Raw genomic sequence first — 922,746 nt, 5'->3', positions numbered from 1 at the left:
CATTAAACCATTCTAAATTATACCATTGCGGAGGTTTGGGCCCTTGCTTAGTATGAATAGACCAAAGGCCTAATGGCATAAATTCGACGACTACGTATTTATTCGAGAACATCTTGAGTCGCTCAAATATTACTTCTATTGAATACTCCTGTGTCAATATTAGATGATGAGTCACAGCTAAAGCCAGAACTATATCTGACCTATATCTTTTAGCGGTATCTTCTATATTCAGAGTGAATATAAAATTCAACAATGCGATTGATACTCTTCCTTCAGTATTTAATTCTTTAAAATTACTATACGCACTATCTATTGCAAGTGCGTCATAATCAATTAAGACAATATTTTTAATTGATGTTTTTAAATAAATTAATTTCGACATAATACCTTCATTACCAGCTATATCAATAATTGAATCAATCTCATCTTTACTACACAAATCGTTTATTAAATTAATAATTTGCTCAAACCTTGATGGAATAACTGTATTTTCTTTAAGACCATAGTTTTGTTCGTGATAACCTGACCACTCAGTATTTTTACATTTTATGGTTGAGTTTAATATTGTGTTTTTTATCCATTCTTTTGAGTGTAATTCACAAGACAATTTGACTAGTTTTAATTTTCCACCAAAGATTATATTCTCGATCTTATTTATTGCCCTACATATAATTCCTAATGTATGCAAATTTATAGACACATTTTTAAATACTACACTGCCAATCCTTAAATTATATTTGTATGGTTTTTTTTTGATTAATTTACATAAACTAGAAGAATAATATGTTTGGAATGGTGCAGTTTGTAATCTATAAAAATTACTTTCAACAAGCTTCCTGAAAATATAAAATTCATTTTGTAAATAAAATTGTATTGGAAGATAAAATACTCCAATAAACTCATCTAACGCAACCCAATTGCCATCTTGTATTTGCGTAATACTACCAATATCAACATAAACAGGCTCAAGTCCCCTAAATAGTATATTAAAAGTATGTGCATCTTTTAATTCATATCCATGCTTATTACATATATCATTGATATCTAATACTAATATTGCAGCAGCTTTAAATATCTCGAAAGACCATTCATGTTGAGGTATTTCTCTTAATTTTTCATGTTCAAGTATAAGATTAAAATCATCTAATTCAAAGTTTGAAATTTTTGTTTTAGGTATTAATCCTTTTTCTGTTAATACAGTAAATAAATCAGACTTAAGTAAATCAATACAATATTTTTCTCTTTTTGGATTTATAGCTCTGTAAACTTTGTTTTTAAAAAAGAAAACACGACCAAAATCATCAACCATTGATTTAGTAGAATAATTTACGGCTTCCATATATTTAATTTATTTTCCACTGTTGTTTTGTAAGGAAAGCGCCCTTTCCTCTTGGTAATCTACCAAATAAGAAAAACTGGCCCTCACTCACATTAAATATTAATGCATGTTGCACATGATCTGCAATTTCACCGTTCACATAGGCAGCAATATTCAAATAATATGTACCTGGTGGTAAAGAGATATCTCCTGTTAAAGACACTCTAATTTTTGCCTCCTTTTCAAATTTTGTGGTAAACCCTTCAATAATTTCAGATTCCAAAAATGTTAGACATTCTTGTCTATCAGAATTAATACTTATAAGAAAATTTCCAACAAAGCTATTATGCATCGATATATAATGTATTTCAAAAATTATAGGCGTACCGACATATATATCTGATCCATTATGTGTATTACAAATCTTTAATCCTACAAATTTCAATTCTCTTGTACCAGCTCTATCTTGCCTCTCTACTATTGGAATATTTAAGGGTTTATTTGTAGAGTAATTCATATATTCATCTACAACTTCATTTATTCCTTTCTTAATCCCTTCTATTTTTCCATTTCTTATTGTTAATCCGCTTGTGCATAAATTCCTCAAAGCCGCCATATTGTGACTCACAAATAATACAGTCCTTCCTTGGTTACGACTTACATCCTGCATCTTTCTGATTGCTTTCTTTTGAAACTCTATATCGCCTACCGCCAACACTTCATCAACAATTAGAATTTCAGGATTAAGATGGGCGGCAACTGCAAATCCTAATCGTACAGTCATTCCGCTTGAATAGCGTTTTACAGGTGTATCAATATAGCGTTCGCATCCTGAGAAGTTTATAATTTCATCAAGCTTTGAATTAATTTCTCGCTTGGTCATTCCTAAAATGGCGCCATTCAAGAAGATATTTTCTCGTCCTGTCAAATCAGGGTGAAACCCAGTGCCTACCTCCAATAGACTCCCGATTCGTCCATTGAAGTCTATTCGCCCGGTGGTTGGCCCCGTTACTTTAGACAGGATTTTGAGTAATGTCGATTTACCAGCTCCGTTATTACCAATAATACCTAAAACTTCACCTGGCATTACTTCGAAATTGATGTCTTTAAGTGCCCAAACGTATTCGCTACTGCCTTTACTACTCCGGTCGTTGGTTTCGCCAATTTTTTGGTAAGGATCTTCCTTCCCCCTGACGCGATGCCACCATCGCTGAACATCCTCCCGCATGGTTCCGGTACCTATTGTACCAAGACGGTATTGCTTGGACAGATTCTCAACTTTTATGATCGGTTTCATGCGTTCAATTCAGCGACCGGCTCAAACCGTATCCATAAAGTTTTTCTCCGTTCTGTTGAAGATCATCAATCCAACCAAAAACACGATGATTGTAAATCCGGCTGAATAGCCAAGCAATCCCCAGGAAAACGTACCTATGCCTAAAAATCCATATTTAAAAGTCTCGATAACGCCCGTCATGGGATTGATCAACATGATGAACTTGTATTTCTCCGGAACCGCCGACAATGGGAGAATAACCGGTGTCGCATACATTAACAGTTGTACCCCAAACTCGACTAAATATTGCAGATCGCGGTAACGGGTGGTCATGGCAGAAACGAGCATCCCAAGCCCAAGCCCCATAAAGCCCATGATGACGATCAGCAGCGGCAATAAGAGTAGTGTGCTGTTTGGGTGCAAATCATAACCTGTAAAGGCAAAAAAGATGAACATCACCAGGAACAAGAGCATCCCGATTCCGAACTGAATCAGATTGCTGATGACGACTGATAAGGGCGTAACTGCTCGCGGAAAATAGACTTTTCCGAACAAGCCGGCATTCGCTGTAAAGGTGTTTGAAGTGGCTCGCAAACAGTTGGCAAAGTAGTTCCAGGCTGTGACGCCCGCCAGATAAAACAAAATGGGTGGTGCCCCATCGGTCGATAATCCGGCCATTCCGCCAAAGACGATAGCCATAACCGCCGTCTGGAAAATGGGTTGAATAAAAAACCAGATTGGCCCCAGAATCGTCTGTTTGTATTTCGCCACAAAATCACGGCGGACAAACAGCATCAGCAGGTCGCGATACCGCCAGATTTCGGCTAACCGCAAGTCGAACAAGCTGTTCTGCGGGGTAATCGAGTGGGCGTACGTCTCTTTTTCCTGATCGACGATCGCTTCGTCTTCTACTTCAATCATTGCAATGCCTGCTGCTGTCTGTATACATTGGCTGTTTGGTAACTATACCGCAATCTTATTCTGTCGGTTATTGGCCAACGGATGATAATCCCCGCTAAGTGGGCTCAGGCTGGCATTCCGGATATAATGAACAATTTCTATGGATGGCGAAGCCTCACTGAGCGAAAATCCGTTTCCCGCCAGAATTTGTTCGTAGCTCTTCGTGTGCAGATCCGTAAAACCGTCGCTAAATTCGATTTCTTCCCCTTCGATTTGCAGCGAGCGGTAGGTCCGTTTGGACGTAAGTCTGATCGCTTCCGGGAGTGATTCATCATCCGTACTCAAGAACCACCGTACGCGAGCGCGTTCCAGTTCCAGGTAACCGGCGGCTTTGTTATCCTCGTGGACGTGTACGGTATTTTGTTTTACTTTCCCGAAGATCCAGGTAAGCATATCAAAAAAATGAACGCCAATATTGGTGGCAATCCCCCCGGATTTACTCTTATCCCCTTTCCAACTGGTGTTGTACCATTTCCCCCGGCAGGTAATATACGCTAAATCAAGATCGTAGATTTTACCCGATGTGTCCTTATCCATCCGGTTTTTTAAGGCAATAATGGTGGGATGTAGCCGGAGTTGGAGAATATTATATACTTTCTTTCCGGTTTCTTTTTCCATTTCAGCGATGGCGCCGATGTTCCATGGATTCAACACGAGCGGTTTTTCGCAAATGACATCGGCACCGCTTCGTAGCCCAAACCGAATGTGGGCGTCATGGAGGTAATTGGGGCTGCAAATACTGACGTAGTCGATGGGTGTCTTGCCTCCGCGCCGTAATTTGTCGACATGTCGATCGAAGCGCTCGAATTCCGTGAAGAAATCAGCCTGGGGAAAGAAACTGTCGATGATGCCTACGGAATCGAATTTATCGAAAGCGGTGACGACGGCATGACCGGTTTCTTTGATGGCTTTGAAGTGGCGTGGTGCGATAAATCCGGCAGCACCAATCAGGGCAAATCGTTTCATGGGAGACAGAAATACACGTTTTTCATTCGGTAATCGACAGGGCACCATTTTTCAGTTGATAAAACACCCCACTTTCCGGACAGGTTGCGATCCCATCTGCATCGAAAACCAGTCGATGCCCGTATTCACTGATCCAGCCCAACTGTTTTGCCGGGTTACCAATGACCAGGGCGTAAGGCGGTACGGATTTGGTGACCACGGCACCGGCGCCAATAAAGGCATATTCACCAATGTCATTTCCGCACACAATCGTCGCGTTGGCCCCGATACTGGCTCCTTTGCCAACGTGCGTCTTTTCGTACTGTGCACGTCGGTTAATGGCACTCCGCGGGTTGGAGACATTCGTAAACACCATGGAAGGACCCAGAAACACATCGTCGGCGCAGGTAACGCCCGTATAAATCGACACGTTGTTTTGTACTTTTACGTTATTGCCCAATACCACCTTTGGTGAAACCACCACGTTTTGGCCGATATTACAGCTTTTGCCGATGATGCAGCCGGGCATAATATGAGAGAAATGCCAGATGGTAGTCCCCTCGCCAATTTCACAACCTTCGTCGACAACGGCGGTCGGATGGATAAAAACGGATTCCACGGTTTAAGCGAAATAGTCGATCACCGATTCAGCAATGTAGGCCACCTGCACATCCGACAACTCCGTATGCATCGGCAACGAAATAACCCGCTGACACAGATCCTGCGTCACTTTCAAATTACCGACTACCCTTCCGATTCCCTGATAAGCCTTCTGGTTGTTCAGTGGCATCGGATAATAGATCATACTGGGTATTTTTTTCTGACTCAGGTAGGCTTTCAAATCGTCCCGGCGGTCGGCCGGGACTTTCAACGTATACTGGTGAAAAACATGCGTCGATTGGCTGGCCCGGTACGGAATTTCAATAGCATCGCAAGTTTCCAACACTTCATCATATAAGTCTGCCACGCGCTGACGGTTACGTGTATACGTCGTCAACTGTTTTAGTTTCTCGATTAAAATGGCTGCCTGAATAGAATCTAATCTGGAATTCACCCCAATCGTCTCATGAGAATACTTCCGGGACTGACCATGGTTGGCAATCATTTTTACTTTCTCGGCTAATCGCTCGGAATTAGTGAAAACCGCCCCGCCGTCACCAAAGCAACCCAGGTTCTTGGAAGGGAAGAACGAGGTTGTCCCCAAATCGCCCAGCGCACCGGCGGTTTTTACGCGTCCATCCCGAAAAGTGTAGGTCGCTCCAATGGCCTGGGCAGCATCCTCGATAACGGCAATATCCTGATCGTTGCACAATTGCAGAATCCCCTCCATATCAGCGCACTGGCCAAATAAATGCACCGGAACCACCAGTCGGGTCTTGGGGGTAATTGCTTCAGCCACCAGGTTCTGATCGATGGTAAACGTCCGCGGGTCGACATCAATGATGACCGGTTTTAGACCGAGCAAGGCAACTACTTCGGCAGTGGCCACGTAGGTAAACGCCGGCACGATCACTTCATCGTTTGGTTTTAAGTCCAGCGCCATCATGGCCAGTTGCAGTGCATCGGTTCCGTTCGCGCAGGAAACCACATACGGGATGTTCAGATTCTTGGCCAGTTGTTGTTCAAACGATGCTACCTGGGGTCCTTTGATGAAAGCAGTTGAATCGATACAATCCTGAATTGCAGTATCGATCGCAGCTTTACTTTTCAGGTATTGATTTCGTAAATCAACCATTTGAATAGTCCCCAGATCGTCGGTTTGCATGGCGAAGGCGTCAGGTATTCCGGTTAAAAAAGCTATTTGCTACGTACTTTTTTAACAATAATGTTGGTCAGTATCCGCCTGAGATATAGCAGATCCGTCTGAAATGGGGCTTTTGCATACGCCTGCAAATAATTTACTTCCGACTGAACGATCTCCGTGAAAGTAACCGGCATATCGGCGTAAAAAGGCGGTAATAAACCGGGTTTATATTTTTTCCTGATGACTTGGGCGTGTTCGGGATACAAGCTAAAATAATGCTCACTAATGGGGCGGACACCAATTAATTTAATATCGCCTTTTAACAAATTATATAGCATTGGCAATTCGTCGATCCAGTATTTGCGGAGTACTCGCCCGCCCGTACTGACCCTGAAATCGTTTTTGAATTTCCCCCCCGCTTCCAGCCCATTTTTTCGGTGTAAATAGTCCTGTACGTATTCAGCGTAGGGATGCATTGAACGAAATTTATAAACGGTGATTCCTTTCCCGTTTTCACCCAGACGTTTCATCTTAAAAAGAAACCCTTCATTGGGTTCAGGATTTGAAATACTGGGATTAGAAACGCTACTAGGCTGCGTAATAATGACCGTTTCGTAGTCGGTCTCTACCAAATCGATGATATTGAAACCTTTATAAATAAGCCTACCCATTATCTCGGCTTTAGAAACGTCGATAGGTATTGTCAGTAACCGGCAAATTTTTCGACATCCTTTGAGCTTAGGCAGAACCCTTCTGGATAAAAAGTGAAATGGGTAATAAATATTGAATATGCTGGAAGAAAACCGCTCCTGAATTTTGAACTTAATATTTTCCGCCGTGACTATTCTAAAAGCGAAGTAACCATCGGGCGATAAGGATTGGCGAATTCTTTCGAAAATCAGATTAGGATTATCCGATTTTAAGAGGATCTCATCAAGGTACAAATTATCAACTTTCCGATGAGATGTATTTTTTATGATCTCTTCTAGTTGTACACAGGTCCAGTTAGGCTTATTGGCAAAATTCAATAAATAATCAGGTATTTTCTTTTGTAAAAATCCGTTACCGGATGAGATCGAATTTATTGGATCGAATTTCTCTTTCGGAAAATCCGACTCTAGTGAGCGCTCACCCTTTAAGGTAAACAGACTGTAAAACATTTTATAGGTAGGACAGGGAAACTGTAGGTAAACAGAAATGCACTTGTAATATTAAAACTTCCACTTGGCACCCTGAATTCCCATTAAGGGAGGACGACTAGTGTCAATAGTTATGGATCTTATGGATCACATTAATCCTTCGTTATAAATCGATTGAACCAGCTTTTCTGGGTTGTTTTTTCAGCATAATATCCCCCTTTTCCATAGCCATAGCCATACCCGTATCCGTATCCATAGCCATAATCAGAGGAGTTTTTGTAATTGACTGCATTAAAAATCACATTGAGGGATTTAAATACTTTCTTCTTATTCAGGTCATTTATCGTATTCAGATAGAGCTTGGGTGTTTTCTCATGACGTACTAAATAAAAACAAACGTCCGTATAAGCTGACAGGAGCGTAGCATCAGTTACTAGACCAACTGGGGGAGTATCGATTAAAATATAGTCAAAAGATTGTCTCAGAATTTCGATCAGTTTTATAATCCGGCCATTGGCTATCAACTCGGAGGGATTAGGAGGTATGGGTCCACTAGGGATCAAATAAACGTTTTCAATTAAGGTACTATGAATTACCTCTTCAATCTCGGCTTTCCCGATCAGGTAATTCGACATACCCACCTTGTTACTAATATGTAGATATTCTTGTATTTTGGGTTTCCGCAAATCCAGACCAATAATAACTACTTTTTTGTCCAGAAAAGCCAAAGAAGCCGCGAAGTTAAGTGCGATGAAACTCTTCCCTTCTCCGCTTGTAGATGATGTTATCAGAATCGTATTCCCGACGCCCTCCTTGGTATCTAAAAATAGATATTGCATGTTAGAACGAAGCATCCGAATCTGTTCACTAACAAAACTACGGCTTTTTATATCAATGATTTCTCCTTTTTCTTCTTTTGGTTTAATGCCTACTTCGCCAAAAACTTCCAAGCCGGTTCTCTTTTCAATTTCTTTTTTGGACTGAACCGTATTGGTCAGCATTTCTTTGATGGCAATAAGCCCAATCGGTATCGAGAGACCTAATAAAAAAGCAATTAAGTAAATATTATTTTTAACGGGCCTGATGGCTTCACCTGTTGCAAAGGGAGCATCGACCAGTCGGCTGTCAGTAACCGTAGACGCATATGATAAAGCCGTTTCTTCGCGCGTTCTTAACAACAATAAGTATAAATCTTCTTTGATATTTGCCTGTCTTTTAATACCTACAAATTCTCGTTCTTTCCGTGGAATGGTTGAAATTGCACCTTCAAACCGGTTATTTAATTCAATTAAACTGCGTTTCGTCACATTTAAACTAGCCCGTTGGTTATTTAGATTTTCACGAATCGCTTGTTTCACATTCCGCATCTGGCTATTAATAGTTTCCAGGTAGGGGTTGCCAGGCTGAACGGTTTGGGCCAGTTTACTCCGATCTATTTCCAATTGTGATAATTGCGCAATATAAGAAGTCAGGACTGGATCACTAACCCCCATCATCGTAGCCGGTGCCACAATACCTACCTGGGAGCTATTCAAATACTCGTCGATCCCATCCAGAACTTTTAACTGAATATCGAGTTCATTCAGTTTTGAATCATTTTCTTCGACTTTTCCCAAAAACAAATTTGCTTCCGAGCTTAAATCGCCGACACCCTTCGTTTTTCTAAATTGTTCTACATTTTGTTCAACCCCACCCAATTCTGCCGTAACCAGCTTCAGCCGTTCTTCAATAAAACGAAGCGTATTGGTAGCTTCCCGGTTTTTATCTTCTAAGGACGTAAAGGCATATTCGTCCAGTAATTTCATCAGGATATCTTTGCCTTTACCCGGCACCGCAGTTTCGAGGCCCAGAGAAATGAGTGTGCTCTTGGGGTTGAGAAGTGCGATCTGCAATCCACTGATTAAACCGTTTACCAACCCGTCGCGATCCTGAAAAACAACCTTTATCGGTGTAGTATATACGGTGTTGAGACTGTCCCGATCAGATACCCGAAATTTACCGTATTTGGATTTTACCAACTGATTATATTCAAACGTTCCTATTTTATTCTGCTCGTTGTCCAGCAGTTGGTATTTATTGCCGGACTCTACTTTAATGTATAGAGGATTGCCGTAGGCAAAAGCCGTTAATTCTGTCGTATTCAACACAATTGGGCTATCCGTATACAATTCATTATCCCGTGCTTTTGCTTCTTTCCAATAGGTTACAATCAGATTTAGGTCGTCTACGACTCGTCTAATCAATGCCCTTGATTTCAACACTTCGATTTCATTCTCTACGAGTTTACTCCGACCGCCCATGTCCAGTTTTTCGAGCACTTCGGCGTTCATTTTTTTCTCGTCCTTGATCAAAAGTGTGGCATTTACCTGATAAATCGGCGTGTATTGTTTCAGGTATACATAAGCAAAGGTAAAACTTAAGCCCAGAGCCAAAACAATCCAATACCAGTAACGCAGATATTTAAAGACGTAACCAAGAATATCAGTATCATCATCTTCTTCAAAAATCTGTTCAGCGCTGCTCATAGTCAAATTTTCAATAACCGAACGCAGGTAGACAATGTAACCGTTCCTGAAAGATTACCTTGTGCGATGGTCTCAAAATCGCGATATCAAATAAAATACCGATAGAAATGTCGTAAATAAACTCAAATAAATGGGTGCTCGCTGAACAAATAAACTGGTTGGTTGCGGTTGGGGTGGAAGCGTCTTATCCTTCGTAGGCTCCACATAAATAATGTCATCATGCTTGACGTAGAAATACGGAGAGGTGAAAACTTCGCGGTTGCGCAGGCTTACTTTCCCGATTTCCCGTTTCCCTTTCACCGACCGGATAACGGTAATGCTATCTCTTTTTCCATATACCGTCAAATCCCCGGCTGCTGTTATGGCTTCAATCAGGGTGGTCTGATCATTCAGTAAATTAAATGTACCGACGTTCCCTACTTCACCCAGAACCGTAAATTTGTGATTCATAAACCGAATGTTGACCGCCGGATCCTTGAGCGTTTTTTCAACTTCAAGCCTGATTCTTTCCTCAGCCTGTTGCAAGGTCAACCCTTCCAGCTTTTGCTTGCCAATGAGCGGCATGGACACATTTCCCAACGAATCTACGGGATAACCCAGCGGCTGATTGCCGGCTCCCGCAGCGCCCGGCGAAAAGGTGGCAAGTGGCAATGAGCTTACATTGTAGAAGTTGAGTATCTCATTGGATTCCTTATTTAAGCTACTCACGATAATGCCGAGAATATCCCCTTTCTGGATTTTAGATATCTGGGGAACAGCGGTTTCGATAGAAGCCGGGAAGGTTAAATCTTTACTCTGAAAATACTCGAATTGGGGCGGGGGCGGTTTAACACTTTTGCAGGATGATAATTGAAAGACAAGGAAACATCCAATGAGAATGACTTTTTCTATTTCTTTAATTGTGTTTAGAATACCTATACCCATTTAGTGTTAATTTTCAGAAAGTTACATTTAAGATGGGATGCAGGTCATAAAATTCGTTAATTTCCAAGGCTTCGCCCGTTCAGTCCCATTATAATAATTGGACGTAGAAAAAAAATGGAATACGACTGATACAAAGTCCTTTAAACTTCTTTAATGTGCGTTAAAAACCCGATATTTTAAATTTTTGAATTTACAATGTTGAACTTAGGAACTGGCATTCCAAGAATCATACTTAAGTATTTTTAACTAGCAAGCTTTAAATAATTTCACTAATTTAATGTATAACTTGCATCAACAGATTACTTCTAATCTAAAAATAAAAATGTTCTTTTTCACAAAACTAAAAAGATGGCTATTCTTTAGTTTTTAAAAAGTAAAAACCAAGTACTTTTTAATTCTATCATTCTAATCTACCAGCGAATTTAATGATAAAATTGGATAGTTTACAAAAACGTTCAATTTTTTTTTTAAAAAAACCCTACTTATGGACACCATCCGTCTTAATTGACCGCCTTGCTTTCAAGTATTATATGGAAAACTTTTTATCTACTTTCTAATTGAAAATAAATAAAAATGAATATATTATATGAAATTTTTATCTATTTTAACACATACAAGAATCTGTAACGCTTAATTGTTCAGCAGTTGAAATCCTTTTTTTTGAAAATCTACTCATTTTTTATGAAAAAAAATACTGTTATCAGACCATAATTTTTGAAAATGATTGTAGACTATTTTGTTGATCGAATTGTAGCGAAACGGCCAAATACAAGATTCCCTAAAGGAAAGGCGGATAGCTGATTATCTTAGTTAAGATGAAATTGCAAGACCATCACTGACCTACCTTTACTAAAGTATCATGAGATCTTCTATCTACTTTTCTCAAGATTCTTTTCCATATATTTACTTGTACAATATACACAAAATTTGATTTCCAACTTACTTGGATTCCTGAAGCACTCGCATCTATTTCCAGAAAATATACTAATTGGCTGACTGAAGGCTCTTATTCAACATGATGCAACTTGAAACCAAGAAATAGTTTGGAAATTTGTGGCAACCAAGAAACAAAAGCCAGCCCCGTAATGATTGCGCATGCGGCCAACTCGTTAAATTTCAACGCCGGAAATAAAACTCGTCGCCCGTCAGCGAAGTCGACTCCCAGGGAATCTGTTCGTTGTTTGTTTTCTGCATCACATCCGTGCGCACCAGCCGGAAAACGGACTCGATCGAGACATTGGGCTTCTGGATGTGCTGCAGTAAACTTTCGGTGTAGGTACCGTTTTTACCCGTTCCATCGGCGGCCGTACTGCCGGGCGCGGTGGCAAAGGCAATGAGCGTGCCGGTGGGGGCTTTGATCGACGCCGGTCCGCCCGAATTGCCGGCATCCCGTTGCTGGGCCGGTTTGACGAACGGATCGTTTCGGCAGGCATCCATCACCAGAATGTTGACGCGGGTGTTGGCAACTTCCATTTTATTCAGAATATGCTGCAAGCCAACGCATTCCGATTCGACATCACTCTGCTTCGTCACCTCCACCGGAACCAGGTAATTCAATCCGTTGCGCTGAACACCATGACCGGCATAATAGACCATCCCAACCGTGTAATTTTCCTTACTCAGCACCTCGCCAAACGTATTGATGGCACTGATGAGGGCAATCCGGTCGACATTTGTACATTTGATCACCCTGAATCCCAGGCTGGTCAACGAGCTGGCCATCGCGTCGGCATCGTTGACCGGATTGCCCAGCGCTGGCACGCCCGTGTAACCGCCGTTCCCGATCACCAAAGCCAGCCGTTTATCGACCGCCGACTTCGCAGCCGCAATCCGCTGGGCCATCTGGGGCGTCAGCGTAAATTCCAGTCGGCTCATGTTGCCCACCGCATCATACGCTTCCAGCAGAATGGGGTAGTCGCCCCGGTCGGTCAGTTGCACCACCGGCTGAAACGTCCCTTTTTCGTCGAGCGCAACCGACTGGCCGTTGAGTGTAAGCCGGTCTACTTTTGCGGGATCGGTGACCCGCCCGATGATGGTGACCTCGCCCGTTTTAGCCCTTGCCAACCGGGCCATGCCCCGGGCCGCTTCCGGCAGCGAAGGGCTAATCACATCAATTTGCGGGCCAACGGTATCCCGCACGGCCAGCACCGGTGCCGCCTGTTTTCCGGAAAAATGAAAGCCAATCTGCCGAAAAAACGCTTCGCGGTCGCGTTCATACGCCCCCCGGCCTTTGAAAAGAATCGTAACCGCCTGGGAAGCCGCCTGATCAATCGATTGAACACTGCAATGGGGAGCCCTGACAACGGCGACCGGCTCCGGCTGCCCGGGGTCGAAGGCTTCCAGTTTGACGATCACCCGCGGCACCGACGCATCCAGCGGGCATTTATCCGTCAGACAGCTCAACTCGATCCGCCACCCGGCCTCGCCAGCCTGCGAACCCGCCACCACCGAAAATTTTCGCTCGCGGAGCAATCCCTGCAAAACCGGCAGGACAGACGTCAGGTCGTGGGCACTTCCCGTCTTCACCACGACCGCTACCGGCGGTTCGGCCACGGCCCCAAAAACCGTGGCACACGCCAGCCAACTCCCCATCAGAACCGACAGCACACTCAATCGGAATCTCATCATCATCTCTTCTTAATTGGTGGTTTTAAGCATCAGCCGGGCCTGTTTATCCCACAATTCCTGCAGCCTCTTTCCGCCTTCGGTCACCGTGCACAACGCCGTGCCGCCATCTTCGACCTTTTTTATTTTAGCGAAAGCAACTTCTTCATTCACAATCCGTTTGGTTCCATCGGGCCGGGCTACTTCGCGCTGGTTGGTGATGATGATGCGCGTGCGCATGCCCGGCAGTGGAAACGGAAAGGGAAGCTCGTCTCCGTCCGACGCCGATGCTTTCGAAGTCAGCCCCTCGCCTTCGACCCGAAAGCTGATGATGCCTTTTTTCTCGCTTTTTTCGAGCACTTCCAGAATTTGCATGCTGGCCGGAAATTTTCGGCGGGCAAAACTTTCTGCTTTGGACATCAGTGAACTCATGGCGATGTTGACCAGGTAATCCCGATCCGAATTGCTGCTGGAACTGGACGAACTCTGAAGCGTTTCGAACTCACTAACGCCGGTTTCGAGGTCAGTCACCTGCACTTTGGCTTCCACATTGCAGTTATTATAGGTTACATTCCCGATCCGCTGGTTACTGAAATTCACCGCCGTTACTTCGCCGTTGATCATGAACTGGGCTCCTGCCAACTGCCCGGCCTGAATGGCGTTGGTCTGATCGTATTTGTCGTCCAGCGACTTTTTCTGCTGCTGAACAATCTCATCCAGGGTGGACGAATCGACGGTTTTGACCCGTCTTGAACTCGTGAGACCCGAAAAAACGGCCGAGGTGACCCGGTCGCTGTAGTTTCCTTTGAACGGAAACACGCTCACAACCGGCTGCGACGAAACCTGAGCCATCGTCAGGGGAACCACAAAAAGCCATGCAGCTAACGTAAAGAGAACTTTCATAGTAAACGTGATTTGTTTTTAACGAGAGAAAATTGGTGTTGGGTGCGCGATTATTTATCCAGTTTTTCGAGAATTTCCTCCAGCCGACGGATGAGCGAGGGCAATTCGCTCCGGGCCTGGGCCACGAGCTGCTGGGGTTGTTTACTCATTTTGACCACGATCTGATACCGCCGGATGATTTCCGTCGTTTTGGGTTTTACCCAGCGCGTATCCTGTTGAAAGCCCGCCCGACAGCGTTCCGGCATATCGGCCTGATCGTAGAAAAGCATCTGGTTCAGGGAATCATAAAAATTCTTCTGGTTGCGGTAAAACGTGTCGAATTTTTCGGCAAACTGCTCGGCATTATCCGTACTGATTTCCTCATCCATCCGCTTCAACAGCGGCAAATCTTCCCGAATACCGGCTAGGGCCGTCTCGTTCACATAGCTGTCTAAAGGCGGGCAGGGCGCCTGATCTGTTAGTACGGGCGAAACCGGCGGTTTTGGCGGAACACCGCCCCCTCCTCCCTGGATGGGGCGAATAGTCATCTGTAGCTGCGGATTCTGGTTCTGGTTGTTCTTCGCAGCCGCACTTTCGGTCAGTTTGACGACGGTTTTTACAAACTGATCCCAGCTTGGTTTTTCCTTTGTTTTCGACGACAGCAGCCGGTTGGTCGCCACCTGCCAGGAAACCCCCAGCCACCCGCCTTTCGGATCACTGAAGGAATACTGGTTGCGTTTGCAACTGCTCAGAATCAGACTCCCGGCATAATTCCGAAACAACGCGTTGTATTTGGCGGCATCGGCACTTTCCGGTGCATCCATCGGAATGGCCTCGCGTTTGCTGGTGACGGGCGGCTCATCGCTCCGTTCTTTGTTACAGGCTTCGCCAATCACCAGCGCCAGACGCGGTTTTTTGGCCAGAATCCGTTCATAAATCGTTTGCAGATTTCGGGAACTGGTTTCCAGCGTAGCGCGGTCGGCGTTGGCTTTTCCAAAAATCAGGGAGGGGTATTCGTTCTGGCGGTTGTTCCAGCCGTGTCCGATAAAGTAAAACAGCACCACATCGTCGGCGTCCACTTTTAGTGCGTCCAGCTTCTGATCCAGTTCGGTGGCCAGGCATTTGGCTCCGCTATAAGCCGCCATTTCGAGTGACAAACCGGCATATCGGGCAACGTTGGGTCCGTAATTGCCGGTCAGGTAATTGTACGTTTTACGGTTGGCATCGCCGAGGGTTGGATCATCCGTGTCCGCAAAAACGATAAAATGCAGTTTCGCCTGTCCCAGAGACGGTGAAGTCCCCGGGCCGGCGAAACAGAGTAGAAAGAGAAGGGCTACGATGCGCATAGGGCTACTGCGGTTTTACGAATGTTTTCCCCCGGTTGTTCGCGGGTTTCTTCCCCGGTGCTTTAGGGTTCTTCTTTTTGTCACCGGGCTTGTCCGGTGTTTTCACCCCCGCTGCGGGCTGAACGACGATCTTCTTAAGCTGAGCCTGGACCTTTTTAAAGTCAGACTCGTTGGTTTCCAGCGTATTAAAATCCGTATAGGCGAAGGCGGTCGAAAGCAGAAAGTTAACGTGGTTGAACCGGTCGAGGGAGCGCGGGTGTGACGAATATACCGACTCGCCTTTTTTGGCGGCCACATTCCGGAACGCGAGCATGGCGTAGTTCTGGTTTCTCAACGCATAACCGGTGGCCGCCAGGTCGGAGGCTCGCTGGCTGTTGTCCTGCCGTTGTTCGCCGGTCTCCGAAGCGTTCATGACGTATTGCAGGGCCGCAGCTTCCTCCGGCGATTCACCGGCTTCTTTTTCATCCCGCGCCAGTTTACTCCAGACTTTGGCCGCCTGCCGGGGGTCATAGCCAGCCATGAACATGTATTGCAGCCCGATGCGGTCGGCCTGGGTTTCCTGTTCGCGGTTATAACTGCTGTGGTACATGTCTTTGGCCGTCTGAATCAACTTGGCCGGCACATCGCTACCGGTTTGGTAGCCGGTCACGGTGCTGCCGAAATCGGCCAGCGCCTGCCAGTCTTTGCTCGTTCGGTAGCTTTTGGTGTGGTGGCGCTGGGTAACGTGGGCAATTTCGTGGCCCAGAATGGCCGCCAACTGGGCCTCGTTTTCCAGTTGTTTGATCAGCCCGGTATGCACGATGACCGTTCCGTTGGGATAGGCCGACGCATTGAACGTATCGTCGTGAACCAGATAAAACTTGAAGTTGATAAAATCAGGGTGGTTGGGGTCCAGTGATTTCAGGTATTCGGGAATCAGTTTCTGCCCCACATCATTGACATACGCAAACAGGTTTCGTTCGGTCACGAAGCGATACGATGTCTCTTTTCCGATCTGTAAAACATCTTTGTTCATGAACAAAGCCTTGTTGATGGCCCGGCGCATCAACAGATCATCCTTACTGATTTCAACCGGGCGCATGGTGCCGGATTTGACAAAAATAACCCCGCTCGTATCGCGCCGACCCGTTACGGTCAGTTCGGCTCCCAACTGCATTTGGTTGAAGGAGTTGAATGTTTTGTTTTTCCATTCGTCCTGGCCCTTTACCTCGGCTTTGGGGTCCATCCGCACCTCCTGTCCGTCGATAATCGCCCGGTTTCCATCCCGAAATTCGAGAATACCGCTGACTTTGGCCTTTCCGAAATACTCATCATCCAGGTAAATTTCTTTGGCCGTGTTCTGCAACGTCCGCTGGCGATGGTCGAAATGGAAGGTGATTTCCATACCGGCCCGGAACGAGGAAGGGGTCAGCAAATCCTGGGGTTTTACTTTCCGCCGGATCCCTTTCGAATAGCCCACCCTGCGCTTCGGAAACAGGGTTGAATCGGTCATGAACACGTGACTATACCGCCCTTCTTCATCGTTTTCGGCCAGCACCAGCATGTATTTATAAGGCGGTTTAAACTCGATGATAATCCCTCTTCCGGTTTTATCGAGGGGCACTTCGTCCACCGGCGTGTCCGGCACCACCGGAGCTACGGGCTTTGGAGCCGTGGTTTCCGGCTTCGATTCCTCCTTTTTCTTCTTGCCCTTCTGGGCCACCAGGGTCAGCGGCAGAAAGAGCAGCATCCCCATCAACAGGTTAATACGCATGGTTTTCATGAGACCAGGGTTAGATAAAAGGTATGGCCGGGTCAACGGCGAATTCAAAACGTCATTTCGTGCGTTGGGCCACCGCGCTGCGGGTCGTCAGAACCAGCCGCGTCTCGGCCAGTTGGGGCAACCGGGCCATGCCCCGATCCACACACCGGGCGTTCTTCAGCGCGTCTTTCAGCGTTCCCACGATGATGTCCGCGCCGTGTTCGTTCGGTTTGGTTTCGACCGTACAAAACCGGGTGGTCGATGCCGCAGCAATCAGGGTTTCCTGACCAAAAGGCGGAATACACTCAAACTGATCCGGGAACACGATGTCCTTGTTTTCCTGACCCGGTTTAATCTCGAAGTCATTCCAGAGCAGGGCGACCTCGCCGTTGGTCTGCACATAGAGGAGCCGAACGTGGCCGGGCTTATTAACCCGGATTTGCACCGTCATGGTGTCTTTTTCCCAGAATTCCAGGTTTTTCCGGGCCGTCCCGGAAGCCTTCATCGTGATCTGAAAGGGTTCGGTTTTGGCCTCCACGGGCGGAGCCGAAGCCGGTGGCGCTCCGGTTGTAATGGTCTGCTGGGTGGCAATCACCTCATCGTTCTGTTCCGGTTTCAGTTGAAGCCCCTTCTCCTGCACCCAGGTAACGGGCAGATCCAGATTCGGCGTGAGTTTGGCGAAACTGTTGTCCGTAGCCGGGTCAAAGAGTTCGGTCATGATTTCAACCTGACCGCCCCTTTGCCGGTAGCTTCCGCGAATCCCCAGCCCCTGGGCCGGATCGTCGGCCACCACAGTCAGGCCTTCGTCGGTTTTTAGCCGTTGACGAAGCTCGTTCACCAACTGGTCGGAAAACGCATTGGTGAGTTGGCTGTTGTCATACGAAAATTTTCTTACCACCACCGGTTTCTTCTTGTCCGGCAGTTTTTCCGTGATGCTTTTGGCCAGGCGATACACCGCCCAGCTCAGGCTGCGTTCACGCTGGCGAATTTCGGGCAGGTTCACATCAACCGGAAAAGAAACAGCCTGGGGAGGAATGACGGCGGCTTTTTCGATCTTGACAATCCGGTAGTTCTGTGGTTCAAAACCGCTCGATTCGGTGAGGATATCGAAAGAAAAATGGATCGCCAGCGGGGTCGTCCGTTTGGTTCGGGGCGTCCCCGGTTTGTTAAACTCCGTCGTTTGGGTTACATAAGTGACCATCACCAGTTTCCCTTCCTTGTTGCGGCTGAGCAGGTATTTCTCCCGGTCCAGGTTGGTTTCCGCATCGCCCTTGAACAGGCGAAATTGCTGCGAATACTGCTCGACGGGATACGACTCGCCCATCAGATCGCTGAACACAAACGTCTCTTTGCCGGCAAACGACTGGGCAATCAAAATCTGTTGTTTGCTGTTGAACTCCCCCTGCGACTGGCAGTAAAAACCGGCTGCGTTCAGGGCGCTGGTATAGTCTTCCAGGGCCGTACGGCAATTGACAATGAACGCAGTGCTATCTCCCCGGGTGAAGCGTTGCTGAGCCCAGACCGCCGAAGAACCACCCCATAGCGACAGGAAAAGCAGACATGCAGTAGCCGTATATTTTTTCATAAGTTTCATCAGCATTAGGGTTACAGAACAAGGGGCTCGACGGTTCGGTCGATGTATTCCGGTTGTTGGGAAAATCCATTTTTCTGGGTTTGGGCAATCACCTCACTGCGTACATCCTGAAAAACATCCCCGATCCGTCGTCCCCGCCGAAGGTGCGTGAGCAGGGCCGCCGTATAGTATCCATTCTCTTTCGGGCCATTCCGGGCGGTGGAGCCGGGTGCGGTGGCCAGGGCTACGTAGCAGTTATTGATGCTGTTTTCGACATGAATCCGCTTGAATCCGCGGCTCAGTCCACCCTGGGAAACGGGGCGGGGCAGCTCGCCCGCAACTCCCGAAAGCCGAACCGACCGGGGGCTGTCTTTTTGGGCCGGAGCGGTCGTTCCGGCAGGTTTACCAAACGGGTCGTCGCGGCAGGCATCGATGATAATGATGCAATACCGGGGCTCCTGTTTTTGAATGGCGTCGATCAGATTCGTCACCGAAATGGCCTGCAAATCCATGTCTTCCGGGTTTTTAAGCTGCGCATCGACGGGCAGCAGGTAGTTTTCACCCCGGTGCTGCACGCCATGACCGGCATAAAATACCAGCGCAACGTCGGCTTTACTGGCTTTTTTATAAAATTCCAGCAGCGTTTTATCGATGCCTTCCCGCGTCACATCGGTAACGAGTATGGTTTCGAAGCCCAGGTCGGTCAGCCGCTTTTGCATGGCTTTGGCGTCGTTTCGGGGTTGCCCCTCCAGGCTGTTCACGTTCTTGTAGTCGGAGTTGCCAACCACCAGGGCCACCCGCCGACCGTTGAAATTGGAAGCTGGCAGCGCACCGGTTTTGCCGCCAATTTTCAATTTCTGCTCTAGTTGTGCCTTGCCCACCAGCGCATCCGGAAAATCCGGATCGATGTCCAGCGATTGCTGGTAGTATTTGAGCGCCTGCTGCGGTTCACCTTTCTGTTCGTAGGCTTCACCCAGATCACAATACACCCGAAAAAGCTGGCCGTGTTTCAATTTCAGGCTGGTCTGAAAATCGGCGATGGCCACATCGACCTGGCCTTTCCGCAACCGCGCCCGGCCCCGGTTTCGATACGCATAGGGCGAATTGGCGTTGAGATCGATGCCTTTCTGGGCCGTGGTTTCGGCTTCGTCGAACCGGCCGTGTTTGGTTTGGCAGTAGCTCAACCCGCTGTAGTAATCCGCTTTGGAGGGCGCGCGGTTGATGGCCTGCTGGTAATCGCGGGCGGCCCGTTCATACTCGCTCAACTGAATGTAGATATACGCACGCTGGGCGTAGTATTTGGCCGGTCCCTCGTCCCGGCGGATGGCCTGATTGACGTCCTCCAGAGCCTCCCGGTACGCTTTCACGGCGGGCAACGAGCGAACCACCGCACTCCCGTGATAGGCTTCGGCGGCTGTCAGGCCATCGGGCTGGATTTTCAGGACCTCCCGGTAGTAGCCAATGGCCTTCTGCGGATCGGTTTCCCGGTCGGCCAGTTCCATCCACTGCAGCGCCGTCCGGACCGATTGGGCCTGAATCGAGGGGCCGAAAAAAACAGCCAGACCCAGCAGCAGCACGAAAATTGACAGGTGTTTCATCGCAGTTGATCCGGTTGATTCCAGTGAACGATCAGGTTGGATGCCTGAACCCAGGGTTCCCGGCGACCGGCCGGAAACGGCACGGCATCCGTTCGTTTACGCCGGTAAATCTGCGAGCTTTCGACCGAAACCGTAACGCCTTCCAGCACAATGAGCTGTCCAACCACCACCTTATCCGGGTTCTCGATAAAGTCATCACAATATTCCAGGTCGAACGATTGAATCTGAAACCGGGCGATGGCTTCGGGGCGCAGCCGGAGGGCCAGAAGCTGGGCCAGCGTCAGCGTATCGGCTTTTTCACCGGTGATCACCACCACGGTATCCGAGCGCATCAGTTGTTTCAGTTTACCAAGGGCCTGGGTTTGCCGGGTTGGGTCGGCCAGAAACCGAACAAACCAATGCTGCATCTGCTCGTGGTAGTCGGCCACTTTCGCAATGGTCAATCCCGGCAGCTCGACCGAGCCGGTTTTCCGCCGGATGCTGTGAATGACCAAATCCTGGTAGGTCCCCTTTCGCTCCGTCGCATCCAGTTCAAGCACCCACTCGTCGCGTTGCCGCAGCGGCTGCCGGCCTTCTCTCAGGATGCCCGTCAACGCTACCGACGCGGTCACTTCAAGGCGGGTGCGGTTCTTCTTTTTGGCCACTTGCCGCATCCGGGTCGGATGAAGCTGGAAATGAAAGACATCTTCCCAGAACAGTTGCGAAAAACCGTTGACCCAGTTCCGGGCGGTCGTTTGGGGCGAAACGTGCTGGTAAATAACCGCTGGCTGGCGCAAATCCGGAATCTTCACCGTATCGGCCACAAAAAAGTCTTGCAAAGAAGCCAGTTTCCGGGTGTCAGTCTCGGCCGAATCGACCCGGCTGCTGAGTCGATTGACTCGGTTTTCCCACTTCGCCAGCCAGTTTGCCACGGCCGGATTCACCAGATTGAATCCGGCGGGTTTAACGGGGGCGGCCCAACCGGTCGTACTGGAGATCCAGCCACCAATCAGAATCCCTACCAGTATGTTTTTCATGCTATTCATGTCAGTCAGGCTTTTTAGACGATGCGGACCATTTCATGTACCGGCTCAGGGCGGCAGGCAGGGGCGTTCGGTACTCGACGCTGTAGAGGTCGGTAATCAGCCAGCCCGCATTCTCTTTTTCCCGGTGAAAATCTTCCAGTTTGAGCAGCCAGCCCCGGCGAATATCCAGATACAGATGCACTTTCTGGGTTTGTTGTAACGTCAGGCTACCGTCCTGAACAGCCTTCGACAGCCGGATCAGCGTTTTACTAACCGGATAGGCCGAAAGCGTAAAGGCCAGCAGGTTTTCGCGGTTGCGCAGAAAATTAAACAGATTCAAAAACCGGGTTTCGTGCGTTTCAGAACTGATAAACAGCGAACGATCGTTGCGTCGGGACGTATCCAGTCGCATGGTATCCGTCCGCGAAGCCTTCAGAAACGGAGCCTCCGCATCGATAATTTTCCAGTCCGAATAGGAATCCGTCCGGTTTCTTTTCAGAAAAAAGGTAACCTTCTGGGGTGTATTTTTATACAAAACCGTGTATTCCACTTCGCCAAATAACTGCTCCGTGTCCTTCGGCAGCAAAACGGCGGCCGTGTCGTTTGCAATCGTTGACACAAACTCATCCACCAGGGTTTGATAGGCCGGGCTGTGTCGGCCCGAGCGCGCATTCAGCCGCGGGTCGTCTTCGTTGAAAAGCATCCGAAGGTAACGTTCCCGCGGGTAGGTCAGCCGACTCAGGGAGTCGAAAGCCTGCTGCGTCGGCGTTTGCTGGTAATTGAGCCGGTGCAGAAAATCACTCACAAAAGCCACGCGCTGAATCATGAACGGTTCGGCGGGCCGGCTCACCACGGACAGATAGGCCGGCCTGGTCACCGAATCCGCAGAGAGTCTCGTGAGCGAATCCGTCGCCGGTTTTTTGAGCGTGTCCGTCACCCCGGCTTGCCGGATCGTATCGGTCGCCCCCATCGTTCGTGGCCCCTCGATAACCGCCGGCGTCTGGCCCAAAACCGCCAGCAGCGGAATGGCTCCCATTACTACTTGCCAAATTGTCATTCGCGTTGTGTGCAATTAGTTATCGTCCCGAACAGTGGCATCCACCGTGATATTCCCCAACAAAACCATCCAGTTTTTCTCTTTGTAGAAGGGGTCTTCCCGCACCCGCAGGTCTGCTTCTATCTTCTTGGTGGTTTTATCCTGATAAACCGGGACGCCATTTCGCCAGGCTTTAAAGGCCTGAAAATACTGCCCGGCCGCCTGGTAGGACCCATCGGGCTGCTTTTTCCAATCACTCAACCGGACCGATTCGAAGTTGGTAATCTGCACTTTATCGTACTTGAGTGCCTTGATCTTTTCCAGGTATTGCCGCAACGGCAAGGTGATATGCCCCCCCGTATTGATATTGGAAACCTCCACGCTGACATCTTTCTTGAACATCAGCAGAGCCTGCCGGATGGCACCATTGCGTTCATCGAAGGGACGGTCTTTGTCCGCGATGATTCCCAGGTAATCCACGAAGGCCTTGATCCGGATTTTAGCTTCTTCGCCAAAGTCCTGAAGTTGCTGCTGGGTCAGCGTATCCGGATTAATTATAGTGGTGGCGTTGGCCCCCGATACCGATTGGACTCCGGTCAGCATCAGACTCAGTAAAACGGGCAGAAAAAGGAATTTCATAGGGATGGGGTTATTCTGTAAAGTTTTATCAATCAGCACTGTATCATTTATTGATTCCAAATTTCCTGGACGGCGACTTCGGTGTAAAACCGGCCCGATGGATCGAGTTTGGAAAGCCGCTCCACGATGTTGACCTGCCGGATGCTTTTTGCCAGCGTCGAATAGCGGCTCATCAACTGATCCAGCGGTATCAGCGCCACCTGGGTCGCGTTGACGTATACTTTTACCCGGGCGTTGTGAACAAAATACTGCCCGGCCTGCGTCTGCTTCGAGGTGCGGACGGCATACGTGAGCGACTCATCCGCCAGCGTATTCAGAAAACCGTTGACGTCGCTGAAATCCGGTCGTTGAGCCGGAGCCGCGGGCTGCGGGGCTCCGGCGACCACCGGTGTCTGGACGGGAGCAGCCGCATTGGAATCGACCGAAGCTGACGCTGGTGTGGCTGTCGGATTGGCCGGAGCCACTGCCACCTGGCTGTCCGGCGCCGTCGCGGTGGAATCACCGGCCAATCCAACCGTGAAGATCGACTCCTGTTTAGCCAAACGGGCGGCCTGAATGCTCCACATCCGGGTTTGGGTATCGTCGAGCAATTGCTCCCAGGTCACCCGTTCGTTGTAATGGCAGGCATAATCGATCGATTGCAGGAGCGACCAGGTATAAAAACTCCCGCCCGGAGCGGCTCCCGAAACCTGCCCCCGTTTGCTACTGGCGGCAATGACCCCCCCCCGCTGCTGTAGGAATAACTGGCGAAAAATGGCCGGATTACAGGCCGTCCCTTTCACCATAGAGCGGTCCTGGGGGACGTTCTCATCGATCACTTTGTTGCAGCAATCGCCGATGGTGAGGCAAAAACGGGCCTTCTTTTTCATCAATTCCTCATGAATGAGCATGAGGGGAAAGTTTCCGTCGCCGGTCGTATCGATTGCCATAATCGGGAAGTTTCCCGCATATTTAGTCAGGTTGAAACCGTGTCCGGTGTAATAAAAAACGACAATATCCTCCGCACCACAGGTCAATCCCAGTATCGATTTCCGAATCGCAGCGTTGCTGAACTGGTCCTTCACCAACACGTCCGATTTATACGCATAGCCGATGCTTTCGGCAATTTTACTAAACTGCTCGTCGAAGTGAAACAAATCCAGTTGGCAGGCCCGAGCCAGGGTTTTATCCTCGGTAGCCCCCACCATGATGACGTGGAAAGTGGGTTGGGATTGAGCCTGAAGCGTAGTCAGGCTGACAAGGCAAATGCAAAACAAGACGATCGATCGCATAAAGAATTTGTTTTTGTACTCATCAATGCCGGTAACCGGACGCAGGTTATCACCCTTTTTGAAAAAAAATGAGAATAAAAACCGCCCGCGACCAAAGGCCGCTTCTGGACAGGCCATACCTCTATATTACCTAATTCGCGTTTTGGTAAACAAGGTAAAATTAGCCATACCATACAGGCTAACAATACCTACTTTCGGGTATTTCTACTAAGGAAAACAGGACATAATCGCTGGTATCGGCAGGATGTAGATGGACACGCGGATTTGATGGATGCCTGTTTTCTCCGGCTCACTTCTCCCGTTCTGATTCTGAGGATTATATCTCGTTTAGCATGACTAAAAACTACACCATATATCATTACAGGAAGGCCATCGGCTTACGCCTGAACCAACCTGCGCGCTTCTTTCATTGTCTGTTAGAGATGGAAGTGTTACAGGAATTCTGACTGGAAGTGTGTGGAATGAAACTACGAGTGAAGAGCAAAAATACGTGGTATTCTTACAAATAAATACGGTTTTTGATTAAAATTAATCAGGAATTTTTATTCTCTTTCCGGTTAGGTTATAAAGCCCGGGTGGTCAGAATTGCCGTGGAATTAGCGAAACAATACCAACTGATAATCAAACCCTTCGTGAATAATTTCATAAAATTACCTGACCGATCACTACAACTCTATTAGGCAGGTCTATGGTTTTTAAGACTTCACCAGCGACAGAATAAACAACACCAGCCCGCCAATGAAGAGGATGGCTGAAAATAAAACCGCAAAAATCATCAGAAATCCCTGACTACCGGTTTTGGGCATCACCATCAGGGAATCTCTCTCTTTAAACCGACCAGTTTGCGGATTTATCAACTTAAAACGCCCTTCCTGCTCGATGGTAAATTCAGCAATGGGAACAATCCGACTGCCCGACCCATCTTTCCGCTGCCCGAGCACGTTGACAAACGAATGCACAGCCACGGTTTTTCCCGTCATTAAATCGGACACTTCAAACGGAATATCCGTCGGAATGATACCGGTTAACGAAGGGCGTTTGACCGCGATTTCGTATGCGCCGGGCTCTTTTAACGAAAATTCAAAATCCGGCACCAGCGCCGAGTCTTCAATTTTCGTTCCGGCTGTATAAACGCGGATCAATTTGCCAATGCTTTTGAAGAGCAGCAGGAAACCAGCTACCATCAGCAAGGCGAATAAAACCGTTGACCAGAATGGAAACATGGGTGAAGAGAAATGTTAAAATTCGAGAAGCAATCCCTGCCCGGGAAAGATCAGTTTTAATTTCAGCGTGTTATTTTCCTGAAGTTGTTTTTTAATCACGGCTTCGTTGTTTCCCGCCGGTTTGATGTGTGTAATGACAACCGGCAATCCGTCCAGGGCTGCTGCACCGGTCAATTTACTCAAAGCCGTCAGTTCGTGCATCAGCCAGTTGGGGGTTAAATGTCCATACAACTGATTATCCGGTTGCTCGTTTGGATACGAAACTTCGATCAATATTCCCTTCAGCTTTTTCGATTGAACCAGTGGGGAAACCGCCTGCCAGAGTTGCGACAGATAGCTCGATTTCTCGATTAAATCCGGTCCTGTATCACCCAGGTACAGCATATAATGCTCACCATTTCGGATCAGAAATGCCGCGCTCTGGTACGAATTTCCGTGGCTCAACGGAAAAGTTCGCACACTCATGCCCGTCGCTTCAATGGGAATTTCCTTCTCCGGCGAAAGAACCGTATACCGGTATTTGCTCAACGCTGGCTGATCGCCCTCGTTGGCCAGATTGGGCCAGCTTTTCCAGTTGAAGTAGTTTTTTTTGAGCACCTCCAGGCAAGCCGCCATCGCGTAAATCGGCTTCCGGGCGTCTTCCGTCGAGTTGATGATCAGACCCGACAAATGATCCAGGTGGGCGTGGCTGATCAGGTAGGCTTTGATATACTCTTTCAGAACGGCTTCGGCACTGACTTTAAATACCTGATTCTGAACCGCTTTCTCAATCCCGGCATGGAGCGTTCCGGCATCCAGGCAGATGTACGCATCCGTTCCCTGCGGTGCCAGCAGATAAGCCGAAAGATTACTTTCGTCGATACCGCCTTTCACCCCCAACGGAACCACCTTGAAGGTTGACCCGGACGGTTTTTGCGCAACGGCACCGAAGAATACAAAGAGAAAAAAGAAGACAGGTAGAAATCGGACAGCCATGGAGCAAACGGGTTAGCCGTTTAAAACTACACGATTTCTGCCACCAATTCAAGGCTTCACCCGATCCCACCACTTCCAGACCGGCCCCATCCAGTCGGGAGCGTTCAGCAAAGCCGGGTGATGCAGGGCCTCCAGCACCTGCCGGGCGGTCATCCGGCGGTCAGGCGACACCGTCAACAACCGGTCGATGAGCCGCTCACTCGCTTTCGACAGCCCGGGATTCAGCTTGTGGGGAGCGAGGTAATCGCCTTTCTGAATCCGGCGACCAATTTCGCTCTGCGTGTTTCCGCCAAACGGGGGCTGCCCCGTCAGCATTTCATACAGCAAAACCCCCAGCGCCCAGCAGTCGGACGCGGAACTACTCCGGCCGAAAAACTGCTCGGGGGCCATCGAAGACGCCGTCCCGATCAGGTGGCCCTCGTGCGTCAGCTTCGGTGAAGTAGCCGCCCGCGCCAGTCCAAAATCCAGCAATTTGGCTTTTCCGGGTCGGGCAATTTTGATATTTCCCGCTTTCAGATCCCGGTGAACGATGTCGCGGCTGTGCATATACTCCAGCGCCGAGGCAATCTGGGCCAGTAGTTTCCAGGCGGTCTCTTCAGAAAAAGGCCCATTTTTTCGGATGTACTGCTCGATGGTTGGCCCTTCGATGTATTCCAGCACCAGACAGGAAAGGCCATTTTCCACAAAAAACTCGTACACGAGCGCAATGTGCGGATGCCGTAGCGAGGCCTGTACGGCGGCTTCGTTCCGAAACCGTTCTGCCTGCTCCATCCGGCTCAACAGCTTGATGGCCACCGTTCGCTGCGTCGCGGTGTGGTAGGCCTGGTACACCTCGCCCATGCCGCCCGACCCCACCCACTGGGTCAGCGTGTATCCTCGTATTGGTTGGTTCATGGCTCACATGCGGTTTTTCTTATCCCAGAACCGTGGCCGCCAAACGGGTCAGGTTCATCGAGCGGGCGTTGGAATCAATGATGTCGCGGTACAAACCACCGTCGCGGTAGAGCGATTCGTGGGTTCCCTGACCCACAATTTCCCCTTCCTGCATGACATAAATCTGGTCAGCGTCCATGATCTGGCTGATGTTGTGCGAAATGATCAAAACCGTCCGGTTCTGCTTGATCGCATCGAGACTATCCTTGATCTGTTCGGTCGTAATGGCATCGAGGCTGGCGGTGGGTTCGTCGAGCAGCAGCACCGGCGGATTTTTCAGGAAAAGCCGGGCAATCGCAATCCGCTGCTGCTGACCACCCGACAGGGCGCGGGCTTCGGTCTGGTAGCCCTGCGGCAACTGCAACACCTGATCGTGCAGACTGGCCTGGCGGGCGGCTTCTACCACGGCCTCAAAAGGCGTGTCGAGCTTGCCATAGCGGATGTTTTCTTCGACGGTACCGGCAAAAATGTGGTTTTTCTGCAATACCAGCCCGACATTTTCCCGGACAAATTCGCTGTCGTAGTCCGATAACGGCTGGCCGTCGAGCAGCACGCGGCCCCGCGTCGGGTCATAAAAACCGGCCAGCAGATTCAGCGCCGAGCTTTTGCCCGCGCCCGACAAACCCACCAGGGCCGTCACTTTGCCGGGTTGCAGTTCGAGCGTAATGTTCCGCAACGCCTGTTTGCCGTTGGGATAGACAAAATCCACGTTTTGAAGGGTAAAATGCCCCTTCCAGACGGGCGATTTCAGCGAACCGCGCTGGAGCACGTAGGTGTTGTTCTCAATCATATCGAAAAATCCTTCGGCATACACCAGGGCCTCGGTGTATTCATCATAGATGCGGTGCAGGTGACGAACTGGCGCCGATACATTATTGAACAGCATAATGTGCAGCAAAATGGCACCGACCGACATCTGGCGGTTCAGGACAAAATAGATCGTTACGACAAAAACCAGCACGATTCCCACCTGCTCGGCAACGCTTTTTAGCCCGTCAAACAGGTAATTGGTGCGGTGGTGGCGGATTTCGTTTTCGGCCAGCCGGTGGTTCAGGTCGTGCTGGCGGCCCTGTTCGTAGCCTTCCCGCACGAAAGATTTGACGACAAAAATAGATTCCAGCAGGCCAAACAATGCGTTGGCCTTGTTTTCCCGGATTTCCTGAATATTCCGGCGAATCTGCTTCTGGCGATTGGTCTGTTCCCGGCTGATGTAGGCATAAACCGGCAATACGAGCGTGGCGACAACGCCCACCCCGACATTTTTGTTGTAAATCAGAATCAGCGCAAAAGCGGCATTGGCCAGCATCGGCACAATGTCTACGAACAGGTTTTTGACGGTTTTCGTCAGGCTCTCGATGCCCTTGTCGATGCGTTTTTCGAGCTTCCCGGTCTGGTTTTGGCCCAACGCGAAAAAGGACAGGTGGTACGAAACAATCCGCTGAATGGTGTAATCGTAGAGGTCGGCGGCCATGCGAAACCGGATGCGGTCGCTCAGAAACTTCTGCCCCAGTTGCACCAGCAAACTCAACACCTCCTTGGCCAGCAGAATCACCACCAGCGTCCCGACCACCCAGCTTACTTCCTGTTTGTCAATGGGTTGTTTCAATAACTTCTGGACGGTATTGACCGTGTGTTCCATCACCAGGGGCGTCACCTGAGCGAGCAGGGCACCGATGGTCGTCAGCAGGAGCGCCAGGGCCAGACTTCCCCGGTAGCTCCGGACGAAGGGCCACAATTTTCGGATCAACAGGAACGTATTCATCAGATCATCTGGCGGATAAATTCCTGGGTGTTCAGTTTGCCGTCGGTCTGGTAGTCGTAGAAAAGCTCGGTCATCGAGGCCACGATGTGCGGGTCTTCGGTCAAAAAAGCCGTCAGTTTGGTGGCCCGGCCGCTCGTGCTGGAACCGCTGCCGAGAATACAGACACACAGACCCCGGTAGATTCCCGGTTTGTTTTCGCGGGGGGCGCTGATGAAAAGCTGAACGGGCAGCGTCTTGTTTGCTTTCGTAATCCGGATGCCCAGTTCCTGCATTTCCCGAATGGCCTGGGTGTGTTCGGCATACAATTGGTTCACCAGCAGTGCTTTGGGATCGGTCGGTTCGATCGCCGACGACGGAATCAAAAACCGGTTGTGATGCGGAACGCTGTCGGTCTGGCTCAACAGGGCGTTGCTGCCGGGGCGGTATGTTTCGACTAAAACGTGTTCGTTGATGACTTTGCCGAGGTATTTCAGAAAAGCGTGACTCGCTCCTTCGTTCTGGTCGTTCAGGGTCACAAACTCGACGTGGGCGTCGCTGCCCATGTTCTGGAGGTAAATGGCGGCTCCTTTCAGCTTGTTTTCCACGTCCGTGCAGTCGCGTTGCAGCCCTTCGGCTTTGCGGGCGTAGTCGAACTGGGTCGCATTCCGGAGTTCGTGCGGTTTCAGATCGGCGTGTTTGGCGACATAATCCATCCGAAACGGCGCAATGCCTTCCACCCGGGCGGTATTGGACAAAACGAGCAGATCATTGCCCTGCGACTGCGCCGATTCGACCACCCGGCCAATGCCTTTCAGCACCTCGTCGGAGCCTTCCATCAGCAACACTTTTTCGTTGACTTTGCCGCTCACGTCGATCATCAGCGTGTTGAGCGACTGCGTAGCCTGCACCAGCAGATTGGTCTGGGTTTTGATGTGCTCCATTTCCTGCTGGTTCAGCCGTTCCTTCAGGCGGTTGGCTTTCTCCGTCGTGACCGTGACGTATAAACCGATAAAGATTCCGACAATCCCGCCGAGCAAACCGGCAATGTCGAGTTCACGGATGTATTTGTCGAGACCCGGATTAAAATACGCCCGAGCGTCCGTCCACTTTCCGGTTAGGGGATCAATCTGAAAATCAGATAAATAATGCGATGTATCGTGAAAGACATAGTACCATTTCAACCCCAGCGAAATCAGCAGAGCCAGAAAAGGAATCATGAAAAACGCCGTGAAGAGCAGCGGGTGATTCCGGATGATGTCGTAGAGTACCGCAAAAAAACCGTCATTCTGGGGATCGGATTCGGCGGTACGAACCGGTTGAGGAGCGGGGGTAGAAACAGCGTGCATGAGAGCCTTTGTTAGATGGATTGACCATTACAAAGATCTCGTTCGGGGCTCCCCCATTCAATCCGCAAAGACCTACATTTTGGGTACAGGAAAACCTATAGTTTCGGTGTACCGCCCGGAAGAACGCTGAGGAAGAGATACCCTACCGCCCCCCGGAAGCAATGCCTAAATTGGCTAATTTTTTATACAGCTTTGTAAGTAATTCCTGGGTTGGCCCCAGCCAGAACTCGCTCCAGCTTACCGAGGTCTGCGCTTTTTTTCCCAGAACGGTTTTGAGCGTGTTATTCCGGCGCTTGAAATAGACCAAATAATCGTCACAGACCCGAACGATGGACAAAGTATCATCTTTACGTACCTGATTCGTAGTAATCAACGCAGCGAGATAAGCGCGGGCATCTTCTTCCGTATCGGTGTAGGTAAGATTCGTGCTGTTGCCGTCATAATGGACAACGATGTAGTCTTTCATGGCTGATTGGGGCATCTTTCAAAGAAGTATACAATGATAACAAAAATTGAGTATTTGTACGGAATAAAATTTGATAAAAATTAATATCCCGGGAAAAATTGTTATTTAAAGGTTGCCGTAACCGTCGATTGGTTATAACCGGCGAAGCAACCCAGACCACCCGTGATCGTATTGGGCAATAAAACCGGCTCCGCAAACGGGTTCCCATCCGATTTTTTTTGCAGTTCCAGCGCCTGGTGATACTTGTAATAGGCCTCATCCACATGGAGTAAGCTCGCCTTCACGGTGGCTTTATCATACAGGTTAACGAACGTCATTTTATCAGACACAGTCTGGGTTGTCGTGGTACTCTGGTTCAGAAGCCCCCGATACGATTCCAGCATTTTACCGTCTCTGGCACCATCCGACAACAGCGTGTTGACGGTTCCCAGCGATTCAAAAAGAACCGGCGTGGCTTCAGCCTTGGGCTTCGTGCCTGCTTCCGCTTTGCAGGTGGGGCACGACTTCGCATAGGCAAAGACCCCAATTGTCTGGTAATAGTTGGTTACGGACGGCGCATCCTGCCAATAATACCGAACAAAATATTCTTTCTGACGGCTGGCGTCCTCCGACGAATCGAGCCGGACCTGTTGCAGGCGCAGGGCCTGCGGAATCGTACAGACACCGGAGGCACTCAGCCCGTCGGGGGTTTGCGCCGTGAGCTGGTACGTCTCGCCCGCCCGAATCGGAAATTTTTTCGGATCAGCCTGGTAATAATCGTTCTTGCCGTTATACGTGAGTTGAATCGACCGGCTACCGGCCGTGAGCGTTACTTTAGCATCCCGGACCACGCCGTAATTGGTCGTGTAATTGGGGTCGGCGACGGGGCGGGTGCTGTTCACCTTGATGGCTAAAACCGTGTCCTGCGGAGAAATGAATCCAATCAGGACCAGTTTTTTAGCGACTTGCGTTAACCCTTCGGGCTCAATTTCCTGACGCATATTCTGGCAACCGGCGGCCAATAGCATAACAAGCAGAGATACGACGTATATCCGTTTCATGGTAATAAGTGGGTAAGACAGAGAGTTATTCACTAAAACCGCACAAGGAGTACTCCATTGCACTCCTTGTACTTCAGAACCCGCACAACGGTGCTCCATTGCACCGGTTGTACTTTAAAAACCGCACAGGAGTGCTCCATTACACCCACTGTACTTGATAATCAGGGGTGCAGGGGTGCTCAATTACACCCACTGCACTTTAATGATCGTACAGCAATGCGCCATTGCATTCGCTGCACGGGATTGTATTCAACTACTCGGTTTAAAACTTGAACGTGTAACTGACCGTGGGAACGACCGGAAAGAGTGAATACCGATAGAGCACCGACTTCGACGGTTTGTTGTCGATTTCCACTTTCCCTTCCAGCGAATAATAAAAAGGATTTCGCCGGTTGTAAGCATTGTAAACACTTAATTCCCAAATACTCTCGCGCGATTTTCTCCTGGTATGGTATTGCAGGCTGAGGTCCATCCGGTGGAAGGCTTCGGCCCGAAAACTGTTCTTCTCGCCGTAATCTTTCACGTTTCGGGTGTCGATAAACGGGCTGGCACTGGGGTTGGAATGATCCGGATTGTTGGCACTCACGGCATACCGCGACACTGGAACCGTCAGGGCCTGGCCGGTTCCGTACACCCACGTTCCCGACAATGTCCACCGCTGACGGAGCTCATATACGCCAACCACCGAGAAGTCGTGCCGACGGTCGTAGCGCGGAAAGAATTTCCGGCCGCCGTTCAGATCCGCAAATTGCCATTGTGTCCACGACAGCGTGTAACCCAGCCACCCGGATAAGCGACCGGTTTTTTTCTGGAGCATCACCTCGCCCCCGTACGACCAGCCTTTGCCCGCCGTCACATTATCTTCCCAACGGGCGGGCGCGCCCGTGGCTGTGGTGTTGGTCAGCAGAAAACTGGCGCCCTCTTTGTAACTGATGTTGTTGGTCATCGTTTTGTGATAGCCCTCAACGGTGAGCGCAATGTCGGCATTGAAATCTTTCACGACCCCAATCGCAAGCTGCTCAGACTGTTGCGGTTTCACCCGGTCGGTGGTGGGGACCCACAGGTCGGTGGGCAGACCGGCACCCGAACTCGACAGCATGTGAACATACTGGTTCATCATCGCATAGGCTCCTTTCAGCGTCCAGTCGGCCGGTAGTTTGTAGGCCACCGACAGGCGGGGTTCCGGCCGGACGTACTGCGCATCTTTGTGCCAGAAGTAGCTCAGCCGCAACCCGGCGTTGATGCGCCAGCGGTTCGTCGGCTGCCAGAAATCTTCGGCATACGCCCCGGATTCAATTACCTCGATGGCCTGATCGGCCCGCATCGATGGCGTGCCGGTTTCCAGTTTGGCCGAAACCACCGCGCTGGGCGTAAACCGGTGAGACGTTGCCTGAAAACCAAACCGCAGTTGATGCGTCGAACCGGCATAGACATCGAGGTCGTGTTTCAGCGTAAAATCCCGGATGCCCGACAGATACTCCAGCCGGAAAACCGCCCCGGGCTGGTTGGCAATCGTAGCCGTTTCTTCGTTGGAAACCCGCATTTTGTAGTGACTGAAAACCAGCGCCGTATGACCCGACACGCGGTTGGAAAACCGGTGGCTCCAGCGCAGGGTACCCGTCGAGTTTCCCCAGCCAAGCCCCGATTCGAGGGTGCGGTCGTTGTAAATCCGCTGGCTGGTGAACTGGTCGGCTCCCGTATACCCGCTCAGATACACGCGGTCGCGCGGGCCCAGATCGAACGAAAGTTTGGCGTTGTAATCGTAGAAACCAGAACGGGACGGAAGGCCGGATTCCGAGCCCGGCGAGAGTGCCTGCGTCAGCAATCCTAAATAACACTGCCGCGCCGACACCAGAAACGACGCTTTGCCTTTCTGCAACGGGCCTTCGAGAGTTAACCGGGAGGCAATCAGACCGATGCTGCCCGTACCGTGCAGGTTATTCTTATCGCCTTCTTTCATGCCCATTTCGATGACCGACGACAGCCGGCCGCCGTACCGCGCCGGAAAACCGCCTTTCGTCAGTTCGACTCCCTTCAGGGCGTCGCCGTTGAATACCGAGAAAAAGCCGAGCAGGTGGCTGGGATTGTAGACCACCGCTTCGTCGACCATGATCAGGTTCTGATCCGGCCCACCACCCCGGACGTAGACGCCCGCGTTTCCTTCCGATCCTTTCTGAACACCCGGCAAAAGCTGGATCACTTTCAATACATCTTTTTCGCCCAGCAAAGCCGGTATTTTATGGAGTTGGGCAATCGGAACTTCGATGCGGCTGAGTTGGGCGTTGTCGCTATCTTTTGGCCGCGCCATTTGGCTTTTAACCGACACCTCGGTCAGGGTCTGCCCGGGCGTCAGGTATATATCCAGTGTCTGCTTAGATGGCTTAGGAAGGAGGGTGCGGGTAACCGTTTCGTAACCTACAAATGAAAAAATTACCGTGAGGCTATCGTTTGCCGGAACGGATAAGGTGTAAAAACCGGCGGCATCAGTAACCGTTCCCGTCTGGTGACCGGCCCAATAAACGTGAACGCCGGAAAGTGGCTTGCGACTGCCCATTTCCCAGACAAACCCCGACATGGTTGCCGGGGTTTGCGCTGCCGCCGAAATGGTCGCTAATGCAAAAAATAGCTTTGCAAGAGTAGAGGATGCTTTCACAATATCAGACAGAGAATATTACTGAGTACTTTTACTTAATGCAAAGTAAATACTTTATCAGACATGTTGAGTAACCGATTCACAAAAAAAGTAAATAAAATAATTTCTCCAGGTATTTGAAAGAGGATATAAAATCAGTTATTTATTTGATTTACAACAAATTAACTTGTATTTAAAAAACAGTGAAAATTTTATCAGACGCTAATTTTAATCTGATTTTAATCTTTCAGATAATACCTAAGGCAAAAATAATTACCTTTTTTACAACCTCCGAGTGCCGACAACAGCATAAATAATTACTAAGTATCGGCTAAGTAACCACCGGCAGTTGATACGGGATGGCCCATCGAACGCGTCCCGCCGTCGTCCATTCCGGTCGATACGGGAGCTGGTCACAATGCGATTAGAAAATAATAAAACGAAGAAAGACCACTCAATCACTTTTCAAAGTGATTAGTTGTCTGGAGAATTTTTGAGGGCTATTATTGTCTGATAAATACTTATACCAAAGTTGGCTGTCAGAAGTTTTTAATCCGATACTTCTTTAAAAGAAAATATTTCAAGCCAATTTAATCCCCATTTTGTCCTATCTCTGCTCTGAAAGACACTGTAGCTGTCTGAAAACTCTCAAATAATCAACGAATTATGTTGGTTAAATACAACTCAATCACCCTCGTCACCGGGAAACAGCCGACGATTTCAGAAAAACGCACAAACTGTACTTATTTAATATGGATTCATTTTACTCTCAACGTGTATGATTAGTCTTGTATCCAGGGTTTATTCCCTTCCTTCCCGTGCTGCCGGTACGCGAAAGGCCACCCCCAGGGTTTATGCGCGGGTTGGAAAGCGCTTATTTGACCTTTTCTTTACCAGTCTGCTCACAGCACTCGTGCTCATCTGGCTTGTTCCCCTGATTGCGCTGGCCATCAGCCTGACCTCACCGGGGCCGGTCATTTTTGCCCAACTCCGTACCGGCCGGAACGGCCGCCCGTTCCGGTGTTTTAAATTTCGTACGACGGTTTACCATCCCCGGAAAAAATACCACGCTACTCACCAGCAGCAAGCCGACATCACGCCCGTGGGCCGGTTTTTACGGAGCAGCCGCCTGGAAGAATTACCGTTTTTTTTCAATGTGCTGCTCGGCGACATGAGTTTAGTTGGCCCCCGCCCCCATTCGCTTCAGTACGATGCGCAATACTGGACGGTACCCGGTTATCGCGAACGCCAGACGGTGCGCCCAGGAATGACCGGCCTGGTCCAAACCCGACTGGATACTGCTTCGACGCCGGGACTGATTCAACTGCCGTACGCCTTTCGCTACGACCGCTGGTATGCTCGTCAACACTCGCTTTGGCTGGATTTTAAAATCTGCTGGTGGGCTATTGCGGGCCGGGTGAAAGCCCTAAGTTGAATCAAAGGGTGACAACACACGCTAATTAACAGACAACAATTGTGACCAAAAAGGGAAAATAGTAACATACTGGCATAGTGTTTGCTAACGTTTAAGAAAGCTATGTACTCATCGTTACTTTTCCATGAATACCGCACGTACCAGTATCAAAGTTAGAGACCGCAGAGGGAGAGCTGTCACGATTTCTGCCAAACAAATCCTCTTTTTTGAAGGCTGGAGCAACTATAGCCGTATTTTTCTCAACAAACAGAACGGTTTTGTTTCTAGTTATACGCTGAAGGAACAACAGGAATATCACCCTTCCTTCTGGCGTATTTCGCGGTCGCATCTGGTCAATCCGGAGCATATTATTCAGATGGATTTGCACGATATGCACAATAGCTGGGTTGAATTATCAGACGAAACCCGCCTTTCGGTCAGCCGTCGGAGAGTAAAATCCATTGTCACACTGGCAAAATTCTTCAACCTGCTGGTTTCCTGAAAACAGGCCGATGCTGCCTGTCGGGAAACGAATGAGAATGCCCGGTAAGCGGTCGTCGACCTCCATACTGCCATTTACTCAACGCTAAACATGAAAGACAGGCATGGCCTGGTGTGTTGCTGTCTAACAGCCCGCGAGGGCGTTTAGAAGCACCACCGGGCCCGTTGCCGATGACTTTCAGGCCCCTGCATCGCTTCGCTCCTCCACCTTGCGCAGAGTTGGTTTGCAATGGGCTTATTGTGATTCGTACTCAACGTGTAACGTAAAAATGCTGAATCGGTATCACTGGTTTTATTACCGGCTGCGATCTTTATCGACTGCAGAAGTGGGCTTCCGGCTGCGCCAGTATTTCCAGAAACAAGCTGACAGACAACTGGTTGGACGGAAAGCAAACGTTTTCCTGGCAACCTGGCCGGAGCGTATATTCGGTCTCTCTTCCGGTAATGTTCCGGCGTTTCCCTTTTTACACGAACAGAAGATTTTTGAACAGACGCTCGACTATCGCTATCCGATCGACTGGCACCTCGACCTGAGTACCAACAAACGGTTTCCGCTCACTTACGCGAAGGAAATCAACATTCAAAACGCGGCTTTTGGAAATGTCGAATACGTCTGGGAAGTCAACCGGTTCCTTTTTCTGCCGGCGCTGGCGCTGCGTTACCAGCTCACAGCTGACCCGCGGGAATTAAGCCGGCTCATTACCCTCATTTCGTCGTGGGTGAAGGCAAACCCCTATCTGCTCGGCGTCAACTGGTACAGCAATCAGGAAGTGAATATCCGGCTGATTAACTGGTTTATCTGCTGGAATATTCTGGATGCTTCTGTTCTGGCAAAAACCGACCCGGTTTTTCAGCGTTTTGTTGAATCGGTCTGGCTCCCGATCATTTACCAGCACTGCCTTTATAGCCGCAACAATCTTCCGTTTCCTTCGACTGCCGGGCAACAGCTCATTGCCGGCTATGCAGGTTTGTTTGTGGCCAGTTCGTTGTGGAAGTTTCCGGAATCGCTCGCCTGGCATTCGTTTGCCCAGGGTGGTCTGGAGCAGGAAATGCAGCGCCAGCAGGGAGCCAACGGGATCAATCCGAAAGGAACCGCCGGTTCTATTCCTTTCATTACGGACTTGTTTCTCCTTCCCTACCTAACCGGTATACGCACCGGGAATCCGTTTTCCGCACACTATACCCATCAACTGGAGAACATGTTTTCGTATATGGCCCAGTTGCCCGACGAACAGGGCCATGTTCCTGCCTACGGCGATGAGGGCAGCGGGTATCTGTGGTATCTGGATACCCCGACGCCGACCGGCAATTTCCGGTCGCTGCTCTCGGCTTCGGCAATTCTGTTTGGCGATCCGCTGTCCAAAGAACGATCGCACGGTTTCGATCTGAAAAACCGTCTGCTTTTTGGCGACGAGGGTCTTCCGAAATTCAAGGCTGTTCCGACCCGGAAAACGACCCTGGGGAGCCAGTTTTACCCGGCAGAAGGGCATTACATCCTCCGTAAACAGGAGGCCGGTACCGGTGAAATTTACGTCCATTTCAACGCAGCTACGCTGGATCCTTCGGCCTTGCCCCCCCACGGTCATGCAGATGCGCTGTCATTTGTCATGCACGTCGATGGACAGCCTTTTTTTGTCGATTCCGGCACCTATGTGCAATATTCAACTTCGGATTGGCGCCGGTATTTTGTCAGTACCCGCGCCCACAACACGGTTTGTATCGACTGCGAAAATCAGGCATTTCAGGACGATGATCTGCGGTGGCTGAATCCGTATGTCATTACGACTCACAAAGCCGAGATCAGTGACTATTCGGACGAAGTCATTGCCTCCCACAACGGGTATGACCGGCTCGGGTGTTCACACCAGCGCCGGATGGAGTTCGATAAACGAAATAATCGCCTGCTGATCGATGACCAGGTTGAAAGCCGTTGGACCGGGACTCGTACGGTTGAAGTTCTTTTTCACGTTCATCCGGCCATCCGGTTCCGGGCCAAAGGCCGCAATCATTTTATCCTCTCGCACCCCCAAACGAAGCGGCTGGTGGTTCTGCACATCGATCCGGTTTTGCAGGTCGAGGTCGTCAACGGCCAGCAGCAGCCAGACTTGCTGGGGTGGTATTCAGCGGGCTTGTATCAGAAACAGGCTACCTGCGTTTTCAGGGCCTATCTAACCCTGGGTGCCAAACGACGCGTTGAACTACAGCATCAAATCACTGTGCAATCCTGAGCGAAATCCGGGCCGGTAAAGCGCAAAAGATAGTAACATGGATAGAGTAGTTAAGAAAAAAACCAGTCAATTGACTGGTTTTTTCTTTCAAATAACCTGATATTCTCACTATTAAAAATCTATTTGCAAGGTATTAGTTTCCATACAGCAAACGAAAACCTTTTGTAAACATTTGGCGGGCAATTTCGGGCGAAACCACTAGAAATGACGTATTGTCGCGGGCAATAATCTGGGCGTTCAGGCCTTCCATAAAAAACTGGTTCGCACACCCGATGGCTTGCGGCAGGTTCGTAAAACTACAGGACTGCAATTGATTGCGTGACCGGTTTGAAGTCGTCAGGTAGGATGCGTTCTTGAGCGTGTTCATTAAAAGTACAGTTACGGTAAGACAGTTCAAAGGTAATAATCCGTAAATAAATTAAGTAATAATACTTATCAAATTTATTATTCGGTAGTAAACTTTAAAGCTAGAAAACATCAAATACAGTTACAAACCAGACAAATACCGAAATACGTAAATATATTTTCCTATTTTTCAGAATCCAGCCACCCCCAAGCACAAAGCGCATTTCGAAGCGGTCGTGGGTGGCCTGCAAAGGAAGACTACCGGTAAAAGTGGCCCGGCACTCTTTACGTTTACATACAGCGTTTTACATTTAATTATACCTTTCGGTTCCACCGGTTTTTCTACAACGAAATACAAAGCCCTTCTTATATAGAAAGCCTGCCTCCAGGGGAAGCAGGCTTTTCTGTTAGTCCAGGTTATTAAATTGATTGGCTCAGGAGACTTACTCCTTGAGTACTTTCAGCGTACGGAGCAATCCTTCGCCCCGCTGAATCTGGAGAAGATACATTCCGCCCGGCAAGCCGTTCGATTGCACGTTGAGGGTAGCTTTGCCCGGTTCAATCCGCGTGTCCTGGTCCGAAACCGGCAGTTGCTGCCCCGTCGGCGAAACGATTGAAAAACGATAGGGAGCCAGCGGTACGATCTGTTCCTGGGATTCCAGCGGCAGGTTTACCGTGATCTGATCGCGGAACGGATTGGGATAGACGCCCCAGACTGCCGATTCGGCGTTGGGCATGGGATTCGCCACCGAAATTTCGGCGTTTTCCCGCTTACCGGAAACATTCCTCACGTAGAATGTAATCAGTCGCGTGACGAGCTGGTTGCCCTGAACATTGGGGTTTTTGTAACCCGTCACTTTCAGCATGTAAATACCAACCAGGGGCGGAATTCCGCCATTATCGCCCACCAGCGCCCAGGGTGCGAAATTTTCCTGAAAATTGACGTTTTTAGGACCGCTCAATTCAAATTTCACACTCAATACCTTCGTCTCAATTTCGAAAAAGATATTGATCATCGCCGGCAGCGTATTCGCCATCAAAACCGTTTCGTGGTTCAATTCCTGAATGAAGTTCTGCGGTTCGGGTCCTTTTCCGGCTTTGTAAAGCTTTATGACGATGTTTTCTTTTACCGTCATGCTGTAGGTGACGATTGCAGAACCGGCCTTGTTGTCGATGGCCTTTACGGTTACCGTAACGGTTTGTGCCGTTGTGGGAACACCGCTGATGACACCGGTGGTAGCATTGTATGAAAGCCCTTTCGGCAGATTGGTCACCTCGACCGACGTGATGCTGCCATCCGGATCCGAAAAATGCGACTTGCCAAGTGTATAGGAATAGGCAATGCTGATCGTTGCGGTTTGGCTGGGAAGTTCACGCACCAGAACGGGCAATTGATTGGCCGGAGCCTCATTCACCGTCAGCCGGAAGGTCGTCGTCACGGAGCCTTCACGGTTATCCGTCGCCGTTACCGTCACCGTCGTGGTGGAGGGTGCCGTGGGTATTCCGCTGATCACCCGCGTAGCGGGCGTATACGTCAGCCCGCTGGGCAAACCGCTCACAATTTCCACTTTCGAAATGCTGCCATCGGAATCTGTAAAGACGCCGGCTCCGATGGTATAGCTAAACGCCTGACCGGCCGTTCCGGTCTGATCCGGAATGGACTGTGCCACCACGGGCGGAATATTTTCCGGAACCGGAGCGGGGTCCACCGTTAGCTGGAAGGTAGTGGTCACGAAGCCTTCCTGATTGTCGGTGGCCTTCACCGTCACCGTGGTTGTCACGGGAGCCGTAGGCGTTCCGCTGATCACCCGCGTAGCGGACGTATACGTCAGCGCATTGGGCAAACCGTTCACGATTTCCACTTTCGAAATGCTGCCGTCTGAATCCGTAAAGACCCCGGCCCCGATGGTATAGCTAAAAAGCTGCCCGACGGTAGCGGTTTGATTCGGAATCAGGCTGCTGACCTGCGGTGCCTGATTATCCGGCGGTGAGGGCGATGCTACAACCACCAATTTGAATGCAACCGTTGCGGTTCCGCCATCATCGTCCGTGGCCGTCACACTAATCGTTGCGGTTTCGGGCTCCGTCAGGGTTCCGGTAATGGTCCGGTTACTCTGGTTGTAACTCAGGCTGGCGGGCAAGCCGCTGACGGCCATGCTGGTGATGGTCCCGTCGGAATCGGCAAACGTTTCAAGCGGAATCTGAAAAATGAACGCTTGTCCAACGGTAACCGTCTGGTCGACCGGAGCCTGAACAATGGCCGGTGGCAGATTGGGGATGGGGGCCGGTTTGGGTGCAGCATTGACCGTAATCCTGAAGGATGTAGTGGCCGTTGCACTCAATGCATCCGTCGCCTTCACCGTCACCGTTACCACTCCCTCGGCGGTTGGCGTCCCGCTGATAAGGCGGCTTCCTGCGTTGTAGGTCAGTCCATCGGGTAAGCCACTCACCTGCGTAGTGCTCAGGTTGTTATCGGGATCGGTAAAAATACCGGTGGCCAAGGTAAAGGCGAAGGGCTCTCCCACGCGCGCCGTTTGATCCGGAATGGTTTGGCTCACCACCGGCGGGCGGTTTTGGGGAGCCGTTGTAACCACCACTGTAACCAGCGAGGGCGTATACCCGCCCTGACCATCCGATACAATCAAACTGGCCGTAAATGTACCGGCCTGGGTAGGTGTACCATTCAAGGTACGGTTTGCCTGGTTGTAGGTCAATCCAACTACGCCACCGGACATGGCATAAACGAGCGTCTGGTTCTCATCGTCCGCAAATTCCGGAATCGTATACGAAAAAGGAACATTGACCGACGCATAGAGGATGGGAATTGGAACCGCCGTGGGTGGCGTATTGCCCGGTTCCGCTACCTGGGCCGTACTGGACGGACAGTTCAGCGTGATCGGCGAGCCCTTCAGATAATAATCCGAATTCTCGATCCTCATGCTAATGACGTGCGGTTTGTCGTCCTTGATGCTGGCCGGAATCAGGAATTGGTACCCGTGTAGGCCATTGCCTTTTTTGGCCGCTACCAGGTCCGGCCGGTTGACATTGGCGGTAAAGGTGCCGATCACATTCAGGCCGTCGAGTACTTCCACCGGCATGGGCGTATTGGGCAGATTTCGATCCCAGACCCAGCCCCAGATGTCACCCTCGCAGTTGTATTTGTCGAGATACCCTTCAAAATTCCCGGTCCGTTTCACCACCGGAGCGGTTTCCCGGATGGTAACCTGCAACGGAACCGAAGAGACCACTTCGGAGGGATCGGCAGCCGTATAGGTCAGCGAAAACACGCCCACTGTGGTTGGTGTGCCACTCAGCGTGTTCGTTTCTGCGGAATATGTCAATCCCGGCACCGTACCAGCAAGGCGGTGAATCAGGGGTTGCGATTCGGGATCGGTAAACGGTGGCAACCCGTACGAAAAGGCTTTTCCGACTTCGCCCAGGGGGACAGCGACAACCGGGGCAACCGGAGCCTGGTTGGTTCCGCCGGGATCGGTCACTGTCATTCGGAAGCTGCCGGTGACCTGGGCTCCCAGATTGTCACGGGCCGTCAGCGTCACCATGGCCGATTCGACCCGCGTGGGTGTACCCGTAAATTCCCCCGTTGTACTCACCCACTGGATGCCTTCCGGCAAACCGCTCGCTGCGACACTCACAATCGAACCATCCGTATCGGTAAAAACCTGGCCAATCGAATAGCTAAAGGGTTGACCCACGGTAGCCGACTGGTCGGCCAGGGGCTGGCTCAAAATGGGCAGGCTGTTGATAACTGGGGCTTCATTTCGAAGCAAATCTTCGTCCAGTTCAATCCGTACCGGTTTGTTTCCGTTCTGTGCATACCGCTGTCCCCAGCGCTCCTGGGCAATCACATGGTTCTTTAAAATATCCGACAGCTTATAGCCAATGGCTGCCCCGACCGTTTGAACCTGGGTGACCGGCTGGTTCAATAATCCGTTGTTGACCACCATCGTTATCAAATCCGTCAGTTTTTGCCGGGCATTCGTGCCGCCAAAGTTGGCCAGTGTCAGCATTTTGGCGCCGTGTTCAAAACACTGGGAAATTTGCTCGTAATATTTCTCGGTCGATACCGACGTGTGGAACATCCCGTCCACGGCGTTGATCATAAACGCCCCCGGCCGGAGATTCGTCCGAACCACATCCATCGAAAACCGGTGATTGTAATCCGGCCCGTCGTTGAACTTCAGACCATCGACCGACTGGCCCAGGTTTTTGAAGGCAAGCGACGCCCGCAAGCCCGAGAGCCGGTCCCAGACGCACCCGTGCTGGTTGACAACGACGATGCCCGGATCGACCCCCTTGACAGTGTTGTTGATCTTGTCGATAAACCCTTTCAACTGACGGTGCCGAAACACATACCAGTCTTCGCCCCGAACACCGGTGTGCGACGCATACGGGTTCGAAGGAACGTGGGGCAATGGCCGCACGCGGCTCCACTCACTGAAGTCGGTTCCCCAGCGTTGGTTGAGCTGGGCCAAACTGAAGCGAGCCTGCAGATACTGGCGAAACGCTTCCAGTTCCGATACGCTGTAATCGTAGGGAACCACGTATTTGTTGCCCGACGGGGGATCGTAAACCGGCGAATATTCGGCCTCCAGCGCGGGCGAAGACACCACTGAGAAAAACAGTAGCTGGCCCTGTTCCTGGAGGTAATGGTAGCGGTTGGCCGCTTCCAGCACAAAAGCGTTGGCCCGGTCGACGGTTTGCTTGTGGGAAAATGAAAACTGGATGATTCCCTTGGTCAGGTTCCGGGAGCTGTCGGCCGCCTGCATGGTTTCATGAAGCCCCCAGAAGCCGCCAAGCCGTACGGCATCACGACCGACATGGACCCGCAGCGCAATTTTCAGACCCAGCCGTTGGGCCGTCTGGATGTGAGAATCGATCACATCCCAGCTCGCGCTGCTTTCGACCGTAGGATAAACCCGGTCCCAGTTGATGGTGATTTCAACGGCATTACAGCCCGTAGCGGCCGAGTGTTCGATGCGTTCATCGTCGATGCGGGCATCCGTCTCAAAATTAAAAATCGTCAGACCGAGGTAACGCTGACTATCGATCACAGGCGGAGCAAACCGGGCATTTTTCGCAGCATGAGGGGGCGGAGTGTCCGCCGGGCGAGCCATGGCAAACTGAAAAGATGCAACAAGAAGCACTGCTATTTTAAAAACATGCTTCGGAAATGGGACAGGGAAACGAGAACGCCAAATGCGTACAGGTAGATTTGAAATCATAAGTACCGTTGAGCAATTTTGTGATCCAACAAAAGGGTATTTGACTAAATACCCCGTTTTCTTCTCTTACACTTCATACAGGCCACCCTTTGCCATTAAACTATGGACATAGGTATGGATTTACGAATCCTTTTGTCTGACAATTAGTACTCGATTTGCTAGCGAGAAGAATAATGCAAAAGCGGTGCCAATGGAATTTTTTGTTATTCTTTGGTACAAATACCTGAAATTCAAATATTTGCACACCAACTATTTCATTAAAAAAAATCTAGAGAACGGTTTTTCATTCATTAGCCGCCACTCAAAATCGTGAAACCAGCAAATTTTATAACGCTATAATTGCCGATAAATACGGCCGCTAAACGAATTGGCAGGACGACTCTTAATCTCCTCCGCAACCAGCGCGTGGCGGTTTCAGAAAAGGTAAATGCGACAAGGAATGTTCCGGTATTGTAGAATGATCGTTCGACTCTATTGTCCTGATGTGCATCGATTTTTAGGCCCACCTGAACAAAAAAACGACTATTTTCAGCCACAAACCGGTGTGAACCGGACCCACCCAACCCGTAGCGTTTAAAGGTCTCCTAAAAACCATGCCACAGTACCGATAGATTAACGAGATCCATTTTGAAGCCCTGACCAACCGGACTTTCCACCCATCACCCGGAGCCTGGGAAGACCAGGTTCTCTATTTTCTGCTGCTGGATCGGTTTTCGGATGGGCATGAACAGGGCTTTCTGTCGAATGCGGGCGAAATCGTTCATTCCGGCACGACCCCGGTTTTTACCCCTTCCGATGCAGACAATGCCGTACAAACCACGTCAGAAGCAGCAAAGTGGCGGGCGGCAGGGCGTCGTTTTGCCGGCGGAACATTGAAAGGGTTACAAAGCAAGATGGGCTATATGAAACGACTGGGGAGCACCATCGTCCGGATCAGTCCGGATCTAAAACAGTCCCATGCCCAGGAAACGTATACGGGAAATGGTATTCAGAATTTTCTGACTGTAGAACCCCGGTTTGGCACGCCCGAAGCGTTCCGCGAAGTGGTGGCAACAGCCCACACGCATGGTCTATACGTCATCCTTGACATTATCCTCAATCACGTGGGCGATGTGTTTGTCTATCAGGCCGGGCAACCAAACTACCACCAAGGAGACATGCCCCATCCGGTGATGGGCTACCGCGACCAGCATGTTTCGAAACCGGTTCGTGACTGGTTTCGACGATTCCAATTCCATGGGTAATGATAAAACCCGGTTCTGCGCCGATCCGGATGCCAGCCGGCAACTCCTGGCCGCTGTGGGACCTCTGGCCACCACGCTGGGAATCCCGTGCCTTTATTACGGTACGGAACAGGGTTTCGACGGGCAGGGTGATGAGCATCTTCCATTCGGGAAGCCCTGTTTGGCGGGGATTTTGGGGCTTTCCGGAGCCACCAGCGTCATTTTTTTCATGAAGACCACCCCACGTTTTAAGCCGTCGCCCGGATTCTGACGTTGCGAAAACAGCACCTGACATTGCAGACAGGACGGCAATACCTGCGGCCCATTTCCGGCGACGGTATTTATTTCGGGCTCCCCACCCTGCCTGGCGATCCAATGCGCTCTGTTGTCCCCTGCTCGCGGCTTTTCAACCGGCAGGAAACCGTTTGTGCCATCAATACCGGCCCGAACAACGAGCAAACCGCCTGGGTAACCATCGACCATGAACTCCACCCGCTCGGAACGTTGTTGACGTGCCTGTATTCGACCCTTCCCACCCAGATTCAGTCAACGAACCGGGTGGAGGTTCGCCATGGTCGCGCCATTCTGCTCACCGGTCCGCCGGACGGTTTTGTCATCTATACCTGACCCTTACTCCGGAACATACGGGCCACCGGTTTCGCCCCAGCCCCAGGCCGGCATCGGCGCATCGGCCTGAACAGGGTTGTCGGTCGCTGTCGAATTCAACACCGCAATCCGGCTTCCCCATTCCAGATAACCCAGCAGGGCAGAACGAAACTCCGGATCGTCGGGCAGGCCAATTTCATCCGCGCTTTCGAGCAGCAGGCTCATCCACCGGCGCCGTTTGGACTCGTCGAGCTGCTTTCCGAGGTGATGCGCCACCATGCTGGCGTGGCTTCCGCCGTCGGTTTCCGTGTAATGTTTCGGTCCGCCAAAAACTTCGCCAATAAAATGGGCAACGTGGCTGGCGTGTTCGGGCGACATGTGCCGGAATACGGGTTCGAGCAATTCGTCCTTCAAAACTTTCTGATAGAAGAGCGTCGTTAGTTGTTCCAGCCGGTTGGTGCCGCCCAGCCAGTCGTTTAGCGTGGGGGTGGTGCGTTCGTTCATCGTTGTGTCGTCAGTGGCTTCAGCTTCACCAGTCGTATTGAACCAGCAACAGCCCGATCGTAATCAAGGCTGGCAGAGCCTGGGTAAAGAAGATTTTTTTATCCGCCGTCAGGGTTCCGTAGAGCCCGGCGACGGCCACGCAGGACAGGAAAAAGAGCGCCACGTTGGCGTGCCAGACCGGATCACTGATCAGCAGTGACCAAATCAAACCCGCTGCCAGAAAACCATTGTACAGGCCCTGATTAGCCGCCAGGGCCTTGGTTGCCGGAAATAAGTGAGCCGGGAAGTTCCTGAACACTTTCGGCCCCCGGGTGGTCCAGGCAAACATTTCAAGCCAGAGGATGTAGAGATGAAGCACCGCTACCAGTCCAATCAGGATTTTAACCAGCATAATTATCGCGTTTAAAGTCTCAAAGCTCAGCTCATCCGTTTACTCCATCAGCCAGATCCGGTCGGTTTCGGCACCCTGCTCCGTCCATTCCACCAGCACCCGCTGCGACTCCAGCGTGTTGACGCGCTTGCCGATGTAGTCGGGTTTGATGGGCAGATCACGGTTGTACCGCCGATCGATCAACACCAGCAGTTCAATCGTGCGGGGCCGCCCGAAAGCCGTCATCGCGTCGAGTGCGGCCCGCACCATTCGTCCCGTCGAAATCACATCATCGACCAGAATGACCTTCTTATTTTCAATCAGAAACGGCACATGCGTTGTATTGGGGCGCAAGGGTGACTCGCGCCGGCGAAAATCGTCACGGTAAAAAGTCGCATCCAGGTAACCCAGTGGTATTTCTTTCTGCAGCGTCCGGCTCAGTTCACGCGCAATCCTTTCGGCAAAATAAATGCCGCGCGGCTGCATGCCCAGCACCACCGTTTCGGCAAAATCCTGGTGGTTTTCAATCAGTTCCTGACACAACCGGCTGATAACAATCTCCAGCAACGGACTGGCGAGGATAAGGCGTTTTTGGTTCATGAACGAAAGATAGTAGTCGGTTTTCAGTTTTCGGTTTTTCCGCAGGTGTTTTTTGTTGAAAGGTTTCTGCGAACTTTGCAACCGGATTCAATTGATAAACCCCTCAAAAACGGTTTTCTATGAAATTTCTCATCGCCGGGCTGGGCAACATTGGCCCGGAATATATGCTGACCCGTCACAACGCCGGTTTTATGGTGTTGGATCGGCTGGCGGCTCAACACGGTTTTAGTTTTTCCACCAACCGCCTGGCCTACACCGCCGAATGGCGTCACAAGGGGAAAATTATCCACCTCATCAAACCCACGACCTACATGAATCTGAGTGGGCGGGCCGTCAGCTCGTACCTGAAACAGTTCAGCATTCCTACTGAAAATCTGCTGGTTATCACCGATGACAAAGATTTACCTTTCGGCAAGCTGCGACTGAAACCGAAAGGCTCGGCGGGTGGTCATAACGGCCTGCGCAGCATCGATGAAGTGCTGGGTACGCAGGAATACGCCCGGCTTCGGTTCGGGATTGGCAATGATTTTTCGAAAGGGAGGCAGGTGGACTTCGTTTTGGGAACGTTTCCACCGGAGGAGCTGGCGGAATTGCCAAACCACCTTGACCGGGCTGGTGAGGCCGTGCTCAGTTTTTGTACTTCCGGGCTACCACACACGATGAATTTTTTCAACCAAAAATAGAACTATTTAAAGATTTTTGCAATTTCTGAAATAAAAATTTCCTTTGGCTAAATTGTGCAATTTGTAGTATATTGTTTCAATATAGCGGTTAAACAGCATAGAAACGGTGTTATAACGTATTACAAATCAATACCATACCACCCATTACCATTACTATTATTAAAAAATAAAATTTGTACTCTTAAAATTTATTGCGATATTTGCATTGTTCTTCAACGGGAGAACAATTGAACAAAATCAGGAATTTCTAAGTTTATTTGAAATAAAAAGATTTTGTTGCGTTACTTCTGAATTATTGTTGCGTCTTAAGTGTAGTTAAGTTAGAAAGCTGCCAGACGGTACGATTTAAAAGACAGAAGGAAACAGCTAAGTTATTCAAGAAGAAAAGGTTAAGGGTTTAGGAATAGTCAGTATAAAGCCTCTCGCAATGATCGGGAGGCTTTATCTTTTTTATAGCAATCTGAACCGCCTGAGCGGTTCAGATAATCTTCTTCAGGACACCGTCCCCCCGTTCCAAACCGCTTTATCCGGCCCGATCAGCGACAGGCTGCCGTCGCGGTCTTCGGCCATCAGGATCATTCCCTGCGATTCAAGTCCCATCATTTTCCGGGGGGCCAGGTTGGCCAGGAACGTTACCTGCTTGCCGATGAGGGCTTCGGGGGCAAAATGTTTGGCAATACCGCTCAGAATCTGGCGCGGGCCGGTGCCATCTTCCACTTTCAGTTTCAGGAGTTTATCACTTTTCGGGACGCGTTCGGCTTCCAGAATGGTTCCGATGCGGATGTCCATTTTGGCAAAATCATCGTATTGGATCGCCGGTTTGGCTTCCGGAATGGTTTTGGTGGCGAGTTCGTTCATGCGTTTGGATTCGTGCAGTTTAGTGATTTGTTGGGCAATCAGATCGTCTTCCAGTTTCTCGAACAGCAAAACCGCTTCGCCCAGAGCGTGGCCGTGGGGCAGCAAATCCGGTTTGCCCGCATTGATCCAGTGAAAAGCCGATCCGACGGCATCTTCCGGCGTAATCTGGTCGGTATTGAGCAGTTTCCGTAATTTTTCGGCGGTAAAAGGCAGAAACGGTTCGCAAACAATACTGAGACTGGCCGAAATCTGTAAAGCAATATTCAAAATGGTATTGACGCGCGGTAAGTCGGTTTTGGCCACTTTCCACGGCTCCGTTTCTGCCAGATATTTGTTTCCCAGCCGCGCCAGATCCATCAGATACGTCAGGGCTTCGCGGAAACGGTATTGCTCGATGGCCTGGCCGATGCGGTCCGGAAACTGGGCCAGTTCGGTCAAAACCGCCTGATCGGTTTCGTTCAAACTGCCTTTGGTCGGCACTTTCCCATCGCAAAATTTCTGCGTCAGCACCACCGCCCGATTCACAAAGTTGCCGAAGATCCCGACCAGTTCGCTGTTGTTGCGGGTCTGAAAATCTTTCCAGGTAAACTCGCTGTCTTTGGTTTCGGGACCATTGGCCGCCAGCACGTAGCGCAGCACATCCTGTTTGCCCGGCAGTTCGTCCAGGTACTCATGCAGCCACACCGCCCAGTTCCGCGAGGTCGAAATCTTGTCGCCCTCCAGGTTCATGAACTCGTTGGCGGGCACATTATCAGCCAGGATGTAACTGCCCTCGTGCATCAGCATCGCCGGGAAAATGATGCAGTGGAACACGATGTTGTCCTTTCCGATGAAATGAACCAGTTTCGTGTCTTTATTGCGCCAGTACAATTCCCAATCTTTCCCCTGCTGTTCGGCCCATTCTTTGGTCATCGAAATGTAGCCAATTGGTGCATCGAACCAGACGTACAGCACCTTGCCGTCGGTATCGGGCAGCGGCACTTTAATGCCCCAGTCGAGATCGCGGGTCATGGCGCGGGGCCGCAGTCCTTCTTTCAACCACGACTGGCACTGGCCCATCACGTTGGTTTTCCACTCTGGATGGCTGTTAACGTATTCCTCGATGCGCGGCTGCATCCGGTCCAGCGGCAGATACCAGTTTTTGGTGGCTTTCAAAACCGGTTTGGCCCCCGACAGCATCGAGCGCAGCGGCTCTTTCAGTTCGGTCGGGCTGAGGGTCGAACCGCAGTTTTCGCACTGGTCCCCATAAGCATTGGGGTTTCCACAGACCGGGCAGACTCCCACGATGTAGCGGTCGGCCAGAAATTGCTTCGCCGTTTCGTCGTAGTACTGCTCGGTAACTTCTTCGGTAAAATGCCCGTTGTGATACAGATTCAGGAAAAATTCCCGCGAAGTTTCGTGGTGAATCGGTTTTGACGTCCGGGAGTACAGGTCGAACGAAATTCCAAAATCTTCAAAAGCGCGTTTGATCTGGACGTAATATTTATCGACCACCTGCTGGGGGGTAATGCCCTCTTTCTGAGCGCGGATGGTAATCGGAACACCGTGTTCGTCGGTGCCGCTGATAAAGGCCACGTCTTTGCCCGTTGCGCGGAGATAACGCACATAAATATCGGCGGGCAGGTAACAACCGGCGATGTGTCCGATGTGAATCGGGCCGTTGGCGTAAATCAGGGCCGCCGTGACGGTATAGCGTTGCGGGTTTTCGAGTGACATGGTATTCGGTTTACGGTTTTTCGTTTACGGTTTACTCCAGAAACAAGAACGGGTTCCTTTGGTAAAATCGCAGACTTGAAAACCTAATTTTGGCGCGAAATTAGCAAATCGGCGGCAAACGTTGTTATGTTTACAAAAATGCTCGTCACCGGGCGGATCTGGATAACACCATGGAAAGCACGAATAATTTCCTGAACTGGGTTGAAATCAAAAACTTCAAGTCGATCAAAGACCTGCGGCTGGACTGCAAGCGGGTCAATGTCTTCATCGGCAAGCCGAATGTGGGAAAATCGAATATTCTGGAAGCGCTGGGGTTGCTGGGGGCGAATTACAGTGATGATAAATATTTAAGCGGAGCGATTCGGTATGAGGATGTGAGAGATTTATTTACAGATAATGATCCTGAGCACCCTATCCAAATAACGACAAACCAACTTTCCGCCGAACTCAAACAGGATAATTACTTCGAAGATCCTACTGAAAAATCTTTTATGCTTACAAGAAGAAGCAATATCGACTCTTCAAGCAACAGAAGTTTTACCATCAAAAACAAAGGTAAGGTAACAACAGTTGGAGCAGGTATATTTTCTAATCGTGGTGAGCGGGATCATTTTGATACATACCGTACAAGTCCTGTTAAAAAGTATGATTTTCTTTCATTGAATACCTTCGATAGTACTTTTAGTCAATACCTCCTTCCGCCAGGAGGGCCAAACTTGTATGAAATAGTAAGGAGAAACAAAGATTTATGGAGCGAGTTTGCGAAGTTGTTTACCGAGCAGCAATTGGAACTCGTTTTATTTGATGCAAAGCAGGAGTTTATTCTACAAAAAAAGGAAGGGCCCTATGTCAAACAATATCCATTCTTCTCAATAGCTGACACCTTCCGGCGGTATATGTTTTATATATCAGCCATTGAGTCTAATAAGGATTCAGTACTTATCTTCGAAGAACCAGAAGTACACTCATTTCCGCCGTATACGCAGTCACTAGCCTACCGAATGATTTACGATGAAGATAACCAATACTTCATTTCAACACACAGCCCTTACATGCTTCATCCATTTATCGCCAAAATGGATTACTCGGATTTGAATGTTTTTATTACGTATTACCATGATTACCAGACAAAAGTAAAAGCGTTGACACAAGAAGAATTCCGTGACATTCTGGACTATAGTACCAATGTGTTTTTCAATCTGAATAAATTTGAGCCTAATGCCTAAGACCGTACTATTATATCCTGAATGTCACGCTGATACGGCCTTAATACGGTTTTTAGTAAAAGATGAAAACCTACTTATACATTCAGCGGGTACGGAAGTGGCAAAAGACATGCAAATAGGCATCCAATCGGCAGATGTAGTAGTCGGAATAATTGATAATGACAAGGTTAAACCACGCTATTTCGATTTGTTTGTAAAGCTAAATGAGCAAAATAAAACCTGCTTCATGCATAAGCCCGACTCGGCTGAATATGTCATTATCATTGATAAAGCCATTGAAAGTTTCCTGATTTGGAATGCGGAGCAAGTAAATCTAGACTTAGCTTTGTACGGTTTTCCCATTAAGCCCAAATTATTGGGAGAAAAGCTAAAAACGCCATCAATCCAAACCGACCCTAACTACCTCCAACTCCTCGCCGACCTCCATACCCGCCAGGCACCCGGTTTCATCACCCTCGAAAACATCCTGAATGACTTCCTCACTCCCTGATATCACCCTCATCACCGGCGCCAACGGCCTTATCGGCAGCCACATCATCCGGCGGTATCTCGACGCAGGCCGAACCGTGGCGGCTCTCCGGCGCGCCAACAGTGATCTGACTTTATTAAATGACATCCGGGACCGCGTCACCTGGCTCGAAGGCGACATTCTCGATATTCCATCGCTGGAAGACGCGCTCCAAACCGTGCAGGCCCGCGGCACGGTCGATGTGGTTCACGTGGCCGCCATGATTTCCTACTCGCCGAAAGACCGCGACCGCATGGACAAAGTCAATGTGGAAGGAACGGCCAATGTGGTCAATCTGTGTCTGGCGAAGCGCGTTCGGAAACTGGGCTACGTCAGTTCGGTGGCTGCCGTCGGCCGACCGACGATCAAAGGCGAGAACACCAACGCAGCGACTGTGATCGATGAAACGCAACGCTGGGAAGAGTCGCCCCAAAACTCCTTTTATGGCCAAACCAAATACCGGGCGGAACTGGAAGTGTGGCGCGGTGTTGCCGAAGGGCTGGATGCGGTGATGGTCAACCCGTCGCTGGTGTTGGGCGAGGGCGACTGGACGCGCAGCAGCACGCAGCTCTTCAAGTATGCCTACGACGAAAAACCGTTCTACCCCGCCGGGATGGTCAATCTGGTCGATGTGCGGGATGTAGCCGAAGCGGTTTTTCAGCTCATGCAGAGCCCCATCACTGCCGAACGGTTTATTCTGAGCGCAAAAAGCCTGTCGTATAAAGAATTTCTGGACAAGATGGCGGATGCGATGGGCAAAAAACGAACGAAATACCGCGTTGCCCCCAAACTCACGCAGTTGCTGTGGCCCGTCGAAGCCATCCGCTCCTGGATCACGGGCAAGCCACCGTTAATTACCCGCGAAACCGCCCGGTCGGCATCGGGAAATTACCAGTACGATGGCCGGAAGATCGAAAAAAGGCTCCCTTTCCGCTACCGCAATACCGACGAAACGATTCACCGGATTTCTGTGTTTTTCAAGCAGAAGCAGTGACCATTGGCCGTGAATCGGATCTAAAATACTGATCGCCAATTCATGCGAAAACCGGCCCAAAACCACTGCCTCCTTTTTTTGCGCGAATAGTTGCGGAATAGATTATTAGTTGTATATTTCTACTACATTTCCACGCTGAATAGTGGTGTATAGTATATACGTAACCCCTGTACGAAGTGAATATGGAGCAAGAGTTTGAGGAAAGAGAAAGCGAAATAAAGGCCTCGATACAGCGATTTGAGAGTATGCTGGACGGCTCCGAAAACCAATTTTTCGATCTGGATGTCTACGAGCAGATGGTCGAACATTACATGGAAGAAGGCGACCTCGAAAAGGCCATGAAAGCCTGCGAAGCCGGACTCGGAAATTTCCCCTACTCGCTGGAATTGATGCTGGATAAAGCCCAGTTGCTGGCTACAAACGGAAAATACGAGCAAGCCCTGGGTCTGCTGGATCGAGCCGCCCTGTATAATCCCAGCGACCCGGACATTCAATACATGCAGGGAACGATCAGCAACCTCGCCGGGAATTTCGAACAATCGGTTGAGATTTTGAGTGATCTGCTGGAAACCGCCGACGAAAAAGACGACATCTATTTTCAGATTGGGCAAACCTATCAGAATTGGGGAAAATACGAGCAGGCCATCGAGCATTATAAAACATCAATTAACCACAACATTAACAACGAAAATTCCCTGTACGAACTGGCATTTTGCCTGGATTTGATCGGGGAACTGGAAAACAGTCTGGATTATTACCAGCAGCTCATCGACCGCGACCCCTACTCGCACAACGCCTGGTATAACATTGGTATTGCCTACAGCAAACTGAGCCGGTATAAAGACGCGGCCGAAGCGTATGACTACGCGACGATTATCAAAGAAGATTTTGCGTCGGCGTATTTCAATCTCGGCAATACGTACATGAACCTTGGCGAGTTTGTGAAGGCGGAAGAAGCCTACCGCAGTACGCTGAAGTACGAGGAAGCTACGCCCGAAACCTATTGTTACCTGGGTGCCAGTCTGGAGAAACAAAACCGCTACGGAGAAGCCATTACGCGCTACCGCGACGCCGTTCATCTCGATAGTTTATGGGATGAGGGCTACTACGGGATTGGCGTTTGTCTGAGTGAATTGGGCAAATGGCACGAATCCATTCCGTTTTTGCGGAAAGCCCTGAAATTGAACGAGAAAAATGCCGAATACTGGCTCGCTCTGGCCGAAACCGAATACAAGCTGGGCAATGGCATATCGAGTCTCGAAGCATTTGAGAAAGCCGTGGAAGCCGATCCGGCCAACGTCGATGTGTATCTGCAATGGTCGCTCGTGATGTTCGATCAGGGGGATTTCACCCGCGCCCACGAAATCATTGAGATGGGCATCGAGGAACTGCCGCAGGAAGCGGATTTGTACTACCGGGCCGTGATTTACCTCATTCATGCCGGTATGTACCGCGAAGCACTCGTCAGTCTGGAAGCGGCTTTAACGCTCAACTACGACCAGCACGTTCTGTTGTTCGATTTCTTTCCGGAACTGGAAAAACAGAAAGCCCTCTACAAGATTATCGAGCAGTACCGTAAAAATTAATTTGGCGCATTCCGCCGTAAAAGCCGCCCTTTTTAGAGTGGCTTTTTTTACGGGCATAGTTTTTGCAATCGACTCGTAAACCCAATACAGACTCAACGTTATGCAGAAAACGTTATTTTCCCTCTTGTTTCTCAGTTTAGTAGTCGGATTTGCCAGTATCCAACCCGCCGTTGCCCAAAATCGACTCAAGAAAATCACCTACCCCGATGGCACAATCCGGCAGTTTTTTTACGATGCCGACGGCAAACTCAGTAAAGAAGAACTTACCCGCGAACAGGCACCACTCAGTCAGTTTCAGCACAGTTACGGCACCGGCGGCAAACTGACCACCTATTCGATGCGGTACCAAACGCCCGAAACGCCCTGGAATTACGGCTATTCTGAACAGTATAACTACAGCAGGGAAGGACGCCTGAATTCGAAACAACGCTACCTGCTCCGCAAAGGAATTTCGCTGGATAAACCCGAAAAATCGCTCTTTTTTACGGACTCCCTGATCTACAACGCCACCGGTCAGATTGTGGGTCGCCAGCGGTATACCTACCCGCCCCGGGGTGAAATGGCCGGGCGCTCACCGGTTACGCTAACCACCAATCAATACCGCTACGATGCCAATGGCAACCTGGTCGAAGAAACCGTGACAACCACCCCCCTGCAACGGAACGCAGCCGCGACCACCACCACCCGCCGGATCGTGTACGAATACGACAATAAACCGAATCCGTATTGCCTGGCCGAATGCCCGATTTTCGACCAGATGAGCTGGTCGAAAAACAACTGCATTCGGGCCTCTACATATCAGGTGGAAGCAGGGACACAGGCCAAACCAACGGTTAGCGAATACCGTTACGTTTACGACAACAACCTACCGGTCAGACGGTTACTGGCCGAAAACTCTACCCTTCTGGAGCAGTACGAATACGAAACCTATTGATTCGACGGCCCGGCGGCCTCACTGGCGCGTTTTTTCAGGTCGTAGGTGTGGGGCGGAAAAAGCATCAGCACCTCATTTTCGCCGAAGGCTTTTTTGACGGCAATAATGGCTTCACTCAGGGCTTTGGTGGCGTCGACTTTCGTCGGATCGATCCAGAACCAGACCAGAAACTGGATCATTTCGAGCGAAACGCCCTTGTAGTGCATTTCAACCGGTTTGTCTTTCCGGATAAACGGCAGGGCTTTCACGGCGCTGATCGCCACCCGCTGGGCTTTGCTTAAATCATCGAGGTGCGACACCCCTGCCGTCAGTTCGATCCGCCGTTCGCCGGTGCGGGAGAAGTTGGTGATGGGTTTCTGAAAAATATCCTTGCTTGGGATTTCGATGATTTGCCCGGCCGAATTGTCCAGCACAATCGAACGCAGTTTGATGCGGACCACTTTCCCCAGAAAACCATTGGTCTCCACCACGTCGCCAACTTCAATCGGTCGCTGAAGGGCAATGATCGTTCCCGAAATAAAGTTGGCCGTCAGGTCCTGAAACGCAAAACCGATGGCCAGCGCCAGCACGCCGGCCCCCGCCAGCAACGACGCCACGGTTTTTTCGAGACCCAGAATGTCCAGCGCAATGAACAAACCCAGCGTCATGACGACCAATTGGGCGACGGTTCCGGTCAGGTTAATGAGCGACAGATTATCGCTAAACCGGTCGAAAGCCCGTACCACCAAGCTGCGGAAATACCGGGATACAAAATTAAAAACGACAATGACCAGCAGCGCCACCACCAGATTCGGTACATACAGGACGGCGGTTTTGGCCCAGCCTTCCAGACGCTCGAAAATGAGTCGCGCTACCTCTCCTACATTCAGCATAGCAATAGACAAAGTGTACTAGGGTAGAAACCGTTACCGAAGCGGATGTGTTTCAATGAACTTACGTAGGCAGTCGCTGCATCAGTTGCTCCGTCCGGATTCCGTAGGCACACTGGAAATGGCCCAGCGGACATTTTTTGCGCCCGTGAAGTCCGCAGGGACGGCAGTCGAGAATTTCCTCGATCTCGATCTGGTGCGAATCGTCGGCCAGCGGCCCAAAACCGAACTGCGGAATGGTTGAACAGAAAATGGCCGTTGTCGGGGCATTCACCGCCGACGCCAGATGCAGGGGGGCCGAATCGTTGACGTAATTCATCAACGCCCCTTTCATCAAAGCCGCCGATTCCAGAAACGACAGTTTCCCGGAAAGATTCATCACCCGTTCGCTACCGACACCCTGCCGAATCCGCTCCACGGCTTCGGAGTCCGACGGAGCGCCCAGCAAATACACCGTCAGCGAAGGCGGTAATTGCCGCAGAAAGTCCATCCATTTTTCTTCCGGATATTGTTTCGTAAACCAGACCGATGTCGGTGCCAGGCAAATGTAAGGTTTAGCCTGGTACGGTTTTACGCGCTCAAAATCGCCGGTCGATGGATACAACTTTGGCTTCAGTGCGGCATGATTCGTAAACCAGCTAACCAGTTCCGTATTGCGGTTGATCTCGTGAATATCAGGCGCAATCCGATGATCGATACCATAAGTAAAAAAGCGGGAAAACGGATTTTTCTCAAACCCAACGGTTTCTTCGGCCCCCGACAGTGCCGTTAGCAGCCCCGTTGCACCGAAACGTTGCAGGTTAATCACCTTGTCGTAGCGACGGGGGCGAATGAGCCGGATCAATCGCAGCAAGTCCCGGTATTTACCGTTCTTTTTGTCCCAAATCAGTACGTCGTTCAAGTACGGATTATTTTTCAATAAGCCTTCGTTCCCCTTCCGAAGCAAAAAGTCGATGGTGGCGTCAGGAAAATGGAAATGGAGTTTTTCGACCAGCGACGTCGCCAGAATGACGTCGCCAATGAAAGCGGTTTGGACAATAAGAAACCGGGGCGGTTGATTCATTTATCAAATTTCAGGATGGCCTTTACCTCTCGTCAAGTTAAGCAGTTCAATATTAGATTAAAAACCCCTGATTCCAAAAACCGGAGATCGGATTCTGTCCATTTGTGTACATCCGCTGTCCGTTTCTGGACAAGTTCTCCTTCAGCCCGCCATTAAAACCGGCTCTATTGCAACCAGAAAGGCATTCTGGCAGTTTGGCAAGGCATTTGTTTAGCAAATAACAAGGAAATACAAAAAACCATGGGAAGACCATATCTGGGCGAATTTGAAGAACTGGTTTTACTCACCGTTGCGGTGCTGGACGGAAGTGCGTATGGCGTGACGATTGCGGCTGAACTAAAGCAGCGTACGGATCGCGTCATCAGCCTGAGCGGTGTTCACATCGCCCTGTACCGCCTGGAAGAAAAAGGATTCGTAAGCTCCGAACTGGGTGGTGCCACGGCCGCGCGGGGTGGCCGCCGAAAGCGGTTATTTGGCATCACAGCAGCCGGCAAACAAACCTTGAGCGAGATGCGGCAGGTACGCAACGACCTCTGGGAATCCATTCCAAACCCGTCCTGGTCGAACGCATGAACACTCTCCAACCACCCGCCTGGGCCGACCGTTTGCTGAAGGGATTGTGTCCCCCCGCTTTGCAGGAAGAACTCCTGGGTGATCTGCACGAGCAGTTTGCCGATCAGGTCGCCGAGTTTGGCGTCCGGAAAGCCCGTCGGCTGTACACGTTGGAAGTGATCAAATTCTGCCGACCGTATTTTCTGAAACGACGAACGGCCCATTTCATCAAACCGTCTGCCGATCCGGTTTCAAAAACCGCTCACCGATACCCGTTACGTGACGAATGCCAACCTTTTTTTCTGCAACCAGACATGCTCCGTAATTATTTAAAAATCGCCTTTCGCAACCTTTGGAAAAGCAAAGGATACGCAGCCATCAACGTGGTGGGCCTCTCGGTGGCCTTCTGCATCTGCGTTTTTCTGTTCCTGACGTCCTATCTACAGTTGACCTACGACTCCTTTCATCAGGATGGCGACCGGATTTTCAAGACCTATCTATTCTCGAATGATCCGGAAAAAGCGACGCGCAGTGCCAACATGCCGTTGCCCTTTGTGCCAGCTCTGAAAGCCGACTATCCCGAACTGGAAGCCGCAACCCGGATTATGAGCGGCCGGAAAAGCCTGGTAGAAGCGAAAGGCAAGTATTTCGACAAGTTGCTGTTGCACACCGACCAGGATTTTCTAAAAATCTTTTCATTTCCCCTCCTCAAAGGAAACCGGGAAATCGCGCTTCGCAACCTGAGCAGCATCGTCCTCAGCGAGAACATGGCGACGGCCATTTTTGGCACCGAAAACCCGATGGGAAAAACCGTGCTGGTGGGCCGCGACGCCGATCAGAAGCAGTATGTCGTCACCGGCGTCATCGGCGATGCCCCCTACAACAATTCGTCGATTCAGTACGATGCCCTGGTCCGAATCGAAAATGCGCCGAACTATCAGAATAACAAAGAACAGTGGAATGGCCATTTTTATACGGTTTACCTAAAATTGCCGCCCCAGGTCGATCAGGCTACGTTCGAAAACCGCCTGAAACCATTTGCCCAAAAATACTTCGCCGGTGCGCTGAAAGACCTCAAAGAGAAAAAAGCCCAGCCCGATCAACGGGGTGATTTGTTTGCCATCCGATTGCAGCAGCTTTCCAAGGTGCATTTTGACCGGGAAATATCCGGCGGAAAAGGTACCCCGATCGCCATTGTTTATACGCTGCTGGGAATGGCCTTTTTTATCCTGCTGATTGCCTGCATCAATTTTATTAACCTGAGCATCGCCCGGGCGTTTACCCGCGCCCGGGAAGTTGGCGTCCGGAAATCGTTGGGAGCGCTCAAAAACCAGCTTTTTGTCCAGATCTGGGGCGAATCGACCCTGCTTTGTCTGGTGGGTTTTTTAGCGGGTATACTCCTCACCTACCTGCTGATGCCGCAGTTCAACGCCACGTTCGATGCCCGACTGAAACTGGAATACATGCTCAAACCCGGTTTTTTGGGCCTGATTCTCGGCGTATTTGTTCTCGTTACCTTCGTGGCCGGTGGCTATCCGGCCTGGCAAATGGCGAAGTTCAACGCCGTGGAAGTGCTGAAAGGCAAACTGTCGATGAAACGGCCGGGCGTTTTACGCAACTCGCTGATCGTTACCCAATTTGCGATGTCGTGTTTGCTGGCCTGCTGCACCATCATTGCCGCCCAGCAGGTCGATCATCTGCGCACCCGGCCCCTCGGTTTTGAAAAAGAACAGGTCATCAGCATTCCGGTCGGCAATCAGGTGGACGGTCGGCAAGTGCTCGGGCGGTTGCGGAACAAGCTGGCAACCGATCCTGCGGTACTGGCCGTAACGGGCACGAGCGTCAACATCGGTCGCGGGCGCGATCGGGTCAGTTCACGCACCTCCGCCGGATTTAAATACAAGGGAAGAGATGTCGCTACGGATATCCTGCTGGTCGATTACGATTACTTGAAGACCCTGAATATTAAACCGGTAGCTGGCCGTGACTTTAGCCGCTCCTATTCGACAGATTCGGTAAACCGGATTATTATTACCGAGAGCATGGCCAAAATGCTGGGCGAACCCAAACCGGTTGGTCTGTTTATGGGTGAAGATGAAGATACGACGGGCGCCAAATCGGAAATTATCGGCGTCATTCCGGATTTCCATTTGTATTCGTTAGCCGATGAAAACCGCCCCATTACGATGCACCTTTCTCATTCGGAAACCATCCACTACATCTTTATCCGCGTCACTCCGCAAAGTCTGGCGGGCTCGATGGAGAAGCTGAAAGCCGTCTGGCAGGAAGTGGCTCCGCAATCGGAATTTATGGGCACGTTCATGGATGAAAATGTTGACGCGTGGTACCAGAACGAAGAACAGATGGCAAAAATCTGTAGCCTGGCGGCTGGCATTGCCATTTTGTTGTCCTGCCTGGGTCTGTTTGCCGTGGCAATGATGGTGATCGAACAGCGAACGAAAGAAATCGGCATCCGGAAAGTGATGGGCGCCAGCATTCCAAACCTCATTGTGGTGCTTTCGCGAGACTTTGTCAAGCTGGTGTTGGTGGCCCTGCTGATTGCCCTTCCGATTGCCTGGTTTCTGATGAATGCCTGGCTCGACAATTACCGGGAGCGCATTCAGATCAGCTTCTGGGTGTTGGCCGGTGTTGGCCTGTCCGCCATCCTGATTGCGCTGGCGACGGTCAGTTTTCAGACCATTAAAGCTGCGCTGGTGAATCCGGTAAAAAGTTTACGCAGTGAATAAAACCAAACAACAGATTCTATGAAACTCCTTTTGATCAGCCTGTTCCTAACCATCAGCACGGTCGCCATGGCCCAATCTTCGCTGCGAATGCGCATTAGCGACGACGAGAAAACGCTCTCGATCCGGATCGATGGCACCCGGAACGGACGCAAAATCCATTTCAACCGGGCATTCGATGTGTCGGACATGAGTGCATTGCGCAAGGAATTGCTCAAATACCGGGTCTTCACGTCCCTCGAATTGTCGCCACCGCTGCATGAAATGCCGTGGGTTATTCTCTCGATTTTGGGAGTCGTGGTCTTATTTTTCACGGGATTAGTCCTCCGGTTCCGGCCGGTAAAACCGGCGCGGCTTCGATCGGTGTAAACATAATTGGCCATCCCTACGGGATTCGTTTGAATTCGACAATTCCTCTTCCAGCGGGTTAAAACCCACTGCTACAAGATGATTCATCCCTACGGGATTTATATGGATTCGATAATCCCGTAGGGATGAAACATCTTGTAGACCCCGGTTTCAACCGGGGGTAGAGAACGAAAGAAACAGAACCAAAATCCCGTAGGGATGAATCATCTTGTAGACCCCCGGTTTCAACCGTATAAACCGGAAATAGGACCATTCACCGGCCTTTTAGCGTGTATTGAATCGACGCGACACCTTGCACCGGTTTTCTGCCAACTCCCGGCACGTACACGGTATTGTTCAATAAATCCGGTTTCCCGAAAACATACGCATTGGCCTGAATGCCCAAATCCAACGTTAAACGCGAAGCGAGATTAGTCCTGAATCCACCTGTAATGCCGGCACTCAACCTATCGTTTTCTTGGGTAGCGGCACTTTCAAGGGGATAACAAGGCGCCACAATGCATTCAATTACCTGATAGTTCGTGCCAGACTGTTTGAAGTAGCTCTCCGTTAACTGCACACCCAGAAACATCCGAAACTTCCTGTTTGGATTTAGAAAAGCTCTTCCCCCTACCCGTAAATAAGCACCACTCGATTTCCCTTCCCAATATTGCCATTCAAAATCATTTTTATTTTTCTGGTAATGGCGAGGAAAAGTATAGCCCCCCTGAAAGTAGAAGTCATAGTTCGGACTGTTCGTCCAGGTCGCGTTCACTTCTACGGTTTTATCGAATAACGGCACCACATTCACCCCAATCTGGGAACGAATCCGTTGCGCAAGCAACCCATGACTGAAAGCGAGCAAACCGAGCAACAGCAGGTAGATTGTCTTCATCGTTGTATTGGGATGAACTATTCTTTGACTAAATTTAGTTTTTAATTCTGTACCTGCAACTGCACACGCAGCAAACAACCGCCGGTATGGCTGATTATCAGACCCTACGCATTCCAAAAGGGTTGGAAAAGAATGGAAGATTACGAAGTATACACCTTACCGAACGGAATCCGGATTGTTCATAAACAAGTACCGCATACCCAAATTGCCCATTGCGGCATCATGCTCGACATCGGCAGCCGCGACGAATTGCCCCAACAGGAGGGCCTGGCCCACTTCTGGGAACACATGGCGTTCAAAGGGACCAAAAAGCGCAAATCCTTTCACATCATCAACCGGCTCGAAACCGTGGGTGGTGAGTTGAATGCCTACACGACCAAGGAGAAAGTCTGCTTTCACGCGTCGGTTTTGGGGTTACATTTCGAAAAAGCCACAGAACTGCTGGCCGACATTGCCTTCCATTCGGTGTTTCCCGAAAAACAGATCGAAAAAGAACGAAGTGTGATTCTGGAAGAAATGGCGATGTATTACGACTCGCCCGAAGATGCGCTCCAGGACGATTTCGACCAGGTGGTTTTCAAGAATCACCCGCTGGGCGGCAACATCCTCGGCACGCCCGAAACCGTCAAATCTTTTACGCGGGACCAACTCCAGTCGTTTATCGTAGAAAATCTCGATACCGAACGGGTTGTTTTTTCGTCGGTCAGCAACCTGCCGTTCAGCAAGGTCAAAAAGATTGCTTCCAAATACCTGATCGATATTCCGCACCGCACCTCAGAGCGGAAACGGTTGGCCCCGGAAAGCTACGAACCGCAGCGGGTGACGGTGGAGCGACCCATCACGCAGGCCCAGTGCGCCATTGGCCGCCCGTCGTATGCCCTGGCCGATCCCCGCCGGTTGCCGTTTTTCATGCTGGTCAATCTGCTCGGCGGACCCGGCATGAACTCCCGGCTGAATATGAACCTGCGCGAAAAATACGGGCTGGTCTATTCCATCGAAGCCAGCTACACACCCTTTCTGGATACCGGTTTTCTGGGAATTTACTTCGGCACCGACCAAAAACACCTCGACCGCAGCAGCGCACTCATCACCCGCGAGCTGAAAGCCCTGCGCGAAAAACCGCTCACCAAACTGCAACTGCACAACACGAAAGAGCAGTTGATGGGCCAGTTGGCCATGTCGGAAGAAAGCAACCAGAGCTTTATGCTCACAATGGGAAAAAGCATTCTGGACACGGGCAAACTGGACTCACTGGAGGAGATTTTCAAGGAAATCCGGGAAGTCGATGCCGGTTTGATGCAGGACCTGGCCAACGAGATGTTCGACGAAAGCCAATTGAGCTACCTCACCTTTGTGCCGGAGCCGGAGGAAGACGAGTAACGACCGCACTTCCCGTTCGCTCCTATAAAGATGCCATGATAAAATAGGAGCGGCTCATTCCCGTTAACAGAATAGTCGTATTTTTACACGATCACCGGGTTTCGTTTTCAACCGCCTAAAGTAAACCGGGCCGAACAGGCTCACAGTCAACCGGCATGGATTTTTTGCCACCTGAAATTTCAGTGTATTCCGAAGCGCACACCTCGCCCGAAAGCGAGTTGCTGCGCCAGCTTAATCGAAACACCCGTGCCCGGATGCTCTATCCGCGGATGCTTTCCGGCCACTTACAGGGGCGGTTTTTAGCCATGATTTCCCGGATGCTTCGTCCCCGCCGAATTCTCGAAATTGGCACCTTTACTGGGTATTCTGCCCTGTGTCTGGCCGAAGGACTGGCCGACGATGGCGTGCTGATAACCATCGAAAAAGACGACGAACTGGAGTCATTTGCCCGCTCCTACTGGAATCAGTCGCCGGTGGGGTCGCGGATCGACCTCCGGCTGGGCCTGGCCCCCGAGCTGATCCCGGCCCTCGAAGGGCCGTTCGATCTGGTCTTTATCGATGCCGACAAAGAAAATTATAGTTTGTATTACGACCTGGTTTTCGACAAGGTGCGACCGGGTGGCATCATTTTAGCTGATAATGTCCTGTGGAGCGGCAAGGTCGTCCGGCCCGTCGGCAAGGGACGAACGGCCGCCGAACGCCGGGCCGACAAAGACACGCAGGCGGTGCTTGATTTTAACCGAAAAGTGAGTGAGGATTCGCGCGTCGAGCAGGTTTTGCTGCCCGTACGGGACGGATTAATGATGATTTACAAACGATAACAGCGTATGAAAAAGAGACTTTTGACTCTCCCCTTTTTTCTTTTCTTTGCCCCTTTTCTCGTTCTCTCCGGCATCGCTCAGGTGCCCGCCGACGTTCCCGAATCCATCCGCTTCGCCGATCTGACAGTCCGTTTTGACGAAGGCGCCCGCCGAATTATCCGACAGGATATTACCTCTCTGGTTCAATCCAACAAAAAATACTGGGACGCCAAACTCGACCGCGTCGTCCTCTACTTTCCGCTGATCGAATCCATTCTGGCGGAAGAAGAAGTTCCGGTCGATCTGAAATATTTGGCCGTTCAGGAAAGCTCGCTGGTTCCCGACGCGGTTTCGTCCTCAACGGCCGTTGGCTACTGGCAATTCAAAAAAGAAACCGCCACCGACCACGGCATGCGCGTCGATGATGAAGTGGACGAGCGCAAAAGCATCGTTGCCTCCACCCGCGGAGCCGCCCGGTATTTCAAACGAAACAACACGGTTTACAACAACTGGGTATCGTCCCTGTTTTCGTATTACCTCGGCACCACCGGCATCAGCAAACTCGTTCCGGCAGAATGGTCTTACGCCCAGGAAGTCACGCTGGACAGCAAAACCGACCGGTACATTCTTCGTTTTTTTGCCCACAAACTGGCTTTCGAAAGCGTGCTGCCTTCTTTTCAGACTGCGAATTCCGTGGCGCTGATCGAATATCCGTATGGCAGTGGAAAGAGCGTGGCCCGGGTTTCGCAAGACCTGAACATCAGCGAACCGGAAATCCGGAAATACAACCGCTGGATTCTGGGCGACCAGATTCCGTCCGACAAGGAATACGTTCTGGCCATTCCGGCCACGGGCGATCAGGCGGCTGCGCTCCGGCGTCAGGCACAGCAAGCCAAGCTGGTTGCGCAAACCAAAGCCCCGGAGGTCGTGACGAGAGCGAAATTCGACACCGGTTTTCCGGTTTTGCGCAAGGTCAATTATTCGAAAGGCAAACCGGATGTGGTGCTGTATGAAATCAACGGCTTGCCGGGGATTCAGGCACTGGCGGGTGACAATGCCTCGACACTGGCCCGCAAAGCCCGGGTCAGCGTATCGAGTTTTCTGCGTTACAACGACATGAGTGACCGTGACCCGGTGACTGAAAATGAAGTCTATTACCTGGCAAAGAAAATGCGGAAGGCGGTTGTTCCGCACCACACGGTTCAGGTGGGCGAAACCGTGCGCAGCATTTCGCAGATGTACGGACTCCGGCTGAAAAAACTCCTGCGTTACAACCGCATCGACCGCTCCGACCGTTTGCAGGTAGGCCGGGTCATGTGGCTGCGCGAACGCCGTCCGGGTAATAAACCCGTCGAAATCATCAAAACGCCGACCACGCCAGCCCCTGCTTCCCGACCAATTGCCAGCCAATCCAGCCCGAGCGAAAACCGGGTGAGCCAGTCAACACCTTCCGATCGCCCGGCGAACACCATTCCAAGAAATGCCTCCGAACGCAAACTGTATTCACCAAAACTGGTCGAATCGAAGGACGCTCCGGCAACCACCCCTTCGCCAGCCCCGGATACGCGCGTAACGACCACCACGCCCAGCAGCGCACCCACCAGCCGACCCGTTGAAAACCAGGAGAACGCTGTAAATACCGTAGTAAAATCACCGGTTTCAGAGCCGACGGTCGCCAGCACGCCGACGGTGACCACGCAGAATTCCGGTTCGACGCAACGGGTTGTTATCGTTCGCCCGGAACGCTCGACCGACTTCGATAGCGAACCCACTCCCGCCCCCAGCCGAACCACGACGTCAGCACCGGTTAGCCGTTCAGCCGAGCGGAAACCGAGTACATCTGCGCCCGTAACCGCCAGTGCCAAACGCCCCGCGACCGAACCGATGGAAGAATCATCGTCCAGAATAACACGCACCAGTTCGGCTCCCGCAACGACGACGCGGTCTGCCGGATCAATGACACACCGGGTAGAACCGGGACAAACGTACTACAGCATTTCGCGGCTCTACAACGTCTCGGTCAATGATCTGCTGGCCTGGAACCGCCTGACCCAGAACGACAAACTGGCGGTGGGTCAATCACTGGTGATCAGAGGGGACGGAGCCGTATCCAAAAGCCAGCCCGCAGCCTCCGGCCGTTCGGCGGTCGACGAGAAGGTGTCGGAAGAAATCGTGTACCACACGGTGCAGAAAGGGGAAACCATGTTCCGCATTTCGAAACAATACGGCGTTACGGTTGAGCAAATCCAGACCTGGAACCAGCTATCGGGTGGCGGGGTCAACGTGGGGCAACAGTTGAAAATAATCAAGAAATAAGGCTCGTCCGACAAATCCATGATACTCATTGACAACACCTGCATCAGCGATGATGTGGCCGAGAAGTTTTTCGTCTGTAACCTGGACAAATGCAAGGGTGCCTGCTGCGTCGAAGGCGATCTGGGCGCACCGCTGGAGACCTCGGAACTGGCGGTATTGGACGAAATCTATCCGCTGGTCAAACCGTACCTGATGCCCGAAGGCGTTGCCGCCATCGAAAAGCACGGCTTGTACGAATCCGACGAGGACGGCGGTTTTGTTACGACCACCATCGAAGGGCGCGAATGCGTTTTTGCCAATTACGACAAGCGTGGTATTCTGAAATGCGGTATCGAGGAAGCGTATAATGACGGGAAAGTGGATTTTAAGAAACCCATTTCGTGCCATCTGTACCCAATCCGGATCACCAAATACGACAGTTTTCACGCCCTCAATTACGACCGCTGGCCCATTTGCAGCCCGGCCTGTGACTTTGGCGAACAACTGGGCGTCGAAGTCTACAAGTTTCTGAAAGAACCCCTGATCCGCATGTACGGCCCGGCCTGGTATGGCGAGTTGGTGAAGGAAATCGAAGAGAAGTAGCCTGAACTGGGGTGCGTATGGAACACCGCGATTACTTTGAAGATGTATACGACGTGGTTCGGCTCGTTCCGGCGGGGCGAGTGACGACCTACGGCGCCATTGCTCAATACCTGAGCCTGCGCGCCGGGGCTCGCATGGTGGGCTGGGCCATGAACGCGGCCCACGGGCGTGATGTACCGGCCCACCGTGTTGTCAACCGCATCGGCGTTTTGTCCGGCAAACATTTTTTTGGCAGCCCAACCGCCATGCAGGATTTGTTAGCGGCAGAAGGAGTTCAGGTACACGACGACCGCGTCGTGGAATTCAGAAAATTGCTTTGGGACCCGACAACCGAATTGCAATAACCGGAAGCTCAGAGTAGCTTGGACCAGCGAACACTGGGAACTTCCAGAAAACAGGCCTGCATGCTAATGACCAGATGGTTGTAATCGTCCATCAGATTGGGCTTTTGGAGATACCCATTAGCGCCCAGACTGTAGGCTTTTTGCACCAGATCTTCCTCAATGGAGGTCGATAACATCACAGTCGGAATATGCTTTAACGAATCGTTGGTTTTGATGGCTTCCAATACTTCGATTCCGCTCATCCGGTGCATATTGACATCCAGAATGATGAGTCCGCACCGGGCAATTTTCTCTTCAGCACCGTCGCTCTCCAGCAAACTGTGCATCAACTGCTCCCCGTCTTCAAATTGCAGAATCTGGTGTTTTGCCCCCACATTTTGAAACGCCCGATGAATAAAATGGCGATCATCTTCATCATCATCGACGATAATGACGTAAATTTTTCGCTGTAAGGAAGGAGAATGCAATAACTTGGCCGACTGTGGCATGTGATACTAATCAGATAAAGGATGCCGTTACGATGGTGTGTGTTCCCAGCAATAAACTTAGTAAACAGACCCGATTAACAGAGATTATTTCATATGAATAAAAGGCCGAAACAAGTCGTTTTAAAGTAGAACGCTGCTTACTTCGATGTAAGATTTAGAACGCTTTATAACGATTCTAAATCAAGCCTTTGTTTCGTATTAAAAATACAAAAAATTAACGGTTTTACAAATTTTTAAGATAAGCGCGTCCCCCGAGATACCGCATCTGGCGGGCAATCTGGCGGGTGCGTTTCTGGGTGTAGGCCGACGGTTTTTTGATGGAGAACAGGCGGGGATTGGGTAAAACGGCGGCAATGCGGGCAGCCTCGGTTCGCGTCAGGGATTGGGCCGAATGACCATAATACCGCCGGGAAGCGGCCTCGACACCGAAGGTCAGTGGGCCAGTTTCGGCCACGTTCAGATACACTTCCAGAATGCGCTCTTTGCCCCAGATCAGTTCGATCAGAAATGTGAAATAGACTTCGAGCCCTTTGCGCAGGTAGCTGCGACCGTTCCACAGAAAAACGTTTTTGGCCACCTGCTGCGAAATGGTGCTGGCACCCCGCGGCCGTTTCCGGTGCTGGTTGTCTTTGATCGCATCCTGAATTTCGTCGAAATCAAATCCCCAATGGGTTGGAAAAGCCTGGTCTTCCGACGCCACGACGGCCAGCGCCACTTCCTTCGAAATCGATTCGTAGGGCGTCCAGTTCTTGTAGAGCTTGCTGTCCTGATCCTCGCCCATCGCTTCCAGTTTCCGCGAAATCATCAGGGGCGTAAACGAAACCGGCAGATATTTCAGCAGCACCACCCAACCAAACGAAAGCAGAAAGGACAGCGTGATCAATTTAGCAGCCAGCCGAACCGCCCGTTCCAGCCACGGACGCTGACGGAGAGAAGCCCCAATGCGCGGGGACTGGCCCGAACGGGAGGAGGCCGAAGAAGGGGTTGACGAGCGCAAACGATTGACTTTAGCGGAACGAAGAGTACTCATTAAACGTAAAAATAGTAAAGAGTAATGAGTTATGAGTGAAGAATTAAGAGTTATGAGTTTTAGGTTAGCATACCTCATCCAACTCATAACTCTTAATTCTTCACTCATAACTGATAAAAAGCTCCGAGGCTACGCGGTCGGCGAACAGTTTGCCGGCTTCGGTTAAAATTATCCGATGGTCCTGGAACGAGAGCCAGCCCCGGTTGTATAAACTTTGCAGTTCAGCACGGCGAAGCGATTCAAAATCGGTTCCGGCTAGCGCCGTCAGTTCCCGAACATCGCAGCCCCATTTTGTCCGGATTCCCGTCAGGACATACTCATTTACCTGATCGGCCCGCGTCAATTCCTCCACAGTACCCGGAATTTCGCCCTTTTCAATGGCCCGGACATACTGCGCATTGTTGGCGACATTATACTGACGGCTGTGGTTGTTGAACGAGTGCGCACTCGGTCCAATGCCGAGATAAGGCCGCCGTTTCCAATAGCTGCTGTTGTGACGGGCTTCCCAACCCGGCCGGGCAAAATTCGAGATTTCGTACTGTTCGTAACCATTCGCCACCAGCGTTCGCACGAGGATCGTAAACTGGTCGGCGGCAAATTCGTCGTCGGCAGCCTGCAATCGACCTTTTTTCTGCCAGTTGCCAAAAACCGTCCCTGGTTCGATGGTCAGACAGTAGGCCGAAATGTGCGGGATGCCAAACGAAAGTGCTTTCGCCAGATCGGCCTCCCAAATACCGTGTGTTTCGACAGGAATGCCGTAAATCAGATCGATGGTGAGGTTATCAAAACCGGCTTCCCGGGCTAATTGCACACATTTTTCGGCTTCGGAAGCCGAATGGGCGCGGTTCATCAGGCGTAAATTCGGCTCATGAAACGACTGAATGCCAATGCTCAGCCGGTTGACGTACCGCCGAAAAAGCCGCAACGGAGCCAGCGGGTCGTCCGCCGGTCCCACCAAATCGTCCGGATTGGCTTCGAGCGTGATTTCCGCATCCGGCGCCACGGTATAAAACCGGTGAATGGTCTCGAAAAGCTGATGCAATTCGGATTCGTTCAGCAGCGAGGGCGTGCCTCCGCCCAGGTAAATGGTCTCCAGGTGGCGGGTGGGCAGGTAGTCTTTCTGTAGTTCGATTTCCCGGCAAAGTGCCTCCACCAGCACCGTTTTCTGCTTCAGACTGGTGCTAAAATGAAAGTCACAGTAGTGACAGGCCTGTTTGCAGAAAGGGATGTGGATGTACAGATGCATCGGCGAAACTACAAATCTGAACCGGATCAAGTTCCCCGCAACCGACGGGGCAAACCTGGTGTACCCGTAGAAAGTCGGACTTTACAGTGTCTTTTCCAGCACCAGCGTGGTGTGGCTATTGGTGCTGGTAATGGTTCCGATAATGTCAAAACCGTGTCGCAGATTCAGGATGAGCATGTCGCGCCATTGATTGCGGGTGTGGGTCCGAACGGTCTGGTAGCCTTTGGTTTTGCACCAGTCGTGTTGCTGGCGCATCAGCTCGCCCGCGATGCCCTGCCGCCGGTAATCCGGGTTTACGCAACCCAGCCAACTGTAGAAATGACCCGGTTTACGCTGATATCCCATTTTATAACCCACAATCGTATCATCGGCAGTAGCCACGATCGTCAACAACCGGCGGTTTTTCATTTCCTCAAATTCCTGAAAAAGCTGTTCGGGTGTCTGACCGGTGAACACCCGCTGGTGCAATTGAATTATTCCTTGCAGCGTAGTTTCGGGGGGAAAACCGTCGTAAATTTCGTAGTGGCATTTCATGCCACAAAGTTGGCAGAAATACCGCTTATCTTTTTACGATACGGTTAAAAAAGAAGAAGGTATACTGGGAAAAACTTTTATTTTTCGGGGCACTTTTTGCAGTGATTCCCTTTCTTTTTCCATTTTTTGCAGCACTTTTTGAACACACAATCCGCTTCGCCCAGAAAAGGGTTGGTACCAAACGCTTTGGCGTTTTCGGCTACAAAAGAGAACTCAAACGATTTTTCGGTCAATTCATTCATGGCGCTTTCAACATTGCGCAACAAAAGTATTACTTATTTAGAATAAGTACAAATATTGTTTTTAAACGGGACACGAACTGATAAACCCACTAATTAGAATTTTCCATGAAAGATACCTTCGCCCGTCTATCCCGGCTTCGCCCCTATGCGCCCTTCCTGCTCCGGCTGGCGTTCGGATATCAACTCATCGACGCGGCCGGGCACACGGCTTTGCATCCCACCGAAGGAATTCCGGGGTATGCCGACTGGCTGAAAAGTCTGGGATTTCCGTTGCCGCTGGTCGGGGCAACGCTGTCGGCCTATGCCGAGTTTTTGGGAGCGATTCTGATGATTGCCGGACTCTGGACGCGCTGGGCGGCTTTTTTCCTGCTGATCAACTTTGTGATGGCGGTTTTGGTGGGGCATATGGCCATTCAGGATACGTACAAAAACACCATGCCAGCCCTTAATTTGGTGGCAATGAGTGTCTTTCTGCTCCTGAATGGCCCCGGAAAACCGTCGGTCGATGAGGGACTTTAAAGTTCGAATTCGCCCGTCAGGTAGAGTTTCACCTGCCCGGCAATTTCAACGCGATCGTCCAGCAATTTACACCGCAGAAAACCACCCCGTTTGGAAATCTGGCGGGCCGTCAGCTCCGTTTTACCGAGCTTTTCGGCCCAATACGGAATGAGGGTCGTGTGCGCCGAACCCGTTACCGGATCTTCGTCGATGCCGGACTGCGGACCAAAAAACCGGGAAACAAAGTCGATGACGCCGTTTTCGGTCGGATTTCCGGGTGCCGTTACGATCACCCCGCGCGCCGGAATGGTTGCCAGTTCGCGGAAGTCAGGCTGCATGTCCAGAATCTGCTGCTCGTTCTCGAAAACAATCAAATAGTCCGTTTTTCCCTTGAGCACTTCCACCGGTTTGATGCCCCCCAGACTCGTTTCCAGGGCCGGTGGCTGAATGGCGATGTGCGTGCTATCGGTCGGAAAATCCAGCACGAGCCAGTCGTCTTCGCGCCGAACCCGCAGCAATCCGCTGCGTGAATCGAACGCAATGGCATCGCCTTCCGCGGTTTTTTCCAGGAAAAACACCACGTAGGCCGACGCCAGCGTGGCATGACCACACAGGTCGACTTCCACCGTGGGCGTAAACCAGCGAATGTGATAAAAACCGTTTTCCTGATCGGTCGGAACGTAAAAAGCCGTTTCGGCCAGGTTGTTTTCTGCCGCAATGGCCTGCATGGTTTCGTCGGATAGCCATTCCGTCAGCGGGCAGACCGCAGCCGGGTTTCCGCCAAAAAGCTGGTCGGTAAACGCATCAAGTTGATAAAGGCGGATAGGCATAGTGGGTTTAGGTTTTCAGCGGGTTATTTGTGTGATTGACAATTGATTTTCCAGTTCCCGCATTTGGGACAGGGTAAACGCCGTCAACGACGGAATTTTTAGCGTAGCCAGGTCGAACTTCGGGTCATCGAATTCGTAATCGGCGGGAACCGAAACCGTCAGCATCTCAGCCGCGTGAGCCGATTTCAGGCCATTTCCGGAATCTTCAAACGCCACACAGCGGTGCGGCTCGACGCCGAGTTTACGGGCCGTTCCCAGGTAAACATCCGGGTGCGGTTTATTGCGTTTTTCCAGGGTGGCCGAATGCCAGAGGGTGAAATACGACCGGATGTTCAGCCGATCCAGCACCACTTCGATCAGGTGCATGGGCGATGCCGACGCAATCGCCATCGGAATGCCCTGCTGCCGAAACAACTCCAGAATGGCCGGAACGCCCGGCATCGGCCCCGCGTGTTTTCCAATCTGATCGTAGGCACCCTGAATAATATCGGCATTCACCTCCTCCACGCTCCGGTTGTTCCAGGGGTGTTTCTCGTACCAATACCGCACCACGGTGTCGGTGGGCAAACCAGTGGTTCGTTTACACATCTCGTCGTCCATTTCCAGACCAACCGTGCGAAATACCTCAATCTCTACTTCCCGCCAGAACGGCTCTGAATCGACCAGAAGGCCGTCCATGTCAAATATTGCTGCCTGAATCATTTGTTTTTCGGTATTCGGTTCACGGTTTTTGGTTTACGGTTGCTGACGCGTGTTACAATTAGCATGCGTCAGCAACCGTAAACCAAAAACCGTGAACCGTACATTTTCTTATACATCCGCCTGCTTAAACGGCTTGATGTCAATTCGTTCCCAAACTTTTCCTGAAATATAAACCTCGTTCTGCAACCAGTCGTTCAATTGGTCTTCCGTGTCAAAATCGAGCAACATCATGGAGCCGATCATCTTGCCGTCGGGATCGAGTAACGCGCCACCCAGGACGAAATGCCCATCAGCTTTCAATTGACGGGCGCCATCGAAGTGGTTCGGACGAACAGCCAGACGCCGGTCTATGGCCTGATCGTCGGTATAATCGTAAGCGTGAATAACGTACCGCATCCTTTTTCAATACTAAAACAAAAAATAACACCAAAGTTGGAGGCTCCAACGCTTGTTTTTGTCCAAATCTAATCCTTTTCCCTTTTTCTCGCTAATTTCATTGTTTAAAACCGTACTAGCCTCTTATTCATCAATGAAACAACTACTCATCGGATTGGGTTGCCTGCTGATTGTCAGAGCAACAGCCCAAACGCCGACTGCATCCCCGCTCACCGTCGAAAAAATCATGCAGGACCCGAAAGGGTGGATCGGAACGTCGCCATCGGGCATCTTCTGGGCGGAAGATTCCAAAACGATTTATTTCAACTGGAACCCGACAAAGGCCAAAGGGGATTCGCTGTATAAAATACCCCTCACCGGCGATCGGAAACCCGTCAAAGTAGCGGCTGCGGAACGGCAAAAACTGCCTCCCACTACCGGCGGAACCTACAACCGCGCCCGCACCCTGAAACTCTACGAAAAAGACGGCGACCTGTTTCTGCTCGACTGCAAACCGGGCAAAACCGGCGGGCAAACCGTCCGGCAACTGACCAATACCGTTGAGCGGGAAAGCAATCCATCGTTCAGTGGCGATGAGCAAAAAGTGGTTTTTGCCCGGTCGAACAATCTCTTCACGGTTTCGCTGGCAACCGGCGAATGGACGCAGGTCACGAACCTTGACCCCGGCACCAAAAAACCGGACCCCAAGACCAACGATCAGGAAACCTGGCTCAAACGCGACCAACTGGCGCTGTTCGATGTGCTGAAAGAACGGAAAGCGAAGAAGGACGAGGGCGAGAAAATTACGAAAGCCGGGCAACCCAAACGTCCGAAGCAGTTCTATACCGAAGGAAAAACCGTTCAGAATCAGCGACTCAGCCCCGACGGCCGGTTTGTGACGTTCTCACTGCAAAAGTCAGCACAGGGAGCCAAAACCGCCATTGTGCCGAGCTACGTAACGGAATCCGGTTTTACGGAAGACCTCACCGCCCGCACCAAAGTCGGCGCCCCATTGGCCAGTTCCGAGTTTTACGTGTATGATATTCAGCGGGATACGATTCAGGCGGTTTCGACCAAATCGATTCCGGGGATTACGGATTCGCCGGATTATGCCAAAACCGCTCCGTCACCGGCAACCGTTCCCGACGGCAACCGGCGCGGCCCATCGGCGGCCGAAGTGACCACCGATACCGTCAAAAAGACGAAAAAACTGGCGGATCGCAGCGTGACGATCAGTGGGCCAATCTGGTCGGAAGACGGAAAATATGCCGTGGTGATCATCCGCGCGTTCGATAACAAAGACCGCTGGATCATGCGGCTCGACCCTGCCACCCGGCAGTTGAAAATCCTCGACCGTCAGCGCGACGAAGCGTGGGTCAGCGGTTTTGGCCCTCTGACGGGCATGACCGGTTTTCTGGCGGATAATCAGACCTTCTATTTCCCTTCCGAAGCCGACGGTTATTCCCACCTCTACACGGTCAATGTGGAAACGGGCGAGAAAAAGCAGTTGACAAAGGGGAAATTCGAGGTGCAGCAGATCCAATTGTCGAACGACAAGAAATTCTTTTACCTGACCACCAATGAGCTTCATCCCGGCGAGCAGCATTTTTACCGGATGGCCGTCGACGGTGGAGAACGCGTGAAACTGACCACGATGACTGGTGCCAACGACGTGACGCTTTCGCCCGATGAAACCCAACTGGCCATTCGCTACTCTTACAGCAACAAACCGTGGGAGTTGTTTTTAGTGAAAAACGAACTGGTAAGCGTAAACAAAGGGAAGCAAAAACTGTCCCCTGCACCAACGCCGGTTCAGCTTACGATGTCACTAACCCCTGAATTTCAGGCGTATCCCTGGCGTGATCCGGCCATCGTAACCATTCCGGCCCGCGATGGACAAACCATTTACGGACGGCTTTACAAACCCGCCAAACCCAATGGAAAAGCCGTGGTATTTGTGCATGGCGCGGGCTATCTGCAAAATGCGCACAAGTGGTGGAGCCAGTATTTTCGGGAATACATGTTCCATAACTTACTGGCCGACAAGGGCTACACGGTGTTGGACATCGACTACCGCGCCAGTGCGGGCTACGGTCGCGACTGGCGGACGGGCATCTACCGGCACATGGGCGGCAAGGATTTAACGGACAACGTCGATGCGGCCCAGTGGCTCGTCAAAACCCAGGGCGTGGATGCCAAACGGATCGGTTTGTACGGCGGTTCGTACGGCGGTTTTATCACCCTTATGGCCATGTTCACGACGCCCGACGTGTTTGCGGCCGGAGCCGCCCTGCGGCCCGTGACCGACTGGGCGGCCTACAACCACGGCTACACGGCCAACATTCTGAACGAACCGTTTAGCGACACGCTGGCCTACCGCCGGAGTTCGCCCATCTATTTTGCCAACGGCCTGAAAGGGCATCTGCTCATTTGCCACGGCATGGTCGACGTAAACGTTCATTACCAGGATGTTGTCCGGCTCACCCAGCGATTGATCGAGCTTCGGAAAGAAAACTGGGAAGTGGCGTCCTATCCCGTTGAAGACCACGCCTTTGTGGAACCGACCAGTTGGATGGACGAGTACAAGCGAATCCTGAAATTATTTGAAGAACGGCTTTAACCGACACGAACTAAGCGCTTTGGAGCGTTGTTGTCAAAACAGGCGTTTTCTGATCCCGGAAAACGCCCTTTTTCTACCCCTTTACGACCCAACTCATTCGTATGCTTATTAATCGCAAGGCGTTTCTGCTGTCTCTTCTCCTGTCCATCACGGTTCTTTTGTCGGGCTGTGATACCACCGGAACCGGTTCTGACCCCAAGCCCGAACCGGATGTGTATCTGGTTAGCAGTTCCGACATTAACGCATTTACCAAGGACCAGCTTGGCGCACAGATTGCCCAGCAATTCCCGGCTCAATACCAGAGCATCATCAAGGGATTTCTGCGCTACGATGTCAAGGTGTATAAACTGGTTTACAACACAAAACTGCCCGACGGAACGGCCACGAAAGCGTCGGGAGCGATTATTGTTCCGACCGTCACGACGGCGGTGCCGATGATCAGCCAACAACACGGAACCATTCTGAACGATGCCGATGCGCCGTCCAATTTCGGGCCGGGCAGCGATGCCGCTTTTGGCGGTACGTTTTTTGCCTCCAACGGCTACATCATGGTTTGCCCGGACTACATCGGTTACGGTGAATCGAAGGCTATTCCGCATACCTACGAACACCGCGAAGGGCTGGCCACGGCCTCGCTGGACATGATCCGGGCCGCGAAAGAATTCATCAAGCAAAAGTCGATCAAATGGGATAACCGGCTGTTGCTTACCGGCTATTCGGAAGGCGGTTTTGCCACGATGTCGTTGCAGAAAAAGATCGAAGAAGAATTTCCGTCCGAATTTACCCTGGCGGCTTCCAGCATTGGCGCGGGGGCTTACCACAAAACGGCCTTCATGAAGTACATCATCAACCAGAAAACGCACGGTATTGCCAGCTATAACCGCCTGTATCTGTGGACAATGCTCACGTATAACAGCTTGTATAAGCTCAACAAACCGATGAGTTATTACCTGAAAGAGCCGTATGCGACGCAGGCCACCCAGAATGGAATAAACATCAACATCAACGTTAGCATCAGCGATATCTTCACGGATAGTTTCAAGAAAGCGGTGAACGACGGGACGGAAACCGGGTTTTTGAATGCTGTTAAAGACAATGATGTCTACGACTGGAAGCCCAAAACGCCCACGCATTTGTATCACGGAACTGCCGATAATCTGGTGTTCTTTTTCAATACACAGGATGCCTACGACGCCATGCAAAAACGGGGGGCTACCAATGTTGAAAGGAAACCGCTGGAAGGAAAGGACCATAGCACGGCGGTTATCGACTACCTATTGAATACCTATCTCTTTTTCTCAAGCGTCCAGTAATCAACCGCTTAACGTTCAGAGTAAACAGAAAATCCTCCCGGCAAAGGAGGATTTTCTGTTTTTACCCAACAATTGCCCTCTGATGCTGGTTATACGAGAAGACTTAAAATAATTCCAACCAACATCATGAAAAAATTGTGGATTGTTGCTTTGCTAGCCGCATTCGGTTTTACGGCAAACGCGCAGACAGTGAAAGAGGAAGCGAAGGAGACCGCGCATCATGCCGGCCAAACGGTGAAAAAAGCCGCCGATGAGGTAGGAGACGAAGCCCGCGAAACCAAGCAGGAAGCGAAACGGAAAGCCAAAAAAGCCGGTAAGAAAATAGACAAAGCCGCGGACGACGCGGGCGATGAGGTTCGGGAAACGGCCAAAGAAACCAAGCAGAAAGCGCGTGAAGCGAAACGCAAAACCGGCAAGAAAGTAGAAAAAGCCGGTGAGAAAATGCAGGAGAATTAAGAATTGAAGGGTTAAAAATGGTTAGATGGTTTTGATGGCTGAAATGGTTAAAAATTGTTAGTAGCAATTCAACCATTTTAACCATCAAAACCATCTAACCATTTTTTTTAGCCATCAAAACCATTACTTCTTCCCAGTCATCTTCTTGATAAATGCCGTTTCGGCTGGAATATACGGCTGACCGTTCTCGCGGAAAATATCGTGGAACCACACCGGCGGCTCGGCGGTGTACTGCTTCTGCCACGAGTCCCACGGATAAATGGTGTTCGATTTGCCAGACACAAAGCCCCAGTTCATCATTCCCACATTCTCAGCTTTGGCAATCGGCAGCGAGCCTTCAAACGTGCTGCCCGCCGGACGAGCCATGTACTCTGTACAGATCAGGGGACGTCCAAATTTCTGAAGATCCGCTACCCGCTTTTTGAAATCATCCGGTTTTCCGTAGTTGTGGAACGTGATCACATCGGAATTCTGAACCAGAAACCGGTTCATGTCATCCATTTTTTCGAGCGAAGACCAATCCCCTTTCCAGGGTCCCGACGTAATGGGCTGTGTTGGTTTGGCTTCCCGCGCCCAGCCAAAACCGGCCTTCACCAGTTCGGTGCCGAGTTGGGCTTTGTTGGGCAATTCGGTTTTGATTTTGCCGTTGCGGCCATAGCTGTTGGCGTTGTCGTTATCCGGTTCGTTGACAATGTCCCACGCCAGAATCCGCTTGTCGGCCCGGAACGAGCCAACAATGTCCTTGACGTAACTCCGCAGACCTTCCCACTTGCTTTTATCGCTCAGAATGGCCGCGCCGGGGCCTTGCACCCAGCCCGAATTATGCCGCCCCATAACCGGCGCATGTTGTTTGCCCAGCTTCGGCTGCGGGTCCCAGCACGAGTCGAACAACACCAGCATGGGTTTGATGTTGTGTTTGGCACACAGCGACAGAAACTGATCAATGCGGTTTTTGAACCCTTTGGCATCCTGCCGCCACACCATGTCGTGCAGAAAAACCCGCATCGTGTTCATGCCCAGCTTCTCGGCATAGCCCAGTTCTTTATCGATCGTTTTCGGATCAAAGCTTTCGGCCTGCCACATTTCTAACTGGTTAATGGCACTGGCGGGCATAAAATTACTCCCCACCAGCCAGGGCTGGTTTTTATACCAGTCGTTGGCCTGCTTGGGCGTCCACTGCTGCGCGCTGGCCTGGAGTGACAAAACCGCCAGAACGACCAGAATAGCAGTCTGTAGTCTAAATTGAATTTGATTTTTCACAAGTTGTAAGGACTGTTAAGACTAAATGTAAAATGATGAATGCTAAATGTAAAAGTGATCGGCTGGCTGCTCCTAACTTTTACATTTAGCATTCATCATTTTACATTTAGCGTTAAAAGAAAAAATTACTTCACCGAAAACCGGTATTCCGTCGTGGTTTTGTACGTTTCACCCGGTTTCAAAACCGTTGTTGGGAACTTGGACTGATTGGGTGAATCGGGAAAGTGCTGGGTTTCCAGACAGAACGCCGACCGTTTGTCATACGGTTTGCCGCTTTTGCCGATCCGTTTTCCATTCAGGAAGTTACCGCCGTAAAACTGCACGCCCGGCTCCGTCGTCAGCACATCCATCGAGATGCCGGTTTTGGGCGAGGTCACCGTGGCAATCAGCCGTGGTTCAGCGGTTTGGCCGCCGTTCAACACGAAATTATGGTCGAAACCGCCCCCATTTTTAATCTGCGGGTGGTCGGCGTCCTGGCGTTCGCCAATGGCAACCGGTTTCCGCAAATCGAACGGCGTTCCATCCACCGGAGCCAGTTCGCCCGTCGGAATCAGGGTTGCGTCCACCGGCGTGTAGCGATCGGCCTTGATTTCCACCAGATGGTCGGCCACGGAGCCGGAGCCTTCGCCATTCAGGTTGAAATAGGCGTGGTTGGTCAGGTTGACGACCGTGCTTTTGTCGGTAGTCGCCTGATAATCAATCTTGATTCCATTGTCGTCGGTCAACGTGTACGTCACATCGACGGTTAGCGTTCCCGGATAATTTTCTTCCCCATCCGGCGAAACGTAGTGCAGTTTCAGGCCGTTGGTTCCCACCGGTGTGGCATCCCACATCTTGGCGTTAAAGCCTTTTTTGCCCCCATGCAGGGAATTCGGGCCGTTGTTGGTCGCGAGCTGATACGTTTTGCCGTCGAGCGTAAATTTCCCTTTTCCGATCCGGTTGCCATACCGACCCACCAGCGTTCCGAAGAACGATTCATTTTCCAGGTAGTCATCGATGCTGCTGTGGCCCAGGTTTACATCCAGCATTTGACCGGTTTTATCCGGCACCAGAATGCTGACAATGCGGCCGCCGTAGTTCGTGATGGCGACTTTCATTCCACTGGCATTGGTCAAAACGAATAAATCAGCCTGTTTCCCTTCGACGTCTTTCTGAAAACGCGAGCGATCAGGCAAACCGCTGGCTGAATCAGCGGCCGCTGTGCTTGTACTATCCGACATGGTTGACGATTCTTGTTGTTTTTGGGAGTTATTACAGCCGACGAGCATCCCCAGCAGGACGGCGGAGAGAAAGAATTGTTTCATACGAACGTTTAGAAGGTATCGGGGTTTATAAAACGGCTATCCCGCTTCGAGTTCGAATAGAAAGCCGGGCATCAAATATCAGACTTATTTTGTAAAAACTATAAATCTGAATGGAAAAGGGCTGGAACCGGTATAACCTACTCCAAACCGGACGCAGGAACTTATTGATTCATCAAAAGAAATCTTTTACATTCAGCGTTAAAGAGACAATACCATCCTAACGGAATTCATTCATGGCAGATCAGCCCAGCAACTGGCTTAATAAATTAGGGAATCTCCTGGTGCCGTCCTCCAGTCAGCCCAAAACCAATCCGGTTGCTACCGTTTCCAATACCCGCATTCTGAACGAACTGGTGGCGTCGTTTCAGGATTCCGTGCCGCGGGAATCCGTCGGAAAAAGCATGCTTTTCAATGCGCATTTTTTGATCATTCTGCATCCCGACACCTACGAAGCGCGCCAGAATGCGTTTCCGGTGATTGTCAACGAAGCGGTGAATGCGTTTACGAGTTTTATTGAGTCGGAAAAAGCCAACTACGAACGTGTGGTGCCGGTGGCCGCCAACTGGTTCTTCAAGTTTGGGGGCGGGCGAGAATTTGGCGGAGAACCGGTCACGCCAACGGATGTGAAAGTGGTGGGTGCCCTGACCGGTATTTTGCCAGGGAATGATCAGGCGCAATCGCCGGACCGGATTCACGTTACACGCCGGGTCAAACAGACCAACCGGTTTGAGAAAGTGGACATCGACCCGAACACCTTCCAGCACATCGACTTTCGGGAGCCGGGGGCGTTTGTCGTGAAGTTTGCGTTTTCGACACCGGCACCAATCACCCCACGACCACCGGCCGGAGCCCCCGCGACCCGTCACGCGCCGGGATTGCCCCGCAGTCTGGGGGCCGGACTGGCCCAGATCAACCATTACATTGCGGAATTGAACAAGGAGGATTCGTACCTGATGCGCGACCGGGAAATCGTGGTGGCGCGGAAGGAACCCGATAACCAGCATTTTCCCAACTATCTTTTGCTCGAATCGGCTTACGTCTCGAACCCGCACGCCCGGATTCGCTACAACGACGAGATGCACGCTTTTCAGATTGCGTCGTTCAGCCGCAACGAAACCCGGGTGAACGAACAGCTTATTCCGCGCAGCGAACCCGCCAGTCCGCAGTGGTACGCGCTGCCGGATCAGGCTCAGATTCTGCTCAATAGCATGGTCACCCTAACCTTTCAACGTCATGATTGATGCGCTGTTTGTCGTGTTGCTGCTGCTGTTTGTACTGGTGTTGGTAGTGCGGCATTTTCAGGATTTACCCCGATAAAGCCAACAGAATGCGCTGCCATCGGTTCTATTCAGTAGAACTGTTTCCTTTATCACGTTCCCTTGCTCAATGAATCCGTTTCTCATTGCCGGTCAGACCGATGTAGGCCAACGCCGAAAAAATAACCAGGATACGTTCATCTGCTCGACGATCTGGTCGGAATCCAGCGCGTTGCTGGCCGCCATCGACGGCGTGGGCGGTTATGCTGGGGGCGACCGGGCTGCGGCCATCGCGAAAGAGTCGATTGAACAGTACATGGCGACGCCCAACGGTGATCCGCTGTCGATGCTGCGCGAAGCCGTCGTGTTTGCCAACAACCAGATCAATGCGCAGCGCGAGCAGAACCTCCAACTGGCGCAGATGTGTTGTGTATTGACGACGGCGGTGGCTGATAGTCGAACCAATAAACTGTATTTTGTCCATGTGGGCGATACGCGCCTGTACCGGTACCGCCGGGGCGTTCTCGAAAAACTCACCCACGATCACTCGATGGTGGGCGTTCGGGAGGATGCCAACGAACTGACGGAAGCCGAAGCCATGCAACACCCGCGACGAAACGAAATTCTGCGCGAAGTGGGCTCAATGGCGCACCGGGTCGATGATCCGGACTTTCTGGAATCGGGCGAAACGGATTTTCTGCCGGGCGATTTGCTGCTGCTGTGCAGCGACGGCCTGACCGACATGATTACGCAGGCCCAAATCCGGAGCGTTCTGGATCAAAACCTTTCCCTTGAAAAACAGGTAACCGAGTTGATTCGGCTCGCCAATAAACAAGGCGGCAACGACAACATTACCGTCGTTCTGGCCCGAAACACGACCCCAGCCACCCCACAGCCGGTGGTTCCTACCCCCGCCGACCAGACGTTGCAGTCGAAAACCGTGTCAAAACCGGCTCCGGCCATTAGTCCAAAAACGACTTCGGGAAAGACCGAACCGGCCAAACGGGGCCTGACGGGTTTCTGGATTCTGATCGGGCTGGTGCTGGCAGGAACCATTGCGGGACTGGTTTGGTATCAAAACCAGGGTCCCAGCCAATCCGATCCGTTGGTTTCCGGCAGTCCACCGACGGTCAGCGATCCGGCTGATTCGACGCAGGCTATCGCGCCAACGGTTTCTCGCTTTGATTCCCTGTTGCAGACGGCGTATCGCAGCACCGATCACCGGCTGACGCTGCCCGCAGATACGGTTCGGCTCACGCAGCCCCTGCTACTCACCGACTCGCTGCAAAGCATTGTGGGCGCAACCGGGCTGACGGTTTTCGTCCCTGCCGATACGGCACAGGCGCAGGTGGCGTTACGGATCACCCGCTCGGGGCCGGTTGCGCTTCAAAACCTGGTCATTAGCGGTTTCAAGACCGGGATTGAGACCAGTCCCGGAACGAAGCTGCATCTGTCGAAGGTCTCTTTTCGCAACGTGAACCAGCCCGTTCAGGCCGTTATCGAACAGGAAACCTTCCGCGATGCCGTTATTGTGGTTACCTTGCAGAACCAGACTGATTCATCCAAAACACTCCCTCGCTGATGTCTACCACTCGGTTTGATACACGGTTTCCCGGCTACGAAGTGCTGAGCGAATTGGGACGCAGCAACGCCCGGATTCTCAAGGCGCGTCACCTGGCTACGGGCGATCTGGTGGCCATCAAGCACTTTGCCCTCAACACGGATGCCGAAACGCTCCGGCGGTTTCAGCGGGAATCGGCCATCATGACCAGCATCGCCCACCCCAACGTGGTCAAGGTTCGGGAGGTGCAACTGGAAGCCGAACTGCCCTACATCGTGATGGAACTGATCGAGGGCGGGAGCTTGAAACAGCTCATTACCGGTCAGCAACGCATCGACGTATCGACCACCATCCGGCTGGGGCTGCAAATGGCCAGTGCTTTCAAGGCGATTCATCCGCAGGGCATTATTCACCGGGATGTGAAACCGGAAAATATCCTTTTTCGCCCGCTGCCCAGTGGTGAACTGCATTTTTTGCTGACGGATTTCGGGATTGCCCGGCTCCACGAACAATCGAGCACGCTGACGGGGCAATCGTTGATGACGTATGAATATGCGTCGCCCGAGCAGTTCAACGACCCGAAAGGCGTCGGAACGGCCACGGATTATTATTCGCTGGGCGTCGTTCTGTACGAATGCCTGCACGGAAGCGTCCCGTTTGCGCTGGACGATCATTCGGGCATCGTGACGTTTATGAACAAAGTGCTGACCGAAGCGCCACCCGCCCTGACCGTGACCAGCCAGGACCAAACCCTGGGTCTGTTCGCGGAGCTTCTGGAGGGTTTATTGAAAAAGAAAGCCAGTGAACGCCTGAACGATCCAGACGAACTGACGTGGTTGCTAAAACGGGCCGAACTGAATTATTTGCAGGCCGGTCGGATCAGCCCTAAAACCGCCCCGATCACCCGGGTTACGCAGCAGAATCCGGCGAAGCCCGAGCCCGAAGCAGCCAGGGTTCCGGTACCCGATCCAGTCGTTGTAAAACCCGAACCGACTAAACCGCCCCAAAGCCAGTCGTCGGGCAGGAGTCTAAAACTGGCGGCTCTCGTGTTGGTGATTGTGGCAGGTGGAGCGGGGCTATACTATGTCCTTACCGATTTTGGAGCCAAACCCATCGCCAGCGTGCTGACACCAAACGATACAACCCATACGCCAACCGGGGATCAGACTGCGGGGACGGATGTGCCGGGTGATCAGGAACAAGAGGAAGACACGGTAAGCCTGCGGCTGGCGGAAGAAGCCCGGCGACGGGAACAACTCCGGGAGCAGGTGCTGGCGGCCGGAAAAACCCTGACCGTAGAGCCCCTCGATTTTAAAGTCGGTTTTTTCGGCGGGATCAAAAAAGCGCAGATTCAACTCAACAATCCCAGCGCCATTCCCTTTCCGGCGGTGGCGGTTCAGGTGAGTTATTTCAAGGAGAAAGGCGGTCTGTATAAAACCGAGAAGATGTTTTTTATGAATGTAAGCCCCAATTCATCTCCCGTTCGGATTGCTCCGGACAGTGACCGGGGCATCCGGATCAGTTGCAAAATCTTAAAGTATGATTTGCCCAGAAATCTGGACTCTCTGATGCAGGTGATGCCCGTCAAAACCGACTCGTTACTTTAATCGACTCATGCCAACCGTAAGCGTCAATACGCATTTTCCGGGTTATGAAATTATCGGCGAACTGGGCCGCTCGAACGCCCGCGTTCTGAAGGCCCGTCACCTGGCAACGGGTGATCTGGTGGCAATTAAACATTTTACCCTCAACACCGACGCCGAAACACTCCGGCGGTTTCGGCTCGAATCGCAGTTGATGACCGACATCCGTCACCCGAACGTGGTGCGCGTGCGGGAGGTTCAACTCGACATGCCCATGCCCTTCATCGTCATGGAATGGGTCGAGGGCGGCAACCTGCGGACACTCCTGGCGGAAAAAGGACATCTGGAAATACCAACGGTCATCCGGCTGGGGCTGCAAATGGCCGAAGCCTTCAAAGCGATTCACCCGCAGGGCATTATCCACCGCGACCTGAAACCGGAGAACATTCTTTTTCGACTCCTGCCCAGTGGTGAACTGCATTTTTTGCTGACGGATTTCGGCGTGGCCCGGCTGCGCGAACAGTCGCAAACCATGACGGGGCAATCGCTGATGACGTACGAATACGCGTCCCCCGAGCAGTTCGACAACCCCCGGGGCGTGGATGTATCCACGGATTACTATTCGCTGGGCGTGGTTCTGTACGAATGCCTGTCGGGCCGGGTGCCTTTTTCGATGGCCGATAACGCCGGTATCGCCACCTTTATGGGGCAGGTGTTGCGCACGCCCCCGCCAGCGTTGGTGTTGCCGACGGGGCAGTTCATGCCGCCCAGCCTCAACACGCTCCTCGACTGGATGCTCACCAAAAACCCGACGGAACGGCTGAGTGATGTCAACGAGCTGGTGTTGCTGTTCGGTCAGGCGAATGTGGAGCAGTTGCAGGTTGGCCGGTCGAACGATCGCCGGGGGCCGGTGTCGTCGCGCACGCTGGTGGCCGCCGAGCCGCTGCCTCAACTGGAGCTACCCGAAGAGCCGGAAGCAGAACCCGCGAACCGCCTGACGGGCTGGTACATCGGTCTGGGCATTCTGGTCGTTATTCTGATCGGGCTGGCGGTTTTTTATACGTACCAGGCCAGGGAAACCAACGTCAACACAACGGCGGTACCGGATTCGACGCGGATGGAAACCGACTCCAACGCGTCGGAAACACCAGGCGAAATGGTCGAGGATACCGCAACGACGCCATCGGATGGTTTTATCGAAAGCACCACCGATTCGACCCAATCGGACAGCAGTCCGGCAACAACGACGGAACCCGAAATTCCGACCGTCCCGGCATCGCCCCCGGATTCATCGAAAACCGTCGTTGACACCACAAAGACGGGAAATTAACTACTCAACCCATTGCATGAAAGGTACGTCTGTATCGTCTGGTCGTTTGTATTTACTGGGAGCATCGGTCATGCTGCTTCTGCTGTTTGTGCGGCTTTACATTAACCTGGCTCCCGGTCTGAATCAGGCCAAAGAAGCCCTCGCCAGCGGGCAGGCCATCACATTGCAGCCCGGTTTGAAATCCGCACCGATCCAGCGTTTACTCAACAGCGGTAATTACTACAGCGATCCGGCCGACCGGACGCTGGTGGCCGACTCCCTGGCGGCTAAACTGGTAGGAAATGGCTCCCCCGACAACCTGGGAGCCATCAACAAACGGCAGTTTTCGATCCGGGCACCGGTGGCGTGGCGCAGCCGGATTGGCGGAGCGGATTTTCAAAACCGCCTGCAACTGTCCCGCCAGCAAATGGGCTTCGACTCCATTCTGTACGTCCGCGAACTCAACAATCCCAAACCGTATCCGGCCACCGTTAGCGCGGGGAGCGGAACAGCCACGATTTCGGGGCAGGTTGCGCTCACGGAAACGGAGCAACCGGTGGCGAATGTGCTGGTGCAACTCAAACGCCACCCCGCCACCGCCCAGCCGGACACGCTTCCCAACCAGTTTACCTACGCCCGCACCGATGCCGGGGGGCGGTTTTCGTTCACCGGCCTGACGACGGATCTAGGCTACAGCGTCGTCGCCCTGAAACCCGGTTTTGAGTTCGGCAGCCGCCGGGGAACGAGTCAACTGACCAGCGATCAATCCTATACCTTTACGGCCCGGCCCCACCAACTGCGGCTGATTGGTTCCGTCGTTTACGGGCAACTGAAGTCAGATCACGCTTTCCTTGTTCGCACGCCAACGGCTTTTACCGTACAATTCTGGGTCATCGTCGGGCTGTTTATCGGGGCTTTCTGGGCCGTGCAGGGCGTCTGGATGCTCCGGCGGTTTTACCCCGATCCGTTGCTGCTGTCGGTTCTTATGTTGCTCACCGGTATTTCCGTTCTGACACTGTTAGCCATTCAGGACCCGTTGCAGGACACTTTATACGCCTGGCAAACCTTGCAGGGCGTGGCGGCTGGGCTATTCGGCATGCTCATCGTATCCCAGATCAACGTCGGTCGCCTGTATGCCGACTGGCGGTTTGATTGGCTGTTTACGTTTTTTAACCGCTCTTCCGTGCGTTTATCGGGCTGGACGTGGCTGGTACTCGCCCTCGGTCTGGCGGCTTTGACCCTGTTCATCGGTTCGGGGCCGGAAGGCAGTGGTGTTCGCGTGAACCTGTCGGTTTTGGGACTAACGTTTCAACCCAGCGAGATCACCAAGTACCTATTGCTGGTCTTCTTCGCCGGTTTTTTTGCTGCAAATGAACAACAGATCCGGCAACTCCCGGATTTGCGCTGGCGGTTTGCGGTGAGCTTTGGTGCGCTGGCTGGTGCCGGTTTACTCATGCTGCTTTACCTCCTGCTGGGCGACATGGGTCCCGCGCTGGTCGTCTGCTTCACATTTTTGCTGTTTTATAGCATTGCCCGGGGTAACCTGCCGCTGACACTCGCCACGGGGGTCGGCTACGGAATTGCCCTGTGGTTTTTGCCGGGCTGGATTGCCACCCTTCTTAGTCTGGTGGTGCTGATGGTGTATTTATTCTGGCGGGGAGAGGCCCGTTCCAAAACCGCCCTGGGTTGGGCCGCTTTACTGACCGAAGCGCCGGTTTTGCTGCTGATGGTGATCGCGATGTTCACCTTTGGCGATCAGTTGCCCTTCGTGGGAAGCCGCCTGGCCGACCGCAAAGCGATCTGGCTAAGTCCCTGGAACAATGACGTGTACGGCGGTGATCACCTGGCCCATAGTTTCTGGACACTGGCTTCGGGCGGCTGGACGGGACAGGGTCTGGGCAAAGGTTTTGCGAATGCGATGCCAGCCGCCCACACCGACATGATTCTGCCCAGTGTAGGCGAAGAGTTGGGTGGATTAGGGGTCATTGCGGTATTTCTGCTGATGGGCCTTCTGCTGCACCGGACTTTTTTGCACGCCCGCCGGGCAGGTCAGCCGTTCAGCTTTTTTCTGGTCGCCGGTATTGCCATCGCAACGGGGGTTCAGTTTCTGATCATTGCGAGTGGTTCCATCGGGTTACTTCCCCTGACCGGGATTAGCGTTCCGTTTCTGAGTTACGGAAAAATTTCGCTCATCATCAACCTCATGGCGATGGGCGTTGTCTTCAGCGTGGCCCACCGACCCGGCCAGGCCGAACAGCGTGAATACCTGGAAAAAAACTACGATGTGGTGCTGATGGCCGGCATTGCCGGTTTTCTGCTGGGCGTAGCGGTTTTGATTGGCCGGTTGTTGCCGATTGTGGGCTGGCGCGGGAACGAGTATATTGTACGACCCGCCCGGGTCATCACCCGCAACGGCGACCCCATTTACAGCTATAATCCCCGCATCGAGCGACTGACCCGCGTTCTGGCTTCGGGCACCCTTTACGACCGGAAAGGTCTGGTGCTGGCCACCAGTTCGCCGGAGCGGGTTACCCGGCAATTGTCCCGGCTGAAAAAAAGCGGTTTGGAACCGGATCAGGTGAAAGCCATGAGCCAGAAACGGCTGCAACGGTATTATCCCTTCGGTGAACACCTGTTTTTCTGGACGGGTGATCTGAATACGCAACTATTCTGGGGCCAGAGCAACGGATATTATGCGGAAGCCACCCACTTCAGCGAGTTGCGCGGTTTCAACAGCCGCCCCCGCAAAACCAACCTCGTGGCCACCAACTACCGGGCCGACCGCTTCAGCCCGACGGTTGAGCAAACGCGGACGCTGTCGGTTTACGATTACCGGGAACTGGCACCGGCTTTGCGGGCCGGGGTCGATAGTCGGGAGGTCGCGAATCGAAAATCCAAAAACCGTGATCTGTTCCTGAGCATCGATGCGGATCTTCAGGTGGCGTTGCAAAAATCACTGGCCCAATCCGAATACCGGGACAAGCGGCTTTCGGTGGTGGTACTGGATGCGGCTTCGGGCGATGTTTTGGCGTCGGCCATGCACCCCTTACCCAATCTGAAAACCCCGGAAGCCATGCTGCTGTCGGATCGGGAGCGGCTGCAACTGCCCTATCTGGTGACGGAACGGGATTTGGGTATGACTTTTCCGACCGCCCCCGGTTCGACGGCGAAAATTCTGACGGCAATGGCGGCTTTTAACAAACTGGGTTCGTCGGCATCGGCGGTTCGGTATTCCATTTCGTGTCAGGAGATCATCCGACGGGGTGAGCGGGAGTCGGAGCCCTGCGGAGAATCCGTCGATATGCGGAAGGCCATTGTCCGGTCGAGTAACGTCTATTTTATCCGGCTGGCAAACGACCAGGCGCTGGATAAAGAACTGGCTGATCTGTATTTAGCCACGGGGATGAATGTCGATTACATTGGCGGCTACTCCTTTTCGGATACGCACACCGAGGCCGAGCGCGTTCAGATTCGACAGCACTGGCGCGATTCTTCGTTTGTCGTTCGCCGGAAGCTCTACCAAAGTTTGCAGTATCCGAGACGGTACCGCGGTGAGTTTTCGGGACTGGCCTGGGGGCAGGGGCAACTGAGCACCACACCCGCAGCCCTGGCCCGGATGGCGGGAGCGATTGCCAACAAAGGCGTTTTGCAGCCCTCGCGCTATGTGGTGTCCAAAGCCGGCAAACCGCAGCCGATTGGAACCGGCAAATCCGTAGCCCGAAGTTCCGATTACGCCGGGCAGTTGAAGGAATTCATGATCGAACAGTCGAACCCGGCGGGGCGCGGCAAGATCAGCCTGGCGCGGGTGGCGGGCAAAACCGGTACGCCCGAACGGATTGTGCAGGGCGTTCAGGAGAATGACGGCTGGTACGTCTTTTTTGCACCCACACCCGACGGCCGGTCGAATACCGTGGTGACGGTGCGCATCGAGTTGGGAAAATCCTCCGCCGATGCAGTCAACCTGGCCAACACCGTTGTGGCGCCCATTTTAAAACAACGCCGGTATCTGGGTAGTTTTTAACCCCAAACCACCCTTTTTTATGAGCATCCTGGACACGGTAAAGAAACTATTCGGATTTACACCGGCGGAACCGCCAGCCGCAACGAAACGTCCGGCGGAGGTGGTCAGGCGCGTCGAACCGGCCCCTGTTTTGCCCAAACCGGCTCCGTCAGGCCCTCCCCCGGCTGCTCCGCGACGGGATCAGCTCATCCGGTTTGTGATCAACAAACTGCGGGCTTATCAGAACGAGCCGGAAACCGCTCCCGTGGGACTCAAGCTCGTGATTCTTTGTGCAACCCCGGAGGAAGAAGAACTCTACCGCGTAGTTTTGTGGACCAACCAGCCGGGGAAGTTCCAGCGAGAATTAAACCGCCTGCTGGCCGACAATTACATTGTTTTGCCCAAAAACTGGCGGTTCGACTATGCACTTTTTGCGGATGAATGGCCCGCTACGACCTACCGGGAAGGCAACCTGGGTTTGCTTGTCGAGGATCAATCGAAGTCGGATGCCGCTCCGCTGCTGGCCCGCATTGTGGCGCTGGTAGGCCAGACGGAGCAGGAAGAATACCTCCTCGATTCGTCTCAGAAAGGCACGTTCTGCATCGGTCGCGGGCATACCGCCCAAACCAACTCAGGCCGGGTGCGAACCAACGACATCGTGATTCTCAACGACGACGATGCCGGTTTTGACCGGGATAAAGGGGCGGGAAATGGGGCGGTTAGCCGGGCGCACGCAACGATCCGCTATGATCCCGGGCAGAAACAATATTCCCTGCTGGTCGATCCGGGGGGGCTGCCCGCCAGCGGCAACAAGACGAAAATCATGCACCCCGACAACACCATCGAGCGGGCCGATATTGCCGGGATGGGCTACCCGCTTCAGCATGGCGATCAGATCGAACTGGGGGGCGAGGTGGTTCTGCTGTTCGAACTTCGGTAAGCGGTTTCGCCATTTCCAAACCCGCGTTCTGTTTTGTATCTTTGGGCATGAGCAATCGAATTTCTGTTCAGCTTTTTGGCATCACCCGCGAGATTGTCGGCTCTTCGGCCCTCACGCTCGACCTGCCGCAACCCGGCCAGGTGGGCGAATTACTGAATAATCTGAAAGAACACTATCCCGCGCTGAATGGCCTCCGATCCTTGCTGGTGGCCGTCAACGGCGAATACGCCGAAGCGGATCAACCGTTACATCCCAACGACGAAATCGCCCTCATCCCGCCCGTCAGCGGAGGCTAAAATTAGTTAAGAATTATGAGTGAAGAGTGAAGAGTTGGCTGACGCGTTAAGAGATAATGCGTCAGCCAACTCTTCACTCTTCACTCTTCACTCATCATTCCCCTATGGTTTCGATTACGACTGATCCCATCGATATGAATGCGGCTTACCGATACGTTTCGACGGATTCGGCCGGGGCCATTACGTTTTTCTTCGGAACGGTGCGCGACAGCACCAACGAGCGCGCGGTCGAGCGTCTGGAATACGAAGCGTATGACCGCATGGCCTTAACCAAAATGCAGGAAATTGCCGACGAAGCCTGCCGACGCTGGGACGTCCGGAAGTACACGATCATTCACCGCAAAGGTAATCTGGCCATTGGTGACATCGCGGTTTTGATTGCCGTGGCCACGCCCCACCGGGCCGATTCATTCGATGCCTGCCGCTACATCATCGACACCCTCAAGCAACAGGTTCCGATCTGGAAAAAGGAAATTTTTGAAGACGGACAGGTCTGGGTTGATGCCCATCCGTAGCGTCCTAAATAACGAATATTGAATACAGAATAGCGAACGCCGAATTGTGGAGAGACGGAAAAAATAACCGTTCTGCGTTTTTTCAATATTCGTTATTCGCTATTCAAAGTTCTTTATTTACTTTTCAATTAGTTAAAAATCAAACTCTACGTGGGTTCTCGGCGTCCGGTCTTTGCTGATTTCGCGCGGTTTGATGGCGTATTGGGCCATGATGGGGTAATGGTCGGAGAATTTGACGTCGCGGTAGGTCACGTAGTTGAGCGGTTCCAGAAACCGGGCGTTGTAAAACTGGTTGTCGATGCGGAGAAAACCGGGGGCTTTGTTGTAACTGAAACCAAATCCGCGCCCCGCATCTTCGAAGGCATTCCGGAGCAGCCGACGCAGCTTCCCGTACGTATAACTGTAGGGCGTGTCGTTAAAATCGCCACAAATGATAATGGGATGCGGGCTGTTTCGGTAAAACTCCTCAACCCTGACAATCTGGTTTCGGCGCAGGGTCAGGCCCTGCCGGAGCTGCCGTAAAACCGTCCGCGTGTTGCTTTTGACCCGGTTGGTCTCCGTTTGATCCAGCATCCCACCCACCCGAATGCCCATCGACTGCATGTGGACACTGATTACCCGGACGGTGTCGGCTCCCACCTTGACATCCGCCCAAACCAGTCCGTTGAAATTATCGAAAACCTCGTCACCCCGCTTCACGATGGGATAGCGTGAAAAAACCGCCACGCCGAAAAACTTCCCCGGCCCCTCCCGCTCCGGCGGATGCAACACGGCGTAATATGGATACCCGGCTTTCTCCAGCCGTCGGATGGTTTTAAAGACGACCGAACTATTGTCGTTGTAAAATTCCTGGAAACACTTCACGTCCGATGGTTCTTTCAGGACCCATTCGATCATGTTATTGGCATCGTCGGGGCGCTGGGTATCCACGATGTCATATTTATTGAATCCCATTGCGTTGTAGCTCATGACCTGCAGCGTCGGACGTTTCTCGCTGTTGCTGCCCGGTTGGCTATACGTCAGGGTACGTCGCCAGAAAGGAATTCCGATCAGCATTGTCAGCACGGGCAGCACGGCCCGCCAGGGGCGAACCAACACCCAAAACAGGATAAAAAACAGATTGCAAGCCCAGGCGACTGGCAATGAAATCATCAGGATACTGGCGGTCCAGTGCCCAATCGGCACTTCGTAGAGCAGGTAATAAACCAGCAGTGTATACAGAAACAACAACAGGTTCAGCGACCAGAGCAGCGACGAAAAAAACGAAGAAACCAGTACGCCAAGCCTAAGCGAAAATTTCATACGAACGAATCAGATGGGTGCGAGTCACGCAGACCGCCTTTTTTCAGTAACGACAGATGTAGGGCGTAGGAGTACAAAGTTACGAACGTTTGTTCGGAAAATAGCCCGTTTAATCAGCCGTAAAAATTGTTAGCGGCAGTTCGGCAATTTGATTGGGAAACAATTCATAAAATACTTATCTTTGCACCACTTATCAGCATTTGTGCATGGCAGGGAGTTTTCGACTCCCTTTTTTGTTAATTTATGGATGTAAAGGCGAAAGTCAACGAACTGTTACAGCCGTATCTGAACGAAGATCAGTATTTTATCGTTGGCATTCAGGTATCCCCTTCCCGTACTCGTGCTAAAATAACCGTCTTGCTGGATAGCGATACCGGAATCACTATTGAGGAATGTGCGGGAATCAGCCGTCAGTTGGGCAACCAACTGGAAGAGTTGGAAGTATTTGACGGACAGGCATTTACCCTGGAGGTCTCGTCGCCGGGTGTGGATGAACCCCTGGTGTTGAAACGGCAGTATCTGAAAAACGTGGGTCGTGAGGTGGAAGTATTACTAAACGACGGTCAGATTCGGAAAGGAAAGCTGGAGAGCATCGGAGACGATCACATTGTGATCACCGAAATACCGCTCAAAAAACCGAAGAAAAACGATCCTCCGATCGAACCGACGGCCATCCCGTTTACCGAAATAAAGAAGAGCACAATACAAGTTTCATTTAAATAAAGGAAGGTCGGTTTCTAAGTCGCGTTTTCAGTTCGTAGTTTCTGTTTATTCTGACTGGAAACCTATAACTGAATCCCTACACTGAAAACTGAGAACTGAAATTATGGATAGCGGAGTACTCATTGAGTCGTTTGCAGAGTTTGCACGGTCGAAAAATATCGACCGCCCGACCATGATCAAAATTCTGGAAGATGTATTCCGGACGATGATTCGCAAAAAATACGGCACTGACGAAAACTTTGACGTTATCATCAACGCCGAAAGCGGTGACCTCGAAATGTGGCGCACCCGCGAGATTGTGGATGACAATTCGGAAGACATCTGGGATTATGACAAAATCCCGCTGGCAGAAGCCCGCAAGATTCAGGCCGACTTTGAAGTGGGTGAGGAAGTAGCCGAGGAAGTAAAGCTGGAGGATTTTGGCCGCCGGGTTGTACAAACCGCCCGCCAAACGCTGATTCAGAAGATCAAAGATCTGGAGAAAGAGATTCTTTACGATAAATATAAAAACCAGGTTGGTGATTTACTGAACGCAGAAGTTTACCAATTGCTTAAAAATGAAGTAATTTTGCTCGACAATGAAGGCAATGAAATCAGCCTTCCCAAAAGCGAGCAGATTCCGAAAGATCGGTATCGGAAAGGGGAAACCACCAAAGCCGTTGTCCACCGGGTTGAAATGATTAATGGCACGCCCAAGATCGTTTTGTCCCGGACATCGCCGGTTTTTCTGGAACGCCTGTTTGAGAACGAAATTCCGGAGATTTACGACGGACTGATTTCCATTCGCCGGATCGTTCGCGAACCGGGTGAGCGGGCCAAAGTCGCCGTGGAATCGTACGACGACCGGATTGATCCGGTGGGTGCCTGCGTCGGGATGAAAGGATCACGGATTCACAGCATTGTGCGGGAACTGGGTAACGAGAATATTGACGTTATCAACTATACCGACAACTTTGAGCTGCTGATCAGCCGGGCGTTGAGTCCGGCCAAAATCAGTACGATGACCGTTGACCGCGAAGCCAAACGCGTATCGGTTTTCCTGAAACCCGATCAGGTTTCACTGGCCATCGGCAAAGGCGGTCAGAATATCAAACTGGCCGGTCGGCTGGTGGGTATGGAGATCGACGTGTTCCGGGATGTCGAAGGGCAGGAAGACGATGAGGATGTGGATTTGTCAGAATTCAATGACGAAATCGACAACTGGATGATCGAGGAACTGCGCCGGGTTGGGTTGGACACCGCCAAGAGCGTGCTGGCCCGTTCGAAAGAAGAACTTGTCCGGATGACGGATCTGGAAGAAGATACGGTTGAAGAGATTCTGGCCATTTTGCGCCAGGAATTTGAGTAAAATGATGAACTATTGAGGATGAACGATGAATTAAGTCGATCCATTCATCGTTCATCATACATAGTGTATCATTAAAATGCTTTTTTCATTCTAAACCATTTGTATGGCAGAAGATAAATCCATGCGCCTTAGCCAAGTGGCAAAAATACTCGGAGTAGGTTCGTCTACTGTGGTGAGTCGTCTTTCTGCCAAAGGGATTAAGGTTGATAGTAACCCTAACGGCAAGATTTCTACGGATCAAGTGGAAATCTTGGCGAAAGAATTCGGTAATACTGAACTGTTGAATGGTGGAGCTGTTCGCAAACCAGCTTCAGAGACTTTTGTGCCCGAACCCAAACGTCGGGAAGATGATGATTTGCCGCAATATTTCCGCAGCGAACCCGCCCGGCCTTCCCAGCCGGTGCCACCTCAGCCTGTTGCCAACCCGGTTGTTCCCAAGCCTGCCCCTGTACAGGAAGCACCGGTAACTCCGAAACCGCAGCCGGTTACCCAACCAGAACCCGTTGTAGCAGAAAAGGCTCCCGAGCCGAGCCAGCCCAAGCCAGAACCGGCGCCGGCACCTGTGGCTCCGCCCCAGCCAGCTCCTGTTGAAGCCCGTCAGCAGCCCGCACCGGTGGAACCAAAGGAAACTCCTCCTGCGCCGACACCAGCACCTGCCCCTAAACCGGAAGCAGTGGCTCCTGTACCCGTTATAGAGAATAAACCGGAACCCATTCAGCCTGTGGCACCAACACTGGTTGAGCCCCCACGCCCAATCGAAACCCCTCAGGTTGAAAATCGTCCGCAAGTGACCTCACCGGAAAGCAAAGAACCCGCCCAACCGGAAATCTCCAGTCCCCGATTGCCGGGATTGACGGTTTTGGGTAAAATCGACCTGGAGAGGAAACCCTCTCCGCAGCCCTCGCAACGGCCCAACGACCCGAATGCGCGGCAGCAACAACCCAACCGGAATGATCAACGGAATGCGGGTTCCCGGCCGGATGGCCAGCGGCCCGATAACCGGCCCGGTCAACAACCGAACCGGAATGACCAACGGAATGTGGGTCCCCGACCGGATCGGCCCGGTGATCAAAACCGTGCCGGTATTCCAGCCCAGGGACCGGGTGGCAATCGGCCATCCGATCGTGACCGGAACCGTCCACAGGACAACCGGGGCCAGCAACCTCCGCGTCCTGTAGAGCCACGGCCCGTTGCGCCCCGGATGGAAGAAACACCGGTTCAGCCCGAACCCGTCGTTGATCTGCCAGTCGATGAGCCCGTCGAAACCATCCGCGCCCGGGGTGAACAACTGCGTGGTCTGACGGTTTTGGGAACCATCGAACTGCCATCCGAACGCTCGAAGAAACAAAATGGCCCGGTTGCGTCGACCGACGAACGGGATAAAAAACGCAAACGCAAACGCCTGCGCCGGGATCCGGTCGGTGGTGCTCCGGCAACCGGCGGTGCAACCCAACCGCAGGGTCAGGGTGGCGCACCGCGCACTCGTGATGCGAACGCACCCACCAACCGCAACCAACCACCGGGTCAGGCCAACAAGCCAGCCACCGGAACAGGTACGGGTGCCGGAGCTGCCAATAAAGGGAAAGCCGGAGCCCGGGGCGGTACACGTGACCGCCGGGAAGAGCCAACCCAACGCGAAGTAAAAGATTCGATCAAGGCAACACAGGCCCGGATGACCGGTAACAAACCGAATCGGGGTGCCGACCGTCGCCGGGATCGTCGCCAGGAACGTGCCGAACGCGAACGCGAACGGATCGACCAGGAAAACGAAGAAGCAAAAATCCTGAAAGTAACCGAATTCGTATCTGCCAATGACCTTGCGTCGCTGATGGATGTGTCGGTCAACGAAGTGATTGCCACCTGTATGAGCCTGGGGATGTTTGTATCCATCAACCAGCGTCTCGATGCCGAAGCGATTACGGTTATTGCCGATGAGTTCGATTACGAAGTGCAGTTTGTATCAGCCGAGGAAGAGATCGAATCGGGTCTGGTCGATGAACCGGATAACGAAGAAGATCTAGTACACCGCGCGCCGATCGTAACCATCATGGGTCACGTCGATCACGGGAAAACCTCACTGCTTGACTACATCCGCCGGACGCGCGTTGCGGCCGGGGAAGCCGGGGGGATTACGCAGCACATTGGTGCCTATAGCGTGAAAACCAACGACGACCGCATGATTACGTTCCTCGATACACCGGGTCACGAAGCCTTTACGGCCATGCGGGCACGGGGTGCGCAGGTAACTGACATTGTTATCATCGTTATTGCTGCAGACGACAGCGTCATGCCGCAAACCCGCGAGGCTATCAACCACGCGCAGGTCGCCGGGGTACCGATTGTCTTTGCCTTCAGCAAGGTCGACAAGGTGGGTGCCAATACCGAAAAAGTACGGGAAGAACTGTCGCAGATGAACATGCTCGTTGAAGAATGGGGTGGTAAATATCAGACACAGGAAATCTCGTCAAAATCCGGCTTGGGTATTTCGGAACTGTTGGAGAAAGTATTGCTCGAAGCCGAATTGCTCGATCTGAAAGCCAATCCGACTAAAAAAGCAACCGGTACCGTCATTGAAGCCGAGCTGGACAAAGGCCGGGGCTATGTGACCACGATGCTGGTGCAAACCGGTACACTCAGACAGGGTGACATCGTGCTGGTGGGTGCGCATTTTGGCCGCATTCGGGCGATGACCGACGACATCGGCCAGCGTCTGAAAGAAGCCGGACCCTCGACGCCGGTACAGATCCTGGGTCTACCAGGGGCTCCGCAGTCCGGGGATAAGTTCAACGTGATGGAAACGGAGCGTGAAGCCCGCGAAATTGCCAATAAACGCGAGCAATTGCTGCGTGAGCAAAACCTGCGGACCCGCAAGCACATTACGCTGGAAGAAATCGGTCGCCGGAAAGCCATCGGTAACTTCAAAGAACTGAACGTGATTGTGAAAGGTGACGTGGACGGTTCGGTAGAAGCCCTCTCCGATTCGCTGTTGCAGCTTTCGACGGAAGAAGTACAGGTCAACATCATCCACAAAGCCGTGGGTCAGATTTCCGAATCGGATATTCTGCTGGCGTCGGCGTCGGATGCGATCATTGTCGGCTTCCAGGTACGGCCTTCGGTCAGTGCCCGTCGTCTGGCCGAACAGGAGCAGATCGAAATTCGCCTGTACTCCATCATCTACGATGCGATTGGCGAAATCCGGGATGCCATGGAAGGCATGTTGGCGCCAACCACCGAAGAGGTCATTATTGGCAATATCGAAGTGCGCGATGTGTTCAAGATCAGCCGCGTTGGAACGGTAGCCGGTTGTATGGTGACAGAAGGAACCATCAAACGGAACAACAAAGTCCGCGTGGTCCGCGACTTCATCGTGGTTCATACCGGCGAAATCAGTGCCCTGAAACGGTACAAAGAAGACGTCAACGAAGTACGGTTTGGCTATGAGTGCGGCTTGAGTATCAAAAATTTCAACGATATTCTGGTTGGCGACGTGATCGAAAGCTTCGAACTGAAAGAAGTGAAACGGACGTTGTAAGTCATTCCGGTAACACAATAAAAAGCCTTTCCTGCAAATCGCAGGAAAGGCTTTTTCGATATATTGGAGTTCCATGAAAATTATTACAATCTCTGACCTCCACGGACGCAGCAACTGGCTTCATATCGATGTCGGGCACTACGATAAGGTGATCTTTCTGGGCGATTATACCGACAGCTACGACCTGACTGATGCGGCTATTTTAGAAAATCTCGCCCAAATTATCCGGCTCAAACAGCAGGCTCCCGATAAAGTTATTCTGCTCATTGGCAACCACGATGCCCAGTACCTGCATTTCCCGCATTACCGCTGTTCCGGTTTTCGGCCGTCGATGCAACCCGCACTGACTTCCCTGTTCAGAAAACATCAATCCCTGTTTCAGATTGCCCATCAGGAAGGTTCGTATCTGTTTACCCACGCGGGCGTGACGAATCGCTGGCTGGCCCACATCCCCGAAGGCGATCCAAAACTGGAACTAAATTTGCATGCGTTGGATCTGTTGGCCGATGCGATGAACACAATGCACCAGGACCGGATGTTGCGAACGTCGCTCTTCGATGTCAGCAGCCTGCGGGGCGGTTTTGACGAGGCCGGTGGGCCACTCTGGGCCGATCAACGCGAAACATCGACGGATTACCTGCCCGGTTTACACCAGATTGTGGGCCATACGCCCGTACCGGAATTTACCACCATTGGCGGCAAAACCGGTTCGATTACGTACACCGATGTTTTACAGACGCAGGATGCTTTTTACATCATCGATTTCGGCGATATAAATCAGGCGTTCGTCGATTTATCCGGGTAAATCCAGCCAATTCGTGTTATCCGCGTGCTATTCTTGTTAAATTCGTAACGGTCAGAACAACATTGGTTTATTTGGCCGTTATTAAAGAAAATAATCGCTACAACGACCCGTTTGAATGAGTTTTCTATATCCTTCGTTTCTCTTTGGGCTCCTGGCGGTCTCTGTCCCTGTCGCCATCCATCTGTTTAATTTTCGCCGGACGCGCCGGGTGTTTTTTACCAACGTCGCCCTGCTAAAAACTGTCCAGACCGAAACCAAGTCGTTCCGGCGGTTGAAACATTACCTGATTCTGCTGTTCCGGTCGCTGTTTGTAATCTGCCTGGTGCTGGCTTTTGCCCAACCATTTCTGCCCAGTAAAAGCAAGCTGGGTCTGTCGCGGAAGGGTCTGACGAGTCTGTACCTCGATAATTCGTACAGTATGCAGAATGAATTAAACGAGAAACGGTATCTGGATATCGCAACCAGCAAACTGGATCAACTGCTGGGTTTGTTTCGCAACGCCACCTCACTCCAACTCGTCACCAACGATTTCAGCAGCCAGGAACAAACCGTCGGAACCGCCGACGCCCTGCGCGACCGCGTCACCACCGTCCGGTTTGCCCACACGCCCCGTACGTTGCCCGATGTCTACCGCCGGCAGTTGAACCTCCTTGCCTCACACAATCCGACCGGCCCCAACCAGTTGTTCTGGTTTTCCGACTTTCAGAAAAGCACCACCGGCGATTTGTCCCGCCTGAAAATAGACACCACCAACCGGCTTTTTCTCGTTCCGCTGGAAACCCAGCCGACCAAAAACGTTTTTGTCGACTCGGTTTGGCTCAGTACGCCGTTCATTCGGGAGCTGCAAAACAACACACTCAACGTACGCGTCCGGAACAGTGGCGATGAATCGGTTCGCAATTTACCCATCAAACTTTTCATCGACCAGACGCAGGTTTCCACGGCTTCAGTCACGCTGCCGGGCAAAGGAGCCGCTACAGCCACGCTCAATTTTAACGTGACCCAGAAAGGGTTCCGCCGGGGGCGCATCACCTTCGAAGATTACCCGATTACGTTCGATAACGAGTATTACTTTGTCATTCAGGCATCGCCTTCGATTCGGGTTCTGCACCTGTTCGACCAGAAATCGGAAGCCAATTACGTCGAGAATGTTTATGGCAACGACAGCCTGTTTGTTCGCCGGAGTTTCAATGCGCAAAACGTGGACGTAGGACAGTTGAAAACCGCCGATCTGGTGGTTCTGGAGGGCGTTAACCAGGTGAATGGAACGCTGAGGAGCGAACTCGAACGGTTTGTGCGGCAGGGCGGCAGTCTGGTGATCATTCCGCCGACCACCCCGGATGCGGCCACCTGGTCGCCATTTTTTGCCGGTTTAGGCGTTGGCGGTTTGCAAACGCAGGCTCCTCCCCTGCCACCCCAGCAGCCGCTTTCGGCTCCGAATCGTCAGAACCCGTTTTTCCGCGACATCTTTGAACAGACCAATCAACAGGGCATCGAAAACCTGCCGAATGCGGTTCCGGTCTGGCAATGGCGTGTGGTGGGTGAGCGGCTCCTGACACTACGCAACGGCACCCCATACCTGACGCAATCCCGAACGGGCGGCCCAACAGCCGGTCAGGTTTACATTTTTGCCAGCCCGTTGAATGTCGAATACGGGAATGTCGCCCAACATGCTCTTTTTGTGCCGATTATGTACAAAATTGCCGCCCAGAGCGTTCGCCCACAACGCACGGCGTATTCGTTCGATGACAACACGATTGAAGTCCCCGTCAGCAATGCGTCGCCCAATGCCGTGTATAAATTGATGCGGGATAAACTGGAGATCATTCCCGTACAGCGTGTCAACGGGCAACAACTGCTGATGGAACTTCCGAAAAGCAATCAGTTGAACGACGGACAGCAACTGGCCTCCGGCTATTACGAACTGCAGTTGAATGGCAAAACCGAGAAGCTGCTGGCTTTCAACCACGGCAACCGGGAGTCGCAGATGGAGTTTTACAAACCCGACGAACTCCGCCGGATTTTTGCCAACCAGCCCAATGTGGCGGTTTTCGACAGCATTCAGGACGATGATTTTGTGGAGGAACTCCGGCAGCAAAATCTGGGCACCAATCTCTGGAAGTATTTCGTCATTGCCGCCCTGGCGTTTCTGCTGGCCGAGGTGGCCGTGATCCGGTTTATGAAAGGATAGTCGGAAATCGTATTTTCGTATTCAACTCAGCAGGCTATGAATATGCTACTCACCAACGGGTTTTCTGTACTGAAGATGCCCCGGGGTTTTCGTCCCATGACCGATGATGAGTTTTTCTACTACTGTCAGGAAAATCCAGATCATAAATTTGAGCGCGCTGCCGACGGAACAATCATTGTAACGGGACAAACGGGCGGAGAAACCGGAAAACGCAACAGCGAACTGAATGCCGATTTAGCAATTTGGAACCGGAGTACTAAACTCGGTTTTGTGTTCGATTCATCAACGGGGTTTATACTGCCAAATAGCGCCGTCCGTTCGCCGGATGCGGCCTGGGTTACGGCTGAACGCTGGAATGCCTTGTCATCCGACGAACGTAAAAAATTCCCGCCCCTCTGCCCCGAATTCCTCGTTGAATTAATGAGCGAATCAGACGTCCTGCGCATGGCAGAAGACAAAATGCGTGAATACATCGACAACGGTTGCCGCCTGGCCTGGCTCATTGACCCAAAAACCGAAACCGTCCGAATCTACCGGTTTGACGGTTCGGTGCAGGTTATCCAAAGCTTCGACAACACCCTTTCTGGCGAGAACATACTGCCAGATTTTACGTTCAATCTCAGCCTGCTACGCTAAGGATCACGGTTTTCGCTCCCAAACCACAAAATCAAACGCCACGGCGTGCCGCTCATCGGTGGCATGATGCCGACGGCTGATCTCCTGCCAGTGGCTTTTGTCAAAATCCGGAAAGGTGGCGTCGCCTTCAAAAGAGGCTTTCACTTCGGTTAGATAAAGCCGGTCGGCAGAGTCAATTGCCTGCCGGTAAATTTCGGCACCACCAATCACAAAGGCTTCATCGATACCGGTTTTTCGGGCTTCATCCATTGCTTTTTCCAACGAATCGACCACCACAACACCGTCGGGCCGGTAGTCCGGATTGCGGGTGATTACGACATTAAGCCGATTCAGTAGCGGTTTTCCCAAGGATTCGAACGTTTTGCGACCCATCAGGATCGGGTGATGGGATGTCGTTTGTTTGAAGTATCGAAAGTCGTCGGGCAAACGCCAGACCAGGTCATTGTCCTGACCAATAACGCCGTTTTCTGCCACGGCTGCAATTAAACTGATTAGCATACGTTAAATTTTATTCCCTCGAAAATACTCCTCCACAGCCATCTTCCGTTTTCCTTCGGCCTGCAATTCATCCACCGACAGCCAGCCGTCGGTAGCCTTGATGAGCAGCGTTTTTTTGCCATCGGACCAGGCTTCACCCGGTTCGGCTGGAAGGGGCGAATGATCCGCAAACGAAACCGCATAGATTTTGTACACCTTCCCGTTGATCTTCGTCCAGGCGGTCGGATAGGGTGACATACCGCGTACAAAATTACGAACTGCTTCGGCGGGCTGAAACCAGTTGATCTCACAGGTCTCGCGGTGGATTTTTGGAGCGAGTTTCAGTTCGCCAACCTGCGGTTGCGGTTTTCGCGGATACGTACCTGCTTCAATCGCCCGAACGGTTTTCAGCACCAGCGTGGCTCCCTTCTCCATCAACCGATCGTGGAGCGTTCCGGCGGTGTCATCCGGATGAATGGGTTCGGTTTCCTGAAAAATCATCTGGCCGGTGTCAATTTCTTTTTCGATGAAGAACGTCGTCACACCGGTTTCTTTTTCACCATTGATGACGGCCCAATTGATCGGGGCCGCTCCGCGATACTGCGGCAATAAAGAACCATGCAGATTGAAGGTACCAATCCGGGGCATCGCCCAAACCACTTCCGGCAACATCCGAAAGGCCACGACCACCTGCAAATCAGCCTGGTAGCTTTGCAATTGTTCCAAAAAAGCCGGATCGCGCAGTTTCTCGGGCTGCAAAACCGGAATACCGGCAGCAACGGCGGCCCGTTTCACCGGCGATTCCGTCAATTGTTGCCCCCGACCCGAAGGTCGGTCAGGCGCTGTCACTACGGCCACAACCTGGCAGCCGTCGCCGAGCAGTTTGCTCAGGCTGGCGACCGCAAAATCGGGCGTGCCCATAAATACGATGCGAAAAGAATCACTTCTCAAAACAGTAACGGGTTATTTGCTCGAATTGCTGATTAGGACATTGGGAGAATGCCATGGAATTGTTATTTTTGTCTTCCTGAGTTCCACTATGAGTAGTCGAACAGCTATACATACAATTCCGCAGAAAGGCTCCTGACGCTTCCTACAAAGAAACAAGATTTTGTATGGAGAACGGTCAGCGAACCGTTCTTTTCTTTTTTGTAGCCATTTACCACCAAATAAGCGGCTATAGTGGGAATTGTAGGGTCTTGGGAGCAGCGAAACCAAAGGCAAAGAAATTTATAGAGTAGATGTAACATGGGTAAAATTTCGTATTACACTGAAGAAGGTCTAAACCGGCTGAAAGCTGAACTCAACGACCTGAAGACCAAAGGACGGAGCGATATGTCCCGCCAGATTGCCGAAGCACGCGACAAAGGAGATTTGAGCGAAAATGCGGAGTACGACGCGGCCAAAGATGCGCAGGGATTGCTGGAGATGAAAATTTCGAAGATGGAAGAAATTGTTTCGAACGCCCGGCTGCTGGATGAATCGTCGATCGATACTTCGCAGGTATCGGTTTTATCGACGGTTAAAATAAAAAATCGAAAAAACGGCGCGACCATGTCCTACACCCTGGTGTCGGAAGAAGAAGCCGATTTGAAATTAGGAAAGATTTCGGTGGGCTCTCCGATCGGCAAGGGATTGCTGGGCAAAAAAGTGGGCGACACCACCGAAATCAAAGTGCCGGCCGGAACGCTGGAGTTTGAAGTTCTCGAAATCGGACGATAAGTTTCAAAATGAACACTGAGTTTCGAATCCAGATCGAATGCGGAGCTACATCGTAATTCGGTATTCAACATTCAGTGTTCATTATTCCTTCCCCTCATGGCTTCCATCTTTTCCCGCATTGTCAGTGGCGAAATACCGGCTTACAAAATTGCCGAAACCGACGATTACCTCGCCTTTCTGGACGTGTTCCCAACGGTGAAGGGACATACGCTGGTCATTCCGAAAAAAGAGGTCGATTATCTCTTTGATCTGGATGATGAGCTGTATCTCGGGCTGATGAAATTTGCCAAACAGATTGCGCCCGCGATCGAGAAAGCCGTTCCCTGCCAGCGGATTGGCGTGGCGGTGGTGGGTCTGGAAGTGCCGCACGCGCACGTCCACCTCATTCCGATCAACAGCATGGCGGACATGAATTTCAACAACAAGCTGAAAGTGAGCCCGGAAGAGTTTAGCGAAATAGCCGCCCGCATCCGGAGTTTTCTCTAACTTACTTCAATACGGTTTTTAACGCATTCGTCGCCACAACCGGCGACGTTTTTTCGTATAAGACCGTGTACACCATTTCCATAATCGGCATCAGAACGTTGTACTGTTGGTTGATTTCGTGAATGCTCTTCACGGCGTAATACCCTTCCGCAATCATATTCATTTCCATTTGGGCCGACTGCACGCTGTAGCCCCGGCCAATCAGATGCCCGAACGTCCGGTTGCGACTGAAAGGCGAATAGGCCGTTACGAGCAGATCGCCCAGATAAGCCGACGCGCTCAGATCGCGTTGCATGGGATACACCCGGTCGACAAACCGCCGGATTTCCTGCATGGCGTTGGACACCAGAACCGCCTGAAAATTGTCGCCATAGCCCAGCCCGTGCGTGATGCCGCAGGCCAGCGCGATGATGTTTTTCATCACGGCGCAGTATTCCACGCCATAGATGTCGTCGAGCGCCGAGGTCTGCACAAACCGGCCGTTCAGGAACTGCGCTACTTCCGACGCAAAATCCAGGTTCTGCGAAGCAATGGTCAGATACGACTGCTTTTCGAGGGCCACTTCCTCCGCGTGACACGGCCCGGCAATGACCGCAATCCGGCCCGACGGCACCCCGAATTCCTGCTCGGCCCAATCGGTAATCAACTGGTTTTTTTCGGGAATCATGCCCTTGATCGCCGAAACGATGCTTTTTCCCGCCAGTTGTTCCGGTTTGACACCTTGCAGGGCGTCGCTCACAAAAGCCGCCGGAACCGCCAGAATAATATAATCGCTGGTGCTGAGTGCATCTTTGATTTTCGTACAGACCCGCACTTTGCGCGGACTGATCTGAACATCGCTGAGGTAGCTCGGATTGTGGTGAAACTTTCGGATATGCCCGGCATCGCGCTGGCTCCGCAGCCACCAGCGAATGTGGTTGTTTCCTTCCGACAGAATTTTAATGATCGCAGTGGCCCAACTGCCACCGCCCACGACGGTAATCCGAGCGGGTTGATTCATAAGTTAGTAGAGAAGATAGAGGTAAGAATAGAGAAATGAGACTTTTGACAACTCTTCAGCAGTCTTTACTCTCATGTCTTTCTTCTATATTGTAGCATTAGAGGCCGCAAAATACGAAAAACGCCTGCACCTTTAACAAGGCAGGCGTTTTCGCTTTTTCAACCGTATCGCTCAAGTGGAAGTTATTCTTCCGGCTTTTCCGTCTTTTTGTCTTTGTTCGGGTCTCGTTTCACCACGGGATCACCGTCTTTCAGGCGCTTCGAAACCGCAATGAAGGGTCCGGAAATCACCTCGTCACCCGCTTTCAGTCCCGATTTAACTTCGATATTTTCAAAGTCGCTGATGCCGGTTTTGACTTCCCGCTGAACTACTTTGCCGTTCTGGTGAACAAACACAATCTCTTTGATCTCCTCTTTTTTGGCGGGAGCCTGATTAGCCGGTTTGTCTCCGTTGTTGTTATTGTTGTCGTTATTGTCGTTCGGGCTGCGGTTCATCGCTTCCTGGGCAGCTCCGCGCGTCGTAACGGCGGCAATCGGAACAGCCAACACACCCGGACGGCGGTCGGTAATGATTTCAACGGAAGCAGTCATTCCCGGTTTGAGCGGATAGCTGCGTTTGGCCCGCTGCGCCATCAAATCTTTGTACGAACTGTTCAGTACCTTGATGCGGACTTCAAATTCGGTCACGGCATCGGTCGACATGCTGGCTGCAGAGGTTCCGGTTCCGGTCAATCCATTGGCGGTATTGGCAATTTCGGTAACAATGCCTTTGAACTTACGGCCCGTGGTCGAATACGAATCAACGTCGATGTCCGTCGTATCGCCCAGGCTGACCCGCACAATATCGTTTTCATTGACGTTTACCCGAACTTCCATGTTGTTAAGGTTGGCAATCCGGAGCATTTCGGTACCAGCCATCTGCGACGTTCCTACGACGCGTTCGCCCAATTCGACATTGAGTTTGGAAACCGTACCGTTCACTGGCGCGTAGATGGTCGTTTTGCGCAGGTTTTCCGTGGCGTCGCGCAAACCGGCTTCGGCACCGGCGACGTTGAACTCGGCGGCTTTGATGTTTGCCTGAACGGATTCGATGTCCTGCTTGGCAACGTTGTAGTCGGCTTCAATCTGTTCAAAATCCGAGGTCGAAATTACCTTGTCGGCCAGCAGTTTCTTATTCCGTTCGTAATTGGCTTTCGCCCGTATCAAACGGGCTTCCGACTGCGCGGCCAGAGCCTTGGTTTGCAGATACTGCGCGCGGCTGGAGTTGACCGTGGCGCGGGCGCGGGCCAGCAACGACTCGTAGTTGTCGGGCCGGATTTTGAGCAGCAATTGCCCCTGCTTGATCGAATCGCCTTCGGCGATATACAGGGCAATGATTTCACCGGAAACATCCGGGCTGATTTTCACCTCCACTTCGGGCTGCACCCGCCCTGAAGCACTCACCCGTTCGATGATGTCTACTTTTTTGACGGCGGTAAAATCCACTTCGGTCGGTTTAGCCTTCCCGATCAGCCCCGTTTGTTTGGCAGCCACCAGGCCCCCCACCAGCAGAATAACAATTCCACCTAAGATCCACCAGATGCGGTTCGATTTGCGTTTCATAGAGATGAACAATGAATAATGAGCATGAATGTGATACGGAATACGCAAACGCCTGAACGGCAGAACTTGCAAATTATTCAATATTCATTATTCATTGTCCATTATTCGTTAAAAAGATAACGGTTTATTTTGGTAAAAATCAAGAATCTTGGTCCGGAACACGTAGTCGAATTTGGCCTGCACCAGATTGGCGCGGGCGGTATCCAGGTTATTTTTGGCAATGTTATAATCCACCGAGTTCAACGCGCCGGCATTAAACCGGCTTTCGGCCGCCTGGAACGCTTTCTCCAGCGACTCCACCTGAATCTGGGTAGCCCGGTAGCGGTTAGCACCGGCCAGCATGTTGGTATAGGCGGTTTCAATGTTCTGACGCAGCGTTAGCTTGGTATTATCAACCGCAATCTCCGACGTTTTTTGGGTAATTGTCGCACTCGTAATCCGGTTTCGGGCCTGGAAACGCCCAAAAATCGGAATATTCAGGTTTAAAGAAGCACCTCTGTTTAGGTTATTGTTGAGCTGCTGGCCATACGTATAATTTTCCGATCGGAAATTATCCTGAAGGGTAATGATTTCTGTCTGGGTACCGTCCGGTAAGATAATCGGTATACGGATCTGGCTTTGTCCATCCGGAATCTGCTTTTGCAACCCCACATTTGAATACAGCGTACTAACCGACCCGCTCAGCGTGAGCGTTGGGTATAAACCCGCCCGGGCGACTGCTACCCCTGCGGCATCGCTTCGCACCCGAAGTTCGGCGGCTTTTACGTCCGGCATAAATTGAAGAGCCGTTTCATAAACCGCCTGTGCAGTTGCCGAATACGGTTCCAGCGTCGGATCATCAAGCTGGTATTTTTCCACTTCCAGTGTGCTCGGTGCCGGTAGGCCATTACTGCCCGCGGGTACATTCATCGCCTGTAACAACGCCAGCTTAGCCAGATCCAGGTTATTTTGAGCATTCACAACCGCCAGTTCATCGTTAGCCACCTGTGCACGCAGGTCATACAGTTGGGCCTCCGCCAGCGTTCCGGCATTGACCAGTTTTGTCGTGCGATCCAATTGACCCCGCGATGTTTCAACCTGACGCCGGGCAATGTCGAGTTGTTCCTGGTATGTCAATACGTTCAGGTAGTTCTGCACCACCAGGATAGATACGTTATTCTGGGTTGCCTTCAAATTCTGCTGGGTCGATTGCAAAAACAGGTCGTTCTGTTTGATGGTGTTTTGCAAAGCGAAGCCATTGAAGAGCGTTACCTGTCCCTGAAGCTGGTAATTGTTCGACCGAATCGACAAGGTACTGAATTGATTGGTTACCGGGTTGATGTTCCGGCCGGAGCTGAACGACTGATTCGCAAAACCGTTCGCACTCGGTAGAAGATTCAGTTTCGACTGTCGTAATTGCAAAGCACTACCCTGCACATCCAACTGGCCCTGCTTGATTTGCAGGTTGTTTTGCAAGGCGATGTCGATACATTGCCGCAATGAATACCGCTGGGAAACCGGAGCCGTCTGGCTGGCCTGAACCGTTGTCTGGGCATTCGTTGCGTTCACGATGAGCCCCAGTAGCGATGCCAGGATCGTTGTTCTAAACCGGATCGCCGGACCGTTGTTGATAGTAAATCGCTTCATGGTTGTTCAATGTTACAAAGTATCTTGCGTACTCATTAACTATTTTAGATAAACGGTGAAAATGCAAATGAACGTGGTTTTAAACGGGGATGTAGTGCCGGAAGACGCCGTTGGGCTACCCCTCAACGACCGGGCATTTCAGTACGGCGACGGCTTGTTTGAAACCCTCCGTTACCAACACCATGAAGTCCGGTTCTGGCCGGATCATTACGACCGGCTCACCCGTGGAATGGAAGCCCTTTCACTCCGGTTGCCTCCCCAATTCACGCCCGACAGGCTCCAAAGCCAGGTCATCGAACTCCTGAAAGCCAACCACCTGCTCGACCAGACTTCGCGCATCAAGCTCCAGGTCTGGCGACAAACCGGAGGTCTATACACGCCAACGCGTTTTGAGACCCACTACCTGATTACCACCCGACCCGGTTCGGATTTTGCCCTCTCCGAAAAAACCACGGCGGGCTTCTTCGACGCCGTCCGGTTGTCACCCTCAGCGGTTTCGGCCTATAAAACCCTCAATGCCTTACCCTACGTGCTGGCCGGGATTGCCAAGCAGCAGCAACAGGCCGACGACCTGATTCTGCTGGATACGCACGGCCACCTGGCGGAGTGCATCGCATCGAACCTCTTCTGGCTGGCGGGCGACGTGCTTTTCACGCCATCGCCCGCCAGTGGCTGCATCGAGGGCATTCTGCGCCGACAACTGATCCGGCTGGCGCCAAATCACGGCCTTTCGGTACAGCAAGGACTCTTCCTGCCCGAAGTGCTCACCAGGGCCGATGCGGTTTTCTGCACCAACACCAGCGGCATTCAGTGGATTCGGCGCATTGGCGAAACCGTGTTTGACGAGACGCTGATGAATCGAATCAGACCGGTTTTTGCGGATTTGTAGCGCGGCTATTTACTCCCGCTCCAGCGATGGCACCTGAAACGATTCCAGCCAGCCATCTTTCAACCGCAGAATCCGGTTGCCGTATTCGGCGTTCACTTCCGAGTGCGTCACCTGCACAATGGTCACGCCGTCTTCCTTGTTCAATTTTTTAAACAGGTCCATGATCTCCTTCGCGTGGTCGGAGTGCAGGTTGCCGGTGGGTTCGTCGGCAAAAATCACCTTCGGCTGTGACGCCACGGCGCGGGCAATACCAACCAACTGCTGCTGGCCACCCGAGAGTTGCGACGGAAAAAGGTCCTTTTTCGCCACCATATTAAACCGGTCGAGCAATTCGGCCACCCGGCTTTTCCGTTCCGACGACGACATGCCTTTGTAGAGCAGGGGTGTTTCGATGTTTTCATATACCGTCAGTTCGTCGATCAGGTGATAAGCCTGAAACACAAATCCGATGTAATTCCGGTGCAATTCGGTGCGACGTTTCTCCGACAATTTCTGTACCGGCTGGTCAAAAAACAGGTACTCCCCTTCCGACGGCTCTTCCAGCATTCCCAGAATGTGCAGTAGTGTGGATTTGCCTGACCCCGATGGCCCCATGATGGAGACAAACTCGCCTTCGTTGATATCCAGCGTGATATTACGAAGCACGTACGTCTTACCGAAACCGGCGGGATAGTACTTGGAAACGTTCTGTAGTGAAATCATAATTTGGTATAGTTGAAAACCGTAAACTCTTCCCTTTGGGAGTTAAGAATTAAAAGTTATGAGTGAAGAGTTATTCGTCGACACGTATTTTTAACTCTTCACTTTTAATTCTTAACTCTTAACTTTTTTATTCACTCCGCAAACTATCCGCCGGATTCGACAAAGCGGCCCGGTAAGTCCGGATTCCGATGGTTAGCCCACCCAGCCCCAGCAACAAACCAATGCAGCCGCCCAGGGTTTCAAAACCGATCGAAACATGATAAGCAAAATTAATCAGAAAAGCCATTCCGGCCAGATACCCCAGCGGTATGGCAATCCCTCCGGCGATGAGCAGTAATTTAACAAAATCCCACGATAGCAGCCAGATAATTTGACGCACCTCCGCGCCCATCACTTTCCGAATGCCCACTTCCTTGATGCGCGTTTCGGTCGTGTACGTAACCATGCCCAGCAAACCCATACAGGCAATGGAAAACGCCAACCCCGTCAGCAGGCTCATGAAATCAACATCGTCCTCGTGGCTATGGCGTTCGTATAAAAAATCAGCATACCATTGCGCGGCAAACGGTTCATACGGATTGAGTCGTTTCCAGATGCGTTGAATAGCAGGCAGCGCGGAGGCTTCGGCACCGGCAGCGATTTTTACATTCAGATACCGGAACTCCTTCGGCTGATACCGTAGAATAAGCGGTTTGATAGCCCAGTTGAACGTCGTAAACCGAAAATCTTTCAACACGCCGGCAATCTGTACTTCCGTGCTGTCGTTCAGCCAAAGTGACTGCCCTACCACCTCCCGCGGGTTGCTGAACCGAAAGGCTTTTACAGCTTCTTCATTGACCAGAATGAACCGCCCCGACGAACCGTCACCGGTTGCATTCGCGGTCATTTCGGGTAAATTTTCACCCGCCAGCAAGGTCAGATCCATGTTGGCCACAAAATTCTGATCGACGGCAGAACTGAAAATCAGGACCGAATCGCCACCTGATCGCTGTCGGCGGGCTTTTATCAAATCGCCACCGTGGCTACCAAACAACTCCGACGTGGCCGACACCCGTTCGACGCCCGACACCCGGTTTAATTCATTCGCCAGCCGCTGATACGGCACTCCGTGTAGTGGAATGTTCAGAATGCCTTCACTCCGAAAACCGTAATCCGCCGTTGCCATGTAGTCCTGTTGACGCGCCATCGACAGGAGCGCAATCATGGCAATTAACGCAATCGAAAACTGCGCGACAATCAGCGACTTCCGCAGGGTAATTCCTTTAAAAACCTTTAAGCCTGTCTGGCTCCGCAACACCTGAGCGGGTCGAAAACCGGACAACACCCGGGCCGGAACGAATCCCGCCAGTAAACCCGCTGTGATGCTAAACCCGACAAAAACCGCCCACATCGTGCCATTCAATTGCACCCCGCCAATGAGCCATTGCTGCACAAACGGCATCGGTTCGATCAGCAACAGGAGCAGATAGGCAACACCCAGCGCCAGCACCGACAATACCACCGACTCGGCCATGAACTGGGCCATCAGTTGCCAGCGCACGGCCCCGGATACTTTCCGGATGCCGACTTCGCGGGCGCGGCTCAGCGACCGGGCAAGTGTCAGGTTGACGTAGTTGAAAACCGCTAATAACAAGGTGACCAGGCCAACGGCCATTTCGGTCGCCAGCTTGCCCCAGCTTACCTCCCAGGTGCCCATTTGCAGGTCATTGCGCGAGGGAGAAAGCGTGGTCAGGGGTTGCGCCCGAAAAGTGTAGCCTTTCTCGGACGTAAACCGAAGGTCTTTTGTGGCACGTGTGGCAATCGCGGGCAACGCTTTTTCGAGCAATTCGACCGAAGTGCCTTTTTTCAAAGCGACGTAGGTATAACCGGCGGCATAGTGTTTCCAGTCCGTCTGTTGCTTGCGGTTTTCGGCTGAAAGCGTCGCCATGGAAAGTGTCAGACCAAACCGCAGGTGCGAACGGATTGGCAGCGGCTTGAACACGCCCGTCACCGTGATCGTACCGAATTCTTTGTGGTGGATGGTTTTGCCAATTGGGTTCGACCGGCCAAAAAACTTCTCAGCGGTTTGGGGCGTCAGCACGGCGGTATGGGGTTCCATAGCCGGTTGACCACTGGCCAGTTTGTAGCCTAAAACCGTAAAGAACGCCGGATCGACGGCACAATAGGATTCCTGAAGCATTTTCCGATCGACCGTAAACTCGGCATACGTGCGAATGACGCGGGCGGTTTGTTCCACAAATCCGTAGTCCCGTTTCAATACCCCGGCCAGCGGCATCGGCGTGCTGGCATAAGCAACTACCTGATTTTCACCACTCGTTACATCGGTCAGGATGCGGTACGTTCGCTCCGGGTTCGGATGAAAATTTCCATAATCAAACGCGCCTTTGATATCGATCAAGGCCAGCAGACACACCATGATGCCGGATGACAAACCCACCACATTGATGACGGAAAACAGCTTGTGTTTCCAGAGATTGCGAAAAGCGATGACGACGTAATTGCGGAACATGGCGTTCAGAGGATCAGACTACCTAGAAAGACTCAAGGCTTATGCCAGAAAACCAAAAGGCTGATAATTAACGCCATACGTGCATTAAAAACAAAAGAGTGTCCGGTGACGGACACTCTTTTGTTCACAAACGGACAGGAAGGGGAGTGAAGAATTAAGAGTTATGAGTGAAGAGTTATATGCGTCAGCCAACTCTTCACTCACAACTCTTAACTTTTACCTGTTCACATACACACTCCCGCTGCCGGCGGAGATGCGGACGGGAACACCACCCCCGTTCAAGCGACCCCGGACGCGGTCTTTCTCTACCGTTCCGTCAAATTTACTCAGCGGAATATCGACCCGGTTTCCGGACAAATCCAGGTCGATACCCTGATCCAGCGGCATCCGGACTTTCACACTGCCCGGACCACCCGACAGCCGGACGTATTCACCCAGTTTGGTAATTTCAACATCCATTCCGCCCCCGCTGGTGCTGGCTTCGACGCTGCCAGAAATGCCCGACAACCGAACCGAACCGCCGGACGTACCGGCTACCAGTTCGCCCTTGATCCCCTCGCCTTTTACACTGCCCCCACTGGTGCGGGCATTGACCCGGCCGCTCAGGTTGGCCAAGTGAACACTGCCGCCCGAGGTCCGCAGATCCAGGTTGCCGTCAGAATCTTCGGCGTGGATGGAACCGCCACTGGTGGCCAGGTCGATGTCTTTCCGGCAACGATCCAGGTGAATGCTCCCGCCCGACGTCCGGCCTTTGATCAGCCCTTCGACACCGGTCAGGTGCAGGCTTCCGCCACTGGTGGAAAAGTTCTGGCTACCTACCAGATTGCTCAGCCGGATGCTGCCCCCGCTGGTGTGCAGATCGGTTGCGAAGGTTTTGGGCGTGTATACTTTAAACGAAATGCTAATCGACCGTTTCCAGTCCCAGTTGTCCCGGTTTTTCCGTTTGGCCGTTGCAATGACGGTATTGCCTTCAACACCCAGTTTGATGTCGTATTCTTTCAGCCGTTCGTCGATTTCGTCTTTGGAAAGTTTGTTGCTCGGCCAGTTGTTGCCCCGTACGTACATTTCGACTTTGACGCCACTCGACTGGTTGCCTTCTACCGAGATGCTACCGCCGGAGGTTTCCACCCGAACGGTGTTCAGGCTACCGGAGAAATTCTTGGTCTCGTACGGCGTTTCGTCTTTGTCCTGGGCGAAGGAATTAAAGGATAAGGCGATGGCACACGCAGCGGTTAAGAGGAAAGATGAACGTTTCATGGTATTTGTGTTTGAGATTGTTTGAGAGTTGGGTAAAAGATGCAGAATACACAAACAGAGTTGCATCGTTTCTGATGAAAGACACTCAAAGAATATACCATAACTAACAAAACACTCTCTATCAGTAACTTACCAAATTATTCAATTCCAACATTGTCCGGGATCGGACGGCTTACTCGCTCCGCAGACTCTTCACCGGATTCATCAGAGCGGCTTTGATCGACTGGAAGCTCACCGTAACAAAGGCGATGAAAACCGCAACCGTACCGGCCAGCACAAACACCCACCACGGCACGTCGATCTTATAGGCAAAGTCTTTCAGCCACGCATTCATGCCATACCAGGCGATGGGCGTGGCAATGAGAATGGCAATGAGCACCAGCCGGAGAAAATCTTTCGACAGCAAACCCACAATGCTGGTGGTGGTGGCTCCCAGCACTTTCCGGACGCCAATTTCCTTCGTCCGCTGCTCGGCCATGAAAGCCGCCAGACCAAACAGCCCCAGGCACGCAATCAGAATGGCCAGCACCGAGAACGTCAGCACGATCTGCCCGACGCGTTGTTCGGCGCGGTACATGGCATCGAAACTATCATCCAGAAAAGAATAACTAAACGGCATTCCCGGCGCCATTTGCTTCCATTTGGCTTCAATCTGTTTCACCAGCGCCGGAATGTCCTGGCTGCCAAGCCGAAACGACACCGCGCCTTGGTTCGGGTCCATCATCAACGCCACCGAACCAATATTCTGCCGCAGGGATTCAAAATGGAAGTTTTTTACGACCCCAATAACCGTGTAGGTTTTGAAGACTTTTCCCTCATCGTCCAGCATCCGCCAAACCCGTTTTCCGATCGGGTTTTTAAAGCCGAAAACCTTTACAGCGGTCTCATTCAAAATGATTCCGGTCGAATCGGCCCCAAACTCCCGCGAGAAATTCCGGCCTTCTTTCAGTTCCATGCCCAAGGTCGGGATATACTCATAATCGACACCCCACTGCTGCGTCGAAACCGCTTTGCTTTGATCTCTCTGACCCTCCGGAAACAGCGGACTGTCGCTCCGGTTCGAGGGTACGGGCAAATAGCCGGACACAGAACCGTTCATCACACCGGGCAGTTTCCGCACCTCGTCTTTGAAAGCCTGCGTCTGCTTTCCCAGCGCGTAGGCTTCGTTGATGGTCAGCACTTGGTTGCGGTTGAAACCCACTTTTTTCGTTTGAATGAAATTGATCTGGCGATAGACCACCATCGTTCCCACAATCAGAATCACCGACATCATAAACTGAAAAACCACCAGCCCGCTCCGCAAACCCGCACTTTTCAGCCCCAGATTGATCTTGCCTTTTAAGACGCTGATGGGTCGGAACGACGACAGGAAAAAAGCCGGATAACTCCCCGCCAGCAAACCGACGCCCAGCGGCAACGCAAGCAAAACCGGCAGGAATTGCGGACTAAACAGGTGATCGATGGTCAGTTGTTTGCTTGAAATGTCATTGAAAAAGGGCAACGTCAGCGCGACGATCACCAGCGCCAAAAGCATCGACAGAATGGCCATCAGCACGGATTCGGTCATAAACTGCCCGATCAATTGCCGTTGCACCGACCCGAGTACTTTCCGCACGCCCACTTCTTTCGCCCGGTTGGCCGAGCGGGCCGTCGAGAGGTTCATGAAATTGATGCAGGCAATCAACAAAATAAAAACCGCCACCGCCGAGAAGGTGTAAACGTACTGAATGTCGCTGTTGGGAGCCAGTTCGATGTTCTGTTTCGAGTGCAGGTGAATGTCGGTCATCGGAATGAGTGAGTATTCGAACCGGTTCCCGGATTTTCGCAACTGGTCGATCGTTGCGCCAACAAACTCCTGAGCCTGCGGCCCCACGTATTTCTGAATGATGGCTTCAAAATTCCTACTAAACTGCTGTGCATCAACACCTTCTTTTAGAAGAACGTAGGTTTGATGGTTATTGCTAAGCCAACGTCCCCACTCATAATTATCACTCCGCATACAGACAAAAAAATCGGTACGGAAATGGGCGTTGGTCGGCATGTCGCGCATGACACCCGTCACCCGATAGGTAAACTCATTGTCAAACAGCAGCGTTTTCCCGATCGGATTCTGGTTGCCAAAATGCCGCTTGGCCGCCGATTCACTAATCACCACCGTGTTGGGTTCGACCAGCGCCCGCTTCGGATTGCCAACCACCAGTGGCAGCGTAAATACATCGAACAGGGTCGAATCCGCATACATGATGTCGTTTTCCCGCAGGCTATTCGTCTGCCCCGTCTGCTTGACGAGAAACGTACCGCGCCCGTGTATCCGCACAAAGTTTTCGACTTGCGGATAATCTTTTAGCAAGGTCGGCCCCATCGGATCGGGCGAAACGGCCATGTGCATGTCGTTTCCGCCAAATTTGATGTCGGTATTGATCCGGTAAATCCGGTCGGCTTTTTCGTGAAACCGGTCGAAGCTCAGTTCATCCACGACATAAAGCGTAATCAGCAGACAGCAGGCCAGGCCCGTGGCCAGACCAAAGATATTGATGAACGTAAAGCCCCGCTGTTTGCGGAGGTTTCGGATGGCGATTTTGAGGTAGTTTCTGAGCATAACTTTTTAGTTATGAGTGAAGAGTTAAGAATTAAAACGGCTTGAGCAGTTGGCGACTGCATTTTTAACTCATCACTCTTAATTCTTCACTCTATTCCGAACGAAGTGAGGTAACGGGATTCATCAAAGCGGCTTTTGCGGACTGGACCGAAACCGTTGCCAACGTAATGAGGCTGGCCAGCAAACCGGTTGCGCCAAATACCCACCATTCCATTTGAATCCGGTAGGTGTAGTCCTGCAGCCAGGTGCTCATCAGCCACCACCCCAACGGCGCGGCCACCGCAAACCCCAACAGCACCAGCCGACCAAATTCCCGGCCAAACAACCAGAGAATCTGCCCGACACTCGCCCCCAGCACTTTCCGGACCCCAATTTCTTTCGTTTTCGATTCGGCCATGAACGACACCAGACCGTATAAACCCAGGCAACCGATCAGGATGGCAATCAGGGAAAACACCTGCGCAAAACCCAGCATGATGGTTTCGGCGGTGTAGAAGCGATCCATGATTTCGTCCATGAACTGGTAATGAAAGACCAGTTCGGGAAATAAACCGTTCCAGGTTTTTTCGACCTGCTTCAGCGTTTCGGCGAGGTGAGCCGGACTGACTTTCAGGGCGGCCATGCGATTTTCGGTAAAATCTTTGAAAATAACCGTCGGCGTCACCGCCATCCGCAGGGAGTTGACGTGGAAATCATTCACCACGCCCACCACCATTCGGTCAGTGCCCAAGACGTTGATCCGTTTCCCCAAAATGGCATCGGGCGAAGTCAACCCCAGCCGCTTCACCATCATCTCGTTAACAATAATCTCCTTCGCAACGGTATCGCTGGTTAGAAAATTACGGCCGGCCAGCAGTTTCAGGCCAAACAAAGGCACGTAGTTTTTATCCCCGATTTTGGTTCTGGTTTCGAATTTCTCCGGTTCGGCCCGGTTGTCAAATGTAAATGAACTCTCGTTGATCATGGAAGAGGCAGGCGGAGCATTGCCGAATGCCACGTCCTGAATCGCCCCGATTTGCCGCAAGCGGTTCCGCAGCGTTTCCTGCTTGAGCGGATCAGGCGTCGGCACCGGAATGGTCAGAACGGTTTCTTTCGTAAAGCCCAGATCGATCGTTCGGACATACCGCAACTGCGACATGATGACAATCACGCTGATGACAAAGAGTTGCGTAATGAAAAACTGCACCACGACCAGCCCCCGGCGCACTGAAATGCCGCCCACCTGCTCGGTTGTCATTTTCCGGCGCAAAGCCGCTATCGGATTAAAACCCGACACGATGAGCGACGGATAAAAACCGGCCAGCCCAATCACGCACCCGATCAGCAGCAGAAAAAGCATCAACGACTTCGGCTGGAGCAGGTCTGTCAGCGAAAAATTAGCATTGAAAATCGCCATTGCTTGATTGACTAGCGGTAATCCTGTCTGCGCCAGGGCTAGGGCCAACGCCACAGCCGCCAGCGTAATCAGGGCGGTTTCGGTCATAAATTGCCGGAACAACTGCCCCCGGGTGCTACCCAGCGCTTTCCGGACACCCACTTCCTTCGAGCGCCGGAGTGCCTGGGCCGTGGCCAGATTGACGAAATTGATACAGGCTGCCAGCACCAGAAACACCCCAACAATCCCCAGCGCATACAGCAGTTTCGTATCCATCCGCCCGCCATACTTGGTATCGAAGTGGATATCGCTCAGGGGTTGGGCATGAAACTGGTAGATTTTAGCATTTTCGCCCGTGTAGTATTTGCGGACAATGTCCGGAAAAACCGCATCCAACTGACTGACCGGCGTATTTTCCGGCAGCGTAACGTAGGTCATTTCTTCACTATTGAGGTCATCCCAGTTCTGCAAAGACTGAGCATCCAAACCCGCCACCGTGCTGTAGGAAATATACACCTCATCGCTCAGATTGGTTGCCACCGGATGATCGCTCAGAACGCCGGTCACCGTCAGATTCAGCCTGTTGTCCAGTCGCAGGGTCCGGCCAATCGGGTTGGCGTCTCCGAAGTATTTGCGGACGTATTTTTCCGTCAACACCACGGAATTCGGTGCGGTCAAAGCATTTTTTGGCGTACCGGTTTTCCATTGAAAATCAAATACCTCGAACAGATCGGGATCAGCAAAAGAGACTGTACGTTCTTCCTGAAACTTCCGGAGAAAACCGCCGTCGGCCCGGGGTATACTCAGCAAATTGCTCCGCATCCGCTTGATCCGGGCTGCCGTCTCAACGAAGGGGTAATCGCGACGCAACACACCGGCCAGTGCTTTCGGCGTTCCGCGCGAATAGGTGGTCGTCTCGTGGGTCAGTTCCGTTACCACACGGTAGATCTGGTCAGCTTTCTGATGATAGGCATCGAATCCAAGCTGAAACCCGACGACCAGAAAAATCAGAATACCGCACGCCAGCCCGACCGCCAGCCCAATTACATTGAGCAGACTGTAGGTCCGGTGCCGCAACAAGGTGCGGAAGGCCACTTTGAAGTAGTTTTTTAGCATAACTCTATTCCGAACGAAGTGACTTCACCGGGTTGGCAATGGCGGCTTTGACGGATTGATACACCACTGTTATCCAGCAGATCAGTAGCGTCAGCACACACGCGACCACAAACACCCATATGCCGATGTCGGTTTTGTACGGAAAATGCTGTAGCCAGCGGTCCATCGAATACCAGGCGACCGGAATGGCAATCGGGAATGAGAACAGGACCAGCTTCGTAAAATCTTTGGAAAGCAGCAGCACCACGCTCGAAACCGACGCGCCCATCACTTTCCGAACGCCGATTTCTTTCACCCGCTGTTCGGTCGTGAATGTCGCCAAGCCAAATAAACCGAGGCAGGCAATCAGAATCGTCAGACCGGAGAAGGCCGTAAAAATCCGGCCCCGCAGTTCGTCGGCTTTGTAGGCCGACTCGAAATCCTGGTCCAGAAACCGGTATTCAAACAGGTGATCCGGGTAGATTTCGCGCCATTTCTGACCAATGAACTCAACGGTTTTGTCGGCATTTTTGGCATCGATTTTTATATGCATTACGGCGTTGTTCGGCCGATACAGCATAATCATCGGCTCGATGGGCATGTAGAGCGACTGCTGGTGAAAATCCTTCACTACGCCCACCACCAGCGCCGTCGGCGGAGCTGGCTGACCGGCCTGCGGCAAACCGCCCAGCAACACTTTCTTGCCCAGTGGTTCTTTCCAACCCATGCGTTTGACGGCGGCCTGGTTTACCAGCACGCCATTGGACGTATCTGCCGGAATTTTATCCGAAAAAGCCCGGCCGGCAACCACTTTCATGCCCATCGTTTGCAGGTAATCATGGTCGACACCCATCGGTTTGAAGCCCATTTCTTTCAGACCGGCGTTGGATTCAACGCCGAAAATAATCCGCCCGCCAATGTTGCTGGTGGGCGACGAAGCCGTGGCCACGCTGCGGACGTTCGGATTGGCCAACAGGTCGCTGCGCAGCCGGTTGTAGCGGTCGCGGGGCTGGCGGTCCTGGTAGTCGATGGTCAACACCTGCTCGCGGTTGTACCCTAGATCCTTGTCCCGCATGTAGTTCAATTGATCGTACACAATCCAGGTACAAATCAGCATGATCAGCGAAATGGCGAACTGAACCACCACCAGCGTTTTCCGGAAAAAACTGCCACCTTTGGCATTGAACGAGCCTTTCAGCACCGTGGCCGGTTCGAAGGACGACAGATAAAAAGCCGGGTAACTGCCGCTGATAAAACCGGTAAAAACGACAATGGAAAGGGCAATCAGCATAAACTGCGGCTGAATCAATTCCCGAAACTGAATCTCTTTTCCCGAAACCGAATTGAAAAACGGGAGCAGCAACGCCACAAACAGCAGACTCAGCAGGAGCGACAAAACCGTCATCAGCACCGACTCGGTCAGGAACTGGGCCATCAGGGCACTCCGGAGCGAGCCCATCACTTTCCGCAGCCCCACTTCCTTCGAGCGTTTGGCCGAGCGGGCTGTTGCCAGGTTCATGTAATTGATGCTGGCCAGCAAGAGCATAAAGAAGGCAACGGCGCTGAAAATGTAAACGTAACTGATATCGCCGTTGGCTTCGCCGTCGAGTTTGGAGTACAGGTGAATGCTCGTCAGCGGCTGCAACTGGTACGTAATCTTGATGCCCATCCGCTTGAAGATCGACGCCATGTTTTTGTCGTACAGTTGCGGAAACTTGCTTTCCAGGATATTGGTGTCGAAGTTTTTCGGCAAAACCAGGTAGCTGACGATGTAAAAACCGCCCCAGCCGTCGGCCTTCCGCTCGTTCGGGCTCAGCGACAGGAGCGCGTTGAACGTAAAATGCGAGTTTCGGGGCACGTCTTCAATGACGCCCGTGACCTGATACGAAGTCGTGTCGTTGGTACGCAGCGTCTGCCCCAGGGCAGTACCTTCGCCAAAGAATTTCCGGGCGGTTTTCTCGGTCAGCACCACGCTGCCGGGCCGGGCCAAAGCGGTTTTGGGGTCACCCTCGATAAATTTGTGGGTAAAGACGTCGAATACCGTGGAGTCAGCCGCGTAGACATCTTCTTCGTAAAACCGCTTCTCACCCTGCCGGAAGGCCACCCGGCCGTTGGGAAAAAACCGCACGTAGTTTTCCACGAAGGGATAGTCCCGTTTCAGTGAGGTCACCAGGGGCGGCTGCGTGCTCTGCCACTTGTTGATTTTGTCGGGTTCGGTAATGTAGGAGACGATGCGGTAAATCTGGTCAGCTTTTTTGTGGTAGCGGTCAAAACTCAACTCATCGGTAACGTAGAGCAACAGCAACAGGCCGCAGGTGACCCCGATGGTCAGGCCCAGAATATTGATCAGGCTGTAGAATTTGTCCTTCAGAATATTCCGCCAGGCGATGGTCAGGTAGTTTTTCAGCATAGGTCCAGTTAGAAAAGCGGTTCGGTTGCCTTGGGTCGCTCAACTTCCATGCCGAGCCTATTATATCACTGACTAACAGTATTTTACAAAATGATTTCTTCTTTCTTTGTCCGAAATCGTACAATCGTTTGTCCGCCGATGTACAGGGCTTCGTTCTTCATCCCGCCACCGGCGCCGGCTCGTCATCCGGCTTGTCCGTTTTGGTACGTCGCCCTGTCCAAAACCGGACACATTTTCCATCCGGTTTTTCTGGAATCTGCGTTTAACGGCTGTTAGAGCGGTTTTCTACCAGTTGGCACTGCATTTGATCGGCATTATCGTATCATATCACTGCGCCATGAAAAGGGCTTTTTTAGGAGAATTTGAAGAGGTGGTTTTGTTGACGGTAGCCGTGCTGGACGAAAGTGCGTACGGCGTAACCGTTACGCAGGAAATCGAACAGAAAACCGGGCGGGCGGTGGGCTTCAGCACGGTCCATACGACGCTGCAACGGCTGGAGGAAAAAGGGTATCTGTCGTCGAAAATGAGCGGAGCCACGGCCGAGCGCGGAGGTCGTCGGAAGCGGTTTTTCACGGTGACTGCCGCTGGTCGCAAAGCACTCATGGAAGTGAAAAGCATCCGTGAGCAGTTGTGGGATGCCCTGCCTCCGCAGACGTTGCAGTTGATGGGAGGATAACTGATGAAAAATGAATAACGAATATTGAATATCGAAATCAAACACCAGAATCCGGAGCACTCACTTCGTTATTCTCTATTCAGTGTTCATTATTCGATATTAAAACCTTATGAAACCACCAACCCCAAAACCGCCCCGCTGGGCCACTACCCTGCTCGACTGGCTGGGTGATCCCAACACCGTCGAAGAGGTTCAGGGGGATTTGCTGGAACTGTATGCGTATTGGGTGAAAACCGTTGGTGAACGGAAAGCAGATTGGCGGTATATCCTGAGTGCGTTGAAGTTGTTGCGGCCGCTGGCCAACCGAAAAAAAGCCGAGTCGAATCCATTTTTCCTACATCCTGCTATGGTACGAAACTATTTCAAAATTGCCTTCCGCAATCTGGTCAAACACAAAGGGTATTCGGGTATCAACATGGGTGGATTGGCGGTAGGGATGGCGGTGGCCCTGCTGACGGGCCTCTGGATTTACGATGAATTATCGTTTAACCGGTATCACCAGCATTGCGACCGCATTGCCCTGGTAATGCAGAATCAGGTGGTAAATGGCGAACTGCACACGTCGCAATCCCTGCCGTATCCTTTTATTCAGGAACTGAAAAGTAACTACAGCAGCCCCTTTAAACACATCGTAACCTCAACGCACCTGGACGACCACATTTTAACGGCGGGTGAAACGAAGCTCTCGAAACGAGGGCAATTTATTGGCGCCGAAGCCCCGGAAATGCTGACGTTAAAGATGGTAAAAGGCACCTGGGCGGGTTTGCAGGCCCCCCAATCCATTCTGCTGTCGGCTTCAACGGCGAAAGCCCTGTTCGGCGATGCTGATCCAATCAATAAACCGGTGAAAATCAATACAGATTGGCTGGTAAAAGTGACCGGAGTGTATGAAGATTTACCGCAAAATACCCAGTTCCATGATGCGCAATTTCTGGCGTCCTGGGAATATTTTGTAGCCCATAACCGGTATATGAGAGAAAAGAAATGGGATAACCACGCCCTTTTAATTTACGTGGAAATTCAGCCAAATACTGACTTTGACAAGGCCACGGCAACCATCAAAGACTCTGAACTGAACGCCATTCGGCACCTCGAGAGCATGAAGGAAGAAGCCGCAACCCGGCCGCAAATGTGGCTGCATCCGATGCGCGACTGGCATTTGTATTCGGATTTCAAAAACGGTGTGGTTGGGAAAGGGCCGGTTCAATACGTCTGGATGGTGGGCCTGATCGGTTTTTTCGTGCTGCTGTTGGCCTGCATCAATTTCATGAACCTCTCGACAGCCCGCTCCGAAAAACGCGCCAAGGAAGTGGGCATCCGGAAAACCGTCGGTTCGCGTCGTTCCCAGTTGGTGGGTCAGTTTTTCAGCGAATCCCTGCTGGTGGTTTTCCTGTCCTTTCTGATTGCCCTGCTGCTGGCAACGGTTTCGTTGTCGTGGTTCAATAACCTGGCCGCCAAACAGATGACGATTCCCTGGGCGAATGGCTATTTCTGGTTGTTCTGCCTTGGTTTCATTGGGATAACGGGTTTCCTGGCGGGCAGCTATCCGGCCTTGTATTTGACTTCATTTCAGCCCATTCAGGTCCTGAAGGGGGGCGGATTGGCGCGGTTGCAGCGGGGCCGGTCGGCTTCCATACCCCGCCAGATTCTGGTAGTGACGCAGTTCACGGTTTCCATTGCGCTGATCATCAGCACCCTGGTCGTTTACCGGCAGATTCAGTTTGCGAAAAGCCGTCCGGTCGGTTACGCCCGCGACGGGTTGTTGCTGGTGCCGATGCAGTCGGACGATTTTTACGGAAAAACTGCGTTGCTGCGAAATGAACTGAAAAACACCGGCGTGGTGAGCGAAGTGGCCGAGTCGCAAAGCCCGATTACGGGTGTCTGGTCGTCGAATGAGGGATTTAGCTGGAAAGGCATGCCGCCCGGTTTGAACGAGCGATTTGCTACGCTAACGGTTTCGCCCGAATACGCCGAAACCGTCGGCTGGCAATTTAGTGGGGGCCGGAATTTCTCGAAAGAACTGGCGTCCGATTCCGCCGGGTTTATCATTAACGAAACAGCCGCCAAACTGCTGGGTTTTCGGCAACCCGTGGGCGAATTCGTCCGCTGGAAGAGCCAATGGATGACCAACAATGTGGAAAAACAATTCCGGATTTTGGGGGTGGTGAAAGACATGGTGATGGAGTCGCCCTTCAAGCCGATCAAACCCACGGTTTTCTTCCTGTTTGGCTCGCCCAACTGGATCAACATCAAAATCAGGCCCGGAGCTGATGCCGGCAACGCGCTATCCCAAATTGAAGCGGTATTTAAAAAGCTGATTCCGGCAGCCCCGTTTGAGTACAAATTTGCTGATGAAGAATATGACGCCAAGTTCCGGGCCGAAGAACGGATTGGCAAGCTGGCGACCTTCTTTGCGGTTTTGGCCATCTTTATTTCCTGCCTGGGTTTGTTTGGGCTGGCGTCGTTCGTGGCTGAGCAGCGCACCAAGGAGATTGGCGTGCGGAAAGTGATGGGCGCATCGGTGCTCAACCTGTGGCGTTTGTTGTCGAAAGACTTCATGGTATTGGTCTTGCTTGCCTTCGGGATTGCCACGCCCGTCGCTGCGTATTTCCTCCGTAGCTGGTTGCAGCAGTACGACTACCGCACCGAGCTTTCCTGGTGGATTTTTGCCGCATCGGGTGTCGGCGCGCTGGTGATTACGTTGCTAACCGTCAGTTTCCAGAGCATCAAAGCCGCTTTGATGAATCCGGTGAAAAGTCTGCGAAGTGAGTGAAAAATAAATAACGAATATCGAATAATGAACACCAAATAACGAAGAGGCTTCGCCGACGTCCAACCTTCGATATTCGACGTTCAATATTCGATATTAAAAAACATGGAGCCAGCCAAAACGCCAGATCATCCAAACCGAAACGTCGGACCACCACCCCGCTGGGCCACCACCCTGCTCGACTGGCTGGGCGATCCCAATACCGTGGAGGAGGTGCAGGGCGACTTGCTGGAACTCTTCACGTACTGGGTTGAAACTGTGGGAGAACGAAAAGCCCGCTGGCGGTATGGCCTGAGTGTTTTGAAGTTGTTGCGGCCGCTGGCCAAACGAAAAGAAGACTATTCAACCTCTTTTTTCCTGAGTCCTGCTATGATCCGGAATTATTTCAAAATCGCATTGCGCAATTTTTGGCGCAACAAATCCTTTTCGGGAATTAATATTTTAGGTCTGGCACTTGGGCTGACGTGTAGCCTGTTCATTTTTCTGTGGGTACGGGACGAATGGAAGGTGGATCGATACCACGCCAATGGGCCACATCTCTATCGAATTATGGAGCGGCAGTTCAGTGATGGAAAGCGAATGGCCGGATCCAGTACGCCCTGGCCTATTTCATTGGAACTGCCGAAAAAATTCCCTGAAGTCGTTTATGCCGCCGGTTTTAGCTGGAGCGACCAGGTGACGTTCACGGTCAACAACAAAGCAATCAAGGAGAAAGGCAACTGGGCGGGTGCCGACTGGTTCAGGATGTTCAGTGTTCCTTTACTGGCAGGCACCCCCGAAACAGCATTGAAAACACCGAATAGTCTGGCAATTTCCCGTAAAATGGCCGAAAACTTCTTTGGTAGTCCGCAAGCGGCTATCGGCCGGGCTATGCAGATCAACAACGGTGCGAATTACCAGGTGACGGCGGTTTTCGAAAATCTGCCTGCAAACAGCAGTGACAAATACGACTTTCTGCTTTCTTGGGCTGATTTTGAGAAACGCAACGGCTGGGCAAACGATTGGGGAAACCAGGGTCCCAGAGCCTTTTTGCAGTTGCACCCCGGCACAGACGTAGCGGCTTTTGAAGCCAAAATCAGGAATTTTCTTTGGGACTATAACGATCAGATAGATCCTAAAAATCTGGCCAGTTTCAATATAGAACTATTCCTGCAACCCTTCCAAGACATATACCTGCACGCTGAAACCGAAAATGGGGAAATTTCGGGTGGTCGCATTGAATACGTCCGATTGTTTAGCCTGGTGGCGGTTTTTCTATTGCTGATTGCCTGCATCAACTTCATGAATCTGGCGACAGCACGATCGGCCAGACGGGCGAAGGAAGTAGGCATCCGCAAAGTCGTGGGTGCCGAACGATCCCGACTGATCGCCCAGTTTATTGGCGAGGCCATTTTGCTGACGTTGCTTGCTGTTATGGTGGCGGTGGGGATAATCGTGTTGCTGCTGCCGGGCTTTAACCAACTGACGGGCAAGACGATAGCCATGCCGTTTTCTGAACCGGACTTTGTTTTGGCTTTAGCGGGGATCGTGCTCATTACCGGCATGCTGGCCGGCAGTTATCCGGCACTCTTTCTGTCATCTTTGCAACCCGTCCAGGTATTGAAAGGAATGCTGAAGTTTCGGCCCGGGGCCACCCGGTTTCGACAGGGGCTGGTTATTTTTCAATTCGTCATCTCGATCTTTCTGATGGTCGGCACCTTCGTTGTCTACCGGCAGGTAAGCTACATTCAGACGAAAAATCTGGGTTTTGATCGGGAGAATCTCATTTACATTCCGCTGGAGGGTGGGCTTTCTGCAAAATATACAATGTTGAAGGAGGAGTTGCTCAGCCAACCCGGGATTCAGTCGATTACCCACATGGATATGCAACCGACTTTCATCGCCCAGAACACAAGCGATGTGAATTGGACAGGGAAAGATCCGAATGTCAAGATCCAGTTTACCCACGTCGGCGTCGGCTACGACCTTGTAAACACGCTGAAAGTCAAGATTTTGGAAGGAAGAGATTTTTCACGTGCTTTTTCAACGGATTCGACCGGTTATGTTATCAACGAACAGGCGGCCCGGCGAATTGGTTACCAAAATCCGGTGGGCCAACCGCTTACATTCTGGGACAAACCGGGTAAAATTATTGGCGTCGTTCAGGACTTTCATTTCCAGTCGTTGCACGAGCCTATCCAGCCCATCATCATTCGGTTGAATGAAAAGGATGTGTACGGTAGCCTGCTGGTGCGGACGCACCCTGGCCAGACAAAACAGGCCCTGGCGAGCCTGAAAGCCCTTTGCACTCAATTCAATCCGACCTTTCCATTTACATATTCCTTTGCTGATCAGGAATACCAGAAATTATACAAAAGCGAAGAAGTGGTGGGCAAACTGGTCAATTATTTTGCGGTTTTAGCCATTTTCATTGCCTGCCTGGGTTTGTTTGGCCTAGCCTCATTCACGGCCGAACAGCGCACCAAAGAAATTGGCGTCCGGAAAGTGCTGGGAGCATCAGTGTTCAGTTTGATCCGGCTTCTGTCGAATGATTTTCTCAAACTGGTGTGCTTGGCCATCCTGATTGCATCGCCCATGGCCTGGTGGACGATGACTAAATGGTTGCAAGGATTCGCCTACCAAACCGATTTGTCATGGTGGATTTTTGCACTGGCGGGATTGACAGCTATCGGGATTGCTCTGGTGACGGTTTCGTTTCAAAGCATTCGGGCTGCTTTGATGAATCCGGTGAAGTCATTGCGTTCGGAATGAAAAGCTAATGAATGCTAAATATCAAATGATGAATGTAAAATGATAAAGGGCGAATGCCGCCGGGATACGTTATCATTCGTCACCGCGCGGGTGGCCTCTTTATGAGTTAACATTCATCATTTAACATTTGATATTGAAAAAATATGGAGCCCATCAAACGGCCAGATCATCCAAACCGAAACGTCGGACCACCGCCCCGCTGGGCCACCAACCTGCTCGACTGGCTGGGCGATCCCAACACCGTGGAGGAGGTACAGGGCGACTTGCTGGAACTCTACGATTACTGGGTTAAAAACGTAGGCGAACGAAAAGCGCGCTGGCGGTATGGCTTGAGCGTTTTGAAGTTGTTACGACCGTTGGCCAAACGAAAAGAAACCAATCAGACACCCTTTTTTTTGCATCCTGACATGATCCGGAATTACCTGAAAATTGCCTTTCGAAATCTGGTTAAAAACAAGGTGTACAGCACGCTGACCCTGCTGGGTTTAGCCGTCGGAATGACCTGCGCCATCCTGCTGGGTTTGTACGTTCACGACGAATGGAACTACGACCGGTATCACACCCACGCCGACCGGATCAGCCGGATCAACCTGCAAATCAAATGGGCGGAAAATGAATACAAGCTGGGCATTGCCTCGGCACCGATGGGGCCTGCCCTGCAACGGGAATACCCGGAAATTCGGAAGGTTCTGCGGGTAAAAACGGGTTCGGAAACCCTGTTCCGGGCGGGCGAAAAAGCCCTGTATGCAAGGAATAGTATTTACGCCGACTCGACGCTGTTCTCGTTTTTCGACTACGAATTTATCCAGGGTAGTCCGCAAACGGCCTTTCTACAACCCAATGAGGTGGTTCTGACGGAAAAACTGGCGGTCAATCTCTTTGGCAAAACGGACAACGTGCTGGGAAAAACCGTTCTGGTGAAAGACAATTTGCCGGTTACGGTCGCGGGGGTGATCCGGGATGTTCCGGCCAACCACCACTTGAAATTTGAGGCCATATTGCCGTATTCGAACCAGAAAATGAGTGGGGTTAACCCGGACAAATGGGACAGTTTCAACTCGATGACCTACATTTTACTGCACCAGCCCGACGACCGCCCGAAGCTGGAAGCGAAAATGCCGGCCTTTTATAAAAAGTACATCGCACCAAGCATAGGTGACGACGGCGGCAAGCAGGTCAGCTTCCAGCTTACGTTTCAACCCTTAGCCGATATGCACCTGCGGTCGAGGGAGTTGATGGGCGAAGAAAACGGCGGTAATCTGGCCTATGTCTACACGTTTTCGGCCATCGCTTTATTCATTCTGCTGATTGCGGTGGTGAATTACATCAATCTGGCAACGGCCCGCTCCGCCGGGCGCGCGAAGGAAATTGGCATCCGGAAAGCCGTCGGCTCTCTTCCGCTCCAGCTTCTGGGGCAGTTTCTGGCCGAATCCATTTTGCTGTCATATCTGGCCCTGTTCATCAGCCTGGGGTTGCTGTATGCCCTGCTTCCGGCTTTCAACTTCCTGACTGCCAAGACGCTGACGCTCGACCTGTGGACGGTGCAGACGGGGGTTCGACTCGCTGGTTTTGGGTTGGCAATCGGTTTGGTTAGTGGTCTTTACCCGGCTTTTATTCTCTCCCGCTTCAAGCCGGCCGCCGTATTGAAAGGAGCCTTTACAGCCCGGGGTCAGGGCGCTTTATTGCGGAAGTCGCTGGTGGTGGTTCAGTTTACGATTTCCATGGTGATGATGGTGGGGACGCTTGTTGTCAACCGCCAGTTGCAATACATGCGTCATACGCAGTTGGGCTTCCAGCAGGAGCAGGTGCTTACCATCCCGCTCAAAGCACCAGCGGTTCAGCAAACGGCTGCGGTTCTCAAAACCAAATTACAGCAGAGTTCCCTGATCAAAGGAGCCAGCCTGACCAACGGTACGGTGGGGGGCGGCATGAACGACAAAACCACCTTCAGTTTTTATGCGAACGGAACTGAGCTGCCGGTCAGTGCAGAGTACTTCTCCGTGGATCACGATTTCCTCAGCGTTCTGCAAATCAAGTTGAAGGAAGGGCGCAACTTTTCGCCGGATCTGGCCAGCGATTCGACCGGAGCGGTGCTGGTCAACGAAGCGATGCTCCGGCGATTGGGCTGGAAAAACCGCACGGCCGGACTCGTTGAGTTTGACACCCGGAAAATACCCATTGCCGGCGTCATCCGTGATTTTCATCTGCGCTCCCTGCACAACAAAATCGAACCACTGGTGCTGGTTTTACACCCGGACCGGGGTGATAACCTGCTGGTACGGGTGATGCCCCGGAACATCCCGGCTGCGCTGGCGTATGTGAAGGCGGTTTATGAGGAGGTTAATCCCAATCAGCCGTTCGAATACACGTTTCTGGACCAGACTTTCGCCGAGCAATACCGCTCCGACGAGCAGAAAGGTGGGCTATTTCTGGGCTTTTCGGGCATGGCCATTTTTATTGCCTGCCTGGGTCTGTTCGGGCTGGCAACGTTCACGGCGGAGCAACGCACCAAAGAAATTGGCGTCCGGAAAGTGCTGGGCGCGTCGGTCGCCAGCATCGTGGCCCTGCTGTCGAAAGACTTCCTGAAACTGGTGGGCATTTCGATCCTGATCGCGTCGCCCATTGCCTGGTACGGCATGAACCACTGGCTTCAGGATTTCGCCTACAAAATCGACCTGGAATGGTGGGTATTTGCCCTGGCGGGTTTGCTGGCGATTGGCATCGCCTTATTAACCGTCAGCTTCCAAAGTATCAAAGCCGCGTTGATGAATCCGGTGAAGAGTTTGCGTTCGGAATGAAAAGTTAATGAATGATAAATATCAAATGATGAATGTAAAATGATAAAGGGCGAATGCAGCCGGAATACTTTATCATTTTACATTCATCATTTAACATTTGATATTGAAAAAACATGGAGCCTATCAAACGGCCAGATCATCCAAACCGAAACGTCGGACCGCCACCCCGCTGGGCCGCCACCCTGCTCGGCTGGCTGGGCGATCCCAACACCGTCGAGGAGGTCCAGGGCGATTTGCTCGAACTGTATGCGTATTGGGTTGAAACCGTGGGCGAACGGAAAGCCCGCTGGCGGTATGCCCTGAGTGTTTTGAAACTATTGCGGCCACTGGCCAAGCGGAAATCAGTTGCTGAGTATCCTTCACCTTTTTTACTAAGTCCTGACATGATCCGGAATTATTTGAAAATCGCTTTTCGAAACCTCGCCAAAAGCAAAGGGTATTCGTTCATCAACATCACCGGTCTGGCTGCGGGCCTGGCATGTACGGTTGTGATTTTTCTGGTGATCAGGCATGAAACCGGCTACGACCGGAACCACGCCAACGGAAGCCGGATTTACCGCGTTGAAACCGAAAATACCAAAGAAAAACACACCTCTCCGGGCACCTTTACCGGCATGGTGAACGCTCTGCGGACGGATGTCCCCGAAGCAGAACTCGTCGTTCCGCTGTTCAAGGTTGGAGGCAGCATCTTTGCCGTTCCCTCGACCGACAAACGGTTTAAAGAATCGTTCGTATTCGCCGACAACAGGCTATTTCATTTACTGAACTATCAGTGGCTTGCGGGCAATGCCCGGACGGCTCTCTCGCAACCCAACACCGTTGTCTTAAGCCGGGCGTATGCCGAAAAGTATTTTGGCACCACGGACGTCCTCAACAAAACCATTCAGCTTGACAACAAACAGGATTTGATGGTGGCTGGTGTGCTGGAAGATCAGCCGTCCACAACCAGTTTCCCGTTCGATATGCTGGTTTCGTTTTCCACCCTCAAAAACACCAGTCCGGATTTTGATTTGAATAAGTGGAACGGATGGGGAGACAATTTCCAGGTGTTTGTGTTGCTAAAAAAAGGCATTGCCCCCGCGCAACTGAACAAACGGTTTCGGTCGATCATACTCAAATACATGGACAAAGAAGCGCTGTCCAACAAAAACTTTCTGCTGAACCCGTTATCCCAACTCCATTACAGCAGCAACCTGAGCGGTCGGACGGCCAACCTCAGTTTACTCAAGACCCTGTCATTCGTTAGCGTGCTGGTGCTGCTGATTGCCTGCTTCAACTTCATTAACCTCAGCACCGCCCAGGCATTCAAACGGGCGAAAGAGGTCGGCATTCGCAAGGCCGTGGGCAGCAACCGCTGGTCGCTGGTCTATCAGTTTCTGACGGAAGCCGGGCTGATTACGTTTCTGGCGGTTTTGGTTGCCATCCTGCTCGCACAAATTACCCTCTCGACCGTAGCCGGTATGCTGGCGGTTCCACTCACCACCTCGGATTTGTTCTCGTGGCAAACCGGTTTGTTTGCTTTCATCCTGGCGGGCCTGACTACGTTGCTGGCGGGGGTTTACCCGGCGTTCCGGCTGTCGGGCATGGCACCAATCTGGGCGTTGAAAAACAATACGCTGACGCAGGGAAAGCAATGGTTTTCGTTGCGACAGGGTTTGGTCGTCGTTCAGTTTACGGTTTCACTGATTCTTATCAGCAGTGCGATGCTGATCAACCAGCAGCTTACTTTCTTCCGAAATGCCGATCTGGGCTTTAACAAAGCGGCCATTATTACCGTCGGATTACCCGACAACAAACCCGAAAAACGGCAAGCCCTTCTTAACCAACTGGTCGCATCTTCGCAGATCAAGGACGTCAGTTTCTCGTTCAACAGCGCATCGGCAGAAAGCAACTGGATGCAGAGCATGCAATACCGAAAAGGTACCAAAGCCATCGACATCAGGACCCAGACGAAAATGGGCGATTCGCGTTACCTGGATACCTACGGCATCCCATTGCTGGCCGGGGAAAAACTCAGGGATACCGATACCTCTTCCGCAGCGATCAAAGTCATTGTCAATGAAATATTCCTGAACCGATCGGGCATCAGCCGACCGGCCGATGCCATTGGGCAGAAAGTATATTTCGGAGACAGTCAGGAGTTCGCCACGATTATTGGCGTAACCAAAAACTTCAATGTCAACTCACTGCACCAGAAAATCGACCCGACACTGATTATGGTCGTACCAAAGAATTTTTACCAGGCAGGCATCAAACTACAAATGGAGAACCCAACCGCCGAAACGGTACAGGCGGCTTTGGCGCACATTGAAAAGGTCTGGACAGCCACATTCCCGAACCAGGTGTTTGAGTATAGTTTTCTGGACGAAACCCTGGCGCAGGCCTACAAGTCGGAAACCCGGACGGCGCAACTCATTGACGCATCGACGTTTCTAGCGGTTTTGATTGCCTGTCTCGGTTTGTTCGGTCTGGCCACGTTTACCGCTGAGCAGCGCACCAAAGAAATCGGCGTTCGTAAAGTATTGGGCGCATCCGTAGCCAGCATTATTACGCTGCTCTCCAGAGACTTCCTGAAACTGATTCTGATTGCGATCATCCTGGCGTCACCGATTGCCTGGTATGCCATGAATCAATGGCTCCAGAATTTCGAGTTCAAGATTGAGATCAGGTGGTGGGTATTTGCACTGACGGGCCTGCTGATGGCGGGAATCGCCCTGCTGACCGTCAGTTTCCAGAGCATCAAAGCGGCTTTGATGAATCCGGTGAAGAGCTTAAGAAGTGAATGAAAATCAAGGGAATAGCGAATAGTAAATAATGAACACTGAATAACGAAGTGGCTTCGCCGACGTCCAGCCTTCGTTATTCATTATTCAGTGCTCATGATTCGTTATTCACACCTTGAAAAACAGCCGCTACCGACGTCTCTCCCGTTGGCAGGCTTTCGATTTCGAGGGCATTTCCCGTCACTTCCAGCAGTTTTTTGACGATGGCCAGCCCCAATCCAGAGCCTTGCTGCTCGTAGCTTTTGCGGTCGAACTGGACATACGGTGCAATGCGGGCGATGTCTTCCGGTTTGAATGGTTGTCCACGGTTCACAATGGTCAATCGGTAGGAATCGCCCTCCCGGCAACCCGTAATCCGAATGGGATTTGACCCATCCGAAAACTTGTGGGCATTGTCGATCAACTCATCCAGCACAATCCGCAGACCGGTTTCCGAAATGCAGACCGGAGCCTCTGCCACCTCAATCTGACATTGGATAGGCTGATCGTGCCGCTCATTAACCGTGCGGATTTGATGATTTACCACATCAGACTCCAGTCGTGAAACGCCGTTGATAAACTGGATGGACGCCGGATTTTCCTGAAGGTCTTCCATGAGCCGCAGATTGTCCAGCGAACGTTTCAGGCGCAGCCCACAGGTTTTGATCATGCCCAGCATCGACAGGCTATCTTCCTGATCGAATTCGTTGTAATGCTCCATCAGTAGCGTAACGAAACCCAGAATACCGCTCAGGGGGGTGTTGTATTCATGGTTGGACATCCGGGTGATGGTCCGGCGGAGTTCTCCTAACCGGCTTTGCAGATCAGATTCCCGCAGTGCCTCGCGCTGAAGACGGCTCTCGATAGCCAGCAACAGGCTCTCCAGCGTGAATGGTTTGGTCAGGTAATCATCCGCCCCCGAGATCATACCCCGGCGCACGTCGGCTTCCTCCGTTTTGGCCGTCAGAAAAATGAAAGGAACCGTTGCCAGTGACCGGTTGCTCCGAATGGCTTCCAGCACCTGGTATCCATCCATCTCCGGCATCATGATGTCGCACAGGATGAGGTCAGGCTGCGATACCATCGCCAGACTAATGCCCTCCCGCCCATTGGGGGCCGATTCCACGTCGTAGCCTTTCAGACTCAGTAAGGTAGTTACATTGTCCCGAATCGGGGTTTCGTCTTCAATCAGTACGATTCGCGTAGCCATAAGGGGTGGATTTTTGAGAGGGGTGAACAGACCGTGATTACGCCGGCGGGCTGGAAGGACTGGTGGGTTCGATGGGCAACCTAATGGTAAATGTTGATCCTGCCGTTTCCTGGCTTTCGACGGTGAGCGTTCCCCCGTGAAGCTCCACAAACTGGCGGGCAATCACCAGACCGAGTCCGGTGCCCTGAATGCTGGCCGTATTGCTGGCCCGGAAAAAGGTTTGAAAGAGCGAGGACAGTTCGTTGGCCGGGATGCCAATGCCTTCATCGATGACCTCAATGACCAACGTCTGCTGCTCAAACCGGATCACCAGGCCGGGATTGGCTTTTGAAAATTTAAAAGCATTGGACAGTAAATTGACCAAAACGTGGGTCATCAGCTTTTCATCCAGATACGCCCGGGACGACGGCCCGACCAATGAAACACGGACGGTTCGCCCGTCGGGCTGGTGGCTAAAATGACTGCCGATGATCTGCTGACCCAACGCCAGCACATCGACCCATTGGGGATTGAAAGCCACTTTGCCCGATTCAATCTTGCCAATGGTGAGCATATCCGAGAGCAGGCCGGTATAGTTCTGAACCTGCTGTTGAATGACTTCCAAATAGTTTTTGATGGCTGGGCTGGCGGTTTCCGGCGGTTGTTCCAGATACAGACGAATCAGATCGACACTGGTCTGGATGGTGGCCAGGGGTGTCCGGAACTCGTGCGATGCCGTCGAAACGACCTGCGATTTTAGTTTGCTGAGTTCCTGTTCGCGGGCCAGCGATTGCTGCAACACCAGTTCTTTCTCTTTCTGGCTGGTAATGTCGTTGGCAATCCCGATATACCGAACCGGCACGCCCTGGTTGTCTTTCATGACGAACGTCCGGATCAAAAGCCACCGGACTCCCTGGTGTGTGCCTTTCACGCGGCATTGAACCGTCACTTCCTGCCCCTCCCGGTATTTTTCAAATTCGGCCAGCGTTGCGGCCCGGTCTTCTTCCAGAATCGTGTCCAGAAAAGAGTGCTCATCCTTGAGCGCATTCTGGCGCACAATCCCAAACACGCGTTCGTACGCCGGATTGATGTACAGCAATCTGAACGGCTCCACCGAGTGAATCCAGAAGACCTCATCTACGTTTTCGGCAATCTCGCGAAACCGCTGTTCGCTCTCCCGCAGGGCATCTTCGGCCAGTTTTCGCTGGGTAATGTCCCGAGCCGACCCATACACCAGTTTGTCGATTCCAATGGCATTCCACTCGATGATCCGGTAGGTCCCGTCTTTTTTGCGAAACCGGTTAATCTGGTTGCGAACCGGCCGGTGCAGAATGCCCGTCAGCAGGTGCTGAAAAACGAACTTCTGTTCGTCGGGATGCAGCAAATGCAAAAATGGAATGGCCATCAGTTCGGCTTCCGTATACCCCAGTGCAACCTGAAAAGCCTGGTTGATTTTCGATATGTTTCCCTGGCTGTCGGAGATGCAGTGCATGTCTAGCGCCCCCACGAAGAAGGTATTCAGCTCCCGGTTTTTCTGTTTCAGTTTTTCTTCAGCCGCCTTGAGCAACGAAATATCCGTCGCCATGCCCACATACCCCGTAATCTCCCCCTGCTCATTCTGCAGCGTGCTGGTGGTCAACAAAACCGGAAACCGCTTTCCTCCTTTGCCTTCAATCAGGCATTCGGTCTGAAAAAAACCCTGTTCCTGCAGGATCGGCTGAATCAGAAAAGCAGGCGGAGCACTGGGCAGTTCGGCCTGGTAGGTCAGAATGGGAACCGGGGCTTCGGAAACGTCAAAACGCGTCTGGGGATGTCGGCCAATGAGTTCGTCAGCCCGGTAGCCCGACACCTGTTCAACAGCCGGATTCGCCGTCAGAACCACACCCTGCGTATCGGTTGAGATGATGGCCTGCCCGGCATTTTTGAGAATGGCATTTTGCAATGCCAGGAGTTGGCCGAGTTCCCGGGTTCGTTCCGCCACCCGCTGTTCAAGTTGTTCGGTATGCTGCTGCAGCCGTTCATTCAGGTATTGCTGGTAAATAACAATGGCTAGTTGACTGGCCACCTCGCCGGCAATCTGGCGGTATTCTTCCGTAAAAAACCGGGGGGTGTGCGACAGCAGCACAAAAGCGCCGATGTATTGCTGCTGGCTGAACAGTGGGATAACGAGCAGCGACCGAACTCCCCGTTTGTACAGGTTCAGTTCTGGTGGAATGCCCACGGAATCCGGTTGCAGGTGATCCAGCAGCCAGGATTGCCCACTCAACAGCGGTTCGACTTTAAACGGATGGATGGGTAATCCGGGGGCCGTCCGGGTGGCCATTTCATTACCCACCAGCCAGCTTTCGGCCTGCGCCAGGCCCGTTGCGTCGTTAAACCGGAAAACCACCAGTTGCTCACACGGCACCAATTCCCGGACGTGCAGAAGGGCGGCAGCTTCGGGTCCCTGTTCGGTCAAACTCTGGTTGAGCAAGGCCCGTTCAATGGCCTGAAACCCCTGAAGACGCTGGTTCGTCCGGGTCAATGTCTGATTGATCCGGTGCAGTTGTTCATTTTTCTGGTGCAGCAGATCGGCCTGCTCCCGCAACGCCTGCTGCTGTTTTTGCAGGGGTGTAGTGTCCAAATACGTCAGCAACACCCCATCGCCGATTCGGGTCAGATGACCTTCTACCCACAAATCCAGCCCATCGGCCTGGTAATGCGTTTCGTAGTGTTTGGGAATCCCGGTTTGTAACACGTCCACAAGTCGCCCGAAGGAACCCTGTTCACGGGCCGACGGGAAAATGTCAAGTATGCTGCGATTGATCAGCTGCTCAACGGAGAAGCCCACCGTCCGGGCGTTGACGGGATTGGTTAAGGCATACCGAAAGTCTGTGACGTCACCAGCCTCGCTCCGAACCGGGTGAAACAACGCCAAACCGGCCGGTAAATGCTCGACAATATTTTGCAGCAACTGAGTTTGTTGCTCTAGCGCCAGTTGGGCTTGTTTGGACTCGGTAATATCGAGGGCGGTGATAACGATCCCTTCGTATTTTTTGCTCACCGTAACATCCACCCAATTAATGGTGTTGCCAATCGGGTGTTGCCGTTCAAAGCGCTGGGTAATGCCGGTTTCCCAGGCCAGGACGTACCGGCTGAAAACGCCCGTATCGACGAAACTGGGAAAAACCTGGAGCATGGTCATCTGGCTAAACTCACCGGGACTCAGTGCTGCCATGTTCAGAGCGGCACGATTTCCCCAGATGTAGCGAAAGTCCGCGACCTGGTTGTTTTGAACAACAGGCTGGCAATACAACACCGCAACCGGAATAACCTCCTGAAAGCTCTCCAGTTGTTGAGCCCGAAAGGTTTCATTCTGAAAAATCATACACGCTGAGTACCCCGTATATAGGTCAACAGGAGCTTTGCCTACAAAAGGGTAAGTACCTGATTACGGCAAAAATTGAGCCAGATCGCAGACCCTTTCCGGAATCCTTGCGTGCTCATTTTATTCGGAATGCAACGACTTCACCGGATTCCTGAAAGCGGCTTTGACAGACTCATAAGACACGGTGAGCAGGGTAATGCCCATAGTCAGCAACGCGGCCAGCGCAAAAATCCACCAGCTCAGCTCAATCCGGTATTCGTAGCTCCGGAGCCAGTGGGTCATCAGCCACCAGCCCAGCGGAGCAGCCACCAGAAAGCCCAGCAAAACCAACTTGCCGAACTCCCGGCCAAACAGCCACAAAAGCTGCACCTGAGTGGCTCCAAGCACTTTCCGAACGCCGATTTCCTTCGTCTTCGATTCGGCCATGAACGCCACCAAACCGTAGACGCCCAGACCACCAATCAGAATGGCCACCAGCGAAAACATCTGAATCAGTCCCAGCAAAATCCGTTCGGTCACGTAAAACTCATTCACCAGGTCGTCTACGAAAACCGGCTTGAAGATGTTTTCGGGAAACTGCCCATTCCAGACTTTCTCAACCGCCTGAACCGTAGCAGTCCGGTTGTCCGGAGCTACTTTCAAAGCGGCTATGGCGAAATCCGTATGCGAATTGAGCAGGGCCATGGGCGGCACACTGCCGTGGACTTTGCCAATCTGAAAATCATTCACTACGCCCACCACGGTTTGGGTTCTCCCAAAAACCGTGAGCCGTTTGCCCAGGATAGCCGCGGGAGTTGGCAGCGTCAGTTGTTTGATCATGGCCTGATTCACCAGCACTTCGTTGTTCGTCGAATCGTTGGTGCGGAAATTCCGCCCGGCAACCAGCTTCAGGCCGAACAGCGGAATGTAGTCTTTGTCGCCTACTTTCACATTAACCGGGAATTTCTCCGGTTCCGGATGACTGTCGTAGGTAAACGGAACCGGCGGCCGGCGATACGAAGCGGGGGGATCGCCCGCCAGCGCCACCTGTTCAACGCCGGGGAGCTGAGCCAGTTGCTCGCGCAGGGTCTGTTGCTTCAGTGGGTTGTTCGTCGGCACCGGAACCGTCAGCACCGATTCTTTCCTAAAACCCAGATCGGCCTGCTGCATGTGCTGCACCTGCCTCGTCATGACAATGGCCCCAATCACGAAAAGTTGCGTAATAAAAAACTGAACGACCACCAGGCCGCGCCGAACCGAAACGCCACCGATCTGTTGCGTCGTCAGCCGTCCGCGCAACGCCATCACCGGATTGAACCGCGACAGAATCAGGGCCGGATATAAACCGGCCAGCAGAATGACCGCCAGAATCAGACCGCCAAACCACCACAACGCGTCGGGCCGAAACACATTCAGCACCGAGAGATCCGCATTCAGTTTCGCCAAAGCCGTATTCAACAGGGGCAGGTTGAGTTGAGTCAACAGCAAGGCCAGCCCGACTGCCGCCAGCACCACCAGGGTGGTTTCGGTCAGAAACTGGCCGATCAACTGCCCGCGCGTGCTTCCGATGGCTTTCCGAACGCCCACTTCTTTCGACCGTTTGATGGCGCGGGCCGTGGCGACGTTGACAAAATTGATGCAGGCAGCCCCAACCAGAAAGAGGCCCAGGATGATCAGCGCATACAGAATAGGGAGCGGGGCATGACCGCCGTATTGGGGATTGTGGTTCAGGTCGCTCAGAGGCAAGGCTCGAAAGTCCAGCCGTTTCGCTTCCGGCCCGGCCAGGTATTTTCGGCGAATGGCCGGAAAGGCCCGGGTCAACTGACCAACGGAGGCTCCTTCCCGAAGCGTTACAAAGCACAGGGCAGCGGGGGCATCCCAGCGTTGCATGGCGTGTGAATCGCCCATTAACACGGGAAAAGTCACGTAGGAAACCAGCATCTCCAGGGGCAGCTTGGTATTGGACGGCGGGTTTTTGATAACGCCCGTAACGGTCAGGCTCGTCTGGTTATCAAACCGCAGTGTACGGCCGATGGGGTCGGCATTGTCGAAGTATTTGTGGGCGTAGCGTTCCGATAAAACAACCGTATTGAGCGCGTTCAGGGCGGTTTCCGGACTTCCCTTCAACCATTCTACCCCAAATACCTCAAAATACTGTGGTTCGACAAAACCGATGTTGCGCGACTCTTCGAACTTTTTCGCCAGACCGCCTTTCCCGTCCGGGATGCCGATGATTTTCCGGAACGCCAGTTCCAGACGGACGGCGGTTTCCACGAACGGATAATCCCGGCGCAGCACATCGCCCAGCGGCCGGGGTGTGGCATCGCTCGGAACCACCTGATCGTGCCGAATGTCTGTCACGACCCAGTAGGTCCGGTCGGCCTTGGCGTGATACCGGTCGAAGCTGAACAGCCAGTCGACCAGCAGAAAAATCATCAGGCCACTCGCCAGACCGATAGCCAATCCGACCGTGCTGATGGCACTCGAAAGCCGGTTTCGCCAGAGATTGCGCAGGGAAATGAGGAGGTAATTACTGAGCATGGTTGGGTTTAGAATAGAAATTGAAGAAGAAGCATCCGATTTAAACGGCCATCCGGCCGAACGTCGGCCCGGTCGGGGCTTTGCAAATCCCAGCACATCCCACCAATACCGCCATCTGGCCCGCCGTTCGCCGATGCGTTTCACCTGATACAAAAACTCCTCCTGCAAATCGCCTTGTACCTCCTCCAGGCGGTGGGGAGAACAAAAGAATTTCAGAAGCTGGTCGGCGAGTTTTGGGGGTGCGGGTATCACTTCAACCTTTTTAATTTAAAATGTTAAATGATGAATGTTAAATATAAAAGGGTGAATAGAGCCTAACTCCTTTGACATTCATCATTTGAAATTTAGTATTTATCATTCCCTTATTTCATTCGCTTCTCAGACTCTTCACCGGATTCATCAAAGCGGCTTTGATGCTCTGGAAACTGATCGTTAGTACGGCCACCGAAACCGCCAAACCAGCCGTCAAAACGAGCATCCACCACTCCATCTCAATGGCGTAAGCGAACCCTTCCAGCCAGCGGCTCATCGCCCACCAGGCCAGCGGGGAAGCCAGTAGCGTTGCGACGGTCACCAGGCGGAGAAAGTCTCTGGACAGCAGAAGAACCACGCCCGAAACCGTTGCCCCCAACACCTTGCGAATCCCGACTTCTTTGATGCGCAGTTGAGCCGCGTAGGCCGATAAACCAAACAGGCCCAGACAGGAAATAAAAATCGCAAAAACCGCAAAAACCGTCAGCACATTGCCCACGCGTTGTTCTGAATCGTAGAGCCGGGCCAGTTTTTCGTCCAGAAAGGTGTAGCTAAACAGGCTTTTGGGCGATAAACGAGCCAGGGTCGATTGCGCAAACTGGACCGTTTCGGGTAATTTGTCACCTTTTATTTTCAGTAAAAAATAGTTGGCCTGACCGGGATGCTGAACAATCACCAGCGGTTCGACAGCGCTATGCAGGGAAGCAAAATGAAAATCATTGACAACGCCCACAATCTCGCCCGTATCACCCAGTGAAACCATTTTCTGGCCAATCGGCGACTGTAATTTAAGCGCTTTCACAGCCGCTTCGTTCAGAATATAAGGGAAGTGAGCACCTTCGGTTTTCCGCCCGAAATTGCTCCCGGTTTTCAGTCCAATTTTCAGCACCGGAAGCATGTGTTCGTCGGCCCACATAAACCGCATCTGACTGGCATCGTCGGCTTTTCCTAACGGGGTGAGCATATCGGTACTAAACCGGTCGCCGGGCAGAACCGAAATCAGGGCAACATCCGTGATCGCGGAATTTTTCAGCCATTCATTCTGGATCGTAGACACCTTTTCGTGCATTTCCTGACCATAAAGTTTTACGGCCACGACCTGTTCCTGATCGAAGCCCAGCTTCTTGTTCTGGAAAAACTGCATTTGCCGGTACACCACGATGGTACTGAAAATCATGAAAACCGAGACCGCAAACTGGAAGACGATCAACCCTTTGCGCACCAGCGTCACCGACGAAACCGAACTCTTCCTGCCTTTCAGGGAGGTAACCGGCTCGAAACTCGAGATGAACCACGCGGGATACAGGCCGGCAACCAGGCTGATCAATCCGGCCAGCAGCAGCATAATGACAACATTTGCCGTGTTGAAAAACTGCCCAAACTGAAGGTTTTTAGCCGTGAGCGCGTTGTAAAACGGAATCGCCAGCCGGAACAGCAGGAGCGCCAGAACCGCGGCCGTCAGCGTCAGCAGGAACGATTCGCCCAGAAACTGTTTCACCAACTGTTCTTTTCGCGCGCCCAGCACTTTCCGTACACCCACCTCCTTCATCCGGTTAAAGGCCTGCGCAGTAGCCATGTTGATGAAGTTGACCGACGCCACCAGCAAGATGAACAGAGCGGCCACCCCAAACACATACACGTACAGAATGTCGCTGTTCGGCCCCATTTCCTTTTCCAGCTTCGAATGCAAGTGAATAGCCCTGATGGGCTGAAGGTGCGTCTTCCGGGCCGTCAGAATATCTTTCCGGTTTTCGCCCGCCACCTCGTAGAATTTCACCATAAACGCCGGTAGTCGCGCTTCCACTTCCGACAGCGAGGCATTGCGGTTCAGCAGCACGTAGTTGTAAAATCCCGACCAGCTCCGGTTTTCCAGCGACCTTTTATCGGCGAAGCTATAATAGGTGGACATGGAAATCAGGTAGTCGAATTGCAGGTGGGTCGGAAACGAAAAGTCGCTGATCACCCCCGTCACGGTCAACGGGCGTTTGTCCAGATCATCCTGAATCACTTTGCCCAGCGGTTCGTCGTCGCCGAAGTATTTTTTGGCCGTTGCTTCGGTCAGCACGATGCCATCGACCTGTTTCAAAGCCGTTCGCGGATCTCCTTTGACAAACACCAGATCAAACACCTCGACCACCGTCGAGTCGGCATAAAAACCGCGTTTCTCTTCAAACTGCCGAAGTTCACCGCCCGACAGTGCATAACTGAATACCCGATCAGGATAGGGACGGTGGAACCTCGCCAGGGTCTGAATAGCAGGAATTTGCTGCTTCATTTCCACACCGATAATGGGCGATGTAGCGGCCCAGATCCGGCTTTTCTCACCAATATTCTCCGTGGTAATCCGGAAAATGCGGTCGGCTTTCGTAAAGCCTTTGTCGTAACTCAGTTCCTCCTTGACGTGGAGAATGATGAGCAAACCGCACGCCAGCCCCAGCGCCAGTCCAGTGATGGTAAGCGTACTGTTCAATCGATAGCGAAGCAGGTTCCGCCAGGCAATTTTGAAGTAATTCCGGATCATACTTGGGTTCGTTAATGAGGTTGTTGAATCGTCACTCGATTTTCTTTTTACGGCAAACTGTATTACAAATCCCAGCACATCCCACCAATACCGTCCTCTCGCCCGCTGTTCGCCGATGCGTTTCACCTGATACAAAAACTCCTCGTACAAATCGCCCTGAATCTCCTCCAGCCGGTGGGGAGAACAGAAGAATTTCAGGAGACGGTCGGCGAGTTGGGGTGGTTGCATAGAGTTATGAGTGAAGAGTTAAGAATTATGAGTTGGCTGACGCACTTAACTCATAATTCTTAACTCTTAATTCTTCATTCCGAGCGCAGCGAGCGAACAGGATTCACCAAAGCCGCTTTGATACTTTGAAAACTGACGGTTAGCAGTGCAACGGCCACCGCCAGAAAACCGGCCAGTACGAAAACCCACCACTCCAGATCAATCCGATAGGCAAAATCCGCCAGCCACTCATTCATCGCATACCAGCCGATGGGCGTGGCAATCAGGATGGCGATCAATACCAACCGCATAAAGTCTCTGGAAAGTAGCACCACAATGCTGGCAACGGATGCGCCCAGCACCTTGCGAACGCCGATTTCCTTGGTTCGTTGCAGGGTGGTGAGTGCCACCAGGCCGAAGAGACCCAAACAGGCAATGACCACCGCCAGCCCCGCGAAAATGCCGAACAGTTCCCCGATCCGCTGTTCGGACTCGTACATTTTGTTAAACCGCTCATTCAGAAAAGAATAAGAGAAGGGATTGTCGGTTTCGGCTTTCCATTTCTGTTCTACTGTTTTGAGAAAAGCCGGTAAATTCTCCGTCTGGATGCGCAGGGCCAACTGGTACCCATCTCCGCCATACAACATGATCAGGGGCGCAATGTGCTGGTGCATGGACTCAAAATGAAAGTCTCTGATTACGCCGACCACCGTGTAGGTGTGCCGGTCGCCCGGACTGCCGTCGCCCACGGTTGCGATGCGCTGCCCAATCGGGTTTTTCCAGCCAAATTGCTGAACGGTGGCTTCGTTGACCAGCACCGCAGCGCTATCGCCCGAAAACGCTTTGGAGAAGTTGCGGCCCAGTGCCAGCCGAATGCCCAGAGTCGGCAAATACTGCTCGTCGATCCGGTAGGTTTTTAGCCGGTAGGGGCTCGTTTCGGCGGGGGCATTCACATCCCGAACACCGTCAAAGCCACTGTTGGAATTCCCGGCGGGCAGATAACCCGCCAGACTGACACTCGCGACTTGTGATTGCTTCGCCAGTTCGGCTTTGAACGCATTCAATTTATTACCCAGCACGTAGGTATCGTGCAGAATCAACACCTGTTCTTTGTCGAAGCCAACTTTTTTGTTCTGAATAAACCGCAGTTGCTGATAGACCACCAGCGTTCCGATGATCATGCCGATGGAAACGACGAATTGGATTGTAACCAGCGTATTCCGTAACCAGCCGCTGCGCACCCCGGACGCGAGTTTGCCTTTCAACACGCTAACCGGTTTGAACGACGACAGGAAAAAAGCCGGATAGCTTCCGGCCAGCAACCCGACCACCAGACAGCCCACCAGCGTGTACGTGATCATCCGGACGTTCAGCAGCGTATTCAGATCGAACGTCTTGGTCGCCAGTTGATTGAACGTCGGCAGTACGGCAATCACCAAACCGCAGGCTACCAGCAGCGCCAGAAACGTGATCAGCACCGATTCGGTCAGAAACTGACGAATCAACTGCTGCTGCACCGAACCCAGCACCTTGCGAATGCCGACCTCCTTGGCCCGGTTGGCCGACCCGGCGGTCGACAGGTTCATGAAGTTGATGCAAGCCAGCAACAGAATAAAAACCGCAATGGCCGAGAAAATGTAAACGTATTTTTCATCGCTGTTTGGCTCCAGTTCACCTTCCCGGTCCGACTTCAGGTGAAGGTCCGAAATCGGCTGGAACTGAAACTCGAACCGGTCGCCTTTGCGGAGGTATTCGTCGTAGCTCATGCCGAGAAATTCCTGCACTTCCGGGCCGAGATACTTCCGGACAATCTGCGGGCTCTGAGCTGCCAGATTGTCTATCGAATAGTCTTTCCGCAGCAGGAAGTACGTGTTTGCACCGCTGGACATCCACTTTTCACGCGCGTGAAGCGAGCGGTAGGAGCCAAAAAAGTCGTAATGAAAATGCGAGTTGGACGGCACATCCTGGCAAACCCCTGTTACCCGAAAAAGGCCCATGGTTCCCATCGTCAGGCTTTTGCCGACGGGGTTCTGAGCGCCAAAATACTTCCGGGCGGTCGATTCGGTGAGAACGACGGTATTGGGTTCGGTCAACACTGTCAGACGGTTTCCTTTCAACAGCGGTATCGAAAAAATCGTAAAAAAACTGGAATCCGTAAACACCACCCGTTCTTCCTTGAACCGTTCGTTGCCGTATTTGATCACAAACGTCCCTTGTTCTTCCAGGCGTGTAAAGGCTTCCACACCCGGATAATCGTGTTGGATGGCGGGTCCGGCGGGGGCGGGAGCATACGCGATATCGAGTTCTTTGCCGCCTATGCTGCCCTGCAGCGTCATGCGAAAAATCCGGTCGGCGTTCGCGTTATACCGGTCGTAACTCAGCTCGTCCTGCACAAACAGGACAATGAGCAGACAGGTGGCCAGACCGACAGCCAGACCGGCGATGTTGATGGCCGAAAACGCTTTTTTCCGCCAGAGATTCCGCCAGGCAATTTTGAAGTAATTCTGAATCATCGTCGGGTTGGTTAGATGCGTTGTTGAATACTTAATTGACTTTCTTGTAAGCGCAAACGACAGAATAAACCCCAGCACATCCCACCAATACCGTTCCCTCGCCCGCCGTTCGCCCGCCTGCCGAAGCTGGTATTGAAACTCCTCGTGCAAATCGCCCTGTACCTCCTCCAGCCGGTCGGGGGCGTAGAAGAATTTCAGAAGTCGGTCGGCGAGTTGGGGCGGTTTCATATTTTTTAGTGAAGAGTGAAGAGTTGGGAGTGAAGAGTTTTTAAGCTTGCGTCAGCCAACTCATAATTCTTCACTCTTCATTCTTCATTCCGAACGAAGTGAGGTTACCGGATTCATCAAAGCGGCTTTGACACTCTGAAAACTGACGGTTAGCAGCGCGATCACCACCGTCAGCAAGCCCGCCAGCGCGAAGACCCACCACGCGAGATCAACCTGATACGCAAACCCTTGCAGCCAACGGTTCATGGCATACCAGGCAACGGGAAAGGCGATAAGCATGGCGATGGCGACGGGTTTCAGGAAGTTGGCCGACAGCAGGACCACAATGTTCGGAACCGAAGCACCCAGCACCTTGCGAACGCCGATTTCTTTCGTGCGCTGCTCGGCCATGAAAGCCGCCAGCCCAAACAAACCCAGGCACGAAATAAAAATAGCCAGAAAAGCAAAAGCATTGGCGAGTTGGCTGACCACCTGTTCGCTGTGGTATAATTTGGCGTATTCCAGATCCGAAAACTGGTAGGTAAACGGAAAATTGGAATTCAGTTCTTTACAGATTTTTTCGAGACTGGCCAGCGCTTCCCGGGTTTTGCCGGCTTCGGTCCGAACCAGAATACTGCCCCATTTCTGCTGTTCGTCCAGCCGGACAATCAGCGGTTCAATGGCCTGGTGCATGGAATTGAAATGGAAATCTTTCAAAACGCCGATGATCTTTCCTTCCCGGTTTCCCCACCACATCGACTTTCCGATCGGATTTTTGTAGCCAATTTTCCGAACAGCCGCTTCATTGACGAGATAGCTGGCCGAATCGGTGCCGAACGCCCGGGAAAAATCGCGTCCTTCGGCCAGTTTCAGGTTCATGGTTTTCAGGAAGTCGAAACCCACCACGGCGTCGGCAAACGGCACAGACAGCGTAGGCGCTTTACCAACCCATTCGATGTCGCCCCGGTGGTGGCCAATCACCGTTGGGGATTCTTTCATCCGCGAAATGGTCAGGATGCCCGGCTGTTTCCCCGCTTCGTCCTTGAACAGATTGTATTTCTGAACCAAATCTCCCTCGATGGGAATATAAAGCAGATTTTCGCGGTCATACCCAATGTTTTTGGACTGGATATAGCCCATTTGGCGGTAGATCACGATCATGCCCACGATGAGAATCATGGAAAGCGAAAACTGAAAAACCACCAGACTTTTCCGGAAAAACGTTGCGCCGAATCCCAGACGCGCCGACAGCATCCTCCCTTTCAAAGCCCGGATCGGATTCATGGAAGACAGAAACAGTGCCGGATAACTCCCCGACACCAAGCCAGTCAGGAGCAGAAGCCCGACCAGACTGGCCCAGAAAACCGGTTGTCCGAACGGTAGAAACAGGCGCTTTCCGGTCAGTTCATTAAAGGCGGGCAAGAGAATGAGCACCAGCATCACCGCCAGCACCACCGCGAAAAACGCGAGCAGAATGGCCTCGCCCATAAACTGCCCGATCAAGGCGGAACGAACTGCCCCGACCACCTTCCGAACGCCCACTTCCTTCGCCCGTTTGGTGGAGCGGGCCGTGGCCAGGTTCATGAAATTAATGCAGGCAATGAGCAGAATGAAAACCGCTACGATACTAAAAAGCCGCACGTACTCAATCCGTCCGCCATCGACCTGACCGTTTTTGAAGGTGGCCTGGAGGTATTTTTCGGGATACGGCTGCAGGGCGAGTTCGGTATGTGATCCGGCGGTTTTCGTCGTATACTGGTAGATGAACTCTTTGATTTTGGCCTCTACTTTCGCCGGATCGGCTCCCGGACGAAGCTGCACGAAAGTAAAAGGGCTCGTGTTGCTCCAGTTATTAACCCACTGATTTTCTTTCACATACGCTTTCCAGCTCCGCAAAAAATCAAATTGCTGCGACGAGTTGGCGGGCAGGTTCTCGAAAACCGCCGTCACCATCAGGTCGTCCTGGTTCTGGTAGCGAATCGTCTGGCCGACGGCATTCTCCGGTTTTCCAAAAAACAGTTCGGCCATCTTTCGCGAAATGGCAATGCCTTCCGGCGTGTTCAACGCGGTTTCGGGGGTTCCCTGCACCAGCGGATAGCTGAACATGCTGAAAAAGTCGGCACCCGCAAACGAACCATCGGCCTTGTTGATTTTCCCGGCCACTTCAAACGTGACCGTCCGGCTTTGCTCCAGACCGCTGGCCCGTTCCACTTCAGGAACGACCCGTTTTAATTCTTCCGCCAGCAGGCCCTGCGTATAATAGGAGGCTTCCACCTTGCCGTCATAAAAACCGCGTTCGTAGATCTGAAAAAGCCGGTCGCCGTTGGCGTGAAAACCGTCGACGCTTCGTTCGTCCTGAACCCACAACAGAATGAGCAGGCTGCACGCCATGCCGAGGGCCAGCCCGACGATGTTGATGGCCGAAAACGCTTTGTTGCGAACCAGATTGCGCCGGGCAATTTTAAAATAGTTGCTGATCATTGTTGGGTTCATCGGTTGAGTTGTTGTTGGATATTTCATTGATTTTCGTCTGATCGCAAATGGTTTCAGAAAGCCCAGGACACCCCACCAATACCATCTCCTCGCCCGCCGTTCGCCCACCCGCCGGAGCTGGTATTGAAACTCCTCGTGCAAATCCCCCTGCACCTCCTCCAGCCGGTGGGGAGCACAGAAAAATTTGAGGAGACGGTCGGCGAGTTGGGGCGGTTTCATTGGGTTTATAATTTCAAATGGTAAATTTCAAATGATGAATGATAAAATATCTCAGCACGTCACCGTCTCCTCAATTATCAAATTTTTACATTCATCATTTGAAATTTACTATTTATCATTCCCCTTCTTTCATTCACTTTTCAGGCTTTTCACCGGATTCATCAAAGCCGCTTTGACGCTCTGAAAACTGACCGTCAGGGCCGCCACGAGAACGGTGGCCAGCAGGGCTATTCCAAAAATACCGGGACCGATGTCGATCTTATAGGCAAAATCCTGCAACCAGTGCGTCATCACCCACCACGCCACGGGCGTCGCGACCACGAAGGCCACGGCAATCAGCCGGGCGAACTCCTTGCCAAACAGCCATAGGATGTTACTGATGCTGGCTCCCAGCACCTTGCGGACGCCGATTTCCTTCGTTTTTTGATTCGCCATAAACAACACCAGTCCATATAGCCCCAGACAACCGATCACCACGGCGATTCCGGCGAAGAAATTGATCAGCTTGGCCATCGTCTGTTCCTGAACGTAGTATTCCTGCAATTGCTCATCGACGAACTGTGCGGTGAAATAACTGTCGGGATAGATCTGGTTATACTCTTTTTCCAGTTGGTGGATAACCCGTTCAAAATTGCCGTTGTGTAATTGCAGACTGGCATAATAGTATTTGGTCGCCCGGGTGGTCATGAAGAGCGGAAAAATCCCACTTTTCAGATCGCGCTCATTGAAATCTTTTACAACACCCACGATTTCCAGTTTTCGGGACGTATGCAGTATTTTTCCCAGCACCTGGGCCGGGTTACGAATGCCCAACTGCTTGACGAAGGTTTCATTGACCAGCGCTTCGCGGGACGTATCCGCAGGCTGAAGATTTCGCCCGGCCACCAGTTTCAACCCATACACATCGACGTAAGCGGCATCGATAAACTTTTGCTGGGGTGTAAATTTTTCCGGTTCGGGGCGGGTGTCGAATTTGATAACCGTCTGGCTGATCCAGCCCGTTTGGGGTGGGCCGCTCATGGAATAACTCAATTTCCCGACCTCGGGAATCGCCATAGCCCGGTGGCGAAAATTCTCCATTTTGCCGACATCCTGCTGGGGTGACGAAGGCAATCGAACCGTAAGAATAGCCTTTTGCCGGAAACCGAGGTCTTTCGTTTGAATGTACTGCAACTGATTGGCTACCACGACCATACCCACAATCAGCATCTGCGAAATGGCAAACTGGGTGACCACCAGACTCCGGCGTATGGAAAAACCGCCCACCTGCCGGGAGGTAATCCGTCCGGCCAGCGCTAAGGCCGGTTTGAAGCCCGTCAGCACCAGAGCGGGATAAAAACCAGACAGGAAAATGACCCCAGTCACGATCAGTACCAACCAGCCAATGACGGATGGATCGTAATAGAAAGTAAACCGAAAGACCCCGTGTAAATATTCCTGAGCCAACTGCTGACCAACCTGAAAAAAGAGGAGTGCTATGGCCGTGGCCGTGAGAGTTAACAAGGCGGTTTCGCCCATGAATTGCCAGAACAATTGGGGCCGCGTGCTGCCCAGCACTTTCCGGACGCCCACTTCCCGGGATCGGTTCAGGGCCTGCGCCGTGGCCAGATTGACAAAATTGATGCAGGCCGTGATAAGCAGAAAAATGCCGATGGCAAACAACGACCAGATCAACCCCGAGCTGACGCCACCGGTTTCGGTCGAAAAGTGTATATCCCGCAGGGGCTGCATCGGAAACCGGGTATCCTTAAGGCCGTGCGGCTTGTATTTTTTCACAAAAGCCAGCATCTGCCGATCCCAGTCGGCTTTCGTAAAGTGGCTGTTCAGGCTCACAAAGCACTGCGTACCACTGTCGACATTGTCAAAATCTACGTTCAGCGGGCGATCATGAAATTCGGGCAAACTGGCCCAGGATGCCATCAGGGAATAGGCAAAATCGGTGTTATCCCGGTAGTCCTTGAACACCCCAACAATTCGGGCATTCAGCGTTGCATTGATCTTAATGATTTTGCCAAGTACCTCCGTCGTCCCAAAGTATTTGGTGGCATTTTCAGCACTGAGAACTACCGTATTGGGTTGAGCCAGCCCGGTTGGTCCGCCAGCCAGCCACTCGTAATCGAAGATTTTAAAATAGGAAGGCTGCACGAAGGCCCCCATTTTGTGAGCGTCTTTAAATTTTCGGTCAGGTTCATTGGCTACGGGAATGGCCACCAACGGGTCCCGGTAAAGCTCGATCATCGCCAGGTTTTCGATATCCGGATGGTCATTCCGAAGGGCTTTTCCCAGTTCGTAAGGAACGCCGGTTACGTTAAAATTGCCTTCAGGCGTAACAAACTCGGTTGTTACCCGGTAAATGGAAGCGTATTTTTGGTGGTGTGTATCGATGGTATGATGGTAGCGAACGAGCGAAAAAATCAGCAGCGCAGCGCCAATGCCCAAAGCCAGGCCCGTGACATTGATCAAGGCGTAGATCTGGTTTTTAATCAAATTCCGCCGGGCGATTTTGAAATAATTGCTAATCATGGTTGGGTTCATCGTATGAGTTGTTGAATACGCAGTTGCTTTTCGTCTGATGGCGAACGGCCATCCAGCCGGGGGTTTCAGAAATCCCAGTATATCCCGCCAATACCGTATTCTGGCCCGTCGTTCGCCGATCCGTTTCACCTGATAATCAAACTCCTCGTGCAAATCCCCCTGCACCTCCTCCAGCCGGTGGGGAGCGCAGAAAAATTTGAGGAGACGGTCGGCGAAGCGGGGCGGTTTCATATAAATTTTTAATATCGAATACTGAATGTTGAATAACGAATTATGAAGTGGCTTCGCCAGCGCCCGGTGTTCATTATTCGTTATTCAACATTCAGTATTCGATATTTTATCATTGTTCATTTTGCTCTTTCAAAGACTCGTCGCCGGTTTAAACGGATTCAGCAAACGCGCCCAGAAGCTGACGCGGACTTCCTGGATTTCCTGCAACGTCCGACGACCATAGGCCGTCACCGTAAACAACCGTTTTCGTCGGCCCCCGCGCTCGGCGGTGGGTTCGCCCATTTCCGACTTTAGCATGCCTTTGTCTTCCAGGCGTTCCAGAGCCGCGTGGACCTGATTCAGCCGCACCGCACGACCGGTCTGCTCGCTGATTTCGTGGGTAATCGCTACGCCATACGCCCCGCCTTCCATGACGGCCACGGTTAGTAATACGATTTCTTCAAACTCGCCCAAGTAGCTGCGTTTCATCGCTGTCAATTAGTTCTATCTTTGCTGATCAAATGCCTTGCCAACTTCAAAAATCGGCCTTAGCAGCGGTTTTAGGCGGATTGAAAGCGGGGAATCTGTACGATTTCGGACAATCTCTGTCCGCTAGTGTACAGGGAGATAGATCGGCACGGACGGGTAAAAACCGGCCCCGGACGCCTTACACTGGTTTCCGATTCCTGAATCCGACTTCACCCATGAAACGCTTCCTTTTTCTGCTGCTCATCAGCACAACCGCCGGGTTTGCCCAAAAGAAAACCGCGCCGGTCATCGATACCCGCGTGATCAAAGTCGACTCGCTGCTGTGGGATTTGAAGGCTTTAAGTAAGGCTCCGGCGGTGGAGTGGCTCAGCCAAATCGGACCTGTTCGTTCGCTTTTGTATAAAAGCGTCGATTATGAAGGCAAACCGACGCAGGTCTTTGCGTATTACTCCAATCCGGATTTGATTCGGGGAAAACCGGTCAGCAAGCGGAAATTTCCGGGCGTCGTGCTGATTCACGGCGGGGGCGGAAAAGCGTTTAAAGAATGGGTGGAAAAATGGGCCGCCGATGGCTACGCAGCCATCGCGATGGATCTGGCGGGGAAGGGGGAGGACGGAAAACGGCTCGCGCAGGCCGGACCCGATCAGGGCGAAGTCGATAAATTCTCGAAACTGGAAAAAGCCGCTTTGCGCGACATGTGGACCTATCAAGCCGTTTCGGGAGCGATTCTGGCGCATTCGGTGCTGTTGAATTTCCCCGAAGTCGATGCCACCAGAACGGCGGTTACCGGCATCAGTTGGGGCGGTTATCTGACCTGCCTCGTCGCCAGTCTCGACAACCGGTTCAAGGCGGCCGCACCGGTGTATGGCTGCGCGTATTACGACGAATCCGATGTTTTCAAAACCTCCATCCGCAAGCTTTCGCCAAGCGGTCAGCGGAAGTGGATGCGGTATTTCGATCCGTCGGTGTATTTGCCGTTTGCCAAACCGCAGTTTCTGTTCGTCAATGGCAACAAAGACCGGTTTTACAACGTCATTCCCTATCATAAAACCTACAGCCTGATTCCTCCAAAGCAGCGGACGATGTGCCTGATCCCGGACATGAAGCACGGCCACGAAGCGGGTTGGGAACCGCACGAAATCCGGTATTTCTTCGAGAGCATCCTCAACGATGGCGTTCCGCTGACGGATGTCGGGCCGGTTTTAGCAACCGACTCGACCCTTCGTCTGTCCTACCAATCACCGATCACGGTCTATACCGCCGAGTTTTATTATTCCAATGACACGACCTCGGTGAACGAAAACCGGATCTGGTCAAAGCAGAAAGCGACCCTCGATCGAAACGCCCGAACCGTGACCAGTCCCATGCCGAAAGAAGGCTTCCAATACGGTTTTTTCTATCTGAAAGACCACCGGAATGTTTCGGTTTCGAGCCCTTTCCTCGTGAAATAAACTTACAAGCTGTTTGAGTTAACCGGGGGGAGCCCTGGAAGGGCGGTCTGTCAATAGTCAACAGCCGATATCAACGAGTGGTAGCTCCGGAGGAGCGGCCTGAAGATGTTTTTAGGCCGCTCCTCCGGAGCTACCACTCGTTGATATCGGCTGTTGACTATTGACAGGACAGGCCTCCGGCCTTAATTCAAACAACTTCTTAGTGTTTCTCATTACCCGGTGTTACGCCATCGCTGGCTTGCAGGGCTAAGTAAATTCCGTTGGTCCAGCCAAAACCGTCCTGGTTGGGGTATTCTCCCCCACCCGCCGGCAAATCGATGTCCACGACGTTGTATTTTTCCATCATTTTGCCGGTATTCCGGAACACCTTGTCATTGAGCGCCATCCAGCGTTTCCGGATTTCAGCGGCTGTCTGCGTAAACCCATACCGCAACAGACCCTGGTGCGTGATCCATTGCAACGGTGCCCAGCCATTCGGAGAATCCCATTGCTGCCCGCTTCGCTGAAGCGTTGAAACCACTCCGCCTTCTTTCAGAAAGCTTTTCCGGATATGCTCGTGAACCTGAGCTGCCTGTTCGTCGGTCGCCAGCCCAAAGAACAACGGAAACAGAGCTGCCAGCGACCAGACCGGCGTTGGCTTGTGCAAAACCACGTTGTAATCCATGAAAAACTGACTTTTTTCGTCCCAGAGATACGTCATGATGGCTTTCCACCGGGTCTCGGCTTTTTGCCTGAAATGCTCATACGGTTCCTGAAAAGAACTCTGCAAGTAGGCGTCCGACAGGGTTATTTCCAGATCATACATCAGGCAGTTCAGATCCACCGGAATGATATCCGTGGTGTGAATAGTGGCCAGATGTTCCGGATCGCCAAACCAGCGGCAACTGAAATCCCAACCGGATTCGCAAGCGGCCCGGATGTGTCGGTACAGCGTTCCAGGTGCAACGCCGTAGGGTGCCGCTTCGCGGGCCAGTTCCACATCTTCCCGGTAAGATTCGGGGCGAGGGGCGGAGAGGTCATCCCAATAGCGGTTTAAAATACTGCCGTCGGGCAACACCACCACGCGCCGGAAAGCGCCTTCGTGATCGTCGAGCCGAAAGTAGCCATCCATCCAGTAATTGTATTCTTTCTGCATGTGGGGCAGGTAGCGAACGAGGACGTCCGGACCGTCGATTTCGGAAAGAAGCCGGACCATCAGGGCAAAAAACGGCGGTTGCGACCGGGTCAGGTAATAGCTTCGGTTGGCATTCGGAATGTGGCCGTAGGTATCGATCAGGTGGGCAAAATTAGCGACCATGTGCCGGATCATTTCGTTTTCGCCCGACACCCGCAACCCCAGCATGGTGAAGTAACTATCCCAGTAATAGAGTCCCCGAAAACGACCGCCGGGAACGATATAGGGCTTCGGAACCGGCAACATGGAACAGAACGATTCTGACTGTCGCTCAAAAAGCGACCACATCTGATTCAGGTGCACGGCTGTCGGCAGCGACTGGTCACTAACGTGATTGGTTTCCAAGGTTTTCGGCAGGTGAAAATAGGCATGAACAAAGTCCTCCAGTCGAAATCCCTCCCGGTGTTTCTCAATTTCATACTGGCTCAGAATTTCTTCCGGTGCCCGCCGGGGGTAGCAGTCGGCAAAGGTGATGGAGTCGGCAAAAACCGGCAGCATCTGCACGTCGTGAAACAAAGGGCCAAATAGTTGATCGGGAGGTAATATGGCCGGTACTACACTGTATATTTGGGGGGGCTGTTGGGGAGTCGTGTCTGCCATAAAATCAAATTGCGTTTAATAATAAACCCCGCGCAATCGGGTTGGTTCACGAATTTCCGGAATAAGTCTCCTATTTTCTCCTATACCTTTATTTGTTAAACCAGTCAGAAAAATCGTTATGTGGACCAATTCCCCACACTCCGGCAAGACCATCCAGGCGGTTTTGCTCCTCTTCTGGGCACTCTATTTCTCCCTCGTGCTGTGCAGCAACAGCACCGACGCCCTCAAAGCCCTCGGCCTGCTGCCGACCGACTGGGTTTTTGCTTCAGGAAACTATGCGATGGTTCGAACGGTTGTCGGGATCTATCACCCGCCGGTCTGGGTGGCGGGGCTCTTCTACACCGGCGTTCTCGTCTGGCAGGCGGTTGGCGCGGTGCTGCTCTGGAGAGCATTCGCGGCCACCGTCAGGCAAACACAACACTACCCGCAGGCGGCCTACCAGGCGCTCACCGTCACGATCGGTTTGTGGGCGGCCTTCATCCTCGCCGATGAGTTCTTTCTGGCCTACGAGATGAGCGGTTTATCCGCCACCCATTTCAGCCTCCTCATCGCCGAAATCGGCACACTTTTAGTTTTTAAAAGGAATGATGGCTTTCGCCCCTAAATCCCCTGAAGGGGACTTGGACACATACTAATCCGGATGCTAAAAGTCCCCTTCAGGGGATTTAGGGGCGAAAGCCCTAGAATAACCCGTCATTCTTTCAAGCTCTCCGCTTACTCACGGCTTCCATCAACCCCCGCGTATAGCCCAGCGCATACAAGGTGCCGATGGTACTGTAACCGGGGTTCTGGTTGCTGTCGCCGTACATGGTCGGAACGTGATCGGGGCGAATCGGGCCTTTGAAACCGACCGCATAATACGCTTTCATGGCCTGGTACATGTCGATAATGCCCTCATCGTGAAAGGTTTCCTCGAAGGCAAACTTGTCGCCCCGCACATTCCGGAAATGCACAAAATGGATTTTCTTCCGTTTCCCGAAGTAGTCGATGAGCGCAGGAATCCCGCTAGCGTCGCCCATGAGCGCAAAATTGCCCTGGCACATCGTAATGCCGTTGCTCGGACTGGGATAGAGTTCCAGCAATCGTTTGAACGAATCGACGGTATTCATGATGCGGGCGATGCCCCGAACGCTGTCTACCTGCGGATCATCGGGGTGCATGGCCAGTTTCATGCCGACTTTCTCCGCTTCCGGCACGACGGCTTTCAGAAAATAGGCCAGATTTTTCCAAAGCGTTTCCTTCGACACTTCGCCGTATTGCGTCAACGGCAGATTCTTGATGGCTTCGTAATCGAAAGCCGTGACCAGCGCTCCTCCCCGACCGGGGCGGTCGTTCTGCGTGCGATACCAGCCAATCACCGGCATCCAGTTGTAGCAAATCGTATCGATCCCGACCTGCGTCAGGTTTTTCATCAGGGTAATAAAATTGGCAATTTCCTCATCCCGACCCGCCAGCCCCAGCTTGGTTTTTTCACCTAGTGCGGGCGGCCCTTCGATGACGCGCAACTGAAGACCCACCTTGTCCCAGGCTTCCTTCACCGCCAAAACCGCCTTGGATTCCCAGGGCTTCACGTCTTTCAGACCGACCATGCCGGGATTGATGCCGCCCACCGCTCCCAGCACCGCCATCTGCTTCGTCAGGGCGATTTTCTGTTCGTTCATCCCGCTGAAATACGCTTCGCAGAGCTGCATTCCGGCATCCTTGAGCACCGCCTTGTCAACCATCGGTTTTGCCCCGACCCGTTGTTCAGATGCCTGAGCCGATGTGATTCCTCCGACTGTCAGGGCGGCCAGGGAGGTGCTTTTTTTGAGAAAGTCGCGACGTGAAGTTTCCATGTAGGCGAAAGAAAACCACGCCTGTTATTTACCTATACACCGAATGATGAATGGGCTGACACAATTCATCGTTCATAACGCATCATTCGGTCTTAAGGCTCTTCACCGGATTCATCAAAGCCGCTTTGATGCTTTGGAAACTGATGGTAAAGAGGGCGATGGCGAGTGAAGCCAGAACGGCGACCACAAACATCCACCACTCGATTTCGATACGGTTGGCGTATTTTTCCAGCCAGCTATTCATCGCCCACCAGGCCACCGGAAGCGCCACCACCGACGACAGCAAAACCAGCAGCAGAAAATCTTTGGAAAGCATCAGCACGATATTGACAATGCTGGCCCCCAGCACTTTCCGAATGCCGATTTCTTTCGTACGCTGCTCCGCCGTGAAAGCCGCCAATCCAAACAGTCCGAGACAAGAGATGAAAATGGCCAGAAACGCAAAGTAGTTCGACAGTTTGCTGATGATGTTTTCGCTCTTGTAGTTATTGCCAAACTCCTGATCCGTGAATTTGTACTCGAACGGATAGCGCGGATTGAACTTCCGGAAAGTCCTTTCCAGATTGGCAAGGGCCTCTTTGGTGCGGCCGCCTTCGGTGCGAACCAGCACAACCCCGTCGAATTCATTCCGCTGCATGTGCAGAATGAGCGGTTCGATGGCCACGTGCAACGAGTTGATGTGGTAATCTTTCACCACGCCCACAATGATGCCCTTTCGACCCCAGAACGTCAGCTCTTGCCCCACCGGATTTTTGTAGCCAATCTTCCGGGCCGACGCTTCGTTGATGAGGTAGTTGGTGGTATCGGTGCCGTAATCCGGTGAGAACTCGCGCCCCTCTTTCAGCCGGACGCCCATCGCCTTGAGGTAGTCGTAATGCACGGCGGTCTGGTTGAACAAAATCCGCTGCGTGGTGTCTTTGCCCCGCCAGCCGACGCCGATGGTCGAACTGCCGACCTCCAGCGGGTCGGCCCACGAAGCCGAAACCGCCTGGATACCCGGCTGGGTCAGCAATTCGCTGCGGAACGTCTGGTAGTTCTTTTTCAGATCACCTTCCAGCGGCATATACACCAGATTGCCCTTGTCGAACCCCAGGTTTTTGGTTTGGATGTACTGAATCTGCCGGTAAATGATGATCATCCCGACAATGAGAATGATCGACAGCGAAAACTGAAACACCACCAGCCCCTTTCGAAAAATGGTCGCACTCGGTTTGAATTTCAGCACGCCTTTCAAGACCACAACCGGTTTCAGCGACGACAGGAACAAGGCCGGGTAACTGCCCGAAACCAAGCCGGTTATGAGCGTCAGGACCAGCAAAACCAGCCAGAAAAACGGATCGGCAAACTGAAACGTCAGGTGTTTTTCCGTCAGCTCATTAAAGATGGGCAGCGTTAGCGCCACCACCAGAACCGCTACGAACAGCGACAGAAACGAGATGAGCAGCGATTCGCCCACAAACTGCCCCATCAAAGAACCCCGCTCGGCGCCCACCACCTTCCGAACGCCCACTTCCTTCGCCCGTTTGACCGAACGCGCCGTGGCCAGGTTCATGAAGTTGATGCAGGCAATGACCAGAATAAAAACCGCTACGATGATAAACAACCGCACGTATTCGATCCGACCGCCGTCAAGCTGTCCGTTTTTGAAATTGGAATGCAGATAAGCCTCGCTGCTTTTTTGCAGAAACAACTCGATGTTGTTGGTTTGCTTGTTGGTCTTTTGCTTGATGTAATCCTTGATCTTGGCCGATACTTTATCCGGATCGGCTTTTGCACTCAGCAACACGAACGCCCGGGGGCCATTGTTACCCCATTCTTTCACCCAGGCGTTGTATTTCACAAACCGTTCCCACGAAATCAGGTAATCGAATTTCAGCGAGCTGTTTTCCGGCACTTCCGCCATCACGCCCGTCACCATCATGTCGTCGGTATTGTCCACCCGGATCACTTTCCCGAGCGCATCCTGATGGGGGAAGTATTTCTGCGCCAGCTTTTCGGAGATCACAATACCGTCCGGACGCGCCAGGGCGGTTCGGGCGTCTCCCTGTATGAGCGGAAACGAGAAAATAGTCAGAAAATCGCCACTGGCAAACCGTCCTTTTTCTTTGCCAAAGGTGTTGCCGACCGTCAGCAGAATGTTTTGTTCCCACGTCATCATGGCGGCTTTCTCGACTTCCGGGAAATCCTTTTTCAGGTTTTCGGCCAGAATACCGGGTGTCGAGGGCGTTGTACTGACGTCCTGACCCGCCCAGGCCTGGTTTTCCATGACCCGATAAATCCGGGCGTCGTTCGCATGAAACCGGTCCATCGCGCGTTCGTCCTGCACCCACAGCAGAATAACCAGACTACAGGCCATTCCGAGCGCCAGACCGAGGATGTTGATCAGCGAGAACGTTTTGTTGCGTTTGAGATTACGCCAGGCGATTTTGAGGTAGTTGCGGAACATAAAGAGGGATGATTAGCGCAGAAAAACAGGAAAGCGATCTAAAGATGAAGTTTACAGCGGTTACGTTGCATAGCGTACCCACAACGGATTGGGTTTCAAGAAATAGCCGTTTGTTACTACAAAATGAGTCATCCCTACGGGATTCTAGACCTATTTTGTTCGTCTCTATCCCCGGTTTCAACCGGGGGCTACATGATGATTCATCCCTACGGGATTGTTAAATTTGATCATTCCACAAAGATGCCCCATTGGGTAACGGTGGATTATAACCACCCAAATCCCGTGGATCAAATGAACGAAATCCCGTAGGAATGACCCATTTTGTAGCAGTGGATTATAACCCACCGAACCCCATGAATCAAATGAACGAAATCCCGTAGGGATGATCCATTTTGTAGCGGTGGATTATAACCCACCGAATCCCATGAATCAAATGAACGAAATCCCGTAGGGATGACCCATTTTGTAGCGGTGGGTTTTAACCCGCCGAATCCCGTGGATCAAATGAGCAAAATCCCGTAGGGATGACCAATATACAATCCTGAAAATCAATCACTTTACTCACTCTTCAAACTCTTCACCGGATTGGTCAAAGCCGCTTTCACCGACTGGAACGAAACCGTCAGCAGGGCGATCAAAACCGCCAATGCCCCCGCCAGCACAAAAACCCACCAATCGATGTTGATCCGGTAAGCAAAATCCTGCAACCACTGATGAATCGCATACCAGGCGATGGGTGAAGCAATCAGGATGGCGACGAGCACCAGCTTCAGGAAATCCCGGGAAAGCAGCGCAATGATCCCCGCCACCGAAGCACCCAGCACCTTGCGAATCCCGATCTCCTTGATGCGCCGTTCGGCCGAAAACGATGCCAGCCCGAACAGACCGAGACAGGAAATGATGATGGCCAGCGACGCCAGAATGCCGACGATTTCGCTCACCTGGCCATCGGCCCGGTAGAGTTCGGCAAAATGCTCATCCAGAAACGAGTAATCAAACGGCTGATCGGGTGCGAGTTTGGCCCAGACGGATTTGGCGTAAGCAATGGCTTCCGGAGCATTTTTACCGCTGATCCGGATCGATAGTTCGCTGTAGCCCCAATCCTTCTGGTCGAAAATGCAGAGCGTTTCGATTTTGTGGTGGAGCGAGTTGAAATTGAAATCCTTCGAAATTCCGACAATCCGTCCCAGCGAATCCATTCCGCTGAAGCCGAAATTCCGGCCGATCAGCGATTGCATCGTGGCTTTCGGCTGTTCTTTCAGCAGTTCTTTTGCCAGCGTTTCGTTGATGATATACGCCCGTCCGTTGTCGGTTTTGCTGTCTTTCAAAAAGTTGCGACCGAAAAGAATCGGAATTTTATACAGCGTCAGGTAATCCGGATCGACAATCACCTGCGAGGTCGCCAAGTCACGAACCGGCCCGTCGCCGTGAAACTTGACCCCGGTTTGGTGCAGGTTATTCCCCAGCCGTTGTTGCGAACCCGTCACCGCCGTGATCAGCGAATTGGACAGAAGTTCCTGCTTAATGGCATCGTATTTCGGCTGCGTCGTGGAATTCAGCGGAATCACCATCACCTGATCGCGGGAAAAACCGGGGTCACGCTCCTGCATAAACCGCAGTTGCTTCACCACAAAAGCCGTGGCAATGATCAGAAAAACCGCCCCCGTAAATTGGCCGATCACCAGCATGTTGCGGAAGGACCCTTTGTTTTTACCGATTTCCAGACTGCCTTTCAACACCTTTGTGGGCTGATACGACGACAGAAAAAAGGCGGGATAACTGCCGGAAATGACACCGATTAAAATGGCAAAGGCGATAAATAAAATCAAAACCGATGGGTTACTGAACAGTGCTAAATCCAATTCCCGCTGACTGAGTTCAGTGACAAACGGAAGACAGAGTTTTACGAGCACAACCGCAAAAACCAGAGCGATAGACGACAGCAGAATGGATTCGCCAATGAACTGAGCCGCCAGTTGCGTTCGCTCCGCCCCCACCGACTTCCGAATCCCGACTTCTTTCGCCCGGCCTGACGATTTGGCCGTCGACAGATTCATGAAATTGATGCAGGCAATCAGCAGAACGATCACCGCAATGACCAGAAAGATATAGGTATAATTCTTGTCGAATTTTTGAAAATTGAGGTAATCATGCGTGATCGCCATCGAATTATCGTGGACCTCATGCAGCGGCTGGAGAAACAATTCGTAGTACTTCCAATTCTCGCCATTCATGTGCCGCTTGAGGAAAGCCGGGAATTTTTTCTCCAGGGCCGCAACGTCGGCATTGTTGGCTAGCTCCAGATACGTCACCAGCCAGTTGCCGCCCCAGTTGTTCATGGCGTCGGCTTTAACAAACGAATTAAACGAGAATAAACCGTCGAACTGCAGGTGCGAGTTTTTGGGGGTATTTTCAAGAATTCCGGTCACTTTAAAGCTGATCGTATCTGAATCATACCGCACGAGCGTTTTGCCGATCGGATTTTCATTCCCGAAGAATTTAACCGCGCTTTCTTCCGTCAGCACCACGCTATTGGGACTCTTTAGGATGGTTTTCGCGTCACCCTGAAGCAGTTTATAATCGAAGAGCTGCAAAAAGGACGAATCCGCCCACAGCATTTGGGGCATCACGATCTTCTTATCGCCATAGGTCAGCCGCACCTCCTTATTGGGCCGGACCCGGACGAAACTGCGAATTTCGGGAAATTCTTTGGTCAACGTCGGCCCCATGGGAAACATGGATAACGCTACGTTTTGCGGGTCCACCATGCCCGGAAATTTCTGCACTTCATCGAGCCGGTAGATGTTCTTTTTATGAATCCCGTCGAAACTCGTTTCGTACGTTACGAACAGCATAATCAGAATGCAGGCTGCCATTCCGATGGCCAGTCCAATGATGTTGATGGCTGAAAAAACCTTGTTTTTCCACAAATTCCGCCAAGCGATTTTTAAGTAGTTCTGTAGCATAACCTTTTTAGTTAAGAGTGATGAGTTAAGAGTGATGAGTTAAAAGCGTGCGTCAGCCAACTCATCACTCTTAACTCTCTTTTTTCATTCCGAACGAAGTGACGTAACCGGGTTCGTCAACGCGGCTTTCACCGACTGAACTGAAACCGTCAGCAGGGCAATCAGTCCGGCCAGACCACCGGCCAGCGCAAACACCCACCAGGAGAGGTCGATTTTGTATTGGTATTCCTGCAAAAACCGGCTCATAGCGTACCAGCCAATGGGCGCAGCAATCACAAAAGCCACCAGAACCAGCTTCAGAAAGTCTTTCGACAACAGCGAAACGATGCTCGCGACGGTGGCACCCAGCACCTTCCGAATTCCGATTTCCTTGGTGCGCTGCGTTACGACGAACGAGACCAGACCGAACAAACCCAGACAGCCGATCAGAATGCCGACGGCGGCAAAGAGCGTCAGGAAGTTGGTCAGTTTGCGTTCGTCGTCGTAGAACGCCCGGATGTCCTGATCGAGGAATTTGGCTTCAAAATAGTAGTTCGGAAAAACCGCTTTCCAGTGCTGCTCAATGTGTTGCAACGCCTGAGACTGCTGCTTCGGATCGATCCGAACGCTGGCTTCCTGAAAATTCCAGTCGGCATACAGGAAAACGTGGGGAACAATAGACGACCGCAGGCTTTGCGAATGATAATCTTTGACGACGCCCATCACCGTAAACGGCTGGTTTCCATCCAGGTTAATTCGTTCGCCAATCGCTTTTTCAGGATTTGCATACCCGAAATCCCGGGCGGCTTTTTCGTTGATAATAGCAACCGTATTCGTGTCGGCGCGCGTCCACGACCGACCTGCAAGCAGTGGAATTTTGAAGAAGTGGAAGTAATTCGTATCGACGTATTGCATCCGAAACTCGCCTGCTCCGTTGGGCAGATTCCGGTGATGAATCGTGCGCCACCACCAGTTGCGGTTGCTCGAGGGTGTGGTCAGGGCAAACGCCACATCCTTTATTTCCGGATGTTCCAGCAACTGCTGCCGAAACCGTTCCCGCAAAACCCCGTTGCCCCGCTCCGGCATGGTAACCGTCACAATCGCTTTTTTATCGAAACCCAGATCGGTTTCGTAGAAATACCGGATTTGCTTGCTGCCGATCAACGTGCAGATCACCAGCACCTGAGCGATGACAAACTGCGCAACGACCAGCGACGAGCGCAACGAAAATCCTTTGGGATTGGTGACATAAAACCGCCCCCGCAACACCTTCACCGGTTGAAAACCGGACAACACCAATGCCGGATACAAACCCGCCAGAAGCGTAACGGCAACACCCAAGCCCAGCAGAAATGCAATGGCTCCGGCATCCCAAACGTTCGACTGCGCAACCTGCGTGTTGAGCAACTGGTCGGCGTAGCGAATCAACTGCGTGGCCAGCAAACCGCCCAGACCGATGGCGGCAAAAACCAGGAAAGCGGTTTCCCCGAAAAACTGAATCATCAACTGTTTCCGGCTGCTGCCCAGCACTTTCCGAACGGCAATTTCGCGGCTGCGCTGAACAGCCTGCACCGTGGCCAGGTTGACAAAGTTGATGCAGGCGATGATCACCAGAAACAGACCGATGGCGGCTAGTGTATTGAGCATCCACTGCGGAATGACGTAATTGAACGGGTCGGGGTCGGTTTCCGTATTGCGATGCACCTCCGTAATCGGCAGAAGCTCGAATCCGGTCAGGGCGGAGTATTTCTGGTGTTGGATAGCCAGTTTTTTAAGGGTGGCTTCGATGGCAGAAGGCGAAACACCCGGTTTCAGAACAACGTAGCCGTGGTGCATCGAATCGCCCCCGCCCCAGTATTCTTCATTGGTATACTCGTGCTCGATGCGTTTCAGCGTCTCGCGGGAAGCCAGCACCTGAAACTGAAATTCCGAGTTGACCGGCGCTTTGCGAATGATGCCCGACACCACCAGATCAACCTGGTTGTTGAACCGGATAATTTTGCCCATCGGGTCGCTTTCGTTAAAAAACCGCCGGGCCGTCGGTTCGTCCAGCACCACCTGATACGGCTGGCTGAGCGACTGCTGCGGAGAGCCTTTCACCCACTCCACATCGATCATGTCCAGAAACCGGGGTGGCGCAAAAAAGAGGTGTTTGATGTTAAAAAGCTGTTGACCGACCCGCAATCCGTTGGAACCGTAGCCATAGGCATTGGCCGCGTTTTCGACCCCCGGAATTTGCTCATTGAGCGCCTTGATGACGCCGTGCGGAACGGAGGTACCCTTTTCGCCGTACTTATCGACCGCGATCAGCCGGTATAGCCGGTCGGCTTTCGCGTGGTACGTATCGAAGCTGTATTCAAACCGCACAATCCAGAACAACACGATGGCAACGCCCAGTCCCAAGGTCAGCCCGGTGAGGTTGATAAGGGCGTAATTCCGGTTGCGAATCAGGCTGCGCCAGGTGGTTTTGAGGTAATTGCGAAGCATGTGCTTTTTCGGTATGTTTGTTTAATCAAATCAGTCTATCTTCTCTGAATAGCCATGTATATCCCTCCACCACGCGCCAGCAAGTTTTTTGTCAATGAAGATGAGATGGGCGTCAATGCGCCGGTCATTCACCAACGTATCATTGCAAAATTGACTATAGGCTTGGGAAATTTGTACCACGGCAACCACAGTATTCCGTTAGAACCCTTGCCCGAAATGATGTTGGATTTTACCTACAGCAGTCCAACACCGGATGTTATTTTATTTGATAATGAAGCCGATCAAACCCGCATCATTATTGAAATCTGTCATACTAGTGGTTTAAAACATGACCTTGCCAAAACGATTCGATTAATCGACGAAGATGATTATGGCGTCCTTGAAGGCTTTGTTTACAATTACAAAACCGATCAGTGGTTCCGGTATCGCAAAGGCGATGGCGGACTAACCGAACCCTCCTCCTTCTCCGAAATCCTGCAACTTGACCTGAATAGCTTTTTATGACTTTCCCATCGTGATCCCTTAAAACCGTAATAGTATGTATTTTCCATCCACCAATCCTCTATCCAGCGTTCATGAAGATCAGGGTGTTTGGGCGCCTGTCGATCACCAACGCGTTATTGCCAAGCTGATGATGGGGCTGGGCGTGCTTTTTCACCGCGAAAAAACCATCCATCTGGAACCCCTCCCCGAAACGATGCTCGATGAAGGCAAAGCCAGCCTCGTACCGGATCTTTTACTACGCGACAATGAAACGGCTCAAACGCCAATCATTATCGAAGTATGTCATACCAACGGATTGCAAGGTGATCTGCATAAAGTTTTTCAGTTAATCGATCAGGGTTTTTACGGTATCCGCGAAGGATTCATTTACGATTACCGAACCGGCCAATGGTTCCGCTACCGCAAAGGCGACGGTGGCTTGACCGAAAATTCTTCCTTCTCCGAAATCCTGCAACTCGATTTGAATAGCTTTTTATAGTTAAGAATGGAGAGTTAAGAGTTAAAAGGAATGCGTCAGCCAACCGCGCGGGCAGGCCCGTCTTAACTCTTCATTCTTAACTCATCACTCTTCATTCCGCCCGCAGGCTTTTTACCGGATTCATCAAGGCCGCCCGGATGCTCTGGAAACTGACCGTCACCAACGCAATCGCAGTTGCCATCACACCCGCCAACGCAAACATCCACCACTCAATGTCAATTTTATACGCAAAATCCTGAAGCCACTGGTTTGTGAAATACCAGGCAATGGGTGCGGCAATCAGCAGGGCGATCAGCACCAGTTTCAGGAACTGGAACGAGAACAGCCCAAAAATGTGCGAAGTCGATGCGCCCAACGCTTTCCGAATGCCAACCTCCTTCGTCCTCGACTCCGCCATAAAAGCCACGACCCCGTATAAACCCAGACAGCCGATAAAAATGGCGATACCGGCCAGCAACCGGAACAAGGCATACAGGCGTTCCTCAGCCGCGTAGAAATCGGCGATGGTTTTGTCCAGGTAATCGTATTTAAACAGAAAATCCGGAAAAGTAGCCGCCCAGGCCGCTTCCACTTCCGCCAGCGTTTTGCTTACCTGCGCCGAATTACCCGACACTTTGATACCCAGACTTGAATAGGCATCCCGATGCGTAGTTAGAATGCACGGCTCGGTTTCCTGATGCAGCGAAAACGTGTTGAAGTTCTTAATTACGCCGACGATGGGCAGCCGCCGGCCGTTCAGCAGAACCGTTTTGCCCAAAATCTCGTTGGGACTCTTCATGCCCAGCTTCGTCATAAACCGCTCGTTGACCAGCACTTCCCGCATCGTGTCGGCGGGCAGGTTGATCCGCCCGGCCATCAGTTTCAGCCCATACGTCCGGACATATGACGTGTCGGAAGGGCGCATGACGACGCCGTACTCCTCATCTTTTTCGCGGTTTTCATAGCGAAACCCGGTCCACCAGTTGCCCCGGGCCGAGGGCGATGAAATCCCGAAGCTCATTGAGCTGATGCCCGGCAAACCCGTCAGTTTAGCCCGCAACGATTCCATTTTTCCCGGTTTTTTCTCCGGAATCGGAATCATCACGATGGCGTCTTTCTGAAAACCCAGATCGGCATTCCGGAAATAATCCATCTGGTTGTAAACGATCACGGTACCGATGATGAGCGTTTGCGAAATCGTGAACTGGAGCACAATCAGCGTCCGGCGAAGTGTCAACTGCCCGCTGCCCGAACCCCGAATCTTGCCTTTCAGGGCCAGAACCGGCTGATAACCCGACAAAACCAGGGCCGGATAGAAACCCGCCAAAACCGTGGTAAAGACCGCCAGCAACAGCAGGAAGCCCAGTACCAGCGGATCACTGAAGAGCGTTGTTTGGAGTTTAATGTTGAGTAAATCAGCCACCGATGCCAGCGAGAAATTGGCAATCAGCAAGGCCAGCAGAACGGCCAGACCCGTCAGGAAACCGGTTTCGCCCAGAAACTGCCGCACCAACTGCATCCGCGAACTGCCCAAAACCTTCCGCACACCCACTTCTTTCGATCGCCGGATGGCCTGCGCCGTGGCCAGATTGACGAAGTTGACACAGGCGGTTACCAGCAGAAAAAGCCCGATCAGCGCCATCGCCCAGATCATGGATTTGCTGATCGTTCGGCCGCTGTAGTTACTCATTTCGGTGCTGTAGTGAATTTCCGTCAGCGGTTGCAGTTCAAACCGCTGGTTTTTAGCGTCTTCCGCACTAATATATTTTCGGAGAAAAGGCACCAGTCTCTGTTCCATTTGGGCCTCCGGCGTGTTTTCCGGTAACGTCAGATACAATTGTGCGCCCGTGTAGGAAGAGACCCAGTCGTCCCAGTTGGTGTTGGCCCCGTATTCTTTCAGCGAAGCAAACGAGATGAGCATTTTGAACGGGATGCTGCTCGTGACCGGCGGGTTTTGCACCACGCCCGACACCAGAACGGTCAGCTTATTATCGATTTTCAGCGTGCGCCCCATCGGATCGGTGTCTCCAAAATACTTGCGGGCCAGTTCTTCCGTCAATACCACCGTACCCGGGCGGTTGAGTGCCGTGGCCGGATTCCCGCTGATCCACTGGTAGTCGAACAACCCGAAATATTCCGGCTCGGCAAAAGCAGCCACTCCGCCCGTTTCCTGAAACCGGCGCATCGTTCCTTTGGTCTGCCCGTCTTCAGCGGCAATCACGGGGTTTCGAACGTCATGAATAAACGTCAGTTGGTGTTTCAGATCCGGAAAATCGTTCCGCATGGCAGCCAAAAACGGCAGCGGCATTCCCACATTAAAACCGTCTTGCGGTGCCGTATAGTGAGTCACCAGCCGGTAGGTCCGATCGGCGTTGGCGTGATGCCGGTCGAAACTCCGTTCGTATCGAACCACGATAAACAATAACAGACAGCACGCCAGACTGAGCGTCAGGCCGACGACGTTGATGATGGAATAATTCCAGTTGCGCCGGAAAGCGCGGAGGGCGGTGGTGAAGTAACTTTTTAGCATTGTTGTTTGAATGAAGAGTTATGAGTGAAGAGTTATGAATGAAGAGTGAAGAGTTGGCTGACGCACCCTTAACTCTTCACTCATAACTCTTCATTCCGAACGAAGTGAGGTTACCGGATTCATGCGGGCGGCTTTGATCGACTGGTAGCTCACGGTCAGGAAAGCGATGAAAACCGCCAGCACCCCGGCCACCGCAAACAGCCACCACGACAGGTCGACCCGGTATTGAAACGTGTCCAGCCATTGTGAAATCGCCCACCACGCCAGCGGAGAGGCCAGCAGCAAGGCGACCAGAACCAATTTCAGGAAGTCTTTTGAAACCAGTGAGACAATGCTGGATACCGACGCACCCAACACTTTTCGAACGCCAATTTCTTTCATCCGCTGCTCTGCCGTGAAAGCCGCCAGCGCAAACAGTCCCAGACAGGAAATCAGGATGGCGAGTGTTCCGAAGTAATTGATGAGTGTATTGACCTGCTGTTCACCGCGGTACAGTTTCTCGTAGGCATCGTCCAGAAAATGATACTCAAACGGATAACTCGGATTGAATTCCCGCGTAACCCGTTCCAGTTCGTCGATGGCTTCGGTGGTTTTTCCCTTCTCCGTCCGTACCAGCAGATAGCTCGTATTACCCGGAATCAGGGTTAAAATCAGGGGCGTAATCGGACTGTGCAACGATTGCAGGTGGAAATCTTTCATCAGTCCGATGATCGGGCCTTTGCCCATCCAGAAGCCGACCTGCTGGCCCACCGGATTCTTCATGCCCATCATTTTAGCGGCCGCTTCGTTGATGATGTACGACGCCGAATCGGCCTTGCGGGCACTCGAAAAATCCCGGCCCTCCACGAGCTGAATATTCATGGTCTTGATAAAATCATAGCCCACCGACATGGTCGCTGCATTCGAATTCTGATCCGGTTTCTGACCCGGCCAGGTCAAATCGCCGGAGGTAGACTCAATATTGACGGGTAAGCTCATCGTTACCGAGGCCGAAGCAATCGACGGTGTGCGAATCAGTTCCTGCCGAAAAGCCTCCATCTTGTTGTAGGTATCGCCTTCCAGCGGCACATACAACACATTTTCGCGATCAAGACCCAGATTTTTGGTGCGGATATAGTCCATCTGATGCGCCACGGCCAGCATACCGATGATCAGAAAAATCGATAACGTAAACTGAAAAATGACCAGCGTCCGGCGAAACAAAACCGCTCCGGAACCAAACTTCAGGGTGCCTTTCAGAATGCGGATGGGCTGCAACGACGATAGGAACAAAGCCGGATAACTGCCCGACACAAAACCGGTGATCAATACCAGAATCAGAATGCCCAGCCACAGCGTCGGGTCTGCCAGATTCAGCGTGAGGTGTTTGGAGAAAACGGCATTGAAGGTCGGCAAAACTACGCTCACGATGCTCAGGGCCAGAAAAACCGCCAGCAGGCTCGTCAGTACTGACTCGCTCATGAACTGCCCGATCAGCGAAGACCGCAGCGCGCCGACCACCTTCCGAACGCCCACTTCCTTCGCCCGCATGGCCGAGCGGGCCGTGGCCAGGTTCATGAAATTGACGCAGGCAATGAGCAGAATAAAGAGGGCTACCAATGCAAAAATCCGCACATATTCAATCTTGCCCCCAACGGCCTTTCCGTTCTCATATTTAGCGTATAAATGCACATCCTTCATGGGCTGAAGCGTTGGCACAGGCACTTCCTTCCAGTCGGTATTGCGTCGGTAAATCCCCTTCATTCCGGCTTCCGCTTTGGCCGGATCGGCCTTTGGGTCCAGCCGGACGAAGGTCATAAACGAGCTGTTGCCCCATTTTTTTTTCCAATCCTCCTCCTGCACGTCGTAATTGATGATCCAGTCGAACTGAAAAGTCGAGTTGCCGGGCAAATCTTCAATAACCGCGCCAACGGTATAATACGTTTTATTATCAAATTGCAGGCGTTTTCCGAGCACCTGGGTCGTGCCGAAAAACTTCTCAGCTACCCTCCGCGTAATAATAATCTGATCCAGCTTCGAGTGCGCCACCAGTGGACTCCCGACAACGGCGGGATAATCGAAAAGCAGAAAAAAGTCTTTCGTTGCATAAAACCCTTGTTGCTTCACCGATTTCTCGCCCACTTTCAGGAGTTTTTCTTCCGGAAACTGCACTTTGGCCGCGTAGCGTACTTCCGGCACATCGCGTTTCAAAGCCTCAGCCAGCGGGCCTGGTGTGACGGTATTGGTGTAGATGATACCCTGGTCGGTGCTATTGGTCCGTACGAAGAAGATGCTGTCGAGATGGGGTAAAAACCGGTCGTAGCTCAACTCGTCATTGACCCAAAGACCAATCATTAGGCTGCACGACATGCCAAGGGCCAGGCCAAAAATGTTGATAAAGGAAAAGAGCTTGTTTTTCAGCAGGCTCCGCCAGGCAATTTTAAGGTAGCTCGTTAGCATCGGTTTCAGCAGAATAGGAAGACGTATCTGTGCTTACTCCCAAATGGCATACCAGAATCAATAAAATACTCACAATCAATTTCTTACTAAAAAGTAAATAAAATAAAATGTCCGCAAACGGACGGTTTTCCGGCCATTTGCGGACAAGGGATTATTTCACACTGAACTCGACCCGGCGGTTTTTCGCCCGGCCCTCTTCCGTCGCATTGTCGGCGATGGGGCGGGTTCCGCCGTAACCTTTGGTTGCAATCCGCCCGTCGGCAACGCCGTTCCGAATCAGGTACGTCGTAATGACTTTGGCCCGGTTTTCGGACAATGCCAGATTCAGGCGCGGATCACCCACATTATCCGTGTGGCCGCTAATTTCAATTCGGAGGGTTGGGTTCTTCGTCATCGTGCGCACCAGTTTATCCAGTTCTGCGTACGATTCCGGCAAGAGACGGTATTCGCTTTGCGCAAAGAAAACCTGATTCAACACCAGTTTATCCCCCGTTTTCAATCCTTCAAAACGCTCCGGCGTTTTAACCGGAACCGGAACGCTGGCGGCCGTATCTTTCGGAGTCGTTCGTATAACCGGCGGTTTACGGGCCACTACAGGTTGAACGTTGGGTTTTACCGCCACCGGTTTAGGCACGACCTTCGGCGCAGCGGGTTTTGGCGGCTGAAAGTCGGGCCTGAACAGATAGTTACCGGTAACGGGGCTGGGTGCGGTTTGGTTGGGTGGTATCCAAAACAGGCTGATGCTTCCCCCCAGCGGATCATTGAAAAAATCGACCCGCAAGTCGTAGTACTGACCGGCTTTCAGATAAATATCGCCTTTAAAGGTCTGATTATCATTTAATCGCCACACGTCGATCACCTTCTTACCCCCCACCCAAAGGCGGATTCCATCGTCTACCGTGGCCGTAAATTTATAAACTCCGGTGGTGGGTACATACAATTTCCCGGTCCAGCGTACGGAATAATACGAACGGCCAAGCCCCGGCCCCGGTCGGCGACCCTCCCAGTCGAAATCAATCTGCGGATCCATCCGGGTGAACACTTTTCGTTCGAAGTTCGTACCATCGAAATAGTCTCCCTTTAATCCATTTCCGGTTGTAGTCTTGAATTGACCGTTGGCAGCTTGTCCGATAAACAGTCCAATCAGTATCCAAATCACTCCCCTCGTCACCATAACCAAGCCGTTGTTAAGTTTCGGATTATTAAAGATAATACGACTGGTTTTCACCTGCTTAACTTTGGTACAGACGGCTTATTCAGGTAAGAATGAAGACAATGGGGCCGCCAAGCGGTGATGAGTGGGCTGACAACCGCGATGATCAAATACAGTCCCGCAGGGACGATCCATTTTGTAGCCACCGCATCAGCAGAAAACCAAAAATCCCGTAGGGATGATCCATATTGTAGCCACCGCGTCAGCAGAAAAACCAAAAAATCCCGTAGGGATAACCCATTGTGCAGGTACGAAATGAACCGTCCCTACGGGACTAATTTCACATAAACGTGGACACAGTTCCTACAAAATGGACCATCCCTACGGGAAGGATGGCGCAATCTCCCCCGCAGGAAAACTAAAAATGACTGCTTAACTCTTCATTCTTAACTCATCGCTCTTAACTCTTTTTCATTCCGACCGCAGCGAGATCACCGGATTCATCAAAGCGGCTTTGATGCTTTGGAACGAAACCGTCAGCAGCGCAATCAGAATCGCCAGACCACCCGCCAGCACAAACACCCAGACGCTCAAGCTAATGCGGTAATCAAACTGCGAGAGCCAGTCGTTCAGAAAATAAGCCGCCAGGGGCGACGCCAGCAGACAGGCGACGATCACCAGCCCGACAAACTCGCGGGACAACAACCCCCACAAACTCACCACACTGGCTCCCAGCACCTTGCGAATCCCGACCTCTTTGGTGCGCTGTTCGGCGAGGGAAGCCGCCAGCCCAAACAGCCCGAGACAGGCAATGAAAACGGCCAGAATCGCAAACACGCCCGCCAGTTTTCCGATCAGTTCTTCCTGTTTAAACTTGCGGTTGTAGGCATCGTTGACAAACTGATAATCGAACGGAAAAGCCGGGTTGAATTTCTGGAAAATCGGTTCGATCCGCGCCAGGGCCTCGGTCGTGTTGAGATTCGCAGCCAACCGAAAAATCACGTAACGTTCAAACGGACGGCCGGTGATCAGAATGAGCGGATTGACGGGCGTGTACGGCGATTCGATGATCGAATTTTCGACCACGCCGACGATTCGCAGCTTTGTGCCGGGGTCCCAGACAAAACTCAATTCCTGGTTCAGCGGATTTTTCAGCCGCATGGCCTTCACGGCGGCTTCGTTTAGAATGGCCGATACCGAATCCGTGCCGTTGGCATAAAAATCGCGACCGGTTTTCAGTTTAATCCCCATCGTCTTCAGATAATCCGGCGAAGCGGCAATCAGATTGAGCCGCATGATTTCGTCGGGGGCTTTGCCCGACCAGTCCACCCGCGTGTCACTCGTAATGGTGGTGGCCGGACTCGACGCTTTCGTCACGCTTTCCACCGCGCCGGAACCCAGCAACGCATTCCGAACAGCCTCGTAATTCCGGTCCAGATCACTGGTCAGCGGAACCGTTAGTAACCGATCGGGGTCGTAGCCGACCGGGCGGTTTTTCGCGTATTGAATTTGTTGGTAGACCAGGATAGCACTGATGATGAAGGCAATACAGCCCGTAAACTGAGCCACAACCAGCACTTTTCGCGGCCAGTTCGCGTTTCGCCCAACGCGAACGCTGCCTTTCAACACCCGCACGGCCTTGAACGACGACAGGTAAAAAGCCGGATAACTCCCCGCCAAAACGCCCGTCAGCACGGTAAAGCCCAGCGACAGCAGCCAGAAACCGGGTTTAAGTCCCGGAAACGAGAGCTGTTTTTGGGTGATTTCGTTGAATACCGGCAGAAAAACCAGCGTCAGAGTCAACGCCAGCCCCAGTGACAGACTGGCAATCAGCAACGATTCGCTCAGAAACTGGCCGATGAGCTGCGACCGAAACGAGCCAACGGCCTTCCGCACGCCCACTTCTTTCGCCCGTTTTTCGGACCGGGCAGTGGCCAGGTTCATGAAATTGATGCAGGCAATCAGCAAAACCGCCAGACCAACGATGCCGAAAAGCCACACGTAGCGAATGAACCCGCCGGTATTTTTGCCATTTTCGAACTCGCCGTACAAATGCCATTTTTCAACCGGATGCAGAAACGCTTCAAAAACCGATTCCGGGTTATGCCGCTTGATCAGACCCCGCAATTTGGCGTTCACCTTCGCAGGATCCGTATTCGGATGCAGTTCGATCAGGTATTCGATAACGTTGTTGTTCCAGTTCGTGCGGCTGCTTTCAATCCAGGGTGCATTGGCTTCCAGGTGGCTGAATGGCACCAGAAAATGAAAATCCCAGGCGGTATTGGTCGGCAGTTTTTTCAGGACACCGGTCACTTTCAGGTCAAAAGCGTCGTTGAGCCGAACGGTTTTCCCCATTGGTTCCGTCTGGCCAAACAGGGCATTGGCGGTTTGTTCAGTCAGTACAATGGAATTCGGTTCCTGCAATGCTGTCGCCGGGCTGCCCTGCAACAAGGGAAGATCGAATAGGTGGAAAAACGAATTTCCGACATTCTGGCCTTTGCGAATCAGCTTTTTATCCCCGACTTTCAAACCGTCTTCCGGTCGCAAATTGGAACTGAGCGTTTCGACCACCCGCCTGATTTCCGGAATTTCGGTTCGCAGCACATTACCCAACGGCAGAGCGCCGTTGGGTTGCGTGGTAGTTTCACCATTGGCCGTCCGGTTGAGCATAATCCGGTACAGATTCGCTTCGTTTTTATAAAACCGGTCGAAGGTCAGTTCGTCCCAGACCCAGATGCCAATCAGCATGGCAACCGCCATGCCGACGGCCAAACCCAGGATGTTGATAAAGCTGAACCCTTTGTTCTTACGCAGACTGCGCCAGGCGATTTTGAGGTAATTTTGTAACATAAGTTGTTCGTCCTTAATGGCGATTCAAGGTACGGACAACCCACAAAACCAGGGCGTTAAAAAAAGTTAAGAGTGAAGAGTGAAGAATGAAGAGTTGGCTGACGCCTACACAACTCTTCACTCTTAACTCTTAACTCTTAACTCTTAACTCTTAACTCTTAATTCTATTCCGAGCGAAGTGAGGAAACCGGATTCGTCAAAGCGGCTTTGACGCTCTGGAACGAAATGGTTGCCAGTGCCACCAGCACGGCGGCTCCGCCCGCCAGTCCGAACACCCACCATTCCAAGTCGATCTTGTACTCGAAATTCTGCAACCACTGCCGGGTGGCATACCAGGCAATGGGCGAAGCAATCAGAAACGCGATCAGCACCAGCTTCATGAAATCTTTCGACAGCAGCGTTACGATGCTGCCCACCGAAGCACCCAGCACTTTCCGGACACCGATTTCCTTCGTCCGTTGCTCGGTCATAAAAGTCGCCAGGCCGAACAGACCCAGGCAGGCAATGAAAATCGCCAGCAGCGAAGCCGTGACGAAAATCCTGCCGTATTGCTGCTCGGTCTGGTATTGCTTGTTGTAGTTCTCGTCCACAAAGAAAAACTCGAACGGGTTGCCGGGATAGGTGGCTTTGTAAAGCCGCTCCAGAGCCGCCATTTTCGCCTGAATCTGATCGGTGCCTAGCTGGATGGTAAGCCAGTTGCCGTACTGGCTGGGCATGAAAATGATCGGATCGATGGCTTCCCGAAGCGACTGGTGGTGATAGTCTTTCACAACACCCACAATTTCAAAGGCCTGCCCCCAGTTGATGATTTTCCCCACCGCGTCGGCGGCTGACGGGAAACCCAGTCGCCGGGCCCCGGTCTCGTTCACCATCAGTTTGCCGCTTTTCACATAGCCCGCTTCGCATTCGGTGGTCAGAAAATTCCGCCCGGCCGCCAAAGCAATTCCGTACGTGGCCAGATACCGGTGGTCGATGAAGCCCATCGAATACACGATTTTGTCGGCCTCTGCCTGCGGATTTTGTTTAACAATTCCGCTGGTTGAAAAATTGTAAAAATTCCCCGGTACGATTCCCGAACTGGAAAAATTTTTGATGGAAGGCAATTGCTCGAGTTCGTGTTGAAAAGCCGCCGTCCGCGCTTGAAACGACGCATCTTTCCCGACTTCCGGGCCGTGAATCACGACACGTTGCTCCAGACTGACGCCCAGGTGCTGGTTTTGCATAAACTGCAACTGCCGGTACAGCACGAACGTGCAAATGATGAGGACCACCGACACGCTGAACTGAAAAACAACCAGCGATTTCCGCAGCGAGCCGCCTTTGGCACTGTTGCCAAAGACGCCTTTCAAGGTCTGAAGTGGCTGGAAAGAGGATAACGCAAAAGCCGTATACCCACCCGATGCCAGCGCCCCAAAAAGAAGCAGGCCCAATCCGATTAGCCAGAAATTGTTGGAGGTCAGGATATTCAGTGATAATTCTTTTTTGATCAATTCATTGAATACGGTCTGCAACCCGCTGATCAGCAGAATCGCCAGACCAAAACCGAGGAGATTGAGCAGGAACGATTCGCCCAGAAACTGACCGATCAATTGCCGCTGCCCGGCCCCAACCACTTTCCGAACGCCCACCTCTTTGGCTCGTTTCAAGGCCCCCGCCGTCGAGAGGTTGATGTAGTTAAACCAGGCAATCGCCAGAATCAGCACGGCAATCCCGCCCAGCAAATAGACGAAAGCCAGCTTGCCGGTGGTCGGATACGGATCGCTGAGCGACGCGCCCAGGTGGATGTTTGCGACCGGCTGTAACACCATCCGGTTCGCATCTTCGGGACGGATTTTCTTCTTCAACTGATCGAATTTATCCTCCAGTTTTCGGGTATTCGTGCCTTCAGGCAATTGCAGGTACGTCATCAGGTACGCTCCGTCGAAGCTGTCAAGCCGCGCCCAATCGTTGCCGTTGAGGTTGGCCGGGTTCGCCAGCGTTTGCAGGGAAAACACCATGCCAAACTGCATATCCGAGTTTTGGGGCATGTCGGCATAAACCGCCGAAACCGTAAAGAGCGTTGTTCCAAACTGGTTGTTCATCGTCACCAACTGACCCACAGCCTTCGCATCGCCAAAATACTTCCGGGCGTAAGATTCGGACACGGCTACCGTATTGGGTCGGGTCAGCGCGGTGGCGGCATCGCCCTGAACGAGTGGAAACGTGAACAGGGTGAAGAAGCTGGCATCGGCATAGGCGACGTCGGTTTCCCGGAAAGCTTTCGGCGACGGGCGGTTTTTCCCTTCAGAAGCCGAAACGATACCGGAGATCGAATTGTCGACCACCCGGCAATACGTTTTCACTTCGGGAAATTGCTGCTTCATCAGCGTTGCCACCGCCGGGGGCATATCCGGCCAGACCTCGCCAGCTTTGTTTTGCCACAACATCCGGTACAAAGTCGGCAGGTTGGCATGGAATCCGTTGACGCTTTTCTCAAAACTGATGTACTCCAGGATTAATACAAAAGCGGCAATACCGAGCGCCAGCCCGGCCATGTTGACGCCCGAAAAAACCTTGTTTTTCCAGAGATTTCGAAACGCAATTTTGAAGTAGTTTTTGAGCATGGCCGTTCAGGTTTCTAAAATGGATAACTAATTCAGTCCAAACGCTGTACCAGAAAGAAAAAACTTCTGATTATAAAGTAATTACATTGCAGACAAAAACCATTTTGTCCGCAAACGGACGACCTGTTTTCCGCTTTCGGACAAACCTGTAAAAACGTATATGGTGACGTATAAAGGTCCCCTTAACACAGCCGGTATTTGCACCATAAATGGCGATTTCTGGGTTAGAATTGCTATTTTTAGGCCATCTTCACGGCTTTCCTTCATCACAAAATCCATGACGCATCTTTTCAAAACAGCGGTTTTTAGCTTCGTAATTATTTTCACCTCTTCGCATTCCCTCCACGCGCAGGAATCTGTTGCCGTCGAGAAACGCTACACGGATGAAATCAAAACCCTGGCGAATCGCCCGGCGGTGAAGGCGGTTTTTCAACATTTTGTGGAATGGGAACCGCAGACGAAGCAGGACCTGATTACGCTCACCGAAACACCAGCCCCCCCTTTCAAAGAATCGGTGAAAGCCAAAAAATATGCCGCCATGCTGAAAGAAGCGGGCGTCGATTCGGTCTGGATCGATGAGATCGGCAACGTCATTGGCAAACGCAAAGGCCGCTCCGGCCAAAAAACCGTGGTGGTCGAAGCGCACCTGGACACGGTTTTTCCGGAAGGCACCGATGTGAAAGTAAAGCAAAAAGGTGACACGCTCTACGCGCCCGGCGTTGGCGACGACACCCGGGGATTGGTGGCCATTCTGACGGTTTTGAAAGGATTGGAAAAGGCAAAGATCGAAACCGACGCGGATGTCTGGTTTGTCGGAGCCGTCGGCGAAGAAGGCCTGGGCGACTTGCGGGGCGTCAAGCATCTGTTCAAAACGAACGGTTCCAAAATCAATTCGTACATCGCGGTCGATGGCGACGGCATCAGTGAAATTGTCCACCGTGGACTGGGTTCCTACCGTTACCGGATCACGTTCAAAGGGCCGGGCGGGCATTCCTACGGTGCATTCGGCATCGTCAATCCGCATGGTGCGCTCGGAAAAGCCATTTATTATTTCACCAACGAAGCCGATAAATTCACGCGGCAAGGCATCAAAACCACCTACAGCGTCAGTGTGATCGGCGGAGGCACGTCGGTGAACGCCATTCCGTTTGAGTCGTGGATGGAAATCGACATGCGCTCCGAAAGTCCCGAACGGCTCAAGGGCATCGATCAGTTGCTGCAAGCTGCCGTTCAACGGGCGTTGAAAGAAGAAAACGGACTGAAACGCAGCGGCCCCGATCTGACGGTCGATGTGAAGAAAATCGGCGACCGTCCTTCCGGCAAAATCGAGCCGACGGTGCCGCTGGTGCAACGGGCGATGGCGGTTTCCAAACACCTGGGTGCCACGCCTAAACTGGACGTTTCCTCAACCAACGCCAATACGCCGATTTCGCTAGGGGTTCCTGCCGTCACAATTGGCAGCGGTGGCAAAGGTGGAAATGTCCACTCACTGAACGAATGGTGGCTGAACGATCAGGGCGTTCTGGGATTGCAAAACGTGCTGCTGGTGTTGCTGGCCGAAGCCGGTATTGCGAACTAACCGACGCATTCTAAGCTTAATCTAATCAACCAGTTTTACCCTAAATGCCCCGATTGCACTACCTTTGGGCCAGGCAAGTCCACTCGCTTCATGACAACACTCATTATAATCGTATTCGTAATTGGCTATATTTTAATTACGCTCGAACATCCCATCCGGCTGAACAAAACAGCTACAGCCCTCATTACCGGCGTGATTTGCTGGACCCTCTACATCCTGAATGTCCCGGAACCGGAGCCAGTTTTGGAGAGTCTGGGGCATCATCTTGCCGAAATTGCCCAGATCCTGTTCTTCCTGATGGGTGCCATGACCATTGTGGAGCTGATCGATATTCACGACGGCTTTTCCATCATCACCGACCGCATTGCCAGCCGAAATGCACGGGTGCTGCTCTGGCTGATTTGTGGGCTGACGTTCTTCCTGTCGGCCATGCTCGACAACCTGGCTTCGGCCATCGTGATGGTTTCGGTGACCCGCAAACTGGTGAAAGACCCGGAACAACGGCGGCTGATGGCCGGTATGATCATCATTTCCGCCAATGCCGGGGGCGCCTGGTCACCCATCGGCGATGTCACCACCACCATGCTCTGGATTGGCGGCCAGGTCACGACAATGAACATCATTAGCCAACTGTTTCTGCCCAGTTTGGTCTGTTTGCTGGTGCCGCTGGTGTGGCTGACCTTCACCATCAAACCGACCTCCGAAACCGAGATCGCCACGGCGAAGAAAGGCATCAGCCGACCCTACGTTACCCCGCTTCAACGGCGCGACCGGCGCACCATGTTTGCCACCGGATTAACCGCCATTCTCTTTGTTCCGATCTTCAAAACCGTCACCCACCTCCCACCCTACATGGCCATGATGCTGGCCCTGGGTGCCGTTTGGGTGGTTTCGGAGGTTATTCATTCCGATAAAGATGAAGAACACCGCCAGCGATTTACGGCGGCTTATGCCCTAAGCAAAATCGACATTCCCAGTATTTTATTCTTTCTGGGCATCTTGCTGGCCGTCGGTGCCCTGCAATCCACTGAAATTCTTTCGAGTGTGGCTCTAGCGCTCGATGAAGCCGTCGGCGATCTCGACCTCATCGTGATGATCATCGGAGTGGCATCGGCCATTGTCGACAACGTTCCGATTGTGGCGGCCGCAATGGGCATGTATGACATGACAACCTACCCACCCGATGCCAAACTGTGGGAATTTCTGGCCTACTGCGCCGGAACGGGCGGCAGTCTGCTTGTCATTGGTTCAGCCGCCGGGGTAGCCGTTATGGGCATGGAAAAGCTGGAATTTGGCTGGTATCTGCGCCGGATCAGTGGACTTGCATTGCTGGGCTACATCGCCGGTGCTTTGACCTACTTTGCCGTCTACGGACTCACGCATTGATTTAAACCGGCCAGCTTTCCCGCCGATACGCGCTATCCCAGAAACTGTATTCCAGCCGGGACGAGGTTAGGTAGGCTTCGACCATGCGGTTTTTGGTGGATTCGGAAGCCTGTTCGCCCAGACGGTCGCAGATGGTAAGGGCTTTGTTGACGGCCACGCCAAACTCCTCCCCCGCGTAGGCATCGATCCAGTTCTGGTAGGGATTGGGCGTGGTCTGGTTGGCGTAAATAAAATCCCCGACCCGTTTGTAAATCCAGAAACAGGGCAGCAGCGCGGCCACGGCCACTTCGTAGGACTCGAACGTACTGGTGGCCAAGAGGTAATTTGTATACGCAAAACAACCCGGTGCCTTGCCGCTGGTGAACCCGATGTTGTACGCAGCAAAGTAACTTTCGTGCAGGGCGCGTTCTACCAGAATGGCATTTTGGGCAAACTGTAAAAACTCCAGCAACTCTTCACTCGTCGAAGACCGGGTTCCGGCGACGGCCAGCGCTTTCGCAAAATCTGCCAGATAGAGTGAATCCTGGTAAATGTAAAACTTGAACGTTTCGACCGGTAACGTACCGGTTTTCAGTTGCTCATTGAAGGGATGTGCCTGTATTTTTTCGTACACCGGCAACGCGGCATTCCAGAGCTGTTCCGTGAATTTCATGATCGGATTACCATGGGTTTTGGAGAAAAGGAATGATTCAAAGGGCCGGAACCACGTCCGGTGGTGACGTCTTTCCCAGCCCGAATAGCCTCGGATATATACGCTTTCGCTAGTGAAACGGCCTCGGTCAGCGCGCATCCCAATGCCAGATGCGTGGCAATCGCCGACGAAAGCGTACACCCCGTCCCGTGGACATTCCGGCTTTCGATGTAGTCCGAATCAAAAACCTGCGTCGGTTCACCCCGAACCGCCAGCACATCATACAACCGGGCCGCAATGAGGTGACCGCCTTTCAGCAAAACCGCCCGACAGCCCTGATCGATCAATTCTTCGGCCGCTTCCTGCATCTGCTCAACCGATTCGATCGGTTTTTTCATCAGAATCCGGGCTTCGTCCAGGTTGGGTGTAATCAGGGTAGCGCGCGGAAAAAGCTGGTTTTTCAGGACGTCAACGGTTTCGTCCAGAATCAGCTTCGCCCCGCTCGTGGCCACCATCACCGGATCGAAAACCACAAACAGGGGCTGAAAACGGTCCAGAACATCGGCAATGACCTCCACCACTTCGACGGTATTGATCATCCCGATTTTAACGGCGTCGATGGTGATGTCCTCAAAAACCGCTTCGAGCTGTTCTTGCAGAAAAGCCGCCGGAACCGCGTGAATGGCCCGAACGCCCTGCGTATTCTGGGCGGTCAGCGCCGTGATGGCCGAAGTTCCGTAGGCACCCAAAGCCGCAATCGTCTTCAAATCAGCCTGAATACCGGCCCCTCCGCCACTGTCCGAACCCGCAATGGTCAACACCGTTGGATAGCGTTTCATCGTTTTTTCACTCCGGTTTGTATCGTTTTCTTCAATTCAAAAGCCGCTGTCTGGGGCGATTCGGCACTACAGATCGCGGAAATCACCGCAATCCCGTCGGCGCCGTTTTCGATCGCTTCGGCGGTATTCAACACATTCAACCCACCGATGACCACCAGCGGATGGCGGCTGTTAGCGCGCACCCACTGCAAACCGGCCAGCCCCCACGGTTCGGCATGATCGGTTTTGGAAGGCGTTGCGTACAACGGACTTAACGCCAGATAGGAAAGATCCCAATCCTCGGCTTCCCGTACGTGCTCTTTCGTTTCAGCCGATAAGCCGATGATTTTACCGGGTGGCAGCAATGCCCGCACGGTTTCGTACGGCATGTCGCTCTGCCCGATGTGAACACCGTCGGCATCGCTGGCCAGCGCCACATCGACCCGGTCGTTGATAATCAGCGGAACGTTATGCGGTTGTAACAACGCCTTCAGGCGGATCGCCCGATCCACAAAAGCCCGCGTGCCGAGCGTTTTTTCGCGCAGTTGCACCATCGTCACCCCGCCTTTGACGGCTTCTTCAACGACCCAAAAGAGATCCCAGCCCCGGCAGGCGGTTTCGTCGGTTACTAAATAGAGTTGCATGTTTCTAGATGAAAGAGGTGAGACAAGAGAATAAAGACGGGGATTCCGACTGACCCGGTTTTCATGGTCTCTTGTCTCACTTCTCTACTCTTTTCTCTGTTTCTTATCTAATCCGCGCCAGTTCAACCAGTTTTTCGGGGGCCAATTCAGCCAGCGCATCCAGAAACGCGATCTGGAAACTACCGGGCGCGGTGGCTTTGCTAAAAGCCAGTTGTCCGCAAACGCCCATCGTTGCAGCAGCCGACACAGCCGCCTGAAAGAAATCCGGCTGAACGGCGCAAAACGCACCCACAATCGCCGAAGCGGAGCAGCCCATGCCCGTCACCTTCGTCATGAGCGGATGGCCGTTTTCCACGTATGCAACGCGGTTTTTCTGCACAATGACATCGATGGCTCCACTGACGCTAACAACACAGCTTAATCGCTCACTGAGGGCGTGGGCCGCGTCCAGACTGCTCAGGGACGATGCGGTGCTGTCGACGCCTTTGGTATGTCCACCCAAACCGGCCAGCGTCAGAATTTCGGACGCATTGCCGCGAATCACCGTCGGCGCAGCGGTTTCCAGCAGTTCGGATAAGACGGTATTTCGGTAGCCCGTCGCGCCCGCACCAACCGGGTCCAGCACAATCGGTTTTCCGAGGTCAGCGGCTTTTTTCATCGCCAGTTTCATAGCCTGCACCCAGGGTGCCGAAAGCGTCCCGATGTTGATGACCAGCGCGCCCGCAATCCCCGCCATTTCTTCCACTTCTTCGATGGCGTGGGCCATCACTGGCGACGCACCGACGGCCAGCAGGGCGTTGGCCGTGTAGTTCATCACCACGTAATTGGTGATGTTATGCACCAGCGGAGCCGTTGCCCGCAGGGCGTTTAAATCGTGTTCGAGGGTATTCACAATGTACCGGGTTTTGACGTGAGCAAAAGCTGAATGGACGCATGGGTGCGTTTCCCGGTACGGAAATCAAAAAGAAAGAAGCGAGCGCTCTCTCCAGCTTTTCCCTACGACAGTCTCAACTGTGTCAGGTTCGAAGGGTATTATCTCAGTCCGCACGGGACACCCCCAAAGCCATTCATGGCCGCTAAAGTACGGGTTAAAAGTTAGGTCCAAAAGTGATTTTTCGTTTTTCTCGTCAGCGGATAACGGATAGGCGATACGCATATAATACCACAAGGCTATTCACTTAATACATTAAAATCAATCCGGAAAGGGAATAGTCCCTACAAGAAATCAAAACGAATCCCGTAGGAATGATCCATTTTGTAGAATCGACGTCCGCAGAGAATCCGCCAATCCCGTAGGGATGACCGATCGTGTAATGACAAGATGAACCATCTCCCTATCAATGCGCATGATTTCTACAAAATGGGCCATCCCTACGGGACTCATCCCCCTATGATGGCCCACGGTTCCTACAAAATCGACCATCCCTACGGGACGGATGGCGCAACCGGACTCCCTCAGAAAATCAAAACCAATCCCGTAGGAGTGATCCATTTTGTAGAATCGGCCCCACAGAAAGATCAAAAACAATCCCGTAAGGATGATCCATTTTGTAGAATCGGCCCCACAGAAAGATCAAAAACAATCCCGTAAGGATGATCCATTTTGTAGAATTGGCCCATAGAAAGATCAAAAACAATCCCGTAGGGATGACCCATTTTGTAGGAACCGTGGGCCATCATAGGGGGATGAGTCCCGTAGGGACGGTTCAATTCATTCCTGCCTGATCGTCATCCCTACGGGATTGTTTTTGATTTTTACGCGCCCGGCATTCCTACAAAATGGCCCATCCCTACGGGAAGGATGGGCGAAACCGTCCCGGCTTAACTCTTAATTCTTAACTGAATGCGTGGCCCCGTCCTCATTCCGAACGCAGTGACTTCACCGGATTCATCAAGGCCGTCCGAATGGAATGGTAGCTGACCGCAGCCAGCGCGACGAAAACGCCCAAACCGCCCGCGAGCGCAAAAATGGGCCAGTTCAGCGGAATGCGGTAGGCAAAACTATCCAGCCAGCGGTTCATTAGCCAGGTCGATAGCGGGATGGCCAGAGCGAAAGCCAGCCCCACCAGCGTCAGCGTCCGGCGGTTGAGCAGAACCCATAGTTGCCCCACAGTGGCACCCATTACCTTCCGGATACCGACTTCCCGCATCCGGTTGATGGCCTGAATGCCCGCCAGCCCGAACAAGCCCAAAGCCGCAATCAGCAATGCAATGCCGGTGGCGAGTTGGGTCAGCGTGGTCCAGCGTTGGTAGTCGCGATACCGGGCTTGCAGATCCTGATCCAGAAAAGAATACTCGAAAGGTTGCCCGTCGGAAAGCTGCGGCCAGTCGCGGGCAATGCGGGCGACTTTTTCGGACAGATGGCCGGGCGTCAGTTTCAGGTAAAACACGCCCTGAAAGCCCAGATCCAGTTTGTAATATGCGGGCTGAATGGCTTTGGTGAGCGGTTCGATGTTGTGGTCATTCACGACGCCAATCACCGTCCGCCCATTCAAGGTTTCCAGCGGTTTGTTGAAAACCAGCTCCTGACCCAGCAACTTCGCCAGCGTTTCGTTGATCACCACCGCCTTGACGCTTTTTGCCGTATCCGACCGGAACGCCGGCGAAAAAATCCGGCCCTGTTTGAGTTTGATTCCCAGCAACGTAAAGAAGTTGTAATCGATGGCCTGTTGCAAGGCCCAGTATTTCTGTCCGTTGATCGTGGTGCCGTTGCGGTTAAAACCGTCTTCGCCGTACCCGCCCGCACTGCTCGCTACCAGCAATACGTCCGGGTTCGTCGCCTGATACCGCAGCAACCGTTCATAAATCCGGGGGCCGCTGCCATCCTCAAACTGTTGCAGGTTTTTGACTTTGAGAACCAGTTCTTTCGTCAATCCCAGTTCCTTTTCCTGCACAAAACTCAACTGTTTATGCATCGTAATGGCCGCCGTCACCAACACCAGCGACAGCACAAACTGCGTTCCCATCATGCCCTGAATCACCAGCGGATTGATTTTGTAGGTGCGGTTTTGGCCCAGAAACAAATTCGGTCGTAAACGGGCGAACAACAGTGCCGGATAAATTCCCGCGATTAAACTGACCGCCAATACCATGCTCAACAAGCCCAGCAAATTACCCGCCTGGAAAACGTCGAAAACCGTCAGCGTCCGGTCGGTCAGGTTATTGAAAGTCGGCAACAGCAGCAACGCCAGCAGCAGACTGATGACCGACGCCAGCCCGACGACCAGCACGGTTTCCAGCCAGAGTTGCACCGCCAACTGTTGCGGAGCCGCTCCCACCACTTTCCGAACACCCACTTCCTGCAAACGCCCCGCCAGTTTCGACAGCGAAATGATGATGTAATTCAGACCAGCCACGAGCAGAATCAACAGACTGATGGACACCAACAGGTACACATTCGTCGGCGAAACCGTGCGGTTCCAGCGTTCGTTGAACGAAAAATGCGTATCAGTCAGCGGGCGAACGGTGAGTAAAAACTGGTCGTTGGTCAGACGGTCTTTGTGTTCAGGAGACGCTGACTTTAGCATATCAGTAATCACTTCTTTAAAGAGCTGTGGCCCTAGCATGGCTAGTTTGGCGGTTGCTGACGACAGCGAAGCGGTAGGGCTTAGTTTCCCAAGTGTGTAGACATTGCTGGTTTTGTACCGTTGTTCAAGTTGCTTCGTATAATACTCATCGCTTTCCAGCCGCACCACCAGTTCGGCGGTGAGCGCCGTGTTCGACGGCGGGTTTTGCATCACGCCCGATACCGTGTAGAATTTACCATCGTACCGGATGGTTTTGCCCACCGGATGATCGTTCGCAAACAGTTTCTGCTTCAGCCGTTCCGAAATCACCGCGTTGTGCAAACCGGCCAGCACCTGCTCCGGGCGACCCACCGTCAACGGAATCGAGAAAAACGTGAAGTAATTGGAATCCGCAAACAGAATGGCCTTTTCATACACCGCGTTCGCTCCGTATTTCACGATACTTTCCTGAAGCCTTGTCATTCGAACGATGTCCTGAAATTCCGGCATTTGCTGTTTGATTTCCATTCCAAAAACCACCGGAAAGATCAGACTCCGGTGTTCTTCGGCCGGAAAAAACGGCAGGTTGAGTGGGTGCTGTTTCGGCTTCCCCTCAAAATCAAACAAATCGGTCGATTCAAACCGGTAGATGCGGTCGGCGTCGGCCTGAAACCGGTCGAACGAGCGTTCGTGGCGCACGAAGGCGTAGGTCAGCAGGCCGAACGCCAGGGCAACGGACAAACCCGCCAAATGGATACTGGAATAAACCGGATCGCGCCGGAGGCTGCGGAGAGCGACTTTGAGGTAGTTTTGAAGCATGGTTCAGGACGTTTTAGCACCTCTTTCGGGCCATTTTTCAATAGACGGATTGGGGTGGACGCGTGTTGCACCGTCGATTCGTTTTCGAATGAAATAAAAAATCCCGGCTGAAGACGCGAGCCTTGAGTCGGGATTTTCAATCCATACCGGATCAGTTATTTATCGTTCACTGCTCATTTTCGCGCATTCGACAGGCCCAGCGTTCGCTCTGTTTCGGCAATAAGCTGCTGTTTTTCGGATTCGCTTTTGCCTTGCAGATTGATCGTCCGCTCAAAAATGTGTTCTTCGCCGTCGAGCTTGTATTCATACTTCATTTTCAGGCGGTTATTTTCGGGATCTTCGATGAGGGTTTTGGTATACGGCGTGCCGTCCGGTGCCACAATCACGTTTTTCGGCAACTGACTGTCCTCGTTTTTCGACCGGTTGCCGGACGTGCCGGTTCCTCTCGACACAACCGCCACTTCGCCCGATTCATAGCGCGTTGGTCGGACACCACCCCGGGGAGCCACCGGCGGTTTGGGCGCACGGGGGGGACTGACCACGACATGAACGCCCAGTGAATCCTGAATCGAGCTGATCAATGCTTCTTTTTCTTCCTTGCTCATCCCCATCGCATCGAACTCCTGATCGTAGTGAATGTTGCGGCTGGGCTGTTCAACGTCGATCTTTATACGCAACGTTTTGCCATTGTCATTGATGCTCCGGCTGATCGACGAGCGTTCCTGCCCGACAGCCGCGACGCTGATTCCGAAGAGTGCGAGGGTAATTGCTGTTTTCATGTGTTTACTGTTTTAGGGAGAGTAGCCTGAATCCGCACCATTCCACTGGCTACCCGGGCGGTTCAGGGCGTTCATTCTGATTTTAAACTGTTTACCGGATTCATTAATGCGGCATTGATTGACTGAAACGACACGGTCAACACGGCAATCAGTATGACCAGACCACCCGCTGCTGCGAAGAGCCATCCTTCCAATCCGACACGGTACGCGAAATCCTGCAACCAGCGATCCAGCGCATACCAGGCAACCGGAGCAGCAATAAAAAAGGCAATGAGAACTAACTTGAGAAAATCTTTGGAGAGCAATAACACCACGTTAACGACGGATGCGCCCAAAATCTTGCGTATCCCAATCTCTTTTGTTCGTTGCCCCGTTGTAAAGGTAACAAAACCGAATAGTCCTAAACAAGAAACCAGGATGGTTAATGTGGCGAAACCGTTGAAAACTGTTGCCAACACCCGATCTTTGTAATATTGGGCCTCAAACGATTGGTCCAGAAATTCATAATCGAACGGATAGAGCGGGTAATGTTGCTGCCAGATGGTTTTCACCACCGGCAACTGATCGGCCCTCAGGTTCAGCATAACGCTGCTGGCCGGAATCGTATTATAAACCAGCACCAAAGGTTCGATCAGGTTGTGCAGGGAGCGATAATGGAAATTCTTCACGACGCCAACCACCTTCCCCTTGTGGCCAAATCCGTCGATCGTCTGCCCGATGCCATCTTTCCATCCCGCCAGTTTAACAAACGCTTCGTTGACGATGAATCCACCTTTCAAATCGGCTTTCGATTGCGACGACAGGTTCCGCCCGGCTTTCAGTTTCATGTTCAGTAACGGTAAAAACTGGTCATCCACAAATAGAAAGTTGCTCATGAGTTCCCGTTTTCGTCCATTGCTTCGGAAGGTAGTGGAAGCCATTGGCAGCAGGCCCGACGGTTGCAAACCGGAGCCCAGCGTCACCGCGCCGACTTCACTGCGGTTTTTCAGGCTGTTGGCAAAGGCCGTGGCGGCCGCCCGCGCCGTCGAGTCGTCGGGCAGGTGAACGCTCAGAATGCGATCTTTTGAAAAACCCAGATCTTTGGTTTGCAGAAAATTCATTTGCCGGCGAATCACCAGAACCCCGGCAATCATGCCAACGGCCAGCACAAACTGAAAAACAATCACGGACTTTCGCAACCACGCTCCTTTTCCGTAGCTGCCCAGCCGCCCTTTCAACACCTCGACCGGACGGTAACTGGACAGCACGAAAGCGGGGTATAAACCGCCCGCCAGCGTGATCAGCAGCCACGTAAAACCGATCAGCGGCACGGCTTCTGACAAGACGATTGACAGGCGGATTTGTAACAGTTCATTGAAAAAAGAAAGGGCCAAATACACCAGCACCACGGCAATACCGACCGAAAAAGCGCTTAACAACAACGATTCCAACAGAAATTGCCGGATTAGCTGACCGCGTTGGGCGCCGTTGGCCTTCCGAATTCCGACTTCTTTGGCGCGTTCGGTGGCTTTGGCCGTCAGCAGGTTGATGTAGTTCAGCAGCGCAATGGCCAGGACAAATATCGACAGAAAAGCGAACAGATACCCGTACTGCTTATTCCCTTTGGGCGTATCGGCCATTTTGCCCTGGCTGTAATGAACGTCTTGCAACACCTCCGCCGGGAAGCTGAGCGAGTAGCCCTCCGCGCCCAACTTTTTCAGTTCAGGATTGGCGTATCGGTTGGCAAGCTGCGTCAGTTTTTTGCCAAAAACCGCCAGATTGGGTTCATCCCGGAAAAGAACATAGGTATAACACGGAAAATCATCTTCCACCCACGACCGGCTCCCGGTGAACACTTTGGAAAGCAGGGCGCTCACGGGCAGATCGGTATTGCTCGGCGCGTCGGCCATGACGCCGGTGACCTGAAAAAGCTGCTTGTTGAATTCTATGGTTTTTCCCAGCACATCCGTCTTCCCGAAATACTTCTTCGCCAGCCGTTCGGTCAGAACCGCACTATTCGGATTGCCCAGCGCCGAAGCCGGATTTCCCGCCAGAAATGCATACGAGAAAACCGAGAATACTTCTTTGTCGGCGTAATAGACATCCGATTCTTTGAGCAACTTATCGTCATGACGTATAACGGCATCAGTAGGCAGCAAACGCACGGCGGTTTCGACTTCCGGGTAATCGCGTTTCAGGGCTTCCGCCAGCGGAACCGGGCTGGAGGCAATCGACAAAACCGACTCCGGCGTTTTCATATCGGTCGTTACACGCACGATCCGGTGGGCGTTGGTGTGGTAGCCGTCGTACGAAAACTCGTGGTCGACATACAATGCCATCAGCAGACAGGCCGCCAGCCCGATGGCCAGCCCGCCGACGTTCAAACCGGTATACAACTTGTTGCGCCAGAGGTTGCGCAGGGCGATTTTGAGGTAGTTGCGAAGCATCGGATATTGTGTTAAGTTTGATTAAAACACGACGAATTATGTATTTCCCACCAGTAACTTCTCTACCGGTTGTCAACGAAGATTGGGGTAAAGCCCTGCGCTGGTTTCGGTATCGCCGGGGCCATGGTGGCCTCACCGAAAACTCCGCTTTCTCCGAAATCCTGCAAATCGACCTGAACAGCTTTTTGATTGGAACACGGATTTGACGGTTTGAACAGATCAGAACTGATTTTTCATCCATTTCATCCGTAAAAATCCGTTCAATTCGTGTCAAATCCGTATTCCTATTCCGCACGCAAACTCTTCACCGGATTCGCCAAAGCCGCTTTGATGCTCTGGAATGAAACCGTCACCAGAGCGACCAAAACCGCCAAACCGCCCGCCAGCGCGAACATCCACCACGCCAGACTGATCTTATAGGCAAAATCCTGTAACCATTGATTCATGGCGTATCCCGCAATCGGGCTGGCAATGACCAGGCCCACCACCACCAGTTTCAGGAAGTCTTTCGAGAGCAGCGCAACAATGCCGGCCACCGACGCGCCCAGCACTTTCCGAATGCCGATTTCTTTCGTCCGCTGAACGACTACCAACGACACCAGACCGTATAACCCGAGTCCGCAAATCAGGATGGCGATGCCGGCAAAGGTGTTGACCAGCCGGAAAATCAGATTCTCGGTTTCGTAGAACTGCGCCAGTTGCTCGTCCAGAAATTCGTATTCAAAAACCGCATCGGGAAACTGTTTCTTCCAGACCTTCTGAATGCGCTGAACGGTTTGCTGCGAATTGTGACCCGAAATCCGAATACCGATCTGCTGATACATTTTAAAGTAACTGGCAATGAAACAGGGTGCTATTTCGTCGCGCAGCGACCGCAGGTGAAAGTCCTTCACCACCCCCACAATCGGCAGCGCAACCGGCGACAGGTAATACTGCATTTTGCGGCCCAGCACTTGCTGCGGATCGCGGATGTTCAGCTTCCGCAGAAGTGTTTCGTTGATGAGGTATTCGCGAATCGTATCACTTTCGGACAGGTTACGGCCCGCAACGAGTTGTAAGCCATACGTTTTGAGGTAATCGGCATCGGCCAATCGTTCCCGAATCGGGAAATCCGTCCATTCGGCCCTGTCGCCAAATTTGAACGACCCCCCGTTCATAATCAGGGCGGATGGCGGGCGGTGACTGGCACTGATTGATTTAATTTCGGGATACTGAAGCAGTTTATTCTTAAACGTTTCCCGCGACGCTTTCTGCGGATTGGGCAAATTCACCACCACGACATTGTCTTTCGTAAAACCCACATCGGTCGTTTGGATGTAACGAACCTGCGTGGCCACCACCAGCGAGCCGATGATCAGAGCCTGGCAAATGACAAATTGCAGGACAATCAACGACTGCCGTACGGAATAACTGCCCCCCGATTTAGCCGACAACGTCCCTTTCAAAGCCGCCCACGGACTAAACCCCGACAACACTGCGGCCGGATAACCACCCGCCAAAAGGATTACCACGCCAATCAGCAGGGCTACAAAACCGAGTGTCAGCGCGTCCGGATGCAGGGATAAATTGATGTTGACCCACTGATTGAAAACCGGCAGACTCAACACCGCGATCAGGAGGGCCAGGCTGGTAGCGGCCAGCACGATCAGCGCGGTTTCGAGCAAAAACTGCCGGACCAGTTGCCCCCGGGTGCTGCCGAGTGTTTTGCGAATACCGACTTCTTTGCCCCGCCGGAGGGCCTGCGCTGTTGCCAGATTGACGAAATTAATGCAGGCCGTCAGCACCAGAAACACCCCCACCAACCCCAGCGACCAGAGCAGCGACGGGCGGATGGCCGTGGCGCCACCCAAAATGCGCCGAACATCGAAATGACTCTCCCGGAGCGGCTGGAAATGAAATTGAAGGACGTTGGAACCCAGATGTTTTTTGGCCAGAGCGGGCATAGCGGCTTCCAGACTGCCGACCGATTGGGGATCTTTTAACGTCACGAAAAGCCGGTAATTGCTATTGAGCCAGCTCCAATCCGCCTGATTGAAGTCGGGACTGAACGCCTTGAGTGTTGCAAGGGAAATAAAAAAACGAATATCGGTGTCGGTCGTTTTGGGAGGGTCGGCCAGAACACCGGTTACTTTGGCGTCGATTCCGGATTTAAGATTCAGCATTTGACCCATCGGGTCGACGTCGCCGAAATACTTTTTAGCCCACGACTCGGTCAGGACGATGCTGTTGGGTTCACGGAGGGCGGTTTTAGGATTACCACGCAACCATTGATAGTCCAGAATAGCGAACAATTCCGGCTCAACAAAAGCGGTTCCTTTGTGCTCCAGAAAGCGAAGCGGTTTCCCGTTCTTTTGGTACGTTACGGTCAGTTCACGGTTCATGATCAGAAAAGCCGCCTGTTCGACCTGCGGGTATTCCGCTCGCAAGGTCCGGGCCATCGGCAATGGAGCTTCGGGATAATACTCGACGGAACCGTCGTCGAGGTGCATGTCCGTTACGACCCGGAAGATGCGGTCAAATTTGGAATGGTGCCGGTCGGTGCTGAGGTGGTAGCGAACGAACAGAAAAATAAGCAGTCCGCCCGCCATGCCGACGGACAACCCGAGGATGTTGAGCAGGGTATAACTCCGCTGTGTGGTTAAATTCCGCCAGGCGATTTTGAAGTAGTTCTGTAGCATAAGCTCCGTTGGCAAGCCGGATTTGTTTGCCCTAAAGGTACTTTCTATCCCCTTTCAACCATCGTTCTGCCTTATAAACAGCCTGTTAAAAAAAGTTAATGCCCCGACAACTCGCCGGTATGGCAGGCATTAAAATATCGAATGCTGAATGTTGACGGGGCCGCCCGCGCGGTAACGAATAACGAAGTGATTGACCCGGCTTTCGATATTCGTTATTCAATATTCAATATTTAATATTTAATATTCATTACTAATCTCTTGTTTTTCAGCAACTTGTGCCAATTTATAGAAAACCAAAAAACCGCCCTGCAACGGCAACTTGACCGACAAGCCGGATTCATTACCGTCCGGTAGCGGAAAACCTATTAAATTAGGATCATTTAATTTATTTGTCCGACATAATTCCGGAGAATCCGGGTCAATGGTCACCGGCGAGTGACTGATTTTTAACCGGTTTTGACTTCGTTTTGACTTTTATTGTTCCAATATTTTATTATTTATATTCTATTCTTAACTTAACGTTTGAATTACGATCCTCGCCCCCACGCAGGCGTTTTTCAATGTGAATTCGGCAGGCAATTCATTTTACCAAATTAGGTCGCTGCAACAGGTAACAGGATGGTATTTTTCTTCTCTATTCTGTTACAAATTGACGAAATAATTCGGGAAATAATTTTTCCTTTGCATAATTCAATTGTCTCAAACCATCTCTATTAATTATGATAAACAGTTACTTCAATCATTCGGGGTTCTCCCCAGTTTAATTCATTTCCCAATCCTTTTTGACTAGCGCCCCCGGTATTACCAGACACCGGGGGTCTTAGTGACACCTATAGTCTTCTTGCTGTCCACGCTTCCCTACACGTGAAAAAGTATTGCCTGTTCAATCTTACCAACTCTATTACTTACTTAATCTAATCCGTCTTATGCGTATGAAAAAGTCTACTCATCGGGTACCTCCAAAAAACAGGTATCTATTGGTACTTTATCTAATGATTGCTTCTGTCACCCTTTCTTTTGCTCAAAACTCGACCATAAAAGGGAAGGTGACCGGTGGACAGGGAGACGCACTGCCTGGCGTGAGTATTGTGGTCAAAGGCACCACACAGGGAACCACAACGGCCTCGGACGGCACGTATTCGCTCAACGTTCCGAACAAAAATGCAACGCTGGTTTATTCATTCATTGGGTATGTGAGCCAGGAATTACCCATCGGTGGCCGGTCGGTGATCGACGTAAAAATGGCAGACGACATCAGTACCCTGAATGAAGTGGTGGTTGTGGGGTATGGTGAACAAAAGAAAGAAACGATTACGGGCTCGGTTGCTACCGTAAAAGGGACGGATCTGGTGAAATCACCCGCCATGAACATGAGTAACTCCATTGCAGGACGGATGCCGGGCGTTATTGCCACCAACTCCAGTGGCGAACCGGGTTATGACGGTTCGGCCATCCGCATCCGGGGTTCCAACACGTTGGGAAACAACGACGCACTGATCGTTATCGACGGTGTTCCGGCCCGGGCCGGGGGTTTCGACCGGATCAATCCACAGGATGTCGAAAGCATTTCCGTCCTGAAAGATGCCGCAGCGGCCATTTACGGCTCACGGGCAGCCAACGGGGTTATTCTGGTGACGACCAAACGGGGCAAAACCGGCAAACCGGAACTCTCCTACAGCTTCAACCAGGGTTTTTCACAGGCGACGGTGATTCCTAAAATGGCAACGGCGGCCGAATATGCCCAGTTGAACAACGAGATCAACGTGTATAACCTGCCCCCGCAATACTGGAAAGCCGCTTCGGATGCTTTCAAAGCCACGGGCAGCTTTACCCGCCCCGACAACGGAGCGATTGCCAAAGCCGCCTTTACGCCGGATGATATCAAGAAGTTTAACGATGGCTCCGATCCGTGGGGACACCCCAACACCGACTGGTTCGGCGAAGCGCTGAAAACCTGGGCTCCTCAGGTGAAACACACGCTCCAGTTGATTGGCGGTAGCGAAAACATCAAATACCTGGTGTCGGCCAACTACCAGAATCAGGATGGTTACTACAAAAACTCCGCGACGGGGTATAAGCAGTATGACTTCCGCATGAATCTGGACGCTAAAGTCAACAAGTACGTCAATACCGTCGTGGGTGTGGTCGGTCGTCAGGAAAACCGGTTTTTCCCAACGGTAGGTGCTGGGGCCATTTTCCGGATGCTGATGCGGGGTTACCCCAACAAACCGGCTTTCTGGCCGAATGGGCTGCCCGCTCCGGACATTGAAAACGGCCAGCAACCGGTTCTGGTTACGACGGATGCAACCGGTTACGACCGGGATACGCGGTATTATCTGCAAAGCAACGCCACCGTCAACGTTACCAACCCCTGGATTCCGGGTCTGAAATTCAGCGGTAGTATCGCGTTGGACAAATACATTCAGCAAGGCAAGAGATGGCAGACGCCCTGGTACGTCTATAGCTGGGATTACACGTCGTACGATGCAAACAAGCAACCCATCCTGAACCGGGTGGCAAAAGGTCCCGCTCAGGCAGAACTTAATCAATACACGAACGACCAGTTCAACTCGTTGCTGTCGGGTATTTTAACCTACGATCGCGTAATTGGTACGGACCACGGCATTACTCTGCTGGCAGGTATCACGAAAGAAGCATCGAACTCGGCCGGTTTTTCCGGTTTCCGGCGGTATTTTGCCTCCACAGCCATCGATCAGTTGTTTGCCGGTGGTAGCGCCGAAAAGAACAGCAACACGACGTCAGCCTGGGAACGGGCGCGGATGAGCTACTTCGGTCGGGCTGCGTATAACTATAAAGAAAAGTACCTCGCTGAATTCCTGTGGCGGTATGATGGTTCATACATGTTCCCGAAAGAAAGCCGGTGGGGTTTCTTCCCCGGTGTGTCGGCGGGCTGGCGTATTTCGGAAGAAAATTTCTTCAAAAATGCCATTCCGGCCATCAATTCTCTGAAACTGCGGGCATCGTGGGGTCAGTTGGGGAACGACCAGGTGTATTTCAACGGTGCTTTGCGCGAATATGATTATCTGCCTACATATGCCTACGGTGACGCTGTCAATGCCAACTGGGGTTACGTAACGGGTGGTCAGGTTGCCCAAACGCTGTATGAAAACGGTGTCCCGAACACGACGCTCACTTGGGAAGTAGCCAACAACGCCGACATCGGTCTGGAAGGTTCTGCTTTGAATGGCAAGATTTTCTTCGAGTTCGACGTGTTCCAGAACAAGCGGTCCAACATCCTGTGGCGCAAGAGTGCCTCCATTCCGCAAACGACGGGGATGACGCTGCCGGCCACCAACATCGGGAAAGTAACCAACAAAGGCTACGAATTCCGGGTGGGTTACAACGGACAGGCGGGTGAATTGCGCTACAGCGTGAGTGTGAACGGCGGGTATGCCAAGAACGAAATTACGTTCTGGGACGAAACTCCCGGCGCACCCGAATGGCAGCGTTCGACCGGCAAGCCCATTCCGAGCAACGTCAACGATCCGAACCAGCAGAACGGTACGCTGATGTACCAATACGACGGCATCTTCTCGACACAAGCCGAAATCGATCAAAACACGGTGGATTACAGTGGTGTGGGTGCCAGTTTGCTGCGCCCCGGCGACATGAGACTGAAGGACATCAACAATGATAAAAAAATCAACGGTGATGACCGCGTTCGGGCCGACCGCAACAACCAGCCCCGGTTCCAGGGTGGTTTCAACGGAACGATGTCCTACAAAGGCTTCGACTTCAGCATCCTGGTGCAAGCTTCGGCGGGTGGTCAGATCTTCCTGCAAACCGAGTCAGGTACGATCGGTAACTTCCTGAAATGGAGCTACGACAACCGGTGGACGGTGGACAACCCCAGCACGGAACATCCCCGGATCGTTGACCGCAGCAACCAATACTTCTCCAACGGTACCAGCTACTGGTTGAAAAAAACCGACTACATCCGTCTGAAGAACGTCGAAATCGGGTATACGTTACCGGCCCTGATTTCCAGCAAAGTGGGGCTGAATAACCTGCGGGTCTATGTAAATGGCCTCAACCTGGCGACGTATGCCCCAGCCATGAAAGGTCTGTTCGATCCGGAATCGACCAGCGGCAGCGCGCAGTACTATCCGCAGGCTCGGGTACTTAACGCCGGTTTATCAGTCAGTTTTTAACTAAATGCTCAATCATTCTATTATGAACCATATCGTAAAATGCCTGTCGTCCAGTTTACTTGTAGGGATGACGATGGTAGCTTGCAACAGCGATTTTCTGGATACAAAACCCCTCGACAAAGTGTCGGGGGATGCGGTCTGGTCGGATCAGAACCTGTCCGAAGCCTTTGTGACGGACGTTTACAACGGAATTCGGGACGGTGTTCTGGACCAAATGAGTTTCGATTGTCAGACCGACAATGCGCTCTACAGCTTTGGCAAGCAGGATGTCAACGAAGCCAACGTGAGTCCATCGAACCTGGGAACGGTTAAAAACACGATGGAATGGAGTGCCATGTACTCCCGGATTCGGGCGGCTAACATTGCGCTGGCCAACCTGGCCAAGCCCAAGTTTAACAATGCCACGGTGGCTGATCGGATGAAGGGTGAAATGTATTTCATGCGGGGCTATTTTTACAACCAACTGCTTCGTTATTATGGGGCGGTTCCGCTGATCAAGTCGCCTTACACGCTGGATAACCCCGATTTCACCATCGCCCGGAATACCTACGAAGAGTGTGTGAACGCCATCGTGAGTGACCTGGATTCGGCCGCTATTCTGCTGAAAGGAAAAACCCTGACCAGTGGCCGCGCCACAATGGGTGCCGCCATGGCCCTGAAAGCCCGGGTGTTGCTGTATGCCGCCAGTGATCTGCACGACATTCCGACGGCGAAAGCCAAGTCGACCGTCATCGCCGGTTTCAACAAACCCGAACTGCTGGGATACGTTAGTGGTGACCGGATTGCCCGCTGGACGAAAGCCCGGGATGCTGCCAAAGCCGTGATTGACCTAAACCAGTATGGCTATAAACTGAACCTGACGGCACCGGTTTCTGCGGCCGAAGGCCAGCAGAACTACATCAACATGTATCTGTCGCGCAACGGTGGTGAAGCCGATGGTATCTTCCTGAAATACTACATCCGGGCTTCGTTCGACGACTGGGGTTCTTGGTATCCGCGCAACAACATGCCAAACGGTTATCACGGCTGGACATCGAGTCAACCCACTCAACAACTGGTGGATAACTACGAGATGATGGACGGTACGAAGTTCGATTGGAAAAATCCGGCCCACGCGGCAACGCCCTACGAAAACCGCGATCCGCGCTTCTACGCATCCATCCTGTACGACGGTGCCCAATGGAAGCCCCGCACGCCCGATGGAGCCGGTATCGATCCGGCCGGACAGATTCAAATGGGTGAGTATGAAGTAGGTAGTTCGGCTGCTCCTACCAAATATTCCGGTTTGGATACCCGCAACAGTTCCATCGAAAACTGGAACGGAACCTGGACCGGTTACGCGATCCGCAAGTTTATGGACCCCGATCCAACCCTTGTCGATCAGAACATCCGGCAGGAAGTGCCTTCCATCCAGATCCGGTTTACGGAAGTGGTGTTGAACTACGTGGAAGCCTGTCTGGCCCTGGGTCAGGAAGCCGAAGCAAAAACCTGGCTCAACAAAGTTCGGTTCCGGGTGGGCATGCCCGCCATTACCGAAACCGGCGCGGCCCTTGTCACCCGGTATCAGAACGAACGGAACATCGAAATGCTGTTTGAAGATCAGCGGTTCTACGATGTCCGGCGCTGGATGATTGCCCCAACGGCCTTGGGCAAACAGGCCCAGATCATTGTCATCACCGGCAAACTGAAACCCGGAAAAACCGTGACGACGTATAAATACAGCAAAGACAACTATACGTATTCCTACAGCGTTCAGGATTTAGGTACCGGCAAGGAAAACCGGAAGTGGCAAGATAAAATCTACTTCCTGCCGATCAGCCGGGATGAGATCAACCGGAACAAGCAATTGGTGCAAAATCCCGGCTATCAATAGCATTGAGCGCTTTTCACAAGTCGATATCCCTTTGAATATACCTGGTGCCAACGCATAATCATGCGTTGGCACCAGTTTTTTTGATATTCATTCCCGCTTTTGCCACCAAAAAAATCGGGATGAGTCAACCCGCCCCAATCAGGACAATGTAAAAAAAACACTGAACTATTGCACTCAATTGTCCTAACTTAGCTTTCCGTGCCTTTTCATTCATTCTTTCGTTTATGACGCTTTTTTTACGCGCTTTTTGGAGTGGTCTCATCATCATGATGGCCTTTTTGTCGACGGGCTGCCAGAAAAAACCGGCTTCCACGGAGCAGACGGCCCCCGACACGGGACCTCCGCTGTTTACGCTGCTTTCTCCGGAGCAAACCGGCATTTCGTTTGTCAATACACTGAACGAAGGGCTGAATACCAACGTGCTCATGTATGAATATTTTTACAACGGTGGCGGGGTCGCCGTTGGGGATCTGAACGGCGACGGCCTGGAAGATATTTATTTCAGCGGCAACATGGTTCCGAACCAGTTGTACCTCAACAAAGGCAATCTGAAATTTACCGATATTACGGCCACTGCGGGCGTAGCCGGACGCGAAGGCCCCTGGCGGACGGGCGTCTCGATGGCCGATGTCAACGGCGACGGGCGGCTCGATCTGTTTCTGTCGTATTCGGGAAGTCTGCCGCCCCAAAAACGGACACCCCAACTATTTATCAACGACGGTCCCGATGCGCAGGGTATTCCCCGTTTCTCCGATCAAACCGCCAAATGGGGACTGGACAAACCTGGTCAGACGACCCAGGGGACATTTTTCGACTACGACCGCGATGGCGATCTGGATTTGTTTTTGCTCAACCATAATCCCCGACTTTTGCCCATCCTCGACCCGGATGCCACGGCGGAACTGATGAAGAAAAAAAGCCCGGAAATCGGGGTTTGCCTGCTTCGGAATACCGGAACCCGTTTCGAGGATGTGACCGAACGGGCGGGTCTGCTCAATTCGGTGCTGAGCTACGGCCTGGGGTTGGGCGTCTCCGACCTGAATGGCGACGGCTGGCCCGATCTGTATGTTTCCAACGACTACAACGTTCCTGATTTTCTGTACCTCAACAACCGGAACGGAACCTTTACGAACCAGTTGCAAACCGGCATCGGTCACATTTCTCATTTCTCGATGGGGAACGATGTCGCCGATATGAACAACGACGCCCGGCCCGATATTCTGACGCTCGACATGCTGCCCGAAGACAACCGGCGGCAGAAACTCCTGATGTCGCCCGACAATTACGAAAAGTTCGATCTGGCCGTCAATTCGGGGTTTTATTACCAGCACATGCGGAATATGCTGCAATTGAATGTGGGAACGGACGGCAAGAAAGGAACCGGAGGCATTCCCGAATTCAGTGAAGTAGGTCAGTTATCCGGCATCTCCAACACCGACTGGAGCTGGGCTCCCCTCCTGGCCGACTACGACAACGACGGCTGGAAAGATCTCTTTGTGACCAACGGGTATCTGCGCGATTATACCAACCAGGATTTCCTGAAATACATGGGCGATTTTCTGCTCAACCGCAAGGTCATGCGTCAGGATTTGCTGGAACTGGTCTACAAAATACCGGCTTCCGATGTGATTAATTACGCCTTTAAAAACAATGGCGACCTCACCTTCACCGACGTCAGCCGGGCCTGGGGCATGACCCTGCCTTCGAACAGCAACGGCGCGGTGTATGCCGATCTGGACAACGACGGCGACCTGGATCTGGCCATCAATAACATCAACAAACCGGCTTTTATTTACCGCAATGAAGCCGGTAGCCAACTCAAAAATCACTACCTGAACGTCAAACTGGACGGTGCCGGGGCCAATCGATTTGGGCTGGGTACAAAAGTGACCCTCTACCGGAACGGCCGACAACAGTATCTGGAGCAAATGCCGTCGCGTGGCTATCAGTCGAGCGTATCGCCCATTCTGCATTTCGGACTGGGAAAAGAAACCACCATCGATTCCCTGCGCATTGTGTGGCCGGGCGATAAACAACAACTGCTGACCAACGTAAAGGCTGATCAGGTGCTGGTGATATCGGAAAAAGACGCCAAAACGTCCCGGCGGTCAACGCCTTCTGCTCCGGCTGTGTTTACGGAACTGAAATCCCCGGTGGTGTATCAGCACCCCAAAAATACCATCAATGATTTCAAACGGCAGCCGCTGCTGGTCAATCCGGCGTCGTTTGTGGGACCGTGTCTGACCAAAGCGGACGTCAACGGCGATGGCCTGGAAGACGTATTCGTGGGTGGTGGCAGCGGCCAGGCCGGGGCGGTTTTTCTCCAGCAAGCCAACCAGCAGTTTTTACAGAAAGCACAACCCACGCTGGATACCGACAAAGCCAGCGACGACGCCGATGCGGTTTTCTTCGATGCCAACGGCGACGGTTTTCCGGATTTGTACGTGTGTAGCGGTGGTTACGCGAACTTCATGCCCGACGACGCCTTGTTGCAGGACCGACTTTACATAAATGATGGCAAGGGGAATTTCACTAAAAATCCGGCGGCTTTGCCCGCCATGCGCACCAGCAAAAGCTGCGTTCGGGTGGCCGACCTCAACGGCGATGGCAAACCGGATCTGTTTGTGGGTGGGCGGGTGATTCCGGGCCGCTATCCCGAAACGCCCCCGAGTTTTCTGTTGATCAACGACGGCAAGGGGAGATTTACCGACCAGACGGCGAGCCTGGCTCCCGATCTTCAGCGCATCGGCATGGTGACCGATGCCGCCTGGACCGACCTGAACGGCGATAAAAAACCGGAACTGGTGGTGGTGGGTGAGTGGATGCCGGTGACGGTTTTCGGGAACGACGGCGGTAAATTCACGGATCAGACGAAGACTTATTTTGACAAGGAATACCGGGGCTGGTGGAATAAACTGCTGGTCGATGACCTCAACGGCGACGGCAAACCGGATCTAGTGGTGGGCAATCAGGGGCTGAACACGCAATGTAAAGCCAGCGACAAAGAGCCCGCCGAACTATTTTACAAGGACTTCGACGACAACGGTTCGGTCGATCCGATTCTGTGTTTTTACATTCAGGGCAAAACCTATCCCTATGTCACCCGCGACGAGTTGCTGGATCAGCTCAGCATCATGCGAACGCGCTTCCCGGATTACAAAAGCTACGCCGATGCGACGATGAAGGACATTTTCACGGAAGAAGAACTGAAAGGCGTGAATCGAATGGAAGCCAATCACTTAAAAACCACGTATTTTGAAAGTACGGAAACGGGTAAATGGCAGGAAAAAGCGTTGCCGGTGGAGGTGCAGGTCTCTCCGGTTTTTGCGCTCACGGCGTTCGATTACGACCACGACGGCAAGAAGGACCTGCTCCTGTGCGGCAACATCAGCCGGGCGCGGTTGCGGTTCGGGAAGTATGATGCCAACTACGGTGTTTTGCTGAAAGGCAACGGGAAAGGCCAGTTTTCGTATGTACCACAACCCCAATCCGGTTTTCTGCTGAAAGGCGATGTCCGGAGTGTGCTGCCCGTTGGAAACACGGTTTTGTTCGGTATCAATCAGGTTGGCGTAAAAGCGTATGGGTTTAAATGAGTTATTACACAGAGTTGATCAGAGGTCATCAGGGTTAATCAGAGAAAAACTCTGATGACCTCTGATCAACTCTGTGTAACAACTTTTCAATTTCAATGAAAAAAATCTTCCTCTCTCTTTTCGTTATAGCCCTTATAAGCAGTTGCCAGACGGAGAAAACGCCGGAATTGGGCAACCGGGAGATCACCGGCGTCATTGCCGAGATGACCGAGGTCATGATCCACGACGTAACCAATCCGCCCCTGGCCGCCCGGTTTTTCGCCTACGCCTGCCTGGCTGGCTACGAAGTGGTTGCCCAGAACGACAAGGCCTACCGGAGCATGCACGGCGTCCTGAACGGTTACCCGGCGATGGAAAAGCCGAACATCAGCGGACATTCCACGCACCTCAGCGCGGTGCTGGCGATGCTCAAAACCGCCCAGAAAATGCAGCCCTCCGGCAAGCGGCTGGAGAAGCTGGAAAAGCAGTTGCTGGATTCGTGCCGAACCGTGGGCTTTTCCGACGAGGTGATCGAGCAGTCGGCAACGTATGCGCTGGAGGTTAGCAAACAGATGCTGAAATACGCCAAAGCCGACCAGTACAACCGGATCAGCAACTACCCCCGGTATACGCCCTCCGAAAAAGCCGGAAGCTGGTATCCGACCCCGCCGGGGTATTTTGCTCCGGTCGAACCGTATTTCAACACCGTCCGCCCGTTCACGCTGGACTCGGCGGCCCAGTTTAAACCCGCTCCGCCAGCGGCTTATTCCACCGATAAAAGCTCGTCTTTTTACCGGATGCTCCTGCAAAACCAGAAGGAAGGCGGCAACAGCCTGACGGAAGAACACCGGCAGATTGCGGCCTTCTGGGACTGCAATCCCTTTGCGCTCGAAAACAACGGCCACATGATGGTGGGTCTCAAAAAAATCTCCCCCGGCGCTCACTGGCTGGGCATCACCGGGATTGCCTGCGCCAAAGCGAAAAAGAGCTTCGCCGAGTCGCTGAAGATCTACACGGCCGTAGCCATCGGATTAACGGACGGTTTTATCTGTTGCTGGGACGAAAAATACCGCAGCAACCGCGTTCGTCCCGAAACCGCCATCCGCAAGCTCATCGATCCCGACTGGAAACCGTTTCTGCAAACGCCCCCGTTTCCCGAATACCTGAGTGGGCATTCCACCATTTCGGCGGCTTCGGAAGTGATTCTGACGCACTATTTCGGCGATCATTTTGAGTATACCGACACCGTCGAAGAGCCGTATGGACTGAAAGCCCGCACGTTCCGATCCTTCCGCGAAGCGGCCACGGAAGCCGGACTTTCCCGGTTCTACGGCGGCATTCATTTCATGGACGCCATTGATCAGGGCCGGGCGCAGGGACTAAAAGTGGGGGAATGGGTGGTGAAGAAACTAAACTGAATGCTTATCGAAATAGCGAATCCCAGCCAGATCATCTCACTAATTTTCTCTTTATGATGAAGACAGTCGCGTTTATTTTGTTTTTGCTGGTAAATCCAAAAGCTTTCTGTCAGGAACGTAAAAAACCGTCTCCACAACCCGACATGGCCATTCAGCTCGATTTCGGGAGTGCGAAGGCGGTTACGAATCTGCTGGCCAAAACGAAAACGACCGAGGCAGAACTGGACGGGATTGCGCAACTTTACGGCAGTCAGCAATTGATCCGAAAGGTCACCAGTTACAACAAAACGGGGACAGAGGCCGCCTTTAAACAAACCTTGCGGGAGATAGTCGAAACGGGAACCGTGAAAGGCAACGACCCCTTCGAATGGAAAGCCGTCAAAGCCAAACTTCCGGAAATCAGAGATTTAATTCGTCAACTGGAAACGAAGGCATCGTTTATTGAAGATGTAAAAGCTCTGATTTTGCCGTATTCTCCGGCTACGCTGCCCGTAAAAGCCCGGGCCTGTTTTCTGGTCGGCGGGGGTGCGCTGGGCTTCACCATTGGTGGCGACGACACCTTCAATGTGGCTTTGCAGAAAATTGGCGATGATTACGAAGGACTGGTTTATCTGGTCGCCCATGAACTTTATCATACCATTCAGCAGGTCGGCGAACGCCATCGCACGAACGGAAAGACCGCAGTGAATCCGCCAAAGAATATTGACAATGCCTATACGCTCCTGGCCAATCTGTGGACCGAAGGCTCCGCCACTCTGGTCGGTGATTTTACAAAAATCGAACAGCCGGGCGGTTTCTCAAAAGAGCAACAGGAACAGTATGCACGCAACGGGCAGCGTTCGCGGCAGAATTTTGCGTTATTCGAGAGCCTGTTATTTTCCGCTTTTCACGACTCCACCGCCAACCTCAGTGAGCTTTACAACATCGGTTTTACGGTAGCCTTCGATGAAACCAGTTATTTTATGGGATATCGGATGGCGAAAGTGATTGAGGAATACCGGGGTAAAGACGTTCTGGCCGGGTTAGTTACCAAAAACCCCATCGAATTCTGTCAAATCTACCGGGCTATTTACACACAGTTTCCGGACAAAAACATCATCAAATTCAGCGGCTCGACCGAAGCGATTCTGACCCGGCTGGAAGCCTGGAAGGATAAACTCTAACGCCAGGCAGTCCTTATTTCTGTTTGTCGAGCCATTTCATGACCGGCGTAGCCAGTATTCCGTGAACCACAATGGAAACGAGAACCACGAATCCGACGATGGCCCAAAGCCGCTCGGCTTCCGGGAAAGGGGCTTTCTCCAATCCGAAGGCGAGGTAGAAAAAAGAACCGATGCCCCGAATTCCAAAACCGGCAATGACCCACCGTTCGCGAAGCCTGGCACTGGCACCCACCAGCGTCAGAATACCCGCCAGGGGGCGAATCACCAGCAGAAGGCCCAGCCCCAGCAAAGCATCCGCCCAGGTGAGCTGGGCCAGCAGACCCTGCCCTATCGCTCCACCAAAAAACAGGAGGATGACGACAATGAAAAGTCGTTCGACCTGATCCGAAAAATCGTGCATGTGCTGGTGGTATTCGTGGGTCCGCTCGTAGCTACGGAGGGTGACGGCGGCAATGAAGACGGCCAGAAAGCCGTATCCATGTATTAATTCGGTGGCTCCGTAGGTGGTCAGGGTTACCGCCAAAACCACAAATCCGTAAACCGATGATTTGATGCTGATTTTTTCGGGCAACCGGAAAATGAAGACGGCCAGGAGTTTTCCTGAAAGCCAACCCGCCAGCAAACCGACGCCCAGCCGGTAGACCACGTCCATGCCCAGCCAATCCCAAAACCGGTCCGTCAAAGGCACCTCGGAAGGCAACAGGGCAATCGCTCCGTATACGAACGGGAAGGCCAGACCATCGTTCAGGCCGGCTTCGCCCGTCAGCGCAAACCGAACGTTGTCTTCACCGCCCTCCCCCGGATCACCAACCTGCACATCGCCCGCCAGCACCGGATCCGTGGGCGCCAGTGAAGCCGCCAGTAACAGAGCCGAAGCCGGGGATAATGCCACACCGTACCAGCCTGCCACCGCCATGGCACCGATGGTGAGGATCATGGCCAGCGAGACCAGCCGAAACGGTATCCGCCAGTTTTTTAGTGAAAACCGGCGATCAATCTTGAGCCCTGTCCCCGTCAGGGCTACAATGACGCATAATTCGCTCAAGTGTGTTGTTAAAGCCGGATACTGAAGCGGATTGGCAGATGGCAAAGGAAGTGGAAAAGCGTAGACCAACAAGCCTAAACCAACCAGAACGATAGGGTATGAAAGCGGATATTCTTTGAGAAAGGAAGGCAGGAACGCAACGGCCAGCACAGCCACGCCCAGCACAACCAGCAACAAATTAATGGAAACCATAGGCAAATGACAGACAGATTCCAGGCACCCAACGGGCACTCAGGAGCGGATGATTGGCCGACGTTCCGGTTTAATTCGGAAACGGCAACGTTACGCTGACTTAAACCCGATCCGCTCGTTGAATGTTATCACGCCATTTTTTCTACGCTTTCCTGACTTCTGCTGCCTAAACCCCCAGATAGAGGGCGGCCAATTGATCCAGTTGTTCCTGCTGGGTGGTTTTTTGGACTGAAGACGGTAATTTCCACGTCACCTTAATGCCCGCAGCATTCTCGACAGCGTCCGCGATCCGCTGCATCATCTGGTCCAGTTCAGCGGGTTTCATGTTTTTTGCGTTCGCCAGGTTAGACGTCAATTGCTCCATTATCCCTTTTTCGAGTCGTGCTGTCATGCGAAAGTTTGTTTCCGGATTGCGTTTGTACGTTGCTTAAATCAGAAGAGAGAAAGGTCTTAAAACCGCATAGCGTTTCCTTCACCCGGCTTTTAGCAGCTTTTAATCCTCCTTAATCTTATCGACAAGGAATTTCGCCGGAAGGTTGTCAGTAAAACCAAAAAATGAGGACGTGGCACTGCTACATTCTTTCGTCCCAAATTTCTGTTTTTAACCGAAACCGGAAAAGAAGTCCGGTCGGAGTCAGGAACTCCGACCGGAACTGTACTAACTCTAACAAAGTATGCCCACTCTCCAGGCGAAAGAATGATCACCTATCCTGTAGTAAGACGGTGAATTTGAAAAAAGTAACTGTAGAAGGGAAAATAAACTTTCGGGCTTTAGAGATGGACTGGAGTCGTCGCTGGTTTAGAAGCCAGTTTGTCGCATCGGGACTAGTTTACATGCCACCGGCTGCCATCGCCCGCGTTATTGCGTTTGCGATTGGGCAGCCGGCTGATGTGGATGCAGATGAGCCAAACGCGCTGGGTTAACGCGGTTTCACGGCTTCGGGGGCATCGTTGAAATGTTCGTATTTATTCAGCAGTTTTCCGAGGGCATAGGTAATGGGAATCATCACTTTCCTGACAAACAGGGGAATTTCCAGCATATCGTATTCGCTGGCATAGCGGGTCAGCAGGTAGGCAGCATCGAAGGCTTCCGGCTGGTTCCTGCCCGACTTGGCCTGGGCCGCGAAGATGGCCGAGAGAAAGAACACAATGGTATTGGCTGGCTTGATCCAGGCCCGGCACTGAAGCATTTCGGTCCCTGCATTCCAGAACCGGTGGGGTTCACCGCGTTTAAACACGATGGACTCGCCTTCACCGGCATACTGCTCTTTTTGCCCCTGAATCTGGTAGCCAATTTTGCCTTTCACCACCGTAAAACCCTCATCCTGCAGCCAGTGTACGTGCATCGGCGGGCCACTGCCGGGTGTCACAAAGTTTTCTCCAACGACCCGGTCGCCGTCGGGCTCCTGAGTCACGCCCAGAAAGACCAGTTTTTCGCCCTGGCCGTTCTCAATCGTGTGGGGGTAGGTAATGTTCATGGTTGTTGATATTTGTTGTTATAAAATGTGTTCTCAATCAGCGGGTGCGTTTGACCCGGAAGAAGCCCTCAATGCGGGCCGTGCCGAGGTAACCTTTGGTGTCATTGTACATCCCCGCTTTCTGCATCTCGAACTTGCCGACGATGTAGTCGCCCGTCTTGCCGAACTGGTAGAAAGTCAGCGCACCCGGACTGGGGTAAAACACGGGGGGAACCGCGTAGAAATGTTTGTAGTACACCCTGCCGTTATCATCCGACAGGTGAAACAGCGGACCCGATGCATCAACCGACCATGGCATGGTCATGCCGGCCAGCGTAATTACCAGACTTTCGTCGGTTTCCAGCGGTGGCTGGTACGTGTGGATATTGACGCCCCAGTTGTTGCCCTCTGCCGTAACACCGCCAGTCATTTCCAGCAACCGTAAACCCTGATTACTCAGCATATGGGCATTCGCGAGCGTATGAATCCATTTGCCGCCATTAATGCGGAAAGTAATGCCTTCGTCGCCAATGTAAATGTTCGACACCAGCCATAACGCTTTGAAGAGCTTCCCGTCGATGGTGGTCGGGCCTTTGAGTTTAATGCTCACTGCCACCGGATTACGGGCGGGTGCGGCTGAGGGAGCCTGATACGAAGCCTTCCAGATGGCCGGCGTCAGGGTGCCTGAACCGGCCAGTTTCCAGGTGCTTACATCTACCAGTTGAGTGGGTGACTGATAGGGCGCGGGTACTTCGGTATCGGTATCGAGCGGTATGAAGGCCCGGTCGTCCAGCACGATCACTTCAAGACCCAGATTGCCACCCGGTTTCACAAATCCTACTTCCGGTAGTAATTTGGCCCGCTGCAACATCGCCCAATCGCTGAAGTGGGTCGTTTCGACATTAACCGTATGGGCGACGGTATCCACTTTGCCTTTAGCCGCCAGCATCCAAACACCTTTGTCGTTTTGATACGCCAGCGCCAATGCTTCGGCTACCGTGCCGGACAAGGAAGTGGGGTCATACCGGACGCTGATGGTGACCGGTTTCTTAAAGGTTTTACCATGTGGTGAAAGCCGGAAGCCGCTGCCCAACGCCTGCGGACCGGTGCTGCTGATGGGTTGAATGCCGAAAGCTTGCGGAGTTTCTACGGCTCCGGCGGGCACAGTGATGGTCAACCGTTCGTCGCTGGAGGTAAGCTGGCCACCGGCCGGTCCAATGGTCACAGTGGTTGCCGTTCCCAACGGACTGCCCACCGGATACACTTTTCCAGGGCGTTGCTGCGGTGGCTCTGCGGAGGAATCCGGTACACCGGGATTTATCATCTCCTGTTCGTGTTTGCAAGACGCGATTAAGAGGGTGAGCGCAAGGCTCAGGAGGACGGGAATGCTTCGGTTCATGTTGTTAATATTTGTTGTTCGGTAACAAAGATCAACACCCAACCACGACGGTGAAATGCCGGTTGGGTTCAACCGGAAAAAGCAATCCCTGAAGCGTCGTTTTCCGGTCTTCAGGTTTCCGAGCAGATGCCGGCGTTGGGCGTCGGGGGCAGCCCAGAAAAAATAATAAGTCATTGATAGATAAGCCCTAATCATTGCCACCAACACTTGTCATTTCTACCAAACCGTTGTAAATTGGATCTCCGCTGCCCATCGAACCAGCAAGCCACAGAGCAATAGCCCAGCACGAATCGACATGAAAGCACTTAGACCCGTCGAACCGGCCTCCGGTGATTATTACGGCATCGTTTATAAAGGCGGTCCTGTTTTGCCAATCCTGGCGGTGATGCTGGTCGCAATTACCTTTTGGTGGTTTCTCAGGAAGCGGAGGAAATCGAAATGAGCTGCCGTTGTATTTTTATGAAAGGTCTATTTTCTTCGGCTCTGTTTTGGTTGAGCATACTTCCAGTGTCACCACCTAAATAAACCGTCGCAGATCTTTAACCAATTTATGAACCGTTGTACTGGATTCTTCCAGAGCGGCATTCCGAGGTTCTTCAAACTGCTCATAAAGCCGCTGGGCGTTTTGGATCGCTTGTGGTTGACGGTCAAACAGAGCACGAAAGAGCAGTCGGGCTGTATTGGCATGTTTACTATACGGAAAACCGAGCAACTCGGTCAGGCGGGCAGTATACTGATTGCAATGCAAAGGGCCCGAGATGTAGTCGAAATGCAGAAGGAGCCATAACTCAAAAGCCTGATTACTATAAGCTACCTGAAAACCATTCCGTCGAGCTAAATCGATGGATTCATTATAGGAATATTTTATAGTGTATAATGGGAATATTTTTCTTTATTTTTACAAAAAAACTTATATATTTGCACATAAAACAAGAAATTGACTCTATGAATAGTACACATACTGCTCCAATTGAGGTAATCAATGCCTTCCAGTCTATCTATTCTGAGCTTCTAACTATCGTGGAAGAGGCATGGGCAATCTATCAAGAACGAGAATCTCTTACGTCAGGTAAATTACCTGGCTACAAAGCTAAACGGCGTTCTATTGGTTCAGATATGAGTGATATTCTTAATGCTCTATTTAAAACGCACGAGATCGAAGGGACCAAGGTTCTACCTGGTCAGAATACTTGGTACCTTTCAATTCAAGATCGGTTCATTCTAAGGTTTAATATGATGGACAGACACGGTAACACATTCAAGACAATAACTGATCAGTACCGAAGTTTTCGATCGTGTCAGTTACCAATTGAGGGTATGGAGCCGGAAGAAATGCTGTTTGCTGGGTATGTTCCTGACAAATCAATGACCGAGTTGGTTAACTTCTTCATATTAAAGCGTGACAAGGACGATCACCCGATCTGGAGAATGGATAAAAACGATTTTATTCATCAGGGAGTTATTCCTTTCTCCCAGCCAGCACGTGCAGTCGAGCCCGAAGAAACACAAAGACCCAAACGAGCCACAGCTAAGCAGGGATTAGGGAGACAAAATCAACCCAAAACAGGCAGCTAATATGCTTGAATCTCAAATATATTTATTTAAATCAACAGATTACAATCCTGAAATGATCAGGCTTGGGCGAGAATCTCGTGGAATTACCCAAAAAGATCTTTGTGAAGCAATGGGTATCAAGCAAGGGACTATGTCTAAAGTTGAAAACGGCTTACTCCCGTTCAGCGAAGAAGTTGCTGAACGGGCCGCAAAAGCATTAAATTATCCAATATCTTTTTTTGCTCAAAAGGATAATATCTATCCAATTAGTACATCCTATTTCCGTCGTATAATTTCTTTGCCCTCAAAAGCTGTACAACAAGTTGAGGCAAAATTGAATATAGCACGGATGAGTATCGAAAGATTATTGAGTAGTGTCGATTTCCCATCCACAACCATTTTCCCCTGGAATGTCGAAACGTCTGGTACTCCAGAAAGAGCAGCTAAGGTTTTGCGGGAGCAATGGCATGTACCAAAAGGTCCTATAAAGAAACTAATCCAACTTTTAGAAGACAATGGAATTCTGGTTGTAGGATTTGATTTTGGTGTTGATGGTGTTGAAGGTTTTGCTGTGCGTACAACCAGCAATGTGCCGATCATTTTTTTCAACCGCCATTTGAAAGGCGACCGTCGTAGACTAACGGTAGCTCACGAGTTAGGTCATCTTTTTATGCATATTTTACAAGTTTTACCAGAATCACGCGATATTGAAGAGGAGGCATTCCGATTTGCATCTGAGTTTTTAGTACCTGAATCTGAATTTACAAAAGGCCTAAATAAAAAATTGGACCTCGCTACATTAGCCAACCTAAAAAGATATTGGCATGTATCCATGCGATCACTAATTATGAAAGCAGAAAAAAGCGAGTTTATAACATCAAATCAGGCGCGTTACTTATGGCAACAAATGGCAAAACATGGTTATATAAAACGAGAGCCAGAGGCATTGGATATTTCGATAGAGGAGCCTACTTTGCTTCGTGAAATTATTGAAGTATATGAGCAAGAATTAGGCTATACAATTTCTGAGCTATCAAATTTGGTTAGTTTAACAGAAAAAGAATTTAAAGATTCATATCTTTTCAAACCTGAAGATAGACCAAGATTTACTATTATCAGAAATGCATCATGAACAATTTTCAACTGCGATTTCACTATCAATTAGCCCCACCACCGTCTTACCCGATGCCCCCAAAATGCATAGTATACCAGATATAAGTAACACGGAAACAACACCCAATACGCGAGTTTTACCCCGTACAAATCCGCAAAATAACCGTAGAAAAGCGGCATGATGGCGTTGCCACAGAGTCCCATGATCAGGATGGCCGCGCCCAGTTTGGTAAACCGCCCCAGACCGTCGAGTGCCAGCGGCCAGATGCCGGCCCAAACCAGCGAATTGGCCAGCCCCAGCAACACCACGAACCAGATTGAGCGGTCGGCCTGATGACCCAGGATCGTAACCGGACCACTGGTGTAGATGATCAGCAGCGTCAAAACCGCCCCCAACAGTGTGCAAAACCGGAAAGCCGTCACCTGACTGATGGTTTTCGGAATCAGCGAAATGCCGAGAATATACCCGCAGATCGTCGCCGTTAAGGTATACGCCGGAAACGTCTTGGCTTCCAGCAGGCTGATTCCCATGGAGTTGGCATAGCCAATCACCGTATCGATGGCAATGACCTGACTGCCCACGTGCAGAAAAATAGCCACGGCACCCAAGATCAAATGCGGAAACTGGAAAATCGAGGTTTTTCCGGAATTGGCAGCCGCCACATCGGCGGTTTCCTGCTCGGTATCGATTTCGGGCAAAGGCGAAAACCGCACCAGCAACCCCAGGCCGATCAGTACCACGCCCATCAGCGAATACGGCACGATCACCCGCCGGACCAGCTCATCCAGGGCCGCACTCCGCTCCACGGCCGACATCGCTGGCAGTTGCGCAAACAGATCGGTGTCGGTCGCCCTCAGAATCACGGCGGCAAACAGAATTGGCGCCAGCACCCCGGCCCCTTTGTTGCAAATGCCCATGATGCTGATTCGCTGGGCGGCCCGCTCCTGCGGCCCCAGAATGGTGATGAACGGGTTGGCCGCCGTCTGCAAAACCGCCAGTCCGACGCCGATCATAAACAAACCCAGCAGAAAAATCTCGTAGGTTCGGGTCAGAGCGGCCGGGACAAAAATGAACGCCCCCACCGCCATAATCCAGAAACCGATCATCATGCCTTTCTTAAAACCGGTGGCTTTGAGCAGATACGACGACGGCACCGACATGACGAAATACGAGATGTAAAACGCAAACGTGACCAGATACGACTGAAAATTGGTGAGTTCGCAGGCGATTTTGAAATACGGAATCAGGATCGCATTGACCCAAGTCACAAAACCAAATATGAAAAATAACAGGCCGATGATCAGGATCGAAATGAGCGTGTCCCGCTTGCTTAACGAACTGACCTCGACAGCCGCCAGAGTTGCTTTCATCTAATTCAATGAGTGAATGGGCGATTGAGTGAATGAGTAAATAACAGTGATTAAACCGTTGGTTCCCAGCCGGATTGGTAGTCGCGCTGCCAGTATTTTTTCATAATCCCCTTGTTCTTGATGTGGCCGTTGCTGGGGTCGATGTTCAGCGTTTCGCCGGACCGGAGGGCGATGTTGCCCAACTGGCAAAGCAGCGTGCTCTGGTGTCCGCCTTTGATTTCGGCGGCCAAAGCCGTGCCTTTCCGAATACCGTCGAAGAAGTTCTGAATGTGAATCGCATCCAGCGCCTGCGACGGGTTCATGCGGTCGCGGGCATCGATGACAAAATCGTTTTTGACATCCTTGACCAGTTTGCTCTGCAAGTCATACACCTTGTAGGTATTGCCGCTTTCGATGACAACCGAACCGGTTTCGCCGTAAAATTCGACGCCCACGCTGTTGTCTTCAACCGTGCGTCCGTTGCAACTGCGCCCTTCCCAAACGATGCTGGTGTTGTTGTCAAATTCCAGCGTAATAACCTGCGTATCGGGCGTTTCCCAATCATCCTTGTAGCGATACCGCCCACCGGCGGAGGAAACCCGCGTCGGGTATTCGACGCCCAACCCCCAACGCATCAGGTCGATCATGTGGGTGCCGTTGTTGAGCGCTTCACCCGTTCCCCAGTGCCAGAACCAGTGCCAGTTGTAATGCAACAGGTTGTCTTTGAACGGTCGGCGCGGAGCCGGGCCCTGCCACAAATCGTAGTTCAGCCACGACGGAACGGGGGCTTCTTTTCCGACACCAATCGACGCCCGGTTGTTGGTATACCAGCCCTTCGCAAAATAAGGACGACCGATGATGCCGCCTTTCACTTCCTGAATTGCCTTCGCTACGTTCGGCCACGACCGGCGTTGGTTGCCCATCTGCACGACCCGTTTGTATTTTTCGGTGGCCGCCATCAACAATTCGCCTTCATGCGGATTGTGACTACACGGTTTTTCGAGGTACACATGCTTGCCAGCTTTGCAGCCCAAAATAGCCGCCGGCGCATGCCAATGGTCGGGCGCAGCCACCACCAGGGCTTCCAGATCCTTGTCTTCCAAAGCTTTGCGAAAATCGGGAACGGCTTTCGGACGGCTTTTTTGCAGGTCTTCCACCGTCGCAATGGCTTTATCAGCAGCCCGGGAATCGACGTCGCAGATGTACAAAACCTCGCAGTTTTTCTGAAGCGCAAAGTTGCTCGCCAGCGCCAGCCCCCGCGAGTTGACGCCCATCACGGCCACTTTGATTCGCTCGTTGGCCCCCAGAATATTGGCGTAACTTTTGGCACTAAAACCGGGCAGAATACCGCCCAGCGACAACGCGGCTGTGCCCGACACGGTTTTTTTGATAAACGCCCGGCGGGTTTTATTCGATGATTGCATGGATTGAAGGGTTATAGGTTGTGAAACATACCCCGGAGGGGTAAAATGTTAATAGCCCAATCAGCTAAACTTATCTTTTAAGCTCCGGAGGAGCGTCCTGATGGTGCTTTGAGGACACTCCTCCGGAGCTTGGATTTGACGCTAACTTCTTGTATCTATTAACATTCTACCCCTCCGGGGTATTTTTGTTTTGATACGGTTTTGGACTACGATCTAAAGAACCGTCTTTATACTTTTCGCAGCACGCTTTCCAGCGTCACGGTGGCTCCGCCCTGCCGTTTGCTTTCTTCGGCGGCTTCCATAAAGGCAAAAATTTCCAGCGTTTCGGCGGCACTGACCGGCGGTTTACCGGTATTGAAAAAGGTTACGATTTGTACCAAAAGGGCTTTATAGCCTTCGTAGGGACCGATGGGTGCGATGCCTTTTTCGCCGTATGCCGTGCCGCCATACCCGGTTTTTCCGGAACGGATTCCCCGGAAAGTCCCAATCCGATCATCATTCCAGACACCAACCACCACGTCCGCATCCTTCGTGTGCGTCCGGCTCACCTGCTTGCAACCCGGCCCCATCACCGTGAAAAGCGTTTCGACGCCGTGTATGCCGTACCAGAACAAATCAGGGTGGGTTTTCTCGATGGGCGACGGGCTATAAGTGTCGGCACCCAGCACTTTCCCGACGGTTTTTCCCTGTGCGATGTCCTGCGCACTGGTCATATAGCGGAGCGATGAGGCCGAAAAAACCGGCACGTTGGCCTTTTTAGCGGCTTCAAAAATAGCTTTCGTATCGGCCAGCGAAGCCGCAATCGGTTTATCGATAAACACCCGCTTCCCGGCCTTGAACACTTTCAGCGCCTGCTCCAGATGCAACCGGCCGTCGTTGGTTTCCAGCAACACCACATCCACCTTGCGGAGCAGTTCGTCAATGGAACCGACGATTTCAACACCCAGTTTTTTCACTTCTTCCGTATAACCTGCCACCCGGCTGACGCTCGATTCGATGTCATTGCTGCCTTTCGGATAAGCCGCCACGACGCGGTAGCCATCCAGTTCAGGACCGGCAGTCGGGCTGTTGAGCTCTTTGGTAAAAGCGGTGCTGTGCGAAGTGTCCAGACCGATGATGCCCACCCGTTTTCCCTCCGCCAAAGGAGTCGGTTCGGGCATCGAAAAAAGGGTGTGCGGCAGGCTGAGCGAGAGTCCCGTAGTGGCTGTCACACCCAGAAATTTTCTACGGTTAAGCAAATGATTCATCCGATTCGGGCTAAAAAGGTCGTATTATTGTAAGAATAGCAATTTTATTCGTTTTATCCGTCTGCTGTTTCAAGGGTAGGTCGATAAAAACACGGTTTTTTCCAGATATGGCTCATTTACCAAACCTGATCATTGATCTGGCGATCATTTTGGGAACCGCAGCCGTAACGACGCTTCTTTTCAAATGGCTTAAACAACCCCTCGTTCTGGGTTATATTCTGGCCGGAGTGCTCGTAGGGCCAAAGTTTTCATTATTCCCGACCATTTCCGACCCGGCCACCATTCGCATCTGGGCCGACATTGGCGTCATTGTACTGCTGTTCAGCCTCGGGCTTGAATTTAATATCAAAAAGCTCGTCAAGGTCGGCGGCACAGCTTCCATGACGGGCGTCATCGAGATTTCAGCGATGGTTCTTCTGGGTTACCTCACCGGCATGTGCCTGGGCTGGTCGACCATGGACAGCATTTTTCTGGGCGGTATTGTCTGCATTTCCTCCACCACCATCATCATCCGGGCGTTCGATGAACTGGGTATCAAAACCCAGCAGTTTGCCGGTATTGTTTTCGGGATTCTGGTAATCGAAGACATCGTGGCGGTTTTATTACTCGTGCTGCTTTCTACGCTGGCCGTCAGCAAGCAGTTTTTCAGTGCCGAAATGCTGGTTGCCATCATGAAACTGGCGTTCTTTCTGGTCATCTGGTTTTTGGGCGGTATATTTCTCGTTCCCTCCCTGTTGCGAAGCGGCCGAAAATTCATCACCGATGAAACCCTGTTGATCATCTCCCTGGCGCTGTGTCTGCTCATGGTGGTTTTCGCCACGAGCGTCGGTTTTTCGCCCGCTTTGGGCGCTTTCATCATGGGTTCGATTCTGGCCGGAACCATTTACGCCGAACGCATCGAACACCTGCTGACCTCGATCAAAGATCTGTTCGGGGCGGTATTTTTTGTCTCGGTCGGTATGTTGATCGACCCGGCCCTTCTGGGCGAATACGCTGGACCGATTGCGATCGTTACCGTTGTCGTTATTCTCGGCAAATCCATTTTTGTTACCCTCGGTGCGCTCGTGGTGGGCCAGCCGCTGAAACAGTCGATCCAGACCGGGATGAGTCTGGCGCAGATCGGGGAGTTTTCGTTCATCATCGCCACACTGGGCCTGAATCTGAAAGTCACCAGCGGTTTTCTGTATCCCATTGCCGTTGCGGTTTCCGCCCTGACGGCCTTCACCACGCCCTACATGATCAAGGCGTCCGGTCCGCTCTGTACGTGGGTGGAAAGCAAACTGAGTCCGCGAACCAAACTCTTCCTGACGGCTTACAGCTCCGGGGCGCAAACCATCGGCAGCGTCAGTGACTGGTATCAACTCCTTCGCGAACACATTCAGATCATCATTGTCAACACCGCCGTCATTCTGGGCATCATTCTGTTGGCATCCCGCTGGCTGATGCCTCTGGTTGCGGAGGAAATCATCGGCAGTCCGGGAGCCGATATTCTGACCGGTTTTCTGTCTATTCTGCTGATGGCCCCGTTCCTGTGGGCACTGGTGCTGAAACGGATCAACCGGCCGGTTTATACCCGGCTCTGGACCGAACGACGCGCGTATCGGGGACCGCTGGTGACGCTGGCGATTGCCCGTGGCGTCATTGGGCTGGGGCTAGTGCTGCTGTTGCTGCAACAATTTTTCTCCGTTAGCCTGCTGCTTTTCGTCGTCGTTGTGCTGACCGGCGGCTGGCTCGTGCTGGGCAAGCGGCTTCCGTTGATTTATGAGCTGATCGAAAAGCGGTTTCTGGTCAACCTCAATTCCCGCCAGATTTACCAGGAAAACCGCATGGGGCGGAATCTGCTGCCGTGGGATGCCCACCTTTCCTATTTCGAAGTCAATGCCGAATCGCCGGGCGTCGGGTCTACCCTCGCCGAGCTGGCACTCCGGGAGAAATACGGCGTCAACGTCATTTCCATTGCGCGCGGCAGCGTGACGATGCTGGTGCCGGGCCGGAACGAACGCCTGTTTCCGGGTGATAAAATTGCCGTGATCGGCACCGACAAGCAACTGGAACATTTTATCAGCCTGATCGAACCGGCTAAAAAAGAGAAGGCTGAAGCTACGCCCGCACAGGAAATCTCGCTTCAGAAAATTGCCGTCGATGAGTCGTTTCCGTACATCGATCAAAGCATTCGAAATTCCGGTATTCGGGAAAAAACCCAGGGGCTCATCGTGGGCATCGAACGCAAGGGAACGCGCATTTTAAATCCCGATTCAACGACCTTTTTCCTCCCGGGTGATGTTATCTGGCTGGCCGGGAACACAAAACTCATCAAGGAGTTTCAGCGGGAAAACCGCTTGCGGACGATGCAGTGACCCGCCACGGGTTGTCCTGTTTTGAAAACCGTACGCAGCCCGGTCGAAATCAAACCTCTTCTTTTACTTTATGAAATTACTGTACAGCTACTTACGCGGTTTCTGGCCACTCCTCATTCTGGCCCTGCTATTGGCGGCCATCAACCAGATTTTTTCGCTGCTCGATCCGTACATCTTCCGAAAAATCATCGATCAGTACGTCGTCAAACCGGGTTCGGCCATCCAGCGACTGGATTTCGTGAGTTTCCTGAGCGATGGTGCCGGATTACTGATTTTGCAGGCACTGGGTGTTGCGATGGTGAGCCGCATCGCCAAAAATTTCCAGGATTATTACGTCAACGTCATCACGCAGCGACTCGGCGCCCGGCTGTATTCCGACGGTTTGCGCCACTCACTCGACCTCCCCTATCAGGTTTTTGAAGACCAGCGTTCGGGCGAAACACTGGGCAAACTTCAGAAGGTGCGGACGGATGTGGAAAAACTTATCCAGTCGTTTGTCAACGTATTGTTCACATCGGTAGTCGGGATCATTTTCGTCATGTGGTACGCCAGCACGGTGTACTGGCCCATTGCTCCGGCCTATTTTCTGACCATTCCGCTGCTCGGTTTTGTCAGTTCGTTGCTCAGCAAAAAAATAAAGGTTGTTCAGAAGAACATCGTGGCCGAAACCACAGCCTTGGCCGGTTCGACCACCGAAAGTCTGCGCAACATCGAACTCGTGAAAAGCCTCGGGCTGGCCCAGCAGGAAACCGAACGGCTGAATGCGACCACCGAAAAAATCCTGCGACTCGAACTCAAAAAAGTCCGGTACGTCCGTTCGCTGTCGTTTGTGCAGGGCACATTTGTCAACTTACTGCGGAACGCGATCATGCTGATGATGCTGTTTCTGGTGGTGCAGCAACGCATTACGGTGGGTGAATTTTTCTCGCTCTTTATTTACTCCTTCGCCATTTTCGGCCCCTTGCAGGAACTGGGTAACATCATCAACATTTACCGGGAAACGGAAGCATCGCTGGCTAATTTCCAGCAGATTCTCGACACGCCCCGCGATGTAAAACCGGCCCATCCAATCCCAATCAAAAAGATTCAAACGCTGGCGTTCGAGGACGTCCGTTTCAAACACTTATCTGCCGACAATCCGGCCCTCGACGGGATTTCGTTCGATGTCAAACTGGGCGAAACCATCGCGTTTGTCGGGCCGTCGGGTTCCGGGAAGACGACGCTGGTGAAGTTGCTGGTTGGTCTGTATCCCCCGCTGGCGGGCCGGATTCTGTACAACAACATCCCCAGTTCCGAAGTCGACTTGGACGAATTGCGCGAACAAATCGGCTTTGTGACGCAGGACACGCAGCTTTTTGCCGGTACGATTCGCGAAAATCTGCGCTTTGTAGCCCCGAATGCCACTGACGCCGAATGCCTCACGGCGCTCCGTCAGGCCGCAGCCGATACGCTTTTGAGTCGCGCTCCGCAGGGGCTCGATACTGTGATTGGCGAAGGCGGGGTGAAAGTTTCCGGGGGTGAAAAACAGCGTCTGAGCATCGCCCGCGCGTTGCTGCGCCGTCCAACCCTGCTGGTTTTCGACGAAGCCACGTCGGCCCTCGATTCGCTGACGGAGGAGGAAATCGGCAAAACCGTCCGCCAGCTTTCGGGATCACGGCAACACATCACGATTCTGATTGCCCACCGCCTGAGCACGATTCTGCACGCCGACCGGATTTTTGTTTTGGAAAAAGGCCACGTGGCCGAACAGGGCCGTCATGCGGATCTGTTGTTGCAGAAAGGACTGTATTACGCCATGTGGCGGCAGCAAATCGGCGAACGCAAGGAAATGGCGACGGTGTAATCAAGGATTTCTACGAAAAAACCGGGGCTCCACTCCGGTTTTTTCGTTAAGGAGACGGATCTTTTTGCAAAAAACCGATGACTTCCTGTGCCGTCTGGCGGGCGGATCGGTTGACGCCGATGAGGGTTGCCGAAGCAAAACCGGTCCAACTGCCGTAGCCCACCAGCCACAAACCCGGCTGCCGAACCGAGCGCGTTCCGGCTACGTCGACCTTTCCATCCGGCGTCAGCACGTCAAGCGGTTCTAAAAACGCGAGGGCGGGCCGGAAACCGGTACACCAGATCACCGCATCGACCGCTTCGGTTTTTCCATCGGGCCAGATTACCCCGGTTGGGGTGAGTGCCGTAAAGGGTCGGACGGAATGCAGAACGCCCCGGCTGCGGGCCTCTTTCACGGGTTCGACCATGACGATGTCGGCCAGACTGCCTCCGGTTTTGGTGTCCCCCGCCTGAAACCGCTGGGTGGCTGCCTGAAACAAATACCGTCCATCGACTTCATCCGGCAAAAAAGTGGGTTCGGTCAACGTAATCCAGGTCGTATTCGCCACTTTCGACACTTCTGCCAGAATCTGGGCCGCCGAGTTGCCTCCGCCCACCACCAGCACCCGTTTCCCCGCAAATTCAGCGGGGGAGCGATAGTGTGCCGAATGGAGTTGCCGACCTTGAAAGTTTTCGCTTCCGGGATACGCAGGAATGTAAGGATTGCTCCAGCTTCCGGTGGCACACACGAGCGTCCGGGTGCGGTATTCACCCTGGTTGGTCAGGAGCCGAAACAACGAACCCGCACGCTCGACGGATTGCACCTGAACCGGGCGATGAACGAGAAACGAATACCGTTTCTCATACTGCGTAAGGTAATCGATGACGTCCAGCCGCGACGGATACAGCGACGCGGTGCGGGGCATCAGCCAGCCGGGCAGGGAACTGGCATCCGCCGGCGAAAAAAGCCGCAGCGACTCCCAGCCGTGCAGCCAGGCACCACCGGGTGCCGATTGCTCATCCACCAGGATAAAATCGAGCGCACTACGCTGCAAATGGTAAGCCGTAGCCAGAGCGGATTGTCCTCCTCCGATAATAATGAGATCCCGTACCGGTGATTCGTCCATGGGGTTTTTCTTGTCCGTAAACTTACTCTTCAGCAGCCAGAAAATCGTCTTTCCGGGCTACGGCACTCAAAACAATGTAGCCAAAACCACCCGCCAAAACTGATGCGATGAGAATGGCAAATTTAGCCCCGGCGGCAAAAACCGGCTGTCCGGCAAACGAAAGGAGCGCGATAAAAATCGACATCGTAAAACCGATGCCGCCCAACAGACCTAACCCAATAATATGGGGCCAGCGCGCACCTTCGGGCAACGTACACAAACCCGCTTTGACGGAGCACCAGGAAAGTAGCGTAATTCCCACGGGTTTGCCCAACACGAGCCCTACCAAAATGCCCAGCCCCAGTGGGGTCGACAAGCCTTGCAACATACCAGCTTCAAACCGGATGTTAGTGTTGGCGAGCGCAAACAGCGGCATAATGGCAAAATTGACCGGTTTGATCAGCATGTGCTCCAGTTTTTCCAGTGCCGATTCGGTGTCATCCGGCGTGGTTGGTAGCGTAAAGGCCGTAAGCACCCCGGCGATGGTGGCATGGACGCCCGAATGGTGGATAAAATACCAAATGAACAGGCCGGGAATCAGGTAGAAAGCCAGATTTGTTACGCCCACGCGGTTGAAAATAATCAGTACCAGCAAAACGCCCCCTGCATATGCCAGGTAATTGACATGCAGGTCCGTGCTGTAGAAAATGGCGATGACCACGATGGCGACCAGATCATCCACAATAGCCAGGGCAGTCAGAAAGATTTTCAGCGATGCCGGAACCCGTTTTCCCAACAAGGTAATGAGGGCAAGGGCAAACGCAATGTCCGTTGCCATCGGAATCCCCCAGCCTACGGTGGTTTCGGTTCCGCGGTTCAGCATCATGTAAAACAGGGCTGGAACCGCCACACCACCGATGGCCGCAAAAATGGGCAAAGCCGCCTTTTTGACGGATGACAGTTCTCCTTCAACCAATTCCCTTTTGATTTCCAGGCCCACCATCAGAAAAAAGACCGCCATCAGGCCATCGTTGATCCAGATTAGAACGGAGTATTGTAAATCCAGACCGCCCCAATCCGTTCCCAGCCGGGTGGCCAGCAGGTTTTCAAAGGAATTTCCCAGCGACGAATTGGCGATACCGAGTGAGATGACCACACAGAGAAAGAGAAGGAAACCGCCTATCGAACCCGATGTAAAAAAATCCTGGAAGTGTTTCAAAAAGGTCGCTTTCATCGGTTTTTCAATTGATAGACTGCAATAGTAAGAAGAAACATCCAGCAGGGCCACTTAATCTTATTTTAATCTTTTCCCTTGCTTTTTTTAATTTCTTTTTAATTTTTGCCGTAGTAACCGATCAATAGATATTGATCACATTCAGAATTATGCTGCAACTTACTCCCCCCTGACGACGATTTTCCGCTAGCCCCAACCCTGGGCTAGATCGTTGACGCGGCCTCATCGAGTGCCGGGGAGTTCCTCTTTTTTCCATTTTTTCGAGCAGTGTTCAGCCGTTTTGCGGCTGGCCAATCTAGCTTTCCGTTCGGCTATTTCGCGGAGGAAAAGCTACAAATCTCGTTTTAGCCATGCTACACCTTGTTCCACCCTGATCCTCCGATCAAAGATCATCAACGCTCTTGACAACACAAGCCTGGTTGGCCGTAGTGTTTCTTCTGTGGCTTTTCCAGGTGGCCTACGGTATTCTTACCAGATTTTATTTTCCATCTAACCCCTAGCATAATGAATACGACGCTGAAAAAAAATGTCCAGGAGTTCAACCGGAATGTGAACGAAAATGGCGGTTTTCTGTACACCACCAATGCGCAGTTTTCGTCGCATGTCGCCAACAAACGGATTTCGGACGAGATCTTCAAACTCATCAAACCACATTACAAAACCCTGGTAGACATTGGCTGTGGCGACGGCATGTACACCAACAACATCAAGGAAAACTTTCCGCATCTGGACGTTCACGGCTTTGATCCTGCCGACTCGGCCATTCAGATCGCCAGTAAGAAGTACCCTACTGTGAAGTTTGAAACCATTAATTTGCTGGACGACCAGTTGCCTGTTCCGGCAAAAAAATACGATGTAGCCGTCATCCGGGGCGTTCTCCACCACCTTTCCGATCAGCAAAAAGCCATCACCAATGCTTTCCGGTTCGCCGATCACCTGATTATCATGGAACCGAACGGCAACAACCCCATACTTAAAGTCATCGAAAAAACTTCCCAATATCACATCGAACACGAAGAACAGTCCTTCTTCGAGTGGGATTTAAAACGCTGGATACGCAATGCGGGCGGACAAATTGATTCGTGGAGCTACGTTGGTTACGTCCCCTTCTTTTTTCCAACCGGACCCGCCAAGGTAATTTACTTTTTTCAGCCCTTCATGGAAAAGATTCCGGTTCTGAAGCATGTCTTCTCGGCCCAGTTTATCATTTCCTGTTCACAAAAAAAGGAAGTCTGACAGTAGCCGTCTAACGTTAACTTATTTTTATGGAAATACTGAGACGCCCCGGCGTCATCATCTTTTTGGTTTTGTTACTGGCTTTTGGTTTACGGGTCTATCATTCTGACAACCACGGTCTTTACCTCGACGAGAAATACACCCTGGTGATTTCACAGGGCATCGTGATGGAAGGCGCCAACCAGAAAGACGTCTTTTTTACGCCGGGTAAAACCACGTTTACGCCCCGCGAGTTCTGGAAAGAAAAGACGCTGAATGACTTTTTTGAAGCCAACATGCGGGGCGACATCGGCAACAGCCCCGCCTACTATGCGGTTTTGTGGGTCTGGATGGAAATCTTCGGGCTGAGCGACTTTTCGGCCCGGTTTCCGTCCGTCCTGTTCAGCACACTGGTGGTTGGGTTGGTCTACCTGTTTGTGCGTCGGCATTTTCGTTCGGAACCGCTGGCTCTGGTGAGTGCGTTTCTGGCCGCGATCGAACCTTTCTTTATTGCCTACAGCCACATGGCCCGCAATTATTCGATGAGCTTCTTGCTCACGCTGCTGGCCACGCATCTGTTTTTGCTCATTCTGGAGCGCAACAAAACCGGCAAACCGGTGGCCGGGCTGTATGTTGGCTACGGTCTGACGCTGGTCATCGCCATTCTTTCGCACTACCTGACCGTAACGGTTTTTCTGTGTCATGGGCTCTATGCGTTGCTCTTTATCCGGCCCCCGCGTCGCTGGTTGCCTTTTGCGCTGACGGCCCTGGCGGGTATCGCCGTCGTTTCGCTGTGGTTTATCTACGGGGGCGGCACCTACACCTTTCGGACCCTGGCCTATCAGGCACAGCTCTACCGAAGTGTCGCCCTGACGAGTCCCTACCAGAACGAATTCGGGATCATTTTGCCGGCGACGCTGGCCAATGTCGCCCAAAAGGCGTTGCCGGTATGGGCCGATCTGTTCATCTTTTCGAACGGAGCGGGTCAGATCGACGCGTTAGGCATTCGCAACATGGCCATCGCACTGCTGTTTGGCCTGGTGGCCGCCGGGCTGGTGTACCGCTACCGCCGAAGCGAAACACTTCCGTTGGCAATCAGTCTCTTGTTTCCGGTGCTGCTGCTGGCCGGTTTGCCCCTGTTCACCGTTCCCAACCTGAAACTGGTGGTGTTGGCTGCGTTGCCTTCGCTGTTCTATCTGATGGCGTTGTCGCTCCGGCGGAATACGAGCCCGGAACAAAAACCGCTGATTGTTTTTACCATTCTGCTGGCCGTCATTCCGACGTTATTTCTGATCGTGATGGCGTTCCGCAATGGGCATACCTACGGCATCACGCAGCGATATTCGGGTTTTTCATTCCCCTATACGGTGATTCTGGTGGCCCTGATGCTCCGGCAACTCGTCCGGATGCCCACCGCCATCAAAGCCGCTCTGGGAGTGGTGCTCATGCTTCAGGGCTATTACATCACCCGGCTACTGAGCCAGATTTACGAAGATCGTGACCCGAAATATACCTACTTTACCGTACCGCGCGGCCCCAATCCGCATTATCTGGTTGCCCAACGGATCAAGGAGTTGTATACGCCGGGTGATACGATTCTTTACCCCTCGGTCCGGTTGAACTTCCGGGATGAGGTGGAAAAAACCTATTGGCCTTATTCGGTTCAGGATGCCCAGTTAACCAATTTATACTTACCTAAAGACGCCGACTACATTCAACGGATGGATACAACCGACGTCAATACCATCCGGCTGGTCAAAGCCCGGTCGGGAAAGGAGATCGTTTTGTTCGATCTCAAGGGGAAACGGCACCGGTATTAACGGGAGGATACCATTATTTACAGCTCCTTGCCGTAAGTCAGGCTTCTTGCCACCAGGCATACGACTGGAAACGAGCGTTCTTGCTCATTGAGCCAGCCGTAAAGCCTGCGCATAGACGTCCGGCAATTCACTCTGCTCGACGGCCAGAGCCGCCCGTTCCACATCGTACGGCACCCGAACAAACTCGACGTGAACGCCTTCGGCAGAACCAGGCCGGGCGGTTTCTTCGATCGTGAGCAGAACGTAACCCGCGCGCGGATCGCCGTCTTTGGGTTTGCCCACAGAACCAATGTTGATGGCGTGCCGGTAATACGGCGTTTCGCCTTCGCCCAGCGCGTTGACCACTTTGTAATACGGTTTGTGCGTGTGGCCAAAACACATAATATCGGCATGAGCACCCTCCAGAACACGCGCCAGACTGCGATCTCCGCGATCTTCAAACAGGTATTCGTTGACCCGCCGGGGGCTGCCGTGTACGAGAAGCAGTGAGACGGGCGTCTGCTGCTGCCAAAGGTGTTCCGGATCGTTGCCCAATTCAAACTCGACGCGAATGTGGGTGGGTAAAGTCCGCAGATACGCCCGTTCGTCGTCGCCGACGGTTTTGTTGGTGTAGGCAATCGAAACCTTGCCGTTGGCTTTTTCATCGTCGGTTTTGTAGGCGCACCCGCAATCGTCCGACGAGCGGCCGATGCCGTAGTCGTAGTTACCGGCAATCGTCGGAATGTTCCGACGGCGGATTTCAGCGATCACTTCGTTGGGCCAGATGTTGTAACCCACCATATCGCCCTGGCAATACACCGCGTCCGGTTTTTGGCGGTCAATGTCGGCTAAAACCGCTTCCAGAGCGGGCAGGTTGGCGTGGATGTCGGAAAACAGGGCAATTTTCATACGGTTTTTGGGGACGGTTTTTGGGAAGAAATTCCAAATGTATTCTTCTGTTTACGCGCAAAGTTGACCATCAGAATCAACACCGGCACTTCGATCAGTGGGCCGATGACGGCGGCAAAAGCGGCTCCGGAGTCGATGCCGAACACCGCAATGGCCACGGCAATGCCCAACTCAAAGTTGTTTCCGGCGGCCGTGAAAGCCAGCGAGGTGGATTTGGTGTAATCGGCACCGGCCCGTTTGGACAGATAGAACGCCGAGAAAAACATGATGGCAAAATAGATCGTCAGCGGAACGGCAATCCGCAGCACATCGAACGGAATGGAAACGATCAGTTTTCCTTTCAGGCTGAACATCACCACAATTGTGAACAGCAGGGCGATGAGTGTCATCGGGCTGATGGCCGGTAAAAACGTCTCTTCATACCATTGGCGGCTGAAAACGCGCGTCAGAATCAGCCGCGACAGCAAACCGGCCAGAAACGGAATGCCCAAATAAATAAATACACTCTGCGCCACTTCGCCAATCGTGATATCGACCGTGAAGCCCTGTAAACCAAACAAAGGCGGCAAAACGGTGATGAAAACGTAGGCATAGAGTGAATAGAACAGCACCTGGAAAATGCTGTTGAAAGCCACCAGACCGGCCGCGTAGAGCCGGTCGCCCCCCGCCAGATCGTTCCAGACAATAACCATCGCGATGCAGCGGGCAATCCCGATCATGATCAAACCAGTCATGTAGTCGGGTTTATCCGGCAGGAAGATCACGGCCAGAAAAAACATCAGCAACGGGCCAATGATCCAGTTTTGCACCAGCGACAGCCCCAGAATTCTGGTATTGGAAAATACTTTGGGCAATTCGGAATACCGCACCTTCGCCAGGGGCGGATACATCATCAGAATCAGGCCGATGGCCAGCGGCACGTTGGTCGAACCGGAATTAAATCCGTTGATGAAGCCTTCCGACTGCGGAAAAAAGTAGCCGATGCCCACGCCGGTGAGCATGGCCAGGAAAATCCACAGCGTTAAAAACCGATCGAGAAAAGAAAGTCGGGGCGTGTTCATGCGGCATTGTCGTTTACGGTTCGCTTCATCACAATGGCTGAAGATGGACAAAGGTCACTGAATTGCTGCGTTTGCTGAATGGCTTCAGGCACTTCCGATCGATCGACCGGCTGAAAACCGTGCCGCTCAAAATAGCGATCGGCGGTGGTCGTGATCAGATATACGTCGGCCAACCCGTCGGCTTTGGCGGTTTCCAGCAGCCGGTCAACCAGTTGCGCAGCGATTTGCCGACCCTGGTGCTGCGGATCAACGGCTACGGAACGCAGCAGCGCCACGGTTCCGTAGTGTTCCAGACCCGCCACGCCAACGCCGGTTTCCTGCTCTTTAGCAATCACAAAACCGGTTATCTCGGGTGGCAAATCATCGGTCAGTAACTCCGCCTGTTGCAACAGCGCCATAACGGCTTCCCGGTCTTCCGGACGGGCATTTTCAATTGATAAAGCCATCATTTTCAGCATTGAACGCGTTAATTAAAGAAACTAATTGCAGCAGTCGGGTCCGCAGCAGGAAGCGGCATTAGTCGCTGCCGGAGCCAATTCGACAACCGGTGCGGTAGGTTTTTCGGCATAAACCGTAACGCTGTAGATACCTTTGTCCTGCTGGCGGTAGTCAGCAATTTCGTCCGCAGTCAGGTAGTTTTGCAGCAGTTCGTCGGGCAGCACAATTTCGCGTTCTTTTTGGAGGATGATCCCGGTAAAACCGGCTTCCTGAACAATCTGCAAATAGGTATCTTTCTGGATAGCGCCCGACACACAGCCCGCATACAATTCGGCATCCTTGATGACGCCCGCAGGTAAATCGCCTTTCAGCACAATGTCCGAAATGCTGAAATGACCGCCGGGCTTCAAAATCCGGAACGTCTCGGAAAACGCTTTCTGCTTGTCGGGAACCAGGTTCATCACGCAGTTGCTTACCACCACATCGGCCAGGTTGTCGGGCAGCGGCATTTCTTCGATGTCGCCATACACAAACTCAACGTTGGTATACCCCAACGTTTTAGCGTTCCGGCGGGCGCGGTCGATCATGGCCGGCGTCATGTCCAGGCCAATCACCCGGCCGGTTTCACCGGTTTCGGCCCGGGCCACAAAACCGTCGTTGCCCGCCCCTGAGCCCAGATCTACCACCACGTCGCCGGGTTTGATCTGCGCAAATTGCGTCGGTAGGCCACAGCCCAGTCCCAGATCCGCTTCGGCCACGTAGCCGTTCAATCCGTCGTAGCCAACGGCCATGTTGATGGGTACGTCATTCGAGGGGCCACAGCACGACGTAGGACCACACCCGCAGCCAGCCGCTTCAGGCTGCCCCCCTTCGGCAATAGCGCCGTAGGTCTGGCGCACGATTTCTTTTAGTTGTTCAGCAGTTTCCATGTTCACTTATTTATTTGTTTATTGTAATATTACGATTGATTCAGGTAAAAAAATAGCGACGCTGGTTTTAGCAACAGGTCGCGGGCGCGAACGAATCCAGCAGTGTACCAAACGTCTGCCGGGCTTCTTCCCAAACGGTTTCGTTGATGCAATAGCACACGCGGGGCGGATCAATTTCTCCCTTGATGAGACCAATGCGTTTCAGTTCTTTCAAATGCTGGGAAACCGTCGGTTGCGCCAGCGGCAATTCATCCACCAGATCGCCACATACACAGGCCTTTTTCGCAATCAGCAATTGCAGAATGGCCACCCGGGCGGGATGGGCAAAGGCTTTGGCCAGATCGGCGATGCGGTTTTGCTGGTCAGAAAATATTTCGGTTTTGGTGAGTCCCATGTTGCAAAGGTACTAGTCATTTTATTAATCGCAATATTACGATAGATTTTTTTTAATGGCCCGATTTGTGGGCTTGTGGATTCTACCCGGTCCTGGGCCGTGTTTCAGTTGTTTCCTGAACAAGGGCAAGTAGTAAAACAAAAATACGGAATGCTTTTAACAGCGGGGTGCGATCAATTCAATGTCCTGATCTTCCGATCAATGCGACCCTAAAAGCGGCTCATACCATGCTCCATCTGCCTAAAAAAAGATTTTTCGCGCTCATCACCGGCATCACCGCCTTAGGGGGCATACTGGCAATCAGTGGCTTCTGGACGGAACCCTTCCAGGAGTCCCGCACTGGCCCGGACAAGCCGCGCGTTCTGATTTTAACCGATATAACCAGTCTACAAGCTGGCACTGGCGAACCCGACGACGGTCAGTCGCTGATTCGATTGATGTTGTATACCAACGAATTACAGATTGAGGGACTGGTTGCCTCTTCTAATTTGGGGCATGGCCAGCGGGTGAAACCGGATCTGATTCGTCGGGTTATCGAAACCTACGGGAAGGTTCAACCCACACTTTTACAACACGATCGCTCTTACCCGCCACCCGCCCGGTTGCTCGGTTTGGTCAAATCCGGCCAGCCGCTGGCCGGGCCGAACGTGCCGGTAACCACGAGCGTCGGTGCCGGTTTGGACACTGAAGCTTCGGAATGGCTGATCCGGGTTGTCGATCACCCCGATCCACGTCCGGTTTGGATGTGTGCCTGGGGTGGTACAGCCGATTTAGCGCAGGCGCTCTGGAAGGTGAAACAAACCCGTTCCGAAAAAGCCGTGAAGGCTTTTGTTGGTAAACTACGAATTCACGCCATTGCGGATCAAGATGCCACGGGGCCCTGGATCCGGCAGCAGTTTCCCAGTTTGTTTTATATCCTGAACCGCCACAACTTCAGGGGTATGTACCGGGGCGGAAACACCCGGCTGGCTGATTCTGGCTGGGTAGCCACCCATATTCAGCAAAGCGGCAGTCTGCTCGGCGCATTGTATCCGAATTATGCCGGAGGTGACATCTGGAGTTCCCGGATTGGTCGGGTTAAAGGGATCAAAGAAGGCGACTCGCCCTCCTTTTTGAGCCTGGTTCCCAACGGATTGAACAGGCCGCAGCAGCCGGAACTGGGCGGCTGGGGTGGTACGTTCCAGCGAAGCCCTGCGGGTTATTTCCAGGATCAGGTTGATTCGACTGCGGATTACGCTACCGATCCGACGCCGTATATGGCCTCGGTTTACCGCTGGCGTCCCGCCTGGCAGGCCGACTTCCAGGCCCGTTTACAGTGGTGTACCCGAACGTACCGGCAAGCAAACCACCATCCCCAGGTTCGTATTGACGGAGACGCTGCTTTTCAACCGCTTACCAGAGTCGTTTCTTCCGGTTCCGACGTACAGTTTGATGCCGGTAACTCGACCGATCCGGATGGTCAGTCCCTCCGGTTCAACTGGCAAATCTACCCCGGAAGCCTGCCGAAAGGTTTTGTTCTGACGGGCGATCAAACACCCCGGCTGCGTTGCCGGATCGCGAAGGAAGCCCGGAACCAATCCATTTCATTGCTCCTGACCGTAACCGATACCGGTCAACCGGCGCTCAGCCGCTACCGTCGCATTGTACTGCACGTGCGGTAAATTTCCATCGGCACGAACTTATACGTACATTTTCTCATCCCGTTTTCAATCCATCCAACTTTAATTTCGTATGAAAAACGCATTCATTCTGTGTGTCCTTACCTTCTTTTTCAGTCACGCGAAAGCACAAACTTCCACACCTGCGAAGGGTACGGAATACCTGAAACTCATTCCCGGTTCGGAGCAATCGGCCTTCAAACGGGTAGAGATTTCATCCGACATCGACACGACCTGGAACCGCTGGAAAGAACGCGGGTATAATTTCGGCTTTAATCCGCGAATCACGCCGATGTATACGACCGTCAACGGAATTCTGAGTACGCCGTACATGATTCAGGTGCGGGGCAACGAAAACGAACGAAACCGCAAACGCTGGGGCTATCACGTGTTTGAAGGTTACGCCAAAGACGACAAATCCCGCATTACGATGCTGGTGAATAAACACATTGAGGATGAAAAACCGGTCGCCGAACTCTACTACTACAGTACGGTTTATAACCACGACGAACCGGCTTACAACTGGTTTAAAATCGGCTCCGATGTCCGGCAACACTCGTTTCTGTTCAGTCGGGATAAAGCGATTTTCTACGGTTCTTTAAAAATGACCAATGCGCTGACTTTAGGCAATATTGGGCGCGATAATCTGCTGTTGGAAAAACCGACGGCGGATGCTGAAACGAATTATGCCGAAGACGCGAAACACGTCAATTACGAAGCGTTGAAAAACAGCGAAAACGGAACGATCTTCTATGATAAAGACAACAACATCGTCGTGATCAAAATCAATGGAAAATGGATGAAACTGGCGGTGGAAGCGCTACCAAAGGGAGTGAATTATTCGTTTTGAATGATGCAGTTTTTAATTTCAAATGTAAAATGATGAATGTCAAATGTAAAAGTGCGCGGCATTGAAACACTTTATCATTCTACATTCATCATTTTACATTTGAAATTCATAAAAGCCGACTCAATACCCCGGATTCTGCGTCAGATTCGGGTTCAGATCCCGTTCGCGCTGCGGAATCGGATACAGCGTATGCGTTTCGGTAATGCTGGTTTTACCTTTGGCTTTCAGCAGGGGCACCAACCGGCCCGTCCGCACCAGATCAAACCAGCGGTGTCCTTCGGCGTTGAACTCCCAGCGCCGTTCGTCCCAAATCGCCTGCCGGAAGGCTTCTTTGGTTAAAGCCGCCGTAAAGTCGGCGGTCGAAGCGCCGGTCAACGGAAAACCGTAAGCCCGGCGACGAATGGGGTTGATAGCGCCCAGAGCCGCAGCCGTGGGGCCACTGATTTCATTGTCGGCTTCGGCAAACATCAGCAGCACGTCGGCATACCGGATGATCGGGAAGTTGTTGTTGGCATCGCCAAACGCCCGCGCCGACGGATCGACGTATTTGTTGAAGTGCTGGAAGGTATTCACAGTTTGACCCGCTCCGTTTACGTACGAATTCAGGAACAGTTCCTTGCGCTTATCTCCGGTCTGGAAGCTGTTATACAGATCCATCGTTGGAATGAACGACCCGAAACCCCGGCCCGTGATGGGCGAGTTTTCCGGCGCAAAATACGTCACCATACCACTGCCCTGGCCACTGCCGCCACCCACAAACTGAATCTCGAAAACCGACTCTTTGCCGTTTTTATTCGAAATGGCGAATACGTCGATGTATTTATCGAATAAACCGTAGCCATATTTAGCGGCATTGTCGATCACCTCTTTGGATTTGGCCCGCGCGTTTGCGAAATCCTTCCTGGTGAGGTACACGCGCGCCAGCATCGACTTGGCAGCCCCGGCGGTAACGCGACCCAGATCGGCACCGGTAAACTTGTCCGGCAACGACGTTTCGGCCTCGGTCAGGTCCTTGATGATTTGCGTATAGACCTCATCGGCACTGGCCCGGGCCACATCTTTCCCCGCACTCAGCGACTGGGTTTCGGTCAGCATCAGCGGCACCCCGCCATACCAGCGCACGAGGTAAAAATAGTAGAAAGCCCGCAGGAATTTCGCTTCCCCGATCAGCCGCTTTTTCAGCGTTTCGTCCATCGTAATGCCCGGAATCCGGTCGATGGCGGTGTTGGCGCGGTTGACGCCCTGGTAGATCACCTGCCAGCTTTGTGTCACCACACTGTTGGTCGGAATGGTCTGGAAACTCCAGAGCTGAACCCGGTCGGCATTGTTCAGCAGAGGGTCCATATCATCCGATGGCAGATCGCCCATGATGATGAAATTCCGGCTTTGGTCGCCCACCTGGTTGGCAATGTCATAGACGGCATTGACGGCCGCCGTAGCATCGTTGGCGTTCGTATAAAAATTGACCGGAGCCAGCGACGACGGGGGCGTTTCTTCCAGCGAACACGCTCCCAGCCCGAAAGTCAACGCGGCAACAGCAAGGATAGGTTTGATTTTCATGATCTTACAAAAAGTTTAAGGTCGGATTAGAGTCCAATGTTCAGACCGGCCAGAATCATTTTATTGCCCGGATAGCTACCGTAGTCGCTGCCCTGGCTCAGCGTACTTTGTCCAAACCGGTTCACTTCTGGATCAAAACCGCTGTACTTGGTGAACGTAATCCAGTTCTGCGCACTGACGTAGACCTTCACGTTATACAGCTTGATTTTACTGACCAGCGACGACGGCAGGGTGTACGACAAATTGATGTTTTTCACCCGCAAATACGACCCATCTTCAATCTGGCGGCTCGACAACACGTAGGCATTACCAACGGCGTTGGCGCGCGGAATGGTGTTGCTCGGATTCGTCGGCGTCCAGCGGTTCAGCGTTTCCGTCGACTGGTTGCTTACGCCGGTCAACGATTCCTGCTCAAAGCGGTTGATGTTGAAAATGCTGTTCCCGTACGTTCCCTGCATGAAAATGCTCAGTTCGACGCCTTTGTACGAGAACGTATTGGTCAACCCACCGTAGAGTTTCGGCTGGGCGTATCCCAGAATCACGCGGTCGCTGGCGTTGATGGCACCGTCGCCGTTCTGATCGACGTAACGCCGGTCGCCCGGTTTGGCGGTTTTCTGCGCTGATCCATCAACTTCAGCCTGGTTCTGAAAAATACCATCCGTTTTGTAGCCGTAGAACAGGCCAATCTGCTCACCCACCCGCACCAATCCAGAGTTCGGAAGCTGGAGGTGACCACTGGCATCGCCCGATGCAAATTCCGTCTGATCGCCCAGATTCAGCACTTCGTTGCGGTTGGCGGCAATGTTGAACGCCGTTGTCCACTTGAACGCACCCGTCAAATTGGTGGAATTGATGCCCAGTTCGACCCCCTGATTCCGGATGCTTCCCAGATTTTGCAGAGCCGACGCATATCCTGAAACGAAGGGCAGCGGCACCGACAATAGCAGATCGGTCGTTTTCTTGTTGTAATAATCCGCCGTCAGCGTGATGCGGTTATTCAAAACGCCCACATCGACACCAATATCGAACTGCGCAGTGGTTTCCCAGCGCAAATCCGGGTTGGCCACGCGCGACGGCCCGATGCCGATCACAACCGTATTGTTAAAGTTGGCATTTTGCGTTCCCAGCGTCGCCAGGGACTGGTATTGCGTAATTTCCTGGTTTCCGCTCAAGCCGTAGCTTACCCGCAGTTTCAGGTCGTTGATCACGTTATTACCTTTAAGAAAATCCTCTTCCGACAACCGCCATGCCACCGAAGCCGACGGGAAAACCGCCCATTTGTTACTGGCCCCAAACCGGGATGAACCATCGGCCCGAACCGTTGCGGTCATCAAATATTTGCCGGCATAATCGTAGTTGGCCCGACCGATGTACGAATTAAGCTGCCAGTTGCTGGCCGACGACGCCGGAACCAGCGCCATTGACGCCGAACCCAGATTTTCGTAGGTCAGAATGTCGTTGGCAAATCCCTGCGAACGGGCTTCGACGCTCTCGAACCGGTTTCCCTGCATGGTATAACCCGCCAGAAGCGTCAGGTTATGAACACTCCCGAAGGTTTTGTTGTAGGTCAGTGTGTTTTCGTTCAGCCAGGTCGACGATTGGGTATTAATGATCGATGCCTGACCGCTCAGTTGCGTACCGGTGGCGGTATTTCGCGACAGGTACAGGCTGCGTTTGGAGTAATTGACATCGGCACCGAAGCTCGTCCGGAACGTTAGGCCCGGAATGATTTTGTAGTCGGCGAATACACTCCCGATCATCCGCGTTCCAACGGTTTTGTTGAACGTTCCCAGCGCCTGCGCCACCGGGCTACCGATCTGAATCCGGCCGGGTGTGTTGAAAACCACCAGCGTTCCGTCCGGGTTGCGAACCGGCTGCGTCGGCGAGAAGTTCAGCGCACTGTAAACAACGGTTCCACCCGTTCCGCCATCAGCATCCGTCGGCACGGCATTGTTGCGGCTCCGGATCACGTTCAGGCTGGTTCCGATGTTGAACCGGTCGTTGATTTTATGGTCGAAATTGAACCGGAACGAAGCGCGGTCATACTCGGAATTGATGATAACACCTTGTTGATTCAGGTAGTTGGCCGAAACCGCATAGCGCGTTTTGTCCGAACCACCCGACGCTGTCAACTGGTAGTTTTGAATCGGTGCATTTCGGAAAATTTCATCCTGCCAGTTGGTTCCTTCGCCAAAACCGGCGATTTGCGCATCCGTAAAAACCGGCGCACGACCCGCATTCGTGTTGGCTTCGTTCACCAGCGTCGCATATTGCGTTGCATTGAGCATCGGCAGTTTCGTGCGAACCTGCTGAATGCCGTAATAGGTTTCAAATTCGATGCGGTTTTGGCCTGATTTACCGCGTTTGGTCGTAATCAGCACCACCCCGTTGGCACCCCGCGACCCGTAAATGGCCGTCGCCGACGCATCTTTCAGGATTTCCATCGATTCGATGTCGTTCGGGTTCAGGTTCGCTCCGCTTTCGTTATACACCGGAAAACCGTCGATGACGTAAAGCGGCTCGTTTCCGGCATTGATGGAGTTACCCCCGCGAATCCGAATCGTTACGCCACCACCCGGCGCGTTGGATGCCTGCGTTACCTGCACCCCGGCGGCCCGGCCCTGCAAAGCCTGCCCGACACCCGTCACCGGAACGGACTTGATGTCTTTTGCCGTAACGGACGACAGCGAACCCGTCACGTCACTTTTCCGCTGCGTTCCGTAGCCCACCACCACGACTTCTTCCAGCGCTTTCTGATCTTCGGCCAGCGTAATCGTAAGCTGGCTCCGACCACCGATGTTCACTTCGAGCGAGGTGAACCCCAGCGACGAAACGACCAGCGTGCCGTTGGACGGCGCGTTCAAACTAAATGTACCCTGTGCATTGGTGGAGGTTCCGGTGGTCGTTCCTTTCACAACCACGTTGGCTCCGGGAATGGCATCCCCATTGGCTCCCGTTACTTTCCCCGAAACCGGGGCAGTTTGCTGCGCCATGAGCAGGATTGGAAACTGCAGGCCCACCAGCAGGGCGAACCAGATCCACCGGCTGGCTTTTGTACCGTTTTTTTTCATAGGATTTAGAATTGTAAAATAGGTTGTACCCTCGACGCCCACATGCTAGTTGATCGGGTTGACAAAGCTGATTGGTTAAACATGAAGCAATATTAATTGTCAGGAGACTAAAAAATGTCGGAATAATCTAAATCGAACGGTTTGTCCACCTCTTTGAACGGTTTTTGATCGGCCTGAACGATTTGTCCACCAATTTGACCACTAGACGTTATCAAGAAAAAGTTGGACGTAACTAAACTTGCACTTCCAAAACGTAGGAGCGATTCCTGTGAGAAAAAACAGACTTATTCTATCCATTGCTGAAGTCGGGTCCATCGTCGTACTCGTCTCCTTTCTTCTATATTTGCTTTCGATCCTGCTCTGATTTCACGAGTACGACAGCCCGGTTTCGGGGTTGCCGGACAAGTCCGTACCTTTTAAGTTATACCGATGCAAACACGGTTACTCCTCTTCCCGGTTTTGATCTGCCACTGGCTGGCGGGGGTGGTTTATGGGCAGTTGCCCAAACCGCCGAAAGCCGTTGTGGCCACGTTGAAGTCCGCCGTTCTGGCCGAAGCCCGCTGGGCCATGCAGCAGGAGCCCATCACCGTGACGGCGCAAACCTCGCCCCGGAGCGCGGGTGGCAAACACGATTTCTTTTCGGAAGGTGACTACTGGTGGCCCGACTCCGCCAATCCGCAGGGGCCGTATGTCCAGCGCGACGGCATGACCAACCCCGACAATTTTGTGGCCCACCGCCAGGCCATGATCCGCTTCAGCCGGGTAGTAGGGGCGCTGGCGTCGGCCTACGTCATTACCCGCGACGAAACCTACGTCCGGCAGGCTTTCCGGCACCTCAACGCCTGGTTTGTCGATCCGGCCACGCGCATGAATCCGTCGTTGCTCTACACCCAGGCCATCAAAGGTCGGGCAACGGGCCGGGGCATCGGCATCATCGACACCATTCACCTGATGGAAGTGGCGCAGGGATTGCGGGTGATGGAAACCGCCAAAAGCAGCGATAAACGATCTGTAGCGACTGTACGCCAATGGTTTGCCGACTACCTGACCTGGCTGACGACCCATCCGTACGGCAAAGACGAAATGAATGCGAAGAACAACCACGGCACCTGCTGGGTGATGCAGGTGGCGGCATTTGCCAAACTCACGAACAACGACTCGCTGCTGGCGTTCTGCCGAAACCGCTACAAAATCGTGCTGCTCCCCGACCAGATGGCCGCCGACGGCAGTTTTCCGCTGGAACTTCGCCGGACCAAACCGTACGGGTATTCGCTGTTCAACCTCGATGCCATGACGATGATCTGTCAGATTTTATCCACCAAAACCGACAACCTCTGGACGTACCAGACCGCCGACGGACGCGGTATTCAGAAAGGCATTTCTTATCTGGTTCCGTTTGTGCAGAACAAGGCGGAATGGCCGTTGAAACCCGATGTGATGTACTGGAACGACTGGCCGGTTGCGCATCCGTTTCTGGTATTTGGGGCCGTGGTTTTCGACCAACCGGCCTGGCTGGCAACCTGGCAAAAACTGGAACATCGTCCGCAGGTTGAGGAAGTGCTGCGGAACCTGCCTATTCGCAATCCTCTTATCTGGCTTTAATTTCCCCGTACCTATGAAAAAAATAACCATCTCATTACTGGCATTGCTGGGCCTGCTGACTAGCTTCATACCAAACTCTTCAATCAAATCCCTATTCGACCAGGCGGAACAGCAAACGCGGCTGATGCTGAGCGAAGTAGACGCTGCTGATAAAAAACCGGGCAACAACAAACCGCTTTTGGTCTCACCCCGAACGTTGAATGAAGCCGGTGCGTTGCAGCTTGTTCCCGCCCGCGACTGGACGAGCGGTTTTTTCCCCGGCGAACTGTGGTACCTCTACGAATTTACCGGTAAAAAAGAATGGGCCACCCAGGCCCGGTTCTACACGGCCAACCTCGAAGCCGAGAAGATGAATGCCGGTACGCACGACATGGGTTTCAAAATCTATTGCAGTTACGGCAACGGTTTTCGATTGACGCGCGATCCGGCATACCGCGAGGTCATCATTCAGGGAGCAAAATCGTTGAGCAAACGGTTTAAACCGACGGCCGGTATCATCCGGTCGTGGGATCACCACAAAGAGGTCTGGCAGTGTCCGGTGATCATCGACAACATGATGAATCTGGAATTGCTGTTTGCGGCCACGCGCCTGACGGGCGATTCGACGTTCTACAAGATTGCCGTTACGCACGCCAAAACGACGCTGAAAAACCATTACCGCCCCGATCACAGTTCCTTTCACGTGGTCGATTATGACACGCTGACCGGGAAAGTTTTGAAGAAAAACACGCACCAGGGCTTCAACGACGCGTCGGCCTGGTCGCGCGGACAAGCCTGGGGATTGTACGGCTATACGCTTTGTTACCGCGAAACCAAAGATCCGCAGTTTCTGAAACAGGCCGAAGCCATTGCCCGGTTTATGCTCGATCACCCCCGGATGCCCGCCGATCTGGTGCCGTATTACGACTATGACGCGCCGGGCATTCCGAACGAGCTGCGCGATGTGTCGGCGGCAGCCGTAATGGCTTCGGCCCTGTATGAACTGAGCACCTACGGTTCCGGCAACGCCCGCTACCGGGCCAAAGCCGATCAGGTCATCACCAGTTTGTCGAAAAGTTATGCTTCACCGGTCGGAAAAAACCACGGTTTTCTGCTCCTGCACAGCACGGGCGCGAAGACGTTTGAGCGGGATGTGCCGCTGGTTTACGCCGATTACTATTACCTGGAAGCTTTGTTGCGGGCGAAGAAGCTGAATGAGAAAAAACCGCTGTTCTAAAACCGGAACCCGTCGCTCTGATCAGGACTACTCCCATTCATCGGCGTTTTTAATACCCAGTTCCCTCGGATTGAAAACGGGATCTTTCCCTGCTTTTTTCTGAGCCTGGTAGTCTTTCAGCGCCAGCAACGCCGGTTTTCGCAGGAGAATGATGGCAATGATATTAAGCCAGGCCATGATGCCTACGCCGATGTCGCCCAGCGTCCAGGCCAGAGCCGCCGTTTTGACTGACCCGTAAAAGGTGGCACCCAGAATCAGAATGCGAAGTGCCAGCAACAGACTTTTGCTGTTTTTTTTCTGGTCCAGGTAGCTCAAATTCGTTTCTGCGATGTAGTAGTAGGCCATAATGGTGGTAAATGCGAAGAAAAACAACGATACCGCCACAAAACCGCCCCCAAACGATGGGAAGTGGGTGTTGATGGCCATTTGCGTGTATTCGCCCCCAATGGCTGCGCCGGGGATGTTTTCGACCAGAAACCCGCCTTTCGGATTCAAGACATTGTATTGCCCCGTAAATAGAATCATGAAGGCGGTGGCGGTACAGACGAACAGCGTATCGACATACACCGAAAACGCCTGCACCAGTCCCTGTTTGGCGGGATGGCTGGTTTCGGCGGCTGCGGCTGCGTGCGGGGCTGTTCCCTGACCGGCTTCATTGGAATAGATGCCTCTTTTTACACCCCAGGCCACGGCCATGCCGAAAACGCCACTGTAGAGCGGTTCCAGATCAAACGCCGACCGAACGATGAGACTCATCACCGAGGGGATTTCGGTGATGTTCATGACAATAATGATAACGGCCATCAGAATGTAGGCCCCGGCCATAAACGGAACGACAATTTCGGCCACTTTCCCAATGCGCTTTACGCCACCGAAGATGATCAGACTCAACAGGAGCGTTACAATGCCACCGGTAACGGCCACCGGGATTTGAAACGCATTTTGGGCACTGATGGCAATGCTGTTGCTTTGAACGCCGGGCAAAAATAAGGCGGTACTGAGAACCGTTGCGATGGCAAACAGCGTCGCATACCATTGAATTCCAAGTCCTTTTTCGATGTAATAGGCCGGGCCACCGCGGTATTGGCCGTCTTTCACCTGCTTGTAAATCTGACCCAGGGTAGCTTCGATGAAGGCTGATGCTGCGCCTAAAAAGGCAATGGTCCACATCCAGAAGACCGCGCCCGGCCCGCCCATGGCGATGGCCGTGGCAACACCGGCAATGTTTCCGGTTCCGACCCGTCCCGAAATGGCAATGGCAAAGGCCTGAAAAGGCGAAACGCCCTTCGCGGAAGAATGGCCGCCAAACAGTAACTGAACCATGTCTTTCAGGTAGCGCACCTGCAAAAACCGGGTGATGATTGAAAAATAAACACCGACTCCGAGGCAGAGGATGATCAGCGCGTTACTCCAGATAATGTCATTAATGGCATTAACAAGGTTTTCCATGAAACGTACGAGGTGGGTTGGGATAGGATGTTAGCTTGCAAAGAAAGGTCCATTCTTCAACATTGTCGCAAAAAAGCTGAATTTTGCTACAGATTTGGGGGTATTTTGAAGAAATAGCTGATTCACCAGACAGACGAGGGTTCAATTCTAACGACTTTCAGGCCATTCGCCCAGGTTTTAGTATGGCTGGTTAGATAAGTAAGGCGAAGCCTTTACCGATCGTGGCTTTTTGCAAAAAAGTTTCGATATGGTTCATCAACTCCCGCTAATCCATTTCGTTTTTCGGCGCGTTCATAGAGCTATTGTTCAGATCGTTACCGTGAAATCCCTTCAAACCCTCACCTCAGCCGACTCACCCACCTGATTGCTATACTCCGTCGGCGTGACACCAAACTGGGCGCGGAAAGCCCGGCTGAAATACCGGGGATCGCTGAAGCCGACCGCAAAGGCGATTTCAGATACGCTGGCTTTCTTCTGTTTCAGCAGGTTCTCCGCCTTTTTCAGCCGCGTGGTTCGCAACAGGTCAATGACCGACAAACCGGTCAGCATTTTCACTTTACGGAACAAAACCGGGCGGCTCATGCCCATTTCGCCCACCAGACTGGTCACGTTGAAATCGGCATCGCTGATGTGAGCGTCCAGAACCGTCATCAGTTGGTTCAGGAATTTATCGTCGGGGTGATCCAGTTGCTGCGCTTGCGGTTGCAGCGTCACAATCCGGTGGTATTTGGCCCGCAACTGCTCCCGCAGCAACAGCAGGTTGTGAACGCGGGCCTGTAGCAAAACCGGGTGAAAGGGCTTGGTCACGTAGTCGTCGGCACCGGTTTGCAGCCCCACCAACTGATCGTCCGTCGTGCCTTTGGCCGTGAGCATAATCACCGGAATGTGGCTGGTACGCGGATCGGATTTGATGCGGTGGGTCAGCGCAAAACCGTCCATCACCGGCATGGCAACGTCGGTGATGATCAGATCGGGCAACACCTGCGACGCTTTTTCCCACGCCGTCAGTCCGTCAGCCGCTTCGATCACCTGGGCAGTGTCGGCCAGCAAATCCCGGATATACGCCCGGATGTCGTCCTGATCTTCAACGACCAGAACAAGTTTTTTGCCGGAAAGCGATACTGCTTCCAAATCCATTGCACTTTCCTGGGCCACGATCAAAGCCGCTGGCCGAAGTACCTGAAAGTCCGGTTCTGCCGGTGAGTCGGTCAGTACGGGTTCGAACAAACCCGGCAAACCGACGGGAATGGTGATCGTAAAGCGCGTAAAACCAGCCGTTTGCCACACCTGCTCCCGGCTCTCGACCGTGATCTGGCCCTGGTGCTGATCCACAATGCTTTTACTGAGTGCCAATCCCAGACCAAAGCCGGAATCCCTCGTTTTGGAGCGGTTTACCTGATAAAATGGGTTAAAAATAGGTTCCAGTTCATCTGCCGGAATGCCGCTGCCCGTGTCTTCAATGGTTATTACCGCCCGGTTGGCGGCATCTGACGCGCCAAAATCCTGTTGCAACCGCACGGAAATGGTGCCACCCGCTGGGGTAAATTTAAACGCATTCAGCAGCAGGTTATAGATCACCTTCTCCATTTCTCCGGCATCGATCCAAACCGGCAGGACGGTCACTTCCGACTCCGTGAGCAGGACGACCTGACGCGAGCGGGCGTGTTCCAGAAACGAATCCGTGATTCTTTCCAGAAAAACCACCAGATCCGTCTGCCGTTTTTGCAACCGGACGTGCCCGGTTTCGTGCTTTCTGAAATCAAGAAGCTGGTTCAAAAGCCGCAACAACCGGTCGGTACTGCCCCGCATGACGGCCAGTTGTTTTTGCAGAAAAGCATCGTCGGTCCGGTGGGCGGTCAAGACCTCCAGCGGCCCCATCACCAACGTTAAGGGTGTTCGGATTTCGTGCGCAATTTCCGTAAAGAAGTTCAGTTTGGTCTGGTGAAGCTCCTGCTGCCGGGCTTTTTCGATGTGCTCCACCTCCAGTTCATGCGCCAGCCGAAGCCGGTTTCGGTTAAACCGCGACCAGAGTCTCAGCAATCCCACAAAAATCAGCGCATAGAGAATGTATGCCCAGACCGTTTTCCAGATCGGCGGCAAAACCGTGATGCTCAGTTCCAGCGGCTGGGGGTTCCAGATGCCGTCGTTGTTGGCCCCTTTTACCTGAAGAACATACGCGCCGGGAGCCAGATTCATGTACATCGCGCGGGGTTCATTCACGTAATTCCAGCCTTTATCGAAGCCTTTCAACCGGTAGGCATACCGGTTTTTGAAGGAATTGATGTAATTGAAAGCCGCAAAATCCAGCGAAAAAACATTCTGCTGGTGCGTAAACGTAAGCCCCTGTTGGTAGTCGATGCCAGCGGAGGAAAGGCTGGTGACCGGCTCGTTGAACAGCCGCAACTGGGTGAACGCCAGCCGGGGCAGGGCGGTGTTCCGGCGAATGCTGTCGGGGTGGAAATAGACAATGCCATCGTAGCCCCCGAAGTAAAAATAGCCGTTCGCGTCCCGATGCGTTGAATTGGAGGTGAACTCCTTGCACACCAGCCCGTCGTGTTTGTTGTAGGAAATGATCTTCGACTGGTCGGGATCGAGTTGGGCTAGGCCATTGTCGGTGCTGATCCACAAGCGCCCCTGCTGATCCTCGCGAATCCCAAAAACCGTGTTGCTGGGCAACCCCTGCGCCATCGTGTAATGCCGGAACGTGCGGTTGTCGGGAAGCATCCGATTCAGACCGCCGTCGCGTGTACCGATCCAAAGCCGGTGTTGCCGGTCTTCGAGGAAACAGGTAATGTGGTTGTTGCTGATTGAGGTTGAATCGGTGTCGCGGTGAACAAACCGGACGAAAGCATCCCGACCCGGCACCTTCCGGTTGAGGCCGTTGGTGGTGCCGACCCATACCTGTTGTCGGCTGTCGATGAGCAAACTCATCGCGTTGTTGGAACTGAGCGAATGAGGTTGATCGGCCCGATGTCCCATCTGCACAAAAGCGTTTGTTTCAGGCTCAAACCGGCATAAACCGCCCAGGTTTGTCACAATCCAGAGGGTTCCTTCGGCATCCCGTTTGAGGTCGTAAATGCGATCATTCGGCAACGAACGCGGGTTGTTGGGTTCGTGCAAATACCGGGTGATGGTTTGTCGGCGCAAATCCAGGTAATTCAGCCCCTGCAACGTGCCGATCCACAGGCCGTTTGGCCCATCGGCCAGCAGGCATTTGACCTTGTCGTTGGACAAGGATTGGTTATTTTTCGGATTGTGGACGTAATGCCGGGCAACGGTTCTATCGGCATTGAGCAGAAACAGCCCCCGGTCTTCGGTGCCGAGCCAGAGTTGATTCGATGCGCTGGCGGGCAGCATCGGCCCCGCAATTTTAAACGGCATTCCGCCTTCACGACTGATCGGGCGATAGGACCCAAACTGCCGGGCCAGCGGACTGTAGAGATCGACGCCCCCGTAATAAGACCCGACCCAGACCGAGCCATCCCGGTCGCGAAAAATGGAGCGCACTGAGTTGTCGCTTAGCGAACCGGGGTCGGCGGGCTGATTGGTCAGGGTTCGAAACCGGCTGCCATCCTGCGCCACAATGTGCAGGCCTGACATGGTTCCCACCCAGAAATTGCTTTTCCCGTCAGCCTGAATCGTTCGGATGGTTTGGGTGCTCAGGTCCAGTCCGGGTGCGGTATTCCACGAAATAACGCGCTTTAATTGCCTGTCGAACAGCGCAATACCGTGCCGTTCGGTGCCCAGCCAGAGCCGTCCGGCCCGGTCTTCGGCCATGGCGTTGATGCTGTTGAAGGCGTTGTGATAGACCGCATCGGTGGATTCCAGGAAATGATGTGTCAGTTGGAATTTTCCCGAAGGCATCGGCCGAAGTTGCACCAAACCGCCGGAGGTTCCAACCCAGAGGTTGCGGTTACGGTCCTCAAAGAGGGTTCGGACTTGCCGGTTTTTCAGCTCCCGACGGTTTTCTGTCAGGTTTGCCAACGGCTCAAACTGCCGGGATTGGCCGACCTGCAACCGATATAATCCGTGAAACGTGGCGACCCAGAGGTTGCCCCGGCTGTCTTCCGCCAGACTGATGATGGTGGAATCCTGAGAATCGTTGAACGAAAATCGCTGAAAATCACCCTGATCGGGCCGGAACAAACACAAGCCTTTCGTCGTGCCGACCCAAAGCCGCCCTTTTTTATCCACCAGCAGGCTGTTGATCGTATTGGAAGCCAGGCTGCGCGGATTGCCGTTCTGGTTTTTGTAGACCACCACCCGGCGGGAATCGTATCGGTTCAGCCCGTCGCGGGTGCCAAACCACATGAATCCGCTGGGATCCTGTGCGATGGCGTACACGCTGCTTTGCGACAGCCCTTCTTCCACGCTAAGGTGGCTGAATGTTTGCCCGTCCGGCTGCCCGATGGCGGCCGGTAGCAGGAGAAAGGTATAGAGAACGCCCAGCCAGAACCGAACGCGGAGTTTGTGATGAGTCATCTTCGCAATCTTAAACCATCCCGATACTGGATTAATTGCATACCGGAATGGAATTATCTTACAAAGACAGGAGTGGCTCGTTCCTCCTCACGTTCTTCTAATTTACCAGCGAACGGCCTGAAATTTCCAGCCGGGCTGTTTTTTCTGCATCTCCGGTTCGTCGTCCCGTTTTTTCAACCCGCAATCCAGGTAATTTTGGTGCAGTCTGGCCAAGGCATCCCGGTCAAGTTCGACGCCCAAACCGGGTTCCTGCGGAACCAGAACCGCCCCTTCCTCGAAGGTAAACCGCCCGGCGGTGATGATTTCGTCCGACTGCCACGGATAATGGGTGTCCAGCGCATACGGAACCTGCGGCAGTGCCGCGCCGAGGTGAACCATGGCCGCCAGCGAAATGCCGAGGTGGCTGTTGGAGTGCATGGACAACCCGCGCCCGAAGGTTTCGCAAATGCCGGACAGTGTCATCGAAGCCCGCAAACCGCCCCAGAAATGGTGATCGCTCAGGATAATATCCTCCGACCCAATGGCAATGCTGTTCGGAATGTCTTCGAACGAGGTCGTACACATGTTCGTGGCAAGGGGCGTTTTCAGGGCCTTGCGAACCTCCGCCATAGCCGCCTGTCCGCGAACCGGATCTTCGAGATACTCCAGAATCGGCTCCATTTCCCGGCCGTATTGAATGGCGGTTTCGACTTTCCAGAGCGCATTCGGATCGATCCGCAACGGCACATTCGGGCCAAACGCTTCGTAGAGCGCAAACATCGCGTCGACCTCCTGCCGGGGCTCGAAAACACCGCCCTTCAGCTTGATCGACTGAAATCCGAATTCGGTACACATGGCTTTGGCCTGCGCCACAATCTCGGCCGGATTCAGGGCACTGGCTTGCCGGGCCGCGGCCCAGCCTTCCGCATTCGGGTCGGTACCGAACGCCAGTTTGCCCCCGGCTCCTTCGTATTTGTAAAACAGGTAGGCCGAAAACGGCACCCGATCGCGTAGTTTGCCGCCGAGAAGATCGACCACCGGACGACCCACTACTTTCCCGATAATATCCAGACAAGCGACTTCGATGGCGCTAAAAATATGGACCATTTTCCGCTGATCCCAGGGCGCGTCGCCCCGCTGGGCGGCTGTGTCGGTGCCGAAATGATTGACCAGAACCTGCCGGATTTCATGGAGTTGAAACACGTCGCGTCCGATCAGCAACGGTTTTGACGCTTCCAGAGCGGCATCGATGTCGCTGTTGCCCGGAATCTCGCTGATGCCCGAAATACCGTCGTCCGTTACCAGTTCCACGATGGTGCGGAGGGCATACGGTGCGTGCAGACCGGCGGCATTCAGCAAGGGCGGATCGACAACGGCAATCGGTGTAACGGTAATCTCCTTAATTCTTGGCCCGGCCTTGTAGGGAAAAAGGGTTGTCAAAGTCATCGTGAAATGCGGGATTCTGTTGTCATTTAACTAACTCTTCACTTCGTCGGAAACCGCCTGGAGCAGCCCTTTGATGTAGCCATAGGCAAACGAAAAAGCCTGGGGCGTACTGCCTGCATCGTGGTGGTGCGGCACGTGATCGGGCATCACCATTCCGGAAAAACCGACATCGCGCAAGGCCCGGACCACGTGCAGGAAGTTCATGTCGCCATTGTCGGGATACACTTCCTGAAAATTGTTCCAGCCACCTTTGATGTTCCGCAAATGAACGTTAAAAATTTGATTTCGCTCCCCTACCCACTTAATAATCGGCATAATCTCGGTTTTCGGATCTTTCAGTCCTTCCGCAATCGAACCGATACAAAAGTTAAACCCGTGGTATTCACTATCGTACAGTTTCGCAAACCGCTGAATTCCTTTGAACACGTCGGGGCTGTTCCAGCGGGTGATGCCACGGTAGCCAACCGGCGTCGGCGGATCGGCGATGTGGTTGGCCAGCTTGACTTTATATTCTTTGGCCACCGGCAGAATCCGGTCCAGCATGTACGTAATGCGCTCGAACATCTGCTCGATCGACACATCGCCGGCTACGGTTTTGGGGTGGTTTTGCTTGAGGGCTTCCTCGTAATTCCAGACGCTGTAGGAGGCATTGCCGCGCTTGGGATCGGTATAGCGCCCGGTGCGCAAAACCGGCAGAATCGTGGTGTTGTAGTTCAGGACTTTGATCCCGGTTTTGCCGGCCACCTGAATCATCTGCTGGAGAATTTCAATTTCGCGGTCCCGCTCCGGACTTTTCCCGAGCATGATGTTCGGATATTCTACTTTGTCGATCCCGGCGGAAGTCAAGGGGTAGTGGTAGGCGTCGAGGCTAATGCCGTATTTTTCGCAAGCTTCCCGCTTTTTCATCGAATCGTCGAGGTCCCAGCCTTTGCCCGGTATGGTTTTGGGCGAACCACCATCCAGGTTAAACACCCCATGCCGCGCCTTGAACTCGAGGTTTTCCACGGAGGTGCCGCCCGACTGGCAGCCGACTTTCATCAGCACTTTTTTGGGTGCGGCTTTCACTTCCGCCCGGGCCTGTTCGGCACCAAACGCAGCCGCTCCGACAGAGCTGGCGGCCATGACTTTAATAAAACTTTTCCGTTTCATGTTGGTAAGGGATTTAGGTGAGATTTCGCTTCATTCTTCCAATTCCAATAGAATCCCGCTGTGATCCAGTTCGGCGTTCCCGGCTTCGATAGCGGCTTGCATCTGCCCCGCGACCAGCGCCGTGGCTTTCAGCGGCACCGAAAATTCCTCGCCCGACTGCAGCGCAATGCCCAGGTCTTTTTTGTGCAATTTGATTTTAAAACCGGGCGTAAAATTGCGCTCGATCATCCGTTTGCCGTGCAGGTCGAGAATGCGGCTCTGGGCAAAACCGCCCAGCAGAACGTCCCGCATTTTCTCCAGATCGACCCCGGCTTTTTTCGCCAGCGTAAACGCTTCGGCCACGGCCTGAATGGTGATGCCGACAATCATCTGGTTGCAGGCTTTGGTGGTTTGCCCCGCGCCCGGTTCGCCGATCAGGACGATGTTTTTGCCCATCGCCTGAAAAACCGGCAGTGCGCGTTGAAAGGCCGCGTCGCTCCCACCCACCATGATCGACAGCGAGGCCGAAACCGCCCCCACCTGACCACCTGAAACCGGCGCATCCAGTGCTTCCACGCCTTTTTCCTGCATCTGTTGATGAATAGTCCGGGCCGTACTGGGTGCAATCGTGGACATGTCGATGAACAACGCACCTGCCGGAATGCCTTCCAGAACGCCGTCCGGGCCGGAAACGACCTGCTCCACATCGGGCGAATCCGGCAACATCGTAATGATGATGTCCGTATTTTGCGCCAGGGCTTTATTGCCCGGAAACGCTTTTGCACCAGCCGCAACCAACTCGCCAGCCGCGCTGCTTTTTTCCAGAACCGATACCGGATAACCGGCTTTGATCAAGTTCAACGCCATGGGTTTCCCCATGATTCCTAAGCCAATGAATCCTATTTTTTGCATAAGTAAACGGTCTACAGTCTACGGTTTTCCGTTTTCGGTAGCTGACGCGTGACTTGACGCGTCTGTATTCGTGCGTCAGCCAACCGTAAACTGAAAACCAAAAACCGTAAACCATTAGTTAAATTAACGGGAACAATTGCGCGCCGATCATGATGATAATCAGACCGGTCAGGCCCATAACTACGAGCAGGGGCGAGATGGTTTTCAGGGCCTCCTGTTCGGTTAAATTGCTGAGTTTACAAATGATCCAGAAACCGGCGTCGTTCATCCACGGCACCAGTTTGGAACCGCAGCCGATGGCCAGACCCAGATACACCGGATGAAATTCGAGGTTCGCATTGCTCGCCATACCCGACAGAATTCCCGATGCCGTGATCAGCGCCACCGTCGCGGAACCCTGCGCCGTTCGGACCACGGCGGCAATCAGAAACGCCAGCGGAATCAGGGCCATCTGGTAATCTTTGGTCATCTCGGCAATCCGCGTGCTGATGCCGGTTTGCTGCAACATGCCCCCAAAAGCACCGCCCGCTGCCGTGATCAGGATAATGCCGCCCCCACTCATCAGAGCCGCCTGCACAAAGGGCGTCAAGCCTTCTTTGCCGCTTTTCTTGTGGGCGGCCAGAATCAGCAAAGCCGCAATGCCGCCGGTGACGACGGCAATATTTTTGTCACCAAAAAACTTCACCACCTTCAAAACCGCCGATTGCGTCAGTGCGTCTCCGGGTGTGGCCAGCGTGCTCAGCACGGTATCGGCGCAAATAAAGACCAATGGAATCAACACGGGCAGCAACGACACCCCCAAACCGGGCAGGTGAATGTCTTCTTTGGCGGCAATCAGTTTGATGTCTTCCAGTTTGGCATCCAGCGAATCCCGCAACGGAATCGGCCATTTCCGGTTGGCCCATAGCGCAAAGAAATACCCGGCAGTGATCGTAAAAAGGCCTACGATGGTCCCGGCAATCATCATCAGGCCAATCGGAATGTGCATTTCGCCGATCAGAAACAGCGGCCCCGGTGCGGGCGGAACCAGGGAGTTGGCCATCGCGGCTCCGGCCATGATGCACAACACCAGCAACAGGTAATTTTTACCAATTCGCAAGGTCATGGCCTTGGCGAGCGGCATCATCAGGAAAAGAACGGTGTCAAAAAAAACCGGTATCCCAATAAAAAAACTACTGACCAGAAAGGCGATGGGTGCTTTGCCGATGCCCGTCAGTTTCAGCATGGAACGAATGATTCGCTCAGCGGCCCCGCTTTCCAGCATACACTTGCCGATGATGGCGGCCATCGCAATCAGGATGCCGATTTTGCCGCAGGTGGCCCCAAACTCCGTGGCAATCCGCTCGCCGATGCCTTTTTTGGCTAGGGCCTGCGCGGCTGCCGGGGCGGTTCCTTTCGCCAGGGCGAACTGCTCGATGGCCGACGCGGGCGTCATCAGCGCGACGACGAACGCGCCGAGCAACAGCGCCAGAAAAGGATGCAATTTCAATCCGATGATGCCACCGACGACAATAAAAACACCTACGGCCAAGATTAACAGGGGATCAGACATTCAGAGTTTCAGGTTTAGGATTTAAGGAGTTGTTTCGCAGAGTTGAGCGGAGGAAAAAGAGAGTCAAGCAGAGTTTTATTATTAATTTCTTCGCTTAACTCCCTTTTTTCTCCGCTTAACTCTGCGAAATAGTTTTTTCAACCGCCCGGAATGCATCCAGCTTTTTCGCCAGATTGCGGGCACCGTCGGCGACGAAGGTTCCGTCGGCTCCGCAGGCAATCATCCGGATACCCAAGTCGTGGTACATTTTGTAATCATCGGGATTGAAAAAGAGAATGCCGGTGGCTTTTCCGGCTTTTTGGGCCGCGTTGACCGTTTCCCGCAGTGCTTCCTTAAAACGCGGATGATCGAATTGCCCGAAAATGCCGAGTTCCATCGACAGGTCGGCGGGGCCGATGAACAGCACATCGACGCCGTCGATAGCCGCCACTTCGTCGAGGTGATTCAGCACCTCCACGGTTTCGATCTGTACCACGCCCAGAATGGTTTCCTGAGCTTCGGCGTAATATTGCGGGAAGTTGACGGCAAAACCGGTCGCCCGCACCATTTTGGCAACACCCCGACCACCGTGGGGCGGATAATGCAGGCCGTGTACCACTTTTCGGGCCTCTTCAGGATTGTGAACTTTCGGACACATGATGCCTTCTGCGCCCATATCCAGCACCCGGTGGATACGCTGGCTTTCAGAGCTTTCGACCCGAACGATGGCACCCGCCGTCGTGTGTTCGAGCGCCTGCAACTGATACAAAACGTCTTTTTCCGAACCCGCCCCGTGTTCGAGATCGATCAGCACCCAGTCGAAACCGGACTGACCGACAATTTCTGCCGTGAGTGAACTTCCCAGATTTAACCAGCACCCGTTGAGGGTTTCGCCTTGTTTCAGTCGTTTTTTTAGATTTTTCATGTACAGGAAAGGCGAAAAAAAGGGTACTTTACTTCTTATCCCACCAAATGCGCGTGTCCAGCAGATTGGCCCCCTGTCGACTAATGGCCTGATCGACATTGGCTTTATTCACGTTCAACTCCGCATCGGTGTAGGTCAACCGGCGAATGAAGCCCTCCGTTTTCAGATCGCTGCCGGGATAGGGGTTGGGTGTCAAAACCGGAAAACCGCTCCGGCGGAAATTGGCCCAGGTTTCGGGACCCACCAGAAACGACGCCACCCAGTATTGCGTATTGATCTGCTCCAGTTCTTTGCCTGCTGCCAGCGGATTGGCGTCCAGATAGGCCGTAATGGCACTTTCCGCCACGGCGGTATTGGCTCCATACGTGGCCAGTTGCTGCATGTGCGCCCGAATCCCATTGGCATAGAGCGTGGCGGCATTGCCCGTCGTCCATTTCCGAAAAGCCGCTTCGGCCAGCAGAAGCTGCGTCTGGGCGTGGGTTACCAGAAAACTGGGCGCGGTCAGGCCAGCCATCCGGGTTTTATCAAGCTGGCTGTAATCCCACAGACTGGCTAATTTACTGGCCGTTACAGCCGCACCGATCGTCGTGTTGTCGTACCCCTGCGGAGCACCAACCTGAACCGCCGGTGTCCGGTTAGCCCGCGACTCCACCTGCTGCGCCCCGCTGGTTGCACCGACATACCGGACCGCAATGGAGGCCAGGCGGGGGTCGTTGTTTTTCTGGAGGAAATTCACAAATTCCTGATCCAGGTAAAAGAAGGCCGACTGCCCCCCGTTCAACTGACTGCCCACGGGGTTGGTAAAACTGGCGGTATGCCGGATGATCGCGTTGTCGGCATTGGATTGCATCACGCCACCGGCCACCGCTTTGGCCACGTATTCGGCGGCTTTGGTCGGGTTCACTTTGGAAAGCCGCATGGCACCCCGCAGCAGCAGCGAATATCCCAGCCGCTTCCACTTGACCACATCACCGTCGTAGAGCACATCGCTGGCCACTTTGGGTTTCGACGCGTCCAGAGCTGCCGAAGCCGCATCCAGTTCGGTCAGAATATCGGTATATATCGACTCCTGGGTGTCGTAAACCGGTTTGACAATGCCCTCCAGATAGCTCTTTCCGGCCTGAACGTATGGGACGTCGCCGTACGTGTCGGTGATCACCATAAACGCGTACGCTTTCCAGATCCGCGTCATGTTGTACAGATTGACACGGGCCGGATCATCTTTGGTTTGGGCAACGACATCGACCAGTTCCCGGATGATGGTCCGGTAATAGGTGTTCCAGTTGCCGGACGAAACACCCCGGTTGTCCTGGTTAAAATTAGCCGCCGATCCCTGGCCGCTGAACGGCGTAATCATCTGCTTCACGATGGTGGTTTCATAGCTCAGGTTGCCGTAGCCCGGTGCACTCGACACGATGGCCGTATTCAGTTGAAAAGCCGGTTCCACCGCCGTTAGGGCAATGGGGTTGACATTCATTTCATCGAAACCGTCGTCGCAGGCAGTCAGCAATAAGGTCAGGCTTATGAGTATCTTCTTCATGTTTTTGTATCGGGTTTGGAGAGGGAAGTTGGTACACAGAGTTGATCAGAGAAAATCAGGGTTGATCAGAGAAAAACTTTGATAGCCTCTGATGTCCTCTGATAAACCCTGTGTAACAACTCACCTTAAAATTTCACATTCAAGTTAAAACCAATGCTCCTCGTAACCGGCAAACCGGTGGCTTCGAGACCGACGAGGTTATCAGACGGGAACCCGAACTGTTCGGGGTGAATGTTCGGCACCCATTTCTTGATGACGGCCACGTTGTTAGCCACGGCATTGAGCCGCAGTCCTTTGATAAACTTGGCATTGGTCGGCAGAAATTTAGTAAAGTCGTAGCCCAGCGTAATCTGCCGCAACTGCCATAAACCGGCGTTGTAGACAAACTCTTCGGCAATGTTTTGCGAACGGACGGTTTCGTAATAAGCCTGAACCCCCGACTTGGTCTGGTTGACTTCCCCGTTCGGGTTGACGCCCGTACCAATCACAAAATTTTGCTCCCGACCCACCAGCGTGGCCTTGTGCAAACCGTGCCGCCAGGCGTTGTGGTTGGTTCCGGAAATCATCTTGTGCCCCAGTTTGAAGTCGATCAGGAACGACAGGTTGATGCCTTTGTAGCTGAAGCTGTTGGTGATTCCACCCACCCACTTCGGCAGCGCACTGCCAAAACTGATTTGCGTGGGTGTACGTAACGGTCGTCCGTTTCCGGCGTCGAAAACCTGCCGACCCTGGGCATCCCGCAGGTATCCAAAGCCAAAAAGCTGGCCCATCGGCAGGCCAACCACCTGCCGGAGTTCGCCCGTGAAATCGCCGGTTCCGACGGTAATCATGTTGTCGCTGACGCTCGAACCCAGATCCAGCACTTTTGTGACGTTGTAAGCCGCGTTGAAGGTGGTGTTCCAGTTAAAATTTGGCCGTTTCACCGGCGAAATGTTCACCAGCATTTCCAGCCCCTTGTTGCTGCTTTTGCCCACGTTGATCAACTGCGTCTGATAGCCACCCGCGTCGGAGGTCTGGGCGCGCAGAATCTGGTCCGACGACACTTTGTCGTAATACGTCAGATCCAGACTCAGGTTGTTGTTGAACAGCCTCAACTCCAGACCGACTTCTTTTTCAGAAACCCGCATCGGGCGCAGGTCGGCGTTGGGAACGGTGGTGCCGCTGATGCTGGCCAGGGGCTGGGCTGTTCCGCTCGGCGACGGAAACTGCTGGGCGTTGATGCCGTAGAATAGGTTGTTGGCATAGGGCGACACATCGGTATCACTGCCGACTTCCGCATAGGCCGCCCGGATTTTCCCGAACGTCAGCCAGGTGGGTAGCGAGCTGGCAAAAGCCTGGGAAAACACAAAACTGGCGGTGATGGACGGATAAAGAATGCTCCGGTTTGCGGGCGACAAGGTGGAGAACCAGTCATTGCGAACCGTTCCGTTCAGGAACAGATAATCCTTAAACGAGACTTCCGCCGAACCGTAGAGCGAGTTCACCTGCCGTTCCGAAAAGTCGTAAATGGCGTCGCGTTGCCGGCCGTTGCCGATGGTATACAAATTCCGGACATAAAAATCCTGCACCAGCACGTTGTGGCGGCTGATTTTCCGGTACATCTGGTTGCCGCCCAGATTCACATTGATGCCAAAAACGCCGAAGGTTTTGTTGGCATTCAGCAGGAAATCGGCATTCAATTCGCGGACGTGCCGGACATCCTGCACATACTGCCCATTGACAAAACCGGCGGGCGCTGCAGGTTGCCGCTGCGTACCGGTCGGCAGGTTGTAATCCTGTTCGCGGGCGTAGAAATCCTGCCCGATCCGGGCTTGCAGAAACAGCCAGTTCGTGAAGTTGTATTTGGCCGTCAGGTTGCCGAAAACCCGGTCGGTGCTGATGTTTTCGAAACGCTTCAGGGCGAAATACGGGTTGGTTCGGTTCGTAAACCGCGACCAGACCGTTTCATTGCCGTTGGCATCCGACGCGTATTTTTCCAGAATATCCAACGGCATGGAGTTCGCCATGTTGAAGATGATTACCGGACTATAATCCTGTTCGGCGATGTTGGGCGGATTTTTCCGGAATTCTTTGGAGTAGTTGATATTCCCCGAAACCGTCAGTTTTTGGGCCAGTGTTTGGGTGAAGCCCAGGTTGACGGTTCTGCGGTTGTAGTTCGAGCCGCGCAGGATGGTCGTATTGTCCAGATTGGAAAGCGAGAGGCTAAAACCGCCATTTTCGTTCCCCGACGATAGCGTCAGCGTGTTCGTCCAGGTACTGCCTTTCCGGTAAAAATCGGTGATCTGATTCCGCACCGGCTGGTAAGGAACGGTAATGTTGTCGAACAAAACCTGCGTCATGCCCGGCTGGAATTTCTCCCCGAAACTCCACTGCCCCGACGTCGGGAAGGGCGTTGTCGGACGGACACCGTTCTCGCCCTGACCGTATTCATACTGGTAATCGGTGTAATCCAGGGGCGTGTCGGACGTAAAGTTGGAGTTGTATTCCAGACCAATGCCGTTGCCGCTGCCCCGGGTTTTGGTCGTGATCATGATTACACCGTCTTTGGCGCGCGACCCGTACAGCGCCGAAGCAGCGGCCCCCTTCAAAACCGTCATGGTTTCGATGTTATCGGGGTTGATGCTGCTCAGGCCGTCTCCACTGTCCGACGTCCGGTTGCTGCCGCGGTCCGACACGTCGCCCCGCGCCCCGTAGTTCGTGTTGTCGATTGGTACGCCGTTGACGACGATTAGGGGCGAGTTGTTGCCGCCAAACGACGACTGCCCGCGAATCCGGATTTTGCTGGTGCCAGCCGGTCCCGAACCCAGCGAAGTGATGTTGACCCCCGCCATTTTGCCCTGCAAGGCGTTCATGAAGTTTGCCGTCCGGTTGATCGTCATTTCGTCCGAACCCACTGTTGCGGTTGCGTAGCCCAGGCTTTTGGTCTGCTTTTTAATCCCTAAGGCCGTCACAACCACCTCGTTCAACGCCTTGCTTTCCGGCGTCAGCGCAATCTGGATGGTGGTTTGATTGCCGATGGCCAACTCTTTGTTCACGTAGCCGACATAACTAAAAACCAATACCGTCGAACCATCCGGCACATCCAGTTGAAACGCCCCACTGGCGTTGGTGGTGGTCCCTTTCTGCGTGCCTTTGATCAGTACATTCACGCCCGGCAAGCCCGCGCCGGTTTCGTCGGTTACTTTGCCCGACACCATGCGTTTGGGAGCCAGCGTTGCAGCTTTTTCGATGAGATCGACCAGGCCGGTTTCGTAGACCGGTGCGGTACTCGCCGACAGAACCACCTTTCGGCCCACCAGTTCATAGTTGACCGGCAGCGGTTTGAAATACTTGACCAGCACCTCCTCCAGTGTTGAGTTATTGGCCTGAATGCTGATCTTCTGCCGCTTCTCAATCACCTGCGAGCTATACACAAACTGCACATCCGTTGCTTTTTCAATATCCGCCAACACCCGTTTTATATCCTGGTTATCAGCGTGTAACGTCAGGCGTCGGCTCAGGTATTCCTGAGCGTTACTCGTGTGGGCATACGACACGCCCACCAGCGATAACATAACCAAACTTTGTGTTAATGAAAACCGCATAAGCTTCAACCAGAGTTGTCCGGCAAGGTGTTTTTTCATAGTTTTGTTAAGGTTGACTAGTTCTGATTTCGGAACATTTTTCTCTGAGCGGTTACTTTGGCGAGCGACACTCAGTGAATAGACCGGTTGGCAGTGGCGTTGTCACTGCCAATTCTTTTTACGGTTTTATCGGTATCCCTTTCGGCTAATGACAATTTGACCATCGGTTATTTCGTAACTCGCCGATGAGGCCTTGCAAAGCAAATCCAGCTTCTCATAAAGTGACTCACTCGACAGAATAGCGGTAATCTTACTGCTTTCGAATAACTGCTCGTCAAACTGGATCGGAATCCCGTAGCTCTTCTCCAGCTCGTGCAGAATCACTGGTAGGGGAACTTCATCATAGACAAAGGGAATTTCTTTGGCTCTTTTCGCAATCAGCAACGGTTTGGCCACCAGCGTTTTGGTCAGATTCCCATCGCTTTTCTCAAAAATAGCCGCCTGATTCGCGTTCAAAATCAGCCCGTTGACTTCCTTGTTATCCGGAACCTGCTCCGGTTTTTTTTTGTAAACCGACACCTTCCCCGACAACACCTGCACCGTAATCTTCTGATCCAGATCGAAGGCTTTCACGACGAAACGCGTGCCGAGCACCTGCGTGATCATTTCGCCGGTATAGACCATAAACGGCTGACGCTGACGCTTGACCGAAAAACTCCCTTCGCCCTGCAAATACACGATGCGGGCATTCCCGGAAAACTGGGACGGATATCGAAGGCGGCTTTTGGGACTCAGCAACACCTCCGAACTGTCGTTGAGCACCACCCGCAGCAATTGGTGAGAATCGTTGGTGGTTTCCACCAACTGAATGGCGGAATTAACCGACAACTGAGCGCCCCTTTGTTCCGGCTTTTTATCGAAAAAATACCAGCCAAACCCCATTACCGCCACGAAAATAGCGGCAATCGCCGGGAGCCAGCGAACCGGATTATCGGGTCGGATTTTGTCCGGTTCCGGCTCCAGAACCGCGTACCGTTTAGGTATATACGCACTGGCATTGTCAATAAACGCTTCCGTTTCTTTGCGGATCTCGGCTTCGCTGAGTCGCTCGGGAGCCACGTTGATAGCCCGGATGAACTGCTCGGCCTGCTGGAATGCCGTCTGTTTTCCGGGATAATTTTTCAGAAAAGCGCGCCAGAACTCATCCCGCTTACCACGACCCCGCACCCAGTCCTGGAAATCTTCGTCCCGAATAAAATCCTCCACGGTATAGGTTTCGTAGTTTTTCATAAGTGTAGCGGTATTCAGTATCCGGTTTTCAGTTTACGGTATTCGGCAGCTCACGCATTCCGGCTCACCGCTAGCAGGCGCCAGCTACCGTAAACTGAAAACTGTATACCGTAAACTGAGCAAAAAGCAACCCGACGCCTTGCACGGTCCAGTTTTTCCGCAGGCTGGTTAGGGACTTCTGGAGCAGATTATAGACGGACTGGCGGCCCAGGTGCATCACATCCGCAATTTGTTCGAAACTCAGGTTCTGGTAAAACCGCAGATAGATCAGTTCCTTCTGACGGTCGGGCAGGTGATTGATCACACGCTCCAGTTTACGAATCTGGTAGACCTCGTTTTCTTCTTCGATCCACTGCACATCGGCCGAAAACTCGACCGAAAACGCGTATTCGTCCGAAAGCGTTGATTGGTGCGTCGTGTGTTTCCGGGAAAGCTCCCGCAGGACGCGGGTTTTGAGTACGACGAGCAGATAAGCCCGGACGTTGTCGACCGAACAAACGGAATCCTGCCGTTTCCACAGATTGAGGAACAACTCCTGAATGCAGTCTTTCACAAACTCCCGGTCGGCATGCAGCCGCATTCCCCAGTGAAAGAGGTCGGCATAATAGCTCTGCATGATCTTCGCGAGCGCATACATATCCCCCGCCCGGTATTCCTGCCACAGTTGTTGTGCTTCTTCCGAAGGTAGCCGTCTACTCATAGTTTCAGGTGCTATACCTGCAAGAGCCTCTTTTCCGGAAAACCTAACCTCTGTTTTAAGATTATTTTTTTAAAAAGTTAGAGAATACCGATATAAAGAAAGAAAAATATCGAATAACGAATGTTGAATAACGAATATCGAAGTAGAGAAGAAAGATCCGGCCCGCTTTCGATATTCGTTATTCAACATTCGTTATTCGATATTCATTCTTCATTTTCCCTTCGTATCGGTTATAACCCTGAATAGCATAAATTCGCATCATTCCATCCGCGTCTCTATTCTCTTGTCGCCAGTTAAAATTTCACGAAAACATAACCTCGGAAAAGGCCGGAATTGGGGGATTCGCCGGAACTTCGGCCCGTGATATTCGAACGGACAACTTCTCCCTCAACTTTCGATTTTATGGCTACTTCCGATTTTTCTGCTTTGCCAACGGCCGACGAGTTCGTGTCCCGGCTGGACGATTTCCGTGATACAATTAAAGACGCCATTGTGCAGGTGGTGACGGAGTTGGGCGACGATGCCGATGCGTCCGATTTCGATCTGCGGTTTCTGCCGCTAACCCTCACCGAATCCGATCTGGAAATAACCGCCATCACCCTGAACGACGACGAAAGCGATCCGCTGACGCTGAGTTTCAGCGACGACAGCGACGTTGAACTGGACGAACTTTCTACGGATGACCTGGTCAGTCTGTATCAGGTGATGCGCGATGCCGCCGACGAAAGCACGGATGAGGACGATGACTAGGTCAGTCAACAAATGAGTAACGCAAAACTTCATACATACTAGGATACAATCGTACAGACCCCGGCTCGTGTCGGGGTTTTGTATGACCGGAAAAACCGGGGTTAAACCGGGCCGGAAATGTAGAAACTGTGCGATTTGAGGACCAGGGTCGTTTCGCGAAAGTGTTCCTCAAACAGATCCTGGAGCTCGTGGACGAACTGAATGTACCGGCGCGACTTGACACACAGCCAGCAGTTCATGCCGGCTACCAGGCGGGCATTTTCGAAGTTCCACACGTTCGCGGCTTTATCGGGTTCAAATCCGAAGGCCAGCAGCCACGGTTTGGTCAGTTTGATCGGCTGGGGTTCATTCGGTGGCTGGAGCTCTTTGATGTGTTTTTCAGTCAATAAAACTGGTTCTTTCTGAACAACATAGTATCGATTGGGCTTCAGAGGTGTCATCATTGTGCTGGTGGTGTTTACCACTCTACGCAAATCGGTAACACAATATTGTTTTTGACCCCGAATTGATCGAGAACTCTTAGCTACCGGGAATTAAAGAATGGCTCCATCTTTGAATATTCCCGTGATTCGGTGTTAGGCACGGCTGTTCCGTTCTGCCCTCCTGAAGGCTCCCTCTCAAGGGCCGGGTTGGTCCGTTCTGCCGCGCTTTTGCCCCCCAGCCCCCTAAAGGGGGAGCTTGGAGCGCGAGAAAACTCCCCCTTTAGGGGGCTGGGGGGCAAAAGCGCGGCAGAACGGACCAGTACGGCGGCTTCGGGAAGAACAGCGAAACGATAAAACCGCTGCAAACGTAGGCTTTAACAGGATTTAGGGTACATTTGGGATTATTCCTACAGCCTACTTTTCCGACAAATGACTGCAAAACGGCTCCTGCTCCCTCTGTTTTTTCTCCTGACCACACTCCCGGCGGTTTCACAAAAAGCCTTGCCCCAGGCCCAGCGGCTCCAGTGGTGGCAGCAGGACCGCTTCGGTATGTTTATCCATTGGGGACCGGCGACGCTGACGGGCAAAGAGATTAGCTGGTCGCGGGCGGGTTACGGCAAAAGCCGGTACGATTCGCTGTATCTGCGGTTTAATCCCACCCAATTCAATCCGAAAGAATGGGTGCGCCTGGCGAAAGCCAGCGGCCTGAAATACGTCGTGCTCACCGCCAAACACCATGACGGTTTCTGTTTGTGGAACACCAAAACCATTCCTTACAACATCATGTCGTCGCCGTTTGGGCGGGACGTTTGCAAGGAACTGGCCGACGCCGTTCACGAAGCTGGGCTGGAGTTGGGCTGGTATTTTTCGCCCGGCGACTGGAAAGACCCCGACTGCCGCAATCCTGACCGGGAACGAAACGGCGTGTTTGAAACCCGGATGTTGCAGCAACTCACCGAACTGTTGACCAACTACGGCAAAATCAGCCTGTTGTGGATTGATTACGACGGCTGGCCCTGCCCGACCGACCCGAAAAATGTCCATGAGCTGGCGCATCGCCTGCAACCCGGTATTATCCTCGACAACCGGCTCGAAGCTTTCAACCCGGACGAGTCGCACGCCCAGCCGGGCCGCTACGGCGATTATGTTACGCCTGAAGGTTTCGTGGCCGGATACGGCAACGTCCCCTGGGAAACCTGCACGAATTTAGGCCACCAGTGGGCGTGGCGGTTTGAAGACAAACCCCGGGCTGCGAAAGAGGTCGTGCATACGTTGCTGCGGTGTGTGGGCGGCAATGGTAACTTACTGCTCAATGTCGGCCCCGATAGCCTGGGGCAGATTCCACCCCTGTTTGCCAGTCGTTTGCAGGAGGTTGGGGCCTGGATCAAGCCCCGGGAAGAAGCCATTTATGGCACCAAAGGCGGCCCCTACACCCCCGCTCAGGAGTACGTCTGTACGCAAAAAGACAACCGGATTTTTCTGCACCTGCTGGCAGGAACCACCAGCGAAGTGGTGTTACCCCCCCTGCCCGCGACGATTAAACAGGCTGCCCTGCTCAATGGCGCGAAGCTGACTTTTTCGCAAAATAAGGAGCAGATTCGGCTGATCGTGCCGGTTTCAGCGCGCGACTCTATTGCGACGATGATCACCCTGACCCTCGACCGCCCGGCTGCGCAACTGGTTCCCATTCTGCCGTTTTCGAAAACCGGGTCGCTGGCCTATGGCAAAAAACCGTCGGCTTCGAGCGCGGTGGGGCCGTTTCTGCACGATGCGGGGGCCGCCTTCGACGATAACAAGGCGACCTACTGGAAGCTCGGCCGTCGAAGCGACGCCAATTTTGAGGCCAATTATGGAAAACCGCTTCACTACCAGACGAAAGAAGCCCAAGCCAATTACGAAAGCACCGGCTGGCTGCAGGTTGATTTAGGAAAACCGCAACCCGTTGGGCAAATCGTGCTTCAGGAATTTCAGCGAAAAAACAACCCGGAGCTGATCCCGAAAATCAGCCGATTCAGCGTGCAGTATCAGAAAGGCAACGAATGGGTGACGCTGGCGACGGGCCGGGAGATGGGCGACGAATGGCGGCAGGAAATTCCGCCCGTCACGGCGCAGCGGTTTCGGTTGGTCATTCTCGAATCATCGGGCAGCATTGGGGTTAGTGAATTCCAGTTATTACCGCCCAACTAATCAACGAATTACACCCGATTCCCTTAATTTTTGAGCCGACCAGATTTTTCTTCCAGCGCCAGCCGGATCAGATCGACGGTATTTTTGACGCCCACTTTTTTCAGAATACTGGCGCGCTGGTTGGCCACGGTATTGGTGCTGATGTCGAATTTTTTGGCGATTTCCTGGCTGTTCATCCCTTCCGTCAGACAGGTCAGTATCTGGGCTTCCCGCGAGCTAACCTTGTTCCAGATGGACGAACGGTTTTTGGAAACCTGGCTGTGGTCTTCTTTTAGGGTGGCCGTTTCGGGCACTACCCAATGTCTGATAATCACCGTCGAAGCGCTCGGCGGATAATACAATTCGCCGTCGACAACAGCCCGAACCGCCCGCAGGATTTCCTCGCGATCGGTGTCTTTCTGCAAATAACCGGCGGCTCCATACTGCACCGATTTCAGGATGTAATCCTTGTTGTTGTGCATACTGAACATCAGAATCCGGATTTTGGGGTATTGGCGGGTTATGATCTGCAGGGCTTCGATGCCCGACATGCGGGGCATGGTGATGTCCAGAAACAGCACATCCGGTTTCACCACCGGAATCAGATCGATGGCTTCGTCGCCGTCGGGGGCTTCGCCAACCACCTCAATATCAACTTCATCTTCCAGCAAAGTCCGAACCCCTTTTCGTACCACAGAATGGTCGTCGGCAACAAGAATTCGTATCGGCATCATCCGTTCGTAGTGTCTGGTAAAGTGACAGCAACTTTCGTTCCTTTTTTCAATTTCGACGTAATCGTCAGGTCGCCGTTCATCAAACGAGCCCGGGTACGCATGTTTTCCAAGCCATTGATGGGCTGAATTCCTTTTGCGTATTTCGGAGTCGATTTCACGGAAAAACCCTTTCCGTTGTCTTCCACCGTCAATACAATTCGGGGCTCGCGCTGCCAGCTAATCCGGATTTTCTGGGCCTGCGCATGCTTGATGGCGTTGTTCAGGGCTTCCTGCGCAATCCGGTACAGGCCAATTTCCACCGCTGGCGGCAGCCTGCTTTCATCACGATCCCCTTCAAAGATAACCTCAATTCCGGATGATCGGGCCGTTTGTTCCGCTAATAATTGCAAGGTTGCGCCCAAACCGAAGTCACCGAGCACCGACGGCATCAGGTTGTGCGACGTCTGGCGGGTTGTCTGAATAACGTCATAAATCAGCTCGCACAATTCCTCGAACCGCTGCCGGTGTTTGGGTTCCGAAAACGGAATAACCTTCAGCTTTTCCGCGTGCAGTTTGAGGCCGGTCAGCATCTGCCCGATGCCGTCGTGCAGTTCGCGTGCAAACCGGCGCCGTTCTTCCTCCTGCCCTTCCAACAAACCCGCCGACCGCACGGTTTCCTCGGCAATCTGCAAACGGTATTTTTCTTCGGTAGCCCGCAGAAGTTCCCGCTGGGTTTTAACCAACTGTTGGTTAGCCACTTCCAGATCCGTGTTGGCCACCGCCAGGCTTTCGTTCACGGCCCGCAATGCATCGTCCGATTCGGTCAGTTTCCGAATCACATTTTTGGTATGCGTCACCACCGGCCGAAAAATCAACAGCCCTTCGATCAACAACGTCAGCAGGGTCGCCACCGTCAGCACCCACTCGATCTGTTCGAGGGACCGAACCCGTTCGAAGCTTTCTTTATCGAACTGAAACACGATGGCATTCATCTGATTCAGAAACGAAGGCTCGTCGCGCAGAATAACCTGCAGGGCGGTTTTCTTCTGCTCCGGCGTTGCCGAAGCGACATCAATCCGCACCAGATTTCTGTACATGGACTGAAAAACCGGCTCGATCTCCGCAAACATTTGGTCGAGCTGGCGGCTTTTACGCACCACATACGCCTTTTCCATCCGCAAATCACCATTCCGCAACTGAATGTGGCTCTGGCTCCAGGTGTGCAGCAGGGCAGAAAACGACGCCGTATCCGCTGTGGGTGTCCCCGTGGTCCGAAGCAGCGCCAGTTTCGTCAGTCGCTGGCTCAACATGCGTTGCCGACCCGCCACGTTCACCACCCGGCTGTCGTCGTAGTGATCGCTCAGCGTCTGGCGGATAAACAGCAGCCCGCTCAGCGATAACACGGCAATGCACGTTAACGCCAGGACATAAAACCGGGTTAACCGGCGGGCTACCTGCTCATCGAGTTGATTCATTCGGTCTTTATTCTACCCCAATATACACCATTCCGTTGGTCACTTTCACCGGAAAGGTCATAATCTGGTAGCCATCGTCATTCAGGCACTGCCCCGTCTGGAGCGAAAAGGTCTTTTTGTGGAACGGACAGGCCACTTTCGGCTCGTCGCCCTGGCTACCGATCATACCCCGCGAAAGGGCCATCTGCTGGCGGTGCGGACATTCGTTGTCCGTTGCGTACCATTCGCCCCGGCGAGCAAAATTGTAAATGGCGATCTGGTGACCATTTATCAAGACACAGGCCCCGCCGTCGGCTGGAACATCCTCGGCCCGGCAGGCCAGATACCATATAATTTCTTCTTTTTCAGCGAATAAAGTTTCCATGATTTTTGCGTCTGGAGAAAAGAAAACGACCCTATTTTTTTCATAGCCCACGGTTTTAACCGTGGGGCAACCAACCCGTATACGATACTCCGGCAACCGTTTTAACGGTTTTGGGCGTTGGCCAAACCGTTAAAACGGTTTATAATCGGCCTGAAACCTCGCCTGTTCCCACGGTTAAAACCGTGGGCTGATAAATCCAATAAATTCACCGGGGATTACTTCCACTCCTTCGCCCGTTTCATTTCCCGCAACGATTCGAATTCTACCGTTGGGTCTTTTTGCTCGGGAACGTTGACGAAGTGGGCAAACCGCTTGCGGAGTTCGGGGTTGTCGACCACTTCTTTCCATTCGCATTTGAACGTGTCGACCAGCAACTGCATCTCGCGCTCCAGATCGTCGGCAATGCCCAGCACATCGTCCACCACCACGGCTTTCAGATAGGTCATGCCGCCCTCCATTTTGTTCATCCAGGTGGCGGTGCGCGTCAGCGGGTCGGCGGTTTTAATGTAAAACATCAGGAACCGGTCAATGTAGCGGATGCAGGTTTTCTTATCCACGTCCGAAGCCAGCAACTGCGCGTGCTGCGGTTTGGAGCCGCCATTGCCACCGACGTATAGATTCCAGCCTTTTTCGGTCGCGATGATGCCAAAATCCTTGCTTTGCGCTTCGGCACATTCGCGGATACAGCCCGACACGCCCGACTTGATTTTGTGCGGAGAACGAACACCCTTGTACCGGTCTTCCACTTCGATGGCGAACGACACTGAATCCTGCACCCCGAAACGGCACCAGGTGCTGCCGACGCAGCTTTTCACCGTACGCAGGGATTTCCCGTACGCGTGGCCGCTTTCAAACCCGGCATTGATCAGTTCTTCCCAGATCAAGGGCAGATCGCCGACGTGGGCACCGAAGAGGTCGATGCGCTGCCCGCCGGTTATTTTGGTATACAAACCGTATTTTTTGGCCACCTGACCAATCACGATCAGTTTGTCGGGCGTGATTTCGCCCCCCGGAATGCGCGGCACGACCGAATAGGTACCGCCTTTCTGGATGTTCGCCAAAAACCGGTCGTTGGAGTCCTGAATGGTGGCGCGGCCTTTTTCGAGAATATTTTCGTTCCACAAACTCGCCAGAATCGACGCCACCGCCGGTTTGCAAACCTCGCAGCCGTCGCCTTTTCCGAACTTGTCCAGCACGTCATCAAACGTTTTCAGACTGTTCATTTTCACCAGATCCAGCAGTTCCTGGCGGGTGTAGTCAATGTGTTCGCAGAGCACATTCCGGACGTAGTGGCCCTGCTGTTTCTGCACGCCCTGAATCAAATCCTTCACCAACGGCGTACAACCGCCACAACCCGTGCAGGCTTTCGTCGCTTTCTTGAGGGAATCGATGGTCGTGTGACCATTTTCGCCAATTTCGTGGCAAAGCATCGCCTTGGTAATGGCTTCGCAGGAACAGATCAGCGCATCGTCGGGCAACCCCATGACACCCGCGCCCGCTTCTTCACCCCCGCGCGAACCTAGGATTAGGTCTTCCGGATCGGGCGGCAGGATGGTTTTATTCTTGCAGGTTTGCAGCAGCATGTTATACTGATCGGCATCGCCCACCAGGATACCGCCCAGCAGCGTTTTGCCATCGGCCGAAATATTAATGCGCTTGTAAACGCCTTTGGCTTTGTTTTCGTAGGCGATGGTCCGGCAGGCCGGTTCGGCAATGAACGGATCACCAAAACTGGCGACATCAGTGCCGATCAGTTTTAGTTTGGTCGACATGTCGAACGGCTTGAACTCTTTCTCCTCGCCCATCAACCGGGACGCCACGACCTCCGCCATTTCGTAACCGGGTGCCACCAGGCCGTAGATCATGTGGTGAACGACGGCGCATTCGCCAATGGCAAAAACCGATGGATCAGAGGTTTGCAGGAAATTGTCGACCACAATGCCCCCACGCGGGTGCGTATCTAAACCGGTCGCTTTCGCCAGTTCGTCGCGCGGACGAATCCCGGCGGAGATGATCAGCATGTCGACATCCAGCGTGCTACCATCCGCAAACTGGATGCCTTTGATGGTGTCCTCGCCCGTAATTTCCTGCGTACTTTTGGAGAGGTGGATGTTCAGGCCCAGCGCTTCGAGTTGGCGTTGCAGAATACCGGAGCCCGCATCGTCGATTTGCCGGGGCATCAGGCGGGGCGCAAATTCGATCACGTGGGCGGTTTCCAGACCCAGGTCGAGCAGGGCTTTGGCCGCTTCCAGACCCAGCAAACCGCCCCCCATGACGGCCCCTTTTCGCGCTCTGCGCGCATACGATTGAATGAGGTCCAGATCTTCGATGGTGCGGTATACGAACACCCCGTCTTTTTCGACGCCGGCCACGGGTGGTACAAACGCGCCGGAGCCGGTGGCCAGGATCAGATAGTCATAAGGTACTACCATTCCGTGGTGCGAACGGACCTCTTTCCGCTCCCGGTCGATGTCCACCACCGGGTCGGTCAAATACAGTTGGATGCCGTTTTCGGCATACCACGATTCGGGTGCCATCGTGAGGTCTTCGGCCGTTTTTCCATCGAAATAGGCACTCAAATGGACGCGATCGTAGGCAACACGCGGTTCTTCCCCAAAAACCGTCAGGGTAAACTGCACCCCGTTTTTTTGTTTGGCTACTAATTTTTCACAGAATTTGTAGCCCACCATGCCATTACCTACGACGACGACATGTCTCATTTTGTTTGTGTTCATAGTTATTAGTAACTATAGTTATAAAACAAACCCGTTTATTTTTTGCACTATTTCAGTAAAATTCCCCAATCACTCCTGAAATAATACGATTCAAAATTAAACTGATTTTTCTCAATTTCCTATATTTTTATTCGGCCACACCTAAATTTTAATCCTATTTTTATTGAATTCACTTGTTTTTCCAAATTATGTCTTTAATTTTGAACCAATAATTTAATAGTTATCAAATACTAACAATAGTACATTTTAACTATTCACCACTACTAAACACCAAAGCGATGAAGCCAAAGCTTACACTCGTGGGGGCGGGTCCCGGCGACGGCGAATTGATCACCTTGAAAGGGATCAGGGCGCTTCAGAAAGCCGACGTTGTGCTGTACGACGATCTGGCCAATGACTCCTTACTGGATTTTGCACCCAAACACGCGCTGAAAACCTACGTGGGGAAACGGGCGGGGAAGGCATCGTTTACGCAGGAGGAAATCAACGGCTTGATTGTGCGGATGGCGCAGGAACACGGCCACGTGGTTCGGCTGAAAGGCGGTGATTCGTACGTATTCGGACGCGGATACGAGGAATACGAACACGTCCGGCAGTACGGTATTCCGTGCGATGTCGTTCCCGGTGTTTCCAGTTGCATTGCGGTTCCGGCTTCGCAGGGCATTCCGGTTACCTCCCGCGGGGTCAGTGAAAGTTTCTGGGTCATCACCGGCACCACGCGCCACGGCGAACTGTCCGACGATCTGCGGCTGGCGGTTCAGTCAAAAGCGACGGTGGTGGTGTTGATGGGCGTGAATAAACTGGCGGAGATTTGCGCACTCTACTGCCAGGCCGGTCGGGGCCATGTCCCGATGGCGGTTATTCAGAACGGAACCCGAATCAACGAACAGAGTGTGGTGGGTCAGGTCTGGAAAATGCCTCATCTCGTAGCAGAGCATGGCGTGGGGGCGCCGGCTGTGCTGGTGATCGGCGAAGTGGTTGCCCTGCATCCGGCCTACCTGGCCGAATGCCTGCGCAGCCTGTCGGTCGCTGCGTAGGGCTTACGGTTTTCAGTTTACCGTTTTCGGTGGCTGACGCACTCATGCAAACGCGTTAGCTGGTATGCGTCAGCCACCGAAAACGGTAAACTGAAAACCGTAAACCGTAAAAAAGCCGATCCGGTGTGGGGGCACCTTTGGATCGGCCAAAACTGGGTTTGTCTATGTAAAACACAAACGGTTCAAAGAAAATGAAAAAACCGACGTAAAGCAAATCGCTTCACTTCACCTTATCGGGTCTGGATGACCGAACGAATCGCGTCGTCACCCGTAAGGTCTGTCCTTTCAGAGGGTTGCCTTTCTCTTACCCGCTTCGGGTATCCTGCTTACTTTTTGCACCGGCCGCTTCTTTTCTTTCAACCCACGTATGCCATGAAACTCTACTTCATGCGGTTAGGGCTTCTATGCCTTCTGCTGACTCTTTTTCACACACAAGTCCGGGCGCAGGTTTCGCTGACCGGCCAGCTTCGTACCCGTACGGAACTGCGCGACGGTTTCGGCAATCTGGCACCCAAAAACAGCCGGGCGGCCGCTTTTACGTCGCAACGCACCCGGCTGACGTTCGGTTACAAATGGGATCGCGTGCTTTTTAACGTTTCCGTGCAGGACGTGCGGGTCTGGGGCCAGGACGCTTCCAGTATCAACAGCACCGACGGAAACCGGCTGATGATCCACGAAGCCTGGGCCGATCTGACGCTCATCAATGCCGCCGATAGCACGCTGAAATTCAAGCCCATCGACAGGTTATCCCTGAAAATCGGACGTCAGGAACTGGTGTATGACGACGTCCGCTTGCTGGGCAATCTCGACTGGCTCCAGCAGGCCCGCCGATTCGATGCGGCCATCCTGAAAGCCCAACACCACGGCTGGGCGCTGGATCTGGGCGTCGGCTTTAATCAGAATTCCGATGCGTTCGGCAACACCGGCACCTACTACACACCCGCCAATGCACCAGCGTCGGCACTTTCCAACAAAAACGTTTCGCTGGCGATTCCGGGCGGTTTTTTGCCCACCGTCGGAAAAGGCGGGGCGCCGGTGGTGGCCAATGCGGTCAGTACCAACGGCCAGAATCAGCAGTTCAAGGCGTTTCAAATGGCGTATTTGACGCGGAAATTTAACGGGACCAAATTCTCGGCGCTGGTCTTTAAAGACGATTTCTCGAAATACCGGATCGACTCGCTGGGCAGTGCTTCAACGGGCTACGTATATGGCCGGCGTTATGACGTTCCGGGCGTTCATTCCCGGCTGACCTACGGAGCGATGTTGACGGGACAGGCCACGGTTTCGGCCGTAAAAACCGGTCAGATTTTGTGGCAGGCTTTCGGGTATTTGCAAAGTGGCAAAGACCGCGACGGTTTGCGCATCCGGAACGCCTATCACTACGGTGCCAACGTCACGTTCCAGAAAGGTTTGCTGAGTGTGAGTCCCGGGTATGAAGTTCTTTCCGGCACCAATGCTGCAACGGCAAAACCGGGAGAAACCGGTCGTTTCGATCCGCTCTATGGCACACCGCACAAACACTGGGGCTACATGGATTATTTCTACGTGGGCACGGGCGCACCGGCCGGCGGTTTGAAAGATGCGTTTCTGAAGTTCAAATACGCCGGAAAACGCCTGACGACGGGCCTCGACGTGCATTATTTCGCTCTGGCGGCAACCACGTTTAACAAAATGCCCGATGCGGCATCCGGCGCAACACTCGATTCGAAACTGGGCATGGAGTTCGACTTTACGGCCACTTACAGCCTGAACAAATTCACGAGCCTGGAAGCTGGATACGCCCTGATGCGCGGCACGAATTCGCTGGAATATACCAAGCAAAACACCATGAATCAGAAGGATAAACTGGGAACCTGGGCGTATTTGATGATCAACATCCGCCCCACTTTCCTCTAATCATAAACCGAAAAATCATGAACGCACACGCAAATAAGCCGCTCGAAACGCTGCCCGTATTCAGTTTCTCAGGCATTCAGATGAAGACCTTTCACATCACCTGGATGACATTTTTTGTCTGCTTTTTCGGCTGGTTCGGTCTGGCCCCGCTAATGCCCGCCATCCGCGCCGATCTGGGACTGACGAAGCCTGAAGTGGGCAACACGATCATTGCCGCCGTGTCGGCCACCATCTTTGCCCGGCTGGTCGTCGGAAAGTTGTGCGACACCTGGGGACCGCGTAAAACCTACACGGCCTTGCTCGTGCTGGGTGCCTTTCCGGTCATGTTCGTCGGCCTGGCCCATGACTACACCACATTTTTGCTGTTCCGTCTGGCGATTGGCGTCATTGGTGCCTCGTTTGTCATCACGCAGTTTCACACGTCGGTCATGTTTGCCCCGAAAATCAAGGGAACGGCCAATGCCGTGGCCGGTGGCTGGGGGAACCTGGGCGGAGGCATCACGCAACTCGCCATGCCTGTGATTATGGCCACGATTATCGGTTTTGGCTACACCAAGCCTGAAGCCTGGCGGCTGGCGATGATTTTTCCGGGCGTCCTGATGCTCATCATGGCGTTTGTTTATTTCCGCTACACGAAAGACACGCCAAACGGCAACTACGACGAGATTCAGCGTACGACGGTAAAAGGCGAGAAAATAAGCTTCTGGAAAGCCTGCGCCGATATCCGCGTCTGGGCTTTGTCGCTGGCGTATGCCTGCTGCTTCGGGATGGAAATCACCTTCGACGGTGTGGCGTCGCTCTACTTTTTCGACAATTTCGACATGAAAGAAACCGAAGCCGGTTTCTGGGCCATGCTGTTCGGGTTCATGAACATTTTTGCCCGCGCCCTCGGCGGAATCGTCGCCGACAAAGTCGGAAACCAATACGGTATGCGCGGCAAAGGGCTGTTACTGGCCGGTTTGCTGCTGATGGAAGGCGTCGGCATTGCGCTCTTCGCACAGTCGGGTAGCCTGTCGATGGCCATTATTTCCATGATCACCTTTGCGCTGTTCCTGAAAATGGCCAATGGCAGCACCTACGCCATCGTGCCATTTGTCAATCCAAAAGCCGTTGGGGTCATTTCGGGGGTGGTCGGTGCCGGTGGTAACATTGGCGGTATGCTGATGGGCTTCCTGTTCAAATCGCAATCCATCAGCTACGGACAGGCCTTCCTCTACATCGGTGGAATTGTTGCAGCGACCGGACTCCTGCTGTTCCTCGTCAACTTCGGCAAAACCGCCGTCGTAAAAACCGCCGAAACTGAATTGCAAACCGCTTAGGAATTAAGAATTAAGAGTTATGAGTTAAGAATTAAAAGTTAAATGCGTCAGCCAAACTCTTACATTCTTAACTCATAACTCATAACTATTTTAGTTATGACTCATCAAACTACCTGTTGCTACTGTGGTGTTGGCTGTGGAATCGTGGTCAAACAGGAGCAGAACGGACGGCTGACGGTTGAAGGGGATAAAAACCATCCCTCCAATCGCGGCATGCTGTGTTCGAAAGGGATGAATCTGCATTATACGGTAATGGATCAGTCGGATCGGTTGCTGTATCCGCAGATGCGACTCAACCGGTCGATGCCGCTGCAACGGGTGAGCTGGGATGCTGCGCTGGAACGCACGGCTGCGGTTTTCAAGACCTTCATTCAAAAATACGGGCCGGATTCGGTGGCGTTTTATGTGTCGGGCCAGTGTCTGACGGAAGAATATTACCTGGTCAACAAGCTGATCAAAGGCTTTATTGGCTCCAACAACATCGATACCAATTCCCGCCTGTGCATGAGTTCGGCGGTGGTGGGCTACAAACTGTCGCTCGGGGAAGATTCCGTGCCGGTTTGCTACGACGACATCGAGGAAGCCGACGTTTTTCTGGTGCAGGGTGCTAATCCGGCCTGGTGTCACCCTATTCTCTGGCGACGGATCGAAGCCCACAAAGCGGCCAATCCACACGTCAAAATCATTTGCGTCGATCCCCGAAAAACCGATACCGCCCGCTCATCGGATCTGCATTTGCCCCTTCGCCCCGGCACCGACATTGTGCTCAACAACGCGATGGGTCGGGTACTGATCGAGAACGGCGACATCGACATCGACTTTATCACCCACCACGCCGACGGTTTTGCGGCCTATCGCGATCAGGTGATGCAGCGTACGATTGAGGAAGCTGCCGACCTGTGCGGTATTTCGCCCGAAGGCATTCGGCAGGCGGCCGACTGGATTGGCCGCTCCAAAGGCTTTCTGTCGCTCTGGACGATGGGCCTGAACCAGTCGGTGATTGGCGTCAATAAAAACCTGTCACTCATCAATTTACACCTGATTACGGGGCGGATTGGCAAACCGGGTAACGGGCCTTTTTCGCTGACGGGACAACCCAATGCGATGGGTGGCCGCGAAACCGGTGGTCTGGCCAATAGCCTCCCCGCCCACCGCGACGTGTTGAACGCAGCCCACCGCGCCGAGGTGGAAGCCTTCTGGAAGAGTCCGGTCAAGATTGCGCCCAAACCCGGCCTGACCGCTACGGAAATGTTCGAAGCGCTGGCCGACGATAAACTGAAAGCCATCTGGATCATCAATACAAATCCGCTGGTGAGCATGCCGGATGTCAATGCGGCTGAACTGGCCTTGAAAAAGGCTCGTTTTGTCGTCGTGCAGGATGTTTCGAACCGCGCGGATACCGTTGGTTTTGCCGATATCGTGCTGCCCGCAGCCGCCTGGCTCGAAAAAGACGGAACGATGACCAACGCCGAACGGCGAATTGCGTACCTGCCCAAAGTCATCGACGCCCCCGGCGAAGCCTTACCGGATTCGGAAATTCTCTGGCGGTTTGCGCAGAAAATGGGTTTTGGCGAATCGTTTACTTACGCGAACTGCTCGGAAGTCTATAACGAATACACCCAACTCACGGCCGGAACAAACATTGATGTAACGGGCGTGAGTTATGAACTGCTGAAAAAATACCGGACGATTCAGTGGCCGTTTTCGGCGGAGAATGCCCCTAAATCCCCTAAAGGGGACTTGGACGCAGCCAAACCAGATGCAGAAGTCCCCTTTGGGGGATTTAGGGGCGAATCCGAGAAATCGACGGACGTGCCTGCTGACCAAAAACCGTATACTGAAAACCGGAAACCGACCCCCGGCACCAAACGACTCTTTACCGATCACCGGTTTTATACCGCCAATGGTCGCGCACAGATTCATGCGGTTCCCGATGAAAACGCGTCAGAACCCACGGATGAGGACTTTCCGCTGGTGCTGACCACGGGGCGCATCCGCGATCAGTGGCATACGATGACCAAAACCGGTCGGGTGGCCAAACTCAATCAGCACAGTCCGCAACCCTTCCTGCAAATCCATCCCGACGATGCAAAAGCGCGGGGCATTCAGGATGGTCAGTTGGTCGAAGTACGGGGTCGGCGGGGCGAGGTGCGCGTCAAGGTCCAGCTCACCGAGGATGTGCGGCCCGGTTTGTGTTTTCTGCCCATGCACTGGGGCAAAATGCCGACCGGTGGTTCGGTGAAAAGCAATTTGAACCGCGCCAACAACCTGACGAATGCCCTCATCGATCCCCGTTCGAAAGAACCGGATTTCAAGTTTTCGGCAGTTGAGGTGGTCCCCTACCGAAAACCGGTTGAAAAAATCGTCATTATCGGCGCCGGGTCGGCGGGTTTGGGTTTTATCAATGCCTACCGGGCCTTGAATGCTGACGACGAGATTCACGTCTTTTCCAAAGAAATTTACCCATTTTACAACCGGGTTTTGCTGCCCGATTACATCAGCGGGGCGCAGTCGTGGGAGCAACTTGTCAAGTTGCGCGAGGATCAGTTTGGGGATGCCAACATCATGGTTCACAAGGGTGTTAGCATCGTCCACATCGACCGGAAAGCCAAAGTGCTGATCGACAGCAACGGCGTGGAACACACCTACGACAAACTGCTGCTCGGTACGGGAAGCCGGGCGTTTATGCCCCGGGGCGTTCCGCCATTACCGGGAATTTTCAACATGCGGTCACGGCTCGATGCCGATTCGCTGCTGCCTTTCCTGAAGCAACCGGAAGACGGGGCCGAACCGCACACGGCCATTGTAGGGGGCGGTTTATTGGGTCTGGAACTGGCGGCTTCGCTGCGTCAGATTAACGTACGGGTGACGGTGATCCAGCGGGCGGGGCGGTTTATGGAACGCCAGATCGATCCGCTGGCGAGTGAGTTGTTGTATCTGGAACTGAAAGAACGCGGCATCGATGTGTTTTTCAACGAAGAAGTCCAGACGTTTGCCGGAACCACCAAAGTGGAAGGCATTCAGTTAAAATCAGGCCATAAAATACCGTGTCAGGTCGTGGTGATCGCCATCGGTACGGAGCCGAACATCGAACTGGCACGGGAAGCCGGACTCGACTGCAACCGGGGCGTGGTGGTGAATGATTACCTGCAAACGTCGGACCCGAACATTTTTGCCGCGGGCGAACTGGCGCAGTGGAATGGTCAGATGTGGGGCATTACGCTGGCCGCCGAACAGCAGGCCGAAATAGCCGCCGGTTTCATCGCCGGGGATGTTTCCAAACCGTACCGGGGCAGTGTTTCGATCAGTATTCTCAAAATGGAAGGACTGCATTTGTGCAGCATCGGAATGGCCGAAACGCCACCGAATGATTCCAGTTACGAAGAAATCGTTTTCATCGACAAGTCGAAACAGTATTATAAAAAATGCATCGTTCAGGGCGACAAGCTCGTGGGGGCCATTTTGATTGGCGACAAGAACGAATTTGCGGAGTTCCGCGACCTGATTGCCAAGGGAACGGAATTGTCGGAAAAACGCCTGCAACTGCTGCGGGCCAGCAAGGCCGTCGATCCGATGGAGGGCAAACTGGTGTGTTCCTGCAACAGCGTCGGCCAGGGCAATCTGGAGCGCGCCATTCAGGCGGGTTGCACCGACCTCCAGCAGTTGTGCCAGAAAACCGGCGCCGGAACCGGCTGTGGTTCGTGTCGCCCGGAAGTGCGAAGTATACTGGAAAAAATGAGTGAATTAGTGATTGAGTGATTGAGTGGCTCACGCGGTATTTTTCACTCAATCGCTCAATCACTAATTCACTCAATTACTCGTCGTTCATCATCAAAATGAGAGATTATTACACCTTGAAAGTCAACCTTCCCGCCGGGATCAGTTCGCCGGGGACGTTGCAGAATGTGCTATCGCTGACCCGGAGTGCCAACGTTCGGAGCGTTCGTTTTGGTGCCCGGCAGCAGTTGCTCATGACGGTGCATTACGAAGACCTGCGTGCGTTGGAAAAAGAGCTGAAAAAGCACCCGATTCCCTACGAAATCAATACCGATCAGTATCCCAACATCATTAGTTCGTATTGCGGGGAAGACGTGTTTCGGACGGGCGCGTGGTTGCGGGAGGGTGAATATCACACGGTTCTGGATCAGTTTGACGAGCAGCCCCGATTGAAAATAAACCTGTCGGATTCCAACCAGAGTTTTACGCCCTTTTTTACGGGAAATCTCAATTTTATTGCTTCCCCCGAACCCCATTTCTGGTATCTGTACGTCCGCCCGAAGCAAAGCAACACGGTTTTTCGCTGGCCGGAACTCGTCTATACCAACGATCTGGGTCGCCTGGCCAAAGCCGTTGAAACGGCGCTGCTGGACGGCGAATCGGACTACCGGGATGCGGAGATGCTGCATAAAACCGTCACGGGTCGGGCGAGCTTTATCACCCAACCGGCGACGCAGGAGGTCGAACTGCCGGAGTTTTCGTTGCCGTATTACGAAGGGTTCAACCGCTACGGCGAGCGGTCGTGGCTCGGATTGTACCGCCGGGATGAGCAGTTTCCCGTCGATTTTCTGCTGGATCTTTGTGCATTATGCCTCAAAACCCGCATCGGAGAGATATGCGTAACACCTTGGAAATCACTGATTATTAAAGGGATTGAAGAGAAAGACCGGGGTGCGTGGTCGTATGTGCTGGCCAAACACAACATCAACGTGCGCCATGCCGCCAACGAACTGGCGTGGCAAACGGAAGACCACAGCGACGACGGTCTGCAACTGAAAAACTACGTCATCCGGTATTTCGAAAAATACGATATGCGGACGTTCGGGCTGTGTTTTGGCGTACAAACCCGCCCAAAATCCGAAGTATTCGGCTCCGTGCTGGTACGCAAACGCCCCCTGCTCTGGATCGGTCAACTGGCGCTTTTCAGTGTGTATGATCTGTATTATACCGAAAACTTCAACCCGAACAGCCGAACCTATTTCCGGTTTGAGAAAGGATTGTTAAAACCGTTTTTGCCTTACCAGATCGACCGGTTGTGTCGGAAATTCAGCAACCGCCGTTCGCTCGAAACGGGCAAATCCGTCCGTTTGGAAACGGAAAATCCCGAACCGGCTCCCGTTGCGGTCAATCGATTGTACCAGTGTCCGCATTGCTTTACGGTATATGATCCGCAGTACGGTGACGAACGGCGCGGAATTCCGGCGGGCTTGTCATTCAGCCAGTTACCCAACGACTACACCTGTTCCACCTGCGATGCCCCCAAAACCGAGTTCCAGGAAATTCAGCTCGAAGTAATCAACCAAAACCCGACTTTCCGATGAAACCACAGGCTGTTGATCCCGTGTATTTTGCTTTTGAGAACGACTTTGTCGACACGTTTCGCTGCATTCCGATGATTGTCCGCTACAAACTCGACACGTGCGGGATCAAGCTGAAACTCCCGGAATGGGTGAAACTGCGGGTCGATGAAAAACGCGAACTGGCGATCCGGCCGTGTTATACCGAATCGGAAATCGAACACTACCGCCAGTATCTGATTCAGCGGGTGGCCGAGCGTTGCCAGAAAACCGTCAGCGAACTGCCGCCGGTGGAGGCAACCTGGGATATTCTGGGCGAGGTTCCCGGTGAAGTCCAGGAAAAAGCCCTGGAATTCAACTGTGCGCCCCTGACCCTCCGGCAGTGGATTCGGCTGGATGTGCTCCAGCGGTTTGCGCTGATCAAGCTCTGCCGGTCGGGTCACGAAGGAAAAAACTTTCCCCGCGCTTTGCGGGAATTCGGGATTGCTACGGCTTAAAACCGGTCGTTGCTGCCGATGAGACTGCTTATTTTGTAAACATGGGCAGCGGATTCAGCGGATGGCCAAAGAAATTCTTCGCTAATTCTTTGGTGAGAAACCAGTGAAAACCCCGGTTGGGTAGCCGCTCCCGGTTTTTCCGGATCTGGTGCTGGTCGGCCCCGAACGTCAACAGACCCAGCGACACATCGATCCAATCCGCTTTCCGGAAGTTTTCGACGGTTTTCTCGCAGTTACCGCGATACGGACTGATTTTGTGGTGCCAGTAAATCATCAGCGTAATTTCTTCGATCCACTCTGGTTTCCCGGTTTCAGTCAGGTATTGCCGAGCCTGTGCCACGGAAGGGTCTAAATAATCAATGGTGTGATTGGTCCAGATGCCGATGTCGTGAAATACAACGGCCAAGGCGTATTTTTCTTCGTTGGTTTGGTCTCGATCCAGCAAAAGGCAATTCAGAAAAACCCGATAGACGTGGTTGCGGTATCTGTCATAATCTGCGCCAATGACGGGTTTGAAGGTTTGCAGCAAGGCTTCAATGGAGGGATGGGGGTAGTTCATGAATCGGCGGGCAGGTTACGTTTTGCGACATAGTATACTCTGCAGATACTATGTCGCAAAGCACGCAAAAAAATGAAACACCTGAAAACTACTTTGTAATTAATGCATGAAAGCCACCCCAAAGCACTTATACCAAAAGATAAAGGGTTCCAATGGGTCTTTTTTCAGCCTTTCCAAAACCTCCGAATGGCTCGAACCGATTCGTTGCAATGGCCTCTCTTCTTAATTTTCAGTCGGCCAACCGGTCGGAATTAACCCCTCAACTTGTCGTTTTCACCCCTCCTGATTCCGAAAAAAAACCGTCACCTTTGTTCTATACCAAACCCCTATTCAACACCATGGAAAAGCTGGAATATACCATTTTGATCGATGCCTCGCGGGAAACCGTGTGGAATATCCTCTGGAACGATGCGACCTATCCGGTATGGACGGCGGTTTTCAGTCAAGATTCGCGGGTAGAGACGGATTGGAAAGAAGGCAGTAAAGTACTCTTTCTGGGCGGAGAACACGAAGGAATGATTTCTTCGATTGCCGCCAACCGGCCCAACGAATTGATGTCGTTCAAACACCTGGGTGTTATCAAAAACGGGGTTGAAGACTACGACAGTGAAGCCACCAGATTATGGGCGGGCGCCCACGAAAATTATACCCTCAAAACTGTCGATGGACAAACCGAACTGACGGTTGATCTGGACGTTACGGAACAGGACAAAGCTTACTTTCTGAACACCTGGCCAACGGCCCTGAACAAAGTAAAAGAACTGGCGGAAAAAGGCGCGTAATCAATCCCACACATACCGCTCATCATACGCCATACCGTATTTTTGAAAGATGCCCCGGCATTCGTCCTGAAACGTAGTGCTGCTGTGCTGCTGGTATTGATTGCTGATATACCGCACTACGGCATCGACCTGCGACGGATTCACCGAGAACGCGCCATACCCGTCCTGCCAATAAAAATTCCGGTAGGTGTGGCCTTTCGTCTTCATCCATTTGGACGAGCTTTTCTTCACCTCTTCCAGCAACTTCATGAGGGCGATCTTCTTCGACAAAACGCACAGAATATGCACATGGTCGTAGTAGCCGCCAATTTTTACGGGATTGCATTCCAGTTGCCTGCAAATACCGCCGAGATAGGCATACAATTCGTCTTTCACTTCATCGCCGATGATCGGCGCACGGTATTTGGTGCTGAAGACCAGGTGAACATACACCTGGGTTAAGGATTGTGGCATGGTGTACCTGATTTAATGGTTTGCACGATTAAATCATTAGACGATAAGCCCTGCAAAAAGTAATGCCCTGAACCCAAATCGAGTTTAGGGCGATTGTTCATCACCTGCCACAAACCTATTATAATGCCATATCGATGCCATGTTCGAGACGATCCCATGTTTGGGATGATCCCATGTTTCGGGACGATCCCATGTTTCGGGATGATCCCATGTTCGGGACGATGGTGCGGATGATGCCATGTTCGGAACGATGGTGCGGATGATCCCATGTTCGGGGCGATGGTGCGGATGATCCCATGTTCGGGGCGATGGTGCGGATGATGCCACAGGGCGTTGCCCCGTGCTAGTGATGATGCCCTTTCAGGGCGGGATGTGGAATTGTTCGCTGCATCGCGCCCCAACGGGGCATCATCATTAGCATAGGGCATCGCCCTATGGCTATGCCATGGCACCGGCACGACACCGACATTGCCATTAACACCGTGATGGAACCACCACCAAAAACAAAACCCGACACTCAGGCCGGGTTTCTGCTAAACGAAGATTTTCAACGTACTGCTCTAAAAACCGTCTCAAACGGATTTCTTGACATCACGGGCGTTGGGACCTTTGGCGGTCATTTCCACTTCAAACGTTACTTTATCGCCGTCTTTCACCGCGTCGACCAAACCGCTGATGTGTACAAAAACACTATCCTGCGTTTCCTGATCCTTGATAAAACCGTAGCCTTTCGATTCGTTAAAGAACGTAACCGTACCTTTTCTGATAACTTCCTGTGGGACACCCGGTTCTTGTCTGGAAACCCCAATCTGTATATCTTCCGTATTGATAGTTTTCTTCTTCCGAAGATCCGGGGGCGACGACGAGATATTACCGTTTTCATCGACGTACGCCATCATTTCGTCCAGACCTTTTCCTTTATCCGAATTGGCTTTCCGTTCTTCCTTCTTTTCCGCCTTTTCCTTATTCTTCTTTTGCCGGTTCTTTTCTTTTTCCTTTTTATTAAACGTCTCTTGAGTTCTACCCATAATGTGGTGGTTGTTTTAGTGGAAAATGAGTTTGATCAGCCAGTATACGGCTTTCCCGTCTATCCGGAGGCTTTTTCGATGGGAGAAGATCTGGGATCTGGCAGGGAAGCGGCTTTCTGGCTGGCAAGGTACTATATTTTTAATTCGCTTCCCGGCAAATAAGTTCATTATCTCCCGCATTGCCTTCAAAAGAAAAGCTTAGTTACCTTTTTAGCCGCTTCTACGGATTTTTTTCCGAATAGAACGAATCTGTCAGTGCCCAAAAGTCCCTGAAAACCGGGCCGACGCAGAGTTTGATTTCACACAGAATACCCCTACTTTTGATTAGGCTGGACAAATAGCATTAATGACAGAAAAAGATGAAATATAGTCTCTTTTTTCTTTTCATCTTCTTTTTGGGGAGTTCCTGTTCAAAACCGCAGGACAAGAAATTTACCATTGGCTTTTCGCAATGCACCGGCGCCGATCAGTGGCGGCAAACCATGCTCAGTGACATGAAACGGGCACTGTCGTTTCATCCCGATTACACCCTGTTGTATGAAGATGCGGGCAACAGCACCGAGAAACAAATCGCTCAAATTCAATCACTTACCAGCCGGGGAATCGATTTACTAATTATCTCGCCCAACGAAACCGCGCCCATTACCAAAGCCGTCGATGCCGTTTTTAAGCAAGGCATCCCGGTTATTGTCCTCGACCGGCGGATCGATTCGGAATCCTACAATGCCTACATCGGGGGCGACAATTTCGAAATTGGGCGGCTGGCTGGTGCGTTCATCGGCAATCACCTCAAGGGAAAAGGCGCCGTGATCGAGGTAAAAGGGTTGGCCGGTTCGTCGCCCGCTCAGGAACGACACCGGGGTTTGCAGCAACAACTCGCCCGGTTTCCCGGAATCCGCGTGGTGGCCGAACTGGACGGCGAATGGGAACGCGACACCGCCCGCCACCGGGCTGAGGCCAACCTCGCAGCCCTTCAAAAAGCCGACCTGGTTTTCGCCCACAACGACGTCATGGCCCTTGGCGTCTACGAAGTCTGCAAACAACACGGCCTGACGAATCAGCTTGAGTTTGTCGGAATCGATGCCCTGCCTGGTCCACAAGGCGGCATGCAACTCGTGACCGACGGACTCCTGAAAGCGTCGTTTCTGTATCCAACCGGCGGGGAGGAAGCCATCGAAACCGCCGTGCAGGTGTTGGCTGGCAAAGCCGTTCGGCGCGAAACGACCCTGAATTCGATCCAGATTGACGCATCCAACGTGCGGGCCATCAAAGCCCAGAGCGACAAACTCCTCAGCCAGCAGCAGGATATTGAAAAGCAAAGCCAGCGAATCGACGAATTAAAACAGACGTATCTGACCCAGCGCAACACGCTGTATGTCACCCTGGCCAGTTTGTTCGTGGTCATTCTGCTCGGGGCCTGGGCTCTGTATCTCGTCCGGCAAAAACAGGCCGCTTACCAGATTCTGGCCAAACAAAACGTTGAAATCAGCGAACAGAAAGATCGCATCGAAGCCGTATCGGCCCAGGCCCGGCTGGCAACGGAGGAAAAACTGCGGTTTTATTCGTACATCTCCCACGAGTTCAACACGCCCCTCAACCTGATTCTGACCCCGGCCGAAGACCTGCTGGCGAAGAAAACCGTCAACCCCTACGAACTCAAGGCGAATTTATCGCTCATTCGAAAAAACGCGTACCGCCTGTTGCGGCTGGTTGATCAGATGCTGGATTTGCGAAAAACCGACGCCGGCAAACTGCTTTTGCAGGCCGGCGAACAGGATCTGGTGGCGTTTATCCGGGACATTGTGAGCGATTTTCGCCGAAAAGCCGAGAAAAACCACATCGACCTGCAATTCATTCCCGCGCAATCGATGCTCATGGTGTGGTTCGACCGCGAAAAACTGGATAAAGTGCTGTTCAATCTGCTGTCAAATGCGTTCAAATACACCTCGAAAGGCGGGCTCATTCACGTTCGGGTCGATCTGTGCGACAACCGGGCGCGGATTCAGGTGCAGGACAACGGGGCGGGCATGAACGCCGAAGAACAGGCCCACGCCTTTGATTTGTTCTATACGGCTCCCAAACACTTTAACCTCGGCAACGGCGTCGGGCTGGCCCTTTCGCGGGAATTTGTTCACCTGCATTACGGCGAAATAGACGTCCGCTCGGAGAAAGACCAGGGTACAACTTTCACCATTCTGCTGCCGCTGGGCAATGCGCATCTGGACCCGACCCAACAGGAAGAAATCCCCGGTACCCGCACGCTGCCCCTGTTGCTGGACGACGACGAAGGAACGCTGACGCCCGCCACCCCTGTAGCCCCGGTTACCCGAAAAACCGGTACACTGGTGCTCATCGAAGACCACGACGAATTGCGGCAGTACCTGACCACCCGGCTCAGTGAAGAATTTGAGGTTGTGGCCGAAACAACCGCCGAAAAAGGCTGGGAGACCGTTCTGGAAACCGTACCCGACCTAATTATCAGCGATGTTATGCTGCCGGGCATGGACGGTTTGCAACTGACCCAGCGCATCAAGAGTGACTTCCGAACCTCGACCATCCCGGTTATTCTGCTCACGGCCAAGGGCCAGATGGAAAACCGCATCGAAGGCACCCGCGCCGGAGCCGATGCCTACATCGCCAAACCGTTTCTGATTACGTATTTGCTCGAAACGATCCGGACGGCGTTGAACAACCGGGAAAAATGGCAGAAACGGTATATGGGTGATTACCTGACGAAAACCGAAAACCGCCAGGAGAAAAAGTTCCTGAACGAACTCACCGCCCTCATCGAGCAGAATCTGGCTGATCCGTCGTTTGGTGTCGAGCAACTGAGCCGCGAAATGGGCGTTTCGCGCGTTCAGCTCTACCGGAAAGTACAGGCCATGCTCGATAAAAATGTCAATGAGTATTTTACCGAAATCCGCCTGAAAAAAGCCAAGGTATTGCTGGTGGAGACCAACAAAGCGATGTCGGAAATCGCCGGTGAAACCGGTTTTAGCTCACCCGCCTACTTCACGACGTTTTTTAAGCAACACACCAAACAGACCCCTTCCGAATACCGCAAATCGCCAGTTGGGGTTTGAAGCTCTTCGGATCAGGAATCGGTCTTCAGTTGTTTATAAAGCTCCCGGATGGCCAGCCACCGCCGACGCGAGATGGGTAGCGCCACACCCGACCGCAAATGAATCAATCCCCCTTTATCCGGATAAATCCGTTCCATGCGCTCAATGTAGCGGATGTTGACAATGCAGTTGTGGTGTGGGCGAACAAACAGTGCATCGGGCAATTGGGGTTCGTAGTATTTTAAGGTCCGGGGCAGCAGCAATCGTTGCCCATTCTTCCAGTGCAGCCAGCAGTAGTTGCCGGTGGCCTGTAAAAACATCAGATCGGCTACGGGAAGGCTGATCGGCCCCGTTTTTCGACAGTGCATCGTGAGCATGCTTTCGGATGGGTTAAAGGTCAAATCGGCTGATTGACTGATCGGGTTGCCGGCGTAAAAAGGTTGGGGCATAAGTACGTGAATAAGGGAGCCATTCATTCCTGCAAAAGAGCCCCGATTCCCCCTTTTTCAGTTAACGCATTTCGGACATCCTTTTCCTCATTTCAGACATTCGCCCCTTTTTAGACCCATGCTCCCATAAAAAGCATTTTAAGCCGTTTTGAGGATCTTCAAAAACGTATCCGGTGCCACCCTTTCAGCCGTGGCCAACGCCCTGCGGGGCGGAGACGAATCCATTGATTTTCCTCTTTTTTCGTGGGAAGGAACGCCCATATACACGTCACACAAGAAACCGTGATCCACGTGGCAAACCGCTTCGTGGTTCACCGTTTGAACGACTGCCAACAGCATGGCCTGACCACAAAGCAGACCCCAAACAAGCAGACTCAAGCCTGAAACCATCGACGTCAGCCTCGTCCGACAGGCTTGAAAAGGGCGGCAAAAACCGGCGTTGTTTTGCATAGCACGACCGAAAAGTGGTGAAAAAATGAACGTGTTTTTCTACCACAAAGCTGACTTTCAACGGCCAATTTGTGTTAACCCAAATCCGACATTCTTTTGCTCATTTTCGCCAAATGATCCGCCCGACTAAAAAAAGATTTTCCGGAAAGCGGGCGGCAACGGTTGCCGCCCCGCTCCCGCTTTAATTGGTCTTCAAAACGGTTATGGTTTTGACCTGACCCGTCACCTGCACCCGCACCACCAGCAACCCCGCCGATTGGCCCGTCACCGATAACCGCGCCTGTTCCACTATACCCGCCCGGCCCACGTGGTGTTCACCGACAAACCGCCCCTGCACATCCATCACCTGCACCGTCAGTGGCTGTCCCTCCGCCCCCCGAATCACCAGATCCAGGTGATCGTGGATCGGGTTGCCCAAAACCGCCACCTCCAAAACCGGTTTCTGTTCGGCCGACAAGCGCGCTCCGGCACACTGATAGGCTTTTGGCGAGCCTTTCAGCACGAAGCTGGAGCCCAGCACCCGGGCCAGCACCGGTGTGCCGTTGGTCACACTGCCCGGGGGCGTAAAGTTGTAGGCATGAGCCCCGTTGCCCTTACCCGCATCCTTCAGATCCTGCCGGTAGATGTTGGCCAGCGTGCTGCCCAGAACCGTGGTGGTTCCCGGACTGCTTTCGGTGTAGAATTCTACCGTCAACGGCGCGTTCGGTTTGTTGCGATCCCAGACCCAGCCCCGGATGCCGCCACAATCCAGTTTGTCCAGATACCCTTCGAAACTGCCCGTTACCGTCGTCGTCTCGGCCGGGTTGACCGTCAACTGAAAGCTCACGCTGTTGGAAGCCCCTGGTCCGTCGGTGGCTTGATAGGTCAGCACGAACGTCCCCGATTCCGTGGGCGTCCCACTGATGATGCGGGTGGGCATCTCCAGGCTCAACCCCGCTGGCAAACCGCTTAGATTATAGCTCAATGATCCACCTTCGGGGTCCGTGAAAGCCACCAGAGTTCCCGAGAAAGGCACGCCCACCTGAGCCACCAGCGGAGCAATCAGCACCGTCGGCGTTGGGGGTTGGGGCGGTTTATTGCCATCCGGGCTGGTATTGGATTCACAAATCAACACCTTTGGCGAATCTTTCAGCACGAAACTATTGCCCGTTACGCGGGCCGAGAGGCTGTGGGGCAAACCGTCTTTCAACGCATCGGGAATGGGCCAGAAGAACGCATGACGCCCGTTGCCCTTGCCCGCATTGAGCAGATCCTGCCGGAATTCACCCGCCGGAATGGTCGCAATTACCGTAGTCCCGTCCAAAATATCGATGGTGATGACGGCATTGGGTTTGTTGCGGTCCCAGACCCAGCCCCGGAAGGTGGCGCAGTCGGCTCCGTAAATAAACCCGTCGAACGAACCGGTAACAGCAGGAGCCGCCACGACGACCGTCACGCTGGCGGGGTCACCGACACAGTCATTCACGGTACAGGTAGCCTCATAGATAAATGTACCGGGTGATGCCGTCGTAACGGTAATGGGCCCGGTTCCAGTGGAGCCCCCTGGCCCGGTCCAGGTGAGTGTACCCGCACAATTGTCGGCGGTTAACGTTACCGGGGGTGCACCCTGCGTAACGGTGGTGCTGGTTAAGTTGGGAGCCGACGGCGATACGATATTGCTGCTAACCTGGACACTGGCCGAGGCCGTACAGCCGCTGGCGTTCGCTACCGTGACCGAATAGGTACCTGGACTACTGACCAGCACCGTGTTTGTTTCACCGGGTGTACCCACGACGCCACTGCCGCTGGTAAACGTGTAGCTAGTGCCGCCCGAAGCGGTGAGAGTGACTGAGGTTTGTCCGCAGGTTAAAGGCCCGTTATCGACCAAGGTCGCCACTGGCAGCGCATTTACTGTCAGGAATTGGGTGGCTGTTGCCCGCATTCCGTTGTTGATCACTTCTAGCTCGAAGGTTTGCCCCGATGCGGGAGCTGGTATGGTCTGACTAAAGTTCGGGTTGCTGCTGGTGCCGGTATACAGAATGTCTTCGTTGGAGAGGGAGGTAAGCGTATAGGAATAGCTGCCGGTTAGGTTGGCAATGGTGGCGGTAAACGTCACCGGGCTACCCACGCAAACCGCAGTGGGGCTGGGCGCAAAACCGCTGATGAAAGGCGCGGCTTGCCCGACCGTTATGGTATACGCCGAACCCAGGCCCGAACAGCCGTTGTTGCCCGTGGCCCGAACGGTGATCGTAAAGCTGCCGCTCTCGGTGGGTGTTCCCGATAAAACCCCGGTTGTTGCCAAACTGAGTCCGCTGGGCAAGGTGCCACTGGCCACCGAATAGCTGTAGGGTGATGTGCCGCCCGACGCCGTAAAGGTCTGGCTGAAAACCGTACTTACTGTGGCTGTCGTTATGGCCGGATTGCTCACTGTGGGCGCCGAAGGGACGTCATTCACCGTCATAAGCAACGTTCGTACACAAGCAGGATTGTCTGACGACCGCGCCTGGATAAAGTACTGGCCTGGCGTCAGGTCACTGAACACTCCGCCGGGTTGCCAGTCCGTACCGTTTCGCGAATATGAAATCTCCCCGCTCCCGGTCGCACTCACACTGATCGTGCCCGTTGGTAAGGCACACGTAGGCTGCGTAACACGATTGCCCACAAAAGTAGGCGGGGCCACAACCGTTAGCGTGGTCGTGGCAGTCACGACCGGACAGCCACCACTGGCGGGAACGGTGTACGTAATGGTATAACTGCCAGCGGGGCTGCTGCTGGGCGTCACGTTTCCCGAACTGCTATTGATTGAAAGGCTCGACGGATGGCTGCTGTAGGTTCCGCCGTTGCTCCCCAGGCCCGAGCGCGTGACCAGCCCCAGATCACTGGTATTGTTGCAAAATACCGTATTGTTATAACCAATGGACGCAGTCGGCAAGGTCGTCACGGTCAGCAATGCCCCCTCCGAATTGGTTCCTCCCCCCCCGTTGCTGACCACGCAGCGGAAGTAATAACCGTTGATTCCTGAAACCGACGAGATCGTCAGCACTGGCGTATCGGTCCCGCTGTAACCGTCTGAATTCGACAGGTTGTTGGGAAAATTGAACGTATGATCGACAGACCGCTGCCACCGGTATGTGGTGGCATTGCTGGCCGCTACGGAAAAACTCACCGGACTCGTGCTGCACACCGTCTGCGAAACTGGCTGGGTGTCAATAGTAGGCGTCTCCACGCCCCGGGTGACCGTCACCCGGTACGTTTTGGTCGTTACACCATCCTCCGCCGTCACCTGCACCTCGATGGAATTGGCCCCCACCGTGAGCGCCAGCGGATCAGAAGCCGCGCCACTGGCTACAGAACCATAACTCCCGCCGTTGACCCGGACCTGAATGCCCGCGTTGCTGTTTGCTGAAGTAGGCGTCACCGTCAGGCTACTGGTGGCATTGCCGACGGTAGCCGAGTAACTGGTAACACTTGGAAAAAACGCCGTCGAGAAGCTCCCGACGCTCAGGGTGAGGTTCGACAGGTCGGCACTACCCGATACAACAGACGTACTGACCGAAGCCGCGTTGTTATCCGAATTGGGGTCCGTTATACCAGACGATACCGTTGCGGTGGTCGTCAGAATATTGCCTTCCGATCCCGGCACGGTTGTCACAACCAGCGTAAAACTGGCGGTACCAGCGGTTGGAAAACTGGCCCGACTACAGGAAACCGTCCCGGTTGTCCCCACCGACGGCGTCGTACAACTCCAGCCATCCGGTGCGATAAGCGAAAAGAATGTGGTGCTGGTCGAAAGCGGAATCGACAATTGCACCGCGCTGGCGGTGCTGGGTCCCAGGTTGCTGACCTGTCCGGCATAGGTAAGGTTATTGCCCGCACCAACCGGATCGGGGCTGTCGGAAAAAGTAACCACCAGATCGGCCGAAGATGTCAGGGTATTCACATCCGTGGCACTGTTGTTATCGGGATTGGGGTCGGTTATACCGCCGGGCGTACTGACCGATGTGGTATTGGACAAACTGCCGGTTGAAGTCGAACTGGTTTCACAAACCGCCACGTAGGTCACGGAACCGCCCACGGGCAAATTCACCTGCTGGCTGATGTTTCCGGTTCCGGATCCCGTCCCCGATGCTCCACCGGCAAACGTCGCCGTCCAGGCTACCGAGGTGATGGAGACCGGAAAATTATCGGTCACCGTTGCCCCGGTTACCGCCAGCGGTCCGGCATTGCTGACGGTAATGGTGTAGGTGGTCGGGGAGCCGGGAGCCAGACTTGAGACGCCGTCGGTTTTGGTAATGGATAAATCGGCGGAGGGGGCGTCTCCTACGATCAGTACATACGCCGAACCCAGGCCGGAGCAGCCGTTGTTGCCCGTGGCCCGAACCGTGATCGTGAAGCTGCCGCTTTCGGTGGGTGTTCCCGATAAAACCCCGGTGGTTGCCAAACTGAGTCCATTGGGCAAGGTGCCACTGGCCACTGAATAACTGTAGGGTGATGTGCCGCCCGAAGCCGTAAAATTCCGGCTGAAAGCCGTACCCGCTGTCGCCGTTGTCACGTCGGGATTACTTACCGTGGGTGCTGAGGGAACGGCATTGATCGTGAAGCCCAGATTTCGTGTACACGTGAGGTTGTCGGACGAGCGCACCCGAATGACGTACGAATTGGGCTCCAGCCCGCTGAACAAGCCGCTGCTCTGCCAATCGGTGCCGTTGCGCGAGTACTCGATGGTGCCGTTGCCCGTCGCCGTTACGCTGATTGTTCCCGTTGGGATGGCACAGGTCGGCTGGGTAACCGCGTTGCCCGTCGCCGTGGGCGGGGCCGTAATCGTCAAAGTGGTCGTAGCCGTCACGACCGGACATCCCCCGTTGGCCGGTACGGTGTAAGTCACCGTGTAACTTCCCGGTGTACTGCTCCCGGTTGTTACGCTGCCTGAACTGCTGCTGAGCGATAAACTCGAGGGACTGCTGCTGTAAGTTCCGCCGTTGTTGTTGAGCCCCGAGCGCGTTACCAACCCCTGCGTGCCACCGGTGGTACATAAGAGCGGATTGATATAGGAAATAGTGACGGTCGGAAGCGTCGTTACCGTGATGGAAGCTCCATTTGAGTTCACGGGACCTCCTTCGTTGCTCACCACGCAGCGGAAGTAGTAGCCATTCTGGGCGGAAACCGACGAGATGGTCAGCACCGGCGTGTCGGTACCACTGTAGACGCCCGAATTGGAGAGGTTGGAAGGAAAGTTGAAGGTATTGTCGGCAGAGCGCTGCCACTGATAGCTGGTCGCATTGGTGGCAGCTACCGAGAAACTAGCCGGACTGGTGCTGCAAACGGTCTGCGAAACCGGCCCGGTATTGATCACGGCAACCGGAATAGCGGTTACATCCAGAATATACGGTGCTCCGACGCCCGAACAGCCATTGTTGCCCGTGGCCCGAACGGTGATCGTGAAGCTTCCCCCCTCCGTGGCTGTTCCCGATAGAACGCCCGTTGTTGCCAGCGTCAAACCCGTGGGCAAAGTACCACTCGCCAGCGAATAACTGTAGGGTGCCGTGCCGCCCGACGCCGTAAAGTTCTGGCTGAAAGCAGCCGCCGTTGTCGCCGTCGTTATGGCCGGATTACTTACTGTAGGCTCAGAAACCGCATTCAATGTGAACGTGATGTTTCGGGTACAGGTGAGATTGTCTGACGAGCGCGCGCGAATCGTGTAACCACCCGGATTCAATCCACTGAAGGTTCCGCTGGATTGCCAGTCGGTCCCGTTGCGCGAATACTCGATGGTGCCGCTGCCCGTCGCCGTTACGCTAATCGTACCCGTTGACGTAGCACAGGTGGGCTGGGTGACCGCGTTGCCTGTAAAGGTCGGCGGGGCCGTTATTGTCAGCGTGGTCGTGGCGGTCACTACCGGACAGCCTCCCCGCGCCGGTACGGTGTAGGTAACTGTATAACTACCCGGCGTACTGCTCCCGGGCATTACTGCGCCAAAATCACTGGTGAGCGAGAGACTGGAGGGACTGCTGCTGTAGACTCCTCCGTTGCTGTTGTTGCCCGAACGCGACACCCCCTGCTGACTACCGTTGGTACACAACAACGAATTGGCATAGGAAATCGTAGCCGTGGGTAAGGTCGTTACGGTCAGTAGCACCCCTTCCGAGTTGGTGGATTCTCCGCCGTTGGTCACCACACAGCGAAAGTAGGCTCCATTTACATCCGAAACGGATGAGATCGTCAGCACCGGCGTGTCGGCACCGCTATAAATACCGGTATTGCTAAGATTAGAAGGAAAGTTGAAGGTGTTGTCGTAGGAACGCTGCCAGCGGTAGCTCGTCGCATTGCTGGCGACGACCGAAAAGCTGACCGGACTGCTGCTGCACACGGTTTGCGAAACCGGCTCTGTGCTGATCGTCGGCGGAGAAGCCATACTGTACGTAAACGGAACGACATAGGAACAGGCATTGCCCGAGGGCGTAATTTTGGCGTAAAGCGTCTGCGATCCGGCAGGCAGACCCGAAGGGGTAAAGGTATTGGGCGCAGTAAACGATCCGGCCGAAGTCGTTGAGGTAGGTTCGGTATAGATACCGTTAACCGTCATCGAGTAATTGCCCCCGTAAGTAAATATCGGACTTGGATGATCATTGACCTGAAGCTGATTATTCGTAATGGTACCCGACAGCGATCCGTACTTCAAAACACCATTATTGGTAAATGAACCACCCGAACGGGTCAGCGTACCGGCGATCTGAATAAGTCCCGCATTGGTCGTTGTAGCGTTGGTGTTGTCAAAATTACCGGCCGCCATGATAATTTTACCGCAAGCCTGGTTAATAATGGTGCTGGCCACTGAGCTGGAAATCCCGGTACCCGAATTGATATTGAATGTCCCGCTATTGGTTAATGCGAGGGTTCCTGAATCCATTAATAATGCACTCCCCATCCCCGTATAGTTGATCGTCCCCTGGTTGATCAGGTTCCGGCTACCCAATCGATTAAGGTCAATTCCGGCACCATTGGACATCATATTTATCGTGCCTGTTGATGAATTTGTAACCGTACAGGCTCCATCCTGCTGATCGGCCAATTCAAAACATCTGTTAAAACTATTGATTACAATTAATCCATGGTTTGTAACTGTTGATGCAAAGGTGACAACAAAGGTGCCACCCACAGCCGTACCTTCTGCACTCTCTATTCGTATGGTTCCGTTGTTGATTAACTCTGCGTTGTAGATAGCACCTGACAGACCGTCGGAGCCTCTCAGGTTCAGAGTCCCGCCACTGTTTATGGTAAGGCGTGATCCGGCGTTGATGTACAATAAGGTGACCACGGTGTTCGTACCGTTACCAATCACCGGATTGTTAGACGACGCATCGATAATTGCTACGTCTCCACTGGCCGGTACGCCCGAAGGACTCCAGTTCGAGGCCGTTGCCCAGTCAGTACTGGTTGCGCCGGTCCAGGTGCGGTCTGTGGCAAACAGGTCATGTGAAACAAAGAAACCCAGTACAAAAAAAAGGACGTAAATGATTGATTTCATAAAAACAGGATATGCGATTGTTGAAAATAAGCAGAAACCAGCCAGGCATTTCGGCCACAAATGTGACATCATATGACCAATTCCTATTAACCCAAATCCGACAATCCTTAGCTCATTTTTACCAAATCAATTGGAAAAGCATAAAAAAAGCCCCTGGCGGGGCGGAGAAGTTCCAACAAAGCAGACCCATTCAGATCTGTGCATAGCTAGAAGGCAACACGCCATATTTATCCTGAAACACTTTCGTAAAATACGACAGACTCTCGAAGCCCACCTGATAGGCCACTTCCGACACCGTGACATTACCCAGTCGGAGCAGCTCAGCCGCGTGATCCAGTCGTTGATTCCGGATAAACTCCACGGCGGTTTGGTCGGTCAGGGCTTTTAGTTTGCGCACCAGTTGCCGCTGGCTCAGGTTCAGTTCTTCCCCAAGCTGCTCCACGCTGAAATCACTTTCGGCCAGGTGTTGTCCGATAATTGCTTTCGCTTTTAGCAAAAAAGCTTCTTCCTTCGATTTTGCCGGCTCATCAACTGGCAGGATCACGGTTCCCCTTCCACTAAAATAGGCCCGCAAACGGCTTTGATTCTGCAATAAATTCCGCACTCTGGCCACAATTTCAGCCTGAATGAAGGGCTTGGTCAGATAGGCGTCGGCCCCGATTTCAAAGCCTTCGATGCGGTCTTCGACGGTGGCGCGGGCCGTCAGCATGACCACCGGAATGTGGCTGGTGGCTTCCTGGGTTTTCAACGCCCGGCAAAACCCGAACCCATCGAGCCGGGGCATCATCAGGTCGCAAATGACGAGATTCGGCAACAGGGCGGTGGCTTTTTCCAGCCCTTCCTGCCCGTCGGTGGCTTCGACAATCTGGTAATCGGTTTCAAAAATGCTCCGTACATACAACCGGATGTCGACGTTATCATCGACGATGAGCAAAATATTCTCCGGACGGGCCGATTGCAAAAGCGGATGGGCCTGCCCCTGAATCCGGGGCAAAGCGACATCGGCTTCCAGCCCTTTCCGAACCAGGGGCAAGGTCACAATAAAGGTCGTGCCAATGCCTTCGGTGCTGGTGGCGGTGATGGTTCCGTTCAGTACCCGGACCAGTTCGCTGACCAGCGCCAGACCGATGCCGGTGCCTTCGTAAGTTCGGATGGATGGGCGATCGACCTGATAAAACCGCTCGAAGATGCGCCCCAGATGCACCGGAGCAATCCCGATACCGGTGTCCTCGACTGTGACCGTTACTTCCTCTTTTCCCGACGGACCCGAATAGTTTACCGCCATGTGCACTGCCTTCCCGGACGGCGTAAACTTAAAGGCATTCGAGAGCAGGTTGGTGACAATTTTTTCGAGTTTATCCTGGTCAAAATCCGCCCGGAAAGTCGACTCGTTTTGCAAAAAGCTGAACGTTATTTCCTGACTTTCTGCCAGTGACCCGAACGAACTGGCCAACATGCGAAAGAAGGCGGCAAGGTCGCCGGTGCGCAATTCGGGGCTGAGTTGTCCCGCTTCAATTTTGCTCAGGTCGAGCAACTGGTTGATCAGGCTGAGCAGCCGGGTGGCGTTCCGTTGAATGAGCGGAAACCGGACGTCGTGGGCATACTCCTGCACCAGTTGTTCGATGGGACCCAGAATCAGCGTCAGGGGAGTCCGGAATTCGTGCGAGATGTTCGTAAAAAGCCGGGTTTTGAGCGCGTCCAGTTCGGCCAGCCGACTGGCTTCTTTCTGTTCAAAAACAACCTGCTGCCGGAGGATCAATCGCTGAATCTGAAACCGGTACAACTGCCAGCCAATCAGAGCCAGCACCACCAGATAAAGGGAATAGGCCCACCAGGTGCGGTAGAACGGCGGACGAATCCGAATCTGGAGTTCGACGGGGTTGCTCCAGACCTCGCCGTCGGCCGACCCCATCATCTCAAACCGGTAGCTGCCGTCGGGCAGATGGGCGTAATTGGCAAAGCGATTGGTACCGGCCTCCACCCAGTCCCGGTCAATGCCTGTCAGCCGGTAGCGGTAGCGGTTTTTACCGGAATTGATGTAATCCATCACCCCGAATTCGAGCGTAACCAGATTCTCATCATACGCCAGTTCGAGCGTTGGTGTTTGTTCGATGGCCTGCGACAGTATGCCTCCGGGGCTGCCTACTTCAACCGTTTCATTGTTGATTTTCAACCCGATGATGTTCACCAGCGGTTTGTCCGGACTCGTCGCGCCGATTTCTGCCGTCCGGAACGTTGTCAATCCATTGATGCCCCCGAAGAGGAGTTCGCCGGATGCGGTTTTAAAGTACGAGCTGGTATTGAATTCATCGTCCTGCAAGCCGTCGGCTTTGGTGTAGCTGCGAAACTGGTAGGTTTTCGGATTGAACTGGGCTAACCCCCGGTTGGTGCTCAGCCAGAGATTTTTAGAGCCATCGGTCAGAATACCGTACACCACTTTGTTGGGCAAGCCCCGGGCTTCGGTGAAATGCACGAACAACCCGGTTTGTTTATCCAGCCGCTCCAGTCCCCCGCCCTTCGTTCCAACCCAGAGGTACCGATCCGGTTCATTGGGATCGTCGATCACACTCGATACGAAATCGTTGCTCAGACTCTGCCGTTCCGTTTTGCTGTTTTTATAGATCGAAAAAACCGGTTTTGTTTGGGCGTTCATCACTTTGACGAGTCCTTTCTGCGTACCGATCCACAACGTGCCACTCCCATCAATATACAGGGCGTAGGTCTCGATGTCGGAACCGCTTTGGGGCATCAGAGACTGGTAGCTGAACACCTCGAACCGCTCGGATTTCGGGTTAAACCGGAGCAAATTCCCATTGGTCGCACCAATCCAGAGATTGCCGGCCTGGTCTTCAATGGTGTGGTTACCGAAAAAACCGAAGGCGGTGTTGGCAGGCAACGGGTATTTTTTGAGGAGTTGCCAGTCCGGAGAGAACTTGAACAAGTGCTTTTCGTGGGTTTCGAAATGGACATTGGAAATCCAGTAGGTACCCGCCCGGTCCTGCATCAGATACCGTTGCCGCCGGTCGGCTTCGGGCAGATTTTGATCCAGAAACGGCAGAAGCCGGTTGTGGGTTCGGTCGAGTTCCCAATATGAAAACTCAAACCGCACGTAGGTACGACCCTGCCGGTCGACGTATAGATTGGAGAGGGTGGTATTGGGTAAATACGAATGAAATTGTTTGATTTTGGGGTTGAATTTTCGCAGCCCGTAGCCGCTGGTTCCGAACCAGAACGTTCCGGTTCGGTCTTTCAAAACACTCGTAATGCTGTAGACGTTGGGCGGAAAAGCCACGAAGGCCTTCTGGGCAGTCAGACTGTCCTGCCGGAAAAGCTCGGCGGGCGACATCAGCCACATGTGGTCGGCGGTGGCGATGGCGATGGTCTGCGCATCCATCGCGTATAACTGCACCCCGAAATACTTTTTTTTGGGCAACGCAATGGTTTTCAATTGCCCTTTGTACCAGCCTTTGATGTGATCACTGGTCGAAGTAAACAGAAATCCCTGGCGGGTGTCTTCATACACCGAATGCAAATCCAGCACCTCATTTCCAAACAGACTCAGTTTGGTGGCCTGCGAAGGATTTCGCCAGTTGAATGAAAAAACGCCATAAGCTGCGCCCAGTAATCCCTGTCCGTCCGGTCGAAAATTGAAATAGAGGGATGACGCATTGATCTTTTTCTCCTGTATGGCAATGGGCTGAATCCGAACCTGTCGCGTCAGGTCCGCCTGACCCGGCAACTGATTCCGGAGCGATGCCGGTAAACTGATTTTGAAGATCTTGTTGGTGTACGTTCCCACCCAAATGTTGCCTTCGGGGTCTTCGGCCAGGGTGCGGACCTCATAGTTCCCCGCATTCACACTCGTCTGGTCGCTGATGTTGATGTGGTAAAACCGCTGCGTTCGGTCGTCGAACAAATTCAGCCCCTCGGTGAAAGTGCCCACCCAAAGCCGCTGGCGGCTGTCGATCAGCAAGGCCGAGCAATTATCCCCCGAAAGACTAAAATCGTTGTAAGGATCGTGCGTAAAAACCTTGAAATTGTGGCCGTCGTAGCGGTTGAGCCCGTCTTTGGTAGCCACCCAAATGAATCCTTTCTGGTCCTGCTCGATGTCAAAAATCATGCTCTGTGACAGGCCGTCGGAAATCGTAATCTCCTCCCAGCCTTTCGGCTGGGCAAAAAGGGTCATCGGGAAAAGAATGAAAAAGATCAGGAAACGCATTCGAAACTGATTTTGTCACTAGTAATACGCAAAACCGTGCCAAAGAGACTTTCTAACTACAAAGGTATGCCGAAACAACACTATTTTATGAGTAAAAACCCATACAATCGTCGATTTTTGTATCAAACGACGTCTCTACTAATTTATGGAAATTACGTACCGATTAGCCACCGAATCTGACCTGATTGAGATTGTAAAAATGCTCTCCGACGACAAGCTGGGAACCTCCCGCGAACGATTTGAACTCCCGCTCCCGAAGGCTTATACCGAAGCCTTCACCCGGATTACCAACGACCCGTATCAGGAACTCACGGTGGCTGAGTCAACTACCGAAATCGTAGCCACCTTTCAACTGAGTTTCATCCAATACCTGACCTACCAGGGCGGTATTCGCGCCCAGATCGAAGCCGTGCGGGTCAAGTCGGATTACCGCGGCCAAGGCATCGGAAAAGCGGTTTTTGACTACGCTATTGAACGCGCCCGCGCCAAAGGCGCACACGTGGTTCAATTAACCACCGACAAGAAACGCCCGGATGCGATCCGGTTCTACGCATCACTCGGTTTTGTCGATTCCCACGAAGGCATGAAATTGCATTTGAGATAGATCATGGAGCTAAAAGACGGTATCCCAACATTCTATGCCCCCAGCCAGCACGACTGGCGAACCTGGCTGGAACAAAACCACGCCACCGAAAAATCGGTTTGGCTCATCATCTTCAAAAAGGAAACCGGTAAACCGAGCGTGTATTATTCGGAAGCCGTGGACGAAGCCCTGTGTTTTGGATGGATCGACAGCAAAGCCAATACGCGGGACGCCGAGAGTTACTACCAGTTTTTTGCCCGACGCAGCCCGAAAAGCAACTGGAGCCGCGTAAACAAAGAAAAAGTCGAACGGCTGAACGCACAGAATCTAATCGCCGAAGCGGGTTTGAAGGCCATCGAACTCGCCAAACAAAACGGTACCTGGACCGCCCTGGACGACGTTGAGAACCTCACCATTCCCGAAGATTTACAAGCCGCCTTTGAAAAAAACAATCCCGCGTTCGAGAACTGGAACAAGTTTGCCCGTTCTGCCAAACGCGGGATTTTAGAATGGATTCTAAACGCAAAAAAAACGGAAACCCGGCAAAAAAGAATCGACGAAACCGTTCGACTGGCCGCTGACAACCTCAAAGCGAATTTTCCGAAACCAAAATAGCAAATCGGTTAGATCGGTGGTTCCCAGCCTTTTTCATACTCCCGGCTCCAGAGTTTCATGGCTTCCTTATCGCGGATGTGTCCGTTTTTCGAGTCGATGTCCAGCGCCTTGTTGGTCCGGAAAGAGATGTTGGCCAAGTGACAAAGCAGCGTGCTTTTGGCGCCATCGTCGATGGTCGAATTCTGCTTTTCTTTCCCGCGAATGGCGTTGAAGAAGTTCACGACGTGCCGGGTCGACATGTCACCGCCACCGCCCAGTGCCGTGCCGGCTTCCGACCCTTTCGATTGGCTGTCTTTCACCATCTTGCCCTCGCGGTTGTATAGCCGGTAGCCGTCGCGGTCGACGTACACACTGCCGTTGCTGCCGTAAATGACGGTGCCCCGGTCGCTGCCGTAGGTTTTATAGCCATTCCGGCTTTTGCCGTCCCACTTGATGATTTTGTTGCCCGGAAACCGGAAGGTAGCGTCCATCGTATCATACATGGTCCAGCCATCCTCCAGAAAATGCCGTTTGGCAGCTTCAACTGCTACGTGCTCCGGAAATTCTACCTGCAACGCCCAGCGGGCTACGTCCAACTCATGCGTCGCGTTGTTGCCACTCTCGGCGGTTCCGTAATGCCAACCGTACCAGTGCCAGTTGTAATCCCAGGTGTCGTGCGTATACGGTCGACGCGGGGCCGGGCCCTGAAACAGATCCCAGTCCAGCCCGGTCGGAACGGGTGCCGCTTTCGGCAGGGGTACTTCGCCCCGGTTGGCGGTATAAAACGCAACGGCTTTGAAAGGGGTACCGATGGCGCCGTTGTGAATCTGGCTGATCACGTCGATCGACTCCAGCGCCGAGCGTTGCTGGTTGCCCATCTGAATGATCTTGCCGTATTTTTTCTGGATTTCGACCAGAATTTCACCTTCCCGGGGGTTTTGGCTACACGGTTTTTCGACGTACACGTGTTTGCCCGCCAGAACGGCCAGCCACGTTCCCGGTGCGTGCCAGTGGTCGGGCGTCGCGTTGATCAGCACGTCCACATTTTTGTCGGCAATCACCTTCCGAATGTCGTTTTCCAGCTTCGGTTTGTAGTCGATAAACTTCGAAAATTTCTGAAGCCCCGCTTCCCGCTGTTTTTGCATGACGTCACACAAATACACCAGCTCGACATTGCTGTCTTTTTTCGAAATGGGCTCGTAATACGCGCCCAGCCGCCGACCCAGTCCGGCAATGGCGACGTTCAGCCGCTCATTGGCCCCGATCACTTTGGCGTAACTTTTGGCCGACAGGCCTGTCGCCATCCCACCAAAAGTAATTCCGGCGGTGCTTAGGGCGGCTTTTTTAATAAAATCTCTTCTGGAGTTCTCCATTGAAAACAAGTTGCTTAAGATTGATGGATGCTGATACGTTGGCCAAAACCGTTGAAAACTCCAGCCATCCAGTACAGTATAAAGAAGCCAACTGGTCAAGAAAAATACTGTCTTTGCTACTGATTTTCAACATTCGGTTTACGCTTTTTCGGCCTTAAAGCCGCGGACAAAATGGAAAGCTGGCAGGACATCATCCATTCCGCAACCGGGGATCGATCACCAGATCCGATTCTGCAACGATTCGAATATCGGCAAACTGAGGGTGACTGGCGTGCAGGAGGTAGTTGATTCCGGCTGGTAACACCGACGAAGGGACTCCCAAAGCCAGCGTATCCGGTTTTGTCAGCCAATCCTGAAGGAGGTATTGGCTTCTGGCATAGGTGTTTTCGTTCCAATACGGCAGCAACTCCTCCGGCTTCACCATGCGCTGGCTGTTTTCAGGAATTTCCAGCGTGAAAAGACGATAGGACGGCAAGTGTTCGTAAGGTACCTGCGGCATGTGAACCTGGATTTCTACCAAAGCCAGCGCGGGATGCTCGGCGGTGTAGAGAATACCGACACCGGGTGGATTCCAGCGGCCGCCGTTCAGCCGGGTTCCTGCTACATCCAAAGGCCGGTCGGCGTATTTCTGGCGGACAACGCGATACACCAACGCCATGCCTATCCGAAAATACCGTGATCGATTCGACCCAACACCCGATCAACCAGCGTATAGCCCGTAACCGTATCCAGGGTTTGCAGTGGAGTCTGGTTGTCAAGTTCTCGTAATGGTGTACGAAGCCACCCCAAAACCGTTGCCGTCCGCTGATCGAAGGTATCCAGCGCATGATACAGCAGATTTTCGAGCAGCAGCAACCGCTCGGAAGCATCCTGACTGATCCGCTGGTCGGTTTTCTGACGATGCAGGTAACTGGCGGATAAACCCAAAGCCGCAGCGACCTCTTTGTCGGTCAAGCCCACAAGCTGAGCCACCCGATCGGCTTCCGACCGCAAAACGCCCTGTCGACTGCGCGCAATAATCTCCTGCTCGGTAAACGAGCGAGAGGGAGCGAGTTGATTCCGAAAAGAACCCGGAGTAGAAGCGACGGTAGCCATACGAGTGAACTTTTTCACTAAGATAACTACACAAGTTCACTTTGACAATTTTCCATTTTCGATTTCCTACACCAACCGCCCCGGCATTCCCTGAATCAAAATCAAAAAACCGTGTAACAAAATCGAAAAGGTATCTCTAAAAATAATCACAAATATCTGAAAATCAACGTTTTAAAATTATCACTTAATTTGAAATAATTAGAACAATTCCCGCAAGTCCGCTCCGGTGGCTTTTGGTAGCTTTGGTTCATGATCGGCATTTAACCGGGATTTACCCTGTCAGACATGAGTCAAAAACAACGCATCTTCTTTTGGTCAATCACAGCCGCGCTGGGCGGTTTTCTCTTCGGATTCGACACCGCCGTGATCTCCGGCGTCGAACAATCGCTGCAATCGTTGTGGGGACTGAGCGTGTGGGAACACGGACTAACGGTTTCGATGGCACTGATTGGAACTGTCATCGGCGCGATGTCGGGCGGTATTCCCGCCGACCGGTTGGGCCGTAAAAAGACCCTGTTCTGGATCGCCATTCTGTACCTCGTTTCGTCCATCGGAACGGCCCTGGCTCCCGACTGGAACATCTTTCTGGTGTTCCGGTTTCTGGGCGGTTTGGGGGTGGGGGCCTCGTCGGTGGCCGCGCCCATGTACATCACCGAAATCTCCCCGGCCAAATCCCGCGGGCGGCTGGTCGCGCTGTTTCAGTTCAATGTCGTGCTGGGTATTCTGATTGCCTACCTCTCCAACTACCTGCTGGCGGGGATGGGGGCCGAATCGTGGCGCTGGATGCTCGGCGTTCAGGCGTTGCCCTCGCTGATTTTCCTGATTGCGGTTCTCAATATTCCGGAAAGTCCGCGCTGGCTTTTGCTCAAGAAAGGCCGGGTTGAAGAAGCCCGTGAAGTGCTTATCATGATCGATCCGGCAACGGCGGGTCAAACGCTGCTGGCGCTGGAACTCAGTGCCGCCCAGACCCAAACGAAAGCCCGGTTATTTTCGTCAACCTACAAAACACCGATTACGCTGGCGGTTTTGTTTGCGATTTTCAATCAGGTTTCGGGCATCAACGCCATCATTTATTACGCCCCCCGGATTTTCGAAATGACCGGTTTAGGCAAGAGTTCAGCCCTGCTGTCGTCCGCCGGTATTGGCTTGATCAACCTCATTTTCACGCTGATTTCCCTGAACCTGATCGACCGGTTTGGCCGCCGGACGCTAATGAAAATTGGCTCGGTTGGTCTCATCCTGACGCTCGGGCTGGTTGCGCGCGCCTTTTACGTACAGGATTTCAGCGGCATGACGGTACCGTTTCTGCTCTTTGGCTACATCGCCTTCTTCGGTTTCTCTCAGGGCGCGGTGATCTGGGTGTTCATTTCCGAAATCTTCCCGAACGAAGTCCGCGCCAGCGGGCAGGCGCTGGGCAGCTTCACGCACTGGTTGATGGCGGCTATCATCACCTTCACGTTCCCGTATCTGGCCGAAAAACTCGGCGGAGGAAACACCTTCCTCTTTTTTACCGCCATGATGGTGTTGCAACTGCTTTTTGTCGTGCGGCTCATGCCCGAAACCAAGGGCACCAGCCTCGAGCAAATCGAAAAGACTTTCGTCGTTCATTAACACCACCCGAACCACGCACTACCTCACCCTATTACGCTCTATTCCAATGACACCTTTAATTACCTGCTTCGGCGAAATTCTTTGGGACGTATTGCCCACCAGCAAACAGGCCGGTGGAGCGCCCATGAACGTCGCCGTCCACCTTCGCAACTTCGGACTGAACGCCCAGCTCATCAGCCGGGTGGGCAACGACGAACTTGGACATGAACTGCTGGAATTCGTTGCCCAAAAAGGCCTGCCGCTCGACCGCATCCAGACCGGGCAGTCACACCTGACGGGCGTTGCCAAAGCGAACATCTCCGACTGCAACGAAGTGACGTACAAAATCGTCCAGCCCGTGGCCTGGGACTACATTCAACTGGAACCGGGGCTGCTCAAAACCGTTCAGCAAAGCGCGTTTTTCATTTACGGCAGTCTGGCCGCCCGTAGTCCGCAAACCCACGAAACGCTGCTGGCTCTGCTGGCGGTGGCCCCCCGGAAAGTCTTCGACGTCAACCTTCGGGCTCCTCATTACGAACCGGAAACCGTTCTGGAACTGCTGCAACAGGCCGACATCGCCAAACTCAACGAACACGAACTGAGCGAAATCACCGGCTGGTTCGGCGGCCCCGCCGACGCCAAATCGGCGATGTATGGTCTTCGGGAGCGGTTTAACCTCGAAAAACTGTGCGTAACGCTCGGCGAAAAAGGAGCCTTTCTGCTGGACGAAACCGGCTTTGTCCACCAACCCGGTTTTCCGGTCGAGGTGGAAGATACCATCGGCAGTGGCGACGCTTTTCTGGCGGCTTTTCTCTACAAAACGCTGCAGGGCGAAACCGCCCAAACCACCCTCGAATTTGCCTGTGCGACGGGCGCGTACGTCGCCACCCAACGGGGTGCCACGCCCCCGGTTTCGGAAGAAATACTGGTCAAAAATGCCTTCTGGAAAGAACTGATTTAACGCTGTATTCCCTACCATCCTGATTCCTATGATTTTAAAACGTACTCCCATGAACTTAAGAAAAACGCTGTTTATCCTGACGGCCCTGTTGCTGATCGGACCGTTGGCCTGGTCCCAGCGCAAGCTCTCGGGCTCCGTCCTGGATGCCAAAAATAACGAGCCGCTGGTGGGCGCCAGCATCGTCGTTCCTGGAACGACCACCGGTACTTCGGCGGATGCGGAAGGCAAGTTTTCGCTCACAATCCCGGAAAGTTCAACCTCCATTCAGGTGTCTTTTATCGGGTATCTGACCCAGGAAGTGCCGGTCAAAGGGCTTACGACGGTGACGGTTTCGCTGGTGTCCGGCGGACAACTCGATGAAGTGGTCGTTTTGGGCTACACCACCGCGCGAAAAGAAGATCTGACCGGGGCCATCGCCGTGATCGAAGTGGCAGCCACCAAAAACACCAGTTCCGGGAATCCCATGCAGGCTTTGCAGGGCCGCGTGCCGGGTTTGTACATTGAAAAATCGGGAACGCCGTCGGGCGACGCCAGCCGGATTCTGATTCGCGGTGCCAACACGTTGGGCAACAACGATCCGCTGTACATCATCGACGGAATGCCGACCAAGCGGTCGCAGGTGTTTCAGAGCCTGAACCCCACGGCCATTCAGTCGATTCAGGTGCTGAAAGATGCGTCATCGGCGTCCATTTACGGGTCGCGGGCGTCGAACGGCGTCATCATTGTGACGACCAAAAACGGAGCAAATTCCGACGGCAAGCTGAACGTTCAGTTCAATTCCAGCATCTCGGCGCAAACCGAAAAACCGCAACGGTTCAAGATGCTGAACGCCGTGGATCGCGGGCGGGCGCTCTGGCAGGCGTCGGTCAACGACGGCGTCGATCCGGCTTCCGGCTACGGCGACATCTACGGTTTCGACTGGAACAAAAACTTTCAGAATCCGGTCCTGAACAGCGTTACCGTCAAACCGTTTGTCGGGGGCGACCAGAATGTCCCGGCGGGCGATACCGACTGGCAGAAAGAAGTCTACAAAACGGGCTACGTCACCAACAACGACCTGACGATTACGGGTGGAACCAAAACCTCCTCGATTCTGGTCAATGTGAGTTACCTGAATAATTCGGGGATGTTGCGTTACACGGGGTATGACCGGCTGACGGGCCGCATCAACGGACTGACCAGCAAATTCGACGGCCGGTTCAAATTTGGGGTGAATCTACAAATGACCAGCTCCCGCGAAACACCCATCGCGACCGATCTCGGCGGAGCGCCAACCCCCGGTCTGGCCGTGACGCTGGCTCCGACCATCCCGGTGTATACCAAAACCGGTGACTATGCCGGACCGATCGGTTCAGGCTACTCCGACCGAAACAACCCGTTGTTTATGCAGTACATCAACCGCTGGGACAAGATCAACCGGACGTTCGTATTTGGCAACGTTTTCACCGAAATCGAACCCCTCGCCGGGCTGGTTTTCCGGTCGTCGCTGGGGATGGATAATGCCGGCTATTCCAACAAAAACATCGAGCAATCGTTCCAGAACGGTTTCATCGCCCGCTCGCTCAACAGCCTCACGCTCAATACCAACAAGTTTCTGAGTCTGACCTGGACCAATACCCTGCGGTACAATTTCGCGCTCGGCGACCATAATTTTAAACTGCTGGCCGGGGTCGAAGCCATCCGGGATAATCTGAACGATGTGACATCATACCGGGAAAACTTCGCCGTTCAGTCGGAAGAGTTCTTTGTGCTGAGTGCCGCGTCGGGCAACGCCAGCAGCAACGGCACCTCGACCGGCAGCCGCCTGCTCTCGCAATTTGCCCGGATCGACTACGGTTTTTCGGATCGCTACCTGGCGGCTGTGACCCTGCGCCGGGACGGTTCCTCGCGATTTGGTGCCGACAACCGCTACGGTTTTTTCCCGTCGGCTTCGGTTGGCTGGCGGATCGACAAGGAAGCGTTCATGAGCAACGTTCGGGCGATCAGCAACCTGAAACTGCGGGCGGGCGTCGGTCGGATTGGCAACCAGGACATCGGGGATTTGGCCCGGTTTGGGTTGTTCGAACCACGCTACGGAACCCTGGCGTCGCAGGTGCCGAATGGTCACAACGGTTTTTTTGATCAATACTGGAACGTGGGAACGGCCTACGATCTGAACGGGGCCGGTGCCGGAACCCTCCCCTCGGGCTTCGTGCAAACGCAGGGTGAAAATACCGCCCTCAAGTGGGAAACCACCAATGAACTGAACGTGGGTCTGGATTTTGCCTTCCTGAACGGGAGTCTGGCAGGGTCGTTTGATTACTTTACCCGGGGAACCAAAGACATCCTGATCAAACCGCCGGTCGCATCGGCGGTGGGTGAAGGGCAGTTAAAATTTGTGAACGGAGCCACCAAAACCAACAAGGGCTTCGAACTTTCGCTGGCCTATTTTGGCAAACCCATCGGCGATTTTACCTACAGCATCTCGACGAATTTTGCCCGGTTCCGCGACAAAATAACGGTTTTGCCGGAAGAAGTTCGCTCGGCTTTTGCGGGCAATGCGGTTACGACCATCATCGGGCATTCGCAACTGGATCTGTTCGGCTACCGCGCCGACGGTATTTTCCAGAATCAGGAAGAAGTGAACAGCCACGCGACGCAGGTGGGAGCCGCTCCGGGCCGAATCCGGTACCGCGACCTCAACGGCGACAAGAAAATCGACGCGCTGGATCAGGAGTTTTTCGGAACCACACTGCCCGGTCTGGAATACGGAACCCGCATCGATCTGGGTTACAAAAACTTCGATTTCTCGGTCTTCGGATCGGGGATTGCCGGCCGGACCGGTTTCGACTCCTACACGTTCTACAATAACTTCATCCGCGGACGCGACAACGTCGGACCGGGAGTTTTCAACGCCTGGAGTCCGCAGAATACCGCATCGACGATTCCGTCGCTGACGCTGTCGGATGGCAACAACGAGACGCGCACCTCGGATTATTTCAATGTCAACACCTCGTATTTCAAAATCCGGAATGTGCAGGTGGGCTACACCTTCCCCAAAGATGTCATCGGGAAAGTGGGGCTGACGAGTCTACGCCTGTACGGAATGGTCGAAAACGTGTTCTGGCTGAAAAGCAAAACCTTCCTGGGTCCCGATCCGGAGCGGGTCGATGTCAACGCCGTCGCCGTACCGCGTACGTTCACCTTTGGTTTAAATGTGTCATTCTAACGTTTTCGGTTTTCGGTTTACAGTTTTCGGTAGCTGACGAACGAACAAGAACGCGTCAGCCAACCGAAAACGGCAAACCGAATACCGTAAACCGCTCAAAAGCCTTCAAATCATGAAAAATAAAGCACTTTCCCTTCTTCTGATTGCCGCCGGAACGTTACTGACTTCCGCTTGCAAAGACTTTCTGGAGTACGAGCCACAAGGCACACTTTCGTCCGACAATGTCAAGAGTGCCGCGAATGCCGATGCGCTCGTCACAGCGGCTTATGCGTCCATTGGCAACGGCGAAATGATCGGCCCCATCGCCAGCATGTGGGTCTACGGCAGCATCCGGTCCGACGATGCCTACAAAGGCGGTGGTGGGGTGGCCGATCTGGAAGACCTCAACTTCTACGAGCAGCACAACCTGACGCAACCCCAGCAGGGGGGCGGTTTGTATCACCCGTACACCTGGGAGAATTACTACAAAGCCATTTCCCGCGCCAACGTGGCCCTGCGTTCGATCACGGCCCTGACCGATGCGAGTTTTCCGGAGCGGAAAACCCGGCTGGCAGAGTTGCGATTTTTGCGGGGACACGCCCATTTCATGCTGAAAATGCTGTTCAAGAACATTCCGTACATCGATGAAACGCTGTCGAACGAGCAGATTCTGACCGTTTCGAACCGGGCGATGACCAATGATCAGTTGTGGGACAAAATTGCGACGGATTTTCAGGCTGCGGTGGACAATCTGCCCGAAAAACAGACGCAGGTGGGCCGCGCCAACAAACTGTCGGCGGCTGCGTATCTGGCCAAACTGCGGTTGTATCAGGCTTACGAACAGGACGATAACAACAAGGTGACGAGCATCAATAAAACCAAATTGCAGGAAGTCGTGAAGCTGACTGATCTGGTGATCAACTCGGGCAAATACAACCTGCAACCCGATTTTGCGGAGAACTTCCTGCCGGAATTCGACAACGGCGTCGAGTCGGTTTTTGCGGTTCAGTATTCGATCAACGACGGAACGACGGTGGGGCGGCTCAACTTCGAAACCGGGCTAAACTACCCCCACGGCGCTCCGCAATACGGCTGCTGCGGTTTTCACCAGCCCAGCCAGAACCTCGCCAACGCTTTCGGAACCGATGCCAACGGGTTGCCCAAACTCGATACGTTCAACGATGCCGTGATCGATTTCAAAACCGCCACCGTCGACCCGCGTGTGGACCACACCATCGGCATCGACGGCCACCCTTACAAATATAATCCGGCTATTCTGTTCAGCAACAGTTGGGTGCGCGATCCGGGTGTCTACGGTTTTTTTCAGAGCATGAAAGAACAACAGGCCGCGACCAGTTCGACCTATAAAAAGCAGGGGCCGTTTATCGGTACGTCGAAAAACATCGACATCATCCGGTATGCGGACGTGCTGCTCTGGCAGGCCGAAGCCTACATCGAACTGGGGCAACCAGCGCTGGCCTTACCGCTGATCAACAAGATCCGGGCGCGGGCAGCCGCCAGCACCGGGCGCACCAAAAAGGCGGATGGCACCAACCCGTCCAACTACCTGATCAAACCGTATGAGGCCACGAACTGGACACAGGCCTACGCCCGGAAAGCCCTGCAGTTTGAACGGCGGCTGGAGTTTGCCACCGAAAGTCCGCGCTTCTTCGACCTCGTTCGCTGGGGCATTGCCGAACCGACGCTGAATGCCTACATTGCCAAGGAGAAAACCCGGCGGTCGTTTCTGAGCGGAGCCAAATTTACGGCGGGGCGCGACGAATACCTGCCGATTCCGCAGCGCGAAATCAATTTTACGAAGGGTCTGTATCAGCAGAACCCCGGATTTTAACCGAGTGCTATACCTATGTGAAAGGTGGATGATGGCCGGGATGCGGTTTTGCTTCGGTAGCCCCTTCCGGCCCCATCTGCCGCCCGATGCATCCTATTTTGTACATTGACAAATCCTATCCGTATGCATAACTTGCTCGCTTTCGTTGGTATGTTGCTCCTGAGCAACTCCTTTTCCTTTAGCCAGATGAATCAACCCGTCGTTGCGGCAAGTCCGGAACCCCATCGCCCGCAGTACCATTTTTCGCCCAAAGCGCACTGGATGAACGATCCCAACGGAATGGTGTATTTCAATGGGACGTATCACCTGTTTTTTCAGTATTACCCCGACGGCACCACCTGGGGGCCGATGCACTGGGGGCACGCGACCAGCAAGGATATGGTGCGGTGGCAGGAACAGCCGATTGCCCTTTTTCCGGATAGCCTGGGGTATATCTTTTCGGGGAGTGCGGTAGTCGATGTGAACAACACGACCGGTTTTGGCAAAAACGGACAGACGCCCCTGGTGGCCATTTTTACGCACCACAACCCGGTTCTGGAAAAACAGAAGACGGGAAAACACGAATACCAGAGCCTGGCCTACAGCCTCGACGAAGGCAAAACCTGGACCAAATACGCCGGAAACCCGGTGTTGCCCAATCCCGGCATTACCGATTTTCGTGACCCGAAAGTGCGCTGGTATGAACCGCAGAAGAAGTGGATCATGACGCTGGCGACCAAAGACCGGATCACGTTTTATTCCTCCCCCGACCTGAAAAACTGGACCCGGGAAAGTGAGTTTGGCAGCACGGTCGGTGCGCACGGTGGTGTCTGGGAATGCCCGGATCTGTTCCCGCTGACCCACAACGGCAAAACCGTCTGGACGTTGCTGGTGAGCATCAACCCCGGCGGACCGAATGGCGGCTCGGCCACCCAGTATTTCGTGGGCGATTTCGACGGAAAAACCTTCAAACCGTATTCGACCGAAACGAAGTGGCTGGATTACGGAACCGATAATTACGCCGGGGTGACGTTCTCGAATACCGGTAACCGCACAATTTTGATGGGTTGGATGAGCAACTGGCAGTATGCCAACGTCGTGCCGACCAATTCCTGGCGTAGTGCCACCACCGTGCCGCGTGAACTGGGCCTGAAAGAAGTGAACAAAGAATTATTTCTGACGTCGGTACCGGTGGAAGAACTCGGCGCTCTGAATCAGGAAACCGTATTGGTCAACGACCTGACGGTAAAAGACCGCTATGAGCTGACGGCCAAAACCCGGAATGAATCGGGCCTGTTCCGGCTGGAACTATCCACCAAAACCGCCGGCGATTTTGCCATTGTGCTGGCCAATGAACAGGGGAATGAGGTGGTGATCGGGTATGATAAAACCGCGAATGCGTACTACATCGACCGGAGCAAAGCGGGAAAAACCGGTTTTGAGAAAGGCTTTGGCAAGCGGCATACGGCCCCACGGTTGTCGGTTGATCCGCAGATTTCGCTCACGCTGCTGGTCGATGTGGCTTCGGTCGAGCTATTTGCCGACGGCGGACTGACTGTGATGACGGACATCTTTTTCCCGGATACAGACCTCACCAAACTCGTTATCAAATCGGCATCGGGAATTATCATTCCGACCCTAGAATACACGAAGCTGACGTCTTCGGTAAAGTAGAAACGCTCGGAAGATATACGTTACGCCAACTGCTGGCGAATGGTCGGGAGGTGCAGCTTGTTCGGATCGGTCCGGAGCCGCAGTTCGGTGTATTCGTATTCTTCTTCAAACAAATCCTGAAGCTCATGGACATACTGGAGATACCGGCGGGTTTGCACACAGAGCCAGCAATTCATGCCCGGAATCAGGCGGGAATCTTCAAAAATCCAGGAGTTGGCAGAAGGGTCCGGCCAGTAGCCAAAAGCGATGAGCCAGGGTTTGGTGAGCTTGATGGGCTGGGGACGATTGGGCGGCTGAAGTTCTTTCAGAAGCGTTTCGGTCAACAGGACGGGCTCATTGTGAATGAGGTAATAGCGATTCGGTTTGGGACGGTGGAGCATCCTTCAGAGATAACGTGAGGTTTTACTAAAATACGTAGAAAAGCAGAATACAAGTAACTTGTATTAATAAATCGTTACATAAGTTTAGCAACCGGTACAAATCCGCTTAAAATAAGCGGATTTGTAGCTTATAATAGCAACGAATCGACCCGGTGGGCGTGTACCATCCCGTAGGTTTCCGACCAGGTAAATATCGTAAAACGACCGTCCTGCGAAGCCACCAGCGCCACCGCATCCCGTTGATCGAACACAAACTGAGCTGCCGACAGGTGCCGGGTTCCGCCCGTCTGCGTGGGTTGTACCTTCGCGGGTTTGTTGCCAATAACCGGTTCGGTCATGATAATCTGCTCCACCCGGTCGGTGGTTTCGGAGCGGCCTATTTTGGCACCAAATCCCAGCACTTCGTAGCGATCGTTGATGATGGTCGCGCCATCGACCGACGTCAGACCGGCAATGGCCTCGACGGCCAGATTAACCGCTCCCCGCCATACGTTCTGGCTGGCCGCGTCTGATTCCTGCTGCAACAGATCCGCCAGCCGGGAAAACACCGGCACCACCGGATATAAAATCGGTTGAAGAATGGAATCACGCCAGGACTGACTGACCGACGGAACCACCAGCAGCGAACCGCCCCGGCCGTGTGCCCGCATGGACACCGCCAGTTGGACCAGAATATTCATCGAATCGTTCCAGAACGACGGCAGTTTGAAACCGAGCATGGACGTGACGACATCCGGACAATCGGGCGCCCGGGCGGTGCCCTCGTCCACGATTTTAATCTGATCGCCTTTCAGAATGGCGACGTTGACAAACTTGCCAAAACCGTCCATCCGCCGGTGTTTGATGACGAGCAGACCGGGTTCGATCACTTCCAGCACGAGGCAGTTGCCCGGAATTTCACGGGTGGTTCCCCAGATGTACAATTCCTCGTTTTCGTGCCAGACGCCCAGATGAATTCCGGGGCGCTCGACGGCGGGGGCCAGTTTGGTCAGCACGGCGGGGGTAAACCGCAGGCGATACCCAAAAATCAGGGGTTCGCCCGCTTGTTCGGGGGGCAAAAAGGCCAGCGTCACTTTGGGAGAAACCCCTTCTTCGTGTCGCAGGCTGGCCCAGAAAGCCGTATCGATCATGGCTTCAATTTCCGGCGCATAAGGCTGATGCCCGGTGTCCTCCCCGCCATTGCGGGTTGCTGTCGCAAAATGATGGGCAAAATAAGTTTCTATGGTTCCGGATACCAGCCGGGCCGCCTGATAAGTTGATTCAGCGTACATCGTCTAAAGTAAGCAATATTGCACTGAAAAGATTCGAAAGCCGCTTTTTAGTTCCCGGTTTGAAAACACCCGGGCCGGAATATCAGCCGGTTATTCCAAAAGACTACCGAACGGACTACCGAAATGGTCGCAATCGCTGATAATTCAGCTACATTTGGTTATTTTTAAGGGTATATTACGTATATGAGCGAAGAAATTTACCTGTGGATACAGATTTAGGAAAGGGCGGGGACGCCCAGGACAGCACGGCCCAAGGAATGGCACGGGTGGACGAGCATTTTGGAAACCTCATTGCCCAGGCTCCGGTAGCCATCAGCATTCTGAGTGGCGAAAATCTGGTAATTGACACCGCCAACAACGCTATGCTGGAGCTCTGGGGAAAAGATGCCTCCATTCTTAATCATCCCCTGTCCGACGCCCTGCCCGAACTCAAGGATCAGGGATTCATCGACTTACTGAAAACCGTTTATGAAACGGGCGTTCCCCATTACGGGTTTGAAACGCTGGCGCAACTGCAGCGCAACGGTCAACGGGAAGACGCCTATTTCAATTTTGCCTATGCACCGCTGCGGGAAAACGGGAAGCACATCACCGACGTCATGGTGCTGGCTACTGAGGTAACTCCTCAGGTCCAGGCAAAAATGGCACTGAAAGAAAGTGAACAGCGGTTTCGCAACCTGATCGAAGAAGCACCGGCAGCCATGAGCCTGTTTGTCGGCCCGGATATGATCGTCGAACTGCCCAACGAAGCGATGCTGAAGTTTTGGGGGAAAGGAGATACGGTTATCGGAAAACCGCTCCGGGAAGCCCTTCCTGAGCTGGTAGGGCAACCGTTCCTGGATATTCTGGATGAGGTTTACAGAACCGGTGTCGAATTTTCGTCGCAGGAGTCCGAAGCTGTGCTGGTGGTGGACGGCAAACCCGGCATTTATTATTTCAATTTTACGTATAAACCGCTGCGCAATGCCGACGGTGAGGTGTATGCGATTCTGGACGTGGCCATTGACGTAACCGAACAGGTGTTGGCCCGCCGGAACGTGGAAGCGAGTGAATTGCGGTTTCGCACGCTTCTGGAGGCCATTTCACCCATGACCTGGACGAATACGCCCGCCGGTGAAGTCAATTTTTACAACCAGCAATGGTACACTTATACCGGGCTGGATTATGAGCAGACCAAAGCCTGGGGTTGGCAGGCCGTGGTGCATCCCGACGACCTGCCCTGTACCCTGGAAACCTATTTTAAATCGCTCAAAACCGGGGAGGTGTTTGTGGTCGAAAACCGCTACCGGCGAGGTTCCGATGGCATGTACCGCTGGCATCTGAACCGGGCGCTGCCCATTCGGGACGAAACCGGGGCCATTACGCTCTGGGTGGGAACGGCCACCGACATTCACGAACAGAAACGAATTGAAGCCGAACTGGAAAGTCAGGTGCAGGCGCGAACGCGGGAACTGAAAGAATCGAACCAGGATTTGCTCCGCTCGAACGAAAACCTGACGCGGTTTGCCTACGTGGCGTCCCATGATTTGCAGGAACCGCTGCGCAAAATTCAGTCGTTTGGCAGCCTTCTGCAAAGCCAGTATGCCTCGAACCTGGGCGACCATGGCCTGGATCTGATCAACCGCATGCAATCGTCGGCGGGGCGGATGTCGGAGTTAATCAAGGACTTGCTGGCGTATTCCCGCATCTCCACCCGCCAACAGACTTTTGAGCCGGTTTCCTTACCCACCATTCTGGCGAAGGTATTGGAAACGCTGGAATGGCAGATTCAGCAGGCCGGGGCCGTGATCCAAAGCGACGATTTGCCGACAATCAACGGCGATGCGTCTCAGTTGGGGCAGCTCTTTCAGAACCTGTTGTCCAATGCCATCAAGTTCAGAGAACCGGACTCCGCGCCCGCCGTTCAGATCAGCTACGCGAAACGGTCCGCTTCCGATTTACCCTCCAGTGTGCGCCCCATCCGGCAGGCCAGCCACTACCACCTGATCAGCATCATCGACAACGGGATTGGTTTCGACGAAAAACACGCCGACCGAATTTTTGAAGTGTTTCAACGCTTACACGGGAAATCGGCCTACAGCGGCACGGGCGTGGGCCTGGCGATCTGCCAAAAAGTAGTTGAGAACCACGGTGGAGCCATCTCCGCCCACAGCCAGCCCGGGCAGGGCAGCACGTTTCGGGTTTATCTGCCGGTGTGAATTATTAGTGCTAAAATAAATGATTGGCATTGCGGTATGAGTCGTATTGCAACCCCATTCGTCTAGGCAGGTGCCGATTTGGTTACCTCGAAGCAGGTAGTCAGTATCGGGTCAAAATATTCTCGTCTTACAAATCAAATGCCAAATCAGAAATAGCTTTACTCCATAAAAATGCTTTTCCCATTCCTAAATCTCGAAAGACCGATGTTTAGGAATGGGAAAAGCTTGTTCAGTTTGGGAAATTACTGCTGACCCTGGTTGAGTTGGGTTACATTGTAGGTATAAATATCCTTCATGGTAAGGCCTTGGTTCGTAATCCGATTGCTTTCTACAATCTGATTGTCCTCGTTCAGGATATACCCATATGACCAATCAAAACCGATCGTATTCGTCGGGATAAAGCGGGTTTGATAGCGTCGGGGAAGGTGCGTCCGTAGCTTCCCAAAAATGGGTTGAAACTCATCGATGTATGACAGATTCCAGGGGTTGAGTGGTAGGTTATCCACCACTAAACCTGTCCAAAGTTGGCCGCCAGGCCCCGTCGATTGCAAATTGCCCGCGTAGGGGCCGACTTGATCGTAAGAAAAAGTTGTCTCAAAGTCCTGCTCACTAACGGTCTTAATCAGGTCACCTTCCGCATTATAGGTCAAAACAACCTTATCATTGCCATTTTCTTTGATGGCTATCAATTTGCCTGCCCCGTTGTAGTGATAAGTCAGCACCGGCTCATAGCTGCCAGGCTGTCCGTCCATGCTGAAATTGAGGTACTTGGCCTCGTAACACCGACCACTGCCATCCAACTTATAAGTCCATACGGATTGTTTCTGAAAAATACCGTTGTTGTTTTTTTTAGAAATTGTTGCCGTAATGGTATTTTTGCCGTACGTATAGTCGAAACGTTGGGAGGAACCCCGGAGCACGGTCGCTACCTTTCCTCCTTCCCGAGGATATTGAAAGGTAATTTGGTGGGCATTTCCCTGCGAGTCCGACCCGTCTATTCTCTTCACCTGATACTGCTTGCGCATCTGGACCTGGCTGTTGGTCATTACCGATTCGCGGTCGGTTGGTTTGGCTGCTGGTGTCAGGGGATCTACTACCTGGTTTTTGTCACAGGAGGTTAAGCCTGTTGCTACACTTAGACTAAGTAAAACAATAGCACTCGATTTCATTAACTGGTTCATTGTAGTTGTTTTTGTTGTGATTGATTTATTGGACGCAACAAAGGTATGGCTGTCCAAATCGCCCGGCTACACCCAATCAACAGCAGGTAGCCATGCGTGCATAGTTAGCAGAAAGGAGCCGCTATGATCCATTTAGATTTGCCAGCACCGGGAAACATCCAGTTCCCGGCAGCGAACCTTCCAGGCTGGATCGATAATATTGGGAATACCTATCTGGGGTCTACAGATTTAAGTTTCGGGATAGTTTCTGGTTTTTTCAACTTTGAAGATGGACCAACGCCAGAATCATTGTGAAAACGTTCAATTTTTAAAACCAACATTTTCGCCAGTGAGGGAGTTGAAGCTTCAGTACTTATTTTTTTAGAGCACTCCCGTACAATGCAAATCCGACTTTATCAGTATTGGCAATCCCTACAGGAGTCGCTCTGGTTCGTTCCAACGCTCATGGTGCTGGCCTCCTTTGGAATGGCCTACGGATTGATCACCTTCGACGCTGAAACGTCCTTTGATGGCGCCAAGCGATTTCCGCTCTTATTCGGTGCAGGGGCCGAAGGCTCCCGGAGCATGTTAACGGCCATTGCCGGATCCATGTTAACGGTCGCTGCCCTGGTTTTTTCCTTGACCCTCTCGACCATTACCCAGGTAAGTAGCCAATATTCGCCCAGAGTGCTGCGCAATTTCATGCGCGACCGCAGCAATCAGGTTGTTATGGGTTATTTTGTTGGCGTATTCGCTTACTGTCTCATCGTACTCGGAACCATTCGCGGCACCGAAGAACAAAAGTTTGTCCCGTCAACAGCGGTTTTGATGGGATTGCTCCTGGCGTTGGGGGGCGTGGCCGCCCTCATTTTTTTTATTCATCACATCGCCGAATCCCTGCAGACAGGTACGATTGTGGAACACATCAGCCGCGAAACGATCAAGGTAATCGATGAGCTATTTCCCCGTGAATCTGAAAAACCGGTTGAAACACCTCCGGGAGATGCTGCTCGCTGGCACCGTGTCGAGACCCAGTCCGGCTGGCAACCGGTTTTATCCACAAAGGCGGGCTACATTCAGCACATCGACCTGGATGAGGTACTTCGCTGGGCGATCGACCACCGGGCCTTACTGCGTGTAGAGCAGGCCATTGGCTCTTTTGTTGGCGAAAAAGCACTGCTTTTCAGTGTGTGTTCCAACGGCGAAAAGCCCGGTAACTTCGATTCCAACCATCTTCATAAATTACTGGATCAAATAGCGATCGGCCGCCATCGAAACATCGAACAGGATGTCACTTTCGGAATTCAACAATTGGTGGATATTGCCCTAAAAGCACTTTCTCCCGGGATTAACGATACGACGACCGCAATTATGGCGATAGACTACGCAGGTGCCATTATGGAGCGACTGGCATCCCGAAATTTTCCTGCGCCGTTTCGCACCGATAACGGGCAACTTCGTATCCTGATCCGGCCCGTTGGCTTTGATCATTACCTCCGGCAAACCTTCGATCTGATCCGGATCAATGCCAAAGGAAATCACGCGGTAATCCGGCGTTTGATGCGTGCGCTGTCTTTAGTCGGTAGCCAGTGCCTGGACGATGATCGGAAGACCCTCATTCGCGAACAGGCCCGCCTTCTGTTGCAATTTGCGGAGCAGACGTTGACAACCCCCTATGAAAAGCGGCAAGTGCAGGCTTTGTATCATGAAATGGCGAGCTCCTGGTCAAACTGATCCTATTTGCTCATGCGTTACGCAAATCACAACTTGCCCTCTTTGATTCAGTCTTCGACTCGAATTGAATTCGACGGTTGCCCTAAGCTTTCTTTATGTCTTTTGAAGTTCTTTCTGGTAACCGATAAAACCAAAAGGGCTATTTTAAAGACATTGGCTGGTCGGCCAACCTGCTCTACCACTGGCGCACAAACCTATCCTGATCGCGAATCAAACAGAGGGCCACAAATCTGCTGGACAAATTCCTGCCAGGCGGTGTAGTCAGTCGGTTTGACCCAGCACCAGGAAACATCCAGTTCGCGGCAGCGAACCTCCCAGGTGGGGTCGATTTCGGAGCTCATCCAGGCAAACGGCACGCTTTTCAGCGCGGGTCTCGACCGGAGCAATTCCGTCAGTTCCAGCCCATCCATCCGGGGCAGGTGATAATCGATTAAAATCAGATTGGGAACCGCTACGGTGCTATCCAGATAGGTCAACAGGCTGGCTGCATCGCTAAACGGATTGAGCTGGCAGGTGCCGCCAATCTGCAACATGGCTTTTTGCATCAGCCACAAGTCATCTTCATCGTCGTCAACTACCAATACAAGTGGCTTCATAAAAATCTGTTAACGGGCAGACGCCTGTACAACAGGGGCGTTGTCGCACTTTCCCAGGACCGAGAAAAACTCGTTTTTCTTAAAACTCATTTCCGGCTGATTTGTTCGACATAGTATGAAGACTGGTACTCCAGGCCGTATTTGAAAGGCCGGTTGGTTTCATCCGACCCTTCAAATACCTTCATGTTATTGCGCAACCGTCACGCCATTCGTTTTCAACACCTTGTGAAAAAACAAAAGGTGGTAGGGCAGCGAGTTTTCCCAGTAGTCCCAGGTATGCCCGCCGGGGTGTTCGGTGTAGTCGTGGGGAGTCTGGTTGTAGACCAGCCGCCGGTGTAACTCCCGGTTGGGCTCGATCAGAAAATCATCCACCCCGCAGTCGATGATCAGCTTCAGTCCGTTGGCTTTCATTTTATCGGCCATAAAAACCACCGAATGATCGGCATACGGATCGGGCGTTTTGCCCAGCGGACCGAGAATCCGCTCAAACCGGGGCGCAATCTGTTTGGCAAATTCGGGCGTAATCCGCCAGTGCGTCGGGTTCAGATCCAGTGCACCGCTCATGCTCCCGGCGGCACAGTACAGATCCGGGTGGCGCGTCGCCAGATACAAGGCCCCGTGTCCGCCCATGCTCAGACCCGTAATGACACGCCCTTTCCGATCCCGAATCGTGCGGTACGTTTGGTCGATTTTCGCCAGCACCTCTTTCGTGAGATAGGTTTCAAACTGGCTGTCTTTCTGAAACGGACTGTCCAGGTACCCGCTCAGGTTTTCGCCCTCCGGGGTTACAATGATCAGGTTGTATTGATCAGCCAGGTTGTGCAGCAGCATTTTGTCGGGCGTACTCGATAGCCAGTCGCTGAACCGCCCGCCCCCGCCGTGGAGCAGGTACAAAACCGGGTAAGCGGCTTTGCTTTTGGCATAGGAATTCGGCAATACCACAGCCGCACGCAGGGTTTTCTGCATCACCGCACTGGGAATGTCCAGCGAATCGACTTTGGCACCGAACGAAACAGCACCAGTCAGCAACAGAGTGAAAAAGAGAAGGTAACGAAATGATTTCATGGACGGTTTTGGTCAAAAGTTGAGCAAATCAGAAAGCCCTTATCGGAAAAGCAACGGCACATATTCGTTGAGGTACTGCCGCCAGTTGGTCCAGGTATGCCCCCCCGCCGTTTCCTTGTACTGGTACTTGATCTGGTGTTTATCGAGCAACGCCATCGTTTTTTTATTGGCATCCATCACAAAATCGTCTTTGCCAATTTCAATCCAGAACAGCTTCTTGTTTTTGTTAAAACCGGGATCGTTCAGCGCACGGGCGTATTTGGTTTCGGCTTCGTCGATGGTCGCGCCGAAAAAACCGGAGCTGAACACGCCCACGTAATTGAACAGTTCGGGCCGGGACAAGGCCAAATCCAGCGTTTGAAAACCGCCCATCGATAGCCCGGCAATGGCCCGGTTTTCGCGATTCGGCTGCGTCCGGTAGGTTTTCTCCACATACGGCATGATTTCTTTCAGCAGTTCATCGGCAAACAACGCCCGCATCTGCTGCATCGCAGCCGGATTGGGCATTCCCGATGAGGGCGGAAGCGGCATGCTGCCGTTGGGCATCACCACAATCATGGGTTTGGCCTGCCCGGCCGCCAGCAGATTGTCGAGAATGAACCCCGCGCGACCGACCGTGGGCCAGCCGGAATCGTCATCTCCCCCGCCGTGGAGCAAATAAAAAACCGGGTATTTCGTCGTCCCTTTTTCGTAGCCCGGTGGCGTATAAACATGCATCCGGCGCGCCATGCCCAGCGTATTGGACTGGTACCAGACCTGCCGCACTTCGCCGTGGGGAACTGGGCGGTTGTCCTGAAAAACCGTCTCCGCTCCCGGCAACGCCATTACATTTTCCAGACTGCTCATCCCCTGCTTGATCACCGGATTTTTGGGGTCCATCGTCCGAACGCCATCGACCGTCAGCGTATACGTGTAGTAATCGGGTTTCAGGGGGCCAACCGTCACCGACCAGACGCCATTCGCATCTTTGGTGAGATTTAGCGGTTTCATAACCGTCATAAAGTCGCCCACCACCGTCACCTCGCTGGCTTTGGGCGCGTAAAGCTGAATCGCAACCCGGTTGTTGGTCAGCACTTTGGGCGATTTGAGCGTATCGTTGGGCGTGGGTTGCCGCGGGGGCGTTTGCGCCAGGGTCTGAAAACCCAGTAGTAGGGCCGCGATCAGCAACCCGCTGGAGGTAAGCATACGATTCATAAAAATTTCGGCTAAAGGTTGGTGTGCCAGTGGTGGCTTTCACCAAAAATAGGGAAAGGTTTCATATTGTAAAAAATACAGAAAGGTTTTTTGAAGTATTAGGAGATCAAGTAGTACATTTTTTTCCACCTGCGGTTCTTCTCCCTGCCCGCATCGATCCGTCAATTATCCGCTTTTCGACCCTGCTTATTCACCCAACACCGCCCGGTATCGCTTCCGGCTGGACTTGGCGGTATTCGCAACCGTATTTTTGACCGGAAATAACAAATACACTACGATGAAATTGATCCTCTTTACCTTGCTGCTTGCCGGTATGCTGAACGCAGAACCCGCCAAGGCCGATTGTCCACCCGTGGTTGCCGACGGCAAAATCCACGGCATTTTACCCGTCCTCAATCAAAAAGTGGCTTACGCCGAAGTCGTCGATTGCGGCAGTGTGTCGCAGATCGACCTGTTCCGACGCGCTCGGTTGTGGGCCGCAAAGTCGTTCCGGTCGGCTGGCGAAACCTTCAACGTGAGTGACAAGGAAACCGGTGATCTGGTCGGGAAAGCCGTTCAGGTCGTCACCCTGCCGCGTTCCGAAACCTCCGCCGGCGGTGTTTATTCCTTCCGCTACACCTTCGTCATCGAATGCGCCAACCGCAAATACCGGGCAACGATCACGCATATTGAACTCATCGAAGGTGGTATTGATTCAAAGTCCGTTCCGGTTGAAGTCTATTGCCAGAAGAATGACAAGGATTTACGGGCGATGTATACAGAACTCGACAAACACCTCAAAAGTGTGCTGGCGTCGCTTCAGGACGAGGTGAAAAATTACAAAGCGTTTTGATTCATGAACCGCACCGTCTCCTATTTTGCCGGTCCCGAACTGGTCTGGGTTCTGATGCTGGCCTTTACCGCCTTGCTGGCGGCTCGCAACCCGGGTACGGATGCCGGCAATGAGCAATTGCTGAGTTTTGGCTGGTTTTTGCCGCTCCTTGGCGTGTGGTTGTCGTTTGTTCCCCTCTTCTGGGCTCCCGGCAGCCCGTGGTGGTGGTTGCTCCGGATTGTCCTGGGCGGTTGCGTTGGCATTGTGATTTTGGTGACGATTCTTTGCGAAGCGGTCGATTACCACGACAGTCGCAATTCGGGCGTTGGCAGCGGCTATATCGTCTTCATCAGCCTGGGTTATCTGGCATTGTTCGCCAGTGCCGTTGTAGCCGCTTTGTTCTTTCTCACGAAGTGGAATTTTATGCCGGTGCTGAAATGGGGACTGATTGTCATCGGTGGTTTAACGGCTTTTTTCAGCCTGATTTTCTGGATTGCCTCCTTCGGAAAAAATGCGGCTTCCTGATCGACTCCTTCCATTTTTCCCATAAAAAACGCCCGGAAGGCGAACCTTACCGGGCGTTTTCAAGAAAGGCTGGCGCGTCTAAAACCGTCAGCGTTCTGTGTTACGGTACGTTTTTCGAGTTGGGTTAATGCAATCAGGCCGTCACCAGACGGTTGTTCCCATCGGGAAAAACGACCACTGGCTTGTACGATTTAGCTTCATCGGCGGCCAGCATGGTGTAAGACAGAATGATGATGATGTCGCCGATCTGCGCCTTGCGGGCGGCAGCCCCATTCAGGCAGATGATGCCCGTACCGCGTTCTCCTTTAATCACATACGTGATCAAACGTTCCCCGTTGTTGTTGTTCACAATGTGAACCTGCTCATGCTCAAGCATACCGGCCGCATCCATCAGATCTTCGTCGATGGTAATGCTACCAACGTAGTTCAATTCGGCCTGCGTCACCCGGGCTCGGTGAATTTTGGATTTCATTAGAGTTAGAAACATAGCTATATGGTTAGATGGATAAGATGCAATCAAAAACGCTACTCAGTACCCTAATTCGTGCTTGCAGAGTCTGATTCAAAACACAACCGTGTGCCGGTTTAGCATTGATCCAGCACATTCTGCAGAATCCGGGCAAACTCCTTATCATTGGGAGGTGTGAATAAATTCATGTGATCGCCGGGAACTTCATGGATTTTGATGCCTTTGCGCGCAAACGGTTTCCAGCCCAGAAATTCGAAGTCTTTCTTGTAGGCAATTTGCTTGGTGGCCCGGAAAAGCGTGATCGTAACGTCCTGAGGAGCCAGGCGGTAGTTGCGGGCCGCAATCCGGTTTGTTTCATTGACTTTGTAATAATTGCCATGAAACACTTTCAGGTAATCTTCATTATACCGAATCCGACGGTACCACTGATTGACTTTGCGTTTCAGCGATTCGGCTTTCTCTTTGATCGTTTCGCGGGGGTATTTTCGCAGCAGCGTAAAAATATACAGCCGCTCCTTCAGCAAGGTGGTCGAATCGGTCCACACCCGCTTTAACCACGGATCGTAGAAGTTCGATTGATCGGCGTACGAATCGAACATCGCCAGCAACTTCACCTCTTTGCCCCGCTCTTTCAACTGTCTGCTCATCTCGTAGGCAATGATCCCGCCGAAGGAGTAACCCGCCAGTGCATACGGCCCATCCGGATTTTTGGCCATGATGGCGTCGATGTAATAAGCCGCAATGGCTTCGATGCTGTCCAGCGGCTCGTCGTCGCTGTTGATTCCTTTGGCCTGAAGTCCGTAAACCGGCTGATCCGGGTGCATGTTGATGGCCAGGGTATTAAACAGCAACACGTGCAAACCGGCTCCGTGGACGATGTACAATGGCGTTTTCGTTCCCTGCGGTTTGATGGGCACCAGCGAATCCCAACTCACCGACCGGCCGTTCATGTGCAAGGTCGAAGCCAGTTTTTCGACGGTCGGGTATTCGAACAACAGCGAAAGCGGCAGTCGCTTGCCGGTTTTTTTCTCCAGCCGGGTCATCACCTGCACGGCAATCAGCGAGTGCCCGCCCAGTTCGAAGAAGTTGTCGAGTACGCTTATTTTCTCCAGCCGTAAACACTCCATCCAGATGTCGGCCACCAGTTTTTCGACGTCGGTCCGCGGGGCCATAAAATTGCTGCGGTTTTCGACCTCGTCCAGCATCGGATCGGGTAACGCCTTCCGGTCTATTTTCCCGTTGGGCGTCAGGGGCATCCGGGCCAGCACCACAAAGTTGTTCGGAACCATGTAGTCGGGCAGGTGCTGCCGGATTTGCTCTTTCCACACCTGAAGCTGCTCCTGCGGAACCACCAGATTGTGTTTGAAGGGGTTGCGGGAGACGTCCGTCAGCGATACGTTTTCGACCGAAATGGACGCAGGCCGGGCCGGAATCCGGTTCGGCTGGTCGTTCGGAATAAAAACAACGTCCAGCCGATTATCGGAACCATCACCCGCCCAGCGGACGTGCGTGGTAAACCGGTGTTTCTCACCCACCGCCCACAAGGTTGCCGGGTCGACGCTGACCGGCACGGGGGATAATTTTTGTTTGGCCTCCACCAGCAGGGTATCATCGCTTAAACCGTCGATGTCCTGAATCAGCGTATAATCTTCAGCGGTGCGGCTGTTGAAAACATGACGAAGTTGCACCACCGCCCCGGAATGGATCGAAAGGCTCTGTTCAAGGTTCTCCAGGGCGTAGTCGGGATTCCAGTCGATGACCGCATCGGCTTCGGCCACTTCGGGCGGATTGCCGACGTACAACCAGATGTCGTAGTGGTGTTTCGTGGTTTCGTTCAGGAATTTCCCTTCGCGAAGCTGAATATCGACCGCCGAGATGGCGGGAATGAGCTGCGGCAGAACGTAAAAATAAGCCGGGTCAGCCATGAGCTCATCCTCGATGAACAACCGCCGGTCAATGATCTTTTTGAAGTCCGCAACGGTATTTTCGGCCGATGAACGGGGAAACTGATCGAAGGTGTGGTGCATCCGCAGGGTTCCTTTGCCCTGCATGTCCCCAATAAAAATACAACCGCCCGGTGCCACTTTTTTAACGGCTTCCTCAATCACGCGTTGCAAATACTGGGTATCCGGAAAATACTGGGCCACGCTGTGAATCAGCACCAGATCGAGCGAAGCGTCCGGAACCGCACTGAAATCGTCGGCATTGCCAACGGCGGTTTTCACATTCCGCCACTTGGCCGCATCCAGCGCCAGCTTCTCCCGCAAATTTTCGATGGCCGTCGCCGAATAGTCCGTTCCGATGTAGAGCGTCGACGCGGGTGCCAGTTCAAAAAGCAACTGCCCCGCTCCGCAACCCACTTCCATAATCCGTTTCGGACCCAACGCCCTGATGCGCCGGATCGACTGCTGTACCCAGTCGTCAATTTCTTCCTTGACGTCTTTTTTACCGCTCAACTGCTCAGCAATGGCCAGTTCAAGCACCTGCTCCGACGACTTCTGCTCCTTTTCGTGTTCGACCCCAACGTTGTAAATCATGTCCCAGCGTTCCTGCCAACTGGGGGCTTTATCGTTCGTCGGAACCGACTCCGGCACGACGTAGGCCACCAGCACCTGATCGCCCGAGCGGGTCTCATGGGCAATCACCGCCGTTTGCTTCACCTCGGCGATGGTGCCGATGATGTTCTCGATTTCGCCCAGTTCAATCCGGTGTCCACGGATTTTCACTTGATGGTCGATCCGGCCCAGGCATTGGATTTCGCCATTTTCCAGAAATTTTCCCAAATCGCCGGTGCGGTACATGGTGCCGTCGGTCGATTTGTCAAACGGATTTTTCAAAAACCGCTCTGTCGTCAACTCCGGCCGGTTCATATAGCCCCGCCCTACGCCATCACCGCCGATGTAGATTTCGCCCACCGTGCCGGTCGGAACGGGTTTCAGAAATTCGTCCAGAATGTAGGCTTTCATGTTGCCGATGGGCCGACCAATGGTGATGATTTCGCCTTTCACAATCTGCTTGACGGTGGCCCAAACGGTGGTTTCTGTCGGGCCATACACGTTCCACAGTTCTGCACAGAGGGTCGTCAGTTTATCGGCCAGATCGTTCGAGAGGGCTTCTCCGCCACAAAGCGCCTTCACGGGCAACGGGCTGTCCCAGCCGGCATCGAGCAGCATCCGGTAGGTCGAGGGGGTGGCCTGAACAATGTTAACCCGCTCGGAGCGAACCACATCCAGCAACAACCGGCCATCGCGGGCAACGGCCAGATCTACCAGCAACACGGTGGCACCTACCAGCAGGGGCAGGAACAGCTCCAGTCCGGCAATGTCGAATGAGATGGTCGTAACCGCCAGCAATACGTCGTCTTCGCCGATACCGGGGGCCGTCATCATGCCCCACATGAAATTGACCAGATTCCGGTGTTCGATCAGAACGCCCTTCGGCTTTCCCGTCGAACCGGAGGTGTAGAGCACATACGCCAGGTCCGGCCCCGCAGCCCGGCCCACCGGTTCTTCCTTCGACAGTGTTTTTGAATCCGCCAGGGCTTTTTCAATCACCAGTTCGGGCGACTCGCTTTTCAGCCGACCCTGCTGGCTGGCCGACGTCAGGAGAAGTTTGGCCGACGAGTCGGTCAGCATGAACGAAAGCCGTTCGTGCGGGTAGGCCGTATCGAGCGGTAAATAAGCGGCTCCGGCTTTCAGAACGGCCAGCAACGCGATCACCATTTCCGGCGAACGGTCGACGGCTACGCCGACAATATCCCCGGTCTGAATCCCGGTCTGAATCAGGTGGTGCGCCAACTGATTGGCGGTTTCGTTCAAGGTCCGGTAGCTGATTTCCTGCTGGTTAAACCGGATGGCGGTTTTAGTCGGGTATCTGGCTGCGGTTTGGGCAATGAGATCGTGAAGGGGCGTTTGTTTCGGATAATCGGCTTCCGTATCATTCCACTGATCCAGTTGTTCGCTCAGTCTGTTTTCCGAAGCAAATGGAATCTCCCCGATCATCACGGACGGGTTTGCGACAACGGTTTTTAACAGATTGGTAAAATCATCCATCAGCCGACCCATCGTTTCCGCCCTAAAAAGCTGCGTGTTATACGCGCATTCCAGCGTCAGGGCTTTTTCGGAACCGGTGGCATTGAAAAACAGCTCGAAGTTTTCGTACGCTTTGGGATGGCTGATCAATTCGTGCGTCAGGCCCTGAAAATGAACGCCGTCATTCATTCCCATATCGATGTTAAAAACGATGGGAACCAGCGGGATCCGTGACGCATCGCGCGGAATGTTCAGCTTTCTGACCAGATCGCTGAAGGTGAGCCGCTGGTGTTCGTAGGCGTCAAAAACCGACCGGCGGCACGTCTTCAGAAAGTCGATAAAAGTGCTTTGCGGTTTTAGATGACTGCGCAACGGCAGAAGGTTGACACAGTTGCCCACCAGCCGGTTGTTTCCCGTCACCGATTGCCCGGCAGCCGGTAGACCCACGACAATGTCCTCCTGGCCAGACAACCGGTGCAGCAGCACTTCAAAAGCGGCCAGCAGGGTCGTTACGAAGCTGCACCCGGCTTTCAATCCCATTTTTTTGATGGCCAGCACCAGTTCACTGTCCATCGGGTAATCCAGCCGACCGCTTTCAAACGTGCGGGTGGCGGGGCGCGGGAAATCGGTGGGAAGGTCGAAAACCGGGACGTTTTCTTTGTATTGATTAATCCAGAAATTCTCAATGCGCTGGTACTCTGCGCTCTGCGAAAAGTCGGCTTGTTCGATGGCGTATTGCGCAAACGAAGGCGCGTCCGGCAATGTCACGGGCATTCCCAGAACGTAAGCCGAGTAAAGAGCGCTCAGATCCAGCAGCATCGCTCCCATCGACCAGCCATCCCGCGCACTGTGGTGGGCGGTCAAAACTAGGCGGTGTTCGTCATCAGCCAGTTTGAATATCGCCGTTTTAAACAGCGGACCATTGAGCAGATCGAAGACGTGTAAAGTCTCTTTCTGAATATAATTGTCCACCAGAATCTGTTTTTTTTCGTCCGTCTTCGTCGAAATATCCAGATAGGGTACCGGTATCGCCAGTTCTTTGTAAATGCACAGATATTCCCCATCTCCGCTAAAAACCATTCGCAGTGCTTCGTGCCGGTCGACCAGCGTCTGGATCGCCCGCTCCATGGCAACCCGGTCGAAAACGCCTTTAAAGACGACCGAAGTCAGCATGTTGTAAGCACGGGTGGCGTTGTCACCACCCAGCAGACAAGCCGTCCAGATTTCTTTTTGCGGTTCCGTACTGGGCGCTACGCGCGCAATTTCCGGTCCGGCAAACGGATTAAAGTCAACGGTTGTTGTCACGGTTGGGGTCGGTATATTTTCCGTCATCACACAAGCTGGTTTAGCGTACCTTATAATTTAATCTGTAAAAACGTTCCGGGTTTGTCGGGATTGGCGATAAACCAGGCGGGGTTTCCGTCCGTATCGCGACCCAAACGGGCTTCCGGAACGGGCGGTTCGTGGTAGTGGCCGGATGCCATCATTTTGTTTTCCTTCGGTTGACGGACTGGCGCAATGGATTTGAAAATATCCGCATCGATCATTTCCTGAATGCATTCCCGGAACGCGGCCAGCACCTGATCAATTTCGGCATCGGTATGCGCTTCGGTAATGAAACACGGAAAACCGTCCCAGATGTGAATGCCTTTTTCGCGCATCAACACGAACAGCAGCTCGCTATACGGTATTTCTTCTTTGGGCTTGATTTTCCAGAGTGAGCCAAACTGGGCCACATACAACGGAATTTGATGGCGGTCGAATTCGGCGTTTAACTCCCGCGCAATCCGTTCGGCCTTGTGGGTCAATCCTTTTTGCAAACCCGGCCCAACGTCCCGCAGGTGCAGCAACGAAGCCTTCGCCGTAGCCAGAGCGAGGGGATGCCGGACAAACGTACCGGCAAAATAGGTTACACCTTTTTCGGGAAATGATGCGTCGCCGTATTGCCAGAAACCACCGTCGAGCACATCCATGTAGTCTTTATGACCCGCAATGATCCCGATCGGAATGCCACCGCCCACCACTTTTCCGTAGGAAGCCAGATCGGCTTTGATGCCAAACATCGCCTGTGTTCCACCGGGATGCATCCGAAAACCGGTGATGACTTCATCGAAAATGAGCGCCGTTCCCGACGATGCGGTGATGTTCCGAACTTCTTTCAGAAAGTCGATCGGCACGAATTCCGGCCGACGGCTCTGCACCGGCTCCACCAGCACAGCCGCCAGTTCGTGCGCCCGTTCCCGGATAATTCTCAGACTTTCATCCGTGCCGTAGTCCAGAATCAGCATGTTCTGAACCGACTCGGGCATGATGCCCGGTGCGGCCGGAAACGATTTCAGTTTTTTGGTTCCCCGCACAATCACTTCATCGACAATGCCGTGGTAGGAACCGGTGAAGGCCACCACCAGCGAGCGCCCTGTAACGGTCCGCGCAATCCGCATCGCACCCAGCACGGCTTCCGAACCCGTGCTGCACAGAGCCGCCCGGTCGAAACCGGTGAAGTCACAAATCAGTCGGCAAACCTCGCCCGCCAGTTCGTGCTGTGGGCCGATTTCAAAGCCCTTTTCGATCTGCTCGTGCAAGGCCTTCTTCACAAATTCGGGCTGGTAGCCGAACATGTTGGAGCCAAACCCGTTGAGCATATCGATGTATTCGTTACCGTCAACATCCCACAACCGACTGCCCTGGGATTTATTGATCACGATGGAATAGACCAGTTCTTTGGTTAGCGGCTTGAATCCCGAAACCACCCTCGGATCGGCCATATAGGCCCGGTGCGCCTGGTTGTAGTTTTTACTCCCGCCGGTTTTCTGGTTATACCGACGAATCAGTTGTTGCAGGAAATTCTTTTGTTTCGGGCTTAATTCCGTACTCTGACGCTCGATCCGGGCACTGGCTCCAAACGGTTTTTTAATTTCAATTTCCTCTTCCGGCGTCAAATCCGACGTTTTGGCCGGAACCACCGATTCAGTCAACGCTTTTCTGTTCGGGGCGGGCAGGACGGTCGGAGACGCGGGTTGATTTCCCTGCATCATGGCAATCTGTTTGGCCAGAATCTGCACCTGCTGGGCCATTAAATCCAGAACCGTGTCATTCGTGCCGACGGCAACGGCTGCCGGAACGTGATGGGCCGGTGACGGAGCCGACAGCTGCGGAATGGGCTGCGAAACCGGTTTCGGTGCGTAATGTTCTGCCGGTAAGGTCTGGTCCAGATACGCAACCAGACTGTCGATCGTGGCGTATTCTTCATTCAGTTGCCGGAATGTGATGGGCAGACCAAATTCTCTCTTTAAGGTGATGGAAACCTGGGTGAGCAGCAACGAATCGAGTCCCATTTCCAGAAAACTCAGGTCGGGCAGCACGCCTTCCATTTCAAGGCCGGAAGCTTCTTCCAGCATTTCTTTGACCTTATCGATCAATGCGTCTTTTCTCATCACAACAGGGGGGGATATAGTAGTATTTGTAACCGGGCCGTCCGTCGGCGAAACCGCAAAAACTGACCCGTCCGGGGGATTGATAACCGGCTGTGGGGGCGCGATGGGGTCAACCCAGTAGCGTTTTTTATCAAAAGCGTAAGTCGGCAAACTGACTTTCACGCGGTTTTGGTTCGAATAGAAGGCTTTCCAATCGGGTTCCTGGCCACTGGTCCACAGTTGTCCCAGGGCTTTCAGCAGGGATTCATACTCCGACTGCGTCCCCTTTTTATCCAGACTGGTAATGATGGTGGCTGGTCGGGAACCGGCCTGCTGGCGGGCAAAGGTCGTCGTGGCATTGCCGGGGCCGACCTCGATCAGCAGCGGTTGACTGAGAGCCAGGCTAAACTCCAGGGCCTCCGAAAAGCGCACGGTCAAACGCAAATGTTTCGCCCAGTAATGCGGGTCGGTTGCCTGCGCATCCGTCAGCAACGTGCCGCTCACTGTGGATATGATGCGCTTTTGGGGCGGGTTCAATACCACCTCGTCAACGATTTTCCGGAACGAGGACACCACGGGTTCCATCATCACCGAATGAAAGGCGTGGCTCGTCTGCAACACCCGATTCGGAATTCCTTTTCCGTCCAGAACGCTGGCAAAAGCCGCGATGTCTTCGTCGTGACCGGCCACCACGCACAGTTTTTGGCTGTTGATGGCGGCAATCGACAGCGGCTCCGGCATGAGATTCCCGATTTGATCGGCTTCCATCCGAACCGACAGCATGCTTCCCCGGGGCAGTTCGCTCACCAGCCGACCCCGAACCGCAACGAGTTTCAGCGCATCGGCCAGCGAAAAAACGCCCGCCAGGTGGGCCGCCACAAACTCGCCAATGCTGTGTCCACACAACAGCGACGGTTCAATGCCCCAGCTCATCCACAGTTTGGCCAACGCATATTCGGTTACAAACAAAGCGGGCTGGGTAAACCGCGTATTTTTCAGTTTCTCTTCGGCTTTGGCATTCCCCTCGTTCGGGTACAAAACCGTCCGGATGTCGGTTTCCAGGTACGCACTCAACCCTTCGGCACATGCGTCGACGGCCTGCCGGTAGACGGCTTCGTTTTCGTAGAGGTCGCGTCCCATGTTCAGATATTGCGAGCCCTGACCCGGAAACATAAAAACCACCTCACCCGGTATTTCTTTGAGCGATTTTACTTCGTGTGAAGACCCCGAACCGGCCAGCAGTTTTTCGGCCAGCTCGTCGGTAGTGGAAGCCACCGCAAACCGCCGGTGCTGGAAAGCTGCCCGGGTGGTTTGCAGCGAGAAGGCCACATCCGCCAGCTTCAGGTGACGGTTTTCCCGCAGATGGTTCGCCAGAATCGGGCCGTACAAATCCCGGCTGGTGGTTGATTTGGCCGACCAGGTTATCAACTGCACCGGTTTCTTCGTTGCCGGTTCGGCTGCGGTTTCAACCGGTATTTCCGTGGGATATTCTTCCAGAACCACGTGTACATTCGTGCCGCCGACACCGAATGAGCTGACACCGGCCCGGCGGGGATCGGACGTTTGCGCCCATTCTGTCAAGGCCGTATTCACGAAAAACGGACTGTTGCCGAAATCGATCGCCGGGTTGGGGGCGCTATAGTGAATGGACGACGGAATCTGTTTGTGGTGCAGGGCCAATACGGTTTTGATAAAACCGGCCACGCCAGCCGCCGTGGTCAAATGCCCCATGTTGCTTTTGATGGACCCGATGGCGCAGAACTGGGTGGCGGTTTGTGCGCCAAAAGCCATTTTCAATCCCTCGATCTCGATGGGATCACCAATCGGCGTGGCGGTTCCGTGGGCTTCCACATACCCGATGGTAGACGGATCGACGCGGGCATCCTGGAGCGCCATCGCAATGGCTCCTGCCTGTCCTTCGGCATTCGGAGCGGTGAAACTGCCTTTGCTGCCCCCGTCGTTGTTGATGCCAACGCCTTTGATCACCGCCAGAATGGTGTCGCCATCCCGCCGGGCGTCTTCCAGCCCTTTCAGCAACACAATGCCTGCCCCATCGCTAAAAACCGTACCCCGTGCGTCGGCACTGAACGGGCGGCAGTGGCCGTCGTTGCTCAACATGGCGCCTTCCTGGTACAGATACCCGCTGTTGATCGGCTGGGCAATGGCCGCCCCCCCCGCCAGCGCCATGCCGCACTGCCCGTTCCGGATGCTGTCGACGGCCTGGGCAATGGCCAGCAGCGAGGTCGAACAGGCCGACTGCACCGTCACCGCCGGGCCGCGCAGGTTCAGCGCATACGCCGTGCGGGTGGCGATGTAGTCTTTATCGTTGGCCGTCATCACCTGAAAACTGCCAACCCGTTCCACCAGCTCCGTATGCGGCAGCACGTTGGTGTAGTAATAGGTGTTGTTGCGGCATCCCCCAAAAACGCCGATCGAGCCGTCGTACTGTTGGGGAACGTAGCCCGCACTTTCCAGGGCTTCCCAGGCGATTTCCAGGAAGATGCGGTGTTGCGGGTCCATCAATGCTGCCAGGCGGGGATTGATGCCGAAGAAGGCCGGATCGAATTCGTCGGGTTTGCTGATAACACCCCGGGCTTTGACATAGTCCGCGTCGTTCCGTAATCCGGGGGGAATGGACGCGTCCAGTTCCGCTTCGGTGAAGAAGTGGGTCGTTTCTTTTCCTTCTTTCAGGAGCGTCCAGAGGGCTTCGATGGAATCGGCGCCTGGAAACCGCCCCGCCATGCCGATCACGGCGATGTCCTGCGTTGCCGCCTTTTCTTTGCGCTTCGGGGTCTGGCTTTGGCTCCCGTCTTCCGTTCCCAAAAAAGCCGCAAGGCCCTTGATGGTCGGCTGCTGATAGAGTTTTGTGATGGGAACGCTATAGCCAAATCGTCTTTTTAAACCCGCTACGGCCGAAATCGCCAGCAACGAATTACCGCCCAGTTCAAAGAAGTTATCCTCCCTGCCCACTTTGTCCAGTTGCAGGAGTTCGGCCCATACGGTTTCGATCTGGCGCTCTATAGGTGAAACCGGTGCCGTATAGACGTCGGATAGCGACGCCCGTTCGAGTCGTGGTGTCCCCAATGCTTTTTTATCCACTTTGCCATTGGCCGTCAACGGCAGGGCGGCCATTTGAACGAACAGGGACGGCAGCATATATTCGGGAAGTTTGCCGGCCAGATACTGCCGGATGGCTCCATTCGTAATCTCGCGGTTAACCACCACGTAAGCGACCAATCGCCGGTCGGTTGTCCGGTCGTCCTGCACAAGGACAACGCATTGGTCAATGGCTTCATGCGCTCCGAGGACGGTTTCGATTTCACTCAACTCGATGCGATGCCCCCTGATTTTAACCTGATCGTCGATGCGACCCACAAATTCAATCGTTCCATCGGCCCGGTATTTGCCCGTATCGCCGGTTTTATAAACCCGTTCCCCCGGTTTTGTGCTAAACGGATTGGCAACAAATTTCTCCGCCGTCAGCGTACGGTTATTGAGATACCCCCGCGCCACGCCCGCACCACCGATGTAGATTTCGCCCGTTATGCCCGCGGGAACCGGGTTCCCATCGGCTCCAACGATGTAGACTTCCGTGTTGGCGATCGGTTTTCCGATGGGCACGACTTCCAGTTCGGCCTCCGCCGGATACCGGTATTGAATCGAACTGATGGTGGCCTCGGTTGGACCGTATTTGTTGTAGAACCGGACCAGCGAACCCCAAGATTGGGCCAGATCGGGCGGACAAATCTCTCCGGCGGCAACGACTCTTTTTAAACTGCCGTAGGTCGCAGCGGGAATGTATCGCAATAAACTCGGCGTTGAATGCAGGTGCGTGATGCGTTGTTCCTGCATCAGGCGCACCATTTCATCGGGATTGAACAGCGATTCTTTCCGGATCAGCACCAGTTTCGCGCCGTTGCAGAGCGCCAGAAAAATCTGTTCGACCGACGGATCGAAGGCATAGTTGCTGGTTTGCAGAATGGCGTCATCGTCCTGAATACCAAACTCCTGCGATTGGTTCTGGATGAAGTTACTCAGGTTCCGGTGTTCGATCAAAACCCCTTTTGGGCGGCCCGTCGATCCGGAGGTGTAGATCACATAAGCCAGATGATCGGACGACAAGGCGGTTTTTATGGGTTCCGTCGGTTCATGCGCGATCGCTTCCCAGTCGGTGGTCAGGCAGATCGATTCAACCTCCTGGTTGTGTTTGGGCAGCCTTGTACCGGAAGTCGAATCCGTCACAACCAGTTGGGCCGCTACATCGGACAACAAATACTGAATGCGTTCGGCCGGATAGTCGGGGTCGATGGGAACGTAGGCCCCACCCGCTTTCAGAATCCCCATGATACCGATTACCAATTCCAGCGAACGGCTGACACAGACCGGCACCAGGGTTTCTTCTTTTACCCCTTTTTTTCGTAAAAAACCGGCTAACTGATTCGACTTTTCATCCAGTTCCAGGTAGCTGAGCTGACGGCTCTCAAACTGCACGGCAACCCGATCAGGCGACTTTCTTACCTGCCCGGCAAACAAGGCTACGACGGTTTTGTCCAAATCGAAACTCATTTTTGAGAACTCGTCCATGTTTATCAAACCGGTTGAAAGTGTATGCTCAGGCTGTTATTTGTCAATTACTTACCAGATTTCCGCGTATTGCTACCGGGCAATTCCCTCCTTTTCTATATCCGTTTCCTCGCTCGCAAAACGCTCCTTAAAAACGTCTTCCGCAGGTGTCATTTCCGGGAAAACCGGTGATACCTTGCAGGATGGATCGCCAATTCTGAGCAACTCCCGCATAAAATCACGCAATGTCTTTTCCTTGTTCAGGTACTTTTCCGCGTAGGTTCTTGCATTGCGCCGAAAAGCCGTTAAATCCGAAAGCAGTGCCTTATCGATGGCGTCTTTCAGGGCTTCAGCCGATTCCGGTTCAATCAAAACGCCCATGCGGTGGTGCTGTACGACATCATGCAACGTCGTTCCCGGAACGGCAGAAACCAGGGCGAAACCGCCGGCGGCCAGAATTCCGGTTAATTTTGACGGCAGAACCAAGTCTGAAGCCGATTTTTTCTGCAATACGAGGTGAATATCGGCCGTCGCCAAAAGGGCTGACAACTTTTCATACGGCTGCAAGGGGTAAAATTTCACGTTCGTTAAAGCATACTCCCGCACGAGCGTTTCCAGTTTGCCCTGTCCCCCACCGGTTCCGAAAAACAAAAATTTCACATCGGGTTGGCTCACGAAGGCGCGGGCAGCCTGGATGATAATCTCCAGTCCCTGCTTTTCGCCGAGATTTCCAGAATAGAGCACGACTTTGTCCGAAGGCAGCAAGCCCAATTCGGCCCGCAGCGATTGCGTTTGCGGCAAGGGTTTGATGTACGCTCCATCGACCCAGTTCGGAAACAAAACGCACTCGGATTGAATCCCTTTTTTCAGGGCTACTTTCCGCACCATTCCTTCGCTGATGGTCGACACAACCCGGCTCTGCTTCAGAATACGGGATTCGACCCGGAACATGGTTTGTAGAAAATGGCGGTTTTTGATCATGTCCAATTCTTTGGCCATATCGATCTGCAAGTCCTGAATATGGCACCAGAGCGGTACGCGCCGGATCTGGCTGTAAATCGTTGGCACCAGGCCCAGATGAAACGGGGGGGCCACGCAGATCACCACATCGTAGCGCTTCGTAAAGAAAATTCGCAACCAGAAAAACAGGCTGCTGAGGACGAATGAAAACTCGTGCAGAATGCGTTTCAAGGCCGTTACCTGACGCGGAACGTACAAGGGGCAACGGTGGACGCGTACGCCCGCAATCCGCTCGGTATGCCATCCCTTGCGCTTGTGCGACGCCTGAACGGCCCATTCGGGATAGTAGGGCATGGCGGTAATGACGTCGACCTCCTGATTCTGCTGAGCCAGCCAGGCGCCCATTTCGCCCGTATATTTCCCAATTCCGATGAGTTCGGGAGAATAATTGATGCCGTAAATGAGTATTCTCATGAAAGAAGCGTGTAAGCCGACAAAACCGGATCGTTACGACTGCGCCGTTTGCAGTTCTTTGGTCTTTAAAATGATAAAGTATTCGTAGATCGCCTGCAACACGGCGTAGGTGACGCCCGCGTGACCATCCAGAAATCCGCGACGCCAGATCGCCAGATAAAACCATTTGATGAGCGGGCGACCGGGCAGTTTGTAAAAGATGCCTTTCTGGTGATACCGGCGTTCGCTGAAATCCTTGCTAAAAGCCGCCTTATGAAGCGAAAACGACGTACCGGCGTTCATATCCACCATTCGCATGGCGGCTTCCATATCCGCATACCCCAAATGCCGCTGCCACCAGAACCGGAAGCCTTTGCTGAACGGAAAATGATCCAGAAATCCCCCGATCCGGGCGACTTTTCCGTCCGGAATCGAAACCGGATTCACCAGCCGCTTGTACTGCATTTTGTCGGGCCGAAACAGCCGCAGGTAGAAGGGCGACATTTGCGCGTGTTTCAGCCACCGGCCATTCCAGGCAAAGTCGCGCCGTTGAATTTCGTAGGCCACCACCTCATCGGCGCCGGGTACGAACGTTGCCAGCACCTCTTTCAGTTGTTCGGAAACCCGCTCATCCGCATCGATGTACAACACCCACCGGTGTTTGAAAGGAATGTTGGCCAATCCCCAGTTCTGGTGGGCCGACCAGTTATCGAATTTACGCTGGGTAATGGTAGCACCGGCGGCCTGGGCAATTTCCACCGTTTTGTCCTCACTGAAGGAGTCAAAAACGTGGATGTCGTCGCACCAGGATACGGATTTTAAACAGGACGGCAAATCCTGTTCTTCATTTTTGGTAAGTATGAGTACTGAAATCATTTTGTTTGCAGAATACGGCCCTGAGCCATCAACTTACGACCTTACTAACGCCTTTAACCTCTCTTTTCCGAACGATTCGGGCGGGATTTCCAGCCACAATATCGAATGGACGTACGTCTTTCGTTACCACGCTGCAAGCCCCGACAATGGCCTGGGCACCCACCGTAACACCCGGCATGACAAACGCCCGGGCACCGATAAAAGCGTGGGCACCGATGACAATAGGGGCGGTTATTAAATTTCGGGCCGGCTCGTCGAATGCGTGCGTTCCAGTGCAGAGATAGGCTTCCTGCGCCACCGTGGCGTGTTCGTGAATTTCGATCCGGTCCAGGGAATACGCATTGGCGCCATCGCCTAAACAGGCGCGATCATGAAGCACCAGGTTCCACGGAATCTGAATGCGGGCGTTTTGGTGAACAAACGGTTTTCCGGTTAGCTGCGCCCCAAAAACACGCAGCCAGAACAGGCGCCATGGGTTGGCGGGTTTGGGCGTCCAGGAACAGAATACCGTCCAGACCAGTTGCCAGCTTATCATTTTTATGCGCTGCGCTACCGTCCAGGGGCTGTCATACGCTGACGCTTGCTGATGGGTTTTTATCATTTTGGGGAACTGGATAAATCTTCCTGAAATCGTCGACAAACCGCCTGGCTATCACGGGAATGGCATATTCGGTATTGACCTTGATGGCTTGTTTCGAGAGCCACTTTAAACGGGTTTCGTCATTCATTAGCGCGGCAAGTGCCTGCGCAAGCGCCCCGACCTGATCGTCGGCGGTGTGGTCATAATAGACACCGTTCTCCCCGTTTTGAATGAAATCCTGAAAACAGCCGAGACCCGACACCACCGGCACGGCGCCATACGCCATGGCCTCGCGCGGAGCCACCGGAGCCGCATCACCACTGCCGTCCTGGGCGGGATAACAGAAAATACCGGCTTCGGCGTAGTACTTGATCAGCACATCATCGTTGAAAACCGGCCCGATCCATTCCACATTCATCCCGGTTGAAAGCTGTTGAAGTTCCTGGTAATAGGCCGCCCCACCGCCCCCCTCTTCAAAAGACGAAGGCCCGATAATTTTCAGTTTCCAACCCGATACCTGCTCTTTGGCGAGCAACCGAAAGGCATTTAACAAGACGTGAACGCCTTTTTCGGGGTGCAGCCTACCCACAAAGAGCAGCGTTTTTTCGCGCCGGATCGGGAGCGTCTTGATTTCAAACGGAACCGGATTGGGAACGTAGGAAATCAGGTGATGGAATTCCGGCGCAACCTCCTTGATGATGGCCTCACAGATGGCGGGTGAACAGCCCCTTAAAACGCCTACATGGCGGTAAAATTTCATCTGGCCTTTCGGCACCCGCTGCACATCGACGTAGACTTTTTTTCCGCGTTCACCGCGCAATAAAAAGGGCGACCAGAATGTATTGGTAACGATAATATCGACCTTGTCAGGCAGGGCTTTAATGGCCCGAATCGAGTAGATTAAATCCAGAAATTTGAGTTTAAGAAGGGATGATGGCGTTTCGTAGCCCGGAATCCGTACGTAGCTTACGCCGTTCACGTTTTCTTTGGCGGGAAAATCGGCATGAGACCGGCTGATGTGGACCACTTCGTGCCCCATCGCAGCAAATTCCTGCCCCATCCGATACCATATCTTTTCGACCGCTCCGCCCCGAACCGGCGGTACCGGCAAAAATGCCCCTTGTATAATGGCAATACGCATAGTAAAATTAGTTACGGTTTAATGCACGCAGCATCCGATGGGAAGCCTGTGACATGGTGAAATGCGTCTCGAAAGCGGTTTTGGCCCGCAACGCCATCTGCTGTTTTTGGTCACCCGGCAGGGCCGTCCAGCGTTGGAGCAGCGTATAGGTGCCGTTTTCCGTGTCATTTTCGATCATCCCGGCTTTTTCGAGTTCGATTTCCTTCCATATGTTAATTTGATCTGAAATAAGAACCGGTTTGGAACAGGCGAGTGCTTCGACAACGGCGATGCCAAAATTTTCCTGATGGCTGGGCAGAACAAACGCTTCGCAGGTGTAAAAACCGCCCCATTTCGCGTTGCCTTCGAGCATACCGGGGAACAGAATGTCGGTATCTCCACCGGCTCGTTGCTGCATTTCCTGTCCATAAGTGGTTTCCAGACCCGGACCGGCAATCACCAGTTGCGGCAATTGAATGCCCTCAGCCTTCAGTCTCCGGTACGCATCGATCAGCAAATCGACCCCTTTTTTAACGTGAATCCGGCTGATAAACAGAATAAATTCCCGGCTGAGTCCCACGCATTTTTCCTGAAAAGCCAGTGCCATGGCCGGTGTAAAAGCGGGAGGAGATTCGACGCCCAGACTCACGACGTTTTCTGTCTTGGGTGAGTAGGGCCGAAACGGGATTTCTGCCAGCGTCTTCTCCATTTCACAGGTAAACAGCAACCCGTCGGCTTGATTGACCAGTTTATTTTCGATGAATTGCCAGAAAATCCAGTTCCGAATGGCCTTTAGTTTACGTCCGGCGGCCCGTTGAAACCAGGGGTCCAGCATCCCGTGGGGCATGACGTAGAGTTTGGGCTTTTTCGTTTTTAATTGTGCCAGGGCTTTGTGGGTCGCATAAGTATGGTATTGCCAAAGACCGTGAACAATCACCCAATCATACTGCGTAATGTGCTCCTTCATCCAGGGCAAAAAATCAGCACTATACTGCCAGGCGCTTTTGGCGGGTCCCGTTGCGAAAACCGGGAACGTTACATGCTGCAAATAAACCGCTTGAGGATCGTCCAGCGTCACTACGGTATTTTGAACCGAAAGCTGCGATAACCCTTTGATCATCGTCTGCAAGGCCTGGCTTACTCCGCCTGCTTTTGGATCGATTCCCGAAACGACATGAAGAATGTGCATACGTACGACTGGAATTATACGAGTGAATGAGTTTGCCCGGCAAAATGATACGTACCAAGGATTGTTTTGTAGGCATCCTCAATCTGATCGGTCGCGTTTTCGATCGTAAATTTTTTAACATTCATCAATCCTTCGTTAATCCATTCCCGGCGTTTTTCAGCCGATTCATTCAGGATCTGCTGAATACGAACGGCGCCCTCGTCCGCCCAAAGCTGGCTATCGAGCTCATCGAGGGGCCGACGCCGGAGTAAGGTGGCCGCTGTGCCGGCCACTTCCGTCATGGGGGCCTCGCTGGTGGTCAGCACCCGGCATCCGCACGCCATGGCTTCGGCGATCGGCCAGCCAAAGCCTTCGGCCAGAGACGGAAACAAGAACACCTGAGCGCCCCGGTACGCGTGAACCACGTGCTGATCGTCAACGCCCGTCAGAAAATGAATATCTTTTTGAAACGCCGACGTCTGCGCCAGTTCCGACAGCTCCGCGGTGGGCTCTTCACCGATCATTAGCAGCGGAATAGACTGTGAATAGGCTTTTCGCCAGGCATCATACATCTCCAGCACGCCTTTGCGGTTTTTGTACCACTGATTACCGCCGACGTGTACGAGGTAACCGGACGATAGATCGATGCCAAACCGGGCGCTCAATACCGAGCGGGATTCCGCTGCCTGACCCGGCGTATAATTGGGATTAACGCCGTTGTAGATCACCTCTGAAAAGGACGGAGATGCTTTTAAAAACGAATGAAGATCGCCCTGCGTTTTATTGGAAACCGAAATAAAATTTCTGCCCTTTCGGTATCCTTTCCGGATATACGCCTGATACAATTTCCCGGTCCAGCCCGTCTGATTTTCCGGAATTTCGCCCAGAGCCGATCGCTGCGCCAGAAAGTCGTGGCAGTGAATGACATGCGGCCGATCCGCGACCAACGGCACCCAGGGTCCGAGGGCTTGATCGGCAAAGACAAACAAGGTCTGCTTCGGCAGTCCATTGATGCGTTGCCGAACCTGAATCGGGAATAAAATATACTGATCGATGTAGCCCAGCCATTTTTTTAAAGCCTCCGGAACGGGCAGCGTATAAAAGAACGGTTTCGGTTGCCACGACTCCACCTCATGCCCGCGTGCCTGCATGCCACTGGCCAGCCAGCGGGCATAGCGCGGCATGCTTTGCGAACCGGGAAAGGACGGGTGACAAAAAATAACGATCCGCATGTTAGATGGCCTGATTGCGTTTTAGCTCTTCAATGATTCGGGTGCAGATGTCTTCGTTGCCCACCTTATTTTCCCGGACTCTCCGCATACCGGCCCGGCGTATCGATTCTCTTTTGGGTTCATTCCCCAGCAGGTCCCGGCAGATCAGCATGCATTCGTCCACATCGTTCCAGAAAACCGCTTCTTCATTTTCCCGGTACATTTCCGTGTGTTCGGAAGTGCGTTCAGCGCAGAACAAACCGCCGATAAACGGGATTTCGAGCGAGCGCTGGGTGTGTAAATCCCGGTTTCCTTTCGAGAGCATCCCGATACAGAGTTTTGCCCCCTGAATGGCGGCCACGTAATCCCGGCCTCCCAGAGCTCCGCCCCGGTAATGGGCTTTCAATGCGTTCCAGTGCGGTGATTTCTGCCAGCGGTCGCCCCAGATCGCCACCGGCAAACCGTTCTGGATCAATTTCAGTAAGAAATCGTCTCTTTTTTCATACCGCATCCAGGTGCCGATGAAGGCGATTTCCGACCGGAATTGCGTCGGAATTTCTGCCAGCGTCTCATACGGTTTATGGGCTTCTTCGTCGTAACTCCGGTAGACCAGCAAGACGTTGGACGCGCCGAGTTCACGGCACTCTTTTTCAGATTCGGTGCGCACCACGACGACTAAATCATAAAAGGGCAGCGCTTTCAGGAGGGATTTAAACCGGCCGCCGTCCCGTTTTCCCGTGGGGTCATCGACGTTGTAAAGAACCACCGGAGCACCAGCGGTTTTTAAGGTTTCCAGCGCCGATTTACCGATTAATTCTCCACTATCTACCCAGATTAAATCAACGTTTTTTTGTTTTTCGAGTACCGTCGAAAGCCATTTCCGGATCCGGTTTTGCAGAAATTGATAGCCGGTACGAAAATGAACTTTAGAACCTAAAAACCCCTGCAATTGCTCTTTACACGCATCCTGCGGGTTATAAATCGTTACCAGATGTCCCAATCGTTTCAGCGCCCGAAACCGGTGAAAGGAGGTAGAGGACGGGTTGTCGTCACCAATGTATACAATCGTCATACGACCTTAAAAAAGACGGAGCTTGCGAAGAACCAACAGGATAAACCAGTAGAGAAGGGCATCCTGAATCCAGCCCCGCATTAAAAAAGAATAAATGTTAACGACGCTTTCCGAAAAATTAGAAACCGAAAATAAGGTAAAGAAGAAGTTCATTTGAATGAGCCCGGCCAGACTTAAACAGGTCGTCATCGCGGCCCCCTGCTGGTAATACATGACAAATAAATCAACCAGTAAAAACAGAGGAATGATGCCAACGCCCATCAACAAAAGATACCACCACCCAAAAGTTGCCATGCCGGTTCCGGCAAAATGGCCCGTTCGAAAACCGCCTAATCCTCCTTTTCCGCCCGATCGATCGTACAAATAATCGCCATAGGAGGACGCATTGACCGTGAGTTTATCCACTTTGATGTGGAAAAAATTTAGAACCGGCAACGGCAAAATAGCCCAGAATTTATCGATGGAATAACTGAGCATATCGTCGTTCGGCTTGCCCATTTTATACGCCAGTTCCAGGCTGGCATCGTTGTATTTCAGGTTGCAGAATCTCGACAGGAAGATGTTATCAAAATACGTCTCATCCCAATCCCGAACTTCAATCACCGTATTCATGGCTCTGAACTGCTTGATGGCTTTTTTATTCTGCATTACCTCGAGCGTTTTCAGAACCAGTTCCGTACTGGTCAGATTGCTTCTCTGCGCCCTGACAATCACCATGGACGTGCCCAAATCCGCGAGCGGACCGGTTATAATCCAGAGTCCTAAACCGGCCAAAAGAGCATTTTTAAAATTGAAGATGTTGTGGTCGAATTTGCCTAACAAAAGCCCAATCAGATACGCAATTCCCACCGCACTGATGCCGGTCATGAAAAGTCCGCGGCTGTTTCCGCCCATACCGACAAACAACAGCATGGCAGCAAAAATCAGGACTTTAAGCGTCGGCGGTTTAACGAAAGGCGGTCTTTTTAGCGAAAACAGGGGCCTTAACAAAAGGAATAAGGGCGTATACGCATACGGTACCAATCCCTGGAAAAATTTCGCCACCGTTCCTCTTTCTTCGGCGGTTCCATCAAAATGGCTCCCACTGAGGTACGTGACGGCCATACCGGCTAATCCCACGAAGCCAATGATCCAGATTTGCAGATCGGAGGGTGTTGCAAAAAAATAATTCCGCTTTAAAACCAGACTCAGTTTATAATACAGTCTGCCAGCAAGCCCTTCGCGCCATTTTTTATAAAGGTGATGGGACGTAATAAAGACCACCAGCGCCAGTAAAGAATGAATAAAAACGCTGTACGGAAATTTAAGATTATAGGTGATCGGTTTTCCTTCAAGCAGTGTAAAGATCAGCGGCAAAACATACTGGGTGAGTGAAAAACCCAGGATGATGACGGTTGAAAACGTGTATTTTGATAAGTTAAAAGCGGTGAGGATAAATTTATCGGCTAATCCCCACGCGAAGAGGACAAAAACCACCGCAAACAGATTGGCAGGGCTAAAGAAAAACAGACTTTGCAGCAGCGCGGCCACAAAAACCGCCATCCAGATCCACCGTTTGAACAGCCCTAAAAAAATAAAGCGCGGCTGAACCGGCAGGACAGGTGTCTGCGGTACGGATGTGAGAGGCTGTTTCTGACTGGCTACCATGCTCATTTTTCTTCGACCAGGGCTAGTAGTGTTTCCCGAAAACCTTCGCCGTAACGATCCCACCCGCCCATGCTTTTCACGCACTCGATGGCTGCCACCGACATGCGATTCCGCAAGGCCGGGTCATCAGCCAACTGTACTAATTTTTCGGTCATAATCGCCGGATTCCGAATGGGTACGATAAAGCCTTCCTGACCGTCTTTAAATAAATCTTCCGATCCCGAATTCACACTGGCAATTACCGGACAACCACACGCCAACGCTTCTCCCTGCACCATGGCCAATCCTTCTTCTAAACTCGGGATGATAAATACGCTGGCGGTGCTGTACATGCGGGGGAGTTGAACGTTCGGGATAAGGCCTAAAAAAAACACCTTGTCCAGGTTTTGTCCGATCAGCAATTGTTTTATTTCCGCTTCAACCGTTCCGATGACGACAAATTCCTTGTTGGGATGCCGGAGATTCTGGAAGGCATGCAAGGCATACATGAACCCTTTCCGAAGGCACACATTGCCCACCCAGAGTACTTTAAATTTGTCCGTGTCGGGTTCGGCCACTTTATAAAACCGCTCCAGCCGGGCACCGTACGGTATTTTAGAAAGCTTGCTTTCGGGAACGCCCTGATCGATAAATGTTTTCTTTACGAACTCAGAAGGAATCGTAATCCGGTCGGCCTGTTCATATTCAATTTCTTCCTTTTCGATCACCCGCGGGTCGACTCCCCGAAACGTAAATCCCCAGCGGGCGTATTCTTCGCGCAGGATTTGATCCTGAAACCGGATGTGGGATGAGCCCCGGTCGCAGATGAAATAACCGTTGTTGTCTTTCGCTTTTTTACCGGCGTGCAACCCGTTCCCCGACAAAGCAATCAGGATGGTCGGATGGTCGATTTTCCCGGCTACATATTTATCAATCACCTGTTTATCGATCCATTCCCATTCTTCCGATAACCACTCCCAGTACTGAATTCCAATCAACCCTCTTTTCATGTAGGGCGTATGAATCCACGGAAACGTTTTTACTTTATCCTTGGGAATACCCTGCTCATCTTTTAATTTAAATTTAGGAAAGCCCGTGTATATCCTTTCCAGCAGTCCTAATCTTTCTAATTGTCTTGCGAGGTGGAAATGATGAAACCTTCCGATCGCCAACTGGGTAACCTTCATGATTGAATTAGGCTGTTTTGCTGTAACAGTACTTGCCAATAACGGGCAGACGACTTAATAATAACAAGGTTTTCTCCACCCCAATCCTCGAAAACAGCTCCCAATATTTCTTTATATTCCAGCATAACGCCACAAAAGATACGGCCAGATACAACAGATAATAGTCCGGGAATGCACTCATCATGATCATGCCAAAAGCCGCTATCAGGACGGATCGGATCGCGATACCGTACGATTGGTTCGGCCAGCGCATGTGATGCAACTGAAGCCACTTTCTGGCGTAATACCGGAACCCAATAGCGGCTGCAATTTCGGCGGTTAATAGCGAGATGCCGGCGCCGACGATGCTGATTTGGGGAACGAGGAAAAAGATACCGGCGATAACGATCAGTGACGATACCAGCGAAATACCCATTTGTAATTTGAGCAAATTATTCCCGGTGACGATTGCGGTGGCCGGTTGGGCGATCCCATACACCAGCACACTCAACGACAGCGTAGCGAACAGATAAGGATCGTAGATGATCTGGCCTTTCGTCCACATCGTAAACAGGAAAGGCGCAATGGCATGGATCACCAGCACGGAAGGAGCCAGAACAGCCACCACCACCAGCCAGATGCTGTCGAAAGCGACCTGCATACGTTCCTGATCCTTCGTGTGCAGAAACCGCATCAGCTCCGGCATCAACGGGTTGGTAATGGTAGAAAGCCCCTGCAAGGCTACATTGGCACCGGTTCGCATCGTTACAAAAGCCGCCAGACTGGCTGCGCCCACCAGCGGAGACAGCAACAGCCGAACGCCCTGTTGTTTGAAATTTTCCAGAAAATACCGGCCCGACAACGTAATGGAGGTAACGTACTTTTCGAAGCCCATCCGCACGGAAGCCGTCGTGATTTGAATGCTTTCCCGCTTTAACAGCGTGTTGGTATCCAGAAATTGAATGAACATGATCGCCATTGACCCGACGGATGCCGCGATGTTAACCCCCAGTAAATCGGCACCATTTATGATAAAGACCACCGTAATAAGTGAAGTAAGAATGGACGAAATCACGTTCCACCATTCCATCCGGGGGTAGTAGCCGAAGGGGTTTAATGCTCTAAAAAACAGACCGATAATGTTGGAGGCTATCCACGTAACCCATTGCAGCATGAGCGACCAGCCAACCTGATTTCTAAAGTCCGGATTGTTGACGCTTTTTTCGTTGAATAAAAACTCGATGTTGCTGTAAAAAGCGATGTAATATAAAATGGAGAGTTCCAGAACGCTCAGGATCAGAATGACACTGACCCCGGACCAAAGCAGGGAGGCAATTTGGGGTCGGTTGGTGGTGCCAAATTTCAAAAATTCAAATTGTAAATAATCGCTGTAGCCTCTCCCCAAGGTATTTAAAACGTTGATCAGTGCCTGAATGGCAATGTATACCCCGTAGGTTTGAATGTCCCAATAGCTCAGAAAGATGGGAACAAGAGCCACCTGAGTGAGCATGGTAACCCCAATCCTTGCCCAGGAAGCCGCTGTACCTGAAATCAATCGTTTAGTGGTTGACATAAATGGGATTGCTCATCATGGATTAAACTCAAAAACTTCTTCTATCACGCCTTCTTTACAGCTTTAATTCCGACTGAATGATGGGCAATAAATCTTTCGCTAATGCTTTTTGTCCCTTGCTGTTCAAATGAATTTCATCATTGAACATGTCGAACGCCATGCGGTTGATGCGCATCGGGATCTGATTTCTTTTGCAAAATTCTTCGATCACCAAGCCGCCCCGGTCGACCGTATTTTTCGTCAGTTCCGACTGGGAGCGGTGCAAATACAGAAAGAACGGTATATTTAACTGCCTGGAAATACTGTCTAAATCGGCAAACCCTTTGACCAGATTTTCGGGTTCTTCAGCGTTTTTTTCCTCCTTCGTAGCGGGCTCTTCGGATCTGAAGTAGCGATCTTCTACGGTTGCCCACGCTTTTACGACCAATTTGGGCCAGGCAAATGCGTCATTCTTATCCGGATGCGTTGACGTTACGCCTACAATGGGCTGAAAAGTCATCGGGTCGAATGCGTCACCACTATTGGCCACCATCAGAATCATATCGGCACCGAACACCCCGAATTTCTTTAAATAAGCCACCACATTATCGGGCGACCAGGTCTTGTCACTGATGTTTAATACGCGTACTTTTTTACCGTATTGACGAAGCAATTCTTTCTCTACAAGGGTGCTGGCCAGGCTATCCTGATCGATGGAATTACCGCCGTTGATGATCGAATCGCCCACCAATAAAACCACGAGTGTATCGGTTTTGGCAACAGGTGCACTGCGCATGGAGAATTCATTGGTGGTAAATCGATTCCGGTAAATCCTGACATCCTGATTGGGTTTTAGCAGGTATTCATACTCGCTACTGGCGTCGTAGAGGGGATAGCTGGTTAATCCGTAATAGCGACCGCCCAGCTCCACCAGCAGCAGAAAGAGACAAAAAATAAAGGTCGCCAGAGCGATTTTTTTCATGAATTGACAGACTAATTTGAGCGTCGTTTCTCGCCCGTTATCCGGTTTTTTTCGCGTAAACGTTCCGGAATTAAGAATTATCGGCTGGTTTTGATACGGCTTCGCCCTTTCAGTCCCAGGTTGGACCTAACTTGCAGTACTTTCGGGTAGTCAGAAATTGCAGGTGCGCAAACGTGGCCTTCAAGCCGCAACCAGCGTCTTCGATAAATCAACTTTTATAACCATTTGCAGCGTATCGATAAACACTTGCAGTGTTTTCCCCTGCTGGTTCATTACGTTGCCTTCCAGATCCTGAAAACAGCCGGATTTTATTTTGATGCGGTCGGATGATGAAAAGGCCTCAACCTGAATGTGGTTGTTATCGGTTTCTTGCAGCATTCGCCGGATGATCTCGATCTCGGAGTCCCGAACCACGGCCGGTTTGTTCATCCAGAACAGGTAGCGAACAATACCGGGCACCCCAAATACCCGGTCGCGTTGCTGTTCTTCCAGATTCACAAAGCAGTAGGACCGGAAAAGTGGTTCTTCAACGGTTTTCATTCGGTCCGACCACTTTCGTTTTGTTTTAACCAGTGGACAATACACTTCGATCCCGCGCTCTTTCAACTTGTCGGCCACCGCCTTTTCGGTTCGGGACTTCGTATACAATACGTACCAGGACATAGGCTTGCAAAAGATTATCCCGTTACCAGGCGTTTTTATTTTCACCAACCATGGCCTTCACCGTCAGCCAGCAAATCCAGAGATCGAATAGAATGGATTTTTTGCGGTTGTAGAAGCGGTCATATCTGACCCGGTGGCGCATTTTCATCACATGGTCGATTTCGCCCCGGTACCCATTGATCTGGGCCAGTCCAGTGATCCCCGGTTTCACGCGGTAGCGTTTCCGGTATTCAGGCATTGTATTCCAGAATTGTGCACTGTGCTGAATGGCGTGGGGCCGGGGGCCAACAATGCTCATGTCGCCGATGAGCACATTGAGGAATTGCGGCATTTCGTCCAGATTGGTTTTTCGCAGGAACCGCCCGATCGGCGTGATCCGCTCATCGTTCCGCTTTGCCTGTTTGAAGGAAGCCGCCGGATTGTGCGTCATCGTTCTGAATTTCAAACAATTGAAAGAAGTACCACGATACCCGGTACGCTTTTGAATGAACAGGATGGGGCCGGGTGAGCCCAACTTGATCAACAGGCCTACCAATGGAATCATCCAGATCAGGATACACACGGTAACCAGAAAACTCAGGCAAATATCGAAGGCACGCTTTCCAAAATACCGGTATGTAAAATCACTGCGTCGGTTCCGTTCCTCCGCATAGACATAAAGGGTTTGGTATTGTGAGTTAAGGCTTAGCATATTGCTTTTAACTGTCTAATTCGGGTTCGTTACAGGTGAATGACGGTCAGGAAATCCGTCGAAGCTTGGTATCAGGCGATCAACAGAGCCTGTTGGTGATTTACTTGCTTAAAAAGGCCGTCGGATCAGGTTTTTCGGTGTTTTCCTTTTCCCCCCTGCTGATTGGGATCCGAACCCCCATAATATTCGCCATAGCCATAATTATAATAGTGCGAATCGCCTTCACCAATGGCATTCAGAACAATGCTCAAATTCTGGAATCGCTGTTCTTTGTAGAGAGCGTCCACCATTTTCAGGTGGTTTTTAGGCGTATGGTCGTGCCGGATCATAAACAGGGTAACGTCGGCGAACGGCGCAATCACCTGTGAGTCGGTTACGAGCCCAACGGGTGGTGAGTCCACCAGAATGTAGTCGAACCGTTGCCGCAATTCCCGAAAAAGCTGGCCCAGACGGGGCGAACTCAACAACTCCGCCGGGTTCGACAGGAGTGGCCCCGCCGTAATGATGAAGTAGTTGTTGTATCCCATGATGGGCTGGAGCAGTTCATCGATCGTCGCTTCTCCCAGCAGGTAATTGCTGATGCCGGCGAGGTTTTCCATGTGCAGGCTCTTGTGCAGTTGCGGTTTCCGCAGGTCCATCTCCAGAATAACCGTCGTCCGTTCCACCATGGCCAGACTGGCCCCCAGGTTGAGGGAAATGAACGATTTGCCCTCCCCACTGATGCAGGAAGTGAATAGCAGAACCTGGCTGCGCTGTTCTTCTCCCTTCAGAAAATGCAGATTTGTCCGTAAGGCCCGAATCTGCTCCCCAATCACGGAGCGCATTCTCGGTTTGAAAACCAGGTTGTCGCTGGACATTTTACTGCCCTTCACAATCTCGCCCAAAATGGGAACCTGCGTGAATTCTTCCACGTCGGAACGGCGCATCACCCGGTCATTGAGAGCCGATTTCAGTTCAATAAAACCAATGGGCAACACCAGGCCGATGCAACCGAAGATCAAAAAGATGGACGTTTTCACCGGAGCAATCGGCCCTTCGTCCGTGCGGGCTGCGTCCACAATCCGGCTGTCGGAAACCGTCGAAGCCGCCGACAAGGCGGTTTCTTCCCGTTTTTGAAGCAGGTAGGTATACAGCCCGTTTTTAATGACCTGCTGCCGGGTAATGTTAAGCAGCGTCCGCTCCTTCCCCGGAACGGTCCGGATCATGCCTTCCATCCGCCGGTTATTCGCCAGCAGGTGGTTGCGGCTGCTGGTCAACTGCTGCCGCATTGTCTGAATGTTTTCGTTGATGCTGCCTTTAATGGTTCTGATCTGGCTGTCGATCGACTGGAGCATGGGGCTGTTGCTGGCCATCATGCGCGACATTTCATCGCGTTTCAGTTCGAGTTCCGATACTTTCGTGAGCAAGCCGTTCAGGGTCGGGTCGTTCAGTCCGATGGTGGCGGGAGCAACACTCTTGTCACCAATCTGTTTGGCCACGTAGCGTTCAATGTCTGCCAAACCGCTCAACCGCATATTTACTTCATTCAACTGGGCATCATTTTCCTTGACAGTCATCAGGAAGGTCTGGGCCTGGATGCTCAGATCCGTAATGCCTTCGGTCGATTTGTAGGTTTCGACTTCCTGTTCCACTTTCGATAGCTCACCGGCAATCAGGCTCAGCCGTTCTTCAATGAAGTGGAGCATGTTATTGGCGTCTTTGTTTTTATCAAAAACCGCTTCCTTGCTGTAGGCATTGACCAGTTGGTTCAGGATCGCTTCCGCTTTGTCCGGCACGGTTTCCTCCATGCTAAGCTCCAGCACATTGGACTCCTTGGCTGCCGGTTCAACGCTCAGTTTATTCAGATAGCTGTTGACGGCTCTCGAGTGCGTCGCCACCGACACCAGCACGGGTGGTGTGCTGGCCGAAATAGGCTTGAGGGCAAATACGCGAAGCAACCCGTAAGGCGTTTTGATATTTTGGTTAAACGGGTAGGAGTAGCCATTTAACAGGAATGTTTTTTCATCCACGAATGTAAACGCCAACTCGCTGGAAAACAGGCTTGGATGCTCTTTTTCAACCAGCAACCGGATGGGCGACTCTCCGTAGATTTCCTTGTTGTACGTTTTGGTAGGGTGATAGTACTGAACGTCGAGTCCCAGACTTTTCACCACCCGGTCCATGAGGGTGTAGGACTTAAGAATCTCGATCTGGTCGTCGATGCTGACGTTCTTAGTAAAAAGCGAGAGTTCCTTCATCAGGTTCTCGGCGGCAACGCCCCCTTTCTTTTCGTCTTTGATCAGCAAACTGGCGTGTACCCGGAAAACCGGCGGCTGATACAGCAGGTACGCATAAGCGGCTCCAAGCATGAGCGCGATGGAAAGCATAAACCACGGCCAGAAGCGTAAATACCGCATGAGGGTGGCCCGTAGATTTGGCTGTGGTGCTATTTCATAGGCCTGATAAGGCGTGTATGAGTTATTTACCATAGTATTAACGCGTTACAACAATGGCTATGATCGAAAGCGCACTGAGGATAATGGGTACTAACTGATAATTCCGGTCTGCATTGGCAATTCGGGCCTTACCGGGTTCAACATACACGATATCGTTAGGATGCAGGTAATAGAATGGCGAACGAAACAAATCCCGCCGGGTTAAGTCAACGCGGTTAAACGTCCGTTGCCCATTTTCTTCGCGAATGACCAGAATGTTCGTACGCTGTCCGAAAATGGTAATATCACCCGCCAGCCCCAGGGCTTCGGGCAACGTAACGCGCTCATTGGGAATGGTGAAGAGGGAGGGCCGGGCCACTTCTCCCGTGACTGAAATCTGAAAGCTCTGGTTTCTGACATTCACCGTTGGTTCTTTCAGGTAATCGAGCAGTTTCTGCCGGATCTGTTTGGACGCCTGGCTGCTGGTGAGTCCCTGGACGGTCACTTTGCCGATCAAAGGCAATTCAATCTGCCCTTCTTCGCTAACCAGGTAACCGGTCACATAGGGCATGGGGGTTGTGGCGGAACTCTGCCCGGCCATGGCTGTGATGGAGGTATAGGGATTGAACAGAGCCGTGGCCTCCGGGCTAAAACTGCTCACCTGAACAGACAACACATCACCCACTTTGATGGTCGCAATATACCGTGGAGAAAGCGCAATGGTGTCTTTATCGTTCCCGCTTTTCTGATACAGCACCAATTTCTTGCTTGATATACAACTCGTCAGAAAAGCACACAGGCCCAACACCCAAATCGCCCCCCGAACACCCAGTTTACGTTGATTCATACCGTCACTTTAATAAAATAATGATACTGACTCTGCAAATAACCGGACTGCTACTGCCAGACTAACTCATCCACTTCGCTAACAAGTCATTGCCCTTGTCAAAAAGTTTTGCAAGTTAAGTAAAATTACTCAATTCAAAAAACGAAAACAATTTACACGGCCTGACGTTTCGGGGTACTGATCGGGTTGCATGATCCTTGCGGTAAACTCTCTGGATGCCATTACCGCTCCTGATGGAAGCAACTGTATTACAAAAATAATACTTATAAATTGAATAAAAATAGAATTTAATTTCGCAAATACGTTAAGTAATTCCGCAATCTCTTTTATCAGACACATGACTTACGAATTCCTTACGACTTTGATCGCAGAATCGACTACCATTCCGGAAACGGTAAAAAATCAGACATTACTCAAGTTTTTACGGGAATATAATTTCTACAAATTGTGCTAACCCTGCGTAGGTATGTAGTATTTATAACCATTTTATTTGCTTGTACAATAATAGATCATTACCTTGTATCGTATTGAGTAACCATCCTATTTAACAGACAAAGAAATCCAATGAATTTTATTCATTGAATTTCCCTTACTTTATTATATGGCGGTGATTTTTATGTGCGATAATTCAAACCGGGCGCGAGTAGCAGGTCTTCCGGCGCAAACGCATCCTCCCTGAAGCACGAAGTGGCCGGATCAAATGGAGCGTTTACAGAATAGGAGAAGGAAGGGGTTTCGGGTCGGCATACCTTCCCGGTTTACGCTTCGCTGGTAAACTGAAAATATTTTTGATGAAGAAAGGAAACGAAAAGACGGCCACGGCCTGATCTGAAAATCGGGCGGTTGCTGCCAATCCAGATACCGGATTGCCTCAGTTGGCCTTCAGCACCCGTACGGTTTTGACTTGGCTGGCCGTGCTGACCCGGAGCCACAGAAGCCCCGCCGGCTGACCGGCAATCAACACCGTCTGCCGCTCAACGGCACCGGCCCGTTCTACCCGATGCTGGGTGACCAGTCGGCCCTGCACATCCGATAATTGCCAGTGAACCGGCTGGTCTTCGGCGCCCCGAATCTCAATTTCCAGCGCATCCCCCATAATCGGATTTCCCAGCACAGTCAGGCTGAGATCCATTGTTTCTTCGGCTGATAAACGCGCATTCGCACACTGATAGGCTTTAGGCGACCCTTTCAAAAGGTATGTACTGCCCAGCACCCTGGCCCGAACCATCGCGCCGTTTTTTAAACCTGCCGGAGGTGAAAAGTTGTACGCATGAACCCCGTTTCCCTTCCCAGCCGTCTTTAAATCTGTCCGGTAAATGTTGGCCTCCGTGCGCCCTAAAATCGTAGTAACAGCCGGCGAACCGGTTTCAAGGTAGAACTCAACCGTCAAGGGTGTGTTCGGTTTGTTGCGATCCCAGACCCACCCCCGGATGCTTCCGCATTCCAGTTTATCCAGAAAACCCTCAAAATTCCCGGTTACGACGGGAGCGACGGCGGCAGGCTTAACGATCAAATCAAAACTGACCTGACTCGTTGCCCCTTGCTCATCGGTGGCCGAATATGTCAGCTTGTAGGTCCCTTCTTTGACCGGCGTACCGGTAATAATGTGATTGAACGCCGTTGCGCTCAGACTTCGGTTGCCGGTATTCGTACTCAATCCGCCCGGTAATTCGCTTAATCCATACGTCAGGGTTCCGCCTTCGGGATCGGTGAAAGCCACCAGCGTGCCCGAGAAAGGCACCCCCACCTGGGCCGTCAGCGGGGCAATCAATACGGTAGGAGAAGGCGGCTGCGGAGGTTTATTGGCCGCAGGCGTCGGGCTGGGTTTAACGCACAAAACCGTTGCCACCGCAGCGTGGCTAACCCGATCAAACCGGTCGTCCCGAATCACGTTCGGTGAATTCTCCAGCTTCAGGTTGCAAACCAACGTGTTGTAGGAACCGCTGTTGACATACAGCGCATTGTTGCAATTGATGGCCGTGTTGTTCTCGAAAATGCTCCCCAGAATCGCCGGAACCTGCTCATCCTGATAAAACGCCACGGGATGATATTCCAGGTAATTGAGGTAGCCTTCCGGATATTCCGCATCCACCACCGCCGGGATGTTCGGAACCCCCGCCCGCAGCGTGTTGCCCCGCACCTCCAGCCCCACCACCGACGTACCGAAGGTTTTTTCCTGGGCGTGCTGCACGGGATGGACACCAATAAACACGCCATTGGCCCCATTCGTGTTCGAAACGGTGTTGCCCACAATCTGGGTGTTATACATCGGCATAAACTGCTGACGACCGTCCGACTGCTGCTGAATCGGCGTCAGGTCGATCGAACCGCTGTTGAGCAAGGTGTTGTTGACTATCGCTACCTGCGTTGTCGATGTGTGGTACAGCGTGATGCCGCGGTGATTACCCGACAAGCGGTTGCCCTGAATCAGCCAGTTGCGTGCCCCCCAGTTGAAAACCGCATACCGGCTCCCCGCGCCCGGAATAACGTCCCAGGCGCGGTCCAATTGCAGTGTCGAGCCGCTCCGGCTGGTGATCCGGCGCCATTGTCCCATCCCTTTTCCGCTCACAATGGCCACCACCGGCTGCCGCCGGAAACTACCCCAGGTTTTGCTCTGGTCCTGCAGGGTCGTGGCCGTGGCTCCACTCACCGTTCCGGCATCCTCATCAATGCGGTCGCCCCCTCCCCCCTCACTAATGATCGTTTCGCCGTCTCTGCCGTTCTGGGCCGGGCCGTTGACGACCTTGAATTCGTTCTTAAGCACCGCTACATTCTGCGCAAAATTCATGATCAGAACGTGGTGAATTGTATTGGTTGGATACCGGGCCGAGCCATCGCGGATGACTACATTGTTTTCAAAAACCCCGTCGCGGGTTTTGTCCAGATTGAGCCCATCGACAGCGTAAGTAAAGGTATTTCCCCGGAGTACAAAATGGCTGCATCCGTCCAGTTGCAGCGGCCCCCGGTAGCTAAAACGGCTGTCGACGCCCTGGCTCAGGTCGGTGTTGGCAATCACCAGCTTGTCGCTGTTGGCCAGCCACAGCCAGTCGCTGCGTTTAAGATCGAACCGAACCCGCTGCAGAAAAATCTCCGTGCCCTGACCCCGGCTGCTGTTCAGCCGTTCGCTACCCGTTTCGTCGATGTTTAGCAGTGACAAATCTGCCAGACCCGCCTGCCGGGTGATTTCCGGCCAGAGAACCCCCAGATGAGAAACGCCGGTTTCGTAGCCAAACTGGATGATGGTCTGCCCCTTCCCCGCCCCCTGAATCACCACCCGGTTGCGCATCCGCAGGTATTCGAAATGTTGATAGAGCAATTTGTAGGTTCCGGCGGGCAGGTAGACAATACCACCCCCATCGGCGGCTGCCCGGTCGATGGCCTGTTGCAGGGCAGGCTGGTCATTGGCGACCCCATTGCCCACTGCTTTCAGAGGCAGGCGCGTATCGGTTTTGACGTTGTAGACGTTGCGGTAAAAGTCCAGTTTGGCCGCCCAGCCAACCCCGAGTTGGAAATAATCCTGACCGGGCGTAACGGCGGTTAATTTGGATTCCATGCGGGTTTCGCCGGCGGTGCCACCCAGACCGTTGGTGATCAAAACCGTGTAGGCGACTCCGGCCTGCAGGCTGGCGGGCAGTTTCAGACTCAGTTGGTAGGCGTCGCTCTGCTCGGCATTCACCACCGCTTCGTGAACGGTGTTGGAACCATCCGCCAGCAGGCGAACGCGGGGATTTGCCCCGGCCAGTTTCAGATTCCGGCCAAAGATGCGAACCGTGCCGTTGGCGTAAATCTCCGGTGAGTCGAAATGATGCCCCAGCGCCTGGTTAACGAATACACTGGGACTACGCTGTCCCTGATCTTCCACCCAGATTTCGTAAAGATCCAGACCGGTTTGGGCAGGAATCTGAACCGTAAGCTGGTTGGCACTCTGCACCTGGATGGGCAAAGCCGTGGGCGTTGTGGCGGTTCCTTTGTTGAAATAAGCCCGGGCCGAGGCCCCGAAAGATCCCTGCAGGCCGACGGTTTCGCCGGGTTGGGCCGAGGGGCTGGCATTGAAAAGGCGGGGTTGGGCAGTAGCGGTTTGTAAACTACAGAGGCTAATAAAAAGGAAGAATAGCAGGTAACGATGGATCATGTCTTTATTTTTTTACAGATTACGCATCGTATCCAACCGCACATTCCTGCTTCACCAATGTGTAGTCACAGAACTAACATCGCCTTTATTGGCTCGTTATTCTTCCGCTAAATCTGTGCCAATTCGACCCGGTTTACAGGAGTTTACAAAAAAGGAAGTGAACGGACGGTTTACCCCAGCGGAACGGCTGGTTGAAAAGAGGGAATGGTAATCTGGAGAAAATTTTGACCAGGATACACGTCTGGCCTTCGGTTGTAGAATAGACCGACTGGTTTTTAGCCAAACTGGTACGTTTCAAAAGCAATCAGACCGGGCTCGATGGGTTGGTTGCCCGCAACAAAACTGCAATACCCGTTCCACTGCTCCAGTTCAGCCACATACCAACGGCTTTCGCCCAGCATGGCAACGGCTGATTCAATCGAAATGGTGGCAAGCGGCAGTCCGATTCCACGGCCGTCGGCTTTGGCAATGGCTTCTTTGACAGTCCAGTGACGCCAGAATTCCAGAAGTGGCTCTTCCGATCCCGTGATCTTCTGCCATTGCGCCGGCGACATTACGGATTCAAAATCAGAGAAATCAATGGGTCGGATCAATTCGATGTCTATTCCGACGGCAATATCCCGGCTGGCCACGCAAACAATCCGGTCGGCGGAATGGGCAATATTGAAGTGAAAACCGGAGTCGATAAACGGTTTTCCGTATCGGCCGATGGTAAGCCGCTCCAGCGTTTCAGCAGGAAAACCATACTGACGCAGAAGTTTCGCCAGCAATAACCGGCCAATCAGGGAACGCTGCCGGTCCTGCCAGTTCCGGTAGGCATTCAATTTGGCGTGGAAACCGGTTGGTATGGGTTGCAGATAATGCCGGTAAAGTGCGTCCGGCCAGCAATCGCCCAGCGGAGCCGAAGCAATGGATACCCGAGGTTCTTCGTTCCAGCTATACATTGACCCTGCCCGGGATATGATTTGTGTTCAAATTTGAATTGAAAAGAAAGGAAATGTTAAATATAAAATGATGAACACTCAATGTAAAAGTATTTTCCAATACGGCACTTTTATATTTAGCATTCGTCATTTTTAGTTTACTATTCTTTTCCAAAAAAGCACAAAACAGCTGACAATCAACAATTTAACACCGAATGAATTGTTAATATTTTATAAAGCATTCACTCACGACGCCCCCCTGGTCGGGCTGAACCTGCAACACATAGGGGCCAACGGGAAGACGCCGTACGTCCAGATTTGCTTCGGAGGTTGCCGTTCGGGTATCCATAAACAAGGCCCCGGCCAATGAATAGACTTTTAATTGCGCCCCGGCGGCAGACAACTGGACGTGCAGTTCGGTGGTTGCCGGATTGGGATAAATCTTTACAACAAGCTGCGACTCATCATTGCCGGTAATCAGGCACAACGAAGTAGACACCGAAGCATGGCTGACCCGGTCCAGCCGGTCGTCCCGAATCGCATTGGGTGAATTCTCCAGCTTCAGGTTACAAACCAGCGTGTTGTAGGAACCGCTGTTGACATACAGCGCATTGTTGCAATTAATGGCCGTGTTGTTTTCGAAAATACTTCCCAGAACGGCCGGAATCCGCTCGTCCTGATAAAACGTCACCGGATTGTATTCCAAATAATTGAGATAGCCTTCCGGGAATTCGGCATCCACCACCGCCGGGATGTTCGGAACCCCCGCCCGCAGCGTGTTGCCCCGCACCTCCAGCCCCACCACCGACGTGCCAAAAGTCCGCTCTTGGCGGTGCTGCACGGCATGGACGCCGATAAAAACGCCATTCGACCCGTCCGTGTTCGAAACCGTATTGCCTACAATCTGGGTGTTATAGACCGGGATAAACTGCTGCCGACCGTTATACAGTTGCTGAACCGGCGTCAGGTCGATCGAACCGCTGTTGAGCAGGGTGTTGTTGACAATCGCTACCTGCGTTGTGGCCGTGTGATAGAGCGTGATGCCCCGGCGGTTTCCTTCCATGCGATTGTTCAGCACCAGCCAGTTTTCGGCTCCCCAGTTAAAAATTGCATAGTGACTTCCGGCCTCCGGAATGACGTCCCAGGCCCGGTCCAATTGCAGCGTCGAACCGCTCCGGCTGGTGATCCGGCGCCATTGTCCCATTCCTCTGCCGCTCACAATGGCCACCACCGGCTGCCGCCGGAAACTACCCCAGGTTTTGCTCTGGTCCTGCAGGGTCGTGGCCGTGGCTCCGCTCACCGTTCCGGCTTCCTCATCGATGCGGTCAGCGCCCCCGCCTTCGCTCAGGATCGTTTCGCCATCGTTGCCATTCTGGGCCGGGCCGTTGATTACATTGAATTCATTGTTAAGCATCGCGACATTCCGGGCAAAACTCAGGATCAGAACGTGGTGGATCGTATTGGCTGGATACCGGGCCGAACCGTCACGGTTTACCACATTGTTCTCAAAAACCCCGTCTTGCGTCTCGTTCAGGTTCAGGCCGTCAACGGCATAGTTGAACGTGTTGTCCCGGAGCACAAAATTGCGGCACCCGTTCAATTGCAAAGGCCCGCGGTAGTCATACTGACTATCGACGCCCTGACTCAGATCGGTATTGGCAATCACCAGCTTGTCGCTGTTGGCCAGCCACAGCCAGTCGCTGCGGTTAAGATCGAACCGAACCCGCTGTAGAAAAATCTCCGTGCCCTGACCCCGGCTGCTGCTCAGTTGTCCACTCCCCGTTTCGTCGATGTTCAACAGCGACAAATCCGCCAGACCCGCCTGCCGGGTGATCTCGGGCCAACTGACGCCCAGGTGGGAAACGCCCGGTTCGTAGCCAAACTGGATGATGGTCTGCCCCTTCCCCGCTCCCTGAATCACCACCCGGTTGCGCATCCGCAGGTATTCGAAGTTAGGTGTCAGGAGCTTATAGGTTCCGGCGGGCAGGTAGACAATACCACCCCCGTCGGCGGCCACGCGGTTGATAGCCTGTTGCAGGGCAGGCTGGTCATTGGCGACCCCATTGCCCACCGCTTTCAGAGGCAGGCGCGTATCGGTTTTGACGTTGTAGACGTTGCGGTAAAAGTCCAGTTTGGCCGCCCAGCCAACCCCGAGTTGGAAATAATCCTGACCGGGGGCAATGCCCATCAGCCGAAGATCCATCCGGGTTTCACCGGCGGTGCCACCCAGACCGTTGGTGATCAAAACCGTGTAGGCGACTCCGGCCTGCAGGCTGGCGGGCAGTTTCAGACTCAGTTGGTAGGCGTCGCTCTGCTCGGCATTCACCACCGCTTCGTGAACGGTGTTGGAACCATCCGCCAGCAGGCGAACGCGGGGATTTGCCCCGGCCAGTTTCAGATTCCGGCCAAAGATGCGAACCGTACCGTCGGCGTAGACCTCCGGTGAGTCGAAATGATGCCCCAGCGCCTGGTTAACGAATACACTGGGACTACGCTGTCCCTGATCTTCCACCCAGATTTCGTAAAGGTCCAGACCGGTTTGGGCAGGAATCTGAACCGTAAGCTGGTTGGCACTCTGCACCTGGATGGGCAAAGCCGTGGGCGTCGTGGCGGTTCCTTTGTTGAAATAAGCCCGGGCCGAAGCCCCGAAAGATCCCTGCAGGCCGACGGTTTCGCCGGGTTGGGCCGAGAGGCTGGCATTGAATATAACCGGTTGGGCTCTGGCGATTGGTGAACCAAGAACGTTACCCAGCAGAACAGAAAGCCAAAAAAGAAATCGGTACATCGTTACGTCAAATTTTATACCTGCCATGCCTGCTTACCGGCCCAATGCGGTGATAAAAGTACTTCGAAATCATCAACAAACCACCAAAAAATCCCCGCTAAAACCGGGATTTCGACGCGATGTCCACCGTGCCGCCGACTGGCCGAACGGATGAAAACCCAAAAAGCCCCCTGCGTATACGACCCGGAGTCTCCTTCATTTAACCGGTCCCGGTGTGACAATTACTGTGCCAAATAAGCGCAAATGGCCTTGATTCCGGCGGAGTGATTTTACGGTATTGGATTCAGATGACAGGATCATAAATAATTTACCTTTTCAACAAATTTTTATGAATTGAACTATAAACCGCACAAAATGGCACTGAAATTGGATGAATATGCATGAACTTATACTCTCACAAGTTTTTACTCATCTGAGCGATTCTCCGGAATCCACTAGGGTGGCTATGCAAGTGAGTTATCAACTACCTGAAATGTCTTTCTGGTTTACTCAACGCCACCGCTTTCAAACTGAAGTTGCAGAGTCTCCAAACCGGGTTGTTCCATCAACCGGGTCGGATGAGACGGAGATCCCTCTGGAGGACCTTCTGAATCATTTCCAGGTTTGGGAACAGCAACGGCTTTCGTTATCACAAATTATGGCAAAGGCACGCTGGTTTGTCCTGTGGCACCAGCCGTCCGGTGATTCAACACCGTATGGTTTTGCCGTTCTGGCCGAGTGTCCGAATGCCATCTATGGCTACAGTTTGTGGGCGCGTCAGAGTGGTCGGATTCAACGGATTGCAACGGCGACTGACAAAACGATGCTGGATCATTTCTTACAGGCAGAACGGTGTGAATTAACCACAGAAGCGGTTCGGGTTCGTTTATTTCTGCAAAACGTCACCCACCAATTGACGACTTCTTCATGATGCAGCAGCAAGCGGGCTCTCTACAACTAAGAGGATATAAAGTACCCCTGTCGCTCTCCGATCTCATCTGGTTGGAGGGCAATAGCAATTACAGCCTGTTGCACCGCAGTAATGCCCCCAACCTGATGACTGCCCGAACGCTGGTTCGCTGGCAGAAAATGCTTCCCGAGTTCATCCGCATCAGCCGGGGCGCCCTCGTCAACCCCACGCACATCGCCCGCCTTCACCGGATTTCCACCTACCAGGTCGAACTCACCCTGACCAATGGCACGGTTTTGCTGGTAGCCCGCCGACGCATCGCCGAAGTCTTCAGAGCCGTTAAATCGGCCAATAACTAAGCCCCATCCCGAATTGCTTCGTTTTTCCGTGTCCGTCTGAAAACCGGCGGGGTTCTACTCATTGCTAACTGGCGTACTTCAAATACAGAATATGGGGCAAAATCCGCAGTTTGCAGGCCACCCAGATCGGCAGACGCAGCAGCCGGATCAGCGGCAGATACGTCTTGAAATCCTTGTGTGACCGGGGAGCGCGGTGGTAAACCCTTTCCCATTCTTCGAGCGTCCACCCCAATTTTGCCACGGCGTAGATCACCACCGACCGGTCGTACCGGTAAGCACTGGCTTCCAGCTCCGCAATGGCTTCTTCCCGTGTTTTCTGCCCGGACCGAACCAGTGCCGACAACTCCGTTTTGCGCTTATCGATATTGAATTTATTCGGCAAAAGAAACGACTGAAAAAACTTGGTATACAGGTTCTTGTGGTGGTACCCGCCGTAATATACCCAGCCCAGGTCGTGAGCCAGAATTTCGTCCACTTTATTCTTGTTGTAATCGATGTATTCCAGCAACCTTACCTCCCGAATGCGTTTTACGAAACTGTAATAAAGCAGGTAGGGCAACATCATGATTTTGAAACTCCGGATAACCCCACTGCCAAACCGCCGGTGAACATTTTTGATATACCGCCCGTCCATGTAAGTCCAGCTAATGGGCGAGGTGCCTTCGGTCCGGAATGAGTGCCCGTGCAGAATATAGCCAATGCCCTGTTTGGCGGCCGTTTCATACAATACGGAGTGGATGGCGTAAACCGTCGGGATGTCAGCGTCGGGTACGGACGCTTTGAGAAAAGCCCGCTGCAAATCTTTGAACTCTTCCAGATCTGCCAATACCGTATGCAGATCCACCCGCAACAGGTCGGTTGCTTTCCGGATGTTCGAAACGGCAATTTCGGTGTTCCAGCCGTTGTCGAAATAAACCGCCAAAGGTCGGAGGCCCAGTTTGCGCGCCAGAAAAAGGGTGTAGATGCTATCACGACCGCCACTCACGCCCACAATGCAGTCGTAGGTTTTGTTCCGGCCGGCTTTTTTGATCCGTTTCACAATCCGCTGCAAATCCTCCTCCATGTTTTTCAACGGATGGAGCCGCTCCATTTCGTCGTGGATGTAGCAGTATTTGCAGACGCCCGCGTCATCGAACCAGATATCGGAAACGGTCGTATCCAGCACACACCGGCTACAGCGCCGGAAATCGTCAACTTTCGTGAATTTCAACGAATCGGCCGCTGCGCTTCGGTCCCGGGAATGCCTGTGTCTACGCTCCGACCGGGAAAACGCCAGTTTTTTTTCCGACGGTTCGTTTTTCCATTTCGCAAGAAAATCTTTTGGTACGGTAATCATGCCCGGCTTTTCAGATCGTTCATCCACCCGTCCATTGTATCAAAGCGGACGAGCTTCCGTTTCAGTGCAGCAAATATTTTCGCAACAGATTGGGCTTGTCATTGCCCGACTTCCGGTAGTAGTAATACCGGTAATCGTACGAGTATTTATTTTTGACGGAATTCAGCACAACATTCAGTTTAGGAAACCGCTTCTCCTGATACAGCAAATCCACCAGTTTGAGATAACTCCGGTTGGTAATATTATGGCGTATGGCATAAAGCGTCACATCCACAAACGGCCCGATCAACTGCGCATCGGTCACCAGACCGATTGGCGGAGAATCGATGATGATGTTGTCAAACCGCGTACGGGCTTCTTCAATCAGCTCACGCAGACGCGGGCCGCTGAGCAATTCAGATGGGTTGAGCGGAATGGGGCCGCAGGAAATAATGAACAGATTATCGAATCCGGGTACCTGCTGCAGCACTTCGTCCAGCGTGGCCTCGCCCGTCAGGTAGCTGCTGCTGCCGCGAAAATTGAGCATGTTCAGCGCCTTGTGCAATTTGGGCCGGCGCAAATCCATATCCATAATCAGCGTTGGACGACCCACCAGCGCCATGCTCACGGCCACGTTGAGCGACAGGAACGACTTGCCTTCTCCGCTCAGGCTGGACGTAAACAGCAACACCTGGCTATCGTTCGGGTTTTCGCGCAAAAACTGGAGATTCGTCCGCAGGGCCCGAATCTGTTCGGCTGCCACCGAGCGTTTCCGGCCGTTTACCACCACCGGAAATTCGTGTCTGACGTAGGCAATCTCCCCAATCACGGGGGCCTTGGTGGCCTGATTGATTTCAGCGCGCCCGGAAACCCGCTCGTTAAAAAACCGTTTGATCCGGATCACAACGATGGGAATGAGCAGCCCGACAGTTCCGAACAGCAACAGAATCAGCCACTTGATGGGTTTTACCGGTTCAAGACTCCCGCTGGCAGCATCAATCACCTGACTATTGGATGCGACGGAAGCAAACGAGAGGGCGGTTTCTTCCTGTTTCTGAAGCAAATAGTTATACAGGTTGTTCTTGATGGCCTGCTGCCGGGTGATGTTCATCAGCGCCCGCTCTTTCCCCGGTATAACGCCAATCCGGGCTTCAAGCCGTTTGTTGGCTGCCAGCAACTGGCTGCGCGTATTGGTCAGGATGCCGCGGAGCGTGGCCAGCGTTTCGCTGATGCTGGCCCGGGTGGCAAGAATCTGGTCGTCGAGCGAACGCAATACCGGACTTGGTTCCGGCGAATTCCGAAGCAGCACCGTCCGCTGTGTTTCGAGTTCCGTCAATTTACCAATCAAAGCGGTTAAGGTGGGATCGCTGAATTTCAGCGTTGTCGGCAGCCCACCCCGGTTTTCGCCTTTGCTGCGAACGTATCTTTCCACATCGCCCAGCGTACTGAGTTGAATGGCAACCCGGTTGAGTTGCGCGTCGTTGCTCTGCAAACTGCTCAGCAGCGACTGGGCTCCCGAGCCGATGCCCGAAATACCATTCACCGCTTTATAGGTTTCGATCGACTTCTCCAGCGTGGCCAATTCCGCAGAAACGAGCTTCAGGCGCGTCTGAATAAAGCTAAGGGTATTGGCTACAGCCCGGTTTTTTTCGGTGGTAGAAGCCGAACTGTAATTGGCAATCATCTGATTGAGAATGGCCTCCCCTTTGGTCGAAACGGCATCCTCGATGGTCAGCACCAACACCGTCGACTCTTTGCCGCTGGGCGCAACGGTGAGTTTACTCTGGTAATAGCGAATGGTCTGGGCCTGCGACATGACCTGCACCACCAGTGGTTCGTTGGTGTAGACCACGGGCTGCTTGATAAAGATTTGTAACCGCCCAAAAGGCGTGTTGATGATCTGGTTGGCCGGATAGACCCAATCGTTGAGCCGCACCGTAGTCGGGCTGATGATACCAATTTCCAGATCAGCCCGGTAGAGATTGGGCGTTGGATCGGTCAGGACAATCCGGATTGGGGCTTCTTCATAAATTTCCCGTTTGCCGAAGGGCGTGCTGCGAAAATAGCGGATGTTCAACCCCAGCGAGTCGACTACCTTCTTCATCAACGAACTCGACTTCAGGATTTCAATTTCGTTTTCGATGACTTTTCCGGGGCTATAAGTCGTCAGGTCTTTCAGGATGCCGTCGCCCGAGACCCCACTCTTCGGCGGCTCGTCTTTCACCAGCAAACTCGCCTGAACCCGGTAGATGGGTTCAGTAAACCAGATATAAACGAAACCGGCCACGATGAGTGTGATCAGCGAAATCAAAAACCACTTCCAGTGTTTCAGATAGTCCTTCAATGTTCCCTGTCCGTCCGAGGAGTTAATCTCGCCCTGAGGATACATAGGATAACTATACATATTCGATGACTTCATGAGCAACCGGCTTTGAAACGAAAAAAGTGAAATTCGGACCCGTCATCCCAAAGGACGGTTTATAACGTGTTTAGTATGAAGTTCGTATTGAGGAGGTTGTATGCATCAGGACGCCATTCATACGGAGGAAGTCTTTGAAATTTCATAACTTCCTTCTTCTTCAGAATTATCCGAAAAATGGTTTTCGCCATTTTTTTTACAATATTAACTCAAAAAAAGTTTTCCGGCTCATTATAAATACTTAAGTATTTACTCTTACCCCCCAATGCGCCTTGAGAACCGATTTTTCCGTCATTAAACAGACAGATATTTTAATGATAAAGAGACGTTTTCAGCCAAAAACAAGGCAATTTTACTCTATAGTAACCAAAATACACATTTTATTCACTACAAATCTACGTTAATCAAATTTTATCTTACAAAATACAAATTGCAAATTTATTATATGGTGGCAGAAATAATTTACCAATCTTTTTTTGCTTGTCTATACATATGAAAATAAATGTCTTGTAACCAGTCGAGTCTATTTTTTATCCCATTTTCGGAAAAATGCACCCCAAACAACACTATAACTATCAGAAAAACAACTAATTAAATCAAATTTTAGAAGAAAATACCGGATACCTCAACAGCATCATACAACGTTGAATATCCTCCGGATAACTGTCCGACAATTAAAACCGTAACGCCGTAAATTCCGGGCTCATTCTACCTCAAAACAGATGAGCAGAATTCTTCACGGTCCGGTTTCTATTTTCCCGACCAAATCGCGGCAGTTGCGTGTGTCTGTTACTTGCAAACCTTTTGCCTTTTTCAGGGCCAATTTTGATGGAAATGTTGCCTAACTGCCGTAAAGCGGGTAATTTGGGGCCATTCTCCAACGATCAAACTGCCTACGAATGGATCAATTGTTCTCCGCCGAAAACATTGTTAGTCTGCTGACGCTGACATTTCTGGAAATTGTATTAGGGATCGATAACATCATTTTTATTTCCATTGCCGCCAACAAACTCGCTCCGGCCGACCAGCCCAAAGCCCGCAACATCGGCCTGCTGCTGGCCATGATTTTCCGGGTCGCGCTCCTGTTCGGTATTTCGGTACTGATTTCGCTCAGCAAACCGTTTATGCATTACGAAAGCCGTTGGTTAAGCGCTGCTTTTACGGGACAAAGCGTCATTCTGATCATTGGGGGGCTTTTTCTATTGTATAAAGCCACTTCGGAGATTCATCATAAACTGGAGGGAAGTTCGAATGAGGAGGAAGAAACCGCAGGTTCCCCGGTTAAGGCCAGCATCTCCGGCGTAGTGGCGCAAATTGCGATCATCAACGTCGTTTTTTCAATCGACTCCATTCTGACGGCGGTGGGACTAACTCAGAATGTGACGGTTATGATTATTGCCGTCGTCCTTTCCGTGCTGATCATGATGTTTTTTGCGGGCCCTGTCGGCAAATTCGTCAATGAACACCCGAGTATTCAAATGCTGGGCCTGGCCTTCCTCATCATGATCGGATTCATGCTCATTGCCGAGGGAGCCCACCTGGCCGAGTTTGTTTTCTTTGAGGCCGAAATCGGTGCCGTTCCGAAAGGATACCTCTACTTTGCCATTGCGTTCTCGCTGCTGGTCGAATTCCTCAACATGCGCCTGCGCAAGAAACAAAAACCGGTTCAGCTACACGGCTACGAAGAACGCGCCAAACAAGAAGGCGTTATTTGAGAAATAGAAGAGAGAGGTGAGACAAGAGAAGCGAGACGGGTACTGTAAATCTCACTTCTCTTGTCTCACCTCTCTCCTCTATTTCGCATTATAACTTTCCAGCAGCGTAATCAGGTTGTTTTCTTCGCTCAGGTTCAGGTCCTGCGCTTTGATCAGTTTTTCGACGCGGTCTTTCTGGTCGGTCAACGCTGCCAGCACCGACTTCTTGTTTTTCTGAATGCGCTGCATCGTGCCGTCCGGTTTGGCAATAAAATACAGATCCTGCTTCTGAAACTCCTTCGTCACCGTTGCCGAGTTGAACGGCTTATTTTCGACAATATTCACTTTCGTATGCTTCAGTAGCTTCGTCGGGCCATCGACCAGCACCTGGTAAAATGTAGCCGGAGTGTTGTTGTTCACGGCGGAAAACCCGTTCCGAAAGAGCAGCGCGTCGTTATCCATAATCCGAAATTCCTTGATCGCCGACGGGCTTAACCGGTACGTCTGGTTATTTTGCAGATACTCCAGTTCGCCCGCAAAAACGTCATAACGTACTTTCAGGTTCGGATACGACTTGTTCCCGGCCGTCATTACCGCCCCTTCTTTCCAGGCTTCGTTCAGATACGGCGACCCCTGCACATCTACGTATTTACTGGCTCTGAGCACCTGCCCGTTGACATCGGTCAAAAAAACACCCTGCGCACTGGCAACGGTGGTCAGGCCGGCGACAAACAGGCCCAAAATCAGCATTCTTTTCATGGGAAGAGTTCCGTTTAAATGGTTGGTTGAAAACCGGCATGGCATTCCTTGCGACAAGATAACGAACCAACCCCAAAACCAGTACGCTTTTTTTGTACCTTTACCGCCATCAAAATCTGCCTATTTGTCTGCGCTTTGCAACTCATTGATCAACTGAATGATAGTATACGGAGCTTATCCGGTTTCTGGCCGGAACTGGCGCTGGTCTTTGCCATTGCGATTCTCGTCGTAACCGATTTGGTATTGCTCACCCGTTCAAAGCGCCCATCATCGGGTCAGGATTCCGTTCAGGCGCAAGCTCTTTCCAAAAACCGTTCTGTTCTTTACGGTCTTGCGCTGCTGGCGGTGACCGTGGCCGGAGCGTTCGTAATCGGGCAGGAATCACAGCAAAAAGGCTTTCTTTTTAATTCCGTTCTGCTGCTCGACAACCAGGCGGTTTTTTATAAGCTGGTGGTGACGCTGGCGGCTTTTTTCGCCATTCTTCACGCCTGGACGGTTGTTAAAACACCCAATCCCCTGCCCCTCGACTGGCTTCCCATTCTGCTGGCCCTGCTCCTCGGCCTGTATCTGATGACGATGTCGGTCAACCTGCTAACGATTTACCTCAGCATCGAACTCGTTTCCATCAGTTCATACCTGTTGACGGGGCTTTCGGCCAGCCGCAAAGCGTCGGAAGGCAGTTTGAAATACCTGCTTTTCGGAGCCGTCAGTTCAGCCATCATGCTGTATGGCATGTCGTTGCTCTACGGCTTGACCGGAACCCTGGCCTTGTCTGAATCGGTCGAACAACTGGCTCAAAACGATTCATTTGTCATTTATGTAGCCGGTTTTCTGACGCTGGGCGGTATTCTGTTTAAACTGTCGCTTGTGCCTTTCCACGTCTGGACGCCCGATGTCTACGAAGCTGCTCCAACGCCCGTTGTCGCTTTCTTTTCGGTGGCTCCCAAGGCGGCTGCGTTGCTGGTGTTGATGCGCGTCCTGACGGCCTTACCGGCTAATTTCCAGACACCGATGGCGGTTATTGCACTGGCCAGCATTACCCTCGGCAACCTCTCGGCACTCTGGCAAACCGACGCCAAACGGCTGCTGGCGTATTCGTCCATTGCCCACGCCGGTTTTTTGCTGGTGGGCGTCGTGGCTTTCAACGAAACGGGTTTCGAAGCCGCCACCTTTTACGTGGCCACCTATGTGTTCATCAACCTGGCGGCTTTTCTGCTCATCGACCTGTTGGCGCAGGCTAATAACGGCAGTCTAACCATTCAGGATTTCAGTGGCTTAGGTGCCCGCCAGCCGCTTCTCAGCGCGGCCCTCACGACTGTTATGATTGCCCTGACCGGTTTGCCGCCAACGGTGGGGTTCACTGCCAAATTCCTGGTCTTTTCGGCACTACTGGAAGCCTATCAGACGAACGCAAATCCGTGGGTGCTGGCCCTTTTTGCCATCGGTTTGCTGAACGCCGTCATTTCCCTTTTTTACTACCTCCGCATTCCGTTTTTACTGTATTTCCGTCCCGCTTCCACGGTCAATTTGTCAGACATTCACATCAGTCGTCCGCAACTAATTTTAGCCACCGTTCTCACGGTTCCCGTGCTGATGCTATTTTTCAAACCCGACTGGATTTTGCGCTGGATCGGCGGTTTGTAACGGAAAAATCGGATGCCCGCTTCAACCTTTTATTCCACATGCTATGAAAATCTCTTCCCTCAAACACGGTTTACTGGTCTGTTTCCTGCTGTTCTATCAGTGGTCCATGGCCCAGATTCCGGTCGACAGCCTGCTGCCCGTTCGTGGTTTTTGCATTGGCGCTCCCCAACCCAGCCGCGTGGATGAGTTTGTGCAGTTTATCGAAAAAGAACTGGCTCCCCGACAGGTGAACACGCTGATTCTGCGGGTCGATTTTAACTACGAATTCAAAAGCCATCCCGAATTGCGCGATAGCGTGGCGTTGTCGCGACGGGAAGTGAAACGGATGGTGAACGCCTGTCAGAAACACCACATCCGGCTCATTCCGCAAATCAACCTGCTGGGCCATCAGTCGTGGGCGGCCAAAACCACCAATCTGCTGCGGGTTTATCCCCAATTCGACGAAACGCCCCACGTCAACATGCCGGAGAAATACCAGTGGCCAAACGCCGACGGTCTGTATTGCAAGAGTTACTGCCCGCTGCACCCGGAGGTTCATAAAGTGGTTTTTGAGCTGGTGGATGAGATTTGTGACGTTTTTGAAGCTGACGCCTTTCATGCGGGCATGGATGAAGTGTTTTACATCGGCGACGATAAGTGTCCGCGCTGTTCGGGACGCGATAAAGCCGAGCTGTTTGCCGGTGAGGTGAAAACCATCCGGGATCACCTGGCACAAAACGGACGGACGTTGTGGATTTGGGGTGACCGGCTGCTGGACGGAAAAACCACCGGTCTGGGCATGTGGGAAGCCAGCATGAACAACACCCACCGCGCCATTGATCTGATTCCGAAAGATGTGCTGATCTGCGACTGGCACTACGAGCGTCCGGATCAGACGCCGGTTTATTTTGCTATGAAGGGCCTGAAGGTGATGACCTGTCCGTGGCGAATGCCGAAAAATGCGGTTTTGCAGGCACAGGATATGGTCAAGTTCCGGGCAACGGCGACCAAAGCAATGAAAGACCGGTTTCACGGCATGATTCAAACCGTCTGGTCGGACGCCGGTTCGTTTTTGGATGAATATTACGGCCGTAAGAAGACGGATGAGTCCGGCAATACGGCATCTAATTGCTTCCGGGCGCTGTACGAAGAGATCGGAAAAATCGCTCCCAACTAATCCATTACCAAAGCAATCCAGCCGGTATGAAGCAATTTCGTGGGGAAAGTTTCAGGCATACAAATTGTCAATTGGATACCAGGTACGACTAATAGGCTATTTTTTTCACACGCTTATTTTAGAACTTTCGACCGGCCCACGAACCTCGCAAGAAAAAAGTCTTGTTAACGGTAGAGAATCCGCTTTGTCCTTTTCGTAACTTTGCCTTAACTTCATCTGAACGAAAAGCAACCTTCGGAAGTTACCTTCATAACAACCTAAAACACCAGGCATGAGCGACGCCATAAAGCACGAGTGCGGTATTGCCCTGATAAGGCTCCGCAAGCCGTACCAATATTATATCGATAAGTACGGCACTCATTTATACGGCATCAATAAACTGTACCTGCTGATGGAAAAACAGGTAAACCGGGGCCAAGATGGCGCCGGGGTTGCCAACATCAAAATTGACGTGCCGCCCGGCCACCGCTACATCAGCCGCTACCGCTCGGTAGCCAGCCAGCCGGTCGCTGACATCTTCCAGAAGATCAACAAAAAATTCCGCAAAGCACTGAAAAACAACAAGGAGAAAGCCCGCGATGCCCGCTGGCTTCAGGAAAACCTTGCGTTTACGGGTGAAGTGTGGATGGGTCACCTGCGATACGGGACACACGGAGCGAACGAAATTGAGAACTGTCACCCGATGCTCCGCCAGAACAACTGGCGCAGTCGCAACCTCGTGATGGCCGGCAATTTCAACATGACCAACGTCGAAGAACTCTTCGACAAACTGGTTTCGTTGGGTCAACACCCGAAAGATGAGGTTGATACGGTGACGGTGATGGAAAAAATCGGGCACTTTCTGGACGAAGAAAACCAGCGCGTGTTCGATCGGTTCAAAGGCATTTACGAAAATCCTGACCTGTCGGACATCATCGAGGATAACATGGACCTGCAACGGGTGTTGCACCGCTCCTGCCGGGATTTCGACGGCGGGTATTCGATGGTTGGTATGACGGGTTTCGGCGCTGCGTTTGTTGCCCGCGATCCGGCCGGTATTCGTCCGGCGTATTATTATGCCGATGACGAAGTGGTGGTGGTAGCTTCCGAAAAACCGGCCATCAAAACCGCTTTCAACGTCGAGTACAACCAGATTCAGGAGGTGAAGCCCGGACACGCGCTGATCATCGACAAGTATGGCGAATACGACGAGTACGAATTCATCAAGCCCATCGAAAAACGGTCGTGTAGCTTCGAGCGAATTTATTTCTCCCGCGCTTCTGATCCCGATATTTATAACGAGCGTAAAATGCTCGGAAAACTGTTGATTCCCCAGATTTTGCAGGAAATCGATTACGATCTGGAGAATACGGTTTTCTCGTACATTCCCAACACCGCCGAAACGTCATTCTTCGGCATGGTCGAAGGCTTGGAGGAATACCTGGCCAAACAGCGCAAGAAAGCCATCATGGACGGTATTCTGTTTGAACAGGATCTCGACCGGCTGCTCTCGTTCCGCCCCCGGATCGAGAAGCTCGTGTCGAAAGATGTCAAACTCCGGACGTTCATCACCGACGACTCCCAACGGGACGAGATGGTGGCGCATGTGTATGACACGACCTTCGAAGTGATTCGAAAAGGCGTTGACAATGTGGTGGTTATCGACGACTCCATCGTTCGGGGAACGACGCTTGAAAAGAGCATTCTGAAAATGCTAGACCGGCTCGGTCCCAAGAAAATCATCATTGTTTCGTCGGCTCCCCAGATTCGATTCCCCGATTGCTACGGCATCGACATGTCGAAAATGAAGGAGTTTGTGGCTTTCCGGGCCACCTTGCAACTGCTGAAAGAAAGCGGTCTGGAAAACCGGGTCGATGAGGTATACGCGCAGTGTGTAGCCGCCATCGAATCCGGAAACGCATCCAACGTAAACTACGTCAAAGCCTTATACGATCCGTTTACGCACGATCAGATTTCTGATAAAGTCGCCGAAATTGTGACCCCGAAGGATCTGAAGGCCGATGTAGCGGTTATTTTCCAAACCGTCGAAAACCTCCGCAAGGCGTGTGCCAACCACTCCGGTGACTGGTACTTCACCGGAAATTACCCGACGCCGGGCGGCAACAAAGTCGTTAACAAAGCCTTCGTCAATTTTATGGAAGGCAAAGGCGTACGGGCTTATTGAGTTAAGAATTAAGAGTTAAGAGTTGAGAATTAAGAGTTGGCTGACGCAAGCTTGAAACAGATGCGTCAGCCAACTCTTAACTCTTAACTCTTAATTCTTAACTCTTAATTCCTTTATTTTTTCCAACGTAGGCTGTTTACATTTTTTCCAATTTCCTTTCCGGTCGTCAAACCGGTTTCGTTGTCCTGCCGGGTGTGAATACCGCCCAGATAACGCGAGTAGGCCGACTCCTCAGCGGCTTGCCAAAATGAGGTAAAACTCCGCGCTTTAAAATCCGTGTTGCGCTTCAGGTCCCGAACGCGGCTGACGTGTGAGTCATCCGTAAATGAAAACGAATCCCCGTAGATACCACCCAGAACCGTGGCCGCAGCCGCCGATTGCGTGGCATGTCCGGAGGTGTAGCCCGGAAAAGGCGGAGCGGGCCAGAACGGAATCCAGGCCGGATCGATGGCCCGGCGAACGAACGTGTAGGGCCGCTCATTGTTGAACCGATACTTGCACTTCCAGCAAACCGTAAAGGCATCAGCCACGGCAAGGCCGGTGCGGGCGAGCGTTTCGGCGGCTTTCCCCAGATCGGTTTTGGCAGTCTGAATGGCAATGCGCGCCAGGTTATACGAATGACCGGGGGGCGTAAAGGTTTCGCTTGGATCGTCCGCCCACCAGATTGAAATTTCTTTCTCCGTCTGCGTCAGGGATTTGTTTTTGGTATACACTTCCAGGTACTGCGCAAAATACTGTGATTTGACGTCCGCCGAAATCGGGAGCGGTTTCGGCATGGGCAGGTTCGCATTCGCGGCCACAAACGTCCGGTTGTTGCCCCAGTAGGGTTGCATCGGAATCTTCCGCCCGTTCTCCGTAGTCTGCCACGAACCGTTGAAGAGCGGCACCTTGAAATCGGCGGGGAAATTGCGGTTGTAGCCTTCGTGTCCACCGTCAGTTTTCGACCATTCAAAAATCGCGTCGGCGATTTGCCGACCAAAGGTCACCGAGCGATCCACGACCTCACTGCTGCCGGTTTCGGTTTTCAATTCCGTCAGCGTCAGAATCTCCAGCGAATCGATTTTCGCTTTGTTCGCATCACTGGTATTGGCGAAGAGATTCCGCAGGATCTGAGCCTCCGCAGCGTTGGCCGAAACCGCCCAGTCATATGCGGCTTTGGGGTCTGCCTGTGGCAAACGCGTCAGACCGGTGAGTTGTCCTGCCAGCGATCGATGTGTTGGTAAACCGGGTACAAGGGCTTCGTAGAGGGCTAATCCACCGTAGCCCAACGCCCGGGAAGCTACCGGCGGAGTGAACCCCGCTGTATTTCGGAGCAGGTACAGGCTCATCCCCGACCATCGCAAGGCCACTTCCGCGCTGTACTGGTTTGCGGTTTTGGACTGCGGACTTACCGGATCATCCTGCGTGCTTTTCGTACAATTGGTCACGGTAATCAGCAGAAAAACACCAATAAGAATTTGACTTGCTTGTCGAATCAAATTTAACATCATTAGATTTATCCATTTCAGAGGCATAGCCGTAAGCGGTTGAAGGTAAAAAGGGAGGAGATCGGGGGGGCTTCCCGACAACTCATATTAGCAAAAACGTTGCCAAAACCGGGTGGAGTTACGTACCTTTGAGTTATGCGTATTCCTGAGGAAACCATCGACCGAATCCGTCAGACCGCGGATATTATCGACGTGGTTAGTGACTATGTCTCGCTCAAAAAGCGGGGCCAGAACTGGATTGCCTGCTGCCCGTTTCACAACGAAAAGACGCCGTCGTTCAACGTTTCGCCCGTACGTCAGATCTACAAATGCTTCGGCTGCGGCAAAGCGGGTGATCCGGTGCGGTTTGTGATGGACATTGAAAACATCGGTTATCCGGAAGCCCTGCGGCATCTGGCCAAAAAATACGGCATCGAAGTCGCCGAAGAACAACTGACGCCCGATGAGCTGATTCGGCAAAATGAGTGGGAGAGCCTGTTCATTGTCCTGAATTTTGCCAAAGACTTTTACCATTCGCACTTATTGAAGTCGGACGAGGGCCAGAGCATTGGTCTGAGTTATTTCCGCGAGCGGGGGTTTCTGGACAATACCGTTCAATCGTTCGAACTGGGCTATAGTTCCGACCAGTGGGACGCGCTGCTCCAGGAAGCCACCCGCCGGGGCTATCGCGCGGAACTGCTCGAAAAAGCGGGCCTGGTGTTATCGAAAGAAGGCGGCAAAACGTATGACCGGTTTCGGGGGCGGGTGATCTTTCCGATCCACAACGTCGCCGGTCGGGTGATTGCATTTGGGGCGCGAATTCTGAAGACGGATAAAAACCAGCCGAAGTACATCAACTCGCCTGAGACGGAAGTTTACCACAAAAGCCAGGTTCTGTACGGTATTTTTCAGGCTAAGAATGCCATTCGGCAGGAAGACATTTGTTACCTAACGGAGGGTTATACGGATGTACTGTCATTGCACCAGGCGGGGATCAAAAATGTGGTGGCTTCGTCGGGTACGTCGCTAACCATCGAGCAGATTCGACTGATCAGCCGGTTTACCCAAAATGTGACTATTCTGTATGACGGCGATGCCGCGGGTATCAAAGCCGCCCTGCGCGGGCTGGATATGGTGCTGGAAGAGGGCCTGAACGTGAGCGTGGCGACGTTTCCCGACGGCGACGACCCGGACAGCTACGTTCGGAAAGTAGGGGCTGAAACCTTTAAAAAATACCTCAGCCAGCACTCCAACGATTTCATTACGTTCAAGACCGACATTCTCCTGAAAGACGCGGGGGATAATCCGTTCAAGCGGGCGGAGATCATTTCGGAAGTAATCCAGAGCATTTCCAAAATACCGGATCCGATCAAGCGGCAGGTGTTTTTTCAGAAAACCGCCCGCCAGCTCCAGGTCGATGAGCAGACGCTGATTTCGGAAAGTAACCGGATGGTGCTTAGCCAGCAGAAACAGCAACTGAAGCAACAGCAGGACAAAGCGACGTCGCCCGGCAGAACCGCCGGCCCGGCATCCATGCCCGAAGAACTGACGGAGATTCTGAACGATTTTTCGGTGGAAGCTCCTTCGGTCGAGCGACGGGCTGTTGATCCGCTGAATCCCAAAACCCGCTCTTCCCTCTCCTACCAGGAAGAAGAATGCGTTCGGCTACTGGTCAATTATGGCGCTCATGAACTGGAACCCGATATATCGGTTTGCCATTACATGCTGAGTGAATTGGGAGATATGGAATTTGTGACGCCGGTTTTTAACGAAATGCTGCGGGAAATTCGGGAGGGATTTGTGGCCAATGAAATCCGAACGGCCGACTATTTTCTGAAACATCAGAACCAGGAATACCAGCACCAGGTTATTGGTCTGGTTACGTTTCGGCATCAGCTCAGTGAAAACTGGCTCAAACACGAAATTTACGTTCCGACAGAAGTGGATAAATTAGCCGATGCCGCTTTCTCCAATATTTTACGATTGAAGAAGCTGGTGGCCGAGCAACGGATGCGCGACATCAAACAACAGATCGTTCAGGCAACCGACCCGGCAGAAAGCGACCGACTGATGGTAGAATACATGCACTACAAAAAAGTAGATATCGAGATCGGTCGACTATTGGGAACCGTTATATCGTAACATATGTGAACAGTTGGCAACAGACCTGGAGGAGCCTTTACCAACTGTTCACTTTATAGCAATGATATTCAGGCAGCCATGCTGTCTATTCTCGATATTTTCTTTACAAAGCGACGAAGAGTATCCTGACTAACAGGCTTCGGCAGTTGGTGATTGATTTGTTGCAGAGCCTGACGGGGTTCTTTCGGAAACGTCATCATGGCCTGAATCACTTTTTCAACATGCTGCTGATCGTCGGGATTCAATTTTGGTTTTAAACCGCGGCCGGGTTTGTCCATTAAGCCCTGAACACCGTCTTCCTGCCAGCGATTCATCCAATTGTAGATGCTGCGACGATCTACCGCGAACATATCCATCAATTCGCTAACCGTCAGGCCGTAGTAGCTATACAGTACACACTGGCAACGTTTCTTCAAAACGTTGTTTTGGCTCTCACGAATCGTCTGACGGAGTTGCTCCACTTGTTGTCCAGTTAAATTCTTAACGTTCCGCATTGTTATTGATATTAGTAGTTCAATCCTTGTTTTCGTGTGAATTACAAGTGAAAACTACGTCATCAATTTCGATCAAAAAAGTCATTTCGTACGGAATAACTACTTTTTCGCGTGAAATAACCAAATTTACCGTATCTAGCGTTTGATTCTCTCTGTCGATTCCCGCGCGTTTACGAATTGCATCAATGACTACGAAGAGGTGGAAAGGCCGGTTCTCTATTTTGGTCATTTCACACAAAAAAGTATTGATTTCGATTGACCCAATGAATCAATTCGGCTAATTAAATTGTAGCTTCAAACGCAGGCTACTATCGCTTTACCATGAACAACACTAATTCAAAACCAGAATCGTCTTCTTCTTCGTTTTCATTGAAGCGAAAGGACTTTTCTATCCTAGTAGCCCAGGCTGAACTATTCAATTGTGAGGTACTTTGCCAGGTACTCAAGCAGCAGGGGTACAATGTGGTTGGGAAAGCCATCGAAATGGAGGATACACTTCAGCAGATTCGGGTCAAGCAACCGCAATGCGTCATTTTGGAATCAGAAATTTCCGGACGGCGTAGTGTAGATATCGTTCAGCAGGCCCGGACGAATAACCATAAAACCAAATTCATTCTGTATACCAGCAAACCGGATTTAAAACTGGTTGCCAATGCCATGCAGCAGGGGTTCTACGGTTTTTTATACGCGAATGACGGATTGGACGAACTCTATAAGTGTTTTCAGACTATCAGTACGGGTGGATATTATTATAGCCCCGGTTTTTTACTTTTGCTAAAAAACTACGGGATGAACGTCATGACCGATGAGACGAAAGAGCAACTGGGCCGCCTGACGGGCCGGGAGCTTGAAATCCTTCGGTTGGTGGCGCAGGGGACAACCGGTCATGAAATTGCGGATCAGCTACACATCAGTTACCGAACGCTGGCGAATCATAAAACCAATATCGCGCAGAAGCTGGAGTTGGGGAGTTGCCGGAATCTGGCTCGTTACGGAATTTCCGTAAAAGAGTACCTTTAAAAATGCGCCGTGGCGAGTAAGAACGATAAAATCCGGACTTTCCTGTGTTCTGTAAAGTTTACTAGATAATTTCGCTCTTTGGAGGGAGGTATTCGACCTCCTGGGCGGAGAAACGTACCAGACGGTTTTTAAAATCCTGCAGCCGGGCTCGCGGCATGTCGGTTTCGTCGTTATTGGGGGTTTGCATGCGAATGCTGTATTTACCATTCTCCCAATACGCATAACTGGCAACGAAGCTGAGGTTGATAATGCAATTCCGTTTGGTTCGGAAAAACAGTTCGGGGTTCAGTTCCGCTTCCAGTTCGTTCATGGTTTTGGTAATGGAGAACCGGCCGGTGGGGTGAATGGCGTAGTAGTAGCGGTCTTCGGTTTCAAACCAGAAGCAATCCTGAACGGCCAAGATGGTTTCGCCAAAATTGTTTTTGCCTTTCAGATGCGTCAGGAAAGTACCAGGCTGGGGAACGAGCGACTGAAAGGGGTCGGACGCTTCGCTGCTGCGTTTCCGTTGTCGGCGTTGTTCGAGAATATCGACCAGCAGCGACCCGTTGACGGCACCATAGCCCATGATCAAAACCGGAATCAGGTAAAAGGAATAATATTTTAGGCTATATGTACCCTGGATGTAATTACCCAGGTACAATTCGAGGTCATAATTAGGGAAGTTCACCAACAGATAACGCACGGTTTGCGTCACCGGGTTAAACAGGAAAAAAGCGACCAGCATGACGGGTAAAATTTTTACCTCGTAGTTGAGTATGTTTCGGGGGGTCAGTTCGATCTTTTTAATTCGGCAGGCTTCGTGGTAAATATTCAACAGCATCAGCAGGATGACCAGGGTTGAAATTTCCGGCAGGATTCCGCCACGCAGGAAAATCCAGAGATACCCTAGTAAACCGCCGTATTCTTCCACTTTCACTAATTTCTTTTCAAACGCAAAGAGCCAGTTGAAGGCTTCGAACGTAAATACAGCCAATAGCAGAATACTGAGACTCTTGAAGGGTCTTCTTATATACTTCAGATTTAGCGGTACTTCGGTCATTGCTACCCCAATCATGTTCTCACTTCTTGAACTGTGCTAAATTACTAACAATAAATAGTAACTAGTTACTAAAGCCGCATAATATTTTAGCCAAAAGTTGCCATTCTTTTGCCTATGCCGACCCGGTACTTTTGTATCAGTCAATCGGCCAAATAATCCCGGGCAAAACAGACCGATTGATGACTGACAATTTAATCACTCTAACAGCATCTATCGCCATGAAAAAGAACTTTGTTATCAACTCAGCTAAGCAATTATTGAATTCTGCTACTACCAACCTGAACGTAATCGCCAAAAATGAAACCAGCGACCGCATCCTTTTAGCCGGTAAGGCCGACAAAGATGGTGAAGTTTGCTGCAACTGGTGGCCTTCCTTCCACGGTCTGCAACCAAACGCGACGGATCAACTGGCTCTTTCTTAATCTTACTTTACCATGAGCAACTTCGTGCATCAATATCAGCGGGAATTGGATCGTTGTCGTCAACAGTTCGAATCCCTGGATCTCCGGAAAGAAAAAGGGTATCTCTTCAAATTTACTACGTTCTCGGCCAGTGTCCAGAACATTCTGCCTGAGATTCCGATAGAAAAGCACGAAGACCTTTTTCAGAAATTGTTACTTCAACAGGTTTACACCACCTTCGATCAGCAATTTTTGACCGCCAATGACCTGGTTCAAACGAAAGGGCCGATTCGGAAACTGGTAAACAGCCAACAACCGAATATATACTGCACTTTCCACCTGGGTTCTTACCGCCTGCTGACCACGTATTTGTATCGAAACGGCATTGATGTGGCCCTCCTGGTCAGCAGGGGCACTTATCAGGAACAGGGTAAAGACATCTGGGCCACCATCAAAGGTCTTCAGAAAAAGCACAATTTAACCAACTCGTTCCAAATTCTGGACGCTGAACAGACGTCATCGACGCTGCAGGTCATCCGTGAATTGCGGGCAGGAACCTCCCTGGTCATCTTTATCGACGGCGTTACCAGTACGACTGGGCTGAACCGTCAGGAAGATAAAGAAGTTCAGGTGCGCTTTGGAGCCAAAAATGTGTGGGCCCGCAAAGGGGTTGGATTCCTGTCTTATGTGACCAAGACGCCCATTGTTCCGGTGATCAGTTACCGGGAAAAAAATCTGAACAACGTATTATCATTTCTCGATCCTATTGTTCCGGAAGCTGATTGTGACCGCGAAACGTACTGTCGATTGAGCCTTCAACACCTCTACGATTCTTTCTGGCAGTACTTGACCAGGTATCCGGAACAGTGGGAAGGATGGAATTACATTCATAAATTCCTCGATCAGCACGAATTGGAACAACAGGCCGATTCGTATCAGCCACCCAGGCCGCGACCCAAAAAGCGGGTCGCCTTCAATCAGGAGCGGTATTCTATCTGCGATTTAGAAGATTCACCCATCCTGTTTGACCGCCGGTTGTACGTCACTTACGAAATTTCAACCGACCTCCGTGACTTTTTGCTTCAGGTTGGCACCATCGAGACCCCTGAAGAAGTGCTGGGCACGGACATGTATCTCGACTTGCTTTCCAAGCAAATTATTGCCTGAGTACCCGTACAATATTAGTTTAGTCTTTTCTTGTTTTCAATCGTAAAAGTCGGATCTGCGGACATCTGTTCAGATCCGACTTTTTTATTGAACTATCCTAACAATCCACTAGACTAAAATAATGCTGGCACAAATTTTGTAACCATTTAACTACAAAATTATCGATTTGTTTGTCTGCTAATTAACAGTATTCCAGACCAGCAATTCTTTAATTATATAGTGGTTAAATAATAAAAATCCTATTTAACATTTATTTTACGTGTAAAACTCTTGCTTTATAACAATTCTCATTATATTTGAATAATTGTTCGTTAAAGACAAGCGTCGAGAATGGTTCAGAATTGTGACTGATAATTCTCTTTTGCACAGTGTAGAAATACCGAATAATCCATAAAGAGGTTTTAGTCTGCCTCCTGAGTACCCAGTAAATCAATTGCCGACTTCATACCCTGAAGTTACTACTCTCTGTCAATCATACCTCTATTTCAACGGCTGTTGAAATACTCAAAAATCACTGTTTGTTTCCGTCTTTAGAGAAGTACGGTAACCTTCGACATGATTGGTGAGCAGGCACAATGTGCCTGACTAACTAACGGTTGAAAGGTTCTGTTCCGAGGTAATCGGCGTATAACTCTCTGCGGCAGTAATAGCGGGAAAGCTCAATTGCAAAAGAGTCAGAATCTTTGCGAGCGTCCCGTCACGCTGCCAGCGACGAAAGCGATCATAGATGGTTTTCCAGGAGCCGTATCGTTCGGGCAGATCGCGCCAGGGCGCACCGGAATTCAAAATCCAAAGGATCCCATTAATGGATTGGCGATGAGACCGCCACGGACGACCGGGACGATTGTTGGAGGGCATCATGTCCTTTAATTTCTCCCACTGTGAGTCGGTCAATTCATACTTACGCATGGCAATAGGAACAAGAGATAGAGATTAAAACAGGTTGATTTAACTAAGTAACTGCAAAAATAAATTCATGTTTCAAAAAATATCGGAGCGTAATCGTACGACCAATGACCTGGTAAAAAACCATCAGGAAGTCTGATAACTAATTCGATGTCGAAAAATGAGAAAATATTTTTGCATTTCCTAAATTCATCCGTCAAAAATTTAGGATACGGTAGGTATTTTATGGATAAAGAGATAAAAAATATGCGAAATTATTTCTGCTGTTCTCCCTGGTTTTCTGCACAAAGCAAGCTGTAGCGGGGTATTTGGCAGCAATTGCATATCGGTTTAGGGTCTTTTCTGTCGGACAACTCGACAAATACAGTAAGTACTTAATTTATTGATCGAAAATCACAACGTATGAAGAATTGGAATTCTCTGGCACTCTGTTTCATGATCATTGCTTTCTCGTCCTGCATCTCACAAAAACAGATCACCTATTTTCAAAGCCCGGTAGCTGACAGCACGGCAGTGGCTGAAGAAATCACCAACAAATATATCCCCACCATTCAACCCAATGATTTATTAGGCATCAACGTCAACAGCCTGAACCCCGAAGCCAGCAGTTTTTTCAATCCGTACGCCGGTGCTGAGCGGGTTTCAAACTTCCAAACGGTGAACGGCCAGGTTCCGGTCACGGCGGTGGTGGGCTATCTGGTTGACACCCAGGGACAGGTGCAACTGCCGCTGGTGGGTAAAATAAAAGTACTGGGACTCACCTCCGCCGGTGCGCAGGAATTGATTCAGGAGAAGCTGAAGAATTACCTCAAAGAACCCACGGTGGCCGTCCGGTTTCTGAATTTTAAAGTATCGGTGCTGGGTGAAGTAACCCGACCGTCGATGTTCAGCGTTCCGAATGAGCAAATGACCCTGACGGAAGCCTTGAGCCTCGCCGGTGATATTACCATCTACGGCCGCCGGGACAATGTCATGGTGATTCGGGAAACCAACGGAAAACGGGAATTTGGCCGGGTCAATATGAATCAACGTGATCTGTTCAAGTCGCCTTTTTACTATTTGCATCCGAACGATGTCATTTACGTAGAACCGGGGAAAGCCCGTCTGGCCTATGCCGATCGCTTTTACACCATTCTGCCATCCATCATCGGCGCGCTATCCCTGATCGCAGTGATCATCCGCCGGTAAAAAGTAACGCATACCCCGAGCAGCCAGCCCGATTTGGGTCAACTGCCAAACGATAATACCTAATTACTCAACAACGTTATGATCACAACTCCGTATGTTTACCACCAGCAGGAGGAAAAAGAACCTGACCTTCGGCTGATCATCTTCCGGTATCTGAAAAACTGGAAATGGTTTTTGCTTTCGCTCGTCGTCGCGCTGGCCATCGGGTATGCGTACCTGCAATACCAGGTTCCGATCTACAAGGTACAAAGCAGCATTTTGATCAAGGACGAGAAGAAAGGGATTTCGGCCGACAACATCATGAAAGAGATGGATCTTTTCACAGATTCAAAAGTGGTGGAGAACGAAATCGAAATTCTGAAGTCTTACACGATCATGGAGAAGGTAAACGACGCGCTGGCGCTGGATGTTTCCTATTTCCACGACACGCCGGTTGGCGAGCGGGAAATTTACAAAGACTCTCCATTCCGTCTGGTGGTCGAACAACCCAAACCACTGCTGTACGAAGATGGCTTTAAAGTGGAGTTTGTGGGTCCTGCCACGGTTAAAATTGGTGAAAAGAAATATGCGGTTAACCAAAGCCTGAACACCGATTTTGGCCGGATCCGGATTTTCCCAAAAGTGGGTGCCAAGCTCGACAAAGAACCCGTTATTGTTCACGTCGCTCCCAAACAGGAAGTCATTCAAAAGTTTGTTGAAGATCTGAAAGTAGAAGCTACCAGCAAGCAGTCAACGGTTCTGATTTTGAGCATGGAAACGGCGGTACCGGAAAAAGGGCGCAATATCCTTGACAAAATTGTTGAAGAGTACAATGATGCCGCTCTGAAAGATAAAAACCTGGTGGCGGCCAATACGCTGGATTTCATCGAAGAACGGTTGAAACTCATCTCCGGAGAATTGGCAACCGTGGAACGGGATGTAGAAAGTTACAAATCGGCGGAGGGTATTACGGATATCAGCACCGAATCGCAGATCTTTCTGCAGAATGTGCAGCAGAACGACGCGCAGTTGAGCCAGGTTAACATTCAGTTGGGTGCCTTGGAAGACGTCGAAAAATACGTTCGCAGCAAAACGGGTGAGCGGGGTGCTGCCCCTTCGACCCTCGGACTGAGCGATCCTACCCTGCTGGGTCTGATTGCGAAAGTATCGGAACTGGAGTTGCAACGCGAAACGCTGGTGAAAACTACCTCGGAAAATAACCCTCTTCTGCGTTCACTGGATGAGCAGATCCGGACCACCAAATCGAACATCAGCGATAACATCCAGACGATGAAGAACATCATGACGGGCACCCGCCAGAAATTGATGGCTCACAATCGCAAGTTTGAATCCATGATCCGGTCGGTGCCGCGCAAAGAACGGGCGCTGCTCGACATCACGCGCCAACAGGCCATCAAGAACAACCTCTATACCTACCTGCTGGCCAAACGCGAAGAAACCGCACTTTCCTATGCGTCGGCCATTGCCGACAGCCGAACCATCGACATCGCCCGGAGTGGCAGCAAGCCTATCAAGCCTAAAAAACCGCTTGTATTTCTTTTGTTCGGAGCACTAGGCCTATTGATCCCGATTGGTGCTTTTGCCACCCGCGACATGCTGAACAATCGGATTGGCAAGCGTTCGGACATCGAAGAACTGACGAGCGCGCCCATTGTCGGTGAAATAGCCTATGCCAAGCATAAATTCCCGCTGGTGGTTACCTCCAGCAGCCGATCGATTGTGGCGGAGCAAATCCGGGCCTTGCGAACCAATTTGCAATTCCTAAGATCCAACAACGAAAGCCTAGCGATTCTGTTTACGTCCAGCATCAGTGGGGAAGGAAAATCGTTCATCTCGCTGAACCTCGGTGCCAGTCTGGCCCTCATCGACCGTCCGACGGTTATTCTGGAAATGGACTTACGCCGTCCGAAACTGCATTCCATGCTGGACATGCCCAACACCGTCGGGATCAGCAACTTCCTCGTGGGTCAGGTAACCCTGGATGAAATTCTGCAACCCGTACCCGGCATGCAAAACTATTTCATCCTGACCAGCGGCCCCATTCCGCCTAACCCGGCGGAGTTGCTGGTAAGTGACAAAGTCGATGATTTGTTCCACCAACTTCGCGAACGCTTCCAGTATATTATCGTGGATTCGCCCCCCGTTGGCCTAGTTACGGATGCCCAGATTCTGGCCGATAAAACCGATGCCACCATGTATGTTGTTCGCCATGATGTTACGCCCAAGCAACACTTGAAAATGGTGGACGTCATGTACAAGGAACAACGCTTCCGGAAGTTGAGCCTGATTCTGAATTCGATCAACGAAGGAACGGGTTACGGATATGGCTACGGATATGGCTACGGCTACGGATATGGTGCCGGTGGTTACTACGAACAAGATTCCGATAAGAAAAAGCTGCCATTTTACAAAAGGTTATTACCTGGCGGCAGTAAACCGGCTTAATCACTGCAGACCACCCACTTTTAATGGCACGTACCAACCGGGTTTGAAACCCGGTTGGTGAGACCATTGTCTCTACAGTTCTTACTCAACCTGGAAACGTTATGATTAACTTGTTACAACCCGACTCCTCGTATTATGTCGTCAGTGAGACGACTGCGGGGAAATCGCAGCCCGTGGCAAAACGAGTCTTCGACATCACCGTCTCTTTGCTGGTTGCCATCTTCATTCTTTCCTGGTTCGTTCCGCTGATCGGTCTTTTGATCAGAATGGAATCGCGGGGGCCTATTCTGTTCGTTCAACTGCGCTCAGGGCGGAATGGTCGTCCATTCCCTTGTCTGAAATTTCGGACAATGAAATACCAGCGAAACGCTTCCTTCAAACAAGCTACTCACAACGATATGCGGATTACCCGGATTGGTCGAATTCTGCGAAAAACCAACCTGGACGAATTGCCGCAGGTTCTGAATGTCATTGCGGGTCACATGAGCATCGTTGGTCCCAGACCGCACCCCATTCCACTCGATGTCCAGTATATGCCGCTTATACCGGAATACAAACACCGGTTTGCAGTGAAACCGGGGATAACTGGTCTGGCCCAGTCGAAAGGGTTACGGGGCGAAACATCGGAAATTAGTCAAATGCGGCACCGGGTTCGCTATGATGTCTGGTATACTAAATATTCCACACTTACACTTGATGTAAAAATCTGTTGGTGGACGGTAGAGAAGATGGTGAAAGGCGATAAAAACGCCTGGTAAACCAGTACAATAGAGGATATACTCCTTCCAGATTGCCAATGAAAGAAACAATATTATATACAATAGCAAGGTTTACGCCTTCTGTAGCAAACTTTCTTACACTATCAGTATTCAGCTATCTTTTAATTCCGGAAGAATTGGGTACGTACAATGTAGTTTTTGCTGGGGTAATGTTGAGTAATTCATTGTTATTTCAATGGCTTCGCGTAACTCTTGCCCGTTATATTCATAAATATGATGAAAGCCGGAAAAAAGATTTCACAAATACGATCTTGTATTTTGGACGAATTATCCTAGTCTCTACATTAGCCGTAATTTCAATAATCCTATACTATAATCCAGGCGAGATCTATGTATATTTGTTAGGTTTCATTTGGCTCATTATATATTCTATTTATGATATTAACCTTGAATTACAAAGAGCATCATTGAAAGCCGTCAATTATGCAAAATCAGAGCTAATACGGTCTATTATATTCATAGTAATTTCAATTGGATTAACTTATTACTATAGAAGTTATTCCGCAATTGTCATATCATATATACTGTCACAACTGGTACCATTAGTAATTTACAGAGATAAATACCTGTTAGTATCTGGCAGCGTATTTAACAAAGAAGATTCACTATCGATCCTAAAATATGGAATCCCGCTAGCTTTAATGCTATCTTCCAGTTTTATCAATAATGTTATAGACAAGCTGTTAATTGCAGAATTCTTAGGAAATAAAGAGGCAGGATTATACTCAGTCGGATATGACTTGTATCGACAAGCGATATGGGTTCCCTTTCTCATTATAAATTTAACAAATTTTCCAGTTCTTGTAAAATTGTATGAAGACAAAAATAAGGAAACGTTACTGAAGAAACTAAAAGAAAATGGGAATACATTGCTAATTGTGGCAACAATAATTTGTTCAATATTGTTTATATCTTCTCAAGAAATTGCGAATCTTTTCATAGGAAAGCCTTATCGAAACAGTGCGATTATGATTATGCCATACATTTTGGTAAGCACTATACTTTATGGAATATCAATATTTCACTATAATAACTCCTTTCAATTTAAAGGGCGAACCGATAAGCTAGCCTATATTTATGTAACAGGTTCAGTCTTGAAAATTGGAATAAATATCTTTTTTCTCCAAAAATACGGTATTATAGTCGCTGCATATTCAACTGTCATTACGTACGCCATTATATTAATATTTAGTGTATATTTTGGAAAAAAAGAGTACCATATACCACACCCAAACTATTCGTATATGCTCTATATTTTGCTGATAAGTGGCTTATTATACTGGGTATTTATAAATATACATATAAAAAATACCTACTTATCACTTCTATTGAAATTAATACTTTGCTCTGTATTCTATTCAGCATTTTTGATTAAGGCTAATATTATTCGAATTGCTATCCCAAATGGGAAGCTAAAATATTCAGAGCTTATTAAAAAAATAAACGTATGAATACAAGTGCCCAAATAGAGACCGCCTACCCTCCTACCTATTTCACTAACATTGAAAGGGTAAAAAAAATTAGCTCATCGACATATATAATAAATTCATTCCTATTATATATGTTAAGCGGAGCGCTTTTGTATTTAGTCGCTGATGAACAAGATATCCAAAATAATAGCGCAGCCGCAAGCGCCGTAAAGTACTTTTGGCTAATGTTGTATGCGGTAATGATATATTACTTCACAAAGAAGTATTATGTATTATTCAAAAACATAAGAAAAAACTCTTTCCTGATATTATTAAGTGTTGTAGCTGTTCTATCGATTGTGTGGTCACAAGCGCCTGAAGTAACGTCAAGACGTCTCGTTTCATTTATTGCTAGTTTGCTATATGCGTTTTACATAAGTGAATATTTTAAGCAGCAAAATATTCTAAAGTTATTCTTTTATTTGACATGTATGATTGTTATTTCCAGTTATATTATGATCATTTTAGTACCTGAACATGGCATTGCAACAGGTGTTCACCAAGGTGCCTGGCAGGGAGTTTATTTTCACAAAAATGGCTTAGGACGAATTGCAGGGCTTTGTCTGATTTCAACTATACTTTATTACAAACAGGTAAGTGGGAACAAATTTTTTATCGCAGTCATTGGCATACTTTGCCTGATTTTGCTAATGATGTCCAAATCGACAACCACCCAAATTGCTTTTTTGGTAATGCTTCCCGCATATATTGTTCTGAATTGGGCCTACAAAAACTATCAGAAGTCCAGATTAGTAATCCTTATCATTGTTGGAATAATAGTTACTCAATTTTTAATATCTTTTATAATTGAAGGCAGCGAAACTGCCTATAGTGCCATTGGCAAGGATGATTCTTTTACGGGACGACTTCCTCTATGGGTAATGCTTATAGATTACATTAACCAATCGCCAATGGTTGGATACGGGTATAGTGCATTCTGGATTCCCAAATTTTTATCAAAAACGCTTTGGGTGGATTCCGACTGGAATCCAGAACAAGGACACAATGGTTTCATCGATATAACCTTGGAACTAGGTCTTATAGGTTTGACATTATTCTCAGTTGTGCTACTCAAAGCATACAAGCGTTCTCTGAATTTTATCAAAAACACTACACAATATCATTCTTATTGGTACATACTCATACTTATATTCCTTACCATTGTAAGTTTTACAGAAAGTTTTTTATTAAAGTATAATAATGTGTATTGGGTTATGTTTTTAATATGCTCGATAAGTATAGCCCCTTCCTCAAAAAATAGTCATTTTAAAAATGAATCGTAAATGCCACGATATAATTTGGCTTAATCTAAGCATAACGTCATGAAAATTTTACTAGTATATCGCGATTTAACGCAGGGGGGAGTACAACGAATCATAGTACATGTAGCTAATTATTTAGCGATCAGAGGCTATGAAGTAACTTTATTATTGGGTGTTGTGAAAGGTCCTTATTTAGATTTATTAAATGAAAACATTAAAATAATATCTCCAGACACAAAAAATCGATTTTATTTATTAAGGTATTTAATAAGTTATTTACGATCTAACAAATCCGATATTCTTTTCACAGGTGTCCCCAGTTTTAATATTTTAGCTATAATTGCTAAATACTGGTCTGCAACTGATACAAAAGTCGTCATATCTGAACATAGCAATACGATCGAGGAATTCAGGATGCTACCCTGGTCAATATATAAATTAAGTTTTCTGTTCATCCCTATCTTTTATCGCTTTGCAGATTCTATTATTTCAGTCTCGTCGGGCGTAGCTAATGACTTAAGCAAATTTGCTAAAATTCCTTTAAAGAAAATTTCTGTCATTTATAATCCCGCATATAACGACCATTTATTATCGGAAGCGGAGCAAAATGTAGAAGAAATATGGCTCACTTCAAAAGATTACCCTGTAATAATGGGTGTAGGTAGGCTCACTGATCAAAAAAACTTTTCAGCATTAATAGATGCCGTATATAATGTATCTCTAAGAAGAAAAGTTAAATTAATAATTGTGGGCGAAGGACATTTACATGACGAACTTTTGTACAGAATTAATTCTTATAAAATGGGTTCAATTGCAAAATTAATCGGTTTTAAAAAAAACCCAGTGGCATGGATTAATAAAGCTGATGTATTTGTCCTATCTTCTAAATGGGAAGGGTTTGGAGTGATTCTGGTCGAAGCTTTAGCTGCTGGAACAACAATAGTATCTACCGATTGTAAGAGTGGCCCGGCTGAAATTCTGCAGAATGGAAAACTGGGTTACATTGTACCCGCTTCAGATATAGACGCGCTAGCCAAAAAGATCGAATTTGCAATCGACAATCCTATATCAAAAGATCTACTCATCGAAGGAGCTAAACAGTATGATGAGAATAAAATTATGAAATGTTATGAAGAAATTTTTAACAAATTAAATCCCAAGTCAGTTGCCTTTACTGACCTAACTGTTAGTTAATTTATCAATCAATAATAGTATGAATAAGCGATTTCACGTTTTGGATGGGTTCAGGGGTATTTTCGCACTCGTTGTTGCTTTGTACCATTTTAAACCGGGACCTGGTATTATCGGCCATACCGCATTAATATCACATGGTTGGTTATTTGTCGATTTCTTCTTTACTTTAAGTGGATTCGTCATATATTACAATTATCAGAAAATTCAAACAATTAGTCAGCAGAAAGATTTTCTAATTAAACGATTTATTAGACTCTATCCATTGCATTTTTGCTTATTGATAGTTTTTCTACTTTTTGAAACTTTTAAAATATTTTTATATAAATATGATCTTTTCAACTATCCTCCATTCTATAATCATAGATTTGTGGGTTTTGTAGCTAATATATTCCTAGTTCAAACGTACGGCTTGCCAATTAAAGGACTAGAATATCTTTCATGGAATACATCAAGCTGGTCGATCAGTGCAGAAATTTTCGCTTACATTATATTTTGTTTTTCAATCGTCTATATAAATCGCTTCTCTTCCTTCATAAAGATTCTAATATTTCTCGCATTTTCTGTAATTTCTCTTGTTATTATTTACTATGTAAATGGCGGCAATCTTTCATTAAAAATTGGTATTCCTGGAATATGGCGATGTACATACAGCTTTTTTTTGGGATGCATCGCTTCAGAGGTATATTCTATATTGAATAAAAAATATACCTCGCTGAGTAGTCAAAATCAGTCAATGTTTTATCTGTTTACCTTCCTAGAGTTCCTGACTTTGTCTGTTTCACTTTGGTCTGTTGCTTACTGGAGTGATATAAGTTTTGTATCACCTTTATTTTTTCTTTTAACAATTGTAACTTTCTCTTTTGAATTAGGTTGGATCTCTAAGAAAATGGACACTCCCTTTTTCAAAGAATTGGGCGTTTTATCATACTCTATTTATATGAACAATGCTTTGATTAAAACTTTTTTCGATATTATAATTCTAAGATTCTGGAAAGTTGACTCAGCTTGGTACGACTTAACTATAATACCTTATGTTGCTATTTTATATTATATTTCCAGATATACATATCAATATTTTGAAGTATATCCTAGAAAACTCTTAGAATCATATTATTACAAAAAACCGCTGACTACTCAGGTTAAATGATTAGATATGAGCTTAAAACATTTTTTTTGAATAGACTTACTGCCATTACAATTCTAATTATATTCTATTATGCGGTTTAAGGTGTTAGATACTTTTCGTGGCATTGCGGCAATTATGGTGATATTTTTTCACATGAAATCATTTGGAATTCATTTTGCAAATACAAATAAATTTATAGGTCAGAGTGATATATTCGTTGATTTCTTTTTTGTATTGTCAGGATTTGTAATTTCATACAGTAATCTGGCAAGGTTAAACTATTATTCAGATATTGCTCTATTTTTAAAGAAGCGGTTCTTTAGGTTATATCCTTTGCACCTATTTACTCTATTTCTTGCGCTTGGCTATGAATTATTCCGATTTGGCATTGACCGCTATGTTGTTAAAATTGAGGATCCAATTTTTGTAAAAGAAAACCTACTTACCTTTATTGGTAATTTAACATTGACACAGGCTTTGGGCATTTTTGCCTATGTTTCTTGGAATGTACCTAGTTGGAGTATTAGTGCCGAATTCTACGTGTATTTAGTTTGGGCGGTATTCCTGGTTATTCTCCGAAAAAATATTATTGTACTAAGCTTTCTATTCTTTCCTATTATTTTTTATTTCATATGGCTGCACAATGGAAACATTATATATACTTATGATTACGGATTAATCCGCTGTTTATATGGCTTTTTAGTTGGGATGATTACTTACAAAATATATAATCTCACACCATTCACTTTTATTAAATCACACTATTATTCATTCATCGAATTAACATCTCTTGTCTTAACTTTATATTTTGTAATAAATTATTCAGCATTTAATAACTGGTTAATGCCTTTATGGTTTGCGACGGTGATCGTCATTTTTTCAAATGAAAAGGGCATTGTTTCTGTTTTTTTATCCAAGGGCACATTTGATTTTTTGGGTCGATACTCGTATTCGTATTATTTAAATCATTATCTTGTTTTGCGAGTTGTTAATTTGATAATATTTAAATTAATAAAAATCCCTCATACATTAACTAATGAGTTAGTCTATTCTATAATTTGTTTATCTATTATTCATTTTATGTCTACATTGACGTATTATCACATTGAACTTAAGTTTCAAACTTTATACAAAAGTAAACCTTCAAAAATTTTATTGCCGCTTAGCTAACGGTGCCTTATAATTGTAGCTTACTTAAATTTTAGAAAATGTGAAAATATTAAGCATACATAATGAGTATCTTATCAAAGGCGGTGAAGATGAATCACGTAAAGCTGAAGTAGCTATTCTGGAAGAATTCGGAAATTCAGTTACGTCTTTCATTGAAAACAATGCAAAAGTTTCCCAACTTTCCAAAGTCTCTGTTGCTTTACGTACCCTGTGGTCGCAGGATTCATACAAGTATGTGAAACAATTATTGCGAAGTCAGAAACATGATGTAATGCACGTTCAGAATTTTTTCCCACTTATATCTCCTTCGGTTTATTACGCAGCTAAATCCGAAAATGTACCCGTTGTTCAAGCTGTGCGAAATTATCGCTTAATCTGCCCGAGCGCCACAATGTATCGAGATGGTCAAGTTTGCGACACCTGTGTGAGCAAATCTCTAAAGACTCCCGCCATTCTGCACAAGTGCTATCGGGACAATCGAGGAGCAACGACGACCGTTACCACTATGCTTGCAATACATAAACTTCTTCCTACTTGGAAGCAGGTCGATGCATTCATATGTATTTCACAATTCATTCGACAAAAAATGATAGATGGCGGATTCCCAGTTGAGAAAATTTACGTTAAACCCAATTTTGTTTATCCTGATCCCGGTCTATCTATAGTTAAAGAAGATTACGTTGTCTATGTTGGGCGTCTACAAACTGAAAAAGGTATTGAACATTTGCTTGAAGCACATTCTCTTATTGGTTCTACAGTTCATTTAAAGATAATTGGTGAAGGTCCGTTGGCTCCTGAAGTAATCAGTTATTCTAAAAAAAACAATGTTGAATATTTAGGAAAGTTATCTTTATTAGACACCTATGATGTTATTGGCAAAGCGCGAATCTTAGTTATTCCTTCTGTCTGGCATGAGCCATTTGGCCGGGTTGTTGTTGAAGCTTATGCAAAAGGTACCGCCGTTATAGGTTCTCGCATGGGTGGAATTCCGGAATTAATTGAAGATGGTGTTACTGGATATACTTATGAGGGTGGAAATGCTGAAGATCTGGCAAAAAAAATAGAATTTCTCTATCAAAACCCGCAGCTTGCAATAGATATGGGTTTAGAAGGTCGTAAAGAATACCTTAAGAAATACACTCCGAAATCAAATTATGATATGATGATGGCGATTTATAGCGATGTGATCCAAAGCTAACTAAATAGCTTATTTCAGCCCAGAAAGCAAACCATAATAGGCTGGCTTTTTTCTATATTTTTTATCGAATATGTTTGGTATATCGTGCTGTTTTTTGTTGATTACATACCAGCTATCTGCATCACTAAAATCCCATAAAGTAATTCCATACTGCTGCGCTACCGGTATGTTTTTTTTATAGAGTATTGCGACTGTTTCATACTTGTTACGTTGCTGACTCAAAAATTGGTTCGAAAAAATAATGGCAGAGGCATTTTTCGGATTCATCTGAATATCCAGCTCGGAAATATGGACTTGAAGACCTGTAGAAGCTAACTCTTGCAGCGAATTCTCTATTCCTTTATTATTTGCATTGAACGTAATATGCATTTGTGTACCAATTCCGTGAATTGGGGTTCCACTTCGTTTAAAATCAGCGACTAATTGAAGAACCGCTTGTACTTTTTTCGGGTAATACTCTAAGCTAAAATCGTTGTAAAATAATAGAGCATTAGGGTCGGCTTCGTGGGCCCATTGAAAACAACGCTTTACAAATGACAAATAATCTTGATCGTTATCGTAGTATTTTCGAAAAATAGTAGAGCGGATAGATCCTGAATTATAGGCAAACATTTCGTTTATAACATCCCAGCTTTTGATCTTCCCCCGATAACGTCCTACGGTTTTTCGAATATGATTTTCAATTGCTTTTTCAAATCCATCCCGGTCTTTCCCAAACTTCTGCCACCACGTCGGGGCACTTATATGGTAGATCAGACAATGTCCATGCAACCGAATTGGATGTAATTTTGCAAAATCAACCCAATAATCCGGCTCTTTGAATTTGAACTGGTCCGGTAAAGGCTCAATGTTCATGTAAGTATGAACAGTTTTAGAATTAAATTCTTCCAGAAATAATTTATAGTTTTCTGGATTATTGGCGATAATAGCCGAATTAAATGCTACGCCGATCGGGAAACTTGAAACCGATTTCAACGTCATTGTGCTATCAATCGTATTCTGGATGCTATTGATAGTCGTATAATCCTTTCCTGAATAGTAAGGTGTATCCTGTTTAAGTTGAGAAAACACGAAAAATATAAGAAGTGAAGTAGCAAACAGCTTAAGGTGAATATATTTGGAATATTTAAAGTGCATGAGTCAAAAAGTATACTATTTTATCTAATAAATAGCCTTTAACTTAAATTAAAAAAACCGGTGTTTATAATCTTTTTATTTATTCCCCCAAACTTTTTTCAAACTTATCCATCCTCCCAGTGCCTTATCATAAAGTGCTCCCTGATCCATTGAAACCGCCGTATTCAGCTCCGATCCACCAAGCCATTTTACGGGCCATTTTAACCAAATTACGCCTGAAAATTGGTTTAGAGACTTACCAAAAGGACTTCGATAGGTACCATAATTCTTACTTAGTGATAAACGACTTGACAGTTGTACTCCTGAATAAAATCCGCCTTCCATTCCAAAATGAAAAACCTGGACACGGTTATTCACAATCGTTAATTTATACTCCCCTGGCACATTCTGCCATTGTGGTTTCACCTCCTGTCGACGTGTGATAAATGGTGTCCCTAAGACAAGCTGCGAATGTGCCCAACCGTCCTTATATTGGAAATTGTTAAAATAATCGTCAATTCCCTGATACATTGTATACTTCGTTTGGATTGTGCTACCACTCTGATCCATCGTAGTCAGGTGTTCCATCAGCAAACGGTTAATTTGAAAGAAAGACCCGGAAATGGCCGCTCTTCGCTTCAATTGCAATCCATACAATCCATCCGGTAAATTCATAAACGCTATCCCCGATTTGTCTTCAAATGGATGTTGATAATAGGCCAGCGCATCCCATTTAGCAAGGGTAATTTCTGCTCCAACATCGATTGAACCTACATGATTTCCAAATTGGTTGACACGGTCATGATACGATATGTCGTTGGTCTGACTAGGTTGTTTTGATACAATCACATGCAGGTAATCCTTAAAGGAGGAGGGTAATTGTCCTTTAATGGAATTTCCCGTTCCTAAATAATCAGAACGTCCACCCCATTGCGCCTGGTGGAGAATACCGCCGTATAATTTTATTTTCCAGTTTGGCTTACCAATTCGGCCATAAACGGCTTTTTGATGCAAAAATGAATTTCTCATCGAATCCGTATTGGCAAACCAGCCATGAGCAAAGAATGCATTGATGGCAATCAAATCGCCCGTAAAGTGTAGGGGAGCAAATCCACGCGTACCAATCTGGATCTTCGGAATTGGCAAAGCATTACCCGACCACGAATAGGAACCGGATGAAAGCGTGCTATCGACTAACCCAATGATTTCTCGTCTTCGTCCGGCCACCAATTCGAAATACCCTTTGCCAACTTTCACGTACGCTTCTGGAAGGAGTGCCCGGCTTGTGGGCCCCACATTACCAACTAGTTCGGCTCCATAGCCAAAAAACCAGCCGCTACACGTGCTGTCTTTGTAAAAAAGACCCGAACTACCCAGGCGAATAGTGCCAAACGGAGCTGTAAAGGGCACAGTTCCAAACTGATTGGCTCTAAACCAAAAAGGGGTTCGACGCGCGGACGACGCCATTCCGCCGATTTCGCCTGAAAACTGAACAGTCGATGCCCGCTGATTTTGGGCATCGACTGTATATCCGGCCAGACAAATACAAATTAACGTAAATACGTAGGTTCGCATAGTATTTCTGTACGTTTCAACTACTGCTGCATTTTTGTTTCATACGGCGGATGCTAATTCCCCTTCACCAATTGCTTCATCAAATACCAGGTATACAAACTATTCGTAACCGCATACCGTTTGAACAACCGTTTGGGTTCCTGCGCAAACCGAAACAACCACTCCAGGCCCGCCCGCTGCATCCAGTCGGGTGACCGTTTCACATCACCAGCCAAAACCGGCAACGCTCCGCCAATCCCCAGCAACACGGCGGGTATCCGTCCGCGCATTTTGCCCATCCAGACTTCCTGTTTGGGACAGCCCAGAGAGACGAATACCAAACCGGCTCCCGACCGCGTGATCTGTTCGACGACTTCTTCGTCTTCTTCAGGTGTCAATGCCCGGAAAGGTGGAGACAGCGTACCCGCAACCGTCAGTTTCGGGTGTTTTTTGCGACACACGTCAACGGTTTGTTGCAGAATTTCGGGCGTTGATCCATAGAAAAACACAGACACGCCGGTTTCTTCCGCTTTTTGCAACAGATCGGGCAGCATATCCAGCCCGGTAGCCCGGTTCTGCTTTACTCCATGCAGCCACCGCAGACTCCACAACAGCGGGACACCGTCACACAGGACCCAGTCGGCCCCGTTGACTGCCTGGGCAATGTGCGAGTTAAACTTTGACTCAACCGTCATGTGGACATTGGCGAAACAAACGGAACCCGCCTGTTTCGCTTTTGCCGCCGTTATGATTTCCTCCCGAAATTGCTGGTAATTACCCAGCGAGAGGTTGAGGCTAATAACCGTTGCGCGTTGTTTTGAGGTCGTTGACATAGAATTTACCGGTTTTCGAACCGCACCGATGTTGGTTTACTCAAAATAATTCATCACCAAATGCCCGCCTTCAGCCAGCAACTGATCGCGACGGAACAAGTCGATGTCAGCCGTCATCATGTCTTTTACCAGCGCGGCCAGGTCATATTTGGGCTGCCAGTTCAGTTGGGTCATGGCCTTCGTCGGATCACCCAGCAGCAGATCCACTTCCGTCGGGCGGAAATACCGCTCGTCGATGCTCAATACTTCTTTGCCGACTTCGACCGGGTAATCCGGGTTCGATGCACGCACCACAAACGCCCGCTCGGCCACACCTTCGCCCCGGAATTCCAGTTCGACGCCAATCTCGGCAAATGCCATCCGGACAAAATCACGGATTGAGGTGGTGACACCGGTGGCAATCACGAAATCTTCCGGTTTCTCCTGTTGCAGAATCAGCCACATGGCTTCTACGTAGTCCTTGGCATGGCCCCAGTCGCGCAGCGAGTCAATGTTTCCCAGGAATACTTTGTCCTGCAAACCCAGACCGATCCGGGCCACAGCACGGGTAATTTTGCGCGTTACGAACGTTTCGCCCCGCAGCGGTGATTCGTGGTTAAACAAAATACCGTTGCAGGCATACATGCCGTACGCTTCACGGTAGTTGACCGTAATCCAGTAGCCATACAGTTTGGCAACGGCATAGGGCGAACGCGGGTAAAATGGCGTCAATTCCGACTGCGCGTGTCCCTGCACCCCACCGTATAATTCGGAGGTGGATGCCTGATAAATGCGGGTTTTCTCGATCAAACCCAACAGCCGGACGGCTTCCAGAATGCGGAGCGTACCAATGCCGTCGACCTGGGCGGTATATTCCGGCTCATCGAAACTCACCCGCACATGCGACATCGCACCGAGGTTATAAATTTCGTCGGGCTGCACTTCCTGAATAATCCGGATGATATTGGTCGAATCGGAGAGATCGCCAAAGTGAAGCTTGAACCGCACATTTTTTTCGTGTGGGTCTTCGTATAAATTATCGATACGCTGCGTATTGAATAAGGAACTCCGGCGTTTGATACCGTGTACTTCATATCCTTTTTCTAATAATAATTCGGCCAGATAAGCGCCGTCCTGTCCTGTAATACCGGTAATAAGTGCTTTCTTCATACGTGAGTAATTAGCTGTATTCTAAGGTTTTAATTTGGTTAGACGTAAACTTCCTGGTGATTCAGAAAATCCTGATAGGTCGTGGTAATACCGGTTTTCAAATCGGTTTGGTGTTTCCAGCCCAGGGCATGCAGTCGTGAAACATCCATGAGTTTGCGGGGCGTACCGTCCGGTTTGTCGGTATTCCAGCGAAGTTCGCCTTCAAAGCCAACGGTTTCTTTCACCAGTTCGGCCAGTTCGCGAATTGTGACGTCCTCGCCTGTCCCGATGTTGACAAACAATTCATCGTTGTAGGTTTCCATCAGAAACACGCAGGCATCGGCCAGGTCATCGGCGTGCAAAAATTCCCGGCGGGGCGAACCCGTTCCCCAGACCTCAACGAAGGGCTGGTTGCTAATTTTCGCTTCGTGGAATTTCCGAATCAAGGCCGGCAACACGTGCGACCCCTGAAGATCGTAGTTATCATTCGGGCCGTAGAGGTTGGTCGGCATCGCCGAAATGAAATTGCAGCCGTACTGGCTCCGATACGCTTCGCAGAGCTTGATGCCGGTAATTTTAGCAATCGCATACGGTTCGTTGGTCGCTTCCAGATAACCGCTGAGCAGGTATTCTTCTTTCAACGGCTGCGGAGCCAGCTTGGGATAAATGCAGGAGGAACCCAGAAACAGCAGTTTTTCGACACTGTTTTGGTAGGCACTATGAATAATGTTGGCTTCGATCAGCAGGTTATCGTACAGAAAATCAGCCCGGTATGTATTATTGGCCCAAATACCGCCGACTTTGGCAGCCGCTAAAAAAACATAATCCGGTTTTTCGTCGGCAAAAAAATCAGCGACGGCCGCCTGGTTGCGCAGGTCCAGTTCCGACGAGGTGCGGGTGATCATATTCTGGTAGCCTTTGGCTACCAAACTACGCACCAGAGCCGACCCCACCATACCCCGGTGTCCGGCAACGTAGATTTTTGAGTTTTTATTCACAGTTGAGGAGGTTGCATTACAATGTATACCCGTTTCCGGCAGGCCAAATCAAACCGCTTGTTCCACCGCCTGCGAGATGGTCTCGCGACCAACGCTGTAGTAGGTATAGCCCAATTCTTTCATCTGGTCCAGTTCGTAAAGATTCCGTCCGTCGAAGATGACTTTGTTTTTCAGCAGCAGGTTCATTTTGCTGAATTCCGGCGTCCGGAACATGGGCCATTCGGTCATGATCACCAGCGCATCGGCATCGTCCAGCGCGGCATACGAGGTGTGGGCGTACGTAATTTTGCTGCCAAATACGTTTTTCACATTATCCATCGCTTCCGGGTCGTAGGCCGTCACTTTCGCGCCGGCATCCAGCAGCGCCTGGATGTTTTCCAGCGCCGGAGCTTCCCGGATGTCGTCGGTATACGGTTTGAACGCCAGCCCCCATACGGCAATGGTTTTTCCTTTCAGATCGCCGTTGAAGTGCTGGTTGATAATCGGAAGGAGTTTGGTTTTCTGCTTCGCATTGACGTCCATCACCGATTTCAGAATCTGGAAATCGTAGTCATACTCCTGGGCGGTTTTCGCCAGTGCCTGCACATCTTTCGGGAAGCAGCTTCCGCCGTAGCCGATACCGGCGAACAAAAACCGCTTGCCGATGCGGCTGTCGGTTCCAATTCCTTTCCGGATGTCGTCGACGTTGGCCCCTGCTTTTTCGCAGAGGTTGGCAATTTCGTTCATGAACGAAATCTTGACGGCCAGGAATGCGTTGGCGGCATATTTGGTCATTTCGGCCGAACGTTCGTCCATGAAAATCACCGGATTACCCTGACGAACCAGGGGCGCATACAGTTTGCTCATCACGGCTTTCGCGCGTTCTGACTTGGTGCCGATCACCACCCGGTCGGGTTTCATGAAGTCTTCGATGGCAACGCCTTCGCGGAGAAATTCGGGATTCGATACGACGTCGAACTCCACCTGTGCAGCCAGCGAGATGTAATCGTGTACTTTTTCGGCAGTTCCCACCGGCACGGTGCTTTTGTCGACAATCACGGCATACTCTTTCAGCAATTGCCCCAGATCACCGGCTACCTTCAGGATGTATTTCAGATCGGCAGAACCGTCTTCGCCCGGAGGAGTGGGCAGGGCCAGAAAAATAACCTCGGCGCCTTCGATGCCTTCGGCCAGGCTGGTTGTGAATTTTAGACGGCCTTCGGCGGTGTTGCGGTTAAATAACACGTCCAGACCCGGTTCGTAGATGGGGATGATGCCGTTGATGAGCTTTTGAACTTTGCGCTCGTCAATGTCGACACAGGTGACCTGGTTGCCGGTTTCGGCAAAGCAGGTTCCGGTTACGAGTCCAACGTAACCGGTTCCAACAACAGCAATTTTCATAACGTTGAGTAAATAGAATAATAAGTAAAAAAATGTGGGTTTCCGACAGAAAGATGTCTGATTAAACGAAACGAAAGGTCGTGGTGAGCTACGTTTCAGGGCGATCTGTAAAGATACTTACCTTCAAAATCAGACAAACTACTACTAGCTTTTTTTAGATATTACCTTCTAAATATAAAAGGGAGAAATGAAATTACCTAAGCAATCTTCAATGTTTTTAAGAGAATACGGTATAAAATCTTCAAAAAGTTCAACAAAAAGTTTTTTACGGAATACTATTTTTCTGTATTTTAAAAATATCCGCAAAGTTTTTTTCCTATTTATCAGACAATAGACAAAAAGTATGCCGCAGAATCTTCCTGCCAAAAAAATCGACACAATGGAACCCCGCCTGATTGGATGTAACTCGGCAGCTTTCCGCAACGAGCCTAAAAAAGGCCTTTTAGAGTAGGGAGGCATTCAGAAAGGTGTGCGAATCGAGGAGCGCCAGTTCTTTGGACTGAAGCAGTAGCCCCAGCTTTTCGGCGTCGCGGGGCCGGTGCAGATCGGAACCCACAAAATCGACCATCGAATCCTCGAGCAACTGCTTGGCCTGCTGCTGCACGCGCCCGCCATACTGCCCCACGAGCGAGAGCAGATTCAGTTGAAACAGACAGCCCTGCACCCGCAGTTTATGAAACCGCTCGGTCTGGTCCTTCAGATACAAATACCGTTCGGGATGGGCCAGAATGGGTTGGTAGCCTTTCGTCTGAATTTGAAAAATGATTTCGTCCAGGTTCAGGGGCGGATTGGCAAACGACAGTTCGACCAGCAGATAATTGGGTCCGAACGTCAGGAGATCGTTGGCTTTGAGTAGCGTTACGAAATGGTCGTCGATGAGGTATTCCGCGGCCGCTTCAACCTGAATCGTCAGGTCTGTTTCGGCCATGGCTTCGCGGAGTTCATCAAGACCGCGCCGGATGGTATCGCTGCTGTTGGGATAATAATCGCGCAACACGTGGGGGGTGGTAACCACTTTCTTATAACCCAGTTCCTCAAAAGCCCGCAGACAGGTCAGGGCCGTTTCGAGGTCGGGTACGCCATCGTCAATCCCCGGAATCAGGTGTGAATGAATATCGACTCCCAAAAATCCGAAATCCGAAAAAGCGGATTGTTCCTGGCGACGCTTAAAAAATGAGAACATAGTGTAGTATAAAGTCGTAAGCCCGGCAATTATCAGCTTTCCGGAGACAAATCGGACCGACGACTAACGTGTGAGAGACTGATGACTCTTTTTTTACCCGCAACCTGTTCAAGTTCCTCCCGAAGCAGGTCGCTGGTTTCCTGTAACAAAGCTACACGTTCGTTTAACTGAAACAAAAGAAACTCCATATTTCGCAGCCGCTCATCTAACGTCATGGCAGACAGGGGCGTTTGCGGTAAGGTGCGAAACATGAGCCCTTCGCCCCGCAGCAGCCAGTCGGCATTGACCGTGGGATAAGCCCCTAAAATTTTTTGTAACGTTTCGTAGCGCGGTTTCAGACGACCGTGTAAAATATGGTATACTTTCTCACCCCGCTTCTCCCCCAATTGTCGGGCAAACTCCAGGACGCTGATGTCTAACGCATCGATCAGTTGCTGCAAACGGGCTCCAATGGGCATGAGAAAAGGGCTTTTTTACACAGAACCATGTAAATTCTAGTCTTGCATTCTGTCGTCTAATGTAGAATAAATTCAGATTCTTCGAAATAGACCAGGCTCACAAAACCTAAAATAAGGGCAAAAAGGCGGTTTTCAGGGTGTATGGGCAGCTACTCTATTTTTTTAGTAAACTTTTTATGTATCGTTTTGTATTATACATAATAGTGTGTATATTTAAACTCAAATACAAACCCCCTGAAAAGGCAAAAGGGATCGCATAGCGGTCCCCCTGTCCGAACAGTAAACAACAAATACTAATGAACACACAAAAAAACAACACCGGCACAACAAATCAAAATGGTTTGGAAGTGAAACTTTATCAGAAGGTTAACGAATCGACGGGTGAAGTCATCCCTAATCCAGATACGAGTCACTTCAAATATTTGGAGGGACATCCCCGCCAATACCGTTTCGACGCCAAGGAGGGCATCTTTAACATCAATGGCACCGAAAAACTGGGTGGGCCGACGAACGGCCGCACGCTGACATTCCAGCCGATTGCGTGGCGCATCTTTACCGACAATATTTTGAACATGGGAACCAAGAACTGGGCCGAAATCTTTTTTATCGATGAAAAGAATTGTGTTTCGGCGGTCCTGTTCCACGGTTATTCGGTCGACAACATCTTCCGGCTCATCGAACCCCTGTTCTACGACGACCTGACGCTGGCCGATGTCGTGATTACCGCCGTAGCGGAGAAGAAGGAAAATACCAAGATCCAACCCAAAGGCGTCTATTACATTGCCACCTTCAGCTACAAACTGGCCGATCCGGAAGAAACCAAAGTACTGAAATCATTTGGTCAGGCCAATCGAATTTTTCGCCAGGAGACCCTGACCGACATCGCCAACATCAAAACCGCTTACAATTACTTCAATCCGTTTCTCAATCCGACGGAAGAACTGCTGGTTGAGAATGGTATTCATTTGCTGAATTAGTCTCTGTAGAAATCCCTGAAGCGGATTTAGGGATTTCTATCTTACTTCATCAAAAACCCAATCCAGTCATGATTACCGAATTGATCGACTACCGCTCCATCCCGCGGGTCTCGAATTCCGATTTGACCCGGTTGAAGGAAGAATGTTTGGGCTATACCTCGCCGGGACGGCTCGTTCCGCAGCGGGCCATGCAGTTCGGGCGGGCTTTTCACTCGCATCTGCTGGAACCGGAGCGCATCGGCGGCATTATCGAGCAGTTGCTGCCCGACATGAAACCAATCGAGTCGGGTCGGCTGGAACACCTTACCGAGCAGGTCCGGCGCGATTCGTTCTGCAACCGGTATCTCCGGAAATCGGAACGCGAACGGGTGGTTCTCTTTACCGACCCGATCACCGAACTGGGTTGCAAAGCCCGGCTGGATATGGTCTATACCAGTCCCAAACGGCGGAGTGCGCTCATTCTGGATTTCAAAACCACCTCGGCGCGCACGCAGAGCCAGTTTCTGCAAAGCTGCTACGACTACGACTACGACCGGCAGGCGGCTTTCTACATCGACAGCCTTCGCTCCGCCGACAGCCAGGAATGGGAACAAACGCGCCAGATCCGCTTTGTGCTGATCGGCGTTCAGAAACAGAAACCGCACCGGCTTTTTGCCGTCGATGCCACGTCGATCCCGGATTTTGTTGAATACGGACGGAAAAAATACCGCTTCTGGCTCCGCAAATGGAAGGAACAACAACAGGAAGACACCGGTTTCTGGCTGCGGCAGGCTTCCTGAGTTTGTAAACATACGGTTAACCTTCACTCCTACAAATTGCCCCTAAATCCTCTAAAGGGGACTTTTAGAACCCGGAAGGTTCGCGTCCAAGTCCCCTTTAGAGGATTTAGGGGCTAATTCTTTATCATCATGACGAACGACCTAATGATAACCGAACCCGCCAGCCGGGCGTCTTCCGCTCCGCTCTTCGATTGGGGCATCGACGGTCTGGTGATCTGGCTGGAAGAACTGGACGGTTTTGGCAGTCTGATGGCCTACATCAATGAAGCCCTGGCGCAGATTGCTTTTGCCATTGAGCTGCAAACCGGCTGGGATCACCGCACCGACGGCCATACGTATCATCCGCTGTATGGCTACCGGCTGCTGCTTCGCGATGCGACCAGTTTGTGGTATGCCATCCGCATGGACGAAGCAGGCCGGTTTGCCGACTTTATCCCGCTGGAGGAATTCGATTACGATACCGCCTACGACAAAGCCCTGTGGCTTCCCTGAAGAGGTAAAAAATCAAAAATGTAAAATGCTCAATATCAAATGTAAAAGTGTTAAACGAGCGTGTTTCCTCTCACTTTTACATTCGATATTGAGCATTTTACATTTTTGATTCCTTCCTGGTTCCGTGCAACCTTTACCGACGTATTTTCATCCTTAGGGAAACTCTCATCTTTCCCGTATGAAAACGATCCTCACTACCCTCCTCCTCATTGCTACCACCTTGCCAGCCGTTTGGGCTCAACGCACGGTCGATGCCAAAGAAATTTTGGCTAAAATCAACCGGAAAGAGGTGGTTTCCTACGAAAACGCCACCATTACCGGCGATCTCGACCTGACGGAGCTGGCCAATAAAAAACGCGTCACCAAAAACCTCTGGGCCGAAAACGAAGCCTACGAAAGCACCGTCGAAAGGCCGGTCACGTTTCGGAACTGCACCTTCAGAGGTAATTTCCTGGCGTACAAAAACGTCAAAACCGAAGGGCGCTTTCTGAACGGCAATGGAATCATGTTTGCTACACATTTTACCGAACCCGTAACGTTTGAAAATTGCACCTTCGAAAAAGCTTCCGAATTCAAATATTCCGACTTCAACCAGCGGGCGTCCTTTATCGGCACCGGTTTTCGGGAAGAAGCCAATTTCAAATACGCGAAATTCAGGGCATTAGCCGATTTCACAGACGCCCGGTTCGCGAAAACCGGTAATTTTAAATACACGAGTTTTAAGGAAGCAATCGCTTTCCGAAAAGCCCGTTTCGATCAGTACGCCGATTTTAAATACACCAAATTTGACGAAGGAGTCAATTTTAACAGCACGCGTTTCGACGGAACCGCTGATTTTAAATACACCCATTTAACCCGCAATTCCAGCTTCGACGAAACGGTATTTGACGGTCCCACCGATTTTAAATACGCCACCCTGAACGGCCGGAAATTTTCGCCCAGCCGTCGCTAATCCAACGGGCCGACGGACAAACGTCCGTCGACCCGCATAACTCTTCGGCTGATTTTCAGTTCTATAAGCAACATCAACGCTTGTTGCTTTGAAACGATCCACAAAAATTATCCTGGCGATTGTCGTTGTTCTCGTGGCCGCCAGACTCCTGTTGCCGTATTTTGTACTACGCTACCTCAATAAATTGATGGCCGACATGGGTTCGTATACCGGACACGTGGATGATGTCGATATTGCGCTCGTAACCGGTTCGTATCAGATCAAAGACCTGCGCATCCGGAAAATTAACGGTAAAATCAAAGAGCCTTTCCTCTACGTTCCTAAAATCGATCTTTCCGTCGAATGGCCATCGCTGTTTAAGGGCGCCCTCGTCGGAGAGGTCGAGTGTTACCGGCCCGAACTCAATTTTGCTTTCAGCAACAATGAACAGGCCAGCCAGACCGGCCGGGAACTCGACTGGACCAAGCTGGTGAAGGATATTCTGCCCATCCAAATCAACCGGTTTGCGGCATATGACGGCAAAATCGATCTGGTCAATATCTTCGAAGCCACCAAAACAGATCTTTCGCTGGAAAAAGTTGCCCTCGACATCCGCAATATCCGCAACGTCGAAGACAAGGAAACCCGCTTGCCCTCTCCCGTTACGGCAACGGGTGATGTACCGGGCTGGGGCGGCACGATGAAGTTTGGGGCAGGAATGTACTTGCTGAAACCGATCCCGGATTTCAATTACAACCTCAGCTTCGACAACCTCCAACTGGCGAAACTCAACGATCTGGCGCGCAAATACGGCAACGTCGATTTCGAAGGTGGAACCATCAGCGTCGTCAGCGAAATGGCCATGTACGACGGTCGGCTGGTGGGCTATTTCAAACCACTGACCAAAAACATGAAGATTTTCAAGCTCAAGGAACCGGGCGAGGATCGGAAAGTCGGCCGGTTTTTCACGGAGCTGCTGGCCGAAGGTGGTGCTGCCATTCTCAAAAACCAGAAGCGCGACCAGGTGGCCACCCGGATTCCACTGCGGGGAACAGTCGAGAAAACACAGACGGAAGTCTGGCCCATCATCATCGGTGTGCTGCGGAATGCCTACGTTGAAGCCTTCACCACCGAATTTGACAATACCGTCACCTTCAAGGATGCCGTCGAGAATCTGAAAGAGGATTACAAGGAAAAACGCCAGGAGAAAAAAGCCGAACGGAAAGAAGAACGTCAGCAGCGAAAAGAAGAGCGGAAACAGAAACGCGAGGAACGAAAAGAAGCCCGAAAAAAAGAGAAGGATGGTTGAGGAAGGCAGCAAAAACCGTAGTTTCGCGACAACACGAAGCCGTTGTGACCAATCAATCTGTACCTTTCGCCATGCCCCAACCCAAATACGCCCGCGAGTCTCTGGTCACCATGACCGAGATGGTCTTACCCAACGACACCAACACCCTGAACAATCTGATGGGTGGCCGATTGCTGCACTGGATGGACATCTGTGCCGCCATTTCGGCCCAGAAACACTCCAACCGCATTGTCGTCACGGCTTCGGTAGATAATGTCTCGTTTTCGGAACCCATCAAGCTCGGCAACATCGTGACAATGCAGGCCAAGGTCACGCGGGGATTCAACTCGTCGATGGAAGTCAACATTGAAGTGTGGGCGGAAGATATTCCGGCCGGAACCCGGGTCAGCACCAACCGCGCGTTTTACACCTTCGTGGCCGTCGACCAAAATGGCCGTCCCATTGAAGTACCGCCAGTCACGCCCGAAACCGAGGCCGAACACGACTTGTACGCGAGTGCGCTGCGCCGTCGTCAATTGCGTCTGGTGCTAGCCGGACGTATGAAACCGAACGACGCCAAGGAGTTACGGGCGCTGTTTGGTGTTGAAAGCTAGTTTACGGTTTTCAGTTTACGGTGGGCTGACGCATTCAGGATAACGCGTCAGCCCACCGTAAACTGAAAACCGTAAACCCTACTACTGCACTTTCACTTTCGCTAAACCGACCACAGGCCGGCCATCGGTCGTAATGCCCTGCACCACAACGCGGATGGTGCGAACGACGTCCGACAGCGGGAACGCCAGATTCGATGTTCCTTTGGAATCGGTCTGAACCACCGGTTTCCAGTACAACACATCCCGGCGGTCGATGGGGGCATTCTGTTCGGCCAAAACCGCCCCCGGCGTGTCTTCATACCGCGGGACGTAGAACTCCCGGTGGGCCGAAAAACCGATGAAGGACAGTTGGTTAAGTCCAACGCTGGGTTCTGCTTTTTTTGCTTTGGAAGACCCGCGTTTGGTATATAAAGCGATCACGCCGTTGCCCCCGCGCGCGCCGTAAATGGCCGACGTAGCCGCATTTTTCAAGACTTCGATGCGCTCGATGTCATTCGGATTCAGGCCCATCAACGCATTTCCTTCGGGCGTTTCGGTCAGATAAGAACCGTCCAGAAGATACAAGGGGGCCTGAACTTGCATGGAATTTCCGACGCCAAACGAAATAGCGTTTCGGATGTTGACCGTATAACCGTTCATGGTTTGCTTCACCTGAACCCCCGCCACCCGGCCCCGAATCATTTCATAGACATTCGAAAACTGCGGAGATCGTTCATCGAACAGAATCACCGCATCGGGCGTGCCATGCAGACTCATTCGCTCCACCGATTCGGGACGCTCGGCGGGTCGATAACCTTTGATGGTTACTTCTTTCAGAACTTTAGCCTGTTTATCCCGGTACAATCCCGGATCGGATTCCTGACGCAGCCGCGCCACGTCGAGTTGCTGTTGAAACCGTCGCCAGTCCGGAGACGGCTCGGCCACCACTTTTACCGACGACCAGACGCTCCCGGCCGTATCCGTTTCAACGATTGCCTTGATGGATTTAAACTGCGTATTCATTACCTGAACCAGCAGTTGCAAGGTATCCGTGATGCCCAGACCCGCCATCCGAAACCGCCCGTAGCGGTTGGTACCGATGGAGTGCGGAATGGCTTGCGATGAACCGGGAGCCGCCACGAGCAACTCCGCAAACGGAATCGGGTTGCGTCTTTCGTCCACCACCCGGCCACTGAACACAATCCCGCCCAGCGTATCCGACGGCGACTCTGGTTTGCGCAACCCGATCCGTCGCCAGCCCTGCGTCAATAGCAGATCATCGAGCGCCCGGCGGGTGGCCTCCGTCGTGTCTTTGAAGAAAAAACCGGGTTGCTCGACGCGTCCGCGCAAATCGCCGGTCAGCAACAAATGGGTTCGAATGTCCGCAGCCAGGGAGTCTTCCGGAACCTGATCGGCATCGGTTACAGCCGCCGACAGCGTGGCCACCATCGACATTTCCGGCTGAGCGTTCACTTTGAGATTCAGAACGACGCGTTCCCGGGGCGTGTAGCGGGGTTTGTCCGCCGTCACCGAGATCTCAACCGGCGGAATCTGTTCCGAAATAAAGAGCATTCGCTCCGCGCGGGGCTGACCATAGGCATCATACAGCGTTACCTGACAGAGTCCGGGCGGAAAAACGGCCATCGGCAAGGTCAACCGGGCTTTCCCGTCCTGCAACTTCATTTTGGTCCGTTGCACCAACTGCCCGTAGCTTTGGAAGGTCAGATAAATAACCGGATCAGGTTGTGGCACGTTGGCCAGGATGCGAATGCTCAAATTGGCGGTATCGCTGACCATATCGGCCATCAATACGAACCCATCCGGTTCCAGCTTCGGCAAGGCAACCCGCAGGCTTTTGCCATTGTGCTGTATTTCAGCCTGGTAAGCCTGGTCGGTTTTCGGATCGAGCAACACGCTTCCCATACCAAAGCGGTTGCTGGCAAACCGGGTCATTTCCCGCCCCTGCTCATCCAGAATCCGGCCCGACACGGTTTTTCCGCGACCATCCTTTCCAACGGCTTTAAACCCCATCCGCGTCGGCAGATTTGCTACCCAGCGGCCGCCTTCCGGCAAAAACTGAACGTCCAGTTCCTCCTCAACCCCGACGGATCGTTGGCCGGGGCCGTTCAACACGTTGTAGACCGTTATGCTTCGTTCAAAAGCCGGACGGGTGGCAGCATAATCTTCATCCGTATAGGCCCTCAGCCGATATATGCCGGTCGCCAGCGTATCCGAAAGCCGGAAGTCGCCCGTTGCCCGGCCGTCGTTGATGCGAAGCCACTGGTGTTGCACCAGCTTCCCACCCGGTGTCAGTAGATCGGCGTGCAGGGCACCCTCGCCGAACATCAGTTGCGTGGTAACCGGCTCCATAACGTACGCGCTGAGCCAGATCCGGTCGCCGGTCAGATAAAACGGTTTATCGATATGGACGAAAGCCGATGGGGCCTGATACGGATGGGCCAGTTTCCAATGCCGTAGCATCGAATCGAGCCGGTAATCGGCCGCCAGAATCTGGCCTTCGATCGGCGACGCCATCACGGAATCCGGTTGGCTGGAGGCCGCACTTGGTTCCCAGTTGGCGGGCAGTAGCAACGAAAACCGGTCGTTGCCCAGATAGCCCATCGCCAGCATGCCCAGCGGGAGCGTCACCCGGCCATCGACGGTGATCTCGCTCATGCCCTGTGGAAACCGGAACTCGGTATAGGCATACGGCGCATCCCGGTAGGGCGAATACGCCGAGAAAATCCGGTTATAAAATACTTTGAGCGGAGTCGCCGTAACCAGTTTTCGCTCAAACGACAACCGCCCCGGCTTAATCAGCGAGTCGGTGACGACCGGCAACAAATGGCGGTTAATGTCCTGAAACAAACTTACACCGCCCGTTCGTTCGGGGTAGCCGGGGTTTACCTGGTACACCAGAAAGCCTTCTTTTTCGTAGGTTCCGGCCACCAGACTGGCCATCAGGTGGCGGGTTGAGCCGAGGTAGGCGCGTTGCCGGTTGTTTCGCCAGCGGTCGGCCTGGCGGGTGTCCTTCGGTTTCAGTTCTTCAAACCGGGTGGCTCCGGCAAAATACATCGCCCCGTTCGTCTCCACTTCAAAATACTGCATATCATACTGAATGCGGTAGCCAAACGCCCGGTTTTCGATCACCAGCGGTTCGCGGGCCGTCGCTTTCAGGATGCTTTTCTGGTAGGTAAACTGAAGCACATCCGGATTCATGATTTCGCACTGGCTCCGAAAAGGCGTTTTTCCGAGCAATTCCCGTTCAAATTCCCGGTAATGCCGCTCCCAGGTTTTGTCCCTTTTGGCCTTCACCGTAACATCGGCAAGGGTGAAGCCCGTACTTTTCAACGCCAGATTGATGATGCGGGGCTGGCTGTTTTCAAGCCGAACCGACTGCCGGGCGGGCTGATAGCCCAGATAGGAAGCCACGAGTTCGATGGTGCCGAGTGGCACGTTGGTGAGCCGGAACCGGCCTTTTTCGTCGGTCGTGGTGCCTTGCGTGGTGTTGTTGAGGTAGACGTTGGCAAACGGCAGGGGCTGGCCAGTTTGCGATTCGGTCACCCGCCCGGTGATCGTTGTGGTGGTTTCCTGAGCCTGAACGCCGGTATACGCCATGAACACCCCGAGCCAGCCGACCAGCAGTTTACGAAAACGATCGGCGCGAAAAGCATTCATAGGATTTGAAAAATAGCTTTCTTAAAAATACGAAATTCTTAGCAAAATACCATATCAAACCTGAAAAGGCATATTTATAATTCCCACTCCATCAATCCGTTACTTCATCTACTTTCTCAACCGAAAATGCCGTTGCACGATCAGCAAACAACCGTTTTGTAGCCGCCCAGGTGGTATTAAACAGCTCCGAACGGCGGTAGTGCTCTAATGCTTCGGGGGTTTCCCAATGGCTGTAAGTCACGTAAACCGTAGGCTGATCGAGGTCACGGAGCAATTCGAGGTGAAGGCAACCGGGAAACGTGCGGATTTTCTGTTTTGATGCCTCGAAAATCGCCAGGAAATCCGCGGTTTTCGTTTCCTGAAACGTCATGCGAACGATACGAACTAACATTATTTAGTAAAGAGTTAGGAGTTAAGAATGATGAGTTAAGAGTGATGAGTTAAGAATTAAGAGTTAAAAGTAGTCGCGAATAATTACTTTTAACTCTTAATTCTTAACTCATCACTCTTAACTATACTATGAAGTACCGTACTTTTGGCCGAACCGGCTGGCAGGTAAGTGAAATTGGCTACGGCATGTGGGGACTGGCCGGCTGGACGGGCTCCGAACGGCAGGAAGTGGATCAGGCGCTCGACCGTTCCGTTGAATTGGGTTGTAATTTCTTCGATACCGCCTGGGGGTACGGCGAAGGCCTGAGCGAGCGGATTCTGGGCGATTTGCTCAAACGATTCAGTGACAAACGGTTGTATGTGGCCACCAAAATTCCACCCAAAAACCGCCAGTGGCCTTCCAAACCCGAGTTTGCCCTTAAGGATGTTTTTCCGGCCGACTACATCGTCGAATACACCGAAAAAAGCCTGAAAAATCTGGGCGTCGAAAGCATTGATTTGCAGCAGTTTCACGTCTGGGAAGATGGCTGGGCCGAGCAGGATGAGTGGAAAGAAGCCATCACGAAACTGACGCAGCAGGGGAAAGTGCAGGCTTGGGGAATTTCGGTAAACCGCTGGGAACCGGACAATTGCCTGAACACCCTGCGAACCAACCTCATCGACGCCGTGCAGGTGATCTACAACATTTTCGATCAGGCTCCGGAAGACAATCTGTTTCCGCTTTGCCGCGAACTGAACATCGGCGTCATTGCGCGCGTACCGTTTGATGAAGGAACCCTGACCGGCACCTTGACGAAGGAATCCACCTTCCCGGCCGACGACTGGCGTTCGACCTATTTCGTACCGGAAAACCTGAATTCCAGCGTCGACCATGCCGACGCGCTAAAACCGCTGATTCCGGCCGGCATGACCCTGCCCGAAATGGCATTGCGCTTCATTCTGGAAAACCCGGACGTGGCCACCACCATCCCCGGTATGCGCAAACTCCGCAACGTGGAAGCCAACATGGCCACCAGCGACGGCAAAACACTGAATCCAGAACTCATCAAAGAACTGAAAGGCCACCGCTGGGACCGCACACCAACGGAGTGGAGCCAGTAGGGAAGTAGGAGTTAAAAATTAAGAGTTAAGAGTTGAATGCGTCTGCCAACTCTTAACTCTTAATTTTTAACTCTCTTAATATGAGTACCGCAGCGTTACGCCGTAGGTACGCTGGTCGCCCACGATACCGGCGTATTGTCCGGCACTTCCGGGTGCAGCCAGGAGTTGCTCGTAATAATCCGTGTTGAAAAGATTTCTGCCCCAGAGGAAGAATGAAAGACCGTTGGAGGCCCGGAAACCAAGCCGCCCGTTGGTCAGTGCGTAACCGTCAATATTTAGATACTGCGAAGGAGACGGACTTGACGAGAATTCGGAGCGGTAAAAGACATCGACACCCAGAAAGTAATTTCCCTTGAGTCCGGTGAAGGTTCCTTTGGTGGTGACTTCACCTCCCACGGAGCCCGACCATTTGGAGATGCCGGGTAGCCGTCCCCCCGAAACATCCTTGAAAGCCTGCGCCCCTCCTACTTCTTCCAAGGGCACGGGAGCATTGACGAAGCTCACGTATTTACCATCCGTATAGGCCACTGCAGCATTCAGGGTCAGGTTGGTAAAGCGGACATTCCCGTCCAGTTCGGCTCCCTGCACCCGTACTTTTTCCGCATTCGCTAAATACCCCCGGTTTACACCCGGTTCCGGCGTTTGCACCTGGGTTTGGTAATCTCTGATATCCGAGCGATAGACCGTTAGGTTCAACACCGAATTGCCCGACGGTTTGGTTTTGACGCCAAACTCCTTGTGATCCACGTATTCGGGTTTCACATTGGCCAGATCAATCAAAATCTGCCCGTTTGCCGTTGGCAAACCGCCCACGTTCACTCCAATTGGCTTATAACCAATGGCATAGGTAGCGTAAGCATTCAACTGGCTGGTGGCTTTGTATTGCAGAGACAGTTGCCCGGAGAAGTTTCCCTGCGAATAATCCGTGTTAAAAGCCTGGTTGGTATAGACCCCATTTTTCAAAGCAATCAGGGCAGCGTCCGTAGTTTGCAAACCGCCGTAGGTCACCCGGCTGTAATCCACCACCTTTTTGTCGTAGTTGTAGCGCACACCTGGCAAAACGTGGATCTTGTCGGTCACGGCCCAGTCAACCTGCCCGAACACCGCCAAACTTGTGCTCTTGATTTCGTTGGTGGTGCGAATGCCGAAGTTGTCGAACAAACCGGGCGTTTTCCAGAGCGCGCTGGTTGAGCTTTGCGCAAACCGCCATTGGGCCGAACCGGCTTCTTCCGTCTGCACCGGATCGGATTTCAGGTCCTGCCAAAGGCCAAATACGCCAATTACGCCACTCAGTCTGGGTGAAATTTTCCCGGAATACCGGATTTCCTGCGACCACTGGTTGTGTTTCGAGTTGCCGGAAGAAATTGTAAAGACGGGCAGCCCAATGTAATCCCGGTCATTCAGTGGCACCCATTTCCAGTAGCGCCAGGCCGATGTACTGGTTAGCGTTCCGTTCCCGATTTTGATATCGGCATTAACCGAAACACCCCCTAACTGGTTATCGGCTTTGGAGGGCGTATCCAAATCGAGTTTGCGTTCAAAGGCACTCTTGTAGGGAAGGGTGTATCCCAAATCAGCGATAATGGCATTGAATTGCCGGTAAGCCGCTCTTTTTGTCGGTACAACGCCAGCCACCGGCCATCCGTAACCCGTCGGTTTTTGGTCCGAAATGTCCCCGATCACGGTAATATTTACATTTTCGCTGGGCGTATAGAGGATCTGCCCGCGTACGCCGATGTTGTTAATATCGTTGATCGGCAATTGCGTATGAACGTTAAAAAACGTGCCGTTTCGCTGCGTCCCCGTAAAGGAAAGACGGGTGGCCAGTTTCTTGCTCAACGCGCCGGTCAGCGACGCCTTGGCCTGAACAAAACCTAGGTTGCCATAGCTCAGTTCAAGGTTGGCTCCCGGCGTAAAGCTGGCCGCCCGCGTGGTAATGTTGAAAGCCCCTGCCGTTGTGTTTTTTCCGAAAAGCGTTCCCTGGGGTCCGCGCAACACCTCGACGCGTTCGATGTCGATAAAATCGAGGGCCGTGGCCGCCGGACGCGCGTAGTAAACACCGTCCACGTAAAAACCCACACCCGGGTCAACGCCGTCGTTGGTCAATCCGTAGGTGGACCCCAACCCGCGAATGTTGAGCGTTGTATTGCGGGCATTGGAAGCATATAATTGTACGGTAGGCACCAGTTCTTTGAGACGGTTCACGTTAAAAGCACCGGCGTCTTCGGCCCTGACGCCCCCGATCACGGAAATGGGAATCGGCACTTCCTGCGCGGATTCCTGACGACGGCGGGAGGAAATCACGACGTCGTCCAACTGGGTCGTATTTGCATCAAGCTTGATTTCAACCTTGCTTTCATTGATGACAACCTCTTTTTTGAGATAGCCTACGTAAGAGACGATCAGCGTGAAGGGCAGCCGCTGGCCGGTGATCAGGCTGAATTCACCGTTTGCGTCCGTTGCACTGCCATTGGTCGTTCCTTTGATGGAAACCGTTGCGCCAATGAGCGGTTCGTTGGTGCGGGAGTCGATCACTTTCCCGGAAATGGTCGAATTGACGATGGGAGTATTCTGGGCAGACAGAAACAGAGGGGAGAGAATGATCCCAATTAGAAAAAATACGCTTAAAACTCGTTGCATTGTGGTGGTTGATTGTTTCAATTTACTATTCCTATAGAATTACTAGGAAAAATTTCAAATAGTTAACTTCAGTTTATGAAGGAAATTACTGGAAGGGGGAAGAATGACCAGAAGCTTGGGCAAGCGGCATCAGCAACATCGCTGTAACAAGCGGGAAGAATGTACTGGTTTTTTCATGCGTTTCGGATTAATAGATATAACTACCCTTGTAGATAGACTATACGGATTACTATCCTTTATAATCTATTGATTTAGTAGTTTTTTGCACAAAAAAAGAGTGCCACGCTGCGAAATGCAACAAATGGCACTAAAAATTTTCTCTAAAACCGCAAATTCTTTAAAAAATCACATTTAATCGAAGATTCGGGTTAAAATCAAGCTACTTTTTTCACCGGTGTCCGGCGGGTGGGCCGAAGCGCATCGCTTTTGGCACTTTCCAATACGGTGTCGGAAATAATTTCCAGTTGGTGCGCCCGCTTCAAGACAAGCTCGAATGGCAGGTTGAAGTAGTTGGAAACATCCATGCGGAAGCTATCCGGGAAGCGCGAAAGTCGCACCCCGAAGAAACTCCGGATTTCGGTTTCGGGCAATAAAGCCGCCAGGGCCACGCGCTCGGCTTCGGCCAGCAGTTCGTTGCGGTTGGTATACAAATGCTCCAGACCGATGGCCGCCGTCAGAATGTGCAGATAAAGCTGCTTGTAGGCTCCCGACAGTTCGTTCGGCAGAATCACCCAGCCCTGCTCACGGAATTTGGCGGCAAAACCGGTCAGGCCGGGAATGCCCCGCAGATCGCCCGCGATGACCTCTTCGGGAAACTGCAAGCGGTCGTCGGATTTCGACAACCGATAAACCAGCGCTTCCACCGGGCTTTTCTGAAACAGCAGGTCAGCCGGGAGTTGACGGTTATTTTCCCACTGGTCGCTCAGTTTGACAAAAATCGTCTCGTTGACGGGAGAGCTTTGTGAATCCCCCAAACTGACGAGCATACGCCGAAACGCAGCCAGAAAGTCGATCTGAAATTGATTCGGATTAAATTTTGTGCGTCTCATAGCGTATTTTCCTCAGGCTACTTGTTCGCCGGAATTCGTGAATGTCAAGGGTTTACTACCCGAAAAGGCCTATAAAGATACAAAATACCGGAAGTATTTGCAATACGTTCTCTAACGCCGGATCAGCCCATCTGGTTCTAACTTCCGGACTTCCACCGCAGGGTTTTGAGCAAATGCAACACATCTTTCCGCAGGTAGTCAATCACCGGTGCCAGCGAATCATTGCGGGTAGCGACGTTGAAATAAACCGCTCCCCGCAGGAAATGCGTCGTCGTATCGGTCGTAAAAAACTGCAGTTGGCTGGGCACTTCACCCGTTATGGAAAGCACATCGGCCTTCAAACCGCCCGGAAGCTGAATCAACTCTTCCTTAAAAGCATAGGCTTTTTCGTTGTGCATGGCCGCCAGTTTATAGGAATCGCCAATCATGCCCGCCAGCCGCTTTTCGTTGTGCAACACCGGATGATAGGTCAACTGAACGCTCGCTTTGAACGCGGGGTAATGGATAAAAATCCAGTGGGGCTGGGCACCCCGAAACGTATCGGGCAAAATCCGGGCCTGTCTGGAATATTCGAATGTGTACGGATGGGCTTCTTTCAGCGCCTGATACTGATGCGATGGCAAGTCGATGCGGTTATAGCCTTTGGGTTTCGGAACATAATTGTCGGCATCGCGACTGCCACAAGCCGTCAGCAGAACCGCCAGAAAAACGAAAACTGATTTTATCACAGGCAAGGAGATGTTACACCAGAAAGGAAACGAAAAAGCCCGGCGTTTTCGTGCCGGGCGAACTCACACCTGTCAGGTTTTCAAAACCTGACAGGTGTGTTGGTGTATTACGAATTAATCATTTCCAGTTCTTCCTGCCGTACCGGCTGGCCGAGCAGCGTTCGGAACCGGTTGATGTTGAAGGTCGGTTCAAACCAGACTTCGCCCAAAACCGGGTGACGCACCGGCACGTCCGGATTCTGGATTTCGCCCAGCAACACGCCCGTCTCGCCGTTGGTATGGCGTTTCACCATCCGAACCGTATACATCTGATCTTCCTTGGGCGTTTTGACCCCGAACTCCGCATAAAAAGCCAGCACCGGAGCCGGAAAATTCTCGTTTACGCAAATGATTTCCATACTCTATATCTCGATATGCTATTTAACTCCTTCTAAAATTTAAGCAGCCAAAACTGCCTTGTAGCTTACTAAATGGTCGGGCTGTGATGTATTGGTTCCTATAAACTCCTGAATAGGATACACATTATCGTCATCCGCAAACATAAGGACAGTTCCATCGGCAATGTGATACTGCTTTCGTTGGTGACCATTCAACCGGGCGATTGACGGGAATCGGCTCAATGGCACATACAAAATCCGCCCGTCCTCCAAAAACAACGATAAATAACCTTGTTTACGAAACGAGATTCGATCAATGATTGGCTGTTCTGTCTTAAAACCTTCCGTTTTCATGACAGATGCAAAACATTTATCTTCCCTTCCGTTGCAAATTCTGTAATTCTTTTTGCAATCTGAGGGCCGTATTTTTCCAACAACTTTACTGCCGTATTAATTTCCTTAGACGTTAAACTTCCCTGCTCGAACACCTCCAGCGTATCCAGCCAGCTCTTGGCGGATTTGCCTTTGCGACTTTTTGTATTGGAGACATGAACGTGCATTCGTTCCGACAAATCATAGGCATACAGAAATAATACCAATGCTTTGTAAATCGCCAGTTTCGGCACGATTAATCCTCAAACAATTTCCCTAAACCGCCCAGCACTGAACCCCCTTCTTTGTTAGCCTGTCCGCCCCCGGCCGACAATCGATCCACCAGCTTGGAGATCGGCATCGACTGAATCCAGACTTTTCCGGTTCCGCGCAAAGTGGCCAGAAAAATACCTTCTCCGCCAAAAATCATGGATTTCAACCCGCCGGAACGTTGAATATCGAAGCTGATGGAAGGCTCGAAACCCACCACACAGCCCGTATCGACCCGCAGTGTTTCGTTGTTCAGTTGCCGCTCCATTACCACGCCCCCGGCGTGAATGAAGGCCATGCCGTCGCCCTGAATCCGTTGGAGAATGAACCCTTCTCCGCCGAACAAACCCGTTCCGATCCGCTGGTTGAAGTGAATGGCAATCTGGGTTCCCATGGCGGCACACAAAAAAGCATCTTTCTGAACAATCAGTTGATTGCCATAGATTTTGGCCAGATCAATCGGCATCACCGTTCCCGGATACGGAGCCGCAAACGCCACTTTCCGCTTGCCGTAGCCGCGGTTGGTGAAGTGCGTCATAAACAGGGATTCGCCCGTCAGCAACCGCGAACCAGCCTGAAACAGCTTGCCCATGATGCTTTGGGTAGCCTGCGAGCCGTCGCCCATTTTGGTTTCAAACTGAATACCATCCTCCATGAATAACATGGCACCGGCTTCGGCAATGACGGTTTCGTTCGGGTCCAGTTCAATTTCAACGACCTGAATGTCTTCGCCGATGATCTTGTAGTCGATTTCGTGAGAACGCATGAAAATCTATGAATTACAGATTAAAAATTACGGATTGTACCTGGACTGGCGTACGTACCTATTCCTCCTCTCCATCTTCATACTCCTCCCCGTCGCCCTTCTCACCGTCTTTCAGGTCCTTCCGGTTCCGGAGCTTTTTATCATCGACGGTTTTGTTCAGAAACGCGTTGATCTTGTCAATATCATAGCTGTTCGTAATCTCGCCGAACGTATTGATTTTGATGTCAAAACCTTCCAGTTCTTTATGAACACGCGGTTTTTCGTTCGGCTGGTCTTCGGGTTTCGTGACTTTCTTCGCCATTTGGGAATTAAGAGTTATGAGTTAAGAATGAAGAGTTAAAAGTGAAGAGATGGACCGAACGCGGCAGCCAACTCATAACTCCTAACTCATAATTCATAACTCTGTTAAGGCTTTCTGCAACCGGTCGATCGCGTCCTGTTTACCGATTATCTCCAGCGTCATCATCAGGTCCGGACCGGCCCCGACGCCGGTGATGGCCAGCCGGAGTGCCTGCATGATTTTGCCCTGTTTAACCCCGGCAGCGGCCGTTGCAGTGGCCAGCGTAGCCTTCGCCAGATCAACCGTCAGCGGTTCCTCAACCGAAGTTAATGCATCTTTTAATGCGGTCAAAGCCCGCACGGCTTCATCGTTCCATTTGGCCGCGACAATGGCCGGATCATACTGCTGCGGTTCCCGGAAAAAGATCGCCGACTCGGCATAGATCTCGCTGGCGAAGTTCACCCGCTCTTTGAGCAAACCCGCTATTTTGGCCGCCTTTTCCGGTGTGCAGTCAATCCCGTCGGCAGCCGCCTGAGCCACAATGGCCTCGGCCAGTTCTTCATTCGGTTGTTGCCGCAAATATTCGTGGTTGAACCACTTCGCTTTCTGAATATCGAACCGCGCCCCGGCTTTGTTGATCTGTTCCAGACTAAACGCCTGAATCAGTTCGTCCATCGTAAACATTTCCTGCTCCGTGCCGGGATTCCAGCCCAGAAACGCCAGAAAATTGACCAGGGCTTCGGGCAAATACCCGTCTTCGCGGAAACCACGGGCGACGGTATCGGAAAACGGATCTTTCCATTCGAGCGGAAAAACCGGAAAACCGCCCAGATCGGCGTCCCGCTTGCTGAGTTTGCCGTTGCCGTCGGGCTTCAGCAAAAGCGGCAGGTGGGCAAACTGTGGCATCGTACTTTCCCAGCCTAAAAACCGGTACAGCAACACGTGCAGCGGAGCCGACGGCAACCACTCTTCGCCCCGAATGACGTGCGTAATGCCCATCAAATGATCGTCTACGATGTTGGCGAGGTGATAGGTCGGCATGCCATCCGATTTCAACAACACCTTGTCATCGATCTGCGACGAATGCACCACCACCCAGCCGCGAATCAAATCGTTCAGCCGGACGTCTTCCTTGCGCGGCACTTTCAGCCGAATCACATACGGACTGCCCGACTCCATCAAAGCGGTGACTTCCTCCGGTTTCAGCGTCAGGGAGTTTTTCATCTGAAGCCGCGTAATGGAGTTGTACTGAGCCGCCGGGGCGTTGGCTTCCTCCATCCGTTTGCGCATCGCATCCAGTTCTTCGGACGTATCGAAGGCATAATAGGCTTTGCCTTCCGACACGAGTCGTTCGGCGTATTCACGGTAAATGGCTTTGCGCTCCGACTGGCGATAGGGCGCATGAGGACCACCAGCGGTCAACCCTTCATCAATTTCAATACCGACCCATTTCAGGGCTTCGACAATGTAGTCTTCGGCACCGGGGACAAAGCGGTTTTGGTCCGTGTCCTCGATGCGGAGCAGCATTTTGCCGCCATGTTTGCGGGCAAACAGGTAATTATACAGGGCAGTTCGCACACCCCCAATGTGAAGCGGCCCGGTTGGGCTGGGCGCAAAACGAACGCGTATTTCGGTTGACATAAAAGAAAAAAAGGGAGGAAAAGGCCAGACGGAAAAAGCGGTAGTTACTCACTTCTTCCATCTGGCCCTTTCCATTATTTAAAGTACGGCAATAACGGATATTTCTACATTGACATCTTTCGGCAAACGCGCCACTTCCACCGTCTCACGAGCGGGCGGATCGGCCGTAAAAAAGCTGCCGTATACTTCGTTGATGGCCCCGAAGTTGTTGAGGTCTTTGACAAAGATGGTGGCCTTCACAACGTTCTCGAACGTGAGTTCGGCAACCTTCAAAATAGCACCGATGTTTTCCATTACCTTACGGGTTTCGGCCTGAATATCACCGGATGAAGCGACATCTAGGGCAATCTGGCCGGAAACATACAAGGTTCCGTTTACCATAACTGCCTGGTTATAAGGACCAATTGGCGCGGGGGCGTCGGGGGAGAATATGATTTTTTTCGTTGACATAATACGCAGAATAGTTTCGGCACTGCCGCAGGCGGTGTTCACAGGAAAACGTTGCGAGGTCGTACCGGATAAAAATTTCGTGGCGCAAAGTTAGCAATCAAAACCGTCGGATGGCAGAAATCTGTCGATCAACTTTCTATTCGGCTTGGTTGTCCGCAATTTAACCATTTTTAACACCCCAATCTGTACGGGTTTGAGTGACATTGAACCGGGTTCTTCGTCAAATACCAAAAGACTTCTTATGAAGAAAAGACACTTTGTATTTCTGCTGCTCTTCCTTTGTGCAACAAAATCGATTTGTCAGGCCCAGGTTTTTGACCGAAGCAAGCATACTACCGGCTGGTACCCAACGGACACAACCGAACGATTCCGGCCCTGCAACAAGGATTGGGGGGTTTATCAATACTTTTCCCTGCACAAAAAATACCCCGAAAGCTCCATGATGCTTTTGAAAAAAGTCAGAAGCATTTACCAAAAACCGGAAAACTGCACCCAAAGCGGTTTCATCACCTTCCGTTTCATCGTCAATTGCCGGTCCGAAACGGGTTGGTATCACACCTACGAAATTGACGAGCGATATCAGGCCCGAACTTTTGATCCCCAAATTGCCTCCCAACTGCTCACCTTCGTTCAATCGCTGACCGACTGGCCCGTCGGAATGGTAGAAGGAGAAGCCGTTGATTATTTCACCTATTTTACGTTCAAAATCAAACATGGCGAAATCGACAATTTGGTGCCTTAGTCTATCGCTGCTGGTTTTCAGCTTACAGGCCCATGCGCAAACGGATTCGGAAAAGAAGAAAATGCTGCGCGATAGTGCCGACCGGTATTTTGACAAAAAGACGGAGCATCTAAATTATATGTCATACCGCCTGCAATTGTATGCAGACTCTGCCCTGCGGATTGATTCGACATACGCACACCTCTGGCGAATGAAGGGTTTCCCGTATCTGCAAGTTGGCGATATCGAATATACACTTCGGTATTACGACAAAGCCGTTGAGTTGGAGCCCCAACGCTGGCTGGCCTACCGGGCGTTTTGCAAAACGGTTTTCCTGAAGGATTATGAATCAGGTCTTCAGGATTTTCTGAAAGCCGACAGCGACCCGGCCATTCCAAAATATGAAATGGACCATAGCTTTGCCTTTTGGAAAGGCATCTGCTACCTGGAATTGGGTGATTATAAGCAGGCAAAAGCTCTTTTTGAAGAATCCATTCAGGAGCAAACCGGTCGTTTGAGTGCTGCTAAAGTTCACCACTTAGACCTGTTTTATCTAGGGATGACCCATGCCCATCTCAAGGAATACGACCGGGCGATTGATTGCTTAAAAAATAGTCTGACGAAGTATCCCAAGTTTTCGGATGTGTTCTATCATTTGGCCAATATCCACCATCAACTGAACTTAGACAAACAGGCTCTGGACTATATTTATTGGGCAGAATTTTACCAATTGGAAGGTTTAAAACTCAATGAAACCAACGAAATCTATGTCAATTTTCCGGAGCAGATTGCCATCGGTGACATTCGGGAGTTAATGCAGCAGTTGACAAAAAAATAGGATGTTGAGAAAACACCGAAAACACCTGTCAGGTTTTCAAAACCTGACAGGTGTTTTCTCAACATCCCGTCCTTTATTCCACCGTCACCGACTTCGCCAGATTACGCGGCTGGTCGACGTTGCGGCCCCGCATCACGGCAATGTAATACGACAGCAGTTGCAACGGGATCACCGAAACCAGCGGCATCAGGATGTCGTGAACTTTCGGAATTTCAATTACAAAATCGACCATTTCCCGAATCTGGGTATCGCCCTCGGTCACCACGGCAATGACGCGGCCTTTGCGGGCTTTGACTTCCTGAATGTTCGAGACGACTTTTTCGTAGGAACTGTCCTTCGTTGCAATCACCACCACCGGCATGTCTTCGTCGATGAGCGCAATCGGGCCGTGTTTCATTTCGGCCGCCGGATAGCCCTCGGCGTGGATGTACGAGATTTCTTTCAGTTTTAGCGCCCCTTCCAGTGCTACGGGGAAATTCAGCCCCCGGCCCAGGTAGATGAAATTCTTGGCATACGTGAAAATATACGCGATTTCCTTCACCTTCTCAGCGTTTTGCAGCACTTTATCGACCAGCGCGGGAATACGCTCCAGTTCGGCCAGCAACTGCCGGAAAAGCGTTTCTGAAATTGTACCTTTCTTTTGAGCCGCAGCGATGGCCATAAGCGTCAAAACCGTCACCTGGGCCGTGAACGCCTTGGTGCTCGCCACCCCGATTTCCGGCCCGGCGTGGGTGTAAGCGCCTGCGTGCGTGGCCCGCGCAATCGACGAACCCACCACGTTACAAACACCAAAAATGGTTGCTCCTTTCGACTTCGCCAGTTCAATAGCCGCCAGCGTATCCGCCGTCTCGCCCGACTGCGAAATCGCAATCACAATGTCTCGTTCAGCGATAATCGGATTGCGGTAGCGAAACTCCGACGCGTATTCCACCTCGACCGGAATGCGAGCCAGTTCTTCAAAAATATACTCAGCCACCAGCCCGGCATGCCAGGATGTTCCGCAGCCGACAATCACAATCCGCTTCGAAGCGGCCAGTTGATCCAGGTAATCGCGCAAACCGCCGAGTTGCAGGTGACCGTCGTCGGCCCGCACCCGACCGCGCATGCTGTCGGCAATGGAACGGGGCTGCTCGAAGATCTCTTTCAGCATGAAATGCTCAAAACCGCCTTTTTCGATGGCTTCCAGTTCCATTTCCACTTTCTGGATATACGGCGTGGTCTGCGTGTTGTCGAGGTTGATCACCTTCAGTTCCCCGGCGCGGACAACGGCAATTTCGAGATCGTTCAGGTAAATGACGTCTTTGGTGTATTCGATGATCGGCGTGGCATCCGACGCAAAAAAATACTCGTTCTCCCCTACCCCAATCACCAGCGGACTGCCTTTCCGGGCGGCAATGAGTTGCGTCGGATCTTCCTCCGAAATGATGACGATGGCATAAGCACCGACCACTTCCAGCAAGGCCTGCCGGACGGCCTCTTCCAGCGACGACCCGGTTTCTTTCCGAATGTCTTCAATGAACTGAATCAGCACTTCCGAATCGGTTTCGGAGCGAAAAACGTGGCCTTTCCGAATCAGGTTTTGCCTGATTGTCGCGTAATTTTCAATAATCCCGTTGTGGATAATCGCCAGCTTCCGGTCGTGCGACTCGTGCGGGTGGGCATTCACGTCGTTCGGTGCCCCGTGGGTGGCCCAGCGGGTGTGTCCGATCCCGATTTTGGCATGCAACGCCTTGCCCGCCAGTTCGTGCTCCAGATCAACCACTTTTCCTTTTTTCTTGTATACCTTTAATCCCGACGATCCGGGTTCTTCAACGTCGAGCAGGGCGATTCCCGCGCTGTCATACCCCCGGTATTCCAACCGTTTCAACCCTTTCAGAACCAACGGAGCCGCATCGCGATGACCGACATAGGCGACAATTCCACACATAAGCTTTTCAATTTAAATGGTGTTGTACAAACTACTTTTTAAAATATTTAAGAAAGTGATCTTTCATTCCTAAATTGTTAACAAAACCGCCCTTCTTTCTGGGAAAGATACCAATAAAACCGCTGATTCACGCGATTTATAACCGGAAAGTACAGAAACAAAAAAGCCAGCCCCTGAAAGAAGCTGGCTCCGTTTTTGTCGTCTAAGTTTACGGCGTGTACGTATAAAAAACCACCAGTTTAGCATTCATCGGCGCGTTTAAAATGGCTCCGTTTAACTGATTATTGAGGTATGGCTGAGCCAAAAAACTCGGTGCTCCCGTCGTTTGGCTGGTCGTAATCAAGGAGGTGTTGGTGGCCGGCAGCAGTGCTAAACCGTTGTTGGCCTGATAACCCACCAGAATAGCCTGCAAATACGTCGTAACGTCGAACGTGTAAGTCTTTTGACGGCTGCTGTAGCCAACAATCTGCGGATAATACCATTTATTGGCCGTCTGAAACGTGCCCGACTGGGTCTGGAGCAAGTGCAGCAGCCGGGTGCCGGTACTGACTTCCGGCGTATATAGAAGCCGGTTGTTGGCATCGGTCTGGGCCAGTGTCATGACCGAAGGAACGGGCCCACCGGGGCTGCTCCCTTTCACGAAAAAGCTCAGTTCAGCCCGGTTGATGGCAATTCGCCCACTTTCTTTTTTCAGGTTCTCAATGGTCGGGAAGTTCACTTTCGTTGTCACACCGGCAGCACTTTGAACGAACATCTCACCACCCGTGTCGGCTCCCGTCAGCGATTTCGTGAGGCTCAAAGCCGCCAGTTTCGTTCCCGAACGATCGACCTTGACCTGACTGAAAGAGGGCAAACCAGCCGTCGTGAAAAAGTCGATGCTCAGCACTTTGGTCGTATCCGCCGATTTGTGGTAATACAACTCGATAAACATGTTGTTGGAAAACCCAAAAACCGTCGTATTCGTAGCACCCGGAACCACGGCAATGCCTTTGAAAATTTTCCGGAAGTCCGCCTGAACAATGCCGGAACCTTTGGAAAGTTCCAGCAACTCACGACCCAGTGCATCGGGCAGACGGGCATAACCGGCCCCTCCGACGGCGGTTGGTGTCAGCTTGATTTTGGCCAGTGGTTCGGTGGCATACGCGACCGACGACGCATTGGTATACCGTTTGGTAGAATCCAGATCCTCCGTCAGCCGGTGAACCAGAATCTCCTGCGCCCGGGTGGTATCGCCATACACATACGAATAACCAACCAGCACGCGCAGGGAATCGTAGACGATTTCACCTTCGGTTTTGAAACTGCCACCTTCGACATACAACTGACCGAACGTTTTGGCAACAACTTTACCAAAAACCGGGTCGGTATATTGCCCCACCAGCAACCGGCTGTTGCGGTCGGTCACAACCGAGTCGAGCAGAATGGTGGACGTTTTGACGGTCAGCGTATCGGTATACAGCACGCCAATGGCCGTGGGTGGTGCCAGGCCAATGTCTTTCGGCTCTTCGCAGGCCACCAACGCCGACACCAGCACGAGCATACCGGCCATCAGACTGAGTTGAATCGTGCTAACGGCCCGGCGGTCCCGATTAGCCCGCCAGTTCCGTATAAAGGTTGTAGTATTGATCAGCAACTTCCTGGCCTTCTTCGGCGAGTTCAAATTTCTTGTCGGACAAATCATTCAAAATAGTATTTAAACTCTCGCTATAATCTTCGTCGGCTTTTACAACCACATCGGCATAGGTACATCCCATCCGGATAAAACCGTCATAATCAGCCGATTTCAAATATTTCAACATCTCTTCATCCACATCCATGGCCTTGGCTTTTTCAACCAGGCCATCGTCGAAACGGTACGAGAACGAGTTGTTGTAGACCGAGAATACCGACTTGGTATCCTTAAACATGGGGTCGTTTTTGTAGGTTGTTTTCAGATACAGCGGGATCAGGGCCGTCATCCAGTCATTGCAGTGGACAATATCGGGTGACCAGCCTAATTTCTTCACGGTTTCCAGTACGCCTTTGCAGAAGAAAATAGTCCGCTCGTCGTTGTCTTCGTAGAATCGGTCATCTTTGTCAAGAAAAACGTGTTTACGCTGAAAATAGTCTTCATTGTCAATAAAATACACCTGAAGCTTGGCATTGGGAATGGAGGCCACCTTGATAATCAGCGGCTTTTCTTCATCGCCCACCGTAATGTTGATACCCGATAAACGGACCACCTCGTGTAGCCGGTTCTTTCGCTCGTTGATCAGCCCGAAACGTGGCACCAGGATGCGAATTTCCATGCCGCGTTCCTGCATCGCCTGTGGCAGTTTCCGAACAAAATCGGCCACCGCTGAAGTCTGGAGGAAAGGGTTGATTTCACTGGCAACGTAGAGAATCCGAAGTTTGCTCATAACACGATTGGGGGGCTTTAGTGAAATACACCGCCGTAGCGGAACAAATTAAAAATCTGCAAAATTATACAATTTTTTCTGGTATTTCAATAGAATTCCGCCAGAAAAACTCCTGTTTTGTCAACATAAACCGCGCGTCGCCGAATTCCCGCTTCGGCCAAATCCGGCGGCTGACCAACTCAATTTCTTAAAAAGTCACTATGCAACTCTACGAAACCATCGCCGGTATACGGCAAGCACTTGATTTTCAACGCCGGACCGTCCACTCCATCGGGCTGGTCCCGACCATGGGCGCGCTGCATGCGGGACATCTGACTCTGGTCGAGGCCAGTAAAGCCCAGAATGACCTCACGGTTTGCAGCATCTTCGTCAACCCGACGCAGTTCAACAACCCCGACGACCTCGCCCGGTATCCGCACACGCTCGAAGCCGACTGTCAACTGCTGGAAGAAGCCGGTTGTGACCTGGTTTTTGCGCCGTCAGTAGACGAAATATACCCGACCAATCCCCTGATGAAACTGAATTTTGGCGAACTCGAAACCGTGCTGGAAGGGGCCTTCCGGCCGGGGCATTTCAACGGCGTCGGCATTGTGGTTTCCAAGCTCTTCAACATCATCCAGCCAGACCGGGCGTATTTCGGCCAGAAAGACCTGCAACAGGTGGCGGTGGTGAAACGGCTGATCCGCGACCTGGGTTTTCAACTGGAACTGGTGCGGATGCCCATCGTGCGGGAAGACGACGGCCTGGCGATGTCGTCGCGCAACCGCAACCTGTCGTCCGCCGAACGGCAGGAAGCCCCCGTTCTCTTCCAGGCATTGACCCAGGCACAGGACATTTTGCGCAACGACGGCACACTTGATACCGCCAAAACCGCCGTAGAAGGCTATTTACAGAACCATCCCGCTTTTCGGCTGGAGTATTTCGAAATCGCCAATGCCGACACGCTCCAGCCCGTTGAACAACTCCAGGCACCGGGCGCAACGGCCTTGTGCATTGCCGCGCATCTGGGGAAAACCCGGCTGATCGACAACCTTATCCTGTGACAAACCGGCGTCTGAACTAACTCTTTTCGCGGGCTGTTTTTGCGGTAACTGCTTCGGGTGGACGGTTTTTCACTACTTTTGACCGTCCGTTTGAACCGGGCAGTCACTACAACTATGTTTATTACCGTAATGAAATCCAAGATCCACCGGGTCCGGGTAACGCAGGCTGAACTGAATTATGTCGGCAGCATTACCATTGACGAGGATCTGATGGATGCGGCCGGATTGCTTGAAAATGAGCAGGTGCATATTGTCAACAACAACAATGGCGAACGTTTGGTCACCTACGTGATCAAGGGAGAACGTGGTTCCGGCATTATTTGCCTCAACGGGGCAGCCGCCCGGCGCGCGCAGGTCGGCGACATCATCATCATTATTGCCTACGGCATGATGACCACCGATGAAGCCAAAACCTACAAGCCGCTGGTGGTTTTTCCCGACAACAATAATCACCTGGTTTAAATGGTTTTGATGGTTGAAGGATGGTTAAAAATGGTTGAATGGCTTACCTTAATTTTAACCATCTAACCATATTTAACCATTAAAAACCATTTAACCATTTTTAACCATCAAACCATTTTTCAACCATCCTTCAGCCATCAAACCATCCAATCGTCTTGAAAAACATTCTAAAATACGGCATTTCGCTCAGCATTGCCGCCGGATTGCTCTGGTACGTGTTCAAGGACATCGACCGGGCGGCCATGTTCGACGCGTTCAGCAAAGCCGACTACACCTGGATTGCCGTGTCGGGCTTGCTGACGGTGGTGGCCCACTGGAGCCGGGCCTATCGCTGGAGTCTGCTGTTGGAACCGGTGGTGGGCTACCGACCCGCGATTGTCAACACGACTCTCGGCGTTCTAACCGGTTATTTTGCCAATCTGGTGGTTCCGCGCATGGGCGAAGTGACCCGCTGCGGCACGCTCAACCGGCTGGAAGGCGTTCCCGTCAATGTCAGTTTCGGTACCGTTGTGGCCGAGCGGATTATCGATGTCGTGGTGCTGTTTCTCCTCCTCGGTGCTACGTTTTTGATCGAATTCAACCGGCTCAGCACGTTCCTGATGGACTTTTTCGCATCTAAATTCAACATGGCCGGTCTGCGCGACAACACCTGGTTGCTGGTCATTCTGGTTGGCTGTCTACTTGGTTTTGCGGTGATGATCTGGTTTTTCTACACCCGTTACAAGGAAGTGCTCCGCCAGAAACCGTTCTACCAACGCGTTGAAAAGTTTGTGGTCGGCCTGCTCGAAGGCTTGCTGAGTGTCCGCAAGTTGAAAAACCCCTGGGCATTCATTTTTCACACGGTGTTGATCTGGACAATGTACTATTTCATGTCGTTCGTGCTGTTTTCGGCCATGCCCCAAACCGCCGACCTCGGTTGGCGCGCGGGTCTGACGATTCTGATCATGGGTGCGTTGGGAATGGCCGCTCCCGTTCAGGGCGGTGCCGGAACGTTCAACATTCTGGTCGGGGCGGCCTTGGCGCTTTACGGGATCAGCAATCAGGATGGGGCCACGCTGGCCACGCTGATGCTATTCACACAGTGGTTCTACGTCGTGGTGCTGGGTGCACTGAGTTTCCTGATTGTGATGCTGAAAGGCCGAAATCCGCAACAGGTAGTTGGGGCGGAGTGATGATAAAATAAAGAATGGTTAAACGGTTGAAGGATGGTTGGATGGTTAAAAATGGTTGTTTAAAAACAAGCCATTCAACCATTTTAACCATTCAACCATTTTAACCATCCAACCATCCTTCAACCGTTTAAAACAAAATGACCGAATCCAAAATCCTCAGCCGGGATCAGGCCGTTGCGTTAGCCGAACAGTGGCACGCTGAGGGCCGGCAACTGGTTTTTACCAACGGCTGTTTCGATATTTTGCACCTGGGTCATGTCGATTACCTGGAAAAAGCCCGTCAATTCGGCGACAAATTGATTCTGGGTTTGAATACCGATGCGTCCGTCAGTTGCATCAAAGGGCCGCTGCGCCCCGTTATCAACGAATACGCCCGCGCCCGGCTGATGGCTTCGCTGGCGTTTGTCGATGCGGTTGTCCTCTTCGGCGAGCCCACACCGCTTGACTTGATTCAGGCGTTGAAACCGGATGTGCTGGTCAAAGGCGACGACTACGCCGTCAGTGCCATCGTGGGTGCCGATTTTGTGCTGGAAAACGGCGGCCGGGTGCAAACCATTCCGCTCGTGGCGGGTTATTCCACCACGGCACTCATTGAAAAAATCCGCAACGCCTATCCGTCGCAGGGATGATTTTCCCAAAACCGTGATCAACGGTTGCAGGTATTGATAAACAATGAACCGTTTTTTTGGTGATATTTGTTAAGTTAGTATAGTGATCCACACTACCGTTTAACCACGTACTCTTAATCGCACCGGCGACCCCGGTCTTTGTTGAATTATGCCTGGAATCTGGATTATTTTCATCATTTTCGCTCTCCTGAGTGCCGGTATTAGCTGGCGTCTGCGGAGCAAGTTTAACGAGTATTCACAAATCGGACTGAGCAATGGTCTGAGTGGCAAGGAGATTGCCGAGCGAATGCTCCACGAAAACAACATTTTCGACGTTCGCGTCCTCTCGGTGGAAGGAATGCTGACCGACCACTATAACCCGCAGGACAAAACCGTCAACCTGAGCGCCGACGTCTACTACGGGCGAAGCGTGTCGGCTGCGGCTGTGGCAGCTCACGAATGCGGTCACGCCGTGCAACACGCGACGGCTTATGGTCCGCTTAAATTCCGTTCGGCAATGGTGCCGTTCCTGACGGTTTCGTCGAGTTACCTGCAATGGATCATCCTGATCGGTATTTTACTGATCAACACCACTCCCATTCCGCTGGCGGTTGGGGTAGCGTTGTTTGCCGTGACGACGCTGTTCAGTTTTGTCACGCTGCCCGTCGAATTCGACGCCAGCCGCCGGGCCCTGGCCTGGGTGCAAAGCCGGAACATCGTCAACCAGCGGGAATACGGTTTTGCCAAAGATGCTCTCTGGTGGGCGGCCATGACCTACGTGGTAGCCGCACTCGGTTCACTGGCCACGCTGCTGTATTACGCCAGCCTGTTGATGGGCGGTCGCCGGAGCGACTAAGTTCGACCTTGTTTTCTAGTGAAGAGGTGCTACGAAGAAACCGTAGCACCTCTTTTTTTGTATAATAGCCCCTAAATCTCCTGAAGGGCGGGGCTGTTAAGTTCTTCCGCTTTTCGCCCCCAACCCCCTAAAGGGGGCTTCAAAATCCGGATGTTTTAGCCCCCCTTAGGGGGTTGGGGGCGAAAAGCCCCGTTCCCCGCCATAAAAAAGCCCATAGGGAGACCCTATAGGCTTTCTGCATTATTGCGAGATGTAAAGATTAATTCCAATCGGAAAACCGCTTAAACCGTTAATAGACCGCCACGATTTCCGGGTCACAAGATAGTATTAATTATTATTGCCTGTACAATCAATCCATAAATTATTGCATTATTTTTCTATTCAGGGTTTGAAAACCGTCCTTTACGAAGCGGTTTCGGCAGCCAGTTTGCTTTTCCGGTAGCCGTACGAAAAGTAGATTACCAGACCGATGACCAGCCAAACCACAAAAATGGCCCAGTTGCTGATGCCCAGTTCGGTCATCAGATAGAGGTTGGTCAGAATGCCCAAAACCGGGAGGAGGGAAAAATTGTACCGAAACGAGAGGACAGAAAACAGCGCCCAGGTAAGCCAGAAAAACGCCAGCAACGGTTTTTCCTGAATCCCACTCAACAGACCGCCCGCCCGCAAAACCAGCACCATCGCTACGACCAGCGCCAGGCCGACGATGTATTTGCCGTTAATATAAGGCACTTTGAATTTAGAATGTTTGGAAAGGCCCTTGGCGTCCAGAAACAAAATACCGGCGCAAACCAGGATAAAAGCAAAGAAGGTTCCGACACTCGTGAGGTCGATAAAAAATTGCATATCCAGAAACAACGACGGAATGGCAACCAGAAAACCGGTTACGATGGTGGCAAACGAAGGCGTCCGGTAGCGCGGATGAATTTTGGAGAAACGCGGCCACAGCAAACCGTCGCGGCTCATGGTCATCCAAATGCGGGGCTGGCCCAGTTGATACACCAGCAACGCGCTGGTGATGGCAACAACGGCACTAACCGAAATCACCCCCGCAATCGCGTCGAGTCCCACTTTCTGGAAAACATACGCCAGTGGATCATCGACGCCCAGTTCCTTATAATTTACCATCCCGGTCAACACCAGCGTAATCAGCACGTACAAAACCGTACAGATAATCAGACAGTAAATCATCGCCCGGGGCAAATCGCGCTGCGGATTTTTGCACTCTTCCGCCGTAGTCGAGATGGAATCGAAACCGATGAAGGCAAAGAACACCGAAGCCACTCCGCTTAACACCCCCGCAACGCCATTGGGCGCAAACGGTGACCAGTTCGCCGGTTTGACGTAAAAGGCTCCGGCGGCAATGACCAGGCCGATGACGGCTAGTTTCAGAACCACCAGCAGGTTGCTGGCAGCCCGGGATTCCTTTATACCGACGTAGACCAAAGCCGTAATCAAAACCGTGACAAAACCAGCGGGCAAGTCGGCAATGAATTTCAAACTTCCGAGTGCCGGAGCATCCTGAAAAGCCTGCGCCAGTTCCCGCGTATTCTCGGGGAGAGTGGCGGGGGCAGCACTGGCCTGCACGAGCGCATAGGCTTTGGCCGCCGATCCGTAGTCAGTTGCCCAATACGACGGAAAATGGACTCCGAACCCTTCGAGCATCGACGTAAAATATTCGGACCATGAAATAGCTACAACCATGTTGCTGACGGCATATTCCAGAATGAGCGCCCAACCGATGATCCAGGCGAAAATCTCCCCAAACGACACGTACGCGTAGGTATACGCACTTCCACTGACCGGCACGGTGGAGGCAAACTGGGCGTAACTGAGGGCCGTAAAGACGCAGGCAATGGCCGTAAAGACAAACAGCAGCGAAACCGCCGGACCGCCGTTGACACTGGCCCGTCCGATGGTGCTGAAAATACCGGCTCCAATGATGGCCGCAATTCCAAACGAAGTCAGGTCGCGGACGCCCAGCACCTTGTTCATGTGTGACGCATGCCCTTCGTCCACATCGGCGATGGCTTTTACAACCGATTTTTTCCGGAATACAGAGTCACTCATAAGGCTGGCGTCTATTGTCTAAGTTTTCGTTCGGCTACTAGTTCTTTTAATTCGGTAATCCGGCTCAGGGTGGTGGCTTCCTTGCAATTGGCAATCACCATCAGCAACGCGGAACCACCTTCGTACATTTTCTCGTAAATCTTGCAGTGGGCATCGCGGTAAACGATCCACTGCCGCTGGGCTTCCATCACGATGGCTTTCTCGTCTTTCGAAACCAGCCCAATCAACTGTTTGTAAACGGCATTCAATTCGTGGTCGGCTTTCTGAAACCGCATCTGGGCGCATAAATTCATCTCCGTCTGCGTTTGGGCACTGTCACAGTTGGTGAGGACATCCGGCGGATGACTGAGAATATCGATGTGTTCCAGTGCGGGACTTTGGGTCGCCGGTCGCTGCGCCCAGGTACTGATGGCCATCAGGCAACCCACTACCATGCCGATGTACTTCGTTCTCATTGCAGTTGTTTCAACCCGTTTCAGGTTGAACGGAAGGCTAAAAATAAAAATTGTTTTTGGTATTAAAAGCGGTTTTCCAAAATCGCCGTTAATAGAGGGACTTCGCATTGTTTTTTTACCTTGCACGCTGTCTCTTTGCATTTTTGTATTGACCGATGTCTATTCTGGTACAAAACCTGACCAAACTCTACGCCCGAACCGGCGAAGCGGCCCAGCGCGCGGTCGATGAGATTTCCTTTTCCGTTCAGCCGGGTGAGATCGTGGGATTTCTGGGACCCAATGGGGCAGGCAAGTCCACGACGATGAAAATTGCGACAGCGTATCTGCCCCCTACCGAAGGCACGGTTGTCGTGAATGGTTTTGACGTTCGAACGAATTCAATCGATGTACGGCGAAGTTTGGGCTATCTGCCGGAGCATAATCCGCTCTACCTCGACATGTACGTGAAGGAGTTTCTGCACTTCGCGGGATCGCTCCACGGTTTGCGGGGTTCTGTATTGAACCAGCGGGTGACGGAAATGATCGGGCTGGTGGGGCTGGAACTGGAGCAACGCAAGAAAATCGGCCAGTTGTCGAAAGGCTACCGGCAGCGCGTCGGGCTGGCGCAGGCGCTGATTCACAACCCGCCCGTTCTGATTCTGGACGAACCCACCACGGGACTCGACCCCAATCAGCTTACGGAAATCCGCCAGGTGATCCGGGAAGTGGGCCGCGAAAAAACCGTGTTGTTTTCAACCCACATCATGCAGGAAGTCGAAGCCCTCTGCGAGCGGGTCATCATCATCAACCGGGGCCGGATTGTGGCAGATGGGCAATTGAGTCAGTTGCGGGAAACATCCGACGGTTCGGTCGCCGTCGTGGCCGAATTCGAGCGGGATCTGGAGGATGTTTCGGTCCTGAACACGCTTCCCGGTATTCTGCGCATCGAGGCACTGGGCGAAAACCGCTATCGGCTGACGGCCCACCAAGACAGCGACCTGCGAGCGGCTGTTTTCCGGTTAGCCGCCGATAAAAACCTGACCCTCGTCGGCCTGAAACAGCAGGAAAGCAATCTGGAGGGGGTGTTTAAACAGTTGACAACACCGACCAATCAATAACGAATACTGAACGCTGAATAGCGAATAACGAAGTGGCGTTGCCTCCTTATTTCGTTATTCGCTATTCAGCGTTCAATATTCATTATTCAATTTTCACTAGTTAACTCTTACTTCACTTTCGGGCAGACGCCATCAGCGGATACTGATCGAAGATGGATCGGACAATGCCCTTGAAATAATTATTCTTGAAGTTCGGATTTCGGGTTACCCTCGACGCGTACCCTTTCCAGATGACCTGATAGGTATCGGCATCGATCAATGAAATCATCAGCGTTCCTTCGTCGAGGTTGTAGTCGATGCGCTTGTACGTTGCGTCGCCGTCTTCACTCACCACCCAATCCTTGATAACCGGTTGCTGGTAGCCTCTGAAACGCAGGTCGTTGCGGAAAATGTTGTAGGAAATCAGCAAATTGGGACCCCGGTTGGCCACTTTATAGCCCCGTGCTTCCATCTGGTGACGAATGGCTTCCTGGATGTCCGAGCAGAGCAGAGTAGAGTCGATGTACTCACATTCCAGAAAGTTAAAAGATTCATAGTTTTTAAAATGCCCTTCGTAGCTGTAATCGTGCTCAACGAATAATTTCCCAGGCATGCATCCGGCCAGCGAAACCACAGCCAGTAACACAAGAACGCCGATAAAATGTTTCATAAACGGACTGTTTAACAGGGTTGTAAATTTGAATCGTATAGACAAACTGGTTAAAAATGAATGGTACTATTGGTATAGTAAGTGTCTAGCTATAAGGTTCAAAAAACCGCGTGAACGGCCCTGCTTACAGACTAGTTTAGGTTCGATAGTAATCCAATGCCCGGCGCATTTCTGCTTTCGTCACCAGCACATCGTAGGTGCAACTTCCCGGTCCGTCCAGCAAGGCCATCCGAACCTCGCCGTTGCGGTTTTTCTTGTCCTGCAACGTCAGCTTCAACACCGGCTCCAGGTCGGCATCCGTCAGTTTGACCCGGCCGTAGATGGAAAACAGGTACTCTTCAATCTGTTCCAGCAACCCGGTTTCGATCAGCCCTTTGCGTTTGGCAATAAAAGCTTCGGCAATCATTCCGGCGGCAATGGCTTCGCCATGCAGCAACCGGCGTTTGGGATCGGCCAGGAAATGGGTTTCGAGCGCATGTCCCAGCGTGTGACCGAAGTTTAATACTTTACGGATTCCCTTCTCGTTTGGATCTTGCCCGACAATATTTTTTTTCACGCCCACCGAATGCGCCACCAGATCATTCCAGTCCTGCTGGTGCAGATCCCGGCGACGAATGACGTTCCACTTGGCCGCGTCGGCAATCAGACAATGTTTGATGATTTCGGCAAAACCCGACCGCAACTCCAACTCCGGTAAGGTTTGAAAGAAAATGGTGTCGATCAGAACGGTTTCCGGTAGTTTGAAGACCCCAATATGGTTTTTAAATCCGTGAAAGTCAATACCTAACTTTCCGCCCACACTCGCATCCACCTGCGACAATAAGGTGGTCGGAATCTGAATAAAATCGATGCCCCGCTTGTAGGTAGCGGCACAAAAACCGCCTAAATCCCCAATTACGCCCCCTCCGAGATCAATCAGCAGGGCGTGACGGTCAAATTGGGCGTCCGTCAGGGCCTGCCAAACGGTTTCGCAAGTCGCTAAATTCTTGAATTCTTCCCCCGCCCGAACCGTAATAATCTTATGTTTCGGTAAAAAATTTTTTATCGCCGGATAGCAAAGACGCTTCGTATTTGCATCGGCCAGAACCGCAATGGCCGAATAATTGTGCTGCTTTAGAAAAGCCGGCAAGCTTTCGGCCAGAGATGAAATGTGAACGGACATAGGTGGTTATATAGAAATCGCTCCCAAAGGTAAGCCTTCGGAAGCGATTTCATGGTACGAAAGTCCGTGAGGACTTACGAAATAACTTTCAGCGCATCGGCGAAGTATTTCATTTGATCCATCGTCCCGAGGCTCACACGGCACCAGAACTGACCGTCAAATTTCCACTGCCGAACGCTCACGCCATTTTCCATCATTTTCTTGGTGAAATCGTCGCCCTTCATCCGGATCGGGAACAACACGAAGTTGGTGCCGGATGGCAGGTAAGTGTAGCCGTTCTGCTTCAGCGTGGCATACAAAAACTCACGGGCTTCCAGTCCTTTGCCCAGTGAATATTTGATAAATTCTTCGTCTTTGTAACACGCCAGCGCAGCCCGCAACGTGGTCATGCTCAGGTTACCGGCTCCTCCGCCCCACTTCGAGATGGCTTTCAGTGTATCCGGCTGGCCCACCATGTATCCCATCCGCAAACCGGCCATGCCGTAGATTTTCGAGAACGTCTTGGCCACCATTACATTCTGGCCTTTTTTGATGTTTTCGATCACCGTGTACTTCTTCGGATCGCCGGTGTAATGAATGTAGGCTTCATCCACAAATACCGGTTTTTTCGCCGAAACGCGGTCCACAAACGCCCGCAGGCTTTCCGGATTGATCGTAACGCCCGTCGGGTTGTTGGGGTTACAGATGTATACCAGACCGGTTTTGTCGTTGACCTTCTTCTCCATTTCTTCCAGATTGTGGTCGTATGAACCGCTGGTCAGGGGTACTTTGTCCCACGTCATGCCGTGCATCACAGCCGCCCGAACGAGTTGTTCGTAGGTAGGGTCGGCCGACAGAACGCTGCTGCCCGGACTGGCATAGGCATACTGCAAAGCCGTTGCGTGCAGCAGTGCGCCCGAACCCGCCGAAAGCAGAATTTGCTCCGGTGCCACCCCTTCCTCATCCGCAATCATTTTCTGCAATTGCGCGCCGTAAGAAAACGGATACAAAAAGCCATCCGAAGCGGCTTCGTTAATCGCTTTCAACGCCTTTGGCGATGGACCATACGGATTTTCGTTGGCCGACAGACGTGCTTTTAGCGCACCTTTGGGAGCCGTTGGCGGTAAGGCACCGGCTGGTGCAGCCTTGTCCAGCCAGGGTTCACAATACGCGGCCGGGGCTGCGGCTAAACCGACACCCGCGAGCAATCCGGACCGGAGCCATTCACGACGATTAAGAGACATAATAAAGAAGTGGTTAGATATTTGTTTTCGTTTAATTTACCCCTTGAACCCGCGACAACCGGGAAAACGCCTGGCCTTTGTATTCGCCCGTCCAGGTCAGCGACACACTGCTGCCGACGGCGGGCGCTGCAATACCGAGTTCCGCCCAGGTTTTGGTTAAAGTGGCCTTTCCGGTGGCATCGGTTTTCAGATCGGCAATCGCCGTCATGACGGTCGCCGTGCCTTTCACCTCCCGTTTCATCAGCTTGACAGTTAATGACGCTACCGGAATGGAGTCGATGCCCACCTTATAGTCCAGAATACCGCTTTTGTCCAGTTCCAGAATTTTCACGGTCATCACGACCGGTGCGGTGATTTTCTGCGTCACCACCGGTTCGGCGGTTTGTCCACCGCCGTCGGAGGCCCCATCGACCAGCACCAAAACCGGCGCAACGACGCGATCGACAAAGGGATCTTCCGTTCTTTCACACCCGGCGAGCAGGCTGCTCACGACCGTTAAGCCACTTAAAATAAGGTATTTATAGCTCTTCATACGCATCTTCATGGTTAATTATAATTATTTCTCAACCCACCACAATTTAGACTTCATATCATCCGCTCCACCGAGCAGGGATATGCCTTTATCCAGACTCACTTTGTTCAGGGAATACTCCGAAGTGGGGTATTTCAGGCGGGTTGGCAAAACGCCATCGTTCGAGAAAACCGACCGGGAATCTTTCGCAGGCAGCACCGGCAATCCCGTCCGGCGGTATTCCGTCCAGGCTTCGATGGCTTGTCCGAACAACGAAATCCATTTCTGCTCCATGATGGTCGTTTTGGTAGCGGTTCCTACTTTGGCCAGATACCCGGCGGGTACCGTCAAGCCGTATTGTTCGAAGGAAGCGGTGATGCCTTTTTCCAGATACGTCTGTGCACTGCCCGTGATGTCGCCATCCGCAGCGGCTTCGGCCAGAATCAGGTTCAGTTCCGAAAATGTCATGATGACGGCCGGAGCCGTCGGGGCCGTAAAGTACGTTCCCAGTAAGGAACTCGTTCCAAGATAAGCCGTAGCAACCGCATCGGGCAATCCGTTGGCATGACCTTCGTATTTTCCGGCTTTGTTGGGCTGGGCATAGACCGTAATCCGGCTGTCACCCAGTTCATTCAGCCGGTCGGCCAGTGTTTTGCTGATGTTCCAGTCGGTCCGGCCGTCCTGAATCATCACCTGGTGCCACTCGTTGTTGCTGGGCAATACGGCGGAGTTAGTCAGTTTGGCGTTGTCGGCGTTGCTCGTAAAAACCGGATACGTCGTTGCATTACCCAGAATCTCGGCCATAACGGCTTTCGACTCCGCCGATTTTTTCACGGCCTGACGGTTTGCCAGCCGCAACCGCAGTGAGTTGGCAAACTTCTTCCATTTCAGAATATCACCACCGTACAGAATATCACCGGCAATGCCCGGGCCCGTCACGCTCAACTTTTCGTTGGCGGTTTTCAGGTCTTTCAGCAAACCGGCATACACCGTTTCGACCGGATCATAAACCGGCGTGTAGTTCGGCGATTCAGCCGTGCCTTTCAGCGCTTCGGTATACGGAATGGGGCCGTAGACATCGGCCAGCAACGAAAATACCCACGACCGCATCACCAGCGCCACGCCTTCGTAATTGGCATTTTCGAATTTGCCGCCCGGCCCGGCCAGCGTAATAATCCGCTGGTAGTTTACCTGAGCGTCGTTGAAAAATCCCTTCCAGTTGTTGGTGTAAAAACCAACCGAAACTTCGTAGTTATCTCCCTCGTTCGAGTAGATGTTGCGGGTCAGATACTGCATCCAGCACATGGCCCCATCCAGATTCAAACGCTCGAAACGGGTCCGGACGCCCCAATAGCGATCAACGGACGCTTCGAGGGCATAGGGCAACAGATACTGGGGGCTGATGGCGGTCGGATCGTTCGGGCTGACGTTCATTTCGTCAAACTCCGACGTGCAGGAACCCGCCAGCGTCATCAAACCGATACTCACAAAAAGTGCTTTTATGATCTTCATAGTCAAATCGTTTGGTCGGAATTAAAATGACAGACTCAGGTTGGCACCGATGCTGCGCGAGCTGGGCAATTCGCCGTAGGCAAAGCCCTGCTGGTTAGCCCCGAACCGGTCCACTTCAGGATCGACGTGGGTGGTGTTTTTGAACAGCATCGCCAGGTTGCGGCCCACCAGAGAGATCTTGGCCGAGCGGATTTTGACCCGGTTCAGGAAACCCGCCGGTAGCTGGTAGCCAATCGTAGCTTCGCGGAGTTTGATGTAGCTGCCGTCGTAAATCGACGCTTCGTGGTAGCTGCGCGGGTTGTTGTAAGCAATGAGGGTTCTAGCCGGTACAATCACCGTGTTGGGGACGTAGTTCGGTGCTTCGGCCGTTCCGGCGTTGTAGACGCCTTTGCCAATCACCCCTTCTTCGCGACCCACGGCCGTTTCTTCGTACTGACCCGTCCAGCGGGCGGTTCCGGTGCCTTCGTCGAAGAAGTCACCACCCCATTTCACATCCACCAGGGCCGAAACCGAGAAGCCTTTAAAGGTCAGGCTATTCAACCAGCCACCCGTCCATTTTGGCTGCACGTTGCCCAGCGTGCGGGGCGTGGTCGAAATTACCGGCAAGCCATTGGCATTGTAAATCCGCTGTCCATCGGGGGCTTTTTCAAACCCGGTTCCGAAGAAGCTGCCGTACGGCTGTCCTACCCGCGCTTCCGTGATCAATCCCTGCCGGGTGGCCAGGGTGTAGGTCGTCAGCCCTTCGGCCAGTTCCAGCACTTTGTTGCGGTTGCGGGAGAAGTTCAGGGTCGTTTCCCAGCTAAAACCGGTGGCGGTTTTGACGGGCGTACCGGTCAGCACCACTTCAAGACCTTTGTTGGAGATTTTACCGGCGTTCAAGACGCGGGAGTTGTAACCGCTTGATTTCGAGATCTCAACGGCCAGAATCTGATCGCGGGAGAGCTGATCGTAATACGTTACGTCCAGGCCAATCCGACCTTTCAGGAAGCGGACGTCAAGCCCCAGCTCGGTTCCGGTCGTAATTTCCGGCCGCAGCGTGGAGTTGGCAATCTGGGTGTTTTCGTAAAACTCCGGCGTCGATCCCGCCCAGGAAGTTCCGGCTCGGAACGTTTGCAGCAACTGGTAGGGCAACGCATCGTTTCCAACCTGCGCCCAGCTTGCCCGAATCTTACCGAACGAAATAATATTGCTCTGCACATTCAGAAGATCGGTGATCACCGCACTCCCCGAGATGGACGGGTAGAAATACGAGCGGTTGTTTGAGGGTAGCGTGCTCGACCAGTCGTTGCGGGCCGTGGCGTTCAGAAAGAGCGCGTTTTTGTAGCTTACTTCCAGCGATCCGAATACGCTGTTGACCTGCGACTTTTCAATCGCGCTCTGAGCCGTGTTCCGGCTGGGGTTGGCGTTGGAGGCATTGTAGAGCCCGTCGACCACCAGTTCACCCACGGCGAGCGAATTGCGTTTGTAATAGTTTGTCCGGGAGATCGCACCGACCTGAATATTGGTCGAAAAATCCGAATTCAGGGCTTTGTTGAACGTCAGGATGGCGTCGTGGTTGGTTTCCTGGCGACGCAGAATTTCTTCCGTGAAAGCACCGGGCGTCCGGTTTCCGTTCCGAACCCGCTCGAAATTGTTGACACTGATCCGCGTATCGGTCCAGACGTCGGTTCCACTCCGGACCATCAGACTCAGCGACGGCAGGATTTTGTAGTTCAGCGCGATGTTGCCCACCAGCCGGTCTTTTTCGTTGTTAGACGGCAGCAACTCCGAAGAATAATACGGATTGGTGAAGAACGTGTGCTGCCAGTTCGGGGGATCGGTATCGGCGGGTTTGCCGGGAAGGGCCCGCTGGATGTGAACATCGGTGTAATCCCGCCAGTTGCGTAATTTGGTGTAATCCGTTTGCCGGTGTGCCCAGATAAACTCCTGACCGCTGCTGTAGCTCCGGTTACCACCCGATTTGATGTATTCCGCCGAAACCGTTGCACTAAATGCCGGGGTGAAGTTATAGGCGGAATTAAATTTGAAGTTATTCCGGTAGAAGTCGTTGTAGTAAATCAGTCCTTTTTGATCGAGCCGACCGGCCGACAAACGGAAGCTTCCTTTGTCATTCCCGCCCGAAACCGCGACGCTGTTCGTAATGGTCTGGCCGGTTTGCCAAAAATCTTCCCAATTGTTGGGGTTGGGTGTCAGCGGAGCCACTTCCTTGCCCGACCACCAGTGCCGAACCAGCCGACCGTCCATCGGGCCGCCCCAGCTTTCGTCGGTACCTTCGGTGCCGGTCAGGGGAGCCGTTGGATAAGCCGCCCGGTATTGCTGAATTTCGAGTGGATCAGTAATGGCACCCGACCAACCGTCGTTATACCAGGTGCGGTAGCCATTTCCCCCACCGTATGTGTTCTGGAATTGGGGTTTGATCCACGGGCGTTCGAACGTGACGTTGGAGTTGATTTCAACACCGATGCCTTTTGTTCCCGATCCATTTTTGGTCGTAATCAGAATGACCCCGTTAGCCGCCCGTGAGCCATAGAGAGCAGCCGCATTCGGGCCTTTCAAAATACTCATTTCCTTGATGTTATCCGGATTGACTTCGGAAATTCCGGAACCGTACGTTTTATCGAAGGATTGCTGAATCGGTACGCCATCGACCACAATCAGCGGCTGGTTATTACCCGAAACCGATGAGGCACCCCGAATCTGGATGGTGGAACCGCTGCCCGGACCGCCGTTGGAGCTAACCCGCAAACCGGCCACTTTACCGGACAAGGCGTTGACGACGTTGGATGAACGCGCTTCGGTGAGTGCCGTACCTTTGATTTCCTGCACCCCGTAGCCGAGTGATTTCACTTCTTTCTCCACCCCAAAAGCCGTTACAACGACCTCAGACAGCGATTTGACGTCCGTTTTAAGGGTTAAATCAAGCGTAGAGCGATTGCCGATGGCGATTTCTTCGGTCAGAAAACCGATGGAGCTAATGATAATGGTTGCGTTTTCGGAGGGAACTTTCAGGGTGAACTTGCCCTCATTGTCGGTGGTCGTTCCGGTCGTACTGCCTTTCACGACGACATTGGCCCCGGGGAGAGGTCCTTCTTCTGCCGCCAGAATGGTACCGGTAAGCGTACGTGTCTGGGCCGTAGCAACCACTACCGACAACCAGATCATCCCTACTAGTAATAGTAGCGTTTTCCTCATAATTAGCTAGGTTAACAAAGTGCATTAAAGATGGATAGTTGAACGCGTCCACTGTCATGCAAACCCGGAGCGTTGGACGGCCGGACACTGGCCGCTTCGCCGAACCGCCCTCCGCAACCGGGCGCATGACAATGACTGACAATTCGGATTGGCTCTGGATTCAGTGCTTTGTCCGAACTTTCTGGTGCTGTTTTGGTCCGAATGGACAAAGCAAAACCGTGCCGGCCAGATTGTCGGTAATTGGTTTGATTAAGGCTAAACGGAATGATCGAGCTGCGCTGAATTGCTCAGGCAGTGAACCCGGACCCTCCCTGCTCCATGCAGGAAATGCTTGATCCGGTCAGGGCTTTCCGGTAGTGCGGCCAGCGGATTGCCCTATAGAAAGAAAGAAGTCACTGTGGTTTGTCGATATACCAAAAGTAAGCAAAACAATATATTTGCCAAATTAAATTGTCACTTTTTTAAGTATATACGTACAAAATTTTCAAAAAAATATCATTTGCCAAATGTAACCATTGGTAACGTAAAATTATTTCTCCTTAAAATCCAATAGATAGGAACGCGGATTGAACGGATGCAACGGATTTCCACGGATAAAATCTGTTTCAATCCGCTGCATCCGTTCAATCCGCGCTCCTATCTATTGCCGGTTGTTCTTTTCGCCGATATACCGCTCGAAGAACTCGTAAATCCGCAGCATCCGGTCAATCCGCTGCCGAACGTTTCCGGTTCGGCTCATCTCGTGCGTACCGCCGGGCATTCGAACGTATTCGACCGGGCGACCCAGTATTTTCAGACTCTTGTAAAGCATTTCACTCTGGATGACGCCCGTCCGCAGATCGTTTTCACCGTGTTTGATCAACAGGGGCGTTTTGATGTTTTCGACAAACGTGTACGGCGAATTGGCTTCCAGCGTTTCTGCAACCTGCTTTTGCCACGGATAGCCCCCGAAATAGTTCGGAACCAGCCGCCACGCATTGCCTTCGCCCATGAAGGTCGTGAGGTCATACACCCCGCGCTGCGAAAAAGCCGCCTTGAAACGGTTGTCGTGGGCCACAATCCAGGCCGTCAGATAGCCCGCATACGAACCGCCCGTAATCACCTGCCGACTCGTATCGACCCAGGCTTCCCTGGCGGCATCGGTCGCGGCTGCCAGCACGTCTTCAGTCGGGCCGGTCCCCCAGTCTTTGACGTTGGCGCGTTGAAAATCAATCCCGTAGCCGCCCGATCCCCGTGGATTGGCATACACTACGCCGTAGCCCTGCGAACAGAAATACTGAAATTCGTGCCACATCGACGCTTCGCCGGGTCCCCACATCGCCGTCGGACCACCGTGCATGTTGAGCAGTAAGGGGTATCTTTTCGTGGAAGCGGACGCTTCGTTTGCGGCCACTGCCGTGGGCTTCATAATCCAGTACTCGACCGTCTGCCCTTTCGAATTTTTATAGGTCCGTTTTTCCGGAAAACTCAACGCTTTTCCGGCCACCCAGTCGTTGTGATTGCTCAGTTTAACCGCATTGGCGGTAAGCGGTTTTTGCGTCGTAGCACCCGTATAAGCTGCCATGTACAGTTCCGATGGATTGGCGACGGCGGTTTTGGCAAACACCATCTGATCGCCCGCCAGATCGAACGCACTGATTCCACTGTCAAAATCCGACAGTTGCGTCACCTGCTTCGTAGCCGGGTCAAGCCGGTAGAGCGGCACCCCACCGTTCGATGAGGCCGTAAAAAATACCGCATAAGCTGTTGTTGAGGTGCCTTTTCTCTTTTTCGAACCCGCCACCGACACCGCTCCCCATTTCAGGTTGCCGGCCGCCCGGTCGAAGGCAACCACCTTTAAATCAGAAACCGACGTACCGTTCAGGGCGGCCATGGCAAGCTGCCCGGCATTAACGCCCTGCGCCGAATTGGTCAGCAAAACCAACTGGCGACCATCGGGCGAAACCGAGGGCGAGAAATACGTTTTCCCGGCTTCCGACAACAGGCTGATCCGTTTGCCCGACCCATCGGCGGCCAGCCAGATCAGCGCGGCATCCTGCTCACGGTCGGGGTGCCGGAGCGTGTCGCGGTCGGTTACGGCCAGAATACCCTGCCCGTCGGGCATCCAGACCGGGGCCTGAAACGAATAAAAACCGTGCGTCAACGGTTTCGGCGTCGCATTCTCCTTAACCTCGACCGCATACAGGTGCGTAAAACTCAACTCGGGTTCGGTGGTCGATTCGCCCTGAAAATTGAGCCGGTTGATGACTTTTGCTTTTTTATCCTCCACATCCTTGTTCAGATAGGCCCGGATTTCGGCCAACGATCCGTCGGGATTCGCCTTCACGGTTTTGTCCGGTTTGATAAATTCATTGGTAGCAAAACCCGGTTTTTCCAACGACCAGGCCGGTACGGTTTTCCCCCGGTTCAGCAGCGAGTCTTTCAGAATGTCGGACAACGAAGCACTCGCTGTAAACAGAATCCGTTTGCCATCCGGCGACCATTGCGGACTGGAGGCCCCGTAGCTCAGTTTGGTCAACTGCCAGGCTTCGCCCCCATCGAGCGGCATCACAAAAATCTGCGATTTACCTTTCACCGTCCGCGCAAACGCAATCGACTTGCCATCGGGCGACCAGTCGGGCTGCCGGGCGCTTTCGCTGCCGTTGGTCAGCGGTTTTGGATCACCGGGCTTTAAGCCGGTTAGGAAGATATGGGTCTTATACTCGTATTCGTCTTTTTTCTCGGCATCCGGTTCAATCGTCGTCAGTGTATAAACCGCGTGTTTACCATCGGGTGAGGTTTTGACGCCCCCAACCTGCCGGATGCGGGTCAGGTCGGTCACGGTAATCTTCTGTTTGCCGGTTTGGGCGTGGGCGTGCGGAAACAACAGCCCGAAAGCGGCTGTGAGGAGGAGAAGTTTCTTCATGAGTTTGTTTCTGAATGACTCCCGAAGATAACAAAAAGCCGATCTCTACCAACCACCCAAAGCCTGAAAGGCTTACATCACTAGCCCCGGATAACATCCGGGGAAGGCGTTACCCCGACGGGGTTATACCATCGGGGAGGGCGTTATCCCGACGGGGTTATACCATCGGGGACGGCATTATCCCAACGGGGAGGGCATTACCCCAACGGGGAGGGCGTTACCCCGACGGAGTTATACCATCGGGACATGATTCAACCCTTTCAGGGTTGGGACGCATTCGGAACGTGGCGGATGGCCCCGGCTTAAATCCGGGGTTAATGATATAAGCCTTTCAGGCTTCACGTTGCTGGCCAAAATTGCAATTCGGAGAGACTACAACCCAACGTGGTAATCATACCCGCGTTCGGCCCAGAAGTCGCGGGGGCGTTCGTCGCTGAACCAGAGGCTGCCGATGCGTTTCAGGTTTTTGACGCCGTATTTCACCGGAATAATCAGACGCAGGGGCGCACCGTGCGGATCAGTAAGCGGCTCGCCATTCATTTCGTAAGCCAGAATCGTTTGCGGATGCAGGGCGCTGGGCGTGTCGATGCCAACGTAATAGCCACCATCGGGCGTTTTCATGCCGACGTAGGGATACCACGCTTCCGAGCCGTCTTTCTGCCCCAACTGGTATTTTTTGGCAAAATCGGCAAAGTTCACCCCGCCCCAGTGCTGAATCTGACTCCAGCCTTCGATACACTTGAACTCAAAAATAATCTCCTGCTTCGGTAAAGCTTTTAGCTCATCGAGCGAAATCAATAGGGCTTTCCGGCCTGGTTGCTCCACTTTCAGCCGCCAGGCATCTTTGTCGATCGCGCTCCGCAAACCGTCCCGGCCATTCACCCGTACGTTTTTGACCGCCCAGTCTTTCGGAAAAGTCGGAGCCAGATTTGCGTTGCTGAAATAGCCATTGGCCACCTCTTCATTCACCTTCAGCACCTCGCGAAACACCTTCGGCAACCCGGCTTCTTTGGGTTGGATTTTGATCCATTTCCAGAGGCTAAAGGGAATAACACCGGCCAGACCGAACAACGCAAACGCTTTCAGGGTCCGACGCCGGATCTGCTGCTCGGAGGTCAACTCTTCGCGATGCGGCTTTTTTTCGGGAAGCTTTTCCTCGATATCATCAACAGTAGCCATAGTGGTTCAGGATTAGTCAGGCCGGGGTGGTCGGGGCCGGTGGTGTTTTTTCGGGCAACTTCTTTTCCACTTCAAAACCGGTCACCATCGCCTGAAAATTGTTCCAGCCCGCCCGGGCGACCTGCAATAGATGGATCACGAAAAACAGAACGTAGCCGATGGTCAGAATGAAATGCCACATCCGGGCGTTCTCGTAGCCGCCCGTTAAAGTCGTCAGCCCCGAAAACTGTGTGGGTTTGTAAATCGCTAAACCGGTTAGCAGCGAACCAATGCCCATTAGCAAAATGGCCGTGTACGCAATCCGCTGCGCGCCGTTGTATTTCACCTGCGGAGGGGCGGTTTTACGAATGCCCAGATCGTGCAATATTACCTGCCAGGCTTCCCGAAACGACCGTCGGTTGGGCAGCAGAAACCGCCATTCGCCCGAAATAAAGGTATAGAGAACGTACAGAGCCCCGTTGATCGTGAACAGCCACATGAAAACGAAATGCCATGACATGCCCTCGGCCAGCCGCCGACGCAGGTTTAGGGCCTGAATAAACCAGTTCGGAAAAAATTTAAACAGAACGGTATCGCCGATCTGGATTTTGTAGGGCTGATAAGCCCAGTAAATCAGCAGGCCGCTCCAGATCATGATGACCAGAATCGGGAAGTTGATCCAGTGAAACCAGCGGATCGCCAGCGGGTGTTTGTGGATGATGCGCTTCATTTTCCGACGAGTTCTTTCACCAGCCGATCCGCTTTGTAGATGTAGCGCATCGCTGCCACAATAGCTCCGGTATTGACCGAAACCGTGCGGTTTTTATCGGGAACAAAAATGAAACTTCCCGGCAGGCTTTCCATGTTGCCGTCGAAAGCCAGCCCCACGGCTTCGCGGTTTTTGTTGATCAGCGGACTGCCCGAATTTCCACCAATGATGTCATTCGTAGATACAAAACACATCGACTGACGCAGCAATTCGGCCGGGGGAGCCAGCCAGCGTTTGGGCAAGGCCCACGGAAATTTGCCGTTGAAGGAGTAATACCGGTCATACAAACCGGCAAAAGTGGTTTGATACGGTGCAACGGTTCCGTTGTACGGAAATCCTTTTACAATGCCATCGTTGATCCGCAGCGAGAACGTCGCGTCGGGCGGAATTCCGGTTCCGTAGACCTCATACAACAGCCGCCCCAGGTTACTCCGCAACACTGTCTGCCGACCGGTAATGGCCTTTACGGCGGCTGATGCCTGCTGGTAGCGCGGCACTGAAATCCGTGAAAGCGCCAGTAACGGATCGTTGTCGGCGCTAATGGCCGCCGGGCCTTTCGTCACCAGATCGTTCACGTAGCCCTGGTCGTTCAGTTTCGTATTGTTCATCAAATAGGCAGCCGCTTCTTTGGGCGATTTGCCATTCAGGGCCGCTTTGATGTAGGGGTCATCGTTGCCCAAAGCCGCCTGGGCTTCGGTCAGGTGAGCCGCCAGATAGGCTTCTTCCAGCGCCCGGTCGGTGAGTTTGGGCGTTTCCAGCAGGTTCTTGATCTGTTCCGCCCGGCCGGGATTCTGGCGGGCCGCGTCGGCATACGTAATCAGCAAATGGGCAAACACCAGCAAATCACCCCGCGCCAGTTCGCTGGGCGACAGGTAGGTATTGTCCTTGTAGTATTTCCGTAGATCGCCCACGTTGGTGGCAATGTTGTCCCAGAGCTTCAGGTTGATATCGACCTTCGACCCGGCAGCGCCATTGGCCGCGTCGCTCTTCTGGCCGGAACCCGTACTCACTTTCGCCTGTCCGCGTCCGCCTTCCAGCCGCTGGGCATCGGCTTTGAACTGCTGCTCGAAAGCACCTTTCCGGGCCAGCAAATACGGATCGCGCAGGCCTTCCAACTGGCCGCCGTAGGCTTTCAGACTGTTTTCAAAACTGAAAATTTCGTTCTGGATGCTGTCGCTTTTCGCCGTGGCATTGTAAATCTGCAACGCATCGGCGCGGTTGCGGAGCAGTTGCAGGATGTACGGGATTTTCAGGTCGCGGTCGAATTCCAGTTCGGCCACGGTTTTCAGTCGCTCGGTGCTACCCGGATTTCCGGTTACAAAAACCGGTTCGTTTTCCTTGATCCCGTTGGGATTGAACTTGAAAAAGTGCGTCGTTTTCAGCGGTTTTCCGTTGTCGTAGACCCGGAAAAACGAGAAATCCAGCGCATAGCGCGGATAGGTGAAGTTGTCGGGATCACCACCAAAAAAACCGAGTTGCAATTCGGGCATCAACACCAGCCGGACGTCATTGTAGCGTTTGAAACCGTAGAGCGAATACCGCCCGCCGTTGTAGAACGTAATCGTTTGCAGTTCAAGCCCTTTCCATTCCGGCTGGCTGCCAAATTCCTGTTTGATGGTCGCAAATTCCCGCTCGCGCATCTGCAATTGCTCGGCTTCGGATTTTCCCAACGCCATCGCGGCTTGTACGCGGGTGGTGATGTCTTCGATTTTCAGCAACTGATCGACGTACAGATTCTCCACTTTCCGTTCTTCGGCGAAGGTTTTGGCAAAAAAACCGGTGCTGTTCAGATCTTCGCCTTTCCGCTGCACCCCCGTTCCCGACTCCCGCGCGCAGTGGTGGTTGGTCATTACCAGGCCATTCGCCGAAACGAACGACGCCGAGCAGTAATCGGCAAACCGCAGCGATGCCAGCCGCACCTCGTCAAACCATTTCTGATCGGGTGTAAAACCGTATGTTTTCTGGAAATACTCCTGAGGTGGATTATCAAACGTCCACATCTTGCCCATATCGAACAGCCCGGCTTTCACCGTATCGGGGTTGAGCGTAGGTTGGGCAGAAGCCGTAAGTGAGCTAACGACCAAAAAAGAAGCCAGCAGAATTCTAACAGAAGAATTTATCATAGTCAATCATTGAAATCACGGGAATCATAGTAAGGCAATGTTAACCGATTTCATTCTTCATTACAAACTCTTCAGCGTCTTTGTCTTCTTTTCTGACAAAAGGTCTGATGATCAGCCGGGTACCGCGTTCGTAGGTAAACAGGCGATAAATCCAGTTGCTCAGAACGACCAGTTTACTCCGAAAACCGATGAGGTAGTAAATATGGACAAAAAGCCACGCCACCCACGCCACAAAACCGCTGAGGTGCAGGTTGCCCGGCAAATCGGCGACGGCCCGAACCCGGCCGATAATTGCCAAGGAGCCTTTGTCAAAATAATCAAATGGGGTCATTTCCTCCTTGCGAATCAGTCGGCGCAGGTTTTTCGCCAGGTGCTGTCCCTGTTGAATGGCCGGTTGCGCCACGCCCGGATGCCCGTTCGGCCATTTTTCGCTTTTCATGAAAGCAATGTCGCCGATGGCAAAAATATCGCTGTATCCTTCCACCTGATTGAATGCATTGACCGTTACCCGGCCACCGCGCACAATGCTTTCTTTCGGCAAACCGTCGATGAGCGCGCCCGTGACGCCAGCCGCCCACACGACCGTCTGCGACCGGATTTGCTCACCGGTTTTGAGCGTCACCACGTCGCCGTCGTAGGAATCGACCAGGCTTTTCAGCTTGATGATCACGCCCATGTCTTCCAGGTATTTCTGCGTTTTGGCACTGGCTTCCGGCGACATCGGCGGCAAAACCCGCTCCAGCCCTTCCACCAGATAGATGTTCATCTTGCTGAAATCCAGCCCCGGATAATCGCCCGGCAGAACGTGTTTGCGCATTTCGGCCAGCGAACCCGCCATCTCAACGCCCGTTGGCCCGGCCCCGACAATTACGAAATTCAGTAAACTTTCCCGGTTTTCGGGATCGACCGTAATGCTGGCCTGCTCAAACGACTGCAGCAACTGGCTGCGGAGGTTCAGCGCTTCCGGAATGGTTTTGAGCGAAAAGGAGTATTTCTGAACCTGCTCATTCCCGAAAAAATTAGCCTTCGTTCCCGTCGCAATGACCAGATAATCGTAATGAAGATCGCCGATCAACGTCTTCACGGTTTTCGCCACCGGATCGACGCCCAGAACGCGCACCAGCCGGAAGTGAAAATCCTCGTACTCTTCGTCGAACATCTTGCGGATGGGTTCGGCAATGGCGTCAGGCTCCAGCCCGGCGGTAGCCACCTGGTAGAGCAGCGGCCAGAAACCGTGGTAGTTCTGTTTATCAAACATCACAATCTGAAAGTCTTTGCCGTTCAGCTTTTTCACCAGATTGAGCCCGCCAAAACCGCCACCGATGACGACCACCCGCGGTTTGGTTGTTTCGGGAATATTGAGTGAAAGTTTATCAAAATTCAGCATCATCGTATGAGTCTATCGAGTTGTTACCTTGGTAACTCTTCACCAGCGAAACTGTTAACTTCAGTCTCTGTTATACTTTTTGAATGCCTTCTATCGTACTAACAAAGAATAAGCTCATTGAATGCCTGAATGAAGTACTTCTTCCTGTTTTATTTTGTGTTTTTGATGGGCGGTTTTATCGCCCTCGCCCAGCCTTCTTCCCGGTCCGTCGCGACGGTGAGCGGCTATGTGCGCGAAAAAGGGAGCAGCGAAGCCCTCATCGGCGTCAATGTCTACCTGCCCGGCACCTCGACTGGCACCGTTACCAACACCTACGGTTTCTATTCGCTGACCATTCCCGTTCAGGACAGCCTGACGCTGTCGTTCTCGTTTGTCGGTTACGAAAGCATACAGGAAACCCTCCCCTTCCGGAAAAATACCGTACTCGACGTTCAGTTGACGCCCGGTCGTTTGCTGTCGGAAGTGGTCGTTACCGGCAATCGCAGTGAGGAAAAAGTGAGCGAAAGTCCGCAGATGAGTAAAATCGATGTTCCGGTGGCCCAAATCAAGAAAATACCGGCTTTTCTGGGCGAAAAAGACGTCCTGAAAGTGCTACAACTCATGCCGGGCGTTCAGAAAGGCTCCGAAGGCAGCACCGGGATTTACGTCCGCGGGGGCGGCCCCGACCAGAATCTGATCATTGTCGATGACGCCATCGTGTACAACGCCAATCACTTGTTTGGCTTTTTTTCGGTTTTCAACGGCGATGCCCTCAAGAGCGTGGAGCTGATCAAAGGCGGTTTTCCGGCGCGGTATGGCGGACGGCTGTCGTCGGTGATTGAGATGAACATGAAGGAAGGCAACAAGGAAAAGCTCCACGGCGAAGGCGGCATTGGCCTGATTGCCTCCCGGCTGACGCTCGAAGGGCCGCTGACCAAGAAGAAATCGGGGGCGGGGTCGTCGTCGTTTCTGGTGTCGGCCCGCCGGACGTACCTGGATTTTGTGGCCCGGCCCCTCATCAAACAGCAAACCGACGGACAGGTTGTGGCCGGATATTACTTCTACGATCTGAACGCCAAAGCCAATTACGACTTCGGACCCAAAAACAAGTTGTACCTGAGCGGTTATTTCGGCCAGGACCGGTTTTATGTCGACGATCAGGAAACCGCCACCAAAATCAACCTCGACTGGGGCAACAGCACGGCGACGCTCCGCTGGAATCACCTGTTTTCGCAACGGCTCTTTTCCAACCTCTCGCTGATTTTCAGCAATTACAAATTCCAGATTTCGTCGGACGAGCAGGATTTGCAAACGGCCGACCAGTTTTCGCTACGCTACAGTTCCGGCATTCGGGATTTTTCGCTGAAATACGATGTCGATTATTACCCGTCGCCCCGGCATTCGATCCGGTTTGGCGTCCAGACCATTGCCCACCGGTTTACGCCCAGCGCGGTGGTTTTGCAAAATACGCTAATCAATCAGTTTACCACCCGAATCGACGCCATCGACGTTGTGGAATCCGGTTTGTATGCCGAAGACAATTGGCGGCCCAACGAACACTGGCGCATCAACGCCGGGATTCGGCTGAGTCATTTCATCCAGAAACAGGTGAATTACGTCCGGCCCGAACCGCGCATTTCGGCGGCATACGTCATCAAACCCTCGCTGTCGGTCAAGGCGTCGTATGCGCTAATGAACCAGTATGTGCATCTGCTGTCCAATACCGGAATCGGTTTGCCGACCGACCTCTGGGTGCCGACCACCGATCAGGTAAAACCGCAGCAATCGCAGCAGGTGGCCGTCGGCATCGCCAAAGATTTTGCCGACAAAGGGGCTACGCGCGGACTGACGCTGACCGTGGAAGGCTATTACAAGACGATGAACAACATCATCAACTACCGCGAAGGGGCCAGTTTTCTGCTGATCAACAGTCCGGAATCGGCCAATCAGGTGCGTTGGGAAGATAACGTCACGGCGGGCAAAGGCTGGTCGTATGGCGCGGAGGTTTTGTTGCAGAAGAAACTGGGGCGGTTTACGGGCTGGACCGGCTACACGCTGTCCTGGACGCAGTGGCAGTTTCCGGAACTGAATTTTGGGAAGAAGTTTTACCCCCGTTACGACCGGCGGCACGACATTTCAGTGGTTGGCATTTACGAAATCAATCCGCGCATCACGCTTTCGGGCACCTGGGTCTACGGCACCGGCAATGCGCTGACGGTTCCGCTGGCGAAATACCAGGCCGCAACACACCAGGTCAATCCGATTGTCAACAACGACAACTCGTTCATCAACCAGTTTTTCAGCTACGGCCGGGCCGTGAACGACTACAGCGAGAAGAACAGTTTTCGGGCCGAGGCTTACCACCGCATGGATATTGGTATCCAGTTTCACAAGAAAAAACGGCACCACGAGCGTACCTGGGAGGTCAGCGTCTATAATCTCTACAACCGCCGAAATCCGTTTTTCTACCAACTGAACACGGTGACGAACGAACAGACCAACCAGCCGACCAAGACGGTTTTTCAACGCTATTCCGTATTTCCGATTGTTCCATCGGTTACCTACGGCTTTAAATTTTAACCGGTTATGATGCTTCGTTTGTCATCTTTGTCTGTGCTGCTGCTGCTGGTTATGATGGCCTGTCAGAATCTGGTTGCCGAAATTGACCCCAGCAAACTGCCGCCCATCGACCGCAAGCTGGTGGTGAACGGTTATTTGTCGCCCCAGGATACGGTGCTGGCGGTTTCGGTTTCGAGTTCGCAGACGGTTTTGGGCGACATCGTCACCGACTCGGTCAATACGGTTCGGGAAGCCACCGTTCGTATAGCCAGTGAAGAAAAAACCGTGACCCTGGTTTTCGATCCGGCGTTGCGGGTATATACCGCCGACGTGCGGCAGTTGCCGGTTTTGGTGGGAAAAACGTACATGCTTCAAGTCGAAGCACCGGGTTTTGAAACCGTCTCCAGTTCCTGTACGATTCCGGCCAACATACCGGTTTCGGAACTAAGACTCGATTCCTCCCAATCCTACGTTGGGCCGGGTCTTGCCCCCATCTGGCAATACAACGTCCGGGCGATCTGGCAGGACCCGGCGGGTCAGACCAATTATTACCGGGTGGCTGGTTACGGCGAGTGCCTCAATTGGCCGCCCCGCTTCCCGGAAGCCCACATTGACACCACCGGGTCCAAAGTGCTGATGCGGGGACTCATCGGTTTTGGCCGACAGGATCAATACATTTCCGACCAGAATCAGGATGGGCAATTGCTGCTGTCGGTGCGGGGCGACGTGCCGCTGAACTTCGATTATTCGTACTATGACAGCACCCGAGAGATGACGTACGCCGGAAGCTATGCATTTTCAAAACCGCTGACCATTCGGGTGTCGGTTTTGCAAGTGGATGAAAATTATTTCACCTACCACCGGGCGCGCCAGCAGCAACGCCAATCGCAGAACAACCCGTTTGCCGAGCCGGTGTTGATGCCCACCAACATTCAGGGCGGTCTGGGCTGCTTCGGGGCATACAACCGTTCGACGTTAGTGAAGATTGTGAAATGATAGGAACGCGGATTGAACAGATTTGTACAGATAAAATCCGTTTTGATCCGTTCCATCCGCCGAATCCGCGTTCCTATCCAAAACCGTGTCCTTAAAAAGAGTTAATTTCCAACCTTTCCACACTATTTTATCTCCTTCATCGTATACGAATCGAAGCATCTTCATTTGTATACCGAACGATGAAACACACGCTACTCTCTCTATTTCTTTTCTTCTTGTCTGAGTTACCGGCCTGGGCGCAAAAACCGACCAATCGTTTCACCGTCAGCGGCTATGTCCGTGAAAAAGGGAGTCAGGAAGCCCTGATCGGCGTTAACATTTATCTGCCCGGCACCTCGACCGGCACCGTCACCAACACCTACGGTTTTTACTCCCTGACCCTTCCGGCGGAGGACAGCGTCACGCTGGCTTTTTCGTTCGTCGGCTACGAATCCGTGCAGCAAACCGTTGCTTTCCGGCGAAATCTCGACTTGAACATTCAGTTGACGCCCGGTCGGCTGCTGTCGGAAGTGACCGTTACCGGCAATCGCACGGGCGAGGAGAAAGTCAGTGAAAGCGCCCGGATGAGCACCATTGATGTGCCGATTAACCAGATCAAGAAAATACCGGCTTTTTTGGGCGAAAAAGACGTCCTGAAAGTGCTGCAACTGATGCCGGGCGTGCAGAAAGGCTCCGAAGGCAGCACCGGCATATACGTGCGTGGGGGCGGCCCCGACCAGAATCTGGTGATCATGGACGATGCCGTGGTCTACAACGCCAATCACCTGTTCGGTTTCTTCTCGGTTTTCAACGGCGATGCGCTCAAGAGTGTGGAACTGATCAAAGGCGGTTTTCCGGCGCGCTACGGCGGGCGGCTGTCGTCGGTCATCGAGATGAACATGAAGGAAGGCAACAAGGAAAAGCTCCACGGCGAAGGCGGCATTGGCCTGATTGCCTCCCGGCTGACGCTCGAAGGGCCATTGACCAAAAAGAAATCGGGGGCGGGGTCGTCGTCGTTTCTGGTGTCGGCCCGCCGGACGTACCTGGACTTTGTCGCCCGGCCCATCATCAAGCAACAATCCAACGGGGAAACGATGGCGGGTTATTACTTCTATGATCTGAATGCCAAAGCCAATTACGATTTCGGGCCGAAAAATAAACTCTATCTGAGCGGTTATTTCGGCCAGGACCGGTTTTACGTCAACGACAAAAAAGAAGGGACTAACATTGGGCTGAACTGGGGGAATGCTACAGCTACCTTGCGGTGGAATCATCTTATTTCCGAAAAAGCCTTCTCCAACACTTCGCTCATTTTCAGCAATTACAAATTTCAGATTTCCTCTGATGAATTAAATTTTCAGGATCAGGAAGCCTTTTCGCTACGCTACAGTTCGGGTATCCGGGACTTCTCGATCAAGCACGACGTCGATTTTTATCCGTCTCCCCAGCACTCGTTGCGGTTCGGTGTCCAGAGCACGTTTCACCGGTTTACGCCCAGCGCCGTGGTGTTGAAAAATACGGACATCAACCAGTTTAAACAGGAAGTGGACGCCATCGATGTCCTGGAGTCGGGACTGTACGCGGAAGATAGCTGGCGACCAAACAGCCGCTGGCGAATCAACGGGGGGCTGCGACTGAGCCATTTTGTGCAGAAACAGGTGAATTATTTCCGGCCCGAACCGCGCATTTCGGCGGCTTACATCCTCAAGCCCAGTTTGTCGGTCAAGGCATCGTATGCGCTCATGAACCAGTATGTGCATTTGCTTTCCAACACCGGAATCGGGTTGCCGACCGATTTGTGGGTGCCGACCACGGATCGCGTTAAACCGCAGCAGTCGGAACAAATCGCGGTTGGAATTGCCAAAGATTTTTCGGATAAAGGCGCCACCCGGGGGCTGACCCTGACCGTGGAAGGCTATTACAAAACGATGAACAACATCATCAACTACCGCGAAGGAGCCAGCTTTTTATTACTCAATGACCCCACCTCGGCCGAAAAAGTGCGGTGGGAAGATAACGTAACCCGTGGAAAAGGATGGTCGTACGGAGCGGAAGTGTTGTTACAGAAGAAGGTCGGTCGGTTTTCAGGCTGGGTGGGCTATACCTTGTCGTGGACACAGTGGCAGTTTGCTGAATTGAACTTTGGCCAGAAATTCTTCCCCCGTTACGACCGTCGACACGATGCATCTATCGTTGGAATTTATGAAATCAGTCCCCGCATTACGCTATCCGGAACCTGGGTGTATGGCACCGGCCAGGCCCTGACTGTGCCCACCAGCGAATACCAGGCCGCAACCCACCAGCCCCTGTATGATTCCTACTACAGCAGTAATACACCTTATTTGAACTTATGGAATCAGGTTGAAGCATACGGTACCCAGAAGAACAGTTTTCGGGCCGAACCGTATCACCGCATGGATTTGAGTGTTCAGTTTCACAAAAAGAAAAAGCACCACGAACGCACCTGGGAATTCAGCGTGTATAATCTCTACAACCGCCGAAACCCGTTCTTTTACGGGCTGGATACCAAGGATCAGGGACAAGGGAAACCCAGCAAAACCGTCTTGTACCGGTATTCCGTTTTCCCCGTTGTGCCATCGATCAGTTACAACTTCAAGTTCTGAAAACCGTATGAAAAACTGTATCGCTGTTTTGTGTTGCCTGAGCGGCCTGATGGCCTGCGAAAGTCTGAAGCAGGAAGTGGACCCGGCACTGATCAATGCCGAAACCGAGAAGATCGTCGTAGCCTGCTTTATTGCTCCGCAGGATACGGTATTGACGGCGGAGGTTTCTCTGTCGAAACCGGTTCTGGGTGAAAATAGTGGTTACGACAAGCGGGTGAGCAACGCAACCATTACCCTTTCGGATGGCGTTCGCTCGATTGTTTTTGATCGCCGTGACGGACAATACCAGGGGCAATACTATTACGGAGCCGATCCGAAGAAGTTCCCGGTTGTCGCTGGTCAACGCTATACGCTGACCGTCCAAATCCCCGACGGGCGGAAAGTTGAAGCGGTTTGCACGGTTCCAAAGGCGGTTGTTCCCCGAGAAGTGGTACTGGATTCGATCCCAACATTCGAGAATGGATTTTCCGGTAAAGACTATTTTGTGCGCTTAAACTGGCAGGACCCCGCGGGTGAAGAAAATTTTTACCGGGTTGCCGGCGTGTACAATTATTTGCCGCTCCAGTCTACTTATCCGAACGCGCCAACGCCCAACTGGGTCCGCAACTTAATCGATTACCGGCCTAACGGCGATGACCGTGACCTGGTTGACGACCGGCAGCGCGACGGTGAAATCCTGAACTCACCGCGTGGTTTTTTGCGGTTCTATGGATTTAGCCAGCAAACGCTGTTTGAACGCGTTCAACGTCTCAATTGCGTCATCGATCTGCTCCACGTCGATGCCAATTATTATCAGTATCAGGAAGCTGTTCTACGCCAGAGCCAAACCGGTGGCAATCCGTTTGCCGAACCGGTTCTGGTTCCCACTAACATCCAGGGCGGTCTGGGCTGCTTCGGGGCCTACAACCGCTCGACGATTACGGCTATCCTAAAATAAGCACGGCTACGCATCCAAAACCAGCCCGTTTTCGTACACAGCAATACGAGGTAATATCATCGACATTGTCCGATAAATCGTATCTTGTATAACCAATTTACCATCAATGTGCTGCCGGATGAAACGCCTGCTTAGCGTGCTGTGCCTGCTAGTTTCCGGCTTCAGCAGTCCGGGACAGGATCGGCACACCATTAGCGGGGCGGTTTTTGAAGAAAGCCGGGGAAATCCGCTGGCTGGTGTCAACGTTTATACGTCCGACAAAACCGCCGGTACAACAACCGATCCAAACGGTTTTTTCACCCTGACCCTTCCGGGTAATGACAGTCTGACGCTGGTTTTTTCTTTCGTAGGCTATCAAACCGTAACAAAAACCGTCTCTTCCCGAAGTCCGCAGCCGCTCGTGGTCTTTCTACCGGTTGGGCAAACGCTCCGCGAATTGACGGTGCTTTCATCAGCGAGTCAGCCCCTCATCAGCCGCATTCCGCAAATGAGCCAGCTCAGCATTTCGGGTCGTCAAATTGAAAAAATACCGGCTTTGCTGGGTGAGAAAGACGTTTTGCGGGTTCTACAACTCCTGCCGGGCGTCCAGAAAGGCTCCGAAGGCACGACCGGAATTTACGTGCGCGGGGGTGGCCCCGACCAGAATCTGATTCTCCTCGACGATGCGGTAATCTACAATTCCGGCCATTTGCTGGGCTTTTTTTCGGCGTTCAACGGCAGCGTGGTCCGGAACGTCGAACTGACCAAAGGCGGTTTTCCGGCGCGGTATGGCGGGCGGCTTTCATCCGTCATCGAAGTGACGACGAAGGAGGGCAATGCGGAAAAACGAGCTGGAGAGGCCAGTCTGGGGCTGGTGGCTTCGCGCCTACTGCTGGAAGGGCCGCTCGGCAAAAAACAGTCGGCGAAACACCCGGCCACCTTCCTGATTGCAGGTCGGCGAACCTACATCGATCTCGTCACCCGCCCGTTTGCCGCTTCCTCCCGATCGCAATCGCCCCGGAACACCACCTATTTTTACGATTTGAATGCCCGGTTGAACTACCGATTGAACCGCAAAGACCAGTTGTTTCTGAGCGGTTATTGGGGCCGGGATGCGTTTTCCAACCGCCAGCAGTCTGGCAATAGCCCGTTGCAGGGAAGCCTTACTTGGCGCAACGCAACGGGAACACTCCGCTGGAATCATGTAGCTTCGGAACGCTGGCTGGCCAATTTGTCGCTCGTTTACAATCAATACCGCCTGACCGTTGCCAATGAAAGCGGCAGTCGAGATACGTCGGCCCTGCGGTATTCACTGCGCTACCGCTCCGGGATTCGGGATCTGTCACTGAAATACGCTGTCGAATACTTCCCGGAAAATCACCAGCTTTGGTTCGGATTCCAAAGCACGCAACACCGGTTTACACCCGGAGCCGTGGTAACAACCGGCGATGTGGACCCGGCCACGCCCCGGCTTTTCATCGACGTGCTGGAATCGGGGCTGTATGCCGAAGATACCTGGAAACCGGCTTCCCGCTGGAATTTGAATGCCGGTTTTCGGCTCAGCCATTTCCTGCTGCTCCGAACGGGTTCGGTTGGCGGACAGTCGGTCGAGCGACCCGAAATTCCCGGACAGCGCACGGGCCGACCGGTTCAGTATTTTCGCCCCGAACCCCGGCTGTCGATGGCGTATCAGATCGATAGCACCACCTCGCTAAAAGTGTCGTACGCGCTGATGACGCAGTATACGCATCTGTTGTCGAACAACGGCACCGGTTTGCCCGCTGACCTCTGGATTCCGACCACCGACCGGATTCGTCCGCAACAGGCCCAACAGCTAGCGGTCGGTTTTGCAAAAGACTTTATTCATCCCGAAAAACCCACCCGAAACCTGACGCTGACGCTCGAAGGCTATTACAAACGCCTGAAAAACAGCATCAGTTACACCGAAGGGGCGAGTTTTCTGACCACCGAACCCGCGCAGACCGCCGAGGCCAAACCCTGGGAAAGCAACATTACGGCCGGCCGGGGCTGGGCCTACGGGAGTGAAGTGCTTTTGCAGAAAAAAAACGGGCGGTTTTCCGGCTGGGCGGGCTACACGCTTTCCTGGACGTGGGGGCAGTTTCCGGCCCTGAATGGGGGCGTGAAATTCCACCCACGCTACGACCGTCGCCACGATGCCTCGCTGGTGGGTCTCTATGAACTCAAACCTGGTATTACACTTTCGGGAACCTGGGTCTACGGAACCGGACAGGCACTGACGTTGCCCATTTCCCGGTTTTCCGGTTACGAAAACCGCCCAACTTCCGCGTTGAACTCCGGCAATCCGCAACAGCAGTTGTTCGGAACGGCACCCAACGTCAAGGAATACGGCCCGCGAAACGGGTTTCGGGCGGAAGCTTATCACCGGCTGGATGTCGGTTGTCGATTTTATAAACAGCGAAAACACCACGCCCGAACCTGGGAAGTAGGGGTCTACAACCTGTATAACCGCCGGAATCCCTTTTACTATTCGCTGGAAGGCAAAGACCAGGGGGCGGGCAAGCATTCCAAAAGCGTTCTGTATAAATATTCACTCTTCCCGGCGGTGCCGTCGGTCAGTTATACGGTTTCATTTTGAAGACAAGGGTATGAAAAAGTTTGGATGGCTTATTGGTATTTTGGGGTTGGTTTCCTGCCAGAATCTGCGGCAGGAAGTGCAACCTCAGCAACTGGCGGAGCAGCCGGTCAAACTGCTGGTGGCCTGTTTTATTTCGCCCCAGGACACCGTGCTGGCGGCCAAAGTGGCCCGTTCCCGCCCCATTCTGGACGATGAAACCGTGACCAATCTGGAGATCACCAACGCGACCGTAACGCTGCAAACCGGCTCCCGTAGCATCGTCTTGACCTATCATCCCCGGCTCCGCTATTACCGGGCTTCTCCGAACCAGTTTCCGATTCGAGCCGGAGAGACTTACCAGTTAAGCGTACAAACGCCGGATGGACAATCGGTGGAAGCCCGCACCACCGTACCCGAAGCGGTTTCGTTGCAGCAGGTCCGGCTGGATTCGGAAGTGGTTCTGGAAAACGATCAGGTGCGAAAACGTTTTTTTACTCGGTATGCCTGGTCCGGCCGAACCGGTTATTACCAAACGACAGGAATCGTCACCTATCGCTGTTCCGGCTGTTCTCCCGACAAGACGATTCACGAACCGGTTCAGTTTGTTGGGCAACAGGGTTTGTATACCGATCGGGAAAGCAAGGGCGGGCGAACGGTTTCTGATCCCGGCTACATCGGCGCTTCGATTCCGTCCAACCAGCCTTTTTTTTCGACGCTGTTCAGCAAACCGTTTGTGCTGACGGCCGATTTACGTCATGTCAATGAGGATTTTTACCGGTATCACCAGGCGTTGGGACAACAGCAGCAAGTTGAAAGCAATCCGTTTGCAGAACCTGTGCCGATTCCGACCAACATCCGGGGCGGTCTGGGTTGCTTCGGCGCTTACAGCCGCTCGACCCTGACGGTTCGGCTGGAGTAAAAAGCCAAAACACCAATAATATAATACCTGTCAGGTTTTCAAAACCTGACAGGTATTATATTATTGGTGTTTTGGCTTTTTACTCTCGCAGCGTTACGCGCTCTGCTCGTTGCTGTTCATCACTTCCGTCTGCTTCCGGATCGACTCCATGTGGATAATCTTGAAGATTTCTTCCACGAGTTCCGGATACAGGCCCATTTTCTGGCCCTGTTTTGCGCGCGTTTCGTGTACTTCCTTCCAACGATCGGGCTGGAAGACGGTTACGTTGTTTTCGCGTTTGTATTCGGCCAGCTTCTCGACGAGGGCCATGCGGGCGGCCAGCATCTCAACCAGTTGCCGGTCGACGTTGTCAATTTTGCTCCGGATTTGCTCCATAGCACCCTGGAACTCGATGTTTTGCGAATCCACTTTGCGGATGTGCAGGTGCTCCAGCATTTGGCCAAAAGCCGCCGGCGTCAATTGCTGAGCGGCATCGCTCCACGCATTGTCCGGATCGATGTGCGACTCGACGATCAGACCGTCGTAGTTCAAATCCATCTGCATCTGTGCCAGTTCCTGCAAATACGCGCGCTTACCGGCCATGTGGCTCGGATCGCCGATGATGGGCAGGTTCGGGAACATCGATTTCAGTTCGATCGCGATTTGCCACAGCGGAATGTTGCGGTATTTCGAAGCCTCACCGGTAGAGAAGCCGCGATGGATAGCGCCCAGTTTGGTGATTCCCGCTCCGGCAATCCGTTCAAAGGCCCCAATCCAGAGTGCCAGATCCGGGTTAATTGGATTTTTTACCAAAACCGGTACGTCGACACCCCGTAGGGCGTCCGCAATTTCCTGCACATTAAAAGGGTTTACCGTCGTGCGGGCACCAACCCACAGGATGTCAACACCGTATTTCAACGCCAGTTCGATGTGCTCGGGGGTGGCGACTTCCACCGCAAACGGCAACCCGGTTTCGGCTTTGGCGCGCTGAATCCACGGCAAAGCCGCTTCTCCCATGCCTTCAAAGCTGCCAGGGCGTGTGCGGGGCTTCCATACACCGGCACGAATGACATGAACCGCACCCAATTGAGCCAACTGGCGGGCGGTTTCAACTAATTGCTCTTCGGTTTCGGCGCTGCACGGCCCCGATATAATGAGCGGTTTTCCGTTCGTCTCTATCCAGCTATTCAGCGGCAGGACTTCTAAACTTGGCTTCATACTCGTACTCAATCGTTTAATACTCCTATTACTCTACCGGGAACTTTTTATTAAAAAATTTTAGTATATTAGCTGTAGATACAGGCGTTTTCAGTTAACTTTACATCCCTTTTGCGCTGACAACAAAACGATGTTAAAACAAGTTTACAGGTCAGTGTTAGGAATACCGAAAACAAGTTTTAACTTTCGGATCACAAGTTGGTGCATCAGACAGTGATTATGTCAAACCGAAGTTCTTCTTCTATGCCAACGATCGTTCAGCGGGCCACAACCACCAAGTCCGTCTCGTTTGAAGACACATCGATTGCCTTCTCTTCCCAGTCTAACGGGAAACTTCGTAAAACGTATTGGTTATTTGCGTTGATGAATCAAGGTTGGCTGGTAAATTTAGGCACTTTTTTTATCAAACTGGCATTCAAACTTCAACTTCCCGTAAAAAAACTCATTAAGAGTACGATTTTTGAGCAGTTCTGTGGGGGCGAAACCATCCGCGATTGTGAAAAAACCATCCAAAAACTGCACAGCGGGCGCGTTGGCACTATTTTGGATTATTCCGTTGAAGGAGAAGACAACGAAGCCTCTTTCGACGAAACGGTTCTGGAAATTCTGCGAACCATCGAGCGCGCCAGTGAATCGAACGACATTCCGTTTTGCGTTTTCAAAGTTACCGGAATCGGTTCTACCGACCTGCTGGAAAAAGCCCAGTCCGGAACAGAATTGAGTGAGGAAGAACAGGATGCCTACGAACGAATTCGGCAACGGGTCGATGTCCTTTGTAAAAGAGCCAGCGAGCGCAGCGTCCGGATTTTTATCGACGCCGAAGAAAGCTGGATTCAGGATACCATCGACAAGCTGGCCTACGAAATGATGGACCGGTATAACCATCAGCAGTGTATTGTTTACAATACCTACCAGTTGTATCGCTCCGATAGTTTCGATAACCTGAAAAAAAGCACGCAGACAGCCCGTTCCAAAGGCTACTTTCTGGGTGCTAAGCTCGTCCGGGGTGCCTACATTGAGAAGGAACGCATTCAGGCCCACGAAGGAGAATACCTCGACCCGATCCACCATACGAAAGCCGAAACCGACCGCGATTTTAACCAGTCCGTCGAGTTTTGCCTCGATAACCGTGATACCGTGTCGATTTGCCTCGGGACTCACAATGAATACAGTTGCCATTATTGCATCAACCGGATGCAGGAACTCCGGATTGCACCCAATGATACGCACATCTGGTTTGCCCAGTTGCTGGGAATGAGTGATAATATTTCGTACAATCTGGCGTATGCCGGCTACAATGTAGCCAAATACGTTCCCTACGGCCCCGTTGAAGCCGTAATGCCCTACTTATTCCGCCGGGCCGCCGAAAACAAGTCGATTGCCGGACAAAGCAGCCGTGAGTACCTCCTCGTGAAGAATGAGTTGAAACGTCGGAAAAGCTGTCAAAAATAAGTAGATAGACCGATTTTAGGAGCTTTACACTCCAAAACCGTCACCCGGCTGGCCGCTGACCAAGTCTGACCAACCGGGTGATTTTTATGTTATAAGTCATGGTAAAGAAAAGTCCGCTTAAGTTTTTTTTATTAAGTCTGTTGTTAATCGCAATCGATCAATCTTCCAAACTCCTGGTGCATTTCAATATGGAACCGGGGTTTGCGGGGCAAATCCGATTGGTTGGTGACTGGCTTAAATTGCATTACGTTCTGAATCCAGGCATGGCCTTTGGCATGCAGTTGGGCCACGAATACGGTAAGTTGCTGCTGAGTCTGTTCCGGTTGGTGGCCATGGCCGGCATTGGCTGGTATCTGGTTCATCTGGCACACCGGGGCGCTCCCAACGGGCTTTTGTGGGCCATGGCAATGATTCTGGCCGGTGCCGTGGGCAACGTCATCGACAGCACATTCTACGGCGTTTTTCTCGACAATGCCCCCTATGGCTCCACCACGCCCTGGTTTCACGGGCAGGTCATCGACATGGTTTTTGTGGATGTCTGGGAGGGTTTTTTGCCCGAATGGATACCGATCTGGGGCGGTCAGTACTATTCGACCCCGATCTTTAACATTGCGGATTCCTGCATCTTCGTTGGCGTCTGTATCATCCTATTTTTTCAACGCCGGTTTTTCCGGGAGCAGCACGAAGAAGATGGCCTGCTGCCCGACGATCTGTCGCCCGATACGGCGTCGGTACTTCCCGCCAGCGAGTTTGACGAAACCACGCCCACCGATTCGGATGCAACGGAAAAAGATCCCGACCCGGTTTCAACCGACGATCCGCAATCCAGCCCGCAACGTCCCAGAAACTCGCCGGAAGACAGTTCCCACGGACTTTAATCCATATGATTTTGGAACAATAAAGATTAAACGGACTAACTGATTTAAACAAAATAACCGCCGGATTCACATTTTGGCTTATTAGCCCACTGTTTTAGCTGTGGGCTGATAAACATTTACTTCGGCGGTTATTTTGTAAGTCCGTGAGTACGTTATTGGCGGCTGCTGGTTTGTTTCTCTTCCAGCGGTGTGAAGTCCTTGAACATTTGCTTCAGGGCTTTGTCGCTTGCTTCCGACTTGCTTCTCCAGGCGGCATCCAACTCCAGGGCAACCAGCCCAGAAAGGCTTAGGGCCGCGCGAAAATCGTCCAGTTTCCGCACAAAATCCTGGTTCCGGCGCGTGGCCTTCAACGCAAACTCCCGCGCAAAGACATCGCCTTTATTCTGTAGCTCACTTTTTTTGCTCATCACGTAATTAAACCGATCGAGCAGATCTTTCATCGATTTTCCAATTACTTCCGTAGCCTCCAGCGTTCCCATCGTCAAAACCGCCGTTCCGCCCACCGCCGAAACATACCGTAAATTGGTTTGCACCGTCGTGCTTTTGTTGTTGGCAATAACGGCGGGCGTTACCCCCGTTACGGCCCCCAGCGATGCATTGGCGACCGAGCGGTTCCGCTTCCCTTTTTTGGCACGCCGGTAGCTTTTTTTCAGTTCTTCTTCTTTCTCACCCAACTGCTCCAGTAAATTCCAGGCTGTCACCAAAGCCTGACGGTATTGTGCGTAAAAATAGCGGTCTTTTTCATCTTCGTTCACCGCATTGTAGATCGTAAAATTGATTTTACGCTCCGCCCGGTTCTGGCCTTTATCCAGGGCAAAAAACACGATCTGAAACGCCAGTGAATCAAACGGGTCCTTGACGAAATCATAACCGGGTTTCCAGATGAACTCGTAGTTGGTCTCAGTATTTTTCCGCAACGCGCTCTTCGGTACCTCCTGGCTTTCCGACAGAAAGTCGAAGGTGGTGATGTCGTCGTCGCCGTTGGGGTCGCCCAGGTAAAATTTCAGGTTGACCGTCGCATTTTCCTTGATTTTCACCCGCGGTTCTTCCGGGATCAGAGTAATTTCCGGCGGCACATCCATCTGGGTCACTTCCACTTTCAAACGCCCTTTCGTCCGTGATTTGGCGGGTTGATCTTCGACCCAAAACTCAATGTATTGCCCCTTGTTGGCCCTCAAATGGTTGAACTGGTTGAGAGATAACTGCCACGTAAATTCGCCCTGCGCCGTCAGTTTCGAACTCTCCGGCATCTGGTCGGCAATGGGAATAAAAACCACGGGATCATTGTCTTCGTCGCGAACGGCGGCCGCGTCAATTTTATAAACATTCTGCGTTTTGTTGCGAACATAAAAAGGCCGCAAATCGCCAATTATCGGTGGCCGATTGACGTGCTGCACCTTGATATCGACCGATTGCGTGGCGGTTTCGCCCTGCTTGTTGCGAATTTCGAAAATCAGCGGAACGCTTTTGGTTGTATTGATCCGGTCGGCTAGGTCGAAACCCGGCGTCCACCGGAAGTGGCCCGTGGAGTCCAGCGTCATTCCTTCCATCTGTCCCTGCTTAATGGCATAGGTCACCGAATCGGCCTTGCTGCCCCCGGCTCTGATCAGCACATCGATGGTCTGGCCTTCTGAGACGACATTCCAGTTCGCGTTTTGCCGGTCCAACTGATGAGGTAGGATTATTTGAAGAGATTTAGCTTCCTGCGCTAAAGCGGTCAGTCTGGTTAAGATTACGAATAAAGTAACTATACTCCCTATTTTTTGAAACATGAGGAATCGTCACCGATGGTTTGTAAGTGTAACGTAAAAATAATAGATAGATTTCATGGAAACCGTAAACACAACGTATAATTGACAAAACGAATCTCAAACAATCAATTATTTTGTATTTATTTAAGAAAAACTTGGCGTACTGTTTTCTGTATGCAAGTTCTGTAGCTGGCTGATAAACAAAAAGCCGCCCATTGCTGGACGGCTTCCATTCTCTTTACAAAATCTATTAGTTTTTCTTCGGAGCGGGAGTCGTCGGTTTCGCCGTCGTTGGGTTGGCTGCAGGCTGAGCCGCGGCCTGTTTCGACGGAAGCGCAACGCCCATCTTTTTAAACACCAGTTCGGTTACATCGTTTTCCTCGGGGGCATAGAGCAGAACCGGAATCGTACCGGAACCCGCATCGAGGTTAAAAATGAACGTAAAACCGCTCTCTTTGGCCACCGCGTCGATGTTCTTCTGGATTTTCTGCATCACCGGGTTGACCAACTGGTTGTATTTCGTTTGCAACTGGGTCGACGAGTTCGCCTGGAACTCCTGAATCCGTTGCTGCAGTCCCTGCAATTCCTTTTCTTTATCCGCTTTGATCAAATCAGACATCTGGGCCTGACCCTTCTCGTAAGCAGCCAGTTTGTCCTGAAATTCTTTGGACATTTCCTGGTAATTTTTCTCCAACTGCGTACGCTGAATGGTAATCTGGTTCTGAATATCTTTGCTTTCCGGCATATTTTGCAGGATGTATTCCATATTCGTATAACCAATCTTCACAGAAGCCGTCGGGGCCGCTGTCGTGGCCGGTTGTTGCGCCTGTGCCCACACCTGGCTACCTCCTAATAGCAGAGTTACTGCCAGTGCAATGAGTTTGTTTTTCATTTCTACCTTGTTATTTTGGTTGTTTTGTAGGTTTACTGGTATTAGATTTAGAATTGCCCGCCGGGTTTAATTCCTTCTCCGGCGGATTGGTACTCACGGGTTCGGACGCCGGGGCATTTTTGGCTTTCTGATCGGCCGTCAACCCCAACTCTTCCATGACGTAGTCGGTGTAATCGTGCTTCGGATTGGTAAAAAGCAGGACAACGCCTTCGCTGGCTTTATCGAGTACCATATCCAGCCGTTTCTGAGCCGCCACTTTGTCGATGGCCCGGATCACGGTTTCGGTCACGGGTTTCATCAGGTCTTTCTTTTTCTCAAACAACAAGCCCTCGTACCCAAACACTTTATTGTTATACTCCCGTGCTTCGCGCTCTTTATCGCTAATGATCCGTAACCGATCCCGCTTCATGTCTTCTGTCAGCAGGATTTCTTCGGCCTGGTAGGTCTTTTGCAATTTGTCGATCTCCAAATATTTATCCTGAATATCCTTCGACCACTTCTCGGCAAATTTGTCGATCTCCGTCAGCGCTTTCTGGTAAGCCGGCATTTTACTCGTAATAAACTCCGAGTCAACATACCCAATTTTTTGCGCCTGTACCGACCCAAAAGCCGAAAAGGAGAGCAAAGTTACAAAAATAAGTCCTTTTTTCATGACATTTTTTGAAACAAAACCAGTGTACTTCGACATTATTTTATTCTGCATGAACCCATTACGGTCAACGAGTCACCTGTTTTGCATCTCCTAATAACGTCTCAAAGCCCGATTTCTTATCTGATCTGCTGCCCGATTGTGAAGTGGAATTGGCCACCCGGCCCGACGCGGGTCGGAGATCCCGGCATCCGGTCGAAACCGTAACCGTAGTCGATGCCGATCAACCCGAAGGCAGGCATAAAGATCCGTGCCCCCGCACCCACCGAGCGTTTCAGGTCAAACGGATTGTAGCTTTTGAAGCTTCCCCAGTTGTTTCCAGCCTCCAGGAAGGTCAGCACAAAAATCGTTGCCGACGGGTTCAGTGAGACCGGATACCGGAGTTCCATCACATATTTGCTGAACGCCAAACCGCCCTGCGACCGTTCCAGGGGGGTGGGCGAAACACCGTTTAGACCCGTGTAGACATCGCGGTCGTTGTAACCGCGCAACCCGATAATGTCCTGGGCGAGGGCAAACTGTCCCGTACCGGCCAAACCTGAACCACCTAATACAAACCGCTCAAAGGGACTGAAAACCGTCCGGTTGTTATACCGACCCAGGAAGCCCATGTGGGCACGGGCATTCAGAACCAGTTTACCGGTTACGGTGGCAAACCAACTGGCATCGAACATCCACTTGTGGTATTCAACCCACTTATACCGGTCTTTCACGTCCACATTCGCATTCGTCGTTTTGTTCGAGAACGCCGAGTAAGGCGGGGTGAACGTGGCCAGCAGGGAGATTGATGAACCCGACCGGGGGAACTGTGGATTATCGATGCTATTCCGGGCCAGGGTGCTGTTGAACGTAATGCTGTTGGATGTACCGTCGCGCAGACCGATGCCAAAAATATCGTAGTTGTTCAATTCATACCGCTGGTAGGTCAGCGAATTGCTCAACTGGAAAAAGTCATCCGGGAAACGCAACCGGCGGCCCAGACCCAGAGAAATCATGGTGTTTCCGTAGGAACCCAGGAAGTTTTTACCGTAAGCGCTCGGATTGGTATACAACTGGTTATAATCCGAAATGCGGTAAACCGTCCGCGACAAACTGACCGAGAACGAGTTAGGCCGTTTTCCACCCAGCCACGGTTCGGTAAACGTCAGGGAGTAGGTCTGGAACTGCCGCCCGTTGGCCTGAAAACGCAGGGCCAGTTTCTGCCCGTCACCCGCCGGCAACGGCCGCCAGGCTTTCATGTTGGTGATGTTGCGCGCCGAGAAGTTGTTGAACACCAGACCCAGCGTACCGACAAACCCGACGTAACCACCCCAGCCACCGGACAATTCAATCTGATCACTCGGTTTTTCTTCTACCGTATATTCAATGTCTACCGTGCCGTCGGGCTGCGGAACCGGGTTGATACCGATCTTTTCCGGATCGAAATACCCGAGTGTCGACAATTCGCGCTGTGTCCGGATGATGTCGGTTTTACTGAACTTCTGACCGGGCAGCGTCCGGATTTCCCGCAACACGACGTGGTCACTGGTTTTGGTATTTCCGTTCAGGATGATCCGGTTAATCGTGGCCTGCTTGCCTTCAAAAATCCGGAATTCAATGTCGAGCGAATCGCCTTCCACGCTTTTGATCACGTCTTCGGCGTTGAAATACAGATACCCGCGGTCCATGTAAGCCGAACTCAGGTCACTACCGGGAATCCCGTTTTTCTTTTTCTCGATGTCCTCTTTGCTATAGACATCGCCTTTTTTCAGCCCCAGAACCTGCGTTAACTGTTCATCGGTATACAGGTAATTGCCTTCCCAGCTAATGGTGCGGACGTAGTATTTCTGCCCCTCGTCAATGTTCATGATGATATTGACAGTCCGGTCGTCGTGGGCGTAAACCGAGTCGAAGGTGACAGCCGCATCGCGGTACCCTTCCTTGTTATAATATTCGACGATCTTCTGTTTGTCTTCTTCAAATTTCTTCGGAACAAATTTGGAAGGCGTAAACAGGCGGCCAAACCGCATCTGCTTGGTGCCTTTCATTTTCATCCGGATTTTCGACTCTTCCACGAGTTCCCGGCCGCGAATCTCGATGTTGTTAATCTTGACCTTGCTTCCCTTATCGATCGACACGCGCATGGTAGCCTGGTTGCGGGTGCTGTCGGTCGGCACCGACAGGATCTTGACTTTCGTGTTCAGGTAGCCTTTCTCAACAAAATACTTCTTGACACTCAGTTGCGTATTTTTGATTAACGTATTGGAAATCAGACGACCCAAGTTCAGTTTTATCTTGTCTTTGAGCGCGTCCTGTTCTGATTTTTTAATCCCGACGAACGTTACTTTATACAGACGGGGTTGCTCTTTGATCGATACATTGAGGGTTACCTGCGAACCGTCGACTTTGGTGGCCAGGATCTCGACATCTTCGAGCAGTCCCTGTCCCATCAAGCGTTTGATGGCCCCGTTGATGGCTTCGCCCGGAATCCGGATTTTGTCACCGACTTTCAAACCCGTCAGCGAGAGCAGGGAGTTGGGATCGAGGTATTTGTTTCCGGTTACGGTCAGCCCTTCAATTTCGTACTCTTTCGGATCGGCGTAGTTCAGATCGATGAGGGAAGGCGTTGAGGAGATTGGCGACTGGCCCGTTGTAATGCGTCCGCCCCCGAATCCCGGCCGAACCTGCGCCTGCGCCGACAGCGCGATGAACAGCGTCAGCGAGACCACTCCCGCCAAAAATCGTTTCCTGCTCAAAAATACCAAGGTGGTAGGAGTTCCTTTCATACGTCACTTTACGAGTTGTTCACTGGTTTTTCCAAAACGCCGTTCACGGTTCTGATAGGTTAGAATCGCTTCCCACAAATGTGGTTTACGGAAATCGGGCCACAACACGTCATTAATAATATAGAGTTCTGCGTAAGCCAATTGCCAGAGCATAAAATTGCTGATGCGGTGATCACCACCCGTCCGGATCATCAGATCGACCTCATCGATGCCTTCGGTTGCCAGTGCGCCGGCAAACACGTCTTCATTAATCTGGTCGGGCGTCAGGGTTCCGTCCTGTACCTGTCGGGCCAGCTTTTTGGTAGCCTCCAGAATATCCCATTTGCCGCTGTAACTCAACGCGAGATTCAAATTCAGGCCGTCGTTATTCTCCGTCAACCGCATGGCTTCGGTCAGTTCCGACCGGCAATCTTTGGGTAACGTACTAATGCTGCCAATGGCCGTTAACCGAACGTTGTTTTCCATCAAGGTAGGAACTTCGCCCCGGATGGTGTGCACCAGCAAGTGCATCAGCGCATCGATTTCCATCTTGGGACGGCTCCAGTTTTCGGTGGAAAAGGTATAGAGTGTCAGGTACTTCACGCCCAATTCTGCACATCCTTCGGTTACTTCCCTGACGGCTTTGATTGCATTCCGATGGCCGAACACCCGTGCAGCTCCCTGCTTTTTGGCCCAGCGTCCATTTCCGTCCATGATAACGGCGATGTGTCGGGGCAGATTGCTCAGGTCAATGAGTTCTTTCATTCAGCCGGATTCGTTTTAACAAACTTTAACATAAAGACGGCCCGACGAGGTGGGCCGATCAAAATCAGGCTGCAAGTTACTAAAAAGCACACGGTTTTAAAAGGCATGAGGGAGCGAAGGAACGAGGGAGTGATTTATATTTTCACGCCGTCGATCTTTCACTCCCTCATGCCTTTAGGCCTTCCTGCGGATAATGTCGGAGCAAGCAATGCCGCAACGGGTGTCAGGCGTCGCTTTTTTTGCCAAGCAATCCCAGGAAACCCTGAAACCGCTCCCGGTAGGCTGCTCCCAGCGGGATTTGCTGGCTTCCAACAGAGATACTCCGATAGGAATAACTGGTAATTTTAGACAGATTGACAATATAGGATTTATGAACCCGCAGAAATTGCTGACGGGGAAGGACGTTTTCCAGGTTGGAAATGGTATCGTTAACGGCAACGATTTTTTGCTGTCCGGCAATTTTACAGTAAATCCCGTAGGCCTGCACATAGTCGATGTCCGCATAATCGAACCGCTGAAAAGTGTGACCGGTTTTCAGGAAGATGAAGGGATAACCAGTCTGGCTTCCGGGCGTAAGCCGAACACTCAGCGCCCGGTTGACGGCCCGTGTAAAGCGCAGAAAAGTGAAAGGCTTGAGCACATAATCGACAATGCCCAGATCGAAACTGTCGACCGCATACTCCGCATTGGTCGAGGTCACAATAACCGGAACGTGTTTTGAAAAGGAGCCAATCAAATCGAATCCGTTCAGACCCGGCCGGTGCATGTCCAGACACACCAGGTTGTATGACTTTTGACGAAGCAATCCCAGGGCTTCGGTCACGGAATGGCATACGTCGGGTGGCAAAAAAAACGGCAGTTGGGTGATGTAGTCTCTCAACTCCGTCCCGGCCTTGGCCGAGTCATCCACAATGAGGCACTTTTGCAGATTCATAGTCATTCGCAGTGGACTGAAATTCAGGTTTGAAAACCGTTATCAATAATCCTGTTTCTTTGTGTTTTAGCAAGATGCGCCGTATTTCCTCCATTCAAACCTTTGCAGCCCGTTGAAAGCCGACGGCAGGGGCGGAAATTTCCGGGGTTCCCCAAAGGGCATCAATTCAACCAATAGTGTATTGAACTGAACGATTTAGTACACAAACGTGAAAAAAAACCACACAAAACCGCTACTCCGGCCAACTCCAAACAACGACCACCATTCAAAAAGGGCTATCTTTAAATCCTTCTTACGGCAGGATTGCGGAAAGGGTAATCACCACTGAACCGGGTGAGTCTCTCTTGCTGAACGTTGACGCAAAGGACGGGCAGAAAAACATGGGATTCCTGCCAAAATACTGGGACAATCCTGCCAAAGAGACTAAATAACGTGTTTGGAAAGGTGTTTTTATCGACAAAGCAGGATGGTGAAGACAAAACTGGGGGCAAGTGGGCGAAATTGGACTTTAGTACGTTGGTGCTGTTTACGGATCTGTCTTGTGCTGGCGGGCGGGTTTTCTGGGCTACATCCTGTCGGCGCGGACACGCCTTACATCGTCAAAGTACAACATTACTCCGTGGCAGAGGGATTACCCAACCGGATCGTGATGACCATCGGGCAGGATCATCAGGGCTTCGCCTGGGTCGGTACCATGAATAATGCGTATCGATTCGATGGCCACACGTTTAAGGCGCTTCCGTCCGAACAATCTGCCAGGAAAAGCGCATTGGCATCCGTAGTTCATACCATTCGTACCGATTCGGAACGGAATTTATGGTTTTTTAAGGCCTGGTCTTCCAGCGATCATGAACAGATTGAAATCCTGGCTCCGGGGCAACAGAAACCCATTTCATTTGAAGCTTTTTTTCACCGAAAGCTTCCCTTTAAGGCCGATGAGATGATCGAAATTGGTTCGCAGGAAAGTGCAGCCCGTCAGTCGTCGGAATCTTTCCTAGTACCTCTCCGAAACGGCGATATCTGGCGGTATGAAGGAAAAGGCCATTTTAAACAGTTGTACCACCATACCGTATCGTCCAATAAACTCGTTTCTTCGTCCGACAAACTCATTAATCTGCACGTAACGCCTACCGGAACCATTTTGCTGGTTTTCTCCCGGGAACCCACACGTCACCCCACCACTGAAACCCCCTTCCTGAACGAGTTGGTTGAACTTTTACCCAATGGAGCAGTCCGTCGGCGGCACCCTCTACCGAATCGGCTGTTCCCGGTCTGGATGGATCCGCAGGGAACGATTTACCTGAACAACGAAAAATTCTTTTCCCCTGGTAACCAGGCACACGACTCCCCCCATCTAACCGAACACCAGGCCGATCGGCTGCTCTATCAACTCACGACAGACAGCAGACTGATCAATGTGCCGATTACTTTTCCGACCAACCCGTTTCCTAACCCCGGTCAATATAGTTTCACGGGCAAGGGTTGTAAAATGACCTATGACTCAAGGCACCAGTTGTTCTGGATTATTGGAAAAAGCGTTCTGTTCGCCTGGAGTCCCAAACACGGTATCGTTTTCGATTTGGCGGGATCAGGCTTTCCGTTTGCCAGCCTGGACGAATTCAACCAATTATTCGTTGACCGAACCGGTGCCGTTTGGATCGGAACGAACAATGGTTTTTTTTTAATGACCGTCGAACCGAACCATTTTCAACGGCATTTTTACACCTCCGACAAAGAAACGACGACGCCTAACCTGAGCACCCGGGGCATCACTCAGGTTGGCAATTGGCTCTGGATCAATGCAAACTGGCCTTATTTTGGCACCAGTCAGTTACTGAATCTGAAAACCGGACAAAGTCCGCAAGTGGTTTTGGGAACCTACGGCCCCGCCATCCAGGGTCATGATCGGGCGATTTGGGCCCCGGCAACCGGCCACTTTCTGGCCCGGGTCAATCCGATAACGCTGGAGATCCAGAAATATCCCCTAACAAACCCGGCAAGCCTCTGCTGGGCGCTCTGGCAGGATGGCCGGCATAATTTCTGGATGGGCTTCGATGAAGGTCTTTCGTATTTTGACAACCACCGGAAACAAAACCACCCGTTCAGGCAGTATAATCAGTACCGGGAGCTGGCGACAAACCGGGTCAATGGTTTCTTCCCGGACTCCTCCGCCGGTGGCCTCTGGGTGGCCGCTTCGTCGGGTCTGTATCTGCTCGACACACTCCGGGGCATAACAGCCCGCTACAGTTCGCAGGACGCTGCTCCCCATCATCTTCCCTTCGACCACCTTACGTTTGTTCATCCCGACCGCACCCAACCCGGTATCTACTGGCTGGCCACACGCGGAGGAGGGCTAATCCGGTGGGAGCGCCGAACCGGTCACTGGCAACAATTTACGCGGGAAACCGGGCTTTCCAACAATGAAATCTATTCGATTCACGAAGACCGCCAGGGACGGCTCTGGTTACCCAGCAGCTACGGTTTGATGCGGTTCCAGAAGAAAACCCACCAAACCCAGGTCTTTCTGCCCCAGGATGGCATTGCGCACGAAGAATTTAACCTGACTTCGCATTTCCAGACTTCGGACGGACAACTCTTTCTGGGTGGCTTGAACGGCGTGACGGCTTTCTGGCCCGACCGGCAAGTGGCCGACAAACCGGTCGTCGTTCCCCTCATGGTGACGGGTTATGAGCAGCTTAATGCCAGCACCGGCCAGCGCACGGATCATCTTGCCAATTTCAACCAGGACCAACGGATTACCATTCCTACCCAAAACCGGTCATTTTCTCTGACTTTTGCGCTGCTCGATTACCGCTACGGCCGACAATTCCGGCTATCCTACCGCATTATCGGCTGGCAGGATTACTGGACATCCCAACTCCGGCGGGATGTAGCGATCAATGGGCTGCCCCCCGGCCAATACCAACTCCAGGTGCGGGCGCAAAACCCCAATGGGCAGTGGGTATCCGAAACACTCACGATTCCCATTACGGTTTTGACCCCGTTTTATCAACAAACGTGGTTCGTGATCCTGTGTCTCCTGAGCTTACTCTGGCTGATCGTTGGTATTTTCCGGTGGCGAAACGAGCGGTTAATCCGGGAAACCAAACGGCTGGAAGCGGAAGTGACCCGCCGAACCGCACAAATTGAAAACGACAAGGCCCTGATTCAGCAACAGGCCACCGATTTACAGGCCAGTGCCACACTGAAAGCCCGGTTTTTCGCCAACATTTCCCACGAATTCCGGACGCCCCTGACCCTGCTCCTGGGGCCGCTGGCGTATTTGTCTAAACGCACTACCGAGCCGGTTACCACCCGGTTGCTGGCCGGAATGGACCGCAATGCCCGGCAGTTGCTGGCTATGATCAACGACTTGCTCGACCTTTCCAAACTGGATGTCAACCCGGTGCAGTTGGCCCAACAGCCCGCCGACCTATCCGCACTCATCCACCGCACAGTCGCATCTTTTGCTCCCCAGGCCGACTATACCGGTATCCAACTAATCATCGAGGGATCAACGTCCCCCCTTTGGCTGTCCCTGGATGTGGCCAAAATGGAGACGGTTTTGAAAAACCTGCTGGCCAATGCGCTCCATTTTACCTCCACCGGCGGCTCGGTTACCGTTCGGCTCCACAAACCAACGGAATGGATCCGAATGGAGGTGATCGACACCGGCAGCGGTATTCACCCGAACGACTTACCCCATATTTTCGAACGGTATTACCAATCGCAGCAGCCCAACGCTCCGCTGCGGGGAGGAACCGGAATCGGGCTGGCCTTATCGATGGAGTATTGTAAACTCTGGGGTGGTGACTTAACGGTCGACAGCACCCTGGGGAAAGGCAGCACGTTTGCCCTCACCTGCCCCTACCAGCCGACTGCTCCGCAGGAAGAAACAAAACCGGTACCGGAATCCAAAAGCCCGGAGCCAGTTTTGGCCGAAGCAAAAAAACACAATTTGTCTACCCGAATTTTACTGGTCGAAGACAATCCCGACATGGCGGAGTATCTGGAAACGATTTTAAGTCCCTATTACCTTCTCCACGTGACGCGAAACGGCCGGGAAGCCTGGCAGTGGCTGAGTGCCCTGCCGGTGGCCGACCAGCCCAACCTGATTGTTACCGACCTGATGATGCCGGATATGGACGGATTGGCCCTGGTCAACCAGATTCGCCAGCAACCGACAGTTCGCGCGATCCCGGTGCTGATGCTGACCGCCCGAACCAGCCAGGACGTCAAACTCGAAGCCCTCCGCCTGGGCGTTGCCGATTACGTCACCAAACCGTTCGACCAGGATGAGTTAATCACCCGCATCGGTAATCTGCTCGAACGCTCGCAGGAAAGAACCGCCTGGCAGCAGCAGCTTCCGGCCGAAACCGCCGGTTCGTCGGTTCCGATGGACGATGAATGGCTCCTGCAGATTGAACAACTGGTCCTGAAAAACCTGACCAATACCCAGTTTCAGGTTCATTCGATTGCCGACGCCGTTCACAGCAGCGAGCGGCAGTTATACCGGCGACTGAAGAAACTGACCGGTTTTTCGCCCAATCAGTTTATGCAGGAAATCCGGCTTCAAACCGCCCGCGAATGGCTCGAAAACCAGCAGTATGGCACGGTTAAAGAAGTGTGCTACGCCGTTGGCTTTCAGGATGTCGTCTATTTTTCGCGGCTGTTTCTGAATCGCTTTGGCCGCTATCCGGCAACCTATCTCCGGACGGCGGAAGTATCGTAGCCGACCCTATAACTCCATCAGGCTTTTCAGCTTATCGTGAAAACTACTTCCGGTTAATAGCTGAGTGGCTTTTTTATCCCGCATGATAACCGCATACTTTCCGTTAAAATGCCGCTGAATTTCCTGAATATGGCGGGAGTTCAGGAGCGTCGAGCGGCTGATCCGGGTGAACGAATCCGGCAATTTTTCTTCCAGCGTCGAAATGGTATGATTGGTCAAAAACTGCTGTCCGTCAACGGTATGAAGAAACACGTATTTGTCTTCCGCTTCAAAATAGGCAATATTGGCGAGCGGAATCAGCAAAATGCGGTCGCCGGTTTTGACCGAAATGGAATGCAGTTCTTTTTTGGGTTTCAGCATCTCCAGAACGTGCCGTAAATCCGGGCTGGCCCCCATCGGTGCCGAATGCGATTTGCGGATGCGCCCGACGGTTTTTTCCAGACGCTCCGGTTCGATGGGTTTCAGGAGGTAGTCGATGGAGTTTTCTTCAAAGGCCCGCACGGCATAATCGTCGTAGGCTGTGGCAAAAACCACAATCGGCAGATACGGCAGTTTCGCCAGCATTTCGAAACCATTCAGGCCCGGCATTTCAATATCCAGAAAAATAAGATCCGGTTTGAGGGCTTCCACGGCTTTCAGGCCTTCCAGCCCATTCCCCGCTTCACCCACAATCTCGAACGTGTCACCATACGCACCCAACAAACGCCGGAGCCGGTTGATGGCCAGGGGTTCGTCGTCTACCAACAAGGTTCGGAGGGGAAATTCGGTAGCCACTTTCATGATTGAATCGGTTGGTTTTCAACAAATAGTGTTTTTCGAATCGCATCCGGAGGGTTATTCAGCCGTTCTTTTTTTATCTGCACTACCACTTCTTTACGCGGTTTATTTTCAACGATCAGACGGGCATCGTTGCCATACAGCAGTTTCAGCTTGTCCTGAATGCTTTGCAGTCCGTAGCCGGCCACGAGTTCTTCCGGAAAAACCGGCCCGTTGTCGTGAATCCGGCAACTGAGCCAACCGTCTTCTTCCGTAATGCGAAGAATAATGGCGCCCGGCCCGGCCACTTTCGAAATTCCGTGTTTGATGGCATTCTCGACCAGCGGTTGCAGCAAAAACTGCGGAATCTGAACCTCGTTCAAAGCCGGATTGAGCAAATCGATGCGGTAGGTCAGCCGGTCGCCGAAGCGCACCTGCTCCACGTCCAGATACGTCCGAACCATCTCCAGCTCGTCGGCAATGGGATTGAAATACCGGTTTTTCATGCCGGTCGTATACCGAAACAGTTTCGACAGCAGCACCACCATGCGTTCGGCCCGGTCGGGTTCGTCGTGAACGAGACTGGCAATGGAATTCAGGGCGTTATACAGAAAATGCGGATTGATTTTAGCTTGCAGGGCTTCCAGTTCGGCCCGGGTTTTCAGTTGTTCCAGGTGCAGCAGCTGGTATTCCTGTTCGGTAATTTTGCGCGTCACGTTACGGGCCTGGCTCTGGAAATAATACAACAGATTTCCCACAATGGGCGACGGTAACACGTAAAAAATGCTGACCCAACCCGGAATACCGGAAGCATTTTTAACGGAATTGCCCAGAAGTGCATACAGGATAATGCTTTCGATCATCGACACCGCCACAATCGTGGCCGTAAGCAGCACATGGCGAACCCATACTTTCTGAATTCGGTCTTCGATCCGCAGAAACCCCAGACTGATCACCACGACGAACAAGGCATCACACAAATTATTCGCCACCACAAACAGCGTCGGCGCATTTTCGTCCGGCGTATCAGCCGCTAGCTGGGTGGTAAAGTAAACAATGGCACTCATGCCATAGACGCCCATCACGCAGACCAACAAAGCCATTAGGATGCCCGTTGGGCTGCGCTGCGATAGCTGACGAATGATGCTCATGTAACCTGAAGAATAGACCGCCCGTTTTTTTACTTACCACACTGGCTCAGCAAATACTGATTCGTCTCCACGCCCCAACTGGGGTGAATGGTCGATGCCGGTTTGAAAGTAGCGAATTTTTCGGCGGCTTGTTTCAACAACGGGCAGGCCACGGCTTTTCCCCCGCCATATTGCTCGGGTGTATAAAACAGCGATTGCGCCTGAAGCGCATAAATACGCGGATTTTCGGCATTCTTTGCTTTGGCTTTCCCTAAGGCCGCTTCAAATTCCGGCACGTATTGCTGCCAGCGGTTTTCCGGGTCGATGGCCAGCCGGGCACTGGCCAGTTGAGCCGCCAACACCATCGTCTCGTCGTTATCCGGCTGTTTTTGCGCGACGTTCCGGTAAAATGCAGCAGCCTTGTCGAGCAGCGCATCTTTTTTAGCGGCATCCGTTTCCTTGAACGAGAGCAGCGCGTAGGTATAAGCCGCCCAATAAGCCGGTAGCCATTCTGCGGCTTCGGCATTGGCGATGCGCTCGAACTGCCCGGCGGTTCGCTGCAATTCCGGGGTGGGCGTCATAAATTTCACGGTAGCAATCGCGCCTTCCATCGCTTTCGTGTACTTCTCATTTTGCGCGTGGGCATTGGCACCAATTCCCAGGGCGAGGGTCAGAAAAAGAACAGTTTTTTTCATGGTTTTAGATGGTTAGAAATGGTTGAAAGAAATGGTTTTGTTGGTTGAAGTCAGTGGGTACGTTATGGATTACTAATCAGTTCAGGATCAATCGGTTTCCGGGTCAGGCTCAACACGGCTCCGAGGAAGAAAAACCGGTAAAACGGCGGCACGACCGCAAACTTCTGGCTGCCGTCGGGCGTGTAACGATAGCCATAGTTGTTTTTCGTTCCGAGCACATTTTCCACCGATGCGTAAAGGACCAGAAATTTTCGCGGCAGAATTTTGATGTAACTCATGTTCAGGCTCAAACTGCTGTAGGGTCGGGTTCTGTCACTCAAAAACTGATCGCTGCCTGGATTGTAATAAGGCCGACCGCTGGCGAGCGAATACGTGGCCCCGGTATTGATGCCCAAAGCCGGAATATATTTCTTGAAAACGAGGTTCAACGTGTGCGTGGCCGCGAAGGTCGGCATGGCTTCAACCGGATAATTCCGGAATAGGCGTTTGGTATCCAGAAACGAATACGAAACCCAGTAATCGACGTTTTTCATCGACCGTTTGTCGCGCCAGAACACGTCAAATCCCTGCGCATAGCCGAAACCGCTGTTGTTGGTTCGGCTGGTTGGAAACCGGTATGGGTTCGGGTCATAAAAACCGTTGGTGTTTTCCCGTACCAGATGCCGGTAGTCTTTGTAGAAGGTTTCGATCCGGAACGTCCGGTTATCCCGAATGCGCTGGTAGTTCAGAATCAGGTGATTGGCCTGCTCGAACCGCAGCCTCGGATTGATCAGCAGGTAGGTCGGGTCGGGTGTTTGGTAAAACTGACCGGCGGCCAGCGAGACCTGTCCGTAGGAATCGGTTTTGTACGCCATCGACAGCCGGGGCGACACATTCGCCCGGCCAATGACCGACGTCCGCTCTCCACGTAACCCCGCCCGAACGGCCAGTTTTCGGGTAAAAAACACTTCGGTTTCGACAAAAACCGCTGAATACCAGTCCGTCAGCGAACCGCCCCAGATTCCGTAGCGGTTCTGGTACGTATACCGATGGAGTTCGGCCCCGGCCAGCAACGAAACCTGGTCGCTTAAGGATCGCGTCAACACCACCCGCCCCTGCATCCGCTGTTCCTGCGTCCGGGCCTGAACGGTATCGATGCCCAGCCGGTCGCGGTTGTAGTTGTAGCTCACGCCCGTTTGCAGGCCCCAGCGGCCCTCGTCCCAGGTCGTTTGAAAGGTCGTCATCGAAAGCGCGTTGTGGTTCCGAACCGTGAAGGGTGACGCCCGGAAATCGCCCGTAAAATTCCGGAATGAGAGGGACTGGTGGCTGGCCGACACGTCGGTGTAGTGTTTCAGCAACCCGCGTTTGCCGATGGGCTGCGTCAGGATGACCGACGTGCCGCCCGCTTCGGGTGCGTGAATCCAGTTGATGTTCTGTTTCAGGACGTTGAATAGCGGATTCAGGTTGGTATAATTCACCGAAAACGTTATCCGTTCTTTTTTGAAAGCCGACAAAGTGACCCCGGCGGCATTGAGTCCGACGCTGATGCCGTCGTTGTCTTCAGCCCGGTCTTTGGTGTTCAGCGACAAAACCGACGAAAGCGCCTGACCGTATTGCGCCGAATAACCGCCCGTACTGAACGCCGTTCCTTTGAACAGAAAAGGCGAAAACCGGCTCCGCTGCGACACATCCGGCCCGCCACTCGTAAACGGATTCTGAACCACCAGACCGTCGATGATCGTGCGGGTTTCGGAAGCCGACCCACCCCGCACGAACAAACCGGTTTGGTCGCCGACGCGCTGCGCACCGGGCAGCAACTGCATCACCGCCGGAATGTCGGCCCCCCCGCTGGCGGTCGTCACAATGTCGAGCGGTTTCAAAACCGTCTGGCGTTTTTCGTCGCTGGCTTCGAAGGCCCCCGCTGTGATGACGACGGTATTGAGCATCGTGGCGGTTTCCTGCAATTTTGCGGTGAAGAGAATGGTGGGTTGACTCAGCCGGAGCTTTTGTTGGAACGGTTCGTAGCCGACAAAACTCACCGCGATGGTGGCCGTGTCTGGCTGGCTGGTCTGGAAGCTGAACGCGCCGGTGGCATCGGTATTAGCGCCATCGTAGGAACCGGCGATGAAGACGTTGGCACCCGGCAAGCCATTGCCTTTGCGGTCGGTTATTTTACCAGTGATCGTCGTTTGAGCCCAGGCGAAGGACGGAAAAAACAGGGCGCAACAGCAGAGTAATGGTTGTTTCATGGCGGATCACTTCGAATACGGTTTCAAAGCTATCCGACCGGAACCCGGAATTGAAGCGGTTTCCGACGAAGAACAATTTTGGAGGAATAAACCGGGGGAAACGGGCGATGATTGAGCCTAAGAATCCTATTTTGTAAAAAAATTTAAGAAGTAAGCCGCATTTCTGGCCTTTCCGCCATATATTATTTCAGATTTCTAAAATTACCCCAAAAATAATTTCACTAAAAAGAGTATTGACTACCGGTTACTGCATCTTTAGCTCAAATCTGCCATATTATACGGTTTTCAGTTTACGGTATTTGGTTTACGGTGGCTGGCGCGTTAGCCACTGTAAATGCACCAACAACCCTAAAAAATTACTAACCTAACGATCCTGTAGACAAAAAATACGGAAGCCTATGAAGAAACTTCATTGCTGACTATTTAATAAAGCCGATAATGTGACACCATTATCGGTCAGTTGATCCCCTTCGCTTTTAAGCTCATTTTGCTACATCCCCAGCGGATGGATTGGGAATCAGTGTGCCGAATTTTAACCGACAAGACCAACATTATGTCAAGACTCCTACATGTTCATCCTGTTTTACAGACGATTATGCGCGTTGCTCTGTATCAATCCCTACTGTCTCTATTCATTATTTTAACTCCGCTGGCCCACGCCCATGACGTACGGGGTCAGAAAGTGCTGGAACAAAAAGTAACGCTGCTGTTAACCAATGTCGATGTCGAGAAGGCGCTGGAGAAAATTGAGAAGATGACGAAAGTCAAATTCATGTACAATCCCCAGGTTTTCAGCAATCAGAAATACACCTTCCGGTTTCAGGACGAAGCGCTTTCGGAAGTACTGGAAAAAATACTGACCCCGCACAAAGTGGTTTACGAAGTCGTGCAGGACAAAATCATCCTGAAACGCGCTCCGGGTCCGGTCGAAGTCGCACCAGCTAGTGTCAAAGAAGCACCCAAACGCAATGTAACGGGGAAGGTTTCGGACGAAAATGGCGTCGGACTCCCCGGCGTCAGCGTTCTGGTGAAAGGCACCCAGCGGGGAACCTCTTCCGACGCTGAAGGCCAGTACAAACTGGAAATCCCGGATGCAGAAGTTCAGACGGCGGTTCTGATTTTCAGCTTCGTAGGCTATACCTCCAAAGAAGTAACGGTTGGCAATCAGACGACGCTTTCGGTGCAATTGGCCCCGGAGGCCAAGTCACTGAACGAAGTGGTCGTAACCGCCCTCGGGATTGCCCGGGAGAAAAAAGCCCTGGCCTATTCCGTTTCGGAAGTGAAAGGCAGTGAATTTACGCAAGCCCGCGAAAACAACGTCGCCAACGCCCTGACCGGGAAAATTGCCGGGGTGAACGCAACCGGCATGGCCACCGGCCCCGGTGGTTCGAGCCGGATCATTATCCGTGGAAACGGTTCGCTGAATGGCAACAACCAGCCTTTGTATGTGATCAACGGGATGCCGATGGACAACAGCATTCCGGGCGGTGGTACGGCTTCGGACGGCAACGGGATGAACGTCGACCGGGGTGACGGCATTGGCGGGATCAACCCCGACGACATCGAGTCCATCAGCGTTTTGAAAGGTGGCCCCGCAGCGGCTCTTTACGGTGCCCGGGCTTCCAACGGGGTGATTTTGATCACGACCAAAAAAGGCCGTGGGCAAAAAGGAATTGGGGTGGAAATCAACAGCAACACGACGTTTGAAGACATCGCCGTGATTCCGAACTGGCAGTATGAATTCGGTCAGGGCCTGGACGGCAAAAAACCGACCACGCTGACCGAGGCCAAAAGTACGGGACGCCTGTCGTACGGAGCGCGGATGGACGGCCAGCCCACCATTCAGGTCGACGGCCAGTTGCACCCGTATTCGCCCCAGAAAGACAACCTGAAAAACTTCTACCGCACCGGAAGCAACTACATCAACTCGGTGGCTTTCACGGGCGGCAACGAATCGGTCAATTTCCGCCTGGGTCTGAACAACACCAGCGCCAACAGCATCGTGCCGAACTCGTCGTTCACCCGCCGAATCGCCAATTTGAATCTGAACGCCTTTTTGGGTAAGAAGCTGAGCATCGAAACCGTGTTCCAGTATAACCTGGAAGAAGGCAAAAACCGCCCCAAAGTAGGATATGCCGACATGAACCCGCACTGGGCGACGTATCTGGTGGCCAACGTGGTTGACATCCGCAGCCTTTCGCCGGGGTATGACCCTTTGACGGGCAAAGAAGTAGAGTGGAACCCGGTTCCAGCCGCCCCGAACCCCTATTTTGTGGTCAACAAGTTCAAAAACGACGACACCAAAAACCGGTTTCTGAGTCAGGGAAGCATTCGTTACGACATTCTGGACAACCTGTATCTGAAAGGCAGCGTGAGCCAGGATTATTACAGCTTCTCGTCGGAATACGTACAGCCGACCAACAACGCCTACCAGCCGCTGGGAACGTATGAAGCCCGGAAAACGACGTCGTCGGAAACCAACGGCATGTTGACGCTGAACTATAACACCACGTTTTTCAAGGAATTGAGTTTCACGGCGATGTTGGGAGCCAATTCACAACGCGCCATTTACGACCAGACAGTGATCGCGGGCAGCGAGTTTACGGTGCCTTATTTCTACAGCTACACCAACCTGGCCGCATCGACGACCACGCCGACGTATCTGAAAAGTGCGATCAATTCCGTGTTTGGTTCGGTCGATTTTGGCTACAAAGGGCTGGCGTACCTGACGGTTTCCGGTCGGCAGGACTGGTTTTCGGTTCTGAACCCGAAGAGCAACAGCATTTTCTACCCGTCGATCGGTGGCTCGCTGATTCTGTCGGATGCGTTCCGGTTGCCGAAAGCCATCAGCTTTGCCAAACTGCGGGCTTCGTGGGCGCAGGTGGGCGGTGCCACGGTGAATGCCTACCAGATTTACCAGTATTATTCGATGCAGCAGGGTGGTCACAATGGTCGTCCGGTGCAGGTGTTGTCGTCGTCGCAGGTGCCCAACCCGGATCTGAAACCGCTGACATCCACCACCTACGAAGGCGGTCTTGAGGCCAAATTCCTGAACAACCGTCTGGGCATCGACCTGACGTTTTACAACCGGAAAACCACGGACGACATCGTAACGTCCAACATCGCCCTGTCGTCGGGCTACACCTCGGCCCTGCTGAACGTGGGTGAGTTGAGCAACAAAGGCGTTGAGCTACTGCTGACCGGCACGCCCGTTAGCCAGGGTGCTTTCGGCTGGGATGTCAGCTTCAACATGGCCTACAACAAGAGCAAGATCGAGCGACTGGCCGAAGGATTGACCGGTATCGACGTTGGCAGCGGTGTGGGTGGCGGTCTGGTGCGAAACGTCCTGAACCGGCCATATGGAACGGTTTGGGGGTATAATAAGAAAACCGATGCCAACGGCAATGTGGTTTTCAACACCGCCAGCGGTTATGCGGTTCGGGGCGATCTGCAGGAAATCGGGCAGGGCACTCCTCCGCTCACGATGGGGATTACCAACAATTTCCGGTATAAAAACTTCTCGCTCAATTTCCTGATCGACGGCAAGTTCGGCAGCATCGTGTATTCGAACCTGTACCAGTATGCCTACCGGTTTGGTTTGCCGCAGGAAACGCTGCCGGGTCGGGAAACCGGTGTCACCGTAACCGGTGTCACCCCCGAAGGCAATCCGTTTACCAAAACCTGGAAAAAAGAAGAGGTGGATACCTACTACGACAACGACAAGAATTACACCGCCATGTTCATGTTCAACAACGACTTCGTAAAGCTTCGTCAGGTGGTTTTGAGCTACAACCTGCCCGTCAGCAAGTTGTCGTTCCTGAAACTGCAATCGGCTTCGATTTCCCTCGTGGCGCGTAACCTCGCGATTCTGTACAAGGACAAAAAGAACCAGTATTTCGATCCTGAATCGGGCTATACGAGCACCAACGCCCAGGGTTTGGAAGCCTTTGGGGTGCCCAGAACCCGCAGTCTTGGTGTGAATTTAATGGTGAAATTCTAATTAAAACTATCTCACGATGAAGCGTCTGATCCAAAAAATACTGTGTGCGGCTCCGTTGTTCCTCCTGTTGTCTTCCTGCGACAAGGGTTTTGAGGAAATGAACGTAGACCCCAATAAATATTCCGAAGTCATTCCCGAATACATGTTCACCCGCGCCTTGCTGGACGGCGTAAGCACCAACTTTACGGGGGCGGCTTACCTGACCATCGGGCAGTCGATGCAGCACTTTGCTACCTACAAGGAGGTCCCGGCGGCTGGTGACAAATACTTTAACTTCGGGTATTCGACCGGCAACTGGAATGCCTACGCCGGAACCGGTGCCGGGCAGGGAGCGGTCGTTTCCATCCGTCAGGTGATCGATGCGGTTTCGACCAATCCGGCCAGCGTGAACAAACTGTCGGCGGCCCGCATCTGGAAAGCGTACGTGTTCCACCGGCTAACGGATTTGTACGGTGACATTCCATATTTCGAGGCTGGAAAGGCCCTTTCTGACAAGAATTACGGCCCTAAATACGACACCCAGCAGGCGATTTACGCCGATTTGCTGAAAGAACTAGAACAGTCGATTGCGGCTTTTGACGCGACCAAAGCGACCTTCGGCTCAGCCGACCTGATGTTTGGGGGCGACGTGGTAAAATGGAAAAAATTCGCCTACTCGCTGATGCTGCGGCTGGGCATGCGCCTGACCGAAGTGGATGCGGCTACGGCCAAAACCTGGGTTGAAAAAGCCATCGCCGGGGGTGTGATTCTGGAGGATGCCGACCGGGCCGTCATTGCCTACGTGGACGGTTCACAAACCGCCAGCCGCAATTTCATTGCCAACGGTTTGCTCAGCACCGATTACATCACACCCGGTGGCGACAATGTGGAAGGCGGCAAATTTGCCAAAACGCTGATCGATTATTTGAAAAACACCAAAGATCCGCGTCTGAACGTGATTTCCATTGTCTGGACGTCTGCCGACGGCAAAACGTTTACGGCTGATACCACAACGGCTTTGCAAAGCGGAATGCCCAACGCAGCTTTCAACAACCTGCCAGCCAACTTCAACACGTTTTCTGAACCCAATCCGAACACGCTGCTGAAATACAGTGCGCCCCTGATCGTGTTTGGCAATGCCGAAACGAACCTCTTGCTGGCGGAAGCTTCCGTACGCGGCTGGGCCAGCGGAACAACGGCGGCAACGGCGTATGCCAATGCCGTTAGAGCCGGGATGCGGCAATGGTCGCTGTTCGGAACCGGTGGGGTAATTTCCGAGGCCAAGATCAACGCGTATCTGGCCCTCAATCCGTATAAAACCGGCGGAACCGTAGCGCAGCAAATGGAACAGATCCAGACCCAAAAGTGGGTGTCGCTTTTCCTGGAAGACGAATACGAGATTTTTGCCAACTGGCGCCGGACCGGCTATCCGGTGCTGACGCCGACCAATTATCCGGGCAACCTGACGGGCGGAAAAATCCCAACCCGCTTTGTGGTTCCCGATTCGGAAGAAACGTACAACAAAACCAATTTCATCGAAGCACGAACACGGCAGGGCGGCACCAACACGCTCTCCAGCGTTGTCTGGTGGGATAAATAGGCAACGATAGATCGTTTTCGAGTACCGATTAAATTGACAAACAAAATAGCACCGGGATCTTCCTGGTGCTATTTTTTTGGGTTGGTGTTATGGATGGCCGGTTATTCCTTCTTTTTAGCATAAACGATGTCGAGTGCGGCTCCGGCATCCCCCTGTTGTTTCATCCAGGTTTCCAGTTTCTGCCGGTATTGTCTAATCTGGTTTTGGTGAGTCGGGTCCGTGGCCAGATTGGTAAGCTCCCAGGGGTCTTTCTGGGTATCGTAAAATTCGATGGCGGGCCTTTTCACAACCCGGTCCGTGATCCGTTTGGCATTCGGATCGTTCGGTGCCTGGTCGATCCAGGAGAACCAGACCGAATTGCGGTCTTTTTGCTTCGCGTTCATCATAAATCGGTTGTAATACTCCTCATCGGGTGTCAGGTTCAGAATCAGCTTGTAGCGGGTGTCGCGGATGCTGCGAATCGGGTAGGGATTTCCTTCGGGGATGTTGTTGTGGATTCCGTAGGCATACGGTCGCGCGGTCGGGCTTTTTCCCAGCAAAACCGGCAGAAAGCTTTTGCCGTCCAGCCCGGCAATGGGTTTGCCACCCGCCAGATTCACGAGGGTTGGGGTAATGTCTTCGTATTGAACCAGCGCGTCGGTTTCGGTGCGGGCTTTGACGGTTCCGGGCCATTTGACCACCATCGAACTTTTCTGCCCCACATCCCACAGGTTCCATTTTGCGCCCGGGAACTGCGCACCCTGTTCACCCAGAAACACGACAATGGTGTTCTTGTCCTGACCGGTTTCTCTCAACAAGCGGGTAATTTCGCCCACCTGCTCGTCCAGTCGCCGAACTTCAGCCAGGTATTTGACAAACTGTCGGCGCGTGACCGGCGTATCGATCCAATTGGCGGGCAGAATCAATTTATCCGCATCAAACTCGGTGGTATCGCCCACCGTCCAGGGCGTATGCGGATTGATGCTCATGACGAACAGACAATACGGCTGATCCGTCCGGGTGATGAATTTCCGGACATCGTTCAACTGGTAGTCGTCCGTCGGGGCCACGCAATTGGGTTCAAAACCGGTGATGATCTCGAACGGAAAGACGGTTTTGGGTTTGGTGCTGTGGTCTTTGCCCGTCAGTCCGACGCGGTAGCCCAAATCTGCCAGGTAATGGCCAACGCTTTTCAGGGTATCGTAAACCGGCTTGTGGTTCTGGAATGATCCGTGCCGCACCGGATACAAGCCCGTAAAAAGTGAAGCCCGCGTCGGCACACACATGGCTTCGGAGGCATAGATGTGATTAAATTTCAAGCCTTCGTTCGCCAGCGCATCGATGTGGGTCGTTTTCAGGTTTTTTCCGCCGTAACAACTCAACTGCCGACTGTCTAGGTCATCGGCCATGATGATGATGATGTTGGGTTTGGTGGCCACAGGGGAGGGCGTTAGGGCGAGCCCCAGCCAACCGCTGCCAAGTAAGATCAAACCGAGTAAAAGTCGATTCCGGGAAGTCATCATAGACGCTGTTTTTAGATTTTTCAGAAATTTCACGGTACGGAATAGCGCAGGCCGGAGACCGGAATGGGTCAGCCGCGAGTTGGTAAAACCGCCTTACTCCAGCGGCAGAATCACATTCGTCAGCTTCCAGTCGAACCAGTCGCGTGTGAGCACAAAACGAATTTCATTCCCGTCTTTGTGGGGAACATAGGCCGAAAACGTATTGAAGGAATTGAACCGAAAGCGCACTTTACCGAACGGTTCGGTCGTTCCCCCGGTGGATTTCTTCAGGGGATTCACTTTTTGCCCCCGCATCATCGTCGCCAGACCGACCGGTGTTACCATCCGGTCGACTACTGCACCGGCAAAGAGCCCGGTCAATCCTTTCACCATGGCTGTAGCCGGGCTGTTGTTAGGGTCGTTGACGGCATTGGCAGCCTGTGCGTTGAGCTGATCTTTGAGATTCTGGCGCAACCGGGTAAAGTCCACCTGATCAGCAATCGCTTCCGCATCGTTGGCCTTCACACCCGTTTTGAGTTGATAAACCGTATAGTAAGGCCCCACCCAGATGATGCCCAGAACGGCAAGGACGGCGATGGCAATGTAGTGACGCGGTTTCATGACGGGTTTATTTTTTTGTAAAGCTACAAGAAGTACAATACGACCCAAAGCGTTGTTTCGCGGCCACAGGTTGTCCGTGAGCGGAGCAACAACCGCCAGGTATACTTCGCCTAAAATAACCCGTATGGCTGTTATTTACCCTTAATTGTACATACTCCCCAGATTGTTCACTATCTTCGTCAAAAGCAAAGAGACTGTTTAGATTCTGAAACCGGGTTTTAAACTAATTTTAAAACTGTAATAAAGTTATAAACGCAGTTTTATTGAAAGTATCGTATGAAGTGTCGTATCTGCGGAAGTGAAAAGGAAAAAAAATATTTCAAAGCAAAAGAAATGATGCTTGGCACACGGGAAGAATTTACCTACTTCCAGTGCGGCCAATGCCATTGTTTACAAATAGAAGACATTCCCGGCAATTTATCGAAATATTATCCCGAAGGTTACAACGGATTCGAGTCTCCTGAAAAGGATATATTCGGAGGAGTAAGAGGCACCATTAGGAAGTACAAATATAAAGCATCTTTATTCCCAAAAACCGATTCTTTAGGCTTTCTAAACGCGTTCTTTCAGGCAAAGCAATACGACATACTGGGTTCTTTGTCGCTGACCATGCAGTCTAAAATACTGGATGTAGGCAGTGGTGAGGGCGCTTTTTTATACCCCTTATACGAATTAGGAATGAAGCAGGTGCAAGGCGTAGATCCCTTTATAAAGGAAACTATCGTCTATCCAAACGGCTATAAAGTTGTTAAGAATCAAATCTATACGGTTACAGGAAAATGGGACATTATCCTTTATAACCATTCCTTTGAGCATGTTCCGGACCCTTTAGAACATTTACTGGCGGTTTCTAAGTTGTTAAAGCCCGGCGGAATTTGTGTTATCCGGATTCCAACGGTTACTTCATACGCCTGGGAACATTACGGAACCGATTGGTTTCAACTGGATGCGCCCAGACATTTATTTCTTCACTCGGTAGAAAGCATGAAGTTACTTATTTCAAAGGCTGGGCTAAAACTGGAAGATATTATTTATGATTCTACCCATGCGCAATTTACAAACAGCGAAAAATATAAAAATAACATCGGGCTTTACGAGGACTCAAAAAGCCTGTATTCAAATTACATAGACCGGAAACTTAAAAAAGAAAAATACAAACGGCTTGCCCGGCAATTAAACAAAAAACACAGAGGTGATCAGGCCGCTTTTATCATTAAAAATTAAAGAGATGTATACGCATCAGGCAAGCGATTGCTACCCTACAAAATAGCTGATTCAAAACCTTTTCCACGTTGTCACTTGCTGTAAGCAAGTGACAACGTGGTCGTTCCTTCGTTTACAGCGGTTTCAGTTCCAGGTTTTTCCAGCGCACTTTAATACCGCCCCCATCGTGGATCTGCAAGGCCACTCCGCCTTCGCCTTTCCCGATTTTTTCGTCCTTCAGATCCACCATTTGCTGGCCATTGAGCCAGGTCTGCACGCGGTCGCCCTCGGCCCGAATCCGCAGTTTGTTCCACTGCTCCGGCTTCAGGATGTTCTCTTTTTCGTCGGGAATCTGGATCAGCCAGCCCCGGCCGTAGGATTCGTAAATACCGCCCGTATCGTGGTTCGGGGGCGCCACCTCGACCTGCCAGCCGCTCACTTTCGTTCCTTCTACCGTCGACCGGATGAAAACGCCACTGTTGCCGTTGGCCTCCTGTTTGAACTCCAGCGACAGATCAAAGTTTTTATAGAATTTATCGGTCGCCAGATATCCGTAGCCTTTGTCGGGGCCACTCTCGCAGACCAGTTCACCATCCGCCACATACCATTTTTCGGTACCGTAGATTTTCCAGCCCGTCAAATCTTTTCCGTTGAATAGCCGGACTTTTTTGGTTGGTGCCATAAAACCAACCGACACCACAACCAGGAGAACCAATACGAGCAATTTTTCTTTCATGGGTTATCAAAAAAGTAAGTTTAACAAAGGATTTGGTAGTTTTGTAACGTAGTTGTAACCGGTTGGTTTTGTCCAATAAACATACTACCGGTTTCGTTTTGAACTGTACCGGCATAAAGATAGCAAGCCGATCCATCTGTCCGACCTGATTGTCCACTTAATCTTATTCATCCATCGCTTTTCCATGAAAAAAACACGTTTGTCCACACCCCGGTCCCGGGCCTTGCTGCTGGCGGTTTTAGCCGCTCTTTTTACATTTACCACCAGTTGTGACAAAGAGGAAGATACGGCATCTGCGCAACCCAAAACCGTTGCTGATCTGATCGTTGAAAGCAGCGACTTCACCATTCTGGAAGCGGCTATTCTCCAGGCGGGTCAGCTCGATGCATTCAAGAATCCAAACCTGACGGTTTTTGCCCCCAACGATGCGGCTTTCCGCGCTTCGGGGGTTGCGGATGCGACCTCACTGACGGCCCTGACCAAAGAACAGTTGACCGGCATTCTGCAATACCATGTTCTGAAAGCCGCCGTGGCCTCCTCCGGTTTTCCGATGGAAAAGAACAAGGCCGTTCAAACCTCATTGAGCATCAACAACCAGGCGGTTGTCGCCTACGTTACCAACGGAACCAGCGGTTTATTCATCAACGGCGCCAAAGTGATCACGCCCGACGTAAAGGCCGCAAACGGCATCATGCACGTCATCGACCGCATCCTGTTGCCACCCCCAACCGGCAGCGGAGGCAGTCTGGTGGGCGTGGTTCAGGCCGATACGAGCCTGTCGTTGCTGGGGGTTGCCGCCCTGCGGATTGCTGCCGTCAACCCAACGCTGGCGGCCGTTTTGACCGGGACGCAGCCTTACACCACCTTTGCGCCCACCAACAACGCGTTTCGGGCGTTGAAACTCAGTACGGCCGATACGATCAATAAAGTGCCGGTGACAGCCCTGACCGCCATTCTGGCCAACCATGTCGTAGCGGGTCGTCTCTATTCCAATGATCTGACCACGGGTGAGGTGACGGCGTACAGCACCGGCAAACTGACGGTGACCGCGACTGGCACGACGGTGACCGTGAAGAGCAAAGGCCTGACGTCGCCGGCCACTGTCACCAGCGCCAACAGAACCGCAACCAACGGCGTTGTTCACAAGATCGACAAGGTGTTGCTGTAATCTGCCCACCGTATGGTCCCGAAAATTTTACTGGGTTTACTGGTCTTTATCGTCGTTGCCGTCGCCGTTCTTCTCACGATTGGTTATTTGATTTCCGCACCCGGATACAAAGGACCGGTTACCGACCATTTCGATGGGAAACAATTCCATAATTACAACGGCGCGAGAGCCAAAGGCTTGATGGAAGCCCTCGAGTGGATGTTGTCGGGCAGCGACAAAAAACCGTGGGGTGCTTTCCGCAACGAACCGCCCGGTCCTCGCCCACCCGGTCGCGTTGGCGGCTCTCCGGTGCGCGTCACGTTTGTCAATCACTCGACGGTTTTGCTCCAGTTCGACAGTCTGAACGTGCTGACGGACCCGGTTTGGTATGAGCGCACCAGCCCTTTTCAGTGGGTTGGTCCGGCGCGAAATCGCCCACCCGGCATTCGTTTCGAGGATATTCCCAAAATCGATATTCTGCTGTTGAGTCACAATCACTGGGATCACCTGGACATTGAGACGGTTCAGAAACTTTGTCGGCGCGACCAGCCCAAAGTCTATTGCCCGCTGGGTGTGAAAGCTTTTCTGGAAGAAAAGGGTTGCCAGAACGTGACCGAAATGGACTGGAACGACTCGCTGGCCTACAACGACAGCACCAAGATCCACTGCGTTCCGGCACAGCATTTCTCCGGGCGGGGCATGTTCGATCGTGACGCCACACTCTGGTGCGGTTTTCTGATCGATAGCCAGGCCGCCGGAAAGTTGTATTTTGTCGGAGATACGGGTTACGGTCCGTTTTTCAGGAAAATCGGGGAGCAGTTCGGTCCCATCCGGCTTGCGCTGATTCCGATTGGTGCCTTTCGGCCGACCTGGTTCATGTCACCCATTCACTGCTCGCCCGCCGAGGCCGTCCGGATTCACGACGACATTCGGTCGCAACAGAGCGTGGCCATTCATTACGGCACCTTTCCGCTGGCCGACGACGGGGAAAACGAACCCGTCGAGGAATTGCGTAAAGCCCTCACCACCAGGCCCGAACTAGCCACGCGTTTTTGGACTTTACGGGAAGGGGAAGGCCGGTTGGTACCGTAATTTTTGCCGGCCGTTGCAACGGTTTTTCAAAAGGTGGGGTCATGGATACAGTTACACCTTATCAATTCAATTTTAATTGCGAGCATGAATTCTAAACATCTGAGTGCGCTTATTGCCTTGTTTCTGGCGGTCGGACTGGTTTCCTGTATGAATAATCTCAATGATCCGAGTGCCGGCACGGTGGAACAAAACATCCAGCAGATCAAGGATCATTTGACGGCTAACCAGTTACAGGATCAGGTAACGTCAACCCTTTCAGGGCTGTATTACATTATTACGCCCACGCCCTCGACCGCCAAAGCTGCGACGCCAAACGAAGAACTGGAGTTTACCTATACGCTGTCTTACATCGATCCGACCACGAAAAAGGCGGTTTTGATAGATAGCGCCAACAAAACCAAACCGGCGTATATCCCTTTTCTGGCCGGTGTGGTCGTTCCAGGCCTGGAAGAGGGTTTCATATTGATGAAAGAAGGCCAGACGGGTCGTTTTTTTATGCCTAACAACCTGGCCTTTGGCAGCAATACCCGCGAAAATAAAATGCCGGAGTACAGTGCGGTTATTTTTGACGTCAAGCTCAATCGCTCCCGCTCACAAATTCAGCAGATGGGCGATTATGCTGCGCTTAAAAAGCTACCGCGTCCTGATACTACGGCATTAGCCCAAGGCACCGATAGCGTCCGGGTCTACCGGCTTTCCAAAGGAACCGGAGCGCGGATCACAGCCGGACAAACCGTTACCGTCGCCTATACCGCTAACACCCTGCGAGGAACGGCTCCTTTTGATAAAAGTGACTCCCTGACGATCAAACTGGGTTCCGGCCAATACATCGTTGGTTTTGACAAGGGGATTTCGCTGCTTTCGGTTGGCGACAAAGCCCTGCTGGTTTTCCCGTCCGGAATCGGTTATGGCGCGCAGGGTAGCTCCGATTCCAAAGGCTATTACGTCGTTCCTCCCTATGCGCCACTGGCATTTGAAATAACCGTTAAATCGGCCAAGTAAATTGACGGTTTACGGTGTTCAGTTTACGGTTTACGGTATTCGGTTTACGGTATTTGGTTTACGGTCGCTGACGCACGCTTATGCCATTTAATGCGTCAGCTACCGTAAACCAAATACCGTAAACCGAATACCGTAAACCGGTTTTACCCATTCTTCTGCCCTTCAACCGCCAGTAAATACAACTGCATGGATTCACCGGTGGTGGCAACCCACCGGTCATAGTCTTCAATGGCGGCCGTTCGGCCTTCTTCCGAAATATACCCGTCTTTCACCAGTTGCGGTCCGCGCAGATGGGCCACCTCCGACCAGATTCGGCTCGTTTCCACAAAGATCGGCTCGCTTTTTTGGCTGATTTCAAATTGCGGCTCAATCGTTATTTTTTCGAAACCAATCCGCAGAAACGAGTCCTTCAGATGGTCGGCAATGGCATTGTCGAAACCGGCTTCCTGCCGCCATTTCAGAAACGCCCCGTAGAATTTCTTCATGGTTTCGGGCGGTTCGGGCGTCCATTCCACCTTTTCGTGATTGTAGTCGAGCACGGCCAGCACCCCACCCGGTTTCACCCATTTTGCCATCCGGGCCAGGGCCTCTTCCGGGCGGGCGAGCCATTGCAGCACCCGGGCGCAAGTGACCAAATCGAACTGTTCGTCGGTTTCAAAATCGTAGACATCCGCCGTTTGAAACGTGAGTTGGGGCAATTCGCCAGCCTGTTGGCGGGCCTGTAAAAGCAGGGTTTCGCTGGGATCGATGCCCACCACGCGCCCCTGCGACCCCACCCGTTCGGCCATGCCGCGCGTGATGGCTCCGGAACCGCAGCCCACATCCAGTACCGACAGGCCCGGTTTCAGGTGTTTTAATAAATTTCGGTTGGCATTTTCAACGGTTCTGCGATCCAGAATCGGGTTGGCAGCCTTTGGCATTTCAGCCCGGCTGGCAGCAGTTTGGTTTGACATAGAGTCGAAAGTACGGATTGATTTTTATGGTAGATACATGAACTGATAAAATACAAAATAATACTTGATTACTACAATAAAAGTCTATATCTTCATCCTATACCATTCCCCGATACGATCATGAAAAAGCTTCTGGTTTTATGCGTCGTCATGGTTGGCACGGTTCTTCCCGGATGGGGACAGAACGATCAGGTAGCCATCAAAAAGGTTCTTTACGATGAAACGGAGGGTTTCTTTAAAAGAGACAAAGAAAAATGGGCGGATTGCTGGGCACACACACCTTACATCTATTTTGCGGCTAATTTATACGGCGGAGATTTTACCCTGATCAAAGGGTGGGACAACATGGAAAAGCAGTTCAAGAGCCAGTTCAACAGCTCCAGACCGGCCGACAGCGTGTCCATCTACAACACGAACTACGAGATTCATCAGAACGGAAAAATGGCATTTGTGTGGTATGACCAGATGCTGATCGACAGCCACGGCAAAACCACCTCGAAAGAATCGCGGGTGGTTGAAAAAATCGGCGGAAAATGGAAGATTATTCACGTCTGTGCCCTCACCAATCTGAACAATCAAACGGCGCAATCCGGTAAATAAAGTCAAAACCGTCCCTGGTAAAACTTCCTGACGAATCGCGGTGTTATGCTTTTGCCGGTGTCTCTTTTGCCCGGCAACGGGTATGAGCAACGCAGCAAACACGACACAAAACGAATCATTTCATGATATTATCCGGGGCGACACGCCCGTGCTGGTCGATTTTTATGCCGACTGGTGCGGGCCTTGCAAAGTATTGGCCCCCACGCTGAAACAACTCGCCGAAAAAACCGGCGACAAACTACGCATCATCAAAGTGGATGTCGACAAAAGCCGCTGGGCTTCCGGCACCTACCAGATTCAGAGCGTTCCGACAATGATCTTGTTCCACAAAGGGAAAATCATCTGGCGGCAATCGGGGGTGCTGCCGCTTCAGAAACTGGAAGCGATGGTGCGGCAGGTTACGGGTTAACCGTCCGCCGGAAGGTGATGGCAATACCGAGCAGAATGATGATTCCGCCCAGAATCATCTGAAACGTTATTTTCTCTTCGATAAACAGCCAGGCTAGAAAACCGGTCACGATAGCCTGGCTGAGCAGACTCAGCGAAACCCGTTGCGCATCGATTTTCTGGAGCGCATGACTGACCGCAATCCAGCCCAAAAGCTGGCAAACCACCGCCTGAACCACCAGAGAGCCCCAAATCCGGGGTTCGAAGCCCCACAGCGGCTCGCCCAATACGACGCACAGCAGCACCAGATACAGACTCGACACTGTCATGCTCGAAGCCATAAAGTTCAGAATCGGGACTTTATCCAAAACCGTCTTGCTGACGACAATATACCCGGCATAAAACAGCCCGGACAGAACGGCCAGGAAAAATGCCCGATCAAATTGCATGGTCAGGAACACCTCGACGCCCATCAAAAGAATCAGCCCAAGCAGCGCCGTCGCCGTACCGATCCAGAAGTATTTCGTCGGTTTGTCGGGAAAAAACAGGAACGTGCCGATTCCCACCCAGATGGGCGACAGGTTGGTGAGCAAACTCGCCTGTGTGGCTGTCGATTCCTGAATGGATAAGTTCCAGACGACGATATCGGACGCAAAAAACAGCCCGCACACCAGAATGTGTTTCCAGTAGTGTATCGTTTTAGCCTGCCATTTTCCACTCAAAAGTACGTAAGGCCAGATCAGAACCGTGGCAATGCTCATGCGGTAGAACGCATCGCTGATGCCGGAAATCGGTGTGACCCGGATGAGAACCGGAAAAATACTGATGCACAGAATGCCAATAATCAGACTCAGGCGGGAAGACATTACCGGTTTGGGGATAATTTCAGAGGAACGGCAAAGGTAGTCATCGGATTCCGCTCCGGCAATCGAACCCGCTGTCACGGCTGCCTATTCTCTAAAAACCGTCATTGGTCAGGCTTTCTGCACCAATTCCATCGAAGCGTTCCGAACGTTGATTTTATGGAGGAAAAACAACTTCATCGTCCGTTCGAGGAGCAGGCTGGGGCTGGGTGTAATCAGGTAATCGCTGGTGGTTTTGATGGCGATAACGATGCCTTCGGCCAGGTGGTCGTCGATGAGTTGCTGGAGCGGCACGCCCTCGTAATCTTTCGATAACGTGCCAATTTCCATGACGTCGACAATGGAGCCGCTCTCGGCGTATCCCGTCAGATATTCCAGGAAATCCATCACATCGGGGCGGCTCACGATACTGGCCATGTGGGCGCCCCCGATTTTGTCCGGCATCACAACCTTGTTGGCCCCGGCTTTCCGCAATTTATTCAGCGCCGAGTGCTGCGACGCCCGGCTGATGATGGTCAGTTTCTCATTCAGACTCCGGGCGCTCAACACGATAAAAACGTTATCGGCGTCGGTGGGCAGGGCGGTCAGCAAGGCCTTCGCCCGGTCGATGCCGGCTTTCTGGAGCGTTTCATCTTCGGTCGCATTGCCGATCAGATACAGCAGCGATGCGTTTTTGGCCATATACGACCGGACGCGCTCTTCGTTTTGCTCAATGACTACAAACGGCACTTTGTTCTGACGCAGCGTGATAGCCGCTTCCTGCCCGTTTCGCCCCAGCCCGCAAAGAATCACATGGTTGGTGAGTTCATCAATCTGTTTGACCATTTTCCGTTGTCTAAAATAGTTGATCAATTCGCCACTGGCGACGTATTGCGTAATGAGTGCCAGGGCATAAGCGAACGTGGTAAAACTGGAAATCAGCAAAAGAACCGTAAAAAGCCGTCCGTTGGGCGACAACGGTTTTACCTCCGTGTAGCCCACGGTAGTAATCGAAATAACCGTCATGTACAAGGCATCAATGAAGTTGTACTCTTCGATGTACATATACCCGCCAATCCCCATGAACGAAATGGCAATAATGATCAGAAAGGGGAAGAGAAGGGAATACCGCTGACGGCCGTTGAACATACTATCCGACAAAATAGATAATTCCAAAAATACTAATTATTACAGAATATCAGCAACACTAATCTACAGTTTATAAAATTATATTTTGATAAAAGTAACCAATACCAACAGTATAGCTACTTAACAAGTTGCCATGGCATCAGGCAACTTTTTTTTAAGAATTCCCCCTAAACTGCTATATTTCGCCCCATCCCCGTAACCTTAAAACCATCATGCTTGCCTACCTCTTTGCGGTCCTCACGACCGTATTTTTCATCGGCCTAACCTTATTTACGGCTTCCAAACCATCGCTGGTTGGCGAAAACGCCATGGGTTACGGGCTGGGCCTGTTCTTTTGGGGAGCCGGTTTTGTCCTGACCAGTTTGATTTTAACGATTACCCTAAACGTCCGGGGCGGGTTTGATTGGGTTGCCCAGGCAGGCAGCACCCGGACTCCGCTGGTTTTCTTTGCCTGGCTGGTGGTGGCGTTGACCACGTTTTTTTCTGCGGTATTCAAATGGGAGTGGCACACCGATACGCTCTATCCGGCTTTTTTACACGGGTTGGCCGTCCGGCAGGGGCAGTTCTGGATACCGCTCTTCTGGCTGGTACCGTGTCTTCTCTCGCTCCAGTCCGCTGGTTCTTCCCTGGTTCCGGTCACCGTTCTTAAGGGTTCGTTTTGGGTGGGGATGGGCCTCAGTGCCGTATTTTCCGGCGGTTTGCTGGTGGGATACTTTCGCGAATCTGCCCGGTCGGCGGAGGTCGAAATGGCCCAGCGAGCCGAGCAGGAAGACCGCCTGCACCGGGAGAATCTGGAGACCATTGCGGCCCAAAAAGTCGACGACCCGATTGTCACCCTGCTGGGGTATTCCAGCCGGTATCAGCCCGACGATGTCAAGCAGGCGGCTCTCGCCAAAATCAAAGCGCATCCGAACTGGGAAGCCGAACTGATTGCGTTGCTGGATAGTGATTGGCGGTATAAGGAGGTTTATTATTTTCTGGATGGCAACCCGGTGGAGCATCCCGCGCAGTTTGTCGCCCCCCTGAACGCGAGCATCGGCCGGCTATCGGACAGCATTCGGGCGAATATCAAAGACAGCAACAACCTGCAGCACTGGAGCTTCGATATGTACGGCATCGACCAGCTTCTGCGCGCCCTCGACGGGCAATTCCTGAACCGGAGCGCTGATTTTTACCCCAGCATCGTCAAGCTCCAGCAAGCCCTGAATACGCCCAAGCCCGAGCGGTTTAAAGACGTCCGGTTTTCGATCACCGGCACCGTGGACCGGTGGCTGGCAACGCATAAGCCGGTTGGGAAATAACCATTCGGTTGCCTTCTCTTTCGGCGGGTTAAAACCCACCGCTACAAAATGCTTCATCCCTCCGGGATTTTGGATTTGATAATCCCGGAGGGATGAAGCATTTTGTAGCCCCCGGTTGGAACCGGGGGTAAAAGTGAACCGGGAAGGATTTAAAATCCCGTAGGGATGACCGATCGAATGCCTTGAAACAAAAAACAATCGTAGGTTTCAGGAAAGAAAAATAGGAACCGTTGAAACGGTTTCGTCTATGCGGATTCGATTTTTGCAACCCACGGTTAAAACCGTGGGCTATCAACCGTTATGCTCAAAGTCCCCTGAAGTGGATCTGATGGATTTAGCTGCGGTTTTCATAATCCTTTACAATTAGCCAAGATGACGCAAAACGGTTCTGTTCAGTTTCGCTATCAGTAAGTGAACGGAATTACCATAAAAGCAAAGCCGGTCCTAAACGTTGTTAGAACCGGCTTTGATTACTTCAGAAGAATAGTATCCTCAACTCCCACAAGCCTCACAATCATCCTTGTTGTCGATCGAGCACACCATCGCGGCATAGGCGGTTTCGGCGTCGCTGACCAGTTGCGGATGAGCGGCTGCTCCTTCCTGGGCGTATTTTTCGTAGTTCAACGGTTTTTCCATCGTTTCAGCCAACACCGGCTCCAGTTGCGACTCGGCCTGCTTCTCCACCGTAAACTGGATGGCGTCGGCAGCGGCTTTCGTGCGGAGGTAATACATACCGGTTTTCAGTCCGCGCTTCCAGGCGTGGAAGTGCATCGACGTCAACTTGCCGAAGTTGGCATCCACCATGTGAATGTTCAACGACTGCGACTGGCAGATGAACGCACCCCGGTCGGCAGCCATGTCGATGACGGTTTTCTGCTTGATCTCCCAAACGGTTTTATACAATTCCTTGATGTTCTGAGGAATACCCGGAATGTTCTGCACCGAGCCGTTGGCGGCAATCAGCATATTTTTCATCCGGTCGTTCCACATGCCAAGTTTCACGAGGTCGCGCAGCAAATACTTGTTGACCACCACGAACTCACCCGACAACACACGACGGACGTAAATATTGGACGTAAACGGTTCGAAACATTCGTTGTTGCCCAAAATCTGGCTGGTCGAAGCCGTTGGCATTGGCGCCAGCAACAGCGAGTTGCGAACCCCGTGCTGAACCACTTCCTTGCGCAGCGATTCCCAATCCCAGCGACCCGAATCCGGCGTAACCCCCCACATGTCGAACTGGAAGATGCCCTGCGAAATCGGCGAGCCTTTCCAGGTTTCATACGGGCCGTTCACTTTCGCCAGTTCCATCGACGCCGTCATGGCGGCAAAGTAAATCGTCTCAAAAATATCCTTGTTCAACTGCTTCGCTTCCTCCGATTCGAACGGCATCCGCAGCATGATGAACGCATCGGCCAGCCCCTGAACGCCCAGCCCGATGGGGCGGTGGCGCATGTTCGACCGACGGGCTTCTTCAACCGGATAATAGTTGATGTCGATGATCTTGTTGAGGTTCTTGGTCGCAACCCGCGTGATGTCGTACAGTTTCTGGTGATCGAAACGCGAAATCCCGTCGGCCCCTTTCACAATGTACTTCGGCAACGCAATGGAAGCCAGGTTACAAACCGCCACTTCGTCCGGTGCCGTGTACTCGATGATCTCGGTGCAAAGGTTCGACGACCTGATCGTACCCAGGTTTTTCTGGTTCGATTTGGCATTGGCCGCATCCTTGAACAGCATGTACGGCGTTCCGGTTTCGGTTTGCGATTCCAGAATTTCGTACCACAAATCCTGCGCTTTTACCTGCCGGCGATACCGGCCTTCGCGTTCGTATTGCTCGTAGAGTTCCACAAAAGCCTCACCGTGGGTATCCGCCAGGCCGGGGCATTCGTGTGGGCACATCAGCGACCAGACGTCGTTGTCTTCCACGCGTTTCATAAACAAATCCGGCACCCAGAGGGCGTAGAACAGGTCACGGGCGCGGTTTTCTTCCTTGCCGTGGTTTTTCTTCAGTTGCAGGAAATCAAAAATATCGGCGTGCCAGGGTTCCAGGTAAACCGCAAAGGAACCTTTGCGCTTTCCACCGCCCTGATCGACGTAGCGGGCCGTGTCGTTGAACACGCGGAGCATCGGGATAATCCCGTTCGACGTTCCGTTCGTTCCTTTAATATACGTACCCGTTGCGCGGATGTTGTGAATACTCAGACCAATACCGCCCGCCGACTGCGAAATCTTGGCGGTTTGTTTCAGGGTGTCGTAAATGCCCTCGATGCTGTCGTCTTTCATCGACAACAGGAAGCAGCTCGACATCTGCGGTTTCGGCGTTCCGGCGTTGAACAGCGTCGGCGTCGCGTGCGTAAACCACTTTTCCGACAGCAGGTTGTAGGTTTCAACGGCCGCTTCGACGTCGGCCATGTGAATGCCAACGGCCACGCGCATCAGCATGTGCTGCGGACGTTCGGCAATTTTGCCTTCCATCTTCAGCAGATACGATTTTTCGAGCGTTTTGTACCCAAAATAATCGTAGCCGTAATCCCGGTCATAAATGATCGTAGAATCAAGCAGAGCGGCATTTTTCCGAACCACGTCATACACTTCCTTGGAAATCAGGGCTGCGTTTTCACCGGTTTTGGGGTCAACGTAGTTGTACAGCCGCTTGATGGTGCCCGAGAAGGACTTGTTGGTTTCTTTGTGCAGGTTGGAGATCGCCATGCGGGCGGCCAGAATCGCGTAATCCGGGTGGCGGGTGGTCATCGAAGCCGCTGTCTCAGCCGCCAGATTGTCCAGTTCCGTCGTTTTAACGCCGTCATAGATCCCGTTCACCACTTTCATCGATACCTCGATCGGCTGAACGTAGGCCGGATCTAAACCGTAACACAGTTTTTCGATCCGGGCGGTGATTTTGTCGAGCTTGACCGATTCCCTGCGGCCATCACGCTTGAGTACGTACATAATATGATATGGAATGTTGTAAAGTAGATATAATAGGATATGATGTCTCTCGATTGGTTGCTTAAAGGTACTAAGCAGTACTACAACAAAGCAAAGCGGAATGTTCACTCTTGCCCTGCGAACTTGGAATTATTAAAACAGGTGGCTGTGTTAAGAAACTGTTAAGACCTTACGCAGAATAACTTATCGAAAGCCTATCGAAAATAGGGTCTAAAAAAGTTGATAGGCTAAATTTAGCGAACGGTATAGACCCTGTGCTAAAACTCTGATTGTTACTGAATTGTTACCCAAATTACCGAAAAAGCACTAAAAAATCAATCAAGAGTAACATACTTTTTTTGATTTAAACAAAAGCGGGCGAAGTGGTTGGAATCCAGTTGGAAACTCTTTACCTTTGCACTCCTTAAATCTACCGACACGTCCTAACTGTGCTGGTGGTGAGACCGTTCCAGAACTGATTTATTTTATAATATTACCATTGTCATGAAAAAAGGCATCCATCCGGAATATAGAGACGTCGTATTCTGGGATCTGACCAGCGATCACAAATTCCTGAGTCGCTCGACCATTCAAACGAAGGAAACCATCGAATACGAAGGCAACACCTACCCGGTTGTGAAAGTCGAAGTAAGTTCGGAATCACACCCGTTTTATACCGGCAAGAACGTTCTGCTCGACACCGCGGGTCGCGTTGATAAATTCCTGAAACGGTACGGTAAGAAGTAATCCTATCGACACCTGAAAAAGCCGCCATCAGACCCTTCTGATGGCGGCTTTTTTGTTTTCTTTACACGTAACTTAGCGGTACGATGAAAATATTGATACTCGGTGCCACGGGTCGCACGGGAAAAGAATTGCTCGATCAGGCTTTGAAAGCCGGTATTTCCGTTCACGCGCTGGTTCGGGATATCGATAAAGTGAAAATGACGTCCCGCAACCTCAAGCTGTTCGAAAGCAAGAAGCTCGACCGAACGGCGCTCCGTCTCGCCATGCTCGGCTGCGATGCGGTTTTGAGTACGCTGAACATCTCCCGAACCTCCGATTTTCCGTGGAGCAGTTTGCGATCCCCGAAGGACTTTCTTTCCAACACGATGCGAAACGTGCTGGAGGTCGCCAACGAACTGCACATCAAACGGATTATTATCACCACCGCCTGGGGCGTCAATGAAACCAAAAAGGACATCCCCGCCTGGTTTCGCTTCGTCATCAACTACAGCAACGTGGGCGTCGCCTACCGCGATCACGAGCGTCAGGAGCATTTACTGGCCGCTTCGCCGAGCGACTGGACGGCGGTTCGCCCCGTCGGGCTGACGAATTCAAAGAAGCCGAGACAAGTCCGGATTACGATTAACAATGAGCCGAAACCCAATCTGACCATCAGCCGCTCCAACGTCGCCCGGTTTATGGTCGAGATTTACAAAACCGGTGATTATCTGAAAGAAGCCGTTACGATTTCGGAGGTGTAAGAACTCGTACCCCACGAATCAGAGTTCCGGGCTACCTGCGCCTTTGATGCCGGTGTTTTTAACCACGAACAGATAACCCGCCAGCGGTTGTTCGGCCAGTTCCTGCTGACTTAATCCGGTTTTGGCGGAGGTGATGTACAAATCGTCCAGCGACGCCCCCCCGAACGTACAGGACGTAATCCGGGCGGCAGGCAGGTCGATCTGCTGAAGCCGTTCGCCGGTGTTGGGGTTGCACCGAACCACTTTCCAGCCGTCCCACAGGGCAATCCAGAGCATGCCTTTTTCGTCGATGGTCATGCCATCCGGAAAACCGTCTGCTTCCTCAAACTGAATGACCACCCGCTTGTTGGTAATCGTACCGGCATGTACGTCATAGTCGTAGGCCACCACCTGCCGGGTTGGCGAGTCAATGTAATACAGCAGCCGGTGGTCGAGGCTCCACGCCAGCCCGTTGGAACAGGTGACGTTGTCGACCTTGACCGAAACCGAATGATTTTGATCCAGCATGTACAACGCTCCGGCACCGGGTTCGTCCGTAATCGACATGGTGCCCGCCCAAAACCGCCCGGCGGGGTCGCATTTTCCGTCATTAAACCGGTTTCCGGGCAAATGAACTTCCGGATCGGCAATCGGAATGACGGTTTCATTTTCCAGCGAAATGGCATGGAAACCGTGCTGAAGCGCGGCAATCAAATCGCCGGCGGGTTGAATGGCAATGGCTCCCACCATCTGCCCGGTTTTAAAAACACGGTGTTCTCTGCTGACCGGGTCGAAGGAATGGATTTCGCCCGGCAGAATGTCCACCCATAAAATTCGTTGCTTTTCCGCATCCCAAACCGGGCCTTCGCCCAATTGGCAGGAATGATCGAGGACGGTTTCCCAGTTGTTCTGATTCATATTTTCGTTCGGTTTACGTTTTTTTGGGTTTACGGTTTTCAGTATTCGGTTTACGCCGGGCCGTCGCTACGGTGGCTGACGCGTGCTTTTTAGGCTTGCGTCAGCCACCGTAGCGACGGCCCGGCGTAAACCGAATACTGAAAACCGTAAACTATTTGCCGTAAACTATTTTAAGCATACCGGATGTAAAAGTACAGAACCATCGCGGTAACTATCGCCCACCAGATAAAAGGATTTCGCAAACCGCGCTGCTGGTCGCGTTCGGCGGGGAGCAGTGAAAGGCTTTCTTTGTTCCAGATCAGGCCCACCAGTTCGGCTTCGGGCTTGGGTTTAGTCACCAGACTAACCAGCACGCAGAGCAACATGCAGGTCCAGAAAACGATGCCGGTGCGGTTGAAAAACGGCATCGTCGGGAAGATCATTTCGAGGGCAATGGAAAGCGGAATGGTCAGAATACCAGCGGTTAGTGCGCCCGCGTGGGTGGTGCGTTTCCAGAGAATACCGAGCAGGAACATCACTGCAATGCCGGGGGTGAACAACCCGTAGGCATTCATCAGATACAGAAAAACCGGTTTGTCGGACTGGGTCATGAACAAACCCGTACAGAGGATGCCCAGCACGATGATCGTTGCCCCGGCAATTCGGCCAAACCGCACCGCCTGGGCGTCCGACGCGTCTTTTCGGAAATAGGTCAGGTACACATCCACCGTCAGAATCGTGGTGCAGGAGTTGATAGCCCCGGAAAGGTGCGACATTACCGCCGAAATCAGACCCGCCATCACCAGCCCGACCAGGCCCGCCGGGAGCAGATTCTCGACCAGTGTGGGAAAGAGCAGATCCGGTTTTTCGAGGTTCGGGAACAGTTTGGGCGCCACCAGTGCCGGAACCGTAATGATGATCGGGATGAGAAATTTCAGGTAATCGCCAAAGACGACGCCCATCCGCGCGTGCCACTCGTTTTTGGCCGCCAGCACCCGTTGCACGATAAACTGGTTGGTCGCACAGTAGAAAATACTGATGCACAACGTGCCGCCCAGGTACATTGTCCACGGAAAATCCGGGTCGTTGGCGGGTAGAATGAGATCCCAGTCTTTGGACGTTTCCATGACGGCATCAATCCCACCAGCCGCGTTGACCGTGGCAACCGTCAGCGCCACCCCGCCCAGTACGAGGACGATTAGTTGCAGCATTTCGGTCCAGATTACCGCCCGTAAACCGCCCGCGATGGTGTAGATACCGGTAAAAACCGCTAAGACCAGGATGCTGGCAATGACCGGAATCCCCAAAAGCGAGTGCAGGGAAAGGGCTCCCAGATAGAGAACGGCCGCAATTTCCACGAAAACATACGTCAAGAGAATCAGCGTTGCGTACGTGGTTCGGGCGGCCGCGCCGAACCGCTTTTGTAAAAATTCGGGGATCGTATAAAAACCGTTGCGGATGTAAAACGGGAGAAAAATCCAGAGCAAGGCGTTGAATCCGATCAGGATGGCCCCCCACTCCATGGCAATGGCGACAAAGCCCCGGCTGTAGGCCACGCCCATCGCGCCCACCAAATGGTGACTGCTGATGTTGGAAGCAATGATGCTGCCGCCGATCATCCACCAGGGCAATTTGTCGCCCGCCAGAAAATAATCACGCTTGGTTTGTTTGCCCTTGCGGGAGGCATAAATGCCCAATGAAATAACGCCCAGGATGTAAACGCCAAAAATAATCAGGTCAAGCGTCGATAGATTCATGTTGGAGTAATGAACGGGTAATACGAGTGGCTTTTTCGGTCAGCAGTTCCAGCGAACCTTTTTCGAAAGGCGATTGCCAGACGGGATAAATATCTTCGGCATACAGATTTTCGGGGGGCAAATAACCGGTCGAGCCATTTACGATGTTCATCACGGCAACGGCATTCGGGGCCAGTTCTGCCCGCAGTTGCTGCTGGAATTCAGAATAGGCTTCGTTGGGCTGCCCCACCAGCACAGAATCGCCCAGCCGCCAGACCCAAAGCGGCATGTGGGTCGTGTCGCCATCGCCGACGGTTTTCCGGATGCCGCGTCTTCGCCAGATCCGTTCCTTCAGAACATTATCCTCGCATTCGGCCCATTCCGTTTCAATTTCCACCAGCGACGGCAGCGGTTTTAAGGGCAGTTCCACCTCGATCATCTCAACCGAAAGAGCCGTAGAAGGCTCATAAGGCTCTTTTTTCCAGACCGCCAAGGGCGCGCCCGACTCGACGATGCCTGCAAACGAAAGTTGTTTTTTGGGTGGCAAAATCGCTTCCAATGTAGACAAAACCGCATACCCCAACTGCCGTCCGTAGGCATCGGCAATGCTAACATCGCCGACGTATTGCTCGCGCGGTGCCAGTTCTCCGCAAGCACCCAGCAGGAACAACATCGGCGCGTCGGTGGTCTTCTGCACCACTTCCCGCAGGGCACCGATGTAGTCGGGCGAAATCAGGCGATTTTTCCAGGCCAGTGTTGTCGGATGGCAGGCATAATTGACGAGCGTTCCCAGCGCTTGGCCCTGCTCATTGGCGATTTGTCCGACAAGCAGTGTGTCGTCGGCACTTTTTTCAGGGTTCCAACCGCAGATAAATCGATCTTGATCGGCGTCCGGCAAATCCCGGTTGCTGGCCAGATTGCATTTCCCATAACCCCAGGTCAGCGTGGCCGGTTCTGCATTGGACAAGGCCGTTTGGATGGCTTGAATCGCCTTTGTCTGAATAAACCGGAGGTACGGTTCCACGAGGTGACCGCCCTCTTTCGACGCGTCATCGCGGCTGAGACTCGGCCCGGCGTGCGTGTGTGACAGGCAGAACATCAGCCGCGACGGATCGAGCGACACGGCTTCCAGAATCCCGTTCCGCAAAAACCGCTCGTCGTCGGAACTGCGCCACCACCCCAGATCCGCGCCGATCAACACGAGCGGTTCGGCTTCGCTAGCGGTTTGAAACGTCACGCAGGTCAGTATCAGCGGCCGGTGAATGCCCTCGGCAGCTTCGTGCGTGGCGGCTCCCCAGTTGCGGGCGTAAATGCCCACCGGCGGGGTTATATCCGTCTGGGAAACACCAATAAAACCGGTGAACGACGGTTGTTTAAAGGCGGGGTATTTTTGAGATTCCATTCTCCAGGTAGTTAATGGTTTTATAATTACCAGCCCACGGTTTCAACCGTGGGGCCAGAAATATGATTTGCGAATTACCGACAACCGTTTTAACGGTTTTAAAATCCTGAAACCGTTAAAACGGTTGCCACATTTGGTTTTCTTTTCGCGTAATCCCAGAGTTAAAACCGTGGGTAATCCTTTGATTATTCGTACTATAATCAGGTTTTACGGATTAATAACCGTTCGATATCTTCCAACGATTTCCCTTTCGTTTCGGGAACCGTCAGGAGTATGAATACGAAATATATCAGGAGCAAAAACGCGTAAATTCCAAAGGTAAGCGGCATTCCAAACTGCGATTTCATGACCGGAAACGAACCGATTACGACAAAGTTGGCCATCCACAGCGACAGAGTTGCCAGCGACATCGCGCTGCCCCGGATGCGGTTGGGAAAGATTTCGGAAAGAATCACCCACGTAACCGGACCGATGGTGGCAGCATAACCGGCAATGAACAGCAGAATAAAAAGTAACGCCCAAAAGCCGGGAAGCTGGAAATAAAAGGCGAAAGCCAGGGCCAGGATATCGGCGGCCAAAAAAGCGGATCCAATCAGCAGCAGTTTTTTACGACCCACTTTGTCGATGGTCGCAATCGCGACAAAGGTGAATACACACAGAATAATGCCCAACAAAACCGATTGCAGAAAAGCCGAATCTTCGGCGATCCCGACTTGCTTAAACACTTCGGGTGCGTAGGCAACGAGCGGCCCACCAATCTGGGAAAAGAACGCAACAACGATTCCAATCAGGACAATAACAAAAACGTCTTTTCGGAATAAAAAGCGGAGATCTTCCTTCCTGATCGCAGAAAAACTTGTGCGGATGTTTTTACCTTCGGCTTCAGCATACGCACTGCCGCCAATCTGGGTCAGCACCGTCCGGGCTTCGTTTTCCCGGTTTTTACTAATCAACCAGCGCGGGCTTTCGGACACGAAAAACAACCCGAGAAAAAACAATAAGGCAGGTACGGACTGCGATGAAAACATCCAGCGCCAGTTATCATCACCCGTATAAAGCAGCAGGTAATTGGCGAGATAAGCCAGCAAAACGCCGAGCGTAACAGCCAGTTGATAGAACGAAACCAGCCGCCCGCGCCAGGGAGCCGGGGCCATTTCGGCAATGTAGATCGGGCAGACCAGAGCGGCACAGCCGATGGCGATCCCGCTTGCGATTCGGAAAGCGACAAAAACCGGAAAGGTCGTGGCCCAGCCGGTGCCGACGCCGGTGATGGCAAACAGGAACGCACTGACTAACAGCATCCTTTTCCGCCCTACCAGATCGCTCAATCGCCCGGAAACCAACGCTCCGATGGCGGCCCCAACGCTGATGCATCCCACCGCCCAGCCGGTTTGCAGGTCGTTCAGTTGAAAATGCTGACTGAAAAAATGAATTGTCCCCGAAATGATGGCCGTATCGAACCCGAACAGAATTCCACCCAAAGCCGCTATCGCATTAATCCGGTAGATATAGGCTTTATTATACGCAAAATCGCCGGAAGAAAACGCGTCGGTTGCCGTGAGTACCAAAGCCATCTGTCGTGTCTAGTTTATGGTTTATCGTCTGTGGTTTTCGCGGTTTTTCTCCAAACCAGACTAATTAATTTTTCGCCTTGGCACTTTCTACGCTCAGAAATTGCGTCGTATTTTCGAGAATACCGGACGCGTCATCGTGGAGAAGCAAAGCATCGTCCGGCACCGTTTGCAAAGGCGTAATGCTGGAAGGTGTTTCGGTGATATAAGGCGGATTGGTCTGCCGGTTGTAGGCCGAAATGAGCGACCAGCGGGCGGTATCGGACAGATTGGCTTCTGACCGGTGGAGAATATTGCTGTGAAAAAAGAGCAGATCGCCCGGTTTTAATTTGACGTAAACTAACTCCATGGTTTGCAAAGCGAACTCGACGTATTGCATGGAAGCCCCGACCTGTTCGCCGGAAAAACCGTGTTCGACCCGGCCCATTTTATGCGACTTTTTAATGACCTGCAAGCAGCCATTTTCTTTCGTCGCTTCCGTAACCGCCACCATCACCGAAATCATCTGATCCGGAAATAAGTAGCCGTTCTTGTACCAGTAGCCGTAATCCTGGTGCCATTCCCAGGCACCACCGACTTTCGGTTCTTTCTGCATCAGTTTGGAATGAAAATGACAAACCGGTGCCTTTCCGTCGAGCAGTTTATGCACCGAATCGATCATGCGTTCGCTGCGGGTCAGCAAGCCGTAGACATCATTTCCGGGCGTAAACCACAAGGCCAGTTTCGTTTTTTTACCGGCTTTATCGTCCAGATCAAAACTGTTTTTTCGGATCGCTTCATCTTCTATGGCAACCCGATAGAGTTTCGCCACTTCGTCGGCGTTTATAAAACCGGGAATGATCAAATAGCCATTTTCATGATACGATTCAACCTGCTTATTGGTTAGACTAAAGGCCATAGTGGTAGGGTTTAAGTCAATAAGGAAAGTCCGCCATCCATCAGCAATGTACTGCCCGTCATGTGCTCATTATCCGGGTGGCAAAGCTGAACAATCTGTCTGGCAACTGCTTCGGCACTGATCAGTTTTTTGATCGGAACCTGATTTCGGGCCACCTCGCTCGACGCCGGGTCTTCTTCCCAAAACCGCGCACTCAAACCGGCATTGACGTAACCGGGCGCGATTTCGTTTACCAGAATCTGGTGCGGAGCCAGTTCCAGCGCCAGACACTGGCAGAGCATCCGGAGACCGGCTTTGGAAACACAGTAGGCCGGAATGTGCGGATGCACCGCGTGGGCGGCCCAACTCCCGACGAACACCACCCGCCCCGGAAGCTGGTGGGCCAGCAACCGGGCGGTGGCACTTTGGGTTAGGTAAAAAGCTCCGTTCAGATTGATATTCAGTTCGTTGGCCCACTGCTCCGGCGTAATCTCGTGAATACCGGCTGGTGTAACCGTGGCAGCATTGGCAATGATGATATCCGCCACCCCGAGCGTATGTTCGACCGCCAGCACCCAGTCCTGCACGGCGCTGGCGTCCGTCACATCGACCTGCGTGTAGTGGCTGGCTACGTCAAATTGCTTCAGTTCGGCCAGAAATGCTTCCGCCTTTGTCGGTGGAGCGATGTCGCCGATGGCAATGGCGGCCCCGTTCCGGGCAAACTCCAGCGCAGTAGCCCGACCAATGTCGCCCAGTCCGCCACTGACCAGGACGGTTCGGTTTGTAAATAAGTTGTCCACGCTACCTACGGTTTAAATCTTTCACGTAACGTCATGCTTTCATTCGGGTAACCCTGTCTGTGTTTGTTTACCCCGGAGGGGTAGCCTGTTAATAGCTGAATGGAGTTAAGCCACCAAATTTAAGCCCCGGCAGGGGCGCTCTAAAGGGATTCTTATATGTATTTAGGACGCCCCTGCCGGGGCTTAGATAGCGCCTTGTAAACGATTTTCTATTAACAGGCTACCCCTCCGGGGTAAAACAAAAGCATATAGGGTTCTCCTATCCTACAAGATTGCCTTTGGAAATTTCAGGGCGGTCAATTTTTACCAATCACCCACACTGCCGTCTTTGTAAAAAGTCCGCTGCAACACTTCCTGCTGGAACGGATGTTTTTTTACTTCGTCTTCGTCGATTTCGATACCCAGCCCCGGACGCTGATTCGGAAAGACAATCCGGCCTTTTTCCTGAACGGTGAACCCTTCGCTGACCACATCGACCCGCCAGGGAACGTCGTTGTGGACACTTTCGCAAATGATGTAGGATGGTGTGGAAAAGCCGAATTCGATGGAGGCTGCGGTGCTGACCGGCCCTTGTGGATTGTGCGGGGCGATGGAAACCCGGTAGGCTTCGGCCAAGGCCGCAATCCGGCGCACTTCGCTCAGTCCTCCGCAGTGCGTAATATCGGGCTGAATAACGCTAACGGCCCGTTTTTCGAGCATTTCGCGGAACGCATGAACGCCAATAAGCCGTTCACCGCTGGCAATCGGCGTTTTGACGGCGCGTTGAATGAGCGCAATATCGTCCATCGTTTCCGGCCAGCATGGTTCTTCGAAAAAGTATAACCCGTAGGTTTCCAAGGCTTTGGCAAACTGCATGCCCATGCGCGGAGAAGGACGGGCGTGGCAATCGACCATGATGTCGATTTCGCTGCCGACGGCTTCGCGCATGGCTCTGACGCAGGCTTCGGCGTAATGAATGGGCTGCAAACCTTCCAGCGACATGGTTTCAGGAACGGCCATCGACTTGAACGCCGTAAAACCGTCGGCCACGGCCTGTTGCGCCAGCTCGCCAAACCGGTTGGCGTCGTCGGGTTTGGTCTGGTAGAAATCTTCCATTTTTCCGCCCCCCAGGTGGCAATACAGCCGGATGTAGTCCCGAACGCGACCACCCCAGAGTTCATGACACGGAACCCCGTGGATTTTGCCTAGAATATCCCAGAGCGCAATGTCGATGCCGCTAATCGCCGTGCCGCGCACAATGCCGTTTCCGTGCCAGAAATGCTGGCGATACATCATCTGCCAGAGGTGTTCGATGCGCCGGGGATCTTCGCCGATCAGCAGTTGCGACAGGTCTTCAATCGCTCCCACCACCGAACGCGTATGCCACTCGAGCGTCGCTTCGCCCCAGCCCCACAAACCGGGTTGATCGGTAATCACTTTCACAAAAATCCAATTCCGCATTCGGGCATGGCAAACCTGTGTTTCAATGGCCGTAATCTTCATTTTATTCGGTACTTTTAATCAGGCGATTTGGGTGGACAGCGTTTTTTTGAACAGGTGGTTGACCACATCTTCGGTTCTTTCCAGGGTTTCCTCAATATCCTGAACCGTGTGGGCAAACGAGATGCTGCCCTGTTTGATTGGCAGGGGGAAATTAAAAACACCTTTTTCGATCAGTTTCACGCGGTAGGTTTTATCCAGCACGAAATCGTGGTGTTCGGCAATATCGTGAAAATCGACGGGCGCGTGATCCATGAAATACAGACAGTATGCCGAACCCTGCCGCGCCAAGTGGAAAGGCCGCCCGGTCGATGAAAAGATGGTTTTCAGCCCATCTTCCAGCATCTGACCAAGTGCGTTGACGTGTTCGTAGACGTTATGCACCGGCGAAAGCAGTTTTTTAAGAGTGGCAATGGCGGCAACGGTGGTCAGCGGGAAAGCGTTATACGTTCCCGCAATCAACACGCGTTTGGCTTTGTCGGGATGAACAAAATAGTCCAGGTATTCTTTTTTTCCACCGATCACGCCCAGCGGATAGCCATTGGCGACGGCTTTTCCGAACGTACTTAAATCAGGTTGTATGCCACAAATGCTCTGGTAACCGCCAATGGCGTGGCGAAAACCGGTTTTTACTTCGTCAAAAATGAGCAGAAAACCGGCCTCGTTGGCCAGTTGCCGCAGTCCTTCCAGATAACCGGGTTGCGGTTTTACAATGCCCACATTCTGCAAAATGGGTTCAATAATCAGACAGGCGACCGGATGTCGCTTCAACACGTACCGGACGGAGTCGAGGTCGTTGTAGTTAATGATGTGAACGAGCGATTTATGAACCTCCGGAATTCCGGCCGAAAGCGCATCGAACGGATACTCACCGGGACTGACGCGCGGCCCCACATCGGCGAGGCTGCTGATGACGTTGCAGGCCACGTCGTTGTGCCAGCCGTTGTAGCCGCCCTGGATCACGATGACGTGATCGCGGCCCGTCACGGCGCGGGCGATGCGCATGGCGTGGTAGGTAGCTTCGGAGCCGGTTGACGTAATCTGGAGACTTTCGACGGAAGGCACGCTGTTGCAGAACAACTCCGCAAACTGCCCTTCCAGATCGGTCGGTCCCGCACCCATCAAAACCGTCTGTTCGCCCAGCGCCTGCCGAACGGCTTCATTAATATCCGGATCGTTGTGGCCGAGGAACGTAGCCGCAAAACCAGCCTGATAATCAATGTATTCATTTCCTTCAATATCCCACACCCGGCTACCTGATCCTTTTGTGAAGCAGATATTGGGATCCGATTTCCGGTTGAGCGATACGACCCCACCGGGTATCCATTGCTCATTGGTTTTGAGAATTTCCTGCGATTTCGGCCACTTGTTCATTGTTAATTCAGGTTGATACAGTTGATGTTTTTATATTTACGGTTTTCGGTATTCGGTTTACAGTTTACGGTTGGCTGACGCACGAATATAGACGTGTCACTAAGCAGGCGTCAGCCACCGAAAACCGTATACTGAAAACCGTAAACCTCTTAATCGAAACTCGGGATTTTCAAATATTCGCCGTCTTTCAATGCCGATTGGTGGGCGACGATTCCGGGCGCGGTATAGGCCAGGGCTTCGTGAATGTTGACCAACGGCTGACGGTTGTTGACGATGGCGTCGATGAACTCGTGGGTGATGAACGTGTGCGAACCGCCGTGGCCGCTGTCGTGCCGCATGGGGGCCGGTAGCATGTCGGTTTCCCACCACTTTGGCTGTTTAAACGTCTCGGTGGTGTTTTTAGCCACCTGAAACCCGCCGTGATCCAGCCCTTCCTTGGCATCCGACCGCACGATAATCGATTCACCGGGTTCAGCCTGAGGCATGAAAAAGCTCATTTTTTCGCCCCGCCATTCGCCCCGCTCCACATTCCGCAACGCTCCGCGCCAGTTGACTTCCACCCGAAACGGCGTATTCTTATTGGTCTTGAAAAAGGCGGTTTCGTTCCAGAACGGGTTTTTGTACGGATTTCCTTTCAGAACCGGGCTGTTGTCGCCCCAGCCCATGCCGCTGACGTGCGTCAGGCGTTCGCCCGTGACCGAAATCAAAAACGAGGTACAGTGCGTCGGATACAACATGGGCGGCAAACCGTGGCGCCAGGTCGGTTTTCCGTTTTCAAAATAAAGCACCTCCAGACCGGGGTGATTGTATTCGGCAGCCGCGCTAAACAAGGTTCCAAACTCCCCGGCTTTGTACATTTTCCGAACCGAAATCGTGCTCTGCATGAAGGCGCTGGTTTCAGCCATCATGTAGGTCAGCCCGGATTTCTTGACGGCATCCCGCAGTTTGGCGCAATCTTCCAGGTTCAAAGCCGCCGGAACGGCGCAGAGAACGTGTTTCCCGGCTTTCAGCGATGCCAGCACGTGACTGGCGTGATCGGGTGCGGGTGTGGCCAGAAAAACCGCTTCGACTTTAGGGTCTTGCAGCAGCTTGTCGAGCGATTCGTAGCTTTTCGTACACTTGTACGTCTTCATCAGGGCGTCCCGGCGGTCGGAACGCAGGTCGCTGACGGCTTCGACGGTGCAATTCGGATGTTCGTGGAAATAAAAACCGAGGCCAAACCGACCGCCGACAATGCCAATCCGCACTTTCCGATCAGCCGCCAAATTCCCTGCAAACGCAAACCGGGAAGACACCGACAGCGCGGCTGCCGATACACCGGCCATACTCAGAAAGTCGCGACGATTGAGGGAAGGCTTTGTTACTTTGCTATTCATACTATAAGGTTATTTAGCCCCTAAATCCCCTAAAGAGGACTTTCAAATCCGGATGTTTCGACGTCCAAGTCCCCTTTAGGGGATTTAGGGGCGTTAAGGGTTAGGATTAGTCAAACTTTACACATTCCACAGTTTATACTGCGGAATCTTCAGCGTCTCGCCGTTTTTCAGGGCCGACTGGTGGGCGACGATGCCCGAAACCGTCAGGTTCAGCGCCATGACGATGTTGACAAGCGGATGTCGATCCTGCAAAATGGCCGTCAGAAATTCGTCCGTCAGCCGTCCGTGCGAGCCACCGTGACCGCCCGATTCGACCCCGGGGGGCAGGGCGGGCCGAATCAGATCGGGCAGGTTTTTCTCCAGCCCTTCGTATTTGCCGTAGAACGATCCTTTCTGTCCGCGAACACGGCCCCGTTCACCGTGGTCGCCCGGCGTGTCCCAACTCACCGCCATCCGTGACGAACCGCCTTCACTGGTGCGGAACATCGCAATTTCGGAGCCAAACGGGTTGTTGTACCGGTTGCTGCCGGGTTGCATTTGCTTGGAAATACTCGGTATACCCAGACAGGAAACTTCGGTGAAACTGCCGTTGGTGACGCCCACATAATACGCGTTGGAGTGGGTCGGATAGTATTGCGGAGGCAAACCGACGCGCCATTCTTTGTAGGATGGCAGCGGATCGTCCATGTAGTGATAATATTCGCCTTCCGAATAAACGAGTTTGCCCAAACCGCCCGCGTTGTAAATCTGGCGCATGGCGTACAGATCCTCGTGAAAACAGGACGTTTCGAACATCATGTATTTTTTGCCGCTGGCTTTCACCGCTTCATACAGCCGGTCGGCATCTTCCAGTGATCCAAAAACCGCCGGAACCGCCGTGGCCACGTGTTTGCCGTGTTGCAGCGCCAGGATCGCGTGTTTAGCGTGGCTCGGCGCGTCGGTAGCGATAAAAACCGCTTCAATCGTATCGTCTTTCACCATTTCTTCGAGCGACGGATACGTTTTCGTGCACTTGCAGGCTTTGGCCAACTGGGCGCAACGGTCGGGAAACAGATCGCTCACCGCCACAATCTCGACGTTGGGATGGTTCTGGAAACCAAACTCCGCCCCGAATTTACAAAGACCGTAGCCGACAATGCCGACCCGGATTTTGCGATCCGAAACCGGCACCCACTTTTTGGCCGCGCTGGCGGTTTCCTGCGTCCGTTCAAAGCCCTGAATGGCCGGTTTTCCGGCAGCGGCCTGTGCGGGTTGCTTTCCGGTCGAACAGCCCGGCAAAACGCCCAGGGCGGTAACACCCAGCCCAAGCGATTGCAGAAACGAACGGCGGTTGAAAGGACTGGTTTCCTTTGGGTTCAGTGGCGTCCCGTCCGATTCTCCGGACGAAGCCTGCGGGTTGCTGTTGGAGTTAGTCATAGCGGAAATAGTCAGAATAAATCAGATTCAATACCCCGGATTTTGTTTGAGTGTCGGCTTCCCTTCCGTGGTGCTCAAATCAATCTGAGCCTGCGGAATGGGATAAAGTTCGTTCTTTCCTTTCGTGAAAAAAGCGCCTTTCATGTAATCCTGATTAAAGTACTTGGGAACGGCCGCTTCGTACTTCAGGTAGTTGTTCAAAAGCGTCGCCATATACCCGGTGCCGTTGTCGTAGCGTTGCAGATCGAAAAACCGGTGGTGTTCGAGCGCCAGTTCGAGTTTCCGTTCAAACCGGACGGCTTCCCGGGCAAACTCCTTGCCTTTCTGAACAAACTGGCCGGTATAGAGTCCCACCTTGTAGTTCGCTGCCGGTTCGTTGGTGAACCCTTTCAACGGGGCCGCATTGTCGATGTATTTCTTCACAAAACCCGCCGGATTGGCCGCCCGCGCCCGAATCTGGTTGACGTAGGCTTCCGCCTGTGCCAGACTCCCGATCTCCACTTCGACCTCAGCCGCCCAGAGCAATACATCCGCAAAACGAATCAGGCTGTAAGGATTGTTGGTGTTCGCATTTTCGCGATCGGTGGCAATGCGGGCCTGCCAGGCAATGTTTTTGATGACGCTATACGGCCCACCGGTATTCTGCTGCCGAATCCAGGCCATGCCCGGATGAATGCCCCAATCCAGATACGGTATGCCCCGGCGACCCACCACCCAGTCCAGCCGGGCGTCGAGCGTACCGGCATAAGGTGTAAACGCTGCCGACGATTGCAACCCCTGATCGTTGGTAACCAGGTTTTTATTGTACGAATCGATCAGCGGCAACCCGTTGGCATCAGTTTGGTAGGCATTCACCAGGTCGAACGAGGGCTGCAACCAGCCATAGCAACACGATGGCGGACCACCAAACGGGCCGTTATACATATCGGCGGCATTCCCGTTGGAACCATTGGCTCCGTCATAAACCGACATCTGAACGGTAAAAACCGCTTCGGGTCCGTGCTTTTTGTCGGTTCTGAAATTGTCGAAATACTGTTCCGCCAGCGCATATTTTTTCCCGTTGGACGTTACGCCACTGGCGATGATTTCAGCCAGCAACGGTTTGGCTTCGGTGAATTTTTGCTGGAACATATACACCTTTGCCAGAAAAGCTTTGGCGGCCCATTTGTTGGCCCGACCGACGTCGGATTTAGTCGGCGTCAGGTTGTCAGCCGCGTATTTGAAATCCGCTTCAATTTTGGGCCAGATGGGGTCGGTATTCGAAACGTTGTAATTCCCGGCATCATAGCCAATCGACTCATCCACGAACGGTACATTGCGCCACAGTTTGGCCGCTTCAAAATGATAAACGCCCCGCAGAAAGATGGCTTCGGCCTTGGTTTGGGCCGCTTCGTCGGCCGTTAATTCGGTAACCTTGGGTAGTAAACGCAGGACATCGTTGGTTCGCTGAACGGCGGCATACAGAAACTGCCAGCGTTCGTTGGTCGACGAACTGGTCGGATCGTGGGTATAAGCTTCGTAGGAAGCCAGCAAACCGTTCGGCTCCGTTCCCACGTGCGCATCGTCGGACGCCATACTCGACAAAACCGTCGGGCTGCTCCAGAAACTTCCGCCCGTGGCGCCTACGCCATCGAGTAGTGAGTAGGCCCCGATCAGAACCCCTTTAATGCCGGACTTATTCGCCAGGGTACTTTCGCTGATCGAACCGATGGGTTGTTTTTCCAGATACTCTTCCGTACAGGCTGACAACGACAAAAGCGATACCAGACAGCCTGTTAAAACCGGTTTTAGATAACTTCTTTTCATGATTTCTATTTTTTAACAGGAGGTGTTTTAAAAGGATAGATTAACGCCGAAAAGAAAATTCCGCTGGTTGTTCGGATAATTCCCAAAGTCGACCCCAAAAGCCGAGCTGCTACCGCCTAACTCCGGATCCAGTCCGGTGTATTTGGTAATCGTAAACAGGTTAGCCGCCTGCGCATAGACCCTCAGTTTACCAATGCCCGCTTTTTGTAAAAGCGTTGGTTTTAGCGTATAACCGAGAATTAAGGACCGCATTCGCAGGTAAGAACCGTCCTCCACAAAGTAAGAATTCAAGGCACCGGATGTGCTTAACGATGTACCGGTTTCAATGACCGGGACGGTTGTATTCGTATTTGTCGGTGTCCACGCATTCAGCAAAACATTACTTTTATTTCCAACATAACCCGCATAAAAATGGGTATAAGACCGAATGGTATTGACGATTTCATTCCCCTGCGATCCGTAAAAAATAGTGGACAGATCAAATCCTTTGTAATTTAATCCGAGGTTAATTCCGTACGTAAAATCCGGATTCGGACTACCCAAAAAAGTGCGATCAGCGGGCGTAATCACGCCATCGCCGTTGACATCGCGGTATTTAAAACGGCCCGGAGCGGCACCACTTTGCGCGGGCGATTCGGACACTTCGCTCGCCGAATTGAACAGGCCGAGAACGTCATAGCCAAAGAATGAACTAACGGCCTGCCCTTCCTGATTCCGGACCAGATTGCCCATGCCCTGCAAACTCGACACCTCGAAATAGCCCGGATTCGGAATATCGACCACGAGATTTTTATACGAGGTAATGTTGGCTCCAACCGAAAACTGTAGTGCGTTGGCAATCGTCCCGCGGTAGGTCAAGGACGCGTCGACCCCCTTGTTTTGGATATCGCCAATATTGACCACGGGTGCTGTTGCACCGCCAACCGTGGCTGGCAGCGGCTGCGTGAACAACAATCCATTGATGGATTTCTTGTAATATTCAACCGAAACGTCCAGTTTGTTGTTGAACAGACTGGCGTCAAAGCCCAGGTTAGAGACGATGTTTTCCTCCCAGCCCGCATTCGGATTACCAATCCGGGTTTGGATAAATCCTTGTTGAACGGTATTGCTGGTTCCGGCGATGTCGTAATACGCCGTGCCATAACCACCCCCGTACAAGCTGAAGGCATTTTCGGGTGCCACGTTGTTCTGAGAACCCAGAATACCGTAACTTCCCCTGATTTTCAGGTCACTCAGCCAGCTTATGTCTTTCATGAAGGCTTCGTTGGAAACCCGCCAGCCCAGCGAAACCGACGGAAAGACACCATACCGTTTTTCGCTACCGAAGCGGGAAGAACCGTCCCGGCGAATGGTGGCACCAATCAAATACTTGTCGTTGTAGGCGTAATCAACCCGGCCGAAAATTGAAAACAGGCTGTTGATGTAGGCATTGCTGAAATTGGTAACGCCCGTGGTTCCATTCCCCAGAACCAGGTAGTCATAATTCGTGGAGAAAAACCGCTGCGAACTCCCGCCAACACCCCGACCGGAGCTTTTAATGGCTTCCGAACCGATCAACGCCTGAATTGAATGTTTACCAAGCTGGGTCTCGTATTTGAGCGTGTTGGTCCACGTTAGTGTGCTGTTAAAACTGGCATTCTCCGAATAACTGTTCGGACTGCTGTTTCCCTGTTTATTCTCGTATTGTGTAAAATTAAAACTCTGGCCGTAGTTGTTATCGATCGTCGCACCAAAGCTCGTACGTGCCGTAAAATTTTTCAGAAAATCCACTTCGGCATACGCATTACCGACGATATTCCAGGAATTGGACCGGTTGTTAATGTTCCGCTTTTGCATCGCTACCGGATTCTGGTTACTTCCCAGTCCCGGCCCGGCAAATGTACCTCCGTAATTCCCTTTAATGTCGTAAACCGGGATGATGGGCATCATTTTATAAACCGCCGAGAGCGTACCAAATTCGGACTGATTTCCAAAACCGGGGCTGTCCCGGTAAAATACGTTGGCATTCTGCCCGATCCTGATATTTTTTCCCACTTTAAAAGCCGTATTGACCCGCGCCGAATAGCGTTTCATATACGTTTCGATCAGGGTTCCCTGCTGGTTGATATAGCCCAGCGAAAGCAAATAATTGGACTTATCGGTTCCTCCGCTGGCGGTCAGGTTATGACTCGTCATGGGTGCGGGTTTAAAAAGCTCCTGAAACCAGTTGGTACCGGTTTTATTGACTTGCTGAATCAGATAATTATTGGCGGTATTGATCGGATCGTAACTATATCTGGCTGGATCAACTGCCGGATCCCCGGCTTTGGCAACCCCAGCAACGCCCGGTCCTGCATACAAATAATCCGGCATTCCGTTAGCAAAAAGAATGTTATTGGGTGTGGCAATTTTCACCACTTTCATAAAATCTTCGGAGTTCAACAGGTCAAATGGATTGCCGGGCAAGGGCATCTGCATGCCGTAATAGGCATCGTACGTAATGGTGGGCTTGCCGGATTTGCCCTTTTTCGTGGTCACGATCAACACCCCGTTGGAACCCCGAACGCCATAAATAGCGGCCGCACCGGCGTCCTTCAACACCTGAATCGACTCGACATCGTCGGCGCTGATGTTGTTCAGATCGGCCTGAATACCATCGACCAGTACCAGCGGCTGCGTATTGCCGAAGGACGTAACACCCCGAACGAAGATGTTACTGCTCGCCCCCGGAACCCCCGACGTGATCACATTGACCCCGGCAGCCTGTCCCTGCAGCGCCTGAACCGCCGAACCGGCCGGAAATGATTTCACGGCTTTCATGTCGACCACCGCCACCGAACCCGTGATGTCTTTCTTCCGCTGGCTCGAATATCCAGTAACGACCACCTCGTTAAGCAACTGCAAATCAGACGTTAAACTAACATTAATAGTAGTTTGCGAATTCACCGTAACCTCTTTGGTCACGTAGCCGATAAACGAAAAAATCAGGACGTCGCTCGGCTTGGCGCTGATGGTAAACTGCCCGTTGGCACCCGTGGCCGTTCCCCGGCTGGTTCCTTTGATCACGACGTTAACACCGGGCAAGGTCGCCTGACCATTATTGTCCACGACTGTTCCCTGGATTTCCCGGGCGTCCTGAGCGGACAACTGCCCGTGTGTACCGAGGAAAAGGGCAAACAGCAGGACAAAGCACGGCCCTATCTGGTAAAACTTTCTTCTTTTCATACACCAATACGTTTTGAGGTTGATTAAGAGGTCTTGACTCACTACTTAGCAATCGTACGCGGGGAAACTCACGAGCTCAGGCCCTTTTTCAGGAACTGAATAATGGATACAGACTTACTTCGAAAAGAGAATCGTAAACAAATCCCGAATCAGACGATTCCGGCTTGGTGTAAAGTCGATGGCTTTAACGGGCTCTTATGCTCTGGTAGTTCACCTTCATCCAATCAGGGCAGAACATAAAAGAAACGTGCATTCGGTTTATTAGAACTCATTCAGGAAACGAGCCGAGGTATTAAACACCTTAATTATGCTTACAAATATATAGTCAATTTGTTAACAAAAAAATATTCTATTCTTTTTTTTCAGTTTATACGAATTGTGCAGAACTGCCGGATCGATACGCCGGATTTTCGAAGCGAAGCGTTCAGTGGCAGGCGTGTGGAATATGGACTATAGAAGGGGCAGAATCGCTAAAGGGAGCGGTTATTGACAAAACGAAGCAGTCGGAGGAGAGAGGGGGTAATCAGGAGATAAAAAAATAGACCTCAATCGAGGTCCAGGGTAGCGACTTCACCACGGATGAGGTGCCGGGTGAGCGTTTCTTCAGCGAGTTTGAGGTCTTTTTCTTTGAGGGCTTTCAGGATCTGCCGGTGTTCCATGTCCGTGAGTTCATAGTCGTCCATGTGGGTCTGGGCCTGGCCTAACTTCTGATGAAAAAGGGGAATATTGCCGGATTGGTACAGATTCCGGAGTTTTTCGTTGTCGGCACTGTCGATTAACGTTTCGTGGAATTTCACATCGGCTTCGCAGGCCCCGCCGAAATAACCACGCTGAATCATAGACGTAAAGTCCTCACAAATTCGCTCCAGCTCGTCGATGTGTTGCTGATCTATTTTCTGGATGGCCAACCGGATTGCGCCCAGTTCCAGAATTTCCCGCAACTCCCGAATTTGCTGAATGTCGGCAGCGATGAGGGACTTTACAAAAAAACCGCCTTTTTCGCCCAGAACCACCAACTGCTCGCCCAGAAGCCGGGTGAGTGCTTCCCGAATGGCCATGCGATTTACTTCCAGTTTGCTGGCCCAGACATCTTCTTTGAGCCGCATTCCGGATACCAGTTGGTTAGACAGGATTTTTCTTCTTAGTTCAGTATACGCTTTATTGGCTAGTGAATCCTCTTTCATCCGATTAGTAATGTAAACGAGATCAGTACTCTCAAGTAAACAAAAATCCATTTACTGTAAAGTTAATTAATAATTTGAGTGCCGCAAAAAAGATAAAAGAAAGGCCTGAAAGAGCAAATGAAGAGACGTCAGAGCCCTATCCAGGAACTCAATGCTGACTTAACCATTTAAAATAGTCTTTTTCGACGGCAGCGCCGTTGTAAACTTTATCAATCACCTTGCCACCGGAATCGTAGGTCAATTTGTGGAACGTATGGTCGTGGTTCGGATAAACCCGGAGCGTCAGGTTGGTCTTACCCCGCCGGGCAAACGCCAGCGGCAACACATCGTTGGAAGTTGCCCCCACGTCGGCGGTGCCATAGAGAATGCAGATCGGGATGGTCAAAGTCAGTAAAAAATCCGGATTGTGTCCGTGGGAAAACGAGTACATCGTCCGGTTCGGATCGCCTTCCACTGCGCTGGTGTTCAGGGAATCCCGGCACAGGGCCGCCCATTCGTTTTGCAGGGCTTCGACCCGGTGCTGCGCTTCTTCCTGCGTGTATTCTCCCGTATACCCTTTCATTCGTTCGGCGCGCAAAATGGATTGAAACCGCCCCTCCAGATTGCCCGAAAAGCCAATCAGATGTGTTACCTGTGGGTTGGTATAAGCGGTTTTGATGGCCACATGATAGCCTTCCGAACCACCGGCAATAACGACCCGTTTCGGATCGGCCCAAGGCTGACTCAAGACAAACCGCAGCACAGCGTTCGTCTGATCGACGTAATAATCAAGGTAATTGCGTGACTGATAGGCCTTCGGATACATCCCGGTTTTGGGAGCCGACCGGCTGCTGAACAAGGTATCCAAATACGAATCATTAACAACCAGTGGAATACCGGGTTTGGCAACCATGATGCTGTAATACTCCGCTTCGTGGTCGTAGCAGGTCTTGGGCAGTTCTGTCAAAGCCGGTCGGTTCGTTTTCGGATTGATCGTAAACAGGGGAATGGGTAACGACCCCTGCCGAAACAGAAAAATGGGCTTGCGCTGGGTCAGTTCTCCCTTCTTAGCGACTACGGCAAACGTGATGGAATCGCCTTGAAAAGGAATGGTGAAAACCGTGTAGTCGCCCAGAGCGCGTTGCGAAGGTTGGGAAAATACGGGATCAGTCAGGGTGCTCACGAACAGAATAGCGAGGAGAAATTTCACTGTCAAGATAGTTATCAGTATGCCGGTAAAGGTAAATGAACCGGCTGGCCTTCTCCAAGTTAAGGTTTGTTAAATAAGGGGTTGGGTGACCGCCAGTAAAAAGCCCCGCCGGATTATACCAACGGGGCCAGGGTGAGGAAGTAGTCAGGAAAAATCAAAAACCGGCGTTTTGCACCAGATTGCGGTTGTTGTCGATCTCGCGCTTCGGAATCGGCAGCAGCAGTTGATTGGCGGTGAAGGTTTTGCCGTACACCGTCGTATGGCCCACAAAATTGTCCCAGGCTTTGGTTACATCGTTGCGCACTTTCCGCGTCCGGATCATATCGAACCAGATTTTGCTCTCGAACGCCAGTTCGTAATACCGCTCCGCCCAAACCGCCTGCTCGAACGCATCCACGCCCGTTGCCGTTACCGGAGCCAGTTTCGCCCGCGCCCGAACATCGTTGAGTGCCTTCCGCGCCTGGGCGTTGGGGCTGCCTTCGGCCCGGTTGGCAGCCTCGGCATACATCAGCATGACATCGGCCAGCCGGTAAATGGTGTAGTTGATGTTGGCCTTGGCATCGCTATCGACGGCCTGTTTGTCAAAGTACTTGTATACATAATAACCGCCCAGTTCGAGTTTGTCGCGACGCGGGTCGCCCAGCGGATAATCCGACGGATGACCTTTGTAGAACGTGTAATAGAACTGCTTTTCTTCCGTCCGTTTGTCACCCTTTTCGTAGCTTTCGACAAACTCCTTCCGCGGAATCAGCCCGCCGTATTCATCGGCATAGGCCGCAATGCCCCGAAACGCCGGCAGAGTTACGGGCGTCATGCCGTTGTGGCGGATGTCTTTCTCGTGCTGCACCTGCAAAATGAACTCCTTCTGGTTGCGGTTGGCCGGGATAATCATGTCTGTATACTCCGTAAACAAGGTATAGGTGCCATTGTCGAGGATTTCTTTGGACCGTTTGGCCGACTCGGCATACGCCTGCGTACCCGCTCTGACCGGGAAACCGGCATACGTCAGATAGACGTCGGCCAGAATGGCTTTGACGGCTCCCATCGATATTTTGCCTTCCGTGTCGCGCCAGGGCAAGGTCGATTTTTCGGCTTCCAGCAGGTCCGGAATGATGATTTCGTCGTAAATCTCCTTGACCGGCGAACGGTTCGTCTGCACCTGACTCAATTCCGTAATTTGTGAGGTTATTTTAGGAATATCGCCAAACATGCGCACCAGCTGAAAATAATACAACGCCCGCATGGTTTTGGCTTCCGCAATCATGTTGGTTTTGGTGGCCGCAGGCAGGGTCGTAAATTCGCCGATCTTCTGAATGGCCAGGTTGGCGCGGGCAATACCGGCATACAAACCCGACCACCAGTTGTCGATGTAAAACGCCCGGGCGTCGTATTCCAGGTTGTAGAATTTGAACGCTTCGGTCTGGGAATTGCCGTCGGCTTTGCCCGTCATAAACTCCAGCAGGGAAGCGTTGTTGCCGCCCCAGCCTCCGCCCCCGTTGTTCCAGGTACCGATCGTGGAATAGGCGCCATTGACAAAAGCCCGGGCAATTTCGGGGCTGGAAACCGACGACGAGGTGGTCAGTGCCCCCGTGGGTTCTTCTTTCAGAAAGTCCTCGCAGGACGTCAGGGTCAAACCGAGTGCCGCCAGGGTATACATGAGTTGCTTTTTCATGATTTCAGGTTCGGGGATTAAAACTGGACATTCAAACCGACGCTAAACGTACGGGGTCGGGGATACTGGAAAAACTCAATATTCTGAATCAATGGCCCGCCAAATGCCGTCAGGGCTTCCGGATCGTAGCCCGAATAGTCGGAGACCAGGAAGAAGTTCTGTGCGCTGGCATACACCCGCAAACGCTGGAAATTGACCTTGCCGATTTTGGTGGGCAGCGAATACCCCAGCACCAGATTCTGCCCCCGAATGAACGAGCCGTCTTCCATCCACCAGTCGTCCATAGCCGTATCGTACCCGGCGTTGTAGTGACGGATTTCGGCAATCATGCTGTTCTGGTTTTCCGGCGTCCAGGCCCCCAGAACCGTCCGTGAACTGCTGGCGATGGCTTGCCGGTCTTCCACCGAGTGCTTCGTGGCATTCACGGTGTTGACGCCCATCACAAACCGGATGTCGAACGACAGGTCAAACTTGCCGAACTGGAACGTATTGCCCACGTTCAGGTTCCACTTGGGATAAGCCCGGCCGATGATGGTTTCGTCCGAACCGTCGATTTTCCCGTCGTTGTTCAGATCCGCCCACTTGATATCGCCCGGCAGGCGGTTGTATTTGGCCGCCAGATCGGCCTCCGAAGTGCTGAAGGTTCCCAGCCGTTTACGCCCCCAGAACGACCCGATCGGTTGCCCGACCCGCAGGATGTTGGTTTGACCGAGGAACCACGGTCCCGGAAAAATGTCGTCGTTGTTGGCCCCCAGTTTCAGGATTTTGTTTTTGTTGGTCGAAAACGCGAGGTTCGTCGTCCAGGAAAAGTTGCTCGTGGCCACATTCCGGGTGTTGATCCCGATTTCCAGCCCTTTGTTTTCCACCGAACCGATGTTTTGGGTAATCACACTCAAGCCCGTCGACCACGGAATCGGGGCATCCAGCAGCAGGTCTTTCGTAATTTTGTGGTAGTAATCCACCGTCAGATCGACGCGGTTGTTGAACAACCCGATGTCGGCACCGATGTCCAACTGGTTCGTATATTCCCAGCGCAGATCCGGGTTTCCGAACGAACTGCGCCAGATGCCGGTTTGCCGCACACCACCCAGCAACACATCGCCCGTGCCGAGAAACTGCTGTGAGCGGTATTGCCCGATTTCCTGGTTACCGGTTTTTCCGTAGCTGGCGCGTAGTTTCAGGTTCGACAGCCACGAAACCGGCTTCAGAAACTCCTCCTGACTCACGTTCCAGGCAATGGCCGCCGAGGGGAAAAACGCATATTTGTTGTTGGCCCCAAACTTCGACGCTCCGTCGTAACGCCCGGTAACCGTAAACAGATAACGGTCTTTGAAGTTGTAGTTCAATCGCGCAAAGTAGGAATTCAACGACCATTCCTGATCTTCGGAAGACGGTTTTACCAAACTGGTTCCAACGCCAAGGTTGTGGTACCCCCAGAAATCATCGATGAAATTCTGGGCTGCGGCAAAATACCGTTCCCAGGAGCGTTTCTGCCACGACAACCCGGCCAGGGCCGAAATGGTGTGGTCATTTCCGATGGTCTTGTTGTAGTTCAGGTAGTTTTCAAACTGCCAGTAGTATTCCTGATTGCTCCAGATATCGGCGGTTCCTTTCTGATCGGCCGACAACGCGTTCAGGTCACGGCCCGAATAGAAGTTGTTTTTCTCAAACTTCAGTTCATACCCGAAGTTGGTGCGCAGCGTCAGGTCCGGCGTAAAGGTCAGCAACGAATAAATTTGCCCCAGCATCTGGTTTTTGGGGTTAATGCGCATGCGCTGATTCGCAATCCGGACCGGATTTTCGCCCCCTTCCATCCCCGGCCAGTCTTTGTTGCGCCCCCAGCTTCCGTCGGGATACTGGATCGGCAGAATGGGTACGGCTTCCATCACCATCCGCGGAACGTTCAAACCACCCGACGCATCATCTACTTCGCGCTGATTGGTCCGGTTCAGGAACATGCTCCCGCCCAGTTTCAACCATTTCTTCACGTCGGTGTCCAGCGTAAACTTGGCCGAATACCGTTTAAACCAGGAGTTCAGCATCAAACCGCCCTGATCGGTGTAGCCCAGCGCCAGGCTATACGACGTTTTTTCACTTCCGCCCCGAACACCCAATTCGTGGTTTTGCGCCCAGGTCGGTTTGTAGATTTCCCGCTCCCAATCCGTGTTATACAAAGGTCTGCCGTTGCTATCGAACAGATTTGGGAAGTTTTTTGGATCATTTCGCACGTATTTCCCGCTGGCAAACCCTTCGGGATCATACTTCTGGGCGTTATCATACGCTTTGTTATAGACGGACATGAATTCGTCCGACGACAGGACGCCGATGTATTTGGCGGGTGTGATGTACGAACCCCAGGTATCATACGAAACCTGCGTCGCTCCGGATTTACCCCGTTTGGTCGTAATAATAATGACCCCATTGGCACCCCGCGCGCCGTAAATGGCCGTTGCCGACGCATCTTTCAAGACCTCCAGCGACTCAATGTCGTTGGGATTGATCAGGTTGGCATTGGTTACGCCGATAATCCCGTCGACCACATACAGCGGTTCCAGACTCGAATTGATCGAACCGACCCCCCGAATCCGAACGCGTGGTTGATACCCGGGGGCCGACGACATCACGGCCACATCGACGCCCGGAATACGGCCCTGCAAGGCTTGGCCGATGTTTGTGGCCTGGCGGTCGAGCAGTTTTTCACCCTTGATGGCCCCTACGGAACCGGTTAGGTCACTTTTCTTGACCGTTCCGTACCCGATCACCACCACTTCTTCCAGACTCCGGTCGTCCGACACCAGACTCACTTCCATCGTGCTTTGGTTGCCAACTGGCACTTCTTTTTTGCTGTACCCGATGGAACTGAAAACCAATGTGGCATTTCCGTCCGTCACATCGAGCTGAAAAGCCCCGTTGGCGTCGGTGTTGGTTCCGCGGGTCGTGCCTTTTTCAACGACATTGACCCCCGGCAAGGGAGTTCCGCTGGCTTCTTTCACCACCCCGCGTACCGAAAAAACCACCGATTGCGGTTGACTGACCTCCGTCGTTTCTTCATTCGAGGTTGCTGCGGGTTCGGCTGCAGGGGTTTCTTTTTTAGACAATACAATCTGGTTATCAACTAGTTCGTAAGCAATTCCGAGGGGCATGAGCAATTTATCCAGCACCTCGGCCAGCCGGTCGTTGTGGGTTTGAAAGCTCACCCGCTGCTCCTGGATGATGCGGCTGCTGTACACAAACTTGATGTTGGCTTTCCGCTCAATTTGCATCAGGACCTCGCGCAAAGGGGCATTTTCGACTTTCAGGGCTACTTTCCGGCTGAGTTCGTCCTGGCCGGACCGATCACCGGCGAAGGTGGCCGATGACACGAAAACCACCAAAAGCAGGTGGAAGAACATCAACCGAAACGGCCATGCCCTGCCGCCTGGCGGGACGTAAAAAGGATTCTTCATAGTTTTACTAGTGAAACAGGTTTGGAATTAGGTTATCAGAAAAGCACATTAAGGACAGCCCGCGCCATCGAGCTCAATCGTCTGGCCATCGAGCGTATAGGTTGCATCGGTTGTTTTGCAGAGTACATTCAGGATAACGGGCAGACGCATGTTCGAAAAGTCAGCCCGGAGTTTGCAATGCTGAAGCGCCGGGTTGCGGAAGTGAATCCGGACGCCAAATGAGTCTTCGAGCGCATCGGCCACCTGCCGAAGCGACGCCCATTCGAAGGCAATCGTGGTGGGTTCCCACAGTTTCGGTTTGGCCGAGCGGGGCAATCCGGTTTTGGCGAGCGATTCGGCTTTGGGATTAAAAACCGCCTGTTGACGCGCCGTTAGCAAAACCGCCTGCTGATTGGCGACACTCACGGCCACTTTTCCCGTCACGACCGACACCTCAAACCGGGGGCTGTTGCGATACGCCCGAACGTTAAAAGTCGTGCCCAGCACCTCCGTTTTCAGTTTCCCCGACTGAATGACAAACGGGCGGGTGGTGTCCCGGCGAACCTCAAAAAAAGCTTCGCCTTCCAACTGAACGGCCCGCAACGACGGGGCAAACGTCTTCGGATACCGCAATCGGGTGGCCGGACTCAGCCAAACAACACTTCCATCGGTTAGCTGGTGACGCTGAATGGTTTTGCTGGTATTCTCCAGCAACGCCATTTCCAGCCGCTCCGATTCGCCGGATGCGGTTTTTTCGCCCGTTTCGACGCCCCGAAACGGCCAGAGGCCAACAGTTAACAGCAGCAGTGCAGCCGCCACACCACTAAGCGCCCAGAAACCGTTTCGACCCCAAAGCAGCCTACGCACCGCTTTCGGTTCGGCTTCTTCTATTCGCTGGCGGATTTGTTGCAGAATTTTCCGGGAATAAGCAGGCTGCTGCGTTTGCGGATACGCCTGCGCCAGATCCGGCTGGTTTTCAAACGAGTCGTACCATTGCTCGACCTGCCGGGCTTCGTCGGGCGAGCAATGGCCGGCGAGGTATTTTTCCAGTAATTCGGGAGAGGGGTAGCGGTTGTCCATTCTATCCAGGATACTAGATTAAGACGGTAAAATCCAATCCATTTCCTCTAAGACGAACAAGTGGGGGGAAAACCTTAGTCGGTTTCTGTTATTTTTTCGAAATTTTCAAAACGAGATCATCAAGGCCACGGCAACAGCGGAGTAGTCTTTCAGCAACTCCCGCAGCGTGTGCTGGGCTTTGAGCAGGTGGCTTTCCACGGTTTTGGGCGCAATCTGAAGTTCATGGGCAATATCGGCCACCGACCGCCCCTGCTGATGAAGGGCATATACCTGCCGGCATTTTTCCGGAAGCCGCCCGACGGTCGATTCGTACGCCTGCTGCAAATCGGCGTAAAGAATCTGCTGCTCGGTAGCATTGACGGTTTGCCGATCCGGCTGGGCCAGCATCTCGGCCGCAAAACCATTCTGCCGGGCCTGCGCCCGAAACCAGTCGATCACGGCATGGCGGAGCAACGTTTGCAGATAGCTTTCGGGAATTTTCAGATCCGGAAGCCGGTGGCGCTTCAGCCAGAGATTCACGAACAGTTCCTGCACAATCTCTTCCGTCGTTTCCCGATCCTGAAGGCGTTTGAAAGCCGTATTGGATAGTTTCAGAAAGTAGCGGTTGTAAATCGCTTCGAACGCCCGCGCATCGTCCTGCTTCATACGCTGAAATAGCCCGATATCCTCTTCATTCTGATCGCCCCTTTGCATCGTTGAGTCTTTCTTACCGCTTGGCGTGCTAGTAAATTTGATGCCAAAATATAATTTTTTTCAGTAATAAGCCTATCTCTTTACGAAGAAAACCCGGTATAATCAGACGAAAAAGGAAAGCATCGCCCCTAAATCAGGTGAGTATACGGTAGTTGATAATCCGGGGCTTTATTTCTACCTTACCCATTCCGATTCAACGGGAAACTGTCTATTCCTAACCTGCTGCTTGTTTATGCAAAGTCGTACCGGCGAAATTCAACATCCACGTCCTGCTTCCACGCTCTACAGCGAAGACCTGGCTCCCATTCCGGTGGACAAACGCACCTGGACGACCTGGAATTACGCGGCACTGTGGATCAGCATGAGCTTATGCATTCCAACCTACATGCTCGCCAGCTCGCTTATCGAAGGCGGCATGAACTGGTGGCAGGCCATTCTGACCATTTTCCTGGGCAATACCATTGTACTCGTTCCGATGGTATTAAACGGACACGCGGGCGCCAAATACGGGATTCCTTTCCCGGTGCTGGCGCGCGCCAGTTTCGGCACCAGCGGAGCCAACATCCCGGCCCTGCTCCGCGCCATCGTGGCCTGTGGCTGGTTCGGCATTCAAACCTGGATCGGCGGTTTTGCGCTCTACCAGATGTTCCGGCTCTGGATACCGGCCCTGGAAACGCTGCCCCCGGTTTTTCCGGCCTCTTTCGGACTGCAAACCGGCCCCGCGATCTGCTTCTTTCTGTTCTGGCTGCTCAATATGTACGTTATTTACCTCGGCGTCGAAAGCATCAAAAAGCTGCTCGTCTTCAAAGCATTCTTTCTCCCCGTGGCCGCGCTGGCGTTGTTATTCTGGGCGATTTCGGCCGGAAACGGGTTAGGGCCTATTCTGGAACAGCCTTCCAAATTTGCCAATACCGCCGATTTTTTCGCCTTTTTCTTCCCGGCTTTAACCGGTATGGTCGGTTTCTGGGCTACCCTATCGCTGAATATTCCCGATTTTACCCGCTATGCCAAAAGCCAGCAGGCGCAGATCAAGGGCCAGATTATCGGACTGCCGCCGTCCATGACGCTGTTCTCGTTCATCGGCGTCGTGGTCACTTCGGCCACGACGATTATTTACGGCACCACGATCTGGGACCCGCTCGTACTGGCCGGAAAATTCGAGAACAAACTCATCGTCAGCCTCGCCATGATTGCGGTAGCGATTTCGACCCTGGCCACCAACATTGCCGCCAACATGGTCAGTCCTGCCAACGATTTTGCGAACCTCGCTCCTGCCAAAATCAACTTCCGAACCGGTGGTTACATCACCGGCGTCATCGGGATTCTGATTTTCCCGTGGAAACTCATCGCCGATCCGAGCGGCTATATTTTTACCTGGCTGGTCGGTTATTCGAGTCTGCTCGGGCCGGTTGGCGGCATCATGATTGCGGATTATTTCTTTGTTCGAAAACAGCAATTAATCACTTCCGAATTGTACAGCGCGACCGGTATGTATAGCTTTAAAAACGGTTTTAATCCGGCGGCTCTGGTCGCTTTACTGCTGGGCATTCTGCCCAACGTACCTGGTTTTCTGACCACGATCCAACTGATTCCGGCCGACAGCGTTCCGGCCTGGATTTCGCACCTGTACAATTACGCCTGGTTTGTCGGTTTTCTGGTCAGCGGTCTGGTTTATCTGGTCATGATGCGTTCGTATCAACCTCTCCCTTCTAACGAACTCCCGCATGTCGCTTTTGATTAAGAACGGACGGATTATCACGGCGACCGACGCGTATGTCGCTGATATTCTGGTGGAAGGTGAAACCATTCGCGCCATCGGAAAAGACTTGTCGCTTCATGCCGATGAAACCATCGACGCCACCGGTCTGCTGGTTTTTCCCGGCGGCATCGACCCGCACGTTCACTTGGACATGCCGTTCATGGGCACGTTTTCGAGCGACACCCACGAAACCGGAACCCGGGCGGCACTCCACGGCGGCACCACGACCGTCATCGATTTTGTTCTGCAAAAACAGGGGCATTCCCTGAAAGACGCCCTGGCCGACTGGAATTCGAGAGCACGCGGAACCGCCGTGGGCGACTACAGTTTCCACATGGCCGTCACTGATTTCAACGAAAACACCCGCGCTGAAATCAAGCACATGATTGAAAATGAAGGCATTACATCATTCAAAACCTTCATGGCGTACAAAGGTGCGTTGATGATCGACGACCGGCAAATGGTAGCGCTGATGCAGGAAGTGAAAAAGCAAGGGGGGATGGTAACCGTTCACGCGACCAACGGCGACGTCATCGACTACCTCGTGGCCAAACACCGGGCGGAAGGCAAACTCGCCCCGCTCTACCACTACCTTTCGCAGCCGGAAATGACCGAAGCCGAAGCCAGCGGCCGCTTCGCCGATATGGCCGACTACACCGGTTGTCCCGCTTACATCGTTCACCTGACCTGCGAGGGCGCGCTGAATGCCGTTCGGAATGCTACTCGCCGGAATCAGAAACTGTTTGTGGAAACCTGTATTCAGTACCTGATTCTGGACGCATCGCTCTATGAGGATGATTTTGAGGGGGCCAAGTGGGTGATGAGTCCGCCCCTGCGGGAGAAAAAAGACCAGACGACGCTCTGGGCCGGTATCAATCAGGGGCTGGTGCAGGTCGTGGCGACGGATCATTGCCCGTTTATGTGGGAACAGAAGTTGATGGGCAAAGACGACTTTTCAAAAATTCCCAACGGCCATCCCGCCATCGAAAACCGCCTGGAATTGCTCTACAGCGAGGGAGTTCATACCGGAAAAATTACGCTGAATAAATACGTTGAAGTGGCCTGCACCAATCCGGCCAAAATCTTCGGACTTTTTCCGAAAAAAGGCACGATTGCCGTTGGAAGTGATGCCGATCTGGTCCTTTTCGACCCTGCCGAAAAGCATATGCTTTCGGCAAAAACGCACCACATGAATGTCGATTATTCAGCGTATGAAGGCTGGGAAATAACCGGGAAAGTAAAAACCGTCCTGCTGCGTGGGAAAGTCGTTATCGACAACGGGGACTGTCTCGTTGAAAAAGGATACGGAAAATTCATCAAACGAAATAAAGTCAGCGGAACGATTTAATCCATACCACTATGCCACGAATGATCCGATCGGGATTGATCCAGATGAGTCTGCCGCTGACGGAAGGCGAAGGCACGATTGCGGAAATTAAAGAAGCGATGGTGCAAAAACACCTGCCGCTGATCGACGAAGCCGGGCAAAAAGGCGTTCAGATTCTTTGCCTTCAGGAAATCTTCAATACGCCCTATTTCTGTCCCGGACAAGACCGGGAATGGTATAAATCGGCGGAAACCATTCCGGGGCCGACCATCGACCAAATGGCCGAGTACGCCAAAAAATACAGCATGGTGATGATCGTTCCCATTTTCGAAAAAGAGCAGGCCGGTGTGCTGTACAACACGGCGGCTGTGATCGACGCCGATGGAACGTATCTGGGCAAATACCGCAAGAACCACATTCCGCATACCTCCGGTTTTTGGGAGAAATTCTTCTTTAAACCCGGTAATCTGGGCTATCCGGTTTTCCAGACCCGCTACGCAAAAGTTGGCGTTTACATCTGCTACGACCGTCATTTTCCCGACGGCGCGCGGTGTCTGGGATTAAATGGCGCAGAAATTGTATACAATCCTTCGGCAACGGTGGCCGGTCTTTCTCAATATCTCTGGAAGCTCGAACAACCCGCCCACGCGGCTGCCAACGGCTATTTTATGGGCTGCATCAACCGGGTAGGTGAAGAAAAACCGTGGAACCTCGGCCGGTTCTACGGCTCGTCGTATTTCGTGGATCCGCGCGGGCAAATCTTCGCGACGGCCTCGGAAGATAAAGATGAACTGCTGATTGCAGATTTTGACCTCGATCTGATCGAAGAAGTCCGCAGCGTCTGGCAGTTCTTCCGCGACCGACGACCGGAGACGTACAACAAATTGGTTGAACCCTAATTAGTTAAGAGTTATGAGTTAAGAATTAAGACGATACGGCATCGGCCACCGGCGGTTGCGTTGTCTCTTTAATTTTTAACTCTTAATTCTTAACTCATAACTCTTAATTATGGCTCTTGTCAATAATCGCTTAACGGCAGAACAGTACGGGGAGAATTTCAGTGACATTCATCCGCCGTTTGAAACACGCGACGCGGCTTTGGTGGAAGCCAACCGCTGCCTGTTTTGTTACGATGCACCGTGTATTAAAAGCTGTCCGACAAGTATCGATATTCCGAAATTTATCCGGCAGATTACGACCGATAACCCCAAAGGATCGGCCCATACCATTCTCAGTGCCAACATTCTGGGTGGTGGCTGCTCAAAAGTCTGCCCGGTCGAGAAGTTATGTGAGGGTTCGTGCGTCTATAACTTGATGGACGAACCGCCGATTCCGATTGCCAAACTCCAACGGTTTTCTACCGAAAAAGCCATTGCGGAAAAGTGGCCGCTGTTTCAGCGAAAACCGTCTACAACCAAGCGAGTCGCCGTGGTTGGCGCGGGACCAGCGGGTTTGAGTTGCGCCCACGTACTGAGTCGCGAAGGCATTGACGTGACGGTTTACGAAAAGGAAAGCAAAGGCGGGGGGCTGATGACGTACGGCATTGCGGCTTATAAAGTAACCCCTCAGTTCTGCGAGGATGAGGTCAATTTCATCACCTCACTGGGCGGAATTGCGATTAACTATAATGCCGAACTGGGTAAAACCGTCTCGCTGGTCGACTTGCAGCAAACCTACGATGCGGTTTATCTGGGCGTCGGCGTCGGGCTGGCCCGGCAACTGGACATTCCTGGCGAAAATCTCAACGGCGTCGAAGATGCGATCCGGTTTATTTACGACATCCGGACCAATGGGTATTCTTCCGTACTGGTGGGGGATAAAGTGGCCGTGATTGGACTGGGCATGACGGCCATTGATGCCGCAACGCAAGCCAAACGACTGGGAGCCAGCGAAGTAACCATCGTCTACCGCCGAACCCAGGCCGAAATGCCCTGCACGGAAACCGAACTGAATCTGGCGAAACTGGATGGCTGTCGGATCATGTGGCTGGCCGCTCCGCAGGAAATCATCGGCGAAAACGGGCAGGTTACCCAACTGATTTGCAGCCTGATGCAATTGGGCGAACCCGACGCCAGTGGTCGCCGATCGCCCGTAGAAACCGGTGAAACGATGACGCTGGACGTCGATATGGTCATCAAAGCCGCCGGTCAAATGCCGTTTGAAGAATTAGTCAGCGAGAATCACCTGGAGAACTGGAAAGGCAAAATTACCATCAACGACGCGTGTGCCACCAACCTCCGGGGTGTTTTTGCGGGCGGTGACTGCGTCAATGGCGGAAAAGAAGTCGTCGACGCGGTTCAGGCCGGAAAAGACGGGGCCAAGGCGATTCTGGAATTCTTAAAATAGTTTACGGTTTTCCGTATTCGGTTTACGGCGGCTGATGCGCGCTTTCCAACAGATTATCATTGCGTTCGCTGGAATGCGTCAGCCACCGCAAACCGAATACGGAAAACCGTAAACCCATAAACTCAACCAACTCCTTTCATGGCGGATTTATCGGCAAATTTCCTCGGCATCAAATCGCCCAATCCGTACTGGCTGGCGAGCGCTCCACCGACGGACAAAAAATACAACGTGCTGCGGGCGTTTGAAGCCGGCTGGGGTGGCGTGGTGTGGAAAACATTGGGAAGCCAGATTAAAAACGTGTCGTCGCGCTATTCCTCCGTCGATTACAACGGCAACCGAATGATGGGTTTCAACAACATCGAACTGATTTCGGACCGGCCGCTGGCCATCAACCTCCGCGAAATTGCGGAGTGCGTGCGCCTGTTTCCTGACCGGGCGATGGTGGTTTCGCTCATGGCCGACAACAGCCGGGAAAAATGGCACGAGCTGATTGCGCAGGTGGAAGATACCGGCGCCCACGGCCTGGAGCTTAATTTTGGTTGTCCGCACGGCATGAACGAACGCGGCATGGGCGCGGCCGTTGGGCAGGACCCCGAAATTGCCCGGATGGTGGTGGAATGGGTGATGGAAAAAGCCACGATTCCGGTCATCACAAAGCTGACGCCCAACGTCCATTCGGTGGTGCCGTCGGGCCGGGCGTCGGTGGAGGGCGGCACCAAAGGGCTTTCGCTGATCAACACGATTCAATCGATCACCGGCGTCGATCTCGACACGCTGGTGCCCAATCCCTACGTCGCGGGACAATCCGTTTTTGGCGGCTATTGCGGACCGGCGATCAAACCGATTGCGTTAAAGATGCTTACGACCATCAGCCAGGATCCCATCACCTCGCGGGTGCCGGTTTCGGGCATTGGTGGCATCAGCACCTGGAAAGATGCCGCCGAGTTTCTGTTGCTGGGTGCCACCACGGTGCAGGTCTGCACGGCGGTGATGAAACACGGTTTTCGGATCATCGAAGACCTGTGCGAAGGGCTCAACAACTGGATGGACGAAAAAGGCTTCAAAACTTTGAATGACTTTATTGGCAAATCCGTACCCACCGTCACGCATTGGGAAGATCTCGACATCAACTACCACATCGTCGCTAAAATCAACCCCGATAAGTGCATCCACTGCGGGCTGTGTTACATCGCCTGCGAGGATACGTCCCACCAGTCGATCAACCTGCTGCATGGCAAACCGTACAATACGTATTCCGTCATCGAGGAAGAATGTGTCGGCTGCAACCTGTGCAAACTGGTTTGCCCCGTCGACGATTGCATCACGATGGTGGAGCAACGGAAGGGGGAGGAATACGTCAACTGGAAAGAATTTCAACGGCGCGGCCTCCCGTTGAACGATCATTGAGGACTAAAAAGGGAAATATTTTGCCAAAAAATAATCCAATAGCTGTCGCTACAAACCCCTTAGAACCGCCTTGGACACTTTTTTTTCACACTTTGCATATTTTTTTACCTTCAGAGTGAAAACTACCGGGAAGAAACCGTTACTTTACAACTCAATTTTTATTCTTGAAAATCATGCCAACGGGTACAGTTAAGTTTTTTAATGAGAACAAAGGATTCGGGTTTATTGTACCTGATGACTCAAGTGGAGACATTTTCGTTCACGTGTCTGCCTGCCAGGACCAACTGCGGGAGCAAGACAAAGTCACTTACGAAGTAGAGCGCGGCCCGAAAGGGTTGAATGCAACGAACGTTAAGCGGGCCCGGTAACCAACGGCCGGTTAGCTTTCAGGGATTATTATTTTTAAAGGCTAACCGGCTTTCTCTTTTTCTTTCCAGCAAAGTGGCACACAAGCATTCATTGCTTTCGTATCTCCTTGTGTCTACTCCCACCAAAATCATTTAGCGGTTTTCAATAGCTTTCAGCGCAGTTTTTACGTTGGACGAATCGGTATGTCCATTCTTTTTTCTTCCGAATCGAATGGCTTAGGGCTACAAGATGATTCATCCCTACGGGATTTTAGGCCTACCTTATTCTATCCCCTACAATACGGTTCATTCCTACGGGATTTTAAGCCTACCTTATTCTATCCCCTACAAGATGATTCATCCCTACAGGACGGATGATCGAATCCAACAATCCCGTAGGGATGAATCATGTTGTAGGTGAAGAAGGATTATCAATTCCAATAATCCCGTAAGGATGGCCGATCTAATGCAAAAAACGATGGGTCGCCATCAGGCCGTTGTCCGGCTCACCTTCGACTTGATGAATTGGAAAATAATCGGAGCAATCGACAAACCGATGATGCCAAAAATGACCAGCTCGAAGTTGTTTTTTATAACCGGCAAATTACCAAACAGATAGCCGAGCATACTCACGCCTACGACCCATAAAATGGCACCGGCTACACAATAGCTGATGTATTTGCCATAATTCATACTTCCTGCACCAGCGACGAATGGCGCGATCGTGCGAACGATGGGAATAAACCGGGCCATGATGACGGTTTTTCCGCCGTGTTTCTGGTAAAAATTCTCGGTTTCTGTGATGTATTCCCGCTTGAAGAAGAGAATTCGTTCCCGCATTTTGATCTGATTACCGAGGACTTTACCGACGAAATAATTGACGTTATCGCCCAGTAAAGCCGCCACAATCAGCAACGGAATCATGATTTTCATGTCCAGCGAACCGGTCGAAGCCGCGAGGGCTCCGGCAGCAAACAGCAGCGAGTCGCCCGGCAGCAGCGGCATGACGATCAATCCGGTTTCCACAAAAATGATCAGAAACAGAATCGCATAGGTCAACGTGCCGTACTCATTGATGATGTCGGCCAGGTGTTTGTCCAAATGCAAAAAAAAGTCGAGAACCGACTGAAGGAATTCCATAGGGGTGATTTCTTGGTTGATTAATGTGACGGTTCCTGGCCGGTTTTCAGCCCGAGTCCGTTCAGAAAATGAGAAAAGGTATCCCCACGAAGGCCTAATCGAATGGTTTCCAATGGAATGGCTTCATTGGGGGAAATATTGCCAAGATTGACATTGGCACCCAGCAGCTTCACAAACCACACCTGCTGTTCTTTCTGGGGAGCTTCCCAGATGATTCGGTCGGATGGAATCTGCGTCAGGATTTCTTCCACCAATCCCTGCCGAACTTCCCCGCTGGCCCGAAATAGGCCGACGGTGCCGCCTTCGCGGGCTTCACCGATTACCTTCCAGGCACCTGCTTCCAGTTCGGCCCGCATCAACTGAATCCATTTGTAGGGCGGGATGATCTTGGCTTCGTCTTTTGAACCTACTTCCGACAAAACCGTCACCTGGGTAGCCAACTGACGAATGTACTCACATTTGTCGTCCTGGTTCATCTCGACGGAGCCATCTGATACTTCGGCATACTGTAAGTCGAAGGTATCGAGCAATCGTCGGTAGTCGTTGAACTGGTTCCGGATCACGAAAGCTTCAAACAGCGTTCCGCCAAAATAGGCCGGGATGCCGGCATCTTTATAAACCTGCAGTTTCTCTTTCAGATTGGGCGTTACGAATGACGTGGCCCAGCCTAACTTCACAATGTCGACGTGGGCGGCCGATGTGGACAAAAAATCTTCGACCTGTCTGATACTAAGCCCCTTGTCCATAACCATCGTCAGGCCGTCCTGCCGGGGTTTTACGGTCCGTTCCGGAATGTGGGAAAGCGTATAATTCATTTTGAGGGGAAAAGCGTGTTAGCGCAAAAAACGCCCAAAAGTAACACAAGTCCGGCTACCTCCCAAGAAAATCCACGGAATATAGTTCATTAAACCGTTTTCTACTTGGTTAAATGCTATTTTTGTAAAAATAGTCCCGCTTATGTCTACTCCCGAAACCAACCCCCGGCTGCAATTCTTCCGCTCCATGATCGGCCAGGCCATGGCCCAAAGCCCGTCGCCCCTGGGTCGCTGGTTAAATGGCAGGCTGCTGGCGGCCGAAGAAGGATCGCTAACGGTCGAATATGAAGTTCGGGAGGACATGACCAATCCGATGCGAATTCTACACGGTGGAGCCGCTGCGGCCATCATCGACGAGCTGATTGGCACGACGGTTTATGCCCTGGGCCGGGAACATCTGTACACGTCGGTGAATCTGAACGTCGATTTTCTGCACAGCGCCCGGCTGGGCGAAACCGTCACGGCCCGGACGCAGGTGGTGCGGGCGGGTAAAAACATCGTGCATGCCGAATGCCAGATCACGGCGGCCGATGGCAAAATCATCGCCAAAGCATCTTCGAATTTGATTCAGACCTCGATCAGGCATTAAGTTCATTGTTCATTTCGTTATTCGTTGTTCAATATTCAGTATTCGATATTTATGGATTTTAATATCGAATACTGAATATTGAACAACGAATAACGAACACCCTAAACTACACCGGCAGCGGATTCAGATCCGGGTTTTTGCGCTGGTGCCAATACGGATAAATCGGCTCCTTGTTGCTGGCAGCATCCAGCCGGGCCACCTGCTCCTTCGATAGGTTCCAGCCAACAGCCCCCAGATTCTGAGTCAGTTGTTCTTCGGTTCGGGCACCGATCACGATGCTCGAAACCGTTGGGCGTTGCAGCAACCAGTTCAGGGCCACCTGGGCGACGGTTTTACCGGTTTCGGCCGCCAGTTCGTCCAGCGTATCGACAATCGTAAACCAGTAGTCTTCCGGAATCACCGGGCCTTCGCCCCCTCCCTGCGCAATCCGGCTGTCGGCGGGTGCCGGATTGCTCCGACGGTATTTGCCGCCCAATCGTCCGGCCGCCAGCGGACTCCAGACCACCGTTCCAACGTTCTGATCCAGTGCAAGCGGCATCAATTCCCACTCAAATTCGCGGCTCAGCAGCGAGTAATACGCCTGGTGTGTCACGTATTTCGCCCAGCCGTAGCGTTCGGAAACCGACAGCGATTTCATCAAATGCCAGCCCGAGAAGTTGGAACAGCCGATGTAGCGCACTTTTCCGCTCTGCACCAGATTGTTCAGCGCACTCAGCGTTTCCTCTACGGGCGTGTTGCCGTCAAAACCGTGCATGTAATAGATGTCGATGTAATCGGTTTTTAACCGGCGCAGGCTGTCTTCGCAGGATTTGACCAGGTGAAACCTTGAAGAACCAAAATCATTCGGGCCGTCGCTCATTTTAAAGGTTGCCTTTGTCGAAATCAGGGCTTTATCGCGTAAACCGGTCAGGGCCTTGCCGAGAATTTCTTCGGACATTCCCTTTGAATACACATCGGCGGTATCGAACAGCGTCAGACCAGCATCCAGACAAAGATTAACCATCCGGGTCGCTTCATCGACCTGTGTGCTGCCCCAGGCTTTAAAAAATTCCGTGCCGCCCCCAAACGTGCCCGTTCCAAAACTCAACACCGGAACCTTTAGCCCCGACGCACCTAATTGTCTGTATTCCATAGCAATGAACAATTTAATAAATAAAGGTTATTTCGCGGAGATCAGCAGAGGAAAAGGAGTTAAGCGGAGTATATGAAGAATCTCTGCTTGACTCCCTGTTTTATCTGCTGATCTCCGCGAAATAACGATTCCCATTCCGTCAATTTAATGACCGGGACAAATATATCACGATTTACATCACCCGGTTTCCTGCCCACAACGGCTGTCTTATAAATAGAAATTGTAAGTCTACCCCGGAACGCTTAATTTGAGGAGCCAAACCACCCTTTGCCCCACTGCTGCCCGATCTCTATGGAAATAGCTTCTTTTCTGATTGTCTTTTTTATGGTGCGGTACATCCGGACCTCACTCCAGACAGCCGTGCGGTTTCCGGAATGGGAAAGAATCCTGGTTATCGTCCAGTACGCGGCATCCGGTTTATTGGCCGCCGATGTTTTTCTCGATTCCAGCATTACCAAATGGCTCTGGCACCTACTGTTGCTCGGCATGGTTGGGGCGGCTTATCTCCTGAAAGATTTTCGACCGGTTCGCAACGTCTGGCTGGCGGTTGGCCCCTACATCCTGGTTTCGCTGTTCAAAGACATCGCGAAGTTGATCGACTCGGATTTTTACGAAACCATCAGTACGGTTGTCGAGATCGCCGAAATCTTTACACTGGTGTGGCTGATTGCGATCTGGGTCAGTACGCAACGGCAGCAGAAAGCACTCGAAAAAGAACGCCTGAAACGACTCCAGGAAGAAGAACAAAGTCGGATTATTGCCGGTCAGAACGTGATGCTCGAACAGCTTGTGGCGGAACGGACGGCCGAATTGACCCGCCAGAAAGAAGAACTTGAACAAACCCTGACCGAACTGAAAGCCACACAAGATCAACTGATTCAACGCGAAAAAATGGCCTCGCTCGGGGAGCTAACCGCCGGTATCGCCCACGAAATTCAGAATCCGCTCAACTTCGTCAACAACTTTTCGGAGGTGTCGGTAGAATTGATCGAAGAGTTGAAGGAAGAACGCAGACGGGAAGACCGGGACATTGAACTGGAAGAAGAACTGCTGACCGACCTTACACAGAACCTGCAAAAAATTACGCACCACGGCAAACGCGCCGACTCGATTGTGAAGGGGATGCTGCAACATTCGCGCACCAGCACGCCCCAGCGGGAACCCACCGATCTGAACAACCTGGCCGATGAATACCTGCGGCTGGCATACCACGGTTTGCGGGCCAGCGATAAGTCCTTCAATGCCACCTTGATCATGGATTTCGACGAGCACCTGGGCAAGGTTTCCGTGGTGCCGCAGGACATGGGCCGGGTGCTGCTCAATCTGTTTACGAACGCCTTTTATGCCACGGAACAAAAACGAAAAACCGGTCTGGCGAGCTATCAACCCACGGTGCAGGTCAGCACGAAACGCCTTTCCGACGAGCAGATTGAAATCCGGGTGCGCGACAATGGCTGCGGGATTCCGAAAACCGTCCTGAACAAAATTTACCAGCCGTTTTTTACGACCAAACCGACGGGACAGGGAACCGGTCTGGGCCTGTCGCTGAGCTACGACATCGTTACCAAGGGCCACAGCGGAGCGCTGACCGTCGAAACCGAAGAAGGTGAGTTTACGGAGTTCATCATTCAGTTACCTACATAAAGGCCGAGTTTGCGTACCTTTGAGAAAGAACCCTTTTTATTTTTTTACTAAATAAGCCTGAGATGAAAGTATTGGTGGTAGATGACGAAACGGACGTACAGATACTTTTTGAACAACGCTTTCGGCGCGAGATCCGCGCGGGTGAACTCATTTTCGCCTTTGCCCATTCGGGCGAGAAAGCCCTCGCTTACCTGAACGAACATCCTTCTGAATATGTACTGATTCTGTCGGACATCAACATGCCCGGCATGAGCGGTCTGGAATTGTTGCGCCTGATTAAAACCACGTATCCGGCCCCTCCGCCCGTCGTCATGATGATCACAGCGTATGGCGATAGCGAAAGCTACGACCAGGCGATGCAGCTGGGAGCCGACGCGTTTCTGACCAAACCGCTTGACTTTAACAACCTGAAAGAAAAACTCAAAAGCGCCCTATGAAGTCTAAAATTCTGGTCGTGGATGACGAAACCGATCTGGAACTGCTGATCCGGCAAAAGTTTCGCCGGCAAATCCGCGAACTGCAATATGAGTTTGTTTTTGCTTTCAATGGCGTCGATGCGCTGGTCAAACTCCAGCAGCATCCCGACATCGATGTCGTGCTGAGTGATATCAACATGCCCGAAATGGATGGTTTGACGCTGCTGGAAAAACTCGGCGAGGTCAGCCCGCTGACCAAAACCGTGATCGTTTCGGCGTATAGCGACATGGCCAACATCCGGACGGCCATGAACCGGGGCGCGTTCGACTTTATCTGTAAACCGGTCAATTTTGAAGACCTGGACGTGACGATGCAGAAAACCATCCGGCACGTGGCCCAACTGCGGGAAACGCTGAAGGCCATCAAGGAAAACAACATTCTGAGGATGTACGTCGATGAATCGGTGCTCAATTTCATGGATCGTCGGGAGTTTGAATCGTCGCTAATGGTGAATGAAACGGTTCAGGCCACGGCGGTCTTTATCGACATCTGCGGATTTACGGCCATTACGGAGCGCGAAAGTGCCGATACCGTTGTGAAGTTGATCAACCTGTATTTCGACGTGATGGTGAAGGAAATCATCGCCCAGGGCGGTTTTGTCGATAAATTCATGGGTGACGCGATCATGGCCGTTTTCCGGGGCGACTACCACCTTGACCGGGCCATCGAAGCCGCCCTGGCCGTCCGGAACCACATCGAATCGATGGAGGAAACGCTTCCCGACGAACCCATTTATACCCCCAAAGTGGCCATCGGCATCAATACCGGCGAAGTGATTTCGGGCAACATTGGCTCGGCCACGCTCCGGCGGCTCGATTACACCGTCATCGGCGATGTAGTCAATACGGCCCAGCGCCTGCAGTCGTATGCCCAGGAAGGGCAGATCATCATCAGCGATGCCGCTTACCAGTTGGTCAAAAACTCCTTCCGTTGTGAACCGCTGGGCGAGGTTTTGCTAAAAAACAAAGCGAATCCGGTGGCGGTTTATGCGGTGATCGAATAACTGCGAATTTTATTCACGTCGATTTTTCTCCGGTTGGCACCTGGATTCTAACCATTCATCCCCTTTTTTTATACCGTTTGATAAACAGTACTTGTTTACTAAACAGTGTTCAGTACATTTGTAACGTTAATTAACAACTATGGGAATTGTTGAGCGGAAAGAGCGCGAGAAAGAGGAAATGCGGAAACTGATTCTGGAAGCAGCTCAAAAGCTATTTTTAGAAACCGGTTTCGAAAAAGTAAGCATTCGGAATATTGCGGATGCGATTGAATACAGTCCGGCGACGATTTATCTGTATTTCAAGGATAAAAATGACCTGCTGTATGCCATTCATAACATCGGTTTTCAGAAAATGATCGAAGAGTTTCAGCCAGCACTTCGTCTGGCCGACCCCTTTGATCGACTGGTTGAAATGGGCCGCCGGTATTTTCGGTTTGCGTTCGAAAATCCGGAGTTTTTTGACCTGATGTTTATTATGACAGCCCCAATTGAAGCGATGGCCTGCCGCGACGATATTTGGGATGAAGGAAAAATAGCCTTTGGGCTAGTCGTGAAATGCGTTCAGGATTGCATCGATACGGGTGTATTTAAAACCCGGGATGCTGAAGTTGCCTCCATGATGATCTGGAGCATGGTGCACGGGAATACGGCACTTTTCCTGCGGAAACGCCTGGAAATGTTTGAGGAAGACCGGCGGAAAGAAATAATGGAAGAAGCCTTTAACCTCTTTGTCGAAACAATCCGGAAGGGACTATAAAAAAATTTGCCAATCTGGTGAACAGTGTTAATTATATAATATATGGTCAAAAAAATACGAATCGGCTACCTGCTGACTCTCATTCTGACAACCACTTCGCTGCTCAGTTCTGCCCAGACGGCAGAAATCCCTTCGGCCATTCTGAACGCTTACATTCAGGAAGGCTTACAAAGCAACCTCGCGCTGAAACAGGAATCCCTGGAAATCAGCCGGGTAACGGAATCGATTACCCAGGCAAAAGCCCTCTTTTATCCCCGGCTGACGTTTAACCCGACGTATTCGCTGGCGGCTGGCGGTCGGCGGTTGCAATTTCCGGTCGGCGATTTGCTCAATCCGGTGTATGCCACGCTCAATCAGCTCGCCGGTTCCGACCGCTTTCCCACCAACATTCCGAACGTCAACGAACTGCTGGCTCCCAACAATTTCCACGACACCAAGCTCAGCGTTCAGTACGCGGTTTTCAATACCGACATTCAATATAATTACCTGATTCAGAAAGATTTACTTTCCGCCCAGGAAGCCCGCAAGCGCGTAGTCGAAAACGAATTGCGGTATACCATCGCTACGGCGTACTACCAGTATTTACAAACACTCGACGCGTTCCGGATCTACGACAACAACCGCGCGGTGTTGCGCGAACTGGGACGGCTGAACGAAAAGCTGGTCGCCAATAATGTGGCCACCAAGGACGTCGTGACCTCGACCCGCTACGAAATCAGCAAGATCGATCAGCAACTTGCCATTGCCGATAAAAACCGCCAGAGCGCCAAAGCCTATTTCAATTTTCTGCTCAACCGCGATCTGACCGCCGACATTCAGGTCGATTCCCTGCTGACCAGAATCTTGCCACCGGCCCCTCCCGCGCTGGGTGAGTTGCAGCAAACCGCCCTGCAAAGCCGCCAGGAATTGAAGCAATTGGGTGGCTCACTCCGGGCTTCGCAAAATGCCATTAAAATGAACGAAGCGTCACTCAAATTACCAAACGTATACGTTGGCGGGAATGCTGGTTTTCAGGGCTTTGGCTACACCTTCAGTAATCAGGCGTATGTGGTTGGGCAGGTGGGCCTGTCCTGGGATTTATTCAAAGGGTACGAAAAACGCTCGAAAGTACAGCAGGCCAAAATCCAGACCGAACTCGTGCAAACGAAGCTAACCGAAGTTGAGAAACAGATTCAGTTGCAGGTCTTGCAGGCGTATTATGAACTGGATGCGGCCAACGAAAGTCTGAATGCCACCCAAACCGGACTTGCCAATGCCGAGCAAACTTTCCGGCTTGTCGATAGCAAATACCGCAACGGCCAGGCGCTGCTGGTGGAATACCTGCGGTTCCAGAACGACCGGCTAACGGCTCAGATTCAGCAGGTTCTGACGCGCTATGATGTCTTGTTAAAACGGGCCGCGCTGGATCGCGTGACGGCCATTCAGTAACACCCGCTTTACCTTCCTATGCGTCATTTACACGATTAACTGCACTGATTATAAACTAATTATTCCAATGAAAGTCATTCAGTATTTTCTAATCATGCTTCTGGCGGGCGGGCTGTGGGCCTGCGGCACCAAAGCCGAAGAAAGCCAGGAAAAAAAACCGACGGCACAAACCGACGATACGGCCATACCGGTCAAATTAACCAAAGTTGAATCGGTGGTTCGCTCAGAACCGGTGGTGGCATCGGGGCTGGTGTCGTCGTCGGAAGAAGCCAAACTGTCGTTCAAAATTGGCGGTATTATTCAAAAAACGTACGTCGATGAAGGCCAGACCGTCCGAAAAGGGCAACTGCTGGCAACGCTCAACCTGACGGAAATCAACGCCCAGGTGAGCCAGGCGCAGTTTTCGAACGAAAAAGCCGAACGCGACCTCAACCGCGTCAAAGCCTTGTATGCCGACACAGCCGCTACCCTCGAACAGTTGCAGAATGCCACGACGGGCCACGAAGTTGCCAAACAGAACCTGACCATCGCGCAGTTCAACCAGAACTATGCCCAAATCCGGTCGACGGTGGATGGTACGGTGACGCGGAAACTGATGAATGAAGGCGAATTTGCGTCGGCGGGTGGGGCGGTTTTCATGATCTCGTCGACCCGGAAAAACGACTGGATCGTGCGAGTGGGCGTGGCCGACAAGGACTGGGCGCGGCTGAAAGTGGGCAACCGCGCCACCATCACGCTGGAAGCCTATCCAGACCAGACGTTTGTGGGCACCGTGAGTGAACTGGCCCAGGCCGCCGATCCACAAAACAAGCTCTACGACGTGGAGATCCGCATCAACCCCGGCGCGGTCAAGTTTGCACCCGGTTTATTTGCCAAAGTGAGCCTGCAACCCGCCCAGAGCCGCAGTTACGCGCTGGTTCCGATTGAAGCCATCGTGGAAGGAAATGGCAAAGACGGTTTCGTTTTTGTGTTGACTGAGGACCAGAAGCGTGTCCGCAAAATACCGGTGCAGATCGGCTTCATCGACAACGACAAAGTCCTGCTAACGAACGGCTTATCGGGAATATCAAATGTGGTAACGGCCGGTTCAGCCTATCTGACCGAAACGTCAACCGTCGTTCTCCAATAACCCCTCTGATCAACTCTGATTTCCTCTGATCAACTCTGTGTAACAGCAAAATTATTACACAGAGTTGATCAGAGATCATCGGAGGTTATCGGAGAAAACACTTCCACTATGAACTTATCCGAATTTTCCGTCAAAAACTGGCAGTTCATGCTGGTGCTGTTCATCGCCGTGGTGGCGTTGGGCGTCAACTCGCTGTTCAACATGCCCCGGGGCGAAGACCCCGAATTTACGGCTCCCTCCTTTGCCGTGGTGATCGTGTATCCCGGCACCGACGCGCAGGATATGGAAGAACTGGTGGTCGATCCGGCCGAAGCGCGTTTCAACTCCCTGGACGACATCAGCCACGTCATCACCACCATCGACGACGGTCTGGCGGTTTTGCGGGTGGAGTATGACTACAGCGTCGATCCGGATGAGAAATACCAGGAGATGGTGCGCGAAGTCAATGCGCTCCGGGCGCAACTGCCAACGGACATTTTCAACATCGAAATCCGCAAATTTTCACCAACCGACGTCAGTATCGTTCAGGTGGCTTTGCAGTCGGAAGTGGCATCCAACAAAGAGCTGGGCGACTATGCCGACGCGCTGAAAGAACGGCTGGAAAAAGTCAAAAGTCTGAAAGGCGTCGAAGACTGGGGCTACCCGGCCAGCACCGTCCGCATTTCGCTGAACATTGAGCGGATGGCGCAGGAAGGCATTGCGGTGAATCGGCTGATTGGCGCGTTGCAGGCCGAAAACCTGAACATTCCGGGCGGCAGCATTCAGGCCGGTACGCGGAAATTCAACGTCAAAACCAGCGGGGATTACCAGTCCCTCGATGAAATCAAAAATACCGTGGTTTCGACCAACGGGCAAAAAATCATTTACCTCCGCGACATTGCCGACGTGGATTTCAATTACGAAGACGAAACCCACATCACCCGCCTGAACGGACACCGGGCGGTTTTGGTGACGGCCGGTCAGAAACTGGGCGAAAACATTGCCAAAGTGGGGGAGCAATTGAACCCGGTCATCGAGGATTTCGCGAAAACCCTGCCGCCCCACATCAAGCTCGTCAAAAACTTCGACCAGGCCGCCAGCGTGAACGCCCGGCTGAGCCGGTTTGCCAAAGATTTCGGCATCGCCATTTTGCTGGTTGCCCTAACGCTGCTACCGCTTGGCATCCGGGCAGCCATCGTCGTCATGATTTCGATTCCGCTTTCGTTGTCCATCGGCCTTTCGCTGCTGAACATGTTCGGCTTCAGCATCAACCAGTTAAGCATTGTCGGATTGATCGTCGCGCTGGGCATTCTGGTCGATGATTCGATTGTGGTGGTCGAGAACATCGAGCGGTATCTGCGCGACGGTTTTTCCCGACGGGAAGCCGCGATCAAGGCAACCAAACAGATTACGCTGGCCGTCATTGGCTGTACGGTTACGTTGATTCTGGCTTTTCTGCCACTCATGTTTTTGCCCGAAGCATCCGGCGATTTCATCCGTTCGCTACCCACCGCCGTGGTTACCACCATCTTGGCATCGCTACTGGTTTCGCTGACCATCGTTCCGTTTCTCTCCAGCCGGATTTTGAAAGAAGAACACAATCCGGAAGGCAACATTTTCATGCGGGCCTTGAAAAAACTCATCAGCGGATCCTACAGCCGCCTGTTGCACACGGCCTTGCGTCATCCGGTTATCACGCTGCTGGGCGCGCTGGCGATTTTTGGTGGTGCTCTGTCGCTGGTTCCGAAAGTTGGTTTCGCGCTGTTTCCGGCGTCCGAAAAACCGCAATTTCTGATTAACATCGAAACGCCCGAAGGCACCAGTTTGCAGGAAACCAACCGCGTGGCCCGCTACGTCGAGAGCCAGTTGGGGAACGAACCGGACGTCAAGTATTTCACAACCAACGTCGGCAAGGGCAATCCGCGGATTTATTACAACATCATTCAGCGGAACGAGGCTACCAATTTCTCCCAGTTTTTTGTTCAACTGCACGATATGCCGCCGGTTCAAAAACGCCAGTTGATTGACAAGCTGCGGGAGAAATTCAAGTTCTACGCCAATGCCAAAATTGAGGTTAAGGACTTTGAGCAGGGCCCCGACCAGGAAGCGCCGGTGGCCATCCGGGTGTTTGGCGAAAACCTGGATACGCTCCGAACCGTGGCCGCCGATGTGGAGAAAGTACTAAAAACCACGCCCGGTTTAATTTACATCAACAATCCGCTGGCAACCCGTAAAACTGACCTGCGTGTCAAAATCAATAAGGAGAAAGCCGGGATGCTGGGCATGTCTGTGGCCGACATCAATCGCACCATCCGGCTGGCCATTGCGGGCTTGAATGTGGGCGTGTTCAAAGACGAAGCGGGAGACGATTTCTTGATCAACGTCACGTTGCCCAAAGGAAAGGTGGCGGATTTGCGGGTTCTCGATAACCTCTATGTCAATACGCTAACGGGTGGCTCGGTCCCCTTGCGCCAGATTGCCGACCTGCAATTCGAGACCTCGACCAACCAGATCCGGCACTACGACAAGGACCGTTACGTCACGGTTACCGGTTTCGTCAAGAGCGGTTATCTGGTCGATAACGTCTACAATGAAGTCATTAAAAAGCTCGACGCGCTGAAGTTTCCCAGCGATTTTCGCTACAAAGCCGCCGGTGAACTGGAGAGCCGGGAAAAATCATTCGGTGGTTTGGGAACGATCATTCTGATTACGGTTTTCGGTTTTCTGGCGGTGTTGATTCTGGAATTCGGCACGTTCAAAAGTACGCTGATTGTACTGTCGGTGATTCCTCTGGGCATCATTGGGGCCATTGCGGCCCTGCTGTTGTCGGGCAATCCGTTCTCGTTTGTGGCCGTCATCGGTTTGATTGCACTGATCGGTATTGAGGTCAAAAATTCCATTCTGCTGGTCGATTTCACCAACCAACTCCGGGAACAGGGAATGCCGCTGATCGAAGCCATTGAGCAGGCCGGTGAGATCCGCTTCGTGCCGATTGTGCTGACCTCGCTCACGGCCATTGGCGGTCTGATTCCGCTGGCCATCGAGGGAAATCCGCTTTATTCGCCCCTGGCTTTGGTGCTGATTGGCGGGTTAATTAGCTCAACCCTTCTCTCGCGGATTGTGACACCGGTATTATACAAATTGTTACCGCCCCGGGTCGATTTAAAATTACCCGCGGTTGCAGCAGAGCCAGAATTAATTTAATAATTAACCAACCAGAAAAAGAAGTAACATTTCTGTTTTAATATAGCAAAAAGGCAAATAAGGTAAACATTAAGTTACCTTATTTGCCTTTTTGCTATTAAAAGCGGAATTTTAAATTGTTTTTGAAAGAATTTTTGCGAGAATTATGAAAATATTTTTGCGACTTTATTGCAGTTCACGGATCATTTACTAATCTTTGTTATAGCCAATTGGATTTATCAGAAAAATAAAGACTATCACCAGTAGTGATAGTCTTTACGACCTTTGTAGTTATTACTTTAAACACCTTGATTAAAAAAAATGAGGCTGTCATATTTTATTTAATCTAAGTGGAGCAAATATACACATCACTCATTTATTTAGAGTTGCTAAAAAGCAATTGTTTCTTATCAGGCAAGTTTTTTTGAGCTGGTTTATTCCAGCAAACCGGTTTTTATTTTCTGTCCCCTCACTCGGCTCAGGGTAAACCGGGATAGCCCCAGGTAAGAAGCAATATGCTTCAGGGGCATTCTCGCGCAGATTGTCGGGTATTGTTTACAAAAATGATAATAGCGTTCTTCAGCGTTCAGCATCCTCAGAGACCGGATTCGCTCGTCAAAAATAACAAGGTATTTTTCACAAATAATCCTTCCGATCACGTTCGTAACCGGATATTTATAATACAGGCGCTGTAAATCGGGATACGACAAAAAAAGAAGTTCCGAATCTTCCATTAATTCGATCGTCTCTGAGGATGGAATTTGGTTTAAAAAACTTGAAATCGACAACACCATGTCGCCCTCAGCCGCAACGCCGGATGTTACTTCTTTTCCATCTAAGTAATAATATCTTCGCACCAGTCCTTTACCGACGTAAAATAGTTTATCGGCCGTTTTCCCGATCGACACCAGATGCGTTCCCTTCGGAAATTTTTTCACCAGTAGGTATTGCCGGATAAAGCGTATTATTTCGTCATTTATCGGGCAGGCTTCCAGTAAAGACGCAATAAATCGGTCGTAGAGTTCTTCTTTCATGGAGCCAGGAAGTAACAGTAAAAACATCACTCGTTGGAGAAGTAGACGTAAGTACGGGAATGAAGTCACACGTTTCTTAAGAAAAAATGGCTCATATTCTAGAATTATTGAGTATTCGGTCATATAAATATTCATCTGAAATTAAACGGTAACAATTCTCTGCTCCTTTTTCAGCAAGACACGAAACAAGGCTCCAGAATTTACGTTAACTAGAAAATCAAATTACCCACTGCATGTTCCTTTTTTTTGCACTCCGGTTCCTGGTATTTCATTCTTTTTCAGCGGAAACGAAACTGGTGGTCGATGTTCAGAATATCAGACAACATACCGGACAAATCCGGGTCGGCCTCTACAAACCCTGCTCCGACTTCCCGACCGGCTGCAAACCCCTGATCAGTCATCTGGTTGACGTGACCGGAAACACCGCCCGCATCACGTTTAGCGTGAAACCCGGCGACTATGCCGTTGCCCTTTTCCACGATGTAAACGGCAATGGCCAGTTGGATAAAAAGATGTTTGGCATCCCGAAAGAGCCGTATGGGTTTAGCAACAATTTCCGCCCCACCCTGTCAGGACCCGCATTTGACGACTGCCGGGTGCGTGTCGAAGAGTCGGAAAAAAAGATTTCAATAAAATTAATCTGAGTTCGGAAGATTTTTTTAGTAACTTTACCCGGCAAATAACCTATCGTGTTTATTTGCTATGAGCTTAGACTCCTCGAAATTCCTCTACGAAGCGCTTACTTACGACGACGTTCTTCTTTTGCCTGCTTTTTCGGAGGTTCTCCCCCGCGATACACAGACAACTACCCAACTTACCCGCAACATCCGGCTGAACATTCCGCTCATTTCGGCGGCCATGGACACCGTTACGGAATCGGACCTCGCCATTGCGATGGCGCAGGAAGGCGGCATCGGGATCATTCACAAAAACATGAGCATCGAGCTGCAGGCGGAGCAGGTTCGGAAAGTAAAACGCTCGGAAAGTGGCATGATTATCGACCCGATCACGCTCATGGAAGGGGCCACGCTCGCCGATGCCCACCAGATTATGCGTGAATTCAAAATCGGTGGCATTCCCGTCGTCGATGCGTCCAATAAACTCATCGGGATCCTGACCAACCGTGATCTGCGCTTCCAAACGGAGCTGTCGAAGCCCGTTACGGATATTATGACCCGGGAAACCCTGATTACGGCCCGGGAAAAAATCACGCTCGAAGAAGCCGAAAGCATTCTGCAACAGTACAAGATCGAGAAATTGCCGATCATCGACGATCAGAACCACCTCGTCGGCCTGATTACCTACAAGGATATTCTGAAAAAGAAAAGCCACCCCAATGCCTGCAAAGACGAACTGGGACGGTTGCGCGTGGGAGCAGCCGTAGGCGTCACGCACGATCTGATCAAGCGCATCGAGGCCCTGGTAAAAGCGGGTGTGGATGTCATCAGTGTCGATACGGCGCACGGTCATTCACAGGGCGTTATCGACGCGGTCCGGGGCATCAAAGAACGGTTTCCGAAACTGGAAGTGATTGCGGGCAATGTGGCTACGGGCGCGGGTGCCAAAGCGCTGGCCGATGCCGGTGCCGATGCCGTTAAAGTGGGCGTTGGGCCGGGGAGTATCTGCACGACCCGGATTATTGCCGGTATCGGAATGCCACAGTTGACGGCGGTTTATGAATCGGCGAAAGCGTTGAAAGGCACCGGCGTTCCGGTGATTGCCGATGGCGGTATTCGCTTTTCGGGTGATATTACGAAGGCCATTGCGGGTGGTGCCTACACCGTCATGGTGGGTTCGCTGCTGGCCGGCACCGAAGAGGCTCCGGGCGAAGTGGTGCTGTACGAAGGACGCCGGTTTAAAACCTACCGCGGCATGGGTTCCGTTGAAGCCATGGAAGAAGGGTCGAAAGACCGGTATTTTCAGGATGCCGAAGACGACATCAAGAAGCTCGTGCCGGAAGGCATCGTGGGTCGGGTTCCCATCAAAGGCCGGGTGGCCGAAATCATCTACCAACTGGTGGGTGGTTTGAAAGCCGGTATGGGCTACTGCGGAGCGAAAGACATCGAAACCCTGCAGGATGCCAAGTTCGTCAAAATCACGTCGGCCGGGGTTCGTGAAAGCCACCCGCACGACATTCAGATTCAGAAAGAAGCACCAAATTATTCATCCCGGTAAGCATTGCCCCTATGGACACCGAGTCTGTAGGGGCTTTTTTTGAAATACTCTCCCGCAGTTTTTCAAGGCCGACAATAAAAACCGGGTTCGCCCGTTATGAGAAAACAATCCCAGACGATCTACGAAGTCACGATTCTGTATATTGGCTCCCTCAATGCGCTCCGCCAGCGCGAACCTTTCATCGTTTTCTTCTCCAATCTTAAAAAAGCCGTTGAAACCATCATTGGTCAATTAGCCCTGAATGGCTGGCCGATCAAGGTGAATTATACCGCCGTTTACCGCAGCCTGAAGCAACGCGGCAGTTATCAGTGTGATTTCGACGTGGCCGGAGCCAAAGTATTCCGCATCCGCATTGTACCCCAGACCCTGAATCCGGTGTTGACAACCATGGGGATTGACGAAAAACCGGCTGAACCCACGCGCAAAAAGTAGTGCTGATCACAGCCAAGACACCTGTATCAGGCGAATAGAAAGGATAATCTGACCCTAAATTAGTGAATGACGGGTCGGCTTTCGTTCCGGGCAAAAAACCGTCTGTGGTGCCGTTAAGCTACTTTATACGTTAATAGAGTCGCTTTTCCGAAAACTCCCGGTTCATCGCAATGAAACTGATTCAGAAATTGTTACTATTCTATGGCGCAAACCCCTAATTTTGCATTACGTATTGAAACATTCGTTTAATAGACATTTAGAATGATTAACCTCATAACCAAGAGCATTACGAAACTCTTCGGTACCAAGTCGGATCGGGACATGCGCGACCTGCTCCCGTATGTCGACAAGGTGAACGCCGAGTTTCAGAAATTACAGTCTTTATCCAACGACGAACTCCGGAATGTGACCACTGAGCTGAAGCAGATCATCGCGCAGCGGTTGCAGCCTATCGATACCCAGCTAGCCGATCTTCATCAGCAGGTTACAGACCAGCCCGACCTGGACGTCGATGCAAAACAACGCATCTTCAACCAGGTCGACAAGCTGGAAACCGACCGGAACAAGGAACTGGAAGTGGTGCTGCTCGATATTCTCCCACAAGCGTTTGCCGTTGTGAAAGAAACCGCCAAGCGGTTGAAAGAAAACGAACAACTGGAAGTAACGGCCACGGAGTTCGACCGTGAATTTGCTACCCGCAAAAAACACATTACCATTCAGGGCGACAAAGCCTACTGGGCCAATAGCTGGGATGCGGCCGGAACGCTCGTGAAGTGGGACATGGTTCACTACGATGTGCAGATCATCGGGGGGACGGTTTTGCACCAGGGAAAAATTTCGGAAATGGCTACGGGGGAAGGAAAAACGCTGGTCGCTACCTTCCCGGCTTATCTGAACGCCCTCGCCGGACGCGGGGTACACATCGTAACGGTCAACGATTACTTGGCTAAACGTGACTCCGAGTGGATGGCGCCCCTGTTCGAATTCCACGGCATGCGCGTCGATTGCATCGATAAACACCAACCCAATTCCTTCTCGCGGAAACAAGCCTATCTGGCTGATATTACGTACGGTACCAACAACGAATTTGGCTTCGATTACCTGCGCGACAACATGGCACGCGGTACCGACGAACTGGTTCAGCGCAAGCACCACTACGCGATGGTCGATGAGGTCGATTCGGTGTTGATCGATGATGCCCGGACGCCGTTGATTATTTCCGGCCCGGTGCCGCGCGGTGACGAACAGGATTTTGCCGAACTGAAACCGCGCGTGGCCCGCGTGGCCGAGGTGCAGCGGAAACTGGTGCAGGACTTTTTGAACGAAGCGAAGAAGAAAATTGCCGCCGGTGACGAAAAAGAAGGCGGTCTGGCCCTCTTCCGCGCCCACCGGGGTCTGCCCAAATACAAACCGCTGATCAAATACCTCAGCGAAACCGGTATCAAGGCGGTTTTGCAGAAAACCGAATCGATTTACCTGGCTGAAAACCAGAAATTGATGCCCGAAGCGGATAAACCGTTGTATTTCACGATCGACGAACGGCACAACAGCATCGACCTGACGGAGAAAGGTATCGATTATATCACCGGTTCCGGCGAAGATCCCAACTTCTTCATCCTGCCCGACTTGTCGATTGACATCAACAACATCGAGAAAAGTACGGAACTGGATGAGAAGGAAAAGATTCTCCATAAAGAAGCGCTGATTCGCGATTATTCGGTCAAAACCCAGCGGATCAATACCGTCAACCAGTTGCTGAAAGCATACAGTCTGTTTGAAATCAACGTCGATTACGTCATCATGGATGGCAAAATCAAGATTGTCGATGAGCAGACGGGCCGGATCATGGAAGGACGGCGGTGGTCGGACGGTTTACACCAGGCCGTTGAAGCCAAGGAAGGTGTAAAAGTAGAAGACGCTACCCAGACCTACGCGACGGTTACGCTCCAGAATTACTTCCGGATGTATCACAAGCTGGCCGGGATGACCGGTACGGCCGAAACCGAAGCGTCGGAATTCTGGACGATCTACAAACTGGACGTGGTGGTGATTCCGACGAACCGGAACATCGTTCGGAAAGATGAAGAAGATAAAGTCTACCGTTCGGTTCGGGAAAAATACAACGCGGTGGTCGATGAGATCGTCGCACTCGTTGAAAAAGGCCGCCCGGTGCTGGTCGGTACGACCTCGGTTGAAAACTCGGAGTTGTTAAGCCGGATGCTGTCGCTGCGCAAAATTGCGCACCAGGTTCTGAACGCCAAGCAACACCAGCGGGAAGCCGAAATCGTGGCCGAAGCCGGAAAACCGGGAACCGTAACGATTGCCACCAACATGGCCGGTCGGGGAACGGATATCAAGCTGACGCCGGAGTCTCGCGCGGCAGGCGGTTTGGCCATCGTCGGTACGGAACGGCACGAATCCCGGCGCGTCGACCGCCAGTTGCGCGGTCGTTCAGGTCGTCAGGGCGATCCCGGAACCACGCAGTTCTTTGTGTCGCTGGAAGACAGCCTGATGCGGCTTTTCGGCTCCGACCGGATTGCCAAGGTGATGGACCGGATGGGTCTGGAAGAAGGTGAAGTGATTCAACACTCGATGATTACGAAGTCCATCGAACGGGCGCAGAAGAAAGTTGAAGAAAACAACTTCGGGATTCGGAAGCGGTTGCTGGAATACGATGACGTGATGAACTACCAACGCGAGGCCATTTACAAACGCCGTCGGAACGCCCTGTTTGGCGACCGGCTGGCGCTGGACATTGCCAACACGATGTATGACGTCTGCGAAGATCTGGCCAACAACACCGAAGGCAACTACGACGAACTGGCCCTGCAAACACTGACGGCACTCGGTTTTGAGATCAGCATGAGCCGCGAAGAGTTCAGCCGGCTGAAACCGAAGGACTTGGCGCAGAAGCTATACGAAGAAGCCGACAAGCATTACCACGAAAAAAACAACGCCATTCGGCAGAAAGCGCAGCCGGTTCTGCAATCCATTCTGGCCGAGCGGGGTGCCACCATTCAGGACATTGTGGTGCCGTTCTCCGACGGTCTGCGCGAACTGACGGTGGTCAACAACCTCCGCCGAACCGTTGAAACGGAAGGTCGCGAGCTGATCACGGAAATGGAAAAAGCGGTTTCGCTGTCCATCATCGATCAGGAATGGAAAGAACACCTGCGCGAAATGGACGACCTGAAGCAGTCGGTACAGAACGCGGTTTTTGAACAGAAAGACCCGTTGCTGGTCTACAAATTTGAGTCGGTCGAGCTGTTCAAGCGGTTTTTGAGCAAGGTCAATTTCGACACGATCAGTTTCCTGACGAAAACCGACATTCCGGGTCAGGAAGCCGAAGAGGTACAGCAGGAAGTTCGGCAGGCGCCCAAAAACCCGCGTCCGGAACCGCAGCCGGAACTGCACACCAACAAAGAAGAGCACGAAGAACCCGTAGCCGGAGGGCCGGAAGAATACGCCCGCAAGATGGCAACGGCGGAGAAACAGGCACCGGTTCGAGCCGTAAAAATTGCCAACCGCAACGAGAAAGTGAGCGTTCAGTACATGGACGGCACCATCAAGCGGGATGTCAAATACAAGGTAGTCGAAAACGACGTGCAAAGCGGCCGGGCGGTTTTGATTGAGTAAACGTTTACGGTTTTGAGTTTACGGTTTTCAGTGGCTGACGCATTCATAAACGTGCGTCAGCCACTGAAAACCGTAAACTGAGAACTGAATACCGTAAATCTGAAAACCATGTTAGCCCAGCCAAAACCGTATTGCACACCGGAAAACTATCTTGAACTTGAACGCAAAGCCGCGTACAAGAGCGAATATTTCAAAGGTGAGATATTTGCGATGGCAGGTGCATCCCGCAATCACAATCGGATTAAGGAAAATCTGTCGATTGGAATAGGTTCCTATTTGAAAGGAAAACGCTGTCAGAGTTTTTCATCCGACATGCGGCTTCACATTCCTTCGAACTCACTGTATACGTATCCTGATCTGGTCATTGTCTGTGGAGAACCGGAACTGCTGGATTCTACATTTGATACGCTGCTGAACCCCACCATTCTGGTTGAAGTTTTGTCGGAAAGCACGAAGGACTACGACCGGGGCGGAAAATTCATGCTTTACCGCAATATTCCCACTTTTCAGGAATACATTCTGGTGGATTCCGAACAGATTCGGGTAGAAGCCTGGTATAAACCGGAAAAAGGCTTCTGGACGTTGCGGAAGGAAACCGGCGAGGTCGATGACTCTCTGACGATTCAGACACTCGATTTGACACTCCCACTGCGGGACATTTACGAACAAACCGTTGGCTTGCTGAGTTAAGAATACCGCCGGATGGACGCTTTTCAGACCCAAATTCGTGTAGTTACAATAAACTTTTAAAATATTTTACAAAACCAATAAAGAAAGAAAGATTTTGTAGTATTGTTCCAATTTTCAATACTACGCTTTCCCGGAAATACTTAATTTTCGGTGTGGAATCGCTAAAGTTGATTCCCTTCTTTACTTTCGTATGATGTATATTCATGCAGTTAGTCATTACTTTCCCAGCGAAGTAGTTGGCAACGAACACTTTACCCGGCTCAATGGATTATCGAGCGAGTGGATTACCGAACGTACCGGCATTCGGGAACGTCGCAAAGCGGCACCCGACGAGAATACAAACACGATGGCCCTGGAAGCCGTCCGGCGGCTGTTCGACCAAACGGCGATTGACCCTTCTCAAATAGACCTCATTGTAGGTGCGACTTATACGCCATACGATACCATCGTCACCCTGGCTCACGTTGTCCAGCACAATCTGGGAGTTCCCGATATTCCGGTTATTTCGGTATCGACGGCCTGCTCCTCGCTGATCAACGCCGTTGAGGTTGTTGAGGGTTATTTTGCAATGAATAAAGCGACGCTGGCCGTGGTGGTGGTTTCGGAACACAATACGGCTTACAACAACGAAACGGATACCGTATCGGGGCATTTGTGGGGCGATGGTGCAGCCGCTTTGTTGATCTCGAAAGAACGAATCAGCGACGAGGATATGACAATCCACACCATCATTACGGGCGGAGCAGCCACCAGCGGCAAAGCAACGACCGGCGTGATGCTGAAACCGCTCGAACAGGGCGTCCTGATGCCCCACGGTCGTGACGTCTTCATCAATGCCTGCCTGTATATGCCCAAAGTCAGTTTGCAGGTGCTGGAGAAACACAACCTGACCATCGACGATGTGGATTACCTGATTCCGCATCAGGCCAATCTTCGCATTAGCCTGAACGTCATCAATACCCTGAAACTCCCCGAAACAAAGCTGCTTTCCAACATTCAGAAACTGGGCAATACCGGCTGTGCGGGTTGCGCCATCGCGCTATCCGAAAACCGGTCCCTATTCAAAAAAGGGCAAAACATTGTGCTGACCGTCTTCGGAGGAGGCTACTCGTTCGGCGCCATGCTGGTGGAAGTGTAGTAAGGGGAATGATAAATTTTAAATGATGAATATTAAATATAAAAGTGCTGGCTTGGCGATTCCTTTTACATTTAACATTCATCATTTAAAATTTATCATTCCTTCCCCTCTCCTAATTCGCCGTTGAAGACGAGGGAGCCGAGGTGTTTTTCCAGGTATTGTTCTGTGGATTAATATCCGGCAGTTGCTCATCGGGGTCAATGGTCACCGAGCGGATGGGAGACGTGGTCGGTTGTTTGAAACTCCAGGTACCACCGCGCTGCCAGATTTCGACCGGTAGATTGACCCGTGTTTTCTTGCCGCCCACTTCTTCTACTTCAATAATAACCGGCATAGCCCACTTTTCCAGGTTTTCGATGGTGATTACCGAGCCTTTCTGCGGGTCCTGCTCCACATACCGAACGTCTTTCACCGACTGATCCAGCTTCCAGTTTTCGTAAAAATACCCGCGCCAGAACCAGCCCAAATCTTCCCCGGACGCATCCTCCATGGTTCGGAAAAAATCATAGGGTGTCGGGTGCTTGAAGGCCCAGCGGTGTACGTAGGTTTTAAAGGCATAATCGAAACGCTTCGGCCCCAGCACCACATCGCGCAGCAGTTTCAGGCCCATCCCCGGTTTATAATAGCCCATAATGCCCAGACTCATCGGTTGCAGTACATCGGGCGTGGTCATAATCGGCTCGTCGATGTTGAACAAGGCTGGTGCAATGTCGTGCATCGTTCCTTTCGGGCGGTTATATTCTCCCTTGTTGAATTTTTCAGTGGAGAGCATATTGATGAAGGTATCGAATCCTTCGTCCATCCAGGCAAACTTCCGCTCGTTGTTGCCCACGATCATCGGAAACCAGTTATGCCCGAATTCATGGTCGGTAACGCCCCAGAGGGCATCTTTCCGGTCGCGCCGGTCGCAGAAAATAATACCGGGATACTCCATTCCGCCCACAATACCGGCAACGTTGGTGGCCACCGGATATGAGTACTCAAAGAGGTAATCCGAATAAAACTCAATACTGCCTTTGACGTATTCCGTCGAACGGTTCCAGGAATCGTCAGTGGCGCTTTCAACGGGGTAAACCGACATAGCCAGGGCTTTTTTTCCACTCGGCAGATTGATCCGGGCAGCATCCCACACAAACGCCTTTGAGGTTGCCCAAGCCACATCCCGGGCGTTCTGGCAGCGGAACCGCCACGTCAGGCGACCCGTTTGCTTCGGCCGGCTTTGCGGGTCGTTCACCTCGTCTTTCGACCGCAACAAGACGGTTTTGTCACTGTTCCGGGCCTGCGTCATTCGTCGCTGCTGATCGGACGTCAACACTTCCTGCGCGTTCAGCAACTCGCCGGAACCGACCACGATGTGGTTCCATGGCACGTCGATGGCGTATTCGTAATCTCCGTATTCTAGGTAAAACTCCCCGGCCCCGAGGTAGGGCAGCACATTCCAGCCTTCGATGTCGTCATACACGCACATCCGCGGATACCACTGCGCCATTTCGTAAATCAACCCATTCCGGGTCGGCTGCGTACCCATGCGGTCGGAACCATAGGCCGGAATTTTGAAGGAATACTCAATTTTGATTTTCACCACATCGCCACCGGGTTTCAGCGGTTCGGCCAGCCGAACCTGCATCCGCGTGTCGGTAATCAGATAATCGACGGTTTTGGTTTTTCCCTGATCGATCGTGACGGACTGAATGGCATACCCGCCGGAGAAGCCGGCATTTCCGTAGCGACCACCGCGCAAGGGCGTCGTTTTGGCGGCCCGGGACGTGTCCGAAAACGCGTTCTGATCGAGCTGAAGCCAGAGGAACGGCAGCGCTTCAGGACTGTTGTTTTTGTAGGTAATTTCGACTTCGCCACTCAGAACGTTCTTCTCATCGTCCAGACGAACGTTGATTTTATAATCGGCCCGGTTTTGCCAGTAGCGCGGACCGGGCGCTCCACTCCCGGCGCGGTAATCGTTTCCGGGCTGCATGTTGAATAGCGGATGAAAGAGTTCGTGGGCGTCGTAAGTTGAATTTGTCTTCGACTGGGCATAGACTTCTCCAATCGAAATCAGGATGCCAATAAAAAGAAGGAGTTTGTTCATGAAGTTGATTCGAATGTGTTCCCGGCTTTCGCAGTAACACGGGGTAATAGATGGTAACGAAACGAGTGCCACAATCCTGTTGCGCTTTCCGATATTAATTCTCCAACAAGGCCGAAACCGTCGGTGGTTTCGACAGCAATTCCGGGCGAACCAGCAAATAACTGCCCGGCTCCGGGGCTTCCAGACGAACAAACTGATTGGCATCCTCTCCTGACATGAAGGCGGCAAAACCGCGATCGCCGTCAAAATACGCTTGCATATCTTTTGTCATCAGGATGAAATTGACGTTCTTCTCGTTTAAAAACTGTCCAAAGTCGGTATTAGGTTGGTACGATTCTACCGGAACCCAGCGCGGTTTCTGTTCCTGGCTATACAGAAACACCCGATACCAGTCCCGTTCCAGCGTTGATACCGGCCCATTCATCGAAAGCGCCTGAATAAACCGGATGTTGTCAGCCACCGGCGTAGGGCGGAGTTCTTCCTGCTGCCGGACAGTCTGGTAAATCACCCAGATCATCATCAGGCTCGCCAGACTTCCCATCCAGACCGATGACTGAACGATGCGTAATTTGAGGTATCCGAATAGAAAAGCAACGATGATAATCAAGCCGAAGGCGTGGAAATACAGGTAATGATTTCGCGGAAAAACCAGCACCACGGATGCTATCGAAGGGAAAAGCAAAATAAAAAGAGCCAGTTCCTTGCTGTTCAGCCGGATGGATTTGGTAGCCAGTCGCCGGAACGTGCCCGACAAATCGAGCAGACCGAATACAACAATCACCAGCAAACCCAACAACCACCATTTCCGGTAGGGCGAGTTCAGGTTCATCAAGGGTGTTTTGAAAAACAAACCGTTCAAAATTCGGAACTCCGCGGTCGCCGTGTTGACAACATTCGTCCATAAATGCCTCAGAACCAAGTCGGGATGGACAAAAAAAGCCGCACTCATCGACTTGACATCACGCCCGAACACATTGGCAACCAACTTGAACTGATCCGGAATCGGAATGTCGATGGGCCGGTTATTCCAGGTGTTGTAATTGATGCTGAAGTGCTGAACGAACGCGTCGAAACTGCGGTTAGTACCTTCCTGGCTCTGCCCCAAAGGATTACCAAACAGCAATCGCATGGCGATTACCAGCACAGCGAAGCTCAACAGGCCGGAAAAAGAATTCAGGGTCAGCTCCCGGCTGCGGTATTTCCGGGGAAAATACGTTTCAATGGCCACGACAACCGCGGTCATCATGGAAATATAAAACTCCGGCCGAACATAGGAACATACGAGAGCTGTTAGGGCAGTAATCAGCAATACATTCCTCGTCGACCACTCCCAGGCCTGCACCACACACAAGCCTCCCATAATCAGACAGAGCGTAAAAGCCGAAATACGGGGATCAAGCTGTACATTCAGGGCTGAAAACTGAAAGCAGAGCGCACAGAAAAGACTGACGATAAATCCCGACTTCCGCAGGTAAAGATACAAAAACAGCAAGGACCCGGTCATGAGGATCAACAACCGCCAGTTGAGGTAAAACAAGACCAGGGTGTCATTGGTAAACGCCTGCAGGGCCTTCAGCCAGGCCGCATAAAAGGATCCCCACTGCGCCAGATAGGGCGCAGGCGGAAAGGTGTAGGTCAGGCTGGAAGCCAGGTAAGTCATTTCGTCGCCGAAGGTTACATCATACCGCAACGGCAGGTCGTAGGTAAGCGCCAGACCGGAACCAATCATCAGGAAAATCCCCGTCAACGGCCACAGGAATCGATTTTTCATGACTTCATCGCTAAAGCTTCGTAGAGTATTTCGGCCGGATGTTTGGCCTTGCGCCCCGTTCCATCCTTGATCTGGTGGCGGCAACTGGTTCCGGCTGCGGCAATGATGACCTCCTCTGCTTGCTGACGAACTGTTGGAAACAAGACCAGTTCTCCGATTTTCATCGATACGTCGTAATGCTCCGCTTCGTAACCGAACGCCCCGGCCATGCCGCAACAGCCCGACGGAATCAGGTGTACGGTATAATTCTCGGGCAGCGACAGCATTTTCTTCGACGGTACCAGCGACGATACCGCTTTCTGCTGACAGTGTCCGTGCAGTTTGATCAACCGTTTTTCAGTCGTAAACGCACTTTTCGAAATAGCGCCCTTGTCGATTTCGCGGGCAATAAACTCCTCAAAAGTCAGCACACTTTCGGCAATCCGCCGGGCATCGGCCACCATCGACTCATCGACCAGATCCGGGTATTCATCCCGAAACGTCAGAATTGCCGACGGTTCGATCCCCACCAAGGGGGTTTCAATCGTAATCAACGCCTTCAGCAGCTCAACGTTCTTTTCGGCCAGCCGCTTAGCCTGCCGCAACAAGCCTTTCGACAGAGCCGCCCGTCCGCTTTCGCCGTGTTCGGGAATGACCACCTCATAGCCCAGTTTTTTCAACAGCAAAACCGCTTTTTTGCCTACTTCTACATCGTTGTAGTTCGTAAATTCATCGCAGAAAAGGTAAACCCGTCCAGCGGTTCCGGCGCCTTTTTCACTGCCTTTCGCCCACTTCCGCAACGTTGTGCTGTGCAACAGCGGCATCGTCCGGTCGGGGTGGAACCCGATCACCCGATTGGCCACCCGCCGAAGCGATTCGGTGCCCAGCACCGCGTTATACGCCCACGGCACCAGCGATGCCAGCCCCGACAAACTCGCAAAATTGGCAATCAGCCGGCTGCGCACCGGCACGCCGTTGGCATCGTGGTAATGCTGGAGAAACTCCATTTTCAGTTTGGCCACATCCACATTCGACGGACATTCGGCCTTGCAGCCTTTACAGGCCAGACAGAGGTCATACACCTCTTTAATCTCTTCGTTGTCGAAGCGGTTTTCTTTCGGCGACAGCGTCAGCATTTCCCGCAGGATATTAGCCCGCGCCCGGGTGGTTTCCTTTTCGTTGCGGGTTGCCATGTAGCTCGGACACATCGTTCCGCCCGAGATTTCGGTTTTACGGCAATCGCCGGAGCCGTTGCACTGTTCGGCGTGTTGCAGAATGGTCTGATCCTGAAACCGGAAAAATGTCTTGAAATCCGGGGTTTGTTGCCCGGCTTCATACCGCAGGAACGTATCCATCGGGGGTGTTTCCACGATTTTGCCGGGATTGAAAATACCGTACGGGTCCCAGGCCTGCTTGAGTTCCCGCATCAGCTCGTAGTTTTTCGGCCCCACCATGAGCGGAATAAACTCGCCCCGGAGTCGTCCGTCGCCGTGTTCGCCCGAGAGCGAGCCGTCGTATTTTTTCACCAGCCGGGCAATTTCTTCGGCAATCATCCGGTATTGCCGGTGACCTTCTTCGGTTTTGAGGTTGATGATGGGGCGCAGGTGAATTTCGCCCGAACCGGCGTGGGCGTAATGCACCGCCGACATACTGTGTTTGGTTAGAATCTCGTTGAAATCACGGATGTAGTCGGGCAGATCGTGTACGTCGATGGCCGTATCTTCGATCACGGCAACGGCTTTGGCATCGCCCGGCAGGTTCGCCAGCAACCCCAGCCCCGCCTTCCGCAAGGTCCAGATTTTTTTACCATCCTCGCCGTACAATACCGGGAAATGATAGCCTAAACCGGCTGCCCGCATTTCCGCTTCCATTTCGACCGCGCGCTGCGCAATCTCTTCCCGATTGGTCGCACCCAGTTCCACCACCAGAATGGCGCCCGGATCGCCCTGAACGAAGAAGCGGTTTTTGCGTTGCTCGATGTTGTCTTTCGTACACTCCAGAATGTAATGATCGATCAGTTCGACGGCGCGGGGCTGGTATTTGAGCGCAATCAGATTAGCCCGCAACGACTCATCTACGTTGTTGAAATGCACGCACACCAGTCCCAGTTCTTTGGGAGGCAGCGGCACCACATTCAGCTTGATTTCGGTCAGAAAGCAAAGGGTTCCTTCCGAACCGGCAATGAGTTTGCAGAAGTTGAACGGCTCGGTACCTTCTGTAAAGGGGGCCGTTTCCAGCAGTTCGTCCAGCGCATAACCCGTGTTTCGCCGTTCGATGCTGCGTTTGGGAAACTGCCGCCGGATTTCGGACTGGTTGTCCGGATTCGCCAGGATTTCGTTGGTTTTCAGGTAAATTTTATCCAGCAGCGACGCACTGCCATTTTTGTGCCTACCCGCGTCGATCTGCTGGGCAAACGCAGCGGTTTCCAAAGCGCCAAATTCGGCTTCGCTCCCATCGGCCAGCAGCGCTTTGACGGACAGGACATGCTCCCGCGTCGAGCGATACACAACCGAGTTGGAGCCACAGGAATTATTCCCGACCATGCCCCCGATCATCGCCCGGTTGGCCGTCGAGGTTTCCGGTCCGAAAAACAGGCCATACGGTTTTAGAAAGAAATTCAATTCATCGCGAACCACGCCCGGCTGCACGCGCACCCAGCGTTCCTGCTCGTTGATTTCGAGGATTTTAGTAAAGTTTTTGGAAACATCGACGATAATTCCGTTGCCGACCACCTGCCCGGCCAGCGAGGTACCGGCCGTACGCGGAATGAGCGAGGTACGGTTTTCACGGGCAAACGCAATCAGCGTTTTCAGGTCATCGATCGACTTTGGAATGGCGACCGCCAGCGGCATTTCGCGGTAGGCCGACGCATCGGTTGCATATAACGTCCGTTGGGTGGAATCGGTGTAAAATTCACCATCTAACTGGGCAGAAAGTTGTTGTAGCGTCTCCTGATTGACCATAAGAGTCTTCGTCCAGGACCGGATCAAAGTTTGTTTGCAAAAAATATCGGGTTCCTGACCTTAAAGGTACAAATTTTTCCAGTATCCAGTCCAAAACCAGCAAATACCAGACAGCAATCTGTATTTAAATAATGCTATTTTATCTCTCCCCAACCCTAAGCCGAAGCCTTTCATAACGAGGATTTTAGCTTGTCCAACTGCTTATTGCTATGCCATTTAGAATACCGTCCGGTCGCTCCCCCCTCCAAACCTCTTTCTTTTTTTAATTACAACCCGTATTCATTAAATAATTTTAAGCCGATCACCATTGTATTATAAATATTATTTATTGTAATTTGTTCAATCAGTTCAGAAATATGTTCTATAAAATCTCATCACGGTACTATTATACGCAAAAAAAGACAGAGACCCGGTCGAACAGTAACCCTACTGATTGATTGGGTTTTCCTCATTTGTACTGTGCTGAAATTTCATTGTATCATGGTTCTGCATCTGCTTACCAATTTCAGTTCACCTATTCTAATTTGTTAACCTATGATGGATCACTTTATCAGATTCAATCATGAACGTAAAGAAGTAAACGGCCCGCGCCAATACCGGGTGTTTCAAGTCAGAAAGAAAGCGTTGCTCCCAGCCTTTCTGTTGTCATTTGCGTTCATTCTCAGCCTGGGCTTCAGCCAGGCATTTGCTCAGGAGCGGACGGTCACCGGAACCGTTACATCGTCGGAAGACAAGGTTTCACTACCCGGTGTTACTGTTCAAATCAAAGGAACAACCCGCGGCACCAATACCGACGCCGACGGGAAATATTCCCTCACCAACGTTCCTGACAACGCCACGCTGGTTTTTAGCTTCATCGGACTGCAAAACCAGGAAATCGCGGTGGGCAACCGCACCGTTGTCGACGCCGTTCTGACCTCCGACACCAAATCGCTGGAAGAAGTCGTCGTCGTCGGATACGGTACGGCCAAACGCAAAGACCTGACCGGCTCGGTACAGCAGGTAACCGCCAAGGAGTTCAACCCTGGTATTGTTCCCAACCCGCTGCAGGCCATTCAGGGTAAAGTAGCCGGTTTGGTGATTACGATGCCTTCGGGTGACCCCAACCAGGCACCGACCGTTCGTTTGCGGGGCTACACCTCGCTGGCGGGTGGCAGCGATCCGCTGTATGTGGTCGACGGCGTGATCGGCGTTCCCATTCAGACGGTTTCTCCGACCGATATCGAGTCGATGGACGTCCTGAAAGATGCTTCCGCAGCCGCTATTTACGGTTCACGGGCAGCCAATGGCGTCATTATCGTGACGACCAAACGCGGAAAATCCGGCAAAACCACGATCACCTTCAACAACTACATCGGCGTTGAAACCATCTCGAACCAACTGGATTTGCTGGATGGCCCCGGTTATCGGGCCGCCGTCAGTACCCTGAAAGGAGACTCCACACTGAGTCTGGACCGGCTCCGCTTTCCGGCCGGCAACTACAACACCGACTGGGTGAAGGAAATTACCCGGATGGGCGTGACGACCAACCACGATCTGGCCATTTCGGGGGGGTCACCCGCCTTCAGTTACCGGGGTTCTCTCAACTACATTGGCCGCGACGGGATCATCAAAAACACGGGTTTTGATCGGGTAACGGCCCGAATCAACCTGGATCAGAAGGCGCTCGATAACCGCCTGAACATCCAGTATAATCTGTCGGTAACCAACACCAACTCCAAACTGAACGACGATGCCATCATCGCCCGGGCGGTTACGTTCCTGCCAACCCTGCCCATTACCGATCCGACGGGCGCCAACAACGTGGGCGGTTATTACGAAGTAGGCGGCAGTTTCGACCTATTCAACCCCGTTGCCATGCTCAACAACCAGCGCTTCGATCAGCAAAAGCGGTTATTGATCGGTGGGGTCAACCTGCGCTACGAGATCATCGACGGGCTGACGCTGGGCGTAAACGGCGCATTCCAGAATGAGAATACCGACGAAAGCCGCTCGCGCGACCGCAGCATCAAGGCCTTCCAGACGACCAATGGCGAAGCCTACCGGAAGATGGATCAGGTCAACAACAAGCTGCTGGAACTGACCGCGACGTATACCAAAGCCTTTGGCCAAAACAACAGCAACTTCAATGTACTGGGCGGTTACTCCTACCAGAACATTGTTTATGACGGTTTTCAGGCCCGTAACGCCCAGTTTCTGACCAATACGCTCTCGTATGACAATCTGGGGCTGGGGGCCGGTACGCTGTTGAGTCCGGCGTCCAACTATGCGACCTCCTACCGGAATGCCACCACGCTCGCTTCTTTCTTCGCCCGGGCCACGGTGAACATGAACGACAAGTACAACCTGACGGCAACGGTACGGCGCGATGGAAGTTCGAAATTTGGGGCCAACAACAAATGGGGACTTTTCCCATCGGTGGGCGCAGGCTGGACGCTGACGAACGAAGATTTCTTCCCGAAATCGACCACCCTGAACTACCTGAAGCTGCGCGTTGGCTGGGGACAAACCGGGAACTCGGAAGGCTTGAAACCGTACCAGTCGCTCCAGTTGTATGGCCAGAAAGGCACTTACTACGATGGTGGGGTGGCCGACTTCCTGCCGGGCTACGGGATTACCCAGAATGCCAATCCGAACCTGAAATGGGAAGTGCTGACGACCTCCAACCTGGGGCTGGATTTTCAGTTGCTGAATGGCCGTTTCTCAGGTACACTGGAGTTTTACAGCAAGACGACCAAAGACATGCTGTACCGGTATTCGGTGCCGGCCGATGGGGTTAAGTACTTCACTAACTTCATCTGGGCCAACGTAGGCACCATGCGAAACCGGGGTATCGAGCTGTCGTTCGGGGGCGACCTCATTCAGAAAGAAAACTTTAGCTGGACTTCCCGCATCGTTGGAGCCTATAATAAGAACACGATTGTCAACCTGAAAAGCGACGAGTTCGACTCCGGTCTGATCCGTTTCAACGCGTTTGGTGGCCGTGGTCTGTCGGATGTGTTTGCATCCTACCTCTGGCCGGGTCGTCCGCTGGGTGAATTCAACAACGTGCCAACGTTTGTGGATTATACCGCCGATGGCAAAGTGCTGCTGAAACCAGGGACGGGCGACCAGCCGACTACCTCTGTGAGTGATGCCGATGCCGCAGCCGGGATTGCCAGTCAAAATCCCGTCGCTCAGGGCAACCCGCAACCGTTCCTGACCGGTTCGTTCATCAATACGTTTACGTACAAAGGATTCGACCTGAACTTCCAGATTCGGGGTTCATTTGGTAACAAAATCCTGAACAACCTGCGCTCGAACCTCCTGATTCCGGGGTCGATCCTGGAAACCAACATGCTGCAAGGCGTAGCGGATCTTCCGAGTGGATATAGCACCAACGTGTTGTCGACTTACTGGCTCGAAAACGGAACCTACGCCCGTCTGGATAACTGGCAAATTGGGTACAACATCCGGACTGGCGGCAAATACCTGTCGGCCGCCCGGGTCTACCTCGGTGGCAACAACCTGTTCACGCTGACGAGCTACAAAGGGGTCGATCCTGAACTTCAGGTGAAAGCGGATTTGCAGAACGAAAGCCAGGCACCCAACAACATCGGGATGGACTTTAGCAATATCTATCCCAAAACCCGTTCGTTCCAACTGGGCCTTAACCTGACGTTTTGACCGTTGTTAATCAACTAACTACCAACTACGAAGATGTTTAATTCAACCATACGAGTTTGGGGCGTCTGCCTGGTTCTGCTGCTGGCAGGCCAGGCCTGTACGGACCTCGACGAAAAAACCTACGACGTCATTCCGACCGACCAGTTTGGCCAGACAGCAGCCCAGCAAGCCGCGCTGATCGGTCCACTCTACAGCGGTTTGGCCGATTATTACGGCAACAGTGCCGGTTTGAACGCCGTGACGGACGAACAAATTGTTCCGACGCGGGGTGGTGACTGGAAAGACGGCGATAACTGGAAACGGCTCTATCAGCATACCTGGGACCCGACGACCGACAACGGCCAGTTCAACGGCCCCTGGACCTGGTGTTACAACAACATCACGTCCATCAACCAGCAACTGGGTTCCATTACGGACGAAAACGTGAAAGCCGAGCTTCGGGCATTGCGGGCTTTCTTCCACTACAAGGCGATGGATATGTTCGGCAATGTGATCATCGCCGATCAGGTGGGAACCTCCACACCGGCTCAGAAAACCCGGACCGAGGTGTTTAACTGGATCGAGAAGGAATTGCTGGAGGTGTATCCCAAATTGAGTTCAACCGTGGGCGGTGCCTATTATGGCCGTTTCAATAAACCGGTGGTCAACATGATTCTGGCGAAGATGTATCTGAACGCGCAGGTCTATACCGGTACGGCTCGCTGGGCGGATGCGGTTACCCGTTGTGATAGCATTATTATGTCGGGTAAGTTTTCCCTGACGGCTGATTTGCTGGACAACTTCAAAGTGCAGAACCAGAACTCACCGGAAATTATCCTGGCTACGCCTTTCGATAACTCGAAACGGGGTGGATTCAATGTCCATATGGCGACCCTGCACTACAAGCACCAGTTGACTTATAACCTCCCGGCTTCTCCCTGGAATGGCTATGCAACCGTGGTTGAGTTTTACAACTCGTTCACGGCGCAGGATTTGCGCAAGAAAATGTGGATCGTTGGACAGCAGTATGACGCAACCGGCGCACCCATGGACGACGATGGCATCCCGATGGTGATCACCCCCGAAATCCCGGCTTTCGAAATGCCGGCGGGTCCCGCGGGTCGTCTGGCCGGAGCCCGGAGCCAGAAATACGAGATTCAGCGAAACAACACCACCAATGACATGAGTAACGACTTCGTTATTTTCAGGTTGGGTGATGTCTATCTGATGCGCGGAGAAGCCAATTTCCGGCTGGGCAGAACGGCCAATGCGCTGGCGGATTTCAACGTGATCCGGAAACGGGCGGGCGTTCCCGACTACACAGCCGCCCAACTCACGCTGGATGAAATTCTGGCCGAGCGGGGCCGCGAACTGGCCTGGGAATACCACCGCCGTCAGGATTTGATCCGGTTTGGGCAGTTCACCAAAGCATGGCGTTTCAAACCCGCTTCGGAAAAATACCGGGAGTTGTTCCCCATTCCGAGGGATCAGATTTCGCTGAATCCCAACTTAAAGCAAAATCCAGGTTACAATTAGTGAAAAGCCTTTTCCTGTAAAAAGCCCGGGGTTTCCGGGCTTTTTCTGTTTTAATCCATTCCCGGAGTATTGGCGTTCAATAGGATAAAACCGCCAACCAAAAGCAATTTATTGAGTATCTTTAAGACCTCATTCGACAGTTCGCTACGGTTCATGCGCTATCTGGTTTTCTTTTTAGTAATAGGTTTTCTTGTCGGTTGTGGTGCTGCGGATACGCCATCGGAAGAGCGGCTTTTTGAAAAACTATCGCCGGAAACAACCCACATCAATTTCACCAATTCGGTCGTCGACGACCCGGAGTTCAACATTTTTAACTACCGGAATTTTTACAACGGCGGGGGCGTCGCCATCGGGGATGTCAACAACGACGGTTATCCGGACGTCTTCCTGATCGCCAACATGGGCGAAAACCGCCTGTATCTCAACCAGGGAAAACCGGGTGCCACTTCGCTGGCATTTGAGGACATTACGGCCCAAGCCGGTGTCGCCGGCAAACGCGCCTGGAGCACCGGCGCGACCTTTGCCGATGTCAACGGCGACGGCTGGCTCGATCTGTACGTCTGCAACGCCGGTATCCGCCCCGGCGACGACCGGGGCAATGAGCTCTTTATCAACAACGGGATTGGCAAAAATGGCATGGTGACCTTCACCGAAAAAGCCGCCGACTACGGCCTGAATGACCACGGTTTTTCGACCCACGCAGCCTTTTTCGATTACGACCGCGACGGCGATCTGGACATGTATCTGCTCAACAACAGCTTCATGCCCGTCGGGAAATTGGGCTACGCCAACATTCGTTCCGAACGCGATTCACTGGGTGGTCATAAGTTGTTTCGGAACGACGGTGTGCGGTTTGCCGATGTCAGCGAGAAAGCCGGGATTTACGGCAGCCTGATCGGTTTTGGCCTCGGCATCACCATCGGCGATGTGAACGACGACAACTGGCTGGACATTTACATTTCGAATGATTTTTACGAACGGGATTACCTCTACCTCAACAACCACGACGGCACCTTTCGGGAGTCGGTGAAAGACGCCATGCCGCACCTGAGCCTGTCGTCGATGGGTGCCGACGTGGCCGACATCAACAACGACGGCCGGCTGGATATTTTCGTGACCGATATGCTGCCGGGCAACGATGTTCGCTTGAAAAAGAATTCGTCCTTCGAGAATTACGACCTGCAGGAAATCAAACTGTCGCGGGATTTCCATTACCAGTACATGCAGAACATGCTGCATCTGAACCAGGGCAACGAACCCGCAAAAAGCGGAAAAACCGCCACTCCAATGTTCAGCGACATCGCCCGGTTTTCGGGCGTTCATGCGACCGACTGGAGTTGGGGCGCCTTGATTTTCGACATGGATAATGACGGCCGGAAAGACATCTTTGTCGCCAACGGCATTGCTAAAGAGGTGACCGATCAGGATTTTATTCATTTCCTGGCCGACCGGGAAAACATGGCCCAGATTGCCCGTCAGCGCGCTTTCAACTTCAAGGAGTTTCTGGATAAAGCGCCCTCCGAACCCATTCCCAATTACGCCTTCCGAAACGATGGCAACCTGAACTTTTCCAACCAAGCCAACAGTTGGGGACTGGGCGAACCGAATTTCTCGAACGGCGCGGCTTACGGCGATCTCGACAACGACGGCGATCTGGATTTGGTGGTCAACAACGTCAACTCCCCGGTATCGGTTTTCAAAAATTTATCGGTCGAGAACCACAAAAGCAATTTCCTGCGGGTCAAACTGGTGGGTGAGGCCAAAAACCGCAATGCCATCGGTGCGAAAGTGTTCTTGTACCAGAAAGACCAGATGCAGGTGTTGCAACAAATGCCCAACCGCGGTTTTCAGTCGTCCGTTGATCTGAATCTACTGTTTGGGTTGGGTACCGACAACGTGATCGATTCCGTAACGGTGGTCTGGCCGAACGACCGAATGCAAACCCTCCACCAGCCCAAAGCCAATCAGTTGCTGACGCTGAAGCAGCAGGAAGCTACTGCGACTTGGAAAGCCAAAGTACCCTCACCGGCTCTTTTTCAGGATATTACCACGGTTTCCGGCCTGGATTATACCCACGAGGAAAGTCCGTTTGTGGATTATAACCGCGACCCATTATTGAAACAAATGCTCTCGACCGGTGGCCCGGCCATGGCGACGGGCGACGTCAACGGCGACGGGCTGGATGATGTGTTTTTTGGCGGGGCCTTCGGAAAACCGCATCATCTGTTTTATCAACAGCCCAACGGTCGATTTGTGGATAAAACCCCGGCGGTATTGCGACAGGACTTGACCTACGAAGCCGTCGATGCGGTTTTCTTCGATGCCGATGGCGATAAAGACCTTGACTTATATGTTGTTTCGGGCAGCAACGAGTTTGAAGCCGAAGCCGACGAATTGCTCGACCGACTGTATTTGAACGACGGCAAAGGCGGTTTTGTCCGCGACGACCGTTTGCCGAATCTGAAAGCCAGCGGTTCCTGCGTCGCGGCTGCCGATTATGACCGCGATGGCGACATCGATCTGTTTGTTGGCACCCGGTTGATTCCGGGAAAATACGGTTTCAATCCGGCGAGTTATCTGTTGACCAACGACGGCACCGGCAATTTCAAGAACTACACCCGGCGCTACCTGCCGAACGCTGATCAGTTGGGTATGGTGACCGATGCTAGTTGGGCTGATCTGAACGGCGACGGTTATCCCGAACTGATCGTGGTCGGCGACTGGATGCCGATTACGGTTTTTCAAAACCAGCGCGGGAAACTTGCCACTTCTGAAACGCCGAAACTGGCGGATTCGACTACCCCGGCTTCCGGCTGGTGGAATTGCGTCAAAGCCGGGGATGTCGATGGCGATGGTGATATTGATCTTGTGGTCGGCAATCTGGGACTTAATTCCCGGATCAAGGCAACGTCCAAAATCCCGGCGGAACTCTACACGGCCGATTTTGACCAAAATGGCAGCCTGGAGCAAATCATCAATTGCGCCGACGAAACCGGAACCTTGTATCCGATGGTGTTGAAGCAGGATTTGCAGAAAGAAATGCCTTCTATTAAAAAGAAATACCTCAAGTTTACGGATTACGCAGGCAAGAAACTGAACGAAATTCTGGACGAAAAACAGTTGCAGAGTGCTGTGGTGCAACGGGCGTACACGGGCGAATCGGTAGTTATGCTAAACGATGGAAAAGGAAAATTCACCATTCAGACCCTGCCGAAAGAAGCGCAGTTCTCGCCGGTTTGCGGTATTGAAATCGCGGATGTCGATGGCGACAAAAAGATGGATTTAGTATTAACCGGAAATTTTTACGACGTTCTGCCGGAAATTGGCCGGTATGATGCCAGTTACGGATTGGTGCTGCTCGGAAAAGGCAACGGCATTTGGAAGCCCCTCGACCCGGCGGTTTCCGGCTTCATTGTCCACGGGCAGGTACGGCAACTCGTGCGTCTGAAACAGGGACAGTTTGTGTTGGGGAAAAATAAGGATAAAGTGCAAGTATTTAATCGGGATTAAGCTGATTTTTCTGATTAATCCCGGTTCAGAAATCAACCTATGAAACGAATTAGTATCTTTTTTGCGGCCGTAACATTGTTCTTTACGGGCTGTAAACAACTGAATAGTTCTTCCGAAAAACCGCTGTTCCAGGTTCTGGATTCGACCCGGACGGGCATCGGTTTTGTCAATCAGGTCCGCAATACGGACCAGTTCAACATCATCGACTACCTGTATTTTTACAACGGGGCGGGTGTGGCGGCTGGCGACCTCAACAACGATGGCCTGACGGATTTGTATTTCGTTTCGAATCAGGGGAAGAATAAGCTATACCAGAATAAGGGGGGCGGGCTAAAATTTGAAGATATTACCGACAAAGCTGGTGTCGAGGGTTTTTCGGACTGGCAAACCGGCGTAACGATGGCGGATGTCAACGGCGATGGCTGGCTGGACATTTACGTGTGCGCGGTCGGCAACTTCAAAGGACTGGAAGGCTCCAATGAACTGTATATCAATAATCAGGACGGCACCTTTACCGAGAAAGCCGCCGAATACGGTTTGGACTTTACCGGTTTTTCGACCCAGGCGGCTTTCTTTGATTACGACCACGACGGCGATCTGGACCTGTATTTACTCAACCACGCCGTGCATACCTCCCGCAGTTACGACCGCGTCACGGCCCGGAATTTGCGGCAAAACGAATCGGGCGATTACCTGTACCGGAATGAACTGGTTAGCAATGGCACAAAAAATCCGAAGGCTCGTTTTACCAACATCAGCGAGCAAGCCGGGATTTTCGGCGCGGCTATGGGCTACGGCCTGGGCATCTCGGTGGCGGATCTCAACAACGACGGCTGGGAAGACATTTACGTTTCCAACGATTTTCACGAAGACGATTACTATTACCTCAACAACGGCAAAGGCGGTTTTACGGAAAGCATCCGAAAAGCATTTGCCCACGCCAGCCGGTTTTCGATGGGGAACGATGTGGCGGATGTCAACAATGATGGCTACCCGGATGTGGTCACACTCGACATGTATCCCGAAGATGAACGGGTCGAAAAAATGTCGCTGGGTGAAGATCCGCTGGACATTTACCTCTACAAATTGAGTTTTGGATACATGAATCAGTATAGCCGCAACTGTTTGCAAATCAGCCAGTCGGGCCAGAAATTCATGGAAATCGGGGCGATGGCCGGGATCGCTGCCACCGACTGGAGCTGGTCGCCCCTGCTGGCCGATTACGACAACGACGGCATCAAGGACCTGTTCATCTCCAACGGCATCGTCCGGCGGCCCAACGACCTCGACTACGTGAAATATGCCTCCGACGATTCGCTGCGGTATGCGATGGAAACGTCCAAAGCCATCGATCAAAAAGCAATTTCGCTAATGCCCGAAGGCAAGGTACATAATTACCTGTATCAGGGGTCGAAAGAGCTAAAATTTGCGGATAAATCGCTGGCGTGGGGGTTCGAAAAACCGACGTTTTCGAGTGGCGCGGTATATGCCGATCTGGACAACGACGGCGATCTAGATCTGGTAACCAACGACATCAACGATCCGGCGGGAGTCTATCAGAATCAGGCGAATGAAGTATTTCCAACCCACACCTATCTGAAAATCAAGCTTCAGGGCGAGTCAGCGAACACTTTTGGCGTGGGTGCCAAAGTCGTCTTGAAAACAAAAACCGGTCTGCAACTCCAGCAATTGATGCCTACGCGCGGTTTTCAATCGTCCGTGGAGCCGGTATTGACGTTCGGACTGGGCGAAACCGCCACGGTTGACTCGCTGATCGTGATCTGGCCGAACCAGAAGATGGAAATTCAAACCGGCGTGAAATCCAACCAAACGCTGACGCTGAAGCAATCGGCGGCTCAGCAGGACGTTGGCAGTTTCCGGTTCACGGCTCCCGATCCAAAACCCTTATTTGAAGACATCACCAGCCAGTCGCCGATGGCGTACCAACACCAGGAAAACACGTATTTTGATTTTGTTCGGGAATCGCTGATGCCGTTCAAGGTGTCGATGGAAGGGCCGAAGCTGGCGGTCGGCGATGTCAATGGCGACGGCCTGGACGATTTTTACGCGGCTGGTGCCAAATGGCAGGCCGGCAGTTTGCAGATTCAGCAGCCCGGTGGACGGTTTTTGCCAAGTAACCAACCGGCATTTCGGGTCGATTCGACGTACGAGGATGTCGATGCGGTTTTCTTCGACGCCGATGGCGACAAGGATCTGGATTTATACGTGGTTTCGGGCGGCAATGAGTTTTTCGAGAAAATGCCCGAACAGTTCGACCGGCTGTATCTGAACGATGGCAAGGGAAACTTCACCCGCTCGAACGGATTGCCGCCCATGTACACCAACAAAAGCTGCGTTCGTCCGGTCGATCTGGATCAGGATGGCGATCTGGATCTGTTCGTGGGGGGGCGGGTTATTCCTTTTGCCTACGGGAAAATTCCGAATTCGTATCTTTTGATCAACGATGGCAAGGGGCGTTTTACGGACAAAACCGACCAGCTTGCGCCCGAACTCCGCCAAGCCGGGATGGTGACCGACGCCCTCTGGATGGATTATGATCAGGATAAAGACCTCGACCTGGTGGTGGCTGGCGACTGGATGCCGATTCGGGTGTTCGCCAATCAGAACGGTAAATTGGAAGCGGTTCAACGCATTGCCGACGAGAAGACGTCCCTGAACGGTTTCTGGCAGTGCTTGACTGCCGCTGACTTCGACCGCGATGGTGATCTGGATCTGGTGGCCGGAAATTTGGGGCTGAACACCAAATTCATCAAACAGGCCGAACCCCGACTCAAAATGTGGGTGAAGGATTTTGACAATAACAGCAGCATTGAGCAGCTTCTGGCCTACCAGCGCGACGGAAAAGGCTGGTATCCCGTCAATTTCAAGGATGAACTGGGCAAACAGATGCCCGGCATTATCAACAAACGGTTTACCAATTACACCTCGTTTGCCGGAAAACCGGTTGAGGATTTGTTCGAGAAAAAAGAACTGGACGGAGCCGACGAATACGAAGTCAACCAGTTTGCCTCGGTGTATCTGGAAAACACCGGTGACGGGCGTTTTGTGGTTCACCCACTGCCGATGCTGGCGCAGGTTTCCAAACTGTTTGCGCTCCGAAGCGATGACATTGACAACGACGGCTACCCCGACATCCTGGCAGGTGGTAATTTTTACGGCGTCAGCACCTATCAGGGTCGTTACGATGCCAACTACGGATTAATTCTCAAAAACAAAGGCAAGACGACCAGCAATACCGCCCGATTTACCGCGCTTTCACCGGTTGTCAGCGGTTTTTGGCTCGACGGCGAAGTGCGCGATATCAAACCGATTCGGGCAGCGGGGACGCTACGCTGGCTGGTGGCCCGCAACGATACGACGATTCAGGTATTCTATAAGAAATGATGGATTATGAATGATGGACGATGAATTACTTGCGCCAGCTCATTCATCGTCCATCATTGAAGAGACGGAAATCATAGGTCTGCGCATCAGATATACTTTTTTTAAGGTAAATTTGTAGTCCTCTTGTACCATTAATTGCCAGCGTTCTTTATGAAAAATCGAATCCTGTGGGTTTTATTTCTTGGTAGCCTATGGAGTTTTGCCGGTTGCCAACCCAATGCCACTCCAGAAGAATACAATGCCAAAGCCGCTGAACCGGAGCGTTATCACCAGTGTGTCAAGCAATTGACCGACGTGATCATTCACGATATTTTCTCACCACCGGTCGCCAGCCGGATTTATGGGTATGCCAACCTGGCCGGTTACGAAGCCATGTTACCGGGCCAGCCGGGTTATGAATCGCTGGCGGGCAAACTCCGGAAATTTACCGCCCCTCCCAAACCGGAACCGGGTCAGGAATACTGCTTTCCGCTGGCCAGCACCCGGGCTTTTCTGACGGTCGGTCGGAACCTGACATTTTCCGGGGACATGTTCGACGGTTTTGAAAAAGACTTTTACGAGCAATACAAAGCCATGGGCATTCCCGACGACGTGATGGAACGTTCGATGGCGTATGGCGAAGCGGTGGCCAAACACATCATGGAGTTTGCGGGCAAGGACTCGTACAAGCAAACGCGCGGATTCAAGCATACCGTGACCAATGCCGAAGGAACCTGGGTGCCGACGCCCCCGGCCTATATGGAAGCCGCCGAGCCGAAGTGGATGCAGATTCGCTGCTGGGTGATGGATACCTGCTCGCAGTTTATTCCTCCACCGGCCATTCCGTACAACATGACGAAAGGGAGTCCTTTTTATAAACTGGCCGATGAAGTCTACCAAATGAGCCTTCGCCAAACCGAGGAAGAACGGAAAATTGCTTTTTTCTGGGACGATAACGCCTTCGTGATGAACGTCGCCGGTCACGTTTCGTATGCATCCAAAAAAATGACGCCGGGCGGTCACTGGCTGGCCATCGCAGCCACGGCATCCCGTCAGCAAAAGGCCAATTTTGCCCAAACGGTACAAGCCTATACGTTAACGTCCTTTGCGTTAGCCGACGGTTTTATCAGTTGCTGGGACGAAAAATACCGCAGCAACCGCATCCGGCCCGAAACTGTCATCAACAAATTTATCGATCCGAAGTGGACGCCGTATCTGCAAACGCCCCCTTTTCCGGAATATACCAGCGGACACAGTGTTATTTCGGCCGCAGCCGCCGAGGTGCTGACGATTCTCTACGGCGACAACATCGCGTTCACCGATTCGACCGAAAATCCGTACGGCCACGGCGTTCGTTCGTTTAAATCGTTCCGGGAAGCCGCCGTGGAAGCCTCTTATAGCCGGTTATACGGCGGTATTCACTTCCGGGATGCGCTGGAACTCGGTAACATCCAGGGGCGAAAAGTGGGTGAATACGTGGTGGAAAAACTGACTTCGAAGAAAGAGGTGGCGGTGGCGCCTAAGTAACCGGGAATCTATGCTCACCGTCCGGAATTTCCGTAAAGAATACCACAACCGGCTGGTGCTGGCGATTCCGCAGGCGGATTTCCCTCCGGGCATTCACTGGCTGAAGGGTCGCAATGGCTCCGGAAAAACGACCTTTTTTCGGTCGGTAGCCGGGTTACTGCCCTTCGACGGAAGTCTGGTTCTAGGGGGAAAGTATGACATTCGGCAGCAACCAGTCGACTACCGGCTTCGGGTCAATTACGGGGAAGCCGAACCGCTGTATCCTCAATTTCTGACGGCCTGGGAATTGATCCGCTGGGTGGCAACGACCAAACAAGCGCCGACGCAACAAATTGATGAATTGATCGACCTGTTCAGAATCCGGGATTTCATCAAAACCCCCATCGGAACCTATTCAAGCGGCATGCTCAAAAAGACGTCGCTGGTGCTGGCCTTTCTGGGAAAACCCAGCCTGATTTTGCTCGACGAACCATTGATTACCCTCGATCATGCGACCACCAAAGCCGTGATCGACCGCATTCGGCAAAGCCGGGAACAAGGCATCAGCTTTCTACTGTCATCGCACCAGGACGTCGATGCTGCTGAACTGCCGGTCGATTCCGTGTGGGTTGTTCAGAATCAGACACTGGAATCCATCACCCAGCCCGCCGGTTTATGAGTGCTTTGTGGAACGTACCGGAAAAGCTGATTGTCAGGCAATTCTATTTGCAAAACACCGGTCTGTTTCTGGTCGTGATGATGCTGGCCTTCGGATTTCTGAGTTCATCCGAACACATTGCACTGGCGAGTTACGCCTTACACGACCGGGCCTTTCTGGCCGCTTACGGCATTATTTGGGCAATCTATTCGGTTTACACGATCCGGTTCAGTTTACAGGTTTTCCAGAAAACCGATCTACTCCAGCTTTTCTGGCTTGTTCCGTCTTTCAAACGGGTCGCCATTCTGTATTTCCTGCACCTTCAGTTGCTGGCTCCCGTCGTTTTCTATGGCGGTTTTATGCTCTGGGTTGGCCATCAGCAGGGTACAACAACCGCCAATGCCGGGCTAATCGTGTTCCTTGGCCTGCTGTCGGTTTTGCCACTTCCGTTTGTGGAACGGGCGTTGCGACATCCCAATCCGGAGCAGTTTGCGGGCCACATTGGTGCCTGGCTTCGGCAACGGTTCACCACGCCCTACGTCCTCTTTTTTATCCGCTATCTTTTCCGCGAACAACCGGCCACGCTGTTTCTAACCAAGGTTGGCTCCTGTCTGGTGACGATTGGTGTACTGGCTGTGTATCCTACCGACGAGTACGACATCCGGTTGCTGTCGTTGGGAATGTTGCTGTCAGCGGCTTTACACGCCGGAATTATCTTCGAACTATACCAGTTTGAAGCCACCCAATTGCTGCTGCTCCGGAATGTACCATTCTCTCTTTCCAGCCGGTTTCTACGGTATACAGGAATTCTTGCTTTGGTAATCAGCCCGGAAGCGGTTTTGCTGCTGAAAAATCACCCGGCTGACGTCACGATTCTGGCGATACTTGGCGTGTGGCTTTGGGGCCTCAGTCTGCTTTTCCTGCAATATGCCGCACTGCTGTCCCGCCATCAGCCCCGCGACCGGTTTATGTCGCAGCTCTTCTGGCCCCTCATCGGGTGCTTCCTCCTGATCATGTATCGGTTACCCATATGGGGATTGGCCGCCACCAGTTTGGTGACGGCTGCGGTTTTGTTCATTCGCTCGTATTACCGTTCGTCCTGGGAAGATTAACGCACCTATATGTCCAAGAAACGTTCAATCGATTATCCCTACGGGATTCGCTGACTTGATCGTACCCTTTCGGCGGGTTAAAAACCTCTACAAGGATGATCCATCCCTACGGGATTCGGTGGGTTTGACAACCCTTTCGGCAGGTTCTAACCCTACTACAAAATGATTCATCCCTACGGGATTCGGTGGACTTGCCCCCCCTTTCGGCGGGTTAAAATTCACCCCTATAAAATGATCTGTCCCTACGGGATTCGTATCTTGATAATCCCGTAGGGATGAATCATTTTGTAGCCCTGGTTTCAACCGGGGATGATTTAAAATCCCGTAGGGATGACGCATCTTGTAGCCCCTAGTTTCAACTGGGGTGAATCTACGTATTACCAGAAATTAGTAGGAATGCCGGTTTGATGCACCTCGAGCGACACTTTTTCTGATTGAACCGCCATCCGGTTCAGAGCTGTATAGATCACCCGTACGGCATCCTCAACCCGATTCCAGCCCTCTTCGGTGGCCAAATTGATGCCAACAATGGTACGGTTATTTTTTGACAGCAACGTCAGATACGACATCGCGCCGGCCATGATGGCCGAAACCGCCTGGTAGTCGGCTCCTTTGATGTACGCCAGTTGCCCTACCATACGCGACAGCTCTTCATCGTAAGCCGCACTGGCTTCGTCAGCCATTGGACTGGTTTCGGCCACGGTTGCTTTCAATACCTGAAAAGCCGCCGGAAATTGCCGGAAAAACCGGTAGGTATGGATGAGCTGTTTGTACCAGAGTTTGGATAAATCATTTTCATGAACCGGGCGCAGTTGCTCCAGCGTAGCCGGACTGAGTAACGGGAATAAGCGACCCATTTTGATGTAATGCGTTAGCAAGCCATCTAACCCACCAAAATAGCGGTAGATCAGTACTTTGCTGACACCCGCTTTTTCGGAAATCCGGTTGATTCCGATTCCGTCAATGCCTTTTTCAGCGATAACATCTTCCAGGGCATTGATGATTCTCTGCGAAGTCTGCGCACGATTGCGTTTGATTTTTTCCATTGGTAAAGATTGTTAGCTTTCAGTCACTAATCAGACGCAGGACGTCGGGAAAAGTCACATAGTAGTTACAGAAATCTTCCGATCCGACTAAAATAAGCCGATCAGCTATTCTGTCTACTTTTGAAGAAAGCCACAATACCCAGAATTACCAGCGCTCCCAGAAAAGCCGTCAGGATACGGGCAAGCAGGTCGGGCAGGCCGAACATGACCTGCAAGTCATCGCCCAACACCCAACTGCCGACAAAACTCCCGGCGATACCAATTAAAATCTGGAGCCAGATTGAAAACGAAAACCGTTTGAAAACCAGGTCGGCCAGCCAGCCGGCAACGGCACCCACTAAAATTGTAACGAGGATTCCCATGACTTCAGAGCGATGTGTATAGTTACGGTGAATTGCTTGCGGCCACTCCGTTAAGTGGCTTGTTTAATCCAGACGCAGAATACCTTCTGAAGTCACATATCATGTTATAATTTACCTGAATTGGTAACAAAAAACGCCCGACCATGATGGCCGGGCGTTTGAATTTTGCTTTTAAATCGAAATCTACGCGTTATTCGAAGCCAGTTTGGCGCCCAGGTATTCGCGGTTCAGACGGGCAATGTGATCCAATGAAATCGATTTCGGACATTCCACCGAGCAGGCGCCCGTGAATGAACAGGCTCCAAATCCTTCGGCATCCATCTGCGCGACCATGCGCTCAGCGCGCAACTGGTGTTCGGCCTGGCCTTGTGGCAAAACCGCCAGGTGCGACACTTTCGCGGCTACGAACAACATGGCCGACGCATTTTTACAGGCCGCTACGCAGGCTCCGCAACCAATGCACTGGGCCGCATCCATGGCTTCGTCAGCCACTTCGCGCGGAATCAGAATCTCGTTGGCATCCGGGGCCGAACCCGTGTTGACCGACACATAGCCGCCAGCCTGCACAATGCGGTCGAAGGCGTCGCGATCCACAATCAGGTCTTTCAGAACCGGGAAAGCCCGCGCCCGCCAGGGTTCCACCACAATGGTGTCGCCGTCGTTGAAGCTCCGCATGTGCAACTGACAGGTCGTGGTGCCGGTTTGCGGACCATGTGGCCGACCGTTGATGTACATGGAACAGGATCCGCAGATTCCTTCCCGACAATCATGATCGAACGCAACCGGTTCTTCGCCTTTGTGCGACAGGTCTTCGTTCAACACATCGAACATTTCCAAGAAAGACATATCCGGCGAAATATCCGACAATTTATAGTCCACCATTTTGCCTGGTGTTTGGCTATTTTTTTGTCTCCAGACTTTTAAGGCAATATCCATTTCTTTTTATGTCTGAGGTTTAAGGTTTAACGTTTAAAGAGGATGCCTGCCGGATCGATCTTTAAACGTTAAACCCCAAACGTTAAACCCTTATTTATAACTCCGCTGTGTCAGCTTGACGGTTTCAAACTTCAGCTCTTCCTTGTGCAGTTTTTCGGGCTGACCCGGGCCTTTGTATTCCCAGGCGGCTACATACGTGTAATTTTCATCATCACGCTTGGCTTCACCGTCTTCAGTCGAGTATTCTTCCCGGAAGTGTCCTCCGCAGGATTCGTTCCGGTTCAATGCATCGTCGACCATCAGTTCCCCCAGTTCGATGAAATCAGCCACGCGGGAAGCCTGTTCCAGCGCCGGATTCAGTTCCAGATCGGTGCCGGTGACGCGCAGATTGCTCCAGAACTCTTTTTTCAGCTCCTGAATCATCTTCTTGGCCTTTTTCAATCCTTCGGCATTCCGCGCCATTCCGCAGTATTCCCACATGATGTGGCCCAACTGACGGTGGAATTCCTCGGCGGTTTTCTCACCTTTAATGGCCAGCATACGGGCAATCGTTTCCTGCACATTCTGCTCCGCTTCTTTGAAAGCCGGGTGCGTGACCGCGATTTTGTCCGCCGGACCGATCGTCGCCAGGTAATCGCCCAGGGTATACGGAATAACGAAATAACCGTCGGCCAGTCCCTGCATCAGCGCCGATGCGCCCAGACGGTTGGCACCGTGATCGGAGAAGTTGGCTTCGCCCAGGGCGTAGAGGCCCGGAACGTTCGTCATCAGGTTGTAATCGACCCACAAACCGCCCATCGTATAGTGAACGGCGGGGTAAATTTTCATCGGCGTTTCGTACGGATCGTCATCCACGATTTTCTCGTACATCTCAAACAGGTTACCGTATTTGGCTTCAATCACCTTCCGACCGTCCCGTTTGATCGCATCGGCAAAATCGAGGTAAACCGCCAGCCCCGTCGGTGCAACGCCCCGTCCTTCGTCGCAGACGGTTTTCGCGTTGCGGGAAGCGACGTCGCGCGGCACGAGGTTTCCGAACGACGGATACCGGCGTTCCAGAAAATAGTCGCGGTCTTCTTCCTTGATATCTTTCGCCTTGATTTCGCCCTTCCGGACTTTCTCGGCAATCTCTTTCGTTTTGGGCACCCAAACCCGGCCGTCGTTCCGCAGTGATTCCGACATCAGCGTCAGTTTCGACTGGTAGTTTCCTTTCACCGGAATACAGGTCGGGTGAATCTGGGTGAAACACGGATTGGCCATCAACGCGCCCTTTTTGTGGGCCCGCCAGGCTGCCGTTACGTTGGAACCCATGGCATTGGTCGACAGATAGAAGACGTTGCCATAGCCCCCTGTACAGAGCAAAACCGCGTGCGCTGAATGCGATTCGATTTTGCCCGTAACCAGATTCCGGGTGATGATTCCGCGCGCTTTACCGCCTTCAATCACCAGATCGAGCATTTCGGTACGCGGATACAGTTTCACTTTTCCGTTGGCTACCTGCCGACTCAGGGCGCTGTAGGCACCCAGCAGCAATTGTTGGCCGGTTTGGCCCCGCGCGTAGAACGTCCGGGACACCTGCGAACCACCGAAGGAGCGGTTGGCCAGGGCGCCACCGTATTCGCGGGCGAAGGGGACACCCTGCGCCACGCACTGGTCGATGATGCTGACACTGACTTCGGCCAGCCGGTGAACGTTGCCTTCGCGGGCGCGGTAGTCACCGCCTTTGATGGTGTCGTAGAACAGCCGGAAAACGCTGTCACCGTCGTTCTGGTAGTTTTTAGCCGCGTTGATACCGCCCTGGGCCGCAATACTGTGCGCCCGGCGGGGGCTGTCCTGGAAGCAAAACGCCTTGACGTTGTAGCCCAGTTCGGCGAGTGCAGCCGCTGCTGAGGCTCCGGCTAGCCCGGTGCCGACCACGATGACCTCGTATTTTCGTTTGTTGGCCGGATTGACCAGCTTCAGATTAAATTTATGCTTCGCCCACTTTTCAGCGAGGGGGCCTTCCGGAACCTTAGACTCCAGCTTCGTCCCGGTTTCTTTCTCTTCTAATACGTCTAACATAGACAGATACGGTTCAATACTTGTACGATAAAACCCTGTTCTGATTAAAAAAGAATATGGTGCGCTTTCAGATAAATGTAAACCGGCATGGCGGCAAACAAAGCCGGAATGACGATCCCAAATCCGTACGTACCCAAAAATTCAATAAGCGGAGAATATTTCTTGTGGCGAAGGCCCAGCGTCTGGAAACCACTTTGAAAACCGTGTACCAGGTGAAACGACAGGGCGATCATCGATACCACATACAGCGCGACATACCACAGGTAGGAAAAGGCAAAGACGGTCACGGCGTAGAGATCCTTGATGGGTTCGCCGTCGTACGTTACCTGCGGAATGCTTCCGGCCGTAATCGTTTCGCCGTTCAACACCACCGGCCCGAAATGCATCGTGTACCAGAACGTCCGCATGTGGATGATGATGAAAACCAGAATGATCGTTCCCAGAATACCCATGTTGCGGGAGGTCCAGGGGCTGTTGGCTTCCGGTTTTGCGTAGGCATACTTAACGGGGCGAGAAGCCTGGTTGTGGCGCGTCAGCACCAGCGCCATCAGGGCATGAACGATGATCGAACTGTACAGTAAGTAAGAAATGGTCTTTATGATCGGATTGTGGGTCATAAAGTAGCTGTACTCATTGAAGGCCCGGCCTTCGTCGCCTTTGAACAATTGCAGGTTCCCAACCAAATGGACAATCAGGAACGAGCACAAAAACAGCCCCGTCAGCGACATGACAACTTTGCGACCGAGGGTGCTGGAAAGTGTTGTTGTTACCCAAGACATATAGCGTGTAAAGAAATTTTTGTTTAGTAAACCGGCTTGAAAATTAACCGATTCGTAGAGGTCAAAACTACAGCACAAAGCGATTCGAACCAAAAAAACCCCGTATTTTTACGCTTATTTGGAATTAATAAAAGGTCGTTGTTCCGTTTCTCCGGCTAACGGGTTGTAAACCGATTTTGTTTTGTTATTCGACGATCCGAATAGGATTATTTTAAGCCTTCAAAACGTATAGACTCTTTCTGTACAGCGTATATTCCTTGAATATTCCTCCTGCCCTCTTCTTTAATTTTGAACTTTTTCGATTGCCCGATTCCTTCCCGCTCCGGCGGTAAAGGCGCGGCTTTTGGAATAATTACCGGAAGGCTGTTACTTTTGTCCTGAGCTGGATTGCATAGATTAAAAAGGATAAGCAGAATACTTGACAAACCGTTCAATCCTCTGAATCCTCCACTCTCTGCCAATACAATTCAAGACGACCTTATTCGATCATGAAAAAAGCATACATTTTCCCCGGCCAGGGGGCACAATTCTCCGGAATGGGACTGGGTCTATACCAGCAATCCGAAAAAGCAAAATACCTGTTCGAGCAGGCCAACCACATTCTGGGTTTCGAGATTACGAAGATTATGTTTGAAGGCACCGACGAGGAGCTGAAACAAACGAACGTGACCCAACCCGCCATTTTTCTGCACTCCGTCATTCTGGCCCAAACCGTCGGGGATTTTGCCCCGGATATGGTGGCCGGGCATTCGCTGGGCGAATTTTCGGCTCTGGTTGCCGCTGGTGGTCTGTCCTTCGAAGATGGTTTGCGGCTGGTTTCGCAGCGGGCGAGTGCCATGCAGAAAGCGTGTGAACTCCAGCCGTCGACGATGGCCGCCGTGCTGGGGCTCGACGATGCCACCATCGAACGGATCTGTCTGGACGTGGCCGCCGGGTCCGGATTTAAGGAAGTGGTGATTCCGGCGAATTACAACTGCCCCGGTCAGGTCGTCATCTCGGGTTCGCTCGAGGGCGTCCGGCTCGCGAGCGAAAAGCTAAAAGAAGCCGGAGCCAAACGGGTACTGCCGTTGCAGGTGGGCGGAGCATTTCACTCGCCCCTGATGGAACCGGCCCGCGAAGAACTGGCCCAAGCCATTCAGACGACGCCGTTCAGCCAGCCGCGCTGCCCGATTTACCAGAACGTCAATGCCAAACCGGCCACGGATGTGGAAACGATCAAAGCCAACCTCATCGCCCAGTTGACGGCCCCCGTCCGCTGGACGCAATCGGTTGAAGCCATGAGTGCCGATGGTGCCACGGTTTTCGTGGAGTGCGGCCCCGGCAAAGTGCTTCAGGGTTTGGTGAAGAAAATTATTCCAACCGCCGAAACTCAAGGCGTAACTAGTTAAGAATTAAGAGTGAAGAGTTAAGAATTAAAAAAGCGCGTCAGCCCACTCTTCATTCTTAACTCATAACTCTTAACTTTTTTCAGAACCTTCTTGCTTTTTTAAGTGCAGAACCGCTATCTTTGCACTCGCAATTGCCGGGTCGTCTAAGGGTAGGACGACAGATTTTGGTTCTGTTTGTGAGGGTTCGAATCCTTCCCCGGCAACTGACAATAAATGTAGACCGCTAACGATCATCCCGTTAGCGGTCTTTTTATTTTTGCGTTGACGAAATGGTGAACGAGATTGGATTTACCCCGCAATTATCTTTCCCTTGCCTGATTTGTGATTTCCACCGGAACCCAGCCGATCAACCCGTCCAACCTAACTCCGTACACGTTGTTTACCATCTGCCAACGGGAGTAGCTACGTTCGATCTTAACTGGGCTCAGGGGGATACTTTCTCACCGACCGGATCCTTATTCCTGCTAAAAGGCTACCGAAACGGTTCAAAAGATTTTAGGTATTCAGCACCCCAGGACCTTGGAACGAAATTATCTGCTCATCTGTAGTGAGTTGGCCAATGAGAATATGACCGAATAATAAGTTAGCATAACCAACTGATATCGAGGAGCGTTCTATACCCTAAGACCTGCCTGGTAAACGTGTACCAGCCAGCTTACACTTGTGGTACAGATTGTGGAAGAGAAGATAAACCGGAAACCGAAAATACTCATTGTTGATGACGATGCAACGTACCGCCAGCTCCTAACGCTTCACCTATCCAAGGCAGGTTACGAGGTCTTTCTGGCCAGGGATGGATACGAAGCCTTGAATTGGCTTCGACCGGAACAGCAACCCGACTTGATTTTGCTGGATCTGCTAATGCCCCGTTTTAGTGGTGTAGATGTTCTGACGAAACTAAAGACGTCAACCAGCAAGACGCCAGTTATCTTAATCTCAGGTGCCGAATGGCCGATTGCCCGCCAGGGGGCCAATGAATCTTCCCCTGATGCGTTTCTGATGAAGCCATTTGCCATGAAGTCATTATTGGAAAAAATAGAATCCTTGTTATCTCCCGCATCCCAGGCAGACCCTGTTTGATATGGCCTGAACGGACCGGTAGCGGCATTCTTGATCAGACTTTGCCGGCCGGGTGCTATCAGAGAAAACCATCCACTTTTCACAAAACATCTTCGTACAACAGCCTTGAATTCAGCGGTTGGACAGGCCGGGCATTGTGATCATAATGTGCTTTAAACTGATCAATTTGTGCACTTGAAACCTCAATCGGTGTTTTTACAATAAAAAACATTACCCCTTGTGAACAAGGCGGAGTGGTCAGTGACCCCATGTAGGTGTAGTAGCGTTTATCGGAGGGCAGTAGGCTATTCAGGTCAATAGAGGTAGTTATACTCACCTCCGTTTCTTTTTGTTTTGGCCAATTACTCAACACGGATTCGAAGAGCGAATTAGTAACTCCTTTTTTAAGAAAAAAACCCACTACCAGTAGCGCCCCGGAGGAGGGGTCCTGATGCACCAGATGTAGTTCCATATCGCTGGCTACGCCATCAAGCAAGTGTTCGCTGTGGTAATGCAAATGAAACTGCTTGAAGTCATACGTTTTTTTATTGTAAACAACTCGATTGGTACCGTTATTATTGACTTGAAGCGTATGACCATTGTCTATTATTTTAATTGGAAAAGCGCTGTAGTTAAAATCCAGATTGGGCAGATCCACTTTAATGGTGCTATTCGTTTGAATATCCACCGGCGATTGAATCGGGCCTGCGCATTCCGAAAATCCCTGTGTTTGCCAATCAGGGTGTTCGTAATTCCAATGGATAACATCGGGCTTTACGATATCTTCGGTTTTAGAACACGATCCTACAGCGATCGCCAGCATAATAATAAATACTTTGATAATGGAAAACTGATTCATAAGCTCTTAAGGGTTAAAAGATTAGGAAGTTCACTTAAGAGAAAATGCAACAATTATTATGCCTATACGCCCGAAGTAGTGACTACGTTAGCAAAATGAGCCAATTGATTTTTTACCGTCTATGTGCACCGGGTAAAAAACTGACACTAATTAACCCCATCGAAAAAACGCCCACGTCGGCAAATGACCGCAGCACCTGAGCGTGTTCAGCAAAGCGTGTCAAGTTGGTAGATTGGGCCCGTTTTCTGGGAGGAGGTTACATTGAATCAGGGTGCTTTTTTTGTGGATTGACGAATTGGGAAAAAAGAACAAGCCCAAAATTCGTTACGCTTTAATCAGGTGCTGGTCATACCCGGCGGCAACCAGGTCTTCATAGGCATCCCAAACGTCTTGTGGTATCTCCTGCGGAATCTGAAATCCCTTCTGAGGATATTCCCTGATTCGTTGTAAATCCCCCACCATGATGTGGATCACCTGCTCCGCCGACAGCTCGGGATTCGAGTACGTTTCCAGGTATTCCTCGTAGGAAGCCTGCGGGGACGTAACGCGCACCTGTTTTTGGGGCCAAACCTTCCGAAACGTAGCGTAGCTCCGGCGTTCCATGTACGGTTTTTGAACCAGCAGAAAATGAGTGGGGTCGAGGTTGCGCTCTGCAAGCCGTTGTTGGGTAAACAGGACATTCTCCCCGGTATTGGTGGATTGGTTTTCAATCAGCATGGCCTCATCCGGAACACCCATGTTCCGGGCAATTTCGGCAAACTGATCCGCTTCGGGTTCGGTCCACAGGTTTCGGGTAATCACGCCCAGGCCACCGGAAAAGATCAGGAGCGGGGCCCAGCCGTCCAGCCAAAGCTGCGCCCCCCGTTCTGCGACCCGTTTATCGTAGCTACAAAGAACGAAAATGGCGTCGGCAGGCTGGAGAGGCTGGTTAAGCCGGTGGTAATCCCATAATCTTTTAGCCAGACGATGAATGGATGCAGGAACTTGATTCATAAAAAGGATTTATTGTGTCCAGGTCTCTTTAGATGAACGGGACAATTTACAAGCAGAATACCAAACTTCGTTTCAGGGCTTGATACCGAGCATTAAATTGGCCGATCCCGTCGAGGTGGTGGGGAGCTTTCCATCCCATTTTTCAATCCACTGCTGCTGAATCAGCATGGGCGTCAAGGTACGCTGTTTCAGCGTGTTGGCTTCGGATTCGGCTTGCGCGTTGATCAGCCGGGCGCGGGCGGCTCCGGTTGCGCGGGTAATCGCAATTTCGGCCTGGGCCTTTTCCGACTCAATTTTGTTCCGAAGGGCCATGGCCGTTTGAACGGCGGTATTTTTGGCATCGATCGCAGCCTGAAGAGAAGGCGGTGGGGTGACTGCGGAAGTCAACCGTTCGTAAATAAAACCGTCTTCCTTGAGCGATTTACGCAACTCGGCTTCTACTTTCGCTTCGAAACGCGCCCGTTGCCCCACCAGGCTATCGGACTTAAACTCGTTGGTAGTCAGTCGGTAAGCATCGAATACCATGTTTCGAATAATGGTTTGCTCGAGTTGCGGCAACGGTCGGCGGTATTGCCGATAAATCTGGGGAACCTCCGCCGGATTGGGGTGGTACGTCAGCGTCGGGTCCACCGTGAAGGAAGCTCCATCATTGGTGTTCACGGTAAAAGATTGGTAATCGACCGTCTGGGTAAAGGTTGGGAATTCTTCGATTTTAGTCAGCCAGGGAATATACCACACAAAACCGGTCACCTCCGTAATGTCGCTCACGCCCCGATCCGACCCCGACATGTTAATCTTTAGCCCCACGTGCCCGGCATCGATCCGGGTGTAAAACCGGCCAATAAATGAGAAAAGGATCAGGAATACGACCACGGTTATACCGATGGTAACCAGACGTTTACGAGGGAGTGTTTCCATTGTCGTGTTTTCGATTTTTAAGAGGGAGTTTTGTAAAACCTTTTGTACCAACCACCAATAGAATCCAGGACGCGATTAGCAAAAAACCGGCGAAATTCAGGAACGAATTAGCCTGATTCAATAAGGCAAACGTTCCGTTCAGAATAAAGAACGTAGCAACCAGCACCAGCAAATAGCGGGTAATTGATCGAATATCCATTGCACATCAGGTTATGAGTTGAACACGGTTCGGACTTCTACGACCGATTGGGCCGTAATGTACCGATCGTTCAGATGACCGCGAGAATTGTTATGCAGGATACAGTTTTTGAATTACAAGCGGTTCTTTTTCAGGGTGAGATTCTGATCTATCGCGTTCAAATCCTGATGGTTACTGAATGTATGAGCGGAGTAATTTCTAATTTTTAACACCTTTGCCACTCTTTTTCACCGTCGACCAGGCGGTTTTTCTCAGTTGAGCGGCAAAATCGGCGGGAACCGATTCGGGAACGAATTTCAGGTCGACGGGTGATTCATTGAACAGAAAACCGTACCAGACCAGCGACCCCAAATAACAACCGGCGGTACTGGCGTGGTGTGAATCAAAACCCAGTTTGTTGTCTTTCCAGCCATAGCCCACGTGCAAAGAATGGTCCTGATTCGGCAAATTGGGCGCTTGCGGTTTAGCAAAATCATAGTCGGCGTCTTTCCGGTACGCCCACTTGGGATCTGAACTGATCCGCCAGAAGGCATCACCAACCGGAATGACGGACGCGCCCAGTTCGCGGGCGATGGTGTGGTAAGCCGCCCGTGATTTCTCCCACATTTCCTTTTCGCTCTGCGCCAGTTTTCCGGCGGCAATTTGCCCGAAACCGTCGGCATCGGAGCGATAGGCCCAGGTTTGATGAAACACGATTTTGGCCGAAGGCTGCAGCTTTCGAATGTAGTCGACCAGCTTTTTCGCGTACGGCTGGTAAGTGTCCACATCGCCCGACAGCATGGAATATTGTTGCAGCGTCACCACATCCCAGACGCCCTCCGCCAGCAGCATTTTCAGTGACTTGCCGTTATAGGCTTTTCCTTTCGGATCGTCCGGATTAGCCTCGGCGGCTTCCGCAATTTCCCAATGCCGTTGCAGCGAACAACCGCCTAATTCGGCCCGGCCCAGAGTCAACGCATGACCACCTTCTTCGCTTAGTTCCCGCAGGTATTTGGCCGCATTGCCCGAAAAACTGTTCCCGATGATGAACAGATGGAGCGGTTTTCCATTCTTTTTCGTGTCGGAAGACAACGCGGAGCCAGTTTGGGAAACGGCGACCCGACTGACGAAAAGCAGCAGAAAGAATACGAAGGCACGAACCCGGAATACGGCGGTATTGACAAGCATAACTGGCGGATTAAATAACCAAAAGCAAAGGTTCCGGTTCGCTTTACTCTCTTTGCAACCATCATTTATGCCATGAAAGCCCGCGGTCGGGCCAGCAAAGGCATTTTAAGAATAACAACCCTTATTTTCCGGGAAATAAATACTTGGTGACGATCACAAAAAAGGCGGTCACGTTAACCGTTGTAGAACCGATCAAGGCGATGGTGACGGCCTGCGGAATGTCCAGATAATGAAGCCCTTCGGCGATGATAATCCCCAGAATCACGACCAGCCAGAAAACCACCATCCAGAAAATCCATTGGGCGAATTTCTTCCGTTCCTGAATGTCTTGCGCCAGCCCTACCAGACGCGTCCGGCGTTCTTCCTTGTCATATTGCTCGAACTCGTTTTGGGAAAGTCCGCTGTTGAGCGGGTTGGCCGACGACGATTCGATCAGTTTCCGGAAGTTCTCTTTCGCCTTTTCGCTGCCTTCATTCTCCGACATCGCGTCTGATAATTTCGGTGAAATAGTCTTTAATCAAGTCGTTATCGATGGGTTCCTGCTCCAGTGTGCCATCCCCGTTGCGGCTAACCGACAGATACCAGGGTGATCCTTCGACGTGGGTCCAGTTGGAAAGCTGAATGGCGTTGTAATCTTTGGCAATGTCCCAGGCAAAATTGATGGAATCCTGCGCCTGCGGATCCAGTTCTTCGTCCCAGTCACTGGTCGGAATTGGGGTTGTAATCGGGTTATTTCCAAACCGTTTGAAGCGGGTATAGACGTCGGGAATCACGGGGCCATACGACCACGCCTGTACTTTTTCGGCAATCAGCGGTTTTTCGTGCCGGGCCAAATGCAGCCCGTGCGCCATGTAAATGAGCTTTTGCAGCTTCATCGGCGTCAGGGGACGGCCTTCGGCAACGCCCTTGTTTATAAACTGTCTGGCAATTAGCAATGCCGGGTACATAGATTCGTATTTATTGTTTACCTGGTAACCGGGTGCCGTTCATTTAATCGGCAAAGCAATCCTCATCTCCTGAAAATCAATTAGTAAAGATACAACGAAGCGGGTTAATTTCCATCCTTTTTTGGGGTGAATCAGTGCGGTTCGTCGTGTTCCAGAATTACTTTTTCCGCCAGTTTCCGCCCCCCTTTCATCTGCCGGGTCAGCGTATACGCACGACTCAGATAGGTGACAATATCGGTGCCATCGTCGCTCGGAAAATTCCCGCGCGAATGGTGCAGCGCATTGACAAACAGAACCGCCGTTACCTGATTGGGAAACGTCATCCAGACCGTGCGGACACCCTGGTATTGAGCCAGTTTCAGATACCACCACCCGTCGTGGTACTGGATGGCCCCGTCCGCGATCGTACCGGCATAAGTTCCCAGCCGGTGCGTCAGCAGCGTGTCTTTCCAGGCGGTGGTCAGCACGCTCTGGTCGGTAGTCGACAGAACCGTGGCAAACAATTTACCGGCTTCGGTGGGTGTCATATACCAGCCATACGCCCCAACCGTGTTGGTAAAATTTCCGGGGTTCCAGCCCGTTATGCCCGTCTTCAGGTAGGAGTACGTATACGTCGGATCACCGGTCGGATGGTTGGCCAGGATGTTGGTGAGACCAACTTTTTCAAACACATTTTTCTGGACGTAATCAATATACCGCTGCTGCGTTTGCAGATCGTCGGTGCCATCGTCGCCGGTAAATGAATAACCTAAAATGCCGGGAATTAGGACCCGAAACAAACCGAAGTTAGCGTTCTGGTAACAATAATTCCCCCGGTTGGCGGTTTTGACGCCCTGCTGCACGAGTTGTTTAAATCCCGACCAGATGTTTTCGGAAAAAGCCCCATTGACGCAATTGTTGCCCAACCCAATGATGCCACTGCGGTGCGTCATCAAATCCCGGAACGTAATCTGATCGATATGCTCGCCTTTCGGCCAGGACGGCGGCAGATAGGGGGCAATTTTATCGGTGGTTTTCAGTCCTTTCTCCGCGGCCAGGTGCAGAAAAGCCATCGTCGTGATGGTTTTGCTCATGCTGGCGATGTGCGTTTTGGTATCGAGTGTAAACGCTTTCTCCCCTTCCGACTCCGTGGTTCGGGACTTCAAGCCGCCACGGCCCGACGCCCGCACTTCACCTTTTTCCAGAATCACAAAACCGTAACCAATTTGTTTGGTTTTCAGTGAGTCATCGAGGGCTTTTGCAAACGTTTCAAACCAGGTCAGGGGTTTGTCCGGTGTAACGTCCTGATCGCCTTTCCGACAACCCGTTACCAGCAGACCCAGCAGCCCTAACCAACAGAAGCCTTTCATCCCATGTGTCATTCCGGTTCGTAGTAAAATCGATTGTTGAGCAAATCCGGTGTCAAAAATAACAGCATTGCGCGAACACTTCATTTTCAGAACGGGGTTTCGTGCTATCTTTGCAAATTCTACTGAAATACCATACCCTCTATGTTCCTCGCCGTCGACGCAGGCAATTCCGATACCGTCTTTGGTTTATACGATCAGCAGCAATGGCGACACGTCTGGCGGACGCGTTCGTTGCTCGAAGAACCCATGGCTTTTCACCTCAGTGACCGACCATTTGGCGATACGGATGCCGTTCCGGCTGAGCGCGACCGGTATGAACGACTGCTGCGTTTGTGGTTTCTGGAAGCCAATATTCCGCTTAGTACAATTCAGTCGATTGTCATTAGCAGCGTGGTGCCGGAACTTACCCCAACGCTGAAAACCACACTCGCCCGGCTTTTTGGCCTGGAACCGGTGGTGGTTGGCCCGGCGATCTACCACGCCTTGCCACTCCAGATTCTGCGGCCCTACGCCATCGGAACCGATCTGGTGGCCAACGCGCTGGCCGCTCACTTGCGTTACAAACAGAATTGTGTCGTCGTCGATTTCGGAACGGCGCTAACCTTCACGACGGTTTCGGCGGCCGGTCAAATGCTCGGCGTCGCCATTGCACCGGGGCTAAAAACCGCCGTGCGTTCGCTGTTTTCCACCACGGCGCAGTTGCCCGAAGTGCCGCTGGTGTTGCCCGAATCGGCCCTGGGCACCAGCACCGCCCACGCCATTCAGGCAGGTGTGGTCCTGGGCTACGAAGGCCTGGTCCGGTCGCTCCTCAACCGCATCCGGGCCGAACTAAACGGCGATTGTATTGCCATTGCCACGGGAGGCATGGCCACCGCCATACCGACTTTAGAGGCTGATTTTGTGGCTATTGTTCCGAATTTGACCCTGGACGGCATTCGGGAAGTGGGTTTGCGGGTTTAGTCCACCTCCGGATCGGCGTCGGAATTCGAGCCTTTTTTTCGTTTCTTCAATGCTTCATTGAGGATATACTCGATCTGCCCGTTCACACTGCGAAACTCTTCCTGCGCCCAGCGCTCGAGTTCCTTCAGCGTTTCGGGATTGATCCGTAACACAAATGCTTTTTTCTCCGCAGCCATTCTTTAGTGATGAATTAAGAGTTAAGAGTTAAGAGTTGGCTGTTGCAAGCAGAAAACAAGTGCGTCAGCCAACTCTTAACTCTTAACTCATCACTCTTAATTGTAAAGGGTTCCGGCGTTGACGACTGGGCTGACGGATTTTTCTCCGCACAGGACAACAAGTAAGTTGCTGACCATGGCGGCTTTCCGTTCTTCGTCCAGGTGTACAACCCCTTTTTCGGCCAGTCGCGCCAGGGCCATTTCAACCATGCCGACGGCTCCTTCCACAATCTGCTTCCGGGCCGATACGACCGCCGTAGCCTGCTGGCGTTGCAACATCGCTCCGGCAATTTCGGGCGCATAAGCCAGGTGGCTAATCCGGGCTTCAAGCACATCGACACCGGCCCGTTCCAGCCGTTCGTTCAGCTCCCGTTCCAGCAGGATGTTGATCTGGCCGGTGCTGTCGCGGAGCGTAACCGGTGCGTCTTCGTCTTCCATACTATCATACGAACAGGTACTGGCCAGGTGCCGGACAGCCGCTTCCGACTGAATCTGCACAAACAGCGTGTAATCATCCACTTCAAACAAGGCTTTGGCGCTGTCGGCCACCTGCCACACGACAACCGCGGCAATTTCGATGGGATTTCCCATTTTATCGTTCACTTTCAGCGTTTGGCCGTTCAGGTTGCGGGCGCGCAGGCTGATTTTTTTCTTGCTGTACAGCGGATTGACCCACCGAAGGCCGGTTTGTTTCATCGTTCCGGTGTAATCACCAAAAAACGTGGTGACAACGGCTTCTTTCGGATTGATCACGGCGAGTCCGCTCATCAGAACCATGGAAACAAAGAAGGAAAGACCACCAAGCCAAAACGCGCGTAAAAAAAATCCGTAGGCCGAGACGCCCAGCAGAATTAGGGCTATGAGCAGCAGAACATAGCCGGAAAGGGAAGTAAGGTTCTTTTCATTCATGGCAGTTTGTGATAGTATTTTGATATCACAATAGTAGCAATTATTTTGATTCTCAGCCAACGAATTTCGGATGTGCGGTAAATTTTTACGGGGAATGCGTTCTGAACCCGGATAAAGTAATCCGTTCGAATCGGTTCAATCCGCTGAATCCGTGTTCCAATCCCCTATATTTGCAAATCTTTTTTATTTCAAGATGATACTGAGCGAACAGGAGATAAACCGGCGCAACAAGCGCGAGGAACTGATGCGGATGGGCATTGACCCGTATCCTGCCGAATTATTCGAAGTCAACGTCACGGCGGCCGACATCCACAAAAACTACGAACGCAACAAAACCGACTATAAAAGCATTGCCATTGCCGGCCGATTGATGGGTTTCCGCATCATGGGTTCGGCTTCCTTCGCGGAGTTGCAGGACGCCACGGGCCGGATACAGTTGTATTTCCGGCGCGACGACCTCTGCCCCGACGACGACAAAACACTTTACAATACGGTTTTCAAAAAATTGCTGGACATCGGCGACATCATCGGCGTGCAAGGGTACGTGTTTACGACCCAAACCGGTGAGATCTCCATCCACGTAACGGCGTTCAAACTATTGACCAAATCGCTGCGGCCTTTGCCGGTAGTAAAAGAAGTCGTTGACGAACAGGGAAATAAGCAGACGTATGACGCATTCTCGGACCCGGAACAACGCTACCGGCAGCGGTACGTCGATCTGATTGTGAACCCCGAAGTTCGAAATGCCTTCGTTCAGCGGACGCAACTGGTCAATTCGATCCGGACGTTTCTGAGCAACCACGGCTATCTGGAAGTGGAAACCCCGATTCTGCAGCCCATTCACGGGGGCGCAGCGGCCCGACCTTTCCGAACGCACCACAATACGCTCGACATGACGCTGTATTTGCGGATTGCCAACGAGCTGTATCTGAAGCGGTTGATCGTGGGTGGGTACGACGGTGTGTTCGAGTTTGCGAAAGATTTCCGCAACGAAGGCATGAGCCGGTTTCACAACCCGGAGTTCACGCAGGTCGAGTTGTATGTCGCCTATAAAGACTACAACTGGATGATGGATCTGATCGAAGAGATGGTCGAGAAGATTGCGCTGGATCTCCACGGAAAAACCGAATTGCCGGTGGGCGACAAACTCATCAATTTCCAGCGCCCCTGGAAGCGGTTCACCATGTTTGAAGCCATTCAGGAATACACCGGCGTCGATGTGTCGGCGATGGGCGAAGACGAACTGCGGGCTGTGGCCGAAGGCCGGGGCATCAAAACCGACAGCACGATGGGCAAATCGAAGCTTATCGATGAGCTGTTCGGTGAGGCCGTGGAAGGCAACCTGATTCAGCCCACGTTCATCACGGATTACCCGGTCGAAATGTCGCCCCTGACCAAAAAACACCGGAGCAAACCGGGTCTGGTGGAACGGTTTGAAGCCATTTGCAACGGAAAAGAAATTGCCAACGCCTATTCGGAGCTGAACGATCCGCTCGACCAGCGCGCCCGGTTTGAGGAGCAACTAGAACTGGCGAAACGGGGCGATGAGGAAGCAATGGCGATGGACGAAGATTTTCTGCGTGCGCTCGAATACGGCATGCCCCCCACGGCGGGCGTCGGTTTGGGCATCGACCGGCTGGCCATGATCATGACCAACCAGCCGTCGATTCAGGATGTGTTGTTTTTCCCGCAAATGCGTCCCGAGAAAAAAATTGAGCTGTCGACCGACGCCGATTACGAACAGTTGGGCATTCCGGCGGGCTGGATTCCGGCCTTGCAGAAGATGGGTTTTCAGCACGTGAGTCAGTTGAATGGTGCCAATGCCAACAAGATTTTCAACGATCTGGGCGGAATGCGGAAAAAACTAAAACTGGACGTGACGATGCCGACGCTGGATCAGGTGAAAAGCTGGACGGGCCAATGATCCAAAACCGCCGATGATCGATTCCGCCACCCTCAAGCAAACGCTTTTTGACCATTGCCGCCAGTACGTAGAGCAGCGCATCGAAACGGCCAAAACCGCGATGGAAGCCGCACAGTCGGCCGCCAACGAGGAGTCGAAAAGCAGCGCGGGCGATAAATACGAAACCGGTCGGGCGATGGCGCAGATCGAGCGCGACCGCCACGCCCAGCAACTGGCCGAAGCCCGGAAACTGGAGCAGGAACTGGCGCGCATCGACGCGGGCAAAATCCATTCCATCGTTCAGCCGGGCAGTCTGGTGATGACGAGTCAGGGGAATTATTTCATCGCCATCAGCGCCGGAAAAATGACCGTGGACCAAACCGATTACTTCGCGGTTTCGGCCGCTTCGCCCATTGGCGTCCGACTGAATCACGCAAAAGCCGGCGACGAAGTGGTTTTCAACGGCAAGCCGATTCGGGTTGTTGCGGTAAGATGAAAGTGCGTAGACAAGAGATTGCACAGACAAGAGAATAAAGACTAAAATTATTACCCATCATCTTGTCTATATTCTCTTGTCTATGCTTTCACATCTCTCTTAAAACAACAAAAACCCCGGTCATACGACCGGGGTTTTTATGTTTGCAAAGGAGTGGTTTCTCAATAGGCTCCTTCAATTTTTTTAACTTTCACAGCATTAAGGCCTTTTTTCCCTTCGATTACTTCGAAAGAGACCCGGTCTGTTTCCCGAATAGTGGTACCATTCAGGCCAGTAATGTGTACGAAAATGTCACGGTTCGTATCATCTTCGACGATGAACCCGTAGCCTTTGCTCTCGTTGAAAAATTTGACAACACCTGTTTGCATAAAACTTAAAAAATTAAAAATAAAACATTACTGACTGGAGTATTCTTAACAAAAGTCTTCAAACAGGTTCCAGGTTAACACACGAAATGGGCGATACGGATGGAACACACCGTCTATGCATTGACTTTGTTGAATAGCAAAAAAAACTTAACTTTTATAAGACAACGCCTTAGTAAACACAAAGTAACAAAATTTGTTACGAATTTTTAAACAATTTTTTTCGATTTTAATTGCCTTATTTAAAGAGATAATTGTACGAAATGAGCTTACCGCTAAATAAGTAGCACAAACAATTCGTTACTGGAATTGTTGATGCAGTTGGTTCCGCGTATCTTTGGTAAACGAAGCAAGCTACGGAACGGGTTTAACAGGTACCCTTTTCTATTTCCAGCGAAGCACTGATTATCAGGAGCGTTACTACTATGAATAAACTCAGGTATTTCGTCGAAAGTCAGGCATTTGGCGTTTGCACCAAACTAGGTGAGAAGATGAACATCTCGGCTAGTAGCATTCGTCTCTATTTTATCTACACCTCGTGTCTCACGCTGGGTTCGCCCGTTGTGTTATATCTGATTATGGCTTTCTGGATGGAAATGAGCAAACACCTCCGGCGGCATAATCACCCGACTATCTGGGAATTATAATAAGCAGAAAAAAGAGGCTGGAAGAAAGAAAAGCGATCCCCCCCTGTCTTATTCATTGGTATTCCTTCCCTCCCAACAGCTCCCGAAAGGTTTTCCGGCCTTTTATGAAATACTGCCAGATGATGCTGTGCGGATATATCTGCGGGTGGGTAATCCGGTTCTTACGCAGATCGGCCAGCGCGTTCCGTTGTTTCCGAAGGTAGGGCAACCAACTGTAAAAAGTGAAGTGAGCCTGCAAAATCGCCAGCGTATCCCGCCAGTTTCCAGCCACCAAAAGCCTTACCCCGGATATCCCGTCTAAGACCAACCGGATCAGGATGTTGAGAAAGACGTGACCCGTCGGCAAATTCTTGTAAAGCATCGCCAGGCTGTTGCGGTAATTCAGGAAGGTCTTGCGCGGATTGGATTTGTGAAGGGTTCCGCCCCCGACGTGATACACCGTGGATTCGGGGCAATACCAAATCTGGTAACCGGCATTTTTGGCCCGCCAGCACCAGTCGATCTCTTCCATGTGGGCAAAAAACCGGGGATCAAACCCGCCCAAACGCAGAAAAACATCCGACCGGACGAGCAGGCACGCCCCCGTTGCCCAGAAAATTTCACGCGCATCGTCATACTGCTGCTGGTCTTCTTCGACCGTATCGAACACGCGGCCCCGGCAAAACGGATACCCCAGGTAATCGATGTAGCCCCCGGCAGCACCCGCATATTCAAACAAATGCGGTTTTTTGAAGGCGCGGATTTTGGGCTGACAGGCCGCAATCCGGGGATTGGCTTTCATTCGTTGCACGAGCGGTGCCAGCCAGCCCGGACTGACTTCCACGTCGGAATTGAGCAAAAGAAGATAGGTGGCGTCGATCTGCGTCAACGCCACGTTATAACCGCCCGCGTAACCGAAATTGGCCGCCAAACGAATCAGGTGGACAGACGGAAATTTCCCCTCCAGCAGTGCCAGCGAATCGTCGGTAGAATGATTGTCGGCAACGTAAACCGGGCAACCTTCCGAGTGCGTCAGAACGGAAGGTAAAAACTGCTCAAGAAAGGATTTTCCGTTGTAATTCAGAATCACGATGGCAACCTCGTCCATTCCTTACGACATCAGGTTGCCCAGGTCGAAACCGGGAATATTGGGCAACAACCCCTCGGTTGCTTTCTGAAGATGAGCCTTGATTTTCGGTTCCACGTTTTCGAGTGCCTTGTTGGTGGCGGCCACAACCAGATCCTGCAACATCTCCCGGTCGTCGGGACGAATCAAATCCTGGTCAATGTTCAGCCGCACAATTTGTTTCAGCCCGTTAACGGTCACACGGACCATTCCGGCACCTGATTCTCCCGATTCGGTAATGGTATTCAGGCTGGCCTGCGCTTCTTTCATACGGGCCTGAAATTCCTTTACCTTGCCGAACATATCCATCATATTGAACATAACTTACAAAAAAAGAAGTGAGAGACTAGACAAGAGAAAACCAACAACACAATGGGATTGTCTAAACAAAGGTAGCAAGGAATGAACAGTCTGCCCTGCTTTCCACATTCTTTTGTCTTTCTTCTGTGGTTTACCGAATCAGTAACACCTGACCGGTCTTTTCTGTTTTCAAACCGTTTTGATCGGTTGTACTGACCCGATAGGCATAGGTGCCGGCCGGAGCAGCCTGACCACTGATTTTCCCATCCCATCCTTCGCGGCTTTCGGAACGAAATACGACCTCCCCCCAGCGGTTGTAGACCGTTAGCTGAATCGACGCCAGATACGTACTGCCTTTTACTTCCAGCAGATCATTGACACCATCGTCGTTGGGCGTAAACGCATCGGGAACAAACACCCGGGAAGCCTGCACGAAGGTGTAGAAATTGGAATAACTGATGGAACCGGATTTGGAAACCGCCTTGACCCGAAACCGGAAACGCTGGCTATCCGGCTCGTTGGCAGGGCGGTAGGAGGTTTGCAGACCAACGGCCACTTCTTCCCAAACCACCCCGCTGTCGTCAATTTTTTCGATTACATAGCGGTCGATTGCTTCGTCCGCAAACGGCGAATCGGACGTCCAGTCGATGGTGGAAGCGGAATGGGAGTTCAGGAAAATCGTGCAGACCATTTTGGAGGGTTCCGACGATACTCCGCAGGCATTCTGATACACCAACTGGTAGCAGTACGACTGCTGCTGGGGCTGCACTCCGCCATCCTGGTGAATGTTCCGGTCGACTTCCTCGCCGGTTTGCACGAACGAACCGCCCGGATTGTCCCGGCGAAAAACGATCATTTTATAGCTCGGACTCTGCGAAGTCGGAACGGGCGGCAAACCCCGCAAATCGACCCGGTTATCACCATTGACCGATACCTGCACCGTTGAAAAAGCGGGTGGTATGGCCGACGAGCGAACGGTTACGCATTTCCGGTCGGAGATGATTTCGGTCGTGCCCACCAGCGCCGTTACCTGATAGCAGTATTCTTCGTTGCAATTCAGCCCTTCCGAATCCGTGACGGAACTGGTGCCGACGCTGGTGAACGTGCGGAAAACATCATCGTTTTTGGAAACGGTATATTTCTGAAAATTGGCCGGGCTTCCGGGAACTGTCCAGACTACGGCATTCTGCTGATCTTTCGCTTCTACCTCCAGCCCAATGCTGCACACTTCGTCCGACGCCACAGTGTTGCCGCAGCCATCCTGCGATACCACTTTGAAACAGGTCGGATGGCTGGTTACGTTGGTAATGCTGACCGAACCACTGCCGGTTCGGGTGGTGGTGGTGTTCTCGAACGTACCCGATGCGTTTTTTTTCTGGATGACAACCACCTGATTGGCCGCCACCTGAATTTGCAGGGCAACCGTGGTCCCGGTGGTTTTCAGACTGGATACGGTGGGTTGCATAATGGTGCCGCCGGGTGTTACCGACTGTTGGGTCATGCCCCCGCACGAAATGTCCCGGTAATTGCCCTGCACGTTGATCGTCCGGGTTGCCTGCGACGAATAGGTGTGAATAAGCCCGGAAATGGCGGTTTTCTGAACGGTTTGCCGAGGACTTCCATCCCCCCAGTCAATGATAAATTCGTCGTATTGGCTGGCCACCGCATCGTTGACGATATCGACCAGCACCCGGCGGTCGGAACAGGTAAAAGCCCGAAAATTGGGCGGTGTGGCATCTAGAACCTCTATTTCCTGACAGGCCACGGAGCCGGTTCCGACACTGCCCAACTGCAATATTTTATACTTTCCCGGTTTCGTAAAGGTGTAGGTCGTGGCGGCAACGCCGGATTTGGTGGCAACGGGATCGCCACCTTTGTAGTCGTATACGTAAAGAAAAATGTTATCCGGAATTCCGGTGGTATTACTCACCGTCACGGTCATGGGAGCGCACCCTTTCTTCGCTGACACATTAAAACTACCTTTCCCCGCATTGGTCGGGGGCGTTACACACCAGTCGATTGTTTGAGCAAACGTATGTAAACTCAGAACAAAACAGGCTCCCAGCAGGAAAAACCGGACCTGATGCCGGACCACTCCTACCAAACCGGCTGACCATTTCCTGACTGCTCTCACAAGGGTAAAGTTTTTTTCGTAACTACAGGTGCTATTTCAGATAAAAACGCGCAAAACACAAATTTAGCGTATCGAACGTATCTTTGTGGAACAATGTTCTAAAAGACGTGAGAATAAAGAAGTGAGACAAGAGACTAAAACCCTTAAATGGGCTCTTACTCCTTGTCTATAATCTCTTGTCTCACTTTTATTTTCTCAAGTCATTTCACTTTATGATGAGCAATAATAATACCAATCCCGGGAGTCTGCTGGATCGGATTGAAGACGCGATTCAGGATATTCGCGATGGAAAAATCATTATCGTCGTGGATGATGAAGACCGGGAAAATGAGGGCGACATGATCTGCGCTGCGGAGAAAATCACGCCCGAAATGGTCAATTTCATGGTCAAGGAAGGCCGGGGCCTGATGTGTGCTCCGCTAACCGAAGCACGCTGTCAGGAACTGGGCCTGGAAATGATGGTGGGCAACAACACCTCCGTTCATACGACGCCGTTTACGGTATCCGTCGATTTGCTGGGCAATGGCTGCACCACGGGCATCTCGGCCAGCGACCGCGCCAAAACGATCCGTGCGCTGGTCGATCCGGAAACCAAACCGGAAGATCTGGGCCGTCCGGGGCACATTTTTCCGCTGCGGGCCGTCGATGGGGGCGTTATCCGCCGGGCGGGGCATACCGAAGCCGCCATTGATTTCGCCCAACTCGCGGGTCTGCAACCGGCGGGCGTGCTGATCGAGGTGCTGAACGAAGACGGCACCATGGCGCGGCTTCCTGAACTGCGGACGATGGCCGACAAATTCGGTATGAGGCTGGTCAGTATTCAGGATTTGATCGAATACCGGCTGCAACAGGAAAGCCTGATCAAACGCGAAATTGGGGTGAACATGCCCACAACGTACGGCGATTTCGAACTGATTGCCTACAAACAACTCAACACCGACGACACACACCTGGCCCTGATCAAAGGCACCTGGGAGAAAAACGAACCCGTGCTGGTGCGCGTCCACTCGTCCTGTGTGACGGGCGATATCTTTGGCTCGTGCCGCTGCGATTGCGGGGAACAACTCCATGCCGCCATGAAAATGGTGGAACAGGAAGGCAAAGGCGTGGTGCTTTATATGTTTCAGGAAGGACGCGGCATTGGACTGATGAACAAACTGAAAGCGTATAAACTACAGGAAATGGGCCGCGATACCGTCGAAGCCAACCTGGAATTGGGCCTGCCGATGGATGCCCGGGACTATGGCGTGGGTGCGCAAATTCTGCGGGATTTGGGCATCACCAAGCTCCGCCTGATTTCCAATAATCCCAAAAAACGGGCGGGGCTGATGGGCTATGGTCTCGAAATTGTCGAAACCGTCCCCATCAATATACGTCCCAACCCGCATAACGAAGTGTATTTACGAACCAAGCGGGACAAAATGGGTCACGAACTCAGTCATTTTACCGATCAGGTCGGTTAACAATCCCCATCGTTTAGTGTAGCCCGTCAGTCATGACGGGCTTTTTTTTGCCCTTTTTTATCGGACACGCAACCCTTTCCCAGTCGCTGTCGTACTGCCATCGAATCGATTCGACAGGTACCATTTCTAATTCTAATCTTTCTATCTATTTGCTATGAAATCAAGATGGATTGCGACCCCTGTGGCCGCCCTGTTGCTTATTGTCGGTTCGCTCACCCAGTCCTGTGACAACGATTCGGAGGAGGCCACGCCAACGCCCCCGGAACCCGCCATTAACCTGACCAGCACCTCACTGGGCAACGTGATGACCGACGAAACCGGCCGGACGCTTTATTTCTTTTCCAACGACTACGACAGCACCGGCGCGTCGACCTGCACCGGCGGCTGTTTGACCAACTGGCCGGTGTTTTACCGCGCAACTCCCAAACTGGCTTCGGGCCTGACCGCCACCGATTTCGGTACCCTTACCCGGGCCGACGGCGCGAAACAGACCACCTACAAAGGATGGCCGCTCTACTACTTCAAAGATGACGCAAAAGCGGGCGATGTGAAAGGCGAAAACGTGAGCAACATCTGGTTTGTTGCCAAACCGAATTACTCCATCATGATCGCCAACGCCCAGTTGGTGGGCCACAATGGCAAATCGTATACGTCTGATTACAAGGAAGGCACCGGAAAAACGATTTATTTTACCGACGGCATGGGTCGAACGCTGTACGGTTTCAGAAACGACAAAAACATGAAGAACAACTTCACCAAATCCGACTTCAGCAACAATGCCGTCTGGCCTTTGTATGAAGAAACGCTGAAAGAAGTGCCTTCTACGATCGATAAAACGCTGTTTGGCAGCATTACGGTTTTCGGACGCCAGCAATTGACGTTCAAAGGCTGGCCCTTGTACTATTTTCAGCAGGACAACGGAAAGCGCGGTTTGAACAAAGGCATCAGTTTTCCACAACCCGGCGTGTGGCCCATCATCAATAAAGACACCCCGGTTGCTCCGGCGCCCTGATCGGTCATTTGCGGTCTTCGGTGAGTCAGTTCTCGCTTTTTTTGTATCTTGTTCTGTCCTGCCAATCTATGTGAAATGAGAACTGCTCACTGAAGACCGCCACTATTTTGCCCGATCGACGCAACCCATTTGCGCTGATCAGCGTATTGACGATTGAAAACCGACGTATGACCGTTCCCTCCCCAGATATCGCCGGACTCTTGAAGGAATGCCAGCAAGGCAATCGCAGAAGCCAGGAGCAGCTTTACCGGCAGTTCTATGGGTATGCGATGGGAATTTGTGTGCGGTATTCATATAGCCGGGACGAGGCTGTGGAGATTTTGAACGATGGCTTTATGAAAGTATTTACCCGCTCGGATCAATACCGGCCCGAAGTACCTTTCAAGATGTGGTTGCGCCGGATCATGATCAATACCGCTCTTGATTATTACCGGCTGAATCTGAAACACCGGTACCACGAAGACATTGATCAGGCGGGTCAATTACCAGACGTCGAAGCCAGCGCCCTCGACCAACTGAGCTATGAGGAATTGATGGAAGTCGTCCAGTTGCTGACGCCGGCCTACCGAATGGTTTTTAATTTATACGCCATTGATGGCTACACCCACGAGGAGATTGCCGGCCAGTTGAATATCTCGATGGGTACGTCCAAATCAAATCTGGCGCGTGCCCGTGAACAATTGAAACAATTATTAAAACGTAGATGCCATGGCGAGTTTGCAAGAACTTCCCGATGACGAACTGGATAAGCTCTTCCGGTCGTCAGCCGAGGAGTTTGAACCGCCTTACAATCCTGACGACTGGAACAGCCTGCGCCAACGTCTTGACGAAGACGACCGGTCGCGGTTTCTCTACCGGTTTATTTATTGGGGCCTGCCGCTGCTATTGCTGTTGCTGACCACGGTTTCACTGGTGGTGCAGCCGGACGACGTGCGACCACCCGCGTCAAAAACTACAATCCGGACGGAGTCGGTTTCAGCAACTGAACCCGGACGCCCCTCGGTGCCAGCCACTGACGCAGTAAATCCGGCAACGGCTGGTGATAAAACGCTATCTGAAAAACCGGCTGAAAAAATCGCTTCGGCCCGGGCGGAGTCTACGCCGGAAACCGGTGCGGGTTCCACGGTGAGGCCATCCGTTTCGGAAGTGTCCGGCAGCAAGGCAATTGAAACTTCATCTCTGAAGCCCACGAATGAAAACCGTTCTGTTCTGAAAAACCGGCCGCAGAAAACGGCCCGCGTAGTACGGAAACGATCTGGAGCAACGGTCTCGGGTAACCCAACGAACCCTGATGGGGCAGTTTCGACGCTTTCCGAAGACGAAAGCAAGAAGTTGACCCGCACCCGTTCACCCAAAACCGCCGGCTATGCCGCCGTTCCGTCCAGGTTAAAAAGTCGCCAAACCCAACCGGTTTCTGACTTGAATAGGCCGGTCTATTCGGCAGTCGTTCCCGGTGAATCGTTTTTGGCTCAGCCAACAGAAACCAGGGCACCGGTTTTGGAAAGCGAGCCGCTCGATTGGTTGGAGAACCTGGCCTACATCACAGCCCGGACACCGGCAAAACCGGTTTTGCCGTCGCTGCCGGAACTGGATCTTGAACCCGTTCGGCCACCGGTTGGGCCCAGAGTCGTTGCCCCGGCGGTTCCGGTCATCGGGTATCCCGCGCTATCGGTTCGGTTCGTTGCTGCTCCTGATCTGAATTTTGTGGGAAAAAGCCGTCAGGGAGCCAGGGATTTTCAAATGGGCATAATGGCCGAATACCGCTTTTTACGACGGTTTACAATCCAAAGTGGTGTCCTGCGATCCGTCAAAAAATACACGGCGTCGGCGTCTGATTATACCATGCCTGATACGATCTCCAAACACTGGTATGGCCCTAAGTATGAAAGCGTCGGTGCAGCTTGTACAGTTCTCGACATTCCGGTCAATCTTCGATTCGATGTGTTGTTGAACAACCGCCGACGGTGGTTTGTCAACGCCGGTGTATCCTCGTACATTATGCAAAAAGAAACGTACGTATACAATTACCCGCCTGGCAGCAAACCGTCAACTCAACAGAAGTACAAGGGATGGAGCGGCCAGACCGGTTTTCACCGATTTAGCCATTTGAATGTTTCCGTTGGCTACGAACGCAACTTCCGTTCCGACGGTCTGCTGCGCCGGTTTTCCTGGCAGGTTGAACCTTTCCTGAAAAGCCCGCTGTCCAAACTGGGCTACGGTAAAATCCGGTTGACGAGTACCGGCGTATTTTTCTCGTTGCGCTACCGGCTTTGATCAACACTTTTTGCGGTTGCCAAATCGTTAGTCGTAAATACTGTATGTACATTAATTAACAACCTACTCATTAATTTATGGAGACCAACCAACAAGAACCGATCAAACGAAGTGAGTTCCTTCGGAGCCTGGGATTGAGCAGTGCGGCATTGATGGCATTTTACTGCATGGGAACGCTGACTTCCTGTTCAAAAGGTTCTGACGATCCGGATCCAACGCCCACCCCCACCGGTAAAGTCGATTTTACGATTGACCTCAACAGCAGTACGTATGCGGATTTGAAGGATGCCACCAAGAAGTTTGTGTATAAAGACGATGTTCTGATTGCCCAGATCAAGACGGGTGACTACATTGCCCTCTCAAAAATCTGTACACACGAGGGAAATCTGGTTACATACCGTCCCACCGTTGATAATTTTTATTGCCCCAACCACGGTTCAGTGTTCGACACCACGGGTAAAGTTACCGTTCCGGCCGTAGCCAACCAGGCCAATCTGAAAAAGTATAGCACGACCCTGACCGGCACCAGTTTGCGCGTATTTGAAGCCTAATATATGAAGCATCTGTTGATTGTTTGCCTGCTTACCATTCTCTATTGCCCACTTTGGGCCCAGGACTCGACGCGCGTAAAAACGCCGGCTGATACCAGCATTAAACCGACCGACGCCAACGACCTGCTGGCAGAGTTGGGCGACAGTACAGCGGATGCACAGGAGTTGTTACCCAAAAAGATGGTTTTTACACAGCGGGCGTTTTGGGGGCCGAAGGGACTGCTTCGGCTTACCAACATCGCTCCGCTGTCGCCCCAGGGCCGTGAGAAAGAGTTGAAAATCCGCCGGGCGTTTCTGGTAAGTCATCAGGTTCTGGGGTTTGTCACGCTGGCGGGGTTTGTGGCCCAGGGCATTCTGGGTTCGAAACTCTACAACGCCAAAGGACTGGATTATTCCCGGATCAAGGAGCAGCACGAAACGATGGCTACGGTCATCAACTTTTCCTATGGCACCACGGCTTTGCTGTCGCTCACCTCGCCACCGGGTTTGCCTACCGCCAGCCGGAAACGTGGATTCAGTTCGATCAAGTTGCACCGCGCCCTGGCCGTTGTGCACCTGACGGGCATGGTGGCCACCAACATCCTGGCTCGTAAAGTAAGCAGCAATGCCGACCTAAAGCCCTACCACCGGGCGGCCGCCTACACCACGTTTGGAGCGTATGCGGCCGCTATCATCGCCATCAAACTCAAGTAAGTTCACTCATTTCACGCCGGATTACTACGATGACTGCTTTTTCATACCAAAAGCTGACGGGTTGGGTATTGCTCGTCAGCGCCGGACTGGTGGCGTTTCACCAACCGGACCATGCGCCTGCACCAGCCAAACGGAAGCTGATGGCCGACCGAACCAAATCGACGATTACCTACGCCATGTCGCACCCCATGCACAGTTTTGAAGGCGTCAGCCGCGATGTGGCCTGCGTGATGGTGATCGACGACGCCAACAAGATCGAGAGCGTAGCGGCTGCCACCAAAGTGTCCAGCTTCGACAGCGATAACACCAACCGCGACTCCCACGCGCTGGAAAAAATGGAAGCGTTGAAATACCCCAAAGTGACCTTCACCAGCAATGATGTACAGCAACAGGGGTCCAATCTGACCGTTAAAGGCAATCTGACTTTCCACGGCGTCACCAAACCGGTCGTTATTCTGGGAACCCGGCAAGATGACAATGCGCAGGTGACCATCAAAGGAGAATTCGACATCAATTTGTCCGATTACAAAGTGGAAAAACCGTCTCTGATGATGGTCCCGGTCGATGAAAAGGTCAAATTAAAACTGTTGATGGTTTTTAAAGGTACGGATTCGTGAAGCTGCGGTTCCGCTGGAAGGTTGCTTTTTTATCCCGTAGGGATAAATGGCCCCGTTCCTGGAAATCAGTCAGAGGGCCTGGAATTCTATTGAAGTTTTAAGTTCATGACGACTTTATTGATTCCAGACACCGGTGATTGCGGTTTTTCGGACGTATTCCGCAAAATCAGTAGGTTTCCGACCCAGCGCCCGCTCGACGCCATCGGCCAGACTGGCATTCCGCCCGTCCAGCACTTCGGTGAATAAATAGGTCAGCAGCGTCACAAACGCTTCCGGTATACCGTATTCCCTGAGCATGGCCGCATACGCGCTCATCGAAATGGACTCATACTGAATGGATTGGCCCGTTGTCCGGGCAATTTCTCCAACTGCTTCTTCAAACGTCAGCAACCGGGGGCCGGTCAGTTCGTAGAGTTGGCCGGTATGTTCATTTTCCGTCAGAGCAGCAACGGCCGCTTCTGCAATATCGTCCACATCGATGAACGGTTCAGCTATCTGACCAACCGGGAGGGTGACATACCCCGCCAGGATCGGCTCCAACAGGTAGCTTTCACTAAAGTTCTGGTTGAACCAACTGGCCCGCAGAATCGTCCAGTCAACTCCGGCGTTCATTACAATTTGCTCACAGGCTTCGGCTTCCGGTTCACCACGCCCCGACAACAACACGAGTTTCCGAACGCCGGTTTCCACGGCCGTTTCGACAAACGATTGAATGCTGGCAACCGCCCCCGGAACAGCCAGATCGGGCTGAAATGTGATGTAAACTGCATCGACGCCCTGAAGAACCGGCCCCCAAGTGGCTTCATCCAGCCAGTCGAAGGCGGGGGTCGCCGAGCGCGACCCGATGCGAACCGGCCAGCCGCATTCCGTTAATCTTTGGACAACCCGGCTGCCGGTCTTGCCTGTACCTCCCAGTACCAGCGTTTTCTGCGCTGGATTTTCAATGCCTTTGCTCATCATTTTGGTCTTTTTTTCGACAAAGCTAGGGCGACTGTCCAGCAAAAAATAGAACAAAACCGACAGCGGGCTAGTGAATCAACTGGGGGAAGTTTTCGACTAATTCGAACGACCGCTTTTGGAATTGATTGGGCGAAAAACCGGAAAATTCCTTGAAGGACCGGATAAAATGCGATTGGTCGGCATATAAATTATCGAAGGCGATGTCTGAGAGCCGATTGAAGGCATCGGCCCGAAATTGGCTAAGAGAAGCCTGAAACCGGCAAACCCGGGAAAAAAATTTTGGCGAAATCCCCACTTGCTGGTTGAACTTTCGTTCGAAGCTCCGTTCCGAGAGGTGGGCCGTTTTTTGTAGTTCTTTCAGTGAAACTGTTCCTTTCGACTGGATGATCCGGGCCACGGCATACGGAATCAAGGCATCCGGACGAGCCGTATTCCGGTTGATCTGGTCAACCAAATAGGCCGACAACCGCTCGATTTTACCCACCGCTGAACGGATCGCAACCAGTTGTTCCATCAAAGAAACGCCCTGCTCTTCGGCCCACGCATTCAGATCCAGGCAGGTGTCGGTAAACTCGCTGGCATTGAGCCCGAAAATGGAGTTCAGCGCATCGGGACGGAAATAAACGCCGATCATCCGCACGTTGCCGACCGAATACAGCTCGATGGTATTGACGGTTTGGCCGTAGACAAAAATACCGGGCAACTTCTGCTGCATCGGACCGTAAAAAGCGCCCCGGTCGGGTTCCTGAAACAGCAGACCCGGACAGCCGTCGGCCAGCGGCAGGAAAGTTTTTGGAGCCAGGTCGGTATCGCTGCTTTCCAGAATCCAGAAGTACCGGACGTAGTCTTTGAGGCAGGCTGGCGGCTGGATTCGTTCGAACTTCATGTACCGGTTTCAGATTTATACGCCGTGGTGATAGAGTAAAAACAGAAAAAGGCACAGCCACAGCACATCCACAAAATGCCAGAACAGCGTAAACAACCTGATTTTTAGCAGGTTGGGCGGATTAACGCTGTAGACAAAGGCTTCGACATACGGGATTCGGCGCATTGCTTCGGCAAACGCAATGGACAGAAAAATTAAGCCCACCACAATGTGTAGCAGATGCAGCCCGGACAACACAAAAAGGAAGCTGCCGGACGGGGTAGTTTGCAGATAAACACCCTTCAGCATCAACTCCCGCCAACCCAGCACCTGCAGCACCACGAACAGGGTACCCAGAAAAAGCGTCGTACCCAGATACAGCCGGTATTGGGTAAACCGCTCGTGTCGAAAAGCGCCGTTGGCAATGTGCAACGTCAGACTACTGGCCAGAATAACACCCGTGCTGGCCAGAAAAACCGTTGGCAAGGGAACATCACGCCAGTCGGAACTGACTTTGCGGGCGATGTAAGCCAGCAGCAGGACGGTGAAACTGAAAACACTGGCGGCAATGCATAGCCACAGCATGAAGCGCTTGGGCTCCCGGCGACGCGTCATAAAGTTATTCTGGCGACGGGTTTCCATCGAGCGACACCACCACGGTTTTAAGGTTTGTCTGCCAAACGCAAACCGGCCAAAAATGGTTTGGCGCGTTTGGCAGTTCGTAAAAATACAACACGATTCGGGATGGATAAAGTCCTTTACCATCCAATTTAAAGCATGTTACTACACTGCCATTAAATCGCTTACCAACCCATGAAAAAACCGTCTTTTATCTTTATAAAATCCATTAATACAACCAATTCCGGCTTAAAACATGATTATATTAAGGTGATTATGGATAACCGGATACTAAGTTAAAGTAACTTCAAGTTTTGCGGCCCAATTTTTGTTAACTATCTTTCCAAAATATTAAGATTCTTCTATTTGTCCCGCTTTCTGCCTGAGGTGCCTATTGGTATTTATTAACTCATCTTTCTATGCTCAACTCCTTTACTTCACGTACCTGTGCTGCTCTGATATTGTCTGTATTCCTGTCGCTGACCGGGTATGGGCAAGTGGGAATAAATATGGAAGACAAGGACTATATCAACTCCGTTACCCCTGCTCCGAATCCCGCTGTCAGTTTCAAAGCCGCCACCAATTTGGTCTTCGATAAGGCCGGCAACCTGTATGTTGCGTGCCGGTATGGACTGGTCTACCGGGTCAAAAGGGGCGAGACCAAAGCCACGGTTATTCTGGATATTCAGGAAGAAGTAGCGGGGTATGGCGATCATGGCCTGCTAGGGTTTACACTGGACCGCGATTTTTTAACGAATGGCCGGTTTTTCGTCTATTACACCGTCGATATCTACTGGTACGATAATGTCGGCAAGCCGGATTATCAGCCCAATAAATCAACGGATAATGTGGCAACCATCGGGCGGCTGGTCCGGTATACGGTCAATCCCAACAATGAGTACAAGGTCGATCCGGCCAGCCGGAAAATCCTGATTGGCGAAACCCTGGAGGACGGGATTCCGGTGGTTACCGCTTCGCACGCCGGCGGTGGGCTAACCACCGGAACCGATGGCAGTATTCTGCTGGGCACGGGCGATGCCGCCAGCTTTGTGGAGGTCGACATCGGCTGTAACAATACGACCTGGTATCTACAGGCCATCGACCGAAAAATCATTAAAACCATTCCGTCGGACGGATACGGGGGCTGTAACACCTATAGCCCGGATCGACTTACGGAGAACATCGGTGCTTATCGCTCACAGGCGCTGTTTTCACTTTGCGGTAAAATTCTGCGAATCAATCCGGAAAACGGAGAAGGGTACCCTTCAAATCCCTTTTACAAAGGCGCCGGTTCGGACCTGAAACTGGCCCAGAACCGGGTGTATGCGCTTGGTTTCCGGCAAGCCTTTAAAATGTCGGTACGGCCCAATACGGGCAATCCTGATCCATCCAGCGGCAATCCGGGCGTTCTCTACGTCGGCGATGTGGGCTTTTCGTCCTGGGAAGAGCTGAATGTGGTGTCGGCACCGGGCCAGAATTTTGGCTGGCCCTACTATGAAGGCCACGCTCAGGGCCGAATCGGTTATTGGAAAACGGAAGTTTTCAAACCGGCCAACCCCATCAAGCCCCGGATTCAGTACCGGGAAAATAAGAACACGGAAATCATTCAGGGCAACACCGTCGTTAGCGCCGACAAACGGCCGCTCGAAGGAAACTGCATCATCGGTGGAGTCTGGCACGAAGGTGGCGGAAATTACCCGAAAGAATTTCAGGACACGTATTACTTTGCCGATTACGGAACCGGCTGGATTGCGGGTGCCAAATTTGGGCATGACGAAAATCCGGAAGCGGGCAGCCTCTTCAAAATGGCCACGAAAATGACCGTTACGCCCTTCTCGGAACGGATTGTGGGCATGGCATTCAACCCCTACGACCGGAACATTTACTACGTTACACTGGGCGAAAAATCGCTGGTTCGTCAGTTTGCCTTTACCACCAACCAACCGCCAACGGCCGTCATCACCCAGGATAAAACGTTTGGTAACAGTCCATTGGTCGTTAATTTCTCCGCCAATGATTCGTATGACCCGGAAGGAACCGATCTGAGCTACGAATGGAACTTTGGCGATGGCAGTTCCAAGAACCTGACCAAAAACCCGCCGGCCAAAACCTTCACCTTTGGCGGCCAGAAGTCCTACAACGTTTCGCTGAAAGTGACGGATGCGCAGGGAAAAAGCAACACCACACAGACGGTTATTTCGCTCAACAACACACCCCCGACCATTCAAACCACCAGTGTCGACGGCTACAACTCGATTTCGCTGCCGCAGACGATCAATCTGAATGCGACGGCGACGGACAGCCAGACCCCGGCGGACCAGTTGAAATACCAATGGAACGTGTATCTCTACCACAATGACCACCGGCATTCAGTCTCTATCTTCAATGGCCCAACCGGAACAGTTACCCTGACGGAAGGCGACTGTGACGGCGAGGCCAGCTACTGGTATGGCCTGGTTCTGGACGTTACCGACGGGGGTGGTCTGACAACAACATACACCAAATACGTTTACCTGAACTGTTCGGGTCAGCAACAATCCATCACCTTTGATCCGATTGGCGACAAGGTTCCCACCGCCCCGACATTCAGGCCCCCGGTTTCGGCCACTTCCGGTTTGCCCATTTCCCTGTATGTGGCCGATGGCCCCGCCGTCATCGAAAATGGCCAGGTCCGGTTAACGGGCGGGATTGGCCGGGTAACGATCCGGGCCACCCAACACGGAAACGGTCAGTACAAATACGCGCAGCCGGTCGAGCGGTCTTTTATGGTGACCAACAATGCGCCTTCGACGCCGGATACACAGAACCCTTCGGCCCCCTCTGGTCTGGCTGTTTCCAACATCACCGCCACATCCCTGCAACTGAACTGGAACGCGTCTACGGATAATGTGGGCGTAACCGGCTATGATGTCTACCAGGGCGGTACAAAAATCAATACCAACCTGGTCTCGGGTACTACGTTTGCCGTTACGGGACTGAGCCCCAGCACCGCTTACGCCTTCCATGTGGTAGCGCGGGATGCCGCATCAAACAGTTCAGGCAACAGCAACACCGCCAATGCAACCACCGCGGCCGCGCCGTCCGGCAACCAGCCTCCGGTGGTTCCCGGCACGCTTTCGCTCAATGCGGCCACGCTGAATGTCCTTTATACGTCCAATGCGCTGCCAGCCTTTACCGATCCGGAAGGCGATGCGTTGACCCATTCGCTGGCGGGTTTACCCGGAACGTTGAATTTCAATACGGCCAACCGAACCATCACGGGCACCCCAACCGCTACCGGAACCTATTCGCTCACGTATTCGGCCTCGGATAACCAGCACCCGGCGGTGACGACCCTCGTCACGCTGACGGTCAATGGAACAGCCACCATTCCGACTGCGAACCTGGACGGGTATCTGACACAGGAAGTCAATTGCAGCACGCTTTCGGGCTGGGCCTGGGACCGTACGACGCCCAATGCCCCCGTTACGATCGAGTTTTTTGAGGGGGCTTCCATTGCCGCCGGTACTCCGCTGGGGTCTGTTGTGGCTAACGTCTTCCAGCAACATTTGAAAGATGCGGGCAAAGGAAACGGCGAACACTGGTACAACTTCCCAATCCCGGAAAGCGTTAAGACCAGCACGAACCGCACCATCTGGGCGCGGGTACAGAATTCAGGGTTCATTCTCAAGTGGGCACCTAAAACCATCAATTGTGCCGGTAGCGGAACACCACCCGCCAACCTGCCACCCACCCCGCCTTCGGTATCGTCTTTGTCGGCTTTCGTCAACACGCCCTTTACCTCCGCAGCCCTGGCCGCATTCACCGACCCCGAAAGCACCCCCCTGACCTATGAACTCCAGGGACTGCCCCAAAACCTGACCTTCAATGCCTCGACACGGGTCATCAACGGGACACCGGCCACCACCGGCACGTTTAGCCTGACCTATGCTGCCACCGATCAGCCGGGGGCTAAAACCAGCGTTGTCTTTTCGCTCATCATCAGCGAAACCAACAACCCGCCGGCCAATGTACCACCGGCCGCGCCGACGGTTTCACCCCTCTCGGCAACCGTCAACGCGGCTTATTCAATAACGCTACCGGTTTTCACGGATACCGATCCGCTCAGCTATACCCTCACCGGATTGCCGTCGGGACTCGGTTTCAACGCCGGCACCCGCGTCATTTCCGGAACCCCTACGCAGCAGGGTACGTTCTCACTGACGTACGCAGCCAACGATGGAAAAGTCACTGAAAGCACAACCATCAGCCTGGCCGTAGCCGCCGGAACCGGCAATCCGCCCCCGGTGGTCACCGGCAGCTTCGAAGGCTATCTCGATGTGGTCAACTGCTCCACTTTTTCCGGCTGGATCTGGGACCGCGATAAACCGAACACGCCCATTACCATCGAGTTTATGGACGGGCCAACCGTGGCCGGTTCAACGGTGATCGACCAGACGGTAGCCAATATTTTCCGGCAGGACCTGAAAAATGCCAACAAAGGTAATGGCGCTCACGGCTACAGCTTTGTGGTGCCGGAACGGCTCAAGGACAACCAGACGCACACGATCTGGGCGCGGGTGGTCGGGTCGGAGTTTATTCTCAAGTGGGCTCCCAAAACGATTACCTGTGTCGGAACCGGAACGCCACCCGCCAATGCGGCCCCGGTGGCCCCGGCGGTTTCGCCCCTGTCGGCGACGGTGAACGTGGGATTCACGGCCAGCGCGCTGCCGGTTTTCACGGATGCCGAGAACGATGCACTGACCTACACGCTGACGGGCTTACCCGACAACCTGTCGTTTGATGCCAATACGCGCGTGATTTCCGGAACGCCGACGCAACAGGGAACATTCTCACTGACGTATTCGGCGAAGGACAGCCAGCATGCCCCGGTGCCGACCACGCTGACACTGACCGTCAACGCGGGAGGAGGCACGCCACCGGCCAACGTTCCTCCGGCGGCTCCGGCGGTTTCGCCCCTGTCGGCCACCGTCAATGTCGCCTATTCGTCTACCCTACCGGCTTTCACCGATACCGATCCGCTTTCTTACACCCTCACCGGATTGCCATCGGGACTCGGTTTCAATGCCGGCACCCGCGTCATTTCCGGAACACCCACGCAACAGGGAACCTTCTCGCTGACGTATGCCGCCAACGATGGAAAAGTCACGGAAAGCATGACCATTGCGTTAACCGTTGCGGCAGGCGGCACCACGCCCCCACCACCGGCTCCGGCGGCTAATTTCGACGGGTATCTGGCGAAGGAGGTCAGTTGCAGCACAATTTCGGGTTGGGCCTGGGAACGAGCCAAAGGCAATGCGGTGGTCACGGTCGAGTTCTTCGTCGGCGCTTCGATTACCAACGGTACGTCACTAGGATCCATTCCCGCCGATGTTTTCAAACAGCACCTGCTGGATGCCGGCAAAGGAAACGGGATACACTGGTTTGATTTCCCGATGCCGGAAAGCATCAAAAATGGCCAGAACCAGACCATTTGGGCGCGGGTGGTCGGGTCCGAGTTTACCCTGAAAGATTCGCCCAAAATCATCAATTGTGCGGGAAGCGGAACACCGCCAGCGAATGCAGCTCCGGTGGCTCCCGCGAGCATCTCACCCCTGTCGGCCACCATCAGCGTTGCCTTCACGGCCAGTGCATTGCCCGCCTTCACCGATGCCGAAAACGATCCGTTGACCTACACCCTGACGGGTTTGCCCAACGGCGTCAACTTCGATGCCGGAACCCGGGTCATCTCCGGAACACCGACCGTCAGCGGCACCTTTACACTGACTTATTCGGCCAAAGACAGCCAGCACGCCCCGGTTTCCACCACGCTCACCCTGACGGTCAATACCGGTGGAGGCACGACTCCGCCCCCCACCAGTGGCGGCAGCGGCCCGGGCAATTACGAAGGGTACCTCGATGTGGTCAATTGCAGCAGCATTCAGGGCTGGATTTGGGATCGAAACCGCCCCAATACTCCGATTGCGCTTGAATTCCTGGATGGAAACACCGTAGTGGGTGCGGTCGATGCCAATATTTTCCGGCAGGATCTCAAGAACGCTGGAAAAGGCAACGGGATTCACGGGTATAACTTCACGGTGCCGGCTTCGCTCAAGGATGGGCAAAATCACTCGATCAGTGGCCGGGTGCCGGGGGGTAATTTCACCCTGAAATGGTCGCCCAAAATCCTGAATTGCCCGAATGGCAGTCGGCTGGGAACAGACGAGCGCGTCGAGTTAAGCATGGAACTCACGGTTAGCCCGAACCCCAGCCGGGGAAAGGTCGAAATCAGGTATCTGGTGGAAGCGGATCGCTGGGCTGATTTGCAGGTGGTGGACATGATGGGTCGTTCGATCTGGCAAAAACCCACCATCGGCACGGGCAAAGTGGAGCGCGAAACCGTCGATCTGAGTTCGGATGGAGCCAATTTGTACTTAATTCAGTTGCAGACTGCCAAGCAGATTGTTACCAGACGCTTGCTGATTAGCCGCTAAAGAATCAGCTTACTGCTAAAGTAAAGAACCCGCCGGTGCAAACCGGCGGGTTCTTTACTTTAGCATCGTTTTTGTTTTCAATAACCGCTCATATGGTTTTCTGCCAGACCTGGTAGGCATGGAAATAATCCGGTAACGATACCGCTTGCTCGAAAATACCGTAAATAGTGGAGCCCGAACCACTCATACTGGCATAGATAGCCCCCGCTTGGTATAGTTCTTGTTTCACTGTATTCAGAATCGGATAGACCGGAAAAAGGCTGGTTTCAAAATCATTCCGGATGGTATTTCGCCAGGTTCCAACCGGATTTTGCAACAACGCACGCAGCGATGCAAGGGGTTTTTGGGGTCGAACCCTGGCGTAGGCTTCGGCGGTTGAAATGGCCAGATTGGGATACACCAGTACGACGGTATACCCGCGGAGTGATACGTCAATATCCTGAAAGCGATCCCCCTTTTCGAAGCAATACAAGGGTCGATTCTGAATAAAAAACGCACAATCGCTGCCTAACTGCCGTGCATACGTTTCTAATTGCTCTATTGACAAGGCCAGGTTGAACTGCTCGTTCAGCAGACGCAGCGTAAAGGCGGCATCGGCCGAACCTCCGCCCAGACCTGCCCCGATCGGGATGAGTTTGTGCAAATACATCTGAACGGGTGGCAACTCAAAATCAACCTTTAGACGTTCGTAGGCCCGCAGACAAAGATTGGAAGCGGGGTCGCCCGGAATGTCGGTTCCACTGATTTCAAACGACGTTTTCGAAGCCGGAATGATTTCCAGCAGGTCATTCAGCGGAACCGGATAGAAGCACGATTCGAGATTATGAAAGCCGTCCGGCCGTTTCTCCGTGATCTGCAAACCGATGTTAATTTTGGCATTGGGGAAGAGTATCATTCAAAAGAGAGTATGACCTTTTAATAATTTAATCAAAGCAATTGACGCGCATCTATGTTACCGGTATTCTGATTATCAAAACATTAAGTTTACCGCTTAGTAAATTAGATTTCTACTAACATTGGACTTATTTGGATTTTTCTTATATTTCCATCCAGTTTCTCATCTGAAATTTTGAATTTCAGTGCCTAAATATACAGTACTTAGCGCTGCTAACTCCTTTTTATCGCCCTGAATGGATTTTTCCCATCTCATTTTATCCCAATTGTGAAGCACGATCTGCGCTGAATGACAACACTTAAGTAAATTTTAATGTATGACAAACCTCTGTACTAAACTCAACAACTTACTCCTGGCCCTTACACTGGTTACTGTTTTCATCTCGAACGGTTACAGCCAGTATAAGCCCGGCTTTTCAGAAGAAGTTTACGCCAGTGATCTGTCTGGTGCTGTTGGCTTCACTTTCGACAAAAACGGGGCCATGTACGTGTGGGGAATTGATGGCCGGATTACCCGGGTAGATCCCCAGACGAAGCAGAAAACGCAATTACTGGATATATCATCTGAAATAGGACGATATGATGATTACGGGTTGCTGGGGATGACGCTTGACAACAACTTTCTGACCAATGGCCGGTTTTATTTATTCTATGTCATCAAATATGCTTCCGTTAAATGGCAGGGGACCTACGCCCGGGTTACCCGCTACGAAGCCAACAAAGATGACGGTTTTAAATCGATCAAAGCCAATAGCCGTAAGGTACTGATTGGCGAACCTGACCCCAATAACCCGAGTAAAGGCGTTCCCGGCGACTGTATTCCGCTGACTTCCAGCTCACATGCCGGGGGTGGCATTACAATGGGCGAAGATGGCTCGCTGCTAATTCCAACCGGTGACGGAGCCGCGCCAGCCTTCGACCAGGGATCGTATTCTGAATCGTATTACAGCCAATCGATTCAGAACGGGTTTATCACGGCTGCGGAAAACATCGGCAGCTACCGTTCTCAGGTTGATTTTTCGTTGTCTGGTAAGATTCTTCGGATCAATCCGGAAAATGGCGACGGCATGCCGGGCAATCCCGACTATAACCCCAGTGCTCCGCGTTCGATCAAAAGCCGGATTTTTGCTTCCGGTCTTCGCCAGCCGTTTCGGTCTTCGGTTCGCCCCAACACGGGAAGTGGCGACATCAACGCCGGAAATCCGGGTGCCTTGTATGTGGGTGACGTTGGCTTTACGGACTGGGAAGAAATCAACGTGGTGAAGAAAGGTGCCAATTTCGGCTGGCCTTTTGAAGAAGGCCAATATGCTTCCAAGCGCGCCTACAACAAAACGGAATACAAACCGGCGGGTGTAACGTTTACCAAACCGGTGATTGCCTGGCGTTCAGGACCCGGGCAGGTGAACAACAACGGAACCCTGACCAATGTCAATGCAACACCAGCCAGCCTTTTGCCGGGCTATTGCGCCATTGGCGGTAGTTGGCATCCCGGTGGCGGAAACTACCCGGCCGAATACCAGAACTCGTATTATTTTGCCGATTTTAACGGGGGGTGGATTTCCAAAATGGCTTTCGACAGCGACAATCAGCCGCAACCGGCAACGCTGACCAAATTGCTGGATGGGGGTAGCTCGTACCAGTACATCACCTGCATCGCATTCAATCCGGCCGACAAAAACATGTATTACCTGCGCTATCCGGAGGATGGGGGAGAGCGCGTGCGCCGGGTCATTTACAACGGAGCGGCCGGTGGTAGCCCGCCGGTGGCCATCATTCTGTCGGATAAAAGCAATGGATCAAGCCCCCTGACGGTTAAATTTACCGGGAACACATCCTACGATCCGGAAGGAAAGGCTCTGACCTACGCCTGGGATTTTGGCGACAATACCAGCAGCACCTCTGCCAACCCGGAACATACTTTTACCACCACCTCAACCTCAACTACCTACACCGTCAAGCTGACGGTTACGGATCCTGACGGAAAAAGCCATCAGACCACCAAAGCAATCACCGTCAGTAGTGCCAATAATTCGGCACCGGTTATTGTCAGCACCAGTATCGATGGGCTGACCCAAATGAACCTGGATGAAATCCGGAACATTAACCTGTCGGCGGTGATCACCGATGAAACCCCCGCCAATCAGTTGAGCTACAAATGGACGGTTTCGTTATTTCACAACGATCACCAGCACGATGACTTTGTAACCACCAGCCAGACCTCTTCGGCTTCCCTGCCTCCGATTGGTTGCGATGGAACCCTGACTTTCTGGTACGGCGTGAAACTGGAAGTGACGGATGCGGGTGGCCTGAAAACGGAAACGATTCGGTATATCTATCCCGATTGTGCCGGAACATCACAAACCATTACACTCAACGACATTGCCGACCGGGCTCCTAATTCTGCGGCCTTCACGCCGGCAGCCTCTGCTTCGTCGGGAAAACCCATTGTTTTCTACGTCATTGCCGGACCCGCAGTGATTGCGGAAGGCAAAGTGTTTCTAACGGGCCGCCTGGGCAAAGTAACCATTCGGGCCGCACAACACGGTGGAGACGGTTTTAAACCGGCCCGTCCGGTGGAGAAATCGTTCAATGTCGTCTCCGATGCCGCCGATAAGCAACCGCCAACGGCTCCGACATCTCTGGCACTCAGCAACATTACGCAGAATTCCATGCGGTTAACCTGGAATGCATCGACGGATAATGCCAGCGTAGCCAGTTATGAAGTGTATCGAAACAACGTTAAAATTGGCGACGTCAATTCCGGCACCAGTTATAACGCAACGGGACTGACGGCGGGTACGGAATATTATTTCTTCGTTCGGGCCATCGACCCGACCGGTAACGTGTCGGCCAATAGCAACACGGCAACGGGTACGACCACCGGAACCACAACGCCACCGGCGAATTCGCCACCAACGGCCCCATCAGTCGGTGCCTTGACGGCCACCGTTAACACGAGCTTTACGTCGAGCCAGCTCCCGCCGTTTAACGATGTGGACGGGGATGCCCTGACCTACACCTTAACCGGCCTGCCCGGTACGTTGAACTTCAATGCCAGCACCCGCGTCATCAGCGGCACGCCAACCCAGGCGACTTCCTACAATCTGACTTACAGCGCAACGGATGGCAAGAGCAGCGCAGTCAATACGACGGTTACGCTGACAGTCAATACAGCCGGCACCGGCAATCCGCCCCCAACAGTGACCGGAAACTTTGAAGGCTATCTGGATGTGGTCAATTGCAACACGATTTCGGGCTGGGTATTCAACTATGATAGTCCAAATGCGCCGTATACCGTCGAGTTTCTGGCCGCAACCGGTTCCAATCCGTCGATCGAATCGGCCACTTCATTCGGCACCACGGTGGCCAGTAACTTCCGCCAGGATTTGCTGAATGCCGGAAAGGGAAATGGCGCGCATGGCTACAGCTTTACGGTACCGAACAGCATCAAAACCAACCAGCAACAGACCATTTGGGGCCGTGTTCAGGGGTCAACGTACGTGCTGATGTGGTCGCCCAAAACCCTGACCTGCGAAGGAACCGGAACCCCCGTGAATCCGCCCCCGGTCAAACCATCGGTGTCACCCTTATCGGCCACGGTTAATGTCGTGTATAATTCCGGCCCGCTCCCGGCTTTTACGGATAGCGAACCGCTCACCTACACCATGACCGGCTTGCCCTCCGGGCTGAATTTCGATGGCGGAACCCGCGTGATCTCCGGAACGCCCACCCAGCAGGGAACCTTTACGATTACGTACTCAGCCGCCGACAGTCAGAATAAAACCGACCTTTCCATTACCCTGGTGGTAGCGCCTGGCGGAACACCCGTGAATCCGCCCCCGGTCAAACCCTCGGTATCAGCACTGGCGGCTACCATGAACGTACCCTATACGTATACCCTACCGGTTTTCACGGACAGCGAACCCCTGACTTATACCCTGACCGGTCTGCCTAACAACCTCACGTTCAACCCGTCGACCCGGGTGATTAGCGGAACACCGACGCAGCAGGGAACGTTTGCCCTGACGTATTCGGCCAGTGACAGTCAGTCAAAATCCGATCTGGCGATTTCGCTGGTGGTTTCGGCGGGTGGCGTGGTGACCGGAAACTTTGAAGGTTATCTGGATGGCGTCAATTGTTCGACGTTTTCGGGATGGGCCTGGGATCGCGACAAGCCCAATACACCAATCACGGTCGAGTTTCTGGATGGAGCCACGGCCGCAACCGCGGTGTCCATCGGTTCGATTTCGGCCGACATTTTCCGCCAGGATCTGAAAAATGCCAACAAAGGCAATGGCGCCCACGGTTACGTTTTCACCGTTCCCGAAAGTGTGAAGGACAACCAGACGCACACCATCTGGGGCCGGGTTCAGGGATCAACGTACGTGCTCATGTGGTCACCCAAAACGATCAATTGCGTCGGAACCGGAACGCCCCCCGTCAACGCGGCCCCGGTGGCCCCCGCGAGCATCGCGCCCCTGTCGGCCACCATCAATGCCGCCTTCACGGCCAGTGCGCTGCCGGTCTTTACCGATGCCGAAAACGATCCACTGACGTATACCCTGACGGGACTGCCCAACGGCGTCAACTTCGATGCCGGAACCCGGGTCATCTCCGGAACACCGACCGTCAGCGGCACCTTCGTCCTGACTTACTCAGCGAAAGACAGCCAGCATTCGCCGGTTCCGACCACCCTGACGCTGACGGTTGCCAATCCGTCGACACCTCCGCCAACTGGTGCGTATGAAGGGTTTCTGGATGTGATCAACTGCGACGGTGATATTTTTGGGTGGGTTTGGGATGCCAATCAACCCAACACACCGGTGAATATTGAAATCCGGGAGGATGACAACCTCATTGCAACCATAACCGCTTCGCTGGCCCGGCCTGACCTGGTCAGTGCAGGGAAAGGAAACGGACAACACGGTTATTCTTTCATTATTCCGGCAACACTGAAAAACGGGCAGAACCACAGCATTAGCATGCGGGTTCAGGGAACGTCGTACGAATTGATGGGCTCTCCGAAAACGCTCAACTGCCCCGGAGACGGAAGTCCACTCCCGAACGATCCAGCCAATCAGCCTCCAACCGGCCCGACTTTGGCGATTCAAAACCGCGAAATCGGCGTAGCGACAACGTATACCATTCCCGAGTTTACCGATCCCGAAGCAGGGGCGTTAACCTATGCGCTCAACGGTTCGGTTCCGGGTCTGACCTACTCGGCGGCAAGCCGTACGCTGAGTGGTTCGCCCACAACGCTCGGGACGTTCACGACCAGCCTGATTGTGACGGACCCCAAAGGAAAAACAGCCTCGGCTCTGCTGACCTTCGTCATCACGAATGCTGGCCCACCGGCCAACGTTCCTCCGGCAGCCCCGGCTGTTTCGCCCCTGTCGGCCACGGTCAACGTCGCCTATTCGTCTACCTTACCAGCTTTCACCGATACCGATCCCCTGACCTATACCCTCAACGGGTTGCCGTCGGGACTGGGTTTTAATACCGGAACCCGCGTCATTTCGGGAACACCTACGCAGCAGGGTACGTTCTCATTGACGTATGCCGCTAATGACGGAAAAGCCACGGAAGACATGACGATTACGCTGACCGTGGCTGCTGGCGGCACCGCGCCCCCACCGGCTCCGGCGGGCAATTTCGACGGATACCTGACCCAGGAAGTCAATTGCAATACGCTTTCTGGCTGGGCCTATGACCGCACCAGTGTCAACCGGGTAGTCACCGTCGAGTTCTTTGATGGTGCTTCGATTGCAACGGGTCGGCTCATCGGGTCGATTGCGGCCGATGTCTTTAAACAACACTTGAAAGACGCCGGCAAAGGAAACGGGGTACACTGGTACGACTTCCCCATACCGGAAGAGATCAAAGACGGCCAGAACCACACGATCTGGGCGCGGGTGCAGGGATCGGAATTTACCCTCAAGTGGGCTCCTAAAACCATCCGATGTGTCGGTTCCGGAACGCCATCGAATGCGGCTCCGGTAGCTCCGGCCGTTTCTGGTCTGTCGGCGACTCTCAATGTTGCCTTCACGGCCAGTCCGTTGCCGGCCTTTACTGATGCCGAAAACGATCCGCTGACCTATACCCTGACGGGATTGCCCAATGGCGTCAACTTCGATGTCAATACGCGTGTGATCTCCGGAACACCGACCGTCAGCGGCACCTTTACACTGACCTACGCAGCCAAGGACAGCCAGCACGCACCGGTTTCGACCACCCTGACGCTAACCGTCGGCGGAGGAGGAACCCCAACGAATGCGGCCCCGGTGGCCCCCGCGAGCATCTCTCCCCTGTCGGCCACCATCAGCGTCGCCTTCACGGCCAGCGCATTGCCCGCCTTCACCGATGCCGAAAACGATCCGTTGACCTACACCCTGACGGGTTTGCCCAACGGCGTCAACTTCGATGCCGGAACCCGGGTCATCTCCGGAACACCGACCGTCAGCGGCACCTTCACGCTGACTTATTCGGCCAAGGACAGCCAGAATTCGCCGGTTTCGACCACGCTCACCCTGACGGTCAATACCGGTGGAGGCACGACTCCGCCCCCCACCAGTGGCGGCAGCGGCCCGGGCAATTACGAAGGGTACCTCGATGTGGTCAATTGCAGCAGCATTCAGGGCTGGGTTTGGGATCGAAACCGCCCCAATACCCCGATTGCGCTTGAATTCCTGGATGGAAACACCGTAGTGGGCGCAGTCGATGCCAATATTTTCCGGCAGGATCTCAAGAACGCCGGAAAAGGCAACGGGATTCACGGGTATAACTTCACGGTGCCGGCTTCGCTCAAGGATGGGCAAAACCACTCGATCAGTGGCCGGGTGCCGGGGGGTAATTTCACCCTGAAATGGTCGCCCAAAATCCTGAACTGCCCGAATGGTGGCCGTGAGGGAGTTGCCACGGCGGAATTCACCTCCGATCTGTCGGTCAGTCCGAACCCCAGCAGCGGCCGGGTAGTCATCAGCTTCCGGCTGGCGGCTCAAAAAACCGCCCAACTGCAGGTGGTGGATGTGCTGGGCCGGGTTACGTGGCAACAGGCCGTCATTGGCAATGGTAAAGTGCAGCACCAAACAGTAGATTTGAGCCAGGGCGGAACCGGTCTTCACTTCGTCCAGTTGAAATCCGGCGAGCAGCAACTCATTAAACGCCTGCTGATTACGCAGTAAAAAATAATTTTGAGTATGAAAAGCCGCAGATCGTTCGTCTGCGGCTTTTTGTTTCCTGTCTTACGAACAACTGGTCGTCCGACCGCCTGGATGCCGCTTTCACTTGATCGACAACACTTTGAATTCGGTCCGGCGGTTTCGCTGGTGTTCGGCTTCCGTACAATTCACTTCATTGGTGCAATTGTTGAGCAGGACCGATTCGCCATAACCGGCCGCGACCATTCGTTTGCGGCTAATCCCTTTTGACGCCAGGTAACTGACCACCGAATTGGCCCGCTGCGCCGACAGATACCGGTTGTAAGCCGCATCGCCCCGGCTGTCGGTGTGGGATCGGAGTTCGACCGTGAGCAAGGGGTATTTCTGCATGGTGGCCACCAGCTTATCCAGTTCCCTGGACGCGTCCGACCGGATCGTCCATTTGTCGAGGTCATAATAAATGTTGTCCAACTGAACAATGTCGCCCACCCGAAGCATGTTCAAATCTGCCGACAGCACTTTGGTGGTAGCCCTGGGTGTCAGCTTCTTAATCCGGTTTGTATTCGTCCCATACCGTTCTTTTGAGGCACTGAGGGTATAGTCGCAGCCTTCAGTGAGTTCAAATTCATACCGGCCATCGGCGCCGGTGGTGATTTGCCGGATGGCGCCGTCGCAGTCGTTTTTCAAATTGACAGTGACGCCTTCGATCGGTTTCCGGTCTTTTTCGCTCATGACAATACCCCGCACTTTGGCTTTCTGAGAATCGACAATATCCCAGCCATCATTCGCCGGTAACGGTATATACTGCACGGTATCAATAATTTTCGGGGGTTGATTCAGCGCAATTTCCAGCCGGGAAGGCGAGTCGTCAGTGAGTGAGTTGGTTGAAAAACCAACCGTGCTGGTCACGTAGCTATCTTTGGAAGCCCGAAAAATAAAATCGTTGTTGGATTCCAGACACAACTGCACCAAACCATCTTTTTTGGTCACCACCGTTCGGTCTTTGCGCCCTTCGCCCCGGGCTTTTATGTCGATCAGCACACTGTCGATGGGCAATTTCGTCAGCTCGTCGTAAAACCGAAGCGTCAGGTTCCGGCATCCGTAGAGCGAGCTTTCCCGAACAAACCGGAAAATATCGTCGTTGCCTTTTTGCCGGTTGGTGCTGAAATAACCGCCTTTGCGGTTTCCGTCCGTAATCATTCCAAAATCATCCTGATCGGAATTGATCGGCGCATCAAGGTGCTCGACCGGCCCTACGGGCGCCCCATTGACGAGCGGAGCGTAGTAAATATCGAGTCCGCCCAGCCCTTTTCGGCCGTCGGAGGCAAAATACAGATTGCCCCTTTCGTCGATAAACGGAAACAAGTCATTGCCCTTTGTATTGATTTCCTTCCCCAGATTGACCGGTTTCGACCACTTTCCGTTTTCATTTCGGGCAACGTACAAATCCGTACCACCAACGCCCCCCGGCATATCGGACGCAAAGAACAGCAAGCGGTCGTCTTTGCTCAGGGCCGGATGTCCGACCGAGTAATCGTCGCTGTTGAACGGCAATTCCTGAATATTGATCCAGGTGCCATTTTGCTGAACGGCGGTATACAGTTTGAGGTTCGTCACACCTTCCGTGCTTTGGCGTACCCGCCGACCGTCGTAGTTATTTCGGGTAAAAACGACCTGATAGCCGTCGTTGAAAAACGTCACCGGGCCTTCGTGGTAGCGGCTGTTGAGCGACCGGCTGAAAGGCTGAATGGTTTTCGAAAACCGCAATCCCTCCGAAATATTGATGCCGCCATCGTATCCGCCAATGGTGCGGGAATCGTTGGCCGAAGCGCGGCTGCGCGAATTGCCGCCGGACCGTTGGGCTTTGCGGGCTTTTACCGACACCGGTTTTGAAACCGTGCCATCGGCTTTGATAAGTTGGGTGGCCTTCAATTGCTGCCGGTCCTGAACGTAAAAGAGGTCGAGGTAACTGCCTCCCCCGCCTTTTCCGGCCGTTTCGATGGCGGCATTTGCCTTTTTTCCGGACACGAACACCAGCCCGTCCCGGTAATACATCGGACTAAATTCAGCGTTCGAGGTGTTGAGCGCGAGGACTTCCAGCCGGTAGCGGGTTGGTGTTTTTTTGCCGATCACACCCGTCGCCGGGTCTAAAAACGGCGAGGATTCTGCCTGGACAGCTTTTTCTTTCAGTTTATTGTATTGATCATACTGCTTTTGCGATTCACTGTATTTCCCGTTGGCAGCGAGGGTTTGGGCATAGTGGAGGTAAGTTTCAATCTGGTTTCCACTCAATTCGGTAGCTGTCGTCAGCTCTTGGTAAGCCCGTTCTGCTTTTTTTAGATCACCCGCCAGTTGATAGGAATGCGCCAGATTAGCCTGTGCCGTCGTGCGTTGTTCAGCCGTCAATTTGTCCGGCAAATCGGCCAATAATTGGGTGTAAATCTCAATGGCCCGCCCGTAGGCTTTCAGCGTATACTGCCGGTTAGCCTGCTGCAACAGCGTATCGGATTGCGCATAGCCGACAGCCACCGCATAGAAAAACAATCCACAGGTGAACCAGAACTTACGCCAACGTTTCAAAATACAAGTGCCCATACTTGATCGTGCCAAAACCATTTACTATGCCAAAGCCGTTCTTTTGAAAGAAACCGGATTTTATTGTTTGACAAAGCAACTAAAAATAAACGACGGATTCATTCCATCACGACGATTAGACCAATAAAACCCACGGATTGGTAACAAATCTGATGGTGCATAAATCATGCCAGCCAAAAACTGGCGGAGTTGATACCAATTTTCAGTTCGTTAGGAAAAGCAAACGCTTCCTACCAAATATTAGCTAAATTCGCTACCTCAATCCTGATCCTTTATTTTTATATTCCATGCCTTCCTTTTTCTATTTGATGCTGTACGGGTTTGCCATTCTCCTGACTGGCCCGGTCGCCGATTCCGGTCATCCACTCGCACCCGGCCATTTGCCGGTGGTGGTGGCCGAACCCAGCGGCAAGCTGCATCTGACTTTTGGCCAGGATTCGGCGATCTATTACGCGACCACATCCTCCAAAACTGCGTCATTTGGTACACCCACGCTGGTAGCGGTTTTGCCAAACCTGGTAGCAGGTGCCAAGCGAGGTCCCCAAATCGCCGTTACGGCCCAGTACGTCGTCATCAGTGCGGTCAACCGGGCGGGCGATCTTTTTGCCTATTCCCTGGATCGGGCAACAGGCCGGTGGTCATCCGCCGTTCGCATGAATGATGTGCCTCAGATTGCCAAAGAGGGTTTTCAGGCCGTTGCCGGGGCGTCGCGCGGAGTCTTTCATGCCGCCTGGCTCGACCTTCGGGACGATAAGAAGAACAAGATTGTAGGAACCACCTCCCGCGACGGGGGCCGAACCTGGTCGGCCAATCAGGTGATTTACCGCTCCCCCGACGGCACGGTTTGCGAATGCTGCAAGGTTTCGATGGCGGCTAAAAACAATGACGTGTACGTCCAGTTCCGCAACTGGCTCGACGGCTCCCGGAATTTATACCTGGCCCACTCGACCGACGGCGGAAAAACCTACGCTCCGGCTCAAAAACTGGGAACCGGCACCTGGCCACTAAAAGCCTGCCCGATGGACGGCGGTGCAGTGGCAATTTCGGCAACGGGCCAACCCTTCACCGCTTGGCGACGCGAAAACACGCTGTATACCTGCCAGCCCGGCGAACCGGAGCAAGCCATTGCCACTGGCCGCAACATAACGCTCACCGCCGGACCAACGGGGCCACTCCTGGCCTGGGACGATGCCGGGGTGGTTTGGGTGAAATCCGGGACCAAGCCGGCGGTTTCGGTCGGAAAGGGCCAGATGCCCAGTGTAGCCGTGGTGGGCAAAACCGCCGTCTGCGTCTGGGAATCGGATGGAAAGGTGATGACGGGGACGGTGGGGTTGTAGGATTGTTAATGGTATTCGGTTTGCTGTTGCCAGAAATGGCTGTAGATTTTCCCTTTGTTTACCAGTTCATGATGCGTCCCTTCTTCGACCAGTTTGCCATTTTCCAGGACCAGAATCTGATCGGCCTGACGAACGGTACTCAGCCGATGCGCGATGATCAGAATGGTTTTTCCAGCGTCACGAAGGCTGTGAATGGTTTGCTGGACATATTGCTCCGAAACCGAATCAAGGGCCGATGTTGCTTCATCAAAAATCAAAATTTCGGGATTTCGATACAAGGCACGGGCGATGGCAATTCGTTGTTTCTGACCGCCTGACAACATCGCTCCGTTTTCACCCAGGTAGGTATGGAAGCCGTTCGGTAGTTTTTCAATGAAATCAGCGATGCCCAACTGCTGACAAATAGCCAAAACATGTTTCATATCCGGTACCGACTCCCCTAATGCAATGTTGTCAATGATGTTTCCGGCAAACAGATCGATCTTCTGGGGTACGACGCTAACTACCTGCCGCAAACTGGCGGGATTGATGTGTTTGATATCGAAATTGCCAATGTAAATACTTCCTTTTTGCAGTGGATAAAGTCCCTGCAGCAGCGATAATAAGGTCGATTTACCGGATCCGCTTTCGCCCACAATGGCCGTAATTTTTCCGGCCTGAATAGTCAGCGACAAATCGTCAAAAACCGTTACACGGGAACCGTAGCGGAAGGACACGTTCCGGAAGGAAATTTCGCCGATCATATCGGACTTCAGACTAATGGTATTGTCAGAAGTTTCGCGTTCAAGATCCATGATTTCGAACAATCGGTCGGCCGCAATCAAGGCATCCTGAATGGTTCGGTTTGCACCGACCAAACTAGCTGCCGGGCCGGTAAAATAGCCAATCAAGGCATAAAACGACAAGAGTTCACCGGGCGTAATCTCATTATGAAGAACAAACCAACCACCTACCCACAGCAAAATAATGGTAAATAACCGGGAAATCAGTTCGGAAATGCTTCCAACGTAAATCGCACTACTGCCCGACTGGAAAATGGTTTGCAAGAGTTTCACAAACCGGGTTTCGGTTTTAGCTCCGGCATATTCCTCCAATCCAAACCGCTTGATCGTTGACATGGCATTGAGGGATTCCACCAATTGCGATTCCAGCTCGGCGGCATCTTCCATTAGGCGACGCTGATTTTTCCGATTAATGCGGTTCGTAATCCAATACAGCAAGGCATACATCGGAATAACCAGCAACAACACCAGGGCCAGTTTCCAATAGTAGGTGAACATCAGTCCGAACGAGAAAAAGATAATCAATACGTTGACAATCAGATTGAGAGCCGTATCGTTGATGAACGTCCGGATTTTAACCGCATCGTTGACCCGCGAGACAATCTCGCCAACACGCATGCTATCGAAAAAGGATTGGGGTAGTTTGAGCAGGTGCTTGTAGTAGCCCAGAATGAGGGCCGCATCCATGCGCTGACCGGTTTTGAAATTGAAAAAACTCTTGACTGTACCTATGAAGAGTTGCAACAGCAATAGCACGATCATCACCACACTGAGAAGATTCAGCAGATTCTGGTTGGCTTCCGGCAAAACATTGTCGACCAGTTTCTGCACATAAATCGAAGTGGTCAAACCCAGCAAGGTATACACAACGGCACCAAACAAAGCCTGAGCCAAAACCGCCCGGTGCGGACGGAGCAACTGACCGAAACGTTGTAAAACCGAGGCTTTGGAATTACCGGTTTCAAAGGTTTCATCCGGCAGTAACAGAACCAGTACCCCCGTCCATTCCTGCTTGAATTCGTCGTGTGTCTTTTTGTGGATGAGACCGTCGCCCGGATCCATGACCACAACGTGTTTTGGCGTTACGTCATAAATCACCACGTAGTGCTGCAAAACACCCTTCAACACCACGTGCGCAATGGCCGGTTTAGGGATTTTAGAGAGGCTTTCAAACGGCCCCTTCACCCCCTTCGCCTGAAAACCGAGTTTCTGTGCTGCTTCAATCAAACCCAGCACATTCGTTCCTTTCTGATCCGTAGAGGCCATTTGCCGAATCCGGGCAACGGGCAACAATAACCGGTGGTGCGCGGCTACGGATGCCAGACAAGCCGCCCCGCAGTCGGTAATGTCGCGTTGTTTAACTTTGATTCGGCTGTTCATGGTGTGGTGGGAAGGCGACACACGCCTAACGGATGCTACTGACGACGGACTGATTCACCGGATTCAGCCAGTCGTCGGCCTTGTCGTAGAGTAAATCGAACAGCGACCGGCGGGTAACAATAAACCGGGCGTGAACCGTCATACCTTTCTTGAGATTTCCACGGTACCCATTTTTCAGGCTTAGAAACGATTGGCTGAGCTGGCAGCGGACTTTAAAAACCGGCTGGTTTTCGACCAGAATAAAATCATTGGCAACGTCCAGAATCTGACCTTCCAGCAAACCCCACTGGTTGTAGTTGAATGCCGCAATCTGAAAGCGGGCTTTCTGTCCAACCCGCAACAGGCCGATGTCTTTGGGTGTGGCATAACATTCGACAATCAACGTAGAATCGGGTGATATGGAACCGACCACCTCTCCGGCCTGCACAAAACTGCCGACATAACGACCTGAAAGCTGGCTGATGGTACCGCCCACGGGCGCTTTGATTGTGGAGAAAGCCTGCTCCTGTTTGAGTTGACGCTCCTGAGCCATCAAATCGGTCAATTGCAAACGGTGTTCGGATAAAGCCGTTTGCCACTCACTCCGCTGACGTTCCACCAGCGTCTTGTATTGGGCCACGACGGTTTTGTAAGCAAATTCCTTGTCTTCAAACTCCAGCCGGGCAATGACTTTGTCGGAATACAACTGTCGGTTCACGTCTAACTCACGCTGGCGTTTCTGCTGGGTTTGCAGGTTTTCCTGCGCCAGATAGCGGAACTGCTCATATTGCTGGCGGTAGAGCGGGGAAGTTAGTCCGGTTGCCGAAAACAAGCGGTTATCCGTCAGCCGGGTTAATTGTTCCAAATCGTGGATATACGCCCGTTTCTGGGTTTGTTGCGTGGTCAGTAACCGGAGTTTCGTATCCGCAATATCGGTTTGCAACCGCAGCAATGGCTGACCGGCCCGTACCACCTGATTATCCTGTACCCACAAAACCGCCACCGTGCCGCTGGCTGTCGTTTTAACCTCACTCCGCTCCGCCACCGGTCGGATTAAACCGGATGCCTGAACCGACACATCGACGTAAATGAACGGGAGAGCGACAATGGCCGCTGTGATGGCTAGCAAAACGGAGGTGTATAGGAGTTGGCTTCGGACGGTGACGCGGGGGAGGTAAACCAGTAGCTCATGGTCGGATAATGACGTGTCAGCCATGTGTAAATAATTTAGGCCACGTTACAGAACCGTTGATTAAAATATGAAGTAGCACTGACCACAAAAATCCATTTTTCAACCTTATTATACCTAATATTACACCTAAAAAAAATTGAGGTAAAACATATATTAAATATATTGGGAGTAATATAAAATGGAAATTAGAAAAATTAAAGATATGAAATAAAGCAAATCCAAAAGAGCTAATTGCCAATAAAAAAAATTTATTTAATCTTAACAATTTGTCATTAAAAAAATCAGAAAAAGTATAAAAAAATATAAATATAAAAAAGCATATCAAAAGCCGAATAGTGGGAAAAGTACTTAAATACCAAACTGGTCCTGATATAAGAAAAAAAAATATTGTAGATGAAATTATTATATTTTTTTTAGTAGGATTTAAAATAAGTCTAAATGAAATTTCTTCAATTAATGGCCCAATTAATGTCACAATGATAGCACCAATAATTACACCATATTCTTCTAATAAGCTTGAACTTTCATGGTGATTTTCCAAGATAGAATTAACACTTATCAATGGCAAAAAAACTTTATCTACAACTAAGATCAATATTACACTTATTAATGTAAAAAAATAATGTAAAAAAAAGCCAACCGTAACACTTTTCAATTTATCCACCCACCTATTACCAAAATAGAGAGCTGTAGTATATGCAAATTTTTTCATAGTATATTACTTTGACTGGTAGCTGTTTCGCAACAACTACCAGTCAAATTTATCAACGGCCAGTAGCTTTACTAAACAGTAAACCTTCAACGAATCCTTTCAGTGTTTGATTCAATATCTCTACAGCATTTGTAGCATGTCCTACTAATTCTCCACAGATATATCCAAGGTCTTCTGCCCATTTACCTCCATCAATTTCAGAGATTGATTTGCAATCTAATTCAATGATTCCCCACTGGGATAATTGTTCATTTTCCATTTTTGTCAATAGCGTTAATATTAGTAAAAATGATTGTAAAAGAGTCTTATTTTACCTTCCTTGTCTTGCATTAGAGTAACCATCGCTGAAACCTGAGCAGAATTCATTCCAGGCACTTGAAACTAATGACGAGAAAGAAGCAGATCCCTGGTTGTGCCCTTCCCAATAACCATAACCACCATTAATTTTTCGCAGGTCATTTTCTTGTATTTCCTGAAAACCAAAATCTAGTATGTACTCTTGAGTCTTTTTCATTGTCGTTTATATTTTGTGGATTACCGTACTTTAATAGGGGAAGCCATTAGATTAGCTGCTGCATCTAATACATCCCAAAAAAAACTTGCTGCGGCCGCAGAACCCTGGTTATGACCTTCCCAGTAACCATATCCACCATTAATTTCCTGTAGATCGTTTTCAGTGATTTCCTACAGGGTAAGATTCAAACTAAGTTCATTCTCCATGTGATTGAAAAGTTTAGTTCTCCCAATCTCCCCGCCATCTCATCCTCCCGGGCTGGTGAGCAACAGTTATTGGTTGCACAAACCTAAAACCTGCCCAGCAATTATCCTGCCACTGGGAGTGGTAAAAATTCTACTCTCAGTGGGAATCCGACAACTATTTTACAAACGTCTGGCAATCTCTGCTTTTAAGGTGACTTTTTCGGTAACCGCACGTCTGAGCATAAAAACCTCATTCTATGCAACAGGATATCGACATAGCAAGAATACTCCGTAAATTACGTGATCTGTATGGATATACTCTGGAGGGCGTAGCAGATGGCCTGGGAAAAAGCACCGAAGGGTATCGGAAATATGAAGCGGGTCAGACTGATCCCACGTTCAAAACTCTTCAACAACTAGCTTGCTTCTATAGAATTACAGTCGTTCAATTGATTGCCTTTGATGAGGAGAGCATGATCCAGATCATGGTAAAAAACAGAACCCAGCAAAAGAAAAAGTAGGAGACGGTGGGGTTGTAGGATTAATCCTAGGTAATCAGTTTAGGCCATTCTACGGAACCATTAATCAGAATATGGAGCAAAACGGATCATATCAATCCGTTGTTAATTCGAATGGTGCTGGCAATCAAGCCCATGAAAAATTGGGGTAGGACGTAAATGGGATATAGATACCATACCGAGTAATGGATCGGATCAAAATTGGTAATGTGAGCCAGGCTGAAAATAGCAGAGGAAACAATTATCCAGCTTGAAGGGCTTACAGATGAATAAACTTCTAAAACTTTCTTGTCAAAGCGACGTATTACAAAAAAACAATTAGGCAAACCAGGATTCTGAGGTAGTAAGAAAAACCATCAATGTAGTAAACGTCACCTGTAAAGAAAAAAAGTAATAAAGCTACTGAAATAGCGATTGTAAAACCCGAAGGTTTCAAAAATAGCCTGAAAGATAATTCTTCAAAAATTGGAATCAGAATCGTAACCAGAAACACGCCATAAAATAGCCCTATCTCTTCAAGAAGGTCATCAATCTTATAATGCGTAGCATAAATCGAAGGCTCACCGATCCAAGGAAGAATTTCCTTATCAATGATTAAAATAAAAATGATGGATAATAAAGTAAAAAAAATATGGAGCAACCATCCTCTAAATACAGATTTAAAGTTATCCTTAGCACTCATACTTGCGTATAGAATTTCACTAAAAATATCTAATAATCTATACATTAGGACTTACGTCTGATAATTATTTACACTTTCGCTTTTTTAAAGTTAATAACTGAATCAATTTTAGGTTTATCTTTAAATGTGTTCAGTGTTTCGTACCCTCTGATAACAGTTCCAAAGCTTATAGTACCAGATACGTTTTCAATAATATCTTGCCTACTGTCAAGTAGCAATAAAATGAAACTTTATCTGGCAAACTCTTTTCCGATATCAAAAAAATACCTTAGAATCGCCAATGAAATCATACACATCCCTATCATACAGAGAAATAAATTGATATTCTCCTCTGTATCTGAATCTAAATGCTTCATCTGAATAACATTAAAAAATCAATCTGGATCAGACATTTTTAATACTAAAAACATAACGCACTACGCACATTTTCCATAATATCTACCTAAGAAATACGCCAGTTGGCCTGCCAGCAGAATAAAAAAGCAGAAAGCCATTACTAACATAGAGATTGTCTTGATATCTAACGTATCAGTGTCTAGTCCACGCTTCAGATCGCGTTTAATCAGTCTGTATAAATTGGCGATGGTTGTCATTTTCTTGAGCGTTATTCAAAGCGGTTTTTTCCCGAGACCTGGTAATGCGCTCCGTGGCATAGTCATACCCCAAATGAAACAACCTGATCAAGGTTAGTATTAACACCGTTAACCAAGCTAGTTTTACTAGTTTTGACGCGATACGCATTCGGCTTTTCTTACCTTAGACGCACCGAAGACCGGAAAGTAACGCTTACGCAACCGCTTTTTTCACAACTAAAAACGGGTAGGCTTGAAACAAAAAAACCGCCCTGATCCTCAGACCAGAGCGGTTTTGCAACGCTCTCTACAATCAATTGCCCGGCTTCACCTCCGCCACGACTTTGATCGTGTTGTAATACAAAGTCGTTAGCCCTTCGAAACCGGAGTCCGTGCCGACCAGCAACCACAACTCACCGGCATCGTTGGTTTTGGCCGTAATCGGCTGCGTGGTGCTGCGCTGGATGAGTTTATACTGCGTTGCATCGTTTCCGGCGCCAATGTTGCCCAGCACCGGCACGGCATCGCTGCCCGTAGCCTGGTTGCCTTTGTCGACGTTCAGGCGGTAGTCGTCGCCTTCCTTCACTTTCTTCGGTTCCGTGGCCAAAACCCCGGCTTTTAGATAGACGCTACCTCCCGGCGAACCGCCGATCCCGACGCTGTTGTCGCCGTATTTCGACGCTAATTCTACTTCAAAATCAATCGAATACGTCTGATTCGGCTTCAAACCCGTCACTTTCTTTTTCAGGAACATGAACAGATCATCGCTGCGGTTGTGCCCCGAAATCATGAACGACTTTTTGGAAACATCCAGCGGCTCGGGCAATGCCTTGTGGCCCGACTGAAACTCAATAATATCCTCCTGCGCCGTCGAATAATCCGTCACCTCGGCAACCCAACCATCGGTATTTGTTCGAAAATCAGAGTTGGTCAAGGTTACCGGGCCATTGGGATCCACTTCATTATCCTGACAAGCCGCGCCCATGAATAACCAGATGGCGGCAAACGTCCATTTTACAAACTTCATAACTCTAGCTTTTAATACACCCCTAAATCCCCTAAAGGGGACTTTTTTGCATTTGGTAGATTCTGCGTCCAAGTCCCCTTTAGGGGATTTAGGGGCTGATATGAAACAAAACAGTGTGGTAGCTACCGGTTGAATGACCCCGGTTTGGAAAGCACCGTTGGAACGTTCGTTTATTTTTCGACGGTTTTCTTCGCCACTTCCGACCCATTCGACAGAGAATGAGCCAGTTTCACCAACCGAATAAATTCACTCCGGTAGCCTTCCGGGTCACGACCGAGGGCCTTTTTCGCCAGCGTTTCGACCTGGCTATATTGCGCCTTCCCCTTAAATTCCGAGTCGCGGAGCAGCAGCCCGAATTCGGCGACGGAAGCCGAAAACCGGAAGTCGGCCGAGGTTTTGTCCCACGTTTGCGGCTGGTACGTTACGACCTGTTTCATCAACTGACTGGTTTCGTCATCCGGTTTTTTATAGCGGATTTTCAGCGTCAGCAATTCATTCGGGTTGCCCGTCGAAGTCGCCTGCCGCTGGTATTTCAGTGGATCCACTTTCTGCAAATACCGGCTTTCGACGCCCGCCGGAATGATTTCGTACAAAGCCGTCACGGTATGGCCCGACCCCATTTCACCGGCGTCCTTCCTGTCATCGTGAAAATCTTCGTTGTTCAGCATCCGGTTTTCGTAGCCGATCAGCCGATAGCCCTGCACCCGCGCCGGGTTGAATTCCAACTGGAGTTTCACATCTTTCGCAACCGTGAACAGCGTCCCCCCGAACTCTTTGCCAAACACTTTCTGCGCTTCCTGTAGATTATCGATGTACGCGTAATTCCCGTTGCCTTTGTCTGACAATACCTCCAGTTTGTTGTCTTTGTAATTGCCCATTCCGAAACCCAGCACGCTTAGGAAAACACCTGATTTCCGCTTTTCCTCCACCAGCCGCTGCATGTCGCCGTCGCTCGAAACGCCCACGTTGAAATCGCCGTCGGTGGCCAGGATCACGCGGTTATTGCCGTCTTTCCGGAAATTTTCCTGCGCAATCTGGTACGCCAGCCGGATGCCTTCGCCCCCCGCCGTGGAACCTCCCGCCGACAACTGACTGATCGCATCCTTGATTTTTTGCGGCTCATTGCCCGGTGTCGAAGGCAGCACCAGCCCGGCGGCTCCGGCATACACGACAATCGCCACCCGATCCTGCGGGCGGAGTTGGTCGACCAGCAAGCCCAGGGCGGTTTTAACCAGCGGCAGTTTGTTGTCAGATTCCATCGAGCCCGATACATCGATCAGAAAAACCAGGTTGGAGGCAGGCAGGTTGCCGGTCGGGATGCTTTTGGCCTGTAAACCAATACGAAGCAGTTGCAAACCCGGATTCCAGGGGGAGTCGGAAAACTCGGTTTTAACGGCCACCGGATCAGTCCCGGTCGGTTGCGGATCGTCGTATTCAAAATAATTGACCATTTCCTCGATCCGGACGGCATCTTTGGGCGGCAAGCTTCCGCCGTTCAAAAACCGCCGGATGTTGCCGTAAGCAGCCCGGTCTACATCGACCGAAAACGTGGTAACTGGCTGGCTCTGAGCCATTCGAAAGCCGGTTTCATCAATTTTGCTGTAATCTTCGGTGTTAAAAACAGGAACGACTACGTGTTCAACCGCGTAGGAAGTGGCCGACCGCATACCCACACCCATCGGCCTCGGCATACTTGGTTGATGAACCGTACCATATCCGACAACCACCGATTCCTGTAAGCCCCGGACATCGGTATTGAGTTTTACATCGACCACCGTTTGCGTCGTAATTTTCACTTCGGCTCGCTGAAAACCAATGGAGTTGAAAATGAGCAGTTGCGGACCATCCGGCACGGCGATGGTGTAGCGGCCGTCGGCGTTGGTGGTTGTCCCGGCCAGAGCGCCCCGGAAAGCGACATTCACGCCCGGCAGCGGCTGGTTCGTGAGGGCATCCGTCACACGGCCCGTAAGGGTCCGACTGGATCGAACGGTCGATACGAAGAGCAGTCCGAGCATCAGAATTGAAAAAATAGTGCGCATGGTCGTATGGAATTGAGGAGTCTTTTTTCTCCTATGGATGCAAACCGGTTTTGAATTCCATACGGCACCGAAACTTTTTTTTGTAAGTTGCACGGCAGCCGTATCCAGCGTATGTTTTTCAGGCAGTTCCGAAAATCTAAACCCGTTACCGACGCCGACTACCTTTCGGCTTATAAAACTACGGGCGATCTGGAACTGCTTGGGGCGTTGTATGAACGGTATATGGACCTCGTGTATGCGGTGTGTTACAAGTACTTGCGCGACGAAGACGAAAGCAAAGACGCGGTAATGCAGTTATTCGAACAACTGATTACGGATTTGCGGAAATACGAGATTCAGAACTTTAAAAGCTGGCTTCATTCGACCGCCCGCAACCACTGCCTGATGCAGTTGCGACAGCGGAAAATGATCGCGGGGGAGGTGAATGACGAGACCGAAAGCAGAGCAATGCCGCTGACGGTTTGGCCGGAAACCGACGGTCTGGAACTGGAAATGAAGTTGAACCAACTGGACGATTGCCTGAAAAAGCTGTCGGAGGAACAACGCACCAGCATTTCCCTGTTTTACCTGAACCAGAAAACCTATGCCGACATTGCCGAACTGACCGGCTACGATCCCAAGCACGTGAAAAGCCACCTGCAAAATGGCCGACGTAACCTGAAAATCTGCCTGGACCGGAACACCGACGCAACCCATGACTGATGCCAACCGACATAACGACCTCCTGACCGCCGACGACCTGCGCAACTACCGGGCCGGTACGCTTTCCGCTGCCGAACAGCACCGGGTGGAACGGCTGTTGCTGGAAAATCCGCTGTATGCCGACGCGCTGGAAGGACTGGAAGCCGCTGAACAGGAAGGCATTGCGCTTCATACGGCGTCGAATGCGTTGCGCGAACGGTTGCAAAACCGCATCGGCAACCCAAAAATCCGGCGATGGCCGGTTTGGATCCCGGCTGCTGCGGCTTCGGTGGTGCTGGCGTTGAGTATTGGTTTGTATTTGCGGTTACAGGAAAAACCGCAATCAGAGCGTATGGTCAGCTTACCAGCGCCGAAAATTTCAGCGACAGAAAAAACCGCTCCGCCGGTCTTTCCTACTGAAATCCCTCGTTCGGAACGAATTGCGAAAAAAGTTGCGCCACCGAAACCCGCACTGGCGAACCCAAAAGTGGCCCAGAATCCTTCCAAAGACAGCCTGATTTTTCCGAAGAATTATTTAATTGCCTCCTCGTCAGAACGGAGGGCAGCACCCGGGGCGTTTCGTTCAGCATCCGAAGAAATCGTGGTTTACAACACGACCGGTCTTGATAATCCGGGATTGAGCGGTCAAGTGACTGACGAAGCGAACCAACCCCTGGCGGGTGTTTCGATTGTTGCCAAAAAGGCCCGACGTAGCAGCAGTAGCGATTCGTTGGGACGGTTCCGGTTGGAAAATGTCGATCAAAAAGACTCCTTACAAATCATGTCCGTCGGTTTTGAAACGCAAACCGTTCGGGTGGCTGACCTTGAAACCACTAAAATCCAGCTAAAACCGGATTCGAAGGCCCTGTCAGAAGTCGTTGCGGTAGGATACGGTCAACAAACCCAGGCCAACAAGCCCGCAGCGAGACGGGAGTCCTCGCTGGCCCTGACGAATTCAGGTGCTCCCTCCGCCCCTGCCAACTTCAAAACCTACCTTGAAGAAAACCGCCGGATGCCGCCCGAAGCGAAGGCGAAAAGCGTTACCGGCACGGTGCGCGTCCGGTTTCAGGTCGCTGTCGACGGTTCTGTCAGCCAGTTCACGGTTGTGCAATCGCTGGGGTATGGTTGCGATGAAGAAGCGATCCGGCTCATCCGCGAAGGCCCGCGCTGGAAACCGGCTTTCCGGAATGGCAAACCACTCATCCAGTTTGTGGAACAGGACATTGCGTTCTGAAACCGTCTAACCGGTGGGGCTGTTTCCTGCGGAAATTCCCGGTAACTTGCCGTACGGATGTTCTACCCCAACCGGTCATCTGCTTCAGAAAAGACATGCTTCAATCCAAAATAAAGTCACAATTAGAAGCCGGTTACGGCAAACCCAAATCAGAATCGTTCGATTTTTTCAGGATTGAACAGTTCTTCGCCAATCGGCCGAAAGAAAGCATGCATCACCTGATTTCACAAAAGACCTATCAGGACCTGGACTTTGACGAGGTCTTTATGTTTGTAGACCGGACGGTTTCGAAAGTGGGCCAGCAATATTTATACGCCAGGCTGCGAACCATCGATTTTTTAGAGGCTAAAAACCAGTCCTTCGAACGTCTCATCAAAACCTTTCAGAATGTTGACGAATTACGGGAGGATGCAGGAATTCAGCTTTCCAGCCTTTCGCACCAGAACGCCTATTACATTCCGTCGTTGTTTTTAAAATCCCATCTTCAACCTCCGGACTGGTTTTGGATCGTGAAAGTGCTGCCCTTTATCAGCATTTTTCTACTGCTGCTGCTTCCTTTTTATCCGCCCGCATTTTTGTGGCTGTTTGGCATTTTAGCGATTAATTATGCCATTCATTACTGGAACAAAAATAATGTGTATCAATACATTGCTTCCATTCCGCAACTGCTTCGTTTAAACCAGGTTGCGAAAGAACTGCGCCAACACGAAGCGTTAAAACCGGAAACCGATGACGTCAATCAGGCGATTGAAATCCTCGATGAAATGGGCTATTCCATGTCTTTTTTCAAACTGGAGTCCAAATTGCAGAGCGAAGTGGGCATGATCGTGGAAGTGCTTACGGAGCTTTTCAAAGCGTTGTTTCTCATCGAACCGTTGTTACTGTTTCGGGTTCTCCACCAGATCGACGCAAAAAGGGCTCAGATCGACGCGGTTTTTCAATACGTCGGCAGAATCGATACGGCTCTTTCCATTGCTTCATTGCGAAAAGGTGTAACCCACTATTGCCAGCCAGAAATCACTGAAAAAGCGAAAAAACTCAGCGCGACGGATTTATATCATCCACTGATTCCCAATCCCGTTGCAAATTCCGTCACACTCGTCGATAAATCGGTTTTGCTGACCGGGTCGAACATGTCGGGAAAAACCACCTTTATCCGAACGATTGGGATCAATTGCATTCTGGCCCAAACCATCCATACCTGTTTCGCCAGTGCGTTTACGATACCTCCGATGCGCGTTTTGTCCGCTATTCGCATCGCCGACGATCTGCTTAGCGAGAAGAGTTATTATTTCGAGGAAGTGCTGACCATTAAAGGGATGATTGACGAAAGCCAGTCTGAAATCCAAACCTTATTTTTGCTGGATGAACTCTTCAAAGGAACCAATACCGTCGAGCGGATCGCGGCCGGAAAAGCCGTACTGACTTATCTGAACAAAGGACCACACCTGGTTTTTGTTTCTACGCACGACATCGAACTGACTGATTATCTAAAAGATACGTTTGATTTATACCACTTTACCGAGATTGTGGAGGAAGACCGGATTGCTTTTGATTTCAAGCTCCGGGAAGGCAATCTCAAAACCCGGAACGCCATACGGATCCTGGAACTGAACGCTTATCCGGCGGAGGTGATCCGCGAAGCCAATGCTTTATCGGAGAAAATAAGCAATGCCGGCGGCTAAAATCCGTTGCCTTTTAAAAGCACCGCCGAAAACCGGGACAACCGCTACCCGTTTTCGGTCCGTGGATTCGGCCTCTTTAAAGCGGCACCGTTTTACGGAAACCTTTATCTTTGCGCCCTTCGAAAAAATGTCAAACATTTAACGACAGGAACAGTTGTAATGAATGCAAATCAAACTCACCTCACGCGAATGAATCGATTACATTGCACAATGAAAAGAAGTATAGTATTGGGAATGATGTTATTAGTAGCCAGCTCGTCTACCCTGCTGGCCCAGCAACGCTGGAGTGCCGGACCCCGTCTGGGCGTTAATATCTCGAGTCTGTATGGCAAGAGCAGTTATTATAATGCCAAAGTCGGTTTAGTAGCGGGTGGCTTTGTCAGCTACAGTTCGATCAATCACTTTGGTATTTCGGCGGACATTCTGTATTCGCAACGGGGTGGTAAATACGATCAGCCCAGCGACCGAAGCAGCCATACGCAGCACCTCAACTACCTGGAGATTCCGGTAGTTGCCCGGTATTATCTGAACCTGAGCGGCAATTTCCGCCCCAATCTGTTCATCGGACCCTCTTTGGGAATTTTGCTGAACTCCAAACGGACGAATTCTATTTATCAGGGGCAGTCTTTCCCCGATGCGAAAACCGACGAGGAGTTTGAACCCCTCGATCTGGGCGGAACGGCTGGTTTTCAGGCTAATTTCAAAGTCAAAAATCGCCAGCGTTTCCTGATCGATGCGCGGTATACCCTCGGCCTTACGAACGTCAGAACGAATCCATCGCCCTGGCTCGGTAATTCAACCGTAGCGCTCACCCTCGGTTACAGCTTCGGCATTGGCCGGAATTATTAAGCCCGTATCCAAGGGCCGCCTGTGCGGCCCTTGGATACGTATATCACTGTCCGTATAACGCTTTTGAAGCGGCTTCGTATTTATCACCGGCAACCCACTGCGGCCGGGCGGGTTTGTTGGCAATCAACCGGGCGGCATACGAAAAAGCCTGGCTGAACTTGAGCAAATAGCCGAAATCAATCGTTTCCGGGTTGTCGGCCGCTTGGTGGTAATACTTCATCAGCTCCTCATCGAACTTCTTGAAACCGGCTGAGAACGTCGGTGCCGGAACGCCTTTCACCGCAAAATTGACGTTATCAGAGCGATCGAACAGGTTTTGTTCGGGGGCCGGATCGGCAAAAACGCTCAATCCAAACGCTTTGCTGGCGGTTTCTATCTCGGTTTTTGCGCCCGTTCGCTCCAATCCTACCACCGAAACAAGCGTGGTGTCATTGTAGCCCGCACCATCGCTGTTCAGGTTAAAAACGGTTTGTTTCAACGGAATCAACGGGTGTTCGGCGTAATACCGACTGCCCAGTAATCCCATTTCTTCGGCCGTCAGTGCCAGAATCAGAATCGACCGTTTGGGCCGTTGCGCCTGCAAGGCCTTCGCCGACGCCAGAAGGGCCACCGTTCCAAAGGCGTTGTCCCGCGCTCCGTTGAAGATGCTGTCGGCCGACGTATACGGCTGACCGCCCTGCTTGCCAACGCCCACATGATCGAAATGGGCCGACAACAACACGTATTCTCCTTTCAATTTCGGATCGGTTCCTTCAATAACCCCCGCGACATTAACCGCATCGACAAGCTGCTGCAAACGGCCCGACGTCTGAACCGTCACCGTTTGAGCGGCCTCTTTCAGTCCGGCCAACTGGTTTTTTCCGTTATCAACCCAAAGGTGCAACAGCGTCGGCAATTCGGTGGACGTGGCCAGCGTCATTTGCTCGCCCTGAAACGCCCGGGTTACAATCGGCCACGGATACGTTCCGCTCGTGTAGAGTTCAATCAGCCCGGCGGCTCCTTTTTCGGCGGCTAGTTTCCGCTTCTGTTCCGAAGCCGCCAGCAAGGCGCGGTTGGTAGTGGCTTCCGGCGAACCAACCTGAGCCACCACAAGTTTACCCCGCACATCGCGTCCGTTGTAGCCATCAGCGGTTTCGGTAAGTCCGTAACCGACATACACTGTTTCCGCTTTCAGATTCGTTTCCCTCCCGCCAATCACCACGAACTGTTTTCCCGCTTGCAGCGAGTCGCTGCCAATTTGGAGCCGGGCGTAAGCGGCCGGTTTTGACCGGAGAAAGGGCACTTTCTGAAAATAATCCGCTTGCCCGGCTACCGGTTTTAGCCCCAGCGTCCGAAATTGTTCGGCAAGGTAGCGGGCGGCCACAAAATTGCCCGGATCGCCCGTCCGGCGACCCTGGAGTTCGTCGGCGGCCAGAAAACGCATGTGCGCTTCGAGTTCGGTGCGACTGAGTTTGGATTCGGGAAGTTTAGCCACCGGCTGCGCCACCGCAAGGGCGGAAAGGAAAAAACCGGTTAACAAAAAGCCGTACGATTTCTGCATGATTGTGAAGTGTATAATTTAATTGGTTTGTTCAAAACGGCTGTTCCCCTGTTCGGCCTTGTCACGCAGGTTTTGGGTGGGGCGAAACCGCTCTCCATAAGCATCGGCCAGCCGGTCCGCTTCCTGCACGAAGGTTTTTATGCCCACAAAATCGACAAACGACAGCGTGCCGCCCGTGTAGGCCGGAAATCCCCAGCCCAGAATGGAGCCAATGTCGGCGTCCAGTTGGGTTCGGATCACGCCTTCTTCAAAACAGCGTACGGTTTCGATTACCTGTCGGTACAAAAGCCGTTTTTTAACTTCATCAACCGACGGCTGTTGGTCGGCCAGCGGGAAGAGTTCCGACAGCCCCGGCCAGAGGTATTTCTTTTCGCCCTCGGGATAGTCGTAAAAACCGGCTTTCGATTTTTTTCCCAACCGACCGAGGGCCACAAATTTTCCGGCCACCTGGTACGCCGTATCGTCTTCGGTCATCATGCCGTCGTGGATGCTTTGGCCGGAAATTTTGCTGATCAAATCCAACGCGACTTCGTCGGAAACCGCCAGCGGTCCTACGGGCATCCCGGCATTTTTTCCGGCATTTTCGATCAAAACGGGATTCACACCTTCTTTCAGCAACTCCATTCCTTCCGACGTGTAGGTCGTAAACACCCGCGACGTGTAAAAACCGTGGGAGTCGTTGACCACAATCGGCGTTTTGCGGATCTTTTTCACAAAATCCAGGGCAAAAGCGAGCGCATAGTCCGACGTTTGTTTTCCCACGATCACCTCCACCAACTGCATCTTATCGACCGGCGAAAAGAAATGCAGACCAATGAAGTTTTCGGGTTTGGCCGATGCCTGCGCCAGCCCGCTGATCGGCAGGGTCGAGGTGTTCGACGCAAAAACGCCCGCTTCGGCCAGCATCGGTTCGGCTTCTTTCGTCACCTCCGCTTTCAGGTCGCGGTTTTCAAAAACCGCTTCAATAATCAGGTCGCAGCCCTGCAGATCAGTGGCATCGGCCGTGGTTTTGATCAGATTCAAGGTGGCTTCGGCCTTTTCGGGCGTTCCTTTCCCGCGCTCGATGGCCTTTTTGAAAACCGTCCGCGAATAGGCTTTCCCTTTTTCGGCAGCTTCGACCGACACATCTTTCAAAACCGTTTCGATACCGGCCAGCGCGGCTGCATACGCAATGCCCGAACCCATCATGCCGGCTCCCAGAATACCGACTTTTTTGACGTCTTTTGCCGGAATCGTCTTCGGACGACTGATGCCTTTGTTGACTTCGTTCAGCCCCAGAAACATCGTCTGGATCAACCCCTTGGCCACTTTCGAGGTCGCGACCTGCACGAAATACCGGGCTTCGATCACCAGCGCGCGGTCAATGTTGACCTGTAACCCTTCGTAAACACACGAAAGAATGGCGAGGGGGGCCGGGTAGTTTCCGCGCGTTTTTTCCATCAGCATCGCCGTTCCCGCACTGAACACCCGCGCTCCCGTCGGGCTTTGCACCGCTCCCCCCGGCACCTTGAAATGCTCTTTCCCGACAATCCGACCGGTTTTCCGGTCACGCTCATCCCACGGCTGCAAGGGTTCGGGATTGGCCGAAAGCCACGCAAACGCTTTTTCCAGCAGTTCGTCGCGGGAGGTCGCCAGCTCATCCACCAGACCCAGAGCCAGGGCTTCTTTCGGACTCCCGCGTTTGCCTTCCAGCAACAGCGGCAGGGCGGCTTCCATTCCGAGCATCCGGGGCAACCGCTGGGTTCCGCCCCCGCCGGGCAGCAAACCGAGTGTCACTTCGGGCAAACCAATGACGGCTTTCGGATTGTCGAGCGCAATGCGGTGGTGACAGGCCAGGCAGGCTTCGTAGCCCCCGCCCAGCGCCGTACCGTTGATGGCAGCGACAACCGGCTTTCCCGATGTTTCGATGGCCCGGAAAACCCGGTTCAGTTCCGCCGAAACCTTCAACATGTCGCCCGGCTCTTTGTCATTATTGCGGAGAATCATCTTCAGATCGGCACCGGCAATGAATTCATTTTTCTCCGACGTAATGATGATGCCTTTGACCTCCGCGTCGTCGTAAGCCCGTTGCAGCGCAGCCTCGAACGCCGGAATGGAGTCGTCGTTGAGCACGTTCATGGGCGCGCTGGTCATGTTCCAGCTCAGCATGGCGACGTTTCCGTCGATGGTGTAGTTAATCATGGTCAATGGCTTAGTTGATTCGTTCAAAAACCGTGGCAACGCCCATTCCTCCGCCCACGCAGAGCGTTGCCAGCCCCGTTTGCCGGCCGGTTCGTTCCAGTTCGTCCAGAAGTGTCGCCGAAAGAATGGCCCCGGTTGCGCCGAGCGGATGACCCAGTGCAATCGCTCCGCCGTTCACATTCAACCGGCTGTGATCGACGCCCAATTGATCCATATACAGCAGCGGAACAACCGCAAACGCTTCGTTCACTTCGAACAGGTCGATGTCACTCAGCTGCATACCGGCTTTTTTCAACACCTTCTGCGTGGCCGGAACCACCCCGGTGAGCATAATCGTCGGTTCGGTTCCAATAACGGCAAAAGCCCGGATGCGGGCGCGGGGTTTCAGACCGGTTTTTTCGCCAAATTCTTTCGAACCAATCAACAGTCCGGCGGCTCCATCGACAATTTGTGATGAATTACCGGCGTGATGAATGTGGTTAATCTGGGCCAGATCGGCGTATTTCAGTAGGGCCAGCGCATCGAAACCGGCTTTCCCGATGGCGTCAAAGGCAGGTTTCAGTTTCGACAAACTTTCGGCAGTGGTGCCCGGACGAACGCCTTCGTCGCGGTTGAGCAAGATAGTACCGAGTTCGTCTTTGATGGCAATTAGCGTTCGGCCAAACCGGTTTTCCTGCTGGGCCACCGTAGCGCGTCGGTAGGATTCGGCGGCAAACGCGTCGGCGTCGGCGCGGCTAAAACCGTATTTGGTTGCAATTAAATCGGCGGAAATGCCCTGCGGAACGATGTTGTGCCGGGCCACAATCTGCGGATTCATGAAGAGGGCACCTCCGTCGGACCCGATGGGAACGCGCGACATCGATTCCACACCACCGGCCACAACGGCCTCAAATTGCCCCGACAGGACATAAGCGGCCGCCATGTTGATGGCTTCGAGTCCGGACGAGCAAAAGCGGTTTAGTTGCACCCCGGCAACGGTTTCGGCGTAGCCTGCTTCAATGACGGCGGTACGGGCGATGTTGGCCCCCTGTTCGCCAATGGGCGTTACGCAGCCCATGATGACGTCGTCGAGAAGAGCGGTATCGAGCTGATTCCGGTTTTTGAGTTCGCGCAGAACGCTGGTCAGTAACTGAATGGGCTGGACGTCGTGGAGAGAGCCGTCACTTTTTCCCCGGCCACGGGGCGTTCGAACAGCGTCATAAATAAAGGCCTGGGTCATAGGAATGGTTGCTTATCGGATTTCACAACCGTATGCGGACATACGATCACCGAAAAACAAACTTACCGGTATGGCCAATAGGCCGCAAGCAAATGCTTTAAAATCGACGGGGCGAATCGGTTTTTTTCCTGAACTCGTGGACATTTACAGTTCAATCGCTTCCGGTTTTTGGGAATCCAGCGCGGTAAAAATGGAGTTTTTACTAATGTATTCCGGGATGACCAGTTTGATAATCCGCACCAGTTTCGTAGCGTCCCCTTCGACCAGGCGATACCGCAGTTCTTCCAGAACAGCTTTTATCTCGTTCACGTCCGGCGTATTGACCCGGGCAATCATGATTTTGGGATGGTGTGTCGGCAAGGTCTCTTCGTTGTTGTTCAAGAGCTCCTCAAACAATTTTTCGCCTGGACGTAACCCGCTATAAACCATTTGGATTTCTTTGCCCACAGTATAGCCGGAGAGGTGAATCATTTTTCGGGCCAGTTCGGCGATTCGTACGGGTTCGCCCATATCGAAAACGAACACTTCGCCCCCCTTGCCCATCGATCCGGCTTCCAGCACCAATTGGCAGGCTTCGGGAATGGTCATGAAATAGCGGATGATGTCCGGGTGCGTCACCGTTACCGGCCCACCGGCCTGGATTTGCTGCCGAAAAACCGTTACTACCGAACCATTGGAACCCAGCACGTTACCGAATCGCGTGGCAATAAACCGGGTCTGACGCAGCTTTCCAGGCTGCTGGTTCAGGCTTTGCACGTACATTTCGGCCAGGCGCTTGGTGGCTCCCATTACGTTGGTGGGGTTCACTGCCTTGTCGGTCGAAATCATGACAAATTTCCGAACACCGAATTGAAGCGACAAATCGGCCACGATTTGAGTACCCAACACATTGACCCGAACGGCTTCATAGGGGTGTTCTTCCATCAACGGAACGTGTTTGTAGGCAGCCGCGTGAAAGACGTAATCGGGTTTAACTTCCCGGAAAATATGGTGCATCCGTACTTCATCGGCCACATCACCAATTTTCAGGATCAGGTTTATGGTTGCCAGCACGGTTTTATACTCCCGGCGCAAATTAAATTCCAGATCGAACAAGGCCGACTCGGCCTGATCCAGCAATACAATCGTATGCGGTTTATGGCTGATCACCTGCCGAACCAGTTCGCTCCCAATGGAGCCGGCGGCTCCAGTAACGAGCACAACCTGATTGCGCAGTTGTTCGCCGGTAACCGGATTGACGACCTGAATGGGAGCCCGTCCCAGCAAATCCTCAATCCGAACGTCCCGAATCTGCGAAGATTTCAATTCGCCATCGATCCACTGTCCCACCGTCGGAATGGTTTTAACACTGACGTGATGCTGCAGAAAAAACTCGGTTATTTCGTTTTTCTGACGCAGATCGGCGGTTCCCATCGCCAAAATCACCTGCGGCAGAACGGCCTGATTCCGCACATACCGCTCGTAGGCTTCCTGGCGTGAGATAACCTTTATACCCTGAATTACTTTCTGGATTTTGTACGGATTATCGTCAATAAACGCCAGAATGGTGTAGCGCTGGATGGAATCCTGGGCTAATGCCTTGCGCGTCAACAGGCCGGTTTCACCCGCACCATAAATCAAAACCGGCGGCCGAACTCCTCCGTTTCCGGCCCGTAAGGTCCAATAAAACGCTTTGGCCATAAACCGGCTGACGGAGAGCAAAACAAGGCAGGAGAAATAGTCGATTAGTAAGATGGAAACCGGGATGTAAAAGGAAACCCGGCCGGTCCATTGCCAGAAAAGAAACGAACCCACCGCCGTGACGACTGCGCTGAGCGTAACGGCATAAACCAGCAAGGTGACATCTTCCAGACTCGTGTGCCGTATAATACCCTGATAGGGCCGAAACAGCAAAAAAAACAGAAATCGAATACCGACAATTACCTGCAAACAATATAAAAAGTCAGCCCGGTTAAGACCGCTGGTTTCAAAATTAAACCGCAAAAGATAAGCAACTGAAAACGATATAATGCAGATGATTACATCGATACTCAGCACGAGATAACTGGACACGAAGCGTGTTGCACTCGTTTTTAGTAGTTGTTCAATCATTTTTTCACAGGTCGATGAATACTGGTTATCTAATTGCCGGTTGTTTCTGCATGTATTTTGTAGATTGCTTTTACAAACAAGTATAAGAATATTAAAACTAATTTGCACTATCGATGTAAAATGACTAGGGTAACAGGTCCCGCAGGGCTGGCAACAAGTCTGGAAATTGATACTCAAATGTAGTTTCTTCCCGGATCCGTTTATTCAACACATAATTGCCTCCCAGTACGACAATAGCCATTTCACCAAAAAGCAATCGAATGGCAAAGGCCGGTACGCGGGGTAAAAGATGCGGCTTGTTGAGTAAATCTATTATTTGACGCGTAAAAGTCTCATTAGTCACAGGCTTGGCAGCAACAGCGTTATAAATTCCCCGCCAACGCTCATCGGTAACCGCCTGAACATACATCCGGCAGAGGTCGTCAATGTGAATCCACGACATGTATTGTTGCCCCGATCCCAACGGCGCACCGGCTCCCAGGCGAATGGGTTGCACGAGCTTGGGCAAAGCACCGCCCTCCATCGTCAGCACGATTCCCGTCCGGAGTTTAACGGTTCGAATGCCCAAGGCGGCCACTTCGTCGACGGAACGCTCCCAGGCCCGAACCACCTGCGCCAGAAAATCACTTCCGCCTTCGCTAATTTCGGTCAGCGGACGGTCGCCGGTATCTCCTCCATAATAGCCAATGGCCGAGGATGAGACAAAGGACTGAACGTGGTGTTTACCCGAACGCAGGGCATTGGCCAGTAATTGCGTGGATTTGGTGCGACTTTCGATGATTTGCTGTTTGCGCTGGTCGGTCCAGCGTTCGTCGGCAATACCGGTTCCGGCCAGGTGAATAATGTGGTCGGCCGTCAGGATGGCCTGCGGGTCGATATGCCCTTTGTCAATGTCCCACTGGTAAACCGTGACGTTTGGAACGTCTTTTTTTGCCGCTGAACGACTCAGCAACGATACCTGAAAGCCCTGCTGGAGTAACATTTGAGTAAGTCGGCGGCCGATGGTGCCGGTGCCGCCGGTAATCAGAATAGTTTTTGCCATGACGGATAGAGGATGGTCATGGTTTAACCAACCGTAGAATGAAAATGTTACCTCACCCGGCTTATTTCAAAGCCGATCATTGACCCAGGTTGGGCGCTAATGAACGAGCCGCTACGGTTTGCGGGGCGGCAAAAACCGCCTTGCCTTCATCCAGAAAACCGGCGAAATTATTGACATCCAGGTCATAATTCTTCGGCTTGACCAGCAGTTTTCCCGTCTGGTCGACGATGCAGTAATGAGGCTGGGCGTTGTTGTTATAACGCACAATCTGCAAATCGGCATTTTGTGCCCCGATGGTTTTCTTCTGCTTTTTGTCGTAGGTCGAAGTATACCAGGCGGATTCCGGCAATTCGGTTTTATCATCGACATACAAAGCCAGAATGACGTAATCGTTTTGCAACCGGCGCAGAATCGGCTCTTCCGACCACACGCGGGCTTCCATTTCCCGGCAGTTTACACAGCCGTGGCCCGTAAAATCAATGAAAACGGGTTTGTTCACTTTGGCCGCGTAGGCAAGGGCCTGATTGTAGTCGAAAAAGCCCTGAAGTCCGTGCGGTAACCGGAACAATTCGCTGTATTTCGGTTTTTCGCCCAACGTATTTTGTTCCGGTGTGGAATTGCTGGCACCCCGAAAGCCAAAATCCTGCGTCGTTTCGGGTGGCAGATAACCGGCCAGGGCTTTCAAGGGAGCGCCCCATAAACCGGGAATCATGTACACTACAAACGCAAACGTGACAATGGCCAGCAGCAAACGCGGCACACTAACGGTTTTGGTTTCACTGTCGTGCGGCAACCGGACTTTTCCGAGCAGGTAAAAACCGATGAGGGCAAAAATAACGATCCAGAAAGCCAGATACACTTCGCGGTCGAGCAGGTTCCAGTGATATACCTGGTCGGCAATGCTTAGAAATTTCAGCGCCAGCGCCAGTTCCAGAAAGCCCAGTACCACTTTCACGGAATTCAGCCAGCCACCCGATTTGGGCAGACTTTTGAGCCACTGTGGAAAGGCCGCAAACAGCGTAAACGGAATGGCAAAAGCCGCCGAAAAAGCCGCCATGCCAACGATCGGTTTCAAAACTTCGCCACCTGCGGAGGCAACCAGCAAACTGCCGACAATTGGCCCCGTGCAGGAAAACGACACCAGCACCAGCGTGAAGGCCATGAACAGAATCCCGGCAATACCGCCTTTTTCGGCTTTGGCATCGATGGAGTTGACCAGCGAATTCGGAAGAACAATTTCAAACAAGCCCAAAAACGACAGCCCAAAAATGAAGAAAATCGCGAAGAACAGGACGTTGGGAAGCCAGTGGGTACTGACGAAATTGGCAAATGCCGGGCCGTTGATCCGCGAAACCACGGTACCAATCAGCACGTAAATGAAAATAATGGACAAACCGTACAAAACCGCTTTCCACAATCCATGATCCTGTTTGGTAAAGTAGCTAACCGTCATCGGAATGATCGGAAACACGCAGGGCGTCAGCAAGGCCAGCAGACCCGACAGAAAAGCGGCAATCATAAACCCGATCAGCGATTCTTCCGGTTTTTCTGCCGATGCTTCGGTCAGTTGGGGTGTAGCGACCGGCGCTTCGGCAGTGGCTACGGTTTCCGAATCCGGGCTGGCGGCTCCGGTTGAAGGGGCAACGGCGACGCGGGAAGTGGTGTCTGGCGCACTCGAAGCAGATGCGGGTTCACCCGTTGCGACGGCTTCCGAAGTTGGTTTTACGGGCGTTGGTGCCGCAGCTACACCCCCGGTTTTTACCGATACTGAAAATTCGTGTTCGGCGGGCGGCAGGCAATTGGTCCCTGAACAGGTTTGGTATTCAATAGTACCGGCAATAACCGGATTGGCTTTCAGAATTTTAACCTTCTGGATTAGAGCCGCTTTGTTCTCAAAAAACCGTACTTTACTGTTCCAGACTTCTTCAAACTCCTCTTTCGGAGCCACTGAAACAAACGAGCCGACTTTTTCAAAGCTGCCGTTTTCCTTCAATTTCAAGGTTGTCGGAATCGGGCCGATATCCGGATTGAGGTCCGAAGCATACATGTGCCAGCCTTTGTCAATGGTCGCATTCATGCGGATCTCAATCACCTCACCGACTTTGGCTTCGGTTTTTGATGCGGTGAACGTCCAGTGCGTTGGATCGGGCTGAATTTGCGCTGCCGCCGTCAGCGTTACAAAAAATACCGTCAGAAAAGAGAAAAAATGACCAACTTGTTTCATATCAATGGCTTACTAAATTGCCCAACCTTACAACACGATTTCTGCAAAAATATCTCCAATCCACGCACAAATCATCCGGACACCAAAAAAAACACCCTGCCGGAGCTCCAGCGGGGTGTTCTGCACAACCAACCTATATTTTGTTTTAGTGAGGACGAAAGAGCAAAGACAAGAGAATAAAGAGGAACACCACCAGGCACTCAGTCTCTATTCTCTCGTCTATCCTCTCTAGTACTTTCGCTTTTGCCCCGTTCCCCTAAAGGGGACTTGGACGCAGCTTAATCCGGATGCTAAAAGTCCCCTTTAGGGGAACGGGGCAAAAGCGAAAGTACTAACTCTCTATTCTCTTTCAAACAGCAACGGATTCAGCTCACCTTCAGGCTTGCTACCAACGGGGTAGCTTCCCAGCCACGTCGTCCAGTCGGCTTCCTGATAGGTATTTTGGGGCTGCGTAATCGTTTGTTCGGCATCCATGTAAATCATCGTCATCACCTTACGCGGGGTGCTGGAGGTGTTGGGTCCCGCCCGGTGGAACGTCCAGCCGGCGTGGTAGCTCACCTCGCCCAGTTCGAAAGGCGTGTCGTTGATGGTAAAATTCTGGTTGGCCAGTTCCTCCGCCAGCAACCGCTCGCTTTCGTCGCTGATCTCGATATTGCGGCCAATTTCCACTTGCTGGCTCTGCTCAGCAAAGGCCAGCGGTCCCATTTCCATCGGTGTGTCCTGCAACGGAATCCAGACGGTGACGGTTTTGGGAGACGAAAGAGGCCAGTAGAACTGGTCGGCATGCCAGGGCGTAAAACCGCCCGACGGTTCTTTGTACAGCGCCTGGTCGTGGTAAAGCCGAACGGCATCGACGCCCATCAGGTCGGCCGCAATTTGGGCCATTCGACGGGAAAATACGAACTCTCTGGCGGTTTTGTCTTCCCGCCAGAGGTTCATAATCTGGAGGAACGCGCGCTCGTAGGTCGTACGTTCTTCCATGGATTTAGTCAAGGTGTTCAGCCTGATTACCAGATCGGTAATCACGTCTCCGTAGTGCTTGAGAACCTCCGGACTGAGCACATTTTTTAATTTGACGTAACCGTTTTTTTGATAAAACGCGATTGCTTCCGGACTGACGGTATAGGCTTCGTTCAGTTCGTGCAGCAAAGAAGTGTTGTCAACGGTCACTTGCATACAATTAACAGGTTTAGGAAAAATCAGTGACACAAAATTGGTTCAATTGTTTCTTGTAAAAATTTAATTATTATGCCAATAAGTGTATAATTGTGACTTTTTATTCCCCATATTACCCGTAGAGAGTAAAAATACTGCATGTTGTGAAAGCTTTATTTGAAAAAATTGAATTGGGAGATCATAATTCCCTGCGGGTTGTGCACGTCGACCTGCCGTATTTCGACGCGCCCTGGCATTTTCATCCCGAATACGAATTGACGTATATCGCCCGAAGCCATGGCAACCGGTTTGTCGGCGATCATGTCGAGCCCTTCGATTCCGGCGACCTGGTGTTGCTGGGGCCGGGGCTGCCGCACTTCTGGCGCAACGACGATGACTATTATCAGCCGGAGTCCGACCGCCGGGCCGAATCCATCGTGGTGCAGTTTTCCCAGTCACTGGGCGATACCCTGCTCCCCCAATTGCCGGAAACCCAGCCGCTGATGGCCTTGCTGAATCGTGCCCGATACGGCGTGCGGTTTGGGAAATCGAAAGTGGCCGAGGTGACACCCGCACTCGAAACCTTATTGAAATGCCAGGGACTCGAACGGTTGCTTCGCCTGCTCTTCCTGCTCCAGCAACTGGCCAACGACACCGACGCCGTGATGCTGGCCAGCGACAATTATGAACTGAAAGCCAGCGAAGCCGAAACCGAGCGCATGAAACGGGTGCTGGATTTTATGCTGGCCCATTTTCGGGAAGAAATCCGGGTCGACGATATGGCTTCCGTGGCCGGTATGGCACCAGCCGCTTTTTGCCGTTATTTCCGGAAGCGAACCCGCAAATCGTTTATCGAATACCTGAACGAACTGAGGATCAGCCACGCCCGCAAATTGCTGGTGCAGTCGGACCTCAGCATCAGCCAGGTTGGGCTGGAGTGCGGTTTCAATAATATCTCACATTTTCACCGGCAATTCAAGCTGCACAACGGCACTACGCCCCTGAAATACCAGTCCCTTCAACATAATAAGTAGAAGACAACAAGAATGCTGTTTTTCTCCGTACTTTTGTACCAGTATCGTTAATTTGTTATCCAACTACGAATAGCCATTCGCTCCGGCGAACCGTTTAGCATGTCGACACTAGTTACTCCCATCACCCGTGATACGCAGGTATTTGAGCTTATCGCCAAAGAACAGCACCGTCAGGAATCCGGTATCGAATTGATCGCTTCCGAAAACTTCGTTTCCAAACAAGTTATGGAAGCCGCCGGAACCGTATTGACCAACAAATACGCCGAAGGCTTACCGGGCAAACGGTATTACGGCGGTTGCGAAGTGGTGGATGAAATCGAGCAGTTGGCAATCGACCGCGTGAAGGAATTGTTTGGTGCTTCGTGGGCCAACGTGCAACCGCACTCCGGCGCACAGGCCAACACGGCGGTTTTTCTGGCCTGCCTGAAACCGGGGGATACCATTCTGGGTTTCGACCTGTCGCACGGCGGTCACCTGACCCACGGTTCAGCCGTGAACATTTCGGGAAAATATTTCCGGCCGACGTTTTACGGCGTTGAGCAGGAAACCGGCGTCATCAACTACGACAAGGTAGAAGAAACCGCCCAGCGCGAACGCCCGAAGCTGTTGATCTGTGGTGCTTCGGCCTACAGCCGCGACTGGGATTACGTCCGGCTCCGCGCCATTGCCGACTCGGTGGGTGCGCTGTTGCTGGCCGATATTTCGCACCCGGCTGGTTTGATTGCCAAAGGCTTGCTGAACGACCCGATGGACCATTGCCACATTGTGACCACGACGACGCACAAAACCCTGCGCGGCCCCCGTGGCGGAATGATCATGTTGCGGAACGATTTTGAAAACCCGTTTGGCATCAAAACGCCAAAAGGTGACCTCCGGATGATGTCGTCTTTGCTGGACTCGGGCGTTTTTCCGGGTACACAGGGCGGGCCGTTGGAACATATTATTGCCGCCAAAGCGATTGCGTTTGGGGAAGCGTTGTCCGACGAATTCGGTGACTATGCCAACCAGATCCAGCGGAATGCACAGGCGATGGCTGCGGCTTTTGTATCGCGCGGGTATAAAATCATTTCGGGCGGAACCGATAACCACCTGATGTTGATCGACTTGCGCTCGAAAGGATTGTCGGGAAAACTGGCGGAGAACACGCTTATCAAGGCCGACATTACCATCAACAAAAACATGGTTCCGTTCGACGACAAGTCGCCGATGGTGACGTCGGGGATGCGGGTTGGCACGGCGGCCGTCACAACGCGCGGCATGAAAGAATCTGATATGGAGCAAATTGTCGTATATATTGACGACGTGCTGATGAATCACGATAACGACGCCAAAATTCAGGTCGTAAAAGAAGAAATCAATTCCTGGATGAAAGCGTTTCCACTTTATAATTAATTGTGAATGAGTGAACGAGCGAATGAGTGAATAGGATCAAAGATCACGCTTTTAATCGCGGCAGCTATTCACTCATTCACTCATTCGCTCATTCACTCATTTACTTCAATGAAGCCCATAGACCAAGAGTTTGATAGCGAGAGTGAGGTTGAAGAAGCCGGGGAAATGACCTTCCTCGAGCATCTGGAGGAACTTCGGTGGCACCTGGTTCGGGCCATTGGATCGATTGCGGTATTTTCGCTCCTGAGTTTCATCTACATTCGTGAGATATACGACAAGGTGATTCTGGGACCGTCAAGCCCCACCTTCTGGACGTACCGGATGATGTGTAAGCTGTCGGAAAAAACCGGCTTCACGGACTTGTGTGTTGAAAAGCTGAATTTTACGCTCCAAAGTCGTGAGGTGGGTGGTCAGTTTACGATGGCACTGACAGCCTCGCTGATGATCGGGTTGCTGTTTGCCTTTCCTTATGCCTTCTGGGAACTGTGGCGGTTTATCATGCCGGGTTTGAAATCGTCAGAACGCCGGGCTGCGCGGGGTGCCGTTTTTTTTGTAACGTCGCTGTTTTTCTCAGGTGTTCTCTTCGGTTACTACATTGTTTCTCCTCTGGCGCTCAACTTTCTGGCCAATTTCCAGCTTGATCCGCGCATTGTCAATGAGTTCGACATTACTTCATACATTTCAACGCTCGCAACGCTGACGCTGGGCTGCGGTTTGACGTTCCAGATGCCGATTGCGGCTTTTGTCCTGTCTAAAATTGGTATTCTGACTCCCCAGTTCATGCGTGCCTACCGCCGTCATGCGCTGGTCGTTATTTTGGTGGTTGCGGCCATCATTACCCCCTCACCGGATGTGTACAGCCAGATTCTGGTGGCCATTCCGCTGGTGCTGCTCTACGAAGTCAGTATCTGGGTATCTGGCTACGTGCAACGGCTGCGGCTGAAAGAAGAGCAGGAACTGATGAAAAGCGACGGGTACGAAGATTAACCGGCCTATACGGTATGGGAGAGGAATGATAAATGTAAAATGATGAATATCAAATCTAAAAGTGCGTCGCGTTGAAACACTTTTAGATTTGATATTCATCATTTTACATTTATCATTCCTCTTTTTATTTCTAACGATTGAGTGACCTATCCGGAACGGACGGCCTTAGAATTTCCCGGTGATTCCCAATCGGATGGGTGATATTCCCAGGCCGACTTCAGCAAAACCGCCGATTTTCTGGCTAAACCGGTAGAAGCCACCGAGGTGAATGCCCGGGAAAATGCCTTTGGGGCGGGGTTTGAAATAGCCTGCATGGTCTGCCTTATCACGGCGCATGGTGCTGCGCGTGCCGACGGCCAAACCGGCATACGGATCAAATTTATCGTCTCCGATGGCCAGCAGGTTGGACAGGTGGTAGGAACTGCGGAGACCGATGCTGACAAACTGTGATTTCCACTGGCGGTCTCCAAATTTGGTGCCGTACAGGGCATAATCGAAAAAACCGCCCACGCTGACCTGATCCGTAAAGCCGAGTTCAAAAGAGGCTCCGTTACACAATCCCCCCAAAGCATACGTCTGCATCCCCAACCCCATGTTAAGCATGAGGTTCACTTTTCGGGCTATTTGCGAAAAGCCGGGCGTTGCCGCCGTGGAGAACCAGAGAAAGATATAGAGTATTTTTAGCTTCACAACGGGTTGATAGTTACGCTCTTCTAGTTGTTTACTGTTCCGGAAAGAGGTCATTCGCGCCTGCATCCATCACGATACGACAAAAGTGGTAACCAAACGACGGGAATCAAATCGGTAAAAGGCTCAACTGGGAAAACCACAAACTGAAACGTGTAAAACGGCCCTTCAGTGGTGAACGACGGTATTGGTTCAGCGGCAAACCTACAACGGAAAAAGCAGGATTAAATTTTACAGGCGAAGAAAGACCCACGACGGTTTACGTCTTTTTTCTATTGTCTTACTTCTTTTTTCTCAAAACGGTTTTTCGAAACCCTATGAAACCGCCCAGGGCATCCTCATACAACTGCCCCACATCGGCCGACAGAGCGGCTGTCAGATAGGATCCGCCAAGCCAGCGAAGCGGAAAACCAGCCTGCACCCAGGTCGATACCTGGGTGGGAGGTCCCGCCAGAAAAACTTCCGGAATCCCGTAATTGCGGCTGTAGGAAACCCGGGCACGCAGGTCGATCTGTCGGGCCACTGTCGCCCGCAGAGCCGCATGAAACACCTGAACCCGGTTGTTGACAAAGGCCCAGTCGCTGGTGTTTTGATAAGCCGCCTGAATGTCCTGCCGTCGGGTTAGAAAGGGCGTCCCGATCACCCGGTTCTGGTACGTCCAGCCTTCCCGGTATTGCGAATTATTGAAGTAATTATCGGCTCCTTTCCAGGCTTTATTAGTTTGGTACAAGGTGGGTCCGCTCTGGCTCAGGGTGGTGAGAAATTCCAGCAGCACCTCATTCAGTTGGAAACCTGAAGCACCCGGACGGTTGTTCCGCAGCCGAATCCCGCTCAATCCATCGGGAAGATTCTTAAAAAACATGCCCGTCACATCGTCGAAAGCATGTTGGTGATACACAAAAAGATCCACCGCCGGAAACCGGAGTTCTCCGGCAAAGTCGATGGAGCCCAAGTGATTACCGTATAAATTCACGTAGTCGAACGAGGTGAGCCGATCGTTGTTCAGGCCGTTGGTGCGGATGGCAAACAGCACGTTCGGGAAGTCCTCCAGGCGGCCGGGGAGTTTGCCATTGACGGCAAATTTCGGATCGATGTAGTCGGATTGTCCGCCCCATTGCGCATTGTGGTTGATTCCGGCATACAGCCGAAGCGTTGACGTGGGCTTGCCGATGCGGAAAATCAGCGATTTCTGGTGCAGAAACGAGTGCCGCAAATACCAGGTTTTGGCATACCAGCCGTGGGCAATAAAGCCGTTGATCGACAGCCAGCCCCGCCGTCCGAGCGGCACAAAACCGCGCGTTCCAAACTGCACCTTCGGAAGCGGCAGGGCGTTTCCCGACCAGGCATACGAACCCGACGAAAGCGTGGAATCCACCAGACCAATCACCTCGCGCCGACGACCCAGCACCAACTCGATACCCCGGTGTGCCAGTTTTACATAGGCTTCCGGCAACAGAAGCTGGCCCGATTTTCCGACATTGGCCACCGCTTCGGCCTGGTATTCCAACCGCCACGCCCGGTTGGGTCGAGCCTGGTAGCGGCCGGTTGTCGTATCACTGAGCAACACGGCTCCAGCCCCGCCAACCCGAAAGGTGCCGAATGGCGCTGTCAACGGTATAATTCCGTATTGATTGGATCGAAGCCAGAAAGGCGTTCGATCGGTGGAAGAGGCCAATGCGCCGATTTCCGCATAAATCCGATTTTGCGGTTGCGAAGGCGATTGAGCAAAAACCGGGTGAAAAGAAAAGAATCCGATCAGACTAATCAGGTAGCGTTGCTTCATGCAGGACGATATTGACAGATATACAGGTAAATATACTACGTAAATCCGTTATCTTTCGCACTGCTGCACCGATGGTAACAACTTGAAAAACAAAACCCCGGCAAGTACCGGGGCCTGTAATTCTAACCTTTTTATCTATACCTGACGATACGCGGTGGGGTCGGGAAGTGTTGCATAAAAACGGGGTATTTAAAGCTTCCTTCATTAATTTTACCTTCTGGTAATGTACATCTATTGTTCCCGCTTTGTCTGATGAGAAACCATTCCATCTGGGTCGGCCTATTGCTGCTCTCTCTTTCGCTGGTCGCGTGTAAAACAAGCCAAACCAGAACCGGGAAAACCGTTCCGGTTCTGCGTGCGTCAATTGAAACGGAAAACCTGCTGACCTGCTGCGATTCCGGCACGAAAATGCCCGACGGAAACCCGGTCTGGTGCGAGGCATCAGCGGTTTTGTTTGATAACGGAACGGTGTACGTCGCCAACGACAAAGACATGCCCGCCAATCTCAGTTCGGTGTTTACCAAACCCTGGAAAAGCTTTGCCGACACCACCGTTCGGCCCACGCCCCTGCTGGCAAACGCGTTTCGGGAAGCCCGGAAATACGAAGATTTTGCCACCAACGGCGACTACGTTTTTCTGACCACCGCCTTCGACCGGGTCAAAGCGGGTTCGACCGACTGGGATGGCTATAACACCATTCTGTACTGGAAAAAGGGCAACGAAGCGAATCCGCAGGTGCTGGCACCGCAGCGGGGGGCGAAAAACTCCGTGGCTTACCGGGAAAAACTCAGCAAACTCTTAGCCCAAAACCGCCCGGCTTTTCCGAACGGGATGCCTTATTTCAAAGTGGAAGGGCTGGCGGTGATGGATTCGCTGCTGCTGTTCGGAATTCGGGAGGAAGGCGAAAAATATGATAAGTTCGACTACCGGGTTCGCATCGTCACCGTGCCGTTTTTTGTGGAGAAAACCGCTGAAGGAGAACGGCTGGCGCTGCGCGACAACTGGCGCATCGTGGCCGACTTCGACCCGGCGACGGTGGCCGGTTTGCCCCAGCCGCTGGCTCTGTCGAGCATCGAATACGACCGCAACCGCAAGCTGTTCTGGCTGCTGACATCCATTGAAACCAACGGCCAGTTAGACGCGTATCTCTGGACGGCAACGACCGACGAATTGCTGAACAACCGACCCTTCAAACCGGTGCGCGATGCGGCTGGCCAGCCCATTCACTTCAATCACAAAGCCGAAGATCTGACGCTGATCGATGCTAACCACCTGCTCGTCATTCACGACGATGACCGCGCCAACACGACCTTAGGAACGAAAATCCGCCAGCCCAATCAGGCCGCGTATACGGTTCTGAAAATTAACTGAGATGTCCCATTCGTCCGCTCTGATAGTCAGAAACCGCCTGCCGGATTTCCTGTTCGGTGTTCATCACAAACGGGCCGTAGGACACGACGGGTTCATTAATCGGTTCGGCAGATCCCAGTAAAATGCGGGAATCTTCGGTTGCGCGGACCTCAAGTTCATCTCCGTCATGGTCAAAAACCACCAGCGTCCGGCCCGTAATTTCCTGACCGTTAACAACCACTGAACCGTTTAACAGATAAAACAGAATCGTGCGCGACGCTTCGATCCGGCGCGTAAACGAACCGCCCGGCAACAGGGTTACGTTCGCCAGTTCGACATCATAAACCGGCTGAACAGGTCCGGTCGTTTCTTCCCACACGCCTGACGTTATGGCCACCGACCCGTTGCCCCCTTCCAGCGTCACGACCGGAAGAGCCGCTTTCGGTAATCCGACATAATGCGGTTTTACCATTTTGAACCGGGCCGGCAAATTGGTCCAGAGTTGAATGAGTTCGACGGGGCCACCTTTTTCCCTGAATTCTGCGGAGGAGCTCTCCGAATGTACAAGGCCGCTACCGGTGGTCATCCATTGAATGCCACCACTTTGAATTGTGCTGGAAAAACCGCTGCTATCGCGGTGCTGCACATCGCCCTCATAGATAAAAGTCACGGTTTCAAAGCCCCGGTGCGGGTGAGGCCCGAACGGCAATCCGCTGTTGTGCGCCGGAAACACCGTTGGCCCGTGGTGGTGCAGCAGCAGAAACGGATCGAGTTGGTCGATGCCGCTGGCCGGCAGCGGCTGGTGCATGGTTAAAGGCCCCATTTTCTGGGCGTGTGGTTTGATAACGGTTTTTACGGATCGTTGTGCCATAGCTATTTCATGTCGATACATTTAAATTCATAAGGAAATTTAGCGGCAACAGGTTCCTTATTACTTATAGCTTTAGCCATTCCGCCCGCACCGGTTTTCCCCAGAACAGCCCGGCTTTCTGTTCAAATTCTTCCGCCGAATCCGTGGTATAAAAGTGCAGCGTCCGGCCTTTGCTGCATTGGGCGTCGATTTCCGGGTGACGCTGTAAGTAATCCTGCAAGCTATTGGCAACAATGTCGCCCTGACTCAAAATCGTCAGATTTTCAGGAACAAATTGCCGGATTTTGGGGAGTAAGAGCGGGTAATGCGTGCAGGCCAGCAAAAGCGTATCGATTTCCGGCGATTGTTGCAACAGCCGGTCAAGGTGTTTCTGAACGAAATAGTCGGCACCGGGGCCGTTGTGTTCGCCATTTTCGACCAGCGGCACCCACATCGGACAGGCTTCCTGATAGACCTTCAAGTCCGGAAAAAACTTTTCGATTTCGACCACATACGACTCCGACGTCACCGTTCCGCGCGTGGCCAGAATCCCGATGTGACCGGTTTTGGAATACGTTCCAATGACCTCCGTGGTGGGCCGGATGACGCCCAAAACCCGACGATCGGGCGCGAGGGTTGGCAAATCGAGCTGCTGAATGTTGCGCAACGCCTTGGCGGAAGCCGTATTACAGGCCAGAATTACCAGTCGACACCCTTTATCGAACAGGTGCTGAACGCATTCCAGCGTGTAGTGGTAAACGGTTTCGAACGAACGTGTGCCGTAGGGCGTGCGGGCGTTGTCGCCCAGATAAATGTAGTCGTACTGCGGCAGTTGCTGAACAATCGACTTCAGGACCGTCAGACCCCCGTAGCCGGAATCGAACACGCCAATGGGTTGGGTTGCTACCATGCCCTAAAGATACGGTTTCCGTCCCGTTACTTCCGCACGCTCGTATCGGGTGTAACGGTGGCGGCTGTTGCAGCCGCTTCTTTCTGTTTGGCCTGCTCTTTGGCCCGGCGCCGGAAAAAACCACGCAACAAAAAGTTGTGCTGCAAGGCTTCCAGGTTTTCGTCGAGTTTGTAGCTGCTGCTTTCCAGGTTTTGGATCGTATTTTTCAGGTTCTTATTCACGGCTTGGTCGTTGAGCAGAATTCCGATGGCGTTGTCGCTGCTGTTGAGTTTATCGCTCGCCCGCTTGACGTTCTCTGTCGCTTCAGCCGCCGTTCCCGACACCTGCCGCAGCTTGGCCGACGACATCCGCAGGTCGTGGAAAATAACCGTGTCGGACACCAGATCGCTGGCCAACGTTCCTTTCGTGTTCAGTTTACCGGCATACTGGTTCAGGGAGTTCGACACCTGGCTCAGCGATTTGGTGGCCTGAGCCGCCCCGCTCGAAGCTATCTGGAGATTAGCCATCGTATTTTTAAAGCGATTAGCCATCGTAGAATCCCGCAAAACCGCCCCTGCCATGCCTTTCCCTTTCAATACTTCGTCCAGAATTTTTTTGGCATCGGAGGTGACGCGCAGCAGGTTGTTATTGTTTTGCTGAAGCGTCGCCATGATTTCATCCGTATTCAGGGCGGCTTTGGCGTGCAGAATATCGCCATCCTCCACCGTTCCCGCCTTCATGCTGCCACCAACGATTTCCACAATTTTATTCCCAATCAACCCGTCGGTGCTCAGGGCGGCCAGTGCATCTTTGCGGATATACTGCTGACTCGATTCCTCGATGTTCATGGTCACTTCGACCTGCGAATTTCCATAGAACTGAATCCGGCGAACGGTGCCGATTTTCACACCGGAAAACCAGACATTCGCACCGGCCTGCAATCCGCCGACGTTGTCAAAAATCGCGTTCACACGAATGCTTTTGACAAACCGCTTCTGCTGTCCGCCCAGCACCATGATTCCCGTAACCAGAATCACAATGCCGATTAACACAAAAATCCCGACGGTGATGGCCCGCTTATTTTCTGCCGCTTTCATTTAATGTTTTTTTGAGGTATGGAGTATGTCTTTTTTTACCGATGTCCCTGGCTTATTAACCCCTAAATCCCCTAAAGGGGACTTGGACGCAACTAAACCCGGATTTTAAAGTCCCCTTTAGGGGATTTAGGGGTTTAATTAACAAAGTTGTATTCATAGAACTGTTTTGCGCGCTCATCGTTCGAATCTTCAAAAACTTCCTCGAACGTACCCTGCCGTTCAAACCGGCCATCGAGTAACATGGCAATGCGATCGCCGACGGTTTTGGCGCAGGTCAGATCGTGGGTGATGATGATCGATGAGGTATTGTGGCGCTCCTGCACCTCGTTGATGAGGTTGTTGATTTCGTTGGACGTAATGGGGTCCAGACCCGCCGTAGGTTCATCGTAGAGCATGATTTCCGGTTTCAGAATCAACGTCCGGGCAATGCCGATCCGCTTGCGCTGTCCGCCCGACAGTTGCGATGGCATCTGGTTGATGGTTTGGCTCAGTCCAACATCCTCCAGGGCTTCCTCAACGGCTTTGTCGATGTCGCTGCGACTCAGATTCCGCACATTCCGGATCAGCGGAAATTCGAGGTTCTCGCGAACGGTCATGCTGTCGTACAGGGCGCTGTTCTGAAAGGAAAATCCCAGCTTTAGCCGTAAAGCGTCCAGTTCCCGCTTGTTGAGTTTCGCCACGTCTTCGCCCAGCACATTCACCGATCCTTCATCCGGCTCCAGCAAACCGGCAATAATCTTGATCAGAACCGACTTGCCCGTTCCTGAGCGACCCAGTACTACCAGGTTTTCGCCCTGATACAAATCCAGATCGACCCCGCGCAGGACGTGCAAATCGCCGAACGAAATTTTCAGATCCCGAATCACAATGACGGACTCTTTCGGGTGATTAACCGATTTTTTCGTGTTCATGCGTTACGCAGCGCGAATGGCGTTGATGATTTGGAGGAACAACAGTTCTTCGATAAAAACCAGGAACATCGATGTAACCACCGAGGCATTGGCCGCTTTTCCGACCCCTTCCGTCCCTTTCGACGAATTGTAGCCTTTGTAACAGCCAACAATGCCGATGGTAAACCCGAAAATAAGGGCTTTCACAACGGTGGAGTTGATATCCAGAAAAGTAATCGAACTGAAAAAGGTTTCGATGAAAGACATGAAACTGGTTTTTTCGTTCTGGGCGACATTGACATACGACCCCAGTACGCCCAGAAAAACGAAGAACATCGCCAAAACCGGGATCATAAACGTGGTGGCAATAACCCGGGTAACGACCAGAAACTTGAACGGATTGGTACCCGAAACCTCCATTGCTTCGATCTGCTCCGTTACACGCATGGAACCCAGCTCGGCCCCGATGTTGGAGCCCACCCGCCCGGAGGCAATCAGGGCCGTTACCAACGGAGCCAGTGCCCGAACCAGCGCGATGGAAATCAGCGAGGGAAGCCAGGAAGTGGCTCCAAAGGTAGCCAGCGACGGTCGCGACTGGTTGGTAAATACAATTCCGGTGATGAAACCCGTCAGCGAGATCAGCGGCAACGAACGAACGCCCACCTCGTAACATTGCCGGACAATTTCCTTTCCTTCGTAGGGCGGAACAAAAACTTCCTTAAAAAATTGCCCGACAAACGACGCGACGTCGCTGAGAGCGAGAAACATGCGGTCGAGCCGCCGGGAAACGACCGGTTTAGGGGTGGTATCCGTTTTCGATGGGGTTGTGCTGGCTTGCATCCGTAAAAATAATCACCTGTCGTGTTAAACGTTAAAATTTATGGTTTTACTAGTTAAACGCGCTGGAAACCAAGGAAATAATTTACGCCTAACCATACACCATAACTGATAAACACTAAACTAATTTTAGCTATTAACTGGATTTGACGATACAAGGTTAGATTTTGTTAGATTTGGGCTTCAAAAATCATGAAATACTTCCGTGTCTTCTTCAAAGTGCTGCTGGGTCTGGTCGCGGCCATTCTCCTGTTTTTAGCCGTCAGCCTGGCACCCGTCGATGATGAGCCGTATCGGAAAACCGACTATTACCGGTATACGCGGCAGCAATTGCTGGACCTGGCCCCACCGCCCAACCCGTCTGCGGGTTTGCGGGCAGGCTGGGCGAAGACCAACCTGACGCCTTCGTTCACCACGCCAACGGGCGGTTACGGGGCCCGAAGAGGCCAGCACTGGACCACCGTCAGCGATTCCATTTATGTCCGGACCATCGTTCTCAGCAACGGCGGCACCAAAGTAGCCATTATTGCGCTGGATTTACTCATCACGCCCCCCACCGTAACCGAGCAACTAAAAAAAAGATTGCCGGAAATCGGATTTCAGTGGGAGAATGTGTTCACGGGTGCGATTCACAGCCACAACAGCCTGGGCGGCTGGGCGCCCGGTCTGGTCGGCGAACTGTTTGCGGGCGATTTTGACCAGCGCGTAGTTGATCACATCACGGATACTATCCTGAAATCGATTGTGCTGGCGCAGAAGCAGATGGCTCCGGTGGAAGTGGGTTTTTCGCAGTTCGACGCTCCCGATCTGGTGTATAATCGAATGAACCAGGAGGGAAAAGTGGATGGCAACGTACGGCTTCTGAAACTCAAAAAAAATACCGGCGAATCGGCCCTCCTCTGTACGTTTGGAGCACACGCTACCATTTTCCGGGCGGCCGATTATCAATACCTCAGCCGCGATTATCCGGGCGCATTGGTGGACCGGCTGGAAAAGCAAACCGGCAGCTTTGTGGCCTTCATGGCCGGATCGGTGGGCAGTACCGGTTCGAAAACCACGCCGGGGAAAGACGAATTTGCCACCATCCGAACCTACGCCGATACGCTGACCGCGCGGATTTTACCGACCTTGCCCCAGTTCAAAACGCAGCCCGACAGCACGCTGGAAATCCTGACCTTGCCCCTGCAACTGCGTGAACCCCAGGCCCGTGTAATCGAAGACTGGCGGGTGCGTGGCTGGCTGTTCCATTCCGTTTACGGCGACTACCCTTCCGACCTGAAGGCGTTGCGCATCGGTCAGACGGTTTTGCTCGGTACGCCCTGCGATTTCTCGGGCGAGCTGGTGGCCGAACTTCGGCAGGAAGCCGACCGGAAAGGCTTTCAGTTGATGGTTACGAGTTTCAACGGCGGCTATGTCGGTTACATTACGCCCGACAAATATTACCACAAGAATTCGTATGAGACCAGGACGATGAACTGGTTCGGGCCGGAAAACGGCGCGTATTTTGTGGAAATGATGAAAGGCTTGGTAGACCGGCTGTAGCGACTACGGCATGGCTTCCCACCACCGCCCGGTCGGAACCGTCGAACCCAGAACGACCACTTCGCCAATCCGGGGCGTGGCGACTTTGGTGCCTAGTTCGGCCGACTTTTTCATCAACCGCTGAATGGGATCGCGCCAGGTATGCAGGGCCAGATTGAATTTCCCCCAGTGAATCGGAATCAACAGGTCGCCTTTGACATCCAGTTGAGCCTGAGCCGTTTGTTCCGGCATCATGTGAATATCGATCCAGTCTTCGTTGTAGGCACCACATTCCAGCAAAGCAATATCGAAGGGGCCGTATTTCTCGCCGATGGTTTTCAGACCCGGATAATAGCCCGTATCGCCCCCGTAATACACCCGTTTCTGCGTTCCCAGCAACGCCCACGAACACCATAACGTGCCGTTTCGGTTGGTCAGGCTGCGACCGGAAAAATGCCGCGCCGGGGCACACACCAACGTCAGATCGTCAAATTTGACGGATTCATGCCAGTCCAGTTCCGTAATCTGATCCGGCGCAATCCCCCATTTTTCGAGATGCGCACCCACGCCCAGCGGCACAAAAAACCGGCTGACTTTTCCCTTCAGCTTTGTAAAAGTCTCGTAATCCAGGTGATCGTAATGGTCGTGCGACAACACAACGGCGTCTACCGGCGGCAGTTCATCCACATTCATGTAATGATCAAAGGGAAACCGCTTTGGGCCACTGAAGGACGCAAACGACGCCCGTTCGCTAAAAACCGGGTCGGTCAGCAAGGTTTTCCCCTGAATCCGAATCAACAAAGATGAATGCCCGAACCAGCTAATGGCGACCTGCTCGGGTCCGCCATTGCCTTCAAAAACCGCCTGATCAAACGGGACGGTTTGGATGGTATCAGTCGGCTCGGCTCCCGGCACGCCCGTCAGCATTTTCCAGGTAGCCGACACCATTTTCCCCGCCGACATATCGAGGCTGGTCGGCACCAGATTCTGAAACGTACCGTCTTTAAAATTGGGGGAAGCCTGCATGCGTTTCAGCCGCTCACCCGCCGGGTTTTCGCCGAACTGGGGAGCAAAATTTACAAACGCAACGACGGCAATAACCAGGAGAATGAGGAGGGAAACGAGAATCAGGGCCATTCTTTTTAAGACTTTTTTCATGCAGGGGGTGTTGCTCAGCATTGGGCTTCACGTCACAACACCCCGGCCCTTTGGGGAGTTCCTCACCGAACCCGGTCAAACACAAACAAATCGGCGAAAACCCACTTGCCGTCCTTTTGATTGCCGCGTTGAATCACCAGTTGGTTGTCCGAGCGTTTTTCGTAGATAATCCGGATCGAGCCGTCCGATTTTTCAAACAAGGCCTGGTTCTTTTTGGCCTCGATGAACGAATACCGGTCCGACACGTCTTTTTCTTCCGAAGCGATCAAACCGGGTTTGAAGTGTTTGACCAGCACGATCGGTCCTTTTTCGGTTTGCTCAAAAATCAACAGTTCATACATCGTCACTTTGTTGTCTTTCATCATGCGCATAAAACCGGCCAGGTTGTCGCCCTGCGGAGCAGCCCAGGCCGCATCGATCGGCCCGCCGTTGAAGGTTCCTTTCCAGCGACCTTCCATAAAGCTGACATCTGCCAACGAGCCGGTTTGGGCCTGAGCGGCCTGGTTTACGACTAAATAGAGCGCTATCAGAATGGCAAAAGGAATGGAATCGCGCAAGGTGCCGAAGCGGAAATTTCTAAATCGGTTCATGGGAATAGGTTTTTGTTGGACGGCAAGATACGCAGCCGGGATTAAAGAGAAAAGACGGGAGAAAAAAGACCATTCACTACCCACCCAACAGGTCTTTATTCTTTCATCTCACTTCTTTCATCTCATTTGCTTTTTTGCCTACGCCTGTAGACCTTGCCTTCCTTAAAATACCGCCCTCTACCCTTTTATGATCCCGACTACCATCTGTGCAAATCAAATTCGTTCATTTTTGACAGGAATCGCCTGCTGGTTTCTGTTAGGCCCTCAGCCGACTACCGCGCAATCGCTCAAAGTCAGCCCGCAGGATCTCCGGTTTTCGCAACTGCCCACCCGCTGGGACGAAGCGCTGCCGTTGGGCAACGGGGTTCTGGGTGCGCTGATCTGGCAGAAAAACGACCGTCTCCGGTTCTCGCTGGATCGGGTGGATTTGTGGGATTTGCGCCCGATGCGCGGGCTCGACCGGCCCGAATTCAGCTACCAGTGGGTGCAGAATCAAGTCATGAAAAAAGACTACAAAATCGTTCAGCAGTATTTCGATAAACCGTATGATGAAGAACCCGGCCCGACCAAAATTCCGGGGGCGGCTCTCGAATTCAACACGGCCGCACTCGGGTCCGTGCAGTCGGCCCGGCTGCTCATTCAGGAGGCCGTTGCGGAAGTGACCTGGCAGAACGGAGCGGTTTTGCGTTCGTTCGTCCACGCAACCGAACCGGTTGGCTGGTTTCGTTTCGAGAAAATCCCGGCCCACTTCACTCTTGAACTGATACCGCCGGCTTATGGCAAATCCATTCAGGGAAAAGCCGAAAATGCCGTGGTCGATGGCGACGATCTGGTGCGTTTAGGGTATTCCCAAGGGACCGTTTTGCAGCAAAAAAACAAAATCACGTATCACCAGACCGGCTGGGGCGGTTTTTCGTACGATGTCACGGTGCAATGGACGCGGAAAGGCAGCACGTTGGAAGGAACCTGGACCATTGCGTCGGCGTATCCCGAAAAAAAGAAAACCGCCAGTTTGGCAAAAACCGCGTCGACCAACCGAATTTTTGCCGCCGATCTGGCTTCACACCGAAGCTGGTGGCAGCGGTTCTGGTCGAAGTCGTCGGTTCAGGTGCCGGATTCGCTGCTCCAAAAACAATGGTATCTGGAAACCTACAAGTTTGGCGCCACCGCCCGTGCCGATGCGCCACCAATTTCGCTCCAAGCCGTCTGGACGGCCGACAACGGCCGGATTCCGCCCTGGAAAGGCGATTACCACCATGATCTGAACACGCAACTGAGTTACTGGCCGAGCTACAGCGGGAATCATCTGGAAGAAAGCATCGGGTACATCAATCACCTGGAAGAGAATTTGCCGACGTATCGCGACTACACCAAACGGTATTTCGGAACCGACGGGATTGCCGTTCCGGGCGTCACCACACTGACAGGCAAGGAGATGGGTGGGTGGATTCAGTATTCGCTCTCGCCCACGGTTTCGGCCTGGCTGGCGCAGCATTATTATTTACAGTGGCGGTATAGCAACAATGCGGTTTTTCTGCGCCAGAAAGCCTATCCGTGGCTGAAAGGCGTGGCGCAGCACTTGGAACAACTGACGGTTTTGGATGAAAACGGAAAAAGGAAACTGCCCATCAGCTCGAGTCCGGAAATCAAGGATAATAAACTGGAAGCCTGGTTTCCCACTAACACCAACTACGATTTGTCCCTCATGAAGTTTGTGTTTAAAACCGCAACCGAAATGGCGACGGCTTTGGGCAACGAAGCGGATACCCGGCATTGGCAGGCTATTCAAAACCAGTTTGGTGATTTTGCGTTGAGCGACCGGAACGAACTGATGTTTGCCGCCAGTTTACCCTACAATGAATCCCACCGCCATTTTTCGCACCTCATGGCGATTCATCCACTGGGCCTGATTCGGTGGGAAGACGGCGAAAAGTCGCAGCAGATTATTCAGAATTCACTGGCGTTGCTCGACCGCGTCGGGCCGGATTGGTGGTGTGGCTATTCCTACGCCTGGCTGGGCAGTCTGAAAGCGCGGGCGAAAGACGGATCGGGAGCCGCCGAAGCCCTGCATACCTTTGCCTCGGCCTTTTGTTCAGTCAACTCGTTTCACCTGAACGGCGATCAGACTAAATCCGGAAAATCGAAGTTTACGTACCGACCGTTCACGCTGGAAGGAAACTTTGCGTTTGCTGCCGGTTTACAGGAAATGCTGATCCAGAGTTACGCCGGTTTTCTCGAAATTTTTCCGGCCATTCCCGCCACCTGGCAAGACGCCGGTTTTAGGGATTTACGAACGGAAGGGGCTTTTCTGGTCAGTGCTCAAAAACGTGCCGGAATCGTGAAAGAGATTACGGTAAAAACCGACCAAGGCGGCACAACCCGCCTAAAACTGCCTTTCAATACCTACGTTATCAAAACCTCACAAAAAGCGACCGTTGAACCTTCAGAACCCGGTTTTGTGACGTTGAAGCTGCAAGCAGGCGGTTCGATCACCTTGCAAAATCAATAGATTAATTGTCCTTCCGCCGGGTGGTATCACGTTTTTCCAGGGTTGCTCCCACGCCAAAGGCATTGGGATCGCTCGGCGGAACGACTCTGACCTTACGTTTGCCTCTTCCCTCGCGCGGACTGATGACTTTGCCCGGCGTCGATACCGGTTCGGCAGCCGGGCTCGTCATTGGTACACTATTCGAAGGCGTCACTACGGGCGCAATCGTGGTCGGGAGTTGTTGCGGTTTTTGCCGAACGGTATCGCTTTGTCCCAAACAGGCACCAGCGGAAAAACTAAAAACGAGGAACATGACAATCGGGCGCATAACAATAACATCATTTGTTCAATGAAACGAATTGCAACCGGTTTTGTTAGAATGAACGGTATAACGCTTCCCAAAGCAGCCTGAAGCGGTACCGAAAAACCCAAAATCATCACACACTATGAAATACAACCTTCTGGGAAACACCGGATTACTGGTTTCCGAGCTTTGTTTAGGCACCATGACCTTCGGCGGAAGCGGCACGGGCATGTGGGCGGCCATTGGAAAACTGGAGCAGGAACCGGTCGATCAGCTTCTGAAACGCTCCGTCGATGCGGGCATTAATTTTATCGACACCGCCAATGTCTATGCCGAAGGCGTGTCGGAACAACTTACCGGTCAGGCCATTCGAAACCTCGGTCTCAACCGCGATGATCTGGTCATTGCCACCAAAGTCCGGGGTAAAATGGGTGAAGGACCCAACCAGATCGGCTTGAGCCGGAAGCACATTGTGCAGCAGGCCGAGGAAAGTCTGCGTCGGCTGAACACCGACTACATCGACCTGTATCAGATCCACGGTTTCGATTTTCTAACCCCGCTGGAAGAAACGCTCCGGGCGTTGGACGATCTGGTGAAGAGTGGGAAAGTCCGTTACATCGGTTGCAGCAACCTGGCAGCCTGGCATTTGATGAAAGCGTTGTCGTATTCTGAACACAAGGATCTGGCCAAATTTGTGTCCCTGCAAGCGTATTACACCATTGCGGGCCGGGATCTGGAGCGTGAGATTGTTCCGCTGCTGCTGGATCAAAAAGTGGGCCTGATGGTCTGGAGCCCGCTGGCGGGCGGTTTGCTGAGCGGCAAATACGGTCGCAACAAACAACCGGAAGATTCCCGCCGGGTGAATTTTGATTTTCCACCGGTCAACAAGGAAAAAGCATACGATATTCTGGACGTGATGGAACCGATGGCCGAAGAAAAAGGCGTTTCGGTAGCCCAGATCGCGCTCGCGTGGCTGTTGCACCAACCCGCAGTAACGACGGTTATTATCGGAGCCAAAAAACCGGAACAACTCGAAGACAACCTCAAAGCAATCGACGTCGTTCTGAGTGCCGACGACCTGAAAAAACTGGATGACATCAGCAAACTGGCTCCCGAATATCCGGGTTGGATGGTGGATCGGCAGGCGAATGATCGGAAAAAGTACGTACAGTAACGCATAAAAAAGGCCAGGAGCGACCTGGCCTTTTTTATGTGTTAGATACCCGAAGTTGTTAGTTCATGACCACCAGTCGCGTTGGCGCTTCAACCGGCTCCGAACCCAGGTTCACCTCTTTGACAATGCTGCCTTCTTTCGATTTTACTTCCAGTTCATACTTGCCATCGGGCAACTCCGCAACGTTCAGTTTGACGGCGTACTTCTGTTCTTTCTTGCCCACAAATTGCTGAAACATCACCCGGTTGTTTTTGTCACGCAACAGAACGACCACCGGCTCAAGGGCGGTTTTTTCGACCGCAACCCGGATTTGGTTGTTGATGGTCACGTAGGCACTGGCATCGAACGTGAGGGTTTTGGGAGCCGTTCCGTTGTCAACCGGGGTAGTACTCAGGATAGCGGTGCAAATCAGATTACTCAGTAAATTCATCATGATATTTGTTGTTTAGTATTGTGTTGTTTATGTCTTAGCGTTGTTGTTTCCTGTTCGATGATCTATAATGCCAACGCCGTGCCAAGGCAATACCAATTTTATAACTAATTGATAATCAGAAAATAGGAATTTACACTTACTTTTCAAGTGTACGAAGCCGGACAATCCCTGTTCAAATGCGGACAAAAGTGTACGCCCAGCGACCGGTTTTCCAAAAAACTAAACGAAGTCTCCTTGTCTTTCATGTTTGTAAAAGCATTAACTTTCTGCGTGCCTATCAGGCCAGCCCAATTCGCTTGAAAAAACGCTAAAAACCATACTACTATGAAGAAAATCATTTTCTGTTTTGCGGCTTCGATCGCAGCCATCAGTTATGCGTCAACCGCATCGGCGGCAGCACCGGCGGCAGCACCGGCCCGGGGTGCCATCACGTCGCTTCACGCCCTCCTGATCAGCTCCGACTCAACAGCGGCCCTGCTCGATAAAGCCGTAGCAGCCAATGCGAAAGGCGACAAAACCGGCACCGTGAAAGCGTTGCAGGCCGGCACCACGGCCCTCGAAACCGAAGCCAAAAGCAGCACCGGAAGTCTGAAAGACAAATTGCTGGGACAAGTCGGAAACCTGAAAAAATTGATTCCGCTGGCGCAAAGCGGTTTGCTGAAAGGCGATATTTTGCAAAAAGCAGTGAGCCTGGCCAAAATGGCCCTCGGTGCAAACCAAATCGAAAAGCTCATGGGGGGCGGGAACCTGCTCTCGAAAGTTACCGGACTGACCAGCAACCTGAATCTGGTTAAAACCGGCCTCTCGGCGCTGGGCGGAAGCAGTGCCAGTACGGGCAATTCACTCATCACAACGGCCCTCGGCGGACTCTCGAAACTGAGTAAAGGGGGCGTAGCCGCAAAAGCTGCTGAACCCGCCGTGAAGGGCCAGTTGGATAGCGTTCTCGGCTTTGTGAAAGGCGTTCTCTAATCCGAAATGCCCCCGAACCATTGCAAAAAAGCCCGGCGCAAACGCACCGGGCTTTTCCAATTCAACTCTAACCCTTAAACACACACAAACTGTCTTTTAATAAATATTAAATGTAAAATGATGAATGTGAAATGATAAAGTGTGTACAGATGAGCTACTTAACTTTTACATTCATCATCTTACATTTAATATTTATCATTCATTATTCCTCCTTCACTGCCCTATCGCGAACGAGTAGCCAATCGACGCGCTGAGTCCGCGGTTGCGGATGGGAAGCTGAAGGAAGGGCAAATCATATTGCCGCGAAAAACCGTGTTCATACCGGGTTTCGGCAAAGAACTTGCCCCGTCCGGCGTCGATGCTGAGACCCAGTCCGCCAATGGCACTGAAATCCCAGCGGTTATAGCCCATCGTATTCATATTCATGTCGACATCGATGGGCTGGCTCCGGAAAATACCGCTGGTGCGGGTGCGAATCCGACCGTTGACGGCGTAACCGGCGGCAGCTCCCGCCAGCATATAGACTTGAACCGGTCCTTCGTTCAGGTTAATTTTGGCCAAAACCGGCAGCTCCACATAGCGGGTCTGGTAGGCAACGCGGGCACCCAGTGGCAAATCCCAGTTTCCTATCGACAGATCAAAACCTTCATCGACCACAAAGCCTTTTTGAACGTACGCAATTTCGGGGCGGATGCTCACGCGGTCACTCACCGGAACTTCCAGAAACAACGCGCCGGTTGGGCCGGGCGACAGGCGGAAAGTGGGTGAAAAGCTGTCTAAAAATTCGGGTTTGGAAACCGCCCCCCAATTGGCCCCTGCCCGAAAGCCGACCTGAACCTGAGCCGATGCAGTTTGAATAAGAAAGAAGGTCAGCGCAGCGAATGCTGCCAGTGTAAAGCGTTTCATGGTCGATCAAAAGATTGGTTGGTTGTTCGATGGCAAACCGGTAGCTTACGTTCTGATCTCAAAAGAGCCGGTTGGTTTTGCAATCTGATGCTTGGACAGGTGTCGGCGGCAATGGATTAATGACCCGGGGCATTTTGTTCAGAATTAGTTAAAATCATGGATCTTTTAGTACTTTATACCGAAAACATTGCATTGCTTTTGCCGCTTTAGTACCTGTTCAACCACGCCAACGCTTTTGAATAATGACGGAGAAAAAACCAACCCGCTACAGCTTTTTACCAAAACCGCTTGACAGGCTGGATTTTTTGGGGGTTTTCGAAAAAGACCCTTTCGGTAACTCGTTGTTTATCAAACGAATCATGATTGCCATCGTTGGCTGGATTACCTACTTCCGGTATACGGTTTACAACAAAATCACCATTGAGGGGGCTGAGCATTTGAAGGATTTGCCGATCAACAACGTAGTATTTCTGTCCAACCATCAGACGTATTTTGCCGATGTCATTGCTTTTTACCACATTTTCTGTAGCGTCAAATGGGGATTTACAAACACGATTTCGCCCCCGGTCTATTTGTTCTGGCCCCGTGCCCGCAACTATTACGTTGCCGCCAGCGAAACCATGAAAGGCGGTTTGGTACCGCGTATTTTTTCGTTGGGAGGAGCCATTCAGGTCGAGCGTTCCTGGCGGGCGAAGGGGCAGGATGTGAAACGGGAAGTAGATAATACGGCCAATGACCGCATTGCCGCAGCCCTCGAACACGGCTGGGTGGTTAGTTTTCCACAGGGGACCACGAGCCCTTACGCGCCGATTCGGAAAGGAACCGCACACATCCTTAAAAACAACAATCCGATTGTAATTCCAGTCGTGATCAACGGTTTTCGGCGGGCTTTCGATAAGAAAGGCTTACGGATCAAGAAGCGGAATACCGAGTTGACTGTGCGCTTCAAACCGCCTTTGCACTACCGGGAAGATGAACCCGTTGACGCTCTGATCGATAAAGTGCGGGAAGCCATCGAGCAGGATATTCCGAAAGAGAAACTGAAGTGGTTGTAGCAAAAACCGGCTTTAATCCAAAATCCAGCGGAAAAGCAGGTAAAGGGTGAACGACAGCGTCACGGAAACCGGCAGCGTCATCAGCCAGGCGAGGGCGATGTTCCGAACCGTTCCGCCCTGCAGATTTTTGATCCCTTTGCTGGCCACCATACTCCCGGCAATCCCCGACGACAGCATGTGGGTCGTGCTGACCGGCGCTTTATAAAGCGTGGCAAGGGCGATGGTCGTAGCGGCTACCAACTCTGCCGAAGCACCCTGCGCGTAGGTTAAATGCTGCTTCCCGATTTTCTCGCCGATCGTGACTACAATCCGCTTCCAGCCCACCATTGTACCCAGGCCGAGCGACAGGGCGATCATCAGAATGACCCAAAACGGTGCATAATCCGTAAACCGGCGCAAGCCTACTTTCTCGTTCAGGTTCGTCGTCAGCGTGTTGATGTCGGTTGCACTCAGGTCGACATCTTCACTTTCCATTAACTTTTTGACGTTGTTGTTGATCAGCAGCAAGTCCCGGCGAATCTGCAACCGCTCTTCGGCCCTGAACTTCCCATCCACCAGTGGCAGACTGATCACACGCTGCAAATCAACAATCTCTGCTTTTGTACCGGCCACCCGGCCCCGATCGGTATCGGACAGCCCCGTGGTATCAATTTTGTTGACGATTTGTGAAATCTGTACCAGATTGCCGCGCATCGTGGTCGGGTCAATGGTGTTGTTGAGGGCAAAATAAGCCGGGGTAATCCCAATCAGAATCAGCATGATCAGCCCGACGCCTTTCTGCCCGTCGTTCGACCCGTGGAAAAAACTAACGCCCGTGCAGGTAATGATCAGAATGGAGCGAATCCAGGTCGGCGGGGGCGTGTTTTTTTTGGGTTCTTTAAAAAGGTCTTTGTTGCTCACCAACCGGCGCAACAGAAACATCAGGATAATGGCAAGGCTAAAACCGATCAAGGGAGAAAGCAGCAGGGCCTTCCCGATTTTCGTGGCTTCTTCCCAGTTGACCCCTCCAGGTTCACCCGCCCGACCCATCGTTGAAAAAGCCAGTCCAACGCCCAGGATCGAGCCAATCAGGGTGTGCGAACTTGAGCTGGGCAGACCAAAATACCAGGTTCCTAAATTCCAGATAATGGCGCTGAACAGGAGCGCCAGCACCATCGCAATGCTGTGATACACATTCTGGTCGACCAGCAATTCGACGGGCAGTAGATTGACAATTCCCATGGCCACGCCAATACCACCCAGCAACACACCTATAAAGTTCCAGATGCCAGACCAGACCACGGCCACATTGGGTTTCAGGGAGTTTGTATAAATAACCGTAGCCACGGCGTTGGCCGTATCGTGAAATCCGTTGACAAATTCAAAAGCGCAGGCAGCGAAGAGACAAAGTGCGAGGAGGATAAAAATATCCGTTTCTAATCCGAACATGCAGATACAAGTCTGTGAAACTGAGTCTTAGTAAAAACTCAACAAATCAATTTGGCTCAAAAGTACGGTAAACTTTTGATCGCAATGTTACCTAAATGTTAAGCAATAGACCTGTCAGGTTTTCAAAACCTGGCAGGTCTGGCTAAAGTGATACCCTTCATTGGAATCGCAAAACCTGAAAGGTATGAGTAAATTAACGCAAACTGTGAGATGACTGACCCCAGGGGTCCGATGTTAATAGCAAATCGGTATTCTAAGAGCTCCAGGCGTGCCGGAGGTACGCGATATAGGCTGAGTTGCGCACCTCCGGCACGCCTGGAACTCTTAGAATACCGATTTGCTATTAACATTACGTGCCGCTGGCACTTAAGCAAGGGCGTCATCTCATAGTTGGCGTTAAGTTACTGTTTCCCGGCCAATTGTCCGCAGGCGGCATCGATGTCTTTGCCCCGGCTCCGGCGAATGTTGACGATGACGCCCCGGTCTTCCAGAAAACCGGCAAACCGGTCGAGTGTCTGGGGATCGGTATTTTTATAGTCGGCTTCCGAAATCGGATTGTACTCGATGATGTTGACTTTAGCCGGTACTTTCTTCGTGAATTGCCACAGCTCTTTGGCGTCCTCCAGCGTATCGTTGACGTTGTTGAAAACGATGTATTCAAACGTAACCCGCGTACCGGTTTTCTGGTAAAAATACGTCAGCGCTTCGGCCAGTGCGGGCAGCGAATTGCTCTCGTTGATGGGCATAATCTGGTTGCGCTTTTCGTCGTTGGCAGCATGAAGCGAAAGCGCCAGGTTGAATTTCACCTGATCGTCCCCCAGTTTTTTAATCATTTTGGCAATTCCAGCGGTCGAAACCGTAATCCGTTTGGCCGCCATGCCCAGGCCGTTGGGCGACGTAATCCGCTCGACCGACTCCAGCATGTTGGCATAATTGAGCAGCGGTTCGCCCATGCCCATGTAGACAATGTTGGTCAGACCGGTTCCGTAGGCTTCTTTCGCCTGCTGGTCAATGGCCACCACCTGATCCACCATTTCGCTGGCTTCCAGGTTGCGTTTGCGGTCCATATAACCCGTTGCGCAGAATTTGCAGGTCAGCGAACACCCCACCTGCGACGAAATACAGGCCGTCATCCGGTCGTCCTCGCTTTTCCGCAACGACGGAATCAGCACGCCCTCCACCAGATTACCGTCATAAAGCCGGAACGACGATTTGATGGTACCGTCGGCACTTTGCTGCTGTTTCGAAACCGCCAGCGTCCGCACTTCAAAATGTTCGGCCAACAATTGCCGCGTTTTCAGCGACAGGTTGGTCATTTCCTCAAACGTTCGTACCGAATGTTTCCAGAGCCATTCCTGAATTTGTTTCGCCCGAAACCCCTGCTCGCCGTGGCTGGTCAGCCAGGTTTTCAGTTGGTCGTCACTAAGCTTGCGTATATCCTGCTTCGTTGTAATCATCCTTTTTTATGCGGTCTTTCCACGCCGGAGTCTTCCGAATCGGTGTTATCGTCGGACCAGTTGCGTGAAAATTCTTCCTTTTGTTTTCGAATCCAGTTCGTTCCTACGGGAATCCAGCCGGAGGTTACATCCATCACGATGGGCGCAATGGGTTTTACGACCGGATAGAGATACGTTTCCTGCGTGTGTTTCACGGGCATACGGATTCCCATCCACGTTAACAACCAGAGCATTACACTAATTCCGAAAACCCAGGTAAAAATTCCAACGGCCGCTCCGGCCAAACTGTCGAACGTACCCAGAAGCGTGTATTTGAGCGACTGACGCAGGGAAAAACCGATGCGGTTGATCAGAAAAACAGTCGGAAAAAAAATAATGGAAAAGCCCAGCCACGGCAACAACCGCCGGGCCACTTCCATGCTGATGTACGGTGCCAGCAGGTCGATGCCAAAACCCAGAAACTTGAATCCCACGATCATCGCCACGATAAACGCCACAATGGCCACAATTTCCACCAGCAAACCCTTGCGGTAGCCATTGAACGCGCCATAGAGCAACGTAATCAGGATGATGATGTCGAGGATTTTCAATTGTTAAATGGTTGGATGGTTTTGATGGTTAAAGGGCTGAAAAATGGTTTTGATGGTTGAAAATGGCTGGATAGTTGAAAAATGGTTGGATGGTTCGTCGTAATTTTAACCATCCAACCATTTTTCAACCCTTAAACCATCAAAACCATTTTCAACCATCAAAACCATTCAACCCTTTACGTAGTCAGCAAATTCTTTACCAACGCTGAAATGGCTTTCCCTTCGGCCTGACCCGCCAGTTCTTTGGTAGCCACGCCCATTACTTTTCCCAAATCCGACGGCCCGGTGGCACCAACGCGGGCGATGATATCCTGCACGCGGGTTTTCAGTTCGGCTTCCGAAAGCTGCTGGGGTAAATAATGTTCGATGATAGCGATTTCCGCCAGTTCGGCTTGCAAAAGATCTTCGCGGCCCTGCGTGCGGTAAATATCGGCCGAATCCCTCCGCTGTTTAACGGCTTTGGTCAGCAGTTTCAGTTCATCTTCGGGCTTGATGTCGCCCCCGGCCGAACCGTCTTTGGTTTCTTCCAGTAAAATCAGCGACTTAATCGCCCGCAAAGCCCGCAACCGATCCTGCTCCCGGGCTTTCATAGCCTCCTTGATGTCAGCATCGATTTGTTGTTTCAGCGCCATATTTCAGTTAATAATTAAAAGTTATGAGTTAAGAGTTACTTTAACTCCGGAACCAATGACTGTTTGGCAAAGTTACGAAAACAGGATGGGCTTGTTTGCACCTCATAACTCTTAACTGATAACTCTTCCCTAAAAAATGACTCGTTTGAGTGTTAATATCAATAAAATTGCCACGTTGCGGAATTCACGGGGTGGCAATAACCCGAATGTGGTCAACGTGGCCCTCGATTGCGAACGGTTCGGAGCGCAGGGCATAACGGTTCATCCACGCCCCGACGAACGGCACATCCGCTATAACGATGTGTTGCAGTTGAAAGAGGTAGTCACAACCGAGTTTAATATTGAAGGCAACCCCGACGAGCGGTTTATTGAACTGGTGACGCGCGTGCGGCCCGACCAGGTGACGCTGGTTCCCGATGCGGTCGACGCCATTACGTCCAACGCGGGCTGGAATACGGTTTTGCACCGGGATTACCTGACGGATCTCGTCAAGCAGTTTAAAGACTTGGGAATTCGGGTTTCGATCTTCGTCGATGCCGATGAGCAGATGGTGCAGGGCGCCAAAGAAGTCGGTACCGACCGAATCGAATTGTATACGGAACCCTATGCAGCTCACTACGCTGAAAACCGGGAAGCCGCTATCGCTCCGTTCGTTCAGGCGGCCAAACTTGCCAACGAATTGGGATTGGGTCTCAACGCAGGTCACGACTTAAGTCTGGAAAACCTGCGGTATTTTCACCAGAATATCCCCGGTTTGCTCGAAGTCTCCATCGGCCACGCGCTCATCTGCGACGCGCTGTATCTGGGCCTGGAAAATACCATTCAATTGTATTTAAAAGAATTGGAATAAAGAGGATAGACAAGAGAATAAAGACAAACTAAACTGGCTACCAGCACTTTGTCTTTACTCTCTTGTCTATCCTCTCTCCTCTACACCATGATTTCATCCGTCGAAACCCCCAACGCTCCGCTTCCTGCCGGGCATTATGCCCAGGCTACAGTCTGGAACGACCTGATTTTCGTATCCGGTCAGTTGCCCATTCATCCCGTCACGAAGGAGAAATTCACCGGCCCGATCGACGTACAAACCCGGCAGGTGCTGGACAATGTCAAAGCTATTCTGGAAGCTGCCGGGAGCGACCTGACCCACGTCCTGAAAACGACGGTTTACATCGCCGACATTTCGCTTTGGGATCAGGTCAACGCGGTTTACGCGGATTTTTTCGGTAACCACAAACCCGCCCGCGCCGTGGTCCCAACCAAGGAACTACACTACGGTTTTCTGATCGAAATTGAAGCCGTAGCTGTGCGGACATCCTGACAGCGGTCGGAGGCCCTGTCAGGGTGTTACAACGAATAATTACCCCGGTATTGCCGTTTCACAAACTGGTTGGCGTAATCGAAGTTGGTGATTTTCATGTTTACGCCGTCCCAAAAAAGCTTCTTGCGACCCGGAAAAGTGAAGCCTCCACCGGTTTTCGGTTCCCGGTACAAATAACTACGCGTGGCCAGATTCCCCATCAGGACGGTTTCGGTTAGCGGACCGGATTCATCGAATGATGAGCTCGTATAGGCCCCGTAGCCCTGCTTGCAGGCTTTGACCCACTGCTGCTGATGGCCGTCGGTTTTGCCCTCGACCAGCGGTTTTTCGGCATCCGGCATTTTTTTATCCCCAAATTTTTCTTCCGGAAACAAACGCGGATTGTTCCCAAACAGCTCGGCAACCAGAATGCCTTTGCTGCCGATGAACATTATGCCGCCGTCGATGTTCGTAAATACTTTTTCGTACGGAATACCGTCCGGTACTTGTGGGCGAATACCGCCGTCATACCACGAAAACTTGATTTCTTTCACCTTCCTGTCGTCCGACGGAAAGGTCAGGTGAATCGCCGATGAAGGTGGGCAGACATCGTCGTAAAACGCTTCTTTGAAGAAGTCGGAATAGACCGAGCCCACGCTGCACTCCACCGAAGTCGGGTATTTCAGTTTCAATGCCCGGAACGGCACATCCATGAAGTGGCAACCCATGTCGCCGAGTGCGCCCGTACCGAAGTCCCAATAGCCCCGCCAGCGGGTCGGCATGTAGGCTTCGTGGTAGTCGCGCGCAGGAGCCGTGCCGAGCCACAAATCCCAGTCGACCTCCGACGGAATTGGCTGCGACTCACCTTTGTCTTTCGGCGACCGAACGCCCTGTGGCCATACCGGACGGTTGGTCCAGCAGTTGACGGTATGAACGTGTCCAATAACCCCTTTCTGAATCCAGGTTTCTATTTTGCGCGTATCGTCACCACTACTGCCCTGATTGCCCATTTGCGTCACGACCTTGTATTTCCGGGCCGCTTCGGTCAGCATCCGGGCTTCGTAAATATCGTGCGTCAGCGGTTTTTCGCAGTAAACGTGTTTGCCCAACTGCATGGCCGCCATCGCAATCGGCGCGTGCATGTGGTCGGGTGTCGAGATAATCACTGCTTCGAAATTCTTCGCTTCCTTGTCGAATAATTGGCGGTAATCTTTAAAATACGGGGCCTTGGGAAACTGGGCGCGGAACTTCTTTGCCTGCCGGTCGTCGACATCACACAGCGCGACCATGTTGTCCGAGCCGTTGTTATAGGCCATCCGAATGTTTACATCCGCTTTACCACCGCAACCCACGGCCGCGATGTTGAGCTTATCGCTGGGGGCCGTAAAGCCGGAACCACCCAGCACGTGACGGGGTACAATCGTAAAACCGGCGGCAGCCAGGGCACTACCCTGAATGAATTTCCGGCGGGAAAGGGAGGCAAATTTCATACGGGTCCAGGTTTAGAGAGTGAAATACGGAGAACGAGCGAGCCGTTAGCTCAGTTTTTGACCAATTTTCATGGCCAGACCCATATCGCCCTGGACCTTGAGTTTACCAAACATAAACGCGGTCATGGGGTTCAGATCGCCGGTGCCTAATTTTTGCAAATCACTCAGTGACACCTTGATCGTGCAATCCGCGTCGGTGTCTTCGTTGGAAACAACGGCTGGCACCTGCCGCCCGTCGATGTAGATAACCCCCTGATCAGTAGCCAGTTTAACGGTAGCATCTAATCCGCTGTCGGTACCAAGGCGTTGCCGGATCTGATTCGTAAATTCCTGTAAATTCATGCGTGTGGTTCGTTTGTGACTCGAAATAGGACAAAAACCGCTAAAACTAGGCGGTTTTTTCGGTAAAAGTAGAAACAATACCGAAATTTTTAGTAAGTTCAAACCAGTTAATCACGCCCTGAACGAATCTGAATTTCTCTGCACTGATGGAAGGACTCTCCACAGCCACGGTTTATTTAACGGTAAACCCATTTTCTGCAATTCTGACAATTCTGTGTATCTTTACCCTCTCAATCTGTCCGATCAAAATAGATAATCACCTCCCCGTGTTTTCACCGATGGCAGGTACTACTTTGGTCTGCCGGGAGATTCTCACTAACGCCAGAGCGCAAATTCGTGACCAGAGCATTCGGAGTTTGTTGACGAACCAGTGGAGTTCTGCGTCTGATAACTAAGAAAAATCAGGCTGCTATAAAAAACGTGTATTAGGATGCAAGCTGAACAAACCCTTCTCCGACAACTGCGGAACGCCGACCCAACAGCCTTCAGGCGGGTCTACGATCGGTATGTTCAACGGATTTATTATTTTACAGTAAGCTTTCTAAAATCACCGGAAACCGCTCAACAGATCGTGCGAGACGTCTTTACCACGCTGTGGGAACGACGCAGTACGCTTGATGAAGACATCCCCCTGAACGGTTATTTGTTTACCATGACTTACGGGCTGGTGCTTTCGGCTTTTCGCGAACGGCACAGCCAGTGCCAGCCGCAGGAAATTCTCCAGCGGTTGACCACGCAGTCCGGCACCGATACCGAGGAGCAGGTGCTGTATCAGGAACTGGAATTGCTGTATCAACAGGCCGTTGGGCAGCTTCCCCCACGTCGGCGTGAAATCTACTTGCTCAGCCGTCACGAGGGATATACGTCGCAGCAAATCGCGGATCGCATGAACCTCTCCACCCGAACGATCGAAGATCATCTGGCCCAGGCTTACGACACACTGGGCAGTTATTTTCAAAGACATACCTATTAAATGAGTGAATGAGTGAATGAGTGAATAGATCAAAGATCCTGCTTTTTATTCACCGCTCCGGCGGCCCGGTCATTCTATCATTCGCTCATTCACTCATTCTATCATTAGAATGGAGGAATTGCTGGTTAAATACGTCCGGAATGAATGCAGCCCTGAGGAAGAGCAGTGGGTCATTGGCTGGTTGCAGAACCCGGACAACGAATCACGCTTACGCGGATTGATGCGGAAACAATGGAGCAATCCGTCGGTTTCCGGGGTCGAATCGCCCGACTGGCAGCAGATGTGGATGGGTATTGCCCGGCAAACCAAAGACCTGCCCACGGAATCCGAGCCTCCTCTATACCGTACGGTATGGCGCCAGATTGCCCGCATTGCAATCTGGATTGGTTGCATTATTGCTTTTGGACTTGGCATCCGGTTCCTCCGGGAGGCCCAGTTACCCGCCGACGTCATCTACCAGTCCGGAGCCGATCAATCCATGCGGGTGGAATTAACGGATCATTCGTCCGTCGTCCTCAATAAAAACTCCACCTTAACGGTTTCCTCCGACTGGTCAGGCCCAAACCGCAGCATCTGGCTCGATGGCGAAGCGGTTGTTGATGTGGCAGAGCAGCCCATCGGTTTCCGTTTGCTAATTCATACTGCCGACCACGTGGTAACCGAAGCACAAAAAGCCCGGATTTTCGTAGCCCGAAAAGACAAAAAAGTGCGGGTCGTGGTGGAACAAGGCCTGGCTAACTTCGTCATTCACTATTCAGGCATGTTGGGCGAAATGAAGAAATATGCCCTGCAACGGGGCGGTATGGCCGAGTACGATGAGAAATCAACCCAACTGATCAGACGCCAGGTTAATCCGCTGACCTACACCTCCTGGGCACAGCCTGAATGAGTGAATACCGAATAAATGATCTACATTCCCGTTTGCGGCTCCACAACCGGCACGACCGTCAGCAGCCGTTGCGTTGAACGCTGCTGAATTCCGGACGACTTTAATTGAAAAGCTTTTTCAATCGTTTCATCGCCATTGGTGATCTGGAAAGTATAAGCTCCGTCGGCCATTTCACTCATGTCAAACCGCTGACGGTATTTATCCAGATTCCGTGGCATGGTTTCTGCAAAGAGGACCCGGTTGTTCTGATCACGTAACCGAACAATAATTTTACTTTTGGGATCATTCTTTTGGATAGTTACCCACAACTTCAGCGGGTTAGCCGACGGATAGGTGGCAGCTAAAAAGGGCTTGTCTTCAGTAGTAGTTTGAGCGAAGGAGGATGGGCCGACCAGGAGAAAGGCACCCAGCAGAAGGGCACCAAGGGGGCGAATGAGTTTTTTCATGTGTGTTCGTATTTGTTGCTTACTGTTCAATTGCAGACCAAAGACAACACCACACACAGACCGGCACCGACGGCCGGGAAAAACGGCAGAAAAAAAGGATGAGTGGTTGTAAATCGGGAAGAACTGCCGAAAAGGCCCGGAGCTTACTTGATTACCGGCACTTCAAAGGTTGAAACCGTCGCACGACGATTTGTGGAAGCCCCCACCACAAACCGGTCTTTCAAACGCAGGAAAGGTTTCTCAAAGTAGGTATAGGAAAGGTACGATAACAGAATCGTGAGCAAGATTATCAATGCATACGCCTGTAAATTGAACAGGAAAGAATGGAGGAGCCCGGGGTTGGCACGTCGACCGGCAAGCAAATTAAGCACCAGGGTAATCGCAACCGGATGATAGATGTATAGTCCGTACGAAATGCTTCCCATGAACTTCATCAACGGATTTTCAAACTGCACAATGGATTGCGGATTAGACGCCAGATTGATCAACAAAAAACAAAAAAATACCGCGTAAAATTCATAATTAATTCCCGGCACCCGGAAACCGGTTGCTATAAAAGCAATCAGGAATAAATACATGATAATCTGAACTGATTTTCGATGTAAAATTTCTAAAACCGGGTGATTTTTAAAAACTAAATAAGCGCCTAATCCACCAATGGCCATGCAGCCAATTCTAAATTGTGCCATGAACATTGATACAAAAAATAAAGCCGGATGGGTTTGTTCTTTGGCAATGTGATACGGATTAAGAACGAACCGATAATAGAAAAAAATGCCTGCCAAAACCAGGCCGATCGCTCCGATTATAACCAATGTTCTTTTCAAATGACGGCTCAATACTAGCCAGGGCCAGAACAAATAAAACTGCTCTTCAACTCCGATTGACCAGACGTGTCCGGAGAGTGGCATGGGCTCATAAAGTCCCACGACGAGGTTGGGCAGCACGAGCATATAGAGCGTTAATTTCTCGTAAAAGTGATGGAACGTGGTTTCTGACCAGATTGGCATTTGAAGAAGGCCGATCGTGGGGAAGACGAAGAAGCTGAGCAGAACGATCAGGAAATACAGCGGCCAAATGCGAAGCATCCGTCGAATGTAAAATTTTGCGATATCGACCGTGCCGGTTTTCTGCTTTTCAGCCAGCAATAAATAGGTAATTAAAAAACCACTCAGAACAAAGAATAACGCGACGCCAAATTTACCAAGTTGGTAAATGACAGGCCTGTCATTTAAATTATCGATGCGAAGAAAAAAAATCGATTTATATTCTTCAATATGATGAATAATGACAGCAGAAGCAGCAATAAAACGAATACCATTAAACCCCTTGAAGTAAACGGAATCGGTCTTAACAGGAAGCATACAGAGGACAGAGTAGAGCGTATATTACATAGATAATCCAGTTAATCGTAAATATATTATTTATATGGATAATTTATAGAATGCGACGGTATTAATCTTCAATGTAGTTTAAATCCTTACCATATGTTTCATCTAATGTTAATAAAGACCAGAAACTAATGATAAAACAAAGCAACCCAACCAGGGCGGCTGCACCGATCACGCCAACCGAAAGTTTGAGCATTTGAAAGAGTGGAATGGTTAACAACGTTGTAGCCCGGACGTTGTTTGCAATGGAGGTCGTAGCGGTGGCGCGCAGGTTGGTACCAAAATGTTCGGCCGAAACGGTTAAAAATAGGGCGATGTAGCCAATCGAGAAACCCAGTCCTATGCAAACGGCATAAAACAGCGGGGCGGACGAAATACCGCCAAAAAGATAAATGCCCACGAACACCAGATTCATCGTCATCAACGCCCCAATAGCCCGTCGGCGGGACCGAAACCACTGGCTCAATGCCCCACTGATCAAATCGCCTACCGCCATACCGATATACGTAAACATGACGGTTCGGCCCGGAGCGATGGGAATGCCCAGGGCTTTCCCGAACTCGTTGCTGAAGGTGGCCAGAATGCCGATTACAAAGTAGGTCGGAACGGCCAGCCCCATACACCGCAGGTAGGTCAGAAAGCGTTTTTGGTTGGAGAATAGCGACCAGAAATTGCCACGCCGGACAGTTTGCTCCTTGATTTTGAGAAACATACCCGACTCGAAAACCGACACGCGCAACAGCAACAACAGCAGGCCCAGGCCCCCCCCGATGAAATACGTTGTCCGCCAGTCGAACAGCACGACGGTGAAATATGCCACCACGGCCCCAAACAGGCCCACACCCGCGATCAGCGAGGTGCCGTAGCCCCGGAGTTCTTTCGGCAGGATTTCGGACACGAGCGTAATACCCGCACCCAGTTCGCCGGCCAGCCCCAGCCCGGCCACAAAACGCAAAACCGCATACGTATCCGCGTCCTGCACAAAACCGCAGGCAATGTTGGCGAGTGAATAGGTAATGATGGACCCGAAGAGCACCGAAAGCCGCCCCCGCTTATCGCCCAGAATACCCCAGAAAACACCGCCCAGCAACAACCCGGCCTGCTGCCAGTTCAAAACCGTTCCCCCGATGACCGACACCTGTTTTTCGTCGAGCCCCAAATCTTTCAGACTCGGTACGCGAACGATGTTGAACAGCAACAGATCGTAGACATCCACGAAATAGCCCAAAGCGGCCACAATAACCGGCAACGTAAACAGCGGGCGGTAGGTTACGGAAGGCGAGGAAGAAGTCATGCCAAAGGAGAATGAGTTAATTTTAAAAGAATGATAAATGTAAAATGATGAACGCCAAATGTAAAAGGGGTTCAGAAGCACCCTGCCTACTTTTACATTTAGCGTTCATCATTTTACATTCATCATTGTTAACAACTTGTCCCTTACTCCTCCAGGTAATTAAGATCTTTCCCGTGCGTTTCGGGAATGGTGAGGATGGAATAAAAGCCGATCGCAAAGCTGATGATTCCAACGGCGACACCCGCATTGACGATGTCGAGTGACGGTTTGAGATACGCGTACAGGCTGGTCATCAGAATAACCGTTCCGCGTACCATGTTCGGCACGGTGGTGGCGGCAGTGGCCCGGAGATTCGTTCCAAATTGTTCGGCGCCGATGGTGACAAACATGGCCCAGTAGCCGATGCCGAAGCCCATCGCCAGAAAATACATGTAGAGTCCCATGACGGTTTTGGGTGCCACATACACGTAAATCAGACTGACAACCAAGGTAAAGCCCATCAACAGTGAAACCGCCTGCTTGCGCGATTTGAGGCCCTGACTGATGACACCACTCGCCAGGTCACCAATGGCCAGGCCAATGTAACACCACATGATGGTCAGACCCGGTTTAACCGGTTCGGCGATGCCAAATGCCAGACCAAACTCGTTGCTGAACGTGGCGAGAATACCGATTACAAACCAGGTTGGCAGACCGATGCCGATGCATTTCATATATTTCGAAAACCGCTCCCAGTTGGTAAAAAATGCGAAGAAATTGCCTTTCTGAACGTGTTTCTGTTCAGAAACCTGCGTAAACATACCGGACTCGATGACTCCGATCCGGAGCAGAAGCAGACCGATTCCCATGGCCCCACCGATCAGAAACGCATTTTGCCAGTTGAACAGCTCGACGGTGAAATACGCGACGACCGCACCGAACAACCCAACCCCGGCCACCAGCGAGGTGCCGATGGCGCGCAATTGTTTGGGCAGGACTTCGGAAACGAGCGTGATGCCCGCGCCCAGTTCGCCGGCCAGCCCGACACCCGCCACAAACCGCATAGCCGCGTAATAATCGGTCGGGTCCATAAACGTGACACGATCGATGAAACCGCAGGCGATGTTGGCAAGTGAATAGGTAATAATGGACCCAAATAATACCGAAAGCCGTCCGCGTTTGTCGCCCAGAACGCCCCAGAGAATACCGCCGATGAGCAACCCGCCCATTTGCCAGTTCAGAATGTTGGCCCCAACGCGGGAAATCTGCTCGTCGTTCAACCCCAGATCTTTGAGGCTCGGAACGCGGACAATGCCAAATAGTAACAAATCGTAAATGTCGACAAAGTAGCCCAGTGCAGCGACAATGACCGGAAGGCCAAAAAGGGATTTGTACGATACCTTTGGCGGGGGAGGAACTGTAGAATGCATTCGTTTGGTAAAAGGATGTTAGGAAAATAGAATGAATGGCAAGTTACCGATTTAGCCACATTTGACCAACTTATCCGCAAAGGTAGTGCCAGACCGGTGGTTTAAATCGGTTGATACGGAGTCGGTTGCGCTTCACGGTGGACGATCACCTGCATGGCGGTTGCCAGGGTCCAAACTTTCAGGGCGACTCTTGAAAAAATGAAGAGTTGCTGAACCATGAACAGCAGGATAATCGGGAGCCAGCCGCTGGTGACAATCCAGGACTCGATCAGGAAGTAGATAGCAAAACAACCCGCTCCTATACTCATCAGGAGCAGATAATAACCAAAAATTGTTCGGAAATGAGCCAAAACAACCCGCAATGCCTGACTGAACGCCAGAAATACCCGGGTGTCATCCTGACGAAAAAGCAGAATTCTGGCGTAATCTCCCAGGCAAAGCACCAGCAACGCGAAGAAGGCAAATACAAAAAAGCAGGCCATCAGAAGATGAATCATACTTTGCTCATTCAGCAGATCGCTCAGGCTGTAGGCCAGCAAGCCGGCGAAAAACATACCGACAAAAGCCAACGCCAGCAGGATGCCGGCGATGCCGAGAAATAACCGAAAAAACCGCCCGAAGCATTCAACACTGGCCGATAAAAACCAGCTCAGCCGGAACGCCTGCCGAAGGTGTTCGGCCGAGGGTGATACATACAGCAGCATACCGCCCGAAAAAAACACGCTCAGGATCAGATACAAAACGCCCAGCCAACTCCCGACAGCCAGCAACGGACCGATAGCCGATTCGCTGTTTTGCATGAAATCGCTGTAAACCGTATAATCAAAGCTATTCAGTAATTTCAAATATGCCAGGGAAGAACCGGCTTCATTTCGGAGCGTCGCATAGGCCGGGAGTAAGACCAGCAAGCCCACCACAAAATGAACAAAATACACCCACAAAACCATACGCCACGAACGAACGACGACGTGTAAGGCACTAAAAATCACCATTTCGGTTCAATAACTATACATAAAAAGACTAGGGTCGCGTTCATTAGTCCGTGTTAAAATCAAACCAGCCATGCCAGCCACTGCATCCAGTTCTGCGCCCAAAACATCAGTTTTGCAGCATATTTAGCGGCCGGGCTGGCGGGTGGACGGGTCGTAAAGCTGTTGTTGTTCAGGTTGGTATCAATGTAGATCTTCTGCTGCGGATCGACTTTCGCCCAGTCGGCGCGGGTCGTCTTCGTTACCGTAAAGGTGTGAGAGCGGGCCTTGCCGTCCCAATGGAGAAGTTCTTCTTTTCCGTTCTCGAAATGCACCAAAACCTCCACCGGCAATTGCGCGTCGCCTTTTCGGTATACCGTAATGGCGGATCGGTACGAACTTCCCTGCTTCGTGCTGCGTACGGCGTGCAATTCGTAGTCACAAACCTGGTTGCCGTAGAGTACCTGATCGAAAAACCAGCTCATATCCGGCCCGAACCGGTTGTCCAGCCGCTTCTGAACGACCTCATTCACGATGGCGATGAAGTTGTCGGCATTGGGGTGTTTGAATTGCCACCGGTTAAAATACGTCCGCATGATTTCGTCCATCACCGGGCGGCCCACCAGCCCGTCGAGCGTCCGCATCCAGGTGGCGGGTTTGAAGTAGGTCAGTTCGCCGTAATAGTCGTCGGGCAGTTGCCAGACATTGCCAAACGAAGGGGCAATCGCCGGATGGTCGAGGTGAACATAGGAGGTGCGCGACAATTCCAGATTGCCCATCTGGTAGCCGAACAGATCGATGACCGACGATTTCGGGCCGTAGGTTTCGTCCATGATCCGGCCTTCGTAATACTGGTTGAAGCCCTCGTCCATCCAGGCTTCCTCAAATTCGTTGGTCGCCAGCAGTTGCATAAAGTACTGATGACCAAACTCATGGATGGTTACCTGCTCCGGTAGCCGCATCCCGGCGGGCATTCCCCAGCTTGTTCCGGCCGTAATGAAGGTGGGGTATTCCATTCCCGACGCGCCCAGCGCCCACACGGGCGGGTCCACGATGGTGAGCGTGGCAAATGGATAGCGCCCCAGGTGTGTATCGAAATAGGCGAGCGCAACCTTGGCCGCATCAATGTGCCGCTTTGCTTGGCCGGCGTGTTCGGGCTGCATCAGGGCGCGAATCGAAACGTGCCGCCAGCGGTCGTCGAACACTTCAAAATCCGGGGAAGCCGTCCAGGCAAAATCGACCACATCTTCGGCGTACCAACGCTGGGTTTTGGTCCCATCCGGATTTCGTCGCTCACTTTTCAACTGACCGGTCGCACCAACGCGGAAGGATGCCGGTGTGGTCATGGCAACGTCGTAGACCCCAAAATCGGCGTAGAACTCCGAATGGGCGTGAAATTGATGGCAATTCCATTGGCCTTGTGTGGCGTAGCGGGTTCCGGCCGGTTCATACACCCCGATCTTGGGAAACCACTGCCCGATCAGGAAAAAATCGCGGCTGTAGCCGGTGCGGGCAAAAATTTTAGGCAATTTGGCCCGAAACGCAATGTCGAGCGTAATGCTCTCGCCGGGTGCAACCGGTTTGCGAAGCGGTACGCGGATCACGGTTTTGTCGTCGGCATTGGCGTCGTCGGGCTGGATAAACCGGTAGTTACCCGTCAGATTTTCATTTTCGGCTTCGCCCGACGCGTCGGCGCGGGTTTTGATCGACACAATATCGATGTATCCAAATGCTTCCGGGTCGTTTTTATCGATAAATTCACCCCGCAACTGCCCCCCCGATTCCCGCATGAAGGTGGATTGCAGGTTCCGGAAGGCATTCAGGTACAAATGAAACTGCAGGTCACGAACGAATTCGTTCGACGGGTTTTTCCAGACCAGCGTCTCTTTGCCCTCCAGCCGCTTCGTTGCCGTGTTGAGCTCGACCTGAATCTGGTAATTCGCAATTCGCGGACTGAGTGGCACCGCAGAAACGGTTTTCTGCGCGTACACACTCCGGCCAAACCAGAAAATACTGACAACGATTACAAAATAGTTCATGCCCCGTTTGAATCCGGTTTCAACGAATTGACCATTCAACCCGCTCTCTACTGATTTTCGCGGAGCCGAATCGGCACAATGGCCTCGGTTTGATCCCAAGCCAGCAGCATGTCGCTCCCGCCCGCCTGGGGCGCAAAACTGATGTAGAACTGTTCGGCCACCGCATTCCGTTTCCGGGCCGCCACCGGCACCCGCAAAACATCTTTGGTCTGGTCGTAACTGGTTCCCCACTGCCCGGTTTCCCGGTTGAAAATAACCATCCAACTGCCTTCCGACGGGATGGTCCAGAGCGAATATTCGCCTTCATCCAGCGGTTGCCCGGCCACGGTGACGTTCTGATCGATTGTGATGATCGTCGCTTCATTTGCGCCCGTCCGCCATACTTCGCCATAGGGTACCAAACCGCCGAAAATTTTGCGCCCTTTTTTATACGGCTGGCAATATTCCACTTTTACCTGAACGCCATTCTGGTCACTGGTCGCAACCGCTTCCGGGCTGGACGACTTGGTAAACGACCGCAGGCCAAAAAAACCGATGAGTACCAAGACCGCAAGGCCGCCGACGATCCATAAGACTTTTTTCATAAAACAGGAATTTTGTTTAGCTAGCAGGAAAGTTATGAAAATTTGTTTGGTTGCGGGTTTCTAACTTATTATAACTTGCAGATAAACCGGCATGTCATTTGTGCGGATGCCCACGCGAACCGCTTGTCAAGTGGCAGGAAATAAACCCATACCGTTTGAAACCGAATAAATACCTTCTCTTTCTGATGACAACCATCGTGGCGTACGGGCTGTTCGAATTTTATCGCCCGAAACCCATCGACTGGAATCCCACCTACACGAACAAGGACAAAATTCCGTTCGGCACCCGGGTGTTGTTCGACCTGTTGCCGGACGTGCTGAACCAACAACCCGTAAAAAGCCTGCGCCTGCCGGTTTACAACCACCTCTCGGATAGTACCTTACCTGTCCGTAGCAACTATATCTTCATTTGTCATACGTTGAAATTGAGCGGTTTTGATCGGAAAAAGCTGCTGGAGTATGCCAATCGGGGTAATACGGTTTTTATTTCGGCCTACGAATTCCCGGATTCACTGGCGATGCGGCTCGGTTTTCGCGCCGATCTGAAAACGCCTACCCTGCGCGATACGACCTTAGGCATGAATTTCACCAATCCGGCGCTGAAAAACCGGGTCGATTATCACTTCCGGCACGACGATGGGCGGAATTTTCTGGTCACCACGAAAGCCGCTCAAACGACGATTTTGGGCCGAAATGCCCGAAACGAGCCTATTTTCCTCAAAATTCAATACGGCAAAGGTGCTTTTTTCATCCACAACCTGCCGCTGGCGTTTACCAATTTTTACCTCCTCGATCCGTCTACGGAAGATTATGCTTACAAAGCCCTGTCGTATCTGCCCGCCCAGCCGACCTTCTGGGATGAATATCAGAAACTGGGGCGTTTCGATGAGGACGAGCAGTCGCTCCTGCGGTATATTCTGACGCAGCCACCCTTGACCTGGGCCTATTACCTCACGGTCGTAGGTTTGCTGCTGTACGTTATTTTTGCGGGAAAACGAACCCAGCGCATCATTCCGCTGGTCGAACCGTTGAAGAATACCTCGCTGGCGTTTGTGCAGAACGTGGGTCGTTTGTATTTCCAGCGCGCCGACCACGGGAATCTGGCCCAGAAGAAAATTCAATATTTTCTGGCGTATGTTCGGGAACAGTTCGGGCTGAATACGGCCATGCCCGATGAAGAATTCAAACTGGCCCTGGCGCGTAAAAGTGGCGTTTCGGAGCCGGATGTTCAGGCCCTGTTCCGTCAAATTGCTTTTTCGCAACAGCAGATGATGAGCGAGTACGATTTGATTCGATTGAACGAGTTGATAGAAAATTTTTATGTACAGGCGAAAGCGTAACTGCGAATTCACACCATGTCTCCCTACGAAAACCGCTTAGATTTAACCGAACTCAAAACCGCCGTCGATGCCATCCGGGCCGAAATCGGCAAGGTCATCGTCGGACAACACCAAACCATCGATCTGCTCCTGACGGCTTTACTCGCCGACGGTCACGTGCTGATCGAAGGCGTTCCGGGTGTAGCCAAAACGCTGATTGCCAAACTGCTGGCCAAAACCATTTCGGTCGATTTCAGCCGGATTCAGTTTACGCCCGACCTGATGCCATCCGACGTTTTGGGAACGTCCATTTTCAACCCCAAAACCACCGATTTTGAATACCGCCGGGGGCCGATTTTCTCCAACATCGTGCTGATCGACGAAATCAACCGCGCCCCGGCCAAAACCCAGGCGGCTTTGTTTGAGGTCATGGAAGAGCGGCAGGCCACCAACGACGGCATCACGTATCTGCTGGCCGACCCGTTTCTGGTGCTGGCCACGCAGAATCCCGTCGAGCAGGAAGGCACTTACCGGCTGCCCGAAGCCCAGCTCGACCGGTTTCTGTTCAAAGTCGTCGTCGGGTATCCCAACGTGCTGGAAGAAGTGAACATCCTGAAAGGCCACCACGAACGCCGGAATCTGGCCGACGCGGTCGAAGCGGTTCAGGCGTCGCTGACGGCGGATCAGTTGCAGGCGTTACGGGCTCAGGTTCACCGGGTTCACATTGAGGATAAGTTGTTTGAATACATTGCTCAGATCGTGCAGAGTACACGCACGCACAAATCGCTGTTTCTGGGTGCCTCGCCCCGGGCTTCGGTGGCGCTCCTGAACAGTTCCAAAGCCCTCGCCACGCTCCGGGGCCGCGATTTCGTCACGCCCGAAGACGTGCAGGAACTGGCCGCGCCGGTGTTGCGCCACCGCGTGTTGCTCACCCCCGAACGCGAAATGGAAGGCGGTACGGCGGATGAAGTGATTGGTCAGGTGGTGCAGAAGATTGAGGTGCCGCGATGACCCTTTTCCGCGCGCTCTACGTTTCTACCCGCGTCTGGCTGTTGCTGATCGCGTTCGTTTTGCTGTTCATTCTGGCGTACGTCTTTCCGGAATTGTTCCCGTTTGTCAAACTACTGCTGGCGGTTTTGGTGGCACTCTGCCTGCTGGACGGCATCCTGCTGTTCCGAAACCCAACTAAACGGGCGGCTTTTTTTGCGCGACGCGAACTCCCCGACCGGCTCTCGAACGGTGACGAAAACCCGGTGACCCTTTACCTCGAAAACCGCTATTCCTTTCCGGCACAGGTCGAAATCATCGATGAAATCCCGTTCCAGTTTCAGAAGCGAGATGTGCTGTTTAAGGCCACGTTAAAACCCAACGAAACCAAAACGCTGCGCTACGAACTGCGGCCGACCAAACGGGGAGAATATCATTTCGGCGCGGTGAACGTCTACGCAATGACACCCCTGCGGCTGCTGAAACGGCGCTACCAGTTTTCGCAGAACAAGATCGTGGCGGTTTTTCCGTCATTTCTGCAAATGCGACAGTATGAATTGCTGGCCATTTCGAACCGGTTGAGCGAAGTAGGCATCAAAAAAGTCCGCCGGATCGGACACAGCATGGAATTTGAACAGGTGCGGGCCTATAGCCGGGGTGACGACGTCCGGACCATCAACTGGAAAGCCACCGCCCGCCGGAGCGACCTGATGGTGAATGCCTTCCGGGACGAAAAATCGCAGGCCATCTATTGCCTCATCGACAAAGGCCGCGTCATGAAATCGCCGTTTGAAGGACTCAGTTTGCTGGATTATGCCATCAACGCGACGCTCGTTTTGAGCAACATCGCCCTGCTCAAACAGGACCGCGCCGGGCTGCTGACGTTCTCGGAACAGATCGGGCAACTGGTAACCGCCGAGCGACGGCCGGGCCACATGCAGAAAATCCTGGAAGTGTTATACCGGCAGAAAACCCGGTTTCTGGAATCGGATTACGAAGCCTTGTATACTAACCTGCGCCGACACATCCGCCAGCGGAGTTTATTACTGTTATTTACTAATTTTGAGACGGTTAACGCCCTGCGTCGGCAACTACCGTATCTGCGCCGGATGGCCAAAGACCACCTGCTGATCGTTGTTTTTTTTGAAAATACCGAATTGAAAACGTTATTGAGCAGCCCGGCCAGTTCGACGGAAGAAATCTACCAGAAAACCATTGCCGAGAAGTTTTATTACGAGAAAAAACTCATTGTCAAAGAATTACAACAATACGGCATTCAGGCCATTTTGACCGCCCCGCAGAACCTGACCGCCGACACCGTCAATAAATACCTGGAACTGAAAGCCCGGGGCATGATTTAGAAAAAATGAAACGACTCCGCTGGCTCCTGATTGGATTGGCTGTCCTGCTGCTTGTTCTGCTGGTCAATACCCTCCGCTTTTCCTCCAAGCAACTGACCGGTGTTCCGCCCGCAGCCGCCGTTGCGGTGGGCGATTCGGCCGTGAACCGGCTGGTGGCTGCGTTGCGGCTGCGGACGGTTTCTTATTCCGATGCGTCGCTGACGGACACCACGCAGTTTGAACAATTCCTCGGCCTGCTCCAGCAATCCTTCCCGCGAATTCATAGCCAGCTCAAACGGGAGACGTTTAACCAGTACGGGTTACTGTACGAATGGAAAGGCAAAAATCCGGCGCTGAAACCGGTATTGCTGACGGGGCATTACGACGTCGTTCCCGTCATTCAGGGTACGCAGAAAATGTGGAAACGACCGCCGTTCGACGGATTGCTGGAAGGCGGTTTTCTGTATGGCCGGGGCACGCTGGACGACAAAAGCAGCGTCATGGCGCAACTCGAAGCCGTGGAAGGACTGCTCGCTACCGGTTTTCAGCCCGAACGGACGATCATGCTAGCCTACGGACAGGACGAAGAAGTTACCGGTTTTCGGGGTGCCCAAACCATGGCCGCCGAACTGGAACGGCGGAAAATTACGCTGGAATACGTGCTGGACGAGGGTGGTGTGATTAAAACCGACGGTATTCCGGGCCTGCCCAAACCGGTCGCGCTCATCGGAATCGGCGAAAAAGGCTACGCCAGCATCGAGTTGACGACCGTCAGTAAGGGCGGACATTCGTCGATGCCGCCGAAACAAACCAGCATCGGGCTTGTGGCCGAAGCGGTGAGCAAACTGGAAAAGAACCCGTTTCCGGCGCGCCTGGACGCGGGCCTGGATCAGATGTTTACGTACATCGGTCCCGAAATGCCGTTCGGACAGCGGATCGTATTTGCCAACCAGTGGTTGTTTGCGCCCCTCATCGCCCGCATTATGGCGCAGTCGAATTCCGGTAATGCGACGCTCCGGACTACCACCGCGCCCACCATTTTTCAGGCGGGTGTGAAAGACAACGTGCTGCCGATTGAAGCCACAGCGACGATTAACTTCCGGATTCTACCTGGCGAAACGGTGGAGACCGTTGCCGAACGCGTAAAGGAAGTTATTGACGATGAGCGGATTCAGGTCAATGTGCTGAAAAAATTCATCAGCCAGCCTTCGCCGGTTTCTGATCCGAATGCGCTCGGTTTCGAACGGATTCACCGCACCATCAAGGGCGTTTATCCCGAAACCATCGTTACACCGTATTTAACGCTGGGCGGCACAGACTCCCGGTTTTACGCCCGGGTTTGTCCGCAAATCTACCGGTTTTCGCCCACGCCCATGAACGACGAAGACACCCAGCGGGTTCACGGCACCAACGAACGGATTAGCCTGAAAGACTACCGGAACATGATTCGGTTCTACGCCACGCTGATTCGGAATAGCCAGCCGTGAAAGGCGGTTTTAGGGTTTTTATTTTATGGTTTATGATAATAGGTTTATAGTTTACAGAATTTGTACTTTTATAAACTTCTTATCCAACCCTATGCCCAAAACCGGTGTCTTGCAGGTATGGCTGCCCTTCTCCTAAACCGACGAATTCCGAACGCAAAAAGCAGCGGTTTTCAATGCCTCATGCTTTGCGGTTACTTTCTCCTTGCTGGCGTATCTTTGGCTTTCGGGCAATCGTCTTCGGTTCACCTCGATTCGAACGGCTTTTTCCAGCTTCAGATTCATCCGTCCATCCATTCGGCAGCGGCTCGGAAGACCCAGAATGCCGTTCTTTCCGTGACGGACGATGCACGACGGCCGGCCAATGCGGCTATTCTTTCGGTGTCGTTCGATGCGGGTTTCGACATCAATGCCATCAGCTTTCTGACCCTGGTCGTAAAAACCTCCACCGATTTTCAGGCACCGGGAGAGGTTATTTACATTTCAGGCAAGGCGCTTGACAAAGGCACCCGAACGCTGCAAATACCGGTTGGAGGATTAAAAGAGAATACCGACTATTATTTCACATTATACCATTCTTCGGGCTGCGATGGAGATGAAACCGGGCAAATCCATTATAAAACCGGAACGGCGCTCAAAAAAAACAAAAAAGTTCTGCTGGTTATGGACAATCAGTACGAAAATGATTCCCAGGTCCAGCAGGCTTTAACGGTCTATAAAACCGACGCTACCCGCGCCGATCCCAATCTTGTTTTTGAGCAAACATACCTTTCTGCCGACCCAACGGAGAAAGGGCAGTTATACGAAAAAATTAAGGCCCGATACTTTGATTCCGAAGCGCCCCTCCATTACCTGTTTTTTATCGGGCGAATCCCCAATGCCAGCATCCGGGCCGACATTCTCGACCACAAAACCAATCAGCCGCTCCCGGGGAGACAAACCTGGTTTTCCAGCCTGGGCGTATACGCCAAAATTCTGACCCAGGATTTCCCCTTCGATCCGCAGGAAAAAGTGTTCATTAGTCGACGTTACGATTGTCAGCTCGCTGGAAAAGAGCCGCTACCGAATGACATTGCACCCGTTTTTTTCCAGTCTTCCGTCTCCGACATTTCGTATGGTGCCCTCGTGCCCACTCGCCCGGAAGAGGGAAAGGCTTATATTTTGCGGTATTTTGAAAAACTACATCAGTTCAAAACCGGTACGATCAAGTTTGACAAAAAGGTGTTGCTGGCCGATACGTTTTACAACGACGGCGGTTATCCAAAACAAATTGAGCAGCTAACCGGGCGCTGGAAGAACAACGATACGATTAACGTACCCCAAAAATATGGCGCAAACTTTCACGGTTTTGATCCGGTCTGGCAGGCGGATTACCTCAAAAAGTTAGGTACAAATTCCTACGAAATAGTCTATTATTCGGGACACGGTGAGCCCGTTTCCCATTATTACGGCATTACACCGAATGCGATCAGAAGCCTTGAAAAGCTTAATACGCTCCTCTTCGATTTTGCCTCCTGTTCGGTCGGAAATGTTGATTTTCAGGATTATCTGGCCGGAACGTATCTTGATAAAGGGAATACGCTTTTTGTCAATTCGTATTCGACTCCGATCGTTTTCGTTACCTATAATAATCAATCGCCGTTGTTAACCAAGTTTAAGGAGAATCAGACTTTTTATGAGATTGCGAAAGGAGCTTACGTGAGCGATGCCTACCGGTATGGCTTCACTGCCAACATAACCCAATATTTATTGGGCGACCCGCTCCTGTTGCTTGATCCGCCCCAATGCAACAATGCTGAACCACTGACTATTTCCACCACCGGCGCCACCGAACTTTGTCCCGGCGATACGGCGACGCTCCGGCTTTCGACCAATTTCACGGATGTTCGCTGGTTCCGGAATGGGCAGGAAATTAGTGGTGCCAAAGGCCATACGCTGGCCGTGACACAAGGCGGTTTGTATACGGCGAAAGCCAAACGATGCGAGCAGGAAGTGAGCAGCGATCAGGGTGTGAGCATCACGTTAAAACCGGGTCCCGAAACACCGGTTATTACGCTTGAAACCTTCCCGGATCGGTTCCGGCTGCGGGTCACGCCAGCGGGAAAATTCACGAGCTTTAGCTGGTTCATTAACGGAGAACGCTGGACCGAAACCACGCGTGACACCACCGTTGCGGCCTTTTTGGGCGATTATACCGTTCGGGTTTCCCAGGATGGTTGTTCGGCCCTGTCAAAACCGGTTTCGGTTCGGATTGAAAAACCGGCGCTATCCGTCACTACCCCCGTCCCCCTTTGCACGGGCGACAGCGTCGCGCTGAAAGCGCCCGATAATTTCAGTTCGTATACGTGGCTGACCAAAGACGGCCCGTCGGTGACAACCACCCGCAGCACCCGGTTCATCAAGCAGAGCGCTTCCGTGGCGGTGACGCCCAAACGGGGCAATCTGGAAGGGCCGACCTCCGATTATGTCACCATGAACTTCTCCCCCAAACCGCCCAAGCCAACCGTGACCCTGGAAAGCAACGGTTTCCGGTCGAGCAGTGCGACGGGCAATCAGTGGTACCGAAACGGTCAACCCCTGCCGGATTCGACGCGCCAGGTTCTGCGCAATCCGGGTGCCGGAACCTATACCGTCCGCGTGACCGGACAAGGTGGCTGCTTCAACGACTCGGACCCGATGATCATCACGGCGGTGGAGCCAACGCCGGGAACCTTGAAAGTGTACCCGAATCCCGGCAACGGAACGTTCTGGGTGGAGTGGCCCGACGCGTTCCGGTCGGGGGATCTGGAGGTGGTGGATAACCTGGGCCGCAAAGTCTACAGCCGTTCCTACACCAGCAAACCGGTGGGGCCGGTGCCGGTCAGGCTGAAAACCGCTCCGGGTCTGTACCTGATGCGGCTTTCGAATGCCGGACAAATTCATACGGTCAAGGTAGTGATTGAAACCGATTGATGGAGCTAGCCCCAAAACCGCTGCCATGACCCGTCTGTGGTGTATCGCCCTGCTGTTCATTTGCTCGTTGAGCGTCTGGAGCCACGCCCAGACGGCCCGCCAGCTCCGCTTCGAACACCTGGGCATCAACCAGGGGCTGGCGAATAATGTGGTGTATGCCCTGCTTCAGGACCGCGAGGGGTATATGTGGTTTGCGACCGACAATGGCCTCAGCAAATACGACGGCTACACGGTTACTACCTACAAAAAGATTCCCGGCGATACGACCTCGCTCGCGGGCAATTCCGTGATTCAGTTGATGGAAGACCGGGATGGTTTCCTCTGGCTCGGCCTGATGGGGCAGGGAATTTGTAAATTTGATAAACAGACTGAAACCTTTACCTGCTACGGCCCTACTCCCCAAACCCTTCATCATGGAACAATAAACACCCTTGTGGAAGATCGGGAGGGCGATTTGTGGGTAGCAAACGGCACGCCCGAACTCCGGAAGTTCGACAAAAAAACCGGTACCTATTCCCGCTTCAACTACGCGACCTTGCTGGCCGAAAAGTCTTCCACCGGGAAAATTCCGGAAGTCAACACGCTATACCGCGACAAAACCGGAACGCTGTGGGTAGGTAGTCAACAGGGGTTGCACCGGATGAATCGCAACCCGGCCGGAGCCGGAAAAACCGCTCCCGTTAGCTTTACAACCTACCGGCACGACCCGGCTAATTCCCGCAGCCTGAGCCACGATGAGGTGCGGGAACTGTATGAAGATCAAGCGGGTATGCTGTGGATCAGCACCGAGAACGGCCTAAACCGGTTTGACCGGAAAAGCGGGACATTCAGGCATTATCCCTACACATCAGATCAATCGCCGGCCATCAATGCCACCATCAACCGAAAGTTCAGGCACTTTGCCGAAGACCAGCAGGGGAACCTTTGGATTGGCACCAATACGCAGGGTTTGTTTCAGCTCAATCCCGAACGCACCCGCTTCACGCAGGTGCAGCACGACCCGGAAAATCCGCTGAGTTTGCGTGGTTCTTTCGTCAACGCCCTTCTGGTGGATCAGTCCGGTTTGTTGTGGGTCAGCATTTGGGGGGAGGGCGTTGATCGAGCCCATCCCCGCCAGCAACCGTTTCAGCATTACCGACCGCTTCCCGCTCCGGTTTCGTCCTTGAGCAATAAGTACGTCGATGCCATTCTGGAAGACCGCTCCGGCATCGTCTGGCTAGCCACCGGGGCCGGACTGGACCGGCTGGACCAACGAACGGGTCGTTTTAAGACGTATCGATTCGCTCCCAACCAGCCAAAGGAACAGCCGAATCGCCATGTCAATGCCCTGCTCGAAGATCGCGACGGCAACCTGTGGGTGGGTAGCCAGGGTGACCTGGCGCTGTTCGACCGGCAAACGGAAACGTTCATTCCGTTTACGCAGGACACCCTCCGCTATCCGGGACTCGGCGGCAATGGCGCGATCTTCACCCTGTACGAAGACCGCCAGGGCCTGCTTTGGCTGGGTACCAACAACGGGATCAAAAGCTTCGACCGAAAAACGGGCCACGTAACTCACTATGCCTATGATCCGAAAAACGCGAAGGGAATCAGCGATGCCTGGGCGATTTCGATCCGCGAAGACCAGCGGGGAAACCTCTGGATTGGGACGGGCAGCGTGGCTCTCAATCGGCTGGACCGGAAAACCGGGCGGTTTATCCACTACCGCCCGGATCGTCGCAAACCGGGCAGCCTGCCATCGGATGCCGTTCCCAGCATCTTTCAGGATTCGAAAGGGAACCTCTGGCTGGGGACTGCCGGGGGAGGGCTGTGCCGATTTGAGTATGAAACGCAAACATTTCAGGTCTTTACGCAGGCCGACGGGCTGGCCGATCATTCTATTTTTTCCATTCAGGAAGACAATCAGGGGCATTTGTGGTTAGGAACGCCCAAAGGCCTCTCCCGGTTTTCGTTCGCCGACAAGACCTTTATCAATTACGATGTCAGTGACGGTTTGCCCGACGACGGGTTCAAAAAGGCCCATTTCAAGGGAAAAAGCGGTATGTTGTACTTCGGCGGTGAGAATGGATTCGTTGCGTTCGATCCCCGACAGTTAACGACCAACCGCCATATTCCACCGGTGGTGATTACGCAGGCCAAATTGTTCGAAAAACCCATCCCCGGTAAAATAGAAGCCCGAACCCTGCACCTGAACTACGATGAAAACTTTTTCTCCTTTGAATTTGCGGCCCTGAATTACGTTAATCCTTCCAAAAATCAATACGCCTACCAACTGGCAGGCCTGGAAAAAGACTGGGTGTACAGTGGCTCGCGACGGTATGTGAGCTATACCAACCTGGATCCTGGAACGTACATTTTCCGGGTCAAGGGGTCGAACAACGATGGGGTCTGGAACGAAAAAGGAACGTCGATCCGGGTCATCATTCATCCACCGTGGTGGCAAACGACCGGGTTTCGGCTGGTGGCCATCCTGAGCCTCCTCCTGCTGGCCGGTAGCGCCGTCCGACTTTACACGCAGATGAAACTGAGCCGGCAACGGCACGAGATGAAACAGGTTTTGCAGGCGCAGGAGGGCGAACGACAACGGCTGGCAGCCGATTTGCATGATGACCTGGGATCGACGCTGGCGGCCATCAAGGTGCAACTCGAAATCGTTCACGAACCCGACGATGCCCTGTTGCAGCCGATCAGGCTGATGGAAAAAGCGATTCGCGACCTTCGGCACATTTCCCACAACCTGATGCCCCCCGAGTTTGCCCGGCTCGGCCTGACCGAAGCCCTGCACGAAACCGTAAACCGGGTCGAAGCCAATTCCGGGATTTACTTTCTGTTCATCTCGTTTGGCCCGGAACGTCGGCTCGACAACGAAATGGAGTTGACCATTTACCGAATTGCGGTTGAACTCATCCAAAATGCCATCCGCCATGCCCGGGCAAAGCAGATAACCGTTCAGTTGCTTTTTTATCCACAACAGGTATCTTTATTGGTCGAAGACGACGGCCGGGGCTATGCGACAGCCGGGCGCAACAAACCTGCCGGAATCGGGCTGCGTAACATTCGCTCCCGGGTCACGTATCTGAAGTCGAAATTACTGGTCGATTCCGGCGAACGCGGAACAACCATCATTCTGGAGGTGCCTATTGATTCATAAATCCATGGATTCTGCTGTTAAACCGATCACCATTCTGATTGCCGACGACCATCAGGTGTTTAACGATGGCCTACGCAGCCTGCTCCGGTCGGTTGGCTCCCGCTATCAGGTGGTCGATCAGGTGTATACAGGAACGGGCATCCTGCCGGCCATTCAGAACGTACACCCTGATCTGGTTCTGCTGGACATCAATTTGCCCAACCGGAATGGGCTAAACAGGGCCCGCGAGGTCGTCCAGGCGTTTCCGCTGGTTCGGGTCATTATCATTTCGATGTACAGCTACCAGACGTTTGTCGACGAACTGAAAGCCATCGGTGTGGCCGGTTATCTCCTGAAAAGTGCTTCCCAGCAGGAACTGTTCACCTGCCTGCAAAACGTCGTCGACGGTATTCCGTACTTCGACCCGAAATCGGGCAGCAAGGCCGGAACGCTGCACCCCGAAGATGATCTTCTGAAACGGTTTAAACTATCGCCCCGCGAGTTGGAAATTATCGCCCTCCTGAAGCAGGGATTCGACACGCCCGAAATCGCCAAACGGCTTTTGCTGTTGACCGAAACCGTTAAAATCCACCGCAAGAACATCTATTACAAGCTGGCAGTCAACAACCTGGCCGAATTGATTCAGTTCGCCGATGAACAGGGTCTGTGAGCGTTGATAAATCTTTATTGGAAGCCATTTCTTGAAAAACCAGCTAACTAAAATTCAATCGATCCAATTTTCAAGTTTGATCCGATCCAGATTTTCAAAGTCACGCGTGTTGCGCGTAACAAGCGTCAGATCGTGAACAATAGCCGCCGAGCCGATCAACAAATCAAACTCGCCGACAGGACGCCCAATCCGCTTTAATGCCGCTTTCTGCCGGGCATATTCATGGAAACTTGGCCCAATAAGTAACGTTCGGCCAACAAATGCCGTACGAAGCCAATCAAGGTTTTTCCGATTCTTGTTACGACGATTGGGATCGCTATTTTCAACACCGTAAAGCAGTTCTGCAATGGTGATCTCTGACAGGTAACAGGAGCTAATACCGACCTGACTAATTTTACGTTCCAGATCGAACTGCCCTCTAAATAAATAAATAAATGCAAATATTGGTATCCAGCAGGTAACTCATAATTCAATATCTCGCGAGCGATCATTGCGGGCACGGTAGATCATCTCTACCAGTTCATCACCGGATTCTTCGCCCTCCCAACTTCCAAAAAACCGTTTCAAGGCTTCTTCCTGATCGACCGTTTTTGCATCGGTATGAGATTCAGAAAAAGGTGCGCCAATATGCTGGGCGAATTCTTTAACTCGCTCAAAAACGCTTTCGTTCTCCGTTTCGATTATGATGGTATGAGTCATGCGCGTCTCCTTTCTTTCATAAAAAAAGCCCTGACCGATGCGATCAGGACATTAATTTACCGCAAATTTGGCTATTTAGCAATTTCTCCCTGGCTTTACACCCGTGTTTTCTTTTCTCCATCCCGCTTATTTCCCCTGCGAAACCGCCCCCATCAGTTTCCCTTCCAAAACCGGGCGTGGGTCTTTGGTGTTTGACAAAACCGCCAGGCTTTTCTGGAATTCAAGCCGCAGATCGTCACCGTCAAACCGGCAGGTTACGTTCTCATAATGGGCCGTTTCGATAAACCGCCATGTCATCGTAAACGTGTTTTCGTCGCTCCAGGCACCACTCCCGGCCAGTTTCGTTTTAGTCTCTTTCGGAACCGATGTCGGAACGAGTTTCAGCGGAACAGTCGACAAATCGGTCTCGCCTTCTTTCCAGTTTCCCAAACCGCAAACCACCCGGTGTTCGCCCTGGTCGTCGTGCAGCGTGCAGACGCAGGAACCGTTCTGAAAAGCCAGCGAAACCCGTTTGATGTTCAGCGAATTGTCGGCCATCTGATACGGTTTTCCCGTCACCCGCGCCACCGTCGGCGAAGTGGCTTGTCCGGCTGGCAGCGGCAAGGCCAGCGCGGCTAATTTCTGCTTGAGCGGAACCGCCGGTTTGGCCGCAATGGCCTCCGGCTGAATACCGGGCAGAATGTGCTTCCAGACCTGATCCAGAATGCCCTGCATGTCACTCGTCTCGCTCGTAATGGCAATCACCGTGTCTTTTTCCGGCATCACAATGCAATATTGACCGTAGGCTCCATCCCCCCGGTACGCGCCGTTGCGACACCGCCAGAACTGGTAGCCGTAGCCTTGCAGCCAGTCGTTTTCTTCCTTCGGGCGTAATCCACCTTTCGATTGAATCTGGAATTTGGTGGCGTCGTCGATCCAGGCTTCGGGCAAAATCCGCTTGCCGTTCCAGAGGCCTTTTTTCAGGTATAGCTGACCGAATTTCGCAATGTCCTCGGTGCGCACGCGCAGCCCCCAGCCGCCGGTTGCAATGCCTTTCGGGTCTGTTTCCCAGTCAGCGCCCTCGATGCCCAGCGGATCGAAAAGCCGGGGTTTCAGGTAAGCCAGCAACGGCAGACCCGTCACTTTCTGAATAATCGCCGACAGCATGTAGGTGGCTCCACTATTATAGACGAAAAACGTACCGGGCTCGTGCTCGACCGGCTGCGCCAGAAACGCTTTCACCCAGTTCTTGTCCGGGTCGGCCCGAAGGGAACCCGTCGAGTCCTTGTCGTGGCCCGTTGCCATCGTCAGCAAATCCTTCACCCGCATGGCCGCCAGATTGGCGCTGACCGTAGCCGGAACTTCATTTGGAAAAAATGAAACCACCTTATCCTCGACCGTCAACCGCTTTTCGGCCACCGCCAGGCCAATGGCCGACGATGTAAAGCTTTTGCTGAGCGAATACAACGTATGTTTGAGATCGGGAGCATACGGCGCCCACCAGCCTTCCGCCACGACCTGACCATGTCGCACAACCATCAGGCTGTGCAGATTGAGTTTCCCCGCTTCAACAGCATTGACAAAATCCAGCAAACCCGCCGACGACACGCCCTGTGCTTCGGGCAGGCTGCGGGGCAGCCGGAACGAACGCAGCGGAGCCGCCCGGAGCGTCGTCGGCAGGGAGCCAATCAGACCCAGGCCCGCAACGCCCAGACCCAGTTGGTGGAGGAAAGTTCGACGATTTAAAGTCATGTTTTTAGGAATAGTATGATTTTATCCAGTGATTTTGCCAAAATACACAGAAATTGGCAATCTTTAGACTCACGGTTCCCCATTTAACGACTAAACCCTTTCATGAAAAGAACATTTATCCGGACCATCTGTCTGGTTAGCGCACTGGCAGGCTTTCATCCGGTTTGGGCCACCGGCGACACGCCTGCTTCTTCAACCTCAAAAAGCAAAACCGTCGAGCCTTCGGCGATCAAACTGCCCGCCGGTTTCTCGGCTTCTATCGTCGCGACCGACCTGTTGGCAGCCCGACATATGGCCGTGAGCAAAAATGGCGACATTTACGTCAAATTGGGAAAACTGAAAGATGGTAAAGGCATTTACCGACTGCGGGATACCAACAAAGACGGCGTAATCGATGAACAAACCGGTTTTGGCGACTATCCCGGCACGGGCATTTTCATCAAAAACGATTACCTGTACGCGTCGTCCAACAGTGGCGTTTATCGCTATCAGTTGAATGAAAAAGGCGAGGTGATGCAGCCGGATCAGCCAGAAAAAATTGTGGAAGGTCTGCGGCTGAAAGAACGCGATCAGTCCAAGTCGATTGCGGTCGATAACCAGTCGATGATTTATGTCAACGTGGCCTCCGACAACGATGCCTGCCGCCAGGCCGGAACCGGCAAAGGGCTGATGCCGTGTCCGTTGCTGGATTCAGCCGCCGGCATCTGGCAGTTCAAAACCAACCGGCTCAACCAGTCGTACAGCGATGGCGTCCGGTTTGCAACGGGTTTGAAAAACACCGTCGGCCTGGATTGGAACACCAAAACGAACTCGCTATTCGTCGTACAGCACGGGCGCGGCAAGTTCCATGATTTCTACCCGGAATATTATACGCCCAAACACAGCGCGGAACTGCCGGCCGAAACCATGTACGAAGTGAAAAAGGGATCGGATGGCGGCTGGCCGTATGTGTATTACGACCACATTCAGAAGAAGAAAATCCTGGCCCCCGAATACGGCGGGGACGGCAAAAAAACCGGTGGCGAAAAAGCCATGAACCCCGTGGTGGCCTTCCCGGCGCATTTAGCTCCAAACGGTTTGCTGTTTTATACCGGCACGATGTTTCCCGAAAAATACCGCAATGGCGCTTTTGTCGCCTTCCATAGCCAGTCGGCGGAACTGCAAAAAGGCTATTTAGTCGCGTTTGTGCCGTTTAAAAACGGAAAACCGTCGGGAGCCTGGGAGATTTTTGCCGACAATTTTGCCGGTATCGACTTAGCAAAACCAACCGGCCCCGTGCAGCACCGCCCCTGCGGACTGGCGCAGGGACCTGACGGCTCATTGTATGTCTCCGACGATCTGGGCGGAACAGTTTTCCGGATTGCGTATAAGAAGAAATAAAGAGTTGGTATACGGTTTTCAGTTTACGGGACGCAAGCTGCAACAAGAATGCTTTAGCCACCGAATACCGTAAACTGAAAACCGTATACCGAAGCTCAAACCGCCACAGTTTTCAGCTCAAACACCTCCGCCAGCAGCCGATACGACTCCAGCCTCTCTTCAAATTCGGAGGCCACGTTAACCAGCATCACTTCATCTACGGCGTATTGATCGGCGTATTTCAGCAGTTGTGCTTTCACTTCTTCGGAATTGCCCATAATCATCCGCTGCCGGTTGTGCTGAATGCGCGCTTCCTCGCCCGGCGAATACGTGACGGTTTTTAAATCGTTGTAATCGAACGGGTCCACTTTGCCCCGGGTTTCGTATTGCAAAAACCGGTAGTCGATCATAGCCTGCTGCCGGTGTACGGTTTCAGGGTCGTTGGAACAGAAGACGAAAAAAGCAACGTTGGTCTGCGGTTCTTCCAGGTTCTCGGAAGGCTGAAACCGCGCCCGATACTGCTGCATGGCTTCCGGCCCGCCGTGTGGATTGATAAAATGGGCGAACGAAAATCCCATGCCAAAATGAGCCGCCAGCAAGCCGCTGTGACCGCTGGAGCTTAACATCCACTGCTCCGGCACCGACGGCGGAATCGGCATCGCCCGCACTTTGGCCTGAACGCTGCCCGGCGCATACCGATCGTTTAAATAATTCTGTAAATCAAACAGTTGCTGCACCAGATCCTGTTCGCTGAAGGTGTTGGTCGGGTTCAAAATGCTGGCCGTAACGCGATCTCCACCCGGTGCGCGGCCCATACCGAGGTCGATGCGACCGGGGAAAAGCGTTTCCAGCATCCGGAAATTCTCGGCTATTTTCAATGCACTGTAATGCGGAATCATCACCCCGCCCGAACCCACGCGGATGGATTGCGTTTGGCCGGCGAGGTGGGCAATCAGAATTTCCGGCGTTGTTCCGGCCAGCGAGGTCACATTATGGTGTTCGGATACCCAAAACCGGGTATAACCCAGTTCTTCCGTTAGCTGGGCGAGCGCCACGGTTTCCAGCAAGGCTTCCCGCGCGTTGCTCCCTTTGCGAATGGGTGACTGATCTAAAACACTTAATTTCATTTTTACTTCCGGTTAGCAAGCATAAGTTCTATTGTTCTAGAACAACAAACGAACAAAAAAAGGTGCCCTATCTGTCATAAACCTTATCGATTCGGCAGATGATTGAAGCCAGGGCGATGTTTCGAGGGAACGGCCTTGTTTTTACGAATGCATTCTGTTAAATCGACTTGCTATTCCTGTATTCCTTCCCGGTTAATCATGAAATCAATTTTACTTCTTGCCTTTTTCTGCCTTACACTGAGCGCCTTGGCGCAGTCCTCATCACAGGCTCGCGTCGATACCGGCACCATTGCTGGTGCCCGCTACCGGATCGACTTTCCCGCTAACTGGAATCAGGCTGGTGCGCCAAAGCGGCTACTGATGTACGCCCACGGCTACGAAACGATCGGCAATAAACGGGGCAATCTGAGTGGCGGATGGATGGCTCCTTTCCTGAAAAAAGGCTTTGCCGTAGCCCAGTCGGCCTACCGTCGGCAGGGCTGGGCCGTTTCGGAAGGCGTGGACGACACCGAAGCCCTGCGGCAGTACTTTGTGAAAAAATACGGACAGCCCGACAGTACGTTCATTGCTGGACACTCGATGGGTGGCATGATTACGCTGGCGACCATTGAAAAATACCCGCAGCATTATCAAGGAGCTTTGCCCTTTTGCCCCATATCCGGCCATTTATACCAATCGTTGCAAAAACACCTCTTTGCGGTTCTGGTCACCTTCGACGGACTTTTCCCCAATACGCTGGCACTGGAAAAACTCGCAAACGGGACCGCAATCCCCACCGATGGAGAAGTAATTAAGCAAAAGTTAGAAGCCGATTCGCTCACCGGCCAGCAATTCGCCCGCCGGTTTTCCATTAAATACAAAGACTTGCCGGGCGTCCTCTGGTTTTTTCAGGAAATCTACCGCGACATCAGCCAGCAGGCAGGTGGCAATCCGTTCGACAATACGAATCTGCTGTACAGCGGTTTTCCAGACGACGTGCTCGTCAACCGCCAAGCCACCCGCCTAGCAGCCCAGCCCAAGGCCCGGACATTTCTGGGGCCTTACACCACCTTCAGCGGCAAAATCAGCGACCCGGTTTTGCTGGTTCACACGACCTACGACGAACTGATTCCGCCCGAAGAAGCCACGGCCTACGACGCCATTGCCCGGCAAGCGGGCAACGACCAGCTTTTTGTCATGAAGTTCACCGACGGACAGGGCCATTGCAAATTCACCCCCGGCCAGACCGAAGCGGTTTTCGATCAACTGCGAAACTGGGCGAAGGCGGGGCAAAAACCCTTGGCGGGGGAAGTGAAGTAGGTTTATCCTCGATAAATTTAAAGAGTATCAGCCCCCGGCTTTAGCCGTGGGCTGGTTCTCCACGCTTCATTCTCCCAATAACCCAACAAAAACATTTTTTCGAACAAAAAACTAATACATTAGTTGTAAAACTAAATCATTAGTCATACATTTGATTTAGGATCGTAATCAACCTGATGTCGTATGCAAGTTCGCGAATTGACCAATGCCGAGGAAGAAATCATGAAGGTGTTGTGGAAACTGGAAAAAGGGTTTGTCAAGGATGTTCTGGCCGAACTCCCGGAGCCCAAACCCGCCTACAACACCGTCTCGACCATCATCCGCATTCTCGAAAAAAAGGGACTGGTGGGCTACCGGGCCTACGGCAAAACGCACGAATACTATCCCCTGATCACGGAAGAGGAGTACAAACGCTTCGAAATGGAGCAGCTCATGTCCGGTTATTTCGACAATTCGCTGAAAAAGCTGGTGTCGTTTTTCGTCAAAGACCGCAACCTGAGCCTGAAAGAAGCCAACGAAATTATTGACCTTCTAAACCGCCAAAAAGAATCATGAACGCGGCCCTCGAATACCTGCTGAAAGCCAATCTGTTTCTCGTATTGTTTTACGCCTGTTATTGGATCTGGCTCCGAAAACATACGTTTTTCCGGCTCAACCGGGCCTACCTGATTGTCTCGGTGCTGCTCTCGCTCACCCTGCCGCTGGTGGAATTGCCCGCCGACGCGGCCGAAACCATTCCCGTTCCGGTGGTCGCGTTTTCGTTGCCGGTCGTTATCCAAACGGCGGAACAGCCGACCGGGCCGGATTGGGAAACCGTCGCCTACTGGGTATATGGGTTGGTCGCCGGAGCGATGTTCCTGCGGTTGCTGGTGCAGATAACGGGCGTGGGGCGGCTGATCAAACGCTCGGAACGACACGATTTGGACGGATACACGCTGGTGTTGCCCGCCGATGAGCGTGTTCCAACATTCTCGTTCTTCCGGTATCTGGTGCTGTGTCGCCGGGATGCGCAAACGGCCAACACGCCCATTGTCGCCCACGAACTGGTTCACATCCGGCAAGGGCACAGTTTTGACGTGCTGCTGCTGGAAGTGGTCCAGCTTTTCTTCTGGATAAACCCGGTATTGATCCTCTACAAACAGGCGATTCAGCAAGTCCACGAGTTTCTGGCCGACGCTCAGGCGGAAGACAAACACGAATACGCCACTTTCCTGATCAGCTATGCATTTGGCGTTCAGCCCAATACGCTGACCAACGGTTTTTTCAAACCGGCCTTGTTGAAAGAACGCATCAAAATGCTGCAACGCCGGGCTACCAGCCACTGGGCGTTGGGGAAATATATGCTGGTGCTGCCGCTCCTGCTGGGTTTGCTGGCGATGACGGCCGCCCGCGAGCAACTCACGGAACTAGTGACCCCCGTTTCGGATGAAAAAGGAACGGTTTCGGGAAAAGTTATCGATAACGATGGACAGCCGCTACCGGGTGCGACGCTCATCGTTCGCAACACGACGAGTGGTGCGCAAACCGATATGCAGGGCCGCTATGAGTTGAAGAATGTTCCTTCTGACGCCAAAATCGTGGCCAGTTTCGTCGGCTATGTATCGCAGGTGAAGGATGTAGCCGGCAAAAAGACCCTCGATTTTAAATTGGTTCCTAAAGTCGATTCGCTGGACCGCGTCGTGGTTGTCGCTTTTGCCTCACCGCCCAAATCCACCACTACTACTCCAACGGCACCGCCAGCCACGAACACCGCGAAAGACGGCGTTTTTACAAATATTGAAGAAATGCCGGAATTTCCGGGTGGGAACAAGGCATTGGGCCAGTATCTAGCCGAAAACCTGCGGTACCCGTCGGATGCCCAACGAAACCATACGGACGGGACGGTCTTTGTTCAATTCACCATTGGAAAGAACGGATCGATTTATGGGATTCGCGTGAAAAAAGGAGTTGGAGACGGATGCGACGAAGAAGCCGTGCGCATCGTAGGCAAAATGCCGTCCTGGAAACCAGGCCTGCAAAACGGCCGCCCCGTTGCGGTTCAATACATTCTGCCCATTCAATTTATGCTGGAAGGCAAAGAAGACAAGCGAAGCGGTCAGGTGATCGGCAGCAAACCCAATGCTCCAAATGTCATCCTCCGGGGTTCAGTCATTTCCGACCCGGATAAAAAACCGCTGATTTTTGTTGACGGGGAACCCCGAACTGCTTCTGCACTAAAACCAGAGCCTTTGTCAGACGTAAATCCGAATGACATTCATTCCATTAATGTCCTGAAAGGAGAATCGGCTACCACCCTGTATGGCGATGAAGGTAAAAATGGGGTGATTCAGGTAAAAACCAAACAGGGCGCAATCGGCGAACAGATTCAGCAGGCTGGACGAATCGATTACGACGGAAAGCCGCCGGTTTATATGCTGGATGACAAAACCATCTCTCGGGAGGAATTTCAGAAACTGAACCCAAAAACGATCCAAGACATCGAGGTCGATCACACCAAGCCAACTTACACCATCAAGGCTACTACCAAAAACTAAACCCGTTATGAAGCTTTCCACAACCGTCTCGGCCCGGCTCCGCTTCTGCCAGCGTCGGCTGGACAACCGGCTCATTGCCTACACATTCGGGCCGAAACCGTCGGCTTTTGTAACGCCTTTCTTCCAATCTTCCACCTTAAAACAACGCATTCTGATGCTGCAGAAATCCGAAACCAACCGCTGGGCAGTCGTTAAATACGGTTTTGTGGCCCTGCTTACCTTTTCTCTCTTCATCTTCGTGGCGGCTTGCGAGGACCAGTCGAAAAAAGATGTGGTCAGCAAAGGTCCGGTCACAATTTCCGGCCAGATTTTTGGCTCTAACGATAAACCGATTCCGGGTGCCAATATTGAATTGAAAGGATTGCAAAGGGGCACCAGTACTGACGCAAACGGAGAGTACCAGTTTAGTACAGTGCCCGCCAATGGCACGTTGATCGTTTCGTTCGTCGGCCATGAGACCATCGAAGTGCCGGTCAATGGTCAGGAAGCTATTTATGTTCGTCTGGCCCAGCCCACTGATCACGAACGATCAACCTATTGGGTTAGTAACGCAAAAATTCCGAAACGCTCCACTAATACCGATGTCCGCGATCTGCTCAACCGCAAACCCGTGGATGATGGCAACGGTGAAATTTTCACCGTCGTTGAAAAGAATCCTGAATTTCCGGGCGGGATGGCTGGGTTGACCCGTTTTATCAATGAAAACCTGCGTTACCCGGAAGCCGCCCAAAGAGCATACGTGAGTGGAAGGGTTTTTCTTTCGTTTGTTATCAACACGGACGGCAGTTTTCAGAACATTCAGGTCCTAAAAGGCATTGGTTTCGGAGCCGACGAAGAAGCGATTCGGGTGATTAAAGCCATGCCGCGCTGGAAACCAGCCACGCAGGATGGAAAACCGGTGCGGGTGAAATACAACCTGCCGATCAATTTTAACCTGAAAAATTCCTGAAACAAAAAGCCCCGACACGCAAGGTGTCGGGGCTTTTCTGGAGTTACTTTCTCCGGTTTTTGGGGAACAGTTCCATGAATTGCTCATAAAACTGTTCGTACTCATCCGGGGCTTTTCGTTTTTCCCAGCCCACGGCAAACTCGGTTTTGGCCCGCTTCCAGGTTACGGTTACGGCAGGATTTTCCGGTTTTTCCAGTTTGGTGGTTTTGATTTTACAGGTCTGTTCCAGCCTTGCGAATACTTTCTGGGTGGTATCCTTTTTCTGCTGGCCCAATTGCGTAAATCCCCCTTCGGAACCTTCCCGGTAATACATCAACCCGTTGTCCAGCAGCCGGTATTCGGGCCGGTCGGTATCGCTGCCAAGTGTGACCACAATCTGGCGTCCGGTAAACCGGTTCGGAAACGTTGATCCGGTGGGTGCCGGTGTTTGAGCCGTAACCATACTCATTTCGAGCAGATACGTCAGACAAAAAACAAAGAACAATCTTACCAGTCGCAAACTCATTAAACGGATTCAATTTGGGTTAATACTCTCTATCTTAACTGCCTAAACGACAAAAAATTGCCCGATTTTTTGTCGCCTGGTATTCACATTTCCCCAAAAGCAAGCGAATCAAGGTTCTGTCGGCTTGCCGTACGTTTCTTCCTGCAAACTGACTGACGTGCCAAAAATGCCATTCCTGATGGTCACAATCAGCAAGTTATCGTGATCGCCCGATTCGATTTTGGTTTTTGTCGGTTTGGTACCTAACCCTTGCGCAATCTCCAGAATCGTGTTGCTGTGGCCGACCACCAGACTATTTTTACCCTTCGTTTGCTGGATCAGTTCTACCACCGCACCGACCGGTTTTGCCGGATACGAGACGATGGGCAGGTTAAGTCGCTGCGAAAGGGGCCGGGCCGTTTCCTGCGTCCGGCGGTAGGGCGTGGTCAAAATCCGGCTAATCCGCTCATCCTCCAGCCGGTCGGCCAGGGCCTGAGCGCGTTCCAGCCCGACGGCGGTCAAACCGCTGCTGTCGGCTTCGTTGATTTTCTCCGCGTGCCGAACAATGTAAACCGTAGACGTCGAACAGCCCGTCAGGCCAAGCACCAGAAACAAAACCGGAAGCAGTTTATAGATCCTCATCGCAGCGTTGTAAAACTCTTAACTTTTAATTCTTAACTCTTCACTCTCAACTCCTCCAGCGCCAGCCAGCTCATCAAACCGGCTCCGATTTCCAGGGCTGATTCGTCGATGTCGAACGTGGGCGTGTGAACGCCGGAAATGATGCCCCGCTCTTCATTGCGCGTTCCGAGTCGGTAGAAACACGAATCGACTACCTGCGAATAGAAGGCAAAATCTTCGCCCGCCATCCACAAATCGAGGTTCACGACGTTTTCAGGCCCCATGTATTCCGTGGCCGCCGAGCGCATCCGCCGGGTTAGTTCGGGATGGTTTTTCAGGAACGGATAACCGCGCACCACCGTAAATTCGCACACGGCTCCCATCGCTTCGGCCATGCCTTCGGCCATTTTTTTCATCCGCCGTAAACCGTCTTCCCGCCATTCTTCGTCCATGCAGCGAAACGTACCTTCAATTTTTACCTCGTTGGGAATGACGTTGGTGACGCCGTCGGCAATAAACCGCCCGAACGACAACACTGAGGGGTTGGCCGGTTTGCGGTTGCGGCTGATGATCTGCTGCAAAGCCACGATGATGTGCGAAGCGATCAACACCGGGTCGATGAGCTGGTCGGGCATGGCACCGTGGCCGCCTTTCCCAATAACCGTCAGGTAGAGTTCGTCGGTGCTCGCCATGTACATACCTTCCCGGAAGCCAATTTTGCCAACTGGCACATTCGGGGCCACGTGCTGGCCGAGCATGCTGGCCGGAGCCGGGTTTTCCAAAACGCCGTCTTTGATCATCAAAGACGCACCACCGGGGGCTTTTTCCTCTGCCGGTTGAAAAACCAGTTTCACTGTTCCCTCAAACTGGTCGCGGAGTTGCTGCAAAATGCGGGCGGTTCCCAACAAAGACGACGTGTGAACATCGTGCCCACAGGCGTGCATGACGCCCTCGACGGTCGATTTGTAGGGGACATCATTGGCTTCGTGAATCGGCAGCGCGTCCATGTCGGCCCGCAGCCCCACGACCCGGTTTTCGGATGAACGCCCCGCCCGTCCTTCGATCAGCGCGACCAAACCCGTGTTGGCAACGCCTTCCTGCGGAGTCAGACCGATCGCTTTGAGTTGATCGGCAACGAATCGGGCGGTTTTGAACTCATTGAACGACAACTCCGGGTTGGCGTGCAGGTGACGGCGGTTGGCAATTAAATCGGCCGCATATTCCCGCGCTAGTGTTTTGATTTGTTCTTTCATATGGGTAGATCCCTGCGGAACCGGGCCGCACAGACTTTAAGAGGCTAAAAACTGATAATCATTGATCAGCGTCCGAAGAAACGTGGTATCGTCCAGTTCCGACCGAACCCCGATGACTTGTTTTACTTTATTGGCGGCTAAACCGCTGATTTCGGGATTATTCATCCGCAACGCTTCCCGGACAATGTTCAAATCCCGGTCGGAAAGCTGGGCCACTTCCGGGAAACGCACCTGATAATCGTCGGGTAAGGCCCGGTAGGTAATCTGCGCCAGCGTAACGGGGCGGGTCAGTTTCACCACCGTGGTACCAGCGGCAATGTCGCCAATTCGCTGGCCCCGGCCGTTGGCCGCAATGGTAATGACGGCCACCATACCGCCAAAAAACATCGGTGATTCGATGATCCGGAGCAGCCAGCGGAGCAAATAAGCCCCCAAACCGGGTTGTGATCCGTCGAGCATCACGACGCGTATTTTCATTGCTATTTTCCCCAGACTTTGCCCATTCAGAAACGTTTCGCACAGCAGATCATACAGCATGAATGGCAACAGCAAAAACAGGCCCGTCCAGAAAGGGCTCCGAAAAGCGCCGGGGAGTAGTTTGGTCAGCACAAAATACAGAATCAGCCATCCCAAAAAAATCAGGTAGTCGAGCAAAAACGCCAGAATCCGGTCGCCCAAACTGGCGGGTTCGTATTCCAGCGTAATGTTTTGGGAAGTCTGAATCGAAACAGTCATAATAATCTGGTTTTCCTGGCAAGACTTGCGACCATTTGATTTGTTTCCAGGCTGACCCTGTCAGGGTCTTTGACCGCTAACAGGATCAGCCTGGAAACAAATCAAAGATGATTAAAAATCGTCTCTGCAAAATAAACGTTCGAATTGCGATCGGCTAACTTTTGCAGATTTGTTTTCGAATACGGTGGTGCTTCCGTCAAAATCCGTTCCAGAAGGGCCCGAATCGCGTCCGGCGAGGTGGCATCCGTCACGGCCCCCAGTTGCTCGGTTTGCACCAGATGACCCAGATAACCGTAATCTGACGCCAGAACCGGTTTTCCGGAAACCGCAGCCCGCACCACGACCGACGCCATGCCGATGTGGTTCTGGTATAACGCCAAAACGTAGTCCGACAACTCGAAATACACCTGAATTTCCCGCCCTTTTATTTCGTCAAACACCCGCACAATCTGCATATCGCTCCCGACCTCAGTCATGCTGCGTTCGACTTTTTCCCGAAAACCGGGTTGAATCGGCCCGGCCAGCACCAGACACAACGCCCGTTGCTGCACCGGTTTCAGGAGTTTCAGGGCATCGAGCAGCGGTTCGATGCCTTTGCGATCGTCCAGATGCCCGAAAAGCAGCAGAATCCGGCGGTTGGGTGAAATCTGGAGTTTCGTTCGCAGGTGTTCGACCTCGGCGGACGTAATGGCATAGGATTCGACCGGATCGGCCAGCGGCCAGATTTTGACGTGTGGGCTCAACGCCCGCAAGCCCTCCACCGCCGAATGATCCAGGCAAAACAGATTCGTCAAACCTTTCCGATTCAGAACCCCGTTCAAGGTTACTTTTTTTCGGATTCCATTCAGCCGGGCCTTGATTCCGGGCCGGGTTTTGTAATGAAAATCCGGCCGAAAATAAATACCGGAAACGGCAAAGGGCGCCGACCGTCCGAGCCAGGTTGCCAGCATAAACAGATCGAAATACATCAGCAACACGTGCGATGACTGATGTGTCTGCCCGTATTTCAACACCAGATTCCATTCCTTGAACGAACGGGTCGCCATCGACGCTCCGTGTACGGTTTCAATGTCTTCCTCCGAAATGGGCACGAACCGGATGTTTTCGACACCCGGTTTGGCTTCGAGCAAGGCCTTAAATTGCTTCCCGAACGATTGCTGGGTCACGACGATCAGTTCACCTTCGGGGCGGTTTTGCACCCAGTAGGCAATCAGATGCGTCAGGTAATCAGCGTGGTGGCCGTCGATAATCGTATCAAAAAGCAGGATTTTCTTCGCTCTGTTCACTTATGCAATACGTTGGTAAACCTGAAGTGTTTGACTCGCCGTTTTTTCCAGCGAAAAATGCTGCCCCCGCTCGCGTCCTTTCCGGACCAGAGACTGGCGTAGTGACTCGTCCAGAATGATTTTTTCGATTTGCTGCTGCATATCCAACGCCGATTCCGGGTCGAAATACAACGCGGCTTCCTGCGCCACTTCCGGAAAACAGGACGCCCGACTCAACACCACCGGGCAACCGGCCGCAAAAGCTTCCAGAATCGGAATGCCGAAGCCTTCGTAGAGCGACGGATAGACAAACGCCAGTGCGTTCTGGTACAGGCGATACAGCGTAAAATCGTCGATGTTGCGCTGGCTGATCCGGCCCGTCAGGTCCAGTTGCTGAATCCACTGCGTCTCTTCCGGACTGAACGAACCGCCCCCGGCACAAATCAGTTGGACATGACGGTATTTTTTGAGCACCGGCGCAACCGCTTTCAGAAAAGGAATGAAATTTTTGTAATCGTTGCGGGCACCGACATACAGCAAATACGCTTCCGGCACCTCGATCTGAACGGTTTCGGGGACTTTCAGCGTCTGAAAAGCCGTTGCGTGGTAAACGACGGTGATCTTCTCCGGTTTGATGTTAAACAGCTCTATCAGATCGGTTTTGGTGTTTTCCGACACCGCAATGATCTGGGCGCTCCGGTCGAACAACCTTTGTTTCAGGTCTTTCGACGCGTTATCGATGTGGCCGAATTCAGCCCCAAACTTGTCTTTGATGGCATCGTGGTACGTCAACACCACCGGTTTTTTCGTGTGATTCAGAAAATACGGATGAAAAAAAGTAGGATGAAAAACGTCGTAATTATTCCGCATCAACCGGGTCACACTCCACAACCGGTTGATCTGCGAAAAGAGCATGTTGGTGGGCATAAAACCCAGAAAATACGAAAATGACTGCACCCGAAACGCGTCACTTTCCAGCAGGTAGGCATTGTTGGAAAACAAAAGCGACAACTGGGTTTCAACGCCTTTTTTTTGCAGCGATACCATCAGATCGTAAAAATACCGGGACACTCCGCCATACCGCACCCCTGTAAAGGCCTGATGGTCAAACAATACTTTCATAAAATAGCCAAATACACACAGAAACTACAAACTTACGGAGAAACCCTTTGACAACGGCTATTTGTTGCCGAAATCGACCGTATTGTCCCCGTTCGTATGAGCGGCTTTGAAATATGGCATTTGATTTGCAACTTATCCGACCCAATGGGTTTCGGCCCATAACCCGGTTTTTTCATGCGCGAAGCGGCTTTTATCAAACAGAATACGGAAAAGTGGAAGGAGATCGAGAGCGAACCGGTGACGGCCAACGACCGCTCCAACCCCGATGTGCTGACCGACCACTTCATCGAACTGACCGACGACCTGTCGTATGCCCGGACGTTCTACCCCACCTCGCCCGTCACCCGGTATCTCAACGGTCTGGCGGCCACGATGCACCGGCGGCTGATGGGCAACAAACGGGAGGAACGCAGCCGTTTTGTCCAGTTCTGGGCGGTAGAATTGCCGTTGCTGTTCCGGAAATCACACCGGCTTTTGCTGGTGTCGTTCGTCATTTTTCTGGTAGCGGCTGCGCTGGGCTGGGTGTCGGCGGCCAACGACGAGTTGTTTGTCCGGCTGATTCTGGGCGACGATTACGTCAATATGACGCTCGAAAACATCCGGAAAGGCGATCCGCTGGCGGTTTACAAAGGCAGCGGACAGGCCGATATGTTCATGGGCATCACCGTCAACAACATCCGGGTTTCGTTCATCGCGTTCATTCTGGGTTTGTTTGCGTCCTTCGGAACGATTGCTGTCATGTTTCAGAACGGCGTGATGCTGGGCGCTTTTCAGTATTTTTTCTACGAACGCGGTTTGCTGCTTCCGTCGGTCCTGACGATCTGGATTCACGGAACGCTGGAGATTTCGGCGATTGTGATTGCGGGCAGCGCGGGTCTGACGCTCGGCAACAGTTTGTTGTTTCCGGGCACCTGGTCACGGCTGGAGTCGTTCAAACACGGAGCCAAACAGGGGCTCAAAATTGTGATCGGGCTCGTACCGGTTTTCATCACGGCGGGTTTTCTGGAGAGTTTCGTCACGCGTCTTCCGCTGCATCCGGTGGTTAGCGCTGCCATCATTCTGGCGTCGGCTGCGTTCATTATCTGGTACTTTATTCTGTATCCCATTCAACTGGAGAAGAAGTTTGATGGGAACACGGATTGAAACAGATTTTATCCGTGGAAATCCGTTTCAATCCGTTCAATCGCAACGGCGACCCGGCCGCGTTCCCATTCGTTAAATAAATAATAACTCATGAATCTCTACCAAACGCGCGATTTTGGCGAAAAAATCAACGCCACGATTCAATACGCCGTCAAGCAAATCCGCAGTCTTAGCACGGCATTGCTCTACATTGCCGGGGCTCCGGCGCTGATCGCGGGGATTGCGTCGGGTATGGCATCGGCGTCGATGCTGTCGACCCAACCAACCGGCGTCAATGCGCCCCGCATGAACGACTGGATGATTCGACAAATTTCGAGCCCTTATTACCTGGTGGCCATTGTGTTTGCGTTGTTCATCCCGCTGCTGGTTAATCTCACCGTTTATGGCCATTTGAAAGTCTACAACCGAAATCCGGGCGAACCCGTCACCGTTGAAGCGGTTTGGGCGGAGGTTCAAAATGCGTTCGGGCGGGCTGTCGTTACCTGGCTGGTGGTTGGCATCCTCGTCATTGCGGCCACGCTTTTTTTCCTGATTCCGGGTATTTATCTGGGCGTTGTCTTTTCGTTAGCACTCGCTGTGGTGGTTCTGGAAGACGGTTCGGCCAGCACGTTTATGGGGCGGTGTTTCGAACTGATCCGCGACCACTGGTGGTCGACCTTCGGGCTGATCATCATCATCAGTTTTATCGCCTATATTCTCAGTTTTGCCTTCAATGTGCCCGCAGCCGGTGTCAGCATGATGGTTGCCCTGAAACTCGTCCCCAGCATGCCGGTTTACGTGACGATTCTGACCAGCATCCTCAGTACGGTCGGCAGTGTGGTCGTCTCGTCGCTCATCGCCCTGGGCATTGCCTTTCAGTATTTCAACCTGGTTGAATTGCGGGATGGTCGCAGCATTCTGTCGGCCATCGACAGCATCGGATCGTCTACGCCCCCACCCATCCCCCGTTCCAGCGATGAAGGTGATTATTAACCGTAGGGCGAAAAACCGCCTGGCCGGTTTTTTGCTCCTGGCGACCCTGACTGGTTTTCCGGCGATGGCCCAATTGTCTACTCCCCAGACCAAAGACACGGCGCAGGCGCAACCGGCTCCCGACGACCGCAGTTCGATCCGGGTGCGGAAACCGTCGACCGCCAAACTGAACGACTATCGCAACGACCGCGATTACCAGTATGGCCAGGACTTTAAACCGGGCAATAACCTGTGGTCTAAATTCTGGAGCTGGTTCTGGCAAAAAGTAGGCGAATTTCTGACGAGCAAATCCTACCAGAATTTCTGGCAATATGTGTTTCTGGCGGCTGCTGCGGGTTTGGTAGTCTGGCTGATCATCAAGGCCGAAATCATGGGATTCATTTTCAGTAAAAAATCACAGGGAGCTGCGCTGGCCTACGAAACGCTGACTGAAAACATTCACGAAATCGACTTTGAGCAACAGATCAACGCGGCTATCGACCAGCGAAATTACCGGCTGGCGGTTCGGTTGCTGTATTTGCAAACGCTGAAACACCTGAGCAACCACAACCTGATCGACTGGAAACCGAATAAGACCAACCGCAGCTACGTTTACGAACTGGCACAGTCGCCGAAGCAACCGGCGTTTGAAACCCTGACAACCCAGTTTGAATACATCTGGTACGGCGATTTCCCGATTACCGAAGAGCGGTTTAAACCGTTGCAGGAATCGTTTGAACGGTTTAACCAGTAAATTACAAACCGCCCGTTTTTCCCCCATCCACCGGCACATTGATCCCGTTGATCGAAGCCGCTGCGGGTGTGCAGAGAAAAGCCACGGCTGCCGCCACTTCTTCCGCTTCCGCAAACCGTCGACTCGGAATTTCGGCCTGCATTTGGGCTTCAACTTCATCCAGTGATTTATCTTGCGCACTCGCCCGCATGGTCAGCACGGCATCCAGACGGGCCGTACGCGTATAACCGGGCAACACGTTGTTAACCGTGATTCCGAATTGAGCCATTTCCAGCGACAGGGTTTTGGCCCACTGCGCCACCGCCCCGCGAATGGTGTTGGAAACGCCCAGCCCAACAATGGGCTGTTTCACCGATGTGGAAATAATGTTGACAATCCGACCATAACCCGCTTGTTTCATGGATGGGATCACAGCCTGCGCTAAAATCTGATTGTTGAGCAAATGCGCGGCAAAAGTTTTGGTAAACTCCTCCAGTTTGGCGTCGATCAGCGCCCCACCTGCCGGGCCACCGGTATTATTAATCAGAATGTGAACTTCCGGAAAGTCGGTCAGATAGACTTCAATGGCGGTCTTCACTTCTTCCGGATTGGCAAAATCGGCCACCTGATACCGGTGTTTCTGCCCTTGCTGCGTGTCTAATGAGTCGATGGCCTCTTTCAATTTTTCTTCATTGCGAGCCAGCAGCGTAACATTTGCGCCCAATAGCGCCAGTTCAACGGCGGTCGCGTAGCCAATTCCCTGCGTGCTTCCACAGACAATAGCGGTTTTTCCGGTAAGCGAAAGATTCATCGTAAAGTCGGTTTAGTCCGGGCCGTTTTTAGCGTATACAACCCATTCATTTATGTAAAACGCTAAATAACGGCATTGCGGCAATATTTTTACTAATTTACCAATCAATTGGTATCCTTAATCAGTTATTCACCCGAATCACCTGCCACCCATCCGCGCCGGTTTCCAATCATCAACCCCGGCGGAGGGATTACGGTCGAAAGCGTCCGGCCGTGTAATTTATTGGGATACGGATCCGGTTTTAACGAACTTTGCTAACAAATTAATCGATAAAAAACATGTCTAAAGGTCTTATTATTGGCATCGTCCTGGTTCTGATTTTTGGTTTTTTCGGATGCAGTACATATAACGGTATCGTCGGAAAAGACGCGAATGTGGGTGAAAAATGGGCTCAGGTCCAAACACAATACCAACGCCGGGCCGATCTGGTTCCGAACCTGGTGAATACCGTAAAAGGAGCCGCCAATTTCGAGAAAAGTACACTGACAGCGGTGATGGAAGCCCGTTCGAAAGCCACCAGTGTTCAACTGACCGCCGACCAACTGACGCCCGAGAATGTTCAGAAATTTCAGGCGGCTCAGGATCAGTTGGGCGGTACGCTGTCGCGTCTGCTGGCGGTGTCCGAAAACTATCCGCAGTTGAGAGCCACGCAGAATTTCTCCGAACTTCAGTCACAACTGGAAGGCACCGAAAACCGCATCAGTGTAGCGCGGAACGATTTTAACGCGGCTGTGAAAGACTACAACGTCTCCGTCCGCACGTTCCCGGCCAATATTTTCGCCGGCATTTTCGGTTTCTCAGCGAAAGGTTTCTTCGAAGCGTCGCAAGCCGCCCAGAACGCCCCAGCCGTTCAATTTTAAGTTAAGAATTAAAAGTTAAGAGTTAAAAATAGACTGCCTCATTAAACATTTGGCAGATCAACATTTTTAACTCTTAACTCTTAACTTTTAATTCATAACTCCTTTATGTCCGCAATCAACCTTTTCACGTCCGAGGAACAGCAGCAGATCATTCAGGCGATTCGGTCGGCTGAACTGGAAACGTCGGGCGAAATTCGGGTCCATCTCGAACTGCATTGCCCAACACCGGACGTCATCGAAAGGGCGGTGCAGGTTTTCCGGCAATTGAGCATGGACCAGACCGCCCAGCGCAACGGGGTTCTGTTTTATCTGGCGACGGAAGACCACAAGTTTGCCGTGTTGGGTGATGAAGGGATCGACAAGGTAGTACCCAACGACTTCTGGGTAACCACCAAAGACATTATGCGTGAAAATTTTCGCGCCGGTCGGTTTACGCAAGGGTTCTGTCTGGGAATTGAACGGGCAGGACAGCAGTTACGACAATACTTTCCTCGTCTGGACAATGACTCTAACGAGCTTTCCGACGAAATTTCACACTAAATGAAACTTCCCTTCGTCACATATCGCTTTGCAATACCGGTTCGAATTCTGTTGATGCTTCTGCTGGCCGTGGTTTCTTTTCGGGCCTACGCCCAGGACGATGTCATTCCGCCCCGACCCAATCCACCGCGTCTGGTCAATGATTTTGTGGGGATTCTGAAAGCGGACGAACGGGCAAGACTGGAGGAAAAGCTACGGGTTTACAACGACTCGACCTCGACCCAGATCGTCATCGTCATTGCCAAAACCACCGAACCCTACCCGATTGGCGACTACAGTTTTCAGATCGGTCGCAAGTGGGGAGTGGGGCAGAAAGGGCAGAACAATGGCTTGGTAATGACCTGGGTACCATCAACCCGCAAGGTATTTATTGCCACGGGTTACGGCCTGGAAGGGGCGATTCCGGATGCCATCGCCAAGCGGATTGTCAGCCAGATTATTGTCCCGCGTTTCAAAAGCGAACAGTGGTACGCCGGTTTGGACGAAGCGACCGACGAAATCATTCGCCGGGCCAGTGGCGAATACAAAGCCGATCCTGCGGACGACGGCGGGGGCGGTGACGGCATCCTCTTCTTCATCATCATTTTCGTCGTGATCATCGTCATCATCTGGATCAGCCGGAACCGGGGCGGGGGTGGCAGCAACCGAAACCGGGGCGGGGGCTTCTTTCCCGTTCCTTTCCCGACCTCCACGTTCTCCGGCTGGGGCAGTTCGTCCGGCAATTGGGGTGGCGGAGGAGGTGGTGGCAGCAGTTTCGGCGGCTTCGGGGGCGGCAGCTTCGGCGGGGGCGGTGCTGGCGGGGATTACTGAGTTAAGAATTAAGAGTGATGAGTTATCTGATAGACAGTTTAACTCTTCACTCATCACTCTTAATTATTAACTAACTTTCCATCAATCAAAAACCGCTTCTGATCCAGCCACGCCAGTTGCTGAAATCCTTCCAGGTGGTAGCGTTTGACCGCGCCGTTTTCGCTTTCCAGCCAGACGTTCCGTTCGGATTCATAGAGGGAGTTCTTGGTTCGCAAGGTCGCTTTGATCAGTCGGGGTTGGCGGGTGGCCGAGTCCAGTTCGATGCGCAGAACCTGAACGGGGAGCTTTTCACCCGGTTTCAGGACGTATTCATATGTGAGCGAATCCGGGCGGTTTTTCAGATAACTGGCCTGATACGCCTGCTTGTTGATGTCGGCTTGCAGAAACAAATCGAGTTCGCGGCTCCAGTCAATGTCTTTTGTCGTTTGCTGCTCTTTCTCATCGCCAAAACCAGCCTGTTTCAAAACCGTTGGCTGCTGGCTTTTTAACTGACTGATCTGCTGTTCGATATACGATTTCAGATCGTAATACGTCCCGGCGGGGGCTTCTTTGGTGGGATTGCTGCAAGCGGCTAACGCCAGAATAAAAACAAGTCCGTAACTAAATTTCATCATCATAAAAAATACCCCCTGACTTTCCAATCAGGGGGAGTGTAATGGTCGTTAGTTGGCGAACACCAACCCAAGCCGAAAAGTTTGTCTATTCCGCTATCAAACTATGGCCTGTCATGACATCGGGTTGCGCGATGCCCATCAGGTGCAGAATCGTCGGGGCAATATCTGCCAGAACGCCGTTGTTCAGTTTCGGATGAAAGTCGTTATCGACCAGAATACACGGAACCGGGTTGGTAGTGTGGGCCGTATTGGGTGAACCATCTTCGTTGATCATAAAATCGGCGTTGCCATGGTCAGCAATCACAATGGTCGTATAACCGTGGGCCAAGGCCGTGGTGATCACTGCCTGAGCACACTGATCGACGGTTTCGGCGGCTTTCACAACCGCTGAAAAAACGCCCGTATGGCCTACCATATCGGTATTGGCAAAATTCAGACAGACAAAATCAACCTGCTCCCGTTCCAGTTCCGGAATAATGGCGTCGCGGATGTCCATGGCACTCATCTCCGGTTTCAGATCGTAGGTCGCGACTTTAGGCGATGGGCACAACAGACGGCTTTCGCCCTCGAAGACATCCTCCCGACCACCGGAAAAAAAGAACGTCACGTGCGGGTATTTCTCGGTTTCAGCAATCCGAATCTGTTTTTTACCCGCTTTCGAAACCACCTCCCCGAGCGTATTTGTCAGATTATCTTTGTCGTAAATGACCTTTACGCCCACAAACTCGTTGTCGTAATTGGTCAGCGTGACGTAATACAGGTTCAGTTTTTTCATGTCCTGCTCCGGATAATCCCGCTGACTAAGCGCCAGCGTAATTTCGCGGCCCCGATCGGTACGAAAATTGAAGCAAAGCACCACATCGCCATCCTGAATCGTAGCCAGCGGACTTCCGTCGGGATTTGTCACGATAATGGGTTTGATAAACTCGTCCGTTACCCCTTCTTCATACGATTTATGAATCGCCGACAATTCCCCGCCCACTTCGCAGGTTTCGTTCCCAATGCCCTTCACCATCGCGTCGTAGGCCAATTTGACCCGTTCCCAGCGGTTATCCCGGTCCATTGCAAAATACCGTCCGGTGATGGTGGCAATCTGCCCCGTAGTCGTTTTCAGATGCGCTTCCAGATCAGCCAGAAAACCGTAGCCGCTTTTCGGATCTGTATCCCGACCATCGGTAAAGGCATGGATAAACACATCCGTTAGGCCTTGCTCGTGCGCTACGGTACAAAGCCCTTTCAGGTGTTCGATGTGGGAGTGAACCCCACCGTTGGAAACCAGACCGATAAAATGGACTTTCTTGCCGTTGGTTTTGGCGTAATTCAGGGCGTCCAGCAAAACCGGCTCTTTGTCCAGCGTATTTTGCTCAACGGCTAAATTGATTTTTACCAAATCCTGATATACAATTCGCCCCGCACCGAGGTTCATGTGTCCCACTTCGGAGTTGCCCATCTGACCCGCCGGCAAACCGACCGCCAGACCCGAAGCCTCCAACTGGCTGTGTGAATACTTCGTATACAACGAATCCACGAAGGGCGTATTGGCCGCATCAATCGCCGAAACATCGATCTTTCGGGCAATTCCCCAGCCGTCCAGAATCATTAATATGACTTTCTTATTCATAATTCGAAATTAACAACATTAGCGGCAAAAGACGCTATTCTCAGGTTAAAGATGACTTAAAATGGCTGGATGGTTGAAGAATGGTTAAAATGGTTTGACGGCTGAAAATGGCTAAATGGTTGCAAAGTGGCAAGCCTGCTCAAATTAACCATTCAACCATTTTTAACCATTTAGCCATTTTCAGCCGTCAAACCTCAAACGTACCCAAACCGGCAATATACGCTTTACTGCCGTCGGTAACCCAGGCATCCAGTTGAGCCGGATCTTTCATTTGTTGCCCGCGCATCCGCGGAACGGCAATGTAGCCGCATTGAACATCGGCCAATGCCGACATATCACTCCATAATTTCTCGATCTGCGCCACCGGATAAATATCCTCCTGACCGTGTCCCCAGCGGTATTTGACGTCTTTGGTGGTAACATAGGTCGGAATCCGGTGAGCGACGCTCCGAACGGCTTTGGCCAACCGGGCTTCGTCGCCGTCCTGCAAATCCTGCCGCGTCAGACCAAACAGCGCCAGCAACGGATCGATCTGAATCCAGGTCGTCATCGAGTTGTAATAACTGAGATTCAATTCGTCTTCCTCGCGGGGTTGCGCCAGTCCTTCCAGCAACCGAAGGTTTCCGTTGACCCGCGCCAGTCCTCCCCCCCGATCCTCGATCCGGCGGGGAACCACCTCGAACGTCAGCACATTGCCCGATTCCAGGTGATGCCCCAGTGCCGCCGGGTTCACATCCGCGCCCAGCGTATCGATGTTGTGCAACATGATGGTTTCCAACTGCGGGTGCTCGGCCAGCAAGCGCGCCAAGGTTCCGTTGCGGAGCAAATTGGACACTTCATACCAGTGACCCAGGGGCGAAAAACGCTGAGCCGCAATGTTATCGACGTAATCCGAGCCTTCGCCTTTCGATTTGGCCCAGCCAATCATCGTTTGGCGAACGGCATCACGTACTTTCTGCTTGTTTTCGTCGAGCGTTTCCTGCGGCATTTCTTCCCACATAAACCGCAAATCGCGTTCCATTGGCACAAACCGCTGCCCAATCGAACGGCCCGGCGACAGATAGGTGGTACCTGAATAGCCAAAATTGCCGGTTTGTGCCAGCGTCTGCCGAATCGGTTCGTGGGTCAGGTAACTGGTGGCGATCAGATGGGGAATCAGGCCACCATAGGTTTCGGCCACTTTGCGGGTTTTCGCCAAATGGATTTCCAGAAAACTCCGGTGTCGGCCTTCGATTTCCACAAACGGATTCAGGGCTTTGATCACCCCGGCGCCTTTCGTCCACCGACTGCCCACGCCCGCTGCCAGACTCAAAACCGCCACTTTTCCATCGCGAATGGCCGCTTCACCGGTTTTGGTTTCTGCTGTCAGTTCATCAAGTTGAACGATGTCACCCGGTTGTACATCTTCAATGGTCGTCTCAGCCGCTAACCGATTGCGTGACAGACCAATGCGGCCTTTTTGCAAATCTTCCCGAATTTCCTCGTGCTGGATGTAATCGAAACCGTTTTCTTTCTTGATCCGGTCCGCCTTTTCGTTTTCAGCACTGCGGTTGCTCTGCGAAGTCGGGTCTGACACCTTGAACAGGTTGCTGATAATCGTTCGCAGAAGCGGATAGGCGAGGTTATTTTTCTCGCAATAGGTTGTAAACAAATCGATTTCCGCCCGTCGGGTATACGAAATCGAAGCGGGGTCTTTCCGAACCAGTTCCGACACGTGAATACCGTAATACTGTTCCGGCATCAGGGCTTCGGTTCCGGCCTGCAAGGTTGCCCAGGTTCCTTTGTCATTGATGCTCCAGTTGTAGACCACCGGTTCCATCGCAAACGGCAGCGAAGCCGACAATTCCGCTTTCGTTTTCCGGAGAATGTCCAGCACCTTCATTTTGTAGTCTTCGTACCCCACCGGATTGACAAACATGCCCATGCCGCCCCCGGACATCCCGCCCAACATCAAAAAACCGTAGTAGTCGTCGCCAAAGGCGGTTTTTGCTTTGGAAATGATTTGTTCGGTAAAATAAGTAGACGCCCATGGAATGATGGTTTTGATCGGACCTTCCCAGTTTTGGGCAGTATTGGCACCCAATTTCCGAATGTCTCCTTCTTTGATAGCCGCCAGAATGTTATCGAAAACCTGATTGGTTTGCTGCCGGGCGTTCCATTCATTGTCGCCCCGGAGCAGGTATTTTTCGGTCACCATTTCCAGAATCGGGCCAACGTTGGAAGCCATCCCGCCGTGCATCAGCACCAGCGATTTCATGATCTTCTCGCCCATTTCAGGGTGAATTTCGTCACCCTGCAAGACCCGGTGCCGCGGCAATAGGGTCCCGCGACTGATGCCGGATTCGGGATCGCCTTCCTGCGCAAACGTACCCTGAATGGCTTTGATACCGGGCCAGACTCCGCCCGAATCCTGCCAGCCTCCACCCGAACCACCGATCCATTCGCCCAGAATGGCCCGCGAAGCCACCAGCCGTCGTTCGCTTTCTTCCAAACCGCCTTCCAGCTTCTTCGTCTGACCCGTCGCCCGCATGAGCAGACTGATGATCGAACCTAACAGGTTGGTCGAAACCGCAAACCGGGAGCCTTTCGGAATGTCGTTTACTTTGGTCACCAGCTCGATGCCCATACCCGGCGCGACAATCCGGGATAGAATATCGGGTAAAGACTGATTCGTATTTTCGAACGAAGGCGGAATGAGTCCGGAGGCAATGACCCCGGCTTTTACCAGGCTCAGGTAATCATTTCCGAAATTGAACAAATCGGCGAGATCGGCAATGTCTTTCGTGGTGTTTAAGTCGATGCTCGTCAGGCGTAGAACCGGGTCCGGTATCACGCGAACGTAGCAGTTCAGCGGGGGGCGAATGTCGGCATCACGGCCAAAAACGCCTAGATCAATTGATATATTGACCACGCGGGCACCTTCCGGATAATCCATTCCGAGGAAGAAAATATCCGACCAACCGCTGTGGGTCAAGTCCATCCGTACGGACGTCTGTTCGTGCAGAATGGGATAAAAGAGCGAATTCTCCGGGCGTTTCAGCAAAGTCGGGTGAATCCGGATCGGGTGTTCTTCGCGGTGGCCGACCCGAAACATCCACTGGTTTCCTTTGCTGGAACGTACGCTTTTCCGAACCTGCCCCGCCAGAATCTGGAACGATAGATGGTGGTAGCTTTCGGCCAGCGCGCTGAACAAAGCCGCATTGGGTCCCTGCTTATCCAGTTCGTGCAAAAAGGTAGCAATAGCCTGCTCGAACCGGCGGGCCAGCAAATCCTCAAAACCGGCGTACGGCACTTTCCCGGTTGTTGGCGTTTCGGGCGTTTCCATCAGGAAAAACCGGAAGCCCGCATACAGGAACAGAATGGCTCTTACTTTATCGTATAAACTCGGTGTCGATTTCCGAAATTCATCGAGCTCCCGCAACAGGCCCAGCAACTCTTTCCCCGACAACCGGCGACTTATTTCGTAAAAAGAACGGTTGCGTTTGGCGGGATCTGTCGATGTAATCGTCTCTATAAAAACGTTCATATATCAGACAGTTCTGCTGTTTGCTTCAGCCAGTAATTCCACCATTGTCGACAGGATTTCGCTGTGGGCCTCGCCCGCTAATCCCAACGCAATCTGCGCGCGTAACAGCCCGTGTTTCCGGCTTAAATCGTAGCGATTCCCTTTTACTTCCAGCGCCAGATAGTTTTCGGTTTCGGCCAGTTCCTGAAGGGCAGGCGTCAACAGAATGTTGGTGCTGTTCTGGTCGATGTATTTCTGTAAAATGGAGAAAATAGCGGGGGTAAAGACGTGCATTCCGAAGAAGCACAGGTAATAGCCAGCCCGTAAACCCGGAGTCTGGAGTTCGAGTTCGGCCACACTCAGGGGTGGTTTTTCAATGATTTTCTCAATCTGATAGACACCCGAGCGATTGGCAGCCTGTTTGCCCGTAAGCGTCCCATAGCGGCCAATCTGGTGTTCGATGGTCGGATTGACGGCCGAAACCGAGCAGTTTTCCTGCGAAGCCAGTTCCAGCAATTGGGCCGCGCAGCTTTTCAATTTGAGATTGGAAACATAAAGATAATCTCCCAAAAGCAGCAGAAAGGGCTCGTCATTCACAAAATCCTTAGCACAATAGACGGCATGGCCATAGCCCAGCGGTTCCTTTTGTTCGGCAAACTGAACCCGATCCAGCAAATGATCGATTTTCTCGGCTTCTTTCTTCGCCCAGTCGACGCCCTTGAATGAATTGAAAAGATTATCCCGCAGGGAAGCAAAAGCTTTAAGATAGCGGTCGCCGTCACCGGGCGCACAAACCACGCACAATTCTTCAATTCCGCTGGCAAACGCTTCTTCAGCAATAATCTGGATCACCGGTTTGTGCAGGCCGTCGGTATCGATCACCGGAAGCATGGCTTTCTGAATGGTATCCGCAACCGGATAGAGCCGTTCTCCACGGGCGGCCGCCGTAATCACCGCTTTTTTAATTCTCATCATTTACGAAGCTAATTTTAGATGGTATATCGTTGAGTAGTTAGAATAGCCGTTCACAAACGGGTTCAATCTAAAGAAAATTAGCAGACTAAAAACCATACGGTTTGTCAGACCTATTTTATTGAAATTTTTTCTTTATTTCATAAAACTATCCGTACCTCCGGGGGAGATTATCAAGTGCATTATTTCTTTTTTGCTCCCGTTGCAGATGGTTGCAGTGCGTGTTGCTCCACCAGGTAATTCAGCAAATTTTCGCAGCAACGGGACACAATCTGATAGACTTGTTCAAAAACTACAGCGTCTTCGTAATAAGGGTCGGGGACACTCAGCCCATTCGGCCCGGAATCCGGCTGGGGATCAAATTCGCGCAGTAAAACCGTGTTTTCTTCGCTGTAAAGTCCGGTACTCCGGTGGCTGAAATACTGAATGGCGTCATAATTCGCTTCGTCCATGGCCACGAGGTAATCGAACTGCGACAAATCCTCACCCGACAGCTTGCGGGCGCGGTGAGTCAGTTTAATGCCGTGTTCGAGCGCATTTTCACGGGTCCGGCGGTCGGGCAGGTCGCCAATGTGGTAGGAAGATGTGCCGGCCGAGTCGCATTGAATCGACGCTTCCAGGCCCCGTTCTTTGATCAACTGCTGAAAGACGCCTTCCGCCACCGGCGACCGGCAAATGTTTCCCAGACAGACAAAGAGAACGTTTATCATACGAATGAACTAGGAAGGATGAACGCTGGAGAGCCGCCCGTGCCGAGATTCATCCTTATTTTTCGATGGGTTCATTTTTCTCATTGACCAGCACATAAACATCCTCATTGGGCTTTTTCATGAGGTAGTTTTCGCGGGCGTATTTCTCCTGCAAACGGGGATTACCCAGAATGGACTGGCGCTGAATTTCTACTTCCTCGATTTTTTCGTCGTAATAGACCAGATCCGTCTCCAGATCGCCCAATTTCAGGCTGTTGCGAACCTGAGAAATGATGTCGTTGGCATCAAAAAACAGCATCCAGATTAACAATCCCACACCCGTTGCGAAATAGAAGTTTTTGACGACTCGGAGGATTTTGGTCAGCATGGGATGTCGGAATAAAAGCCCCCAACTCCTAAAGGAGTTGGGGGTAAGAATGATTACATTTTAATGCCCGGGAAATACGCGATTTCGCCCAGTTCCTCTTCAATGCGGAGCAACTGGTTGTATTTCGCCATCCGATCGGAGCGGGACGCCGAACCGGTTTTGATCTGACCCGTATTCAGGGCCACGGCCAAATCGGCAATCGTTGCATCTTCGGTTTCGCCGGAACGGTGCGACATGATGTTTTTATACGAATTGCGTTTCGCCAGATTAACCGTATTGATGGTTTCTGTCAGCGAACCGATCTGGTTTACTTTCACCAGAACGGCGTTGGCAATTCCCTGATCGATGCCCTGTTGCAAACGCGTAACGTTTGTCACAAACAAGTCATCCCCAACGAGTTGAGTCTTCTTCCCGATCAGTTCGGTTTGTTCTTTCCAGCCACTCCAGTCGTCTTCAGCCATACCGTCTTCGATGGAGATGATCGGATATTTGTCAACCCATTCTTTCCAGTAGTTTGCCATTTCGGACGAACTGAGTTTGTCGCCGGTCGATTTTTTGAAGTGGTACGTTCCGGATTCGGCATCGTAGAACTCCGACGCAGCGGCATCCATCGCGATGTAAATATCCTGACCGGCGCGATACCCGGCTTTATCGATGGCCTGCAGAATGATCTGGATAGCCTCTTCGTTTGATGGAATGTTGGGAGCAAAACCGCCTTCGTCGCCCACATTGGTCGACATGCCTTTGCTCTTCAGTACTTTTTTCAGCGAGTGGAACACTTCCGTTCCCCAACGCAGGGCTTCCGAGAAGGTCGGCGCACCAACTGGCATCACCATAAATTCCTGAAAGTCGATGGAGTTATCCGCATGACTACCGCCGTTCAGAATATTCATCATCGGTACGGGCAGCGTGTTGGCGTTGACCCCGCCAATGTAGCGGTACAGCGGCAAACCGGCTTCCTGAGCAGCGGCTTTGGCAATCGCCATCGAAACGCCCAGAATGGCATTGGCACCCAGACGACCTTTGTTCGACGTACCATCCAGTTCAATCATAATCCGGTCGATCATGCTCTGATCGAACACCGACGATCCTACCAGTTCCGGGAAGATCAGTTCATTAACGTTCTGAACCGCTCTCAATACGCCTTTGCCGACGTACCGCTTCGGATCATCGTCGCGCAATTCGACGGCTTCGTGTGAACCGGTCGAGGCACCCGATGGAACGGCCGCACGGCCCAAAAAACCGTTTTCGGTACGAACATCGACTTCCACCGTCGGATTGCCTCTCGAATCCAGAATCTGTCTGGCATGAATGGACTGAATAATACTCATTGTGTCTGAAAAAGTTAGTTAGTATTCTGTAAACGAAAAGGAACAAGTGCGCAAAAAATTCCCTGGGGATTCTTGAATGACACTGTTACCATTTGCTAACAATCGGTTATAGCACGATTTTTGCCATACAAAGTAAGTGATTTTTTCGGTTTGTAGGGAATGCCCGATGAATTAAGCCATTCGGTATTACGCAATTATTACCCGACGATTTGACCATCCGGCCCACGTATTCGTGGTGTCTCAGCGGGAAATGAGGTATGCAGATTTTTATGACGCCCCTACGGAACCCACGGGTCTTGCTGCTGGTGTTTTATTTGAGTAGCCAAACCCTGGTTGGTCTGGCTCAGAAAAACCGTGTCTACACGGCCCAGGCCGGCGTCATGGATCTTTCTTCCTACTCCTATGGTGCTTCAGAACCCGTATCTCTCGTGGGCGACTGGTTTTTTAAATGGAACCAATTTGTCGATTCAGCCCGCGTCGCCACGAGCCAAACCCTGATACCGGTGCCCGGAAACTGGCATTCGTATACCGGCAGTTCCACCTTGTTTCCCCAGGATTTGGGCCACTGCACCTACGGGTTGCGGATTATCCTTCCCGATTCAGGAAAAGTATGGTCGTTGCGCCTTCCGCCAATCCGAACCGCCTATACCCTTTACGTCAATGGTCAGTTGGTGACCCAGACCGGCCAGGTGGCAACCGACCGGACCATGAAACCGGAGATCAACGCCAAAATCGTCTCATTTCTGGTTGCGGGCAAAGAAGCGTTCCTGCTGTTGCACGTTTCCAACTATTTTTTTGCCTATGGGGGCATCTGGAAAAGCCTGGAATTGGGTAATCCGGCGGTCATTTCACAAAGCCGGGAACGAAGCCTGCTGATTTCTTCCTTCATCGTTGGCGCCCTTTTAATCATTGGGCTGTATCACTTCGTGCTCTATGCGCTTCGCCGAAAAGACCGGGCACCCTTGCTGTTTGGCATCCTCTGTGTACTGGCCGCATTTCGGGAGAATTTCAATTCGGAAAGTCTGTTTTTCCTGGTTTTTCCCGAAGCGGACTGGGTGCTGGCCAACAAAGCACTCTATAGTGCCTTTCCAATTGGGATCATCGGCATCACGCTCTACCTGCAATGCCTGTTTCCGGGTGCCATTTCGGCCCTGGCCCGAAAAAGCATTTTTGTGCTGAACCTGGGTTTTCTGGCGCTGGTGCTGCTCACACCGCCCCCGGTCTACGCGGCCTGGGGTACCCTGATCAGCCCCCTCGCTACGGTTGAATGCGGTTATTTTTTCTGGATTGCCTTTCAGGCCGCCCGACAGAAGAAAGAAGGCGGTTTTATCCTTTTTTGTGATATGATCCTGCTGACGGCCTGTGCAATCAACGACACCCTGTACCAGGCCGGTCTCATTCACACCTATTTCCTGCTTTCCAGTGCCGTCGTCATTTTCACCCTCTGTCAGTCGTTGTTGCTGGCGATCCGTTTTTCTACGGCTTTTAAGCGAACGGAAGCATTGACGGTTGAACTGAAAACGGCCAACCAGCTCATCGAGCAAATGGCCCTGAAACGGCAGGAAGCCGACCGGCGCAAGGAGGTTGAAGAAGTGAAAAACCGTTTTTTTTCCAACATTACCCATGAATTCCGGACGCCACTCACGCTGATTATCTCCCCCATTGAGCAACTGCTGCCCCCGCCGGGGAAAGGGTTTTCCGTTGAAAATTCCGTTCTCCAAAATACGCTGACGACCATCCACCGCAATGCGCGTCAATTGCTTCAACTGATCAATCAATTGCTGGATCTGTCAAAACTGGAATCTGGCAGTCTGACCATCCAGGAATCACAGGGCGATGTGGTTCATTTCCTGAATGATCTCGTTAATTCATTCCGGATAACTGCCGAAACCAAACGGATTCAGTTGACGTACCAACCCGGCCCTCTTCCGGACCAACTGCTGTTCGATGACGACAAATGGGGGAAAATTAGCTATAATCTGCTTTCGAACGCCTTGAAATATACGCCCGGTGGAGGCTCGGTGGAAGTCAAATTAAGTGCGGAGCCGATGCAGGCGGCTGGCTACCTCATCTTGCGGTTGTCGGTTTCCGACACCGGAACCGGTATTGCGCCAGACCAGATTCCCCACATTTTTGATCGCTTTTATCAGATCGACGACTCCCGGACCCGCTCTTTTGGCGGAACCGGCATCGGGTTGGCTCTCGTAAAAGAATTGACGGATCTGCTCAATGGCACGGTCAGGGTGGAAAGCGAGGTCGGCAAAGGCACCACAGTGACCGTCGAGTGTCCCGTTCGTCTTCCCTTTGCCGAGCATCCAACGCTGAACCCAATCACATCTCAGACGCTTTGGCCAGAAATACCGCCCCCGTTTGTTACTCCATTGCCCGACAAAACCGCTTCCATCAATGAAACGCTCCCGCTCATCCTGGTCGTGGAAGATAACCCGGCCCTGCGCCATCTGATTGCAGCCGGACTTTCCAATACCTACCGGGTCATTACGGCGGCCAACGGGCAGGAAGGATGGCAATTCTGCCAGGCCGAATTGCCCGATCTGGTGCTGAGCGACATCATGATGCCGGAAATGGACGGGCTTCAACTTTGTCGGCTTATCAAGCAAACTCCCCAAACGGGCCACATTGCCGTTATTCTGCTGACCGCCAAAACCGCTTCCGAAAGCAAACTCGAAGGTCTGTCGGTGGGTGCCAACGATTATCTAACCAAACCCTTCGATCAACGGGAATTGCAGCTCCGGGTGGCTAACCTGCTCCACTACCAATCGACGTTGCGCAAATTTTACAACCTCCAGTTCAGCAAACCCCAAACGACTGCGCTACCAGCCTACGAAAACGCTTTCCTAAGTCAACTCTACCAGGCCCTCGAAAAGCACATCGACGATGCCAAACTATCGGTCGATGACCTTGCCCTGGAAGTGTCGATGAGTTCCCGAACCCTCAATCGCAAACTGACGACCATGCTGGGCATGACGGTCAGTGAATTCATCCGTAATTACCGACTTCGCAAAGCCGCCGATTTGCTAAAAGCTGGCTATCCGGTTTCTGAAACCGCCTATATGGTTGGTTTCGAGAGCCCTTCCTATTTTGGTCAATGCTTCAAGGATCTCTTCACCTTATCCCCCTCGGAATACATTCGGAGTGTATTGTCTGAAAATTGAGTGTAATTGTCCGAAAATTGCGAGTCTGTTTGTGGCAAAATCATGAATATTGCAGACTACTATTTTCTCTGTTCTGATCATGCATTTGTGTACGAGCCATCCACCAATGGCTCGTACATGCCATTTTTTTTCTTTCTATATGGAGCATTTATTCGCTGAATCGAACACATGGGATATAGGCATCGATCCATCCCTGGACATCCCTTCCGAGGAAACCTACCAGCGTTATCTAGTCAATTTGTATTACCAGACCATCGAATACCAAAATTATTCGGCCCGGTTTTCGCCCAAGCGGACGGCTAAAATTCAGTGGTTTTCAACCGATATTGCCCTGGCTTAAAGATAGCTCCAGATCGGGCTCCGGCTCTGGTTTTTGATTCGACCATAGGCTTTGCAAAGCGGATACATAACCAGTACGACCAGAATCCACACGCCATAGGTCAGCCCCAGCGACAACCCATGATCGGGCATTACACCCGCCGTTTTGTTCTGAAAGTTAATAGACGACCACGGAATACCATCTGACATCAGAAGCAAAACGGACAGAACGTGGATCAGCAAAAAGTGAACCAGGAAGTAAAAGAAGGGGACACGTCCGTAAACGATAAAAAAATTCATCCAGGTAGCCCGTTTGCCCTCCAGCCAACTTAATAGCAACAGTGCCGGTCCCAACGTAATGAGGGTAAAAAGCAGCGACGGCGGGTATTTCGTGATGTTGATAAAAGAAAACAGGGTAAACAGGGGCGTTTTCTGTACGGCCCACGGTACAGGATCACCGTAGCGATTCAGGGCGCGAATCAACACAAAAATCGTGATCGCACCCATTCCAATCCATCTGAGCATCCGGCTGCGCTTCGCCGGTTCGACATCCGGGCTGAATAATTCCCCCAGGCAATAGCCCAGAATGAGAATCCCAATCCACGGCAACACCGGATACATCGTAATGGCAATCCGGCCCGCGCCTAAAGGAATCGCATTGGGCCTGTGCAGCATTGACCAGAGGGTGTCCAGGGCCGTTCCGGGTTGAAAAGAAACGCCGTCCGTTGCATTATGCCCAAACAAAATCAGCAGGCCAATCGCTAAAACAAGCCTTTGCGGCAAAAATAGCAGCCCACTCAAAACCACCATGCCAACACCCGTTGCCCAAATCACCTCCAGGGCGGTTACGGAAAACGTGATATCAAACCATATAATCAGGTTGACGACGGTTATGTCCGCGAACATCAGCCAGACGCCACGCGTCAGCAGAAAAACGCTCAATTCCGATTTTGTCTTTTTCCGGCTCATGAGATAAGCCGACGTTCCGGCCAGAAAGACAAAGGTTGGCGCACAGAAATGCGTTACCCAGCGCGTCAGAAATAAGCTGGGCGTAGTGGTATTTAAATCCGTGGCGTTGTAAAAAAAGCCGTTGAGGTGGATAAAATCCCGCGTATGATCCAGAGCCATAATGACCATCACGATACCCCGCACCGTATCGATGCTCAGGATGCGGGCTGCTACACGATTCAGAGGCAGGGTGGCCGTAACTGACATAGGATGAATGGCTTAATTTGCGCACAAGTTAGTTTTATGCGTAAACAGGAGCAATACACCGCCGACAATAGGCATAAAAAAACCGGCCAATGACCGGTTTTTCATTCTTATCGTGCTTCAACTTCGATCAGCTTCACAAACTCATCGAATAAATACCGGGAGTCGTGAGGGCCCGGCGAAGCTTCCGGGTGATACTGCACCGAGAAGGCCGGGCGGTCTTTCCGACGAATCCCTTCGATCGTTTTATCGTTCAGGTTGATGTGCGTCAGCTCAATATCCCGGTTTTCCATCACCTCATCCGCCCGCACGGCGAAACCGTGATTTTGGGACGTTACTTCACACAGGCCCGTTATCAGGTTTTTGACGGGATGATTCAAACCCCGGTGGCCATTGTGCATTTTGTAGGTCGTAATGCCACTGGCCAGCGACAGAATCTGGTGTCCGAGGCAAATGCCGAACAACGGTTTATCGGTTTCCAGCGCCTGCTTTACGGTTTGAACGGCGTATGGCATTGCAGCGGGGTCGCCGGGTCCGTTGGAAATAAAATAACCGTCCGGGTTCCAGGCATTGATTTCTTCAAAAGGCGTTTTGGCCGGAAAAACCCGGCAGTGCGCCCCCCGGCTTGCCAGGTTGTTCAAAATACTTTTCTTGATTCCCAGATCCAACACCGCTACTTTAAAGTCAGCCTGGCTCGTATCACCTACTTCGTAGATCTTTTGGGTACTCACTTCCGACGAAAGCTCCAGGCCTTCCATGTCCGGAATCTGGTGCAGACGATCGAGCAGAATGGCAGGGTCCAGAATTTCGGACGAGATAATGCAGTTCATGACGCCTTTGTCGCGAATGTGCCTCACCACCTGACGGGTATCTATTCCGCTGATTCCGACAATGTTAGCCCGTTCAAAATACTCCTGCAAGGAGGTATCAGCCGTATGCCGTGAATGAATCTGCGAAAAGAAATTACAGACCATTCCCCGGATCTTTACAGTTCCGGATTCCTCCTCGTCATGGTATTGCACACCATAGTTGCCAATGTGTGAAGTCGTGTTAACAATCACCTGACCGTAATACGAGGGATCCGTATAAATCTCCTGATAGCCGGTCATGCCCGTGTTGAAGCATATTTCGCCACCTGCCGTCCCGATTTTGCCGAGAGCCGTTCCCCTAAACACGGAACCATCTTTCAAAACCAGTAAAGCATCTGGTTGCTGAACCTGTTTCATGAATTACGTTGGAGTTTTTGAGTTAAAAAAAAGGGTTAACCCGTTACGGTTAACCCTCTATTTGGTATTTGAGTTCGCTCTTCACAATGATTAATTAGCTGGGTCGACCGCCGTTCAATTCATCCTGCAGGGTCTTCAACTCGTCGAATTTGCCATCGCGGGCCAGAGCAGCCTGTTGTGGCCATGTTTCCGGCGTGTGTGAAGCAAATTGAGATCCGGCGTTGTCAAGGATTTCCTTGATGGCTTCCGGTGTCATATCGGCTACCTGGGCGAACGTTGTCACACCGGCGTTAGCCAGCACTTCAGCGATCTTCGGGCCAACGCCTTCGATCAGAGCCAGATCATCAGCGGCAGCTTCCGGGGCTGCTTCGACGGCGGGAGCGGTTTCGGTTTTTGCTTCAGCTACCGGTGCGGCTGCAACGGTTTCGTCGGCTTTCCGGCCACCCCGACGACCACGACGGGTCCGGGTTGCTTTTTGCTCGTCAACGGCAGTCAACATCGTTTCGTTGAAGTCTACCAGTTCGATGATGCAAGTTTCGGCGTTGTCACCCAACCGGTTTCCCAGTTTGATGATGCGGGTGTAGCCGCCCGGTCGATTCGAGATTTTGTCAGATACGACGTTGAACAGTTCTTTCATCGTCTCCTTGTTCTGGAGGTACGAGAAAACAACCCGGCGGTTCTGGTACGAATCGTCTTTGGCGCGGGTCAGCAGGGGTTCAACGTATTTCCGCAGTTCTTTCGCTTTGGCAACCGTCGTCTCGATGCGCTTGCTCAGAATCAGCGAGGATGCCATGTTCGACAGCATTGCCGTCCGGTGTGAATGGGTCCTGCTAAGGTGATTATTTTTTTTACCGTGTCTCATGGTATCAGTCCTCGTCTAATCTGTATTTGGTAATGTCCATGCCGAAAGTCAGGTTCTTTTCGGCCACCAACTGTTCCAATTCAGTCAGCGACTTCTTACCGAAGTTTCTAAATTTCATCATATCTGAAATCTCCAGTTTCACCAGATCGCCCAGTGATTTTACATCGGCAGATTTCAAGCAATTGTAGGCCCGTACGGACAAATCAAGATCAGCCAGCGGAGTTTTCAACAATTTCCGCATGTGCAGCATCTCTTCGTCAACCACGTTATCTTCTTCTGCTTTCGCGGTTTCAAACGTCATCGTTTGATCGGAGAAGAGCATGAAGTGTTGAATCAGAATGGTAGCTGCGCCTTTCAGGGCTTCTTCCGGGTGAATGGAACCGTCGGTTTCGATGTCCAGCAATAACCGTTCGTAGTCGGTTTTTTGCTCAACCCGCGTGTTTTCAACGCTGTAACGAACGTTCTTGATCGGCGTGTAAATGGCGTCGATCGGAATGTGTCCGAAAGGCAGTTCGTTGGCACGTGGTTCGTCGGCCGGCACATATCCCCGGCCTTTCTCCACGTGAATTTCCATTTCCAGTTCACGCGTATCGTCGATGTGACAGATTTCCAGTTCAGGATTCAGTACTTCAAACGACGCGCTAAATTTTGATATGTCGCCGGCTTTTAACACCGACTGATTTTTGATCGTAACGGTAATTTTGTTGTCGACCATGTCCGAAACTTTCTTAAACCGAACCATTTTCAGGTTCAGGATAATTTCGGTAACATCTTCAACGACGCCTTCTATGGATGAGAACTCGTGCAGTACGCCAGGGAATCGTACGCTGGCAATGGCATAGCCTTCCAGCGATGACAGCAGAATTCTCCGCAACGCATTCCCTATGGTCACGCCATAGCCCTTTTCGAGTGGCTTGAACTCAAACAACCCGTGAAAGTCGTCAGCTCGCTCCATGACAACTTTATCGGGCATTTGGAACGCTAATATTGACATACGAATTTGTTTTTAACCGTTCAACTAATGAAATGCAGTGTACAGTTTTCGGTATACGGTTTACGCAGGGTAGCGGGTTCGGTTACTTTGCAATCCAACTGAAAACCGAAAACCGTATACCGAAAACCAAAACTGTTACTTAGAATACAATTCAACCACCAGTTGCTCATTCACGTTCTCAGGAATCTGATCGCGTTCCGGGTAGGTAGTAAACACACCCTGCAACTGTTGTTGATCCCATTCCAACCAGTTGTAGCGCTTCGGATTCCGGGCCGACAGGCTGGTTGTCACGGCTTCAAGTGACTTCGATTTCTCACGAATGCTGATCAGTTGACCGGGTTTCAATGAGTAAGAAGCTATATTAACCACTTCGCCGTCAACGGCAATGTGTTTGTGAGAGACTAATTGGCGGGCAGCCCGGCGGGTTGGAGCAATGCCTAGACGGTAAACCGTGTTGTCCAGACGTGCTTCGCAAAGTTTCAGCAGGTTTTCACCGGTGATGCCTTGTTTAACAACGGCCCGGTGGAACAAGCCCCGGAACTGACGTTCCAGAATACCGTAGATGTATTTTACTTTTTGTTTTTCCTGCAACTGAACAGCATATTCCGACTGTTTCCGTTTCCGACCGCGTCCGTGTTGTCCGGGAGCGTAGGCTTTCTTTTGCAGGGCTTTGCTGGGGCCGAGAATCGGCTCACCAAACTTGCGGGAAATCTTGGCCTTGGGGCCTGTGTATCTTGCCATTTGTACTGAGAATGAATAACGAAAAACGATGAACAGACACAACCCAATGTCGCCTGCCCGTATTCATTAAGTGAAGCGGGTTGCTTAAAGCAATCCGCAGAATTGAAAGTAATGCTTAAACGCGACGGCGTTTCGGAGGGCGGCAGCCGTTGTGTGGCAGTGGCGTAATGTCTTTGATGGACATCACTTCAATACCAGTGTTCTGGATCGTCCGGATGGCGGATTCACGACCGGAACCGGGACCTTTTACGAACACTTCTGCCTTGCGCATTCCCAAATCGTGGGCTACGGTAGCACAGTTCTGAGCGGCAGTCTGAGCAGCATACGGCGTGTTTTTCTTGGAGCCTTTGAAGCCCATTTTACCTGCCGATGCCCACGAGATTACCTGTCCCGAGCTATTCGTAATGGAAATGATAATGTTATTGAACGAAGCCCGGATGTGTACCTGACCAACGGGTTCAACTACTACTACCCGTTTTTTCGCTTTGTCTTTGCGTTTTGCCTGAGCCATTTCTAGTTGATCGTTTAACGTTTAACGTCTAAGGTTTAAAGCATTTTGCGAAAAACCTTAAACGTTAAACCCCAAACCTTAAACTCATTATTTAGTTGCTTTCTTCTTATTTGCTACCGTCTTACGCTTACCTTTCCGCGTGCGGGAGTTGTTTTTCGTGTGCTGGCCACGAACCGGCAGGCCTTTCCGGTGACGCAGACCCCGGTAGCAACCAATGTCCATCAATCGCTTGATGTTCAACTGGACTTCCGATTTCAGTGCCCCTTCAACCTTGTGTTCTGCGCTGATGATGGTCCGGATGGCATTCGACTCTTCGTCGTTCCACTCGCTCACCTTTTTATCAACAGATACACCTGCTTTATTCAGAATTCTCTGCGCTGAGCTACGGCCAATGCCAAAAATGTAAGTCAACGAAATTTCACCGCGTTTCCGGTCGGGAATATCAACCCCTGCAATACGTGCCATATTCAGTGATTAACCTTGTCTTTGTTTATACCTAGGATTCTTCTTATTGATCACGTAAAGCTTCCCCTTCCGGCGGATCACCTTACAATCAACACTGCGCTTTTTAATCGACGCCTTGACTTTCATGGTTTTACTCTCCGTTTTACGGTTTGCAGTCTTCGGTTTTCAGTTTTCAGTTATTGCTGCACAATGTCAGCCCACCGTAAACCATACCCCTAAACTTTAAACCTTATTTATACCGATAAACAATTCGTGCTTTGGACAGGTCATACGGCGACATTTCCAATTTCACCCGGTCGCCGGGCAGAATCTTAATGTAATTCATCCGCATTTTCCCGGAAATATGAGCAACTACTTCATGCTTGTTTTCGAGTTGTACCCGAAACATGGCATTGGAGAGTGCTTCTACAATGGTACCGTCTTGTTCGATGGATGTCTGTTTTGCCATTCCTTACGCTATGGTCACTTCGTTGACTTCAATCATTAAGCTGGTATTGGCCGTTACCTCTTCAATATACTGGAACGTCGTCAGAATTTCCGGTTTCCCTTTCCGAATCGCGACCGAGTGTTCGTAATGGGCAGACGGTTTTCGGTCGGCGGTTCGGATGGTCCAGCCATCTCTTTCCTGAACAATGCTTTTCTTGCCAAGATTTACCATCGGCTCGATGGCCAGAACCATGCCTTCTTTCAGCTTGACACCCTGTCCACGTTTGCCGTAATTCGGCACTTCCGGGCTTTCGTGGAGACTCTTTCCGAGTCCATGACCCACTAACTCCCGAACCACTGAATAGCCAAACTTCTCCACATGACTCTGCACCGCATACCCAATGTCGCCAATCCGATTCCCTTCCGTTGCTTTTTCAATACCGCAATACAGTGATTGCTTGGTACGGATCAGCAGGTCACGAACTTCCTGGCTAATTTCTCCAATGGGATAAGTATAAGCACTATCACTATGGTATCCGTTCAGTTTTACGCCACAATCGATCGAAATAATATCACCTTCTTTCAGTTCGTACTTACTCGGAAAACCGTGTACGACCGTCTCATTGACCGAAATACACAAAGCAGCCGGGAAGTTGTTGAATCCTTTGAAAGAAGGAATACCACCGTTGTCGCGAATATACTCCTCAGCCACGCGATCCAGTTCTTTTGTAGTCACGCCCGGACGAATCCGTTTGGCTACTTCGGCATGTGCTTTGCCAAGAACCTGTCCGCTGATTTTCATCAGCTCAATTTCGGCGTCTGATTTCAGATAAATCATTTTGTTAAGCCGTTATGCTCTCCGTACGACCCGTTACACGTCCTGATTGCATCAGGCCTTCGTAACGACGCATCAGAAGATAACTTTCAACCTGCTGCAAGGTATCCAGCACCACGCCCACCATAATCAACAGCGACGTACCGCCGAAAAACTGCGAGAAGTTGCGAGTCATTCCCAGCAAAGACGCAACAGCCGGCAAAATCGCTACAATAGCCAGCATCAGCGCTCCCGGTAACGTAATCCGGTCCAAAACCTGACCGATGTATTCAGAAGTCATAAAACCGGGTTTAACACCGGGAATAAAACCTCCGCTCCGTTTCATGTCATCGGCAATCTGATTCGGGTTAACCGAAATCGCCGTGTAGAAAAACGTAAAGACGATAATCAGAACGGCGAACAACACGTTATACTGCCACGAGGTATAATCGGCGAAAACCGTTTGTACCGAACCGGCCAAATCACTCTTCTCCGCAAACAACGAAGCAACCAGCGATGGAACGAACATCAGTGCCTGGGCAAAAATGATCGGCATGACACCGGCGGCATTCAACTTCAGGGGAAGATACTGACGTTGACCGCCCACTACCTTGTTCCCAACAACCTGCTTGGCATACTGAATCGGAATCCGGCGAACCGCCTGTGTCAGTACAACCGCCCCCATTACTACAAAGAACAGAGCAACGATTTCAAGGACGAACAGTAAAGCTCCTCCTGATCCGCGGGACAAAGCTTCTCCGTATACGGCACCCGGAAACCGCGACACAATACCGATCATGATCAGCATCGAAATCCCGTTCCCGATTCCCTTATCGGTGATGCGCTCACCCAGCCACATGCAAAAAATGGTACCGGCCGTCAAAACAACAACAGACACAATATTGAATGTGGCCTTGTTGATCATGATGGCTTCGCCCGGAATGGTCGTCGTCAAATACGTAATCGCCTGAGCCGCCGTCACGAAAATGGTCAGGATACGGGTAATCTGATTCAACCGCTTCCGACCCGACTCCCCTTCTTTCTGCATTTTCTGAAAGTAAGGCAGGGCCAGGGTCAAAAGCTGAATGGCAATCGATGCCGAGATGTACGGCATGATTCCCAAAGCAAAAATGGATGCTTTGCTGAAGGCTCCACCCGAAAACGTTTCCAACAACCCCAGGAGTCCCTGCGGATTGAGGTTTAATTTCGTCGGATCGATCCCTGGCAATACAATTTGAGACCCTAGTCTAAAAACCGTCACAAACAACAACGTGTTGAGAATGCGGGTTCTCAGTTCCTCGATCGAAAAGATATTCTGAAGGGTCGTGATGAATCGTTTCATTAGTGTATCAAGCTGCTCGTCCGAAAAAAGTCACCAAATTTACGAAGAAATATTGGCTAAATCTACTCATGAACGAACAAGCCGATTAGAGCTTGATTGCTTTACCGCCTGCTTTCTCAATTGCCTCAATCGCTTTCTGCGAAAAGCCATGCGCTTTCACTTCTACTACTGAAGAAATTTCACCCCGGCTCAGAATTTTTATTTTGTCATTTTTACCGGCCAAACCGTGTTGCATCAACACATCGATGTCAATGGAAGTAACGCCGGCGCTTTCAATTAACTGCTGAAGTGTGTCTAGGTTAATCGGCTTATATTCAACCCGATTGATGTTCTTAAAGCCGAATTTCGGTACACGGCGCTGCAAAGGCATCTGACCTCCTTCGAAGTTCTTCTTGGCGCTGTAACCGGAACGCGACTGGGCACCTTTATGGCCACGGGTTGATGTTCCACCCATGCCAGAACCCGTACCCCGACCTACTCGCTTGCGCTCCCGGACTGATCCTTCCGCAGGTTTAAGTGTATTCAGACTCATAATTTTAAATTTCTTCTACAGTAACTAAATGTTGAATTTTACGGATAATTCCACCAACAGCGTCATTGTATTCCAATGAAACGCTGCGGTTGATTTTCCCCAGACCGAGCGACTTGATCGCCAGTTTCTGTGTTTTCGGCCGCTTGATAATGCTGCGAACCTGTGTTATTTTAACCCGTGCCATTTTCTTGCCGTTGTTAAGGACTCTTATCCGTTAAAAACTTTGCTCAGTTTCACCCCGCGCTGAAAAGCGACCTGGTGCGGAGCGCGCATTTTCAGCAGCGCATCGATGGTTGCCTTCACCACGTTGTGCGGATTGGATGACCCTTTCGATTTTGCCAATACATCGCGGATACCAGCACTTTCCAATACTGCACGCATTGCACCACCGGCGATAACACCCGTACCGGCAGAAGCTGGTTTCAGTAGTACAAAACCACCACTGAATTTCCCTTCCATCGCATGAGGAACCGTGTGCTTCAGCAGCGGAACCTGAACGAGGTTTTTCTTTGCATCTTCAATTCCTTTGGCAATCGCATCCGTTACTTCATTCGCTTTACCGAGGCCGTAGCCAACCACACCGTTGCCGTCGCCGACTACGATAATGGCCGCAAAGCTAAAACGCCGACCACCTTTCACCACCTTGGCAACGCGGTTGATAGCAACAACACGTTCTTTCAGTTCAGACTCGTTAACTTTAGCAGGTCTTGTATTGGTTACCATTGTTTTGCTTAGAATTTAAGGCCTCCTTCTCTGGCGCCGTCGGCCAAAGCTTTCACCTTACCATGATATAAATAACCATTCCGATCAAAAACTACCTTGGAAATACCGCTGGTAGTTGCTTTCTCTGCCAAAGCCTGTCCAACCTGTTTTGCCAGTTCGACGTTAACACCTTTCTTATCGTTGCCGGTAATTTCGATCGATGAAGCACTGACCAGGGTATGGCCTTTCTCATCATCAATGATTTGGGCATAGATACGGGCATTTGACCGGAAGACGGATAGTCTCGGCTGGTCAGCCGTTCCGGAAACTTTATTCCGGATATGATTTTTAATACGCAGTCTTCTGCTTTCTTTCGTGACAGCCATTTTCGCCTGTGCTTATTATATGGTTCACCTATTACTTCTTGGAAGCAGACTTACCAGCTTTCCGACGAATTTTCTCGCCCACAAACCGGATACCCTTCCCTTTGTACGGTTCAACTTTCCGTAACGAACGGATTTTAGCCGCAACATCGCCGATCAGTTGTTTGTCGATTCCTTCCAGAATGACTTTCGGGTTTTGTCCCTTTTCCGTTATGGCGCTTACTTTCAGTTCCGTCGGGATGGCCACGTAAATATCGTGTGAATACCCCAGCGTCAGTTGCAGAATGTTATTCGTTGCAACGGCTTTGTAACCGACCCCAACGATTTCGAGTTCCAACTTGTAACCGGTGCTGACACCCGTTACCATGTTGTTGACCAGAGCGCGATACAAACCGTGCAAGGCTTTGAAACGTTTCTGGTCGTTCGGGCGAACCACCTTCAGTTCTCCGTCGACGATCTCTACTTTAATATCCGGGTTGATGCTCTGCGAGAGTTCCCCTTTCGGACCTTTCACCGTAACTGTGTTACCGTTCTCGACCGAAACTGACACTTTCTCGGGCAGTGCAATGGATTTATTACCTACGCGTGACATAGTTTCTGATTAATATACGTAACACAACACTTCACCGCCTACGTTCAGCGTCCGGGCTTCCTTATCCGTCATCACCCCTTTCGAGGTGGAGACGATGGCGACACCTAAGCCATTCAGAATCCGCGGAATGTCCGTAGCTCCTTTGTACTGACGCAGACCCGGGCGGCTCACACGCTGCAAATCAACGATAGCAGGTTGTTTCGTAACCGGATTGTACTTCAGTGCAATTTTAATACTTCCTTGCGGGCCCGTCTCGTCGAACTTGTAGTTCTGGATGAAGCCTTTATCAAAGAGTACCTTAGTGATCTCCTTCTTTATATTGGAAGCAGGAATTTCCACGACCCGGTGCTTGGCGCGGATCGCATTTCTGATGCGAGTCAGATAATCTGCTATGGGATCAGTATTCATTTCCTCCTGATTAGTAACTGCAAACCTCGCTGACGGATTAGCCGTTTTGAACGGGCCTGCAAAATTAGGGAATTGTTTCGATAATCGCTAAGATGGCGTGAAAGTTACCAGCTTGCCTTTGTTACACCCGGAATCTTACCGGCCGATGCCATTTCACGGAACGTCACGCGGGAGATACCAAATTTCCGCATGTACCCGCGAGGGCGGCCCGTTAACTTACACCGATTGTGCAGACGTACCGGCGAAGCATTCTTCGGCAGTTTGTCTAACCCGAGGTAGTCTCCGGCAGCTTTCAGTGCGGCACGCTTGGTAGCGTATTTCGCAACTAAGGCAATCCGCTTACGCTCTCTTGCTTTGATGGATTCTTTTGCCATGTTTTTATTCGCGTTATGCGTTATTTTTTACCACCGGCGAAGGGCATGCCCAGGGCCTTTAGCAATGCAAAGCTTTCTTCATCCGTGTTCGCCGTTGTGACGAACGTGATATCCATACCTGAAATCCGACTTACCTTGTCAATCGTGATTTCCGGGAAGATAATCTGCTCCTGGACACCGAACGTGTAGTTTCCGTTGCCATCGAAGCCTTTGTCACTAATTCCTTTGAAGTCACGAACGCGCGGCAGAGCGACAGCGGTCAGACGATCCAGAAATTCGTACATCTTTTCTCCGCGCAGGGTCACTTTAGCGCCGATCGGCATGCCTTCGCGCAGCTTAAAGTTAGAGACGGCTTTTTTCGCAATGGTTGCCACTGCTTTCTGGCCTGTAATCATCGTCAGTTCTTCGACACCTACATCGACTAACTTCTTGTCAGCGACGGCGGCCCCAATCCCTTTGTTTACAACAATCTTAGAGAGTTTCGGTACCTGCATTACGCTTTTGTACTGAAACTTTTCTTTCAATTGGGCCACGATCTCGTTTGTATATTTCTCTTTCAGCCTCGGTGTTGCCACTTTCGTATCTGTTTAATACGTTCCTGATTTCTAATCGATTAGATAAAATTACCGGTCTTTTTCGAGTACCGTTGCAACTTATCCTTGTCATTCAGTTTACGGCCAGTCCGGGTCGGTTCGTTGGTGGCGGGGTCAATCACCATCAGGTTACTGATGTGGATTGTTCCTTCGCGTTTCTCCAAACTTCCCTGTGGGTTGGCTGCGGAGGGTTTCACATGTTTGGTGATCATGTTCACTCCTTCAACCACGGCACGTTGCTTATCGACCAAAACGCGCAGGATAGTGCCGGTTTGGCCTTTCGAGTTACCAGAGAGCACTTTCACAGCGTCTCCCTTTTTGATGTGTAACTTCGCAGGCTTGTCTGCTACTTTCTTCATGGGTTACAATACTTCTGGAGCCAAAGAAACGATTTTCATAAACTGCTTCTCGCGCAATTCGCGGGCAACGGGCCCAAAAATGCGGGTACCGCGCGGCTCGTCATTGTTGTTCAGCAGGACGGCTGCGTTGTCTTCAAACCGGATATAGGAACCGTCTTTCCGACGAATTTCTTTCTTGGTGCGAACGACTACCGCCTTCGAAACAGTACCTTTCTTCATGTTACTCGAAGAAAGCGCCTGCTTAACCGTCACTACAATTTTATCTCCAACCGTAGCGAAACGCTTGCCGGTTCCACCCAGTACCCGAATACAGAGTACTTCTTTGGCACCGCTGTTATCGGCTACGCCCAAACGTGATTCTTGCTGGATCATGATTACTTCGCCTTTTCAATGATTTCGACTAATCGCCAACATTTGTTCTTGCTCAGCGGACGGGTTTCCATGATGCGAACCGTATCACCGATTCCGCATTCATTTTTTTCGTCATGGGCCATGAACTTCTTCGTACGGTGCATGAATTTTCCATAAATGGGATGCTGCACTTTCCGATCGACTGCAACCGTGATGGATTTTTCCATCTTGTTGCTTACCACCTTACCAATTCTTTCTTTTCTTAAATTTCTTTCTTGCTGCTCCATGAGTCGATACCGTTTAATTAGCTGGCGTTTTCTTTAACAGTCAGCTCGGTCAGTAATTGAGCAATCAATTTACGCGTAGTGCGAATCCGCATCGGGTTCTCGATGGGCGAAATGGCGTGCGCAAACTTTAATTTTTGCAAGCGATCTTTCTCAGCCGCTACCTGCTCATTCAATTGTTCAACCGTCAGCGACTTGATCTCGTTCTTTTTCATGACTGATTAGTCTTCTGTTTCCTGATAATCCCGACGAACAACGAATCTTGTTTTAATCGGTAACTTTTGAGCCGCCAAACGCAGAGCCTCATTGGCTACGTCCAGGGGAACACCAGTTGCTTCGAACAGAATGGTGCCCGGTTTTACGGCAGCTACCCAATACTCAGGAGCTCCCTTTCCTTTACCCATCCGTACTTCGGCTGGTTTCTTCGTGATCACCTTGTCTGGAAAAATTCGGATCCAAACCTGGCCTTCACGTTTCATGGCACGGGTGACGGAAATACGGGCCGCTTCAATCTGACGGGCTGTAATCCAACCTGGTTCCAGCGACTTGATGGCAAACGATCCGAAAGCGATTTGGTGACCCCGTCCGGCAATGCCTTTCACACGGCCTTTCTGCTGCTTACGAAACTTGGTTCTTTTTGGTTGTAACATCTTTAGTCGTATCTAAAGGACGTGCCTGGTATGACGTCCGATGTTCTTACTATCTTTTGCGTGGGCCACCACCTTGACCTCCGCCACCGCCTGGCCGCGGGCCTCCGCCCTGACCACCACGTTGACCTCCGCCTTGTCCGCCACGTTGACCACCACCGCCTTGTCCACCCTGACCACGCGGAGCGCCACCACCGGCACCGCCACCACGATTTTGATCATTGCGTCCCCGGCGACGATCACCCCGGTCGCCTTCACCACCGCGTTCTCCGCGACGGTCTCCGCGATCGTTGCGACGATCACCCCGGTCGTTACCGCGATCTGATTGAGCTGCGGTAATTTGAGCCGCTGGTGACAAATCACGTTTGCCGTAAAGTTCACCTTTGAATACCCAAACTTTGATACCGATTTTTCCGTAGATCGTTTGTGCTTCCGAGATGGCGTAGTCGATATCAGCCCGAAGCGTGTGCAGTGGCACCCGACCTTCTTTGTACTCTTCCGTACGGGCCATTTCAGCACCGCCCAGACGACCTGATACGCGAACTTTGATTCCCTGAGCACCAACCCGAATCGCTGAGCTAATCGCCTGTTTCATGGCCCGGCGGTACGAAATACGCGCCTGCAATTGTTGGGCAATCGTTTCACCGATCAGTTTAGCATCAATTTCCGGACGTTTGATTTCGAAAATGTTGATCTGAACGTCTTTGCCGGTAATTTTCTTTAGCTCTTCCTTGATCTTATCGACTTCGCCACCGCCTTTACCGATCACAATACCCGGACGTGCCGTGTGAATGGTCAATGTAATGCGCTTCAACGTCCGCTCGATAACAACCCGGGCTATCGATCCTTTCGGGATACGTGCCTGAATATATTTTCTAATTCTTTCGTCTTCAACCAGCTTATCAGGAAACTCTTTGCCGCCATACCAGCTTGAATCCCATCCTTTGACGATACCAAGCCGAAAACCAACGGGGTTTACTTTTTGTCCCATTTTATTGTCTTGTTATTCTGCGTTTTCTGTTGAAACTACTGGTGCAACCGTAAGAGATCCGGCGGCACTCTCAATCACGATCGTAACGTGGTTGGAGCGTTTGCGAATCCGGTGACCACGACCCTGAGGAGCAGGACGCAGACGTTTCAGCATCCGACCGCCGTCGACGAAAATCGTCTTTACGTACAGATCAGCGTCTTCGGCGCGTTCATCTTCGTTTTTTTGCTGCCAGTTAGCAACCGCCGAGAGCACCAGCTTTTCCAGCAGTGCTGCACCGGCCTGGGGTTGATAACGCAGAATACCCAATGCTTTGCTAACCTTCTGACCCCGGATCATATCGGCTACCAGCCGCATTTTACGAGGAGACGAAGGCACATTTTTTAGCTTTGCTACTGCTTCCATTTTTTCTGGTTTCAGGTCTAAAGTTTAACGTTTAACGAACACCTCAAACCTTAAACTTTAAACATTAAACAATTCTACCGTTTGCCTTTGTCTTTCTTCGCAACGTGCCCCCGGAAGTTACGGGTAGGCGAAAACTCGCCTAATTTATGACCCACCATATTCTCGGTGACATACACTGGAATGAACTTATTGCCATTGTGTACGGCGAACGTATGGCCAACGAAATCCGGAGAGATCATTGAACGGCGGGACCAGGTTTTGATTACAGACTTTCTGCCTGCATCGTTCATGGTGTCCACCTTCTTTTCCAGACGAAAATCTATGTAGGGACCCTTTTTGAGTGAGCGTGCCATCTACCTCTTATTTTTTTCGTTTACTAATGATCAGACGATCTGAATATTTGTTCACCGGGCGGGTCTTCTTGCCTTTTGCGTACAGACCGGTACGTGACCGGGGATGACCACCGGAAGCCCGACCTTCACCACCACCCATCGGGTGATCGACTGGGTTCATGGCAACACCACGGACGCGGGGACGAATCCCTAACCAACGGTTCCGACCGGCTTTCCCCATGCTCACGTTCATGTGATCCGGGTTAGAAACCGAGCCGACGGTTGCCATGCAGGTTCCCAATACCATCCGCTGCTCACCCGAAGGCATCCGCAGAATCGCGTATTTGTCTTCGCGGGCTACCAACTGGGCGTAGGTTCCGGCGCTGCGAACCATAGCGGCTCCTTTACCAGGCTTCAGCTCCACGTTGTGAACGATGGTACCAATCGGCATAGCCGACAATGGCAGGGCGTTTCCAACTTCCGGCGGAACGGACGGGCCTGAAATGACCTGCTGTCCAACCGTGATGCCTTGAGGGGCAATGATGTAACGCTTTTCCCCATCAACGTAGAACAACAGAGCGATCCGGGCCGAACGGTTGGGATCATACTCAATCGTTTTAACCGTTGCCGGTACATCAGCCTTATCGCGTTTGAAGTCGATAATCCGATACTGTTTCTTGTGACCGCCACCAATGTAGCGCATTGAACGGTGACCCTGATTGTTCCGGCCACCTGATCTCTTTATCGATACCAGCAGACTCCGTTCCGGTTTGTCCGTCGTAATCTCGGCAAAGTCCGGGGCCACGCGAAAACGTTGACTCGGGGTTGTTGGTTTCAGTTTCTTAACTCCCATGATTCCTAACTACTTCGTTTAGTCGTTCGTGGTTGGGTTGCCTTATGCTTCAGCGTAAATATCGATGATCTCCCCGTCGGCAACCGTAACGATTGCTTTCTTCCAGGTTGACGTCCGGCCTGCCGTAACAGCGCCTTTCTTCGTGCTCTTCGACTTCATGTGTCCGAAGCAACGCATCGTATTGACTTCCTTCACCGTAACGCCATACAATTTCTCGACAGCCTTTTTGATTTCGATTTTATTGGCATTCATCGACACCTCAAAACCGTATTGTCCCTTCTTATTCTGGGCCGTCACTTTTTCGGTAATGATCGGTCTTTTCAGTACGTTTTCCATAATCAATTACTGGAGAAGAGATTCTAGTTTCGACAAAGCCCCTTCAGCAATCAGCAGACGGTCGGCATGCATCAAATCATACGTATTCAGGCTGTCAGCTGTCACGACTTTGGCTTTTTGCAGGTTGCGGCTCGACAGAACCACGTTGGTGTCTACCTCAGGCAGAATCAACAACGTTTTCGTGTTCAAAGCTTCAAAACCGGTCAAAAACTCAATGTATGACTTCGTACGGGGACCTTCCAGGGTGAAGTTTTCCAGGATGGAAACGCTGTTACCCTGTGCTTTGGTGGCAAGCGCTGATTTACGGGCCAGTTGCTTTACCTTCTTGTTCAGTTTGAACGAGTAGTCACGCGGACGAGGACCGAAGATGGTTCCACCGCCAACGAATACCGGCGACTTGATGGAACCGGCACGAGCACCACCCGTACCTTTTTGCTTCTTGATTTTACGGGTCGAGTGAGCATTCTCGGCACGTTCTTTTACCTTGTGCGTTCCCTGACGTTGGTTGGCCAGGTATTGTTTCACGTCTAAGTAGATCGCGTGCTCGCTTGGCTCAATTCCGAAGATCTCATCAGACAAGTTAATCTTCTTGCCTGTATCTTCGCCTTTCGAGTTATAAATTGCTACCTCCATGATTTACTTATCTAAAATGAGGAACGAATTTTTTGCGCCCGGAACCGAGCCGCTCACTACGATCAGATTTTGTTCTGACAGTATCTTCAAAACACGAAGGTTCTGAACTTTCACCCGGTTGCCACCCATGCGACCGGCCATCCGGATGCCTTTGAAAACCCGCGAAGGGAATGAACAGGCACCGATAGAACCCGGGTGACGAGCGCGGTTGTGCTGACCGTGGGTTTGTCCACCGACACCACCGAAACCGTGACGTTTCACAACGCCCTGGAATCCGCGACCTTTAACCGTTCCGACGACATCAACGAAATCGCCCTCGACAAAAACATCCGCGGCTTGCAGGGTTTCACCCAGGCTCAGCTCTTTTTCGAATGTTTTAAACTCAACTAACTTGCGCTTTGGCGTCGTACCGGCCTTTTTAAAATGCCCCAGCAATGGCTTGGTTGTACGTTTTTCTTTCTTCTCGCCGTAACCCAACTGAACAGCCTGATAGCCGTCGTTCTCCTGCGTTTTTACGTGTGTAACAACACAGGGACCAGCCTCAATAACTGTACATGCCAGAGCCTGCCCGTCAGCATTGTACAGACTGGTCATCCCAATCTTCTTTCCAATTAAACCAGACATAAATAAGTGGTTGTAAAGCAGGAATTTATAGTTTCAACCCGAAAAAATCGGAGTGCAAAGGTAGGAATTACTAACTTTTATTCCAAACCGTATTTTACTTTATTCCAATGATTCCGAGCAAATTAAAAACAAAAAAGGCCAGGCGTGTTCCACCTGACCTTTTCGCTCGGTTGACACAAATGCATGTGTTACCGTACTAAATAAGTCAGATGCGGTTTCCGTGAAGGACCTTCACCCGAGGTATGTCTTTGTCTTTAATTCTAAATTCGGCTTGCAAAGGTACGCTATTTTTCGACTTCAAAAAACTTTTTCAACAAAAGTTACTGAAGATTCTTAGCGTTATACTTTGATTTCAACGTCGACCCCACTCGGCAGTTCCAGTTTCATCAAGGCATCGACCGTTTTGGCGCTGGTTGAGTAAATATCCACCAACCGCTTGTAGGTGCAAAGCTGGAATTGCTCGCGTGATTTTTTGTTGACGTGCGGAGACCGCAGAACCGTAAAGATTTCTTTCTCGGTCGGCAGGGGAATCGGACCGCTCACAATAGCACCCGTTGATTTTACCGCCTTAACGATTTTTTCAGCCGACTTGTCGACCAGCATGTGGTCGAAGGACTTCAGTTTAATCCGAATTTTTTGATTCATGACAAGTTGTGGTTCTGGTTATAATAGCCGGTAGTTAACCGACACGTGAGCCTCTGCCGAAAGAACCATTTACTCCAGCAGCGGTTTTTATTTAATGACCAATGAACAATTCCTTACAGACTGTTCATTGGTCACTTATAATTCGATAATTAAGCCCTAACGGTTCCTTTTGCTTTCGAGATGATGCCTTCCGCCAGGTTGGTCGGCACTTGCTCGTAGTGGGCAAAGGTCAGGTTGGCCGTGGCACGACCGGATGACATCGTACGCAGATCGGTTACATAACCAAACAGTTCCGACAGCGGAACATCGGCTTTGATCACCTGCGAACCCGCCCGCGTGTCCATGCCTTTCATGATACCGCGACGACGGTTTAAGTCACCTGTAATCGGACCGGTATACTCTTCCGGCGTCAGTACTTCAACGGCCATGATTGGCTCCAGCAGTTTCGGACCAGCGTTCTTGGCCGCTTCCCGGAAACCGAGACGGGCTGCCAATTCGAACGACAACGAATCGGAGTCAACATCGTGGAAAGAACCGTGGAACAACCGAACTTTCATTGAATCCAGCGGATAGCCCGCCAACGGACCCGTCGACATGGCTTCGCGGAATCCTTTTTCGACCGATGGGATGAATTCGCGCGGAATAACCCCACCCACGATACCGTTCACAAACTCCAGACCGGTTTTGCCTTCTTCGCCCGGCATGATTTCGAACACGATGTCGGCAAATTTACCACGACCACCCGTTTGCTTCTTGTAAAGCTCGCGGTGTTCGAAGCTCTTCGTCAACGTTTCTTTGTAGGCTACCTGCGGAGCACCCTGGTTGACTTCCACTTTGAATTCACGACGCATCCGGTCGATGATAATTTCAAGGTGCAACTCACCCATACCGCGGATAATCGTCTGACCGGTTTCTTCATCCGTCTCTACTTTCAGAGTCGGATCTTCTTCGATCAGTTTACCAATGGCTTTCGAGAAGTTATCCTGATCAGCCGTTTTCTTCGGTTCGATGGCGTATCCAATAACCGGATCCGGGAAGACCATGGATTCCAGTACGATCGGGTGTTTCTCATCACAAAGCGTATCGCCCGTTTTGATGTCCTTGAACCCAACGACGGCACCAATATCACCAGCCCGCAGTTTGTCGATCTGGTTTTGCTTGTTGGCGTGCATCTGGAAAATCCGCGAAATCCGCTCTTTGTTGCCCGAACGCGTGTTCAGAACGTAAGAACCGGAATCCAGAATACCGGAATAAACCCGCACAAAGCACAGACGACCTACGTAGGGGTCAGTAGCAATTTTAAAACCTAAAGCCGTAAACGGATCGGTTTCGTTCGGATGACGAATGACTTCCTGATCGGTATCGGGGTTGGTTCCTTTGATTTCCGGTTTATCGAGTGGAGAAGGCAGCAACGACATCACGTAGTCGAGCATCGTCTGAACGCCTTTGTTCTTGAACGATGAACCACACAACATCGGAACAATTTTCATCTCGATGGTCGCCTGACGCAGGGCTGTCAGGATTTCATCTTCCGTGATCGACTCCGGATCTTCGAAATATTTCTCCATCAGCGACTCGTCGTAATCAGCAACGGCTTCGAGGAGTTTTTCGCGCCATTCTTTGGCTTCTTCCAGCATGTCGTCCGGAATCGGAACTTCCTGGAACGTCATGCCTTTGTCGTGTTCGTTCCACTGAATACCGCGGAAGTTCACCAGATCGACTACACCTTTGAAGTTATCTTCGGCCCCGATCGGCAATTGCAGCGGCACGGCATTGCTGCCGAGCATATCCTTCACCTGCTGACAAACAGTCAAAAAGTCAGCACCGGCGCGGTCCATCTTGTTCACGAAACCCAGACGGGCTACGTTGTAGTTGTTAGCCAAACGCCAGTTGGTTTCCGACTGAGGTTCAACACCATCTACGGCACTAAACAAAAACACCAGACCATCCAGAACCCGCAGCGAACGGTTCACTTCCACCGTAAAGTCAACGTGACCCGGTGTATCGATGATGTTCACATGGTAGTTCTGGTCGCGGTATTTCCAGTTGACGGTAGTAGCTGCCGACGTAATGGTGATTCCTCGTTCCTGTTCCTGCTCCATCCAGTCCATGGTAGCGGCCCCTTCGTGTACTTCGCCGATTTTGTGGCTGACCCCGGAGTAATAAAGAATCCGCTCGGTGGTAGTCGTTTTACCGGCGTCGATGTGGGCAGCGATACCAATGTTTCGCAGGTATCGAAGATCAGTTGCCATAATGAAGTATAATTACAGAAGTTAATGTACAATTGCAGGGATCCGAAAAAGCAACTTGTTGGTATTAAAAAGGCACTTTTCGCGAATCAGAGCGCAAAGATAGGGAATCGGGGACGTAAAAGCAAAAGTAATGTAAAGACTATTGTAAAAGTTAATAGTCAGGAAATGAAAGCAATACCGGTTTTCAAACCGATTCTTCAGGACGACGCTGGTTCCGGCGGCTGCGCTGGGCTTTCCAGGGCGGCATAGGCATCCAGACCCGCCTGCAGACGCTGCCGGATGGCCACACGAAGCCGCTCGGGGGCCAGAACGATCATCCCATCTCCGAACCCCAGTATCTCTTTTTCCAATTCATAATTGTGTTGCACCCGGAGTTGAATGACAATGCCCTCAGCGCGCTGTTCCAGCACCCGTTGGGAATGATGAAGCGGTTTGGTTTCTACGTAGGGCGCGTGTAGACGGGTAACGAATAATTTTACCGGAATGGCTCTCAAGTTTTCACTGACGGTAACCCCGATTACATCGCGGTAATACCCATCAGCATCCGTCATCTCATTCGGAATATAATTAGTATCGGGTGCTGGGTTGATAGCCACCATGCGGTCCAGTGCTAAGTGCATGATGCCTTGCTTATCTTTCCCTTTCTGCACACCGGCCGCAAACCAGCGGTTCTTAAACTCTTTCAACCACCAGACATGAAAGGTAAAGAGCTGCGGAGATCGTGCAACAAACGACTGGTACCGGATCTGAAGGGCCCTTTTCTGAATAACCGCCTGATAGAGTTCTTCCAAAAAATGCAGCCCTTTCAGTCCTTCGTTCTTCTCAAAATCAATAACCGGGGCCGACTTCCGGCCCGTCGAATACACGTGGTCTTCGAGTTTCTGAACGACTTCATTCAGCGACGAAAAGTGAGAAAACCCTTTGAATTGTTTCAGCACCTCAACGGCTTCATTCATACGCAGCAAGTCCCCATCCGACAGCGGAATGTTGGTAATGCTGTAGGCGGGGTCTTCGTACGTATAATACTTTTTCTCCAGAACGACGATCGGCGCAAAATAACCGAGTTTATCACTCCGCATGAGTTGCAGGTCGGCTTGAATGGTACGTCGGCTGATTCCTTTGTCAATCCCTTCGTATTCGTAAAGTGCTTCCGAAACCCGCTCAATCAGGTCGTCCAGCGTCCATTTGCGTTGCCGGTTTCGCAGACAGGCATCCAGCGTTTTATAACGAATCAGGGCATTCCGGTTGACGGGCATGGAGCAATCTAAATTTTTTGAGAAAAATCGATAAATTTTCTGAACTACGCAAAAACACTGCGCAGAAGGACCCAACCTTTGTAGCGACAGAACAGACCAGTTATCAAACCGGATGCGGGTTTCCGAATAGCCCCATAGTATCGCAGCCCTGGCTGATTCCGATATGCTGTTGACAATGGAAACTTCTGTCGCTGATCTGTGGGTCGGGGGTTCGAATCCTCCTCCTGTTCAACAGGATAGCTCAGTAGGTAGAGCAACGGGCAAACGCAGGTTCGAATCCTGCTATTAACTCGAAAGGTTGATCCACTGGTTGGGAAGCGGCCACTTCTAAAAAGGCCACCAGATGTTAAAACCCACAGGAGCTATCCAGTTGCAACCGGAACTCAGTCCCGGCGCAACGGTTTAGACCAAGCCAGCAAGTCCGTGTCGGGTTTGTCGGGTGTACGCTGTTTTTGAAAAGCCTTCGAATGGCCGCGTTTTTGCCAGTCAGTCCGACTGCCGGAGCGTTAAGTTATCTGAATTTTCTCGGAAGCTTCGTACCAGAACACGCTCAATCGGGCTTCCGCTTCGGCTAAATGGGTAGCTCCGAACGGGTTTGACACAAGTAACCATTTACTTAGTCCATACAATTATGAAAACTGTACGTATCCTGGCCCGCCAGATCGGGTTGGTGTTCAAACACGGCGGATACAGAAAAATGCTTTCGGAAGGCAGCCACTGGGTTTGGCCGGGCGAAACCGTATACGTCTATGAACAGGATGCTTTGTTGCAGAACCCGCCCTGCGACCTGACGGTATTGTTGTCTTATCCGGAGATTGCCGATTTGCTCGACATGGTTGAGGTGAACGACAACGAGATTGCCCTGCAATTTGAGAGCGGCCGTTTCCAGACCATTCTGCAAAAAGGTCGCTGGGCGTATTGGAAAGGCATTAAACAGTATACATACATCAAGGCTAATGTAAGCCAACTCGACATTCCGGCCGACATCAACCTGATTTCGCTGATGCCTCAGCCGCTTTCAGCGTTTGTGCGCACCTACACGCTTGAAGCCTACGAAAAAGGAGTTCTGTTCATCGACTGGAAATTCGATCAGATCTTGACTGCGGGAACGTATCACTGGTGGAAAAACAACATCCCCGTTCATGTGGCGAAGGTCGATACACGCCAGCAACAAGTCGAAATCGCGGGGCAGGAAATTCTGACAAAAGACAAAGCGTCGCTGCGGTTGAGTTTTTTCGTCCAATATGTCGTTCAGGATGTGGTTAAAGCACTGGTCGACAACAAGGACTACGAGAAACAGTTGTATGTATCGGTTCAACTGGCGTTGCGCGAATACATTGGCGGTTTTACACTCGATGAGTTGTTAGACAGGAAAGGCGAAGTCGCACCGTATATCCTCCAGGCAACGGCGGTCACGGCCACTCAGTTGGGCGTTGAACTGCGGGGTGGCGGGGTGCGTGACATCATTTTGCCGGGCGATATGCGCGACATCATGAACCAGGTGCTGATGGCTGAAAAGAAAGCACAGGCCAACAGCATCATGCGCCGGGAAGAAACCGCATCGACCCGCAGCCTGTTGAACACCGCCAAGCTGATGGAAGACAACGAGATGCTCTGGAAATTGAAAGAGATGGAGTATGTCGAAAAAATCGCGGACAAAATCGGTTCGATTTCCGTCTCTAACAACGGCCTGATGGTCGATCAGTTGAAGGAAATTCTGGTCCGTCGGCGAAACCGCTAATTTTGTAAAATTCCCGACCTTCCTGAAAGATAGATCAACACTTTTGGGAAAGTAGGGTAAACATAAACATCATGGAAACTTCCGTTTTACTTGAAGATATTTTGATACTGGGACCCATCCCGGAATCGCTACATACCCCTTTTCTGCGGGTGGCCAACGGTTTGATGCAACGCGCCGATTACTCCAAAGAAAAAGTGATGGGTTTACTGGCGCAGATGCTCCGGAACCCCAAGAAATTCGCCTATTCCAAAAACAAAGTTACCAATCTGGCCCAGGCGGTTTACGAATTAAACAAACAAGGCATTGCTATTCCGCTGAGTGAAACCGGTATGACCTATCTAGCGCCAGAACCTGCTCCTTACATGCTGAATACCAGCGAAAAACAGGCGGATCACGTCTTCGACCTGCGCATCGATGCGTTACCGTATGCGGTTTTTGGTCGTGAACAGATCGAGGAAGGCGCTTTGAAACAGATGGAAACAGCCGCCAGCCTGCCTATTTCCGTAGCCGGGGCATTGATGCCGGATGCGCATCAGGGCTACGGACTGCCGATCGGGGGCGTTCTGGCGACGGAAGCTAATACCGTTATTCCCTTTGCGGTGGGTGTCGACATTGCCTGCCGGATGTGTCTGTCGGTCTTCGATCTGCCCCCGGCTTTTTTGAAACGACAACCCGATCTCCTGAAAAAATCGCTGGTGGAAAAAACCAAATTTGGGATGGGGGGTGAAACCCGCGACAAAATCGACGAAACCGTCATGGATTTGCCGGACTGGCAGGCCACCAAGGTGATCCGCGACCTGAAAGACAAGGCTTACCGGCAATTGGGAAGCTCCGGAACCGGAAACCATTTTGTCGAATGGGGCGTCGTGGAGGTCTACGAACCGGATGACCAACTGAACCTGCCACCGGGCGAATACCTGGCCCTGCTCTCCCATTCCGGCTCACGCGGTTTTGGCGGAAACGTCGCCAATTACTATTCCAAACTGGCGATGCAGAAAACCCGGTTGCCCAAACAGGCGGCTCATTTGGCCTGGCTGGACCTGAACACGGAGGAAGGACAGGAATACTGGATTGCCATGAATCTGGCCGGTGCGTATGCTTCCGCCAATCACCACGAAATTCACCGCAAACTGGCGAAGGCACTAGGTGAAAAACCGCTGACGATGGTCGAAAACCACCACAATTTTGCGTGGAAAGAACAACTCGCCGACGGCCGTGACGTCATTGTGCACCGGAAAGGAGCCACCCCCGCCGGGGCCAATGTGCTGGGCATTATTCCGGGTTCCATGACCCAACCCGGTTTTGTGGTTCGCGGAAAGGGTCATGCGGATTCGCTGAATTCGGCCTCGCACGGAGCAGGACGGTTGATGTCGCGGACGCAGGCCTTCAATACCCTGACGCGCTCCCAATGGAATAAGGCGTTGAAAGAAGCCGATATCCAACTGATCGGTGGCGATCTGGACGAAGCGCCGATGGTATATAAAAACATCGAAACCGTCATCGATGCCCAACGTGATCTGGTAGCGGTTTTGGCCAAATTTACGCCAAAAATCGTCCGGATGGCCGACGCCAACCGCAAGGAAGGTCGGGAAGACTGAGCAGCGTTGTTGCTTCGTTCTTCCCACTTTTACCCGCATTTTTTTCAGACGACAGCCCGTTTCCTGGAATCTGCACCGTGCCATTTCAGCCGTAAACTGTCAATTTTCGGCAATTTGCCGTAACTTTGTCGTACGGATTTTATGAAAAACCTGCGCCAGCTTCCTTTCCTGCACCGGCTTTTCTGTCTGTTGATGGCCATCAATGTCCTCAACTTCAGCATCGATGCCCCGGATCATCTCACCCTGTCTGCCAGTCAGAATTGGGGTGCAGAAGATCTGTCGGTCAACAAAATGGAAAGTATCGGTGAGGTTTTGCTTGAAGAGGTTCTGGCAATTCCCAACGCTGTGCCTGAACGGGATGATCCAGATCATCCGATTCCCGTTAAACTTGTCAAGACGGTTTATGACTGGACCGCACCCACGGTGATGGTTCCGCTACAGAAAATACCCATTAGTTCTTTATTACTGATTCCCAGGAAGTATTTCTTCATGGCTTCCTTCTATTCATCTCACTCTCCTGAGATCGATTCTCCCCCGCCCAAACAGGCCTAATTTCCCTTTTGTGTGAAGAAATGACCGGTTGCCAACATTCGGTTGCCCGCTTGTTCCTTCCGTTTTTCGCATCCGCCGGTTGTCGTCACCCGCTGTTTTGCTGCGTCGGTTCTTCGTGAATCGGTCACTGTGCAATTCTCCCGGTACTGGCAATTGTGTGGCCATGCCATTTTTTTCTTACAATACCTTCAGATCATGATCAAATACATGACCCTGGTGGTCCTGCTTTGGAGCGGGATTGCCCGGGCCCAGGACACGCTGTCCATTCATCTCCGGCAGGCTGACAGCCTGTTCGTTGGAAGAAATCTGCTCGCACTGGCCGGGCGTTACCAGATTGAAGCCGCTCAGGCTGAGGTCATTCAGGCGGGTTTATTCGATAATCCTACGATTACGGCAGAACTCAATGCCTATAACCCGGAACGACGCCGGGCACTGGACGTTGGCAAACAGGGACAAAAATTCGTAGCGATTGAGCAACTGCTCTATACCGCCGGGAAACGAAACAAACGAATCGCGCTGGCGCAGGAATCCGCTCACCTGACCGAGCTGGGGTTTCGCGATCTGCTCCGGGCACTCCGTTTCGAGTTACACACCCGGTTTTACGAAATGTACTTCCAGCAGAACACCCTGCGACAATACGACCAGCAGCTTGTGATTTTGCAAAATACGGTCAATGCGTTTGAGGAGCAGCACCAGCGTAACAATGTTTCGCTGCTGGAACTCCTGCGGCTCAAGTCACTGCTCTTCCAGCTTTCGAAAGACCGAACCGAAATACGATCCCAACTTCTTGATCAACAGCAGTTTTTACAAACCCTGCTTTCGACCCATCAGCCCATCCAACCGCTGGTAGACGAAGCGGCTTTGGTCCGTTTGCAACCGCCGGTTCAGTCGCTGGACTCATTGCGAAATCTGGCTCTCCAAAACCGCCCGGATGTTCGCATCAGCGAATCGCTGACCCGGCAGGCCCAGCTCAACTACAATCTGCAAAAAGCGCTGGCCAGACCGGATGTGCGCGTCGGTGGCGTTTACGACCAGTCGTCCAATTACATCCAGAATTACACCGGGTTGTCGGTTTCGATGGATTTGCCGCTGTTCAATCGCAATCAGGGAGCCATTCGGGCGGCCAAAAGCCAGATTGGGTATCAGCAACAACTGCAACAGCAGAAAACGATTCAGGTCGAGAACGAGGTGACGGCGGTTTGGCAAAAAATCCACAACGCCGATCAGATGATCCGCTCGGTGGAAGGTCGTTTTGCGGAGCAATTCGAAGAGCTGAACAAGGGCGTGCTCGCCAATTTCATGAAGCGGAATATCTCCCTGCTCGAATTTGTCGACCTCTTCGAAACCTACACTGAAAACATCCGGGACCTGAACCGCCTGAAAACCGACCGCATGGCGGCTTACGAGGAATTTAACTACATCATGGGTATCACCCTCTCAAACTAATCAAATGAACAAAATCATCCGCATCACCTTCCTGCTGGCGGCAGGAATGGGACTATTCAGTTGCGATACGCCACCGGTTGCAGAAGAATCAAAAGCGTTTATGCTGTCAGATACGATGCTGAAACGCATTCGGCTGGACTCGGTTGTGAACCAGCCCGTTCGAAACGAATTGACGCTGGTGGGTCGCGTTGTGGCCGACGAAAACAAGGTCATCAAGGTGTTTCCGTTGGTGGGTGGCAACGTGGAAACCGTGCCGGTTGAGTTAGGCGATTACGTCCGCAAAGGGCAAACACTGGCGCTGATCCGATCCGGTGAGGTGGCCGATCTGGAACGACAGATGATCCAGGCGCAGTCGGGTTTGCTGGTGGCCCAGAAAAACCTGCGCATTGCTCAGGATCTGAACGAAAGCAAACTGAACGCCCAGCGCGATGTGGTTCAGGCGCAAAACGAAGTCAGCCAGGCCGAAGCCGAACTGGCCCGGTTACGGGAAGTCTTCCAGATTTATGGTCTGGGTAAAACCAGTAACTACACGGTAAAAGCCCCCATTTCCGGGTTCATCATCGAGAAAAACGTCAATCCCGGCCTGCAACTCCGGGCCGACAACGCGGACAATCTCTTCACCATTGGCAACATCAAGGACGTCTGGGTGATGGCGAACGTCAATGAAAGCGACATCGGCCGGGTCAAAACCGGGATGGCGGCCCAGATCGAAACGCTGAGTTATCCCGATGCGGTTTTTCGGGGCAAAGTAGACAAAATCTACAGCGTACTCGATGCCAACACCAAAGCCATGAGCGTGCGAATTCGGCTGGCAAATCCGGATTATAAGCTGAAACCGCAGATGCACGCGACCATCCGGCTGACGCTGGAAACGGGCCGACAGCTGGCAACCGTGCCGACCGATGCGGTTATTTTCGACCGATCGAAAAACTACGTCGTCGTCTACCGCAACCGGAACGATCTGGAAGTCCGGGAGGTGTCCGTCCATAGAACCCTGCGGGCGGTCACCTACATCGATTCAGGGCTGAAGCCCGGCGAAACCGTGGTTTCCAAAAATCAGATCCTGATTTACAACGCCTTGAACAACTAACTCATGAATCAGTTCATTCGGAATATTGTCGGTTTTTCCCTAAAAAACCGGTTTTTTATCTTTTTCATGACCGCCGGTCTGGTCATCGCCGGGGTGTTCAGTTACCTCAACACGCCCCTGGAAGCGTTCCCCGATGTCACCAATACGCAGATTATTGTGGTGACGGAATGGAACGGCCGGAGTGCCGAAGAAATCGAACGTTTCGTGACCGTTCCCATCGAAGTAGCCATGAATTCGGTGCAGAAAAAAACCAACGTCCGCTCCGTCACGATGTTCGGGTTATCGGTGATCAAAATCATTTTTGAAGATGACGTCGAAGACTTCTTCGCCCGGCAACAGGTTAATAATCAACTCCGTAATATCGCGTTGCCCGATGGTGTCGAGCCGGATGTGCAGCCGCCGTATGGCCCAACGGGTGAAATTTACCGCTTCACGCTGAAAAGCGACAAGCGGGATAGTCGAGAATTGCTGACGGTTCACAACTGGGTGATCGACCGGCAGTTGCGGAGTGTTCCGGGCGTGGCCGACGTCGTGGCGTTTGGCGGTCGGCAGAAGATCTACGAACTGCGCGTCAATCCGACACAACTAGCCAAATACGATCTGACACCGCTGGAAGTGTACCAGGCCGTCACCCGCAGCAACATCAACGTCGGGGGCGATGTCATCGAAAAAAGCGGACAGGCGTATGTGGTTCGCGGGATTGGGCTGTTAACATCCATTCAGGACATCGGCAACATCATCATTGAGGAACTGAACGGCAACCCGGTTTTGGTCAAAAACGTCGCGGAAGTGGCCGAATCGCAGTTGCCACGCGTAGGGCAGGTAGGATTAGATGAAGATGACGACGTAGTGCAGGGCATCGTGGTGATGCGGAAGGGCGAGAATCCCAGTGAAGTGCTGGAACGCGTGAAGGCGAAAATCGAACAATTGAACACGCGGGTCTTGCCACCGGACGTCAAAATGGTGACGTTCTACGACCGCGATAACCTGATCGAGTTCTGTACGCATACAGTTCTGCACAACCTGACCGAAGGCATCGTACTGGTGACGGTGATGGTTTTTTTGTTCATGGCCGACTGGCGAACCACGCTCATCGTTTCGATTATCATTCCGCTGGCGTTGCTGTTTGCGTTCATGTGTCTGAAATTGAGGGGCATGTCGGCCAATCTACTCTCGATGGGAGCGGTCGATTTCGGGATCATCATCGACGGGGCCGTGGTGATGGTCGAGGGAATTTTTGTCACCCTTGATCATCAGGCGCATAAAGTTGGCATGGCTAAATTCAACAAACTGGCCAAATTGGGGCTCATCAAAAAAACCGGTGGCGAACTGGGCAAGGCAGTTTTCTTCTCCAAACTGATCATCATCACGGCCCTGCTGCCCATTTTCGCGTTCCAGAAAGTCGAAGGGAAAATGTTCTCTCCGCTAGCCTGGACGCTCGGTTTTGCCTTGTTGGGTGCGTTGCTGTTTACGCTGACGCTGGTGCCGGTTTTGTGTTCCATTTTGCTGAAAAAGAACGTCCGCGAAAAGAACAACCCCATCGTCAATTTCTTCAACCGCATCGTCATGGCGGGTTTTGGCTGGTGCTACGGTCGTAAAAAGTTCAGCATCGTGGTCGCTTTGCTGCTGATGGGCGGCACCTTTTTCTCCGCCCGGTTTCTCGGAACAGAGTTTCTGCCGCAACTGAACGAGGGCGCACTGTGGGTCACGGCCGAGTTGCCCATGAGTCTGTCGCTGCCCGAAAGCGTGGAGATGGCCGGGCAGATCCGTCGCGATCTGAAGACGTTTCCTGAAGTCAACCAGGTGCTTTCGCAGGTGGGTCGTTCCAACGACGGTACCGATCCGAACGGTTTTTACTTCTGCCAGTTTCAGGTCGATCTGGCCCCCAAAGACGACTGGAAACGCAAGCTGTCGGTGGAAGAACTGACCGATGAAATGGACCGAAAACTGCGGAATTATCCGGGCATTGTCTACAATTATTCGCAACCCATCATCGACAACGTGGCCGAAGCCGTCGCCGGTTACAAAGCCAGCAACGGCGTAAAAATCTTCGGGCCGGATATTTATAAGCTGGAAAAATACGCCGACCAGGTTCTGAACGCCATGAAAGACGTCGAAGGCGTCCGGGATTTGGGGGTCATCCGCAATGTCGGACAACCGGAGATCAGCGTGTTGTTTCATGACCACAAAATGGCGCTATACGGGGTCACCACGGCAGATGCACAGGCCGTGATCGAGATGGCCATTGGCGGAAAAACCGCATCGGTTTTGTACGAGGGCGAACGCCGGTTCGACATTCGGGTCCGGTATCAGGACGAATACCGCCAGAGTGAAGAAGACATCATGAGCCTGATGGTTCCGACCCTGAAAGGAGGATTGATTCCGTTGCGGGAAATTGCTTCGCTCAAGAAGCAAACCGGTCCGGCTTTTATCTATCGCGACATCAATCAGCGGTTTATCGGCGTCAAGTTTTCGGTGCGCGGTCGCGATCTGGGCAGCACCATTGCCGAGGCCCAGAAAAAAGTCAATGCGGCCATCAACCCGGGGAAAGATTATTCGATGGAATGGGTTGGGGAGTTTGAAAACCAGGTGCGGGCCACCGAGCGGCTGGCGCAGGTCGTCCCGATCAGTCTGGCGGCCATTTTCGTGATCCTGTTCATCACTTTCGGCAACACAAAAGACGCTGGTCTGGTGTTACTCAACGTTCCGTTTGCGCTGATTGGCGGGATTCTGGCGTTGCACGTGACGAGCATGAATTTCGGCATTTCGGCAGGGGTTGGCTTCATCGCCCTTTTCGGGATCTGTGTGCAGAACGGAGTGATCCTGATCTCGGTTTTCAACAAAAATATGCAAGGCCGGATGTCGCTGGACGAAGCCATTCGGGACGGGGTGCAGTCGCGCATACGCCCCGTGGTCATGACCGCACTGATGGCGGCCATCGGACTGCTGCCAGCCGCCCTTTCCACCGGAATTGGATCGGAAACCCAGAAACCGCTGGCGATTGTCGTCATCGGCGGGTTGATAACCGCCACCGTTTTGACGCTACTGGTTTTTCCCATCATCTACCGGTTTTTCTACCGTCACCGGGTTCACCGGCTCCAGGATTTGGACGAATAATCAGGCCGGCCCTTCACTACATGACTTTCGCTTGCTGCCCCTCGAAGAAGTTTGGTGCAGCAAGCGAATCATAACCAATCCGTTATTTTTTTCACTTAAACACATCAAAACATGAAATGCAATCCATTCATTTCCCGATTAAAAATCCTTTTCAGCCTCCTGGCTTTAGCTACCATCAGTTTCAATTGCCAGGATAAAGCCGGTGCCGACTTAATTAATGAGGCTGCTCGTTCGGGGTTATCCCTGGGGGCTTACAGTGGCTTCAAAACGGCGTTTCCCCGCGCCCAGTCGGTGACTTGGAATCATCTTCAGGATCGAATTTGGGAAGCCCGTTTCACGGAAGGAACCACTGCAAAAGTCGCTCTCCTCCAAACGAGCGGACTCGTGGTTGAACAGGGCGTGGTGCTCAGTCCGGATTCAGTACCGGCAATCACCCGAACGTATCTGAGCGAAACCTTTCCCGGAAGCAGCATCCACACGGTTTTGACGGACGTCAATGACGAAGCGAATAAGCCTTGGCGGGTCATCCTGCTGGATGCAACGAACGCCCGGATTTGGCGGGTTCTGCTCAACAGCGATGAGACGTTTCATTCCGTGACAGAACTCTGACAGATGAACACCGGGGTTAAAACGGATACCCCACGGCAACATTTAGGATCAAATTCTCCCGGCGCCAGGCCCGGTTGCCGGGAGCAATTTCGTCCGCCACCCACTGCTGCCCTTCCGGCAACCACGGTTTGCGCAGCGGAAACGCCAGGTCGAACCGGACGACAAAATATGACACATCCACCCGGAGACCCGCCCCCGTGCCGACGGCCAGTTGTTTGTAGAAATCGGATTTAAACTGCGTTCCAAGCCCGTATAATGTATTATCGGAGTACATCCAGACGTTGCCGACGTCCAGGAACAAGGCTCCCTGGAGGTATTTATTGAATTTGGGACGAAGTTCGGTGTTGAATTCCAGCTTGATGTCGCCCCCGCCGTCCTGAAGCTGCACCGTACCTTCCAGATTTCGGGTAAAAATTCCGGGGCCAACTGCCCGGGGGCGGAAGGCCCGCAAGCTATTGGCGCCCCCGACAAAATATTGCTTCACAAAAGGCAATTCCGTGGAATTGCCGTAAGGAACGCCAAATCCACCAAAAAACCGGTTGGCCCAGGTCAAATTTTCCGATACTTTAAAAAAATGCCGGCTGTCGACATCCATCCGAAAAAACTGCGAATAGGGTACACCAAAAATCGCTTCCCGCCCTTCTTCGTTGGTCTTGCGCGTCAGCCACGAGGCCAGATTACCGGCGGGTTCAATATTGACACTCAACCGTTGCGTATACGCGGAGGTGGTACGGGGTGATGAGCTGAGATTATATGTATACAACGTACTCAGAATAAGCTGTTCGGAGCGAAGAATATTGATATACTGCTGCCGCGTGCTGGGGTCGTCTTCCAGGGCGAAGAATTTTTCGGTAAAATTAGAAGGCAGCACGTAGTTGATGCTGATGGGCTGAAAAATGTGCTCCGTTTGCGGATTGCTGCGCCACGAATAACCGAACGTGGTCAGAAAAGAATTCAAGTGGTATAATTCACCCCGAACGATCAGATCATACCCCAGTGAAACGATGGTTTGGGGCAGCGCCTGTCCGCGCTGGTAATATTTAATGGGAATCGGCGTAACCAGCCGGGGAAACGTCAGACTGGTCTGAATGCCGTAGCGGTAGTTGGCAACACCCTGCCCGCGCGCGCCTACCTGGAATTCAATTCCGGCATTGGCGCTGATGGTGAATAAGTCGGACCGGCCAAAAACGTTCCGGTTTCGCCAGTTCAGGGAAAGTTGCGACCCCACGAGGTTGTTGGAGCGGCTGGTGCCGGCAATTTCCAGTCGGGCCGATTTTTTAGGATAAGGCGTCAGGAAATAATGCACATCCAGCACCGCCGAATCGCCTTGCTGATCCGCTTCAAACCGGTTGCGGACAAATTTAAACGACCCTACGTTGATAAACCGTGACAAGGTCTGATCCTGCGCCCGGCTGTTGTACCGCTTCCCGGGTTGCAGGGCAATGATGTCCCGAAACAACTTGGGATTGTAGATACCGGCAGGATCGACAATATTTAGTTTACCAAATTTAACTGCCTGATTTTCTGACGTATCCGTTTGGGTTGTATTGGAGGAAAGGCTGTAATTGGGATAGACATAAATATCCCGGATGGAATATGGTAATAAAGCCGCCGGTGGCGTTTCAGGCTTGATGGCCAAGTAGAGCCGGGTACGGTGTTTTCCCAGCGCACTATCGGCCAAGACCGCGAGGTAGTCGGGCTGGAAGTAGAAAAAACCCTGACGCTGCAAGGCCTGCGTGATTCGTTCCCGTTCCAGCTTGATCAACTCAAAGCGGTAGGGATTGTCTTTCTTGAGCAAACTACGTTTTCTGACCTCTACCATCGGTTTCCGCAAAGACGTTGAATCCATCAGAAAGGCCACTGAGTCGATGTAATACCGTGGTTGCACCTGCACCTGATACACACCCGTAGCCTGATACCCTTCTTCCTTCAAGCTGCCCGAAACCGTCGATCGGAAATACCCTTCATTTTCCAGAAATCCCATCCAGATCTGTGCGTTGGACGACAACGCCTTGGCACTCGCAAAAACCGGCGGTTCTCCGGCCTTCCGCCGAAACCACGCCCGAAATCCTTTCTCTTTTTTGGGTTCGCCCATCAAATAATACAACCCGACTTTATACGGATAGCCGAACAATCTCTTGTTGGGTTTCGGACGCGCCATGTCGGCCAGTGCCGTTTCAATCTGCCCTTTTTCGGTTTTGGAAACGGTCGAATCCACCTGAACATTGATTTCCGTATCGACGTAGAGTTTCTCGCCGGGCGGAATGTGTCTGGCAACGTGGCAACCCGTCAGAATCAGGAAAAAAGATATGTATGCTAAACCGTTTCTCATTGGTTCACTTTTTCCTCCGGTTTTTTAAAGATTTCACTCAACTGGTTGTAATCGACGGTGATGACAAAACCAATGCCGGTTTCGATTACATACCCTTCCAAAACCGCCTGGTAATCACTCTTGCGATACCCCCGCATCATGTAGCGACCGTCGCGGGAGAGATTATAGTTTAACGACAGATTATCAAAGACTTCGTTCGGATTTCGGGTAATGGTACTGTTATTTTTTTCCAGCACAAAATTACGCCCCACCGAAACCGTCAGCCGACCATTCAGGAAGCTGCGCGATACGTCCACATTGAGGTCGGTTCGGGAACCCACTGTGTTGTTAGCCTGTGCCGACTGGGTCGACGAAAGCAGATCGAAATTAACATCGAACCCTTTCAGCAGACTGGAAGCAAACCGCTCCAATTGATCCGACAGAATCTTGCTGACGCTGTTCCGGGCAATTTCTTCGGTATTGATCCCACCCCCTGACGAACTGGATGATGTTTCGGCAATAAAACTACCCAATACCATCAGCCCGAAAACCTGCTTATTCAACTGGGATGGGTCGTTCCGCAACTGCGTCAGCTTGGAATTGACCGCATCGATCACCGCGCGGGAAGCCAGAAAATCTTCTTCCGGCATCTTAATGTCGAAACTGATGTCGGGGGCTGCCAGACGGCCTTTCATTTTCAGCAAGACGTTGAACGGTACTTTCTGTTTGGAAGCCGTCCGGAGTTGCTCGCTGGTTTCATTGGCAATCAGGTTCGAGGGAACCGCCGTAGTCTGGTAAACCGCCGTAATGTCGAGTTCAGCCCGCAATGGATCGCCGGTCCAGGTGATGTAGCTGCCTTTCTGAATCGAAAACTTGCGTTTGAGGACCTGATAGGTTAACGAATACTCCCCTTCGGTTACATCATATCGACCGAGCAACGAAATCGCTCCGCTCTGGCTCACACCGACGTTCAGGCGGGCATTGCCTTTGATGCGCAGGTTGTCGCCGTTCAGTTCATCGACAACGACGGTAATTTCGGATTTTTCGTTGACTTCCAGGCTCAAATCGATCTGGGCATTGCTCAACTCCTTGAACGCCCGGCTGCGCAAGGCCGTGTCGGGCCGGGCCATCACCAGGTATTTCCGCAACGCCAGGGTGTCATTGTGGTCGATAAAGGTGACAATCTCGCGGGCCTCGTTCACCGAAGCCGTCTGATCAGGCAACACCATCGTCACCTTGCTGTCATCCTCCAGTTTAATCGAGCCACCAATGGTGGGGCTGGTGCCGCTCCCGCGAATGCTGAGGTTGGCGCTGATGGCGGCATTCCCGTACGCCAGATCGTTGTCCTTCCGGGTGGCATTCAACACCTGAAATTTCGTGGCATTGATGCGCAGGTTATACGCCACATCGGGCAGTTTCCGGAGCGTTATGGTTCCGTTGGTGGTCAAGCTGCGGTTCAACGCGTCCCGAACGCTGAAATCCTGGAACGTGATTACTTTCTCGTTGAAACGAATGGTTTCCTTGTCGATTTTATACGTGGCGTTCAGATACGCTACGTTGAAAGCCAGTGAATCGAACGACATCGAACCGTTCATTCGGGGTTGATCTGTCGAACCGGACACATCGACCTGCCCGCGCAACCGGCCCGACGTCTGCCGTAACTGACCAAAGCTGAACGCTTCAATCGTTTGCGCGCTCAACTCTTCCAGATTGATTTTGAAATCCAGAGCATTCGCCGGGTCCGATGACTTATAGAATCCCGTTACCCGCGCACTATTTCCGGCACCTTTCAGGGCAATGTCGGTCGAAATCCGCTGATCCGTCGTGTTTTCAAAACTGGCGGTTAGATTTCCCAGCGGTTTTGCCATCACCTTTAGGCTATCGACGGTTACATTGCCGGTAAACGACAGATTGGTCATCACATTCCGCAGGATGACATCGCCGTTCAGCAGTCCGCCCGCCAGCGTGGTGTCCTGATTGGCCAGTTTTGCCATGTTCGTCAGGTCGATGTTCTCCACTTTCACTTCCAGGGGCGCATTGGGTTTCGGAACAATGCTGTTGACCAGAATCTTCTGGGAACCGGTTTGGAGCAGGAATTTATCGGCTAGAATACCGTCCTCGCTGTATTGAATATAACCTGTCGTGTCGCTCGTCCAGCGCTGGTAGTTGGTCATCATCCCGTCCGGGTTGAACCGGAACTGATAGGCGCGGTCGGCAACGCCGAGATTTCCGGACAAAGCATACCAGGCCCGGCCCGTTGAATCTTCCGAAATAATATCGAAATGCAAGCGGTTTTTAATGGCTTCCCCGTTGAATTTGGTCACGTTCAGGTCAACCTGAGCCGTGTGAACCGCGTTGATCTGACTCTGGATCAGCAAACGGTCATTGACCGCCTGAAGTCCCATCGTTACGGTTTGAAACCGCATGGTGTCGTACTCGATCGTGCCGGTTTTCAGCAAAGCCGACAGGGTGGTGTCTTTTGTATTATCGATGTATGCTTTCAGAGTGACGGGGTCCATTTTGGTCAATGCGGGCACGAAAGCCGTCAGCAAAGGGTGCTGGTTGACCGTCATATCGATGTTGAAACTATAGGGCGGATTGACCGGGTTGTAGGTCAGATCGGGCAGTTTGATGTATTTGCTGAATTCACCCACGACGATATCGTACAGGCGGGTGTAGTCGAACTGACCGTCGAGCTTCAGAGTCGCGAAGGGAAGTTTGGCTTCCACGATTTTCCGAACGCCTTCCGGTGCCGCTTTGACATAAAACGAATCCAGCGGATACGTTTTGCCATTGAAGCGCACAACCGTTTCCCGGGCCGTCAGTGTGCCCACCGGATTGACCGGGTCGGTGGAAGCGAAATCAAACCGCATCCGGCCTTCGACGCTGAGCGGATCTTTGTAAAACTTCAGTGCCGTCACGTCCAGCTTCTCAATCACCAAACCGCCTTTCACGCTGGGATAGTCTTCCAGCAAACCGACCACTGAATTCAGAGCCAGCCTGGCGTTCGGATCATCCAGCGTGCTTTTGGCCGTCAGGATACCCTTGTCCAGTTCACCTTCAGCCGCAAAATTCTGGTAATTATACCCGTTCAGCTCGGCTTGCCGAACGTTGAGCCGAAACGTGGTTCGCATGGTTTTGACATCGATTCCCTGTCCATTGACGGTCGCATCGGCCGTAATGCTGCCGAGCATGGCCTGCTGATTCAGCCAGCGACCGGCTTCAAAATTCGCCAGGGCCAGTGTTCCCCGATACGCCTGGCCTTTGCCAGCCACAAAACCCCGCACATTTCCGTCAAAATCGACATTGCCCCAGTCGGTTTGCAGCGCGGAGTTGATGTTCAGATTATCGAGTTCGCCCTGAAACCGGCCCGTCAGCCGCAATTTAGGCGGAATGTTGAAGGAATCCGGCAAGGCTCCTTTTGGCACCAACTGCCGAATATCGCGAAGCTGCGTTGAGCCTTCGGTCAGATTGATGTCCATCGCCATCCGGTTGGCATCGGTCACGTTGCGCAACCGACCGCTGGCCCGCAAGCGGGTTCCCGACAACATATCAAGTTCAAACGTCGGAATGCTCAGATTCGCCAGCGTTCCCCGCATCAAAGTGTTGACCCGAATAACCGCCTGACGGTTTCCGGCAAAGGGCGCGGTGGTCGCCAGAAAAGGCGCCAGTTGCAAAATGTCTGCCACCGCCAGCCGACTTTGTTTCAGGTTGACCCGAATCCCCACACGCCCGGCTTCCTGCGGACGGCTGAGTTGCCCGATGGAGTCATACCGCAGAATGAGTTGATCCCTAATGAGTGTTTGGGGCGTTTGAACCAGAAGCCGGTTGATCGACGTCAGCGTATCGCTGTAAACCACGTCGGCATCGAGTCGCTGGAGCGCAAAACCGCTTTGATCCCGGAAACGGCCTCCGCGAAACTTCCCGGATATGACCTGCGGGCTGTATTGCAGCGCCTGTGCCGTCAGCGATAAATCCTGCAAATCGAGGTGGCCATAATCCAGGCCGGTTTTCTGTTTGGGCTGATTTTGATCGTCGAACCGGATGCGGTTTTTAGCCAGTGCCACCCGCCCGATGCTGGCCCGCCAGCCACCCGCATCGTCGGTGGTGGCCGGAGTAGTGGTGGGCGGAGTTGCTTTTTTAGTCGGTTTGGTCAAGATGGCCGAAATATCTGAATTTTCGAGTTCCAGGGATTTGATGCCGATGCGATGCCCGTCCAGATACAGATAATCGGCGTTCATCGCCAGCCGTCCGACCGACCCTTTGGTTTGGAAATCAGCCTCTTCCACTTTAACATCCCACCGCGCCCGGGTCAGTTTCCAATTGCCCAGTTTGAGATCCATCGTATCACCCGGTGCCGACGTATCAGGCATTTCCGGGGTAGGAATTGCCGGATAAAGCCGTGTGTTAGCTATTAAACCGTCTATACTGACATCACGAAGATGGTATTGGGATTTGTCAACGTTGGTTTTGTCAAAATTCGCCCGTAGTGTATCGACGTACGCGCCCACCTCCGCGCCCACCACGTCATCTTTGTAGCGAATCCGAACGTCTTTCAGCGTAATACCGGACAAACTGATGTCCAGCGGAGCCGCCGTGGTGTCGACTGGCTGGGGTGGCCCACCCGTGTCGAAGGCGTCAATGATGTATTGAAAATTGAAAGCCGTATCGGGCAGTGTACGGTTCAGGTTCACGCTAACCTTCTCCAGTTCGATCTGGTTGAGCGCAACCCGGTTTTTCAGCAGACCCATCATGTCGAGATCGACCCGGAGTTTCTGGCCCGCCAGAAGGGTATCACCTTTGGGCGTAATAAACAACACATCTTCCAACGCAACGTAATCCGGAATTTCGTAGGTAATCCGGCCAATCCGAAAAGGGCTTTTGATTTTTCCGGCCAGGTAGTTGTTGACCTGACGCGTCACAAATTCCTGCCCCCAGGTTGTCGTACCGATTACACCGAGGAACCCGATTATCAGAAAAATCAGTGCCAGTATGGCAAGAGAAAAAAACGTCAGAAATTTTTTCACATTCCTTGAATCAGTCACCGGATAACCAACCGCCTACCCTGTTTTCTGCCTTTACTTCTTATTCAATACGTACTTTAGACGCCGAATGTTGAACGTGGGGTCATATTTGTACAAAAAAAATAATAGAGACGATGTCAATAATCCGGCCAATTTCCTTCTTCAATAAACCGCGCAGAAAGTGATTATGTTATAGTGATGTTACTTCTTGATTCTGTTTTACTTTGAAAAAACGCCTTTTGCAATTAAATAAGGGATGATTAGCCAGAGCAGGCCTTTAATGAGAAAGAAAAGAAAGCCCAGCCAGCCGACGCGCTTGAGCCATATTTTGAAACGGTTATTCATGGTGTGGCTATTCGTTTGATCAATACCGTTGTCGAAACCGGGAGTCCCTGAAAGCAATATTCCATCAAAGTTAGCGAACTGCCGATTTATTGAAAGCCGACGCTCCATTTTTGGTTCTTTTTCCGGATGTCAGCCCTCGTCCCGCACTTTATCGGCTCCACTGACTGCCATATTTTAAATTCTTTTAATTATAGATTTCACCCACAAAATACCATCTCTGTTAAAATAACATTACATTTGGTACAATTAAAGTTAGTCCTTGACGGTCATCATCCATTGGAACGCTTTACAGCCGCTGAGTATAAAAATCTTGCCCCCCAGGAGCTATGGCAACGCTTCAAAGCCGGTGACGAACTGGCTTTCGGCGAACTGGCTCAGGGGCATTACCGTAGCTTGTATAACTACGGTTCACGGCTGACTGCGGATTCGGAACTGGTTTGGGATACTATCCAGGATTTGCTGCTGGAATTATGGGACCGACGGGCAACGGTCAGCGATGCGGTTTTTGTCAAAACGTATTTGCTGAAAGCCCTGCGCTATAAACTGCTAAAAGCCCTTCCCCACCATCCGTTGGTTCAGCTCGACGAATCGGAGCCTGCCCAGATGCCGTTTTCCGATTCCATCGAACAGAAAATTATCGATGACGAAAGCCAGACGGAGCAAACCCGCCTGTTACACCAGCTCATGGCTTCCCTATCCAAACGCCAGCAGGAAGTGCTCTACCTGCGATTTTACCAGAATCTGGAAAACCACGAAATAGCCCTGATCATGGGGCTGGAGCGACAGAGCGTCGCCAACCTGCTTCACCGAACCTTCAAGGAACTCCGCCACCAGTGGTCATCCAGCCTGCTTGTGGTTTTGCTGGGAATGATACGGTTATTTTAACGAAAGACCATTCCACGGAACCTGGTTTTGAGCTTCCTTCCCGGAGGGATGGGGCATATTGTAGTATGAACCGTGTTCGGGTATAAGCTGGATGAGTCCCGGAGGGATGGGGCATTTCACACTTACTAAATGGATCATCCCTACGGGATTGTTTTTGATTTTTTGGACGCGGTTGCTACAAAATGGATTATCCCGATGGGATTGTTTCTGATTCTCCTGCTGGAGTTCTGTTTTGCCATCCCATAGGGATGGGGCATTTTGTAGCCACCGTGTCCAATGTATAGCGCGGATGAGTCCCGGAGGGATGGGGCATTTTGTAGCCACCGTGTCCAATGTATAGCACGGATGAGTCCCGGAGGGATGGGGCATTTTGTAGCAATCATGTCCAATGTATAGCGCGGACGAGTCCCGGAGGGATGGGGCATTTCATAATCAAACGATGGGCTATCCCTAGGGGATTTTTTGATTTTCCTGCGTAAGGACCATTACCTTCTACTTCACAGCTAAAAGTTCAGCCAATCAGTTATTGAACTCTTCCCAAAAATAATTTTACTTTTTTTTGGGTATTGCCCCTCCCTCTCCGGCACTATGCAAGTAGAAGCCTTAGAATACCATTTTCTCAATGATTAATTACAGAACGTACGAAGCTGAAGACTTCCTGTTCGATGCATCCTTCCGGCAGTGGACGGCGGAGTCGTCTCCGCAAGCCGCCCTTTTCTGGAACCGGTGGCTGGCCCAGAATCCCGACCGCGCCGACGTGGTTCGGCAGGCTCAGGAACTGGTCCGCGCGCTGGATGACCACTACCGCGACGATGCCACCGAAAACCGGCTGGCGGACGAGCTGAACCGGCTGGTCGGCAAGGCCGTCGAACACCGGAATGCGGAGCTGGACGTGCCGGTTCTGCCGCTGGGGCAACGGCCGTGGTGGCGCTGGGCGGTGGCGGCCTCCGTTTTACTCATCAGCCTCAGTACCTGGCTTTACGTGAACCGAGCCCCCAAACCGGCGGCCGACCCCTACGAATACCTGACCAAAACCGTCACGATACCGCTACAGGAAAAGGTCAATACCGGCCCTAAAGCGATCAATATCCTGCTGAGCGATGGCAGCGTGGTAACGCTGAACCCCAACAGCCGTTTAAGCTATCCCGAGCGGTTTGACAACACAACCCGCACGGTTTACCTCAGCGGTGAAGCGTTTTTCGACGTGATGAAAAATCCGGCCAAGCCGTTTTTGATTTACGCCAACCAAACGGTCACCAAAGTACTGGGAACCAGCTTTCTGGTTCGGGCTTACACGAGCGAAAAAGACGTAACCGTGATGGTAAAAACCGGTCGCGTTTCGGTCTATTCGCAGAAAGATTACGAACAGGCGCAGCAATCCGGTCTCCGGCGCGTCGAAGGGGTGGTGCTGACGCCGAATCAACAGATGACGTATAACCTGGAAGACAACAAGCTGGTGAAAGCCCTGGTGGCAAAGCCGGCGGCTTTGATCGCCAACCGGCCCAGTCGCGAGCAGGTGTTTGAAGATGCGCCGGTGGACAAAGTATTTTCCAGCATCGAGCGTACATACGGCATCAAACTGCTTTTCGATGAGGAAGCGCTGGCCAACTGTCTCGTGAACCTGACGTTTAATGAAGAAAATTTGCTGGAACGGCTGGATGTCATTTGCCAGACCATCGGCGCGTCATATGAAGTGCTCGACGGCCAGATTGTGATCACCAGCAAAGGATGCCATTGAAGTAACTATTCCTAAACCCTATACATTTTAATGCGTTTTACGCGGACCCCATCTCTATCCCTAATCCCATTTGCCTATGATTGAGTAACCCCCTTTCACAAAAAAAGGTCAATGATGGTTCCAGCATCACTGACCCTAACGGCCCCCTTTTTAAGCAACCTCATCCAGGATGAAGAAGGGTATTTTTTGTCTATTCGAAACCCCAAACAGCCAAAAAACAAGCAAAAGTATGAAAAAACTTCGACAACCGCTTAGCCTGTTGCGTAGCTTTATGAAATTGACTTTCTATCAGTTACTCCTGGCCGCGATCTTCACCGGGCTCGCTTTGGCCCGCCCCGTGGAAGCCCAGCGAATCATGGATCAGCGTGTCACGATCCAGGCCACCAACCTCCCGATGAAGGCGGTTTTGAACCAGTTGGGAAAACAGGCCGACGTTCGTTTTGCCTACCGCTCGGCCCTGGTTCAGTTAAATCAGCGCGTGTCGTTCAATGCCAGCAACCAACCGCTGAGCGAAATTCTGGACAAATTACTGAAACCGCTGAGTCTGACCTACTACGTGAAAGGGCGGCAGATCATTCTGAACCTGGAACCCCTGCCGGTTCCGTCAGCCGATGAGCTGTTGCGCAACCACGATGCCGCAGCGGTCGATCAGAACGTATCCGGAACGGTTTCGGATGAAGCCGGGGTACGGCTGCCGGGCGTCAGCGTGGTGGTGAAAGGAACCACCCGCGGAACCACAACGGACGGCAACGGACAATACCGCCTGACTATGCAGACGGGCGATGCGGTTCTGGTGTTCAGTTTTGTTGGCTATACCTCCCAGGAAATTGCCGTTGGAAACCGTACGGAGGTAAACGTCAGTTTATTAACCGACACGAAAAACCTCAGCGAAGTCGTCGTGGTTGGTTACGGTACCCAAAAACGGTCGGATCTGACCGGATCGGTATCGTCGGTCAAGGCGGAAGAAATCAAAAACCTGCCCGTCCGGAGCGTCAACGAAGCTTTGCAGGGCCGGGCTGCCGGGGTGCAGGTAACGCGACCAGATGGCACACCGGGCGGTGGCTCCGATATTGTCATCCGGGGCATTGGCTCCATTGGTGGTATGGCTCCTCTGTATATCGTGGATGGGATTCGGATGGGTGCGGGCAATAACTTCAACCTCCAGGATGTCGAGTCCATCGAAGTGCTAAAAGATGCCAGCGCGGCTGCCATTTACGGCGCGCAGGCTGCGGGGGGCGTGGTGCTTGTGACGACGAAACGCGGCACCAAAATGGACAAAATGAGCATCAACTTCAATGCGTATTACGGCGTTCGGCAACCCCGTAATCTGTATCAGATGCTGAACACGGCGGATTATATCAAAGCCAAACAAGCCTTCGGCGTCAACACGAGCGGATATGGAGATCCGGCCACCTTACCCAATACCGACTGGGCCGACGAAATTTATCAAAACGGGAAAGAACAGAGTTACTCGCTTTCGATGGCGGGAGCCTCCGCCAAAGCCAATTACTACCTCTCCGCCAACTACCAGCGCGAAGACGGCACGATCATCGATAACTCATTTCAACGTTGGGGGATTCGGTCGAACGCAGATTTTAAAATCAACAAACGCCTGAAAATCGGCGAAACGCTGTTTGCCTGGCGGACGAGCACCAATCCGGCGCAAAGCACGACCTACCCGTTTCGCTCGGCTCCGCTGGTTGCCGTCCGCGACGAAACCAATCCGTTCGGCGGCTGGGCCAAAACCGGTTCGTTTTTTACGGGCCCCAACCTGGTCGGCTGGGAAGCGATTCATCACCGGCTCAGCGATCAATACGCCCTTGAAGGCAATGTATACCTTGATTGGGAAATCGTCAACGGGTTAAATTTTCGCTCGACATTCGGGGCCTCCATATTCAGTGGTCGCGATTACACGTTCCGCGAAGCCCACGACTTTGGGGTGGTCCGGAACGCGCTGGCTTACCTGACCCGGACGCAAACGAACCAACGCAACCTGACGGGAAACTTCGTGTTGACCTACGACAAAACCATTGGTCAGCACGAGTTTAAAGCGATGGCAGGTTACGAAGCCTATCAGCAGGACCTGAGCAACCTGTCGGCCGAAGCGCAGGGGTTTCAAATCGTTACGTATAACCTGGGCCTGAGCACCGACCCCAGCACCTACCGCGCCAGCGGTGGCGAATACCCCCAAACCCGGCTTTTGTCGCAGTTTGGCCGGATCAATTACACCTATGCCGGGAAATACCTGCTGACAGCCAACGTCCGCCGGGATGGTTCCGACCGGTTTGGTCCCGCCAACCGCTGGGGGGTATTCCCGTCGTTTTCGGTAGGCTGGAAAGTGACCGAAGAAGCGTTCATGCGGAATATTCCGGCCATCTCGAACCTCAAGCTCCGCGCCAGTTACGGCAAATTGGGCAGCACCAGCAACATTCCGCAGTTTACCTATCAGGCATCCTACGGCGGAACGGGAGGCACGAACATCCACGGTTTGCCGGACGGCAGCCGTTCCAAAGGCTATGCACTGACCGCCCAGCTACCCAACGAAAACATCAAGTGGGAAGAAGTAAAACAGACGGACATCGGCGCCGACATCGGACTATTCAACAACCGCTTGAATGTAACCATCGACTGGTATAGCCGCCAGACTCAGGACATGATTTACCAGGTGCCGGTTCCCCGATCAGCGGGTTTTGCTGCCTCTACGGTGTATACCAACATCGGCCAGATGAGCAACAAAGGGCTTGAACTCGCCATCGACTACCGGGGCAAAGTGGGAGCCTTTACCTACAGCGTTGCCGCCAATGCCGCCTTCAACAAAAACCTCGTCAAGCAACTGAGCGGGACGAACAACAACCCAATCAACGACGGTGCCGGGGGTGATTACCTCGAAAGCACCATTGCCCGGACGCAGGCCGGTTACGCCATGAGCCAGTATTTCGGGTATATCACGGAAGGTATTTTCCAAACCGATGCGGAAGTGGCTACGCTGAACCAGCAAGCCCGGGAAAAAGCAGCGGCTGCCGGCAAACCCACCACGGGCGTGGTGTATCAGGCGGCCGGAACCGGTGCCGGTGACCTGAAATTCAGGGATGTGAACGGCGACGGAAGAATCACCATCGACGATAAAACCTACATTGGTAACCCCTGGCCCAAAATGACCTACGGTTTGACGCTGAATCTGGGCTGGAAAGGGTTCGACGTGTCGGCTTTGTTTCAGGGTGTGCAGGGGCTGGACATTTACAACGCCAACCGCTATTACACGCAATTTTTTGTGGGCGATTACAACACCACGGGCGATATTTTCCAGACCTCTTTCTTCAACGGAAATGGCCTGACCGACCGGCCGCGCGTAGGCTACCAGGATGCTTCCGGCAACTATGTTCGTGATCCGAATTCCAACTACACCCGCATCTCGGACTATTACGTGGAAAACGGAGCCTATCTGAAACTGCGCAATCTCCAGGTCGGTTATACACTGCCGTCGGTGATCACCAACAAGATCAAAATGGGTAGCATCCGCATCTACATGCAGGGGCAAAACCTGATGACGCTGACGAAGTATTCGGGCCTGGACCCCGAGGTGATGGGACGCAACGGAACGACCGGACGCGGAATCGATGCGATCTACTCCTACCCGCGCACCACGCTCCTGTCGATGGGCATCGATGCCAGTTTCTAATTCTCCAGACCTTACTCAGTTGATACAACTATGTTTCATACGATGAAGCCATTTCTGAAAATAGCCCTCTTTACGGCCCTGCTCGGTTTGGCCGGCTGTAAAGAAGATTTTATCGATGTGACCAATCCCGGTGCGCTTTCTACCAACAATTATCCCGGTTCGGTGACGGATTTGGAACAATTGCTGACCGGTGTCTACGGGACACAGCACTCCGCGGGTTTATTCGGCCATAACATTTATGGGAAAGCCTATTACATGTGGGACCATACTGCCGACCTGAGCTGGCAGGGAACACCGACCTGGATTCAACTTGGCCAGAACAACTCACAGCCTAACGACGGTTTTCTGTCGGAAACCTGGCGGGACACCTGGAAAGGCGTTCAGCGCGCCAATACGCTGCTGGTCAACATTGAAAAATACCGCCCCAAAGCGACTTCGCAAACCGATAAAGCGGCTATTGATCTCATGAAAGGTCAGGCCCTTTTCCTCCGCGCCTGGTATTATCAGTACCTGATCACGATCTGGGGGGAAGCCATGATCATCGACGGCCAGGGTGGCGACAAACTGGGCGTTCCCATCATTACCGAAGCGTCGACCAGCCTCGATCAGACGCAGGTAGAACGGGCCACGGTGAAGCAGGTCTGGGATTTTATCATCACCGATCTGAAAGCGGCAGAAACGCTGCTGGCCGGCAAAACCTGGACAGGTGCGAACGATAAACACAAAATCAGCGGTTGGGCGGTCAAGGCAGCCCTCGGCAAAGCGTACGTCTACACCCAGGACTGGACCAATGCGAAAACCTCGCTGGCGGATGTAATCACCAACAGTGGCAAGTCGCTGGTTTCGTTCGATGTCTACAAAACCATGTTCAACGGCAAAAACGAATTCAACTCCGAATCGTTGCTGGAAATGAACCTGAACGTGGACATGACCGCCCGTGGCAACACGGAAACCTCAATGGGATCGAGCATTGGTATGGTGCTGGCACCGACTTACGTGAACGACAACAACCTACCCGCTGCTTCGGCCTGGTCGAACGTGTTTCCGCACGCCAAAAATCTCGCCCGGTTTGGCTTTAACGAAGGCCATTACTTCAAAGCCGGTACCACGCAACCGCTGGCGACCAACATTGATCCGGCGTATATCACCCGCTCGGTGCTGGCGCGGCAGAACAAAACCGTGGACCCGCGCCTGTGGGTGGCCTGCTGGCAGCCTTACGTGGACAGCATGACCGTAAGCGGCAAAAAACGGCCGATTTCGCACTTTCTCGACATCAGTGAAATGGACATGGAAGCCTGGAGTTTCCGGAAATACCTGACGGTCGATGCCACGGAAACCGAAGTCAACATGGCCAATGGCAACAACATTCTGCTGTTGCGGTTAGCCGACGTGTATCTTCTGTATGCCGAAACGCTCATGCGTACCGGTGACAATGCCACGGCGCTGGAATACGTCAACAAGGTAAAACGGCGGGCTTACGGCTATCCGGTCAATACCGCGTCGCCGATCGATTACAAGAGCCTGACCGATGCCACGAAAGCCACCGATGCGGTTCTTAAATCCGATCCGCTCAAGTACGAACGCTGGGCGGAATTATTCGGCGAAGGCCACTGGTGGATCGATGTTCGTCGCTGGCAGTTGGGAGCACAGGAAGCGGCTTATTACCAGCGCATCCGGGGCGGAACCATTCAGTGGGAAGCCACCGATTACGCCCAACCCATTCCGATCGACGAGATCAACTCGAATATCAATATGAAGCAAAATCCGGGGTATTGATCAATTCATTCAACCCTAAAAGGTCTATTGTGACGCCGAATCACCCCGGAGGGGTGTCCTGTTAATAGCATCAGGGGGTCGATCAATTGTTTTAAGCTCCGGAGGAGCGTCCTGAAATCCCAAACCATTATTTAGGACGCTCCTCCGGAGCTTGTATAAAATCATACTTCGGATGGCTATTAACAGGACACCCCTCCGGGGTAATTCGGCTGCATAACAGAATCTATTGGGTTTAGTTTTTCTTATGAAGAAAATCGTCGTTTTTTTCGCCATTCTCCTCAGTTTCACCAGCGCCACCCTCCTGCCACCGTTTCCGCAAGCGGAAATAACCAACGGAATCATCCGGGCGAAACTGTATTTGCCGGATTCGGTCAACGGGTATTACCAAGGGGTCCGGTTCGACTGGTCGGGCGTGATTGCCAGTCTCGACTACAAAGACCATTCGTATTTCGGTCAGTGGTTCGAGAAATACGATCCGAAAGGGCACGACGCCATCAGCGGCCCGGTCGAAGAATTTACGCCCATTGGCTACGACGAAGCCAAACCGGGTGACGATTTCCTGAAGATTGGCGTCGGTTCGCTGCGCAAAGCAAAGGATTCGCCCTACCGGTTTTCGACGCCGTACGCCATTGTCAATCCCGGAAAATGGGCGGTAAAAACCGGTCGCGATGAAGTCGTTTTCACCCACGAACTGACCGATGCCGCGGGGTATTCGTATCGCTACCAGAAAACCGTGAAGCTTTTAAAAGGCAAACCGGTGCTGGTTCTGGAACACAGCCTGAAAAATACCGGAAAGAAAACCATCGAAACGACGGTGTATGACCACAACTTTTTCATGCTCGACAACCAACAAACCGGGCCGGACGTTTCGGTCACGTTTCCATTTGCATTACAGGTTAAACCGACACGGGGAATCGGCACCTTCGCCGATGTGCAGGGCAACCGGTTTACGTACCTAAAGGAGTTACCAAAAGGCGAAAGCACGCATTGCTACCTGGCCGGTTTTGGCGACACGGCCAAAGACTATGATTTCCGCGTTGAAAACACCAAAACCGGGTCCGGCGTCCGGGTAGTCGGCGATCAGCCCATTGTGCAACTGGCCTTCTGGTCAATTCACACGACGGTGTGTCCAGAGCCTTACATTAAAATCAAAGCCGAACCGGGTCAGACGTTCAGGTGGACCATTTCGTACGACTTTTATACACTGCCCAAAACCGCATCGACTCACTAATCCATCTTTTTTCTGGATACCATCATGAAGTATGCGCTACAAAGTACAGTGCTGGGGCTATTGATTTTGGGCATTTCGGCCAAAGCTCCAAATTGGGAAGGGAGCGACACCAACCCGCCAACGAATCAGGACTGGCCCTATTACGGTGGCAATAAGGCCGGAAACCGCTACTCTTCCTTAACGCAGATCAATCTTCAAAACGTAAAAAACCTCAAAGTAGCCTGGACATTTGACGCGGCTGGTGCCGATGGCCAAGCCGGAAGACCGCTCGAAATTCAATGCCAGCCCATTGTCATCAACGGGATTCTCTACGGCCTGACGCCCATGCTCAAGGTTTTTGCGGTCGATGCCGGAACGGGCAAACAACGCTGGCTTTTCGATCCGTTTAAAAACAAATCACCCCGGTTTAACCAGAGCCGGGGCGTCATGTACTGGGAAAGCAGCGACGGCGGACCGGGCACCGACAAACGCATTCTGTATTCCGCCGGTTCGACGCTCTACGCCCTCAACGCGCTGACGGGCGAACCCGTTGCCGGTTTTGGCCAAAACGGCGAAGTCGATTTGCGGGAAGGCCTGCAAGACGAATCGAAACGGGATCTGAGCAAACTGTCGGTGACCTCCACGACGCCGGGCGTTATTTACAAAGACATTCTGGTACTGGGTTCGGCGGTTTCGGAACAGGGTGATGCCGCACCGGGCCACGTTCGGGGCTTCGACATCCGGACCGGAAAAGTGCGGTGGGTTTTTCACACCATTCCGCAACCGGGCGAAAAAGGATACGAAACCTGGCCCAAAGACGCCTACAAACGCATTGGCGGGGCTAATAACTGGGCGGGCATGGTGCTTGACGAAAAGCGCGGCACGGTTTATTTCGGAACCGGCTCACCTTCCGTCGATTTCTATGGCGGTATTCGGGCCGGACAAAACCTGTATTCCGATTGCATTCTGGCACTGAACGCCGAAACCGGCAACATGCAGTGGTTTTACCAGACGATTCACCACGACCTGTGGGACCGCGATCTGCCCTGTCCGCCCAATCTGGTGACAGTGAAGCACAACGGAAAAACCGTCGATGCCGTAGCCCAAACCACCAAAGACGGTCTGGTGTACGTCCTGAACCGCGACACCGGCGAGTCGCTTTTTCCGGTGGAAGAACGGACTGTCCCGACCTCGCCCGCCCTGCCGGGCGAGGTTCCGTGGCCGACGCAGAAATTCCCGACAAAACCCGCGCCCTTTGCCCGGCAGGTTTTTACCGAAGCCGACATTACCAATCGGACCCCCGAAGCGCACGCCTTCGTCAGAGAGAAGTTTCTGAAAACCCGTTCCGGTGACAAATTCATGCCGCCCAGCCTGGAAGGAACGCTGTTTTTCGGCATTGGGGGTGGTGCCGAATGGGGCGGAAACGCCAGCGATCCGCAGGGAATTCTGTACCAGAATTCGAACGAAATGGTCTGGGATTTGCGAATGTCGGATCTGGCCGCCCGGAATGCCGAAATTGCCTCGAAAGGAAAAACGCTGTACCAAGCCAATTGCATGGCTTGCCACGGTCCCGACCGGAAAGGCAGCGGCCAGGAATACCCCAGCCTGGTCGATCTGGGCAAGCGGCTTTCGGGTCAGGAAATCAATGCGGTTTTGCGATCCGGCCGGGGTCGGATGCCGTCGTTCCAGCACCTTTCCGATCAGGACCGGTTTACGCTTGTCCGGTATTTGCTCAATGCCGACACCAAAACGCCGGAACCCAAACCGGCCGAAAGTCAGGATCAGCACAACGCACCAATTTTGACCGGAACCAACGAAAAAGTAGATTTCCCCTATATTCCGCCTTACATCAACAATGGCTACACCCGGTTTTTCGATCCAGACGGTTATCCGGCCGTCAAACCGCCCTGGGGAACGCTAAATGCCATCGATTTGAATACCGGTGACTACCTGTGGCGGGTTCCACTGGGCGAATTTCCGGAATTAACGAAAAAAGGCGTTCCGATTACGGGCACCGAAAATTACGGCGGACCGATCGTTACGGCTGGGGGCCTGGTCTTTATTGCCGGTACCAAAGACGAACGAATCCGGGCTTTCGACAAAAAAACCGGGAAAGTTGTCTGGGAATACCAGCTTCCGGCGGGCGGTTTTGCCACGCCGATCACATACCAGGTTGGCGGAAAACAATACGTGGTCATTGCCGCCGGTGGCGTTAAAAACGGCCACAAACCGGGTGGTTCGTACATTGCCTTTGCCTTGCCGTAAACCTATTCACATTTGCATCTAAACCCTTATCTGTACCCATGGAAAAAAACGAAAACTTCGCCGAAATGAACAGCCGTCGCGAGACGTTGAAAAAAATAGGTTTCGGTTCCTCAGCCGGTTTGCTGGGCTTATTTGGGGGAATGTCGACCGCCGAAGCCCGCGAACGGGCCGGAACGCCCTCCTACGCCAAAGCGATGGCGCCGGTCAAAATCAAATCGGTGAAAGCCATCGCCACAGCCCCGCAGGGTTCCAACCTCATCGTCGTCAAAGTCGAAACGACGGAGCCGGGTTTGTACGGTTTGGGCTGCGCGACGTTCACCCAACGGGCAGCCGTGGTCATCGTCGCCATCAATACGTACCTGAATGAATTTTGTGTGGGAAAAGATGTGGATAACATCGAAGACATGTGGCAGGCGGCTTATGTCAGCTCCTACTGGCGCAACGGCCCGGTTCTGAACAACGCCCTTTCGGGACTCGATCAGGCGTTGTGGGACATCAAAGGCAAACGCGCCAACATGCCGGTGTATCAGTTGCTGGGCGGAAAAGCGCGGTTTGCGATTCCGTGTTACACCCACGCGGGCGGCAACACGCCCGAAGCCGCAGCCGACAGCGTGAAGAAATTCATGGAGCAGGGTTTCCAGTACATCCGGATTCAACAGGGCGGTTATGGGGCTGTGGGAGCCAATTCAGCAACGCCCGACTTCAAAGCTGCCGGTTTTGGGGGTGCTACCGACAATTACATGAACGAGCGGATGTACCTGAAATCCGTTCCGAAAATGTTTGAAGTCGTTCGGAAACAGTGTGGTGACGAAATTGAATTGCTGCACGACATCCACGAGCGCGTGCAACCCATCGACGCCATTAACATGATCAAGCAGGTGGAAGAATACCGACCGTTTTTCATCGAAGATCCGTTTTCGCCCGAAAACATGAAGTGGTTTGCGCAACTGCGTCAGGCGACGTCGGTGCCGATTGCGATGGGTGAGCTGTTCAACAACATCAACGAATTCAAAGAGCCGATGGTGAACCAGTGGTTCGATTTCATCCGGATTCACGTTTCGCAGATCGGCGGTATTACACCCGCCATGAAAGTGGCGCGGCTGGGCGAGTGGTTCAACATCCGCACCGCCTGGCACGGTCCGGGCGACGTGTCGCCGGTGGGTCACGCGGCTCACGCGCACATCGACCTCGCGGTTTGGAACTTCGGAATTCAGGAAGCGGTGCAGTTTTCGGACAAAATGAAGGAAGTGTTCAGCGGTTGCCCCACGATGAACAAAGGCTATATGTCGGTTAATGAAGTGCCGGGCCTGGGCGTCGACATCAACGAGAAGGAAGCGGCTAAATACCCCATCGGCACGAAATCGAACTGGCAGGTTCGGAAAATCGACGGAACCATCATCCGGCCGTAAAAGAGTAAGTTGGCAGGAAAAATTTCTTTTTGAAAGGACACCTATCTTGACAGCATTCCGCGAGCTACCCCGGAGGGGTTTACTGTTAATAGTCCAACCAAGCTAGTTAATCGTTTTGAGCCCCGGTAGGGGCGTCCTAATGCTTGTTTTGGGATTTAGGACGCTCCTCCGGAGCTTTCTCTACATTTAGGACTTTTTGACTATTAACAGTAAACCCCTCCGGGGTAGCTCACGGAATGCGGTCAAACCAGTGTCTCCTCCCTTTATCATGAACAATTCCAAGCACTCCTCCAACCGCCGAACGTTCCTGAAATCGGCGGCCGGTCTTAGCGCACTCGGTACGGTTTTGCCCGAAGCGGTTTGGGCAAAAAATCCGCAGGTGGTGTCGCCCGATCCGGCCAAAGGGCACGTTTTTCTGACAGAACCATATTTGCAATACGTGGGGCCGGGTTCGATGACGGTGCGGTGGATTGCCAATCTGCCGTCGTACAGTTGGGTCGAATACGGCGAAACCGACTCGTTGGGCCAAAAAGCGCACAGCGTGACGGAAGGATTGGTCGATGCCTATAACCGGATCAACGGCATTACGCTCCTCGGTTTAAAACCGGGAACCACCTACCAATACCGGGTGTATTCCAAAGAAATCACGGATTTCAAACCGTATAAACTCACCTACGGCAAGACGATTGAAAGCGGCTTGTTGCGTTTTAAAACGCCTGACGAACAATCCGATGCGGTCAGTTGCCTGGTGCTGAACGACGTCCACGACCGGCCCGAAACCATCACGCACCTGCTGAGTCTGAAAGGCAATTATCCGTTCGATTTTGTGTTCCTGAACGGCGATCTGTTCGATTACCAGACCGACGAACAACAGCTTATTGACCACCTGCTGACGCCCTGTTCGGCTGGTTTTGCCAAAGAAACTCCGTTTCTGTTTGTGCGGGGCAACCACGAAACGCGGGGCAAATACCGCCGTGAATTACCGCAGTATTTTTCCAATCCGGGCGGCAAGTCGTATTACAGTTACACCTGGGGACCGGTTCATTTTACCGTGATCGACACCGGCGAAGACAAACCGGATAGCGAACCCGTCTATGCCGGAATCGTTGATTTTGATGCCTATCGCGAGGAACAGGGGCGTTGGGTCGAGCAGGTGATGCAGAGTGCCGCGTTCAAAAAAGCCAAATTCCGGGTGGTTTTCATGCACATCCCGACGTTTTACCACAACAACTGGCACGGCCCGATGCACTGCCAGAAAGTGTTCACGCCCTTATTCAACAAGCACAAGATCGATCTTTGCATCAGCGGTCACACCCACAAATACGGGGTTCACGAGCCGGTGGCCAACCAACACCATTACCCGATCATCATCGGCGGTGGCTCGAAAGACGGCACCCGGACAATTATGAAACTGAAAGCCGACCGAAAAGACCTGCATCTGAGCATGTTGCTCGACGATGGCAAAGAAGTTGGAACCTATCATTTGACGGCCAAACGGTAACCGGTTTGATTCATGAAGAAGCGGTTATGGCTGTTTAAAGGACTTGCGGTGCTGTTGCCGGTGTTGCTGCTGGGACTGGCCGAAGGCTCCCTCCGGTTGTTCGGCTACGGCCAGGATTACCGCTTGTTCGTAGAAGACCCGCAACACAACGGTTTTTTGATCATGAATCAACACGCGTCGGAGCGGTATTTTACCGAAACCGCCAACGCGACCGTTGGGAATTTCGAACCCTTCCGACAGCGAAAAGCGGATGGCACGTTCCGGATTTTTGTCCTGGGCGAATCGACCACGATTGGCTATCCGTATTTCCACAACGGCTCGTTCCACCGCTGGCTGCACTACCGGCTGATGCATACCTTCCCAAATCGAAATTTTGAAATCATCAACCTTTCGCTGACGGCAGTCAATTCCTACACGGTTTTCGGTTTTGGCAAACAATTAATTGATTATGAACCGGATGCAATTTTAATTTATACCGGCCACAATGAATATTACGGTGCTATGGGCATCGGCTCAACCAGTTCGCTGGGCGGTCATCCTGCTCTCGTGCGTCTGGTGTTGAAACTCCGGGAATTCCGGCTGATGCAACTCCTGAACCGAATGCTCGGCGGTATTCGAAAAACCGTTTCGGGTGAAAACGTGGATTTGCGCGAAAACCTGATGAAACGCATGGCCGCCGACCAGCAAATTCCGTACGGATCGGAAGCGTATCACCAGGGCATTGAACAATTTAAAACCAACCTGAACGGGCTCTGTCAGCTCTTCTCAGAACATCATATTCCGGTATTGATCAGCAATCTGGTCAGCAATGAAAAGGATCTAAAACCGTTCATCAGCGCACCGGGGAATGCCGCTCAATCGGCGCAGGAGCAGTTCAAACAGGCACAACAAGCCTACGCAAAAGGCGACTTTAAGGCTGCCAAATACCGTTTTGTTCAGGCGAAAGAACTGGATTTGCTACGGTTTCGGGGACCACGAGCCATCAATCAGGTCATTCAGGAGCTGACGGCCCAGTACCCGAACGTGACGGAAGTGGACACCCGGGCGGTTTTTGAACGGTATTCGCCGAACGGCATTCTGGGACATGAAACCTTGCTGGAGCACGTTCACCCGAATTTGTACGGCTATGCGTTGCTGTCCGACGCGTTTTACGAAGCCCTGAAAAAAAGGAAACTCATTGCTGCCGACTGGAAAAACGAACTGTCCCTGGCTCAATTGCGCCAGCGCATGCCGATTACGTCCGTCGATTCACTGAAAGGTGTTTTTGAAATGCTGATTCTGAAAGAAGGCTGGCCGTTTAACGAACCGATGCCGCCCGAAGAAAAGCGTGCCAAAACCGTGGAGGAACAATTGGCGGGGGCATTGGTGGTAAAGCAGATTTCCTGGCGCGACGCAATGGATCAACTGCTGACGCATTACCAGAAAGGGAATAACCCTCAGGGAGTTTTGCAAGTCACGGAAGCTCTGCTGCTGGAATATCCGTATGATCCCGGTTTTTATGCGCAGGCCGGGAAATTATCCTTGAGCCTGAACCAGCCTGAACAGGCGGTTTGGCATCTGAAAAAGGCGTTTGACCTGGAACCAACCTTTCCCACGGCACAGAGCCTGTTCATAACGTTGCTGAAACTGGATCGACCCGACGAAGCCCTCATTTACCTCCGCTACGCAGCCGCCCACAACGAAACGCAGTTCAGCCTGAACGAATTGCAAACGTTTGTGGAACAACTGGTGGCCGTCAAAAACCGGTATTTAACCGACACGACGAATGTAACACTGAGCAATCAGCTAGCCGCCGGTTATCTGAAATTTGCCAATGCCGACGGGGCGGCTAAATACGTGGCAAAATCCCTGCGGACCGACCCTCGCAATACCGTAGCGCTGCAATTAAAATCCCAACTTCAGGCGATCAAAAACTAACCCGACCCATGGAATTTCTACGTGAATTCTGGCTTTTCATGCGCACCCGCAAGCGATATTGGCTTTATCCGTTGCTGATTCTGTTGCTGCTCCTGAGCGCCTTGACGGTTTTAACAACGGGTTCGGCGCTGGCACCGTTCATTTATTCCCTTTTCTAACCGCTGTCAGGGTCTTCGACTGCTGACAGGGTTGCCGCCCTATTGATTATCAACACTTTGATGAAGTGAAATCTTAACACGCTGCTTATCCGCGCCCTGCACGAGCTCAAATTCATACTTCCCATCCGGAAACTGAAAGGCCAATTGCTGCATTCCTTCCGGATAGATTTTAGCATCGATCAGTTTCCGCACCGCCCGACCAGCTTCGTCAAAAACCGCCAGAGTAATGGCTCCCGTGCCTTTTACGGCAAAGTCCAGCACATACGCACCCCGGTCGGGGTGTTTCCAGAGATCGATGTAACCCGTCCGAAAATCCGGGGCGTAGGCGTAGAAACCGGTCGGATAAACCGGTTTTTTGATGCCCATTTTGGTTAATCCCGTCCAAAGTTCCGGTGTTTTCTCGCCCAGTCTCCAGAGCAAACCCGAACGGTAATTTTCCATCATAACCACGATCGGCCCCTGATCAATGGCCAGATACTGGTTGGAATACCAGTTCAAGCCTTTGTTGTAGGCATCGTAAAAACCGTACGGACCGAAAAACCGGTTTCCTTCCCGCAGATACAGATTCCGCAACACCTGCATCGAATAATAGGGGGTGTAAGGAAACGACGACAAAGCCGCCGTCGGGCTAATCGTGCCGTTGTCGTTCGTTGGCGAATGGGCATCGTAAAAATTATAGTCGTCGCTGGCAGTCAGCCCCCAGTTGCCCGGCCCGTAGCCAAACATGGCCTGACGCGGTTGCAGGCAATGCGCCCGGTTGATGAGCGTGTGATTGCGGTTCTGCTCCCAGTAGTTGGTCTGTTCATCCTGCATCAGGCGCGGATCGAGGCTCAGGAAAGAATAATGGGTGAAGAACAGCGGCCCGCCCATCGGAAAACCGAGCGGCAGTTTATAGCCAAAATAGGTTTGCCCGTTGGTATAATGGTCACTTTGCTGGTAGGTGTTCTGGTAAACTTCCGGTTTGATGGCGTGGGTCGGCGAACCGAGTGCCAGCACATACGTAACTAGCGTTTCGTCATGCCCACGAAGGGGATGATTCATTTTCCACGCGTGGTTCGGAGACCAGTGCCAGAGCAATTTCCCATCGCGAACGTACCAGTCCCATTCGACCTCCCGCCAGAGTTTATCGATCCGTTGCCGCAGGTCTTTTTCGGCAGCGACAGTCCCATCGAAATACGCCCGGGCGCTCAGCAAACCGTTCACCAGAAAAGCCGTTTCGACCAAGTCTCCACCGTTGTCATGCTCCGAAAACGGAATCACTTTCCCCGAATTGCCATCGAGCCAGTGCGGCCAGGCACCGTGAAACCGGTCGGCTTTTTCCAGAAAACCGGTCATCTTTTGCAATTGCTGCACGGCTTCGGCACGGGTTATCCAACGGCGGTCGGCGGCCACGATGATGGCCATAATGCCAAACCCGGTGCCGCCCGTCGTCACGATGTTGGGCGTAGCTGTTCGTTCGGGAGCCAGGCCGGAAACCGGGTGCGCAAAATCCCAGAAATACCGGAACGTGGCTTTTTGAACGGTTTCGAGGTACTCGCTGTATTCGTTGGCAACGGGAGGAATGGCTTCTTTCGCAGACTGCGCCGAGCAGGTAGTCAGCCAGGCCAGAACCGGTGAAAAGAAAAGGAGTAGTTTTAAAATTCTCATGCCTACAGAATTGGATGGGAACGCGGATTGAACGGATCAAAATGGATTTACACAGATAAAAATCCGTTTTGACCCGTTCAATCCGCGTTCCCATCATCAACAAATTAATAACCAGGATTTTGCGTTAATACGCCCCCGCTGGCGTCGATTTGTGGCTGTGGAATGGGCATCAATTCGCTCTTCCCGTCGACAAATTGCTTGTTGAGCGCCCGCAGAACCGCGCCCGCTCTGCCTTGCCGCACCAGATCCCAGAAGCGGTCGTGTTCCATGGCCAGTTCCACCCGGCGTTCCTTCCAGATCGCGGTTTTCAGTTGTTCCTTGCTGGCGAAAACGACATTGGGCAAAAGGGCGGCATTGCTGCCCCGCGCCCGCGCCCGAACCGCATTCAGCGACGTTACGGCCTGTTGTGACTGCCCCAGTTCGTTAGCCGCTTCGGCGTTCATCAGCACAATGTCGGCATACCGCAACAGGCGAATGTTCTTGTTGGAATCCCCCATACCGTTGGGCGATTTGGTTTCGTTCTGCGCCACGTATGCCTTTTGATTGTAGTACGGATTCGTCGCATTCTGGATGATAACGACCCCATCGGGCATCGTTTCGCCCCGCTCGATAATCGTAGCCGCTTTTCGCGGATCACCGGTTTCGTAGGCTTTCACCAGATCTTCGGATGGCACATTGAAACCCCAGCCAAACTGCCCCCGGACGCTCTGCACCTCGGCATACTGCGACCCTCCACCGCCCTGGGGTAAGGCCGCATTTTGTACTTCGAACAGCGACTCGGACGTGTTCTCCCCGGCTTCGGTGAAGATCACTTCGTAAGGCGTTTTGAGGTCATACTGTCCCGATTGCATGATTTCATTCGTCAGCCGGAGTACTTCACTCCACTTTCCCTGATACATCGACACCTTCGCCAGCCAGCCTTTCGCGGCTCCTTTGGTGGCCCGACCCAGTTCAGTGGCTGCGTATTCCGATTTTTCCGGTAAAACCGTGATTGCGTCATTCAAATCCTTTTCAATCTGCTGGTAAATCTCCTGCCGGCTGGCACGCGGCACGGCTGGTGCATCGTCGTCCTGCAACTGCGTAATCAGCGGAACACCGCCAAAGGCCCGTGCCAGATTGAAGTAGAAGTAAGCCCGTAACATTTTGGCTTCCGCAATCAGCCGCGCCTTGAGCGTTTCATCCATTTCGATGGCCGGTACCCGCTCGATAACCTGATTGGCCTTGGCAATGCCCAAGTATTGTCCACTCCAGAAATCGTTCAAACCACCGTTGGTCGACGTAACGGTAAACAAATCGAATTCGCTCAGGAAACTCGCGTCGCCCGGTTCGCTCCCTTTGTCGGCGTCATCCGAAGTCATGCTGGAAATAGCGATAAATGCAAAAACGTGGGTTGGCCACTGGCGAAGTTGCCAGTAAATGGCGTTGGTAGACTGGACGGCACCTTCCTGGCTGTTGAAAAAATCCTCGGTAATTAGCTCACCCTGCGGTTTTTTGTCCAGAAATTCTTCACTACACGCCTGTCCCGTCAGCATGAGGGAACCCGCCAGCGCAATTCTCAAAAATTGTTTCGATATGGAAATCATGATGGTTGCCCGTTAAAGATTAAAATCCAATTTGTAAACCAACCGTCGTGGTGCGGTAGACCGGCACAACGTCCAGATCGACCCCACGGCTCAGGGTGCTGGCATCATTACCGCCTACTTCCGGCGAGAAGCCCGAGTAATTGGTGAACGTAACCGGGTTCAGGGCATTGACATACGCCCGGATGGAACGCACACCCAGCGTACGGAGCAAGGTTGCTGGCAGGGTGTAGCCAATCTGAATGTTCCGAATCCGAACGAAGGAGCCGCTTTCGATGAAGTAATTCGACACATCGTAGTTGGGTCCGCCGTTGGTCAGACGCGGCTGGGTCGTCGATGGATTTTGGGCCGTCCAGCGTTCCAGAGCAATTCGCTCGTAGTTTTCGTTTCCGAAACGCACCGCCCGCCGACCATTGTAAATTTTATTGCCGTGCGTACCCTGCAAATCAACCCCCAGATCGATGCCTTTGAAGGCAAAGTTGGTATTGAAGCCCCAGAACATTTTCGGAATTGGTGTTCCCAGGTAAACGCGGTCATCGCCGTTGATGACGCCATCCCCGTTAATGTCCTCATACCGCAGGTCGCCGGGTTTGGCATTGGGTTGAGCGCTGCCCCGTACTTCGTCGGCCGTCTGGAAAACGCCCACCCTATTATAGCCGAAGAAGGCACCGATGGGTCGGCCTACGTCCGTCAGCGTAGCCGTCCGGCCGTTGCCCAGGCTACCGCCAATGATCGGAATACCGCCATTGCCCAGGTTGGTTACTTCGTTCTGCACCGTCGTGAGGTTGGCGTTCAGGCTGTACTTCAAGTCGCCGGCGGTATCGTTCCAACCCGTCGTGAATTCAAAACCCCGGTTGTAGGCACTGGCGGCATTGGACTGTACCTGACGGCCATTCCCGATGTTGACATTCAGGATCATGTCGGAGGTGTTGCGGTTGTAGTAATCGATTTCTGCCGTCAGACGGTTATTCAGAAATCCCATTTCCAGGCCAATATCCGTCTGGGTAACGGTTTCCCAGAGCAGGTTCGACGTGTTGGTACTTTGGAGCGTGGCTCCCTGTTGCAGCGTTTGCCCGGATCCAAAGATGGCGTTCAGACCGCTGCTGATGCGGGAATAATATAAATAGTTAGGAATGTTGGTATTGCCCAGCTTTCCATAGCTGACCCGCAATTTCAGATTGCTGAACAACTGCTGGTCCATCATGAACGGTTCGTCGATGATCCGCCAGCCCAGGCCAACGGCCGGAAAAGTGGCCCACCGGCTTTCGGTCGGAAAGCGCGACGAACCATCCCGCCGGAGACTTACCGTCAGTAAATACCGGTCCAGCAAACTGTAGTTGACCCGAAACAGGTACGATGCGTAGGTAAATTCATAGCTGCGGTTGTCGGGATTATCGGTCGTTTGTGCGCCGACGGTGCTACCCAGCGACAGGAATTTCACGTTGTTGTTGTACCCCGGCACGTTGAAGCGGATACCCTGCAATACGTCGGCGCGGCTATTCTGCGCTGTCGCTCCCACCAGCACATTCACGTTGTGAATCTTGTTGAAGGTCCGATTGAACGTCAGCGTGTTTTCCCACAACCAGGTCGTATTGAGTCCATACTCACGCGTCAATTTGCTCTGGTCATTCCGCTGGCTGGCCGACACCAGATACTGGGGCAGGTAAACGCTGCTGTTGTTCAGCCCCAGATCCACCCCGAAACTGGAGCGCACGGTGAACGATTTCAGAAAGTCGAGTTCGCCATAAATATTCCCAACCAACTGGCCGCTTTTGGCAATGTCGTCGGTTTGATACGCCAATACGGCTGCCGGATTCGCTACGGTGCTGACGCTCGAAAAACCGTAGGTGCCGTCGGCATTGACCGGCGTGATGGTCGGGTCGGCGTTGTAAGCCGTTTGAACAATCCCCCCCGGGATGTTATTGGACTGAGACCGTGAGAACGCCAGGTTGTTCCCAAGCCGGAAATTTCCCGTCAATTTGTAAGTGTTATTTAACCGGAAAGTCAGGCGGTTATACGCCGACTTGTCAACAATTCCTTTTTCGTCGTAATAACTGCCACTGACGTTGAAGGTAACCCGCTCGTTGCCGCCCGAAGCCGTAATCTGGTGACTCTGGACACTCCCGTTGCGGAAAATGTAATCGAACCAGTCCGTTCCGGCACCAAACGAGTTCGGATTCGGAAATTTAATGGCTCCGCCTTCACTGACGGCCACTTCGTTCACCAGCGTGGCAAACTCGCTGGCATTGGTCATATCAAGCTTTTTACTAAGCTGGGTAACCCCACCGAAGCCTTCGTAATTGAACACGGTACGACCGGATTTACCGCTTTTCGTCGTTACCAACACCACGCCATTCGCTCCCCGAACCCCGTAGATGGCCAGCGAGGAGGCATCTTTCAGCACATCGATGGTTTGAATGTCGGAGGGGTTCAAAAACCGGATGTCATCGACAAACATACCATCGACCACATACAGCGGATTGCTGTTTCCCACCGTGCCAACCCCCCGAATCCGGACGTTTGGTGCCGCGCCTGGCAAGCCCTGGTTGGTGGTAATCAACACCCCGGCCGCTTTGCCCTGCAAGGCCTGCGTCGCATTCGCAACCGGACGACTGGCAATGTCCTGGGCTTTCACGGTAGAAATAGACCCGGTCACATCCGCCTTTCGCTGCACGCCGTATCCGACTGCCACCACTTCTGTCAACGTAGTCACATCTTCTTCCAACTGTGCGTCCACTGTCGAACCGTTCACTGGGCGTTCTGTTGGCTTCATACCAATAAAACTGAAAACCAGGACATCTCCCTGATTAGCCTCGATGCTGTACTGTCCATTGGCGTCGGTATTGGCCCCTTTCGTTGTATTCTTGATCTGAACACTGACGCCCGGTAATACCGAGCCGTCGATCGCTGTCACTTTCCCGTTGACTCGTTGCTGCGCCCAGGCCGTAGCGGTAAACAGCAGGAGTATAAATAATCCGAGTAAACCCCTCTCCATAATTTTTCTGATAAATTGTTTGCTTATTCTTAGCTCAAAGGTAAACGAACTGTGACCAGATTATGTTAGAAGTGAGTACATCACTACTACATCATTTTAACTATATATATAGTTAAAAACTCAAAACCAATCTATTATGATACATTAAAACACTGTTAATGAATAGATTACATTTTTAATAACTTTTTACGTTACTCTTGCGTACCCATCATGATTAGGCGTTTTCTACGAATAAAGGAGTTTATCTACTTTCCAATATGGTTACTTCTTGTATCCGATTTGATGGCGGCTCCTACTTCCCGGAATTTGTTTCTTGCCCCTTACATCCGAAATTTTACGAAGCAGGATTATCAGGCCTACAATCAGAACTGGTCGCTTTGTCAAGATAAGGTTACCGGTTTCTTGTATGCGGCTAACTCCAAGGGCTTGCTGGAATACGACGGGACGCGCTGGCAAACCTATCGATTGCCTAAACGGCAGATTGTTCGGTCGGTTGCTATCGATTCAAAAGGTCTGATTTATACGGGCGGTTTGGGTGAAATTGGCTATTGGCAGGCTAGTGATACCGGCGTGCTTCAGTATCGTTCACTCACCGGGCTGATCCGTAATAAGCTTTTTCGCAAAGAGGAAATCTGGAATATCGTTACCGGATCCGACTTTGTATTTTTTCAGTCTTTTTCGACCGGCTTTTTGTATCGTAATGGGCGGGTTTCTGAAGTTCCTTTACCGGGCAATGTCCTTTTTTTGTACGAAGTTCACGATCGCTATTATCTTCAGTCCATCGGAAAAGGAATATATGAATTGGTGAATGGGAAATTTGTTTCCCTTCCCAATACAGATCCGTTGGGTTCCACGGCGGTTCATGCGATCCTCCCGTACGGGAACAAAGGGTTGCTGATCGGCACCCGCGATCACGGTTTGTTTCTTTACGAGAATGGACGACTTTCCCGGTTGAATCACCCTGCCAGCCAGTTTTTGCAGCGATACCAATGCAATAAAGGGCTTGCGTTGTCGGATGGCCGGTATGCTTTCGGTACCATTCTCAACGGGATATTTGTCACCGATACCACCGGCACTCTATTGTATTCCGTCAATCAGCGGGAGGGGCTGCAAAACAACACCGTCCTTTCGCTGGCTCTCGACCTCAAAGGAAACGTCTGGGCCGGGCTCGATGACGGCATCGATGCCCTTGCATTCAGTTATCCACTGAAATATTTCACGGATCCAAACGGTCAATTAGGAACGCCCTACGATGCGGTTCTTTACAATAAAAAGTTATACTTAGGTACCAATCATGGCGTTTACTGGTGCGATTTCCCCACGCTCGGTTTACCGGTTTATCATCTGGTGGATGGCTCGCAGGGGCAGGTCTGGGATTTGACCGTACTTGATGGTCAGTTGCTCTGTGGCCACAACGCCGGCACGTTTCGAATAACGCCTGCCGATGGGTGGGAGTCCCTTTTCACGCAAACCGGTGGCTGGAGTTTACGAGCCTTGTCTTCACGACCCGGTTTTGCTCTACAGGGAACGTACACCGGCTTGTGTGTTTATCGCCGTGACCAGGACGGTAAATGGCAATTCAGCCACTTGATCGCAGGATTTAGCGAACCCATTCGGGAGGTTTGGGAAGATTCGGAGGGAAAAATCTGGCTGCGTCACGCCCACAATGGGGTGTATTCGGTCCAGTTATCAGCGGATTTACGGAAAATCAGTCACCTCAACTGGGTGGCTTCCTATTCCAAAGAGGCCGGTTTGAAAGAGCAGTTTGGGGTTTCAGGAACGATTCGGCGAATTTTCGGTGGATGGAAAGATGAACAGCTCTTCTTACGGCAGGATGGCAGTCTCCTGGTGGCCAAACCGGATGGCTTAAAAGCGGAATTTTCCATCAGCCATTTTGCCTGGATGGACGATTATGAGAACATTGTCCCACTGGATTCTAATTATTACCTGCTGTGTTTTGAGAAAGGTTATGCACTTTTGCCCCGGCAGGAGTTATCAACGGTAAGCAATCAACAACTGATCAATAAGCCCCTGATTCGGCAATTGGCCGTTCTGAATGGAAACGACAGCCGGTATTTCACCTTCCGTACTGCTTCATTCCTGGCATCCTTTTCTCCGGTTCTGAAAGCCAGGGAAAACCATCTCGTCTTTCAGTTTAGCCAACCCGAATCCATTCAGGAACCTTTGTTCAGCTATCGTCTGGCTGGATTGGATGAGAACTGGTCGGATTTCAGCCCGCTGGCCGAGAAAGAATATGCCAGTCTGCGGCCGGGTACCTACGAATTTCAGCTACGCTCTACCTCTGACGGTTCCGTTACCTCGTTTCCGTTTGAGATTCTGCCGCCCTGGTACCAGAGCGTCTGGGCTTATCTGACCTACTTTCTGATTGGATGTGGTTTGATTGGTGGCAGCTTTTACGTTCACCGGCGGCAGGTGGCGGCTCATCAGACCAAAGTTCGGCAGCAAATGGAGGAGAAACTGGCCCGGGAACAGGAAAAGCACCGGCAGCAACTGATGCAGGTTCAGAAAGAAAAGCTGGAGCAGGACGTCATCGGTAAATCGGAGGAGTTAGCCAACACCACCATGAACCTAATCCACAAAAATGACCTACTGCTCAAACTAAAAGGAGAAGTTGAGAAATTAAAAGATGAGGTTCAACAACGGCAAACCATCGATCAGGCAACGGGACATATCAATCAACTTGTCAAACTGATCGATTCCAATATTTCAAGCCGACAGGACTGGAAGGTCTTTGAGAAGAACTTCAACAAAGTTCACGAACAGTTTTTCAAGCGGTTATTGAGCCAGTACGACGGTTTGACGCCCGACGACATGCGGCTGGCGGCTTATTTGCGGATGAATCTTTCGAGTAAAGAAGTGGCCAAATTGCTTAACATTACCGTCCGGAGTGTCGAACTGAAACGGTATCGCTTGCGAAAACGATTGAATCTCCCGCAGGAAACGAACCTGAACGAGTTTATGATGGCGTTTTAAACGAAAAAACCGCCTTTGAGGGCGGTTTTTTCAATACGAATCGGGTTCGAATTAGAACCGGAAGTGGGAGAATGCCTTGTTGGCTTCGGCCATCCGGTGGGTGTCATCCTTTTTCTTGACGGCAGCGCCTTCACCTTTTGCTGCTGCTACGATTTCCGCTGCCAAACGATCGACCATGGTTTTTTCACCACGTGAACGGGCATACTTGATCAGCCATTTCATGCCTACTGATACTTTGCGATCAGGACGTACTTCCGTCGGAACCTGGAATGTGGCACCACCTACCCGGCGGCTTTTCACCTCAACTGAAGGCATTACGTTGTTCAATGCCTTTTTCCAAACGTCTAAGCCGTTGTCGTTGGTTTTTTTCTCAACCAGCGCCAGTGCGTCGTAGAAAATGGAGTACGAAAGGCTCTTTTTACCTTCGTACATGAGGTTATTAACAAATTTCGTTACCAGCGTCTCCTTGTATTTAGGATCGGGTAAAACGTATCTTTTCTTTGGTTTTGCTTTTCTCATGATCTTCAGATGATAAATCTTACTCTAAACGTTGTGCATCTTTGGCAACGCTCAGTCAATTAAATCCGGGAGCTATTATTTTTTCTTTTTAGCTGGAGCTCCCTTCGTCGGTGCAGCTACCTGACCCGGTTTCGGACGTTTCGTACCGTATTTCGAGCGGGCTTGTTTCCGACCGCTTACGCCAGCCGTATCAAGTGCTCCACGAACGATGTGATAACGCACACCCGGAAGGTCTTTCACCCGACCACCCCGTACCAGAACAATCGAGTGCTCCTGCAGGTTGTGGCCTTCGCCCGGAATATAGGCGTTAACTTCTTTGCCATGTGACAGACGCACACGGGCTACTTTACGCAAAGCCGAGTTTGGCTTTTTGGGGGTGGTTGTGTACACACGCGTACACACACCACGGCGTTGTGGGCAAGAGTCCAATGCCGGCGACTTTGATTTAAAAGTCAGCTTTTCACGGCCCTTGCGTACTAATTGTTGTATCGTAGGCATTGTATCAGAATTGGTATTACTACAGTCCTCTGGAAAAATAGGAGTGCAAAATTAGCTAAATCGGCTGGAAAACCAAAGTGACAGGCGAATTAATTTTCAGTAATTTCTTGTCCATTACCGGATTAGGCTTCACCGATCGGGCCGCCAAACTGGGTCGGAAACCGAAACGCATCTTCAGCGCCGTTGATATCGCCATACGTATCTTCAAATTTCCGGATGTTATCTTTCAGGGCCGTCAACAACCGCTTGGCGTGTTCGGGGGTCAGAATGATCCGGGATTTTACCTTGGCTTTGGGAATACCGGGCATCAGACGAATGAAATCGATGATGAACTCACTGTTGGAATGCGCAATCATGGCTAGATTGGCGTAGATCCCTTCCGCAATTTCTTCCGTTAATTCGATGTTGATCTGTGCGTCCTGATCAGGTAACTGGTTTTCCATAGTCATTTGGTGTAAGAATCAAAGATAAAGAACTCTCTGCGGTTTTCCGTAGTTCAAAAAAACTGTGGGTATTTTTATCCACCTGACCAACAACTTATTGACTATGCGGTATCAGATTGCAGGTGGATTCTGGATTGAGTCGGCATTTATCTATACAAAAACAGGGCCAGACCGAATGGCCTGACCCTGTTTACCTTTCAAGTATGGATCGAAACTAAACCGTCTCGCGTTTTTTGCTGCGCGTAAATTTCTCACGCGTTTCAACGAACGTTTCGTATTCTTCTTTCGAATTGACAATGATGTTGGCGTACCGGCGCGTTCCCGTACCAGCCGGGATCAGGTGGCCCACCAACACGTTTTCTTTCAAGCCTTCGAGGTAATCGGCTTTTCCACGGATCGACGCTTCGCTCAACACCTTGGTCGTTTCCTGGAACGAAGCTGCCGACAGGAAGCTTTCCGTACCCAGGGACGCCTGTGTGATCCCCTGCAGGGTCGGTTGTGAAACCGCCGGCATGGCATCGCGAACATCGACCAGTTTCAAATCCCGACGTTTCAGGCTCGAATTTTCATCGCGCAGACGACGTACGGAAATGATCTGACCGGCTTTCAGGGTTTCAGAATCACCCGGATCCATGACGACTTTCATGTTCATGATTTTGTCATTTTCGGTCCGGAAGCTCCATTTGTCAACCGATTGCATATCCAGGAAGATCGTGTCACCAGCGTCCATGATCTCAACCTTCTGCATCATCTGACGAACAATCGCTTCGATGTGCTTGTCGTTGATCTTCACACCTTGCAGACGATATACCTCCTGAATTTCATTCACCAGGTATTCCTGAACCGCGGTTGGCCCTTTAATCGACAGAATATCCGACGGCGTAATGGCGCCATCCGACAGCGGATCACCCGCCCGAACAAAGTCATTGTCCTGAACCAGAATGTGTTTCGACAACGGCACCAGGTATTTTTTCTTCGTTCCGTCTTTCGACTCGATATAGATTTCGCGGTTACCGCGTTTGATCGTACCGTAGGTAACAACACCGTCGATTTCGCTCACAACCGCCGGGTTCGACGGGTTACGCGCTTCGAACAATTCCGTTACCCGGGGCAGACCACCCGTGATGTCGCGGGTTTTACCGACGTTACGCGGAATTTTCGCCACCGGCTGACCGGCTTTGATCGACTGACCGTTTTTCACAACCAGACGGGCACTTACCGGCAGGTTATAGCTTTTCTCGGTCGTGTCTTCCAGCAGAATACTGGTTCCTTTCACCATAATCGCCGGGTTTTTGGTCTTATCCCGACTTTCGATGATCACCATTTCCTGGAAGCCGGTTTGTTCGTCAAACTCTTCGCGATAGGTAATGGCTTCTTCGATGGCTTCGAATTCCAGTTTACCCGTTATTTCGGACAAGATAACGGCGTTATACGGATCCCAGGCGCAAAGTTCGTCTCCCTTCTTCACCAGTTGGTTTTCCTTAACCCGCATGAAAGCACCATATGGCACGTTATTGCTGATCAATACCAGATTCGGATTAGCCGGATCGACAATTTTAACTTCACCGGAACGACCCATCACGACCGTAATCGGGTTGCCTTCGTTATCGACCGATTCAACAGTCCGCATTTCTTCAAACTGAACCATCCCGTCAAATTTCGCCCGGATGGACGCATCGACTGCGATGTTTGAAGCCGTACCCCCAACGTGGAAGGTCCGAAGCGTCAACTGCGTACCCGGTTCACCGATGGACTGCGAAGCAATTACGCCCACGGCCTCACCGATGTCGACCATGCGACCCGTTGCCAGGTTCCGGCCGTAGCATTTCGCGCAAACGCCTTTCTTGGCTTCGCACGTCAACACCGACCGGATTTCAACGGTTTCGATACTGGTTTCGTCGATGGCAGCCGCGATTTCTTCGTTGATTTCGCTACCACCCGCCACAATCAGTTCTTTCGTCAACGGATTATAGACATCGTGTACCGTAACCCGACCCAGAATCCGCTCTGACAATGGTTCAACGATGTCCTCGTTGTCTTTCAAAGCCGAGATCTGGAGACCGCGCAGCGTTCCGCAATCGTCTTCCGTGATAATCACATCCTGCGCAACGTCGTGCAAACGACGGGTCAGGTAACCGGCATCCGCCGTTTTCAAAGCGGTATCGGCCAAACCTTTCCGCGCACCGTGCGTCGAGATAAAGTATTCCAATACGTCAAGGCCTTCTTTGAAGTTCGACAGGATCGGGTTCTCGATGATTTCACCGACTGAACCTTGCAGGTTCTTCTGTGGCTTGGCCATCAAACCCCGCATACCGCCTAACTGACGAATCTGTTCGCGTGAACCCCGGGCTCCGGAGTGCATCATCATAAAGATCGAGTTGAATCCTTGCTGATCGGCTTCCAACTGCTTCATCAGGGTTTCGGTGATCCGGCTGTTGACGCGCGTCCAGATGTCGATCACCTGGTTGTACCGTTCGTTTTCCGTAATCAGACCCATCAGGTAGTTGTTCCAGACCGACTCAACCTCCTGTTTGGCTTCACCAATCAGTTTTTCTTTCGCATCAGGAACCTTCACGTCACTCAAACCGATCGACAAACCGCCTTTGAAGGCCATCTGGAAACCGAGTTCTTTGATGTCGTCCAGGAACTGGGCGGTTTTCGAACCACCTGAAATCTTGAAGATATACGAAATGATCTGCTGCAGTTTTTTCTTCGTCAGCAGTTCATTGATATAACCTACTTCTTCCGGCACAGACTGGTTGAACAAAACCCGACCGGCTACGGTATCGATAATTTTCGTTTCCAGCTCGCCTTTTTCGTTCCGAACCTTCGTCCGGACATTCACATTCGCGTGCTTCGAGACTTTGCCTTCGTTGATGGCAATAATCACCTCTTCCGCCCCGTAGAACGTCATGCCTTCGCCGATGATCGGATACTCGGGCGTGCTCTTGCGGCCTTTCGTCACGTAGTACAAGCCCAAAACCATGTCCTGCGACGGTACCGTAATGGGTGCGCCGTTGGCCGGGTTCAGGATGTTGTGCGACGCCAGCATCAGCATCGAGGCTTCCAGAATGGCTTCCTGTCCCAGCGGAACGTGAACGGCCATCTGGTCACCGTCAAAGTCAGCGTTGAATGCCGTACAGACGAGTGGGTGCAACTGAATTGCTTTTCCTTCAATCAGTTTCGGCTGGAAAGCCTGAATACCCAAACGGTGCAGCGTTGGAGCCCGGTTCAACAGAACGGGGTGTCCTTTCAGTACGTTTTCCAGAATGTCCCAGATAATCGGGTCTTTCCGGTCAACGATTTTCTTCGCTGATTTTACGGTTTTTACAATACCGCGTTCGATCAGTTTCCGAATAATGAACGGTTTGAAGAGTTCAGCCGCCATATCTTTCGGCAGACCGCATTCGTGCAGTTTCAGTTCTGGTCCAACGACGATAACCGAACGACCTGAATAATCGACCCGCTTACCGAGCAAGTTCTGACGGAACCGCCCCTGCTTTCCTTTCAGCATATCCGACAGCGACTTCAGCGCCCGGTTCCCTTCTGAACGAACCGCATTGACTTTCCGGGAATTGTCGAACAAAGAATCGACTGCTTCCTGCAACATCCGCTTTTCGTTCCGCAGAATCACCTCCGGCGCCTTGATTTCGATCAGACGCTTCAGACGATTGTTCCGGATAATCACCCGGCGGTATAAGTCGTTCAAATCGGAGGTAGCAAAACGACCACCATCCAAAGGCACCAACGGACGCAATTCCGGCGGAATCACCGGAACCATGCGAATCACCATCCACTCGGGGCGGTTTTCAACGCGGGTGTTGGCATCCCGGAAGGCTTCAACGACTTTCAGCCGCTTCAGGGCTTCTGCTTTTCGTTGTTGTGATGTGTCCGTTGCCGCAGCGTGGCGCAGGTTGTACGACAGTTCGTCCAACTTCACCCGTGACAGCAGCATTTCGAGGGCTTCAGCCCCCATTTTGGCAATAAACTTCTGCGGATCAGAATCCGGCAAAAGCTGGTTGCCACTCGGCAGTTTATCGACAATATCCAGGTATTCGTCTTCCGTCAAGAAGTCCAGTTCCTGAATACCATCTTCCCCTTTGATACCGGTTTGAACGACAACGTACCGTTCGTAATAGATAATCTGATCGAGTTTCTTGGTCGAAAGGCCGAGCAGGTATCCAATTTTATTCGGAAGACTCCGGAAATACCAGATGTGGGCCACCGGAACCACCAATTCGATGTGTCCCATCCGTTCCCGGCGCACCTTTTTCTCCGTTACTTCCACCCCACAGCGATCGCAAATAATGCCCTTGTAGCGAATCCGTTTGTACTTCCCGCAATGGCATTCCCAGTCTTTGACCGGCCCGAAGATCCGCTCACAGAACAAACCGCCCATCTCAGGCTTGTAAGTCCGGTAGTTGATCGTTTCAGGTTGGGTCACTTCCCCGTACGAACTCTCCAGAATGGACTCAGGCGAAGCCAGGCTTATCAGCACCCTGGAAAAGTCGCTGTTGAGTTTTTTGTTCTTCTTAAAGGACATACTTGTATGGATTTTTTAAAAGCTAACCACCACTAGATTAAACAACTTTTACGCAACTATCATTCACCGGTGTGATTGCCCGCACACACTGTACACGTTATGTAGCTGATCGTAAAGCATCCTGCGCTTTTTAGGAAGAGAAAGAAAACCGGTTTTGGCAATGTAAAAGCGCATATGCATAAAAAACAAGCACGTAGATTGAGGATGTTCAACCGTGTACTTGTAGCTTTTTCAGGGATTTATGAGTTTTGGTGTCACACATGCAAATCCGTTCAGCGAACTAGTAATACCGGTCGATTCAACTGAACCGACCGGTAAACCATTTTTATTAATCCATCGTCACCTCAAGGGCCAGACCGCGCAGCTCGTGTACCAACACGTTGAACGATTCCGGAATATTCGGTTTCGGCAGATTTTCGCCCTTCACGATTGCTTCGTATGCTTTAGCCCGGCCCACGACATCATCGGATTTGACGGTCAGGATTTCCTGGAGAATGTGCGATGCCCCGAAGGCTTCGAGCGCCCAAACCTCCATTTCACCAAACCGCTGACCTCCAAACTGTGCCTTACCACCCAACGGCTGTTGCGTAATGAGTGAGTACGGCCCAATCGAACGGGCGTGCATTTTATCATCCACTAAGTGGCCCAGTTTCAGCATGTAAATAACACCCACGGTAACCTTCTGATCGAAACGTTCGCCCGACAACCCGTCGTGGAGATACGTACGGCCAAACGAAGGCAGCCCGGCATCATTCAATTCCGAAACGACCTGGTCTTCCGTTGCTCCGTCGAAAATGGGCGTAGCGTATTTGCGACCCAATTTTAAACCGGCCCAACCGAGTACGGTTTCGTAAATCTGACCCAGGTTCATCCGGGAAGGTACACCCAGAGGGTTCAGAACGATATCGACCGGCGATCCGTCAGACAGGAACGGCATGTCTTCATCCCGAACGATCCGGGCTACAACCCCTTTATTCCCGTGACGACCGGCCATCTTGTCACCCACTTTCAGCTTGCGCTTCTTGGCAACATAGACTTTCGCCAGCTTCACAATACCGGCCGGTAGTTCGTCACCCACTTCGAGCGTAAAACGTTCGCGCTTGAAGCGTCCGGTGATTTCGTTCCGACGGTTATTGTAATTTTTAACCATCTGGGTCAGCAACTTGTTCGTATGCGGATCATCTGTCCATCCTTCGATCAACAGGTCACCCAGCAAGTTTACTTCTTCCGGAACGGAATAGCTGCTTTCGTCACGATACGGGTTTTTGTCCGGGAACAGGTTGTCCGTAATGTTCTTCCGGGTAAACTTAACGCCCTTGCTCGTGATGTTATCGCCGAATTTGTGGTTGATTCCCTGCGAAGTCTTCCCTTCCAGCAACGTCGACATCTTGTTGATCATGCGCTCGCGCACACCAACCAACTCCCGGCTATACCGTTTCATCAACGCCTTGATCTCATCCTTGTGCTTCGAGCGTTCGTCTTTGTTCGGACGCGAGAACAGCTTCGTATCAATGACGACACCTTTCAGCGACGGCGGTGCTTTTTTGGAAGCATCCTTCACGTCACCGGCTTTGTCGCCAAAGATGGCACGGAGCAGTTTTTCTTCCGGCGTCGGATCGCTTTCTCCTTTTGGCGTAATTTTACCAATCAGAATATCGCCTTCCTTCACTTCCGTACCGACGCGAACAATCCCGTTTTCGTCGAGGTTCTTCACGGTTTCTTCCGAAACGTTCGGAATTTCCGCCGTCAGTTCTTCTTCGCCACGTTTGGTATCCCGTACTTCGAGTTCAAACTCTTCAATATGGATCGACGTAAAGATGTCTTCGCGAACAACGCGCTCCGAAATCACAATCGCATCCTCAAAGTTATAGCCCTGCCACGGCATGAAGGCCACCTTCATGTTTCGGCCCAGCGCCAGCTCACCGCCTTCGGTTGCGTATCCTTCGCAAAGCGGTTCGCCTTTTTTCACTTTTTGACCTTTCAGAACCATCGGCCGCAGGTTGATACAGGTATCCTGGTTGGTCCGGCGGAATTTAATCAGGTTGTAGGTCTTCAGGTCGTCGTCAAAGCTGATCAACCGCTGATCGTCGGCCAGATCGTAGCGAACCACAATTTTGGTCGAATCCACGAACTCGATCACGCCGTTTTCTTCGGCAATAACCAGAGCGCGGGAATCAATCGCAACGCGTCCTTCCAGACCGGTTCCGACAATCGGAGCCTGCGGGCGGAGCAGCGGAACGGCCTGCCGTTGCATGTTCGATCCCATCAAGGCCCGGTTGGCATCATCGTGTTCCAGGAACGGAATCATCGAAGCAGCCACCGAAACAATCTGGTTCGGCGCAATATCCATATAGGTAATGCTCGACGGTTCCGAGATGGGGAAGTCACCTTCAAAACGTGACTTGATCCGATCGCCCGTCAGCACCCCTTTCGGATCGACCTGCGTATTCGCCTGGGCGATATAATGCGTATCTTCTTCTTCGGCAGTCAGGTATTTCACCGGAATATCAGGCACGACTTTACCGCTGTCAATAATGCGGTAAGGCGTTTCGATAAAGCCCATGCTGTTGACCTTTGCGTAGACGCAAAGCGACGAGATCAAACCGATGTTCGGTCCTTCCGGCGTTTCAATGGTACACAAACGACCGTAGTGGGTGTAGTGAACGTCACGTACTTCAAAACCGGCCCGCTCGCGCGACAGACCACCGGGTCCGAGTGCCGACATCCGACGTTTGTGCGTCACTTCGGCCAGCGGGTTCGTCTGGTCCATGAACTGCGACAACTGGTTCGTACCAAAGAACGAGTTGATGACCGAGGACAAGGTCCGGGCATTGATCAAATCGACCGGTTTGAAATCTTCGTTGTCCCGAACGTTCATCCGTTCTTTGATCGTCCGCGCCATCCGCGCCAGACCGACGCCAAACTGCGCGTACAATTGCTCACCGACCGTCCGGACGCGCCGGTTGCTCAAGTGGTCAATATCATCGACAACGGCTTTGGAGTTGATCAGACCGATCAGGTATTTTACGATGGAAACGATATCTTCCGTCGTCAACACCTTCGTATCCGGTGCTACATCAAGACCCAGTTTTTTATTGATCCGGTAGCGGCCAACATCGCCCAAATCATATCGTTTGTCCGAGAAGAACAAACTCTGAATGATTTCACGGGCAGTTTGCTCATCCGGAGCCTCGGTATTCCGAAGCTGGCGGTAGATTTGCTCAACCGCTTCTTTCTCCGAGTTGGAGCTATCTTTTTGCAGGGTGTTGTAGATGATGTTGTAATCAGCGACGTTCATATCCTCCTTGTGCAGGATGATCGACTTCTGTCCTGAATCGGTAATGGTGTCGATGTGATCGGCCGCAATAACCGAATCACGCTCCATCAATACCTCATTCCGGCTGATTGACACCACTTCTCCCGTATCTTCATCCACAAAATCTTCCGTCCACGTCCGCAAAACCCGTGCAGCCAGCCGACGGCCTACTACTTTTTTCAGGTTTGCCGGCGTTGCCGGTATCTCTTCAGACAATCCGAACAAATCCAGGATTTCTTTATCCGAACCAAATCCAATGGCCCGCAGCAACGTCGTAACCGGAAATTTCTTTTTCCGGTCGATGTAGGCATACATGACATTGTTGACGTCGGTCGAGAATTCAATCCACGATCCTTTGAACGGAATGATCCGTGCTGAATACAATTTCGTTCCGTTGGTGTGCTTGCTCATGGAGAAGAACACGCCCGGTGAACGGTGCAATTGAGAAACAATTACCCGCTCGGCTCCGTTGATGACAAACGAACCTTTCGCGGTCATGTACGGAATATTTCCTAAAAATACTTCCTGTTCAATGGTCTCGAAGTCTTCGTTATCCGCATCGTTACAGGAAAGCCGTAACTTAGCTTTCAAAGGCACCGAATACGTCAGACCCCGGTCGATACACTCATCGACCGAATATTTCGGGGGATCCACCGAATAATCGATAAACTCCAGCACGAAATTTTCGCGGGAGTCGGAAATCGGAAAATTTTCTTGAAAAACTTTAAACAAACCTTCTTTCGAACGATTATCAGAAGGGGTGTCTAACTGAAAAAAATCTTGGAAAGATTGTATCTGAACATCCAAAAAATCCGGATATTCGATCACTGGTTTGATTTTCGCAAAGCTTATACGCGTGGTTGTTTTCGTAGCCAAGACTTCGTTGCGTTTAGTTATAGTGATCGAGATTGACTCGTCCGCTTACTTTTGGTACACAAAAGGGCGTAAACGGACAACGTAATATACAGGAAAATAGTTTGCTTTCCCGCGTGTACAGCGCAAAACTCCCCAAACAGGAAAAGACCTGACAGATGCCAGGCCTATTCCCGGGGGAGAATGTGATGCCCCAAGCAGGGTTATTTCACTTCAACTTCTGCTCCGGCTTCTTCCAGTTGCTTGCGCAGCGCTTCGGCTTCGTCTTTCGCAACACCTTCTTTCACTGGTTTTGGAGCTGTATCAACCAATTCCTTGGCTTCTTTCAGGCCCAGACCGGTCAGGTCTTTCACCAATTTCACAACGGCCAGTTTGCTGGCGCCTGCTGCTTTCAGGATCACGTCAAAAGACGTTTTCTCAGGAGCGGCTGCCACTTCTTCACCGCCACCACCACCGGCTACCATTACTGGTGCTGCTGCTGCTGGTTCGATGCCGTATTCGTCTTTCAGAATAGCAGCCAGTTCGTTAACTTCTTTTACCGTCAGGTTGACAAGCTGCTCCGCGAACGCTTTCAAATCTGCCATTTTCGTATTCTTGATTAGATTGTTACAAAATTGATTTAAAACTGTACCCAGGGACCGGGGCGATTAGCCGTTAGTCCGTGAGCATTGTATTGCGTCAGGCGGCTTCCCGCTCCGACAGTGTTTTGAGGATACCGGCCAGTTTGTTGCCACCACTCTGCAGACCAGAAATAACATTCTTGGCAGGTGATTGCAGCAAGGCGATAACGTCGCCGATGAGTTCGTTCTTGGTTTTCAGTGTCAACAGCGTCTCCAATTGGTCGTGACCAATAAACAGGCTGTAATCTACCGATGCGCCTTTCAGCTTCAGCTTATCATTACCGGCTTCTTTGCGGTATTGCTTGATCAGTTTGGCTGGAACTTTACCCGATTCAGCGTGGAACATAACACCGGAGAATCCCGTCAATACAGCCTCATCAAAGGAAGCATAATCGGTTTCCAGCGTTTCCAGTGCTTTCCGGATCAGTGTGTTTTTGATAACCCGGTATTCGATACCCTGGTCGAAACACATCCGACGCAGTTTGTTTACTTCGGCAACCGACATGCCACTGGCATCGGTGATATAGAAGTAGGGAACCGTCTTGAACTTCTCGCTCAGTTCCTCAATAATCGCTCCTTTTTCTTCCCGTGTCATGTTACAGTCCTGATACCGTCGTTTTATCAATTACTACACTCGGACTCATCGTGCTTGACAAATGAATCGTTCTTACATACGTACCTTTTGAGGACGATGGCTTCAGGCGCAACAGGGTTGCAATAATTTCCTGTGCGTTTTCGGCCAGTTTGTCCGGGTCGAACGACACTTTACCAATACCGGCGTGAATGATTCCGAATTTATCGACTTTGAAGTCGATTTTACCGGCTTTCACTTCACGAACTGCCTTGCCTACTTCCGGCGTTACCGTACCCGATTTCGGGTTTGGCATCAATCCGCGCGGCCCCAGAACCCGGCCCAGTTTACCAACTTTAGCCATGACGTTCGGCATCGTGATGATCACGTCGACGTCCGTCCAGCCTTGTTCGATTTTGGTAATGTACTCGTCCAGCCCCACGAAATCAGCACCCGCTTCTTTCGCTTCAGCTTCTTTATCCGGTGTGCACAGTACCAATACACGAACGGTTTTACCCGTACCGTGCGGCAGTGTAGCTACACCCCGTACCATTTGATCCGCTTTCCGGGGGTCAACGCCCAAACGAACGTCGATGTCTACGGAAGCGTCAAACTTCGTATACGAGATTGTTTTTAAAATCTCGGCAGCCTGCGCCAATGAGTACTCTTTCGCAACTTCGTATTTGCTCAGAGCATCCTTTTGTTTTTTAGTCAATTTTCCCATTATCTTCTCTGAATTTGACTGCTGAAATTAATTGTCCCAGGGAGCTTTCCCCGATACCGTGATGCCCATACTCCGGGCGGTACCGGCAATCATCTTCATCGCTGATTCGATGGTAAAGGCGTTCAGATCCGGCATTTTCGTTTCAGCAATCTGCCGAACTTGATCCCAGGTTACTGAGCCAACTTTGTTCCGGTTCGGCTGGGCCGACGCGGTTTTGACTTTGGCGGCCTCCATCAACAGGATGGGTGCAGGCGGTGTTTTGATGACAAATTCAAACGATTTGTCTTTGTAGTACGTGATCAGTACCGGAAGGACCATGCCTGCCTTATCCTGCGTCCGTCCGTTGAACTGCTTGCAGAATTCCATGATGTTCAAACCCTTGGAACCCAACGCTGGTCCGATCGGAGGAGAGGGATTGGCAGCGCCACCCTTCACCTGCAATTTCACGTAGCCAACTACTTCTTTTGCCATTGCTTCTGGTTTGTTACGCTAAGCCCTGCGAATGACTGTCCGTCCAGTGGGAAGCATACGACGGCATGGTCTCGGGCATAGCCAGTTAATTTTCCTTTTCTACTTGTGCGTAACTCAGCTCTACAGGGGTATTTCTACCGAAAATTTTGACCACCACATTCAGTTTCTTCCGTTCGTCGAACACTTCTTCGACGGTTCCGATGAAGCCGCTGAACGGGCCATCAACCACTTTTACCGACTCTCCTTTTATAAACGATACTGTAGGTGTTGTCACTTCCTGAGTTACCTCATCGACTTTCCCTAAAATACGGTTTACCTCAGCCTGTCGCAACGGAACCGGTATTTTGGTCGGGCCGTTGGCATTTCCCAGAAAACCCAGAACACCAGGCATGCTGGTAATCAAGTGGGAAACTTCACCGTTGGAGAGATCGGCTGAAATTAAAATATAGCCCGGAAAGAACGTTTTCTCACGAACCCGCTTTTTTCCGTTCCGCATTTCGTATACTTTTTCAGACGGAATCAGAATCTGAGGAACAAAGTCACCCAACCCTTGTCTGGTAATTTCATTTTCCAGATAAGACTTGACTTTCTTTTCCTGGCCAGAAATGGCCCGGACGACATACCATTTGATTCCGCTTTCCATCGTGAATTCGTTACGAATTGTAATTGTTGCTGAATGATTACCAACTCCGAATCACACAGAGACAATTATGACCTGGCATCAAAACGACTGATAAAAAAGGTTCAGCGCGTTTTCAAACAAAAAATCGATGCCTCCTACCAGCAGTGCAAAAATCAGCGATGCAATCAAGACCAATGTTGAGCTGGCTTGCAAATCGCCAAACTTTGGCCATGTAACATTGTGCTGAACCTCCTCCAGGGAGTCTTTCAGAAATGAGGTAACCTTGTCCATCTGTGATGTGATTGGCACGGGTGGAGAGATTCGAACTCCCATCAACGGTTTTGGAGACCGCTATTCTACCCTTGAACTACACCCGTGTTTAGTTAGAAGAAAGAGAAAAGAAGTAAGACAAAAGATGCGAATCAGGCCTTTTATCTTAGCTCTTTTCTCTTTGTTCCGGTTTGCCCGCCGAAACGGACTGCAAAGTTACTAAATATTCAGAAAAAACAAGTGCATTCCTCGAAAGAAATGCACTTGTTTCAATAGCCTTGTATTAGTCGAGGATTTCCGTTACCTGACCTGCACCAACCGTCCGGCCACCTTCGCGAATAGCGAAACGAAGACCTTTCTCCATGGCGATTTTGTTGATCAGGACTACTTCAATCGTGATGTTATCACCGGGCATAACCATCTCAACGTTTGCAGGCAGAGAGATCTCACCCGTTACGTCCGTGGTACGGAAGTAGAACTGTGGACGGTACTTGTTAAAGAATGGCGTGTGACGGCCACCTTCTTCTTTCGACAGAACGTAAACCTCCGCTTTGAATTTAGCGTGTGGTTTTACGGAGCCTGGCTTGCAAATAACCATACCACGGCGGATATCGGTTTTTTCAATACCACGCAACAGCAAACCTACGTTGTCACCGGCTTCGCCACGGTCCAGAATTTTCCGGAACATTTCAACCCCCGTAACAACTGATTTCATGTTTTCGGCACCCATACCCAGAATCTCAACCTGCTCGCCAGAGTTGATGATTCCGCGTTCGATCCGACCTGTAGCCACCGTACCACGACCCGTGATGGAGAACACGTCTTCCACCGGCATCAGGAACGGAAGTTCGGTCTGACGTGGAGGCAGCGGAATGTAGCTGTCAACGTTAGACATCAGATCTTCGATGGTAGCAACCCATTTGGCGTCGCCATTCAGACCACCCAAAGCAGAACCCTGGATCACCGGAATGTTGTCACCGTCGTATTCGTAGAAGCTCAGCAGTTCGCGGATTTCCATTTCAACGAGTTCCAGAAGTTCCGGATCGTCGACCATATCCACTTTGTTCATGAAAACAACCAACTGAGGTACACCTACCTGACGAGCCAGCAGGATGTGCTCGCGGGTCTGGGGCATTGGGCCGTCAGTAGCAGCCACAACAAGAATGGCACCGTCCATCTGAGCAGCACCCGTAACCATGTTTTTCACATAGTCAGCGTGGCCTGGGCAGTCAACGTGTGCATAGTGACGGTTTGCCGTCGAATATTCTACGTGCGAGGTATTGATCGTAATACCACGCTCTCTTTCTTCCGGTGCGTTGTCGATGGACGAGAAGTCGCGTTTTTCGGCCAAACCTTTTTCTGACAACACTTTCGTGATGGCAGCGGTCAGGGTTGTTTTACCGTGGTCAACGTGACCAATCGTACCAATATTGACGTGCGGCTTGGAACGGTCAAAATTTTCTTTAGCCATTGTTGGAAAAGCTTAAATTGAACTGGTTATTTTTAATTGATTGAAATTTGCCGTTTCTGAGCCGTTGAGGGGATTTGAACCCCTGACCTCTTCCTTACCAAGGAAGTGCTCTACCACTGAGCTACAACGGCTTTTGTATACGCAAAACTAAGAAAAATGAATAATGCAGAATGAAAATGATTGACTCGTCATGTTCATTATACACTATTCATTATCTGGAGCGGGAGACCGGGCTCGAACCGGCCACCTGAAGCTTGGAAGGCTACCGCTCTACCAAATGAGCTACTCCCGCTTTTTTTCGTTTCTAATTTTAGTGCCCGCCGTTTCAACCGGAAACGATAAACTCAAAACTATAAACTAACTTCACTTTTACCTGGTGGGGAGTGGAGGATTCGAACCTCCGAAGGCGTACGCCAGCAGATTTACAGTCTGATCCATTTGGCCACTCTGGAAACTCCCCTTTCAGTCCTTAAAAAGCACTTTTTGATGTCACTCAACCAGCACTTCTGCCAACGGAGTTGCAAAATTACATGCTTTTTTTGCTAAGTCAACTATTCGCTTAAAATAAATTTAGCTGAACCAATTTAGTAACAAACAAAAACCGCCACTGGCCTGCGCCAACGGCGGTTTTGCCCTTCAGAAATTCTTATAAACCAATTCCGAAACTCAACGCCCGAACGTTCGGCCCTTTGTTGTCCTGAAACATTGGATTCAGATCGTACTTGATAAAGAAGTTCGTACGGGCAATGCCGATGTGGGCAATGAGGCCGTAGCGAAAATCATTCAGGTAAAAATTCGAGTGCTGCCGTTCTTTGTTGCTATCCTGCTCTTTGATTTTCGTGTAGCTATCGACCCGGTAGCCCGCGTAACCACCGAAACCCAAATGGCCCATCTTACGGCCACTGCTGTTGTAAAAACTGAGCCGTGGCACCACCGGCAGATTCACGGAACAAACCGTCAGTTTACTTTTCTTTAAATCCCGTCCGGCATCCGCAAATACGATTCCCTCAGCCCCTTTCTGCGCAATAACATCGTTTTCAAACATGTAGTTGTTCCACGACACTTCTATTCCGTAATAGAGTTTGAAACCTACGTGCTGGCTCCGGGCAATGGTCGGCATCTGGCTCAAAGCCAGGCTGATGTAACGGGAACCCAACGGCCGCAGCCGGTAGCTTTCGGCGGGATAATTCGGATTAGCGCTCTTTTCAAGCAGGCTGTTCAATCCAATACCGCCCCCCTCGGCGCCCACTTCCCAGTTGTCTTTTTTCCGACGGCGGTTTTGGTTCCGGCTCGACCAGTCCGAGTCGTTATCCGAACGCTCATAACGTCGATCGTCCGATTCTTTGATAGTAACACTCACTTCGCCATCCCGCTGGGTTACAATCAAAACCGTATCCTGCAAATACCGCTGCACCCGGTTTTCGTCGATCACAATGAACGTCTCCCCCGCTTTGGCAGAATCGAGTTTCATGCCCATGTCGCGGATAATTTTATTGATGTCGTAATTGGACAACTGCCGGATTCCTTCTTTGTCGTTGGAGTGGATAACCAGCCGGGTTTTGTTGCCGAATAAAATGACCAGCGAATCGGCTTTCAGACTTTCGGGAGCGGCCCACGCCAAGCTACCGAACAGGATTAGGAGGGTGGTGAATACGGATTTCATGGTTCTATTTGTTGTTTGGATTTTTCTTGAATGCATTGTAGCGTAGGTTCTCATACGAATTGGAAATCTTCTCTTTTCCTTCCTGAACCCGCTCCGACGCCCGGGCCAGCAACGCCCCCGGCTGAACGCCCACCTCTTCCCATTCGACGGGCTCACCGGATTTTATCTTGTTGAACTGGCGCAGCACCCGGCCCAAACGGAAGCGTTTTTTCTTCGGCTGATCCTCACCATTGCGTTCCGTAAACGCAGCGTTTTCAGATTCTGTTGACGCAACCAGCGCCGTTGGTTTGATTTCCGGAGCCGCCATCTGAACCACTAGTGTTCGCTCAGCCGGTTTGGGAGCTTCTTCGGCCGCAAGCAACACTTCTGGTTTCCGAACCTCTTCCTGTGGAATTGAAATGGGCGGTTTTTCATTGACTACCAATTCCTCAGCGGTACGTAGAGCCGGTTTTTCAATCTGATGGCTGTCTTCGTTCTGGCTGCTGCTTCGGCGAACCGCCGGTTTTTCAAACGCGATGACCGGTTTTTCCGCTTCGTCCATCGCTGACGGTTGGTCGGTTTTTGATGGCGAAGGTTGCTGGCCCGGTGCAGACTTTACCGGCGTCTGCTTTGCTATCCGGTTGGTTGCCGGACCAGTTTTGACCGTTTCATCGACCGACCACAACCACCACGAAGCCAACAGCACTACGGCTATACTGGCGGCCGACGCATACCACCAGACAAAAGGCGATTTGCGTTCTTCCTTCGCATTCATTCGGCGCTGGAGTTCTTCCCACGAAGCCCGTTCCGGTTTTACCCTGTGGTCCCTTAACTGGCTGGAAAACAGATCGTCAATAGGATGCTGGCTCATAACTTATTGATTTTTTTTTTACGTCCAACTGCGTCAGCAACCGTTGCAGGAGAGCCCGTGCGCGGTGCAGTTGCGATTTGGAGGTACTTTCGGTAATTCCCAATGATTCGGCTATTTCGGCATGGCTGTACCCTTCGATGGCGTACAGATTGAATACGGTTTTGTAGCCGGCTGGCAATTGTTCGAGCAGATTCATCAGGTCTTCAGCCATCAAATCCTGATCGGCAAACGTGGTATCGGCTTCCGGTGCGGCATCTTCCAGCGCAATTTCGGCCCGCCATTGTTTGTTCTTTCGCAGATACATCAGGGATTCATTCACCATGATCCGCCGGATCCAGCCTTCAAAACTCCCTTCACTCTTGTACTGCCCGATTTTTTCAAAAACCCGCATAAAACCGTCCATCAGAATCTCCTCCGCTTCGTAGCGGTTGGAGACGTAGCGGACGCAGATCGTCAGCATTTTCGACGAATACCGCTCAAACAACGCCTTCTGCGCCCGGCTGTCCGCCCGTTGCAGTGCCGTTATTAGCTGCGCTTCCGTTGAATAGCCGAGTAATCGTCGAATCATGCCGGTTAAGAATCGTTTTCAGGAACAAGATGCAAACCGGGCCGGTCGGGGTTGCACGGTGGGTTGAAATTATTCAAAAAAGAAGCCCGGTCGACTGACCGGGCTTGAGGAAGTTTAAAATTCCGACGTTTTGCCGGGTTCGTAATAGATCCCCGATACAAAATGAAGCCAGACAATGCGGGAAATGCGGAAGTTGATGGGAGTAATCAGAACCAGTGCCGGACAAATGATCAGCACGTAGGTCCAACCGCCCGGGTCGTTGAGTCCGTAGAAAATCAAAAAGCCGAGTAAAAGGGCAACACCGGCCGACAAAACATAACTGACAAACATGGCCCCCCAAAAATAACCGGGTTCAATTTCATACCGCAGACCGCAGTGCGGACAATGCTCATACATTTCATCAAACCGCCGGAGGTTGTAAACCGGGTATTGGAAAACCTTGCCCTGTCTACATCTGGGACATAGCCCCCCGGACACGGCTTGCAATTGCGAGACGTTTGCCATGTTCTTTTTTGCTGGTTCTTATCCAAAGAAAGATGATGATGGCTACCAGCAGATACGGCGTTACCAACAAATAGAGAATACCAGTATTCAAGCCCACCGCAACCTGGTTACGACCGTTGCTCATCGTGCTTTCCACCGTTCCCCGACACATTGCACATTGGGCAAAGGTGTTGGTGAGGGTGAGCATATACAGTACACCAAGTGCCAAAAAGCTTTTCAAGGTTTTCATAGCCCACTGGATTAATGATTGTAATAAGGTGCAATCAATAAATAAACGACAACACCGGTGATGCTGACATACAACCAGATGGGAAATGCCCATTTCACTACGGCCTTGTGTTTGGCAATCTGCCCGCTCAACGCAAAATAAACCGCCCGAAGCACAAACCACACGACGACAATGGACAAACTAATGTGGCTGATCAGCAGAAAGTAATAAACCGGCCGAATCCAGCCTTCTCCACCGAAAGGCGTTGACTCGTTCGACAGGTGGTATAAGACGTAACTCAGCAGAAAAAGAAAACCCAGCGTAAAAGCGACCAGCATGGTTGCCCGGTGGGCTGCGATGTTCTTCTGCTTGATGAAATAAAAGCCCGCCAGCAACAAAACCGCCGTGGCCGAATTGATGACGGCATTGATATGCGGCAGGTAAGTTGTCCAGTCGCCCATATCCACTTTTTGGCGAATTCCTAACAGAATTGCCACTACCACCGGAATCACAACCGCTAGGACGTTAATCAGGCGGCTGTATTTTTTACTTTGTTCAATTTGCAAGGTTACCATACGATGCAGGAGCCTATTGATTGGAATAAATATCTTGTAGCACTCTGATTTCCAGAACCAACCGATCTACATCCGCTTTATCGGTTCCGTTGTAGAAGCCTCGGATGTGGCCTTCGTGGTCTACTAATACCAACCCCTCGTAGAGCGTAAAAGTTTCGTTTTTCCGACCCGTCATCGGGCGCTGTTTAATCCGGTAATATTGTTCGCCCAGGAAGGTCGTTTCCAGCGTATCGGGTTTGGCGATGAGCCATTTTTCAGGCTCTACATCATTTGACGCCATGACCTGCCTGGCTACCGAATCGGCATCGACAAATGACACCAGCCTGACGTCCGGTTTCTGGGAAAAGATGTCCTGCACCCGATTGAGCTGGCTGGATACCTTCGCGCAGGTGCTGTCACACGTCAGACCAAAAAACGAAGCAACGTAAAGTTTGCCTTTGAGAGCAGTCGTGGAGAACGGTTTTTGATCGGGCAAAGTCCCAACAATAGGGGGTATGGTATAGAAAACCGTATCCTGTGCTTCTTTCCCCCAACCCGATTTGTCGGTGGGTCGGGTTTCAATCTTGCCGGTTTTGGCATCGATTACCGGAAAAAAAGTCTGGAGGGCAAACTGATTGTGTCCGAAAACCTTGAGGAAAATAAAAACAAAAGCCGGAACCACCAACAAGAACAGGAGGATTCCGGCCTTTACAAGACGCGCCATTTTATCGTGCCACGAAGATGAAGCCACCCTCCATCAACAGGGCAAGCAACAACCAAACCACGAAGATACAAGGCAAAATGATTGCCCAGATCAGTGATTTAACTTCGTGTTTTAAGTGCATAAATTCACCGACAATGTAAAAGGCTTTTACAATGGTCATCAAGACGAAAATCGACGTTTTCAGAAAACCGGCATTTATTGTAAAAGCGATCAGGAATTCAAAAGCCGTTAAGACCGAAAGGATGATGAATGTTTTCCAGATGGCCTTGGTTTGCGGTTCGGCAATTACACCGGGTTCCGTATCGTGGTGATGTGAGCTATGATCTGCCATGATTGTATCTCAAAATTTTTATACCAGGTAAAAGAAGGTAAAGACAAATACCCAAACCAGATCGACAAAGTGCCAATACAGACCGACTTTCTCGACCATTTCGTAGTGTCCACGACGCTGATACAAGCCGAATGCCGTCCGGTAGAAGATCAGGATATTCAATACGACGCCACTCAACACGTGGGTTCCGTGGAAACCGGTGATAAAAAAGAACAGATCCGCAAAAGCCGGAGGGCCGTATTGGTTCTCGGTGAGGTTAGCACCAAAAATGGTACGTTCGACCCACTGCCCGTTCACGATCTCCCGGATAACCGTTCCTTCGTCGGTTCCGTGAATAAAGTGAGCCCATTCCCAGGCCTGGCTACCCAGGAAAGTCAAACCGCCTAAAATAGTCCACAGCATATATTTCTCTACGGCCGCTTTGTCCATCCGGTGACCCGCTTCTACCGCCAATACCATCGTAACCGATGAGAAAATGAGAATAAAAGTCATGATACCGACAAAAACCAGCGGCAACTCGATGCCGTGGAGAAACGGTACGGCTTCGTATACCTTCTCCGGAATGGGCCAATAGAGGTTCGAGAAATGAAACTCTCCGTGGATGGCCGGATCGTATGCCTGGAAACTGAAGCGGATTAACCCGTAGGTTACCAGCAAGGCAGAAAAGGTGAAGGTATCGGAAATCAGGAAGAACCACATCATGAGCTTACCGTAGCTCACTTTCATCGGTTCTACACCGCCCATCCAGGTTTTCTTGTCGAACACCGGTGCTTCGGTTGTTGCAGTAGCAGCCATGCTTTACGGAAATTGAATCAATTAAAATACAATAAAAAACCAAACAGATAGACCCACAAGATATCTAAAAAATGCCAGTAGGTCATACAAACTTCAAGCTGGGTTAGATTTTTAGCGTGAATCTTCAACTGAAAAGAAGCACGCAGCGCATAGAGAAGCACGATCAAACCGCTAACCAGGTGAAACGCGTGAAGTCCGGTGAAAACATACATGAACGAGCCGGATGGATTACCGACAAAATACACGTTTTGAGCCACCAGATCTTTCCAGCCAATAAACTGCATCACCAAAAATGCCAGCCCGAACGCAAAAGTAATAGAAATTGCTGTTCTCAGGGTTCCAAAATCATCTTTTTTTGCGGCCCGGTATGCCCAATGCATGGAAACGCTGCTGATGAGCAATACCACTGTGCTGTACATAAAAATAGCCGGCATTTCGAATTCCAGCCAGTTTCCTTCTGCCCGACGAACCAGATAGGCACTCGTCATAGCCGCAAACAACATCACAATACTGACCACGAACATCCAGACGATGAACTTTTTAGGGTTCATCGACAAGGTTTCTTCGGGTTCTTCTGCTACAGTCAAAGTCTTAACTAGTTCGCTCATAGTTTGTTACAATTTGTCTAACAAGAAGGCAATTTGAACAATCGGCAAATACAGAAATGATCCGAACATAATCTGTAAAGCCGCCTTGTCCGTCCGTTTTCTCATTAAGTAAAACGTCTGAGTCAGAAATAGAATTCCGCAAACCATCGCAACAATTGCCGAGTTGATCCCCGTCATGCCCAGTTCGTAGGGCAACCAGCCAACCGGCAACAGAAACAGGGTATAAATCATGATTTGCAAAGCCGTTTTTTCGTCCTTGCCACCCGTTGAAGGCAACAGTTTGAAACCGGCTTTTTTATAGTCGTTATCGGCCACCCAGGCAATGGCCCAGAAGTGCGGAAATTGCCAGAAAAACTGAATGGCAAACAAAATGCCGGGTTCCAGACCGTAGTGATTCGTCGCAGCAACCCAGCCAATCATGGGTGGAAATGCGCCCGGCAAAGCACCCACGAAAACCGCAATGGGGCCGACCCGCTTCAGAGGGGTATAGACAAACCCGTACAGCAACAAAGAAAGCACTGAGAGCGCACACGCCCGCAGGTTAAAAACGACAATGAACAAATAGCAGGCAACGACGAAGAGGACAAACGCGAAAATAGCGGCTTCCTGAACCGTTAGCCGACCGGTTGGCAAAGGTCGCCCCGCCGTCCGTTTCATCAATTTATCGTATTCTTTCTCAATAATCTGGTTGATGATGTTTGCCGAACCGGTCATTGCCAGCGAGGCAACGAACAATAATCCCAGCTTTAGCCACTCGATCCGGGTGACGGCGAGGCTGTAGCCAAACATGCCGGATAAAGCGACAAAAGCCGACAACCGAAATTTCAGCAAATCGAAGTACGCTCTTCCTTTTAATGCAAACGCACTGATACCAATGGTTTTGGTTTGTTGCATTTTATAATTTTGAATAAATAGGCTGTTGAACAGCCCGATTTTTTAATAGTTGGTCGGCGTTCAGCACCAGAAGTGCGATAAATTGCAAACCCAGTATTACAATGGCCAACGTGAGGTGAATGGGCTGAGCCGCTGCCGGAACTGCGAAATAAGCCAACACGATACCCGTCAGAATCTCAACCACAACCATAGCCATCAAAGCCGTAATCAGTTGAGAAAGAAGCCCTTTGGTGTTTGTGTGTTTGCGCAACTGGTAAATAACCGCCAGGTGAAAAACCAGTATGACCAAAGAAAAAGACCGGTGAATGTAAAAACGAAAATCCAGGTTGTCGATCCACCGATACCGCTCACTATATCCCAATCGTTGAATAACTTCGTCAATGGATTCGCGCACCTGGGTTCCGATCAACACCTGAACCACGGAAAGAACCATAGCCCAGAGCAAAATCTGATTGACTACCCGTTTGTTTCGGTTTATCGGTTCAACATTGACCCGCCCGGTGTATGAAATTGCCATAACATAGAGCAGGGCAAACACCACCAGGATGGCCAGCAACATGTGCAGGGTTACCAAATAGGGTGCCAATTCCGTTGCGACAACGCGGGAACCCAGCCAACCGTTCAGACCAATCAGCACGAACGAGACGAGGCTCCAATAAAAAACACGTTTATCGTTCTTCAGGTAAGGAATCGAAACCAGGAGCAGGGCAAAAACCAACAAACCGGCAAAGGCACCCAGCAAGCGGTTGACGTATTCGATCCAGGTTTTAACCGGATTGAACTCCACTTCTCCTTTCAGTTTGGCTCCGTAGATTTCCTGATAGTTGGCTGGAAGTTGGGAGACTTCCGTGGGAGGAACCCATCGCCCGAAACACCGGGGCCAATCTGGACAACCCATTCCGGAGCCGGTACTTCTGACAATCCCCCCCGCCAGAATGAGCAGGTAAATGGTGATGACAGTCAGAAGGGCCAGGCGCCGGAACAGGTGCTCACGTTGATTAGTGAGGCTGCTTGAACTGGTCATTGTAGTTCTGTGCCTCAATCTCTTTCTCCAGGGCGATTAACGCATTTTCGTGCGGCAAATTCGATTCCGGCGTTTGAGAGTAGGGAACATTCTGCGGGATGAAATCACTGGTTGCACCCGGTTTGCTGTAGTCATAAGGCCAGCGGTAAACCGGTGGGATTTCGCCCGGCCAGTTGCCATGCCCCGGATGCAGCGGAGTCGTCCATTCCAGGGTGTTCGAATTCCATGGATTGAGTGCAGCTTTCTTCCCTTTGAAAATGCTGTAGAAGAAGTTCCAGAGGAAAATAAACTGCGCCGTAAAGGTGAAAATGGCCGCGATACTCACAAACATATTCAAATCTCCAAACGTGCGGAAGGCTTCATAGGTAGTAAATGAATAGTACCGACGCGGGAAACCGGCAATACCGATATAGTGTAACGGAAAGAACACCAGATAAATCCCGACAAACGTAAGCCAGAAGTGGATATGGCCCAAAGTCGGGTTCATCATCCGGCCAAAGAATTTCGGGAACCAGTGGTACACGCCCGCCAGGAACCCAAAGGCCGAAGCAGCTCCCATTACCAGGTGAAAGTGAGCGACTACGAAATAGGTATCGTGTAATTGAATGTCCAGCGCACTGTTCCCCAGAATAATACCGGTCAAACCGCCTGAGATAAAGAAAGATACCAGACCGATTGAGAACAGCATGGCCGGGGTAAAGACGATGTTACCACGCCACAGCGTCGTGATGTAGTTGAACGCTTTTACCGCTGACGGTACGGCAATGATCAGCGTCAGGAACATGAAGATCGATCCCAGGAAAGGATTCATCCCGGTTACGAACATGTGGTGAGCCCATACGATGAACGCCAGGAAGGCAATCCCGATCATGGACGCAATCATGGCCCGGTAGCCGAAGATCGGTTTACGGGCATTGGTAGCGATAATTTCGGAAGTGATCCCCAATGCCGGGAGCAATACGATGTATACTTCGGGGTGACCCAGAAACCAGAACAAGTGCTGGAACAGAATCGGGCTGCCACCAATGTTTGGCAGCGCTTCTCCGCCAATGTAAATTTCAGACAGGTAAAAGCTCGTTCCCATGCTCCGGTCGAAAATCAGCAGCAGTGCTGCTGACAACAGTACGGGGAATGAAATCAAGCCCAGAATAGCCGTCAACAAGAATGCCCAGATGGTCAGCGGCATTTTGCTGAACGACATCCCGCGGGTCCGCAGGTTGATCACCGTAGTGATGTAGTTGATCCCGCCCAACAATTGCGAGACGATAAAAATCGCCATACTCATCAACCAGAGCGTCATACCCAGACCGGAACCGGACATGGCCTGCGGCAAGGCACTCAAAGGGGGATAGATTACCCAGCCACCGGATGCCGGTCCTGTCTCGATGAACAGTGATGAGAACATCAGAACGCTGGACAGGAAGAAAAACCAGTAGGAGAGCATATTCAGGAATCCGGACGCCATGTCGCGGGCGCCTACCTGCAACGGAATCAGGAAGTTACTGAATGTACCACTCAACCCGGCGGTCAATACGAAGAACACCATGATGGTGCCGTGCATAGTCACCAGGGCCAGATAAAATTCTTTATCAAGCTTACCGGATTCATCGATCCAGCCACCCAGAATAGGCCGAAGCCACTCCAGCGTCATATTCGGAAATCCCAATTGCAACCGGAACAGAACGGAAAGCGATGCGCCAATGATCGCCCAGAAAATGCCCGAAAACATGTATTGTTTTGCAATCGTTTTGTGGTCTTCCGAGAACACATATTTCCTCAGGAAACTTAGCTCTTCGTGGTGGTCATGTTCTTCAACATGAACCGCCGATGATGCTGCGTTCGTTTCAACGGTTGCCATAGTGTATGGTTTTATAGAATCTTTAGGTTAATTGGTTATCGCAACGATGCACTGGTTGTTGCCCCCACTCCCTCTTCAACGGGCGCTGCGGTGCTGTCGGCAGGTGCTGCCGCATCGGCCGGTGCATATTTGGCGGCTTTCGCTTTCAGCTTTTCCGGAACACGAGCCAGATATTCCGGGTTTTTGGTCAACCACGGTTTCTGTTCAGCCATCCATTTGTTATAGGAATCTTCGTCTTCAACAATCAGGGTGGTTCTCATCGAGAAGTGTCCCTGACCGCAAACTTCCGTACAGGCAATTTCGTATTTGAAATTCTGATTACCTGTTTCGTTCCGCATCTGCTCGGTGGTTTTATCCGCAACGAACCAGAACCGCGTCGGCATTCCCGGTACGGCATCCATTTTCACCCGCATGTGCGGAATAAAAACACTGTGCAGTACATCTTTGGCACGAATTTTCAGCAAAACCGGGCGATTCACCGGAATGTGCATTTCGTTGGATACCGTTACGTCGTCGAATGAAGATTCGTCTTCCAGATCGATTCCCAGGCTGTTGGCGGCATCGATGAGTTTGTAATTGTAGTTACCCAACTTATCGTTATCGACACCCGGATACCGCATTTCCCAGTTAAACTGCTTGCCAACGATTTCGATAGCCAGCGCGTTTTCCGGAGCTTCTTTGGTAATGTCCCGCCAGGCACGCCAGCCGGTAAATACCAGCAAAGCCATCACTACGGCCGGAATAACCGTCCAGATCAACTCCAGTTTGTGGTTTTCGGGATAATAGGTGGCCTTATGGTTTTTCCGGTACTGGTATTTAAAGGCAAAGTAAAACAACAGTGCATTGGTCACCACGAAAGCGATGGTGATCACCGACATCGTTAACCAAAACAGGCTATCCGTATGCCGACCGTGTGGGGAAGACGCTTCGGGCAGAAAAAATTTGGAAGCGTGGATAAACGACCAGGCAGCTGCGATGGCACCGCCTACAAAAAAAACAAGAAATAGAAACCCGTTAACCCGGTTGCTCACACTTGCACCTTCGCTTTCCTGGGTTGGGGTATCACCATTGACGCCTTTTAAAACAGAGGTCAATCGCGTCAGTACCAGAATAGCCAGTACAAGAAATACTAACGACAACAGTCCTACAAGGTAAACCATAGCAATCTGTGAATGAATTTGAATACGAAAAGGTACCGATTCTTAAATATCGTGGTGCAAAGATTCTTCCAGCATCGGGTGATTTTTGGGAATCAGGTTTGCTTTCGCCAACTGTGCAGATACCGACCATATGAAGGCACAGGCAAAAATCAGGATCATTCCGAACTCGATTGGCCCAAATCCGCCATGCTCTCCCACCGTTCCGGGCATAATATTCGTGTAGAAGTCAAAATAGTGACCAACAAGAATTCCCCAGCAAGCAACTTTCAAAATGATAGGCGTCCGCTTGGCATCCCGTGTCATTAATACCAGGAATGGAAAGACAAAACAAAGGAAGATATTGATGAAAAACGGGGCCTTATAGATACCGCCATACCCACTAAACCGTTCCCGGTAATAAATGGTTTCCTCCGGTAAGTTGGCGTAATAAATTAACATGAACTGGGCAAACCAGACATAGGCCCAGAAGATACTGAAGGCAAACATGAACTTACCCAAATCGTGCAAATGGCTTTCGTTAACGGCCTTGAGATAGCCTTTTTCACGCAGACTGACAACCACCAGGGTGATGATGGCCAGACCCGTTACGTGCCAGCTTGCGAGGGTATACCAACCGAACATTGTACTGAACCAGTGCGTATCGATGGACATAATCAAATCCCAGGCTGAGGTCGATGACGTAACCGCAAAAACAACCAGGAATGCGGTCGAATATTTTATGCTTTTTTCGTAATACTCCGTTCCGCCCTCCAGATCTTCGTCCAGGGAGAATTTACGGACAATCCGCCATAATGCATACCAGGCTACAAAGTAAAAGATCATGCGGCCTACAAAAAATGGCGTATTAAGGAAGCCTTTTTTTCCGGCAATGATCGGATCGTACTCCGGTCCGCCTACTTCATACAGTCCTTCGTGCGTCCAGTGAAACAAATCGTGGCCGGCAACGAAAAAGGTAATCAGCATGATAACACCCGTAATCGGCAAAAAGGCCGGTAAGGCTTCCGGAATGCGTTTAAATACCGCCGACCAACCCGCTTGCGCCAGGTAGTTGTAGGCGATAAAAAACATACCGATGACGGCTGCTCCGGTGAAATAAACACTGTTTACCCAGACGTTGGCCCACAGACGGGTCGTCCACTTGTATTCATGATGTCCGCCGGCTGCAGCGTGGGCTGCTTCACCGTGTGCAGCGTGTCCGGCAGCACCATGAGCCGCTTCGACGTGTTCGTGTCCGCCACCCCCTTTTGCCGCCAGATAAGCACCAATGCCAACCAGTACAACCCCAGCAATGATTCCGATGGTTAACCGGCGTTTGCTTTCGGCTGTAAATTCAAATTGTTCGTCAAGAGACGGGATTGAATGTGTATGAGCCATTCCTTTGTAAACTATAATGAGTCTTCTATGTACAACTTAACCCCCATTTTGTAATTTCTGGACATAATGCACGATTTTCCAGCGATCTTCGGGCGTTATCTGAGAACCGTGCGGCCACATCCGGTTTCTACCGTGGGTGATCACGTGAAAGATGTGTCCTTCTTTCATGCCCGACATGGAGGCATAATTGGGAACCCCTTTGTACTGGGCAGCTACCAGGCCATCGCCTTTACCGGCTTCACCGTGGCAATGCTGGCAGAAACGGGTGTAATATTCTTTCCCTTCAGCCAGCGTCTTCTCGTTCAGCGGAATGGGGTTAACCAGCGTCCGTTCGGCAATCTCGATGCTATCGGCAGGAATGTTATAAATCATCAGGTCGCTCGTCGTACTGTCACCATCCCCAAACGACGTATTGTAATTACGTCGGGATACGGTTCCTTTTACGGGCAGCCACAAAGCCGTACCAGTTTTACTATAAGGAGTTTTGAACCCATCTACTTGCTTGTATGGCTCATAACCGACCGGTTCGTACATATTAGGAGCAAATTGGCTGCCCGGATTGTCGTGACCCCGCTTGCAGGCGGTTATCGTTAGCATGGCGGCTGCCATCACCAGAAGAGAGCGGTTTAGTCGCGTAAACTTCATGTGTCGTCAGTCGGATTAAAATTGTTTTACATTTACTTCTGCCGCACCCGATGCCCGCAAAACTGAGGCAATCTCTACTTCCGATTGCTTGTTTTTGCTTAGATCGATTGCCATCACAAACTTGTTATCCGTACTGCGCAGATCAAACATCAGTGGTTTCACTGTGGGACCTAAACCGTTGGATACCAGAAACGTACCTACCATGCCAAGCGCCGTAAACAGAACGGTCAACTCAAACATCACCGGTATATAAGCCGGATAGGCGTAGTTATCTTTACCACCGATAATCATGGGCCAGTCGTAGCCCATTGTATAATACGTCAACGACACCATCGTCAGGAAGCCTGTCAGACCAAACAGGAATGCAGCAATCCCGATGCGGGTACGGGGGTGACCTAATGCGACATCAAGCCCGTGAATAGGAAAAGGAGTATAGACTTCGTGAATCCGGACACCCGCGCTTTTGACTTCGGTAACGGCTTTCAGAACGACTTCATCGTCGTCGTAAACGCCTACCAGAAATTTTGCGCTATCGTTATGATGAGACATTGCTATAATAAAATTTGAACCAGTTCTTCAGTTAATGTACTCCCAGTTACTCGGCGTTTTTATTAAAGGTCGGGCTTGTCACGCTTTCGCCTTTGGCAACGCCCGATACTGACTTCGGCAGCTTTTCAGACGCCGACCGGATGATGGCCTTTACTTCGAACATGTTGATTACCGGCAGGAATTTGGCAAAAAGCAGGAAAAGCGTAAAGAACAATCCGAAGGAGAAAATATAATCACCAATGTCGAACATGGTGGGTGAGAACATCGCCCAGCTTGATGGCAGGTAATCGCGGTGCAATGACGTTACGATAATCACAAACCGTTCGAACCACATCCCGATGTTTACGATGACCGATAATACGAACGTCCACGTCACGCTCCGGCGGATTTTCCGTGACCAGAACAACTGCGGAGAAATTACGTTACAGGTCATCATGGCCCAGTAAGCCCACCAGTATGGACCTAACATCCGGTTTAGGAACGCATACCGTTCGTACTCAACACCTGAATACCAGGCAATGAAGAACTCCGTAATGTAGGCAACCCCTACGATCGAACCGGTCAGCGTGATGATTTTATTCATCGACTCGATGTGCTCGAAAGTAATGTAATCTTCCAGTTTGAAAACAACCCGTGTGATCAGCATCAGGTTCTGCACCATGGCAAAACCGGAGAAGATGGCACCCGCAACGAAGTAAGGAGGGAAGATAGTCGTGTGCCAGCCCGGGATGACCGAGGTAGCAAAGTCCATACTTACAATGGTGTGAACCGAGAGTACGAGTGGCGTCGAGATACCGGCCAGAATCAAGCTGATGTATTCGTAGCGCGCCCAGGTTTTAGCTCCGCCGTTCCAGCCTAGTGAAAAAGCACCGTAAATATAGCGGGATACCTTGCTCGTGGCCCGGTCGCGGATGGTCGCCAAATCCGGCACCAGACCCATGTACCAGAAAACCAGCGATACGGTGAAATACGTACTGATGGCGAAAACGTCCCACACCAGCGGTGAGTTGAAGTTTACCCACAAGGAACCAAAAGCGTTCGGCAGCGGCAACGCCCAGTAGGCCAGCCAGGGGCGGCCCATGTGCATCAGAATAAAGCTGGCCGCACAAAGAACGGCGAAGATGGTCATGGCTTCAGCCGCCCGGTTGATCGACGTCCGGTATTTCATCCGGAACAACAACAAAATGGCGGAGATCAGCGTACCGGCGTGACCGATACCGACCCACCACACGAAGTTGGTAATATCCCAGGCCCAGCCTACGGTTTTGTTCAAGCCCCAGACGCCCAGACCTTCCCACCAGGTCCAGAATACGCAACAGGTGCCGTAAATCAATACGACAAACGAAATGACAAAAGCAATTGTCCACTCGCGGGTTGGTTTCCCTTCAACCTGCTTGCAGATGTCTTCCGTCACGTCGGCATATGTCTTGCCCCCGGTTACCAGTGGGGTTCTCACGGGTGATGTAACGTGCATGGTAGTTAATTTTGAATGCTACTAGTTAACAAACTGGAAATACACAATCAGGGTGACGTTATTCAGCGTGCCCGGCTGCGGCTGCAACGGGTTTGGCTTCTTCATCCTTGTTCCGGATTTTGGTCAGGTACGAAATCTGCGGTCTTACGTTGATTTCTTCCAGAACCTGAAAAGCCCGGGCCTCATTCTCCTCTTTCAACAGTTTCGAAATCGTGCTTTCCGGATCATTCATATCGCCAAAGATAATGCCACCGGTTGGGCAGGCTTGTGCACAAGCTACCTGAATTTCATCCGGTTTGGGTCTTCTGCGCTCTTTTTTGGCCGTCAGTTTCCCCTCCTGAATACGTTGCACGCAGAATGAACACTTCTCGATAACGCCCCGCGAACGAACGGTCACATCCGGATTGATGACCATCTTTCCAAGATCGTTGTTGTAGTGGTAGTCGAAATTGTCGTTGTCGAAATATTTGAACCAGTTAAACCGGCGCACTTTGTAGGGGCAGTTGTTGGCGCAATACCGGGTTCCCACGCAACGGTTGTAGGTCATCTGGTTTAGCCCTTCCGCGCTGTGTGTCGTTGCCAATACCGGACATACGGTTTCGCAGGGAGCGTTGGAGCAATGCTGACACAGCATGGGCTGGAAGACGACTTCCGGATTGTTGGAAGCAATTTCCAGACCTTTCCGGTCTTCGGCTTCGGCATCGCTGCTGTAATACCGGTCGATCCGAATCCAGTGCATTTCACGGCGGTTGATAACTTCCTGCCGCCCCACAACCGGGATGTTATTTTCGGCCTGGCAACTCACGACACACGCGGCACAACCGGTGCAGGAGTTGAGGTCGATGATCATGCCCCAAGAGTGGTTTGTTTTTTCGTATCCTTTCCAAAGCGAAATGTCTGTAGGAGAGACGGGGCCTTCTGAGGTGACCACTTTCGGGAAATACCGACCGGCTTTTGGATCTTTTTTGTAAGCCGCTAAGATCGTTTCCTGAATAACCGCCCGGCGACCCATCACGGTATCGTGGGTTTGGGTCTGGGCGATGGTGCGACTTCCGCTAGCTTTGGTAATTTTTACGTCCATTGCGGAAAACAGCAACGAATTTGCCGAAACGGATGCCAAAGGGTAAGCATTCTTACCAACGCCATCAGCCGATTTACCGGCTTTCTCGCGCCCATATCCAATGGCGATGGAAACCGTACCGTCGGCCTGCCCGGGCTGAACCAGAACCGGCAATTCAACGGCGGGTTTGCCCGTTACTTCAATCGAAACCAGGTCGAACTGCTCGACACCCAGTTCGGCAGCGGTTTTCTGCGACAGACAGGCGTAATTGTCCCAACAGGCTTTTGAAACCGGATCAGGCAATTCCTGTAACCAGGGATTGTTCGCCATGGCACCGGTTCCAATGCTCACTTTTTCGTAAAGTGACAATTCGAATCCTGTTGCGTTTGGCTTGTATTTTTGGGCAACCCCAGCGGCTGCGGCTGCAACCGTTTCGGGTTTGAAAGCCCCGGCAGCACCCGCTACCGCTGCATTCACTTCCAGAACACCATTGTGCAGCGACTGAATCCAGAACTGGTCGAATGGCAATCCACTACCGGCTTGCGGATAAATGGATGTCCGCCAGTAGTTTTTGATAAAGTTTTCGTAATTCGGGCTCAAACCGGCCCAGGTCAGCAGCGAAACCTGCGGCTGACGGGTTTTAAAGATCGTATTGATCGTCGGCTGGGTCAGGCTATAGAAACCGGCTTTGGGTGACGCATCATCCCACGATTCGAGGTAATGTGAAGCCGGGCAGGTGTATTTACAGAGGGAAGCGGTTTCGTCGGAACGGTCGGCAAAGGAAACCGACAAGCCAATTTTTGGCAGGGCTTCTTTCAATTCGGCACCGCGCGGGTGATCGTAAACCGGGTTAGCTGCGTAGAAAATAGCGCCCTGAATCCGTCCCGCCTTGGCATCGGTGATGAAGGCATTCATGGCCGCATCGTTACCCTGGCGGTAATTGACGGGCCGACTCAGATCGATCGTAACGCCATAGCTACCCAACAGGTTGTTCAGCGCATTGACCAGCACCTGAACATTGGGATCATTTGAACCGGAAACGACCAGCGCGGCACCCCGGGCAGATGCCAGATCGGCAGCGGCTTTGTCCAGGTACGGAACATCTACAGCGGCCGTGCTAACCGGCGCACCACCCAATTTAGCCGCTACTTTATTATAGAGCGCAGCGACCACCAGACCTTCCTGCGAAGGTTTGATGGGACTCCGGTAATCGGCGTTGGAACCCGTCATCGACAAACCGGTTTCAAACTGGTAATGCCGTGACATTTCCTTTTTGTTACCAGCGTTTGCGCCGACTTTACGGGTTGAGATATATTGATCCGTGTATTCTAATGGAGCGATCCAGCTACCCAGAAAGTCGGCACCAACGCTGACGATCGTTTTGGCTTTGCTGAAATCGTAGGAAGGAATCACCGCCTGACCAAACGACGTCTGATTGGCCTGCACCAATCCAGAAACGGAGTTGGCATCATATTGAATGTGCGTAGCCGTTGGGTATTTGGCAATGAAAGCCGCAATAACCGATTTGGTCGACGGACTCAGCAGGGTTGATGAAACGATGCGGATGGCTCCACCCCGTTGCAACTGACCCAAAATTTCCTTATCAATCGTTGCCCAGTCGCTATCGGCGTCTCCGCGTTTCGGGCCTTTCAGTTTGTCGTTGTCATACAGCGACAAAACGGAAGCCTGAACCCGTGCCGACGTTCCCCCTTTGGTGATGGTCGATGACGTATTTCCTTCAATTTTGATGGGCCGACCTTCTCGGGTCTTCACCAAAACCGGAATGTAGTCGCCCCCTTCACTATAGGTCGATGCATAATAATCGGCAATGCCCGGAAAGGTGCTTTCCGGTTTGTTGATATACGGTATAGCACGGTGAACCGGCGTATCGCAAGCCGCCAGTGTCACGGCGGCCATGCCGAATCCCAATACTTTTAAGAAATCCCGACGGTCACTACCAATACCGTCGACAATACTTCCTGATTCGGTAGATGATTTATCACTCGTGGCTTCTGGAAACTCCTTATACGCGTTTTTTACAAAAGATTCGTCGTTTCGTAGCTCTTCCAGTCCCCTCCAATACCGTTTATTTGTACTTTCCATACAGTCCTATTGATTCAGTTCAACTGTTTAATGGGATTCGATGTGATTAATAATGGCATTTTGAACACTCGAGGCCACCAATATTAGCCACTCGCAACGGTTCTTTGCTTCCCTTTTTGTGGAGGGCAACTAATTTATCGTAGTAGGCATTATCCTTCGTAGCAACTTCGGTTTTCCGGTGGCAATCGATACACCAGCCCATCGTCAGGGACGACCGCTGCTCGACCACTTCCATTTTTTCGATCTCGCCGTGGCAAGTCTGGCATTGCACCTGACCTACATTCGTATGCTGGGCGTGATTGAAATAGGCCAAATCCGGGAGATTGTGAACACGCACCCATTCCACAGGACGATCTTCTTCGATAGCCTTGTAGATTTTCTGAATTTCCGGTGATTCGCGTTTGATTTCACCGTGGCAGTTCATACAGATATTAGCCGATGGAATCGTGGCCAGCTTTCCCTTGTAAACACTGGTGTGGCAGTAGTTACAATTGATCTGGTATTGACCGGCGTGCAGCTTATGCGAAAACGCGATGGGTTGTTTGGGAGCGTACCCCTGCGAAACACCGACGCTATAAAGACCGTCGAAAGTTTGCTTGGTTACTACAAATACAAACAGCCACAGAACAATGGAGCGCAGGGTGCTGTTGCTGGCGACAGCCGACAGGTTGCTTTTCAGTCGTTGAAAGAACGGTGTCGATTGGGTGCCTTCAGTCCCGGGGGTTGGCGCAACGGCTTTTGACAGAACCGATACCAGAACCAGTAAAACGCCCAGAACCAGCATCATAACGACAAGCAGCGCAACCAACACGGCCGTGAATAGTCCGGATGGGCTTTCGCTGGCCGGTGCGGTAGTCGCTGGCCCGGCAGTTCCTCCGGGTGCTGTTGCATCAGTCGGTGTCGGCTTTCCAGCCGCTTCTACGTGCGCCAGAATGTTTCTGATGTCGTCATCGGACAAATCCGGGAAGCTCTGCATCACCAGCGGCTGGTACTTGGCGTACAGTGCTGTGGCATAGGCATCGCCACTGGAAATGACGGCTTGTGGATTCTTGATCCACTTGATCAGCCACGCTTCATCCCGGCGGCTTTTGATCCCTTTTAACCCGGGACCGATTACTTTTTCGTCCGTTACGGCGTGGCATTGCTGGCATAAAGTCGAGAATAATTCCTTTCCTTTTGCCGCGTCACCACCTGCAGCCGCGGCTTCCTGAGCCACTGACTGATAGCTGCTGAACAGTGCTATCAGTACAATTACTAGAGTACTTATTACACTTCGTGAGTACATTTTAATCAATGAGAAACCGATAAAATCAGTATGCATACCTACTAATTATTTTCCATTAACGCACAAAAGTAGCACAGGAACGGTTTTAATCAAACATCTGCGGTTTGATATTTTACCACAGGATTTTATTTATACTTTGTCTAAGTAACTGGCTTTTTTGCACGATTTGATCACTTTAAACGACCCTCCCAGACCTAAATTAATTCTAAAAAAAATGCCATCCAGCAGGCTTTGAACCTCCCCGGATGGCAATTCGTATTAAAATAGTACTTGTATCGAACCGATACAAAGGAAGAGGTCCCGAGCGGATTCGAACCGCTGTAAAAGGTTTTGCAGACCTCTGCCTAGCCACTCGGCCACAGGACCCTTTTTGGTTTTGGAGTTCAGGAATTTAAGGGGTGGAGAGATCTCCTGAAAGTCCTCCTGAATTCTTAAATTCCCAAACTCCTCGACTGCTATCGTGCCGCAAACTTACTACAATATTCATTCCAGACAGCGCGGCACTTCAAATATTTCAGAACTTATTCTCCTTTCGAAGAACGACCTTCCATTTGCTCTTTCAACGCAGCCAGGGCATCGAGGTCACCGAGCGTAGCCCGCTCCGGTTCTTTGCTGCTGGTGGTCGGTGCTTTGGCAACAGCCTGTCTTTTCTCCGGTTTGCGATCGTCGCCTTTTTCCTGCCACGTTTTTGAGTGCGACAGCATAATGCGTTTTTCGTCCTTCGAAAATTCAATCACTTTGAAGTCAACCGTTTCGCCGACATCAGCCCACGAACCGTCTTCTTTCTGCAAGTTTTTCAGGGCTGAGAAGCCTTCGATACCGTAAGGCAGTTCCAGCGTGGCAACTTTGTCGTTTTTCGACAGAATCGTACACCGGTGAACTGATCCCGGAGTGAAAACGCTCTCAAACGTATCCCACGGATTTTCTTCCAGTTGTTTGTGACCCAAAGCCAGACGACGGTTATCAACATCCAGTTCCAGAACGATTACTTCCAGCTCTTCGCCAACTTTGATGAAGTCAGACGGATGCTTGATTTTTTTCGTCCAAGACAAATCCGATACGTGTACCAGACCGTCGATGCCTTCTTCCAGTTCCAGGAACAAACCGAAGTTGGTCAGGTTCCGAACAACCCCTTTATGCTTGGTACCGATGGCGTATTTCTCCACCAGTTCCGGACGTGACCAGGGGTCAGCCGTCAGTTGCTTGATACCGAGGGACATCTTGCGATCGTTGCGATCCAGCGTCAGCACAACGGCTTCCACTTCATCGCCCACTTTCAGGAAGTCCTGCGGATTGCGAAGATGCTGCGACCACGACATTTCAGAAACGTGGATCAGACCTTCAACACCCGGCATGATTTCCAGGAACGCGCCGTAGTCGGCCACGTTGACAATCCGGCCTTTCACTTTCGAGCCAATCTGCATGCCTTCCTGCAGCGAATCCCATGGATGCGCCTGGAGTTGCTTCATACCCAGCGAAATCCGTTTTTTGTCTTCGTCGAAATCCAGTACAACGACGTTGACTTTCTGATCGAGGTGCAACAGTTCGGACGGATGGCTGATGCGGCCCCACGAAATATCCGTGATGTGCAGCAGACCATCGACACCACCGAGGTCGATAAATACCCCGAAGTTGGTCATGTTCTTGATCACCCCTTCCAGCACCTGACCTTTTTGCAGGTTGTTCAGGATTTGCTGACGTTGTGCTTCAAGATCTTTTTCGATCAGTACTTTGTGTGAAACCACTACGTTATCGTTGGCGTAATTGATTTTCACCACTTTCACTTCCATTTTCTTGCCGACGAACACGTCGAAATCACGAATCGGCTTCACATCGATCTGTGATCCTGGCAAGAAAGCTTCAATGCTATAAATATCGACAATCAGACCACCTTTGGTCCGGCGCTTCACGAATCCTTCAATTACGAGATCCTCGTCCAGAGCGCGCTGAATTTTCTGCCAGGCCGTAATGACTTTGGCTTTCTTGCGCGACAACACCAGTTGACCATTGGGGTCTTCCTGATTTTCTACGTAAACTTCTACTTCATCACCAATTTTCATATCGGGCAGATCACGGAATTCCGAAGCCGGAACCAGACCATCCGATTTAAAACCAATGTTAAGAATCACTTCCCGGTCAGTAATACCGACGACGGTCCCGATCACTACCTCTTTTTCGTTTACTTGCGCCAGGGTATTATCGTACAGCTCAGACAGGCGATTACGCTCTTCATCTGAATAGCCGCTACCAAAACCCCGGTTGTCTGCCTTATCCCAATCAAAATCAGGCAGTGTTTGCGTTTTGCTCATAAAAGTTTGGTTGTGGCCCATCGATACATCAGCCCCCGGGCCTTCCTGGCTGACTTTTAGTTGATACATGGAGACACTGCCCCAAAAAAGGAGGTGCAAAAATAGTGAAGTTTTCTGGAAAAACATCCAGGAAAGACAAAAAAATGTCATTTCCCGTCAACGGGGCCGTTGAAGTGCAGATTGCTCAGTACATTTTTTCGCGCTTGGCCAGAAAAGGAACCCACGTTTCTTCGAGTGAGCCGGAAAAGTCACGGAGAAAGACGAGGAAAGACGGTTTGAAGGGTTTCTGATACAATTTCATGCCGGCTTCTTCGGGCGTGAGGTCGCCTTTCTGGGAGTTGCAGCGTTTACAGGCCGTGATGAGGTTGTCCCAGTTGGTTTTGCCGCCCCTCGATTTGGGCAGAACATGGTCGAGGGTCAGGTCTTCGTGTTTGCCGCAGTACTGACACCGGTTTCCGTCGCGTTTAAAAATATTCTGACGGTTGAGCATGACCCCCTTGTAAGGGAGGTGAATGTAGCGATGCAGGCGGATGACGGTGGGAGACGGGTACTCAACGTCCACCGTTCGCAGGACGAAACCCTGAGATTTGGCAACCAGTTCCGCTTTGTTCAGGTAGACCAACAAGAACGCTTTCGGTACAGAACAGATGCCTAATGCGCTATAGTCTTGATTAAGTACCAGGACTTTCCTACCCATAAACAATGTATCTGACTCCTACTTTTTCAAGCAAGTTAATGATATTTCATTATAAATGACAGGTTATTCCCGGAATCGTACGTATTTTTTTAACTATAGCCGACAAGCTTGACCGTCAGGCAACTAAGCATCAAAACGGCTCCCGGCTCATCTCCCGCGAAACATCCCTTTCCTTGATCGAGTCGCGTTTGTCGTATAATTTTTTCCCTTTGGCCAGTGCAATCTCCAGTTTGGCAAACCCCCGGTCATTGATAAAAAGCTTGGTTGGGATGATCGTCAACCCCTGATCGGTCAGTTTATTGACCAGTCGTTTCAATTCCCGCTTCTGCAACAGCAGTTTCCGGTCACGCAGCGGTTCGTGGTTATTGTAGGTTCCTTCCGTATACTGTGAAATGTGCATTTGCCGGACATACAACTCTTCTTTTGAAAACAAACAATAGGCATCTCCCAAATTCACTTTTCCCTGCCGGACCGATTTGATTTCTGTACCTGTAAGCATTATCCCGGCGGTAAAAGTCTCCAAGAAAAAGTATTCAAATGAAGCCCGGCGATTCCGGATTTCGATGTGTTTGGCCAAGGTTTTATCAGACATAACTATAGTGTGGTCAATGTAGTAATCGGATGGTAGTCCATTCCTGCTTTCCAGAACATTCGGGTGCTGGAAAACGGATTGACAAACTGACTTTTAAATAGTAATTCAAAAGTACCGATTTGTAAACAAAAAATACCCCGAAGTAATCTCCGGGGTATCAAATGATTCCTGCATTGTAAACGTTTTCCTGGCGAAGCCGGTGTTTTAACCGCATCCAAAAAGATACGGCGTACAGCCGAATCACAGCCTCAAGACCCTTCTGTACACACCGGCATTCTCCAGGATATCTTCATTTATACACACCCTTAGCGTGTACCAATCGCTAAAAATTAAACCCTGTCTTTCCGGGCTAATGGCCGTTATTTAGAAAGATTATTGCATTGAATGGATCACAATGACTTGTCGATACATACAACATCACCGTACGTTTAACAAATTTTATGCCGTAGTGCATTCTACCTTCTAAAAACCCGGTATGAATCTTTATTTTGTTGAAAAAAGAACATAAAAAAGCTCCACTACGAACCGGTAGTGGAGCTTCGTTTACCGTAGATGACGGGTTTTTATTTTTTGGTCTGCTTTTGCTGATATTCTTTATTTAGGCCGCCAATGATCGATTTGGTCGCATCCAGCGTGGTGTCGGCGAAGAGAATGCCGCCCCCTCTGGAGTAACCCATGACAAAATCATACTGATTTTGCTTATTGACTTTTTTCAGATAATCATGAATCTGATTGTATAGCTCTTCATTCTTTTTTTGCTCTTCTTCTGCCAGTTGCTGAACCACCCGGTCGCGATAGGCCACCAAATCCTGTTGTTTCTTTTGCAAAGCCGCTTCCGTAGCCCGACCCTGTTCCATTGTCATCGTTTGGGCCCGTTGCTGAAAGAAAGCCACTTCATTTTGCAGTGAACGACCCTTGTTGTTCAATTCATTGTCAAGCTGAAACCGTTTGCTTTCCAGCACTTTCCGGGTGTCTTTAAAATATTCATAATTGGTCAGCAGGGAGTCGACGTTGACATAAACCGTCTTGCGGACCGGCGTCGATTTCGTTGTACTGGCAGAAACCGGTTCTGTAGTGTTTTTATCAGAGAAGTGCAGATAGTATAAAACTGCTACAGCAACCGCCAGTACGGCGTTCAAAACAAGGGATGCGTTTTTCACAAGAAACAGTTAATTAATGGATTAATGATTTTACAAAGGTACGATTTACTCGTTACGTAGCAATCTGATGCAGCTCTGCGAAGCATTCATTCCGGTTTGGCCATAAAAACCGCACGGACCTGACGGCCCGCCAAACCCGCCAGGCCGCCTGTCAGACCGCCCAGCAGGGGCGTGATGAGGAGCAGGAAAACCGGCGTTTTCGTTTTAAAAAAAAGCTCAGCCATCCGACCCGTCAGAATACCATCCGTTTGCAGATGAATCAGGAATGCATAGACAAACCAGACCACCGCAATTCCTGAAAACCCGACCCCAAAAGCCCGCCAGCCGGTTTTGCTACGCCAGAAACAGACCCCAAACGCCACCACGGCAATACTCCACCACGGCAAAAACAACTGCGCGACGGCACTTAACAAAACGATCAACAAAAAAGGCAGCATGGTTTTAACGGGTCAGTTGAAGAGTCGATTGAATCCGCGGACTTTTTTCGGTTACCGATTTTAAATAAAGCAGCTCGTACAAGTCCCCTTTTCGCCAGGTTTCGAGCATGTTCAGGTAGTAAGGACTACCGGGATTGCCGGATTGACCACCTGGAAAAACACCATACGCCCGAACGTCGGGTCCCGTCTGGACAATCATTCGCCACGACGGCCCAGCCCGGCGACCGGCGGCATTGACAATGCCGCGTCCTCCGCCAATTTGCACATTCAACGCACTGAAGGCATCCAGACCCGGAATCAGGTGCCGAACGGACGTTCCTTTGTGACCGGCCCAGGCCCAGGTTTTCCCCAGAGACCCATGCTGTTTTGCTAGTGAATCAACCGTAGCCCGAAAGCTGCTGGTGACGACTTCCTGAATCGTTTCTTTGCGGTTTGGCGTTTGCAAGTTGTCAAACCAGCGGGAAGTGGGCTCTTCGGTGACGAGTTGCAGTGTGCGGTCGGTATTCGGATACCGCAGGGGCCGGTTGGCGTCATCCGGAAAATCGTCGGCCCAGATTCCGTCTTCCAGACGGCTGATCCAATCCACGAAAATGGTGCCGGCAACTGATGCCGTATCCTGCTGGTAGTTCCACTGGCGGACGGTTTTCAACGCCTGCTTTTGCGGATCGGAAAGGTCTTTTTCCTGAATATATGGCAGGAGAACCGGCAGAAATTTGGAAGCCTGATGGTTATACACATCATTTTGTAGATGACGCAGGCTGTCCACCGTCACGTTTTGCATTGCTGTCAGCCGTTGGTTGATCCGCATGCCCCGGTCGGTCGTTTCAAACTCCCAATTGATATAATAGGGATAGGTCGGATCGGTCGACGATTGGTTGGCCGAACTGACAAATCCCCTCGGCGGATTTTTCACGCGGGGATTCTGAGCCGCCGGAATCCAGCCCTGCCAGTCGTTCGCGGCCCTGGTACCGTCCAAAAGAAATTTGCCCTGATCGCGCCATTTTAACGGAAACCGTCCATTCGGCGAAATCGCGATGTCTTTGGCCGCATTGGCAAAAACGAAGTTCTGCGCGGGAGCTACGTAATACGACAAGGCCGTTACATAATCGTCGTAGGTTTTGGCCCGGTTTAGCAAATAGAACGTCTTGATGCCATTGTCGACCTCGTGGGCAATCCAGCGAGCGGCATAGCCCGTCGGAATGTTGTTTCGGAACGGTTTGTCTTCGGGCAAATAAACCACCGGGCCGTGGTGGGTATATAATATGGTGTCGACAACCGCCGGTTTTCCTTTTACCCAAATGGTTTCAACCCGCCGACGAACCGGTTTCCACTTTCCGTCGTGCCAGTATTCCTGTCGCCGGTTATCCCGAAAACGAATCTTGTAAAAATCCAGCACATCCGCCCCGACGTTCGTAACGCCCCAGGCCACGTCTTTGTTAAAACCGATGATGACGCCGGGGGCACCGGGCAATGACACGCCGTAGACGTTCATCGTGGGCGTAACCAATTGAACCTGATACCAGATGGAAGGCAAACTCAGCGTCAGGTGCGGGTCGTTCGCCAGAATCGGGTAGCCCGTGGCGGTTTTCTCCGGACCAACGGCCCAGTTGTTACTGCCAATCCCCGGATCATGCGACTGCCAGTTCAGCGCGACGCTGCTGTCATTTTCGGTAATCTGGGGCGGAGTAGGCAGCTTGACCGGCGTGAAGTCCCAACGTGTGCCGACCGGAATGATGGGGTCTTCTTTAAAAGGATAATCCGGAAACAAATTGGCTGTCAAAGCCGGGCCGAGCTGCTGCCGGCTGTTGGTCATCATCAGATCGTCGGCGCCCGCTGCCAGCGTCTGGGTCATCTGCTTGAGCAGAAATGCTACTTTGATGGGCGTCCACGGTTCGGGAGCGTATCCCAGCAACTTGTATTCAATCGGATAATCAGCCGGTTTCAATTGGTCGATGTAGGCGTTGATGCCCGCCGTGTAGGCTTCCAGCACCGATTTGGAAACCGGGTCATTCGACATGCCTTCCAGCGATTTTTCAGCACCGTAGGTCATGCCCAGCCGCCGGTTATAGCGGTCGAGTTCAACCGCACGGTCACCAATTAGCTCCGAAATCCGTCCGGCAGCCGCGTGGGTTTGAAATTCCATCTGCCACAAGCGGTCGCGGGCCGTAGCGTAGCCCTGGGCAAAATAAGCGTCGTAGTCATTTTTGGCAAAAATGTGCGGAACATGCAGATCGTCAAACAAAATGGTGACCTCTTCTTTCGCACCTTTGACGGATATCTTTTGTTCCGAAGAGTGGCCCGCGGTTTCGGCATTCTGCCAAAATCCTTCAAATGGACTCAGCAAACGTCCCAGAGCCGGAACACTGCCCCAGGGCTGATTAAGTGCAACCGTTACGCCAATGGAAATAAGCAGGCTCAGCAGGGCTTTCAAGATTTTCATACAGAGAACGGCATGTGCCGGATCGGTCACAAAGAAAATTTATTCTTGCTTTTATACCAATAAAAGAGCCTAAACTCCCGGTTTTTTCAACGGTGGCAGTTTACGAATTCCAACGAACAATATCCACCGAATCAGGTTATGAAGCAAAGTTCTTCTAAATGCAACATTTTTAGTAAGTTTGAATCAGAATTACCACTCCACGTATGACCCTGCTGAATACGACATTGAAATGGCTGCTGCTCCGGCGAGTGCCGCGCATCAAAGCTATGATGGCGCATCCCGGCGAGGTTCAGCAGGCGGTTTTTCAGCAGCTTATCAACAAAGGCCGTCATACGCAATGGGGCCGCCAACACCACTACGATTCCATCCGCACCGTCCGTGAGTACCAGGAACGGGTGCCGGTTTCTTCCTACGAAGACCTGTTTCCGTATATTGAGCGGACGATGAAGGGTGAGCAGAAACTGCTATGGCCCTCCCGCATTCACTGGTTTTCCAAGTCGTCGGGAACCACCAACGCCCGCAGCAAGTTCATTCCGGTTTCGCAGGAATCGCTGGACGAAAGCCATTTTCGGGGCGGTAAAGACATGATGGCGCTCTACATCGCCAACAATCCGGAAAGCAAAGCCTTCGAGGGGAAAGGGCTGTCGATTGGTGGTAGTCTACACGAAAATCCGTATGGTCAGCACGGCTACGCGGGCGACGTGTCGGCGGTGGTCATGAAAAACCTGCCGCCCTGGGCGCAGTATATCCGCACCCCGCCCATCGAAGTGGCGCTGATGGACAAGTGGGAGGAAAAAATCGACCGGATGGCCGAAATTGCCGCCCGCGAAAACGTGACGAGTATTCTGGGCGTTCCGACCTGGGCGCTGGTTTTGCTGGAAAAAGTGTTGACCCTAACCGGCAAGCAGAATATTCTGGAAGTATGGCCCAATTTTGAGGTTTTTATCCACGGTGCCGTGGCTTTTCAGCCCTATCGGGAGTTGTTTTCCAACGAAGTTTTTCCTTCCAACGACACCCGCTACCTTGAAATCTACAACGCTTCGGAGGGTTTTTTTGCGATTCAGGACGATCTAAAGCGGATCGGCGAAATGCTGATCATGCTGGACTACGGTATTTTCTACGAGTTTGTGCCGATGGAAGATGCCGACAAGCCTTTTCCAAAAGCCCTGACCATCGAAGAAGTTGAACTGAACAAGAATTACGCGCTGGTGATTACCACCAACGGCGGACTGTGGCGATACCGCGTCGGCGATACCGTGCGGTTTACCTCAAAATACCCCTTCCGCTTGAAAGTGAGTGGCCGGACCAAGCATTTTATCAATGCCTTCGGAGAAGAAGTGATCATCGAAAACGCCGAAAACGCCATTACCCAAGCCTGCGCAGCAACCGGGGCCACGGTGAGCGATTATACCGCCGGGCCGGTTTATATGGGCAGCGGAACCAACGGCCGACACGAGTGGATCATCGAGTTTTCGAGCGAACCTGCTAATTTCGATACGTTCCGCAAGGTCCTCGACCAAACACTCCGGCAGGTCAACTCCGACTACGACGCCAAGCGGTATAACGACATGGTGCTGCATCCGCCCATTGTCCACGCCGTTCCGCGGGGGACGTTCTACGAATGGATGAAAACCCGGGGCAAGTTGGGTGGTCAGCATAAAGTGCCACGCCTAAGCAACAGCCGGGAGTATCTGGACGATATTCTGGGCCGTTTGACAACGCTCTCCTGATGAGCCGATCTTTTTAGCTGAACGAAGCGATTCCGGCCGTTGTTCTTCCGATGAAGTCTGTCTAATTTTGCCCGAATGAAATCCTTCAACATCCCGGAGTATTACCGCAGTACCATCATCAGCCCGTTGAAAGAACTTCGGCGGAAACGCGATAAGCTCAAGCGCGATTTTACACCCACGGTTCTTGATTTTGGTCCGGTTCGCTTCCGCATTGCCCGGCATTTCGGATTTTGCTATGGCGTCGAAAATGCCATTGAAATTGCCTACAAAGCCATTGCTGAAAATACCGGAAAACGCATTTTCCTACTCAGTGAAATGATTCACAATCCGGATGTGAACCGGGATTTACAGGAACGCGGGGTGCAGTTTATCATGGAAACCTCGGGGAAACAGATCATTCCGTGGGAGGAATTGCGGAATGACGATGTCGTGGTGATTCCGGCATTCGGCACGACCATCGAGATTCAGCAGAAACTGACCGACATCGGCCTCAATGTCGAGCAATACGATACGACCTGTCCGTTTGTCGAAAAAGTGTGGAACAAAGCTACGCAAATCGGGCAGAAAGACTATACCGTGGTGGTTCACGGAAAACCGTCGCACGAGGAAACCCGCGCTACGTTTTCGCACAGCAAAGCATCGGCACCGACCGTTGTGGTGAAAGACATGGCGCAGGCGCAACGGTTGGCGACATATATCACCGGCGAATCGACCAAAGAAGCGTTTTATGCCGAATTCAACGGCCAGTTTTCACCCGGTTTTGATCCCGAACGGGATTTGCAGCGCATCGGCGTCGTGAATCAAACCACCATGCTGGCATCGGATACGCAGCAGATTGCCGATTTCCTAAAAACCGTCATGATCCGCCACTACCGTCTGCTGCCGGACGAGGTGGATAGTCGTTTTGCCAATACCCGCGACACGCTTTGCTACGCGACCAACGACAACCAGGATTCGACCTACGCCCTGTTGACGCATCCCGCCGATTTCACGATTGTTGCAGGTGGTTACAACAGTTCCAATACGTTGCACATCGTGGAGTTGTGCGAAGAAAAACTGCCGACGTATTTCATTGAAACCGAACAGAAAATTCTGTCGCGGGAGCTGATCCGGCATTTTAACTTGCATACGAAGCAGGAAGTGGTCACCGAAAACTTTCTACCGGAACAAAAACCGGTCACCGTTCTACTGACCTGCGGAGCATCCTGCCCCGACGCCGTGGTGGAAGGTATTCTCCTCAGGATCGTCTCCTTTTTTGCCGATGCCCGCCCGATTGACGCCGTCATGGCGGAAGTCGAACAGCAGTTTGCTTCCTGAAATCCGGCAGGAAATCGCCATAAATGTCCTGCAATGACAGTAAAAAGCACACTAACCATCCTTTGCATTGCCTAAAAGGTGATTACCGAATATACCCGTTTTACAGGGCCGCTGAGGCAAAACCGCAGAAACAAGACCAGATAGATCATAACCAATCAACCCCTATGTACACCATTGGCATCAACACGTTTTTATTTACATCGCCTTTTACGAACGAAAGCGTGAAGTGGTTTTCAAAATTTGCGGAATGGGGCTTCGATACCGTCGAAATCGGTTTGGAAGAACCCTGGAACGTCGATCCTCAGTTGGTAAAACAGGCGTTGGCTGATGCCGGGTTAGGTTGCAAAACGGTTTGTGCGGCCATGGGTCCGGACCGGGATTTTCGTGGAGACGAAGAGCAGCAGCAAACGGCGATGACATACCTGAAAGCGTTGCTGGATTTCATGGAAATTATCGGCGCCGAAATGCTGGTTGGCCCGCTGTATTCGAGTGTCGGACGCGCCGAAGCCACGCCGAAAGACGTGTATAAGGAACAGGAGAAAACCGTGGTCGGGCATTTGAAAGAACTGGCGGCCTATGCTGCGGGCAAAGAGTTGAAAATTGCCCTCGAACCACTCAATCGCTTCGAAACCGACTTTATCAACACCTGCGATCAGGCCATCCATCTGGCGGATTTAGTTGATAATGACGCCGTTCGGCTGCACTTGGATACGTTCCATATGAACATCGAGGAGAAATTCCAGGCCGATGCCATTCGCAAAGCCGGTTCGCGGCTGGAATTGCTGCACAGTTGCGGTTGCGACCGGGGTATTCCGGGCAACGACCACATCGACTGGACCTCCATTGGTCAGGCGCTGAAAGACATTGATTTTAAAGGCCAACTGGTCATCGAGTCGTTTACGCCCGAGGTGAAAGCCATTGCCAAAGCCGCAGCCATCTGGCGCGACATCGAAGCCTCCGGCGAAGACATTGCCGTGAAAGGACTGGCGTTTTTGAAGACGGTGTAATTCAATTAGTCGCTGATAATCAGCGACTAATTGAATTATAAATGTAAAATGACGAATGCTAAATGTAGAAGTGTAGCCAGCCTTTTACATTTAGCATTCGTCATTTTACATTTATAATTTTCTCTCCTTCACTCCTCCGGAACCCGCACATTGACCTGACTCGGCACGCTTTCGTTGTGCAACCGGTCGAGTGACGTGATCAGATACACATACCGTCCATCGGCTTCGGCGGTTCGGTCGATAAACCGGGTGGTTCGTTCGCCCACACAGATCGCCAGAATGTGGGTCGGATCTTCCGTATTCACCTTGTCTTTCCGGTCAAAACGATACACCACATAATACCGGGCCTTGTCGCCGTCCGGTGCCGGGCCGGGTTCCTGCCAGAGCAGTTCGACGCCCTCGGACGTAGGCCGGGCTTTCAGGTCTTTGGGTGAAAGGGGCGGTTCGGGATCTTTCCAGGGCATTGGCGGGATCAGCGCCGGATACCGGTAGAAATTCGTCAGCAACGTATCGCGAACACCATTCAGGTTATCCGTCAGGGATTTGGAGCTAAAGAAGATACTGCCATGAATCTGGCTGAACTGCCGGTTGTAGTTCAGTTGGGTCGTCATCTCGTTCGGATTGTTCCAGGCGCGGTCGCGCGGAGTAGAACGGTTGATCCGAAACGCGCCCTGGCCAATATAGAGGTGTCGGTCGAAGCCGTTTTTGATCCACCAGTCGACCAGAAGCCGGTACGGAACCTTCTGAAAATCTGTACTAAAATACACTTGTGGCGCAATGTAGTCGATCCAGCCTTCCCGAATCCATTTGCGGGTATCGGCATACAAATCAAAATAAGATGTCAAACCGCCCGTCGTGAGCGAGCCTTCGGGGTCCTGGCTGCTGTTTTTCCAGACCCCAAACGGACTGACGCCAAACTTCACATACGGTTTCAGGGCCTGAATCGAATCCCGGAGTTGGTGTATCAACTGGTTGATGTTTTCTCGACGCCAATTCGCCAGGTTCATCCCGTTGAAATACGTTTTATAGGTCACTTCGTCGTGAATAACCTGTCCGGCCACTCCGTACGGATAAAAATAATCGTCAAAATGAATGCCGTCGACATCGTAATTCCGAACGATGTTGGTCACAATACCGGTCACGTAGTTGCGGACTTCAGGCAATCCCAGATTGAATAGCTTTCGGCCACCGTATTGCAGCATCCATTCTGGTCGTCGGAAACTGATGTGATCGGGCGTAACACTGGAGTTTTTACTGAATGTGGCCCGGTCGAGGTTAAACCAGGCGTGAAATTCCATGCCACGGTCGTGGGTTTCCCGGATCATGAATTCCAGCGGATCGTAGAATGGCACCGGGGCCCGGCCCTGCTGGCCCGTCAGCCAGAACGACCAGGGTTCCGTACTTTTGGCGTAAAAGGCATCCGCAGCCGCCCGGATCTGCACCACCACGGCGTTGATGCCCGCCCGCTGGTGCTGGTCAAGCAGGGCAATAAATTCGGCCTGCTGGTTTTCGGCCGGCAGCCCCCGCACACTCGGCCAGTCGATGTTGTCCACCGTGGCAATCCAAACCGCCCGAAACTCCCGCTTGGGCGGATGCTGGGCAATCGCTTCAGACGTTTTCCAAAAAAAGCAGACGAAAAAGACGAAGAAAGCCCGGTAGTGAAAGCGCATGCACACGAGATTGGTCAAAAACATTGATGCTCAAAGATACGGAAGAACCCTCTCCCCTTTCAAACTTTGTTACCGATCGGTTTATTGCCTTGTCTCTGTTGAAGCCCCTTGAAGTGGAACTCTTCCTTTTTGGATTTAAAGAAGACGATTGCTTTTTTTTGGAAAGTCTTTTTAGAAAACCGCCCCTATATCCACAAAATATTATTTGGAAAAAATTTAGGAACGGTTAATTTTAATGTTGAACAGTATTTGGTATAACTATTGTATACAGTAATTTTGTAGCTAAAATTGGGCCGCAAAACCAATCATTATTTTACATTTTAGTAAATAATCCATATTTTTTTATAAAAATAAAAGGATTGTGTTTAGTTTTGCGTGATCTCATATTGGTTGGATAAAGTTTTAAGGTCATCACTATCATGTCAGGAATCAAACTCGATCAGATTGATCGGAAAGTATTAGAAATTCTACAGACAAACGCTAAAATCACCAATGCCCAACTGTCGAAGGAAATTGGTTTGTCCCCCGCACCTACCCTTGAGCGCGTCAAAAAACTCGAAACGTCGGGCATCATTCAGAGCTACCACGCTCAACTGAACCGGGACCGGGTTGGTCTGGGCGTTACGACGTTTGTGCAGGTTTCGCTGGTCGGTCACAAGAAGCAGGTAACCGAATCGTTTGTCAACGCCGTGAAAGGAATTCCGGAGATTATCGAATGCCACCACATCACGGGTTCCGGCGATTTTCTGCTGAAAGTCATCGCCAAAGACATTGCCTCGTATCAGGTTTTGATGCTGGAAAAAATCAACGAAATCGAAGAAGTCGCCAGCACCCAAACCATGGTAATCCTGTCGACGTTCAAAGAAAGCAAAGTACTTCCAATCCCTTGAAAAAAATATCGAATACTAAATGTTGAATAACGAATATCGAAGTAGCTCCGCACGCTTTTAGACTTCAATATTCGTTATTCAACATTTAGTGTTCGATATTCAACCCTGTTATTTCCTTCCTTTCCTCCGCTCCTCTCTCCGCAGCTTCTTGAGTTCCTGCAAACCGTCTTTGGCTTCTTTATGCTGGCTGGATTTGCGGTCGGCTTTGTCAATGACTTCCTTGTAATAGGTCTGCGCCTGATCGTAGTTTTTTTCCGCAGCCGCAATTTTTCCCAGACTCAACACCGACGCCCAGTAATAGGCCGCATCGTAGGAGTTAGTCTGCTTGGCAAACTCGATGGTTTTCAGGTAATACTGCTTGGCTTTGGCCAAATCGCGGGTATAATGCTGGTTGTTGTACGCCAGAATATACGCTGCCGTTCGACCGCCAACCCCTTCATAACCGTCCATCCCCCGTTCAATTTTGCTCAAAATGCTGTTGGAAGCGGATGCGGCTTCGTTGGAATAGCCACGAACAAATGCCGTCCGGGCATAATACCGCTCGAAATAGGGATTGTCGGGATACTGCTGCCACATGTATTTGGCCAGATCATACGCCTTTTCGTACTGGTTTTCCATGCTATAAATCTGGAGCAGGAAATACCGGGCCTCGGTTCGGGTATAAAAAGCGTTGTTGGCGGTTTTTTCCAACTGCCGAATGCCTTCCGCCTTGTTGCCTTTCGGAAAAAACATCAGAATCGGTTTCAAAGCCGGGTAGTTTTTCGGAATCCACTGGGCATAGTAGTTGAATAACCCATCGCCAAACAGCAGTTCGGGCGTCAAATCGCCATTGCCTTTGCATTTATCAAAATATTTCAGGGCGTTTTTTCCGGCCCAGGTTGCCTTTGCCCATTTCTTGCGCTCCGAATACAACCGCCCTTTGAAACCGTAGCCAGCCGCCAGAAAAAACGCGGGTTCTACTTTGTTTTCTTTATCGTCATACAGCTTTTCGGCTTTCGTAATCGTCGTATCCAGGTAGGCCAGACACTTGTCATCAAAGTCGGTATTTTCCGTATTCGGAACAATTTTCCACCACTCGGCGAGGGCCATCAGAAAGTACGGCATCGGGTGATCAGGATACCGCATTTTTAGCCAGCGAAACTCTTTGTCGGCTTCGTAAAATTTGTAATTATACAAGTTATTGATAGCCTCTGCCGACTCGATCTGAACGTCGGGACGCTTCATCAGCATATCGTATTTTTTGTCAAATTCAGCTAGTGAATAGACCTGAGCACGAGCCGTTAAGGTCAGAAACAAGCCGATTAGAACAAGAAGGTTTTTTTTCATTTTTTAAGGACACGGATATCGTCTTCTATCAACGAAGTTTTTGAATTTCCAGTTTACGCCATCAAAAGTTTTTACGAACCCTCTCGATGCCTTACCTTTGAGTTTCGCGCCAACGGGTATACCATGCTGACTATCAAAGACAAAAGTTTCGTTCCGTTTATTGATCAAAACACGCTGAAAAACCGCATTGTTCAGTTGGCCGAACAGATTAATCAGGACTATCGGGACAAGGAGCCCATGCTGGTGGTGGTGCTGAACGGCGCCTTTATCTTCGCGGCTGAACTGATGACGCACCTGACCATTCCGTGCCGGGTCACCTTTATTCGGGTCAGTTCCTACCAACAGACGGCTTCGACGGGTGTCGTCAAACACATCCTGGGTCTGAGCGAATCACTGGCGGGTCAGGATCTAATTCTGATTGAGGACATTATCGATACCGGCCTCACCATTCAGCAGGTATCACAGCAATTGCTGGAGCAGCAACCCGCATCCCTGGAAATCGCAACGATGCTGTTCAAACCGGAATCCTTGCAGATTGACGTCGCCATTAAATACGTCGGTTTCGAAATTCAAAACCAGTTTGTCGTCGGCTACGGGCTGGATTACGACGGTTTTGGCCGCAATACGCAGGAAATCTTCGTGTTAGCCTAACGGTCTACTTCACCCATTACGACATCGATTGAGCCGATAATGGCGACTAAATCGGCCATCATGGCACCTTTGGAAATTTCGCTGATGACCGATAGGTTGTGGTACGAACATGACCGCGCCCGACACCGGAAGGGCATATCGGCCCGGCCGTCGGCCCGGAAGTAGAAACCCAGTTCACCCTTCGGAATTTCGCCCCGGATGTAGAATTCCTGTGCTTTGGGCCGGATTTTCTTGGGTGCCATCGCCTGCGGATCGAAATCCCGGGTGCGTTTCAGATCGCCCGTCAAGCGCGCCAGGCATTGCTCGGCAATTTTCACCGACTCCCAGCATTCCAGCACCCGCACATAATTCCGATCCCAGCAATCGCCCAGCGTCCCGACGGTTCCTTCACCAATCGGAATATCAAATTCCAGTTCAGGATACACGGAATACGCATCGACCCGGCGCAAATCGTAGCGCAAACCCGACGCCCGCAAAACCGGCCCCGAACAGCCGTAATTGATTGCCACCGGCAACGGAAGAACGCCCACATTGGCGGTTCGTTTCACGAAAATCTTGTTTTCGATCACCAGTTGCTGCAATTCCGTCAGCTTTGGTTTCAGGTATTTCAGAAACTCCTGACACCGTTCTTCAAAACCAACCGGCAAATCGTAGTATAAACCGCCAATCCAGATGTAATTATACAGCATCCGCGCTCCACTAACCCATTCCAGCAGCCGCTGAAGGTGTTCGCGGTCGCGCATCATCCACAAAAACGGCGTGTAGGCACCAATATCCAGCGCGTAGGTTCCGATGGCCACGAAGTGAGACGCCAGCCGGTTTAATTCCGAAACCAGCACCCGGATGTATTCGATCCGGCGGCCGTTGGGCGTCGTTAACAGTTCCTTGTCGATGCCAAGCATCCGCTCGACGCCCATGCAAAAAACGTGTTCGCTGTTCATGGCAGCCATATAATCCAAGCGGTCGACAAACGGCAGGATCTGGTTATACGGCAAGGCTTCGGCGTGTTTCTCGAAACAGCGGTGCAGATAGCCCAAATGCGGCACCACATCGACAATGATCTCGCCATCGGTGACGATTTCCAACCGGAGAACACCGTGCGTCGAGGGGTGTTGCGGCCCCATGTTCAGAATCATCTCGCCGGAGCCGAGTTCATCGAGCGTATATTTATTCGGCTCGGAAGCCTGAAACACACCGGGCTGGTAGTCGTATTGGATGGTTTGTGTGGTCATCGTCCGTCAAAGGTCGGCAGGAGACGGTCAAAAGTCAAACCCGGCAGGGTTTTCGGTATACGGTTTTCAGTTTACGGTGGCTGACGCAAGTTTAGGATGAATGCGTCAGCCACCGTAAACTGAAAACCGTATACCGACTCAACAATTATTTCGCTATCAACCATTGTGGTTTTTAAGACTTTATCTTACCTTTGCGTTCCTGTTTGAGAAAATATTTACAGCAATGGCTAAGAAAGGCAATAGAATTCAGGTGATTTTGGAGTGTACGGAGCAGAAGGATACGAATGTACCGGGTACTTCACGCTACATCACCACCAAAAACCGTAAGAATACGCCGAGCCGGATCGAACTGAAAAAGTACAATCCGAACTTGAAGCGCGTAACCGTACACAAAGAAATTAAATAATTGTAACCGCGGGACTGTTCCCGACGATCCAAGATGGCAAAGAAAGTTGTTGCAACCCTGAAGAAGGAAGGTGGCGGTAAGAACTTCGCGAAGATTATCAAAGCCGTGAAGTCGCCGAAAACCGGTGCCTACACCTTTAGAGAAGAAATGGTCCCACTGGAAGAAGTACAAGCCGCGTTGAAAGGCTAGTTTTTCCGGTTTTATGGTACATCGAAAGTCCCCTTTGTGGGACTTTTTTGTTTGTATCTTTGTTCGACAAAACAGACACGAGGCTGTATACGTACGAATCGGCGTCTGTGGTTTGCCATCCAACGTTCTAACGACAAAGCAATGGGTCTGTTTGATTTTTTCTCGAAGGAAAAAAAAGAATCACTCGATAAAGGGCTGGAGAAGTCCAAAGAAAGTTTTTTCTCGAAACTCAACCGCGCCGTCGTTGGCAAATCGACGGTCGATGAGCAGGTTCTGGACGAACTGGAAGAAGTCCTGATTACTTCGGATGTGGGCGTTGGCACCACCGTGAAAATCATCCGGCGCATCGAGGACCGCGTTGCCCGGGATAAATACGTCAGCACGAGTGAACTCGATTCCATCCTGCGGGAGGAAATTGCCGCCTTGCTGGCTGAAAATAAATCTGAGGATGTCGACGATGATTTTTCGTTGCCTGCCGATAAAAAACCGTACGTGATCATGGTCGTCGGCGTCAACGGCGTGGGCAAAACCACCACCATTGGCAAACTGGCCTCGCAGTTTCACAAGCGCGGCTATAAAGTGGTGCTGGGCGCGGGCGATACGTTCCGGGCGGCTGCCGTTACGCAGTTAAAACTGTGGGGCCAACGCGTTGGCGTTCCGGTGATCGAACACGGCATGAACACCGACCCGTCGGCCGTGGCTTTCGACGCCGTTAAAAAAGCGGTAGACATGAACGCCGATGTGGTGATTATCGACACGGCGGGCCGTCTGCACACAAAGGTGAACTTGATGAACGAGTTATCGAAAATCAAGCGGGTGGTGCAGAAATTCCTGCCCGAAGCGCCCCACGAAGTGTTGCTGGTGCTCGACGGGTCGACCGGCCAGAACGCCTTTATTCAGGCGACGGAGTTTACCAAAGCGACGGATGTGACGGCCCTGGCGATCACAAAGTTAGATGGAACAGCCAAAGGCGGTGTGGTGATCGGCATTTCGGATCAGTTCAAGATTCCGGTCAAATACATCGGCGTCGGCGAAAAAATCGAAGATTTACAGACGTTCCACAAGATGGAGTTCGTGGATTCGTTTTTTAAGAAAATTTGACAATGGCAGTTGTAACCGATTTAGAGATAGTTAATCGCGAAGTGACCGACATCATGAAACGGCACTACGGCGATCGGCTGGCCAAAATCTTGCTATTCGGTTCCTATGCCCGGGGCGATTTTCATGAAGAATCAGATGTCGATTATTTAGTGCTGTTGGATGACGAAAATGTTTCTCCCTTCAAAGAAGTAGCTAAGACTGCCGCCGATCGTAATGCTTATTATCTTGAAACATTTATCGATATATCTGCAGTTGTAGTCTCTCATAATAAGTTTCTCACATCGAATCGTATTTTTTTTCGCGAGGTTAGAAAAGACGCTAAATGCATTTATGAGCGATGACCTAAAGGACTGCATTAAGAAAGCGGAAGCCTATCTGGCAAATGCTAAAACATTGGTTTTGACGGAGTTTCCACTTGGTGCTATTACTTCCAGTTATTATTGTTTTTTCTGGCTTGTACGTGGATTACTTTCTGATAAAAATATCATTACAAAACGCCATTCGGCAGCTCGGGAGATGTTCTCCATGCATTTAATCAAGTCAGGTGAAGTGCCTGAACAATTCAAGGATGATTTCAAAATTCTATTTGACCACCGACAAATAGCGGATTATGACCTGGAGGGCGATTTTCCTCTTGAGGAAATTAATGATTTGATCATAAGATCCGAAAATTTCCTCCATTTTGTCAAAGAGAAATATGCCTGACCATCAATTCTCCAACATTCTAAAACCATCTTTGCTCCTGCTGGCGTTTGCTATTTTCACCGCCTGCAAACCCAGCCAGACCAGCAAGTCATTTCAGGGCATTTGCGGAACGGTTCTTTTCAAATCCGGCAACCACATGCCCGGCCCCGACCGCCCAATGCCCAAAGGCCAGCCCGTCGTTCGGGAGGTTTTGATCTATGAATTGACGAAAATTGACCAGACGGAAGCCACCGACGACGGTTTTTACACCAAAATCAACACCCGGCTCATTAAAAAAGTAAAATCTGATCAAGACGGAAAATTTTGCGTCAGTCTGCCCGCCGGTAGTTATTCCGTTTTTGTGCAGGAAGAAAAAGGTTTGTATGCGAACCTCTCCGACGGCCAAAACAACATTTTTCCGGTGACGGTGGCGAAAAACCGCCGGTCAACAATCGCATTTGATATTTCGTATCAGGCGGTATTTTAACCGTCATGAACGCTTTTCTGATCACGGTTTCGGTGCTGGCTCCCTTCGCCTGGGTCATCTACAAGTTGCTTCGCTACACCGCCAAAACCATCGGCGACGAATCGCCGTTAGTGATTGTTGTTAGCTACAAAATCGAAGACTGGGAATACTTTACGCGCTTTGATTACATTCTAAATGTGATTATTACACTGAGTATGGTCTGTGTGCTTTATGCCAGTGTATTTGTACTAATGCCAGCCTCTAACTCCTTTTGGCACTGGATGGTCAGTTTAGGATTGTTTGCGACTTGTCTTTATGCTCTGTGGTTGATTGCTTCTGTTTTTGAGCTGGATTGGCAATATTGGCTCATCACCCGAAACAAAACCGTTACGCTTGACCCAGCAGATAAAAGCCTGACAATCGATACGGCGGAGGAAATAATTCGATTTTCAGCCGATGACGTGCAGGAAATTGAAAAACACGGGTCCGGTCTAAAGTCCAGCAAAATGGTCGCTGGCTACAGTTATCTGATTTTCAAATTGAAGAACGGCCATGCGGTTTACCTCAATCTAAACAAAAGCTACCTCGATTTCGCCATCGACGACTATTTCAAAACCGTCCCGATTCAGTATGTTCCGCACAAAATTCCGTGGATTGTTGCCCCATAACTTTCTCCTGAATTGTACTTTTCCGAACTTTGCCCAAAATACCGGTGTTGTGCCACAACGGTCACCGCTCCGGGTACTTAGCATTCTACTACTTTGAAAACAAAAGGATTACGCACGAATAAAATCAATATCGTCACGCTGGGTTGTTCGAAAAACCTGGTGGATTCGGAAGTATTGTTTACGCAACTGAAAGGCAACGGCTACAACGTTTCGCACGAATCGAAGAAAGACGACGCCAACATTGTGGTCATCAATACCTGCGGTTTTATCGACAATGCAAAGGAAGAATCGATCAACACCATTCTGCGGTATGTGGATGCCAAAGAGGCTGGCGTGGTCGATAAAGTATACGTAACCGGCTGTTTGTCACATCGCTACAAAGATGAACTGGAGATTGAAATGCCGACCGTCGATGCGTGGTTTGGCACCAATGAACTGCCCCGATTGCTGAAAACGCTGAAAGCCGATTACAAACACGAGCTCGTGGGCGAACGGCTTTTGACGACCCCCGCCCATTATGCGTACCTGAAAATTGCGGAAGGCTGCGACCGTCCCTGCTCGTTTTGTGCCATTCCGCTCATGCGCGGACACCACGTTTCGCGTCCGGCGGAAGAATTGATCAAGGAAGCGCAGTCGCTGGCCCGGCGCGGCACCAAAGAACTGATTCTGATTGCCCAGGATTTGACCTATTACGGGCTGGACATTTATAAAAAACGCACGCTGGCCGACCTCATCAACCGCCTGGCCGACGTCGAAGGCATTGAATGGATTCGCTTGCAATACGCTTATCCCTCCGGTTTTCCGATGGATGTGCTCGATGTGATGCGCGAGCGGTCGAACGTTTGTAACTACCTCGACATGCCGCTGCAAACCGGCTCGACCGAACTCCTGAAATCCATGCGCCGGGGCATTACCCGCGAGAAAACCGAAGCCCTGATCGACACCATTCGCGAAAAAGTACCCGGTATTGCGCTCCGAACTACGTTGATTGTCGGCCATCCCGGCGAAACCGAAGCGATGTTTGACGAAACGTACGATTTTGTCGAACGGATGCGGTTCGACCGGCTGGGTGCTTTTACGTATTCCCACGAAGACAACACGCATTCCTACACGATGCCCGACGACGTGCCGGCCGACATCAAGCAGGAACGCGCCGACGCCATCATGGATCTGCAACAGGGCATTTCGTCGGAATTGAATCAGGCCAAACTCGGCAACACCTACAAGGTGCTTTTTGACCGGAAAGAAGGCGGTTTTTTCATTGGCCGGACGGAGTTTGACTCACCCGAAGTCGATAACGAGGTGCTTGTTCCGGCAGGGCAATATGTCCGTCAGGGCGATTTTGCCAGGGTCCGCATTACAGAAGCCCATGAGTTCGACGTATATGGCGTCGTAACCGAATAACAAAAACCGCTAACTCCCTCTCAACCAAGCCGGTTTTTCAGTATATTTGGGGCCGAACCTTCCCGACGGTATGGCTCCTCTTTACCGGCTTGTTGTTTTTCTTTGTCTATTCTCTCCGGTTTTTGTCCGGGCAGACCAACCCGTCATACCCGTTTCATCCGGTAATCAAACCCTGGTTCTCGATCACGATCTCTGGTTCGTTCAGGATACGGCTCATCGGCTAACCATCGATCAGGTCGTGCGACCGGAAATGGCCGCAGCGTTTCAGCCCAGTTCGTCGCCCATTCCGAATTTTGGCTACAGCAGCGGCAACCAGTTTTCACACCCGGTCTGGGTGCGCTTCCGGCTCAAAAACACATCCGATCAAATTCAGGCGCTGTTTTGCGAAATCGATTTCTGGGCCTTCGACGACCTGCAACTGTTTATTACCAACGGGCAGAAGGTCGTTTATACTTCCCCCGTATACGGCTGGAAAACGCCTGTTACGCAAAAAATGGTTTACCACCGCAATTACTGGTTTCCGTTCACGCTGCCTGCCGGGATGGAAGTCACCTGTTACGTTCGGTCGTTCAAAAGCCGGGGCGTCCAGGTCGTTCCGATCACCATTCGGCCACAAGGCGGGCTCGACACCTTCATTCTGGGCGATTACGCGTTCTGGGGTGGTATTTTTGCGGTGTTTCTGTTCGTCATCGCCATCAGTTTTTTCTTTTACCTGACCACCTTCGACCGGATTTATGCGAAGTACATTCTTTGCGTAATCGGTCTGGCGGGGTATTTTTTCATCAACGACGGTTTTTTATACCAGTTCTATTTCGACAGTCAGTTCCGGATGCCCAACCGAAACATCTATTTCGTGTTTCCGTTGCTGCTCTTTTTCTTCCAACTGTTGTTCGTGCGGTCATTTTTGTCGCTGGAAAAAACCCCGAGTCGCCTGTGGCATCGCGTGGCAACGGTGGCGCTGGTGGGTGGCGTCTTCTGTTTGACGTCTTTGCTGGTCGAATGGATTACCTACGTTCCACCCCTGGTCGAGTTGATGGTGATGCGGCTTTTCATTGTTTTTTACTGGCTGCCGATGCCGCTCATCTGGGCTTTCATCGTCATCAACCTCATCCGGGGGTATCGCGTGCAGGAAGCCTGGCTTTATCTGGTGGCCGTCAGCCCGTTTTACACCCTCAATTTTCTGGTGATTCTCTGCAATCTCAAGTTGTTTCCGACCTACGCGTTTCTGGAAAGCTACGAGAATTTCGCCCTGGCAGCTTTGTTTGAAGTAATGGTGCTGACTTTCGGGCTGGCGTACCGGTATAAACTCATCCGCGACCACAACGAACGACTCAGCGAAGAACGCACCCAGCAGCAACGGCTGGCGTTTGAAGCGCACGTGCAGGGGCTTCAGCTCAGAAATGAATCCTTTCAGGAAAAAGAGCGCATTGCCCGCGACTTGCACGACAACGTGGGCGCGCAATTGTCGTTTATTGTCAACAGTTTGCAGCAAATCGCGCGTCAGGCCGAAAAACAGCCGGTCGCCAACACCCGGCCGTTGTCGTCGCAGCTCCGTTCTGTCGTCGATTACACGCGCGAAGCCATCAAGATGCTCCGCGATACCATTTGGGCCATCCACCAGGAGAGTTTTACGCTGGAAGAATTTGAGGAGCGGATCAACCACTACGTCAGCCGGTATTTTCAGCAACTGGACCCCCTCCAAATTACGATCCATACGGAAGGCGAACTCGCCCAGCCGCTGACGTCGGTTCAGGCCCTGAACATGTTCCGGATCATGCAGGAAGCCCTGCACAACGTGGTCAAACACGCCCAGGCTACGGAAGTGACGGTTTTGCTGCTCGCCAAACCCGACGGTTCTTTCCAACTGAGTGTCAGCGATAACGGCAACGGTTTGGCCTGGAATCAGGACGAATCACTCGACAACCATTACGGGTTGCAAAACATGAAAAAACGTGCTGAGGAGTTGGGCGGTCAGTTCCGGATTTACTCCGATCGTGGCACGGTGGTAGAAGTGGCGGTCTGATCGTTATTCCATCCAGACGGTTTTGATATTCAGGAATTCTTTCATCCCAACGTCCGCCAATTCCCGGCCAAATCCCGACAGTTTCACCCCGCCAAAGGGCACCCTAGGGTCGGAACGCATCAGCGAATTGACAAACACCGAACCGGCCTGAATCTGCCGCGCCAGCCGATCGGCCCGGTCAAGATCCTTCGTCCAGAGCGCTGATCCCAGGCCGTAATTGGATCGATTCGCGAGCTTCACCGCATCCTGTTCGTCTTTGGCTTCAACAATAACCGCCAACGGGCCGAACGTTTCCTGATCGAAAGCCGTCATACCCGGTTTTACTTTATCGAGCAAAATCGGTTGCACATTGCAGCCCTCCCGGTTTCCGCTATGCAGAATCCGGGCACCCTGCCGAACGGTTTCCGCACACTGGCTCTCAATCGCTTCGGCCAGATCGACCCGCGCCACTGGCCCCATAGTCGTGGTTTCCAGTGTCGGATCGCCCTGCTGAATGGCTTGAATATGACTGAGAACCCGTTCTGTAAATTCTTTTTTAACCGATTTTTCGACAATAAACCGCTTGGCGGCAATGCAACTTTGCCCGGCGTTCTGCATCCGCGACTGCACGGCGGTTTGGGCGGCTTTTTCCAGATCGGCATCGGCCAGTACAATCAGGGCGTCGCTGCCGCCCAGTTCCAGCACCGATTTTTTGATCTGGCTACCGGCAATTGACGCCACCGACATCCCTGCTTTTTCGCTGCCAGTCAACGTAACGGCTTTCACGCGCGGGTCTTTCAGAACGGTTTCGACGGTTTTCGATTCGATGAGCAGCGACTGAAACGTGCCGGTTGGAAAGTCGCAGGCCCGGAAGATTTCCTCAATTGCCAGCGAACAGCCGCTGACGTTGGCGGCATGTTTCAGCAAACCGACGTTGCCAGCCAGCAACGACGGAATGGCAAACCGGAATACCTGCCAGAACGGAAAATTCCAGGGCATCACGGCCAGCACCACGCCCAGCGGTTCGTAGGCCACAAAACTCTTTTTAGCTTCTGTCTTTATCGTTAGATCAGCCAGAAACCGGGGTGCGTGTTCGACGTAATAATCACATCCAACGGCACATTTTTCAACTTCGGCCACGGCTTCCTTGAGCGTTTTTCCCATTTCAGCCGTCATTAACGCCCCATAGCGCTGTTTTTCTTGGCGCAGATAAGCCGCTACTTTCCGAAAATAAGCCAGACGTTCTTCCAGAGAAAGCGCCGACCAACCCGTAAAAGCGCGGTCGGCCTGTTTGATTTTCCGGTCGAGCGACTGTGCACTCAGGGCCGGATAGGACTTAATTTTTTTCTGGGTATAGGGGTTGACGGATGTAAAGTTCATGGCCTGTGGTTTTTATTCTTAAACAAAAAAATACCCTAACCGACTGACCAGTTAGGGTGAAAATTTCAGCATCAACCGTTATTGTACGCAGTGAATCCCCGACAAGGGGCCGGTATCTTTCTCGATTTCCCGCACCAGCATCACCATCGTATCGATCATTTGCTCGACCCGTTCGCGACCGGCAATAACCTCAAATTTCTCCCGAATCTCCTCCATGCAGTTGAAAACCGCTACCATCAACTGCTTGCCACGTTCGTTGATAAAAATCTGGCTGGAACGCGAATCACGCTCGTTTTTCACCGTATAAATATAGCCGTCGTCTTCCAGCAACTTGACGACCTTGCTCATCGCCTGTTTGGTAACGCCCGCCCGTCTCGCCAACTCATTGTTCGTAATGCCATCCTCCTCCAGATTGGCCAGAAACGCAATATAACTCGCTTTAAAATCCGGAAAACCCAGTTCAGGAAGCCGTTGCTCAATATACCGGCCTATAAACCGCTTCATTTTCGACATGACCCGGCCCAACGTCCGCTCACGCACTTTGTAAAAAAACTGAAAATCAAACGGTTTTTCAACCGCCACCGCTTCGGTATTCATACGTCTTCCTTTGCGTCGTTACAGAGCCGACAAGATACAAACTTTTCACAAGGTGAGGAGCATCTACTGCGTAAACGGTCGTTGGATTGCCCCCGATGCCCGCTATTAAAATCCTGTTAAAGTGCGAAAACAACTAGTCAATTAGGTTGACTATTCTCGAAACTTCTTCTACTTTTGCCCAAAACTAGTCAACTTGGTTTACTAAAACAAGATTCGTATAACTTTTCCTAAAAATGGCAACAGAACAAACCACACCCGTAAAAAAGTATCTCCCCCGTCTGCTCGTGCTGGTCGTTGTGGTGGCGGCTGCTTTCTACGGTTTTCAATCGTATCGCTACAATCAACAGTACGAAACGACCGATAACGCCCAAATTGAGGGCAATACGGCCCCGGTTCTGGCGCGGGTTGCCGGGTATGTGCAACAGGTTGGCATTGAAGATTATGCCGCCGTCCGGCGCGGTCAGGAGCTGATCACCGTCGACCCGCAGGAATATGAAGTGGCGCTGCAACAGGCGGAGGCTGATTACCAGCAAACGCTGGCCGATATTCAAACCGCCCGGGCCGATTTGCAAAATGCCCAGGCCAGTTTCCGGAATGTGCAGCAAAATCTGAAAGTCACCCAGTCGAATGCCAATGTGCAATCACTGCGCGTCTCGAAAGCCGCCAACGACCTCAAACGCGACGAAAATCTGTACAAAGGCCAGTCGCTGACGCAAAAGCAACTGGAAGACAGCCGCAACAACTCCGAGGTTCAGGCCCGGCAATTCGACGCCAACGTGCAGCAGATCGGGCTGGCCAAAACCTCCGAAGCCGTTGCGCAGGCCACCATTGCGAAGGCCCAGGCCAACATTCTGAAAGCGCAGGCGCTGCTGAAAGTGAAACAGGCCGCCATCGACAACGCCAAACTCCGGTTGGGCTACGCCAAAATTACCGCTCCTATCGCCGGTAAGATCGGCAAGAAAAACGTGGTGGTTGGTCAGTATGTGCAGCCCGGCCAGAACCTGTTCACCATCGTCAACGACTCGACGTTCTGGGTGGTAGCCAATTTTAAGGAAACGCAACTGCAACACATGCGCGTCGGGCAACCGGTAGACGTGAAGATCGATGCGTACCCGGATCTGGAAGTCAAAGGCAAGGTCGTTTCGCTCTCGGAAGCGACCGGGGCCAAGTTTGCTTTGCTGCCCGCCGACAATGCCTCCGGCAACTTTGTGAAGGTAACCCAGCGGGTTCCGGTGAAAATTGAAATCGAAAATCCGGCGAAATACAAAGATCTGCTGCGGGCGGGTTTGAGTACGGACGTAGCCGTGAAAGTGCAATAAGATGGCATCAGCAGGATTCAAAAAGTGGATTATCGTCATCACAACCGTGTCGGCGGCCATTCTGGAGCTGATCGACACGTCTATTGTCAACGTCGGGATCACCCAGATGGCGGGCAATCTCGGCGTCACGATTGAAGACATTTCGTGGGTCGTTACGGCCTACGCGATTGCCAACGTAATCATCATTCCGATGACCGGTTTTCTCCAGAACTATTTTGGCCGGAAAACCTACTACATCGGTTCCATCATTCTCTTTACGATTGCGTCTTATTTCTGCGGGATTGCCGACAATCTGTGGACGCTGGTGGCATTTCGTTTTTTGCAGGGAATCGGCGGGGGTGCATTGCTCTCGACCTCGCAGGGCATCATGTACGATGCGTTTCCGCCCTCGCAGCGCGCCATTGCTTCGGCTCTTTTCGGGATGGGTATTGTGATGGGTCCCACCCTAGGGCCTACCCTGGGCGGCTACATCATCGACAATTACCACTGGAGCTGGATGTTTTTCATCAACGTTCCCATCGGGATTCTGGCGGTTTTTCTGTGTTCGACCTTTATCGACAAACAGCCGTCTGAATACAGCATCGATCGCAGTACGATCAAGATCGATCAGATTGGAATTCTGTTGCTGGCCGTCGGTGTCGGGAGTTTGCAGTATGTGCTGGAACGGGGCGAAGCCGACGACTGGTTCGACGACCGCGCCATTCTGTACCTGACCATCATAGCCGCCATTTCCATTCCGCTGTTTCTGTGGTGGGAATTGAAAACCAAGAGTCCGGTGATGGATTTACGGGTGGTGAAAAACCGCAATCTGGCCGTCGGTTCGGTGCTGGTGTTCATCATCGGCTACGGCTTGTTCACCTCGATTCTGCTGTTTCCCCTGTTTGCCCAGCGGATTGTCGGCTATACGGCAACCAAAACCGGGAACATCCTGATTCCGGGCGGGGCGGTGGCGTTGATCATGTTCCCGGTGGTCGGTCGGTCGATGGCGGCTGGCGTTTCTCCACGGATTTTCGCCATTCTCGGCTATCTGGCGTTCATTCTGTTTTGCTACATGATGTCGAACCTCAACGCCGACGCCAGCGAACGCGATTTTACGTGGGCATTGCTGGTGCGCGGAGCCGGTTTAGCGATGATCAATGCGCCGTTGATCAACCAGTCAATTTCGACCCTAAAACCGTCTGAATTGCCAACCGGTATTGCGTTTACCAACATGGTCAGGCAATTGGGCGGAGCATTCGGGGTCGCGATCACCAATACGTACATCGCCCAGCGCAGTGCCGTTCACCGCAACGATCTGGTTTCGAACCTGCAACCCGGTGATGCGTTGACCACCGACCGGTTGAATGCGATGGCCCAGAGCCTGGCGTCCCGGGGTGTCAATGCGTTCGACTCCGTTACGGCCGCCTACCGAAACATGGATGCGCTGATTTCCAAACAGGCGCTGATGGTTTCGTATCTGGACACGTTCCGACTCGCCGGGCTCTTTTTCGTAGTAACCCTGCCGTTGTTATTTCTGATGCAGAACAAAAAAATGGACCCCGCAGCCGCCAAAGCCGCAGCCGATGCCGCCCACTAACCAGCCGACCAATCAAGAATCTCATACGAAAACACAATGAAACCATTTAGTCTCTTTTTTCTCCTCACGCTGATTGCGGCAACCGCAGGGGCACAGTCGATTCCAGACGACTTGCGGGGGCTTATCAATCAGGCCAATATCAACTATCCGCGTCTGAAAGAGCAACAGCAACAACTCCGGGCGGGCGAGGTACACGTGGCCATTGCCCGTTCGGCCTACCAGCCCAACATTACCGGCAACGGTATTTATCAATATGTTACGCCCGTAGCAAAGGCAACCTTGCCGGTTAACGGTCAGGACGCCACGATTCAGTTTCAGCCCAACCACAACCTCAATGCGAACATTGGCATCGGGCAAACCCTGTATGACTTTGGCCGGACGGATGCCAGCATCAAACAGGCCGTCGATCAGGTGCAGTTGCTGCGCCGAAATCTGGAGCTGACCCGGCAAAACCTGGGCTATCAGGTGGCTGCGGTTTATTATGGCATCGGTTTTCTGGAAAAAAGTATGGTGGTTCAGGATTCGGTTATTAAAGTTGCGCAAGGCAATATTCAGATTTTTGCCAATCGCTTACAGAATGGCGAGGCTTTGCAGTATGATTTACTGACGCAGCAGGTTCGGTTGAAAACCGCCCAGAATCGAAAAATTGATCTGCAAAACAATCTGGAGCGGCAACGGGCGTTATTGACGTATCTGACCGGCGATCCAAATCCGGCCATCAGCCCTGTTGCCGTCCAGTTCGATGCGCAGGTTCAGCCATTCACACTGGAAGGAAGCCTGCAAACGGCTCAATCAACAAATAAAGAAGTACAACTAGCGCAAGACCGGGTACGGGCGGCCCAAACCGATGTGTTAGCCAACGACCGCAGTGGACGGCCTAACCTGAGTTTTAACGGTTCAGCGGGGTACAAAAACGGGTATTTACCGGAAATTGGCGCGCTGAGGTTTAACGTAGCCGCCGGGGTCAATCTGACAATACCGATTTATGCCGGCAAACGATACAACTTGCAAAACCAGGCCGCCCGTCTGAATCTGGACGCCAGCCGGTATGCGGTAGAGAACGCCAACGCCCAGTTGCGGCAGAGTCTGGAACAATTGAATGCCGATATTCGGAGTAACCGGCAACGGTTACAGAACCTGGAAACGCAGGTGTTACAAGCCCGGAAAGCGCTCGAAATTGCGCAGATCCGGTTAACTTCCGGTGTCATTACACCCGTTGAGTTGCAGAGCACGGAAACCGGTGTGGAAGAAGCGGAACTGGCCCGATTAAACTATCAGTACCAACTATTGCTCAATCATTTAGAGTATAAACGATTACTGGGCGAAAATTTATAGGTACCGGAAACGAAAAGTTGATTGTCTGGCAAACTAAAAAAGAAAACAGACGGTTCTTTCAACGTGGCCACGTACACAAATAGCCGCTCTCACACACCAGCAGATGCTCGTCTGCACGACTAGACAACCTGAAAACAGTTTACGACTATGAAAGATCGCGTAACCAACATCCTCAAGAACTTCGGCATCAAGGAATCGGCCATTCATCCTACCGTTCACTTTACGCGCGACCTGGGCCTCGACAGCCTGGACACAGTTGATTTGATCATGCAGTTGGAACAGGAATTCGGTGTTCGGATTCCCGACGAAGATTACTCGAAACTGACCACTTTTCAGGGGGTTGTAGACTATTTGCAGACGGAGCAGCACGTTGCCATGCAGGACTAAGCCAGACTAAAAAATAGAATATGAAACGAGCCGACGCGCGTCTCCTTCCGGAATCGCGCGTCGGCTCGTTTTTATGCGCTACACCTCCATACTCACCAGCGCACTGCTACAATTATCAGAATAGGGCGAAAACGATCTTTCTAAAAGATTGAGCCGCCCCAAACAAACTGATCGAACCCACTGGCGGGTTGGAATCGCCCCGTCAGCCAGCTTTCAGTTAAGTTAATACTCTTTGCCCTTTCATTTACCGTCATCAGATCATGCGGAGTACAGGTTTCCTTCACCTCAATGGCCGTCTGACGGTTCAGCACAAAGTCAATCTCCATTCCGGTGGTTCGCTGGTAATACTGCACCTTACCCAAACGGGCCAACTGATTGGCAATGACATTCTCAAAAACCTGACCACCACTCACCTGGCCGATTGTCTGAAGCAGTCCTGTATCCGCGAAATAAAGCTTGGGCTGTTTGGAAAGCTCCTTATCCAACCCACTGGTGAAAGGCGTTGTGGTTTGGATAAAATAGGTATATTCCAATAAATGCACGTAGTCTTTCAACTTATTTCGATTCAGCCCAACGAGACTCGACAACTTCGAATAATCAATACGGCTCCCCACCCGACTCGAAAGCATGGCAATCAGTTTGTAAAGTGTATCACTAACACTAAAATCTGACAACAGCCTGACATCCAGCTCTATGTAAGCATTTAATACATCTTTTAAATAGTCAGTTTTTGCGGCTTCGCTATCGGCTAACACAACTTCCGGAAAACCACCAAATCGAAGATACTCCTCGTAGTACCCTTTCCATTTATCGTAAAAAGTAAATAGAAAAGGCTGCATCCGCCCGGTTTGCAGGAGGGTGGTATCCTCATTTTTGAACCGCACAAATTCTTCAAAATCCAGCGGGCTCATTTCAAAGATTTGTTTTCGACCAGCTAGGCTTTCCGCGAAATGATTACGAAGATAGAAAGAACTGGAACCCGTTACGAGAAACTTAATCCCGTAGGTGTCATAAAGACTCTTGATGACACTTGGGCTGTTGGGAACCAATTGGATTTCGTCCAGAGCAAGTACCGCCGGTTTATCCAGACTCAAGCCCAGTGAAACGAGTCCGCGTTCAATATCATTGTAAGAATTCTGATTAAAAAGGATACGGTTTTCTATCCGTTCAAAATCCAGATAAAGCGTGTTGGCGTGTGGAATTTTGCTGAGCAAATGCCGTAAAGCCGTAGATTTCCCTACGCGTCGCATACCGGTAATAACCGTTACCTGTTTGCGATTAAGATGCGCTTCTAAAGAACTGTATATCCTTCTTTCAACCATTTTATCGGATAATTTGCACAGAACTTGTGCAAATTATCCGATAAAATGCATAACCCCCAAAATTTTGGACAAAATATCGGAATTTACACTTCCATACTCACCAGCGCACTGCCCCGCAAAACCGGGATGACGTCGTATAGATCGTGCTGCAAACAGTAGATAATGTCCTTGTGGATGCTGAGCCGGTGGAGCCGCCGGACGTGGGAAGACGGCGCCAGGTAGGCAGGCAGGTCGTTTTTCGCCTGGCCATACAGCCGTAAGGCCATTAGCCCGCTGTCTTCCGGAACCATGTATTCGTCCTTAAGCCGCTCGATCAGCGCCCCGGCAAACAGGGTATCTTCCAGATTGACGCGCCCTTTCCAGCCTGCACACAAGATCAGAACGTCGTAGCGTTCGCCCTGGAGAAACCGCGCCACCGCTTCCAGATTCAGGAATGACCCGACCAGTACTTTCACCGCGTTTCGTGAGCGTGTGATGGCGTAGGTGCCGTTGGTGGTCGTCATGGCGATGTCGGCGCCGATCAGCCGCTCGTCCATGTAGCTGAACGGTGAATTATCCAGCTCGAAACCGTCCACTTTCTTGGCGTTTCGTTCGGCTGCGGCCAGATAGCCCCGGCCCTGCAACTGGCTGCACTCCTCAACCGTCGCCACCGGCGTGATGCTGTTGACGCCGTGGGCAAAAGCGGTCACCATACACGAGGTAGCCCGGAATACGTCCGCTACGACAACAATTGAATTTTCGAGAGAATCGGCATGCAGGTGGAGTAAATCGGGAGTCAGGCAGACGTCGATAGTTTTCAAAATAGCGGTTTTTAATGTTTACGGTTTTCAGTATTCGGTTTACGGTGGCTGACGCGCGAAGTCTAACGCGTCAGCCACCGTAAACCGAATACTGAAAACCGTAAACAGACTTTAATTCTTTACAAAAGGTAATTTCACGACCTGCGCCTTCAACAGCCGGTCGCGGACTTTGACAAATAGTTCGGAACCCGGTTTGCTGTATTCCGTCGGAACGTAGCCCATGCCGATGCCCTTGCTGAGCGTGGGCGACTGGGTGCCGGACGTGACTTCACCGATGCGGTTTCCATCAGCGTCGCAAAGCTCGTAATGGCTCCGCGGAATGCCCCGGTCGATGAGTTCAAATCCGACCAGTTTCCGTTTCAAACCGTCCTTCTTCTGATTTTGCAGGTTTTCGGAATTGACAAACGGCTTGGTAAATTTCGTCACCCAGCCCAAACCGGCTTCCAGCGGAGAAATCGTGTCGTCTACGTCGTTTCCGTAGAGACAATAGCCCATTTCGAGTCGCAACGTATCCCGCGCGCCCAATCCGATGGGCTGGATGCCGTAAGGTTCGCCGGCTTTCATGATCGCATTCCAAACAGCTTCGGCCTGTTCGTTGGCCACGTAAATTTCAAAACCGCCCGCACCGGTGTAGCCCGTTGCCGAGACAATGACGTTGGGAAAACCGGCAAAATCCGTTTTTTCGAAGGTATAATACGACATCGACTCCAGCAGGACGTTGGTCAGCGGTTGCAGTGCCTGAGCCGCCAGGGGCCCCTGAACGGCGAACAGACAGGTGCCGTCCGAGATGTTGATCATCTCCAGACCGCTTTCGAAATCGTTCTGGCTCTGGATCCAGTTCCAGTCTTTTTCGATGTTCGACGCATTTACCACCAGCATATATTCTAACTTGTTAATCTGATAGATCAGCAGATCGTCGACCACGCCCCCCTGATCATTGGGCAGGTAGCTGTATTGCACTTTGCCGTCGTAGAGCAGCGAGGCATCATTGGCCGACACTTTCTGAATCAGATCAAGGGCTTTTTCACCTTTCAAAATGAACTCACCCATGTGGGACACATCGAAAATTCCGACGGCATTGCGGACGGTCTGGTGCTCCAGAAGATCGGACGAATACCGCACCGGCATCAAAAATCCGGCAAACGGCACCATTTTTGCCCCGAGTTGTTCGTGAATCGTTTCGAGCGGTACGTGCTTTAAATCCATAAAACGGAAGAATTGTGAATGCGATTCGGATTCCGGTTCAACGCATTGATCGCGCTCTTTATCCATTCACCCGAATTACAAAACTACCGAATTGTTGACGGTTTTCCATGTATACGACCACCTGCTGCCGGTTTCTGTTTGCCTTTGTTTTTTTATTCAGCCCTGTATGGATGCTTGCTCAAACGACTATTAGGGGGCAAGTTCAGGTTGATAGCACCAATCAGCCGGTTTCCTACGCGCTGATCAGCGAGCCACAGCACCGGTTTGGCACCTACGCCGACGCGCAGGGACGGTTTTCGGCCCCGATTCCGGAGGGCATCGACACGCTCCTGATTAGCTGCGTCGGCTTTGAGAATCTGCTGCTGCCACTGGCCGGTTTGTCGGACAGCACGGCGGTTTACCGGCTGCGGGCCAAACCGAACGTGCTGACCGAAATTGTGGTTCGGGGCCGAAAACCGAAGGTGGTGGCCGTTGGGGCCATTCGGAAGCGCGCGCCGATTGTCTGGGGCAACTGCTCGGGCCGGAACATCGAATTTGCGTTGCACGTCCGCAATACCAAAGGCATTCGGGGGTATCTGCACCGGGTTTCGTATCTGATTGCACGCGGGGGTGTGGCGACGGCACCGTTTCGGGTGCGCATTTACGCCAACGCGGACGGCGAACCGGGCGAGGACCGGCTGCCTCAGAGCGTAGTGACGGCGGCCCGGCGGGGCAACGCCTGGTGCGAGGTCGATCTGTCGCGCTACCAGATTGAATTTCCGAAAGAAGGTCTCTTCATCGCGATGGAATGGCTCCCGACCAACGAAGACCGGTATCAATTCGCGACCTCGTTCAAAATGCCGGACGGTCAGAAGAATGTGCGGGAGTGTTTCGGGCAATACCTGGCCTTTAACCGGGAGCTACGAACGGCAACCTACTGGGAGCGCATTAACGGCGGCACCTGGCGACGCAACGCACCCCTCTCGCGGGTCGGAATGGGCGAGCATCCGGTGATTCAGGCGAAGATTGCGCTGGAGTGATATACTTAATGTATTTTTGTTCACTATGAGTAAACTTGTTTCAACAAGAAGATGTTTAACATCATAGCACATCGAACTTTATTGGATTACTGCAGGCTATATCCACAAGCCGCTAACGCACTGAAACAATGGTATGCAGAGCTACAGGGACGGGAATTTACTACCTTCAATGAACTGAAAGCCGTCTATGGTTCTGTTAGTATTGTTGCTGATGATCGGGTAGTTTTTAATATAATGGGCAATAAATACCGGCTGGTTGTTCGAATGGTATTCGACTATAAAACCATTCAAATCAAGTGGTTTGGCACTCATGCAGAATACGATAAGGTTGACGTAACAACAGTACAATACCAGAAACTATGAAACTGAAGCCCATTAAAACCGAGCAGGAGTACGACGAAGTGATGGCTTGGGTAGACGAGCAATTTGATCAGAAATTGCGGCCCGATAGTCCTGAGGGAGAAACCTTGCAAGTCGCATTATTGCTGGTGAAAGCGTACGAAGATGAGCATCATCCCATTCCAGCTCCCGATCCTATTGAAGCTATTCGCCTAAAAATGGAAGAAAAAGGAGTCAGGAATAAAGATTTTGTCGGAAAACTGGGTAGTAAGAGCTATATCTCAGCCGTATTAAATCGGCGTAAACCGCTAACGCTGGCTATGGCAAAATTTTTCCACAAAGAGCTAGGAGTACCGGCCAGTGTATTGCTGGCTTAAGAAAACAGCACTTATTGATTAGGCGGAGTTAATCGTTATGCGACCGGAAGACCCCTGGCAATTTCCTTTTACCTTATTCAAGCAAACGCCCTGACTCGATTGGTCAAGGCGTTTGCAATCAGAGAACCGGCGTAGCGTCAACTCGCCAGAAAGTTAACAGCCTGTTTCAGGGTGCGCTCGTTCCCGGTTTCGGGGTCGCTATACGACCGCTCACCCACCTCGATCGTTAATTCTTTCCCCATCAACTGTTTGGTATCGAGTTCTTTGCCTTCCTGGGCTTTGATCCCAACCTGATCGAACAGGCTGATGATCGCGGGCATACCCGCCGGGGATTGATAAAACCGGTGGGAAACGTAACCCGATTCGTTTTCAAACCGGACGGCAAAGAACGGAATGCCTTTGCGTTCGCTAACGCCCTCCTCAATGTGCGTGATCGTAACGGTTTGCCGGCCATCGGCCAGTACCGCTTTGTCCTGCCCTTCTTCTACTGCGATTTTCATAGCGTTGATTGTATCGTATATTTATATCATACAACCGACTAAAAGCAAGAGTTGTTTAAATTTCCAGGTTTTCAGGTGACAAAAAATGATTTTTCGATGTAAATAGCCTTAATTCGGACCAATTTTTATATTTTAGATATATTATAAACTTTGGAGCAACAAGTTTTTACAATCCGCCCAACTGGAAACCCTTTCAATCAGTTTTTATATCCTTTTCCTTCAACGAACGCTTTCTGATGGTATACTTATCTTCTATCAACTCATGTGGATCGTTTTTTCGTTACTGGCCGCTTTAGCTTCCGCTGTCGTAGTGACATTGTCTAAAGCAGGCATCAAGCAGGTCGATTCCAGCCTGGCGTTTGCGATCCAATCGGTTTGCATCCTCCTGGTGTCGTGGGGCGTCGTGATCGGGCAAGGCAATCTGCCGGATGTCAGTCGCATTGAACGGCGGGTCTGGATTTACCTGATCGCTGCGGGCATCATCACCTGTGTCTCGTCACTGCTCACATTTCGGGCGTTGAAGTTAGGCGATGCCTCCCGCACGTCTCCACTGGACAAAATCTCGCTGGTGTTTACGATTATCCTGGCGGTTATCTTCCTGAAAGAAAAAATCAACTGGCAAGTCATTGCGGGCGCCGTCCTGATGGCCGGTGGGGCCGTACTGATCGCCCTGTCGAAGGAGTAGCATTCAATCCTTCGCCGGTTTCGCGCCGGGCAGGCGACTTTTCAGAAAGGCAATCTGGCCCCGGTGGTTCGATTCGTGCTCGCAGACGTGGAACCATTTCCAGTAGGCATTGACAGGTTGCTGTTTCGACCAAACCGGGTCGAGCGCCAGCAGCCACTCATCATCTTTGGTTTTGAGCAGGTTCAGCGTTTTATCGCGCACGGCAGCCAGTTTGTCCAGGTAATAATTCACCTCGTGGCCTCTGATCTCTTTCCGCCCGGCATCGCCCAGCGCCATCGCGGCCCCCCATTCCTTTTTTTCCTCCTCGTTGAATTCCTGTCGTCCTTCGAATGTATTGATCTGGTAGAACTTATCCGTTGCCCCCAGATGCAGCAACAAACTGCCGATGGTATTGGCGTGGGCATCGAACAGAAAATCGAGTTGCGCTCTGGTCATGCCTTTCACCGAACGGATGATGGTGTCCCGGTTGTAGTTCAGCATCGAAACGAGCGTGCCAATTTGGGGACTGTAGCCCTTCAACGGCCCGATCACGAGCAGGTTGTCTTCCGGAGCAAAACCGTGGACGGTGGGAGAAAGCAGCCCCGGCAGGCTGAGCCCTGCCGTTAAACTACCATTCAGAAAGGTTCGACGCGAAATGAGAGAATTCATACCCGTAGCGTTTACATGTGAGATGGTGAGCCGGCTGCGGTAGCAGTCGCCTGGCTACCCCAAATTACGCAATCTTTCTCTATTTTCTACACAAAACCGCAGGTAATGATCACGTAAGTATCTCTTCAACAGCACACTCCCGCAATCTGGTCTGATAGAAGTCGTACAGATACAATCCGATCAACTCGTGACCAATCGCGTTCAGATGACCCAAATCGCCGGTGATGAAATACTGTTTCTGAGCGCGAATGTAGAGGTGTGTATCCAGCACCGAAACGCCCTTCTGCCGACCAATCTGACAAAATAGCTGCCGACCCCGTTGCCGGAGCCAGTACGTGACGGGGTCGAGGTGCGGAAACGGAGTCAGCAAAACCACTTTCCGGCGATGGGCGTGCAGGGCATGCATAACATCGCTCAATTGCTGTCCTACTTCGTTCAGCCGCTCCACGTTCCGGGTCATGTCGAGTGCTTTCAGCGCCATGATTTTAATGCCGGTTTTTAGCCGTTTGCCGAGGGTATTCGGGCCGGTTGGAAAGGGAGCCTGCGATTGACTCCGCAAGGTGGCAATCCGGACAGGCGTTGTCCACTTGATTGGGCCCGGTTTCGGGCCAGCCGCCTGCATCCGGTTTTTGAGGAGGGTTTTAAACGCCGACGGATGCTGAAGCCGGTAGTTGCCCAGTTGGAGCAAGATGAGGTCGTACTGATCCAGATTCAGGTTACGCACCAGCGAACCGGCAACGGGCAAGTCGAAAGGGGTGTAATAATCAATTTCCACATACGCACCGATCTGCTCCAGACGCCGGCCAAATTGCTCCACAAAACTCTGTCCGGGGCGCACACCATAGCCATAGGTGTGGCATCCGCCAATTACCAGCATCCTCATTCGTTTAGTACGGTAGTCAGGTTGTATTCTCTTTCCTGTCCTTACGCCAGCGCACGGATGAGCGTTGCAGATGGTCGCCGAAAGAATGAAAAATGAAGTGATCCGGGGAAAAACCGCTCTCTTGATACACTTACTATCAACCGGATACTAAAATCAACGCGAACTATGAGACTATTGGACGCGTAGCGGACCGGGTGATTCCTTTTGCTATCGCACCGGCGACCCGGAAACATATCGTACCTATGGCACTTAACCAACTCATAATCAATCAGTAAACCTCATATTTCGCGTTAAAATCAGTAACCCACTCAATCACTCTTTTAGCAATTTACTGCGCCGAACGGTTTGCCCGTCTTCATCCTGAATCAATACAAAAAACAGGCCCGGCGACAAGGTAGACACGTCGATGTTTGCGGAGTAATCGGTAGCGGTTCGGGTGAGGAGCGCCGAGCGAAGGGCGATGCCGCGGACATCCACCAGCGTAAACCGGTACGTCCGGCTCTTGACCGATTCCGGCACAAACGCAACCGTCACCTGCCGGGAAGCCGGATTCGGCGAAATCCGCAGGCTGACTCCAGAACTGACGGGCGGATTTACCGACGTAATGACATCCAGCGTGATTTCTGCCGAAACCAGTTCCGCACAGCCGTTGGCGTTGGCGCGCACCGAATACCGCCCCGATTGCGTGGCCGTGTAGGACTGCTGCGTGGCCCCCGCAATCGGAACGCCGTTCAACAACCACTGGTTGCCCGTCGTTGCGTTGGATCGCAGGGTGTAGCCATCGCGGGTAATCACCGGGGCCTGTGGATCTTTGACCGTAACGACCACAGCCGCCGAGGTCGCCGTGGGGCACTCGCCCGACACCCGGACGCTGTAGGAACCGGCAGAAGCCACCGACAGCGTAGCGGAGGTAGCCGCCGAAATCACCTGTCCGTTCAACAACCATTGATAGGCATATCCGGCCACATTCTGCGCCCGCAACACCACCGAACTGCCCCGGCAAATGTCCGTTGCGCCATCGGGCGTTACCACCGCCACCACCGCAGAACCCGGTTTCGGCGTCACGGCTACGCGCTCCGATGCCGGACAACCCGTTGCTTTCACCCGCAGGTTGTAGAGGTAATAATAGGCATTCGTCAGCGTGTCCCCGTTGAACAGCGATCCTTTTAGACTGATGACACCGGGAATCTGGAATGGAAAACCCGTTACGCCGACATTACTCCGAAAAATGGTAGCACCGTCTTCGTAGGCAATACCAATCGTGTAGTTGCCCGGTTCGGGAATCGACAGATTGAGCAGATAGTCGGCACCCGGATCGGTGGGGTCGTCCGATTGCTGTCCCGATGGGGGCGTTCCGACGGGCGTGTTGGGGCTTCGCGTAGGCGTTACGTCGAGCGTTACGCTGGAAACGAAGGCGCCATCCGGTTTCTGAACCGTAAACGTAATCCGTCCTGCGCTGCCGATATACAGCCGGGCACTTTCCAGAATGATCGGAACCTGCGTCGAAATCACCGGTTGTGGGCCAAAATTCCCCGAATACGTTCCTCCGCCAAACGCCTGTTTGGTCGCCGGGCCGAACGTACCGGTAAATTGGTTGAGTGCCGCATAGTAAATACCGCTGGCTGGTTGGCTGAGTGCCGTTGCCTGATTACCCGCGCCGATCAGGTTACCACCCGTCGGAGCATCGTACCAGAAAGCCGTGCCACTGCCGGTATTTCGGAGTGAAACAGCACTGTTGTCACAAGCCGAAACCGAAAAACTGCCCTGATCGGTGAGGGCTGCCGCAGTCGTCAGAATGCTTACCAGTTGGTCGTTTACCGCATTTTGATCCGTTGGCAAACGCGTCTGAACCGTGAAGCGATAGGCGGTTGCGGTTCTGAATTCCGCCGGGCCGCGCAAAACCAACCGGGCTTCCTGCGACGGCCCCAACGTCACTTTCAGCGTGTCGCTCAGGTTGGCAACAGCACCACCAAACGGGGCCAGAATCTGAACCGTCACCGGAATGTTCCGTTGCTCGGTAGAGCCATAATTCCGAACCGTTACGGCTACCTGAATCTCGGACTGACTGCAAAAACCGTTCTGGGGCGACACCAGCGCACTAATCCCGACATCGCTTTGCGGACGAACGAAGCGCACCAGATAATCCTGGGTTTCGCCGTTGGAATAATTTCCACAGGCCTGCACGGCGCTGGCATCACTCGTTTCGACCGTCACAATCCGCAGGCGCGTAGATTGCCCTTCGACCAAACCGCCCGGCACCGTTACGGTTGTCGAAAAGGTTGCCGGAGTCGTCAGCACACCCGAGGTGGCGACCAGTTCGTCCGTGTCATCAAAATCACCGTCTAGATTCCAGTCAATGAACGCTCTGGTAACGGTCTGCCGGTTTTCGCCACAACTGCCGAGGGTCACGTTCAGCGGCAGTTGCTGACCGATAGAAACGTTGGTAATCACACTCGTGAAATCAGAATACGACTGGCAGCCGTCGCGCCCGGCCTGGTCGATGGTGCCGAAGCGAACGCGGTCGATGTTGGCCGCACCCGCCGAAGCAGCCGCCGAAGCACAATACGCTTTCCCGCCGGTTGCACTGACGATCAGACCGAAATCTTGCCGGCCGTTCAACAGACTGTTTTTGTGCGAAATAGTGAGCGTGTAGGTCTTTCCGGGAATGGCGTCAGCAATCAGAATCTGCTCCACATTGTCCCGAAGGTTATCACCCCGCGTGGCCGGATTCGCCGGATTCGCCGGATCGAGCACCCAGGGTAACAGTGTCTGCGAACCATCCGCCACCCGAATGTCCAGGTCGTTGACCAGTCGCGGACTGCGGTTATTGAAATTCGCGACTGAAGCGCCCAGACTCGTTCCGGCCGGATCGGTCCAGCAAATCGTGACCACCAGCGGCCCTCGCCCCGAGGCTACGATCTGCACGGTTTGGCGTTCGCCCTGATTCAGCGTTCGCTCTTCCAGCAAATGACTTTTGTCGGTATTGGCAATAACGCGCGCGGCTTTTTCCACGTTGAGCAGCCCCCAGCCAAACCGGTAGTCGGGGCCGGGCGCGTCACCGGCTTCGTTGGCGGTGTGCAACGCCAGCCCTTTCAGCGTCGACGCTCGCATGAGCTGTCCACTGTGCGATTGAGCGTATTGCTCCTGCAACAACAGCAGCGACCCCGACACATTGGGTGCCGCCATCGACGTACCGGAAAGTGTGGCGTAGGCATTGTCATTGGCCGACCCGGCAGCCAGCACGCTGACGCCCACGCCCACCAGATCCGGTTTAATGCGCCCGTCGTCGGTCGGCCCCCAGGAGCTGAAACCCGCCAGCCGGACGTCCGAGGGTTGGGCATATTCGGTGGCAATGCTGCTGACGGCTCCCACCGACAGAATATTTTTGGCGTTGCAATCCGTCGAAATCTGGTCGTAGCCGGTCTGGTTGTTGCGGGGAGTGCGGCTGGCGGCATTCCGGTTGACGAGCCAGTAGGGTTCGTTGGCTCCCGGGCCATTCTGCCCGTGCGTATTTCCCGCCGATTTCACCAGCAGATAATACGGAGCCGCCACGGCGATGCGGTCCAGATCGCGGGCACCGCTGTTGTAAATCCCGAATTTGTAATCCTCTAACGCATTGACCGTCGTATCGCCCCACCATTCCCATTTGACGTCACCCGCGCGGTCGGCATTAAAAACCCAACCGGCCTGAATGTTGTATGAATGGTTGGAAAGCAGCAAATCAGCCGCAGCCGCAGCGATTTCGGCGTCATCATTGCTGAAGTCATACGCTTTCAGATTGGCCCCGAAAGCCATTCCCCGCGCCCGTTCGTTTACCCCGGCACCGATCATGATGCCAGCCACGTGGGTCGGGTGATTGCTGATGACCCCGCTGCTGTCCACCTGCGTTATCCGTCCGGTCAGTTCCGCGTGGGTCGAGCGCACTTTGCCGCCATCCCAGATGCCCAGTTTGTCGCGCACAGCCGCGCTATTGCCCGACAGGTTCAGACCGAGCGAACCGCCCGTATACAGCGATGAAGTACGGGTCGTATTACCCGCCCGGGTGGCACTGGTGGTAGCCTTGAAGAGCAGATTATGGTGTTCATCGACGCCGTGGAGGAGAAGAATCGTTCCGTCTGAGCGTTCCTGACGCAGCGGAATCTTCTGTTTCTGAGCGATTTCTACGGCCCGGAGGTACGCCGGACGACGGTTTTGCTGCAAACCCTGACTGAGCTGGTTGAGAATTGACCGCTGTTGCCGGTTGTAAAGCGGTTTTTGAGCACTGGCTCCAAGCGCCATCCCCACCAGCAAGCCAATCCACAGAAATCGGAAACGTGAAGCCATAAAAAAATGCTAAGCCCAACAAGTTATTAAAACTGTTGGGCTTAGCATGTAATCAGAACGGATTTTTAATCCGTTTAGTATTAAACCGCCTTCTGGGCAGACAGAACTACGTCTTTTACCTTTTTAGTAGTCGCGTTGGAAACTTCAACCCGGTAGGTACCGTTTACGGCATCTTTCAAACCGAAATGAACCGTGTTTCCTTCTCCCAATTGCTCGCTGGCAATCACTTCGCCGTTCAATTTTGACAACCGAACCGTAATCGGCTGATCATCAACTCTATTGACAACGACGGTTACATTCGCCTGCGGACCAGATTGGCCCATTAACGAACCAAGCAGTGATTTAGGGGTAACGGCGTCAACTACGCAAATCATAATAAAGCCCATCCCAAGGGCCATCAACGAAGCTTTCAGTGTGGTGTTCATCTTTCTATTTGTTTACAGTGGAAAACCTTTTTTCGAACTATTCAACAAAGTAACTATTAAAAGATGATATAAAGTTCTACCCATTTAAAGCACTGGTTTTCAGTGCAATTTTAATTTCAACAGCTTATTGCAATTGTATTTATACGTACCAAATATTATTTGGCTTCCATACAAAACGGATTCATTTAATTTTCAGGTAAGCCGCTTGCTCAAGTATCAGAAATAATTGAAAAATTCAAAAATTCTTTATATAATACAATTTTATTTTTCACGAACTGGAGATAAATCGAGGTTTTACCGTCACAAAGCTATTTTCAAAGTGCCGTAAACGGCACTGGAACGGACGTTTTAGCCTTATAGGATAGAAACGGAGTGTATTGAATAGTAAACACAATACCGCAGAATAATACAACATGACTCTACCATTCTATCAGCCTTTGTTTGAAAGACAAACGCAAAAAAAAGCGGTGTAGGTTGATCCTACACCGCTTCTGTGGTTTCCGGCTCAGCCAGAACCGGTTTTGATTGCTTCGGCGGGGGAATATACTGCCGGAAAAAGCTGGCAATTTTCATTTGCAAAACGCCAAATACGGCTTCTTTGAAAATCCCGCTCGACATTTTGGAGGCTCCCCGGGTTCGATCGGTGAAGATAATCGGCACTTCGGTGATGCAATACCCGTATTTCCAGGCCAGAAACTTCATCTCGATCTGGAACGCGTAACCAACAAACCGAATATTATTTTGCAGGACGGTTTTCAGTACATCCCGGCTGTAGCAGATGAATCCGGCGGTGGGGTCCATGACCGACATACCGGTGATGAAGCGAACGTAAATCCCGGCAAAGTACGACATCAAAACGCGCCCCATCGGCCAGTTTACCACATTGACGCCCGTGATGTATCGGGAGCCAATGGCCACGTCGTTGCCGGTGTCGACACAGGCTTCGTAGAGCCGCGCCAGATCGTCAGGGTTATGCGAGAAATCGGCATCCATTTCGCAAATATACCGGTAACCCTGCTCCAGGGCCCAGCGAAAACCGGTGATGTAGGCCGTTCCCAGGCCCAGCTTGCCTTTCCGTTCCATCAAATGAAGCCGCCACGGCAACCCGTCGGCGCCGTATTCCTGCTGCAATTCTTTCACCCGCCGGGCCGTGCCATCCGGTGATCCATCATCGACAATCAGCACATCGAAAGGCGTCGGCAGACTCATGACCTTCCGAATGATGAGTTCGATGTTTTCAATTTCGTTATAGGTCGGAATGACCACCAAGCATTCTTTCAAGGCAACAGTCAGGTTAGAGTATGTTACTCATAAAATAACAAAAAAAAATACCGGAATCAGGTACTGCTTCCCTTAAAATTTGTTAAAAACCGGGTATTACTCAGCGATTTCCAACCCGGCCAGTCGCGCACCCAACGTTTTTGCTTTCCGGATGCAGTCAGACAGACTCGGCCCCTCATACCAGTTGGCGCACACAAACAAACCGTCCGTTTCCAGCGTCGGCGTCTGTTCCCGAACCGGCACCATCCGGGCGTCATACTGCGGAATAGCCCGTTCCCAGCGCGTGAGCCACTGCCGCACCGGCGCTTCGGCCCGAATGCCAAACGCCTGAACGAGTTCGCGATGCACCCGCTGCCGGATGACCTCGTCCGGGTGTTGGGTGTTTTCTGCGCCCTGCTGTCCGCCCACCAAACTGGTAAACAACACTTCGTCCGCCGGGCAGCGGTCGTCAAAAACCGAACTGCTCCAGATGTGGCCAGCCGCAAACTGGTTTTCGACCCGCGGATTCAGACCGCCAAAACCGTCGAGCGGGTGGGTAACATCGGCGCGTTTATAAACCGAATGAACGGCGGTCATGGGCGGATAGGTGATCTGCCGGAGCCGGTTGGCCACCTCCGGCCAGGTTGCCTCGAGCAGGTGAGCCGAAGCGGCTGTGTCACAGGCCAGCACGATAGCATTGGCGGCATAGCTCCCACTTTGAGCTTCGAGCAGCCAGCCGGTTGCGGTTTTGGTCAGGCGGTTTACCGAATCGTTCAGGTTGAGGGCCGTAAGTTGGGCCGCCAGGGCATTGGGCAGCGTTTGCAATCCCTCGCGGAAACTGAACGACTGCCGACGCTCCGCCGAACCCGCCTTTTTGATGAAGCCTTTGAGCACCGAACCATACTGTTTTTCGTATTCCAGCAGCATCGGATAGGTTTCCGAAACCAGCAACTGATCCGGATCACCGGCGTAGACACCAGCCACGAACGGCGCCAGCGCATAATCGACCACTTCCTGCGAAAACCGCCGGCGAAAAAAAGCACTCAAGGTTTCACCCGGGGGCGAAACCGTCGGGTTGGAACGCTCCCGCCAGAATGCCTTTTTGGTTTCCCAGCTGAAGAACGACGAGAAAAGCAGCGACAACGGCCCCGCGGGCAGTTTGCGATAGGCTCCGTTCCGGTAAATATACCGTGATTTACTCACCGGTTTGGCAAACCGAATGTCCGGCGTCAGCCCCAATTGATCGAGCCAGGCCAGCAAAGCCGCATCACCCAGTAGCGAATTTGGTCCGCGTTCGATCAGATATGGTCCGTCGCGCCGGGACTGCATGAGTCCGCCCGGTTCACGCCCGCGATCGAATAACCGATACGGTATCTGGCGTTGCTGAAGGTCATACGCCAGCGTCAGGCCCGAGATACCTGCTCCAATGATGGCAATCATTTCGTTAAATTTTTCAGTCGGGTCGGCAGCTTGCTTTTTTTCGCGCTGCTGGTATCCGTCGTTTTTTTGCGCCGTTCCAACGCTTCCGTCACCTTTTTATAAATTTCGGCCAACTGTTCCGGGTCCGATGAGTAATAGGTGTAACTCTTCGAATAAGCGGCCGTATCGACCTGGTATTTTCGAAAAATCTGTTTTTCGAGATGCTTGTAAATCAGCGTGTTGCTATCCTGCGAAATCCGGTTCAGTTTAGTAACCCGGGCTTCAGCCAAATGGATTTCGGTCAGAATCTGCGCCATCTTTGTGTCCGGAATCAGGTTTTCGGGTGCTTCTGCCACGGGCGTTTGGCAGGCCTGCGACAGAGCCAGAAGCAGGAACAGCAGGCCTATTCGGAATTGGCTGCACAGTTGCGCGTTCATTTTCGTTATTTTTGTCAAAGCTGGCATTTGAATAGCCCCTAAATCCGTAACGACGGCCCGGCCCTAAAGGGGACTTGGACACCGAAGTATCCAGATTCATAAAATCCCCTGAAGGGAATTTAGGGATATGGAAAGTTATGCAAATGTCGGGAATCCTGTTCTTAGTAACACGCTGTTCAACGCAGCTATTCTTGGCGGAATTCTTTTTCACGGGATTTTCAGCCGCGTTGAGCCGAAAAAATACCATGCACGAGTTTTTGGCAAGACTATATCAGTTTGAAATTCGGATTCGGAAAGCCGTCAATTCGCAGATGCGCGGGAATTTTCGATCCATTTTCAAAGGTTCCGGACTGGAGTTCAGCGATTTGCGGACGTATCAGTACGGCGACGACGTGCGGGCAATCGACTGGAACGTGTCATCGAAAGGCCACGGAACATTCGTGAAAATCTTCCGGGAAGAAAAAGACCAGACGGTTTTTTTCCTCATCGATGTCAGCGCGTCGCAGGAAATTGGCACTACCACCCGCTCCAAACTCGACACAACCCGCGAAGTGTGTGGCGTTCTGGCATTGTCGGCCATCAAAGAAGCCAGTCACGTGGGCATGTATTGTTTTTCGGATCAAAAGGAAAAATACCTGAAACCGTCGAACAGCATGAAACACGGTTATCAATTGATTGTCAACTTGTTCAAGCTAAAACCGGAGTCCGTCCGAACCAGCCTGACCGATGCGCTGCTGTTTACACTCAACGTGCTGAAACGCCGGAGTGTGGTTTTTCTGGTGTCGGATTTTATCGATTCCGGCTACGAACACAGCCTGAAAGCCCTCGCCCGAAAACATGATCTGGTGGTGATTCACATGTACGACCAGCGGGAAACCAGCCTGCCCCGGCTGGGCATCATCCCGGTCTATGACACGGAAAGCCGCCGAACAGTTTGGGTCAATACCTCCTCTTCGGGCTTCCGGAATGGCATCAAACAGACCTTCCGGCAGAGCCAGCAGCAGTTGGAGCGGTTTTGTAAACAATATAACGCCAATTACGTGGCCCTCGATTCGCAGGCAGATTACGTTCCGCAATTGATTGAGTTGTTCCGAGTCCGAAAAACCCGTTGAACTGATGATAGGAAAACGGATTCAACAGATTAGAATGGATTTTAGCCGGTGGCTCGCTATTCGTTATTCGCTATTCGCTATTCATTATTTATTCTTAACTCTTAACTCTTCATTCTTAACTCCCTCACCCGCCCAGCCCCCCAAAGGCGTTTTCCTCACCGACACGATTGAAATTGGCAAACCGTTCCAGTATTCCCTGAGCATTCGCCACCGGTCCCGAGTCGATGTGCTCTTTCCGGATACAGCCCGGCATTTTGCTCCGTTTCTGGTGCGCGATATTTCTATTTTTTCGACCAAAACCGATGCCAAAGGCAGCCTCGACAGTTCGGTGTATACGCTCGTATCGTTCGAAACGAGCCCGACCCAGACGTTAAAAGTGCCGGTGTTTCTGCTGCGCACGCCCACCGACTGCACTGTTGTTTTGTCCAATGTCGATACGATCCGGCTGCGGGAACGCATTCAGACGATGCGCCCCGACACGCTCCGGCTGTCGACCAATACCACCGTCGTATCGCTTCGGCAGCAGATGAATTATCCGTTGCTGATGACGATTGTGGCGGGGTTATGCCTGCTGGCGGGGATTCTGTTTCTGTTTTTTGGACGAACCATCCGAACGCGCATCCGGCGGTATCAGTTGTATCGACAATACCTGGACTTTCAACGGGCCTTCAACCGCCTGACGCGCGGCATTGGCCCCGAAACCGCCCACGAAGACGCCGGACGGGCCGTGGTGATCTGGAAACAATATATGGAACGGTTGGAGCGAAAACCATATACATCGCTGACGACCCGCGAAATTGTTGAATCGGTGCAGGATAACCGGCTGGCCGACGCGCTGAAAGAAATCGACGGCGTGATTTATGGAAGTGTCTACTCGGACCAGACGCAGCAGTCCCTCCGGATTCTGAACGAGGTGGCGGATACGGCCTACCGCCGGAGCAGCGTTCGGATGGAGGAAGTAAATCAGGAAGTGCCTATTTGAACAGTTGCCTATGGAATGGTTTTCGTATCAATGGTTTACAATTTCGCAACTGCGCCAGTTTATCTGGGCGCAACCGATTTATTTGTACGCTATTCCGGCCATTCTCCTGCTCTTTGGCTTGCGATCGTTGTTGTCCAGTCCATCGCGGCAACGGCTGAATGTGGCCCTGAACCAGACCGAACTCCAGCCTTCGCTGGTGGGTAGTCTGCGGCATTTAGTACCCCTCAGTCTGTTTATTGCCACCACGTTTCTGCTGATGGCACTCGCCCGGCCCCAGATCATTCGCGAAGAAACCGAGCGGGTGGCTGAAGGAATTGATTTGATGCTCGCCATTGATATTTCGTCGTCGATGGCCGAAACCGACCTGAAACCCAACCGACTGGAAGCCGCCAAGCGCGTGGCGCGCAGCTTCGTCAAAAGCCGCCGGAACGACCGGATCGGGCTGGTTATTTTTGCCGGTGAAGCCTATTCACTCTGCCCGTTGACGACTGACCACGACCTCCTGAACGGCTACCTGGACGACCTGGACGACAGCATGATCAAAACGTCCGGCACGGCCATCGGCAGTGCCCTGGCGGTTTGCATCAACCGGATGCGCGAATCGAAGGTTAAAAGCAAGGTGACCATTCTGCTCAGCGACGGCGACAATACGGCGGGTAACCTCGACCCGGTGACGGTGGCGCGGCTGGCGAAAGCGTTCAACATCCGGATTTATACGGTGGCCATTGGTCGCCCGCCACTGCCGAGTGTGTCGAGCAACCTGACGACGGTGACGGTGGATGAAGGCATTTTGACCACCATTGCCAACATCGGGAGCGGCAGTTTTTTCCGGGCGGGTGATGCCCTGCGTCTCCAGGCGGTTTTCAACGAAATCGACCGACTGGAAAAAGCGCCGGTTAAAACCGTGATTTACAAGGATGTCAAAGATTTTTACCGCGTTTATCTATACTGGGCCATCGTGTTCCTGTTGCTGACGCTGTTCCTGAAGAACACGATTTTTGGAAATATACTGGAAGATTAAAGATGTTAGACAAGAGAGTAATGACCGTTTTGCCGTTGTTGTCGCTTGTCTCACCTCTATCCTCTCACATCTTGTATGCTACTTTCTTACTACAACGAAAACTACATTGAAGCGGGGTTGGATGAGGTCGGGCGGGGGTGTCTGGCGGGGCCGGTGGTGGCGGCTGCGGTTATTTTGCCGAAAAACTACACCCATCCTATTCTGACTGACTCAAAGCAACTAAGCCGTTTTCAGCGCGAGCAACTGCGGACAGAATTGCAGCGCGACGCTTTGGCCTGGGCCGTTGCGGAGGTGTCGAACGAGGAAATCGACCGGATTAACATCCTGAAAGCCAGCTTTCTGGCGATGCATCAGGCACTGGACTCGATCATGAGTCAGATTGGTGGTGTCAAACCGGATCATTTGCTGGTCGACGGCAACCGGTTTGTGAACTACCCGATGATTCCGCACACCTGCATTGTCAAAGGCGACACCAAGTTTCTATCGATTGCGGCCGCGTCGGTCCTGGCCAAAACCTACCGGGATGAGTTGATGGAAAAGCTGGCCGTTGAGTTTCCGCACTACGGCTGGGAGCGGAACGTGGGCTACCCGACACCCTACCACCGCCGGGCGATTCAGGAGTTCGGGCCGTGTAAGTGGCACCGGATGAGTTTTCGGCTGGTGTAGAAATTCCATCGCCGATTACAACGATTTTCCGTAAACGGGAATCCTATCGGTATCTGCTTTTCTTCCAACCCTTTATGAAAATTCTGAACCTGCTGTTTCTGCTCCTTCTGGTAACGGCCTGCAACCGAAAGAATGACGACGCGATTCTCGCGAGAGGCTCCTCCTTTCGTTTGATTCGAACAGATTACTACGGAAATCCGGCGAATCCGGCTTCGTTTCGATCCACCCGCTACGACTACGACGAGAACAACCTGCTCCGCGAGGTCATTTCGGCAAACACAAACGGCACGGTGGACAGCAAACAGGTTTACCGGTGGACAGACGGAAATACGCTTCGCGTGGAACAGCATTTTACCAATCCGCCCTGGTCGAGCAGCATTCAATCGGGACAACCCCTGAAAATCTATTCCTACGATGATACGGTTTTCAATCCCGACACGACCATCCGCAAACGACAAAACTATACCCAGACTGATACGAAAACCGAGTATCGCTCCTCCACTACATTTGAGTATGCCTACGGGAATCGAATCACGCGGAAAAACACTTACACGAGCGATGGAAAGCTGGCTTCGTACACCGTATTCCAGTACGATAACCGGGGAAACGTAACGATGGAGGAGCTATATACAAACGTTTCCGATAATGCCCGGCCCAATGTCAGCACAACCTACGAATACGATACTGCGCCAAATCCCTATCGCACGGTCCGCCTGAACTCCGAGATTAGCTGGTACATGAGTCCCAACAACATTGTCCGGCAAAAGTCGATCAACCTGGTTTCGTTAATCAGCACCGACGAACAATGGAAATACGAATACCGCCCCGACGGCTATCCCGCCCGGATGATATATGCCGATGGCCGGAAAGAGGAGTTTATTTATAACGAATAGGTTTTCAGTATACGGTTTTCTGTTTTCGGTGGCTGACGCATGACAGCTAACGCAGTTGCAAATCCGCCAGGAAGCATGCGTCAGCCACCGAAAACCGTATACTGAAAACCGTAAACCATTACCCCTGCTTCGGGCGCTTGTACAGTGGCACGGTGCTGCACGGTTCGCCGAACATGATGCTTTGGGCAACGGGGCGCAGCCGACGGGTGATTTCGACGTAAGCCGCGGTCGGCACCGGAACTTTGCTGCAGCCTTTCACCACCACGCGGGTGTCGCGGTAGTCTTCGATGTTGATGCGGGCAATGGCGTCGAAATAGAGTTTTTCTTCCAGGTCCTGCAGCGAACCAAACACCACGGTGTGGGCGTAGGGTTCCAGGTGAATCGTCAGGAGCATGAACGCCCAGGTCGGAACGATGGCGTCTTCGGTGCAGGTGACGGCCACATTTTTATCAGCGTATTGGCTCCAGTCGTGGGTTTTCAGGAATTCACGGAAATCTTTCTCCTTGAGAATCAGCCCCATAAACAGGTTGCCCTTCAAGTCGTAGACAATCCGCTCGCCGGGGTGGTAATAATCTTCCAAATCCAGGGATACCAGGCCGCTTTTGGCGACCCGGTTGACAATCAGTTCCGTTTCCATACCCGCTAAACAACCAGTTTCTTCGGCTTGGTTCCCACAAAATCTTTTAAGTAGTAAGGCTCAAAATCAGCGACACTTTCAAACCGGCCTTCCCGATACGCCAGAGCGGCCAGTTGGCCCACCGTTCGGGCCGAGGGATGAATGAGCTGTTCGGTAAAAACCGCATTCGGTTGATGCGCCAAAACCGCCCGGCATTTGGCCGCACCATTCCCGAAAAACACGACGGGCTGTTGCGCCAGTAAGTCCGCGAACGATTGTTCATCAATGATTTGCGCTGAGGTCGGCACCTTTTCACGGCCTTCCGAATCATAAACCGCACAGTAGACTTCCATCCGCCGGGCGTCGAGCAACGGGCAAAGGGCGTAAGACGCAGGATAAAAACCGTTCACCTGCCACGCCATCGCTTCAAGCGTGTTGATTGCCAGCAGCGGTTTATCGAGCGCGAAACACAGCCCTTTGGCCGTCGAAACGCCAATCCGCAAACCGGTGTAGGACCCCGGCCCTTTCGCCACGGCGACCGCGTCCAGTTCAGAAAGCTGGTGTCCACTCTGATGAACCACATTCTGAATCAGCGTCGTCAACATGCCCGACGATGATTTTTCGGTAAACAATTCGAAACAGGCCAAAACCGCTCCGTCGCGATGAAGGGCTACCGAACAGACGGTGGTGGAAGTATCAATGGAGAGAATGAGCACAATAAAAATAAGTTAAGAGTTATGAGTTAAGAATGAAGAGTTGGCTGACGCATTCCATTTAACTCTTCATTCTTAACTCATAACTCCTTAAGGTTTTCCTTTCAAAATAGACTGATACCGGTTCATGTCTTTGAACAGGTCAAGGGCGGCTTTGATTTCCGGATCGGTCGCGAACGATACTTCTTTCATGCCTTTCTGGAGGTAATAATGACCGACAATTTCCTGTTCCAGCAACGTTTTCAGTTCGCTTTTAAACGTCACCAGATCGACATCCTTGCTGTGCGACAGTTTCGTACGCAACGCTTTTAGCTGATCCTGAATCTGATCGAACGATTTTTCTTTCTTGGCCGAGGCTTCGAGCGTTCCCAGCTCTTTTTCAACCTGCGTCGTATAATCATATTCCTTGTCTTTCAGCCACGTCACAAAATTCTGGTATTCGGCGTCAGTCAGGCTGAACTCGCGGGCGGGCTTGATCGTCGGGTGGTCGTGCCGGTATTTGATGGCATAATCGAAAATCAACCCCTTGTTGGTCAGGCTGATGGCGATTGGGGCGGGTGTCGTCGGTTCCACCAGCACATCCGGCGTAACGCCACCGCCGTCGTAAACCGGGCGACCGGCTTTGGTTTTGAAGGCGGTTTTCAGCGAATCCGGAATCTTGCCCACGCTGCCGTCCGGGTTGCGGTGGCTGTAGTCGATGGCCTGAATGCAGCGACCACTCGGAATGTAGTATTTGGCCGTGGTAATTTTCAGCTTGGTGTTGTACGAAAGTTCGCGGGTGGTTTGCACCAGCCCTTTTCCGTAGGTCAGTTGTCCCACCAGAACGCCCCGGTCGTAGTCCTGAATAACGCCCGAAACAATTTCAGCCGCCGAGGCACTCCGGCTGTTGGTCAGCACTACAATCGGGATTTCCAGATCCAGGGGCGGGTTCAGCGCCGTGTAGGTTTTATTCCATTCGGTCACTTTGCCTTTGGTCGTCACGATTTCCGACTCGCGCGGCAACCAGATATTGGCAATATCGATGGCCATGTTGAGCAAACCGCCCGGATTTTCGCGCACATCCAGCACCAGCTTTTTCATGCCTTTGCCTTTGAGTTCGACAAACGCATTGCGCACCTCGCGCGATGCCGTTCCGGTAAAATCTTTCAGGTCGATGTAGCCCACATCGCTCGAAATCATGCCGGAGTACGGCACGTTGGTCATTTTGACCACATCGCGCGTCACGTTCAGGTCAATGGGATCTTTGGCTCCAAAGCGTTTCACCGTCAGTTTGACCGCCGTATTGGTTTGCCCCCGGAGCAGTTTATCGGAATCCAGTTCGCGCCGGGCTTTGATGTCCACACCATCGACCTTGAGAATCTCATCGCCAATCTGCAAACCGGATTTCTCGGCGGGTGTGCCTTCATAAATCATCATGACAATGCTGCGTCCCTGCCGCGAGCCAATGAGTGCCCCGATGCCATTGTAGCGCCCGGTGGTCATCGTCATGTAATCCTCAATTTCGTCTTCGGCGAAGAAGTTAGTGTAGGGGTCGAGCGATTTCAGCATGGCGTCGATGCTGTTCTTCACCATCCGGTTCGGATTCAGTTCGTCGACGTAATACAGATTCAGTTCTTTGAACAGCGTCGCGTAAATGTCCAGGTTGCGGGCGATTTCAAAAAACCGGTCGTCGTTGCGGAATGAATAAAAACCCAGGCTTCCTGCCAGAAGGGCCGCTCCCAGGGCGACAGTCAGACGTTTGCGCATATCTTTAAGGAAAATGAGTTGTTTCTCAGAGCTAATCAGAGAAAATCAGGGTTTATCAGAGAAAACTTTGATTACCTCTGGTTTTCTCTGATAAACTCTGTGAAATGGCTGTTTTACTCACACACGAGCTAAAGCTAATTTCATACTTTTTTCTATCTCTTCAAACGAAATTATTGCGCGGGCGGTATATAAAAAGACAATATAGGCAGGAGGTTGCTTCGGTTTTTCAGCGGTTCCGAACAAAAGTGCCTTATTCAGGCGGTAGGCTTCGCGGACCCGGCGACGGATGAGGTTGCGGTCGACGGCTTTTTTGAAGTTTCGGCTGGAGACCGAAATCAGGACGGCAGGCAGCGGATCAGTCCCGGCTGGATTGCCCCGCTCGGGGTCGTCCATATAGAGGAGTCGAAATGGAAAAAGGTAGAACGTCCGCGTGGTCGCACTACCTTTCTGAAATAACTGACCGATGGTTTTTTTACTGCAAAGCCGTTCGGATTTTGTGAACGTTTGCTTCATAATGCGTTTAAGGTTTAATGTTTAACGTTTAAGGCTGCTTCTTGCGCAGAAACGTTAAACCTTAAACTTCAAACCTTAAACGATTAGATTTTAAACCGATCGCCTTTTTTCTCGTCCGAAACCGTCAGTTTATGACGTCCTTTTGCGCGACGGGCGGCCAGTACTCTGCGGCCATTGGCTGATGCCATGCGCTCGCGGAAGCCGTGCTTGTTCCGGCGCTTACGGTTCGAAGGTTGAAACGTTCTTTTCATGACTAACTATATCTTGGATGCCTATTTTTCAAATGAGTCTGCAAAGGTAGAGAATGTTACGGAACGAAACAAGTTTGATTTTCACATTTAGCGTTTTCACAAACAAGCGGTTATATTCGCAGGTATGCACTACCGTATTTCGTCTACCAACCCTTCGTCCCGGCTCCTTGAAGTTGATTTTTTGCTGACGGCTATTTCATCGTCCACCGTTGACCTGCAGCTCCCCGCCTGGCGCCCCGGCCGGTATGAGATTCAGAACTTCGCCAAAAATATTCAGCGGTTCGAAATCTTTGATCAAACCGGAAAACCGCTGGCGTTTCAGAAACTCACCAAAGACCGCTGGCGGGTACAAACCGAAGGCGTTTCGGAACTCGTCGCCCGGTACACGTATTACAGCAACACCATCAACGCGGGAACCAGCTGCGCCGACGAGCGGCTGTTGTACCTCAATCCGGTCAATTTGTGTCTGTATGCCGACGGTCGTCTGCTGGAACCCTGCACGCTCGAACTGGCCATTCCGGACGATTGGCAGGTGGCCTGCGGAATGAAGCAAACCGCACCTAACATCCTGGTTGCCTCCGATTTCTATGAACTGGTCGACTGCCCGCTCATCGCTTCGCCCGATTTGCAACACCTGGAATATGAAGTCGATGAGACCCTGTTTCACCTCTGGATCTGCGGCAACATCAAACCGGATTGGGAACGAATCCGGCGCGATTTCAGCCGGTTTTCGGAAACCCAAATCCGGCTCTTCGGCGAATTTCCCGAGAAAGACTACCATTTTCTGACGCTGATTCTGCCGACGGCGCATTACCACGGCGTCGAACACCGCAACTCCACCATGCTGGTGCTGGGCCCCAACGACGAAGGCGAGGGCCTTTATACGGATTTGCTGGGTGTTTCGTCACACGAACTGTTTCACGCCTGGAATGTCATTCGCATCCGTCCGGCGGAGCTATTGCCCTATGATTTCACCCGGGAAACGTACTTTACGACCTGCTTTGTGGCTGAAGGCGTCACGACCTATTACGGGGATTTGCTCCTCCGCCGGGCGAACGTTTTCACCGATGCCGCCTATTGGAAAGAGCTTCAGGTGCTGCTGAAACGGCATTTTGAACCCAGCGGACGATCGTTTCAGTCGCTTACCGAATCGTCCTGGGATTTGTGGCTGGACGGCTACGACAAAGGCGTACCGAACCGGAAAGTGTCGGTGTATTACAAGGGTGCTACGGTAGCGCTCATTCTGGACTTACACATCCGCCGAAAATGGAACCACGCCCGTTCACTCGATGACGTCATGCGGCTGATGTGGGAACGATTCGGAAAACCGTTCGTGGGGTATACGCTGGAGGAGTATCGCACCATCACGGAAGAAGTGGCGGGTGAACCGCTCGACTGGTACTACGAACGCTGTATCTTCGGCAACGAACCGCTGGAACCGCTCCTGAACGAATACCTGGCGTTTGTCGGCCTGCAACTGGAATACGATGCCACCGACCTGGTCAGTGCGCCCTCGGTATTGCTCGTTCAGCACGACGATGAGGCCGGTTTGCAAAACCGCCATCAGTGGTTGGGTGTTCAACCCTGATCGGGTTGAAAGACTGGTAAATAGTCAATCGTAGGGTCACTTGTTATTTTCTTTTTCTCCAATGAAACGCCTTGCCAAAACCGCCCTGCTCCTCCTGATCGTGTTGACCGGCACCAGCCACCGAACCGATTTCACGGAACCGGCTAAACCGCTCGCTTCGGCGGTGACGATCAACCTGAATGAGGAGTTTCAAACCATCCATAGCTTCGGCGCGTCCGATTGCTGGTCGGCCAAGTTTATTGGGAAATGGAGCGATGAGGCCAAAAAGAACCAGATCGCCGATCTGCTCTTTAGTCAAGATACCCTGGCCAGCGGCCAGCCGAAAGGCATTGGATTGTCGTTGTGGCGGGTCAACATCGGTGCCGGAAGCTTTGAACAGAAAGACAGCAGTGCCATCCGGGATGAATGGCGCCGGGAAGCGTGTTTTCTGACTCCTGATGGCCGTTACGACTGGAGTAAACAGGCTGGCAATCAATGGTTTTTACAGGCGGCCCGCCAGCGGGGTGTTCGCTACACCCTCGGGTTTACCAACTCCCCGCCCGTGCAAATGACCCGAAACGGCAAAGCCTTTTCGCCGGGCGGAAAAGCGTTCAATCTCAAACCAACCGCGCTGGAACCCTTCGCCGATTTTCTGGTCACAGTGGCCGAACACTTCAAATTTGATTACCTGAGCCCCATCAACGAACCGCAGTGGGACTGGACCGCCGGCAAAAACGGCAAAGCCAATCAGGAAGGCTCCCCGGCCGAAAATGCGGATATTCTGGCGGTAACCAAAGCCTTAGCGACCAAACTGGCATCCGGTAAATCCAAAACAAAGGTAGTAACGGGTGAAGCGGGCCAGCTTGACTACCTCTACGAGAAAGCCGAAAGTGGACGGGGCAATCAGCTTGACTACTTTTTTGGCACGAACCAAACCGCTTCGCTACCCAAACTCCCGAATGTGGAACCGATCTGGGCGTATCACAGCTATTTTTCGACCTGCCGGGATTCGACACTCGTGGCAATGCGCCAGAAAGCGGCTCAACGCGCCAAAACCGTGGGAAGTCCGCCACTCTGGCAAAGTGAGTTTGGTGTTCTGGGCGACATCTGCGGCCAGTACAACGGAAGTCCGCGCCACACCGACATCGACTATGGGCTCTACGTGGCAAAGGTGATTCACAACGACCTGACCATCGCCAACGTGACCTCGTGGCAATGGTGGCTGGCCATCAATCCGTACGATTACAGCGATGGGCTGGTGTATATCAACGGCCCCGACGGCGGGTACAAAAACCACGACAACGCCCGGCTCGACGGGCAGGTGATCGACTCCAAACAACTCTGGGCTTTCGGCAATTATGCCCGCTTCATCCGGCCCGGCATGAAACGGGTGGCGGTCCGCATCGGTAAGGGAGCGAACCCGGTGGCCGAAGCAAGTCAGGGTATGGTGTCGGCCTACAAAGATGCTGCGCGTAAACAGCTTGTGCTGGTTTGCATCAACATGACCTCCGACGCCCTGACCGTACCCCTTAGCGGAGTAAAAATCCGGAACGGACGCCTGGCTGGTTATACCACCTCCGCCACCCAAACCCTAACGAAATCCACCGTACGGGCCGATCAAGTTCGACTGGAACCCAAGTCGGTCGTTACGCTGGTGGGGACGTATCAATAATCAGTGAATACCGCCAAATCAGTTTTTCTTTTTGGCGCGCATTTCCGGGAGCGTCTGTCCGGTATCGCCCTGGGCTGCTTGTGGTGCATCCAGCGAATTGGTGGTCGTGTCGCCCTGAATTCCCATAATGCTCGTATCATTCGCCATGGCCGTCGAATCGGTGCCTGATTGCGTGCTTTCCGTTTTAGAATTACAACTCAGGCAAAAGGTTGTCGAAAGAATACCAAACCCGACAATCAGGCTCCGGTATGCATTTTTCAGGTTATTTTTCATGGTAATTGAACGTTGAGTGACTACTATCGTAACCGGGAGGTGGGCGAGTTGTTTGGAAAAAAATGACAGAATGAGCATACGCTAACAATCCTGACAAAGTGCGGTTATCTTTAAAACCGTTCTTGTTTCAATCTTGCTTTTTTCGTATCTTAGCTTGTTATGAATTTCAAGCTGACTTCAGAATTTAAACCGACTGGCGACCAGCCGCAGGCCATTGAAAAGCTGGTAAAAGGGATTAAGGAAGGCGAACCGTCGCAGGTGTTGTTGGGTGTTACCGGATCTGGAAAAACGTTTACAGTTGCCAACGTCATTGCCCAACTCAACCGCCCGACGCTCGTGCTGAGCCACAACAAAACATTGGCAGCTCAGCTCTACGGCGAGTTCAAGCAGTTTTTCCCCGAAAATGCCGTTCAATATTTCATCTCTTACTACGATTACTACCAGCCGGAAGCGTTCATCGCGACGACCAACACGTACATCGAAAAAGATCTGGCCATCAACGAAGAGATCGACAAGCTCCGGCTGGCGACGGTTTCGGCGCTGATGAGCGGTCGGCGGGATATTGTGGTGATTGCGTCGGTTTCCTGCATCTACGGCGCGGGTAACCCGAACGAATACCAGAAAAGCATCGTGCGACTGGGCGTGGGCGAAACCATCAGCCGCAACCAGTTTCTCTTCAAACTGGTCGAGATTCTGTATAGCCGCACCGAGGTGGAATTCACCCGCGGTTCGTTCCGGGTCAAGGGCGATACCGTCGATATTTTTCCCGGTTATGCCGACTTTGCGTACCGGATTGTTTTCTTCGGCGACGAAATTGAAGCCATTCAGCGCATCGATCCGGCGTCGGGCAAGAAGATCGGCGACGACCGGATCATCGCCATTTTCCCGGCAAACCTCTTCGTAACGGGCCGGGATACCCTGAACATGGCGATTGGCGAAATTCAGAATGATCTGGTGGCGCAAATTCGCTATTTTCAATCCGAATTCCGGAATATGGAAGCCGAGCGAATCAAGGAGCGGACCGAGTTCGACATCGAAATGATGCGCGAACTGGGCTATTGTTCCGGTATTGAAAACTACTCCCGGTATTTCGACCGCCGGCAACCCGGCCAGCGTCCCTTCTGTTTGCTCGACTATTTCCCCGACGACTTTCTGACGATTGTGGATGAAAGCCACGCGACGATGCCGCAAATCCGGGCGATGTGGGGCGGTGACCGTTCGCGCAAGGAAGCGCTGGTCGACTACGGTTTTCGGCTGCCATCGGCGCTGGACAACCGTCCGCTTACCTTTCAGGAATTTGAGCAAATGGCCGGGCAAACGGTTTTTGTTAGCGCAACCCCTTCTGATTACGAATTACGCCGGAGCGAAGGCGTAGTGGTCGAACAGTTGATTCGCCCGACCGGTTTGCTGGACCCTGCGATTGAAGTACGGCCCAGTCTGAACCAGATCGATGATTTGCTGGAAGAGATCGACATCCGCGTCAAACGCAAAGAACGGGTGCTGGTGACGACGCTGACCAAACGCATGGCCGAGGAGTTGAGCAAATACCTGGAACGGGTGGGCGTCAAAGGCCGCTACATTCACTCGGAAGTGAAAACGCTGGATCGGGTTGAAATCCTGCGGGAGTTGCGACTGGGTGTTTTCGATGTGCTGGTGGGTGTCAACCTCTTGCGCGAAGGACTTGATTTGCCGGAAGTGTCATTGGTGGCCATCATGGACGCCGACAAAGAAGGTTTCCTGCGCGACATTCGATCCCTGATTCAAACCATTGGCCGGGCCGCCCGGAACTCCAACGGACGCGTGCTCATGTATGCCGACCGCATCACCGGTTCGATGGAAAAAGCCATCAGCGAAACCAACCGACGGCGGGAAATTCAGATGGAGTACAATGAGAAACATGGTATTACGCCAATGACCATTTTGCGATCCCACGACGCCATTATGGGCCAAACCAGCATTGCCGATTCGCGTCCTGAGGCCAAACAATACTACGTTGAACCCGACGAATTCCGGATTGCTGCCGATCCCGTGGTGCAATACATGGGGAAAAATGACCTGGAGCAGGTCATCAAAGAGACGCAGAATAAAATGGAACGAGCCGCCAAAGAACTGGATTTCATGGAAGCGGCCCGGCTGCGGGATGAGTTGTTTCAACTCCGCGACCGGTTGAAAGCGACTCAAAAAGTCTAAGAAGTGGTTTGAATTAAGGCCGGAGGCCTTCCCTGTCAATAGTCAAAAGGTTATCCACAACTGGTAGCTCCGGCGGAGCGGGCTAAAAACAACTTCAGGCCGCTCCGCCGGAGCTACCAGTTGTGGATAACCTTTTGACTATTGACAGACTGCCCTTCCAGGGCTTCCGGATTAACCCAAATAGATTCTAGTCCGTAAGATCCCTGTCCAAGCTCCTAAAATGATAAGAATCTCACGGACTAGAGCGGCAGCGGCCTTCCGACCAGAGTACTTACACCATCGCGGCTTCTTTCATCCGTTCGGCGTTTTCGGCCATGCGGAGTTGCTCGATAAAGTTGTCGATGTCGCCGTCCATCACTGTCGGCAGGTTATACACTGTCAGGCCGATGCGGTGGTCGGTGACGCGGCTTTGGGGATAATTGTACGTCCGGATTTTGTCAGACCGGTCGCCACTGCCCACCATCGACTTGCGCTGTGAACTAATTTCGTCGTTGTGTTTCTGCAATTCAATTTCGTACAAACGCGAACGCAAAACCGTCAGGGCTTTTTCGGTATTTTTGATCTGCGAACGTTCATCCTGACACTGCACGACCAGACCCGACGGAATGTGCGTCAGCCGAACCGCCGAATAGGTGGTATTGACCGACTGCCCTCCCGCACCCGACGAGCAGAAGGTATCTTTCCGAATGTCATTCATATTAATTTGAACATCAACCTCTTCGGCTTCGGGCAAAACCGCTACACTGGAGGCTGAGGTGTGAATCCGCCCCTGCGATTCGGTGGCCGGAACCCGCTGAACGCGGTGAACGCCGGATTCGAATTTCAGTTTGCCGTAGACGTCTTCGCCTTCGACCTGGCAGATAATTTCTTTGTAACCGCCTGAAGTTCCTTCGGTGAAGTCCATCAGCGACATCCGCCAGCCCATGCGGTCGCACAGCCGCTGATACATGCGGAAGAGATCACCGGCAAAAATGGATGCTTCGTCGCCACCGGTTCCGGCCCGAATTTCGAGAATGACGTTTTTGCTGTCGTTCGGATCTTTCGGAATCAGCATTTCTTTCAATACGTCCTCCATCGGTTCGCGCTGCGGCACCAGCTCATCGAGTTCGGCTTTGGCCATTTCACGCAAATCTTCGTCCTTCTCGGTCGCCAGCAGATCCTTCGCCCCGTCAATGTCGTTCAGCAGTTTTTTATAAACCTGATACTGTTTGACGATCTTTTCGAGGTCTTTGTATTCCTTGCTCAGCTTGGTGTATTTCTTCTGATCCGAAACGATTTCCGGCATCATGATTTGCTGAGAAACCTCCTCAAACCGTTCTTTTATGGATTCTAATTGATCAATCATGGGTCAAAAACGTTATGCCTTCAAATTGCCCTGTTCTCTTCAAGGCCGGGCGAATTTTGATACAAATCTACGAAAATTCGGTCAGTCAACACTTCGGTCGTACATTTGTCAACGAAACGGGCAAACCCATCGTTATCCAGATTGATGACAAGATTTCACTTCACTAAGTTCCTGGCAATGAACCGTATCTTTTCCCCTTTTGCTTTCCTGCTAAGTCTGTTGTTTCTTCTATTATTTGAGTCCGCCTGCTCTCCCGACCAGAATCAGAATACGAAGGAACTGGCGCAGGAAATGAACGACCGGAAAATCAAGCGGGTCACCAACGTCCAACTCACGACCACTGTCGACGAATGGGGCAAAGCCCTCATTCTGACCACCCGAAAAGCCCTGACCCGTGAACTGACGAAAAAGCCCGGAGACTCCACGTTTTGCAACCTGGAAAACATACCGGCCATTCAGAAACTGGAAAAACAGTACGCCATTACGATCGATTTGCTGAAGGCAAAAGATGTAACCAACCCGGCCCTGGACCCCAAAGAGCGGGATTTGCTGGGTGCGTATGTCTACAACGCCCAGAATAAACTGGAGCAGAACGACAACGTCCAGAAACTGAACGACACGCTGTTTGTCTACAATTCACCCGTTGCGACGGATGATATCATCTGCAAAACCTGCACGGACAATGCGACCTTGCCGTTCGTGATCTGGCGCATCGTGTTCAATAAACGGGAAGTGATCCGGCGGGTCAATCCGAAGAAATTGAAGTAACCCTGACAGCGTTCGCCAGACCCTGTCAGGGTTATACAGAACAGTATGAAAATACGATTAAATAGTACTTCAGAAACGATGATTTTGTACTTTTAACACATTCGTATTCCATCCCTTAACAAACATACTGTTTCACGTATGAGCAATCTGAAAAATAAAGCCGATCAGGCGGTGAGCCGACGCGGGTTTGTCAAAGCCTCGTCGCTGGCCCTGGCTGGCGTCACCATTCTGCCCCGGCATGTGCTGGGTGGCAAAGGATTTATTGCGCCGTCTGATAAACTGAACGTCGCCGGGGTCGGCATCGGCGGCATGGGAAAGAGCAATCTCAACGCCCTGGCGCCTACCGAAAACATCGTCGCGCTTTGCGATGTCGATGAGAAATACGCTGGCCCGGTTTTCGAAAAATACCCGAATGCCAAGCGGTACAAGGATTACCGCAAGATGCTCGAAGCCCAGAAAGACATCGACGGCATTGTAGTGGCCACGCCCGATCACCTGCACGGTGTTATTGCATCAGCCGCCATGAAACTCGGCAAACACGTCTACGTACAAAAACCGCTGACCGTTACGGTTTGGGAATCGCGCGAACTGGCGCGGCTGGCGAAAGAAAATCCGAAAGTCGTTACCCAAATGGGAAATCAGGGCCACTCGAACGACGATGCCCGCCTGATCAACGAATGGATTGCCGACGGCGCCATTGGCAAAGTGCAGGAAGTCCACGTCTGGACCAACCGCCCCATCTGGCCGCAAGGTATGGAGGTTCCGAAAGAAGCCGTCGACGCACCATCGACGCTGGACTGGGAGCTGTTTTTAGGTCCTGCTCCCCACCGGGCCTACAATCCGGCCTATACTCCGTTCAAATGGCGCGGCTGGGTCGATTACGGTGCCGGGGCGCTGGGCGATATGGGCGCTCACCTGGTCGATCACCCGTTCTGGGCGCTGGGGCTCAACCCGCCGATCACCGTCGAGGCTTCCTCGACGCCGTTTAACAAGCAAAGCTACCCGGTTTCGTCGCTGGTGACCTTCGAGTTTGAAACGAAAGACAAGAAAAATCCGCTGACGATGACGTGGTACGACGGCGGTATTCTGCCACCCAAACCGGTCGAATTTGGCGACGGCCCCGTTCCAAAAGGTGGTGGCGTTTTGTATGTCGGAACGAAAGGAAAACTCTTTCATGAGACATACGGCTCCAAACCGCGGCTACTGCCACAGGAAAAAATGGATTCCTACAAAAAACCGGCGCAGACCATTCCACGCGTCGGCATGAGTCACGAACGCAACTGGGCCGAAGCCTGCAAAGGAAACGGCAAGGCGGTTTCGCCCTTCGAATACGCCGGTCCGTTGTGCGAAACCATGCTGCTGGGCATCGTAGCACTCTACAAACAGGGCACCAAACTGAACTGGGATACAAAAACCATGGCCTTCACCAACGCCCCGGAATTGAATCCGTATCTGAAACGCGAATACCGCCAAGGTTGGGCGATGTAATTTTTTATTTAGAATAAAGAGCAGAGATAAAAGAGTAGAGACTTAAAAAAACCGTGTCTTTACTCTCTTGTCTCTGCTCTTTTCTCTCTTTCAAAACGTATGAAAAAAATTTCACTGACCGCGCTGTTTTTCCTGTCGGTTGTCCAACTGTTTGCACAGGCTCCGAACACCTTGACTGCACAGGAAAAGAAAGAAGGCTGGAAACTGCTGTTCAACGGAAAAGACGTCAGCGGCTGGCATACGTACGGCAAAACCGGTGTCGGCTCGGCCTGGATTATTGAGAATGGCGCACTGAAACTGAATGTACCGGAACGCGCCGGTAACAAAGCCAAAAACGGGGGCGATCTGGCAACGGATCAGACGTTTAAAGGCGATTTTGAATTCAAGGCGGATTGTAAAGTCGAACGGTTTACGAACAGCGGTATTTTCTTTTTTGTAACCGAAGCCCCGGAATACAAAGAGATTTACCATACCGGCCTGGAGCTTCAGGTGCTCGACAACGCCATCTACGAGGGTGCCCCGGAAAACAAACACCGCGCGGGTGATTTCTTCAGTGTGGCCAACGCCCGCATTCGCGAACCGAAAGCCGTGGGCGAGTGGAACCAGATTCATTTCAAGCTGAAAGGCAAAGTCCTGTCGGTCTACATGAACGGCTATCTCATTCAGGAACACAACATTGAGAGTGCTGACTGGAAAAAAAGAATCGCCGAAAGCAACTTAAAAAACGCTCCGATCAGCAAAGGACAGTTGGCCGGACGAATCGGTTTGCAGGACTGGGGCAGCCCCGTTTACTACCGGAATATCAAGATTCGGTCACTTTAATAAACTAATTTTTCCGTCATTTTCCGCCAAAAAACGATGATTTCCCGACCGGTTCTTTGCTGCTAAAAGAATCTGGATATATTTGTTTTACAAAACCTAAACAAATATGAATCGTCCGTACTTAGGCGAATTTGAGGAACTGGTTCTGCTAACGGTTGCCATGCTGAACGGGCAGGCTTACGGCGTGACCATTCTGGAAGAAATCGAGAAGCAGACCGGTCGCACCGTCAGTCTGAGCGCCATTCATGCGACGCTGCAACGACTCGAAGAAAAAGGCTACCTTAAATCGCAGATGGGCGGGGCCACCGCCGAGCGCGGGGGACGCCGAAAGCGGTTTTTCAACGTGACGCTGGGCGGAACCCGGGCATTGCAGGAAATTCACACGACCCGAAACAACCTCTGGAACCAGATTCCAAAAACCGGGCTGGCTTGATTCCTGAACCGCCTTTGGTTGCCATTCGTGTATTCACCTTAACTCGTCCGAACCTTGATCCCCAATTCTGTGTTCAGTGACAAAAATCCCATTTTCATGGACTGTCAGTACCTGCCACTAACCGCCACCGGCCAGTTTTCGAATCTGTTCCTCGATTATATCTCGCAAAAAGAAGCCCTCCAACCGTATTACAACCACTTTCCAACCCTGGAAGCGTTTGAGGAACAAGTCAAAAACCGGGCGTTCGACGACAGCAAGCGGCAGACCTTGGTGGAAGTTTTAGAACGGCAGTACCAGCACATTCCCAACAAACCCGATTTCTCGGTCCTGGCCCAGCCCAATACCTTTACGGTGACGACGGGACACCAGTTGAACATTTTCACCGGGCCGCTTTACGTGCTGTACAAGTGGATTACAACGGTGAATCTGGCAAAAAAGCTGAACGAAACGTATCCAAACTACCAGTTTGTCCCGATCTACTGGCTGGCGACCGAAGATCACGACTTTGCGGAAATCAACCATTTTACGCTGTTTGGCAAAAGCTATACGTGGGAAACGGAGCAACGTGGGGCCGTAGGGCGAATGAACCCGAAAGAACTGAAAACCGTGTTCGACCAGATGCCGGAAAAGCTGTTTCTGTTTGAGGAGGCTTACCTGAAACACGATACGTTGTCGGACGCCGTTCGCTGGTACGCCAACGAATTGCTCGGCAAAGAGGGCCTGATTTGCCTTGATGCCGACGATGCGGACTTGAAACGGCTCTTTGCGCCGATCATCAAAGATGAGTTGCTAAACCGTCCAACCGAGGGTATCGTTACGCAAACTACCCAGCAACTGGAAGCACTTGGTTACAAAACGCAGATAACGCCCCGCGAAATCAACCTCTTCTATCTGGACGACCAGTTACGCGAACGCATCATTACCGATGGCGAGGATTCGTATGAAGTGTTGAACACCGAAATCCGTTTTTCGCGGGACGAAATCCTGGCGTTGGTCGATGAACATCCGGAGCGGTTCAGCCCGAACGTGGTGCTGCGACCGGTTTATCAGGAAGTCATTTTGCCGAATCTGGCCTACATCGGCGGTCCGTCGGAAGTGCCGTACTGGCTGCAACTGAAAGGCCTTTTCGATCATTTCAAGATTCCGTTTCCGCTGCTGATGCCCCGCAACTTTGCGTTGTACGTCAACCCGGCCAGCGCCAAAAAAATGGACAAACTGGGTGTATCGCCCGAAGAACTGTTCTGGGACGAGGTGAAATTGCGCCGGGCGTATACGGAACGAATTTCGGGAAATTCCCTCGATCTGACGGAACAGAAAGCGTGTCTGGAACAGTGTTTTGCCGAGATTCTGCACAAATCCGTCAAAGTGGATCAATCACTGGAAGGGGCTGTGCTGGCCGAAAAAGCCCGGCTGATGCACACGATCGATCACCTGGAAAAACGCCTGAAGAAAACCGAGGAGAAAAATTACGAAACGGTTCTCAACCAGTTGATGACCCTGAAACAGAAGCTCTTCCCGAATGGCGGTATTCAGGAGCGCTCCGAAAACTACCTGAATTTCCAGCTCAACGACCCGCAATTTATCCCGAAATTGCTGACCGTTTTTGATCCGCTGGCCTACCAGATGCTGGTGTTGAAAGACTAAGCGATGACGAAAGCCGAGCTGCGTGCTGCATTCCGCCAGAAACGCCGGTCGTTGTCCGAAACCGAGTGGCAAAACCGGTGCGAAGCTATTTCAAATCAGTTTTTTACGATTCTGCCCTCCAAACCGGTTTCGGTTATCGGTACTTTTTTGCCCATCGAAAGTCAGAAAGAAGTCAACACCTGGCTCATCGTCCGGCGGCTCTGGCAGGAATTTCCACAAATTCGGGTGGCCGCGCCCGTCACGAATCTGGAAACCGGAACGCTGGAAAACTACGAAATCACCCCAAAAACCGAGTTTATCAAAAACCGGTACGGTATTCCCGAGCCCCCCACTTCATCATTCGCTATTCAACATTCAGTATTCGATAGTATTTTAGTCCCGCTGTTGACGTTCGACCAAACCGGTAACCGCGTCGGCTACGGGGGCGGTTTTTACGACCGGTTTCTGGCCCAATGCCGCCCGGATTGCCTGAAAATCGGCCTGTCGCTGTTTGACCCGGTCGATCAAATTGACGATGTATACGAAGGTGATATGGCCCTGAATTTCTGCATCACACCCGAGCGAGTCTGGACTTTTTGATAAGATCACTAATGGAACGAATTGTACGGATAAAATTAGTTTTAATCCATTAAATCCGTTCAATCAGTGGTCCTATTTCGTAGATTGCCGCAATGAAAATCCTCGCTTTCTGGTGTTGTATGCTTCATACGGTTTTGGCTCAAAAACTCCCGGCGGCTCTCGATTCGGTGATGCACCGCAACTTTTCGATCGACCAGCCCGGTGGCGCCCTGCTGGTGGTGATCGATGGAAAAACCGTCTACAACCGGGGTGTGGGGCTGGCCAATCTGGCGACGAAAACGCCCATCTCGCCGGAAACCAATTTCCGGATGGCGTCAGTTTCCAAACAGTTTACGGCGATGTGCATTCTGTTGCTGGAAAAACAGAAAAAACTCTCTTTTGACGATAATCTGCTCAACTATTTCCCGGATTTCAATCAAAAAGTTGGCAAGAGCATCAAGTTGCGCCATCTGCTGACGCACACTTCCGGGATTCTGGATTACGAATCACTTTTGTCGTCCAGTCGAAAGGAGCAGATTTTTGATGCGGAAGTGTTAACGCTACTGAAGTCGCAGGATTCGACGTATTTTGAACCAGGGAGTCGGTTTCGCTACAGCAATTCGGCCTTCTGTTTGCTTACGCAAGTCGTAGAGCGGGTCACGAAAAAACCGTATCTGGCGTTCATTACCGAAAACCTTTTCAAACCGTTGGGCATGACTCAGACCACGCTCTACGAACCCAAACGGTCGATTCCCAACCGGGCGATGGGCTATGCCCGGAATCAGGACCAAACCATCCGGTTTTCGGACCAGAGCGTGACGAGCGGAACCAAAGGCGACGGCTGTGTTTACACTTCCCTGGCGGACTATAAAAAGTGGGACAACGCGCTGACAACCGGCCAACTGGTCGATGTCGTGGAAAAACTCAAAACCGTCCAACATCCGATTGAAGGACAGCCAAACGGTTTTTACGGGTTGGGCTGGTTTTTCACCCAAACAAACGGCGAAGCATCGGAGTTTTTTCATTCCGGCAGTACGTGCGGTTTTAGCAACTGCGTCGTTCGCATTCCGCAGAAAAAGACATTGGTTGTTCTGTTTTCAAATCTGGCCGACAATCACCAGCCTTTTGCCGACATTTTGAACGTGCTGAAAGCCGATGAGGAACTATCCATCGACGTATGGGCGTTGCACAATCTGACGAATTGACTGGCTATTTCGGGTAAGCGATGGACTTGAAATAGTTGGGGGAATGATTATCTTTACACCATTAATTGGCTTATTAACAGCTACCTTACTATGGCATTCACCGACACCGAACGCAACCCCCTCTCCAGCCTGGAACAATGGGAAGATGATCTGCTGATCCGCTACCCCGAACCGGAACACAAGGCCAAGGAAGAATACCGCAATTATGATGACCCCGCCCGCGATACCGTCCGGGAGTTTTACCGCCTGAATCACACCTACCAGACGTACGATTTTGTGCAGGAAAAACGGGCTGAATTTCTAAAATTCGACAAAAAAGAAATCCCGGTTTGGGGCGCGATGGAGTTTCTGAACACCCTCGTCGATGATTCCGATCCGGATATTGAACTCGACCAGTTGCAACATTTGCTGCAAACCGCCGAAGCCATCCGCGCCGATGGTCACCCCGACTGGTTTGTGCTGACCGGTTTTCTGCACGATATGGGCAAAGTCCTGTGTCTGTTCGGTGAACCGCAGTGGGCGGTTGTTGGTGACACCTTCCCGGTGGGTTGCGCGCATTCCGACAAAATCGTTTATCCCGAGTATTTTGCGGCCAATCCGGATACGTACAACAAGGATTTCAACACCAAATACGGTGTTTACGAACCGAATTGCGGTCTGAAAAACGTCACGATGTCGTGGGGTCACGACGAATATTTGTACCACATTACGAAAGATCACCTTCCCGAACCGGCCCTGTACATGATCCGGTATCACTCGTTCTACGCGCAACACCGCGAAAAGGCGTATGAGCACCTGATGGACGATCACGACCGGGCGATGTTCAAATGGGTTGACAAATTCAATCCGTACGATTTGTATTCGAAAAGCCCGGTAACGCCGGTCGTTTCGGAACTGAAACCGTATTACGAAGACCTGATCGCGAAGTATCTGCCTGCGACGATCCGGTTGTAACCCTGACTATAGTTTGCAAAAAACCGATGTTTCCGACATCGGTTTTTTTGTTTATTTTGGTGACGACAAGCCTACTCGCCGGATGCTCCTCACCTTTATTGCGCTTTACCTCCTCTCCAACCTTGCCATCGGTGCCTGGGCGGCCCGAAAAGTAACCAGTAGTCAGGATTTTGTGCTGGCCGGTCGGCGGCTCCCGCTGGCGCTGGCGGCTTCAGCCACGTTTGCCACCTGGTTTGGCTCGGAAACGATCATGGGCGCTCCGGCCATGTTTGTCGACGGCGGTTTTCTGGCCGTTATCGAAGAACCGTTCGGGTCGGCCTTGTGTCTGTTTCTGGTTGGGGCCTTTTACGCCCGACCGCTGTATCGGCTGGGAATCACCACGTTTTCGGATTATTTCAGCATCCGCTTTGGCCGTTCGGCGGAGTTTCTGTCGGCAGCACTGGTCATTCCGTCGTATTTTAGCTGGATTTCTGCCCAGTTCATCGCCATTGGGATTGTCCTTAATCTGGTCACGGGTGTGCCTATTTTCTGGTGCATTGCCTCCAGCGCAACCATCGTGATGATCTACACGATGATGGGCGGCATGTGGTCGCTTTCCATCACCGATTTCCTCCACAACATCATCATCGTCATTGCGTTGATCATCATTGCCGTTATTCTGTATAATCAGACCGACGGGATAGCCAGCATCGTCCAGAAAACCAAGCCCGGTTTTTTCCATTTCCTGCCCAAACCGACGTTCAAAGACAGCGTCGGCTGGGTGGCTGCCTGGATCACCATCGGCCTGGGTTCCATTCCACAACAAGACGTTTTTCAACGCGTGATGTCGGCCAAAAATGAGCGAACCACCGTCCGGGCTTCCTATCTGGCGTCGCTTCTGTACATCACCATTGCCATGCTGCCCCTGTTCATTGGGCTGGTGGGAAAGCAGCTATACCCGGATTTGAACCAGGACAATCAGATGCTGATTCCGAACATGGTGTTGCGACAAGCCAACATGCCGTTGCAAATTCTCTTTTTCGGCGCCTTGTTATCGGCCATTCTCAGCGTATCAAGTGGGGCGATTTTGGCACCGGCCACGGTTTTTGGCGAGAACATTTACCGGTTTTTCAAGCCCGACATCAGCGACAAAACGCTGCTGCTCACCATCCGGCTGGCGGTGGCGGTGATCACCCTCATTTGCGTCTGGATGACCGCAGCCCGCGACGTCAACATTTTCGAACTGGTCGGCGAGTCGTCGGCGTTTAGTCTGGTGTCGTTATTTGTGCCGCTCACGGCCGGTTTATACTGGAAACCAGCCAACACGCTGGGCTGTCTGTTGTCAATGGTGGGCGGAATCGTTGTCTGGCTAACCTGTCTGGCCATTGAAACGGAGTACCCGGCCCTGGTCTATGGTTTACTGGCCAGTATAGCAGGCATGGTTCTGGGGGTGATGATTGCCCCTAAATCCCCTGAAGGGGACTTGGACGCAGCTTATCCAGATTTAAAAGTCCCCTTCAGGGGATTTAGGGGCAATCAAAAAAACGCCTGATCGATTTTCCCGATGTATTCCAGATTGGTCTGCGACGTCAGCCAGCGCTGAATCTGTCGCCCGACATTCGGATACAGATTCAAATCGTCCAATTCGCCAACCGGCTTCCAGCTAACGGCCAGTGCCGTGGTTTCTTCCGGGTTGATGCGGGGAATACCGCCAATCAGTTGGCTCACAAATACCACGTGCAACACATCCTCTTTGGTTTCCGAACCGTGGGTCGGGGGGAAAATCACTTCGCCAACAAACGCGATGGGTCCGACTTCCACATCGATACCCAATTCTTCCTGCAACTCGCGCATCACCGTCAGATCCAGGGTTTCGCCCTGGTCGGGATTGCCGCCGGGCAGGGCATACACGTCCGTGTCACCATACCGGTAATGCATCAGCAGTAAATGATTATTCTCGATCAGGAGCACCGCAGGCCGTACTTTCATAACTCAGGAAGAAATTGATGGAACATGAACAGTAAAGTACAACAAAACCGATACTTTTGGCACTGTAATTTAACCTTGTGTAATGAAAACGATTGTAAAGTTCCTCAGCATTCTGTGCGTATTGACCGGTCTGGCAACTACGACCGCAAACGCCAAAGATGCGATTCTGGTTTTTTCGAAAACCGCAGGCTTCCGGCACAAGTCCATCGAAGTGGGTAAAATGAGTATTGTGAAGTTGGGGCAGGAAAACGGTTTCAGCGTCGATACGACCGAAAATGCGGCTCTTTTTACACCCGACAACCTGAAAAAATACAAGGCCGTCGTTTTTCTGAGCACAACCGGCGATATTCTGAACGCTGAACAACAGGCGGCTTTTGAACAATATATCAAAAAAGGGGGCGGTTTTGTCGGGATTCACGCGGCAGCCGACACCGAATACGAATGGCCTTGGTACAACCAATTGGTGGGGGCTTACTTCCTGAGCCACCCCAAACAACAGAACGCCGAAATCGAAATTGTGGATAAAAAACACCTTTCAACCAAAGCGCTGCCCGACCGCTGGAAACGCTACGACGAGTGGTACAACTACAAAAGCATTGTGCCGGGCCTGAAAATTCTGGGAAAACTGGATGAGAAAACCTACGAAGGTGGCAAAAACGGTGATAATCACCCATTCATCTGGTACCGCGAATTCGACGGCGGCCGGTCGTTCTACACCGGTGGGGGCCACACGGACGAATCCTACAGCGACGCCCAATTCCTGACGCACATCCTGGGGGGGATTAAGTACGCGATGGGAAAGAAGAAGTAAAAAGAGAGTTATTTCGCAGAGTTGAGCGGAGGAAATCAGAGTTTATCAGAGTTTTCTCTGCGTACCTCTGATGTTCTCTGCTCAACTCTGCGAAATAACTTATACTATTTTAATCCGACGCCCGGTTTCAGCCGCCTGGTACGTTGCCTGGATGATTTTCACATCCTGCATTCCCTCTTCGCCCGTGATGTGCTTCGGCAGTTGTTTACCGTCGATCAGATCCTTGCAAATACCGTCCATGTGCATCGCCTGGTGATTGACCACCGGTTTATCGATCGGACCTTTGCTGGTCATCCCTTTCAGCGGACCGTAGCCATAGGCAGGGCGCAACTCGAACCAGCCATTTTCGGCCGACGCATACAACCGCTCGACGCCCGCAGCGTAACTGGTAGTCGACGTTGAGGTGATACCGTTCGGAAATTCGAACTGCCAGTACATTGTCTCCTCCACATCCTTGAATTTCTGTGGGTCGGTTTTGGGTGCAAACTGGGCCGTTACCGAGATGGGTTCCAAACCCGTTACCAGCCGCACACCCTGAATGGCGTAGATGCCCACGTCCATCATCGGGCCACCCCCCGCCATCGCTTTTTTGAGCCGCCACTGATTCGGATCACCGGCCTTAAAACCGTCGCTGGCTTCCAGAAATTTCAGGTTGCCGAATACTTTCTCCCGACCCAGCCGCATCATCTCCTGCGTGAAAGGTTCATAATGAAGCCGATAGCCAATGGCCAGTTGCACATTGGCCTTCTTGCAGGCATCGATCATGTCCTGACAATCTTTCACCGTAATCGCCATCGGTTTTTCGCAGATCACATGCTTGCCAGCTTTGGCCGCCCGAATCACGTATTCCGCGTGCATTGAATTCGGCAAAACGACGTAAACCACATCAATATCCTTGTTGTCGATGATGCGGTCAAACGTTTTGTAGTCGTACACATTCGCTTTCGGAATGTTGTACTTAGCCATCCATTCTTCTGCTTTGGTAGGTGTTCCAGTCACAATACCGGCCAGCCGAACGTGCTGCGTTTGTTGCAGAGCCGGAGCCAGTTGATTCTTGGCATACCCTCCCAGGCCGACCAGCGCCATACCCAATTTACGGCCCTGCCGCAGCGGTTCGCCGAGATGCGAAACGAGGGTGTTGATGCGGGAAAATTCATCCTGCTGCGCCAGATTAGCGGCATACCCCGCTAAGGGCGAAGCGAGTGCCGAAGCACCAATGCCCTTTGAAAGCTTTTGTAAAAAATCACGACGGTTGGAGTTCATCATAGAGAAGAGAGAAATGAGACAAGAGAGTAAAGACTAAAAAAGTCATAAGTTGTATGTCTCTACTCTCTTGTCTAATCTCTCTTGTCTGAATACCTATTCCGCTTTGATCGAAATCCGGATGTCGGTATTTCGCCCCTTGTCGTCGGCACAGGAAATTTTCAGCGAACCGGGTTGCGGACTGAAGAAAACGCCCTCCGTTGGGGCGGCTTTTCGGTAAAGTTTATCGTTCAGATACCAGTAAACCAGTTTCACTTCATTGTCGGCCTGACAGCTCAGTTGCAACTGCTGTGGTTGGTGCGGATTGATAAAATATTCACTGCCATCGTTCGGACTCACAATTTGCGGCCCCTGTTGGGCAAATACCCGCGTGCAGGCCGGGTTGTGGGGCGGTATTTTCAGGTACGGAATCCGACGACTTTCGTAAAAAGCAATCAACTCCGGCGCCAGATTCGGGTAAAACCGTTGAACGGCAGGATCGGATTCCGAACCGGTATTTTCGGGCAAACAATGGGCGCAGTACGACACGGTTCCGGCCGGGTTGGTCCAGACGGTTTTCTGGTGTTGGCAACGGCGGTAGGGCGAAACGCCCATAATGGCATAATCAACGATTTTATGCGCACAGAATTCACCCGGCACATCGCCGGTTTCCGCGCAGACTTGCCGCATCGACAGACTCTTCGGCATTCGGAACCAGCCGCTGGTCGAGTTATAGTCGATGGCGTTGAAAATACTGAATAACAACGGGGTAGCAATGTTGGCTCCGCTCAGTTCCGGTACGCCCTCGCCCGAAAAATTACCGACCCAAACGCCGACCGTATACCGCTTGTTGTAGCCGATGCTCCAGGCATCCCGCCGACCGTAGGACGTACCGGTTTTCCAGGCGATGCGCGGCAAATGGTAGCTATTGTCAAAGTTATTCGGCAAATCCGGGCGGGTAATTTGGGTAAGCGTATTAGTAATCAAAAAGGCAGCATCCTCCGAAATCAGGCGGCTTTTTTTCGCGGGATTTTCAGTCGAATGGGGAGCTATAAAGTTGAGATTGCTCATCTGACCGCCGTTGGCAAAAGCCGCAAACAGCCTCGTCAGTTCTTCCAGCGTGACACCACAACCGCCCAGAATGACCGACAAACCCAGCCCTTTCGACTGTTTTTTGATGGTTTCAAAACCAGCTTTTTTCAAATAATTAATAAACGTCGGTGTGCCAAGCTGTTGCATCGTCTTCACCGCCGGAACGTTCAGCGAGTTCGCCAGCGCGGATTCCACCGTGATCGGGCCGTAGAACTGCCGGTCGTAATTCTCGGGTTCGTAGCCGGAAAAGCTCGTCGGCACATCATTCAGGACGGTTTTCGGCGTCATCAGGCCTTTGTCGAAAGCCACAGCATACAGCAGCGGTTTCAAGGTGCTGCCCGGCGAACGCACCGCCCGGACACCATCGACCTGCCCGCCGTCGTAGCCATTCGCAAAATCCGCCGAACCAACGTAGGCTTCGACGGCCATTGTCTGGTTATTGAGCACCAGAACCGCAGCGTTGTGAATGTTCATCGAACGCACCCGCCCGACGTAATTGGCGACGAGTTGCTCCGCCTGCGCCTGTCGGTTGGGCCGCAGCAGCGTGTGAATAATCGGCTGATCGGGCTGGCTTTTTTTCAACCGCAACGCCAGGTGGGGGGCTTGTTTCGGTAACGCCCGCCGGTGTGACTCCAAGGGTTCGGCCAGAGCGTCGGCGATGGCTTCGGACGTGAACAGCCCGGTTTGTCGGAAGCGGTTCAGCCAGCGGTTTCGTTCCTGAACGATCAGCTTGTTATTGATTCCCAGCCGCAGGGTCGAAGGGCGGTTTGGAATGATCGTGAGCGTCGTGATTTCGGCCAGACTCAGCAATTGGGGCGGTTTTCCGAGGTACAGCATCGACGCCGATTTGATGCCTTCTACATTCCCGCCGTACGGAATCAGGTTCAGATAGAGTTGGAGAATTTCGTCTTTGGAATAAAAAACCTCCAGTTGAATGGCCCGGAATACTTCAACGAGTTTGCTGGCGTACGTCCGTTTTCGAGGTTCGAGTAGCCGGACCACCTGCATGGTGATCGTGGAAGCCCCCGAGGTTCGGCGGCCCGTTGTCAGGTTACGAACAGCCGCCCGCGCCATCGATAAGGGGTTAAAACCGGGGTGGTAATAGAAGAACCGGTCTTCCTTGTGTAAAATCGTTTTTCGCAACACCGGCGTGATTTCGTCCAGTTCTGTCATTAATCGCCATTTGTCGTCGTCACTCAGGAAGGCATGAAGAATGGTGCCGTCGGCGGCCGTAATAACCGTTGAATACCGTGGCCGGACCTTTAGCGGAAAAAACAAATTCAACCCCAGCAGCAACCCGACGAACGCAATCAGGACTTTTACCCCGCGTCGTTTCCAGAATTTTTTGGCGATATGAAGTAATTTTTCCAATATGCGAACCCTTGTTTTAAAAAGCCCCTAAATCCCCTAAAGGGGACTTTTGAATCCGGAGATTCTGTGTCCAAGTCCCCTTTAGGGGATTTAGGGGTGTAAACGATTTTAAGGGCAGATAAAAATAAATCCTTTTATGAAAATACAATTTTTTGGTGCCGCCCGCACCGTTACCGGCAGTAAACACCTGATTACGACCCAACGCGGAACACGCATTTTGCTCGACTGCGGTTTGTTTCAGGGCATCAATACCGACGATCTCAATCAGGATTTCCGGTTTAGAGCTTCCGACGTCGATTACCTCCTCCTGTCGCACGCCCACATCGACCATTGCGGATTGATTCCGCGGCTGGTTCGTCAGGGGTTTACCGGCCCGATTTACTGCACACCCGCTACCGCCGATCTTTGCCAGCTCATGCTGCTCGACAGTGCGCACATTCAGGAAAAGGACCTGGAGCGAATCAACAAACGCCGGAAAAAGCAAGACCGGGCTTTGCTCGAGCTGTTGTACGAAACCGCCGATGTGGAACGCGCCCTGGAACTGTTGAAACCGATCGAATATGGCGAAACGTTCTGGCTCAGCCGCGACGAAGTCAGCGTGGTCTTTACTGATACCGCCCACCTGCTGGGCAGCGCGGCCATTAGCCTGACCGTCCACGAAACCGCTCCGAACGGCGATCCAGTAGAAAAACGCCTGTTTTTCAGTGGTGACATCGGTCGACCGCACGACAAGATACTGAAAATGCCGGAACCCTTTCCGCAGGCGGATTACATTCTTTGCGAATCGACCTACGGCGACAAACTCCACGAGCCGGAAGTCGATATGAGTGCGCATTTGCTGCGGATTGTGCACGAAACCTGCGTGGTGCGTCGGGGCAAACTCATCATCCCGGCTTTTGCCGTCGACCGGACGCAGGAGCTGGTGTATGCGCTCGACCAGCTCGAAAACCGGGGCGAATTGCCGCGTTTGCCGGTTTACATCGACAGCCCGATGGCCGTCAAAGCCACGCATTTGATGAAAGCCCACGAGGAGTGTTTCAACCCGGAGATTCTGGCCTACATCGAAAAAGACGGCGACGCCTTTGCCTTCCCGAACCTGCATTACGTGTCGGATGTGGAAGAATCGAAGGCCATCAACGAGCGCGACGAACCCTGCATCATCATTTCCGCATCGGGCATGGCCGAAGCCGGGCGTATCAAACACCACATCAAAAACAACATCGAAGATTCGCGCTGCACGATTCTGATTGTAGGCTACTGCGGCCCGGAAACGCTGGGAGGAGCCTTGAAGCGGGGCGATTCGCAGGTGAAAATCTTTGGCGAAACATTTCTGGTAAAAGCCGACGTGGAGGTGATGGACTCGTTCAGTGCCCACGGCGATTACCGGGAGATGCTCGAATTTCTGTCGTGTCAGGATGCGGGGCAGGTGAAACAGGTGTTTCTGGTCCACGGCGAATACGACCGGCAGGTGGTTTTCCGGCAGAAACTCCAGAGCGCCGGTTTCCAGAATGTCTACATTCCGGCCCTATACGAGTCGGTGGAATTGTAGGCGGTTTGTAAAAAGCGCAGGCAAAAGCCGTCTGAAACCTAAAAAAACGTAGAAACTGTAAAAAATCTGTAGCGACGACTTGCATAGAAAATCAAAACCCTGCATCTTTGCAATCCCATCTGGGGAATGTATGCCGAAGTGGTGAAACTGGTAGACACGCACGTTTCAGGGGCGTGTGAACGTAAGTTCATGCGAGTTCGAGTCTCGCCTTCGGCACAGCAATTTAGCCCGTAATCAAGCGATTACGGGCTTTTTGTTTTAGTGGGAAATGTCATTTGTGGCGATGCACAAAAGTTGGATCAAATCCAAAAGTTGTGGAGGAGGTAGGATTTTTCTAGGTTTGTGGGTTTAATCAACCCTACTTGTTTTGGACAGCTTCTTACCCATCCTTCAGTTTCTGTTACCAGAGTTCATCTTGGAAAATTTTGAATTGACTTCCATTGACCGTCCAGACGGTGTATTCCACGTTTATATTGAAGAGAAGAATGCGGACGAAAATGACCCAGAAAGGAAAAATCTACTCTCCAAAGGTTTCTTTCCAACGATAACGGTTCAGGATTTTTCCATCTGGGGTCATCAGGTTTTCCTGCATATTAAACGCAGTCGGTGGCTCAACATCCAAACCAGAAAAGTGGTGTACAGAGACTGGACTCAAGTAGAAAAAGGAACGCGGATGATCAGTGAGTTTTCCACTTTTTTAAAAGACATTAATCGATACCAACCCGAATAACATCCGATCCATTGGACGGTTTTACGGGGTTGATGGCAGTAGAATATAAAAATTTGAAAAGAATGTTATAGCATTGTAAATCTTATGCATTGAAAATGATAGGGTTTATTTCCTTTATTTTTTCTTTTAAAGACTGTCTTTCTAGTTCATAAGCAATAAAGGGAGCGTTCCTTGAGAGATAAGAAAAAGTATATTCACCTAGGCAATATTGTTTAATAAACTCGATTCGCTCCTTTATTAAGTCACTGTCAATATTGAGTTTTAATTGCTTTATAGTATTTTTCACCAACAAGGCTATTTCGTCAGAAAGTAATAAGTAGTTTGGTGTAATTAAAAAAGTGGAAAAGTCTAAGAAGATGTTGGGAAATATTATTTGGTCATTTTGCCAATCGGTTCAACATCAAAGCACAATTAGCCCACAGGAGCCATGATTCTGAACTGCTGGTCGTCTGTTCATAATCTTTAGTGATCCTT

Annotated in this window: 713 protein-coding genes, 7 tRNA genes, 1 pseudogene and 1 riboswitch (1 of these 722 only partly in view); of the genes and pseudogenes, 289 read left to right on the top strand and 432 right to left on the bottom strand. The window is 51.9% G+C overall.

The genetic code is table 11. The features are described 5' to 3' along the window. The 27 genes from ACS5NO_RS03605 to ACS5NO_RS03475 form a co-directional block, all read right to left on the bottom strand. On the bottom strand, window positions 1–1,339 hold the 5' portion of the coding sequence (locus ACS5NO_RS03605) for a class I SAM-dependent methyltransferase (RefSeq protein ID WP_439413874.1). 83 nt of this gene lie to the left of the window's left edge; only the first 1,339 of its 1,422 coding nucleotides appear in the window; it begins with the start codon at window positions 1,337–1,339; the stop codon falls past the left edge of the window. A gap of 4 nt (window positions 1,340–1,343) precedes the next feature. Further along, a complete protein-coding gene (locus tag ACS5NO_RS03600; protein WP_439413873.1) occupies window positions 1,344–2,615 on the bottom strand; it encodes an ABC transporter ATP-binding protein in 1,272 nt (423 codons plus the stop codon). A 21-nt stretch (window positions 2,616–2,636) separates the two neighbouring features. Then, window positions 2,637–3,515, bottom strand: a complete 879-nt coding sequence (locus ACS5NO_RS03595; protein WP_439413872.1) for an ABC transporter permease — start codon at window positions 3,513–3,515, stop codon at window positions 2,637–2,639. 42 nt (window positions 3,516–3,557) lie between these two features. Next, window positions 3,558–4,520, bottom strand: a complete 963-nt coding sequence (locus tag ACS5NO_RS03590) for a Gfo/Idh/MocA family oxidoreductase (RefSeq protein WP_439413871.1) — start codon at window positions 4,518–4,520, stop codon at window positions 3,558–3,560. Window positions 4,521–4,542: 22 nt separating this feature from the next. After that, window positions 4,543–5,118, bottom strand: a complete 576-nt coding sequence (locus ACS5NO_RS03585; RefSeq protein ID WP_439413870.1) for an acyltransferase — start codon at window positions 5,116–5,118, stop codon at window positions 4,543–4,545. Between the two features lie 3 nt (window positions 5,119–5,121). After that, a complete protein-coding gene (locus ACS5NO_RS03580; RefSeq protein WP_439413869.1) occupies window positions 5,122–6,264 on the bottom strand; it encodes a DegT/DnrJ/EryC1/StrS family aminotransferase in 1,143 nt (380 codons plus the stop codon). Between the two features lie 32 nt (window positions 6,265–6,296). Next, window positions 6,297–7,403, bottom strand: a complete 1,107-nt coding sequence (locus ACS5NO_RS03575; RefSeq protein ID WP_439413868.1) for a sugar transferase — start codon at window positions 7,401–7,403, stop codon at window positions 6,297–6,299. A 131-nt stretch (window positions 7,404–7,534) separates the two neighbouring features. After that, window positions 7,535–9,907 (bottom strand): GumC family protein, encoded by a 2,373-nt coding sequence (locus ACS5NO_RS03570; RefSeq protein WP_439413867.1) that lies wholly within the window; start codon window positions 9,905–9,907, stop codon window positions 7,535–7,537. A gap of 72 nt (window positions 9,908–9,979) precedes the next feature. After that, entirely contained in the window at window positions 9,980–10,831 is an 852-nt protein-coding gene (locus tag ACS5NO_RS03565) for a polysaccharide biosynthesis/export family protein (RefSeq protein ID WP_439413866.1), read from the bottom strand. A 1,116-nt stretch (window positions 10,832–11,947) separates the two neighbouring features. Continuing rightward, window positions 11,948–13,462, bottom strand: a complete 1,515-nt coding sequence (locus ACS5NO_RS03560) for a caspase family protein (protein WP_439413865.1) — start codon at window positions 13,460–13,462, stop codon at window positions 11,948–11,950. A 6-nt stretch (window positions 13,463–13,468) separates the two neighbouring features. After that, window positions 13,469–14,338 (bottom strand): LpoB-related protein, encoded by an 870-nt coding sequence (locus ACS5NO_RS03555; RefSeq protein ID WP_439413864.1) that lies wholly within the window; start codon window positions 14,336–14,338, stop codon window positions 13,469–13,471. Window positions 14,339–14,388: 50 nt separating this feature from the next. Continuing rightward, the gene (locus ACS5NO_RS03550) at window positions 14,389–15,663 is read right to left on the bottom strand and encodes a caspase family protein (protein WP_439413863.1); all 1,275 of its coding nucleotides are present in this window, start codon (window positions 15,661–15,663) and stop codon (window positions 14,389–14,391) included. Between the two features lie 4 nt (window positions 15,664–15,667). Beyond that, window positions 15,668–17,425 (bottom strand): M48 family metallopeptidase, encoded by a 1,758-nt coding sequence (locus ACS5NO_RS03545; protein WP_439413862.1) that lies wholly within the window; start codon window positions 17,423–17,425, stop codon window positions 15,668–15,670. Between the two features lie 52 nt (window positions 17,426–17,477). Continuing rightward, window positions 17,478–18,998: a DUF4384 domain-containing protein gene (locus tag ACS5NO_RS03540; protein ID WP_439413861.1), complete on the bottom strand. Its 1,521-nt coding sequence runs from the start codon at window positions 18,996–18,998 to the stop codon at window positions 17,478–17,480. Window positions 18,999–19,009: 11 nt separating this feature from the next. After that, on the bottom strand, window positions 19,010–20,575 hold the full coding sequence (locus tag ACS5NO_RS03535) for a caspase family protein (RefSeq protein ID WP_439413860.1): 1,566 nt from the start codon (window positions 20,573–20,575) through the stop codon (window positions 19,010–19,012). After that, window positions 20,572–21,591, bottom strand: coding sequence for a hypothetical protein (locus tag ACS5NO_RS03530; protein WP_439413859.1), 1,020 nt, complete (start codon window positions 21,589–21,591; stop codon window positions 20,572–20,574). The genes ACS5NO_RS03535 and ACS5NO_RS03530 overlap by 4 nt, the downstream gene beginning before the upstream one ends. 10 nt (window positions 21,592–21,601) lie before the next feature. Then, entirely contained in the window at window positions 21,602–22,636 is a 1,035-nt protein-coding gene (locus ACS5NO_RS03525; protein WP_439413858.1) for a hypothetical protein, read from the bottom strand. 15 nt (window positions 22,637–22,651) lie between these two features. After that, window positions 22,652–23,254, bottom strand: coding sequence for a hypothetical protein (locus ACS5NO_RS03520; protein WP_439413857.1), 603 nt, complete (start codon window positions 23,252–23,254; stop codon window positions 22,652–22,654). Between the two features lie 47 nt (window positions 23,255–23,301). Further along, entirely contained in the window at window positions 23,302–24,525 is a 1,224-nt protein-coding gene (locus ACS5NO_RS03515) for a caspase family protein (RefSeq protein WP_439413856.1), read from the bottom strand. A gap of 695 nt (window positions 24,526–25,220) precedes the next feature. Beyond that, window positions 25,221–25,748 carry a hypothetical protein gene (locus ACS5NO_RS03510; protein WP_439413855.1) on the bottom strand — a complete coding sequence of 176 codons (528 nt, stop codon included), beginning with the start codon at window positions 25,746–25,748 and terminating at the stop codon, window positions 25,221–25,223. A 15-nt stretch (window positions 25,749–25,763) separates the two neighbouring features. Further along, window positions 25,764–26,723 (bottom strand): MBL fold metallo-hydrolase, encoded by a 960-nt coding sequence (locus ACS5NO_RS03505; protein ID WP_439413854.1) that lies wholly within the window; start codon window positions 26,721–26,723, stop codon window positions 25,764–25,766. Window positions 26,724–26,771: 48 nt separating this feature from the next. Further along, window positions 26,772–27,617 (bottom strand): serine/threonine-protein kinase, encoded by an 846-nt coding sequence (locus tag ACS5NO_RS03500; RefSeq protein ID WP_439413853.1) that lies wholly within the window; start codon window positions 27,615–27,617, stop codon window positions 26,772–26,774. A gap of 19 nt (window positions 27,618–27,636) precedes the next feature. After that, a complete protein-coding gene (locus tag ACS5NO_RS03495; RefSeq protein WP_439413852.1) occupies window positions 27,637–29,418 on the bottom strand; it encodes an ABC transporter ATP-binding protein in 1,782 nt (593 codons plus the stop codon). Next, a complete protein-coding gene (locus tag ACS5NO_RS03490; RefSeq protein ID WP_439413851.1) occupies window positions 29,418–30,743 on the bottom strand; it encodes a hypothetical protein in 1,326 nt (441 codons plus the stop codon). The genes ACS5NO_RS03495 and ACS5NO_RS03490 overlap by 1 nt, the downstream gene beginning before the upstream one ends. A 142-nt stretch (window positions 30,744–30,885) precedes the next feature. Beyond that, on the bottom strand, window positions 30,886–31,224 hold the full coding sequence (locus tag ACS5NO_RS03485; RefSeq protein WP_150879494.1) for a hypothetical protein: 339 nt from the start codon (window positions 31,222–31,224) through the stop codon (window positions 30,886–30,888). A gap of 86 nt (window positions 31,225–31,310) precedes the next feature. After that, window positions 31,311–32,249, bottom strand: a complete 939-nt coding sequence (locus tag ACS5NO_RS03480; RefSeq protein WP_439413850.1) for a DUF4249 domain-containing protein — start codon at window positions 32,247–32,249, stop codon at window positions 31,311–31,313. 262 nt (window positions 32,250–32,511) lie between these two features. Next, window positions 32,512–34,824, bottom strand: a complete 2,313-nt coding sequence (locus ACS5NO_RS03475; RefSeq protein WP_439413849.1) for a TonB-dependent receptor — start codon at window positions 34,822–34,824, stop codon at window positions 32,512–32,514. A gap of 835 nt (window positions 34,825–35,659) precedes the next feature. Between ACS5NO_RS03475 and ACS5NO_RS03470 the strand changes: the two genes are divergently transcribed. The 3 genes from ACS5NO_RS03470 (at window position 35,660) to ACS5NO_RS03460 (ending at window position 39,024) form a co-directional block, all read left to right on the top strand. Further along, window positions 35,660–36,316: a sugar transferase gene (locus tag ACS5NO_RS03470; RefSeq protein WP_439413848.1), complete on the top strand. Its 657-nt coding sequence runs from the start codon at window positions 35,660–35,662 to the stop codon at window positions 36,314–36,316. 124 nt (window positions 36,317–36,440) lie between these two features. After that, window positions 36,441–36,797, top strand: a complete 357-nt coding sequence (locus ACS5NO_RS03465; RefSeq protein WP_114408088.1) for a LytR/AlgR family response regulator transcription factor — start codon at window positions 36,441–36,443, stop codon at window positions 36,795–36,797. Window positions 36,798–37,065: 268 nt separating this feature from the next. Next, complete coding sequence (locus tag ACS5NO_RS03460; RefSeq protein ID WP_439413847.1) at window positions 37,066–39,024, top strand: heparinase II/III family protein; 1,959 nt, start codon at window positions 37,066–37,068, stop codon at window positions 39,022–39,024. A 133-nt stretch (window positions 39,025–39,157) separates the two neighbouring features. Here the strand turns inward: ACS5NO_RS03460 and ACS5NO_RS03455 are convergent, their stop codons facing one another. After that, window positions 39,158–39,391 carry a hypothetical protein gene (locus tag ACS5NO_RS03455; protein ID WP_439413846.1) on the bottom strand — a complete coding sequence of 78 codons (234 nt, stop codon included), beginning with the start codon at window positions 39,389–39,391 and terminating at the stop codon, window positions 39,158–39,160. A 421-nt stretch (window positions 39,392–39,812) separates the two neighbouring features. Beyond that, a complete protein-coding gene (locus tag ACS5NO_RS03450; RefSeq protein ID WP_439413845.1) occupies window positions 39,813–44,504 on the bottom strand; it encodes a putative Ig domain-containing protein in 4,692 nt (1,563 codons plus the stop codon). Window positions 44,505–45,349: 845 nt separating this feature from the next. Here ACS5NO_RS03450 and ACS5NO_RS03445 point away from each other — a divergent pair. From ACS5NO_RS03445 to ACS5NO_RS03435, 3 genes are read left to right on the top strand one after another with little or no spacing between them, the layout of a single operon-like run. Next, a complete protein-coding gene (locus ACS5NO_RS03445) occupies window positions 45,350–45,856 on the top strand; it encodes an alpha-amylase family glycosyl hydrolase (protein ID WP_439413975.1) in 507 nt (168 codons plus the stop codon). Then, window positions 45,849–46,106 (top strand): hypothetical protein, encoded by a 258-nt coding sequence (locus ACS5NO_RS03440; protein WP_439413844.1) that lies wholly within the window; start codon window positions 45,849–45,851, stop codon window positions 46,104–46,106. Before ACS5NO_RS03445 ends, ACS5NO_RS03440 begins: the two co-directional genes overlap by 8 nt. 2 nt (window positions 46,107–46,108) lie before the next feature. Beyond that, a complete protein-coding gene (locus ACS5NO_RS03435) occupies window positions 46,109–46,462 on the top strand; it encodes a hypothetical protein (protein WP_439413843.1) in 354 nt (117 codons plus the stop codon). Window positions 46,463–46,465: 3 nt separating this feature from the next. Here ACS5NO_RS03435 and ACS5NO_RS03430 read toward each other — a convergent pair whose 3' ends face one another. The 3 genes from ACS5NO_RS03430 to pyrR are packed head-to-tail and all read right to left on the bottom strand — an operon-like array spanning window position 46,466 to window position 47,915. Then, on the bottom strand, window positions 46,466–46,945 hold the full coding sequence (locus ACS5NO_RS03430; RefSeq protein WP_439413842.1) for a group II truncated hemoglobin: 480 nt from the start codon (window positions 46,943–46,945) through the stop codon (window positions 46,466–46,468). Between the two features lie 25 nt (window positions 46,946–46,970). After that, the gene (locus tag ACS5NO_RS03425) at window positions 46,971–47,336 is read right to left on the bottom strand and encodes a DUF1304 domain-containing protein (protein WP_439413841.1); all 366 of its coding nucleotides are present in this window, start codon (window positions 47,334–47,336) and stop codon (window positions 46,971–46,973) included. Window positions 47,337–47,375: 39 nt separating this feature from the next. After that, the gene (gene pyrR / locus ACS5NO_RS03420) at window positions 47,376–47,915 is read right to left on the bottom strand and encodes a bifunctional pyr operon transcriptional regulator/uracil phosphoribosyltransferase PyrR (protein WP_150879512.1); all 540 of its coding nucleotides are present in this window, start codon (window positions 47,913–47,915) and stop codon (window positions 47,376–47,378) included. A gap of 119 nt (window positions 47,916–48,034) precedes the next feature. Between pyrR and pth the strand changes: the two genes are divergently transcribed. Beyond that, window positions 48,035–48,598 (top strand): aminoacyl-tRNA hydrolase, encoded by a 564-nt coding sequence (gene pth, locus ACS5NO_RS03415; RefSeq protein WP_439413840.1) that lies wholly within the window; start codon window positions 48,035–48,037, stop codon window positions 48,596–48,598. A 492-nt stretch (window positions 48,599–49,090) separates the two neighbouring features. Here pth and metG read toward each other — a convergent pair whose 3' ends face one another. After that, window positions 49,091–51,172 (bottom strand): methionine--tRNA ligase, encoded by a 2,082-nt coding sequence (gene metG, locus ACS5NO_RS03410; RefSeq protein ID WP_439413839.1) that lies wholly within the window; start codon window positions 51,170–51,172, stop codon window positions 49,091–49,093. A 170-nt stretch (window positions 51,173–51,342) separates the two neighbouring features. Here metG and ACS5NO_RS03405 point away from each other — a divergent pair, with 170 nt between their 5' ends. From ACS5NO_RS03405 to ACS5NO_RS03385, 5 genes are all read left to right on the top strand, one after another. Next, window positions 51,343–52,398, top strand: a complete 1,056-nt coding sequence (locus ACS5NO_RS03405; protein WP_439413838.1) for an AAA family ATPase — start codon at window positions 51,343–51,345, stop codon at window positions 52,396–52,398. After that, a complete protein-coding gene (locus tag ACS5NO_RS03400; protein WP_439413837.1) occupies window positions 52,391–52,888 on the top strand; it encodes a hypothetical protein in 498 nt (165 codons plus the stop codon). Before ACS5NO_RS03405 ends, ACS5NO_RS03400 begins: the two co-directional genes overlap by 8 nt. Continuing rightward, the gene (locus tag ACS5NO_RS03395; protein WP_439413836.1) at window positions 52,869–53,900 is read left to right on the top strand and encodes an SDR family NAD(P)-dependent oxidoreductase; all 1,032 of its coding nucleotides are present in this window, start codon (window positions 52,869–52,871) and stop codon (window positions 53,898–53,900) included. Before ACS5NO_RS03400 ends, ACS5NO_RS03395 begins: the two co-directional genes overlap by 20 nt. Window positions 53,901–54,082: 182 nt before the next feature. Further along, window positions 54,083–55,486, top strand: a complete 1,404-nt coding sequence (locus ACS5NO_RS03390; RefSeq protein ID WP_439413835.1) for a tetratricopeptide repeat protein — start codon at window positions 54,083–54,085, stop codon at window positions 55,484–55,486. A 100-nt stretch (window positions 55,487–55,586) separates the two neighbouring features. After that, window positions 55,587–56,420, top strand: coding sequence for a hypothetical protein (locus tag ACS5NO_RS03385; RefSeq protein ID WP_439413834.1), 834 nt, complete (start codon window positions 55,587–55,589; stop codon window positions 56,418–56,420). On the opposite strand, the gene ACS5NO_RS03380 is transcribed toward ACS5NO_RS03385, so the two are convergent. Both ACS5NO_RS03380 and ACS5NO_RS03375 read right to left on the bottom strand, forming a co-directional pair. Beyond that, window positions 56,414–57,292 (bottom strand): mechanosensitive ion channel family protein, encoded by an 879-nt coding sequence (locus ACS5NO_RS03380; RefSeq protein WP_439413833.1) that lies wholly within the window; start codon window positions 57,290–57,292, stop codon window positions 56,414–56,416. The genes ACS5NO_RS03385 and ACS5NO_RS03380 overlap by 7 nt on opposite strands. A gap of 61 nt (window positions 57,293–57,353) precedes the next feature. Then, window positions 57,354–58,352 carry a glycosyltransferase family 9 protein gene (locus ACS5NO_RS03375; RefSeq protein WP_439413832.1) on the bottom strand — a complete coding sequence of 333 codons (999 nt, stop codon included), beginning with the start codon at window positions 58,350–58,352 and terminating at the stop codon, window positions 57,354–57,356. A gap of 240 nt (window positions 58,353–58,592) precedes the next feature. Between ACS5NO_RS03375 and ACS5NO_RS03370 the strand changes: the two genes are divergently transcribed. From ACS5NO_RS03370 to ACS5NO_RS03360, 3 genes are read left to right on the top strand one after another with little or no spacing between them, the layout of a single operon-like run. Further along, window positions 58,593–58,925: a PadR family transcriptional regulator gene (locus ACS5NO_RS03370; protein WP_439413831.1), complete on the top strand. Its 333-nt coding sequence runs from the start codon at window positions 58,593–58,595 to the stop codon at window positions 58,923–58,925. Next, window positions 58,922–61,651 (top strand): FtsX-like permease family protein, encoded by a 2,730-nt coding sequence (locus ACS5NO_RS03365; protein WP_439413830.1) that lies wholly within the window; start codon window positions 58,922–58,924, stop codon window positions 61,649–61,651. Before ACS5NO_RS03370 ends, ACS5NO_RS03365 begins: the two co-directional genes overlap by 4 nt. A gap of 18 nt (window positions 61,652–61,669) precedes the next feature. Then, complete coding sequence (locus ACS5NO_RS03360) at window positions 61,670–62,017, top strand: hypothetical protein (RefSeq protein ID WP_439413829.1); 348 nt, start codon at window positions 61,670–61,672, stop codon at window positions 62,015–62,017. A 253-nt stretch (window positions 62,018–62,270) separates the two neighbouring features. On the opposite strand, the gene ACS5NO_RS03355 is transcribed toward ACS5NO_RS03360, so the two are convergent. After that, window positions 62,271–62,891 carry a hypothetical protein gene (locus ACS5NO_RS03355; RefSeq protein ID WP_439413828.1) on the bottom strand — a complete coding sequence of 207 codons (621 nt, stop codon included), beginning with the start codon at window positions 62,889–62,891 and terminating at the stop codon, window positions 62,271–62,273. A gap of 132 nt (window positions 62,892–63,023) precedes the next feature. Between ACS5NO_RS03355 and ACS5NO_RS03350 the strand changes: the two genes are divergently transcribed. The 5 genes from ACS5NO_RS03350 (at window position 63,024) to ACS5NO_RS03330 (ending at window position 68,313) form a co-directional block, all read left to right on the top strand. After that, a complete protein-coding gene (locus ACS5NO_RS03350; RefSeq protein ID WP_439413827.1) occupies window positions 63,024–64,271 on the top strand; it encodes a M16 family metallopeptidase in 1,248 nt (415 codons plus the stop codon). Between the two features lie 155 nt (window positions 64,272–64,426). Continuing rightward, entirely contained in the window at window positions 64,427–65,092 is a 666-nt protein-coding gene (locus ACS5NO_RS03345; protein WP_439413826.1) for an O-methyltransferase, read from the top strand. A 6-nt stretch (window positions 65,093–65,098) separates the two neighbouring features. Continuing rightward, on the top strand, window positions 65,099–67,387 hold the full coding sequence (locus ACS5NO_RS03340; RefSeq protein WP_439413825.1) for a LysM peptidoglycan-binding domain-containing protein: 2,289 nt from the start codon (window positions 65,099–65,101) through the stop codon (window positions 67,385–67,387). 18 nt (window positions 67,388–67,405) lie between these two features. After that, window positions 67,406–67,969 (top strand): DUF3109 family protein, encoded by a 564-nt coding sequence (locus ACS5NO_RS03335; protein ID WP_114409895.1) that lies wholly within the window; start codon window positions 67,406–67,408, stop codon window positions 67,967–67,969. A gap of 17 nt (window positions 67,970–67,986) precedes the next feature. Continuing rightward, window positions 67,987–68,313, top strand: coding sequence for an MGMT family protein (locus ACS5NO_RS03330; RefSeq protein ID WP_439413824.1), 327 nt, complete (start codon window positions 67,987–67,989; stop codon window positions 68,311–68,313). A gap of 8 nt (window positions 68,314–68,321) precedes the next feature. Here ACS5NO_RS03330 and ACS5NO_RS03325 read toward each other — a convergent pair whose 3' ends face one another. The 4 genes from ACS5NO_RS03325 to ACS5NO_RS03310 form a co-directional block, all read right to left on the bottom strand. Next, window positions 68,322–68,801, bottom strand: a complete 480-nt coding sequence (locus tag ACS5NO_RS03325) for a response regulator (RefSeq protein ID WP_138994778.1) — start codon at window positions 68,799–68,801, stop codon at window positions 68,322–68,324. A gap of 223 nt (window positions 68,802–69,024) precedes the next feature. Then, window positions 69,025–69,831 (bottom strand): monofunctional biosynthetic peptidoglycan transglycosylase, encoded by an 807-nt coding sequence (gene mtgA, locus ACS5NO_RS03320; RefSeq protein WP_439413823.1) that lies wholly within the window; start codon window positions 69,829–69,831, stop codon window positions 69,025–69,027. A gap of 100 nt (window positions 69,832–69,931) precedes the next feature. Then, window positions 69,932–71,077 carry a radical SAM family heme chaperone HemW gene (gene hemW, locus ACS5NO_RS03315; RefSeq protein ID WP_439413822.1) on the bottom strand — a complete coding sequence of 382 codons (1,146 nt, stop codon included), beginning with the start codon at window positions 71,075–71,077 and terminating at the stop codon, window positions 69,932–69,934. Between the two features lie 81 nt (window positions 71,078–71,158). Beyond that, on the bottom strand, window positions 71,159–71,611 hold the full coding sequence (locus ACS5NO_RS03310; RefSeq protein ID WP_439413821.1) for a GNAT family N-acetyltransferase: 453 nt from the start codon (window positions 71,609–71,611) through the stop codon (window positions 71,159–71,161). A 347-nt stretch (window positions 71,612–71,958) separates the two neighbouring features. Here ACS5NO_RS03310 and ACS5NO_RS03305 point away from each other — a divergent pair, with 347 nt between their 5' ends. Further along, window positions 71,959–72,372 (top strand): DoxX family protein, encoded by a 414-nt coding sequence (locus tag ACS5NO_RS03305; RefSeq protein ID WP_439413820.1) that lies wholly within the window; start codon window positions 71,959–71,961, stop codon window positions 72,370–72,372. Here ACS5NO_RS03305 and ACS5NO_RS03300 read toward each other — a convergent pair. From ACS5NO_RS03300 to ACS5NO_RS03290, 3 genes are all read right to left on the bottom strand, one after another. After that, window positions 72,369–73,181, bottom strand: a complete 813-nt coding sequence (locus ACS5NO_RS03300; protein WP_439413819.1) for a PhzF family phenazine biosynthesis protein — start codon at window positions 73,179–73,181, stop codon at window positions 72,369–72,371. The two genes, ACS5NO_RS03305 and ACS5NO_RS03300, sit on opposite strands and share 4 nt — an antisense overlap. Before the next feature lie 15 nt (window positions 73,182–73,196). Then, window positions 73,197–73,883 (bottom strand): hexitol phosphatase HxpB, encoded by a 687-nt coding sequence (gene hxpB / locus ACS5NO_RS03295; RefSeq protein WP_439413818.1) that lies wholly within the window; start codon window positions 73,881–73,883, stop codon window positions 73,197–73,199. A 108-nt stretch (window positions 73,884–73,991) separates the two neighbouring features. Further along, on the bottom strand, window positions 73,992–74,279 hold the full coding sequence (locus ACS5NO_RS03290) for a YciI family protein (protein WP_439413817.1): 288 nt from the start codon (window positions 74,277–74,279) through the stop codon (window positions 73,992–73,994). Between the two features lie 133 nt (window positions 74,280–74,412). Here ACS5NO_RS03290 and ACS5NO_RS03285 point away from each other — a divergent pair, with 133 nt between their 5' ends. The 3 genes from ACS5NO_RS03285 to ACS5NO_RS03275 all read left to right on the top strand — a co-directional run bounded on the left by ACS5NO_RS03285 (window position 74,413) and on the right by ACS5NO_RS03275 (window position 78,647). Continuing rightward, window positions 74,413–76,878, top strand: coding sequence for a S9 family peptidase (locus ACS5NO_RS03285; protein WP_439413816.1), 2,466 nt, complete (start codon window positions 74,413–74,415; stop codon window positions 76,876–76,878). Window positions 76,879–76,979: 101 nt separating this feature from the next. Beyond that, a complete protein-coding gene (locus ACS5NO_RS03280) occupies window positions 76,980–78,191 on the top strand; it encodes an alpha/beta hydrolase family protein (RefSeq protein ID WP_439413815.1) in 1,212 nt (403 codons plus the stop codon). Between the two features lie 126 nt (window positions 78,192–78,317). After that, complete coding sequence (locus ACS5NO_RS03275) at window positions 78,318–78,647, top strand: hypothetical protein (protein ID WP_114409907.1); 330 nt, start codon at window positions 78,318–78,320, stop codon at window positions 78,645–78,647. Between the two features lie 123 nt (window positions 78,648–78,770). On the opposite strand, the gene ACS5NO_RS03270 is transcribed toward ACS5NO_RS03275, so the two are convergent. Then, the gene (locus tag ACS5NO_RS03270; protein ID WP_439413814.1) at window positions 78,771–79,907 is read right to left on the bottom strand and encodes an endo-1,4-beta-xylanase; all 1,137 of its coding nucleotides are present in this window, start codon (window positions 79,905–79,907) and stop codon (window positions 78,771–78,773) included. 125 nt (window positions 79,908–80,032) lie between these two features. Next, window positions 80,033–81,211 carry an aldose epimerase family protein gene (locus ACS5NO_RS03265; protein ID WP_439413813.1) on the bottom strand — a complete coding sequence of 393 codons (1,179 nt, stop codon included), beginning with the start codon at window positions 81,209–81,211 and terminating at the stop codon, window positions 80,033–80,035. 233 nt (window positions 81,212–81,444) lie between these two features. On the opposite strand from ACS5NO_RS03265, the gene ACS5NO_RS03260 reads away from it, so the two are divergent. The 8 genes from ACS5NO_RS03260 (at window position 81,445) to ACS5NO_RS03225 (ending at window position 92,671) form a co-directional block, all read left to right on the top strand. Further along, window positions 81,445–82,452 (top strand): FHA domain-containing protein, encoded by a 1,008-nt coding sequence (locus tag ACS5NO_RS03260; protein ID WP_439413812.1) that lies wholly within the window; start codon window positions 81,445–81,447, stop codon window positions 82,450–82,452. A 145-nt stretch (window positions 82,453–82,597) separates the two neighbouring features. Further along, complete coding sequence (locus ACS5NO_RS03255; protein ID WP_439413811.1) at window positions 82,598–84,049, top strand: PP2C family protein-serine/threonine phosphatase; 1,452 nt, start codon at window positions 82,598–82,600, stop codon at window positions 84,047–84,049. Further along, a complete protein-coding gene (locus ACS5NO_RS03250; protein ID WP_439413810.1) occupies window positions 84,049–85,635 on the top strand; it encodes a serine/threonine protein kinase in 1,587 nt (528 codons plus the stop codon). Before ACS5NO_RS03255 ends, ACS5NO_RS03250 begins: the two co-directional genes overlap by 1 nt. Before the next feature lie 7 nt (window positions 85,636–85,642). Further along, on the top strand, window positions 85,643–86,941 hold the full coding sequence (locus tag ACS5NO_RS03245) for a serine/threonine protein kinase (RefSeq protein ID WP_439413809.1): 1,299 nt from the start codon (window positions 85,643–85,645) through the stop codon (window positions 86,939–86,941). A 16-nt stretch (window positions 86,942–86,957) separates the two neighbouring features. Continuing rightward, complete coding sequence (locus tag ACS5NO_RS03240) at window positions 86,958–90,941, top strand: FtsW/RodA/SpoVE family cell cycle protein (RefSeq protein ID WP_439413808.1); 3,984 nt, start codon at window positions 86,958–86,960, stop codon at window positions 90,939–90,941. A 19-nt stretch (window positions 90,942–90,960) separates the two neighbouring features. Further along, window positions 90,961–91,860 carry an FHA domain-containing protein gene (locus ACS5NO_RS03235; protein WP_439413807.1) on the top strand — a complete coding sequence of 300 codons (900 nt, stop codon included), beginning with the start codon at window positions 90,961–90,963 and terminating at the stop codon, window positions 91,858–91,860. Window positions 91,861–91,907: 47 nt separating this feature from the next. Next, the gene (gene moaD / locus ACS5NO_RS03230; protein WP_439413806.1) at window positions 91,908–92,156 is read left to right on the top strand and encodes a molybdopterin converting factor subunit 1; all 249 of its coding nucleotides are present in this window, start codon (window positions 91,908–91,910) and stop codon (window positions 92,154–92,156) included. 104 nt (window positions 92,157–92,260) lie between these two features. Beyond that, window positions 92,261–92,671, top strand: coding sequence for a molybdenum cofactor biosynthesis protein MoaE (locus ACS5NO_RS03225; RefSeq protein ID WP_439413805.1), 411 nt, complete (start codon window positions 92,261–92,263; stop codon window positions 92,669–92,671). A gap of 132 nt (window positions 92,672–92,803) precedes the next feature. Here the strand turns inward: ACS5NO_RS03225 and ACS5NO_RS03220 are convergent, their stop codons facing one another. Next, window positions 92,804–93,973 carry an endonuclease/exonuclease/phosphatase family protein gene (locus ACS5NO_RS03220; RefSeq protein WP_439413804.1) on the bottom strand — a complete coding sequence of 390 codons (1,170 nt, stop codon included), beginning with the start codon at window positions 93,971–93,973 and terminating at the stop codon, window positions 92,804–92,806. Window positions 93,974–94,216: 243 nt separating this feature from the next. Here ACS5NO_RS03220 and rimP point away from each other — a divergent pair, with 243 nt between their 5' ends. The 6 genes from rimP to ACS5NO_RS03190 all read left to right on the top strand — a co-directional run bounded on the left by rimP (window position 94,217) and on the right by ACS5NO_RS03190 (window position 103,208). Then, window positions 94,217–94,696 (top strand): ribosome maturation factor RimP, encoded by a 480-nt coding sequence (gene rimP / locus ACS5NO_RS03215; RefSeq protein ID WP_138994758.1) that lies wholly within the window; start codon window positions 94,217–94,219, stop codon window positions 94,694–94,696. Between the two features lie 103 nt (window positions 94,697–94,799). Next, complete coding sequence (gene nusA, locus ACS5NO_RS03210; RefSeq protein ID WP_114409919.1) at window positions 94,800–96,044, top strand: transcription termination factor NusA; 1,245 nt, start codon at window positions 94,800–94,802, stop codon at window positions 96,042–96,044. Between the two features lie 103 nt (window positions 96,045–96,147). Beyond that, the gene (gene infB, locus ACS5NO_RS03205) at window positions 96,148–99,576 is read left to right on the top strand and encodes a translation initiation factor IF-2 (protein ID WP_439413803.1); all 3,429 of its coding nucleotides are present in this window, start codon (window positions 96,148–96,150) and stop codon (window positions 99,574–99,576) included. Between the two features lie 73 nt (window positions 99,577–99,649). After that, the gene (locus ACS5NO_RS03200; protein WP_439413802.1) at window positions 99,650–100,381 is read left to right on the top strand and encodes a metallophosphoesterase; all 732 of its coding nucleotides are present in this window, start codon (window positions 99,650–99,652) and stop codon (window positions 100,379–100,381) included. A 115-nt stretch (window positions 100,382–100,496) separates the two neighbouring features. Next, window positions 100,497–102,572 carry a BatA domain-containing protein gene (locus tag ACS5NO_RS03195; protein WP_439413801.1) on the top strand — a complete coding sequence of 692 codons (2,076 nt, stop codon included), beginning with the start codon at window positions 100,497–100,499 and terminating at the stop codon, window positions 102,570–102,572. 36 nt (window positions 102,573–102,608) lie between these two features. Beyond that, the gene (locus ACS5NO_RS03190) at window positions 102,609–103,208 is read left to right on the top strand and encodes a Uma2 family endonuclease (RefSeq protein ID WP_439413800.1); all 600 of its coding nucleotides are present in this window, start codon (window positions 102,609–102,611) and stop codon (window positions 103,206–103,208) included. A 3-nt stretch (window positions 103,209–103,211) separates the two neighbouring features. Here the strand turns inward: ACS5NO_RS03190 and ACS5NO_RS03185 are convergent, their stop codons facing one another. After that, entirely contained in the window at window positions 103,212–103,706 is a 495-nt protein-coding gene (locus ACS5NO_RS03185) for a dihydrofolate reductase (RefSeq protein ID WP_150879606.1), read from the bottom strand. Window positions 103,707–103,709: 3 nt separating this feature from the next. Continuing rightward, complete coding sequence (gene fmt, locus ACS5NO_RS03180; RefSeq protein ID WP_439413799.1) at window positions 103,710–104,636, bottom strand: methionyl-tRNA formyltransferase; 927 nt, start codon at window positions 104,634–104,636, stop codon at window positions 103,710–103,712. A gap of 297 nt (window positions 104,637–104,933) precedes the next feature. On the opposite strand from fmt, the gene greA reads away from it, so the two are divergent. Together greA and ACS5NO_RS03170 are read left to right on the top strand one after the other, a co-directional pair. Beyond that, window positions 104,934–105,407, top strand: a complete 474-nt coding sequence (gene greA, locus ACS5NO_RS03175) for a transcription elongation factor GreA (protein WP_138994751.1) — start codon at window positions 104,934–104,936, stop codon at window positions 105,405–105,407. Window positions 105,408–105,503: 96 nt separating this feature from the next. Continuing rightward, window positions 105,504–105,893 (top strand): HIT family protein, encoded by a 390-nt coding sequence (locus tag ACS5NO_RS03170; protein ID WP_439413798.1) that lies wholly within the window; start codon window positions 105,504–105,506, stop codon window positions 105,891–105,893. A gap of 1 nt (window position 105,894) precedes the next feature. Here the strand turns inward: ACS5NO_RS03170 and ACS5NO_RS03165 are convergent, their stop codons facing one another. The 3 genes from ACS5NO_RS03165 to ACS5NO_RS03155 form a co-directional block, all read right to left on the bottom strand. Continuing rightward, the gene (locus tag ACS5NO_RS03165; protein WP_439413797.1) at window positions 105,895–106,893 is read right to left on the bottom strand and encodes an NAD(P)H-dependent glycerol-3-phosphate dehydrogenase; all 999 of its coding nucleotides are present in this window, start codon (window positions 106,891–106,893) and stop codon (window positions 105,895–105,897) included. Between the two features lie 182 nt (window positions 106,894–107,075). Then, window positions 107,076–108,494, bottom strand: coding sequence for an efflux RND transporter periplasmic adaptor subunit (locus ACS5NO_RS03160; RefSeq protein WP_439413796.1), 1,419 nt, complete (start codon window positions 108,492–108,494; stop codon window positions 107,076–107,078). 108 nt (window positions 108,495–108,602) lie between these two features. Beyond that, window positions 108,603–110,120 carry a TolC family protein gene (locus tag ACS5NO_RS03155; protein ID WP_439413795.1) on the bottom strand — a complete coding sequence of 506 codons (1,518 nt, stop codon included), beginning with the start codon at window positions 110,118–110,120 and terminating at the stop codon, window positions 108,603–108,605. 67 nt (window positions 110,121–110,187) lie between these two features. Between ACS5NO_RS03155 and ACS5NO_RS03150 the strand changes: the two genes are divergently transcribed. Further along, window positions 110,188–111,009 carry an aminotransferase class IV gene (locus ACS5NO_RS03150; RefSeq protein ID WP_439413794.1) on the top strand — a complete coding sequence of 274 codons (822 nt, stop codon included), beginning with the start codon at window positions 110,188–110,190 and terminating at the stop codon, window positions 111,007–111,009. Window positions 111,010–111,018: 9 nt separating this feature from the next. On the opposite strand, the gene ACS5NO_RS03145 is transcribed toward ACS5NO_RS03150, so the two are convergent. From ACS5NO_RS03145 to ACS5NO_RS03120, 6 genes are all read right to left on the bottom strand, one after another. Beyond that, a complete protein-coding gene (locus ACS5NO_RS03145; protein WP_114409932.1) occupies window positions 111,019–111,711 on the bottom strand; it encodes an ABC transporter ATP-binding protein in 693 nt (230 codons plus the stop codon). Window positions 111,712–111,838: 127 nt separating this feature from the next. After that, a complete protein-coding gene (locus tag ACS5NO_RS03140; RefSeq protein WP_439413793.1) occupies window positions 111,839–114,220 on the bottom strand; it encodes an ABC transporter permease in 2,382 nt (793 codons plus the stop codon). A 216-nt stretch (window positions 114,221–114,436) separates the two neighbouring features. After that, window positions 114,437–115,477 (bottom strand): DUF4097 family beta strand repeat-containing protein, encoded by a 1,041-nt coding sequence (locus tag ACS5NO_RS03135; protein WP_439413792.1) that lies wholly within the window; start codon window positions 115,475–115,477, stop codon window positions 114,437–114,439. Between the two features lie 172 nt (window positions 115,478–115,649). Continuing rightward, window positions 115,650–118,076, bottom strand: a complete 2,427-nt coding sequence (locus ACS5NO_RS03130) for an ABC transporter permease (protein ID WP_439413791.1) — start codon at window positions 118,074–118,076, stop codon at window positions 115,650–115,652. 91 nt (window positions 118,077–118,167) lie between these two features. After that, window positions 118,168–120,567, bottom strand: coding sequence for an ABC transporter permease (locus ACS5NO_RS03125; protein ID WP_439413790.1), 2,400 nt, complete (start codon window positions 120,565–120,567; stop codon window positions 118,168–118,170). A gap of 4 nt (window positions 120,568–120,571) precedes the next feature. Further along, on the bottom strand, window positions 120,572–122,956 hold the full coding sequence (locus ACS5NO_RS03120) for an ABC transporter permease (protein ID WP_439413789.1): 2,385 nt from the start codon (window positions 122,954–122,956) through the stop codon (window positions 120,572–120,574). A gap of 337 nt (window positions 122,957–123,293) precedes the next feature. On the opposite strand from ACS5NO_RS03120, the gene ACS5NO_RS03115 reads away from it, so the two are divergent. The 5 genes from ACS5NO_RS03115 (at window position 123,294) to ACS5NO_RS03095 (ending at window position 134,737) form a co-directional block, all read left to right on the top strand. Next, on the top strand, window positions 123,294–123,632 hold the full coding sequence (locus ACS5NO_RS03115; protein ID WP_114409941.1) for a PadR family transcriptional regulator: 339 nt from the start codon (window positions 123,294–123,296) through the stop codon (window positions 123,630–123,632). A 109-nt stretch (window positions 123,633–123,741) separates the two neighbouring features. After that, the gene (locus tag ACS5NO_RS03110; protein ID WP_439413788.1) at window positions 123,742–126,405 is read left to right on the top strand and encodes an ABC transporter permease; all 2,664 of its coding nucleotides are present in this window, start codon (window positions 123,742–123,744) and stop codon (window positions 126,403–126,405) included. Between the two features lie 102 nt (window positions 126,406–126,507). Beyond that, a complete protein-coding gene (locus tag ACS5NO_RS03105) occupies window positions 126,508–129,153 on the top strand; it encodes an ABC transporter permease (RefSeq protein ID WP_439413787.1) in 2,646 nt (881 codons plus the stop codon). A gap of 143 nt (window positions 129,154–129,296) precedes the next feature. Further along, window positions 129,297–131,951 (top strand): ABC transporter permease, encoded by a 2,655-nt coding sequence (locus ACS5NO_RS03100; RefSeq protein WP_439413786.1) that lies wholly within the window; start codon window positions 129,297–129,299, stop codon window positions 131,949–131,951. Between the two features lie 113 nt (window positions 131,952–132,064). Further along, window positions 132,065–134,737, top strand: coding sequence for an ABC transporter permease (locus ACS5NO_RS03095; protein ID WP_439413785.1), 2,673 nt, complete (start codon window positions 132,065–132,067; stop codon window positions 134,735–134,737). 91 nt (window positions 134,738–134,828) lie between these two features. Here the strand turns inward: ACS5NO_RS03095 and ACS5NO_RS03090 are convergent, their stop codons facing one another. The 8 genes from ACS5NO_RS03090 to ACS5NO_RS03055 form a co-directional block, all read right to left on the bottom strand. Beyond that, complete coding sequence (locus tag ACS5NO_RS03090) at window positions 134,829–135,923, bottom strand: hybrid sensor histidine kinase/response regulator (protein WP_439413784.1); 1,095 nt, start codon at window positions 135,921–135,923, stop codon at window positions 134,829–134,831. A gap of 37 nt (window positions 135,924–135,960) precedes the next feature. Then, window positions 135,961–139,269 (bottom strand): PAS domain S-box protein, encoded by a 3,309-nt coding sequence (locus ACS5NO_RS03085; protein WP_439413783.1) that lies wholly within the window; start codon window positions 139,267–139,269, stop codon window positions 135,961–135,963. A 120-nt stretch (window positions 139,270–139,389) separates the two neighbouring features. Continuing rightward, window positions 139,390–142,041: an ABC transporter permease gene (locus tag ACS5NO_RS03080; protein ID WP_439413782.1), complete on the bottom strand. Its 2,652-nt coding sequence runs from the start codon at window positions 142,039–142,041 to the stop codon at window positions 139,390–139,392. Window positions 142,042–142,156: 115 nt separating this feature from the next. Then, a complete protein-coding gene (locus ACS5NO_RS03075) occupies window positions 142,157–144,790 on the bottom strand; it encodes an FtsX-like permease family protein (protein WP_439413781.1) in 2,634 nt (877 codons plus the stop codon). A 74-nt stretch (window positions 144,791–144,864) separates the two neighbouring features. Further along, window positions 144,865–147,510, bottom strand: coding sequence for an ABC transporter permease (locus tag ACS5NO_RS03070; RefSeq protein ID WP_439413780.1), 2,646 nt, complete (start codon window positions 147,508–147,510; stop codon window positions 144,865–144,867). Window positions 147,511–147,594: 84 nt separating this feature from the next. After that, complete coding sequence (locus tag ACS5NO_RS03065) at window positions 147,595–150,201, bottom strand: ABC transporter permease (protein ID WP_439413779.1); 2,607 nt, start codon at window positions 150,199–150,201, stop codon at window positions 147,595–147,597. A 129-nt stretch (window positions 150,202–150,330) separates the two neighbouring features. Then, complete coding sequence (locus ACS5NO_RS03060; RefSeq protein WP_439413778.1) at window positions 150,331–152,967, bottom strand: FtsX-like permease family protein; 2,637 nt, start codon at window positions 152,965–152,967, stop codon at window positions 150,331–150,333. A 129-nt stretch (window positions 152,968–153,096) separates the two neighbouring features. Next, window positions 153,097–153,435 (bottom strand): PadR family transcriptional regulator, encoded by a 339-nt coding sequence (locus tag ACS5NO_RS03055; RefSeq protein WP_138993641.1) that lies wholly within the window; start codon window positions 153,433–153,435, stop codon window positions 153,097–153,099. Between the two features lie 215 nt (window positions 153,436–153,650). On the opposite strand from ACS5NO_RS03055, the gene ACS5NO_RS03050 reads away from it, so the two are divergent. After that, a complete protein-coding gene (locus ACS5NO_RS03050; protein WP_439413777.1) occupies window positions 153,651–154,886 on the top strand; it encodes an alpha/beta hydrolase family protein in 1,236 nt (411 codons plus the stop codon). A 199-nt stretch (window positions 154,887–155,085) separates the two neighbouring features. Here the strand turns inward: ACS5NO_RS03050 and treF are convergent, their stop codons facing one another. Further along, window positions 155,086–156,660 (bottom strand): alpha,alpha-trehalase TreF, encoded by a 1,575-nt coding sequence (gene treF / locus ACS5NO_RS03045; protein WP_439413776.1) that lies wholly within the window; start codon window positions 156,658–156,660, stop codon window positions 155,086–155,088. A gap of 118 nt (window positions 156,661–156,778) precedes the next feature. On the opposite strand from treF, the gene ACS5NO_RS03040 reads away from it, so the two are divergent. Continuing rightward, on the top strand, window positions 156,779–157,264 hold the full coding sequence (locus tag ACS5NO_RS03040) for a hypothetical protein (protein ID WP_439413775.1): 486 nt from the start codon (window positions 156,779–156,781) through the stop codon (window positions 157,262–157,264). A gap of 97 nt (window positions 157,265–157,361) precedes the next feature. Here ACS5NO_RS03040 and ACS5NO_RS03035 read toward each other — a convergent pair whose 3' ends face one another. The 4 genes from ACS5NO_RS03035 to ACS5NO_RS03020 form a co-directional block, all read right to left on the bottom strand. Continuing rightward, entirely contained in the window at window positions 157,362–158,495 is a 1,134-nt protein-coding gene (locus ACS5NO_RS03035) for a mannonate dehydratase (protein WP_439413774.1), read from the bottom strand. 82 nt (window positions 158,496–158,577) lie between these two features. Beyond that, window positions 158,578–160,941 (bottom strand): ABC transporter permease, encoded by a 2,364-nt coding sequence (locus ACS5NO_RS03030; protein WP_439413773.1) that lies wholly within the window; start codon window positions 160,939–160,941, stop codon window positions 158,578–158,580. 557 nt (window positions 160,942–161,498) lie between these two features. Next, the gene (locus ACS5NO_RS03025) at window positions 161,499–163,907 is read right to left on the bottom strand and encodes an ABC transporter permease (RefSeq protein ID WP_439413772.1); all 2,409 of its coding nucleotides are present in this window, start codon (window positions 163,905–163,907) and stop codon (window positions 161,499–161,501) included. An 84-nt stretch (window positions 163,908–163,991) separates the two neighbouring features. Next, window positions 163,992–166,373 carry an ABC transporter permease gene (locus tag ACS5NO_RS03020; protein ID WP_439413771.1) on the bottom strand — a complete coding sequence of 794 codons (2,382 nt, stop codon included), beginning with the start codon at window positions 166,371–166,373 and terminating at the stop codon, window positions 163,992–163,994. A gap of 54 nt (window positions 166,374–166,427) precedes the next feature. On the opposite strand from ACS5NO_RS03020, the gene ACS5NO_RS03015 reads away from it, so the two are divergent. Both ACS5NO_RS03015 and ACS5NO_RS03010 read left to right on the top strand, forming a co-directional pair. After that, window positions 166,428–166,877 (top strand): hypothetical protein, encoded by a 450-nt coding sequence (locus ACS5NO_RS03015; protein ID WP_114409862.1) that lies wholly within the window; start codon window positions 166,428–166,430, stop codon window positions 166,875–166,877. 34 nt (window positions 166,878–166,911) lie between these two features. Then, complete coding sequence (locus ACS5NO_RS03010) at window positions 166,912–167,355, top strand: Uma2 family endonuclease (RefSeq protein ID WP_114409861.1); 444 nt, start codon at window positions 166,912–166,914, stop codon at window positions 167,353–167,355. A gap of 91 nt (window positions 167,356–167,446) precedes the next feature. Here ACS5NO_RS03010 and ACS5NO_RS03005 read toward each other — a convergent pair whose 3' ends face one another. From ACS5NO_RS03005 to ACS5NO_RS02985, 5 genes are all read right to left on the bottom strand, one after another. Then, complete coding sequence (locus ACS5NO_RS03005; RefSeq protein WP_439413770.1) at window positions 167,447–169,864, bottom strand: ABC transporter permease; 2,418 nt, start codon at window positions 169,862–169,864, stop codon at window positions 167,447–167,449. A gap of 90 nt (window positions 169,865–169,954) precedes the next feature. Next, window positions 169,955–172,303 (bottom strand): ABC transporter permease, encoded by a 2,349-nt coding sequence (locus ACS5NO_RS03000; protein WP_439413769.1) that lies wholly within the window; start codon window positions 172,301–172,303, stop codon window positions 169,955–169,957. Between the two features lie 151 nt (window positions 172,304–172,454). Then, window positions 172,455–173,477 carry a PA14 domain-containing protein gene (locus tag ACS5NO_RS02995; RefSeq protein ID WP_439413768.1) on the bottom strand — a complete coding sequence of 341 codons (1,023 nt, stop codon included), beginning with the start codon at window positions 173,475–173,477 and terminating at the stop codon, window positions 172,455–172,457. 450 nt (window positions 173,478–173,927) lie between these two features. Next, window positions 173,928–176,306, bottom strand: coding sequence for an ABC transporter permease (locus tag ACS5NO_RS02990; RefSeq protein WP_439413767.1), 2,379 nt, complete (start codon window positions 176,304–176,306; stop codon window positions 173,928–173,930). Between the two features lie 164 nt (window positions 176,307–176,470). Continuing rightward, a complete protein-coding gene (locus tag ACS5NO_RS02985; protein ID WP_439413766.1) occupies window positions 176,471–178,909 on the bottom strand; it encodes an ABC transporter permease in 2,439 nt (812 codons plus the stop codon). A 277-nt stretch (window positions 178,910–179,186) separates the two neighbouring features. Between ACS5NO_RS02985 and ACS5NO_RS02980 the strand changes: the two genes are divergently transcribed. Both ACS5NO_RS02980 and nhaD read left to right on the top strand, forming a co-directional pair. Next, a complete protein-coding gene (locus ACS5NO_RS02980; RefSeq protein ID WP_439413765.1) occupies window positions 179,187–180,488 on the top strand; it encodes a M20/M25/M40 family metallo-hydrolase in 1,302 nt (433 codons plus the stop codon). A gap of 90 nt (window positions 180,489–180,578) precedes the next feature. Further along, window positions 180,579–181,874 carry a sodium:proton antiporter NhaD gene (gene nhaD / locus ACS5NO_RS02975; RefSeq protein ID WP_439413764.1) on the top strand — a complete coding sequence of 432 codons (1,296 nt, stop codon included), beginning with the start codon at window positions 180,579–180,581 and terminating at the stop codon, window positions 181,872–181,874. A gap of 1 nt (window position 181,875) precedes the next feature. On the opposite strand, the gene tenA is transcribed toward nhaD, so the two are convergent. From tenA to ACS5NO_RS02940, 7 genes are all read right to left on the bottom strand, one after another. Beyond that, on the bottom strand, window positions 181,876–182,526 hold the full coding sequence (gene tenA / locus ACS5NO_RS02970; protein WP_439413763.1) for a thiaminase II: 651 nt from the start codon (window positions 182,524–182,526) through the stop codon (window positions 181,876–181,878). Continuing rightward, the gene (gene thiD / locus ACS5NO_RS02965) at window positions 182,523–183,344 is read right to left on the bottom strand and encodes a bifunctional hydroxymethylpyrimidine kinase/phosphomethylpyrimidine kinase (RefSeq protein WP_439413762.1); all 822 of its coding nucleotides are present in this window, start codon (window positions 183,342–183,344) and stop codon (window positions 182,523–182,525) included. Before thiD ends, tenA begins: the two co-directional genes overlap by 4 nt. Then, entirely contained in the window at window positions 183,341–183,967 is a 627-nt protein-coding gene (gene thiE, locus ACS5NO_RS02960) for a thiamine phosphate synthase (protein ID WP_439413761.1), read from the bottom strand. The genes thiD and thiE overlap by 4 nt, the downstream gene beginning before the upstream one ends. 103 nt (window positions 183,968–184,070) lie before the next feature. After that, window positions 184,071–184,859 carry a hydroxyethylthiazole kinase gene (gene thiM / locus ACS5NO_RS02955; RefSeq protein WP_439413760.1) on the bottom strand — a complete coding sequence of 263 codons (789 nt, stop codon included), beginning with the start codon at window positions 184,857–184,859 and terminating at the stop codon, window positions 184,071–184,073. A gap of 84 nt (window positions 184,860–184,943) precedes the next feature. Beyond that, a riboswitch (TPP riboswitch) is annotated at window positions 184,944–185,036 on the bottom strand. Window positions 185,037–185,826: 790 nt separating this feature from the next. Continuing rightward, window positions 185,827–188,292 carry an ABC transporter permease gene (locus ACS5NO_RS02950; protein ID WP_439413759.1) on the bottom strand — a complete coding sequence of 822 codons (2,466 nt, stop codon included), beginning with the start codon at window positions 188,290–188,292 and terminating at the stop codon, window positions 185,827–185,829. 173 nt (window positions 188,293–188,465) lie between these two features. Then, window positions 188,466–189,071, bottom strand: coding sequence for a hypothetical protein (locus ACS5NO_RS02945; RefSeq protein ID WP_439413758.1), 606 nt, complete (start codon window positions 189,069–189,071; stop codon window positions 188,466–188,468). A gap of 71 nt (window positions 189,072–189,142) precedes the next feature. Then, window positions 189,143–191,497, bottom strand: a complete 2,355-nt coding sequence (locus tag ACS5NO_RS02940) for an ABC transporter permease (protein ID WP_439413757.1) — start codon at window positions 191,495–191,497, stop codon at window positions 189,143–189,145. Window positions 191,498–191,535: 38 nt separating this feature from the next. Between ACS5NO_RS02940 and ACS5NO_RS02935 the strand changes: the two genes are divergently transcribed. Further along, window positions 191,536–191,703, top strand: a complete 168-nt coding sequence (locus ACS5NO_RS02935; protein ID WP_439413756.1) for a hypothetical protein — start codon at window positions 191,536–191,538, stop codon at window positions 191,701–191,703. 78 nt (window positions 191,704–191,781) lie between these two features. On the opposite strand, the gene ACS5NO_RS02930 is transcribed toward ACS5NO_RS02935, so the two are convergent. Together ACS5NO_RS02930 and ACS5NO_RS02925 are read right to left on the bottom strand one after the other, a co-directional pair. Beyond that, window positions 191,782–194,175 (bottom strand): ABC transporter permease, encoded by a 2,394-nt coding sequence (locus ACS5NO_RS02930; RefSeq protein WP_439413755.1) that lies wholly within the window; start codon window positions 194,173–194,175, stop codon window positions 191,782–191,784. A gap of 237 nt (window positions 194,176–194,412) precedes the next feature. Continuing rightward, window positions 194,413–194,604: a hypothetical protein gene (locus ACS5NO_RS02925; protein ID WP_439413754.1), complete on the bottom strand. Its 192-nt coding sequence runs from the start codon at window positions 194,602–194,604 to the stop codon at window positions 194,413–194,415. A 563-nt stretch (window positions 194,605–195,167) separates the two neighbouring features. On the opposite strand from ACS5NO_RS02925, the gene ACS5NO_RS02920 reads away from it, so the two are divergent. The 5 genes from ACS5NO_RS02920 to ACS5NO_RS02900 all read left to right on the top strand — a co-directional run bounded on the left by ACS5NO_RS02920 (window position 195,168) and on the right by ACS5NO_RS02900 (window position 206,373). Further along, complete coding sequence (locus tag ACS5NO_RS02920) at window positions 195,168–198,347, top strand: SusC/RagA family TonB-linked outer membrane protein (protein WP_439413753.1); 3,180 nt, start codon at window positions 195,168–195,170, stop codon at window positions 198,345–198,347. 22 nt (window positions 198,348–198,369) lie between these two features. Continuing rightward, window positions 198,370–200,220 (top strand): RagB/SusD family nutrient uptake outer membrane protein, encoded by a 1,851-nt coding sequence (locus ACS5NO_RS02915; RefSeq protein ID WP_439413752.1) that lies wholly within the window; start codon window positions 198,370–198,372, stop codon window positions 200,218–200,220. A gap of 224 nt (window positions 200,221–200,444) precedes the next feature. After that, window positions 200,445–203,813 (top strand): VCBS repeat-containing protein, encoded by a 3,369-nt coding sequence (locus ACS5NO_RS02910; protein WP_439413751.1) that lies wholly within the window; start codon window positions 200,445–200,447, stop codon window positions 203,811–203,813. Between the two features lie 95 nt (window positions 203,814–203,908). Next, window positions 203,909–205,210 carry a vanadium-dependent haloperoxidase gene (locus ACS5NO_RS02905; RefSeq protein WP_439413750.1) on the top strand — a complete coding sequence of 434 codons (1,302 nt, stop codon included), beginning with the start codon at window positions 203,909–203,911 and terminating at the stop codon, window positions 205,208–205,210. Window positions 205,211–205,263: 53 nt separating this feature from the next. After that, on the top strand, window positions 205,264–206,373 hold the full coding sequence (locus tag ACS5NO_RS02900) for a DUF5700 domain-containing putative Zn-dependent protease (protein WP_439413749.1): 1,110 nt from the start codon (window positions 205,264–205,266) through the stop codon (window positions 206,371–206,373). A 13-nt stretch (window positions 206,374–206,386) separates the two neighbouring features. On the opposite strand, the gene ACS5NO_RS02895 is transcribed toward ACS5NO_RS02900, so the two are convergent. Both ACS5NO_RS02895 and ACS5NO_RS02890 read right to left on the bottom strand, forming a co-directional pair. Beyond that, window positions 206,387–207,610, bottom strand: coding sequence for a cation:proton antiporter (locus tag ACS5NO_RS02895; protein WP_439413748.1), 1,224 nt, complete (start codon window positions 207,608–207,610; stop codon window positions 206,387–206,389). Window positions 207,611–207,776: 166 nt separating this feature from the next. After that, a complete protein-coding gene (locus ACS5NO_RS02890) occupies window positions 207,777–208,001 on the bottom strand; it encodes a hypothetical protein (RefSeq protein WP_439413747.1) in 225 nt (74 codons plus the stop codon). 386 nt (window positions 208,002–208,387) lie between these two features. Between ACS5NO_RS02890 and ACS5NO_RS02885 the strand changes: the two genes are divergently transcribed. Then, on the top strand, window positions 208,388–208,534 hold the full coding sequence (locus ACS5NO_RS02885) for a hypothetical protein (protein WP_439413746.1): 147 nt from the start codon (window positions 208,388–208,390) through the stop codon (window positions 208,532–208,534). Here the strand turns inward: ACS5NO_RS02885 and ACS5NO_RS02880 are convergent. Next, a complete protein-coding gene (locus tag ACS5NO_RS02880; protein ID WP_439413745.1) occupies window positions 208,531–209,088 on the bottom strand; it encodes a cupin domain-containing protein in 558 nt (185 codons plus the stop codon). The two genes, ACS5NO_RS02885 and ACS5NO_RS02880, sit on opposite strands and share 4 nt — an antisense overlap. 37 nt (window positions 209,089–209,125) lie before the next feature. Beyond that, window positions 209,126–210,466 (bottom strand): hypothetical protein, encoded by a 1,341-nt coding sequence (locus ACS5NO_RS02875; protein ID WP_439413744.1) that lies wholly within the window; start codon window positions 210,464–210,466, stop codon window positions 209,126–209,128. A gap of 295 nt (window positions 210,467–210,761) precedes the next feature. Here ACS5NO_RS02875 and ACS5NO_RS02870 point away from each other — a divergent pair, with 295 nt between their 5' ends. Next, window positions 210,762–210,908: an LPXTG cell wall anchor domain-containing protein gene (locus ACS5NO_RS02870; protein WP_439413743.1), complete on the top strand. Its 147-nt coding sequence runs from the start codon at window positions 210,762–210,764 to the stop codon at window positions 210,906–210,908. A 75-nt stretch (window positions 210,909–210,983) separates the two neighbouring features. On the opposite strand, the gene ACS5NO_RS02865 is transcribed toward ACS5NO_RS02870, so the two are convergent. After that, window positions 210,984–211,334, bottom strand: a complete 351-nt coding sequence (locus ACS5NO_RS02865) for an RloB family protein (protein WP_439413974.1) — start codon at window positions 211,332–211,334, stop codon at window positions 210,984–210,986. 77 nt (window positions 211,335–211,411) lie between these two features. On the opposite strand from ACS5NO_RS02865, the gene ACS5NO_RS02860 reads away from it, so the two are divergent. Both ACS5NO_RS02860 and ACS5NO_RS02855 read left to right on the top strand, forming a co-directional pair. Further along, window positions 211,412–212,041 carry a hypothetical protein gene (locus ACS5NO_RS02860; RefSeq protein ID WP_439413742.1) on the top strand — a complete coding sequence of 210 codons (630 nt, stop codon included), beginning with the start codon at window positions 211,412–211,414 and terminating at the stop codon, window positions 212,039–212,041. 1 nt (window position 212,042) lies between these two features. After that, window positions 212,043–213,152, top strand: coding sequence for an XRE family transcriptional regulator (locus tag ACS5NO_RS02855; protein ID WP_439413741.1), 1,110 nt, complete (start codon window positions 212,043–212,045; stop codon window positions 213,150–213,152). 29 nt (window positions 213,153–213,181) lie between these two features. On the opposite strand, the gene ACS5NO_RS02850 is transcribed toward ACS5NO_RS02855, so the two are convergent. The 3 genes from ACS5NO_RS02850 to ACS5NO_RS02840 all read right to left on the bottom strand — a co-directional run bounded on the left by ACS5NO_RS02850 (window position 213,182) and on the right by ACS5NO_RS02840 (window position 217,154). Beyond that, window positions 213,182–214,504, bottom strand: coding sequence for a sugar MFS transporter (locus ACS5NO_RS02850; protein ID WP_439413740.1), 1,323 nt, complete (start codon window positions 214,502–214,504; stop codon window positions 213,182–213,184). A gap of 50 nt (window positions 214,505–214,554) precedes the next feature. Beyond that, complete coding sequence (locus tag ACS5NO_RS02845; protein WP_439413739.1) at window positions 214,555–215,907, bottom strand: Gfo/Idh/MocA family protein; 1,353 nt, start codon at window positions 215,905–215,907, stop codon at window positions 214,555–214,557. Between the two features lie 227 nt (window positions 215,908–216,134). Next, on the bottom strand, window positions 216,135–217,154 hold the full coding sequence (locus ACS5NO_RS02840) for a Gfo/Idh/MocA family protein (protein WP_439413738.1): 1,020 nt from the start codon (window positions 217,152–217,154) through the stop codon (window positions 216,135–216,137). Between the two features lie 107 nt (window positions 217,155–217,261). Between ACS5NO_RS02840 and ACS5NO_RS02835 the strand changes: the two genes are divergently transcribed. Continuing rightward, window positions 217,262–219,511 carry a monovalent cation:proton antiporter family protein gene (locus tag ACS5NO_RS02835; protein ID WP_439413737.1) on the top strand — a complete coding sequence of 750 codons (2,250 nt, stop codon included), beginning with the start codon at window positions 217,262–217,264 and terminating at the stop codon, window positions 219,509–219,511. Window positions 219,512–219,581: 70 nt separating this feature from the next. After that, window positions 219,582–221,354, top strand: coding sequence for an ABC transporter ATP-binding protein (locus ACS5NO_RS02830; RefSeq protein ID WP_439413736.1), 1,773 nt, complete (start codon window positions 219,582–219,584; stop codon window positions 221,352–221,354). A 46-nt stretch (window positions 221,355–221,400) separates the two neighbouring features. Here the strand turns inward: ACS5NO_RS02830 and ACS5NO_RS02825 are convergent, their stop codons facing one another. Then, on the bottom strand, window positions 221,401–222,459 hold the full coding sequence (locus tag ACS5NO_RS02825) for an ArsO family NAD(P)H-dependent flavin-containing monooxygenase (RefSeq protein WP_439413735.1): 1,059 nt from the start codon (window positions 222,457–222,459) through the stop codon (window positions 221,401–221,403). 22 nt (window positions 222,460–222,481) lie between these two features. Beyond that, complete coding sequence (gene nhaA / locus ACS5NO_RS02820; protein ID WP_439413734.1) at window positions 222,482–223,672, bottom strand: Na+/H+ antiporter NhaA; 1,191 nt, start codon at window positions 223,670–223,672, stop codon at window positions 222,482–222,484. A 504-nt stretch (window positions 223,673–224,176) separates the two neighbouring features. On the opposite strand from nhaA, the gene ACS5NO_RS02815 reads away from it, so the two are divergent. After that, the gene (locus ACS5NO_RS02815; protein ID WP_439413733.1) at window positions 224,177–224,908 is read left to right on the top strand and encodes a class I SAM-dependent methyltransferase; all 732 of its coding nucleotides are present in this window, start codon (window positions 224,177–224,179) and stop codon (window positions 224,906–224,908) included. Window positions 224,909–224,937: 29 nt separating this feature from the next. Continuing rightward, on the top strand, window positions 224,938–226,707 hold the full coding sequence (locus ACS5NO_RS02810) for a glycosyltransferase family 39 protein (protein WP_439413732.1): 1,770 nt from the start codon (window positions 224,938–224,940) through the stop codon (window positions 226,705–226,707). Between the two features lie 84 nt (window positions 226,708–226,791). Here the strand turns inward: ACS5NO_RS02810 and ACS5NO_RS02805 are convergent, their stop codons facing one another. The 5 genes from ACS5NO_RS02805 to ACS5NO_RS02785 form a co-directional block, all read right to left on the bottom strand. Then, window positions 226,792–227,595 carry a metallophosphoesterase family protein gene (locus ACS5NO_RS02805; protein ID WP_439413731.1) on the bottom strand — a complete coding sequence of 268 codons (804 nt, stop codon included), beginning with the start codon at window positions 227,593–227,595 and terminating at the stop codon, window positions 226,792–226,794. Beyond that, window positions 227,592–228,656, bottom strand: a complete 1,065-nt coding sequence (arsB, locus tag ACS5NO_RS02800; RefSeq protein ID WP_439413730.1) for an ACR3 family arsenite efflux transporter — start codon at window positions 228,654–228,656, stop codon at window positions 227,592–227,594. Before arsB ends, ACS5NO_RS02805 begins: the two co-directional genes overlap by 4 nt. Beyond that, window positions 228,653–229,102: an arsenic resistance N-acetyltransferase ArsN2 gene (gene arsN2, locus ACS5NO_RS02795; RefSeq protein ID WP_439413729.1), complete on the bottom strand. Its 450-nt coding sequence runs from the start codon at window positions 229,100–229,102 to the stop codon at window positions 228,653–228,655. Before arsN2 ends, arsB begins: the two co-directional genes overlap by 4 nt. A gap of 33 nt (window positions 229,103–229,135) precedes the next feature. Then, window positions 229,136–230,023: an arsenite methyltransferase gene (locus tag ACS5NO_RS02790; RefSeq protein ID WP_439413728.1), complete on the bottom strand. Its 888-nt coding sequence runs from the start codon at window positions 230,021–230,023 to the stop codon at window positions 229,136–229,138. A gap of 67 nt (window positions 230,024–230,090) precedes the next feature. Next, entirely contained in the window at window positions 230,091–230,417 is a 327-nt protein-coding gene (locus ACS5NO_RS02785; protein WP_439413727.1) for an ArsR/SmtB family transcription factor, read from the bottom strand. Window positions 230,418–230,644: 227 nt separating this feature from the next. Between ACS5NO_RS02785 and ACS5NO_RS02780 the strand changes: the two genes are divergently transcribed. Together ACS5NO_RS02780 and ACS5NO_RS02775 are read left to right on the top strand one after the other, a co-directional pair. Beyond that, the gene (locus tag ACS5NO_RS02780) at window positions 230,645–232,078 is read left to right on the top strand and encodes a nucleoside hydrolase-like domain-containing protein (protein ID WP_439413726.1); all 1,434 of its coding nucleotides are present in this window, start codon (window positions 230,645–230,647) and stop codon (window positions 232,076–232,078) included. Window positions 232,079–232,148: 70 nt separating this feature from the next. After that, window positions 232,149–232,925: a hypothetical protein gene (locus ACS5NO_RS02775; protein ID WP_439413725.1), complete on the top strand. Its 777-nt coding sequence runs from the start codon at window positions 232,149–232,151 to the stop codon at window positions 232,923–232,925. A gap of 120 nt (window positions 232,926–233,045) precedes the next feature. On the opposite strand, the gene ACS5NO_RS02770 is transcribed toward ACS5NO_RS02775, so the two are convergent. After that, entirely contained in the window at window positions 233,046–234,485 is a 1,440-nt protein-coding gene (locus ACS5NO_RS02770; RefSeq protein ID WP_439413724.1) for a RagB/SusD family nutrient uptake outer membrane protein, read from the bottom strand. A gap of 26 nt (window positions 234,486–234,511) precedes the next feature. After that, a complete protein-coding gene (locus ACS5NO_RS02765; RefSeq protein WP_439413723.1) occupies window positions 234,512–237,556 on the bottom strand; it encodes a SusC/RagA family TonB-linked outer membrane protein in 3,045 nt (1,014 codons plus the stop codon). A gap of 429 nt (window positions 237,557–237,985) precedes the next feature. Between ACS5NO_RS02765 and ACS5NO_RS02760 the strand changes: the two genes are divergently transcribed. Together ACS5NO_RS02760 and ACS5NO_RS02755 are read left to right on the top strand one after the other, a co-directional pair. After that, on the top strand, window positions 237,986–239,158 hold the full coding sequence (locus tag ACS5NO_RS02760; protein WP_439413722.1) for an alginate lyase family protein: 1,173 nt from the start codon (window positions 237,986–237,988) through the stop codon (window positions 239,156–239,158). Between the two features lie 13 nt (window positions 239,159–239,171). Next, entirely contained in the window at window positions 239,172–240,374 is a 1,203-nt protein-coding gene (locus tag ACS5NO_RS02755) for a glycoside hydrolase family 88 protein (RefSeq protein ID WP_439413721.1), read from the top strand. A 27-nt stretch (window positions 240,375–240,401) separates the two neighbouring features. On the opposite strand, the gene ACS5NO_RS02750 is transcribed toward ACS5NO_RS02755, so the two are convergent. From ACS5NO_RS02750 to ACS5NO_RS02700, 11 genes are all read right to left on the bottom strand, one after another. Next, window positions 240,402–241,823, bottom strand: coding sequence for an alanine/glycine:cation symporter family protein (locus tag ACS5NO_RS02750; RefSeq protein WP_439413720.1), 1,422 nt, complete (start codon window positions 241,821–241,823; stop codon window positions 240,402–240,404). A 330-nt stretch (window positions 241,824–242,153) separates the two neighbouring features. Further along, the gene (locus tag ACS5NO_RS02745; RefSeq protein ID WP_439413719.1) at window positions 242,154–246,305 is read right to left on the bottom strand and encodes a hybrid sensor histidine kinase/response regulator transcription factor; all 4,152 of its coding nucleotides are present in this window, start codon (window positions 246,303–246,305) and stop codon (window positions 242,154–242,156) included. Between the two features lie 102 nt (window positions 246,306–246,407). Next, window positions 246,408–247,730 (bottom strand): enolase C-terminal domain-like protein, encoded by a 1,323-nt coding sequence (locus tag ACS5NO_RS02740; RefSeq protein ID WP_439413718.1) that lies wholly within the window; start codon window positions 247,728–247,730, stop codon window positions 246,408–246,410. A gap of 30 nt (window positions 247,731–247,760) precedes the next feature. Then, complete coding sequence (locus ACS5NO_RS02735; protein ID WP_439413717.1) at window positions 247,761–248,879, bottom strand: mannonate dehydratase; 1,119 nt, start codon at window positions 248,877–248,879, stop codon at window positions 247,761–247,763. Window positions 248,880–248,909: 30 nt separating this feature from the next. Then, the gene (locus ACS5NO_RS02730) at window positions 248,910–249,770 is read right to left on the bottom strand and encodes a 2-hydroxy-3-oxopropionate reductase (RefSeq protein WP_439413716.1); all 861 of its coding nucleotides are present in this window, start codon (window positions 249,768–249,770) and stop codon (window positions 248,910–248,912) included. Between the two features lie 118 nt (window positions 249,771–249,888). Then, window positions 249,889–251,322 carry a GntP family permease gene (locus tag ACS5NO_RS02725; protein ID WP_439413715.1) on the bottom strand — a complete coding sequence of 478 codons (1,434 nt, stop codon included), beginning with the start codon at window positions 251,320–251,322 and terminating at the stop codon, window positions 249,889–249,891. A 115-nt stretch (window positions 251,323–251,437) separates the two neighbouring features. Further along, window positions 251,438–252,226, bottom strand: a complete 789-nt coding sequence (locus ACS5NO_RS02720) for an HpcH/HpaI aldolase family protein (protein WP_439413714.1) — start codon at window positions 252,224–252,226, stop codon at window positions 251,438–251,440. Window positions 252,227–252,254: 28 nt separating this feature from the next. Beyond that, window positions 252,255–253,766: a SusD/RagB family nutrient-binding outer membrane lipoprotein gene (locus ACS5NO_RS02715; protein WP_439413713.1), complete on the bottom strand. Its 1,512-nt coding sequence runs from the start codon at window positions 253,764–253,766 to the stop codon at window positions 252,255–252,257. Window positions 253,767–253,891: 125 nt separating this feature from the next. Beyond that, a complete protein-coding gene (locus ACS5NO_RS02710) occupies window positions 253,892–257,389 on the bottom strand; it encodes a SusC/RagA family TonB-linked outer membrane protein (protein ID WP_439413712.1) in 3,498 nt (1,165 codons plus the stop codon). A 126-nt stretch (window positions 257,390–257,515) separates the two neighbouring features. Then, window positions 257,516–258,619, bottom strand: coding sequence for a FecR family protein (locus ACS5NO_RS02705; RefSeq protein ID WP_439413711.1), 1,104 nt, complete (start codon window positions 258,617–258,619; stop codon window positions 257,516–257,518). 70 nt (window positions 258,620–258,689) lie between these two features. Next, window positions 258,690–259,319 (bottom strand): RNA polymerase sigma factor, encoded by a 630-nt coding sequence (locus tag ACS5NO_RS02700; RefSeq protein WP_439413710.1) that lies wholly within the window; start codon window positions 259,317–259,319, stop codon window positions 258,690–258,692. A 402-nt stretch (window positions 259,320–259,721) separates the two neighbouring features. On the opposite strand from ACS5NO_RS02700, the gene ACS5NO_RS02695 reads away from it, so the two are divergent. Beyond that, the gene (locus tag ACS5NO_RS02695; RefSeq protein WP_439413709.1) at window positions 259,722–260,069 is read left to right on the top strand and encodes a hypothetical protein; all 348 of its coding nucleotides are present in this window, start codon (window positions 259,722–259,724) and stop codon (window positions 260,067–260,069) included. A 101-nt stretch (window positions 260,070–260,170) separates the two neighbouring features. Here the strand turns inward: ACS5NO_RS02695 and ACS5NO_RS02690 are convergent, their stop codons facing one another. Beyond that, a complete protein-coding gene (locus ACS5NO_RS02690) occupies window positions 260,171–260,512 on the bottom strand; it encodes a hypothetical protein (protein ID WP_114410055.1) in 342 nt (113 codons plus the stop codon). 408 nt (window positions 260,513–260,920) lie between these two features. On the opposite strand from ACS5NO_RS02690, the gene ACS5NO_RS02685 reads away from it, so the two are divergent. After that, entirely contained in the window at window positions 260,921–262,678 is a 1,758-nt protein-coding gene (locus ACS5NO_RS02685) for an alpha-L-fucosidase (RefSeq protein ID WP_439413708.1), read from the top strand. 23 nt (window positions 262,679–262,701) lie between these two features. On the opposite strand, the gene ACS5NO_RS02680 is transcribed toward ACS5NO_RS02685, so the two are convergent. From ACS5NO_RS02680 to nirB, 4 genes are all read right to left on the bottom strand, one after another. Beyond that, the gene (locus tag ACS5NO_RS02680; protein ID WP_150877528.1) at window positions 262,702–263,388 is read right to left on the bottom strand and encodes a response regulator transcription factor; all 687 of its coding nucleotides are present in this window, start codon (window positions 263,386–263,388) and stop codon (window positions 262,702–262,704) included. Next, the gene (locus ACS5NO_RS02675) at window positions 263,388–264,845 is read right to left on the bottom strand and encodes an ATP-binding protein (protein WP_439413707.1); all 1,458 of its coding nucleotides are present in this window, start codon (window positions 264,843–264,845) and stop codon (window positions 263,388–263,390) included. Before ACS5NO_RS02675 ends, ACS5NO_RS02680 begins: the two co-directional genes overlap by 1 nt. Window positions 264,846–264,852: 7 nt before the next feature. Beyond that, a complete protein-coding gene (nirD, locus tag ACS5NO_RS02670; protein WP_439413706.1) occupies window positions 264,853–265,209 on the bottom strand; it encodes a nitrite reductase small subunit NirD in 357 nt (118 codons plus the stop codon). A gap of 215 nt (window positions 265,210–265,424) precedes the next feature. Next, the gene (gene nirB / locus ACS5NO_RS02665) at window positions 265,425–267,929 is read right to left on the bottom strand and encodes a nitrite reductase large subunit NirB (RefSeq protein WP_439413705.1); all 2,505 of its coding nucleotides are present in this window, start codon (window positions 267,927–267,929) and stop codon (window positions 265,425–265,427) included. 293 nt (window positions 267,930–268,222) lie between these two features. Between nirB and cobA the strand changes: the two genes are divergently transcribed. The 6 genes from cobA to ACS5NO_RS02635 all read left to right on the top strand — a co-directional run bounded on the left by cobA (window position 268,223) and on the right by ACS5NO_RS02635 (window position 277,987). After that, window positions 268,223–268,981: a uroporphyrinogen-III C-methyltransferase gene (gene cobA / locus ACS5NO_RS02660; protein WP_439413704.1), complete on the top strand. Its 759-nt coding sequence runs from the start codon at window positions 268,223–268,225 to the stop codon at window positions 268,979–268,981. Window positions 268,982–269,368: 387 nt separating this feature from the next. Next, complete coding sequence (locus tag ACS5NO_RS02655; protein WP_439413973.1) at window positions 269,369–270,877, top strand: alginate export family protein; 1,509 nt, start codon at window positions 269,369–269,371, stop codon at window positions 270,875–270,877. Between the two features lie 17 nt (window positions 270,878–270,894). Continuing rightward, the gene (locus ACS5NO_RS02650; RefSeq protein WP_439413703.1) at window positions 270,895–272,196 is read left to right on the top strand and encodes a NarK family nitrate/nitrite MFS transporter; all 1,302 of its coding nucleotides are present in this window, start codon (window positions 270,895–270,897) and stop codon (window positions 272,194–272,196) included. 96 nt (window positions 272,197–272,292) lie between these two features. Then, window positions 272,293–275,955: a molybdopterin-dependent oxidoreductase gene (locus tag ACS5NO_RS02645; RefSeq protein WP_439413702.1), complete on the top strand. Its 3,663-nt coding sequence runs from the start codon at window positions 272,293–272,295 to the stop codon at window positions 275,953–275,955. A 77-nt stretch (window positions 275,956–276,032) separates the two neighbouring features. After that, window positions 276,033–277,514 (top strand): rubredoxin, encoded by a 1,482-nt coding sequence (locus tag ACS5NO_RS02640; protein WP_439413701.1) that lies wholly within the window; start codon window positions 276,033–276,035, stop codon window positions 277,512–277,514. Then, on the top strand, window positions 277,511–277,987 hold the full coding sequence (locus ACS5NO_RS02635; protein WP_439413700.1) for a nitrate reductase associated protein: 477 nt from the start codon (window positions 277,511–277,513) through the stop codon (window positions 277,985–277,987). Before ACS5NO_RS02640 ends, ACS5NO_RS02635 begins: the two co-directional genes overlap by 4 nt. A gap of 28 nt (window positions 277,988–278,015) precedes the next feature. On the opposite strand, the gene ACS5NO_RS02630 is transcribed toward ACS5NO_RS02635, so the two are convergent. Then, window positions 278,016–278,546 (bottom strand): hypothetical protein, encoded by a 531-nt coding sequence (locus ACS5NO_RS02630; protein ID WP_439413699.1) that lies wholly within the window; start codon window positions 278,544–278,546, stop codon window positions 278,016–278,018. Window positions 278,547–278,884: 338 nt separating this feature from the next. Between ACS5NO_RS02630 and ACS5NO_RS02625 the strand changes: the two genes are divergently transcribed. Continuing rightward, window positions 278,885–279,328, top strand: coding sequence for an SRPBCC domain-containing protein (locus ACS5NO_RS02625; RefSeq protein ID WP_439413698.1), 444 nt, complete (start codon window positions 278,885–278,887; stop codon window positions 279,326–279,328). Here ACS5NO_RS02625 and tnpA read toward each other — a convergent pair whose 3' ends face one another. Together tnpA and ACS5NO_RS02615 are read right to left on the bottom strand one after the other, a co-directional pair. Next, window positions 279,329–279,781 (bottom strand): IS200/IS605 family transposase, encoded by a 453-nt coding sequence (gene tnpA, locus ACS5NO_RS02620; RefSeq protein WP_439413697.1) that lies wholly within the window; start codon window positions 279,779–279,781, stop codon window positions 279,329–279,331. It abuts the gene before it with no gap. Between the two features lie 572 nt (window positions 279,782–280,353). Further along, entirely contained in the window at window positions 280,354–280,809 is a 456-nt protein-coding gene (locus tag ACS5NO_RS02615) for a cold-shock protein (RefSeq protein ID WP_439413696.1), read from the bottom strand. 359 nt (window positions 280,810–281,168) lie between these two features. On the opposite strand from ACS5NO_RS02615, the gene ACS5NO_RS02610 reads away from it, so the two are divergent. Next, entirely contained in the window at window positions 281,169–283,892 is a 2,724-nt protein-coding gene (locus tag ACS5NO_RS02610; RefSeq protein WP_439413695.1) for a substrate-binding domain-containing protein, read from the top strand. 11 nt (window positions 283,893–283,903) lie between these two features. Here the strand turns inward: ACS5NO_RS02610 and ACS5NO_RS02605 are convergent, their stop codons facing one another. From ACS5NO_RS02605 to ACS5NO_RS02590, 4 genes are all read right to left on the bottom strand, one after another. Continuing rightward, the gene (locus tag ACS5NO_RS02605) at window positions 283,904–284,320 is read right to left on the bottom strand and encodes a LytR/AlgR family response regulator transcription factor (protein ID WP_439413694.1); all 417 of its coding nucleotides are present in this window, start codon (window positions 284,318–284,320) and stop codon (window positions 283,904–283,906) included. A 138-nt stretch (window positions 284,321–284,458) separates the two neighbouring features. Beyond that, on the bottom strand, window positions 284,459–284,770 hold the full coding sequence (locus ACS5NO_RS02600) for a hypothetical protein (protein ID WP_439413693.1): 312 nt from the start codon (window positions 284,768–284,770) through the stop codon (window positions 284,459–284,461). Window positions 284,771–284,951: 181 nt separating this feature from the next. After that, window positions 284,952–292,274, bottom strand: coding sequence for a putative Ig domain-containing protein (locus ACS5NO_RS02595; RefSeq protein ID WP_439413692.1), 7,323 nt, complete (start codon window positions 292,272–292,274; stop codon window positions 284,952–284,954). A 190-nt stretch (window positions 292,275–292,464) separates the two neighbouring features. After that, entirely contained in the window at window positions 292,465–296,493 is a 4,029-nt protein-coding gene (locus ACS5NO_RS02590) for a hybrid sensor histidine kinase/response regulator transcription factor (protein WP_439413691.1), read from the bottom strand. Window positions 296,494–296,638: 145 nt separating this feature from the next. Between ACS5NO_RS02590 and ACS5NO_RS02585 the strand changes: the two genes are divergently transcribed. Next, window positions 296,639–297,097: a GNAT family N-acetyltransferase gene (locus ACS5NO_RS02585; protein WP_439413690.1), complete on the top strand. Its 459-nt coding sequence runs from the start codon at window positions 296,639–296,641 to the stop codon at window positions 297,095–297,097. Between the two features lie 3 nt (window positions 297,098–297,100). Continuing rightward, window positions 297,101–297,691, top strand: a complete 591-nt coding sequence (locus ACS5NO_RS02580; protein ID WP_439413689.1) for a YdeI/OmpD-associated family protein — start codon at window positions 297,101–297,103, stop codon at window positions 297,689–297,691. Between the two features lie 8 nt (window positions 297,692–297,699). Here ACS5NO_RS02580 and ACS5NO_RS02575 read toward each other — a convergent pair whose 3' ends face one another. The 3 genes from ACS5NO_RS02575 to ACS5NO_RS02565 all read right to left on the bottom strand — a co-directional run bounded on the left by ACS5NO_RS02575 (window position 297,700) and on the right by ACS5NO_RS02565 (window position 300,138). Further along, window positions 297,700–299,043: a Gfo/Idh/MocA family protein gene (locus ACS5NO_RS02575; protein WP_439413688.1), complete on the bottom strand. Its 1,344-nt coding sequence runs from the start codon at window positions 299,041–299,043 to the stop codon at window positions 297,700–297,702. Window positions 299,044–299,233: 190 nt separating this feature from the next. After that, complete coding sequence (locus ACS5NO_RS02570) at window positions 299,234–299,701, bottom strand: RES family NAD+ phosphorylase (RefSeq protein WP_439413687.1); 468 nt, start codon at window positions 299,699–299,701, stop codon at window positions 299,234–299,236. 2 nt (window positions 299,702–299,703) lie between these two features. Further along, window positions 299,704–300,138: an Xre family toxin-antitoxin system antitoxin gene (locus ACS5NO_RS02565; protein WP_150876730.1), complete on the bottom strand. Its 435-nt coding sequence runs from the start codon at window positions 300,136–300,138 to the stop codon at window positions 299,704–299,706. A 285-nt stretch (window positions 300,139–300,423) separates the two neighbouring features. Here ACS5NO_RS02565 and ACS5NO_RS02560 point away from each other — a divergent pair, with 285 nt between their 5' ends. From ACS5NO_RS02560 to ACS5NO_RS02540, 5 genes are all read left to right on the top strand, one after another. Continuing rightward, window positions 300,424–301,749 (top strand): sugar porter family MFS transporter, encoded by a 1,326-nt coding sequence (locus ACS5NO_RS02560; protein WP_439413686.1) that lies wholly within the window; start codon window positions 300,424–300,426, stop codon window positions 301,747–301,749. Between the two features lie 46 nt (window positions 301,750–301,795). Beyond that, window positions 301,796–302,689 carry a carbohydrate kinase family protein gene (locus tag ACS5NO_RS02555; RefSeq protein WP_150876732.1) on the top strand — a complete coding sequence of 298 codons (894 nt, stop codon included), beginning with the start codon at window positions 301,796–301,798 and terminating at the stop codon, window positions 302,687–302,689. A gap of 49 nt (window positions 302,690–302,738) precedes the next feature. Beyond that, the gene (locus ACS5NO_RS02550; RefSeq protein WP_439413685.1) at window positions 302,739–305,897 is read left to right on the top strand and encodes a SusC/RagA family TonB-linked outer membrane protein; all 3,159 of its coding nucleotides are present in this window, start codon (window positions 302,739–302,741) and stop codon (window positions 305,895–305,897) included. Window positions 305,898–306,009: 112 nt separating this feature from the next. Beyond that, on the top strand, window positions 306,010–307,728 hold the full coding sequence (locus ACS5NO_RS02545) for a RagB/SusD family nutrient uptake outer membrane protein (protein WP_439413684.1): 1,719 nt from the start codon (window positions 306,010–306,012) through the stop codon (window positions 307,726–307,728). A 123-nt stretch (window positions 307,729–307,851) separates the two neighbouring features. After that, window positions 307,852–309,381 carry a glycoside hydrolase family 32 protein gene (locus ACS5NO_RS02540; RefSeq protein ID WP_439413683.1) on the top strand — a complete coding sequence of 510 codons (1,530 nt, stop codon included), beginning with the start codon at window positions 307,852–307,854 and terminating at the stop codon, window positions 309,379–309,381. 20 nt (window positions 309,382–309,401) lie between these two features. Here the strand turns inward: ACS5NO_RS02540 and ACS5NO_RS02535 are convergent, their stop codons facing one another. Both ACS5NO_RS02535 and ACS5NO_RS02530 read right to left on the bottom strand, forming a co-directional pair. Then, window positions 309,402–309,761: a hypothetical protein gene (locus tag ACS5NO_RS02535; RefSeq protein WP_114406907.1), complete on the bottom strand. Its 360-nt coding sequence runs from the start codon at window positions 309,759–309,761 to the stop codon at window positions 309,402–309,404. Between the two features lie 128 nt (window positions 309,762–309,889). Next, window positions 309,890–311,032, bottom strand: a complete 1,143-nt coding sequence (locus ACS5NO_RS02530; protein WP_138993733.1) for a putative sensor domain DACNV-containing protein — start codon at window positions 311,030–311,032, stop codon at window positions 309,890–309,892. Between the two features lie 203 nt (window positions 311,033–311,235). Here ACS5NO_RS02530 and ACS5NO_RS02525 point away from each other — a divergent pair, with 203 nt between their 5' ends. Continuing rightward, entirely contained in the window at window positions 311,236–313,230 is a 1,995-nt protein-coding gene (locus tag ACS5NO_RS02525; RefSeq protein ID WP_439413682.1) for a PAS domain-containing sensor histidine kinase, read from the top strand. A gap of 242 nt (window positions 313,231–313,472) precedes the next feature. Here ACS5NO_RS02525 and ACS5NO_RS02520 read toward each other — a convergent pair whose 3' ends face one another. After that, window positions 313,473–314,468, bottom strand: a complete 996-nt coding sequence (locus ACS5NO_RS02520) for a hypothetical protein (RefSeq protein ID WP_439413681.1) — start codon at window positions 314,466–314,468, stop codon at window positions 313,473–313,475. A gap of 321 nt (window positions 314,469–314,789) precedes the next feature. On the opposite strand from ACS5NO_RS02520, the gene ACS5NO_RS02515 reads away from it, so the two are divergent. Continuing rightward, window positions 314,790–316,124 (top strand): DUF2254 domain-containing protein, encoded by a 1,335-nt coding sequence (locus ACS5NO_RS02515; protein ID WP_439413680.1) that lies wholly within the window; start codon window positions 314,790–314,792, stop codon window positions 316,122–316,124. 194 nt (window positions 316,125–316,318) lie between these two features. On the opposite strand, the gene ACS5NO_RS02510 is transcribed toward ACS5NO_RS02515, so the two are convergent. The 3 genes from ACS5NO_RS02510 to ACS5NO_RS02500 form a co-directional block, all read right to left on the bottom strand. After that, the gene (locus ACS5NO_RS02510) at window positions 316,319–316,720 is read right to left on the bottom strand and encodes a response regulator (RefSeq protein WP_439413679.1); all 402 of its coding nucleotides are present in this window, start codon (window positions 316,718–316,720) and stop codon (window positions 316,319–316,321) included. A gap of 186 nt (window positions 316,721–316,906) precedes the next feature. After that, window positions 316,907–317,785, bottom strand: coding sequence for an alpha/beta hydrolase (locus ACS5NO_RS02505; RefSeq protein WP_439413678.1), 879 nt, complete (start codon window positions 317,783–317,785; stop codon window positions 316,907–316,909). A gap of 39 nt (window positions 317,786–317,824) precedes the next feature. Continuing rightward, window positions 317,825–318,979, bottom strand: a complete 1,155-nt coding sequence (locus ACS5NO_RS02500; RefSeq protein WP_439413677.1) for an esterase — start codon at window positions 318,977–318,979, stop codon at window positions 317,825–317,827. A 277-nt stretch (window positions 318,980–319,256) separates the two neighbouring features. Here ACS5NO_RS02500 and ACS5NO_RS02495 point away from each other — a divergent pair, with 277 nt between their 5' ends. Together ACS5NO_RS02495 and ACS5NO_RS02490 are read left to right on the top strand one after the other, a co-directional pair. Continuing rightward, complete coding sequence (locus ACS5NO_RS02495; RefSeq protein WP_439413676.1) at window positions 319,257–319,811, top strand: DUF4468 domain-containing protein; 555 nt, start codon at window positions 319,257–319,259, stop codon at window positions 319,809–319,811. Window positions 319,812–319,814: 3 nt separating this feature from the next. Continuing rightward, window positions 319,815–320,315 carry a hypothetical protein gene (locus ACS5NO_RS02490; protein WP_439413675.1) on the top strand — a complete coding sequence of 167 codons (501 nt, stop codon included), beginning with the start codon at window positions 319,815–319,817 and terminating at the stop codon, window positions 320,313–320,315. 133 nt (window positions 320,316–320,448) lie between these two features. Here the strand turns inward: ACS5NO_RS02490 and panD (ACS5NO_RS02485) are convergent, their stop codons facing one another. The 21 genes from panD (ACS5NO_RS02485) to ACS5NO_RS02385 form a co-directional block, all read right to left on the bottom strand. Further along, entirely contained in the window at window positions 320,449–320,802 is a 354-nt protein-coding gene (panD, locus tag ACS5NO_RS02485) for an aspartate 1-decarboxylase (RefSeq protein WP_114406898.1), read from the bottom strand. 98 nt (window positions 320,803–320,900) lie between these two features. Further along, the gene (locus ACS5NO_RS02480) at window positions 320,901–326,147 is read right to left on the bottom strand and encodes a non-ribosomal peptide synthetase (RefSeq protein ID WP_439413674.1); all 5,247 of its coding nucleotides are present in this window, start codon (window positions 326,145–326,147) and stop codon (window positions 320,901–320,903) included. Between the two features lie 23 nt (window positions 326,148–326,170). Next, the gene (locus tag ACS5NO_RS02475) at window positions 326,171–332,812 is read right to left on the bottom strand and encodes an amino acid adenylation domain-containing protein (protein WP_439413673.1); all 6,642 of its coding nucleotides are present in this window, start codon (window positions 332,810–332,812) and stop codon (window positions 326,171–326,173) included. Between the two features lie 72 nt (window positions 332,813–332,884). Further along, window positions 332,885–334,225 (bottom strand): WcaI family glycosyltransferase, encoded by a 1,341-nt coding sequence (locus ACS5NO_RS02470; protein ID WP_439413672.1) that lies wholly within the window; start codon window positions 334,223–334,225, stop codon window positions 332,885–332,887. Window positions 334,226–334,258: 33 nt separating this feature from the next. Further along, a complete protein-coding gene (locus ACS5NO_RS02465) occupies window positions 334,259–335,080 on the bottom strand; it encodes a glycosyltransferase family 2 protein (RefSeq protein WP_439413671.1) in 822 nt (273 codons plus the stop codon). A 28-nt stretch (window positions 335,081–335,108) separates the two neighbouring features. Beyond that, window positions 335,109–335,681: a DapH/DapD/GlmU-related protein gene (locus tag ACS5NO_RS02460; RefSeq protein ID WP_439413670.1), complete on the bottom strand. Its 573-nt coding sequence runs from the start codon at window positions 335,679–335,681 to the stop codon at window positions 335,109–335,111. Next, window positions 335,647–336,801 carry a glycosyltransferase family 4 protein gene (locus ACS5NO_RS02455; protein ID WP_439413669.1) on the bottom strand — a complete coding sequence of 385 codons (1,155 nt, stop codon included), beginning with the start codon at window positions 336,799–336,801 and terminating at the stop codon, window positions 335,647–335,649. Before ACS5NO_RS02455 ends, ACS5NO_RS02460 begins: the two co-directional genes overlap by 35 nt. Before the next feature lie 7 nt (window positions 336,802–336,808). Continuing rightward, entirely contained in the window at window positions 336,809–337,969 is a 1,161-nt protein-coding gene (locus ACS5NO_RS02450) for a glycosyltransferase (protein WP_439413668.1), read from the bottom strand. Window positions 337,970–337,983: 14 nt separating this feature from the next. Then, complete coding sequence (locus ACS5NO_RS02445) at window positions 337,984–339,180, bottom strand: glycosyltransferase family 4 protein (RefSeq protein WP_439413667.1); 1,197 nt, start codon at window positions 339,178–339,180, stop codon at window positions 337,984–337,986. A 1-nt stretch (window position 339,181) separates the two neighbouring features. Continuing rightward, the gene (locus tag ACS5NO_RS02440; protein WP_439413666.1) at window positions 339,182–340,231 is read right to left on the bottom strand and encodes a CgeB family protein; all 1,050 of its coding nucleotides are present in this window, start codon (window positions 340,229–340,231) and stop codon (window positions 339,182–339,184) included. A 6-nt stretch (window positions 340,232–340,237) separates the two neighbouring features. After that, on the bottom strand, window positions 340,238–341,884 hold the full coding sequence (locus ACS5NO_RS02435; RefSeq protein WP_439413665.1) for a hypothetical protein: 1,647 nt from the start codon (window positions 341,882–341,884) through the stop codon (window positions 340,238–340,240). Further along, window positions 341,881–342,867: a glycosyltransferase family 4 protein gene (locus ACS5NO_RS02430; protein WP_439413664.1), complete on the bottom strand. Its 987-nt coding sequence runs from the start codon at window positions 342,865–342,867 to the stop codon at window positions 341,881–341,883. Before ACS5NO_RS02430 ends, ACS5NO_RS02435 begins: the two co-directional genes overlap by 4 nt. 184 nt (window positions 342,868–343,051) lie before the next feature. Continuing rightward, on the bottom strand, window positions 343,052–344,596 hold the full coding sequence (locus ACS5NO_RS02425; protein WP_439413977.1) for a lipopolysaccharide biosynthesis protein: 1,545 nt from the start codon (window positions 344,594–344,596) through the stop codon (window positions 343,052–343,054). Between the two features lie 55 nt (window positions 344,597–344,651). Continuing rightward, a complete protein-coding gene (locus tag ACS5NO_RS02420; protein WP_439413663.1) occupies window positions 344,652–345,557 on the bottom strand; it encodes a hypothetical protein in 906 nt (301 codons plus the stop codon). Between the two features lie 180 nt (window positions 345,558–345,737). Continuing rightward, the gene (locus ACS5NO_RS02415) at window positions 345,738–346,220 is read right to left on the bottom strand and encodes a UpxY family transcription antiterminator (RefSeq protein ID WP_114406885.1); all 483 of its coding nucleotides are present in this window, start codon (window positions 346,218–346,220) and stop codon (window positions 345,738–345,740) included. 22 nt (window positions 346,221–346,242) lie between these two features. Continuing rightward, window positions 346,243–346,911 carry a sugar transferase gene (locus ACS5NO_RS02410; protein ID WP_114406884.1) on the bottom strand — a complete coding sequence of 223 codons (669 nt, stop codon included), beginning with the start codon at window positions 346,909–346,911 and terminating at the stop codon, window positions 346,243–346,245. A 125-nt stretch (window positions 346,912–347,036) separates the two neighbouring features. Then, window positions 347,037–349,379 carry a GumC family protein gene (locus ACS5NO_RS02405; protein WP_114406883.1) on the bottom strand — a complete coding sequence of 781 codons (2,343 nt, stop codon included), beginning with the start codon at window positions 349,377–349,379 and terminating at the stop codon, window positions 347,037–347,039. Window positions 349,380–349,383: 4 nt separating this feature from the next. Further along, the gene (locus ACS5NO_RS02400; protein WP_114406882.1) at window positions 349,384–350,172 is read right to left on the bottom strand and encodes a polysaccharide biosynthesis/export family protein; all 789 of its coding nucleotides are present in this window, start codon (window positions 350,170–350,172) and stop codon (window positions 349,384–349,386) included. Window positions 350,173–351,043: 871 nt separating this feature from the next. Next, a complete protein-coding gene (locus ACS5NO_RS02395; RefSeq protein ID WP_439413662.1) occupies window positions 351,044–354,304 on the bottom strand; it encodes a putative Ig domain-containing protein in 3,261 nt (1,086 codons plus the stop codon). A 275-nt stretch (window positions 354,305–354,579) separates the two neighbouring features. Further along, on the bottom strand, window positions 354,580–355,248 hold the full coding sequence (locus ACS5NO_RS02390) for a 4'-phosphopantetheinyl transferase family protein (RefSeq protein WP_439413661.1): 669 nt from the start codon (window positions 355,246–355,248) through the stop codon (window positions 354,580–354,582). A 202-nt stretch (window positions 355,249–355,450) separates the two neighbouring features. Then, window positions 355,451–358,012, bottom strand: coding sequence for a T9SS type A sorting domain-containing protein (locus ACS5NO_RS02385; protein ID WP_439413660.1), 2,562 nt, complete (start codon window positions 358,010–358,012; stop codon window positions 355,451–355,453). A 637-nt stretch (window positions 358,013–358,649) separates the two neighbouring features. On the opposite strand from ACS5NO_RS02385, the gene ACS5NO_RS02380 reads away from it, so the two are divergent. Together ACS5NO_RS02380 and ACS5NO_RS02375 are read left to right on the top strand one after the other, a co-directional pair. Continuing rightward, window positions 358,650–358,922: a hypothetical protein gene (locus ACS5NO_RS02380; RefSeq protein WP_439413659.1), complete on the top strand. Its 273-nt coding sequence runs from the start codon at window positions 358,650–358,652 to the stop codon at window positions 358,920–358,922. Further along, window positions 358,919–359,260, top strand: coding sequence for a LytTR family DNA-binding domain-containing protein (locus ACS5NO_RS02375; RefSeq protein ID WP_138995148.1), 342 nt, complete (start codon window positions 358,919–358,921; stop codon window positions 359,258–359,260). Before ACS5NO_RS02380 ends, ACS5NO_RS02375 begins: the two co-directional genes overlap by 4 nt. Window positions 359,261–359,324: 64 nt before the next feature. Here ACS5NO_RS02375 and ACS5NO_RS02370 read toward each other — a convergent pair whose 3' ends face one another. After that, window positions 359,325–360,596, bottom strand: coding sequence for an N-acetyl sugar amidotransferase (locus ACS5NO_RS02370; RefSeq protein WP_439413658.1), 1,272 nt, complete (start codon window positions 360,594–360,596; stop codon window positions 359,325–359,327). Window positions 360,597–360,657: 61 nt separating this feature from the next. Then, window positions 360,658–362,994 (bottom strand): GumC family protein, encoded by a 2,337-nt coding sequence (locus ACS5NO_RS02365; protein ID WP_439413657.1) that lies wholly within the window; start codon window positions 362,992–362,994, stop codon window positions 360,658–360,660. An 899-nt stretch (window positions 362,995–363,893) separates the two neighbouring features. Between ACS5NO_RS02365 and ACS5NO_RS02360 the strand changes: the two genes are divergently transcribed. Continuing rightward, a complete protein-coding gene (locus ACS5NO_RS02360; RefSeq protein WP_439413656.1) occupies window positions 363,894–364,709 on the top strand; it encodes a TerC family protein in 816 nt (271 codons plus the stop codon). A gap of 78 nt (window positions 364,710–364,787) precedes the next feature. Here the strand turns inward: ACS5NO_RS02360 and ACS5NO_RS02355 are convergent, their stop codons facing one another. Continuing rightward, the gene (locus ACS5NO_RS02355; protein ID WP_439413655.1) at window positions 364,788–365,447 is read right to left on the bottom strand and encodes a hypothetical protein; all 660 of its coding nucleotides are present in this window, start codon (window positions 365,445–365,447) and stop codon (window positions 364,788–364,790) included. A 135-nt stretch (window positions 365,448–365,582) separates the two neighbouring features. On the opposite strand from ACS5NO_RS02355, the gene ACS5NO_RS02350 reads away from it, so the two are divergent. From ACS5NO_RS02350 to ACS5NO_RS02340, 3 genes are all read left to right on the top strand, one after another. Further along, window positions 365,583–367,091: an NADH-quinone oxidoreductase subunit N gene (locus tag ACS5NO_RS02350; RefSeq protein ID WP_439413654.1), complete on the top strand. Its 1,509-nt coding sequence runs from the start codon at window positions 365,583–365,585 to the stop codon at window positions 367,089–367,091. A gap of 43 nt (window positions 367,092–367,134) precedes the next feature. Beyond that, window positions 367,135–368,247, top strand: coding sequence for a family 20 glycosylhydrolase (locus tag ACS5NO_RS02345; RefSeq protein ID WP_439413653.1), 1,113 nt, complete (start codon window positions 367,135–367,137; stop codon window positions 368,245–368,247). A gap of 271 nt (window positions 368,248–368,518) precedes the next feature. Then, window positions 368,519–370,411: an amidophosphoribosyltransferase gene (locus ACS5NO_RS02340; RefSeq protein ID WP_150876776.1), complete on the top strand. Its 1,893-nt coding sequence runs from the start codon at window positions 368,519–368,521 to the stop codon at window positions 370,409–370,411. Between the two features lie 113 nt (window positions 370,412–370,524). On the opposite strand, the gene ACS5NO_RS02335 is transcribed toward ACS5NO_RS02340, so the two are convergent. Beyond that, the gene (locus tag ACS5NO_RS02335) at window positions 370,525–371,898 is read right to left on the bottom strand and encodes a vanadium-dependent haloperoxidase (RefSeq protein ID WP_439413972.1); all 1,374 of its coding nucleotides are present in this window, start codon (window positions 371,896–371,898) and stop codon (window positions 370,525–370,527) included. Window positions 371,899–372,033: 135 nt separating this feature from the next. On the opposite strand from ACS5NO_RS02335, the gene dnaG reads away from it, so the two are divergent. Next, entirely contained in the window at window positions 372,034–374,019 is a 1,986-nt protein-coding gene (gene dnaG, locus ACS5NO_RS02330; protein ID WP_439413652.1) for a DNA primase, read from the top strand. 68 nt (window positions 374,020–374,087) lie between these two features. Here the strand turns inward: dnaG and ACS5NO_RS02325 are convergent, their stop codons facing one another. Beyond that, complete coding sequence (locus ACS5NO_RS02325; RefSeq protein ID WP_138995136.1) at window positions 374,088–374,513, bottom strand: helix-turn-helix domain-containing protein; 426 nt, start codon at window positions 374,511–374,513, stop codon at window positions 374,088–374,090. 321 nt (window positions 374,514–374,834) lie between these two features. On the opposite strand from ACS5NO_RS02325, the gene ACS5NO_RS02320 reads away from it, so the two are divergent. Next, window positions 374,835–375,533 carry a helix-turn-helix transcriptional regulator gene (locus tag ACS5NO_RS02320; RefSeq protein ID WP_114406865.1) on the top strand — a complete coding sequence of 233 codons (699 nt, stop codon included), beginning with the start codon at window positions 374,835–374,837 and terminating at the stop codon, window positions 375,531–375,533. A gap of 61 nt (window positions 375,534–375,594) precedes the next feature. On the opposite strand, the gene ACS5NO_RS02315 is transcribed toward ACS5NO_RS02320, so the two are convergent. Then, window positions 375,595–376,506: a LytTR family DNA-binding domain-containing protein gene (locus tag ACS5NO_RS02315; protein ID WP_439413651.1), complete on the bottom strand. Its 912-nt coding sequence runs from the start codon at window positions 376,504–376,506 to the stop codon at window positions 375,595–375,597. A gap of 284 nt (window positions 376,507–376,790) precedes the next feature. On the opposite strand from ACS5NO_RS02315, the gene ACS5NO_RS02310 reads away from it, so the two are divergent. Both ACS5NO_RS02310 and ACS5NO_RS02305 read left to right on the top strand, forming a co-directional pair. Further along, window positions 376,791–376,994: a hypothetical protein gene (locus ACS5NO_RS02310; protein WP_133299844.1), complete on the top strand. Its 204-nt coding sequence runs from the start codon at window positions 376,791–376,793 to the stop codon at window positions 376,992–376,994. Between the two features lie 12 nt (window positions 376,995–377,006). After that, window positions 377,007–378,140 carry a lysophospholipid acyltransferase family protein gene (locus ACS5NO_RS02305; RefSeq protein WP_439413650.1) on the top strand — a complete coding sequence of 378 codons (1,134 nt, stop codon included), beginning with the start codon at window positions 377,007–377,009 and terminating at the stop codon, window positions 378,138–378,140. 585 nt (window positions 378,141–378,725) lie between these two features. Here ACS5NO_RS02305 and ACS5NO_RS02300 read toward each other — a convergent pair. Then, on the bottom strand, window positions 378,726–379,049 hold the full coding sequence (locus tag ACS5NO_RS02300) for a transposase (RefSeq protein WP_114406861.1): 324 nt from the start codon (window positions 379,047–379,049) through the stop codon (window positions 378,726–378,728). Between the two features lie 399 nt (window positions 379,050–379,448). Here ACS5NO_RS02300 and ACS5NO_RS02295 point away from each other — a divergent pair, with 399 nt between their 5' ends. From ACS5NO_RS02295 to ACS5NO_RS02255, 9 genes are all read left to right on the top strand, one after another. Further along, window positions 379,449–380,234, top strand: coding sequence for a polysaccharide biosynthesis/export family protein (locus ACS5NO_RS02295; RefSeq protein ID WP_439413649.1), 786 nt, complete (start codon window positions 379,449–379,451; stop codon window positions 380,232–380,234). A gap of 78 nt (window positions 380,235–380,312) precedes the next feature. Beyond that, window positions 380,313–382,679 (top strand): GumC family protein, encoded by a 2,367-nt coding sequence (locus ACS5NO_RS02290; RefSeq protein WP_439413648.1) that lies wholly within the window; start codon window positions 380,313–380,315, stop codon window positions 382,677–382,679. Between the two features lie 101 nt (window positions 382,680–382,780). After that, a complete protein-coding gene (locus ACS5NO_RS02285; protein ID WP_439413647.1) occupies window positions 382,781–383,437 on the top strand; it encodes a sugar transferase in 657 nt (218 codons plus the stop codon). 38 nt (window positions 383,438–383,475) lie between these two features. Further along, window positions 383,476–384,909, top strand: coding sequence for a lipopolysaccharide biosynthesis protein (locus tag ACS5NO_RS02280; protein WP_439413646.1), 1,434 nt, complete (start codon window positions 383,476–383,478; stop codon window positions 384,907–384,909). Beyond that, a complete protein-coding gene (locus ACS5NO_RS02275) occupies window positions 384,906–386,210 on the top strand; it encodes an O-antigen ligase family protein (protein WP_439413645.1) in 1,305 nt (434 codons plus the stop codon). The genes ACS5NO_RS02280 and ACS5NO_RS02275 overlap by 4 nt, the downstream gene beginning before the upstream one ends. Before the next feature lie 39 nt (window positions 386,211–386,249). After that, the gene (locus ACS5NO_RS02270) at window positions 386,250–387,383 is read left to right on the top strand and encodes a glycosyltransferase (protein WP_439413644.1); all 1,134 of its coding nucleotides are present in this window, start codon (window positions 386,250–386,252) and stop codon (window positions 387,381–387,383) included. A 19-nt stretch (window positions 387,384–387,402) separates the two neighbouring features. After that, window positions 387,403–388,530 carry an acyltransferase family protein gene (locus ACS5NO_RS02265; RefSeq protein ID WP_439413643.1) on the top strand — a complete coding sequence of 376 codons (1,128 nt, stop codon included), beginning with the start codon at window positions 387,403–387,405 and terminating at the stop codon, window positions 388,528–388,530. 69 nt (window positions 388,531–388,599) lie between these two features. Continuing rightward, the gene (locus ACS5NO_RS02260) at window positions 388,600–389,679 is read left to right on the top strand and encodes an acyltransferase family protein (RefSeq protein WP_439413642.1); all 1,080 of its coding nucleotides are present in this window, start codon (window positions 388,600–388,602) and stop codon (window positions 389,677–389,679) included. Window positions 389,680–389,719: 40 nt separating this feature from the next. Further along, a complete protein-coding gene (locus ACS5NO_RS02255) occupies window positions 389,720–390,877 on the top strand; it encodes a glycosyltransferase family 4 protein (RefSeq protein ID WP_439413641.1) in 1,158 nt (385 codons plus the stop codon). A gap of 9 nt (window positions 390,878–390,886) precedes the next feature. Here the strand turns inward: ACS5NO_RS02255 and ACS5NO_RS02250 are convergent, their stop codons facing one another. The 8 genes from ACS5NO_RS02250 to ACS5NO_RS02215 form a co-directional block, all read right to left on the bottom strand. After that, window positions 390,887–391,948 (bottom strand): endo-1,4-beta-xylanase, encoded by a 1,062-nt coding sequence (locus ACS5NO_RS02250; protein WP_439413640.1) that lies wholly within the window; start codon window positions 391,946–391,948, stop codon window positions 390,887–390,889. Between the two features lie 141 nt (window positions 391,949–392,089). Then, window positions 392,090–393,568, bottom strand: coding sequence for a capsule assembly Wzi family protein (locus tag ACS5NO_RS02245; RefSeq protein ID WP_439413639.1), 1,479 nt, complete (start codon window positions 393,566–393,568; stop codon window positions 392,090–392,092). 53 nt (window positions 393,569–393,621) lie between these two features. After that, on the bottom strand, window positions 393,622–394,380 hold the full coding sequence (locus ACS5NO_RS02240; protein ID WP_439413638.1) for a WecB/TagA/CpsF family glycosyltransferase: 759 nt from the start codon (window positions 394,378–394,380) through the stop codon (window positions 393,622–393,624). A gap of 36 nt (window positions 394,381–394,416) precedes the next feature. After that, window positions 394,417–395,529 carry a GDP-mannose 4,6-dehydratase gene (gene gmd / locus ACS5NO_RS02235; RefSeq protein ID WP_439413637.1) on the bottom strand — a complete coding sequence of 371 codons (1,113 nt, stop codon included), beginning with the start codon at window positions 395,527–395,529 and terminating at the stop codon, window positions 394,417–394,419. A 38-nt stretch (window positions 395,530–395,567) separates the two neighbouring features. After that, a complete protein-coding gene (gene fcl, locus ACS5NO_RS02230) occupies window positions 395,568–396,506 on the bottom strand; it encodes a GDP-L-fucose synthase (protein ID WP_439413636.1) in 939 nt (312 codons plus the stop codon). A 48-nt stretch (window positions 396,507–396,554) separates the two neighbouring features. Next, complete coding sequence (locus ACS5NO_RS02225) at window positions 396,555–397,886, bottom strand: UDP-glucose dehydrogenase family protein (RefSeq protein ID WP_439413635.1); 1,332 nt, start codon at window positions 397,884–397,886, stop codon at window positions 396,555–396,557. Window positions 397,887–398,328: 442 nt separating this feature from the next. Next, entirely contained in the window at window positions 398,329–399,069 is a 741-nt protein-coding gene (locus tag ACS5NO_RS02220) for a tyrosine-protein phosphatase (protein ID WP_439413634.1), read from the bottom strand. Window positions 399,070–399,101: 32 nt separating this feature from the next. Beyond that, a complete protein-coding gene (locus ACS5NO_RS02215) occupies window positions 399,102–399,527 on the bottom strand; it encodes an XRE family transcriptional regulator (protein ID WP_439413633.1) in 426 nt (141 codons plus the stop codon). Between the two features lie 296 nt (window positions 399,528–399,823). Between ACS5NO_RS02215 and ACS5NO_RS02210 the strand changes: the two genes are divergently transcribed. The 6 genes from ACS5NO_RS02210 (at window position 399,824) to ACS5NO_RS02185 (ending at window position 404,608) form a co-directional block, all read left to right on the top strand. Next, a complete protein-coding gene (locus ACS5NO_RS02210; RefSeq protein WP_439413632.1) occupies window positions 399,824–400,504 on the top strand; it encodes a hypothetical protein in 681 nt (226 codons plus the stop codon). A gap of 68 nt (window positions 400,505–400,572) precedes the next feature. Further along, window positions 400,573–401,283, top strand: coding sequence for a PD-(D/E)XK nuclease-like domain-containing protein (locus ACS5NO_RS02205; protein WP_439413631.1), 711 nt, complete (start codon window positions 400,573–400,575; stop codon window positions 401,281–401,283). Window positions 401,284–401,412: 129 nt separating this feature from the next. Next, window positions 401,413–401,775: a hypothetical protein gene (locus tag ACS5NO_RS02200; RefSeq protein WP_439413630.1), complete on the top strand. Its 363-nt coding sequence runs from the start codon at window positions 401,413–401,415 to the stop codon at window positions 401,773–401,775. Window positions 401,776–401,953: 178 nt separating this feature from the next. After that, the gene (locus ACS5NO_RS02195) at window positions 401,954–402,727 is read left to right on the top strand and encodes a pentapeptide repeat-containing protein (protein WP_439413629.1); all 774 of its coding nucleotides are present in this window, start codon (window positions 401,954–401,956) and stop codon (window positions 402,725–402,727) included. 88 nt (window positions 402,728–402,815) lie between these two features. Further along, entirely contained in the window at window positions 402,816–404,015 is a 1,200-nt protein-coding gene (locus ACS5NO_RS02190) for a DUF748 domain-containing protein (protein WP_439413628.1), read from the top strand. 71 nt (window positions 404,016–404,086) lie between these two features. Continuing rightward, window positions 404,087–404,608, top strand: coding sequence for an acyl-CoA thioesterase (locus ACS5NO_RS02185; protein ID WP_421827560.1), 522 nt, complete (start codon window positions 404,087–404,089; stop codon window positions 404,606–404,608). 81 nt (window positions 404,609–404,689) lie between these two features. Here ACS5NO_RS02185 and ACS5NO_RS02180 read toward each other — a convergent pair whose 3' ends face one another. Both ACS5NO_RS02180 and ACS5NO_RS02175 read right to left on the bottom strand, forming a co-directional pair. Continuing rightward, entirely contained in the window at window positions 404,690–408,265 is a 3,576-nt protein-coding gene (locus tag ACS5NO_RS02180) for a carboxypeptidase regulatory-like domain-containing protein (RefSeq protein ID WP_439413627.1), read from the bottom strand. Window positions 408,266–408,356: 91 nt separating this feature from the next. Continuing rightward, complete coding sequence (locus tag ACS5NO_RS02175; protein WP_439413626.1) at window positions 408,357–408,656, bottom strand: putative quinol monooxygenase; 300 nt, start codon at window positions 408,654–408,656, stop codon at window positions 408,357–408,359. Window positions 408,657–408,784: 128 nt separating this feature from the next. On the opposite strand from ACS5NO_RS02175, the gene ACS5NO_RS02170 reads away from it, so the two are divergent. Continuing rightward, the gene (locus ACS5NO_RS02170) at window positions 408,785–409,756 is read left to right on the top strand and encodes an aldo/keto reductase (protein ID WP_439413625.1); all 972 of its coding nucleotides are present in this window, start codon (window positions 408,785–408,787) and stop codon (window positions 409,754–409,756) included. Between the two features lie 75 nt (window positions 409,757–409,831). Here the strand turns inward: ACS5NO_RS02170 and ACS5NO_RS02165 are convergent, their stop codons facing one another. From ACS5NO_RS02165 to ACS5NO_RS02120, 10 genes are all read right to left on the bottom strand, one after another. After that, window positions 409,832–412,396, bottom strand: a complete 2,565-nt coding sequence (locus tag ACS5NO_RS02165; protein WP_439413624.1) for a TonB-dependent receptor — start codon at window positions 412,394–412,396, stop codon at window positions 409,832–409,834. Between the two features lie 374 nt (window positions 412,397–412,770). Next, window positions 412,771–413,445, bottom strand: a complete 675-nt coding sequence (locus ACS5NO_RS02160; RefSeq protein ID WP_439413623.1) for a hypothetical protein — start codon at window positions 413,443–413,445, stop codon at window positions 412,771–412,773. Between the two features lie 137 nt (window positions 413,446–413,582). Next, window positions 413,583–414,173 carry a gliding motility lipoprotein GldD gene (gene gldD, locus ACS5NO_RS02155; RefSeq protein ID WP_439413622.1) on the bottom strand — a complete coding sequence of 197 codons (591 nt, stop codon included), beginning with the start codon at window positions 414,171–414,173 and terminating at the stop codon, window positions 413,583–413,585. 107 nt (window positions 414,174–414,280) lie between these two features. Then, window positions 414,281–414,571 (bottom strand): hypothetical protein, encoded by a 291-nt coding sequence (locus tag ACS5NO_RS02150; RefSeq protein ID WP_114406830.1) that lies wholly within the window; start codon window positions 414,569–414,571, stop codon window positions 414,281–414,283. A gap of 39 nt (window positions 414,572–414,610) precedes the next feature. Then, window positions 414,611–414,904, bottom strand: a complete 294-nt coding sequence (locus ACS5NO_RS02145; RefSeq protein WP_114406829.1) for a hypothetical protein — start codon at window positions 414,902–414,904, stop codon at window positions 414,611–414,613. Continuing rightward, complete coding sequence (locus ACS5NO_RS02140; RefSeq protein ID WP_439413621.1) at window positions 414,901–415,176, bottom strand: DUF4160 domain-containing protein; 276 nt, start codon at window positions 415,174–415,176, stop codon at window positions 414,901–414,903. Before ACS5NO_RS02140 ends, ACS5NO_RS02145 begins: the two co-directional genes overlap by 4 nt. A gap of 2 nt (window positions 415,177–415,178) precedes the next feature. Continuing rightward, window positions 415,179–415,958 carry a TIGR00266 family protein gene (locus ACS5NO_RS02135; protein ID WP_114406827.1) on the bottom strand — a complete coding sequence of 260 codons (780 nt, stop codon included), beginning with the start codon at window positions 415,956–415,958 and terminating at the stop codon, window positions 415,179–415,181. A gap of 58 nt (window positions 415,959–416,016) precedes the next feature. Continuing rightward, window positions 416,017–416,259: a hypothetical protein gene (locus ACS5NO_RS02130; protein WP_114406826.1), complete on the bottom strand. Its 243-nt coding sequence runs from the start codon at window positions 416,257–416,259 to the stop codon at window positions 416,017–416,019. A 93-nt stretch (window positions 416,260–416,352) separates the two neighbouring features. Next, complete coding sequence (gene gltX / locus ACS5NO_RS02125) at window positions 416,353–417,879, bottom strand: glutamate--tRNA ligase (RefSeq protein WP_439413620.1); 1,527 nt, start codon at window positions 417,877–417,879, stop codon at window positions 416,353–416,355. Window positions 417,880–417,957: 78 nt separating this feature from the next. Then, window positions 417,958–418,329, bottom strand: coding sequence for a Rid family detoxifying hydrolase (locus ACS5NO_RS02120; RefSeq protein ID WP_150876818.1), 372 nt, complete (start codon window positions 418,327–418,329; stop codon window positions 417,958–417,960). Window positions 418,330–418,570: 241 nt separating this feature from the next. Between ACS5NO_RS02120 and ACS5NO_RS02115 the strand changes: the two genes are divergently transcribed. Together ACS5NO_RS02115 and ACS5NO_RS02110 are read left to right on the top strand one after the other, a co-directional pair. Then, window positions 418,571–419,071 carry a hypothetical protein gene (locus ACS5NO_RS02115; protein ID WP_439413619.1) on the top strand — a complete coding sequence of 167 codons (501 nt, stop codon included), beginning with the start codon at window positions 418,571–418,573 and terminating at the stop codon, window positions 419,069–419,071. Beyond that, the gene (locus tag ACS5NO_RS02110; protein ID WP_439413618.1) at window positions 419,043–419,888 is read left to right on the top strand and encodes a tetratricopeptide repeat protein; all 846 of its coding nucleotides are present in this window, start codon (window positions 419,043–419,045) and stop codon (window positions 419,886–419,888) included. Before ACS5NO_RS02115 ends, ACS5NO_RS02110 begins: the two co-directional genes overlap by 29 nt. Window positions 419,889–419,961: 73 nt before the next feature. Here the strand turns inward: ACS5NO_RS02110 and glmS are convergent, their stop codons facing one another. The 3 genes from glmS to ACS5NO_RS02095 form a co-directional block, all read right to left on the bottom strand. Further along, window positions 419,962–421,815 (bottom strand): glutamine--fructose-6-phosphate transaminase (isomerizing), encoded by a 1,854-nt coding sequence (glmS, locus tag ACS5NO_RS02105; protein WP_439413617.1) that lies wholly within the window; start codon window positions 421,813–421,815, stop codon window positions 419,962–419,964. 208 nt (window positions 421,816–422,023) lie between these two features. After that, window positions 422,024–423,448: a DUF4270 family protein gene (locus tag ACS5NO_RS02100; protein ID WP_439413616.1), complete on the bottom strand. Its 1,425-nt coding sequence runs from the start codon at window positions 423,446–423,448 to the stop codon at window positions 422,024–422,026. After that, window positions 423,405–424,214 (bottom strand): glycogen/starch synthase, encoded by an 810-nt coding sequence (locus ACS5NO_RS02095; protein WP_150876821.1) that lies wholly within the window; start codon window positions 424,212–424,214, stop codon window positions 423,405–423,407. The genes ACS5NO_RS02100 and ACS5NO_RS02095 overlap by 44 nt, the downstream gene beginning before the upstream one ends. A gap of 200 nt (window positions 424,215–424,414) precedes the next feature. On the opposite strand from ACS5NO_RS02095, the gene panC reads away from it, so the two are divergent. The 5 genes from panC (at window position 424,415) to ACS5NO_RS02070 (ending at window position 428,355) form a co-directional block, all read left to right on the top strand. After that, window positions 424,415–425,257: a pantoate--beta-alanine ligase gene (gene panC, locus ACS5NO_RS02090; RefSeq protein ID WP_439413615.1), complete on the top strand. Its 843-nt coding sequence runs from the start codon at window positions 424,415–424,417 to the stop codon at window positions 425,255–425,257. A 114-nt stretch (window positions 425,258–425,371) separates the two neighbouring features. Next, window positions 425,372–425,719: an aspartate 1-decarboxylase gene (gene panD, locus ACS5NO_RS02085; protein WP_114406817.1), complete on the top strand. Its 348-nt coding sequence runs from the start codon at window positions 425,372–425,374 to the stop codon at window positions 425,717–425,719. A 155-nt stretch (window positions 425,720–425,874) separates the two neighbouring features. Then, window positions 425,875–426,891: a lysylphosphatidylglycerol synthase transmembrane domain-containing protein gene (locus ACS5NO_RS02080; RefSeq protein WP_439413614.1), complete on the top strand. Its 1,017-nt coding sequence runs from the start codon at window positions 425,875–425,877 to the stop codon at window positions 426,889–426,891. Between the two features lie 137 nt (window positions 426,892–427,028). Next, window positions 427,029–427,520 (top strand): D-glycero-beta-D-manno-heptose 1-phosphate adenylyltransferase, encoded by a 492-nt coding sequence (gene rfaE2, locus ACS5NO_RS02075; protein WP_439413613.1) that lies wholly within the window; start codon window positions 427,029–427,031, stop codon window positions 427,518–427,520. Window positions 427,521–427,668: 148 nt separating this feature from the next. Then, window positions 427,669–428,355, top strand: coding sequence for a zinc metallopeptidase (locus ACS5NO_RS02070; RefSeq protein WP_439413612.1), 687 nt, complete (start codon window positions 427,669–427,671; stop codon window positions 428,353–428,355). Between the two features lie 402 nt (window positions 428,356–428,757). Here ACS5NO_RS02070 and ACS5NO_RS02065 read toward each other — a convergent pair whose 3' ends face one another. Together ACS5NO_RS02065 and ACS5NO_RS02060 are read right to left on the bottom strand one after the other, a co-directional pair. After that, window positions 428,758–430,425, bottom strand: a complete 1,668-nt coding sequence (locus ACS5NO_RS02065) for an amino acid permease (protein ID WP_439413611.1) — start codon at window positions 430,423–430,425, stop codon at window positions 428,758–428,760. A gap of 11 nt (window positions 430,426–430,436) precedes the next feature. After that, window positions 430,437–430,880, bottom strand: a complete 444-nt coding sequence (locus tag ACS5NO_RS02060; RefSeq protein ID WP_439413610.1) for a lysozyme inhibitor LprI family protein — start codon at window positions 430,878–430,880, stop codon at window positions 430,437–430,439. A 155-nt stretch (window positions 430,881–431,035) separates the two neighbouring features. Between ACS5NO_RS02060 and gldA the strand changes: the two genes are divergently transcribed. Further along, a complete protein-coding gene (gene gldA / locus ACS5NO_RS02055) occupies window positions 431,036–431,977 on the top strand; it encodes a gliding motility-associated ABC transporter ATP-binding subunit GldA (protein ID WP_439413609.1) in 942 nt (313 codons plus the stop codon). 112 nt (window positions 431,978–432,089) lie between these two features. Here the strand turns inward: gldA and ACS5NO_RS02050 are convergent, their stop codons facing one another. From ACS5NO_RS02050 to ACS5NO_RS02000, 11 genes are all read right to left on the bottom strand, one after another. Further along, window positions 432,090–432,626, bottom strand: coding sequence for a DUF4136 domain-containing protein (locus ACS5NO_RS02050; RefSeq protein ID WP_114406811.1), 537 nt, complete (start codon window positions 432,624–432,626; stop codon window positions 432,090–432,092). A 136-nt stretch (window positions 432,627–432,762) separates the two neighbouring features. Beyond that, window positions 432,763–433,788: a 3-dehydroquinate synthase gene (gene aroB / locus ACS5NO_RS02045; protein WP_439413608.1), complete on the bottom strand. Its 1,026-nt coding sequence runs from the start codon at window positions 433,786–433,788 to the stop codon at window positions 432,763–432,765. A 74-nt stretch (window positions 433,789–433,862) separates the two neighbouring features. Then, complete coding sequence (locus ACS5NO_RS02040) at window positions 433,863–435,011, bottom strand: pyridoxal phosphate-dependent aminotransferase (protein ID WP_138994981.1); 1,149 nt, start codon at window positions 435,009–435,011, stop codon at window positions 433,863–433,865. Between the two features lie 31 nt (window positions 435,012–435,042). After that, window positions 435,043–435,543, bottom strand: coding sequence for a hypothetical protein (locus ACS5NO_RS02035; protein ID WP_439413607.1), 501 nt, complete (start codon window positions 435,541–435,543; stop codon window positions 435,043–435,045). A gap of 24 nt (window positions 435,544–435,567) precedes the next feature. After that, the gene (locus ACS5NO_RS02030; RefSeq protein WP_439413606.1) at window positions 435,568–437,034 is read right to left on the bottom strand and encodes a SusD/RagB family nutrient-binding outer membrane lipoprotein; all 1,467 of its coding nucleotides are present in this window, start codon (window positions 437,032–437,034) and stop codon (window positions 435,568–435,570) included. A gap of 21 nt (window positions 437,035–437,055) precedes the next feature. Then, the gene (locus tag ACS5NO_RS02025; protein ID WP_439413605.1) at window positions 437,056–440,226 is read right to left on the bottom strand and encodes a SusC/RagA family TonB-linked outer membrane protein; all 3,171 of its coding nucleotides are present in this window, start codon (window positions 440,224–440,226) and stop codon (window positions 437,056–437,058) included. Window positions 440,227–440,866: 640 nt separating this feature from the next. Further along, window positions 440,867–443,131, bottom strand: coding sequence for a S9 family peptidase (locus ACS5NO_RS02020; RefSeq protein ID WP_439413604.1), 2,265 nt, complete (start codon window positions 443,129–443,131; stop codon window positions 440,867–440,869). Window positions 443,132–443,503: 372 nt separating this feature from the next. Further along, window positions 443,504–444,310, bottom strand: coding sequence for a molybdopterin-dependent oxidoreductase (locus tag ACS5NO_RS02015; RefSeq protein WP_439413603.1), 807 nt, complete (start codon window positions 444,308–444,310; stop codon window positions 443,504–443,506). Window positions 444,311–444,326: 16 nt separating this feature from the next. Continuing rightward, a complete protein-coding gene (locus ACS5NO_RS02010) occupies window positions 444,327–445,019 on the bottom strand; it encodes a cytochrome b/b6 domain-containing protein (protein ID WP_439413602.1) in 693 nt (230 codons plus the stop codon). Further along, on the bottom strand, window positions 445,016–447,181 hold the full coding sequence (locus tag ACS5NO_RS02005; RefSeq protein WP_439413601.1) for a S46 family peptidase: 2,166 nt from the start codon (window positions 447,179–447,181) through the stop codon (window positions 445,016–445,018). Before ACS5NO_RS02005 ends, ACS5NO_RS02010 begins: the two co-directional genes overlap by 4 nt. 40 nt (window positions 447,182–447,221) lie before the next feature. Next, window positions 447,222–448,568, bottom strand: coding sequence for an NAD(P)/FAD-dependent oxidoreductase (locus ACS5NO_RS02000; RefSeq protein WP_439413971.1), 1,347 nt, complete (start codon window positions 448,566–448,568; stop codon window positions 447,222–447,224). A gap of 165 nt (window positions 448,569–448,733) precedes the next feature. Between ACS5NO_RS02000 and ACS5NO_RS01995 the strand changes: the two genes are divergently transcribed. The 6 genes from ACS5NO_RS01995 (at window position 448,734) to ACS5NO_RS01970 (ending at window position 459,136) form a co-directional block, all read left to right on the top strand. After that, entirely contained in the window at window positions 448,734–451,127 is a 2,394-nt protein-coding gene (locus ACS5NO_RS01995) for a TonB-dependent receptor (protein WP_439413970.1), read from the top strand. Between the two features lie 18 nt (window positions 451,128–451,145). Then, the gene (locus ACS5NO_RS01990; RefSeq protein ID WP_439413600.1) at window positions 451,146–452,102 is read left to right on the top strand and encodes a DUF4249 domain-containing protein; all 957 of its coding nucleotides are present in this window, start codon (window positions 451,146–451,148) and stop codon (window positions 452,100–452,102) included. 179 nt (window positions 452,103–452,281) lie between these two features. Then, window positions 452,282–454,705, top strand: a complete 2,424-nt coding sequence (locus ACS5NO_RS01985; protein WP_439413599.1) for a TonB-dependent receptor — start codon at window positions 452,282–452,284, stop codon at window positions 454,703–454,705. 7 nt (window positions 454,706–454,712) lie between these two features. Beyond that, entirely contained in the window at window positions 454,713–455,642 is a 930-nt protein-coding gene (locus ACS5NO_RS01980) for a DUF4249 domain-containing protein (protein WP_439413598.1), read from the top strand. A 118-nt stretch (window positions 455,643–455,760) separates the two neighbouring features. Next, window positions 455,761–458,238: a TonB-dependent receptor gene (locus ACS5NO_RS01975; RefSeq protein ID WP_439413597.1), complete on the top strand. Its 2,478-nt coding sequence runs from the start codon at window positions 455,761–455,763 to the stop codon at window positions 458,236–458,238. Between the two features lie 10 nt (window positions 458,239–458,248). After that, window positions 458,249–459,136 carry a DUF4249 domain-containing protein gene (locus ACS5NO_RS01970; protein WP_439413596.1) on the top strand — a complete coding sequence of 296 codons (888 nt, stop codon included), beginning with the start codon at window positions 458,249–458,251 and terminating at the stop codon, window positions 459,134–459,136. A gap of 93 nt (window positions 459,137–459,229) precedes the next feature. Here ACS5NO_RS01970 and ACS5NO_RS01965 read toward each other — a convergent pair whose 3' ends face one another. Further along, window positions 459,230–460,333 (bottom strand): chorismate mutase, encoded by a 1,104-nt coding sequence (locus tag ACS5NO_RS01965; RefSeq protein WP_138994331.1) that lies wholly within the window; start codon window positions 460,331–460,333, stop codon window positions 459,230–459,232. A gap of 243 nt (window positions 460,334–460,576) precedes the next feature. Between ACS5NO_RS01965 and ACS5NO_RS01960 the strand changes: the two genes are divergently transcribed. Both ACS5NO_RS01960 and ACS5NO_RS01955 read left to right on the top strand, forming a co-directional pair. Continuing rightward, window positions 460,577–461,785, top strand: coding sequence for a proline dehydrogenase family protein (locus ACS5NO_RS01960; RefSeq protein ID WP_439413595.1), 1,209 nt, complete (start codon window positions 460,577–460,579; stop codon window positions 461,783–461,785). A 98-nt stretch (window positions 461,786–461,883) separates the two neighbouring features. Beyond that, complete coding sequence (locus ACS5NO_RS01955) at window positions 461,884–462,663, top strand: lipoprotein signal peptidase (protein WP_439413594.1); 780 nt, start codon at window positions 461,884–461,886, stop codon at window positions 462,661–462,663. 152 nt (window positions 462,664–462,815) lie between these two features. On the opposite strand, the gene ACS5NO_RS01950 is transcribed toward ACS5NO_RS01955, so the two are convergent. The 6 genes from ACS5NO_RS01950 to ACS5NO_RS01925 all read right to left on the bottom strand — a co-directional run bounded on the left by ACS5NO_RS01950 (window position 462,816) and on the right by ACS5NO_RS01925 (window position 470,398). Then, window positions 462,816–464,435: a hypothetical protein gene (locus ACS5NO_RS01950; protein ID WP_439413593.1), complete on the bottom strand. Its 1,620-nt coding sequence runs from the start codon at window positions 464,433–464,435 to the stop codon at window positions 462,816–462,818. 229 nt (window positions 464,436–464,664) lie between these two features. After that, on the bottom strand, window positions 464,665–465,306 hold the full coding sequence (locus ACS5NO_RS01945; RefSeq protein ID WP_114406791.1) for an OmpH/Skp family outer membrane protein: 642 nt from the start codon (window positions 465,304–465,306) through the stop codon (window positions 464,665–464,667). Window positions 465,307–465,316: 10 nt separating this feature from the next. Further along, the gene (locus ACS5NO_RS01940; RefSeq protein WP_439413592.1) at window positions 465,317–465,958 is read right to left on the bottom strand and encodes an OmpH/Skp family outer membrane protein; all 642 of its coding nucleotides are present in this window, start codon (window positions 465,956–465,958) and stop codon (window positions 465,317–465,319) included. Between the two features lie 116 nt (window positions 465,959–466,074). After that, on the bottom strand, window positions 466,075–468,720 hold the full coding sequence (gene bamA / locus ACS5NO_RS01935) for an outer membrane protein assembly factor BamA (protein WP_439413591.1): 2,646 nt from the start codon (window positions 468,718–468,720) through the stop codon (window positions 466,075–466,077). Window positions 468,721–468,723: 3 nt separating this feature from the next. Beyond that, the gene (uppS, locus tag ACS5NO_RS01930) at window positions 468,724–469,464 is read right to left on the bottom strand and encodes an undecaprenyl pyrophosphate synthase (RefSeq protein ID WP_421827603.1); all 741 of its coding nucleotides are present in this window, start codon (window positions 469,462–469,464) and stop codon (window positions 468,724–468,726) included. A gap of 223 nt (window positions 469,465–469,687) precedes the next feature. After that, complete coding sequence (locus ACS5NO_RS01925) at window positions 469,688–470,398, bottom strand: LytR/AlgR family response regulator transcription factor (protein WP_439413590.1); 711 nt, start codon at window positions 470,396–470,398, stop codon at window positions 469,688–469,690. A gap of 619 nt (window positions 470,399–471,017) precedes the next feature. On the opposite strand from ACS5NO_RS01925, the gene ACS5NO_RS01920 reads away from it, so the two are divergent. After that, the gene (locus ACS5NO_RS01920) at window positions 471,018–475,130 is read left to right on the top strand and encodes a hybrid sensor histidine kinase/response regulator transcription factor (RefSeq protein WP_439413589.1); all 4,113 of its coding nucleotides are present in this window, start codon (window positions 471,018–471,020) and stop codon (window positions 475,128–475,130) included. A gap of 6 nt (window positions 475,131–475,136) precedes the next feature. On the opposite strand, the gene ACS5NO_RS01915 is transcribed toward ACS5NO_RS01920, so the two are convergent. The 4 genes from ACS5NO_RS01915 to ACS5NO_RS01900 all read right to left on the bottom strand — a co-directional run bounded on the left by ACS5NO_RS01915 (window position 475,137) and on the right by ACS5NO_RS01900 (window position 479,939). Next, a complete protein-coding gene (locus tag ACS5NO_RS01915) occupies window positions 475,137–475,910 on the bottom strand; it encodes a LytR/AlgR family response regulator transcription factor (RefSeq protein WP_439413588.1) in 774 nt (257 codons plus the stop codon). Next, complete coding sequence (locus ACS5NO_RS01910; protein WP_439413587.1) at window positions 475,907–477,037, bottom strand: sensor histidine kinase; 1,131 nt, start codon at window positions 477,035–477,037, stop codon at window positions 475,907–475,909. The genes ACS5NO_RS01915 and ACS5NO_RS01910 overlap by 4 nt, the downstream gene beginning before the upstream one ends. Before the next feature lie 29 nt (window positions 477,038–477,066). Beyond that, window positions 477,067–477,711: a hypothetical protein gene (locus tag ACS5NO_RS01905; protein WP_439413586.1), complete on the bottom strand. Its 645-nt coding sequence runs from the start codon at window positions 477,709–477,711 to the stop codon at window positions 477,067–477,069. Window positions 477,712–477,773: 62 nt separating this feature from the next. Further along, window positions 477,774–479,939 (bottom strand): TonB-dependent receptor, encoded by a 2,166-nt coding sequence (locus ACS5NO_RS01900; RefSeq protein WP_439413585.1) that lies wholly within the window; start codon window positions 479,937–479,939, stop codon window positions 477,774–477,776. Window positions 479,940–480,492: 553 nt separating this feature from the next. Between ACS5NO_RS01900 and ACS5NO_RS01895 the strand changes: the two genes are divergently transcribed. Continuing rightward, a complete protein-coding gene (locus tag ACS5NO_RS01895) occupies window positions 480,493–483,939 on the top strand; it encodes a SusC/RagA family TonB-linked outer membrane protein (protein WP_439413584.1) in 3,447 nt (1,148 codons plus the stop codon). 16 nt (window positions 483,940–483,955) lie between these two features. Next, window positions 483,956–485,518 (top strand): SusD/RagB family nutrient-binding outer membrane lipoprotein, encoded by a 1,563-nt coding sequence (locus ACS5NO_RS01890; protein WP_439413583.1) that lies wholly within the window; start codon window positions 483,956–483,958, stop codon window positions 485,516–485,518. 101 nt (window positions 485,519–485,619) lie between these two features. Here ACS5NO_RS01890 and ACS5NO_RS01885 read toward each other — a convergent pair whose 3' ends face one another. Both ACS5NO_RS01885 and ACS5NO_RS01880 read right to left on the bottom strand, forming a co-directional pair. Next, a complete protein-coding gene (locus ACS5NO_RS01885; protein WP_439413582.1) occupies window positions 485,620–487,020 on the bottom strand; it encodes a sulfatase family protein in 1,401 nt (466 codons plus the stop codon). 93 nt (window positions 487,021–487,113) lie between these two features. Beyond that, window positions 487,114–487,620, bottom strand: a complete 507-nt coding sequence (locus ACS5NO_RS01880) for a DUF2939 domain-containing protein (RefSeq protein WP_439413581.1) — start codon at window positions 487,618–487,620, stop codon at window positions 487,114–487,116. A 276-nt stretch (window positions 487,621–487,896) separates the two neighbouring features. Between ACS5NO_RS01880 and ACS5NO_RS01875 the strand changes: the two genes are divergently transcribed. Further along, on the top strand, window positions 487,897–488,844 hold the full coding sequence (locus ACS5NO_RS01875; protein WP_439413580.1) for a class I SAM-dependent methyltransferase: 948 nt from the start codon (window positions 487,897–487,899) through the stop codon (window positions 488,842–488,844). Between the two features lie 112 nt (window positions 488,845–488,956). On the opposite strand, the gene ACS5NO_RS01870 is transcribed toward ACS5NO_RS01875, so the two are convergent. Further along, entirely contained in the window at window positions 488,957–489,559 is a 603-nt protein-coding gene (locus ACS5NO_RS01870; RefSeq protein ID WP_421827617.1) for a 3-keto-disaccharide hydrolase, read from the bottom strand. A gap of 184 nt (window positions 489,560–489,743) precedes the next feature. Between ACS5NO_RS01870 and ACS5NO_RS01865 the strand changes: the two genes are divergently transcribed. The 3 genes from ACS5NO_RS01865 (at window position 489,744) to ACS5NO_RS01855 (ending at window position 492,800) form a co-directional block, all read left to right on the top strand. Continuing rightward, window positions 489,744–490,727 (top strand): fasciclin domain-containing protein, encoded by a 984-nt coding sequence (locus tag ACS5NO_RS01865; RefSeq protein WP_439413579.1) that lies wholly within the window; start codon window positions 489,744–489,746, stop codon window positions 490,725–490,727. Between the two features lie 12 nt (window positions 490,728–490,739). Beyond that, window positions 490,740–491,798 (top strand): MBL fold metallo-hydrolase, encoded by a 1,059-nt coding sequence (locus ACS5NO_RS01860; RefSeq protein ID WP_439413578.1) that lies wholly within the window; start codon window positions 490,740–490,742, stop codon window positions 491,796–491,798. 84 nt (window positions 491,799–491,882) lie between these two features. Continuing rightward, window positions 491,883–492,800, top strand: a complete 918-nt coding sequence (locus tag ACS5NO_RS01855; protein ID WP_439413577.1) for an FKBP-type peptidyl-prolyl cis-trans isomerase — start codon at window positions 491,883–491,885, stop codon at window positions 492,798–492,800. Between the two features lie 143 nt (window positions 492,801–492,943). Here ACS5NO_RS01855 and ACS5NO_RS01850 read toward each other — a convergent pair whose 3' ends face one another. Continuing rightward, window positions 492,944–493,753, bottom strand: coding sequence for a class I SAM-dependent methyltransferase (locus ACS5NO_RS01850; protein ID WP_439413576.1), 810 nt, complete (start codon window positions 493,751–493,753; stop codon window positions 492,944–492,946). A 120-nt stretch (window positions 493,754–493,873) separates the two neighbouring features. Between ACS5NO_RS01850 and ACS5NO_RS01845 the strand changes: the two genes are divergently transcribed. Together ACS5NO_RS01845 and trxA are read left to right on the top strand one after the other, a co-directional pair. Beyond that, entirely contained in the window at window positions 493,874–494,353 is a 480-nt protein-coding gene (locus tag ACS5NO_RS01845) for a Cif family virulence factor (protein WP_439413575.1), read from the top strand. A gap of 82 nt (window positions 494,354–494,435) precedes the next feature. Beyond that, complete coding sequence (gene trxA / locus ACS5NO_RS01840) at window positions 494,436–494,762, top strand: thioredoxin (protein ID WP_439413574.1); 327 nt, start codon at window positions 494,436–494,438, stop codon at window positions 494,760–494,762. Here the strand turns inward: trxA and ACS5NO_RS01835 are convergent. After that, complete coding sequence (locus ACS5NO_RS01835) at window positions 494,752–495,606, bottom strand: DMT family transporter (protein ID WP_439413573.1); 855 nt, start codon at window positions 495,604–495,606, stop codon at window positions 494,752–494,754. The genes trxA and ACS5NO_RS01835 overlap by 11 nt on opposite strands. Before the next feature lie 108 nt (window positions 495,607–495,714). After that, a complete protein-coding gene (locus tag ACS5NO_RS01830) occupies window positions 495,715–496,758 on the bottom strand; it encodes a potassium channel family protein (protein ID WP_439413572.1) in 1,044 nt (347 codons plus the stop codon). Between the two features lie 185 nt (window positions 496,759–496,943). On the opposite strand from ACS5NO_RS01830, the gene ACS5NO_RS01825 reads away from it, so the two are divergent. After that, a complete protein-coding gene (locus ACS5NO_RS01825) occupies window positions 496,944–498,032 on the top strand; it encodes a hypothetical protein (protein WP_439413571.1) in 1,089 nt (362 codons plus the stop codon). 492 nt (window positions 498,033–498,524) lie between these two features. Here the strand turns inward: ACS5NO_RS01825 and ACS5NO_RS01820 are convergent, their stop codons facing one another. After that, window positions 498,525–500,984, bottom strand: a complete 2,460-nt coding sequence (locus tag ACS5NO_RS01820; RefSeq protein WP_439413570.1) for a ribonucleoside-diphosphate reductase subunit alpha — start codon at window positions 500,982–500,984, stop codon at window positions 498,525–498,527. 483 nt (window positions 500,985–501,467) lie between these two features. Between ACS5NO_RS01820 and ACS5NO_RS01815 the strand changes: the two genes are divergently transcribed. Then, window positions 501,468–501,710 (top strand): type B 50S ribosomal protein L31, encoded by a 243-nt coding sequence (locus ACS5NO_RS01815; protein WP_138994361.1) that lies wholly within the window; start codon window positions 501,468–501,470, stop codon window positions 501,708–501,710. An 83-nt stretch (window positions 501,711–501,793) separates the two neighbouring features. Beyond that, on the top strand, window positions 501,794–502,450 hold the full coding sequence (locus ACS5NO_RS01810) for an NAD(P)-dependent oxidoreductase (RefSeq protein WP_439413569.1): 657 nt from the start codon (window positions 501,794–501,796) through the stop codon (window positions 502,448–502,450). Window positions 502,451–502,468: 18 nt separating this feature from the next. Here the strand turns inward: ACS5NO_RS01810 and ACS5NO_RS01805 are convergent, their stop codons facing one another. The 18 genes from ACS5NO_RS01805 to ACS5NO_RS01720 form a co-directional block, all read right to left on the bottom strand. Further along, window positions 502,469–503,347 carry an SMP-30/gluconolactonase/LRE family protein gene (locus tag ACS5NO_RS01805; RefSeq protein WP_439413568.1) on the bottom strand — a complete coding sequence of 293 codons (879 nt, stop codon included), beginning with the start codon at window positions 503,345–503,347 and terminating at the stop codon, window positions 502,469–502,471. 170 nt (window positions 503,348–503,517) lie between these two features. Further along, the gene (locus ACS5NO_RS01800) at window positions 503,518–505,083 is read right to left on the bottom strand and encodes an SLC5 family protein (protein WP_114406756.1); all 1,566 of its coding nucleotides are present in this window, start codon (window positions 505,081–505,083) and stop codon (window positions 503,518–503,520) included. Next, window positions 505,064–506,464 carry a hypothetical protein gene (locus tag ACS5NO_RS01795; protein ID WP_439413567.1) on the bottom strand — a complete coding sequence of 467 codons (1,401 nt, stop codon included), beginning with the start codon at window positions 506,462–506,464 and terminating at the stop codon, window positions 505,064–505,066. The genes ACS5NO_RS01800 and ACS5NO_RS01795 overlap by 20 nt, the downstream gene beginning before the upstream one ends. 200 nt (window positions 506,465–506,664) lie before the next feature. Further along, entirely contained in the window at window positions 506,665–508,038 is a 1,374-nt protein-coding gene (locus ACS5NO_RS01790) for a sugar porter family MFS transporter (RefSeq protein WP_439413566.1), read from the bottom strand. A 64-nt stretch (window positions 508,039–508,102) separates the two neighbouring features. Next, a complete protein-coding gene (locus ACS5NO_RS01785) occupies window positions 508,103–508,933 on the bottom strand; it encodes a phytanoyl-CoA dioxygenase family protein (protein WP_439413565.1) in 831 nt (276 codons plus the stop codon). An 11-nt stretch (window positions 508,934–508,944) separates the two neighbouring features. Continuing rightward, complete coding sequence (locus tag ACS5NO_RS01780) at window positions 508,945–509,712, bottom strand: SDR family NAD(P)-dependent oxidoreductase (protein WP_439413564.1); 768 nt, start codon at window positions 509,710–509,712, stop codon at window positions 508,945–508,947. 303 nt (window positions 509,713–510,015) lie between these two features. Beyond that, a complete protein-coding gene (dgoD, locus tag ACS5NO_RS01775) occupies window positions 510,016–511,194 on the bottom strand; it encodes a galactonate dehydratase (protein ID WP_439413563.1) in 1,179 nt (392 codons plus the stop codon). 18 nt (window positions 511,195–511,212) lie between these two features. After that, window positions 511,213–512,565, bottom strand: a complete 1,353-nt coding sequence (locus tag ACS5NO_RS01770) for an aspartate aminotransferase family protein (RefSeq protein WP_439413562.1) — start codon at window positions 512,563–512,565, stop codon at window positions 511,213–511,215. A 149-nt stretch (window positions 512,566–512,714) separates the two neighbouring features. Continuing rightward, window positions 512,715–513,941 (bottom strand): Gfo/Idh/MocA family protein, encoded by a 1,227-nt coding sequence (locus ACS5NO_RS01765; RefSeq protein ID WP_439413561.1) that lies wholly within the window; start codon window positions 513,939–513,941, stop codon window positions 512,715–512,717. A 117-nt stretch (window positions 513,942–514,058) separates the two neighbouring features. Next, window positions 514,059–515,357, bottom strand: coding sequence for a Gfo/Idh/MocA family protein (locus tag ACS5NO_RS01760; protein WP_439413560.1), 1,299 nt, complete (start codon window positions 515,355–515,357; stop codon window positions 514,059–514,061). A 27-nt stretch (window positions 515,358–515,384) separates the two neighbouring features. Next, the gene (locus tag ACS5NO_RS01755) at window positions 515,385–517,163 is read right to left on the bottom strand and encodes a RagB/SusD family nutrient uptake outer membrane protein (RefSeq protein ID WP_439413559.1); all 1,779 of its coding nucleotides are present in this window, start codon (window positions 517,161–517,163) and stop codon (window positions 515,385–515,387) included. A gap of 27 nt (window positions 517,164–517,190) precedes the next feature. After that, window positions 517,191–520,367, bottom strand: a complete 3,177-nt coding sequence (locus ACS5NO_RS01750) for a SusC/RagA family TonB-linked outer membrane protein (RefSeq protein ID WP_439413558.1) — start codon at window positions 520,365–520,367, stop codon at window positions 517,191–517,193. Between the two features lie 545 nt (window positions 520,368–520,912). Next, window positions 520,913–521,551, bottom strand: coding sequence for a GntR family transcriptional regulator (locus ACS5NO_RS01745; RefSeq protein WP_138994373.1), 639 nt, complete (start codon window positions 521,549–521,551; stop codon window positions 520,913–520,915). Between the two features lie 148 nt (window positions 521,552–521,699). Then, window positions 521,700–522,740 carry an alpha/beta hydrolase gene (locus ACS5NO_RS01740; protein WP_439413557.1) on the bottom strand — a complete coding sequence of 347 codons (1,041 nt, stop codon included), beginning with the start codon at window positions 522,738–522,740 and terminating at the stop codon, window positions 521,700–521,702. 154 nt (window positions 522,741–522,894) lie between these two features. Beyond that, the gene (locus ACS5NO_RS01735; RefSeq protein ID WP_439413556.1) at window positions 522,895–524,412 is read right to left on the bottom strand and encodes a RagB/SusD family nutrient uptake outer membrane protein; all 1,518 of its coding nucleotides are present in this window, start codon (window positions 524,410–524,412) and stop codon (window positions 522,895–522,897) included. Window positions 524,413–524,429: 17 nt separating this feature from the next. Then, window positions 524,430–527,858, bottom strand: a complete 3,429-nt coding sequence (locus tag ACS5NO_RS01730; RefSeq protein ID WP_439413555.1) for a SusC/RagA family TonB-linked outer membrane protein — start codon at window positions 527,856–527,858, stop codon at window positions 524,430–524,432. A 48-nt stretch (window positions 527,859–527,906) separates the two neighbouring features. Beyond that, entirely contained in the window at window positions 527,907–528,917 is a 1,011-nt protein-coding gene (locus tag ACS5NO_RS01725; protein ID WP_439413554.1) for a FecR family protein, read from the bottom strand. Between the two features lie 105 nt (window positions 528,918–529,022). Then, entirely contained in the window at window positions 529,023–529,610 is a 588-nt protein-coding gene (locus tag ACS5NO_RS01720; protein ID WP_439413553.1) for an RNA polymerase sigma factor, read from the bottom strand. A 232-nt stretch (window positions 529,611–529,842) separates the two neighbouring features. On the opposite strand from ACS5NO_RS01720, the gene ACS5NO_RS01715 reads away from it, so the two are divergent. The 6 genes from ACS5NO_RS01715 to ACS5NO_RS01690 all read left to right on the top strand — a co-directional run bounded on the left by ACS5NO_RS01715 (window position 529,843) and on the right by ACS5NO_RS01690 (window position 536,817). Continuing rightward, window positions 529,843–531,351 (top strand): NCS1 family nucleobase:cation symporter-1, encoded by a 1,509-nt coding sequence (locus ACS5NO_RS01715; RefSeq protein ID WP_439413552.1) that lies wholly within the window; start codon window positions 529,843–529,845, stop codon window positions 531,349–531,351. Then, window positions 531,335–532,717 (top strand): dihydropyrimidinase, encoded by a 1,383-nt coding sequence (gene hydA / locus ACS5NO_RS01710; protein ID WP_439413551.1) that lies wholly within the window; start codon window positions 531,335–531,337, stop codon window positions 532,715–532,717. The genes ACS5NO_RS01715 and hydA overlap by 17 nt, the downstream gene beginning before the upstream one ends. Window positions 532,718–532,728: 11 nt before the next feature. Beyond that, window positions 532,729–533,595: a nitrilase-related carbon-nitrogen hydrolase gene (locus tag ACS5NO_RS01705; RefSeq protein WP_191908808.1), complete on the top strand. Its 867-nt coding sequence runs from the start codon at window positions 532,729–532,731 to the stop codon at window positions 533,593–533,595. Window positions 533,596–533,704: 109 nt separating this feature from the next. Further along, entirely contained in the window at window positions 533,705–535,042 is a 1,338-nt protein-coding gene (locus ACS5NO_RS01700) for an NAD(P)-dependent oxidoreductase (RefSeq protein ID WP_439413550.1), read from the top strand. A gap of 138 nt (window positions 535,043–535,180) precedes the next feature. Next, window positions 535,181–536,449 carry an NAD-dependent dihydropyrimidine dehydrogenase subunit PreA gene (gene preA, locus ACS5NO_RS01695; protein ID WP_439413549.1) on the top strand — a complete coding sequence of 423 codons (1,269 nt, stop codon included), beginning with the start codon at window positions 535,181–535,183 and terminating at the stop codon, window positions 536,447–536,449. Between the two features lie 173 nt (window positions 536,450–536,622). Next, complete coding sequence (locus ACS5NO_RS01690; protein WP_114406921.1) at window positions 536,623–536,817, top strand: cold-shock protein; 195 nt, start codon at window positions 536,623–536,625, stop codon at window positions 536,815–536,817. A gap of 468 nt (window positions 536,818–537,285) precedes the next feature. On the opposite strand, the gene ACS5NO_RS01685 is transcribed toward ACS5NO_RS01690, so the two are convergent. Both ACS5NO_RS01685 and ACS5NO_RS01680 read right to left on the bottom strand, forming a co-directional pair. Further along, the gene (locus ACS5NO_RS01685) at window positions 537,286–537,936 is read right to left on the bottom strand and encodes a DedA family protein (RefSeq protein ID WP_439413548.1); all 651 of its coding nucleotides are present in this window, start codon (window positions 537,934–537,936) and stop codon (window positions 537,286–537,288) included. A 20-nt stretch (window positions 537,937–537,956) separates the two neighbouring features. Then, window positions 537,957–538,751, bottom strand: coding sequence for a phosphosulfolactate synthase (locus ACS5NO_RS01680; RefSeq protein WP_439413547.1), 795 nt, complete (start codon window positions 538,749–538,751; stop codon window positions 537,957–537,959). 142 nt (window positions 538,752–538,893) lie between these two features. Between ACS5NO_RS01680 and ACS5NO_RS01675 the strand changes: the two genes are divergently transcribed. Next, on the top strand, window positions 538,894–539,340 hold the full coding sequence (locus tag ACS5NO_RS01675) for a PaaI family thioesterase (protein ID WP_439413546.1): 447 nt from the start codon (window positions 538,894–538,896) through the stop codon (window positions 539,338–539,340). A gap of 106 nt (window positions 539,341–539,446) precedes the next feature. On the opposite strand, the gene ACS5NO_RS01670 is transcribed toward ACS5NO_RS01675, so the two are convergent. Continuing rightward, window positions 539,447–540,472 carry an aldo/keto reductase gene (locus tag ACS5NO_RS01670; RefSeq protein ID WP_439413545.1) on the bottom strand — a complete coding sequence of 342 codons (1,026 nt, stop codon included), beginning with the start codon at window positions 540,470–540,472 and terminating at the stop codon, window positions 539,447–539,449. Window positions 540,473–540,763: 291 nt separating this feature from the next. Here ACS5NO_RS01670 and ACS5NO_RS01665 point away from each other — a divergent pair, with 291 nt between their 5' ends. From ACS5NO_RS01665 to ACS5NO_RS01635, 7 genes are all read left to right on the top strand, one after another. Then, window positions 540,764–542,116, top strand: coding sequence for a sensor histidine kinase (locus ACS5NO_RS01665; protein ID WP_439413544.1), 1,353 nt, complete (start codon window positions 540,764–540,766; stop codon window positions 542,114–542,116). A 62-nt stretch (window positions 542,117–542,178) separates the two neighbouring features. After that, window positions 542,179–542,553: a response regulator gene (locus ACS5NO_RS01660; RefSeq protein WP_439413543.1), complete on the top strand. Its 375-nt coding sequence runs from the start codon at window positions 542,179–542,181 to the stop codon at window positions 542,551–542,553. Beyond that, a complete protein-coding gene (locus tag ACS5NO_RS01655; RefSeq protein WP_439413542.1) occupies window positions 542,550–543,596 on the top strand; it encodes an adenylate/guanylate cyclase domain-containing protein in 1,047 nt (348 codons plus the stop codon). The genes ACS5NO_RS01660 and ACS5NO_RS01655 overlap by 4 nt, the downstream gene beginning before the upstream one ends. Window positions 543,597–543,735: 139 nt before the next feature. Continuing rightward, entirely contained in the window at window positions 543,736–544,353 is a 618-nt protein-coding gene (locus ACS5NO_RS01650; RefSeq protein ID WP_421827652.1) for a TetR/AcrR family transcriptional regulator, read from the top strand. Window positions 544,354–544,395: 42 nt separating this feature from the next. Next, window positions 544,396–545,781 carry a TolC family protein gene (locus tag ACS5NO_RS01645; protein WP_439413541.1) on the top strand — a complete coding sequence of 462 codons (1,386 nt, stop codon included), beginning with the start codon at window positions 544,396–544,398 and terminating at the stop codon, window positions 545,779–545,781. Window positions 545,782–545,848: 67 nt separating this feature from the next. Next, entirely contained in the window at window positions 545,849–546,910 is a 1,062-nt protein-coding gene (locus ACS5NO_RS01640) for an efflux RND transporter periplasmic adaptor subunit (protein ID WP_439413540.1), read from the top strand. Window positions 546,911–547,018: 108 nt separating this feature from the next. Continuing rightward, window positions 547,019–550,093 (top strand): efflux RND transporter permease subunit, encoded by a 3,075-nt coding sequence (locus ACS5NO_RS01635; RefSeq protein ID WP_439413539.1) that lies wholly within the window; start codon window positions 547,019–547,021, stop codon window positions 550,091–550,093. Window positions 550,094–550,506: 413 nt separating this feature from the next. Here the strand turns inward: ACS5NO_RS01635 and ACS5NO_RS01630 are convergent, their stop codons facing one another. Continuing rightward, window positions 550,507–551,175 carry a Crp/Fnr family transcriptional regulator gene (locus ACS5NO_RS01630; RefSeq protein WP_439413538.1) on the bottom strand — a complete coding sequence of 223 codons (669 nt, stop codon included), beginning with the start codon at window positions 551,173–551,175 and terminating at the stop codon, window positions 550,507–550,509. A 164-nt stretch (window positions 551,176–551,339) separates the two neighbouring features. On the opposite strand from ACS5NO_RS01630, the gene ACS5NO_RS01625 reads away from it, so the two are divergent. The 6 genes from ACS5NO_RS01625 (at window position 551,340) to ACS5NO_RS01600 (ending at window position 559,177) form a co-directional block, all read left to right on the top strand. Further along, window positions 551,340–551,750 carry a DUF2141 domain-containing protein gene (locus ACS5NO_RS01625; RefSeq protein ID WP_439413537.1) on the top strand — a complete coding sequence of 137 codons (411 nt, stop codon included), beginning with the start codon at window positions 551,340–551,342 and terminating at the stop codon, window positions 551,748–551,750. A 58-nt stretch (window positions 551,751–551,808) separates the two neighbouring features. Then, a complete protein-coding gene (gene guaB, locus ACS5NO_RS01620; protein ID WP_439413536.1) occupies window positions 551,809–553,281 on the top strand; it encodes an IMP dehydrogenase in 1,473 nt (490 codons plus the stop codon). A gap of 96 nt (window positions 553,282–553,377) precedes the next feature. Further along, the gene (locus ACS5NO_RS01615) at window positions 553,378–553,713 is read left to right on the top strand and encodes a hypothetical protein (protein ID WP_114409958.1); all 336 of its coding nucleotides are present in this window, start codon (window positions 553,378–553,380) and stop codon (window positions 553,711–553,713) included. Between the two features lie 261 nt (window positions 553,714–553,974). Then, the gene (gene secA / locus ACS5NO_RS01610; RefSeq protein ID WP_439413535.1) at window positions 553,975–557,349 is read left to right on the top strand and encodes a preprotein translocase subunit SecA; all 3,375 of its coding nucleotides are present in this window, start codon (window positions 553,975–553,977) and stop codon (window positions 557,347–557,349) included. A gap of 108 nt (window positions 557,350–557,457) precedes the next feature. Then, window positions 557,458–558,039 carry a Uma2 family endonuclease gene (locus tag ACS5NO_RS01605; protein WP_439413534.1) on the top strand — a complete coding sequence of 194 codons (582 nt, stop codon included), beginning with the start codon at window positions 557,458–557,460 and terminating at the stop codon, window positions 558,037–558,039. 193 nt (window positions 558,040–558,232) lie between these two features. Continuing rightward, window positions 558,233–559,177: a 3-oxoacyl-ACP synthase III family protein gene (locus ACS5NO_RS01600; protein WP_114409961.1), complete on the top strand. Its 945-nt coding sequence runs from the start codon at window positions 558,233–558,235 to the stop codon at window positions 559,175–559,177. A 112-nt stretch (window positions 559,178–559,289) separates the two neighbouring features. Here the strand turns inward: ACS5NO_RS01600 and ACS5NO_RS01595 are convergent, their stop codons facing one another. From ACS5NO_RS01595 to ACS5NO_RS01585, 3 genes are all read right to left on the bottom strand, one after another. Then, window positions 559,290–561,263 carry a M1 family metallopeptidase gene (locus tag ACS5NO_RS01595; RefSeq protein WP_439413533.1) on the bottom strand — a complete coding sequence of 658 codons (1,974 nt, stop codon included), beginning with the start codon at window positions 561,261–561,263 and terminating at the stop codon, window positions 559,290–559,292. Window positions 561,264–561,357: 94 nt separating this feature from the next. Then, window positions 561,358–563,034 carry a hypothetical protein gene (locus ACS5NO_RS01590; RefSeq protein ID WP_114409963.1) on the bottom strand — a complete coding sequence of 559 codons (1,677 nt, stop codon included), beginning with the start codon at window positions 563,032–563,034 and terminating at the stop codon, window positions 561,358–561,360. Further along, the gene (locus tag ACS5NO_RS01585) at window positions 563,031–565,976 is read right to left on the bottom strand and encodes an FAD-binding and (Fe-S)-binding domain-containing protein (protein ID WP_439413532.1); all 2,946 of its coding nucleotides are present in this window, start codon (window positions 565,974–565,976) and stop codon (window positions 563,031–563,033) included. The genes ACS5NO_RS01590 and ACS5NO_RS01585 overlap by 4 nt, the downstream gene beginning before the upstream one ends. A gap of 534 nt (window positions 565,977–566,510) precedes the next feature. Between ACS5NO_RS01585 and ACS5NO_RS01580 the strand changes: the two genes are divergently transcribed. The 7 genes from ACS5NO_RS01580 to ACS5NO_RS01550 all read left to right on the top strand — a co-directional run bounded on the left by ACS5NO_RS01580 (window position 566,511) and on the right by ACS5NO_RS01550 (window position 581,327). Beyond that, window positions 566,511–569,642 carry a SusC/RagA family TonB-linked outer membrane protein gene (locus ACS5NO_RS01580; protein WP_114409965.1) on the top strand — a complete coding sequence of 1,044 codons (3,132 nt, stop codon included), beginning with the start codon at window positions 566,511–566,513 and terminating at the stop codon, window positions 569,640–569,642. A 33-nt stretch (window positions 569,643–569,675) separates the two neighbouring features. After that, window positions 569,676–571,157 carry a RagB/SusD family nutrient uptake outer membrane protein gene (locus ACS5NO_RS01575; protein ID WP_114409966.1) on the top strand — a complete coding sequence of 494 codons (1,482 nt, stop codon included), beginning with the start codon at window positions 569,676–569,678 and terminating at the stop codon, window positions 571,155–571,157. Window positions 571,158–571,310: 153 nt separating this feature from the next. Beyond that, window positions 571,311–574,667 (top strand): VCBS repeat-containing protein, encoded by a 3,357-nt coding sequence (locus ACS5NO_RS01570; protein ID WP_439413531.1) that lies wholly within the window; start codon window positions 571,311–571,313, stop codon window positions 574,665–574,667. Window positions 574,668–574,706: 39 nt separating this feature from the next. Beyond that, window positions 574,707–578,072 carry a VCBS repeat-containing protein gene (locus ACS5NO_RS01565; protein WP_439413530.1) on the top strand — a complete coding sequence of 1,122 codons (3,366 nt, stop codon included), beginning with the start codon at window positions 574,707–574,709 and terminating at the stop codon, window positions 578,070–578,072. A gap of 150 nt (window positions 578,073–578,222) precedes the next feature. Next, window positions 578,223–579,578 (top strand): vanadium-dependent haloperoxidase, encoded by a 1,356-nt coding sequence (locus tag ACS5NO_RS01560; protein WP_439413529.1) that lies wholly within the window; start codon window positions 578,223–578,225, stop codon window positions 579,576–579,578. Window positions 579,579–579,588: 10 nt separating this feature from the next. Continuing rightward, the gene (locus ACS5NO_RS01555; protein WP_439413528.1) at window positions 579,589–580,236 is read left to right on the top strand and encodes an ABC transporter ATP-binding protein; all 648 of its coding nucleotides are present in this window, start codon (window positions 579,589–579,591) and stop codon (window positions 580,234–580,236) included. After that, window positions 580,233–581,327: a hypothetical protein gene (locus tag ACS5NO_RS01550; RefSeq protein WP_439413527.1), complete on the top strand. Its 1,095-nt coding sequence runs from the start codon at window positions 580,233–580,235 to the stop codon at window positions 581,325–581,327. Before ACS5NO_RS01555 ends, ACS5NO_RS01550 begins: the two co-directional genes overlap by 4 nt. Before the next feature lie 377 nt (window positions 581,328–581,704). Here ACS5NO_RS01550 and ACS5NO_RS01545 read toward each other — a convergent pair whose 3' ends face one another. The 5 genes from ACS5NO_RS01545 to ACS5NO_RS01525 all read right to left on the bottom strand — a co-directional run bounded on the left by ACS5NO_RS01545 (window position 581,705) and on the right by ACS5NO_RS01525 (window position 586,511). Then, the gene (locus ACS5NO_RS01545) at window positions 581,705–582,373 is read right to left on the bottom strand and encodes a TetR/AcrR family transcriptional regulator (RefSeq protein ID WP_439413526.1); all 669 of its coding nucleotides are present in this window, start codon (window positions 582,371–582,373) and stop codon (window positions 581,705–581,707) included. A 101-nt stretch (window positions 582,374–582,474) separates the two neighbouring features. After that, window positions 582,475–582,735 carry a GlsB/YeaQ/YmgE family stress response membrane protein gene (locus tag ACS5NO_RS01540; RefSeq protein ID WP_439413525.1) on the bottom strand — a complete coding sequence of 87 codons (261 nt, stop codon included), beginning with the start codon at window positions 582,733–582,735 and terminating at the stop codon, window positions 582,475–582,477. Between the two features lie 183 nt (window positions 582,736–582,918). Then, window positions 582,919–583,671, bottom strand: a complete 753-nt coding sequence (locus tag ACS5NO_RS01535; protein ID WP_150876924.1) for a succinate dehydrogenase/fumarate reductase iron-sulfur subunit — start codon at window positions 583,669–583,671, stop codon at window positions 582,919–582,921. Window positions 583,672–583,761: 90 nt separating this feature from the next. Continuing rightward, window positions 583,762–585,732, bottom strand: coding sequence for a fumarate reductase/succinate dehydrogenase flavoprotein subunit (locus ACS5NO_RS01530; RefSeq protein ID WP_439413524.1), 1,971 nt, complete (start codon window positions 585,730–585,732; stop codon window positions 583,762–583,764). Between the two features lie 44 nt (window positions 585,733–585,776). Further along, the gene (locus ACS5NO_RS01525; protein ID WP_114409977.1) at window positions 585,777–586,511 is read right to left on the bottom strand and encodes a succinate dehydrogenase cytochrome b subunit; all 735 of its coding nucleotides are present in this window, start codon (window positions 586,509–586,511) and stop codon (window positions 585,777–585,779) included. A 488-nt stretch (window positions 586,512–586,999) separates the two neighbouring features. Between ACS5NO_RS01525 and fabD the strand changes: the two genes are divergently transcribed. The 3 genes from fabD (at window position 587,000) to ACS5NO_RS01510 (ending at window position 588,979) form a co-directional block, all read left to right on the top strand. Further along, entirely contained in the window at window positions 587,000–587,899 is a 900-nt protein-coding gene (fabD, locus tag ACS5NO_RS01520; RefSeq protein WP_439413523.1) for an ACP S-malonyltransferase, read from the top strand. Window positions 587,900–588,031: 132 nt separating this feature from the next. Further along, a tRNA-Gln gene (locus ACS5NO_RS01515) sits at window positions 588,032–588,102 on the top strand. A gap of 460 nt (window positions 588,103–588,562) precedes the next feature. After that, on the top strand, window positions 588,563–588,979 hold the full coding sequence (locus tag ACS5NO_RS01510) for a response regulator (RefSeq protein ID WP_150876927.1): 417 nt from the start codon (window positions 588,563–588,565) through the stop codon (window positions 588,977–588,979). 79 nt (window positions 588,980–589,058) lie between these two features. On the opposite strand, the gene ACS5NO_RS01505 is transcribed toward ACS5NO_RS01510, so the two are convergent. From ACS5NO_RS01505 to ACS5NO_RS01470, 8 genes are all read right to left on the bottom strand, one after another. After that, window positions 589,059–589,817 carry a carbonic anhydrase gene (locus tag ACS5NO_RS01505; protein WP_439413522.1) on the bottom strand — a complete coding sequence of 253 codons (759 nt, stop codon included), beginning with the start codon at window positions 589,815–589,817 and terminating at the stop codon, window positions 589,059–589,061. Window positions 589,818–590,141: 324 nt separating this feature from the next. Then, window positions 590,142–590,810 carry a YdcF family protein gene (locus tag ACS5NO_RS01500; protein ID WP_439413521.1) on the bottom strand — a complete coding sequence of 223 codons (669 nt, stop codon included), beginning with the start codon at window positions 590,808–590,810 and terminating at the stop codon, window positions 590,142–590,144. A gap of 72 nt (window positions 590,811–590,882) precedes the next feature. Continuing rightward, window positions 590,883–591,728, bottom strand: coding sequence for a prohibitin family protein (locus ACS5NO_RS01495; RefSeq protein ID WP_439413520.1), 846 nt, complete (start codon window positions 591,726–591,728; stop codon window positions 590,883–590,885). Beyond that, on the bottom strand, window positions 591,709–591,927 hold the full coding sequence (locus ACS5NO_RS01490; protein WP_439413519.1) for a hypothetical protein: 219 nt from the start codon (window positions 591,925–591,927) through the stop codon (window positions 591,709–591,711). Before ACS5NO_RS01490 ends, ACS5NO_RS01495 begins: the two co-directional genes overlap by 20 nt. A 198-nt stretch (window positions 591,928–592,125) precedes the next feature. Beyond that, complete coding sequence (locus ACS5NO_RS01485; RefSeq protein WP_439413518.1) at window positions 592,126–593,094, bottom strand: DUF4886 domain-containing protein; 969 nt, start codon at window positions 593,092–593,094, stop codon at window positions 592,126–592,128. A gap of 121 nt (window positions 593,095–593,215) precedes the next feature. Continuing rightward, window positions 593,216–593,578 (bottom strand): hypothetical protein, encoded by a 363-nt coding sequence (locus ACS5NO_RS01480; protein WP_439413517.1) that lies wholly within the window; start codon window positions 593,576–593,578, stop codon window positions 593,216–593,218. After that, complete coding sequence (locus tag ACS5NO_RS01475) at window positions 593,565–594,041, bottom strand: Panacea domain-containing protein (protein ID WP_150876933.1); 477 nt, start codon at window positions 594,039–594,041, stop codon at window positions 593,565–593,567. The genes ACS5NO_RS01480 and ACS5NO_RS01475 overlap by 14 nt, the downstream gene beginning before the upstream one ends. Before the next feature lie 131 nt (window positions 594,042–594,172). Then, window positions 594,173–595,390: a serine hydrolase domain-containing protein gene (locus tag ACS5NO_RS01470; protein ID WP_439413516.1), complete on the bottom strand. Its 1,218-nt coding sequence runs from the start codon at window positions 595,388–595,390 to the stop codon at window positions 594,173–594,175. Window positions 595,391–595,531: 141 nt separating this feature from the next. Here ACS5NO_RS01470 and ACS5NO_RS01465 point away from each other — a divergent pair, with 141 nt between their 5' ends. After that, complete coding sequence (locus ACS5NO_RS01465; protein ID WP_439413515.1) at window positions 595,532–596,350, top strand: type III pantothenate kinase; 819 nt, start codon at window positions 595,532–595,534, stop codon at window positions 596,348–596,350. Here the strand turns inward: ACS5NO_RS01465 and ACS5NO_RS01460 are convergent. Next, complete coding sequence (locus ACS5NO_RS01460; RefSeq protein WP_439413514.1) at window positions 596,347–596,526, bottom strand: type II toxin-antitoxin system antitoxin; 180 nt, start codon at window positions 596,524–596,526, stop codon at window positions 596,347–596,349. The genes ACS5NO_RS01465 and ACS5NO_RS01460 overlap by 4 nt on opposite strands. Before the next feature lie 96 nt (window positions 596,527–596,622). After that, window positions 596,623–597,474, bottom strand: a complete 852-nt coding sequence (locus ACS5NO_RS01455) for an SPFH domain-containing protein (protein WP_138994422.1) — start codon at window positions 597,472–597,474, stop codon at window positions 596,623–596,625. A 193-nt stretch (window positions 597,475–597,667) separates the two neighbouring features. Between ACS5NO_RS01455 and lysS the strand changes: the two genes are divergently transcribed. Continuing rightward, on the top strand, window positions 597,668–599,398 hold the full coding sequence (lysS, locus tag ACS5NO_RS01450; protein WP_138994423.1) for a lysine--tRNA ligase: 1,731 nt from the start codon (window positions 597,668–597,670) through the stop codon (window positions 599,396–599,398). A gap of 13 nt (window positions 599,399–599,411) precedes the next feature. After that, on the top strand, window positions 599,412–599,873 hold the full coding sequence (locus tag ACS5NO_RS01445) for a 3-oxoacyl-ACP synthase (RefSeq protein WP_439413513.1): 462 nt from the start codon (window positions 599,412–599,414) through the stop codon (window positions 599,871–599,873). Between the two features lie 161 nt (window positions 599,874–600,034). Here the strand turns inward: ACS5NO_RS01445 and ACS5NO_RS01440 are convergent, their stop codons facing one another. After that, window positions 600,035–600,241: a cold-shock protein gene (locus tag ACS5NO_RS01440; protein ID WP_114410025.1), complete on the bottom strand. Its 207-nt coding sequence runs from the start codon at window positions 600,239–600,241 to the stop codon at window positions 600,035–600,037. Window positions 600,242–600,663: 422 nt separating this feature from the next. Between ACS5NO_RS01440 and ACS5NO_RS01435 the strand changes: the two genes are divergently transcribed. Beyond that, window positions 600,664–600,885 (top strand): PspC domain-containing protein, encoded by a 222-nt coding sequence (locus tag ACS5NO_RS01435; RefSeq protein WP_138994425.1) that lies wholly within the window; start codon window positions 600,664–600,666, stop codon window positions 600,883–600,885. Between the two features lie 52 nt (window positions 600,886–600,937). On the opposite strand, the gene ACS5NO_RS01430 is transcribed toward ACS5NO_RS01435, so the two are convergent. The 3 genes from ACS5NO_RS01430 to ACS5NO_RS01420 form a co-directional block, all read right to left on the bottom strand. Then, a complete protein-coding gene (locus ACS5NO_RS01430) occupies window positions 600,938–601,972 on the bottom strand; it encodes a glycosyltransferase family 2 protein (RefSeq protein ID WP_439413512.1) in 1,035 nt (344 codons plus the stop codon). Window positions 601,973–601,975: 3 nt separating this feature from the next. After that, a complete protein-coding gene (locus tag ACS5NO_RS01425; protein WP_114410022.1) occupies window positions 601,976–602,311 on the bottom strand; it encodes a YbaB/EbfC family nucleoid-associated protein in 336 nt (111 codons plus the stop codon). A 130-nt stretch (window positions 602,312–602,441) separates the two neighbouring features. Then, window positions 602,442–604,424 carry a T9SS type B sorting domain-containing protein gene (locus ACS5NO_RS01420; RefSeq protein ID WP_439413511.1) on the bottom strand — a complete coding sequence of 661 codons (1,983 nt, stop codon included), beginning with the start codon at window positions 604,422–604,424 and terminating at the stop codon, window positions 602,442–602,444. A 215-nt stretch (window positions 604,425–604,639) separates the two neighbouring features. Between ACS5NO_RS01420 and ACS5NO_RS01415 the strand changes: the two genes are divergently transcribed. The 7 genes from ACS5NO_RS01415 (at window position 604,640) to ACS5NO_RS01385 (ending at window position 611,034) form a co-directional block, all read left to right on the top strand. Further along, complete coding sequence (locus ACS5NO_RS01415; RefSeq protein ID WP_439413969.1) at window positions 604,640–605,887, top strand: bifunctional 3,4-dihydroxy-2-butanone-4-phosphate synthase/GTP cyclohydrolase II; 1,248 nt, start codon at window positions 604,640–604,642, stop codon at window positions 605,885–605,887. Window positions 605,888–606,041: 154 nt separating this feature from the next. Beyond that, entirely contained in the window at window positions 606,042–606,899 is an 858-nt protein-coding gene (locus ACS5NO_RS01410) for a COG4315 family predicted lipoprotein (RefSeq protein ID WP_439413510.1), read from the top strand. A 167-nt stretch (window positions 606,900–607,066) separates the two neighbouring features. Further along, complete coding sequence (locus tag ACS5NO_RS01405; protein WP_439413509.1) at window positions 607,067–607,636, top strand: RNA polymerase sigma factor; 570 nt, start codon at window positions 607,067–607,069, stop codon at window positions 607,634–607,636. After that, on the top strand, window positions 607,608–609,173 hold the full coding sequence (locus ACS5NO_RS01400) for a porin family protein (RefSeq protein WP_439413508.1): 1,566 nt from the start codon (window positions 607,608–607,610) through the stop codon (window positions 609,171–609,173). The genes ACS5NO_RS01405 and ACS5NO_RS01400 overlap by 29 nt, the downstream gene beginning before the upstream one ends. A 77-nt stretch (window positions 609,174–609,250) precedes the next feature. Next, window positions 609,251–609,724: a QcrA and Rieske domain-containing protein gene (locus ACS5NO_RS01395; RefSeq protein WP_439413507.1), complete on the top strand. Its 474-nt coding sequence runs from the start codon at window positions 609,251–609,253 to the stop codon at window positions 609,722–609,724. A gap of 3 nt (window positions 609,725–609,727) precedes the next feature. After that, window positions 609,728–610,417: a hypothetical protein gene (locus ACS5NO_RS01390; RefSeq protein ID WP_439413506.1), complete on the top strand. Its 690-nt coding sequence runs from the start codon at window positions 609,728–609,730 to the stop codon at window positions 610,415–610,417. 29 nt (window positions 610,418–610,446) lie between these two features. Beyond that, window positions 610,447–611,034, top strand: coding sequence for a YceI family protein (locus ACS5NO_RS01385; RefSeq protein WP_439413505.1), 588 nt, complete (start codon window positions 610,447–610,449; stop codon window positions 611,032–611,034). 114 nt (window positions 611,035–611,148) lie between these two features. Here ACS5NO_RS01385 and ACS5NO_RS01380 read toward each other — a convergent pair whose 3' ends face one another. The 3 genes from ACS5NO_RS01380 to ACS5NO_RS01370 all read right to left on the bottom strand — a co-directional run bounded on the left by ACS5NO_RS01380 (window position 611,149) and on the right by ACS5NO_RS01370 (window position 613,624). Next, the gene (locus tag ACS5NO_RS01380) at window positions 611,149–611,991 is read right to left on the bottom strand and encodes an SDR family oxidoreductase (protein WP_439413504.1); all 843 of its coding nucleotides are present in this window, start codon (window positions 611,989–611,991) and stop codon (window positions 611,149–611,151) included. A gap of 70 nt (window positions 611,992–612,061) precedes the next feature. Continuing rightward, window positions 612,062–612,880, bottom strand: coding sequence for a DUF6597 domain-containing transcriptional factor (locus ACS5NO_RS01375; protein ID WP_439413503.1), 819 nt, complete (start codon window positions 612,878–612,880; stop codon window positions 612,062–612,064). A gap of 15 nt (window positions 612,881–612,895) precedes the next feature. Then, a complete protein-coding gene (locus ACS5NO_RS01370) occupies window positions 612,896–613,624 on the bottom strand; it encodes a cytochrome c oxidase subunit 3 (protein ID WP_439413502.1) in 729 nt (242 codons plus the stop codon). A gap of 272 nt (window positions 613,625–613,896) precedes the next feature. Between ACS5NO_RS01370 and ACS5NO_RS01365 the strand changes: the two genes are divergently transcribed. After that, window positions 613,897–619,950 carry a putative Ig domain-containing protein gene (locus ACS5NO_RS01365; protein WP_439413501.1) on the top strand — a complete coding sequence of 2,018 codons (6,054 nt, stop codon included), beginning with the start codon at window positions 613,897–613,899 and terminating at the stop codon, window positions 619,948–619,950. Between the two features lie 88 nt (window positions 619,951–620,038). On the opposite strand, the gene ispE is transcribed toward ACS5NO_RS01365, so the two are convergent. After that, the gene (gene ispE / locus ACS5NO_RS01360) at window positions 620,039–620,845 is read right to left on the bottom strand and encodes a 4-(cytidine 5'-diphospho)-2-C-methyl-D-erythritol kinase (protein WP_439413500.1); all 807 of its coding nucleotides are present in this window, start codon (window positions 620,843–620,845) and stop codon (window positions 620,039–620,041) included. Between the two features lie 316 nt (window positions 620,846–621,161). On the opposite strand from ispE, the gene ACS5NO_RS01355 reads away from it, so the two are divergent. Further along, window positions 621,162–628,025 (top strand): putative Ig domain-containing protein, encoded by a 6,864-nt coding sequence (locus ACS5NO_RS01355; protein WP_439413499.1) that lies wholly within the window; start codon window positions 621,162–621,164, stop codon window positions 628,023–628,025. Between the two features lie 99 nt (window positions 628,026–628,124). Here the strand turns inward: ACS5NO_RS01355 and ACS5NO_RS01350 are convergent, their stop codons facing one another. Further along, a complete protein-coding gene (locus ACS5NO_RS01350) occupies window positions 628,125–630,581 on the bottom strand; it encodes an OmpA family protein (RefSeq protein ID WP_439413498.1) in 2,457 nt (818 codons plus the stop codon). A 302-nt stretch (window positions 630,582–630,883) separates the two neighbouring features. On the opposite strand from ACS5NO_RS01350, the gene ACS5NO_RS01345 reads away from it, so the two are divergent. Next, window positions 630,884–631,933, top strand: coding sequence for a sialidase family protein (locus ACS5NO_RS01345; RefSeq protein ID WP_439413497.1), 1,050 nt, complete (start codon window positions 630,884–630,886; stop codon window positions 631,931–631,933). A gap of 5 nt (window positions 631,934–631,938) precedes the next feature. Here the strand turns inward: ACS5NO_RS01345 and ACS5NO_RS01340 are convergent, their stop codons facing one another. The 5 genes from ACS5NO_RS01340 to ACS5NO_RS01320 are packed head-to-tail and all read right to left on the bottom strand — an operon-like array spanning window position 631,939 to window position 636,492. Next, window positions 631,939–634,095 carry a peptidase domain-containing ABC transporter gene (locus ACS5NO_RS01340; RefSeq protein ID WP_439413496.1) on the bottom strand — a complete coding sequence of 719 codons (2,157 nt, stop codon included), beginning with the start codon at window positions 634,093–634,095 and terminating at the stop codon, window positions 631,939–631,941. 25 nt (window positions 634,096–634,120) lie between these two features. After that, on the bottom strand, window positions 634,121–635,290 hold the full coding sequence (locus ACS5NO_RS01335) for a beta-barrel domain-containing protein (RefSeq protein WP_439413495.1): 1,170 nt from the start codon (window positions 635,288–635,290) through the stop codon (window positions 634,121–634,123). Further along, entirely contained in the window at window positions 635,283–635,978 is a 696-nt protein-coding gene (locus tag ACS5NO_RS01330; RefSeq protein WP_439413494.1) for a CPBP family glutamic-type intramembrane protease, read from the bottom strand. The genes ACS5NO_RS01335 and ACS5NO_RS01330 overlap by 8 nt, the downstream gene beginning before the upstream one ends. Window positions 635,979–636,030: 52 nt before the next feature. Then, window positions 636,031–636,237, bottom strand: coding sequence for a hypothetical protein (locus ACS5NO_RS01325; RefSeq protein ID WP_439413493.1), 207 nt, complete (start codon window positions 636,235–636,237; stop codon window positions 636,031–636,033). A gap of 51 nt (window positions 636,238–636,288) precedes the next feature. Beyond that, entirely contained in the window at window positions 636,289–636,492 is a 204-nt protein-coding gene (locus ACS5NO_RS01320; protein ID WP_439413492.1) for a hypothetical protein, read from the bottom strand. Between the two features lie 442 nt (window positions 636,493–636,934). Here ACS5NO_RS01320 and ACS5NO_RS01315 point away from each other — a divergent pair, with 442 nt between their 5' ends. Then, window positions 636,935–637,198 carry a helix-turn-helix domain-containing protein gene (locus ACS5NO_RS01315; RefSeq protein ID WP_439413491.1) on the top strand — a complete coding sequence of 88 codons (264 nt, stop codon included), beginning with the start codon at window positions 636,935–636,937 and terminating at the stop codon, window positions 637,196–637,198. A gap of 86 nt (window positions 637,199–637,284) precedes the next feature. On the opposite strand, the gene ACS5NO_RS01310 is transcribed toward ACS5NO_RS01315, so the two are convergent. The 4 genes from ACS5NO_RS01310 to ACS5NO_RS01295 form a co-directional block, all read right to left on the bottom strand. Continuing rightward, window positions 637,285–637,521: a CPBP family glutamic-type intramembrane protease gene (locus tag ACS5NO_RS01310; protein WP_439413490.1), complete on the bottom strand. Its 237-nt coding sequence runs from the start codon at window positions 637,519–637,521 to the stop codon at window positions 637,285–637,287. After that, window positions 637,500–637,922 (bottom strand): hypothetical protein, encoded by a 423-nt coding sequence (locus ACS5NO_RS01305; protein WP_439413489.1) that lies wholly within the window; start codon window positions 637,920–637,922, stop codon window positions 637,500–637,502. Before ACS5NO_RS01305 ends, ACS5NO_RS01310 begins: the two co-directional genes overlap by 22 nt. 840 nt (window positions 637,923–638,762) lie before the next feature. Further along, a complete protein-coding gene (locus tag ACS5NO_RS01300) occupies window positions 638,763–639,476 on the bottom strand; it encodes a hypothetical protein (RefSeq protein ID WP_439413488.1) in 714 nt (237 codons plus the stop codon). A 170-nt stretch (window positions 639,477–639,646) separates the two neighbouring features. Next, entirely contained in the window at window positions 639,647–641,515 is a 1,869-nt protein-coding gene (locus ACS5NO_RS01295; protein WP_439413487.1) for a vWA domain-containing protein, read from the bottom strand. Between the two features lie 111 nt (window positions 641,516–641,626). Here ACS5NO_RS01295 and ACS5NO_RS01290 point away from each other — a divergent pair, with 111 nt between their 5' ends. The 4 genes from ACS5NO_RS01290 to ACS5NO_RS01275 all read left to right on the top strand — a co-directional run bounded on the left by ACS5NO_RS01290 (window position 641,627) and on the right by ACS5NO_RS01275 (window position 645,964). Continuing rightward, window positions 641,627–642,217, top strand: a complete 591-nt coding sequence (locus ACS5NO_RS01290) for an RNA polymerase sigma factor (RefSeq protein ID WP_150876964.1) — start codon at window positions 641,627–641,629, stop codon at window positions 642,215–642,217. After that, window positions 642,210–643,430: an energy transducer TonB gene (locus tag ACS5NO_RS01285; protein WP_439413486.1), complete on the top strand. Its 1,221-nt coding sequence runs from the start codon at window positions 642,210–642,212 to the stop codon at window positions 643,428–643,430. Before ACS5NO_RS01290 ends, ACS5NO_RS01285 begins: the two co-directional genes overlap by 8 nt. Window positions 643,431–643,525: 95 nt before the next feature. Continuing rightward, window positions 643,526–645,115, top strand: a complete 1,590-nt coding sequence (locus ACS5NO_RS01280) for a MutS-related protein (RefSeq protein ID WP_439413485.1) — start codon at window positions 643,526–643,528, stop codon at window positions 645,113–645,115. A 210-nt stretch (window positions 645,116–645,325) separates the two neighbouring features. After that, a complete protein-coding gene (locus tag ACS5NO_RS01275; RefSeq protein ID WP_225309484.1) occupies window positions 645,326–645,964 on the top strand; it encodes a porin family protein in 639 nt (212 codons plus the stop codon). A 43-nt stretch (window positions 645,965–646,007) separates the two neighbouring features. Here the strand turns inward: ACS5NO_RS01275 and ACS5NO_RS01270 are convergent, their stop codons facing one another. The 7 genes from ACS5NO_RS01270 to ACS5NO_RS01240 all read right to left on the bottom strand — a co-directional run bounded on the left by ACS5NO_RS01270 (window position 646,008) and on the right by ACS5NO_RS01240 (window position 657,437). Then, window positions 646,008–647,504 carry a M20/M25/M40 family metallo-hydrolase gene (locus ACS5NO_RS01270; RefSeq protein ID WP_439413484.1) on the bottom strand — a complete coding sequence of 499 codons (1,497 nt, stop codon included), beginning with the start codon at window positions 647,502–647,504 and terminating at the stop codon, window positions 646,008–646,010. Between the two features lie 18 nt (window positions 647,505–647,522). After that, window positions 647,523–649,685: a 3-hydroxyacyl-CoA dehydrogenase NAD-binding domain-containing protein gene (locus tag ACS5NO_RS01265; protein WP_439413483.1), complete on the bottom strand. Its 2,163-nt coding sequence runs from the start codon at window positions 649,683–649,685 to the stop codon at window positions 647,523–647,525. Window positions 649,686–649,695: 10 nt separating this feature from the next. After that, the gene (locus ACS5NO_RS01260) at window positions 649,696–650,904 is read right to left on the bottom strand and encodes an acetyl-CoA C-acetyltransferase (RefSeq protein ID WP_439413482.1); all 1,209 of its coding nucleotides are present in this window, start codon (window positions 650,902–650,904) and stop codon (window positions 649,696–649,698) included. A 144-nt stretch (window positions 650,905–651,048) separates the two neighbouring features. Next, entirely contained in the window at window positions 651,049–652,995 is a 1,947-nt protein-coding gene (locus ACS5NO_RS01255; protein WP_439413481.1) for a polysaccharide biosynthesis protein, read from the bottom strand. 124 nt (window positions 652,996–653,119) lie between these two features. Beyond that, a complete protein-coding gene (locus ACS5NO_RS01250; RefSeq protein ID WP_439413480.1) occupies window positions 653,120–654,037 on the bottom strand; it encodes a TIGR01777 family oxidoreductase in 918 nt (305 codons plus the stop codon). A gap of 76 nt (window positions 654,038–654,113) precedes the next feature. Then, on the bottom strand, window positions 654,114–656,261 hold the full coding sequence (locus ACS5NO_RS01245) for a protein-disulfide reductase DsbD family protein (protein WP_439413479.1): 2,148 nt from the start codon (window positions 656,259–656,261) through the stop codon (window positions 654,114–654,116). 339 nt (window positions 656,262–656,600) lie between these two features. Continuing rightward, window positions 656,601–657,437: a phytanoyl-CoA dioxygenase family protein gene (locus tag ACS5NO_RS01240; protein WP_439413478.1), complete on the bottom strand. Its 837-nt coding sequence runs from the start codon at window positions 657,435–657,437 to the stop codon at window positions 656,601–656,603. A gap of 143 nt (window positions 657,438–657,580) precedes the next feature. Here ACS5NO_RS01240 and ACS5NO_RS01235 point away from each other — a divergent pair, with 143 nt between their 5' ends. The 3 genes from ACS5NO_RS01235 (at window position 657,581) to tatC (ending at window position 660,829) form a co-directional block, all read left to right on the top strand. Beyond that, complete coding sequence (locus ACS5NO_RS01235; protein WP_439413477.1) at window positions 657,581–658,450, top strand: cupin domain-containing protein; 870 nt, start codon at window positions 657,581–657,583, stop codon at window positions 658,448–658,450. 99 nt (window positions 658,451–658,549) lie between these two features. Continuing rightward, window positions 658,550–659,842: a serine hydroxymethyltransferase gene (gene glyA / locus ACS5NO_RS01230; protein WP_150876975.1), complete on the top strand. Its 1,293-nt coding sequence runs from the start codon at window positions 658,550–658,552 to the stop codon at window positions 659,840–659,842. 108 nt (window positions 659,843–659,950) lie between these two features. Further along, the gene (tatC, locus tag ACS5NO_RS01225; RefSeq protein WP_114406291.1) at window positions 659,951–660,829 is read left to right on the top strand and encodes a twin-arginine translocase subunit TatC; all 879 of its coding nucleotides are present in this window, start codon (window positions 659,951–659,953) and stop codon (window positions 660,827–660,829) included. Between the two features lie 165 nt (window positions 660,830–660,994). On the opposite strand, the gene ACS5NO_RS01220 is transcribed toward tatC, so the two are convergent. Further along, a complete protein-coding gene (locus tag ACS5NO_RS01220; protein WP_439413476.1) occupies window positions 660,995–661,519 on the bottom strand; it encodes a hypothetical protein in 525 nt (174 codons plus the stop codon). Between the two features lie 277 nt (window positions 661,520–661,796). Further along, entirely contained in the window at window positions 661,797–663,299 is a 1,503-nt protein-coding gene (locus ACS5NO_RS01215) for a capsule assembly Wzi family protein (RefSeq protein WP_439413475.1), read from the bottom strand. Window positions 663,300–663,551: 252 nt separating this feature from the next. Between ACS5NO_RS01215 and ACS5NO_RS01210 the strand changes: the two genes are divergently transcribed. Beyond that, window positions 663,552–664,670, top strand: a complete 1,119-nt coding sequence (locus ACS5NO_RS01210) for a hypothetical protein (RefSeq protein ID WP_439413474.1) — start codon at window positions 663,552–663,554, stop codon at window positions 664,668–664,670. Here ACS5NO_RS01210 and ACS5NO_RS01205 read toward each other — a convergent pair. The 5 genes from ACS5NO_RS01205 to ACS5NO_RS01185 form a co-directional block, all read right to left on the bottom strand. Then, the gene (locus tag ACS5NO_RS01205) at window positions 664,663–665,520 is read right to left on the bottom strand and encodes a pirin family protein (RefSeq protein ID WP_439413473.1); all 858 of its coding nucleotides are present in this window, start codon (window positions 665,518–665,520) and stop codon (window positions 664,663–664,665) included. The two genes, ACS5NO_RS01210 and ACS5NO_RS01205, sit on opposite strands and share 8 nt — an antisense overlap. A gap of 64 nt (window positions 665,521–665,584) precedes the next feature. Next, complete coding sequence (gene murI / locus ACS5NO_RS01200; protein ID WP_439413472.1) at window positions 665,585–666,409, bottom strand: glutamate racemase; 825 nt, start codon at window positions 666,407–666,409, stop codon at window positions 665,585–665,587. Window positions 666,410–666,435: 26 nt separating this feature from the next. Next, complete coding sequence (locus ACS5NO_RS01195; protein ID WP_439413471.1) at window positions 666,436–667,485, bottom strand: MlaD family protein; 1,050 nt, start codon at window positions 667,483–667,485, stop codon at window positions 666,436–666,438. Between the two features lie 134 nt (window positions 667,486–667,619). Further along, window positions 667,620–668,396, bottom strand: a complete 777-nt coding sequence (locus ACS5NO_RS01190; protein WP_439413470.1) for an ABC transporter ATP-binding protein — start codon at window positions 668,394–668,396, stop codon at window positions 667,620–667,622. Between the two features lie 3 nt (window positions 668,397–668,399). After that, the gene (locus tag ACS5NO_RS01185) at window positions 668,400–669,215 is read right to left on the bottom strand and encodes an MlaE family ABC transporter permease (protein ID WP_439413469.1); all 816 of its coding nucleotides are present in this window, start codon (window positions 669,213–669,215) and stop codon (window positions 668,400–668,402) included. Between the two features lie 189 nt (window positions 669,216–669,404). Here ACS5NO_RS01185 and ACS5NO_RS01180 point away from each other — a divergent pair, with 189 nt between their 5' ends. Beyond that, window positions 669,405–670,754: a neutral/alkaline non-lysosomal ceramidase N-terminal domain-containing protein gene (locus ACS5NO_RS01180; RefSeq protein WP_439413468.1), complete on the top strand. Its 1,350-nt coding sequence runs from the start codon at window positions 669,405–669,407 to the stop codon at window positions 670,752–670,754. Between the two features lie 3 nt (window positions 670,755–670,757). Here ACS5NO_RS01180 and ACS5NO_RS01175 read toward each other — a convergent pair whose 3' ends face one another. Further along, the gene (locus ACS5NO_RS01175; protein ID WP_439413467.1) at window positions 670,758–671,891 is read right to left on the bottom strand and encodes an MBL fold metallo-hydrolase; all 1,134 of its coding nucleotides are present in this window, start codon (window positions 671,889–671,891) and stop codon (window positions 670,758–670,760) included. Window positions 671,892–671,953: 62 nt separating this feature from the next. After that, window positions 671,954–672,481: a DUF6265 family protein gene (locus ACS5NO_RS01170; protein WP_222930275.1), complete on the bottom strand. Its 528-nt coding sequence runs from the start codon at window positions 672,479–672,481 to the stop codon at window positions 671,954–671,956. Window positions 672,482–672,710: 229 nt separating this feature from the next. On the opposite strand from ACS5NO_RS01170, the gene ACS5NO_RS01165 reads away from it, so the two are divergent. Then, window positions 672,711–674,990 (top strand): glycosyl hydrolase family 95 catalytic domain-containing protein, encoded by a 2,280-nt coding sequence (locus tag ACS5NO_RS01165; RefSeq protein WP_439413466.1) that lies wholly within the window; start codon window positions 672,711–672,713, stop codon window positions 674,988–674,990. Window position 674,991: 1 nt separating this feature from the next. Here the strand turns inward: ACS5NO_RS01165 and ACS5NO_RS01160 are convergent, their stop codons facing one another. Continuing rightward, window positions 674,992–675,297, bottom strand: coding sequence for a hypothetical protein (locus tag ACS5NO_RS01160; protein ID WP_439413465.1), 306 nt, complete (start codon window positions 675,295–675,297; stop codon window positions 674,992–674,994). A gap of 118 nt (window positions 675,298–675,415) precedes the next feature. Here ACS5NO_RS01160 and ACS5NO_RS01155 point away from each other — a divergent pair, with 118 nt between their 5' ends. Next, window positions 675,416–676,447 (top strand): aldo/keto reductase, encoded by a 1,032-nt coding sequence (locus tag ACS5NO_RS01155; protein WP_114406309.1) that lies wholly within the window; start codon window positions 675,416–675,418, stop codon window positions 676,445–676,447. 58 nt (window positions 676,448–676,505) lie between these two features. Here the strand turns inward: ACS5NO_RS01155 and ACS5NO_RS01150 are convergent, their stop codons facing one another. Next, window positions 676,506–676,880, bottom strand: coding sequence for a hypothetical protein (locus tag ACS5NO_RS01150; RefSeq protein WP_229312149.1), 375 nt, complete (start codon window positions 676,878–676,880; stop codon window positions 676,506–676,508). 324 nt (window positions 676,881–677,204) lie between these two features. On the opposite strand from ACS5NO_RS01150, the gene ACS5NO_RS01145 reads away from it, so the two are divergent. Then, a complete protein-coding gene (locus ACS5NO_RS01145) occupies window positions 677,205–677,849 on the top strand; it encodes a hypothetical protein (protein WP_439413464.1) in 645 nt (214 codons plus the stop codon). Between the two features lie 213 nt (window positions 677,850–678,062). Here the strand turns inward: ACS5NO_RS01145 and ACS5NO_RS01140 are convergent, their stop codons facing one another. Next, entirely contained in the window at window positions 678,063–678,755 is a 693-nt protein-coding gene (locus ACS5NO_RS01140) for a porin family protein (RefSeq protein ID WP_439413463.1), read from the bottom strand. A gap of 242 nt (window positions 678,756–678,997) precedes the next feature. Between ACS5NO_RS01140 and ACS5NO_RS01135 the strand changes: the two genes are divergently transcribed. Continuing rightward, window positions 678,998–679,810 carry a lysophospholipid acyltransferase family protein gene (locus ACS5NO_RS01135; RefSeq protein WP_439413462.1) on the top strand — a complete coding sequence of 271 codons (813 nt, stop codon included), beginning with the start codon at window positions 678,998–679,000 and terminating at the stop codon, window positions 679,808–679,810. A 12-nt stretch (window positions 679,811–679,822) separates the two neighbouring features. On the opposite strand, the gene ACS5NO_RS01130 is transcribed toward ACS5NO_RS01135, so the two are convergent. From ACS5NO_RS01130 to ACS5NO_RS01115, 4 genes are all read right to left on the bottom strand, one after another. Next, window positions 679,823–681,238, bottom strand: coding sequence for an inorganic phosphate transporter (locus ACS5NO_RS01130; protein ID WP_114406313.1), 1,416 nt, complete (start codon window positions 681,236–681,238; stop codon window positions 679,823–679,825). A 401-nt stretch (window positions 681,239–681,639) separates the two neighbouring features. Beyond that, on the bottom strand, window positions 681,640–682,695 hold the full coding sequence (gene rlmN / locus ACS5NO_RS01125) for a dual-specificity RNA methyltransferase RlmN (protein WP_439413461.1): 1,056 nt from the start codon (window positions 682,693–682,695) through the stop codon (window positions 681,640–681,642). Further along, window positions 682,692–683,285, bottom strand: coding sequence for a CvpA family protein (locus tag ACS5NO_RS01120; RefSeq protein WP_191908811.1), 594 nt, complete (start codon window positions 683,283–683,285; stop codon window positions 682,692–682,694). The genes rlmN and ACS5NO_RS01120 overlap by 4 nt, the downstream gene beginning before the upstream one ends. Window positions 683,286–683,461: 176 nt before the next feature. Then, window positions 683,462–683,917 carry a GatB/YqeY domain-containing protein gene (locus ACS5NO_RS01115; protein ID WP_439413460.1) on the bottom strand — a complete coding sequence of 152 codons (456 nt, stop codon included), beginning with the start codon at window positions 683,915–683,917 and terminating at the stop codon, window positions 683,462–683,464. Window positions 683,918–684,053: 136 nt separating this feature from the next. Here ACS5NO_RS01115 and ACS5NO_RS01110 point away from each other — a divergent pair, with 136 nt between their 5' ends. Both ACS5NO_RS01110 and ACS5NO_RS01105 read left to right on the top strand, forming a co-directional pair. Then, a complete protein-coding gene (locus ACS5NO_RS01110; protein ID WP_439413459.1) occupies window positions 684,054–684,767 on the top strand; it encodes a pyridoxine 5'-phosphate synthase in 714 nt (237 codons plus the stop codon). Window positions 684,768–684,854: 87 nt separating this feature from the next. Further along, a complete protein-coding gene (locus ACS5NO_RS01105; RefSeq protein WP_439413458.1) occupies window positions 684,855–685,238 on the top strand; it encodes a RidA family protein in 384 nt (127 codons plus the stop codon). Window positions 685,239–685,264: 26 nt separating this feature from the next. Here ACS5NO_RS01105 and ACS5NO_RS01100 read toward each other — a convergent pair whose 3' ends face one another. Together ACS5NO_RS01100 and ACS5NO_RS01095 are read right to left on the bottom strand one after the other, a co-directional pair. Next, window positions 685,265–686,707, bottom strand: coding sequence for a Gfo/Idh/MocA family protein (locus ACS5NO_RS01100; protein ID WP_439413457.1), 1,443 nt, complete (start codon window positions 686,705–686,707; stop codon window positions 685,265–685,267). Window positions 686,708–686,752: 45 nt separating this feature from the next. Beyond that, window positions 686,753–687,049 (bottom strand): SCP2 sterol-binding domain-containing protein, encoded by a 297-nt coding sequence (locus tag ACS5NO_RS01095; RefSeq protein ID WP_439413456.1) that lies wholly within the window; start codon window positions 687,047–687,049, stop codon window positions 686,753–686,755. A gap of 430 nt (window positions 687,050–687,479) precedes the next feature. Here ACS5NO_RS01095 and ACS5NO_RS01090 point away from each other — a divergent pair, with 430 nt between their 5' ends. Both ACS5NO_RS01090 and ACS5NO_RS01085 read left to right on the top strand, forming a co-directional pair. Beyond that, the gene (locus ACS5NO_RS01090) at window positions 687,480–688,022 is read left to right on the top strand and encodes an RNA polymerase sigma-70 factor (protein WP_114406319.1); all 543 of its coding nucleotides are present in this window, start codon (window positions 687,480–687,482) and stop codon (window positions 688,020–688,022) included. 109 nt (window positions 688,023–688,131) lie between these two features. Further along, entirely contained in the window at window positions 688,132–688,911 is a 780-nt protein-coding gene (locus ACS5NO_RS01085; RefSeq protein WP_439413455.1) for a FecR domain-containing protein, read from the top strand. A gap of 20 nt (window positions 688,912–688,931) precedes the next feature. On the opposite strand, the gene ACS5NO_RS01080 is transcribed toward ACS5NO_RS01085, so the two are convergent. The 7 genes from ACS5NO_RS01080 to ACS5NO_RS01050 form a co-directional block, all read right to left on the bottom strand. Next, on the bottom strand, window positions 688,932–689,357 hold the full coding sequence (locus ACS5NO_RS01080; protein WP_439413454.1) for a T9SS type A sorting domain-containing protein: 426 nt from the start codon (window positions 689,355–689,357) through the stop codon (window positions 688,932–688,934). 143 nt (window positions 689,358–689,500) lie between these two features. Further along, a complete protein-coding gene (locus ACS5NO_RS01075; protein ID WP_439413453.1) occupies window positions 689,501–690,721 on the bottom strand; it encodes an acyltransferase family protein in 1,221 nt (406 codons plus the stop codon). 91 nt (window positions 690,722–690,812) lie between these two features. Further along, window positions 690,813–692,042 carry an MFS transporter gene (locus ACS5NO_RS01070; RefSeq protein WP_439413452.1) on the bottom strand — a complete coding sequence of 410 codons (1,230 nt, stop codon included), beginning with the start codon at window positions 692,040–692,042 and terminating at the stop codon, window positions 690,813–690,815. A 143-nt stretch (window positions 692,043–692,185) separates the two neighbouring features. Then, window positions 692,186–693,451 carry an MFS transporter gene (locus ACS5NO_RS01065; protein WP_439413451.1) on the bottom strand — a complete coding sequence of 422 codons (1,266 nt, stop codon included), beginning with the start codon at window positions 693,449–693,451 and terminating at the stop codon, window positions 692,186–692,188. Window positions 693,452–693,552: 101 nt separating this feature from the next. Continuing rightward, window positions 693,553–694,443: a hypothetical protein gene (locus ACS5NO_RS01060; RefSeq protein ID WP_439413450.1), complete on the bottom strand. Its 891-nt coding sequence runs from the start codon at window positions 694,441–694,443 to the stop codon at window positions 693,553–693,555. 59 nt (window positions 694,444–694,502) lie between these two features. Beyond that, window positions 694,503–696,458: a M1 family metallopeptidase gene (locus tag ACS5NO_RS01055; RefSeq protein ID WP_439413449.1), complete on the bottom strand. Its 1,956-nt coding sequence runs from the start codon at window positions 696,456–696,458 to the stop codon at window positions 694,503–694,505. Between the two features lie 47 nt (window positions 696,459–696,505). Next, entirely contained in the window at window positions 696,506–697,042 is a 537-nt protein-coding gene (locus ACS5NO_RS01050; protein WP_150877005.1) for a DUF2911 domain-containing protein, read from the bottom strand. A gap of 155 nt (window positions 697,043–697,197) precedes the next feature. On the opposite strand from ACS5NO_RS01050, the gene ACS5NO_RS01045 reads away from it, so the two are divergent. The 7 genes from ACS5NO_RS01045 to ACS5NO_RS01015 all read left to right on the top strand — a co-directional run bounded on the left by ACS5NO_RS01045 (window position 697,198) and on the right by ACS5NO_RS01015 (window position 708,924). Beyond that, window positions 697,198–698,382: a DUF4350 domain-containing protein gene (locus tag ACS5NO_RS01045; protein ID WP_439413448.1), complete on the top strand. Its 1,185-nt coding sequence runs from the start codon at window positions 697,198–697,200 to the stop codon at window positions 698,380–698,382. 15 nt (window positions 698,383–698,397) lie between these two features. Continuing rightward, window positions 698,398–699,372 (top strand): AAA family ATPase, encoded by a 975-nt coding sequence (locus ACS5NO_RS01040; protein ID WP_150877006.1) that lies wholly within the window; start codon window positions 698,398–698,400, stop codon window positions 699,370–699,372. Then, the gene (locus ACS5NO_RS01035; protein ID WP_439413447.1) at window positions 699,369–700,709 is read left to right on the top strand and encodes a DUF58 domain-containing protein; all 1,341 of its coding nucleotides are present in this window, start codon (window positions 699,369–699,371) and stop codon (window positions 700,707–700,709) included. Before ACS5NO_RS01040 ends, ACS5NO_RS01035 begins: the two co-directional genes overlap by 4 nt. Before the next feature lie 5 nt (window positions 700,710–700,714). Continuing rightward, window positions 700,715–702,175, top strand: coding sequence for a M20 family peptidase (locus tag ACS5NO_RS01030; protein ID WP_439413446.1), 1,461 nt, complete (start codon window positions 700,715–700,717; stop codon window positions 702,173–702,175). 117 nt (window positions 702,176–702,292) lie between these two features. Continuing rightward, window positions 702,293–705,124 (top strand): T9SS type A sorting domain-containing protein, encoded by a 2,832-nt coding sequence (locus ACS5NO_RS01025; RefSeq protein ID WP_439413445.1) that lies wholly within the window; start codon window positions 702,293–702,295, stop codon window positions 705,122–705,124. A gap of 25 nt (window positions 705,125–705,149) precedes the next feature. After that, window positions 705,150–708,275, top strand: a complete 3,126-nt coding sequence (locus ACS5NO_RS01020; RefSeq protein ID WP_439413444.1) for a two-component regulator propeller domain-containing protein — start codon at window positions 705,150–705,152, stop codon at window positions 708,273–708,275. A 4-nt stretch (window positions 708,276–708,279) separates the two neighbouring features. Then, entirely contained in the window at window positions 708,280–708,924 is a 645-nt protein-coding gene (locus tag ACS5NO_RS01015; RefSeq protein WP_114406333.1) for a response regulator, read from the top strand. 54 nt (window positions 708,925–708,978) lie between these two features. On the opposite strand, the gene ACS5NO_RS01010 is transcribed toward ACS5NO_RS01015, so the two are convergent. The 3 genes from ACS5NO_RS01010 to ACS5NO_RS01000 form a co-directional block, all read right to left on the bottom strand. After that, complete coding sequence (locus ACS5NO_RS01010; protein ID WP_229312158.1) at window positions 708,979–709,302, bottom strand: PIN domain-containing protein; 324 nt, start codon at window positions 709,300–709,302, stop codon at window positions 708,979–708,981. An 84-nt stretch (window positions 709,303–709,386) separates the two neighbouring features. Continuing rightward, window positions 709,387–709,623 (bottom strand): hypothetical protein, encoded by a 237-nt coding sequence (locus ACS5NO_RS01005; RefSeq protein WP_114406334.1) that lies wholly within the window; start codon window positions 709,621–709,623, stop codon window positions 709,387–709,389. Window positions 709,624–709,749: 126 nt separating this feature from the next. After that, on the bottom strand, window positions 709,750–711,354 hold the full coding sequence (locus tag ACS5NO_RS01000) for a serine hydrolase domain-containing protein (protein WP_439413443.1): 1,605 nt from the start codon (window positions 711,352–711,354) through the stop codon (window positions 709,750–709,752). Between the two features lie 102 nt (window positions 711,355–711,456). Here ACS5NO_RS01000 and ACS5NO_RS00995 point away from each other — a divergent pair, with 102 nt between their 5' ends. Then, window positions 711,457–712,734 (top strand): PQQ-dependent sugar dehydrogenase, encoded by a 1,278-nt coding sequence (locus ACS5NO_RS00995; RefSeq protein ID WP_439413442.1) that lies wholly within the window; start codon window positions 711,457–711,459, stop codon window positions 712,732–712,734. A 95-nt stretch (window positions 712,735–712,829) separates the two neighbouring features. On the opposite strand, the gene ACS5NO_RS00990 is transcribed toward ACS5NO_RS00995, so the two are convergent. Then, complete coding sequence (locus ACS5NO_RS00990) at window positions 712,830–713,840, bottom strand: LLM class flavin-dependent oxidoreductase (protein ID WP_439413441.1); 1,011 nt, start codon at window positions 713,838–713,840, stop codon at window positions 712,830–712,832. Between the two features lie 198 nt (window positions 713,841–714,038). Between ACS5NO_RS00990 and ACS5NO_RS00985 the strand changes: the two genes are divergently transcribed. From ACS5NO_RS00985 to ACS5NO_RS00970, 4 genes are all read left to right on the top strand, one after another. Then, a complete protein-coding gene (locus ACS5NO_RS00985; RefSeq protein ID WP_439413440.1) occupies window positions 714,039–715,139 on the top strand; it encodes a DUF6351 family protein in 1,101 nt (366 codons plus the stop codon). A 183-nt stretch (window positions 715,140–715,322) separates the two neighbouring features. Then, window positions 715,323–715,694 (top strand): BlaI/MecI/CopY family transcriptional regulator, encoded by a 372-nt coding sequence (locus ACS5NO_RS00980; protein ID WP_150877018.1) that lies wholly within the window; start codon window positions 715,323–715,325, stop codon window positions 715,692–715,694. Beyond that, window positions 715,691–717,673 carry a TonB family protein gene (locus ACS5NO_RS00975; protein ID WP_439413439.1) on the top strand — a complete coding sequence of 661 codons (1,983 nt, stop codon included), beginning with the start codon at window positions 715,691–715,693 and terminating at the stop codon, window positions 717,671–717,673. Before ACS5NO_RS00980 ends, ACS5NO_RS00975 begins: the two co-directional genes overlap by 4 nt. A 7-nt stretch (window positions 717,674–717,680) precedes the next feature. Continuing rightward, entirely contained in the window at window positions 717,681–718,622 is a 942-nt protein-coding gene (locus ACS5NO_RS00970; RefSeq protein WP_439413438.1) for a TonB family protein, read from the top strand. A gap of 43 nt (window positions 718,623–718,665) precedes the next feature. Here ACS5NO_RS00970 and ACS5NO_RS00965 read toward each other — a convergent pair whose 3' ends face one another. The 6 genes from ACS5NO_RS00965 to ACS5NO_RS00940 form a co-directional block, all read right to left on the bottom strand. Further along, entirely contained in the window at window positions 718,666–719,070 is a 405-nt protein-coding gene (locus ACS5NO_RS00965; RefSeq protein WP_439413437.1) for a hypothetical protein, read from the bottom strand. A 165-nt stretch (window positions 719,071–719,235) separates the two neighbouring features. Further along, window positions 719,236–719,748 carry a phosphoglycerate mutase family protein gene (locus ACS5NO_RS00960; protein WP_439413436.1) on the bottom strand — a complete coding sequence of 171 codons (513 nt, stop codon included), beginning with the start codon at window positions 719,746–719,748 and terminating at the stop codon, window positions 719,236–719,238. Between the two features lie 32 nt (window positions 719,749–719,780). Then, window positions 719,781–720,980: a M20 metallopeptidase family protein gene (locus ACS5NO_RS00955; RefSeq protein WP_439413435.1), complete on the bottom strand. Its 1,200-nt coding sequence runs from the start codon at window positions 720,978–720,980 to the stop codon at window positions 719,781–719,783. A 36-nt stretch (window positions 720,981–721,016) separates the two neighbouring features. Then, the gene (locus tag ACS5NO_RS00950) at window positions 721,017–721,715 is read right to left on the bottom strand and encodes an RDD family protein (protein WP_439413434.1); all 699 of its coding nucleotides are present in this window, start codon (window positions 721,713–721,715) and stop codon (window positions 721,017–721,019) included. A 101-nt stretch (window positions 721,716–721,816) separates the two neighbouring features. Further along, entirely contained in the window at window positions 721,817–723,001 is a 1,185-nt protein-coding gene (locus ACS5NO_RS00945; protein WP_439413433.1) for a glycosyltransferase, read from the bottom strand. Continuing rightward, the gene (locus ACS5NO_RS00940) at window positions 723,002–724,102 is read right to left on the bottom strand and encodes a glycosyltransferase family 4 protein (RefSeq protein ID WP_439413432.1); all 1,101 of its coding nucleotides are present in this window, start codon (window positions 724,100–724,102) and stop codon (window positions 723,002–723,004) included. Between the two features lie 174 nt (window positions 724,103–724,276). On the opposite strand from ACS5NO_RS00940, the gene ACS5NO_RS00935 reads away from it, so the two are divergent. From ACS5NO_RS00935 to ACS5NO_RS00925, 3 genes are all read left to right on the top strand, one after another. Then, window positions 724,277–725,245 carry a stage II sporulation protein M gene (locus tag ACS5NO_RS00935; protein ID WP_439413431.1) on the top strand — a complete coding sequence of 323 codons (969 nt, stop codon included), beginning with the start codon at window positions 724,277–724,279 and terminating at the stop codon, window positions 725,243–725,245. A gap of 90 nt (window positions 725,246–725,335) precedes the next feature. Further along, a complete protein-coding gene (locus ACS5NO_RS00930) occupies window positions 725,336–726,217 on the top strand; it encodes a hypothetical protein (protein ID WP_439413430.1) in 882 nt (293 codons plus the stop codon). Continuing rightward, window positions 726,201–726,950 carry a DUF4129 domain-containing protein gene (locus ACS5NO_RS00925; protein ID WP_439413429.1) on the top strand — a complete coding sequence of 250 codons (750 nt, stop codon included), beginning with the start codon at window positions 726,201–726,203 and terminating at the stop codon, window positions 726,948–726,950. The genes ACS5NO_RS00930 and ACS5NO_RS00925 overlap by 17 nt, the downstream gene beginning before the upstream one ends. A 1-nt stretch (window position 726,951) precedes the next feature. Here the strand turns inward: ACS5NO_RS00925 and ACS5NO_RS00920 are convergent, their stop codons facing one another. Continuing rightward, entirely contained in the window at window positions 726,952–727,740 is a 789-nt protein-coding gene (locus tag ACS5NO_RS00920; protein WP_439413428.1) for an SDR family oxidoreductase, read from the bottom strand. Between the two features lie 278 nt (window positions 727,741–728,018). On the opposite strand from ACS5NO_RS00920, the gene ACS5NO_RS00915 reads away from it, so the two are divergent. From ACS5NO_RS00915 to ACS5NO_RS00905, 3 genes are all read left to right on the top strand, one after another. Then, window positions 728,019–728,600 (top strand): LemA family protein, encoded by a 582-nt coding sequence (locus ACS5NO_RS00915; protein ID WP_138994646.1) that lies wholly within the window; start codon window positions 728,019–728,021, stop codon window positions 728,598–728,600. Window positions 728,601–728,705: 105 nt separating this feature from the next. Then, the gene (locus ACS5NO_RS00910; protein ID WP_439413427.1) at window positions 728,706–729,140 is read left to right on the top strand and encodes a TPM domain-containing protein; all 435 of its coding nucleotides are present in this window, start codon (window positions 728,706–728,708) and stop codon (window positions 729,138–729,140) included. After that, window positions 729,141–729,950 carry a TPM domain-containing protein gene (locus ACS5NO_RS00905; protein ID WP_439413426.1) on the top strand — a complete coding sequence of 270 codons (810 nt, stop codon included), beginning with the start codon at window positions 729,141–729,143 and terminating at the stop codon, window positions 729,948–729,950. 59 nt (window positions 729,951–730,009) lie between these two features. Here ACS5NO_RS00905 and ACS5NO_RS00900 read toward each other — a convergent pair whose 3' ends face one another. From ACS5NO_RS00900 to eno, 7 genes are all read right to left on the bottom strand, one after another. Further along, entirely contained in the window at window positions 730,010–730,561 is a 552-nt protein-coding gene (locus tag ACS5NO_RS00900; protein ID WP_439413425.1) for a hypothetical protein, read from the bottom strand. Window positions 730,562–730,649: 88 nt separating this feature from the next. After that, window positions 730,650–732,185, bottom strand: a complete 1,536-nt coding sequence (gene gpmI / locus ACS5NO_RS00895) for a 2,3-bisphosphoglycerate-independent phosphoglycerate mutase (protein WP_439413424.1) — start codon at window positions 732,183–732,185, stop codon at window positions 730,650–730,652. Between the two features lie 187 nt (window positions 732,186–732,372). Further along, a complete protein-coding gene (locus ACS5NO_RS00890; RefSeq protein WP_439413423.1) occupies window positions 732,373–735,711 on the bottom strand; it encodes a UTP--glucose-1-phosphate uridylyltransferase in 3,339 nt (1,112 codons plus the stop codon). 3 nt (window positions 735,712–735,714) lie between these two features. Continuing rightward, window positions 735,715–736,665 (bottom strand): UTP--glucose-1-phosphate uridylyltransferase, encoded by a 951-nt coding sequence (locus tag ACS5NO_RS00885; RefSeq protein WP_439413422.1) that lies wholly within the window; start codon window positions 736,663–736,665, stop codon window positions 735,715–735,717. Window positions 736,666–736,844: 179 nt separating this feature from the next. Continuing rightward, window positions 736,845–737,372, bottom strand: coding sequence for a low molecular weight protein-tyrosine-phosphatase (locus ACS5NO_RS00880; protein ID WP_439413421.1), 528 nt, complete (start codon window positions 737,370–737,372; stop codon window positions 736,845–736,847). 55 nt (window positions 737,373–737,427) lie between these two features. Then, complete coding sequence (locus ACS5NO_RS00875; RefSeq protein ID WP_150877036.1) at window positions 737,428–737,739, bottom strand: FtsB family cell division protein; 312 nt, start codon at window positions 737,737–737,739, stop codon at window positions 737,428–737,430. A gap of 53 nt (window positions 737,740–737,792) precedes the next feature. Continuing rightward, window positions 737,793–739,070: a phosphopyruvate hydratase gene (gene eno, locus ACS5NO_RS00870; RefSeq protein ID WP_114406359.1), complete on the bottom strand. Its 1,278-nt coding sequence runs from the start codon at window positions 739,068–739,070 to the stop codon at window positions 737,793–737,795. Window positions 739,071–739,339: 269 nt separating this feature from the next. On the opposite strand from eno, the gene ACS5NO_RS00865 reads away from it, so the two are divergent. Both ACS5NO_RS00865 and ACS5NO_RS00860 read left to right on the top strand, forming a co-directional pair. Next, window positions 739,340–742,243 (top strand): ATP-binding protein, encoded by a 2,904-nt coding sequence (locus ACS5NO_RS00865; RefSeq protein WP_439413420.1) that lies wholly within the window; start codon window positions 739,340–739,342, stop codon window positions 742,241–742,243. Between the two features lie 139 nt (window positions 742,244–742,382). Next, window positions 742,383–742,583, top strand: a complete 201-nt coding sequence (locus ACS5NO_RS00860; RefSeq protein ID WP_439413419.1) for a hypothetical protein — start codon at window positions 742,383–742,385, stop codon at window positions 742,581–742,583. Here the strand turns inward: ACS5NO_RS00860 and ACS5NO_RS00855 are convergent. The 34 genes from ACS5NO_RS00855 to ACS5NO_RS00690 form a co-directional block, all read right to left on the bottom strand. Next, complete coding sequence (locus ACS5NO_RS00855; RefSeq protein WP_439413418.1) at window positions 742,580–743,776, bottom strand: acetyltransferase domain-containing protein; 1,197 nt, start codon at window positions 743,774–743,776, stop codon at window positions 742,580–742,582. The two genes, ACS5NO_RS00860 and ACS5NO_RS00855, sit on opposite strands and share 4 nt — an antisense overlap. A gap of 107 nt (window positions 743,777–743,883) precedes the next feature. Beyond that, window positions 743,884–744,999, bottom strand: coding sequence for a glutamine-hydrolyzing carbamoyl-phosphate synthase small subunit (gene carA / locus ACS5NO_RS00850; protein WP_439413417.1), 1,116 nt, complete (start codon window positions 744,997–744,999; stop codon window positions 743,884–743,886). Between the two features lie 94 nt (window positions 745,000–745,093). Continuing rightward, a complete protein-coding gene (gene rplQ, locus ACS5NO_RS00845; RefSeq protein WP_439413416.1) occupies window positions 745,094–745,861 on the bottom strand; it encodes a 50S ribosomal protein L17 in 768 nt (255 codons plus the stop codon). 4 nt (window positions 745,862–745,865) lie between these two features. Continuing rightward, the gene (locus ACS5NO_RS00840; RefSeq protein WP_114406365.1) at window positions 745,866–746,855 is read right to left on the bottom strand and encodes a DNA-directed RNA polymerase subunit alpha; all 990 of its coding nucleotides are present in this window, start codon (window positions 746,853–746,855) and stop codon (window positions 745,866–745,868) included. 135 nt (window positions 746,856–746,990) lie between these two features. Beyond that, window positions 746,991–747,596, bottom strand: coding sequence for a 30S ribosomal protein S4 (gene rpsD / locus ACS5NO_RS00835; RefSeq protein ID WP_114406366.1), 606 nt, complete (start codon window positions 747,594–747,596; stop codon window positions 746,991–746,993). 115 nt (window positions 747,597–747,711) lie between these two features. Beyond that, complete coding sequence (gene rpsK, locus ACS5NO_RS00830; protein ID WP_114406367.1) at window positions 747,712–748,107, bottom strand: 30S ribosomal protein S11; 396 nt, start codon at window positions 748,105–748,107, stop codon at window positions 747,712–747,714. A gap of 87 nt (window positions 748,108–748,194) precedes the next feature. Further along, the gene (gene rpsM / locus ACS5NO_RS00825) at window positions 748,195–748,572 is read right to left on the bottom strand and encodes a 30S ribosomal protein S13 (RefSeq protein WP_114406368.1); all 378 of its coding nucleotides are present in this window, start codon (window positions 748,570–748,572) and stop codon (window positions 748,195–748,197) included. Between the two features lie 9 nt (window positions 748,573–748,581). Continuing rightward, complete coding sequence (gene rpmJ, locus ACS5NO_RS00820) at window positions 748,582–748,698, bottom strand: 50S ribosomal protein L36 (RefSeq protein WP_091512700.1); 117 nt, start codon at window positions 748,696–748,698, stop codon at window positions 748,582–748,584. A 103-nt stretch (window positions 748,699–748,801) separates the two neighbouring features. Then, on the bottom strand, window positions 748,802–749,020 hold the full coding sequence (gene infA, locus ACS5NO_RS00815) for a translation initiation factor IF-1 (protein WP_114406369.1): 219 nt from the start codon (window positions 749,018–749,020) through the stop codon (window positions 748,802–748,804). A 3-nt stretch (window positions 749,021–749,023) separates the two neighbouring features. Next, window positions 749,024–749,836 carry a type I methionyl aminopeptidase gene (map, locus tag ACS5NO_RS00810; RefSeq protein WP_439413415.1) on the bottom strand — a complete coding sequence of 271 codons (813 nt, stop codon included), beginning with the start codon at window positions 749,834–749,836 and terminating at the stop codon, window positions 749,024–749,026. Between the two features lie 4 nt (window positions 749,837–749,840). Continuing rightward, on the bottom strand, window positions 749,841–751,154 hold the full coding sequence (secY, locus tag ACS5NO_RS00805; RefSeq protein WP_138993100.1) for a preprotein translocase subunit SecY: 1,314 nt from the start codon (window positions 751,152–751,154) through the stop codon (window positions 749,841–749,843). 85 nt (window positions 751,155–751,239) lie between these two features. Beyond that, on the bottom strand, window positions 751,240–751,686 hold the full coding sequence (gene rplO / locus ACS5NO_RS00800) for a 50S ribosomal protein L15 (protein WP_114406372.1): 447 nt from the start codon (window positions 751,684–751,686) through the stop codon (window positions 751,240–751,242). Between the two features lie 4 nt (window positions 751,687–751,690). Continuing rightward, window positions 751,691–751,870, bottom strand: coding sequence for a 50S ribosomal protein L30 (gene rpmD / locus ACS5NO_RS00795; protein WP_114406373.1), 180 nt, complete (start codon window positions 751,868–751,870; stop codon window positions 751,691–751,693). Window positions 751,871–751,893: 23 nt separating this feature from the next. After that, the gene (gene rpsE / locus ACS5NO_RS00790; protein WP_114406374.1) at window positions 751,894–752,409 is read right to left on the bottom strand and encodes a 30S ribosomal protein S5; all 516 of its coding nucleotides are present in this window, start codon (window positions 752,407–752,409) and stop codon (window positions 751,894–751,896) included. An 8-nt stretch (window positions 752,410–752,417) separates the two neighbouring features. Then, on the bottom strand, window positions 752,418–752,774 hold the full coding sequence (gene rplR / locus ACS5NO_RS00785) for a 50S ribosomal protein L18 (protein ID WP_114406375.1): 357 nt from the start codon (window positions 752,772–752,774) through the stop codon (window positions 752,418–752,420). Window positions 752,775–752,805: 31 nt separating this feature from the next. Next, the gene (rplF, locus tag ACS5NO_RS00780; RefSeq protein ID WP_138993098.1) at window positions 752,806–753,363 is read right to left on the bottom strand and encodes a 50S ribosomal protein L6; all 558 of its coding nucleotides are present in this window, start codon (window positions 753,361–753,363) and stop codon (window positions 752,806–752,808) included. Window positions 753,364–753,372: 9 nt separating this feature from the next. After that, entirely contained in the window at window positions 753,373–753,771 is a 399-nt protein-coding gene (gene rpsH / locus ACS5NO_RS00775) for a 30S ribosomal protein S8 (RefSeq protein ID WP_114406377.1), read from the bottom strand. 104 nt (window positions 753,772–753,875) lie between these two features. Further along, window positions 753,876–754,145: a 30S ribosomal protein S14 gene (gene rpsN, locus ACS5NO_RS00770; RefSeq protein ID WP_114406378.1), complete on the bottom strand. Its 270-nt coding sequence runs from the start codon at window positions 754,143–754,145 to the stop codon at window positions 753,876–753,878. Between the two features lie 20 nt (window positions 754,146–754,165). Next, window positions 754,166–754,720 (bottom strand): 50S ribosomal protein L5, encoded by a 555-nt coding sequence (gene rplE / locus ACS5NO_RS00765; protein ID WP_114406379.1) that lies wholly within the window; start codon window positions 754,718–754,720, stop codon window positions 754,166–754,168. A gap of 38 nt (window positions 754,721–754,758) precedes the next feature. Next, on the bottom strand, window positions 754,759–755,097 hold the full coding sequence (gene rplX, locus ACS5NO_RS00760; RefSeq protein ID WP_114406380.1) for a 50S ribosomal protein L24: 339 nt from the start codon (window positions 755,095–755,097) through the stop codon (window positions 754,759–754,761). Between the two features lie 3 nt (window positions 755,098–755,100). Beyond that, the gene (gene rplN / locus ACS5NO_RS00755; RefSeq protein ID WP_111626186.1) at window positions 755,101–755,469 is read right to left on the bottom strand and encodes a 50S ribosomal protein L14; all 369 of its coding nucleotides are present in this window, start codon (window positions 755,467–755,469) and stop codon (window positions 755,101–755,103) included. 2 nt (window positions 755,470–755,471) lie between these two features. Beyond that, on the bottom strand, window positions 755,472–755,735 hold the full coding sequence (gene rpsQ, locus ACS5NO_RS00750; RefSeq protein ID WP_038119974.1) for a 30S ribosomal protein S17: 264 nt from the start codon (window positions 755,733–755,735) through the stop codon (window positions 755,472–755,474). Window positions 755,736–755,752: 17 nt separating this feature from the next. After that, a complete protein-coding gene (gene rpmC / locus ACS5NO_RS00745) occupies window positions 755,753–755,947 on the bottom strand; it encodes a 50S ribosomal protein L29 (RefSeq protein WP_114406382.1) in 195 nt (64 codons plus the stop codon). Between the two features lie 6 nt (window positions 755,948–755,953). After that, window positions 755,954–756,382 carry a 50S ribosomal protein L16 gene (gene rplP, locus ACS5NO_RS00740; protein WP_114406383.1) on the bottom strand — a complete coding sequence of 143 codons (429 nt, stop codon included), beginning with the start codon at window positions 756,380–756,382 and terminating at the stop codon, window positions 755,954–755,956. 49 nt (window positions 756,383–756,431) lie between these two features. Next, a complete protein-coding gene (gene rpsC, locus ACS5NO_RS00735) occupies window positions 756,432–757,370 on the bottom strand; it encodes a 30S ribosomal protein S3 (RefSeq protein ID WP_138993096.1) in 939 nt (312 codons plus the stop codon). A gap of 12 nt (window positions 757,371–757,382) precedes the next feature. Then, window positions 757,383–757,772: a 50S ribosomal protein L22 gene (gene rplV / locus ACS5NO_RS00730; protein ID WP_114406385.1), complete on the bottom strand. Its 390-nt coding sequence runs from the start codon at window positions 757,770–757,772 to the stop codon at window positions 757,383–757,385. 74 nt (window positions 757,773–757,846) lie between these two features. Then, window positions 757,847–758,125, bottom strand: a complete 279-nt coding sequence (gene rpsS / locus ACS5NO_RS00725; protein ID WP_114406386.1) for a 30S ribosomal protein S19 — start codon at window positions 758,123–758,125, stop codon at window positions 757,847–757,849. A gap of 7 nt (window positions 758,126–758,132) precedes the next feature. Continuing rightward, window positions 758,133–758,957, bottom strand: coding sequence for a 50S ribosomal protein L2 (gene rplB, locus ACS5NO_RS00720; protein ID WP_114406387.1), 825 nt, complete (start codon window positions 758,955–758,957; stop codon window positions 758,133–758,135). Window positions 758,958–758,999: 42 nt separating this feature from the next. Then, window positions 759,000–759,293, bottom strand: coding sequence for a 50S ribosomal protein L23 (rplW, locus tag ACS5NO_RS00715; RefSeq protein WP_114406388.1), 294 nt, complete (start codon window positions 759,291–759,293; stop codon window positions 759,000–759,002). 6 nt (window positions 759,294–759,299) lie between these two features. Beyond that, a complete protein-coding gene (gene rplD / locus ACS5NO_RS00710) occupies window positions 759,300–759,926 on the bottom strand; it encodes a 50S ribosomal protein L4 (RefSeq protein WP_114406389.1) in 627 nt (208 codons plus the stop codon). A 3-nt stretch (window positions 759,927–759,929) separates the two neighbouring features. Next, window positions 759,930–760,550, bottom strand: coding sequence for a 50S ribosomal protein L3 (gene rplC / locus ACS5NO_RS00705; RefSeq protein WP_114406390.1), 621 nt, complete (start codon window positions 760,548–760,550; stop codon window positions 759,930–759,932). A 339-nt stretch (window positions 760,551–760,889) separates the two neighbouring features. Beyond that, window positions 760,890–761,195 (bottom strand): 30S ribosomal protein S10, encoded by a 306-nt coding sequence (gene rpsJ / locus ACS5NO_RS00700; RefSeq protein WP_114406391.1) that lies wholly within the window; start codon window positions 761,193–761,195, stop codon window positions 760,890–760,892. A 149-nt stretch (window positions 761,196–761,344) separates the two neighbouring features. Beyond that, the gene (gene fusA / locus ACS5NO_RS00695; protein WP_114406392.1) at window positions 761,345–763,447 is read right to left on the bottom strand and encodes an elongation factor G; all 2,103 of its coding nucleotides are present in this window, start codon (window positions 763,445–763,447) and stop codon (window positions 761,345–761,347) included. 197 nt (window positions 763,448–763,644) lie between these two features. Then, entirely contained in the window at window positions 763,645–764,703 is a 1,059-nt protein-coding gene (locus ACS5NO_RS00690; protein ID WP_439413414.1) for a helix-turn-helix transcriptional regulator, read from the bottom strand. Between the two features lie 631 nt (window positions 764,704–765,334). Between ACS5NO_RS00690 and ACS5NO_RS00685 the strand changes: the two genes are divergently transcribed. The 7 genes from ACS5NO_RS00685 to ACS5NO_RS00655 all read left to right on the top strand — a co-directional run bounded on the left by ACS5NO_RS00685 (window position 765,335) and on the right by ACS5NO_RS00655 (window position 774,856). Beyond that, window positions 765,335–766,444, top strand: coding sequence for a slipin family protein (locus ACS5NO_RS00685; RefSeq protein ID WP_439413413.1), 1,110 nt, complete (start codon window positions 765,335–765,337; stop codon window positions 766,442–766,444). 71 nt (window positions 766,445–766,515) lie between these two features. After that, a complete protein-coding gene (locus tag ACS5NO_RS00680; protein WP_439413412.1) occupies window positions 766,516–768,042 on the top strand; it encodes an RtcB family protein in 1,527 nt (508 codons plus the stop codon). Between the two features lie 141 nt (window positions 768,043–768,183). Further along, entirely contained in the window at window positions 768,184–768,594 is a 411-nt protein-coding gene (locus ACS5NO_RS00675; protein ID WP_439413411.1) for a hypothetical protein, read from the top strand. 195 nt (window positions 768,595–768,789) lie between these two features. Continuing rightward, window positions 768,790–770,040 (top strand): TolC family protein, encoded by a 1,251-nt coding sequence (locus tag ACS5NO_RS00670; protein WP_439413410.1) that lies wholly within the window; start codon window positions 768,790–768,792, stop codon window positions 770,038–770,040. A gap of 4 nt (window positions 770,041–770,044) precedes the next feature. Next, the gene (locus tag ACS5NO_RS00665) at window positions 770,045–771,130 is read left to right on the top strand and encodes an efflux RND transporter periplasmic adaptor subunit (RefSeq protein WP_439413409.1); all 1,086 of its coding nucleotides are present in this window, start codon (window positions 770,045–770,047) and stop codon (window positions 771,128–771,130) included. A gap of 3 nt (window positions 771,131–771,133) precedes the next feature. After that, a complete protein-coding gene (locus ACS5NO_RS00660; RefSeq protein ID WP_439413408.1) occupies window positions 771,134–774,247 on the top strand; it encodes an efflux RND transporter permease subunit in 3,114 nt (1,037 codons plus the stop codon). Between the two features lie 111 nt (window positions 774,248–774,358). Continuing rightward, window positions 774,359–774,856, top strand: coding sequence for a hypothetical protein (locus tag ACS5NO_RS00655; protein WP_439413407.1), 498 nt, complete (start codon window positions 774,359–774,361; stop codon window positions 774,854–774,856). 16 nt (window positions 774,857–774,872) lie between these two features. Here the strand turns inward: ACS5NO_RS00655 and tamL are convergent, their stop codons facing one another. From tamL to ACS5NO_RS00640, 3 genes are all read right to left on the bottom strand, one after another. Then, the gene (gene tamL, locus ACS5NO_RS00650) at window positions 774,873–777,188 is read right to left on the bottom strand and encodes a translocation and assembly module lipoprotein TamL (RefSeq protein WP_439413406.1); all 2,316 of its coding nucleotides are present in this window, start codon (window positions 777,186–777,188) and stop codon (window positions 774,873–774,875) included. Beyond that, entirely contained in the window at window positions 777,185–782,194 is a 5,010-nt protein-coding gene (locus tag ACS5NO_RS00645) for a translocation/assembly module TamB domain-containing protein (RefSeq protein ID WP_439413405.1), read from the bottom strand. Before ACS5NO_RS00645 ends, tamL begins: the two co-directional genes overlap by 4 nt. Window positions 782,195–782,410: 216 nt before the next feature. After that, window positions 782,411–782,644, bottom strand: a complete 234-nt coding sequence (locus ACS5NO_RS00640) for a hypothetical protein (protein ID WP_439413404.1) — start codon at window positions 782,642–782,644, stop codon at window positions 782,411–782,413. Between the two features lie 168 nt (window positions 782,645–782,812). Between ACS5NO_RS00640 and ACS5NO_RS00635 the strand changes: the two genes are divergently transcribed. The 11 genes and pseudogenes from ACS5NO_RS00635 (at window position 782,813) to ACS5NO_RS00585 (ending at window position 799,074) form a co-directional block, all read left to right on the top strand. Then, a complete protein-coding gene (locus ACS5NO_RS00635) occupies window positions 782,813–783,421 on the top strand; it encodes an RNA polymerase sigma factor (RefSeq protein ID WP_439413403.1) in 609 nt (202 codons plus the stop codon). Window positions 783,422–784,043: 622 nt separating this feature from the next. Continuing rightward, entirely contained in the window at window positions 784,044–785,159 is a 1,116-nt protein-coding gene (locus ACS5NO_RS00630) for a FecR family protein (RefSeq protein WP_439413402.1), read from the top strand. Window positions 785,160–785,388: 229 nt separating this feature from the next. After that, a complete protein-coding gene (locus ACS5NO_RS00625) occupies window positions 785,389–788,838 on the top strand; it encodes a TonB-dependent receptor (RefSeq protein WP_439413401.1) in 3,450 nt (1,149 codons plus the stop codon). A gap of 30 nt (window positions 788,839–788,868) precedes the next feature. Next, window positions 788,869–789,594: pseudogene (locus ACS5NO_RS00620) on the top strand (RagB/SusD family nutrient uptake outer membrane protein); the annotation flags it as partial. Window positions 789,595–789,702: 108 nt separating this feature from the next. After that, window positions 789,703–790,614 (top strand): RagB/SusD family nutrient uptake outer membrane protein, encoded by a 912-nt coding sequence (locus tag ACS5NO_RS00615; RefSeq protein WP_439413968.1) that lies wholly within the window; start codon window positions 789,703–789,705, stop codon window positions 790,612–790,614. 244 nt (window positions 790,615–790,858) lie between these two features. Further along, entirely contained in the window at window positions 790,859–791,845 is a 987-nt protein-coding gene (locus ACS5NO_RS00610) for a hypothetical protein (RefSeq protein WP_439413400.1), read from the top strand. A 24-nt stretch (window positions 791,846–791,869) separates the two neighbouring features. Then, complete coding sequence (locus ACS5NO_RS00605) at window positions 791,870–794,089, top strand: outer membrane protein assembly factor BamB family protein (RefSeq protein ID WP_439413399.1); 2,220 nt, start codon at window positions 791,870–791,872, stop codon at window positions 794,087–794,089. 38 nt (window positions 794,090–794,127) lie between these two features. Continuing rightward, window positions 794,128–795,498 carry an enolase C-terminal domain-like protein gene (locus ACS5NO_RS00600; protein WP_439413398.1) on the top strand — a complete coding sequence of 457 codons (1,371 nt, stop codon included), beginning with the start codon at window positions 794,128–794,130 and terminating at the stop codon, window positions 795,496–795,498. 268 nt (window positions 795,499–795,766) lie between these two features. Beyond that, complete coding sequence (locus ACS5NO_RS00595) at window positions 795,767–796,999, top strand: purple acid phosphatase family protein (protein ID WP_439413397.1); 1,233 nt, start codon at window positions 795,767–795,769, stop codon at window positions 796,997–796,999. A gap of 12 nt (window positions 797,000–797,011) precedes the next feature. After that, window positions 797,012–798,916, top strand: coding sequence for a hypothetical protein (locus ACS5NO_RS00590; protein WP_439413396.1), 1,905 nt, complete (start codon window positions 797,012–797,014; stop codon window positions 798,914–798,916). Between the two features lie 8 nt (window positions 798,917–798,924). Then, window positions 798,925–799,074, top strand: coding sequence for a DUF5989 family protein (locus ACS5NO_RS00585; RefSeq protein ID WP_171062891.1), 150 nt, complete (start codon window positions 798,925–798,927; stop codon window positions 799,072–799,074). A gap of 39 nt (window positions 799,075–799,113) precedes the next feature. Here ACS5NO_RS00585 and ACS5NO_RS00580 read toward each other — a convergent pair whose 3' ends face one another. The 3 genes from ACS5NO_RS00580 to ACS5NO_RS00570 all read right to left on the bottom strand — a co-directional run bounded on the left by ACS5NO_RS00580 (window position 799,114) and on the right by ACS5NO_RS00570 (window position 805,296). Next, window positions 799,114–800,721, bottom strand: coding sequence for a glucoamylase family protein (locus ACS5NO_RS00580; RefSeq protein WP_439413395.1), 1,608 nt, complete (start codon window positions 800,719–800,721; stop codon window positions 799,114–799,116). A 104-nt stretch (window positions 800,722–800,825) separates the two neighbouring features. Beyond that, window positions 800,826–802,304 carry a RagB/SusD family nutrient uptake outer membrane protein gene (locus ACS5NO_RS00575; RefSeq protein WP_439413394.1) on the bottom strand — a complete coding sequence of 493 codons (1,479 nt, stop codon included), beginning with the start codon at window positions 802,302–802,304 and terminating at the stop codon, window positions 800,826–800,828. A 19-nt stretch (window positions 802,305–802,323) separates the two neighbouring features. Then, entirely contained in the window at window positions 802,324–805,296 is a 2,973-nt protein-coding gene (locus ACS5NO_RS00570; protein ID WP_439413393.1) for a SusC/RagA family TonB-linked outer membrane protein, read from the bottom strand. Between the two features lie 282 nt (window positions 805,297–805,578). Between ACS5NO_RS00570 and ACS5NO_RS00565 the strand changes: the two genes are divergently transcribed. Continuing rightward, a complete protein-coding gene (locus tag ACS5NO_RS00565; protein ID WP_439413392.1) occupies window positions 805,579–808,290 on the top strand; it encodes a triple tyrosine motif-containing protein in 2,712 nt (903 codons plus the stop codon). A gap of 51 nt (window positions 808,291–808,341) precedes the next feature. Here the strand turns inward: ACS5NO_RS00565 and rpsG are convergent, their stop codons facing one another. From rpsG to ACS5NO_RS00350, 43 genes are all read right to left on the bottom strand, one after another. Next, window positions 808,342–808,809: a 30S ribosomal protein S7 gene (gene rpsG / locus ACS5NO_RS00560; protein WP_114406408.1), complete on the bottom strand. Its 468-nt coding sequence runs from the start codon at window positions 808,807–808,809 to the stop codon at window positions 808,342–808,344. A gap of 75 nt (window positions 808,810–808,884) precedes the next feature. After that, window positions 808,885–809,307: a 30S ribosomal protein S12 gene (rpsL, locus tag ACS5NO_RS00555; protein WP_114406409.1), complete on the bottom strand. Its 423-nt coding sequence runs from the start codon at window positions 809,305–809,307 to the stop codon at window positions 808,885–808,887. 122 nt (window positions 809,308–809,429) lie between these two features. After that, window positions 809,430–809,750, bottom strand: a complete 321-nt coding sequence (locus ACS5NO_RS00550) for a DUF3467 domain-containing protein (RefSeq protein WP_114406410.1) — start codon at window positions 809,748–809,750, stop codon at window positions 809,430–809,432. Between the two features lie 214 nt (window positions 809,751–809,964). Further along, window positions 809,965–814,293 (bottom strand): DNA-directed RNA polymerase subunit beta', encoded by a 4,329-nt coding sequence (rpoC, locus tag ACS5NO_RS00545; RefSeq protein ID WP_439413391.1) that lies wholly within the window; start codon window positions 814,291–814,293, stop codon window positions 809,965–809,967. Window positions 814,294–814,621: 328 nt separating this feature from the next. Next, complete coding sequence (gene rpoB, locus ACS5NO_RS00540; RefSeq protein ID WP_439413390.1) at window positions 814,622–818,485, bottom strand: DNA-directed RNA polymerase subunit beta; 3,864 nt, start codon at window positions 818,483–818,485, stop codon at window positions 814,622–814,624. 200 nt (window positions 818,486–818,685) lie between these two features. Further along, window positions 818,686–819,066 carry a 50S ribosomal protein L7/L12 gene (gene rplL, locus ACS5NO_RS00535; RefSeq protein WP_114406413.1) on the bottom strand — a complete coding sequence of 127 codons (381 nt, stop codon included), beginning with the start codon at window positions 819,064–819,066 and terminating at the stop codon, window positions 818,686–818,688. A gap of 94 nt (window positions 819,067–819,160) precedes the next feature. Next, on the bottom strand, window positions 819,161–819,697 hold the full coding sequence (gene rplJ / locus ACS5NO_RS00530) for a 50S ribosomal protein L10 (protein ID WP_114406414.1): 537 nt from the start codon (window positions 819,695–819,697) through the stop codon (window positions 819,161–819,163). Between the two features lies 1 nt (window position 819,698). Further along, window positions 819,699–820,397, bottom strand: a complete 699-nt coding sequence (gene rplA / locus ACS5NO_RS00525) for a 50S ribosomal protein L1 (protein ID WP_114406415.1) — start codon at window positions 820,395–820,397, stop codon at window positions 819,699–819,701. Between the two features lie 27 nt (window positions 820,398–820,424). Further along, entirely contained in the window at window positions 820,425–820,868 is a 444-nt protein-coding gene (gene rplK / locus ACS5NO_RS00520; RefSeq protein WP_114406416.1) for a 50S ribosomal protein L11, read from the bottom strand. An 85-nt stretch (window positions 820,869–820,953) separates the two neighbouring features. Continuing rightward, window positions 820,954–821,511, bottom strand: coding sequence for a transcription termination/antitermination protein NusG (gene nusG / locus ACS5NO_RS00515; protein ID WP_439413389.1), 558 nt, complete (start codon window positions 821,509–821,511; stop codon window positions 820,954–820,956). Window positions 821,512–821,589: 78 nt separating this feature from the next. Beyond that, on the bottom strand, window positions 821,590–821,781 hold the full coding sequence (gene secE, locus ACS5NO_RS00510; RefSeq protein WP_114406418.1) for a preprotein translocase subunit SecE: 192 nt from the start codon (window positions 821,779–821,781) through the stop codon (window positions 821,590–821,592). Between the two features lie 12 nt (window positions 821,782–821,793). Continuing rightward, window positions 821,794–821,867: transfer RNA gene (locus ACS5NO_RS00505), tRNA-Trp, on the bottom strand. Between the two features lie 176 nt (window positions 821,868–822,043). Further along, on the bottom strand, window positions 822,044–823,231 hold the full coding sequence (gene tuf, locus ACS5NO_RS00500) for an elongation factor Tu (RefSeq protein WP_114406419.1): 1,188 nt from the start codon (window positions 823,229–823,231) through the stop codon (window positions 822,044–822,046). Between the two features lie 59 nt (window positions 823,232–823,290). After that, window positions 823,291–823,362: transfer RNA gene (locus ACS5NO_RS00495), tRNA-Thr, on the bottom strand. 85 nt (window positions 823,363–823,447) lie between these two features. Further along, window positions 823,448–823,523 (bottom strand) — tRNA-Gly (locus ACS5NO_RS00490). A gap of 82 nt (window positions 823,524–823,605) precedes the next feature. Then, window positions 823,606–823,691: transfer RNA gene (locus ACS5NO_RS00485), tRNA-Tyr, on the bottom strand. A 186-nt stretch (window positions 823,692–823,877) separates the two neighbouring features. Continuing rightward, complete coding sequence (locus tag ACS5NO_RS00480; protein WP_439413388.1) at window positions 823,878–824,894, bottom strand: outer membrane beta-barrel protein; 1,017 nt, start codon at window positions 824,892–824,894, stop codon at window positions 823,878–823,880. Between the two features lie 4 nt (window positions 824,895–824,898). Beyond that, a complete protein-coding gene (locus ACS5NO_RS00475; protein WP_439413387.1) occupies window positions 824,899–825,744 on the bottom strand; it encodes a hypothetical protein in 846 nt (281 codons plus the stop codon). Beyond that, entirely contained in the window at window positions 825,725–826,312 is a 588-nt protein-coding gene (locus tag ACS5NO_RS00470) for an RNA polymerase sigma factor (protein ID WP_439413386.1), read from the bottom strand. The genes ACS5NO_RS00475 and ACS5NO_RS00470 overlap by 20 nt, the downstream gene beginning before the upstream one ends. 114 nt (window positions 826,313–826,426) lie before the next feature. Next, window positions 826,427–826,708 (bottom strand): DUF983 domain-containing protein, encoded by a 282-nt coding sequence (locus ACS5NO_RS00465; RefSeq protein ID WP_255516937.1) that lies wholly within the window; start codon window positions 826,706–826,708, stop codon window positions 826,427–826,429. A gap of 52 nt (window positions 826,709–826,760) precedes the next feature. Then, the gene (locus ACS5NO_RS00460; protein ID WP_439413385.1) at window positions 826,761–827,045 is read right to left on the bottom strand and encodes a hypothetical protein; all 285 of its coding nucleotides are present in this window, start codon (window positions 827,043–827,045) and stop codon (window positions 826,761–826,763) included. 11 nt (window positions 827,046–827,056) lie between these two features. Beyond that, a complete protein-coding gene (locus ACS5NO_RS00455) occupies window positions 827,057–827,599 on the bottom strand; it encodes a DUF420 domain-containing protein (RefSeq protein ID WP_439413384.1) in 543 nt (180 codons plus the stop codon). A gap of 13 nt (window positions 827,600–827,612) precedes the next feature. After that, the gene (locus tag ACS5NO_RS00450; RefSeq protein WP_439413383.1) at window positions 827,613–828,302 is read right to left on the bottom strand and encodes an SCO family protein; all 690 of its coding nucleotides are present in this window, start codon (window positions 828,300–828,302) and stop codon (window positions 827,613–827,615) included. Between the two features lies 1 nt (window position 828,303). Further along, window positions 828,304–828,633 (bottom strand): cytochrome C oxidase subunit IV family protein, encoded by a 330-nt coding sequence (locus ACS5NO_RS00445; protein WP_114406427.1) that lies wholly within the window; start codon window positions 828,631–828,633, stop codon window positions 828,304–828,306. An 18-nt stretch (window positions 828,634–828,651) separates the two neighbouring features. After that, window positions 828,652–829,428, bottom strand: a complete 777-nt coding sequence (locus ACS5NO_RS00440; RefSeq protein WP_114406428.1) for a cytochrome c oxidase subunit 3 — start codon at window positions 829,426–829,428, stop codon at window positions 828,652–828,654. A gap of 17 nt (window positions 829,429–829,445) precedes the next feature. Continuing rightward, window positions 829,446–830,036: a cytochrome c oxidase subunit 3 gene (locus ACS5NO_RS00435; protein ID WP_138993062.1), complete on the bottom strand. Its 591-nt coding sequence runs from the start codon at window positions 830,034–830,036 to the stop codon at window positions 829,446–829,448. Between the two features lie 6 nt (window positions 830,037–830,042). Next, window positions 830,043–830,930: a heme o synthase gene (gene cyoE / locus ACS5NO_RS00430; RefSeq protein ID WP_439413382.1), complete on the bottom strand. Its 888-nt coding sequence runs from the start codon at window positions 830,928–830,930 to the stop codon at window positions 830,043–830,045. Between the two features lies 1 nt (window position 830,931). Further along, window positions 830,932–831,954: a COX15/CtaA family protein gene (locus tag ACS5NO_RS00425; protein WP_439413381.1), complete on the bottom strand. Its 1,023-nt coding sequence runs from the start codon at window positions 831,952–831,954 to the stop codon at window positions 830,932–830,934. Continuing rightward, window positions 831,929–833,812 (bottom strand): cytochrome c oxidase subunit I, encoded by a 1,884-nt coding sequence (locus ACS5NO_RS00420; RefSeq protein ID WP_138993059.1) that lies wholly within the window; start codon window positions 833,810–833,812, stop codon window positions 831,929–831,931. Before ACS5NO_RS00420 ends, ACS5NO_RS00425 begins: the two co-directional genes overlap by 26 nt. Window positions 833,813–833,847: 35 nt before the next feature. Continuing rightward, complete coding sequence (gene coxB / locus ACS5NO_RS00415) at window positions 833,848–834,972, bottom strand: cytochrome c oxidase subunit II (RefSeq protein WP_439413380.1); 1,125 nt, start codon at window positions 834,970–834,972, stop codon at window positions 833,848–833,850. 42 nt (window positions 834,973–835,014) lie between these two features. Beyond that, window positions 835,015–836,346, bottom strand: a complete 1,332-nt coding sequence (locus ACS5NO_RS00410) for a quinol:cytochrome C oxidoreductase (RefSeq protein WP_138993057.1) — start codon at window positions 836,344–836,346, stop codon at window positions 835,015–835,017. 36 nt (window positions 836,347–836,382) lie between these two features. Continuing rightward, complete coding sequence (locus tag ACS5NO_RS00405; RefSeq protein ID WP_439413379.1) at window positions 836,383–836,991, bottom strand: c-type cytochrome; 609 nt, start codon at window positions 836,989–836,991, stop codon at window positions 836,383–836,385. Between the two features lie 15 nt (window positions 836,992–837,006). Beyond that, on the bottom strand, window positions 837,007–837,540 hold the full coding sequence (locus ACS5NO_RS00400) for a DUF3341 domain-containing protein (RefSeq protein WP_138993056.1): 534 nt from the start codon (window positions 837,538–837,540) through the stop codon (window positions 837,007–837,009). A 46-nt stretch (window positions 837,541–837,586) separates the two neighbouring features. Next, on the bottom strand, window positions 837,587–839,014 hold the full coding sequence (gene nrfD / locus ACS5NO_RS00395) for an NrfD/PsrC family molybdoenzyme membrane anchor subunit (protein WP_439413378.1): 1,428 nt from the start codon (window positions 839,012–839,014) through the stop codon (window positions 837,587–837,589). A gap of 58 nt (window positions 839,015–839,072) precedes the next feature. After that, window positions 839,073–842,177: a TAT-variant-translocated molybdopterin oxidoreductase gene (locus ACS5NO_RS00390; RefSeq protein WP_439413377.1), complete on the bottom strand. Its 3,105-nt coding sequence runs from the start codon at window positions 842,175–842,177 to the stop codon at window positions 839,073–839,075. A 46-nt stretch (window positions 842,178–842,223) separates the two neighbouring features. Next, complete coding sequence (locus tag ACS5NO_RS00385; protein ID WP_439413376.1) at window positions 842,224–843,462, bottom strand: cytochrome c3 family protein; 1,239 nt, start codon at window positions 843,460–843,462, stop codon at window positions 842,224–842,226. Window positions 843,463–843,757: 295 nt separating this feature from the next. Beyond that, window positions 843,758–843,828, bottom strand: a tRNA-Cys gene (locus tag ACS5NO_RS00380). 155 nt (window positions 843,829–843,983) lie between these two features. Next, window positions 843,984–845,771, bottom strand: coding sequence for a 30S ribosomal protein S1 (rpsA, locus tag ACS5NO_RS00375; protein ID WP_114406514.1), 1,788 nt, complete (start codon window positions 845,769–845,771; stop codon window positions 843,984–843,986). Window positions 845,772–845,955: 184 nt separating this feature from the next. Next, a complete protein-coding gene (locus ACS5NO_RS00370) occupies window positions 845,956–846,468 on the bottom strand; it encodes an HNH endonuclease (protein WP_114406440.1) in 513 nt (170 codons plus the stop codon). Between the two features lie 130 nt (window positions 846,469–846,598). Continuing rightward, window positions 846,599–847,060 carry an SsrA-binding protein SmpB gene (gene smpB / locus ACS5NO_RS00365; RefSeq protein WP_439413375.1) on the bottom strand — a complete coding sequence of 154 codons (462 nt, stop codon included), beginning with the start codon at window positions 847,058–847,060 and terminating at the stop codon, window positions 846,599–846,601. 563 nt (window positions 847,061–847,623) lie between these two features. After that, complete coding sequence (locus ACS5NO_RS00360; RefSeq protein ID WP_439413374.1) at window positions 847,624–848,220, bottom strand: OmpH/Skp family outer membrane protein; 597 nt, start codon at window positions 848,218–848,220, stop codon at window positions 847,624–847,626. An 86-nt stretch (window positions 848,221–848,306) separates the two neighbouring features. Then, window positions 848,307–848,657 (bottom strand): hypothetical protein, encoded by a 351-nt coding sequence (locus ACS5NO_RS00355; RefSeq protein WP_439413373.1) that lies wholly within the window; start codon window positions 848,655–848,657, stop codon window positions 848,307–848,309. Between the two features lie 4 nt (window positions 848,658–848,661). Continuing rightward, window positions 848,662–851,097: a penicillin acylase family protein gene (locus ACS5NO_RS00350; protein WP_439413372.1), complete on the bottom strand. Its 2,436-nt coding sequence runs from the start codon at window positions 851,095–851,097 to the stop codon at window positions 848,662–848,664. Between the two features lie 203 nt (window positions 851,098–851,300). On the opposite strand from ACS5NO_RS00350, the gene ACS5NO_RS00345 reads away from it, so the two are divergent. The 3 genes from ACS5NO_RS00345 to ACS5NO_RS00335 all read left to right on the top strand — a co-directional run bounded on the left by ACS5NO_RS00345 (window position 851,301) and on the right by ACS5NO_RS00335 (window position 855,151). After that, window positions 851,301–852,827, top strand: coding sequence for a GH3 auxin-responsive promoter family protein (locus ACS5NO_RS00345; RefSeq protein ID WP_439413371.1), 1,527 nt, complete (start codon window positions 851,301–851,303; stop codon window positions 852,825–852,827). Between the two features lie 75 nt (window positions 852,828–852,902). Further along, window positions 852,903–854,144, top strand: a complete 1,242-nt coding sequence (locus ACS5NO_RS00340; RefSeq protein ID WP_439413370.1) for a 4-hydroxy-3-methylbut-2-enyl diphosphate reductase — start codon at window positions 852,903–852,905, stop codon at window positions 854,142–854,144. Between the two features lie 164 nt (window positions 854,145–854,308). Further along, window positions 854,309–855,151 (top strand): sugar phosphate isomerase/epimerase family protein, encoded by an 843-nt coding sequence (locus tag ACS5NO_RS00335; RefSeq protein ID WP_439413369.1) that lies wholly within the window; start codon window positions 854,309–854,311, stop codon window positions 855,149–855,151. A 128-nt stretch (window positions 855,152–855,279) separates the two neighbouring features. Here ACS5NO_RS00335 and ACS5NO_RS00330 read toward each other — a convergent pair whose 3' ends face one another. Continuing rightward, window positions 855,280–856,821: a glycoside hydrolase family 10-like protein gene (locus ACS5NO_RS00330; RefSeq protein WP_439413368.1), complete on the bottom strand. Its 1,542-nt coding sequence runs from the start codon at window positions 856,819–856,821 to the stop codon at window positions 855,280–855,282. Between the two features lie 419 nt (window positions 856,822–857,240). On the opposite strand from ACS5NO_RS00330, the gene ACS5NO_RS00325 reads away from it, so the two are divergent. Beyond that, a complete protein-coding gene (locus ACS5NO_RS00325) occupies window positions 857,241–857,711 on the top strand; it encodes an Lrp/AsnC family transcriptional regulator (RefSeq protein WP_114406450.1) in 471 nt (156 codons plus the stop codon). A 108-nt stretch (window positions 857,712–857,819) separates the two neighbouring features. Here the strand turns inward: ACS5NO_RS00325 and ACS5NO_RS00320 are convergent, their stop codons facing one another. Beyond that, window positions 857,820–859,037 (bottom strand): tetratricopeptide repeat protein, encoded by a 1,218-nt coding sequence (locus ACS5NO_RS00320; RefSeq protein WP_439413367.1) that lies wholly within the window; start codon window positions 859,035–859,037, stop codon window positions 857,820–857,822. A 123-nt stretch (window positions 859,038–859,160) separates the two neighbouring features. Here ACS5NO_RS00320 and hpt point away from each other — a divergent pair, with 123 nt between their 5' ends. Beyond that, entirely contained in the window at window positions 859,161–859,688 is a 528-nt protein-coding gene (gene hpt, locus ACS5NO_RS00315; protein WP_439413366.1) for a hypoxanthine phosphoribosyltransferase, read from the top strand. Here the strand turns inward: hpt and ACS5NO_RS00310 are convergent. Then, entirely contained in the window at window positions 859,685–860,920 is a 1,236-nt protein-coding gene (locus ACS5NO_RS00310) for an NADH-quinone oxidoreductase subunit D (protein ID WP_439413365.1), read from the bottom strand. The genes hpt and ACS5NO_RS00310 overlap by 4 nt on opposite strands. 223 nt (window positions 860,921–861,143) lie before the next feature. Between ACS5NO_RS00310 and rpmG the strand changes: the two genes are divergently transcribed. From rpmG to ACS5NO_RS00265, 9 genes are all read left to right on the top strand, one after another. Next, entirely contained in the window at window positions 861,144–861,326 is a 183-nt protein-coding gene (gene rpmG, locus ACS5NO_RS00305) for a 50S ribosomal protein L33 (RefSeq protein WP_038121932.1), read from the top strand. Window positions 861,327–861,359: 33 nt separating this feature from the next. Then, entirely contained in the window at window positions 861,360–861,515 is a 156-nt protein-coding gene (locus ACS5NO_RS00300) for a DUF4295 domain-containing protein (RefSeq protein WP_111626371.1), read from the top strand. Between the two features lie 141 nt (window positions 861,516–861,656). Then, the gene (ftsY, locus tag ACS5NO_RS00295) at window positions 861,657–862,616 is read left to right on the top strand and encodes a signal recognition particle-docking protein FtsY (RefSeq protein WP_138993040.1); all 960 of its coding nucleotides are present in this window, start codon (window positions 861,657–861,659) and stop codon (window positions 862,614–862,616) included. A 2-nt stretch (window positions 862,617–862,618) separates the two neighbouring features. Further along, on the top strand, window positions 862,619–862,957 hold the full coding sequence (locus ACS5NO_RS00290) for a nucleotidyltransferase domain-containing protein (protein WP_439413364.1): 339 nt from the start codon (window positions 862,619–862,621) through the stop codon (window positions 862,955–862,957). Next, a complete protein-coding gene (locus ACS5NO_RS00285; RefSeq protein ID WP_439413363.1) occupies window positions 862,947–863,321 on the top strand; it encodes a HEPN domain-containing protein in 375 nt (124 codons plus the stop codon). The genes ACS5NO_RS00290 and ACS5NO_RS00285 overlap by 11 nt, the downstream gene beginning before the upstream one ends. After that, entirely contained in the window at window positions 863,314–863,787 is a 474-nt protein-coding gene (locus ACS5NO_RS00280) for a hypothetical protein (RefSeq protein WP_439413362.1), read from the top strand. The genes ACS5NO_RS00285 and ACS5NO_RS00280 overlap by 8 nt, the downstream gene beginning before the upstream one ends. Before the next feature lie 5 nt (window positions 863,788–863,792). Then, window positions 863,793–864,434: a PH domain-containing protein gene (locus ACS5NO_RS00275; RefSeq protein WP_439413361.1), complete on the top strand. Its 642-nt coding sequence runs from the start codon at window positions 863,793–863,795 to the stop codon at window positions 864,432–864,434. 93 nt (window positions 864,435–864,527) lie between these two features. After that, window positions 864,528–865,838: a 30S ribosomal protein S12 methylthiotransferase RimO gene (gene rimO, locus ACS5NO_RS00270; RefSeq protein ID WP_439413360.1), complete on the top strand. Its 1,311-nt coding sequence runs from the start codon at window positions 864,528–864,530 to the stop codon at window positions 865,836–865,838. Between the two features lie 70 nt (window positions 865,839–865,908). After that, window positions 865,909–867,861, top strand: coding sequence for a sensor histidine kinase (locus tag ACS5NO_RS00265; protein ID WP_439413359.1), 1,953 nt, complete (start codon window positions 865,909–865,911; stop codon window positions 867,859–867,861). A gap of 3 nt (window positions 867,862–867,864) precedes the next feature. Here the strand turns inward: ACS5NO_RS00265 and ACS5NO_RS00260 are convergent, their stop codons facing one another. Together ACS5NO_RS00260 and ACS5NO_RS00255 are read right to left on the bottom strand one after the other, a co-directional pair. Continuing rightward, on the bottom strand, window positions 867,865–869,220 hold the full coding sequence (locus tag ACS5NO_RS00260; RefSeq protein ID WP_439413358.1) for an NAD-dependent succinate-semialdehyde dehydrogenase: 1,356 nt from the start codon (window positions 869,218–869,220) through the stop codon (window positions 867,865–867,867). Between the two features lie 78 nt (window positions 869,221–869,298). Beyond that, window positions 869,299–869,817 (bottom strand): MarR family winged helix-turn-helix transcriptional regulator, encoded by a 519-nt coding sequence (locus tag ACS5NO_RS00255; protein ID WP_439413357.1) that lies wholly within the window; start codon window positions 869,815–869,817, stop codon window positions 869,299–869,301. A gap of 233 nt (window positions 869,818–870,050) precedes the next feature. On the opposite strand from ACS5NO_RS00255, the gene ACS5NO_RS00250 reads away from it, so the two are divergent. From ACS5NO_RS00250 to acpP, 4 genes are all read left to right on the top strand, one after another. Continuing rightward, a complete protein-coding gene (locus ACS5NO_RS00250) occupies window positions 870,051–871,136 on the top strand; it encodes an HlyD family secretion protein (protein WP_439413356.1) in 1,086 nt (361 codons plus the stop codon). Between the two features lies 1 nt (window position 871,137). Beyond that, window positions 871,138–872,712, top strand: coding sequence for a DHA2 family efflux MFS transporter permease subunit (locus ACS5NO_RS00245; RefSeq protein WP_439413355.1), 1,575 nt, complete (start codon window positions 871,138–871,140; stop codon window positions 872,710–872,712). A gap of 36 nt (window positions 872,713–872,748) precedes the next feature. Then, a complete protein-coding gene (locus ACS5NO_RS00240) occupies window positions 872,749–874,047 on the top strand; it encodes a TolC family protein (protein ID WP_439413354.1) in 1,299 nt (432 codons plus the stop codon). Between the two features lie 147 nt (window positions 874,048–874,194). Next, on the top strand, window positions 874,195–874,434 hold the full coding sequence (gene acpP, locus ACS5NO_RS00235) for an acyl carrier protein (RefSeq protein ID WP_114406463.1): 240 nt from the start codon (window positions 874,195–874,197) through the stop codon (window positions 874,432–874,434). A gap of 140 nt (window positions 874,435–874,574) precedes the next feature. Here the strand turns inward: acpP and ACS5NO_RS00230 are convergent, their stop codons facing one another. From ACS5NO_RS00230 to gcvT, 3 genes are all read right to left on the bottom strand, one after another. Continuing rightward, complete coding sequence (locus ACS5NO_RS00230; RefSeq protein WP_439413353.1) at window positions 874,575–875,756, bottom strand: ATP-binding protein; 1,182 nt, start codon at window positions 875,754–875,756, stop codon at window positions 874,575–874,577. Between the two features lie 83 nt (window positions 875,757–875,839). Then, complete coding sequence (locus tag ACS5NO_RS00225; protein WP_439413352.1) at window positions 875,840–876,556, bottom strand: 2-phosphosulfolactate phosphatase; 717 nt, start codon at window positions 876,554–876,556, stop codon at window positions 875,840–875,842. Window positions 876,557–876,667: 111 nt separating this feature from the next. Next, entirely contained in the window at window positions 876,668–877,762 is a 1,095-nt protein-coding gene (gene gcvT, locus ACS5NO_RS00220) for a glycine cleavage system aminomethyltransferase GcvT (protein ID WP_439413351.1), read from the bottom strand. Between the two features lie 107 nt (window positions 877,763–877,869). Here gcvT and ACS5NO_RS00215 point away from each other — a divergent pair, with 107 nt between their 5' ends. Genes ACS5NO_RS00215 through ACS5NO_RS00205 form a run of 3 tightly spaced genes read left to right on the top strand, consistent with a single transcriptional unit; the run spans window position 877,870 to window position 879,497 of the window. Continuing rightward, complete coding sequence (locus ACS5NO_RS00215; RefSeq protein WP_439413350.1) at window positions 877,870–878,781, top strand: carboxypeptidase-like regulatory domain-containing protein; 912 nt, start codon at window positions 877,870–877,872, stop codon at window positions 878,779–878,781. 51 nt (window positions 878,782–878,832) lie between these two features. After that, on the top strand, window positions 878,833–879,144 hold the full coding sequence (locus ACS5NO_RS00210) for a type II toxin-antitoxin system HigB family toxin (protein ID WP_439413349.1): 312 nt from the start codon (window positions 878,833–878,835) through the stop codon (window positions 879,142–879,144). Continuing rightward, the gene (locus ACS5NO_RS00205; protein ID WP_439413348.1) at window positions 879,141–879,497 is read left to right on the top strand and encodes a helix-turn-helix domain-containing protein; all 357 of its coding nucleotides are present in this window, start codon (window positions 879,141–879,143) and stop codon (window positions 879,495–879,497) included. Before ACS5NO_RS00210 ends, ACS5NO_RS00205 begins: the two co-directional genes overlap by 4 nt. A gap of 137 nt (window positions 879,498–879,634) precedes the next feature. Here ACS5NO_RS00205 and ACS5NO_RS00200 read toward each other — a convergent pair whose 3' ends face one another. Next, window positions 879,635–879,997, bottom strand: a complete 363-nt coding sequence (locus ACS5NO_RS00200) for a hypothetical protein (RefSeq protein ID WP_439413347.1) — start codon at window positions 879,995–879,997, stop codon at window positions 879,635–879,637. A 262-nt stretch (window positions 879,998–880,259) separates the two neighbouring features. On the opposite strand from ACS5NO_RS00200, the gene ACS5NO_RS00195 reads away from it, so the two are divergent. Continuing rightward, window positions 880,260–880,682 (top strand): EamA family transporter, encoded by a 423-nt coding sequence (locus tag ACS5NO_RS00195; RefSeq protein ID WP_150877127.1) that lies wholly within the window; start codon window positions 880,260–880,262, stop codon window positions 880,680–880,682. A gap of 3 nt (window positions 880,683–880,685) precedes the next feature. On the opposite strand, the gene ACS5NO_RS00190 is transcribed toward ACS5NO_RS00195, so the two are convergent. The 7 genes from ACS5NO_RS00190 to ACS5NO_RS00160 form a co-directional block, all read right to left on the bottom strand. After that, a complete protein-coding gene (locus ACS5NO_RS00190) occupies window positions 880,686–881,330 on the bottom strand; it encodes a DinB family protein (RefSeq protein WP_439413346.1) in 645 nt (214 codons plus the stop codon). Window positions 881,331–881,439: 109 nt separating this feature from the next. Further along, entirely contained in the window at window positions 881,440–882,213 is a 774-nt protein-coding gene (locus ACS5NO_RS00185) for an SGNH/GDSL hydrolase family protein (protein ID WP_439413345.1), read from the bottom strand. A 312-nt stretch (window positions 882,214–882,525) separates the two neighbouring features. Next, on the bottom strand, window positions 882,526–886,536 hold the full coding sequence (locus ACS5NO_RS00180) for a S8 family serine peptidase (RefSeq protein WP_439413344.1): 4,011 nt from the start codon (window positions 886,534–886,536) through the stop codon (window positions 882,526–882,528). Window positions 886,537–886,616: 80 nt separating this feature from the next. Continuing rightward, complete coding sequence (locus ACS5NO_RS00175; RefSeq protein WP_439413343.1) at window positions 886,617–886,961, bottom strand: T9SS type A sorting domain-containing protein; 345 nt, start codon at window positions 886,959–886,961, stop codon at window positions 886,617–886,619. A gap of 480 nt (window positions 886,962–887,441) precedes the next feature. Continuing rightward, the gene (locus ACS5NO_RS00170) at window positions 887,442–888,242 is read right to left on the bottom strand and encodes a polyprenol monophosphomannose synthase (RefSeq protein WP_439413342.1); all 801 of its coding nucleotides are present in this window, start codon (window positions 888,240–888,242) and stop codon (window positions 887,442–887,444) included. A 96-nt stretch (window positions 888,243–888,338) separates the two neighbouring features. Next, on the bottom strand, window positions 888,339–889,661 hold the full coding sequence (hemG, locus tag ACS5NO_RS00165; protein WP_439413341.1) for a protoporphyrinogen oxidase: 1,323 nt from the start codon (window positions 889,659–889,661) through the stop codon (window positions 888,339–888,341). Then, the gene (locus tag ACS5NO_RS00160; protein WP_439413340.1) at window positions 889,658–890,077 is read right to left on the bottom strand and encodes a DUF4296 domain-containing protein; all 420 of its coding nucleotides are present in this window, start codon (window positions 890,075–890,077) and stop codon (window positions 889,658–889,660) included. The genes hemG and ACS5NO_RS00160 overlap by 4 nt, the downstream gene beginning before the upstream one ends. A 245-nt stretch (window positions 890,078–890,322) precedes the next feature. On the opposite strand from ACS5NO_RS00160, the gene ACS5NO_RS00155 reads away from it, so the two are divergent. The 5 genes from ACS5NO_RS00155 (at window position 890,323) to ACS5NO_RS00135 (ending at window position 894,751) form a co-directional block, all read left to right on the top strand. Continuing rightward, entirely contained in the window at window positions 890,323–891,189 is an 867-nt protein-coding gene (locus tag ACS5NO_RS00155) for a DUF58 domain-containing protein (RefSeq protein ID WP_138993017.1), read from the top strand. Between the two features lie 4 nt (window positions 891,190–891,193). Beyond that, entirely contained in the window at window positions 891,194–892,171 is a 978-nt protein-coding gene (locus ACS5NO_RS00150) for a hypothetical protein (RefSeq protein WP_439413339.1), read from the top strand. A gap of 10 nt (window positions 892,172–892,181) precedes the next feature. After that, on the top strand, window positions 892,182–893,192 hold the full coding sequence (locus ACS5NO_RS00145) for a VWA domain-containing protein (protein ID WP_439413338.1): 1,011 nt from the start codon (window positions 892,182–892,184) through the stop codon (window positions 893,190–893,192). A gap of 75 nt (window positions 893,193–893,267) precedes the next feature. Beyond that, window positions 893,268–893,858: a ribonuclease HII gene (gene rnhB / locus ACS5NO_RS00140; RefSeq protein ID WP_439413337.1), complete on the top strand. Its 591-nt coding sequence runs from the start codon at window positions 893,268–893,270 to the stop codon at window positions 893,856–893,858. Window positions 893,859–893,932: 74 nt separating this feature from the next. Next, on the top strand, window positions 893,933–894,751 hold the full coding sequence (locus ACS5NO_RS00135; RefSeq protein WP_439413336.1) for a hypothetical protein: 819 nt from the start codon (window positions 893,933–893,935) through the stop codon (window positions 894,749–894,751). Window positions 894,752–894,869: 118 nt separating this feature from the next. Here ACS5NO_RS00135 and ACS5NO_RS00130 read toward each other — a convergent pair whose 3' ends face one another. The 5 genes from ACS5NO_RS00130 to rpmH form a co-directional block, all read right to left on the bottom strand. Then, window positions 894,870–895,388 (bottom strand): DUF2480 family protein, encoded by a 519-nt coding sequence (locus ACS5NO_RS00130; protein ID WP_150877149.1) that lies wholly within the window; start codon window positions 895,386–895,388, stop codon window positions 894,870–894,872. A 5-nt stretch (window positions 895,389–895,393) separates the two neighbouring features. Next, entirely contained in the window at window positions 895,394–896,083 is a 690-nt protein-coding gene (gene tsaB, locus ACS5NO_RS00125) for a tRNA (adenosine(37)-N6)-threonylcarbamoyltransferase complex dimerization subunit type 1 TsaB (protein WP_439413335.1), read from the bottom strand. Between the two features lie 87 nt (window positions 896,084–896,170). Beyond that, window positions 896,171–897,826 (bottom strand): S41 family peptidase, encoded by a 1,656-nt coding sequence (locus tag ACS5NO_RS00120; protein WP_439413334.1) that lies wholly within the window; start codon window positions 897,824–897,826, stop codon window positions 896,171–896,173. A 117-nt stretch (window positions 897,827–897,943) separates the two neighbouring features. After that, entirely contained in the window at window positions 897,944–898,339 is a 396-nt protein-coding gene (gene rnpA, locus ACS5NO_RS00115; RefSeq protein ID WP_439413333.1) for a ribonuclease P protein component, read from the bottom strand. Window positions 898,340–898,422: 83 nt separating this feature from the next. Further along, on the bottom strand, window positions 898,423–898,590 hold the full coding sequence (gene rpmH / locus ACS5NO_RS00110; protein WP_111628991.1) for a 50S ribosomal protein L34: 168 nt from the start codon (window positions 898,588–898,590) through the stop codon (window positions 898,423–898,425). 124 nt (window positions 898,591–898,714) lie between these two features. Here rpmH and ACS5NO_RS00105 point away from each other — a divergent pair, with 124 nt between their 5' ends. Next, the gene (locus ACS5NO_RS00105) at window positions 898,715–900,178 is read left to right on the top strand and encodes a M61 family metallopeptidase (RefSeq protein WP_439413332.1); all 1,464 of its coding nucleotides are present in this window, start codon (window positions 898,715–898,717) and stop codon (window positions 900,176–900,178) included. A 61-nt stretch (window positions 900,179–900,239) separates the two neighbouring features. Further along, window positions 900,240–901,829 (top strand): glycoside hydrolase, encoded by a 1,590-nt coding sequence (locus tag ACS5NO_RS00100; protein ID WP_439413331.1) that lies wholly within the window; start codon window positions 900,240–900,242, stop codon window positions 901,827–901,829. An 18-nt stretch (window positions 901,830–901,847) separates the two neighbouring features. Here the strand turns inward: ACS5NO_RS00100 and ACS5NO_RS00095 are convergent, their stop codons facing one another. Further along, window positions 901,848–902,102 carry a hypothetical protein gene (locus tag ACS5NO_RS00095; protein ID WP_439413330.1) on the bottom strand — a complete coding sequence of 85 codons (255 nt, stop codon included), beginning with the start codon at window positions 902,100–902,102 and terminating at the stop codon, window positions 901,848–901,850. Between the two features lie 159 nt (window positions 902,103–902,261). Here ACS5NO_RS00095 and uvrB point away from each other — a divergent pair, with 159 nt between their 5' ends. Beyond that, window positions 902,262–904,292, top strand: coding sequence for an excinuclease ABC subunit UvrB (gene uvrB, locus ACS5NO_RS00090; RefSeq protein WP_439413329.1), 2,031 nt, complete (start codon window positions 902,262–902,264; stop codon window positions 904,290–904,292). A 271-nt stretch (window positions 904,293–904,563) separates the two neighbouring features. Here the strand turns inward: uvrB and prfA are convergent, their stop codons facing one another. Then, a complete protein-coding gene (gene prfA / locus ACS5NO_RS00085; protein WP_439413328.1) occupies window positions 904,564–905,637 on the bottom strand; it encodes a peptide chain release factor 1 in 1,074 nt (357 codons plus the stop codon). A gap of 177 nt (window positions 905,638–905,814) precedes the next feature. On the opposite strand from prfA, the gene ACS5NO_RS00080 reads away from it, so the two are divergent. The 9 genes from ACS5NO_RS00080 to ACS5NO_RS00040 all read left to right on the top strand — a co-directional run bounded on the left by ACS5NO_RS00080 (window position 905,815) and on the right by ACS5NO_RS00040 (window position 915,040). Continuing rightward, window positions 905,815–906,405, top strand: coding sequence for a hypothetical protein (locus ACS5NO_RS00080; protein ID WP_439413327.1), 591 nt, complete (start codon window positions 905,815–905,817; stop codon window positions 906,403–906,405). Between the two features lie 138 nt (window positions 906,406–906,543). Beyond that, window positions 906,544–907,893: a Gfo/Idh/MocA family protein gene (locus ACS5NO_RS00075; RefSeq protein ID WP_421827885.1), complete on the top strand. Its 1,350-nt coding sequence runs from the start codon at window positions 906,544–906,546 to the stop codon at window positions 907,891–907,893. 99 nt (window positions 907,894–907,992) lie between these two features. Then, a complete protein-coding gene (locus ACS5NO_RS00070; RefSeq protein WP_439413326.1) occupies window positions 907,993–908,715 on the top strand; it encodes a 3-keto-disaccharide hydrolase in 723 nt (240 codons plus the stop codon). A 106-nt stretch (window positions 908,716–908,821) separates the two neighbouring features. Next, window positions 908,822–909,148: a PadR family transcriptional regulator gene (locus tag ACS5NO_RS00065; RefSeq protein ID WP_138993000.1), complete on the top strand. Its 327-nt coding sequence runs from the start codon at window positions 908,822–908,824 to the stop codon at window positions 909,146–909,148. Between the two features lie 96 nt (window positions 909,149–909,244). Next, a complete protein-coding gene (gene bshC, locus ACS5NO_RS00060) occupies window positions 909,245–910,792 on the top strand; it encodes a bacillithiol biosynthesis cysteine-adding enzyme BshC (protein ID WP_439413325.1) in 1,548 nt (515 codons plus the stop codon). A 3-nt stretch (window positions 910,793–910,795) separates the two neighbouring features. After that, complete coding sequence (locus ACS5NO_RS00055) at window positions 910,796–911,371, top strand: 5-formyltetrahydrofolate cyclo-ligase (protein ID WP_439413324.1); 576 nt, start codon at window positions 910,796–910,798, stop codon at window positions 911,369–911,371. 92 nt (window positions 911,372–911,463) lie between these two features. Beyond that, entirely contained in the window at window positions 911,464–912,555 is a 1,092-nt protein-coding gene (locus tag ACS5NO_RS00050; protein ID WP_439413323.1) for a serine hydrolase domain-containing protein, read from the top strand. A 90-nt stretch (window positions 912,556–912,645) separates the two neighbouring features. Then, a complete protein-coding gene (locus ACS5NO_RS00045; protein WP_439413322.1) occupies window positions 912,646–913,509 on the top strand; it encodes an inositol oxygenase family protein in 864 nt (287 codons plus the stop codon). 82 nt (window positions 913,510–913,591) lie between these two features. After that, the gene (locus tag ACS5NO_RS00040) at window positions 913,592–915,040 is read left to right on the top strand and encodes a high affinity choline transporter 1 (RefSeq protein WP_439413967.1); all 1,449 of its coding nucleotides are present in this window, start codon (window positions 913,592–913,594) and stop codon (window positions 915,038–915,040) included. Here ACS5NO_RS00040 and ACS5NO_RS00035 read toward each other — a convergent pair. Continuing rightward, on the bottom strand, window positions 915,025–915,477 hold the full coding sequence (locus tag ACS5NO_RS00035; protein ID WP_439413321.1) for an NUDIX domain-containing protein: 453 nt from the start codon (window positions 915,475–915,477) through the stop codon (window positions 915,025–915,027). The two genes, ACS5NO_RS00040 and ACS5NO_RS00035, sit on opposite strands and share 16 nt — an antisense overlap. Window positions 915,478–915,559: 82 nt before the next feature. Between ACS5NO_RS00035 and ACS5NO_RS00030 the strand changes: the two genes are divergently transcribed. Continuing rightward, a complete protein-coding gene (locus ACS5NO_RS00030) occupies window positions 915,560–916,288 on the top strand; it encodes a ThuA domain-containing protein (RefSeq protein WP_439413320.1) in 729 nt (242 codons plus the stop codon). A gap of 99 nt (window positions 916,289–916,387) precedes the next feature. Here the strand turns inward: ACS5NO_RS00030 and ACS5NO_RS00025 are convergent, their stop codons facing one another. Further along, complete coding sequence (locus ACS5NO_RS00025) at window positions 916,388–917,554, bottom strand: Gfo/Idh/MocA family protein (RefSeq protein ID WP_439413319.1); 1,167 nt, start codon at window positions 917,552–917,554, stop codon at window positions 916,388–916,390. Window positions 917,555–917,647: 93 nt separating this feature from the next. Further along, entirely contained in the window at window positions 917,648–919,996 is a 2,349-nt protein-coding gene (gene pbpC / locus ACS5NO_RS00020; RefSeq protein ID WP_439413966.1) for a penicillin-binding protein 1C, read from the bottom strand. 133 nt (window positions 919,997–920,129) lie between these two features. Here pbpC and ACS5NO_RS00015 point away from each other — a divergent pair, with 133 nt between their 5' ends. The 3 genes from ACS5NO_RS00015 to ACS5NO_RS00005 all read left to right on the top strand — a co-directional run bounded on the left by ACS5NO_RS00015 (window position 920,130) and on the right by ACS5NO_RS00005 (window position 922,272). Continuing rightward, entirely contained in the window at window positions 920,130–921,542 is a 1,413-nt protein-coding gene (locus tag ACS5NO_RS00015; protein WP_439413318.1) for an MBL fold metallo-hydrolase RNA specificity domain-containing protein, read from the top strand. Window positions 921,543–921,674: 132 nt separating this feature from the next. Beyond that, window positions 921,675–921,758: transfer RNA gene (locus ACS5NO_RS00010), tRNA-Leu, on the top strand. A gap of 151 nt (window positions 921,759–921,909) precedes the next feature. Continuing rightward, window positions 921,910–922,272 carry an ISAon1 family transposase N-terminal region protein gene (locus tag ACS5NO_RS00005; protein WP_439413317.1) on the top strand — a complete coding sequence of 121 codons (363 nt, stop codon included), beginning with the start codon at window positions 921,910–921,912 and terminating at the stop codon, window positions 922,270–922,272. Window positions 922,273–922,746 lie beyond the last annotated feature (474 nt).

Source organism: Larkinella fluvii, from assembly GCF_051857545.1.
Lineage (GTDB): Bacteria > Bacteroidota > Bacteroidia > Cytophagales > Spirosomataceae > Larkinella.
The sequence above is the reverse complement of the archived record's forward strand: the minus strand, read 5'-3'. Positions and strand labels throughout refer to the sequence as shown.

Bases quoted from the DNA above. Each gene is read 5' to 3' on its own strand.
- ACS5NO_RS03600 (WP_439413873.1), bottom strand. From the start codon at position 2,615: ATGAAACCGATCATAAAAGTTGAGAATCTGTCCAAGCAATACCGTCTT.
- ACS5NO_RS03595 (WP_439413872.1), bottom strand. From the start codon at position 3,515: ATGATTGAAGTAGAAGACGAAGCGATCGTCGATCAGGAAAAAGAGACG.
- ACS5NO_RS03590 (WP_439413871.1), bottom strand. From the start codon at position 4,520: ATGAAACGATTTGCCCTGATTGGTGCTGCCGGATTTATCGCACCACGC.
- ACS5NO_RS03580 (WP_439413869.1), bottom strand. From the start codon at position 6,264: ATGCAAACCGACGATCTGGGGACTATTCAAATGGTTGATTTACGAAAT.
- ACS5NO_RS03575 (WP_439413868.1), bottom strand. From the start codon at position 7,403: ATGTTTTACAGTCTGTTTACCTTAAAGGGTGAGCGCTCACTAGAGTCG.
- ACS5NO_RS03570 (WP_439413867.1), bottom strand. From the start codon at position 9,907: ATGAGCAGCGCTGAACAGATTTTTGAAGAAGATGATGATACTGATATT.
- ACS5NO_RS03565 (WP_439413866.1), bottom strand. From the start codon at position 10,831: ATGGGTATAGGTATTCTAAACACAATTAAAGAAATAGAAAAAGTCATT.
- ACS5NO_RS03560 (WP_439413865.1), bottom strand. From the start codon at position 13,462: ATGATGATGAGATTCCGATTGAGTGTGCTGTCGGTTCTGATGGGGAGT.
- ACS5NO_RS03555 (WP_439413864.1), bottom strand. From the start codon at position 14,338: ATGAAAGTTCTCTTTACGTTAGCTGCATGGCTTTTTGTGGTTCCCCTG.
- ACS5NO_RS03550 (WP_439413863.1), bottom strand. From the start codon at position 15,663: ATGCGCATCGTAGCCCTTCTCTTTCTACTCTGTTTCGCCGGCCCGGGG.
- ACS5NO_RS03545 (WP_439413862.1), bottom strand. From the start codon at position 17,425: ATGAAAACCATGCGTATTAACCTGTTGATGGGGATGCTGCTCTTTCTG.
- ACS5NO_RS03540 (WP_439413861.1), bottom strand. From the start codon at position 18,998: ATGAAACTTATGAAAAAATATACGGCTACTGCATGTCTGCTTTTCCTG.
- ACS5NO_RS03535 (WP_439413860.1), bottom strand. From the start codon at position 20,575: ATGAAACACCTGTCAATTTTCGTGCTGCTGCTGGGTCTGGCTGTTTTT.
- ACS5NO_RS03530 (WP_439413859.1), bottom strand. From the start codon at position 21,591: ATGAAAAACATACTGGTAGGGATTCTGATTGGTGGCTGGATCTCCAGT.
- ACS5NO_RS03525 (WP_439413858.1), bottom strand. From the start codon at position 22,636: ATGACAATTTGGCAAGTAGTAATGGGAGCCATTCCGCTGCTGGCGGTT.
- ACS5NO_RS03520 (WP_439413857.1), bottom strand. From the start codon at position 23,254: ATGAAATTCCTTTTTCTGCCCGTTTTACTGAGTCTGATGCTGACCGGA.
- ACS5NO_RS03515 (WP_439413856.1), bottom strand. From the start codon at position 24,525: ATGCGATCGATCGTCTTGTTTTGCATTTGCCTTGTCAGCCTGACTACG.
- ACS5NO_RS03510 (WP_439413855.1), bottom strand. From the start codon at position 25,748: ATGTTTCCATTCTGGTCAACGGTTTTATTCGCCTTGCTGATGGTAGCT.
- ACS5NO_RS03505 (WP_439413854.1), bottom strand. From the start codon at position 26,723: ATGGCTGTCCGATTTCTACCTGTCTTCTTTTTTCTCTTTGTATTCTTC.
- ACS5NO_RS03500 (WP_439413853.1), bottom strand. From the start codon at position 27,617: ATGAACCAACCAATACGAGGATACACGCTGACCCAGTGGGTGGGGTCG.
- ACS5NO_RS03495 (WP_439413852.1), bottom strand. From the start codon at position 29,418: ATGAATACGTTCCTGTTGATCCGAAAATTGTGGCCCTTCGTCCGGAGC.
- ACS5NO_RS03490 (WP_439413851.1), bottom strand. From the start codon at position 30,743: ATGCACGCTGTTTCTACCCCCGCTCCTCAACCGGTTCGTACCGCCGAA.
- ACS5NO_RS03485 (WP_150879494.1), bottom strand. From the start codon at position 31,224: ATGCCCCAATCAGCCATGAAAGACTACATCGTTGTCCATTATGACGGC.
- ACS5NO_RS03480 (WP_439413850.1), bottom strand. From the start codon at position 32,249: ATGAAACGGATATACGTCGTATCTCTGCTTGTTATGCTATTGGCCGCC.
- ACS5NO_RS03475 (WP_439413849.1), bottom strand. From the start codon at position 34,824: ATGTCGGGGTTTGTCTGGGAAATGGGCAGTCGCAAGCCACTTTCCGGC.
- ACS5NO_RS03470 (WP_439413848.1), top strand. From the start codon at position 35,660: ATGATTAGTCTTGTATCCAGGGTTTATTCCCTTCCTTCCCGTGCTGCC.
- ACS5NO_RS03465 (WP_114408088.1), top strand. From the start codon at position 36,441: ATGAATACCGCACGTACCAGTATCAAAGTTAGAGACCGCAGAGGGAGA.
- ACS5NO_RS03460 (WP_439413847.1), top strand. From the start codon at position 37,066: ATGCTGAATCGGTATCACTGGTTTTATTACCGGCTGCGATCTTTATCG.
- ACS5NO_RS03455 (WP_439413846.1), bottom strand. From the start codon at position 39,391: ATGAACACGCTCAAGAACGCATCCTACCTGACGACTTCAAACCGGTCA.
- ACS5NO_RS03450 (WP_439413845.1), bottom strand. From the start codon at position 44,504: ATGGCTCGCCCGGCGGACACTCCGCCCCCTCATGCTGCGAAAAATGCC.
- ACS5NO_RS03440 (WP_439413844.1), top strand. From the start codon at position 45,849: ATGGGTAATGATAAAACCCGGTTCTGCGCCGATCCGGATGCCAGCCGG.
- ACS5NO_RS03430 (WP_439413842.1), bottom strand. From the start codon at position 46,945: ATGAACGAACGCACCACCCCCACGCTAAACGACTGGCTGGGCGGCACC.
- ACS5NO_RS03425 (WP_439413841.1), bottom strand. From the start codon at position 47,336: ATGCTGGTTAAAATCCTGATTGGACTGGTAGCGGTGCTTCATCTCTAC.
- pyrR (WP_150879512.1), bottom strand. From the start codon at position 47,915: ATGAACCAAAAACGCCTTATCCTCGCCAGTCCGTTGCTGGAGATTGTT.
- pth (WP_439413840.1), top strand. From the start codon at position 48,035: ATGAAATTTCTCATCGCCGGGCTGGGCAACATTGGCCCGGAATATATG.
- metG (WP_439413839.1), bottom strand. From the start codon at position 51,172: ATGTCACTCGAAAACCCGCAACGCTATACCGTCACGGCGGCCCTGATT.
- ACS5NO_RS03405 (WP_439413838.1), top strand. From the start codon at position 51,343: ATGGAAAGCACGAATAATTTCCTGAACTGGGTTGAAATCAAAAACTTC.
- ACS5NO_RS03400 (WP_439413837.1), top strand. From the start codon at position 52,391: ATGCCTAAGACCGTACTATTATATCCTGAATGTCACGCTGATACGGCC.
- ACS5NO_RS03395 (WP_439413836.1), top strand. From the start codon at position 52,869: ATGACTTCCTCACTCCCTGATATCACCCTCATCACCGGCGCCAACGGC.
- ACS5NO_RS03390 (WP_439413835.1), top strand. From the start codon at position 54,083: ATGGAGCAAGAGTTTGAGGAAAGAGAAAGCGAAATAAAGGCCTCGATA.
- ACS5NO_RS03385 (WP_439413834.1), top strand. From the start codon at position 55,587: ATGCAGAAAACGTTATTTTCCCTCTTGTTTCTCAGTTTAGTAGTCGGA.
- ACS5NO_RS03380 (WP_439413833.1), bottom strand. From the start codon at position 57,292: ATGCTGAATGTAGGAGAGGTAGCGCGACTCATTTTCGAGCGTCTGGAA.
- ACS5NO_RS03375 (WP_439413832.1), bottom strand. From the start codon at position 58,352: ATGAATCAACCGCCCCGGTTTCTTATTGTCCAAACCGCTTTCATTGGC.
- ACS5NO_RS03370 (WP_439413831.1), top strand. From the start codon at position 58,593: ATGGGAAGACCATATCTGGGCGAATTTGAAGAACTGGTTTTACTCACC.
- ACS5NO_RS03365 (WP_439413830.1), top strand. From the start codon at position 58,922: ATGAACACTCTCCAACCACCCGCCTGGGCCGACCGTTTGCTGAAGGGA.
- ACS5NO_RS03360 (WP_439413829.1), top strand. From the start codon at position 61,670: ATGAAACTCCTTTTGATCAGCCTGTTCCTAACCATCAGCACGGTCGCC.
- ACS5NO_RS03355 (WP_439413828.1), bottom strand. From the start codon at position 62,891: ATGAAGACAATCTACCTGCTGTTGCTCGGTTTGCTCGCTTTCAGTCAT.
- ACS5NO_RS03350 (WP_439413827.1), top strand. From the start codon at position 63,024: ATGGAAGATTACGAAGTATACACCTTACCGAACGGAATCCGGATTGTT.
- ACS5NO_RS03345 (WP_439413826.1), top strand. From the start codon at position 64,427: ATGGATTTTTTGCCACCTGAAATTTCAGTGTATTCCGAAGCGCACACC.
- ACS5NO_RS03340 (WP_439413825.1), top strand. From the start codon at position 65,099: ATGAAAAAGAGACTTTTGACTCTCCCCTTTTTTCTTTTCTTTGCCCCT.
- ACS5NO_RS03335 (WP_114409895.1), top strand. From the start codon at position 67,406: ATGATACTCATTGACAACACCTGCATCAGCGATGATGTGGCCGAGAAG.
- ACS5NO_RS03330 (WP_439413824.1), top strand. From the start codon at position 67,987: ATGGAACACCGCGATTACTTTGAAGATGTATACGACGTGGTTCGGCTC.
- ACS5NO_RS03325 (WP_138994778.1), bottom strand. From the start codon at position 68,801: ATGCCACAGTCGGCCAAGTTATTGCATTCTCCTTCCTTACAGCGAAAA.
- mtgA (WP_439413823.1), bottom strand. From the start codon at position 69,831: ATGAGTACTCTTCGTTCCGCTAAAGTCAATCGTTTGCGCTCGTCAACC.
- hemW (WP_439413822.1), bottom strand. From the start codon at position 71,077: ATGCATCTGTACATCCACATCCCTTTCTGCAAACAGGCCTGTCACTAC.
- ACS5NO_RS03310 (WP_439413821.1), bottom strand. From the start codon at position 71,611: ATGAAATGCCACTACGAAATTTACGACGGTTTTCCCCCCGAAACTACG.
- ACS5NO_RS03305 (WP_439413820.1), top strand. From the start codon at position 71,959: ATGAAAGATACCTTCGCCCGTCTATCCCGGCTTCGCCCCTATGCGCCC.
- ACS5NO_RS03300 (WP_439413819.1), bottom strand. From the start codon at position 73,181: ATGCCTATCCGCCTTTATCAACTTGATGCGTTTACCGACCAGCTTTTT.
- hxpB (WP_439413818.1), bottom strand. From the start codon at position 73,883: ATGATTCAGGCAGCAATATTTGACATGGACGGCCTTCTGGTCGATTCA.
- ACS5NO_RS03290 (WP_439413817.1), bottom strand. From the start codon at position 74,279: ATGCGGTACGTTATTCACGCTTACGATTATACCGACGATCAGGCCATA.
- ACS5NO_RS03285 (WP_439413816.1), top strand. From the start codon at position 74,413: ATGAAACAACTACTCATCGGATTGGGTTGCCTGCTGATTGTCAGAGCA.
- ACS5NO_RS03280 (WP_439413815.1), top strand. From the start codon at position 76,980: ATGCTTATTAATCGCAAGGCGTTTCTGCTGTCTCTTCTCCTGTCCATC.
- ACS5NO_RS03275 (WP_114409907.1), top strand. From the start codon at position 78,318: ATGAAAAAATTGTGGATTGTTGCTTTGCTAGCCGCATTCGGTTTTACG.
- ACS5NO_RS03265 (WP_439413813.1), bottom strand. From the start codon at position 81,211: ATGAAACAATTCTTTCTCTCCGCCGTCCTGCTGGGGATGCTCGTCGGC.
- ACS5NO_RS03260 (WP_439413812.1), top strand. From the start codon at position 81,445: ATGGCAGATCAGCCCAGCAACTGGCTTAATAAATTAGGGAATCTCCTG.
- ACS5NO_RS03255 (WP_439413811.1), top strand. From the start codon at position 82,598: ATGAATCCGTTTCTCATTGCCGGTCAGACCGATGTAGGCCAACGCCGA.
- ACS5NO_RS03250 (WP_439413810.1), top strand. From the start codon at position 84,049: ATGTCTACCACTCGGTTTGATACACGGTTTCCCGGCTACGAAGTGCTG.
- ACS5NO_RS03245 (WP_439413809.1), top strand. From the start codon at position 85,643: ATGCCAACCGTAAGCGTCAATACGCATTTTCCGGGTTATGAAATTATC.
- ACS5NO_RS03240 (WP_439413808.1), top strand. From the start codon at position 86,958: ATGAAAGGTACGTCTGTATCGTCTGGTCGTTTGTATTTACTGGGAGCA.
- ACS5NO_RS03235 (WP_439413807.1), top strand. From the start codon at position 90,961: ATGAGCATCCTGGACACGGTAAAGAAACTATTCGGATTTACACCGGCG.
- moaD (WP_439413806.1), top strand. From the start codon at position 91,908: ATGAGCAATCGAATTTCTGTTCAGCTTTTTGGCATCACCCGCGAGATT.
- ACS5NO_RS03225 (WP_439413805.1), top strand. From the start codon at position 92,261: ATGGTTTCGATTACGACTGATCCCATCGATATGAATGCGGCTTACCGA.
- ACS5NO_RS03220 (WP_439413804.1), bottom strand. From the start codon at position 93,973: ATGAAATTTTCGCTTAGGCTTGGCGTACTGGTTTCTTCGTTTTTTTCG.
- rimP (WP_138994758.1), top strand. From the start codon at position 94,217: ATGGATGTAAAGGCGAAAGTCAACGAACTGTTACAGCCGTATCTGAAC.
- nusA (WP_114409919.1), top strand. From the start codon at position 94,800: ATGGATAGCGGAGTACTCATTGAGTCGTTTGCAGAGTTTGCACGGTCG.
- infB (WP_439413803.1), top strand. From the start codon at position 96,148: ATGGCAGAAGATAAATCCATGCGCCTTAGCCAAGTGGCAAAAATACTC.
- ACS5NO_RS03200 (WP_439413802.1), top strand. From the start codon at position 99,650: ATGAAAATTATTACAATCTCTGACCTCCACGGACGCAGCAACTGGCTT.
- ACS5NO_RS03195 (WP_439413801.1), top strand. From the start codon at position 100,497: ATGAGTTTTCTATATCCTTCGTTTCTCTTTGGGCTCCTGGCGGTCTCT.
- ACS5NO_RS03190 (WP_439413800.1), top strand. From the start codon at position 102,609: ATGAATATGCTACTCACCAACGGGTTTTCTGTACTGAAGATGCCCCGG.
- ACS5NO_RS03185 (WP_150879606.1), bottom strand. From the start codon at position 103,706: ATGCTAATCAGTTTAATTGCAGCCGTGGCAGAAAACGGCGTTATTGGT.
- greA (WP_138994751.1), top strand. From the start codon at position 104,934: ATGGGTAAAATTTCGTATTACACTGAAGAAGGTCTAAACCGGCTGAAA.
- ACS5NO_RS03170 (WP_439413798.1), top strand. From the start codon at position 105,504: ATGGCTTCCATCTTTTCCCGCATTGTCAGTGGCGAAATACCGGCTTAC.
- ACS5NO_RS03165 (WP_439413797.1), bottom strand. From the start codon at position 106,893: ATGAATCAACCCGCTCGGATTACCGTCGTGGGCGGTGGCAGTTGGGCC.
- ACS5NO_RS03160 (WP_439413796.1), bottom strand. From the start codon at position 108,494: ATGAAACGCAAATCGAACCGCATCTGGTGGATCTTAGGTGGAATTGTT.
- ACS5NO_RS03155 (WP_439413795.1), bottom strand. From the start codon at position 110,120: ATGAAGCGATTTACTATCAACAACGGTCCGGCGATCCGGTTTAGAACA.
- ACS5NO_RS03150 (WP_439413794.1), top strand. From the start codon at position 110,188: ATGAACGTGGTTTTAAACGGGGATGTAGTGCCGGAAGACGCCGTTGGG.
- ACS5NO_RS03145 (WP_114409932.1), bottom strand. From the start codon at position 111,711: ATGATTTCACTACAGAACGTTTCCAAGTACTATCCCGCCGGTTTCGGT.
- ACS5NO_RS03140 (WP_439413793.1), bottom strand. From the start codon at position 114,220: ATGTTCCGCAATTACGTCGTCATCGCTTTTCGCAATCTCTGGAAACAC.
- ACS5NO_RS03135 (WP_439413792.1), bottom strand. From the start codon at position 115,477: ATGAAACGTTCATCTTTCCTCTTAACCGCTGCGTGTGCCATCGCCTTA.
- ACS5NO_RS03130 (WP_439413791.1), bottom strand. From the start codon at position 118,076: ATGCTCAGAAACTACCTCAAAATCGCCATCCGAAACCTCCGCAAACAG.
- ACS5NO_RS03125 (WP_439413790.1), bottom strand. From the start codon at position 120,567: ATGCTAAAAAACTACTTCAAAGTGGCCTTCCGCACCTTGTTGCGGCAC.
- ACS5NO_RS03120 (WP_439413789.1), bottom strand. From the start codon at position 122,956: ATGCTGAAAAACTACCTGACCATCGCCTGGCGGAATATTCTGAAGGAC.
- ACS5NO_RS03115 (WP_114409941.1), top strand. From the start codon at position 123,294: ATGAAAAGGGCTTTTTTAGGAGAATTTGAAGAGGTGGTTTTGTTGACG.
- ACS5NO_RS03110 (WP_439413788.1), top strand. From the start codon at position 123,742: ATGAAACCACCAACCCCAAAACCGCCCCGCTGGGCCACTACCCTGCTC.
- ACS5NO_RS03105 (WP_439413787.1), top strand. From the start codon at position 126,508: ATGGAGCCAGCCAAAACGCCAGATCATCCAAACCGAAACGTCGGACCA.
- ACS5NO_RS03100 (WP_439413786.1), top strand. From the start codon at position 129,297: ATGGAGCCCATCAAACGGCCAGATCATCCAAACCGAAACGTCGGACCA.
- ACS5NO_RS03095 (WP_439413785.1), top strand. From the start codon at position 132,065: ATGGAGCCTATCAAACGGCCAGATCATCCAAACCGAAACGTCGGACCG.
- ACS5NO_RS03090 (WP_439413784.1), bottom strand. From the start codon at position 135,923: ATGGCTACGCGAATCGTACTGATTGAAGACGAAACCCCGATTCGGGAC.
- ACS5NO_RS03085 (WP_439413783.1), bottom strand. From the start codon at position 139,269: ATGATTTTTCAGAATGAAACCTTTCGGGCTCAACAACTGGAGAGCTTT.
- ACS5NO_RS03075 (WP_439413781.1), bottom strand. From the start codon at position 144,790: ATGCAACCACCCCAACTCGCCGACCGTCTCCTGAAATTCTTCTGTTCT.
- ACS5NO_RS03070 (WP_439413780.1), bottom strand. From the start codon at position 147,510: ATGAAACCGCCCCAACTCGCCGACCGACTTCTGAAATTCTTCTACGCC.
- ACS5NO_RS03065 (WP_439413779.1), bottom strand. From the start codon at position 150,201: ATGAAACCGCCCCAACTCGCCGACCGTCTCCTCAAATTTTTCTGTGCT.
- ACS5NO_RS03060 (WP_439413778.1), bottom strand. From the start codon at position 152,967: ATGAAACCGCCCCGCTTCGCCGACCGTCTCCTCAAATTTTTCTGCGCT.
- ACS5NO_RS03055 (WP_138993641.1), bottom strand. From the start codon at position 153,435: ATGAAACGCAGCTACTTGGGCGAGTTTGAAGAAATCGTATTACTAACC.
- ACS5NO_RS03050 (WP_439413777.1), top strand. From the start codon at position 153,651: ATGAAACGCTTCCTTTTTCTGCTGCTCATCAGCACAACCGCCGGGTTT.
- treF (WP_439413776.1), bottom strand. From the start codon at position 156,660: ATGGCAGACACGACTCCCCAACAGCCCCCCCAAATATACAGTGTAGTA.
- ACS5NO_RS03040 (WP_439413775.1), top strand. From the start codon at position 156,779: ATGTGGACCAATTCCCCACACTCCGGCAAGACCATCCAGGCGGTTTTG.
- ACS5NO_RS03035 (WP_439413774.1), bottom strand. From the start codon at position 158,495: ATGGAAACTTCACGTCGCGACTTTCTCAAAAAAAGCACCTCCCTGGCC.
- ACS5NO_RS03030 (WP_439413773.1), bottom strand. From the start codon at position 160,941: ATGTTCCGCAACTACCTCAAAATCGCCTGGCGTAATCTCAAACGCAAC.
- ACS5NO_RS03025 (WP_439413772.1), bottom strand. From the start codon at position 163,907: ATGCTACAGAACTACTTAAAAATCGCTTGGCGGAATTTGTGGAAAAAC.
- ACS5NO_RS03020 (WP_439413771.1), bottom strand. From the start codon at position 166,373: ATGCTTCGCAATTACCTCAAAACCACCTGGCGCAGCCTGATTCGCAAC.
- ACS5NO_RS03015 (WP_114409862.1), top strand. From the start codon at position 166,428: ATGTATATCCCTCCACCACGCGCCAGCAAGTTTTTTGTCAATGAAGAT.
- ACS5NO_RS03010 (WP_114409861.1), top strand. From the start codon at position 166,912: ATGTATTTTCCATCCACCAATCCTCTATCCAGCGTTCATGAAGATCAG.
- ACS5NO_RS03005 (WP_439413770.1), bottom strand. From the start codon at position 169,864: ATGCTAAAAAGTTACTTCACCACCGCCCTCCGCGCTTTCCGGCGCAAC.
- ACS5NO_RS03000 (WP_439413769.1), bottom strand. From the start codon at position 172,303: ATGCTAACGAGCTACCTTAAAATTGCCTGGCGGAGCCTGCTGAAAAAC.
- ACS5NO_RS02995 (WP_439413768.1), bottom strand. From the start codon at position 173,477: ATGGTGACGAGGGGAGTGATTTGGATACTGATTGGACTGTTTATCGGA.
- ACS5NO_RS02990 (WP_439413767.1), bottom strand. From the start codon at position 176,306: ATGTTACAAAATTACCTCAAAATCGCCTGGCGCAGTCTGCGTAAGAAC.
- ACS5NO_RS02985 (WP_439413766.1), bottom strand. From the start codon at position 178,909: ATGCTCAAAAACTACTTCAAAATTGCGTTTCGAAATCTCTGGAAAAAC.
- ACS5NO_RS02980 (WP_439413765.1), top strand. From the start codon at position 179,187: ATGACGCATCTTTTCAAAACAGCGGTTTTTAGCTTCGTAATTATTTTC.
- nhaD (WP_439413764.1), top strand. From the start codon at position 180,579: ATGACAACACTCATTATAATCGTATTCGTAATTGGCTATATTTTAATT.
- tenA (WP_439413763.1), bottom strand. From the start codon at position 182,526: ATGAAATTCACGGAACAGCTCTGGAATGCCGCGTTGCCGGTGTACGAA.
- thiD (WP_439413762.1), bottom strand. From the start codon at position 183,344: ATGAAACGCTATCCAACGGTGTTGACCATTGCGGGTTCGGACAGTGGC.
- thiE (WP_439413761.1), bottom strand. From the start codon at position 183,967: ATGCAACTCTATTTAGTAACCGACGAAACCGCCTGCCGGGGCTGGGAT.
- ACS5NO_RS02950 (WP_439413759.1), bottom strand. From the start codon at position 188,292: ATGCTTCAAAACTACCTCAAAGTCGCTCTCCGCAGCCTCCGGCGCGAT.
- ACS5NO_RS02945 (WP_439413758.1), bottom strand. From the start codon at position 189,071: ATGAAAACAGCAATTACCCTCGCACTCTTCGGAATCAGCGTCGCGGCT.
- ACS5NO_RS02940 (WP_439413757.1), bottom strand. From the start codon at position 191,497: ATGCTTCGCAACTACCTCAAAATCGCCCTGCGCAACCTCTGGCGCAAC.
- ACS5NO_RS02935 (WP_439413756.1), top strand. From the start codon at position 191,536: ATGTATTTCCCACCAGTAACTTCTCTACCGGTTGTCAACGAAGATTGG.
- ACS5NO_RS02930 (WP_439413755.1), bottom strand. From the start codon at position 194,175: ATGCTACAGAACTACTTCAAAATCGCCTGGCGGAATTTAACCACACAG.
- ACS5NO_RS02920 (WP_439413753.1), top strand. From the start codon at position 195,168: ATGATTGCTTCTGTCACCCTTTCTTTTGCTCAAAACTCGACCATAAAA.
- ACS5NO_RS02915 (WP_439413752.1), top strand. From the start codon at position 198,370: ATGAACCATATCGTAAAATGCCTGTCGTCCAGTTTACTTGTAGGGATG.
- ACS5NO_RS02910 (WP_439413751.1), top strand. From the start codon at position 200,445: ATGACGCTTTTTTTACGCGCTTTTTGGAGTGGTCTCATCATCATGATG.
- ACS5NO_RS02905 (WP_439413750.1), top strand. From the start codon at position 203,909: ATGAAAAAAATCTTCCTCTCTCTTTTCGTTATAGCCCTTATAAGCAGT.
- ACS5NO_RS02900 (WP_439413749.1), top strand. From the start codon at position 205,264: ATGATGAAGACAGTCGCGTTTATTTTGTTTTTGCTGGTAAATCCAAAA.
- ACS5NO_RS02895 (WP_439413748.1), bottom strand. From the start codon at position 207,610: ATGGTTTCCATTAATTTGTTGCTGGTTGTGCTGGGCGTGGCTGTGCTG.
- ACS5NO_RS02890 (WP_439413747.1), bottom strand. From the start codon at position 208,001: ATGACAGCACGACTCGAAAAAGGGATAATGGAGCAATTGACGTCTAAC.
- ACS5NO_RS02885 (WP_439413746.1), top strand. From the start codon at position 208,388: ATGGACTGGAGTCGTCGCTGGTTTAGAAGCCAGTTTGTCGCATCGGGA.
- ACS5NO_RS02880 (WP_439413745.1), bottom strand. From the start codon at position 209,088: ATGAACATTACCTACCCCCACACGATTGAGAACGGCCAGGGCGAAAAA.
- ACS5NO_RS02875 (WP_439413744.1), bottom strand. From the start codon at position 210,466: ATGAACCGAAGCATTCCCGTCCTCCTGAGCCTTGCGCTCACCCTCTTA.
- ACS5NO_RS02870 (WP_439413743.1), top strand. From the start codon at position 210,762: ATGAAAGCACTTAGACCCGTCGAACCGGCCTCCGGTGATTATTACGGC.
- ACS5NO_RS02860 (WP_439413742.1), top strand. From the start codon at position 211,412: ATGAATAGTACACATACTGCTCCAATTGAGGTAATCAATGCCTTCCAG.
- ACS5NO_RS02855 (WP_439413741.1), top strand. From the start codon at position 212,043: ATGCTTGAATCTCAAATATATTTATTTAAATCAACAGATTACAATCCT.
- ACS5NO_RS02850 (WP_439413740.1), bottom strand. From the start codon at position 214,504: ATGAAAGCAACTCTGGCGGCTGTCGAGGTCAGTTCGTTAAGCAAGCGG.
- ACS5NO_RS02845 (WP_439413739.1), bottom strand. From the start codon at position 215,907: ATGCAATCATCGAATAAAACCCGCCGGGCGTTTATCAAAAAAACCGTG.
- ACS5NO_RS02840 (WP_439413738.1), bottom strand. From the start codon at position 217,154: ATGAATCATTTGCTTAACCGTAGAAAATTTCTGGGTGTGACAGCCACT.
- ACS5NO_RS02835 (WP_439413737.1), top strand. From the start codon at position 217,262: ATGGCTCATTTACCAAACCTGATCATTGATCTGGCGATCATTTTGGGA.
- ACS5NO_RS02830 (WP_439413736.1), top strand. From the start codon at position 219,582: ATGAAATTACTGTACAGCTACTTACGCGGTTTCTGGCCACTCCTCATT.
- ACS5NO_RS02825 (WP_439413735.1), bottom strand. From the start codon at position 222,459: ATGGACGAATCACCGGTACGGGATCTCATTATTATCGGAGGAGGACAA.
- nhaA (WP_439413734.1), bottom strand. From the start codon at position 223,672: ATGAAAGCGACCTTTTTGAAACACTTCCAGGATTTTTTTACATCGGGT.
- ACS5NO_RS02815 (WP_439413733.1), top strand. From the start codon at position 224,177: ATGAATACGACGCTGAAAAAAAATGTCCAGGAGTTCAACCGGAATGTG.
- ACS5NO_RS02810 (WP_439413732.1), top strand. From the start codon at position 224,938: ATGGAAATACTGAGACGCCCCGGCGTCATCATCTTTTTGGTTTTGTTA.
- ACS5NO_RS02805 (WP_439413731.1), bottom strand. From the start codon at position 227,595: ATGAAAATTGCCCTGTTTTCCGACATCCACGCCAACCTGCCCGCTCTG.
- arsB (WP_439413730.1), bottom strand. From the start codon at position 228,656: ATGAACACGCCCCGACTTTCTTTTCTCGATCGGTTTTTAACGCTGTGG.
- arsN2 (WP_439413729.1), bottom strand. From the start codon at position 229,102: ATGGCTTTATCAATTGAAAATGCCCGTCCGGAAGACCGGGAAGCCGTT.
- ACS5NO_RS02790 (WP_439413728.1), bottom strand. From the start codon at position 230,023: ATGGAAACTGCTGAACAACTAAAAGAAATCGTGCGCCAGACCTACGGC.
- ACS5NO_RS02785 (WP_439413727.1), bottom strand. From the start codon at position 230,417: ATGGGACTCACCAAAACCGAAATATTTTCTGACCAGCAAAACCGCATC.
- ACS5NO_RS02780 (WP_439413726.1), top strand. From the start codon at position 230,645: ATGCTCCATCTGCCTAAAAAAAGATTTTTCGCGCTCATCACCGGCATC.
- ACS5NO_RS02775 (WP_439413725.1), top strand. From the start codon at position 232,149: ATGAAAAACGCATTCATTCTGTGTGTCCTTACCTTCTTTTTCAGTCAC.
- ACS5NO_RS02770 (WP_439413724.1), bottom strand. From the start codon at position 234,485: ATGAAAATCAAACCTATCCTTGCTGTTGCCGCGTTGACTTTCGGGCTG.
- ACS5NO_RS02765 (WP_439413723.1), bottom strand. From the start codon at position 237,556: ATGAAAAAAAACGGTACAAAAGCCAGCCGGTGGATCTGGTTCGCCCTG.
- ACS5NO_RS02760 (WP_439413722.1), top strand. From the start codon at position 237,986: ATGCAAACACGGTTACTCCTCTTCCCGGTTTTGATCTGCCACTGGCTG.
- ACS5NO_RS02755 (WP_439413721.1), top strand. From the start codon at position 239,172: ATGAAAAAAATAACCATCTCATTACTGGCATTGCTGGGCCTGCTGACT.
- ACS5NO_RS02750 (WP_439413720.1), bottom strand. From the start codon at position 241,823: ATGGAAAACCTTGTTAATGCCATTAATGACATTATCTGGAGTAACGCG.
- ACS5NO_RS02745 (WP_439413719.1), bottom strand. From the start codon at position 246,305: ATGACTCATCACAAACTCCGCGTTCGGTTCTGGCTGGGCGTTCTCTAT.
- ACS5NO_RS02740 (WP_439413718.1), bottom strand. From the start codon at position 247,730: ATGACTTTGACAACCCTTTTTCCCTACAAGGCCGGGCCAAGAATTAAG.
- ACS5NO_RS02735 (WP_439413717.1), bottom strand. From the start codon at position 248,879: ATGAAACGGAAAAGTTTTATTAAAGTCATGGCCGCCAGCTCTGTCGGA.
- ACS5NO_RS02730 (WP_439413716.1), bottom strand. From the start codon at position 249,770: ATGCAAAAAATAGGATTCATTGGCTTAGGAATCATGGGGAAACCCATG.
- ACS5NO_RS02725 (WP_439413715.1), bottom strand. From the start codon at position 251,322: ATGTCTGATCCCCTGTTAATCTTGGCCGTAGGTGTTTTTATTGTCGTC.
- ACS5NO_RS02720 (WP_439413714.1), bottom strand. From the start codon at position 252,226: ATGAAAAATCTAAAAAAACGACTGAAACAAGGCGAAACCCTCAACGGG.
- ACS5NO_RS02715 (WP_439413713.1), bottom strand. From the start codon at position 253,766: ATGAAGAAGATACTCATAAGCCTGACCTTATTGCTGACTGCCTGCGAC.
- ACS5NO_RS02710 (WP_439413712.1), bottom strand. From the start codon at position 257,389: ATGAAAAAACACCTTGCCGGACAACTCTGGTTGAAGCTTATGCGGTTT.
- ACS5NO_RS02705 (WP_439413711.1), bottom strand. From the start codon at position 258,619: ATGAAAAACTACGAAACCTATACCGTGGAGGATTTTATTCGGGACGAA.
- ACS5NO_RS02700 (WP_439413710.1), bottom strand. From the start codon at position 259,319: ATGAGTAGACGGCTACCTTCGGAAGAAGCACAACAACTGTGGCAGGAA.
- ACS5NO_RS02695 (WP_439413709.1), top strand. From the start codon at position 259,722: ATGGCTACTTCCGATTTTTCTGCTTTGCCAACGGCCGACGAGTTCGTG.
- ACS5NO_RS02690 (WP_114410055.1), bottom strand. From the start codon at position 260,512: ATGATGACACCTCTGAAGCCCAATCGATACTATGTTGTTCAGAAAGAA.
- ACS5NO_RS02685 (WP_439413708.1), top strand. From the start codon at position 260,921: ATGACTGCAAAACGGCTCCTGCTCCCTCTGTTTTTTCTCCTGACCACA.
- ACS5NO_RS02680 (WP_150877528.1), bottom strand. From the start codon at position 263,388: ATGCCGATACGAATTCTTGTTGCCGACGACCATTCTGTGGTACGAAAA.
- ACS5NO_RS02675 (WP_439413707.1), bottom strand. From the start codon at position 264,845: ATGAATCAACTCGATGAGCAGGTAGCCCGCCGGTTAACCCGGTTTTAT.
- nirD (WP_439413706.1), bottom strand. From the start codon at position 265,209: ATGGAAACTTTATTCGCTGAAAAAGAAGAAATTATATGGTATCTGGCC.
- nirB (WP_439413705.1), bottom strand. From the start codon at position 267,929: ATGAGACATGTCGTCGTCGTAGGTAATGGCATGGTGGGCTACAAATTC.
- cobA (WP_439413704.1), top strand. From the start codon at position 268,223: ATGAAGCCAAAGCTTACACTCGTGGGGGCGGGTCCCGGCGACGGCGAA.
- ACS5NO_RS02655 (WP_439413973.1), top strand. From the start codon at position 269,369: ATGCGGTTAGGGCTTCTATGCCTTCTGCTGACTCTTTTTCACACACAA.
- ACS5NO_RS02650 (WP_439413703.1), top strand. From the start codon at position 270,895: ATGAACGCACACGCAAATAAGCCGCTCGAAACGCTGCCCGTATTCAGT.
- ACS5NO_RS02645 (WP_439413702.1), top strand. From the start codon at position 272,293: ATGACTCATCAAACTACCTGTTGCTACTGTGGTGTTGGCTGTGGAATC.
- ACS5NO_RS02640 (WP_439413701.1), top strand. From the start codon at position 276,033: ATGAGAGATTATTACACCTTGAAAGTCAACCTTCCCGCCGGGATCAGT.
- ACS5NO_RS02635 (WP_439413700.1), top strand. From the start codon at position 277,511: ATGAAACCACAGGCTGTTGATCCCGTGTATTTTGCTTTTGAGAACGAC.
- ACS5NO_RS02630 (WP_439413699.1), bottom strand. From the start codon at position 278,546: ATGAACTACCCCCATCCCTCCATTGAAGCCTTGCTGCAAACCTTCAAA.
- ACS5NO_RS02625 (WP_439413698.1), top strand. From the start codon at position 278,885: ATGGAAAAGCTGGAATATACCATTTTGATCGATGCCTCGCGGGAAACC.
- tnpA (WP_439413697.1), bottom strand. From the start codon at position 279,781: ATGCCACAATCCTTAACCCAGGTGTATGTTCACCTGGTCTTCAGCACC.
- ACS5NO_RS02615 (WP_439413696.1), bottom strand. From the start codon at position 280,809: ATGGGTAGAACTCAAGAGACGTTTAATAAAAAGGAAAAAGAAAAGAAC.
- ACS5NO_RS02610 (WP_439413695.1), top strand. From the start codon at position 281,169: ATGAAATATAGTCTCTTTTTTCTTTTCATCTTCTTTTTGGGGAGTTCC.
- ACS5NO_RS02605 (WP_439413694.1), bottom strand. From the start codon at position 284,320: ATGCCCCAACCTTTTTACGCCGGCAACCCGATCAGTCAATCAGCCGAT.
- ACS5NO_RS02600 (WP_439413693.1), bottom strand. From the start codon at position 284,770: ATGCAAAACAACGCCGGTTTTTGCCGCCCTTTTCAAGCCTGTCGGACG.
- ACS5NO_RS02595 (WP_439413692.1), bottom strand. From the start codon at position 292,274: ATGAAATCAATCATTTACGTCCTTTTTTTTGTACTGGGTTTCTTTGTT.
- ACS5NO_RS02590 (WP_439413691.1), bottom strand. From the start codon at position 296,493: ATGCGTTTCCTGATCTTTTTCATTCTTTTCCCGATGACCCTTTTTGCC.
- ACS5NO_RS02585 (WP_439413690.1), top strand. From the start codon at position 296,639: ATGGAAATTACGTACCGATTAGCCACCGAATCTGACCTGATTGAGATT.
- ACS5NO_RS02580 (WP_439413689.1), top strand. From the start codon at position 297,101: ATGGAGCTAAAAGACGGTATCCCAACATTCTATGCCCCCAGCCAGCAC.
- ACS5NO_RS02575 (WP_439413688.1), bottom strand. From the start codon at position 299,043: ATGGAGAACTCCAGAAGAGATTTTATTAAAAAAGCCGCCCTAAGCACC.
- ACS5NO_RS02570 (WP_439413687.1), bottom strand. From the start codon at position 299,701: ATGGCGTTGGTGTATCGCGTTGTCCGCCAGAAATACGCCGACCGGCCT.
- ACS5NO_RS02565 (WP_150876730.1), bottom strand. From the start codon at position 300,138: ATGGCTACCGTCGCTTCTACTCCGGGTTCTTTTCGGAATCAACTCGCT.
- ACS5NO_RS02560 (WP_439413686.1), top strand. From the start codon at position 300,424: ATGAGTCAAAAACAACGCATCTTCTTTTGGTCAATCACAGCCGCGCTG.
- ACS5NO_RS02555 (WP_150876732.1), top strand. From the start codon at position 301,796: ATGACACCTTTAATTACCTGCTTCGGCGAAATTCTTTGGGACGTATTG.
- ACS5NO_RS02550 (WP_439413685.1), top strand. From the start codon at position 302,739: ATGAACTTAAGAAAAACGCTGTTTATCCTGACGGCCCTGTTGCTGATC.
- ACS5NO_RS02545 (WP_439413684.1), top strand. From the start codon at position 306,010: ATGAAAAATAAAGCACTTTCCCTTCTTCTGATTGCCGCCGGAACGTTA.
- ACS5NO_RS02540 (WP_439413683.1), top strand. From the start codon at position 307,852: ATGCATAACTTGCTCGCTTTCGTTGGTATGTTGCTCCTGAGCAACTCC.
- ACS5NO_RS02535 (WP_114406907.1), bottom strand. From the start codon at position 309,761: ATGCTCCACCGTCCCAAACCGAATCGCTATTACCTCATTCACAATGAG.
- ACS5NO_RS02530 (WP_138993733.1), bottom strand. From the start codon at position 311,032: ATGTACGCTGAATCAACTTATCAGGCGGCCCGGCTGGTATCCGGAACC.
- ACS5NO_RS02515 (WP_439413680.1), top strand. From the start codon at position 314,790: ATGCAAATCCGACTTTATCAGTATTGGCAATCCCTACAGGAGTCGCTC.
- ACS5NO_RS02510 (WP_439413679.1), bottom strand. From the start codon at position 316,720: ATGAAGCCACTTGTATTGGTAGTTGACGACGATGAAGATGACTTGTGG.
- ACS5NO_RS02505 (WP_439413678.1), bottom strand. From the start codon at position 317,785: ATGAAATCATTTCGTTACCTTCTCTTTTTCACTCTGTTGCTGACTGGT.
- ACS5NO_RS02500 (WP_439413677.1), bottom strand. From the start codon at position 318,979: ATGAATCGTATGCTTACCTCCAGCGGGTTGCTGATCGCGGCCCTACTA.
- ACS5NO_RS02495 (WP_439413676.1), top strand. From the start codon at position 319,257: ATGAAATTGATCCTCTTTACCTTGCTGCTTGCCGGTATGCTGAACGCA.
- ACS5NO_RS02490 (WP_439413675.1), top strand. From the start codon at position 319,815: ATGAACCGCACCGTCTCCTATTTTGCCGGTCCCGAACTGGTCTGGGTT.
- panD (WP_114406898.1), bottom strand. From the start codon at position 320,802: ATGTTTCTAACTCTAATGAAATCCAAAATTCACCGAGCCCGGGTGACG.
- ACS5NO_RS02480 (WP_439413674.1), bottom strand. From the start codon at position 326,147: ATGACGGAAAATATACCGACCCCAACCGTGACAACAACCGTTGACTTT.
- ACS5NO_RS02475 (WP_439413673.1), bottom strand. From the start codon at position 332,812: ATGGACGAGTTCTCAAAAATGAGTTTCGATTTGGACAAAACCGTCGTA.
- ACS5NO_RS02470 (WP_439413672.1), bottom strand. From the start codon at position 334,225: ATGAGAATACTCATTTACGGCATCAATTATTCTCCCGAACTCATCGGA.
- ACS5NO_RS02465 (WP_439413671.1), bottom strand. From the start codon at position 335,080: ATGATTTCAGTACTCATACTTACCAAAAATGAAGAACAGGATTTGCCG.
- ACS5NO_RS02460 (WP_439413670.1), bottom strand. From the start codon at position 335,681: ATGATAAAAACCCATCAGCAAGCGTCAGCGTATGACAGCCCCTGGACG.
- ACS5NO_RS02455 (WP_439413669.1), bottom strand. From the start codon at position 336,801: ATGCGTATTGCCATTATACAAGGGGCATTTTTGCCGGTACCGCCGGTT.
- ACS5NO_RS02450 (WP_439413668.1), bottom strand. From the start codon at position 337,969: ATGCACATTCTTCATGTCGTTTCGGGAATCGATCCAAAAGCAGGCGGA.
- ACS5NO_RS02445 (WP_439413667.1), bottom strand. From the start codon at position 339,180: ATGCGGATCGTTATTTTTTGTCACCCGTCCTTTCCCGGTTCGCAAAGC.
- ACS5NO_RS02440 (WP_439413666.1), bottom strand. From the start codon at position 340,231: ATGACGATTGTATACATTGGTGACGACAACCCGTCCTCTACCTCCTTT.
- ACS5NO_RS02435 (WP_439413665.1), bottom strand. From the start codon at position 341,884: ATGAGCATGGTAGCCAGTCAGAAACAGCCTCTCACATCCGTACCGCAG.
- ACS5NO_RS02430 (WP_439413664.1), bottom strand. From the start codon at position 342,867: ATGAAAAGAGGGTTGATTGGAATTCAGTACTGGGAGTGGTTATCGGAA.
- ACS5NO_RS02425 (WP_439413977.1), bottom strand. From the start codon at position 344,596: ATGTCAACCACTAAACGATTGATTTCAGGTACAGCGGCTTCCTGGGCA.
- ACS5NO_RS02420 (WP_439413663.1), bottom strand. From the start codon at position 345,557: ATGAAAAAAATCGCTCTGGCGACCTTTATTTTTTGTCTCTTTCTGCTG.
- ACS5NO_RS02415 (WP_114406885.1), bottom strand. From the start codon at position 346,220: ATGTCCTGGTACGTATTGTATACGAAGTCCCGAACCGAAAAGGCGGTG.
- ACS5NO_RS02410 (WP_114406884.1), bottom strand. From the start codon at position 346,911: ATGCTAAGCCTTAACTCACAATACCAAACCCTTTATGTCTATGCGGAG.
- ACS5NO_RS02405 (WP_114406883.1), bottom strand. From the start codon at position 349,379: ATGGTAAATAACTCATACACGCCTTATCAGGCCTATGAAATAGCACCA.
- ACS5NO_RS02400 (WP_114406882.1), bottom strand. From the start codon at position 350,172: ATGAATCAACGTAAACTGGGTGTTCGGGGGGCGATTTGGGTGTTGGGC.
- ACS5NO_RS02395 (WP_439413662.1), bottom strand. From the start codon at position 354,304: ATGATCCATCGTTACCTGCTATTCTTCCTTTTTATTAGCCTCTGTAGT.
- ACS5NO_RS02390 (WP_439413661.1), bottom strand. From the start codon at position 355,248: ATGTATAGCTGGAACGAAGAACCTCGGGTATCCATTGCTTCGGCTCCG.
- ACS5NO_RS02385 (WP_439413660.1), bottom strand. From the start codon at position 358,012: ATGTACCGATTTCTTTTTTGGCTTTCTGTTCTGCTGGGTAACGTTCTT.
- ACS5NO_RS02380 (WP_439413659.1), top strand. From the start codon at position 358,650: ATGGCAAAGGCACGCTGGTTTGTCCTGTGGCACCAGCCGTCCGGTGAT.
- ACS5NO_RS02375 (WP_138995148.1), top strand. From the start codon at position 358,919: ATGATGCAGCAGCAAGCGGGCTCTCTACAACTAAGAGGATATAAAGTA.
- ACS5NO_RS02370 (WP_439413658.1), bottom strand. From the start codon at position 360,596: ATGATTACCGTACCAAAAGATTTTCTTGCGAAATGGAAAAACGAACCG.
- ACS5NO_RS02365 (WP_439413657.1), bottom strand. From the start codon at position 362,994: ATGAAGTCATCGAATATGTATAGTTATCCTATGTATCCTCAGGGCGAG.
- ACS5NO_RS02360 (WP_439413656.1), top strand. From the start codon at position 363,894: ATGGATCAATTGTTCTCCGCCGAAAACATTGTTAGTCTGCTGACGCTG.
- ACS5NO_RS02355 (WP_439413655.1), bottom strand. From the start codon at position 365,447: ATGAAAAGAATGCTGATTTTGGGCCTGTTTGTCGCCGGCCTGACCACC.
- ACS5NO_RS02345 (WP_439413653.1), top strand. From the start codon at position 367,135: ATGAAAATCTCTTCCCTCAAACACGGTTTACTGGTCTGTTTCCTGCTG.
- ACS5NO_RS02340 (WP_150876776.1), top strand. From the start codon at position 368,519: ATGAGCGACGCCATAAAGCACGAGTGCGGTATTGCCCTGATAAGGCTC.
- ACS5NO_RS02335 (WP_439413972.1), bottom strand. From the start codon at position 371,898: ATGTTAAATTTGATTCGACAAGCAAGTCAAATTCTTATTGGTGTTTTT.
- dnaG (WP_439413652.1), top strand. From the start codon at position 372,034: ATGCGTATTCCTGAGGAAACCATCGACCGAATCCGTCAGACCGCGGAT.
- ACS5NO_RS02325 (WP_138995136.1), bottom strand. From the start codon at position 374,513: ATGCGGAACGTTAAGAATTTAACTGGACAACAAGTGGAGCAACTCCGT.
- ACS5NO_RS02320 (WP_114406865.1), top strand. From the start codon at position 374,835: ATGAACAACACTAATTCAAAACCAGAATCGTCTTCTTCTTCGTTTTCA.
- ACS5NO_RS02310 (WP_133299844.1), top strand. From the start codon at position 376,791: ATGAAAAAGAACTTTGTTATCAACTCAGCTAAGCAATTATTGAATTCT.
- ACS5NO_RS02305 (WP_439413650.1), top strand. From the start codon at position 377,007: ATGAGCAACTTCGTGCATCAATATCAGCGGGAATTGGATCGTTGTCGT.
- ACS5NO_RS02300 (WP_114406861.1), bottom strand. From the start codon at position 379,049: ATGCGTAAGTATGAATTGACCGACTCACAGTGGGAGAAATTAAAGGAC.
- ACS5NO_RS02295 (WP_439413649.1), top strand. From the start codon at position 379,449: ATGAAGAATTGGAATTCTCTGGCACTCTGTTTCATGATCATTGCTTTC.
- ACS5NO_RS02290 (WP_439413648.1), top strand. From the start codon at position 380,313: ATGATCACAACTCCGTATGTTTACCACCAGCAGGAGGAAAAAGAACCT.
- ACS5NO_RS02285 (WP_439413647.1), top strand. From the start codon at position 382,781: ATGATTAACTTGTTACAACCCGACTCCTCGTATTATGTCGTCAGTGAG.
- ACS5NO_RS02280 (WP_439413646.1), top strand. From the start codon at position 383,476: ATGAAAGAAACAATATTATATACAATAGCAAGGTTTACGCCTTCTGTA.
- ACS5NO_RS02275 (WP_439413645.1), top strand. From the start codon at position 384,906: ATGAATACAAGTGCCCAAATAGAGACCGCCTACCCTCCTACCTATTTC.
- ACS5NO_RS02270 (WP_439413644.1), top strand. From the start codon at position 386,250: ATGAAAATTTTACTAGTATATCGCGATTTAACGCAGGGGGGAGTACAA.
- ACS5NO_RS02265 (WP_439413643.1), top strand. From the start codon at position 387,403: ATGAATAAGCGATTTCACGTTTTGGATGGGTTCAGGGGTATTTTCGCA.
- ACS5NO_RS02260 (WP_439413642.1), top strand. From the start codon at position 388,600: ATGCGGTTTAAGGTGTTAGATACTTTTCGTGGCATTGCGGCAATTATG.
- ACS5NO_RS02245 (WP_439413639.1), bottom strand. From the start codon at position 393,568: ATGCGAACCTACGTATTTACGTTAATTTGTATTTGTCTGGCCGGATAT.
- ACS5NO_RS02240 (WP_439413638.1), bottom strand. From the start codon at position 394,380: ATGTCAACGACCTCAAAACAACGCGCAACGGTTATTAGCCTCAACCTC.
- gmd (WP_439413637.1), bottom strand. From the start codon at position 395,529: ATGAAGAAAGCACTTATTACCGGTATTACAGGACAGGACGGCGCTTAT.
- ACS5NO_RS02225 (WP_439413635.1), bottom strand. From the start codon at position 397,886: ATGAAAATTGCTGTTGTTGGAACCGGTTACGTTGGACTCGTAACCGGA.
- ACS5NO_RS02220 (WP_439413634.1), bottom strand. From the start codon at position 399,069: ATGTTCTCATTTTTTAAGCGTCGCCAGGAACAATCCGCTTTTTCGGAT.
- ACS5NO_RS02215 (WP_439413633.1), bottom strand. From the start codon at position 399,527: ATGCCCATTGGAGCCCGTTTGCAGCAACTGATCGATGCGTTAGACATC.
- ACS5NO_RS02210 (WP_439413632.1), top strand. From the start codon at position 399,824: ATGAACACACAAAAAAACAACACCGGCACAACAAATCAAAATGGTTTG.
- ACS5NO_RS02205 (WP_439413631.1), top strand. From the start codon at position 400,573: ATGATTACCGAATTGATCGACTACCGCTCCATCCCGCGGGTCTCGAAT.
- ACS5NO_RS02200 (WP_439413630.1), top strand. From the start codon at position 401,413: ATGACGAACGACCTAATGATAACCGAACCCGCCAGCCGGGCGTCTTCC.
- ACS5NO_RS02195 (WP_439413629.1), top strand. From the start codon at position 401,954: ATGAAAACGATCCTCACTACCCTCCTCCTCATTGCTACCACCTTGCCA.
- ACS5NO_RS02185 (WP_421827560.1), top strand. From the start codon at position 404,087: ATGCCCCAACCCAAATACGCCCGCGAGTCTCTGGTCACCATGACCGAG.
- ACS5NO_RS02180 (WP_439413627.1), bottom strand. From the start codon at position 408,265: ATGAATGCTTTTCGCGCCGATCGTTTTCGTAAACTGCTGGTCGGCTGG.
- ACS5NO_RS02175 (WP_439413626.1), bottom strand. From the start codon at position 408,656: ATGTTAGTTCGTATCGTTCGCATGACGTTTCAGGAAACGAAAACCGCG.
- ACS5NO_RS02170 (WP_439413625.1), top strand. From the start codon at position 408,785: ATGAAGTACCGTACTTTTGGCCGAACCGGCTGGCAGGTAAGTGAAATT.
- ACS5NO_RS02165 (WP_439413624.1), bottom strand. From the start codon at position 412,396: ATGCAACGAGTTTTAAGCGTATTTTTTCTAATTGGGATCATTCTCTCC.
- ACS5NO_RS02160 (WP_439413623.1), bottom strand. From the start codon at position 413,445: ATGAGACGCACAAAATTTAATCCGAATCAATTTCAGATCGACTTTCTG.
- ACS5NO_RS02150 (WP_114406830.1), bottom strand. From the start codon at position 414,571: ATGGAAATCATTTGCGTAAACGAGAATTTTCCGGCTCCGGTGCTGGCT.
- ACS5NO_RS02145 (WP_114406829.1), bottom strand. From the start codon at position 414,904: ATGAAAACGGAAGGTTTTAAGACAGAACAGCCAATCATTGATCGAATC.
- ACS5NO_RS02135 (WP_114406827.1), bottom strand. From the start codon at position 415,958: ATGCGTTCTCACGAAATCGACTACAAGATCATCGGCGAAGACATTCAG.
- ACS5NO_RS02130 (WP_114406826.1), bottom strand. From the start codon at position 416,259: ATGGCGAAGAAAGTCACGAAACCCGAAGACCAGCCGAACGAAAAACCG.
- gltX (WP_439413620.1), bottom strand. From the start codon at position 417,879: ATGTCAACCGAAATACGCGTTCGTTTTGCGCCCAGCCCAACCGGGCCG.
- ACS5NO_RS02120 (WP_150876818.1), bottom strand. From the start codon at position 418,329: ATGTCAACGAAAAAAATCATATTCTCCCCCGACGCCCCCGCGCCAATT.
- ACS5NO_RS02115 (WP_439413619.1), top strand. From the start codon at position 418,571: ATGAAGAAAAGACACTTTGTATTTCTGCTGCTCTTCCTTTGTGCAACA.
- ACS5NO_RS02110 (WP_439413618.1), top strand. From the start codon at position 419,043: ATGGCGAAATCGACAATTTGGTGCCTTAGTCTATCGCTGCTGGTTTTC.
- glmS (WP_439413617.1), bottom strand. From the start codon at position 421,815: ATGTGTGGAATTGTCGCCTATGTCGGTCATCGCGATGCGGCTCCGTTG.
- ACS5NO_RS02095 (WP_150876821.1), bottom strand. From the start codon at position 424,214: ATGAGCAAACTTCGGATTCTCTACGTTGCCAGTGAAATCAACCCTTTC.
- panC (WP_439413615.1), top strand. From the start codon at position 424,415: ATGCAACTCTACGAAACCATCGCCGGTATACGGCAAGCACTTGATTTT.
- panD (WP_114406817.1), top strand. From the start codon at position 425,372: ATGTTTATTACCGTAATGAAATCCAAGATCCACCGGGTCCGGGTAACG.
- rfaE2 (WP_439413613.1), top strand. From the start codon at position 427,029: ATGACCGAATCCAAAATCCTCAGCCGGGATCAGGCCGTTGCGTTAGCC.
- ACS5NO_RS02070 (WP_439413612.1), top strand. From the start codon at position 427,669: ATGCCTGGAATCTGGATTATTTTCATCATTTTCGCTCTCCTGAGTGCC.
- ACS5NO_RS02065 (WP_439413611.1), bottom strand. From the start codon at position 430,425: ATGAGTGACTCTGTATTCCGGAAAAAATCGGTTGTAAAAGCCATCGCC.
- ACS5NO_RS02060 (WP_439413610.1), bottom strand. From the start codon at position 430,880: ATGAGAACGAAGTACATCGGCATGGTAGTGGGTTGCCTGATGGCCATC.
- gldA (WP_439413609.1), top strand. From the start codon at position 431,036: ATGTCTATTCTGGTACAAAACCTGACCAAACTCTACGCCCGAACCGGC.
- ACS5NO_RS02050 (WP_114406811.1), bottom strand. From the start codon at position 432,626: ATGAAACATTTTATCGGCGTTCTTGTGTTACTGGCTGTGGTTTCGCTG.
- aroB (WP_439413608.1), bottom strand. From the start codon at position 433,788: ATGTCCGTTCACATTTCATCTCTGGCCGAAAGCTTGCCGGCTTTTCTA.
- ACS5NO_RS02040 (WP_138994981.1), bottom strand. From the start codon at position 435,011: ATGTCTCTTAATCGTCGTGAATGGCTCCGGTCCGGATTGCTCGCGGGT.
- ACS5NO_RS02035 (WP_439413607.1), bottom strand. From the start codon at position 435,543: ATGAAGAGCTATAAATACCTTATTTTAAGTGGCTTAACGGTCGTGAGC.
- ACS5NO_RS02030 (WP_439413606.1), bottom strand. From the start codon at position 437,034: ATGAAGATCATAAAAGCACTTTTTGTGAGTATCGGTTTGATGACGCTG.
- ACS5NO_RS02025 (WP_439413605.1), bottom strand. From the start codon at position 440,226: ATGAGGAAAACGCTACTATTACTAGTAGGGATGATCTGGTTGTCGGTA.
- ACS5NO_RS02020 (WP_439413604.1), bottom strand. From the start codon at position 443,131: ATGAAGAAACTTCTCCTCCTCACAGCCGCTTTCGGGCTGTTGTTTCCG.
- ACS5NO_RS02015 (WP_439413603.1), bottom strand. From the start codon at position 444,310: ATGGCTACTGTTGATGATATCGAGGAAAAGCTTCCCGAAAAAAAGCCG.
- ACS5NO_RS02010 (WP_439413602.1), bottom strand. From the start codon at position 445,019: ATGAAGCGCATCATCCACAAACACCCGCTGGCGATCCGCTGGTTTCAC.
- ACS5NO_RS02005 (WP_439413601.1), bottom strand. From the start codon at position 447,181: ATGATAAATTCTTCTGTTAGAATTCTGCTGGCTTCTTTTTTGGTCGTT.
- ACS5NO_RS02000 (WP_439413971.1), bottom strand. From the start codon at position 448,568: ATGCTGAATTTTGATAAACTTTCACTCAATATTCCCGAAACAACCAAA.
- ACS5NO_RS01995 (WP_439413970.1), top strand. From the start codon at position 448,734: ATGGGCGGTTTTATCGCCCTCGCCCAGCCTTCTTCCCGGTCCGTCGCG.
- ACS5NO_RS01985 (WP_439413599.1), top strand. From the start codon at position 452,282: ATGAAACACACGCTACTCTCTCTATTTCTTTTCTTCTTGTCTGAGTTA.
- ACS5NO_RS01980 (WP_439413598.1), top strand. From the start codon at position 454,713: ATGAAAAACTGTATCGCTGTTTTGTGTTGCCTGAGCGGCCTGATGGCC.
- ACS5NO_RS01975 (WP_439413597.1), top strand. From the start codon at position 455,761: ATGAAACGCCTGCTTAGCGTGCTGTGCCTGCTAGTTTCCGGCTTCAGC.
- ACS5NO_RS01970 (WP_439413596.1), top strand. From the start codon at position 458,249: ATGAAAAAGTTTGGATGGCTTATTGGTATTTTGGGGTTGGTTTCCTGC.
- ACS5NO_RS01965 (WP_138994331.1), bottom strand. From the start codon at position 460,333: ATGAAGCCAAGTTTAGAAGTCCTGCCGCTGAATAGCTGGATAGAGACG.
- ACS5NO_RS01960 (WP_439413595.1), top strand. From the start codon at position 460,577: ATGCCAACGATCGTTCAGCGGGCCACAACCACCAAGTCCGTCTCGTTT.
- ACS5NO_RS01955 (WP_439413594.1), top strand. From the start codon at position 461,884: ATGGTAAAGAAAAGTCCGCTTAAGTTTTTTTTATTAAGTCTGTTGTTA.
- ACS5NO_RS01950 (WP_439413593.1), bottom strand. From the start codon at position 464,435: ATGTTTCAAAAAATAGGGAGTATAGTTACTTTATTCGTAATCTTAACC.
- ACS5NO_RS01945 (WP_114406791.1), bottom strand. From the start codon at position 465,306: ATGAAAAACAAACTCATTGCACTGGCAGTAACTCTGCTATTAGGAGGT.
- ACS5NO_RS01940 (WP_439413592.1), bottom strand. From the start codon at position 465,958: ATGAAAAAAGGACTTATTTTTGTAACTTTGCTCTCCTTTTCGGCTTTT.
- bamA (WP_439413591.1), bottom strand. From the start codon at position 468,720: ATGAAAGGAACTCCTACCACCTTGGTATTTTTGAGCAGGAAACGATTT.
- uppS (WP_421827603.1), bottom strand. From the start codon at position 469,464: ATGAAAGAACTCATTGACCTGAGCAATCTGCCCCGACACATCGCCGTT.
- ACS5NO_RS01925 (WP_439413590.1), bottom strand. From the start codon at position 470,398: ATGAATCTGCAAAAGTGCCTCATTGTGGATGACTCGGCCAAGGCCGGG.
- ACS5NO_RS01915 (WP_439413588.1), bottom strand. From the start codon at position 475,910: ATGAAAGTGGCTACCGAATTTCCCCTCCGAACCTTGTTGGTAGACGAC.
- ACS5NO_RS01910 (WP_439413587.1), bottom strand. From the start codon at position 477,037: ATGAGCATCATTCGTCAGCTATCGCAGCGCAGCCCAACGGGCATCCTA.
- ACS5NO_RS01905 (WP_439413586.1), bottom strand. From the start codon at position 477,711: ATGAAAAAAACTGTTCTTTTTCTGACCCTCGCCCTGGGAATTGGTGCC.
- ACS5NO_RS01900 (WP_439413585.1), bottom strand. From the start codon at position 479,939: ATGAAACAACCATTACTCTGCTGTTGCGCCCTGTTTTTTCCGTCCTTC.
- ACS5NO_RS01895 (WP_439413584.1), top strand. From the start codon at position 480,493: ATGTCAAGACTCCTACATGTTCATCCTGTTTTACAGACGATTATGCGC.
- ACS5NO_RS01890 (WP_439413583.1), top strand. From the start codon at position 483,956: ATGAAGCGTCTGATCCAAAAAATACTGTGTGCGGCTCCGTTGTTCCTC.
- ACS5NO_RS01885 (WP_439413582.1), bottom strand. From the start codon at position 487,020: ATGATGACTTCCCGGAATCGACTTTTACTCGGTTTGATCTTACTTGGC.
- ACS5NO_RS01880 (WP_439413581.1), bottom strand. From the start codon at position 487,620: ATGAAACCGCGTCACTACATTGCCATCGCCGTCCTTGCCGTTCTGGGC.
- ACS5NO_RS01875 (WP_439413580.1), top strand. From the start codon at position 487,897: ATGAAGTGTCGTATCTGCGGAAGTGAAAAGGAAAAAAAATATTTCAAA.
- ACS5NO_RS01870 (WP_421827617.1), bottom strand. From the start codon at position 489,559: ATGAAAGAAAAATTGCTCGTATTGGTTCTCCTGGTTGTGGTGTCGGTT.
- ACS5NO_RS01865 (WP_439413579.1), top strand. From the start codon at position 489,744: ATGAAAAAAACACGTTTGTCCACACCCCGGTCCCGGGCCTTGCTGCTG.
- ACS5NO_RS01860 (WP_439413578.1), top strand. From the start codon at position 490,740: ATGGTCCCGAAAATTTTACTGGGTTTACTGGTCTTTATCGTCGTTGCC.
- ACS5NO_RS01855 (WP_439413577.1), top strand. From the start codon at position 491,883: ATGAATTCTAAACATCTGAGTGCGCTTATTGCCTTGTTTCTGGCGGTC.
- ACS5NO_RS01850 (WP_439413576.1), bottom strand. From the start codon at position 493,753: ATGTCAAACCAAACTGCTGCCAGCCGGGCTGAAATGCCAAAGGCTGCC.
- ACS5NO_RS01845 (WP_439413575.1), top strand. From the start codon at position 493,874: ATGAAAAAGCTTCTGGTTTTATGCGTCGTCATGGTTGGCACGGTTCTT.
- trxA (WP_439413574.1), top strand. From the start codon at position 494,436: ATGAGCAACGCAGCAAACACGACACAAAACGAATCATTTCATGATATT.
- ACS5NO_RS01835 (WP_439413573.1), bottom strand. From the start codon at position 495,606: ATGTCTTCCCGCCTGAGTCTGATTATTGGCATTCTGTGCATCAGTATT.
- ACS5NO_RS01825 (WP_439413571.1), top strand. From the start codon at position 496,944: ATGCTTGCCTACCTCTTTGCGGTCCTCACGACCGTATTTTTCATCGGC.
- ACS5NO_RS01820 (WP_439413570.1), bottom strand. From the start codon at position 500,984: ATGTACGTACTCAAGCGTGATGGCCGCAGGGAATCGGTCAAGCTCGAC.
- ACS5NO_RS01815 (WP_138994361.1), top strand. From the start codon at position 501,468: ATGAAAAAAGGCATCCATCCGGAATATAGAGACGTCGTATTCTGGGAT.
- ACS5NO_RS01810 (WP_439413569.1), top strand. From the start codon at position 501,794: ATGAAAATATTGATACTCGGTGCCACGGGTCGCACGGGAAAAGAATTG.
- ACS5NO_RS01805 (WP_439413568.1), bottom strand. From the start codon at position 503,347: ATGAATCAGAACAACTGGGAAACCGTCCTCGATCATTCCTGCCAATTG.
- ACS5NO_RS01800 (WP_114406756.1), bottom strand. From the start codon at position 505,083: ATGAATCTATCGACGCTTGACCTGATTATTTTTGGCGTTTACATCCTG.
- ACS5NO_RS01795 (WP_439413567.1), bottom strand. From the start codon at position 506,464: ATGGAATCTCAAAAATACCCCGCCTTTAAACAACCGTCGTTCACCGGT.
- ACS5NO_RS01790 (WP_439413566.1), bottom strand. From the start codon at position 508,038: ATGGCTTTGGTACTCACGGCAACCGACGCGTTTTCTTCCGGCGATTTT.
- ACS5NO_RS01785 (WP_439413565.1), bottom strand. From the start codon at position 508,933: ATGGCCTTTAGTCTAACCAATAAGCAGGTTGAATCGTATCATGAAAAT.
- dgoD (WP_439413563.1), bottom strand. From the start codon at position 511,194: ATGAAGATTACGGCCATTGAAACACAGGTTTGCCATGCCCGAATGCGG.
- ACS5NO_RS01770 (WP_439413562.1), bottom strand. From the start codon at position 512,565: ATGAACAAGTGGCCGAAATCGCAGGAAATTCTCAAAACCAATGAGCAA.
- ACS5NO_RS01765 (WP_439413561.1), bottom strand. From the start codon at position 513,941: ATGAATAGCAAAGTAACAAAGCCTTCCCTCAATCGTCGCGACTTTCTG.
- ACS5NO_RS01760 (WP_439413560.1), bottom strand. From the start codon at position 515,357: ATGACTAACTCCAACAGCAACCCGCAGGCTTCGTCCGGAGAATCGGAC.
- ACS5NO_RS01755 (WP_439413559.1), bottom strand. From the start codon at position 517,163: ATGAAAAGAAGTTATCTAAAACCGGTTTTAACAGGCTGTCTGGTATCG.
- ACS5NO_RS01750 (WP_439413558.1), bottom strand. From the start codon at position 520,367: ATGAAAAGAAGAAAGTTTTACCAGATAGGGCCGTGCTTTGTCCTGCTG.
- ACS5NO_RS01745 (WP_138994373.1), bottom strand. From the start codon at position 521,551: ATGAAAGAGGATTCACTAGCCAATAAAGCGTATACTGAACTAAGAAGA.
- ACS5NO_RS01735 (WP_439413556.1), bottom strand. From the start codon at position 524,412: ATGAAAAAGCAACTCATGTATACCCTGGCGGCACTCGGTTTGACCCTG.
- ACS5NO_RS01730 (WP_439413555.1), bottom strand. From the start codon at position 527,858: ATGAAGAATCCTTTTTACGTCCCGCCAGGCGGCAGGGCATGGCCGTTT.
- ACS5NO_RS01725 (WP_439413554.1), bottom strand. From the start codon at position 528,917: ATGGACAACCGCTACCCCTCTCCCGAATTACTGGAAAAATACCTCGCC.
- ACS5NO_RS01720 (WP_439413553.1), bottom strand. From the start codon at position 529,610: ATGCAAAGGGGCGATCAGAATGAAGAGGATATCGGGCTATTTCAGCGT.
- ACS5NO_RS01715 (WP_439413552.1), top strand. From the start codon at position 529,843: ATGCAAAGTCGTACCGGCGAAATTCAACATCCACGTCCTGCTTCCACG.
- hydA (WP_439413551.1), top strand. From the start codon at position 531,335: ATGTCGCTTTTGATTAAGAACGGACGGATTATCACGGCGACCGACGCG.
- ACS5NO_RS01705 (WP_191908808.1), top strand. From the start codon at position 532,729: ATGCCACGAATGATCCGATCGGGATTGATCCAGATGAGTCTGCCGCTG.
- ACS5NO_RS01700 (WP_439413550.1), top strand. From the start codon at position 533,705: ATGGCTCTTGTCAATAATCGCTTAACGGCAGAACAGTACGGGGAGAAT.
- preA (WP_439413549.1), top strand. From the start codon at position 535,181: ATGGCGGATTTATCGGCAAATTTCCTCGGCATCAAATCGCCCAATCCG.
- ACS5NO_RS01690 (WP_114406921.1), top strand. From the start codon at position 536,623: ATGCCAACGGGTACAGTTAAGTTTTTTAATGAGAACAAAGGATTCGGG.
- ACS5NO_RS01685 (WP_439413548.1), bottom strand. From the start codon at position 537,936: ATGGAATTCCTTCAGTCGGTTCTCGACTTTTTTTTGCATTTGGACAAA.
- ACS5NO_RS01680 (WP_439413547.1), bottom strand. From the start codon at position 538,751: ATGAATTATACGCTTTCCCACATTCCGGAACGGACCGTAAAACCCCGG.
- ACS5NO_RS01675 (WP_439413546.1), top strand. From the start codon at position 538,894: ATGTCTACTCCCGAAACCAACCCCCGGCTGCAATTCTTCCGCTCCATG.
- ACS5NO_RS01670 (WP_439413545.1), bottom strand. From the start codon at position 540,472: ATGGAATACAGACAATTAGGTGCGTCGGGGCTAAAGGTTCCGGTGTTG.
- ACS5NO_RS01665 (WP_439413544.1), top strand. From the start codon at position 540,764: ATGGAAATAGCTTCTTTTCTGATTGTCTTTTTTATGGTGCGGTACATC.
- ACS5NO_RS01660 (WP_439413543.1), top strand. From the start codon at position 542,179: ATGAAAGTATTGGTGGTAGATGACGAAACGGACGTACAGATACTTTTT.
- ACS5NO_RS01655 (WP_439413542.1), top strand. From the start codon at position 542,550: ATGAAGTCTAAAATTCTGGTCGTGGATGACGAAACCGATCTGGAACTG.
- ACS5NO_RS01650 (WP_421827652.1), top strand. From the start codon at position 543,736: ATGGGAATTGTTGAGCGGAAAGAGCGCGAGAAAGAGGAAATGCGGAAA.
- ACS5NO_RS01645 (WP_439413541.1), top strand. From the start codon at position 544,396: ATGGTCAAAAAAATACGAATCGGCTACCTGCTGACTCTCATTCTGACA.
- ACS5NO_RS01640 (WP_439413540.1), top strand. From the start codon at position 545,849: ATGAAAGTCATTCAGTATTTTCTAATCATGCTTCTGGCGGGCGGGCTG.
- ACS5NO_RS01635 (WP_439413539.1), top strand. From the start codon at position 547,019: ATGAACTTATCCGAATTTTCCGTCAAAAACTGGCAGTTCATGCTGGTG.
- ACS5NO_RS01625 (WP_439413537.1), top strand. From the start codon at position 551,340: ATGTTCCTTTTTTTTGCACTCCGGTTCCTGGTATTTCATTCTTTTTCA.
- guaB (WP_439413536.1), top strand. From the start codon at position 551,809: ATGAGCTTAGACTCCTCGAAATTCCTCTACGAAGCGCTTACTTACGAC.
- ACS5NO_RS01615 (WP_114409958.1), top strand. From the start codon at position 553,378: ATGAGAAAACAATCCCAGACGATCTACGAAGTCACGATTCTGTATATT.
- secA (WP_439413535.1), top strand. From the start codon at position 553,975: ATGATTAACCTCATAACCAAGAGCATTACGAAACTCTTCGGTACCAAG.
- ACS5NO_RS01605 (WP_439413534.1), top strand. From the start codon at position 557,458: ATGTTAGCCCAGCCAAAACCGTATTGCACACCGGAAAACTATCTTGAA.
- ACS5NO_RS01600 (WP_114409961.1), top strand. From the start codon at position 558,233: ATGTATATTCATGCAGTTAGTCATTACTTTCCCAGCGAAGTAGTTGGC.
- ACS5NO_RS01595 (WP_439413533.1), bottom strand. From the start codon at position 561,263: ATGAACAAACTCCTTCTTTTTATTGGCATCCTGATTTCGATTGGAGAA.
- ACS5NO_RS01590 (WP_114409963.1), bottom strand. From the start codon at position 563,034: ATGAAAAATCGATTCCTGTGGCCGTTGACGGGGATTTTCCTGATGATT.
- ACS5NO_RS01585 (WP_439413532.1), bottom strand. From the start codon at position 565,976: ATGGTCAATCAGGAGACGCTACAACAACTTTCTGCCCAGTTAGATGGT.
- ACS5NO_RS01580 (WP_114409965.1), top strand. From the start codon at position 566,511: ATGATGGATCACTTTATCAGATTCAATCATGAACGTAAAGAAGTAAAC.
- ACS5NO_RS01575 (WP_114409966.1), top strand. From the start codon at position 569,676: ATGTTTAATTCAACCATACGAGTTTGGGGCGTCTGCCTGGTTCTGCTG.
- ACS5NO_RS01570 (WP_439413531.1), top strand. From the start codon at position 571,311: ATGCGCTATCTGGTTTTCTTTTTAGTAATAGGTTTTCTTGTCGGTTGT.
- ACS5NO_RS01565 (WP_439413530.1), top strand. From the start codon at position 574,707: ATGAAACGAATTAGTATCTTTTTTGCGGCCGTAACATTGTTCTTTACG.
- ACS5NO_RS01560 (WP_439413529.1), top strand. From the start codon at position 578,223: ATGAAAAATCGAATCCTGTGGGTTTTATTTCTTGGTAGCCTATGGAGT.
- ACS5NO_RS01555 (WP_439413528.1), top strand. From the start codon at position 579,589: ATGCTCACCGTCCGGAATTTCCGTAAAGAATACCACAACCGGCTGGTG.
- ACS5NO_RS01550 (WP_439413527.1), top strand. From the start codon at position 580,233: ATGAGTGCTTTGTGGAACGTACCGGAAAAGCTGATTGTCAGGCAATTC.
- ACS5NO_RS01545 (WP_439413526.1), bottom strand. From the start codon at position 582,373: ATGGAAAAAATCAAACGCAATCGTGCGCAGACTTCGCAGAGAATCATC.
- ACS5NO_RS01540 (WP_439413525.1), bottom strand. From the start codon at position 582,735: ATGGGAATCCTCGTTACAATTTTAGTGGGTGCCGTTGCCGGCTGGCTG.
- ACS5NO_RS01535 (WP_150876924.1), bottom strand. From the start codon at position 583,671: ATGGATATTGCCTTAAAAGTCTGGAGACAAAAAAATAGCCAAACACCA.
- ACS5NO_RS01530 (WP_439413524.1), bottom strand. From the start codon at position 585,732: ATGTTAGACGTATTAGAAGAGAAAGAAACCGGGACGAAGCTGGAGTCT.
- ACS5NO_RS01525 (WP_114409977.1), bottom strand. From the start codon at position 586,511: ATGTCTTGGGTAACAACAACACTTTCCAGCACCCTCGGTCGCAAAGTT.
- fabD (WP_439413523.1), top strand. From the start codon at position 587,000: ATGAAAAAAGCATACATTTTCCCCGGCCAGGGGGCACAATTCTCCGGA.
- ACS5NO_RS01505 (WP_439413522.1), bottom strand. From the start codon at position 589,817: ATGAATCAGTTTTCCATTATCAAAGTATTTATTATTATGCTGGCGATC.
- ACS5NO_RS01500 (WP_439413521.1), bottom strand. From the start codon at position 590,810: ATGAATCAAGTTCCTGCATCCATTCATCGTCTGGCTAAAAGATTATGG.
- ACS5NO_RS01495 (WP_439413520.1), bottom strand. From the start codon at position 591,728: ATGGAAACACTCCCTCGTAAACGTCTGGTTACCATCGGTATAACCGTG.
- ACS5NO_RS01490 (WP_439413519.1), bottom strand. From the start codon at position 591,927: ATGGATATTCGATCAATTACCCGCTATTTGCTGGTGCTGGTTGCTACG.
- ACS5NO_RS01485 (WP_439413518.1), bottom strand. From the start codon at position 593,094: ATGCTTGTCAATACCGCCGTATTCCGGGTTCGTGCCTTCGTATTCTTT.
- ACS5NO_RS01480 (WP_439413517.1), bottom strand. From the start codon at position 593,578: ATGTCGGAGAATGAAGGCAGCGAAAAGGCGAAAGAGAACTTCCGGAAA.
- ACS5NO_RS01475 (WP_150876933.1), bottom strand. From the start codon at position 594,041: ATGTACCCGGCATTGCTAATTGCCAGACAGTTTATAAACAAGGGCGTT.
- ACS5NO_RS01470 (WP_439413516.1), bottom strand. From the start codon at position 595,390: ATGAAAGGCTTCTGTTGGTTAGGGCTGCTGGGTCTGCTGGTAACGGGT.
- ACS5NO_RS01465 (WP_439413515.1), top strand. From the start codon at position 595,532: ATGTTCCTCGCCGTCGACGCAGGCAATTCCGATACCGTCTTTGGTTTA.
- ACS5NO_RS01460 (WP_439413514.1), bottom strand. From the start codon at position 596,526: ATGGCTGCGGAGAAAAAAGCATTTGTGTTACGGATCAATCCCGAAACG.
- ACS5NO_RS01455 (WP_138994422.1), bottom strand. From the start codon at position 597,474: ATGAATGAAAAGAACCTTACTTCCCTTTCCGGCTATGTTCTGCTGCTC.
- lysS (WP_138994423.1), top strand. From the start codon at position 597,668: ATGATACTGAGCGAACAGGAGATAAACCGGCGCAACAAGCGCGAGGAA.
- ACS5NO_RS01445 (WP_439413513.1), top strand. From the start codon at position 599,412: ATGATCGATTCCGCCACCCTCAAGCAAACGCTTTTTGACCATTGCCGC.
- ACS5NO_RS01440 (WP_114410025.1), bottom strand. From the start codon at position 600,241: ATGCAAACAGGTGTTGTCAAATTTTTCAACGAGAGCAAAGGCTACGGG.
- ACS5NO_RS01435 (WP_138994425.1), top strand. From the start codon at position 600,664: ATGAATAAACTCAGGTATTTCGTCGAAAGTCAGGCATTTGGCGTTTGC.
- ACS5NO_RS01430 (WP_439413512.1), bottom strand. From the start codon at position 601,972: ATGGACGAGGTTGCCATCGTGATTCTGAATTACAACGGAAAATCCTTT.
- ACS5NO_RS01425 (WP_114410022.1), bottom strand. From the start codon at position 602,311: ATGTTCAATATGATGGATATGTTCGGCAAGGTAAAGGAATTTCAGGCC.
- ACS5NO_RS01415 (WP_439413969.1), top strand. From the start codon at position 604,640: ATGAGCAATAATAATACCAATCCCGGGAGTCTGCTGGATCGGATTGAA.
- ACS5NO_RS01410 (WP_439413510.1), top strand. From the start codon at position 606,042: ATGAAATCAAGATGGATTGCGACCCCTGTGGCCGCCCTGTTGCTTATT.
- ACS5NO_RS01405 (WP_439413509.1), top strand. From the start codon at position 607,067: ATGACCGTTCCCTCCCCAGATATCGCCGGACTCTTGAAGGAATGCCAG.
- ACS5NO_RS01400 (WP_439413508.1), top strand. From the start codon at position 607,608: ATGGCGAGTTTGCAAGAACTTCCCGATGACGAACTGGATAAGCTCTTC.
- ACS5NO_RS01395 (WP_439413507.1), top strand. From the start codon at position 609,251: ATGGAGACCAACCAACAAGAACCGATCAAACGAAGTGAGTTCCTTCGG.
- ACS5NO_RS01390 (WP_439413506.1), top strand. From the start codon at position 609,728: ATGAAGCATCTGTTGATTGTTTGCCTGCTTACCATTCTCTATTGCCCA.
- ACS5NO_RS01385 (WP_439413505.1), top strand. From the start codon at position 610,447: ATGACTGCTTTTTCATACCAAAAGCTGACGGGTTGGGTATTGCTCGTC.
- ACS5NO_RS01380 (WP_439413504.1), bottom strand. From the start codon at position 611,991: ATGAGCAAAGGCATTGAAAATCCAGCGCAGAAAACGCTGGTACTGGGA.
- ACS5NO_RS01375 (WP_439413503.1), bottom strand. From the start codon at position 612,880: ATGAAGTTCGAACGAATCCAGCCGCCAGCCTGCCTCAAAGACTACGTC.
- ACS5NO_RS01370 (WP_439413502.1), bottom strand. From the start codon at position 613,624: ATGGTAAAGGACTTTATCCATCCCGAATCGTGTTGTATTTTTACGAAC.
- ACS5NO_RS01365 (WP_439413501.1), top strand. From the start codon at position 613,897: ATGCTCAACTCCTTTACTTCACGTACCTGTGCTGCTCTGATATTGTCT.
- ispE (WP_439413500.1), bottom strand. From the start codon at position 620,845: ATGATACTCTTCCCCAATGCCAAAATTAACATCGGTTTGCAGATCACG.
- ACS5NO_RS01355 (WP_439413499.1), top strand. From the start codon at position 621,162: ATGACAAACCTCTGTACTAAACTCAACAACTTACTCCTGGCCCTTACA.
- ACS5NO_RS01345 (WP_439413497.1), top strand. From the start codon at position 630,884: ATGCCTTCCTTTTTCTATTTGATGCTGTACGGGTTTGCCATTCTCCTG.
- ACS5NO_RS01340 (WP_439413496.1), bottom strand. From the start codon at position 634,095: ATGAACAGCCGAATCAAAGTTAAACAACGCGACATTACCGACTGCGGG.
- ACS5NO_RS01335 (WP_439413495.1), bottom strand. From the start codon at position 635,290: ATGGCTGACACGTCATTATCCGACCATGAGCTACTGGTTTACCTCCCC.
- ACS5NO_RS01330 (WP_439413494.1), bottom strand. From the start codon at position 635,978: ATGAAAAAATTTGCATATACTACAGCTCTCTATTTTGGTAATAGGTGG.
- ACS5NO_RS01325 (WP_439413493.1), bottom strand. From the start codon at position 636,237: ATGGAAAATGAACAATTATCCCAGTGGGGAATCATTGAATTAGATTGC.
- ACS5NO_RS01320 (WP_439413492.1), bottom strand. From the start codon at position 636,492: ATGAAAAAGACTCAAGAGTACATACTAGATTTTGGTTTTCAGGAAATA.
- ACS5NO_RS01315 (WP_439413491.1), top strand. From the start codon at position 636,935: ATGCAACAGGATATCGACATAGCAAGAATACTCCGTAAATTACGTGAT.
- ACS5NO_RS01305 (WP_439413489.1), bottom strand. From the start codon at position 637,922: ATGTATAGATTATTAGATATTTTTAGTGAAATTCTATACGCAAGTATG.
- ACS5NO_RS01300 (WP_439413488.1), bottom strand. From the start codon at position 639,476: ATGAAGTTTGTAAAATGGACGTTTGCCGCCATCTGGTTATTCATGGGC.
- ACS5NO_RS01295 (WP_439413487.1), bottom strand. From the start codon at position 641,515: ATGCGCACTATTTTTTCAATTCTGATGCTCGGACTGCTCTTCGTATCG.
- ACS5NO_RS01290 (WP_150876964.1), top strand. From the start codon at position 641,627: ATGTTTTTCAGGCAGTTCCGAAAATCTAAACCCGTTACCGACGCCGAC.
- ACS5NO_RS01285 (WP_439413486.1), top strand. From the start codon at position 642,210: ATGACTGATGCCAACCGACATAACGACCTCCTGACCGCCGACGACCTG.
- ACS5NO_RS01280 (WP_439413485.1), top strand. From the start codon at position 643,526: ATGCTTCAATCCAAAATAAAGTCACAATTAGAAGCCGGTTACGGCAAA.
- ACS5NO_RS01275 (WP_225309484.1), top strand. From the start codon at position 645,326: ATGAAAAGAAGTATAGTATTGGGAATGATGTTATTAGTAGCCAGCTCG.
- ACS5NO_RS01270 (WP_439413484.1), bottom strand. From the start codon at position 647,504: ATGCAGAAATCGTACGGCTTTTTGTTAACCGGTTTTTTCCTTTCCGCC.
- ACS5NO_RS01265 (WP_439413483.1), bottom strand. From the start codon at position 649,685: ATGATTAACTACACCATCGACGGAAACGTCGCCATGCTGAGCTGGAAC.
- ACS5NO_RS01260 (WP_439413482.1), bottom strand. From the start codon at position 650,904: ATGACCCAGGCCTTTATTTATGACGCTGTTCGAACGCCCCGTGGCCGG.
- ACS5NO_RS01255 (WP_439413481.1), bottom strand. From the start codon at position 652,995: ATGATTGAACAACTACTAAAAACGAGTGCAACACGCTTCGTGTCCAGT.
- ACS5NO_RS01250 (WP_439413480.1), bottom strand. From the start codon at position 654,037: ATGGCAAAAACTATTCTGATTACCGGCGGCACCGGCACCATCGGCCGC.
- ACS5NO_RS01245 (WP_439413479.1), bottom strand. From the start codon at position 656,261: ATGAAACAAGTTGGTCATTTTTTCTCTTTTCTGACGGTATTTTTTGTA.
- ACS5NO_RS01240 (WP_439413478.1), bottom strand. From the start codon at position 657,437: ATGCAAGTGACCGTTGACAACACTTCTTTGCTGCACGAACTGAACGAA.
- glyA (WP_150876975.1), top strand. From the start codon at position 658,550: ATGTCGACACTAGTTACTCCCATCACCCGTGATACGCAGGTATTTGAG.
- tatC (WP_114406291.1), top strand. From the start codon at position 659,951: ATGAAGCCCATAGACCAAGAGTTTGATAGCGAGAGTGAGGTTGAAGAA.
- ACS5NO_RS01215 (WP_439413475.1), bottom strand. From the start codon at position 663,299: ATGAAGCAACGCTACCTGATTAGTCTGATCGGATTCTTTTCTTTTCAC.
- ACS5NO_RS01210 (WP_439413474.1), top strand. From the start codon at position 663,552: ATGAGAAACCATTCCATCTGGGTCGGCCTATTGCTGCTCTCTCTTTCG.
- ACS5NO_RS01205 (WP_439413473.1), bottom strand. From the start codon at position 665,520: ATGGCACAACGATCCGTAAAAACCGTTATCAAACCACACGCCCAGAAA.
- murI (WP_439413472.1), bottom strand. From the start codon at position 666,409: ATGGTAGCAACCCAACCCATTGGCGTGTTCGATTCCGGCTACGGGGGT.
- ACS5NO_RS01195 (WP_439413471.1), bottom strand. From the start codon at position 667,485: ATGAAAGCGGCAGAAAATAAGCGGGCCATCACCGTCGGGATTTTTGTG.
- ACS5NO_RS01190 (WP_439413470.1), bottom strand. From the start codon at position 668,396: ATGAACACGAAAAAATCGGTTAATCACCCGAAAGAGTCCGTCATTGTG.
- ACS5NO_RS01185 (WP_439413469.1), bottom strand. From the start codon at position 669,215: ATGCAAGCCAGCACAACCCCATCGAAAACGGATACCACCCCTAAACCG.
- ACS5NO_RS01180 (WP_439413468.1), top strand. From the start codon at position 669,405: ATGAAATACTTCCGTGTCTTCTTCAAAGTGCTGCTGGGTCTGGTCGCG.
- ACS5NO_RS01175 (WP_439413467.1), bottom strand. From the start codon at position 671,891: ATGAAAAAAGTCTTAAAAAGAATGGCCCTGATTCTCGTTTCCCTCCTC.
- ACS5NO_RS01170 (WP_222930275.1), bottom strand. From the start codon at position 672,481: ATGAACCGATTTAGAAATTTCCGCTTCGGCACCTTGCGCGATTCCATT.
- ACS5NO_RS01160 (WP_439413465.1), bottom strand. From the start codon at position 675,297: ATGCGCCCGATTGTCATGTTCCTCGTTTTTAGTTTTTCCGCTGGTGCC.
- ACS5NO_RS01155 (WP_114406309.1), top strand. From the start codon at position 675,416: ATGAAATACAACCTTCTGGGAAACACCGGATTACTGGTTTCCGAGCTT.
- ACS5NO_RS01150 (WP_229312149.1), bottom strand. From the start codon at position 676,880: ATGATGAATTTACTGAGTAATCTGATTTGCACCGCTATCCTGAGTACT.
- ACS5NO_RS01145 (WP_439413464.1), top strand. From the start codon at position 677,205: ATGAAGAAAATCATTTTCTGTTTTGCGGCTTCGATCGCAGCCATCAGT.
- ACS5NO_RS01140 (WP_439413463.1), bottom strand. From the start codon at position 678,755: ATGAAACGCTTTACACTGGCAGCATTCGCTGCGCTGACCTTCTTTCTT.
- ACS5NO_RS01135 (WP_439413462.1), top strand. From the start codon at position 678,998: ATGACGGAGAAAAAACCAACCCGCTACAGCTTTTTACCAAAACCGCTT.
- ACS5NO_RS01130 (WP_114406313.1), bottom strand. From the start codon at position 681,238: ATGTTCGGATTAGAAACGGATATTTTTATCCTCCTCGCACTTTGTCTC.
- rlmN (WP_439413461.1), bottom strand. From the start codon at position 682,695: ATGATTACAACGAAGCAGGATATACGCAAGCTTAGTGACGACCAACTG.
- ACS5NO_RS01115 (WP_439413460.1), bottom strand. From the start codon at position 683,917: ATGGCGCTGAAACAACAAATCGATGCTGACATCAAGGAGGCTATGAAA.
- ACS5NO_RS01110 (WP_439413459.1), top strand. From the start codon at position 684,054: ATGACTCGTTTGAGTGTTAATATCAATAAAATTGCCACGTTGCGGAAT.
- ACS5NO_RS01105 (WP_439413458.1), top strand. From the start codon at position 684,855: ATGATTTCATCCGTCGAAACCCCCAACGCTCCGCTTCCTGCCGGGCAT.
- ACS5NO_RS01100 (WP_439413457.1), bottom strand. From the start codon at position 686,707: ATGAAATTTGCCTCCCTTTCCCGCCGGAAATTCATTCAGGGTAGTGCC.
- ACS5NO_RS01095 (WP_439413456.1), bottom strand. From the start codon at position 687,049: ATGAATTTACAGGAATTTACGAATCAGATCCGGCAACGCCTTGGTACC.
- ACS5NO_RS01090 (WP_114406319.1), top strand. From the start codon at position 687,480: ATGCAAGCTGAACAAACCCTTCTCCGACAACTGCGGAACGCCGACCCA.
- ACS5NO_RS01085 (WP_439413455.1), top strand. From the start codon at position 688,132: ATGGAGGAATTGCTGGTTAAATACGTCCGGAATGAATGCAGCCCTGAG.
- ACS5NO_RS01080 (WP_439413454.1), bottom strand. From the start codon at position 689,357: ATGAAAAAACTCATTCGCCCCCTTGGTGCCCTTCTGCTGGGTGCCTTT.
- ACS5NO_RS01075 (WP_439413453.1), bottom strand. From the start codon at position 690,721: ATGCTTCCTGTTAAGACCGATTCCGTTTACTTCAAGGGGTTTAATGGT.
- ACS5NO_RS01070 (WP_439413452.1), bottom strand. From the start codon at position 692,042: ATGACTTCTTCCTCGCCTTCCGTAACCTACCGCCCGCTGTTTACGTTG.
- ACS5NO_RS01065 (WP_439413451.1), bottom strand. From the start codon at position 693,451: ATGCATTCTACAGTTCCTCCCCCGCCAAAGGTATCGTACAAATCCCTT.
- ACS5NO_RS01060 (WP_439413450.1), bottom strand. From the start codon at position 694,443: ATGGTGATTTTTAGTGCCTTACACGTCGTCGTTCGTTCGTGGCGTATG.
- ACS5NO_RS01055 (WP_439413449.1), bottom strand. From the start codon at position 696,458: ATGAACTATTTTGTAATCGTTGTCAGTATTTTCTGGTTTGGCCGGAGT.
- ACS5NO_RS01050 (WP_150877005.1), bottom strand. From the start codon at position 697,042: ATGAAAAAAGTCTTATGGATCGTCGGCGGCCTTGCGGTCTTGGTACTC.
- ACS5NO_RS01040 (WP_150877006.1), top strand. From the start codon at position 698,398: ATGTCTCCCTACGAAAACCGCTTAGATTTAACCGAACTCAAAACCGCC.
- ACS5NO_RS01035 (WP_439413447.1), top strand. From the start codon at position 699,369: ATGACCCTTTTCCGCGCGCTCTACGTTTCTACCCGCGTCTGGCTGTTG.
- ACS5NO_RS01030 (WP_439413446.1), top strand. From the start codon at position 700,715: ATGAAACGACTCCGCTGGCTCCTGATTGGATTGGCTGTCCTGCTGCTT.
- ACS5NO_RS01025 (WP_439413445.1), top strand. From the start codon at position 702,293: ATGGCTGCCCTTCTCCTAAACCGACGAATTCCGAACGCAAAAAGCAGC.
- ACS5NO_RS01020 (WP_439413444.1), top strand. From the start codon at position 705,150: ATGACCCGTCTGTGGTGTATCGCCCTGCTGTTCATTTGCTCGTTGAGC.
- ACS5NO_RS01015 (WP_114406333.1), top strand. From the start codon at position 708,280: ATGGATTCTGCTGTTAAACCGATCACCATTCTGATTGCCGACGACCAT.
- ACS5NO_RS01005 (WP_114406334.1), bottom strand. From the start codon at position 709,623: ATGACTCATACCATCATAATCGAAACGGAGAACGAAAGCGTTTTTGAG.
- ACS5NO_RS01000 (WP_439413443.1), bottom strand. From the start codon at position 711,354: ATGACTTTAAATCGTCGAACTTTCCTCCACCAACTGGGTCTGGGCGTT.
- ACS5NO_RS00995 (WP_439413442.1), top strand. From the start codon at position 711,457: ATGAAAAGAACATTTATCCGGACCATCTGTCTGGTTAGCGCACTGGCA.
- ACS5NO_RS00990 (WP_439413441.1), bottom strand. From the start codon at position 713,840: ATGAAATTAAGTGTTTTAGATCAGTCACCCATTCGCAAAGGGAGCAAC.
- ACS5NO_RS00985 (WP_439413440.1), top strand. From the start codon at position 714,039: ATGAAATCAATTTTACTTCTTGCCTTTTTCTGCCTTACACTGAGCGCC.
- ACS5NO_RS00980 (WP_150877018.1), top strand. From the start codon at position 715,323: ATGCAAGTTCGCGAATTGACCAATGCCGAGGAAGAAATCATGAAGGTG.
- ACS5NO_RS00975 (WP_439413439.1), top strand. From the start codon at position 715,691: ATGAACGCGGCCCTCGAATACCTGCTGAAAGCCAATCTGTTTCTCGTA.
- ACS5NO_RS00970 (WP_439413438.1), top strand. From the start codon at position 717,681: ATGAAGCTTTCCACAACCGTCTCGGCCCGGCTCCGCTTCTGCCAGCGT.
- ACS5NO_RS00965 (WP_439413437.1), bottom strand. From the start codon at position 719,070: ATGAGTATGGTTACGGCTCAAACACCGGCACCCACCGGATCAACGTTT.
- ACS5NO_RS00960 (WP_439413436.1), bottom strand. From the start codon at position 719,748: ATGAGGATCTATAAACTGCTTCCGGTTTTGTTTCTGGTGCTTGGCCTG.
- ACS5NO_RS00955 (WP_439413435.1), bottom strand. From the start codon at position 720,980: ATGAAAGAACAAATCAAAACACTAGCGCGGGAATATGCGGCCGATTTA.
- ACS5NO_RS00950 (WP_439413434.1), bottom strand. From the start codon at position 721,715: ATGACTGTTTCGATTCAGACTTCCCAAAACATTACGCTGGAATACGAA.
- ACS5NO_RS00940 (WP_439413432.1), bottom strand. From the start codon at position 724,102: ATGAAAGTATTGTTTGACCATCAGGCCTTTACAGGGGTGCGGTATGGC.
- ACS5NO_RS00935 (WP_439413431.1), top strand. From the start codon at position 724,277: ATGCGCGAAGCGGCTTTTATCAAACAGAATACGGAAAAGTGGAAGGAG.
- ACS5NO_RS00930 (WP_439413430.1), top strand. From the start codon at position 725,336: ATGAATCTCTACCAAACGCGCGATTTTGGCGAAAAAATCAACGCCACG.
- ACS5NO_RS00925 (WP_439413429.1), top strand. From the start codon at position 726,201: ATGAAGGTGATTATTAACCGTAGGGCGAAAAACCGCCTGGCCGGTTTT.
- ACS5NO_RS00920 (WP_439413428.1), bottom strand. From the start codon at position 727,740: ATGAATCTTTCGCTTACCGGAAAAACCGCTATTGTCTGTGGAAGCACG.
- ACS5NO_RS00915 (WP_138994646.1), top strand. From the start codon at position 728,019: ATGTCTAAAGGTCTTATTATTGGCATCGTCCTGGTTCTGATTTTTGGT.
- ACS5NO_RS00910 (WP_439413427.1), top strand. From the start codon at position 728,706: ATGTCCGCAATCAACCTTTTCACGTCCGAGGAACAGCAGCAGATCATT.
- ACS5NO_RS00905 (WP_439413426.1), top strand. From the start codon at position 729,141: ATGAAACTTCCCTTCGTCACATATCGCTTTGCAATACCGGTTCGAATT.
- ACS5NO_RS00900 (WP_439413425.1), bottom strand. From the start codon at position 730,561: ATGAAATTTAGTTACGGACTTGTTTTTATTCTGGCGTTAGCCGCTTGC.
- gpmI (WP_439413424.1), bottom strand. From the start codon at position 732,185: ATGAATAAGAAAGTCATATTAATGATTCTGGACGGCTGGGGAATTGCC.
- ACS5NO_RS00890 (WP_439413423.1), bottom strand. From the start codon at position 735,711: ATGAACGTTTTTATAGAGACGATTACATCGACAGATCCCGCCAAACGC.
- ACS5NO_RS00885 (WP_439413422.1), bottom strand. From the start codon at position 736,665: ATGATGAGAATTAAAAAAGCGGTGATTACGGCGGCCGCCCGTGGAGAA.
- ACS5NO_RS00880 (WP_439413421.1), bottom strand. From the start codon at position 737,372: ATGATAAACGTTCTCTTTGTCTGTCTGGGAAACATTTGCCGGTCGCCG.
- ACS5NO_RS00875 (WP_150877036.1), bottom strand. From the start codon at position 737,739: ATGCTGACCAAAATCCTCCGAGTCGTCAAAAACTTCTATTTCGCAACG.
- eno (WP_114406359.1), bottom strand. From the start codon at position 739,070: ATGAGTATTATTCAGTCCATTCATGCCAGACAGATTCTGGATTCGAGA.
- ACS5NO_RS00865 (WP_439413420.1), top strand. From the start codon at position 739,340: ATGACGCCCCTACGGAACCCACGGGTCTTGCTGCTGGTGTTTTATTTG.
- ACS5NO_RS00860 (WP_439413419.1), top strand. From the start codon at position 742,383: ATGGAGCATTTATTCGCTGAATCGAACACATGGGATATAGGCATCGAT.
- ACS5NO_RS00855 (WP_439413418.1), bottom strand. From the start codon at position 743,776: ATGTCAGTTACGGCCACCCTGCCTCTGAATCGTGTAGCAGCCCGCATC.
- carA (WP_439413417.1), bottom strand. From the start codon at position 744,999: ATGAAACAGGTTCAGCAACCAGATGCTTTACTGGTTTTGAAAGATGGT.
- rplQ (WP_439413416.1), bottom strand. From the start codon at position 745,861: ATGAGACACGGTAAAAAAAATAATCACCTTAGCAGGACCCATTCACAC.
- ACS5NO_RS00840 (WP_114406365.1), bottom strand. From the start codon at position 746,855: ATGTCAATATTAGCGTTCCAAATGCCCGATAAAGTTGTCATGGAGCGA.
- rpsD (WP_114406366.1), bottom strand. From the start codon at position 747,596: ATGGCAAGATACACAGGCCCCAAGGCCAAGATTTCCCGCAAGTTTGGT.
- rpsK (WP_114406367.1), bottom strand. From the start codon at position 748,107: ATGGCTCAGGCAAAACGCAAAGACAAAGCGAAAAAACGGGTAGTAGTA.
- rpsM (WP_114406368.1), bottom strand. From the start codon at position 748,572: ATGGCACGTATTGCAGGGGTTGATATTCCCGACCGGAAACGCGGTGAA.
- rpmJ (WP_091512700.1), bottom strand. From the start codon at position 748,698: ATGAAAGTCAAGGCGTCGATTAAAAAGCGCAGTGTTGATTGTAAGGTG.
- infA (WP_114406369.1), bottom strand. From the start codon at position 749,020: ATGGCAAAACAGACATCCATCGAACAAGACGGTACCATTGTAGAAGCA.
- map (WP_439413415.1), bottom strand. From the start codon at position 749,836: ATGATTTATCTGAAATCAGACGCCGAAATTGAGCTGATGAAAATCAGC.
- secY (WP_138993100.1), bottom strand. From the start codon at position 751,154: ATGAAACGATTCATCACGACCCTTCAGAATATCTTTTCGATCGAGGAA.
- rplO (WP_114406372.1), bottom strand. From the start codon at position 751,686: ATGAGTCTGAATACACTTAAACCTGCGGAAGGATCAGTCCGGGAGCGC.
- rpmD (WP_114406373.1), bottom strand. From the start codon at position 751,870: ATGGCACGGGTTAAAATAACACAGGTTCGCAGCATTATCAAGCGGCCG.
- rpsE (WP_114406374.1), bottom strand. From the start codon at position 752,409: ATGGTAACCAATACAAGACCTGCTAAAGTTAACGAGTCTGAACTGAAA.
- rplR (WP_114406375.1), bottom strand. From the start codon at position 752,774: ATGGCTGTCACGAAAGAAAGCAGAAGACTGCGTATTAAAAATCATATC.
- rplF (WP_138993098.1), bottom strand. From the start codon at position 753,363: ATGTCACGCGTAGGTAATAAATCCATTGCACTGCCCGAGAAAGTGTCA.
- rpsH (WP_114406377.1), bottom strand. From the start codon at position 753,771: ATGAATACTGATCCCATAGCAGATTATCTGACTCGCATCAGAAATGCG.
- rpsN (WP_114406378.1), bottom strand. From the start codon at position 754,145: ATGGCAAAAGAATCCATCAAAGCAAGAGAGCGTAAGCGGATTGCCTTA.
- rplX (WP_114406380.1), bottom strand. From the start codon at position 755,097: ATGAAGAAAGTAGCAGACAAGCCTGCGAAGTTACACATCAAAAAGGGA.
- rplN (WP_111626186.1), bottom strand. From the start codon at position 755,469: ATGATCCAGCAAGAATCACGTTTGGGCGTAGCCGATAACAGCGGTGCC.
- rpsQ (WP_038119974.1), bottom strand. From the start codon at position 755,735: ATGGAGCAGCAAGAAAGAAATTTAAGAAAAGAAAGAATTGGTAAGGTG.
- rpmC (WP_114406382.1), bottom strand. From the start codon at position 755,947: ATGAAAAAGAACGAGATCAAGTCGCTGACGGTTGAACAATTGAATGAG.
- rplP (WP_114406383.1), bottom strand. From the start codon at position 756,382: ATGTTACAACCAAAAAGAACCAAGTTTCGTAAGCAGCAGAAAGGCCGT.
- rpsC (WP_138993096.1), bottom strand. From the start codon at position 757,370: ATGGGACAAAAAGTAAACCCCGTTGGTTTTCGGCTTGGTATCGTCAAA.
- rplV (WP_114406385.1), bottom strand. From the start codon at position 757,772: ATGGAAGCAGTAGCAAAGCTAAAAAATGTGCCTTCGTCTCCTCGTAAA.
- rpsS (WP_114406386.1), bottom strand. From the start codon at position 758,125: ATGGCACGCTCACTCAAAAAGGGTCCCTACATAGATTTTCGTCTGGAA.
- rplB (WP_114406387.1), bottom strand. From the start codon at position 758,957: ATGGGAGTTAAGAAACTGAAACCAACAACCCCGAGTCAACGTTTTCGC.
- rplW (WP_114406388.1), bottom strand. From the start codon at position 759,293: ATGGAAAACGTACTGAAAAGACCGATCATTACCGAAAAAGTGACGGCC.
- rplD (WP_114406389.1), bottom strand. From the start codon at position 759,926: ATGGAGGTAGCAATTTATAACTCGAAAGGCGAAGATACAGGCAAGAAG.
- rplC (WP_114406390.1), bottom strand. From the start codon at position 760,550: ATGTCTGGTTTAATTGGAAAGAAGATTGGGATGACCAGTCTGTACAAT.
- rpsJ (WP_114406391.1), bottom strand. From the start codon at position 761,195: ATGAATCAAAAAATTCGGATTAAACTGAAGTCCTTCGACCACATGCTG.
- fusA (WP_114406392.1), bottom strand. From the start codon at position 763,447: ATGGCAACTGATCTTCGATACCTGCGAAACATTGGTATCGCTGCCCAC.
- ACS5NO_RS00690 (WP_439413414.1), bottom strand. From the start codon at position 764,703: ATGCCCGTCAACCGGAATGCCCTGATTCGTTATAAAACGCTGGATGCC.
- ACS5NO_RS00685 (WP_439413413.1), top strand. From the start codon at position 765,335: ATGAAAACTGTACGTATCCTGGCCCGCCAGATCGGGTTGGTGTTCAAA.
- ACS5NO_RS00680 (WP_439413412.1), top strand. From the start codon at position 766,516: ATGGAAACTTCCGTTTTACTTGAAGATATTTTGATACTGGGACCCATC.
- ACS5NO_RS00675 (WP_439413411.1), top strand. From the start codon at position 768,184: ATGAAAAACCTGCGCCAGCTTCCTTTCCTGCACCGGCTTTTCTGTCTG.
- ACS5NO_RS00670 (WP_439413410.1), top strand. From the start codon at position 768,790: ATGATCAAATACATGACCCTGGTGGTCCTGCTTTGGAGCGGGATTGCC.
- ACS5NO_RS00665 (WP_439413409.1), top strand. From the start codon at position 770,045: ATGAACAAAATCATCCGCATCACCTTCCTGCTGGCGGCAGGAATGGGA.
- ACS5NO_RS00660 (WP_439413408.1), top strand. From the start codon at position 771,134: ATGAATCAGTTCATTCGGAATATTGTCGGTTTTTCCCTAAAAAACCGG.
- ACS5NO_RS00655 (WP_439413407.1), top strand. From the start codon at position 774,359: ATGAAATGCAATCCATTCATTTCCCGATTAAAAATCCTTTTCAGCCTC.
- tamL (WP_439413406.1), bottom strand. From the start codon at position 777,188: ATGAGAAACGGTTTAGCATACATATCTTTTTTCCTGATTCTGACGGGT.
- ACS5NO_RS00640 (WP_439413404.1), bottom strand. From the start codon at position 782,644: ATGGAGCGTCGGCTTTCAATAAATCGGCAGTTCGCTAACTTTGATGGA.
- ACS5NO_RS00630 (WP_439413402.1), top strand. From the start codon at position 784,044: ATGATTAATTACAGAACGTACGAAGCTGAAGACTTCCTGTTCGATGCA.
- ACS5NO_RS00625 (WP_439413401.1), top strand. From the start codon at position 785,389: ATGAAAAAACTTCGACAACCGCTTAGCCTGTTGCGTAGCTTTATGAAA.
- ACS5NO_RS00615 (WP_439413968.1), top strand. From the start codon at position 789,703: ATGTTCAACGGCAAAAACGAATTCAACTCCGAATCGTTGCTGGAAATG.
- ACS5NO_RS00610 (WP_439413400.1), top strand. From the start codon at position 790,859: ATGAAGAAAATCGTCGTTTTTTTCGCCATTCTCCTCAGTTTCACCAGC.
- ACS5NO_RS00605 (WP_439413399.1), top strand. From the start codon at position 791,870: ATGAAGTATGCGCTACAAAGTACAGTGCTGGGGCTATTGATTTTGGGC.
- ACS5NO_RS00600 (WP_439413398.1), top strand. From the start codon at position 794,128: ATGGAAAAAAACGAAAACTTCGCCGAAATGAACAGCCGTCGCGAGACG.
- ACS5NO_RS00595 (WP_439413397.1), top strand. From the start codon at position 795,767: ATGAACAATTCCAAGCACTCCTCCAACCGCCGAACGTTCCTGAAATCG.
- ACS5NO_RS00590 (WP_439413396.1), top strand. From the start codon at position 797,012: ATGAAGAAGCGGTTATGGCTGTTTAAAGGACTTGCGGTGCTGTTGCCG.
- ACS5NO_RS00585 (WP_171062891.1), top strand. From the start codon at position 798,925: ATGGAATTTCTACGTGAATTCTGGCTTTTCATGCGCACCCGCAAGCGA.
- ACS5NO_RS00580 (WP_439413395.1), bottom strand. From the start codon at position 800,721: ATGAGAATTTTAAAACTACTCCTTTTCTTTTCACCGGTTCTGGCCTGG.
- ACS5NO_RS00575 (WP_439413394.1), bottom strand. From the start codon at position 802,304: ATGATTTCCATATCGAAACAATTTTTGAGAATTGCGCTGGCGGGTTCC.
- ACS5NO_RS00570 (WP_439413393.1), bottom strand. From the start codon at position 805,296: ATGGAGAGGGGTTTACTCGGATTATTTATACTCCTGCTGTTTACCGCT.
- ACS5NO_RS00565 (WP_439413392.1), top strand. From the start codon at position 805,579: ATGGCGGCTCCTACTTCCCGGAATTTGTTTCTTGCCCCTTACATCCGA.
- rpsG (WP_114406408.1), bottom strand. From the start codon at position 808,809: ATGAGAAAAGCAAAACCAAAGAAAAGATACGTTTTACCCGATCCTAAA.
- rpsL (WP_114406409.1), bottom strand. From the start codon at position 809,307: ATGCCTACGATACAACAATTAGTACGCAAGGGCCGTGAAAAGCTGACT.
- ACS5NO_RS00550 (WP_114406410.1), bottom strand. From the start codon at position 809,750: ATGGAAAACCAGTTACCTGATCAGGACGCACAGATCAACATCGAATTA.
- rpoC (WP_439413391.1), bottom strand. From the start codon at position 814,293: ATGTCCTTTAAGAAGAACAAAAAACTCAACAGCGACTTTTCCAGGGTG.
- rplL (WP_114406413.1), bottom strand. From the start codon at position 819,066: ATGGCAGATTTGAAAGCGTTCGCGGAGCAGCTTGTCAACCTGACGGTA.
- rplJ (WP_114406414.1), bottom strand. From the start codon at position 819,697: ATGACACGGGAAGAAAAAGGAGCGATTATTGAGGAACTGAGCGAGAAG.
- rplA (WP_114406415.1), bottom strand. From the start codon at position 820,397: ATGGGAAAATTGACTAAAAAACAAAAGGATGCTCTGAGCAAATACGAA.
- rplK (WP_114406416.1), bottom strand. From the start codon at position 820,868: ATGGCAAAAGAAGTAGTTGGCTACGTGAAATTGCAGGTGAAGGGTGGC.
- nusG (WP_439413389.1), bottom strand. From the start codon at position 821,511: ATGGAAAGCGGAATCAAATGGTATGTCGTCCGGGCCATTTCTGGCCAG.
- secE (WP_114406418.1), bottom strand. From the start codon at position 821,781: ATGGACAAGGTTACCTCATTTCTGAAAGACTCCCTGGAGGAGGTTCAG.
- tuf (WP_114406419.1), bottom strand. From the start codon at position 823,231: ATGGCTAAAGAAAATTTTGACCGTTCCAAGCCGCACGTCAATATTGGT.
- ACS5NO_RS00480 (WP_439413388.1), bottom strand. From the start codon at position 824,894: ATGAAATCCGTATTCACCACCCTCCTAATCCTGTTCGGTAGCTTGGCG.
- ACS5NO_RS00475 (WP_439413387.1), bottom strand. From the start codon at position 825,744: ATGAGCCAGCATCCTATTGACGATCTGTTTTCCAGCCAGTTAAGGGAC.
- ACS5NO_RS00470 (WP_439413386.1), bottom strand. From the start codon at position 826,312: ATGATTCGACGATTACTCGGCTATTCAACGGAAGCGCAGCTAATAACG.
- ACS5NO_RS00465 (WP_255516937.1), bottom strand. From the start codon at position 826,708: ATGTATGAGCATTGTCCGCACTGCGGTCTGCGGTATGAAATTGAACCC.
- ACS5NO_RS00460 (WP_439413385.1), bottom strand. From the start codon at position 827,045: ATGAAAACCTTGAAAAGCTTTTTGGCACTTGGTGTACTGTATATGCTC.
- ACS5NO_RS00455 (WP_439413384.1), bottom strand. From the start codon at position 827,599: ATGGTAACCTTGCAAATTGAACAAAGTAAAAAATACAGCCGCCTGATT.
- ACS5NO_RS00450 (WP_439413383.1), bottom strand. From the start codon at position 828,302: ATGGCGCGTCTTGTAAAGGCCGGAATCCTCCTGTTCTTGTTGGTGGTT.
- ACS5NO_RS00445 (WP_114406427.1), bottom strand. From the start codon at position 828,633: ATGGCAGATCATAGCTCACATCACCACGATACGGAACCCGGTGTAATT.
- ACS5NO_RS00440 (WP_114406428.1), bottom strand. From the start codon at position 829,428: ATGGCTGCTACTGCAACAACCGAAGCACCGGTGTTCGACAAGAAAACC.
- ACS5NO_RS00435 (WP_138993062.1), bottom strand. From the start codon at position 830,036: ATGAGCGAACTAGTTAAGACTTTGACTGTAGCAGAAGAACCCGAAGAA.
- cyoE (WP_439413382.1), bottom strand. From the start codon at position 830,930: ATGCAACAAACCAAAACCATTGGTATCAGTGCGTTTGCATTAAAAGGA.
- ACS5NO_RS00425 (WP_439413381.1), bottom strand. From the start codon at position 831,954: ATGACCAGTTCAAGCAGCCTCACTAATCAACGTGAGCACCTGTTCCGG.
- ACS5NO_RS00420 (WP_138993059.1), bottom strand. From the start codon at position 833,812: ATGGCAACCGTTGAAACGAACGCAGCATCATCGGCGGTTCATGTTGAA.
- coxB (WP_439413380.1), bottom strand. From the start codon at position 834,972: ATGGTTTACCTTGTAGGACTGTTGTCGTTAGTATTTCTTGTACTGGCT.
- ACS5NO_RS00410 (WP_138993057.1), bottom strand. From the start codon at position 836,346: ATGGCTCATACACATTCAATCCCGTCTCTTGACGAACAATTTGAATTT.
- ACS5NO_RS00405 (WP_439413379.1), bottom strand. From the start codon at position 836,991: ATGAAGTTTACGCGACTAAACCGCTCTCTTCTGGTGATGGCAGCCGCC.
- ACS5NO_RS00400 (WP_138993056.1), bottom strand. From the start codon at position 837,540: ATGTCTCATCATAACGATAGCGCAAAATTTCTGGTAGGCGTTTACGAC.
- nrfD (WP_439413378.1), bottom strand. From the start codon at position 839,014: ATGCACGTTACATCACCCGTGAGAACCCCACTGGTAACCGGGGGCAAG.
- ACS5NO_RS00390 (WP_439413377.1), bottom strand. From the start codon at position 842,177: ATGGAAAGTACAAATAAACGGTATTGGAGGGGACTGGAAGAGCTACGA.
- ACS5NO_RS00385 (WP_439413376.1), bottom strand. From the start codon at position 843,462: ATGTACTCACGAAGTGTAATAAGTACTCTAGTAATTGTACTGATAGCA.
- rpsA (WP_114406514.1), bottom strand. From the start codon at position 845,771: ATGAGCAAAACGCAAACACTGCCTGATTTTGATTGGGATAAGGCAGAC.
- ACS5NO_RS00370 (WP_114406440.1), bottom strand. From the start codon at position 846,468: ATGGGTAGGAAAGTCCTGGTACTTAATCAAGACTATAGCGCATTAGGC.
- smpB (WP_439413375.1), bottom strand. From the start codon at position 847,060: ATGTCTGATAAAACCTTGGCCAAACACATCGAAATCCGGAATCGCCGG.
- ACS5NO_RS00355 (WP_439413373.1), bottom strand. From the start codon at position 848,657: ATGCTGCCTTTTTTGTTGATCGTTTTGTTAAGTGCCGTCGCGCAGTTG.
- ACS5NO_RS00350 (WP_439413372.1), bottom strand. From the start codon at position 851,097: ATGAAAATCTTGAAAGCCCTGCTGAGCCTGCTTATTTCCATTGGCGTA.
- ACS5NO_RS00345 (WP_439413371.1), top strand. From the start codon at position 851,301: ATGACCCTGCTGAATACGACATTGAAATGGCTGCTGCTCCGGCGAGTG.
- ACS5NO_RS00340 (WP_439413370.1), top strand. From the start codon at position 852,903: ATGAAATCCTTCAACATCCCGGAGTATTACCGCAGTACCATCATCAGC.
- ACS5NO_RS00335 (WP_439413369.1), top strand. From the start codon at position 854,309: ATGTACACCATTGGCATCAACACGTTTTTATTTACATCGCCTTTTACG.
- ACS5NO_RS00330 (WP_439413368.1), bottom strand. From the start codon at position 856,821: ATGCGCTTTCACTACCGGGCTTTCTTCGTCTTTTTCGTCTGCTTTTTT.
- ACS5NO_RS00325 (WP_114406450.1), top strand. From the start codon at position 857,241: ATGTCAGGAATCAAACTCGATCAGATTGATCGGAAAGTATTAGAAATT.
- ACS5NO_RS00320 (WP_439413367.1), bottom strand. From the start codon at position 859,037: ATGAAAAAAAACCTTCTTGTTCTAATCGGCTTGTTTCTGACCTTAACG.
- hpt (WP_439413366.1), top strand. From the start codon at position 859,161: ATGCTGACTATCAAAGACAAAAGTTTCGTTCCGTTTATTGATCAAAAC.
- ACS5NO_RS00310 (WP_439413365.1), bottom strand. From the start codon at position 860,920: ATGACCACACAAACCATCCAATACGACTACCAGCCCGGTGTGTTTCAG.
- rpmG (WP_038121932.1), top strand. From the start codon at position 861,144: ATGGCTAAGAAAGGCAATAGAATTCAGGTGATTTTGGAGTGTACGGAG.
- ACS5NO_RS00300 (WP_111626371.1), top strand. From the start codon at position 861,360: ATGGCAAAGAAAGTTGTTGCAACCCTGAAGAAGGAAGGTGGCGGTAAG.
- ftsY (WP_138993040.1), top strand. From the start codon at position 861,657: ATGGGTCTGTTTGATTTTTTCTCGAAGGAAAAAAAAGAATCACTCGAT.
- ACS5NO_RS00290 (WP_439413364.1), top strand. From the start codon at position 862,619: ATGGCAGTTGTAACCGATTTAGAGATAGTTAATCGCGAAGTGACCGAC.
- ACS5NO_RS00285 (WP_439413363.1), top strand. From the start codon at position 862,947: ATGAGCGATGACCTAAAGGACTGCATTAAGAAAGCGGAAGCCTATCTG.
- ACS5NO_RS00280 (WP_439413362.1), top strand. From the start codon at position 863,314: ATGCCTGACCATCAATTCTCCAACATTCTAAAACCATCTTTGCTCCTG.
- ACS5NO_RS00275 (WP_439413361.1), top strand. From the start codon at position 863,793: ATGAACGCTTTTCTGATCACGGTTTCGGTGCTGGCTCCCTTCGCCTGG.
- ACS5NO_RS00265 (WP_439413359.1), top strand. From the start codon at position 865,909: ATGGCTCCTCTTTACCGGCTTGTTGTTTTTCTTTGTCTATTCTCTCCG.
- ACS5NO_RS00260 (WP_439413358.1), bottom strand. From the start codon at position 869,220: ATGAACTTTACATCCGTCAACCCCTATACCCAGAAAAAAATTAAGTCC.
- ACS5NO_RS00255 (WP_439413357.1), bottom strand. From the start codon at position 869,817: ATGAATACCGAAGCGGTGGCGGTTGAAAAACCGTTTGATTTTCAGTTT.
- ACS5NO_RS00250 (WP_439413356.1), top strand. From the start codon at position 870,051: ATGGCAACAGAACAAACCACACCCGTAAAAAAGTATCTCCCCCGTCTG.
- ACS5NO_RS00245 (WP_439413355.1), top strand. From the start codon at position 871,138: ATGGCATCAGCAGGATTCAAAAAGTGGATTATCGTCATCACAACCGTG.
- ACS5NO_RS00240 (WP_439413354.1), top strand. From the start codon at position 872,749: ATGAAACCATTTAGTCTCTTTTTTCTCCTCACGCTGATTGCGGCAACC.
- acpP (WP_114406463.1), top strand. From the start codon at position 874,195: ATGAAAGATCGCGTAACCAACATCCTCAAGAACTTCGGCATCAAGGAA.
- ACS5NO_RS00230 (WP_439413353.1), bottom strand. From the start codon at position 875,756: ATGGTTGAAAGAAGGATATACAGTTCTTTAGAAGCGCATCTTAATCGC.
- gcvT (WP_439413351.1), bottom strand. From the start codon at position 877,762: ATGGATTTAAAGCACGTACCGCTCGAAACGATTCACGAACAACTCGGG.
- ACS5NO_RS00215 (WP_439413350.1), top strand. From the start codon at position 877,870: ATGTATACGACCACCTGCTGCCGGTTTCTGTTTGCCTTTGTTTTTTTA.
- ACS5NO_RS00210 (WP_439413349.1), top strand. From the start codon at position 878,833: ATGTTTAACATCATAGCACATCGAACTTTATTGGATTACTGCAGGCTA.
- ACS5NO_RS00205 (WP_439413348.1), top strand. From the start codon at position 879,141: ATGAAACTGAAGCCCATTAAAACCGAGCAGGAGTACGACGAAGTGATG.
- ACS5NO_RS00200 (WP_439413347.1), bottom strand. From the start codon at position 879,997: ATGAAAATCGCAGTAGAAGAAGGGCAGGACAAAGCGGTACTGGCCGAT.
- ACS5NO_RS00195 (WP_150877127.1), top strand. From the start codon at position 880,260: ATGTGGATCGTTTTTTCGTTACTGGCCGCTTTAGCTTCCGCTGTCGTA.
- ACS5NO_RS00190 (WP_439413346.1), bottom strand. From the start codon at position 881,330: ATGAATTCTCTCATTTCGCGTCGAACCTTTCTGAATGGTAGTTTAACG.
- ACS5NO_RS00185 (WP_439413345.1), bottom strand. From the start codon at position 882,213: ATGAGGATGCTGGTAATTGGCGGATGCCACACCTATGGCTATGGTGTG.
- ACS5NO_RS00180 (WP_439413344.1), bottom strand. From the start codon at position 886,536: ATGGCTTCACGTTTCCGATTTCTGTGGATTGGCTTGCTGGTGGGGATG.
- ACS5NO_RS00175 (WP_439413343.1), bottom strand. From the start codon at position 886,961: ATGAACACCACACTGAAAGCTTCGTTGATGGCCCTTGGGATGGGCTTT.
- hemG (WP_439413341.1), bottom strand. From the start codon at position 889,661: ATGATTGCCATCATTGGAGCAGGTATCTCGGGCCTGACGCTGGCGTAT.
- ACS5NO_RS00160 (WP_439413340.1), bottom strand. From the start codon at position 890,077: ATGAACGCGCAACTGTGCAGCCAATTCCGAATAGGCCTGCTGTTCCTG.
- ACS5NO_RS00155 (WP_138993017.1), top strand. From the start codon at position 890,323: ATGCACGAGTTTTTGGCAAGACTATATCAGTTTGAAATTCGGATTCGG.
- ACS5NO_RS00150 (WP_439413339.1), top strand. From the start codon at position 891,194: ATGATAGGAAAACGGATTCAACAGATTAGAATGGATTTTAGCCGGTGG.
- ACS5NO_RS00145 (WP_439413338.1), top strand. From the start codon at position 892,182: ATGGAATGGTTTTCGTATCAATGGTTTACAATTTCGCAACTGCGCCAG.
- rnhB (WP_439413337.1), top strand. From the start codon at position 893,268: ATGCTACTTTCTTACTACAACGAAAACTACATTGAAGCGGGGTTGGAT.
- ACS5NO_RS00135 (WP_439413336.1), top strand. From the start codon at position 893,933: ATGAAAATTCTGAACCTGCTGTTTCTGCTCCTTCTGGTAACGGCCTGC.
- ACS5NO_RS00130 (WP_150877149.1), bottom strand. From the start codon at position 895,388: ATGGAAACGGAACTGATTGTCAACCGGGTCGCCAAAAGCGGCCTGGTA.
- ACS5NO_RS00120 (WP_439413334.1), bottom strand. From the start codon at position 897,826: ATGCGCAAACGTCTGACTGTCGCCCTGGGAGCGGCCCTTCTGGCAGGA.
- rnpA (WP_439413333.1), bottom strand. From the start codon at position 898,339: ATGAAGCAAACGTTCACAAAATCCGAACGGCTTTGCAGTAAAAAAACC.
- rpmH (WP_111628991.1), bottom strand. From the start codon at position 898,590: ATGAAAAGAACGTTTCAACCTTCGAACCGTAAGCGCCGGAACAAGCAC.
- ACS5NO_RS00105 (WP_439413332.1), top strand. From the start codon at position 898,715: ATGCACTACCGTATTTCGTCTACCAACCCTTCGTCCCGGCTCCTTGAA.
- ACS5NO_RS00100 (WP_439413331.1), top strand. From the start codon at position 900,240: ATGAAACGCCTTGCCAAAACCGCCCTGCTCCTCCTGATCGTGTTGACC.
- ACS5NO_RS00095 (WP_439413330.1), bottom strand. From the start codon at position 902,102: ATGAAAAATAACCTGAAAAATGCATACCGGAGCCTGATTGTCGGGTTT.
- uvrB (WP_439413329.1), top strand. From the start codon at position 902,262: ATGAATTTCAAGCTGACTTCAGAATTTAAACCGACTGGCGACCAGCCG.
- prfA (WP_439413328.1), bottom strand. From the start codon at position 905,637: ATGATTGATCAATTAGAATCCATAAAAGAACGGTTTGAGGAGGTTTCT.
- ACS5NO_RS00080 (WP_439413327.1), top strand. From the start codon at position 905,815: ATGAACCGTATCTTTTCCCCTTTTGCTTTCCTGCTAAGTCTGTTGTTT.
- ACS5NO_RS00075 (WP_421827885.1), top strand. From the start codon at position 906,544: ATGAGCAATCTGAAAAATAAAGCCGATCAGGCGGTGAGCCGACGCGGG.
- ACS5NO_RS00070 (WP_439413326.1), top strand. From the start codon at position 907,993: ATGAAAAAAATTTCACTGACCGCGCTGTTTTTCCTGTCGGTTGTCCAA.
- ACS5NO_RS00065 (WP_138993000.1), top strand. From the start codon at position 908,822: ATGAATCGTCCGTACTTAGGCGAATTTGAGGAACTGGTTCTGCTAACG.
- bshC (WP_439413325.1), top strand. From the start codon at position 909,245: ATGGACTGTCAGTACCTGCCACTAACCGCCACCGGCCAGTTTTCGAAT.
- ACS5NO_RS00055 (WP_439413324.1), top strand. From the start codon at position 910,796: ATGACGAAAGCCGAGCTGCGTGCTGCATTCCGCCAGAAACGCCGGTCG.
- ACS5NO_RS00050 (WP_439413323.1), top strand. From the start codon at position 911,464: ATGAAAATCCTCGCTTTCTGGTGTTGTATGCTTCATACGGTTTTGGCT.
- ACS5NO_RS00045 (WP_439413322.1), top strand. From the start codon at position 912,646: ATGGCATTCACCGACACCGAACGCAACCCCCTCTCCAGCCTGGAACAA.
- ACS5NO_RS00040 (WP_439413967.1), top strand. From the start codon at position 913,592: ATGCTCCTCACCTTTATTGCGCTTTACCTCCTCTCCAACCTTGCCATC.
- ACS5NO_RS00035 (WP_439413321.1), bottom strand. From the start codon at position 915,477: ATGAAAGTACGGCCTGCGGTGCTCCTGATCGAGAATAATCATTTACTG.
- ACS5NO_RS00030 (WP_439413320.1), top strand. From the start codon at position 915,560: ATGAAAACGATTGTAAAGTTCCTCAGCATTCTGTGCGTATTGACCGGT.
- ACS5NO_RS00025 (WP_439413319.1), bottom strand. From the start codon at position 917,554: ATGATGAACTCCAACCGTCGTGATTTTTTACAAAAGCTTTCAAAGGGC.
- ACS5NO_RS00015 (WP_439413318.1), top strand. From the start codon at position 920,130: ATGAAAATACAATTTTTTGGTGCCGCCCGCACCGTTACCGGCAGTAAA.